The sequence below is a fragment of the Collimonas fungivorans genome (assembly GCF_001584145.1).
Classification (GTDB): Bacteria; Pseudomonadota; Gammaproteobacteria; order Burkholderiales; family Burkholderiaceae_D; genus Collimonas; species Collimonas fungivorans.
The window spans coordinates 3,899,217-4,818,041 of record NZ_CP013232.1; the positions used below are offsets into that span (position 1 = coordinate 3,899,217).

Sequence of the window (918,825 nt, forward strand, 5' to 3'; positions counted from 1 at the left end):
CCGATTTCCACCTTGTGGCCCGACAGGCGCTCGCACAACAGCGAGCCGGCGCCGACGCCGAGCGAGAACACCGTCAGCAGCAGCACAAAAACGCTGTGGTCGCCATGCAGGTAGTTTTTTGCATACAAGGGAAACTGCGCCAGCACAATGGCGCCGTAGAACCAGAACCAGGAATTGGCCAGCATGGCCAGGAATACCGGCCGGTTCTTGCGGGAAAACCCCAGGTTGCGCACGGTTTCGGTAACCGGATTCCAGTTGATCTTGAGCTCCGGCTCCGCAGCCGGCGTCAGCGGGATGCCGCGGCTGAACAGCCAGCCTACAATCGCAATCGCCACCGTGCCGCCGGCCACCAGTTCGATGCCCCATGGCTTGTGCACCACCAGTACCGCGCCCAGCACTTCGCCCAGCAGGATGCCGACGAAAGTTCCCATCTCGATGATGCCGTTGCCGCCGACCAGCTCGTCCTGGCGCAGCTGCTGCGGCAGGTAGGCGTACTTGACCGGCCCGAAGATGGTCGAATGGATGCCCATGCCGACCACCGCCAGGATCAGCAGCCACAAGGTATGCGTCATCCAGCCGGCGGCAGCGATCGCCATGATGACGATTTCCAGCACCTTGACGTAGCGCGCCAGGCGCGATTTCTCGAACTTGTCGGCGAGCTGGCCGGCGGTCGCGGAAAACACCACGAACGGCAGGATGAACAGGCCCGGAATCAGGTTGTTCAGCAGGCTGACGTCCATGCTGGTCCAGCTCAGCGCTTCATAAGTCAGGATCGTCAGCAAGGCGGTCTTGAAGACATTGTCGTTGAAGGCGCCGAAAAACTGGGTCCAGAAGAAAGGAGCGAAACGGCGCTGGCGCAGCAGGGAAAATTGGCTGGATTTGGACATGGGTAAGCTAAGGTGAGGGGTGCGTGCTATGGCAAGTGATTATTGTTTTAATATTTTTCGGGCAGCTTACACAAAAAAACCGTTTGCGGCATCATTCTGCCGCAAACGGTTCCTGACAATCCATAACAAATACTATTCGTCGGCGTTGGACGGCCAGTCGCGGATATAGGCCTTCAGCATCTTGTTTTCAAAACCCTGGGCGTCCAGCACCGCCTTGGCCACGTCGTAGAACGACATCACGCCCAGCAAGGTGCGGGCGTCCATGATCGGCACATAACGCGCGTGGCGTTCCAGCATGATGCGGCGCACTTCGTTGACTTCGGTATCGGGCGTGACGGTGATCGGGCTGTCATCCATGTGCTTGCGCACCGTGTTGCTGCCGACCGCGCCGCCGTTCTGGTGGATCGCATTCATCACTTCGCGGAAGGTCAGCATGCCTACCAGCGTCCCGAACTCCATCACCACCAGCGAACCGATATCCTTTTCCGCCATCGTGTTGACAGCCTCGATCAACGGCGTTTCCGGCGTCACGGTGTAAAGAATATTGCCTTTGACTTTGAGGATCTCAGAAACTTTCATGGGGCCATCCTGCCTTTGCTTGGGTTATGCTTGCTTGTATCGCTTGTATCCAGAATGTAGCTTAAGCGGAGCCAAAAATCTACCGCGCAGCGCAGCATGAATAGAACAAGCCCTCACATAAGCAAGAATTGAAGGAGACAGCCACACCATGAGCGCCCCCCACTATCCCGGCTTCGACACCTTGTCGCTGCACGCCGGCAGCGTACCCGATCCAGCCACCGGCGCCCGCGCCACGCCGATTTACCTGACCTCGGCGTTTGTCTTCAAGGATTCCGACCACGCCGCCTCGCTGTTCAACATGGAACGCGCCGGCCATGTATATTCGCGCATTTCGAATCCGACCAACGCCGTGCTGGAAGAACGCATCGCGGCGCTGGAAGGCGGCGTCGCCGGGATTGCCGTCGCCAGCGGCCAGGCCGCCATGCACCTGGGACTGGCCACCATCGCCGGCGCCGGTTCGCATATCGTGGCCTCGCGCGCCTTATATGGCGGTTCGCACAACCTGCTGTCGTACACCATGAAGCGTTTCGGCATCGAAACCACCTTCGTCGATCCGAACGACCTCGATGCCTGGCGCGCGGCGATCCGGCCCAACACCAAAGTCCTGTTCGGCGAAACCCTCGGCAATCCGGGGCTGGACGTGCTGGACATCCCGCGCATCTCGGCCCTGGCGCACGAACATTACCTGCCGCTGATGGTCGACGCCACGTTTACCACGCCGTACCTGCTGAAACCGTTCGAACACGGTGCCGACCTGGTGTTCCACTCCGCCACCAAGTTCCTGTGCGGCCACGGCACCGCGGTCGGCGGCCTGCTGGTGGACGGCGGCACTTTCGACTGGCAGCAGGCGTACGACAAAACCGGCCGCTTCGGCGAATTGTGCGAACCGTATGAAGGCTTCCACGGCATGGTGTTTTCCGAGGAATCGACGGTGGCGCCGTTTTCGCTGCGCGCGCGGCGCGAAGGCTTGCGCGATTTCGGCGCGGTGATGAGTCCGCACAACGCGTTCGCCATCCTGCAAGGGATAGAGACGCTGGCGCTGCGCATGGAAAAACATGTGAGCAACACCCGCAAGGTGGTCGAATTCCTGGCGGCGCACGCCGCGGTCGAATCGGTGGCTTATCCTGAACTGCCGTCGCATCCCGGCCATGCACTGAGCAAGACGCTGCTGCCCAAAGGCTGCGGCGCGGTATTCTCGTTCAACCTCAAGGGCGACCGCGCCGCCGGCCAGCGCATGGTGGAGTCGCTGAAGATTTTTTCCCACCTGGCCAATGTCGGCGACGCCAAGTCGCTGGTCATCCATCCGGCCTCGACCACCCATTTCCGGGTGCCGAGCGAACAGCTGGCCGCCTCCGGCATTACCGAAGGCACGCTGCGGCTGTCGGTCGGCCTGGAGAACGTCGAAGACCTGATCGAAGACCTGGCTTACGGCCTCAAGATGTCGCAGCGCACTGAACGCAAGGGGAAATGAGATGCTGCTAAAAATACATGGCGCAGATAACGACAGCTATTGTTATACCGGCGGCAAAAGCTTCAACCCGGCACTGCCGACCGCGGTATTCATCCACGGCGGCCAGAACGACCACTCGGTCTGGATCCTGCAAACCCGCTATTTCGCCCATCACGGTTTCGGCGTGCTGGCGCCGGACTTGCCGGGCCACGGCCGCAGCCAGGGTCCGGCCCTGGCCAGCATCGAGGAATTGTCAGGCTGGCTGGAATCCCTGCTGGATGCCGCCGGCGTCACCAAAGCCATCCTGATCGGCCACAGCATGGGTTCGCTGGTCGCCCTGGAGAGCGCCGGCCGCGCGGCCGGTTCCACGCGCATCGCCGGCATTGCGCTGGTCGGCACCGCCTATCCGATGAAAGTCGCCGATGCGCTGCTCGATGCCGCCAACAATGACCAGCAGAGCGCGATCGACATGGTGAACATCTGGTCGCACTCGACCATGTCGCCCAAGCCTTCGGCGCCCGGCCCGGGATTCCATGTGCAAGGCGCCAGCCAGCGCCTGATGCAGCGCATTGCCCGGCAGTCGGACAGCAAGCCGACCGTGTTCCATACCGACTTTGCCGCCTGCAACAATTATGCAAACGGCGAACAGGCGGCACAGGCGGTGGCCTGCCCCACCCTGTTCCTGCTCGGCCAGCACGACGTCATGACTCCGGCCAAGGCAGCCGCCGGCCTGATTGCTGCGATCAAGCATGCCAAGGTAGTGCAGGTCGACGCCAGCGGCCATGCCCTGATGGCGGAACAGCCGGATGCGGTGCTGGATCATCTGTACAGGTTTGCAACGACAGCGCTGCGTTCGCCGGCAGCGGTTGCGCCTGCCGCCATCGGGGGTTAAGCTTGAAGCATAGCAACCGCGAGGAGACGCCATGCCTACCGTGCTTGAAAAGAAATACGAAACGTTCGCCGAGTTTTATCCGAGCTACCTGAGCCAGCACAGCAACCGCACTTGCCGCCAGCTGCACTTCGTCGGCTCGACCCTGGCCTTGCTTTCGCTGGTGGCGCTGGTGCTGACCGGCGCCCTGTACTGGCTGGCCGTAGCACTGGTGTGCGGCTACGGTTTTGCCTGGATCGGCCATTTCGTGTTCGAGAAAAACCGCCCCGCCACCTTCAGGCAGCCGCTCTACTCTTTACTCGGCGACTGGGTCATGTACTGGCAGATGCTGACAGGCCAGGTTTCTTTTTAAACAACTATGTAAAATAACGGTTCACGGCAATGTGAACCGTTTGTCCCTTAGAATAGCGCCTACTTTACTTTTAGACATGATGACAAGCCAGAAGGCGGCTGCTCGTCAATGAGGAAACGGGGAATTCATGCAAACCAGGGAAACCGCGCTGACGCACCGGGGGCCAGGCCAGGTTGCCAGGCCGGAAGCGCCCGCCGTCGCCGCCAAGCGGCCATTGTTCCTGATGAACTACACAAGGCCGACCTACCAGGGCATGGTGCAGGTCAGCTATTTCTGGACGCCGGGCTTACTGCGCGGCGGCGACCTCAAGTTCCGGATGTACTAAACCGTCGGCAAAATATGCTGCCAGCGTCTGCTCCAGCCCGCGTTCGATAGCCTCTTCCACCTGCCACGCCAGCGCCTCGTCGGTCACCTTGCCCGCCACCAGGTTGCACACGAACAGACGATAGATATCGCTCAGTTTCAGCCGTTCCGGATTGGCCAGCAAGATCCAGCCGTCGACGCTGATGCGCGCTTTGCGGCCCCACTGGGTCCTGACCAGCTTGTCGGTCTGTACCGAACCGACCCAGCCGATCTCCTGCATCTGTTGCAGCAGGCTTTCCGATTCGTCAAAACCGAGCCTGGTCGCGCGCCGTATCTGGTCCGCATCCACCGCGGCCGAACTGCCTCCTGTCCTGGCCTGGTGCAACACGCCCAATACCGCCATCGCATCGACAAAAGCGCTGCCCGGCGCGGGCACGTGCCACCAGCGTTCGTACTTCACCACCGGCAAGGCCGCCACCAGCAAGGCGCCGACCAGGGTAATCATCCACAGCATGTAGATCCACAACAGGAAAATCGGCAAGGCGGCCAGCGCGCCGTAGACCATGGTGTAGGTCGGGAACTTGATGACGTAGGCGGCAAAAAAACGCTTGGCGATTTCAAACACGATGCCCGCCAGCAGGCCGCCCCAGACGGCGTCGCGCCAGTCCACCCGCTGGTTCGGCACCGCCACGTAGAGCAGGGTAAACGCACCGGTGGTCAGCGACACCGACAGCAGCGTATAGAACCATCTGCCGGCCCAGCTCACCACCAGGCCGTTGGCCGCGGCCGACAAATAGGAGGTGACGGTGATCGAGATGCCGATCAGCAAAGGTCCCAATGTAATGATGGCCCAGTACACCAGCACCCGGTGTATCCACGGCCGCTGCTTCTTGACGCGCCAGATGCGGTTGAACACATGGTCCACCGTCGACATGGTCAGCACCGAAGTGACGATCAGCGCCACGCCGCCGACCGCCGACAAGCGCGCCGACTTGGTGGCGAACTGGTTGAGATAGTCGAGGATGACGTTGGCGACGCCCTTGGGCATCAGGTTTTGCACAAAATACTGTTCCAGCGAAGCGCGGAAGGTGCTGAACAGTGGAAATACGGTAAAGATCGCCAAGGCGATAGTCAGCATCGGCACCAGCGCCAGGATGGTGGTGAAGGTCAGGCTGCCGGCAACCTGCGGCAGGCGCTCTTCATCCAGGCGGCGCGCCGCGAAACGAAACAGATCGCGCAATTGCGGCCAGGACAGGCCGCGCAGCCTGGAAAATTTCAATGACTTCATGCTTTCCCTGATTTTGCCTTCCGGAGCGGGTGATTAAAGGCGCGTTTTGCACCATGAACCAGCGCTAAAGCGCCCTATAATAGCAAAGTGCGTACCAAAATGAACTCATCCAATATGACTGCGAATATTAGTGTGAACACACCACTCCTGGTCCTGTACTACTCGCGCCATGGTTCGACGCGCAAGCTGGCCGAACTGATCGGCCAGGGCATCGACTCCGTCGCCGGCTGCGAAGCGCGCTTACGCACGGTGCCAGCGGTGTCGACCGTGACCGAAGCCAGCGCGCCGGATATCCCGGCCGAAGGCGCGCCTTACGTCGAACTGGCCGACCTGCAGGAATGCGCCGGCCTGGCGCTGGGATCGCCGACCCGCTTCGGCAACATGGCCGCCGCCATGAAATACTTCTGGGATGGCACCAGCACCGACTGGCTGGCCGGCACCCTGGCCGGCAAGCCGGCTTGCGTGTTTACCTCCACCGGCAGCCTGCACGGCGGCCAGGAATCGACCCTGATGTCGATGATGACACCCTTGTTGCACCATGGCATGCTGGTGATGGGCCTACCCTACACGCTGCCGGAACTGATGACAACCGCCAGCGGCGGCAGCCCGTACGGCGCCAGCCACTGGTCCGGCATGAACGGTACACATCCGATTTCGGCCGAGAGCCGCACCCTGGCGATCGCCCAGGGCCGGCGCCTGGCGGAAACCGCCTTGAAGTTGACGCTTTAAAAGTGACACCTTGAAGCCGAATATAAAAATCAACATCGCGGGGACATGATGACCACCAAACTGAAACCGGGCATATCGACCCACCCGCTGCCGCACGCAGCACGCCAGCCGCGCTTCTTCTATTTCGGCGCGGTCGGCAGCCTGCTGGCCCTGATCGCGCTCGGCCTGGCCTGGGAACTGGCCCTGGCGCCGCTGCGCCCGGGCGGCTCCTGGATGGTGCTGAAAGTGCTGCCGCTGCTGTTCCCGCTGCGCGGCGTGCTCAAGCGCGACGTGTACACCATGCAATGGGCGTCCATGCTGATCCTGATCTATTTCACCGAAGGCATAGTGCGCGCCACCAGCGACAGCAGTTTCCTGTCAAGCAGGCTGGGCTGGCTGGAAGCCGTGCTCAGCGTTGTCTTTTTCATTTGCACCATCCTTTATCTCAGGCCTTACAAGAAGGCGGCCAAGGAAGTTGCGAAGCAAGCTATCAAGAAGGCGTCGCAATAGGACGGTATGTACTCCGTGGTCCGTTAAATGGGGTCAGAGTAATTTTCGCAAAAGGCGCGAAAAAAAACTCTGACCCCATTTAACTATTTTGCCGAAATTTGAATATGAAAAACACCGAATTTCTCGATGCCTGTCGCAACGCTATCGGCGCGGCCCACGTGCTTACCGACGAAGCTGACAAAGCCGGCTACCTGACTGACCAGCGCCAACGCTTTACCGGCGCGGCGTTGGCTGTTGTCAAACCGGCGGACACTGCCGAAGTGGCAGCCATCGTGAAACTCTGCGCGCAGTTCCTGATCCCGATCGTGCCCCAAGGCGGCAACACCGGCCTGGTGCTGGGCAGCGTACCTGACCAGAGCGGCCAGGCCATGGTGCTGTCGCTCAAACGCCTGAACCGCATCCGCGCCGTCGACCCGCTCAACCACACCATCACGGCAGAAGCCGGGTGCATCCTGCAACACATCCAGGAAGCCGCCGCCGCAGAACAAACCTTGTTTCCGCTGTCGCTGGCCGCGGAAGGCAGCTGCACCATCGGCGGCAACCTCTCCACCAATGCTGGCGGCACCGCGGTGCTCCGCTACGGCAACACGCGCGAACTCTGCCTCGGCCTGGAAGTGGTGACCGCCCAAGGTGAAATCCTGCGCGGCCTGCGCGGCCTGCGCAAGGACAACACCGGCTACGACCTGCGCGACCTGTTCATCGGCGCAGAAGGCACGCTAGGCATCATCACCGCCGCCGTGCTCAAGATATTCCCGCAGCCAAAAGCCCAGCTCACCGCACTGGCGGCGGCACAGACTCCGGCAGATGCGCTACGCCTGCTGAGCCTGGCGCAAAGCCGCTGCGGCTCTACCCTGACCGGCTTTGAACTGATGTCGGACCTGTGCCTGCAACTGGTAGCCAAACATTTCCCGCAACTGCAATTCCCCTTTACCCAGCGCCATCCGTACTACGTGCTGCTGGAACTGTCCGACAACGAATCCGCAGATCACGCCGGCGGCCTGCTGGAAGCCGTCATCGGCGACGCCCTGGAACAGGACATCTGCCAGGATGCGGTGCTGGCCAGCTCGAGCGCCCAGTCGCGCGCCCTGTGGCAGCTGCGCGAAAGCATCTCCTCGGCGCAAGCGATGGAAGGCAAGAACATCAAGCACGACATCTCGCTGCCGATTTCCCGCATCGCCGAATTCATCACCGTTACCGACGCCCTGCTGCAGCAGCATTTCCCCGCTTGCCGCAACGTCACCTTCGGCCACCTGGGCGACGGCAACCTGCACTACAACGTCTCGCCGCCCGTCGCCTCCTCCGCCGAACAGTTCATAGAACGGCAAGCCGACGTCAACCGCATCGTGCATGACAGCGTCGACCGCATGGGCGGCTCGATCTCGGCCGAACACGGCCTGGGCGCCCTCAAGCGCGACGAAATCCTGCGCTATAAATCGCCGGTGGAAATGGCACTGATGAAGACCATCAAGCAAGCTCTGGATCCTTTGAACCTGATGAATCCAGGCAAAGTGATCTGATTCGCTGCGCAGCCGGCCAATGTTGCCGCCTTACAATCTGTTACACCGGTCTTGTAGGCGTATCGCGCCTGCAAGGCGTTAATCGGAGGCATAAGCAGAAAATAAGCAGAAAATTGCATAAGGCGAAACATGTCGACCCTTTCTCGTTTTCTATCGATCGCGCTGCTCAGCGGCATGGGCATGGTGGCGGTCCATGCGCAGAGTGTCCAGCCGCCGCTGAGCGACTCGGAAAAAGCCCTGCACGTACTCAACCGGCTGGCCTATGGACCGCGTCCCGGCGACGTCGATGCAGTCAAGCGCCTCGGCGTCAAACGCTACATCGAGCAGCAATTGAATCCCGACAGCCTGCCGCTGCCGCCAGACCTGGCAAACAGACTTTCCGCTTTGCCGACTTATCAACTGACGGCAACCCAGCTTTACCAGCAATACGGTCCGCCCTCTTTCCCTCCCAATAGCGCCACCCCTGAAGAAAAGAACATGGCGCGCCAGCGCGCCAACAAGGACATCACGCCGCAGACGCATTTTTCCCGGCTGTGGCTGGCTACCGAAAGCCCGCGCCAGCTGCAGGAAGTGATGACCGAATTCTGGTTCAACCACTTCAACGTCTTCGAGGGCAAGGAATGGGTGCGCTACTGGAACGGCGAATATGAAAAAGACGTATTGCGGCCCAATGCGCTCGGCAACTTCCGCCAGCTGCTGGGCGCGGTGGCCCATCATCCGGCGATGCTGTATTACCTCGACAACTGGCTCAGCAGCGGCGCCGGCACACCAGAAGCCAAAGGCCGTTTCAAAGGACTCAACGAAAACTACGGCCGTGAACTGCTGGAACTGCACACCATGGGCGTCGACAGCGGCTACACCCAGGCCGACGTGATTTCCCTGGCGCGCATCCTGAGCGGCTGGACCATCGATGAAAAAGGTATGAAGGACGGCCAGCCGGCGTTCATCTTCAACCCGCGCCGCCATGATGGCGGCGACAAGGTTTTCCTCGGCCAGACCATCAAGGGCAGCGGCTACCAGGAAGGCGAACAGGCGCTCGATATCCTGGCGCGCCATCCGGCCACGGCACACTTCGTCGCAGCCAAGCTGGTGCAGTATTTCGTTTCCGACAAACCCGAACCTGCATTGACCGAAAAACTGGCGCGTCGTTTCCTGAGCAGTAACGGCGACATCAAGGCGGTGCTGCATACGTTGTTCGACAGCCCCGAATTCTGGGCCCGCAGCAATTACCAGACCCAGTTCAAGACGCCGTACCAATATGTAGTGTCGTCGCTGCGCGCAACCGCGACGCCGGTGCTGAATGTACGGCCGATAGACGGCGTGCTCAATCAGCTGGGACAGCCGCTGTACGGTTGGCTGACGCCGGAGGGTTACAAGTTTTCCGAGGAGGCCTGGCTCAATCCGGACGCCCTGCTCCGCCGCATCAATTTCGTCAACGGCCTGAGCAACGGCAAATCGCCGATCGCCCGCAGCGATCCGCCGCCGCCCGTGCCGGGAGCACCGCCCGTCGCTGCAGCACCGAACACCGCTGCCCCCATCGATCCGCAACAATTGCAGCAGACCCTGGCGCCGGCGCTGACGCCGCACAGCCTGAGCACCATCAGCGCCGCACCCGCCAACCTGCAGGTCGGCCTGATACTCGGCAGTCCTGATTTCATGAAGAGATAGTCCATGGGAGCCATGTCATGAAACGTCGTGATTTCATCCGCCACCTGGGCCTGACCGCCAGCGGCGCCATCCTGATCCCGGTCGGCCTGTCCGGCTGCGTGGTAGCGCCTGCCAGCAAACCGCAGGCCAAGGCAAAACCCGTCCCGGCTGCGCCTATCGCCATGGTCGACAGCCCGCTGTCGTACGGCAGTCCCTTGCAACGCCCGCACGCAACCGGCGACGGTACGCCGCGCATGATCGTGGTGTTCCTGCGCGGCGCGGTGGACGGCTTGAATGTAGTGGTGCCGCACGGCGACCACAATTACTACAAGGCGCGGCCGGGCATTGCCGTATCGCGCCCCGGCACCCAGAACGGCGCCATCGACCTGACCGGCTACTTCGGCCTGCATCCGGCACTGCAGGCGCTGCAGCCGTACTGGGACGACGGCCGGCTGGCGTTCGTGCATGCCTCCGGCTCGCCGGACATGTCGCGCTCGCATTTCGAAGCGCAGGATTACATGGAGACCGGCACGCCGGGCCAGCACAATACCCGCGACGGCTGGATGAACCGCATGCTCGGCGTGATGCCCTCATCCTCGTCGCCGATGCAAGCCCTGACGCTGGGCGAATCGGTGCCGCGCATCCTGACCGGCCGGGCGGTGGTCGCCAACATGCCTACCGGCCGCGACGCCACCCGTCCTACCTTGATCGACCGCCCCGAAGTCAGCCAGGCCTATGCCGCGCTGTATGCGGAAGACGCGGCACTTGGCAAAAGCTATCGCGACGGCATTTCGGCACGCAAGGAACTGATGGCCGACGCCAGCAGCTCGGAACAGAAAATGGCGAATAACGGCGCGCCGCTGCCGAACGGCCTGTCGATAGACACCGCCCGCCTGGGCCGGCTGATGCGCAGCAACCCTGACATCCGGCTCGGTTTCGTCGCCGTCGGCGGCTGGGACACCCATACCAACCAGGGCAACGGCAACGGCCAGCTGGCCAACCGCCTGCGGCCTTTGGCCGACGGCCTGACCACGCTGGCGCGCGAACTGGGGCCGGCATTCAACGATACGGTGATCGTGGTGATGTCGGAATTCGGCCGTACCTTCCGCGAAAATGGCAACGGCGGCACCGACCACGGCCACGGCAACGCCATGTGGCTGCTGGGCGGCAATGTGCGCGGCCGCACCATCCATGGCTCCTGGCCGGGCATCGACGACAAATCGCTCAACGAAGGGCGCGACCTGGCCATCACCACCGACTTCCGTTCGGTGCTGGCGACGCTGGCGGAAAAACACATGCGGATCGGCGATCCGGCCATGCAGAAACTGTTTCCGCAATACGGCGCCGGCAACCCGCATGCCCTGAACCTGCTGGTGTAACCTAGGGCCTGTTCACACTTGATTTGGGAGTGCGAACAGGCCCTAGCTCAGGTATCGCAAATACTGCAGTTATGTCCTTTGCAATTATGCAGCACGCTGCTCCTGCCGGCACCGGCTTGCGTGCCCGGCCCGGTGGCGCCGCGGCCGGCCAGCTGTTCGGCGCCGTTGCGCGCCTGCCAGCGTTCCGCCACGCGCAGCTTGACGCGGCCGCCGGTGAATAAAGGCACGGCAAGAGTCTCCTCGGCGCAGTAAGGACAGGCCAGCGGTTTTTCCAGCGCTTGCAGCGGCAACAGTTTTTCGAAAATGCCATCGCAATGGCTGCAGCGGATGTCGTACAGCGGCATCGTATTATCCTTTGGTTGAATTGGACCGGGAGCGAGGCAGGATTGAACCCTGCCGCCGCCGCTAAGGTTTCCTTCCCCAGTACGCGTTATCGTTCAGCATCCCCTTGGGCGTGATGTCCTGGTCGAAAATCGAGGTCGGCAGGGACACCGTGCAGGCGCAATTCGGAATATCGACGATGCCGCCGATGCGCCCCTCCACCGGCGCCGCGGTCAGCAGCATGTAGGCCTGGCTGCCGGTATACCCGAAGTGGGTCAGGTAATCGATGGCTTTCAGGCAGGCCTGGCGGTAGGCCACGGTGGCGTCCAGGTAATAGTTGACGCCGTTCTCGACGCTGATGCCTTCGAAGGTCAGCCACTGCTCGTAGTGCGGCTTGACGATGCTGGGCATGAAGATCGGCGAGCTGATGTTGTATTTCGCCATGCCGCCCTTGATCAGGTCGAAACCGACGTGGCTGACGCCATCCATTTCAATCGCGCCGCAAAAGCCGATTTCGCCGTCGCCCTGGGAAAAATGCAGGTCCCCCATGGAAAAGCCCGCGCCCTTCACATACACCGGGAAAAAGATCCGGGTGCCGGCGGACAAGTCCTTGATATCGGTATTGCCGCCATGTTCGCGCGGCGGCACGGTGCGCGCCGCTTCCTTCGCCATGCTGTCGAACTTGGCGCCGCTGAGGCCGCGCAGCACGGCGGTGCTCGGATCAGGCGGCTTGGCCAAGCCCTTGGCCGCCAGCGGCGCCTCGCGCCGGTTCCATTCCGCCAGCAAATCGTGCGACGGCAGGCAGCCCATCAGGCCCGGATGGGTCAGGCCGGCGATGCGTACGCCGGGAATATGGCGCGAAGTGGCGTACAAACCTTTCAAGTCCCAGATCGCCTTGTCGGCGTCAGGAAAAGTATCGGCCAGGAAGCCGCCGCCGTTCTCTTTCGAAAATACGCCGGAAAAACCGACCGGCGTCACCGGCTTGATGTCGAGCAGGTCGATCACCAGCAGGTCGCCCGGTTCCGCGCCTTCGACATGGAACGGCCCGGTCAGCGGATGGGCGCGGGTCAGGTCGACGTTCCTGACGTCGGAAACGTCGTCGTTGTCCTGGATCTGCGCATCCAGGAAATCCAGCGATTCGATCAGGATCGCCTCGCCCGGCTTGACCGAGGACAGGAACGGCAGGTCGGGATGCCAGCGGTTATGTCCCAGCTCGGCTTGCTGCGCCAGCGGCACGCCCGGTTTGATCTTGAAATGTTGCATGCGACTCTCCTCTTGGTGGCTCAATCAGGGTGGTTCATTCGGAAGGAATGCCAGGCATCGGGCATTCCGGCGTGCCGGCCGTGCCGCGGGTCAGCGCCTCGACCTGGCGCCGCGCCTGCTGCGGATCGTTGACCCAGGTCTTGTAAAAATCGAAGGGGCAGTCGGCGACGCCGGCCGCACTTTCGCCGGAATTGATCTTGCCGGTGTAGCCGCGGTGCAGCAGCTTGTAGAGATGGTTCTGCGATTGCCAGTTGCGGCGCGCGTCGCGAATCAGGCCGAGCGACAGTTCGGCGTACTGGATGCCCATTTCCTCGGTGCCGCATTCGCCCAGGGTACGGCCGTCGAAGCCGACGATGGCCGAGTGGCCGAAATAGGAATACACGCCGTCGAAGCCGCTGGCGTTGGCCACCGCCACATAGACATTGTTCATCCACGCCATCGCCTTCGACACCAGCACCTGCTGCTCCTTGGCCGGATACATGTAACCCTGGCAACGCACGATCAGCTCGGCGCCTTTCATCGCGCAGTCGCGCCAGATTTCGGGATAGTTGCCGTCGTCGCAGATGATCAGGCTGATCTTCAGGCCTTTCGGGCCGTCGGAAACATAAGTGGTCTCGCCCGGATACCAGCCTTCGATCGGTGTCCACGGCATGATCTTGCGGTACTTCTGGACAATCTCGCCCTGGTTGTTCATCAGGATCAGGGTGTTGTACGGCACCTTGTGCGGATGTTCCTCATGCCGTTCGCCGGTCAGCGAAAACACGCCCCAGACATTGGCCTGGCGGCAGGCCTCGGCGAAAATCGCGGTTTCCTCGCCGGGGATGGCAGCGGCGGTATCGAACATTTCCTCGCGGTCGTACATGATGCCGTGGGTCGAGTATTCCGGGAAAATCACCAGGTCCAGTCCCGGCAGCCCCTGTTTCATGCCTACCACCATCGCCGCGATATTGCGGACGTTTGCCAATACCTCAGACTTGTTATGCAGGCGCGGCATCTTGTAGTTCACGACTGCGACCCCGACGCCATCCTTGCTGCTGGATATATCTCCGTGCCTCATGTATCTCTCCTGTGATCTGTCTGGATAAACTCTTCGGCCTGCTAGACCGACAAATAACGGCTGATGGTTGCGGCGTCGACCTTGTCGCTCGTGTCCTCGTAGACAAAACGGCCCTTGTCGATCACCAGGAAGCGGTCGGCGATTTCCAGCGTGAAGCTGAGCACCTGCTCCGAGACGATGATGGTCAACTGGCGCAGCTTGCGGATTTCTTTCAGGCTGCGCGCAATGTCCTTGATGATCGACGGCTGGATGCCTTCGGTCGGCTCGTCCAGCAGCAGTACCTTGGGATTGGTGGCCAGCGCGCGCGCAATCGCCAGCTGCTGTTGCTGGCCGCCGGACAGGTTGCCGCCTTTGCGGCCGCGCATTTCGTGCAGCACCGGGAACAAGGCGTACAGCTCATCCGGCACCTTGCCGAGCGCGCTCGCCGGCAAGCCGGTCTGGATGTTTTCCAGCACCGTCATGCCGGGGAAAATCATGCGCCCCTGCGGCACATAAGCGACGCCGCTGGCGACCCGCTGATAGCTCTCCAGGTGGCCCAGCTCCTGGCCGTCGATCTGGATGCTGCCTTCGCGCAGCGGCAGGATTCCCATCAGGGTCTTGAACAAGGTGGTTTTTCCCATGCCGTTGCGGCCCATGACGGCGACGATTTCCTGTTTGCCGACTGCCAGGCTGACATCGTGGATGACCTGGCTCTGGCCATAGCCGGAGGCAAGATGCGAGACATTGAACATAAGTGCTCCGAATGGTTTAGTGGCCGAGATAGACTTCAATCACCTTGGGATTGGCCTGCACCGATTCCATGCTGCCTTCGGCCAGTATTTTTCCCTGGTGTAGTACGGTGACCTTGTGGGCGATGCTCTTGACGAATTCCATGTCATGTTCAATCACCAGCACCGAACGGCCCTTGCTGATGCGTCCCAGCAGCTCGGCGGTTTTCTCGCGTTCCGAGACGCTCATGCCGGCCACCGGCTCGTCCAGCATCAGCAGTTCCGGCTCCTGCATCAGCAGCATGCCGATTTCCAGCCACTGCTTCTGTCCGTGCGACAGCAGGTCGGCCTGCTGGTACAGCTGGGCGTCAAGGAAGATTTCCCTGGCCACCGCTTCGACCCGTTCCACCACTTCCGCCGTGCGCTTGAACACCAGTGCGCCGAATACCTTGCGGCCACGCGGAAACGACATCTCCAGGTTCTCGAACACGCTCAGGTTTTCGTAGATGGACGGCGTCTGGAACTTGCGGCCGACCCCGGCCTGGACGATTTCGTGCTCGCGCATCTTGGTCAGTTCGCGGTTCTTGAACTGGATGCTGCCGGCGGTGGCTTGCGTCTTGCCGCAGATCAGGTCCAGCACGGTGGTCTTGCCGGCGCCGTTGGGACCGATCACCACCCGCACCTCATTGCGCTCGACGTAGAAATTCAAGCCGTCCACCGCCTTGAAACCGTCGAAAGACACCGTCAGGTCTTCAATCGCCAGCACCGGCCGGTCGCTTGATTCGAAACCGATAGGATTTCCGCTCATTTCGATCCCTCCAGGCTGCCGTGCGGCAGTTCGATAGTCACGTCGGCGAGCGCCGGTTGCGGCTTGGCGACGGCCGGCGGTGCGAGGCTGATGACCCGGCGGCGCTTCCACCCGCTCAGTTTCGACAACAAAAGCTTACCGTGGCTCTGGTACAGTCCGGCCAGGCCGTTCGGGAAATACATCACCACCGCAATGAACAGGCCGCCCATCAGGAACAGCCACAGTTCAGGAAACGATTCGGAAAAATAGGTCTTGCCGAAATTCACCAGCAAGGTGCCGTAGACCGCGCCGAGCAAGGACATGCGGCCGCCCACCGCGGCATAGATCACCATCTCGATGGAAGGCACGATGCCGACAAACGATGGCGACATGAAGCCAACCTGCAAGGTGAACATGGCGCCGCCGATAGCGGAAAACATGGCGGCAACGCAGAACACGAACACCTTGAAGCTGGCGACGTCGTAGCCGGAAAACCGCACCCGCTCCTCCTTGTCGCGCATCGCCACCAGCAGGCGTCCCAGCTTCGAGTTCAGGATAAAACGCCCGATCAGGATGCAGCCGATCAGCAGGCCGGCGTTGACGAAATACAGGACCAGCTTGGCCGAATCGGTGCGGATGTCCCAACCCATCAGGGTTTTCAGGTCGGTGATGCCGTTGACGCCGCCGGTCAGTCCTTGCTGGCCGATGATCAGGATCGCCAGGATGGCGGCAATCGCCTGGGTGACGATAGAGAAATACACATCGCCGACGCGGCGCTTGAACATCGCCGCGCCGATCACCAGCGCCATCAAGGTCGGTACCAGCAGCACCGCCAGCAAGGTAAAGCCGAAGGAGTGGAACGGCTGCCACAGCAGCGGCAACTCGGTGATCTGGTTCCAGTCCATGAAATCGGGAATGCCCGGGGTCGACTGGATCTTGGTGCTGATTGGATCGGATGCTTCCAGCTTGAGGAACATCGCCATGCAATAACCGCCCACGCCGAAGAACACGCCCTGCCCCAGGCTGAGGATGCCGCCGTAACCCCAGCACAGCACCAGGCCAACGGCGACAAAGGCATAGGCCAGGTATTTGCCGACCAGGTTCAGGCGGAAAATATCGAAGACCAGGGGAAACACCACCAGCAGCAGTCCGCACAGGATCAGCAAGCCGATCAGGCCCGACCTTCCGCCCAACAATTTTTCATATGCTGCATTCATGCGAGCCCTTTCGATGGCGCCGGTTATTTACGGATCTTGGCCGCGAACAGCCCTTGCGGCCGCAGCAGCAAAATCAGGATCACTGCTGATAGCGTCAGCACCTTGGCCATCGATCCGGTCAGGAAGAACTCGGCGGTGGACTGGGTCTGGGCGATGGAGAAAGCCGAAGCGATCGTGCCCAGCAGGCTTTGCGCGCCGCCGAACACCACCACCAGGAAGGTGTCGACGATATACAGCGAACCGCTGGTCGGCCCGGTCGAACCGATGGTGGTGAACGCTGCCCCGGCGATGCCGGCGACCCCGCATCCGAGAGCAAAGGTGCTGCGGTCGACCTTGCGGGTATTGATGCCGACCGCGCCGCTCATCAGGCGGTTCTGCATGGTGGCGCGCACCTGCAAACCCCAGCGCGAACGGAACAGCAGCAGGAAGATGACGCCGGTCAGCACCGCCGTCAGCGCCATCATGAATACGCCGTTGATGGGAATGTCTATGCTGTCGGTCGGCTTGAACGAACCCATCAGCCAGTCCGGCAGGGTGGCGCTGACTTCCTTGGCGCCGAAGATGGAGCGAAACGTTTGCTGCATGGCCAGGCTCAGGCCCCAGGTCGCCAGCAAGGTGTCCAGCGGCCGCTTGTACAGGCGGCTGATCATCAGCCACTCGGTGACATAGCCGACGATGTAGGCGGTCACGAAAGACAGCGCAATCGCGGCAAAGAAATAATAGGGCTGCAGGCTGGGCGCATACAGCGTAGTCAGCTTGGACAACAGATAAGTAATGTAGGCGCCGATGGTGAGGAACTCGCCATGCGCCATGTTGATCACGCCCATCTGGCCGAAGATGATGGCCAGGCCAAGCGCCATCAGCAGCAGGACGCAGAATACCGACAGGCCGTTGAAGCCCTGCATGGCGAAAATGGCGCCGAATTCGGAAAGTGAGACCACGGTGGCTCCTTGCAATGTTGCGGCTGGCGTCAGGCGGCCCGATGGCGACGCTGCGCCCCCGGGCCGCCGGACCGCCGGACCGTTAAGACAATGGAAAACTTACTGGTAGCCCTTGGGGAAAGGATTCGGCTCGATCAGGTCGGATTCATAGATGACCTTGAACTGGCCGTCTTTCTGCGCCTCGCCAATGCGGGTCTTGCTCCACAGGTGATGATTGGGGTGAACCTTGACGTAGCCTTCCGGCGCGCTCTTCAATTCGAATCCGGGCGATGCCGCCACCACCTTGTCGACATCGAAACTGCCGGCCTTCTCGACCGCGGCCTTCCACAGCCATGGCCCCAGGTAAGCTGCCTGGGTAACGTCGCCGATGACCGCATTGGGGCCGAACTTGGCCTTGAATTCGGCCACGAATTTCTTGTTGTTCGGATTGTCCAGGCTCTGGAAATATTTCATCGACGAATAGAAACCTTCGACGTTTTCCCCGCCTATGCCCAGCATTTCATCTTCCGTGACCGAGATCGTCAGCAGGTTCTGGGTCTTGGCGGTGACGCCGGCAGCCTTGAGCTGCTTGTAGAAGGCGACGTTGCTGCCGCCCACCACGTCGGCGAAAATCACGTCCGGCTTTTTCAGCTTGATCTTGTTGATCAGCGAGCCGAACTGGGTATTGCCCAGCGGGTAGTACTCTTCGCCGACCACCGAGCCTTTCAAGACATTCTCGATGTGCTTGCGGGCGATCTTGTTGGAAGTGCGCGGCCAGATGTAGTCGGAGCCGACCAGGAAAAAGGTCTTGGCTTTCTTTTCCTTGGCGACCCAGTTCAGGCCGGCCAGCACCTGCTGCGTGGCTTCCTGTCCGGTGTAGAAGACATTCTTGGATTGTTCCAGGCCCTCATAGAAGGTCGGGTAATACAGCAGGCCGTTGTCTTTCTCGAACACCGGCAGCACCGCCTTGCGCGAAGCCGAAGTCCAGCAGCCGAACACGGCGGCGACGTGATCGCTCTCCAGCAGCTTCTTGGCCTTTTCGGCGAAGGTCGGCCAGTCGCTGGCGCCGTCTTCCTGGATGATCTTGATCTTGCGCCCGAGGATGCCGCCCATGGCATTGATCTGGTCGATCGCCAGCCGTTCGGCCTGGATCGAGCCGGTTTCGCTGATCGCCATGGTGCCGGTGGCCGAGTGCAGCTGGCCGACGGTGACTTCGGTATCGGTAACCGCCAGCTTGGTGGTGTTGATCTTGGCCGTGGCCGGCGACTGGGCGAAGCCGATGGCCGGCAAAGCCAGCGCGGCGCTGGCGGCCAGGCCCAGCAATACCTTGCGGCGCTGGAACGAGGGCTTATCGGATGCAGAACGATGCGACATGCAGTACTCCTTTCGGGGCGGTTATGTGACGAAGGCAAACCAGGGATAAAGTCAACGTCCAGCGCCTCGCCGCTCGGTGAACCGGCGTCCGGATCTGTTCGTTCTGGGAAGGAGATTAGGATTTGCGATGCGGTGCAGCAATACGTTGTTTGACGTAAGCTGCGCCGCGCCTGGCATGGCGGCGCTACGCACGGCCATGCAGCGCCGCCGCATCACCTTGGTGCGCTTGTTTGAGGAGCGGCTTTTTGCGGCGGGAGTTCGATGTTGAATCGTCAATCCTGCACGCCCCGCTTTGGCACAAAGTTACCTTTGGGAATTTTTCATATACGTCAAATGACGTATCCAAGCCGGCCCGAATTGGTTCGAAAATTGCTTAAGCAGAATTGCCTGCTGTTTCGTTCCCCACGCCCAAGGTCACCCGTCAAACGTGAAGATTACCGCCACCCAACGCATCGTCAAGGTCCGCCGCGACTACAACACCTGGGTCGGCAACGAGACGCTGGAAGACTACGCCCTGCGCTTTACGCCGCGCTCGTTCCGCAAATGGTCGGAATTCCGCCTGGCCAACACCGCGCTCGGCGCCATCTCTTTCCTGGCGCTGGAAGCCATCAGCGGCACCATCACGCTCAACTACGGCTTCAGCAATGCATTCTGGGCAATTGTCTGCGTCAGCATCCTGTTCTTCCTGACCGGGCTGCCGATCAGCTACTACGCAGCCAAATACGGCGTCGACATGGACCTGCTGACGCGCGGCGCCGGCTTCGGCTACATCGGCTCGACCATCACCTCGCTGATCTACGCCACCTTCACCTTCATCTTTTTTGCAGTGGAAGCGTCGATCATGGCGCAGGCGATCGAACTCTACTTCGGCCTGCCGCTGGTGCTCGGCTACATCATCTGCGCCCTGGTGGTGATTCCGCTGGTGACCTACGGCATCACGCTGATCAACCGCCTGCAGATGTGGACCCAGCCGCTGTGGCTGGTGCTGCTGGTGCTGCCGTATGTCTGCGTGCTGCACAAGGAACCGGATGCGCTGGCCAACCTGATGACCTTCGCCGGCCGCGCCGAAAACGGCAACAGCTTCGACCTGGTGCTGTTCGGCTCCGCCGCCACCGTTGCCTTTTCATTAATCGCACAGATCGGCGAGCAAGTCGACTTCCTCCGTTTCCTGCCTGAAAAGACCGCTGCCAACCGCTACCGTTGGTGGAGCGCATTGCTGCTGGCGGGACCGGGCTGGATCTTGCTGGGCGCGGCAAAGATGCTCGGCGGGGCCCTGCTGGCGTTCCTGGCGATCCAACACGAGGTGCCGATCGGCAAGGCGGTCGAGCCGACCCAGATGTACCTGATCGCCTATCGTTACGTGTTCTCCGATCCGGCCTGGGTGCTGGCGGCGGTCACCTTGCTTGTGGTGGTGTCGCAGATCAAGATCAATGTCACCAACGCCTATGCCGGTTCGCTGGCCTGGTCGAATTTCTTCGCGCGCCTGACGCACAGCCACCCGGGCCGTGTGGTGTGGCTGGTGTTCAATGTGCTGATCGCCTTGCTGCTGATGGAAATCGGCGTCTTCAACGCGCTGGAGCATGTGCTGGCCTTGTACGCGCTGGTGGCGATTTCCTGGATCGGCGCGGTGGTCTCGGACCTGGTCATCAACAAGCCGCTGGGCCTGAGTCCGCCGCATATCGAGTTCAAGCGCGCCCACCTGTACGACATCAATCCGGTCGGCGTCGGCGCCATGCTGATTGCCTCGGCGCTGTCGGCGCTGGCCTTGTCCGGCATGTTCGGCGGCGTGGCGCGGGCGCTAGCGCCCTTCATCGCGCTCGGCAGCGCGCTGCTGATCGCACCGGTGATCGCTTACGCGACCAAGGGAAAATACTATATCGCCCGCCACGACCAGCTGGCCGACAGCCACCATGGCCAGCTGGAATGCGTCATCTGCGGCAACCATTTCGAGACGCCTGACATGGCGCACTGCCCGGCTTACCAGGGCGCGATCTGTTCGCTGTGCTGCTCGCTCGATGCACGCTGTAACGACCGCTGCAAGGAAGCGTCGCGCATGCCGGACCAGATATTCAATACCTTGCGCGGTTTCCTGCCCGAACGTTTCACGCTCAAGCTCAATACTCGCATCGGCCACTACCTGATCGTGTTCAGCCTGGTGTCGGGCGGACTGGCGGTGGTGCTGTGGCTGCTGTATTACCAGCAGCTGGCGGGCATGTCTGGCCTGGCCGGCGGCGGTCCGGATTCGATGGCGGGAATTTTCATCAAGCTGTTCGCCTCGCTGCTGGTGTTCATCGGCGTCGGCTCATGGTGGCTGGTGCTGACCAATGAAAGCCGCAGCGTCGCTCACGAGGAATCGGAACGGCAGACCAACCTGCTGCTGCAGGAAATCGACGCCCACAACCAGACCGACGCCGCCCTGCAACGCGCCAAGGAAGCGGCAGAAGCGGCCAACCTGGCGAAGAGCCGTTTTGTCACCGGCATGAGCCATGAACTGCGCACGCCGCTCAATAGCATCCTCGGCTACGCCCAGATCCTGCAGGTCGACCACGCCATCCCGGAAGGCCGCAGGGACGCCATCGGCGTCATCCGCCGCAGCGGCGAACATCTGCTGAGCCTGATCGACGGCTTGCTGGATATCGCCAAGATCGAAGCCGGCAAGATGCGGCTGGCGGCGGACGAACTGCCGCTGCACGAATTCCTCGACCAGATCGTGCAGATGTTTGCGCCGCAAGCCGAGCAAAAGGGCCTGGCGTTCCGCTTTGAAAAGGTAGGCCGTATCCCGGAGGTGGTCCAGGTCGACCAGAAACGGCTGCGCCAGATACTCATCAACCTGCTAGGCAATGCAGTCAAGTTTACCGACGCCGGCCATGTCACGCTGCGGGTCCGCCATGCCCGCGAGATCACTTATTTCGAAGTCGAGGACAGCGGCATCGGCATCGCCGAAGAAGACATCGCCCGGGTGTTCCTGCCGTTCGAACGCAGCAACGCCGCCAACCTGCGCGAAGACATCGGCACCGGGCTCGGCCTGGCCATCAGCAGCATGCTGACCCACATCATGGGCGGCGCGCTGTCGGTCGCCAGCAACATCGGCAAGGGCAGCACTTTCCAGCTCAAGATCTACCTGTCGGAGGTACGCGCGCCGCGCCGCCGCATCAAGCTGGAAGACCAGATGTCGGGTTATCTCGGTCCCAGGAAACGGATACTGGTGGTGGACGACCAGGCCTCGCAGCGCGCCGTGCTGAGCGCCATGCTGGCGCCGCTCGGATTCGACATCAGCGAGGTCGCGAGCGGCGCCGCCTGCCTGGCGGAAATCGCCCGCGCCATGCCGGACCTGGTGCTGCTCGACATCGCCATGCCAGCCATGGACGGCGGCGCCGTGTGCCGCGCGATACGCTCCCAGGGCCATGCCAGCCTGCCGATCATCATCGTCTCCGCCAACGCGTTCGAGAGCACGCCGCAGCAGATCGATCCGCTCAGCTATAACGATTTTGTGGTCAAGCCGGTGTCTTTCAACGACCTGCTGTCGAAGATCCGGCTGCACCTGAAAGTCGACTGGATTTCCGATCCGGCGCCGCCGGCCGCCGCCGGCGCCGCAGCAGGCAGCGCCATCCTGGTGATCCCGGCGCGGGAAAAACTGCAGGCGCTGCTGGAGCTGGGGGCGATCGGCTACATCAAGGGCATCGTCGGCAAGCTCGATGAAATAGAACAGCAGGACCCGGTCTACCAGCCGTTCACCCGCGAGCTGCGCGAACTGGTGAAACGTTTTCGCCTGAACGACTACAGCGCGCGCCTGCAGGCGTTGCTGTACCAGGCCGGCGAGCAGCCTGCGCAACGCGTCGACAGCGCATGACAAGGACTATCTTGGACGACCATCTCACTCTCTCCGCCGATCCGCCGCCAAGGCCGCTAGCCAGCCGCCCGGTGGTGCTGATCGTGGACGACATGCCGGACAACCTGGCGCTGCTGTCGGATGCGCTGGACGAGAGCGGCCATATCGTGCTGGTCGCGACCGACGGCGCCAGCGCCATCCAGCGGCTGGGCTACATCACGCCCGACCTGATCCTGCTGGATGCCGTCATGCCGGGGCTGGACGGCTTTGAAACCTGCCGCCGCATCAAGCTGCTGGCCAGCGCCGCCCACGTGCCGGTAGTGTTCATGACCGGCCTCACCGAGACCGAGCATGTGGTGCGCGGCTTCCAGGTCGGCGGCATAGACTATGTCACCAAGCCGATCCAGCCGCTGGAAATCGTCGCCCGCGTCGCCGCCCATATCAAGACGGCGCGCATGATGTCGCAGGCCAGGGATGTAATCGACGCCGCGGCCCATGCCGTGATCGTGCTCGGCATCGATGGCGCGCCTTTATGGCAAACCGGCAAGGCCTCGTTCTGGCTGGAAAAATACTTCCCGCGCAGCGACCAGCGCAAGCTGCCGCCGCAGCTGCAGTTCTGGCTGAATGAAAACCTGGTGTTGCTGCGGCAGACGCAGCAGCCGCTGCAGCCGCTGGTGATCAGCGGCGATGACGGCGAACTGACCATCAATCTTTCCAAAAACACCCAGAGCGCCGAGCTGACTCTGCTGCTGGAAGAAAAATCCCTGGTGTTGCCGAATGCGGTCCAGCTTGAAGATTATCGGCTGACGCCGCGCGAAACCGATGTCCTGGCCTGGGTCTCCAAAGGCAAGACCAACCGCGACATCGCCGAGATTCTTGGCATGAGCCCGCGCACGGTGAACAAGCACCTGGAACACATCTATATCAAGCTGGGTGTGGAGACGCGCGCCGCCGCCGCGGCGCTGGCGATCAGCCGCCAGTATGGCACGCCTGCCACCCTGCAGTAACGGTGGCGGTGTCGCTAGCGGACCAACGCCTTGATTTCGGCCAGCTGACGCCGGGAAATCGGCAGGCGGTGATCGCAATGATCGATATCGCGCAAGATGACTTGCCAGATTTCCTGCGGTTTTTCGCCATCGCCCTCGCTGTCCTTGTCCGCTGCCTGCATGACACGTTCGACGCCGCTGATGGCGTTGCGCGCCACCAGCGCATTGCGATGCACGCGCACAAAGTGGAGCGCCAGTTCTTCTTCAATCGAGACCAGCGAATCTTCGATCAGGTATTCCTTGGTCCTGGTGCGCAAGGTGACGTATTTCAGTTCCGCCTTCAGGTACAGCACTTCGGCCATCGGCACCAGCGACATGCGGCCGCGCTCCTGCACCGCGAAATGCTGGCGCGGCAGAGCGCTGACGGCGACCGCTCCGGGGCCGGTTGCCGAAGCTGCCTGCGCTTGCTGGCGCATGCGGCTGGCGCGGCCGATGGCTTGCGCCAGCCGGGTGGCGCGCACCGGCTTGACCAGGTAGTCGAAAGCCTGGACATCGAAAGCGCTCAGCGCATAGTCGTCGTAGGCAGTCACGAAAATGATCAGGGGCGGTTCGGCCAGGCCGCTATTGGCGTTGGCCAGCAGCTGCTCGGCCAGCTGCAAGCCGCTCATGCCAGGCATCTGCACATCCAGCAAGACCAGGTCTGGCGCGGTGGCGCGAATGCCTTCCAGCGCCGCCTGCGCATGGCCGGCTTCGCCCACCAGGTAGTGCGGGCATTCGGCCACGATGTCGGACAGCAGCGTACTCAGCCTGGCGCGCGCCGGCGCTTCATCGTCAACGATATAGATGCGAGGGATCATGAAATAAGATGTTTGTTGTCGGTTTTATCTGCTTCCCTGCGGCTTGGCCAGGGCCGCCTCGACTTTGCTTTTTACATAGGGAAAACTGGCGCGCACTTCGAACTGGCCGAGGCTGGTGGCGGTGGTCAGTTGTCCTTCGACATCGTACAGCAGCGCCAGCCGTTCGCGGATATTTTCCAGCGCCATCTGGTTACCTTCCGGCAGCGCCGCAACGCCCTTGCCGCTATACGGATTGTAAGGATTGGTGATGACGATTTCAATCCGTTCCAGCGTATGGCTTAACTGGATACGGATCAGGGCCGGTTCGGTGCTCGGTTCGACGCCATAATGGACGGCGTTTTCTATCAAAGGCTGCAGCAGCAAGGTGGGAATCTGCGCCCGGAAAATCACCTCGTCGCTGATGCCAGCCCGCTCCCATTGCACTTTCAGGCGTTCGCCCAGGCGGATTTTTTCTATCGACAGGTATTGCCGGCACAGGCGGATTTCCTTTTCCAGCGTAGTCATGGCGCGGCCGTCGCGCATCAGGACCCGGATCAGGTCGGCCAGGTCTTCCAGCGCCGCCTCGGCCCGGCGTGGTTCGTTCCGGATCAGCGACAGCACCGCGTTCAGGCTGTTGAACAGGAAATGCGGCCGGATCCGCGCCTGCAAGGCTTGCAGGCGGGCTTCCACCAGCACCGGCGAAAAAGCCCGGCGCGCAATTCGAAATAGTGCTGTAGTGCGCCGCCGAACAGCGCCGCCGCCAAGGCCGCCAGCGGCATGCCGCCGCGTGCGCCGAGGTGGGAAAATCCGCTGAGGAACCAGTCGAAACCGGACAGCAGCCGGATCACCGCCATCGTCACCAGGGCTGGCACCAGCAGACACGACAGCCGCTGGATAAATAGAGGCAAACGGTAAGCGACCCGATGCAGGCCGCACAAGGCAACCAGCGACAGGAAACAGGCGGGTTCGATCAGCATCGCCGATTCGACAAAGCTGTTGAGTGCAGCCAGCAGGCCGTCGCTATGCAGCAGGAGCGCCGCCATGATCGTCAGGTTGACCGCAATCAATGTCCGGAATACCACGCCCAGGTTGCAGCCGTCGGGAATCACCACCGTGTTCGGCTGTTGCGCTGGGACGTTGTCTGCGATCTGGTCGGATGCCATGAAGGTGAAATTAGTTAATTGAAGAGCAATTTAATGAGTATTGCCAGATGGCTCGGAGATACCGCCGGCGCGCCTCGCCACATGACTAACACGTATCGCGGTGCAAGCATAAAGCCGGTTTCCGGGGGCAGTGATTTATAATCGCATAATTCATTGCCATTCCCAACGCACGGTTCAATACTCAATTATGACAGCACAACTCTCCAAAAAAGGCGAAGCCTGGTCGGCTCGTTTCTCCGAACCGGTCTCCGATCTGGTCAAACGCTACACTGCCTCGGTATTTTTCGACAAGCGCCTGGCCGAAGTCGATATCCAGGGCTCGCTGGCGCATGCGGAGATGCTGGCATATCAAAAAATCATCAGCGCCGACGACTACGCGGCGATCCAGAAGGGCATGAACCAGATCCAGGGTGAAATCGCCGGCGGCAAGTTCGAATGGCTGCTGGACCTGGAAGATGTCCACCTGAATATTGAAAAACGCCTGACCGAACTGGTCGGCGACGCCGGCAAACGCCTGCATACCGGCCGTTCGCGCAATGACCAGGTCGCCACCGACATCCGCCTCTACCTGCGCGGCGCCATCGACGACATCAGCGGCTTGCTGCGCGACCTGCGCCTGGCCCTGCTGGACCTGGCGGAACAGCACGCCGACACCATCCTGCCCGGTTTCACCCACATGCAGGTAGCCCAGCCGATCACTTTCGGCCATCACGTGCTGGCGTACATCGAAATGTTCGGCCGCGACGCCGAGCGCATGCTGGATTGCCGCAAGCGCGTCAACCGCCTGCCGCTGGGCGCTGCCGCGCTGGCCGGCACCACCTTCCCGATCGACCGCGAACGCGTGGCGAAAACGCTAGGCTTCGACGACGTCTGCCGCAATTCGCTGGATGCCGTTTCGGACCGCGATTTCGCCATCGAATTTTGCGCCGCCGCGGCATTGGTGATGACCCACGTCTCGCGCATGTCGGAAGAACTGGTGATCTGGATGAGCCCGCGCATCGGCTTCATCGATATCGCCGACCGTTTCTGCACCGGCTCATCGATCATGCCGCAAAAGAAAAATCCCGATGTGCCGGAACTGGCGCGCGGCAAGACCGGCCGCGTCAATGGCCACCTGATCGCTCTGCTGACCTTGATGAAAGGCCAGCCGCTGGCCTACAACAAGGACAACCAGGAAGACAAGGAACCGTTGTTCGACACCGTCGATACAATTACCGACACGCTGCGCATCTTCGCCGACATGGCGCGCGGCATCACGGTCAAGCCGGAAGCAATGCGCGCCGCTGCGTTGCAAGGCTATGCTACCGCGACCGACCTGGCCGACTACCTGGTCAAGAAGGGCCTGCCTTTCCGCGACGCCCACGAAGCCGTGGCGCATGCGGTGCGCAGCTGCGTCGACCAGGCTTGCGACCTGAGCGATCTGTCGCTAGAGCAGTTGCGCGCCTTCTCGCCGCTGATCGACGACGATATCTTTGCAGTGCTGACGCTGGAAGGCTCAGTGGCGGCGCGCGACCATATCGGCGGCACCGCACCGCGCCAGGTGCGGCTGGCGATCCAGCATTTGCGCCAGCAGTTAGGTTGATGTGAAAGCCGGCCTGGCGGGAAGCGCAATGCTTTCCCGCCATGCCGATTTGGCATGAGTCTGGCCGGCACGAATTTCCAACGCCGGGTATAATTGCCAAAAATCACGCAATATCTCTCCAAAACCGACCAAAAGTCGCAGTATCCCCGCGTAAAACACCCGTTTTTGCCTGGCTCGTGAGTAGTAAGCGTGGTGTTTCGCAAACGCTGAAACCCCACGCTGTGCGCCCGGAATTTCTGACCGAAAATCCCTTATACTTTGTCCACCTTTGGTGCGCCTTCGTGCGCGCCAAAATAAAAACGCTGGCCGACTTCTTGCCATAGGGTGTCGTCGCCTAAAAAAACGGTCTCTAGGAGAATATCGAAATGCAATTCAAAACCATATTGAAAACACTTCCCTTGATGATGCTGGCCGCCGGCCTGGCCAGCGCAGCCCACGCAGCTGACGTCAAGCTCGGCCTGGCCGCAGCCCTGACCGGCCCGGCCGCCAAGTACGGCGTCGCCATCAAGAACGGCTTTTCGCTGGCCGCCGATGAAGTCAACGCTGCCGGCGGCGTCAACGGCAACAAGCTGCTGCTGGTGATCGAAGACGAACAAGGCAAAAAAGAAGAAGCCATCAACGTCTTCAAGAAACTGATCTTCAAGGACAAGGCCCTGCTGGTGTTCGGCCCGACCCTGTCCAACTCGGCCTTCGCCGCCGACCCTATCGCCAACGCAGCCAAAGTGGTCGCCTTCGGCACCAGCAACACCGCCGACGGCATCACCGCCATGGGCCCGTTCACCTTCCGCAACTCCGTGATGGAAGCCGACGTGCTGCCGGTCACCACGCGCGCCGCGGTCAAGCATTTCGGCATCAAGAAAGTCGCCATCATCTACGGTAACGACGACGCTTTCACCAAGAGCGGCTACGACGTCTTCAAGGGCACCCTGGCCGACCAGAAGATCCCGGTCACCACCACTGAAGCGTACGCCAAGGGCGACGTCGACTTCAAGGCGCAGCTGACCAAGATCAAGGCCTCCAATCCGGACGCCATCGTCTGCTCCTGCCTGACCGAAGAAGCCGCCAACATCATCCTGCAAACCCGCGCGCTGGGCATGAAGCAGCCATTCATCGGCGGCAACGGCCTGAATTCGCCGAAACTGTTCGACATCGCCAAGGGCGCCGGCGACGACACCATCATGGGCAGCCCATGGTCGTCGGAAAACCTGACGCCGGCTAACAAAGCCTTCATCGCCGCCTACAAGGCCAAGTTCGGCAGCGATCCTGACCAGTTCGCCGCGCAAGCCTATGACGCCCTGCACGTAGTCGCCGCCGCCCTGAAAAAGATCAAGCTGAGCGGAGCCCTCGACAAGGACCGCATCGCCCTGCAACAGGCCCTGCCGGCAGTCACCATCGACGGCGCCACCGGCAAGTTCGCCTTCCGCAAAGCGCCGCCGGTAACCGGCAAGGAAGTCGGCTACGACGCCCAGCAAGAAGCGATCGTCAACATCGCCAAAGGCGGCAAGTTCATCTTGCTGAAGTAACCGCCGGCGCCGCAACGCAGCCGCGATTTTCACGACATCGGCCGTATATTAATTAGGGTCAGAGTCGAATATTCCCGCATATAAATATTCGACTCTGACCCTAATTAAATTTAAGAAAAATCTTCCATGCTTGAACAACAACTCATCAACGCCCTTTCGCTGGGCAGCGTGTATGCGCTGTTTGCGCTGGGCTTCACGCTGGTTTTCGGCGTGCTGGGCGTGATCAATTTATCTCACGGCGCGATTTTCATGCTGGGCAGTTATGCTGCGCTGCTGCTGGTGGAGCACCTGGCGCTGCCGCTGTGGCTGGCGATGCTGGCGGCGATGCTGGTATCCGGCTTGATCGGACTGCTGGTGGACTACTTGGTGCTGAAGCCGCTGCGGGCGCGCAACGCGCCGCATCTGGCGCCCATGATCGCCACCATCGGCGTCGCCACTATCCTTACCAGCCTGGCGCAAGGCCTGTTCGGCGCGGAGAACAAGCGCTTCCCGGTCGGCACCATTCCGGAAGACAGCTACAACTGGGGGCACCTGCATGTCACCGCGGTGCAGATCGGCATCGTTGTGATTTCCTTTGTCCTGATGCTGGTGCTGCTGGCGGTCATGCGCCGCACCCAGCTCGGACGCGCCCTGCGCGCGATTGCCGAGTCGCCGAAAGCGGCTTACCTGCTGGGCGTCAATGTCGAAGGTTTGTTCTACCTGACTTCGTTCGCTGCCGCTGCCCTGGGCGGCGCGGCCGGCGTGCTGGTCGGCCTGTCGTTCAATGCAATTACACCTTTCATGGGCCAGCCGATGCTGCACAAGGGCATCGCCGTCATCATCCTGGGCGGCATGGGCGACATTCGCGGCGCCATGATTGCCGGATTGTTCCTCGGCTTCGCCGAGGTGCTGACGGTGGCTTATATTTCCAGCGATTTCCGCGACGCCGTCGGCTTCGGCCTGCTGTTCCTGATCCTGCTGGTCAAGCCTTCCGGCATGTTCGGCAAAGTACTGGAAAGGAAGGCCTGAGATGACCGAATTGTTTACAAGCTTGGGTTTCATCGACTGGTGGGATGGCTTCTGGTCGACCTACAACACCGTGATTTTCGGCCTCGGCGTCAATGCCATGCTGGCGCTGTCGATCTACGTCACCCTGTCCTGCGGCCTGCTGTCGCTGGCCAACGCCGCGTTCATGGGCATAGGCGCTTACGCCGCTTCGCTGATCAGCATGCAGACCGGCCTGCCGTTCCCGGTGGCGCTGGCGGTCGGCGGCGCGCTGCCGGCGCTGGTGGCGCTCATTATCGGCATCCCGACCTTGCGTTTGTCGGGCGTGTACCTGGCGATGGCAACCCTGGGCTTCGGCGAAGTGGTGCGGGTCATCGTGCTCAACATGGACATCACCGGCGGCCCGCTCGGCCTCAACGGCATCCCGCTGAAAACCGAATGGTGGCACATCGTCCTGCTGCTGGCGGCGACGCTGTATATCCTGGCGCGCATCCGCCGCTCGAAAATCGGCCGCGCTTTCGAAGCCATCAAGGAAGATGAAGTGGCGGCGCGCCTGATGGGCGTCAATGTGGCTGGCTACAAGCTGCTGGCGTTTGTCATCGGCGCTGCGATTGCCGGCGTCGCCGGCGGCCTCAACGCGCACTACACTTTCACCATCGGCCCCGGCAACTACGCTTTCGAAAACGCCGTGGAAATCCTGACCATGGCAGTGTTCGGCGGCACCAGCACCCTGATCGGCCCAACCATAGGCGGCATGGTGCTGACGCTGCTGCCGGAGGCGCTGCGCGATTTCAATAGTTACCGCGCCGTCGTCAACGGCCTGATCCTGGTACTGGTGATCCTGTACCTGCCGAAAGGCATCTGGGATCCGCGCCGGATCCGGGCCTGGGTTAACAATTTTTCTCGGCGCAAGGCCCAGGCTGGAGCAAATAACTAATGCTGCAACTCAAGAACATCAGCAAGAACTTCGGCGGCCTGCAGGTGCTGCAAGACGTCAATTTCAACGTTCCGCAAGGCGGCATCTTCGGCCTGATCGGCCCTAACGGCGCCGGCAAGACCACCGTCTTCAACCTGATCACCGGCCTGCTGCGCGCTTCCGGCGGCGCCATCGAATTCGACGGCGCCGACATCGGCAAGGTGGCGCCGCACAAGATCACCGAACGCGGCATCGCCCGTACTTTCCAGAATATCCGTGTATTCAAGGAAATGACCTTGCTGGAAAACGTCGTGGTCGGCATGCACGATCACATGCACTACGGTTTCGGCAGCCTGCTGCTCAATCTCGGCGGTTTCAGGAGGATCGAAGCCCAGGCCCGCGAACGCGCACTGGAACTGCTGTCCTGGGTGCGCCTGGACCACAAGGCCGGCATGCTGGCGGACAGCCTGTCCTACGGCGAACAGCGCAAGCTGGAGTTCGCCCGGGCGCTGGCGACCAGACCCAAGCTGCTGCTGCTGGACGAGCCGGTGGCAGGCATGAATCCCGTCGAAAAAACCGAGCTGATGACGGAAATCCTGAACATCAAGCAGCGCGGTTTCAGCATCTTCATGATCGAGCACGACATGCGTTTCGTGATGGGCCTGTGCGACCGCATTGCGGTGCTCAACTTCGGCCGCATCATCGCCGAAGGCAGTCCAGAGCAGATCAAGAACAACCAGGAAGTGATCGAAGCCTACCTGGGCAAGGAAGATGCAGAATGACAGCTGAAATGAACACAAGCGCCACGCCAATCCTGCAAGTGCGCGACCTGGCGGTTTCCTACGGCCATATCGAAGCGGTCAAAGGCATAGACCTGGCGCTCAACGAAGGTGAAATCACGGCACTGGTGGGCGCCAACGGCGCCGGCAAAAGCACCACCCTGCTCGCCATCTCCGGCCTGCTCAAGCCGGCGCGCGGGCAAGTCATGCTCAACCAGCAAGATCGCCAGCAAGACCTGACCCGGCTGTCGCCGCACAAGATTGTCCAGGGCGGCGTAGTGCAGGTAGCCGAAGGCCGCGCCACGCTCACCACCCTGAGCATCGCCGAAAACCTGGCGCTGGGCGCCTACACCCGCAAGGACAAGGCGCAGATCGCCCAGGACCTGGACTGGGTGTACTCCCTGTTCCCTGTGCTGCAGCGGCGCAAGGATGGCCTGGCCGGCAACCTGTCCGGCGGCGAACAGCAGATGCTGGCCATCGGCCGCGCGCTGATGGCCAAGCCGCGCGTGCTGCTGCTGGATGAACCGTCGATGGGACTGGCGCCGTTATTGGTGCAGGAGATTTTCCGCATCGTGCAGGAAATCAACCGCACCGGGCTGACCATCCTGCTGGTCGAGCAGAACGTCCGCCAGGCGCTGCGGATTGCCCAGCACGGGTATGTGCTGGAGAACGGCAAGATCGTGCTGGCCGACAGCGGCGCGAACCTGCTGCACAATCCGAAGGTGCTGGAAGCGTATCTGGGTGGTTGACCTGCTGTGCATTAAACCCATCTAGCAATCAAATTCAAGGCCAATATGCATATTGGCCTTATTCAATTCCGGCATGCCTGCGCATAGATGAAACGCGTATCTTTCCGCAAGTTCGGATCATCCGACAAGAATTATCGAAAGTCTTGCAGAAGGAAATACATCATGTTGGGGATTGCCCTGCTGTTCATCGGCGCCGTGCTGGTCGTCAATGGCGTCGGCCTGACCGGCCGCATCGAGGCGCGCGAGAACGCCGTCTTCAATTTCCTGGTCGGCTCCCTGGCGCTGTCCATCAGCTTCATAGGATTGGTGCGCAGCGTCGACAACGCCGGCTACCTCGGCGTGGCGGCGGGTCTGCTGTTTGCCTTCACTTACCTGTACCTGGCCGTGGTGCAATGGAAAGGCATGAACGGCAAGGGACTGGGATGGTATTGCCTGTTCGTCGCCATCAATACCTTGCCGATGGCGTGGCTGGCAGTGGATCAGGATATGCGCTCCACCATGATGTGGCTGACGTGGGGACTGCTCTGGTTCCTGTTCTTCCTGGCTTTGGCCCTGCAGAAAACCATCCGCTCGCTAGGCCCCATCACAGCGCTCATCGGCATCGTTTCCTGCTGGATTCCGGGCTTCCTGATGCTGGCCGGGCGCTGGTAAAGAATCACTGCAGGCTGCCCCAGCGCTCCACCGCAGGCTCCGCCACCGCCCAGCGCCAGATGTCATTGCTGCGGCAGGCGCTGCCGGTGTACCAGCCACGCTTGAGCTTATCGCCCTCGCCGCTGTCGACCGACATGATGACCTCCTTGCACAAGGCCAGCGGCGTGTCGATCACGCGCACCACGCGCACTTCGCCATGCTCGTTGGCGTAAGGAATCTGGTGCACGATCGCCCAGCGGCTGGCATGCCCCACCTCAAGGTTGCCGACCACGGCAGCGATCTCGTCCTGCTCACCCTTTTGCCAATTACGGAAAATGTATTTGGTAGTGGCGTCGGTGGCCGCCTGGACGCCGATGCCGACGGCGTAGCCGACCGCCGGATTGGAGGTGACGGCGCCGCTGGCGACGCCGGCGGCGGCACCAGCAAAGCCGCCGATGCTGTTACACCCGGTGATCGCCAGCGCAGTCAGCAGCACCGCCGCGCCGACCATCGCTGTACGCAGCCCACCTGGCAGCGGCATCACTGCAAAGCTCCCCAACGCTCGGTTGAGGGTTCTGTCGAAGCCCATTTCCAGCCCTGGCCGGCGCGACAGATGGTGGCCACATAAAATTCGCTGTCCGGCTTGTTGATCTGGTCCACCAGGCCATCGACGGAAAACACGATTTCCTTGCAACTCATGCCTTCGCTGCCGATGACGCGGCTGACCGTGACCCGACCGCGCAGATTGTCTTCGAGCGGCAGGGAATGCTTGATCTGCCATTTACCGACTGCGCCGAGCGCCAGTTCACCAGCGGCCCTGGCGATACTGTCCTGCTCTTCGCCATGCACCTTGCGCTGTTCGTATTGCACGCCGGCGCGCACCGCGGCTTGCACGCCAAGGCCGATGCCGGTGGCGACCGTGGCGTTATCGGTCACCTTGCCGGCCAGCGCGGTGCCGGCGACCCCGGCCGCGGCGGAACTGCCCTCGGTCACGACCGAACTGCAAGCACTCAATCCCAACACGCTACCCATCACCAGCAAACCGCTTATCTGCTTTAACCGCATTACCGAATCCAATATATAAGGCACCGACCAAGACCGTATCGATAGACATCAGCCAGAACTTCTCACGGCATTTTAGAGGACAAAACTTCGGTTCAGTTCGGATGGAAAGCTGGTAATGTGCAAACTTTTGTTAAATCGAGGCGAAACAGAAAACTCCTACGCCGGACTGCTACATGGCGCCGCCGCCATTCATGCCGCCCATGCCTTTGCCGCCGCGCCCGCCCTTGCCGGATGGCTTATCCTTGCCGGCCGCCGGACTGCGTTCACAAGATGCCTGGTCCACACGCTGCAGGCGGTCCGACAGGAACAGCCGCACTGCCTGCCGCTGCTGGTCGTCGAGCGCATCGTTCATGGTCAGCCACAACTCGCGCAGCTGGCGCCCGTCCTGGGCTGCCAATCCCGATTCGGCGTCGATCGCCGCCGACAGCTGGCGCAAATCGACAGCCGGATCCTTGAGGCCGTTGGCCATGCTGGCCTGCAAATCGCGCTGCCGTTTTTCCCGTTCGCCGATGATGGCATGGGTCTTGGTCGCCAGCTGACGCCACAAGGTTTGCTGGTTCGGATTCAGATGCAGTTCATCTTTCACCCCATCCGCCACCGACAGCACGTCCTCGGCGTGAAAATCCATCACCGGCGCCGCCAGCACCGACGTCGCCAGACTCAGGCCGAATACCGCCAAGCCCAGCTTGAAAGCAGACAGCAACTGGTTAACATACATGGCAATCTCCTGTAAATAAGTTGGCTAATAAGTTGACTATCCAAATCGGCTATTAAACCGGACTTGCCACTCATGCGAGGCAGGTGAATCATTTGGTAACAGCTGGCGGATTATTGATACACGCTGTTGCGGGGCGCAATTTGCCACGCATTACTCTATTCATTGCTTTATTATTAGCAACTTATCGCCTGCGCCACTTCACCGGAAGACCGACTCTCATGATAAAAATCTCTGGCCTTACCTTCGATTACCCCGGCCATCGCGCCTTGCACCAGGTCAGCCTGCAGGTCGAAGCCGGCAGCGTGACCGCGCTGGTCGGCTCCAACGGCGCCGGCAAGACCACGCTGATGCGCTGCATAGCCGGCCTGGAAACACCCCTCGCGGGCTCGATCAGCGTGGCCGGCATGGATGTGCTGGAACGGCCGCGCGAAGTGCACCGGATCATGGGCTACCTGTCCGATTTCTACGGCCTGTACCAGTCGCTGACGGTGGCGCAATGTTTTGAATATGCTGCCGCGGCCCAGGGCTTGCCGGCGCCGGCAATTCCGCAAGCGATACAGACCACGGCGCAGCAGCTGGGGCTGAGCGAACGCCTGCAGCAGACTTGCGACAAACTGTCGCGCGGCTTGCGGCAGCGGGTCGCGATCGGCCAGGCCATCATCCACGGGCCGAAGATCCTGCTGCTGGACGAACCGGCTTCCGGCCTCGATCCGGAAGCGCGCGCCAGCCTGGCCGGCCTGTTCCGGCTGTTGCAGGCGCAGGGCATGACCTTGCTGGTGTCGTCCCACATCCTGGCGGAACTGGACGAATACTCGACCCACATGCTGGCCCTGCGCGACGGCAAGGTGCTGGAGTACCGCGCGCTGGACCACGGCAGCACCGCGCTCGCGCCGCGCAAGTCGCTGCGGATCACGCTGGCGCAGGCCAATCCCGGCTTGCGCGCGCAACTGGCGGCGGAACCCGCGCTACAGGTCAGCGCCAGCGACGAACGCAGCGCCGACTTCATGTTCAGCGGCGACGAACACGCCCAGGCGGCATTGCTGGCACGCCTGATCGCCGCCGGCCTCCAGATCTCCAGCTTCTCCGACCAGAAGGAAAACCTGCAGCAATCCTACCTGCGCTCGGTGGCCAGCTATGAACAAAACGGACAAAACAGCGGGAGCGCAACATGATCAATCCTGAATTCAAACGCAACCTGTGGCTGCAGTTTTCCCTACACCGCCTGATCGCCATGCCTGCCATTCTGGGACTGATTTTTTTCACGCTCAGCCTCGCCAACGACAATTGGCCTGGCGGCGTGCCGCTGGACAGCGTGGCCCTGATCCTGTTCGCCGGCATCGTCTGCCTGTGGGGCACCCGCAACGCCAGCAGCGCCGTGATCGAGGAAGTCCGCGACAAGACCTGGGACCAGCAGCGCATGAGCGCGCTCGATCCCTGGACCATGACCTGGGGCAAGCTGTTCGGCGCCACCGCCTTCAACTGGTATGGCGGCATCCTGTGCCTGCTGGTTTTCGCGATTGCCGCTTTGGTGCGCGAACATAGCATGACCTTGAGCAGCGGCCTGACCTTGGTGGCGCTGGGCATCCTGATGCATGCGGCCACGATCGCCCTGAACCTGCACCTGATGCGCAGCGACATGCGCGCCGTGCAACGCGGCGGCATCGCCTGGGCCGTGGTGCTGATCGCCGTCATATTCGCACCGCCGTTCCGCGCCGCGCCCGATGCTTCCGTCCTTTGGTGGGGCCAGCCGTTTGCCTATAGCTCATTCCTGCTGGCCAGCACGGTGTTCTTTGCCGCCGTCGCCGTATTCGCCGCCTGGCGCAGCATGAACAGCGCCTTGCAGATCACCACCATTCCCTGGGCCTGGCCGCTGGCATGCTGCCTGCTGGCCGCCTATGTCGCCGGCTTTGGCGGCGGCGCCGGACTGCTGTGGATAGGATTGCTGTTCGCGCTAGCCATGACCTATGTGGCGCTGTTCACGGAAGAAAACGACATCGCGCTCTGGCAGCGGGTGGTCGCCAGGGCCAAAGCCGGCAACTGGCACGGCCTGTTCCAGAACCTGCCGATCTGGCCGACCACGCTGGTCCTGAGCTTCTGCCTGGCGCTGCTGCTGCAGTTCAACGACGCCCAGGAACTGCCGTTCAAACTACGGATAAGCGTGGCCGGCCTGTCTTTCCTGGCGCCGACGCTGGCCTTGATGCTATTGCGCGACTGCTGCGTCTACCTGTTCTTCGCTTTTTCCGGCAAGAGCAAGCGGGTCGGCGCCACCACCATCCTGTACCTGGCGATCATCAACGGCTTGCTGCCGTTCCTGAGCAAGGTCATGGGACTGGATTCGCTCGCCATATTTTTCATGCCGCTGCACATCGGCAACGGCTGGCTCATGCTTGGCATCGCAGCGCTGCATGCCGTGCTGGCCTTGGCGCTGCTAGGCTGGCGCTGGCGCCAGCAAGCCTTGAAAGATGAATTGCCGGCCGCCGCTTAACTGCGGGCCGATGCCAGCAGGCCTTCGATGATGTGGTCGAGCTTGAAGGCATCGGCGGCGAAACCGCGTATCCCTTCCGCCAGTTTTTCGGTAGCCATGGCGTCGTCGTTGAGCGCATATCGAAAGCTGGCTTCGTCATAGCTGACTTCTTGCAGATCGGTGGCGGCATCCTTGCCCAGTGCGCGCACCAAGGGAGCGTCGCTGGCCTGCAGCTGCGCCAGCAGGTCGGGACTGATGGTGAGCAGGTCGCAGCCTGCCAGCGCGGCGATCTGGCCGACGTTGCGGAAACTCGCTCCCATCACCTCGGTATCGATTCCGAAGCGCTTGTAATAGCTATAGATCTGCGCCACCGATTTCACGCCGGGATCGCTGGCGAGAGTATTGGCGGATTCGTCCCAGCCGCTGCCGGCCGATTTCTTGTACCAGTCGTAGATGCGGCCAACGAACGGCGAGATCAGGCGCACCTTGGCGGCGCCGCAGGCAACCGCCTGGCAGAACGCAAACAGCAGGGTCAGGTTGCAGCGTATGCCTTCACGCTCCAGGATGGCGGCGGCCTGGATGCCTTCCCAGGTCGATGCGATCTTGATCAGCACCCGCTCGCGGCCGATGCCGGCCGCTTCATACAAGGCCATGATGCGGCGCGCCCGGGCCACGGTGGCGGCGGTATCGAAACTGAGCCTGGCGTCGACTTCGGTAGAAACCCGGCCCGGCACCACTTGCAGGATCTCCAGGCCAAAACGCACCAGCACCTGGTCGACGATCTGGTCTAGCGGACTGTCGGCATGGGCGGCGACTGTCTCGGCCAGCAGCGGCGCGTAGTCTGCCTGCTGCACTGCTTTCAGGATCAGCGAAGGATTGGTGGTGGCGTCGCGCGGCTTGAATTGCGCCAGCTGCTTGAAATTGCCCGTGTCTGCTACTACCGTCGTGTATTGCTTGAGTTGGTCCAGCTGATTCATGTCTGTCCTTGTATGTAGAGATGCAATAAGAATTCAAAGATCGGTTAAAGTTCAGTCGTAGGTTCAGCCATGTAAAGCGTGCGCAGCCGCGAACAGGCCGCGGAATTTCCGGTAACGTTCTTGCAGCATCTCCTGTTGCCCGGCCGCCGGCACGAAGCGTGCCTTGACCGGCATGCCGAGCCCCGGCAGATCGCGGCCGCGCCCATATGCCAGGAAGCCCAGCTTGGCGGCGCCGATGCAGGCGCTGAGCTCGCTGCCGGACAAGGTGCAGATTTCGCGGTCAAGAATGTTGGATAACAGTTGCGCCCAATAATTGCTGCGGGCGCCGCCGCCAACCAGCGAGCAAGTGGTTACCTCCGCGCCCGCCGACTGCACCGCGGCCATGGCATCGAGCAGGCCGAAACCAACCCCTTCCAGCACGGCGTAACCGAGCATCGCCGGCGTCGTCTCATAGGAAAGATTCATGAAACCGCCGCGCAGCAGCGGATCGTTGTGCGGAGTGCGTTCGCCAGCCAGATAGGGCAGGAACAAGGGTGTCGCCGCAGGAACCGGCTGGTTCAGCGGCACCCGTTCCTGCGCCAATTGCAGCAGGGCCTGTTCATCGACCTGCCCCAGCAGCTGGGTGACCCAGCGCAGGCAGCTGGCGCCGGCCAGCATCGCGCCCATGGTGTACCAGCGCTGCGGCAGCGCGTGGCAAAAGCTGTGCACCGCGCTGGCCGGGTTGCCGGCCACATGGTCGGTAATCGCGACCACGGCGGCGCTGGTGCCCAGCGTGACAAACGCCTGGCCGGCCTCGATCGCGCCAATGCCGACCGCCGATACCGGATTGTCGCCGCCGCCGCCGGCCACCAGTACCCGTGGCTGCAGCGCCAGTTGCGAGGCCGCGCCGGCGCACAGGTCGGCAGCCGCCGCGGAGCCTTCTACCAGGCGCGGCATTTGATGCAGTTCCAGTCCGGTAGCTTGCAGCATGGGTTCGAACCAGTCGCGCTTATGCACGTCCAGCCACAGCGTGCCGGCGGCGTCGGAGACGTCGCTGATGCGCTCGCCGGTCAACTGCAGGCGCAGGTAGTCCTTGGGCGACAGCACACAGGAAATGCGGCTGAACACTTGCGGTTCATGTTCGCGCAGCCACAGCAGCTTGGGCGCGGTCAGGCCCGCCATCGGCAAGCTGCCGGTGATATCGGCGAAAGCGGGATGTTCGCGCTCCAGCCATTGCGCTTGCACCAGCGCACGTGAATCGTCCCACAGGATAGCCGGACGCAGCACATGGTCGCCCTGGTCCAGCAACACGGCTCCATGCATCTGTCCCGACAAGCCTATGCAGCGCACCCTGGCGTACACATCCGGCTGCTGCTGCCGCAACTGATGCAGGCCTGCCAGGCAGGCTTGCCACCAGTCCTCCGGATCCTGTTCAGACCAGCCGGCCTGCGGCCGCGAGATGGTCAGGCGAACCCCTGTATGCGCCAGCACCGTGCCGCTTTCATCCAGCAAGACCGCTTTCAGTTCCGACGTGCCGAGATCTATCCCGAGTGATATGGGACTGTCCATAAATTTCCGTTTCTACTAAAAATGGTTCAAAGACAGCCGCAGGAATTACGGACGCGCAGGGTGGGTGCCAGCCGCACCGTCTGCTTTTTGCCGTCCGGCGCCTCGATCCTTTTCATCAACAGCTTGACCGCCCGCGTCCCCAGTTCCTTGACCGGCTGCGCCATCACCGTCAAGCGCGGAATGAAGAAATCGGCCCAGTCGAAATCGTCGAAACCCACCAGGGCAATCTGCTCCGGCACGTCGATCTTGGCGTCGCGCAAGGCATGCATGGCGCCGATGGTCATCAGGTTGTTGGCCGCCATGATGGCGGTTGGCGGTGCTGCCAGCGTCAGCAGCTGGCGGGTCGCCAGCCGCGCCGGTTCGCTGCTCGATTCGCCGCTGACCAGCAGCGCCGGGTCGAACCGCAGGCCGGCGGCATCCAGCGCGGCGCGGTAACCTTCAATCCGCTCGTCGGTGGTAGTCAGGCCGGGGCTGCCGGAAATCAGCGCGATGCGCTTGTGTCCGTGTTCGACCAGGTGGCTGACCAGCTCTTGCGAGGATTTCTTGTTTTCCACCCCGACCTGGTCGAAACCCTGGGCCACCAGGCGATCGACCAGCACCGCCGGGATCTCGTTGGCGCGCAGGTATTCCAGCGCCAGGTGCTGCGGATCGGCGGACGGCGCCAGCAGGATGCCGTCGACCCGCCGGTGGTGCAGCGCCTTGACCGCGCGCAGCTCCTGCTCCGGGTCGTCGCGGGTGTCGACGTACAGCATCATGATGCCGTGCCTGGCGCATTCGGTTTCGATGGCGTGCACGGTCTCGCTGAAATAATGGTTGGAGAGCGCGGAAATCGCCACGCCTATGGTGTTCGATGTCGAGCGCGCCAGCGAGCGCGCCAGGGTGTTGGGGATGTAGCCGAGCGCCTGGATCGCCGCCTCCACCGCACGTACGGTAGCCGGGCTCACCTTGCGGGTGCCGTTCAAGACATGCGAGACCGTCGAAGTCGAGACCTTCGCGATTCTTGCGACATCATCCATCGTAGCCAATTGTGTCCCCTATTTTTTGTGCTCTAGAACGGCGGCTGCCGACAACATGGTTCCGGCCGCCGCTTGGCTCACGTCAGCGCTGGCTGGACCAGCCTTTATAAGTAGCCACATTATCATGAGTAATCAGCACCGGCGCCAGCAAAACAACTGGCTTGGCGGGACGCTTGCCGTTCAGGATGTCATAACCGATGGCCACCGCATCCTGGGCCTGGGCCCAAGGGTCCTGGCTGGACGAGGCCTGGATCGAAGTACCCGATTTCAACGCCGCTTCGATATCCGGCGCGCCGTCGACCGAGGTGATGATGATGCCGCTGCGCTTGAGCTGCTTGGCGGCGAGGTCGCTGCCGATCGCCTGCGGATCGTTGATGGTGAACAAGCCGTCGATTTTCGGGAAGCGCGTCAGGTAGCCTTGCATGGCATTCAGGCCGCCTTCGCGCGAGCCCTTGCCGTCCTGGTCGTCGGACAGCACCTTGATGCCGGGCGCGGCGGCGAACACGGCTTTGCAGCCTTTGACGCGGTCGGTGACAGCAGTCACCTGCGGTCCGTTCTGGATGATCACGTTGCCCTTGCCGCCCAGCTTGTCGACCAGGTATTTGCAAGCCAGCTTGCCGGCCAGTTCATTGTCGGTCTGCACCGTGGCATCGACGCCCTTGGCGCCGACATCCACCGCCACCACCACGATCCCGGCCTTTTGCGCTTTCTTGATGGCCGGCTCGATGGCGACCGGATCGGTGGCGTTCAGCAGGATCAGGTCGACCCCGGCTGAAATGAAATTGTCGATTTGCGTAAACTGCTTGCTCAGGTCGTAGTCGGCTGACACCGCGGTGACCTTGACGTTGGGATTGATCTGCTGGGCTTTGGCCTTGGCGCCGTTGGCCAGCGTCACAAAATAGGGATTGCCGAGCGAACCGACGGTGATGCCGACCGCCTTCAGTTCCCGCGCCTGCACCACGCCCGACATGGTCAAGGCCAGCGTCAGCGGAAGTATTGCTGCCATAGCGAATTTTTTCATCATGCTTGATCTCCTGTTGCCGGTCATATCGAAATCCAGGCGCGACGACCAGCTTGCCGCGTCCGGTGGTCCATAAATGTTGTGAAGCGCGGATTTAAGTACGTGCGCCCGATTGCCGGTAACGGTCGAGCGCCACCGCACCGATGATCACGATGCCCTTGATGATGTATTGCCAGATATCGGACACGCCCAGCAGCACCAGGCCGTTGGTCAGCACCGCGATGATCAGCGCGCCGACCAGGGTGCCGCCGATGGAGCCGACGCCGCCGGTAAAGCTGGTGCCGCCAAGGATCACCGCTGCGATCGCATCCAGCTCATAGGATTGCCCCAGCTGCAGGCCGTTGGCCGCGGACAGGCGCGACGCCGTCATCACCGCGCCCAGGCCAGCCAGCAAGCCTGACACCGCATACACGAACAGCAGCACCTTCCACACCTTGATGCCGGACAGGCGCGCCGCTTCGTGGTTGCCGCCGACCGCGTAGATCTGCACGCCGATCACGGTACGGCGCAGGATGAACCAGGAAACCGCCACCACCAGCAAGGCGATGATCACCAGCCAGGGCACGCCCAGCACCGAATCGTTGCCGATGAAAGCGAACGGCAGTTCGGCGTTGAACACTGTCTTGTCGTCCGCCAACAGGCGCGCCAGGCCGCGCATCGCAGTCAGCGCGCCGAGCGTGACGATAAATGGCGGCAAGCGCATGAAAGCGATCAGGACGCCGTTGGCCAGTCCCAGCAGCAGCCCGAAACCGACGCCGGCAGCAATTCCCAGCATGCCGAACTGCGGCGACAGCGAAGCCAGCATCGCCACCACCGCCGACGCCGCCAGGATCGCGCCGACCGAAAGGTCGATGCCGGCGGTCAGGATGACGAAGGTCATGCCGGCCGCCAGCACGATGTTCACCGAGGCTTGCTGGGTGATGATCGACAGGTTCTGCACCGTGAAGAAGTTTTCGCTCATCAGGGCGAAACCCAGCACCAGCAACAGCAGCACCGGCAGCATGCCGACCGTGCGCAACAAACCGCGCAGCTGCTCGCGCTTGCCGATAGTTTCGGCCGTGATCTTGCTACTAGCTTCCATGATAGTTGTCTCCTTGCTGTTCTGATTCATGATTACCGCCTAACGTGCTCAAACCGCCTGCCGATCAAGCAGCCTGCGGCTGGACCTGCTGCGCGCCTGTCGCCAGTTCGATAATGTTTTCCTGGGTGATTTCGCGTCCGGAATGCCCGCCCAGCTCCGCCACCAGCTCGCCTTCGCGCATCACCAGCACCCGGTCCGAGGTACCGACGATTTCCGGCAGCTCGCTGGAAATCACCACCACGCCGATGCCGGCCTGGGCCAGTTCGTTGATGATGCGGTAAATCTCCGACTTGGCGCCGATGTCGACCCCGCGCGTCGGCTCATCCAGGATCAGCACATGCGGCTTGATTTCCAGCAGGCGCGCCAGCAATACTTTCTGCTGGTTGCCGCCGGATAGCGCGCCGACATTGATGTTGGGAGAAGCCACCCGGATCGCCAGCGACTTGATGGCGGCGCTGGCGCGCTGCGCGCCGCGGTTGCGGTCCAGCACGCCGCCGTAGCTGGCGTCCGGCACGCAGGCGCAGACGTTGATGTTGTCGCGCACGCTCATGTCCAGGAACAGGCCTTGCGATTTGCGGTCCTCGGTCAGGTACACCACGCCGGCGCGGATCGCATCGACCGGGCCGCGCAACGCCGTGACCGCCTTGCCGGCGACTTCCAGCGTGCCGGAAATGCGCGGATCGGCGCCAAAAATCAGGCGCGCCAATTCCGTGCGGCCGGCGCCGACCAGGCCGGCGATGCCCAGCACCTCGCCCGCATGCAGGTCGAAGCTGCAGCCGCGCACCCGTTTGCCGTCAGCCATGTCGCGCACCCGCATGACCACATTGCCGGGATCGTAAGGCGCATGTTCCTTCTTGTAGAAACCGGAGAGGTCGCGCCCCACCATCATTTTCACCAGCGCCTCGGCCGACAGCTCCGCGCGCGCCAGCATGCCGACGTGCTTGCCGTCTCGCAATACCGAGACCTTGTCCGACAATTCGTAGATTTCCGCCATGCGATGGCTGATGTAGACGATCGCCAGGCCTTCCTGGCGCAGCTGCCGGATCAATGCGAACAAACGGTCAGTCTCGCGCGAAGACAGCGGCGTCGTCGGTTCGTCCATCACCAGGATCCGCGCGTGGGCATGGATCGCGCGTGCAATCTCCACCAGCTGGCGTTCGGCGATCGACAGGGTGCTGATCCTGGTCTGCGGCGTGAATTCCGCTCCCAGGCGTTTCAAGACATCGACACAGCCCGCCTCCATCGCCTTGCGGTCGACGCTCCAGCCGCGCTTCAGCTCGCGGCCCAGGTAGATGTTCTCGGCCACGCTCAGGTTAGGGCACAGGCTCAGCTCCTGGTAGATGACCGCCACGCCGTGTTCCTTGGCGGCGCCCGGACCGTAGCTGGCCACACGCCGGCCGTCGATGCGGATCTCGCCGCCAGGGTCGGCCTGATGGGCGCCCGACAGGACTTTCATCAGGGTCGACTTGCCGGCGCCGTTCTCGCCCATCAAGGCATGGACTTCGCCGGCATACACGGTCAGGTCGACCTCTTTCAGCACCCGCAAGCCGCTGAAGGTCTTGGAGATGCCGCGCATCTCGAGGATTGGCGTTGCGCCTGCTTCAGGTTTCATGAATAACCCCTTGTTTTGACTGATCGATCAGTTTTTTTCAAAACTCGTCGAATCGATGAAAAACTTGTGCGACCGGATAAGATTTTTCGGGAAAATCAAGGAGTCGACAATGTCAACAACATTCTTGGCGTGAGCGAACGCTCAATATAAGCTCTTGATGCTGGTGCGAAGCCAAGGCCTGGCGCCTTGCCGGGATGCGGGATTTTCATTTGTCTCCTTGCGTCTTTTATCTTTATCTGGGCCGCGCCGAAATACGGTTTGCGACCTGATTTGCGATCAATATTAGTGGAAAGCAAGCGCTTGCGCAAGCGCTTGCTTTTTTTGATGCTCAGGCAATGTAAACGATGCTGGCAAAAAAAAACACCTCCGCGAAGGAGGTGTCGAATAACGCTTAAAACCGCCTGTACGGCGGCAGGATACCTGTGGTCAGTTGCCTGCCACGGTCATGCTCTCGATCAGCACCGAGCCGGTCTGCTTGGTGCCGCGGATCAGCGTATCGGCGCCGATGGCGACGATCTGCGCCAGCATGTCTTTCATGTTGCCGGCAATCGTGATTTCCTCCACCGGATACTGGATCACGCCCTTCTCGACCCAGTAGCCGGAAGCGCCGCGCGAATAATCGCCGGTGACGTAGTTGACGCCCTGCCCCATCAGTTCGGTCACCAGCAGGCCGGTATCGAGCTTTTTCAGCATCGCCTTGAAGTTGTCCGAGGATTTGGTCAGCGTGGAAGTAATGCTCAGGTTATGCGATCCGCCGGAATTGCCCGTGGTTTTCATGCCCAGCTTGCGCGCCGAGTAGGTCGACAGGAAATAACCCTGCACCACGCCATCCTTGACCACGTCGCGGCGCTGGGTCTTGACACCCTCCTCGTCGAAGGGCGCCGAACCAACCGCGCCGATGACATGCGGGTCTTCCACGATCTGGATATGCGGCGCAAACACCGATTTGCCCAGGGTATCCAGCAAGAAGGTCGATTTGCGGTACAACGCGCCGCCCGACACCGCCTGTACGAAAGCGCCCAGCAGGCCTGCCGCCAGAGGCGCCTCGAACAGCACCGGACACTTGCGGGTATCCAGCTGGCGCGCGTTCAGCCGCGCCAGTGCACGCTCTGCGGCGTAACGACCGATCGCTTCCGGCTTGGCCAGCTGCTTTGCATCGCGCATCGACGAATACCAGTCGTCGCGCTGCATGTTGCCGCCCTTGCCGGCGATAGGCGCCACCGAAATGGTATGGCGCGAAAACGGGTAGCCGCCCATGAAACCGCGCGAATTGGCACTGACGAAGTGCGATTGCTGGGCGTAGACGCCAGCGCCCTCGCTGTTGGTTATGCGCTTGTCGACGGCAAATGCTGCCGCTTCGCAACGTTTTGCCAATTCGACAGCTTCTTCCGCCGAGATCAGCCACGGCGAACACAGCTTCAGGTCCAGCGGGTTCATTTCCAAAGTATCAACATCCGGCAAGCCGGCGCAATCGTCTTCGGCTGTGAAACGGGCGATGTTGTAAGCCGCTTCGACCGTATCCTGCAGGGCCTTGGCCGAAAAGTCGGAAGTACTGGCATTACCGCGCCGGGTATGGCCTTCCTCGCCCAGGTAGACGGTGACGCCCATACCCTTGTCCTTGTTTTGCTCGATCGTTTCGACGCTGCCCTTGCGCACGCCCACCGACAAGCCGCTGCCTTCGCTGATTTCAACCGCGGCGTTGGAAGCGCCTTTTTCCCGCGCATAACGCAAGACATCCTGCGCCAGCTGTTGTAATTGGGCTTGACTATGGGTAAATACGGAGTCGCTCATGGGTCGGTTTTCTTCGAATTAGGTATAAAACGGTTATCATAGCAGTCGTTTACAGTATGGAAGTACCCTTAACATCATGCCAAATCCCAATCGGGGCTCCTGCGGCTTTCAGTCCAGCGAGTTCGAACAAGAATACGACCGTCCCTCCAAGTCCCAGCTCAAGCGCGAAATGACTGCCTTGCAGAAGCTCGGCGAAGAGCTGATCGCCGAGTCGCGCGACCGCGTCAAGCGCGTGCCGATGCCGGAAGATGTGCGCGACGCCATCCTCGAATGCCAGCAGATCAAGGACCACGAAGGTCGCCGCCGCCAGACCCAGTACGTAGGCAAGAAGATGCGTACGCTGGAGCCGCACGAAATAGCCGAAATCCAGAAAACCCTGGACAGCTGGAGAGGCCTCTCGAAAGCCGACACCGCCGCCATGCACGCGCTGGAACGCCACCGCGACCGCTTGCTGAAGAATGACGGCGCGTTGACCGAACTGCTGGCGCAGCATCCGGAACTGGATGTGCAGCACGTGCGCACCATGATCCGCAATGCGCGTAAGGAGCAGGCCGAGAACAAACCGCCGAAAGCGTATCGCGAGATTTTCCAGCTGCTGAAAGAGCTGCAAAAATCGTCGGGCAACCAGGACCAGAACGATAGCGACGCCGAAGACGACGAGCAAGATGAGCACAATTGATCCGGCGCCGGCCGCGAACTTGAAAATCGGCCTGGTGTCGATTTCGGACCGCGCCAGCACCGGCGTCTATCAGGACCTGGGCATCCCTGCCCTGCAAGACTGGTTGGCGGCTGCGCTGAGCACTCCATGGCAAGTCGAAACCCGCCTGATCGCCGACGACCGTACACTGATTGAACAAACCCTGGCCGAGCTGGTGGACCAGCAGCATTGCGACCTGGTGCTGACCACCGGCGGCACCGGTCCGGCGCGGCGCGATGTGACGCCGGAAGCGACCTTGGCGGTGGCGACCAAGGAAATGCCAGGCTTCGGCGAACAGATGCGGCAAATCAGCCTGCAGTTCGTGCCGACCGCGATCCTGTCGCGGCAAGTCGCGGTGATCCGGGAAAGCGCCGACCACGCGGCCTTGATCCTGAACCTGCCGGGCCAGCCAAAAGCCATCAAGGAAACCCTGGAAGGCTTGAAAGACGCCGACGGCAAACAAAAGGTATCCGGCATCTTCGCTGCCGTGCCCTATTGCATCGATCTGATCGGCGGTCCGTACATTGAAACCAATGAAGCAGTATGCAAGGCGTTCCGGCCGAAGTCGGCGATCAAACCAGCCTAAGCGCATCTTCGTCATTTAACTTTTTCCGCGCCCCGCATCCATGTCGCCAACGGCCATTTCCAAGCCCTGCCTTGCACAAGCCCTCTGCCTGAAGGGAAAAACAGACAATGAATAAATCGCGCGCTGTGCGCCGCAACTTCATGCGGCTCGCGCTGGCTGCGGGCAGTGCCGCCGCGTTGCCCTGGCTGGCGCAGGCGCAGACGGCGACAGCCAGCAAGGGCACGCAACTGATCCTGCTGGGCACCAAGGGCGGACCGACGCCGTCAGCCTTGCGCGCGGCGCCGGCCAATGTGCTGCTGGTGGACGGCCAGCCGTATGTTGTCGACTGCGGCAATGGCGTTGCTTTACAGCTGACCAAAGCGGGCGTCAAGCTGCCGCAGATACGTGATATTTTCCTGACCCACCAGCACTCCGACCACAACGCCGACCTCGGCAACCTGGTGTTCCTGGCCTGGGCCACCGGGCTGGCGACTCCCGTGCATCTGTATGGCCCGCCGGGAATGCGCCAGATGATGGACGATTTTGTCCACATGAATGCCATCGACATCGCCACCCGCATGCAGGAAGAAGGCCGGCCGCCATTGCGCCCCTTGATCAACACCCACGAATTCGACGGCCCGCGCGTAGTCATGGAAAACGACCAGGTCAAGGTGACTGCGGCACTGGTCGACCACTACACGCTCAAGCCCGCCTTCGCCTATCGTTTCGACACCAGGGACCGCTCGGTGGTGTTCTCCGGCGATACCGCCTATAACGAGAACCTGATCAAGCTGGCCAAGGGCGCCGACGTGCTGGTGCATGAAGTGATGTACCTGCCGGCGCTGGAGAAGCTGATGAAGACCGTCGACAATGCGCCGACCCTGCTCGACCACCTGGTCAAGAGCCACACCAGCACCGCCCAGGTCGGCATGGTGGCGGCGCGCGCCGGCGTCAAGACACTGGTGCTGAGTCACTTCGTGCCGGGCGGCGACCCGGCGATCAGCGACGACATGTGGTCGGCCGAGGCGCGCCGGCAGTTCAGCGGCGAAATCATCGTCGGCAAAGACCTGATGGTAATCTGACGCCACCTCAAAAATTCCGATCCATCTTTCTATCCGGACCATCTCATGTCAAGCACCCTCGAAACCCTGGAAATCTCTACCTCCGAAACGCCAACCGCAGCCGTCATCTGGATGCACGGCCTCGGCGCCGACGGCTCCGACTTCGTCCCTATCGTGAAGGAGCTGGACCTGAGCGGCTGCCCTGGGATCCGCTTCGTGTTCCCGAGCGCGCCGGCGATCCCGGTGACCATCAACAACGGTTATGTGATGCCGGCCTGGTACGACATCCTCACTACCGACCTGATCCGGCGCGAGGACGAAGCCGGCCTGCGCAAGTCGCAAATCGAAATCGAAGCCCTGATCGCCCAGCAGATCGCACTCGGCATCGCAGCCGACAAAATCGTGATCGCCGGCTTCTCGCAAGGCTGCGCAATGGCGCTGCAAACCGGTTTGCGATATCCGCAGAAACTGGCTGGCCTGATGTGCCTGTCCGGCTACTTGCCGCTGAGCGACAAGACTGAGGCGGAACGCCATGCCGCCAACCAGCACACGCCGATTTTCCAGGCGCATGGCCGCGGCGATCCTGTGGTGCTGATCGACCGCGCGGAAAAATCACGCGACTTGCTCAAGCAACTGGGTTATCAGGTGGAATGGCATGAATACATGATGCCGCATTCGGTGTGCGCGGAAGAAGTAGCGGATATCGGCAGCTGGCTGCGCCGCGTGCTGGCCTGACATGCCTCTGTAGGGTGGGCACATTGTGCCCACGCGTGCATTGACTCTACCTACATACCTATTTCCGTGCTGCGCGAGTTTGCACTCCGGTTATCCCGGTCACGCGTGGGCACAAAAGCGTGCCCACCCTACGCTGTCTGCGGTGTATAACCGGCATCCCTGATCGCTTCGGCCAGTTCGCCCGCAGTCGCGGTGCTCTCAACCGATACCGTGCGCCCTTCTATCCTGATCTCCACCTTGGCGCCTGCATCCACGCCGTTGATGGCTTTGGTAATGCGGCCGGCGCAATGGCCGCAAGTCATGTCCTGCACATTGAATTCGATCATTTCCGTTTGCTCCCTTGGTTACCTGGTTCAACTATAAACCTTCCCATCGTAGCAAGGTCAAGCACCGGCAAACAATAAATAACCGAGGCCAACTGCCGATCGCTGCAGACCGCTTAATTCAAGCCGTTCTTGCCTTCGATTTCACTGGCTTTCAAACCGCCCAGGCGTGCATGCAGGCGGCCGCGCGTCGCCACGGCGAACGCCACCACGACTTCATCAGCGTTCGGCGCATCGAAGAACTGGGTGGTGACAGTGTCGTAATGCGAAGGCACGTACAAAGCATGTTTATGCGCCAGCGGAATATCGAGCTCGACGCCCGGTGCGCCGCGCTTGCCGGAAGACGGAATCCAGGCCTTGCCGCCGCCGATGGCTTCGCGGATCGGCATCACCAAGGCCGGCGTCAGGAAGGCGTTGCCGTGCTCGTATTCGCCGCCGATGCCGACGATGCAAGCCTTGCCGTAGCTTTCCACCTGGTCCTGCCCCAGCGCGGCGACAATGCGGCGGCCGAATTCATGGCCCAGCGCCGACGAATTGGCCAGGATCAGGTCCAGGCTCTCGCTGAAACGCCCTGCATAGGGATTGTGGATGGCCGCCGCGATCACGATCTTGCGCAGCAGGCTGCCGTCGGCCAGTACGCCGCTTTCGTTGGCCAGGGTGTCGTCGATCTGGGTGTACCACTTGCGGATATGGTAATTCTCGAAATTGGCTGGTTTGGTCATGATGCAATCCTGGCAAGTTGATGAGGAAAATTCCTTGGACAGGCATCCTAACTTGCCGCTGCCCCTTGCCGTATAGCGCATTGCGTATATGCGGTAGAGCTTTTGGCAGTGCAAAAGACAGGCTGTTAAAATTGTGCTTGACCTTCCCATCATGGGAAGGTGGATCATGCAGCCATTACCACTATTCAAGCTGAGTCCACCATGAGCAGTACCAGCGCAATCCAAGCGACCGAATTCCAGCTGCCGATAGACGGCATGAGCTGCGCATCGTGCGTATCCCATGTCGAAAAGGCCTTGCGCAAGGTAAGCGGCGTGCGTGAAGTCAGCGTCAACCTGGCGACCGAACTGGCGACCGTGCAAGCCGATGGCGCAACGACCGTCGCCCCCCTGGTCGCCGCCGTGGAAAAAGCCGGCTACCAGGTCAGGCAGCAGGAAGTCACGCTGGATATCGAAGGCATGAGCTGCGCTTCCTGCGTCAGCCGGGTGGAGAAAGCCTTGCACAAGGTGGCTGGCGTGCAGACCGTGGCGGTCAACCTGGCCAGCGAAAAAGCGACGTTGGGCACCGCCGGCGTGGTCCCGGTCGACAAGCTGATCGCGGCAGTCAAGGCGGCCGGCTACGAAGCCTCGCTGCCCAAGCCGACGCCAGCAGCGGCGGCCGCCAAGAGCGCATTGCCGAGCTGGTGGCCGGTCGCCGCTGCCGCGTTGTTTACCCTGCCGCTGGTGCTGCCGATGCTGGCCATGCCGTTCGGACTTGACTGGGCCTTGCCCGGCTGGTGGCAGCTGGCCCTGGCGACGCCGGTGCAGTTCTGGCTCGGCGCCCGCTTCTACCGGGCCGGCTGGCGCGCGCTGAAGGCTGGCAGCGGCAACATGGATTTGCTGGTGGCGCTTGGCACCAGCGCTGCTTACGGCTTGTCGCTGTACCTGTTGCTGGCGGCCGGGCATGGCGCCATGGCGCACCTGTATTTCGAAGCCTCGGCAGCGGTCATCACGCTGGTGCTGCTTGGAAAATGGCTGGAAACCCGCGCCAAGCGCCAGACCGCCGACGCCATCCGCACCTTGAATGCACTGCGCCCGGAACGTGCCACGGTAAGGCGTATTGAAGGCAGGGACAGCGTCGACCGCGATATCGCCATAACCGCCTTGCAACTCGGCGATGTAGTAGTAGTGCGCGCCGGCGAACGCATTGCCGCTGACGGCGTGGTGCTGGAAGGACACAGCCAGGTCGACGAATCGCTGCTGACCGGCGAGAGCCTGCCGGTAGAAAAACGGGCGCACGACCGGGTGACCGCCGGCGCCATCAACGGCTCGGGCCTGCTGCTGGTGAACACCACGGCTATCGGCGCCGAAACCACGCTGGCGCGCATCATCCGCATGGTGGAACATGCGCAGGCCGCCAAAGCGCCTATCCAGCGCCTGGTCGACCAGGTCAGTGCGATCTTCGTGCCGGTGGTGCTGCTGATCGCCGCCCTCACCCTGCTGGGCTGGGGCCTGGCCAGCGGCGACTGGCAACAGGCCTTGCTCAACGCGGTGGCGGTGCTGGTGATCGCCTGCCCTTGCGCGCTGGGGCTGGCGACGCCGACCGCGATCATGGCCGGCACCGGCATCGCCGCCCGTTTCGGCATCCTGATCAAGGATGCCGAGGCGCTGGAAATCGCCCACCGCATCAGCGTAGTGGCTTTTGATAAAACGGGCACCCTGACGGTCGGCCATCCGGCGCTGCTGGCCTTGGTGCCGAGCGCGCCGGATGCAAGCGATGATTTGCTGGCGCTGGCCGCGGCAGTACAGCGCGGCAGCGAACATCCGCTGGCGCGCGCCGTACTCGCCGCCGCCGAGCAAAAAGGATTGCCGGCTGCACATACCGCCAGCAAGGTGCAAGCCGTCGCCGGACGCGGGATACAGGCCAGCGTCGGCGATCGCCAGTGCTACCTGGGCAGTTCACGCTGGATGCAGGAACTGGGCGTCGACATCGCCCCCCTGGCGAGCGAAGCCGGGCAGCTGGAAGCCGAGGGCCGCACCGTATCCTGGCTCGCCGCAGGAACCGATGGACTGCCCGCGCTGGCCGGCCTGCTGGCCTTCGGCGACGAGATCAAGCCAACCGCCAGGGCCGCGATCCAGCAGCTGCAGCGGCTGTCGCTGCGGGTCGCCATGCTGAGCGGCGACAATCAAGGCAGCGCCGGCGCCGTCGGCCGTGAGCTGGGGATCAGCGAAATCCATGCGGAAATCCTGCCGGCCGAAAAAGCCAGGGTCATCACCGACCTGAAGGCCGGCGGCGCCGTGGTCGCCATGGTGGGCGACGGCATCAACGACGCGCCGGCGCTGGCCGCCGCCGATGTCGGCATCGCCATGTCGACCGGCACCGACGTCGCCATGCAGGCCGCCGGCATCACCCTGATGCGCGGCGATCCGGGCCTGGTCGCGGATGCCATCGATATCTCGCGCCGCACTTACAGCAAGATCCGCCAGAACCTGTTCTGGGCCTTTATCTACAACCTGATCGGAATTCCGCTGGCGGCGCTGGGCTACCTCAACCCGGTGCTGGCCGGCGCGGCGATGGCGTTCAGCAGTGTCAGCGTGGTCAGCAACGCTCTGCTGCTGCGCCGCTGGCGGCCTCAATCCAACAAGGGGAAGACACATGACTAACGCCATGAATATCGGCGACGCCGCTCTGGCTTCAGGGGTTTCGGCCAAGATGATCCGGCACTACGAAGAAACCGGCCTGATCCCGAAGGCCAGCCGCAGCGACGGCGGCTACCGCACTTACGCGGAACGCGATATCCACCTGCTGCGTTTCATCCGCCAGGGCCGCCTGCTGGGATTCTCGATGAAACAGATCGCAGAACTGATCGGCCTCTGGCTGGACCAGTCGCGCCCCAGCAGCAAGGTCAAGCAGCTGGCGCTGTCGCATATTACTGAACTGGACGACAAGATCAAGGAGCTGCAAGCCATGAAGGCCACGCTGGAACAGCTGGCCTGCCATTGCCATGGCGACGACCGCCCGGATTGCCCTATCCTTGAAGGCCTTGCCCGGCAATGACATTCCTTGCATTGTTAGTCCTTAATTTCTGACTTATACTGGCGCCCATGTCCCGCTTCCTCAAGATCGCAATCCTCTGGCTCCTGGCCTTTGCTCTGCCTATGCAAGGCTTTGCATCGTCCGCCATGCCTGATTGCGGCGCGGCCCATCAGCCGGCCAGCCAGCACGGCATGCATCGGGCACAGGGACAACAGGCTCATCATCATGAACAGCTTTCGGCAAGCCAGCACCATGTTGCCGATGCCTCCCAAGTATCAAGCAACGATTCATCAAGCAACGATTCGCCAGCAGATGATTCCCATCACCACAACGGCGCGGGCAAATGCAGCGCCTGCGCATCCTGCTGCCTGAGCAGCGCCATCAGCGCTCCTCCTACACTCGATCCGGTAGCGCCGCTGCCGGCCGGGCTGGAAACCGGCGTACAGCCAGACCAGCAATTCACCGCATACTTCCCGGAAGGCCTCGAACGGCCTCCGCATTCCCTCGCCATCTGATCCAGGATTGAGCCGCCGGTCCCGGGCCATCGCTGCCTGCAGCCGTAACGCGTAAATCCTGCCGCCGCTTGCGGCGCGCATTCGCCTGCGCGTCCGCATTCCGTTCGCATTGCATCATCGAGGACATCATGATTTTTACCCTCACTACGAGGCGCACTGTCCGTGCCGCCATTGTTCTGCTTCCGCTCGTCCTGGCCGGCTGCGCTTCGCTGTCGCAAGACGGCGGCTACTCACCGGTGCAGTCGCTGGTCAAGGAACGCAGCGGCCAGGATATCAAGTGGGTCAAGTCGGAAGACGACGCCGCCAGCGTCGCCAATACCATCGCGCCGCTGCTGGCAAAACCGCTGAGCGTCGACGATGCGGTCAAGATTGCGCTGCTCAACAACAAGGGCTTGCAAGCCAGCTACAGCGGACTGGGTATCGCCGAAGCGGACCTGGTGCAAGCCGGACGCATCCCCAATCCGTCGTTTTCGTTCGGCCACCTGCGCCGCGGCAGCGACATCGAAATCGACCGTTCCCTGATGCTGCCCGTGATGAGCCTGCTGACCATGCCGTTCGCCAGCAAGATCGAGCGCCGCCGTTTCGAACAGGCACAATTCCGCGCCGCCGGCGACGCACTGGCGGTCGCCGATGAAACACGCCACGCCTATTTCTCTGCCGTAGCGGCGCAGGAAACCGTCAAATACATGGAACAGGTCAAGGTTTCCGCCGAAGCCGGCGCCGAACTGGCGCGCAAGATGGCGGCGGCCGGCAACTGGAGCAAGCTGGAACAGGCGCGCGAGCAGTCGTTCTACGCCGACGCCACGGTGCAGCTGGCGCGCGCGGCGCAGGCACAGGTAGCGGAACGCGAAAAACTGACCCGCCTGCTCGGCCTGTGGGGCAAGCAGGCGGCATTCCAGTTGCCGGAGCGGCTGCCCGACCTGCCGAAAGCAGCCCAAGAGATCGGCGACATCGAAGTACAAGCCATGCAAAACCGGCTCGACATCATGATGGCCAGGCGCGAGCTGGCCGGCCTGGCCGGCTCCCTGGGGCTGACCAAGGCTACGCGTTTCATCAACATCCTCGATGTCGGCCTGATGCACAACAACTACAACCAGAGTCCGTCGCGCGAGAACGGCTATTCGATCCAGCTTGAAATCCCCCTGTTCGACTGGGGCGGCGCGCGCGTGGCGAAAGCCGAGGCGCTGTACATGGAAGCCGTGAACCGCTCGGCGGAACTGGCCGTCAACGCCCGCTCCGAGGTACGGCAAGCGTATGCCGCCTATCGCAGCTCTTATGAGATCGCGCGCCACTACCGCGAAGAAATCGTGCCGCTCAAGAAACGCATCTCGGACGAACAGATGCTGCGCTACAACGGCATGCTGATCGGCGTTTTCACATTGCTCGCGGACGCCAGGGAGCAAGCCCGGAGCGTCAACGGCGCAATCGAAGCGCTGCGCGATTTCTGGATCGCCGACTCGGCGCTGAAAATGGCGCAAACCGGCCGCTCACCGACAGCAGCCGACAGCAAACCCGGCGCCTCTGTCGTCGCAGCTGCCGACTAATCAGCGCTTAATGCAGATACAAGGATAGACATCATGGTGTCACGTAGAAATTTCATGAGCGGCGCGGGCGCTGTCGCCATTGGCGCCAGCCTGGTCAGCCGGGCCGGTGCGGCAACGTTGCCCGAAGCCGTAACGATGGCTGGCGCGGCCACGCAGCCGCCGCTTTCTCCACCCAACGGACGGCCCTACAATCCGGTGGTCACCCTGAACGGCTGGACCCTGCCCTGGCGCATGAAAAACGGCGTCAAGGAATTCCACCTGGTGGCCGAACCGGTGGTGCGCGAAATCGCGCCTGGCATGAAAGCCAATCTGTGGGGCTACAACGGCCAGTCGCCCGGCCCTACCATCGAGGTGGTCGAGGGCGATCGCGTGCGCATCTTCGTCACCAACAAATTGCCGGAACATACCAGCGTGCACTGGCATGGCCAGCGGCTGCCGAACGGCATGGACGGCGTCACCGGCCTGACGCAGCCGGGCATCCGGCCCGGCAAGACCTTTGTCTACGAGTTCATCGCAAAACGTCCCGGCACTTTCATGTATCACCCGCATGCCGATGAAATGACGCAGATGGCGATGGGCATGATGGGTTTCTGGATCACCCATCCGAAAGACCCCAGCCAGCACCGCGCCGACCGCGATTTCTGTTTCCTGCTGAATGCCTACGACATCGACCCCGGCAGCTACACCCCGAAAACCAGCACCATGCTCGACTTCAACCTGTGGACCTTCAACAGCCGCGCTTTCCCGGGCATTGATCCGATGGTGTGCAGGCAGGGCGACCGCGTGCGTATCCGTGTCGGCAACCTGACCATGACCAACCATCCTATCCACCTGCACGGCCATGAATTCGTGGTTACCGGCACCGACGGCGGCTGGACGCCGCCGGCTTCGCGCTGGCCGGAAGTCACCACCGATATCGCCGTGGGCCAGATGCGCGCCATCGAATTCGACGCCACCGATCTCGGCGACTGGGCCTTCCATTGCCACAAATCGCATCACACCATGAATGCCATGGGCCACGAGGTGCCGACCATGATCGGCGTCGACCAGCGCGACGTCCTTGAAAAAATCAACAAGCTGGTGCCGGACTACATGGCGATGGGAGAAACCGGCGGCGCCATGGGCGAGATGGAAATGCCGCTGCCGGACAACACCTTGCCGATGATGACCGGCAGCGGCCCGTTCGGCGGCATCGAGATGGGCGGCATGTTCACCACGGTGAAGGTGCGTAAAGGCCTGGCCGGCAACGATTACAAGGACCCCGGCTGGTACCGCCACTCCGCCGGCACCGTTGCCTACGAATGGCAAGGCGGCGACGCATCCATGCCGGCGGCGACCCGGGCGCCGGACGCCGAAGGCGTGGCCGCCAGGCCGGGCGAAAAGGTCCTGAAAGTGATCAAGCCCGGCTCACATGACAACCATTGACCAAAGCAATACAACATCTTGAACTGAAAGGAAATTTTATGAAATCCGTTTTGACCGCCTCAACCCTGGCTCTATCGCTGTTGTCGGCCAATGCCTTCGCCCACGACGAACATGCGCCGTCGGTTGGCAAACCGGGCGACGCCGGCAAGGTATCGAAAACAGTGGAAATCGACATGAACGACACGATGCGCTTCACGCCGGCAACCATTTTGGTCAAACGCGGTGAAACCGTCAGGTTCCTCGTCAAGAACTCCGGCAAGGTCAAGCATGAAATGGTGCTCGGCTCCATCAAGGAATTGCAAGAGCACGCAGCGCTGATGCAGAAATTTCCGGAAATGGAACATTCGGATCCTAACCAGGTATCGCTAGCCCCGGGCAAGAGCGGGGAATTGATATGGCAGTTCAGCAAGGCCGGCAGGTTTGATTTCGCCTGTTTGCAGCCAGGCCATTTTGAAGCAGGCATGCGCGGCGATATCGTCGTCAAATAATTTTTTTACCAGACCAAAGGAGTTTTCATGAAAACCCGATCCATTGTATTTACTGCTTTAGCACTGCCGCTGCTTATCTCGTTCAATATGCCGGTCGCGGCTGCGCAGGAACCCGCGGCCGAAATCAGGTCCGCGGAGGCCGCCGCCATGTCGAGCGGAGAAGTCCGGAAAATCGACAAGGAGGCCGGCAAGATCACCATCAAGCACGGTCCGCTGGCGAACCTGGGCATGCCGCCGATGACGATGGTGTTCCGGGTAAGCGATCCTGCGCTGCTGGATCAGGTAAAACCGGGCGACAAGATCGATTTTGTCGCCGAAAAGGCCAATGGCGCATTGGTCGTCACAAAAATCCAGGCTGCCGAATGAAAGTAGCGCGCGCAAAAAAATAGCCCATCCGGGATGGGCTATTTTTACCAGGTTCCAGGATCAGTAACCGTAATTCTTGGCAACCGTATTGCCCAGGTACCCACCGCCGACAACCCCGGCAACTGTCGCCAGCGTGCGGCCACGGCCGCTGCCAACCTGGTTCCCCAGCAATCCGCCGACCACCGCGCCGGTAGCGATTCCCAGCGGGCTGACCTGCGACACCGGACGGGCCGGCTCAGGCTGGGCCTGGTATTGCGGCGCCGCTGCGTTCTGTGCATACGATGGGCTGCTGGTGCGGTAGACATGGTGCACTACGGTTTTCTGCTTGGGCGCCGGCTCGACCTGGTACCCCGCCACGGCAGGCGCTGCCACCGGCTGCATGTATTGATAGCCGTTCGCGGTCTGCACCAGGACTGGAGCGCCGGTTGCCGGCGCAGCGCCGTTGGCGGCCAACGGCTGCTGCACTGTTTGCGCGCTGTCCGGGGATGGCGCCGCAGCCGTGTTGCCGCGGGAATTCGGGAGAAACCCGGTAATCGCCGCGATGCCGAGCAGGCTTACCAGGATGACCGAGCCGGCAGCGCCGGCGACCAGTGGGTGCAGACGTGCTGTGGTTGGGCTGGCTTCCATTTGATACTCCTTAGACCGTTGATGTTGATTCGATTCTATGGAGGAGTCGGCCATCAGGCCATGCAGATTGTGTATCAGATGTTTCGAATTGAAACACGGTGTAGCCCTTCTGCGGGAGCTATCCAGGTATCGCGATCCAGCCGTGGTAGCCGACATAGAGGCCGACCAGCAGGATCAGCATCCCGGAAAAATAAGGCGCCTTCCGCGCAAACTCGCCGAACCCGCTCCAGCGCCTGGATACGTGCTTCACGCTCAAGGCTGCCAGCGCGCCAGACACCACCATCGTCAGCGCCAGGCCGATGCTGAAGCACAGCACCAGCGTCGCCCCAAGTGCGATCTTCTTTAACTGCAAGCATAGCAGCAGCACCGTAATCGATGCCGGGCAAGGAATCAGGCCGCCGGTCAGGCCGAACAGGACGATCTGTCCGGTGGTTACGTCGCGGTTGGCGAAACGCCGGCGGATGTCGTCGGCATGGGCCAGCTCGTGCGGGTCCTGGTAACCCAGCGCCGGCACGTCCAGACTGCCGCCTGCGTGTTGATGATGGTCATGGCCGTGGTGGTCATGATGATCGTGACCATGCTGATGTTCCGCAAGATGCTGATGCCGCCAGGTGCGCCACATCATCCATGCGGCGACGCCGATCATCAGCAGCGCGGACGCTAGCTGGAAATATGGTTCGCTGGCTTCGGCATTCCATTGCCGGCCAAGGTACAAACCGAGCAAGGCCACGATCCACACCACGGCGGTGTGGGAAACCGTGGCCGACAAGCCGAGCAGGACGGCTTGCGCCATGGTGCCGCGGATCGCAACGATGAAGGCCGCCATCATGGTCTTGGAATGGCCGGGTTCGAGGCCATGCAGCGCGCCGAGCAGGATTGCGCTGGGGATGAACAGCCAGGCGTTGGATGCGCCCTGCTGCAACAGCGTGGAAAATTCGGTCATGGCGGACCTACTTGAAGTAGCTGTTGACGACGTCTATCAGCTGTTCCCTGGCGTCGCCATGCCCTTCATGGCTGTCCGGGTCCGCCTCCACCAGGTGCGTGCGTATATGGTCCTCCAACACGACTGCCAGCAAGCCATTCATGGCGCCGCGGCAGCTGGTGATTTGCTGCAGCACATCCATGCAGCCTTTTTCCTCTTCCAGCGCGCGCTCGATAGCCTCCACCTGGCCGCGGATGCGGCGCACCCGGTTCAAGAGTTTCTGCTTGTCTTTGATGGTGTGGCCCATGGCTGCCTCTTTATATAGTATAGGGGGGTATACTATACGGAAGAAGAAAAACTGTAAAATTTCAGCAGGTTACAGGCGGGACATTGCAAAACAATAGTATTTTGGCATTTCGTAACGAGCTGTAAAAAGCCGGTACTTTTGGCCCTGCATACCCGAGTATCGATATCTCAGGGCAACGCTTGATAAGCGCCCGGTCGCCCGCATATGCCCGTATATGCTATTAATCATCCCCGGAAAGCCCTATGCCATCCTAGCAATGCGATATCGCATCACGCAGCTTAAAGGACTCTGATCATGCAATACCTGCAGATAATCGTCATCCTCACCACATTGATCGTTGGCCTGCCCCTGACCAGCATGGCCGCCGCCAGCGACGCCACCGAAATGCAGACCACGCCGGCCGACCAGGCCGCCTTGCCGATGGTGAGCGGCGAAATCCTCAAGGTCGATCCCGGCACCGGCAAGATCACCCTCAAGCACGAACAAATCCCGAATTTCGGCATGCCGGCCATGACCATGCTGTACAAGGCTGGCGACCCGGCCATGCTGGAGCAATTCAAGCCCGGCGACAAGGTCAGGTTCGCCATCGACAAGGTCGAGGGCGCGCTCACCATAGTCAGCCTGGAACTGGCCAGCCAATAACCCTCCGAATCGCCGTCCTCAGGGACGGCGATTGACTATCCGGGCTTCCCCCGCTTCGCCGTTTTGCTGGATCACCTCCAATGAAACCAGCGGTCCCTTGCGCGGATCGTGCTGGAAGGTGATGCGGATTTTCTGCGCGGTCTCCATGCCGGCAAAATCCCGGAGCAAGATCCGGGTCACGGTCGGCAACTCTTCCGAGCCGAGCGCGAAGGCGTCGCTTTCGTTCTGCTGCTCGGAAGCGACGTGGCCGTTCTTGTAGACGCAGACGATGGCTTGCCTGGGGTCGATGCCATTGCTCATCAGGAAGGAATCGTTGACCAGGAACAGCGCCGGCGGGATCTTCGTGATATCGATCTGGCTGACGTCGGGCCAGTCGTTCTTGGTAATCACCTTGCCGCCGGCGTAATACCTGGCGACAAACTGGTCGCCCATGCAAGGCAGGTGTTCGGTCGCCGCTTCGGCGTGCTGCAGCAGCCGTTGCACGTCCACCGCTTCAAATTCCACGGTAATGGACGATGTTGTCATCATATTTGTCATGGCCGGATTATCGCATTGCAGATGGTTTTGCAGCGCAGGATTCCGCGGGATGCAATAAAACACCGAATCCCTGCAGGCTGCGCGATGTCCTGCATTTATCCTGTATATAATGTGCGAAATGGAAAATCCCAACGAATTCGTACAATGGCTGCGCTCGGTCGCGCCCTATATCCACGCCTTCCGCGGCAAGACCTTTGTCGTCGCGTTCCCGGGTGAACTGGTCACCGCCGGCGCCTTGCCGGTGCTGGCGCAAGACCTGTCGCTGCTGCATGCGCTAGGCATCAAGGTGGTGATTGTGCACGGCTCCCGGCCCCAGGTCGAAGAACAGCTGGCGCTGCGCAATGTAGAAGCGCGCTTCCACAACGGTTTGCGGATCACCGACATCGCCGCGCTGGAGTGCGCCAAGGAAGCCGCCGGCGAACTGCGCCTGGATATCGAAGCCGCTTTCAGCCAGGGCTTGCCGAACACACCGATGGCGCATGCCGCGATCCGTATCATTTCTGGCAACTTTGTCACCGCCCGTCCGCTCGGCGTGATCGACGGCGCCGACCTGCAGCTGACCGGCGTGGTGCGCAAGATCGATTACGACACCATCCACCCGATCCTCAACGCCGGCGGCCTGGTGCTGCTGTCGCCGCTGGGTTTCTCGCCGACCGGCGAAGCGTTCAATCTGACCATGGAAGACGTGGCGGTGGCGGCGGCGATTTCGCTGCGCGCCGAAAAACTGATTTTCATCAGCGAAACGCCGTTGATGAAAGACGCCGGCGAGACCGAAATCCGCGAACTGTCGTCGCACCAGGCGCAAGCAGTGCTGGACAGCGGCTGCCTGCCGGCCGACTCGGCCTTCTACCTGCAGCACGCGATCAAGGCCTGTAACGCCGGCGTGCCGCGCGCCCATGTGGTGCCGTTCGCCACCGACGGTTCGGTCCTGCTGGAACTGTTCACCCACGATGGCGTGGGCACCATGATTTCCTACGAAAACCTGGAAAGTCTGCGCGAAGCCACGATTGAAGACGTGGGCGGCATCCTGAAGCTGATCGAGCCGCTGGAAAACGACGGCACCCTGGTCAAGCGCGGCCGCGAACTGATCGAACGCGAAATCCATTACTTCTCGGTAATCGAGCATGACGGCGTGATCTTCGGCTGCGCTGCCTTGTATCCCTTCCCGACCGAAAAAATGGCGGAAATGGCTTGCCTCACGGTCAATCCGGAAGTGCAGGCGCAGGGCGACGGCGAGCGCATCCTCAAGCACATGGAAAGCCGGGCCCGCGCTGCCGGTTTCACCAAGCTGTTCGTGCTGACCACCCGCACTTCGCACTGGTTCCTGCGGCGCGGCTTCGTCCACGCCACGGTCGACGACCTGCCCAAGGACCGCCAGCACATGTATAACTGGCAACGGAAATCGCTGGTGCTGATCAAGACCCTATAAAACCGGCGCCAGTCGAACCATCCCCTATTCAACTGATCTTACAAGCGGGCCTGTGGCAGCATGGCTCGCAATATCTACAAGGAAAAACCATGGCACGCACCATCCATTGCATCAAGCTGGACAAAGAAGCGGAAGGACTGGACTTCCCGCCGTACCCGGGCGAACTGGGCAAGCGCATCTATGAAAGCGTCTCGAAAGAAGCCTGGGCCGGCTGGCTCAAGCACCAGACCATGCTGGTCAACGAAAACCGCCTGAACCTGGCCGATGTACGGGCCCGCAAATACCTGGCGGCGCAGATGGAAAAGCATTTCTTCGGCGACGGCGCCGACGCCGCCACCGGCTACGTGCCGCCGACCGAATAAGCAGCCGCTTCAGAATATCTCTCCCCCCATCTACCTCTGTGGCAAAATAGGCAAGATTCGTTTGTCCGGAGGTAGCATCCCGTCGCGGCCCATGCGCTGTAGCCCCAAATCTGATTCAATGCCGATCCCTAGTGTCCTGAGTCGGGACACCAGCTGGATATGTGCGCTTTTTCGTCCGCTTTTTCGTCCATTCTTTTCTCCATAGATCGGAAATTTCATGCATCTATTCCGTAAACGTTCCTGGTCCAGCTGCTTGCTGTCCTGCCTGCTGGCTACCGCCTGCAGCGCCGCTTTCGTCGGCGCCGCGCAAGCAGCAACCGCATTGCCGGCCGGCGTCACCCAGGGGCCGTCGGCCGAAGGCATCACCGAATACCAGTTTGCCAACGGCTTCAAGGTCTTGCTGTTCCCCGATGCGTCCAAGCCCACGGTAACAGTCAACATGACTTACCTGGTCGGTTCGCGTTTCGAAAATTATGGCGAAACCGGCATGGCGCATCTGCTGGAACACCTGATGTTCAAGGGCACCCCTACCCACCCTGCGATCCCCAAGGATTTCAGCCAGCGCGGCATGCAATTCAACGGCACCACCAACGTCGACCGCACCAATTATTATGAAATCTTCCAGGCCGGCGACGACAACCTGAAATGGGCGATCGACATGGAAGCCGACCGCATGCTGCATTCCTTCATCGCCAGGAAAGACCTGGACAGTGAAATGACGGTGGTGCGCAACGAATACGAACAAGGTGAAAATTCGCCGTACGGCGTCCTGTTCAAGCGCCTGCAAGGCGTCGCTTACGACTGGCACAACTATGGCAAGCCGACCATCGGCAACCGCAGCGATATCGAAAACGTCAAGATAGAAAACCTGCAGGCCTTTTATCGCACCTACTACCAGCCTGACAATGCGGTGCTGCTGATCGCCGGAAAATTCGACCAGGCCAAGACCCTGGCCTGGGTCAGCCAGGCGTTCGGCAAGCTGCCCAAGCCGACCCGCAAGATGCGTGATTTCTGGACCGTGGAGCCGACCCAGGACGGCGAACGCAGCGTCACCGTGCGGCGCCAGGGCGATGTGCAGATCGTCGCCGTCGCCTACAAGATCCCGAGCGAGCTGCATCCCGACAGCGATGCCTTGTCCTATGCCGGCACCATCCTGGCCGACACGCCCAACGGGCGCCTGCACAAATCGCTGGTGGAAACCGGCAAAGCCACCGCCATATTCAACTATGAAATGACCGGCTATGCGCCGGGCCTGGAAATCATCGCGGCCGTGGTCAAGAAAGGCGAGCCGATCGAACCGGTGCGCCAGGCCCTGATCGAAGGCGTCGAGCAATTTGCCAAGACGCCGCCGACTCCTGAAGAAATGGAACGGGTGCGCCTGGACAACGCCAACAGCTTCGAAAAGCTGCTGAACGACCCGCAGAAAGTCGGCGTCGCCATGTCCGGCACCATCGCGCTGGGCGACTGGCGTCTGCTGTTCCTGGGCCGCGACCGTTCCAACAAGGTCACTTCGGCGCAAGTGGCGGCAGCCGCAGCGCACTACTTCACCCGCGATAACCGCACGGTCGGCCTGTTCCAGCCGGAAGACCAGCTGCAGCGCGCCGATGTTCCCGCCGCGCCAAGCCTGCCGGCGCTGTTCAAGGATTACAAGCCGCAGCAGGCAGTCGCCGACGGCGAAACGTTCGATCCGTCGCAAGCCAATATCGACGCCCGCACCCAGCGCTCGCAAGTGGGCGGCCTGAAGCTCGCGCTGCTGCCGAAGAAAACACGCGGCGAAACCGTTACGGTCAAGCTGAACCTGCAATGGGGCGATGAAAAAACCTTGTTCGGTAAAAAGACTGCTTCCGAATTGATGGATGCCATGCTGATGCGCGGCACCACCACGCTGAGCCGTGAGCAGCTGGCCGACGAATTTTCCAAGCTGAAGATGAGCGGCAGCCCGACCCAATTCCAGACCACGCGCAGCAACCTGCCGGCGGCCTTGAAACTGGTGGCCAGCGTGCTCAAGCAGCCGCGCCTGGATCCGGCCGAATACGAGCGCCTGCGCAAGGAAGCCCTGGTCGGCCTGGAAGCATCGCGCAACGAACCGAACACGCTGGCGGCGGAAGCCATCTCCCAGCACTTCAACAAATATCCGCAAGGCCACTGGCTGGCGGCGCAAACCGTGGACCAGCAGATCGCCGCGATCCAGGCCACCCCGCTGGCTGACGTCAGCGCCTTCCACCACGACTTCTACGGCGCTTCGCAAGGCGAGCTGGCGATCGTCGGCGATTTCGACGTCGCTGCCGTCACCAAGGTGATCCAGGAAGAATTCGGCAGCTGGAAAAGCGCAGCGCCTTACCAGCGTGTGATCCGCCAGAATTTCGACGTAGCGCCGCTGCAGAAAACCATCAACTCGCCGGACAAGGAAAACGGCTTTTACGTGGCGCGCCAGAACCTCGACATGCGCGACGACGACGCCGACTATCCGGCCATGATGGTAGCCAACTACCTGTTCGGCGGCGGCGGCTTGAAATCGCGCCTGATCGACCGCGTACGCCAGAAGGAAGGACTGTCCTACGGCATCGGCTCGTCGCTGGACATCAGCTCCGTCAGCCGCGCCGCCAGGTTCTCGGTGCAAGCCATCGCCGCGCCGCAAAACCTGGGCAAGGTCGACCTTGCAGTCAAGGAAGAACTGGCGCGCGCATTGAAGGACGGTTTCAGCGCCGAAGAACTGGCCCGCGCCAAATCCGGCATCCTGCAGGAAAACCAGAACGCCCGCGCCCAGGACAGCGCCCTCAGCGCCGGCTGGGCCAGGCTGCTTGACATCAACCGCACCTTCGCCTGGAGCAAGCAGGTGGAAGACAAGATCAGCGCCTTGACGGTGGAACAAGTCAATGCAGCCTTCCGCAAATACATCGACCCGGCCCGCGTTAGCGTGGTGATTGTGCGGGATGAAGCAAAGGCTAAAGCAAACGCTGCGGTGGCTGCCAAGCAGTAATATCCAGCAAGCCAAACAAAACCGCTGCCGTACTCGCAAACTTGACAGCGAGCACGGCAGCGGTTTTCCTTTTGAGCCCTCCCCCGCAAGCGCCTATTGAGTAGTGAGCGTTTTAGGTAGCGACGAAAGAAGATCGTGGAATGCCACAGTACGCACTCCGTAGCCCGTTAAATTAGGGTCAGAGTAATTTTCGCAAAAAACGCGAAAAAAAACTCCGACCCTAATTTAACTACGGATGCGGATGCAGCAGCGAGCGCTTGCGGGCGTAGCCGAAATAGACGACAAAGCCTATCGCCAGCCAGCACAGGAACGCAATCCAGGTCACCGCCTGCAGATGGAACATCAGGAACACGCAGAACCCGATCGCCGCCAGCGGCACAAACGGCACCCCGGGGCAGCGGAAAGCCCGTGGCAAATCGGGCCGCGTCCTGCGCAACACCAGCACCGCCACCGCAATCAGCGAAAACGCCATCAAGGTCCCGATATTGATCAGCTCCGCCAGGATGTTGAGTGGAATCAGCGCCGCGATGAACGCAAACACGATCCCCACCAGCCAGGTAGTAAATAACGGCGTAGCAAAACGCGGATGGATGCTCGACAATTTTTTCGGCAGCAAGCCATCGCGCGACATCGCAAACAGGATCCGCGTCTGTCCATAAGTCATCACCAGGATCACCGTAGTCATGCCGATGATCGCCCCCAGGTCAACGAACCCGGCCACCCAGTTCTCTCCCGCATACTGCAAAGCCAGCGACACCGGATGATCCACCCCCGCAAATTTCGCAAACGGCACGATGCCAGTCATGATCGCCGCCACCACCACATACAGCAAGGCGCAGATCCCCAGCGAAGCAATGATCCCGATAGGTAAGGCCCGCGCCGGATTCTTGACCTCCTCCGCCGCCGAAGTCACCGCATCGAACCCGATGAAAGCAAAGAACACGATCGCCGCCGCATTGAACACGCCGTTGTAGCCGAACGGCAGGTACGGTTGCCAGTTGGCCGGCTGCACATGGCCGGCGCCGACGGCGATGAACAGCAGCACCACCGCCACCTTGATGAACACCATGATGTTATTGGCGCGCGCCGATTCGCGGATGCCGATCGACAGCAAGCCGGTAATCACCAGCAGGATGCAGAACGCCGGCAGGTTGAACCAGGTAGTGACGCCAGGAACGGCGCCTGGCGCCGCAGTCAAGACCGCCGGCAAGGCAATCCCGAAGCCGGACAGCAGCGACTGCATGTAGCCCGACCAGCCGACCGACACCGCCGAAGTCGCCAGCCCGTATTCCAGCATCAGGTCCCAGCCGATGATCCAGGCCACGATTTCGCCCATGGTGGCATAGCTATAGGTATAGATCGAACCGGAGACCGGCACCGTCGACGAAAACTCGGCATAACACAGCGCGGCGAAACCGCAGGCGATCGCAGCCAGGATGAACGACAGCGACAGGCCGGGACCGGCCAGCAAGGCACCGCTGCCGGTCAGGACAAAAATGCCGGTGCCGACAATCGCGCCGACGCCCAGCAAAGTCAGGTCCAGCGCCCCCAGGCTGCGCTGCAGACCGGTATCGGTGCGGCTGGAATGGATCATCTTATCCAGATCTTTGGTACGGAATAAACTCATGCAACAACTTCCTTCGAAAACGATGAGGCCGCCTCCAATCAAGCGATGGCAGGCATTTCTCCACGGCAAACCGGGAAATGGTGAAAAAGGCAGGGATTATACTTGCTGGCGTCCGCCGGCCTGGAAAACCGCCCGGCGCGACTGTCGGTGCGCACTCCCTCTACCTTCCGATTCCCTCCGCTTCAGTTACCTTTCCGGCGCCCTTCACCAACCGCATATCGATAGCCGATTTATCGCCAGGCCAATATTTCGAGCTCAGAATCGAAAAAAAGCGACCAGTCCACTTATCAAAAAAACAGTGTGCATAATTTTAATAAAAATCAATATAAACAATACTTTAGGTTCATATGAAGCGCACCAAAATGAGACCACAAATTTATTAATGCAATACCAGTTAGATACAGATTGACAGCCACTTTTTGCGCTCTTACAGTGCCCTTAATTCGATATTTCCATATGGAAATACAGAAGATGACGGATGAGATGTCGTCTGTTTCCGGCAATCTGGCTCAGCGGCATTTGCAGTGGCTATAGCGTGGTTATAGCAGTGATGATTTTTAACAGCTTCGGTCTTGGTTCACATCGCATAACAAGTCTGTGCCTTCCGGCAGCTGGTCTTTCCATGCTGCCCGACCAACCTTCTCAGGAGAGAAAATTGAAACTGAAACTCATACAGGGCCTCATGCTTACCCTGGCCTGCAGCGCCATCATGACCGGCGCCGAAGCCAGCCCCCTGATAGCAGCGAGCGCGCAAGCAGCGTCGACGGTAACCTGTTATCCAGCCTGGGTCGCCAGCACTGCGTATACCGGCGGCGCCACGGTCAGCTACAACGGCGTCAACTACAAAGCCAACTGGTGGACCCAAGGGAACAATCCTTCCACCAACAACGGCGGCTCGGGCACCGGCCAGCCATGGACCATCGTCGAAACCTGCGGCGTCGTGACGCCGCCGCCTCCACCACCGCCACCACCGCCTCCTCCTCCAGGCGGCGGCACCACACCGGCCGGCTTCGTTTTCAGTCCATACAAAGATGGCAACATCAACCTGAACTGGAATACCTACGCCATGAGCACCGCGGTCACCGGCACCACGCAGACCGTGCTGAGCGCCATGCCAGCCAAGCTCACCACCCTGACCTGGGCCTTTGCGACCGGCGCCTGCGGTAGCGAAAACTGGGGCGGCGTATCGGCATCGGCCTTCGCTGCAGCCAACGTGCAAGCGTTCGTCAACGCCGGCAAGAAATACATTGTTTCCACCGGCGGCGCAGCAGGTTCCTTCACTTGCGGCAACGATGCAGACTTCAAGAAATTCATCCAGACCTATTATTCGGCCAACCTGGTCGGCATAGATTTCGATATTGAAGCCGGTCAAAGCACTGCTGACATCAACAACCTGGTGCTGCGCGTGAAAAACGCACAAGCGACTTATCCGAACCTGCGTTTCAGCTTCACGCTGGCGACGCTGGGCGGCCATGTAACGCCTAGCCTCGGCTACTACGGCGTGCAAGTGATGCAAGCGATCCAGGCTTACGGCTTGACCAACTACACCATCAACCTGATGGCGATGGACTACGGCAGCTCGGCCGGCGGCAACTGCATGCTCAACAGCAGCGGCGGCTGCGACATGGGCGCCTCGGCGGCGCAATCGGCAATCGAACTGCATAACCAGTATGGCGTGCCGTACAAGCAGATCGAAGTGACGCCGATGATTGGCGGCAACGACACGACCGATGAGACTTTCTCTATCGCCGATGTCACGACGCTGGTCAATTTCGCACAGCAAAACGGCCTGGGCGGCATCCACTACTGGTCCTTCGATCGCGACCGCGATTGCGCGCCAGGCTCGGCCTCGCCTACCTGCAATACTTATGGCCAGGCAGGCACACTGGGCTTCACCAACGCCTTCATCTCGAAACTGGGACTGTAAGACAAAAGGCCGGCATCAGCCGGCGTCAAATAAAAAGCCCCGCTCAGATCTGAGCGGGGCTTTTTTCAACCTCAATCGATGGCGGCGCTTGCGCTCACCGCCTCCGTATATCAACCGCGCTTGACCCAGCTTACCTTGCCTTTGGCGATGCCCAGCGTGCGCCGGTCTTCCCAATAGTCCATGGTGCCCATGAACTGCTCGCCGTCGCGCTCGCCAATGCGCCAGCGGCAGCCGGCCAGCAGCGCCGTTGCCTCGCTCTCGGTTTTGCCGACGAGCGCACTGTCTTCCAGCTTGTCCGCCTTGCAGCCTTGCGCCGATCCCGGTGTTCCTTGCGGTCCCGGTGCAGCCGCCGGCGCCGAGCCTGAATCGGCGGCGCAGCCGGCCAGCGTCACGCTCAATACCGCCGCTGCTGTCATGTAGCTGATGTTTTGGTTGGTCATTGTCTTGGATTCCTTTCAAGGATAGGCCGCGTCGGGCTTGCGGTGATGCGATCACCCTGCCCTTGCGATTCTACTATGCAGCCAGGCAGCTGCCAACGGCAGCATCTGGTGAGCACTGGTGCCCACCCTACGGCTTGAGCAGGTCTGTCGCCACTTTATCCAGCAATACCGCATCGCGGTCCGCCGACAGCTGCCAGAACATGGCGCCGGCCAGGCCCTTCTGCTTCAGGTATCTGATCTTGTAGTCCAGCGATTCGACATCGTCGTAGCTGACGAATTCGCCGGTATCCGGATTGAACAGGTAGGGTACTTTGGCGGCATCGTTCCAATAACGGGTGAAGCCATTGCGATTGACCAGCGTGGCGCTGATGTCGGCGAAATCCAGCTCGCCAGGCTCGACGCCGCCGCGGCCCTTGCCGTTGCAATCCTGGTGCTGTCCGTGCAGCTGCGCGCCGCATTGTTTCCAGCTATAGCCATAGAACGGCATGCCCAGCACCAGCTTGGCGGCCGGAATGCCGGCCTGCAAAGCCATCTCGACCGTGCTGCTGACATTGAATTTGGGATTGGCGTCCGGCCGCGCCAAGGCCGGATCGTTGTACAAGGGCGCGACGTGGCCGGCGAACTTGCTCCATGAACCGCTGAAATCGTAGGTCATGATGTTGACCCAGTCGAGGATCGCAGCGACCTTGGCCATTTCGGTGTTCTGGAAAAATCCCTGGTTATTGCCGATTGCAGCAGTCAGCAGGTAGCTGCGGTGTTCCTGTTTGCCGGCGTTGTCGAGGCGCTCGCGCAGCGCTTGCAGCAGCAGCGTGTAATTCTGCTTGTCTTCGGGACGCATGATGTTCGCCGCATCGCCGCCGGCTACCGGGAATTCCCAGTCGATGTCGACGCCGTCGAAACCGTTTTTGCGCAGGAAGGCGACCGCGCTATCGGCGAATTTCCGGCGCGACTGCGGCGTCAGCGCCACATCCGAAAACTCCTTGGAGCCGGCCCAGCCGCCCACCGAGATCAGGGTCTTCAGCTTGGGAGAGCGGCTTTTGAGGCCGCGCAGCACGATGTAATCACGTGCGCTCTGGTCGGTGCCGGAGGACTGGTCGGCGACGATTTCGCCATCTTTGATCAGCGCGAATGCATAATTCAGGTGGGTCATCTTGCTGGCGTCTATGTCCGCCGCGGAGTATTGGCGCTGCTGTGAGGGCAGGTAGTAAGCAACTACTTTATAGGGCGCCGCCATGGCCACGGCAGGCAACAGCGCTGCAAGCAGCATCGGTAACCGCATCAGTTTCATCACGTATCTCTCTTATCTTAAAAATCGCAGTTGGACGGCAACGGCGGCTCCATGGCTGCCACCGTATCCACATGATGTACGCCGGTACGACGGTAAGCCCGACCGCCGCGTCGACCTGCGCCGGCGACAGCAGCTGGTCCTTGGCGTGCATTACCCAGGCCAGGTCCTGTTCGTAGCGCCGCTCCACCCTGGTGTCCGGCAGCACTCCGCTGGGTGAAAACCACAAATTGAAATTGATCGACATCGGCTGCGCCGGGTAATTGCGGCCGCCGTGTTCATCCAGCTGCACGCCGTCCAGGAAGTAGCGGATCTTGCCGCCGCCCACCTGCATCAGCACGGTATGCCAGCCGCCCAGCGCGCGCTGTTCCTCGTGCACCTGGTTGAATGCGTTCCAGGGTTCCATCTGCACCGTTTGCCAGGACACGCTGTACAGCCTGCTGTGCGGATTGCCCCAGCCGCCGTTGGGCAGGTATTCCCAGTCGAGTTCGCTGTATTGCGGATCGAAATCGTGCTTGAGCGGGCTGGAGGTGTAAAAGGATTCGACCACCAGATCGCCGCCGGGCCCCGTCACCGGCGCATCGCTGAAGCGTATGCGGGCGGCGTAAGTCCCTTCGAAATATTTACGCTGATGGCAAAGCTGGGCCTGGAAAGTGCCTTCAGGCCGGCCGTCGGTGCTGGCATTCAGGCGCAACAGCCGCTGGCCGCCGGCTTGCGGGTCGTCGACCAGGCTGATGGTGCCCGGCCCCCACTGCCCGCGCTCGATGCCGGGATGGCCTTGCTGGTCGCGGATCTTCCAGCCGCCAGCGGCCAGGGCGGCGGTATCTGCGTAGTGAAAGTCGTCGAAAAAAATGCCGGTAGCGGCAGCTGCTGCGTCGGCCGCCAGCAGCAGCGACGCCAGCACCAGCAGGCGTTGAGGAAAATATCTCATCGCGTTCAGACCGCGGCCGGCTGGGCTGCTGCCTCGGCGGCCTGCTCGTGGCGTCCGATCGGCACTATGCGCGACAGCAGCAAGACCGGGATCGCGGAAACCAGCACCCACAGGAAAAAATGCTGGTAGCCGAGCGCGCCCTGGACCGCGCCGCTGACCATCTTGAACAGCACGTAGCCCAGCTGCATGATGCCGGTGCCGAGCGCGTAATGCGCCATCTGGTATTTGCCCACCGCGACCTCCTGCATGATGAACAGGATCAGGCCGACAAAACCAAAACCGTAGCCGAACATTTCCAGGCTCAGGGCGGCGCCGATCACGCCCAGGCTGCTCGGCATGGCGGTGCTCAGGAAAAAATAAGCGAGGTTCGGCAGGTTCATCGCCAGAATCAAGAAAAACATGCTGCGCCGCAGGCCGCGCCAGGCCGTGAAATAACCGCCCAGCAGGCTGCCTGCAATGAACGCCACGGTAGCCAGGGTGCCGTACACGGCGCCGACTTCGGCCGTCGCCAGCCCCAGCCCGCCTTCAACCCGCGCGGCGCGCAGGAACAGCGGGCCGATGGTGGTGATCTGCCCTTCGCCCGCGCGGAACAGGATGATGAAAGCAATCGCCAGCCAGATGCCCGGTTTCTGGAAAAAATCGATGATGACGTCGCGCAGGGTTAGCCAGACCCCCCTCATCGCACCCTTGCCACCGGTCGGACGAGCTACATTGCGGCCGGCCGGCAAAGCCCAGAAATGATAGATCGCCAGCAGCACCATGCTCGCTCCCAGCATGCCGAAGATCAGGCTCCAGGCTTGCGCCACCGCCATGCGCTTCTCGAAATAGCCGGCCAGCACCACCAGCCCGCCCAGCGAGAAAAATCGCGCGACATTATAGAAGCCGCCCTGCCAGCCAGCGTAGGTTGCCTGCTGGGTCGCACTGAGGCTGGCGATATACAAGCCGTCGGCAGCGATGTCATGGGTGGCCGAAGCAATCGCCACCAGTCCCAGCAAGGCGATGCTGACCGCAAAATAATCCGGCAGGTGCAGCGCCAGCGCTACCAGCCCGAGACTGGCGCCGCCCAGGAACTGGAACAGCAGCACGATCGATTTCTTGCTGCGCGCCGCTTCCAGGAACGGACTCCAGAGCGGCTTGAAGACCCAGACGAAACCGAGCATGCCGGTCCACAGCGCAATCCGGTCGTTGGCCATGCCCATGCTCTTGTACATCAGGCCGGCGATGGTCGCCACCACAAAATAGGGCAGCCCCTCGGCGAAGTACAGCGTCGGCACCCAGAGTGCGGGATGGTGCTCGGTTTTTTCCTGGATGCTCATGTCAGTTGCCGCTGTGGGCGCAGTGGGTCAACGTTGCTGGTTACCGGCACCGGCATCTTGCCGCGCGCTTCGAGGGTTCCGCCCAGCCAGTCGGCGACAGCCTCCAGCGCCGCTGCGGCAAAACCGTAAGTGACCAGGGCCGGCGCCGCGATATCCAGTATCTGGAACGGATTCCACAGCACCAGGTGCAGATCGGGGCGCCAGGTCTTCCTGGCTTTTTCGCCGTAGCGCAAACGCGTGGTCGAAGCCAAGATCAGCGTCCTGCCGTCAGCCGGCAGCGAGGCCCAGTCAAATTTGTCTTCGTCGTCGAAAGTCACCAGTTCGACATCGTAGCGGCGCGCCAGCAAGGCGGACACCACCTCGGCCGGCAAACCGGCTTCAGCGACGCCATCGCCGGCAGCGTCGGCGCAAGCGACCAGGCGGATTCTTGCGCCGTTGGCTAAACGCTGCGGCTGTCCTGCTACTGTCAGGCCGCGGCGCCAGGCGTCAACCATCAGCAATTCATCGGCAGATTCTGTGAGATAAGCCCCCGCCGCACAGGGATAAGCGGTAGCCAGGCTGTCCAGCCGCGCCAGCCGGGCGGCGACCGCGGTGCTGCCAAGATCGCCATGCTCATCAGCGGTAGCCAATGCCATCGTCAGGGACACCAGGGTTTCTTCTTGCGTGCCGCGATTGCCCAGCGCCATGACCATGTCGGCGCCGGCAGCCAAGGCTCGCACCGCCGCATTGCCGACGCCGTAGCGGCCGGCGATCGCGTGCATGTCCATGCCGTCGGTAATGATGACGCCGCGGTAATCCCATTCGCCGCGCAGCAGGTCGGTCAGGATTTTGCGCGACAGGGTCGCCGGATATTCAGGGTCCAGCGCCGGGTAGACGATGTGGGCGCTCATCATGGCCGGCGCCCTTCGCGCCGCCTTGAACGGCGCCAGCTCCAGCGCATCCAGCGCGCTGCGCGGCTTGGTTACCGTTGGCAAGTCGCGGTGCGAATCGACATGGGTGTCGCCATGCCCGGGGAAATGCTTGACGCAGCACGCCACGCCCTGCTCCAGGCTGCCCTCCATCCAGGCCAGCGCCAGTTCGGTGGCGCGCTGCGGATCGGAACCGAAGGAGCGTTCGCCGATGACCGGATTGGCAGGATTATTGTTGAGATCCAGCACCGGCGCAAAATTCCAGTTGAAACCGAGCGACTTGATGCCGCGCGCGACCGCGGCGCCGACAGATCGCGCCAGCGCTACATCGTCGACCGCTCCCAGGGCCATCGCCGCCGGCGGCGCCGGCAGCCAGGTAGCGCGCACCACGGCGCCGCCTTCCTGGTCGATGCCGATCAAGGCATTCGGTCCCATCACCGCACGCAGGTCGGCGGTCAGCTTGGCCAGCTGTTCTGGGTTCACCATGTTCTGGCGGAACAGGCAGACCGCGCGGATATGGTTGTCGCGCAAGAACTGCGCTGTGTCCTCGTCCAGCACCGTGCCCGGCATGCGGATCATGATCAGCTGCCCGGCGACGCGGCGCGCCGCGCTCAGTTTGCCCTGGGAATCTGGTTTGCTATCGGTGCTACTCGCGGTGCTACTCACGCTGCTACTCATATTGCTGCTCCATCTGTTCGGGGCTATTTCAATCGATTAAATTCAATCGATTAATTGGTCTTGGTCACTTTGCTCAGATGGCGCGGACGGTCCGGATCCAGTCCGCGGGCGATGGACAGGTTGGCGGCCATGACATAGAAGGCCTGGATCGCCACGATCGGGTCCAGGTCCGGCGTCGGCGCCAGCGGCAAGGTGAGGTCGCGTTCGCTCACATCGGCCGGCGCTGCCAGCAATACACGCGCGCCGCGTCCGCGCATTTCTTCGGCCAGCTTGACCAGGCCGGCCTGGGTCGGCCCGCGCGTCGCAAAAATCAGCAAAGGGTAACCTTCGTTGATCAAGGCCATCGGACCGTGCTTGATCTCGGCGCCGCTGAATGCTTCGGCTTGCAGCACCGAGGTTTCCTTGAATTTGAGGGCCGCTTCGAGCGCCACCGGAAAACTGGTGCCGCGCCCGACCACCATGATGCGCGAGGCCGGCGCCAGGACTTCGATGGCGGCCGACCAGTCGGTTTCGGTTGCCAGCTGCAGCGCAGCCGGCAAGGCTTCGATCTGCGCCAGGAACTCGGCATCGCCTTGCCAGTGCGCCACCAGGCGCGCGGCCGCTGTCAGGCTGGTGATGAAACTCTTGGTGGCGGCAACACTCAGCTCCGGGCCGGCATGCAGCGGCAAGCTCCATTCCGCGCTGTGGGCCAATGGCGAAGCCGCATCGTTGACCAGGGCCACGGTGGTGGCGCCGCCTTCGCGGAAATAACGGATAGGCTCAATCACGTCCGGGCTCTGGCCCGACTGTGAAATTGCAATGGCCAGCGCATCGCGGGTCAGCAGCGGCGACTTGTACAGCGTCACCAGCGACATCGGCAGCGAGGCCACGATGCGGCCCAGGCGCGCCATGATCAGGTAGGCGCAATAGTTGGCGGCATGGTCGGAACTGCCGCGGGCGACAGTCAGCACATTGGCCGGCTGCGCGCTGCGCAGCCGGGCGCCGAGCGCCGCATAACTGTCGGTGTCGCGCTGCAACTGCAAGGCTACGTGTTCAGCCGCGGAACAGGCTTCCTGCAACATGAGCGAACTAAACTTCTGTGAGATCAATGCTTTCCCCTTCTACATATACAGCGGTTAAATTGAGTTGCCGGTCCAGCACCACCAGGTCGGCATGGCAGCCGCTCGCCAGCCGGCCGCGCTGCGCCAGGCCGAGATGGTCGGCGGCATAAGTCGATACCCGGTGCGATGCATCGTCCAGGCTCAGCCCGAGTCCGACCAGGTTGCGCAGGGCCTGGTCCATGGTCAACGTGCTGCCGGCCAGGGTGCCGTCGGCCAGCCGCACGCCGCCCATGCATTTGTGGACTTGCTGGCGGCCCAGCATGTAATCGCCGTCCGGCATGCCGGTGGCGGCGGTTGAATCGGTCACGCAATACAGCCGGGGGATAGCGCGCAAGGCAGTCTTGATCGCGCCCGGATGGACATGCAGCAGGTCGGGAATCAGCTCCGAATAGCGGGCGTGCGCCAGCGCCGCGCCGACCATGCCAGGCGCGCGCGCCTGGAAGCCGGTCATGGCGTTGAACAAGTGGGTGAAGCCGGACGCGCCGTGCTCCAATGCTTGCACGCCGTCTTCGTAACTGCCCAGGGTATGGCCGATCTGTACCCGCATGCCGGATTCGCTGAGCGTGCGCACTACTTCCAGATGGCCGGCGATTTCAGGTGCAACGGTGATCAGTTTCACCGGCGCCATGGCGCTCAGGCGCGCCACTTTCTGCAAGGTCGCTTCCTGGGCGAAATCCGGCTGGGCGCCGAGTTTTCCAGGATTGATATACGGTCCTTCGAGGTGCACGCCGAGCACTCGCGCGGTGCCGCTACGGCGCTGGCGGCAGGCATGGCCGCAGGCTTCCAGCGCCTGCTCCAGGTCGCTCGCCGGCGAAGTCATGGTGGTGGCCAGCATGCTGGTGGTGCCGTGCCGGGCGTGGATGGCGGAGATGACATACACCGCGTCGCCGCCGTCCATGATGTCTTTGCCGCCGCCGCCGTGCACATGTAAATCGATGAATCCAGGCAGGATGTAAGGATCGTCGTTGTGCTCGGGATCGACCTCGGCGCCGTCAATCGCGGTGATATGGCCGTCGAAGCGCAGGACGCCGCTGATCCAGCCTTGCGGCGTCAATATGTTTCCCTTGAGCTCGCCCTTGAAATTCTCGCCTGGACTGCCTGAGTTGCCTGAATAGCCGCCCGCCTGGCCTTGACTCGTCATCGACGCAACTCCGCCACAAAGTCGTAGTAGTCGCTGCGGCAATAGGAATGCGACAGCTCGATCGCCGTGCCGTTTTCCAGGTAACCGACGCGCGTGATGTGCAGCATCGCGGCGCCGGTCTTGATATCGGCCAGCTTGGCCTGGTCGGCGCTGGCGTTGATGGCGCGGATGTGCTGCAACGCCCGCACCGGCGCCACGCCGAGCGTCTCCAGGTGGACGTACAGCGAATCCGTCACCGCTTTCGGATCCGGCAGGTAGTGCGCCGGGATGGTGGTGGTTTCGATCGCCATCACCACATCGTCCGCGGTGCGCAGGCGCTTCAGGCGCGACACCACCGTGTTGGGCGACAGGCCCAGCGCCAGGATTTCCTCGGCCACCGCAATCCCGGTTTCGCGCAGCAGCCATTGCGAACCTGGCCGGAAACCTCGCTGGCGCAGCTCTTCGCTGAAGTTGGTCAGGCGCGACAGCGGCTGCTCCAGCTTGGGCGTGATGTAAGTGCCGGAACCGCGCTTGCGGATCAGCATGCCGCGCTCGCACAATACGTCGATCGCCTTGCGCGCGGTGACCCGGGATATTTCGAGCGAATCGGCCAGGATGCGCTCGGACGGCAAGGCCTCGTCCGGTTGCCAGACGCCGCTGTTGATCTGTTCTGAAAGCCGGTTCACCAGCTGCAGGTATAAAGGCGTGTCGCTAGCGGCATCTGGCTTGAGTTTCTCTATCTGGGCTAGCATGTTTTTTTCCCTTTTAATCTTTCATCGATCAAACGCAGGGCGCCCGCTGCCGCATCTGCATGCGGCTTGACGACCAGCGCCAGCAACGGTGCGGGCAGGTACTCTCTTAAATGCGCGGCGAGGCCGCCGCACAGTGCAACCGGCAGTTGCCCCGAAGGGTCAAGCGCAGCAGCAATCCTGGCGACTTCCTGGCCTGCCTCCAGCATGATCTGGCGCGCCGCCGGGTCGCGCTCGGCGTGGGTCACCACGATCGGCGCCAGCTGAGCGTAACTGGTCTGGCTGGCGCCGGCCAGCCAGGCGAACATGCTGTCGCGATGGCTATCGAAATGGGTAGCGCAGCTGCGTTCGCAAAAATGGATCAGGGCACGCGCAAAATCGCTGCCCGGCGCCCTGCCGTCCAGCACCTGCTGGACGTGTGTGACGGCGCGCATGCCGAGCCAGGCGCCGCCTGCTTCATCGCTGGCGGGGAAACCCCAGCCGCCGACCTCGCGCCGCTTGCCGTCCGCCGTCAGCACTTCGCCGACGCTGCCGGTACCGATGGCGATGATGACGCCGGGCCGCCCCTGATGGGCGCCGACCAGGGTGGTGAAGGCATCGGTTTCCAGCACGGCATCGCCGAAACCCGGGTTCCTTGCAGAGAAATCGGCCGCCCACTGCTTGTTGTTGACGCCCGCCAATCCCAGGCCGATGGCCATTTTTTCCAGCGCCGGGCGCACCAGCCCGGCGCTGGAAAATGCTGCGTTGAGCGTTTCCAGCACCGCCGACCAGGCTTGTTCGACGCCGTGCATCAATCCCGATGGGCCGCCGTGGCCAAGCGCCAGCAGCTGACTTCCAGACGAACCGTCAAACGGTCCCCCGCCATGTGACGCGTCATTGCGCGCGCCGCTTGCAGCGCGCACAACGCGCACGCGGGTGCCGGTTCCACCGCCATCGACGCCGATCAGGTATTCAATCATGTTGTTGCATCCATCGCTTTCATCTGCCACTGGCATTGTTCTTATTAGCGGAAACAAACTGGATTTACTGTATGGGGACAGAAAGCGGCTGTCAATCGGTCTTTAAGTGGTATCGGCAAAACCACAAGAAACACCTTTCAGCGAGGCCTTTTCTGATTAAAAAGATACGGTTTCCTACTCCATGAACTGCTCATTGCCGACGATGCCGATCTTGGTGACGCCCAGCCGCTGCGCCGACGCCATCACGGCAGCCACCGACTTGTACTCCACCAGCTTGTTCGGCCGCAGGTGCACTTCATCGATATTGCCGCCGGCAACCACCGTTTTCAGGCGGTCTTCCAGTTCCGCGCGGTTCGCCATCGGCGTACCGTTCCACATCACTGTGCCGGTCGGATCGATATCCACCGTGTCGACCACCGGCAAGGCCAGTGGCGGCGGCGGATTACCGGTCGGCATGTTCAGCTTGATCGCATGATTCTGGATCGGAATCGTGATGATCAGCATGATGATCAGCACCAGCATGACGTCGATCAGCGGCGTCATGTTCATTTCCATCATCGGTTCCGGATCGTTGGCGTTGCCGCCGGAAGAACCTACATTCATACCCATTCAAATACTCCTAATGTTTCGAACGTCCTGCCTAATCAGTTGGGGACAGAGTAATTCGTCGCCCTCCGGCGCCTCTTAAACTCTGTCCCGCAAATGGTATGGCTTAATTCCGCGCAGGCGGTTCGGTAATAAAACCGATCTTGGCGATACCCGCCCGTTGCGCCGTCAGGATCACCTTGCCAATATATTCGTACTTGGTTTGCTGATCGCCGCGGATATGCAGTTCCGGTTGCGGCACGATGACCGCCACTTCCTTCAGCTTGGCCAGCAAGGTCGTGGTGTTCGGCACCAGTTGCTCGTTCCAGAACATGTCGCCTTGCTTATTGACCGCCAGGTTGATGTTCTCCGGCTTGGTTTTATAAGGTTCGTCGAATTCGTTCGGCAGCTTCACTGGAATCGTATGCGTCACCACCGGAATCGTGATCAGGAAGATGATCAGCAAGACCAACATGACGTCGACCAGCGGCGTCGTGTTGATCGTGCCGATCACTTCGTCTTCATCCCCATCGGGAGAGCCGAGTGACATCGCCATGATCAGCCAACCTTTTTATTGATATGGGCGACCTGGACCGCCGAGCTCGAGGACATCACGCCGCTCAGCAGGACCGAGTGCAGGTCGGCGCTGAACGAACGGATTTCTTCCATGGCGCTCTTGTTGCGGCGAACCAGCCAGTTGTAACCCAGAACCGCAGGCACAGCCACTGCCAGACCGATCGCGGTCATGATCAGCGCTTCACCGACCGGACCGGCAACCTTGTCGATCGAGGCCTGGCCGGCGATACCGATCGCTGTCAGCGCATGGTAAATACCCCAGACGGTACCGAACAGACCGACGAACGGTGCGGTCGAACCGACTGTTGCCAAAAATGCCAGGCCGTCTTGCAGGCGGCTTTGGACTTTTTCCACCGAACGCTGGATCGACATGGTGACCCAGGTGTTCAGGTCGATCTGTTCCAGCAAGGCGCCGTCATGGTGCTGGGTCGAGTTCACGCCGTTTTGGGCGATGAAACGGTAAGCGCTGTTTGGCTTGAGGCCGGAGACGCCTGCCTCAACGCTAGCGGCTTTCCAGAATGTCTTTTGTGCATTTTTTGCCTGGCCCATCAGTTTCACCTGCTCGATCAGCTTGGTGATGATGATGTACCAGCTACCCATCGACATCAGCACCAGGATGATCAGGGTGCCGCGGGCGACGAAGTCGCCGCCTTTCCACAGGGCGTCCAGGCCGTATGGATTATCAACGGTTTCCTTGGCTGCCGGCTGTGGCGGCGGAGTTGGGGTATCTGCCAGCGATGCTGCTGCAGTGTCGGCCGCTTTCGGCGCATCTGCGGCTGCTGGAGCTGGAGCCGACGCTGCGGCAGCCGATGCTGCGGCAGCCGACGCTGCGGCTGGTGTTTGGGCTACTGCCAGCGGCGCCAAGATCGTCGCGGCGGAGATCATCAGGGCGGTGACAAGGGCGGACAGGCGGTTACGAGTGATAGACATGCTGATGCTCCAAATTTTAGAAAGTAGATTGCCGCAATCGCGGCGTATTGGTTGGGTTGCGCCGATCTGCGCCTACTCGAGCTTCCAGACATACTGCATCCTGGTCGACGACTGAACCGCTTTGCCGTCGGCCATGGCAGGAGTGAAATGGCACAAGCTCCACGCTTTTACCGTGGCCCGGTCCAGGTCCTTGAAACCGCTGCTTTTTTCAACGGCGGAATCCAGCACGTTGCCGTCGGCGCCGATGGTCAGCTTGACGGTCACCATGCCCTCTTCTTCGTTACGCAAGGACGATCTCGGGTATTCCGGCTTGTCGCAATTGCCTGCAATCTTGGCGCTGGTGTGCGCGGGTCCTGCTTCGCCGGTGGCCGATGGCTGCGCCACGGAAGTCGGCAGGTCGTTGCTCGGCGGCTTGACGTTGGTTACCGCGGCAATCACGTTATCCTGTGGCGGCGGCGTTACTTTTACCTCTGGTGGAGGAACGAATGGCGGTGGCGGCGCGACCGATTTTGGCGGCGGCGGCACCGGCTTGTCCGGCGGCGGCGGTGGCGGCGGCTTGAACTCGTCGATGATCTTGGTTTCTACCGGCTCCTGGATCACCTCCACTACCTTGCGCGCCAGTCCGGTAAGCAGCGCATAAACGATAAGGACATGCAGAACAACAACCACGCTGATGCCAACTACATTATTGGAGGGATTTTTCCCATCCTGCGTGAAATCCATACAACGACTCCTGTTTGTGCGCCTGATTTACGGCAATCTCGGTGTTGACCATGCCGTCCGCCTGGCGCCTGATCTGTTGCCGGCCTGATCCGGGCGATCTGCCTGCATATCGTCAGTTTCATCTGCATCGGTAAAAAAACCGGAGAGCGTCTTGCATCCAAGCGCGTCACAACAACATCCGGTCATCTGCGCTCTCACGGCGAAATCAACGTCAACTCTCACTTCGATCTGAAACCGCCGGCATGCCGCTGTGGACGGCGGCATGCCGGCTTCTCGCTGCTAGAACTTCAGATGCGCATTCAGGTAGAACTGCCGGCCGTTCTTGTAGAACGCACGCGGCTGGTCTTCATTGAGCGCGTAGTACTTCAAGGTCGGGTTGTTCAGGTTCTGTGCATCCAGCGTGAAGGACAGCTGTTCGCTGTACTTGTAGCCCAATGACATCGCCAGGGTGCCGACGGCGTCTTGATAGAACGCCGTGCTGCGATCCAGGCCGCTGTAGAACGCGCTGCGGTAGTTGTACGAAATACGCGCATTGAAACGTTCATCTTCGTAATAAGCCGTCAGGTTGGCGGTACGCTTCGAGGCGCCGACCAGGGGACCATTGGTAGAGTCATAGGCGTTGATGAAAGTGGCGTTGGTGGCGAAACCGAAGTTTTTACCCAGCGGCATTTCATAAGCCAGTTCGATACCGTTCACCGTGCCGCTGGTATTGATCGGCACTGTCAGCTGGTAATCCGCCATGTAGTTGGCAGGATGGTCAGGCGTGCTGGTGACATAGCTCCTGGTGACCGTGCCCAGGCCGACATAGCTGGTCAGGTTCATGTTGAAGATACTGGCGGACACCAGGGAACGCGGAGCGAAATACCATTCCAGCGAAACATCGAAGTTATTCGATGTGATTGGCTTCAGGTCAGGATTGCCGCCGGTGCCGGAACCGATTGAACCGAATTGCGCCGGTGGCGACAACGATACCTGGCCAGCCAGCGCCGAGTAATCCGGACGGGTCATGGTCTTGGACGCGGCGAAGCGGGCAATCACATCCTTGCTCAAGTCGAACTTCAGGTTCATGCTCGGCAACACGTCGACGTAGCTGTTGTCGTCGTGCTGCCTGACGAACGGACCGAAAGCAGAGGTCGTGATGGCACCCGGCGCGGTAGCCGGCGCGGCGACGTTGGAGATGACGCTCTCCTTGGTCTGGACCACGCGCAAGCCGACATTCCCGCTCCAGCGGTCACCCTCAAGATTGGCCTGCAGGTAACCGGCCGTATTCTTTTCCTTGACCGAAAACTCGGAATTCCAGTCTTCACGCGTGACCGGATCGCGGTTGGTGAAGGCGTTGTACGCTGCCAGCTGGCCCGGCGAGTAATACCAGACGTTGGTCGGGAAACCGCTGCCGAGGCCGCTGCCGAAATTGCCCGGGAAATTCTGATAACCCTGCGGGAAATTGGCGGGATCCTGGGCTGCAGCTGTCGGACCTTGGCCGATCACGCCTTCGGAACTGCGTTTGTGGTCGTTATAGCGCAAACCAAACTGCAGCGTCTTCAAGGTACCCCAGTCAGTGGAATACTCGCCGTCAACCTGTGCCCAGTTTTCCTTGTCCTTGACGTTGATGTTCTGGTCGCCGAAGATCCAGCCGAACGTTGTGCTTGGGCCGGCAGGGCTGGCATTATTGGTTGCGCCCAGGTTCCAGTTGGCAGCCGTGCCTGTTCCGTTCAATTGATAACCTGCGCCTGCACCGACGCCGACATTCCATTCCGCTACGTTCTGGGTCGGTGTTTTCCCTTCGCCGGACGAGGTGCCCAGCTTGGTGGTGAAGGTCAGCGAATCGCTTGCACGCCACTTGGTGCCGAGCTCGACGAAGTTGGCGCTGGCGCTTTCGTCCGGACGTGAAATCTGGTCGTAGACGCCGTAGTTGGTGCCCGCTACAGGGGCAAAAGTAGCCGATGTCAGCGTATTGTTTTTCACCGTGTAGCCAGGATTCGGCGATTGACCCGCGCCGGCGTTGATGACTTGCGCACCCCAGAATTCATAACTGCGGTTGTAGTTGGCCGCCTTCATTTCCGAAGTGAAGGCGTTGACGTCGAACGAGAAGTCGTTGCTCACCTTGAACTGGGCATCGATCAAACCGCCGGTGCGCTTGCGCTGCTGCTCAAACAAGGCGGAGTTGATCAGGTTGGGCGCATATACGCCGGCCAGGTCCGGATGCGCGAGAGCGATCTTGCTGCCCGGAGCGATCTGGGTGTAGCCCAGGATTTCCTGCCCTTGCCGTTGCAGATGGCGCTCTTCCGAAAACGCCTGCACCAGGATGCCGAAGGTGTTGGCTTCGTTTTTCCAGTTCACCAGCGCGCTGATTTGCGGATCGGTCTTGCCCGGCAAATCGGCATACACCGCGCCCAGGGTTGCTTCTGCCGTAAATTGTTTCTTGAACTCCAGCGGCTTGCGGGTAATGATGTCGACCGAACCGGCGACTCCGCCTTCCACCAGGTTGGCCTGGGAGCTCTTGTGCACCACTACCGACCCCACCAGTTCGGAAGGCAGCAGCGTATAGCTGACGCTGCGGCCGACTGTTCCCGATTGGTCCAGCACGAACCAGTCGCCGGATGCCACGTTGTGGCCGTTGATCAGCGTCTGCGTCAGGCTCGGGCTGGTGCCGCGCATGCTGACCCGGTCGGCTTCATCGAAACCGCCTTCGGTGGCGCCGGCGTTACCGATGGTGACGCCCGGCACGCGCGACAGCGAATCGGCAACGTTCTTGTCCGGCATCTTGCCGATGTCTTCGGCGGTGATGACTTCCACGTGCGAGTCGGCGTTACGTTTCTGAGTCAGGGATTTTTGCAATGAACCGCGGATGCCGCTGATGGTGACCTGTTCAATGCCACCCTTGTCGGCGCTCTTGCTGTCAGCTTTCGAAGCTGCGTCATCTGCCTGCTGCGCATATGCTGGCATGGCTGCCGCCATGACCAGTAGCGCAACTGCAGATGCTATTGGTGTTAAATTTTTATTCACTTACCGTTCTCCCCATCGATTGCGGCCCGCAAACCCCAAGCAGGCCATTTTTTTCATTGACTTCTCCACGCTGTGGCTTGAGGTCGCTTCAGGCCGACAAAGGGGAGAACCTTTTTTTCGATACAGTCGCCAATACAACAAGATCCAACCAACAAGACGCTGCATAGCGCCGCCTGTAAAACACCTGCCCCTGCCGGTCTTTCTCCAAAAAAACCGTCCGGGGAAAATGCCGTGCGTACCCTGCCCCCGCACCAAGCTTCCGCATCTGCCTTACGCCCAAGCTCACCAATTCCCTTTGGAAACGTTGCGCTGGAGACACTCTAGGGACCGTAAAAGTGGCTGTCAATAGGCATTCAACTGGTATTACATAAATAAATTATTGGTATCAAAATTACTATTTCATATATCTATATATACCGTTGTTTACATTCACTATTTCTCAAACTACATGACTGTTGTTTAGTGGAGTGGACTGGTCGCTTTTTTTCAAAACAGGGTCAAGAAAAATGAAAATTTTCTCGGAAATCAGAATTTGAGGATTTTGCGCGGAACTTCTTCAAACTGGACAAGTCGCCGCGCCTTCATCTCTTTTTTAGTCTCTATTTCCTGCGGTTTCTCCTATGAAAATACGGAATTTTCAAACGACAAAAGTATCGCTGGAATTTATATTGAAACGCCAAAAAAATCAGGAGAAACCGACTATTTCAAAGTTTTTTTATTTTTTTTCAGGAGAGTTGGAAAGCCATCAGACAAATGAAGCGGCATTACTTGGCGGCACTAAACACGCTGCGTTGCAGCATCATGCAAAACCGTAGAGAAGCGGCCAATGCCAGTTCGAATTGGTAGTTTTTTTGTAATACCACTTTGGTGCGAGGCTGGCACCAAAGTGGTGAGCAACAACTACCTCGAAACGACGGCAACGCCCGGTCGGATACCCGCGCTTACTTCAAAAAAACGGGATTTACAGCAGGCAAAACACCGGGCCGGCGATCGGCAGCACGGTTGATTTGAATGCAATGGAAAATGCACCAGGCGGATAAAACCGGTAGTAGACCGGGGGTGATATTGGTGCATCGCGGAACAGCGCATTTGATCCAGGTTCAGTGCTACGGCTGCGTAGCCAGCCTGTACAGGTCCGTACAAACTGGCTAAACAGAACAAACCCCAGGCGCGTCGCGCCCGAGGCTTTTTGTGCAAGAACAGTTTCTTTCCTGCGTAGTGGCGGGAACAGGATTTGCCCCGCCAATCCGGCTCAAGTTTGTGTCTGCCGGATGAACTGCACGATGAGCGCAGCGATTTCATCCGGCGCGTCCTCGAAGCAGTAATGACCGACCCCGGCCAGCCGATGGATCGGCGCCTTCGGGAATATCTCTGTAAATAACGGGAGCAGATGCTCCGCATGCAGCGTCCGGTCCGCCATGCCCCAGATGGCGAGCGCCGGCTTGGCCCGGATCGTGCGATCGGCTGCCGCGTCGGGTGTCTCGAAGCGATGCGCCCCGATGGCCGCGCCTTTTGCCCAGCCGATGGCGCCGCGACAGTCCGCGGCGCTGGCGAAACGCGAACCGTAAGCGGCGAGCCAGGTGTCGGTGATCAGGGCGTGGTTCTCGAAACCATTCAGCTTGAGTGTGCTCAGGATGTTGAAACCAAGCTGACCCAGCACCGTTTCCAGGTTGCCGTCCTTTTCGGCTTTCTCGATCCACTGGAACCACGGCGCCACGCCGACATTCGCAGTCCATCGCTCGACAAGATCGGCCTGGCCGAACGGAGTTGGTCCGTTGGCCGAGATCACCCGAAGAATACGGTCCGGATGGCGGGCGGCCAGGCCCATGCCGACGGGACCGCCGAAATCATGCAGCACGAGAGTGATGTTGCGCAGGCCGAGCGCAAGGACAAAACGTTCCAGGTTGTCGATGTGATCCTGCAGCCAGTAGCTGCGCTCCTGCGGCGTCGCGCTCTTGCCGAACCCCATGTGGTCGGGGACGACCACGCGCCGGACATCGCTGAGCGCCGGGATCAGGTGGCGGAACAGATAACCCCAGGTCGGTTCGCCATGTAGGCATAGCACCACTTCTCCATCGCGCGGCCCCTCGTCGACATAGTGCATCTGAAAACCGGGAGCATCGGTGAAGTGCGGCGCGAACGGGAAACTGCCTCCGAAAGTGTGGTCTGCTGGGGTCATGGAAAACCTCTTTCAAAATCGTTAGTAAGGGAATAGAACCGGTTGTCTCATATGGGGCATGCCTCACTATCGGACTCCCGGTCAATTTAGTTTCATATTGAAACCAATTGTTTTATAGCAGACGTGGTTTTATAATGCAACCACAAGATCCACAGAAACCTATATTCGCGGCAGGCCAGCTTGCCAAGACAGGAAAGAGATAAGCAATGGTCAAACGAACCAGCCATAAAGGGGCCAGCTGCCCGGTCGCGAGGCCGCTGGATGCGATTGGCGACTGGTGGTCGCTCCTCATCATCCGCGACGCTTTCGACGGTTTGCGGCGCTTCGGCGAATTCCAGAAGAGCCTGGGCCTGGCAAAGAACATCTTGTCCTCACGGCTGAAGAACCTGGTGGAGCACGACATCCTCGACACCGTGCCGGCGTCCGATGGCAGCGCCTACCAGGAATACGTGCTGACCGAAAAGGGGCGTGGACTGTTTCCACTGCTGGTGGCCTTGCGCCAGTGGGGCGAGGACTACTTCTTCGAGCCTGGCGAAACCCACGTGAGCCTGGTTGACGTCAAACGAGGACGACCCGTGCGCAGGCTGGAGCTCCGCTCCGACGACGGCCGGCTGCTGGGCCCGGCAGATGCTGTAGTGAAGCCCGCCTTGCTTACGTAATTAACCATAAGCAACTGATCCCGCCACGATTGCCGCAGCCAAAGGAAATATCGCATTGTTTTTACCCGGGTTTTATTGACCGGATATTTATATCCGGGTATTATTTGCAAAACTCGACTGACCCAGTCATCTTCGAGTGGATGCCTACCCGATAAAAACGATAGAGGAACAACAAACATGGCTGCGATCAATTTGAACGCCGGCGCCGGCGCGCCTGTCGCCGATGAAGTCGACCTGGTCGATCTTGCCGTTACTGGAACAGTTCCGCAGGATCTTAATGGGGCGCTGGTACGCAATGGCCCCAACCCGCTGCGCGGCCGTTTCGAAGGAAACGATGTGCTGTCCTGGTGGCCGGAAGCCGCCATGCTGCATGCAATCTCATTTCAGGACGGCCGCGCAACGGGCTATTGCAACCGCTGGGCCCGCACGCAGCGATGGGCGCAGGTGTACGATCCAGACGCCGTGACATCTCTGCTCGATACGAATCCTAACGTCAACGTGCTCCATCACGCCGGCGAGATACTGGCCCTGGCGGAAGGCGGCGCTCCGCTTGCCATGACAGCCAAACTCGAAACCCTGGGAGCGGCGCGCCGTCACCCGGGACTGGCAGGCGGCATGACAGCCCATCCAAAAGTCGATCCGCAGTCAGGCGAACTGATGCTGTTCCGGGCCGATTGGAACAAACCCTGGTTGCGCTACGGGGTGACAGACGCGCATGGCGCGCAAAGCGTCGACGTTGAAATCGAACTGCCGTCGCCGTCGATGATGCACGATATGGCGATCACCGCCACCTATAGCGTCCTGCTCGACCTTAACGTTGCGTATGACTTCTCGATGCTGTCTCGCGGCCATCGCATGCCATTGCGCTGGCATGACGAGCGCAAGGCACGGATCGGCGTAATCCCTCGCTATGGCAGCAAGATTCGCTGGTTTGAAGTCACGCCCTGCTTCATCCTGCATGTAGTGAATGCGTACGACGCAGATAAATCGACGGTTGTCCTGGATGTCGTTCGATATCCATGGTATTTGCGCCTCGCGGACGACATGGCGGCTTTTGAGGAAAATCCGCCGGGCGTCCTGTGGCGCTACGTCATCGACCTGAAGAGCGGAACCGTGACAGAAAAGCAGATCGATGATGCAGGTATCGAGCTGCCTCGCATCAACGAAACCCGGACGGGCCGTCCTTATCGCTTTCTCTACGCTGTAGAACAACCTGCAAATATAGAGATGCGAGGCATCGTTCGCTATGACCTCGCATCCGGTTCGACGCAGCGATATCAAGTTCCGGCAGGCGACCAGAACAGCGAACCGGTGTTCGTGCCGCGTCCCGCCGCCTCCGGTGAAGATGACGGCTGGGTACTGGTCTGTGTATATCGCCATGCAACGGACACCAGTGACCTGGTAATCCTTGACGGCCAGGATATCGAAAAGGATCCGATCGCGACGGTGCACCTGCCCAGGCGGATTCCCGCGGGATTTCATGGGGCGTGGCTGCCAAAAGATTGTTAAGTCCGGCGAAGATGCTCGCTCCCGGCATCAGCCTGCTTTAATTCCCAGCTATAGCCGCAGGTAACATTCATTGTCAATTTAATAAAAATGTTTCTTGACGATGTAGCGCAATGGACCTAAATTATTTCTGCATCCAGATAATGCGGCATATTTTTTCAGATTGATTTTTCGAAGCCAGTGAGCCAATGGCGACGAAGAATATTCCGGAAAAACCATCGACGCCAACCTAGGAAACCCTCATGGAAACCAACAAGCAGATAGCCCTTCGAGCATTGATCGGAGCATTCATTGACCGGGATCCAACTGTCGTCGACAAATATTTTGCGGCGGACTATATCCAGCATAACCCCACTATCCCGAACGGTCCGGCTGCGATCAAGGAACTGATCCCCAAATTGCCCAAGGATTTTTCTTACCAGCCAGGCATGGCGGTCGCCGAAGGCGATCTGGTGATGGTTCACGGCCGTTACCTTGGCTGGGGACCGAAGCCGATGGTCGCCGTCGACATGTTCCGCCTGAAAGACGGCAAGGTGGTTGAGCATTGGGATGTCATGCAGGAAGAAGTCCCGGCGTCCGCCACCGCAAGCGGCAACCCGATGTTTTCTGCGCCGGCAGCAGCCTGACCAGGCCGATGTGCCATTAACGGCGGTCAATAGTATGATCACTGGACATCAGGCACACAGCAAGGGATCACTATGTCATTTTCACTCTGGCTCTCGTTCGTCGCGGCTTCTGCGCTGGTTATTGCGATTCCCGGGCCGACCATTGTTCTGATCGCTACCCACGCGGTGAGTTATGGGCCACGTGTTGCCGCAGCCATGGTGCTGGGTTCCGCCTTGGGCGGTGCGACAGCCATGGCGGTGGCAATGGCCGGCCTGGGAGTGCTCCTGACCACGTCGACCGTGGTTTTCACTTGCCTCAAGCTGGTCGGCGCTGCCTACTTTTTCTGCCTGGGCGTACGCATGTGGCGCCAAGGCGCAACGAAGCTGGCGGCGCCGCAGCCGGCAGCGCGCGTCGGCCTGCTGAAGGTATTTTTCCACGCCTTCCTGGTCACTGGGCTGAACCCGAAAGGCATCGCCTTCTTTGTCCTGTTTCTACCGATGTTTATCGACAAGCACGCACCCTATGTGCCGCAGATGCTGATCCTGATTCCGACCATGGTGGTGTTAGGGCTGGCAAACGACAGCTTGTATGCGCTTTGCGCCATAAGGTTACGCAACGTAATCCAGCGCGCTAGCGTAATGAGGGCGATTAACCGGGTCGGGGGCACAATCCTGGCTGGCCTTGGGGTCGCAATAGCGATGCATCGTTCGTCGTGAATGTTTGACTCGCCCGCGCAGGCCATTTCAGACACAGTCCAATTGCTGCACTCCACGGACACCAAAATACCTGTGCGTGACAGGCGCCAGAATGAAAAACGGACCAGCTGCCAAGCCAGTAGCTGGTCCGTATTTTTCTGGTTGCGTGGCAGGATTCATACCTCTTCTATCTATCCGCCTGAAATGGCGCATCAACCAGCGGCAGCGGGGTCGATTGCCGCCTCCATCATTACAAGCCACACCAGGCCACCTCAGCCCCCGCAAATACTAGAAATTGCAAAAACCGCAAGGTCTGGCGATGGCTGGGAAAGCCTCCCTTTTCAACCTGGTCATCGCGCCCGTGCTGTGACAGCAAAGCCCCCAAGGTTACAAACACTTACAAGTTTTCCATAGGAAACATGCCCCCTTTTTTCTTTCCGACGGGCATGACTAGTAAGAGCGTATCAACAGCAGCCAGCTTCGTTGGCGTTCTCCGCACATGAATTTCAGAGATTGGGTGCAAGAGGCTTTGCATTCGTCGGGGAGAAGTCGCTTCCAGTGAAGACGGCTTCGTTTTACACAAAAAAATCAGGTGCTGGATTTGCTGTCACTGCCATGGCGATCGTCACGGTAGTGCTGCCAGAAAGGACAGGTAAGTACCGACGGGCCCATTTGAACTGGATTTCACTGACGCTGATCGCGATGGTTATTTGCTTCCAGCGCCGCCTGTGACACACATCAAGAACTGTTTGATCAACAATTCAATTTGATAGAGAAAAAAATGCACTCATTTACAAAAAAGAGCACATATTTTTTTGCGGCAGCTCTCGCTGCCGCTATTGCAACCAGCCCAGTCACCGCTGCGGCAGCTGAACCCGCCGTTTTGAACAACACCGCGTTTTCACCCGCGGCAGCCGTCAATGCTACTGTGGTTGTGGAAACACCGGCATTGCACACCTGGCACGAAAAAATGAAGAAAATCGGTCCGCCTGCAGAGGGTTGTTTTCATGCTTCCTATCCTAGCGCCAACTGGGAGAAGGTAGCTTGCGGGCCGCGGCCGACCTATCGCTCCAGCAGGCCTATCGCTCCCTCGATTCTGTCCTCATCTGCCGCCCGCTCCTTGAATAAGGACGAGGTAACACCACAGATCGTTGGCAACGGCACCGATTATGCCGCTCAGGCGGCGGGAGTGATTCGATCTGCGACGGGTAGTTTCCCGGCCGTCAGCGGAGTGAAATCTGAAAAGGGCATCAATGTCCTGTTCGGTGGCTCAATGTCCAATGGAACCATCGGGGCGAATCAATATACCTTGCAGCTCAATACGGATATAAACGCATCTTCGACTGCATGCGCCAAACTTGGCTACGGCTCTTGCCACGTTTGGGAACAGTTCATCTACTCGACGGATGCCTATACGGATGGAACCCATCCCATGGCCTTCATACAAAGTTGGGTGTTCCCGTCGCAGGCCGACTACGACAGCGCTGGCTGCCCAGCCTTTGCCGGCTGGGACGATGCCACGGACAGCAATGGCCCCGCGTGCGTTCATAACAGCAACGGCATCAGCACCGCCCAGTTCTCCATCGCTCAACTGGCAAATATGAAGCTGTCCGGCTCCGCGTCGTCGACCGGCAATGATGTAGTGACCCTGACTGTCGGCAAGGATGTCTATGCAGATAAAGTGTCTGACAGCACGGTTTTTGCCGCACTCTGGTGGAAGCAGGCGGAATTCACGCTTGTGGGTAACGGTGGCGGATCCCAGGCATCCTTCAACAAAGGTTCCTCCGTCGGTGTAAAACTCGCCATAGACGATGGCGGCACCCATGCACCGACATGTCTTGGCCCTGATGGACATGGGTCCACGGGAGAGACCAATAATTTAACATTGGGCAAATGTACCGTCGGCGCCGGAACGGCTGCCAACGGCACCATCGCAGCAACGAATCCCTACATTCAATTTACTGCTGCTAACTGAGGCAGGCTGAAAAAGGTGGTGGCCAACGCCCGTCATTGGGTGTTGGAAAGTCTTGGACTAGAACCAGGTAAGCAAGGCAGAAATTAAAACGGACCCGCTACTAAGCTAGTAGCGGGTCCGTCTTTTTTTGGTTGCGGGGGCAGGATTTGAACCTACGACCTTCGGGTTATGAGCCCGACGAGCTGCCAGACTGCTCCACCCCGCGTCTGAATATAAAAAGCCTTAAGCGCTTTCCACTTAAGGCTTGATGCGCAAGAATAGCCCATTACTGCTAGCCTTCTTGCTGTAACTGGTTGCGGGGGCAGGATTTGAACCTACGACCTTCGGGTTATGAGCCCGACGAGCTGCCAGACTGCTCCACCCCGCGTCTGAAGAATGAAAGTATATAGTGTATTGCAGTGCAATGCAACCAATACAGACAATCGGATTAAGAACAGCCCTATCTAATGGGCAATGCTAAACTCCCAAACTACCGATTCAAACTACCTATTGCCGCCTATGAAATTTTGTTCCGAATGTGCGCATCCCGTGAGCCTGCAGATTCCGCAGGACGACAACCGCATGCGTTATGTCTGCAGCAACTGCGGCAGCATTCATTATCAGAATCCGAAAATGGTGATCGGCTCCGTTCCCGTGTGGGAGCGCGATGGCGAACTGCGCGTGCTGCTGTGCAAACGCGCGATCGAGCCGCAATATGGTTACTGGACCCTGCCCGCGGGTTTCATGGAAAACGATGAGACCACCGGCGACGCCGCCCGCCGCGAAACCCTGGAAGAAGCCGGCGCGCGGATAGAACTGCACGAGCTTTTTTCGCTGCTCAACGTCCCGCATGTACATCAGGTGCATCTGTTCTACCGCGCCACCTTGCTCGATCTCGACTATGCCGCCGGCATAGAAAGCCTGGAAGTCGGCCTGTTCACCGAGGCCGAAATCCCCTGGGACGAAATCGCCTTTCCCACGGTCGACATTACCTTGCGCGCCTTCTTTGCCGATATCCGGAAAATCCGCCAGGAAGGCGGCCAGTTCAGCCTGCATACGCAAGACATCTTCAAATCCATGCGCGCCGGCCTGGCGCCTAAGTAAGAAGCAGGTGGAACGGCGATGATCCCCTGGCTTGAACTGGACAGCCCGTTTCCCGACGTCAGCACGGCGCTGACCGACGAAGACGGCGCGGACGGCTTGCTGGCGGCCGGAGCCGACCTGTCGCCGCGGCGCCTGCTGGATGCATACCGGCACGGCATCTTCCCCTGGTTTTCGGAGAACCAGCCGATCCTCTGGTGGAGCACCGATCCGCGCATGGTGTTGAAGACTGAGCAATTCGCCGTTTCCGCCAGCCTGCGCAAGACCTTGCGCAAGGTGCACCGCAGCGCCTCTACGGACCGGCGCTGGCAGGTCCGCTTCGATTTTGCCTTCGAACGCGTGATGCGCGAATGCGCCGCGCCGCGCCGCGACGGCGCCGGCACCTGGATCTCGGAAGACATCGTGGCCGGCTACCGCGCACTGCACCGGCTCGGTTATGCCCATTCATCGGAGGTCTGGCTGGACGGCAAACTGGTGGGAGGCGCTTACGGCGTCAGCATCGGCCATATGTTCTACGGCGAATCGATGTTCACCCGGGTCAGCGACGCTTCCAAGATCGCCCTGGCTTACCTGGTGCACTTCCTGCGCCAGCATGGCGTGGCGATGATCGACTGCCAGCAGCAGACCGAGCACCTGGCCTCGCTGGGCGCGCAGCCGATAGCGCGCAGCGAGTTCCTGCGGCACTTGAGACAGGCCATCGCCCAGCCGCAAATCCACGGCTGGCGCCCGCTGCCGCTGTTCAGCGATTAAGGCGCTACAAACTCTTATGCAAACCGGAATTACGGTGTAAATTATCAGTTATGAGTCATCAGCCGGAATGCACATGACGCACTTAAAAGATCTGCCTTTTTCGACCCTGCAGTTTTACGCCACCGCGCCTTACCCGTGCAGCTACCTGGACCACCGCCAAGCGCGCTCGCAGGTGGCGACGCCGTCGCACCTGATCAACGCCGATGTCTATTCGGAGCTGGTGAAGAACGGTTTCCGGCGCAGCGGCATCTTCACCTACCGGCCGTATTGCGACGGCTGCCAGGCCTGCACGCCGGTGCGCACGCTGGTGGCCTCGTTCCAGCCCAACCGCAGCCAGCGCCGCGCCTGGGACAAGCACAGCCAGCTGACCACGCTGGTCACCAACCTGGCTTACGTACATGAACATTACGACCTTTACCTGCGCTACCAGACCGCGCGCCACTGCGGCGGCGGCATGGACCAGGATAGCCGCGACCAGTACGCGCAGTTTCTGCTGCAGAGCAAGGTAAACACCCGCCTGGTCGAATTCCGGGAAGCCGACGGCACCCTGCGCATGGTGAGCATCATCGATGTGCTGAACGACGGCTTGTCGTCGGTGTATACCTTCTACGATCCCGATGTGCCGGGCGCTTCCTACGGCACCTACAACGTCCTGTGGCAGATCGGCCAGGCAAAACAGCTCGGCATGCCCTATGTCTACCTCGGCTACTGGATAGAGGAAAGTCCGAAAATGGCTTACAAAATCAACTTCCAGCCGCTGGAAGCGCTGCGGCAAGGCGAATGGAGTGCGCTAAAATAGCCACCGCGGTTTTTGCCGCGCCTATTTCCCTTTGATTGCACTACCTATATAGCCTCTACCGTGCCAGCCAAACTCCTGTACGCCTTCGCCCGCCCCGCCCTGTTCTCTCTCGATCCGGAATCCGCCCACAACCTGACGCTGCCGGCCTTGCGCCGCGCCGCCGCGCTGGGACTCACTTCGCTGCTGGGCAAGACGCCGGCCGATCCGCGCACCGTGATGGGCATCAGCTTTCCCAATCCGGTGGGCCTGGCCGCCGGGCTGGACAAGGACGGCGCTTACATCGACGGCCTGGCCGCGCTCGGTTTCGGCTCGATCGAAGTCGGCACGGTGACGCCGCGGGCCCAGGCCGGCAATCCCAAGCCGCGCATGTTCCGCCTGCCGGCGGCTAACGCCATCATCAACCGCATGGGTTTCAACAACGGCGGCGTCGACGCTTTTGTCGCCAATGTCCAGGCTTCCCGCTTTTACCAGGAGCGGCAAGGCGTGCTAGGGCTGAACATCGGCAAGAATGCCGATACGCCGATTGAACGCGCCGCCGAGGACTACCTGCACTGCCTGCAGAAAGTCTATCCCTACGCCAGCTACGTCACCGTCAACATTTCCTCGCCCAACACCAAGAACCTGCGCCAGCTGCAAGGCGCTTCGGAACTCGACGCCCTGCTGTCGCAACTCAAGCAGGCGCAGCAGAAACTGGCTGACCAATACAAGCGCTACGTTCCGATCGCCTTGAAGATCGCACCGGACATCGACGCCGAACAGATCAAGACCATCGCCGACGCCTTGCTGCGGCATCAGATAGACGGCGTGATCGCCACCAACACCACCATCAGCCGCGATGCCGTCAGGGGCTTGCAGCACGAGAATGAAGCCGGCGGCCTGTCCGGCGCGCCGGTGCTGGCCTTGTCCACCAGCGTGGTGCGCCAGCTGCACGGCGAACTGGGCGATGCCTTGCCTATCATCGGCGTCGGCGGGATTTTCAGCGGCGCCGATGCGCAAGCCAAGATCACCGCAGGCGCATCGCTGGTGCAGGTGTACAGCGGGCTGATCTACCGCGGCCCGGCGCTGGTGCGCGAATGCGCGGCGGCCTTGCGCGGGCGAGATTAAAAAAAACAGGCAGCGCCAGTTTCCTGGGGCCGCCCGGCGTTGCGCTGGCCTGCTTTTATTTCGCAGCCATTTTCGATTTGACCAGACCGACGATCACCATCAGTATCGCCCCGCCCACGCCGCCGCCGCCGACGTTGCTGATAATGGATGTCAGATCCATCCCGCCCGCCGCTGCGCCGGCGCCGGCTACAGCGCCTCCGGTCAGGGCCGCAAGCAATCTGCTGCCAATGGCGCCGCCGACAATGCCGGCGATCGAATTACCCACCGGGCCAAGGTTAAACTTACTTAATATGCTGCCTGCAATGTTGCCGCCGGCGGCACCGCTGACCAGTCCGATTATCAGTTGTGTCCAGTCCATAGAGAGCTCCATTTACGTGACGTCGATTAATCAATCAAGTGTTTACCCGACCCGTCTGATACGCCCGGACTAGCCGGGTAATATCAGCAAGGCAATTCAGTATAGGACGAAGCTGATTGTTAAGTGGCAACTTTTTTTGCTGCAATGCAACCATGGACCGTCCCGGCAAGACGCCTGGCGGCAAAGAAAAAGCCCGCTGGCCTTGCGGCAGCGGGCTAAATCCGAACCCGAGGAGGAACGGAGGAGACAAACGAAATCGTAGCGTCTGAATATGACAAGAACGTGACCCAGACCCTGCTCAAGCAGGTTTAGAAGCGGCGCTCGGCTCAGGCGATTTTCAGGATGCGTTGTTCAAAATCAGCCTTGTGTACGCTGTTGCTGCCGGCGCTGTGCGGCTCCGCCTGCAATGCTTCGACGATATCTTCACGCTTCAGCTGCGGCGCAAACTGCAAGATGAAATCGTAGGTGTAAGAGCGCAGGTAGGCGCCGCGCCGCACTGCCAGCCGGGTTACATTGGACGCCAGCAGATGCGACACCTCGATCGAGCGCAGGCCGTTCTGGCGCGTATGCTCGGTCGCCATCGAAGCCACCAGGCCGACGCCGAGGCCGAGCGACACGTACTGCTGGATGACGTCGGAATCCATCGCGGTCAGCACGATATCCGGCGTGATGCCGGCAGTCCTGAATGCATCGTCGATATGGCCGCGGCCGGTGAAACCGATATCGTAGGTAATCAAGGGGTAAGCCGCCAGGTCGGCCAGGCTGATCGGTCCGCTGATCTCCAGCAAAGGATGATGCTCCGGCACCACCAGCACATGGCTCCATTCATAGCATGGGAAGGAAATCAGTTCCTTGAACTGGGTCAGGCCCTCGGTGGCGATGCCGACGTCGGCCTTGCCCGATATCACCCAGTCGGCGATATGTTCCGGCGAGCTTTGCTGGAGGGCGATGCGGACATCCGGGAAACTGGCGCGGAAGCCCTGCACCACGCGCGGCAACGCATAACGCGCCTGCGTATGGGTAGCGGCAACCGTCAAGGTGCCGCTGGTTTCGCCCGAATACTCCTGGCTGGCCTGGCGCAGATTCTCGGCTTCCTGCAACAGCCTTTCGACGATCTTCAGGATGCCCTTGCCGGGATCGGTCAGGCCGATCAGGCGCTTGCCGTTGCGGATGAAAATATCGACGCCGAGCTCTTCTTCCAGCTCGCGGATCTGGCGGCTGACGCCAGGCTGCGAAGTAAACAAAACATTTGCTACTTCGGTCAGGTTGAAACCGCAACGCGCTGCTTCGCGGATAGAACGTAGTTGCTGGAAATTCATAATATTCTCCTTAGCGTGTTGCTTGCTGATCGACGAAAACTTGCAGGCGGCGCGGACGCACCACCAGGGTTTCGCCATCTTTTAAATCGAGCTGCTTGAAGCGCTCGCTGGAAATCACCGCTTCGATCAGGCCGTTATCCGCACCTTCGGCGCCGTCGCTGCGCTCCAGTTCCAGCTGTGCCAGCGGTCCGATCGCATGGGCGCGGCGCAGCTGCACCACGATGCCTTCAGCGCCGGCGCTGTAGCGGTCGATTTCGAGGTCGTGCGGCCGCACGTAGCCGATGCCTTGCGCGTCCTGCGCCGCAGCGTGTTCCGGCGCCTCGAAACTGGCGCCGCCGGTATCCAGCACGCCCTGGTGCACGCGGCCGTGGAACAGGTTGACGTTACCGAGGAAACCGTAGACGAAAGGCGAAGCCGGATTCTCATATACCTGCTGCGGCGCGCCTACCTGTTCCACATTGCCCTTGTTCATCAGCACGATCTGGTCCGCCACTTCCAGCGCTTCTTCCTGGTCGTGGGTGACGAAAATGCTGGTGACATGCAATTCGTCATGCAGGCGCCGCAGCCAGCGCCGCAATTCCTTGCGCACCTTGGCGTCGAGCGCGCCGAACGGCTCGTCCAGCAGCAGCACGCGCGGTTCCACCGCCAATGCCCGCGCCAGTGCTATGCGCTGGCGCTGGCCGCCTGACAATTGCGGCGGATAACGGTCTGCCAGCCAGTCCAGCTGCACCAGTTCCAGCAAACTGGTCACTTTTTCCCGGATCGCGCTGTCGCTTGGACGCTGAGCGCGCGGCTTGACGCGCAGGCCGAAGGCGATGTTTTCAAACACGGTCATGTGCTTGAACAGCGCATAGTGCTGGAACACGAAACCGACCTGGCGCTCGCGCACATGGCGCGAAGAAGCGTCTTCGCCTTCCAGCAAGACCTGGCCGCTGTCTTGCGCTTCGAGGCCGGCGATGATGCGCAGCAGAGTGGTCTTGCCGCAGCCCGAAGGCCCCAGCAGCGCAGTCAGTTCGCCCGTGGGGAATTCCAGCGATACATTGTTCAGTGCGACAAACTCACCGAAGCGCTTGTTGATGTTGCTTACCTGGATGCTCATGCCTGCTCCTGTCCTGATTGATGCGCGGCGCCGTGCGGCAATACCGTCTCGCGCAAACGCCATTCGATGAACGATTTCAACGCCAGCGTCAGCAGCGCCAGAAACGCCAACAGCGAAGCCACGGCAAACGCTGCCTGGAAGTTGTATTCGTTATAGAGAATCTCGACCTGCAAGGGGATGGTGTTGGTCTCGCCACGAATGTGGCCGGACACCACCGACACCGCACCGAACTCGCCCATGGCGCGCGCATTGCACAAGATCACGCCATACAGCAGCCCCCACTTAATATTCGGCAAGGTCACATAGCGGAATGTCTTCCAGCCGGAGGCGCCCAGCACCAGCGCCGCTTCCTCTTCCTCGCTGCCCTGCGCCTGCATCAGCGGAATCAGTTCGCGCGCAACGAAGGGAAAGGTGACGAACACTGTCGCCAGCACGATGCCCGGCACCGCAAACAGTATCTTGATGTCGTGTTCGCGCAGCCATGGGCCGAACCAGCCCTGGGCGCCGAACAGCAGCACATAAATCAGGCCGGAAATCACCGGCGAAACCGAAAACGGCAAATCGATCAGCGTCAGCAAGATATTCTTGCCGCGGAATTCGAACTTGGCGATGGTCCACGAGGCGGCGACGCCGAACACCAGGTTGAGCGGCACCGCAATCGCGGCGGTCAGCAAGGTCAGCTTGATGGCGCTGATCGCATCCGGCTCGATGATGGCCGCGAGATAAGCTTCCCAGCCCTTCTTGAACGCTTCGGCAAATACCGACAGCAACGGCACCACCAGGAACAGGGCCAGGAACAGCAGCGCCACTGTCATCAGCAATGTGCGCACCCACAGCGGCTCCAGGGTAGCGTTGGGAACATGGACCGGTTCGCCCCTGGCTTGTGGCCTGGCAGCGGGCACTGCAGCAGTGGCCGGATTGACGGGCGAGTCAAAATTGCTGGCGGTTGCACTCACGTCCGGCTCCTAGACTTTGACCGACTGGCCGCGCTTGCGGGTCCAGGCTTGCAAAACGTTGATCGCCAGCAGCAGCAGGAACGACGCTGTCAGCATCACCACTGCAATCGCGGTCGCGCCGGCATAGTCGTATTGCTCCAGCTTGGTAATGATGAACAAGGGAGTGATCTCCGACACCATCGGCATATTGCCGGCGATGAAGATGACCGAACCGTACTCGCCGGTAGCGCGGGCAAAGGACAGTGCAAAACCGGTCAGCAAGGCCGGGAATACCGTTGGGAAAATTACCCGGGTAAAAGTCTGCCAATGATTGGCGCCCAGGCTGGCGGCCGCTTCTTCCAGCTCCTTCTCGGCGTCTTCCAGCACCGGCTGCACGGTGCGCACCACAAACGGCAAGCCGATGAAAGTCAGCGCTACTAATATACCCAGCGGCGTAAAAGCGACCTTGATGCCCAACGGCTCCAGGTACTGGCCGATCCAGCCGTTAGTGGAATACAGCGCGGTCAGGGCGATGCCGGCCACCGCCGTCGGCAGCGCAAACGGCAAGTCGACCAGGGCGTCGATCAGTTTCTTGCCGGGAAATTGGTAGCGCACCAGCACCCAGGCCACGATGCCGCCGAAAATCGCATTCAGCAACGCCGCCAGCAAGGAAGTACCGAAAGTCAGGCGATAAGAAGCCATCACCCGCGGCGAGGTGACTGCGGCGACGAAACCATCCCAGCTCAACGTGAAGGTTTTAAGAAATACCGCCGACAAGGGGATCAGTACGATCAGGGCCAGGTAAAACAGGGTGAACCCCAGCGACAGGCGAAACCCGGGCATCACGCGAAACGGCGCGGCGGGCCTGGCAATATCTGGTTTGGCAAGTGCGGGTTGGGCAACTGCAGCGGCTGTCATACATCGTCCTCTTATTACAAATACGGCTAAAGAACAACGATAATCTCACCGGTTTGTTATAAAGAGAACGAACTTTTTTGCATGTACATAGAATCGATTTGCATAAGAGAAATGGCTGAGTTGCCGTGCGACACTCAAATTACATGCCTTTAAAACAATAAAACCATGCTCCAGGCAGCCCGCCAAAGCGCCATTCCCGGGCCGTATCCCTGCCGTTTTCCCAAAAGCCAGGTAAATCCGCTGCAGCTCAGGCGCGCTTTTTTGTATTCTGTTCCGCCATTTCTGCAGATTGTCGCAAGCAGCTGGCGACTTGCCCTGCCCCTCCCTAAAGTGACGACATGCAACAACGTTTGCCACCTACCAGCCACTTAGTCAGACACTTAAGGAGAACACAAATGAACACAGCACGCCAAGCACTGATCGCCATCCTGTCCATCGCTACCCTGGCTGGCAGCATCGCCCCGGCACAAGCAGCACCGCAGCAAACCGAAACCTCGACACTGCCAACCATCACCATCGTCGGCAAGCGTCCAAGCCATCCAGAACTCTGGCAAACCGTGACGATCGTCGCCAAGCGCCTGAGCCCACAAGAAAAGCTGGCCATGGCGCAAGAAGAAGGCTGCCTGCAGACCATCACCATCGTCGGCAAGCGTCCAAGCCGGGAACAAAAATCGGTCCTGGCGCAGCAAGAAGCCAGCCGCAAGAAAGCCGTCATCTAAATCGCCGTTACGCCGCAGTTCCATATCAGGAGATTGCAAATGAACACCACGTCTAAATTACTGGTCGCCGCCGCGCTGATAGCGACCCTGGGCATGAGCATCAGCCCGGCCATGGCGACAGCGCCGGCCAAGAAAGCCGCAGCGCAAGCGCAGTCGGAAGACATCCCTCTGCTGATGCCGCCCATCGTGATTATCGGCAAACGCATGACGCCGGAAGAAAAAATGGCTTTTACACAGCAGCAGCAACAACAACGTGCGCAAGCCATGAAAAAGGTGGTCCGCAAGAAAACCGAACCAAGCGGCTCGCCGGCACTCAGCGCAGCCCTGTAGAAAAACGGCCAGACTGCTGTCTCCGTTCCGTTTAAAATGGCGACAACTTAGCTGAGTTGCCGCAAAACTGGCCCCACTCCATGAATCCTGATTCGTACGCCACATTAAAAAAAAATGCATCGATTGCCTCGGTTTACCTGTCGCGAGGTTTCGACAAAATAGCAGGCTGGGTAACGCAGCTCTCGTGGTGGAAGTTCCTGTTGTTTGCAGCGCTGGTGCTGGCAGCTGCCGGTATTTTGCAAGAGACCTTGTTTTCCTCCAACGAACTGGTGATTGAAAAAGTCAGCCAGCATTCGAGCAAGCCGCCCAAGCGCAACAAAGGCAATACCGATATCCGCATCGACGACACCGGCGTCCATATAAAAACCGGTACCTATACCTACGATGGCGACGGCGACAGCGCGATGACATCGAAGTCTCCCGCTGCATCGGTACCGGCATCGGCCGCTGCTGCGGCATCGCCTGCCGCTGACGCCGACGATGTCCCTGATGAAGACAGCGTACCGAAAACCCCGCCCGTGCCACCGGCAGCACCGGCTGCTCCGGCCGCACCTACGCCGGCTGCACCCAATGCCGCCAGCCTGAGCCTGAGCCTGCCGCCGGAAGCGACTGCCGACGTCAACCAGGCGATCAACGACGCGGTTGCCGCGATCCATGAAGCGGCCGCCGAAAAAGCTGAGCAGCAGGTGGCCCGCTACCAGAAGAAATCGTCGGAATGGTTCGTGAATTTTGTGCTGCTGCTGCTGATCGGCCTGTTCGGCACCAAGGCCCTGATGGGCGGCAAGAAACGGGCCGAAGCGCGCGCCAAAGCCGCCAATGCCGCGGCCGAGCATGCCAACCTGCAGCGCGAAGTATCGGAAGCCAAGATGCAGATGATCCAGGCCCAGGTGGAACCGCATTTCCTGTTCAACACCCTGGCCTCGGTCGACTACCTGATTGAAACCGATCCGCCGCGCGCCTCGGCCATGCAGAAACGCCTGATCCAGTACTTGCGTGCGGTGTTGCCGCAAATGCGGGAAACCTCCACCGTCACCACGCTGGGACGCGAAGTCGACATCGTGCGCGCTTACCTGGATTTGCTGAAGATGCGCATGGAAGAACGCCTGCACATCGACCTGCAGGTGCCGGAAGGCTTGCGCAGCGCGGCTTTCCCGCCGATGATGCTGCAGTCGCTGGTGGAAAACGCCATCAAGCACGGGCTGGAACGCAAGGCAGACGGCGGCTACTTGCGCATCAAGGCTGAAGTCGCCGACAATAAGCTGCGCGTCAGCGTAACTGACGACGGCCTCGGTTTCGGCGCCTTCCCCAGCGACGGCACCGGGCTGGGATTGCAAAGCATCCGCGAGCGCCTCAAGCTGCTGCATGGCGCTGCAGCGCAACTTGAGATTGCGCCCAACAGCCCGAGCGGTGTATGTTCAACCATAGAGGTGCCGTACCAGGTAGTCGGCTCCAGCAAGGCCAAGCCTCAATAAATCTATCCGACAGGCTAGGAAGCAACAGGAAATATAATATGAAATCGATCCCGCGTTTTGCGTTTGTCCTTGCACTGGCCGCTGCAGCCATGGTTCCCCTGCTCAGCAGCAGCGACAGCATGGCCGCCGACATGATCAAGACCGAACGCCAGGTAAACAGTTTCCAGCAGCTGGAAGTAATGGATGCGGTCAACGTGTATCTGACCCAAGGGCCGGCCAAACCGGTGGTGATCGAGGCCGAGAGCGGCGTCGCCTCGAAGGTCGAGCTGGAGAATAACGGTTCGACGCTGAAGATCTATTTCGGCGGCCATTCGTTTTTCAGCAGCCGCCACAACGTCAATGTCTATATCACGGCGCCTGACGTCAGCAGCCTGGGCATCTTCGGCTCCGGCGATCTCAAGATCATCGGCAAACTGAGCTCAAAAGACAGCATCAGGATTTCCATCTCCGGCTCCGGCAATGTCAGCGGCGAATTGAACAGCCCCACTGTCACTGCTTCCATCGCCGGCGCCGGCGACATCAAAGTCAGGGGCAAGACCCGCGACCTGAAGGTATCGATTGCCGGCAGCGGCGACTACGACGGCTTTGACCTGATGGCGGAAAACACCAGCGTCTCGATCGTCGGCAGCGGCGACGCCCACGTCTACGCCAGCAAGAACCTGAGGGTCTCGACCGCCGGTTCCGGCGATGTCACGTATAGCGGCGACCCGGAAGTGCATACCAGTATCATGGGTTCCGGCGCGGTCAAGAAAAAACGTTGAACCTATATTAAAATCCGCCTATGCCTACTGCTATCATTGCCGATGACGAACGTCTGATGCGCGACCAGATCCGCCTGCGCCTGAGCCAGGCCTGGCCGGAACTGAAAATCCTCGGCGAAGCCAAGAACGGCGACGAAGCGATAGAACTGGTCGACCAGCTGGAACCTGACTTCACCTTCCTCGACATCCGCATGCCCGGCAAGACCGGTTTGCAGGCAGCGCAGGAAATCGGCGGCAAAAGCCACATCGTATTCATCACCGCCTACGACGAATACGCGATTGAAGCGTTCGAACACGGCGCCGTCGACTACATCCTGAAACCGGCCGAGGCAGAGCGCCTGGCCTTGACCGTCACCCGCCTGAAAGCACGCCTGAGTGCCAGTACCGCACCGACCGACATGAGCTCGATGCTGACCCAGCTGGCCAAGCAGATGGGGATCGCCACCAAACCGGTCTACCTGCAATGGATACAAGCCAGCATCGGCCAGCAGCTGCGCCTGATCCCGGTGCAGGAAATCCTGTTCTTCCGTTCGGATGAAAAATACACCAGCGTCCAGACCGCCACTTATGAAGCGCTGATCCGCAAGCCGGTGCGCGACCTGGCGGAAGAACTCGATCCCGACCTGTTCTGGCAGATCCACCGCGCCACCCTGGTCAATGTCAACGCCATCGACGGCATCACGCGCGACATGCGCGGCCGCCACCAGGTGCTGATCAAGGGACATACTGAAAAACTGGAAGTGAGCCGCAGCTTCATCCATCTGTTCAAGCAGATGTGAGGCCCTGGCAGCCTGCCGGGCTTAGGATGATCGGCTGCTAAGCCAGCAGCGCCTTGACAAAATCCTTCTTGCCGCCCGGCGGCGGTATCTCGAATTGCAGGGCCGATTCCACGTGGTGCAAGTGATGCTGCATCAGCTGTACCGCCTTTTCCGTATCGCCGGCCTTCGCCGCCTGCAGGAATTCCACATGCTCGTCGGATGAACAGGCGGCGTCCCGGGTCGACTGGTACAGCATGGTGATCAGCGAACTGCGGCCGGCCAGCTTGGTCAGGACGTCGGTCAAGACCTGGTTGCCCACCGTGCGCGCCAGCAGGATGTGGAAATCGCTCAGCAGCCTGGAGCGGACCTGGGGATTTTCCTTGGATAGCGCCTCGCGTTCCTGCTGCAGATGCTGCTCCAGCAATTCGTAGTCGGCAGCAGTGGCCTTGGCCACGAATTCACGCACCAGCGCCGTTTCGAGCACCCGCCGCACGAAAAATATCTGGCGGGCCTCCTCTTCGGTCGGCCGGCTCACAAATGCGCCCTTGTCGGGCACCAGGTCGATCAGCTTGTCTTTCGCCAGCATCACCAGCGCCGCCCGGATCTTGGTGCGGCTCACGGAATACAGGCGCGCCAGGGCTTCTTCCCGCAATTTGGTGCCGGGCGGCAGGCGCTGCTCGGCAATCGCGGTCGTGATGTCGGCCGCAATATCGTCAGAACTGTCGGCGCCGGATGGGCTGGAAGACAGGCTCATGTTATCGATTTCCTTGGAGCGTGGTTCTAAAGATCAAAATTGTACTTGCAAATGCGACGCCTTCAAAAAATAAGAATCTTGCGCGCCCGGCCGCCAGCGGCGCCGGGCACATCGCTTTCCTGCCTACAGCGGCCGGCTTTCGGCGGCGATTTGCAGGTTCGCCGCCTCAAGTCCGTCCTCTTTGGCGGCCGGACGGGCGCCGTTCAAGACCGCATGCGCGCGTACTTTGTCGATATCTTTTTCCCACACCGCCACCACCACCGTCGCTACGCAGTTGCCCAGCAGGTTGCCGAGCGCGCGCGCAATGCCCATGAACCAGTCGACCGACAGCACCAGCACCAGGCCCACCACCGGGATCGCCGGGATGGCGGACAAGGTGGCGGCCAGGATCACAATCGCCGAACCCGGCACGCCATGCGCGCCTTTGGAAGTGATCAGGGCCACCGCCAGGATCGCCAGCAGGTCGGTAAGCGCCAGCGGCGTGTTGGTCGCTTGGGCGATGAATACGGCAGCCAGGGTCAGGTAGATGGAGAAAGCGTCGAGGTTGAACGAGTAGCCGGTCGGGATCACCAGGCCTACAGTGGAATCCTTGATGCCCATGTATTCCAGCTTGCGCATGACTTGCGGCAGCACGCTGTCCGATGAGGCAGTAGCCAGCACCACCAGCAGTTCGGCGCGCAGGTACTTGATCAGCTTGAAGATGCTGAAACCCGCCAGGCGCAGGATGGTGCCTAGTATCGCAAACACGAACACCACCACCGCGAAGAAATACAGCAGCACCAGGAAACTCAGCTGTTGCAGGGAACCGACGCCGTATTTGCCGACGGTGAAGGCAATCGCGCCGAACACGCCCAGCGGCGCCAGCCTGATGATGAACGACATGCACTTGAAAAACGCTTCCGACATGCTGTGCACGACGGTAACGATAGGCGCCGCCTTGTCGCCGATCAGCGACAGGGCCGAACCGAAGATGATCGAGAACAGCAGCACCTGTAGTACGTCGCCGGAAGTAAAGGCGCTGACCACGGTATTCGGGATGATTTTCATGACGAAATCGGCGAAGCTGCTGCCCCTGACCTTGTTGGCGGTTTCCACGTAACTCGACAGCGCATTGGCGTCCAGCGTATCGGGATTGATGTTCATGCCGACGCCGGGATGGAAGACGAAAGCCAGCAGCAGGCCCAGCACCAGGGCGACCGTGGTCACCACTTCAAAATAGATCAGCGCCTTGAGCCCGACCCGGCCGACCTTCTTCAACTCGCCCGCGCCGTAGATGCCTTGCACCACGACACAGAACACAATCATCGGGATGATCATCTTGACCAGCTTGATGAAACCGTCGCCCAGGGGTTTCAGGCTTTCTCCGAATTTCGGGAACAACACTCCTACTGCGATTCCCATGACAAGTGCTATCAGCACCTGGCCAAACAGTGATTTATAAAAGCGCCGCACGTTCGTCTCCTGATTGTTTTGTTTGGTTTATACCAATTTATAGATCTGGATGCGCTTCGATCCGAGCCGGCAAAAGCAGCGCCCCGGATTCAATATAATGCATTCACTTATTGTATGCAATAATTGAATTCAAGAGTATTATCCAAAAAAACCAAGAAAAACCCGTAAATCGACAGTAAGGAGACATACATGCATTGCAATACGGAAACCCAGGCTGCCGGCGGCGAACAGATCATGCGCTGGGCAGACGAGCTGGCGCAATTCAGCGAAGCGCCCGGCATGCTGACCCGCACCTACCTGACCAGCGCCCACCACGGCGCGGCGGCACGGCTGGCTGAATGGATGTGCGCAGCCGGCATGAGCGTGCGGCGCGACATGGCCGGCAATGTCATCGGCCGCTACGAAGGCTTGACCCCGGATGCACCCGCGCTGCTGACCGGCTCGCATTTCGATACGGTGCGCAACGGCGGCAAATACGACGGCAACCTCGGCATCTTGCTGCCGATCGCCTGCGTGCAGCAATGGCATGCCGCCGGCAAGCGCTTCCCGTTCGCCATCGAAGTGATCGGCTTTGCCGAAGAAGAAGGCGTGCGCTTCAAAGCCACCCTGCTCGGCAGCCGCGCCGCCGCCGGCACCTTCGACCTGGCGGTGCTGGATAACCTGGACGACACCGGGCAAAGCATGCGCGACGTCATGGCCGCTTCCGGCTTTCACGCTGCCGGCCTGGGCAAGGCAGCTTATGTGCCGGAAACCGTGCTGGCGTTTGTCGAAGTGCATATCGAGCAAGGGCCGGTGCTGCTCAACCAGCAGTTGCCGCTGGGCGTGGTGACCGCCATCTCCGGCGCTTCGCGCTTCATGGTGGAGATCGAAGGCCTGGCCGGCCATGCCGGCACCGTGCCGATGGACATGCGGCGCGACGCCGCCATGGCGGCAGCGGAAATCGGCCTGTATATCGAACAGCGCTGCCACGGCACGCGCGGGCTGGTGGGTACGGTCGGCCAGTTCAACGTGCCGAACGGCGCCGCCAACGTGGTGCCCGGCAAGGCAGTGTTCTCGATCGACATTCGGGCCGAACAGGATGAGACACGGCAAGCTGCGGTGGCCGATGTGCTGGCCAGGATCGAACAGATCGGCCAGCGCCGCAATGTCGCGGTCCGCAACCGCAAGACCCACGAAGCATCCAGCGTGCCCTGCGCGCCGTGGCTGCAACAGCAGCTGGCGGCCGCGATTGAAAGCAGCGGATTGACAGCCAGGCGCCTGCCGTCCGGCGCCGGCCACGACGCCATGGCGATGGCCGCCATCACCGATGTGGCGATGCTGTTCGTGCGCTGCGGCAACGGCGGCATCAGCCATCACCCTGACGAAATCATGACGGCCGGCGACGCCGCCCTCGCCGCCCTGGCGTTCAGCCGTTTTGTCGAAAATTTTAAACGCTAATCTACAACGCTAATCTACTTTGGACTTGAACATGACTACTACCACCATCACCATCGACGGCTTCAACCTGACCGCGCAGCAAGTGGTCGACGTCGCCCGCGCACCGCACCTGCCGGTCACGCTGGCCGACTCTTCCCGCGCCGCCCTGAAAGAAAGCCGCGACTACATCGAAGCGACCTGGATGCACGACGAAGCGCCGATGATGTACAGCTTCAACACCGGCGTCGGCCTGCTGAAAGACACCCGCATCAAGGTCGAACACATCGAGCTGTTCCAGACGCAATTGATCAAGGCCCACTGCGCCGGCATCGGTGAACCGTTCTCGGAAGAAGTCAGCCGTGCCACCATGCTGTTGCGCGCCAATGCCTTCGCCAGCAACTATTCGGCGCCGCGGGTGGAAGTGGTGGATCGCCTGCTGGCTTTCCTGAACGCCGGCATCCATCCGATCATGCCGCAGAAGGGCTCGGTCGGCGCTTCCGGGGATTTGGCGCCACTGTCCTACCTGGCGGCGGCGATTGCCGGTTTCGACGAAGCCGAAGTGATGTATCAGGGCCAGCGCATGCGCGCGCCAGAGGCGATCACCAAGTCCGGCGTCGGCCCGGTCAAGTTCGACCTCAAAGCCAAGGATGCCTCGGCCCTGATCAACGGCTGCACCGCTTCGCTGGCAGTAGCGGTACTGGTGGCCCACGACGCCCGCAACCTGCTGAGCGATGCTTGTTTATCGCTGGGCCTGACGCTGGAAGCGATGCGCGCCGAAATGGCGGCGTTCGACCACCGCATCCAGCAAGCGCGTCCGCACGCCGGCCAGATCAAGACCGCCGCCATCATCCGCAAGCTCTTGTCCGGTTCGACCCGCACCACGCATGAAGCGCGCGCCGTGCAGTTTCCGGAAGAGCTGCGCCGCACCGATATCCCTTACACCGCCCGTATCCAGGACGTCTATTCGCTGCGCTGCTCGCCGCAAGTCTACGGTCCGGTATTCGATGCCCTTGACTATATCGATAACATTGTCGACAAGGAAATCAACTCCGCCACCGACAACCCGCTGATTTTCGATAAAGAAGGCGGTGGCTTCGAAATCATCTCCGGCGGCAATTTCCACGGCCAGTACCTGGCGCAGGCGATGGACTTGCTGGCCATGGCGATCACCGATCTCGGCAGCATCTGCGAACGCCGGGTCGCGCGCCTGATCGATCCGACCTTGTCGTGGGGTTTGCCGCGCAACCTGATGAGCGGCGTGCGCGGCGTCAATACCGGTTATCCGGTGGTGCAATGTTCGCTCAGTTCGCTGGTGATGGAAAACCGCACCCTGTGCATGCCGGGCAGCGTCGACAGCATCCCGGCCAAGGGCAACAGCGAAGACCATGTCTCGAACTCGACCTGGTGCGCGCGCAAGGCGGCGACGGTGGTGGCGAACACGCAATACATCATCGGCGTCGAGATGCTGCTGGCGGCGCAGGCCCTGACCATGACGGAAGATCTGCTGCCTGGTTTCGTGCTGGGCAAAGGCACGCAAGCGGCTTACCAGGAAATCCGCCGCCAGATCCCGGCCTGCCTGGAAGGCGACCGCTGGTTCCACAACGATATCGCGGTAGCGCAGTCGTTTGTGGTGAGCGGGTCGGTGCGTAATGCGGTGATCGAAAAGATCGGCAAGTTTGCCTGAGAAGATGGCTAGTGGCTAGCGCGTAGCCGTGGGACGTGCCGTATCGCGCACTGTATCGTTTTTCTGCTCTGCCGAAAGCGCCACCAGGCGCTGCAGCAGCGACTGGCCGTACAGCCAGTCGCCCAGGTTGGATTCGGCGTTGATATGTCCCAGCGCACCGGCATCGATATATTCCGCGCCCCAGACCTTGGCCCAATGGCGCGCGCGCCGGCTTTCCATCCACGGATCGTTCAGGCTGCCGACCACGATCGCCGGCACCGGCAGGCGGCCGCTGACGGCGGCGCTGACATCGAATTTGTCGGGATCGGCCGGCGCCACCAGCAACGCGCCGGCCAGGTTCGGGACCTGGTTCAAGGCGCCGTGCACCGTGGTCAGGCAGCCGAAGCTGTGCGCAATCGCCAGCGTCGGCTGTTCCGACTTCCGCAGCTGCTGGCGCAGTCGCTCCGACCAGACCTCCAGCACCGGCGCATCCCAGCGCGCCTGTTCCACCCGCTCAAAGCTGGGATAGAGCCGCTGCCAGCGCGATTGCCAATGCTGCGGGCTGCTGTTGTACAGCCCCGGCACCACCAGCACGCGGAACGATGACAGCGCAGCCATGACCATGATCAATTTCCTCCAGTATCGAGTTCCGCTGTAGAACGACCGTCTTGCAGCGGCGCAGGCGCGGCAAATGCATGCAACGCCGCCTGCGGCAAGTCCCACAGGAAACCCTGGCCATGCAAGGGCAGCGCGGCGATCCTTGCCAGCTGCTGCAGCACTTCCAGGTCGCGCGCCTTTTCCAGCCGCTTGAAAATCACCTGGATCCCGCGCCTGGCGCAGTCTTCCAGCAAACGCGTGGTCTGCTCGTCGTGCGTGACGCCGCGCGCATCGATCTTGATCACGTCCGGCCGCACCCGTTCCAGCAGGCTCGCGGCTTGCGCCACATCGTCCGCATTCACCGCCAGCCGGAAATGATTGCGCCGGTAATTGTCCAGCACATAGTTTAGCAGCCAGCCTTGGTTTTCGGTGATGGTCGGCAGCTGCAGCACGATCCGCTCGTGCGGCAGGCCGAGCAAGGTCAGGATGCGCCGGAACGCCATGCCGTGGTTGCTGTCGACCGCCGCCAGCAAGCGCGCATGCACGCTCAGGTAGAGATCGCCTGCCACCGCCTCGGCCTGGCGGTAGAAATTGATCGAATGCAGCATGCGGCACAGGCGGTCAAGTTCGATGGATTCATCGTCGCTGGCCGCATGGTCCAGCAGTTTCCACAGGTACAGGCCGTTGTCGTTGGCCGAATAGCTGTGGGCAAAACCTTCATGGCCGATGATGGCGCCCTTGCCCGTCCCCGTCTCGATCCGGCGCAGAGGCTGGAATACGCTGGTCAGCGTAGTGTTGAAATAACGCCCCTGGGCGCGCCCGTCGTCGTCCAGCCAGACCCGGCAATCGCTGCGGCTGGGATCCGGACTTGCGTCATCCCTGGCGCCGTTCAAACGGGCCAGGTATTGCTCCAGGGCGGGAAAGGACATGGGCTTACCTCGATGTGGTAGATACAAAGAAGGAAAGCGCTCAGATCTTGGCGATCGATACTTCGGTAGCCTTGACCAGCGCCACCACTTCGGTGCCGATCACCAGGCCCAGGTCCTTGACCGAACGGGTGGTGATCACTGAAGTGACGATGCCGGCCGGCGTTTCGACGTCGACTTCAGACACCACCGTGCCTTCGATGATGGCCTTGATCTTGCCCTTGAACTGGTTACGTACATTGATGGCTTGGATAGTCATGATATTTTCCTGGATGAATACGATTTAGATGCGATAGAACGAGATTCGCCGAGTGCAGAATTACAGTTTGGCGAGCGATACTTCGGTGGCTTTCACCAGCGCCACCACTTCAGATCCGACCACCAGGCCGAGATCACGCACGGAACGGGTAGTGATGACCGAGGAGACGATGCCGGAAGGGGTTTCGATATCGAGCGCCGACAGCACGTCATCCTCGGTAATGCTGTGGATCTTGCCGCGGAACTGGTTGCGGACGTTAATTGCCTGGATGCTCATGGTTTCTCCTTTGGTAATGCGGCTGCAAAAAATTCGTCAAAAAATTCGTCAAAAATCAGATAGCCCAGCCGACCTGGCTGACCGTACGCTGCAGCGAAACATCGCCTAGCGCCGAATCAGGCTGTGCCGCCGGGTGTTTCAGTACACGCGCCAGTATCCGTTCTTCCAGCTGCGCAAAAGCCAGGTTGCCGCGTGCACGCGGACGCGGCAAGCTGATCCGTTCGTCCAGCGTGATTTCGCCGTCTTCGATCAGCAGCACGCGGTCCGCCAGCGCAATCGCCTCTTGCACGTCATGCGTCACCAGCACGGCGGTAAACCCACGTTCTTTCCACAGCGCTTCGATCAGCTGCTGCATCTCGATCCGGGTCAAGGCATCCAGCGCGCCGAGCGGCTCATCCAGCAGCAACAGTTCCGGGTCATGCACCAGCGCCCGCGCCAGCGCCACCCGCTGCCGCTGGCCGCCGGACAGTACCGCCGGCCACTCGTGGGCGCGGTCTTCCAGGCCGACCTGCGCCAAGGCTTTGGCCGAAGCCAGCGAGGCTTTCGGCAAGCCGAGGCCGACATTGTTCAACACCCGCTTCCACGGCAGCAGCCGGGAATCCTGGAACATGATGCGGATTTCCGGCTTTTCACCCTGCGCACCGAAACCGATGCTGCCGCCGCTGGCCTGCTCCAGCCCTGCAATCAGCCGCAGCAAGGTGCTCTTGCCGCAGCCGCTGCGGCCGACAATGGCGACGAATTCACCGGCGGCGACTTCGACATTGAGCGTCTTCAGCACTTCGCGTCCGGCGTATGACTTGGACACCGAGCGCACCCGGATGCCGACGCCACGGCCAGCGCCAAGCTGGCCTGCGGCTTTTACTTCGGCATTTTCGACTGGATCATTCTGCATCGTGTTTCCACCTTGATTAACTTGTACTGCACACTCATTGATAACCGGGATGCCAGCGCAGCCAGTAACGTTCCAGCACGCGCGCCAGGATGTCGGCCAGCTTGCCCAGCAAGGCGTACAGCAGGATGCCTACCAGCACCACGTCGGTCTGCAGGAACTCGCGCGCATTCATGGTCATGTAGCCTATCCCGGCCTGCGCCGAAATAGTCTCGGCGACGATCAGCAAGACCCACACCAGGCCCAGCGCAAAACGCACGCCCACCAGTATCGAAGGCAAGGCTCCCGGCAAGATCACGTCGCGGTACAAGGGCCAGCCGGACAGGCCATAACTCTTGGCCATCTCGATCAAGCCTTTGTCGACCGAACGGATGCCATGGAAGGTATTCAGGTAGACCGGGAAAAACACCCCTATCGACACCAGGAACAGCTTCGACGATTCATCGATGCCGAACCACAGGATCACCAGCGGAATCAGGGCCAGGGCCGGGATGTTGCGGATCATCTGGATGCTGGTGTCGAGCAGGGTTTCAGCCTGCTTGAAAGTGCCGGTCAGCAAACCCAGCAACAGACCCAGGCCGCCGCCCACCGCAAAGCCGGAAATCGCGCGCCAGGCGCTGACCCGCACATGTGTCCACAGTTCACCGGACAGCGTCAGCGACCAGGCCGCACGCGCTACTGCCCAAGGCTCCGGCAATATCCGGCTCGACAGCCAGCCAACCTTGGCGGCGAATTCCCAGCCCAGGATCAAGGCCGCCGGCAGCAGCCAGGGCAACAGGCGTTCCTTCCAGATTTGCGCCGCCTTGGACTTGGCCTTCCCTGCCTTCGCTTGCGGCCGCTGTGCGGCTACGGTGCTACTGATTGCGCTCATGTCGGCTCCATCAACTCTGCGATGCCTTCGGCAACAAGCCGTTGGCGATCACTTCGCCGAACGGCCCCGTCAGCGCCTGCTCTCCGCTGGCGGCGCGCCCTTTGCCCAGCAAAGGGAAAACCAGCTCGGCAAAACGATAGGATTCTTCCAGGTGCGGGTAACCGGAAAGGATGAAGGTGTCTATGCCTAATGCCGCATATTCCTGCATCCGTTCCGCCACGGTTTCCGCATCGCCCACCAGCGCAGTGCCGGCGCCGCCGCGCACCAGGCCGACGCCGGCCCACAGGTTGGGCGACACTTCCAGCTTGTCGCGGCGGCCGCCATGCAGGGCCGCCATGCGCCGTTGTCCTTCCGAATCCATTTTGGAGAATGCAGCCTGGGCCCGGGCAATCACATCGTCGTCGACATGGCTGATCAGTTCCTCGGCTGCCGCCCACGCCGCCTGGCTGGTCTCGCGCACGATCACGTGCAAGCGGATTCCGAAACGTACGGTGCGGCCATGCTTGGCGGCGCGCGCGCGGATGTCGGCAATCTTTTCGGCGACTGCGGCCGGCGGTTCGCCCCAGGTCAGGTAAACATCGACCTGCTCCGCCGCCAGCTCGTGCGCCGGTTCCGAAGAGCCGCCGAAATATAAAGGCGGATACGGTTTCTGCACCGGCGGATACAAAGTCTTCGCGCCCTTGACCTTGATGTGCTTGCCGATGAAGTTATAACCGGCCTCGCCGCCTTCGCCCGACAAGGCACCGCGCCATACTTTCAGGAACTCGGAGGAAATTTCATAACGTTCGGCATGGTCGGCGGACAAGCCGTCCGCTTCCAGCTCGGCCTGGTCGCCGCCGGTCACCACATTGATCAGCAGGCGGCCATTCGACAGCCGGTCAAAGGTTGACGCCATGCGGATCGCCAGGCCAGGCGTGCTCAGGCCGGGACGGATCGCCACCAGGAATTTGAGGCGCTGGGTGAAGCCTAGCAAACTGGATGCAACCACCCAGGCATCTTCGCAAGAGCGCCCGGTAGGCAGCAGCACGCCGTCGTAACCGAGGGTGTCGGCGGCCACCGCGATCTGCTTCATGTAATCGAAGTTGACCGGGCGCGCGCCCTGCGAGGTGCCGAGGTAACGGCTGTCGCCGTGGGTGGGAATAAACCAGAAAACGTTCATGACTGCTTCCGTATATAAATGTGTTTTATTGCTGCGCCAATGGCGCGCTCTTGGGATGCCAGACAATATCGGCCACCTTGACCGCGCGCGGAATCAGGCCGAGTTCCTTGAAACTGTCGGCGACGCGCTGCTGGTCGGCCACCAGCGCCGGGCTGAGCACCGCAGTCGGCGACGGATTGGGACGGCGGCTCAGGAACAGGTGCACCGTCGCCAGGTTCAAGCCGCTCACATCGGCAATCAGCTGTGCTACTTCCTTGCGGTTTTGCTGCACGTAGCGGTCGGCCTTGGTCAGTTCATCCAGCAGGTTCAATACCGTGCCCGGATAATTTTCGGCAAACCCGCGCGCCGCCAGGTAGAACGAATTATTGTTCGACAGGCCGCTGCCGGTGCTCAGGACGCGCGGCTTGAAACTCAGTTCGGCGGCGCCGTAATACGGATCCCAGATCGCCCAGGCGTCGACGCTGCCGCGTTCAAATGCTGCGCGCGCATCGGCCGGCGCCAGGTAGACCGGCTGGATGTCGGTCCAGGCCAGGCCGGCTTTCTTGACCGCCCGCACTAGCAGGAATTGCGCACTGGAGCCCTTTTGCAAGGCGATCCGCTTACCCTTCAGGTCGGCCAGCGTCCTGATGTCCGAAGCGGGTTGCACCAGCAGCGCGGAGCTCTCAGGTTTCGGCGGCTCGGCGCCGACGTACAGCAGATCCTTGTTGGCCGCCTGCGCAAATACCGGCGGGCCATCCCCGGTCAGGCCGAAATCCAGGCTGCCGGCAGACAAGGCTTCCAGCAGTTGCGGCCCGGCCGGAAATTCCAGCCAGACGATCTTGCTGTTCTTGAAGCGCTGCTCCAGCGTGCTGCGCTGCTTCAGCACCACCAGGTTGACCGCGCTTTTCTGGAAGCCGATGCGTATCTGCTCGGGCTCCCTGGCTGCGGGCTGCGCCTGGCTAAGCGGCGATGCACTCAGCAGTGCAGCCAACAGCGGCAGCGCCATTGCGCGGCGGATTTTCTGCAGGGAGCGGCGGCGGAACAAAGAGATAGACATGGGTCCGGCCTCAGGATTTGTCTGCCAGCTTGGCTGGCAATACCGCGTCGCGCGTCGAAATCTTCTTGGGAATCAGTTTCAACTCATAGAAGGTGTCGGCGATCTTCTGCTGCTCGTCCAGCACCTTGCCGTCGACCGGCTTGTAGATGTGGGCGTAATGCTTGAGGCCGGTTTCGATCACATCCGGCTCCAGCCCCTGGATCGGCGCCAACTGCGCCGCCGCTTCCTTGTAGTTGGCGCGTATCCATTGCCCTTCCTTGCCGGCTTCTTCCAGGATGGCGTTGACTACCGCCTGGTTCTTTTCCGCGTACTTGCGCGCGCTCAGGAAGAACTGGTGATGACTGACGACGCCGCTGCCGCTCGCCAGGACACGGGCGTCGATCTGCTTGATCGCTGCCGTCTGGAACGGGTCCCAGATTGCCCAGGCATCGACTGCGCCACGCTCGAAAGCGGCACGGGCGTCGGCCGGCGCCAGGTAGATCGGCTGGAACTCGTTATAGGCGACGCCGCCCTTCTTCAGCAGGCTGATGACCAGCCAGTGCACGTCGGAACCCTTGTTGAAGGCGATTTTCTTCCCCTTCAGCTGCGCCAGCGAAGTGATCGGCGAATTCTTCGGCACCAGGATGCTCTCCGCTTCCGGCGTCGGGATCTCGTAAGCGCTGTACACAAAATCGGCGCCGGCAGCCTGGGCCACGATAGGCGGTGCTTCGCCGACATAACCGAAATCGACTGAGCCGACATTCAAGGCTTCCAGCAGTTGCGGGCCGGCAGTGAACTCGGCCCACTTGACCTCGATGCCTTGTGCTGCCAGGCGTTTTTCCAATGTGCCATGGGCTTTCAGCAGCACCAGGGTGCTGGCGGCTTTCTGATAGCCGATGCGCAGCACCTGCTTGTCCTGCGCCTGCGCCAGCAGCGGCAAGCCGGCGGAAAACGCTCCGGCGGCGACTGCGGAGAGCAGCGCCAGCACGTGGCGTCTTGTGTGTTTGTTGCTGGTCGAGACTGTCATTGCATGCTTCCTGTTTTTTTGGACAAAACGATCCCCGCCGCCGGTCAAGGCAGATTTTTCAAACGCTGGGCGGGTAAGTTGCTTAGTTATCTGATCCGGTTAGCTGATTCGCCTGGATTTCCTGCTACACGCTACATCGCACCTGCGAAAACGGAATCGGATCGAAATGGTTGCTGCCGGTCTTGTGCAGCGCCAGCAAGCTGTCCGACAACTGCTGCACGCCTTCGCTAATCCGCTGGAAGATCGCCTGGTCCAGGCTCAATCCCTCCTGCTCCGACCACTGCACCTGTGCTTCCGTCGCATAGATGCTAGGCAGTACATGCTTGGCCGCCAGCGACGACAATACCGGCCGCAAGGCATAATCCAGCGCCAGCATGTGCGACTGGCTGCCGCCGGTGGCCAGCGGCAGCACCAGCTTGTCGGTCAGGCCGAACTGCGGCAGCAGGTCGAGGAACGCTTTCAGCACGCCGCTGTACGAAGCCTTGTAGACCGGCGTCGCCACCACCACCGCTGTGGCTTGCGCTACCTGCGCCAGCGCGGCCTGGATCGCCGCGTGGTTGAAATCGGCCCGCAACAGCGCATCGCCTGGCAGGTCGCGCACGTCCAGTTTGCTGTAGCGATGTCCCAGCACGGCCAGCTTTTCACCTGTGTAATGCAATAAGCGGGTAGAACGCGAAGGCGCGGACGGGCTGCCGGCCAATAGCAAAATAGTCATCTGTAGCAATCTTGAAGCCGCCCTGACAGGCAGGGCGGCTGAATCATGGTCATTCCGGCCAACCGGCTTATTTCACGCCAGGCTGGTAAATCTTGTCGAACACGCCGCCGTCGCTGAAGTGGGTCTTCTGCGCATTTTTCCAGCCGCCGAAAGTGTCGTCGATGGTGAACAGGCTCAGCTTCGGAAACTTGCTGGCATACTTGGCCGCGACTTTAGGATCGATGGGACGGTAGTAATTGTGCGCAGCGATTTCCTGGCCTTCCGGCGAGTACAAGTACTCCAGGTAGGCTTGTGCAATCTTGCGTGTGCCACGCTTGTCGACCACCTTGTCGACCACAGCCACCGGCGGTTCCGCCAGGATGCTCAGCGACGGGAACACGGTATCGAACTTGCCTTTGCCGAATTCCGCTTCCACCAGGTAAGCCTCGTTTTCCCACGACAGCAGCACGTCGCCGACACCGCGCTCGGCAAACGTCACGGTCGAACCACGCGCGCCGGAATCCAGCACCGGCACGTTCTTGTACAGGCGCGAGATGAAATCGCGCGCCTTGGCGTCGTCGTTATTGTTCTTCTTCAGCGCATAACCGTAAGCGGCCAGGTAGGCCCAGCGTGCGCCGCCGGAAGTTTTCGGATTGGCTACCACTACCGATACGCCAGGCTTGACCAGGTCGTCCCAGTCCTTGATGCCCTTGGGATTACCCTTGCGCACCAGCAGCACGATAGTTGAAGTGTATGGGGTGCTGTTATGCGGCAAGCGTTTTTGCCAGTCGGCCGGCAGCAGCTTGGCTTTTTCGGAAATCTCGTCGATATCGTAAGCCAGCGCCAGGGTCACCACGTCGGCCTCCAGGCCGTCGATCACCGAGCGCCCCTGCTTGCCGGAGCCGCCATGCGACGCCTTCAGGGTGAGATTGTCGCCAGTCTTGTCTTTCCAGTACTTGGCAAAGGCCTTGTTGTACTCCTGGTACAGCTCACGTGTCGGATCGTAAGAAACGTTGAGCAGCGAAAAATCAGCCGCATGAACAATCTGCGCACTCTGGGCTACCAAGGCGATGGCGATGACCGACCTGACTATTTTCTTCAACATGTTCTGCTTCCCTTGTTTGTGAATGTTTTTTGTTTTGAGGAATACAGATTAATGAGGCGGCCTGGAAAACAAAACGAATTCTTTCTTCTCTCCTTATGCAAAAAACAGATATGTATGGACCGGGCGGATGAATAAGGAGGAGCTTCATTCCCGCTGAATTAGCATATAGCTGGACAAGCTGTAAGGAATCGCAACATCGGGCGACTAGACAACAACAGCGTTGTCCATTCCTCCTGAGACCATACATGAAAAGATTCCTTGCCTATTTCGCCTCCCACCTGCTGGCTGTCGCCATTGGTTTTGCCGGCGGCATCTATCTATTGCCGATTCTCACCGCCGGCGCCGGGCCGAGCGCGGCCGAGTTCAGGCAGGCCGGCAGCGCGGCCCGCCATAGCGGGGTGTTCAAGAAGGATTTGCCGGGAAGCGATTTCCTGCATTGGGCGCAAGGCACGGTGACCCTCAGCGACGACACGATTGCCTTCGAAGGTAGCATCGCCCCCGGTCCTGACTACAAGGTGTACCTGACATCCGCATATGTCGACAACAAGGCCGATTTCCTCAAGCTCAAGGAGCGCTCCCTGCGCGTTGGGGAAGTGAAAACTTTCGAGCGTTTTATCGTCAAGCCGGCGCAGCCGCTTGACCTGGCCAAATACAACACAGTCGTCATCTGGTGCGAAACTTACTCGCAGTTCATCAGCGCCGCGCAGTTCCGTTAGGACCCCTTAGTTCCTGGCCACCCCAAGATAGGCGCTGGAGGCCACCAGCAGCAATGCGCAGCCAAGGCCGCCGAAGGCGATGCTCAGGCTGCTGGCATGCGCCACGAAACCAATCAAGGCTGGGCCAGCCAGGATGCCGGCATAACCGATGGTGGTGATGGCCGCGATCGCCAGGCTGGCCGGCATGGCGCCGTGGTTGCCGGCGGCGCTGAACAGGATCGGCACGATATTGGAAGCACCCAGGCCGATCAGCACGAAACCGGCCAGCGCCACGCCGGCGTTCGGCACAGAGATGGCGACAAAGAAGCCGCCGGCGGCGCACAAACCGCCCAGCAGCAGCACGCGCTTAGCGCCGAAGCGGCGCACGATACGGTCGCCGGTCAGGCGGCCGCAAGTCATGGCGATGGCGAAAGCGGCATAGCCGAAGCCGCCCTGGCTGGCGTCCAGTCCGCGCGTGGCGGTCAGGAATAATGCGCTCCAGTCCAGGATCGCGCCCTCCACCAGGAACACGATAAAGCACAGCACGCCGATGAAGATCACGGCGCCATGCGGCAGCACGAACAGCGCGCCGCGTTCGCCCGCCTCCGGCGCGCGCAGCAAGTGCGGTCCCGCCAGCAGCAATAGCGCAGCAACCAGGAGCGCCGCCAGCCCGCTGGCCATCAACGGGCTCAAGCCCAGCCACAGCAACAACGCCATGCCGCCGGCGCCGACAAAGCCGCCGACGCTGAACATGCCGTGGAAACCCGACATGAGCGCGCCGCCGCCGGCCTTCTCCACCATCACCGCATGCACATTCATGGCGACATCCAGCGTGCCGATGGCGGCGCCGAAAAAAACAAGCCTGTGCCCAGCTGCAGCGGACTGGCTGCCAGCGTCAGGCAGGGAAGAATCAGGCAAGCCAGCGCACCGGCGCTCAGCACCACGCGGCGGCAACCGAGGCGCGCCGCCAGCATGCCGGTCACCGGCATCGATAGCAGCGAGCCGCCCCCCAGGCAAAGCAGCAGCAAGCCAAGCTCAGCCTCGCCCACGCCCAGCCGCGCTTTCACATACGGCACCAGCGGCGCCCAGGCAGACATCGCCAGTCCGGCGCAGAGAAACGCCAGCCGCGTGGCGTAGCGCCGTTTGGGACCGATAGCATTCATGGCATTGCTTCCCGCGTGGTTGATCATACGGCCTCGGCATACAGCAGTTGCACGCCTTGCCGGCCGAATTGCGCCGCCTGCCTGCGATCGGCGCCGGACTCCAGCACGAGGTATGTCAGATGCTCAGGCGGCAACACCGCAAACGGCGCTGCCGTGCCGATTTTTTCCCTGCTCGCTGCTACCAGCACCGCCTTGCTGGCAGCCGCCAGGCTGCGCTTGAATTCGGCCTCTTCATAGTTGAAGCAGCTCAGCCCTGCTTCAGCATCGACGCCACAAGCGCCGAGGAAGAAAATGTCAGGCCGCATCCGCTCGGCATCGCGCAGGGCGGCGGCGCCGAGGTTTGCGCCGCTGCGGGCATCGACCCGGCCGCCGACCATGATCAGCTCGATCTCCGGCCGCTCCAGCAGCGCCAGCGCCACTGCCGCGGCATTGGTCAGCACCGTCATCGGCAGCTGCGGCAGCGCCGCAGCGATGGCCAGGTTGGTTGAGCCGGCGTCGATGAACAGCACGTTGCCGCCGGAAACCAGCGTTACCGCCGCCTGCGCCAGCCGTGCCTTGCGCTGCGGCGCCAGCTTGCTGCGTTCGGCCAGCGGCGTAGCGGCAGGCGCCGGCGGCAAGGCGCCGCCATATACCCTGGTGCAGAGGCCGGCCGCCGCCAGGTCGCGTAAATCGCGCCGGATGGTGTCCTCGGAAACATTCAGCTGCTGCGCCAGATCCAACGCCAGCACCCGGCCGTCCGCCAGCAGCCGTTGCTGGATAAGCGCGTGGCGCTCCTTGAGCAGCAGATTCGCAGTATTCATATAGCCTCACATCATGCATAAACACGTATAAATATACACAAACGTGCAATCATGGGCAAGTTTTTGCTGCCGGCATATTTTCCCGGCGCCTGCAAGAAATTGAGATCAGGTCAAGAGAGGGTAAAGAATCACTGCCCAGGTAGCGACAGCCAGCACGCAAGTCAGCAGCACTGCGGCGCTGCCGAAATCCTTGGCGTTCTTGGAGAGCGGATTGCGTTCCAGCGAAACCCGGTCCACCACCGCTTCAATCGCCGAGTTGATCAGCTCGATGATGATGATCCAGACCAGCACCGCGATCAGCAGCAGTTTCTGCAGCGGCGTCACCGGCAGCAGCAAGGCGACAATGATGCCGGGGATGACGATCATCAGTTCCTGGCGGAATGCATGCTCGTTTTTCCAGGCTGACTTGAAACCTTCCGCCGAATAGAAGAAAGCTGAAAAAATCCTCTTGAATCCGCTGGTGCTCTTGAATTCGCTAATCGGCTGCTGCGGCGCGTCTTGCGGCCGCGATGATTGCTTGTTTTCGCTCATGCTGTGCTGGATCTAAGCTTGATGTGATGGAAACGCCGGTTTGCGTTAACGAATTTTAACAGCCTTGCTGCGCTGCACGCTAAATGCTTTTCATTTGAAAACAGGGATCTTACCGGCTCGTGAATGCACTCTAATCGATGACAATAGCGAAGCATAACTTTTCACATTATGATATAAACATTCCATTGCAATGCACCATTACTCCAATGAAGACAGCTACTACCGACGACACCGATAAGATTTCGATCCAGGTTATCGAGCGCATGATCTCGTTGCTCGATACGCTGGCGCTCTACCCTGATCCGGTCAGCCTGAAAGAATTATCGGCCGTCACCGGCTTGCATCCGTCGACCGCGCACCGGATCCTCAACGACCTGGTGGTAAAACGTTTTGTCGACCGCTCCGAGCCGGGCAGCTACCGGCTTGGCATGCGCCTGCTGGAACTGGGCAACGTCGTCAAAAGCCGGCTCAACGTGCGCGAAGCCGCGCTCGATTTCATGCGCGGCTTGCATCGCAAGACCAACCAGACGGTCAACCTGTCGGTGCGCCAAAGCGATGAGATCGTCTACATCGACCGTGCGTTTTCAGAACGCTCGGGCATGCAGGTGGTGCGCGCCATCGGCGGCCGGGCGCCGTTGCACCTGACCTCCACCGGCAAACTGTTCCTGTCCATCGACGATCCGAAAATGGTACGCGCCTACGCCACCCGCACCGGGCTGGCAGGACACAACAAGAATTCCATCACCGACCTCAGCAAGCTGGAGCGCGAACTGAGCCTGGTGCGCGCGCTCGGTTATGCGCGCGACAACGAGGAACTGGAACTGGGCGTGCGCTGCATGGCGGCCGGCATCCGCGACGATTCCGGCAAGATGGTGGCCGGCCTGTCGATCTCCGCGCCGGCCGATCGCCTGCAAGAAGAATGGGTGGAGGACCTGATCAGTACCGCGAACCAGATTTCGGCTGTACTGGGATATACCTCGCAACAGTAAGCACAGCATCGCAGCGAGACAAGCCGGGCATAAAAAAACAGAGTTTATTCGCAATGAATAAACTCTGTTTTTTTATGCCGGATGATAATCCGGTCTGCTTAGTCTACGTCCCGGGGTAAATCCTAGGTCTGGCCGTCGGCGATCTTGACCCGCGTCAAAGTGGCAGGATGCGCATCGGCCAGCCATTTGCGGACCCGGTCTGCATCTGCCTGACGCGAATACTTGCCGCGCGAATCGAGGAACACCATCACGATCTGGCGACCGTCAATCGTGGTCTGCATGACCATGCAGCGGCCCGCTTCGTTGATGTATCCGGTCTTTTGCAAACCGATCTGCCACTCGGGATTTTCGACCAGGTGATTCGATGTCGAGTATTGCAGCGGACGGCCGCCCGGCTCCACGACATATTTGGAATCGGTGGAATACTGGCGGATGACAGGATGCTGGTAGGCAGCCATCACCAGGCGCGAAAGATCGCGGGCGCTGGCGACATTGAGGTGCGACAGGCCGGTTGAATCGACATAGTGGGTTTCGGTCATGCCGAGCGCCCTGGCCTTGGCGTTCATGGCCACCACAAACGCCGGCAAGCCGCCAGGGTAGGAGCGGCCGAGCGCAGACGCTGCGCGGTTCTCGGAACTCATCAAGGCGATGTGCAGCATGTCGGCGCGCGTCAACTGCGAACCTATGCGCAAGCGCGAGCTGCTGTGTTTTTCGCGATCGATGTCGTCATCGGTCACGGTCAGCACTTCATTCATGTCCTGCTTCGATTCCACCACCACCATGCTGGTCATCAGCTTGGTCAGCGATGCGATCGGCAAGGCGATGTGGGAATTTTTATCCAGCAGCACTTCCGAACTGTTCTGGTCAAGCACCAGCGCCACGCTGGATTTCAATTCGAGCGGATCGCGCGTCAGGTTCAGTCCGGCTTGCTCGCCGGCAGACAGGACCGGCGGCAAAGCCGGCACTACCGGTGCGAATGCGATGCGCTGGTATGTCACTTTGCGACGGCCGTGGACCATCACTACTTTCTTCACCAGCTTTTCATTTTTATTGAAAGACGCGGTATTGCTGCGGCCGCGCGCCGAGATCACGACACGTTTCCTGGAACCGGATTTGGCTACAGCTTTTTTGCTGGCTGAAGCAGTGCCGGCCGCAGGTTTTTTGGCGGCTTTTTTAGCGGTGCTGTGTTTAGTTTGGGCGGAAGCAAGAGCAACGGGCGCGTTCGCGAGCACGAGGAAGAGTGACAAAAAAACAATTAACGCGGATTTGCCCATTTGCGGCTCCAATATGCGGCGATCTATAACTTTGTGGCAGTGTAGGCAAATATCCGAAAAATCGCAAGAGAATTAGAGGGTTAGCGCACTAAATTAAACGACTTTCGATGTCTGGGCCAGAATTTGCGAGATAGATTTTACCGCAACTCCCGACCCTGATATTCTGACTATTTGTAACATTCCAGTTGCACGACGTCTATCGAAAACGAGTAATCGGCCTGCAGCTCAAAGTAAGCCGACACTTCCGACGGCGCACTGTCCCACAATGACTTGATCGCCGCCACCCGTTCCGGCGGCGTACGCATCCGCGCCACCCAGGTATCGAACTGCAAAGGCAGCTTCCAGCTCTTATCCGCGGCGGGACGCAACCCGGCCTCGGTCAGCAACTGGCGCCAGCCCGGCACGCTGCGATTGCGCACATGCGAGGTGTCGCGCAGCAACTCGATGGACTGGAAATACGTGTCGCTCAACACATCCTCCGGCGCCGCGGTATCGATCACGATGCAGGTGCCGCCCGGTTTCAGCACCCGCGCCATTTCAGCGAGCGCCGCCGGCAGCCTGGTCCAATGATGCGCGCTAAATCGCGTACACACCAGCTCAAAAGAGGCGTCGGCAAACGGCAGGCGGTCGGCGCTGCCCTGCTGCACGTGGAGGTTTTTCAAACCGCGCTCGGCAGCGGCTTGCTGCACCACATCCAGCATTTCCGTGGCGAGGTCGTAGGCGATCACCTCGCCGGCATGCGGCGCAATGGCGAAAGCGGCGTGTCCTGCTCCGCAACCGACATCGAGCGCCTTGCCTTGCGGAAATTTGCCGGCGTAGGCGGCCAGCTGCTGCAAGTCCGCGCCCTGGGCGTGGACGGTGCTGGTCAGGTAGGCGGCGGCAGTGCTGCCGAACTGTTCGGAAACTACTTTGTCGTGATTGCGGGCGACGGTCATCGGTTTTCTCCTCAGAAATAAGTCATGTCGTTTAGGGCAGCTCCTAGTGTAATTATTTTTTATCCTGTTACAAGACCAGTGTTTATACTAGTACCATAAATAACAGGATAAACATGGACCAGACCGGCAAACGCAAAGCACTAGGCGAATTCATCAAGACCCAACGCACCCAGCTCCCGACTGCGGCACTGAGGCTGGGCGGCAACACGCGCCGCCGCACCCCCGGCCTGCGGCGCGAAGAAGTGGCCCAGCTGTGCGATATCAGCGTCACCTGGTATACCTGGATAGAACAAGGCCGCACCGTGTCGGTATCGGCGGCGGCGCTGGCAAGGATCGCCGAGGCTTTGCAGCTGTCGCGCGCCAAGCGCGCCTATCTGTTTGAACTGTCCGGCAAAAAAGACCCGCAGGCCCAGGAGGCGCAGGCCCAGGAAATCCCCGCTGAAATACTGGCGGTCACCGATGCCATCAAGACCCCGGCCTACCTGCTGGACCGCCACTGGAATGCGGTTGCCTGGAACCGCGCCGCCAAGACCTTGTTCGTCGGCTGGCTGGACAAAAAAGGCGCCGGCAGGAACCTGCTCGAATACACCTACTGCACAGCCGACGCCACGAACCTGATCAGCGACTGGGAACAGCGCGCCAGCCGGCTGGCGGCGGAATTCCGCGCCGATTGCGGCATGTACCTGGATGAACCAGAGATTGCCGAGCTGGTGGCGCGCCTGAGCGCCGCCAGCGACGCGTTCAAGCGCGCCTGGAACCTGCACGATGTGGTGGAAAAGGAAGGCGGCGAACGGCGCTTCAGCCATCCGGTGCTGGGCCAGCTGTCGTACCGCCAAGTCAACCTGCGGGTGGCCAACCGGCCCGAACTCAAGCTGGTGATGCTGCTGCCGGTTTAGGATTGCTCATTTTTTTGGTTCTTCAGACTTCTCTGTGGGTATAGGGGACGCTATCACGCATGGCCAGCCAAGAAGTAGGGTGGGCACGCTTTTGTGCCCACGCTGTAGCACTTCCGCGTGGGCACAAAAGCGTGCCCACCCTACATACGAGTGCATTTTTTGCATCCATAGAAAAATCAGACGAATCATTTTTTCATGACAAAAACCACGCCCAGTATCGCCACCGCCATGCCGGCGATGCCCAGCAGGTTGAAGACTTCGCCGAACATCAGCCAGGCCATCAGCGCCGTCGTCGGAGGCGTCAGGTAAAGCAGGCTGGTGACCCGGGTCGCCGCGCTTTTGCGTATCAGTGCAAACAGCAGGAAGATCGCGCCTATCGACAAGGCCAGTATCGACCACAGCAAGGCGCCGACGAAGCGCGGCGTCCATTGCACCGTATCCAGGCTTGGCCCCAGGTGTTCGTAGAAAATCGCAAACGGCAGCAGCACCACGATCGAGGCCGCAAACTGGATGATGGTGCCGGTGCGCAGGTCGAAATGCGGGCAGTTGCGTTTCTGGTACAGCGTACCGAGCGTAATCGAGAGCAGAGCCAGCAGGCACAATGAGATGCTTTGCCAGGACAAGCCGATCAGGCTGATCTTTGCCGCCACCACCAGCCCTACTCCGCAAATCCCCAACAGCAGCCCCAGCCATTGGCGCGGCCGCACCGATTCGCCGATCAAGGGCGCGGCGAACGCTGTCAGGATCGGCTGCATGCCGACAATCAGGGCCGATACGCCGGCCGGCATGCCAAGCTTGATGGCGCACCAGACGCCGGCCAGGTAACCGCCTTGCAGCAAGATCCCGGCTAGCGCGATATGCCGCACCTGGCCTGCCGGCCACGGCGCCCGCATTAATAACACCAGCGGCAGCAGGACCAGCAGCACGCCGGCGAAACGCAACAGCAGAAACGTCAGCGGCGGCGCGTACGGCAAGCCGAATTTCGCCACCACGAAGCCGGTGCTCCACAGCAGCACGAACACCATGGGCATGGCCGCCAGCAGGCGATGGGCTGGCGCTACGGCGGGAAGGCTGGCTGAATGCATTGATTATCCGGGTTGGGTAAGCGCGCCCTGCTGGCGCGCGAAGTGTGCTGCGAGCGAGATAGTTTGCAGGTGGATCGCCACCGTGTCTTGTATGTTCTTGCCATAACCGCCGGCCATCGCGATCGCCACCGGTATCGCGTGGCGGCCTGCGGTCTCCAGCAGCATGGCGTCGCGCTGCGCGAGGCCGTCGAAACTCAGCTTCAGGCGTCCCAGCCGATCGCCTTCATGCGGATCGGCGCCCGCCAGGAAAATGATCAGCTGCGGCGAGAAGCGTCCCAGCACGGCCGCCAGCGCATCCTGCAGCGCGCCCAGGTAAGCCTGGTCGCCCGTGCCGTCCGCCAGCGCCACGTCGAGGTCGCTGCGTTCCTTGTCAAATGGATAATTGCGCTCGCCGTGCAGCGACAAGGTGAAAATCGAATCGTCGTTGGCCAGGATGGACGCCGTGCCGTTGCCCTGGTGGACATCAAGGTCGACGATGGCGACCCGCTGCACCCGCCGTTCCGCCTGCATCAGCCGGGCCGCGATCGCCGCATCGTTGAAGACGCAGAAACCGGCGCCCTGGTCGGCGAACGCATGGTGGGTGCCTCCCGCCAGGTTGACCGCGATCCGTCCGGGATCCGTCAGCGCGGCCCGGCAAGCCGCGATGGTGGCGCCGGCAGAGCGCCGCGAACGCTCCACCATCTGCGGCGTCCATGGAAAACCGATGGCTTTTTGTACACTCTCCGGCAAAGTACCGGCGCTGACTGCGCTTATATAGTGCGGATGGTGGGCCAGCGCCAGCACGCCGTCGCTGGTGGTCGGCGCTTCATTGAAATCGATATCGCTGATAGCCGCCAGCGCGGCTTCGTGGATTAGCCGGTATTTCTGCATGGGGAAACGATGGCCGGCTGGCAGGGGCAGCACGAAATGGTCGCTGTAGAAGGCTTTCAAGATAGGCGCCGGTCCGGTAAAACGGTCAGTCTAACATCAGGGCACGCACACGGCAGAGTGCTCAAAACGGCAACAAAAAATGCACTAATAAATGGATGCTAATAAACGGATTTCATAAGCTTTGTCTTAATCAATATAAACAATATATTGCAGCGCACAAAAAATCTCTTGACACCGGTTCAGAATAATTTAAAATGAAATTGTTGCGTCGCACAATGAGCTTTCAAGACCTTGGCAGACGTAATCAACGGCTAGATTTTAGCCACCCCTGAGTCGCCCTATTTGTCGTTTTTACAGCATCGAATCCTAGGAGAAGCCATGTCTACCGTTGCAGAACAATTTTCAGCCGCCGCCAAAGCCAATTTCGAATCCAACCTGGCCCTGTTCACCGATTTCACTACCAAGGCGTTTGCCGGCGTGGAAAAGCTGATCGACCTCAACCTGAACGCCGCCAAGGCTTCGCTGGAAGACTCGAACGCCACTACCCAGAAGTTGTTTTCGGCTAAAGACCCACAAGAATTCTTCTCGCTGAGCGCCGCACTGGCCCAGCCGAACACTGAAAAAGCGATTGCTTACGGCCGTCATTTCGCCAGCATCGCCTCCAGCACACAAGCCGAACTGACCAAGTCGGCTGAAGCACAAGTTGCTGAAACCAAGCGTAAAGTCATCGAATTCGTCGACCAGGCTTCGAAGAACGTGCCTCCTGGCGCAGAAGGCGCAGTTGCTTTCGTCAAGTCGGCCATCGGCAGCGCCAACGCCGGTTACGAACAGTTCGCCAAGAGCACCAAGCAAGCTGTTGAAACTCTGGAAACCAATGTCAACAACGCTGTCGACCAGCTGTCGCAAGCTGCTACCAAGACTGCTACTGCTGCCCGTTCGAAGAAGTAATCTGCAAAGCTGGCGCGCTTGGCGCGCCAGCCTGAATCTCCTCGGTACCCTGAAATAGCGGTATCGTTATTTACCCCGGCTGACCGGGGTATTTTTTTGCCCGGCTGCTTTGTCCGCCGCAGGCCTGGCCTGGCCCACCAGTTGCAATAGCCGCTGCAGCGTCGCCTCATCCATCGCGGCCGGCAAGTCGCAGATATGCAACAGCTGCTGCTCGATATTCCTCGCCGCCCCGCCCGCCTTCAGCGATGCCTGCAACACCTCGACCTGCAATTGCAGGCGTTCGCGCGACAGCGCCGGCGGGCTGTCGATGCCGGCCAGGATTTCAGCGCGCAGCAACTCTTGCTGCAATAGCGGGCGCTGGCTTTCCAGCGTGGCGGCATAGCCGCTGCCGTTCTGCAAGGCACGCTCGAAACGCGCCGCAACGACTTTTTCAAATGCCGGCGCCAGGCGCGGCAGAAGCTGCCAGCGATTGCGCCAGTCGGCTTCGGTCGGGATCTCGGCTGCGGTTATGACGGCTTCAATCTGCTGGCACAAGACCAGCTTGTCGCGCAAGGCATCCGCTTGCGCCAGCGCTGCCTGACGCCGTCCCTGCTCCAGCCGCTCTTGCAGAGCGCCGAGCGCGGCCTGGAAACGTGCTTCAACCTGGGCCTGGACCGCACGCGGCACCTGCCCGCCGTGCGCCCATTCCTGCTGCGCCTGTTGCAAGATTTTCGGCAACTCGGCCTCAGGCTGAGTCAGCGCGGCTTCCAGCGCGGCACATTGTTCTTCGCGCAAACGCAGGTTGTCGCGCCGCTCGGCATCGGCGCTGGATGCGGCTTCCTTGCGCTGGGCAAAGATGGTGTCGCAAGCGCTGCGGAAACGCAGCCACAGTTCCTGCTCGTCCTGGCGCGGCAAAGGCAATGCCTTGGCCTGCTCTTGCCAGCGCTGTTGCAATTCCTTCACACGGTCGGCGATGCCGTGCTGGCGCTGGTTGGCCTGCAGTTGCGCCGCTTCGGCAATCAGTTGTTCACGCCTGGCGATTTCACCGGCCTGCTGCTGCGCCAGCGGCGCCAGCAAGGTCTGGATGGCGCTGGCGAAACTGCCGTCGAGTGTCTTTTTTTCGCTACGGTTGATCGGACCCAGGTTCTTCCAGGCCTGCTGCTTCTGCTGGCAAAACTGGGCGATGGTTTTCCAGTCCTGCGCGGTATTGGCTAACTGCTCAGTCGTCAACGCCGCCTGCGCGTACTGCTGCACTTCATCGATCAAAGCCCGCGCGTTGCCTTGGTTGATTTGCCGTTGCTCGGCCTGTTGCTGGAAATGCGCCGCCACTGGCGCATAGGCGCTGGTGCAAGCGCTGTCGAAACCTTCCCACAGGGCTTTCGGCGCCGGCCCCGAACTGACATCCAGGGATTTCCAGCGCGCCCGCAGGCTGCCGATCTTTTTTGCCAGTTCGGCCGGCGCCAGCGCTTGCTGCGGCAACTCTTGCGCCGCCTTGGTCAATTCTTCACGCGAGACATTGCCGCCCCAGCGCGCCCAGCCTTGCAGCCGGGTCAGTTCGGCGCGCGCCTGGACCAGGCGGCTGTTCTGCATTGCGCTCGGCTTATGCTGTTTGAAATCGATGGCCCGCAGCGTTTTATCGAAGTCCATCGCCACTTGCAGCGCGCCGTCTTCCAGCGCTTTTTCCAGGCCGTCCAGGGCTTCGTCGATGTGCGGCCGCTCGCCTGCTTCTGCCACGGCAACCGACACCCGGATCTTCTGCGGTTTGCTTGGCGCGACTACCGCATGCTGCTTCAGCAGCGCCTGATAGCGCTGTTCCAGGCTGTCATCGAGCAAGGCCGGCGGCAATTTTGGCAAGGCCGACCAGCCGGCTTTCAGCGTATCCGAAGTCAGTGTCTCGCCGGACGTTTCCCAGCTTGCCAGCAAATCGCTGCGGACCTGCAAAGCGGATTGGTGCTGCTGCAAATCCGACAGCAGCTTGCGCAGCGCTTGTGCTTCCTGCGCAAACTCGGCTTCCAGGTGGCGCGGCAAGGTCTGCGCCTCGGCGTGGCTGGTGCAAGCCGCCATTTGCGATTCCAGCGCATCCAGTTGCTGCTGGCTTTCTTGCTCGGCCACCGTCGCCGTCTTGATCTGCTGATGCAATGCGCGCACGCCGGCCAGCGCGCCGATGGCGCTGCGCTGCAGGTCGGCCTGCGTTGCCAGGCGATCGGCAAGCATGGCGCGCAGCTGCGAAAACTGCTGCTGCAATTCAGCCGGCACATCCTTGGCGTCCCAGCCCCGGTCCAGTTCCGCCACCTGGTTCGGCATCAGCTGCTGTTCTTGCTGCAAACGCCGGGCTTGCGCCACGGATGCGGCTGCCCTGCCGGCGATCAGCTGTTGCTGGCGTGCGCCGTCCAACCGCCCCTGCATAAGTTTGGCGACGCGCCGGTCGGTGTTGCGGCATGCTTGCAGCACCTGTTCCAAACCCGCTTGCGACTGCACCAGTTGCGCCGCACACAGGCGGGCATCGGCAAAACCCGACTGCAAAATGAATGCCACTGCGGCGGCTTCATCGGCCAGGCCTTGCGCTTGCTGCAGCTCCTGCTGCCGGGCCTGGTCGGATACCTGCCGGGCTTCGGCGCGTAGCGCGGCCTGGGGAGCAATAACGGGTTGCGGCGCATTGCGCTCTGCGCGCTTGAAAAGGAATCCGAACATGTGACGCCAATCAGATAGAAGCGGATGGTCGCCGACAGCCGGCGGCAAACGCTTTGGTTAAGGGGTAAGAAATAAACAGGAAGCGAACCGGGAACGACAGCTAGTGTAGTGTTTCACACATAACGGCGCTTAAGAAATGGTAGATTTTCGTGTCAGGCTAGGCGTCAACCGGAGCGATAGTGGGCTATCGCGAGGATTGGCAACGACGCATGGCGCGAAAAGATGCCGTTTATTAAGTGTCATTATGTGTGAAACACTACACTAGGCCGGCCGGTACTCTGCCTTTAACTGGTCGAGGCCGGACAACATCTTATTGAACGCTGCCGCGCTCTGCACCGGCTCGCCTTTTACGCCGAGGTCGATATGACGCCTGGTGTCGCCATCGCCGACATGCGGCAAGCTGAATACTTTCACCAGCGGAAACTCCGCCTCGATGGCTTCCATCAGCGGCGTCAGCGTCGACTCCATGGCTTCGAACACCAGCACCGACTGTTCCAGTTGCGGATTCTGGTGGAAACGGTCGGCGTAATAGGTGTCCAGCACCCATTCGAACATGGGCCAGGCCATCACCGGGAAACCCGGCGCAAAATAGTGGGCGCCGGCGCCCTTGTGCGGTACCGAAAAACCGGGAATCTTGTTGAACGGGTTGGGGATGATGGCGGCGCCCTGGGGAAACTCGCCCATCTTCAGCCGGTGCAAGTTGTCGGGCGTATCGTAATCCAGCTCCAGTCCGGCGTCGCGTGCGGTGTCGGCGATCCGTTCGCGGATCTTCTCGCGCGCTTCGGGATGCAGCACCAGCGGTACGCCCAGCGCTGCAGCAGCGCACTGGCGGGTATGGTCATCCGGCGTGGCGCCGATGCCGCCGGTGCAGAACACGATGTCTTCGCTGTCGAAAGTGCGTTTCAGGGTGGCCGTGATGCGGGCCGGATCGTCGCCTATGTATTCGGCCCAGTCCAGGGCGAGGCCCCGGGCAGTGAGCATTTCCAGAATTTTCGGAAAGTGTTTGTCGACTCGCCTGCCTGACAGGATTTCGTCGCCGATGATGATAAGTCCGATTGCCATGGGGATCGCCGTTTAACTGAGGATGGATGGAAATATTTGGCAGAAAGATAATGAACAACACTACACCGTGAGCGTTCCATGCAGATCTTAACTCCGAATCTTTACCGGCACATGAACCCTACAACTGCGGCGTATCGGACAACTGGTGGATCACCTGGCCGTCCTCGCGCCCAGCCATGATGATAGCAGCCTGGCCCGCCGCCCGATATTTGGCCAGCGCCGCCAGGCAATAGTATTCGAACCACAGGCCGGTGAACACGAACACCAGCACATACAGCCAGATCGAACCGGCCGCCAGCAAGGGGAACACTACCAGCCACAAGGCGCCGCCCAGCCACAAGACCGTCGGCGCCGCGCCCAGGGCGCCGGCAATCACGCCGATCAGCAGCAGCGGCCAGCGATGGATGCGCAGCAGCGCCCGCATTTCTTCCTTGTCGGCATGGGCTGCCAGGGCTTCATAGGCAAACACCCGGTACGTCAGCCAGCCCCACAATACCAGCGGCACCAGGAAGGCGAACGGCGGGATCAGCCACAGCGGCAACGTCACCAGCCACAGCACGCAGAACAGCAGGAAAGCGGTAAACGAAGTCCAGGCGCTGCCGAGCAGCGAACCGCCATGGCGCAGTTCGAGATCGGGGAAATGACGGCGGCCGACATGGCGCGCGGTAGCCGGCAAGGCAAACGCGCCGACGAACAGCAAGGCGGTCAGGATCATCAGCGGCAGCAAGGCCCACAACGCCAGCCACGGCACGATGACTGTCTTGAGCGCGCCCAGGCCCAGCCAGCCCGGGACATAATTGGCAATGCCCCAGCCACCGTTGCCGGAAAAATAATTCTTTTGCAGCCAGTCGATCATCGGCTGCAAGCCCCACCACAGGGCCAGGCCCAGATCACGATAGACAGCACAAAAGGCAGGAAAGTCAGCATCAGCATGCGGTAATGCAGCTGCGACAACAGAGCCCTGCCGAAGGCTACCAGTACCGGGCGCATCAGCGGGACTGCCTTCTGGAAAATTCGACCATGCGTTTCAGTCCCAGCCATTGCTGCGACCAGAAACCACGGCCATAGTCGCGCGCCGGCCGGCTTGCCGTCGGCAACTGGTCGCGTATGCCGGTATGTTCGAAGGTCTTGCCGAAATAGGCGCTGCGGAACAGCACATCCCAGAACGCAAACAGCACGCCGAAATTATGGCCGCCCAGCGTGCCCGTGCCCTTGCTTTCATGGCCGATGCCGATCGCATGGTGCCAGCGGTGAAAGCGCGGCGAGACGACGATGGCGTCGCCCAGGCGGCCGAAGTGGATCCGCACATTGGCGTGCTGCAGGCTTTGCAGCATGCGGGTGATCGACACCAGCAGCACGTATTGCGCCGGCTCGACGCCGATCGCCAGTGCTACCAGGGCCATGACGACATCATGGATCAAGCCGTCGAGCAGGTGGTTGCGGTCGTCGCTCCAGAGGTTCATGTTTTGCTGGCTGTGATGCAGGCTGTGCAAACCCCACAACCAGCCGAAGCTGTGCTGCGCACGGTGGTAGCAGTATTCGCACAGGTCCAGCACCAGCAGGTACAGCAGGAAGGTAAGCAACGGCCGGTCGCTCATGCCGGGCAACAGGTTTTCCAGGTTGAACGGGTTGATACCTTGCAGGTGCAGCAGCTCGGTCACTTTCGCCGTCAGCGGATCGACCAGGAAAAACACGAATACCGAAAAAGCGCCGAGGCGGTACAGCACGGTGTACAGGAAATCGATCCAGCGCGCGCGCCGGTCGCTGAAGCTGTGCACCGGGATCAAGGCTTCCAGCGGCCGCAGGACAAGGAACAGGACGACCAGTTCGCAGACGCCGATCAGGAACCATTCGGTGCCGTCGAAAGCATCTTCCAGGTATTCGCTGAAACCGGCATGGAACATGAGCGGCTGCACCACGGACTGGAACAGCCATGCCTGGGCCGCGGCAAACCAGTCAACCAAAGTATTCGTCATGATGCCCTCCCCTTCCCGGCCTTGACTTCCGCGGCTGGTCCCTTGAGGTCGCCCTTGTAGGCGGGATGGTCGCGCAGCGTGGCAAAACAGAAACCCTTTTTCTCCAGCCCGCTGATCAGCGGCTCCAGCACCGCCGGCGCCCAGGGATCCTTGCGCGACCAGATGCCCAGGTGCGCCATGACGATATCACCGTCCTTGAGATTTTTCAGCGTGCGGTCCAGCAGCAGCTGGTTCGGCCATTTGTCGCTGGGCAGCTCGTCGCCGGAAAAACCGGCCGCGGCCCAGGCTACGTGTTTATAACCGCAAGCCTCGCCCGCCGCCAGCGTATGCGGCGTCAGGTGGCCGCCGGGCGTGCGCCAGAAACGGTCGATATGCTTGCCGGTCAATGTCAGGAAGCGCTGGTCGACGCGGTTCAGTTCGTCGCAATATTGCTGCGGCGTCCAGGCTAGCAGCTTGCCGCCGTTGGCGCCGAACTGCGGTTTGACCTCGATCTTGCCGTCGGCCAGGTCGCGCTTGGCGTACACATGGTCGAAAGTATGGCTGCCGAAGGCGTGGCCGTCAGCCACCAGCGCTTTCCAGAACGGCGCCCAGCTCGGATCGAGGGTGTAGTCGCCATTTACGGTTTTTTCATTGGCCATGAAAAACGTGGCCTTGATGTGGTGGCGCCTCAGGGTCTGGGCGATGTACTCCGCTTGCGACTGGCTGCCGGTGTCGAAACTCAGGTAGACCGTGCCGCTGCACGCCCGGGCTGGCTGCGCCAGCGACAGCGTGGCCGGCGCCAGGGTGGCCAGCGCCAGCGCTGCCGTGAGCAGGTTGCGCCTGCTTGCTGAAAACATGGACATCACAGCTCAGAAGCGCGGTTGTTGAAATAGATACCGTGCGGCGAACGCCCCACCGCAATCGTCTTGATCACTTTACGCGTGCTCAGGTCGACTACCGACACCCGCTTCAGCCAGCGCTGGGTAACCCACATGGTCTTGCCGTCCGCCGTCACTTCCATGCAGTCCGGACCGCCTGGGACGGCGATGCTGCCGACGCTTTCCAGCGTATTCAGGTCGAGCACATTGATGCTGCCGGCAACCCGGTTGGAGACGAATACATGGCGCTTGTCGCCCTGCGGACGGAAATTGTGGGCGCCGTCGCCGGTCTTGATTTTCTTGACGATCTTCTGGGTGCGCCAGTCGACCACGGCGACATAATCGCTGCCCATCACGCCAACCAGCAGGTATTTGTTATCCGGCGTCATGTAGACGCCGGCCGGCTGCTTGCCGATCGGCATGGTCCATTTCACCTTTTGCGTCGCCAGGTCGACCGCGGCCAGTTCATCATTGCCCTGCAGGGTGATGAACGCCAGCGTGCTGTCGGCGCTGAACGCCATGTGGCTAGGCATGGACGGCAGCGGCAGGCGCTTGGCCAGTTTCAGGTCCTTGCCGTCGTAGCCGTAGATATCGATGCGGTCAAGCCGCAGGCCGTTGGCGATGAACCATTTCTGGTTGGGCGAAAAGCCGATTTGATAGGGATCGACAATATCCTTCACCTGGCTCTGCAGCTGGCCGCTTTTCGGGTCCAGGAACAGCAGGGAATTGCCGGTGGCGGCGGCCACGATCAGCGACTTGTTGTCCGGCGTCGGCATCAGGTGGTGCGGCTCCTTGCCGACCGGAAAGGTATTGATTTCCTTGTAAGTTGTCTGGTCCAGCAGGGTAATGGTGGCGTCGCGCGAATTCAGCACAACCACGGTATTGCCGATGGCGGCGGCAGGCGCTGCCGCGAAAGTGGAAAAAGCAGCCAGCAGGCCGCCAGCGGCGATAAGGGAACGACCAACGGACATAAAGAAACTCGGAGAAGCGAAAACAACTATTTTACCGCGCATGAATCACACCTATAGATTTAAATGACTTTGCCGGCGTGCCGAAGCAACACACTAGATTGCCCCTCAGCACGGGTTACCGGCCGGATTTTGGTTTACACTGCTCTACTTGGCCAGGCGGCTGGTTACGCCGCCCGGCAACTATTGACTATTTTGAAAAGGACTCCCATGTCGACCACCACTACCGTTTCCGGCCTGCAGTATGAAGATGTCGTCGTTGGCGAAGGCGCTGAAGCAAAAGCCGGCAACCACGTGACCGTGCATTACACCGGCTGGCTGCAGAACTCCGACGGCAGCGCCGGCAAGAAGTTCGATTCCAGCAAGGACCGCGGCGATCCGTTCGAATTCCCGCTGGGCGCCGGCCACGTCATCAAGGGCTGGGATGAAGGCGTGCAAGGCATGAAAATCGGCGGCACCCGCACACTGATCATTCCGTCCGGACTTGGTTATGGCCCGCGCGGCGCCGGCGGCGTGATTCCGCCGAACGCCACCCTGATTTTCGAAGTCGAACTGCTGGGCGTATAAGTCCAACGGCGCCTTGATGAAACATTTCAGCCTGTCAGGCCCGATCCCGCTTCGCCTGGCTGCGTCGCTGCTGTTTGCCGTGCCGCTGCTCGGCGCCTGCACGGTGGTCAGCGTGACCACCAGCGTGGTCGGCGCCGGCGTCAGCGTCGGCAGCGCGGCGGTCAGTGTTGCTTCCACTGTAGTGGAAGGCACTGTCAAGGCAGGCTCCGCGGTAGTCGGCGCGGTCACCCCCGACTGATTCGATTTTCTCCTCCTCGATTTTTCCTCCATATTGATACGAGACTCTCATGACCCTCCAAGCCGACTTCGAACAAGCACAAGCCGATTCCAAGAATTTGCCGGAACGCCCTGACAACCTGACCCTGCTGCAAATATACGCGCTGTTCAAGCAGGCAAGCAGCGGCGACGCCACCGGAGAGCGCCCCGGCATGACCGACTTTGTCGGCCGCGCCAAATGGGATGCATGGGATGGACTGAAAGGCAGCAGCCAGGACGAGGCCAAGCAGAAATACATCGACCTGATCGAAAGCCTGAAAGACTAAAACGGCATCCGGGCCGCTCAGTTCTGGGTAACCCGGCTCAGCGTAACCCGGCCCAGCACTTCAGGATTAAGCAGGTTCGGCGGCCACTTGCGCTCCGCAGTCGGCAGCAAAGCCGCCAGCAAATTTGCCGCGGCACAGTCGGCCATCGCCCGCCGCGTAGGCTCGGAGGCGCTGGCGATATGCGGCGTCAGCACCACATTCGACAGTTCCAGGAAACCGGGATGCAGCGCCGGTTCGTTCTCGAACACATCAAGTCCGGCAGCGGCGATTTTCTTGTCGCGCAATGCCGCGATCAGCGCCAGGTCGTCGACGATGCCGCCGCGCGCCAGGTTGACCAGGATCGCGCCCGGTTTCATCAAGGCCAGCTCGGCAGCGCCGATGGTGTGATGCGACTCTTTCGAATACGGCAGCACCAGGATCACATGGTCGGCCGCCGCCAGCAGTTCTTCCTTGCCGGCATAACGGGCGTTGTTGGCGCGCGCCTCAAGCTCAGGCGCGAGGCGTGAACGGTTGTGGTACAGCACCTGCATGTCGAAACCCAGCGAACGCCGCGCAATCGCCTGCCCTATCCGTCCCATGCCGATGATGCCGAGCGTGGCGCCATGCACATCCGCTCCCAGGAAGCTGTCGTAGCGCCACTGCTTCCAATGTCCCGCGCGCAACCAGTGTTCAGACTCCGTGACCCGGCGCGCAGTCGCCATCAGCAAGGCCCAGCCGAAATCGGCGGTGGTTTCATTCAGCACGTCCGGCGTATTGGTCACCATCACGCCGGCCTTGGTGGCCGCCGCGACATCGATATTGTTATAACCGACTGCCTGGTTGCAGACCGCTTTCAGGCGTGGGCAGGCTTGCAGCAATTCGGCAGAGATACGTTCGCTGGCGGTAGCGATCACGCCATCCTTGTCGCTCAGCTTTTGCGCCAGCTCGGCCGCGCTGAAGATGCGGTCGTCCTGGTTGCTTTCGACTTCGAAATGCTGCTGCAAACCGGCGATCACTTCCGGAAACACCGCGCGCGCCATCAATATCTTTGGTTTCATGGTTCTGCCACTAACGGAAAAAATCAACGGAAAAAAATAAAAGTCATCACGACAAACAATGGCAACAGTACCACGCATGCCCAGCCCATGTAGCCGAAGAAGGACGGCATGCGGATGCCGCGTTCTTCGGCGATGGCTTTCACCATCAGGTTGGGCGCATTGCCGATGTAGCTGTTGGCGCCCATGAACACGGCGCCGCAGGAAATCGCCGCCAGCGTCGCCGCCAGCCGCGTCATCAGTTCGCCGGCGTCGCCGGACGCCGTATTGAAGAACACCAGGTAGGTCGGCGCATTGTCAAGGAACGACGACAGGATGCCGGTGGCCCAGAAATACATGATGTTATTGGGCTGGCCGTCGGCGCCGGTGACAGCGCTGACCACCAGGCCGAAAGCGCCCTGCTCGCCGGCGCGCAGCATGGCGATCACCGGTGCGATGGTGACGAAGATCCCGGCAAACAGCTTGGCCACTTCGAGGATGGGTCCCCAGCTGAAGTCGTTGCCTTCGCGGGCGATCTTGGGCGTGAGCCAGAGCGAAACCAGGATCACCACCACCAGCAGGCCGTCGCGCAGCAGGTTCTGCAATTCCACCGTGGTGCCATAGATGTTGTAGCTGACGCCCGGTTTCCAGAAACCGCTCATCAGCACCAGCAGCACCACGACGGCCAGCAGGACGAAATTGAATTTCCCTTCGAAACGCAGCCTGGCGTCGTCCGGCGTCGGATCGAGCGACGGCGCAAATTCTTCCTCGCGCTTGTGGAAATAAAAGCGGTCCAGCAAATAAAAGATCGCCAGCAGGGAAACCCACATGAACAGGGTTTCGCCAAAAATGTTCTTGAGGGTCCAGGAGAAATCCACGCCCTTCAGGAAGCCCAGGAACAGGGGCGGATCGCCGAGCGGGGTCAAGGCGCCGCCGGCATTGGCCACCAGGAAAATGAAGAAGACCACGATATGCACGACATGCTTGCGATTGTCGTTGGCGCGGATCAGCGGCCGGATCAGCAGCATCGAGGCGCCGGTGGTGCCCATCAGGCTGGCCAGCAGGGTCCCGATCGCCAGCAAGCCGGTATTCAGGGCCGGCGTGCCGTGCAGGTTGCCGCGCAGGCAGATGCCGCCGGCCACCACGAACAAGGCGGTCAGCAGGATGATGAAAGGAAAATACTCGGCCAGGAAGGCGTGCACCACGCCGGCGGCGGCAGTCGCTGCGCCAAACCCGAGCGCACAGGGAATCAGGAAAGCCAGCGACCACGCTACCGCAATCTTGCCGAAATGATGGTGCCAGAAAGCCGGCGCCAGCAACGGGCCGAGCGCAATCGACAGCAGCAGGCCCATGAACGGCACGCCCACCAGACCGACAGCTGGGCTCCGTCCAGTTCTGCCGCTTGCGCAGCCAAGGGCAGGAAGGCAATCAGGACAGCGAGTATTTTCTTATGCAATGTAGTCTTCCATAAAGGTGATCGATCGAAACCGGACTATTTTAGCCCGAAATTGATATCAAACAAATAACGAAGGTACTAAGTTGCCGCGGCAACCGGCTCTGCAATCTCGAAAACCTGGCGCAGGTAATTCAGATAGGCCTGGTCGTCGCACATGTTCTTGGACGGCGTATCCGACAGCTTGGCCACCGGCTGGCCGTTACAGCGCACCATCTTCATGACGATCTGCAAGGGCGTGTAGCCGAGGTCGTTGGTCAGGTTGGTGCCGACGCCGAACGCCACCCGGGTCCGGTCCTTGAAACGCAGGTAGAGCTCGTTGACCTTGCCGAAATCGAGGCTGTCGGAAAACACCAGCGTCTTGGTCGAGGGATCGACGCGGTTGTCCTGGTAATGCTTGATCAGGCGCTCGCCCCATTCGAACGGATCGCCGGAATCGTGGCGGGCGCCGTCGAACAGCTTGCAGAAGTACAGGTCGAAGTCGCGCAGGAAAGCCGCCATGCCGTAGACGTCGGACAAGGCGATCCCGAGGTCGCCGCGATATTCCTTGGCCCACATTTCAAAGCCGTAAATCTGCGAATCGCGCAGCCGCGGACCGAGCGACTGGCAGGCTTGCAGGTATTCGTGCGCCATCGTGCCCAGCGGCGTCATGCCGTATTTCATGGCGAAATGAACGTTGGAAGTGCCGACCAGGTGCTGCGCAAAATCGCGCTGCAGGGTCTGCACCACTTCTTCGTGCCAGCTGCGGGAAAAGCGCCGACGCGTGCCGTAGTCGGCCACCTTGCAGCCGGCCATGGCGGGATTGTCGCGGATCAGGGCCATCTTGTCTTGCAGGCGCTTGCGCCCTTCGGCATGGTCCGGCGCGGCCTGGGTGGCGCGGAAATAGACTTCGTTGACGATCGCCAGCACCGGCACTTCAAACAGGATGGTATGCAGCCACGGTCCCTTGACCGTGATGTCGATCTCGCCGTTGTCCGCCGCCGACGGCTGCACGCTGATGTATTTCTGCTGCAGGTGGAACAGGCTGAGGAAATCGATGAAATCGCTCTTGAAGAAACGCATGCTGCCGAGGTAGGCCAGTTCCTGTTCCTGGAAACGCAGGCGGCACAGCCCGGCGATCTCGTCGCGGATTTCGTCGACGTAAGGCCGCAGGTCGATGCCCTTGTTGCGGCATTTGTAGCGATACTCCACTTCGGCTGCCGGGAAATGATGCAAGACCACCTGCATCATCGTGAATTTATACAAATCTGTATCGAGCAGCGAAGTAATGATCATGGTCTTTGATTACATGGCGGTGAGTGGCTGGCGAAACCTCGGATTTCCTGTACCGATCTTACATCTTACAACAGCGATCTCATTTGCCGCACATATCGGCATAACGCGTTTTCGGCTCGCGGCGCTGGCTGCGCGTCCCCTTGTCCGATGATGGAAAAAAGACGTCCAGCAATGATGCATTGCCCCGCTCCCTGCCGTTAGGTTCGGCATAGTTGGGCCTTGCCCCGTTGGGCTCGCGATTCGGCTGGCCGGGATAGGTCCGGGACAGGTCCGCGTACGGATAAAAATCGGGAGCGATTATCGGCTCACGCTGCGCCTGCTGTTCCAGCCTGTCGCAACGCTGCGCCCTGGTCATGGCCTGACCGCGGCTGCCGCCCTGCGGCGGCGATTCCGATTCCGGCACCGCCAGCAAGTCCCGCTGGTCTTCGCGCGACAAACCGTTAAAGCTGTTGCGGATACCGACGGCATTGAGGTGAACGGCCGGATCGACGGCGGCGGCATGCCGGTAGCCAGCGCTGGCTGCCCGGCGGCGGCCAAAAACATCAGGGCTGCTAGTGGAACAAGCGGAAAAGATAGGTTCATGGCAATACGCTATAGCGATGAAAACTTGGTGTAAAAGCTTGCGACATGCATTTTCCAGAGATGACAGCGTGACAATTTTATCCCACTCGTCACATTGCCATGGATTTTTTTATATGGCCTCAATGGCGGCCGACGCATGGTCCGGCTCGAAGAAACACCAGTGCACCTGCGGCCAGCGCTGCTGGATCCCGGCTTCGATGCGGTTGATGGCGTCGACCAGCGCCACATCCGAAGGCTGCGGCCGCATCACGGCTTGCACCGCGATCATGACCTGCTCACCCCATTGCATGGAAATCAGGTTCCTGACTGCCGCCACATCGGCGTCGGCTTCGATATGCGCCTTGATGGCGGCATGCACCTCGGGCGCCGCCGACTCGCCGGTGACCATGGCTTTCACTTCGCGGATCACCATCACCGCGACGATCATCAGCAGCAGGCCGACCGCGATCGTGCCGCAGGCGTCCCACAGCGGATTCCCGGTCACCACCGTCATCAGCACCGCAACAAACGCCAGCGCCAGTCCAGCCAGCGCAGCGATATCCTCGCCCGCCACCACCATCAGCTCCGACTGCCGGGTTTCGCGGAACCACTGCATGAATGGCTTGCCGTCTGAAATCTTGCGGATCTCGACCATCGCACCGCGCAGGGAAAACGCTTCCAGCACCACCGAAACGCCCAGCACACCAAGCGCTACCCAGGGAGTACTGATAGCCTGTGGATGCTTCAGGTGCTCGATGCCTTCCATGACCGAAAACGCGCCGCCGACAAAAAACAGCAGCAGCGCCACCATCATCGCCCAAAAATACACCACCCGCGCATAGCCCATGGGATGGGACGAGTTTGCCGGTTTCTTGGCTTCTTTCAGGCCGATCAGCAAAAACACCTGGTTGGTGCAATCGGCCAGCGAATGGATCGCTTCCGCCAGCATGGCCCCCGAACCCGTATAGATCGAAGCGGCAAACTTCGCCAGCGCGATGCCGCCATTGGCGCCCAAGGCGTAAAAAATGGCTTTGGTGGAGCTTTCGTTGGAAGATGACATAATTATTCCGTAGCAACAAAGGCGTCCACGATAGCCATTTTGCCAAGCTGACGCAAGCAATCCTGGCGCGGCCTCGAAAAGCTTGCGGCGGATGTGGTAAAACTGAGGAAATACCGGCAATTTCCGTTAATGTGAATTTCACATTTGCTTATATGGATTCTATATAACAGCTGTTTGTGGGAAAACCCGAATTACCTTAAAATACAAGGCTTTGCGACAGGGTATATATCAAGGGCAGCTTTGCTCCGAGCCGCCGGTCGCCGCCTCAAGATCCGCTTCAAGAACATTATTTACAGATAGGACTGTTGTTATGACCCACGTTGTGACCGAATCCTGCATTCGCTGCCGCTATACCGACTGCGTGGATGTATGCCCGGTTGATTGCTTCCGCCAAGGCCCGAATTTCCTGTCTATCGACCCCGACGAGTGCATCGATTGCGCGGTCTGCGTCGCCGAGTGCCCGGTCAACGCCATCTATGCCGAAGAAGACGTGCCGGCCGACCAGCTGCATTTCATCAAACTGAATGAAGACCTGTCGCGCCACTGGCCGTCGATCACCAAGACCATCGCTCCTTTGGCGGAAGCCGAGGAATGGAAAGACGTCAAGGAAAAATTGGATTTCTTGCAACGTTAAGCTGCTTTGGCGGGCGGCCGCTGCAGCCAGCCACCAATTCAAGCCAGGCCATTGCCCCCAGCCATACAGGAATTCGCGAAATTTAAATCCAATCGCCGTCGCCACCGCTGGCATGGCTTTTGGGGGACCCAACTGAAACAGGAATCAGATCGTCGTATGGATACCACCGTCAAACTTGCACCAGCACCCACTTCCGCCAACAGCGTGATCGAAACCGATGCCGTCATCGTCGGCGCCGGCCCGGTAGGCCTGTTCCAGGTCTTTGAACTCGGCCTGCTGGAAATCAAGGCCCATGTCATCGACTCGCTGCCGGTCGTCGGCGGCCAGTGCGTGGAGCTGTACCCGGACAAGCCGATCTACGACATCCCTGCCGTCCCGGTCTGCACCGGCCAGGAACTGACCGACAACCTGCTCAAGCAGATCGAACCGTTCGAACCGACCTTCCACCTGAACCAGGAAGTGACGCTGGTAGCGCGCCGCGAAGACAACCGCTTCGACCTGGAAACCTCGGCCGGCACCCGCTTCATCACCAAGACCATCTTCATCGCCGCCGGCGTCGGCTCGTTCCAGCCGCGCACCATCAAGGTCGACGGCATCGACCAGTTCGACAATACGCAGCTGTTCTACCGCGTCAAGGATCCTGTCCAGTTCCACGGCAAGAACCTGGTGATCTGCGGCGGCGGCGATTCGGCGCTGGACTGGGCGCTGGACCTGGTCGGCAAGGCCGAATCGGTAGTCTTGCTGCACCGTCGCGAAGAATTCCGCGCGGCGCCGGCTTCGGTCGCCAAGATGAAAGCCTTGTGCGAAGCCTACGAAATGCAGTTCCTGGTCGGCCAGGTCACCGGCCATGAAACCAAGGACGGCAAGCTGAGCGAGATCAAGGTCACCGGCCCGGACGGCGTCACCCGCCGCCTGCCGCTGGACACCCTGCTGGTGTTCTTCGGCCTGTCGCCGAAACTCGGCCCTATCGCCGAGTGGGGCCTGGACATCGAGCGCAAGCAGCTGAAAGTGGTCGATACCGAGAAGTTCGAAACCAACGTGCCGGGCATCTTTGCGGTGGGCGACATCAACACCTATCCGGGCAAGAAGAAACTGATCCTGTCAGGCTTCCATGAAGCCGCGCTGGCCGCATTCGGCGCTGCGCCTTACATCTTCCCGGACAAGAAGATCCACATGCAGTACACCACCACATCGCCGAAGCTGCACAAGATCCTGGGCGTGGAATCGCCAGTGTTCGACTAATCGCCTGGCGCCAGTACAAAAAAGCCGCTCGAGGAAAGTTTCCCGAACGGCTTTTTTATCGCCTGAAAATAAAAACGCCCGGGATGCTGATGCATCCCGGGCGTTTTTCACACAGCTAGCCGTGTAATTACTGCGCTGCCGCCGGAGCAGCTTCGCCGCCCTCCTGGGCTGCCTTCATCGACAGTTTCAGACGGCCGCGGTCGTCGGTTTCCAGAACCTTGACACGCACTTGCTGGCCTTCTTTCAGGTAGTCGGCGACGGCATTGACGCGCTCATTGGCGATCTGGCTGATGTGCAGCAGACCATCTTTGCCCGGCAATACCTGCACGATCGCGCCGAAGTCCAGCAGCTTCAAGACTGTGCCTTCGTAGACCTTGCCGACTTCAACCGAAGCCGTCAGTTCTTCGATGCGGCGCTTGGCTTCCTGGCCGGCAGCAGCATCCACCGAAGCGATAGTGACGACGCCTTCGTCGCTGATATCGATCTGGGTGCCGGTTTCTTCCGTCAGGGCGCGAATCACAGCGCCGCCCTTGCCGATCACGTCGCGGATTTTTTCCGGATTGATCTTGACGGTGATCAGGCGTGGTGCGAAATCGGACAGCTCGGTTTTACCGTGCGGAACCGCTTCCTGCATCTTGCCGAGGATATGGATGCGGCCTTCTTTGGCTTGCGCCAACGCGACCTGCATGATTTCCTTGGTGATGCCCTGGATCTTGATATCCATCTGCAACGCAGTGATGCCGTTGGCTGTACCGGCTACCTTGAAGTCCATGTCGCCGAGGTGATCTTCGTCACCCAGGATGTCGGTCAGGACGGCGAACTTGCTGCCATCCTTGATCAGGCCCATGGCGATACCGGCCACGTGCGCTTGCATCGGCACGCCGGCGTCCATCAGGGCCAGGCAGCCACCGCAGACCGAAGCCATCGACGACGAACCGTTCGATTCGGTGATTTCCGATACCAGGCGCACCGAGTAGCTGAAATCTTCCGGCGCCGGCAGTGCTGCTTGCAGAGCGCGCTTGGCCAGACGGCCGTGACCGATTTCGCGGCGCTTTGGCGTACCGACGCGGCCGGTTTCGCCGGTAGCGAACGGTGGCATGTTGTAATGCAGCATGAAGCGGTCCGAATACTCGCCCATCAGCGCGTCGATCTTCTGTTCGTCGCGTGCAGTGCCCAGCGTGGCGACTACCAGCGCTTGGGTTTCGCCGCGGGTGAACAGTGCCGAACCATGGGTACGCGGCAGGACGCCGGTACGGATCGAGATCGGACGCACGGTACGTGTATCGCGGCCGTCGATGCGTGGTTCGCCTTCGAGGATCTGCGAACGGACGATCTTGGCTTCCAGGTCAAACAGGATGCCGCTGACTTCCGAAGAATCAGGTGCGGTGCCGCCGATCGATGCAGCTTCGGCAGCCAGCGCCGCGTTGACTTCTGCGGTTGCGTCTTTCAGCTTGGCAGTACGGGCTTGCTTGTCTTTGGTCTGGTAGGCTTCGCGCAGCTTGGCTTCGCCGAAATGCGCAACGCGCGCGATCAGGGCGTCGTTCTTTGGCGCCGGGCTCCATTCGACTTCAGGCTTGCCGCCATCGCGCACCAGTTCATGGATAGCGTTGATGACTGCCTTCGATTGCTCGTGGCCGAAGACGACCGCGCCCAGCATGATTTCTTCCGACAATTGCTTGGCTTCCGATTCCACCATCAGCACGGCGCTTTCGGTACCGGCAACCACCAGGTCCATGGCCGACTTGGTCAGCTGGGATGTGGTCGGGTTCAACACGTACTGGCCGTCGATATAACCGACGCGCGCAGCGCCGACCGGACCGGCGAAAGGAATGCCGGCAACCGACAAGGCAGCCGAAGCGCCGATCATTGCGGCGATGTCTGGATCGATTTCAGGATTGACCGACAGCACGTGAATGATGACTTGCACTTCATTCAGGTAACCTTCCGGGAACAGCGGGCGGATCGGACGATCGATCAGGCGCGATGTCAGGGTTTCTTTTTCGGAAGGACGGCCTTCGCGCTTGAAGAAACCGCCTGGGATGCGGCCGGCTGCGTATGTCTTTTCAACGTAATCAACGGTCAATGGGAAAAAATCCTGACCTGGCTTAGCATCTTTGCGTGCCACCACGGTAGCCAGCACAACGGTATCTTCAATCGATACCATCACTGCGCCGGAGGCTTGGCGAGCGATCTCGCCGGTTTCCAGCGTGACCTGATGCTGACCATACTGGAATGTCTTAGTAACTTTATTAAACACAATATATCCTTCTCATTAGTTGGGGACAGAGTAATTCGCCTCAGGCTAACGCTTGCGACTCTTAAACTCTTTCCCGCAATTATTTATATGCCGACAGATTTTCAGGCGCTGTCGTTCACCTCACCACTGACGATTCATCGCTGGCTGCTGCCAATGAATTGCCGTCTCCATGCTTAGAACCAACTTCTTGAAACTTGTGCAGATAAGCCGCAAAAAAGCTGCTGCCAAAAGCAAAAATGCCCGCATCAGAAACTGATACAGGCATTTTTTTCAACTTATCGACGGACCAAGGACATCGTCGCGAAATATCGAAACAGGATGTCGCAGAAAATAACGTCGGCCGACGACGAGTCGCGCACTGACGATTACTTACGCAAGCCGAGTTTTTCGATCAGCGAGCGGTAACGGTTCAGATCCTTACCCTTGAGGTAGGACAGCAGGCTTTTACGACGGTTAACCATCATGATCAGGCCGCGGCGGGAATGGTGATCCTTGGCGTGGGCTTTGAAGTGACCGTTCAGGTCGTTGATACGGGCTGTCAGCAGCGCAACTTGCACTTCCGGGGAGCCGGTGTCGTTTTGACCGCGCGCATTATCAGTGATAATAGCGGCCTTGGCTGTTTTTTCGATAGTCATGCTTTACCTTTCACAAGCGGTGTACAGAGTACGTAACCCTATGCACCGTGAACAAACAATTAGAAAATCCGGTCAAACTTGACCAGACGCGCAGTATATAGCAAAAATCCTGCGGATTCAAATACTTAGGGGTTGTCGGGGTGTAAATTGGATATTTGGGCGGTTGTAGCTGGATGCGAAGCAAGGCAGACGACACGCCGCAGTGCGAGCACTGCAAGTGGCGGCTAACGTAGCAGCGCGCCAGCTACAGCCAGCACAAATGTTCAATTTACACCCTGACAGCCCCTCAGCGTCGCACCAATAACAATTTATCTTGGAGTATCGCCATGAAGCAACCCTTTCCCCTTCTCCTGGCCGGTTTGCTGCTGAGCCTCGGCGGTTGCGCCTCGCTGCTGGCGCCGCCGGTCAATCCCGGCGAACCCGAAGCGCAAGTGCTGGCGCGCCTGGGGAAACCTACCGGGACTTATCAAGACGGCAATGATGTATTATGGGAATACGCGCGCGGCCCCTACGGCCAGGCGACGTATATGGCGAAAATCGGCTCCGACCACAGATTAGTTTCTTATGAGCAAGTATTGACCCTGGAGAAATTCGCCACCATCAAGGTCGGCCAGTTCAACCAGGCCGATGTGCTGCGTACCATCGGCAAGCCGTTCGAAACCGTTTATTACGACCGGGTCAAGCTGAACGGCTGGAACTACGCCTACAAGGAAGCCGGCGTCTGGAATTCGGAGATGACCGTGTATTTCGACGACAGCGGTATTGTCCGCAAGCTGGAAAACGGCCCCGATCCGCGTTATGAACACTCCCGCTTCGGCCGGTAAATTTTAAAGAGAGCGACTGCATGATCAAATTCCCCGAGCGGCAACGGATCCAGGCCATGCTGGCCGGCACCCTGCAGGAATGGTTCAAGCAGCGCTGCGGCAGCAAGGGCGCGGCCCTGGCCTTCTACACCCTGTTCTCGATGGCGCCGATGCTGATCCTGGTGATCGCGATTGCCGGTGCGGTATTTGGCGAACAGGCTGCGCGCGGCGAGATTTTCGGCCAGCTGTCGGGCTTGATCGGCTCCACCGGGGCCGACGCCATCCAGCTGCTGCTGGCAGCGGCCCACAGCAACCGCTCGGGGCCGATCGCGGCGATGATCGCGGTGGCGGTGCTGCTGGTCGGCGCCACTACCGTATTCTCGGAGCTGAAGGATAGCCTGGACGAGATCTGGTACGTGCCGATCACCCGCCACTCCGGCTTCACGGCCCTGATCCGCACCCGGCTGCTGTCGTTCGGGCTGATACTGGTGCTGGCCTTCCTGCTGCTCACCTCGCTGGTGGTGAGCGCGGCGCTGGCGCTGCTGGCCAGATACCTGGGCGGCATGTGGCTCAGCGTGACGGTGATTGTCTCGCCACTGTCGCAGCTGTTTTCGTTCGCCGTGATCGCCAGCCTGTTCGCCTCGATCTACAAGATGCTGCCGCAGGTCAAATTGCCATGGCGCGATGTCTGGATAGGTTCGATCGGCACCGCCGCCCTGTTCGTGCTGGGCAAATACCTGATCGGCATCTACCTCGGCAACAGCGGCGTCGCCTCCAGCTATGGCGCGGCCGGCTCGGTGATCGCGCTGCTGCTGTGGATTTATTATTCGGCGCAGATCTTCTTTTTCGGCGCCCAGTTCACGCGCCAGTACGCGCTGTTTTTCGGCAGCCTGCAAAACAAGGAAGCCGGCAATCTGGCGACGCCGGCTTCCTGATTTCCTTTTAGCACCGCGTGGGCACAGATGCCCACCCTACCTCTTGCCTAGTCCTGATACGGCTCCAGCCCGCGCTCTGACAAGCGCAGGATGCGGCCGCAGCGGCGCGCCAGTTCGATGTCGTGGGTCACGATCACGAACGCCGTGCCCAGGGTCTGCGACAGTTCCAGCATCAGGTCGAAAGTCATTTGCGCAGTAGCGCGGTCGAGGTTGCCGGTAGGTTCGTCAGCCAGCACGCAAGCCGGCCGCGTCACCAGCGCCCGCGCCAGCGCCACCCGCTGGCGTTCACCGCCGGACAGTTCGCCCGGCACATGGATCACCCGCTCGGCCAGGCCGACCCGCGCCAGGATCTCGCGCGCCTGCTGCTGCGCATCGCTGCGCTTGAGGCGGCGGATCATCAACGGCATCGCGACGTTATCCAGCGCGGAGAACTCCGGCAGCAGGTGATGGAACTGGTAGACGAAACCGAGCGCGTTGTTGCGCAGGTCACCGCGCGTCTTTTCGCCCAGCGTCGTAAAGTCCTTGCCCAGCAGGCTGACATTGCCGGCAGTCGGCGTATCGAGGCCGCCCAGCAGGTGCAGCAGGGTCGACTTGCCGGAGCCGGAAGCGCCGACGATGGCGACCTGCTCGCCCTTGGTCACATCGATATCGATGCCGTTCAAGACCTTGACCGAATAACTGCCCTGGGTGAAGGTCTTGCCCAGGTTGCGGCAGGAAAGGACAACCGGATTATTTGTATTATTCATAACGCAATGCCTCAGCAGGTTTCACCCGGGCAGCCCACCAGCTCGGATACAGGGTGGCCAGGAAAGCCAGCACCACGGCGACCCCGCCTATGGTCCAGACATCTGGCCAGCGCAGGTCTGACGGCAATTCGGTAATCACGTACACGCTCTTGGGCAGGAACTGCACATGCAGCAGGTTTTCGATGAACGGCACGATGACGTCGATATTCAAGGCCACCAGCACCCCGGCGCCGACGCCGATGGCGGTGCCGATCAAACCCACCAGCGCGCCCTGGATCATGAAGATCTTCATGATCGAGCCCGGCGATGCGCCCAAGGTGCGCAGGATCGCAATGTCAGCCTGCTTGTCGGTCACCGTCATCACCAGGGTCGACACCAGGTTGAAGGCGGCCACCGCGATGATCAGGGTCAGGATGATGAACATCATGCGTTTCTCGGTCTTGACCGCGGCGAACCAGTTGCTGTTCTGCTGGGTCCAGTCGCGCAGGTACAGGTTGGGCGGCAACGTGGTCGCCAGCTGCTGCACGATCTGCGGCGCCTGCAGCATGTCGGTGACTTTCAGGCGCACGCCGGATGGCGAGTCCTGGCGGAACATCTTTTCCGCGTCTTCCAGGTGGATGAAAGCCAGGGTCGAATCGTATTCGAAATGGCCGGCCTCGAAAATCCCGGCCACGGTGAACTGGCGCAGGCGCGGAATCACGCCGGCCGGGGTCACCTGGCCTTGCGCCGCCATCAGCGTCACCTTGTCGCCGATGCCGACGCTCAAGGCATGCGCCAGCTCTATCCCCAGCACGATATTGAATTCGCCCGGCTTGAGGTCGTTGAAGCTGCCGCGTTTGACCTTGCTGGCCACGTCCGACACCTTCGGCTCTTCCGCCGGCAGCACGCCGCGCACCGCGACGCCGCGCAACACGCCGTCGCGCACCAGCATGGCCTGCGCGTCGACATAGGGCGCCGCACCTATCACTTCCTTGTTCTTGAACGCCTGGCGCGCGACCTCTTCCCAGTTCGGCATGGAGCCGGAAGCGTCGAACACCTCGATATGCGCCAGCACCGACAGCATGCGGTCGCGCACGTCTTTCTGGAAACCGTTCATAACGGACAGCACCACGATCAGCGCCGCCACGCCGAGGGCGATGCCGGCCATCGAAATCAGCGAGATGAAGGAAATAAAGCTGTTGCGGCCGCTGCGCTTGCCCGCACGGGTATAGCGAATGCCGACCAGCCACTCAAACGGTAAATTTTTTAAGATGCTCAAACAAGGCTCCCGAAATCAGCCCGCAGTTTGCCATAAATTGGCAAACTCACGTTGCTTTACAGTGCAGTACTACGTAAATGAGGGAATCCCAGAAGTGCTGATTTTTTGTGCCAGGCTAGGCGCAAACCGGAGCGATAGTGGTGCTATCGCGAGGATTTGCAACGACGCATGGTTCAAAAAAGCAGTGCTTATGGGGTTTCCTCATTTGCGTAGCACTGCACTATGCCTGTGTTCTGATCCTGACAACTCCCTATCGTTCAGTCAAAATCGAGGCAGCGCCACCAATTGCCAAAACGAAATATACTATTCGGCATACGGCCGTATCCGTAAAATATCCAACCTGAACAGGATTCCATGATGAAAAAATTCTTCGCCCTCTGCCTGGGACTGTTATTGGCGCAAGCGGTAGCCGCCGCCCCGCTGCCCTATGATGAAAAGGCCGACGCCAAGACCGACCTGACCCAGGCGCTGAGCCAGGCCCAGGCCAGCCACAAGCAGGTGATCCTGGTGTTCGGCGCCAACTGGTGCACCGATTGCCGCGAACTGGACAAGGCGATCCATGGCAAAAGCGCATCGCTGATCGATGGCAAATTCATCCTGGTGAAAGTCGATGTCGGCAATTTCGACAAGAATCTCGATGTCGCCCAGTCTTACGGCAACCCGATCAAGAAGGGCATCCCGGCCGCGGTGCTGCTCAGCCCCGACAACAAGATCCTGTATTCGACCAAGGCCGGCGAGCTGGCCGATGCCCGCCGCATGGGCGAGAACGGCATCTATGACTTCTTCAACAAAGAGATCGTAAAACGGCAAGGCAGCTAAGCTCACGCCCAACTGCCCCGGTTTCCTGCAGTCCCGGCTGCCTGTTAGATCGAGCTGTTACTTCGGCGCCAGCCGGATCCCGCCATCGAGGCGGATCACTTCGCCGTTCAGGTAGACCGTCTCGACGATGGTCTTCACCAATGCCGAGAATTCGGCAGGTTTGCCCAGCCGCGGCGGGAACGGCACCATTTTCCCGAGCGCGTCCTGCACTTCTGCCGGCATGCCGAGCAGCATCGGCGTTTCCATGATGCCTGGCGCAATCGTCATCACACGGATGCCGTGGCGCGACAGTTCGCGCGCCGCCGGCAAGGTCAAGGCCACTACTCCGCCCTTGGACGAGGCGTAGGCGGCCTGGCCGATCTGGCCGTCGAACGCCGCCACCGAGGCGGTATTGATGATCACGCCGCGTTCGCCGTCGGCATTCGGCTGACCCTTGCTCATCGCATCGGCAGCCAGGCGCATCATGTTGAAGGTGCCGATCAGGTTGATCTGGACCACCCGCGCGAAATCTTCCAGGCCATGCGGCCCCTCCTTGCCGACGATGCGCTTGGCCGGCGCCACGCCGGCGCAGCTGACCAGTCCGTGCAAGCCGCCGAACACCGTCAGCGCCGTATTGACGGCTTCCGTCGCGCTGGCCTCGCTGCACACGTCAGTCGCCACAAAACGGGCGTTGGCGCCCAGCTGCGTCGCCAGTGCGGCGCCGGCTTCCTGGTTGATGTCGGCGATCACCACCCTGGCGCCGCCCTGCACCAGCATGGCGGCAGTCGCAGCACCCAGGCCGGAACCGCCGCCGCTGATCAGGAATACATTATTTTCGATTTGCATGGTTTTTCTCTTCTTTAAATTTTAGCCTTGGCGATTTCCTGGTTGCGCAAGATGAAGCGCTGCAGTTTGCCGCTAGGGGTTTTTGGCAGTTCAGTTAAAAATTCGATTTCGCGCGGATAAGAATGCGCCGCCAGCCGATGCTTGACGTATTGCTGCAGCTCGGCGACCAGTTCCGCACTGGCTTGGCAGCCTGTACTTAAGACGACAAAAGCCTTGACCAGTTCAGTGCGCTCGGGATCCGGCTTGCCGACCACCGCGGCTTCCATCACCGCCGCATGCTCCAGCAACGCACTTTCGACATCAAACGGGCCTATGCGATAACCGGAGGAAGTAATGATATCGTCGCCGCGTCCGATAAAGCTGATGCTGCCGTCCTGGTTCTTTTCGACCGTATCGCCGGTGATGTAATAATCGCTGTCGCCAGCATCCTGCTGCCAATACCCTTGGAACCAGTACACCGGCGAATGGCGGCGGTCTATCGCCAGCACGCCTGGCTGCCCCGCCGCGAGCTCGTTTTGATCGTCGTCCAGCACCGCCAGCCGGTAGCCGGGCATGGCAAGGCCGGCCGAACCCATGTGCACCTCGTGCTGCAAGCCATGGTGGTTGCACAACACCATGCCCGTTTCAGTCTGGCCGTAATGATCGTTGATCAGGCAGGCAAGGTGTTCGCGGAACCAGCGGATCACCTCCGGATTCAGCGGTTCGCCGGCGCTGCTGACGGCGCGCAGCTGGCCCTTGACCGGCGCCGCTGCTTCGGCGCCGCCGGCAATCAGCAGCCGGTACGCGGTAGGCGAACCGGCGAGATTGGTGATCTTGTATTTCTCAATGATCCGGTAGGTGCTCTCGAGCGTGAACGAACCCTCGTAGAAGGTGATCGCGTGACCCATCAGCATCGGCCCGGTCACGCAATAGTACAAACCATAGGCCCAGCCGGGATCGGCGATATTCCAGAAAGCGTCTTCCGGCCGCACATCCATTGCGTAGCGCGTGTAGACATAAAACGACAGCATCGCCCGCAGCGGCACTGCGACGCCTTTGGCCGGCCCGGTCGTGCCCGAGGTAAACAACATGATGAAAGCGTCGTCAGCCTTGCGCATCACCGGCGCAAACTCGCTCGACTGATGTTCCAGCTCCGGCCAGAAACCGAAGTCGCCGGCCGGTGTTGCATCGGCGACGGTCATGACAGGCGGACAATCCAGCACTTCCTCCAGCTTGTGGCGGTTATCGGCGTCGGTAACGATCAGTTTCGCCTCGCTGGCGGCTACCCGGTATTCAATCGATTTCGAACCGAAGGCGGTGAACAAGGGCTGGTACACCGCGCCGGCGCGCCAGGTGCCGAGGATGGCAACCAGCAGTTCCGGGGTGCGCGGCAGCAAGCCGGCGACGCGGTCGCCGGGCTGGACGCCCTGCTGCTTCAGGAAATTGGCGAAGCGCCCCGACAATTCCTTGAGCTGGGCGAAGGTGTAGCTGGCGCTGCGGCCATCCTTGCCTTCCCAAAGCAATGCAATGCGGCCGGGCGTGGCATGGCGGTCGCAGCATTCGACACAGGCGTTGATGCCGGTTTGCAGGCTGCCGAACAGCTCGGCGGCGATGCTGTCGACATTGAAGTCCGCATAAAACCGGTCATATTCAGGAATGCTGGCGTGCGCAGTTGCAGCCTCGCCTGGAAAAGCAGATGGCATGGGTGTTCTCCTCTAACCTAAAATGGCAGGCTTAATCAGCTCTTGTTGTTGTCAGAAATAAAATTGCTGCAGTCAAGTCTAGAATACTTAGTGACTGGCAGCCATGTCAAAAGCGATCAGCAGGCTTGATCGAAATTGCAATACCGAGGCAAATGGACTTATGGAAGACTGGGAAAAGGGAACGATCGCCATCAGCTTCGTCGATGAAGCGCTGCACAGCATGCGCGAGCGCGGCATGGATACCGAATCGCTGCTGCTGCAGGCCGGCATCGCACCGCGCTGGCTGAAAGAACCGCATGCCCGGGTCGCCGCCGCCAACTACGGCCGGCTGTGGTATTTGATCGCGCATGCCATGGACGATGAATTCTTCGGCATGGACAGCCATCCCATGCGGGTCGGCAGCTTCAACATGCTGTGCCGCGGCGCCCTGCACAGCGCCAATCTCGGCAAAGCCCTGGAACGCATGCTGGATTTCCTGCGGCTGGTGCTGGACGACATGTCGGCGACGCTCTCCGAACAAGACGGCCTGGCGCGCATCGCCATCAGCGACAGCGGCGATCCGCGCCGCATGTTTGCCTACGGCGCCTTCCTGATGATCGTGCACGGCATCGGCAGCTGGCTGATCGGACGCCGCATCCAGTTGCTGTCGGCGGATTTCCGCTGCGCGGAACCGCTAGCCAGCCTGGACTACAAGATCCGCTTTTGCGACCAGGCCCGCTTCAGCCAGCCACAGACCAGCATCACTTTCGACGCGACTTGCCTGGCTTTGCCGATAGTGCAGAACCAGCGCACCCTGCAACCGTTCCTGCGCGAAGCGCCCGGCAACCTGCTGGTGAAATACAGCAGCCACGACAGCCTGGCGGCGACCATCCGCCGCCGCTTGCGCCAGTTGCCGCTGACCGAATGGTCAGATTTCGACAGCTTGTCGAAACAGCTCAACACACCGGCCTCGACCCTGCGCCGCAAGCTCAGCCAGGAGGGCCAGTCGTACCAGGCGATCAAGGACAATTTGCGGCGCGACCTGGCGATCAATTACCTGAGCGGCTCAGTCAAGAGCATAGAAGACATTGCCATCAGCCTTGGTTTCGCCGATTCCAGCGCCTTCCACCGGGCGTTCAAGAAATGGACGGGAAGCAGTCCGGGCGAACATCGGCGGATTTTGTCAGGGGCCTAGCTTATTTGCGCTTGACCGGAGTGAATACCCTTCCATGTATCGCCGACAGAATCGCCTCCACCGCCGGATGTTTGATTTTGCGCTCGTTCGACACTGCATAAAACTGCTCATGCACCTGGTCCAGCTCGCCGATCAGCACCGCACCGAACTGTTCCTCGACATCCGCGGCGAGCGCCGACGGCGCCGGGAACAGGCCCAGACCGTTGCGGCCGAAGGTGTTCAGCAACGCATTGTCATCGAACTCGCCGACCACATCCGGCCGCAGCTCATGCGCTTCGAACCAATGGTCGATGCGGCCGCGGATCACGTTGTTGCGGGTCGGCAGCAGCAGAGGCGCACCGCTCAGGCTGGCCGGGAATTTTGCGCGATAACGCTTGGCCAGCTCCTTGCTGCCGAACAGCGCGATGTCGCTCTCTCCCAGCAAATGGCTGAACACGCGTAACGCCGCACCGGAAGGCGCCGGGCGGTCGGTCAGGACCACATCCAACTTGTGCATGGTGAGGTCGCCCAGCAGCGACTCGAACTTGTCCTCGAAACACACCAGTTTCACCCGCTGCGGCAAGCGCAATGCCGCTTCCAGCAGGCGCGACGAAATCAGCTTCGGCAGCGAATCCGAAATGCCGACCGCCAGCCGCAAGGTGGGCTCATCGTCCGCAGCGGCAAGCGCCTCCTGCATCTGCTCGCCCAGCAGGAAAATCTGGTCGGCATAACCCAGCGCCAGGCGCCCCGCTTCGGTCAATACCAGCCGCCGCCCTTGCGGCGCCAGCAGCGACTTGCCTACCGCCTGCTCCAGCAGCGACAGCTGGGCGCTGACGGTTTGCACCGCCAGTCCGAGCCGTTCGGCAGCGCGCGTAACGCTGCCCTCCTTGGCCACCACCCAGAAATAATGCAGGTGGCGAAAATTCAGTCCCGATGATTTCATTGTTCCGTTTTTCCGAAGTAATTCTTCGATTATCTTCGCTTTTTAAGTTTATGTCGCGGTTATATGATGGTTTCTCCTGAAACGAACTGGAGTCTTTGATGAAACCGACTATCGCCATCGTCGCTACCAAAGGTGTAAAACTCAGCCGCAGGCTGCGCGAGTACGTTATCCATCGCTTGAGCCTGGCGCTCGATCGGAGGCAATACAGCATCCAGGCCATGAAAGTGCGCATCAGCGACCAGAACGGCCCCAAGGGCGGCATCGACAAGCATTGCCAGATCCAGCTGACCTTGCCGGGCTTGCCGACCGTGGTCGTCACCGAAAAAGGAAACGATGTCGCGGCCATGGTCGACCAGGCCGCGCATCGCGCCGCACAAGCCATCGACCGCCTGCTGTCGCGCGCCAAATCGATCCGGCATACCAAATACACGGTGCCGATCAGCGAAACAGCCCTTATCTAATTTTACGAAAGACCATCATGAATAACCGTTACAACACTCTCAGAAACAGCAGCGCCAGGTATGCCGCCACCACGGTAATGGACGGCGCTGCGCTCAAGGTCCTGCGCAATACCTACCTGCTGCTGTCGCTGTGCCTGGGCTTCAGCGCCATCGTCGCCGGCGCCTCGATAGCGTTCAGCCTGCCCGCGCCCGGCATCATCATTACCCTGATCGGCTATTTCGGCTTGCTGTTCCTGGTGACCAAGTATCGCGACCAGGGGCTCGGCGTGGGACTGGTATTCGCCCTGACCGGCTTCATGGGCTACACCCTGGGACCGATCGTCAGCCATTACTTGAGCCTGCCCAACGGCGGCTTGACGGTGATGATGGCGCTGGCCGGCACTGCCGTCATTTTCCTCGGCATGTCCGCTTATGCGCTGGTCACCAAGCGTGACCTGTCATTCATGGGCGGCATGCTGACGGTTGGCGTGCTGGTGGCTTTCGTGGCCGGACTGGCGGCGATCTTCTTCAGCATCTCGGCCTTGTCGCTGACCGTATCCGCGGTGTTCGTGCTGCTGATGTCGGGCATGATCCTGTTTGAAACCAACAATATCGTGCGCGGCGGCGAGACCAATTACGTGATGGCTACCGTCAGCCTGTTCGTCTCGATTTTCAACCTGTTCACCAGCCTGTTGCAGCTGCTGGGATTCGTCAACAAAGAGTAAACCTGCGGCAGGGCCTGCACGGCCTGCCCGCGTTACGTTTGACTATTATGGAGAATGTTTATGTATTGCCCTGTATGCAAGGACAAAGAGCTCGTCATGAGCGAACGGCAGAGTATCGAGATCGATTACTGCCCTGGTTGCCGCGGCGTCTGGCTGGACCGCGGCGAACTGGACAAGATCATCCAGCAATCAACCCATGAATTGACCAGCGCCAGGGCGCAACCGGCAGCTCCGGCACGGCACCAGCCTGAATATCGCCCCGAGCAGCACGGATCGCAGTACAGCGCGCAGTACAACGATCATCGCCGGCCGAAGAAAAAAGAGAGTTTCTGGCAAGAGCTGTTCGACTGAACCATGTGGACTAGCCGGGGGACAGGATCAAGCATCCTGTCCCCCGTCCTTGTTTACACTTCCTGCTTGGCAGAGATGGCGTTTGCCACTACCAGCGCCGTCATGTTGACCACCCGGCGCACCGTCGCCGACGGATTCAGGATATGCACCGGCGCTGCGGCGCCCAGCAATACCGGTCCCACCGTAACGCCCTGCCCGCCAGTCATCTTCAACACGTTGAACAGGATATTGGCGGCATCCAGGTTAGGCGTCACCAGCACGTTGGCGTCGCCGCTCAGCGTGGATTTCGGCAGGAACTGCGCCCTCACCTCTGCGCTCAAGGCTGCATCGCCGTGCATCTCGCCATCGGCTTCGACATCCGGCATGCGCTTGACGAACAAGTCGCGCGCGGCGCGCATCTTCTTGGCCGACGGCCGCGTGCTGGAACCGAACATCGAGTGCGACAGGAACGCCACCTTGGGCGGCACACCGAAGCGCCTTACCTCTTCCACCGCCATCGCCGCGATGTCGGCCAGCTGCTCGGCATCCGGATCGTCGTTGACGAAGGTATCGGCGATGAACAAGGTATGCTTGTCCAGCACCAGGCCGTTCATGGTGGCGAAACACTTGGCGCCTTCGCGCAGGCCGATGATGTCGCTCACATGTTCCAGGTGGTTGTCGAAACGTCCCACCAGGCCGCACAGCATGCCGTCGGCGTCGCCCAGCTTGACCAGCAGCGAAGCGATGGTGGTGTTGGAACGGCGCAAGGTCGACTTCGCCATCTCGGGCGTGACGCCGTCGCGCGCCTTGATCTCGTGATAGGTTTCCCAGTACTGGCGGAAACGCACATCGTCTTCCGGATTGATCAGTTCGAAATCGCGTCCAGCCTGCAAGCGCAAGCCGGCGCGCTTGATGCGCGCCTCGATCACTGCCGGACGGCCGATCAGGATTGGCCGCACCAGTTTTTCTTCCAGTGCGATCTGCACCGCGCGCAATACGCGCTCGTCCTCGCCCTCGGCGTAGACGATGCGTTGCGGCTCGCCGCGCGCGGCAACGAACACCGGACGCATGAACATGCCGGTATGGCTGACAAAACGCATCAGCGACTGGCGGTAAGCTTCCATGTCCTTGATCGGGCGTGTCGCCACGCCCGATTCTTCGGCGGCGCGGGCAACCGCAGGCGCAATACGCAGGATCAGGCGCGAATCGAATGGCTTCGGAATGATGTATTCCGGACCGAAATGCAGTTCCTGGCCGGCATAGGCGGACGCCACTTCTTCGCTGATCTCGGCCTTGGTCAGGTCGGCGATCTCGCGCACACAGGCGACCTTCATCGCTTCCGTGATGCTGGTAGCGCCGCAGTCCAGCGCGCCGCGGAAAATGTAGGGGAAGCACAGCACATTGTTGACCTGGTTCGGATAGTCCGAACGGCCGGTGGCGATGATGCAGTCCGGCCGCGCTTCCAGCGCCAGCTCAGGACGGATTTCCGGTTCCGGATTGGCCAGCGCCAGGATGATGGGCTGCGAACCCATGGCCTTGACCATGTCCTGGGTCAGCACGCCAGGCGCCGAGCAGCCGAGGAACACGTCGGCATCGACGATCGCATCGCCCAGGGTGCGGGCATTGGTGGTCTGCTGGTAGCGCTGCTTGGATACATCCAGCTTGTCTTCGCGCTTGTCATGGATCACGCCGCGCGAATCGCAGACAAAAATGTTTTCACGCTTGACGCCCAGCTCGACCATCAGGTCCAGGCAGGCGATCGCCGCAGCGCCGGCGCCGGAAGCCACCAGCTTGACTTCGCCGATTTTCTTGTTGACCAGCTCCAGGCCGTTCAGCAGGGCCGCCGAGGAAATGATGGCGGTGCCGTGCTGGTCGTCGTGGAAGACCGGGATCTTCATGCGCTCGCGCAGCTTCTTTTCGATATAGAAGCATTCCGGCGCCTTGATGTCTTCCAGGTTGATGCCGCCCAGGGTCGGCTCCAGCGCGGCGATGATCTCGACCAGCTTGTCCGGGTCGCGCTCGGCCAGTTCGATGTCGAACACGTCGATGCCGGCGAAATTGTGGAACAGGCAGCCCTTGCCTTCCATCACCGGCTTGCCGGCCAGCGGGCCGATGTCGCCCAGGCCCAGCACCGCGGTGCCGTTGGTGACCACGCCCACCAGGTTGGCGCGCGAAGTGTATTCCACCGCCATTTCCGGATCTTCGTGGATCGCCAGGCAGGCATACGCCACACCGGGCGAATACGCCAGCGACAAGTCGCGCTGGTTCGACAGGGGCTTGGTCGGCACCACGGCGATCTTGCCGCGCGTCGGGCTGCGGTGATATTCCAGCGCCGCATCGCGCAGGGCCTGTTCGGCCGCAGAAAGAGTGGTTGGGGTGCTCATTGATGGTCTCCTGGATACGCTAATGAAAATTCGGTGGCAGCGACATTATCACAATGTCTATCGATGCGGTTTCCCGGCGGCCGATATCTCTGCTGGGGAAGATGCTGTTCGGAAAGGGAAATTATCTCGTGGGATCGTGGTTTGAATTGTGCGGCTCATGGCAAATGGTAGACGAATCCCGGGCAACTTGCAGCGTTACCGCGAAAAATACCGGCCTGATTTATCCCGCAGTGCCGCATAAAAAAAGCCCGCGCATGCGGGCTTGCCATCAGAAGCTCACTGCCATCATGTCAATGTCAAGCTGCGACGCTGCTTTCCAGCGGCTGCAGCACCAGCAGGGTCTCATAACTCCAGCGCGTCCAGCTCGAAGCCACGCCCAGCCGCGCGGTATTCGGACGGATCTTCGGCTTGTGGATCGCAACCCGGATTTCATCCAGCATGGTGAATTCGCGGAACGACAGGCTGGCGACTTCCGACGCCAGCGTCTCCAGCAGGCGGGTGTGCGGCTTGGCCTGCAGGAAAGCCGTGACCACGCCGCAGTAATGATCGTAGTCGATCACCGAAGCGGCATCGTCATCGTGCTGGCCGCCGGTGCGGTAGGACAGCTCGATATCCAGCTCCACCGCCTGCGCCTTCTCATGCTCGTGCGGATGCAGGCCGACCCGCGTCGTCGTCGACAAGGCTTCGACGAAGATCTGCCAGCGGACGCCGCTGGCGATGTTTTCGTTTTTCATCGGAGGTACTCCTGGCAGGCGTCCAGCAAGATACGGCCGAAATAATCGGCGAAGCTGCGCCGGATCACCAGTTCATACGCATCATCGGCCAACGGCCGCAGCAAGACGCCAGCCTTGAAGAAATGACTTTGGGCGCATTGGCCAAGCTTGAACGCGGCCGGATGAAAGTCCAGCGGACAACCTTTCCGCAGTACCTCGCGCGCCTTTTTCCCGCTGAGCACCAGGCTGGTGTTGCCGCTGCTGATATCCACCACCGAGGCAAACTGTCCCGCCAGTGCGCCGGCCAGGTCGCTGCCTAACGCCGGCAGGCGCGGCTGTTTCGACTGGATCAGCCATTCATTGGGCGCCAGCCAGTAGATGGTGAACTGTTCACTCTCCGTGACCGTGTTCGGCTGCAGCGGCAAAACCGCGCCGGTGAGGCCCTTGACCGCCTTCTGCAGCACAGCGGAATCCGCTTCGCCCTTGAGGTTGATCAATTCGAGGAAGGGCTTCTCTTCCATGCTGACGGCCGCGTTGGCGCCGACCGCAAGCGACGCCAGCATCTGCGTCAGTTCGGTGAACGGCGACTCTTGCTGCACCTGGAAAAGCTGGGTTTCATTCAACATGTTGACGGACTCCTTCTGCATCGTAAAACACCAGGCTGCTGATCTTGGCCGCGAGATTGCGTCCGTTCGCCAGCGGAATGCTGACTTCCTGCCCCATCTTGCCGAGGCCGCCCTTGATCAGCGCAAACGCGATCGAACGCTGCAGGATCGGGCTGAAATAACTGGACGTCACATGGCCAATCATGTCGGCGATCGGTTCATTGCTCGGCTCTGCCAGGATCTGGCTGCCTTCCGGCAGCACAACATCCTTATCCTCGCTGAGCAGGCCGACCAGCTGCTTGCGGTCGCTGCGCGCAGTATCGGAACGTATCAGCGAACGCTTGCCGAGGAAATCCTTGGACTTGGCGACCAGGCCGCCCATGCCGAGGTCGAACGGCGTCACCGAACCGTCGGTATCCTGGCCGACGATGATGTAGCCTTTTTCTGCACGCAGCACGTGCATGGTCTCTGTGCCGTAAGGCGTGATGTCGAATTCCTTGCCGGCTTCGATGATCGCATCCCAGATGGCGCGTCCCATATTGGCCGGCACGTTCACCTCATACGACAGTTCACCCGAAAAACTGATGCGCATGATGCGGGTGAAGACGCTGTTGATGCTGCCTTCGCGGAACGACATGAACGGGAATTTCTCGTTCGAGAAATCGATGTCCTTGCACACCTTCTGCAGCACGCGGCGGGCATTTGGCCCGACTACTGCAAAGGTCGCGAAATGATCGGTCACCGACGTCAGGTTGACCTTCAGGTGCGGCCATTCGGTCTGCAGCCAGCGCTCCATCCAGTCCAGCACGCGCGCCGCGCCGCCGGTGGTGGTGCTCATCAGGAAATGCTGTTCGCCCAGGCGCACCGTGACGCCGTCGTCGAACACCATGCCGTTTTCATCGAGCATCAGGCCGTAGCGGCACTTGCCGACTTCCAGCTTGTTCCACGGATTGGTGTAGATCCAGTTCAGCAAGGTCACCGCATCCGGTCCCTGCACATCGATCTTGCCCAGGGTCGAGGCATCCAGGATGCCGACGCTGTTGCGCGCTGCCAGGCATTCGCGCGCCACCGCGGCATGCAGGTCTTCCTTGCCGCGCGGGTAATACCATGGCCGCTTCCAGTTGCCGACGTCTTCAAACAAGGCGCCCTGCTCCTGGTGCCACGGATGGATGCAGGTCTTGCGGATCGGCGTCAGGAACTCGCCCAGTTCGCGTCCGGCCACTGTGCCGAAGGTCACCGGCGTGTAGTTCGGGCGGAAGGTAGTGGTGCCGGTTTCCGGGATGGTCTTGCCCAGCACTTCAGCCAGGATCGCCATGCCGTTGATATTGCCGAGCTTGCCCTGGTCGGTGCCGAAGCCCAGTGCGGTATAACGCTTGACGTGTTCCACCGAATGATAGCCTTCGCGCGCTGCCAGGTAGATATCTGCCGCCGAAACGTCGTTCTGGTAATCGACGAACTGCTTGGGGCCGCGGCCCACCTGCTTGCGGTCACCCACCAGCCACAAAGGCATGATGGCGGCTTCGGACAACTCCACCACTTTCCAGCTGGGCAGCGCTACCGGCTTCAACCCTACTGCAACAATCGCTTGCTGTGCTGCCAAGGCACCGTCGCGCAAGGCGCCGCTCAGGCTGAAATCGCCATTGGCGGCGCCTGCGCTGGTTTCCTTTTGCATCGCCGAGCCCGGTACAAAACAGGCTTTTTCATTGCTCCAGTGCGCCTTGCCGCCGGATTGCGCAAACAGGTGGATCACCGGGTTCCAGCCGCCCGACACGCCTAGTAAGTCGCAGGAGATCGAGGTAATGAACTGCCCCGGCACGCCGTCCTGGTGGCGCGCTACCTCCACCATCTTGACATGGCGGCTGCCGCTGGCAGTCACCACCACAGCGTCGTTGATGATGTTGACGCCCTGCCTCCTGGCGGCGGCCGGCAAGCTGCTGCCGCTGCTGTTTCCAGCCGGACGCGGATCGACCACCGTCACTTCTGCGCCGTTAGCCTTCAGGTCCAGCGCGGTCTGGTAAGCATCGTCATTATTGGTGAAGATCACCGCCTTGCGCCCCGGCAGCACGCCGTAGCGGTGGATATAGGTCGATACTGCCGACGCCAGCATGATGCCCGGCAAGTCATTGTTGCCGAATACGATAGGCCGCTCATGCGCGCCGGTGGCCAGTATCACGTGTTTGGCGCGCACCTTCCACAAGCGCTCGCGCACCGGTCCGCGCGCCGCCAGCGGCAGGTGCTCGCTCAGACGCTGGGTCACGGTCAGCAGGTTATGGTCCTGGTAGCCGAACACCGTGCTGCGCGACAAAATCGTGACTTCCGGCAAACGCCGCAAATCGTCCGTTATCTTTGCCACCCACGCTGCAGCGGGCAAGCCATCGATCATGGCCGGCCCGGACAACAGGCTGCCGCCCAGTTCCGACTGGTCGTCGGCCAGCACCACTCGTGCACCCGAACTGGCAGCGACCCAGGCCGCAGCCAGGCCGGCCGGGCCTGCGCCCGCCACCAGCACATCGCAATGGGCATAGGTCTTTTCATAGCGGTCAGGATCGAGCGCGGTGGGCGCCTTGCCGAAACCGGCTGCTTCGCGTATTACTTCTTCGTACTTGCCCCACCAGCTGCGCGGCCACTTGAATGTCTTGTAATAGAAACCGGCCGGGATGAAGCGGGCGAACAGCTGGTTCACCGCCATCCGGTCATTCTCGATGCTGGGACTGGCGTTGACGCTGGTGGCGCTCAAGCCCTGGTACAGCTCGATTTCGGTGGCGCGCGCGTTCGGCACCGTATAAGCGCCGGTTTCCAGCTGCACCAGCGCATTCGGTTCTTCCACGCCGGCCGTGACGATGCCGCGCGGACGATGGTATTTCCAGCTGCGCGCCACAAAATGCACGCCGTTCGCCAGCAGCGCCGATGCCAGCGTATCGCCCTGGTAACCCTGGTAACTCTTGCCGTTGAAGGTAAAACCGAGCGCCGCGCCGCGGTCTATGCGGCCGCCGCTCTGCAGTCGATGCGTTTGACTGTTGCTCATGTTGCGCTCCCTGTTTCAGTCTTTTCGCCGAACTTGCTGTAACCGAGGAATTCGTAGGTGACGGTGTCGCGCTCGGCCATGAACCAGCGCCGGCAGCCATGGCTGTGCAGCCACTGCTCGCGGTGCACGCCGCGCGGATTCTTGCGCATGAAGAGGTAGTCGCCCCAGGCTTCGTCGCTGATGTTTTCGGTGTCCAGCGGGCGTGCAATGTCAGCTTCGCCGCCGCAATGGAACTCACTCTCGGCGCGCGGCCCGCACCAAGGGCAGGTAATCAATAACATGATGGATCTCCAGGCAGATAGCGGGAATTAGTGAATTTCAGTGGGCCACGGCGGCGGCGCCGTGTTCGTCGATCAGGTGGCCGTTGTAGAAACGGTCCAGCGCAAACGGCGCATTCAGGGGATGCGGATTGTCGTTGGCAATCGTGTGGGCGAACACCCAGCCCGAGCCCGGCGTAGCCTTGAAGCCGCCGGTGCCCCAGCCGCAGTTGAAGTACAGGCCCTTGACCGGGGTCTTGGAAATGATCGGGCAGGCATCCGGCGAAACGTCTACGATCCCGCCCCACTGCCGGTTCATGCGGACCCGGCTCAGCACCGGGAACATTTCGACAATCGCCTGCAAAGTTCCTTCTATCACGTGGTAACTGCCACGCTGGCCGTAGCCGGTGTACTGGTCGACGCCGGCGCCGATCACCAGGTCGCCCTTGTCGGACTGGCTGATATAGGCGTGCACAGCATTCGACATCACCACCGTATCGATGATCGGCTTGATCGGCTCCGACACCAGCGCCTGCAAAGGGTGGCTCTCCAGCGGCAGGCGGATGCCGGCCATGGCCGCCAATACGCTGGAATGGCCGGCTGCCACTACCGCTACTTTCTTGGCCTTGATAAAACCTTTGACCGTATCGACGCCGGTCACCGCGCCATTCTCGCGCCGGATCCCGGTGACGCCGCAGTTCTGCAGGATATCGACGCCGCGCTCGTCGGCGCCGCGGGCAAATCCCCACGCCACCGCATCGTGCCGCGCCACGCCGCCACGGCGCTGGAAGGAAGCGCCCAGCACCGGGTAATGGCTGTTCAGGTTAATGATCGGCACGATTTCCTTGACCTGCGCCGGCGTCAGCCATTCGGCATCGACGCCGTTGAGGCGGTTGGCGTTGATGCGGCGGTCGGTATCGCGCACGTCCTGCAAGGTATGCGCCAGGTTCATCACGCCGCGCTGGCTGAACATGACGTTGTAGTTCAGGTCCTGCGACAAGCCTTCCCACAGCTGCATGGCTTTTTCATACAGCATGGCCGACTCGTCCCACAGGTAGTTCGAGCGCACGATGGTAGTGTTGCGCGCGGTGTTGCCGCCGCCTATCCAGCCTTTTTCAATCACCGCGATATTGCGCAGGCCGTGCACCTTGGCCAGGTAATAGGCAGTAGCCAGGCCGTGGCCGCCGCCGCCGACGATGACGATGTCGTATTCCTTTTTCGGTTCCGGACTTTTCCAGGCCCGCTGCCAGTTCTCATGATAGGAGAGCCCATTGCGGATCAGGCTGAATATCGAATAATTGCTCATACACTCCTCAAAGTTCCGGAACCGCTGTTACAGTCCGCTATTAGTTAGCACTCAAAGTCAGCACTCAATCACATTTACCGCCAAACCACCACGTGATGTTTCTTTGTATTTGGTCTTCATGTCGGCGCCGGTCTGCATCATGGTCTTGATTACATTGTCCAGCGATACATAATGTTTGCCGTTGCCGCGCAAAGCCATGCGGGCAGCGTTGATCGCCTTCACCGCACCCATCGCGTTGCGTTCTATGCAGGGAATCTGCACCAGTCCGCCGACCGGATCGCAGGTCATGCCGAGGTTGTGTTCCATGCCGATTTCAGCGGCATTCTCGATCTGCTCCGGCGTACCGCCCAAGACCGCAGCCAAGGCTCCCGCAGCCATCGAACAGGCAACTCCGACCTCGCCCTGGCAGCCGACTTCGGCGCCGGAGATGGAAGCGTTTTCCTTGTAGATCAGGCCGATCGCCGCCGCCGTCAGCATGAAAGTCATGACTCCATCCTTGTTGGAACCCGGAATGAACTTGGTGTAGTAATGCAGCACCGCCGGTAACACGCCTGCCGCGCCATTGGTAGGCGCCGTGACGATGCGTCCGCCGGCGGCGTTTTCTTCATTCACCGCCATCGCATACAGGTTGACCCAGTCCAGCATCGACAAAGGATCGGTGAACGATTCCTCGGAGCGATCCTTCAGCTGCCGGTACAACTCGGAGGCGCGGCGCTTGACCCGCATCGGGCCGGGCAGTTCGCCGTCTATCGAGCAGCCGCGCTTTACCGCCGCCGCCATTACATCCCAGATGCCCAGCAGCTTGGTCCGCACTTCTTCCGCCGAACGCCAGTGCTTTTCGTTTTCCATCATCAGCGCGGCAATCGTCAAGCCGCTTTCGGTGCACATGCGCAGCAGGTCGTCGCCAGAATGGAACGGGTACGGCAGGCCGCCTTCGCTCTGCACGCTGCCCGCCTGCACCAGATTGACGCGCTGGCCTTCCTTGCTGACCACAAAACCGCCGCCGACCGAGTAGTATTCTTTTTCCGCAATCACGCTGGCGGCAGCATCCAGGGCAACAAAACGCATGCCGTTCGGATGTTGCGGCAAGGCTTCGCGGCGGAAAAACAGTACATGCTCTTTTTCCACGCAGCCAATGGCGTGGCTGCCATTCAGCAGCAGTTTCTTCGAGCTGCGGATTTCCGCCAGCCGCGGCTCGACATGGTCCGGATCGATGCTGTCCGGCAGGTTGCCTTCCAGTCCAAGCAGCACGGCCTTGTCGCTGCCGTGGCCCTTGCCGGTCGCGCCCAGCGAACCGTACAGCTCGACCCTGACCGCATGCACTGCATCGAGCAGGCCGGCATCATGCAAATGCGCAGCAAATCGATTGGCGGCAATCATCGGTCCCACCGTATGCGAACTGGAGGGGCCGATGCCGACCTTGAATAAATCGAATGTGCTGATGTTCATAGAAAATCCGATTGGCTGTACTGGCAAATGCGCTGGTAAAACATGATGCTTAGGTTCATGACAACTCCTGGTTGGGTTGAAGTATTTTTCCCGGCAAACGGCAGCAAGCGCACGAGACACGACAACGCCAGGGTACAGCGCAACACGGCTGATTTCGGTCTCAAACCATCTCGTGTTGCAGTGCTATTCCTTGGCATCATTTTGTCCTTGCACAGGCTGGCCTATTTCCCGTAGCTGACAAGTGTTTGTCCTTTTCCGACAAGCGCGACATTTTTTGATTTTACGACCAAGTGACAGCCGCGGCGCGATGACATTTTCTTGTAGGGCATAAGTCAAACGTTGAAATATTGTCAATTAGATATTTTCGGCCGAAGCGATCAATTCATCCCGGTGCCGGCTTTGCTTTCCCGGGATGTTTACCACGAAAGAAAACGGTACGAGCGACGGCAATAATAAATCGGGTAGGATAGCAAGCTCCCGTTTTCAAACCTCCCAAGAAGGCTTGCCGCAAGCTATGTCAAACACCAATCTACGCAGTCAGTGCCATACCTTTTTTTCCGGCACTGCACCGCGCCCAGCCGCCGAGGATTTTGCCGAGATGGCTGCCTGGTGCCAGGCGCATGACATCCAGCACGATGTCTACGGCGAAGGCAAGCTGGTCCAGGATTTCGAAAACAAGATCGCTACGCTGCTGGGCTTCGAAGCGGCCCGCTTCGTGATTACCGGCACGCTTGCCCAGACCGTCGCGCTGCGCATTGCCTGCCTGGACCGCAACAATCCGCTGGTAGCGCTCCACCCTACTGCGCATATCCTGCTGCACGAGAACAGCAATTACCAGCTGCTCGACCATTTCACCTCGCTCAATGTGGGCAGCCCGCAGCGGCCGTGGACGGCCGATGACCTCAAAGCCATTCCCGATCGCCTGGGCGCGGCGCTGTACGAGTTGCCCATGCGTGAGATCGGCGGCCAGCTGCCGGCATGGGAAGAACTGGATGCGGTCAAGCACCACTGCCGCAAGCAAAACATCCATCTGCACCTGGACGGCGCCCGCCTGTGGGAAGCCGCCGCCGGTTATGGCAAGCCGCTGGACAGCGTGACCGCCGGCTTCGACAGCGCCTATGTCTCGTTCTACAAGGGCATAGGCGGCCTCGGCGGCGCCATGCTGCTGGGCAGCCGCGACTTCATTGACCGCACTTCGATATGGATGAAACGCATGGGCGGCAATATCTACCAGCGTTCGCCCTACGTGGTAGCGGCCGCGATGCGGTTCGACCAGAAGCTGGCGTGTATGCCGGCTTACCTGCAGCGCACCCGGGATCTTTATCGGCTGCTGGCGCGCTACCCGCTGTGGCAGGTCAATCCGCGCCAACCGCATTGCAATATATTGCATCTCTATTTTCCGGTTGACCGCGATGCGGCGAATGCGGCGCGCGACCAGCTGGCCCGGGAGCACGGGATCTGGCTGTTTGGCGAAGCCAGGCATACGGCCTTGCCGCAGCAGAGTTATGTAGAGTGGTATGTGGGAGAGGCGCTGCTGTCTTTGTCCGACGCCAGGGTTGCCGCTATCCTGGACCAGTTCCAGGCGCTACTCGCGCCTGTGTGAGATTGCCCCTGACGGCCCAAAAAAGCCGTCAGCAGGCAATCAAGCCGGTATAACTCAGGCCGGGCTCAGGCGGCTTTCTTCAATAAATGATGCGGATCGATGACGAATTTCTTCGGCGCGCCGGCATCGAACTGCTGGTACCCGGCCGGCGCCTGGTCCAGGGTAATGACTTCAACGCCGACAATGTCGGCGATCTTGATGCGGTCCCACAGGATCGCCTGCATCAGCTGCCGGTTGTATTTCATCACCGGCGTCTGCCCGGTATGGAAACTGTGCGACTTGGCCCAGCCCAGCCCGAGGCGGATGCTCAGGCTGCCGCCCTTGGCGGCGCTGTCGACCGCGCCCGGATCGTCTGTGACATACAAACCCGGAATGCCGATCTTGCCGGCCACGCGGGTCACCTCCATCAGCGAATTGAGCACGGTTGCCGGCGCTTCCGACTGCGCGCCCGCATGGCCATGGCCGCGCGCTTCGAAACCGACGCAGTCAATCGCACAATCGACTTCCGGCACGCCCAGGACCTGCGTGATCTGGTCGCTCAGTGAAGCATCGAGGGACAGATCCACGGTTTCGAAACCGACGCTGCGCGCATGGACCAGGCGCAACGGATTGACGTCGCCGACAATCACCACCGCCGCTCCCAGCAAGCGCGCCGAAGCTGCCGCGGCCAGCCCGACCGGACCGGCGCCGGCGACATACACTGTGGCGCCGGGACCAACGCCGGCCGTGACCGCGCCGTGGTAACCGGTAGGCAGGATATCCGACAGGCAGGTCAGGTCGCGGATCTTGGCCATCGCCTGCTCTTTATCGGGGAAACGCAGCAGGTTGAAGTCGGCGTAAGGCACCATCACGTACTCGGCCTGGCCGCCGATCCAGCCGCCCATGTCGACATAACCGTAAGCACCGCCGGCGCGCGCCGGATTGACGGTTTCGCAGACGCCGGTATGCTGTTCCTTGCAAGTGCGGCAGCGGCCGCAGGCAACGTTGAACGGCACCGAAACCAGGTCGCCCTTCCTGATGGTTTCGACATCGGAACCGACTTCTATCACTTCGCCGGTAATTTCATGGCCCAGCACCAGCCCGGCCTGGGCGGTGGTGCGGCCGCGCACCATGTGCTGGTCGGAACCGCAGATATTGGTGGACACCACTTTCAGGATCACGCCATGCTCGATTTTCTTGCCCTGCGGATTATCCAGCTTGGGAAATGGAATCGACTGTATTTCAACCTTGCCCTGTTCGATATAAACCACGCCACGATTTTCTGACATTGTGTCTCCTTCTTTTGTTATGAAGATTGAAGCCGCTATTGAAACCATTAAGCGTTACCGCAATTCACTAAATGCCCAGCGAAGCCTTGACCGCCGGCAGGCCGTCCTTGCCATCGAAGGTCTTTACCCCGGCCAGCAGCTTCTCCAGGATGTCCGGATTCTTTTTCAGCCACTCCTTGGCCGCAGTCTTGGGATCGGATTTGTCCATGATGCGTCCCATCAGCTGGTTTTCGATGCCGGTGGAAAACTGCAGGTTGCCGGCCAGCTTGTCGGCGTTAGGGCAGCGCGTCGCATAGTCGGTGGCCGCCACGGTATAGACCTTGGCCTCGCCGTAATTGGGGCCGAACACATCGTCGCCGCCGCTCAGGTAGCTGATTTTCTGCTGCACATTCATCGGGTGCGGTTCCCAGCCCAGTATCACTATCCATTTCTTTTGCTTGACCGCCCGCCCCAGCTCGATCAGCATGCCGGCCTCGCTCGATTCCACCATCTTGAAATTCTTCAGGTTGAACTGGTTCTTGCTGATCATTCCCTGGATCAGGGCATTGCCGTCGTTGCCGGGTTCGATGCCGTAGATCTTGCCGTCCAGCTCTTTCGAATACTTGGCGATGTCGGCGAAGGTCTTGAGGCCGGCGTCGTAGGCGTAGGTCGGCACCGCCAGCGTGTATTTGGCGCCGGTCAGGTTCGGCGTGGCCAGCACCTTGAGCGATTTTTCCTTGACGAAGGGAGCAATGATGGGATCCATGGTCGGCGCCCAGTAACCGAGGAACAGGTCGATCTGCTTGTTCTTGACGCCGGCAAAGGTGATCGGCACCGAGGCGATGGTCTTGGTGGTGTGATAGCCCAGACCCTCGTACACGGCAGAAGCCAGGCCGGTGGTGGCGGCGATGTCGGTCCAGCCGACATCGGCGAAACGCACGGTCTGGCACGATTTCGGTTCCTGCGCCTGCACCGGCGCCAGCAGGCTGCACGCCACGCCGGCGCCGGCGACCATCAAGCTGAATGATTTCATTGCTTTTTTCTCCTGAAACAAAGACGAAAGTCCGATGTAGGCACCGGTACAAGATGAATGGAAAGGGCATGCACACCGACGCAAGAGAAATCAATCATGCGGTAGGTACAGGTAAGAAATTACATCGCATCCGCACCTGGCTTTAGACCGATTGCGACATGCTATTGCCTGCCAGCGTCAAGCAGCTCATCCACCGCCAGCGGCAAGACCGGCAAAGACGGCAGTTCATCCACCGCCGACAGGTAGGGATGGCGCAGGTGCCGTTCGCTGCTGGGGGAACGGCCGAACTGGTTGCGGTAGGCCTTGCTGAAGTGGCAGGACGACTGGAAACCGCAAGCCACCGTCACGCTCATGATCGACATGGTGGTCTGCAGCAGCAGCTCGCGCGCGCGCCGCAAGCGCAGCTGCAGGTAATAATGGGTAGGCGTGACGTCCAGGTAGTACTTGAACATGCGCTGCAGCTGGCGTTGCGACAGGCCGACCAGCCTGGCGATTTCCTCGAAGGACAGGGTTTCTTCGATATGGGTTTCCATCAGCCTGGCCACCTCGATCAATTCCTTGCGGCTGAAGCCGAGCCGGGCCGCAATCGGGATATGCTGCTGGTAGGCGCCGTCGCGTATGCGTTCCAGGATGAACTGCTCGGAAATCTCGGCCGCCAGCGTCTTGCCGTAGCGGTTAGCGGTCAGGTTCAGCATCAGGTCGATAGGCGCGGTGCCGCCGGAACAGGTGAGGCGGTCGCGGTCCACCGCAAACAGACCCTCGGTAAACAATACGCGTGGAAATTCCTCGCGCAGCGCGGAAATGTTTTCCCAGTGGATGGCGCACTGGTAACCGTTCATCAGGCCGGCTTTGACCAGCGCGTAGCTGCCGGTGCAGATGCCGCCCAGCTTGACGTTGCGCCTTGCCAGCTGGGTCAGCATGGCGTTCAGTTTTTCGTTGACCGCCTCATGGATCTTGACGCCGCCGCAGACAAACAGGATATCCGGCGTGCCGGCCTGTTCCAGGGTCAGCGTCGGCGTAATCGGCAGGCCGTTGCTGGCCAGCGCCGGGGCGCCGTCGACACTGATCACCGACCAGCGGTACAAGGTCTGGCGGCTGATGTAATTGGCCATGCGCAAGACTTCGATCGCGCTGGCGAATGCGATCATCGAAAAATTCGGCAAAGTCAGGAAACCGAAATGCACCACCGGCGCAGGCGCGGCGGTTTGCGGCAGCATGGGGGCTGGCTGCTGCCCTGGGTTCGAAGCGGCTTGGTACGAAGACATCCTGCCTCCATCTATGGCTACCGGCGCTGGACCTCCAGCGCGCGGATCACGTTGCTGCTATCTGTGTTGCTGCTATCTGTTGCCAGCTGCTTCCCTGCCCTTAGCCGGTGGCCAGCGCAGGGCTCTTGCGAAACCACTTGCGCAGCCGGAAAAAGCGCTGCACCTTGCCGGCTTCCGGCGTGCGGCCGAAACTTTCAGTGATGCGGTCGAGGATGATCGCCAGCAGCACCACGCTCAGGCCGCTCTCGAAACCCAGTCCGATGTCGAGCCGCTGGATGCTGGCCAGCACGTCGTTGCCGAGGCCGCCGGCGCCCACCATGGAGGCGATGATCACCATCGACAGCGCCATCATGATGGTCTGGTTGATGCCCGCCATGATCGACGGCAAGGCGTTCGGGAACTGCACCTTGTACAGCAGCTGCCAGCCGGTGCAGCCGAAGGCCTGGCCGGCTTCGACGATTTCATTGTTGACCTGGCGGATGCCGAGCGCGGTCAGACGCACCGCCGGCGGCATCGCAAAGATCACGGTGGACAGGATGCCCGGCACCCGGCCCAGGCCGAACATCATGGCGGCCGGGATCAGGTAGACGAAGGCCGGCATGGTCTGCATCAAGTCCAGGATAGGCCGCACCACCATCGCTACCCGCTTGCTCTTGGCGGCCCAGACACCGACCGGGATGCCCAGCGCCAGGCTGATCAGGGTGGAAGAAATGGTCAACCCGAGGGTGACGATGGTCTGGTCCCAGAAACCGGTGTTGTAGATCACGAAAAAAGACACGATGGTAAACAGCGCAAACTTGAAGCCGACGCGCCAGATGCCCAGCACGATGAAAAATCCCATCAGCAGCCACAAGGGCAGCACTTGCAAACCGTGTTCAATGGATTCGGCAAACCAGCTGATGGCGTTGCCGAAGCTGTCGAAACTGTTGCCGTGCTTATCGAGGATGTAATGGACGAACTGGTCGACCCAGCGCCCCAGGGGAAGGTGTTCAGACATGCGAACCTCGGGATTTTGACAAAGCTTGGAGCACCATGGACTGGCTGATCGCGCCGCAGTAGCAGCCGTCGCCATCGACGACAGGCAAAGGACTGCGGCTGCTGATCAGCCGGTCCATTACGTCTTCCAGGTTGCTGCGGTGGTGGATCACGTCGATCCGGTCCAGTCCGTTCAGCTGCAGGTTGCCGCTGGCGTCGGCATGGCGGCGAGTGGCGACGATGCCCTGCACCTTGCGCGCCGCATCCACCACGAAGGCATAATCGGAGCGGCTGCTGCGGTACAGGTCGCCGTTGGCGTGGACCTCGCCGGCGGAGGCCACCAGCGGTACGGCATCGGTCTGCATCAGGTCGCCGGCGGTCAGGTAACGGTTGGTGTCGACGCCGTCGAAAAAGGCGCGCACATATTCTTCGGCGGGATGGTCGATGATTTCCTGGGCAGTGCCGACCTGCACCAGGCGGCCGCCCTCCATGATGGCGATGCGGCTGCCGATGCGCAGCGCTTCCTCCAGGTCGTGCGAGACGAAAATGATGGTGCGCTGTTGTTCCTTTTGCAAATCCAGCAGCACGTCCTGCATTTCCTTGCGCTTGAGCGGATCGAGCGCGGAAAAAGCCTCGTCCATGATCATCAGCGACGGATTCACCGCCAGCGCCCGCGCCAGGCCGACCCGCTGCTGCATGCCGCCCGACAGTTCGCACGGCAGCTTGTTGGCGAACGGCGCCAGGCCGACCTGTTCCAACACCGTCATGGTGCGGCGTTCGCGCTCCTTTTTACCGATGCCGGCCACTTCCAGCCCGAACGAGGCATTCGACAGCACGGTGCGGTGCGGCATCAGCGCAAACGACTGGAACACCATGCTCATGTCGCGCCGGCGCAGCTTGATCAGTTGCGAATTCGTCATCTGCGCCACGTTCTGGCCGTCCACCAGGACATTGCCGGCGCTGGGATCGACCAGGCGGTTGATCAGGCGGATCAGGGTCGACTTGCCGGAACCGGACAAGCCCATCAGCACGAATATCTCCCCTTCCTGCACCTCGAACGAAACGTTTTGCACGCCGACCACCTGCCCGGTCTCGGCGAATATCTGGTCCTTCGACTGCCCTCTTTCCAGCATGTTCAAGGCCAACTGCGGGTTATTGCCGAAGACCTTGTACAAACGGTCAACTACTACTTTTGCAGACTTCATTACCGGTCTCCTGATTGTGCATTCGACGCTATTGCAGCTTGGATAATTCCTTGTTGCAACATATCGCTAGCGTACGGGTCTGGCCATCCTTGCCCGCTTGTCTCAAATCCACTGCTGCAGAGTGTATGTGCAGCACTGCGTGGAAGACAAGCGGCAAAGACGGGTCCGGCGCCCTCACGACGGCGGGAAATCCATGGAAAAAATTCGTCTTACGTTATTCACATAGTCGCGACAAAGGTTTTTTGCCGGATGACGATTTACGACAAGCACTTAATCAAAAACGACGAAGCACTTGTCGTGCCATGACTAGCCACGGTTTACAGATTTTTCTTATGTCGCAATTCCATCATTTTTAGTCGCAATTGCAGGGAGTTAGGTTTTCCCGCCGGGACAATAATTATCTGCAGGTATCGAAGCGAGCAACCAGGCCAGCCTTGTTCCCATTTGCAGCAATCGCTTGCTATCACGATATCGCTAAGGCGCAATCGACAAAACAAACGATTGATATCAAAATGGAAACATATCAAAGGGGAGTTGCCAGCATGCTTCAGAAATTCAGCAAAACCAGAAAAATCAGCAGTTATCCGTGGCTCGCCGCAGCCGTCGCATTCAGTTTCCAGTTACCGGCGCTGGCCCAGACCGCGGACAGCGCCGCCGCCAAGGATGCCGCGGCGACTGCGCCGGCCGCCGCCGCACCCGCATCTCCGTTCACCGCCAATGTCACCATCGCCTCGCAATACGTGTCGCGCGGCTTTCGCCAGACCTGGGGCAAACCGGCGATCCAGGGCGGCGTCGACTATGCGCATCCGAGCGGCCTGTTTGCCGGCACCTGGATGTCCAGCGTCAGCGATCATTTCATCGAAGGCGGTTCGGTCGAATGGGATCTGTATGGCGGTTACACCGGCACGGCAGGAGATTTCACCTACACCGGACAGATCTATTACTACCTCTACCCTGGCGCAGAGGCATCGTTTGCAAAAACCAAATACAACTACGGCGAAGCGGTCGCTTCGCTCACCTACAAATGGTTCAACGTCAAATACTGGCTGACTTACACGCCTGACTATTTCGGCTACAACAGCGCGACGCTGGGCATAGGCAGCGGCCAGCACAGCCGCGGCTCCGGCTACCTGGACCTGAACGGCACGTTCGACCTCGGCAGCGGCTACAGTCTGCTGCTGCACTACGGCAATGAGCGGGTGAGAAATTTCTCCGCCTACAGTTTCCAGGACGGCAAAGTCGCCTTGTCCAAGGCGTTTGACGGCGGCTGGACAGTCACCGGCGCGGTGACCAAAGGCTGGGGCAAGAACGGCGTCTACGACCGTTACACTACCGGCGTACTCAATTCAGCAGGCCAGGCCGAAGTGTCCAATCCGCTGGCCACCACCCTGGTGTTGTCCCTGACCAAGACCTTCTGAGACTTCTCCCCCTGACGCATCGTATCCGTGACCATCCACCACCCGATGCGTTTTTGCCGAAGTCTTCTGTCCGCAGATTGACTTCGGCTCTTTTCATATCCGCTTTCACAACCATTTCCGGCTTCTTAAGATTGGCTTAAACCAGCCCATGTTAGGATTCTGCCTATGCGCATCCTCCTTGTAGAAGACGACCCATCGCTCGGCGCCACCGTGCAATCCTGGCTCCAGCTTGACGGCTACGCGGTGGATTGGGTGCAACGCGGCGACTCGGCCGCCACCGCGCTGCAAACCCATGGCTACGACTGCGTGCTGTTGGACCGCGGCTTGCCCGGAACCACTGGCGACCAGTTGCTGTCCCGCTTGCGTAGCGGCAAAGACCTGGTGCCGGTGCTCATCATCACGGCCCGCGACACCCTGGCCGACCGTATCGAAGGCCTCGACCTGGGCGCCGACGATTACCTGGTCAAGCCGTTCGACCTCGAAGAAATGTCGGCGCGAATCCGCGCCGCGGTGCGGCGCCACGCCTCACAGGCAGATAACATCCTGCGGCATGGCGAGATCGCGCTCGACCTTGCCAGCAAGCGCGTGACCCTGTCCGGCGCACCGGTGCTGCTGACCGCGCGCGAACTGGCGGTGCTGCATGCCTTGATGCTGCGCCGCCAGCACATCGTCAAGCGCGCGCAAATCGAAGAAGCCCTGTATGGATGGGGCGACGAGGTGGAAAGCAACGCCATCGAAGTGCACATCCACCACTTGCGGAAAAAACTCGGCGCCAGATCCATCGTGACGGTGCGCGGCCTCGGTTATCGTTTAAAAGAAGAACATGGCTGAAACGCCCTTGCAACAGCCTGGCGCCAAGCCGCACTCTCATTCGCTGCGCCTGCGCCTGTTATGGACAATTGTCGGCACCAGCACCCTGCTGTGGCTGGCCAGCCTGACCATCATGGTGTTCATCGCTTGGAACGAAACCAACGAGGTGTTTGACGACGCGCTCAAGGAATCCAGCAACCTGATCATGGCCGCCACCACCGATTTCAACGAACGCGGCTTGCTGAGCCAGACCGAAACCGCCGCCGGAGAGCCGCGCAAGGTCGACATCCAGTATCAGATCGTGATTGGCGGCAAGGTCATCCAGCGCACCGCCAAAGCACCGGCCACGCCCTTCGTTGCCGGCTTCGAGCAACGTAAGGGTTTCAAGAACATCGATATCGACGGCAAACGCTGGCGCATCTTCGTGCTGCGCAGCAAGGATGCGCATTTTGAAGTCCAGGTCGGGCAGAAATTCAAGAAGCGCCTGGACATCCTGGAGGAACTGGCCGACAGCCTGGCGCTGCCGGTATTGCTGCTGCTGGCGGTGCTAGCCGCACTAAGCTGGTACTGCGTCAGCCAGGTCATGAAACCGATCAGCAACACCGCCTACGCGCTCACCACCAAATCTCCGGGCGACCTGACCCCGGTATCGCTGGATGGCCAGCCGCGCGAACTGCGCCCCATCGTCAGCGCGCTGAACGGCGTGCTGCTGCGCCTGGAAAGCGCGCTGCAGGCAGAACGCAGGTTTACCGCCGATGCGGCGCACGAACTGCGGACGCCACTGGCGGCTTTACGCATGCATGTGCAACTGCTGCAGCGGCAGCACAGCGAGCTGTCCGCGCCGTTCCAGAAGCTGCGCGACGACATCGACCGCAGCACCGCCCTGGTCGAGAACCTGCTGGCCCTGGCGCGCCTGGACCCGCTCAGCCCGGACAAGCTGGAGCGGCAAGCGGTAGCGCTGCAGCCCTTCCTGCAGGAATTGCTGCGGGCACATTCGACCATGGCCGAGCAGCGCAGCATCAGCTTGCACATCGATACCCAGCTTGATCATATGCAGATGAATCCCGAGATGATGCAGATTGCCTTGCGCAACCTGCTTGACAATGCCTTGCGCTACTGTCCGCCGCACAGCACGGTGACGATTGCCTGCAGCAGCACATCCGGCCGGCAGCGCATCGCGGTTTGCGATAATGGCCCCGGAGTAACTGCGCAACAACGCAACAGGTTGAGCGAACGCTTCTTCCGCGTATTGGGTAGCGGGGAGCAAGGCAGCGGACTGGGTTTATCGATTGTCCGCCGCATCGCCGAGCTGCATGGCGCCAGGCTATCCTTCGGCAGCGGCCTGGACGGGCGCGGCCTCGGCGTATTCCTGGATTTTCCTGCCGAATGAGCCGTGCAGCCCAGGCAAGCGGTTTTTTGTGGTCCTTAAGATAACGTTAAGCTTGGCGGCGTCTAATAACGATCAAGGTCGCGCATCAGCGAATCGAACGATCTTAAAACGCAGCTCATCGAAAAGGAAACACCATGAACCGTATCAGCAAATTTGTCGCCATCACCGTTCTCGCCAGCGCCGCAACCATGGCTGTCGCACAAGGCTATAGCGGCCCGTCCGCCACTTCGGCGGCGCCTGCCGCGGCCCGCTACGCCGGTCCGTCGACTGTGCCAAGCATGACCGCCAAGCAGCTGCTGGCGAACGGCGTCGACGACCAGTACGTGACCCTGACCGGGAAACTGGTGCGCCATACCGGCGGCGACCATTATGTGCTGGCCGACGCCAGCGGCGAAATACAAGCCGACATTTCGGCCAGGCATTTCCCGCAGGATCAGACTATCGATGCCAATACCGTAGTCGAACTTAGCGGAAAATTCGACAAGGAACGCTTCGGCAGCTCGAAACTGGAAGTCAAGCAAATCAAGGTAATCGCCGTCAAATAATCCTTAGGGCCCGTTAGGGAATAAGTTGGGCATTTGGACGGCCTTAGCGCAGCGGCTGCGCGAAACCCCGCCGCATCTTAATAGAATCTTCATAGCATGATGCTAAGATGCCGCATCATGCTATTTTTTCTATTTTTTTGCAGTGAAAAATGGCGCGCCGAGCAATCCCTCAACTTCCGCCATGCGTCCTTCCAACAAAAAAATCGTCGTCTATCTCGTCTCCGCAGCGCTGCTTTTGCTGCTCGCGTTTGCCCTGTACCGGTTTTTCTTCCATGGCGGCAAAGAACCGCAATACCTCACCGCTCCAGTCGTCACCACCGATATCCAGGATACGGTGCTGGCCAGCGGTTCACTCGAAGCGCTGCAGCAGGTGAGCGTCGGCGCCCAGGCATCGGGCCAGCTCAAATCGCTGAAGGTGGTGCTGGGACAGGAAGTGAAAAAGGGACAGCTGGTAGCCGAAATCGATTCGCTGACGCAGCAAAATGCGCTGCAAAACGCAGAATCCGCGCTCACGCAAGTACGCGCCCAGCTGCGCTCCAAGCAAGCCAGCCTGGTCCAGGCCCAGCAGAATTTCAAGCGCCAGCAGCGCCTGCTGGCCGGCGACGCCGGTTCGCGCGAAAGTTATGAAACCGCGGAAGCGACCCTGCAGGCCACGCTGGCCGACATCGATTCGCTGAATGCGCAAATCGAACAAGCCAAGATCACCGTCAGCACCGCCACGCTCAACCTCGGTTATACCAAGATCACCGCGCCCATAGATGGCAAGGTGGTGTCGATCGTGACCAAGGAAGGTCAAACCGTCAATTCGGCCCAGCTGGCGCCAACCATCATCGTCCTCGCCGAACTGAAAACCATGACGGTGAAAGCGCTGGTGTCGGAAGCCGACGTGATCCGCGTCAAGCCGCAGCAGCCGGTGTTCTTCACCATCCTGGGCGACCCCGATCACCGTTTCCACGGCAAGCTGCGCTCGGTCGAGCTGGCGCCGGATTCGATCGGCAGCGATGCTAGCGACAGCAATAAAAAAAGCGATGCCAACGCCGCGCCGATCTACTACAGCGCCCGGTTCGACATTCCCAACCCCGACAACAAGCTGCGCATTTCCATGACAGCGCAGGTCTCGATCGTGCTGAGCGAAGTCAAGGCGGCGCTGGTGATCCCGTCGACGGCGCTGGGCGAGCGCGGCAAGGATGGCCGCTACCAGGTCAAGGTGCTGGAAACCAAGGACGGCAAGCACAGCGTCGCCACGCGCCAGGTGCGGATCGGCATCAATAACGTCCGTGCGCAAGTGCTGGATGGCTTGAAGGCCGGAGAAAAAGTCATTGTGGGAGAGGATAGCGGCACACCGCCGACTGATGCCGCTGCCGTGATAATGGACTAAGCATGAAGCCAGCCTTGCTAGAGCTGACGGGACTGTACCGGCAATTTCCGTCCGGCGAAGAAACCGTTACCGTGCTCAACAACATCAACCTGAAAATCGGCGCCGGTGAAATGGTGGCGCTGGTCGGCCCATCCGGGTCAGGCAAATCGACCTTGATGAACATCCTCGGCTGCCTCGACCGTCCCAGCAGCGGCAGCTACCTGGTGGCCGGCCAGGCTACCGGCGACATGGAACCCGACGCCCTGGCGCATTTGCGGCGCGAGCATTTCGGCTTCATTTTCCAGCGCTACCATCTGTTGCCCGACCTGGATGCCGCCAGCAATGTCGAGATTCCCGCAATCTATGCCGGCAAACCGGCAGCGGTGCGCAAGCAGCGCGCGCAAGCGCTGCTGGGCCGGCTCGGCCTGGCCAACCGCACCCATCACCGGCCCAGCCAGCTGTCGGGCGGGCAGCAGCAACGCGTCAGCATTGCGCGCTCGTTGATGAACGGCGGCCAGGTGATACTGGCCGATGAACCGACCGGCGCGCTGGACAGCCACAGCGGCCAGGAAGTCATCAAGATCCTGCAAGAGCTGCATGCCGAAGGCCATACCGTCATCATCGTCACGCATGACATGCGCGTTGCCGAATATGCGCAGCGCATCATTGAAATCAGCGACGGTGAAATCGTCGCCGACCGCCTGCGCCAGGACAGCGCCGCCGATGCATCTTCAAACGCCGCTGCGCGCGACCGGCCGCAGATCGAACTCGGCCAGGAATCGTCGTGGCGCGCCACTGCAGCCAGCCTGGTCGAAGCCTGCAAGATGGCCTGGCTAGCCATGAAGTCGCACCGGCTGCGCAGTTTCCTGACCATGCTGGGCATCATCATCGGCATTGCTTCGGTGGTGTCGGTGGTGGCGCTGGGCGAAGGATCGCGCCGGCAGATCCTCAAGGACATCAGTTTCCTGGGCACCAATACCATCACCATCTATCCCGGCAAGGACTGGGGCGATGAAAAAGCAGCGGCGGTGCGTTCGCTGGTTTCCGCCGATGCCGATGTGCTGGCGCAGCAGGTATACGCGGACAGCGCCACTCCTGGCATCAGCACCGCGGCTATCGTACGCTACCGCAACATCTCGGTCAGCGCTTCGCTGCAAGGCGTGGGCGAGCAGCATTTTCGCGTGCACGACGTGCAGATGGCGGAAGGCCGGCCGTTCACCGCGACCAGCGTCAAGCAGCAGACGCAGGAGGTGGTGATCGACCACAACATGCGCCAGAAACTGTTCGGCAAGAACGACAATCCGATCGGACAGGTGCTGATGCTCGGGAACATTCCCTGCCGCATCGTTGGCGTCGCAAAAAAAGAAAAGAATGCCTATGGCGGCGGCAGCAGCCTCACCCTGTGGGTCCCTTACACCACGGCCCTGACGCGCATCATAGGACAGTCCCACCTGCAATCGATTTCAGTGCGCGTCAGCGATGCCGCCTCGCCTGCGGCTGCCGAAAAAAGCATCGTCAAGCTGCTCACCCAGCGCCATGGCGGCAAGGATTTTTTCATACAGAACAGCGACAGCATCCGCAAGGCCATCGAATCGACCACTGCCACCCTGACGCTGCTGGTGTCGATGATCGCCGTGATTTCGCTGGTGGTCGGCGGCATCGGCGTGATGAACATCATGCTGGTGTCGGTCACCGAGCGGATCCAGGAAATCGGCGTGCGCATGGCGGTAGGCGCGCGCCAGTCCGACATCATGCGGCAGTTCCTGATCGAAGCGATACTGGTCTGCCTGCTGGGCGGCATCCTCGGCATCTCACTGGCGCTCGGCATCGGCGCGCTGTTTTCCAGCTGGTCCGGCGTCAACGGCAGTTTCCAGATGCATTATTCGCTGACCTCGATCGTGGTGGCTTGCACCTGCTCGACCCTGATCGGCATCATCTTCGGCTTTTTGCCGGCCCGCAATGCAGCCCGACTGGATCCGGTGGAAGCCCTGGCTAGAGAATGAAAAACATGCGCTATCTCAAACCTTCCCTGTGCCTGCTGGCCTGCAGCTTGCTGGCCGCCTGTTCCACCCTGCACACGCCCTACCAACCGGTGGCGGTGACAACGCCGCCGGCTTGGCAAAACAAACTGGCGGAGAACGCCGGCGACGCCATCCGCCAAGACCGCTGGTGGCGCAATTTCAACGACCCGCAACTGGATCAGCTGGTAGAGCTTGCGCTGGCCCGCAACAACGACCTGGCGGCAGCGACGGTGCTGGTGCGGCGCGCGCAGTTGCAAGCCGGCCTGGCAGTCATCAACCCAACCGTCGCGCTGAACGTCAGCAGCAGCAACAGCCGCAATTTGCGCGGTTCACCCGTTGGCACGCGCAACCAGGCCCTCACCGGCAGCGTCTCCTACGAACTGGACCTGTGGGGCAAGCTGGCAAGCCGGCGCGACGCCGCCGAATGGGAAGCCCTGGCAACCGCCGAAGACCGCGACAGCACTGCTCTGGCCCTGGTCGGCACCACTGCTACCCTGTACTGGAAGATCGCCAACCTGCAACAACGTATCGCTGTCAGCGAACAAAGCATGGCTTATGTCGGCAAGATCCTGGAGCTGGTGCACCTGCAATACGATGCCGGCGCGGTGTCGTCGCTGGAGCTGCTGGAGGCGGAGCGTTCGCTGGCGTCGCAGCAGGCCAGCCATACCCAGCTGCTGCAAGAACTGGTGGAGACGCGCGCCGCGCTGGCGTTGCTGTTCGACGGACCGCCGGAACTGCGTTATGCGGAAAGCGGCAAGCTCGCGGCCGCTGTCCTGCCGGCGGTCGACGCCGGCCTGCCGTCGCAGCTGCTAGGCCGCCGGCCCGACCTGCACGCGGCAGAACTGCGGCTGCGCAGACTGCTGGCCAGCATCGACGACACCCGCGCCAGCTATTATCCGTCGCTGGTCCTGACCGGTACGCTGGGAAGCAGCAGCACGGCGCTGTCTAACCTGCTGCAGAATCCGATCGGGACGCTGGGAGCGACTCTGGCTTTCCCGTTCCTGCAATGGAATCAGATGCAGCTGAATATTGCGTTATCCAAAGCGGACTACGACAAAGCGGCGATCGATTTCCGCCAGGCCTTTTACAAGGCATTGAATGACGTCGAAACGGCCTTGTCCGCCCGCAGCCAATTCCAGGCCCAGGGGCAAAAACTGAGCCAGGCGCTGGCCGCGGCAAGCCGCATCGAAGGTTTATACGAGGAACGCTATCGCGCCGGCGCGGTGCCGCTGAAAACCTGGCTGGACGCGCAGGAAACCCGGCGCAACGCTGAAATCGCCGTGGCAGACAACAACCTGAACCTGCTGACCAGCCAGGTCAAGCTGTATCAGGCTTTGGGCGGCGATACTGTCACAGCGACAGCATCAACTGCCGCGCAGCCGCCAAGATGACAGCCGGTTCACTTGCGCAGCCATTGGCTGACACGTTGCGGATTGGCGTCGACCCACTGCTTGGCTGCCGCCTCCGGCTTGGCGCCGTTTTCTATGGCCAGCATGACGCTGTCGATCTCGCCTGGCTGCCATGAGAAATTCTTCAGAAAATCGTTGACCGGCCTGGCTTTCGCTTCCAGTCCGGGATTGGCGATGCTGTCGACATGCTCGGCTTCGCCATAGACTTTTTTCGGATCGTCGAGGAATTTGAGTTTCCACTTGGCGAACATCCAGTGCGGCACCCAGCCCGTCACCGCGATCGCCTTGTTGTTGCGGATCGAGCGCTCCAGCTCGGCCACCATGCCGCTGCCCGAGCTCGGCATCAGTTTGTAGTCGAGGCCATAGTCCTTGATCGCCAGCTCGGTCTTGGTCATGACGCCGGCGCCGGCATCGATGCCGACGATGCGGCCGTCGAACGCGGCTTTTTGCGCAGGCAGGTCGACGATACTGGCGGCGTTGACATAAGCAGGCACGATCAAGCCTATCCTGGCCCCCGGATAATTCACGCCCAAGTGCACCACCTTGTCTTTCAGCTTCTCGTAATACGCACCCTGCGTCACCGGCAGCCAGGCCGACATGGTGGCGTCCAGGTCGCCCCGCGCCACCCCCTGCCACATCAGTCCGGCAGAGACCGGCACCAGCTTGACCTCATATCCCAGGTTTTGCCGAATGATCTGCGCCGCCACATAAGTAGTCGCGACACTGTCAGACCACCCCTCCACATAACCGATCTTGATGCCCGGCTTGGCATCCGCCGCAGCCACCCCCGAACTCGCCACACACGCCAGCGCGGCCACCAGGCAACATAATTTTCGTATCGGATTCATGCTTAACCTCTTCAATGTGCTGCGATGGGAACTGCCGATTTAATTAGGGTCAGAGTCGAATTATTTCAGAGACTAATTCGACTCTGACCCTAATTTATTTCTCATTTATTTATCTACGACCAGGTTGCTCAGTGGCTTGCTGCAGCACAGGAGCACCATGCCTTGGTCGATTTCGCGCTGGCGGATGCCGCCTTTGTGCTGCATGTCTACCGTTCCTGAAATCAGCTTGACCTTGCAGGTGCCGCACATGCCTTGGGCGCAAGAGGAGGCCAGCCGGACGCCTGCGTTGCGGGCGGCTTCCAGCACGTGCTGCTGCGGACCGCATGTGATCTGGCGCATGCTTTTCTGGAAATTGATTTCGAAGCCGGCGGTGGCCGGGGCGCTGTCAAGAGTTGCCTGCGGCTGGCTCTCTTGCTGCAAAGTCTCGAAGGAAAAACTTTCCTCATGATAGCGGGCACGCTCAAAGCCGGCTTCGTCCAGCATGGCGCGCACCGCTTTCATGTAAGGCGCGGGACCGCAGACGAAAACTTCGCGCTCCATGAAATCGGGCGCCATCAGCTTCAGCGCCGGCAGCGACAGCATGCCGGTCGGGCCCGACCAGTCGCGCCGCTGGCCCAGCCGCTCGCAGATGAAACGGGTTCTGAAATTCTGCTGGTTGGCGGCGATCAGGCTCAGCTCGCGCTCGAAGATGATGTCGTCCGGCGTCCTTGCGCTATGGATGAAAACGATATCCCTGTCGTCGGACAGGTCGTGGTGGGCGCGCGACATCGACATCAGCGGCGTGATGCCGGACCCGGCCGACAGGAACAGGTACTTTTCCGCCGGATGGATAGCACAGGTAAACTCGCCTGCCGCGCGCAAAACCTTGACTTTGTCACCAGCCTTGAGGTTGTCGTGCAGCCAGTTCGACACCGGACCGCCCGGCACGCGCTTGACCGTGATCGAGATCGTGTGCGGCCGCGCCGGCGACGATGAAATCGTGTAGCAGCGGTTAATGGCTGCGCCGTTGATTTCCAGCTCCAGCGTGATGAACTGGCCAGGCTGGAACACAAAGCCGCCGCCGCCGGGAGCGGCAAAGAAAAAGCTTTTTACGTCATGCGTCTCGGCCCGCACCTGGCAGCAGACCAACGTTTCCTCGCTATCGCTGTCCCACAGCGGCGGGATGCTGTCCCAGAAATTCCGGCGATTCAGTTTATTGGATTCCATGACCGGTCCTGGCAAGATTTCGGCTTTCAATTAATTCTCCACAGCGATCGCTATGGTGGTCGCTGTGCCGCTTTTCAAATCGGCTGACAGCCCGGCTGACAAGCGGCCGATATACCAGGTGCAGAACTTTTCAACCAGGCCTTCGGTAAACGGTGAATACGGGCCGGGCTGGTACGCCGTGCTGCGCGCACCTTGCTGCGACAGTTCGACCAGCCGCTTGTCCTGGTCGTTGGTGGCGTTCCACACCGCGGTCAGGTTGTCGAGCTGGTAGTCGATGCCTTCGCGCGCATCTTTATGCACCAGCCATTTGGTGCGCACCAGGGTACGTTCCGCCGATAAAGGCAAGACTGAAAAACTGACGATGTGGTCGCTCATGAAGTGGTGCCATGAATTCGGCTGAGTCCAGAACGACAGCCCCCCCAGGTCAGCGCGCTCGAACTGCCCCAGCAGCTTGCCGGAAGCGACCTTGCCGTCCAGCGTCTGCGATTCGCCGGCGCGGTCCAGCGGCAGGCGCTGGGTGCGGAAGCCGGTCACCAGCTCGTCCAGGCGTTCTATCTCCGCCGACGGTAAGCCGCCCTGTTCCCATTCGGCGCAGCGCTGCGCAGCCAGTCGATCGAATTCGGCGATCTGTTCTGCATTGCCAGGCGCCGACTGGTAGCCGAAGCCGAACTCGAACAATGAGGCAGTCAATTCAGGATGATTGGTCGCACAGTGATAACACTCGCGATTATTTTCCATGGTCAGCTTCCAGTTGCCCTCTTCGATCAGGTCGACCTGCTTGGCGATCTTGCAGTCCTGCAGGCCGTGCGGCAGCAGATACGGCGCCATGGCATCGCGCATGACCGCAAAATCCTGCGGCGGCTGTTCTGCCAGGCAAATGAATATCAGCCCAGCCAGGTTCTCGACATGCACCGGCTTCAAGCCGTGCTTGCTGCGATCGAATTTCTCGCCCATGTGGTCGGCATGGATCAATTCTCCTGTCAGGTTATAAGTCCACTGGTGATACGGGCAGACCAGGTTGCCGACCGAACCTTTGTGCTCCGAACACAAACGCGCGCCGCGATGGCGGCACACATTGTGATAGGCGCGCACCGACATGTCGTCGTCGCGCACCACCACGATCGAATTGAGGCCGACCTCGACCGTGACGTAATCGCCCGGCTCGGGAATATCCGGCTCGACCGCGACATGGATCCAATGCTTGCTGAAAATCTCCCGGATATCCAGGTCGAAGATTTCCTGGCTCAGGTAAAACGGCGCATCCAGGCTATGGCCAGGCAGGCGCTCGGCGATCAGTGATTGAATCTCTTTGGATACTTTCAATTGTTTCTCCATGTATTGCATTTATGGAACCGCCGCAGTTGCAACCTCAGCTGCAACATCAATAGTTGACCAGATGATGTTCACGTAAATAGGCAAGGACTATTTGTGCCTTGTCCGCAGCGCTGCCGTCCTGGACCACCTTGCCGCCACGGCTTTCGGTGACAGTGGCGGCTTGCATGCGGGCATGCCCGGAACGTTTTTCCGGCGCCGTCAGTTTGCGCGGCACGGCTTTAGCCGCTTCGACAGTCCATTCTTCGGTTTGGCCGCCAGTCCCTTGATAGCCAGCAAAAACCTGTTTCCTGATTTCACCGCGGCGCAGCCTGGCGTAGGCATAACGCAGGCGGTTTGGCGCAAATGGATGGACCGTCATCACGGCCGGCAGCTTGAGCGCAACTTCGCGCCGCCGCCCCTTGGGCAGATATTGCTGGGCGACGATGTGCCCGGCGTCTGGTCTCACCGCGATCACGCCCGCCAGCAAAGGCAGGTTCAAGCGCGCCGCCAGCAGATACGGCAACATGCCGCTGCCTGCCCCGCCTTCGGCGCGGCTGCCGCACAACACCAGGTCATAATCTTGCAACTGCGCCTGCAATGCCGGCAGCACATCTTGCGATATGGCAGCTTCAATTAACGTGATGCTTGAGGCGCCTAGCGCCAGGTATTCAGATAGGGCCGGACTGTCGTCATGGCCTGCGCAAGCTGCGTGGATAACATCGATGCTGGCGCCGGCCCCGCGTTGCGCCAGTTCATTTGCAAGATTCAGGGCAGCGGCGTCGTTGCGGCTGTAGCGCGGCACGCCGCTAACCGGATGGCGGTCTATCGACACCAGTACGGCAATCCGCTTGCGAATCTGTCCCGTAATGGCCTGGTTCATGATGCCGCCTCCGCATTACGAGCTTGCCGTACCTGCTCCAGCAGCGCCGCCATCAATTCTTGCGCATCGCCGATGATGCTGAGATCGGCGCGCTTGATCATCGGCGCGCTGGCGTCCAGGTTGACCGCAATCACATGGCGGCAATCCTTGATTCCCTGCAGATGCTGGACCGCGCCGGAAATGCCGAAGGCCAGGTAAGCGCTGGCGCTGACCGTTTTTCCGGTGGCGCCGATCTGCTTGTCGCGTTTGAACTTGCCATCATCGACGGCAACCCGGCTCGCGCCGACCGCCGCATCCAGTGCATTTGCCAAAGAGTTGAACAGTGCGACATCGTCCACGCCATTGCCCGCCGACACGATGAAATCGGCCTCATCCAGTTCCATCTGCGAAGCCGCCATGGTCTTGCTGCCGAGATCCAGGAACGGACTGGACGATACAGCTGCGCCTGCCGCCAAGCCAATCGCCGTGCCTAGCTGGTCTGCAAGCTGGCCACGGCCGAGGAAAGGCAAGCGCGCGTCGACGACATCCATTTCCAGCAACATGATCTGCGCCAGGCTGCGCCGAGCCAGCACACTACCTTGCTCGCGCAAGGCTGCCAGGCCGGACTGGCTGATTTCAACCACATGGGTAGCGATACCGGTGCCGCCGTCGACCGCGCCCAGGCGCCGTCCCAGGTCGCTGCCGGCAACGCCGTCATCGGGGATAAAGATATGGACAGGCCGCAGTTCCTCCGTCAAGGCGCACAGCGCCGCCAGTTCTGCTTCCGGTGCAAATACATGGCCGCCGTATTGCGGCAGCACGATGCACCGGTCGGCACCAAGTGTCGCCGCATCGTCATTCAGTTCGCCGAACACCAGCAACACCACTTCGGTCGCTCCATCGGCCAGCAACGCTGCCGCAGCCACAGCCTGGCGCGCGTGTTCATCCAGCGCGCCGCGATCGCTGTGTGCAACCGCCAGCAGGCAAGCTGTGGTCGCGGCGCCGGCGGCCAGGCGTGTTGGCTTGGTTGCCTGGTGCGGCTGGCTATGGATCGGCGCCTGGCTGCTGTAGTTGCCATTATCGTCGCCGTCGCCAAGCTGGCCCAGCACGATGCGTCTGATGCCGTCGGCATTGACGGTAAATGGACGGCGCGGATTTACGCGCCTGACATTATTCTGTATCGCCATGTCCATCGTCAGTTCTCCAGCGCCGCGGCGAGCAGTTCGGCGATATCGCGTATTTCAGGGCGCGGCCCGACCACGCCTTCCAGCATCGCAGTGCAATTCGGGCAAGCCACCACCACAGTATCGGCGCGTACGGCGCGGGCATCGTGGATTCGGATGTCGGGAATGCGCTGCTTGCCGGGGATATCGGTCAAGGGCGCGCCGCCACCGCCGCCGCAGCAGCGTCCGCGCATGCCGTTGCGCTCCATTTCATGCAGAGGCAGGCCCAGCAGCTTGAGCAGGTCGCGCGGCGCTTCGATCTCGCCGTTGTAGCGCCCCAGGTAACAGGGATCGTGATAGGTGAAACGCTGGTCGCTGTCGGCGGTTGTCAGAGCAACCTTCGGCTTGATTTTTCCCGAGTTCACCAGCGCCGCCATGAAGGTAGTGTGATGAAAAACTTCATAACAACCGCCGAACGCCGGGTATTCATTGCGCAGGCAATGCATGACGTGCGGGTCCGCGGTGACAATCCGCTTGAAGCTAAAAGCCGACAGCTGGCTGATCATCTGCTGCGCCATGTCCTGGAACGTCGCCTCGTCGCCCAAGCGGCGGGCGACGTCGCCAGTGTCGGTTTCCAGTGCGCCAAGCACGGCGAAATCCACATCCGCCGCCTGCAACACCTTGACCAGGGCCCGCAGCGTACGCTGGTAACGCATGTCGAAACCGCCCTCGCCCACCATCAGCAGCACATCGACTGCCTGGCTGGCAACGATCTGCCGCACCCCAAGGTCGATCGCCCAGTTGTAGCGCGCGCCCAGGTCAAAACCGCCGGCACTGCCGGTTTCGCGCAGGTTCGCCAGCACTTCCGGACCTTTGCCGGGCACCTCGCCGAATTGCAGAGTCTGGTGACGGCGCATGTCGACGATGGCATCGACGTGTTCGATCAGCATCGGACATTCCTGCACGCAGGCGCGGCAGGTGGTGCAGGACCACAGGGTATCGCTGGAAATCAGGCCCGGCACGATCGCATCCTGCGGCCGACCCTGGTGCCTGCCGAGCGGAATCCCCGGATAAGGACTGCCGGCAAAATTGGCGTCGCTGCCGCCGGCCATGCCGGTCACCATATCCTGTATCAGCTTCTTGGGATTCAAGGGCTGGCCGGCGGCGAAGGCCGGGCAAGCCGCTTCGCATTTGCCGCACTGGACGCAGGCATCGAAACCCAGCAGCTGGTTCCAGCGGAACTCGACCGGTTTGCCGACGCCAAGTTCGCCCTGCTCCAGCTTCAATGGCTTGAGCGCAGTAGTTGGCGTACCTTTGCCGCCTTGCGTAAAACGTTCCTGGCGCGGATGGAAAGCCAGGTGCAGCAGGCCGGCCAGCGCATGTTTCATCGGCCCGCCGCGCGTCGCGCCCACGGTCAGGGTCCAGGCGCCCAGCCCCAGCAACAACACGGTCACCAGCGCGCTCAATCCCGACATCAGTTGCAAGGGGATCAGACCGAGCGCCAGCAAACCCAGCGCCAGCGCCGCCAACATCCACGGCAAGCGCATCCAGGCGCCGCGCGACAAGCGTGCCGGCGGCGTGCGGCGCCGGTGCCAGACGAACAGCACGCCGGTCAGCATGACCAGCGCGAACAGGCCGATTGCCGTATTCAAGGCGGAGGCATACAGCATCAAGCCGTAATTGACGGCCACCAGCGCCATCGCCGCAATCGCGCCGCCGGCGGTAGCCACGTGGGTACGGGCGATGTAGGGATCGCGCGCCACTACATGGTGCAGGTCGACAAAATAGCGTTTTGGAATTGCCAGCAGGCCCAGCCAGGATACCGAGGCTTCGCGGCCGGCGCGCCACAGGGCTGCCCGCCGCGCAAGGCCGACAGACAGACCCGCCGCCGACAGCCAGAACAAGACGGTAATGACGTAATTCAAGGAAGGGGCCGAAGCGTCCATGGTCAGAAATCTTTGCACAGGCGCAGCGAATCATAGATTGCCGCGTGGATGTTATGCATGGAGATGCAGTCGCCGACCCGGAACAGCAGGAAACGGCCATCGCCCAGGGTTTCCGCCAATGCCGGCTGCGGCTCGGCGGCGAACAGCTTGTTGACGTCGGTCTGGCCGCGGTTGAGCGATTGCGGTTTAAGCGACCAGTACAGATGATCGTTAGGCAGGATGCCGTTTTCAATCACCACCTGGTCGACTACCCGTTCTTCCTGCACTTCCGTGTATTCATTACGCAGCACCGCGACTTTCTTGTCGCCTTCGGCGTAGACCCGGTCCAGCCAGTAATTCGGCGTCGGGATCACGCCTTGCGCATACAGGCGGCGATAGAAAATCGGGAAAGTGGTGCCGCCGGTATCGTCGGCAATCTTGACATCGGGCGTGACGATTTCCACCAGGCTGCCGCGGCTGGCCAGGAAATCGGCGACGCCGAAACCGGCGTGGGTGCTGATGCCGTCGTACACCAGCACGTTCTTGCCGGGCACTACGCGTCCCTGCAAAATATCCCAGGAACTGACCGACAAACCCTCGGCGATGCCCCAGGCCGCGACCTGGCTGGTGTAGTTGCTGCCGCCAGTCGCCAGCACCACGATATCCGGCTGTTCGGCCATGATCATGGCTTCGTCGGCATTCACGCCCAGCCGACGGTCGACGCCGAGGCGCTTGGTTTCCATGTCGAACCAGCGCACGATGCCAGCCATCTGTTCGCGCTGCGGCGCCTTGGCCGCCAGGTTGATCTGGCCGCCGACCGCCTCGCTGCGTTCGAACAACACCACATCGTGGCCGCGCTCGCGCGCCACCCGCGCCGCTTCCAGCCCGGCCGGACCGGCGCCGACCACCACCACCTTGCGTTTCGGCCCGCGGCTCCTGGCGATCTGGTGCGGCATGCTTTGTTCGCGCGAGGTCGCGGCGTTCTGCACGCACAGCACATCGAGCCCGTTGTACTGGCGGTCGATGCAGTAGTTGGCGCCCACGCATTGCTTGATTTCGTCTTCGCGCCCGTCGCGGATCTTGATCACCATGTGCGGATCGGCGATCTGCGCGCGCGTCATGCCGACCAGGTCAACCATGCCGGACGACAGTATGCGTTCCGCCTGGCCGGCGTCACGTATGCTTTGCGCATGCATCACCGGCACCTTGGACACCGCCTTGATGCCGGCCGCCAGGTGCACGAACGGTTCCGGCGGCAAGGCCATCGGCGGCATGCAGTTGGCCAGCGTATTGTGGGTATCGGCGCCGGAGCCAACCACACTCAGGAAGTCGATCAAGCCGCTTGCCGACATCGCCTGCGCGATTTCCTTGGCGGTTTCGTGGTCGACGCCGTCTTCATGGAATTCGTCGCCGCACATGCGCAGGCCGACGCAAAAATCGCTGCCGACCGTTTCCCGCACCGCCGTCAGTACTTCGATGCCGAAGCGCATGCGGTTTTCCAGGCTGCCGCCGTATTCATCTGTACGCTGGTTGACGCGCGGGCTCCAGAACTGGTCTATCAGCTGCTGGTGGGCGGCGGAAATCTCGATGCCATCCATGCCGGCCTGCTTGACCCTTTTGGCGGCGGCGGCAAAGTCGGAGACGATGCGCCGTATTTCTTCAATCTCGATGATCTTGGCGTTGCCGCGGTGGACCGGCTCGCGTATTCCCGAAGGACTGACCAGGTGCGGCCAGTTCTCGCCATGCCATGCCGTGCGGCGCCCCATGTGGGTGGCCTGGATCATGATCTTGGCGCCGTGCCGGTGCATGGCTTCCGCCAGCCGCGACAAAGGCTCGATCACCTTGTCGGTAGTCAGGTTGACCGACTTCCACCAGCCTTGCGGGCTGTCGATGGACACCGTGCTGGAACCGCCGCAGATCGCCAGCCCCAGGCCGCCCTTGGCCTTTTCTTCGTAATACCGTATATAGCGTTCGCCCGGCAAGCCGCCCGCCTCCGCGTACACCTCGGCATGGGCGGTGCTGACCACCCGGTTGCGCAGGGTCACCTGGTTCAGGGTCAACGGCGAAAACAAAGTCGGATAACGCATGGTCTGTATCTATCCCTAAGCAGCAACTGCCGTGACTGTGAACACGCAATGGTCGTGACCTTCGCCGCCGCACTGGGTTTCGCTGCAGGTCGAACGCAACGGATTGCCGGTGGTGTCGGAGACCCAGTCCATGGCGCCGGCGAACCAGCCGGCGAACATGTAGCACAGCTTGCCGTGCGCTTCCGGCTGCTGCAGCACAAACGATGAATTGAGCAGCTTGATGCTGGCGCTGGCCTTGGCCGCGTCCACTTCAGAGAAAGAAAATAAACCCCAGCCGCGCTGCGACAGGCGCTTCAGGTAATGTTTGTAGACATCCAGGCCGGACATGCCGTGTTGCCTGGCTTCTTTTTCGCACCAGAAATAGGCGGACTTGTGGCCGGCCTGGTACAGGATCTGCGCATATTCGTCGCGTCCCAGCGCCGCTTCCACCGCAGTGTGGTTGTTGGTAAAAAAATGACGCGGTACATACAGCATCGGCAGTGTGTCGGTAGTCCAGACGCCGGTGCTGGCGTCGACTTCAATCGGCAATTGGGGTTGCATCATTACTCCTCGGTATTTGCGTAGGGCTATCAGGCAGTCCAGACTTCGCCAAAAACCCGCAGCCAGTTCTCGCCCAGCACCTTGCGAATGCGGCTTTCCTTCCAGCCGGCGCGCTCCATCGCTGTGGTCAGGTTGGGGAAATCGCCTATGGTGCGGAAACCTTCCGGATTGATCACGGTACCGAAATCGGTCAAGCGGCGGTGGCGTCCCTTGTCGTGCGTCAGCCATTCGAAGAAGGGCTTGCCGTAACCCTGCGTGAAATCGGTGCCGATGCCGACGCAGTCGTCGCCGACCAGGTTGATGATGTAATCGAAGGCTTCCACATAGTCGTCGACATTGGCGCTGCTGCCGCGCTTGAGAAAAGGCGGGAACATGGTGACGCCGATGAAACCGCCGTGATCGGCGATGAATTTCAGCTGTTCGTCGCTCTTGTTGCGCGGATGCTGCTTGAGGCCGGACGGCAGGCAATGCGAATAGCAGACCGGTTTCTTCGACGCCAGGATCGCTTCGGTCGAAGTGTTGCCGCCTACATGCGACAAGTCGACCATGATGCCGACCCGGTTCATTTCTTCAATCACTTCACGGCCGAAGCCGGACAAGCCGCCGTCACGCTCATAGCAGCCGGTGCCGATCAGGTTCTGGGTGTTGTAGCAAAGCTGCACCACCCGTACCCCCAGTTCGGCGAATACTTCGATGTAACCGAGGTTGTCTTCAAACGCGTGGGCGTTCTGGAAACCCAGGATGACGCCGGTGCGCCCTTCCTTTTTTGCCCGCTTGATGTCTTCGACACCGCGCACCAGCGTCAGCAGGTCGGCATTGTCGCGAATCAGGTTCTTCATGTCGACCACGTTGCCGACCGTGCCCTGGAAATTTTCCCAGACCGAAATGGTGCAGTTGACGGCGCTCAGGCCGCCCTTCTTCATGTCTTCGAATACCGGCCGCTCCCACTTCGAGATGTTGAGGCCGTCGATGACCAGGCTTTGCTGATGCAAGTTGCTCATGCCGTGCTCCATGTCGGTTTAATAGATAGGAAAACGCTTGCACAGCGCGCGCACTTCGGCCAGCACCCGTTGCTCGACTTCGGCATCGCCCTCGGGTTTGTTCGCCAGCGCATCGAAGATCTCGACGGTCAGGCGGCCGATGGTGCGGAATTCGTCGATGCCGAAACCGCGCGCAGTGCCGGCCGGCGTACCGAGCCGAATGCCGGAAGTGACGGTCGGCTTTTCGGTATCGAACGGGATGCCGTTCTTGTTGCAGGTAATGCCGGCGCGCTCCAGCGCATGCTCCACTTGCGTGCCCTTCAAACCCTTGGGCCGCAGGTCGACCAGCAGCAGATGGTTTTCAGTGCCGCCGGTGACCAGGTCGACGCCGCCGGCCAGCAGCACTTCGCCCAAGGCCTTGGCGTTGGCCACCACGTTGCCGATGTATTGCTTGAACTCCGGTTCCAGCGCTTCGCCGAATGCCACTGCCTTGCCGGCGATGACGTGCATCAGGGGACCACCCTGCAAGCCCGGGAAAACCGCGGAATTGATTTTCTTGGCGATGTCTTCGTCATTGGTCAGCACGAAGCCGCCGCGCGGACCGCGCAAGGTCTTGTGCGTGGTCGAAGTGACCACATGCGCATGCGGCACCGGGCTGGGATGATGGCCGGTAGCCACCAGCCCGGCGATATGCGCCATGTCGACCATCAGCAATGTATCGACGCTGTCGGCGATGGCGCGGAAACGGGCGAAATCGAGCTGGCGCGGATAAGCCGAGTAACCGGCGATGATCAGGCGCGGCTTGTGCAGCTTGGCCAGCGCTTCCACTTCGTCGTAGTCGATCAGGTAGGTGTCGCGGTTGACGCCGTATTGCACGGCGTTGAACCATTTTCCCGACATCGCCGGCCGGGCGCCGTGCGTCAGGTGGCCGCCGGCGTCGAGCGACATGCCCAATACCGTGTCGCCCGGCTTGACCAGCGCCAGCATGACGGCGCCGTTGGCCTGGGCGCCGGAATGCGGCTGCACATTGGCGTATTTGGCGCCGAACAATTGCTTGACCCGGTCCAGCGCCAGGGTTTCCACCTGGTCGACGAATTCGCAGCCGCCGTAATAACGCTTGCCCGGATAGCCTTCCGCGTATTTATTAGTCAACACAGAACCCTGCGCTTCCAGCACGGCGCGCGAAACGATGTTTTCCGAAGCGATCATCTCGATCTGGTTTTGCTGGCGCTCCAGTTCAAGGCCGATGGCTTGTTTGACTGCGGTGTCGCGTTCGGCCAGCGACTGGGAAAATGCAGGAAGTGTCATTTGTATATGTCCGGGAAAGAGATGGTGTCGTGAGTGGTCCGTTGCTTGACACCATTTTGTCCCAGCCCCTTCCCCGCTATTGACTTGATCTGACGGGAACCTTTCAATTTGCGACATCGCTGTCACTTTTAGCCAAGCGTCGTTTCCCGGCGGCCTGGCGGCCGCTTGCGCCGAAATGGATCACGTGCACAAAAAGCGGGATCGCCGGCATTATTTTTTTTGCGCTTGCACAGCCAGTGAAACCGGACTCCGGCAAGGGGCTGGAAACGGAATTTCGCTATTGCGGATAGCGCCCTTTTCCCTCTTTTCCACCCGTCGCAAGCGTTGAAAAAGCGTTGAAAATAAGTCATCTGGTCGGCTTGGCATGCTTATTGCGACGCACAACCGAAAGCATTTGTTCTTCACCCATTTCAACGTTACATTGTCCATCGCTGATGTTTGCCAACGGAGCAGGTCATGTCTAAAAGCAGTTCTTGTTTCACCCATTTTGCTTTCATGCCGCTCAACAACTTTACGATGCTGGCATTTTCAAATGCCATCGAAGTACTGAGGATGGCCAACTACCTGGAAGGAACCATCTTGTACCGCTGGTCCGTGGTCAGCCCCGAAGGCGGCGCCGTAACGGCCAGCAACGGCCTTTCCGTGACCACCATCCGGGCCGACGAATGCCCGGCCGCCGACGTCGTTTTCGTCTGCGGCGGTACCGACATCGACGCCGCGGTCAACCCTGCCACCTTGGACTTGCTGCAATACCTGGCGACCCAGGACGTGACCCTGGGCAGCTTGTGCACCGGCGCCTTCGCCCTGGCCAAGGCCGGTCTGCTGGATGGCTACACTTGCGCCACCCATTGGGAAAACCTGTCGAGCCTGAAACGCGCCTATCCCGCAATTTCTTTTGCACCCGACCTGTTTGTGATCGACCGCGACCGCATCACCTGCACTGGCGGCATCGCCCCGCTGGACCTGATGCTGAACCTGATCTCAAGCCAGGTGGGAAAGACCACGATTGCGGCGATCGCCGATCAATTCATCCTCGAGCACGTACGCGACCACAAGGACCAGCAGCGAGTGCCGCTGACGGTGCGCATGACCTCGGCGCGGCCGGCCATGGTGGAAGTGGTGTCGCTGATGGAAGCCAATATCGAAGAGCCGCTGTCGCTGGATGAACTGGCGCAGTTGTCGAACTCGTCGCCGCGCCAGCTGCAGCGCATGTTCAAGGAACACATGGGCATGTCGCCTACCCATTATTACCTGACGCTGCGCCTGCGCAAGGCCCGCGAACTGCTGCGCCAGACCGACATGTCGATACTCAGCATTACCGTGGCTTGCGGCTTCCAGTCAGCCTGCCATTTCAGCAAGACCTATCGTGAAGTATTCAGCGTTGCGCCCAGCACCGAGCGCCGGCAGCCAAGCCCGGTTCCGGCTGCCTTGCTGGCGGCGCCAATGCAGCAGGCGGCAGCTTTCATTTAGCGGCGAAGCATCAGGGGGAGAAGAAAAAACGGGCGCCTCAGGCGCCCGTTTTTATATCTGCAAAATGGCAGTTCTCAAACGCATGGCGTCAGGGCGCCAGCTCTTTTATGGAACGTTCCCACAGGTTGATGCCGCCTTCCTTGGCCTGCTCGTCGATGGCCGCCAGCTCTTCCTGCGTAAAATCCAGGCGCTGCAAGGCAGCCACATTTTCCCGGATCTGGGCCGGGCTGCTGGCGCCGATCAAGGTGGTGGTCACGCGCGGATCGCGCAATACCCAGGCCAGCGCCATCTGCGCCAGGCTCTGGCCGCGGGTCTTGGCAATCTCGTTGAGGGCCCGCACCCGCGCCAGGTTTTCCGGGCTCAGGTGGGCTTGCTGCAGCGAACCGCCGCCTTCGCGGTTGATACGCGAATCCTGCGGCACGCCGTTCAGGTATTTGTCGCTCAGCAGTCCCTGCGCCAATGCGGTGAAGGTAATGCAGCCCATGCCTTCCTGTTCCAGGGTATCCAGCAAGCCGTCTTCAATCCAGCGGTTGAACATGTTGTAGGACGGCTGGTGGATCAGGCAAGGCACTTTCCAGTCGCGCAGCAGCTTGGCTGCTTCCGCGGTCTTTGCCGGCGAATAGGACGAGACGCCGACATACAGCGCCTTGCCCTGCTGCACCGCAGTCGCCAGCGCGCTCATGGTTTCTTCCAGCGGGGTTTCCGGATCGAAGCGGTGCGAATAAAAGATGTCGACATAATCCAGGCCCAGGCGCTGCAAGCTCTGGTCGAGGCTGGCCAGTACATATTTGCGCGAACCGCCGCCTTGGCCGTAGGGCCCTGGCCACATGTCCCAGCCGGCCTTGGACGAGATGATCAGCTCGTCGCGGTAAGGCCGCAGGTCTTCCTTCAGGATGCGGCCGAAATTGGTCTCGGCGCTGCCGTACGGCGGCCCGTAGTTGTTGGCCAGGTCGAAATGGGTGATGCCGAGGTCGAATGCGGTGTGCACCATTTCCCGCTGGCGCGCCAGCGAGGTGGTGTCGCCGAAGTTGTGCCAAAGTCCCATCGACAACAATGGCAGCTTGAGGCCGCTGCGGCCGCAGAAACGGTACTGCATTTCGTCGTAGCGCTTGCTTGATGCGTGATAACTCATTACTGACATGTTCCTTTTAACGATGGTCTCTTGGAGAATTTTGTTTTTGCCGGCAGGACTTGCATGCACTAATTCTACAGAGCTATTTTGTGTCTCGCTGAGAGCGCCTGATTTGGTATTTCGACAAATTGCGTTGTATTTTGAAAAAACCCCGTCTTATTGAATTACGAATGATTCTCATTTATATATAATGACGCCTATTATTAAAAATAAATAGCCGGGCGAGGATAAAGTTTTGAAAAAGCAACTAGTAGGAATATGTTCGGTCATGCTGACGCATGGCGCCATCGCCGCCGATGTGCAAACGCAGGCAAATACCGATGCCGCGGCCAATGAAAATGTGCTGCCAACGGTATCCGTCAAGGCCAGCCGGGAAGATGCAGCGGAAAAGGGTTACCAGGCAAAACGCGCGTCCGTCGGCAGCCGCAGTGACGCCGCCCTGATCGACGTGCCGCAGGCGGTCAGCGTCGTCACTTCGCAATTTCTGCAAGACCGCCAGCCAGGCAGCCTGGCGGAATCGCTGGATACCGTATCCGGCGTCCACATGGGCAATACGCTGGGCGGCACGCTGGATGCGATCATCAAGCGCGGCTTCGGCGACAACCGCGACAACTCCATGCTGCGCGACGGCATGCTGTCGGTGCAGCCGCGCAATTTCACGCCGACCACGGAACGCATCGAAGTGCTGAAAGGACCCTCGTCCATGCTCTACGGCAGCATGGACCCCGGCGGCGTGGTCAATGTCGTCAGCAAGAAACCGCTGCTGGAGAACCAGCGCTCGGTCACGCTCGGCACCACCAGCTATGGCGGTCTCAGCGAACAGATCGACCTGACCGGGCCAATCGGCGATTCCGGCCTGGCTTACCGGCTGATCGCCGACCACGAACGCAGCAATTACTGGCGCAATTTCGGCGAAACCACGCAATCGGTAGTGGCGCCCTCGCTGGCCTGGTACGGCCGCGACACCACTCTGTCGTTCGCCTATGAACACATGAATTATTCGGTGCCTATCGACCGCGGCACCGTCATCGATACGCGCACCGGCAATCCGGTTGCCGTGCCTGCGAATCGCCGCTTCGACGAAGCCTATAACATCTCGGCCGGCCGTTCCGACGCCGTCAACCTGCGTTTCGACCACAAGCTCAACGCCGACTGGACGCTGCACGGCGGCTACGGCTTCAGCCGCAGCTACTACAACGACTGGCAGGCGCGCGTGCTGTCGGTCAACTACGCCACCGGCATCGCCACCCGCCGCGTCGACTCGACCCAGAACGGCGTGCAGTCGGCGCATACGCTGACCCTGAACCTGGAAGGAAAATTCAACTGGGGAGAGATCCGCCACGACATCGTCGGCGGCGTCGACTACATGCGCAACTACCGGGTGCTGGGCGACCTCTACCGCGGCCCGAGCAACACCCAGTTCAACATCTACGATCCAGTCTACGGCCAGCTGACTCAGGCCGGCAGCAAGATCAGCCCGGCCGACAGCGACCAGACCGACAAGCTGATTTCGCGCGGCGTGTTTGTGCAGGATTCGATCCATCTGGATGAACGCTGGATCTTGCTGGCTGGCGCGCGCTATGAGTATTTCAACGAGCTGACCGGCAAGGGCCGCCCCTTCGTGGTCGGCAGCAAGGTCGCTGCCGGACGCGCCACGCCGCGCGCCGGCGTGGTGTACAAACTGGCGCCCGACTGGTCCATGTACGCCAGCTACAGCGAATCGTTCAAGCCGAATACCTCGATTGCGACGCCGATAGGCGAATTGCCGCCGGAACTGGCCAAGGGCTATGAAATCGGCTCGAAGCTGGAAACCGAGAACCTGACTGCCACGGTAGCGGTATTCGATATCCAGAAGCGTAACATCCAGACCACCGAAACCATAGGCGGCATCAACTACACCCGCAACGCCGGCAAAGCCAGGTCGCGCGGACTGGAGTTCGACGCCAACGGCCGCATCAGCCAGAACCTGAGCCTGGTCGGCAGCTATGCCTACACCGAGGCGCGCTACGCCGACGATCCCAAGCTGGCGGGAAATCCCCTGCCGAACACCCCGAAACATTCGGCGTCGCTGTACCTGACGCGCGACTTTGGCGTCTCGCGCGTCGGTCCGGTTGAAGGCCGAGTGAGGGCGGGCGCAGGCGCCCGCGTGTTCAGCAGCCTGCCGGTGGGCGACGGCACCGGCAAGGTTTACCACCTCCCCTACGGCCGCGTGATGGATGCTTTCGTGTCATGGAACACCCTGGTCGGCGGTCAATCGGTTGATTGGCAGTTCAACATCAAGAACATCTTCGATTCGACTTATTACACCGCCAGCTGCTGCACCGGCACGCCGTTCGTCAACATCGGCGCCGGCCGCGAGTTTACGCTCAACGCCAAGCTGAATTTCTGAGATCGGAGGGAGCGGCCTGCGCCATCAACAGCGCAGCTGCCGGATTGCCTATATCGGATCAGCCCGGAGGTGTTCCGGCCGGTGCAGGAAGACCGTGAGCGTATCCCGTTGCGGCGGCACGCCGATCTGCGACAGGATGCGGCCGACGGCGCCGCGATGGTAGTTGCCGTGCGTGACCAGGTGGGTCAGCATCTCGCCGCGAGACATGCGGCCTGCCGAACCGTCTACGAAGGTGAATTCGATAATCTCCGCAAGCTCGGCTTCCGATACGGTATCGGCATATGACAGCAGCCAGCGGTCGGTTTCACGGACCGCTGCGCGCAGGTCGGCCAGCGCCGGCGTCGCCGTGGTGTTCAATGCCCTGTAGTCGTGCGGCTGGCGCTGCAGGTTGGCTTCGAAAATCCGGTCGACCACGTAGACGTGGTTCAAGATGCGCGTGGCGTCATGTTTTTCACGTTCGTGTGATTCCGGCGGCAAAGCGGCCAGCGTCGAAAACAAGGTGTCGTTGGCCCAGGCTTTGTATTCAAACAGGGTAGTCAGCAGTTTATTCATGGCGGATCCGTATGGCAGGCGGCGATTCACTACAATCCCTGCATTTTATGCCAGGCGCGCAATCCGCGTAGGCAAAGGCAAATCGACTCAAGACCCCGGGATGCCCTACAATCGCGCCATGAGTCATTTAGATATCCTATTGCCCTTCGGCCTGCCGCCGCCGGAACTGGCGCGCGATTTATTGCGCGAATTGAAACTGCCCGCCCTCGCTACCCTGATGGCGCGCGCAAAAAACCGGCCTCAGCGCCAGCTGTTTGACGATTTTGCAAGAGCCTTGCCGCATGAAATGTGGCTGGCGTCGCAATTTTCCTTGCCGGCCTTCGAACCCGTCACGCCCGGCCAAGACAAGCACAACAGCCCCGCCCTCGCCTGCGCCGCCATGCGCGCGATGGGGCTGAGCGTTGAAGCAGGCGCCTGGTTCATGCTGCATCCGGCCCATATCCATATTGCACGCGACCACCTGGTGCTGACCGACATCCGCCAGATCGGCTTGAGCGACGCGGAATCGCGCGAACTGTTCGACGCTGCCCTGCCGCTGTTCGCTGAAGCCGGCCGTGAGCTGGTTTACGGCGACGCCAACACCTGGTTCCTGCGCGCCGACGACTGGCAAGGCTTGCTGTCCTCCACGCCGGACGCCACTTGCGGCCACAACATCGATATCTGGATGCCGAAGGGTAGCGGCGACCAGGCCTGGCGCAAATTGCAGAATGAAGTGCAGATGCTGTGGTTTGCCCACCCGTTGAATGAGCGGCGCGAAATGCAGGGGCGGCAAACCGTGAATTCCCTGTGGTTGTGGGGTGGCGCAACCGCACAGCCGTCAGCGCCCGGCCAGCGCGAAGTATTCAACCTGCCGGACGGTTTCGCCGGCCTCGGCCAGTACGCCAAGGCTGCCCATGCCGGCGTTGGCATAAGCGAAGTGATCGCCGCCAGGCCCGGACATGGCCTGCTGACCTTGAGCCAGTTGATCCAGCCGGCCTTGACTGGCGAATGGTCGGACTGGCTGCAGCAATTGCAAACCCTCGAAAGTACATGGTTCGCTCCTTTGCTGCAGGCCATGCAACAGCGCCGGCTCGACAGCCTGTCCCTGATCGTTACCGACAGCAGCCACACGCTTGAAATGAGCACCACCCGGCTCTCGCTCAAGAAATTCTGGCTGAAGCCAGCCCTCACCGGCTTATTGCCATCGCATTCAACATCGCATTTATCATGACTCGCATCGTTACCCGCCCCTATTCCTTCCGCGACTCCGAACGGCTGCGCCAGAGCGGCATCCATCCGGTGCTGGCGCGCGTGTATACGGCACGCGGCCTGCTCGACGCCAAGGAGCTGGAGAGCGAACTGAACGCACTGATCCCGCCGTCCGGCTTGCTGCACATCGACGCCGCCGCCATTTTTCTCGCCGACGCCATCGCCGCAAAAAAGAAGATGGTGATCGTCGCCGATTACGATTGCGACGGCGCCACCGCTTGCGCCGTCGGCCTGCGCGGCTTGCGCCTGCTGGGTGCGAATATCGACTTCATCGTGCCGAATCGTTTCGAGTACGGCTACGGCCTGACGCCGGAAATCGTCGAACTGACCGCGCGCGAAAAATCGCCCGACATCATCGTCACGGTCGACAACGGCATCGCCAGCATCGACGGCGTGGCCGAAGCCAACCGGCGCGGCATCGAAGTAGTGGTGACCGACCATCACTTGCCGGCCGATACGCTGCCGGCGGCAAGAGTCATCGTCAATCCTAACCAGCCGGAATGCGGTTTTCCCAGCAAGAACCTGGCCGGGGTCGGCGTCATGTTCTACGTCTTGCTGGCCTTGCGCGCGGAACTGCGCCGGCGCGGCGTGTTCGATGCACAGAGCCAGCCGAAACTGGATGTGCTGCTCGACCTGGTGGCGCTCGGCACCGTGGCCGACGTCGTCAAACTGGATGCCAACAACCGCATCCTGGTGGCGCAAGGCCTGAAGCGCATGCGCGCCGGCCGCATGCATGCCGGCATCGCCGCCCTGTTCCGCGCCGCCGGCCGCGAAGCGCGGCGCGCCACGCCGTTCGATCTCGGTTTTGCGCTGGGCCCGCGCCTGAACGCCGCCGGCCGCCTGGCCGACATGGCGCTCGGCATCGAATGCCTGACCACCGACGACGAAGGCCGCGCCTGGGCCATCGCCCAGCAGCTCGACACCATCAACCGCGAACGGCGCGATATCGAAGCCGGCATGCAGGACACCGCGCTGGCGCTGCTGGATGACTTCAAGCCGCAGGACAGCACTACCATCAGCGTGTTCGACGCTTCATGGCACCAGGGCGTGATCGGCATTGTCGCCTCGCGCCTGAAGGATAAGTTTTATCGTCCAACCATCACTTTCGCGCCGGGCGGCGAAGGCTTGATCAAAGGATCGGGCCGTTCGATTCCCGGTTTCCATTTGCGCGATGCGCTGGACCTGGTTTCCAAGCACGCCCCCAGCCTGATCCAGAAATTCGGCGGCCATGCGATGGCAGCCGGATTAACCATTCGCGCCGACGCCTTCGATGCATTCGCCGCCGCCTTCGAAAAAGTCGGACGTGAATGGCTGGGGCAAAGCCAGCTGGAGCGAGTGATCGAAACCGACGGCCCCTGGAAGATGCCTACTACACCACACAATTCATTGAACTGATGGATGGCCAGGTGTGGGGCCAGGGTTTTGCGCCGCCGCTGTTTTGCGATGAATTCCGTGTAGTCAGCCAGCGCATCCTGAAGGAAAAGCATTTGAAGCTGCTGCTGGAACGCAACGGCACGCGCTACGATGCGATCTGGTTCGGGCATACCGATGAACTAGGGAGCAAAGCCAAAGTAGCGTTTCGCCTGGACGCCAATGAATATAACGGCGTTACCAAGGTACAGCTGATGGTTGAGCACGCGGAAGCGATGTAATTCCTGAGCGCGGAACGTAATGCTCCGTGGTTCGTTAATTAGGGTCAGAGTCGAATTGTTTTCTCAAACAATTCGACTCTGACCCTAATTAACTGCTGAGCTGGCGTTGCTGGCTCGGTGGGAAGTTTTCGAATTTGCTCCAGACCCGGCGCAGCTGGCGGGTTGAATTGAAACCGGCTTGCTGGGCTACCTGTTCCATGTCCAGCTTGGATTGCGTCAGCAACTCACGCACCAGGGCCACGCGGATGCGCTGGATGTAATCGACCAGGCTGCTGCCGGTGTGTTCCCTGAACAGGCGCGTCAGATGGCGTTCGCTGGTGCAGGCGATTTCCGCCAGTTGCTCCAGGTCCCAGTCGTTGGCGGGATTACCGATCACGGCGTCTTGTACCCGGTGTATCGCCGGATGCAAGTGGTTGCGGCAGGCTTGCCATGGCGACAGCTGCGGATCGCTGCCGGCGCGCCGCATGTAGATCACCAGCGAACGGGCGATCGAAGCGCTGCGGGCGTGGCCGGCGATTTGTGCTACCACGTGCAGGGCCAGGTCGATGCCGGTAGTAACGCCGGCGCTGGTGTAGATGTTGCGGTCTTCGACAAAAATGCGGTTTTCCAGTACGTGCGCCCGCGGCGCGATACGCCGCAAGTCGTCGCAATGACTGTGGTGCGTGGTGCACTGGCGGCCGTCGAGCAATCCTGCGTAACCGGCCAGCAAGGCGCCGGTGCAGCTGCACAGCAGGCGATGCGAATCCTGCCAGTGCGCGCGCAGCCAGGTCACGGCGCGCTGGTCGTTGGCGCTGCTGAAATCGTCGTCGCTGCCGACGCAGCCGTGCAGCATCAGCATGGCGTTGGCCGGCAAGCTGTCCGGCAGGTCGCTGAATCCGGTCAGGCCGAGTCCAAGCGAAATGTTGATGGCGCTGGCCGCGCTGACGTAGCGCAGGTCGAAGAAATCCGCGCGGCCTTCCCGCTCCGCAATCCGGTTGGCATAACGCAGCACCTCCGCCGGACCCATCAGGTCAAGCGTCATGGTTGCATCGCGCAGCAGGAAATAGACCGGGATGGTGGTCTCGCCAGCGCGTGTGTTGTCGGCTATTGCAGCCATCGATACTCCATTTGTTTGGCCGTGGCAGCGGCGAGTTCCGGGCTGGCCAATCGCTCAACCAGATGCAAGCTCATGTCGACGCCTGCCGAAATGCCGCCTGAAGTCACCACTTTACCGCAATCGACCCAGGCTACGCCGCGCTTGACCGTGAGCGCCGGGAAACTTGCCTGCAACTCGTCCTGGTCTTCCCAGTGCGTGGTGACATCCAGTCCGTCCAGCAAACCGGCCTTGGCCAGCAAAAAGGCGCCGGTGCAGACCGATGCGGTAATGACCGTGCCGGGATGCTGGGCGGCGATCCAGCGGATTACCGCGCCGTCATTGAGGATTGCCGAGACATCGCCGCCCGGCACTATCAGCAGGTCGAGGTCCGCGGATGGCGTCAGCACGCAATCCGGCAGTACTTTCATTCCGCCTCTTGTCCGCACCGGCCGCATCACGGGCGCGACCAGGAAACACTTGAACAGGTTCGACGCCGCGCCGTTGCCGTTCATCCTGCCATGGACCCGGGCAGCGGTTGAAAACACTTCATAGGGGCCGGAAAAATCCAGAATCTCGACATCGTCAAACACCAGTATTCCCACGCTCAACATCTTTTAACCTCATCCGGCACACGCGGCGTCCGGGGACCGGACTGCCATCGCTGAAGTCCATGTTAAGCCTGCTGCCAATATCAAAAAATGCCTTCCGTAGACATAATGCGGACAAAACCGGACATCGGGAACACACAAGGGAGATGGGAAATGCGCAAGTCCGACAGCTATGCCAGCATATTTGACCCGATTACCAATGCAGCTGAAAAAGCCGCCAACCTGCATACCCGTTCTGAACTGCTGCAAAAAATCAGCGAAATCGTACATGAGAGCGGATGGGAAGAAGCCGACGCTGCCCGCCATTGCGGCATCAGCCAGCCGCGCATGGACGATCTGCTGCGCGGCCGCGTATCGCACTTTTCCCTCGATGCCTTGGTCAACATCGCGACAGCGCTCGGCCTGCGCGTGCATGTGGAACTTGGACCAGCCTGAAGCCGCCAAGGCGCCGCAGCATCAGCGCACCGGCAGGAATTGCAGGAAACTCCCGCCCACCAGGTTCTGCAGATAGCTGATGCCGGCGCGTTTGTATTTCTCGGTCGTCATCTCGGCCAGCAGATCGATGCGGGCGATGATCTTGCCGAATTCCCTTTCGAAACTGATGTTGCGCTCGCTCTCGCTCATGTCGTTCGACAGCAGCAAGGGCTGGCCGGCAGAGTTCTTGCGGCTATTTAGTATCCATGCGGCAATTTCCATATTGCGGGCGGCGTTGTACAGGTATTGGGCGTCGAAGCCGTCGATCAGGTAAAACCTGGTCTTGCCGCCATGGGCAACGATAATCATGTCGGCCGCGCCATAGATGAAAGCAGCCGCGCGGTCGCCGCTGAAGTCCGGGGCCAGCGCCAGCGACAGCGCCTGGACGTCATGCTTTCCTTGCAGCTCAGGCCATGGCTGGCGCGCTTCGATGGCGTCGCGCACACGCTTGATCGCCAGCTCGCGGCTGGTCGCTGTCTTTTTCCATTCGGCGGGATTGCGCCGGTACAATTTGTCCAGCAGGAGATACAGGCTGTCGAGGTTGTCGCGCATGCCGAGGGTAGCGAAACGGTTGACGTCGGACTGCGCCAGCTCGCTGCCGCTGGTGGATGAGCCCTGCACCTCGCCATGCGGGGCCGGGGTCGGCGCCAGCATGCCGCACGCGCCGAGCGTCAGGCACAGCAAGCCCATCGGCAGGCTCATTGGCAAGAACGATGGCAAAACAACATCGCAACGATGGATTTGTGCCTTAATCGACATGGGCGGCGCGGCCAGGCTGTTGAATTATCAAGCGTGCAATCCATTCTAAACGTTGCAACTTCGGGTTGCAGCTTCGATATCCAGCTTGTTGCAATGGTTCACATTTGTGCATATTTCATGCAAAACCGCCCCCAATCGGGCCCGGAATGGAAACTGCAGCGCCATCTGCCATGGGGCTGGCGTATAATTTAGGGTTTGATTGCAAAAGAGCCGAAAATGGAAGCCGAACGCTTAAATTCCCTACAAAACCTGCTTGCGGACCTGACCAGCCGCGAAGCCGAACTACGGAGGTATCTTTGACTTCGATACGAAGTTAGAGAAACTCGACCAGGTCAATGGCGAACTGGAAGATCCGGAAGTCTGGAACGACCAGAAGCGCGCCCAGGACCTGGGCAAGGAAAAGAAATCACTGGAAGCCATCGTGCTGACGCTGACCAAGATCGAAGCCGATCTGCGCGACACCAGCGACCTGTTCCAGATGGCGCGCGAAGAGCAGGACGAAGAAACCGTAGAGGCAGTCGAAGCCGATACCGAAGGCCTGCGCAAGCTGGTCGAAGGCATGGAATTCCGCCGCATGTTCAGCAACCCGATGGACCCCAACAACTGCTTCATCGACATCCAGGCCGGCGCCGGCGGCACTGAAGCGCAGGACTGGGCATCTATGCTGCTGCGCCAGTATCTGCGCTATTGCGAACGTAAAGGTTTCAAGGTCGACATCCTGGAACAGTCCGACGGTGAAATCGCCGGTATCAAGACCGCCACGCTGAAAGTCGAAGGCGACTATGCCTATGGTTTCCTGCGCACCGAGACCGGCGTCCATCGCCTGGTGCGCAAATCGCCTTTCGATTCCGCCAACGGCCGCCACACTTCGTTTTCCAGCTTGTTCGTGTACCCGGAAGTGGATGACTCGATCGATATCGACGTCAATCCGGCCGACGTCCGCGTCGACACCTATCGCGCCTCCGGCGCGGGCGGCCAGCACATCAACAAGACCGATTCCGCGGTGCGCCTGACGCACATGCCGTCCGGCATTGTGGTGCAATGCCAGAACGACCGCAGCCAGCACCGCAACCGCGCCGAAGCGTGGGACATGCTGAAGGCAAAGCTGTATGAACTGGAATTGCGCAAGCGCATGAGCGAGCAGCAGAAACTGGAAGACTCCAAGACCGACGTCGGTTGGGGCCACCAGATCCGTTCTTACGTGCTGGACCAGTCGCGCATCAAGGATCTGCGCACCAACTTCGAGAGCGGCAACACCAAGGCCATCCTCGACGGCGACCTTGACGACTTCATTGCAGCGTCGCTCAAGCAAGGCGTATAAAGTTATTGCAAATTCGGTAGCAAACCGTGCCGCGGACAGTGTCCGCGGCGCTGCCTTCCCGCCGCACCACAGACGTTTCACCGCATCATTTGAAAAGACACTGACATGACGACAGACAATCAGCAGCAACCTGTCCCGCAAGACGAAAACAAGATCATTGCGGAACGCCGCAGCAAGCTCGGCGCCCTGCGCGCGCAAGGCGTGGCTTTCCCCAACGATTTCCGGCCGACGCACAAGGCAGCCGCGATCCAGGCCGAATACGCCGCCCAGGAAAACGAAACGCTGGATGTCGCCGCAGTCAAAGTCGTGGTGGCCGGCCGCATGATGCTGAAACGGGTGATGGGCAAGGCTTCCTTCGCCACCCTGCAGGATGCTTCGGGCAGCAAGGCCGATGGCCGCATCCAGCTGTTCATCACAAAGGAAAACATCGGCGAAGAGAACTACGACAGCTTCAAGCATTACGACCTGGGCGACATCCTCGGCGCCGAAGGCACGCTGTTCAAGACCAAGACCGGCGAGCTGTCGATCAAGGTGACTACCCTGCGCCTGCTGACCAAATCGTTGCGTCCGTTGCCGGACAAGTTCCACGGGCTGGCCGACCAGGAGACCAAGTATCGCCAGCGCTATGTCGACCTGATCATCAACGAAGATACGCGCCGCACCTTCAAGGTGCGCACGGCGGCGATGTCGTCGATCCGCCGCTTCATGGAAAAGAACGACTTCATGGAAGTCGAAACGCCGATGCTGCACGCCATCCCTGGCGGCGCCGCGGCCAAGCCTTTCATCACCCATCACAATGCGCTGGACATGCAGATGTTCCTGCGCATCGCGCCTGAGCTGTACTTGAAGCGGCTGGTGGTCGGCGGTTTCGAACGCGTGTTTGAAGTCAACCGCAACTTCCGCAATGAAGGCGTATCGCCGCGCCACAATCCGGAATTCACGATGATGGAATTCTATGCGGCTTACGTCGATTACCAATGGCTGATGAATTTCACCGAACAGGTAATCCGCCAGGCAGCGATCGATGCGCACGGCACCGCCACCCTGACCTACCAGGGCCGCGAACTGGACCTGAGCAAGCCGTTCCAGCGCCTCACCATTGTCGGCGCCATCAACAAATACGCCCCGCAATACCAGGACGCGCAATTGCAGGATGCCGAGTTCATCAAGGCCGAACTGAAGAAGTTCGGCGTCAAGCCGCACGCCCACGCCGGCCTCGGCGCGCTGCAGCTGGCCCTGTTTGAAGAAACCGCCGAAGCGCAGCTGTGGGATCCGACCTACATCGTCGACTATCCGGTCGAAGTGTCGCCGCTGGCGCGCGCTTCCGATACCGTGCCCGGCATCACCGAACGTTTCGAACTGTTCGTCACCGGCCGCGAAATCGCCAACGGCTTCTCCGAGCTGAACGATTCGGAAGACCAGGCCGCACGCTTCCAGGCCCAGGTTGCAGCTAAAGATGCAGGCGACGAAGAGGCCATGTATTACGACGCCGACTATATCCGAGCGCTGGAATACGGCATGCCTCCGACCGGCGGCTGCGGCATCGGCATCGACCGCCTGATGATGCTGATCACCGACTCGCCCAACATCCGCGACGTGCTCCTGTTCCCGCACCTGCGCCGCGAAGACTGATCACTCACCTGCATGCGCAGTTAAATGGGGTCAGAGTTTTTTTACGACAGTCTCATCGTCGTAAATTACTCTGACCCCATTTAACGTCCCACGGAGTAAAAACGTCAGCAACAACCAGAAATAATTCGACTCTGACCCTAATTATTGGCATGTTTTGCAGATTTCTTCGGTAGCGCTTAAACTCGTTACATAAGGATACATCTGACACATTATCAACATAGCGTTCCGTTTCTGAACCTTTGATAATTACATTAGCCAACAAACAAAAATTCCTGGAGGTAATAATGGACAGCCCGAAACCAAACAACCGCATTCATCCCTTGGTTGCTGCCGCAGCAGTAGCAGTGACCTTGGCCAGCCTGGTCGGCGTAGCCGCCATGACCGGTCTGTTTCCTAGTTCGAATTCGACACCGGCCCCGGTCGCGGCCATGTCGGCGGCGCCTGGGGACTATAACAGTCAGCAACCTGGAAACCAGCCGCAGGCAAACGGCGCGCCGGCAGGCCAGAACGGCTACTACCAGCAGCAGCCGGCCCAGGCCCAGCAGCAACCGCCACGCTCGGCTCCGCGCCCTGAATATGCGCAAGCGCCGCGCCAGCCGGAGCCAGCACCTCAGCCGGCGATCTGCCACAGCTGCGGTCGGGTGGAATCGATACAGGCTATCCAACATGCTGCCCCGCCTAGCGGCCTGGGGATTGCCGCAGGCGCGGTGCTGGGCGGCGTTCTCGGCCATCAGGTCGGCCATGGCAACGGTAATACCCTGGCGACTGTAGCAGGCGCTGTCGGCGGCGGTTTTGCCGGTAATGAAGTGGAAAAACGCACCCGCACCAACACTACCTACCAGGTCGTGGTGCGCATGGAGGACGGCAAGGCACGTACCTTCCCGCAATCCGGCCAGGGATGGCGCGTCGGCGATCCGGTGCAGGTCGTCAATGGCCACCTGGAAGGCCGCGGCTAATACCGACCGGCCAATAAAAAACCCGCTGTCGCTACGATTGTAGCCACAGCGGGTTTTTCTTTGTGCCGAGGTTTCTTAGCGGGCTTCTTCTATCCAGGCAGCCTGTATCGCTTCCAGGATTTTTTCGCCGGAGCGGTTTGGCTCATCGTCGAAACCATCCAGTTCCAGCACCCATTTGTGCAGATCGGTAAAGCGGATCTGCTCCGGATCGGTGTCCGGAAATTTGTCGTACAAGGCTTCGGCAACGCGCAATGTGTCGGTCCACTTCATGGTGTCGCTCATGGTGCTGTTCCTCTCGCTTAGTGGTTTTCGCTGGCGTGGTTGATGGTGTACTTCGGAATCTCGACCACCAGGTCTTCGTCGGCGACGATAGCCTGGCACGACAGGCGCGAAGTCGCTTCCAGTCCCCAGGCCATATCCAGCAAATCCTCTTCCTTATCGTCCAGCTCGCCCAGCGAAGCAAAACCTTCGCGCACTATTACATGGCAAGTAGTGCAGGCGCAGGATTTTTCGCAAGCGTGTTCGATCTCGATATCGTTGGCGAGCAAGGCGTCGCAGACGGATTGGCCGCGCGGGGCTTCGAACACGACGCCTTCGGGACAGAAGGTGGGATGGGGCAATACGACGATTTGGGGCACTTGGTTTACCTCGGGAATAGGTTGGCTTATTAATCTATTTATTTAATTAATTTATCTGATTTTTATGACACTTGATCCAGTGTCTTGCCGGTCAGCGCATCATGCACGCTGCGGTCCATGCGGCGGGCGGCGAATTCTTCGGTGCCATGCGCCAGCGCGTCGACTGCGGCCTTGATCGCCAGATGATCCGTGCCCTGCGCCTGCACGCGCACGACATCGATCAAAGCGGCAATGTCCGCACGCTCCTGCTCGGACAACAACGCAGCGTCGGCGGACAATGCCGATTCGGTGGCCAGAACGATACGCTCGGCTTCCACCTGTTCTTCTTTCAGCGCGCGCGCCTGCATGTCGACATCGGCCGAAGCAAACGATTCCTGCAGCATGCGGGCGATGTCGTCATCCGCCAGGCCGTACGAAGGCTTGACGCTGATCGACGCTTCCACGCCGGAGCGCAGCTCGCGTGCCGAGACCGACAGCAAACCGTCGGCGTCGACCTGGTAGGTCACGCGTATCCGCGCCGCGCCGGCCGCCATCGGCGGAATGCCGCGCAGTTCGAACTTCGCCAGCGAACGGCAATCGCTGACCAGCTCGCGTTCGCCCTGCAGCACCTGGATCGCCATCGCAGTCTGGCCGTCCTTGAAGGTAGTGAATTCCTGCGCGCGCGCGCAAGGGATGGTCGAATTGCGTGGAATCACCTTCTCCACCAGTCCGCCCATGGTTTCTATGCCCAGCGACAGCGGGATCACATCCAGCAGCAGCCAGTCGTCGCCCGGGGCGCGGTTGCCGGCCAGCAGGTTGGCCTGGATCGCGGCGCCCAGCGCCACTACCTTGTCCGGATCGATATTCGCCAGCGGCGTGGTTTCGAAGTAAGCGCCGACGGCCTTGCGGATGCTTGGCATGCGGGTTGCGCCGCCGACCAGCACCACGCCGTCGACATCGTCCACCGTCAGTTCGGCGTCGCGCAGCGCCTTGCGGGTCGGCGTCAGCGTCTTGGCCACCAGATGCTGGGTGATTTCGTCAAAAATCGCTGACGTCAGCTGTAAATGGACCCGCTCGCCGGAATTCAAGGCCGCATCGATGCTGACTTCTGCCTTGGTAGAGAGCAGTTCCTTGGCTTCGCGCGCCTTGACCATCAGGATTCGCGTGTCTTCGTCGGACAACGGCGCCAGTCCCGCTTGCTGGCTGATCCAGCAAAATATCCGATGATCGAAATCGTCGCCGCCCAGCGCCGAATCGCCGCCGGTAGCCAGCACTTCGAATACGCCCTTGGTCAGCTTCAGGATCGAGATATCGAAGGTGCCGCCGCCCAGGTCGTAGACCACGTACACGCCTTCCGACGCATTATCCAGGCCGTAGGCAATCGCGGCCGCAGTCGGTTCGTTGAGCAGGCGCAGCACATTCAGGCCGGCCAGCTTGGCGGCGTCCTTGGTGGCCTGGCGCTGCGCATCGTCGAAATAGGCAGGCACGGTAATCACGGCGCCGACCAGGTCGTCGCCCAGCGCATCTTCCGCCTGCTGGCGCAAGGTCGCCAGGATTTCGGCGGAGATTTCGACCGGGCTCTTGATGCCGGCCGCGGTCTTCAACTGCACCATGCCCGGCACATCGAGGAAATCGTAAGGCAGGTTTTCGGCGTAGGCGATGTCCTTCAGGCCGCGTCCCATGAAACGCTTGACCGACAGGATGGTGTTCTTTGGATCGGTGGTCTGCGCCGCCTGCGCCTTGTAGCCGATGTGCGCATTGCCGTTCGGCAGATAACGCACGATGGACGGCAGCAACGGCCGCCCTGCTTCGTCGTTCAGCACTTCGGGAATGCTGTTGCGCACCGTGGCGACCAGGGAATTGGTGGTGCCCAGGTCTATCCCCACCGCCAGCCGATGCTGGTGCGGCGCGGTGGACATGCCTGGTTCGGAAATTTGTAAAAGTGCCATAGGGTGTTTTCGTCTATTACTTTATTGTGGCAAAGCGATACGGATACCGAGCGCGATAAACGCAGAACCCGCCAGCCGGTTCATGGTAGCGGCGGCCGATTTCTTGCGCTGGAAGAAGGCGCCGACCATGCCGGAAAACAGGGCGACCACGCTAAAGATGGCCAGCGCCTGCAGGATGAATATGGCTGCCAGCAGCAGCATCTGCGCCGGGATGTGGCCCGCGCCTGCGTTCACGAACTGCGGCAGGAAGGCGATGAAGAACAGGGTCACCTTCGGATTCAGTATATTGGCGATCACGCTCTGCCAGTAGATGCGCGATAGTTTCATCGGCTCGGCATTGCCCTGCAGCTGGATCGCCGAATGCGAACGCAAGGTGCGCACGCCGATATAGATCAGGTAAGCCGCGCCGGCATAACGCAGCAGGGAATACGCCAGCGGCGAAGCCTTGATCAGCGCGGCGAAACCCAGCACCGCCAGCATGGTATGGAAAATCAGGCCGGAGCTGAAACCCGCGGCGGCGACCAGGCCGGCCTTGCGGCCCTGGGTGATGCCGCGCGTCAGCACGTAGATATTGTCCGGCCCCGGCGCCAGGGTCAGCGTCATTGCGGCAATCAGGAATAACCAGATTTCAGGCATGCTCGTACTCGGCTAATAAAGTGGTGTTTTACGATTCAAGAACGGCGAATGCATTGCCGATCTCTTCCCCAAATTTTTCCAGGAACATCAGTTGCCGCACATATTGCGCAGCCTGCTGGAAATCCTGTGCATCCAGCAAGTCGCCTATGCGCTGCAGGTCAGCCTTGCGGGCGGCGCGCAGTTCAAGGTCCAGCTGTTCCAGCGCCGCCAGGTCCTTGCCGGCACGCGCATCGTCCAGCGTTTCGCGCCATTCCATCTGCTGCATCAGGAACGCCGCCGGCATCGCCGTGTTCGACTCCGCCTGCAGCTCGACGCCGTTCAGCTCGCACAGGTAGGCGGCGCGCTTGAACGGGCTTTTCAGGGTCTGGTAGGCCTCGTTGGCACGCGTGGTCCATTGCATCGCGACCCGCTTCTCGGCGCCGCTGGCGCTGGCGAAACGGTCGGGATGCGTCTGGTTCTGCACCTCGTGATAGGCGCGGTCCAGCGCCGCGCTATCCAGCGTGAAGCGTTGCGGCAAATGGAACAGTTCGAAATGGTTTTGCATGGCTCTTAAAACGGTTCAGTAGGGTGGGCACGCTTTTGTGCCCACGCGGAAGCGCTACAGCGTGGGCACAAAAGCGTGCCCACCCTACACACGAGTGCATTTTTTGCACCCATAGAAAATCAGATGAATCCTTAAAACAAAAGCCTGTTGGAGTACAACAGGCTTGGTCCAATCCAACGTGATGCGGGTCAAGCAAGCAGGTCTGGCTCAGATCCGGAAACTTTCGCCGCAGCCGCACTCATCCTTGACGTTCGGGTTGTAGAACTTGAAGCCTTCGTTCAAACCCTCGCGCGCAAAATCGAGCTCGGTGCCGTCGATATACGGCAAGCTCTTGGGATCGACAAACACCTGGATCCCGTGCGATTCGAACACTGCATCTTCGTCAGTCTTCTCGTCCACGTATTCCAGTTTGTAAGCCAGCCCCGAGCAACCGGTAGTGCGCACGCCGAAGCGCAGGCCGATGCCCTTGCCGCGCCGTTCGATATAGCGGTTGATGTGCTTGGCCGCTTTTTCCGTCAGTGTGATTGCCATATATGCCGTCGATCTCTTTTCGCTAGATTAATAGCTTTTAAGCTGCCTGCTTTTGCTCGCCGTGCTTGGCCTTGTAATCTTCTACCGCAGCCTTGATCGCATCTTCAGCCAGGATCGAGCAGTGGATCTTGACCGGCGGCAGCGCCAGTTCTTCGGCGATCTGGGTGTTCTTGATCGACATCGCCTGGTCCAGCGTCTTACCCTTGACCCATTCGGTCACCAGCGACGACGAAGCAATCGCCGAGCCGCAACCGTAGGTCTTGAACTTGGCGTCCTGGATGATGCCGTCGGCGCCGACCTTGATCTGCAGTTTCATGACGTCGCCGCATGCAGGCGCGCCGACCATGCCGGTGCCTACGGTTTCGTCGCCCTTTTCAAAAGCGCCGACATTGCGTGGGTTTTCGTAGTGGTCCAAAACTTTTTCTGAATAAGACATTTTGCTACTCCTTGTTTGGGCCGCGCCGGTGACCTCTCACCGGCTGCGGCATAATGCTGTCAATGCGTCCTGTTAGTGCGCCGCCCATTGGATCGTACTGATATCGATCCCGTCTTTGTACATGTCCCACAGCGGCGACAGCTCGCGCAGTTTCGCAACCTTGGTCTTGATCAGTTCAATCGTGAAATCGATGTCTTCCTCGGTCGTGAAACGGCCGATGGTGAAGCGGATCGAGCTGTGCGCCAGTTCGTCGCTGCGGCCCAGCGCGCGCAATACATACGATGGCTCCAGGCTGGCCGAAGTACAGGCCGAACCGGACGATACTGCGATGTCCTTGATCGCCATGATCAGCGATTCGCCTTCAACGTAGTTGAAACTGACGTTGAGGTTATGCGGCACGCGGTGCGCCATGTCGCCGTTGACATACACTTCCTCGATCGTTTGCAGGCCGGTCGCCAGGCGGTCGCGCAGCGCCTTGATGCGGACGATCTCTTCATCCATTTCTTCACGGGCGATTTCAAAAGCCGCGCCCATGCCGACGATCTGGTGGGTAGGCAAGGTGCCCGAACGCAGGCCGCGCTCATGGCCGCCGCCGTGCATCTGCGCTTCCAGACGCACGCGCGGTTTGCGCCGCACGTACAGCGCGCCGATGCCTTTAGGACCGTATGTCTTGTGGGCAGTGAAAGTCATCAGGTCGACCTTCCATTTTTCCAGGTCGATCACTACCTTGCCGGTGGCTTGCGCCGCGTCGCAATGGAAAATGATGCCCTTCTGGCGGCACAGTTCGCCGATTTCCGCGACAGGCTGGATCACGCCGATTTCATTATTGACCAGCATCACCGAGACCAGGATGGTGTCGGGACGGATCGCAGCTTCCAGCTGTTCCAGCGTGATCAGGCCATTGTCCTGCGGCTGCAGGTAAGTCGCTTCGAAACCCTGGCGCTCCAGTTCGCGCACCACGTCCAGCACGGCTTTGTGCTCGGTCTTGACGGTGATGATGTGCTTGCCCTTGGTCTTGTAGAAATTGGCCGCGCCCTTGATCGCCAGGTTGTTGCCTTCGGTGGCGCCGGAAGTCCAGATGATCTCGCGCGAATCGGCGTTGACCAGCTTGGCGACCTGCTCACGTGCATCTTCCACCGCTTTTTCAGCGGACCAGCCGTACATGTGGCTGCGCGAAGCCGGATTGCCGAACTGCTCGCGCAAATAGGGAATCATCTTGTCGGCGACACGCGGATCGATAGGCGTGGTTGCCGAATAGTCCATGTAAATCGGGAAGTGAGGCGCCTTCAATGTGTCTATCAGGCTTTTTTCCAAGGGTGCGTTCATACTTTTTCTAGCTCCAATCAAGCGACCAGGTGGGACCTATGCATCACCACCACGTTTTGTTCCAGGGCCTTCCTCTGCTGCGCCTGCTGCTGCGCATGTTGCTGATCCACCAAATCCTTCAGCGACACCGAATCCAGGTATTCGACCATCTTGGCGTTCAAGGTCGACCACAGGTCATGTGTCATGCAACGGCTGCCGCCCTCATGGTCCGGGCTGTGGCAGTTTTCCTTGCCGCCGCACTGGGTCGCATCCAGCGGTTCGTCGACCGCGATGATGATGTCCGCCACCGTGACGTCCTCGGCCTTGCGCGCCAGGTTGTATCCGCCGCCTGGCCCGCGTACGGATTCAACAATCTGGTGACGACGCAATTTACCGAACAATTGTTCCAGATATGACAGGGAAATCTCTTGACGCTCGCTAATTGCAGACAAAGTTACCGGACCTTTGCCTTGGCGCAATGCCAAATCGATCATCGCAGTTACCGCAAACCGGCCTTTTGTAGTCAGACGCATGTAATCTCCGCTCTTAAACCTATCTACCTGTCTCTATATCCTGCTGGATTGCCAAGTGTTACGACAGTATACCAAACTTGAGTGAATCCGTCAGGTATTGCCCGATTCCTGGAATCCCGCGCCGGGCGTGGTTTTTGCGCCGATTGTCATTTATACAATTACAACAAATAAGGACATCCCGGACGAACGGGATTCGGCGCAAAAAATTGCCATATGCATACCAATCGTAGCGAGCGGAATAGTGTCAAATGTAAAAATATATTCAAGGAAGCGGCGCTTAAACCTATAATACCGACCCTCCCGCACAGTCCTCTTTTTGAGCAGCATGGCCATCCGCAAATCCAAGACACCGCAATCACCGACGCAGAGAGCTGACCAGAAACGCGTCGATATCCTGAAATCCGCAGGAAAGTGCTTCCGCAAGACCGGCTTCCACCAGACCTCGATGCAGGAGATCTGCACAGAAGTCGGCCTCGGCCCGGGCGCGGTGTACCGCTATTTCACCAGCAAGGATGCGATCATTGCGGCCATGGCAGAGGACGAAAGGCGCCAGGCGCGCTTTTTGTTGTCGGAATTTCACGATACCGACGACCTGCCGCAAGCGCTGTCCGCCATCACCCGCGCCTTCGCCCGCCGCTACGCCGCGATCAGCGACGCCGGCCTGATGACTGAAATCTATGCGGAAGGCTTGCGCAACAAGCGCGTAGGTGCGGTGATCAAGACGGCGGAGACGGAATGGGTAGACGGCCTGGCCGACATGCTGCGCACCGCCCAGGAACGCGGCCAGATCGACCATGCCCTGGATGCCCATGCGGCGGCGCTGCTGCTGACCGCGATGTGGGACGGCATCGTGATCCGCCAGGCCTACACGCCGGAACTGCCGGAAGCGATGCTGGCGCTGTTTGACGACATGCTCAAACGCTGGCTGGCCAGCGCCATCCCGGCCGTCGGCAAACGGAGCAAACCGGCGCCGGCCCCGAAAACCGCGGCGCCCGTCGCCGAACCGCAACTGGATCTCAGCCCGGCTCCTGCGCCTGCAACAGAAAAACCGCTGACCCAGGCCGAAATCGACCTGCGGCAAATGAGCCTGATCTAAGCGCGCCGTAACAGCTGCATCGGCCCGAACAAGGCCTGCATGCCGGCGTTGCCGATAAAACTCAAGTTGTAAGGATGCTCGGCGACTGCTTTCGGAAAGCGCGCAGTCACCGGATAGGCATTCAGCTGCTCGGCGATTTTTCCCCACAACACCAGCGTCGGCAAGTCCTCGCCACGCTTGTCCGCAGCATCCGCCAGCCCCTGCAACACTGCCTGCATGAACGGCTGCCAGGCCTTGGCGTCCTTGACCGGCGGTACTTCCGGACGGAACACCAGCGAAGCGTTCAGCAGCAAGAAACCGTGCTTCACCATATTGGCTTGCAGGTCGGCCAGTAGCTGGATCGCCTGCGAACTGTCCTTCTGCGCCTGCAACGCTACAGCCGACATCGCATCGCCGGTGGTGTTTTCCAGCGCCAGCTGGCCATCGGCCACCAGCAGCATCTTCATGAAATTGCGCAGGGAAGTGGCGCGGTTAACCTGCTTCGACAAGCCCTTCTCCGACCACAGGGAACCGACCGCGCCGTCCATGAAACAGACGCCGGTGGCGCTGGCCGCGCGCGGATAAGGTCCCTCGCCCACCAGCACATAACGCACCGCTTCCAGCGGCTGGGTGAAGGCGGCAAACATGCGGCCCTCGGTAGGCAGGTAATCGGCCGCGGCCAGGTCTTTCAGGTAGGCCGGATTGGCTTGCGCTACCGCACGCAAGCCGTGCTCCAGGATGGCGAGCCAGGAAGCATGCACGCCGGTCAACGCGGAACGGATTGAAGCAGGAAGAAAATCAGTCATAAATCATCAAAAACAGGATTGATCAAACACAGGCTGCAAAAAATCCTGCAACTACAAAACGATATTGTCCGCTCCCGGCGCGCCGAACAGCTGCTGCTTCAGCACATGCAGCTGGTCGCGCACCTGTGCGGCTTTTTCGAACTCCAGGTTCTTGGCGTGATCGACCATCTGCTTCTCCAGGCGCTTGATTTCCTTGCTCACCTGTTTCTCGCTCATCGCCTCGTACTTGGCCTGGTCCTGCGCCGCATGCAGTACTTCGCGCGCTTCCTGCGGGCTGTAGACGCCGTCGATCAATTCCTTGATCTGCTTGCTGATGCCGACCGGAGTAATGCCGTTGGCGGCATTGAAGGCGATCTGCTTGTTACGGCGGCGCTCGGTTTCGTCGATCGCGCGGCGCATGGAATCGGTCATGCGGTCCGCATACAGGATCGCGGTGCCGTTCAGGTTACGCGCGGCGCGGCCTATGGTCTGGATCAGGCTGCGCTCGGAACGCAGGAAGCCTTCCTTGTCGGCATCCAGGATCGCCACCAGCGACACTTCAGGAATATCCAGGCCCTCGCGCAGCAGGTTGATGCCGACCAGCACGTCGAAGGTGCCCAGGCGCAGGTCGCGGATGATTTCCACGCGCTCGACGGTTTCGATATCGCTGTGCAGGTAGCGCACCTTGATGCCGTTATCGCTCAGGAATTCGGTCAGCTGCTCCGCCATGCGTTTGGTCAGTGTGGTGACCAGCACCCGTTCGTTCTTCTTGATGCGGGCATTGGCCTCGTTCATCAGGTCGTCGACCTGGCTCAGGGCCGGCCGCACTTCGATCGCAGGATCGATCAGGCCGGTCGGCCGCACCACCTGCTCCACCACCTGGTCGGCATGCTGGTTTTCGTAGTCGGCCGGCGTGGCTGAAACAAAAATCGTCTGCCGCATCTTGCCTTCGAACTCGTCGAAGCGCAGCGGCCGGTTGTCCAGCGCCGACGGCAGCCGGAAACCGTAATCCACCAGGTTGGTCTTGCGCGAACGGTCGCCGTTATACATGGCGTTCAGCTGGCCGATCAGCACGTGCGATTCGTCCAGGAACATCAGCGCATCCTGCGGCAGGTAATCGACCAGGGTCGGCGGCGGCTCGCCCGGCAAGGCGCCGCTCAGGTGGCGCGAGTAGTTTTCGATGCCCTTGGTGAAACCGATTTCCTGCATCATTTCCAGGTCGAAACGGGTGCGCTGCTCAATGCGCTGCTCCTCGATCAGTTTATTTTCCTTACGGAAAAATTCGAGCCGGTCGCGCAGTTCATCCTTGATGGTTTCGATGGCGCGCAGCACGGTGGCGCGCGGCGTTACATAGTGAGAACCGGGATAGACGGTGAAGCGCGGGATCTTTTGCCGTACACGGCCGGTGAGCGGGTCGAACAGCTGCAAGCTGTCGATTTCATCGTCGAACATCTCGATGCGCAAGGCCAGCTCGGCATGCTCGGCCGGAAACACGTCGATGGTATCGCCGCGCACGCGGAAGGTGCCGCGGCCGAAATCGATTTCGTTACGCGTGTACTGCATCTGGATCAGGCGCGCGATGACGTCGCGCTGGCTGACCTTGTCCTTGGCGCGCAAGGTCAGGATCATCTGGTGGTATTCGTTGGGATTACCGATACCGTAGATCGCCGATACCGTTGCCACAATGACCACATCGCGCCGTTCCATCAGCGATTTGGTGCAGGACAGGCGCATCTGTTCTATATGCTCATTGATCGAGGAATCTTTCTCGATGAACAAGTCGCGCTGCGGCACATAGGCTTCCGGCTGATAATAATCGTAGTAGCTGACGAAATACTCGACGGCATTGTGCGGGAAAAACTCGCGGAACTCGCTGTAGAGCTGCGCCGCCAGCGTCTTATTGGGAGCGAAGACGATGGCTGGCCGCCCCATGCGGGCGATCACGTTGGCCATCGTATAGGTCTTGCCGGAGCCGGTCACCCCCAGCAAGGTCTGGTAAAACAGGCCGTCTTCCACGCCCTCCACCAGTTTTTCGATGGCCACCGGCTGGTCGCCGGCCGGCTGGAACGGCTGGAACAGCTTGTACGGCGAATTCGGAAATGTGACGATTTTGGACTCGTCGACGGTGCTCTGAACCTGTGATATGTCAGCCATGGGCCTCGACCTTTGGTAAAATAGACGGTAGTAAATCCGCGCCGATCAGCGATTTGTCTCGTGACCCGGCACAGCATTCAACCCGGCCGCAAAATCTCTTTTGCAGCCAACTTTTTATGTTATCACGATGAACGCACCTCTTTCAGCCTCCCTCTTTACCGCCATCGAAATGGCGCCACGCGATCCTATCCTCGGCATCACCGAAGGTTTCAATGCGGACCAGAATCCAGGCAAGACCAACCTCGGCGTCGGCGTCTATTACGATGACAACGGCAAGGTGCCGCTGCTGGAATGCGTGCAAAAAGCGGAAGCGCTGCTGATCGAAAAGCTGGCGCCGCGCACCTACTTGCCGATCGAAGGCCTGGCGGCTTACGACAAGGCTGTGCAAGAACTGGTATTTGGGGCCGACAGCGCGGTAGTACAAGAGAAACGTGCGATCACCGTGCAAGCCATCGGCGGCACCGGCGCGCTGAAACTGGGCGCCGATTTCCTCAAGCGCTTCAGCGCCGACAACACCCAAGTCTGGATCAGCGATCCAAGCTGGGAAAACCACCGCGCGCTGTTCGAATCGGCCGGCTTCACCGTCAACAACTATCCTTACTACGACCCGGCCACCCGCGGCGTCAACTTCAGCGGCATGCTGGATGCGCTGAAAACCATGCCTAGCGGCTCGGTAGTCCTGCTGCACGCCTGCTGCCACAATCCGACCGGCGCCGACCTCAGCGACGCTGAATGGACCCAGGTCATCGAAGTCGTCACCCAGCGCGGCCTGGTGCCGTTCCTCGACATGGCCTACCAGGGCTTTGGCGACGGCATCGAAGCCGACGGCCAGGTAGTACGCCGCTTCACCGAAGCCGGCGGCCCGGTGTTCGTATCGAACTCGTTCTCGAAATCGTTCTCGCTGTATGGCGAACGCGTAGGCGCCCTGAGCATCGTCGCCGCCAGCAAGGAAGAAGCCGGCCGCGTACTGTCGCAACTCAAGCGCGTGGTGCGCACCAACTACTCCAACCCGCCGATCCACGGCGGCCAGGTAGTCGCCACCGCCCTGGCCTCGCCAGAGCTGCGCAAGCTGTGGGAAGAAGAACTGGCCGGCATGCGCGTGCGCATCCGCGAAATGCGCCACCTGCTGGTGAAAAAACTGAAGGAACAGGCCCCAGGCCACGACTTTGATTTCGTCACCAAGCAACGCGGCATGTTCTCCTACTCCGGCCTGACCAAGGCCCAGGTCGAACGCCTGCGCGACGAATTCTCGATCTACGCCGTCGACACCGGCCGCATCTGCGTGGCCGCGCTCAATACCAAAAATATTGACAATGTTGTCGCCGCAATCGCAAAAGTCCTGTAATATTCGGCTCCCGGAGAAGTTGCAACGACTGCTCCGGGATGTAGAAAAGTTTAGAAAAAGCTTTGACAACCCAGCGAATTCGAGACTATAATTCTGCTTCTTTCAATTCCCTGATAGCTCAGTTGGTAGAGCGACGGACTGTTAATCCGCAGGTCCCTGGTTCGAGTCCAGGTCGGGGAGCCAAGATTCTGAAGGGGCTACGTGCAAACGTGGCCCCTTTTCTTTTGTCCGGAAATTCTGTGCTGACCGGCCAATAAAATCCTGTTGCAACAAGCTCAGACAAAAAATGTTTTTCGGCAAATTGGCTACTTGCCGATATGTGGAATCACAGCATTTTTTGCAATGCCTTTGCGCAGCGAATGACTTGCTCTGTCAGGTCTTCGGTTACTTCATCAATGCCCTCATACTCGAAACCATTTCGCACATCGTGCGCATCCGCCAGTACGCGCCAGATCTCTACTCCTACACCCAAGGTGTGAGGCAGACATTGAAATACGACGTAGCGGTTACCCGGAGTCATATTCGGCCTCTCCGTTCTATTTGGCATAGAAGTTGAAGACGGCACCCCCGACGGAGAAAATAATTTCACATGTACATCGGGCAAGTCCGCAAATGCATTTGCAACGAGGGGTTCAACATCAGCCCAATCAAGGCCGCCACCACCCCATGAATTCGAGCCAACGATGTTCCAGTCTACTTTTTGAAGTGCATCTTTGTCATTCGAGAAATTTGTATATTCTGCGCCCGCGTTTCCGTCGCTGATTGCCCAAGGTCTTCCTAAGCCCGTGGCTCGATGAACGTCGCTAACCAAGTGTACTATGCTCGATTGACAGCCGGCTGGCCGGCCCGTGTTACCTTTATTGATGGTAGAGAGCATAGGCGATCTTGGGCAAAAATAGAACGGAACGAATTCTCCCACGGCCCGTCCATCGCAACAAGGAATCGTATATTTATCGAGTCGACGTTGTTTAATGTGTCCATAACCTATTTCGGTCACGTTTCGATTTGAAGCTCGCATTTTAGCGTCAGAAAATAGCGCGCCGTCAGCCATAATACCGGCAAGATTGCTGACATCCGTGATGTGGTAAATCTTGGTTCTCGTTGGGTCGGCTGGCATAAATGCTATTTGACTCGCTTGAAAATTGCATCGGCACTCTCTAGACTCCAAGAATTGTGCCAGTCGCATGGCCTGTTTAATTTCAGTATAACGCCGGTCATAGTACCGTGACACTTGTCACAAGTATATGCGTCGGAGAGGCGTAATTATCTGGTTCCCTAAATTCGTGAACAAAACAACAAAACATGAAAACCCACCCGTTAATTCGTCGGCAATCCTAATTTGTCGAAGAACGCCCGGTTGCGCTCTCGCGCAGCGTTGAGGAGGCGGTCGAACGAGATAACCTCAATGTAAGCCTTGAAGTTCTCGTTATAGCCGAAGTAGCCTTGTCGATCGCTGGTTACTCGTAACCCCAGCATCTTGCAGCGACGTTCAACAGATGGGGTACCTATTCAGGCGATCCAGCCAAAGATTGGAACGTCGTTCGGAATCTGCTTCGCGGCGCTGGGGATCCTCAACTGCGACAAGTCGCCACGCACCTTGACTATCTGGTCGCGTTCAATCGAGGTAAGCGAATCCGTTTGGCGCTTGCCGAAATATGGGAGATTCATGGCCGTTACATAGGCGCGCGAGAAGCGTTCAACTCTGCCTTGGCGCAAGATCAGCTCTTGGGCGGAGCCGAAGACTCGCGCGGCGTCCAAATCATGACAATCCACAAGGCGAAGGGCAAACAGTTCGATGGAGTCATCATCGTTCGCGGCGGGCGCTTTGACGAGAAACTAGGACTGATGTCCTCGTTCGTATGGCCGGATGATACGCATCCGTTTAATCGAAGCAGAAGAATTCTGCGGGTGGGCATAACGCGAGCAAAAACCCATACGATGATTCTTTATCCAATGTTCCCAACGTGCATCATCACTTCGGGCTATTCACTATGAAGTTATTAGCGTCGGATAAGCCAAGAATTGCCTAAGTGACCAAGCGGCCCTTTTAAGTGGGGAATTTTTTGACCAACTTGGCGCATCCAATGTATTTCGTGCACTGGATGCGCGAACAGTAGTTGTTGTACTACGCGACTTTGCGACCCGCGCACATTCTGCGTCCTTGACTCTTAATCCGTGGGCCGCTTGTTGACGCAAGCCCCAACAAGGCAACTCTGAAAAATCTTCCATGTGCCATTGCAAGACCTGTTCCTAGTTTTTTCTAGTTGGGAATGAAAACGAAAGAGAATATCGCGATCGGCACCGGTATCAATTACGGCTAGTATGATGGTCAAGGCAGGCTTGTTAGCATGACTTTTTTGAGAGTAATTCTTGAACGCAGCTGGATCTAATGAATATCGAACACATACTCGTCTATCTGATCATTGCTCTGGCTGCTCTTGCTAACATTGGCGTCACCCTGGTAATCATCAGGAGTGAGCTCTTCGAGCGGCGCCAAAAGGCATATCAATACTGTGTGATTTGGCTGCTTCCTTTCGTTGGCGCCGCAATAGTTTACGCATTTTCGCGAGAACCGGAAACAAAAGGAAGCGGAATATATCCGGCCGAATCAATGCTTGGGGACGATCCAATCGTCGGAATAGGCAATGCGGCAAATGACTATTTTGAGCAAGGGCATCATGGACTTAATGATGTATAAAATTCTGTATGGTTTGTTCCAGACGCACAGTCTCGCAAATCCTGATCTCCGCTTGTATAGCATTTCATGCGTGAACTTTGAAAACCGGGCTTCCAGTCTTGACTAGACCGCCTACCCTTCAAGCAGGATAGAGCCATCCTCGTCAGCCTTAGCAAATATTTTTTCGTAATTCTTAATCGTTGAGTGCGTGCTATTTATCGGATGACCATGAGTTGCGGTAACAACCAGTACTGTCGCGCCAGCCGCTTCGCCAGCAGCAATACCGACGGGCGCATCTTCAAATATCAGACAGCTGCTAACGTCCACTTCCAGTTTCCGGGCCGCCAGCAGATAGCAATCAGGGTTCGGCTTTCCGGCAGCAACATCGTCAGCCGTCACAAGCACAGCCGGAACAGGAATGCCCGCCGCTTTCATGCGCCGCAATGCCAAATCCTTGGGAGCCGAAGTCACAACAGCCCATTTGGTCGGTGGCAGAGACTTTAAAAAAACCGCCGCGCCAGGTATCTCGACAATGCCCTCGACGTCATTAATTTCGGCATTAGTGATTTTCAATGCTTCGACTTCAGGATTTATCCCGGGGAGTCCCAGTCGGGTTATGGTGTCGACGGCGCGCGAGCCGTGCATGGTCGGCAGGAAGGATGCCAGCTCGAGGCCATGGCGAACCGCCCACGCGCCCCAGATGCGTTCTGCCGCGGCTATCGAGTTGAGAATGGTGCCATCCATATCGAAAAGGAAGGCGCTGTATCGACCTTCGGGTAACGATGAACCACGACCTGCCATTTTCTCTTTCCTTCACACACAAACTAGGGGCGTCCATTATCTCCGATATCAAACGGATGCGCGTCAGGCGCCACGGCCTCTCCCTTTTACATCTCGTGCGTGTTCAGGATTTCGTCAGGACGACATGGGCCGCATTCGGCGTGGGGACATATTCCGTGACCTTATAGCCGAGCTTCGGCATGTCGATGCCGGCCAGAAGATTTTCCCCGGCACCGAGCAGGACCGGTGAGATGGCAAGGTGCAGTTCGTCGACGAGTCCTGCGCGAAGATATTGCCGGACCGTGTCGACGCCGCCGCCGAGCCGGATATCGCGGCCACCGGCAGCCTCGGTGGCGCGCTGCAGCGCGGCATGGATATCATCGGTAACGAAGTGGAACACGGTGCCGCCCTCCATCGTGATCGATGGTCGGGCATGGTGAGTCAACACAAAGACCTGGGTATGGTACGGCGGATTGTCACCCCACCATCCCTTCCATGTATCGTCGGGCCACGCGCCTCTGACGGGTCCGAACATGTTGCGCCCCATGATCCAGGCGCCGATGTTGTCGAAACCGCGCGCTGCAAAATCGTCATCCACGCCGGTCGCGCCGCCCTCATTTCCAAACATCTTTTGAAACGTTCGGGTGGAAAAAGCCCATTGGTGCAAGGCCTTGCCGCCGACGCCGAGCGGATTGTCGAGATCCTGGCCGGGGCCTGCGCCGTAACCGTCAAGGGATAGAGAGAAACTGCGCACACAGAGTTTGGACATGGCTGCCGATCCTTTCAATTAGCGCCGGCAACCCGACGCGCCCGGGTAGCGGCATTGACAACTGTAGAGAGCTTTCAAAGCAATAATATAGCACCGCCGATTGCACATATGCGGATGCAGCTTGAGATACACTGGGCTCGGGTTGAAGCATCGAGACAGCACATCAATGACAGGATTAAAAATGAATGAATCCACCGAATTCGAATATGTTGGATTCTGGCTGAGAGTCTGTGCCCACCTGATCGACACAGTCCTTGTGCTGGTCGTGATCATCCCGATATTGTTCTCCATTTACGGGAGCGAGGAACTGGTTTCCGGCGTGACGCTAAGCGGACCGATGAACATTCTGGTTTCCTACATTCTGCCGGCGGCCGTGGTCATCACGTTCTGGCAAGCGCGGCAAGCGACGCCGGGAAAGATGGCAATTGGCGCCCGCATCGTTGACGCCAGGACCGGCGACAAACCGAGCATCAAGCAGGATGCGATCCGCTACCTGGGCTACTTCGTTTCGACATTCCCCCTTTGCCTCGGGCTGATCTGGGTCGGCATCGACAAGCGCAAGCAGGGATGGCATGACAAGCTTGCCGGCACGGTAGTGGTCCGGCGTAAAAATGGTGGCGCGGAGCCAGTCAAGTTTGGCGATTGATGCAGGCCGTGTAATCGCGCATTTACGCGGGCCTGCGTCAATATCTCGCCATGTATTGAATCCCTGTCAGGCGTGGATTTTTGCGATCAGTTCTAGGCCTAAAGCATTCATCACGGCAAGTGTATTTTTTAGGGTCGGGTTGCCGTTCTCGCTGAAAGAACGATAAAGCTGCTCCTGGGACAAGCCCGTTTCCCCCGCAATTTGCGGCATACCCTTCGCACGGGCAACGACGCCAAGCGCATGCGCGATGTAAGCGGCGTCATTCGTCTCAAATGCAGCTGACATGAAAATTGCCCTTGCTTCGTCAGAGGACAAATCCTCGGCAGGATCGTAGCTCGTCAATTTCTCAGTCATTTCATTCGCTCCATTCTGCCGCAAGGCGCTTTGCCGTGTCTCCTGCTTGCGTCCCCTTATCGCCACCGCAGAGCAAGACGATGATAGTGTTGCCTCGCTAATGATAAATCACGCGTGGCGATGGCAGTACAGGCAGAAAGCTGAAATTGGCGGCGCGGGAACGGACGTCCCTGAAAGGCCATGGAACCGGATGCTGCTCAGAACCAGAAGCGGTCAGGCTGAATTGAGGAAGGAAATGGCAAATCTCCGGCCGTCTCGATCGGCGTCAATAGGTTAACTACGACGAACAAAAACAGGATTTCAGAACCCGTGGTTCCACGCGCGATTAGCTCTTTTCACGGCGGGGAATATGCGGCAACCACTCTTCCGGTAGTAACGGTACAACTGTAAAAACGTTCTCATGTCGGCACTCTTGTAATAAGAAACTGCGATTTGATCGCATTGTTCATCACTTGTAATCCCTGCTATATCGTATTCTCCACAACCCGTATGACAAAAGGATGACATTGGCTGACGCCGGCCGTCTCCTGTTGCAAGAACACGTCAATCCGCTCCAGTCATCCGCAGCGGCTGCATCTGTAAAAGCAAACGAGACAGGACCAGCCTGTCTCGTTTGATGAGCATCGCGTCGATTACTTGGGCGCGGCTTCTTTCGCATCCGCCTTGGCTTCCGTAGCGCTTGCCTTGGCCTTGGTTTTCGCTTTTACAGCCTTGTGGTGTGCCTTTGCCTTGGTTTCCTTCGCATCGGCTTTGGCGTCTGCCACTTTGGCGTCCGCCTTGGCAGCGGTTTTTGCTTCCGTTGCATCGGCCTTGACGTCAGCTTTCTTTTCCTTGGCATCGGCCTTGGCTGCCTGGGCAGCGGCGACCGGGGCCGCAGGAGCAGCTGGAGCCGCGGTCTGGGCAAAAACAGAAGTAGCAAACAAACCGGCGATCAGAGTAGCGAGTAATTTATTCATGTGTGCACCTTTAGGTTACGTTGACTTCCTCATACTTCCTGAGGTCTTAAGCTACAAACGCAAGCCGCGAGGATGCTGTTGACCAGTGTTACATACCATTACAACTCAACACATGCTTCCTGTTCATGGAACCTTCTGTTCGGTGGCGGTATAGCCGGGTCGCAACAGCACATTCATGGGATCGCTGTCGTCGATGCTGAAGCGCAAGCGACCGCCGTCGATGCGCACCCGCAGATGGCGGTACCTGGCGAGGTAACGGATTCCTACGATTGCTGCGGCAAAACCCGCGGCGGCGCCGACACCGAGCGCCCAGCGCGGGCCGAAGGTGTCCGCTACCCAACCCACCGCAGGCGCACCGATGGCGGTACCGCCCAGCGCCAAGGCCAGCAGGATCGCCATCACACGTCCGCGCATGGCGGGTTCGGTCGACAGTTGCACCATGCTGTTGGCAGTGGTGTTGAAAGTCTGTGCGGATATGCCGATAAGAATCAGCGCCAGACCAAACAGCCAGTAGCTGGGCATGAACGCCGCCAGCGCGCAGCCGAAGCCGAAGACGGCGGCTCCGGCCAGCAGGATCGCGATGCGCGGCTGCGCCCGCCGGGCCGAGAGCAGCGCGCCGGCGACCGAGCCGAAGGCCATGATCGCCGTCAGCAGCCCGTAACGGTCCGCCCCCGCATGGAAGACAGTGACCGACATGGTGGAAATGAAGATCGGGAAATTGAGCCCGAAGGTGCCTATCAGGAACAGCATGAGAAGCACAGCTTTGATATCAGGGCGGCGCCAGACATAGCGAAAACCTTCGAGCAGCCCGCCGCGGGCTGGCGCAGCCCTGCTTCTCAGGTGCAGTTCATCGACACGCAGCAGCCGCAGAGCGCCGATGACCCCGGCAAATGAAACAGCGTTGATCAGGAATACCCAGCCCGAGCCGATGCCGGCAATCAGGACACCTGCGACAGCAGGTCCGATCATGCGCGCAGCATTGAAAGACGTAGAATTTAGCGCTACTGCATTCGACAGCTCGGCTTCAGTCACCAGCTCCGAGACAAACGTCTGGCGCGTCGGCGAATCGAATGCCGTGACGCAGCCCAGCAGGAATGCAAACAGGTAGACATACCACAGCTGGACCAAGCCGCTGACGGTGAGGATGCCCAGTCCAAGGGCCAGCATTCCCATCGCCGCCTGGGTCGCAATCAGGAGTTTGCGCCGGTCCAGATGATCTGCTGCAAAACCGGTCACAGGCAGCAACAGGAGATGGGGCCCGAACTGCAGCGCCATGACGATGCCGACCGCGGTCGCATTCTTGTGGGTCAGCTGGGTCAGCACCAGCCAGTCCTGGGCGGTGCGCTGCATCCAGGTTCCGACATTGGAGACCAGCGCGCCGCCGGCCCAGATCCGGTAGTTGAAGTTATTCAGCGAACGGAAGGTGCCTTGCGTCAGCCTGTTCATGCGTCCCCGGGAGAATTGCCGCCGTTGAAGCGGCCGAACCTGCGCGCCATGATCACGCCGGCCAGAAGCATACCCGATCCCGCCGTGACAATGTGCGCCGTGGCGCGCAGATCAAAATCGCCGGTACGGCAGATCAGCAGATAGGCAATCGCCAGGTTGAAAAATCCCCACAGCACATTCACCGTGGAAGAAGACAAACCCTCGCCTGGCGGTTTGGCGAACGGGCTTTGAAACGGCCGCCCCATCAAACCGCTCACCAGGTGAGGAACGGAGTTGATGAGGAAAATGCCGCCGAAGAAATAAGAGACGCCATGCAGCGATTCCATGGTCAGGCGCTCCGCTTATCAAGGAGAGCGATGATCTCCCGAGTGCCGCCGCTTTCGCCCAGCCTCGGAAAAATCCGCGTGGTGCTGTTGATGTGAGCATCGGGATTGGTGTCGGTCATGGCGTCGACCGCGAGGGTGACGTGGAAACCGTGCTCGTATGCCTGGCGCGCAGTTGATTCGACGCCGATGCTGGTGGAAATGCCGGCGATCACGACTTGCGTCACGCCCAGTTTTTTCAGATGCGCATCAAGGTCGCTGCCGGTGAATGCGCCCCAGGTGCGCTTGGTCACGATATGGTCTTGCGGCTGCTGGTTCAGCTCGGGGACGAAATCGGCCCAGCCGGCGGGAAGGTCGCCGAGGCTGCGTCCCTGATCGGTGCGGCCAGGCGCGCCGCCTGTGACGTTGACCAGCACCACCGGCAGGTCGTGGCGGCGGAATGCGGCGGTCAGCGCGCCAGCCCGCTGCACCACCTCGCTGGCCGGATGGACGGTGGGATAAGCGACGATGCCGTTCTGCAGGTCGATGACGATGAGTGCTGTCTTTGGATCAAGCGTGGTTACTGCCATGGTGTTTTCCTTCTGGTCACGATTCGATGAGGCGTTTGAGCAGTTCGACGCCGGTTGCGAGCTGTTTTTGCTCTGCTTGCGTAAGCTTGCTGCGGATGGCCCGGAACAGCCAGTCGTCCTTTGCCGCACGCGCGGCCTTGATCTTTTCCCGGCAGTCGGCCGTGAGCGACAAGATGGTTTGCCGGCCGTCGTCCGGGTCCGGCACGCCGCTCACCAGCCCGGCTGCCTTTAGCACGGCCAGCGTCTCGCCCATCGATTGAGGACGCATGCCCTGAGCGCGAGCGATGCTGGTCACCGTCGCCGGGCCTTCGTTCTCCAGCCAGACCAGGACCTGCAGCTGGGTCAGGCTGAAATCTCCCAGGTGTGATTGTTCGCGCAAACGCTGGCGCAGCTGGCCGATCAATACACGGATCTCTCCCGCCACCGCCAGTGCGCGGGCGGCTTCGGGATCGTCTGGTCGTTCACTCATGCTCATGCCTTATAGATAGGAAGGAAAACTACAAAGGTTACCTTCATATATGGATAATAGTCCTGCTCCGGGACGAAGTCAAGAATGGGGACGGCCGCGGCAAGGACGCCGGGATTAAGCGCCGGCAGCGGAAAGGTGTTCGAGCAGTTCCCGCGCATACTGCGGCAAGGCATCGGCATCGCGCGTACAAATCGCCAGCTGCCGGGTAGCCCAGGGATCGGACAGCCGCACCGATTGAATCGCCATCGAGCGCCGGCAGCGCCGCGCCGCCGTCTCCGGCACGATGGCCAGGCCGACGCCGGACGCCACCATGTGGCAGATTGCTTCCAGGGTACGCACACGCACCCTGAATGAAAGCGGATTGCCGGCCCGCATGGCGTGCTCGTCGAGATAGTTCTGCAAGGGATTGCCGACGCTCAGCCCGACAAACTGGCGGCCGGCCGTGTGCTGGAAGGCGATGCGCTTCTGCTTTACCAGCGGATCGCCGCGCGGCGCCACCAGCACCAGGCGGTCGGTGGCGAAAGCAAAGAGCTGCAGGCTGCCGTGGTCGGCGGTGGTCGAAATGATGCCGATGTCAGCGGTGCCGAGCGACACTGCCTTGACGATGTCGGTGCTGGGCCTTTCCTTCAGGTCGACATCGATATTCGGACGCGCCGCCAGGAACGGCGCCAGCGCCTTGGGCAAGAACTCGGTCATGGCAACCGTGTTGACCCACAGCCGGACATGGGCCTTGAACCCTTTTGAATATTCGCCCAGCTCGCCGCGCATCTGCTCCATCTGCGCCAGCACCAGCCGCGCATGGTGGGCCAGGGTATCGCCTGCCGGCGTCAGTTCAACGCCACGGGCGCGGCGCTCCAGCAGAGGCAGGCCGATCAGTTCCTCCATGCCGCGCAGGCGCGCGCTGGCCGAGGGCAGCGACATGTTGGCCAGCGCCGCGCCATGGGTAATGCTGCCGGTTTCCAGAACCAGGAGGAATAGCCGCAGATCGGTCAGGTCGAAGCGCATGTACACGATGCTACCAGCCTGCGAGCCTTAGGCATAGCCTAAGGCTGGATACGGTTCTTGCGCATTGTGCCGGGGCCTCGGATCGAGAAAAATGCCATTGTCGCTTTTTGAGATGCCAGCCATGTTCCACTATGACCTGCCACGCTTGTCCGCCATTCTGCTCACCTTCTTTATCGCCGGCACGGTGAAGGGCGTGACCGGGATGGGGTTGCCGACCATTGCAATGGGGCTGCTGGGAGCCACCATGCCGCCGGTTGCAGCGGCCTCGCTCCTGATCCTGCCCTCGTTCGTCACTAACCTCTGGCAACTGCTGGCCGGCCCCGGATTCGTGGCGCTGGCCAGGCGGCTCTGGACCATGATGGCGGGCATCACCGTCGGCACCATTGCCGGCGCCTGGCTGATGACCAATGACAGCGGCGGCTGGACTGCAATAGCGCTCGGAGTGGTGCTAGTAATTTATGCGCTGTTCGGATTGGCGGCGCGCCAGCTGTCTGTTCCTGCGCAGGCAGAGCGGCCTGCATCGCCGCTGGTCGGCCTTGTGACCGGACTGATCACCGGCGGCACCGGCGTGTTCGTGATTCCGGCCGTGCCCTATATCCAGGCGTTGGGGCTGGACAAGGAGGACCTGGTGCAGGCGCTGGGACTGTCGTTCACCGTGTCAACCATCGCCCTGGCCATCGGCCTGCAGCGGCAAGGCGCTTTCCAGCTGGGCGATATCGGCACATCCAGCCTTGCGGTGCTACCTGCATTGCTGGGCATGTGGCTAGGCCAGCATGTCCGGCGGCGCGTCAGCCCGGCTGTTTTCCGGCGCTGGTTTTTCATCTGCCTGATCGTGCTCGGCCTGCAGCTGGTATTGCGTCCGATTATCTAGATTGCGCAGAAAACCATGCTCGCCGCCCTGCTTCAAACCATAGCCACGCTCGGCATACTGGCAAGTATCGCCGCGCAGCTTGTCTTTCTCCGGCATGGCCCAGGCTAACCACCGATTGCGCCCTATCCCATGCCGCGCCCGCCGTCCTTGGCAGTCGCCATTTCGAACAGGTCGAATACATCGCCGTAGAGGAAGGATTTTTTTACCGGCTGGCCGTATTCGGCAGGATTTTCGAAAGTCAGGATTTTTTGTTCGCAGTCATGTTTGGTCCTGGCAATCACGGCGTCGGTCTTGTCGCCGTCCAGATGTGCGGCCACCCAGTAAGTCAGCTTCATCTTTTCTCCCTGCTTCGATTCGGATTGATTGCGTCTTACAGTGCCATATTTTCCGGGATTTGTCTCGGGGAGTCGGAACGAAAAAGAGGAATCTCCCCGATGGGAAGATTCCTCTCCTGGATCAATCCGCTGCTTTTAAGCAGGCTGCTGAGGGTCATCGCCCTCCTTGTTTTCGGCTTCTTTGTTTTCCAGATGTTCGGTCACCGCTTCCACGCCCTTGTAACCGGCAATGGCGGCAATGCCCTCAGTCAGGATGGAGGCATTCGGATCCAGCTTCTTCACGCCTTCGACTGCCACTACCGCACCAATGACTTCTTCCAGGATACCCATGATTTGTTCCTCAAAATATTTGCACAAAAACCGACGGCTGAAAACGCGAGAGACAGGATCATCCTGTCTCTCGCGATGGACGCTGCCTTGATTACTTAGGCGCGGCTTCCTTGACGTCTGCCTTGGCGGCAGTTGGTTCTGCCTTCACCTTGCTGGTGGCTTTGAACGGTGTGTGATGCGTTTTTGCTTTCGTGCCCTTGGCTGCGGTTTCGGTGCTTGCTGCGGCCTTGGTTTCAACCTTCGGCGCTTTCACATCTGCCTTCACGTCTGCTTTGGCAGCCGGGGTAGTTGCGCTTGCGGTTACCGAAGCAGCAGGCGCTGCAGGGGCAGCTGGAGCGGCAGCCTGGGCGAAAACGGAAGTAGCAAACAAGCCAGCGATCAGAGTTGCGAGTAATTTGTTCATGTGTGCACCTTTACGTTATCTCGATTACCTCAGGAAAATCCCGAGGGCTTGAGCAGATAACGAGGGCGATGCGGGAACTGTTGACCGTCCTTACAAACGATTACAATTCGACACATAGGCTCAGGATGTCTGGCGGCGCAGCGCCAGCAGCAGCGAGCCGAATGAAATGAAGGCTGTCCCTACCACGCGGTTCATCCACTTGGCGAACTGCGGCCGCACCAGCAGATGCCTGGCGCGGGAAGCTACTACTGCATAGCTCAGGTGGGTGCTGTAAGACAAGCTCATGAAGATAGCCATGAGGACCAGGAATTGCGGCAGCAAAGCTGCCTGGGGATCGATGAACTGCGGGAACAGCGCCGTGAAAAACAAGACCGCCTTGGGGTTGGTGGCCGCTGTCAGGAAGGCTTCGCCATACAGCTTGCGCGGACGCGGAGCAATTCCGGCCTGCCCTGCTTCCGATTCATAAGCAAGTCCGTTCGAGCCGGCGAACAAATGCCGGATGCCGATATAAAACAGGTAAAGCGCGCCGCAAATCTTGACTGCCATGAACAGCATGGCGGACGACTTGAGCAGCACGCCCAGGCCAAGGATGGCCGCGGTCGACAGGCAGAACACGCCGGAAATATTGCCCAGGCCTGACCACATCACCGAACGCGGGCCATAGGTAGCGCCATTGCGCAGCGACAGCAGGATCGACGGCCCGGGGCTGAGGATGGACAGCGCCGCGAAGGCGGTATAGGTGAGGATAGTTTGCGTATGCATCGGGCGTCGGACCTTTCAAGCGATTGTTGTACCCTGGCCCCTGAGCCGGGATCTGTCTAGACACCGGCCAAGTATACGCGAATGGCGGCTACCGTGTTTCCACGGGCCAACCGTGCACCAGTGCGGCTCCTTATCGTCCCGAACGCGTGCTGACATCGACCCACACCGCCAGCATCAGGATGCTGCCCTTGACGATCATTTGCCAGTAGGTATCGACATCCAGCATCGACATGCCGTTGTCCAGGCTGGCCATCACCAGCGCGCCGATCAGCGCGCCATATACCGTGCCCGAGCCGCCACGCATGGAAGTGCCGCCGATGAAACAGGCAGCGATCGCATCCAGCTCGCCCATGTTGCCGGCCGAAGGCGAACCCGCCGCCAGGCGCGCAGTATTGACCAGGCCGGCCAGCGCGCACATTACGCCCATGATGCCGAAGATCCACAGCTTCACCGCCTGCACGTTGACGCCGGACAAACGGGTCGCCTCCATGTTGCTGCCGACCGAATAGATGCGGCGCCCGAAAACGGTCTGGGTGGTGATGTAGCTGAACAGGCCCAGCAAGGCCAGCAACAGCAGCACCGGCACAGGGATCCCGTCATAGGTGTTGAGGGTGGATACAAACGCCAGCAGCACCAGTCCGATCAGCAGCACACGCACTCCGTCGCGCCACAGCGGCGGCACCGGCAGCGCGTGCTGCATGCGGTTGCGGCGCTGGCGCCAGGTCAGCGCCAAGGCCAGGATGAACAAGCCGGCGCCGAGCACGATGCCGAGCTGCGGCGGCAGGTAACCCTGCCCCAGGTACACCAGGTCGCTGGAGACCGGGGCGATGGTCAGTCCGCCGGTGACGCCCAACAGGATCCCGCGAAACGCCAGCATGCCGCCGAGGCCGACGATGAACGAGGGAATCCGCATGTACGCCGTCAGGTAGCCGTTGAACAAACCCAGCGCCAGGCCCAGCAGCAGCACCAGGCACAGGTTCAGCGGCAGAGGCAGATGGTGGGTGACGTTGAGCACGGCGGCGACGCCGCCCAGCAAGCCGAGCATGGAGCCGACCGAGAGGTCGATTTCACCGCCGATAATCACCAACACCATGCCGCAAGCGAGGATGCCGGTGATCGACATCTGGCGCAGCAGGTTGGACAGGTTGCGCGGCGTGACGAAACCGCCTTCGGTTTTCCAGCTGAAGAATGCCCAGATGATGGCGATAGCTATCAGCAAGGCCATGATCTTGTATTGCCGGAACAGCTGCTTGATATTGAAATTGAGGTTGAAATTGAGGTTGATCTTGCTCATATCAGTTTCCCGTTATTTCCTGCTTCAGATGCAGCGGCGACCAGCTGCTGCGACGCCATGTATTGAGACGACTGGTCGATCGCCGCTGCCAGCACGGTTTCCTGGCTCAGGCCGCGGTTGATGAAATTGCCGCGCAGCTTGCCTTCGCCGATCACCAGCACGCGGTCGGAAACGCCCAGCACCTCCGCCAGCTCGGACGACACCATGATGATCGCCACGCCCTGCCGCGCCAGCTGCGCCATCAGCCGGTAGATCTCGGCCTTGGCGCCGACATCGACGCCGCGCGTCGGTTCGTCCAGGATCAGGACTTTGGGCCGCGCCAGCAGCATTTTTGCCAGCACCGCCTTTTGCTGGTTGCCGCCGGACAGGCTGGTGATGGGCAAGAACGGGCTGGATGTCTTGAGCTGGAGCCGGCCTATTTCAGCCTGCACGGTTTTCAGTTCGGCCTCGGCATCGATGCGGGTGTTGCGCGAAAAATTCTTGAGCACCGCCAAGGTGATGTTCTGGCCGACGCTGAGATCGGGCACGATGCCGTGCTGCTTGCGGTCTTCAGGCACCATGCACAGCCCGAGCCGGATCGCTTTTTGCGGCGTGCCGGTGTCGACTTTGACGCCTTCCAGCCAGACCTCGGCCTGGCTGCGTCCAGGATAAGCGCCGAACAGGGCAGACACCAGTTCGGTGCGGCCGGCGCCCACCAGCCCGGCGATGCCAAGGATCTCGCCGCGCCGCAAAGAAAAAGAAATATCGTCGACGCGCTTGCGCAGCGGATTGTCGACGTCATGGCAGGTGACATGGCGCGCTTCGAACATCACCTCGCCGATCTCGTGTTCCTGGTCCGGATACATGGCGCTGATTTCGCGGCCCACCATCTGCGTGATGATCTGGTCGACATTCATGTCCTGCATCGGCGTGGTGGCAATGTGTTTGCCGTCGCGGATCACGGCCACGGTGTCGCACACCGCCGCCACTTCGTCCAGCTTGTGTGAGATATACACACAAGCCACGCCCTTGGCTTTCAGGTCGCGGATAATATCCAGCAAAACCTCGATCTCGGATGCCGTCAGCGACGACGACGGTTCGTCCAGGATCAGCAGCTTCGCCTGTTTGTTGAGCGCCTTGGCAATCTCCACCAGCTGCTGATGGCCGCCGCCGTAGTTCATCACCGGCAGCGCCACATTGATGTCGGGCATTTTCAGTTCGCGCATCAGTTCGGCGGCGCGGCGGTACATGGCGGGATAGTTCATGCGGCCGCCAGGCAGGGTCAGTTCGTGTCCCATGAAAATGTTTTCTGCTACCGACAGTTCCTGCACCAGCATCAGCTCCTGATGAATGATGATGATGCCGGCGGCTTCGGTATCGCGCATCGATTGCGACTGCAAGGGTGCTCCCTGCCACAGGATTTCACCCTGCCAGCTGCCATGCGGATAAACGCCGGACAGCACTTTCATCAGGGTCGATTTGCCGGCGCCGTTTTCGCCGCACAGGCCGAGGCATTCACCAGCCTTGACCTTGATGTCGATGCCATCCAGCGCCCGCACCGCGCCGAATTCCTTGACGATGCCGCGCATTTCCAGCAAATAGTCGGACATGCCTGCTCCCGCAATGACTAAAGGGAAAAGAAAACGGCCGCACGGCGGCATGAATGCCGCCGCGGCCGTTTCAGTTCATGCCGCAGCTTACTTGCTGCTGATCTGGGCCTGGGTATAGAAACCGTCGTCCACCAGCAGCTTGACGTTGGCGCTGGTCAGCGGCGTCGGTTTCAGCAGTATGGTGTCGACTTTCTTGACGCCGTTTTCATACTGGGAGTTGTAGGCAGGCTTTTCGTTGCGCGCCAGTTGCACCGACAGTTTGGCCGCTTCGGAGGCGATCAGCTTGAGCGGTTTGTACACCGTCATCGACTGGGTACCGGCGATCACGCGCTTGACCGCGGCCAGGTCGGCGTCCTGCCCCGAGACCGGCACCTTGCCTGCCATCTTTTGCGAAGCCAGCGCCTGGATCGCGCCGCCGGCGGTGCCGTCGTTGGAGGCGACGATGGCGTCGATCTTGTTATTGTTGGCAGTCAGGGCGTTTTCCACGATGGACAAGGCTTCAGTAGCGCTCCAGTCCTTGACCCACTGCTGGCCGACGATCTTGATGTCGCCCTTGTCGATCGACGGCTTCAGCACTTTCAGCTGGCCTTCGCGCAGCATCTTGGCGTTGTTGTCGGTGGGCGAACCTCCCAACAGGTAATAATTGCCCTTGGGCTGCGCCTTGAGCACGCCTTCGGCCTGCATCTCGCCGACCTTTTCATTGTCGAAGGAGATGTAGGCGTCGATATCGGCGTTCAGGATCAGGCGGTCATACGACACCACCTTGATGCCGGCTTTCTTGGCTTCCTTGACGGTATTGGTCAGCACGGTGGCGTTGAACGGCACGATGACGATGACGTCGACGCCGCGCGAGATCAGGTTTTCGATCTGGGAGATCTGCCGCTGCTCGCTGGCGTCGGCCGACTGTACAAACACCTTGGCGCCCAGCTTGTCAGCCGCGGCAACAAAAAAATCGCGGTCCCTGGCCCAGCGCTCGACCCGCAAATCGTCGATCGAAAAACCGATCTTGGGATTCTTGGAATCGGCCATCGCGGCTGTGCTGCCCAGTGCAAATACCGCTACCGCCATCACTGCGAATAGGCTCTTCCGTTTGAATTTGTTCATTGCTGTGTCTCCTGTCATTGGTTTTGATTTAACTGCTTATAATTTAACCGTACTATTTTGTAGGGTGGGCACCTGTGCCCACGCGTTGCTGCGGTACATTCGCGTGGGCACAAATGCGTGCCCACCCTACCTGCCTACTACACTTTCAACCGTAGATGGCCCGATTGACCAGGTTCTCCAGCATTTCCTGGCGGCCGCTGACCGCCTGCGGATTGATCTGCTTGGCAAACGCATGCTCGGCGATATCGCTCAGGCTCAGTTTGCCCGCCAGCACGTCCTGCCCGAAAGCGCCATCCCATCCGGCATAGCGCTCGGCCTTGAAATTCGCCAGCAGATCGTTCTCGACCATGCCGGCAGCGCGTTCCAGCGCCAGCGCCAGCACATCCATGGCGCCGACGTGGCCGTGGAACAGGTCGACTTCGTCCAGGCTCTGGCGCCTTACCTTGGAATCGAAGTTGAAGCCGCCGGTGGTGAAGCCGCCGGCTTTCAGGATTTCGTAGGTGGCCAGCGTCATTTCCTCGACGCTGTTGGGAAACTGGTCGGTATCCCAGCCGTTCTGGGGATCGCCGCGGTTGGCGTCGACGCTGCCGAGGATGCCGAGCGCAGCGGCGGTAGCGATTTCATGATGGAAGCTGTGTCCGGCCAGGGTGGCATGGTTGGCTTCGATATTCACCTTGATTTCTTGCTCCAGGCCGTATTGCTTGAGGAAGCCGTGCACGGTGGCGCTGTCGTAGTCATACTGGTGCTTGGTCGGTTCCTGCGGTTTCGGTTCGATCAGCAATGTGCCCTTGAAGCCGATCTTGTGTTTATGTTCCACCACCAGCCGCATGAAACGGCCCAGTTGTTCGCGTTCGCGTTTGAGGTCGGTATTGAGCAAGGTTTCATAACCTTCGCGGCCGCCCCACAAGACATAGTTGGCGCCGCCCAGGCGCTGGGTGGCGTTCATGGCAGTGCAGACCTGCGCGGCAGCATAGGCGAACAGTTCAGGATTCGGATTGCTGGCGGCGCCGGAGGCGAAGCGCGGATTACTGAAACAGTTGGCGGTACCCCACAGCAGGCGCACCCCGGTCTGTTCCTGCTTGCGCTCCAGCACGTCCAGCATCTGCGCGAAGTTGTTGCGGTATTCGGCCAGGCTGTTCCCTTCCGGCGCCACGTCTGTATCGTGGAAGGTGTAATAGTCGACGCCCAGCTTGCTGAAGAATTCGAAAGCGGCGTCAGCCTTGTTATGGGCCATCGCCATGGCGTCGCCGCCTTCCTGCCAGGGACGGCGGAAGGTGCCGGCGCCGAACACATCGGAACCGGGCCAGACGAAAGTGTGCCAGTAGCAGGCCGCCATGCGCAGGTGTTCCCGCATCGGCTTGCCCAGCACCAGCTTGGCGGCGTCGTAATGGCGGAAAGCCAGCGGCGTCTGCGCCTGCTTGCCTTCGAAGCGGATTGGTGTCACGGATGGGAAATAGCTCATGCTTGCTCCTGTAAGGTGGTGATGCGGTCTTGGTGTGGGCCATACTAGAGCCGCGCCTGGCGCTCTACAATTATGAAATCCACCAAGCGCACTAGCGATTCTTTCTATTGCAGGTGCACATAACGGCATTTGGCCTGACGCTGGCGGCGCTGTTCGTTACAATCGAGAGCAACGGACCGCAACGGGTCCGCGGCAGTAGCAAATTGACACTAGACTGCGCGACGCTCCCGGGAGACTGCAGGATGACAAGAACCGTGCACCGCATCGCACTACTATTCAACGGCAACAAGATTTTCGATCGCGACATCATCGCCGGCATCGGCGAATACCTGAGCAGCACACGCGCCTCCTGGGACTTGTTCCTGGAGGAGGATTTCCGCTGCCGCCTGCAAGGCATCGAGCGCTGGCAGGGCCACGGCATCATCGCCGACTTCGACGATCCGGAAGCCAGCGCAGCCTTGTCGCGGGTCAGCCTGCCGGTGGTGGCGGTGGGCGGATCGTATGCCGATGCAGCCGACTATCCGGGCGACACGCCGTATGTCGCCACCGACAATTTCAAGCTGGTCAAGCTGGCCTACGATCACCTGATCGAAGCCGGCCTGCAGCGTTTTGCCTGTTTCAGCCTGCCGCAAGCCGATGTGAACCGCTGGGCCCAGGAACGCGAGAAGGCATTTGAAAACCTGATGCAGCGCGACGGCATGCAGGGCGAAATCTACCGCGGCCTCGGCACCAGCGCACCGTCCTGGGATACCGCGGTGGAGCAGCAGATCGCCTGGCTGCAGACGCTGCCCAAGCCGATCGGCATCATCGCCGTCACCGACGCCCGCGCGCGCCAGCTGCTGCAAGCTTGCCTGTGCGCCGGCATCGCCGTGCCGGAACAAGTAGCTCTGATCGGCATCGACAACGATCCGCTGGCGCGCATCCTGACCCGGGTACCGCTCAGTTCGGTGATCCAGGGCACGCGCGAAATGGGCCGCACCGCAGCCCACTTGCTGCACCAGATGCTGCATGGCGGCCGCCTGGCCGGCACCCGCATCCTGGTGCCGCCAGCCGGCATCAACGTACTGGCGTCGAGCCGCCACGAAGCGCCCAGCCATCCGCATGTGATGCAAGCCATGCACTTCATCCGCCAGTACGCCTGCCAGGGCATCAAGACCGAGCAGGTGGCCGATTATGTCGGCGTCTCGCGTTCATCGCTGGAATGGTATTTCCGCCGTGAGCTGGGGCGCAGCGTGCATGACGAGATACTGCGCTTCAAACTGGACGTGGCGAAGGACATGCTGCGCCACAAAGACCAGCGCAGCATTGCCGACATTGCCGTCAGCTGCGGCTTCACTTCGGTGCAGTACATGCATGCAGTGTTCAAGCGCGAGCTCAGCTGCACTCCGCGCGAGTTTCAGGATCGTCAAGATCGCCTGCCCCAGGCCGAGGCCGGTCCGCTGTCGCTTAATTAACCGAATCAACAGGCCAGACCACGATGACACAAACTTCCATTTCCAGCACGCCGGGCGAATACGGCGTCACCTTGTACACGCTGCGCAATGCGCACGACATGCGGGTCCTGGTCAGCGACCGCGGCGCCACCCTGGTCTCCTGGTGGACCCCTGACCGCTACGGCCGGGTGGCCGATATCCTGCTCGGTTATCCGGATGAAGACGGCTACCAGGCCAACCCATCGTATTTCGGCAGCCTGGTCGGGCGCTGGGGCAACCGTATCGCCAAGGGCCGTTTCACGGTGGACGGCGCCGAATACCTGGTCGACCGCAACAACGGCGACAATCACCTGCACGGCGGCGACACCGGTTTCCACCTGGCGCAATGGCGCGCCGAGCCGGGTCCGGACGGCTTGCGGCTGACGCTGGAATCGCCGGACGGCGACGGCGGTTATCCCGGCCATGTGCTGGCGTCGGTCCTCTACAGCCTCGACGACAACGGCCGCCTGAGCATCGACTACAGCGCCACCAGCGATGCGCCGACACCGATCAACCTGACTTCACACGGCTACTTCAACCTGAACGGCGGCAGCAGCGACATCTACGATCACATCCTGGCGATCGCCGCCGACCAGTACCTGCAGATCGACGGCCAGCTGATCCCGACCGGCGCCGCCGATGTCGCCGGCAGCGCCCTCGACTTCCGCCAGCCGGCGCCGATCGGCCCGCGCCTGGCTTGGCCCGACACCCAGCTCAAGCTGGCCGGCGGCTTCGACCATTGCTACTGCCTGCGCCCGCAGGACGGCGCGGCTGTGCCGGGCCAAAGCCGCAGCGCACAACCATTAAGGGAAGTGGCGACCGTCTATGATCCCGGTTCCGGCCGCCAGCTGTCGGTGGCCACCACCGAGAATGGCTTGCAGTTCTACAGCGGGAATTTCCTGGAAGGTATACAAGGCCGCGGCGCCAAGCCTTATGCGATACACGACGGCTTCTGCCTGGAGGCGCAAGCCTATCCCGACCAGATCAACGGCGCCGACGCCGAAGCCGTGATCCTGCGGCCCGGGCAGGTATATCGCCAGACCACGACTTACCAAATATCGGTGCGCTGACAAGCAGCGGCGGAAAAGCGTAGAATAAAGCCCGCCCACAGCTGGCCTCCAGCTGTGGGTACTTGTATGGCGCAGATATATTGGGAAGAGAGATAGATGACAAAACAAAACGGAGCGGAACCGCTTATCAGCGAGATCGAGTATTACATGACGATTGTCGAGTTCGACATGTTATGGAACCGCAATACCACCGCGCAAGAACAGCTGCGCATGGAACACATGATCCGGCTGATCGATGCATTTGAAGCAGCACACACATTCCTGATGCCGCAAATGCAAGTCCAAACAGGACTGGGACTGGAAAGCAGGAATAAAGAAGGGCCTACAACAATGTAGGCCCTTTTCTTTTGTAGCTCGCTCTCCCATACACCTGCAGTCTTTCCCTCACTGCCGCTTCCATCGGGCAAGCTCTCAGTCTTCCCCCGCCGCATATTTCATGACAGCAGCAAGGGTGGTTTCCTGATCAGGTAGCCGCCATCGCCGGATCGCTCACGCCGTGCGCGCCGGTTTCCATGCGGCCGGCAAAACGCCGGCTGAAACCGCCGACAGGCACTGTCGCAGTCAGGTCATACCAGTTGCCCTGGCTGCCGATCGGCCAATGCTGGTCGAGCTGCATGCGGGCCGGCACATGGAACGTCCAGGGACCTGCCTTGCGGTAAGCATTAGCCGTGACAGTCACGATGCAAGATCTTTCCCCACGGTTCGCCATCGTCAGGCAGATCCGCTTCGTGAAAATATCGTAGCTGATTTTCACTTCGGGTTCGGCTGCGTCATCCACTATAAGCGCAGCCAGATTACCCTGGAACGCGCGGTGGAAACCGTTCGGTCCCAGCACCCACAAATCGTAGGCGCCGCGATCGGCTTCCAAGTCCCAGCTGTCTTGCCACTCGCGGCCGGCTTCCAGCGCGTAACGGCGCGGCACCCGGTCCAGGTGCAGGCGATCGTAGACATGGAATACCGCGGCGGCGCGGCCGGTATTGCGGAAAGTCAGGTTGATCTTGCTGTGCCTGGTGTCGACGCGGGCGCTGGCATGCAGCTCGTAAGGCAGTGCGCGCGAAGGCCGGACGCCGGCTGCCTGCATCGGAAACACCTGGGTGCCTTCAGCCGGCAAGGCAACCTGCTGCAATTTTTCCTGCTGGGCGCGCACCGCATCGGCCTCTGCCCGGCTGCGCTTCGGCAATGTCGGCAAGACTTCGTGGTTCGGATTGACGAAGTTGAAAGCCGACAGCAGATCGCCGCAGACTGCGCGCCGGAATGGCGTGATGTTTTCTTCCTTGACATGGAAGCGGGCTTCAAGGAAACGCAACACCGAGGTGTGGTCGAACACCTGCGAATTGACCCAGCCGCCGCGGCTCCATGGCGAGATCACATACATCGGAACGCGCGGGCCGGGGCCATAAGGACGATTTTCGTATGTGGCCGATGCCGCCTTGGAGAAATATTCGCCGTCGGTGGAAATCGAGGAGTGGCCGGCCAGCTCGCCGCCTTCGTAGCCCGGCGCGCATGGCGGCGGCACGTGGTCGAAGAACCCGTCGTTCTCGTCGAAATTGACCAGCAATACCGTCTTGCTCCACACCGCCGGGTTGGCGGTCAGAGCATTCAGCACTTCCTGGATGTACCAGGCGCCCTGCACTGGGCTGGATGGGCCCGGATGTTCGCTGTAGTCCGCAGGCGCGACGATCCAGGACACCTGCGGCAGCGTGCCGGCGCCGATATCTTCGCGCAAGGCCGCCAGGAAACCGCCGTCCGGCATGGTATTGGCTACTCCCTTGAGCAGCGGGTCTACACTCTCGTCGCTGGGCTGGTAAACGGGGTAAGGAGAACCGTCAACGGCATTGCCACGCTTTTCATTGGCCTTGCGATAGGCAACAAAACCGGCCAGCGGGTTGTCGGTGAAATTGTCCGGCATGTTCTCATAGACCTTCCACGACACACCTTCTTTTTGCAGGCGCTCCGGGTAGGTTTTCCAGCTGTAGCTGGCGGCGCTGTCGGACGCTTCCAGGTGATCCTGGCTGTTGTCGATAACCGGGCCGCCGTTCTTGCCCTTGGGATCGATGTTGCCGGTCCAGTGGAATACCCGGTTAGGATTGGTGCCGCCGTGGAACGAGCAGTGGTAGGCGTCGCACACCGTGAAGGCATTGGCCAGCGCGAACTGGAAATCCAGCTCGGCCGAGGTGTAATAACCCATCGACTGGGTCTGTTTATAGGTCGGCCAGTTAGCCATGCGCCCCAGGTCCCAGGCATCTTGCGCGTTATCGTAGAAATGGCTGGTGCCGTTGACGCGCTGGGCGTTGCCGATTTTGCTATCCAAGTGATACGGCAGGATCACGCGCGACTGCTTGGTGGTCTTGTCGGTGTAGGTCTGCTGCATCACGTTGCGCTTGCCGGCCAGCGGGATCGGGAAACGGTCGCCAAAACCGCGCACGCCGTTGAGCGTGCCGAAGTAATGGTCGAAAGAGCGGTTCTCCTGCATCAGGATCACCACGTGCTCGACGTCGCGGATGGTGCCGGTCTTGTTGTTGGCGGGGATCGCCAGCGCCTTGCGGATCGCTTCCGGGAAGGCGGCATTGGCGGTAGCCGAATAAGCTGTGGCGGCGAGCGCAGTGCCGGCGGTGCGCAAGAAATGGCGTCGGTCTTTCTTGGTCATGATGGTCCTGTTCTTTCCTTATCGGGGTATGCTTGGATTGGGAAGGGAATGTGCAGCGGAGAGACGGTGCAAGGCCGGATTGCCGGAAAACAGGGCTGGTGACGCCATCGACAGTTGTTTGATTCCGGCCATGTAGTTACCGCCACGCATCTTTGAATGTATCGAAGTATTGCGGCGAAATATTTCAGGCGTATGAAGGTTTGATGACCGTTCTGTAACGAACTGAGGTGGCAGGATTCCGGATTGTTTATGGCCCGCGTTGCTTAGTTCCCGCACTTTCGGTAAGCTGTTCTGCACTGCAACGCGGGGGGTCGGCTTTGAGCATCGCCCTCGCGGATAACGGAACGTCTAGCTACGCCATGAAAATCTCATTGATCTCAGACCTGCACCTGTCCGTGCACCCGATGCCGGCTCCGGAAACCGATGCCGACGTAGTGGTGCTGGCCGGCGACATCTGGCGGCCGGCGGAAGCCATGCAGTGGGCCAGGCAGTTTTCGGTGCCGACGATTTTTGTGGCCGGCAACCATGAGTTTTACGGAAACGACCTGGTCAGCACCATGCGCGATCTCAGGAACGCAGCGCTCGGCAGCCAGGTCCACATCCTGCAGAAACAGGCGCTGCTGCTGGGCGGCGTGCGTTTTCTTGGCTGCACCTTATGGACAGATTTCCGCTTCTTCAGCAGCCCCGAACAACGTGAAGCGGGACTGAAGCAGGCAACCGAACTGGTCAGGGATTTTTCGCGGATACGCGTGTCGCCAGATTTTCCCGATACGTTTACACCGGCCGTATCGCAGATGCTGTTCGACGACACGGTAAGCTGGCTGGAGCAGCAGTTCGCGCAGCCGCATGACGGCCCTACCGTGGTCATCAGCCATCACGCCCCTGACCAGCGCAGCGTCAATGAGCGCTTTGCCGGATCGGCGCTGAATGCCTGCTTCGCGTCCGATCTGGAACAGCGCATCCTGGCATGGCAGCCCGCATTCTGGCTGCATGGCCATATGCATGACAGTTCGGATTACCGGATCGGCGCGACCCGGGTGTTATGCAATCCTCGCGGTTATGCCCGGGGCGGCAATGCGGAAAATGCCAGCTTCGATCCCTGCCTGACATTTTCCGTTTGAACCCGGCTGGACCGCCGGGTTATCGACTTACTTAGCGACTTATTTAGCGACTTCAATCACCACCTTGCCAAAGTGGCCGGCCTGCTCCAGGTAGGTATAAGCTTCGCGCGCCTGCTGGAACGGAAACACCTTGTCCACCACCGGCTGTATCGCCGCCACTTCCACGAACCGGTTGAGATCCTCCAGCATCTCGCGGCTGCCGACAAAAATGCCTGACAAACGTTTGGCGCCGCCGATCAGGGCGAACGGATCCAGCTCGCCGCCGAAACCGCTGACGCCGCCGATGATAGCAATCGTGCCGCCCATCCTGGTGCTGCGGATGGAGCGCGCCAGCGTGCCTTGGCCGCCGACTTCCAGCACCAGGTCGACCCCCGTGCCGCCGTTGAGGCGCAGCACTTCATCTTGCCATTCAGGCGTATTGCGGTAATTGATGGTGGCGCTGGCGCCCAGGGCGCGTGCACGCTCCAGCTTGGCGTCGCTGGACGAGGTGATGATGGTGCGCAAGCCGGCCGCCTTGGCCAGTTGCAGCGCCCAGATCGACACGCCGCCGGTGCCCAGCAGCAGCACGCTGTCGCCGGCCCTGAGACCGCCTTCGACGAACAAGGCGTTCCAGGCGGTGACGCCGGCGCACGGCAAGGTCGCGGCCTGGATATAGTCCAGGTGCGGCGGAATCGCCACCCAGGATTCTTCGCCCAGCACCACTTCTTCGGCCAGCACGCCGTCGGTGACGGCGCCAAGCGCGCGGGCGCTGTTGCGCGGAGTCGGCGCGCCGCTGATCCAGTCCGGGAAGAACGATCCGGCGACCCGGTCGCCGACGCGGAAGCGGCTCACCGCGGCCCCTACTTCGATCACTTCGCCGGCGCCGTCCGAGCCTGGGATCACAGGCTTGTCGCCAGTGCTGAGATAAGAGCCGTCGGCGATCATCAAGTCGCGGTAATTGAGCGATACCGCACGCATGCGGACGCGTACCTGATGTGCTGCCAGCGGCGCGCTGTCACGCTGGGTCCGCTCCAGTCCTGCAATCTTTTGCCCTGCCTGAATTTGATAAGCCTGCATGGAAATCTCCTGTTCGTTTCACACACCATCTGTGCCTGGCCGCCGCAATGTCAGCGACGGGATTGGCTGTTATGATATAGGTTCTTATTTTTCTTCAGTGGCGGCATTTTTTACTTAGTATGTAGCCCAAATGGATACAATAAAATGAGTGATCGCTTGCATGGCATCAGTGCTTTTGTCGAGGCGGTGGAAGCCGGCAGCTTTGCACTGGCCGCGGAACGCATGCGGCTGACGCGCTCGGCGGTGGGCAAAAGCATCGCGCGGCTGGAGCAGCGCCTGGGCGTACGCCTGTTTCAACGGACCACGCGCAGCCAGAGCCTGACCGAAGACGGCCAGGCGTATTACGAACGTTGCGTGCGCGCGCTGGCGGAGCTGGATGCCGGCGCCTCGGCGCTGGACAGCGGCAAAAGCGAAGCTATCGGGCGTTTGCGCGTCAGCGTGCCGGTGCTGTTCGGCCGCCATTGTGTGGCGCCGGTGCTGCTGGCCCTGGCGCGGCGCCACCCGCGGCTGGCGATCGAAATCTCGTTCAGCGACCGGGTGGAAGATCTGGTGGAAGAAAAATACGATCTGGCGATACGCGTCGGCAGCCTGCCCGACAGCTCCACCCTGGTCGCGCGCCGCCTCGCCACGCAAGACATGTCGATCTGCGCCGCGCCCTCTTACCTGGCTGCGCACGGCAAGCCTGCCAACGTGGCTGAGATGAGCCGGCATGTGGGTATTGCCTACGGCCGCGCCGGCCGCCTGGAGCCTTGGCGCGTGCGCGACAGCACCGGCCAGGTGCACAAGCCGCAAGTGGATATCCGCCTGGTATTCGACGACCTGCAAGCCATCGCCGATGCCGCGGTGGCCGGCGCCGGGCTGGCCTGGCTGCCTTGCTGGCTGATGTCGAAACATGCTGCCGCCGGTGAACTGGTGCTGGTGATCGACAGCGAAAGCGTGCTGCCTACCGAGATCTATGTAGTGTGGCCGCAGTCGCGTTATCTGCCGACCAAGACACGGGTGGCGATTGACGCCCTGGTGGCGGAAATTCCGCCGATGATGGGGCACATGCAGCGCCCCAAAACAACGGCAAACGACAAAGCTGCTAGTGCCCCAGCACGCCAAACTGCCAGGCAAAAAACACCAGCAATCCAGCCATGATGGTGAGCAGCTGCCGCCGCGTCGTGGCGCACACCAGGACCGTGGCGATGGCGGCAACCAGCTGCGGATTGCGCCAGCTCAGCTCAAGGCCTTGATCGTGCGGCGCCAGCACCATCGGCACGATGATCGCCGTCAGCACGGTGACCGGCACAAAGGCCAGCGCTTCTTTCAGCCAGATCGGAAAGGCGGCGCGCTCGCCAAGCATGAAGATCGCAGCCTTGATGAATACCGTGATCAACGCCATGCCGATGATCATCCACGTGTAGTACATCATGTTTTGCTCCCTGCCGCGCGGCGCAGCGCCTGCCAGTGCGACAGCGCCAGGCCGACGCCGACGCCGGCCAGGATCGCCGCCAGCAGCCCCAGCTTATAAGGCAGGTCGCGCAAGAACCAGGCGAAGGCGCCGGCGGCCACTGCGGCAGCCAGCTGCGGCAGACGAAACAGTTGCGGCACCACGATCGCGATGAATGTCGCCACCATCGCAAAATCCAGTCCGAGGGTCTGCAATTGCGGAAAGGCTGTGCCGAACAGCAAACCGAGCAAGGTCCACAACTGCCAGTTGCCGTACATCGACAAGCCCGATCCGAGGAAATACCAATGCCCTTGCGGGGTATGCGCGTGCTTCAGGTAGTAGGCGTTCATCACGGCGAAGGTTTCGTCGGTCAGCAGGAAACCTAGCAGGAAGCGCCAGCGCGCCGGCAAATGGCTGACGTGCGGCAGCAGGGTCGCCGCATACAGCATGTGGCGCAGGTTGACGATGAAGGTAGCCATCCAGATCACCAGCAAACCGACCTGCCCCGCCGCCAGGCCGACCGCGATGAACTGGCTGGAGCCGGCGAACACGCCGAGCGACATCAGCTGGCCTTGCCAAGGAACGAGCGGGCCGGCGGCAACCAGCGCGCCGAAAATCACGCCGAACGGCGCCGCACCGACCATCATCGGGATGGTATCGCGGGCGCCGGCGGCAAAACTGGACAGGGAAGTGGGATGCGGCATAAGCTATTCCTTTGTGATGCCGGAATAGTAATGGCAAACGTCAATTTTCACCACCGGGAGTTTGTTTGAAAACGATAGGCCTTATCGGCGGCATGAGCTGGGAATCGACCGTGCCCTACTACCGCCAGATCAACCAGGCGGTCAAGCAGCAGCTGGGCGGGCTGCATTCCGCAAAAATCATTCTCTACAGCGTTGATTTCCACGAGATAGAACGTCTGCAGCATGCCGGCGACTGGGACGCCGCCGGCGCCAGGATGGCCGATGCGGCACAGGCGCTGGAACGGGCCGGCGCCGACTTCCTGGTGTTGTGCACCAACACCATGCACAAGGTCGCAGCCGCGATCGAAGCTGCTACCGCCATTCCCTTGTTCCACATCGCGGATCCCACCGCCGAAGAAATCAAGAAGGCAGGTTTGTCGAAGATAGGCCTGCTCGGCACCCGCTTCACCATGGAGCAGGCGTTCTACAAAGACCGCCTGCAGCAACGCCACGGGCTGCAGATATTGACGCCCGGGCCGGAGGAACGCGAGCTGGTCCATCGCATCATCTACGACGAGCTTTGCCTGGGCCAGGTGAATGAGGCATCACGCGCGGAATACCGCGGGGTGATTGCAAGCCTGGTGGCGCAAGGAGCGCAGGCGATCATCCTTGGCTGCACCGAGATCTCGCTGCTGATCGGCGCCGCGGATTCGGCGGTGCCGTTGTTCGACACCACCAGCATCCACGCGCGCAAGGCCGCGGACTGGGCGCTCGCCGCAACATGATGTCTGCGGCGCCAGCAACCGCTGCTGAAGGCGGACCGATTTTTATTTAGGTATGGGATCGGTCGCCATGGCCTTGTCGCGGGCCTCGGTCGCTTCCTGTTTCTGTTCTTTCATCTCCGATTTCGCTTCTGCTTTTTCTACTTTCATGTTTGCCTTCGCAGTTTTTTTCTTGGCCTTGTATTCTGCCTTGGCATCGCTGTCGGCTTGCCGTTTTTGCACCAGCGGATCGGTCGAAGTTGCGCGTGTATCGGCGCTGACGGCCGGCGCCGGAGCAGCGTCTTCGGCAGGCGCCGTGGTTTGGGCCTGGGCCAGGTTGATGCAGAGCAGCGCCGAAGCAGCCAGCATGATGGTATGAATGTTTTTCATGACAAGTCCTTTATAAAGATGATCCTGGAGTCCGGTGCGAACAATTGGCGCCGAGGCAAACACGCCGTGCCGACAGACCGCAAGATCGATTTATCGTACCGACACGCAATCAAGGTTAATGGCAAATCCGGATCAGTTTTGTGCGCTAGGCAACTTAGCGCATCAACCCTAAAAAACTGCGCTATCCCTTTCTGCATGCGGCTTTGCGGCCGATCTGCAACCCCGCGGCGGATATGGCCGGGCACTAAAACTACAGATTCAAACTTTACATTCGCGGAATTTTGCACAAAGATATAAGCGTCAGCAGTTCATTTTTCATTTTTTGATGGTGGCGGTTTTGACATGCTGGCCCCATCCGATGGAGAGAATATGTTACTTAAACACGCACTTATCGTTACAGCAATTGCCATGATCGCGGTCAGCGGGTGTAAAAAAACGGATGACCCTAATGCTCCTGCAACAGCCACCCCTCCGGCAACACAGCAAGCAATGCCCCCAGTGGCTCCGCCAGCCCCCGCCCCGTCGGCTCCTGACGCTACGCCGGCCACACCAGCTGCATCGGGCGCCAGTTCTGGCACCTAGCAGACCGCGGTTGGCGCCACAGGGCGTCAACCGCATTTTTTCAAGGCTGGATGACTATCCGACTTGCCTTTGCGGACTTGCCTTTGTGTCAGTGCATTCCTACAGCAGAAGAAGACAAGCGCTGATTTCGCAATTCCCGCCCCGGTGCAATGATCAATACACAGCAGTACAAACCACATCCTCAAAGGAGATGGCGATGGCTTACGTATTGAACAATTGCGACACCCTGAAAAAGGGCGCGAAAAATAACGCAGCGGTACTGTCGGTCCTGCGCGGGGAGAGCATGGGCGAACTGATCCAGCCCGGCACGCAAAACCTCACCTCGCTCCGCATTGCCGGCCTGTATGGCCACAATCCTCTGCAAAACCACATACTCGATGCCCTGCCGCCTGAAGATTTCAGGCGCTTGCTGCCGCACCTGGAATTTGTCGCGATGCCGTTCGGCATGACGGTATGCGAAGCGGACAGCCAGATACGTCACATCTATTTCCTCACCAGCAGCATCATTTCCCTGCTGCATGACATGAAAGACGGCAGCTCGGCCGAAACCGCCGTGATCGGCAACGAAGGCGCGCTGGGCGTGACCCTGTTCATGGGTGGCGGCAAGAGCCTGAACCGGGCGACCGTGAAAAGCGCGGGTTACGGATTCCGTCTGAAGGCCAGCATCCTGGCGGAAGAATTCGCCCGCGGCGGCGCCTTGCAGCAGTTGTTGCTGCGCTATACCCAGACCCTGCTTGCGCAAATGTCGCAAACCGCCGTGTGCAACCGCCATCACAGCGTGCCGCAGCAGCTGTGCCGCAGCCTGCTGCTGACGCTGGACCGCCTGCCTGGCAACGAAATCAGCGTCACGCAAAGCTCGATAGCCGCGATGCTGGGCGTGCGGCGCGAATCCATCGCTGAAGCGGCCGGCAAACTGCAAGAAGACGGCTTGATCCAGTATGCGCGCGGACACTTGACGGTGCTGGACCGGAGCGGCCTGGAAGCGCGGGCTTGCGAATGCTACCTGGGATTGAAGCACGACTATCACGACACGCTCAGCGAGAAAAAAGTCTCATAGGGCGTCTTCGGCATGCACCTGCGTCCTTTTCTCCAGGCATGACCGCCAAGGGCGCTGCCACGCTTGTACGTCCGCGCCGTTGAGGTACACTTGGCTGGCGTCACGACGAAAAGAGAGGCATCAACATACTCTTGTCCGATAGGAAATCGATATTCCACTGCCAATGAAAAGATTGTGAAAAGAACATTCCACCATTCTTTGCCGGCCTTCATCACGATCATCTTCGCCCTCTGCGCCGTCATCCTGATCGGCAACGCCATCAGTCTCTATAACAATCTGCTGTCCTTACGCAACACCAATAGCTGGATAGAACATTCCTGGGACGTAAAAGACCGCCTGAAAAACGTCAACGTGCTGATCATGGATGCTGAAAGCAGCCTGCGCGGCTATTATTTATCCGGCAATAAGATCTACCTGGGCCCCTGGCAGACAGCCCAGGAGAAAATCGAACCGGAATTCAAGGCGATGGCTGAACTGCTGAAGGACAACCCGGTTCAAAGCAAAAGCCTGGCCGAGCTGAAAACGCTGTTCGACAAAAAAATGCAGCTGATGAAGGAAGGCCTTGCCGCATTCAACGACGGCGGACTGGAACAGATAGTGATGCTGGCAAAAACCGCGGAAGGCCGCAGCACCATGGACGAGATCCGCTTGCAGGTGATCATCATGGAACGCGAAGAGAATGCCCTGCTGGCTGCCCGCAGCGGCAGTTTCTACCAGCGCTACCAGATTGCCATGGCGGTGGGCATGGCGATCAATATCATCGCCCTGCTGGTGCTAATCTTGTTTTACCAGCTGATCGCCCGCAGTTTTTTCAAAAGGCTGGCGGCAGAACGGGAACTGAAAGCCAGCAACGAACATCTTGAGGCGCGTGTCCTGGAGCGCACGGAGCAGCTATCGATATTGTCGCGGCATCTGATCAATGTGTCGGAACAGGAGAAGGCCAAGCTGGCGCGCGAGTTGCATGATGAACTGGGTTCCAACCTGACCGTGCTTGCCATGGATATTTCGATGGTGACCGAAAAGCTGCGGCAAATCCAGCCGGAACTGGCTGAGCGCCTGCAGCGCGCGAGCGCCACGATCAAGACCACCATCGGCCTGAAACGCCGCATCATAGAAAATTTGCGGCCCAGCATTCTGGACACCATGGGACTGGCGGCTTCCTTGATGGAACAAGCCAGCGAATTTGAAAAATTCAGCAACTTGCGGGTTAATACCGATATCACCGAGGATTTTGACAAAATCGATCCGTCCATGGCGATTGCCTTGTTCCGCATTGCCCAGGAAGCCCTGACCAATGTCGCAAAATATGCGCAGGCGACGCAGGTCTGGATTTCGCTGCAGGCGGCAGACCAGGGCCTGCGCCTGCGGATTGCCGATGACGGCATCGGCATTGCCGCGGAAGCGTTGAAAAAATCGAAAGCGCATGGCGTGATCGGCATGCGTGAACGGATGCTGCTGCTGGGTGGCAACCTGACGGTGGCCCCTGCCGCAAACGGCAGGGGCACCGTGGTCGATGCCCATCTCCCGCTCAACCGGCCGGCGACGCAAGCCGACGCCCCGGCCGCCGGATAAGAACGGGAAAAACCCTACATGGGCTTTTGCCCGTTGATAATCCGCAGAAGCACCATGATGATGGCGACCACCAGCAAAATATGGATGAAGCCGCCGATTGTATAAGACGTGACCAGGCCAATCAGCCACAAGATGACAAGTACTACAGCGATGGTATATAGCATGGCTGCCCCCGTTATTGTCCCACCAGGATTACCTTGTCCGCCACGGTCGGCAGACAAGGGCAACGGCCTGCTGCGAGGACAGTGCTGCCTGTACCTCGTTGCGCAGGAGTCCGTGAACAAATCGTAATACCGGAAGAGCAGGACAGATATCGGAGCAATGCTGATATCTGTGTAGGAAAAAATGAAGCAACTTGCCGGGTTGCCACAGCGGCCGGCTGTCTGTGCCACCGGCCGCTGTGATGTGGATGCCGTCAGTCGGCTGACGGTTCAGGTGGATTGCCAGCCACCGGAGCCGGCGCCAGGTGCATGTCCAGCACCTTGGTCAGAAAACCCCAGCGGTCAGCGACTTCCTCAATCTGCTTCGAGGTCGGCTTGCCGGCGCCATGGCCGGCCTTGGTGTCGATGCGTATCAGCACCGGCGCCGCGCCCGCCTGGTCGGCCTGCTCGGTGGCGGCAAACTTGAAGCTGTGCGCCGGCACCACCCGGTCATCGTGATCGGCGGTGGTCACCAGCGTGGCCGGATAACAGGTGCCCGGCTTCAGGTTGTGCAGCGGCGAGTAGGCATACAAGGCCTTGAACTCGTCAGCGTTATCGGAAGAACCGTAGTCCGAAGTCCAGCCCCAGCCGATGGTGAATTTATGGAAGCGCAGCATGTCCATCACGCCGACTGCCGGGATCGCCGCGGCAAACAGATCCGGCCGTTGCACCATGGTGGCGCCGACCAGCAGGCCGCCGTTGCTGCCGCCGCCGATCGCCAGCTTCTGCGGCGAGGTATATTTATTGGCGATCAGCCACTGCGCCGCGCCGATGAAATCGTCGAACACGTTTTGCTTCTGCAGCTTGGTGCCGGCTTCATGCCAGGCCTTGCCGTACTCGCCGCCGCCACGCAGGTTAGGCAAGGCGTACACGCCGCCCATTTCCATCCATGCCAGGTTGGGCACCGAGAACGCCGGCGTCAGCGAAATGTTGAAACCGCCGTAACCGTACAGGTAAGTCGGGTTGCTGCCATCCAGCTTCAAGCCTTTTTTGGAGACGATAAACATCGGCACACGGGTGCCATCCTTGCTGCTGTAGAAAACCTGGCGCGTTTCGAAAGCACCCGGATCAAAATCGACCTTCGGCTGCCGGTACAAGCTGCTCTTGCCGCTGGTCACGTCATACCGGTAAATGGCGGCAGGCGTGGTAAAGCTGGTAAACGAATAGAAGGTTTCCTTGTCGTGGCGCTTGCCGCCGAAACCGCTGGCAGAACCTATCCCAGGCAGGTCGACCTCGCGCACCGGCTTGCCGTCCAGCGTGAATACCTTGACCTGGCTGCGCGCATCTTTCAGGTAATCCAGCAGCAGGCGCTGGCCGACCACGTTCGCGCCTTGCAAGGTTTGCTCAGCCTCGGGCACGATCACCTGCCATTTTCCGGCTTCGGGATGGCGCGTGTCGATTGCGATAATCCGGCCCTTGGGTGCATCTTTGTTGGAATTGAACAGGAACACCGGGCCATCGTTGTCGATGAAATCGTAAGAAGCATCAAAATCGTCGAGCAGCGGCAGCATTTTTGCATCTTTCTTGCGCAGGTCCTTGTAGTACACGCGATTCTTTTGTTCGGTGCCTTGCGAAATGCTGACGATCAGGTACTTGCCGTCGTCGGTGACGTGGCCGGCGAAACCCCATTCCTTCTGGTCCGGCCTGTCGTAGACCAGGACATCGTTATCCTGGGAAGTGCCGAGCTTATGGAAATACAGTTTTTGGAAATAATTGACGTCGGCCAGCTTGGTGGCTTCTTTCGGTGCGTCGTAACGGCTATAGAAAAAACCGGAGCTGTCGTGGGCCCAGGATGCGCCCGAAAATTTTACCCACTGCAAATGGTCGGCAGTGTCCTTGCCGCTTTCGATATCGCGCACTTTCCACTCGTTCCAGTCGGAACCCGAAGCGGCCGTGCCATAGGCCAGGTATTTACCGTTCGGACTGACCGCAATCCCTGCCAGCGCCACCGTGCCGTCGGTCGCCAGCTTGTTCGGATCGAGCAGCAAACGCGGCTCATCATCGAGTTGCTTGACGGTGTATAGCACCGCCTGGTTTTGCAGGCCGTCGTTACGGTTGAAAAAATAGCGCCCGCCTTCCTTGAAGGGCACGCTGAAGCGCTCGAAATTCCACAGCTTGGTAAGCCGCTCGCGAATCGCTGTGCGCGCCGGGATTTTTTCGAGGAAGCCCTGCGTCAGTGCATTTTGCGCCTCTATCCACGCCTTGGTATCGTCGCTGTTGCCGTTTTCCAGCCAGCGGTAAGGGTCGGCTACCTTGATGCCGTGATAATCGTCTACCTGGTCGGTTTTTTTGCTGACCGGATAAGTCAGGGTCTGGCCGCCCGCAGGGCATTGCTGGGCGATGCCGTTGCCGCTGGCGAGGACGACAGATAGAGCTAGTGAGTATTTTAGGTGCATGTTTTGTCCGTTGTGATTTGGATGAAATCAGATGAGCAAAGCTGGTGAGATGCGCCGCTGGCTGGTGGCTGCGGCGCAAGCCGCATACATTAGCATCGATTGCAGGCGATGCCTATCGGTGATAGTTGCCTTTCCGAAAGCAAATATGCTATCGTGCATTTCTAAAATGTAACGCCATGTAGCACGCAGCCATCTGCGCGAGCGTGCCACGATTCGGGGTTACGAATTCCAATTTCCAGAGACAAAGAAACCAGCCATGAAAACACTATTTGCTTGCGCATTTATCCTGCCCGTTCTGTCTGCATGCGCAATCGACGCCGCCGACCAGAGCGTCGCCGACAACCAGGAAAACGTCTACACCACCGGCAGCAACCTGCCATCCAGACAAACCAAGAAGTCCAATATACAGACGCTTTCGCCCGAGCAAGCCAAGGACATGATTCCACCGGTAGCGCCTAGAGGTCCCAAGGGCTAAAAGCGCCAGCCTGAGTCCCCGATGGAGGAAGCCTGTCATGGCTTTCTCCATAAAAAAACAGAGTCGCTGCGATCACTCGCAAACGACTCTGTTTTTCATCGCCCGATCCTGTTCCGGATCAATTGAGCGGATGGTTCACTTGCACGATCCACAGCCGCGCCAGGTCGGCTGTGCCGTCAGTGCCTTGCACCGACTTGAACGCCTGGATCGCCTTGTCTTTCTGCCCGGCCAGCTGGTAAGCAATGCCCAGGTGCAGCTTGGCGTCCTCAGGACGCTTGAGGCCCCCCTTCTTCAGGCCGTTCTCCATCAGCCCCAGGCCTTTGTCAAACTGGCCGGCGGTGACCAGCGCATAACCAAGGTTGAGCTGGCCGGTGCCTTCCTTGCTGGCGTTGACAGAAGCTTCAGTTTGCGCCAGTGTCCTCTGATCGTCGGCCATTCCTTTGCTGGCCTGGTCGCGCAGGCGCTTTTGCTTGGCGGCGTCAGGGCCGCTGCCCAGCACGCCTGACTGAAAACCCTGGTCCAGCGTTTTCTTGGCTTCCGCCGGGAATCCCCCCAGCAACGCCAGTTGCGCTACATCGGTAAATTCGGCGCTGGTCTGCAACTGCGCTGTCGCGGCTTTCAAGCGATACAGGTCGAGCGTCAGATGGTCGGAGAAGCCCGGCTTGGACTGAATGCGGCTGAGTATATCGAGCCAGTATTCCTTCTTCGGATAATAGGTGTTGAGTTTTTCCAGCGAACTCAGGTATGCCTGTTTGTCGTTGCTCTTGAGTGCGCAACTGACCAGCAATTTCAAGTTTATCTCGCTCGGCGTGCGACCGGCGCTTTCATCCGCGGCGATATCTTTCTGCAGCTCGGTGGTAGCGCGCGGAATGTCATTGCTCAGATAGTAAGACTGGATCAGCAGGGTGCGGGTTTGCGGATCATTGCCGTTTTCCTTGAGCGAACGCGATAGCCACTCGATGGCTTTAGGATATTTTTCCGCATCGTAGTACAAGCTGCCCAGCGCCTGCACGATCTTGGCCTGCTCCGCCGGCGCCAGGCGTCCCGACGCGATCACGGCTTCAAACGATTTGCCTGCCAGGTCTGTATCCCCGGCGCGCGCCGCGGCGGCGCCGCGCAGGCGATCGATGGCATAGACTTCATATGGCGTCTTGTCGGCGACCGCATCGGTTTCGGCGATCTTGGCCAGTGCTTCCTTGAATTTTTCTTCCTTGAGCAGTGCCTGCGCTGCCTGCAGCGGTGTGCCGATTTCGGGACGCACGGTCTCTGCCTTGGCGCTGTCATCCGCGGCATAAGCCTGCGGAACCACGCCAGCCATGGGTAGCGCGGCGGTCAGGCCGACTGCCGCCAACAGCACGAAAATTGGTGCAAACCGTAGTTTTGGTAATTTGGACATAGCGATTCTTTCAATCGAAAAAACGAAAATAGGCAGGGATATGACCCTGCCTATTTTCTGGTGCAAAAAACAAATGCTATTGATTACTCCATGAACTGCTCATTGCCGACGATGCCGATCTTGGTGACGCCCAGCCGCTGCGCCGACGCCATCACGGCAGCCACCGACTTGTACTCCACCAGCTTGTTCGGCCGCAGGTGCACTTCATCGATATTGCCGCCGGCAACCACCGTTTTCAGGCGATCTTCCAGTTCCGCGCGGTTCGCCATCGGCGTACCGTTCCACATCACTGTGCCGGTCGGATCGATATCCACCGTGTCGACCACCGGCAAAGCCAGTGGCGGCGGCGGATTACCGGTCGGCATGTTCAGCTTGATCGCATGATTCTGGATCGGAATCGTGATGATCAGCATGATGATCAGCACCAGCATGACGTCGATCAGCGGCGTCATGTTCATTTCCATCATCGGTTCCGGATCGTTGGCGTTGCCGCCGGAAGAACCTACATTCATACCCATTCAAATACTCCTAATGTTTCGAACGTCCTGCCTAATCAGTTGGGGACAGAGTAATTCGTCGCCCTCCGGCGCCTCTTAAACTCTGTCCCGCAAATGGTATGGCTTAATTCCGCGCAGGCGGTTCGGTAATAAAACCGATCTTGGCGATACCCGCCCGTTGCGCCGTCAGGATCACCTTGCCAATATATTCGTACTTGGTTTGCTGATCGCCGCGGATATGCAGTTCCGGTTGCGGCACGATGACCGCCACTTCCTTCAGCTTGGCCAGCAAGGTCGTGGTGTTCGGCACCAGTTGCTCGTTCCAGAACATGTCGCCTTGCTTATTGACCGCCAGGTTGATGTTCTCCGGCTTGGTTTTATAAGGTTCGTCGAATTCGTTCGGCAGCTTCACTGGAATCGTATGCGTCACCACCGGAATCGTGATCAGGAAGATGATCAGCAAGACCAACATGACGTCGACCAGCGGCGTCGTGTTGATCGTGCCGATCACTTCGTCTTCATCCCCATCGGGAGAGCCGAGTGACATCGCCATGATCAGCCAACCTTTTTATTGATATGGGCGACCTGGACCGCCGAGCTCGAGGACATCACGCCGCTCAGCAGGACCGAGTGCAGGTCGGCGCTGAACGAACGGATTTCTTCCATGGCGCTCTTGTTGCGGCGAACCAGCCAGTTGTAACCCAGAACCGCAGGCACAGCCACTGCCAGACCGATCGCGGTCATGATCAGCGCTTCACCGACCGGACCGGCAACCTTGTCGATCGAGGCCTGGCCGGCGATACCGATCGCTGTCAGCGCATGGTAAATACCCCAGACGGTACCGAACAGACCGACGAACGGTGCGGTCGAACCGACTGTTGCCAAAAATGCCAGGCCGTCTTGCAGGCGGCTTTGGACTTTTTCCACCGAACGCTGGATCGACATGGTGACCCAGGTGTTCAGGTCGATCTGTTCCAGCAAGGCGCCGTCATGGTGCTGGGTCGAGTTCACGCCGTTTTGGGCGATGAAACGGTAAGCGCTGTTTGGCTTGAGGCCGGAGACGCCTGCCTCAACGCTAGCGGCTTTCCAGAATGTCTTTTGTGCATTTTTTGCCTGGCCCATCAGTTTCACCTGCTCGATCAGCTTGGTGATGATGATGTACCAGCTACCCATCGACATCAGCACCAGGATGATCAGGGTGCCGCGGGCGACGAAGTCGCCGCCTTTCCACAGGGCGTCCAGGCCGTATGGATTATCAACGGTTTCCTTGGCTGCCGGCTGTGGCGGCGGGGTTGGGGTATCTGCCAGCGATGCTGCTGCAGTGTCGGCCGCTTTCGGCGCATCCGCGGCTGCTGGAGCTGGAGCCGATGCTGCGGCTGGTGTTTGGGCGATTGCTGCCAGTGGCGCTGAGATCGTCGCGGCGGAGATCATCAGGGCGGTGACAAGGGCGGATAAGCGGTTACGAGTGATAGACATACTAATACTCCAAATTTTATAAATTAGATTGCTAGGATAACGGACAAGGTAGTGGTTCTACACTTTGATTATTCCAGCTTCCAGACATACTGCATTGTTGTCGTAGACTGCACAGGTTTGCCGTCAGCCATGGCAGGGGTGAAATGGCACAGGCTCCACGCTTTTACAGTGGCTCTGTCCAGATCCTTGAATCCGCTGCCTTTTTGAACTGTGGAATCGACCACGTTGCCGTCGGCTCCGATCGTCAGTTTGACAGTGACAGTACCCTCTTCTTCATTACGCAGCGAAGTCCGTGGATACTCCGGCTTTTCGCAGTTCCCAGCAATTTTTGCACTGGTATGCGAAGGCCCTGCCTCACCGGTGGTCGATGGCTGCGCTACCGAAGTAGGCAAGTCATTGGTCGGTGGTTTGACGTTTGTTACAGCTGCAATCACGTTATCTTGTGGCGGCGGCGTTACTTTTACCTCTGGTGGAGGTACGAAAGGCGGTGGTGGCGCAACCGATTTTGGCGGCGGCGGAACTACCTGTTTCGGTGGTGGTGGCGGCGGCGGCGGCTTGATCTCCTCGATGATCTTGGTTTCGACCGGTTGCTGGATGACCTCAACAACCTTACGGGCTAGCCCTGTCATCAATGCATAAACTAGAGCCACATGCAAAAGAACAACCACGCTGATGCCAACTATATTCTTGGAAGGGTTTCTCCCATCCTGCGTGAAATCCATGCCTCTTTCCTCCGATACTACATTATTCAATTGCTAAAACCACATGCAATCTGATGAGTGAACTACTAGTCAATCTACGGTTACGCAAAAATTGTACCAATCAGTCAGCGCCTGCTTTGCAAAATGATTCAGCACCGGGATAAACAATCATTCATTCTTTCATTGTTAATCCAACAAAAGAACATCTGGTCATTCTCCCCTAATTAGTGCGCATCTGTAAATACTACATCAATGCCTTATAAAACAGCAGAAAGATCGCTCTCAGCTTACCGATTCGGAAAAGCCAAAACCACCTGGAAAACTTCCCAGGTGGTTTGCTTGCGAAAAGAACTTAAGCCAATCGGTTCCTGCGATTAAAAGAACTGATAGTTGGCGCGGACGAAGAACGAACGGCCAATGGCGTCGCCATAACGGGAATCGTAACCATACTGGAAGTTGTCGGTCACGTTGGAACCCGGTGGGTCTGTATTGAGCAGGTTCTTGATGCCGGCAGTCAAGGTCAGGTTCTTGATGCCGCTATAGCTGCCCGACAGGTTATAACGTGTGTAAGAGCCGACATGATGGTCTTTGTAGGCATCTACGACGTTAGGACCGTTCTGATCCTGGTAACCGGTTGTATAGACCTGTTGCACTGCTGCACTCCATGGGCCTTGGCTCCAGTTGAGTGTAGCAGTATGGCGCCAGCGGAAAATCACGCCGCCGGCAGTACCTACACCGCCGCCGTAGACAGCCAGGTTGTTCAGGTATTGGCCGCCGATTTCGGATTGATAGTCGTACTGGGTGATGTAAGTGCCATCCAGCGACAGGCCGAAGTTACCCCATGCGGTCTTAGGCATGCGCCATGCAAAGCCAAGGTCGAAACCTTGTGTATGGACATTGCCCAAGTTGACGTTGGTGTTGAGGATATAGTTCAGCGAACCGTCCGGATTACGCACGTAGTCACCTGCGTACTTGACTGGGTCGTTGAAAATATCGGCTTCGGAAATCGTCGAGATCTGGTTCTTGATCTTGATGTTGAAGTAGTCGACCGAAGCAGTCACCGAAGGAATCGGCTCGATCACCATGCCCAGCGTGAAGGAATTCGATTTTTCCGGTTGCAGGTTCTTGTTGCCGCCTTGCAGCTTGAAGAATTGCTGGCCGCAATCGCGCGCTTCGACACCGCCCGCTGCAACAGTACCGCCTGGGCACAAGACTGGATCGTCGTATGCGCTGTTGGTGAATGTCTTCGAATTCGGATCATTCAGCTCATACAGGCTAGGAGCGCGGAAACCTGTGCTGTACGAAGTACGGAACATGATCTCTTTGGCAGGCTGGAAGCGGAAGCCAACCTTAGGGTTAAGCGTACCGCCGACGTCGCTGTACCTGTCGTAGCGTGCAGCTACCTGTGCTTCCAGGCTCTTCAGGATAGGGATGCTCAACTCGGTGAACAGCGCTTTCACGTTACGTGTGCCGGAAGACGACTGGGCATCTTGCGAACCAGTGCTGGAGTCCAGGTCGGCCAGTGCGTGGTCGACGTTGAAGTTTGCCTTTTCCTTGCGGAATTCGCCGCCGATCGCAAAACCTACCGCACCAGCTGGCAATTGGAACAGCTCGCGGCTAGCAGTGAAGTCGATCGATGTGGTTTGCGTACGCGCATCTTCATACGTACCGTACAGCTGGGCGCTGTTCATGAACGCGGTACCGGCTGCAGTTTGCGGGCCGAACGGATTCAAGGTGCCGTTCAGCAAGCCAACCTTGATCATGTCATTGTTCAAGTAGCCGCCAGCCAGGTTGTCTTCCGCCTTGCTAACCGAATAGGAAACGCCTGTCTTGTAGTCCCAGCCGAACTTCGTGCCTTCCAGGCTCAACAGCAAGCGGTCGGTGCTGTTCTTCGACTCGGTTACACGTTGACCGGCCGCTTCCGAGCGCCAGTTGAGCGACAACGGGCCGCCGCTGGCAGTCGCGTTGGCAGGCGTGATGCCATTGCCAGGGTAGAACGGGCTGCTGTTGGTGATGTAATAGTCGCTGCTGGTGCCGCTGACATCGCCGGCAAACACGTCGCCTGCGACATAGGTCTTGATCTTGCTTTGCGAGTGCAGGTATTCAATCGATGCGGTATTGTCCGCATCCAGCTTGAACGTACCCTTGCCCAGCAACGCGATTTCTTCGGTTTTCGGAATGATGCCGATATTTGCCTGGCTGTTGGTGCGGCAAATGCTACCCTTGTTGAACGCATATGGCGACACGGAACTGCAGTTGCCTGCATATGGATTGCCGCCGTTGCCGGAATTGATATCAGTGAAGTTGGCTGGGTAGGAATTGCCGCTGCTGGCGTTCAAGCCGACATTCGGATTCTGGCCGCCCAGTTTAGAGAAATCGCGATCGCTGGCTTTCACGCCGTTCTGGGTGTGGTAATCGATCACGCCAAAGAAGTTGTAGCGATCCTTGTCCAGGTCGCCGATACCGCCCGACAGGTTGAAACGCTTCTCGGCGCCGCCTGCTTGCTGCGGCAGGATGCCTTCAGCGCTCAGGTTCAGGCCGGTATAGGAACGTTTGGTGATGAAGTTGATCACGCCGCCGATGGCGTCGGTACCATAGATCGCGGAAGCACCGTCGCGCAGCACTTCAACGCGGTCCAGCGCGGCAATCGGGATCACGTTCAGGTCGACTGCAGAGCCGTCGAACGCGCTGTTGGCCAGACGGCGGCCGTTCAACAGCACCAGCGTCTTGTTGGAGCCCAGACCGCGCAAGTCAGCGGCTGCGCCAACGGTCTTGCCTGCGCCGACGTTGGATGAGGCATTGAATTGCGTCTGGTTGCCCGAAATATTGGACAGTACTTCAGCCGCTGTTGTCGATCCCATTTTGGTGAAATCGTCGGCCTTGATCACGGTGATCGGCGATACGCCTTCAGCCGCGAGCCGTTTAATCGATGAGCCAGTAATTTCGACCCGTTGCATTTGTTGTGGAGCATCGTCCGTCTTCGTCTCCTGCGCCTGCACTGAGTGGGCCAACAGACCTAGCCCCACAGCAACGCCGCCTGAAAACATCAGTCGCAGCGAACGTGGCAATCCCCGTTCCTTCATCATAACCAAACTCCCTATGGGTAAAAGTTAGAGTTGAAATTTAAGTTTTGTAGTAAATCTAAACACGATTTGTTAATCGCCTTCTGAGCGATGCGTCAAAAATCTTTTCACAACAACGACCAAAAAGCAGATTTTCTTTCGCGTGCAAAACCAGTACTGGCAGTTATTTTTCTGGACCCAATTTGTGATTGTTTGCCAGAAATATTTCCACCGACACCTACAAGCAAAAAACATGCCACATGATGTAATGCAGCTAAAATAGTGTATCCTAAAAAAAATAAAAGCTGCATTTAATTTGGTAACGCCGGCGATACTGTTGCTTATATACGCCAAATAACAAATACGCATATGGGTATAAGTAAAAATGCATAGGTCGATTTAACGGCGCAAACAAGCCATTTCTCATTAGAATACGGAACGATTAAATGCCCGTAGGGCAAGAAAAAAGAATTTGAACCATGTGGAACTTTAAGCAATTCGACCGATCGTGCATTGCACCAATATTGCTCGTTTTTGGTATCGCAGGTGCAGCATTTCCAGTGCAAGCAGGCAATAATCCGGCAGATCCGTCCAAAGTGGTGCGTGTCGCATTGCAAGCCGCGGACGATGGCTTTGATCTGGTACGCACCTACAACGCCTACTCCAACTGGGTATCCGAAGCCATTTTCGAGCGTTTGCTGACCTACGACTACCTGGCGCGGCCAGCCAAGCTGGTGCCTGGAACCGCAGAGGCCATGCCGGAGGTAAGCGACGGTGGCAAGACTTATGTTTTCCACGTCAAAAAAGGCATTTACTTCGCCCCCGACCCTGCCTTCAAAGGCGTGCGGCGCGAACTGACGGCAGAGGACTATGCCTATACCTTCAAGCGCTTCCTAGACCCCAAGAATCGCTCGCCATCCGCCAACGTCTTGCAGGGCAAGATCGTCGGCATGGACGAGCTGATCGCCAAGGCTGCCAAAACCGGCCGCTTTGACTACGATGCGCCGATAGCCGGCCTGCAGACGCCCGACCGCTATACCTTGCAGATCAAGCTCAACGCGCCTGACTACAACTTCCTGTACGTCATGGGGTTCAACGGCTTTGGCGCCCAGGCGCGCGAAGCCGTCGACGCCTACGGCGACCGGACGCCGGCGCACCCGGTTGGCACCGGCCCTTACATGCTGCAGGAATACGTCCCGCGCAGCAAAATCGTGCTGGTCGCCAATCCCGAATACCGCGGTTACACCTGGGATTTCAAATCGTCCGGCTCGGCCTGGGACGATCAGCTGGTGCATGACATGAAGGGCAAGAAAATGCCGCAGGTCGGCCGTGTCGAAATCAATATCATCGAAGAAGAGCAGTCGCGCTGGCTGGCTTTCCAGGACAAACAGATCGATTTCGACTACCTGCCCCAGGCTGCGGCGCCGACTGTCCTCGACGGGAAAAAGCTCAAGCAATCTTTCGTCGATCAAGGCATTACCTTGGACACCGTGACCGAACCAGGCGTCGTCTACATCTTCATGAACTTCAGAGACCCTCTGATCGGCGGCGACAGCCTCGAGAAAAATGCCCTGAGACGCGCAATTGCCATGGTGTACAACGTCAAGGATGAAATCAGCCAGGCCCGTCTCGGCTTGGCGGTCAAAGCGGAAATGGCTATTCCCGAAGGCGTGATCGGCCACGATCCGAACTACCGCAACAGCATTTCCTACGATCCGGCGCTGGCAAACAAATTGCTTGATCGCTTTGGTTACAAGCGCGGCGCCGACGGTTACCGCACCCTGCCCGACGGCAAGCCGCTGACTTTGAAAATCACGACTGAGTCGAGCGCAATCAATACTGTTTTTTCGGAGATATGGAAGCGCGGACTAGATAAAATCGGCATTCGCGTGGATTTTCCGGTGAGTAATTTTGCCGACAACCTGAAGGCCGCCACCGAATGCAAGCTGATGATGTGGAATGGCTCGTGGAATGCGGACTACCCGGAAGGCGACAATTTCATGCAGCTGCTGTACGGCCCGAATGTGGGACAAGGCAACAACGGCTGCTACAGCTCGCCGGCCTATGACGCCCTGTATGTCAAAGCCCGGGCGACACCTCCCGGACCGGAGCGCAACCAGCTGTATATCGACATGAGCCGCCAGATGGAAGCCGATACCGCCTGGGTGCTGACAACCTCACGTTTGCGCAACTGGATGATACGGCCGTGGATCAAGGGCTTCAAGCGCCACCCTATCCTGCAGGCAGACTGGGAATACCTGGATGTTGAAAAACACTAGAAAAGCTGCAATTTTTGCAATAGTATCGATTTGCTTATCTATCTTGATCATCTATCTTTTTACGCCGGATTCTGTACTATGCCGCCTTGACCTCGAACGCGCGCAGACCGTCAGGCATAAAAACCAATGAAAACGAAGGAGACCATGAAATGAATGAATTCCAGCCTAGCGCCATAGGCTACGCAGTCCGGCTTTAACGGATTTTTAGTGGGAAACAGAAACTATTGATCGCCTATCTGCTTACCGGCAGAGAACTGCGATGTCATCGGAGATGACGCTGTTTTGTGATCAGGATAAGCCATCTTGATCGCGGACAGAAAATAACCACTTGCTCAAAAGGCATAAAAAAATGATCCGTAAAATGTCGAAATTCGTCCAGCTCAAACATCTGTTCATAGCGCCCATGCTGGCGCTCGCTGCCGTCGCCGGCAGCGCCGAAGCCAACCCGGCCGATCCAACAAAAGTGATAAGAACCGCATTCGAAGCCGCAGACGATGGCTTCGACATGGCGCGCACCCAGAATTTCTATTCCGGCTGGGTCAGCGAAGTCATCTTTGAACCCTTGGTCACCTATGATTACCTTGCGCGCCCGGCCAAGCTGGTGCCCAAGACAGTGGAAGCGATGCCGGAAATCAGCGAGGATGGCAAGACCTACACCTTCCACATCAAGAAGGGCATTTATTTCGCTCCCGACCCGGCTTTCAAAGGAGTACGGCGGGAATTGACCGCCGAAGACTACATTTACACGTTCAAGCGCGTGCTTGACCCGAAAAACCGCTCACCGTCCGCCAATTTCCTGGCAGGCAAGATTGCCGGCCTTGACGAATTGGCCGCACAAGCGCAGAAAACCGGCCATTTCAACTATGAAGCGCCGCTAGCCGGCTTGCAGGCGCCGGACCGCTACACCCTCAAGGTCGTGCTCAACGCCAAGGACTACAACTTCCTGAACGTGGTCGCTTACAGCGCCTTTGGCGCCGTGGCGCATGAGGTGGTCGATGCCTATGGCCAGCAAACCGGCCAACACCCGGTGGGGACCGGCGCCTACATGCTGGAGCAGTATGTCCCGCGCAGCAAAATCGTCCTCGTCGCCAACCCTGAGTTCCGCGGATATACCTGGGACTTCAAGCCCTCTGCCGACGCCATCGACAAACAGGTCATCAAGGACATGCAAGGCAAGAAAATGCCGCAGATCGGCAGGGTCGAGGTCAGCATCATCGAAGAAAACCAGTCGCGCTGGCTGGCGTTCCAGGGCAAGCAGATCGATTTCGACAAGATGCCCGATACCGCAGCGCTCAGCGTGCTGGACGGCGACAAACTCAAGCCCGCCTATGCCGAACAAGGCATTCAGCTGCAACGCGTAGTCGATACCGGGATTACTTACACTGTCCTGAACATGAAAGACCCCGTCATAGGCGGCTACAGCAACGAAAAGATTGCATTGCGGCGCGCCATAGCGATGGCATACAACAACAAGGAAGAAGCCTCTTTGTTGCGCAACGGCCAGGCCATGAAACTGGAAATGATCATTGCGCCAGGCGTCGGCGGCTATGATCCGTCGTACCGCACCAGCATCGATTACGATCCCGCGCTGGCCAATAAACTGCTCGATCATTTCGGCTACAAGCGCGGCGCCGATGGCTACCGCACCATGCCCGACGGCTCCCCGCTGCTGCTCAAGTACACCTCCAACCAGGGTGGAATCGGCCAGGAAATGTCCGAGCTCTGGAAACGCGGTCTGGACCTGATCGGCATCAAGACCAAATTCATCGTCAGCAATTTTGCCGATAACCTGAAAGCAGCGACCTCATGCGAACTGATGATGTGGGGCGCGGCCTGGATGGCCGACTATCCGGAAGCAGAGAATTTCCTGCAATTGCTGTATGGGCCGAACTCCGGCCACGGCAACCACGGCTGCTACCAGTCCCCCACTTTCGACTCTCTCTACGCCAAGGCCATGGCCCTGCCGCTCGGCGCCGAACGCAACCAGATCTATCTGCAGATGAACCGGCAGTTCGAGGCCGACACGGCCTGGGTCCTGAACACCACCCGTATCCGCAGCTGGCTGGTGCGGCCGTGGGTCAAGGGTTTCAAGAAGCATCCTATCCTGCACACAGAGTGGCCGTACATCGATGTCGAAAAACACTAATCCATCACTTATTCGGTAACAGACAATCCAGCTGCGGCAAACATCGCCCGCCGCAGCTCCAGTTTATTTAGCTAGAGACATTTAGAAGGAGACACATGGTATGAACTCGCTTTGGTTACGCGGGATATTGGTTGCGTGTTTAGCGTGCGCCCTGCCGATGCATGCATCGGCAGCGGCGGCGCCAACCTCGCCAGCTGATCCCGACAAGGTATTGCGCTTCGTCTTCGTGGCGCCGGAAACCGGCTTCGATCCGGCCGTGACGCGCGACTTGTATTCGCAACTGGTGAACCAGTCGGTATTTGAAACACTGTTCGCCTACGAATACCTGGCCCGTCCGGCCAAGCTGATGCCTTCGGCAGCGGCAGCCCTGCCGGAAGTCAGCGCCGACGGCATGACTTATACGATCCACCTGAAAAAAGGCATCTACTTTGCCGATGATCCGGTGTTCAACGGCAAGAAGCGCGAACTGACCATGGCCGATTTCGTCTATTCGTGGAAACGCCTGTTCGATCCGCAGCTGGCTTCACCGCAAACCTGGCTGCTGGAAGGCAAAGTAGTCGGCCTCGACGAAGTTGCCGCAACCGCCAAGAAAACCGGCCATTTCGACTACGACACCAATGTTCCCGGTTTCGAGCTGCTGGATCGCTATACCCTGCGCATCCACCTGAAACAACCCGATTTCAACCTCGGCATGATCCTGGCGCACCAGCCGACCAGCGCCGTGGCGCGTGAAGTAATCGAAAAGTACCGCGATGCCCAAGGCACCGTGATGGGGCATCCGGTCGGCACCGGTCCTTACATCCTGAGCCAATGGATACGCGGCTCACGCATGGTATTGACCGCCAGCCCGGACTACCGTGGTTACACCTGGGATTTCCAGCCAAGCACTGACCCTGGCGATGCCGCCATCGTGGCCCAGATGAAAGGCAAGCGCATGCCGCAGATCGGCCGCGTTGAAATCAGCGTGATGGTGGAAGACCAGTCGCGCCTGCTGGCGTTCGAAGGCGACGAAGTCGACATCACCGAATTGCAAGGCCCGCTGGCGCCGCAAGTCATGGCCGGCGGCAAGCTGAAACCGGAATTCGTCAAACGCGGCGTACAGCTGTCACGTATCGTCGACCCTGAAATCAGCTACTTCTACTGGAACATGAAAGACCCGGTACTGGGCGGCCTGAGCAAGGAAAAGATCGCACTCCGACGCGCCATCGCCATGGCGCACAACGTGCGCGAAGAAATCAAGGTGGTCTGGAACGACGAAGCAATCCCGCTGGAATACCCGATCCCGCCAGGCGTGGTCGGTCACGACCCTAGTTACAAGAGCAGCATCCAATACGAACCGGCCGTCGCCAATGCCCTGCTCGACAAGTTCGGCTACAAGATCGGCAGCGATGGCTACCGCACCCTGCCGGACGGCAAACCGCTGACGGTACGCTATTCCGCCCGCGCCGACTCGAACGGCCAGCAGCAGTCCGAAATGTGGAAAAAGACCTATGACACCATCCACATCCGCATGGTCGGCGACCTGAAAACCTTCCCTGACTTGCTCAAGGCAGAAAAAGAGTGCCAGCTGCAAACCCGCACTGCGCCATGGATCGCCGACTATCCTGACGGCGACAATTTCATGCAGCTGTTCTATGGACCGAATATCGGCCAGAACAACAATGGCTGCACCAAGATTCCTGAATTCGACGTACTCTATGCTGCCTCGCAAAAGCTGCCGGACGGTCCCGAACGCGATCTGCTGTACCACAAGATGGCGCGCATCCTGGAAGTCTATTCACCATCGCGCATCGGTTATGCGCGCTACCGCAACATGATTGCGCAGCCACGGGTGATCGGCTACAAGAAGCATCCGGTGATGCCTACCGAATGGATGTACTACGACATCGACAAAACAAAATAAAACCAGCGGACGGCGGCACGCCGCCCGCCCTTTTCCCTATAACTTCACTCAATCCATATTTGAGGAAATGCATGAAACCATCATCATTTTTCTTGCCGGTCGTGACGACCTCAGTTGCAACGTTATTCACGTTGATGCTGAACCAGGCAGCCGCCCAAGACGCGCAACGCCCGTTGATCCCGTTGCTGAAAGCGGACGACATCCCCACCCTGTGCGACAGCACGCTGACTACCTTGCGCAAGCGCGTGTCGGCGCTGGAAAAACTGCCGCCGGCGCACGCCAAGGACAGCAAGAAAGTACTCACCGAATGGAACGACCTGCAGATCGCCTTCGAAGACTTGCAAGGCCCGGTCGACATCCTCAACAATGTCTCGCCAGACGCCAAGGTCCGCAGCACTACCGAAGCCTGCCTGATCGACCTCAACAAGCTGTCGACCGAACTGTTCCAGAACGAAAAGCTGTACGCGCGCTTCAAAGCCATCCAGCCGAGCGATGCAGTCGAGAAAAAGCTGCGCCAGGATATCCTCTACAGCTTCGACGATACCGGCGTCTCGCTGGCGCCGGAAAAGCGGGCGCGCATGAAGGCCATCCTCGACAAACTGAACGAGCTGAGCCAGGAATTCGCCCGCAACATCCGCGACAACAACCAGAAACTGACATTCACCCCGGCTGAAGTCCAAGGCATGTCGGAAGCCTACCTGGCGCGCGCCAAGCGCGACGACAAAGGCAACTACCTGCTAGGTTTCGACTACCCGGATTACAAACCCTTCATGGAATCGGCCGACAACGGCGATGCGCGCCGCCGCTACCAGATTGCCTTCGCCAATCACGGCACGCCGAAGAACCTGCCGATCCTGAAAGAGGCGATGGACCTGCGCCATGAAATGGCGACCCTGTTCGACCTGCCTAGCTACGCCGATTTAGTGACGCGCCGGCGCATGGTCAAGAATCCGCAGACCGTGGACAAATTCCTGACAGAAGTGCAGACCGCTGTCACCCAGCTGGAAATCAAGGAAATCGAAGAACTGCGCGTGTTCAAATCCGAAACGCTGAAGACGCCGCTGGCCGAGACCAGGCTGGAACGCTGGGATTCCGAATACTGGCAGCAGAAAATCAAGCAGTCGCGCTACAAGGTGGACCAGGAAGCCTTGCGCAAATATTTCCCGACCGATGCCGCCGTGCCCTGGATCCTGAGCGTTTCCAGCACCTTGTACGGTGTCGAATTCAAACGCGTGGAGGTGCCGGTATGGCATCCTGACGTGCAGTACTACGATGTCATCGACAGCAGCAGCAAAAAACGTATTGCAGGCATCTACCTCGACCTGTTCCCGCGCGAAGGCAAATACGGCCACGCGGCAGCCTGGGCTACGCGCGGCGTCAGCACCCTGGCCCACCGCACGCCGGTATCTACCCTGGTCACCAACTTCGACCGCAACGGCCTCAACAGCGACGAGCTGGAAACCCTGGTGCACGAATTCGGCCATGTCCTGCACGGCGTGCTGTCGAACACCAAGTACGTCACCCAGGCCGGCACCAACGTCGAGCTGGATTTTGTCGAAGCGCCATCGCAGATGTACGAAGAATGGGCGCGCCGCAAGGAATCGCTGACGCTGCTGGCGGGCTTCTGCAAGAGCCCTTGCCCGACCATCGACGACGCCCTGCTGCAACGCCTGACCGCAGCCCACAACTACGGCCGCGGCATACGCTACGCCCGCCAGCTGCTGTACGCGGGCTATGACATGGCCATCCATAACGACAAGGCTGACCAGGAACAGCCGCTCGCCGTCTGGCAAAAGATGGAAGGCGCAACACCGCTCGGTTATGTGCCGGGCACCGAATTCCCAGGCCAGTTCGGCCACCTGATGGGCGGCTATGCAGCCGGCTACTATGGCTACATGTGGTCGGAAGTGCTGGCGCTGGACATGCTGTCGCGTTATAACGACAAATTGATGAACCCGGAAGTCGGCCACCTGTACCGCCAGACCATCCTGTCGCGCGGCGCCGAAAAGCCGGCTGGCGAAATGGTCAGCAGCTTCCTCGGGCGCGAGCCTAACAGCAAGGCATTCTTTGCCGAAATTTCAGGCCAGCGCCTGCACTGAGGAGAATATCCATGACCGCTTATATCCTGCGCCGCCTCTGGCAAATGCTGCCGACCATGCTCGGCGTTATCGTCCTGGTGTTTTTCCTGTTCAACTGGGTCGGCGGCGACCCGGCCTATATCCTGGCCGGCAAGATGTCGAACCCGCAACAGATCGCCAACATCCGCACCCAGCTGGGCATCGACCAGCCTTACTACATCCAGCTGTGGATCTTCATCAAGCAGATCGTCACCTTCAATTTCGGCAACAGCTGGAGCACCGGTGAATCGGTGGCCAACGTCATCATGACCCGCCTCGGGCCGTCCATGACCGTGCTGATCCCGCTCACCATCCTGGAAACCCTGATCGCCGTCGCACTGGCGCTGGCCGTGGCCTTCGTGCGCGGCTCCAAGACCGACCGCATGGTGATGGTGGCTTGCACCGTCGGCATGTCGATCAGCATCCTGGTCTACATCATCCTGTTCCAATACTGGTTCGCCTACAAGCTGAGCCTGTTCCCGGTGCAAGGCTGGGCAACAGCTTCTGGGAAAACCTGTTCCACTACTCGGCGCTGCCGATCCTGATCATGCTGGCGGTCAGCATCGCTCCCAGCCTGCGCCTGTACCGTACTTTCGTGCTGGATGAAGTCAACCAGGATTATGTCCGCACCGCGCGCGCCAAGGGCGTCAAGGAACGCCGCATCCTGTGGGTGCACGTCTTGCGCAACGCCGCGATTCCGATCATCACCAACGTCATGTCGAACCTGCCGGCGCTGCTGATCGGCGCTTTCCTGATCGAGCGCTTCTTCTCGATCCCGGGCATAGGCCGCGAGGTGATCCTGGCGGTTGAACGCAGCGATTTCCCGGTGATCAAGGCGATCACGATCTATGTCGCCGCCGCCACCATGATATTCAACCTGCTGACCGACTTGCTGTACCAGGCTGTCGATCCACGCGTTCAACTGAAGTAAGGAGCCGCCATGACTCAAAGTATAAATTCGGCCCCTGCCCAAGCGGCGCCTGAAACAACAGCAGCAACCGTAGCCCTCGCCAGCGCCGCCGGCGCCACCCATTCGCCGGGCCTGTGGGCCCTGGCCTGGAAGCGCTTGCGCGCCGATCATGTCGCGATGGCGGCCATGGCCGTGGTCGGCCTGTACCTGGTGATGCTGGTGCTGTCCGCCAGCGGCCTGCTGGCCAAGGACTGGTCGCAGGAAATCGGCGTCAACTATGCGCCGCCTACCTTCATGGGCGCCCAGACCGATGCCGAACGCGGTTTCAGCGACAACGACGCCGTCGTCGAAGCGCCGCCGCCGGAAAACCCGGTCGACCCGCTGCGCGACATCCTGCGCGACCTGCGCAAGAGCGGCACGGTAGCCGTCGCGCCGCCGGTGGTCGCCAACGACTACGGCATCGCCGATCCGCTGGCAGCGGAAATGACTGAAATCCGTGCCGAACTGGCCAAGAAAGGCGGCAGCGTAGTGCTGGCCCGCAAACCTACCCTGCCGTTCGGCGCCGACAAATGGGGCCACGACATCATCAAGAAAACCATCAAGGGTGCGGAAACCTCGATCATCGTCGGCCTGGTAGCGGCGCTGCTGGCGGTTGCCCTCGGCACCCTCTTCGGTGCGGTGTCCGGCTACTTCGGCGGCTGGATCGACGACGCTTTCAACTGGTTCTACAGCATCTTCACCTCCATCCCCTACCTGCTGCTGATCCTGGCGGTAGCCGCGGTGCTGCAGCAAAAAGGCGTGATGGCGATCGTGCTAATCCTCGGCCTGACCGGCTGGACCGGCACTTACCGCCTGATCCGCGCCGAATACATGAAGCACAAGTCGCGTGAATACGTGATGGCGGCGGACGCCATTGGCGCCAGCCACTGGAGCAAGATGTTCGGCCATATCTTCCCTAACGTCAGCCACGTGTCGCTGGTGCAGCTGTCGATCTCGGTGGTCGGCTTCATCAAGTCGGAAGTGATCTTGAGCTTCCTCGGTTTCGGCGTGCCGGTCGGCGTCGTCTCCTGGGGCAGCATGCTGAACGAAGCGCAAAACGAATTAATCCTTGGTAAATGGTGGCAGCTGGCGGCTGCAAGTATCGCCATGGCGATCCTGGTGACGGCGTTCTCGCTGTTCACCGATGCGCTGCGCGACGCCCTTGATCCGAAGCTGAAATAGGAGACATCATGCAATCGACCAACCAGAACCACCAAGACAGCGCACCTTTGTTGCGCGTGCGCGACCTGCGTGTCAGTTTCCGTACCGATAAAAAAACCATGGTGGAAACCGTCAAAGGCATTTCCTTCGACATTCCGCACAACACCACCGTCGCCCTGGTGGGTGAATCGGGCAGCGGCAAATCGGTCAGTTCGCTGGCTGTGATGGGCCTGCTGCCGAAGGATAACTCCAGCATTGCCGCCACCAGCGTCATCGAGTTTGAAGGCCGCAACCTGCTGGCCATGTCGGCGGACGAACGGCGCGACATGTGCGGCAAGGAAATCTCCATGATTTTCCAGGAGCCGATGACTTCGCTCAACCCGGTGTTCACCGTCGGCTTCCAGATCGGCGAAGTGCTGCAGCTGCATATGGGCATGAACGCCAAGCAGGCGCGCGCCCGTGCCATCGCATTGCTGGAGGAAGTCGGGATTCCTTCGCCGGCGACCAAGATCGACGCTTATCCGAGCCAGATGTCGGGCGGCCAGCAGCAGCGCGTGATGATCGCCATGGCGATTGCCTGCGAACCGAAGCTGCTGATTGCCGATGAACCGACCACCGCGCTCGACGTCACGATCCAGAAGCAGATCATCGACCTGATCGAAGCCCTGCGCAAACGCCACAAGATGTCGGTGCTGTTCATCACCCATGACCTGGCGCTGGTCGGCGAAATCGCCGACCAAGTGATCGTCATGCGCCACGGCGAAGTGCGCGAAAAAGGCGATGTGCGGCAAATCTTCGAAGCGCCGCAGGACCCTTACACCAAGGCCTTGCTAATGTGCCGCCCGTCGCTCGACACCCGCCCATGGCGCTTGCCGGTCATCAGCGACTACATGAACGGCAACAACGGCGCCGACCTCGACCTGCGCGAACGCAGCCGCGGCTGCAGCGGCCAGGAAGATACCCTGCTGGAAGTACGCAACCTGGGCAAGAGCTTTTATTTCCGCGAAGGCCTGTTCGGCCGCAAGGAATTCAAGGCGGTGCAAGACGTCTCGTTCAAGCTGGCGCGCGGCAAGACGCTGGGCGTGGTGGGCGAATCCGGTTCCGGCAAGACCACCGTCGGCCTGACCCTGATGCGCCTGCACCAGGCCACGTCCGGACAAGCGCTGTTCGAAGGCAAGGACATCATCGGCATGTCCAACAGCGAGTTCATGTCTTACAAACGGCGTATCCAGATCATCTTCCAGAATCCCTACGCCTCGCTCAACCCGCGCTTCACCATCGGCCAGATCCTGCTGGAACCGATGCGCATCCACCAGATCGGCAGCGACGACAACGAACGCACCGAGATGGCGATGCAGCTGCTGCAAAAGGTGGGCCTGCCGCCGGTCGCCTATCATCGTTATCCGCATGAATTCTCCGGCGGCCAGCGGCAGCGGATTGCGATTGCGCGCTGCCTGACCATGCGTCCGGAAATCCTGGTGTGCGACGAATCGGTCTCGGCGCTGGACGTGTCGGTGCAGGCACAGGTCCTCAACCTGCTGCAGGATTTGCAGGAAGAGTTCGGCATGAGCTACATCTTCATCTCGCATGACCTGTCGGTAGTCAAATACCTGGCCGACCAGGTGATGGTGATGCATCAGGGTAAAGTGGTGGAACTGGCCAATTCGGATGAGCTGTACCACAACCCGACCCATCCTTACACCCGCCAGCTGCTGAGCGCGATTCCGCGCGGTTTGCAAAACTGACGAACGGCCAGCTGCGGCAAGCCGCAGCCCGCGCCTCAACAAACGGGGTACAGCGTGAGCTGTGCCCCGTTCTCGTTTACGCCGCGGATTGACGTCCCGGATATTTCGTTATAGCTTGCCTGCACCAGTCACAAAAACAGGCGCCACCGTCAGCCTGCTGACCTTGCTGTTCTGGGCGCTAAGCTTGCGTTACATGCCGGTACAGAAAGCAGTGGCGCATGGCGCAGCCTCGGACTAAGATTACCCATGACATCGCAAGAAAACCAGGTGGCCTATGCCAGGCGCATGCACAAAGTGGTCGAGCATATCGACCGCCACATCGACCAGACGCTTGAGCTGAGCACGCTGGCCGAAGTCGCCCATTTTTCCGCATTTCACTTTCACCGCCTGTTCTCAGCCTGGATGGGCGAAACGCTCGGCGATTACCTGCGCCGGCGCCGGCTGGAAATGGCGGCGTTGCGGCTGATCGGCCAGCCTGGGGTGCCAGTCCTGGAGATCGCGTTATCTGTAGGTTTCGGTTCAACCGAAGCATTTGCCCGCGCATTCAAGACCCGGTTCGGCTGCACCGCCAGCGAGTGGCGCCAGGGACAGGCGGACCGCTGGGCCGCCCAGCTTGCGGCTAGCCGCAACAGCAATCCTGATCAGCTGCATCGCAAGCAGGATCAGGAAAACAGCCGCATCCAGGACCATCATGGAAACTCCCAAACAGACACTACGGAGATCCCCATGAAAGTCAAAATCATCCAGCGTCAGGCTGCCAAGATCGCTTACCTGCGCTACATCGGCCCCTACGGCCAGCCGATTTCGGAATTCTGGGGCGAAACCGTCTGCCCGTGGATGGAAACCAACGACCTGTTTGGCCGTCCGCGCTACGGCATCAGCCACGACGACCCGGGCATTGCCAGCGCCGACAAGTGCCGCTACGACGCCGGCGTTGAAGTACCAGACGATTTCGTCGCCAGCGGAAAATCGTTCACCACCACCGTTCCCGGCGGCAGCTACGCGGTGACACGGTACGCCGGCACCGGCCGCGATATCGGCGAAACCTGGACTCGCCTGCTGCGCGACTGGCTGCCGGCCAGCGGCATGCAGCTCGACACCCGTCCGTTCTTCGAGTATTACCCGGTCGAGGCCGGCTACGATGAAAAAACCGGCGTCTTCCAGTGCGACCTTTGCATCCCGGTGGCGCCGCTTTAATCGGGCTGGAGCCCCCGCCGCCAGGCTAGTGCAGCCGCCAGCGTGACTCCAGCTGAAACCCACAGCACCGTGTGCAAGCCGGCCAGGAACGGATGGACTGCGGCAACCAGAGCGCCGAAGATCGCCACGCCCAGGGCGGCGCCGGTTTGCCGTGCCGAATTCAGCACGCCGGCCGCCACTCCGGCACGTTCCGGCTCGACGGTCGCCATCAATGCGGCGGTCGCTGCCGGCGTGATGAGGCCGGCGGCAAAACCGATCGCCGGCATGGGCAGGGCCAGCAGCCAGTAGGTCGCTGTCGACAGCGATAACAGCAAGCCAAGAAAGCCGATGGCGTAACAAGCTAGCGCGGCAATTACCAGTCGTCGCGCACCGTATGCGACGGCCAGGCGATTCGACAGCATGCTGCCGGCGGCCACCAACGCAGTCAGCGGCAAGAAGGCAAGCCCGGTGCGCAATGGCGAATACGCCAGCACTTGCTGGAAATACAGGCTCAGCACAAACACCAGGCCGTAGAAGGTCAGCGCCGACACCATGGAGACCAGGACCGCACCGGAGAAAGCGCCATTGCGGAACAAGGACAGCGGCAGCATGGCTTGCGCCCGGCCGCTCTGCAGCTGCAGGAAAACGGCGCCGGCGGCGATGCTCAGCGCCATCCTCAACAGGACAGGCAAGCTTGACCAGCCCCGCACCGGCCCTTCGATCAGCGCTGCGATCAATGCGGCCAGCGCCAGGATCGCCGCACACTGCCCGCCAGGATCCAGCCGTCTGGCTTGCAGCGGCTTGCGTTCGCCACGGATGCGACAGGTCAGCCATAAACCGAGCAAGCCGACCGGCAGGTTGGCCAGGAAGATGCTGCGCCAGTCAAACAGATGTATCAGGACACCGCCGGCCAGCGGACCGGCAGCCATCGCCGCACCGCCGCAGCCGGCCCACATGCCGATCGCAGCGGCGCGCTCGCCAGCTTCTGGAAATGCCTGCTTGATCAGGGACAGCGAAGCCGGCAACAACAGCGCCGCGCCGCCGCCCTGCAGCACGCGGGCCACGATGAGCGTCCCCAGGTCGCCAGCCAGACCACACCAGGCCGAGGCCAGCGTGAACACAGCCAGGCCTGCCAGATAGATATTCCGGGCGCCGAAACGATCGGCCAGGGTGCCGCCGGCCAGCAGCAGGCTGGCAAGACTCAGGATGTAGGTATTCACTACCCACTGCAGGCTGGCGATGTCCGTCGCCAAGGCGCCGGCGATGCGTTCCAGGGCGACATTGACAATCGAGGTGTCCAGGATCACCACCACATAACTCAGGCTGACAGCCGCCAGTACGCGGCGCTGCATGTCTTGCCTGCGCGGCCTTGTCCAGCGCATGCCTGCTCCCGCGCTTTCATCCATATCGATCTCCACTTGCGGTTGACTGGAGTCCGAGTGTAGCCTCGGCTCCCTTCCTGATGCTTCGTCACGCGTCGAAGCATGCGGCCGGGTTTCGGTCCTATACTGTGGGAGAATTGTTGGAGGTCTGATATGTGTCCGCAACCGAATATTTCTTCCGTCGCTTTCCTGATCGCCGATCCGGCGCGCGCCGCCATACTGATGGCGCTGTTCGACGGACGTGCGTTGCCGGCCGGCGAACTGGCCCATGCCGCGGGCGTCACCGCGCAAACCGCCAGCGCCCATCTGGCGAAGTTGCTCAATGGCGGTTTGCTGGCCTGTGAGCAGCAGGGCCGGCATCGCTACTACCGCCTGACCGATTCCCACGTCGCCGACGCCATCGAGCAGCTGGCTGCCATCAGCTCGGTGGCGGCGGTCAGGCGCAGGCCCTTGAATCGTGCAGCGCAGGAATTGCGCTTTGCCCGGTGCTGCTACGACCACCTGGCGGGCCAGCTAGGGGTGGCGGTGACGCAGGCGTTGCAGCAGCGCCAATTGATTGTGGCAGGCGCGGACAAGCAGTTTGAATTGTCCGCAGCCGGCAGCGACTGGTTCGCCGCTATCGGCGTCGATGTCGCCGCACTCAAGCCGACGCGCCACGGACTGGCGCGGCAATGCCTGGACTGGACCGAGCGCAGCCACCACCTGGCTGGCCCGCTCGGCGTACAGCTGATGCGCGCGTTATGCGCGGCAGGATGGCTGCGCCGGTCAGCGTCGTCGCGCGCCGTCCAGGTCACGCCTAAAGGATGGGCTGGCCTGAAAGCGCAGCTCGGCATCGATCAGAATTCGACTGCGCTGATTACCCCGCAAACATAAAAGCAGTCACGCCGCCGCGATCCTGCGGATGGTTTCGTGCACCGCCTGCAGCAGCAATTCTTCCAGCCGGTTCAGCGCCGGCTCCGCCATCGTTTGCGCCCGAGTTTGTGCACGATACAGGGACAAGCCGATCTGCGGCAGCGCCGGCAATCCGGCCGCTTGCGGTTCGATGATGCGCAGGCTGGCAGGCAAGCCGATCGGCGTGCGCACCGTCAGCCCCAGCCCCGCGGCCGAAGCCGCCCACAGCGCCGACAGGCTGGCGCTGGTGAAGGCGTGGCGCCAGGCGATGCCGGCGGCGTCCAGCGCATTCGAGGCGATATCGCGCAGCATGCAAGGCGCGTCCAGCAATACCAGCGACAAGGGAGCGCCGGGCTGCGCTCGCGCCACATCTTGCGCCGGTCCGATCCAGCACAATGGCAGGTCGGCCACCCGTTGCGCATTCAGCGTCGGCGCGCCGCATTCCCACATCAAAGCCAGGTCGATGCGGCCCAGGGTCACGCGCTCGCGCAGCTCCGTGCTGCGCGCGACACAGACTTCGACCCGCACTTTCGGATGGGCGCGCATGAAGCGTCCCAGCACGTCCGACAGCAGCGCTTCGCCGAAATCTTCCTGCAAACCCAGTTTTACCTCGCCTTCCAGTTCGACGCCGCGCACCGCGCTGGCGGTTTCGTCGTTGAGATCGAGCAAGCGGCGCGCGTAGCCCAGCAAGGTCTGGCCGGCCTCGGTCAAAGCCAGCCCGCGCCCGGCTTTGCGGAAAATCGGTGCACCGGCCTGCTCCTCCAGTTTCTTCAACTGGGCGCTCACCGCTGAAGTGGAACGGCCCAGGCGGTCGGCGGCCTTGGCGTAGCTGCCGAGGTCGATGCCGGTGGTGAAGGTACGCAGCACGTCGAGGTCAAAACTGATTTGTCGCATGACAACCATCCTGTTTTTCAAAACTATTTGTTCGAAACTATCTGATATTTAAAAGTATCGCGCAAAGCGATACTCGCTGCAAGCGCTTAAATCAGCACAGATACCAGCGCATATCGTTACAGGAGAATCAAGATGTCGTCATCCGCCGCCGTCACCGCTGCAAGCACCAATAACCGCCACCGCTGGAAGGTGCTGGGCGTAGGGGTTGCCGCCAATGCCAGCTTTTCCGCCGCTTTCAGCGGCATTCCGACAACCGCCGTCCTGATACGCTCGGGTTACCACCTCGACAACGCGGAACTGGGACTGGTGCTGGGCTTGATGGGTCTCGGCATCGCTCTGAGCGAACTGCCCTGGGGCTTGCTGACCGACCGCTGGGCGACCGCCCGGTGCTGTTGTCCGGCCTGGCTACCACCGCCGTGGCGCTGGCTTTGATGGCGTTGTTTGTTGCGCCCGGCCCAGGCTATGTGCCCGGCCTGCCGCTGCTGGCGGCAGGACTGCTGCTGGTCGGCCTGCTCGGCGGCAGCGTCAACGGCTCCAGCGGCCGTGCGGTGATGACCTGGTTCGGCGAAGGCGAGCGCGGCATGGCGATGAGCATACGCCAGACCGCGGTACCGCTGGGCGGCGCCGTCGGCGCCCTGTTCTTGCCGACGCTGGCCGCCCATTTCGGTTTTGCCTCGGTGTACGGCGTGCTTGCCTTGTTCTGTGCAGCGACGCTGTTTTTCACCTGGCTCTGGCTGTATGAACCGGCGGCAAGCGCTCCGGATAAAGCACACGCCATCCACACCAAGCCCGCGCCGGCGCCATTGAAGGATCGCCAGCTGTGGCGCATCGTCGCCGCGATCGGCATCCTGTGCGCGCCGCAGTGTGCGGTTTTGTTCTTTGGCACCGTATTCCTGCACGATTTCAGCCACGCCGGCATCGCCGCCATCACCGTCGCCATGGCGACGCTGCAATGCGGCGCCATGGTCATGCGCGTATGGAGCGGCCGCTGGACCGACCGCAAGCGCAACCGGCGCGAATTCCTGCGTTTCTGTACCATCACCAGCGCCATCGCCTTCGCCGCACTGGCCGCACTGGTGACGCTGGCCGGCCAGTCGCCGAGCATCGGCCCCGTGATGGCGATACTACTGATCGCGATGCTGGTGCTGGCCGGCATCAGCATCTCGGCCTGGCACGGCGTCGCCTATACCGAACTGGCCACCATCGCCGGCGCCCGCAACGCCGGCACCGCGCTCGGCATGGCAAACACCAGCGTGTTCGTGACCTGCTTCCTGACGCCGCTGGCGATCCCGCACATCCTCACGCTCGGCAACTGGCCGGCCGTATGGCTGCTAGGCAGCGCATGCGCACTGATCGCCCTGCCGTTTTTTCCAAAACCTGTACAAGCAATGCCGGCTAGCCTGCCCTGCCCGCAATAACCAGCCGACTGCGTGTATGGTTAATCAGCTAACTACATATTTCCGAGATAGCCTCAACTGTCACGCTTGCAAGGTGCAGGCTGAGGCCCCGAAGACGATTTACTTATCCGCCACCAGCTTGCCGGCCTTTGCCCAATCTTCACGCGAAACTTCGCTGATCACAACGTCCACACTCTCCGGCGGACAGGTCAGGGTTTCGACGGCAACTCGAGTCACTTCGCGGACGAAGGCACGCTTTTGTTCCAGTGTGCGGCCGGGATGCATTTCTAAACGCAAAATAGGCATGATATTTCCTTGGTAAGGGGCGCCCGGAATTGGGACCCGATGCTTCAGTATCAGGCAGTTCGGGATCCAGATAAATATGCAATAATTTGAATCATTTAAAACCCCCAGGTTCTTAATCATGGACAAGCTGGCTGGCATGGCGATGTTTGTACGAGTGGTGGAGAGCGGTAACTTCACTGCGGCAGCATCCGTTAGCGGCGTCTCATCTGCCATGGTTGCCAAGCACGTCCGGACTATCGAAGAACGGCTCGGCGCACGTTTACTGCACCGCACTACCCGCCGGCAACAACTTACCGAAGTGGGGCGGCTCTACTACGAGCGTTGCAAGAAAGTGCTGTCGGAAGTGGAACTGGCCGAAGCTAGCGCTGCGGAGCTGCAGGCCAGTCCACGCGGACTGGTCAGGCTGGTTGCTCCGGTCAGCTTTGGCAGCCACAGCCTTGCTCCTGTATTGGCTGACTATCTGGCCCGCCATCCTGAAGTCAACGTAGAGCTGACACTGGACAATCGCGCGCCCGACCTGATCAAGGAGGGTTACGAATTAGGCATCCAGATCGGCGAAATTGAAGCGACCGGGCTGGTCGCGCGGCCGCTGCGTCCCTATCGCAGGATACTGGCAGCAGCGCCAGGCTATCTGGCCCGGCATGGACAACCGGAACACCCGGAACTATTAAACGCACACAGCTGCCTGGGTCTGTCGTATTGGCGCCATCATGATCACTGGCATTTGCTCGGCCCTAACGACGAATTTTGCAAAGTAACGGTAACAGGCCGCTTCAGCTCAAACCAAGGTAGTGCCTTGCGCAATGCAGCCTTGCATGGAGCAGGCATCGTACTGCAGCCTGAAGTGTTGCTGGCCGACGATGTAGCAGCAGGTCGCCTGGTGCCGGTATTGCCGGCCTGGTCATATAAGCCCACGCCAATGTATCTGATTTACGCGCAGGACAACAGGCCCACGGCAAAGTTACGCAGTGTTATCGACCTGCTGCTAAAGTGCTTCGGGCCCGCGACCTAAGCAGTTTCTTCCCGATAGCGGCCAGTCCTATCTGGTCATCCTGGTTGGCGCCGGTCGTGGCTGAAGCGGGCGTCGGGAGATTGGCTCCGCGACCGTGTTCCCTTGGCGAACAACCCATGACACGCCTGAAAGCTTTACCGAAGGCGCTTTCGGATTCGTAGCCGAGCGACAAAGCGATTACGGAAGTGGATTCGCGCGAATTTTTTAACCGGTCGCCGGCGAGCAGCATGCGCCAGCGCGTCAAGTACTCCATCGGGGTAGCGCCGACCGTCTCTTTGAACCGCAAGGCAAAGATGGATCTCGACATGCCCACGCGCTCCGCGAGTTTCTGCAATGTCCACCTATGCCCTGGGTCGTCATGCATGCATCTGATTGCAGCACCCATCTGTTTATCCGCCAGCGCGAACAGCCAGCCGACACCTCCTTTTGCCCCGTCCGCCAGGTGCAGCCGCAGGGCCTGAACGAGCATCATGTAGGCGAGCTGCTGTGTGATCAAAGAACCGCCCGGCTGCGGGTCGTGCACCTCCTCCTTCATCCGTTGCAGCGACCAGCGCATCGCCGCCTTATCCGACTCTTTCCGGATGTGCACTATCGGCGCCAGGGAACTCAGCAAGAAATCGGCGTGGCTTCCCGTAAGAACAAAATGGCCGCCGACCAGGTAGCAGCTCCCCTCTTCCTTGCTGGAGACCTCGCGATCCGGTCTTGATTTTGAGCGGAGTATGTTGAAGTCGACAGGCGTCGCCGACAGATCGGTGGCGAGACGGAAAGGCGGCCCGGGCGGCAACAGATAGCAATCCCCTGCCATGAGCAATACTGCATCGGGAATGCCTTCCACGGATAACCAGCATTGGCCGGAAACCACGGCATAGCACTTGATGCCTTCATGCTGTGGCCATTCGATAGCCGTGTCGGCGGCTATCTCGAAACCGCCGGACGCATAGCTCCGTGGCTTGAGCAACGACAATACGCCTGATAGTGGATCCATAAATCTCCGGACGAATGAACCAATAATACGAACTTTATAGCATTGATGGTATCGATACAAGCGCCTATATTCAGCTTCGCCGGACTGCGATCGCAGTCCTCGACTAAAGCAAAGGCGAAATCATCATGCGTATTTTCATTACCGGCGCTACCGGCTTCATCGGTTCGGCCATTGTTGCAGAACTTATCAACGCCGGCCATCAGGTACTCGGACTGACGCGCTCGGAAGCAGGCGCACAGTCGCTGATCACGGCCGGGGCCGAAGTGTTTCGAGGCAATCTTGAAGACCTGGATAGCCTGCGTCGCGGAGCGGCGATGTCGGACGGCGTAATCCACACAGCCTTTAATCACGACTTCTCGAAGTTCGTCGCGAATTGCGAGGCGGATCGGCAAGTCATCGAAGCGATTGGTTCAGTACTCGTCGGCTCTGACCGCCCCCTCGTCATCACCTCCGGCACCGGCATGGGAGCTGCTGCGCCAGGGCACGCCGCAACTGAAGACAATTTCAACCCTGACCATCCCAATCCCCGCAAGGCTTCGGAATTAGCCGGTGTTTCAGTGGCCAAGCGCGGTGTAAACGTGTCGGTGGTGCGCCTTCCCCAGGTCCACGATACCGCCAAGCAGGGCCTTATCAGCCCACTGATCCAGCTCGCCCGCGAGAAGAAAGTCTCGGCGTATGTAGGCGACGGACTTAACCGCTGGCCGGCGGTGCATGTCAGCGATGCTGCCCGTCTCTACAGGCTGGCGCTGGAGAAACAGGAAGCAGGCAGCAGGTACCACGCTGTCGCTGAAGAGGGGATACCGCTTCGTACCATCGCTGAAGTCATTGGCCGAGGATTGAAGGTGCCGGTGGTCAGCCTCTCTCAGGAGGAGGCACAGGCTCATTTCGGATGGCTCGGCTATTTTATTGGCATCGACCTTCTGGCCTCAAGCGGAAAAACGCAGGAACGGCTTGGGTGGCGCCCGACCGGACCGGAACTGATCGCAGACCTCGAACAGATGAAATACTTCGACAACTGAAATGCGCCGGCAGCGTCTTTGCGCCGCCGGTCTCACATTGCCTTGATCTCTCCGCCGTCCATGCGAATCGCCGATCCGGTCATCCATTTGGCCGCCGGCGACAGCAGGAACGCCATCAGTTCGCCAATCTCTTCCGGCTGGCCATAACGGCTGATGCCGGCTGCTTCGAGAAACCTGGACTTTGCTTCCTCAACAGACATGCCGTTTGCCACCGACCATTTCGAGAGGAATGTTTCGCGCCTGCCAGTCATCACCGGCCCTGGCAATACACTGTTGACCTGCACGCCGTCGTGAATGCCACGTTCCGAGAAAGCTTTTGCCAGGGACACGATGGCCGCATTGATCGCGGCCACCGCGGCAAAGGCCGCCTTCGGCGCCGCAGCCGAGTTTCCGGACGTGATAACGACTGAACCCTGGGCTGCCTTTAACGCCTCCCACGCCCGAATCGTCAATCGGCGGGCGCCATGGAATTTGAGCGACATGCCGGCATCCCACTGTTCATCGGTCATCTGGAACAGATCGATCTGCGGCACATCGCCGGCGATGTTGAGCAGCGCATCAATGCGCCCGAACCTTTCCAAAGTCTTGCTGACCACGGTATCTGCCGCTTCCAGCTGACTCAAGTCGATGTCGATGATCAATGCTTGCGCACCGGCCTTTTCCACCTCCTTTGCCGTATCCGCGAGCTTTGCCGCATTCCTGGCGACTACTACCACACCCGCGAAATCCCTGGCCAGCCGAATGGCTGTTGCACGGCCAATGCCTTGGCTGGCGCCCGTTACGATTGCAATCTTCTTCATTTCCTTTTCCCTCACTATGTCAGCCGCTTTTGAATAACTTCGGCAACGTAAAAATCTACGTAGCCGCCGTTTTCGGCACGCCAAGGAACCGATGAATTTCCTCGGCGATTTCGACCGCATGCGTCTCCAGGGCAAAGTGGCCGGTGTCGTAAAACACAATCCGGGCATTTTTTACGTCTCGCTTAAACGCTTCTGCGCCTGCGGGCAGGAAGAACGGATCGTTACGACCCCAGACCGCCAGAACCGCCGGCTGATGCTTGCGGAAACAAGCCTGAAATTCGGGATAGAGAGCAACGTTGCTTGCGTAGTCCAAAAACAGATCCAGCTGAACTTCGTGCGCGCCCGGCCGGGCCATATAAAAATCATCAAGCGAATAGCCGTCAGGAGACACCGTTTCGACGTTGGCTACGCCATGCGTGTATTGCCACAGCGTGGCCTCAGGCTTGAGCAGTTCGCGCAAGGCGTCGCGATTCATCTGGTTCGGCTCCTGCCAATACTTGCGGATCGGATTCCATCCATCGCTCAACCCCTCGGCATAGGCATTGCCGTTTTGAGTAATGACGGAGGTGACACGTTCGGGATACTTGGCAGCAAGGCGCCAGCCAACCGGTGCGCCATAGTCGAAAACATAAATGCCAAAGCGGTCCAGTTCGAGTATTTCCGTAAAGCGTGCAATGACATTGGCCAGGTTCTCGAACGTATAGGCGAACTTGTCCCGGGACAGCAGCTCGGTTTGGCCAAATCCAGGCAGATCAGGTGCAACCAGATGAAACTGATCCATCAGCAGCGGGAACAAATCCCGGAACATGTGGCTGCTGCTGGGGAAACCGTGAAGCAACAACAACGTCGGCTTGCTGCGGCTGCCGGCCTCACGATAAAAAACCTCAATGCCATCGACGGCAATTTTCTTGTTACGCACTTGATTCATGACAGGTCCCTTTGATTGAATAACCTCTTAATTTCGAATTTAAAGGTTACCCATCAAGAAGTAACCTGTCAAATTATTTTTTAAAGGTTACTTAAGTTTGTATCAAAAAATCGGAGACGTGGCATCGTAATGCCACATTTCATCTATGAAATAAACTCCCGGCATTACAATTACCGTTCACTTAAAAGCATTTTCCTGAGCATGTCGACTGCGTGATGAAATTTATTGATAACTTCTAATAATTGATTAATTAAGTTACTATGGAATGGCATTAAGCATGAAAGGACTGCAAAAATGGATCAGAAACTGCCAATGCCGCTGTTTATCGCCGACGCCATCGGGATCGATTTCTTGAATTCGATCGCCACGCCTGTCGATATGCCTGTTGAATGGCTGGGCAGCGGCAAGGATTTCTTGAATTGGCTAGGCGCCGCCAAGCTGGTTCCGCAACATGTGCTGAAGGAGTTCGAACGGAGTGCGGGTCCAGGAGAGCTCGAAGCCGTGGCAGCTCAAGCCAGGGGGTTAAGAGAGTGGTTCCGCTCATTCATCCTGGAACACAAGGGGCAGCCGCTTCCTGAATCTGTCGTGTCGGAACTGGAACCGCTCAATCGCTTGCTCGCCCGCGACGAAGGATTCGGCCAGATCGTTGAAGGCGATGGAAATGGCGGTGTTGCCCGGAGCAGAGATCGCCGCTGGAGATCTCCGGAGACGCTGTTGATACCGCTTGCCGAAGCAATGGCGGATGTCGTCTGCGATGAAAATTTCACCTACGTGAGGGCTTGCGAAGGCCATGCCTGTACACTGATTTTTGTGGATAAGACACGCGGGCATGCGCGGCGCTGGTGCAGCATGGCGATTTGCGGGAACCGCGCGAAGCAGGCGGCGCACCGGTCGCGAAAAAATTAGACGCGGTAATGAAACCGGTTCGCCTGTAATTGGCCGTCAGCCACTAGCAGACGGCCACGAACCCGGGAAATAAAATATCTCCTTGTATGGCATCATGTGGCGATTGTTTTTCTCCACCGTTATAGCTGAAATCTGCCGACAAGGATTACCATGGTCACCTGCTACCTGCGTTACATCATCGATCCATACAAACTCAAGGAATTCGAGCACTACGGCAAAATATGGATTCCGCTGGTGGAGAAATTCGGCGGGATACACCATGGATACTTCCTTCCTTCGGAGGGAATCAGCAACGTGGCGCTGGCGATGTTCACGTTTCCTTCGCTCGCGCTGTATGAGGAATACAGGACAAAATCGATGCAAGATGCGGAATGCCAGGCCGCGTTCAAGTATGCAGAAGAAACCCGTTGCATCGTCAGCTACGAACGCAGCTTCTTCCGCCCCGTCTTCAAGTAGGATCCGGCGCTTTTCAAATCTTATTCTGGTTCACACGCTTGCCGAGTTCTTCAACGCTTTCCCTGCGTTCGCTGTAGCGGTCGACCAGGTATGACGAAACATCGCGGGTAAGCAAGGTGAACTTGAACAGTTCTTCCATCACGTCGACTACACGTTCATAATAAGACGATGGTTTCATGCGGCCTTCGTCGTCGAACTCCAGGAACGCCTTGGCTACTGACGACTGGTTGGGGATGGTGATCATCCGCGTCCAGCGGCCCAATATGCGCATCTGGTTGACGGCGTTGAACGATTGCGAGCCGCCGGATACTTCCATCACCGCCAGCGTCTTGCCCTGCGTCGGCCGCACCGCGCCTATCGACAATGGGATCCAGTCGATCTGCGCTTTCATGATGCCGGTCATGGCGCCGTGACGTTCGGGCGAGGTCCAGACCATGCCTTCGGCCCATTGCGCCAGCTCGCGCAGTTCCTGGACTTTGGGATGGCTGTCGGGCTCCCCGTCCGGCAATGGCAAGCCGTGCGGGTCGAAGACTTTGACTTCGCCGCCCATCGCTTCCAGCAAGCGGGCCGCTTCCATCGTGAGAAGCCGGCTATAGGATTTTTCGCGTAACGAACCGTATAGCAGCAGGAAACGCGGCGCGTGCGATGAACGCCCGACCTCCTCAAAGTCCGATGCAAGCGGCGTGCGGAAAAGTCCTGCGTCGACATTCAGCAACTTAATCAGATGTTGTGAAACGGCGTCCCTCCGAATTAATCACGACTTCGCCGTCTTCCTTGGTGAAAGGTCCCTTTTGCGGCAACGGCAGAATATCGAGCACCAGTTCGGACGGACGGCACAGGCGCGTGCCGCCTGGCGTGACGACAAAAGGCCGGTTGATCAGAATCGGATGCGCCAGCATGGCATCCAGCAATTGCGCGTCTGTCAGGCCTGGCGCGTCCAGTCCGAGTTCTGTATAAGGTGTGCCCTTTTGTCTGATAGCTTCACGTACCGCGAGACCGGCGTCCGAAATCAGTTTCGTAAGAGTCGCCAGCGACGGCGGCTGTTTCAGGTATTCGATGACTTCAGGTTCGACACCGGTATTGCGTATGAGCTCCAGCGTATTGCGTGATGTGCCGCACTCAGGGTTGTGATAAATCGTAATGTTCATGGTTCGACTTTCTTTAAAACCGGCAGATTATCTGCCAGCGGGGAATGGTTGGTGACGCAAATAAAAAGAATAGCGCCCAGCAGGGCAATACCGATCAGCACCAGCATCGTTCCAGCGTATCCGCCCGTCAGCGAATACACCAGCGATGCCGCAAACGGCCCTGCGGCAATCGCTATCAGCACGGGGGTAGCCATGGCGCCGCTGATTGCGCCATACGTTTCGCGGCCATACAGTTCTGCCGGCAGCGTGCCGCGTACGATCGTCATCACGCCGTTGCCGATCCCGTACATGGCCGCGAATACGCCGTAAACCAGCAGCCACTCAGACGGTGCGAGTAATAATGCCAGCGCCAGCGGCAACAGCCAGATAGCAATCAATCCTACCTGGCGCGACGTGGCTTTTTTGCCGATAGTGGTTTCCAGGACACGGCCTAGAACCTGCATCGGGCCAACCAGGGCGCCTATTGCCGCGGCATGGACGGGCGATACTCCCCGTGCCTGCAATATCGAGATCAGATGTAAGGACATGGCTGAAAACACCAAAGCGTTTAGCGTGATGGCGCCGGTCACCAAATAGAATCTCGGCTCCCGCAGCACCGTGGCCAGTGTGGCCTTGGTCGCGGTTTCTGCTGCCTTGGCGCCGCGATCCTGCCTGAAAACCGGCAGCAAGGCATGCACCGGGAGGCACAGCAGCAGATTGGCGATTGCGTAGATCGTCCAGGTATCGCGCCAGCCACATTTTCCGAGCAGGAACTGCGTGAGCGGCCAAGAGACCGTGCTGGCAAAACCGCCGAACAACGTCACTAAAGTGATGGCCCTGCGATATTCGGCGCCGAAGGTTTGCGTAAGCACTGCAAACGCTGGTTGATACAGGGTGGCACTCATGGCAACGCCAATCCCCGCCCATACCAGATACAGCTCGGTAACCGAATCTACACGGGATAATAATGCCAGGAGCACGGCGGCCAGTACAGAACCGGCGCCCATCAGGATGCGTCCGCCAAAGCGATCTATGATGGCGCCGGCCAATGTCGACAGAAAACCCGACACCAGCAGCGCTAACGAAAACGCGCCGACGATGACCGGCTTAGAGGTATGCAATGCAGCCTGCATTGGCCCCATCAGGACGCCGTATGCATAAAACATCGCGCCCCATCCAATGATCTGCGTCATCCCTAAGGCGGGAATCAGCCATCCGGCGCTGCTGGCATTGTTACGCATGGCTTAACGTCCTTCGTACCAGCCTTGAGTACGGTTTACGATGCCGACAATCAACAACATGACAGGAACCTCGATCAGCACCCCGACCACGGTTGCCAGCGCGGCGCCGGACTTGAAGCCAAACAGGCTGATCGCGGCGGCAACCGCCAGCTCGAAGAAGTTGGAAGCACCAATCAGCGCAGAGGGACAAGCGATAGAATGCTTTTCCCCGACAATCTTATTGAGCCAATAGGCCAGCGCAGAATTAAAGAAAACCTGTATCAGGATAGGAATCGCCAGCAGAGCAATGACCAGGGGCTGTTCGATGATCGCATTGCCCTGGAACGCAAATAGCAGCACCAGAGTCAACAGCAGAGCCGAGATCGACCACGGCTGGATGCGCTCCATCAGCTTGTCGAAACTGGCCTGGCCGCGCCGCAGCAAGGATTTTCGCCACACTTGGGCAATGATCACAGGCACTACGATATACAACATTACGGAAGTCAGTAGCGTGGCCCAAGGCACCGTAATGCTCGATACACCCAACAAGAGAGCTACCAGCGGCGCAAATGCGAACACCATGATCAGATCGTTCAGCGCGACCTGCGACAGTGTGAAATAAGGATCGCCGCCGGTGAGCCGGCTCCAGACAAACACCATGGCAGTGCAAGGCGCGGCAGCCAGCAGGATCAGTCCGGCCACATAAGAATCCAGCTGTTCGGCGGGCAGGTACGGCGCGAACCAATGCCGGATGAACACCCAGGCAAGCAACGCCATCGAGAACGGCTTGACCGCCCAATTGATGAACAAGGTCACGCCTATGCCGCGCACATGTCCCTTGACCTGATTCCAGGCGGAGAAGTCGATCTTCAGCAGCATCGGAATGATCATCACCCAGATCAAGACGCCAACCGGCAGGTTCACTCTGGCGATTTCCAGCGCCCCTATCGCTTGCACCCCGACCGGGAAAAGCTGTCCAAGAAAAATACCGGCAACGATACATAGCGCTACCCAGACGGTCAGATAGCGCTCAAAAAAATTCATGGATACGCCTGCGGCGCGTCTACCGGTAACTTCGCATTGGACAGACATAATAATTCTCGAAAAAAAATAGGATTGAGCTTGATCAGATCGATGTTTTTACATCAGACTTTGCTCTGGCCAATAGCATCCATTTCGCGTTTGATCGCATTCTTTTCCAGCATGTGCAGCGGCAAGCTGACAAAGACGTTGATACGCGCCATGATTTGGCGGAACACCTTATGGAATACTTCACGCTTATATTCGTCGGCGCCAGTGGCGAGCGCCGGATCCTCAAATCCCCAGTGCGCCGACAACGGATGGCCTGGCCAATAAGGGCAAGTTTCACCTGCCGCGTTATCGCACACCGTAATGATGAAATCCATCTGCGGCGCATCGGCAGCGGCAAATTCATCCCAGCTTTTACTACGCAGGTTTTCCAACGGGTAGTCGGTATGCGAGATCTGTTCGATGGCAAAAGGATTGACAGTGCCACCTGGGTGGCTGCCGGCAGAGAAGCCACGGAACCGGCCTTTTCCCATGGTGACCACCAATGCTTCAGCCATGATGCTGCGCGCCGAATTACCCGTGCAAAGAAAAAGCACGTTATATACCTTATCGCTCATGGGGCTACCTCTGATATGTCGAATTACCAGGTTCCGAAAAAATGCATCTGGCGCGGGCGATCCGTATCATCGCTTCAGCAACATTTTCCAGCTGCCGCCGCTGCTGCTCCCGCAGCAGGAACGCAGCATGATGCTGTAACCGCTAGCTTCGCATGCGCGTCGCCGAACACGGGAATGGTGTCGAGCGTGCGGAAGGTCTCCCATGCAATACCCTGTGGATCAGTCACCCAGTATTTGTCTGATTTGGCGTAGCAACAGGAAACTTTTTCTTCCTTCGCCACATCCGGCTGAAGCGACTCCAGGCGCGACTGCATCTCATCCAGTTCGCTATCGGATTCGACCTGGATGCCAAGATGGTTCAGGCCGGACTGCACGCCGCGCCGCGAGATCGCGAAATTCACGCGGGGATCGTCCAGCATCCATTTCGCGTAATCGGTCTTTTGCACTGTGGGTTCATTCGCAAACATCGATGAATAAAAGCGGATGCTGTCTGCCAGGTTATCGACAGCGACATGGACATGCAGGCGTTTCATGACGAGGCTCCTTCGGTGGTGGCACAGGCAGGACTGCAAGTGGGCATGCAGGGATCACCCCCGCAACAATTTTCGGTAAGAAATGCCAATAATTCATTCATGGTGGCGAAGTTGGCGGAGTAGATAACAAAGCGGCCTTCATTGCGCGACGCCACCATATCGGCATGAAAAAGTTCCTTCATGTGGAACGATACGGAGGAAGGCGAGATACCCGTAATCTCCCCGATTTTTCCGGCAGGCAGCCCCTCAGGCCCGGCCTGCACCAATGCACGGAAGATCGCCAGGCGGGAATCCTGGGCAAGCGCCGCAAGGGCGGTGACGACTGATTTCGCTTTCATATTTCAATGATAGTTGAAATGTTGAATAAATCAAGGGTTTTCTGCCATGCCACAAACAAACGGGCCCTGCCCGTCTGCTTGGCCCTATACCGGACTAGGATGCAGCAACATGTTTCTCGATATTCTTCATCTGCTCGTCCCAGCCGCCGCTGTTCATGCTGAACGCTTCCTGACGCCGCTCGGCCGGGATATTGTCAAAGCCGGATTCGACCACGCGCAGAAAAGTACCCTCTTCGACCGCCGTCAGTTCGAACACCACCAGCGTGGTCGGCTCCTGCGAATAGTCGACCGCGGCATCAACCGCATAGGGATGCCAGCGGAAAGACAGCAAGCTTTCCGGCTCCACGCGATCGATCACCACGTTCCAGGCCAGGTGTTCATAGCCGGGATAAGTAATCTGCCCCTGCACGGCCTGGCCGGCGGCGAAGGTTTTTCCCTTCAGCGCCACGCCAAACCAATCACCGAATTCCTCGGCATTCGATAAGGCACGCCATACCCGCGAACGTGCGGCCTTAAGCACGATCTCTTTTTCAATCCGATCCGTAGATTTGTTTTTATCCATGTGTCACCTCCTGGCTGCATATTAGTCCAAGCCGGGAAAATGCAGCCATAAAGTGACATGTATTTCTCAACCGGCACCGTCTTTTTTCGGAGGCAAAAAAAAACCCGCCAGACCTTGCGGTAGCGGGTTGAATCCAAACCTTAGGAGGTGTTGGAGGAGACAGGTGTAACTATATGGCAGCGCAGCATCGGTGTCTGCTTTATTATTTGTATAACAGTTATAGATAAAACACATATCTACTGCACTGCATTAAATCGGTCCGCGATCAATCCGCTTGCTGAGGATGATCGAAGTCGATGTGTGGCGCACCCCTTCCATGGCGCCGATCTGGTCCAGCAGGCGGTCCAGTTCATCGGTCGACTGGCAGCGCAGGGTCAGCATGTAGTCGATCACGCCGCTCACCGCGCATAGGGTTTCCACCTGCGACATCTGCTGCAGCTGCTGGACCAATGATGGTGCATTGCGGGAGTCAATCGAGATGCCGACGTAAGCACGCACTGCGGGCTGGTACAGCCCGAGGTCGAGGCGCACGCCGTAGCCGGCGATCACGCCCTTCTTTTCCATCGCCGCCAGCCGTGCAATCGCGGTCGTCCTGGCAATGCCGACGCGCTTGGCGACTGTAGCCATGGACAGGCGCGCATCGTCCATCAGCAGGGCCAGGATTTTGTGGTCAACTTCGTCGAGTTTCTCTCTCATCGCGACAATCCATCTTCAATATTCGTCAATATGCATCATTATTATACATTTTGACGACTACTTACACTCTATTATCTGACTTCGCTTGAATTTACAATGGTTGCAGCAGAAAAGACAACATTGATTAAAACACTAACGCGAGCGACGACATGACTACCAAACTGATCCTTCTGGGCGCCGGCAAAATCGGCGACGCCATCCTCAACCTGCTGTCCCATACCGGCGACTATATCCTGACCGTAGCCGACCGCGATCCGCAACGGCTGGAGTATGTGAAGCAGGCGGGGTTTCCCAACGTCACCACGATCCTGGCGGACATCTCGCACGCGCCGACCGTGACCAAGCTGATCAGCGGCCACGATGTCACGCTGTCGGCCTGTCCGTATTTCCTGACGCCGGTCATCGCCGCCGCCGCCAAGGCAGCTAAATCGCACTATTTCGACCTGACCGAAGATGTCGAAAGCACCCGTTTCGTCAAATCGCTGGCGCACGAGTCTGACACTGCATTCGTGCCGCAATGTGGCCTGGCGCCGGGTTTCATTTCGATCGTGGCGAACGATGTGGCGAGCCGCTTCGAGCAGCTGCATGACGTCAAGATGCGCGTCGGCGCGCTGCCGACCTTTCCTAGCAATGCGCTCAAGTACAACCTGACCTGGAGCACCGACGGCCTGATCAACGAGTACTGCAATCCTTGCGAAGCGATCGTCGACGGCGTGCTGCGCGAAACCTCGCCGCTGGAAGAGCTGGAACACTTCTCGCTCGACGGCGTCGACTACGAAGCCTTCAACACCTCCGGCGGCCTCGGCACTCTGTGCGAAAGCCTGCGCGACCGCGTGCAGAACCTGGATTACAAGACCGTGCGTTATCCCGGCCATCGCGACATCATCAAGATCCTGGTGCGCGACCTGCAACTGGGCAAGCTGGAACGCCGTCCGATCCTGAAAGAAGTGCTGGAAACCTCGATCCCGATCACCAAGCAGGACGTGGTGCTGACCTTCGTCAGCGTCAGCGGCATGCGCGACGGCCGTCTTGAGCAGGAAACCTATGCCCAGAAGACCTATAGCCAGCACGTCAACGGCCAGTTGCTGTCGGCGATCCAGCTGACCACCGCGGCCGGCATCTGCGCCATGGTTGACCTGGTCGTCACGGGTGTATTGCCGCAAAGCGGTTTTGTGCGGCAAGAACAAGTCACTCTGGGCGATTTCCTGGCCAACCGTTTCGGCCAGTTCTACGCCGGCCATGCGCCTGCGCACGGCGGTTTTGCATCGGCCAGCAATACCGATTTCAATAAACTGAAAGCGGTTGCTTAAGCACGCAATACGAAGTCCTCGGAAAAACGGCCTGTATAGCTCGCAAGAGTTATACAGGCCGTTTGTTTTGCCGCTGCCGGATCACGACAGCAGCGCTGTGGTTAAAACGCTTTGCGTACGCCCGCCGAAAATACATTGTTGACCAGCCCACCCTTGCCGAACTGCGCATCGTAATTGCCGTACCAGCTCCAGTTGCTGGCAAACACGCTGGAGATGCCGATCCCGGCCCAGCCGCTGTTGCGCGCCAGGCCTATGCCCTGCACCGAAAAACCGGCAGCCGGCGCGCCCACGAAAGCCGCATTGAAATCCAGCTTGCCGTCGTTGAAACCATGCTGCCAGGCCGCATAAGCTTGCACACTGGTATGGCCGCCCAGCCAGTCGAAACCGGTATCGCCGCGCAAGCCAAGTACGCTCGCAGTCTGATGGTAGGTGCTGCTGCCGGCGGTGAGGCCGAAGGGGCTGCCGGTTTCGGTAAACGCGCCGCGCTTGAGGCGGTCGTAGCTGATGCCGGCAAACGGCGTCAAGGTCGATGTCGCCGACAGTTTGCGCACGTAGCCGGTTTCGGCATAGGCTGAAATCATGCTGTCGGTATGGTTGGCGGACAGGCTGTCGACCTCGCTGCCGAGGATCACGCTGCGATTGATCTTGCTGGTTACGCGGGCGATGCCGGCGCGGCCGGAGACGTAGATGCCGTCATGGCTGAGCGCATAGCGGCCATACAGGGACAAGCCGGCATCCTGGCTGTTGGCGGCGCCGCCGAAACGGTCGAAGCTGGCTTTGCTTTCCGAATAGGACAGCGCGGCGCCGACGATCGCCTTGTCGTCCAGGTGCGTATCGAAACCGAACTGGCCGCCCCAGGTCGAGGTATCGGCCGAGGAATAGCCGGACTGGCCGAGCTTGCCGGTGGCGCCGATCACACTGGCCCACAAGCCCGCCTTGGCGCCGCCCGCAACCGGATTGGCCAGCAGCGACAGGCGGTTCGACAAATCACGGTTGATGGCTTGCGACTGCTGGAAAGTCAGCGCCTGCGAAGAGGCATAGATCTGTCCCGACAGGCTATCCAGCACCTGGGCCGCGGCAGCGATATCCGCTGTGCGCTGCAGCGCCGCGGCGCTGTTCAGGAAGGCGCTGTCGCTGCTGCTAATGCCGCCGCCGGTGTTGCCGCTGGCGGCCATGGCGTCGGCCGCCTTGAGTCCGGTCTCGACGTTGGCGGCGCTGTTGTTGCGCGTAGGATCCGCGGCAAACGCTTGCGCTGCAACCGCCTTGACGTCGTTGCGTGCAATGCTCAAGTCAACTTCGTTGGCGGTATAAGCCAGCGTCGCGTTCAAGAAGGTACCCGGGTTGAAAGCCGTGCCGTCGTGTTCGAACGACACATCCTGGAACACGCCGGATACGCCGTTGGCAGCGGTCAACACCTTACCTTTGACGCCGACCTGCTGCGCCACGTAGCCGGACGGATCGCTGCTGCCGGCAGGCGTGGTCGCCACCAGGTGTGAATTGCCGAGCGTGGCGCTGCCGCCTATGGTCAAGGTCGTATTGAACTGGTTGGCCAGCACCGCACTGGCCGTGGCCGTATAGTTGCCGGCAATCGTCATGCCGCTGCCGGTATTGCTGAGACGGCCGTTGTTGGAGACGCTGCCGCCGATGCGGCCGCCGTCGCCGGACAGCACGCCGGCGCTGTCGATGGTGACTGCGGAAGCAACCGATCCGGTGACGTTCAGCGTGCCTTTCAGAATTTCATTGGCGCCGGCATAGGTGTTGTTGCCGGACAGGGTCAGCGTGCCGCTGCCGTCTTTCAGCAGGCCGGCATTGCCGCCGATATTGTTGGCGAAGGTTGAGCTGGCGGAGTCGAACTTGGCGACGAAGTTGCCGCCCAAGGTCAGCCGGGTATCGAACAAGCCAGGACCGTTGGCGGCTTTGCTGGCGTTCAGCAGACCCCAGCCGTAGGTGGCGGTGTCGCCCATGCTGGTGGCGGTCGACAAGATGGTTTGCCGGATCTGGTCGGCATTCATCCAGGGATAGGCTTGCTGCACCAGGGCAGCGGCGCCGGTTACCGCCGGCGCGGCGAACGAAGTGCCGTAGACCCGGCGGCCGGCGGCAGCCGAGATAAAATCGCCGGGCGCCGCCAGGCACCAGTTGGCGGCCTCGCCGCAGCGGTTGGAATAGCTGGAAATCACGCCTGGCGTGGTATCGCTGCTGCTGTATCCCTGGGCGCCGCCGGCAGCATTCACCGCCACCACTGCCAGCCAGCCTTTTTGCAGGTCGGGATACAGGGCCGGCAAACCGGCTGTCAAGCTGGGATGGGCGCTGCCATCGTTGCCTGCGGCCCAGATGAACAAACTGCCCTTGCTCACGAAAGGCTGATAGATATTGTAGAAAGTCGGGCCATTACCGCCGGGGGTCGCGATCGAGCCAAAGGCGTTCGACTGGTTGAAGAGGCGCGCCCCCTTGTTGAACAAGTCCTGGTAAACCGAGGCATTCAAGGTGACGTTTTCACCACCGGTGCCGACTGCGGCGCCCAGCATGTTGACTGCCGGCGCCACGCCATAGCTGCTGCCGCCCAGCGCTTCCGCCGCTTCGCTGCCGTGGCTGTCGCCGGCGCCGCCGCTGGCGTAGACGGTCTTGCTGAGGCGTCCGCCAAATTCCGGATCGCTGACATTGAAATCCGTGTCGACCACTGCTACCGTCACGCCGGCCCCGGTAATGCCGCGCGCATGGGCGGCGCTGGCGCTGCTTGGATCGCTGGCGTTGAGCGTCGGTGCGACGCTGCTTGAGGGGGTGGATGTGGTCGGCACTGGCTGCTGAGCGCCGCCCGCTCCGCTAGAGCTGCCGCCACCGCCGCCGCCGCACGCAGAAAGCATCGTAATTACAGCCGCAGAAACAACAGACAAAGGAAAACGACTTACAGGATCTCGATTCATGGATTTACTCGGGTCTAAACTTGCAGCAAAAGCTTGACGAAAGTTGTCGTAGCTGTTCTTGCGTCAAATTACTTGGTCAAAAAGTGTCTGCACGATACCGCCAGCAGCGGGCCAATACAATACAAAGGTGGCATCAAATGCTAAAAAAATGAGCAGATATTTGATGAAATTAGTGATTAATAACAAGTAGTTATCAACAAATAACGACAGATGAGCAACTAAATATTCTTCCAGCAACGTTTTCCCGGCGCGATTTGCCGGGGAAGATTTGCAAAACAAAAAGCCTGCTCAAGAGCAGGCTTTCTGTTTTATTGTCGGCAGCCTTTTATCCAGAAACAGCGATTCGATTTCCTCCGAGGCAGACAAGCCGCAAGAGCTGCAGCACATCCGGGCCCGCTCACATGCTAAGCGCTTAGTGCAGCTTTCCAGGCTGGCGCCTGACCAAAGAAACGGCCGGCGTCCAGCATTTCGATTTGCGTCCCGCGCTGCAGTACGAAAGTGGGAAAGCCTTGGCCCCCACGCGCGCCAGAAAGGCGCGGCTGGCAGCGATGTGGACTTGCGTGGCAGCGCCGCCGAGCTCGGCAAACTTGCTGTCGAACAGCTCCGGATCAAGACCCATCTCAATTGCCAGCGCATGCAATACCGCGGCATCGGCAACCCGCAAGCCGCGTACATAGTGCGCCGCCTGGATCCGCGCCAGCATGGCCAATCCCTGTCCTGCAACTGTATCGGCCGCCAGGATCGCGGTGGTCGGCGGTGCTGAGTCCAAGATAGCGGTGGTATCCAGCAACAGGCCGTTGAAGTAGCTGTCGCCAAACGGCTGTCCGGTCATGGCTGAGATACGCTGGTCGTGCTGCATCACGTAGTTGCGTAATTGCGCGCTGACCTGCTGGCGATTGGCGCCGGTCATCATGCCGCCGCCGTGCAGCTCGATGTGAAGGCCTGCGACCTCGCGTGCGGCCTGCAGCAAAGGCGCCGCGCCGTAACACCAGCCGCATAGCGGATCGTAGATGTAATGCAGCACCGTGCCCTGCGCAGCCGGCGCCGCCGCGGTCTTGCTGTCGACAGCGCCGGGCAGCGCGCAGCTGTTGTCGTCGCAGTCGTGGCCGCTTACCATTTCATTTCGCCTTTACTTACCTTGGCGCCCAGTTCCAGCGACGATACGCCATCCAGGTTCGGATAATGCTTTTTCATCGCGTCGATCAAGGCGGCGGAGTCCTTGGCTTTGACGGTTTCCGCTTCATAGGTCTTCAGGTAGTTCTTGGTGAAGCGCACCGATTCGATGGTTTGCGGCGCACCGGCGCTGAAATGGCCCGGCACCACGATCTTCGGATGCAAGGACGAAATCTTGTCGAGCATCTTGATCCATTGCTGGCGCGATGCCAGGGTCTGGGTGTCGGCAGTCCATACATGTTCATTGCCGGCCACCAGCACGCCGCCAACCACGGCCTTCAACGATGGAATCCAGACAAACGTGCGCTCCGGGCTGGCGCCGTCGAGGCCGATCACTTCCAGCTTGCGGCCTTCCAGGGTCAGGGTGCTGCCTTCCAGCGGTTCCGGCACGATCAGTTGCCTAGGCGCGTTGGCGCCCAGCTTGGGGCCCCAGAACGCCAGCTTGTCCTGCATGGTGGCCTTGATGTGGGCGATCACCGGCGCCGGCGCCAGCACCTTGGCGTCCGGATATGCCTCCTTCAGCACTTCCAGGCCGAAGTAATAGTCTGGATCGCCGTGGCTGATGTAGATGGTGGTCAGCTTCTTGCCGCTGTCCTGGATTTTTTTCAGCAGCTGGCCGGCGCTGGAACGGTCGAACTGGGCATCGATGACGATGGCGTCGGTGCTGCCGGTAATCAGCTCGGAAGACACCGGGAACATGCCGCTGGCGCCGGGATTGTAGACCTCCAGTTTCAAAGGTTGCGGCGCCGCGGCCGCAGCGCCGGCGATCATCAGGCCTGCGGCGGTTGCCAGCAGCGAACGGAACAAGGTACGTGTAAACATCGACATCTCCAGGGTGATAGGAAAGAAACATCATCATAGTTGACTGAAACGATGCAAAAAACCTCATAATAGTGCCTAGTTAGTTGCACAAATCGATCTAATAGACTAAACGCCATGGACAGACTGGTTGCAATGCAGGTATTCGTCGAGGTCGCCGACCGCGGCAGCCTGACCGCAGCCGCCGACAAGCTCGACATGTCGCGCGCCATGGTGTCGCGTTACCTGGCCGAACTCGAGGAGTGGGTGGGCGCCCGCCTGCTCCATCGCACCACGCGCAAACTGAGCCTGACCTCGGCCGGCAGCGACACGCTGCCGCGCTGCCGCCAGATGCTCGACATGGCCGGCGACATCCAGGCTTCCGCCGCCACGCCCGAACATACACCGCGCGGCACGCTGCGCCTGACTTGCAGCATGTCGCTGGGACAGGCTTACCTGGCGCCGCTGCTGGCGCGTTTCCTGAAACGCTATCCCGGCACAGCGGTCGACATGCTGCTGGTTGACCGCGCAGTCAACCTGGTCGAAGAACGGGTGGACCTGGCGATCCGCATCACCAACGCGCTCGATCCCAACCTGATTGCCCGCAAGCTGGCGGTATGCCGCTCGGTGGTATGCGCCTCTCCGGCCTATCTGCAGGAACACGGCACGCCGAACAGCGCGGAAGACCTGGCCCTGCACAACTGCCTGACCTACTCCTATTTCGGCAAGAGCTTGTGGGAATTCGAGAAAGACGGCGCGCCGGTGGCGGTGCCGGTAGGCGGCAACATGAGCGCCAACGAATCGTCGGTATTGCTGGAAGCGGCTGTCGCCGGCGCCGGCATCAGCTTGCAGCCGGTGTATGCAGCCACAGGATTGCTGCGTAGTGGTAAACTACGCGCGCTGCTCGAAGAATACCAACCGCGCGAAATGAGTATTTACGGCGTCTACGCATCGCGCCGCCAAATGCCTGCCATCCTGCGCGCCATGCTCGATTTCCTGGTCGAGGAATTCAGCGCAGACCCAGACTGGGCAACACCAGTCATTTAAATCAAGCAAAGTATCAAGCAAATCCGTCCGTGACACCCATAAGGCAGCCATTGCCCACGCGTTAGCCAATGCTTCCAGTCGTCACAGCTTCACCTAGTAAAAACAAAATGCAAAAAATCTCCACGCTTACCCGTAATACCCTGATGTTCCCGCTGGCTTTGGTGCTGTTCGAGTTCTCGGTCTACATCGCCAACGACATGATCCAGCCGGGCATGCTGACGGTAACCCGCGAGTTCGGCGCCAGCGCAGCCTGGATGGCGTCCGCCATGACCGCCTTCCTGGTCGGCGGCGCCGTGTTCCAGTGGCTGTTCGGGCCGCTCTCTGACCGCATCGGGCGCCGTCCCGTGATGCTGGGCGGCACTGTTTTTTTCATCCTGTCCTGCCTGGCGACGCTGTTCTCGCAAAGCATTGAAAGCTTCATCATCTTGCGCGTGCTGCAAGGCGTCGGCTTGTGTTTCATTTCTTCGGTCGGCTATGCCGTGGTGCAGGAAGCATTTGAAGAAAAGGCAGCGATACGCGTTACCGCGCTGATGGCCAATGTCGCCTTGATTGCACCGCTGATCGGACCGGTAGCAGGCGCTTTCATGATTGAAATCCTGCCTTGGCGCATGGTGTTCGTATTCATCGCCGCCATCGCCACCGTTTCCCTGGTCGGCCTGTGGCGGCACATGCCGGAAACCGTCAAGCAGCGCAAAGAGAAACTGCCGCTGGTGCAGATCTGGCACGACTACCGCGCGGTGGTCGGCAACCGCCATTTCCTGAAGGCTGCGATGTGCATGCCCTTGCTGGCGATTCCGCTGATCGGCTGGATCGCCATGTCGCCGGAAATCCTGGTGGCCGACGGCCACCTGAGCGTGATCGAATACGGTTACTGGCAGATCCCGGTGTTCGGCTGCCTGATCGCCGGCAACCTGGTGCTGGCGCGCCAGGTCGACCGCTGGCGCCTGGGCAGTTCGATCCGGATCGCGCTGTATCCGATTGCCCTGGGCGTACTGATCATGCTGTTCGGCGCGGCTTTCCTCGACAAGCCTTACTTCCTGGTGGCGGCGATCAGCGTGATTGCGTTCGGCGAAGGTTTGTCGGCGGCCGTCATGATCCGCTTCACGCTGACTGAAAGCGCGGTCTCGAAAGCCACCGTGGCGGCCACCATGGGCATGATCAACATGACCTTGTACGGCGTCGGCATCGAGCTGTACAAGGTGTTTTACCAGTATGCGGGGATGATGGGTTTTGCGCTGTTTTCGCTGGCGGTGATTGCGCTGTACTGGTACCTGTCGCGCAGCGTGGTGGCGCGCGCCATGCTGGCCCGGGTGACCGGGCATGAAGAGAAAGATGGACCGCTGATCTGATGCATGCACTGCTCCGGCCGGCGTCGGAGCAGTGTCGCGGCGAAATTATTCGCCGCGCTTCTGGCTGATGATGCTCATGAACTCGCGCCGCGTCGACGGATCGTCGCGGAAGGCGCCCAGCATGCGGCTGGTCACCAGGCTGGTGCCTGGTTTATGGATGCCGCGCGTGGTCATGCATTCATGCGATGCTTCGATTACCACCGCAACGCCTTTCGGCAGCAGCACTTGCTGCAGGGTGTCGGCAATCTGCACCGTCATTTTTTCCTGGATCTGCAAGCGCTTGGCGAAGATGTCCACCAGGCGCGCCAGCTTCGAGATGCCGACCACACGCCGGTCCGGCAGGTAAGCCACGTGCGCCTTGCCGATGATAGGCGCCATGTGGTGCTCGCAATGGCTCTCGAAACGGATATTGGTCAGCACTACCATCTCGTCGTAGCCCTCGACTTCCGAAAACGTAGTCGAGAGGATTTCCACCGGGTCTTTGCTGTAGCCGGCAAAAAATTCTTCATAAGCCCGCGCCACGCGGGCCGGCGTATCCAGCAGGCCTTCGCGGTCAGGATCGTCGCCGGCCCAGCGCAGCAAGGTGCGGATCGCTGATTCCGCCTCGGCGCGGCTGGGACGTTCTGGCAAGGCGCTAGCCGCCGGCACTGGATCTTTTGAGGACATCTGTTTACCTTTTTCTAAAAATTTTACTTGCTCAATACATTTCGGCTAATGCCGACAGTGTAATTCAGCTATGGCATTACTGCATCGCATTCCTCAAAGGCCAGTCGATTGCGCAACGCAACATCGAAACTTGGGTCGGTAGTAGCCTGTTATTACCTGCCGCATCCTCGCTGTTCCATACTCGACCTTCCCTGCCCTACCCACTTCATTGAAGGACCTATCATGAGCACGAAAAAAATCCTGATCCTGGCCGGCGACTATGTCGAAGATTATGAATTGATGGTGCCGTTCCAGGCGCTGCAGATGGTCGGCCACCAGGTCGACGTGGTGTGCCCGGACAAAGCTGCCGGCGCCCAGATCCGCACCGCCATCCACGACTTCGAAGGCGACCAGACTTATAGCGAAAAACCCGGCCACAACTTTACCTTGAACGCTGCATTCAGCGATGTCGATGTCAGTCGTTACGATGCACTGCTGATCCCGGGCGGCCGCGCCCCAGAATACCTGCGCCTGAATCCGCGCGTGATCGAAATCGTCCAGCAATTCCATGCCGCCGACAAGCCGATCGCAGCAGTCTGCCATGGCCCGCAGCTGCTGGCGGCGGCCGGCGTGCTGGAAGGAAAAACCTGTTCCGCCTATCCGGCCTGCGCGCCGGAAGTCAAACTGGCCGGCGGCAAATATGCGGAAATCGACGTCACCGCCGCCCATCGCGACGGCAACCTGGTGACGGCGCCGGCATGGCCGGCCCATCCGGCCTGGCTGGCGCTGTTCCTGGCTGCATTGGGAACCCGCATCGAGTTATGATAAAGGCTGTGCGGCCGCCGCTGCGGCCCGCACGGCGTGACTGTTCAAGAAACGAGGTATCCGATGTGTCAGATTTATGCCCAGGCCGATCCCATCTTGTACGAATCGCGCGCCCGTTCGGTGCGCATCATGGGCGTCATCACCACCATCAAGCTGGAAAACCTGTTCTGGCAAACCCTGGCGGAACTGGCGGCGGACAACGACCTGACCACCAACCAGCTGATCGCCAAGCTGCATGACGAAGTCACTACGCACTTGGGCGAGGCCAGCAATTTCGCCTCTTTCCTGCGCGTCACCTGCCTGCGTTACCAGGCCCTGAGAGCCCATGCAGGATTCGAATCGAAGGCAGTCAGCGCCGCCACCAAGATCAACGCGGCTGCATAAAATTCAGCCCGCGGTCGACAACTTCAAGCCGATCAGGCCCAGCACGATCAGGCTGACGCTGGCGATGCGCGCCAGGCTGGCCGCCTCACCCAGCAGCACGATGCCGGCGATGAAGGAGCCTACCGCGCCGATGCCGGTCCATACTGCGTAGGCGGTGCCCAGCGGCAAAGTGCGCATCGCCAACGCCAGCAGCCAGATGCTGATGGCCATGCCGGCCACCGTGATCACGGATGGCCACAGGCGGCTGAACCCTTCGGAATATTTGAGGCCGACGGCCCAGACGATTTCGGCCAGGCCGGCAAGAAAGAGAATGATCCAGGCCATGCGACCTCCAGAAAAATGGGGTCGTCCCCGGATATGGATACGGCGCCGGGTCGTCCCGGCGCCGAGATGAAAACAGCAACATTATAGAGCGTCTTGCCGCCGCTCAGTGCACGCCTATCCAGCCCAGGCCGGCGGCAAACACCAGGTACAGCAAGCCGAACATCGCCAGCCGGCCGCCGCTCAGCATGCCCTTGCGCAGAAGCACGTAGAGGCCGAACATCGACATCATCGTCACCGCCGCCGCCCACACCAGCGCCGGGCTCAGCATCCATGGGGTAAAGATCAGCACCAGCGCGGTCGGGATAGTCGCCTGGATCATCATGGCGCCGCTGATATTGCTCAAGGCCAGGTTCTGCTTGCCTTGCCTGACCCAGATCACCGCATTCAGGATTTCCGGCAGCTCGGTAGCGATCGGACTCAGCAGCAGCGCCGCCAGTTGCGGCGAGATGCCCAGCCATGGCGCGATGTCGCCCAACTGGCGCACGAACAACTGCGAACTGAGGAAAATCACCACCAGCGCCACCAGCGTTTGCAGCAAGGCCCAGCCGATGCCCGGCTGGACATCGTGCGGCCTGAATTTCAAGGGTTCCAGCTCATGTATCTCGGCGTCGGCATCTTCTTCCTTGCGCATCTCGCCCCAGATATACACACCGTAGGCCAGCAGGAAAAAAACGCCCAGCCAAGGCTTGATCGCGAACGCTACCAGCCCCAGGCCGACCTTGACCACGAATATCCCGATGAACCAGGCCTGGTCTCGGCTCAGCCGCTGCGCGGCGCTGGCCGACAGCAGGATGCCGCCGATTTTCTTGCGGTTCAGGATGAACATCAGGCCCACCACCGCATACGCAATGGTCGCCAGCACCAGCGGTCCGCCCAGCGCCGCGCCGACGCCGATTTCCCGGTGCGCCGCATCGCGCCCGAACACCACGGCGACAAAGGTCACCACGCTTTCCGGCAAGGCCGTGCCGAACGCCGCCAGCACCGTGCCGACCGCGCTTTGCGCGATGCCGAGCCGACGCCCGACCCATTCGATGCTGTTGACGAAATATTCACAGGAAAGATAGATCACCACGGCCGAGCCGAGCAACAGAGCGAAGCTGAGTATCATGCGCGCGCTCCCGCCGCACAGGCCATGGCAGCAGACGAGAAAACCAACGAGGAAAGAAGCGGCTTAGTGGAACTGGCTGTGACAGCGCGTCGGCGCTGCCATTGGCGGTAAATAGGCATGTGGACATCCTGAGGGCCGGGCACTGACGAATGGCGCAACGCCTTCGCCCGGCCGGGTAAAGGGAAGCACCATAGGTCTTGCCAAACCGTGCGGTCGCGCATGCCATGGCGTAAATTGGATACAGCGCCAAGTATGTTGACATGCGCTCTTCGAAAGATTCGAAGGCGGCTACTCCCCTAAGGAGCCGCAATTTTATCACTGAAATATTGACAGCGGCAATGGCAGCTGCAGCATCCTCAAACATTCTCCTGCGCAACTAGCCACGGTAACAAACTGCCTGGACAACGGATAACAGGCGCAAAAGAGATAAAATGGCGGCTTATTTGTAACGGAGCACATTTTTATGAAATGGGCAGTAGTCAGTATTTTTATTCTGTCGGTGTTGTACGTCCACTTTCGCGGCAAGGCGCGCCTGCCGTTTTTCCGGCAGCTGTTCGACCATTCGTCGATCATGGCCCCGCTCAACATCTTCATGTACATGTTTTCCAAGGTGCCGACCAACACGCCCTACCTGCCGACCAGCACCTTCGCCGACCTGAAGATCCTGGAAGACAACTGGGAAACCATACGCGATGAAGCCAAGGGCCTGATCGGCCTGGAAAAGATCCGCGCCGCGGAAAAGAACGACGACGCCGGCTTCAACTCTTTTTTCAAGGCCGGCTGGAAACGCTTCTACCTGAAATGGTACGACGCCAGCCATCCCTCGGCTGAGCAGTTCTGTCCCAAGACCGTGGCCCTGCTGCGCCGCACGCCGAGCGTCAAGGCGGCGATGTTTGCCGAACTCGCGCCCGGCGGCACCCTCAACCCGCACCGCGATCCGTTCGCCGGTTCGCTGCGCTACCACCTCGGCCTGGTCACGCCCAACGACGACCGCTGCTTCATCGAAGTCAACCAGCAGCGCTACAGCTGGCGCGACGGCCAGGGCGTGGTGTTCGACGAAACCTTCATCCACTGGGCGCAGAACGGCTGCGACAGCAACCGCATCATCATCTTCTGCGACATCGAACGCCCCATGCGCTACCGCTGGGCGCAGGCGATCAACCGCTGGCTGGGCCGCCACATGATGAGCGCGGCGGCGTCGCCGAACGAAACCGGCGATGAAACCGGCGGCATCAACAAGCTGTTCCGTTTTGTCTGGGCCGCCGGCCAATACCGGCGCGCGCTGAAGAAGTTCAGCAAGCCGCTGTACATGTGCATCAAGTTCGGCCTGATTATCGGCGTGGTGCTGGCCATCATTTATCTCTGAACCGCCACAGCTCGCGAACATCCGACCAAGCCGCCTTTGTGCGGCTTTTTCATGCCTGGTACACAGCCCTTATATGTTGCATTGCGGTAACAATATTTGATTTTCACAGGTAGACTACGGGCTCTACTTTGCACAAGGAAAACCCATGATGACTCGTTCGCTGATTGCCACAGCCCTCCTATCGCTCGCCGCCTGCGCCACCGGTCCATCGATCGCCCAGGACCGGGGCAGCGACGGCCTCGCCGAATCGAATGCGCAAAACCGCCCGGTCAAGGTCATGATCATCACCATGTTCGGTCCCGAAGGCCAGGCCTGGCTGGACCGCCTCGGTCCCTGGAAAACCGTCGCCGTACCGGGCCTGTCGCCCGACTATCCGAACGTTAACTGCAACAGGCAGGATGTCTGCGTAATCACCACCGGCATGGGCTACGCCAATGCCTCGGCATCGATCATGGCGCTGACGTTCTCGTCGCGCTTCGACCTGCGCCACACCTACTTCCTGATCTCCGGCATTGCCGGCGTCGATCCGGCGCGCGGCACTGTCGGTTCGGCCGCCTGGGCCAAATACCTGGTCGATTTCGGCATCCAGTGGGAACTTGATGCGCGCGAAATCCCGGCCGGCTGGAAAACCGGTTATCTCGGCATCAATACCAAGAGCCCCACCGAAAAACCGCCGCTCGATTATCGCAATGAAGTATTCCAGCTGAATCCGAAACTGGCCGACGCCGCGTTTTCCCTGTCGCGCAATGTCGTGCTGGCCGACAGCGCGCAGGCGCAGGTAGCACGCTCCAAGTTCAGCTATGCGCCGGCCAACCAGCCGCCGTCGGTAGTCCAGTGCGACATCGCATCCGGCAACACCTGGTGGTCAGGCACGCTGCTGGGCGAACGCGCGCGCGAATGGACCAAGATCCTGACCGACAACAAGGGTGTGTATTGCATGACAGCGCAGGAAGACAATGCAACCTTCGAAGCATTGAAGCGTGCATCGAGCACCAAGCGGGTCGACCTGAACCGCGTGGCGGCATTGCGCACAGGCTCGGATTTCGACAGGCCTTACCAGGGGCAGACCAGTGCCGACAACCTGCTCAACTACGCGGACCAGGGCGGCTTCGTGCCGGCCACCGAGAACCTGTATCGCGCGGGCAATCCGCTGGTGCAGGATATCGTGACGCATTGGGGTGAATGGCGGGATGGCGTGCCGCATCGGTGAGTGTTGTCTATCTAAGGATCAAGCCGCCTTTGGCGGCTTTTTTATTTCCGGGCAGTTGATCCATGCCATCGGAGAAATCGAATCAAGCCACGCTCAATTCAATGTGCTTGCCAAGCGCACTCATTGCGTCGGAAATTCTGTCGATCTTGGTTGTGTGATGCAGATCAATCAGACGGTTTACTTCCTGTTTCGTTGTATCCATGCGAAGAGCCAGATCAGTCGGCCGGATATGTTGCGCCAGCATTTCATTGAGCAGCAGAACCTTGGCTGTAACACTCAGCGGAATATCTACCAAAATCTCCCCTCTTTTTGCCTTGGATGGCAATGGCACCTTGCGCTTGTCCTCGAAATAAAAATCCATGGCGCTCAGTAATACATCGGCAGCCATGTCGAGCGCTTCGAATTTATCATCGCCTTGACTAATGGCCTCAGGTATGTCGCGGAAAGTAACGACAAAACCACCATCAGGATCCGGCGTGAGTGTTGCTGGGTATTTCATAATGTCCTCGTGAAGCATATCAACCGTGGTTGCACGACCCCCAGCTTAAAACGCAGTTGCGTGGTGCAATTCGACAATCACGGGAATCTCTTCCAGATCCGCTTCATTTTAAATTGAGCTGCTTTTTCACGCCTTCAACAAGCCCTGTCTTGAGCTCCTTGTTCTGGTGTCTTGGCAGGTGGGATTGTTTGCCATGCAAATAGACTTTTATGTGTTTCGATCCGTCCTTGAAAGTCGCTCCCTGTTGCGTCAGCCACTTTACAAATTCACTTTGCTTCACCGCGCATCCTTTGCTCGCCTCGGCGATTTCAATATAACCAAAATTGCTTACCATGACAAGATAAACGTAAGCAATTTTGCATACTCACTCGTTATTGTGAGGTGACCGCTGCCAAGCATCCTTAGCGAGCATGAATAAAATATTGAGGTCATTTTATTTTTTGGTGCCAGGAACGTCTTTAGCCGAGAGGCCTAAAAAAACTGGATTAGAAACAGATTCCCCCTCTCAAACCCGCACACATTTCCGAAGCCGTTTTTCAGACATTTTCCTCTATTGCAAAAGCCAGCTTTTCATCACATTCAAATACTCGAAATCCTCTAAATCCCAGCCACTTGCCATGACGCACAGGAACATGCATAAAATTGTGTAGTTTTGTGTATAATAATATGAGCAGCGCAGACATTATCAAACAACTGAAAGCAGCCGGCTGGAAGCATGTTTCCACTCGTGGCAGCCATCACAAATACCGCCATCCCGTTACCGGCAAATCGGTAATTGTTCCGCATCCGAAGAAAGACCTGGCGCTGGGAACAACCGAGAGCATCCTGAAACACGCTGGACTGAAATGAGGACAAAATGTTATATCCGCTCTATGTATGGAAGGACAAAAGCAGCGCGTATGGCGCCCGCTTCCCGGATCTGCCCGGCGTATTTACTGCCGCCGACGAATTGAATGATCTTCCGGCCATGGCACAGGAAGCTGCGAAAACCATGTACGAGGGGGAAGTGCATATTCCCGAGGCGTCATCCATCGAGAAATGGAAAGATGCAGCGGACTACGCCGGCGGTTTCTGGATGCTGGTCGATATCGATCGTTCGAAAATCAATACCAAACCCGTCCGGCTAAACATCTCGTTGCCGGAAAACCTGTTGCGCGACATCGACGCTTTCGCCAAGTCGCATCAGCTGACCCGATCCGGATTCCTGGCCCAGGCTGCGCTGAAAGCGATGGCGCAATAGATTTTCATGTAAATATAGCAATATTATTTAGTATTGAAGACCTAAGATATCGCCAAAAATATGGTTTAGAATTGCCTTTCGGAATTATTTTCCATCGATTCCCGATGCGCCGCGGACGTCCGGCAGTCTCGCATTTGCGCCATTCCGCTTGATGGATTTCCAGTTTCACTCCGCTCTCCGGCGGGGCCAGCAGCGTCAACCAGGCTTCACTTTTTCAACTAAGGGGCAAAACCATGGCAATCGACGTATATCTGCAAATCGACGGCATCAAAGGGGAATCCACCGACGACATCCATAAGGACTGGATCGAGTGCAAATCGGTGCAATGGGAAGTGCTGCAGCCGAAATCGGCCACTGCATCCACCGCGGGCGGCCATACCGCCGAGCGCTGCGAGCACAAGGATATCGTGATCACCAAGCTGGCCGACCTGGCTTCGCCGCTGCTGCTGCAAAACTGCTCGTCGGGCAAGACCATTCCAAAAGCGAAATTCGAATTCCTGCGCGCCGACGGCAAGGGCGAACGCATCCGCTACTTCGAGATCGAGCTGGAGAACCTGCTGATTTCCGATGTCGCTCCGTCCGTCACGGAAGGCAATGTGCTGAGCGAAACCGTCAGCCTGAAGTACTCCAAGGTCAAATGGAAATATACCCAGCAAAAAATCGCCGGCGGCTCGGGCGGCAATACTTCGGGCGGCTGGGATTTGTCGACCAACAAGGTCGCGTAATTTCGCTGCACAAACAAAAAGAGCCGTGGCAATCACGGCTCTTTTTTTAAGATCTGCTTTCCCCTCAGCCGCGCGCCGGCAATATCTTGCCGCTGACCGCACCAAAGCCGACGCGGTAACCATCGCCTTGGCACCAGCCTGTCATTCCCACTTCATCGCCGTCCTGGATAAAACTGCGCTGGACGCCGTCCGCCAGGGTCAGTGGATTCTTGCCGTTCCATGTCAGCTCCAGCAGGCTGCCGAACGATTCCGGTGTGCTGCCGCTGATGGTGCCTGAACCCATCAGGTCGCCGATGCGGGTGTTGCAGCCGGAGACCGTGTGGTGCGCCAGCTGCTGCACCATGGTCCAGTACATGGCTTTGAAGTTGGTGCGGCAGATGGTTTGCGCTGCCGCGGTTTCACCTGGCTTGAGCGAGACTTCCAGCGTGATGTCGTAACCGTTCTTGCCGCTCTGCTGCAGGTAAGGCAGCGGCTGAGGCTGCTGCGCCGGGCTGGCGACGCGGAATGGCTCCAGTGCCTCCATCGTGACTACCCATGGCGAAATCGAAGTCGCGAACGACTTGCTGTTGAACGGCCCCAGCGGCACGTATTCCCATTGCTGCAGATCGCGCGCGCTCCAGTCGTTGAGCAGGACCATGCCGAAGATATGCTGTTCCGCATCGGCGATGTCGATCGGTTCGCCCAGTGCATTCGGCTGGCCGATGATGAAGCCGGTTTCCAGTTCGAAATCGAGCTTGCGGCAGGCGCCGAAGATGGGGGCGTCGGCGTCCGGCAGTTTCAGCTGGCCCATCGGCCGCTGCAGCGGCGTGCCGCTGACCACCACCGAACTGGCGCGACCGTTGTAGCCGATCGGGATATGCAGCCAGTTCGGCAGCAACGCATTGGCCGGGTCGCGGAACATGGAGCCGACATTGGTCGCGTGTTCCTTCGACGAATAGAAATCGGTATAGCCAGGAATGTCCAGCGGCAGGTGCATCGTTGCCTGGTCCTGGGCGATGAATGCCTTGGCGCGTAGGGCCTGGTTGTCGCGCAGCTGCAGGTTGTCGTCGCGCAGCAGCTCGCTGACGGCGGCGCGTGTGCTGCGCCAGGCTGGCCGGCCCAGTGCGATGAACGGGTTCAGGGTGGGCTGGCGGAATATCTCAGGACTTGCGCTCAGCAAACCCGCTTCGGCCAATGCGCTCAAATCGAGAATCTGGTCGCCGATTGCAACGCCGACGCGCGGCGCAGGATTGACGGCATCGCTGAACACGCCGAACGGCAGATTCTGGATAGGAAAATGCGACTCCGCCGGAGTCGGGATAAATGATTTCAGCGCAGGATCGTTAGTTTGCATGGTGTCTGTCTTGATTAAGGTTGACCGTTGAAATGCTTTTGCAGGCCGTGCCAGCATTGCAGGTAATCTTTCTGCAGCAGCGGCGTCGCCAATGCATAAGGTGTCGGGTGGATCACGTAGCGGCTTTCAAACATGAAAGCCATTGTATTGTCGATGCGGTGCGGCGCCAATGTCGCGCTTGAGGCCTTGTCGAAAGTCGCTGCATCAGGACCATGGCCGCTCATGCAGTTATGCAGGCTGCCGCCGCCGGGAGTGAAGCCGTCGGCCTTGGCGTCGTAGGCGCCGTGGATAAGGCCCATGTATTCGCTCATGACGTTGCGGTGGAACCATGGCGGCCGGAAGGTGTGCTCGGCCACCATCCAGCGCGGCGGGAAAATCACGAAATCCACATTCGCGGTACCGTGCGTATCCGAGGGCGAGGTCAGCACCGTGAAAATGGACGGATCGGGATGGTCGAAACTGACCGTGTTGATGGTGTTGAACAGGCTCAGGTCATATTTGTACGGCACGTAGTTGCCGTGCCAGGCCACCACATCCAGCGGCGAATGGCCGATGCGCGCAGCCCATAACTTCCCGCCGAACTTGGCCAGCAGCTGGAATTCGCCTTCCCGGTCTTCATATGCCGCCACCGGCGCCTGGAAATCGCGCGCGTTGGCCAGGCCGTTGGAACCGATCGGCCCCAGTTCCGGCAGCTGGAAAGCCGCGCCATAGTTCTCGCAGATATAACCGCGCGCGCTGCCATCCGGCAGTTCGATGCGGAAGCGCATGCCGCGCGGGATCACCACGATTTCGCCCGGCTTGACTTCCAGCACGCCGAGTTCGGTCCGGGCCAGCAAACGTCCCTGCTGCGGCACGATCAGCAGTTCGCCGTCGGCATCGTAGAAAAAACGGTCGTGCATGGAACGGTTTGCCGCGTACAAGTGGATTGCAACTCCAGCCTGAGCAGCCGCATCGCCGTTGCCGGCGAAGGTAACGATGCCGTGGATGAAATCGACAGCCTGGCCGTCGTCCGGCATCGGCAAGGGATTCCAGCGCAGCTGGTCGGGCGGCGTATCGACCTGAGTGAACGGGCCGCTGGCCAGCAAAGGCTGTGGCACCTTTTCAAAAGCGTGGTGCATCGCGCCCGGCCGGATACGGTACAACCAGGAGCGCCGGTTGTGCGCACGCGGCGCGGTGAATGCGGTACCGGACAGCTGCTCCGCATACAGGCCGTAAGGCGCTTTCTGCGGCGAATTCTGGGTGGCCGGCAAGGCGCCGGGCAAGGCTTCGCTGGCGAAATCGTTGCAGAATCCCGATTGGTAGAGGAACGTGTTTTCCATGGGTTTTATCCTTGGTTCAAGTATCTTAATGTGCAACGACGGCTTGCACTTTGCTGCGGTGAGAAGTTTCCTGCATCAACATCAGCATCACGGCCGACACCAGCGCCGGCACCGCCAGCACGATGAAAATGGTGCTGTTGGGCCAGTTCAGGCGGATCAGTTCGCCGCCCAGCACCGGGCCGACGATAGAGCCGATGCGGCCGACGCCCAGGCTCCAGCCGATGCCGGTGGAGCGCAAGGTGGTCGGATAATAAGTGCCTGCCAGTGCATTGACCGCCGGCTGGCCGCCGACGATGCAGAAACCGGCGACGAAGATGCTGGCAAACAGGAACAGCAGCGAAATCTCGGGACGGCCGATCAGGAACACCGCCAGCCCGGCCACCAGGAACACCGGGATCAGCACGCGGCGGAAACCGGAGCGGTCGATCAGTTGGCCCATGATCAGAGTGCCGAGCGTGCCGCCTATTTGCAATGTGGTACCTGCCATCACGGCAGTAGCGGTCGACAGGCCGGCGTCCTTGGCAATCGTCGGCAACCAGTTCGACAGGAAATACAGGTTGACCAGGTTCATGAAATTGATGATCCACAGCAGGATCGTGACCCTGGCCCTGCCCTCCTGGAATAGCTGCAGCATGGGGGCGCCCTTGCCGGCTTTTTCGTTGACGACGTAGCGGGTATCTTGGCCGATCACGACCGCGGGATCGATACGGCGCAGCCACTTGCCGACCTGCTCCAGCCGCTTGCCGCGCAAGACCAGGAACTGCATCGACTCCGGCAGCAGGAAAATCATCAGCACGCCGATCACAAGCGGCACCAGACCGCCGACATGGAATACCGACTGCCAGCCGAAACGCGGAATCAGCGCCGCCGACAGCAAGCCGCCCAGCACCGCGCCCAGCGTAAAACCGCAGGACACCAGCATCATCAGGGTGACGCGCTTGCGTACAGGGCTGTACTCGCCGGCCAGCGCCATCGCATTCGGCATGATCGCCCCCAGCCCGAGCCCGGTAATAAAACGCAAGGCGATCAGTTGCTCCACGCTCGCGGCCAGCGGCGTCAGCAGCATGCAGGCGGCGAAGAACAAGGTGGCAGCGATCAGCACCGGACGGCGGCCGATGCGGTCGGCCAGGATGCTGAAAGCCAGCGAACCGAGCAGCATGCCGAACAGGCCGGCGCCAAACACCGGCCCGAGGTTGGCCTTGGCGATGCCCCATTCCTGGATGATGGCAGGCGCCACATAGCCCATGGCCTGGACGTCGAAACCGTCGATGATCAGGCAGATGGCGCACAACGCCAGCATGACGATCTGAAAGTTGCCGATGCGGCTGCGGTCGATCAGGGCGGGAATATCTATCGGACTACTGTTTGTCGCAATCGCCATGCGTGTCTCCGGAGAAGTTGGCGCCGTATCAATACGATCTGCTTTTGCGCATTATCATCCTTTTTATTATTCAGAAAAATAGGCAATAATTAAAATCATTTTTTAATTAACTTAAATAATATAAAATCGTCATCATGGACAGGCTGGAATCGTTACGGGTGTTTTGCCAGGTGGTGGAACTGAACAGCTTCAGCCGCGCCGCTGAACAGCTGGAGATGTCGAACGCCACCATCTCCAATCATATCGCCGCCCTCGAACGGCATTTCGGCGTGCGCCTGCTGAACCGCACCACCCGCAAGATTTCGCTGACCGACGACGGCCATAGCTGCTACCAGCGCGCGCAACGCCTGCTGGGCGACATGAGCGAGCTGGAAGACGGGCTGCAGGGCCGGCGCGTGACGCCGCAAGGCATCTTGCGCGTCGACGTACCAACCGTGATTGCGCGCATTTACCTGGCGCCGGCCCTGTCGCGTTTTGCCGAACTGTATCCGGAGCTGTCGATCAGGCTGAACGTGGGCGACCGCATGGTCGACATGGTGGAGGGGCGCGGCGATGTCTGGATCCGCATCGGCGAACTGAAGGATTCGAACATGGTGGCGCGCCGCATCTACCAGACCCGCAACCTGTGCTGCGCCTCGCCCGCTTTCCTGGCGCAGCACGGCGTGCCGCAGACACCACAGGAACTCGGCGATTTCCGCTGCCTGGCGTTCATCCACCCCAACAGCGGCCAGAACGTACCGTGGACCTTCAGCAAGGGCAAACAAGAGCTGAGCTGGGCGCCGCCCGGCAATATCGCGATCAACCACGCGGAAACCCTGATCCACGCGGCCGCCAGCGGCGCCGGCATCGTCCAGCTGCTGACGCTGTCGCTCAATCCGCAGATCCGCGCCGGCCTGCTGGCGCCGGTATTGCCGGACTGGGCCACGCCGGGGCCGCCGGTATCGGTGGTGTATCACCAGAGCCATCAGTTGTCGGCCAAGGTGAGGGTTTTTGTCGATTTTGTTACAGAGCTGTTTGCCGCTATCGATTAGATTTTCGTACCATTTTGTTTTTCAGCCAGGAGAGAAGTCATGCATTGGGTCTATCTATTGATCGCCATCGTTGCCGAAGTGATTGCCACCAGTGCCCTGAAAGCCAGCGCCGAGTTCACGCGACTAGTGCCATCGATCGTGGTGGTGGCTGGTTACCTGACAGCCTTCTATTTCCTGTCGCTGACCTTGCGCACCTTGCCGGTGGCGATCGTGTATGCGATGTGGTCGGGTATCGGCATTGCGCTGATCGCGCTGGTCGGCTGGCTGTTCCTGAAGCAGAGCCTGGACGCCGCGGCTCTGATCGGCATCGGCCTGATTGTTTCCGGCGTGCTGGTGCTGAACGTATTTTCGAAGTCGGTCTCGCACTAAGCCGGCTTCATGTCTGCCACAGCGGCGGCTCATCCATCAGCGCGATCTGCTCGCGCAGCTCCAGCACCCGGTCCTGCCAGTAGCGCTGGGTATTGAACCAGGGGAAGGCCACGGCGAAAGCCGGGTCGTCCCAGCGCCGCGCTATCCACGCCGCGTAATGGATCAGGCGCAAGGTGCGCAGTGCCTCGATCAGGTACAGCTCGCGCGTATCGAAATCGCAGAAATCTTCATAACCGGCCAGCAACGAGCCCATCTGCTGCACCATGTCGCGCCGTTCGCCCGACAGCAGCATCCACAAGTCCTGAACCGCCGGCCCCATGCGGCTGTCGTCGAAATCGACGAAGTGCGGTCCGGCGTCGGTCCACAATACATTGCTGCCGTGGCAATCGCCATGCAGGCGCAAGGCGCCGACGCTGCCGGCGCGTTCGAAACAGCGACGTACGCCATCAAGGGCTTGCGTCACGGTGCTGCGATAAGCTTCCAGCAGATCCTCCGGCACAAAGCCGTTGGCCAGCAGGAAAGCGCTGGGTTCTTCGCCGAAACTGACGATGTCCAGGGTCGGCCGGTGCCGGTAGCTGCTGAGCGCGCCGACTGCATGGATGCGGCCGAGGAAGCGGCCCAGCCATTCCAGCGTGGCGCTGTCTTCCAGTTCCGGCGCGCGGCCGCCGTGGCGCGGAAACACCGCGAAGCGGAAACCGTCGAACTGATGCAGGGTGCGGCCGTCTTCCGCCGCCCATGCCGCCACAACCGGAATCTCCCGTTCAACCAGCTCCTGCACGAAACCATGCTCTTCCAGGATCGCTTCATCGCTCCAGCGCTGCGGCCGGTAGAACTTGGCCACCAGCGGCGGCCCTTGCTCCATGCCGATCTGGTACACGCGGTTTTCATAGCTGTTGAGCGCCAGCAGGCGGCCGTCGCCGTGCAGGCCGATGCTGTCAAGCGCGTCCAGCACGGTGTCGGGGGTCAGGGTAGAGAATGAGGCCGGGCTTGGGATAGTCATGCCGGTATTGTAAGCGCCAGCGGCCTGTTCATCGCATCGATTACACTAATACCCTTGCATTGTTCATTATTGCCGGGAGCCGCTTGTGCCAGCCATCGCCCTCAACCACTACAACCTGCGCGCGCCGCGTGCACTGTTATTGCAGCTGAAGGAATTTTATTGCGAAGTGATCGGCCTGCAAGCCGGCGCGCGGCCGCCTTTCGACAATTTCGGATTCTGGCTGTATGCCGGCGACCTGGCCGTGCTGCACCTGAGCGAAGCGCGCGCCGGCGATATCCGGCATACCGATACGGCCACTACCTTCGATCATGTCGCCTTCAGCTGTGTCGATCCGGAAGAAATGGAAGCTTGCCTGCAGGCACAGGCGCTGCCTTACCAGGTGGCGTTTGTGCCCTCCATGCAGCAAAAACAGATCTTCTTGCGCGATCCGGCCGGGAATGGGGTGGAACTCAATTTCGCCCATGTAAGCTAAATAGCAAATCGCGCTGTCAGCGCGCTTCGCCAGGCAACATCGTTTTACGATATCGCTTCCTTGCCTGACAGTCCGCGCCCCACACATGCGTATTCGCCAATTAGCGCCGGTATTAGCATTGCTCATCGCCAGATTCCTGAGCCCCCTGCTGCTTTGCCTCTTTCTCAGCCGGCCGTCCATCGCAGCGCCGGCGACGCCTCCCGCAGCACCGCCGCTGATGCTGGCCAATACCTACCATCCCGGCATCACCCTGGCCGACTACTGGGTCAGCGAAAAACTGGACGGCGTGCGCGGCTACTGGGACGGCGAGAAATTGCTGACGCGCGGCGGCCAGCGGATAAACGCCCCGCCCTGGTTCACCGCCGGCTGGCCAAAAACGGCGCTGGACGGTGAACTGTGGGCCGGCCGCCGGCAGTTCAGCCATGCGGTTTCCACCGTACGCCGCGAGACGCCCGACGATGCCGCCTGGCGCCGCATGCGTTTCATGGTATTCGACCTGCCGGCGCATCCCGGCAGTTTCGACCAGCGTCTGGCCGCCTTGCAAAACACGCTCGCCAAACTTGCCATTCCCTGGGTACAGCCGGTGGCGCAGAGCAAACTCAACGACCACGCAGCCTTGCGACGCTTGCTGCAACAAACCGTCAGTCAAGGCGGCGAAGGCCTGATGCTGCACCGGGGCGCGTCGCTATACCGGGCGCAACGCAGCGACGACCTGCTCAAGGTCAAAACCCATGAGGACGCCGAAGCCAGGGTCATCGCCCACCTTCCGGGCAAAGGAAAATACCAGGGCATGCTGGGCGCCCTCTTGGTGGAAACGCCGGGCGGCCTGCGTTTCAAGCTCGGCAGCGGCTTCAGCGATGAGCTGCGGCGCCGGCCGCCGGCGCTTGGCAGCACGGTGACCTATCGCTTCCGCGGCTTGAATGACAGCGGCATACCGCGCTTCGCCAGCTTCATGCGTGTCTATGAACAATAGCCTCGGCGCTATGCCGCATCGAGATGCAGCGCCATGCGTTCCTCGTCATGAAACTGCCCGTCTATGCACAGAGCCCGGCGGTCGATGCCGCAAGAGACAAATCCCAGCTTGGCATACAGCGCCCTGGCGCCGGGATTGATGGTATTGACTTTCAAGTCCAGCTGGACCAGTTCCGGGATATTCTTGGCATGGGCGATAACCGCCTCGAACATGCTTTGCGCCACTCCGTTGGCGCGCGCCTTTGGCGTCACATAGACGCCGACAACTGTGGCCCGGTGATAAATCTTGCAGCGGGAATCGCGCACCAGGCCGACGGTGCCGACCAGGACCTCGCCTTGAAACGCACCGTAAGTCACCTGAAAAGGGCTCGCTTTCAAACGCCCCGCCATCTGTTCTTCCGGTACCGCGCTTTCTTCCTCATGCGTGGGTACGAATGAAGATGGCGAGTCGAGGATGGATTCCAGCCTCAGCTGGCGGTAGGATGCAAGGTCTGCCGGGGTTAATGCTCTGATTTTCATATAAGATGAACTGATGTGGATAAACTTGTCACAGGATAAATGATTGTTCGCAGGCAAGCAGCTCGAATATTTCTCAGCCGGCGGCATTTCAATCGTAAAATCCGTATCCCCATTTCCATCGTAAATTTAAGCGGCCAATTCCATGAATCTCGACGAACCCCTCTCAGACAAAGAATTTGACGAACTGGACGACTTCCTGTTGTCCGATCGTTGTGCTGAAGACAGCATGACCATGGATACCCTGCACGGCTACCTGACGGCGCTGGTGATCGGTCCGGAGCAGGTGTTGCTGGGCGAATGGCTGCCGCACGTATGGGGACCGTCGCTGAAGGATGCGCCGAAATTCAAGTCCGACAAGGAATATGAAAAGATCGTCGGCCTGATCGCGCGCTACATGAATGAAATCGCGGTCACGCTGGAAGTGGCGCCGAAAGAATACGAACCGCTGTTCTGCGAACACGAGCACGAAGGCAAGTCGCTGCTCGACGGCGAAGCCTGGACCTGGGGTTTCTGGGAAGGCATCAACCTGCGCGCCAAGGCCTGGGAACCGATCTGGCATTCCAACCTGGCGACAGTAGTGCGGCCTATCTACCTGCTGGGTGCGGAAGAACTGGAAGAAGAAGAAATGGCGCTGCGCGAAGATCCGGTGCAGCGCCACAAGCTGGCGGTGGAAGTGGAAGCGGCGATTCCGGAAATCTACCGTTACTGGCTGCCGCACCGCAAATCCGCGGTTACCACTATCCAGCGCGAAACGCCGAAAGTCGGCCGCAATGACGAATGTCCTTGCGGCAGCGGCAAGAAATTCAAGAAATGCTGCGGCGTCGATTCAAAGGAAGATTAAGCAGGACGGCGAATGGCTAGCCATCCGCCTTGCTACAGCATTATTCCTTGATGAAATGCTCGCGGTAATAGCGCAGTTCTTCAATCGATTCGATGATGTCCGCCAGCGCGGTATGCTTCTGGTGCTTCTTGAAGCCGCTGGCCAGTTCCGGCTTCCAGCGGCGGCACAGTTCTTTCAGGGTCGACACGTCCAGGTTGCGGTAGTGGAAAAACGCTTCCAGCTTGGGCATGCCGCGCGCCATGAAGCGGCGGTCCTGGCAGATCGTGTTGCCGCACATGGGCGACTTGCCGTTCGGCACATATTTCTTCAGGAACTCGATCAGGGCCAGTTCGGCCTCGCTTTCGGTCACGGTCGAGTTTTTCACTTTTTCGATCAGGCCGGAGCGGCCGTGGGTGCCCTTGTTCCAGGCATCCATGCCGTCCATGATTTCGTCCGGCTGATGGATTGCAAACACCGGGCCTTCCGCCAGGATGTTCAGTTGCGGATCTGTCACCACCACCGCCACTTCAATGATGCGGTCGCTGTCCGGATTGAGGCCGGTCATTTCCATGTCGACCCAGATCAGGTTGAATTCGTTAGGCCGCACCGGCGCCGCTGGCGCTGCCGGCGTTGCAGTGGTAGTGGCGATGGCAGTAGGTGCGTCGGCGGCTTGTGACATAATTGTTCTCTTCGTTATATTTAGCTAAGACAGGCCCGGCATTTGTTTGCGCAAGCCATAGAACGGCTATTTTCTCACATAGGGACTAAGGGACTACATGTCTTCATTTGCATTTTCGGTTTTGTTTGTGGTTTTCCTGGCAATCACCCTGGTGGTGCGCTTTTGGCTGAGTTCGCGCCAGATCCGGCATGTTTTGGCCCATCGCAGCGCGGTGCCGGCGGAATTCGCCGAAAAGATCCCGCTGGCGGCCCACCAGCGCGCTGCCGACTATACTGTCGCCAAGACCAAATTCGGCCTGTTTTCGATGCTGGTGAGCGCCGCGGTGCTGATCGGCTTCACCCTGCTGGGCGGCTTGCAATGGCTGTCCAGCGCCATGTTCAACTGGGCCGGTCCCGGCATGGTCTACCAGATCGGCTTGCTGGTGGCGTTTGCCCTGATTTCCGGCCTGATCGACCTGCCGCTCGATTATTACAAGCAATTTGTACTTGAAGCCCGTTTCGGCTTCAACAAGATGACCGTCAAGCTGTTTTTCACCGACATGCTGAAAAGCAGCCTGATCGGCGCCGCCATCGGCTTGCCGCTGATCTGGGTGGTATTGCAGCTGATGGCGAAATCGGGCGGTCTCTGGTGGTTCTACGCCTGGCTGGTGTTCAGCGCTTTCCAGCTGCTGATGCTGGTGCTCTTCCCGACCGTGATCGCGCCGCTGTTCAACAAATTCACGCCGCTCAACGACGACAGCCTGCGCGACCGCATCGAAGGCTTGATGAAACGGGTCGGCTTCGCTTCCAAGGGCCTGTTCGTGATGGATGGTTCCAAGCGCAGCGCCCACGGCAACGCCTACTTCTCGGGCTTCGGCTCCGGCAAGCGCATCGTGTTTTTCGACACCCTGCTGGCGCGCCTGGCGCCGCATGAGATCGAAGCGGTGCTGGCGCACGAGCTGGGCCATTTCAAGCTGAAGCACATCGTCAAGCGCATTGTCGTGATGTTCGCGATTTCGCTGGCTTTCCTGGCCTTGCTCGGTTACCTGAAGCAGCAACTGTGGTTCTACACCGGCCTCGGCGTCAATCCGCTGCTGCTGGCCGACCTCAGCAACAACGACGCGATGGCGCTGATCCTGTTCATGCTGGCGCTGCCGATTTTCACTTTCCTGCTGTCGCCGCTGTCGTCGATCAGCTCGCGCAAACACGAATTCGAAGCCGATGCCTTTGCCGCCAAGCACACCGACGCCAACGACCTGGTGGCGGCGCTGGTCAAGCTGTATGAAGACAATGCCTCAACCCTGACGCCGGATCCGCTGCACTCGGCATTTTACGATTCGCACCCGCCGGCTTCGGTGCGCATCAACAAGCTATCGGCCGCCCATGGCTGAGCACAACAGGCAGGATGCAAAACAGCCTGGCAACCAGGCCGGCAGCGGCCTGGTGATTGCCGCCCACGGCCGGCACTACCTGGTGCAAGGAACAATTGAAGGCAAATCGCTGAAACTGCAATGCGTCACGCGCGGCAAGAAAAGCGATGTCGCCGTCGGCGACCGCGTGCAGCTGAAACTGACCTCGCCCAACCAGGGCGTGATCGAAGCCATCGACGAGCGCCGCAGCCTGCTGTACCGTTCCGACCAGTACAAATCCAAGCTGCTGGCCGCCAACGTCACCCAGCTGTTCATCGTGGTGGCGACCGAACCGGGTTTTGCCGACGACCTGATTTCACGCGCGCTGGTGGCGGCAGAAGCCGCCGGCGTCACCGCCCACATCGTGCTTAACAAGACCGATATCGTCGAAGCGCTGGAGAAAACCCGGCAACGGCTGCAAATGTATGCCGCCCTCGGTTATCCGGTGCATGAAGTGTCGGCGCGCGCCTTTCCGGAACAGACCTGCGCCACGCTGGCGCCCCTGCTGGCGGGCCAGTCGACTATCCTGATCGGCCAGTCAGGCATGGGCAAGTCGTCGCTGATCAACCTGATCGTGCCGGACGCCGACATCGCCGTGCGCGAAATTTCCGCCGCCCTCGACACCGGCAAACACACCACCACCTTCACCCGCCTGTATGAAATCGAAATAGATGCGGATTCGACTGACACCAGCCTGGACGGCCATCCGGCCAACATCATCGATTCGCCCGGTTTCCAGGAATTCGGGCTGTATCAACTAAGCGAAGGCATGCTGGAACGCGCCTTCGTCGAATTCTCTCCCTACCTCGGCAAATGCAAGTTTTACAATTGCCATCACCTGATCGAACCGAGCTGCGCCGTGCTGGAAGCCGTCAAGGAAAACAAGATAGCGCCCATGCGCCACCAGCTGTACGTGCAATTGCTGCATGAATCGTCGCAAAAGCTGTATTGATTGCCAAAAACACCATTTTTTGACAGGTATCTTTTCTACTGAAATCCCTTATAATTGAAGCACTTATTTCATTTCTAAGCCAATCTCAGGTAGCAGGGAAAACGGCAGCGCGGCAGCTGATGCAGCAATAATGCAACAAATGAGCAGTTGTTTTAAAAATGGAATTCCAACTATCGGCGGCAGTCGCCACAGCGGCCGCCGTTTTCATTTATGGCAATCAAACATTACCTGCAGTTTTCTGATTTTTCGCTGGACGAATACGAGTACGTGATTGAACGTAGCCGTCTCATCAAACGCAAATTCAAGAATTACGAACCGCACTACACGCTGCTCGACCGCACGCTGGTGATGGTGTTCGAGAAAAATTCGACCCGCACCCGCCTCTCGTTCGAAGCCGGCATGCACCAGCTGGGCGGCGCCGCCATCTACCTCAACACGCGCGACAGCCAGCTTGGCCGCGGCGAACCGGTGGAGGATGCGGCGCAGGTAATGTCGCGCATGTGCGACGTCATCATGATCCGTACTTTCGGCCAGGACATCATCGAGCGCTTCGCCACCCACTCGCGAGTGCCGGTGATCAACGGCCTGACCAACGAGCAGCATCCCTGCCAGGTGCTGGCCGATGTCTTCACCTACATCGAACACCGCGGCTCCATCGCCGGCAAGAAAGTGGCATGGATCGGCGACGCCAACAACATGCTGTATTCCTGGCTGCAAGCGGCCCAGGTATTCGGTTTCCACGTCAATGTCTCGACCCCCAAGGGTTACGACATCGATCCGGGCCAGGTGGCTGCGGACAACCAGCGCTACACCTTCTTCGCCAACCCGTCCGACGCCTGCGAAGGGGTCGACCTGGTCACCACCGACGTCTGGACCAGCATGGGTTATGAAGACGAAAACGCTGCGCGCCTGAAAGCCTTCGACGGCTGGATCGTCGACCAGGCCAAGATGCAGCGCGCCCAGCCCGACGCCTTGTTCATGCACTGCCTGCCGGCTCATCGCGGCGAGGAAGTCGCGGCCGAAGTGATCGACGGCCCGCAATCGGTGGTCTGGGATGAAGCCGAGAACCGCCTGCATGTGCAAAAGGCGTTGCTGGAATATCTGGTGCTCGGAAAAATCGATTAACAGTACGAAACGTACGAACCCGCGGTACAAACAGCACAAACCCAGTTACAACAACTCTCACGAAATATCATGTCCAATATCCTGCAATCCGTTCCAGTTAACGAAAAAGTCGGCATCGCCTTTTCAGGCGGCCTAGATACCAGCGCCGCGCTGCACTGGATGCGCCAGAAAGGCGCCATTCCTTACGCCTATACCGCCAACCTGGGCCAGCCCGACGAGCCGGACTACGACGCCATTCCGAAGAAAGCCAAGGCCTACGGCGCCGAACTGGCGCGCCTGGTCGATTGCCGCGAACAGCTGGTGGCCGAAGGCATCGCCGCGCTGCAGAGCGGCGCCTTCCACATCTCCACCGCGGGAGTCACCTACTTCAACACCACCCCGCTCGGACGCGCCGTCACCGGCACCATGCTGGTGGCCGCCATGCGCGAAGACAATGTCGATATCTGGGGCGACGGCAGCACCTTCAAGGGCAACGATATCGAGCGTTTCTACCGCTACGGCCTGCTGGTCAATCCCAAGCTGCGCATCTACAAACCCTGGCTCGACGACAAGTTCATCGACGAATTGGGCGGCCGCAAGGAAATGTCGGAATTCATGATCGCATCGGGTTTCGATTACAAGATGTCGGTGGAAAAAGCCTATTCGACCGATTCCAACATGCTCGGCGCCACGCATGAAGCGAAAGACCTCGAGTTCCTGAATTCCGGCATGAAGATCGTGGAGCCGATCATGGGTGTCGCTTTCTGGCGCGACGACGTCGAAGTCAAGCGCGAGGAAGTCACCGTGCGTTTCGAGGAAGGCCGTCCGGTAGCACTCAACGGCATCGTGTACGCCAGCCAGGTCGAACTGATGATGGAAGCCAACCGCATCGGCGGACGCCACGGCCTCGGCATGAGCGACCAGATCGAAAACCGCATCATCGAAGCCAAGAGCCGCGGCATCTATGAAGCGCCGGGCCTGGCCCTGCTGTTCATCGCCTACGAGCGCCTGGTCACCGGCATCCATAACGAAGACACCATCGAGCAATACCGCGAAAGCGGCCGCCGCCTGGGCCGCCTGCTGTATCAAGGCCGCTGGTTCGATTCGCAGGCGATCATGCTGCGCGAATCGGCGCAACGCTGGGTAGCCCGCGCCATCACCGGCGAAGTGACGATCGAGCTGCGCCGCGGCAACGATTATTCCATCCTCAACACCGAGTCGGCCAACCTGACCTACCATCCGGATCGCCTGACCATGGAAAAGGGTGCCGGCGCGTTCTCGCCGCAAGACCGTATCGGCCAGCTGACCATGCGCAACCTCGACATCAGCGATACCCGCCAGAAGCTGGCGATCTATCAAAGCACCGGCCTGCTGGCATCCAGCAACGCGGTATCGCTGCCGCTGCTCGACAAAGACGAATAACCCACGCCAACGAAAAGAACCCAACATGACTACTCAGTTCGATAATGTCACGGTCCTCAAGCAAGGCAATGTCTATTTCGACGGCAAGTGCGTTTCCCATACCGTGGTTTTCGCCGACGGCAGCAAGAAGACGCTGGGCGTGATCCTGCCCTCGTCGCTGACTTTCAGCACCGGCGTCGCCGAAATCATGGATGTCACCAGCGGCAGCTGCCGCGTGCGCCAGAAGGGCCAGGCTTGGACCACCTATAGCAGCGGCGAGAGTTTTGAGGTGCCGGCCAATTCGAGTTTTGATATCGAAACGCTGGAAACCTTGAACTACGTCTGCCATTACGCCTGAGGCGGGTAAAAAATAGGCAAAAAAAAACCCGCGATGCTGTTGCATGGCGGGTTAAATCCATTACCTTAGGGAGTGTTGGATATGAGGCATAACAGAGTTTAATTCCGTTATGTGACCTAATAATGACACATTAAGATACAAAGTGCTTGCACCTCAAACAAAAATAGGTTCCGGCTCCAGTCCCACCCCAAATCTCGCCATGACATCGGCTTGCACTGCCTGCGCCAGGTGCACCACATCCTGGCCGCTGGCGCCGCCGCGGTTGACCAGCACCAGCGCCTGTTTTTCATAGACGCCGGCCGCGCCCAGGCTCTTCCCCTTCCAGCCGCACTGATCGATCAGCCAGCCTGCAGCCAGCTTGAAACCGCCGTCTGCTTGTTGATAACTCACCAATTGCGGATGTTGCGCCAGCAAGGCAGCACGTTGCGCCGCCGTTACAATAGGATTCTTGAAAAAACTGCCGGCATTGCCGATCACCGCCGGGTCCGGCAATTTGCGGGTGCGGATGGCGATCACCGCGTCGCTGATATCGCGCGCGCTCGGCTGCGCCAGCTTGCGCGCGTCCAGCTCTTGCGCCACATCGGCATAGCGCAGGTCGGGCTGCCAGCGCTTGGGCAAGGCGAAGGTAACGTCCAGCACCACCGCCCGGTCGCGCAGGCTGTGCTTGAAGATGCTGTCGCGGTAGGCAAACGCGCAGGCATTGCGATCCAGGGACAGGATTTCACCGCTATCCATGTCGATGGCGGTCAAGCCATGGAAGCGCTCTTGCAGTTCGATGCCGTAAGCGCCGATATTCTGGATAGGCGCGGCGCCGACGCTGCCGGGAATCAGAGACAGGTTTTCCAGCCCGGCCAGCCCCTGCTTCAAGGTCCACAGCACCAGCTCATGCCAGTTTTCGCCGGCGGCGGCGCGCACATAAATGGCGTCGTCGTCTTCGCCGACGATTTCCCGTCCGCGATTACACATATGCAACACCAGCCCCGGGAAATCCTGGGTCAGCACCAGGTTGCTGCCGCCGCCCAGCACCAGGCGCGGCAGGCGCGACAAGTGTGATGCATCGGCGTCTGCCCTGAGTGCCTGCAGGGTAGCCAGCGAGGTGACCGGCAAATAGGCATGCGCGCTGGCGTCGATACCGAAGGTATTGTGCCGGCGCAGCGAAAAATCGAATTGGAACGGAAGCTGGGAGATAGTCATAGCACCGGGATTATAAAGTAAGTAACTGCGGCCGGCGGGCAGCAAGAGATAGGCCGGCAAGCAAGAAATAGCGCGGCAAGACCGTTTCTTGTCCGCTAAAATGCGCATAGCTCGACGGCGGCTCCAGTTTGAGCCAGCCGGCTTTGTTTGAACATACTGAAGGAATATCACCATGCCATCATTCGATACCGTATCGGAAGCCAACCTGGTCGAAGTAAAAAACGCCAATGACCAGGCCAACAAGGAAATCTCGACCCGCTTCGACTTCAAGGGCAGCGACGCCCGCATCGAGTTGAAAGAGCGCGACCTGACCGCCTATGCCGACTCGGAATTCCAGCTGAGCCAGGTGCGCGACGTGCTGACCGCAAAACTGGTCAAGCGCAACGTCGACACCCGCTTCCTCGACATCGGCAAGATCGAAAAGATCGGCGGCGACAAGGTCAAGCAGGTCATCAAGATCAAGAACGGCATCGAATCCGAAGCGGCCAAGAAGATCGTGCGCATCGTCAAGGACAGCAAGATGAAAGTCCAAGCCAGCATCCAGGGCGACGCCGTGCGCATCACCGGCGCCAAGCGCGACGATTTGCAGGCAGCGATGGCGATGTTGCGCAAGGAAGTGGCCGATTTGCCACTCGAATTCAATAATTTCCGTGACTAAATTGAAACTAGGCAACATATAAGGTTATCATCCACCTGCTGTTGCCTGCTGACTACGAAATCAGCGGCACTATCTTAACCTCTTGCCAAGAAAGTCGGACCCCATGCGCCCGCTTGCCCTGATCTCCAGCCTGTTTCTGTTTGCCTCCGTCACCGCCCAAGCTTCCGACATCGGCGTGGTCGGCCTGTTCCCGGGCAAGGCGGTGCTGGTGATCGACGGCTCCGGGCCGAAGACCTTCGCAGTCGGCAGCAAGGTCACCGATGACGTCAAGCTGGTGGAAGCCAACAGCTCCACTGCAACGCTGGAAATCAAAGGCAAGCGCCAGGTCATCGGTATCGGCGACTATGTCAGCCGCAGCGCCCCGGGCGCCACTTCCAGCGTCACCCTGAAAGTCAATCCGCAAGGCCACTTCGTGGCCCAAGCGCAGATCAACGGCGCCATGATGACCATGCTGGTCGATACCGGCGCCACCATGATCGCCCTGCCGGCATCGGATGCGATGCGGCTCGGCGTCGACTACAAGAAGGGCCGGATGACCACGGTCAGCACCGCCAACGGCTCGGCGCCGGCGTATATGGTGAAACTGAATACCGTCAAGATCGGCGATATCGAAATGAATCAGGTCGATGCCCTGGTGCAGGAAGCCGGGCTGCCGTTCGCGCTGCTCGGCATGTCGTTCCTGAACCGCACCGAAATGAAACGCGAAGGCGAGATGATGGTGCTGACCAAGCGCTTCTGACAGCGCCTGATCTGCATGTGGGCGGATCCATATCCGCCCTTTTGAACTGCCCGCTTAGGCCGGGCTGCTATTGAGCAGACGGCGTTGTTTTACCGCTGCCGCCAAACCTTCCAGCACCGCCACGCTTTCTTCCCAGTTGATGCAGCCGTCGGTCACCGACTGGCCGTAGACCAGTTCCTTGCCCGGCACCAAGTCCTGGCGGCCGGCGATCAGGTGCGATTCCACCATGACGCCGACGATACGGCCGTCGCCCGCGGCAACTTGGCTGCCGATGTCGGCGCATACAGGAATCTGGTTTTCCGGCTTCTTCGAGCTGTTGGCGTGCGAAGCATCGATCATCAGGCGCGATGCCAGGCCGCTGTTGGCGATATCCTTGCAAGCCGCATCGACGCTGGCCGCATCGTAGTTAGGCGCCTTGCCGCCGCGCAGGATGATATGGCAGTCTTCATTGCCGTTGGTCGACACGATCGCCGAGTGGCCGCCCTTGGTCACCGACAGAAAATGATGCGGCTGCGAAGCGGCCTTGATGGCGTCGACTGCAATCTTGATGTTGCCGTCGGTGCCGTTCTTGAAACCGACCGGGCACGACAGGCCGGAAGCCAGCTCTCGGTGCACCTGCGATTCGGTGGTGCGGGCACCGATCGCTCCCCAGCTGATCAGGTCGGCGATGTATTGCGGGCTGATCACATCCAGGAATTCGGTGCCGGCCGGCAAGCCCAGCTCGTTGATGTTCAGCAGCAGCTCGCGCGCCATGCGCAGGCCGTCGTTGATGCGGAAGCTGTTGTCCATGTACGGATCGTTGATCAGGCCCTTCCAGCCCACCGTGGTGCGCGGCTTTTCGAAGTACACGCGCATGACGATTTCCAGCTCGCCCTTGAAACGCTCGCGCTCGCCGACCAGGCGGCCGGCATATTCCATCGCCGCCTTGGTGTCGTGGATCGAACATGGGCCGATCACCACCATCAAGCGGTCATCCTGGCCGTGCAAGATACGATGCAAGGCAATGCGCGAATTGGCAGCCGTATCGGCCACTTTTTCGGAGCAGCCGAATTCGCGGATCAAATGGGACGGTGGAACTAATTCTTTCATTTCTCGTATGCGCAGATCGTCGGTGCGTAGCATGTTTTTCTCCTGGCTCAAAAGTGACTGGGTATAAAAAAACCGCCATCGCTGGCGGTTTTTTAGAAATTTCGGTTTGCTCTTTACTTACGAACGCTTACCGCTTTTCACCGCCGTGGGGCTGGAATAGCTAAAGTAAAAAAAGAAGTAAGCGCGTGCGAAAGACATGTTTTTCAGTAAAGGATTATTAAAATCAAGGCCAATAGTGCAGGATTTCCAGAAATTTGGCAAGGCCAGGATTACCACAGACCAGAACACCGTTCCAAGGAAGCCAAGCGGACCATGGAGTACACGCGTCTCAACCGATGGCTTTACTCAGCTATGCAATGACTTAAGCGCGACATCCGGTGCCGTTGATACAATTTTGAGCAAAGCGGCAGCCGGACCAGTCGGACTGCGTCGGTGCTGCTCCCAGTTTTGCAAGGTCTTGATACTGACACGCATCAGTTTTGCAAATTCGCTCTGAGATAAGCCAATTTGCTCGCGAACGGCTTTTACGTCAGTAGGCGGCATCTGAAATCGGCGCGATGCCTCAGCTTTCCCTTGGGAAATAGCCTTTGCTTCTTTCAGGCTCTGCAGCAGATCATCAAAAAGTGCATTTTCCATCCCTACAACTCCTTCACAAACTCTCTCAAAATAGCAATTTCCTTATCGGTTAGCGTATCTTTTTTTGATTTCGGATAGGCCACTAACATGTAAATTTGATGGTTATCCTTTATCCAATAATAGATCACTCTGATTCCTCCGCTTTTGCCACGACCTCGCGCTGCGTACCGCATTTTGCGAATGCCGCCGCCATCTTTGATGACATCGCCCCGTGACGGATCCTCCATCAGTACCGATTGCAGTTTCCGATATTCTTCCTCTGCAAGCAACGCCGTGATCATACGAGTAAAAGTAGGAGTCTCGATGAATTCCATTACCATTATATACGCCATTGGCGTATAGCGAAATATCGGTCATTTTGGTCGCTGATATGACCGGCTGGTAAAAAAGGAATATTGGAACAATATGGAAACTCTATTTCGCGAAGAGCTTCCAGTAAAGTCATACGACATAGCGTAATCACCTAAACAGCTGTCTCGCGCGCGACGGTGGCGTACCAACCACCATCATTCGCGGGCAATCCTGGCTCCGGTAAAGCAAGCCAGGATTTACGCGTAATCAATGCATCGCAACCGCATGTCCCGCCCCAACGATAGGCGCAATCCCGTCCCGCCGGTCCAGCCGGCCCGCCAGTGAAGTCAGGCCCAGCGCACCGAGCACCACAATGGCGCCGATCCAGGGTGTCGCCATCAAGCCAAGATGGCTGACGATCAGCCCGCCGCCCCAGGCGCCCAGCGCAATCCCGACATTGAACGCCGCGATGTTCAGGCCGGAAGCCACATCCACCGCACGCGGCGCATGACGTTCAGCCTGCTGCACCACATACACCTGCAAGCCCGGCACATTGCCGAAGGCGAAAGCCCCCAGGCCAGCACGGTCAGCACAGCCAGCCAAGGATTGGCCGCAGTGAAAGTCAGTACAAACAAGACTACTGCCAGCAAGGCAAACACGATCTGCAATGCATGGATCGGCCCCTTCTTGTCGGCCAGCTTGCCGCCCCAGATATTACCGAAGGCAACTGAAACGCCATACACCAGCATCACCAGGCTGACGGTGGAGGCCGAAAAACCGGAGATTTCCTGCAGGATCGGCGCCAGGTAGGTAAAGGCGATGAAAGAACCGCCATAACCCAGCGCAGTGATCGCATACACCAGCAACAGCCGCGGTTTCTTCAGGACCGCAGCCTGGGTCAGCAAAGAGGCGGGCTTGCTGCTGGCGATATTGTTCGGCACCAGGATCCAGCTGCCGACAAACGCGATCACTCCCAGCAGCGACACCGCCAGGAAAGTCGACTGCCAGCCGAAGGTCTGGCCGATGAAAGTACCAAGCGGCACGCCGGTGACCAAGGCAACGGTCAGCCCGGTGAACATGAGGGCGATTGCACTGGCGGCCTTTTCTTTGGGCACCAGACCGGTGGCAATGGTCGACCCGATCGAGAAGAACACGCCGTGCGCCAGCCCTGTCAGCACCCGCGCCGCCATCAGCGCTTCATAGCTCGGCGCCATCCATGCCACCAGGTTGCCGATCGTGAACAAGGCCATCAGGCCAAGCAAAAGCTGCTTGCGCGGCACGCGGCCGGTCAAGGCTGTCAGCACCGGCGCGCCTACCGCAACACCCAGCGCATAAAGGCTGACCAGCAGGCCGGCCGACGGAACGGAAACGCCAAGACTGAAGGCGATAGTGGGAATCAGGCCAACGATAACGAATTCTGTCGTACCGATGGCAAAAGCGCTGAGCGTGAGCGCCCAAAGTGCAAGTGGCATGATGATTTTCCTGTTTGAAGTTTGACGCCATGCAGTTTGACGGCAGGCGCAATAAAGAAAAACCACTGTGACCACAATACATATTTGACTATAAATCAAATATATACAGAATTTAATGCAAATTTCGCATAAAACTTGCCCGATGCCACGGCTTGTACTCCGTAGTCCATTAATTAGGGTCAGATACCGTCTTGAATAGCAAGGCCGTTCGCTAAATAATTGGGATCGAAGGGCTTGCCAGTACGGACCACTCCGTAAATCAGATGTGTCATTTTGTGCATCACGGCCCCGATTACAGCTTTTTTTGCCATACCGGTGGCCAATAGTCGCTCAGCAAAGCGACGTAGTAGCGGGTTGTGTCGACATGCTACTAAGCTAGGCATATAAAGCGCCGCCCGCATAGACATGCTTCCAACTCGGCTAATCATGGTTCGACCTTTGATGGAGGTGCCGGAGCTGCGTTGTTTCGGAGTTACGCCGAGAAATGCGGCAAATGCCTTGGCGCTGTCAAATCTCCGGATGTCACCCAACTGGCCTAAGATCCTCGCCACCGTAGTGCCGCCGATACCTGGGATGCTCGTGATGAGCTCGGCATCATGCTTGAGGCCGGGATGTCGATCGATGTGATCATCGATGTCACCCTCCAATTTTTTGATCTCAGCGCTTAGCCAGGCGATGTGTTGCTTCACATGGTCGGCGACGTCGCTCATACCGGTGAAGGTGTTCGCTTCAAGCCGGTTTTCTTCCTGTTGGCGAATATCCTTTAATGCTTGTACTCGCATCGACCAAGCCCGCAACTGGCGCTGTTCCAGCGGTGGCGGCACCCAAGGCGCGGGCTTCATGGCAGCGCAATAGCGCGCAATGAGTCCGGCATCGGCAGTATCGTTCTTGTTGCGGATATTCTCACTATGGCCGAAGCCTTTGATGCAGGCCGGATTGACCACGCTAACGCTCATTGCTGCGTCATGCAGCGCCAATGCCACCGGTTCATAGTAAATCCCAGTGGCCTCCATGCAGACATGCAGCGTTTCTTTAGCGACTTTCGCCTTGCTTAACCACTCCAGGAGTAATTTGTATCCCTCGGCCGAATTATCCACCACCTTAGCCTTGGTCTTGCCGTTGACCAGCAAGGCAATATCGAGCTTCTTCTTGCTCACATCGATACCAACAACTGCGCACACCGTTTCCATTTTGACCTTTCTCGTATGCGGGCTTACGCGCCAGGCGATGGCCCAAGATACCGTTCGGACTTATAAAATGAAACGGGCAGAGGCACCTATCTGACCCACGTGCTCAACCGCACTCAGTCTAATCGGCATCACTCTGCCCGACCGCTTCGACATCATGATTATCCAATGGCGATGCGGTAGGTTCAATATACGAGAGTCGAATATTGATGTAGGAGAATATTCGACTCTGACCCTAATTAATTGCTGGATTATTGAATTCGACCGCAAGACCCGGAGTGCGACACCCGGGTTGCCTGCCTAGACTGGGAAGCGTCAACCACTCTGGAGTAAGTCATGAACTCACTACACAACACTATCGGACCAGCCCCCTATCTCCGGCAACCTCAAACTGTGGTGGAGGAAGAAGTCCATTACGCCATCGGCAACGGCCTGCTCGGAAAATTCCTGGCAGCCCAGACCTCGCACGGTATTTGCGCCATCATGTTCGGCGACGATGAACAAGCCTTGGTCACCGAACTGGCGCACAGCTTCTCGAAAGCAAAACTCATCCTGAACAACTGTGCGCTGCAAGAACTGATTACGGAAATCAACACCGTGGTAGCGTGGCCGGAATACAGGCTGAGCCAGCCGCTGGACATCGGCGGCACCAGCTTCCAGCAGCAGGTATGGCAAGCGCTGCTGGAAATTCCATCAGGCGCCACCGCCAGTTACCAGGACATCGCCAAGCGCCTCGGCAAACCCGATGCCGTGCGCGCCGTGGCAGGCGCCTGCGCCGCCAACCTGCTGGCGCTGGCCATCCCCTGCCACCGGGTCATCAGACAAGACGGCGACATCTCAGGCTACCGCTGGGGCGTGCAACGCAAGCAGGCGCTGCTGCAACGCGAGGCGCGTGCATGAACGCCGTCATCCGCACCGATACAGCGGCAGCCGCCACCATAACCGAGCGGCTGCAAGCTATGGACTGGGAAACCGCCTATCAGGATTTGGGCAGCTACGGCAGCGCGCTGCTGCCGAACCTGGTAACGCCGGCAGAATGCGCGGCGCTGAGCGCGCTTTATCCGTGCGACGATATCTTCCGCAGCCGGGTGGTGATGGAACGCCATGGCTTCGGACGCGGCGAGTATAAGTATTTCAACTATCCCCTGCCCGGCCTGATAGCCGACTTGCGCAGCACGCTCTATCCGCTGCTGGCGCCTTTGGCCAACCGCTGGAACGAAACGATGGATATCGCCGCCCGCTTTCCGCAAGAACATGCCGATTTCATCGCCCGCTGCCACGCAGCGGGACAATTGCGTCCGACGCCGCTCATGCTGCAATACGGCGCGGGCGACTACAACTGCCTGCATCAAGACCTGTATGGCGAACATGTGTTTCCGCTGCAGGCGGCAATCCTGCTGTCGCAACCGGGCCGCGATTTCAGCGGCGGCGAATTCGTGATGACAGAGCAAAGACCGCGCATGCAGTCGCGCCCTGAGGTCATCCCGTTAACCCAGGGCGACGCCGTCGTGTTTGCGGTCCATAATCGCCCGGTGCAAGGCCAGCGCGGCGCATATAGGGTAAATTTACGGCATGGCGTCAGCCGCATCCGCTCCGGGTCGCGGCACACGCTGGGCGTGATTTTCCATGACGCTTTATGAAGAGCTGCGCATGACTTTAGATTTATTCGGTCTTGAAGAATTGTCCGTATTGTCCGGCAAACGCCAGCAACAGCTGGCGCAAGACGCATTCGTATTGCGTGCCTTCGCTACGCCCTACGTAGCGCAGTTGTTGCCGCTGCTGGAGACAATCCAGCAAGCATCGCCGTTCCGCCACCTGGTGACTCCGGGCGGCTTCCGCATGTCGGTGGCCATGACCTGCTGCGGCGCCCTGGGCTGGACCAGCGACCGCCGCGGCTACCGCTACAGCGCTATCGATCCAGACAACGGCCGCACCTGGCCTGCCATGCCCGATATTTTTTTGCAGCTGGCGCAAGCCGCGGCTGCACAGGCCGGGTTCGACAGCTTCCTGCCGGACGCTTGCCTGATCAACCGCTACCAGCCGGGAACCAGGCTGTCGCTGCATCAGGACAAGGATGAGCAAGACTACGCCGCGCCCATCGTTTCCGTCTCGCTGGGCATTCCCGCGATGTTCCTGTTCGGTGGCCACGAGCGCAGCGACAAGGCGGCGCGCGTGCCGCTGTTCCATGGCGACGTCGTAGTCTGGGGCGGCGTCGACCGGCTGCGTTATCACGGCGTGCTGCCGCTGAAGGAGGCCGAACATCCCTTGCTCGGCGGACAAAGGATCAATCTCACTTTTCGCAAGGCCGCTTAAATGCCTGGTTCAACCATTATCGCTACGGACATATCAGACAATATCCACCATGAAGCTGAACACTTCCTTTCGGCGCTGGATCCTGACTGGGCGCGCCATATAACCCGCATCGGCCCCTGCCGCCACCGCGCCAAGCCGGCGCGCGATCCCTATGAAGCCCTGGTGCGGGCAATTGCTTACCAGCAGCTGCATGCACGTGCCGGCGACGCCATCCTCGGCCGCATGCTGGCCCTGTTTGGCGATACATCTTTTCCGAGTGCGCGGCAATTGCTGGACACGCCTGTCGATATCTTGCGCGGCTGCGGCTTCTCGGCCAGCAAGATCGCCACTATCCACGGCATTGCGCAGGCGGCACTGGATGGCGTCGTGCCGCCGCACGCCGAAGCTGTAGCCATGAACGACGCCGATCTCATCGAACGCCTGACCAGCTTGCGCGGCGTCGGCCGCTGGACGGTCGAGATGTTCCTGATCTATACGCTGGAGCGCATGGATATCTTGCCAGCTGACGATTTCGGCGTGCGCGAAGGTTACCGCCGCCTGAAGAACCTGCCGCAGGCGCCGACCAAAAGACAGATCGGCGACATCGGCCTGGCCTGAAGTCCCTACCGCACCGTAGCTGCCTGGTATCTGTGGCGCCTGCCGAAAAATCAGGAGGATTATGAGGATAATGTCTGAATTTGACGGCAAGACTCGGAGTGCCCGGCCTCCGATGCATTGCTAAAGTACAGCTACGATACAACCATAGCCAACCGGAAGCCGATATGCGAGCGCTGACACAACACCAACATACTGCCAGGCAAGCTGCCGAGCGCGATCCGCGCTGGGCGGCGGTGCTGGCGCGCGATCCGGCCGCAGACACGCAATTTGTCTATGCGGTGAAGACCACTGGCGTGTATTGCCGCCCGAGCAGCCCGACGCGCCTGCCGCGCCCGGAAAACGTCGAGTTTTTCGATACGCCGGCGGCGGCCGAAGCAGCCGGCTACCGGCCCAGCAAACGCGGCGCCGACCAGACCTCGGTGGCGGCACACCATGCCGAACTGGTAGCGGCCGCCTGCCGCCGTATCGAAAGCGCGGAAGAATTGCCGAGCCTGGAAATGCTGGCTGCCGACGCCGGCCTCAGCCTGTTTCATTTCCATCGCGTATTCAAGGCCGTCACCGGACTCACGCCCAAGGCCTACGCCAATGCCCATCGCGCAAAAAAAGTACGCGATCATCTCAGCCATAGCCACTCGGTGACCGAGGCGATCTACGACGCCGGCTTCAATTCCAACAGCCGTTTTTATGAAGCTTCCGGCAAGGTATTGGGCATGACGCCGACCGACTATCGCGCCGGCGGCGCCAATACCGATATCCGTTTTGCCATCGGCGAATGCTCGCTGGGCGCGATCCTGGTGGCGCGAAGCGAACGCGGCGTCTGCGCCATCTTCCTGGGCGACGATCCGAACGCGCTGGCGCACGATTTGCAGGATAAATTCCCGCGCGCCCACCTGATCGGCGCCGACCATGATTTCGAACAGCTGGTGGCGCAGGTAGTGGGTTTCATCGAAGCGCCTGCCCTCGGCCTGGACCTGCCGCTGGATGTGCGCGGCACGGCTTTCCAGCAGCGTGTCTGGCAGGCGTTGCGCGATATCCCGGCCGGCAGCACCACCAGCTATGCTGAAATCGCGGCGCGCATCGGCTCGCCCAAGGCGGTGCGCGCCGTGGCCCAGGCATGCGCCGCCAATAGCCTGGCAGTGGCGATTCCCTGCCATCGCGTGATCCGCAGCGACGGCAGCGCTTCGGGTTATCGCTGGGGAGTGGAACGCAAGCACGCATTGCTGGAACGCGAACAAAGAAAATGAAACGGAAGTGGCGGCTCGTCGGCGCCGACGGCAGCGGCTACGACAGCGACCGTCCGGGCGCATTGGGCGGCCACCGCCGCAGCCGCATTTACGGCCGCCTCGATTGCCGTGCGGCGCTGCAAGCGATTGCGCGAGGCGGTTATGTGAAGAACCGGGTATTTTTTCTCAACCAGGCTGATGCACGAGCTGCCGGCTACCGGCCCTGCGCAGTCTGCCTGCCGCGAGACTACGCGCACTGGAAAGCGCGGCAGAACCAGACGGCTGCAGGCCGGTAATTTTTTACAGTGGGCGCAACTGATCGTCCAGCGAACGCGTTTTTTCACTGACGACATCGCCGGTATGCAGCGTGGTCTTGCGTTCGATCAGCATGATGTGGCACTCCTGTTCCGCCACCGGGTTATGCCGCACGCCTTTCGGAACGACGAACATTTCGCCCTCGCCCAGTTCTACCGTGCGGTCTTCCATTTCGATGCGCAAGCGGCCTTTCAGGATCAGGAACAGTTCGTCTTCGTTGTCATGGCTGTGCCAGGCCAACGAACCTTTTACCTTCGCAACCTTGACGTAAGAGTCGTCGACCTCGGCCACCACGCGCGGCGACCAGTGTTCTGTCAGTGAGGCGGCTATCTGTTGCGGTGAGCTGACATTGGACATGATTTTCCTTTCGGTTGCTGTTTTTCATCATTACTGAAAGCCCATCAAGAGCCTTTCAGTTTGTTCGCCAGGTAATTCCGCACTTGCTGTTCCTGTTCCGCCGACATGTCGCCCAGGACGCCATGCCGGTGCGGTGGAATATGCGCAGCCAGGTCTGTATTGTCGTCAAAAACATAATGGTTGAAGATGGCGGCCCAGGCCTGGCGATAAGCCGGTGCCCGCTTTTTCAGGTTGATCAGGGCCAGCATCAGGCTGTCGGAGCCGGAGTGGATGGAATCGGCCGTGCCGACCGCGCCGCCCCACCAGTAATTGACCAGGATATTGCATGCCTGCAGCGATTCGACATGATGCCACCACAGCGGCGGTATGTAGAGCGCATCGCCCGGCTCCAGTTCTGCCGACCGGGCTGCTTTCAGGGCATCCTTGAATTTGGGATATTTTTTAAAATCCGGCTGGTTCAGCGCCACCATGCTGATCGGCGCACCGGTGGGTGCGAAATCCAGGGGGCCGATATAAAGATTGCCGATCTGCTCCGGCGGGAAAAGGGTAAACCGGCGCTTGCCGCTGACCACGCAAGCGATGTTATGGGCGTCGTCAAAATGCGCCGGAGTGGTGACGGCGTTGCCTATCCAGATCCTGGGGATGACTTCGGGGCCAAGCACCGACAATCTGTTCTCATCCAGGAATCCCGGCAGGCAGCTGGAAATCAGCGCGCTCTGGGCCGCGACTGCCGGCGGATCGGCAAACTGCCGGTAACGCAGCAACTGTTCGAGGATGGCGGAGACCGGCAGCCGGTTGCGCAGGTAGTTGAAACCGTTCATGGTTTCATCGTAGAAGATGCGGCCCTTGGCTTGCGGCGGCGTCATGATCGCATCGACGTCGCTGCCGCTATCCAGTTTTCTCAGGTAATCGCAAATCGCTTCGGTAGAAGTCTTGGCCAGCCGCACCGCCGGCCAGTGCTTAACATAACCGCGCAGGACCACCGGCTGGTATTGGGTGGCGATCTCTTCCTTGAAGATGCGGTCGTCCACATCGTATCGTTCGGCAATCGCTTGCAAGCTCTGGCTCATTCGGCTTCCTGGTAAAAGACGGCTATCAATTTGCCTGAGGAGGATAACCCGATTTGAGCTGATGATCCAGAATGCGTTATGGTGCGGCCGGTGCGATCATATGAATGTGTGAAATACCATCCTCGTCGTACAGCTCGCCAACCGGTTCGAAGCCAAAGCGACTATAAAACCGCTGCAAGTGCGCTTGCGCGCCGATCTTGACGTCACGCCCTGGAAACAGCCTGGCGGTTTGCGCCATGGCCTGCTGCATCAGTTCGTAACCGGCGCTTTTGCCGCGTAGCTCGGGTGCTGTCACCACTCGCCCGATCGACGGCAAGTGGAACGCTTGCCCCGGCGGCACGATGCGCGCATACGCGCCCAGCTCGCCGTTCGGCAGATAACCCAGGCCGTGCCAGGAATGCAGATCGATACCGTCGGCATCCTGGAATACGCAGGTCTGTTCCAGCACGAATACACGCTGCCGCAACTGCATCGCCGCATACAATTGCACAGTACTCAACTCCTGGAACGGCAGCCAATGCCATCCCATCATCGTTGCTTCTGCCATAGCCTTAAGCGGTGCCGCCGACAGTCACGCCATCAATGCGCAAGGTAGGCTGGCCGACGCCGACCGGCACGCTCTGGCCTTCCTTGCCGCAGACGCCGACGCCGGGATCGAGTTTCATGTCGTTACCGATCATGGAAACCCGGTTCAGCACGTCCGGACCGTTGCCGATCAGGGTTGCGCCCTTGACCGGATAAGTGACTTTGCCGTTTTCGATCATGTAGGCTTCGCTCGCCGAAAACACGAACTTGCCGTTGGTGATATCGACCTGGCCGCCGCCGAAATTGACTGCGTACAAACCGTTCTTCACCGATGCCAGGATTTCCGCCGGATCCTTGTCGCCGGCCAGCATGTAGGTGTTGGTCATGCGCGGCATCGGCAGGTGGGCGAACGATTCGCGGCGGGCGTTGCCGGTCACCGGCATCTTCATCAGGCGCGCGTTCATGGTGTCCTGGATATAGCCTTTCAGGATGCCGTCTTCAATCAGGGTGGTGCACTGGCTAGGATTGCCTTCGTCGTCGATATTCAGCGAACCGCGGCGGTCGGCGATGGTGCCGTCATCCACCACGGTGACGCCCTTGGCCGCCACCCGTTCGCCGATGCGGCCGGAGAACGTGCTGGAACCCTTGCGGTTGAAATCGCCTTCCAGGCCATGGCCGATCGCTTCGTGCAGCAGGATGCCGGGCCAGCCAGGTCCGAGCACTACGGTCATCGGGCCGGCCGGGGCCGGCCGCGCGTCCAGGTTGACCAGCGCCGAAGCGACTGCGTCAGCCGCGTACTGCTCCAGCAAGTCATCGCTGAAATAGCTGTAGCTGTAGCGTCCGCCGCCGCCGCTGCTGCCGGTTTCGCGGCGGCCGTTCTGTTCGACGATGACCGTCACCGACAGGCGCACCAGCGGCCGGATATCGGCGGCGATCACGCCGTCGCTGCGCGCCACCAGCACTACATCGTATTCTGCGGCCAGGCCGGCCATCACTTGCACCACGCGCGGATCCTTGGCGCGCGCCAGGCGCTCTACCCGTTCCAGCAGCTTGACCTTTTCGGTGGCGTCCAGCGACACCAGCGGATCATTCGGCAGGTACAGGGAACGGCCGCCGCTTTGCTGCATGCCGGCGGCGATCTTGATCTTGCCGGCGCCCTGGCGGGCGATAGTGCGGGTGGCTACCGCGGCGTCGTGCAAGGCACGCTCGGAAATTTCATCGGAATACGAAAACGCAGTCTTGTCGCCGGAAATGGCGCGCACGCCTACTCCCTGGTCGATGGAAAAGCTGCCGGTCTTGACGATGCCTTCTTCCAGGCTCCAGCCTTCGCTCTTGGTGAACTGGAAATAGAGGTCGGCGTAGTCGACCTTGTGCGTGAACATGGTCCCCAGCGCTTTCAGCAAGCTCGACTCGTCCAGGCCGAAAGGCGTCAACAGGATATCGCGCGCGATGGCTAAAGTGCCCAGGTTTGGTTCAAATGGTTTCATTGGTATTCCGGTTTTACTGTGGTGTTAGTACGGATTGTAGAGCATCCCGGGCCGGGCTGGCCCGGGCGCTGAAAATAGTAATATCTAATAGATAATTCGTATTGCCAACGATTGCTATAACTTGCGATGCAGCAACGCCGGCAAACTGTCCCGCACTCCCTTAAGGAAATGGGGGTCGATGCTGCCGCTGACAAGGCCCTCGCCTTCCGCCAGCACCGATTTAATTTCACCCCAGGGGTCGATCAGCATGCTGTGGCCCCAGGTGCGGCGGCCGTTGGGGTGCTTGCCGCCTTGCGCTGCCGCCAGCACATAACACTGGTTTTCGACGGCGCGGGCGCGCAGCAGGATTTCCCAGTGGGCCTTGCCGGTGGTGTAGGTAAACGCCGCCGGCACCACAATCAGGGAGCAATCGCCAAGCGCCCGGTACAGCTCGGGGAAACGCAGGTCGTAGCAGACCGACAAGCCGACCTTGCCGAACGGCGCCTGGAAACTGCCGGTGTCCTTGCCGTAGACGATAGTGCGCGCTTCATCGTAGGATTCCTCGCCTTTGCTGAAACTGAACAAGTGGATCTTGTCGTAGCGGCTGACCTGGCGGCCGTCCGGGTCGAATACCAGGGTGGTGTTGAGCACCTTGCCGACCTCGTCGGCGATCATCGGCAGCGTGCCGCCGATCAGCCAGATGCCATGCTCTCGCGCCAGCTGCGCCATGAAAATCTGGATCGGTCCTTCACCCAGGATTTCGGCGCAGGTCAGCTTGTCGGTGTCCTGCATGCCCATGATGGGCCAGTACTCAGGCAGCAGCACCAGCTGCGCGCCCTGCGCGGCGGCTTCGGCTACCAGGCGCCGCGCGGTGTTGAAATTTTCTTCCAGCACCGGCGTCGACACCATCTGGATCGCGGCGATGTTGAAACTGGCTGGACTGGATGCTTGGCTCATGGTGCGAAACTCCTGCGCTGTGGCAAACGTTGTGGCAAGGATCAGCGGCCGGACGACAGATCGGGGTGCTTGCGGTCGGCGTCTCGGTCTTGTGATCGAGTTTGGTCACGACCGGATCGGTCCAGCCGCCGGTAATATTATATTCAAAGGTAAAAGCCCGCATCAGCGGATCGCGCAGGAACAGCTGCGCCAGGAAAGTGCCGATGCCAATCACCGGATTGATCGCCAGCGCCACCACCGAGGCGGTGCCGGCATTGATTTCCGGCAGCACCGCTACGTGCAGGTCCTGGGTCTCGCGCGCGATGTCCGCGACGCCGTCCATCAGCACCGTGGCGCTGACGCCGCGCATCTTGAAGTTGTCGGTATGTGCCTTGCCCTGCGTGATCGAAGCGGTGCCGACTACGCTATCGAAAGCAAAACCTTCAGAAAAGATGTCGCGGAAATCCAGGGTCAGGCGGCGCGGCAGCGATTGCAGGCTGAGCACCCCGAGCAGCTTGGCGGCGCCCGGATCGACTTTCAGGAACTGGCCTGCCGCCATGTCCAGGTTGATCTGGCCGGACAGTGATGGAATATCCATGGTGAACGGCAGACCCTTCCAGCTGACTTCGCCGTCCATGCGTCCCTTGGCGGCGCGCAGCACGTGCGCGAAACCGAAACGGTCCAGCAGCTTGCCGGCATCGGCGATATCCATGGCGTAAGTCAGGCTGGTGGTGTTGTCGCCGTTGACGGTGGTCCATTTGCCGTCGGCCTTCAATTCCGCGTCGGGATTCTTGATCGACAGTTTATGGATGCGCCATTCGTTGCCGACGTTGGCGCGCACATTGTTGGCGCTCAGTTCAAGCCGTCCGAGCTTCTTGCCGAGCAGCTGGAAATCCTCGGCGATGATGTCCAGCCCGGGAATCTGGGTGGAGCCGCCCTTGCCTTCCAGCACGTCGCCGACATCCGTCTCGCCGCCTTGCGGAATGATCAGCGAAGACAGGCGCGCGGTAACCTTGCCGAGGCCGCGGCCCGACGGTGAAGCGTTCCAGGTCACGAAGCCCGAAGCCTGCCTGGAGTCGATGTTGACCTGCCAGGAATTTTTCTGATGAGTGGCGCCCAGCACCACGTTGTCCAGCGTCTTGCCAAGCAGGATCAGCTGGTTGGCCTTGACCGACACCAGGTTAGGTTCGGCATACTGCGCCAGGCCGGTCAGAGGCGTTTCCTCGCCGGTCTTGACTGCGCCGTCCTCGTTCAAGGCGCCGGCCAGGTTGTTCCAGGCGTCGACGTTCAAGGTCTTGGCGTTCATGTTGATCGCCACTCCGCTATCCGGTTCCGGCGCCGGTGAATTGATGCCGATGCCGCCGCGCAGAATTTTCCAGTCGGCGGGTTTGCCGTTCTCGACGGCGTTCTTGCCGAGCGGCTTCTGCCGCTGGTAGCGCGCGACGATGGCAGATCCCAAGGCCAGCTTGAGTTCATCGCGCGCCATCGCCGCATCGTCGGAAGCGACACCCAGCCACTCGAATTTGAACGGCATGGCTTCGCCGGCGCTCTTGCGCAATGGTTCAGGGAAATCCAGGCCTATGCCTTGCAAGCTGGACTCGACCACCAGCTCCGGATGATGATCGCGGATCGCCACCGTGGCTGTATAACGGCTGCTGCCGCTGGCGTGGGACAGCAGCTTTTGCATCGCTGCAGCGGGATACATGGCGCGCAAGCCGTCGGCGCCGGCATTGCCTTCGATCTTGATCAGGGTCTGGCGGTCAGCCTGGGTGCCGCCGCTGGCTTGCACCGGCCCGCCCAACAGGTTGCCCTTGATACCGTTCAGGTTGAAGCCTTTTTCGTTGAATTCAAGCTGGCCGGTAGCATTGGAGATAGGCGGGATGATCTTTTGCAGGATCACGTCGTTGTTCTGGAATTGCAGCACACCGGTGACCTTGGCGTCGATCAGATGGGCCAGCGGCAACTGCAGGTTCAACTGCAGCTTGGCGTTGCCCTTGCCTTGCGATTCGCTGGTGAAGCCGTCGATCCAGTGCAGCACCGGACTGTCCTTGGTGAACTGCACGAAATTCTGCAAGGTGCCGGCAGCGCTGCCGTCGATCAGCAGCATCTCGTCATGCGACGACAGGTCCGGCACGGTGGCTGTCACGTCGCTCACCGCCACAGCCGAGGTTTGTGCAGTGGCAGCCTTGATCTGAAGGCGCGTGCGGTCTACCGCAAACGTACCCTCTATCTTTTCCAGCAGCGGCCACAGAGGCTGCTTGCCGTCCTGGCCGACATGCGCGGGATCGTATTCAAGAGTACCGTTTTCTATTTTTCCGGCAACGCTGAATTCACCTTTCGGTTTGGCATTCGCGGTTTCGGTGCGGAACGGGAAATCGGCCAGGTCACCCTTGAGCCTGATCGTCACGTCTTTTGCCTTGCCTTCCTTGAGCGCGCCGACCAGCCAGTTGCGCAAATGCTCGGGGGTATGCAGCGGCAGGTAAGTGCCGATTTTTTTCAGGTCGAATTCACTGATGCTGCCGGTCATGTCGATCACGCCCAGCGCGACGCCGTGGCGATCTTGCAGCGGCAACAGATGCGTTCCCGACAACGATCCGGCCAGGCCATCCTGGACGAAGTTCATGCTGTCGATCTGCAGCAACACGTTCTTCTGCTGGAAGTTCCAGCGCGCCTGCATGTCGAGCTTATCGAAAGGCAGCAGCGGCGCGTCGAAGAACCCGGGTAAGTCCAGCCGGGTTTTTTCCGATTTCAGGTTGACGCTGCCGCCGTCCTGGTTGGCGTTGACGCTTCCGCTCAGGTTATCGACCCCGGGAATCCCCGGCACCGCGGCCTGCGCCGGCTGGCTGGCCGTCTTGGGCTGCGCCGCACGGGCGCCTGGGCATTGATGGTCAAACCTTCGAACTGGCCTTTTGCGCTGTACGACGCGATCGCCGGATAAGCGCCCTGCCATTGCGCGGCAAAATCGCGCAGCTGGCCGCGCGGCGCAAAATCGTCAATCATCTTGATCTGTGCCGCGCTCAGGGGCAAGCGCTGGGCAAAACTCGCCAGCGTCTGCAAATCCAGCTGCTTGGCCTGCAAGCTGTATTTTTCCGCTTGCTTGCCTTGCGCCGGTACGTACGATTCGCTAATGGAGGTGCGCGGCAGGCTCAGGCCGTCGGCGGTTTTTAAAGAAAAATCGGTGAGCGTTACCGTGTGGCCGTTGGCGCCGAAGGCCGGCAGACCGTCTTGCGGCATCGGTCCCAGTTCCTCGTGGGCGGAAACCCGTCCGCTGATATTCTCCAGGGCCAAGGGCTGCAGGTCGGGCCGCAGGCGCATGGCCAGGCCGTTCAGTTCAAGATCGGCTGTAAAGTTGCTCATCTTGGCGTGATCCAGGTCGAGCCAGGCTTGTACTGCGCCCTTGCCCTGGCTGATCTCGACCGGATAATCGAAGTAAGGCTTCCACACGGTCAGGTCGGCATCGTGCAGGTTGGCGTAGAGGGTGCCGGTCCAGCGCTTGAAGTCGGCAATCTTGTGGGTAAATACCGGATGGACAAAATTCGCCCGCACATCCAGCGGCGCGGCGAATGACGCGGGCGGCGTCGCCCGTGCCGACAATTGATGGCGGCGCCAGCGGTTTTGCAGAACCAGGTCGATATTGGTCAGGACCAGTTCCGGCGCCTTGCGCAGGTCGTCGCGCCAGCGCACCTGGCCGTCGCGGATCACGATCTTGCGCTGGGCCAGCAGCCATTCGGCGCCGGCGCCGTCGTTTTCCTGCCCGGAATTGACCAGGATGCCGGCCACGAACAGATTGCCCTGGGCATCGCGCTCTATCTGCAAATCGGGCTTGCTGATCTCCAGCGAAGCCAGCCGGACGGCGCCCACCAGCGCGGAGCGCCAGGAGATGGTGGCCGCCACCTGCGGCAAGGTCAGCGCAGGCTGGCCGCCTTTATCGTGCACCACCACGTTGTCCAGCACCAGGTGCGGCTGCAAGCCATGCCAGGAGGCCTGGATCGCGCCGATCGAGACCGGATTGCCCACCGTTTTGCTGACGATATGCTCAACCTCAGCCTTGTAGTAGCCGACGTTCGGCAACACTACATAACGCAAACCCAGGAACAGTCCGCAAAACAGGAAATACGCCACGACCAGCAATGTCAGCAAAGCGCCCAGCAGATGGTGGGTAACCAGGTTAACGTGCTTATAAGTGGCAATCCCGGCGCGCCAGCAGATGGCAAGCTTGCTGGCCGGCGACGGGATTTTTGCTTGTTCTTCCAACATCAATCAGAATGGGTAAAATTAATCATTATGAAACAGTGGCAGGACACGAAGCCTGCTACTCTGTTCCCCAACTGAGCAGGGATAGGAAGTAAAATAAATCGACTGCACCGAGTGTTTCCAGAGTGGCAAGCTGTTGATGTTCGACAAGCCACCAAGCCATATGTTCGCATGGATATGGCCGTGCATAGCTAAAAAAACAAAAAGACCTTCGATAACCCTGCTATTTTCTTTGAATTTTGCCTCATTTATCCTTCAAATCCGTGACTCCATCACTATTAAGCAGTACCGCCGCCTCGCGCTATTTTTTGCGCTGGGTGAATGCCGAAGCTGGACGCGCCGCGCAGGTCACAGAATTAGCTGGGCCCGTAACAAGATTAACCGTCGACCGGACTCTGTTGACGCATTTATTACAAAAAGAAACAGATTCCGGCATGCCGTTACCGCGCGCCATGCGCCGCCTGCGCAACCTGCTGGTATGCACCCTGATCGAACGCGATCTGCGCGGCCTGGCCGACCTGGACGAAGTGGTCAGCGCCGTTACCACCTTCGCCGAATTTGCGGTGCAAACCCACCTGGCGGCCCTGACTGTCGACCTGGTGGCGCTGCACGGCACGCCGCTGGGCGAAGAATCGGGCCAGCCGCAAGAGTTGCTGGTGCTGGGCATGGGCAAACTGGGCGGCTGCGAACTCAACGTTTCTTCCGATATCGACCTGATCTTCACCTACGCGGAAGATGGCGACACCCAAGCAGGCGACGGCCAGCGCGCGCTGTCGAACCATGAGTTCTTTACCCGCCTCGGCAAGAAACTGATAGGCGCCTTGTCCGAGATCACCGAAGACGGCTTCACCTTCCGGGTTGACATGGCGCTGCGGCCGAACGGCGCCTCGGGGCCGCTGGTGGCCAGCTTCAACATGGTCGAGACCTACCTGGTGACCCAGGGCCGGGAATGGGAACGTTATGCCTGGTGCAAGGCGCGCGCGCTGACCGGGCGGGCGGAAGATATCGCCACCTTGGCCAACATCAGCCGTCCGTTCGTGTTCCGGCGTTACCTGGACTATGGCTCGATCGACGCCATGCGTTCCATGCACGCGCAAATCCGCACGGAAGTAAAGCGCCTGGAAGCGCTGCATCCGGAACGCAGCAACAACGTCAAGCTGGGGCGCGGCGGCATCCGTGAAATCGAATTCCTGGCACAGGTGTTCCAGCTGATCCGCGGCGGCCGCGACTGCGATTTGCGCGACCGCTCCACCCGGGCCACGCTGCGCACCCTGGCCGTCAAGAACCTGCTGGACGCCGAGGTAGTCGACAAGCTGCTGGCCGCCTACGATTTCCTGCGCAACCTGGAGCACCGGCTGCAATACCTGGACGATGCGCAAACCCATACCTTCCCGACCAATGACGCCGACTGCCTGATCATCGCCCAGGCCATGGGTTTCCCCGATGTGCCGTCGCTGATGCAGGAACTCGACCAGCACCGTACCCTGGTCGACGCCCAGTTCGACGACATCTTCAAGGACAAGCAGAACAGCCGCCCCGCCAGCAAGACTGGGACGACTGCGACAATCCGCTGCACACGCTGAGCGAAACCGACAGCCGTGAAACGATTGCCCTGGTGCTGACCCACTGCGGCTTCTCCGACGCCTCGGCGGCGGCGCAACGCTTGGTCACCACCTGGCAATCGACACGCGTGCAGAACCTGCCGGCGGCCAGCCGCGCGCGCCTGCTGGCGCTGGTCAACGCCGCGCTGCCGGTAGTGGCCGCCATCCCGGAACCCGAGCGCCACCTGCCTACCCTCAACCGCCTGCTGGACTTCCTCGAGGCGATCGTACGCCGCGCCGCCTACCTGGCGCTGCTGACCGAATATCCGGCCACCCTGCATCGCGTGATCCGCATGATCAGCGCCAGCGACTGGGCCGCCAAGTACCTGACCCAGCATCCTATCCTGCTGGACGAACTGCTCGATCCGCGCAGCCTGAACGCGGCGCCGGACTGGCCGGTGTTCGCCCAGGAATGCAAGCGCCAGCTCGATACCGCGCCGGGCGACACCGAACGGCAGATGGATATCCTGCGCGAAATGCACCATGCCCAGCAATTCCGCCTGCTGGCGCAGGACCTGGAGGGAGTCCTCAGCGTCGAGGCGCTGGCCGACCATCTCTCCATCCTGGCCGACATCCTGGTGGCCGCCACCGTGCAGGCGATCTGGAACATGATGCCGGGCCGCCACCGCGAAACGCCGCTGTTCACCGTGATCGCCTACGGCAAGCTGGGCGGCAAGGAACTCGGTTACGTCTCCGACCTCGATGTGGTGTTCCTGTATGACGATGAAGACCAGGACGGCCCCGCCCTCTACGCCAAGCTGGCGCAGCGCTTCATCACCTGGATGACCAGCCATACGCCGGCCGGCATCCTGTTCGACATCGACATCGCGCTGCGTCCTGACGGCGCCAGCGGCCTGCTGGTGTCGTCGTTCGGCAAGTTCGAGAAATACCAGCGTGAATCGGCCTGGCTATGGGAGCACCAGGCCCTGACCCGGGCCCGCTTCTGCGCCGGCGACGCCGCCATCGGCGAACGCTTCGAAACCCTGCGCGTGGAAGTGCTGCGCCAGCAGCGCGACGCCGCCAAGCTGCAAAGCGAAGTGCTGGAGATGCGCCAGAAAATGCGCGACGCCCATCCCAACCGCAGTGACCGCTTCGACCTCAAGCATGACGCCGGCGGCATGATAGACATCGAATTCCTGGTGCAATTCCTGATCCTGCGCCACGCTGCCGCCTATCCGCAACTGACCGCCGACATCGGCAATATCGCCTTGCTGAAACTGTGTGGGGAAATCGGACTGATTGACGGGGGCCTGGCTAACGCAGTAGCCGATGCCTACCGCACTTTCCGCAAACTGCAGCATCAGGGCCGCTTGCAGGGAGAAGAACGGGCGCGCGTGGCGGCAAGCCGCATAGCGTCCGAAATCTCGGTGGTAAAACAATTGTGGTCCGAAACGTTCACGGCCGCATCCAGCTGACCGCAGCGATCCCTTGCTGTAAAAAAAAGCCCCGCTCAATGCATGAGCGGGGCTTTTTTTTCGGGCAAGCCAGGTTTTACCTGGCCTTATTTACTTGGCCTTATTTACTTGGCGTTAACCAGTGCAACCGTAGTATCCAGCATACGGTTCGAGAAACCCCACTCATTGTCGTACCAGCTCGACACCTTCACCAGGCGACCGGAAACCTTGGTCAGCGTGGAGTCGAAGTTGGAAGAAGCCGGGTTGTGGTTGAAATCGACCGACACCAGCGGCTCGACGTTGTAAGTCAGCAAACCCTTCAAGGCGCCGTTTTCCGACGCATCTTTCATGATCGCGTTGACTTCATCGACAGTGGTGTCGCGCGCGGCGACGAACGACAAATCGACCAGCGAGACATTGATGGTCGGCACGCGGATCGCAAAACCGTCCAGCTTGCCGTTCAGCTCAGGCAGCACCAGGCCAACCGCAGCGGCAGCGCCGGTCTTGGCCGGGATCATGCTCATGGTGGCGGAACGGGCGCGGCGCAGGTCTTCGTGGTAGACGTCGGTCAGCACCTGGTCGTTGGTGTAGGAGTGGACGGTCGTCATCAGGCCGTTCAGCACGCCGATCTTGTCGTTCAGCGGCTTGACCAGCGGCGCCAGGCAGTTGGTGGTGCAGGAAGCGTTGGAGATCACGGTGTCGCTGGCTTTCAGCACGCCGTGGTTGACGCCGAACACGACAGTAGCGTCGACATCCTTGCCGCCCGGCGCCGAGATGATGACTTTCTTGGCGCCACCCTTGATATGGGCGCTGGCCTTTTCCTTGGTGGTGAAGAAGCCGGTGCATTCCAGCACGACGTCAACGCCCAGCTCGCCCCATGGCAGTTCAGCCGGGTTACGCTGCGCCAATACCTTGATGCGGTCGCCGTTGACCACGATGAAATCGCCGTCGACTGTCACGGTGCCAGGGAACTTGCCGTGGGCGGTATCGTACTGGGTCAGGTGGGCATTGGTTTTTGAGTCGCCGAGGTCGTTGATGGCAACGATCTCGATGTCATGCTTTTTGCCGCCTTCGTAATGGGCGCGAAGGATGTTGCGGCCGATGCGGCCATAGCCATTGATGGCGACGCGAATAGTCATGGTTTTCTCCTAAGGTATTAACAATAAATGCGTAACAACAAATTCGTCTCAATTGACCCTGATGGTACGCCAGCCATAGCCGGCTTCCTGCAAATCCAAACCATCCCAGCTGAACGGCTGTTCCACCAGCAGCTCCGCGCCCAGCATTTCGTAGAACTGCCGCGCCTGGCGGTTTTCCGCCAGCACCCATACCAGCATGTTGTTGGCGCCGGCGCTCGCCAGCGTCGCTGCCACATGGGCCACCAGGCGGCGGCCGATGCCGGCGCGCTGCACTGACGGTTCCAGGTAGATCGCGGTCAGCTCCGAATCGTAGCCGAGCTTGGCTTCAGCCAGCGTCATTCCCGCGGCAAAACCGAGCACCTCGCCATCGACTTCCGCCACAAACACATTGGCCGCATTCGACGTCGCCGACAGGATGCGGCTCCAGATGGCGGTGCTGTCCTCAACCTTCATGCCGTCCAGATAGTCGTCCGGGATAATGCCGCGGTAAGTGGCGCGCCAGCTGTCGATGCGCACTGCCGCGATCACCGACGCATCGTCGACCGTGGCGCGGCGGATCACGACATCGCCAACGATGTTGGTGATGTCGAGACCCTTGGCCTTCTTGACTTCTCTTACATTCATGCCAGTATCAACTTGGTCTTGGCGACGACATTTTCAACGGTGAAACCGAAATGCTTGAACAGCACAGGCGCCGGAGCCGATTCGCCGAAGGTGTCGATGCCGACCACCGCGCCTTCCAGGCCGACATACTTGTGCCAGAACGCAGTCACGCCGGCCTCGATCGCCACGCGCGGCAAGCCGCGCTGCAAGACGCTGGCCTTGTAGGCAGCTTCCTGGCGGTCGAAGACGTCGGCGCAAGGCATGGAGACCACGCGCACTGCAATGCCTTCCAGCGCCAGCGCGGCGGCGGACTGCATCGCCAGTTCCACTTCCGAACCGGTGGCGATCAGGATCGCCTTGGCGTCCGACGCATCCTTCAGGATATAAGCGCCGCGCTTGATGTCGGCGATCTGCTTCGCATCGCGCTCTTGGTACTGCAAGTTCTGGCGCGAGAAAATCAGCGTGCTTGGGCCGTTCTTGCGTTTCACCGCCTGTTCCCACGCCACGGCCGATTCAACCGTGTCGCATGGACGCCAGTTGTCCAGCTGCGGAATCAGGCGCAGGCTCGATACGTGTTCCACCGATTGGTGGGTCGGGCCGTCTTCGCCCAGGCCGATGGAGTCATGGGTGAACACGAAGATCGAACGGATCTTCATCAGCGCCGCCATGCGCAGGGCATTGCGGCTGTAGTCGGAGAAGGTCAGGAAAGTGGCGCCGAACGGGATGTAGCCGCCATGCAGGGCGATGCCGTTGATCATGGCGCTCATGCCGAATTCGCGCACACCGTAGTTGATGTGGTTGCCCGGCTGGTCGGCGCGCACTGCCACCGATTCTTTCCAGTTGGTCAGGTTGGAGCCGGTCAGGTCGGCCGAACCGCCGAGGAATTCCGGCAGCACCTGCGCCAGTGCCTGGATGGCGTTCTGGCTGGCTTTGCGGGTGGCGATGGTTTCTTTCTTGGCGACGCAGCTGGCGATGTAGTCGCTCGCAACCTGTTCGAAATTGCCAGGCAGTTCGCCCTTCATGCGGCGCGTGAATTCAACCGCTTGCTGCGGGTATTCGGCGGCGTAGGCGGCGAACAGCGCATTCCAGTCGCCTTCGAACTGCTTGCCTTGCGGCTTGGCGTCCCAGGCGGCGTAGACGTCTTCCGGGATTTCAAACGGCGCCGAGGTCCAGCCCAGCGCTTCGCGCACGGCGGCGATTTCCTTGTCGCCCAATGCCGCGCCGTGCACCTTGTCGGTGCCGGCCAGGTTCGGCGAACCCTTGCCGATCACGGTCTTGCAGCAGATCAGGGTCGGCTTGTCGGACAGCTTGGCCTGGTGAATCGCGGCGCTGACGGCTTCCACATTGTGGCCGTCGACGGCGCGAATCACGTTCCAGCCGTAAGCTTCGAAACGCTTCGGGGTGTCGTCCTTGAACCAGCCTTCGACATGGCCATCGATCGAGATGCCGTTGTCATCGTAGAGCGCGATCAGTTTCGACAGGCGCAGCGTGCCGGCCAGCGAACAGGCTTCATGCGAAATGCCTTCCATCAGGCAACCGTCGCCGACGAAAGTGTAGGTGTAATGGTCGACTACCGGGAAATTGGCGCGGTTGAATTCCGCCGCCAGCAGTTTTTCCGCCAGCGCCATGCCGACTGCATTGGTCAAACCCTGGCCCAGCGGACCGGTAGTGGTTTCTATGCCTGGCGTGACGTCGACTTCAGGATGGCCCGGCGTCTTCGAATGCATCTGGCGGAAATTGCGCAGCTCGTCCATCGGCAGGTCGTAGCCGGTCAGGTGCAGCAAGGCGTATTGCAGCATCGAACCATGACCGTTCGACAATACAAAGCGGTCACGGTTGAACCAGTGCGGATTAGCAGGATTGTGACGGTAGTGCTTGGCCCACAACGCGACTGCGATTTCCGCCATGCCCATCGGCATGCCGGGATGGCCGGAGTTGGCTTTCTGTACAGCGTCCATTGCCAGCGCGCGGATTGCATTGGCCATCTTTGTAGTCGGAAGTGTGGAGGTCATGGTGTGAGCAGGTAAGCAGCAGTTGAAGATCGATTAAAAAACGAATCGGTTGGAAAGCGGTTGGCAGGCGAAAAGCAGAGAAACAGCCCACAAAAGCCGATATTTTACCAAAATGCAGTCGATTCCGGTTCAAATCGGCGCATCTCTCCCATGTCGAGGCGGTAAAATGCTGCCGCACCACATGAAGCCTGTGATCGCATCGAAGCCGGATCGCATGGTTTTGTTGCAATTTTCATATCCAGCCACCTGCCCGCAGTACTTTTCCATTGATCCCGCCATGCAAGGTTTACATCTGACGGCCGACTGTTACGACTGCCGCTGCGCCCCAGGCCTGTTACTTGACCCCATCCGGCTGCGCAAGTTCGTGCTGGAGCAAACCCTGGGTTCGGGGCTGACCGTCGTCGGCGAAAAATTCCATCCGTTCCAGGCCAGCGACGGCAGCCCCGCCGGCATCACCTGCGCCTTGCTGCTGGCCGAATCGCACCTGGCGATCCATACCTGGCCCGAACGCGATGCTGTGACCCTGGATGTCTATGTCTGCAACTTCACGGAAGACAATAGCGCCAAGGCCAGCGGCTTGCTGGACGCCCTGGTCGCCGGTTTTGCGCCCGCCCGGTGGCAAAGCCACCGCCTGCAGCGCGGCAACGGCGCCGACGACCAGACCCTGGCGCTGGAGCAGCTCACGCCGCATACCGCCTACGGCACGCAGCTGGCGCCGCCGCTGGTGCAGGTGCAATCGCCGTTCCAGCGCGTGGAAATTGCCGACTCCGCCGAGTTCGGCAAAGTGATGCGGCTGGACGGCGCCTACATGACCTCCGAGCGCGACGAATTTTTCTATCACGAATGCCTGGTCCATCCGGCTGCGCTTAGCCACCCTCACCCGCGCCGCGCCCTGATCGTCGGCGGCGGCGATGGCGGCAGCAGCGAAGAACTGCTCAAGCATCCGTCGATAGAACAGATCGTCTTGTGCGAAATCGACCTCATGGTGATCCAGGCTGCGCGTTTGCATCTGCAATCGATCCATCGCGGAGCGCTGGACGATCCACGGTTGCATCACATCGCACAAGATGGTTTTGCCCACGTACGGGAAGCGGCGCGCGCTGCCGCGGCCGACCAGCGTTACGACTTGATCCTGCTCGACCTGACCGATCCGCAAGGCGCGGACGGCAGCGCGCTGGCAGCCGACTGCTACACCCTTGAATTCATGCAGGCCTGCCGCACCCTGCTCAACCCGGGCGGCGCGCTGGTGATGCACCTGGGCAGTCCGTTCCACCATCCGCAACGATTCGCCTTGCTGCGCCAGCGCCTCGGCAGCGTGTTCGGCCAGGCCCATCCTTATACCGTGCATGTGCCGCTGTATGGCGCGCTATGGGGCATGGCGATCGCCAGCGACGACCTTGATCCGCTGCAGCTGGATAGCCATGCGCTGGCAGGCCGCTTGCGGGAAAGAGCGCTGGGCGAGCTCCAGTACTACAACGAAAATGTCCATTCGGCACTATTCGCCTTGCCCAATTTCGTGCAGAATCTGGGCGCCTAGTTTGTTGTTGCAAATTCATCGTTGCCCGATATGGAGAGCGTCTTGCCAACCACCAGCCTTTTGAAGCAAATCCCGCAATCCGCCGCGCCGTCGGCCAGGAAGAGCCGCGCCGTGCCGCTGGTGCTGGCGGCCTCGGCCCTGATCGCGGGCTGCAGCCCGCGCCAGGCGCGCGACGAATACGCCAGCCAGGACGACTGCAAGAAAGACTGGGGCCGGCCCGAGCTGTGCCAGCCGGTTTCGGGCAGCAGCTCAGGCGGCCACGGCGGCGCTTACTACGGCCGCTACTACGGTCCCAGCTACGATGAAGGCGAACGCGCGAGCGCACAGCGCAGCGCGCGCAGCGGCGGCAACAGCTTTGGCTTGGCCGGCGCCGGCGAGAGCAACCACTCGGTCGGCCGCAGCGTGTCGCGCGGCGGCTTCGGCGGCGCCCACATTTCCTCCGCCGGCGGTTAAGCATGATCCGCGAAAGCCTGACGCCGCGCAGCAACTGGCAGGAACAATTCGAATCGCTCGGTTTCACCTATCACTCGATTGACGATCTGTACTGGGACGAGCGCTACGCCTACCGCTTCAGCGCGGCGCAGATCGATGCGGTGGAAGACGCCACCAGCGAATTGCACCAGATGGCCTTGCAGGCGGTCGAGCATGTTATCGCGCACGAACGGCTGGAACAGTTCGCCATTCCCCAGCCGTTCTGGGCATTGGTCGAGGAGAGCTGGCGCGAAAAGGAATTTTCCCTGTACGGACGTTTCGACCTGTCCTGGGACGGCAGCAATCCGCCCAAAATGCTGGAGTACAACGCCGATACCCCGACCGGCCTGGTGGAATCCAGCGTGGCGCAGTGGTATTGGCTGCAAGACGTGTTTCCCGACGCCGACCAGTTCAATTCCCTGCACGAGAAACTGATCGCCCAGTGGCAAATCCTGGCCCGCCAGCATCACAGCAAAGGCTTGCTGCACTTCGCCTGCATCGGCGGCCATGAGGAAGATGAAGGCAACCTGGCCTACCTGCGCGACACCGCGATCCAGGCAGGTTTCGCCACCAAGCAGCTGGCGATAGAAAATATCGGCTGGGACGACAAGCATGCGGAATTTGTCGATGATTTCGACCTGAAGATAGACAACTTGTTCAAGCTGTATCCATGGGAGTGGCTGTGCCGCGAGGAGTTTGCCGAGCACCTGCTGGCGCGGCCGCTGCGCGTGATCGAACCGGCCTGGAAGATGGTGTTGTCCAACAAGGCCATCTTGCCGGTGCTGTGGGAACTGTTTCCCGGCCATCCCAACCTGCTGCCGGCGTTTTTCGACGCCTGGCGCATCAGCGGCGATTTCGTCAAGAAACCGCTGTATTCGCGCGAAGGCGAAAACATCACGATCTACGCCGGCGGCGAAGTCCACCACCAGCCGGGACAATATGGCGCCGAGGGCTACATCTACCAGGCTTTTGCGGCGCAGCCGAAATTCGACGACGGCATCACGCCGGCCTACACTTCCGTCGGCTCGTGGGTGGTCGGCGACACTCCGGCCGGCATCGGCATCCGCGAAGACGTATCGCTGATCACCAAGGACACCAGCCGTTTTGTACCGCATTATTTTGTTGACTGACCGCAAACCGAACCACATATTCCAGGAGCACTGACCCATGAATTTCCTCCCTATCGGCCTGCCGGCCTTCCTGTCCCACTTCGGGCTCGCGTTGCTGCTGGTGGCGATCTTCTTCGTGGTCTATATTTTCATTACGCCCTACCATGAGCTGCGCCTGATCCGCGCCGGCAATCACGCGGCCGCCGCCAGCCTGGCCGGCGCTTTGCTGGGTTATGTCGCGGCCCTGGCTTCGGCCATTGCGAACAGCGTCAGCCTGCTCGACATGCTAGTCTGGGGAGTGGTGGCCCTGGTGGTGCAGTTGCTGGCTTTCCTGATCGTCAAGCTGCTGCTGCCAACGCTGCTGGCCGACATTCCGGAAAACAAGATCGCATCCGGCGTCTTTCTTGGTACAGTCAGTCTTGGCCTGGGTTTGCTGAATGCGGCCTGCATGACTTATTGATTAAGGATTTTTTCGTGCCTCGTTTTTACGTCACATCCCCGCTCGAAATCGGCCAGCTGTTGGCGCTGCCGGAAGCCGTCGCCCACCACCTGCTGGTGCTGCGGCTAGGGCCGGCCGCGCCGATTACCCTGTTCAACGGCGAAGGCGGGGAATATACCGCCACCATCAGCAGCATCGAAAAAAAGCGTGTAAACGTCGAGATCAAGACCTTTTCACCACGCGAAGCCGAACTGCCGTACGCAATCACGCTGGCCCAGGCGCTGCCGGAATCGTCGAAACTGGACTGGATCATCGAAAAAGCCGTCGAACTCGGCGTCGCTGCGATCCAGCCGCTGGCGGCCCAGCGTTGCGTAGTGCGCCTCAACAGCGAGCGCGCCGAGAAGAAGCAAAACCACTGGCAGGGGGTGATCGTCGCCGCCGCCGAACAGAGCGGCCGCAACCGCCTGCCTACCCTGTCCACCCTCAGCCCGTTCAACGACTGGGCGCAACAGCAGGATCTGCACAAGCGCATCCTGCTGTCGCCGCGCGGCGAGCAATCGCTGTCGGACTGGGCGCGCCACCAGCCGCCGCAGGCGCTGGCGCTGCTGATCGGCCCAGAGGGCGGCTTCACCGAAACGGAAGAAAACCTGGCCTGCAGCCAGGGCGCGCTGATGCTGTCGATGGGACCACGCATCCTGCGTACCGAAACCGCCGGCCTGGCGGCGCTGGCGGCCATCAATGCGATCTGGGGCGAGATGTAGTTTCGCCAACTTATCGCTTGCCTCTATCGATCCTACAATTTGTTCTAAGCAAAAATATCAGCACTGGCTAGAATGGTAAACGCAATCAAGACACAATCGTTTTCAGTTGCGCAACTACTCAAAGCCCTTACTGCGTTGTAAGATCAATCTTCTCAACTGCTTTGTATTTACAGAGCAGCAACCTGCCTTGATGGCTGACGTTGTATTTATGCGTTCATTAATTAGGCATTATTTACTCAGGAGAATATTATGGGACTGCTGGATTCGGTACTTGGCGCAATCGGTGGTGGCGGCCAACAGCAAGCAGGTGGAAATAATACGCAAGCCCTGCTGATCCAGGCTGCATTGCCGTTGCTGCTGAAGGCATTGCAAGGCGGCGGCGCAGGCGCGGGCCAAGCTGCCGGCGCGGACGCCGGTGCTGGTGCTGGCGGCGGCCTGCTCAGCGCGCTGGAAGGCGCCGGCCTGGGTTCGGTCGTGCAGTCATGGATAGGTACTGGCCAGAACCAGCCTATCTCGCCGGATCAGGTGCAACAGGCGCTGGGCGGTGGCCAGCTGCAGGAACTGGCGCAAAAAGTCGGCATTTCACCGGATGAAGCAGCCGGCCACCTGTCGCAGATCCTGCCTGGCCTGGTAGACAAGCTGACACCGCACGGCGAAGCTAGCCCGGCCCCTGGCGGCGTCGATCTCAGCAGTTTGCTGGGTGGACTTCTGGGCGGTAACAAACCGGCCTGAGCAAAACCAGGCTAAGCTGATTGATAAAAAATCGCCTTCCGGGGCGATTTTTTTTGGCCATGGCAATCCTGAATTCCTGATTCAGTATCCAAAATTCAATAAAATAGCTGTTTTATCAATTAAAAATCATGCAATCAGCTGCGGTTCGACTTCCGGGCAGGGGCAAGACGCCGAAAGCATTTATAATGCAGGGTTTTGGCAATAAATATTCCGGTCACTTATTTCGGTCACTTCCATGAAGGTATTTCGCGGACTTCCCAACGCCGAATCGCGCGCGCCTTGCGCGCTCACTATCGGCAACTTTGACGGCGTGCATCGCGGCCACCAGGTGCTGCTCGCGCACGTCCGCAAGGCCGCCACGGAACTGGGGCTGGATGCCGCGGTAATGACGTTCGAGCCGCACCCGCGCGAGTTTTTTGCGCAACGTTCCGGCCAGCCGGACAATATGCCGACCCGCGTCGCCAACCTGCGCGACAAGTTGCAGTCGCTGTCGCAGGCCGGTATAGACCGTGTGATCGTCGAACATTTCAACGCCAGCTTTGCGGCCATGTCGCCCCAGGATTTCATCGAGAAAGTGCTGGTGGAAGGCTTGCACGTGAAATGGCTGATGGTAGGCGAGGATTTCTGCTTCGGCGCCCGCCGCGCCGGCAATATCGCGACCTTGGTCGAGGCCGGCAAGAAGTACGGTTTCCAGGTCGAGACTTTGCCGACCGTGATGAACGACGGCGCGCGGGTATCGTCGTCGGCGGTGCGCGCTGCGCTGGCGGCCGGCGATTTCGGCCATGCACGGGCTTTGCTGGGCCATCCGTATTCCATTTCCGGTCACGTGGTGCATGGCAAGAAGCTCGGCCGCACCATCGGTTTCCCGACCCTGAACTTGCGCGTCAACCATAAACTGCCGGCGCTGTCCGGCATCTTCGTGGTCAACGTCCATGGCCTGGCCGAACATCCTTTGCCGGCTGTCGCCAGCATCGGCATCCGCCCCACCGTGGACGACAGCGGCCGCGTGCTGCTGGAGAGTTATATCCTCGACTTCGCCGGCGATTGCTACGGCAAGCTGATACAAGTCGAGTTTTTGCAGAAACTGCGCGACGAAGAGAAATATGTCGACCTGCCGACCCTGACTGCCGCGATTACCCGCGATGTCAGCAATGCGCGCGCGTATTTCCGCCAGCACGGCCAGCACGATATATCGGCAGTTTCGGCCACAGACCGAATTTGACGCTGTCCGCAATTCCTCGCGCCTTGCCGGCGTTTATGCCTAGCGCTTATGCCTGCATTTATGCCGGCCCCACAGAATTCCACTGAAGAAAATTATGCCTGATCAGACCAACAAACCAGAAAACAGCAAGCCAGCCAAGCAGGCTAAGCCGCAGAGCAAATACCCGGTCAACATGACCGAGACGCCCTTCCCCATGCGCGGCGACCTCGCCAAGCGCGAACCGCAATGGGTCAAGCAGTGGCAGGAAAAGAAAGTCTACGAACGGATCCGCAAAGCCTCCAAGGGCCGTCCGAAATTCATCCTGCACGACGGTCCGCCGTATGCCAACGGCGAGATCCACCTGGGCCACGCCGTCAACAAGATCCTCAAGGACATGATCGTCAAGGCCCGCAACATGGCCGGCTTCGATGCGCCTTACGTGCCGGGCTGGGATTGCCATGGCATGCCGATCGAAATCCAGATCGAAAAGAAATACGGCAAGAACCTGCCGGTGGCTGAAGTGCAGTCGAAAGCGCGCGCTTACGCCAATGAACAGATCGACCTGCAGCGCAAAGACTTCATCCGCCTCGGCGTGCTGGGCGAATGGGACAACCCGTACCTGACCATGGCCTTCGGCAATGAAGCCGACGAACTGCGCGCGCTCGGCGCCATCCTGGAAAAGGGTTATGTCTATCGCGGCTTGAAGCCGGTCAACTGGTGCTTCGATTGCGGTTCGGCCTTGGCCGAGGCTGAAGTCGAATACCAGGACAAGCGCGATCCGTCGATCGACGTCGGTTTCCCGTTTGCCGAACCGGACAAGATCGCCGCCGCATTCGGCCTGGCGGCGTTGCCGGCCGGCCAGGGTTATGTCGTGATCTGGACCACCACGCCGTGGACCATCCCGTCCAACCAGGCGCTCAACGTCCATCCGGAAGTAGACTACGCGCTGGTGCAGACCACGCGCAACGGCGCACCGCTGCTGCTGATCCTGGCGCAGGACCTGGTCGAAGACTCGCTGCAGCGTTTCGGCCTCGAAGGCAAGGCCATCGCCAGCTGCAAGGGCGAAGCGCTGGCGCTGATCAATTTCAAGCATCCGCTGGCCGACCTTGATCCTGGCTACAACCGTCTGTCGCCGGTCTACCTGGGCGACTACGTCACCACCGACAGCGGCACCGGCATCGTGCACTCGGCGCCGGCTTACGGCATCGAAGACTTCATCTCCTGCAAAGCGCATGGCATGAAGGACGACGACATCATCAGCCCGGTGATGGGCGACGGCAAGTTCGCGTCCTGGCTGCCGTTCTTTGCCGGCATGACCATCTGGGAAGCGTCCAAGCCGATCTGCGCCAAGCTGGAAGAAGCCGGCGCGCTGTTCAAGCTGGTCATGTTCGACCACAGCTACATGCATTGCTGGCGCCACAAGACGCCGATCATCTACCGTGCCACTTCACAGTGGTTCGCCAGCATGGACAACTTGCCGAAGGACGGTCACCCGAGCCTGCGCGCAACTGCCCTGAAAGCGATTGAAGAAACCGCATTTTTCCCTGGCTGGGGCAAGGCGCGCCTGCACGGCATGATCGCCAACCGCCCCGATTGGACCCTGTCGCGGCAGCGCCAGTGGGGCGTGCCGATGGCGTTCTTCGTGCACAAGGAAAGCGGCCAGCTGCATCCGCGCACGCCGGAACTGCTGGAGCAGATCGCGCAGCGCGTCGAGCAAAGCGGGATCGAAGCCTGGCAGGCGCTGGACCCGAAGGAATTGCTGGGCGACGATGCCGTCAACTACATCAAGAACAAGGACACGCTGGATGTCTGGTTCGACTCCGGCTCTACCCACCAGACGGTATTGCGCGGTTCGCACGCCAGCCAGCTGCAATTTCCTGCCGATCTCTACCTGGAAGGTTCGGACCAGCATCGCGGCTGGTTCCACTCGTCGCTGCTGACCTCGTCCATGCTGAATGGCCGCGCGCCGTATAACGCTCTGCTGACGCACGGTTTCGTGGTCGACGGCGAAGGCCGCAAGATGTCGAAGTCGCTGAAGAACGGCGTCGAACCGCAAAAAGTGGCGGACTCCCTGGGCGCGGAAATCCTGCGCCTGTGGGTGGCCGCCAGCGACTACTCGGGCGAGATCACGATCTCCGACGAAATCCTGAAGCGCGTCACCGAATCGTATCGCCGCATCCGCAATACCTTGCGCTTCCTGCTGGCCAACACTTCCGACTTCGATCCGTCGAAGGATGCGGTGCCGATCGCCGACCTGCTGGAAATCGACCGCTATGCGATCGCCAGCATGGCGCAGCTGCAAGCCGACATCCTGCAGCACTACGAGACCTACGAATTCCACCCGGTGATCTCGAAGCTGCAGATGTACTGCTCGGAAGACCTGGGCGGCTTCTACCTCGACATCCTGAAAGACCGCCTGTACACCAGCGGCGTCAGTTCGCCGGCGCGCCGTTCCGCGCAAACCGCGATCTGGCACATCACCCAGGCCCTGCTGCGGGTGATGGCGCCGACGCTGTCGTTCACGGCGGAAGAAGCCTGGTCGTTCTTCGCCAGCCCGGAAGCGTTTGCCGCCAGCGATGAAACCATTTTCACCCAGACCTATTACGCGCTGCCGGAAATCGACGGCGCCGCGGCTCTGATCGAGAAATTCAACGCAGTGCGCGCGGTGCGCGCCGACGTCACCAAGCAGCTGGAAGAAGTGCGGGTCGCAGGCGGCATCGGTTCCTCGCTGCAGGCGGAAGTCGAAATCAAGGCGGCCCCGGCCAAGCATGCGCTGCTCAGCAGCCTGGGCGACGACCTGAAATTTGTCTTGATCACTTCCAGTGCCACGGTGTCGGAAGTAGCGACCGATGCTGAGGAAACGATCCTGGTGACGCCGTCGGCGCAGCAGAAATGCGAACGCTGCTGGCATTACCGGGCCGACGTCGGCAGCCACCCGGAACATCCGGGCCTGTGCGGACGCTGTGTCGCCAACCTGTTCGGCGGCGGCGAAGACCGGCATTTTGCTTAAGCGATGATGTAGATAAAACAGGCGCAGCGTACAATCGGCCATGGCCTTGTGCACTGCGCATTTCTGCCACACAGTTAAGAATCGACATGGCCACAAAAAAACGCTCTTCTGCCCCATCCTCTTCCAACTACGGCCTGGCGCCATGGCTGGCGATCGCTGCACTGGTGCTGCTGATCGACCAGCTCACCAAGATCACCATCGTGCGCCTGTTCAGCTACGGCGAATCGCATGCCGTGACCTCCTTCTTCAACCTGGTGCTGGTGTATAACAAGGGCGCCGCGTTCAGCTTCCTGTCCACCGAATCCGGCTGGCAGCGCTATTTTTTCACGGTACTCGGCATCGCCGCTGCGCTGTTCATCACGTTCCTGCTGAAACGCCACGCCGGACAACGCATGTTCTGCACCGCGCTGGCCCTGATCCTGGGCGGCGCCATCGGCAACGTGGTCGACCGTATCGCCTACGGCCATGTGATCGATTTTCTCGATATCTACGTGCGCAACTGGCACTGGCCGGCTTTCAACATCGCCGATAGCGCGATCTGCGTCGGTGCGGTATTGTTTGTGATTGATGAGCTGCGTCGCGTAAACAAGTAACCGATACATAACGTTTCCAGGAGCAGGTATGGATCTCGCTGGTAAAAAAATCGTGCTGGGACTGACCGGCGGCATCGCCTGCTACAAGGCGGCCGAATTCGCGCGCGCGCTGATCAAGGCCGGCGCTTCGGTGCAAGTGGTGATGACCGCGGCCGCCACCCACTTCATCACCCCTGTCACCATGCAGGGCCTGTCCGGCAAGCCGGTGTTCACAGACCAGTGGGATGCGCGCATCGGCAACAACATGCCGCACATCGACCTCACCCGCGACGCCGACGCCATCGTGATCGTGCCCTGCTCCGCCGACTGCATCTTCAAGCTGGCGCACGGCGCCTGCGACGACCTGCTGTCCACATTATGCGTGGCGCGCCCGGCTACGCTGCCCTTGCTGGTGGCGCCGGCGATGAATGTCGAAATGTGGCAAAACGCGGCGACCCAGCGCAACCTGGCGCAGCTGCTGGCGGACGGCATCCAGCTATTGGGACCGGACGCCGGTGAACAGGCTTGCGGCGAAGTCGGCATGGGCCGCATGCTGGAGGCCCATGAACTGCTGGCAGAAGTGATCGCCTCGTTCCAGCCCAAGCTGCTCAAGGGCAAGCGCTTGCTGCTGACCGCCGGCCCGACGTTCGAACCGATCGATCCGGTGCGCGGCATCACCAATCTTTCGTCCGGAAAAATGGGGTATGCCGTGGCCCGCGCCGCATATGAAGCGGGAGCCGAGGTCACCCTGGTATCGGGCCCGACGGCGCTTGCCGCACCCTACGGCGTACGCCGCATCAACGTCCAGACCGCGCAGCAGATGCACGATATCGTGATGGCGCAGCTGGCCGGCGCCAATCAGTGTACCGACAGCCGCACCGATGTCTTCGTCGCCGTGGCGGCGGTAGCCGACTGGCGGGTAGCCAACGCCAGCCCGCAAAAACTGAAAAAGAACGCCGACGGCAGCGCGCCCGCACTGGTGTTCGAACAAAACCCCGATATCCTGGCGACAGTTGCAGCTTTGCCGAAAGCACCTTACTGTGTCGGTTTTGCGGCTGAATCGGAAAACCTGCTGCAATATGGCGAAGCCAAGCGCCTGCGGAAAAACGTGCCGCTGTTGGTCGGCAATATCGGCCACGACACGTTCGGCAAGGACGATAACCAGCTGGTGCTGTTCGACGCCGACGGCCACCGCAATTTGCCTCGCGCCGGCAAGCAGGAGCTGGGGCGCCAGCTGATTGCCGCCATCGCCGCGCGCCTGGTTTGACGGCTTTGCAGCCGGCCGTTGTATACCGAAAAGCAGCTTCATGAACCGCAGGCAGGACAGCCTGCACCTACTATCATTTCACCTGACAGATTGTTACAAAATTCAATGAATATCATCGACGTCAAGATTCTCGACCCACGCATGCAAGATCAGCTGCCGGCCTACGCTACCGAAGGCAGCGCCGGCCTCGACCTGCGCGCCTGCCTGGACGCCGCGCTGACAATCAAACCCGGTGAAACCCACCTGATCCCGACCGGCCTGGCGATCCATATCGGCGACCCGGCTTATGCGGCGATGATCCTGCCGCGCAGCGGTCTCGGCCACAAACACGGCATCGTGCTGGGGAACCTGGTGGGCCTGATCGACTCTGATTACCAGGGTCAGCTGATGGTTTCCACCTGGAACCGCGGAACGACCGAATTTACCCTTAACCCGATGGAGCGGCTGGCGCAATTGATCATTGTGCCTGTGGCCCGTGTCCGTTTTAATGTCGTAGCCGATTTCGAGAGCAGCGAACGCGGCGCAGGCGGCTTCGGCAGCACCGGAAAACATTGATGGAGAAACTGATGAGATTGACGCGTAACAATGGATGGCAGGGCGTCAGGCGCTATGCAGCGCTGGCGCTGCCAGTGCTGTTACTGGCAGCCTGTGCCACACAGGAGTCCGCCACCACCCTGCCGCAAGTCGTGCCAGTCCCTCCCAAGCCAGTGGTCCTGACGCCGCCGCCGCAACAGGCGGAATTGAAAGCCTTGATCGGCTTGCAAGACCGCTTGTACGATGTTGCCGCGCCTTTGCTGGTGAACAATGCCCTGCTGTGCCGGAACAATGCGCGCAACCTGCTGGGCTTCACCGCCAAGACCAAATACTCCTATACCTCCGAGTTCATTGAAGCGGCAAGCGCCCTCGGCCTGAGCGACCAGCTGCAAGTGACCGGCGTGCTGGCCGGCAGCGGCGCCGCCAAGGTCGGCCTGCAGCGCGGCGACCTGCTGGTGAGCATCCAGGACAAGCCGGTCCCGGTCGGCGCCGACGCCGAACGCCAGACGGCCTTGCTGCTCGGACCGCTGGTAAACGGCCGCAACAGCATCAAGGTCATCATTGCCCGCAACGGCGCCAACCAGACCCTGAACATCCCGCTGACCCGCGCCTGCGCCTTCGGCATCGAACTCGGCAACACCGAGAATGTGATCAGTTATGCCGACGGCCGCCGCGTGCTGATCAGCAGCGGCATGATGAAATACACCAAGAACGACGACGAGCTGGCTCTGGTGATCGCCAAGGAAATGGCGCATAACACGCTCACGCATCCGTCGCGCCAGCGCAATACCGCCACCATGACCGGCGTCATCGACAACCTGATCCGCCTGAAACCTGATACCGCGGCCCTGAACGGCATGGCCGGCGTCAAGCCTTATCCGCAGCAGCTGGATGCAGCGGCCGACAAGCTGTCGCTGTACATGGTTGCCCGCGCCGGCTACAAAGTCGACGACGCCGCGGTTTTCTGGCAACGGCTGGCGACCAGCTATCCGGCCAGCGTGCTCAACGGTTATACGGCGATACATCCGGGTACCGATTACCGCCTGTCGGCAATCCAGCAGGCGGTTTCGGATATCCAGGCCAAGCAGGCGACCGGCACCGCCATACAGCCTTAAACAAGCTCCATCGCGTTGCAGTTCAGCGATGGAGCGCCGCCCGATCCTCACAATGCGGCAGCCATAAAAAAAGCCTGAATCACTTGCGTGCATTCAGGCTTTTTAACGCGCCGGGCAAACACCCGGCTGCATTCGCTTCTTTATTCGACTTCCACCGTTTCTTCCGGAGCCGCAGGCGAGGACGAATCCTTTTCTGCAAAGTCCAGGCTGATCAGGTCCTTGTCGTCGAGGTCGACAGTCACGCGGCCGCCGGTCACCAGCTTGCCAAACAGCAGCTCGTCGGCCAGCGCCTTGCGGATCATGTCCTGGATCAGGCGTGACATCGGCCGTGCGCCCATCAATGGATCGAAACCCTTCTTTGCCAGGAACTTGCGCAAGTTCTCGGTGAAGATCGCTTCCACTTTTTTCTCGTGCAGCTGCTCTTCCAGCTGCATCAGGAACTTGTCGACCACACGCAGGATGACTTCTTCGTCCAGTGCATGGAAGCTGATGATGGAATCGATGCGGTTGCGGAATTCCGGCGTAAACATACGCTTGATATCCGCCATCTCGTCGCCGGCTTCTTTCTTGTCGGTGAAACCGATCGAGCGTTTTTGCAGGCTTTCCGCACCGGCATTGGTGGTCATGATAATGATCACATTGCGGAAGTCCGCCTTGCGCCCATTGTTGTCGGTCAACGCGCCATGATCCATCACTTGCAGCAGGATATTGAAAATGTCCGGATGGGCTTTTTCGATTTCATCCAGCAACAGCACCGCATGCGGCTTCTTGGTCACGGCTTCGGTCAGCAGGCCGCCCTGGTCGAAACCGACATAACCTGGAGGCGCACCAATCAGGCGGCTCACCGCATGACGCTCCATGTATTCCGACATGTCGAAACGGATCAGGTCGATGCCGAGGATGAACGCCAGCTGCTTCGCCACCTCGGTCTTGCCGACGCCGGTCGGACCGGAGAACAGGAAGGAGCCGATCGGGCGGTCGGTCTTGCCAAGGCCTGCGCGCGCCATCTTGATCGCCGATGCCAAAGCGTCGATGGCCGGATCCTGGCCGAACACCACATTGCGCAAATCGCGGTCTATGGTCTGCAGCTTGCTGCGGTCGTCCTGGTTGACCGACTGCGGCGGTATGCGCGCGATCTTGGCGATGATGTCCTCGATCTCGCCCTTGCCGATGGTCTTCTTCTGCTTCGACTTCGGCAGGATGCGTTGCGCCGCGCCGGCTTCATCGATCACATCGATGGCCTTGTCCGGCAGATGGCGGTCGTTGATGAAACGCGCCGCCAGTTCGGCCGCACTGGTGAGCGCGGACGCCGAATACTTGACGCCGTGATGTTCTTCAAAGCGCGACTTCAAGCCGCGCAGGATCTGCACGGTTTGCTCTACCGTCGGTTCGTTAACGTCGATCTTCTGGAACCGGCGCGACAAGGCATGGTCTTTTTCAAACACGCCACGGAACTCGGTGTAAGTGGTCGCGCCTATGCATTTCAGCTGGCCGCTGGACAATGCCGGCTTCAGCAGGTTGGACGCATCCAGCGTACCGCCGGAAGCCGAACCGGCGCCGATGATGGTGTGGATTTCGTCAATGAACAAGATACCGTTCGGGCTGTCTTTCAGCTGCTTGAGCACCGCTTTCAGGCGCTGCTCGAAATCGCCGCGGTACTTGGTGCCGGCCAGCAGCGAACCCATGTCGAGCGAATACACGATCGCATTCTGCAGGATTTCAGGGACGTCGCCCTGGGTGATGCGCCATGCCAGCCCCTCCGCAATCGCGGTCTTGCCGACGCCGGCTTCGCCGACCAGCAGGGGATTGTTCTTGCGGCGCCGGCACAAGGTCTGGATTACGCGTTCGACCTCATACTCGCGGCCGATCAGCGGATCGATCTTGCCTTCGGTCGCCAGCTTGTTCAGGTTTTGCGTGAACTGGTCGAGCGGGCTTTCCTTGGCCTGGCCTTCGGCCTGCACTTCTTCCGCGCCTTCCGAGGATTTCTGCGCATCGGCCTGCTGGTCCTTGCGCACCCCGTGCGAGATGAAATTCACCACGTCGAGCCGCGTCACGCCTTGCTGGTGCAGGTAATACACCGCGTGCGAATCCTTTTCGCCGAAGATCGCGACCAGCACATTGGCGCCGGTCACTTCCTTCTTGCCGTTGGAAGCCGATTGCACATGCATGATGGCGCGCTGGATGACGCGCTGGAAACCTAAGGTCGGCTGGGTATCCACTTCATTCGAACCCGGCACCGTCGGTGTGTTGTCGCCAATGAAGATGGTCAGCGTCTTGCGCATATCATCAATGTTGACGGCACACGCACGCAGCACCTCTGCCGCGGACGGGTTATCGAGCAAGGCCAGCAGCAGGTGTTCAACCGTGATGAACTCGTGCCGTGCTTGCCGTGCCTCGACAAACGCCATGTGCAAACTTACTTCCAGTTCCTGCGCAATCATGCTTCCTCCATCATGCATTGCAGGGGATGCCCTGCTTTGCGTGCGTGCGTTAATACCAGTTCAACCTTGGTGGAAGCGATATCTTTCGGATATACCCCACACATGCCTTTGCCATCGCGATGCACTTTCAACATTATCTGCGTTGCGGCTTCACGATCCTTGTTGAAATATTCCTGCAGGATGGCGACCACGAACTCCATTGGAGTGTAGTCGTCATTGAGCAAAAATACTTGATACATGGGGGGCGGCTTGAGCTTTTGCTCCTGTCGCGTCGTTACTGTCCCGTCTTCGTGCTTGGTTACCATGCGCCTATTCTAAAACCTTCCAACAAATGCGCAACGCGCGACACAGAATAAAAGATGACTTATAACGATATTACGCGTTTTCCGATTGCTATGCAGATGACGATAGAAGAGATTAAATCAAGAGCAAAAAAACGGCCAAAACCAGAAATTTAATTGCATAAAGGAAATTACTTGACTTTTTTATTTTTTGCGCAAAGAATGACATTCATTGGTGAGCGTGTTTCTGCTTATTAATAGAAGTGAGCAAGTTCTAGAAGGGGCAGCGTTACGCGAGGCTTCTTGCTTTTACGGCTCGTGTGATTGTTATTATTTGAAAGACGCTATTTTATGGCAACAGGTACAGTCAAGTGGTTCAACGATTCTAAGGGCTTCGGCTTTATCACTCCGGATGACGGCGGTGAAGATTTGTTTGCACACTTTTCCGCAATCCAGATGAACGGCTTCAAGACCCTTAAAGAAGGTCAAAAAGTCCAGTTCGAAGTCACGCAAGGCCCTAAAGGCAAGCAAGCTTCTAACATCCAAGCTCCTTAATTTCGCTCTGCGTGATTAAGCGGCTTTTGTGAAAAACCTCACCGCGGTGAGGTTTTTTTATGGGCACAGCCCGCAAGCGGCACGAAAAAAAAGCCAGGACATGTCCTGGCTTTTTTGTGAAAACAGCAAAATTACATGTTTTCGATCAGCACTTCGCCGAAACCCGAGCAGGAAACCTGGGTGGCGCCTTCCATCAGGCGCGCAAAGTCGTAGGTGACCTTTTTCGAGGTAATCGACTTTTGCATCGATTCGATGATCAGGTCCGCAGCTTCGACCCAGCCCATATGGCGCAGCATCATTTCCGCCGACAGGATCAGCGAACCCGGGTTGACGTAGTCCTTGCCTGCATATTTAGGCGCGGTGCCGTGGGTTGCTTCGAACATGGCGACCGAATCGGACAGATTGGCGCCCGGCGCGATGCCGATGCCGCCGACTTGCGCCGCCAGCGCGTCGGAAATGTAGTCGCCGTTCAAGTTCAGGGTGGCGATTACGCTGTATTCGTTCGGACGCAGCAGGATTTGTTGCAGGAATGCATCAGCAATCGAATCCTTGACGATGATTTCGCGGCCGGTCTTCGGATTCTTGAATTTCGCCCATGGACCGCCGTCGATCAGCTCGGCGCCGAATTCCTTTTGCGCCAGCGCATATGCCCAGTCACGGAAGCCACCTTCGGTGAACTTCATGATGTTGCCCTTGTGGACAATGGTGACGGACGGCTTGTCGTTGTCGATCGCGTACTGGATCGCCTTGCGCACCAGGCGCTCGGTGCCTTCGCGCGAAACCGGCTTGACGCCGATGCCGGAAGTGTCAGGGAAGCGGATCTTCTTGACGCCCATTTCCTTGATCAGGAATTCGATCAGTTTCTTGGCGCCGTCGCTGCCTTCTTGCCATTCGATGCCGGCGTAGATGTCTTCCGAGTTTTCGCGGAAAATCACCATGTCGGTTTTTTCTGGCTCACGCACCGGCGAAGGCACGCCCTTGAAATAACGCACCGGGCGCAGGCAGACATACAGGTCCAGCTCCTGGCGCAGGGCCACGTTGAGGGAACGGATGCCGCCGCCGACTGGCGTGGTCAATGGGCCCTTGATCGAAACGACGTAATCCTTGATCGCGGCCAGGGTCTCTTCCGGCAGCCAGACGTCAGGACCGTATACCTTGGTCGACTTTTCGCCGGCGAACACTTCCATCCAGCTGATCTTGCGCTTGCCTGCATAAGCCTTGGACACGGCGGCGTCCACAACCTTGATCATGACCGGGCTGATATCAACGCCGGTGCCATCGCCTTCGATGTAAGGAATGATTGGATTGTCAGGGACGTTGATCGAAAAATCGGCGTTGACGGTGATTTTTTTGCCTTCAGCAGGCACTTTGATATGTTGGGACATTTCTGTGTATCTCCGGAGTTGAGGAGGTAAAACTACCAGTGCGGTTGGATTTGAAACACGGTTGGTCTTATATAAGACATAAGACAAGCATTCCATATTATGCACTAGTATTTTACTAGACGCCATGTTTTTGCGACACCGGCGCTGTGCTTCACCCTTGGCGAAGCACTATACTAACGCCATGTCGCTGATTCTATTCAACAAACCATTTCAAGTGTTATGCCAGTTTTCAGCCGATCCTGGCGGGGCACATCCCGGCCGCCCTACGCTGGCCGACTATATCAAGATCCCCGATATCTACCCGGCCGGACGCCTCGATGCCGATAGTGAAGGATTATTGTTACTCACCGATGACGGCCAGCTGCAGCACAACATCAGCCATCCGGCAGTGAAGCAGCCCAAGACCTACATGGCGCAAGTCGAAGGCCTGCCGACCGAGGTTTTGCTGGAGCGCTTGCGGCATGGCGTCGATCTCGGCGATTTCCGCAGCAAGCCTTGCCAGGCGCGCCAGATCGAAGAGCCGGACTGGCTGTGGCCGCGCGATCCGCCGATACGCCAGCGCCAGGACAAACCCACCAGCTGGCTGGCGCTGACCCTGACCGAAGGCAAGAACCGCCAGGTGCGGCGCATGACGGCAGCGGTAGGATTGCCGACCTTGCGCCTGGTGCGGGTGGCGATCGGCCAGGTGTCGCTGCAAAGCCATCCGCTGTGGCCGGGCGAATCGCTGGCGATAGATCCGGCCGATCTGGTCACCCTGAAAAAGTAGCAGTTGATACAAATTGATACAGGTTTCTGGTCTTTTTAAGAATCGGTGTCAACCATACGTTTCCGGGCGTCGTTAATTGCAGTGATTCAAGTGAATCATCGATTGATTAACTCGCTAACTGAATGGATTTGAAAATGAAAAAACTGATCGCTGTTCTGATTGCCGGCCTGTTCGCTTCTTCCGTTTTTGCTGCCGATGCAGCTCCTGCTGCTCCAGCAGCACCTGCTGCCGCCGCTGCCGAAGCTTCGGCGCCTGCTGCAAAGAAGACCACACACAAAGTCAAGAAGGCTAAGAAAGCCGCTAAAGCCAAAGCTGCAAAAGCAGAAGCTCCAGCAGCCGACGCTGCTCCTGCTGCGAAGTAATTCCAGCATCAGCTTCAGTAAAAGGCAGGCGCGTCCTGCCTTTTTTTACGTCCTGAAACAATTAATATCCGCAGCCGGCGCCCCTCCAGCGATTTACCTCTCTGTATAATCTCCCGATCCTAAAGGAGCTTTATCGACATGAGAAAAATCCGCGCCACTTACCTCGCAGCAGCCACCGCATGCATCGCAATCCTGGCCGCCGCCACGTTGCCGGCAGCAGCGCAAGAAATCCAGCAACTTCCGGTCACTCCCCTGAATATCGGCATCCATGTGATCAAGGCCGAAGTGGCGCGCAGCGAAGAGCAGCGCGAACAAGGGCTGATGTTCCGCAAGAAAATGGGCGCCAACGAAGGCATGGTGTTTGTATTCGAGACCCCTGCCGGCATCTGCATGTGGATGAAGAACACCCTGATTCCACTGTCGGTGGCGTTCATCGACGCCAAGGGCGCGATCCTGAATGTCGAGGAAATGAAGGCGCAGACGCTGGATTCCCATTGCGCCCAGGGCGCGGCGTCTTATGCGCTGGAGATGAATAAAGGCTGGTTCAAGGACAAGAACATCAAGCCGGGCACTGTGATCCAAGGCTTGCCGCAACTGTGAACACCTCCGGCGGCGGCCTGAGCAGCTGCCGCCGGGCGATCAAGACAAGACAGAAAAACCCTGCATAACGCACGTTATGCAGGGTTTTTCTTAAACTATCAACAACTCAGCAAGAAACGCCAGCCGGGCTGACGCTGCTATTGCCAGTTCGCTGCAATTTTATTAAGCAGCCGACAGTGCTTTCAGAGCAGCGTTCAGACGGCTCTTATGGCGTGCAGCCTTGTTCTTGTGGATGATTTTCTTGTCCGCGATACGATCGATAGTCGATACGGAGTTTTGCAGGACCAGCGCTGCTGCAGCCTTGTCGCCGCCAGTGATTGCCTTGCGGGCAGCTTTGATTGCTGTGCGCAGGGTCGAACGCTGACTGGAGTTGTGCAGGTTTTGCTGAACTGCTTGACGAGCACGCTTACGTGCTTGTGCGGTATTTGCCATTTATATTTCCTAAAACGAGGTCGGGAATGCTAACGCGGCAAACCAGACCGCGGCGCAGAATTCTGTAAAGCCACGGATTATAACCAGTTTTTGAAGAACAGGCAAATCCCCTCTTGCTTTGGAAGCAATTCTGTCGCAAGAAAGCACAGTTGCAAAAATAGTAACTCTATATCATGCTCGCTACGGGAACGTTCCAGCTCGGACTTTATCACAGTCAGTGTTTGCCGGCAGTCAACGAAACCGGCGCGAACTCCCGCTTTTCCACCTCCTGAGAAAGCTGCGGCAGGCGATCTGCTCCAGCTATAATGCCGCTCCATGAACTTGCATAAAACGCTTGCCACCGTCTCTGGCATGACCATGGTGTCGCGTGTGACGGGCCTGATTCGCGAAATCCTGTACGCGCGCGCATTCGGCGCCGACGGCTACACCGATGCTTTCGCCATCGCTTTCCGTATTCCCAACCTGTTGCGCCGGCTGTTTGCTGAAGGCGCTTTTTCACAAGCTTTCGTACCCATCCTGGGCGAATACAAGAACCAGAAAGGCGAGGCAGCGACCAAACAGCTGGTCGACCACGTCGCCACCGTGCTGACCTGGGCCATGCTGGTTACCTGCATCGTCGGCATCCTCGCCACCCCGGTACTGGTGTATTTCATCGCCACCGGCCTGAAAGACAACAAGGAAGTATTCGACGCCTCGGTCTTCATGACCCGCATCATGTTCCCCTACATCGGCTTCATGTCGTTTGTGGCGCTGGCCGGCGGCATCCTGAATACCTGGCATGAATTCAAGATCCCGGCCTTCACGTCGGTGCTGCTCAACCTGGCTTTCATCGTTGCCTCGCTGTTCGTTGCGCCGTACATGCAACACCCCATCTATGCGATGGCGTTTGCGGTGCTGGTTGGCGGCGTTCTGCAGGTGGCGATCCAGGTGCCGGCGCTGCTCAAGGTCGGCATGCTACCGCGGATCGCCCTCAATCCCATGGTCGGCCTGCGGGACCTGGGCGTGCAGCGGGTGCTGAAAAAAATGGGGCCGGCGGTGTTTGCAGTATCGGCCGCCCAGCTCAGCTTGCTGATCAACACCAACATCGCTTCGCGCCTGGGCCATGGCAGCGTGTCCCTGCTGACTTATGGCGACCGCCTGATGGAGTTTCCTACGGCATTGCTGGGCGTGGCTCTCGGCACTATCCTGCTGCCCAGCCTGTCGAAAGCCAATGCCGACAAAGACCATGGCGAATATTCGTCGCTGCTGGACTGGGGCTTGCGCCTGACCTTCCTGCTGGCGCTGCCGTCCGCGGTCGGCCTGGCAACCTTGTCAGTGCCGTTGACCGCAACCTTGTTCCAGCATGGCAAATTCGATGCGGCCTCGGTCGCGGTCACCAGCCAGGTGCTGATCGCCTACGGCGTCGGCTTGATCGGCCTGATCGTGGTGAAAATCCTGGCGCCCGGCTTTTACGCCAAGCAAGATATCCGGACCCCGGTCAAGATCGCGGTCGGTGTGCTGATTGCCACACAATTGATGAACTACCTGTTCGTGCCGGTATTTGCGGTGGCTGGCCTGGCGCTGTCGATCAGCGTCGGCGCCTGCCTGAACGCCGGTTTCCTGCTGTGGAGCCTGATGCGGCGCGGCATCTACAAACCGGAAAGCGGCTGGATCCGTTATTTCATGCGCCTGCTCGGCGCCCTGTTCCTGATGGCGGCGGTAGCGCTGTGGTGCGGCCAGCAATTCGACTGGACCGGTCCGCACACCAGCTCCCTGGCGCGCATCGCCGCCCTGTGCGCGGTGCTGGCGGCCTGCGGCATTACTTACTTTGGAGCACTATTGGCGATGGGGTTCCGATTCAGCGATTTCAAGCGGATTGCGCGTTAAACTGGATCGCGCTCGGGAAAATAGTTTGCCAGTGCAGTGTTTCGCAATAAGGGAGCTTCAGAAATGGTGTATTTTCGTGTCAGGCTAGGCGCAAACCGGAGTGATAGTACAACTATCGCGAGGATTTGCAACGACGCATGGCGCGAAAAGACATCGTTTATGAAGTTTCATTATTGCGAAACACTGCACTAGAATAGAGTCATGACGATTACATCTCTTGACTACTTTACTTCGCTGGTGCAACAGGCCAACGATGTTCCTTTGTTCGAGGCAGCCCTGGCGATTGCGCAGGATGTCTATCCCAAGCTGGATTTCGATGCCCCGCAGAATGACCTGGACCGGCTGGCCAATACCTTGCGCCTGCGCCTGCCGGCGGATGCCTCGGCGATCCAGAAGCTGCGCCTGCTGAACCAGTTCTTCTACCAGGAGCTGGGATTCGCGATCAACGTTAATCATTATTACGACACCGACAACAGCTACCTGCACCGGGTGATCGCCAAACGGCGCGGCATCCCGATTTCGCTGGCGCTGGTCTACATGGAACTGGCGCAGCAGATCGGCTTGCCGGTCAAAGGCGTGTCCTTCCCCGGCCATTTCCTGATGAAGCTGACCGTGCCCTCGGGCGACATCATGATCGATCCGGCCAACGGCGCCAGCCTGTCGCGCGAAGAACTGGAAGAACGGCTGGAACCTTACCTGCCGACCGAAAACGACGAAGAAAGAGCGGCCAGCCGGCTATCGCTGATCAGCTACCTGCAAATCGCCCACCCGCACGACATCCTGGTGCGCATATTGCGCAACCTGAAAGCCATCTACCAGCAAAGCAACCATTGGCAACGGTTGCTGGAAGTACAGCAGCGGATCCTGATCCTGCTGCCGGGCGACGCCGTCGAACGGCGCGACCGCGGCCTGGCGTTCGCCCAGCTGGATTGCCCGCAAGCGGCTTTGGAAGACCTGGAACATTACCTGGCGCAACGGCCGCAGGCCGCCGATGCAGCGACCTTGCGCGAGCAGGTGGTCGAACTGCGTGAGGCTTGCAAGCGCTTGAATTAAGTTAAGCCGTCAGTTGCTGTTGGCCGCCGGCCATTCGCTGCGCAGCAGCGACAGCATCAGCATGTCGTGATAGCGGCCGCCCCAGTAGCCAACCTGGCGCATGCGCCCTTCATCGACAAAACCGAGCTGGCGCAGCAGCTTGAGCGAACCCAGGTTATCGGGATGGACCATGGCCTCGATGCGGTTGAGCGCCATCTCGGCGAAACCCCAGGTCATGACGGCGGTCAGCGTCTCGCGCATGAAACCCTGCTTCTGGACATGCGTCGAGAGTTCGTAGCCGATCATGCATTTGCGCCAGTTGCGGTCCCAGCGGAACAAGCCGCATGACCCCAGCAACTGATTGTTTTCCCTGGCCTGGATGCCCCAGCGGGTGCCTGGATTTTCATCCAGGCGGAAACTGGCGAAGCGTTTGATCAAACCTTGCGCCGCCGCCAGGTCCGGCAAGGGATCCACGCCAAACCAGCGCATCAGTTCAGGATCGCCGTGCATGGCGAGTATCTGTTCTGCATCGCGCTCGACGATCTCGCGCAGCAGCAGGCGTTCAGTCCGGATGACGGGGAAAACCGGGGTTTCGCTCATTGCTCAGCTATGTCCTTCAATGAAAGGTTACGTAGATCAGAAAGGCGAAGCCTTCTCTTTTTATCCCTTGCTGCGCGCCTCGATCACTTCCCATTTCTCCAGGCTCTCCAGCAACAGGCCGTCGATCTCGGCGAAGCGGTCGTTAAGCCGCTTCACTTCGTCCGGCTTCTGCTTGTACAGGTCGGGATCGGCCAGCTGGCTGGAAATGGCTTTCTGCTCCGCTTCCAGCTTGGCGATCAGCAGCGGCAGTTCTTTCAGCTCCTGCTGTTCCTTGTAGCTGAGTTTTTTCTGCTTAGGGGCCGGCTCTGCCTTGGTTTCCACCTTGGCTTCGCTCTTGGCCTTGGCGATCACTGCAGACTGGCTCGGGCGCACACGCTCCCAGTCGGTGTAGCCGCCGACATACTCGCGCCACATGCCGTCGCCCTCGGCGGCAATCACCTGGGTCACCACATTGTCGAGGAAAGTACGGTCATGACTGACCAGGAACACCGTACCGCTATAGTCTTCCAGCAGCTCTTCCAGCAGCTCCAGGGTATCGATATCGAGGTCGTTGGTCGGTTCATCCAGCACCAGCACGTTGGCCGGCTTGGCGAACAGGCGCGCCAGCAGCAAACGGTTGCGCTCGCCGCCGGACAGCGATTTGACCGGCGAACGGGCGCGCTCCGGCGCAAACAGGAAATCGTTCAGGTAAGTCATCACGTGCTTGCGCTGGCCGTTGATCTCGACCCAGTCGCTGCCCGGCGCGATGGTGTCGGCCAGGCTGGCGTCTTCATTGAGCTGCGCGCGCATCTGGTCGAAATACGCGATCTGCAATTTGGTGCCCTGCTTGACCGTGCCGCTGTCGGGCTGGTCTTGGCCCAGGATCAGTTTCAGCAAGGTGGTCTTGCCGGCGCCGTTCTGGCCGATCAGGCCGACCTTGTCGCCGCGCATGATGGTGGCGGTGAAATTATTCACGATGACCTTGTCGCCAAACGCTTTGCTGACGTCAGTGAGTTCGGCTACGATCTTGCCGGAACGCTCGCCCGAAGACACATCCAGCTTGACCTGGCCCTGCTGGTCGCGGCGCGCGCTGCGCGCCAGGCGCAAGGCTTCCAGGCGGCGCACGCGGCCTTCGTCGCGGGTGCGGCGTGCCTGCACGCCTTTGCGGATCCAGATTTCTTCCTGCGCCAGGAATTTGTCGAACTTGGCGTTCTCGACTTCTTCGTTTTCCAGCTGCTCGGCCTTGCGCACCTGGTAAGCCGTGAAATTGCCGGGGAAGGACAAGATGCGGCCGCGGTCCAGTTCGATGATGCGGGTGGCGACGTTATCCAGGAAACTGCGGTCATGGGTAATGAACAGCACACTGCCCTTGTAGTCGCGCAGCAAACCCTCGAGCCACATGATAGAGCTGAAATCCAGGTGGTTGGTCGGCTCGTCGAGCAGCAAGACATCGGGCGCGCTGACCAAGGCGCACGCCAGCGCCACGCGCTTTTGCATGCCGCCCGAGAGCTGGCCCATCAGCATGTTTTTATCCAGGTTGAGGCGATCCAGCGTGGTCTCGACCTTGTTGGTCAGGCTCCAGGCATCGGCAGCGTCGAGCTTGCTCTGGATCTCGTGCATCCGCTCCATGATGGCGTCGTCGTTGTCGCCGCCGAACTGGCCGGTCAGCGCATCGTATTCATTCAGCAATGCCTGCATCTCGCCCATGCCGGCGGCGACGGCATCGAATACCGACATCTCGGATTCGAAATGCGGTTCCTGGTCGACATAGGCGATCTTGATGCCTTGCTGCATCACCATCAGGCCATCGTCCAGCCTGGATACGCCGGCGATGGTTTTCAGCAGCGACGACTTGCCGGTGCCGTTGCGGCCGATCAGGCCGACCCGCTCTCCCGATTCCAGGGAAAATTCCGCGCGGTCCAGCAGCGCAACGTGACCGAATGCGAGTTGCGCATTGGTGATAGAGATGACAGCCATAATTTGGATAAAACCAGAAAAAGAAAGATCTGCAGCAGCGCTATAAGGGCTTTGTGCGGCTTTGCGCAGTCAATTGGATGAATGAACCGCACATTGTACCTATACTCGCGCCGCCTGGCCGTACATTTGTCGCGGCCTGCGCTGCGCCGGAGCTGCCGCATGCCCGCCAGCCAGCCTCCCGCCAACGGTTATTTTGCCCAGTCAGCCGCCGCTACAAAATATTTCCGGAAATGTATTGCTGCATAGATATTTTAGCCCTATATTATTTCCACATGGCAATATTCACTCACGAGGTGGGAAGATGCCATGGCGCAACTTATCTGAGCTGATTTTCATAATAACATTGTTGCAAAAACAAGGGCAAAAGCGCCTCGCTTTTGCCTCACACATTCATACGACAGGGAGAAAGCCATGGATCCATTGCTAGGCCAATTATTGGCGCCGAAATACGACGCAGCGCTGGTTTTGCTGTCATACATGATCTCGTTCTGGGGCGCGCTGCTGGCTCTGCAATGCGCCAAATCCATGTTTCGCAAGGACGGCTCGCTGGATCTAGGCATGACCGTCTGCGCCGCCGCTTCGCTGGGCGGCATCGGCATCTGGTCGATGCACTTCCTGGCCATGCAGGCGTACCGCCTGACCGTGCCGATTGCCTACGATGTCGTGCTGACCGCCGCCTCGCTGCTGGCCGCCATCGTGATTTCCGGCATCGCGCTTTACCTGGCAGGCAGCCACGGCAAATTCAAGGTATCCGGCTGGCTGGCCGGCAGCCTGCTGGCCGGCGTCGGCGTATGCGTGATGCATTACATGGGGATGTACGCGATGAACCTGCGCGCCACCATGCTGCTCAACCCGACCATCGTCGTGATCTCGGTCGCCATCGCCATCGCCGCCGCCTCTGCCGCGCTGTGGCTGGCGTTCAACCTGACCCGGCTGCTGCACCGCGTGATCGCGGCGCTGGTGATGGCGCTGGCGGTATGCAGCATGCATTACGTCGGCATGTATGCCGCCAACATGATCTGCACCAGCGACGCGCCGCTGATCCTGCTCAAGATCGGCGGCAACTATCTCGATGTCTCGGTCTACGCCGTCGCCGGCTTGCTGTCGCTGTGCATTTTCTGGGTAGTGCTGGGGCGCAGCATGGATGAAAACAAGCTGGTCGAGACGCTGCGCTGAACAAGCCCTAGAGGTCGAAGCCCTTCATGATGCCGATCGTCATCAGGTCGGCATCATTCTTGTTCCTGAAAGTCACCACCCGGCCGAAACTGGCGAAGCCGCGCAACTGGTGGCCCAGGTCGCGCCCGACCTGCAGGCTGATCAGGCCGTTGACTTTCCAGTCGTTCGAATCGCGTTTATTGACCGCCAGATAGGGCCCGGCGCCGGCGCTGATATCCCAGTGTTCGGCGACAGGCTGCACATACCAGCCCTGCGCGGCGATCCCGTGCCGGTTCACGCGCACGCCGTCGTCGCCTTCTTCAATCGCAGAAACCGAAGCCGCCCACGGGCCGTAATATTTCTTTGCTTCCAGCGCATAGCTCAGGCGCTTGCCCGGCCCCGACTGGTTGGTCTGGGCAAAACCGCCCAGCGCCGCCAGCCACAAGCCATGCTGGCCGTCCGCATCAGGCGGGCTCACATGGGCCGCGCCGAAATCCTTGCCGAGGCCGAGCAGGAAGGCATCCGAGGAAGGTGCGCCGGGTGTCAGCACATGGTTGTACGCCAGCCGCAGGCTGAGCCCCGGCGAATACTGGTCGAGGCGCGCCAGCAGCGCCACGGAAACCAGGCCGCCCAGGCGCGCATCGTCTTTTTCCGTGCCGTTGACGGTGGTCCGGTTCATGCTGAAATACGGACCGGCGCCTACTTCAAGGTCAAAGCTGGGGCGCAAATTCTGGCGGTAAACCATCTGCATGGCGTAACCGTCGCGGTGATTGTTGTCGGGATGGCCTTCGTTGTAATACACATAGTCAAGCCGAGTGCTGGCGCCTGCCGGCAGATGGCCGCCGGCCGCCAGCCCGAACAGGTCGAGAGCCGGCCCGAAGCGGATTTCCGCCGCGCGCCAGCGCATCGGCTTCTGGCCGTCCAGGCTGGTGCCGTACAGGATGCCGTTGCCGAGTGCGGCCGAGGCGTAGCTGCTGTCGTCCGCCGGCGCCAACGGCGGCATGGCGTCATCGGCCTGAATAAGGGGATGCCAGACAAGAAATATGGATGCCAGCGCAACATTCCGGATTACCCTGCTTTTCTTAAACATGGCAGCCTCCGTTATCAGCAAGATATTGTTTTACGGCTTGTTCAAGCTTGTCTGTATGTGACCAATAAATAACGCTATTGTTTCAGCCCTTGACTTAGGAAACAAACGTTTCCATAATCAGCAAATGTCAAATTCCTTGCCAGATTCGGTCATTACGGACCATATCAATGCTTCCCGCGGCCGCGGCAGGCCGCGCGAGTTCGATATGGAGCAGGCGCTCGACAAGGCGGTGCGCGTATTCAGCGAGCGCGGCTATCACGCCACCACGGTGTGCGACCTGACGCAAGCCATGCAGCTCGCCTCGGGCAGCGTCTACAAGGCGTTTAAGGACAAAAAAAGTGTCTTCCTGGCAGCGCTCGACCGTTACAAGACCGTGCGCGATACGCAGCTGCGGGCGGTGATCGGCGCGGGTGCGACGGGCAAGGAGCAGGTGCGCCTGGCGCTCGCTTTTTATGCCGAAGCATCGCATGGCGCCGGCGGTCTCGAGGGTTGCATGGTGGTCGGCAGCGCGGCGGAACTGGCTACCTTTGACTCGGATGTCGCACAGTGGGTTACTGCCGCGCTGACCCGCAACGAAGTGCTGCTCGGTACGCTGATCCGGCAAGGCCGGCAAGACGGCTCGATTCCGCAGCATGTAGATGACGCAGCGACCGCCCGCCTGCTGCTGTGCCTGATCCAGGGTATGCGCGTAGTGGGCAAGACCGGCCGCACCCGGGATGAGATGACTGTGCTGGTAGATATTGCAATGAAAGTGCTCGCCTGATTTTTTTGCCAATTTAGGAAACGTTTATTCCCTTTTTAAGGATCACCAATGACTACATTTACAGCTAGCGCCGAGGGCAGATCTGAACCGTCAGCCTCGGCCTGGACGATGCTCCTGCTGGCGTTCGCCTGCGGGCTGATTGCCGCTAACCTTTATTACGCCCAGCCCCTGGCCGGACCAATAGGCGCAGCGCTAGGCCTGTCGCCCGGCGCCACCGGACTGATCGTCACCCTGACCCAGATCGGCTACGGCATCGGATTGCTGTTCATCGTTCCGCTTGGCGACCTGCTCGAAACACGCCGCCTGGTGCTGACCCTGATCGGCCTTGCCACCTTGGCGCTGCTGGCCGCGGCATTGTCGACGCATCCTCTGCCCTTCTTCGCCGCCACGCTGTGCATCGGCCTCGCCTCGGTTGCAGTGCAGGTGCTGGTGCCGTATGCCGCGCACCTGGTGCCGGAAGCGGAACGCGGCCGCGCCGTCGGCAGTGTCGTCAGCGGCCTGATGCTCGGCATCATGCTGGCGCGTCCGGTCTCCAGTTTCATCGCCCAGTTTGCCTCATGGCACGCGGTGTTTTTCATCTCGGCCGCGGCGATGGCGCTGCTGGCTCTGGTGCTCAGGCTGGCGTTGCCGCGGCGCGAACCGGTATCGACAATTTCCTATGGCAAGCTGTTGGCCTCCATGGTTGATCTGATGCGCAACACGCCGGTGCTGCGCCGCCGCGCGTTCTATCAAGCCTGCATGTTTGCCGCCTTCAGCCTGTTCTGGACCACTACTCCACTACTGCTGGCGGGACCGGAGTTCCGGCTGTCGCAGGGAGGCATCGCTCTGTTCGCCCTGGCCGGCGTGGCTGGCGCCATCGCCTCGCCCATCGCCGGCCGCTTCGCCGACCGCGGCTGGAGCAAGGCGGCGACTGCATTCGCGATGCTCGCCGTCGCCGGCGCCTTCCTCATCACCCATATCGGCGCCTACGGTTCGCCGCTGGCGCTGGGCTTGCTGGTTGCCGCCGGCATACTGCTCGATTTTGGCGCTACCACCAACCTGGTGCTGGGACAGCGCGCCATCTTTGTATTGGGAGCCGAATATCGGAGCCGCCTCAATGGCCTCTACATGGCGACCTTCTTCGCCGGCGGCGCGCTCGGTTCCGCATTGGGCGGCCTGGCTTTCGCTCATGGCGGATGGGCCATGGCGTCGTGGCTGGGTTTTGCCTTGCCGGTGATTGCATTGCTTTATTTCTGCAGCGAGCCGAAATAGATTCTTCCAGAGGATTCCCCGCCGCCTGCTTCCAGACGGCGGGGACCGTCGCAACGACTCGCCATCTTCACAAGAACCGGTCAGGCAAGCGCAGCTTTGACCAGCGTAACGAGAGGCGTCGTCGGCCGGCCGATCAGCCGGCTCAGCTGATGGCCGTCATCAAACAGCCCGCCTTTGGATACGCCGATATCGGAATCCGACAGCAAACCGGCTACATGCTCAGGCAAGCCTGCGCCAAGCAGCGCTTCCTTGAAATCGGCTTCCGGCAGGTTCTGGTAGGCCACCGTCGTTCCCGACTGGCGCGTGATTTCAGCCGCGAGTTCCGTCAGCGTGTAGGCTTCGTCGCCAGCCAATTCGTACACCTTGCCGGCCTGGCCGGCGCTGGTCAATACGGCTGCAGCCGCTGCGGCGTAGTCGGCACGTGCCGCCGATGCGATCCGGCCTGCGCCGGCACTGCCGATGTAGGCGCCATGCTGCAAGGCGGCGGGTATGCTGGCCAGGTAGTTTTCCGTGTACCAGCCGTTGCGCAGCACTACATGCGGCAAGCCGGATGCCTTCAGCAGTGCTTCGGTTGCCTTGTGTTCGGCGGCCAGGCCCAACGGCGAAGTATCGGCCCGCAAGACGCTGGTGTAGGCCACCAGGCCGACGCCGGCGCGTTTGGCGGCGTCAATCGCATTGCGATGCTGCGGCAGGCGCTGCCCCACCTCGCTGGATGAAATCAGCAGCAGCTGGCCGGCGCCCTTGAATGCGGCGTCGAGCGTCGCTGGCTGCGCGTAGTCGGCCAGCCGCACTTGCACGCCCAGAGCCGCCAGGTCGGCAACTTTTTCGGGAGTGCGCACCGCGGCAACGATTTCGTTTGCCGGCAGCTTTTTAAGCAATTCTTGGATGACAAGGCGGCCCAGTTGGCCGGAGGCTCCAGTTACGACGATCATGGTCAAATTCCTTTATATGCGAGAGAAGAACTGGCACAATATCATCCAAACTTATGTTTAGTAAGTACAAACACAAAGGTAAGTACCCCATGAATGAAGACGCCAACAGTCCGCTAGCGGCAACCATGCCCCTCTCCGCCCAGATGAGGAGAGGCGACTTGTTTACCGGCAAGTGCCCGTCACGCGAGGTGCTGACGCACGTCACCAGCCGCTGGGGAGTGCTGATCCTGGTCGCCTTGCTGGGCGGGACCTACCGTTTCAGCGATTTGCGCAGGAAGGTGAATGGCGTCAGCGAAAGGATGCTGGCGCAGACGCTGCAATGGCTGGAAGCCGACGGCTTCGTGTTGCGCAAATCCTATCCTGTGGTGCCGCCGCATGTCGAATACAGCCTGACGCCGCTCGGGCTGGAGGTCGGAAATAAAGTGGAGGCGCTGGCCGATTGGATTGAAGAGAGCTTGCCGCAGATTATGGAAGCCCGGCGTCTTGTTGCAGATGCATAAAGTAATTGCTTGGACGCATCTGTATGCATTGTCATAGTACGATGCACTTGCCTGCACTGCAGGCAAACGACGGGAAATTGCAAAATACTGTTCAACCTTATCCAAGGCGCCGCATGCGTAACGTCAAACCTCCCCCAGTGATCGGCTCGGCACAGGTCATTGCCTATGCCATCGTTGACAGAACGGTGCGATGGACGGGCGCCAAGTGCTTTACGTGGACGGCAAACTCCTTGGGCCTGTGCCCCGGCTGGCCATTTGCAGAAACCTCTTTGGCGAGTTGCAGGACTTCCTGATCATGCATTGCGACAATCGCTGGAACGTACTTGGAGTTGGCGGCGCAGCAACCTTGCGAGAGTCGATGCAGCGATCCGAGCATTGGTACGAAGGGATATCGCAGCGCTGGGTAAGAACCCACACTACCAAGAGAATCGCGGAACGCTGGCTGCGAACGCAATGCGCCGGCGAAGCCTGTTCAATGTGCAGAAAAATTCCCGCGGAAGTCGACGGGATGTTTTCGAAAGGTATCGTGAACATTTGCTTTTTGTGCATCCGGCAAATGCATCAATCGATCGTCGATTCCGAGATCAATCGTTAACCCTGGCTCAGCCGCGCCGTTCGCCTCCGTGACAAGGTAAAATCACCGCGAAGACGCTGTGCGACTCATCCCGACCCTTGCGACGAAGCCCAAATTCGAGAGGAACGCCATGCCAGTACATCACGCCCTGATTCCTTGCCTGCGCTATAGCGATGCGCCGGCCGCCATCGCTTTCCTCTGCACGGCCTTCGGCTTCGAACGCAAGGCCGTGTATGCCGACGAGGCCGATCCCTCGATCGTGCACCACGCCGAGCTGCTGCTGAATGGCCAGATGATCATGCTTGGTTCGGATAGGCCTGGCGAGGTCAAGGACAAGTATCGCTGGAAGACAGTCGCCCAGGCAGGCGGCATAACAGCGTGCATATACGCTGTGACAGATGATCCGGACGCACACTGCGCACGGGCCCGCGCCGCCGGCGCCGAAATACTCACGGCGCCGAAAGACAACGACGGTTATCCCGGCCGCGGCTACGATGTGCGCGACACCGAAGGCAACGTCTGGAATTTCGGCAGCTACGATCCGTTCGCCGCAGAGCCGCATTGACAGGCGGCGCAGCGTCGTGCGTAGTTCAGCTTCGAGGCGGTGAAACAATTGCCTCCACCGAGCGCCCCACCGAGAGAATGTGGTGATCGGTATTTTGAATTCCTGCAATCATCAGTCCGACCGGTGCGTCACCCTGCTGGTGGCACGGCACTGAAAGCGCGCAGCCGTCGAACAAGTTGACCACCGACGGATTACGCAGCATGCGTCCGTTAATGCGATAGTAACTTTCGTCGTCCTTGATCACGTCGGCGATTGGCGGGGCAATGTCAGGCGTTGTCGGCATCAGCATCGCATCGTAGCCAGCCGCGGCCCGGTTGATCGAGAGGATGAATTCGCGCCGCAGCCTCAGAAGCTCAACATAGTCTGGCGCGCTGATGGCCTCGCCGGTCTTGATGCGAGCCAATACCCGCGGATCGTATTTGTCGGCGCCGTCCTTGATATATTTCCGATGCCAGGCATAGGCCTCGGAGGCGGTGATCATGCCCTTTGGATTGATGTTCGGCGCCTGCGCAAACTCGGCCATCGGCAATTCCACGATGATGGCTCCCGCCGCCGACAGCCGCGCCAGCGCGCTCGTGAACGCACGTGCGACAGGATCGGACAAATCATTTTGGAAGAATGTCTTTGGCACCGCGAATCGCAGCCCGCGCAGTGCGGGTGCGCGCGGCGCGCGTACCGCCTCGGCTGTAAGTACCGCATCGAGCAGCGCACAATCGGCAACACTCCAGGCGATCGGACCGACTGAATCCAGGGTAGTCGACAACGGCATCACGCCTTCACGCGGCACGCGGCGTTGAGTCGGCTTGAATCCGACCAGGCCGTTGAGCGCCGCGGGAATGCGCAGCGAACCGCCGGTATCGGTGCCGATGGCGCCGGCAGCCATGCCGTCAGCTACCGATATGCCGCCGCCCGATGTCGAGCCGCCGGGGATGCGGCCGGTGGCGCGGTCATAAACGTTCTTCGGCGTGCCATAGTGCGGATTGACGCCAAGCCCGGTGTAGGCAAATTCCACCGTATTGGTGCGCCCGATGATGACTGCACCGGCCTTGCGTAATCTGGCCACTACGGTCGAATCGACCAGCGCGGGAGGCTGGCCGACCAGGACCGTGGAACCTCCCAGGGTGGTTTGTCCGGCCTCGTCCAGCAGGTCCTTGATTGAAACGGGTATGCCAGCAATCGGCGAGGCAACAATTCCACGGCGACGCTGCGCATCGATCTCGGTCGCAACGGCACGCGCCTGTTCGGCGTAGACGGTGAGGAAGGCACGCGAGCCTTCTCCATTCGGATCGCTGATGGCGGCGAGCGCTTCTTCCACCAGCTGGCGGCTGCTCAGCGAACCGGCAGCGAGCCGCTGCGACATTTCTGTCATTGACAGATGTCCCATTGCCGTACTGGCAACGGGCCTGGAAAATGCGCCTGGCGCTATCGTGCCGAGCCCTGCAAGAGCTGCGTATTGGCCAGTTTTCTGTAAGAAATTGCGGCGTTGCTTATCCATCTGTCTCCCCCTCTTTTAATTTATTGAACGAGCTTTACGGCCGCTCGTCAATCTAGCAACAAGCACATAGTGTGCCATTCGGGCATGAGCGATAGCCACATCAAGAATATGGGGGGATTTATGGCCACGCAAGCCGATGCCACAAATAAAACGGATGGAAATCCGCACGAAAACGGACAAAAAGTCTGGATAACGTGACGAAACCAATAGCTGCCCTTGCGCGGAATCTTAAGCTTGGCCAGGCCGGCCAGATCTATACGGGTGGAACAGCCAAATTCTGCAGCAACCGATAGCCATCAGGCCAGTCATCAATGCCGCTAGCGGCATTGATGTGCCCACGTGCACCTATTTCGACAAACTCGCTGCCCACGCCTCTGCGCAAGAACGCGCATAGGCGATGCCGGCATAAGGATCGTTGCTGCTGGCAACGACCGTACTGGGAAACGGTAACCTGGCTAACGGCAATGGCGAAAACCCGACTGTGTCGGCGCTTGGAAACGCCGCCGTCGAAGGATCAGGAACAGCAACCAGCAAAGCCCCTCGGACCCGGGTTGAATGCCGGATAGCCCAGTGTGCAACTGCCAAGCATCCTAAACTGTGCGCCACCAGCAGCGTGTTCTCCCCAAGCCCGGCCACCTCCCTGTCGATTGCCGACACCCAGTCGTCGCAGATCGCATGATCCCAGTTGCCGACCTCGATGCGCGCCCATCCAGGCTGCCGTTGTTGCCACAAGCTCTGCCAGTGCAATGGCCCGGAGTTGCCATGACCGGGGATGACGAGGACAGGATAATCCATCTGAAAAGCCTCCTTGGTTGAATTGGCTTCATTGTAAAACTCTCAAGAGTCGGGCAACATGGGAGAACAAATGATTTTGCAGGCGCAGCCTGGCGGATTCAAGGAAATTCGGGAGATATGCTGATGAAACCTAAGTCGATGGAATTGGACAAACTCGACTGGCGCATTCTGGAAATCCTCCAGGACAATGCGCGCATCACCAATACAGAGCTTGGGAAACAAGTCGGCCTGTCGCAACCGGCAATCACCGCTCGCATCAGACAGCTTGAAGAGCAAGGCGTCATCGAGAGTTATACCGCACGCATCAACCACCGTCTGGTCGGACGGGATATCTCGGCATTTATCCGCATACGCTCCAGCCACGCCCAGATCGCCCAGTGCCTGAGCGCCTTTGAAGCGATACCGGAAGTGGTCGAGGCGCACCGGATTACGGGCGAGGATTGTTTTGTGGTGCGCATAGTGGTTGCGCATATGGCGCAACTGGAGGCGACTATCGATGCGCTCGCCAGATTCGGGCCGGTAACGACTTCCATTGTTCTGGCAAGTTATCCACCCAAAAAAATCCGCCATATCCCATAGGCGCAACCACGAGCAGGAAAAAAATCTGTCGTTTCGCCAATGGATCCGATCGACAGAGAATCAAAAGCCGTTCATGAAAAGACACTCAGGTTCTTGGCTATATCTTTGCCGGCATAGGGTGGGAATACATCCAGTTCGAGATCCGGATTGCCGAGCAATAAAGCCTTGGTATTGCTCAACGCGTCAAAGCCCGCCTTGCCATAGTACTTGCCCATGCCGCTGTAGCCGACGCCGCCGAACGGCAAGCTGTCGATCCAGCAGTGCAGATTTGTCTGATTCACGCAGCCGCCGCCAAATGACAAACTACCGAGCACGTAATCGATGTTCTGTTGATTGCGGCTGAAAATGTAGGCGGCGAGCGGTTTCGGTTTGCGCTTCATGATGTCCACGATTTGCTTCAGGTCCTGGTATGGCATGACCGGCAGCACGGGACCGAAAACCTCCTGCCGCAGCGCGGGATCGTCCCAGGTCGACGGATAGAGGATGGTCGGCTCGACGTACCGTGCCTGGATATCGGACCGCCCGCCGTGCACGACTTTTTCGGGAAGAATATACGATGCGACTCGTTGCGCATCGTGTTCGCTGATCATGCGTGCGAAATCGGGGCTCTGCATTGGGTCGGCGCCGTACATCTTCACGGTCGACGCCTTGAGCTTGGCGATAAATTCGCTGGCGACGCTCTCGTGCACATAGACATACCCTGGCGCGATGCACCACTGGCCGGAGATAGCGTTGTGCCCCCATACAATGCGGTCGACGGCGATATCGAGGTTGGCGGTCTCGTCTACGATTGTCGGATTCTGCCCCCCAAGCTCCAGGATAACCGGTGTTAAATTCTCGGCGGCGGCACGCATCACGATCTTGCCGACGGCCGAACTGCCGGTGAAGAAAATGAAATCGAAGGGCAGCGCCAGCAGTTCGGCAATCTCCTCGCGTCCGCCTGTCACGATGGTCACGTTCTCCGGTTCGAAATACTGAGGAACGTACTTCTGGAAGAGCGCCGCGGTCGCCGGTGTGGTGTTCGCGGGTTTCAGAATCACCGTATTGCCCGCCGCCAGCGCTGCAATGGCGGGGTCAAGCAACAGCAGTATCGGCGCATTGAAAGGGCCGATGACCAAGGTGACGCCATAGGGCTCCTTCAGGATGACTCCGCGGTTGCCGGTATCTTCCAATCCCTTTGGAATCGCCACAGACTGCGGCGCCATGAGCTCCTTCAAATTCTCGCGGTAGTACTTGATGACTCCAGCCGGCACCGTGATTTCGAACAGCTGCTCGAACGGCGGCTTCCTGAAATCCTGGTAGAGCGCCGCGCAAAACTCGTCCTGGTGTTCAAGCAGCATGCGTTCCATGCGGTCGAGCTGCTCGATGCGCCATGCATAAGGCTTGGTGGCATCGCTATAAAAATGGGATTTCTGGGTATCAAAAATCGACTGGAATTTATTGGTCATGCCGCAAGCTCCTGCAAAGTATAAGAGCTGTAGGAAGAAGCTGCAGCTCTGTCCGTCCCGCTGCTTACTTGGTGGTGTAACCGCCGTTGATCAGAATGGTCTGGCCGGTGATCCACCAGCCATCGCTGACAAGATGACGAATAAAAGGCACCACGTCCTCGATGTCCGTCAGGCCGGTCTTGCTGAACGGCGAAAGCGCCGCTGCCGTCTTGTGGTAAGCCACCGCATCGGCGCCTTCGGCCGGATAGAAGAACGGCGTATCCATCGGGCCTGGACCGACCGCGGTCACAGAGATGCCGCGTGCGCCGAACTCCTTGGATGCCGCGCGCGTGTAGTGCTCGACCGGGGCCTTGGTGCCTGCATAGGCGGCATAGAAAGGCGTGAATGCGCCCAGCAGCGAGGTGACCAGGGTACAGATCTTGCCATTGTCGTTGACGTGCTTGCCAGCCTCCTTGAGGAAAAAGAAGGCGGTCTTGGAATTGACTGCAGTCATTTCGTCATACTCGGCTTCGCTGATTTCCGTGAATGACTTCTTCAACACCTTGCCAACGGTGTTGATGGCGATGTCCGGTTTTCCCACTGCGGCAATAGCATCGGCAAACAGTTTTTCAACGGCGCCTGCCGTCGTCAGGTCGGCCTGGATCGCCACAGCCTGCGCTCCGGCAGCCTTGACTGCGGCAACGGTTGCATCGGCGTCGGCCTTGCTGCCGCGCTATTGTAGTGAACAGCGACTGCTTTGGCGCCGTGCCGCGCCAGGTCGCGGGCGATCAACCCGCCAAGGTTCTTGGCGCCGCCAGCGATAAGGATTACCTTGCCTGTAATTGAATGATCTGCCATGAAAATCTCCTAGGGTATGAACAACGGAAATTCGAGTGTAGATGAAAACACAATAGATATTGGCTATGCCGGACTGGATAAACTATCCATAAAATCCATCTAATGACTGATTTCTCGTCAGATAAATCAAACACCCGATCCGTACCCACGGCAGAAACTCAAAAGGTGCGCTGCGGCTTCATCGCCCTGGTTGCAGGTCAGTCGAATTTCACCAGGTTCAGCAGCGCCGGGGAACTGCACTGCCCGGCCTTCGTTTACACCGCCCAGAGCGATAGGCGCAAGTGAAAGAAAATGTTCCCCCATTGCCAGTCACCTGGAATTCACGTGGTTGTCATATTTCATGAATAAGATTATTCAAGATCGGGGCGCCATGCGCCTCGATAAATTGTTTGCCGCGCTATTTTTAGATGGTTTTACACAAGGGGACAAACCGTGGATTCTGTAGATATCGATCTGGTCGACTGGTGCCGGCAACAATAAGTGGAAGCTCGCCGTCAGGCCGAAATGTTTCAACCCGGTGGCGTGAAGGCCATCCTTCAAATGCCGGATGGCACAACCCAGGACATCACTGCCGGTGTTATAAAGCATCAAATCGAGAATGCGGCGGTTTTTGAGCGCCTGATTTCTGCTCTTGAGGTGAAAAACGCCGAGGGCTAGTTCACGGCGTCGAATGAGACTTTTTGTGTGCCTTTGGCAGCATGCGGCGATGAACCGTCACACACGATTCTGCACTTGTAGCACGTCAAATTTCTGTGCTATATTCAAATCGCTGCCTCGCAGCCGTAAGCGTTTACGTCAACCAACGCCCATAGGACCATTCCCATTCACTGATGGCGGATGCGTTCCGGGGCTTGCGTTCGTAGTTCGCTTGCAACGGTTTAGCCGCTAACGCGCTGCGGCACGCTTCTCTCCAACATCGTTCGGGTATGGCTCCTTATCTATCAGGAGTCAATCATGTCTACCGTAAATCAGACGATGAAATTCAATCACATCAGTTTTCCTTCCTCAGACGTCGACGCAACTGCCGCGTTCTTCAAACAGTATCTCGGTTGCACCATTTCTTCCTTCGGCGCCTCCAGGATCGTCAAGCGGCACGATTTCGACATCGTCATTGACGGCAGCGGCGACCGCGCCGTCGAATGGCCCCATAATTTCCACATCGGGTTCGAAGTGCCAACAGCACAGGATGTCGCTGATCTTTACCAGCAGTTCAATGCTGGCGGTGCGCAGCTCACAACCGGAATACTGCAGCACGCCAGGGGTTCACGATTCTTCTGCGCGATCCCCGGCGACGTGCAGGTTGAAATCAATACGAGAGAAGATGCCGCCGAACAGTTTCGTGCCTCGTTCGGGCGCTAGCCCCTGGTGATCCGACGGCCAGGCAAAAGCATCTGAAGGAAGGTGTGTGGATATCCCCCAGACCGCCGCAGAGCGCACAGCATCAGGATGCGCAAATGCGGCCAGGTCTGGCGGCAGCCGGACTGAAAGATTTATTGGCTGGATGATCGCTTCGCCGCTTTCTTCCTGGCCGGGACCGGCGTCCCGTTATCATCCGCACCCTGAACGGCAAGCTGGCCGCCGGTACCCAATCCGCCGGCCACGCTTTGCGCGCGATAATTCTTCACCGCACGCACGATGTTGTTATAAGAATCGGTAAAGGCCGCCACAATCACCTTGCCTTCTGCCGTGTTCGAATAACCGCCGGCGCTACCCGCTGCACTGTTGCCGAACAATTTTCCCAGGGCGCCAAAATCCACGCTCTTGGCGCTGCCTTCGGCAGCGGCTACCTGAACACCCGAACGATTGTCGATCAAATTCAGAAGAGTACTTGCTTCCTTGCTGTTGATATTCCCTGCGAGCCCTGCAACCACGCCGCCGAGGCCGCCAAACAAACCGGCCACGCTGGCGCCGGCGCCGCCGGCGTTATTGTTGCTGAAAGTGATCGAAGGATTGAGGCTGTAGTCGGCCGACACTATCTTGCCCTTGCCGAAATTGGAATTGCTGCGCAACTCGCCGGATTGCTGCAGGGCGCGCTCGCCCAGAACGGCCGTCAAGCCGCGGCCGCGCTCGACCACTACGAAACAGTTGGACTGCTGCACCAGCAGCTTCAGCACCGGCACGGTAGAGCCGAGTTTGTACTGGCCGGTCAGCACGCCATACCATGGCGCACTGGTATCTTCGATGATCGCGATGGTGCCGAGCGAACGGTCGCAATGTTCGAGCGTGGCATTGGCGTTGACGGAATTGGATCCTCCTGCAGATCCGGTGACCTCGGTTTTTGCACCTGCGTTGCCCACGTCCATGCTGGAACATGCGTTCAACAGGACAGCGCCGGCCAGGCATGCCGGCAAGATGCGCAGTAAACGGTGATTGGACATTTTTTGTTTCTCCCCTTAAAAATGCACTATTCAGGCCTCTCCCCATTTTCTTGGTCCACAGGGAGCAGATCGCGTCCTCGCATTCATGAAGGAATAGCTCCCCCTTGGCCTGAAAATTCATGAGGCCTTATATCTTTGCAAGTACCTGCTCCTGGCTACTTGATACGGCGCCAGACTGAAATCGGAATCAGGCCGTCCGGCCGCGCCGGCACCTGGTAGCTGAGTTCGTCGCCGTGCAGCTCATAGACGCGTTTCTGCTGCGTCCCCTCCCAGTTTTTATAGGCCGAACTCTCGATGTTGTAGATCAGCGTGTGCGTCATCGTGTCGATCATAAGGGTCCCGAAATGGGCGCTGGTTCCCATGACGGCGGCCTCGAACTCGGCCGCAGTACCGGTCTTCTTATCGCCGGATGCGAACAGCGGGCGCTCGGACTTGTAGATCTGCGCGCTGTAGCGGCCGTGGTTGTCGATCAGCAGCAATCCTTTCGGCGCCTCGCCATAATCGTGCGTCCGGCTACCGTCCGGATGCAGCAGATCGGCGGCCACCAGGGTCCAGCTGCCGGCCAGTGGAAACGGCATTTCGGCGGCCGCCTGGGCGGCAGGTACCCACAAGATTGCGCCCAGGCAGAACAGTTTAGACAGCAGTTTCATCATTCGAATCTCCAGTAGTCGCGTGGCTGATGAACACATTAACGCCAGACGAAACTGAAGGGAATTAGCGAAATACGCACGTGATCCTTGCATATTTGCACAGTGGCGGAAGCTAACTTGCAAGCCCAGCTTGCCAGGCAGCCAGGTTAAAGAAGATTCAAACGTCTGCCGGTAAAAACAGCGCAACGATTTCGTCGGCCACCGCACGCACTGGCGCAGAGCGCCGTACGTCTTCATGCATGATGAGCCATAACTTGCGTTTCACCGGGCACACTTCAGCATCGACAGCGACCAGGTCGTTGCGTTGGAAGTCGAAAAATGAATGCGGCAAAACGGCAAGGCCGCAGCCGGCAACAGCGGCCTGGAACAGCGCGCCGAGATCGTTCGAGCGCAAGCAATATCGGCGCTCACCTCTGATTTTGTCCAGCCATAACTGCTGCGGGGCATCGCGTAAAAGCTCGTCGTAGCCAAGAAACTCCCATTGCTGCGAGCTATGCTCGGCCAGATATTGGGCGCTTGCATACAAGCCATATTCCACGCTGGTCAGTTGGCGCACAGCCAAACCCGGCGCGGTGGGGCGATGAAAACGCAGGGCAATGTCAGATTCGCGCCGCATCAGGTCTGTGGTGCGCACTTCACCGCGCAAATCCACCTCGATCCCAGGAAGACGCCGCAGCATGTCTTTCAAGCGCGGCGCCAGTACATACGCCGCCAAGGCCGGCGGCGCCGAAATGCGCACCACGCCGCTGAGCGATGCGGAACCGCTGGCAACACGCATCAGTCCGTGCATGTCATCCGCCATCTTGCGAGCATGCGGCACTAAAGCGCTACCCATGGCGGTCAGTGACCAGCCCTTCGGGAAACGATCAAACAAGAGCATTCCCAGTGCGGCTTCAAGGGCATCGATGCGCCTTGCCACTGTCGTGTGTTCGACGCCGGTCGCGCGCGCCGCGCCAGACAGGGTTCCGGCGTCAATCAACGCCAGAAAATATCGCAGGTCGTCCCAGTCAGGTGTGAGCATTGTGCAATTATGCACCTGTTCTTCACAGTTTTTGCTAATTTCGTTCAGCGTTGCAAGCAGCTACCCTTAACTACGTGCACTTTAGTTGGGAGCGACAATGAGCAAGTCACTTGAAAACAGGACCGCTGCAAGAATAACGAATAACGACGGTAACAGTTGCCCGGTTGCTGAAGCCGTTCGTGTTGTAACTGCATCTGTACTTACGAATGGTTATGCGGGCGATATATCCGCAGAACTCGATGGACTGGCCAGCGACGGGCCGGCCATGATGGCGACATTAGTGCATACCGGAAGCATAAGCCGTCTGGCGCCTGGTATCGCCGGGGCAGATTCATCGTCGTTCCCAATGACGGGAGCCGGGCTGGCGAACATACGAAATGAATTATGAAAACCTCGGCTTGCACATGGGTTTGGTGCCGCGGTTTCTTTGCTTGCGGAACAAAAATGTAAAAAAATACGGGTTTTCGTGAGAATCGTGAATGGAGGAAGATCGCCGAAAAGCCTTCAAATACGTGGCTTACGGCAGATTTCAGGGAATTGAAGAAAAGGGACTTGGTCCGCCAACAGGAATCAAATAGTAAATAAAATCAACGACATACATATAAATTTCGTAAAAAATGGGGAGAGACATAAAAAATACTACAAATTAGTCTCCAGCTGGACATGGTGGTCCGCTGGTCCCACATTGCCCCTATTAGGGAGCTGACTTCTTGCGATATTCGGCCCAAACTAATTGCCATAGAAAAATCTCAGCGTTACGCTTCTCTATATCTCCTTACTGGTGAAGCACCATGAGCGTCTTGTCCACAATCCTCAAATTTTCTGTCGTCATAGTCCTGCTGTCTTCAATCGTCGAAGCAATCGTACTATCGATTACGCTAGGGAGAGATGCTTATGACTGGAAGGCGGCTTGCGTATCAGTGGTCGATTTCCTAATCCGCGAATATCCATTGCACTGGTTACTCCCATTGCTGTTTTGGATTGATATGATGGACTGGTTCTGGCGACACCGGCTATGGACGTTGCCAATGTCCCATTGGAGCGACTGGCTTGCATGCTTTGTCGGGCAAGAGTTCTTCTATTATTGGTATCACCGCATGGCGCATCGAGTGCGATGGTTCTGGTGTACCCATGCTGTTCACCATTCGCCCAATCAGCTCAATTTGTCGGCAGCATACCGTTTTGGATGGACCGGGCGTCTTACGGGCTCGTTACTATTCTTCATGCTTGCCCCGTTGCTCGGCATGCCACCGCGTATTGTCTTGATGTTGTTGTCGCTCAATCTCTTATATCAGTTCTGGATTCACGCAACCTGGATTCCACGCCTTGGACCGTTGGAGTGGCTGCTTAACACCCCGTCGGCTCATCGCGTACACCATGCGTCGAATCTAGAATATCTAGACGGAAATTACGGCGGCGTGCTGATTATTTTTGATCGCCTCTTTGGTACGTACATCAGCGAAAGAGCCGATGTGCCATGTCACTTCGGATTAGTAACGCCTGTAAAAACTTACAATCTGCTCGCCATCGAATTCGATGAGTGGAGAAAGCTAGCTCATGATCTGAAAATGGCGCGAACACCACGAGAATTTTTGACTTACTTACTGAAGCCACCGGGTTGGCGACATGATGGAAATGGGGAAACGACAGAAGACCTTAGGCGGAAGTCTGTATTGAGAAATACGCGATAGTCTTTAAAAGACGGCCACTTTGACGGTGTTAGAGCGGCTGAAATAGTGACAGGGTGAGATTTGGCTGTAACCCGGATGGACATTTACGCACGGATGCCGGGCTATCGCTCTACAGGTCACTTTGCCTGCCGTCCCTTAGTTCACGGCATGGAATGAGGCTGAAAACCTTCGCCAGTCCTGCCTCTGACAAATTGCTGTAGCAAATTCGTAGCATTCAATTTCTGATCTAGTTGTCGTAGTAAAAAGTCCACACAATTTAGATGCTTAAGATCATTGCATCCGCAAACATGCAGCACTACAATTAGTTTGCACCATAAATATTTGACTAAATGTAGTGGTTCAGGACGTTGTTCTGTATGCCTCTGAGCTTAAACCTTATCCAGAAAGGATTTAAAATGAAAGAGCCAGGACTCGACGGCCGGCATCGCGACAAGGCAGATCCAAAGAGTGGTCAGATTCAACAAAAACGTAGCGACACACTCAACAAGAATCTACCTCAACCTATTCCGCAATTCCCACTTAATACCAAACTCGGAACTATGCGAGAAGCAACAGGGAAAACGAGCGAGAAAGATGTGCGGCAAGCAGCTAAGAAATTACGCCCGTAATTGTATTTCCACGCTCGGTCGGCCTGCCGACTGGGCATTCTGTGGCGATTCACAAGGACTGAGATTTCTTGAAACTCAGACGCGGGTTCGATTCCCGCCGCCTCCACCAATATATCGTTTTAAATCAAAGAGTTAAAAAATATAGTGCTGTCATTAATTAGGGTCTTTTGGGGCTGTTTTGGCTCCAGAATGACAACATAATGACAGCATTTTTATACTTAATCTGAAATGCCATCTAAAGCTTCCCAAGCTCATCTAGTTTTCCATATATTTCGAGGCTTTACAGCCGATTTCCGCTCCGCAAAATATCCTATTTTTTAACCTCGCCCCCCCAACAAATATGCGAGTCCGGATATCACTCGTGCCGCACCACACGCACTGAGTATCAGGCAGGCAGAGATCGTTATAAAAAATTGTTTTTTAAAAAGAAATGTCATATTTTTCGTATGCGATAGTTGTCATATGGAACCGCCTTGACACTATCCGTGCCATATCGAACACGCAGTAGGAATTCAGGCGAAAAGGCCGGAGGTGATCCGCAGTTATGCCACCAGGATATGGACAGAAGATTGACCGAAAGACAAAAAAACTGACAAATTTTGTTAGCGCTAACACCGACTGGGCAGTCTCGTTTAACTTGAACAGGCCCAAATAACTGCACTCAAAATTCGATACAACGAAAAACCAGTTTGTTCTTTTGCCTGCTGCATTGCCCCGTCAGTTTGACCCGCTTGCCATACCCAAAATTTGTCGGCTTTTTCGTCCTTCAATCAAGGTTACTTCGCGGTTTCGGCATGCTCTTCTGATTCATCCGGCTTCATGTTGGAAATTTCATATGGCACGGATTGTGCTGACGGTGTTCCTCCAAGATGGCTGCGCACGTGTCCACCCCGCACCTTATTACCATTCGAAATTCCTTCTGGAAAAATAACTTTTCCCCTTTGACAGGATGGAAAAATTATTCTTACGAACATCTTTTTCTTTTGAATAAAATGACTTTTTTTGTGAAAAAACAAATTTTTATAACAATCTCTGCCTGTCTGATACTTGGCGCTTGCGGTGGCGAACCGATGGGAAATTCCTTTGCGGAAGGCGCCCCAGCGGGAGGTGCTCCAGTGGGAAATACTCAGGTGGACGGGGCTCCAGTGGGAAGTACTCCGGCGGGAAATACCCCAGTGGGAAGTACTCCGGCGGGAAATACCCCAGTGGGAAATACTCCGGTGGGAGGTGCCCCAGTGGGAGGTACTCCGGTGGGAAGTACTCCAGTGGGAAATACTCCAGCGGGAAGTACTCCAGTGGGAAGTACTCCAGCGGGAAGTACTCCTGTGGCCCGCGTTTTCAACCATCCAGGCGTCGGGCTCAGCCTCTCGGATCTCGCGACGCTCAAGGCAAACGTCGACCAGGGCAAGGAGCCGTGGAAGTCCGGCTACAACCAACTGGCGAACAGTCCCAACTCCAGGCTCAGCTACGCAGGGCGTGGTGGCCCTTTCGCGAAGGTGAGCCGCGCCCCCGACGAGAATCTCAATGCTTGGCGCTCCGACATGGTCGCGATCTCGAATCTCTCGCGGATGTGGTACTTCACCCGTGACGAGCGATATGCGAAGACTGCAAGGTGGCTGCTGCTTGGGTGGGCCACCACCCAGACGGAGTTCTCGGGTAACGAATCGATGCTGGATCTGGGTGACTACGCCGCGCAGTTCGTTGGCGGTGCGGAAATCCTGCGCAGCACCTACCCGGGCTGGACGGAGGCCGACACGGCGACCGTCAAGAAGTACTTCAAGAACGTCCTGATACCGGCAGCAAGTCCCTGGGGCGACAGCATGTACGGGGCCGCCAACAAGGGCGCACTGTCCCTCGTCGCTCAGGGACTGATGGCAATCTACAACGACGACGCCGAGTTGCTGGACAAGGTCGTCTACCAGGCCCGCACGCTCGCCCATATCGGGTTGCGAAACTCCAACGACATCGGCATGCTCGGCGACTACCTTCGCGATCAGGGGCACGCCTATGGGCAGCTCGCGGCACTGACCATGCTGGCCGAGGCGCTCTGGAGCCAAGGCATCGACATTTATTCCGACTTTGACAACCGCCTGCTGGCGGCGGGTGAGTATTGGGCGAGGGTGAACGAGCTCGTCCCCACGACAGCCCTTCCTTTCGGCACCACCGATCGCTTCTACACCGCCGACATCACCAATCGCGGCTGGGACGGCGCCAATGGCGGGAGCTTGGCGCTCACTCAGCTTTACAACGCCTACGTTGTCCGCAAGGGTCTCCAGGCACCCTTCATCGCGCAGAGGCGCCTGCGGATGCCGGTGGGCGGCTCCATGTTCCTCAAGGAGTCCGACACCTCGAAGGCGACACCGCCACCGGCGCTGCCCATTCCTTCGACCACCTCGATCACCTCGGGGTTCAGCAGTGCCGACATCGGGGGTGCCGCCCAGGCGGGCACGGCCACATACGCCAACGGCACATGGAACGTGGCTGGGGGAGGCTACGGCATCTGGGGCGCACTCGACAGTTCCCACTTCGCCTACAAGGCCCTCACCGGCAACGGCACCATCATCGCGAAAGTCGAGTCGCTCCAGAACACCCACCCGTCCGCAATGGCGGGCGTGATGATGCGCACAAGCCTGGATCCAGGCGCTCCGCGCGCCTGGATGGCGATAAATTACAAAGGTGAAGCCTTACAGAACATGATGAAACTGGCGGTGTATGGCGGCTCGAACTACGCGAACAAGGCATTAACCAATGGGCGCACCGTGCTCATTAAGTGGGTGAAGCTCGAGCGCGTCGGGAACATCATCACTGGCTATATTTCTGCCGATGGCACCAATTGGGCCGCGACCGATGTCGGCCGCATCGATGCTCCCGTTCCCGACACGATCTATGTCGGATTGGTGGTCTCGTCGGTCACAGGCAAGCCAAACAACAGCGTCTTCAGCAACGTCCAGATCACCGGTGGCGACGGTGGGGCGCCGAGCGTCATCCCCGCCGCGCCCGCCATGCTGTTGGCCTCGCCGGGCGATGGCGCGGTCCCGCTGCGCTGGCAGGCGTCCTTCGGCGCCACCAGCTACACGGTCAAGCGCGCCGCCTTCAGCGGCGGCCCAACCACAACCATCGCGTCGGGCGTCACCGGCAGCAGCTACACGGACAAGTCGGTGATCAACGGCACGACCTACTACTACACCGTCACAGCGACCAACCCTGCCGGCACGAGCGATAATTCTCCCGCGGACAGCGCTACGCCGATGCATCCGATGTGAACCTCGCCACCGGTGGCACCGCAAACGACAGTGCGGGCAACGCGGCCAATGCCAGAAGCGCCTTCGACCAAAACTCGGCGACGCAATGGCTCTACGGGGACGTGACAGGTTGGCTGCAGTACGACCTCGGCCACACGGAGCGCGTCCAGCGCTATACGGTCACCAGTTCCAACGACAGGGTCCCGCGCGATCCGAAGGACTGGCAGTTCCAGGGCTCCACCGACGGCTCTACCTGGACCACGCTCGACACCCAAAGCAACCAGGTGTTTGCCACACGCTTAAAGCTGAAGACCTACACGATCGCGAATCCGGCCTCCTATCGCTACTACTGGCTCAACATCACAGCCAATAATGGCGATAGCACCTTTACGGATCTCGCCGAATTTGGGCTGTTCGCGTCCAAGCCGTAGTGAGGCCGTGGCGCCGATTCAAGTGCACCTGCCGCCATGCGACCGGCGAAATCGACTTGATCGGCGCCAACATCTTTCGTTGCCGCTAGCAATCATGCGTTAAAAAAGCTCTATCGCACTATTACAGTGGCGATTTTGACTGGGACCGACAACTCGTCGAGCGAATCAATGAACCCTGTGGAATACATCGTAGATCATCGAAAATGCACAGGCAATTGCACTTGATTTACCAAAATCCACCGGGTCGTCATTCACTGGGTAATTGAAAACGCCAGAGTGCTTTATCAAATTGATATATGCCGGCTGTAGGTCTTTCGAACTGTTCAGTTCAGTCAAAACTTCACCTTCAATTGAATGAATTAGTCGCCACGTGAGAGGCCGCCCATCCGTGCGATGGCGCGCGACCACTGTCTGAATAATTGGCTTGGCTCGGGCAATGACTGCATAAAATTCTTCCTCAGGCCTGGTCCAGTCGCAGGGGTTCAGTCCATGTGCCGGAGTCGCGCTGTCCTTGGACGTAGAGTTGAACACGCCAAACGTTCCCATCTTTCTTGAATGAAGCCATTTCGTAATTTGTTCGTAATATTTTCGTAAATAGTAACAGTAAAACGCGGGAATTTACGGGTTTTTACGAACTGGACCGAAGGGGTGATATCACCGGAAAGCCTTTAAATACGTGGCTTACGGCCGATTACACGGAGTTGAAGAAATGGGACTTGGTCCCGCCAACAGGAATCGGACCTGTATCTAGCGCTTAGGAGGCACTCGTTCTATCCATTGAACTATGGCGAGACTTGCATTGCAGGCAGGAGTATAGCAAAAACCTGCATGGCCAAGATGAGGAAATAGCCACACATCGCAGCCAAGACACAGATTGGCCCGGGGAATGCTGCAATCAGGCCGATTTCTGTATGATTCCCTCATGCCAATCTTCCAAAGCATCAAGTTCCGCCTGATTGGCCTCGGTATCCTGATTATCGTGGCCGGCATTGGTCTGCGCCTGTTTTTTGCGCTGCCTTTCGCTCAGGGGCTGTTGCGTGACGAGGTGGCGGCCCAACAATTATCGATTGCGTCGTATATCGCGCGCGATATCGACCATAGCGTCCAGGCGCGCCAGGCGCTGATCGCCGAACTGAGTTCGGCGCTGCCGCCGGCACTGCTGCAACAGCCCGAGAAGCTGGCGGTCTGGCTGGGGGAACGGCAGCGCGTCAATCCCTTGTTTAACAGCGGCCTGCTGGTGGTACGGCCGGATGGCGGCGGCCTGCTGGGGGAATATCCGACGGTGGCCGGGCGCAGCAAGCTGGTTTTTTCCGGAGTCGCTTGGTTCCAGGCTGCGCTGCTGGCCGATGCTCCCGTGATGGGCCGGCCGCAGCGCGGCCGCGCCAACGGCGAGCCTATCCTGATCATGGCGGCGCCGGTGCGCGATGCGGCGCATCAGGTGGTGGCGGTGCTGGCGGGCGTGGTGGTGCTCAATACGCCCGGTTTTCTCGATCGCCTGCAGGAAACCCAGCTCGGCGTCAGCGGCGGATTCCTGCTGGTGTCGCCGGCCGACAAACTGTTTGTCGGCGCCAGCGACCCGTCCATGGTGCTGAAACCGACGCCGCCGGCCGGCGTCAACCTGCTGCACGACCGCGCCATGGCCGGTTACCGCGGCACCGGGATCACCATCAACGCCAAAGGCATCGAAGAACTGTCGGCGATGGCGGCGGTACCCAGCACCGGCTGGTTTGTGGTCGCCCGCATGCCGACCGCCGAGGTATTCCATCCGATTAACGCCATGCTTGGTTTCTATCTCAAGAACACGCTGCTGATCGTGGCCGGCATGATCGCCATCATGATGCTGCTGCTGCCGCGCACCTTGCGGCCGCTGACGGATGCCGCCCATGCGATGCGTGAAATGGCTGACGGCAAGCGCCAGCTGGCGCCGCTGCCGGTCAGGCGCCAGGACGAGGTCGGCAGCTTGGTGCTGGGCTTCAATTACCTGGTGGAACGGCTGCGCGACAAGGAAATGGCGCTCAAGGAAAGCGAGGCGCGCATGGCGTTCATGGCGCACCACGATGCGCTTACCGGCTTGTGCAACCGGGCCATGCTGGAAGACCGTTTGCAGCAGGCGATGGCGCGCGCGCAGCGCGACGGCAGTCATTTTGCGCTGCTGTTTTGCGACCTCGACGATTTCAAGCCGATCAACGACGAGTACGGACATGAGGCCGGCGACGCCATCCTGCGCCAGGTTGCGGCGCGCCTGCTGGACGGCCGCCGCAGCACCGATACCGTGGCGCGCCTGGGCGGCGACGAGTTCGTGATCCTGCTGACAGACCTGAACGATACCCGCAATGCGGCGATCGGCGTCGCCCAGCAATTGCTGGCGGCGATCGGCATACCGTTCAATATCGCCGGCACCATATTCGAGCTCAGCACCTCGATCGGCATCGCCCTGTACAGCGGGGCCGCCATCTCTACTTCGCAATTGATGTCGCAGGCCGATATCGCCATGTATCAAGCCAAGCGGGCCGGCAAGAACGAGTTTTTTGTGTTCGACGAAACGCTGGAGCCTTTCAGCATCTAGCGCGGAAAAGAAAACGCAGGACTCGGTGCGATGATTGCGCGAGTGCCTGCGGCTGTTTGCTCAAACAGAAAGTGGCTTACTTGCTTTTTTGAACCGGTGCCGAGGCCGGAGCCGGAGTTGCCGCAGCAGCCGGCTTGCCGTCGAGAGGGAATGCGCAAACGTAATTCATCATGATCTCGGCGATCGTGTCCTTGGCCGGTGCGGCATACGTCGAATTCTTCAAGGCGTCGCTGTGATCGACCCTGGCGCCGGCGCCGTCAGCATCGGCGAACAGGATTTCTCTCTTCAGGCTCAAGGTCTTGGATTTGCAGTCGTACAAGGTGAAATCCTGGTACGACTTAAAAGTCGGCAATACCTTGGCGTCGCCGTCATTCTTGCGCGCCTCCTTGAAGTTCCACATGGACCATGCTTCGCGGATGCCCTTGTTGTCCTTGATCGAATTCTGGTCCAGCTTGAGCTCGGCAACATCACTGGAACCGACTGGTTGCCAGTCGGGAGCAGCCTGGGCGGCGACGCAAGCCAGGCCGAGGGTCAGGGTGAGCGCTAGTTTTTTCATGTGTGGATCCTTAATAAGTGCAAGCTTGGTTTCGACTTTGCATAGTAAACATTAATTCCCATGATAAGGAAGCAATTTGGTAACAAAATGAAAAAGCCCCGTCTGCGACAGGGCTTTTTTGCTACGGCGGAATACCGGATGGAACGTCTTATGCCTTAGGCTTGGACAGGCATTGTTTCATGAACGCCTTGCGGTCGTCGCCCTTCTTGCCGGTAGCGTCGACATTGCACGACTTCATTTTTTCCTGCTGTGTCGCAGGAGCTGCGGCTTCCGGCTTTTTGCTCAGGCAATCTTTCATGAAAGCTTTGCGGTCGTCGCCAGCCTTGCCGGTCGCATCCTTGTTGCATGTTGCCATCTTGCTTTGCTGTGAATTTGCGGCAAAAGCCGGGTTAAAAATAAAGCAGCAAGCGAGCAGTGCCAGACCTGTCAGTTTTTTCATGATTTTCTCCGTTTCCACAGTGAGGGTTACCGCATTATTCTGCGTCGATGCGGCTTGCTGCATTACAGCACGAAATTTGTCGGCTGCCAATATGTTAGCTATATGCTTATGCGGCCTTGGCATATGCGGGCGTTGTTTCAAGTAAAACCGTCTGATATTCACAAACCGTATGATTCGTATGTGAAAGCGAAATTGGATTAGTCATTCCAGATTGCATATACTGCACTGCAACATAGACGATTAACTGAAAGGGAATATCATGGCCAGCATCTCTCCTCCACTGCCGCTGTCAACACGCGCGATGCAAGTTCAAGCTCGCCCTGATATGCATAAGACTCCTGCTAAACAACAGCCAAGCCTGCTCGACAAGGTGCTGACGGTCTGGAGCGCGCCTTACAAGAAACTCAGCGGTTCTTTCCTGCGCTTCTAAAACAAGGCGCTGTCGGACCTGCTGTAACCAGCCCCGCTGCCCGCGGGGCTTTTTTTGCCCGCAGCCCCTGTCGGCTCGGCGCGCACCCGAGTTACCCACAGAAAATGTGCGCAAGCCTGTTGATAACTCCGTCGCAGAAAATCCAAGTCTTTGATTCGAATCGTTTTTTCCGCAATGCTCGCAGCGGGGTCAAATTTCCCCTGCAAGTGGCTGCCTATGCCTTTACGATTTGTACAGGCAAAAAAAAGCCCGCTCACCTTGCGGTTGCGGGCTGAATCCAAACCTTAGGAGGTGTTGGAGGAGACAGGTGTAACTATATGGCGACGCAGCAATCGTGTCTGCTTTATTTGCCTGATAACAGATATTCTCTATCTATATATCTCCGTGACATTTGTCGCCAGCGACTTTCATTTCGGCTTGCGCTCATGGTTGCGGCAAGCATCGGCGCGCGCCTTGCGCATCGTCCCATCCTTGCAACGCATGACGCTGTGCGTCCCCATGCGGCGGCTGCCGTCGTAGAACGACTCGGGCCGCCTGTCGTTGCGGGCATCCGGATGCCCTTCCAGCCCCATGCCCGGTTCGGACCGCGGCATCGGTTCATTCTGCGCATGGACCCAAGGGCTAAAAGCCAGCAATAGCGTCAGCGCGCCTAAAAGCTTCTTCATATCGGACCTTTCTTTGCAAGTGGATTAAGCAGGGCGATCTCTGTTGCAACGGCCCTGATTCGAGTCAGGGCGGGCGCTTTGCGTTCCATCATTTACAGAAAACTTTGCCGGTGCAGCTGTGCTCAGGCGTGCAAAGCGCGATACAGCGCCGCGCCAGACAAGGGCTGCACACCGCCCTGTTCGGCGGCGTGGACCAGCGCCGCGATGCGCCGGTTGGCTGGCGCATCGCGCGCCAGCGATTCCGCCAGGCGCACTATCGCGCCATTCAGGTAATCCACTTCCGTCGGACGCCCTGCTTGCAAGTCTTGCCACATCGAGGAGCGCGCCTCGGGGTCGATTTTCAGCATGGCCGCGGCAACCCGCCTGAAGATGGCGTCGGGCAAGCGCAACAAGATGGGCAGCAGCCGCGGCCTGACGCGGGCGATCCTGGCCGGGCGGATTCCGGCAGCGCGCAGCACACTTAGCGCTTCGTCAATCAGCAACGCCAGGCAACGGCGATAGGCGCGCTGCGACAACTCGCTTTTGAGCGCCAGGCCGGACAGGGCATTCACTGCATTGTTCAAATTCAGCAACAGCTTGCCCCACTGGACCGCGGCAAAATCCTCGCACTGCTGCAACGGCAGGTGGGCCTGGCGGAACGGCGCCAGCCAAGGCTCCAGCCTGGCGTCCGCCTCAATCATCAGCTCGCCGCCAGTAGCCCGGTGAAAACGATTGCCGTCCATCTGCGCCACATTGAACGGCACCATGGCCGCCAGCACTTGCCAGCCGCTCATCACCCCGCGCAGTATATCGACGTTGCCGACGCCGTTTTGCAGGCTGACGATCAGCGCCGACGGCTTGGCGTAGCCGGCGATCGCATGCGCTGCCGCGGCGCTGTCGGCGCTCTTGACGGTAACCAGGATCAGGTCGGCGCCGGCCAGCGCCGATGCGCTTTCCTGATACGGCACCTGCTCGCCTTCAAGCCGTTGCAAGCGGCCTTCCAGGTCGCTCAGAAGCAAACCCTGGCTGGCGATCTGCGCACGCATGCGGGCCCGGCCTATCAGCACCACGTCGACGCCCGCGGCCAGCAGCGAAGCGCCGACATAGATGCCTATGGCTCCGGCGCCGAAGACGGCGACTTTCAGGGACGCAGCAGGCATCAATATGCGATATGCAGGCGGCGATACAGGAAACCGAGGACAAACAGGGGGCCGATCAGGAGGAAACGCAAATCTTCGAAAAACGATGGCTTCTTGCCCTCGATCTTGTGACCGACAAACTGCCCGATCCAGGCGATCACGAACACGCTGACCGAAAGCGGCAGCACCAGTGCCTGCGGCAATACATAGAGCAAGGCCAGCATGGCGCCCGACATCAGCAGCATGCCGATCGCGAACGGCACCGACAAGGAGAAATAGTAGAGCATGGAAGCCAGCGCCGCCGCCAGCGCCACCCCGGGGTGGATAGCCCACAGCAAACCCAGCAAAGTGAACACGATGACAGGCACGCAAATGAAATGGATGACTTCATTTACCGGATTCAGGTGGCTTTCGGAGTATTTGGCCAGCAAGGCGTCTATGGAACGGCCTGCTGCCTGTTGCGACTGCTGGTTCATGACGGTCTCCATCTTTTTTGTGTACAACCATCTTAGACCATCATTTTTCCTCGCGCTTGAACGCAATCGCCATCTTTTGCAGCTCTGACGGCACCACGCCGAAGGTATGGCGGAAGGTCCGGCTCATGTGCGCCAGGTCAGCGAAACCGGCGGCGTGCGCGGCGTGCGTCATGTTATCGCCGCGCCCCACTGCCTCAACCGCGGCCAGCAAGCGCGACCACAGCAGGTAGCGCGACAGCGACAAACCGGTCTGCTGCCGGAACAGATGGGTGAAACGGCTGGCCGACAAATGCACCGCGGCCGCCAGTGTCGCGCCATTCGGCGCCTGCCCCGGCTGTGCCGCGATCAGCGCCAGCGCCTGGCTGATCCGCTGGTCGAAACCCGGCTGCGCCGGCTCAACCAGAGTGGTGCAGTCCAGCCATTGCTGGCCCAGCTGTTCGACCTGCGGCAGTCCAAGCTGGCCCAGCCTGGCTTGCGCCAGCCCCGCTTGCACTTGCGCGAACCCGGGAGCGCTATCGTAGGCGGCAAGCAGCACACTTGACGCGCCTTGCGCGCGCTGCGGCAATTCGACAAACAGGTGCGCCAACTGGGTGGCGTCGCAGTGGATCTGGTGCGGCTGGCTGGAAGCAAAGATGGCGGCGCGGGTGGTGGTCCATGGCTGGTCCGGCGCCAGCCGCGCCTGGAACGGCGCATCCAGGCCCCAGGTCAGCTGGGTGCCGAAATGGGCGTGGAAGCGGGAGTCGATGCCGGGGCCGAGGACCAGGGCCCGGCCGCGCCAGAGAAACAGATGAGAGTGTTGCCGGTTCATTGCGCCCTGACCAAGCCAGGCTAGAATTTATGGCAAGTGCAATTGCCCCAGCGGTACAGGTGCATCTTGTGGAACACGTTTTTGATCTCGTTCGGCACGCCGCCAAACAGCACCTCGGGCGCGGTCAGGCCGAACACGCCGAGGCTGATCGACGGCTCCAGCGCCACCACCGCATGCCAGGTGCGCTTGGGAATGAACAGCGCATCGCCCGCCTCGACCCGGGCGTACAGGCCCTGCGTTTTTTCAAACTCCTTGAGTTTGTCCGGCTGCCGGTCCAGCTGCGAGATATTGATGTCGCTCAGGATCGCACCCCAGTCGTATTTCGCTGAAATGCACATGTGCTGCGTCTGCTCAGGCGGGAACAGGATGAACTCCTTGCTGCCGCGCACCTGGCAAAACCAGTTGTGCGGGAAGTCGTAGTGCAGGCCGGTGACGGTATTGGCCGGCCCCATGAATACATATTCCCAGGTCCAGCGCCAGCCCGGCCACAGGTCCTTGATCGAGAAATCATGGCGCAGCGCCGGGAACTCATCCAGGATATTCCACTGCGCCAGGTACATGCGGTCGGGCTGGAACGACTGCATGTGCGGCCAGTCGAGAAAAAACCGTTCGCCCGCCGCCAGCTGGCGCCGCCGCCGGTCCGGCAACAGGCCGACATCGTCCGGCAGCGCCTGCTTGGCCAGCGCCGCCAGTTCCTGTAGATAAGGGCCGACCGGCATCACCGGCCGGTGCCGGGTCTGACCCTGCTCCACCAGGCCGTTCTGGAATTTCACCTGCGGTTCGGAACCGTCCTTGTAGCGCAGCGCCGCCATCTGTTCGAACGACCAGCTTTGCTGCGCCTGCCAGTTGCGCAACGCGCCCTTGACCAGCAAAGGCCGGGTGCGCGCGCCGAAACCGCCGTCGCGCTGCAGCTGCTCGGCATCGATCTGGTCGACTAGCTGGAAGGAAGGACCGCGGATCGAAGTCATAGGCGCGAAGTGATAGACAATTAAGAAGCTGAAATAAAAATGGGGGCGAAACCCCGCGGCAAGGGTTCCACAGTTTAGCAGGATGAGCCGGGAATCTTCCGGCAAGACCATTCTTTAGAAGTTGCGTATGTCGTCCTGGATCATCCTGATCCGGTTGTCGCTGTTGAGGCGATTGATCAGCTGCGCCTGGGCCGCCCGCCACAGCTGGTCGCGGTCCATCAGGTAACCTTCGGTACGGTAGCCGTAGCGGCCGTTGCCCGGCACATCGCCGTAATAGCTGATCGTCGCCCGCCGGCTTTCGGCGACTTCGTTATAACGCAGGTCGAGCGGCGGCACCCTGGTCACGGACAGGTCGAGGATGATCTGCATGGCGTTGGCTTCTTCGACCACCCTGCGGTTGAAGCGATAGGTGCGCACTGCGGTGGTGCCGTCGGCTTTTTTATATTCGACGTTCTCGCTCATTGCCTCTACGTACTGCCGGTACTTGGGCGGCTGGTACACGTAAGAGGTATTCAGGTACATGCCGAGGTCGGCGGCACCGCCGCCCTGGTATTGAAAGCGGGTAAAGCCGAGATCGAACAATGCCAGCACGCTCCTGGTGATCTCGCTGTTCGGTTCATTGCTGCTGATTTGCAGCACCACGGCGCCCATGTTGCGGTATTTGTCGGAGAGCGGCTGCGCATCCTTGTAAGGACCGTGCTGGCGGTAGATGTCGTAGGCGTTGAAAAAAGCCAGACTGGCGTCGCGGTACAGCGCCTTGCGGCGCTGCGGATTATTCGCCGCCAGCTCGGTCCCCTGCTGGTAATAGCTGGCGGCGTCCTTGCTGTCCGCCGCATACTTGTACTTGTCGGCCAGTTTCCTGGCGTCCTTGAACTCGCCGTATTTCTGGTAGGCGTCATAAGACGCTGCATAGCTGACGGCTGCCATCCGGTCATCCTTGGCGGCGGCCGCCGCCCGTGCTTTCAGGTAGTACTGGCCGGCCAGGTTTTCCCGCAAGCCGACCTCAAGATAGCGATTCGGCAAATCCGTATATTTTGCGTAATAGGGCCTGCTGGCGAGCATGGTCCGGATTGCCAGCAGATCGGAATAAGCGGCTATCTTCCTGTCGTATTCCTGGTCGCTGACGGTCTGCACCGTGGTAGCGTAACTGTCTTCGATAATCCGCAGGCGCTCGCGGATGCCGTTTCTTTCATCGCTGTCGTCGTAATCCGCTTTCTTGTATTTGTCGTCGAGGTAGACCAGGGTCGATTGCACGCTGGCGACATAGTTGCCGTCCTTGAACTGTGAAATCGAGGTGGACAGGGAGGCGCAAGCCGCAAGCAGCAAGGCGCAGCCGAAGAATAAAAGCGCAGATATGGCTGGTTTGATTTTTTGCATCCTGTTTTCCCTATGGCGAAACTGATCCGGCGTCGAGCAATGGCAGATCTTAAGCGGAAGTACAGGGAGCAGGCAATCTCCGTCGCGGCCACGGAAAACCGCGCTCATGGCGCGGTTGCGGCCAAGCGATCCTGGAGCGCGATGCCGCGGCGCCTGGAGGAAATCAAAAAAAAAGCCCACCGCCTTGCGGCAGCGGGCTAAATATCAACATAGGAGAGGATAGGCTCCGATAGACGGTTTTATTCTAGTGAGAATTGGAAACTGCCACACCTGTCACTTTTAACAGGTTTACAAATCCGTGCGCCTGACAGTCATGTCAACTATGACAACGCCGTTACCCCAGCTTGCTAGTCGACCCTTGTCAGCACGACTAGCCGGCGCTGATGGCAGCCAGCGCTTCACGCAGCCATAGCAGCGCAGGATCAGCCTGGTTGCGAGGATGCCAGGCGGCGAACAGGGAAAAATTCTCGGCCTGGAAAGGCAGTTCAAAAGCATCCAGCCTGTCGCGATAGCGCGCAAACAAACGGCTTGGCAAGGTTGCAACATAGTCGCTATTGCACAACAGATCCGGCACCAGCGTGAAATTCTGCACCGATAAACAGACTTCGCGCCGACGGCCCAGCCGCTCCAGGTGTTCATCCATGAAACCGGAAAAGCTGCCGCCGCTGGTCGACACCAGCACGTGCTTCAGGCTGCAGTACTGGTCCATGTCCAGCGGGCCGGCGCCGCGCGGATGCCCTTTCCTTTGCACCATCACAAACCGTTCGTCGTACAGTTTCCTGGCTTTCATCGACGGCGGCACCATGCGCTCGGAACCGAGCAGCAGGTCGATCTCGGCACGCTCCAGCTGCAGCGCCACCTGGCGCTGGTCGGCATTCACAAAAGCGATCTTGATGCCGACGCCGGCCAGCTGCGGCAATTGCTCCATCAGGCGCAGGCCAAGCACCGCCGCCGCATTATCGTTGGCTGCAATCACAAAACGCCGGCTGTCCCGGTAAGGGTCGAACACCGGCCGTTGCCTGACCACCGCCTGCAAATCGTTGAGCGCGGCATGCAGCGGCACGATCAGTCCCAGCGCCCGCGCGCTCGGCGTCATGCCGCGGCCGCTGTCGGCCGGGATCAGCAAGGGATCGTCGAAAATCTTGCGCAGCCACGACAGCTGCGTGGACACCGCCGGCTGGGTCAGGTGCAGCCGCGCCGCGGCCTTGGTCACATTGCACTCTTCCAGCAAGGCGTCGAGCGACACCAGCAGGTTGAGGTCGACACCGCGCAAATCAATCACGTTGATAGGTCCTATGCCATTAATTGATTTCAAATATACGTCCTGACGCTCTAGAGTTCAATCATCGTTCAACCGGAAACCCACAGGAGCTCAATATGAAAGCATGGATGTTCAATCGCGCGGAACTGACGCTGGCGTTGCAAGAAATACCACAACCGGAGCTGCGCGCCGGCGCCGCGCTGCTGCGCATGGAAGCAGTGCCGCTGCTGAGTTATACCCGCGATTACCTGAAGGGCGATTTACCCTACGCCTATCCGCCCGGCACATTCACGCCCGGCACCAATGGCATCGGCCGCATCCTCGCCGTCGGCGCCGGCGTGCAGCAGTTCCGGCCGGGACAACGGGTCGCCATCAATCCCTACTGGATCGCCAACGAGGCAGTGGCCGAACCGCCGCAGGTCCTGATCGGCCTGACCGGCATCAGCCTGGACAGCGCGCAGATGCTCCAGGAATTCCCGCACGGCAGCTTGCGGGAAGTGGCCGACGTCCCCGCATCCACCTTGCTGCCGCTGGATGGGCTCGATCACTTGAGCAGCGAACGGCTGGCTGTATTGGCGAAATTCGTGGTGCCGTTCGGCGGCTTGCGCCGCGGCCGCCTGGCGGCCGGTGAAACGGTGGCCATCAACGGCGCCGGCGGCTATTTTGGGTCGGCGGCGGTGCTGGCCGCATTGGCGCTGGGCGCGGCTAAAGTCATCGCGCTGGGACGCCGCCCCGAAGCGCTCCGGAAACTGGTGGAATTAGGCCGAGGAAGAGTGGTGCCGGTGCTGCTCTCGGGCGACAGCAGCGCCGATACGGCAGGAATCCGGGCCGCAGCCGGCGGCGGCATCGAGATGGCTTTCGACATGGTCGGCAAGGCTGGCGACGCCAACAGTACGCTGGCGCTGTTGCGCAGCTTGCGGCGCGGCGGTCGGCTGGTGCTGATGGGCAGCATGCAAGGTCCCCTGCCGATACCTTATGGCGACATGCTGCTTAACAGCTGGGAACTGATCGGCCATTTCATGTATACGCCGAGCGATTACCTGGCGCTGCTGTCGCTGATCAGGTCCGGACTGTTGTCGTTGGACGACATCGAGGTGAAAAGCTTTACCTTCCCGGACCTGGAGGAAGCCATAGACCATGCTGCCAAAATGCAGGGGTTGCAGGCAACAGTCGCGCTTTTTGCGCAGTGAGATCAATGATCCGGCGCCGGCGATGGTTCAGTTCGCAAGGAATTCACGCCATGGCTCGAAATATTTTTCGCGCCAGCCGAGCTTGACCTCTTCGTAATCCTGGTCCGGCACGTCCAGGTGCACCAGTTCAATCCGTCCATGCTCGCCTTGCGGGTGGAACGACAGGATCAGGATCGAATCCGGATCGTCTTCGGCAAACGCCGGCGAGCGCCAGGTCTGGACAATCAGCCGCGGTTTGACCACCTGCAGCATGACGCCGGTCAGGGTGCCGTCGAAAGCCACGAACTCGGCGCCGGCTTCGGCGCCTATGGTGACCGGCAAGCCGGTGATCGCCTGGTGCAGCACCGGATCGACATACATGTCGAACAAAGCGTCGGGAGTCGCTTTCAAGACCACCGTTTTATAAATCACATTGCGCATGCTGGTTCTTCCTTCGATGCTGTGAATCAACAGGCGCCATGGCAAGCCGGGAAGTCCTGGCGCGGTAAAGAGTTTTCCGAGGCGGCTGCAAGCTGCCCGCAGTCACAAAACCCACCACAAAACTTTACCTCATTTTGCAAAACTCATTTCATTGCACGCCGCATGCCGACATACAGGGCTTCCACCTTTTCGCGCGCCCACGCCGTCTTGCGCAAGAATGTCAGGCTGGACTTGATGCTGGGATCGGCCTTGAAGCAGCGGATGTCTATCCTCTGCGCCAGGCCTTCCCAACCGTAGTGCGCGACCAGTTCGGTCAGCATGGCCTCCAGCGTGACGCCGTGCAGGTGGTTCTGTGTGTGTTGTGTCATGAGCTTCTCGGTCTAATTCAAGCTGCTATTTTACGGGCTCGCCAGGCGATCAGGAGAAACGGCTGTGTGCTGCGTCCGCCTCGTCATTCTGCTCCACAAATCCTAAAACGGTTTTTTGACGGGAAACCTGTCGAAAACTTTCAGTTCCTGTCAGGCATGGCGCAACTTTCCACCTGTTAAAAGTGACAGGTGTTTGTTGGAATATGTTTTCAGAAAAAAATAATTTTCCGGAATACCCGATGCGTGGCGAGGTGCGACCTAGCTATGAGATTTTTTTAAATCGTTTTTTTTCATACGAGCCATGCCAAATTATTGTTCAGAATATCCTGGTGTCGCGCAATCAAATCCAGCACGATGCGAAGTCAAAAAACTTGACTTACGGAAAGCAGAAGCTATGTTAAATACACGTAGATTCGACGGACCGAAAACGACAAACTAGAAATTCCCGGCCCGTGCACGATGCGTTGCAAACGCACGTATCCGTGCACCTGAATCTTGCGGACCACGCCGAATATGCGCGGGTAGACAATTCCAGTTGATCGAGGCAATGCGCGTAGCAATGCGGGAGACGCTTGTGGGCAAACTATTACCTCAGGATTTATCGTGAGCGCGCTTCCCGTGTTCATCGCGTACGTCTATCCCGGCTGGCACGCGTCGCCATTCCGCCCTGGTTTCGAGGAGTGGAAACTGCTCGATCGCTTCCGGCCTTACTACGAAGGACACGTGGCGCCGCCAAGGCCGAAGGCCGGATACTACGACGACTCCCGCCCCGAAACAGCTGAGGCAAGCATGCGCCAGGCCAGCGCTTATGGCATTGCCGGATTCTCTTATTTTGCTTACTACCGGCGCGGCGGCTTCGTCCTCGACGCGCCTGTCGATGCAGCATTCGCGCGCGCCGGAACGGTATCTGCGTTTCAATTATCGCTGACGCTTTGCCTGCGTTTGCCGCATCGCACACTGCCGCTGCCGCTCGATTACCGCCACTGGCGCGATTCCCCTCCGGCCGCGGCCGAACCCTGTCCGCAACCGGATAATTCCAGGCAGACAGAAGTTCGACGGCAGCACACTTTTAGCGAAGTCTCCGAACTCATCGGAGATTCCGAACTGGAAGGCTTCTCGGTTGCTTCATTCCTGCGAATGAAAAACTGCAGATAGCCGCTTATCCACCACATGCGCCGATGACCGGCGAAAAAAGGGAGAAACATCATGTCCGACGACGGCGACTATGGCTCTTGGTTCCACCACGACTGGGTTGAAGATTTGATTGATGTCATCAGGTCCTACGTAGTGGACCCAGTCGACATTACATTCGGCCAGCTGCGCGAACTGGTCGGCGCGGTCACCGAGCTCGACGTAGCCGGCGGCAACGCCGGCAAAGTGACGCTGCGCGCGCTGGAAGCCACCATTCGCAGCCACAACGCAACGTTCCTGCCGGTGTCATCGGTATTCGGCATCGTCGAGCTGTGCAGCAAGCATGCGAAAGCCACCCATGGCCGCAGTTCGGTACTGGACAGCCTGACGATGAACCAGCTGGGCGCCATCATGCGGCCCCAGTTTGCGCGGCTGAAACTGGAAGACCTGGTTGGCGTCGCCAGGCTGGCTTCGCGCCAGGCCCGCCATGTCGACGTCTTCGACCAGGTCACCGTGGAACTGCTGACGCATTCGCTCTCGCACTCGGCCTTGCGCGCATTTACGCTTGCCGAATTGCGAACCACCTTGGAAGGATTGGCGACATCGGGAGTATTCGCGAAGAGCGAGAAGTAATCCCGCCAAGGCGCCGCCATGGACCGGGACAATCCGCACGAGCGGCTCGAGCTGCTCGACTGGCAGAGCATGATTGCGCTATTCGAAGGATGGGCCGAGCGCTACTGCGCGCATCCTTCGTATTTCCGCATCGGCGGCCGGCCGGTGTGCTCGTTCCTGAACCTGGGCGATTTCGTGAATACCTATGGCCTGGACGGATTCCAGCTCATCATCCAGACAGCACGCCAGATCATGCAAAGGCGCCTTGGACAGGACCCTTTTGTCATCGGCGTGTTTGGCGAGGCTACCTTGAAGCACTGCGCGCTGGCGAACCAGACTTCGATCGACGGCGCTACAGGCTACGGACTGCTGCCGGAATGGACCGGCCCGCCGGTGCAGCACTATGGCGAACTGATTCCGCGCAGGGCCGCCGAATGGGCCATGGTGCAGCGTAATCTGCGGGTGCCGTTCTTTCCCGTCGTGTGCGCTGGATGGGATGCCACTGTGCGCGGCGAATGGGCGGCGGACTTGCGCAACTGCCGCGGGTTTCCCTGGCGCCCGGTGGTCGACGGCGTCAACGCCGAATTGTTCGGCCACTTCATCGATGCCGCGGTCGCTTTCAACCTTGCCCACCACCCTGACCTCAACGTGGTCTATGTGCACGCATGGAACGAATGGACGGAATCTTCCGCGATCGAACCGAGCGACCGTTTCGGCGACCAGTTCCTGCGGCAGCTGCAACAGCGGACACGCCTGACGCCGCTCGGACCGGCGTCGAACCTGGCCTTGAATGGCGCCAACCACAGGAACATATCGACATGAAACAACCTACACAATTCATCGCCTATGTCTATCCTGGCTGGCACGCTAATGAATTCCGCGGCGATTTTGACGAATGGAGCCTGTTTGACAGGTTCTCTCCTTATTTTGACGGGCACCAGATGCCGTCGCGCCCTGCTGCCGGATTCTATGACGATAGCCAGCAATCGTGTTCAAGGCGGCAGGTACAGGAAGCCGCCGACGCCGGCATCAATGGCTTCACCTATTTTTTTTATTACGGCAACGACGGCCCGATCATGGCCGGGCCGCTTGACGCTGCCCTCGATGCAGCGGCCGCAGCCGACACTGCAGCCGATACCGCATTCGAAGTCGGAACCACCTGGTGCCTGCGCCTGCCCCACACGAATTTCCCGATTCCGCTGGTTGCCGATGGCATGGGAATCAGCGTCGACCGGATTACAGGAAAGGCCGTGCCGGACAGCGAGTTCACCATCGGCGAACTGGGCCGGGTGCTGGGGCCGAATTGCCTCGACCAGCTTTCGCTCAGCGCCGCCATGCGGCTGACGCAAATCGGACCAAGGCAGAAAAAGAAATAACCGGCCAGGCCAGGCGTTGCGATATCGAAGAAAACGAGGTTTCCATGCTAAATCACCTGATCGTGAAGTACGACACAGAGCGCTATCCTTTTGCGCGCATCGTCGCCAGCCACTTGAGGTGCTCGAACCTCGCCGCCATCCATCATGTCCACCAATATCCGAGATTCGACTGCGCCATTGAACAATCCACCGAGCTGCACCATCGGCTGTATGCGATCGGCAAGGAATTCTTCGATGTCTACGGCCGTTTCATAAGGGACCAGATCGCACCGATGATCGGCGACGAAATCGTGTACCAGGCGCGACCGAACTTCCGCTTTCAGCTGCCCGGAAACGTCGCCGTATCCGGTTTCCATCGCGACCGCGACAACCATCATCACACTGCCGAAATCAATTTCTGGGTGCCGCTCACGCCGGTCTCGGAACACACAGCGGTATGGATCGAATCGAGCGAGGGGAAACAGGATTTCCATCCCTATGTCGCCCAGTACGGCGAGATCCTGGTGTTCGACGGCGCCAACCTCATGCATGGCAATGTCGTCAACGAAAGCCAGGTCACCCGCTTCAGTTTCGACTTCCGCGCAGTGCCGGCGCGCCTGTTCGAGAACACCGGCATGCGCAGCGTGAACACCGAAGTCCCGATGTCTGTCGGCGGCTATTTTGCGCCGCTCGATCTTGCGCCGGCCCATGTTATAGCCGCATCGGATGCGGCCTGCCATGTCGACTAACCCGGCGCCCGTGAACCCGCAGCCGCTGCGCCCCGTCATCCAGCGTTCGGGGCGGCTGAGCATCGGCGCAGTCGATGGTTTCCTCGACGACTGGATCGCGCAGTTTGCTTCGCGCCGGGCGTTTCTCCGGATTGACGGCCGTCCGGTCCTGTCGCTGCTCAACGTTACCGACTTCGACAAGCTCTACGGCACAGACGGATTCCTGTTCCTGCTGCAGTACATCCGCCGCAAGCTGGTTTCCCATTTCGGCGTGAATCCGTTCCTGATCGGCGTCTTTCCGCTCATCGACGAGTACCACACCAGGATTCTCCAGCGCCTGCCGGTAGACGCCGTCACCGGATACGGCATGCTGCCCGATTGGGAAGGGCCGCCGGTGCAATGGTACGGCGAACTCATACCGAAGCGGGTGGCCGAATGGCACCGCCTTCAGCAACGGCTTCGCATCCCGTTCCTGCCTGTGGTCTGCGCCGGCTGGGATGCCACGCTGCGCGGCGCGCCGGTCGCCGACATCCGCCAGGTGCGAGGTTTCCCCTGGCGGCCGATCGTGGCCGGCGTCACGCCGCAGCTGTTCGGCCGTTTCCTGGATGAGGCGATTGCCTTTAACGAGCGCTGGCACCCGGCTCACCGTGTGGTCTTCCTGCATGCCTACAACGAATGGACCGAGGCATCGGCGATCGAACCAAGCGAACGGTTTGGCTCAGGCTTCCTGGAGCAGATTCACGCCAGGTCCAGGCAGCTGGAAGGTGTGCTATGAAACTGCTAATCGCCGGCAAGAGCTTCATCGGCTGCAATAGCTTGCGCCATGCCCGCGACATGCAGGCGATCGGCGCAACCGGCTATACGCTGCTGGCGCTGCCCAATGCCGGCGACGCTGCCGCCTTGAGCTGGGAACCGTCGTTGCGCCGGACTGCGCGCCAGCTTGACGTCAATATCGTCGCCGACATCGCTGCGGCCAGTCTCACTGCCGGCGACATATTCCTGTCGGTCGAATACGATCGCAAGGTCCGCATCGAAGAATTGGGCGGCGCCCGCGCCTACAATCTCCACCTGGCGGCGCTGCCTGGCTATCGCGGCTGCCTCAACAGCAGCTGGCCCTTGCGCAACGGTGAATCGGCCGCAACCGCCACGCTTCACCAGCTGACCGAAAAAATGGATGCGGGACCGGTGATCGCCGCACGTCAGTTCCAGGTTTCACCGTTTCATACCGCCTTCGATTTGTATCTCCTTCTGCAACGCCACGGGTTCGAACTGCTGAAGGAACAATTCGCCGGCATGCTGACCGCCGATCACGTCCTGCAGCCGCAAGCTGCCGGCCAGGCGGTTTTTTATGCGCGCGACTCGATCGATTTCCAGGCCCTGGATGTCGGCGATTTCGAGCGGCCGGCGCGTGTTGTCGATGGCTGGGTCCGCTCCCTGATTTTTCCGCCGCGCCAGTTTCCCCGATTCGGCGGACGCGCCATCCGCGGCTGCGAATGCATTGCCCTGCCGCGCAGAGAGCGGCACCGGCCGGGACAGGTGGCGACCGGCAGCGGCAGCCACGCGGTGATCGCTTGCGCAGATGGTTATGTACGCTTCGAATTCGAGGGAGGCTGGCAATGAACATCGCTTCGGCAAAGATCGTCATGCCGGCAGAGGATATCGACGAAATCACCAGAAACATCCGCCTGATTCTCGAAAGCGGGCGGCTCATCCTCGGGCCTTACACCGAGGCTTTCGAACAGGCTCTGTCCAGCATGCATGGCGGCGCGCACGCAATCGCCGTCAGCAACGGCACCGGCGCACTGGAAATCGTCTTGCGCGCGCTGGACGTGCAGGGAAGACAGGTGGTGGTTCCTGCCAATACTTTTTTTGCAACAGCCGCCGCCGCGCTGCATGCCGGCGCCAGCCTGCGGTTTGCCGACGTCGGCGCACAGACCATGATGCTCACCCTGGCCAGCGTCGAACGCGCCGTGACGACCGATACCGCGGCGGTGGTCATGGTGCATATCGGCGGCGCCATTTCGCCGGAACTGGGTGCGATCAAAGCATTTTGCGAGGCGCGCAGCATACACTTGGTTGAGGATGCAGCGCACGCCCTGGGATCGACTTATCAGGGACGGGCGGCAGGAACGCTCGGCGCAGCAGGTTCATTCTCGTTCTATCCGACCAAGATCGTCACTTGCTGCGAAGGCGGCGCCATCGTCACACGCGATGCAGCGATCGCGCGCGAAGCCGTCATCCTTCGCGACCAGGGCAAACAGGCTTTTGCCGAGAACTGCCACATCCGGCTTGGCTATAACTGGCGCCTGAGCGAAATGCATGCGGCGGTCGGCCTGGTCCAGCTGCGGCGGCTGCAGCAATTCATCGCGGCAAAACGCGCTGTCGCCGCAAGATACGACCAGCGCATCGCTGTCCTCGACGGCGTCACGCCGGTCCTGGAAGCAGCCAGCGTACGTTCCAACTACCATAAATATGTCGTGCTGCTCGATGCCGGCTGCGACAGGACGATGCTGCGCTCCATGATGCAGGAGACGGCGGGCATCCAGCTTGGAACCGGCGTCTACGATGTACCGCTCCACCTGCAGCCGGTTTTTTCCGGCATGGACAACACCAGCCTGCAGGTGGCGGAAGATGTTTGCGCCCGCCACGTCTGCCTGCCGATTCATTCCGACATGACACTGGCAGACGCAGACTGTGTCATAACTGCGCTGGCCGCCTGCCTGGCCCGCTTGCGCAAAACCGCGGCGCCATTTGTCCGCGAAGGCGAGCTGCAATGAAAATGCGGACGCGCCATGGATAGGCACGCTGCGCTGCCTCGCATGCGCCCACCTTCGCCACCCGCATGGAGCGACTCCCTGCTGACGGTAGGTGTCACCGGGACTAACGGCAAGACGTCGACTACCGGCATGGTGGCGAACGCGCTTGGCTGCCTGCAACAGCCGGTGGCTCGCATCACCAGCATCGGCGCCTACCTCGGCAGCGAGCGCATGGATGTGCCGCGCAGCTACGCCGGCCTGATAGAGACGATGCGCGCGGTCTTGCAGCGCGGCGGCCGTTATGCCGCGCTTGAGCTGGCCAGCTGGTCATTGGCCCAGGGGTTCGTGCAAGCCTGGCCGTGCCAGGTTGGCGTCTTTACCAACCTGACTCCCGAACATATGGATATACACGGCTCGATGGAAAACTACCTGGCCGCCAAGACGCAGCTATTCATCAATCTGCCGGAGACGGGAATCGCCGTGCTCAACGGCTGCGATCCGGCATCGGAAGCCATCGCAGCTGTCACGCCGGCCGGAACGCGGATCATTTATTACGGCGCTGCATCGCGCGGCCAGCCATGGCACGCGCTGGACATTATCGCGGACGAGGTAGCCGTGAGCTGGACCGGCACCCGCCTGCGCTTGTCGGCAGCCGCCGGCCTCGGTCCGGTGCCGCTGGAACTGACGCTGCGGGCGATTGGTGAAATTTATGCGGAAAATGCGCTAGCCGCACTGGCCGCGGCGATCGGCGCTGGCGTTCCGGCGCAGCTGGCAGCCGATGCCATTGCGGCCACTGCGCCGCCTCCGGGCCGTTTCGAAATACTCGGGCAAGCGCCATGGATCGTGCTGGATTATGCTCACACGCCTGACGCCATCTGCCGCACGCTTGCCACGGCGCGCCGATTGAGCCACGGCTGCATATCGATCGTCTTCGGCGCCGGCGGCGACCGCGACCGGCCCAAGCGGAAACTGATGGGCCAGGCGGCCATGGCGGCCGACCGCGTGTTCCTTACCAGCGACAATCCGCGCAACGAAGATCCGCTGGCCATCATCGAAGATATCCGGCTTGGGCTGCAAGGGCATCGGGAGGTCAGCGTCAATCCCGATCGCCGGCAGGCCATCATCGCGGCACTTGAAGCGGCCTCGGGCGACGATGTCGTCGTGCTCGCCGGCCGCGGCCCGGAGACGCACCAATGCGTGCGGGACGCCTGGCATCCCATGTGCGACGCCGATATCGTCCGGGAAATCATCGGCGGCGCAGCGATGGTTCACGAAGGATGGACATGATGGCTCCAAAAAAAATATTGCTGGTCAACGGCTGCAGCCACACCGCGGGGTCGGAAATCGATACGCTTGGCGTGGCGCCGCACGGCTATTCGCCGGAAAAAGCATTCGGCGCCCGCCTTGCCGATGCAATGGGTTGCGACGATTACGTCAACATTGCGATGCCCGGGGGTTCCAACGAACGGATCACGCGCACCACGATCGACTGGATAGGTAAATATCATAAGCCGGCGGACCAGCTGTTCGTGGTGATCATGTGGACCGGCCGCGACCGCTTCGAACTCTACGACGACCGCAACCGGATCTGGCTCAGCCTGTGTCCGGGCGTGGAACGCTCCAGGTGGTTCGCCGACTTCACTTATGCGGTCCAGCAATACTTCAAGTTCCACATGCTGGTGCGCACCAGCGACGTTCAGACTTACTCGCGGCTCTGGGCCGAAGTCATCATGATGCAAAGCTACCTGAAGATCAACCACATCAATTACATGTTCTGCAACGCCTACCAGGGCCTTCCTGAAACCCAGGAATATGCCGGCTTCCGCAGCCAGGTCGATCTTGCAGCCTACTACCAGCCATTCGAAGACAGCACCGGTTTTGTGCAGATCCTGACGCAGCAAGGATTCAAGACGCGCGCCGGCGACAATGTGCATTTTGGCGAAGACGGGCACCGTTACTGGGCCGGCGTCTTGCACGCCTTTATTCAAGACAGGAGACTGGCATGATGAAATATCTCAAGCACCTGCTGCAACGCTGGAGCACCGCGCGGGCGTACAAGAAAAAAATGCGCGCCATCAGGAAGCGCGATCCCTACATTTACAAATAACTGCAGCCGCCATGATTTCCTGGGGCATCTCTGCCCGCAGCCATGACGCGGCATTGGCGGTATTTGCCGACGGCGCGCTGGTATTTGCAGCGCACGCGGAACGTTATTCCAAAATCAAGAATGACTGCGAGCTTGCTCCCGGCCTGATTGCGGATGCGCTTGCCTATGGCGAACCCGGGCAGATCGTCTGGTACGAACGGCCCTGGCTGAAGAAAACCAGGCAGGTGCTGGCGGGGCAATGGCAGGAAATCCGAGAGACGGAAAATATCGCTCGCTACCTGTCCAGGTACTTGCAGGTCTCCCGTCCTGTTTCATTCGTCAGTCATCACCTGAGCCACGCGGCAGCCGGATATTACACATCGCCGTTCCGCGATGCGACGATCATCGTGCTTGACGCCATCGGCGAATGGCAAACCTTTACCATCTGGGAAGCGGCTGGAACCCAGCTCAAGCTCCGCTTCAGCCAGCGCTACCCGCATTCGGTCGGCCTCTGGTATTCCGCCATGACTCAGCGCTGCGGCTTCAAGCCGAACGAAGAAGAGTACATCCTGATGGGCCTGTCGGCCTTCGGCGACCCGCTGAAATATTACGACAGGATCAAGGCCGATTTTTTTGTGTGGCGGCAGGACCATCCGTCGGTCCGGCTGCGCCACAACCTGCATCGCGGCTGCAGATGGTGGGCGCCGGATATCACGGACGTCGAAAACATCGCCGCTGCGACCCAAAGAATCTATGATGACATCCTGCTGCACGCATCGCGCTTTGCGGGCCAGGCCCTGCCGAGCAGGAACCTGGTGCTGATGGGCGGCTGCGCCCTCAACTGCGTAGCCAACCGGCGCCTGGCGGATAGCGGCGACTGGGACGACATATGGGTGATGCCCTGCCCTGGCGATGCCGGCAGTAGCATAGGCTGCGTGCTGGCTACCATGAAGGAATTCGTGCACTGGCCTGGACCGTTTCTCGGACACTGTATCGACGGTTCCTACCCCGTCGCACAGGCCCTGCGGCGCCTGACTGCCGGCGAAGTCGTCGGCATCGCCAACGGCCGGGCCGAATTCGGCCCGCGTGCGCTGGGTAATCGCAGCCTGCTGGCCGATCCACGGATAGCCGACAGCCAGTCGAAGGTCAACGCCATCAAGCAACGGGAAAAGTTCAGACCGTTCGCGCCGGCCATCATGGCTGAAATGGCGGCAGATTATTTCGACATGGGCCTGCCTTCCAGCCCCTACATGCAGTTTACCGCCAGGTGCAAACAGCCTGAACAGTTTCCAGGCATTGTCCACGTCGACGGCACCTCGCGCGTGCAGACCGTGACGGCAGCGGACAATCCTGGATTCTACGCATTGCTGCGTGAATTCCACGACGCCACAGGCTGCCCCATGCTGCTCAATACAAGCCTGAATGTAAAAGGTGAACCGCTCGTCAACGACAGGCAGGATGCCGCCCGCTTTGCCATCACCTATGGAGTGCCGGTGTTCTGCGATGGAACAGAAGAAAAGCCAGGCCCGCCGGTGACAGCGAGCCGGTCAGACCCGGCTCTTCTCTTTTCATTCAACCGCTAAAACCGCACCAGGACCGCCGGCGTTACTGGCCTGCCTTGTAAAAAGCCGTCACCGCATCGGCCAGCAGCTTGTGCGTATGCGTGGTCGGATGCAGGGTATCCCAGAACACAAAGCTGTCCGGATTGCTGCACTGGGAACGCGCGGTCTGCGTGCTCAGGTAGTTGGTGCTGGAATCGGTGTTGATGTTCAGGCAGGACTGGCTGGTATTGCTGACCTGGTATTTGGCCGGGTTGGCCAGCAGGTCGTTGAACAGCGCATAACTGTCGAACAGGCGGATATGCAGGCTGGCGCCGTATTGCGCCTGCAAGGAAGCGACCAGCGCCGCCAGCCGTGTGTTCAGGTCGATCACCTGCGCCGCTACCGCCGGACCGTTGGTCTTGATGGTAAACACAGGCGCCTTGGAGACATCGGGCAGCTTGAGCAGCAGGATATTCCTGGCGCCGGCCTGGATCAGGCTTTGCAAGGCCTGGCTCTGGCCGCTGATCACCTGGTCGACCGTGCTGTTGTAATTGACCAGGTCGTTGCCGCCGATGAGCATGGTAAACAAGGTGTTTTGCGGCTGGTAATTCTGCGCCTTCTGCATGTACTCGGTGTACGACTGCACTTGCTGGATCACGCCCGGAATCACCAGGTTCTGGGTACTCACGCCGGCGCCGCCGATAGCCCAGTTATACAAGGGAAGCTGCAGGTTGTCGGCCAGGTATTCGACCCAGTTCTTGCCATTGCTGAAACGGCCCAGGAACCAGCTGCCGGAATTCGGCAGTTTCCATTGCGAGGCGTTGTAGACGTTCTGGGTATCGGACAAGCTGTCGCCGAACGCGACGATCTTGTTGATGCCGCCCTGGACCACGCTGTCGTTGGTCCACACGGTGTAGTTGAACGACAGCGCATTGTCGGCGGCCGCCACCATCGCCACCGGCTGGCTGATGCCCTTGGCGCTCAGCGTGCTTTGGCATACCGATTGCAGCGTATCCTGCGCGACATCGCTGTAAAACATGTTTTCCCAGTTGAGCAGGCCGCCGGCCCACCAGTAGCCGTTGATACGGTAATAATCGCCGCTGGACGGATCCAGCCCCCAGACATAGGTAGTGGTTGGCTTGGCCGGATTGCTGCCGGTGCGGTACCAGCAGCGCAAATAAGTGTAAGTACTGGTGCTGGCCGCCGCGGTCGCAGCCATGCTGCGCGCGGCAGGCTTTTGCGCCTGCTGTTTCAGGAGCTGCTCTTTGGAGAGCGGCCCGGACGACGATAACCGGTGGGTATAAGCAGGATCGGGTTTTGCATCGGATTGGACTTCTGCCACGGCTAGATTCGAACACAAAGCACAAAGTAAAAACAGAGTTTTCATTATTGGTTTCCTTGTTGTCTCGTTAGTCTCTGGATCACGGGAACAGCGCTTGCCATCGATAGCAAAATGCCATCATTGATATGGCCGCGACAATATTGACACAAGGAAATAATATGCAGGTGACATTAAGATGACGGCCGGCGCTTTCCGATGTTTACCTCTAATTCCGGGTTACCCACAGAAAGTGTGGACAGTCCTGTTGATAACTCCCGTGTGTTTTAGCTATGTGACTGATATGTATAGGTTTTTCATCGCTGCACAGAGTTGTCGCGCAGTGCTTTAAGAATCGTTTAATTCAATCCGGCTAAACTGTCGTCATTTCCGCTATGTTGCGAAGGAGCCGGGCCCATGCGTTTGCTGTTGGTGGAAGACGATCTGATGGTGGGCGAAGCCGTGCGCAAGGGATTGCGCCAGGACGGTTTCGCCGTCGACTGGGTGCAGGACGGCGCCGCGGCGCTCAGCGCGCTGGCGCAGGAAGATTACCAGTTGCTGCTGCTCGATCTCGGCCTGCCGAAAAAGAACGGCCTGGAAGTGCTGAAATCGCTGCGCGCCGGCGGCAACCGCATCCCGGTACTGATCCTGACCGCCCGCGACTCCATCTCGGACCGGGTCGCCGGCCTCGACGGCGGCGCCGACGACTACCTGGTCAAGCCGTTCGACCTGGAAGAACTGGCGGCCCGCATCCGCGCCCTGCTGCGGCGCCAGTCGGGACGCGCCGAACCGCTGATCGAACTGGGCCAACTGACGCTCAACCCGGCCACCCATGAAGTTTTGCTGGAAGGCCGCCAGGTGAACCTGTCGGCGCGCGAATTCGCCTTGCTGCGCGCCTTCCTCGATCGCCCCGGCGTAGTGCTGTCGCGCGCGCAGCTGGAAGAAAAAATGTACGGCTGGGACGACAGCATCGAAAGCAATGCGGTCGAGGTCTACATCCACGCCTTGCGCAAAAAACTCGGCAGCAACTTCATCAAGAATGTGCGCGGCATCGGTTACATGGTGGCCAAATGAAATCGGCGCCGTCGATACGCAGGAGCTTGCTGCTGTGGCTGGCGCTCGGCCTGAGCGGCGCCATCCTGGTGGCCGGCATCGCCCTGTATTTCCAGGCGCGCGGCGAAGCCAACGAACTGTTCGATTACCAGATGCGGCAGATCGTCGCGTCCCTGCCGCGCCAGGCGTTTTCGCCGATGATAGAGAATGGCGACGGCGGCCCCGAGCTGGACGACCAGATCATGATCCAGATCTGGGACAACACCGGCGTCGTCATCTACCACTCGCATGGACAGGCCCGCCTGCCGCTGCAAGCCGAACTGGGATTCACCAACGTCCGCCAGACCAATGGCCTGTGGCGCGTCTACAGCGCGCAGATCGGCAATACCGTGGTGCAGATCGCGCAGCCGCAAAGCGCCCGCAACCAGATCGCCGCGCAGATGGCAGTCAAGACCGTCACCCCCCTGCTGCTGCTGTTTCCGCTGCTGGGCGTGCTGATCTGGGTCGCCGTCAGCCGCGGGCTGGCGCCGATCAGGCGCGTGGCGATGGAAGTCCAGGCACGCAGCATGCACGATATGCATGCCCTGTCGCCGATCCCCGACGCCACCCTGCCAGGAGAAATTCAACCCCTGACCCGGGCTCTCAACGATTTGCTGGCGCGCCTGGGACAATCGATCAAGGCGCAACGCGCCTTCGTCGCCGACGCCGCGCACGAACTGCGCACGCCGCTGACTGCCCTGCGCCTGCAAGTCCAGCTGGCGGAACGCGCCGCCGACGAGAACGAGCGGCAAGCGGCTTTCGGCGACCTGAAACAAGGTCTGGAACGCGCCACCCACTTGCTGCAGCAACTGCTGACGCTGGCGCGCCAGGAACCCGGCGCCTTCGATCAAGCCCATGCCGAACTCGACTTGCGCGCACTGCTGCACAGCGTGATCGGTGACTTCGCACTGGCGGCTCACGAACGCCAGGTCGACCTCGGCATCAGCACCGAGACGCCGGCCAGCGTAACCGGCAATGCCGACGCCTTGCGCATCCTGTTCAACAACCTGATCGACAACGCCTTGCAGTACAGCCCTGCCGGCAGCACCATCGACGTCTCGCTGGCCGCCGGCGCCGCCGGTGTCACCGTAGCCGTGCAAGACGGCGGCCCGGCATTCCCGAGGCCGACCTGGAACGCGTGTTCGATCGTTTCTACCGCGCCGCCGACAGCCAGTCGCAAACGCGCGGCAGCGGCCTCGGCCTGGCGATCGTCAAGCAGATCGCCGACGCCCACCAGGCCAGCGTCAGCCTGCAAAATACCGGGCATGGGCTGCGCGCCAGCGTGCGTTTCGGCGTCTGACGAGCTCTTTAAGCTATTGCTCAAACACCCTCATCAGCAGTATTTTTTTGACAATTTAAAACTACAATAATGTAACTACATATTTGGAGTTACAATTGTTTTCATGGGATGATGAAAAAAACGAGAGTAACCAGCGCAAACATGGCCTCAATTTTGAGGCCGCGACACATGTCTTTGACGACCCTTTGCATATCACCAGGCAAGATCGCGTCGAAAACAACGAACAGCGATGGCAGACCATCGGCATGGTCAGCGGCGTCATCTTGTTGTTGGTTGCCCATACCTGGCATGAAGCAGAAAGCGGCTCAGAACATATTCGCATCATCTCGGCGCGGCGCGCGACAAAACTGGAAAGGAAAATCTATGAGCAAGGTACCTGAATCTATCCGCAAGGAACTGGCAGCATTGGCCGCCAAACCAGAGAGCGATATCGATTTCTCCGACCTCCCCGCCACCACCAAACAGGATTGGCAAGGCGCAGTCCGCGGGAAATTCTATCGCCCTGTCAAACAGCAGTTGACGGTACGCATTGATGCCGATGTCGTGGGGTGGCTCAAGGAAGAAGGAAAAGGTTACCAAAGCCGCATGAACGATATCTTGCGGGCAGCCATGCTGGACAAGGTTCGCCACCGGTGATTGATCCGTGATCTGAAACAAGCGCCTGGTTTACTGTTTAAGTTTGCTTTAATTTTTCGTATTTATGCTGTGTGCTAGTTCTAGTCCATCTGCAAGGAGCACAGCATGAATCGTCAGACCTTTACCCGCAGCACCATTGCCATCGCCGTCCTGGTGGTGGCCGGCGGCGCCTACCTGCATTCGAAGAACGGCGATATCGGCATCGACAACGCCAATGCAGCGATCGTCGCTCCTGTCCCTGCAGCCCCGGCGGCGAGCAATACCGCGCCGGCAGTTGCGGTGGCCACCGATTTTTCCGGCATCGTCGAACGCGCCGGGCCGGCCGTGGTGAATATCAGCGTCACCGGCAAGGCAAAACAGAGTGCGGTGTCCGACCAGGACGATGAACTCGATCCGAACGATCCTTTCTCCCAATTCTTCAAGCGCTTCGGCCCGCAGCTGCAAATCCCGCGCCATCCGCAGATCATGCGCGGCGAAGGCTCCGGCTTCATCATCAGCGCCGACGGCCTGATCCTGACCAACGCCCACGTGGTCGAGGGCGCCTCGGAAGTGACGGTCAAGCTGACCGATCGCCGCGAATTCAGGGCCAAGGTATTGGGCTCCGACAAACAGAGCGACATCGCCGTGATACGGATAGACGCCAAGAACCTGCCGATCGTGCAGATCGGCAATCCGGCGCTGACCAGGGTCGGCGAACCGGTGCTGGCGATAGGCTCGCCTTACGGCTTCGAAAATACCGCCACCGCCGGCATCGTCAGCGCCAAGTCGCGCTCCTTGCCGGACGATACCTACGTGCCGTTCATCCAGACCGACGTCGCCGTCAATCCCGGCAACTCGGGCGGTCCGCTGTTCAATATCAAAGGCGAAGTAATCGGCATCAATTCGCAGATCTACAGCCAGACCGGCGGTTACCAGGGCCTGTCGTTTGCGATTCCTATCGATGTCGCGACCAAGGTCGAGCAGCAGCTGGTCAAGCACGGCAAGGTCACACGCAGCCATCTCGGCGTCAGCGTGCAAGAGGTGAACCAGGCGCTGGCCGAATCGTTCGGCTTGAAGAGCGCCGCCGGCGCGCTGGTCAGTTCGGTCGACAAGGGCAGTCCGGCTGACAAGGGCGGCCTGCAGACCGGCGACGTGATCCTGCGCTTCAACGGCCAGCCGATCAGCCATTCGTCCGACCTGCCGAGCCTGGTGGCCGACACCGCGCCGGGCACCGCCAGCACGATTGAAGTGGTGCGCAACGGCCAGCCCAAGACGCTGACCGTCAAGCCGACCGAGGCGGAAGCGGTGAAAACCGCCAGCAACGACGAAGGCGCCGGTTCGCAGGCGCGGCTGGGACTGGCGCTGCGCCAGCTCAGCCCGGACGAACAGCAGCAGGTCGGAATCCACGGCGGGCTGGTGGTGGAAGATGCTTCCGGACCGTCGGCGCTGGCTGGCATCCAGCGCGGCGACGTGATCCTGTCGCTCAACGGCAAGCCGGTCAACAGCGTCGAGCAGTTGCGCCAGCTGGTGAGCAAGGCCGGCAAGAACGTGGCGCTGCTGGTGCAGCGTGACAAGGACAAGATCTTCGTCCCGCTCAACCTGGGCTAAGGCCGCAACCTCAGGATGTAAAACGATGATCAAGCTGGCCAACAACAATCTGTCGCAACACATCCTGCCCTCTTCCGCCACGATGATCGGCGTCTGCATCACCGCGCTGTCGATCATCAAGCTGGCGCGCTTCAGCGGGCTGGCGCTTTGGCTAAGCCACCTGCTGGCGCTCAACAGCCTGGTGTTCCTGACCAGCGGCGTGCTGTCGTATGCCTCCATGCGTTCCAGCCGCAACACGCGCCTGGAGCAATACGCCGATATCGCCTTCATCTTTGGCCTGACCCTGCTCAGCCTGTCTACCGTCTTCATGGCGGTGGTGATTGACTGAATTTTCATTCCCGTCAAAGTTACCCACAGAAACTGTGGACAGTCCTGTTGATAACTCTTGTGCGTTTCAGCTATGTGCTTGATCTATATGCATTTTTCATCTGTGCTCATTGTCGTGCGAGCAGTGCCGCTGAAATAGCGCCTGATGCTGCCTGGCTGCGGCAACATCGTGGCGCCGCAAAATTCCATTTCTGAATGAATGCTCGGTTCGCAGCTTGCACTGAACCTGCATTGGCTGTTTGCGCTCAAACAAGCCCGGCCGCATGCCTGCCGAATAAAGGAATTGCGATTTCCACAAGTAAAACCGCCTCTTCAAATATAATTCAAAAAAAATCCGCAAACTGTCGATCTCGCCGTTTCCCGCTCGACTAGTTAGCAGATCCGGGAATTAATCGGCGGCAGCCGCCGGCCCGGCCCCAACCTTAAACCGAACGGAGATATCAAAATGCGATTCATGATCATACGCAAGGCGGACAAGAATACAGAAGCCGGCACCATGCCCAGCACCGAACTGCTGGCCGCCATGATGAAATACAACGAAGAAATGGTGAATGCCGGCGTAATGCAGGCCGGCGAAGGCTTGCAGCCTAGCGGCAAGGGCGCTCGCATCAGTTTTGCGGGAGGCAAACCGACCGTGTTCGACGGCCCCTTCGCCGAAACCAAGGAACTGATCGCCGGCTTTACCATGATTCAGGTGAAGTCGAAACAGGAAGCCATCGAATGGGTCAAGCGCTGGCCGGCCCTGGATGGCGACGGCGCCGTCGAGCTCGAACTGCGCCAGGTATTCGAGGCAGAGGATTTCGGCGCCGAATTCACGCCGGAACTCCGGGAAACCGAAGAACGCCTGCGCCGCCAAAGTGCCGGCGCCTGAGTTGCCGCGCCATCCCGACACCATCAGGAGATCTGCATGATCAAGAAAATTGCTATCGTTATCGTCGTCGCACTGGCCGCCGTCCTTGGTTATGCAGCGACCAAGCCCGATACATTCCGCGTCCAGCGCACGATCTCGATCAAGGCGCCGCCGGAAAAAATCCTGGCGCAGGTCAACAACTTCCACGACTGGAGCAACTGGTCGCCTTACGAAAAAATGGATCCGGCGATGAAGCGGACTTTCAGCGGCGCCGCTAGCGGCCCGGGTGCGGTGTATGCCTGGGACGGCAATGGCGACGCCGGCGCCGGACGCATGGAGATCAAGGAAGCGTCGCCGTCGAAAACCGTCATCAAGCTCGATTTCAGCAAACCGTTTGAAGCCAGCAATGTCGCCGAGTTCAGCGTCGACACCCAGGGCGACAGCAGCAACGTCACCTGGGCCATGTATGGACCCGCGCCTTATGTCAGCAAGGTGATGGGCTTGTTTTTCAATATGGACAGCATGATCGGCAAGGATTTCGAAGCCGGCCTTGCCAACCTGAAGGCCGTCGCCGAGAAATAAACGACGGTCACCCTGGCGCCATGCACGCAAGCAGGCGTGGCGCTGTTTTCATTATCCATCGCAGGAACAGAGGAGAACAACATGCTATTGAATCCCTATCTGAATTTCGACGGCCAGTGCGACGCCGCCTTCAAGTTCTACCAGCAGATCCTGGGCGGAAAAATCGCCTTGAGAGTGACCAATGCCGATACGCCGATGGCGGAAAAGACGCCGCCGGACCAGCAAGGCCGGATCGCGCACATACGCCTGGAAGTCGATGGCGGGGTCTTGATGGGCTCGGACTGTCCCACCGAGTATTTTGAGAAAGCGCAAGGCATAGTCCTGTCGCTGGTGTTCGACAAGATTGCGGATGGCGAACGGGTCTTCAATGCCCTGGCAAAAAACGGCACGATCAAGATGCCGTTCGAGAAAACCTTCTGGGCTGAGCGTTTCGGCATGCTGGAAGACCAGTTCGGCACGCCATGGATGGTCAATTGCGAGAAAGCTGCCTGACCGATAGTTGCAAGGTAGCGCTGGCGCGCCGCCAAAGCAGTGCGCCAGCCGATGTCTTTAGAGCAGCGCCAGCTTGACCACCGTCACGCGATCTATGAAAAACTCGCCGTCGACGCACTTGCGGTGCGGCACGCCGGCCACCTTGAATCCAGGCCCGCCTTCGGCAGCCCAGATTTTGGCGACCGTGTCGAAATCTTCCAGCTCCAATCCGAGCAGCGGCGCCGACAGCACGAATTGTGCCCCTTCCTTTTGCCTTGCCAACACTTCTTCAATCGTCTTTGCCATGGTTTCAACCTGATATATCGGGGTTATTCATTATCTGCGCAGTGCCAGGGATCCGGCGCCTCAGCCATCGCCCAGCAATTCGCGCGGCAGTTCGTAGGTTTCCTTGATCGCCTGCAGTACGATATTGGAGCGGATATCTTGCACGCCCGGTATTTTATATAACTTCTCCAGTACAAAAGCGGAATAGTGCTTCAGGTTGCGCGCCTTCACTCGCAGCAGGTAGTTGGCATCGCCGGTGATGATGTAGGAACCGACCACTTCCGGATAATCCTGCAACGCCTGCATGAAGTTCTCATGCCAGCTCTCGACATCGCGCCGCATCGTCACCTGCACGAACACATCCAGCTCCAGCCCCAGTTTTTCCGGACTCAGCACGGCGCTGTAGCGGCTGATGATGCCTGTCTCTTCCAGGATGCGGACGCGGCGCAGGCAGGATGAGGGTGACAGGAATACCTGCTCCGCCAGGTCCTGGTTGCTGATCCGGCCATTCTGCTGCAGGAGGGTCAGAATGTTTAAATCGATGGTATCGAGCTGCATTGAAATTATCTTTCAATAATAATTATATATCCTTCATTTTATTCTAATTAATACATAAATTTTCCACTAATTTCGTATAAAAATTCTGGCAAGCTCGCCTAAAATAGTTGCTCGGATTCAGCACCGGGGAACGCCATCGCCACTTCAAAACCTATCTGGGACATCAGCCCAGCCCTGTCCGCACGGATCCCCGTGTGGCCGGGCGACACCGCCTATAGCGCGCAAGCCACCTGGGAAATCGGCGACAACTGCCCGGTGCATGTCAGCCAGATCACGCTTTCCACCCATACCGGCGCCCACTGCGACGCGCCCAGTCATTACGATGCACAGGGCCTGTCTATCGACCAGGTCGCCCTGGATGCTTATATCGGCCCCTGCCGCGTCATTCATTGCATAGGCGCTGCGCTGGTCACGCCGCAGCACATTGCCCACGCCCTGGCCAACCTTCCGCCGCGCGTACTGTTGCGCACTTACGCCAGCGCGCCGCAAGAACAATGGGATCCGGCGTTTGCAGCGGTAGCGCCGGAGACCATCGCGCTGCTGGCGCAACACGGGGTGCGCCTGGTCGGCATCGATACGCCGTCGCTCGATCCGCAGAAATCCAAGACCATGCTGGCGCACCACGCCATCAGGCAACACGGCATGGCAATACTGGAGGGCATCGTGCTCGATGCAATTGACGACGGCGACTACGAGCTGATTGCCCTGCCCCTGCGCCTGGCCGGCATGGACGCCAGTCCGGTGCGGGCGGTTTTGCGCCCTCTTTCACCTTCAGGAACTCCCCCATGACAAACAGTAGCCGTGCAGCTTGCCAAGCCCTGGATGCAGACGATCCGCTGGCGCCGCTGCGAACCTTGTTCGACCTGCCGCCAGGCGTGATTTACCTGGACGGCAATTCGCTGGGCGCGCGCCCGCACGCAGCGCTGCAGCGTGCGCAGCAAGTGATCCAGCAGGAATGGGGACACGACCTGATCCGCAGCTGGAACAAGGCTGGCTGGTTCGACCTGCCGAGCCGGCTGGGCAACAAGCTGGCGCCGCTGATCGGCGCCGGCGAAAATGAAGTGGTGATCACGGATTCCACTTCCATCAACCTGTTCAAGCTGCTGGCCGGCGCCTTGCAGATCCAGGCCGGCAAAACCGATGGCGCCAGCCGCAAGGTGATCGTCACCGAACGCGACAATTTCCCGACCGACATCTACATGGCGCAAGGCCTGACCGAATGGCTGGACCGCGGCTACCGCATTCACCTGGTCGACACGCCGCAAGAGCTTGCCACGGCAGTAAACGCGGAAACCGCGGTCCTCATGCTGACCCACGTCAACTACCGCAGCGGCCACCTGCACGACATGCAAGCCATCTCCAAAAGCGCTCAGGAACAAGGCGCGCTGGTGCTGTGGGACCTGGCGCATTCGGCCGGCGCCGTGCCGATCGACCTGCACGCGGCAAATGCCGACTTTGCCGTCGGCTGCACCTACAAATACATCAACGGCGGCCCCGGCGCGCCGGCCTTCGCCTGGATCGCGCCGCGCCACCACGCGCAGTTCCGGCAGCCGCTGAGCGGCTGGTGGAGCCACCAGGCGCCGTTCACCATGCAGCCCGCATTTGCTCCCGGCGAAGGCATACGCCGCGCACTGTGCGGCACCCAGCCGGTGGTGTCGCTGGCGCTGGTGGAATGCGGCCTCGACATTTTCGCTCAAACCGACATGCACGCCCTGCGCCGCAAATCGCTGGCGCTGACCGACCTGTTCATCGCCCTGGTCGAAAGCCGCTGCGCCGGCCTCGGCCTGACGCTGGTGACCCCGCGCCCGCACGAGCAGCGCGGCAGCCACGTCAGCTTCACCCACGTGCACGGCTACGCCGTCATGCGCGAGCTGATCGCGCACGGCGTCATCGGCGATTACCGCGAACCGCAGGTGATGCGCTTCGGCTTCACGCCGCTGTATACCCAATTCACCGATGTCTGGGATGCCGTCAGCATCCTGCGCCGGATCCTGGCCGACCAGGATTATGAAATCGATGCGCAGCGGGAAGCTGTCACCTAACTACGCAGGAGCCACGCAATGGAATGCCCTTACAAGCCCAACGAATCATGGCATGGCGCAAAAATGGAATTCGGCGAGAACATGAGTTACGGCGATTACCTGGCGCTGGACCAGGTATTGTCGGCGCAACGGCCGCTCTCGCCCAACCACAATGAAATGCTGTTCATCATCCAGCACCAGACCAGCGAGCTATGGATGAAGCTGATGCTGCATGAACTGCACGCGGTGCGCGCGCAGATGCGCAGCAACGACTTGTCGCCCGCATTCAAGATGATGGCCAGGGTAGCGCGCATCATGGACCAGCTGGTGCACGCCTGGGATGTGCTGGCGACCATGACACCGCCGGAATACACCGCGATCCGCCCCTATCTCGGCCAGTCGTCCGGTTTCCAGTCGTTCCAGTACCGGGAGATCGAATTCCTGCTGGGGAACAAGAACGCCGCCTTATTGCAGGTTCACCAGCATTCGCCGGAATCGTATGCGCGGCTGCAGGATGCCTTGCAGCAGCCGTCGATCTATGACGAAGCAGTGATGCTGCTGGCACGCGCCGGCCTGGCGGTCGATCCGGCCCGCCTGCGCCGTGACTGGAGCCAGGCCACCGCCGCCGACCACTCGGTGGAAACGGCCTGGCTGGCGGTATACCAGGCGCCCGATACGCATTGGGAGTTATACGAGCTGGCCGAAAAACTGGTCGATCTCGAAACCGCGTTCCGCTACTGGCGCTTCCGCCACCTGACCACGGTGGAGCGCATCATCGGCTTCAAGAAAGGCACCGGCGGCACCGAAGGCGCCAGCTACCTGAAAATGATGCTGGACGTGGTGCTGTTCCCGGAATTGTTTTCGCTGCGGACTTCGCTCTGAACTAGCGCAGGCTACGTCCCCGCGTTGCGCTTTGCCACACGCGCCCGCACGTCTTGCACATCGGCCGGATCGCAGCGCAGTTCCAGCAGCTGGTTGACCGCAATCTCGTCGGCCAGCGAAGTCGCCGTCACTTTGGCGCCGAAAAAATCGGCGTCCAGTCCGAGCGCATTGCAGATGCGTTTGCGGCCTGCTTCATCCTGCGGCAACTGCAGGACCACTGTCAGGAAGTTTGCCGCTGCGCTGTCCTGCGCTTCGTCCGGCAAAAGCTGACGGACCGCAGCCGGCTCCGGCGCAGCTTGCGCTGGAAACCGTATTTGCTGTTCCTCGGCGATTTCATCCACCGTCACCAGCACGCTGCTATGCGGCCCGGCCATTTCTTGACGCCGCCGATTACAGCCGGCGCGCCGCCGTTGACTTCGTATTCGGTCTCGGAAATCTTCTCATAGTGAAACGGCTCCCAGGCCGGATCGCCATGCTTGCGCATCGCCACTGCCTCCAGCACCTGGCTGGCCGGCGCTCCGTTGCCCAGCATGCCGACCGCGCTCAGTCCGGTATCGGCTGTTGTATCTTCCATCTCGATTGCCTCGCTTGTTCAAAAAGGATTACTGACCTTCACCACCGGAGCGGTGGCCAAGGTCTCTGGCAAGCTCCGCGACTCCAGTTCCTCCACCACCCGGTTGAGCAGCGACTGCAACGTCTTGGCTTGCTCCAGTCCACGCTGGTCCAAGGTCAGGTCGAGATCGCCGAACAGGCTGACCCGGTCCAGGCGATTCTCGACATTCAGCTTGCCGATGGTAAGAGTCGAGCTCTCGTCCGAGAACGGGATAAATTTAGACATGCGACCATCCTTTATGGATCAGGTTTGTGATGAAATTCAGGAACATTTTCAAGCCGTCGTTGAATAGCCTGGACAGTAAATCCGCTTCGATCTTCTTGACCTGGGCCGCCGGCTCTTCTCTTTTTTCGGGAGCATTCCTGCCGCCGTGCTGGCCTGCAACCGGCAATGCCATCGCCACGTCCTTGATGCGCTTCGGCACGCCAGGCAACAGATCGATGCGCAAAGTGCTTTCCAGCTGCGTCACCGACAAGGCCTGGTAACGGGAAGTGTCTTCGTTCTTGATGAAGTAGGCGGCGGCCTGCTGTCTTCTCGGACTATAGACCACTTTATAGATATAAGTCGGCACCAGCACATTGCCGATCTTTTGCAGGTCCTGGCCGAGGAACGCCGGCCCGGTAATCACGTACAGCTCGCCGTCTTTCTCAGCCAGGCGCCGCACCGCGCTTTCGATATCGGCCCAGACATGGTGGTTGTTCTGCGGATTCTGCGGAATCATGTTGGCCAGGCTGAAACTTTCATATTGCGAAGTGCGGTTCGCCATGTCGCCGTTGGGGCTCATGTGGCCGCGGTCGAAACCGGAGCGTGCATAGTCTTTCAGCTCGGCGCGGCCGCTGATCAGCAGGCCGGGTTCGGGATGAAATGAATTTTCGCGCGACAATGTGCGGGCGGCATCGATATTGCTGCGCGTCAGATGCTCGGCCGACCATAAAGGCGTGCGCGTAACGCCTGAATGCATGACGGCAAAAGCCTGGTAACACAACTCCTGGGTCTGGCGCGCCAGCTTGTCGTTAAGGATTTCAGGGGCGCGGCCGGCAGCGTAATGCGAGGGACAATCTGTGGCAAAAACCGTAGAACTGAAAAAGAAAAGCAGGAAGAAGATACGTAGCTTGTGCGGCATTACTCACCAAAAACTGTATAAATACCCAGTATAAGGTTTAACTTAAATCGCTCCAAGCACTATCCCCGATTTCTCCCTGCAATTTTAGTGTGGCGTACGAAATTCGTTGGCTGCCCAGGCGCTGGCGCTGCTCTGGCTGAGCTTGAAAGTTGCGGCCACCCGCACTTGCGCCAGCTGTTCACCATCGGCGTTGTGGGCGGTCAGCAAGGCATAAGGGAAATCGTCGTCGGGAACGATGTCGAGCGTAATATTGAGCGTTGTTTCGGCATGGTCCACCACGATGCTCTTGTGCAGCATGGCATGCAATTGCTGCTCGTGCCGGCGCACGAATTCCGAGGCGGTCTTGACCAGCGTAATGAAGGCCGAGGGGTCCAGCGGCTTGGGATTCTTCTTGTCGCGGCCCATGGTCCAGGGGCCGATCAGGGCCGGTTCGGGTTCGCCATCCTTGATCATCGCTACCGCCCAGCCGTCGTCGTCATCGTTCTTGATGATGCGCGCGGTCCAGCCGTCGTCCTGCCACAGGCGCGGTTCCTGGATTTTCTGGTCGCCGGCGGCGGCGCTTTCATCGTGGGCATCGTGTGCTTCGGGGCTTGCTGTGGAATGGTCTGTCATTGCGGATTGCTTCACTGCTGATGGAGGATAAGGAGGCTGGAACTAGCCCGAATTGTATAGTACAAAGCGCGGCAGCTCACAGGCGCCGGAATTGTTTGCGGTAAGCAGCAGGCGAAACCGAGAAGGCGGAAGTGAAATGCTGGCGCAGCGACACGGTGGAACCGAAGCCGACCATTTCGGCCACGCGGTCGATCGCCTTGTCGCTGGTTTCCAGCAGCCGCTGTGCCGCAGCCAGCCTGTGGTTGAGCAGCCATTGCGATACCGTGGCGCCAGTCTTCATCTTGAAGCGGCGCGTGAAGTTGCGCCGGCTCATGGCCGCCCGCGCCGCCAGCACATCCAGGCACAGCGGCTGTTCAAGATGTTGCATGGCCCAGTCCAGGGTGGCCGTGAGCTGGTCGCTGCCGCCGGTTGCCGGCAAGGGCTGTTCGATATATTGGGCCTGGCCGCCATCGCGGTGCGGCGCCACCACCATGCGTCGGGCGATGCGGTTCGCCACCTCGGCGCCGTGGTCACGGCGCAGCAGATGCAGGCAGCAGTCGATCGCGGCGGCGGTGCCGGCTGAAGTCAGGATGTCGCCGTCGTCCACGTACAGTACTTTCTGGTCCAGCTTGACGCGCGGGTATTTCCGCGCAAAGTCGTCGGCCCACACCCAGTGGGTGGAGGCTGCGCGGCCATCCAGCAAGCCGGCTTCCGCCAGTACAAAAGCTCCCAGGCATAAACCGACAATCCTGGCGCCACGCGCGTGCGCCTTGCGCAAAGCCTGCAGCAGGGCTTCCGGCGGGCGCTCGTCGGGATCGCGCCAAGCCGGCACGATCACCGTATCGGCCTGAGCCAGCGCGGACAAATCATGCTGCACATCGATATTGAAGCCCGACATGGTCGGGATCAACCCGGCCTGTTCGCCGCATATCAGCAAACGGTAACGCGGTGCACCCAGCCGGGCAAGGTCATCGCCGAACACCATGCAGGGCACGGACAGGTGGAAAGGACTGATACCTTCGAACGCGATTACCGCTACGGTATGCACTGCCTCTGGCGCAATCTCGTGAATCTGGGCTGATTTCAACATGGCCCGATCCTATCATATTATGTCTATCGGGACACTTTCGTCGCCAACCCTGAAACCCGATACTTCGTCCTGTCCCGACGCTCAATGCAGCGAGCCGAGGGAAAAGCAGAGATGAGCGACTGGCGTTCGTCATGCCCAATCAGACAGGAGTCTCAAGATGAACCACCCGACCATCCGCGCCATCGCCGGCGCTGCCGCACCGGCCAGGATAGAGGCCGCCAGCACCGCCCTGCTGGTCATCGATTTTCAAAACGAATATTTCAGCGGCAAGATGCCGATTCCCGACGGCAAACGCGCACTTGGCAACGCCCGGCGCCTGGTCGAATTTGCCGACCAGGCCGGCATTCCCGTGTTCCACGTCCAGCATGTCACCCCGGCCGGTACGCCGATTTTTGCCGAGGGCGGCGCCACGGTGCAATTCCATGAAGAACTGCAGCCGGCGGCACACCACAGCGTGCTGCAGAAATCTTCCGTCAGCGTATTCCCAACCACTGACATCGACAGCCGCCTCAAGGCGGCAGGCATCAAGACCCTGATCGTCAGCGGCTTGATGACCCATGCCTGCGTGGCCGGCGCCGCACGCGACGCGGTGCCTCTCGGCTACGAAGTGCTGGTAGCCGAAGACGCCTGCGCCACGCGCGACCTCGACAGCGCCGACGGCGCCATCCTGCCGCACGCCGCACTCCACCGCGCATCGCTGGCGACCATCGCCGATACCTTCGGCGAAGTCATGACAACCGCGCAGATCCTGCAGCTGCCCCTAGCCTAAGCCATCGCACTGATTAATTAGGGTCAGATACCGTCTTGAATAGCAAGGCCGTTCGCTAAATAATTGGGATCGAAGGGCTTGCCAGTACGGACCACTCCGTAAATCAGATGTGTCATTTTGTGCATCACGGCCCCGATTACAGCTTTTTTTGCCATACCGGTGGCCAATAGTCGCTCAGCAAAGCGACGTAGTAGCGGGTTGTGTCGACATGCTACTAAGCTAGGCATATAAAGCGCCGCCCGCATAGACATGCTTCCAACTCGGCTAATCATGGTTCGACCTTTGATGGAGGTGCCGGAGCTGCGTTGTTTCGGAGTTACGCCGAGAAATGCGGCAAATGCCTTGGCGCTGTCAAATCTCCGGATGTCACCCAACTGGCCTAAGATCCTCGCCACCGTAGTGCCGCCGATACCTGGGATGCTCGTGATGAGCTCGGCATCATGCTTGAGGCCGGGATGTCGATCGATGTGATCATCGATGTCACCCTCCAATTTTTTGATCTCAGCGCTTAGCCAGGCGATGTGTTGCTTCACATGGTCGGCGACGTCGCTCATACCGGTGAAGGTGTTCGCTTCAAGCCGGTTTTCTTCCTGTTGGCGAATATCCTTTAATGCTTGTACTCGCATCGACCAAGCCCGCAACTGGCGCTGTTCCAGCGGTGGCGGCACCCAAGGCGCGGGCTTCATGGCAGCGCAATAGCGCGCAATGAGTCCGGCATCGGCAGTATCGTTCTTGTTGCGGATATTCTCACTATGGCCGAAGCCTTTGATGCAGGCCGGATTGACCACGCTAACGCTCATTGCTGCGTCATGCAGCGCCAATGCCACCGGTTCATAGTAAATCCCAGTGGCCTCCATGCAGACATGCAGCGTTTCTTTAGCGACTTTCGCCTTGCTTAACCACTCCAGGAGTAATTTGTATCCCTCGGCCGAATTATCCACCACCTTGGCCTTGGTCTTGCCGTTGACCAGCAAGGCAATATCGAGCTTCTTCTTGCTCACATCGATACCAACAACTGCGCACACCGTTTCCATTTTGACCTTTCTCGTATGCGGGCTTACGCGCCAGGCGATGGCCCAAGATACCGTTCGGACTTATAAAATGAAACGGGCAGAGGCACCTATCTGACCCACGTGCTCAACCGCACTCAGTCTAATCGGCATCACTCTGCCCGACCGCTTCGACATCATGATTATCCAATGGCGATGCGGTAGGTTCAATATACGAGAGTCGAATATTCTCCTGCATCAATATTCGACTCTGACCCTAATTAACTGGCTGGCATGGTTGTGGGCAGTTTGGGAGGCATTGGCGGCGGGCGGAAATGGTTCGAAAATAAGTGGCATACTATGCAGATCGCAAGGCTGAACACCACTGAAAGGCGGAATGAAATGAAAAACTGGATTCGTCTCAACAAGGGATTCCTGCTGTTCCTTTTTCTTTTCGGGATTTTCCGCACCGCGGTCGCCGACTGGAACCCTATCCCCTCCGGCTCCATGCGCCCCAACCTGCTGGAAGGCGATGTGGTGTTCGTCAACCGCCTTGCATTCAACCTCAAAGTCCCGCTCACTAATATCGTCATCGGCCACCTCTGCGAACCGAAGCGCGGCGACATCGTTACCTTCTTTTCACCGCTGGATGACACCAGGCTCATCAAACGCGTGATCGCCCTGCCCGGCGACACCGTCGAAATGCGCGATGAAAAGATGATCATCAACGGCCAGGAAGCCAGCTACGCCATGCTGGGCAGCGCGCCGGAACCGCTGGACCACGGCGGCGCCCTGGTCGCCTTGCGCCTAAATGAAAAAATGGGAGCGGAACAGCATCGCATCCAGCTGCTGCCGCAAGTCAACGCCGACCGTAACTTCGGTCCGATCACGGTGCCGCAAGACCACTACATGATGCTAGGCGATAACCGCGACAACAGCGGAGATTACCGTCATTTCGGCTTCGTCCCGCGCGAGCTGCTGATCGGGCGCGCCGAGCGGGTGCTGGTGTCGGCCGACATCAAGGGCAACTGGATGCCAAGGACCGAACGTTTCGGCATGCAACTACATTAGCGTTTCGCTGCACGGCTGCCGATGTCATGCAGCCGCTTTTCAATCAGCTCCGACATGCCCTGCGCCGCAATCGAAAGAGAACGCTCTTTCTTTTTCACGATCAGGATAGGCCGCACGATGTCATGCGCATCGATCGGGATGCTGACCAGGTCCATGTGACGGAACTGGAACAAGGTCAGCTCCGGCACGATGCTGACACCGAGGCCGGATTCGATCAAGCCCGCCACCGTAGCCAGATGCTCCACTTCAAGGCCGGAATTCATCACCGGGATGCCGCGCAACAGCAGCTCGACATGCTGGCGCACGCTGGTGGAGCGCGCCAGGTGGATCAGCTCGCAGCCACTCAGGTCGGACAACCGGATGCGGCGCTTGCCGGCCAGCGCGTGATCCTGGCGGCACACCAGGTAAAACGGATCGCTGCATAAGGTCTTGGTATCGAATTCGATCAGGCCCGAGCCCGGCGCGGTCAAAGCGATATCCACCTTGCCCTGGCGCAGCATGGCAAGGCACTGGTCCGACAAGGCATCGAACAGCTGCACCGTAATTCCGGGATAAGCCCGTTTGTATTCGGCAATCACCGCCGGCAAGCCGTTCGCCGCCAGCGACGGCAAGGCCGCAATCGCGACCCGGCCCTTGCGCCTGGCGACGTAGTCGCTCATGTCGGCAAACGCCGATTCGATATCGCTCACCAGCGAGCGCGCCACTTCCGCGAACAGTTCACCCTCCGCAGTCAGCGTGACATTGCGTGTATCGCGCTCGAACAGCTTGGCGCCCACCGCTACTTCCAGCTTCTGGATCATGACGCTGAACGCCGATTGCGACATGAAACAGCGTTCGGCGGCATGGGTGAAATGCTTGCATTCCTGCAGCGCCAGGAAGGCGTGCAGCGAACGGGTGGAGATATTGAGCTTCATCGATTAACCCGTTTTTACGATCAATCCATCGAAAAAAATCATTTTACAGCACAAACTCCAGCTACCAGAATGCTCTTAAAACAAGAGCAATAACAAGTATTCCCATAAAAATATCCACGGGATAGGAGACAGACAACATGCTGGCATTACTCGGCTTCATTACCATCGTCACCCTGCTGGCGGCGATCCTGACAAAAAAGATGTCGCCGCTGGTGGCGCTTATTGCGATTCCCATCATCGCCGCCCTGATAGGCGGCTTTGGCCTGGAGACGTCGAAATTCATCGTCTCGGGCATCACCAGCATCGCTCCGGTGGCCGGCATGTTCGTATTCGCCATCCTGTTCTTCGGCATAGTCACCGATGCCGGCATGCTGGATCCGATCATCTCCGCCATCCTGCGCATCGTCGGCAGCCGTCCCACCCGCATCGTGCCCGGCACCGCATTGCTGGCGCTGCTGATCCACCTGGACGGCTCGGGCGCGGTCACCTTCCTGGTGACGATTCCGGCCATGCTGCCGCTATATACGCGGCTCGGCATAGACAAGCGCATCCTGGCCTGCGTCGCCTCGCTGGCGGCCGGCGTCAATTTCCTGCCGTGGACCGGCCCCATGATCCGCGCTTCCGCCGCCTTGCACATCCCGGTCAGTGAAATCTTCACGCCCTTGATCCCGGTGCAGATCGTCGGCCTGGTGTTCGTTTTTTCCGTGGCTTACTACCTCGGCCTGAAAGAAGAACGGCGGCTCGGCCTGACCAAGGGCGCGCCGCTTGGCTTCGTCCATACCCACGAGTTGTCGGAAGCGGAAAAGAACATACGCCGTCCGCAGAATTTCTGGATCAACATCGTGCTGACCGTGTTTGTATTGGGCGTGATGATCAGCGGCAAAATCGATCCGGTAGTGATGTTCATGATCGGCGTGGTGCTGGCGCTGATGATCAATTACCGCAACGCCGACATGCAGCGCACCCGCATCGACGCCCACGCCAAGGCTGCCCTGCTGATGGCCAGCATCCTGTTCGCCGCCGGCGTGTTCACCGGCATCATGACCAAATCCGGGATGCTGAGCGCCATGGCCAAGATGGCGGTCGGTTTCGTCCCGCCCTCCATGGCGTCGCATATCCCTGTGGTGCTGGGCCTGCTGTCGATGCCATTGTCGATGCTGTTCGATCCCGACTCTTTCTACTTCGGCGTGCTGCCCGTGATCGCCGAAGTCGGCCACATGCTGGGCGTACAGCCGCTGCATGTGGCGCAAGCCGCGCTGCTGGGCCAGATGACCACCGGCTTCCCCGTCAGCCCGCTGACGCCGGCGACCTTCCTGGTGGCTGGCCTGGCCGGCATCGACCTGGCCGATCACCAGAAATACACGTTCAAATACCTGTTCGCCGCGTCCGTCATCATGACCATCACCTGCGTCGTGATCGGCGTCTTTCCCCTGTGAGGCGCGTTTTAGATTAAGGAAACCAGCATGAGACATATCCGCATCGGCGCCGGCGCCGGCTACTCCGGCGACCGCATCGAACCCGCCATCGAACTGGCAGAGAAAGGCGAGATCGACTACCTGGTGTTCGAATGCCTGGCCGAGCGCACCATCGCCATTGCCCAGCAGGCCCGGATGAACGATCCTGCGCTCGGCTTCGATCCGCTGCTGGCGGAACGGATGCAGGCTGTGCTCGCCATCTGCAGCGAAAAAAAAATCAAGATCATCACCAATATGGGCGCAGCCAATCCGCTGGCCGCCGCCGCCATGGTCAGGCAGATTGCACAGGCCATGCACCTCAAGCTGAAAGTGGCGGCGATAACCGGCGACGATGTGCTGGATACCCTGAAAGCTGGCGACTACATCAGCGACCAGGACATCGCTGTCAATAGTCTCGGCGACAAGCTGCTGTCGGCCAACGCCTATATCGGCGCCGCGCCCCTGGTGGAGGCGCTGGCACAGGGCGCCGACGTGATCATCACCGGCCGCGTGGCCGATCCGGCGCTGTTCCTGGCGCCCTTGATCCACGAATTCAACTGGGCCATGGACGACTGGCATCGCCTCGGCCAGGGTACGCTGGTCGGGCATTTGCTGGAATGCGCCGGCCAGGTCAGCGGCGGCTACTTCGCCGATCCCGGCTACAAGGATGTTCAGGGACTGGCGCGGCTGGGGTTCCCGATCGGCGAGGTGGCGGAAGACGGTTCGGTGGTCATCACCAAGGTGACGGGCTCCGGCGGCCAGGTAACGCCGGCTACCTGCAAGGAACAGCTGCTGTACGAAATACACGATCCCGCCAGTTACCTGACGCCGGATGTGGTGGCCGATTTTTCCGCGGCCACCGTGCGGGAAATCGGTCCCGACCGGGTGCTGGTGCAAGGCGCTACCGGCCGCGCCAGGCCGGATACCCTGAAAGTATCGATAGGCTACATCGACAGCTACATCGGCGAAGGGCAGATTTCCTATGCCGGCCCGGGCGCGCTGGCGCGCGGCAAACTGGCGCAGGCCATTGTTGCGGAACGGCTGCAACTCAGCGCGGCGGTATTCGATGAAATCCGCTACGACCTGCTGGGCACCGACGCTATCCACGGCGCTGCCTTGTCTGCACAAGCGAGCGAACCGTATGAGGTACGGGTCCGCGTGAGCGCCCGCAGCGGCAGCATGCGCGATGCCATCCGCATCGGCAACGAAGTCGAAACGCTGTACACCTGCGGTCCGGCCGGCGGCGGCGGCGCCACCAAGACGGCGAAGGAAGTGGTCGCGGTGCAGTCATGCCTGCTGCCGCGCCGGCAAGTAACAACCTCTGTGCATTTCGAGTGAGGATGAAGATGAAACTACGCGAACTTGCCCATTCCCGCGCCGGCGACAAAGGCGACATCTCGAACATCTCGGTGATCGCCTACCAGGAGAAAGATTACGCGCTGCTGGAAAAATACCTGACCCCGGAACGGGTCAAAGCGCATTTCGCAGGCATCGTGCACGGCGAGGTGCTGCGCTATGCGCTGCCAAGCATTGGCGCGCTGAACTTCGTCATGCAACGCGCCCTGGGCGGCGGCGTCACCCGCTCGCTCGCGCTGGATGCTCACGGAAAATGCCTGAGTTCGGCGATAATGACCATGGAAATTCCAGACGATACCGATCCTTCCTGATCCATCCACCCCGCCAAGAAAGGAAGTCCATGAGAATGCAGATTGGCCGCTTGCCGACACAAGCCACACTGGCCCTTGCCCTTGCCACGCTGGGAGTCATGGCGTCGGCGCAAACGCTGTCACCGGAAACCCAGCGCTACCACGATATCTACAAAGAGCTGGTGGAAATCAATACCAGCCACTCCGCAGGCGACACTACAAAAGCCGCGCACGCGATGGAAAAACACTTGCTGGACGCCGGTTTCACGGCCAGCGATATCCAGGTGATCGAACCGTTCCCGCGCAAAGGCAACCTGGTGCTGCGTTTCAAGGGCAACGGCAGCAAGCAGCCGCTGCTGTTGCTGGCGCATATCGACGTGGTCGAAGCCAAGCGCGAAGACTGGAAAACCGATCCTTTTCAGCTGCAGGAAACCGGCGGCTATTTCACCGCCCGCGGCTCTATCGACGACAAGGCGATGGCCTCGGCTTTCGTCTCGGTGCTGAGCCAGCTCAAGCAGGAAGGATTCAAGCCCAGCCGCGACATCATCCTGGCGCTGACCACCGATGAAGAGCGTGGCGATGTAGAGAGCAACGGCGCCAAATGGCTGATCGCCAACAAGCCGGAATTGCTCAAGGCAGAGTTCGGCATCAACGAAGGCGGCGGCGGCGAGCTGCGCGACGGCAAGCCCAACCTGCACCGGATCCAGGTCGCCGAGAAAATCTATGCCACCTATGAACTGGAAGCGCGTGATGCCGGTGGCCACAGTTCGACCCCCACTGCCAGCAATCCGATCTATGCCATCGCCGCTGCCCTGAACAGACTGAGCGCCTACCGTTTCCCGGTGCACCTGGCCGAAGTCACCACCGGCTATTTCGCCCGCAGTGCGCCGTTTGCCAGCGGCCAGCTGGCCGCCGACATGCGTGCGGTCGGCAGCGGTAAGCCGGACGCCGCCGCGATAGAACGCTTATCGGCGATCCCCGACTACAACGCACAGTTGCGCAGCACCTGCGTGGCCACCATGGTCAGCGCCGGCCATGCGGAAAACGCGCTGCCGCAATCGGCCAAGGCCACGGTCAACTGCCGCATCCTGCCGCAAGACGATCCGGACGACATAGACCGCCAGCTCAAGCAGGTGATCAATAACGACAAGATCGCGGTGCGCTACACCAACAAACCGCTGCGCAGCCCGGCTTCACCGCTCAACGGCGACCTGGTGAAGACAGTCGAAGCGCTGACCCAGGACATGTGGCCAGGCGTGCCGGTAGTGCCGGCCATGAGCACCGGCGCCACCGACAGCAGCTATATGCGTAATGCCGGCATCCCGATGTACGGCGTCTCGGGCTTGTTCGTCGAGCCTTCCGACCGCCGCACGCACGGCCTCGACGAACGGGTCGAAATCCAGCGCGTTTACGACGGCCGCGAATTCCTCTACCGCCTAGTCAAGCGCCTGGCGCAATAGGGTAGCAAAAGCGCAGGAAAAAGAATCGACTCCGGCGCCAGCCGGAGCCGGCTTACTTTACTGCAGAATTCAAACGCAAGAACCAGAGTGTCCAGGGCCTGGATATGCCCTATGTTGCAGTTGTGCGGCGCCCGCCGCTTGCCAACTGACGGACACTCGCCATGAACTTTATCGAACTGCTCCTGCTCGCCGCGATCTGGGGCGCCTCTTTTCTCTTCCTGCGGATTGCCGCGCCAGAATTCGGTCCCTTCGCGCTGATTGCGCTGCGGGTCGGTATCGCCGCGCTGGTACTGGCGCCAGTGCTGCGCTCAGCCGCTGCCCGCAGCCAATGCCGCCGCAAGGCCTGGCCGCTGTTTGTAGTCGGCCTCAGCAATTCCGCGATACCGTTCGGCCTGTTCGCCTATTCCACCCTGTACGTGAACGCCGGCATCGATTCCATCTTGAATGCAACCACGCCGATCTGGGCTGCCCTGATCGCAGCTCTCTGGTTCGGGCAGGCCATGAACCGCAGCCAGGTCTGCGGCCTGATGCTGGGCTTGGCAGGGGTTGCGGTGCTGGTGTGGGATACGGCGGGCGCTGGCGTTGCGGGCGTGCCGCTGGCGATCGCCGCCGCGCTGCTGGCTGCCGTTTGCTATGGTTTCGCTGTGAACTATTCAAAGCGGCATCTGGCTGGAGTCCAGCCCCTGGTAGTCGCCTTCGGCAGCCAGTTGGCCGCCTCCATAGTACTGCTGCCGCCGGCGCTGCTGTCCTGGCCGCAACATGCGATCGCGCCCTCCATCTGGATTTGCGTCGCGGCGCTCGGCGTGGTCTGCACCGGCTTCGCCTATATCTTGTATTTCCGCCTGATCGAACGGGTAGGCGCAGCTTATGCTGCCTCCGTCACTTTCCTGATTCCGGTCTTCGGGCTGGTCTGGGGCGCCGTTTTCCTTAACGAAAAAATCACACCGGCGATGCTGGCCGGCTGCGCAATCACGCTGCTAGGGACTGCACTCGCTAGCGGCAAGCTGAACGGTTTGTTGGCAGGGAAGCGCAAAAGATTGGCGTGAACTGCGCGCGGCCATGACAAACAGGTATTGCCGCGTGCTAGGATAATGCCGAAAATCGACAGTTTATATAAACGTGCATCATCATTACGCTGGACGCCATGGGAAACCGATTCCCTTCCCGATCAACACTAAAAATGATTAACGAGACCCGCTGGCCTGCAGGGGTAAATCGGCGCGCAATGAGCCTCGGCTTGTTGCTGTCCTTGGTGCTGCATGCCGGTTTGCTCCAATTGTTCCGGCCTCACAAAACAATCGATACCGGCCCTACTGCGCAGGCGGCGATGACGCTGTTGCTGCTGCCGGCGGCGCCACCCCAACCAGCCTCGGTACGCACGCTGCCGCCGGCCAAGCCCGTTATCGTGCAGCGCGACCAGCGCCCTGCAAAATCTTCTGTACGCGCAAATACAATCGCCCCACTACCCGCGGCGCCGCCCGCCACCATCATCAGCGACACGGCAGCCCTCTCCCAGCCGGCCGACAAACAACCGCGCGTGGACTTGGACGCCGCATTGAAAACGGCCAGGCAGATAGCAACAGATCCCGCCGGCAGACGCAACGGCACTGCCGTCTCGCAATTGCAAACGCATCCACTCGAAGCCCGGCCGGACAGCCGCCTGGCGCAGGACATTCAACGCAGCGCGCGCGCCGGCTGCCTCGACGTCGGCCGTCCCTTTGGCTTATTGGCGCCGCTGGTGCTGGCTGCAGATGCGGTATTGTCAAAAAAAGATGGCGGCTGCAAGTGGTAACGCTTGTCCTTGTAGCCGGCTGCTTACGGTGTTACATTTTTCTCTTTTGCAATTCAAGGTCAGGGTCAAATAAATTATTCGACTCTGACCCTAATTAACTGCGGCAACGAAGGAGAGAAAACGATATGCGCGCCATCCTCAATTTCCTGTGGTTTGTGCTGGGCGGGGTGTTCATGGGCCTGGGCTGGTGGCTGGCAGGCGCCGTCGCCTTCCTCACGATAGTCGGCATCCCATGGGGCAAAGCCTGTTTCGTGATCGGACAGTTCACTTTCTTCCCCTTCGGCAGGGAAGCCGTGAGCCGCAAGGAACTGAACAACAGAGACGATATCGGCACCGGCAGCCTGGGCCTGGTCGGCAATATCCTGTGGTTCGTGTTTGCCGGCATCTGGCTGGCTATCGGCCATGTGCTGTCGGCCATCGCCTGCTTCATCACCATCATCGGCATTCCATTCGGCGTCCAGCACCTGAAGCTGGCCGGCATTGCGCTGGCGCCGATAGGGAAAACCATTGTGACGAAAGAAGTGGCGGCTGCGGCGCGCCGCCAAGGCGCGGAAGATAGTGTAGCCAAGTTGCGCGGCAACGCGTAGGCAACGAGAATCGCCGGGTTACGCTTATTTTTTACCGGTGCGGCCTGCACTTTGCGGCAAAGTATTTGCAACCGCGCCGCGCACTTCAAAACGGACCTGGTCAACCACGGCCATTTTATGGTCCAGCAATTCCAGCACATGCCGGCCGGGCCACGGCATCCAGTCGAAAGCAAGCTGCGGATCGGAAGCGGCTGCCTGGCGCTTGGCTGTCTTGCCATTTGCCTTGCCGGCCTGCGCCACCGGCATTGCCAGCAGCTTGCCATCCAGCCGCCACATGCCGCTGGACAAGCCATCGGCGGCAAACCGTATGCGCTGCCGCTGCGGCGGAATATCCGGGTCCAGCGCGACCAGCATGCCCGGCGTCGGATAACGGATGGCGATGCTGATGTCATCTGACTTGGCGGTGGTGATCAGGCTTTGCTCTGTCCCAGCCAGGAAATACTCCGGACGCGACGCTTCAAGCTTGTCCTGGTAGCGGATGTCCTGCTCCACCACGCCGGCCGGTTTTTTCGGGATCTGCTGCCGCAGCTGGTCACGCGTGTGCAGGTATTGCATCACTTCCTGCCAGATCGGCGCGGCGCCGGTCACGCCGGATACGTCCCACATCGGCAGGCCGGACGCATTGCCGACCCAGACGCCTACCGTATACCGGTCCGAATAACCGACCGCCCAGTTGTCGCGCATGTCCTTGGAAGTACCGGTCTTGACCGCCGCCCAGACGCGCGTCGAAAGCGCGTTCTCCAGGCCGAAGGTGCGGCTGCGGGCGCTGCGGTCGGACAAGATGTCGCCGATGATGAAAGCGGCGCCGGGATCCATTACCTTGCGCATTTTTACCGCAGGATCGCTCAGCGCAGTACGCACGCCGCTGTAGCGCCCCTGGTTGGCCAGCGCGCGGTAGGCATTGCTCAGCGCCAGCAAGCTGACGTCGGCGCTGCCCAGCGCCAGGCTGTAGCCGTAATAGTCGCCGGATTCGCGCAACTGGAAACCCAGTCCTTGCAGCCGCTCGAAGAAAGTCGTGGGCGTCACCGTCACCAGGGTCCGCACCGCCGGAATGTTCAGCGACGACGCCAGGGCGGTCCGCACACTGACCAGGCCTTTAAACTGCTTGTCGTAATTTTGCGGGATGTACAAGCCGCTGGCGGTCGGCAGGTTGATCGCCGAATCGTTCAGGATCGAGGCTGCGGTCATCCACTTTTTTTCGATCGCCAGTTCGTACAGGAACGGTTTCAAGGTCGAGCCAGCCTGGCGCAAAGCAACCACGCCGTCGACATCGGCCGCGTTCGAAAAGGAACCGCTGGAACCGACCCAGGCCAGCACGTCGCCGCTGGCGTTGTCGAGCACGACAATGGCGCCGTCTTCGATATTGCGTTCCACCAGCGCCGCCAGCTGGCGCCGCAAGGCATCGTTGGCAAAACGCTGCACGCCGCCATCCAGGGTTGAACGCACAGACTGCCCGGGTGTACGCAGCAGCTTGCGCGCCAGGTGCGGCGCCAGTTGCGGTGCGGTGGTGGTGACGATGACTTCCGAGTTGGAGCCGGTGCGCACCAGCGCCAGCAAGGTGAAATCTTCCAGACCCTTGCATTCATCTCCCGAGCGCTGTTCCCGCAAGATGCGGCAGGCGCGTTCGGCGACCCTGGCCGGCGTCGCGTTCGGGCCGCGGATCAGCGCCACCGCAATCGCCGCTTCGCGCTGGCTCAGGCCGCTGGGGTGTTTGCCGAACAATACCCGCGACAAGGCGTGTATGCCGACCAGCTCGCCCCTGAAACTGACCAGGTTCAGGTAGGCTTCCAGGATCTGGTCCTTGCGCCAGTTGCGCTCCAACTGCTGCGCCACTACCACCTGCGACATTTTCTGCCCGATCGAACGTGGCGCATTGCGCCGCCGCAGGTCGTCATCCAGCAAACCCGCCAGTTGCATGGTGATGGTCGAAGCGCCGCGGGTCTTGGTGTTCCACAGGTTGCCCCACGCTGCCGCCGCCACGGCGTTCCAGTCGACCCCGCTGTGCTGGTAGAAACGCCGGTCTTCCGACGCCACCAGTGCATTGCGCAGCGCCGGCGACACATCTTCCAGCGCCACCCACGACAGGCGTCGTTCGTTCGGATTCATGCGGACCTGCTGCAGCAGCTGGCCCTTGCGGTCGTACAGGCTAGCTTCGGAAGAACGGAACTCCTGCTGCACATCGGCGAAACTTTGCAGGGCGTGCACCGGGCCGGCACTTAAGGCCAGCACCAAGGCCAACGTCGGTGCAGCGCCCGGCGCCCAGCGCCTGATTCCAGTCGACTTCACTTCACCGTCCATTTCTGGTTAGGACTCTCACCAAACATTTCCGGCGCATACATCGCTTCCACCCGGGTCGGCGGCAAGCTGAATTCGCCTGGGTTGTTGATGCGGAAGGTGTATGTCATGGTGAATTTCCCCTTCGGCACGTACTCGTAATAGCTGCGGAACGCTTCAAAACTGCGTTCTTCGTACGTCACCCAGGCGCTGCCGCTAGGCCGTTCGCTGCTGGTGGCGATGGCCGAATCGCGGCCCAGGCCCGAACCCAGCAGGGTGGCGCCTGCCGGGATCGGATCGGTCACCACCACCCAGGTCATGTCGGTCTGCGCATCGATTTCGAGGTCGATCCGCACGATGTCGCCGCGCGTGTATTTGCCTTTTTCCTTTTGCTCGACCGGAACAATGTTCTTACTGATCCGGTAGCCGCTGGAGAACGGTTTCTTCAACACTACTGCAGCCAGGCTTTGCACCGTCACCCATGGCGCGCCGCTGCCGGCATGGCTCAGCTTCAGGTCTGCAGCAGCAGCGGACACCGGCCATGGCAATTGCAGCTTGCCGGCCTCGGCCACATTAGCTGTGGCGGGCCAACTGTAGCTCTGGCTGCCGCTGACGGTAGCGCCCTGCTCCAGGCTGGCCTTGGTCACGCCCGTCACTTTTTCCGACTCGAACTTGCGCGCGAACTTCTGCAACGCCAGCGAGCCCCACAGGTTGGCCGTAGTGGTCGACCAGTGGCCGCGCGACTGACGCTGGATGGCGCCGTTGATCAGCTTCGGCATGTCTTCTTTCCAGGCCGGATTTTCCAGCATGGTCAGCACCAGCCGGTTGGCGTTAACGTCGGCGCTGGCCATCAGCCACCACCAGTAGTCGCTGCTCTCGGTGGAGAAGCCCATGCGCGTGCTTTGGTAATTCAGACGCGAACGGATGATCTGGTCGGCTTCGGCCTGGCGCTTGGCGCGCTCTGGAATGCTGGAAACCCGTTGCAGGATGTTGATCCAGTCCAGCAGCGCCGAGGTCGGCCACAGGTTGGGCGAGATCTGGATCGAATCCAACATCGCCGGCCGTACCCGATCGTAGCGCGACAAGGCTTCCAGCGCCGCCAGCTTGCGCACGTCCAGGTCTTTCTGCGGCGACCAGAAATCGCGGGTGATCTTGCCTTCCACGAACGCCGCGAGGCCATCGAGCATCTTGTCGCGGCTTTGCTGCGGAATCGCAAAACCCGATTCCTGGGTTACCGCCAGCAGGTAAGCCGTCAATGTATCGCTGCCGCGGCGGGCATTGCCTTCGTTCGGCGGATAATAATAAGCCAGGCCGTCGCTATCCAGGTAGGTCGGCAAATCGTTCAATACCTTTTGCCACATCGCCTCATCGCGCAATCCTATCGCGCGCGAAGTCTTTTGCTCCAGACAAGAGAACGGATAATTGACGAAGTAACGGCGCAGGCCCTCGTTGCCGGAGGCTAGCGACGGCGCCAGCGAGATCGCCAGGCCGCCACGCCCCGGCAAACCGTCCGCGGGTGGCGCTACCGCCATGCTGAACGGCTTGTCGAGCTGGAACAGGGTGGCTTGCTGCACCGTCACCGGCACTGCAGGCACCACGCGCTGGGTGAACTTGATGCTGTCCTTGACCTTCGGTCCGCCCTGTTCCTGGGCATTGATCTCCCATGCCAGCTGGCCGACGTCCGCCGGTACTGTCACGGCCCACACCAGCTCACGGGTTTCACCGGCGGGAATGTTCTCATCCTTGGCCGCCAACGGCGTTGCCGCCAGGCCGGCGGCCTGCGCCGTGGCATGGACTTGCATGGCGCGGGTGGTGGTGTTGCGCACCGTAACCAGCGCGCTGAAATTGTCGCCTTCGCGCACCAGCGGCGGCAAGCCGGAAATCAGCTGCAGGTCCTGGGTCGAGCGGATGCTGACGGCGCCGGTACCGAACAGGCTGTCGCCGCTTTGCGCCACCGCCACGATCTTGAAGCTGGTCAGCGCATCGTTCAGAGGCACGTCAACCTGAGCCCGGCCGTTAGCGTCCAGCACAATCACCGGTTTCCACAACAGCAAGGTGTCGAACAGTTCACGGGTCGGCGATTTGCCGCCGCCGCCGCCGGCAGGAATCGCCTTGCGGCCGTAATGGCGCTTGCCGACTACCTGCATTTGCGCGGTCGAGGTTTCCACGCCGTAGCTGCGCCGCTGCAACATCGCCTCCAGCAGATTCCAGCTGCGGTTGGGCTCTAGCTCCAGCAAGGCTTCGTCGACTGCCGCCAAGGCTATCTCAGCGCCGGCAGCTGGTTTGCCGTTCGGCAGGTTGACCTGGATGTTCACCTTGGCGGTGGTGCGGATCGCATAGCTGGGCTGGTCGGCCTTGACCGTCACCGCCAGCTGGTTGGCGGCAGTGCCGACCGTGATTTCGGCAATGCCGTATTTATAGGCCGGCTTGGCAAGGTCGACGGTAGCGCTCGGCGCCTGGTACTCCTTGAATTCGCTCCACCAGTTCAGCGGCTCTTTCCAGCCCCAGGTAAAGAAGGAATACCAGGGTACGTCGCGCATGCGGCCGCGCACCGCCAGCACCGAGACGAACACATTGGGACCGTAACCGGCCTTGACCGGCAGGCTGAAGGTCGGATCTTGCCCGCTCAGCTGCACTACCTGGGTTTCGATCACGCCTTCGCGCTCTACCGCGACCAGAGCGGTGGCGTAGCGGAACGGCATGCGCACCTGGAACCTGGCGTTTTCGCCTGGCTGGTAAATCTTTTTCTCAGGCAGGATATCGATGCGGTCCTGGTTTTCGCCATCGAACCACAATTCGCCTTGCTTGGTGACCCAGACCGAGCTGCTGGCGAGCGCAGGATAACCGCTGCCGTCCTGGCCCTTGGCGGTGAGTTCGATATTGCCCGGCTCCAGCAGTTCCACGCTGCAGATCATCAAGCCGCGGGCGTCGGTCTTGCCGGAACACAGCGGTCCCAGGTCGCTGCCTGTAGCGGTGTTTTCGTAGGCATAGAAACCACCCACCATACGCTTGCGATGCGAATTGGTCTGTTTGCTGGAACCGCTGATTTCAATCGGCACGCCGGCTTGCGGCTGGCCTGCCGGATTGAGGGCAACCGCGGTCAGGGTCAGTTTCTTCTTGACCGAAACCCACTCCCCTGCTTTCAAGCCGACCACCACCGCCGAAGGCCAGATCGGCGTGACGCTCGATACGGTCTGGATTTCGCCGTTCGGATCGGCGTACGTCATTTCCGTCAGCAATTCCTTCGGCGCGGTGATGGCGGGCATGTCCTTCACCACGGTTTTGCCGGCGCCGTTCTTGTCCAAGGTCACCGGCAATTTGTCGGCTACGATTTTCTGGCTCTCGGCACTGCTGTCCTCATCGTTGCGCCCCGCTGCGAAAGAATAACCGTCGTAGCCGGAAAAACTGACCGACTTGCCGCGCAACAGGCTGGTGACGTGCACTGCCTGGCCGGAAGCGCCGCCGCCGTTGAGGTAATTCAGCTGCACGTCGAGCGGCACTTCCTTGGGCGCCACCAGGATCTTGGGCGGCGTGATCCGTCCCTGCAGCAAAGGCAGGCGGAATTCTTCGACGCGGAAGCTGCCGCTGCTGTAGCTGCGGCGATTTTCATCGTAACCTCCGCTGTCAGAATCAGCGTCGCTGTCTGCATCGCCGTCTGCATTACCGCCGCTAACGCCGCTCTTGACCTTGCCGCCGTCCAGCACCACCTCGTAACTGCCGAGCTTGGCCTCCTTCGGAATCTGGAACACGGTCTCGGCATTCTTCTGCCCGCGCCAGCTCAGCGCAAACTGATATTCCTGGCCGCTGCCCTGGTGGGTGATGCGCACCCGCGTCGGCAGCTTGTCGTTCGGCAGCAAGCCGAATCCCTGCATGGTCTCGGTGCGGATCACGTGTTTCATCGATACAGTTTCACCGGCGCGGAACAGAGTACGGTCAAATATCGTGTGCGCCCGCACGGTGGCGGATTTGTCGTAATCCATCGGCAGGTTGAAGCGCCAGGATTCGATACCGTCATTCCAGGAAGTCCGCGCAAAAGCCATGTCGGCGCGGCCCTTGTCGTCGGTCTTGCGGGCGCTGACAAAAAAGCCGTCGATATGCCCCGGCTCGTTGCTGTCGCCATTGCGGCAACCGTCTACCGGGAACTCCGGCACCATGGCGATCCCGGTCTTGTCGGTCTTGCCGCGCCACAGTTCGGTGCCGCGGCAATCGGAAATACGGACATCGGCATCGCTCACCGGTTTGGCGCTGTCGAGCGTGGTGACCCACACCGCGCCATTCTGGCGGCCGATCTTGACGTGCACCGACAGGTTGGTCACCAGCGCGCTGGTGCGCACATACATGGGCGCGGCCTTGCCTAGCAGCGAGGCGCCCAGTTTTTGCGATTCCAGTTCGACCACATAGAAACCGGGGTCTTTGAGCGGGATGCCGATCACTTCAAACGGCCGCACGCCGTCCTTGCTGTCCGGCGACGGCGGCAACGCCAGGGTCTTGGCGCCGGCCTGCTTCGCCAGCAAACCGATGCTGCGGGTTTCCACCTGCTTCTTGCCGATGGTGATGGTGGTTTCGTGATACTTCCTGAGCTTGGTCAGCCAGGCGATGATGTTCTGGTCGTCGCTGACTTTCAGGTTGCTGACCGTACCTGGATTGACCTTGCCGTCGGCGCTGCGGGCCAGCATGCCGGTTTCGACGCTGCGCAAGGTGACCGGCAAGGTGGCGTCGGCGTTGAGTTCAATGATGCCGAACGGCGCCGAAGGAAATTTCGCCAGCGGCGGATAATCCGCCATCCGCACTTTCAGCGGAAACGCAGCGGCATTCGACAGTGGCCGGCCAGTCTCGTCCTGGAAACCTTGCGGCAGGTTGACGCTGAGTTCCGCTTTCTCGGCAAATGGCGGCTTGAAGGTCAGCTGCGAAACGGTGTCGTCGGTATCGTTCTTTTCAAAAAACGGCTTCAGCTTGCCGTTGGCGGCGCTCAGCGTCACGCCTTCCGCCAGAGCGCGCGGGACCGGCGCAGTAAACAGGATGCGCAACGGCAGGATGGGCGCGCAGGCAGCATTGGCGTTCTCGCGCTCGCAACTGACGCTGGCGGTGAACGTCGGCCGCACCTTGAATTTGAATACTTGCGGCTGGCTGCTGGCAATGCCGGAAGCCGTGCTCACGCCTTTGTCCCAGGTCAGGCTGACCGCGCTGTCGTTAGGCAAGCGCTGCTGGCATTGCACGGTGCTGACCCGTTCCGGATTGATCTTGTCGGCAAAATGATCGAGCAGCTGCTTGCGTTCGGCGCCGGCGATGAACTTGACCGGAATCCGTTCATGCACGCCCTCGGCCTGGCAGTACACATGTTTCAGTATGCTGTCGCTGGTGGCGGCGCCGTTCTGGATCAGTATGAAGACTTGCTCTTCATCGATATGGTCGCCGCGCGGCATGATGTCGACCACCGCCGGGCCGCCGGTATTGAACTGGAATACGGTCTTGCCGCTGACTGCGGCGCCGGACAGCAGCTTGAACCCGGTTTTCACGGTGAAGCCGCAGCGTGTTCCTGGCGGTAGGTCGCGCACGAAATCGTAGATCCAGTTGCGCTCATCGGCCCAGCGCCCGCTGCCGGCTTCGGAACAGTTGATATCGAACGGCGTTGGCGCTTTAGGATCGCCGAACTTGATGGCCGCTTCCGAGAAGTTCACCCGCACCTGGCGCACCTGGCTGATCTCGCCTTGCGGTGAAAAACTGCTGATGTTGGCGCCGTGGGCGGCTTGCGCCATCTGGCCGCCAAGCAAGGCCATGAACAGCGCCAAGGTGCTGCGGACGGCGGCTCCGGGACGTTTCTGGCCGAAAAAAAACAGCCCCGGAAAGCTCACGGCGCTGCTGCTGGTTTTTTTTCGTTCTATTGCTGCTTGCATAGCAATCCTCGGGCTAGGAAAAGATGGAATATCACTTTGCGAGGATACAGCATCTTTGTGTCTTTATGGCAATTTTACGATTTAGATAATGCTTGCTATCTTAAAGATATTGCCATAGCCATAAGCCATGGCTTGAAACGTCTCAGATAGGTTCAGAGATGCCTTTTTCTGTCAAAAACAACGTTACGATAACCATCCCTATACAAATCTAAAAATCTTCCCAGGCATACGTCAATGACGTATAATTCAAAATGTACACCGTCGTCGAAACCGAAATTTTCCAACAGTATGCATCCGCCATCTGGTCCGAGGTCGAACGCGAAGAACTGATCAACTGGATTGCCGCACATCCTTTGTCCGGCGACGTCATACCGGGCACCGGAGGCTTGCGCAAAGTGCGCTACGCGCGTGATGGCATGGGCAAACGTGGAGGGGCACGGGTGATTTATTACAACCTTCTCGGTAACGGCGAAATATGGCTGCTGATTGCATACACAAAAACCAAATTCGATAAGCTGCCGGCCAGTTTCTTAAACAAGCTTCGCGAGGAAATTCACCATGGATAAAGAGCTGGATCAATTTCAATCCGACTTGCTGAAATCGGTGCGTGACATGAAGACGGGTAAAGCTGCGCGCTCGACCACCGTGATGGTCTCTCCGATTGCCAAAGCGCGCACACAGTCCGGTTTGTCGCAATCGCAATTCGCGGCGCTCATGGGTGTATCGGTTCGGACATTGCAAGAATGGGAACAAGGCCGCCGCGGACCTTCCGGCGCCGCACGAACATTACTGAACATTGCAATACGCCATCCCGAAGTACTTATCGAAGAATCGCGGCAAACTGCAATACCTGCTTTCACAGCGGCGCCCACGGAAACCTGACTTCGACCAGCAAACCCTGGTCGTCATCGGCCGCATTCAGCCTGATGAACGCGCCATGCTGCTGCGCCACCGACTTGACGATCGTCAGGCCCAGACCGCTGCCGCTCTGGGTCTGGTCCGGGTTGCGGAAGAAACGGTCGAATACGCGTTCGCGCAAGGCAGGCGCAATACCCGGTCCCTGGTCCGCCACGCTCAGCACGACCTGGGTCAGGTTGCTGTGCAGGCTGACAAAAACCGTGGCGCCTGGCGGACTGTATTTGATCGCGTTCTCGACCAGGTTGTCGATCAGCGACACCAGGCTGTCGCGGTGGCCCTGGATATAGCACTGGCTTTCCGACATCAACTCCAGCTCGATCTGCTTCAACTGTGCCAGGCTCGACAGCACCGCCAGCCGGTCCTGCAGCAATATCCCTAAATCCAGCCGCTCCAGCACGATGCTGGCGGTGGGATCGCTGCGCATCAGCATCAGCAGCTGGCCGACCAGCCTGGTGGCGCGGCTGTTGCTGCTCAGGATCCCGGCCAGCAATTCCTGCTGGCGCTGATTGCCGGCCTGGCTTTGCAAGGCTTCCACATTCACCCGCATGGCCGCCAGCGGCGTGCGCAGTTCGTGCGCGGCGTCGGCGATAAAATTGCGTTCCCTTTCCACACTGTCGCTCATGCGCTGCAGCAAGGCATTGATGCGATCCACCATGGAGCTCAGTTCCAGGTGCTTGGGCTTGTATTCCAAAGGAGCCAGGTTCTGCGGACCACGCGTAGCCACCTCGCGCGCCACCCGGCTCCAGGGGCGCAGCGCCATGCGTATCGACAGCCAGGCTGGCAGCAGCAGGAACGGCAGGCTGATCAGCAAGGGCAAGGAATAATAACCGCGCGAATTCATGTCGATCAGCATTTCCATGCCATCCCCCGGCACAATCATGGTGACGCGCGTATCCGATTGCGGCGACTGCACGGTGCGGGCGCGCCAGCGCACGCCATCGACGTACACGGTTTCCGGCTGGCCGAGGCGCCTATTGCGGATACCGCTGGGCGTGTCCTCGGACTGGTAAAGCAATTTACCGCCTTGCCGCACCTGCATACTAGGCGACAGATTGGGCGTGTTGCCGCCGACGCCATAACCTTCGCGCACCGCCTGGTCTATCAGGCTCAGCACCTTGTGCTGGCGCTCCGGATTGTCGGCCAGGTTTTCGACAACGCCGAAAATCGCGTCGTATGTGCGGTCAAGGCTGATCGGACCGGGCGCCCGGCTGGTCTCGAACATGGCGTAGCCGATGAACAGGCTCCACAACGCCGTCAGCAGCACCATCTGCGCCAGCAACAGGCGCCGCACCAGGGTCGGCCGCAGCAAGCTGCTCCACCAGCGGCGCATCATTTGCGCACGCTGCGGGCCGGCGCCTGCAGATCTATCACGAAACCGACGCCGCGCACTGTGCGTATATAGCCGTCGCCGATCTTGCGCCGCAGGTTGGCCATGTGCACATCCAGGGTATTGCTGGCGTTGCCCTGGCCGCCGGGCAGCGCCAGGTCTTCCAGGATGCGGCGCGTCACCACCCGGTCGGCGCGTATCAGCAAGGTGCTGAGCAAGGCGTATTCGCTGGCCGTCAGCTCTACCGGACGCTCCTGCACGGTGACGCGGCGGGTCGGCGCATGCAGCGACAGGCCGCGCAATTCCAGGCTCTCACCGTCGAAACCGTAGCTGCGCCGCGCCAGCGCCCGCACCCGCGACAGCAGCTCTGCAAGCACGAACGGCTTGACCAGGTAATCGTCGGCGCCGCTGTCGAGGCCAAGCAGGCGGTCGCTGACCGCATCGCGGGCGCTCAGGATGATTACCGGCAGACCTTTCTTTTCGCGCCGCAAACGCGTCAGCAGGCTCAGACCGTCGCCGTCGGGCAAACCCAGGTCCAGCAGCACCAGATCGCAGGCGTCGGATTCCAGGTGACGCAGCGCATCCTCCAGCTGGCGCACCCACACCACGTCCATGCCATGGTCGGTCAACGCAATGCGCACGCCGTTGCCCAGGTCCAGGTCGTCTTCTATCAGCAGTATTTTCATAGCTCAGTATTTAAACACTCTAACGTGAAGAAAAGCTGAAGAAGATGCTCCCGGGCGTCTTCAGCAAACGTTAACGAATGGCTCATGTTTCCTTCATATCGCTCGCGGATACTGCTGGCTTGGACAATCCGCCATGGCAAGTCCCCCTACAACGCAATCCGACCAGAAAGCCGATAATGAAAAAGCGCTTTAACAGAATCAACCTCGCCTCCCTCGGCATGCAGCTGATGCTGCTGGGCGCCGGTAGCGCAGCGAGCGCCAATGCGCTGACCGATAACGCCAAAAAGAGCGATGAAAACACCCTCACCATAGGCGCCGGCGCTGCCTTCGGCCCGCGCTATTCCGGCTCCGACCAGAACATGACGGGGCCGGTGCTGGCGCTCGACTATTCCACCGCCGGCGGTTTCTTCGCCAGCACCATGCGCGGCATAGGTTACGGCAACACGGCCGGCAGCTTCAACTATAGCGCAGCGCTGGGTTATCGCGACGGCCGCCAGGAAAAAGACGAGAGCAGCTTCGGCTTCAGCAGCGGCAGCACCCGCTTGCGTGGCATGGGCGAAATCAAGGGTTCGGCCATCGCCATCCTCAGTGCTGGCTATACGCCGCTGGAGTGGCTGAACCTGAGCGTGACGGCAGATCTCGCGCTGTCGCAAAAAGACAACGGCAATGCCTTCCACTTCGGCGCGTCGAGCCCGTTATACAAAGGCGCCAGCGACAAGCTGACGCTGGCTGCCAGCGTCAGCGTCGGCGACAGCAAATACATGCAAACCTATTACGGCGTCACCGCGCTGCAATCCGCCAATTCCGGCTATGCAGCTTTCAAGCCGAAGAGCGGCTTGTACGAAGTCGGCGCCAACCTGGACTGGGAGCACCAGTTCGACAAGAACTGGGCGCTGCATACCCTGGTGGGCGCGACGCGCCTGCAGGGAGACGCTGCCAAGAGCCCGATCGCCAGGCGCAGGCTGTCGCCCAATGCCGCAGTTTACGTCACCTACAGTTATTAAGATCGCCAGCAGATGAACAATGAAGACTTGATCCTGATTACCGGCGCCACCGGCTTCCTGGGCGGCGCCACCGTCGTCGAAGCCATCCAGGCCGGGCTGGCCCATCGCTTGCTGCTGCTGGTGCGGGCGCCGAATCCCCGGCAAGCCCTGGAGCGCCTGTGGATCCAGCTCAAGCAGGTCGGCGCCAGCGACGCCGACCTGGCGCAACTGAGTTCACGGCAGGTGCTGTGCGCTGACCTGCCGGAGCTGCTCGGCATCATCGACGATCCGCGCCTGGAGCAAGTGTCGACCGTCATTCATTGCGCAGCGCTAGCGACTTTCACCAACCATCCGCTGCTGGAAAAAACCAACATCGACGGCACGCTGGCGCTGGCTTCGCTGATGGAAGGACGTCCCCGGCTACGGCGCTTTCTCTATATCGGCACCGCCATGGCCTGCGGCAGCCACTCCGCCGCCGACAACAGCATTCCGGAAATGGTGGATTTGCCGCTGGCGCAGGAAGATCACCTGGTGCCTTACACGCGCTCCAAGGCCATCGGCGAGCGCATGCTGAAGGAGCGTTTTCCGGACCTGCCGCTGGTGGTGCTGCGGCCATCGATCGTAGTCGGCCACACGCGGCTGGGCTGCGCGCCGTCGCAGAGCATATTCTGGGTGTTCATGGTATGGCAGAAGCTGGGCGTGCTCACCACCTCGCTGGACGACAAGATCGATGTGGTGCCGGTCGACTGGTGCGCGCGCGCCATCCTGCAGCTGGCGCTCAAGGAGACGCTGGCGCAGCAGGTGTACCACCTGTCGGCCGGAGCGCAGTCGAGCCGCTCGTTCCGCCAGATCGACAACGCGCTCGGCAGCCGCAGCAACGCTTACGGCCGCGATTACGAGCAGATTGCGGTCGCCCATATCGACCAGCTGGTGCCGCGCATCAAGGTCCGCATTCCCGACTGCAATCCACGGCTGTTAGCCAGGGCGCTGAAACTGTACGGAGAATTTGCCAGATTGAACTATGTCTTCAACAACGACAACCTGCTGGCCGAAGGGATAACAAGCGCGGCGCCGTTGACCGACTATATAAACTTGTGCGTGGCCAGCACCAGGAACATCCCTATCTCTGAGCAGATGAAGTGGGATTTCAAATAACCGCGCGCATTCGCAGCCCGCGGCTGCGTCGCAGGAAAGATCCACGTTTACGCTCAGAATGCATCGCCTGGCACACGCACCCATCCTTCCATCAGTACCCGCGCGCTGCGGCTCATGACGGCTTTGGTCACGCTCCATTCGCCGTTGGCCTGGCTGGCTTGCGCACCTACCCGCAAGGTGCCTGACGGGTGGCCGAAGCGTACGGCGTCGAGGGCGCCGCCGCCGGCCGCCAGATTCACCAGCGTGCCCGGTATCGCCGCGGCTGTGCCGATGGCGACAGCTGCGGTACCCATCATGGCGTGGTGCAGCTTACCCATCGACATCGCCCGTACCAGCAGATCGATATCAGCGGCGGCGACCTGTTTGCCGCTGGAGGAAACGTAGGCGGCCGGCTTGGCGACGAAGGCTACTTTTGGCGTGTGCTGGCGCTTGGCGGCTTCATCGAGCTGCTTGATGAGACCCATGCGCAGCGCTCCGTACGCGCGTATGGTTTCAAATTTTTCCAGCGCCGCGGCGTCGCTGTTGATGGCGTCCTGCAGCTCAGTGCCGTGATAGCCGAGCGCTTCGGCATTGACGAAAATGGTCGGGATGCCGGCATTGATCATGGTGACCTTGAGCGTGCCGATTCCAGGGACTTCCAGGTCATCGACCAGGTTCCCGGTGGGGAACATGGATCCGCCTGCGCCCTCCTCGTCGGCGGCCGGGTCCATGAATTCCAGCTGCACTTCGGCCGCGGGGAAGGTAACGCCATCAAGTTCGAAGTCACCGGTTTCCTGCACCGCGCCGTCGCTGACCGGCACATGGGCGATGATGGTCTTGCCGATATTGGCCTGCCAGATGCGCACCGTTACCATACCTACGCCGTTTTGCGGAATGCGGCCGGGGTCAACCAGGCCGCCGGCTATCGCGAATGATCCCACCGCGGCGGACAGGTTGCCGCAGTTGCCGCTCCAGTCGACAAACGCCTTGTCGATGGCGACCTGGCCGAACAAATAATCGACATCGTGGCCGGGCTTGCTGCTCTTCGACAAGATCACCGTCTTGCTGGTGCTGGAGGTGGCCCCGCCCATGCCGTCGATCTGCTTGCCGTAGGGGTCGGGGCTGCCGATGACGCGCAGCAGCAGCGCATCGCGCGCGGCGCCAGGCGCCTGCGCTGCCGCCGGCAGGTCCTGCAGGCGGAAGAACACACCTTTGCTGGTGCCGCCGCGCATGTAGGTGGCGGCGATCTTGATCTGGGGTAGGTGAGTCATATCATGCTTTCCTGTTGAGAGTTTCATCATTCATGACATAGTCGCAGAAAATGGGCAGAGTCATCTGGGGCAGAGTCATCTGGGGCAGAGTCATCTGGGGTCGGAGTCATCTGGGGTCGGAGTCGACTTTCGCGGCGCTTTATCGCGAAACTCGACTCTGACCCCACATGACGAATTCGGAGAAAGAAAGAGCGCATCCATGGTTTTTCTTTTCTAGCGACACGGTATGTACTCCGTGGTCCGCTAAATGGGGTCAGAGTGAACTTTCTGCGTGCTTTTTGCAGAAACTTCACTCTGACCCCATTTAGCTACGTGCCTTAAGCGCCTTGTCAGGCCGCGGTCGACGATTCGAGGAAGTCCTGGGCGAAGCGCTGCAGCACACCGCCGGCTTCGTAGATCGAGACTTCTTCCGCGGTGTCGAGGCGGCAGGTGACTGGGACTTCCAGACGCTCGCCGTTCTTGCGGTTGATGACCAGTGTCAGCGTGGTGCGCGGCGTACGCGCACCCAGCACGTCGAAGGTTTCGCTGCCGTCGATGGCCAGGGTATTGCGGTTGACGCCGGGCTTGAACTCCAGCGGCAGCACGCCCATGCCAACCAGGTTGGTGCGGTGGATGCGCTCGAAACCTTCCGCCGCGATGGCTTCTACACCTGCCAGGCGCACGCCTTTGGCCGCCCAGTCGCGTGAAGAACCTTGGCCATAGTCGGCGCCGGCGATCACGATCAGCGGCTGCTTGCGTTCCATGTAGACCTCGATGGCTTCCCACATGCGCGTGACCTTGCCTTCCGGTTCGACCCGGGTCAGCGAACCCGCTTTGACCTTGCCATTTTCCTGCACCATTTCGTTCTTCAGTGTGGGGTTGGCGAAAGTGGCGCGCTGTGCCGTGAGATGGTCGCCGCGATGGGTGGCGTAGGAATTGAAATCTTCCTCCGGCAAACCCATCTTGGCCAGGTATTCGCCGGCGGCGCTGTCGAGCATGATGGCGTTCGACGGCGACAGGTGGTCGGTGGTGATATTGTCGCCCAACACCGCCAGCGGCCGCATGCCTGTCATGGTACGAGCGCCGGCCAGCGCGCCTTCCCAATATGGCGGACGGCGGATGTAGGTGGTCTGCGGGCGCCAGTCGTACAGCGGGCTGACCTTCTCGCTGTTATCTGCCACCACGGCGAACATCGGCTCGTAGACCTTGCGGAACAGTTCCGGCTTGACGCTGGCGGCGACAATCGCGTCGATTTCTTCATCGGACGGCCAGATGTCTTTCAGGGTCACGGGATGACCGTCGGCGTCAATGCCGAGGGTGTCTTTCTCGATGTCGAAACGGATGGTGCCGGCGATGGCGTAAGCCACCACCAGAGGCGGCGAGGCCAGGAAGGCCTGCTTGGCGTAGGGATGGATGCGGCCGTCGAAGTTGCGGTTGCCGGACAGGACCGCGGTGGCGTACAGGTCACGCTCCACCACTTCCTTCTGGATGACCGGATCGAGCGCGCCGCTCATGCCGTTGCAGGTGGTGCAGGCAAAGGCGACCACGCCGAAGCCCAGCGTTTCCAGTTCCGGCAGCAGCCCGGCAGCTTCCAGATATAGGGCGACCGTCTTCGAGCCTGGCGCCAGCGAGCTCTTGACCCATGGCTTGCGGCTCAGGCCGCGGGCATTGGCGTTGCGCGCCAGCAGGCCGGCGGCGATCATGTTGCGCGGATTGTTGGTGTTGGTGCAGCTGGTGATGGCGGCGATGATCACGGCGCCGTCCGGCATCAGGCCTGGCTCGTTCTCTACCTTGCCGCTGATGCCGCGCGCCGCCAGTTCCGAGGTCGGCACACGGCTGTGCGGATTGGATGGTCCGGCGATATTGCGCACCACGGAAGACAGGTCGAAGCTGAGGACGCGTTCGTACTCGGCGTTGCGCAGGCTGTCGGCCCACAGTCCGGCTTGCTTGGCGTAGGTTTCCACCAACAGGACCTGTGCCTCCTCGCGGCCGGTGAGCCGGAGGTATTTGATGGTCTGCTCATCGATGTAGAACATCGCGGCGGTGGAGCCAAACTCCGGCGCCATGTTGGAAATGGTGGCGCGGTCGCCCAGCGTCAGGTGCGAGGCGCCCTCGCCGTAGAATTCGAGATAGGAAGACACGACCTTTTGCGCACGCAGGAATTCGGTCAGCGCCAGCACGATGTCGGTGGCGGTGATGCCCGGCTGCGGCTTGCCGCTCAGCTCGACGCCGATGATGTCCGGCAGCCGCATCCAGGAGGCGCGGCCCAGCATCACGCTTTCCGCTTCCAGGCCGCCGACGCCGATGGCGAGCACACCCAGCGCGTCGACCATCGGCGTGTGGCTGTCGGTGCCGACCAGGGTATCGGGGAAGGCGACGCCGTCTTTCACCTGGATCACCGGCGACATGCGCTCAAGGTTGATCTGGTGCAGGATGCCGTTGCCCGGCGGGATGACGTCGACGTTCTTGAACGCCTTCTTGGTCCAGTTGATGAAATCAAAACGGTCTTCATTGCGGCGGTCTTCGATGGCGCGGTTCTTGTCGAAGGCGTCGGCGTCGAAGCCGCCGCATTCGACCGCCAGCGAATGGTCCACCACCAGCTGGGTCGGCACCACCGGGTTGACCAGCGCCGGGTCGCCGCCTTGCAGGGCAATGGCGTCGCGCAGGCCGGCGAGGTCAACCAGTGCGGTCTGGCCGAGGATGTCATGGCATACCACGCGTGCCGGGAACCACGGAAAGTCGAGGTCGCGCTTGCGCTCGATGAATTGCTTGAGCGATGCGCTCAGGGTCGCCGGGTCGCAGCGGCGCACCAGGTTCTCGGCCAGCACGCGCGAGGTGTACGGCAGCTTGTCGTAGGCGCCGGGCGCGATGGCATCGACCGCGGCGCGCGTATCGAAAAAATCCAGCTTGGTGCCGGGCAGAGGTTTACGGTTTGCTGTATTCATGGCTCAATCAGGGAAAGAATAATGTAGGGTGGGCACCTGCGCCCACGCGGATGGCTCGGGGCACAGCGTGGGCAAAACTGCCTGCTCACCCTACCGTTTAGCGATCGGCACAAACGCCAGGTTGTCCGGGCCGACATAATTGGCCGACGGCCGGATGATCTTGTTGTCGATGCGCTGCTCTATGATATGAGCAGCCCAGCCGGAGGTGCGGGAAATCACGAACAGCGGCGTAAACATCGCGGTCGGCACACCCATCATGTGGTACGAGACGGCGGAAAACCAGTCCAGGTTGGGGAACATTTTCTTGACTTCCCACATCACGCTTTCCAGCCGTTCGGCGATATCGAACATCGCGGTCGAACCGGCTTCCACCGACAATGTGCGCGCCACTTCCTTGATCACCTTGTTGCGCGGATCGGAGACGGTATACACCGGATGGCCGAAACCGATCACAACTTCCTTGTTCGCGACCCGGTTGCGGATATCGGCTTCCGCTTCGTCCGGATTGTCGTAGCGTTTCTGGATTTCAAACGCAGCTTCATTGGCGCCGCCGTGTTTCGGACCGCGCAAGGCGCCGATGGCGCCGGTGATGGCGGAATGGAAATCCGAGCCGGTGCCGGCGATCACCCGGCTGGTAAAGGTGGAGGCATTGAATTCGTGCTCGGCGTACAGGATCAGCGAGACGTGCATTGCCTTTTCCCACGAGGCGGACGGCTTGGCGCCGTGCAGCAGGTGCAGGAAATGGCCGCCGATGGAATCGTCGTCGGTTTCGACTTCGATGCGCTTGCCGTTGTGGCTGAAGTGATACCAGTACAGCAGCATGGAGCCGAACGAAGCCATCAGGCGGTCGGCAATGTCGCGCGCGCCGGGCGCGTTGTGGTCGTCTTTCTCCGGCAAGGCGCAGCCGAGCACCGAGACGCCGGTGCGCATCACGTCCATCGGGTGCGAAGCGGCAGGCAAGGCTTCCAGCGCAGCCTTGACGCTGGCCGGCAAGCCGCGCAGGGCTTTCAGCTTGGTCTTGTAGCCCTTCAGTTCGGCGCTGTTCGGCAGCTTGCCGTGCACCAGCAGGTAAGCGATTTCCTCGAATTCGCAGGTATCGGCGATATCCAGGATGTCGTAGCCGCGGTAATGCAGGTCGTTGCCGGTTTTACCGACCGAACACAGGGCAGTGTTGCCTGCGGCGACGCCGGACAGGGCGACGGATTTTTTCGGTTTGAAAGCAGTGGTTTGTTCGTTTGTTGCTGCATTTGTTGATGCGTCGCTCATTGCCTGATCTCCTGACGGAAAAGAATCGATGTGTATGGATGGTCTTATTTCTTCTGGGCCGCAAACAAGGCGTCCAGGTGCCGTTCGAAATCGTGATAGTTGATGCGCTCGTACAGTTCCATGCGGGTCTGCATGGTGTCGACCACATTCTTTTGCGTGCCGTCGCGGCGGATCGCGGCATACACGTTTTCCGCCGCCTTGTTCATGGCGCGGAAGGCCGACAGCGGATACAGCACCAGGCCGACGTCGGCCGACTTCAATTCTTCCACCGTGAATAACGGCGTGGAGCCGAATTCGGTGATGTTGGCCAGCACCGGCACTTTGACCGCGGCGGCGAAGGTCTGGTACATGCCAAGCTCAGTGATGGCTTCCGGGAAAATCATGTCGGCGCCGGCCTCGACGCAGGCGATTGCGCGTTCCAGCGCCGATTCCAGTCCTTCGACCGCGAGCGCGTCGGTGCGCGCCATGATCACGAAATTGTCGTCGGTACGGGCATCGACCGCGGCCTTGATGCGGTCGACCATTTCCTGTTTGCTGACGATTTCCTTGTTGGGACGATGGCCGCAGCGCTTGGCGCCGACCTGGTCTTCGATGTGGATCGCGGCGGCGCCGAACTTGATCATGGACTTGACGGTGCGCGCGACGTTGAAGGCGCTGGCGCCGAAACCGGTGTCGACGTCGACCAGCAACGGCAGGTCGCAGACATCGGTGATGCGGCGCACGTCGGTCAGCACGTCGTCCAGGTTGGAGATGCCGAGGTCGGGCAAGCCGAGCGAACCGGCGGCGACGCCGCCGCCGGACAGGTAGATCGCCCTGAAGCCGGCACGCTTTGCCAGCAGCGCGTGGTTGGCGTTGATGGCGCCGATCACCTGCAGCGGCGATTCTTCCTGCACCGCCTTGCGGAAGGCCGCGCCTGCGGAATATGAACTCATGTCTTCTCCTGATAAAAATTGCACCTACGGGCACTAATGCCGATTTGCGAGAACTTGTAGGGTGGCCACCCGTGCCCACGCGGAACGTCGATTATTCAAGGAACGCCTTCAGCGTGGGCAGAAAATCTGCCCGCCCTACGTCTGTTTCATACAGATAGCTGCATGAGGATTTACCTACTATAGAGCAATCAGCGTGCCAAACCAGCCAAGAGCAATGGCAGACCATAGGGAAAATCGAAATAGCAAAATAAAATCAATCACTTAGAAAATAAAATAGCAAAAAATCAAATCCACTTCTAGCTTCACCAAACAATAGAAATGTTTCACCCTGTGTTACATTCATCGCTATTGAAACACATGCGTTAAACGCATTTGAAACATGCAACCCTCCTCCCCTGCCCGCCGCGATGCCAGCAATGCTGGCGACAGCAACCAGAAACCGGTGATCTGGACCGTCTCTGTGTCGCGCCTGTCCGACCTGTTCCGCGACATCACGCTGGAATACGACGACCGCGCGACCATCGAACCGATCGAGCTGGGCTTCGACGAAGCCGCGCGCCACATCCGCGAACGGATGGAAACCGAACGCTGCGACGCGGTGATCTCAGCCGGCTCCAACGGCGCCTACCTGAAAAGCCGGCTGTCGGTGCCGGTGGTGATCGCCAAGGCCAGCGGTTTCGACGTGCTGCAGGCCCTGGCGCGCGCGCGCAAGATCACGCCCGACATCGGCATCGTCACTTATCAGTCAAGCATGCCGGCGCTCAAGGAATTCCGGGACGCCTTCGGCTTCAATATCCTGCAGCGCGACTACGCCACCGAAGAAGATGCGCGGGCGCAGATCAATGAACTCAAGGCGCGCGGCGTCAAGGCGATCGTCGGCGCCGGCCTGATCACCGACCTGGCCGAGGAAGCTGGGCTGGCGGCGGTTTTCGTGTATTCCGCGGCGTCGATCCGCCAGGCTTTCGATGATGCGCTGGAAATCGCGCGGCTGACGCAGCTGGAAGCCAGCCGCGGCCGCGCCAGCGCGCCGCTGGCAGACACCCTGCGCGCCAAGCACGGCATCAACGATTTGCGCGGCGACTCGCCGGCGATGGAAACCCTGCGCCAGTCCATCGTGCTGTATGCCAAATCGCAGGCAACGGTGCTGATCCAGGGGGAAACCGGCACGGGCAAGGAACTGGTGGCGCAAGCGATCCACCGCGAAAATTCGCGCGCCCTCGCCGGCAACAAACCGTTCGTCGCGGTCAATTGCGGTGCGATTGCGGAATCGCTGCTGGAGTCGGAGCTGTTCGGTTACGAGGAAGGCGCGTTCACCGGTTCGCGCCGCGGCGGCCATGCCGGCCTGTTCGAAGCGGCGCACCGCGGCACGCTGTTCCTGGATGAAATCGGCGAAATGCCGCTGGCGCTGCAAACCCGTTTGCTGCGGGTGCTGGAAGAGCGCGAAGTGGTGCGGGTCGGCGGCACGCGGCCGATTGCAGTCGAAGTGCGCATCATCAGCGCCACCCATTGCGACCTCGAGCAGCGCATCCGCGAAGGCCGTTTCCGCGCCGACCTGTTCTATCGCCTGGCGGTGCTGCGCCTGACGCTGGCGCCGCTGCGCCAACGCCCGCAAGACCTGATCGCGCTGGCCGAATGGTGCTTGAAAAAAGCGCTGGCCGCGCTGGGCGCTCGCCCGCACCCGAACCTGCATGCCGAAATCGTCGCCTGCACGCCCCTGCTCAGCGCCTACGCCTGGCCCGGCAATGCGCGCGAAGTACGCAACCTGATGGAAAGGCTGGCGCTGTTCCTGGCGGCCGAACCACTGCAGGCGTTGTCGCCGGCCTTCATCGCCAGCATTGCGCCGGAGTTCGCCCAGGCGGCAGCAACGCCAGCCGTCGCAGCAACAGCCGCAGACGCCGCACCACAAACCGCCGAAAACATCGCGCAAGTGCTGGCCCGCTTTGACGGCAACCGCGCAGCTGCCGCCAGACATCTCGGAATCAGCCGCACTACGCTGTGGCGCAAAATCAAGGGGTCGTGAAAGCCCTCCCGAGTTAACCCGAGGACGAAAAAAAGCCGCCCATAAAGGCGGCTTTTCTTGAGAAGCCGTTTGATTACAACGGCTGATATTCTTGGCGAGACGGGGATTCGAACCCCGGATAGGCCATGAAACCACCATTCCAAGTATATATTTTTTATTTAAAATCAAAGACTTACCTTTTATTTATTGCGATATTAAATTACCTTTAGAGATTACATAACTTGTTGATTTAATTGATTTTATGTTTTCTCAATATCGCAATTTATAGGGTGACTATAGAGAGTAATAGTTTAATTATTTGCCTTACGGAAAATTTCAACTATTCTGTCAATTGATGTCCTCGAGGCATCTTTTCAAAGCCAATTGTTTCCAGCGAGAGCAGGGTTGAAATAACGTCCTGACTCGGTTTGCAGATGCCAAATAATTTCAAGATTGAATCAACCGTAAGGGAAACAATGATGCAGATTTTTATCAAATCAGCAGATAACTCTATAAATACCACGCTTGAGGTTGAGCTCTCAGACACTATCGAATACGTTTATGCGAAAACTCAAGACAAAACAGGAATCACCTTTGACAAATTTTTGCTGATGTATGCCTACAAAAATCTGGAAAAAGGCAAGCGGGTATCAGACTATGGTATCAAAGAGAACTCCATCGTGGCTATGGCGTTGAGGTAACTCGTATTTGGAGCGGGTCGGCTGCGTTTTATCAGGAAATTTATGAGACGACAGCGTAATCGCGTCCGTAATGTCATCGTGTCTAGGACTGTTAATCCGCAGGTCCCTGGTTCGAGTCCAGGCCGGGGAGCCAATACATATAAAGGGCTGCAAGCGATTGCAGCCCTTTTTCTTTTGTCTTTTTAGACGGGTTGTTAGACACTGTCTAACAAACTCGGAATCTTCCCCTGTAACGTCGCGTTTGCTTTCGGACTGATTTGCGTTTGATTCTGGACGTACTACCACTCTCCAAGTTGCATGCTATCGCTTCGATTAGCCTCTGGAAAAATGACCAGTGCAACCCGTATAAGTTGCGATAAGCATTGATGCGTGAAAGCCGCACAGAAATCACAAGTTTCTGGAGCGTTAATGAGTTTGCCTGAGGCGAAGGCTGGGCGGCCCCCTCGTTCGGTCGTGTTCCATATCGCCGCAGCTGGGTCAGGGTGGACAACCTTGTGGAGTCGATCAGAGAATTTCTGGCGCTCGACTTCCGTGAACGTGTACTTATTTGCCTTGTCCAGATGTTGCATAAGCACCTTGAATGAAGGCTGAGTCTTTCGTTCCCACCCGGCATGCCACGAATCGACTGCGCTAGGCGTATCGCACAAGTAGATAATCAATGCTAAGCGCTCAAGCATTGACCGAAGTAGGATCACTGCTGAAAATACATAGCCTTGACGAAGCAACTCTCTAATACTAAGTGCGATGCTGATTGCCTGGGGTATGAGTTCGCACGCTGCAGTTTGCAGCGGTGACTTGTTGATTTCAAAGGTATGTTTTGCAATGGCAAGATTTTTCTGAAGTGCTCGCGGAATCTCCAGATCAAGCTGAAGCAAAGCGACCCGCCCGAGATAGGGTTCATTGTGCGGTAAGTAGACGGCTTCGGGCTGTCGTGCACGGTCTTCCAACATTTTTCTCTCCCATAGGTACAAGTTGGCATTTCGCACAAATTGGGCTTTTAACCCGCATGTTGCCAGTTCGAGTGCCGCTAAGCTGCCGCTCCGCCATTATCCTGTTTTCATTGTAGTAGTTTTGCAACATTTCTAGCTCTCTCTGGAGTGTACGCTGCTCGGCGAATGCATATTTATTGCTTTATCAGCTTGCAACATTTTGTTATTTAACGCTACCCTATAAAATTGGCTCAATAGCAATTTTTCACGGAATACCCATGGTGATGCGCAAGATTGTTGTAGGCGATAAAACTACGACAAGCGGTACGATTCTGCCAAACGCGAACTCAACGTTTTCAGTAGGGCTGGCCACAAGGTTGCGCTAATCGGGGGACAGGCAACCTGCCTGGCCTGCAAAGGCGTAGGGACAATTGCTAAGGCAGGCGGGCCGCGCCGGATGAATTTCATGGGCGAAGTGGCGCTGGAGGACGATATTGTTATTTGTGCGTGCCCCATTCATCCGAAGCTCGTAGCTAACCTACACCACACAATGACTTACGATGACGGCGCGGCGCCCCATGTCGCCGCCTCGCCGGCAGCGGAAGCCATCAATCCAACTGTATCATCCAGCGCTGTTAGTGAATCAAAAATTGCCAGTTTTGACGAAATGCCGCATGCCAAGGTAGGCGGGCAAGGATTGGCTGAGCATCCGTATTACGTAGAAACCGAGGATGGGCGCACGTTCTCCGGCGTGACCGACTCCGAAGGCAAGATACCGCGTATCTCTACAGCCAGCGAGAGCCAATACAAAGTGTATTGGGGGGATGATGCATTGGCTAAACAAGCAGAAAAAGAGTAACGGGAACCAAAAATGCCAAATGCGCCGACCGTCATCAAGACCAACAGCACTAAAGATTCAGTAAAAGAAGTGAATCTCAAAACGGTTTCATTCCAGGAGCTGTGGGACAACTACGTGTCCGGCGCCCCCTATAAGGTCGACGGAAAAGTGCCAGACGGATTTGATAATCAATGTGCTATCCGCATGAGCGCGACCTTCCACAAGCTGGGCATTGATATGAAGTCCTTTTCTTCAAAGGTGGTCAAGCCTGAAAATGGGGAAAAGAGCATAGGCCGTATTTTGCTTGACGGCAAGCCAACAGCCACCCGCGCTAATGAACTTCGTCAGTGGTTAAACCTGCACCCAATACCCAACATCTACAAGGCTGAGAATATTACAGGCGCGGATTGGCAATCCAAAATCAAGGGGCGGACCGGGATTGTCGCATTCGAGGGTTACTGGCAGCGTGACTCCGATGGGGCGAGAGATACAAGCGGCGGCCATATTGATCTTTGGAACAAAACCACGCTGACGCCGTCTGTCGAGTCGTTCCTGAGATTCCGTGCAGGCATAAATCGCATTCCGAATCCAATAGCTTTCCTTCGTGGCCGAGAGGGGAACTGGTATTCGGACCTTGGTAAATCAAAGCAGATTCTGTTTTGGGAAATAAAATGAAGAGATTCGGGATTGCCTTCGCAGGCTTGGTATTTGGACTGTTTTTAACGTGGCTCTGCCTCTATAGTTTTAGCCATATTGATTGGTCAACGCCCCACGCCCTTTCTCACGGATGCTACGAAATCGACCACTGCCCGAAACATTGGTGGACTTACCCGTTATTTTTCGGAACGCTCTTTGGCCCAAGCATTGTTTTTTGCCTGCTAAATGTGATTGCGTGGAAGCGGTGGACAGCGCGGAAATGGGGATGGTTTTTTGGAACGTTTATAGTACTCACTATCCTATTCTATTTGTCTGGATACATAATCCCACTGTTGCGCTCCTACCTTTCTTAACGTCACCTCTTTGGTATTTTGCGGAAAGGCCTTGATGGAACAAATTTACAACGTCTTCCTCTACTACACGAACGACGTTTGCTCCACTGTCGGTTACGTGGCTCATGACTATTGCGGCAGTGATGAGCAAAGTCTCGACTTCCTAAAAGATAATTTACGTGAAGATTTCCAAAGAGTTTCAAAATTGGATTTGATACGGCAATTCACGCTCTCCGAATACAACGCAAAATGTCGATTGGGCGAAGGCCAGGCATCTCGGAATCAGCCGTACTACGCTGTGGCGCAAAATCAAGGGGCAGTGAAAGCCCTCTCTGGAGTTAACCCAAGGACGAAAAAAAGCCGCCCATAAAGGCGGCTTTTCTTGAGAAGCCGTTTGACTACCACGGCTAATATTCTTGGCGGAGAGACGGGGATTCGAACCCCGGATAGGCTATGAACCTATACACGCTTTCCAGGCGTGCGACTTCAACCACTCATCCATCTCTCCTGCAACTACAATAGCGCTTCGTGCAGTTTGATTTTCACGAAGCCGCGTATTATAGCAACAAATCCGGCAGAAACAGAAATTTCTCTTCAATACCCCGCTCCAGCCCTGTTCAGAGGCTTATTGGGCTTCCTTGAGCTGCTCCAGGATGGCTGGATTTTCCAAAGTGGAAACATCCTGCGTGATTTCTTCCCCTTTCGCCAGCACCCGCAGCAGGCGCCGCATGATCTTGCCGGAACGGGTTTTCGGCAGGTTGTCGCCGAAACGGATTTCGCGTGGCTTGGCGATCGGGCCGATTTCCTTGGCGACCCAGTCGCGCAATTCCTTGGCGATCTGCTTGGCTTCGTCACCGGTGGGGCGGCTGCGCTTGAGTACCACGAAAGCACAGATGGCTTCGCCGGTGGTTTCGTCCGGCTTGCCGACCACGGCGGCTTCGGCAACCATGGGATTGGCTACCAGCGCCGATTCGATTTCCATGGTGCCCATGCGGTGGCCGGAGACGTTCAGCACATCGTCGATGCGGCCGGTGATGGTGAAGTAACCAGTGTCCTTGTTGCGGATCGCGCCGTCGCCGGCGAGGTACAGTTTGCCGCCGAACTCAGGCGGGAAGTAGGCGCTCTTGAAACGTTCGGGATTGTTCCAGATGGCGCGGATCATCGACGGCCACGGGCGCTTGACGACCAGGATGCCGCCGCTGCCGTCCGGCAGTTCATGCCCGGCTTCGTCGACGATCACCGCCTGGATGCCCGGCAGCGGCAAGGTGCAGGAACCCGGCACCAGCGGCGTCGCGCCCGGCAACGGTGAAATCATGTGGCCGCCGGTTTCGGTTTGCCAGAAAGTGTCGACGATCGGGCAGCGCTCGCGGCCGATGTTCTTGTGGTACCACATCCAGGCTTCCGGGTTGATCGGCTCGCCGACCGTGCCCAGCAGGCGCAACGACGACAGGTCGTATTGCGAAGGATGGATGTTCTTGTCTGCATCGGCAGCCTTGATCAGGGAACGGATCGCGGTCGGCGCAGTGTAGAAAATCGTGGCCTTGTGCTTCTGCACCATGTCCCAGAATCGGCCGGCGTTAGGATAGGTCGGCACGCCTTCGAAGATGACCTGGGTGGCGCCGACCGCGGTCGGGCCATAGGCGATATAAGTATGGCCGGTGATCCAGCCGATGTCGGCGGTGCACCAGTAGACATCGTCGGGCTTGATGTCGAACACCCACTTCATGGTGAGTGCGGCCCACAGCAGGTAACCGCCGGACGAGTGCTGCACGCCCTTCGGCGTGCCGGTGGAGCCGGAGGTGTAGAGGATGAACAGCGGATGTTCTGCATCGACCCATTCCGGCTCGCAGGTCTCGGCTTGCGCTGCGACCAGCTCGTGCAGCCAGAGGTCGCGGCCCGCTGCAAAATTGATGTCGCCGCCGGTGCGCTTGTAAACCACGACGTTCTTGATGCTGTCGCAGCCGCCCAGCGCTAGTGCTTCGTCGACGATGGATTTGAGCGGCAGGCGCTTGCCGCCGCGCGCCTGTTCGTCGGCGGTCAGCACGGCGACCGCGCCGGCGTCGATGATGCGTTCCTGCAGCGACTTGGCGGAGAAGCCGCCGAACACCACCGAATGGGTGGCGCCGATGCGCGCACAGGCTTGCATCGCCACCACGCCTTCGACCGACATCGGCATGTAGATGACAACGCGGTCGCCCTTCTTGATGCCCAGCGATTTCAGGCCGTTGGCAAACTGGCAGACTTTCTTGTGCAGCTCGCGGTAAGTGATCTTGCTGACATCGCCGCTATCGGTTTCGAAAATCACCGCGACCTTGTCGGCATTGCCATTTTGCAAATGGACGTCGAGGCAGTTGTAGGAGACATTCAGCTTGCCGTCGTCGAACCATTTGTAGAACGGCGCATTGGACTCGTCCAGCACCTTGGTGAAGGGTTTGTGCCATTGCAGGTTTTCACGGGCCAGGCGGCCCCAGAAACCTTCGTAGTCTTGCTCGGCTTCGGCTACCAGTGCGCGATACGCATCCATGCCGGAAATTGCCGCAGTCTTGGAAAATTCTGCCGGGGCTGGAAAAATGCGGGTTTCCTGGCCAAAGGTTTCGATGTTCGCCATGCTGTCTCCTGCTTTTTAGTAATTGACGCTAAACATAAACTTTTACACTTACTCAAGCCTTACGTAGGGTGGGCAGATTTCTGCCCACCCTGGATGCGGACTACGAATGATCGACGTTCCGCGTGGGCACGGAGTGCCCACCCTACGGTCCTATATTGTCAGATGCTAACGCTACCAGAGCCTCACAGTCGGTTATCATCGCACATTCAGCTCATTCCTACAGCCCATGCGTCACACAAAATCTTATGCTTACCTGGCACTGGCCATGATGCTGGTAGGCGCCAATATCGGTTTCGGCAAGGCCATCATCGCGGTGATGCCGGTGCTGGTGTTCGGCCTGCTGCGCTTTGTGATTGCCGTGGCGGTGATGGCGCCGCAGTTCTTCAAGGCCGCGCCGCGCCTGCAGCGCCACGAATGGCTGACCTTGTTCGGCCAGGCTTTTTTCGGCACTTTCCTGTTTACGCTGTGCATGCTGTACGGCGTCCAGCACACCACCGCTACCGCCGCGGGCGTGATCACCAGCACCCTGCCGGCGGCGGTGGCGATCCTGTCGCGCCTGACCCTCAAGGAGCGGCTGCAGCCGCGTACGCTGGCTTCCATCCTGCTGGCGATTGCCGGCATTGCCGTGCTCAACCTGAGCAAGAGCGATAGCGGCGACGGCGGCGAGACGCCGCTGATAGGCAACCTGTTCGTAATGGCCGCGGTGCTGTGCGAAGCCACTTACGTGGTGCTGTCCAAGCGCCTGACGCAAACCCTGTCGCCGATGCGCATCACGGCCTACAGCCATCTGTTCGGCCTGCTGCTGATGCTGCCGTTCAGCCTGACTGCTGCCTTGTCCTACAACTTCAGCCAGGTCACGCCCGGCATGTGGCTGCTGGTGTTCTGGTATGCGCTGGCGGCCAGCGTGATTGCATTCTGGCTATGGCTGACAGGCACCAAGCACGTGCAGGCCAATGTGGCCGGCATCTTCACCGCCCTGATGCCGCTGGCGGCGGCTTTCATCGGCGTGGTGTTCCTGCATGAGAGCCTTAGCTGGGCGCACTTTGTGGCGCTGGCGCTGGTATTGACCGGGATTGCGGTGGCCAGCTGGCCGCAGCCCATGAAAACCGTGCAAGAAGTGTAAAATAGCGACGCTTTCCCCCTTCCCGATAATTCCAATGAGCAACATGCAACCATCTGCGCCCAAAAAAGCCATAGGCGTCCTGCCGAACCTGATTTTCATGAGCCGCTGGCTGCAACTGCCGCTGTACCTGGGCCTGATCCTGGCGCAATGCGTCTATGTTTTCCATTTCTGGGTCGAACTGACCGACCTGATCGGCGCCGTGTTCGGCAATGCCGCCTCGCTCAACCACATCCTCGATGTCGTCACGATCGATGGCGCGGTGCGTCCGACCAAACTGACCGAAGCCACCATCATGCTGGTGGTGCTGGGGCTGATCGACGTCGTGATGATCTCCAACCTGCTGATCATGGTGATCGTCGGCGGTTATGAAACCTTTGTCTCGCGCATGAACCTGGAAAGCCATCCGGACCAGCCGGAGTGGCTGTCGCATGTGAATGCTTCGGTGCTGAAGGTGAAACTGGCGATGGCGATCATCGGCATTTCGTCTATCCACCTGCTGAAGACCTTCATCAACGCCAATGCCTACGACGTCAAAACGCTGCTGGCGCAGACCGGCATCCACATCACTTTCCTGCTGTCGGCGCTGGCGATCGCCTGGTGCGACCGCATCATGACGGCGACCCAGAACCAGGCCAACGGAGAGCATTGAAGTACATCCGCGTGGGCACAGGTGCCCACCCTACATTGTTTAATTTTTACCGAAAATTTTACCGAGAAACGCCATGACCACCCTAGCCACCCTGACCACGATCAAGCAAGAAGATCTCATCGAGTCGGTAGCCGCTGCGCTCCAGTACATCAGCTATTACCATCCCGTCGACTATATCCAGCATCTGGCGCGCGCCTATGAGCAGGAACAGAGTCCCGCGGCGAAAGACGCGATTGCGCAGATCCTGACCAACTCGCGCATGTGCGCCGAAGGCAAGCGGCCGATCTGCCAGGACACCGGCATCGTCAACGTGTTCCTGAAGATCGGCATGGACGTGCGCTTCGAAGGCTTCAAGGGTTCGATCACCGATGCGGTCAACGAAGGCGTGCGCCGCGGTTACCTGAATCCGGACAACATGCTGCGCGCCTCGATCGTGGCCGATCCACAATTCGAGCGCAAGAATACCAAGGACAATACGCCGGCCGTGGTGCACATGGAACTGGTGCCGGGCAATACGGTTGACGTGCAGATCGCGGCCAAGGGCGGCGGTTCGGAAAACAAGACCAAGTTCGTGATGCTCAATCCTTCCGATTCGCTGGTCGACTGGGTCATGAAGACCGTGCCCACCATGGGCGCCGGCTGGTGCCCGCCGGGCATGCTCGGCATCGGCATCGGCGGCACCGCAGAACGGGCGATGCTGATGGCGAAACAAGTGTTGATGGAAGATATCGACATGTACGACCTGCTCAAGCGCGGCCCGCAAAACAAGACGGAAGAACTGCGCATCGAACTGTTCCAGAAAGTCAATGCGCTGGGTATTGGCGCACAAGGCCTGGGCGGCCTGACTACCGTGCTCGACGTCAAGATCATGATGCACCCGACCCACGCGGCATCGAAGCCGGTGGCAATGATCCCGAACTGCGCGGCGACCCGCCACGGCCACTTCGTGCTGGACGGTTCCGGCCCGGCCTACATGGAGCCGCCATCGCTGTCGGAATGGCCGGAAGTGCATTGGGTGCCCGATACCGAGAAGTCGAAACGGGTTGACCTCAATACCCTGACCAAGGAAGAAGTCGCGTCCTGGAAACCGGGCCAGACCCTGCTGCTGAACGGCAAGATGCTGACCGGCCGCGATGCTGCCCACAAGCGTATCCAGGAGATGCTGGCCAAGGGCGAGAAGCTGCCGGTCGATTTCACCAACCGCGTGATCTATTATGTCGGCCCGGTCGATCCGGTGCGCGACGAAGTGGTTGGCCCGGCTGGCCCGACCACTGCCACCCGCATGGACAAGTTCACCGACATGATGCTGGAACAGACCGGCCTGATTTCGATGATCGGCAAATCGGAGCGCGGCCCGGTCGCCATCGAATCGATCAAGCAGCACAAGTCGGCTTACCTGATGGCGGTGGGCGGCGCGGCTTACCTGGTGTCGAAGGCGATCAAGTCGGCACAGGTGCTGGGCTTTGCCGACCTCGGCATGGAAGCGATCTACGAGTTCGACGTCAAGGACATGCCGGTGACGGTGGCGGTCGATTCCAACGGCGTCTCGGTACATAACACCGGGCCTAAGGAATGGCAGGAAAAGATCGCGCATGCCGCGCTGTCTAAAATCCCTGTAACTGCCATCTGATCCGATCTGGTCGGTTTTGCAGATGACTGACAACACTCAGGAAATGCCGATGGCGCAAATCGCGCCCATCGGCATTTTTGATTCCGGCATCGGCGGCTTGTCGGTGCTGCGTCATATCCATCAGGACCTGCCGCTGGAAGATCTCTTGTATTTTGCCGATTCCGCTTATGCGCCTTACGGCGACAGATCGGAAGCCGAAATTTCCGCGCGCTCGCTGGCCGTGACCGGATTCCTGCTGCAGCAAGGCACCAAGGCGCTGGTGGTGGCTTGCAATACCGCCACCACTGCTGCCATCAAGGCGATACGCAGCGCCTATCCGGCGTTGCCGGTGATCGGCATCGAACCGGGGCTCAAGCCGGCTGCCGCGCAAAGCCGCAGCAAGATCGTCGGCGTGCTGGCGACCAAAGCCACTCTGCAAAGCGCGCGGCTGCTGGCGCTGCAGCAGCAGATCGGCGCGGCCAGCGGCGTGCATTTCGAACTGCAGGCTTGCGTCGGTCTGGTCGATCAGATTGAAAAGGGCGAATTGCGCTCCCCGCAGACTGCCTTGCTGCTACGGCGTTATATCGCTCCCCTGATCGCGCAAGGCGCGGACACGCTGGTGCTGGGCTGCACCCACTACCCTTTTGTGCGCCCGCTGATCGAGGAGATCGTGGCTGAGCTGGCCTCCGGGCCGGTAACCATCATCGACACCGGCGCGGCGGTCAGCAGACAGCTGGTCAAGGTCCTGGGAGAAAACAACTTGCTGCACACTGCCGCGCGTGCCGGCAAGGTCAGTGCCTTTACCACCGGCAGCCAGTCGGTCCTGTCGGCTACGTTCGCCAGCCTGCTGCAGCTGCATTCGCCGGTGTCGGCGGTAGCAGCAATCGCCCAGCCCGCGGGAATTTCATAATTAGCTGTTATTTGATTTGCCAGGCAGCAGGTTACTTTGTATAATAGCGAGCTGTCTTAGTGCTGAACAAGCATGGCAGTTTGCAGTAGCAATGCAATGGTGGCTGTAGCTCAGTTGGTAGAGTCCAGGATTGTGATTCCTGTTGTCGCGGGTTCGAGTCCCGTCAGCCACCCCAATAAAATCAAACACTTAGCCCGCTCATTGAAGCGGGCTTTTTGTTTTCCGCCCTTCCTTCCCACGCCTCGCCAGTATCAGCCGCCATAATTCAATCCTCAGGATATTAGCTACATACTTATTATTTTAGCAATTAAAATATATCCTCGCAGATTCCTGAGATGCAAATATTTTCAGATTTTCATGATTTCTTCGAGCCGACCATACGCTTGACGTTTAACGTTTAACGTTATATTCTTTCTGTCTATGATACTCAGCTTTCGCTGTGCCAGCACCCAAGCCCTGTTTGAAGGCCTCCGCGTTGCGAAATTTGCAAACGTCTCCAATGTTGCAGAACGAAAACTTCAACAGTTGGATAGTGCGGCGACACTCGGCTTTCTCCGTTCACCGCCCGGCAATCGTTTGGAAGCGTTGGCTGGCAATCGCGCCGGCCAATACAGTATTCGTGTAAATGATCAGTGGCGCATCTGCTTCATCTGGACTGAGCAGGGAGTGGCAAATGTTGAGATCGTTGATTACCACTAGGAAGAAGATATGAGCAAAATCAGAAATGGCATGCGCCCGATCCACCCGGGAGAAATTTTGCGTGAAGACTACCTGAAGCAGATTCCGATGAGCGCCAACGCTCTCGCCATAGCGCTTCATGTTCCTGCCACTCGCATCAGTGAAATCGTGCACGAACGACGCGGCATAACTACCGACACTGCCTTACGTCTCGCTCGCTTTTTTGGCAATGACGCGCAATCCTGGCTGAACCTGCAGCAAGCCTACGATCTGAAGATGGCGGAAACGGAAATCCTGGAGAAAATTGCAAGAGAGGTACAGCCTCTGGCGCAAGCTGCCTGACAGATTCAAGCGCCTGCAATGAGCGTCAAGTCTTCCAGATAAAGTCAGGTACTGCGTTTGACAAAAAACAAAGCCGTCCCCACTCCCATCAACACGCCGCCGAAGAAACGGTTCTGCCTCTTCATCGCGCGCGCATCGCGGAAATAACCCTGCATGGTCGACGCGGCAAAAGCATAGCTGTGCATCACCACCAGGTCCACCGTGCACATGGTAACGGCCAGCAGCAGCAATTGCGGCAGCAAGGCGCTGTCGCCGCTGATGAACTGCGGCAGCACCGCCACCATGAAAATGATTCCCTTGGGATTGGTGGCATTCGTCATGAAACCCAGCAGCATGCGCTTACGCATGGTCGGCGGCGTCGACTGCAAGGCCGGCTCAGGCTGTAGCGTGGCGGTATCCACTTTGGCGCGCCATTGGCTCAGGCCAAGGTAGATCAGGTATAGCGCGCCTATCGTCTTGACCACCGTGAACATGGTTTCGGAAGCCAGCAGAATGGAGCCGACGCCGGCGCCGGCCACAAACAGGATCAGCAGCAAACCCAGCTGCAGGCCGGCAATGGTGGCGGAGGTTTTTTTTACCCCGTACGACAAGCCATGCGACATCGACAACACGGCGCCGGAGCCGGGAGAAATGGCGATCAGCCAGCAGGCTGCGAAAAATGTAAACCAGGTATGGAAGTTCATGATAAAAGCGGATTTCGCGGTCTTGGATGGAATGCAGCAGGATATCACCGACCGCCGATCCTCGCGTCCAGACGGACATTTGCAAGGCGCAGCGACATCGTGAATTGGCAATCCCGATTTATCGCATTGACCGGTAAGGAGCACTGCGCCCGCGCTTGCTCAATACAAGCTGCCAGAGCTGGCCCTGGCCCGAGCGGAAAAATCCCGCCGAAGAAAGTATGAAGTATTTCCACATGCGATAAAAGCGCTGGTCGTATTTTTCCGACAGGCGCGGCCAGGCGCGCTCGAAATTATCCCACCAGGCCATCAGGGTCAGGTCGTAGTCGCGACCGAAATTATGCCAGTCTTCGATCAGGAAGCGTCCTTCCAGCACCTGCGTGATTTCCTTGGCGGAAGGCAGGTGGCCGTTCGGAAAAATATACTTGTCGAGCCAGACATCGCGCTTCTTTTCAGTGACGTAGTTGCCGATCGTATGCAGCAGGAACAGGCCCTCGGGCGCCAGCAGTTTTCCGGCGACATCGAAGTAGCTTGCATAATTCTTGGCGCCGACATGCTCGAACATGCCGACTGAAACAATCTTGTCGTATTGTCCGCTGAGCTGCCGGTAGTCGGTCAGTTCAATCGTTACCGGCAGTCCGGTACAGCGCTCCTGCGCGAGTTTTTGCTGTTCTTTAGACACCGTGACGCCAGTCACCGCCACCTGGTAGTGTTCCGCCGCATAACGAGCCAGGCCGCCCCAGCCGCAGCCTATGTCGAGCAGGCGCTCGCCTGGTTTCAGTTCCAGCTTGGCGGCAGATCAGTTCCAGCTTGTGCTGCTGCGCCTCTTCGAGATTGGCGGCGCGCGGCCAATAGGCGCAGGAATACATCATGTACGGATCGAGCATGCTTTCGAACAGGTCGTTGCCGATATCGTAGTGCTGCTCGCCGACCTGGAAAGCGCGGCCCCTGGTTTGCAGGTTGAAAAAATTCTGGCGCAGGATTTCCAGGAAAAAGCCGAACTTTGCCGGGCCGACCACCGTCTGTTCCAGGTCGTGGCTGGTGACCCTGAAGAAAAACTCGTCCAGCCTGTCGCAATCCCAGTCGCCATCCATGTACGACTCGCCGATGCCGAGTTCCCATTTGGTGAACATCTTCTGGAAGAAAACCGGATCGTGGATCTGCATGTCCCAGGGCTGGTCGCCGTTGAGCCGGATACCGGCATGTTCGAACAGCTGCTGGATGATTCTCGGCGCATTCGCCTTCATGTCAAACGTTGCCGGGACAGCCTTCACTTTATCCATGTAGTACTTCCTTCAGAGGCAGCGCTATGGAACAGAACGGACGTATTTATCAGCTTGCAGGACGCCGCAGCAACGCCAGCAGCAGGCCAAACCCTATCATCAGCGTACCGCTGACGCGGTTGAACCAGCGCAATCGGCCGGCGGCGTTGGTGAAAGTCCCGAGCCTGGCACCGATGGCGGCATAGATGGCGATCGCGATCAGTTCAAGCAGCAGGAAAGTCGCGCCGAGCACGATGAAACTGGTAGCGTAGGCCGAGCGATCGACAAACTGCGGGAAGAACGCGGTGAAGATGAGGATCGCTTTCGGATTGCCGGCGGCTACCAGGAACTCTTGCCTGGCGAGCCGGCGCAGCTTGTCTGCCGGCGCTTCGAGACTGGCCTGGATTTTGTCGGAGGCGGCTGCCAGCTCAATCGGCGCGGAACGGAACAGTTTGATGCCCAGCCAAACCAGGTAAGCCGCGCCGCCGAATTTCAACAGCGTGAACAGCGTTTCCGACGCCAGCAACAGCGCTCCCAGCCCCAGGCCCGAGATGGCGATCATGGCCGCAAACGCCAGCAGCCGTCCAAACGCCGCAAGAACCGAATAACGCATGCCGTCGCGCGCGCCGTTCGACAGCGACAGCACATTGTTCGGGCCGAACGCCATGTTCAGCGCGAAACAGGCGGGCAGGAAAAGCCAGTAATTCTGGAATGACATCGGGTTTGCCTCTCGGTGTTTTTTAGAAAAACGCTTATCTTCGCCTATCTCATATCCAGTGCACTGCCATGCCGCGGAGGCGGGAATGCCTGGTCAAGCTCCACCAGGTCCTGCGCAGTGAGCACGATATCGAGCGCCGCACGGTTCTCACGCACATGCGCTGGAGCGACTGCCTTGGGAATGACGATGACCTGCTCCTGCCGCAGCAGCCATGCCAGCGCGATCTGCGCCGGGCTGGCTGCATGCCTTGCCGCGACCGCCAGCAGTTGCGGGTTGCCGAGCAAGCGCCGCTGCTCGCTGGCGGAAGATTCCAGCGGCGAATATGCCATCACCGGTATCGCGCGTTCACGGCACCAAGGCAGCAGGTCCCACTCAACGCCGCGCCGTTTCAGGTTGTACAGCACCTGGTTAACCGCGAGCTGTCCCCCGCCGTGCAACTCGCTTGCTTCCTGCATGCCGTCGCGATCGAAATTGCTGACGCCGAAGTCGCGTATCTTCCCTGATTTCTTGAGGGATTCGAATGCCTCAAACGTTTCCAGCAATGGCACCGATCCGGGCCAGTGCAGCAGGTAGAGATCGATATGGTCGCAGCCGAGCCGCTTCAGGCTGCGTTCGCAGGCGGCCTGCATGCCGCGCCGGTCGGCGTTGTGCGGATAGACCTTGCTGACCACGAACACTTCGTCGCGGCGGCCCCGGATCGCCTCGCCCACGACCTTTTCGGCGCCGCCGTCGGCATACATCTCCGCCGTGTCAATCAGCGTCATTCCGAGGCCCATGCCCAGCTGCAGCGCGTCGATTTCGCGCTTTTTCCGGGCCGGGTCTTCTCCCATGTACCAGGTTCCCTGCCCTAATACCGGGATGACGGCGCCTGAAGGTAAAAGCAAGGTCTTCATTGTCGAGATTGCGATTCAAAAGGTTATTTTTGTACCAGAACAGCAGTTTTTTCCAAGTTTTGGCGCGGCATCGCTCCTAAACTCGATTTCATTCTACAACGTAATCAAATGGAGAAAACCATGCAATCCAGCACAGCCCGGAAGCAGTCAAACATTTTTCATCAGTTGCACCTCGGCCCTCAACCATTGACTTTATTGAACGCCTGGGATGCTGCCAGCGCGCGCATCCTCGAACGCGCCGGAGCGCCAGCCATTGGCACCACCAGCGCCGGCATGGCGTGGGCGGCCGGTTATGCCGACGGCGAGCGGATGCCGGCTGCCGAACTGATCGCTGCCTGCGCCCGCATCTGCCGTGTCGCCGGCGTTCCGGTGAGCGTCGACATCGAACGCGGATTCGGCCGCAGCGCCGAGGAGGTGTGCGATGTAGTACGGGCATTGGTGGATATGGGCGTGGCCGGCGTCAACATCGAGGATGGCGTGCTGCCAGGGACAGGCCAGCTGGCGCCGCCGGAGATCCTGTGCGAACGGATAAGCGCGCTGCGCAAGATGCTGGCGCAGATGGATGGGCAGCTGTTCATCAATGCCCGCAGCGACACCTATTTTGTCGCCAACGACGATCCGGTGGCTCGCTATGAAGACACCGTCCGGCGCGCGCAAATGTATGCCGCGGCCGGCGCCGACGGCATCTTCGTGCCCGGCATGGCGAACATCGACGACATAACGCGCTTCACGCAGACGGTTTCCTTGCCAGTGAACATCTACGCCGGTTACGCCGGCGCGCCAGATGTCGATGTGCTAGGGCAGGCTGGCGTGCGGCGCATCAGCGTGGGTTGCGGTCCCTTGCAATCCGCGCTCGGCCTGCTGCAGAGGATTGCCGGCGAAGCGCTCAGCCAGGGTAGCTTCCATGCCATGGGCAGCGGCATGCTTTCCGGCGGCGAAATCAATGCCCTTTTCCCCCAGTAACTTCATAGAAAGCACACGACCATGAACAAGAATGATTTTGAAGCACTGCGCAAGTTCATCGACACACCTTCGGGCCGCATCAGCTATGTCGAACAAGGTACAGGGCCGGTTGCCTTGTTCGTGCACGGCGTGCTGGTGAACGGCTATTTATGGCGCCATCAGCTGTCCGAGCTAAGCGCGATACGGCGTTGCATTGCCGTCGACCTGTTGGCCCACGGCGCGACCGAAATCAAGCCGGACCAGGATGTGTCGTCGGCGGCAAATGCCCTGATGCTGCGGCAGTTCCTAGATGCGCTGGAGATCGACAGCGTCGACCTGGTCGGCAACGACGGCGGTGGAGGCATGGCGCAGATTTTTGCCGCCGCCAATCCACAGTGCGTGCGCAGCCTCACCCTGACCGACTGCGATACCCACGACAACTGGCCGCCGGAGGCATTCAAGCCATTCCTGGCCCTGTCCGCCGGCGGCGGCCTGAGTGGGGCACTCCATACCATGCTATCCGACAAAGGATTCTACCGGTCCGTCAACGCACTTGGCCCGGCGTACGAAGATCCCGCCAGCGTGAGCGATGAGGCAATCGAAATCTATTTGCGTCCCCACCTGGCCAGCGCCGAGCGTACGCGCGATCTGGAACGGTTCCTGGCGGCGTTCGATTGCATGGATACGGTGTCGGTGGAAGCGCAGCTAAAAAAACTCCACGCGCCGACGCTGATCGCCTGGGGCAGCGACGACATATTTTTTGACGTGAAGTGGTCGCACTGGCTTGAGAAAACCATTCCTGGTACGCGCCGGCGGGTGCAGCTGGATGGCGCCCGCCTGTTCTTCCCGGAAGAACGCTGGCAGGCATTCAACGCGGAACTGCGCGCCCATTGGCGGCATGCGGCTGTCTGAAAAATGCACACAGCGGCGCCCTCGATTGCATCCGCGGACGCTGCCAGGCAGACAACTCAATGCCATTGCGTGCCATTGAGCAATATTTCAGCAGGCGCGCTAGAATCGTCCAATCATTTTGTTATTCATCACCCAACCATTGGAGCTTGATTCATGCTGCGTTCTGCTGTGTTGTCCGCCCTGCTTACCCTGTCCGTCACTCCCTTCGCCCAGGCCGCCGATCCGCTGAGTACGGTGGCCGAGCGTTCGGGCTTCCAGAAAACCGGGCGTTACGAGGAAGTCATCGCGCTCTGCGCGGCGTTTCAGAAAGCCTATCCGAAGCAGGTGCGCTGCACCGAGTTCGGCCGTACCCCTGAAGGCCGGCCGATGCTGGCCCTGATCGTGTCGCGCAGCGGCGCGCTGACTGCGGAAGCTGCGCACCAGCGAAATTTACCGGTGCTGCTGATACAAGGCGGCATCCACGCCGGCGAGATCGACGGCAAGGACGCCGGTTTCCTGGCCCTGCGCGAGGCCTTGCAAGACACTTCCGCCAACAGCGTGCTGAACAAGCAGGTGCTGCTCTTCGTACCGGTGTTCAATATCGACGGCCATGAGCGCTTCGGCCGCTGGAACCGCCCTAACCAGCGCGGTCCGGAAGAAATGGGCTGGCGCACCACCGGCCAGAACTTCAACCTCAACCGCGACTACGCCAAAGCCGACGCGCCGGAAATGCAAGCCATGCTGCAGCTGGTCAACCGCTGGGATCCGCTGGCGTATATCGACCTGCATGTTACTGACGGCGCCAAGTTCGAGCATGACGTTTCGATCCAGGTCGAGCCGGTGCACGCCAGCGACCTGGCTCAGCGCAAGGATGGCGAGGCCCTGCGCGACGCCGTGATCAGCGACCTGAGCAAGCAAGGTTCGCTGCCGCTGCCGTTCTACATGTCGTTCAAGGTCGACGACGACCCTAGCTCCGGATTTGTCGACGGCGTCTCGCCGCCGCGCTTTTCCACCGGTTATTTCCATCTGCGCAACCGCTTCGGCATGCTGGTCGAAACCCATTCCTGGAAAGATTACCCGACCCGCGTGCGTATCACGCACAACACCATCGTCTCGATCATGGCGCAGATCGCCGCGCACGGCGACGCCTGGCTGAAGACCGCGCAGCAGGCTGACTTGCGCGCCGCCAAGCTGGGCGGCCAGCCGGTTGCGCTGAGCTACGAGGCAAGCGAAAAGACCCGTCCGGTAGCGTTCCGCGGTTATGAATATACGCGTACCCAGTCGGATATTTCGGGCGCGCTGATGACGCGCTACGATGAGAGCAAGCCGCAAATCTGGAATGTCACGGTGCGCGACGACCTGCAGCCCGACGTCAGCGTCAACGCGCCGCAGGCCGGTTACCTGGTGCCGGCGGCGCACGCCGCCTGGGTCGGGCAAAAACTGCAACAGCACGGGATCGCTTTCCGGGTGCTGCCGGCGGCGCTGAAACGGGTGGCGCTGGAAACTTTCCGTGCCACCAAAACCAGTTTCGCGGCGCAATCGATGGAGAGCCACCAGCTTCTCAAGCTGCAAGGGACATGGCATGACGAAACCCGCGACCTCGGCGCCGGCGCCCTGTTCGTGCCGATCGCCCAGGCCAAGGCGCGGCTGGTGATGGCGTTGCTGGAACCGCAGGCGCCGGATTCGCTGGCGGCGTGGGGCGAATTCAACAATGCCTTCGAGAAGAAAGAATATATGGAAGCGTATGTGGCGGAAGATGTCGCGCGCGAACAGCTGGCGGCGGATCCGGCGCTGGCGGCCGAGTTCAAGAAGAAACTGGCGGATGATCCTGAATTTGCCAAAGACCCGGCAGCGCGGCTGGAGTTTTTTGCGCGCCGCCATTCTTCCTGGGACGAGCGTTTTAATCTGTATCCGGTGATGCGGACCGCGATCGTGCCGGGATAGGCAGGTCCGCTTGGGCAGCCTGGCGGCAACTCTGAACTATGGCAGCCGGGCTGGCGGCCGGGAATTACTTCTGGTTGTTGCCGATTTTTTTCGACAGGTAGAAACGCAGGGCAAAAGCAGCGACAACGGCGAGTAAAGGCAGGGTTTGAACGAAAGTCATGGCAGGGCTCCGGTTAGATAGACTGTGTTGATGCATCGCAGCATATAAAAACCTGGCACATATGGCCAATTCTTATTTCTGATTCCTTATATAAGGTTCATGAATATCAGGCCGGCCGCCGAACCCATCCTGGAATATAAAAAGCCCGCTATCTTTAACGATGCGGGCTTTCCCTGTCTCCTCACCTCTAGAGAGATGGACTCTTTTTTGCGTGAAGCGATACTGAGCCAAAAAACTTTAACCGTCATCATGCGCCGCAACATAGCGTTGTTTTGCGCCAACAGCCAAAGATACTGCTTGTATCCTTATGCGTTTTTCGCGTAAGCACCTGCTTACTGCCCTTGCCGGATGAGATCCACCGCTTTTTCAGCGATCATGATGGTGGGGGCATTGGTATTGCCGCCGATCAAGGTGGGCATGATCGAGGCATCGACTACCCGCAGGCCCTGGATGCCGCGCACCCGCAAAGTCGGATCCACCACGGCGGCCTGGTCGACGCCCATCTTGCAAGTGCCGACAGGATGGTAGACCGTATCGACATGCTGCCTGAGGATGGCGCGAATCTGCTCGTCTGATTGCGCATCCGCGGTACGTATGTCGCGAGTGCTGTAGGCAGCCAGCGCCGGCGCCTCAAGCAGTTTGCGCGTCATCTTGAAAGCGTCCACCATGTCTTCCAGGTCTTGCGGGTGGTCCAGGAACTTGGGATCGATCAGCGGCGCATCCTGCGGGTTGGTGTTGCGCAGACTGACCTCGCCCTTGCTCTGCGGCCGCAGCAGGCAGACATGGCAGGAAAAGCCGTGGCCGAGGTGCAGCTTGCGTGCATGGTCTTCAACGCCGGCCACGACGAAATGCAACTGCAGGTTGGGCGCAGGCAAATCCGGCCGGGTCTTCAAAAACCCGCCGCACTCTGCGAAATTACTGGTGAGCATACCGCGCCGCTCATGGCGGAAGCGCTTCAGTTCCTTCAGCATGCGCAGCGAACCGCTGGCCGAGATGCCGAAGGTATCCAGGCTGTCCGATTTATGGCAGAACACGAAGTCCGGATGGTCTTGCAGGTTCTTGCCGACGCCGGGCAAATGATGTCGGACCTGGATGCCGAGCTTGCGCAGTTCAGTGCCGTCGCCGATGCCGGACAACATCAGCAATTGCGGCGATTGGAAAGCGCCGGCGGCCAGGATTACTTCGCGCCGCGCACGTAATATGCGCAACATGCCGCCTTGCCTGACTTCGACGCCGACTGCCCGCCCCTGTTCGATGATCAAGCGCTCGGCATAGGCGCCGGTTTCCACCCGCAGGTTGCTGCGCGGCCCCAGATGCGGCATCAAGTAAGCGCGTGCGGCGCTCCAGCGTTCACCGTTTTTCTGCGTGACCTGGTAAACGCCCAGTCCTTCTTGCTGCTCGGCGTTGAAATCCGGGCTGAGCGGATAACCGGCCTGGCGCGCGGCTTCCAGGTAGTGCTGCTGGATCGGGTTGTCGCTGCGCAGGTCGCTGACCCATAAAGGGCCGTCCTGGCCGTGCCAGGCGTTGGAAAACTGTTCGTTATGCTCAGATTTCTTGAAATAAGGCAGCACATCGTCGAACGACCAGCCGCTATTGCCGAGCTGGGCCCAATGATCGTAATCGGAGCGATGGCCGCGGATATAGACCATGGCGTTGAGCGCCGACGATCCGCCCAGCGCCTTGCCGCGCGGCTGGTAACCGCGGCGGCCGTTGAGGCCAGGTTGCGGCACGGTCTCGAAAGCCCAGTTATTGATCCGGGTCGGCACCATGGCAACCGCGCCGACCGGCATCTTCACCATCCAGCTGTCGCCGCTGCCGCCGGCTTCCAGCAGGCATACCGATATTTCGGGATCTTCCGTCAGGCGGCCTGCCATGACGCTGCCGGCCGAACCGCCGCCTATCACCACAAAGTCGAACTCGTCATTCACTGTGCGTCTCCCGCTCTGGTTATATTTATGCGGCTGGACAAGCCAACGGCAACAAATTTAACAGCTGCGGGAAGATCGCGCCATGTGGTGAGTTAGAGCATTTGTTTCAATTACGCAAAATATCCAATCGAGAAAATATTCAATCGGGCAATGCTGCAATAGCTTCAGTGCGCTTTCGACATGACCACCAGCCACTTGCGAAACAGCAATATCTCAAGATGCCCAGCCTGGATGCCGGCATTGCATTCGACGACGGGGTTGCTTCGATAGAGGCGCTTGTAGAAATCGCGGCAGATGAACAGCTCACGCTTGCCGAAGCGCATCAGGATTGAGGAAGGGGTAGACTCCATACCAAAGCGGGAGCCGGAGGTAATATCCAAGTTCGTCATGGCAGCAATTCCAATCTCGTTGAAGGGAATTACACTGTACCATAACTACTGTATATGCATACAGTAAATTGCAGTGTGTCTGTTTTTAGTCACGCCGCAGGCCAGGGGGCCGGCAGCGTGGCCTGATGCTAATCAACGGCGCCAGCCGCGGTCATGCCAGTAATGGTCATGCCAACCGCGGCCTCCGCGCCAGTAACCCGGACGGCCGTAATAAGCCGGCGGATAGTAGCCAGGAGCGCCGTACACCACGACCGGAGGCGGCCGCACATATACTGGCGGCGGCGGTGCGTAGTAGACAGGCGGTGGTGCGTAATAGACTGGCGGCGGTGCGTAATAACCAGGTCCGGGCACACCGATATTCACCGACCAATGGGCTCCGGCAAACGCCGGGGCTGCCGAGAACAGGCTGACGGCAAGCAGTCCGAGCAGGGCAACGCGCATGGGATTTTTCATGGCAGGTCTCGATGGCTTTGAGTTAAACATAACTATATTTAACCTAATTTTCGAAGGCTGCGCTAGGTACAAGTCGTAAGGCCTGTAACAACATGTATCTCTCTATGTGAATTGTGGCTTTTTTCGCACAAGCAGACTTAATCGATCGCCAAGTCCTGGCGCTTGTACCGGGCGATGGCGACCAAGGCCAGAGCGATCAGGAAAAATCCCATCAGCAGCATGGCGGCATTGGCCATCACCCGCGGATAACCGAGCTGGATGACATTCAGGAACGGATAGGGATAAAACCCTGACATGCCGCCGCGCACCATTGCCATTACAAAATAAGCCAGCGGGTAGACCAGCCACAGCAGGCTGTCTTTTGCCTGCAAGCCGTCCTTTGCGGAAAACAGCAGCCAGTACAAAACGAACAGCAAGGGCACCACGGTATGCAAACCCTCGTCCGACAGCCGGTGCAGGCCGGTGAACGGCGCGTGGTTGCGCAGCAGCAGGTTGTAACCGAGGCCGACAATGATGATGTACAGGGTCATTGCCGTGAGCACGCCGGGCCGGGAAAAGAAGCGGCCGGGCGTGGAATCCGGCCTGAGCAGCAGCAGCGTGCAGCACACCGCCAGCAGGACATTGGTCAAGATGGTCAGGTAGCCGAACATGCGCCAGACGGCTTCGCCGTAGGTCATGCCCTTGGCCAGCAGGATCGGAATGGAAATGGAAAATTGCGCGGCGATGGAAAACCATGCGACCAGCGTAATCAGCAGCAGCAATAACTGCGGTGCGGTAGCTTTTTTCATGAGCGAATTCCGGGCATCTGGACTGGCCGTCTTAAGCAGCAATGCCCTGGTCGACGCTCAGCATGCGCTCCACATAGCGTGCGATCAGGTCCACTTCCAGGTTGACCTGCTTGCCGGCTTGCAGATGTTTCAGCGTCGTCACTTCAATCGTGTGCGGGATCAGGTTGATCGAAAACAGGCAGCCGTCGGCCACGTCGTCGACCCGGTTTACCGTCAGCGACACGCCGTTGACCACCACCGAACCCTTGTAGGCGAAATATTTGGCGAGATCGCGCGCAGCCTTGATCACCAGCTCCCAGGACTCCCCCACCGGCTCGAATTTCTGCACCAGCCCGAGGCCGTCGACATGACCCGACACCAGGTGGCCGCCCAGGCGGTCGGCCAGGGTCAGGGCCTTTTCCAGGTTGACCTCGCCGGCAGCGTCGAGGCCGACGGTACGGTTCAGGCTCTCGCGCGAGACGTCGACTTCAAAGCCGCCGGCGCTCTTCTCGACCACGGTCATGCAGGCGCCGTTCAGGGAAATCGAATCACCGAGCGCGACATCAGCCAGCGACAAGGCGCCGGCGTCGATCTGCAGCCTGACGCCGTCCTCGGCACTAGAGCCCAGCGGTTTAACGGAAGTGATTTTGCCGACGGCAGCGACGATACCAGTGAACATGATGACAATATAAAAAATTAACGGAATCGTGCAAGGATACGCAAATCCTCGCCAACCTGCTTGATTTCATGGAATTTCAGGCTCAGCTTGTGGTCCAGGTTCTCCAGCGCCGGCAAGCTGAACATGCCGCGGCCATCGCCCAGGATGGAGGGCGCCAGGTAGACCAGCAATTCGTCGACGCAATGCTCGCGGATCAGCGAGGCATTCAGCTTGGAGCCGGCTTCGACATGCAATTCGTTGATCTGGCGTTTACCGAGTTCGAGTATCACCTGCGGTAAATCGACCTTGCCGTCAGCGTTCGCCAGCACCACGACCTCCGCGCCTTGCTGCTCCAGCAAAGCCTGTTTTTCCGCATCGATGGTAGCGCTGAAAATCAGGTTGCCGCCACCGACCAGGATTTTTGCATCCGGACTGATGCTGAGCTTGCTGTCGACGATCACCCGCAGCGGCTGCCGCGGCAGCGGCGGCACGGTACGCACCGTCAGCTGCGGATTGTCTTCTTTCACGGTGCCGATGCCGGTCAGGATGGCGCCGGCGCGGGCGCGCCACATATGGCCGTCGTCGCGCGCCGCCTGCGAGGTGATCCACTGGCTCTGGCCGTTATGCAGCGCGGTCTTGCCGTCCAGGCTGGCGGCCACTTTCAGCCTGACCCAGGGTTTGCCGGTTTGCATGCGCGTGAAAAACCCGATGTTCAGCTCGCGCGCCTGCGTTGCCAGGACGCCTGATTCCACCGCGATCCCTGCCGCCTGCAGGCGCGCCATGCCCTGCCCTGCCACCAGCGGATTGGGATCGTCCATCGCCGCCACCACCTTGGCCACGCCGGCCCGTATCAAAGCGTCGGCGCAAGGCGGCGTGCGGCCGAAATGACTGCACGGCTCGAGCGTGACGTAGACGGTGGCGCCGCGCACATCGTAGCCCTTGGCAGCGGCATCCTGCAACGCCTGGATCTCGGCATGGTTGCCGCCCGGCGGCTGGGTGAATCCGCTGCCGATGACCTGGCCGTCCTTGACGATCACGCAGCCGACCGCGGGGTTCGGCGCGCTCGACAGCAGACCGTTTTCGGCAAGCCGCAGGGCTTGCGACATCAACTGTTCAACCGCGGTCATGGGAAAAACCTGGAAATCATGAAAAAGCCGTCAGAAAGGAGAGATGCAATGATTGTACAAAATATGCCGCCGCCATCGTTAATTAATATGCGATGCCGCCTATAAGCCTGTTCAAGGCATGATGGCAGCGCGGTTGCGCAGGGTGACCACCCGTTTGAATACCGCCCGCAGATGGCGGTCGCTGGCCAGCCTGGTGCCGCCGGCGCAATCGACATAGCGCTGCGGCTCGATGGCCTGCTGGTTCTCGCCGCGCAACTGCAGGCACAGGCCGATGCGCACCACACGTTCCCAGTTTTGCCGCTGGTCATCGGACAAGGCGGCTACTTGCGTTGCGTTCAGGAACTGGCGCGGCGTTGCCTCACCAGCGGCAGCCACGCCATAGGTCAGCTGCAAGTCTTCGACGTTGCTGAGCACCGGCTGCGCGTTGCGGTTGCCCTGGCAATAAAGGGAATTTGCGCTGACGCCGACACGCGCAGCCACAAAATAAAGATTGCGCGCGATAGTCACCTGCGGTCCCAGCATATAGGCCGGATGGTCGGGCGGCACGGCAATCGGGGCCAGCTTCGCGCCATTGCAGTCAACGCCGGCGCCGCTGGGCGGATCGGAATAGTCATCCGAGCGGTAACTGACTTCGAAAGCGGCCATCCCGGCCTCCGGGCTGCACGAGAAATCTTTCTCTCCCGGTCCCAGCGGCTTGACGAAACCGTGCTCGCAGCCGCGCAAGCCCAGCGCCGGCGTGCCGTCGCTGAGGATGAAATCGGTGACGGGCGCCGTGCCTGCGGGCGAGATTGCGCTCACCACATTGCCGAACCAGGCTTGCCGTAGATCTTTTTCCATCAGGGTCATGGCGTAGTTGCCGTCCTGGTACAGGCGCCGCTTGTCTTCGTTCAGGCGGAAGCTGGCTTTGCCGCTCAGGTAGAGCGTCGTGCTCAGCAACAGCAGACCGGAAGCAATCGCCAGCGCCACCAGCAACTCCACCATCGACAGTCCTCCATGGAGCCAAGCTTGCCTGCGGCGGCTGACGATGTTCAGCATTCGCTGGCATCCGGTTTGAGGTTGATGCGGCCGGTGTTGGCGATGCATATCCTGCGTGCAAATTCGCCGTTGTGGCTGATGACCAGGTTCGTGAAGCTGCTGCTGGCGTTGCCGCCGCTGTTGTAGGTGATCGTCGTCCTGCCGGCGTCGGCCTGGACATTCTCATCCAGTGCGCCCTGCCGCGATAGAATCTGCCGGCTATCGGCTACCAGCACCAGCCAGCCGGCGCCCCAGTCGCCGCCGGCGCGCGTGGCCGTGGCCGCCGCGCTGCACAGCGCATCGGCAGAGTCTGCATCCATGCTGCGGCAGACCAGCACCGCGCGGCCGCGCTGGATGGCTTCGCTGCGCGCCAGGGTAAGCGCGGCGACCAGCTGGCTGATATCGGCGGCCAGCCGGTTCTGGATCACGAACGCCCGCATCGACGGCAAAGCCAGGCCCAGCAGGATGCTGGCGATCGCCAGCGCGATCATGAGCTCGACCAGGGTCAAACCCGAATCCGGCGCAATGCCTGTTGCGCCATCGGGCACGGACGATCGCGGCAAAAACATGAGGGGCTCCTAGTCACCGAATTTTTATTTCATTTTTATTAACCATTCTGACAAAAAAATAGCGCCGGACTAAGCGGCGCTATTGTATTTAAGAATTTACTTCCGTCGGCTCGGCGGCCCGGAAAACTCTTCGATCATGTTCTGGAATTCCGCGACGTCTTCAAAGCTCTTGTAGACCGAGGCAAAACGGATATACGCGATCTTGTCCAGGCGCTTGAGTTCCCGCATCACCAGCTCGCCGACATGGCCGGACAGCACTTCGCGCTCGCCGCTCGACAGCAGTTTTTCCTTGATGCGCTGCAGGGCCTCGTCCAGCGCCTCGACCGATACCGGCCGCTTGCGCAGGGCCAGCATCAGGCTGGCGCGCAGCTTGAGCGGATCGAAATCGGTGCGGCTGCCGTTCTTCTTGACGATCACCGGCATCGCCAGCTCTATCCGTTCGAAGGTGGTGAAGCGTTTGTCGCATTGCATGCAACGGCGCCGGCGCCGGATCGAATCGCCCTCTTCCGACACGCGCGTGTCGAGCACCTGGGTTTCTTCATGCTGGCAGAATGGACATTTCATGATGGCGGTAATCCGAAAGTGATTGCAACAGGCTGTGTCGGCAGTTCCATCTCTACATTATTCCTTTTCGTGGCCGCGCGCCAAACTGGCCAGACTGGCGTCATATGGAGCATGGGCCCGGGCAGAAGCTGCACCGGGCCCATGACTTCTCTCGATTGCCGGCCTGCCCTGCGGCACACCGGCAATCGCTGCATCAGGCTGCGTATACCGGGAAAGCGTCGGTCAGTTTCCTGACTTCGGCCTTGACCCGTTCGATGGTCGCTGCGTCATGCGGGTTGTCCAGCACATCGGCGATCAGGTTGCCGACCTTGGTCGCTTCAGCTTCCTTGAAACCGCGGGTAGTGAAAGCCGGGCTGCCGACACGGATGCCGGAAGTGACGAACGGCTTTTCCGGATCGTTAGGGATGGCGTTCTTGTTGCATGTCATGTGCGCTGCGCCGAGGATCGCTTCGGCTTCCTTGCCGGTGATCTTCTTGGCGCGCAGGTCGACCAGCATCACGTGCGATTCGGTGCGGCCGGAAACGATGCGCAAGCCGCGTGCGATCAATGCTTTCGCCAGGGCGTCGGCATTCTTCACCACCTGCTGCTGGTAAGCCTTGAATTCCGGCGTCAGCGCTTCCTTGAACGCCACTGCCTTGCCGGCGATGACGTGCATCAGCGGGCCGCCCTGGATGCCTGGGAAGATCGCCGAGTTGATGGCTTTCTCGAACTCGGCCTTCATCAGGATGATGCCGCCGCGCGGGCCGCGCAGGGATTTGTGGGTAGTCGACGTCACGAAGTCGGCGTGCGGCACCGGATTCGGATATTCGCCGGCAGCGATCAGGCCTGCGTAATGCGCCATGTCGACCATGAAGTAAGCGCCGACCGCCTTGGCTACTTTAGACATGCGCTCGAAGTCGATGCGCAGGGCGTAGGCCGAGGCGCCGGCGATGATCAGCTTTGGCTTCTTTTCGTGCGCCAGGCGCTCGAAGGCTTCGTAATCGATTTCTTCTTTTTCATTGAGGCCGTAGGACACTACGTTGAACCACTTGCCGGACATGTTCAATGCCATGCCGTGCGTCAGGTGGCCGCCTTCGGCCAGCGACATGCCCATGATGGTGTCGCCTGGCTTCAGCATTGCAAAAAACACGCCCTGGTTGGCTTGCGAGCCGGAGTTAGGCTGGACGTTGGCGGCTTCGGCGCCGAACAGTTGCTTGACGCGGTCGATCGCCAGCTGCTCGGCGATGTCGACGAATTCGCAGCCGCCGTAATAACGCTTGCCTGGATAACCTTCAGCGTACTTGTTGGTCAGCTGCGTGCCTTGCGCTTCCATCACGGCAGGCGAAGTGTAGTTTTCCGACGCGATCAGCTCGATGTGTTCTTGCTGGCGGTGGTTTTCTTTCTGGATGGCGCTCCACAATTCCGGATCGACATTGGCGATGGTATGGTTTTTTTCGAACATGTGATACTCCAATCGATAAGGGTGTGCCTAAATCGAATGAGGGCCAGGGTATTTTGGAATGCGGCAGCCTCAGTCGTACTTTCCATTAGGGCTGCCCAGGCGCACGGCGGATGAAATCTCACGCTTCCCGGTGGATGCCCACCTTTTGCCGAAAGCCGCTGCGATCTTGTGAATCCGCGCGGTCCGGTTTTTTCGCCAGTCACGTGAGACGAAATGGTGCGGCTATTGTAAGCGAAGCACCTGGTTTGGGCAAGATTGGCCCGGACTTCGACACTGGATAAAAAAAGCCGCCCGAAGGCGGCTTTTGCATGAAATTTTCCAAAAAGGCAACAATTTCGGATAGTTATATCTTGCCCGCCAGGCTGATGCCTATCGTACGTGGCGCAATCCGGTAGCCTTCCGACACCGACTGCACGTTCGGACGCTGGATCACCTTGTCGCTATTGGTTAAATTCTTGACAAACAAGGTCAGTTCCCAGCGATCGACAGTGGCGCCGACGCTGGCGTCGACGGTGCTGTAGGCCGGGCGCTGGTAATCCGGATCGGTAGCCACCAGGGTGCCGTGGCTGCTGCCGGTCCAGTGCGCGGCGGCACGGGCGAAACCGTAATAGTCGCCGGGCAGGTTGAAAGAGTACTGGCCGGTCAGGCTGACGTTGTATTTGGGCACGCCCTGGATCGGATCGCCGGCGTGGGCTTTCAGCGACGGCACATCAGACGACAGGGTGGCCTTGGTGTAGCCGCCGGACAGGCCGAGCAGGATGTTGGAAGTCGGCTTGCCCTTGATCTCGAACTCGGCGCCATAGCTCTTGGCCTTGCCGACGTTGGTTTCGTAGTCGAAGCCGCAGCCGGGCAGCGTGATGTCCTGCTGCAGGCCGTCCCACTGGATATAAAAGACCGATGCGTTGACTGACAGGCGGTTGCCCAGCAGGCGCGACTTGTTGCCCAGTTCATAGCTCCACAGCTTGTCGGACTTGAACGAAGTCGGCGCTTCGGTAATGCCGAGATTGGCGAAGTCGGACGCGCACAGCGACGCCGGAATCGGACGGGTATTGCCGCCCAGCCGGAATCCTTCGGTGGCCGAGGTATACACGGTGTTGTTGGGATCGACTTCCCAAATCAGCGAAAACTTCGGCGTCAGCTTGGAGGAACTGCTGCTGACCGATGAACTGGTGGGGCCGCCGTTCCAGTAATCGTCGCCGTTGCGGCTCAGGCTGTCGGTGGCCTGCAGGTAGCGCAGGCCGACAGTGCCGTGCAGGGTCGGCACGAAATAATAATTCAGCTCGCCGAACACAGCTTTCTGCTCGGTGCGGTAGTGGCGCTCGCTGAAGTAGGAATTGTCGTTCGGGAAGGCGATGCCGAGTTGGCCCGGATCGGCCGGATTGGCGCCGAACGCGGCGTAAGTGGCATTGAGGCCGAAGATCGGCTCGTTGTCGGTCACATTGGTATGCAGGTTGGCGTAATAGACGCCGCCCAGCCAGGTGAAAGGCGAGGCTTTCTGGTCGTACGGCTTGGAAGTGACGCGGAATTCCTGCGAGAACTGCCGTATCTGGTTCTGCAGGTACACCGCGGACGGCAAGGCGCCGATTGCAGCGGCGAGGCCAGGCGGCGTATCCGGCACCGCCGAACCGAGGTTGTTGACGGTGGTGCCGTCCTGGGTGCGGTTGAAGGTGCGCTGGTAAAAACTGGAAACCGAGATCAGGTCGGCCTGGCCGAGGTCGTAATTGACGGTCAGGCTGGGCACCAGCAGGCGGTCGTTGCCCGGTTCGCGCACCAGCTTGCTGGTCTGGTTCTTGGGCAGGTCCAGGTAGGAGGCATCGATATCCTTGGAATTGACTTCCTGGTAGAACACCGAGGGCGTGATGCTCAGGTTGCGGGTCGGCTGCCATTTCATGGCCAGCTTCACCACGCTGGAATCCTGGGAATTGATGCCGGAAGCAATCACGTTGCCGGTGGTTGGCGATACCTGGTCGATATACCCGCTCTCATGGCCGGTCTGGATGCCGATGCGCAGCGCCAGTTCGCCCGGGATCAGAGGCTGGTTGACGACGCCGTTGACGGTGTAGTTGGTGCCGCCGCCCTTGGTGCCCGAGACTTCGGAATAGAAACTGGCTTCGCGTTCCTTCAGGCTGGGCTGGTTGCTGATGAACTTGATGGTGCCGCCCATCGAACTGGCGCCGTACAGTGTGCCCTGCGGGCCGCGCAGCACTTCGATGCGGTCGATGTCGAAGAATTTCGGTTCGGAACTGCCCATGCTGTACAGGTTGCGCGTGGTCATCGAGACGTCGTCCAGGTAGACGCCGACGGTGGCCGAACCGGCGGCCGAACTGATGCCGCGGATTTCAATGTTGCTGAGGCCGGCGCCGGAGCCGCTGGCGCCGGAGAACGAGATGTTCGGCATGGCCCGCGTCACGTCTGCAAAATTGTTGATGTGCGCTGCCTGCAATTCCTCGCCGCTGATCACCGAAATGCTCAGCGGCACCTTGCTCGCATCTTCCTTGCGCTTTTGCGCCGTGACGAGCACAGCTTCAATCTGGTCGCTTTGCTTCGCCGATTTTTTCGCCTCGGGTGCGGCGGCGGTATCGGCCGGAAGCTGTTGTGCTGAAGACGTAGCCAACAGTAATGTGGAAGTTGCTGCGGCCACAGCAATCGCACAGGTCAGATTCGAGGAACCAGGTCTCATTGTTTTATAACCCTATGGTAGGCAGCAGTGAAAAATGCTTATCAGCAATATTTATGCCACGTGCGGCTCTCCTGCAAAAGGGGCATTGCTGCCGGCGGCACTTCTGGGCACCAAGCTCAGGGACTGTTTTTTTGTCACGTTCTGGTGCGGCTTGCACCAAAGCAAATACGAAGCTGTACTTCGGCGTACTTCAGCGCACTTCCGCGATAGGCAATGGCGGCCCGGCAAATTGGGCTACAATTTCCGGCTGGACCAATACCGCAATCCAATACGCAACAACAGGAGCATTGACCATGATTGTCTTGATTACCGGTGCAACCGCCGGCTTCGGCGCCGAAATGGCTCGTAAATTCACCAAGAACGGCCATCAGGTCATCGCTACCGGCCGCCGCAAGGACCGGCTGGACCAGCTGGCCGCCGAACTGGGCGCGGCAGTGCTGCCTATCGTCATGGACGTCACCGACAAGGCTTCGATCAGCAGCGCGCTGGCGGCGCTGCCGGCGGCATGGCAGGACATCGACGTGCTGGTCAATAACGCCGGCCTGGCGCTGGGCGTGGAATCGGCGCAGCAAGCCTCGCTGGAAGAATGGGAAACCATGATCGAGACCAATTGCAAGGGCCTGGTGACCATGACCCGCCTGGTGTTGCCTGGCATGGTGGCGCGCGGACGCGGCACGGTGATCAACCTCGGCTCCATCGCCGGCGAATACCCTTACCCGGGCGGCAATGTGTACGGCGCCACCAAGGCTTTCGTCAAGCAGTTCACGCTCAACCTGCGCGCCGACCTGGTGGGTACCGGCGTGCGCGCTACCGATATCGCGCCCGGCTTGTGCGGCGGCACCGAATTCTCCAATGTGCGCTACCGCGGCAACGACGAAGCCGCCGCCAAGGTCTATGAAGGCACGCAGCCGCTGACGCCGGGCGATATCGCTGACACTGCCTACTGGGTGGCTACCCTGCCGGCCCACATCAATATCAACCGCATTGAAATGATGCCTACCTGCCAGGGTTTTGCCGGCATGAGCATCAAGCGCAACTGAGCCCGAGCGTAGGGTGGGCACCCCGTGCCACACGGATATGCCGCGACAACGCCTGGGCACAAGCGCCCACCCTACCCTCCCATACAAGCAAAGCATTCCATACCAATGAACAAGATGACTTCCGTCCCGCATGCAGACTTCAGCTGGCGTATCCGGGTCTACTATGAAGACACCGATACCGGCGGCGTGGTGTTCTACGCCAACTACCTGAAATTTTTCGAGCGCGCACGCACGGAATGGCTGCGCGCGGCCGGCATCGGCCAGCGCACCCTGGAACAGACTGACGGCGTCATGTTTATCGTCAAAAGCACCAGCGTTGACTATCATGCACCGGCCAAACTGGATGACCAGCTGGAACTGACGGTCGTGGTTGAGCGCCTTGGCCGCGCCAGCGTCGATTTCATCCAGCAAGCCTGGCGCCTGGGCGAAGATAAGCCGACCCTGCTGGCAACCGGCCGCATCAGCGTGGCCTGTGTCAACGCCGCTACCTTCCGGCCGCAAGGCATTCCGAAACAGGTGTTGCACAATATCAAGCCTGGCGCCCGGCAGGCGGCAACGACAGCCGCAGCGGCATAAAGCTTGCTTTAATATACTCGGCAAAATGGTTCCATACGGCAATCCTTGAACCTTCAGGCATCCGGTGTGGTCTGAGCAACATTGCAACAAATCCGGGGCAGGCGATAACGTCCGGTAACAATTCCTTCACCAATTGCTAATTTGGCGGTAAGCACTTTACGTTTACAATTCATTGTTTAAGTCTTTTACTTAAACCTAAGACCATTCCTCAAGACCGCTATCCATGAATGTCACCCAAGATCTTTCGTTTATCACCCTCATTACCAATGCTTCAGTATTAGTACAGCTAGTCATGGCGCTGCTGCTGGCAGTCTCCGTGATGAGCTGGACTTATATTTTCCGCAAGATGTTCGCGATCCGCAGCGCTCGTTCGCAGACGGAAGAGTTCGAGCGCGCATTCTGGTCCGGCGGCAACCTGGCTACCCTGTACCAGGACGCCACCTCGAACCGCCGCAAAGGCGCTGGGCAAACCGGTGCGCTGGAACGCATTTTCGAAGCCGGCATGGATGAGTTCAACAAGGTCAAGGCTTCGCTCGGCCACAAGAGCGCGGGCGACTCCGCCGCCTTGCTGGACGGCGCCCGGCGCGCCATGCGCGCGGCTTACCAGCGGGAAATGGATGCGCTGGAATCGCACCTGGCTTTCCTCGCTTCGGTCGGCTCGGTGTCGCCTTATGTCGGCCTGTTCGGCACCGTGTGGGGCATCATGAATGCTTTCCGCGGCCTGGCAAACGTGCAACAAGCTACGCTGGCAGCGGTTGCGCCCGGCATCGCCGAAGCCCTGATCGCCACCGCGATCGGCCTGTTCGCCGCGATTCCGGCGGTGGTTGCCTACAACCGTTTCTCGCACGATGTCGACCGCCTGGCCATCCGCTTCGAGAGCTTCATCGAAGAATTCTCCAACATCTTGCAACGTCAGGCGCGCTAATGTCCGGCTCCTCATCCATGCGCGGCGGCCGCACCCGCAAATTCAAGGCGGACATCAACGTCGTTCCGTACATCGACGTGATGATGGTATTGCTGGTGATTTTCATGGTGTCGGCGCCGCTGACCAATCCGAGCGTGATCAATTTGCCGAATGCGGCGAAATCGGCGACCCCGCCCACCGAATACATCGAAATCACCCTGAAGCCGGGCGACCTTACCAGCGTGCGCATCAACGGCCAGAAAAGCGGCACCAGCAAGGCCGAGAGCGTGCCGCGCAACGGCTTGAAGCAGAAGCTGCAGCTGCTGCATGCCGACAAACCCGAGATGCCGGTGATGATTTCCGCCGACAAGGACATCAAATACGACGATGTGATCAAGGTCATTTCGGAAGCCAAGATGCTTGGCATTAACCGCGTCGGACTGGCGACAAAGTGACGATCTGGTTATGACAGGCAACTCCCCGTATTCCGTACCAAAAGAACCCGGCAGCATACGCGCCATCATGCTTGCAGCGGCGGTGCATGCCGCCCTGTTTGCCTTCCTCTGGTTCGGCATCCACTGGCAAAGCACGCAGCCGATAGCAGTCGAAGCTGAAATCTGGGATCCGCAGATCAAGGATGCCGCGCCGACGCCGCCGGAACCAGTGCCGCAGCCGACTCCGGAACCGAAGCCGGAGCCGGTGATCCAGGACACCACGCCGCCGAAGGTGGTGGCGCCGCCGTTGCCGGATCCGGAAATCGCGCTGGAACAGGAAAAGAAACGCAAAGAGCAGGAACGCAAGGACCTGCAGCGCCAGGAAGAACTGGAAAAGCAGCGGAAATTGCAAAAACAGCAAGAGGAACAAGAGGAAAAGGACAGGCTGAAGGCCGAGGCTGAGCAAAAAGCCGCCAAGGACAAGGCCGCCGCCCAGGAAAAACAGAAACTGGATGCCGCCAAAAAGACTGAAGCCGATGCCAAGAAGAAACAGGCAGCTACAGAGGCTGCCGCCGAAACCAAGCGCCGCAGCGATGAAATGAAGCGCATGCTGGGCCAGGCTGTCGGCAATGGCCCCGCCAACAGCACCGGCACCGCAGCCCAGTCGCAAGGGCCGCGCGGCGATCCTGGCTATGCGCAAAAGGTTGCCAGCAAGATCAAGTCGAACATTATCTTTAATGTGCCCGAAGGCCTGGCCGGAAACCCGGCAGCGGAATTTGATGTCCAACTGCTACCGGACGGTTCGGTGGCGAGCGTGCGCCTCAGGAAATCCTCTGGAGTTTCCGGTTTTGACGAGGCAGTCAAACGAGCGATTGAGAAATCGGCGCCTTATCCAAAAGACAAAACGGGTTCTGTTCCGTCCAGCTTCATCGGAACCCATAAACCGAAAGATCAGTAAGCCATGAAAAACAAACTGCACCAACTATTCGCAGCCATCGGTCTCGTGCTTGCCGCGGTGGCGTTCAGCGCCCCGGCCAACGCCCAGCTGCGCATCGAAACCTCAGGCGTCGGCGCCAGCCAGATTCCGATCGCCATCGCCGGCTTCAGCAACGAAGACCTGGCGCCGCAGCAGGTTACCGCGATCATCAAGGCCGACCTGGCGCGCAGCGGGTATTTCAAGATTATCGATACCGGCGACGTCATCTCCGAAGCGACCCAGGTCAACCTGGGCGACTGGAAAGCACGCGGCGCCGACGCCCTGGTGGTCGGCAGCGTACAGCGCCTGGCCGACGGCCGTTTCGATGTGCGCTACCGCCTGATGGACACCGTCAAATCGGCCCAGCTGTCGGCCCTGGCGATGGCTGCCGCGCCACAATACACGCGGGTCACCGCCCACAAGATCGCCGACGACATCTATGAAAAACTGATCGGCGCGCGCGGCGCATTTGCCACCCGCATCGCTTACATCATCAAGGCCGGCAAGGAATACCGGCTGGAAGTAGCCGACTCCGACGGCGAAGGCACCCAGGTCGCGCTGCGTTCCAACGAACCGATCATTTCGCCGGCCTGGTCGCCGGACGGCACCAAGGTCGCCTATGTCTCGTTCGAAGCCAAGAAACCGGTGGTCTACGTGCAGAACCTGATCACCAAGCAGCGCATCGTGGTGGCCAACTACAAGGGCAGCAATTCGGCGCCGTCATGGTCGCCTGACGGCAGCAAGCTGGCGATTGCGCTGGCGCGCGACGGCCTGACCCAGGTCTACGTGGTGAACTCCGACGGCGGCGGCTTGCGGCGCCTGACCCAGACCAACGGTATCGACACCGAACCGCAGTTTTCGGCAGACGGCCAGAACATCTACTTCACCAGCGACCGCAGCGGCGGCCCGCAAATCTACAAGATGAGCGCCAACGGCGGCGACGCCCAGCGCGTGACCTTCGGCGGCACTTACAACATCAGCCCGCGGATTTCACCCGACGGCAAGACGCTGGCGTATATTTCGCAGCGCGGCGGCCGCTTCCAGCTGTATGCGCTGGACCTGAGCAACGGCCAGGAGCAGCGTTTGTCGGACACAGTCAAGGATGAATCCCCGAGTTTTTCGCCGAACGGCAAATACATCATGTACGCCACAGAATCGGGCCGCCGCGGTTCGCTGGCGGTGGTCTCAGTTGACGGCCGCGTAAAACAGCGCTTAACTATGCAGGCAGGCGATATACGGGAGCCTACTTGGGGTCCTTTCATGAAATAATCACGTAGTTACTTTGAATCGACGTTCGTTTCCCACTCTGGAGAATTAAAAATGCTAAATATCAGAAACTTTGCCCTCGTCGTTGCCAGCGCCATCTTGCTGGCCGCTTGCTCGTCCCCTGTCAAGCTGGACGACAAGGCAGTCCCGGTCGTCGACAGCGGCGCTACCGGCGCTGATACCCGTTCCGTCAATACGGTTGACGCCGGCTCCAGCGATCCGCTGAACCAGCCAGGCGGCATCCTCTCCAAGCGCAGCATTTACTTTGACTTCGACAGCTACACCGTCAAGGACGAGTTCAAGGCAGTAGTCGAAGCGCACGCCCAGTACCTGAACAGCCACAAGAACCGCAAGATCATCATCCAAGGCAATACCGATGACCGCGGCGGCCGCGAATACAACCTGGCGCTGGGACAAAAACGTGCCGAGGCAGTACGCAAGGCATTGGTGTTGTTAGGCGTATCGGACACCCAGGTCGAAGCGGTTTCGCTGGGCAAGGAAAAACCTAAGGCTCTCGGCAGCGACGAAGCGTCCTACGCTGAAAACCGCCGTTCCGACATCGTTTATCAATAATGATGCGGACGTTCTTCAAAGCCACGATAACTGCGGCCATGCTGGCCGCAGTTTTTTCCGCTCCGACCGCCCGCGCCGGGCTGTTTGACGACGATGAAGCACGTCGGGCGATATTGGATATACGCAGCAAGATCGATGCGGTGAATGCCAGGGTCGATACCAAGGCCGACAAGACCAGTTCCCTGAGCCTGTCCGACCAGAATGATCGCCTGAACCAGGAAATCGCCAAGCTGCGCGGACAGATCGAAGTGCTGACCAACGAGCTGGCCAATACCCAGCAGCGCCAGAAAGATTTCTACGTCGACCTCGATACCCGCATGCGCAAGCTGGAGCCGCAGAAGGTCAGCGTCGACGGCCAGGAAGTGAGCATCGGCGCCAACGACCAGAAGGCCTACGATGCAGCGCTGGCGACCTTCAAGTCGGGCGACTATAAAACCGCGGCCACGGCATTTTCGAATTTCGTGCGCTCCAGCCCGGATTCGGGCCTGGCGCCGTCCGCGCAATATTTCCTGGGCAATTCGTATTACGCCCTGCGCGATTACAAGAATGCGATAGCGGCGCAGCAGGTGGTGGTCAGCAAGTATGCCGACAATCCCAAGGCCGCCGATGCCCTGTTGACTATCTCCAGCAGCTACACCGAGCTGAAGAACAAGCCACAGTCCAAGCGCGCACTGGAACAGCTGCTGTCGCAGTATCCGAACACGCAGGCGGCCCAGACAGCAAAGGAACGCCTGGCCACGCTCAAGTGAGCGGCAAAATTTAATTTTGCAGATTATATAAATAAAAGTGCATATGGGTTTGACAGCTCATATACACTTTACATATAATAGCGGTCTTTCGGGTCGTTAGCTCAGCTGGTAGAGCAGCGGACTTTTAATCCGTTGGTCGCAGGTTCGAATCCCGCACGGCCTACCACGAATAAGCAGTAGCAAGAAAAACAGAAGCACAGAAACACAGAAGCAGCCGCTTGCAGAAATGTAAGCGGCTTTTTTGTTTTTGCCCGCCGGTTTTTGCGCCACCGCGAGCTCTCTCCCCTTCTTCGAATTCCAGCATCTGGCTGCGCATTTATTGCAAATAATTTCTACACGGCTATCTGTTTTCGAATTTTATGTTGATATGCAGGTTTTTTCCGTCTTTAATATCCCTGGAAAAATCCGCCCATGGCCCAAGAATGGCATAAACAAAGGCATTCGCTTAATAATCGATAAATTCGAACATATCCCCTTATTTTTTCCGTTTTTCTTTTGATTTGGCAACGCGCATACTTGTTCCAGTTGCTTCAACACTACATCCATCGCAACCATTTTTCATAGTGGAAAATGGCGCTGCCTGCAGTCACTGACGGAGAAAAACCATGCTTCAGATTCGTAAAAGCGAAGAACGCGGCGTCGCCGATCACGGCTGGCTGAATTCGCACCATACATTTTCGTTCGGCCACTATTTCGATGCGGGACATACCGGCTTCGGGCCGCTGCTGGTGATCAATGAAGACCGCGTAAAAGCCGGCCAGGGTTTCGGCACCCACGGCCACAGCGACATGGAAATCATTTCCTATGTGCTGGACGGCGCGCTGGAACACAAGGACAGCATGGGCACCGGTTCGGTCCTGCATTACGGCGACGTGCAAAGGATGAGCGCAGGCAGCGGCGTACGCCACAGCGAGTTCAATCACTCGGCCAGCGCGCCCGTGCATTTCCTGCAGATCTGGATCAAGCCGAATGTCGCCGGCATTCCGCCCAGCTACGAGGAAAAGCATTTCACCGTCGCGCAAAAGCAGCAACAGCTGCGCCTGATCGCATCGGCCGACGGCCGCGGCGACTCGGTGCTGATACATCAGGATGCGGCGATTTATGCAGCGATCCTGAACGGCGGCGAGCCGCTGCAGCACAAGCTGGCAGACGGGCGCAACGCCTACGTGCATGTGATACGCGGCCACGTCAGCGTCAACGGCGTCGAGCTGAACGGCGGCGATGCGGTGAAGGTGACGGCCGAGAATGTAGTCACACTGGCCAATGCCGATGCTGCGGAAGTATTGCTGTTCGACCTGCCCTATTGATCTGGCAGGCGTAGCAGAAACCAGGCAAGCCGGAACAGCGTCAAGCTGCCCGGCTTTTTTTAAAGCGCTCCCGGCACATGGCGGATCAGGCGCGCCATGGCGTCGCTGTCGCGCATGCGCTCCATCCACCAGCTCAAGGCGGCGCCATCGTCGCCGGTGCGCCACGCCAGCGAAAAGGTTTCGTCCGGCTTCGGCTCTTCCACTTCTTTCACGATCAGGGCGCCCGCAGCAATCGCCGCGCGTGCGCACGGCTCCGGCAAAAAACCGAAGCCGATGCCTGCCAGCTGCAAGTCGTATTTGCTGCGCATGTCAGGCACCGTCAGCGTGTCTTGCCCGAACAGCAGCCCCACCGTGCGCGACGCCATCTTGCGCGCCGAATCGGCCACGCTGATGGCGCGATGCGGCAGCAGTTCGGCCTTGCCCAGAACCCGCTTCACCTTGGCCAGCGGATGCGTCGGCGCCACCACGAATACAAAGGAGATCGTACCCATCTTCTCGGCGATGTAACCGCCGCCTGCCGGTCCCTGCCCCGGCGCCGCAATCAGCAAATCAACACGGCGTTCCAGCAGGGCTTCCCAGGTGCCGGCCAGCGATTCCCTGGCGATGCGCAAGCGGGTTTTATCGGCGACGCGGCAAAAAGCAGAGATGTCGGACTCCAAGGCTGTTATCGAAAACAGCGAGTCTATGCAGATCGTCAGTTCGGTTTCCCAGCCGGAGGCCACGCGGCGCACACGATGTTCCAGGTCTTCCGCCGCCTTCAGCAGGTAGCGCCCTTCCTTCAGCAATTCCACGCCGGCGCGCGTCAGCGCTACCTTCGGCCCTTGGCGTTCGTAGACCTGCACGCCCAGGTCCTGTTCGAGTTTCGATACGGTATAGGAGATGGTCGAAGGCACCCGGTGCAATTCGCTGCCGGCGGCGGAAAACGAGCCGCGGCGGTCGATGGCGTCAAGGATCAACAGCGCATCGAGACTGATTCTGAACATGGGGTTCCCGATAGAGAGGACGAATTAGGAATCGATCGCGTAGCCGGCCGCGATCCAGGCGTCTATGCCGCCCGACAGCGGCCGCACCTTCTTGTAACCCCTCAGCATCAGCTGCTTGGCGACCAGCGCCGCCGAAGCTTCGTTGGGACAGGCGCAGTAGACGATCACTTCCTGGTCCACCGGCGCATCGAACACGAAGCTGTTGATCTCCTGATGCGAGATGGTGCGCGCGCCAGGAATGCGTCCAGCCTGCTGCGAAGCAGGCGAGCGGACGTCGACGATGGCCGGCGTGATGCCCTGCTTGAACAGCTGGTCCAGTTCCGCCACCGAGATGCGCGCCATGCGCAGAGACATGCGGAAGCGCCGCCGCTGCCACCATTTGCTGGCGACGAAAATCGCAAAACCGGCGGCGACCAGCATCATGCCGTACTGGCCGAGTTCGGTCAGCACGCTCAGCAAGTCGTCGATGGTGGTGCTGAACAGCGAACCGAGGAAAATCGCCAGGCCGGCCCACAAGGCCGCGCCTATGCTGTCGTAGACGATAAAAGTAGTGCGGCTGGTGCCGATGGTGCCGGCCAGCGCGCTGGCGATGGAAGCAAAACCCGGAATGAACTTGGCGACCAGCAGCGAACGTGCGCCCCAGCGCGAATAGATGGATTCGGTTTGCCGCACGCAGGAATCGGGCGACAGCGAAATCCGGCACAAGGTAGAGAGCACTTTCCTGCCGTAACGCCGGCCTGCCATGTACCAGAGGAAATCGGCGACCAGCGCCGCCGCCACTGCCGTCAGCAACAGCACCGGCGCAGAATATTCGCCGCGGTGCATCAGTGCGCCGGTAATCACCAGGGTCGGATAAGCCGGCACCGGCGCTCCCAGCTGTTCGGCCAGCACATTGAAAAAGACGATGACCAGCCCATATTGCTCAATCAAATGAAACAGGTAGGTCATTTCTTTCGTCGCCTCGCTACATATCCAGTGTCGTGTCATATCGGCAATATCGAACTATCGCCGTAATTCCTCGATCATTATAAAGTTGATGGCGATCCCGCTTCACCCTTTTCTGAAAGATATTCCGTGACCGCCAGCCAGACCAGCAGCGCCGCCGGCAGCAGCAGGGACAGGAACAACAGGTATTTGTAGGCAAAGGCGCCGCCGATGGCGCCGACGCCGAACATCACCACCGGCCAGAAGAACTTGATGCAGCGCTGGCGCACCGTTTCGTCCGCCGCACCGCGCAGGATGTCGACCAGGTCGATCACCAGCTGGGTGACATTGCCGGTCATGACCGTGGTCGGCGTCAGGTGCTGCAGCACCAGGCGGCTGCTGGCGTTCTGCACGCCCATGCAGGCGGCGCCGCAGATGCCGGCCAGCAGGGCCAGCGGCGCTTCCGTATCGCCGAGCGGTTGCGCCAGGCAGCCGGCGATCATGAAGCCCAGCAAAAAAATCAGCTGCAGCACCAGCAGGTAAGGCATGGGCTGGCGAGCGCTGCGTTCCAGCCAGATGAGCGTGACGCGCGTCAGCGCCACCGCGAGTATGAAGGCCGGGAACGCCAGCAGCTTGATCAGCACGCCATGCGAATGATTGGCCAGCTCGCTGCCGATCAGCACGAAGTTGCCGGTGACGTGTGCGGTGAACAGGCCGAACAAGGCGACGAAACCTACGGTGTCGACATAACCGGCGAGGAAACTCAGTACGACCGATTGATGGGTCCTGCGATTGCCTGCCTGCATCCCGCGCCCTCCGTCAAGCCTGGCCGCAGCCAGGTAACCCAATGTCATCGCCACCGCCAGCAAAGCGCCGACCGGAGTCGGCGGCGAACGGCGACAACAAACCCGATGTGATTTTTGTATAACGCATGATAATCCTCAAATCGTCCCCGGGACGGAACTTAGCACAAGTTTAAAACGCGAAGCAGCTGCAACCCAAGGCGCCCCAGAATCCCGAATAGTCTGAAATCGGCACTGTCGATTTTCTTGCCGCATCGTGCGCATGGGCGTGCACGCCGCAGGCGCCTGCGCACTGATGCGGCAGGGCCTGGCGCTGCTGCGATACCGGACGATAATGGCCCGGCACATTCTTCACCGGCGACCAGTCCGGCAAGACCGGGATCGGCGGCGGCGCCAGCGGTCCGAACTCCGCGGCGCCATATACGATCTTGCCGCCCACTACCGTCAGCACCGACTCCAGCGCCTTGATGCTGTCTTCGTCGACGCTGAAGAAGTCTGCCGACAATACCGCCAGGTCCGCCAGCTGCCCTTGCTTGATGCGGCCCTTCTTGCCCTGCTCGCTGGAGAACCAGGCGCTGCCGTTGGTCCACAGTTCAAGCGCGGTTTCGCGCGGCAGCCGGGCGGCGCTGTCGTACAGCTTCATGCCGCCGACGGTGCGCCCCGACACCAGCCAGTACAGCGCGGTCCAAGGGTTGTAGCTGGCCACCCGGGTGGCATCGGTGCCGGCGCCGACCGGCACGCCCATCTCCAGCATGCGCGCGATCGGCGGTGTGTGGGCGGCAGCTTCGGCGCCGTAGCGGTCGACAAAATATTCGCCCTGGAACGCCATCCGGTGCTGGATGGCGATGCCGCCGCCCAGCACGCGCACCCGCTCGATATTCTGCGGCGTGATGGTTTCCGCATGGTCGAAAATCCAGTGCAGACCGTCGAAAGGAATTTCGCGGTTCACTTTTTCAAATACATCGAGCATGCGGCTGATCGACTCGTTGTAGGTGGCATGCAGGCGGAACGGCCAGCGCTGCGAGACCAGGTGCCGCACCACTTTCTCCAGTTCGTCTTCCATGCCGGCCGCCAGTTCCGGCCGCGGCTCAAGGAAATCTTCAAAGTCCGCCGCCGAAAATACCAGCATCTCGCCGGCGCCGTTATGGCGGTAGAAATCGTCGCCCTGGCCAGGCGAAACCATGCCGGTCCATTTCTGGAAATCTTCCAGCTCCTGCCCTTTGCGCTGGGTGAACAGGTTGTAGGCGATGCGTATCGTCAGCTGCTGGTCACGCGCCAGTTGGTCGATGATGGCGTAATCTTCCGGATAATTCTGGAAGCCGCCGCCGGCGTCGATGGCGCTGGTGAGGCCGAGCCGGTTCAGTTCGCGCATGAACTGGCGGGTGGAATTGACTTGCTGCTCGTGCGGCAAGGCCGGGCCCTTGGCCAGGGTCGCATACAGGATCATCGCGTTCGGCTTGGCGATCAGCATGCCGGTCGGATTGCCGGCGGCGTCGCGCTGGATTTCGCCGCCTGGCGGATTCGGCGTGTCCTTGGTGTAGCCGACGGCGCGCAAGGCGGCGCGGTTGAGCAAGGCGCGGTCGTACAGGTGGAGGATGAACACCGGCGTGTCGGGCGCGGCGGCATTGATTTCTTCCAGGGTCGGCATGCGCTTTTCGGCGAACTGGAATTCGGTCCAGCCGCCGACCACGCGCACCCACTGCGGGTGCGGCGTGCGCAGTGCCTGCTGTTTCAGCATGCGCAAGGCGTCCGCCAGCGAAGGCACGCCTTCCCAGCGCAATTCCAGGCTGTAGTTGAGGCCGCCGCGGATCAGGTGCAAGTGGGAGTCGTTCAGGCCGGGGATCACGGTGCGGCCGTTCAGGTCGATCACCTGGGTCGTCGCACCGCGGTGACGCATCGCCTCTTCGGCATCGCCGACGGCAATGAATTTTCCATCCTGTATCGCCACCGCTGCCGCCAGCGGCTGTGTCTTGTCGACCGTGTGAAAACGGCCGTTCAACAAAATCATGTCTGCGCTCATGGTCTTCTCCTGATGCTTTCGGATCTGATGATGCAATTAATTCGACATTAAAATAAGAATCGATTTCTTTTGACTGGCCCTGGATCAGCGCCAATGAATTGCAGTATGGCCGAGGAGAAATTAAAAGAAAAACGGAAAATTTATAGGCGAGTAATCGAATTTATCGATTATTGATTTAATGACATTTTCAACAAACAGACGCACAGCTTCAGGCCATCTCATCCAGCAGCGTATGGCCGTATACCGTGAAGCGGCTTTTGCCCTGGCGCTTGGCCTGGTACATCGCTTCGTCCGCCTGGCGCATGGCAGAATCCCACTCCATGTTTTCGGCCTGGCACAGGGCGATGCCGATGCTGCAGCCGATACCGTCGCCGATGGCGGCGACGCGGCTGACGATGCGGCCGGCGACCGCGGTGGCGGTAGCTTTGATGGCGGCGGCGGGCGCCACCAGGCACACCACGAATTCATCGCCGCCGACCCGGCCGGCGATATCGCTGTCGCGCAGCACCGACCTGAGGGCAGCGGCCACTTCGACCAGCACGGTATCGCCGCGGTCATGCCCGAGGTCGTCGTTGATGCGCTTGAATCCGTCCAGGTCGATGAACAGCAGCGCCACCGCATGGCGGCCCGGCAAGTCGCGGCTGCGCAAGGTTTCCGCCAGTTCCAGGAACAGGGAACGACTAGGCAGGCCGGTCAGGTCGTCCAGCCGCACCTGGTCCATCCTGACTTCCAGCATGGCGTTGTTCAGCGCCAGCAAGCGCGCGTCGTGCACTGTCTTCAGATAGACCTGGTTCATTTCGCGCAGATAGATCAGCAGCAGCAGCGTGGCAGAAACCAGCGCGTTGCAGCGGCCGACATACCAGCCCACCGAGAACTGGCTGCCGCCGGCCATGGTGATGGCGTTGTCGCATAGCAGCGCAACCAGCGCCACCCCCAGCCATACATGCAAGACCGCCCGGAAGCGGGTGGCTTGCCACAGTAGCAGCAAGGCTGCAGCGGTAAGCGCTTGCAGCAAGGGGCCGACGCCGCTGGTGAGCACGCGATGAAAATTGCCGTTGTTGTCCAGCACCGGCAATTGCTCATGGAATGCCGTGACCAGGGCCAGGCTGGCCACCAGCGCCACCGCCACCGCCGCCATCAGCCATTGCGCCATGCGTCCGGGATGGTAATGCGCCAGGGCCGGGCTCCACCAGCGGCTGGCGGCATAGGCCAGGATTCCCAGCGCCAGGCCGGCATGCCAGAAAAACCACAACCAGATCGTAGTCTGCGGCCCGCCCAGCAATGCTCCTTGCGGCAGGAACATGTCGGGCAAAGCCAGGAATTGCAGCAGGAAGATCCCGGCGCAATAAAAGCAGGCGGCGCCGATATACAGCAAATCGAGCGCCCTGGTGGCGCGATAGTGGGCAAAAATCAGATAGGTGATGATGACATAGGCGACCACGGTCGCGGTCTGGTAGGAAGGGAGGAAAGCCGGCACCCGCGGCCCCATGACCGCTGCCGCCGGCAGCAACAGCAGCGTTCCCAGCACGATCCCGACGCAGACCCACAGGGCGTGCCGCCGCTGGCGGCTGCTCGCCTGCCGCGTCGCCGGCGAAGCGCTGATAGGATGCCAGGCCGGCTTGGACATGGCTTTGTTGCCTGCACTACGTGCATTATGTGCGCGGTCGGTCATCGCCTGTTCTTTATAAAGCCCTTGAATGATTGAATTTCCACAAAGAAATCTTACCCATGGGCATCAAAATGATAACTTGAATGCCCGTGACGGGCTAATACAAAAAAGCTATTACTTGCGCTTTCAAAAGAGAAATTGGACTTGTCATACAATGGCTCTTTTATCTTGAGACCATGCCATGCGCGCTATCGAAATCACCCATCCCGGCGGCCCGGAAGTATTGCAGATCTGCGAACGCCCCCTGCCTTCGTTCAAGCCAGGTGAAGTCCTGATCAAGGTGCAAGCCGCCGGCATCAACCGGCCGGACGTGTTCCAGCGCACCGGCAACTATTCGCCGCCACCCGGGGCATCCGATTTGCCGGGGCTGGAGATCGCCGGTGAAATCGTCGACGGCGATTTCGGCGGCAGCCCCTTCAAAAAAGGCGACCTGGTATGCGCCCTGGTGCAAGGCGGCGGTTATGCCGAATACTGCTGCGCGCCGACCGCCCAGTGCCTGCCGCTGCCAGAGGGATGGAGCGCGGCGGAAGCGGCGTCTCTGCCGGAAACCTTCTATACCGTCTGGAGCAATGTCTTCGATCGCGCAAAGCTGGCGAGCGGCGAGACCCTGCTGGTGCAGGGCGGCAGTTCCGGCATCGGCGCGGCTGCGATCCAGATTGCCACGGCGCTTGGCCACCGGGTATTCGCCACCGCCGGCTCGGATGAAAAATGCCGCGCCTGCGAAGCGCTCGGCGCTGAACGCGCGATCAATTACCGCACTGAAGATTTCGCCGCCGTCATCAAGGCTGCGACCGACGGCAAGGGCGTCAATGTGATCCTAGACATGGTGGCCGGCGATTACGTGCCGCGCGAAATCAGCTGCCTGGCCGACGACGGCCGCCTGGTATTCATCGCCACCCTGGGCGGCAGCAGCGCCAATATCGATTTCCGCCACATCATGATGCGGCGCCTGACGATTACCGGCTCGACCCTGCGGCCGCGGCCGATTGCCTTCAAGGCTGCCATCGCTGCCCAGCTGCAGGAGCGCGTCTGGCCGCTGCTGGCGGCAAAAAAAATCAAGCCGGTGATCTTCAAGACCTTTCCGCTCGAACAGGCAGCGCAAGCGCATGCGCTGATGGAAAGCAGTTCGCATATCGGCAAGATCATGCTGACCGTGTAGGGTGGGCATACCGTGCCCACCCTACGGCAACCACAGACCTAATCCAGCGGCACCGCGCGATAACGGTTGACCTCGGCTGCGCTGACGATCGGCGCCTTGTTGCCCCAGCTGTTGCGGATATACGAGACCACTGCCGCCACTTCGCTATCGCTCAAGGCAGGCCCGTATGGCGGCATGCCGTAGGGACGCGGATTGGCAGCAGTGCTCGGCGCAAATCCGCCGTTGAGCACTACCCGGATCGCATTCACCGGCGCCGGCATGGTGATCGCGTGATTGCTTGCCAGCGGCGGATAAGCCGGCCACTGGCCTTTGCCGGAAGCCTGGTGACAATCGATGCAATGGTTTTTGTAGATCTTCTGCCCCAGCTCCATCACCCGCGCCACTTCGTCCGGACTGGCGCGCTCCTTGAGCTCCGAGGCTTCTTTCTGGCGCGGCAAGGACTTCAGGTAAACCGCCATGGCCCGCACATCCTGGTCGCTCAGGTGCTGCAGGCTGGCGCCCACCACTTCCGCCATCGGTCCCAGCACCGTGCCGCGCGGCGAGACGCCATTTTTCAGCAGGCCTGTAATGTGCTCGATATCCCAGTCGCCAAGGCCGATTTCCTGGTCCGAAGTCAGCGACGGCGCATACCAGTTGACCACCGGGATAAAACCGCCGCCCAGGTCCGCCTTCAAGTCAGTGCCGCCCAAGGCATTGCGGGTAGTGTGGCAAGCGCTGCAGTGGCCCAGCCCTTGCACCAGGTAGGCGCCGCGGTTCCACTCCACCGATTGCTGCGTCTCGTCCTGATACACGCCAGGCCGGAAATACAGGGCGCGCCAGCCGTAAAGCAGGAACCGGTTGTTATAGGGGAAACGCAAATCGTGCTGGCGGTTCTTTTGCTGCACCGCCGGCACGCTGCGCAGGTAGGCAAACATGGCGTCGGCATCGCTGCGCGTGACCTTGGTGTAGTTGGTGTACGGGAAAGCCGGATACAGCAGGCTGCCGTCTTTCGATTTGCCGTTGTGCAGCGCTTGCCAGAAATCGTCGGCCGACCAGGAGCCGATGCCGGTTTCCTGGTCAGGCGTGAGATTGGGCGCATAGATGGCGCCGAACGGCGTCTGTATTGCGCGCCCGCCGGCCAGTTCCTTGCCGCCGCGCGCCGTATGGCAGGCCATGCAGTCGCCGCCGCGCACCAGGTAAGCGCCGCGGCTTATCTGCTCGGCAGGATTCGTGGCGGCCTGCGCCGGCAGCGGAGGCGCGCTGTTGTCGTCTGCATTCAAGGCCACCACGACGCCGACAGCCGCAATGATCAGCAACAGCAAACCAGCCAGCATCCACTTGAGTAGTCGTTTCATTCTGCGCTCTGCTTCATCAAGGGTTGGCGGGAGGGAGGAGGATGCTGCCGCAAGCCAGCGGCAGCTTGGCAGTGCTGGGAGCGGCCGCGGTGGCGTCGGCAGGCACCGGCTGCGCCGCGAGCCAGGACGCCACCGCGCCGATGTCTTCCGCGCTCAGGCGCTGCGCTACCTGCGCCATGCAGTCGGGCGCCACGGCATGCCGCGCGCCATTTTTCCAGGCGCCGATCTGGCTCGCCAGGTAATCGCGCGGCAGGCCGAGCAAACCTGGCGTGGTCGGCAAAACGCCGGTCATGGCGCTGCCATGGCAGGCGATGCAGGCCGGGATCTTCTTGGCCGGGTCGCCCTGGTTGACCAGGATTTCGCCGCGCGCCCGCGTTGCACTCGACGGATCGGGCGGCTGCGGCGGCGGATAAGGCGGATGCTGGTCCGCAAAATACTGGGCGATTTCCTGCAGGTAGGCGTCCGACAGATGGTCGACCAGGTAGGTCATCATCGGATACTGCCGGCGTCCTTCGCGAAAATTGTGCAGCTGGTTGTAGAGGTAACCGGCCGGCTTGCCGGCGATGCGCGGGTAATAACCGTCGTTGGTGGCGCGTCCCTGCTCGCCATGGCAGGCGGTGCAGGCGGTGAGACGTTGTTTGATGGTGTCCGGAACCGGACCGGCATCTGCCTCGGCCGCAGTGGCGAAGACAGGCGGCAGCGCGGCCGCAAGGAAAAACAGGAACTGTGCGCCAAGACGGCGCCCGGCCGGTCTTACCGAAAGAATCGACATGATTTTCCTGCTTATTGTTGGATTTTTTGGGAAGGCGTTCTCAATGCGATTATAGCCTAGCAAATGAGTAGCAATTCGGCTCGGCAGCCGCCATGAAGGCTTTTCCGGCTGGACAAATTGTCCCAGGCCGGGGACGGTCATTTCGGCGGTTTCTGCGGCACCAGCGGCTGGTCGATGGTGGTACCAGGCTCGTTCACATACATCTGCTCTTCGACGATATCGAGCTGCTGGCTGCCGTCGAGCGCGTGCCCGGTCCAGCGTTCGGCGGGATTCACCGGCTGCATTTTTTTCTGGATTTCTTTCTGCATTTCTTTCTTACCGTGCTTGACGCCGGTCGCTACATGCCTGTTTTTTTCCACAGCAGTCTCCTCCATGTATTGGCCAGCTGTCGCTGGCCTTTTCAATATAGGACGTATGGCGCCTGGCGCATAGCAAAGAATCCGGCGCGCCAATAAAAAACGCCGGTCCAGATTCTCATCTGGACCGGCGTCCCTTGTTTAATTCAGCCTCGGATCAGCGCTCGTAGTAACCGCCCCGATATTGCTGGCGATAATAATCGCGGTTTTCCACATAGACCGGAGCTGGGCGGTAATACACAGGCTGCGGACGGTAATACACAGGCTGCGGACGGTAATACACCGGGGCTGGCCGATAATAGACCGGCGCAGGCTGGTAATAAGTGGGCTGAGGACGGTAGTACACCGGCGCAGGCTGCGCATAATAACCTTGGCCGCGATCGTAATAGCCGCGGTTGTCGTCGCGGTAGCCGCCGGAAGTTGCGCCCACGGCAGCACCGAGCACGCCGCCGACGATAGCGCCGTTACGGCCGCCCACGGCGCCGCCGATGACAGCACCTGCCACCGCGCCGATGGCGGTATTGGCGCCGTCGTTGTATGCCAGGGCAGAGGTTGAAACCGCAGCAGTCGTGCTGGCCAGCAGCGCAACACATATCCATTTTTTGTAAAGCATGATTGACTCCTTCAAGGGTCGTATAGTCACAGACCGCTAAGTCCACGGCTGTTGATTTGAACTATAGACCAACTCTCAGGGAAAGCACGCAAACGATACATACTTTTACATCTGAACAACATGCTTACAAAGTCAGTGCAGCTTGACCGAGGGCTTGGCATGCTTCATCAGGCTGCTGGCAGCGGCCGTGACGCCGGTGCGCACCGGCCCCAGCAAGGCGTTCAGGTGCATCAGGTGCAGGCTCGAATACATCATGCGGGCGAAGAAACCGTCGACAAACCAGCCGAGCTTGGTCAGCGAGCCCATCAAGGTGCCGACCGAGGTATTCCTGCCGAACGAAACCAGCGAGCCATGGTCCTTGTAGACATAGGGCGTATCCGGCGCCGCCTGTCCTTTATTCGAGCGCACGAACATCTCCAGCAGGTAGTCGGCCTGCTGATGCGCGGCCTGGGCCCGCGGCGGCACCATTTTGCCGTCGGGACCGACGCAAGCTGCGCAATCGCCCAGCGCGTAGATATTGTTGCTGCCGGCGACCTTGAGCATACCGTCGACTTCCAGCTGGCCCGATCTGGTCACCGGCAAACCCAGGGTCTTGAGGAAATCGGGCGCCTTGATGCCGGCCGACCATACGCACAGGTCGGACACATAATTGTTGCCGTTGGCGTCGGTCACGAAATTCTCCGCGATGGCGGCGACGCGGCAATCGGTGACCACCTTCACTTCGCGTTCCTGCAACAGCTTGGTGGCGGCCTTGGAAACCCGCTCGGTCAGCGGCGCCAGCAAACGCGGCGCGCCTTCCAGGATGGTGATGCGGACGTCCCGGTTCGGGTTCAGGTGCGGGAAATCATAATCGGTATAGACGCTGCTGGCATCGCGCAATTCCGCCGCCAGTTCGACCCCGGTGGCGCCGCCGCCGACGATCACGATATCGACGCCCGCCTGCGGATCCTTTTCTTTCTGCAGGTCCGCCAGCGCCAGCATTTTCAGCAGGCGCAGCCGGAAATGTTCGGCGTCTTCGGTCGTGTTCAGCGAAATCGTATTTTCCTCGGCGCCGCTGATGCCGAAATAGTTGGAAACGCTGCCGACCGCGATCACCAGCTTGCTGAAGCCGATCTGGCGTGGCGGGATCAGTTGCTGCGCCGATTCGTCCAGCACCGCATCCACCGTGATCGTGTTGTTGATGCCGTCGAGCGCAGTCATGGCGCCGTAGACGAAACGGAATTTATTGTCATGCGCCAACATCTGGTAAGACAGGCCTTCCTGGTGGATATCGCGCGTACCTGCGGCAACTTCATGCAGCGACGGTTTCCAGATGTGGTACAGCGCCCGGTCCACCAGCGTGACATGGCCGCTCCCCAGCTTGCGGCCGAGCTTGCAAGCCAGCTCCAGGCCGCCGGCGCCGCCGCCGACAATCACGATTTCATCCGACATCCATTTTTCCTTCAACTGTTTATTGATCAATCACGTTGCGAAACGCTGAAGCTTGCGCAGCCCAGAATCGGCACACCATGGGCCAAGTCTACTTTTATAGTGCTGCATAGCGCAATAGTGCCGTAGTTTTGCCGCTTTTTGATCAGGCATGGCCAATTTGCAGTATTCGGGAAAAACCGGCAACGCGCCAAAAACGGCATGGGCAGGATCCAAAAATCCGCTTTCAGCATGCAAAACCGGCGCTGGAAAACATCGCAGCAAATACCCAAATGGCCTCTGGTTGACAGCCCCAGACTGCGCTATGATGAAAGCAGAGACCATTGCAAATAAAATTTTCAGGAGGGTATATGTACCGGAAAATTCTCGTCGCCTACAATGGCACGCCCGAAAGCCGTTCTGCCCTGTATTCCTGCATCCAGCTGGCGCCAGGCCCTGACGTCGAGGTCCACCTGCTGGGGGTCATCAACCTTGCCACCTACCTGATGGCAGGCGAATTCGTCGCCGAATCCGCCATCCGGGCTGAAAAAACCCTGCTCGAACAAGAACTGATCAAGGGTCACAAGCTGCTCAGCGACGCCGGCATCAAGGCAGTCGACCATTTTGAAAGCGGCGAACCGGTGAACGTGATCAGCGACCTGGTCAGCAAACTGGCGATAGACCTGGTGATCGTCGGCCACTCGCGCAAGAAACCGATGGCGACACGCTGGTGGCGCGGCTCGGTCGATACCCTGCTGGTCGAAAAAGTGCCCTGCAGCGTACTGGTGGCAACCGATCCCTGCCCACCGACTTGAGCCTGCGCCAGGCTGGTGCTCCCAGCCGTCAGCCTATGTCTTAGGCGCTTCCGCCGGCTCCGGCATTGGCATCGGCAACTCGATCACCACTGTCGTCCCCTTGCCTTCGCCGCCGGCAAAACGGACTGCCCCGCCCAGGTAAGTCGCCCTTTCATGCAAACCGCGCAAACCGTGGGTGGCGGTGTTTTCAAAACGCTCCTGCGACATGCCGACGCCGTTATCGCGCACCGTCAAGGCCAGCCGGTCTTCGTCAATATCGAGAATCAGATCGACCTGGGTGGCCTGGGCGTGCTTGGAGACGTTGTTCAGGATTTCCTGCAGCATGCGATAGACCGCGATTTCGACTTTGCGATCGACTGCGATCTCCTCGTCCGGCAAGCTGGATTTGCAGACAATCTCGGTGCGCTGGCCGAAATCTTCCAGCTGTTCCAGAATGGCCGCTTTCAGGCCGAACAGTTCAAGCATGTTCGGCCGCAATTCAACCTGGATCCGGCGCGTGGTCGCCACCAGCGAGCTGAGCAGGGTTTGCATCTGCGCCTGGCGCTGCTGCCAATGCTCATTCTCCGGCAGGATTTTGTAGACACTCTCCAGGTGCATGCTGAGCGCCGTCAGGGACGCCCCCATATTGTCATGCAGCTCGCGCGCAATCGCCCGCTTCTCTTCTTCCCGTATGGTTTCCATGTGATTGGCCAGTTCGCGCAGCAAGGCGGTGCGCTGGGCGATGGTGCGCTCCAGCTCCAGTTCGCGCAGCCTGAGCGAATCCTCGGCACGCTTGCGCTCGCTGATGTCGGTGGCGATGCCGACCACGCCCATGACCCGCCTCTGCTGGTCGAACCATGGCGCCTTGGTGGTCTGGAATGTCACCATGCCGCCTGGCAGCTGCACCGTCTGTTCCAGCGTTTCCGAGACCCCGCCGCTCATGATGCGGGCATCATCCCTGTCGATGCGCAGAGCATCTTCTTCACGCGAGAACAGCTCGCTGCTGCGGCGATGCTTGGCCTCTTGCCACGTCAGCCCGAGCTGGCGCAAATAAGCCGGATTGGCGAAAATCAGGCATCCCTGACTGTCTTTGACGAAAATCGGGTCGTTGGTATTGTCGCTCACCGCAATCAGCAAGGCGGTGGCTTCCGCCAGCTCCGCCGCACTTTGCAAGCGCGCTCCGTATTCGCGGTCGACCTTGCCGGCGGCGCGCCAGAAAATGAACAGCACCAGCACGCCGTCGATCAAGGTCAGCAACGGCGGCACCGAGGTGCGGTCGTAGATACCCTGGCGCGCACCCCAGTCCGCCAGCCAGTGCAGGGCGACCAGCAGCACCAGCATCTGCGGCAGCGAGCGGCGCAGCATCTGTCCGCCCGGCGCATGGCGCGTGATGATCGCCATCAGACGCTGGTGCGGGCGCGACATCAGCAGCGCCATGCCGAACAGCAGGAAAGCGATGGCCGAGAGCCAGGGAATGCTCGTTGCGTAGACCATCTGGGTCATTGCCGCAACGTTGTACAGGTAACCCAGCAGCGGAATCGTGCTTAAAAATATGAGGGAGATCGCCAGGTATTCGGCCAGGTGGCTTTCCTTTTTGCCGCGGCAGTCCAGCAGCAGCAAAGCCAGTCCGCACAAAATGAAACCGATAGCCACCATGGGATGCAGGCCGCTCGGGTTGCGCAAACCAGGCTGCGGCGCCAACGCTGCAAGGACGATCTCAAGCCAGGCGGCGTTATGGAAGGCTTCTTGCCAAAGCGCGGCGCCGGCAAACAGCAGCAGCAACACCGCCAGCGCTTGCGCCACAAATCGGATCGCTTTTTGCGGCCTGGCCGCCAGGCACTGCAGCAGCAGGCTACCGGCGGCCAATAAAAATCCGGCAGCGGTGTTGGCCCGCATGAGAGGCAGCTGTGAAGTCGGAAACAGCAGATTTACCTGGTAAATACAGGCAATCAGCACCATGCCGGAAACGATCATCAGCGCCGCGTTCACGACGATGGCGGCAATGGTAGTGCGCGACACATAGTCGCGCGTCGCCGTGAGACTTTCCAGCGCGCGTGTCTTCAGCAAATCCTGGGAGTGCGGATTGCCCAGCTCCGCCTCGTGACTGTCTGTCGTCAAGTCGCCTCCAGCAAGTTCATGTCGGTTAATGCATGTTGGTCAAACCATGCAGGTCAAACGTAAAGCAGGTCATGCAAAAGGGTCGCATGAAAGCACAAAACCCGCTGGATGCCAGCGGGTGAGTATGACTGAAAGCGTTTCAAACAGCCAGCAGACGGCAATAGCCTGATTAATGATCAGGAAGCCCCGTCCCCAATGCTGCCAGCAGAGTACGCAGCTTGGAGAAGTCCGAACTCTTGTCGAAGAAAAAACGCACACCGTATTTCTCGCCGGCGCGGCGAAAGGCGCTGCTGACGTTATTGGTGAAAATGATTTTCGTGGAATTGAGCGGCGTGGGCGAGGCCGCCAGCGTACGCAACAGGCTCATGCCGTTACCCTCCTTGAGTTCAATGTCCAGGATCAGCACATCAAACGACCCGGCATCGATTTTTTTCAATGCATCGCCTTCCCCCTCGGCAAACCCGGCAAATACCACACCGGGAATTTCGCTCAAGGTATCAATCATCAAATTCCTGACAGCCATTGAATCTTCCACCAGAAAAATCCGCAACGGCGTGGCGCCGGATTTGGCTATATCGGAGGTTGTTGTATGGTCCATTTTGTTTGGCGGCTATCTTGCAACACCCCTCGCTTCAATTTATGCATTGCGCCAGGCCGGATGGGCGACTGGCATTTCTTGCATACGGCACGATCACATCCTCTAATCGATCAGGTTGTTCTTGATCGCATAATAAATAATATCCGCGTTGCTTGCCATGCTCATTTTCTGCAGCACGCGGGTGCGATAAGTGCTGATGGTCTTCACACTGAGACAAAGCTCCTCGGCAATCTTGGTCACCCCTTCGCCCTGGCTCAGTTTGTAAAAAATCTCATACTCGCGCGCTGACAGGGATTCATGCAGCGGCGTGTTTTCATTGCTGGCGGGATCCGCCGTCAACAACTCGGCCACCGCATAACTGATGTACTTGTGACCTTGCAGTATGGTCTCGATCGCCTTCACCAGTTCCGTCGCCAGCGCCTCTTTCTGCACATAACCATCGGCGCCGCTGCGCAGCACCTGCACCGCGTAGCGGCTTTCCGGATGCATGCTCAGGATCAGCACCGGCAGCAGCGGTTTCTCGCGCTTGATCTGTTTCAGCACTTCCACCCCGCTCTTGTCCGGCATCGCGATGTCGAGCAGCACGATGTCGTACTCCTGCGAACGGATCAGCCGGATCGCTTCCTGCGCATTGGCGGCTTCCCCGGTGATTTCCATCTCCGGGATGTCGGCAATAAAATACTGGACGCCGGCACGGACTACCGCATGGTCGTCAACCACCAAAATTTTTATCATCTATTCAATCGCCGCAATCAGACAGGTTATTCGGCCAGCATATGGCGTTTAGCGTGGGGGCCGACTGCTGCCAACGTAAACGCTGTAAATTCAGTGTATATCCGTTTCCTGCATCTGTTCAATACTTGATCTTGCGCTCACCCGGAATTTATCCGCCGGCCGTTTCCATTCTGGCGCCGGCCGGCGGACAGTCACAGCCTATTTCAGCAAGATGTTATTCTTCACCGACTTCACGCCCTTGACCCCGGCCGCCACCGCGGAAGCCCTGGCGGCGTCGTCCCGCTGCGCCACAAAGCCGCTCAGCTGCACCACGCCCTTGAAAGTCTCGACATTGATTTCAGCCGATTTCAAGCTTGGCTCGTTGAAGATTTCAGCCTTGACCTTGGTCGTGATGACGGCGTCATCGACATACCCGCCGGTGCCTTCCTGGGTGGCGGTCGCAGCGCATCCGGCCAGCGACAGCATGCAAAGCGCAAAGAAAAATGCCGCGAAGCGTTTATAAAAAATGGTCATGGGTAGTTCTCCTTAAAATGCTGCATTCAAAATAGATCGCTCATTTGCCAAGCTCTGCCTTGGCTGCGGCGACACAGTCATCCTTGGCAGCTCCTGCCAGCGCATCGCACTTGGCCATGGCCACCTTGTATCGCGCATCTGCCCGTTCTTCCCGAGCGTCGGCCTTGGCCTTGGACACATCTTTCTGGGTGTTGGCGTTCGCTACGGCATTGGTCTGGTCTGCCTTGGCCTGCTTGACGCAGACATCCTTGGCGTTACCCGCCAGGCCATCGCATTTTTCCTTGGCTACCGCATAGTCGGCGTCGGCTTCGGATTTACGCGCGCTGGCGACGGCTTTTGGCGTATTTTTATACTCGGCCTTTGCGTCTTGCTTGGCATGTTCGCGAGTGGCCTTGGCTTGCTTGAGGCAAACGTCCTTGCCGTTGCCGCTGAGCTCGTCGCATTTTGCCTTGTCGGCCTTGTAAGTGGTGTCGGCTGCATCTTCTGCCGCCTTGTAGCTGGCTTTGGCGCTGTCGGCCGCCAAGGCCAGCGATGTGCCGCTAAAACCGGCAACGCCGATCAGCATGGTCGCGAGGATTTTATTGATAGTCATGTCAATGTCCTTTCTTCGACTGATGAATGTGATTGCCCAATCATGGTGAAAAAGGGATTCAGAACTGATCCTTCTGGCGCTTTTCGAACTCGTGGATCTGCTTTTCAACTTCGTCCTTCTCGATCCCGTAGGCTTCCTGGATGCGGCCCGCCAGCTGGTCGCGCTTGCCGGCGATCCGATCCAGGTCGTCATCGGTCAGCTTGCCCCATTGTTCCTTGACGTTGCCCTTGAATTGTTTCCAGTTGCCTTGAATAGTGTCCCAGTTCATTGTGCACTCCTTGACGGTTGTTAATTCGATGTCGGCCGATTGAATCCGCACGGCCGGCCTGACATGCAAGGGAGGTCTGTAAAGCGATGACGCTTGGTCGCCGCATTGCTACCCTTGCATCGGTGAGTTCATACTAACCAGCCGTCCGATGCGATGCTATAGGACAGGGACCGATGTCCTTGTAGGACAAACGGAAGCGCGGTCCGCACGGAACACGCTGTCAATGTGTAAAATTGTCAGCCTGCCACTGCCCGATGCGGTTCCCCACAAGCGAAGCGCCATCTCAGCGGCAATCTTAAAAGGAAGGAAATCATGAGAGTCAGTCGTTATCTAAGTTTCTGGGCAGTGCTGTCGCTGACTTTGCTGCTTGCCGCCGGCGCCGCGGCGGGCAAGATGGGATGGTGGTGGGCAGTGCTGCCCGGCCTGTTGACCGCGCTCGGCATCTGGGACATGAACCAGCGCAGCCACGCGATCCTGCGCAACTATCCGCTGATGGGACATTTCCGCTTCCTGTTTGAGATGATCCGCCCCGAGATGCGCCAGTATTTTTTCGAGAGCGACAACGACGGCGCGCCGTTTACCCGCAAGGAACGCAGCCTGGTCTACCAGCGCGCCAAGGGCGAAGTCGACAGCCGGCCGTTCGGCACCGAGCTCGACGTCAAGCTGCGCGGTTATGAATGGGTCGGCCATTCGCTGTCGCCGACCATCATCGCCAGCCACGATTTCCGCGTCACGGTCGGCGCCGAACGGGCGCAGCCGTATTCGATGTCGGTCTTCAATGTCTCGGCGATGAGCTTCGGCGCGCTGTCGGCCAATGCGATCCGCGCACTCAACCGCGGCGCCAAGAAAGGCGGCTTCGCCCACGATACCGGCGAAGGTTCGATCTCGCCCTACCATCGGGAATTCGGCGGCGACCTGCTGTGGCAGATCGCTTCCGGCTATTTCGGTTGCCGCAACGGCGATGGCAGCTTCAACGAAGAAAAATTCGTGGCGCAAGCCACAACGCCGCAGGTCAAGATGATCACGGTCAAGCTGTCGCAAGGCGCCAAGCCCGGCCACGGCGGCGTGCTGCCGGCGGCCAAGATCACGCCGGAGATATCCGCCACGCGCGGCGTGCCGATGGGCGTCGACTGCATCTCGCCGGCCACCCACTCGTCGTTTTCCAATCCTATCGGCCTGCTGGAATTCATCCAGAAACTGCGCACGCTGTCGGGCGACAAGCCAGTCGGATTCAAGCTGTGCGTCGGCCATCCCTGGGAATTTTTCGGCATCGTCAAAGCCATGCTGCAGACCGGCATCCTGCCTGACTTCATCGTGGTCGACGGTTCCGAAGGCGGCACCGGCGCGGCGCCGCTGGAGTTTGTCGACCATGTCGGCATGCCCTTGCAGGAAGGCTTGCTGCTGGTGCATAACACCCTGCTCGGCGCCGGCCTGCGCGACCGCATCAAGATCGGCGCCAGCGGCAAGGTGATCACCGCCTTCGACCTGGCGCGCACGCTGGCGATTGGCGCCGACTGGTGCAACTCGGCGCGCGGGTTCATGTTTTCGCTGGGCTGCATCCAGTCGCAGAGCTGCCACACCGACCGCTGCCCTACCGGCGTCGCCACCCAGAATGTGGGCCGCCAGAAAGCGCTGGTAGTGCCGGACAAGGCTGAGCGCGTGTACCGCTTCCACGAAAGCACTTTGCATGCGCTGCAGGAACTGGTGCAAGCCGCCGGCCTGCCGCATGCCTCGGCGCTACGCGCACATCACATCGTGCGCCGCACCTCGGACCATGAAGTGAAGCTGATGTCTGACTTGCTGCATTATCTGCAGCCGGGGGATTTGCTGAACCAGAAATACCGCTATCCGGTATTCGAGAAATACTGGCCGATTGCGCGCGCCGAGAGTTTTCATCCTGCGGCGCCAATCCGGGCCAGCGTCGGATAAAAAAAAGCCAGGGTTGTTGTTAACCCTGGCTTTTTTGCTTTACGGCGCCGGTTCAGGCCTCGGCATCCGGCTGGTTCTGCGGCGCCGCCTTGATAAAGGCATCCAGTTCCTGGCAGTTCTGGTAGATGCCCATCACGGTCGGCATTGCCGACAGATCGCATTTCAGGCGCTGTGCATTGAAGATCTGCGGCACCAGGCAGCAGTCGGCCAGCGTCGGCGTATCGCCGAAACAGAACTTGCCGGGCCGGCTATCTCTGGCCAGCGTTACTTCCAGCGCCGCCAGGCCGCTCTCGCACCAATGCCGGTACCAGGCGTTCTTGGCGTTTTCATCCACCTTCAATTCGTGCACCAGGTAACGCAACACACGCAGGTTATTGAGCGGGTGGATGTCGCAGGCAATCGACAAGGCTATGCTGCGTACGAAAGCCCGGTCCAGCGCGGCCGGCGGCAGCAATGCCGGCGCCGGATGGATTTCTTCAAGGTACTCCAGGATCGCCAGCGACTGCGTCAGCACCGCCTGGCCGTCGACCGTATCGTCGTCGACCATGGTCGGCACCAGGCCGTCGCTGTTCAAGGTACGGTACATCTGGCTCAGCTGTTCACCGCCGTGCTTCAGCAGATGCACGGGCACGGTATCGTAGGGCATGCCTTTCAGGTTCAAGGCAATCCGTACCCGGTAAGAGGCAGAGCTGCGGAAATAGCTATACAGTTTCATCGATATGTACTCAGACCAGGCGTACGCGCAGATCGCCGACGCCGGCTACCGATCCTTCCAGCAGGTCGCCCTTGCCGACAGCCGCAACGCCGGCCGGAGTACCGGTAAAAATCAGGTCGCCGGCCTGCAGTTCAAAGTAGGCGGACAATTGTTCTATGGTCTCGGCGATGTTCCAGATCATCTGGTTGATATCGCCCTTCTGGCGCAGCGTGCCGTTGACATCCAGGTGGATATCGCCTTGCTCGATGACGCCGGTAGCGCCGACCGGATGGATCGGCGAAATCGGCGCCGAATGATCAAAACCCTTGCCGGTGCACCATGGCCGCCCCAGTTTCTTGGCCTCGCCCTGCAAATCGCGGCGGGTCATGTCGAGCCCGACGGCGTAGCCCCAGATGTGCTTGACGGCTTCCGCTGCCGGGATATTCTTGCCGCCGGTAGACAAAGCCACCACCAGCTCGATTTCGTGATGCAGGTCCTGGGTCATCGATGGATAAGGCATCTCGCCTATGCTGCCATGGGCGACCGGCAGCACTGCATCGGCAGGCTTCATGAAGAAGAACGGCGCTTCACGGCCGCTGCTGCCCATTTCCTTGGCGTGTTCGGCATAATTGCGGCCGACGCAATAAATCCGGTGCACCGGAAACAATTGATCGCTGCCTGCTACGGGGACGGCTGCTGCCGGTTTGGGTGGAAAAACGAAGTGCATGGAAGCTCCTTTTTCAATACCGCCGTCATGCCGGCAGCAAACAATGTCTGAACTCAATTCTCGCCGAGAAACTGCCCCAGGCGACGCACTGCTTCTTGCAGATTCTCCATCGATGTCGCATACGACAGACGGATGTAATGTTGCGCGGTATACGGGCCGAAGTCGAGGCCGGAAACCATGCTGACGCCGGCCTGATTCAAAACTTCCTTGACGAACTTGTCGGCGTCGTCACCTTCCTTAAGCAGGGCGCTGCAATCCGCATACACATAAAATGCGCCGTCCGGCAGCACCGGCACCTTGAAACCCAATTCGACCAACGCCGGCACCAGGTAATCGCGGCGGCACTTGAATTCGCTCCTGCGCTCTTCATACAGGGCCAGCGAAGCAGGCTCGAAGCAAGCCAGCGCTGCATGCTGGGCAATCGCCGAGGGGCAGATGAACAAGTTCTGCGCGAGTTTTTCGATAGGCGCCACCAGCGATTCCGGCAGCACCAGCCAGCCGAGACGCCAGCCGGTCATGTTGAAGTATTTGGAGAAACTGTTGATGACGATGATGTCGTCGCCCAGAGACAGCGCCGAAAACGGCTCGCCCTCGTAGCTCAGGCCCTGGTAGATTTCGTCGACGATGGAAAAACCGCCCTTGCCGCGCACGGTGGCGATGATCTTGGCCAACTCGCTGTGCAGGATCGAAGTGCCGGTGGGGTTCGACGGCGATGCCAGCAGCACGCCGCGCGTATGTTCACCCCAGTGCCCCTGCACCATGCGGTCCGACAGCTGGAAGCGCTGCTCTGGGCCGCTGGCGATCATTTTCGCCTGGCCATCGAAGGCGGCGACGAAGTGGCGGTTGCAAGGATAGGACGGGTCCGGCATCAGCACTTCGCTGCCCTTCTCCACCAGTGCGGCGCAAGCCAGCAGCAACGCGGCCGAAGCGCCGGCGGTGACGACGATGCGCTCGGGTGCGATATCGAGGCCGAATACCTGGCGGTAATGGGCCGAGATCGCTTCCCGCAGCGCCGGCAGGCCGGTGGCCGAGGTGTATTGCATCTTGCCGCCGGCCATGGCCTTGGCGGCAGCTTCGATCACCAGCGGCGCCGCGGTGAAATCAGGCTCGCCGATACCCATGTGGATGATATGGCGGCCTTGCCGTTCCAGCGCTGCAGCCATTTTTGCCAGCTCCATCACATGGAAGGGTGCGATGTTATCGAGGCGTGAAGCCAGGTGCGAGAATGTCATGAATGCTTTTCCGAATGGCGCCGCGCCGCCCGCTGGCGCCTCGCCTGAAACACGGAACCGATGCGCGCTGACGCGGCATCCGCGGCTCCGCCTACATTAGTTGCCGGGTCAGGATTTCTTGCCGGCGCCGATTTCCGTGGCGCGCGTCTTGGCGGCAAACTTGTCCAGCACGCCGTTCACATATTTGTGGCCATCGATGCCCCCGAACGATTTGGTCAGTTCGACCGCTTCGTTGATCACCACGCGATAAGGAATTTCAACGTGGTTCTGCAGTTCGAAAGCACCGATCAGCAAAGCCGCGTGCTCCACCGGCGACAGTTCGCTGATCTTGCGGTCGATCAGCGGCTCCAGGCCGGCGCGCAATGGGGCCGCGTCCTTGATCGCACCGTACAGCAGCGAGTTGAAATGCTCGGCGTCGGCTTTGTCGAAACCGTGCGCCTGGCGAATGTTTTCGCTGATCGCCGTCACGTCTTCATTGTTCAACAGCCATTGATACAGGCCCTGCAACGCAAATTCGCGCGCGCGGTGACGTGGCGTGCGGCTCTTGCTCGGATTGGCGTGCAAAGTTTTATTAGTCATAATTTTTCCAGCTGGTACGTCAAAATTCAAACACAAAAAGTAAGGCACCACCGGCGCCTTGCCTGTCACAACATCTTATTCTTCGCTGGTGGCTTCCGCCAGCTCTTCCAGCGCGATCGCCAGGTTGGCCATTTCCACCGCCACCCGCGCGGCGTCGGTGCCCTTCTCTTCCATCCGGGCCTCGGCCTGCTCGTCGTTCTCGGTGGTCAGCACGGCGTTCGCAATCGGAATGCCGGCATCGAGGCCGACGCGCGTGATGCCGGCGCCGGATTCATTCGAGACCAGCTCGAAATGGTAAGTCTCGCCGCGGATCACGGCGCCGATCGCGATCAGCGCGTCGAACTGCATGGTTTCGGCCATCTTCTGCAGCGCCAGCGGAATTTCCAGCGCGCCGGGCACGGTCACGTGCAGGATGTCTTCATCCGCCACGCCCAGGTGCTTCAGCTCCGCCAGGCAGGCTGAGATCAAACCGTGGCAGACGTCTTCATTGAAGCGGGCTTGCACAATACCGATGCGCAAATCTGCACCATCCAGATTGGTTTCGTAAATTCCGACTGTCATGGCTTTCCTCTTATGCGCACTTGGCGCTTATCTACTGATGATTTACAAAAAAACGTTACGCGAACACGCAACAACAACCACTGCTACCTTCAGGCATTCGGCTTGTTCTGGTAGCCGGTGACCTCCAGGTCGTAACCTGTCATCGACGGCATCTTGCGCGGGCTGGCCAGCAATTTCATCTTGCCGACGCCGAGGTCCTTCAGGATCTGTGCGCCGATGCCGTATGTCCGCAGGTCGACCCGCGGCGGCGGCGGCTTGACGCCGCTGCAGGCCGCTTCCAGCGCAGCGAACTTGGCGAAGATCTGGTCGGCCGATTCTTCGCAGTTGAGCAGCACCACCACGCCGCACGGCGAAGCGGAGATTGCCGCCAGCGCCGACGCCATGTTCCAGGAATGGTTGGTGGCTTCGGTTTCCAGCAAGTCCAGGATGGACACCGGCTGGTGCACGCGCACCAGGGTTTCCACATCCGGCGCCGGCGTGCCGTGCAGCAGGGCCAGGTGGGCGCCGCCGCTTGGCGTGTCGCGATAGGCAATGGTCTTGAACGTGCCTTGGGCAGTGTGAGTAGTACGTTCGGCCAGGCGCTCGACTATGCTTTCGTGCTGGCCGCGGTAATGGATCAGGTCGGCGATGGTGCCGACCTTGAGGCCGTGTTCCTTGGAGAATTCCAGCAGATCAGGCAGGCGCGCCATGGTGCCGTCTTCCTTGAGGATTTCGCAGATCACGGCGGCCGGCGTCAGGCCCGCCATTTCGGTCAGGTCGCAACCGGCTTCGGTATGGCCGGCGCGCATCAGCACACCGCCCTTGCGCGCCTTGATCGGGAAAATATGGCCCGGCTGCACGATATCGCCAGCCTTGGCGCCGGCCGCTACCGCTACCTGGATGGTGCGGGCGCGGTCGGCGGCGGAGATGCCGGTAGTGACGCCTTCGGCGGCTTCGATCGATACCGTGAAATTGGTGCCGTAGGCGGTGCCGTTGCGGCTGGTCATCATGCCCAGGTTGAGCTGGTCGCAGCGTTCCTCGGTCAAGGTCAGGCAGACCAGGCCGCGCGCATATTTCACCATGAAATTGATGGCTTCCGGCGTCACAAAATCGGCGGCGAGCACCAGGTCGCCCTCGTTTTCACGATCTTCCTCATCTACCAGAATCACCATGCGCCCGGCACGGAGTTCAGCAATGATTTCCTCTGTTGTTGCAATTGACATGTTTCGCCTTGGAGATAACCGGCCCGGAAGCCGCCTTATGGGTAGCCTGGTCCAGCTTTGCTATAAATCTTGCTATGAAGGTTGCGGTTTATAGACTCAGGGCTGCTGCTGAGCAACCCGGTTAAAACAAACATAAACCAGAGGTCGCTATTTTAAAGGATTTAGCAGACTGAAAATGTTTTACGGACGCCAGTTTGCCGCTGTTTTATATCAAGATCTGGCCAAAACCCGGTATCGCTGCTCTCAGGCCGCCAATGGTTGCATGTTTGCCAATGCATCCATCAACAACCGAGGATCGCCCAGGGCCAGTCTTTTGGAATCCGACAGCGCCTGCCGGAACGATTTGGCGCCCGGCACGCCGGCCATCAGGCCCAGCATGTGGCGGGTGATGCTGTTCAGGCGCAAGCCCTTGCCGTCGTGTCCGTGCAGCGCCAGCTGCTGGCGGATATAAGGCAGCATGGCCTCGATCACCTCGGCGCGCGTCTTCGGCACGGCATCGGCGGCGCCGTAGTAGCGGGAATCGAAATCGGCCATCAGGTAGGGATTGTGATAGGCCTCGCGGCCCAGCATCACGCCGTCGACATATTGCAGGTGGAAATCGATTTCCTCGGTAGTCTTGATGGCGCCGTTGATGATGATTTCCAGCTCCGGAAAATCGCGCGCCAGCTGGTAGGCGTATTCGTACTTGAGCGGCGGGATTTCACGGTTTTCCTTGGGGCTGAGCCCCTTCAGGATGGCATTGCGCGCGTGCACGATGAAGGTCTGGCAACCGGCTTGCGCCACGGTACCGACAAAATCGCGGACAAATTCATAGGATTCGGTCTTGTCGATGCCAATCCGGTGCTTGACGGTAACATCGATGTTCACCGCATCGCGCATTGCCTTGACGCAATCGGCCACCAGCTCGGCCTCCGCCATCAGGCAGGCGCCAAACGCGCCCTTCTGCACCCGTTCGGACGGGCAGCCGCAGTTCAGGTTGATCTCGTCGTAACCCCATTCCTGGCCCAGTTTGGCGCTCTTGGCCAGGTCGGCCGGCTCGCTGCCGCCCAGCTGCAGGGCGACCGGATGCTCTATGTCGTTGAAATCGAGGTGGCGCGGCACGTCACCGTGCAGCAAGGCGCCGGTGGTCACCATTTCGGTGTAGAGCCAGGTGTGGCGGGTGATCTGGCGGTGGAACACGCGGCAGTGGCGGTCGGTCCAGTCCATCATGGGCGCAACAGAAATTCTGCGCGCCCCTGATTTCACCAACTTATCAATGCCGGCGCGGCTTTCAGCGGTGTTTGAAACTATTTGAGAACTCACGAAAATTCACGTTTATTAATGGTTTATCATTCGTCACTGGACAAAAATTGGACAGAATTTAAGGCAATGGCAACTATTCAAAAAAATCGGCAAGCGCTGGCGTGCCAGGGTTCGTAAACAGGGTTTTCCAGCTGTAAGCGAAATGTTTGATACAAAAGCACGTGCCCAGGAATGGGCATCTAAGGTCGAATCCGACATGCGGGCGCTGAAATTTCAGGATGAACGTATCATATCAGACCTGACGTTAGGCACCCTGATCGACCGCTATACGGAGGAGATCGGCGCCAAAAAGTCATTTGGCAAGAATAAAACCGCCGTCTTGGCTTCGCTCAAAATCGCACTTGGCGACATCTTGCTGCCCAATCTGACATCCGACCGTCTTGTTGACTATATTGAAATGCGCAGTACTGGCTACAGAAAGTCGCTGCCAACACGCAGTACATCGAGCCAGGCAGCCCGTGGGAGAACGGCTACTGCGAGTCCTTCAACGGAAAACTCCGTGATGAATTTCTGAACGGAGAGATCTTCCACAGCCTCAGGTGTATTTCGGGATCGGAGAGGAAGTCGCGGCGGAACAGTTGCGGGCGTTTTTCAAAGAGCGCCGCACGGCGGGCTTACACCAGCTCAAAATCCAGCCCGATATCTGCCGCCGGGGCGCTTTGCATCAGCCGCCCGACCGAGACGTAATCCACACCGCTCGCCGCGATCGCGGCAATCGTATCGAGCCGTACTCCACCCGAAGCCTCCGTCGCCGCGCGCCCGGCCACCAACGTCACTGCCTCGGCCAGCATTGCCTGCGACATATTGTCGAGCAGGATTTGGGTGGCGCCGGCCACGATCGCCGGCTCGATCTGGTCGAGTCGATCGACTTCGCAGATGATCCGCTCCACGCCTGCCGCCTTCGCGCGCGCCACCGCCGGCCCGACGCCGCCCGCCACCGCGACATGGTTGTCCTTGATCAGCACCGCATCCCACAGCCCCATGCGGTAATTGGTCGCGCCGCCCATCCGCGTCGCGTATTTTTCAAGCACGCGCAGGCCGGGGATGGTCTTGCGGGTGTCGAGCAGGGTGGCGTGGCCGTTCATGGCATCGACATAGGCGCGCGTCATTGTCGCAATGCCCGAGAGGTGCTGCACGGTGTTGAGCGCGCTGCGCTCGACGGTGAGCAGAGCACGGGCGTTGCCGGCGATCCGCATCAACGCGGTGCCAGGCGTAACGCTCTGGCCGTCCTGCACGAGCATTTCGATCGTACACGCCGGATCGAGATGACGGAAGAACGCGGCGGCCAGCGGCAGACCGGCGACGGTGATCGCCTCGCGGCTGTCCATCACCCCGGCAAAGCGCGCATCGGCAGGGATGACGCTCTCGGCGGTGACGTCGTGGCCGCCGCCAGGGAGGCCTTCGCCGAGATCTTCAGCGAGCGTAGCTTGGACAAAGGCACCGAGGTTGAAGCCTGGGAGGGTGAATGCATTCATGCCGTGACCTTATAGAAAATGAAAAGATTATGCAGGGCCTTACAGGCCGGCAGCACCGCAAACCTACGGCCGAATGTCTATCCACCATGACCAACCAACTTTAATGCAGTAAGGCCGCTTCAGAGCCCGGATGTCAGCTTTTAGCCGAAGAATCACCGTAGCTCGATGGTCGCCAGGGGCTGAGTGGAGTCGGTCAACAGGGCCTGGGTAGATGTTATTTATTTGTACTACGTAGCGCCGCGGCCCAACTCTCGACCCAGTCTCCCAAGGGATCGAACAGTTCCAATAGTTTTGCGCCGCGTTTAGTAAGTTGGTAACCAGTGTCGCAAGTTTCAACAATCAGAGCTTCGCGCAATTCTGCCAGTCGGCCGTTGAGCACTGACGGCGACATATCGTCGCAGCGCGCCTGTAGCTCGCGGAACACCATTGGGCCCTCGCGCAGTTCCCAGATCACGCGTAGCACCCAGCGGCGGCCGAGCAGGTCGAGCAAAGCCATGATTGGCTTGCCGGTTTTGGAACCACGAACGGGTTTATCGATGAGTGCCATGTTGCGCTACTAAATTAGAAGCATTATGCTTCGTTTATCGTAGCAACTGGAGTCCTACATGTCAACACCCCGTATACAAGCCCTTAATCCGCCCTACGCTGATGGTGTGCAGCAGGATTTCGATCGCATCATGCCGCCCGGCATTCCGCCGCTGAAGTTGTTCCGCACCGTAGGACAAAATCCGCGTGTACTGTCGCGCATGATCGCAGGCAGCCTACTCGACAAGGGCAGCATTTCAGTACGCGCCAGAGAGATCATGATTCTACGAACCTGCGCGTTGTGTGGGGCCGAGTACGAATGGGGCGTACATGTTGCGGCCTTCAGCACCAAGGCGGGATTCACTCCGACACAGGTTGCTGCCACTGTGCATGAGGATACCCAAGCGTGGCCAGCTCAAGATTCCGTGCTGATCCGGCTTGCGGATGCACTGCATGCGACCAGCAGCGTCGACGACACTCTGTGGGCCGAACTGAAAACGTTTTACACCGACGAGCAGCTTATCGAGCTAGTGATGCTTGCCGGTTTGTATCACGCGGTGTCCTACATAGTGAACACGACAAAACTGGAACTTGAAACCGCCGCGCCTCATTTTGATAGTTATGCCAACAACTAATCGACGGACGCATGTTTATGGTGCTTCGAGCGGCCGCTATCCGGAGTAGATTTCAACCTCTCGACAGTCCGCATCGGGCTGGTTTTTGCCTGTGACACCAAACTTCTGAATGACTGCTTCCAGTTACTTGCTACGACGGCTGGTCTTGATACCGGATTGTCCGTAATACTCGTGCAGGTCAACAAAGGTAGCGATCTGATCTACTCGGATCCTGCCTTTTCGCGTTGGAGCGGCTAGGTATAGTCACGAGGACAGCACATAACATGCTATCAGCTGGTACTTTCCCCATTGCAACGCGAAAGGAAGGTAGAAATCGCGTGGCCGACGTTAGAGATGTGGGGCATATTTGAACAAAAGAAAGGATGAAGCAAAGACTGCGCACCACTCTGCCAAGTAACTTCCTTGCACACGATAGACGCCATTTCGCGTCTTTTTTTACTTCGTTAAATCGATCAAATAATTTGCGCCAACTCAATCTTCACCTGACATTCGCAGTACAACTCTCCGACCGCTATCGACCCAGTGCGGACCATCGAGTTTCCCTAAAGCGGACAATCGAAAAACACTGTGGACTCAAAATTAAGCTTACAAGTTGATGCTGAACTAGAATAGATTTTTAGATGATATTTCCATTATCCCCGATGACCGCCTTACTCAATGTTAATCAAGCCTTGGCTAATCTTTCTGGACTTGCAAATACAGATGTAACGGTAGAAGGTATATTGCATTTTGAATTTGAGGATGTAGGTATCTATCACTGGCCGAAGTCGGAGAGATTCCCAAATTATGGTTCCGGGATTTGGCTCAGTGTAGGAATGGGGAGTTTTAACTTTGATGTGGAAATATGCCGGCAGCTAAACGGCAAGCGAGTCGTCGTTGAAGGTTTAATACTTAAACCTGATGCTCACTTTGGGGGCTGCGGTCATATGAATATGTGGCCCGCAGAATTAATTGCCCGCACACTCTCGAAAGTGAACGAGTAGCCCCATGATCGTGACCCAACTATGTCGGTTACGGTATTACTGTTTCAAATTTCTGCCCGATATATCTTTCTGCACCGTTTTCTCTAATCTTTTGCTGAAATTTCTTCCAACATGCCAAAACGGCATGAAATTCCTGAATTGAAAATTGTTGTAATGGGCCATGGTCAATCGAATAGTCGGGAATGTTTTCATTTGAGATGAAAATGCATTCATCCTTCTGATTGCGAGTGGCGCACCACACGTTAACGTCATTCACGCCAAAGTCTGCCAACAATGGATTAGCTGATTGATATGTGCCAGCTCTCACATGTGTAAGCAAATCTTCAAACTCGGCATCAGCTGGTGGATACAGAAGACTCACAAATTCGCACAACGTACCGGTCACTGCCTGATCAACTTGGCCTTCATCACTTACCGCGTAAAGCAAGGAAATCAATGAGCCTGTCGGCATTCTGAAAATTTCAGTAACGATTTTCATCACAATGTGTACTCTAAAAAGTCGCGCCACATGCGTATCTTCAATATGTCCGCTATTGGCCGATAGTGGACATGCAAGCTATCGGCACCGCAGAATTTACCAAAGCCTGGTTACGTCAGAACCGGGCTCTGCTCAAGTCTTTTCAGCACGAACTCGCCGCGGCCAGCCACTGACGACGAGTCGTCTGCAGCGAAGCGGCGAGCTAAAACGAGGGCCGGAATTCCGGGCGTATTCATTTCCCTGACGAGAACCTCTGAGGCGACACGTCTCACGATGGAAGAACGGTCCGACGCGGCTGCGTTCAAGGAGTCCAAGAGTACAGGTGCAACCGTCAGCGGCCTTGAGCCGTGGATCTTTTCCATGCGACCTTCGCAGTACCTCACATCCGTCCACCTCCAACGAGATCCCTCTACCCATGCTGCCTCCCTGAGTAGCAGCACTCGATAGGCCTTTGCACGCACGGCAGGTTGAACTGCCCGCATAGCGATTTCCGTCAAATGTTCGTCCAGCACTGACGTTCTCAAAATTTGAGAAAGGACCTGGGGAATCGGCCCCGTTGGAGACGAAATCACCCGATCTATGAGCTCTTGGGCCACACCTCTGATGGCGATAAGATCAATGATTGTTTGACTGTCCGACTCGTCCATGCGCGCCCACGAGGACCACGCCGGAAGCAATGCGCACAACGCATCTACTACATGCCTGGGGTCACTAGCCCTAGCAAGTGTAGGAACAACCTCTCTGGCGGCACCTCTGACCTGCACAACCCAATCGTTCAGGCGTCGAGCTGCCAGAGCAAAGAAGAAACCATTGGATGCTGGACCGTCTAGCGTGCGCAACGTACGTTCGCGGGCGTAACCATCGGCATTACTCAAGTCAATCCAACTCAGAAGCCGAGTACGTTCTATGTTCTTTGCGGCGGAAAACAAGAAAAGCGACCGCCATCCGATCCTCTCGGTATCGGCAAGCGCATGTTTGGCGAAGGACAGCTCGTAGCGAATCACGTATTCCCACCGAGCCATATTTGATAGCGGCAGGAGGCTGGTCACGCGAGCGAGTTCGGCCATAGTGTCAACACGTTGGCTGGCTAGGCCTGACGAGGTAGCGATGGCTCTGATCCCGGCCCGTAGCTCGTCTTCCATACGTAGATGTGCTCTCTCGAGGATCAAATGTTTCTCTCCCTATCTTAAGAAATATTCCCTTGGACGCAGCTCAAAACGAATGTCCTCTCCTGGCCGATTTCCGCCATAGGTGAAAGGCATTTTTCGCCCCAAGCAGTCGGTTGAAATTTTCCAAAGCAGATATTTATAACAAGATCAAACGAAGTTAGGTAGCTCTCAAAATAATTTGAATAGTTTTTTGTCTTGGCAAGTCCAACCATAGGAGAACGGTACTCAACCCTGAACCTGCGAGTTCCACTGCCGCTGAATATCCCTTGGGGATGCACTCTACTTGACGTCGAAACACATCTACGCTCTTGAGAGTAAGATCAATATCAGCAATAGTGCCGCTTTCTCGGTTATGAAATTCTCCATCTACCATCTCTGCGCTGGTCCAGAACGCTGTAATAAATGTGGTCCCAAGCGGCACATCGGTCGCAGAATTGTTTGTGACAGCCACTCGCCCATCTTTAAGCATGCGACCAATAATGATTTCGTAACTTGGCATTTTTTCTCACAACAATCAATTTCGCATTTACCGGCTCAGCCATCTCTCATTGACCAATTTGCGCTGAGGGCTATATAACCACCTTCTGCTCAATATCGAATTGCGGTGTTGATTGGATAAAACTCCGCCAAGCCAATAGCAATTTTTCAAAATCATCAATTTTGACAAATTCAAAGCACGTCTCGTCAAGTTGCGAGTAAATTCTCACTTCTGTATCCGATAGCTCTGCTGCCCAATCTTCACGCCCCCAGTAATATGAATCAATGTGACGCTTTTTAATTAAATGAATCTGACTCAAACATTCGTCATACCAAGGCAGCATGTCCAAAAATGGGACACCTCCATCATCCACCAATAGGCAAGCAAGCGGGCTGTAGCCCTCGTTGTTTACCTCTTTTGTGCAACAACTAGGAACCAGGCGCTCAAACTGCTTTTCCCATGAGAAGTAAAATTCCATCACGTTGTCCTATTTTTCAAGGGAATTGATTTCCACGTAACGAGATTATTATCAAATGACCGCTTCTGGCCGAATTTACTCATCGTGCAGCACCGTTTAGCCCCTCGGCAGAACGGCTCATCTTTGAGTACATTTACTTCGCGATTAACATGGGTAACTGCTCAAATGGCATAATGGGGTTCAATTGTAACCAACACCGCTCGCTAATCCACAGGTCAACATCTAGCCTATGAAAGCAAGTGTGACATACGGTCACCACTCGCCAGTCTCCGGTACCTTGACAGTCTATAGACATCAAGGGTTCTATTGGCTTATCAATTAGACCGTCCTCTGGGAAGGGATAAATCTCTTTAATGGAGGTATCTTTTTCAACGCCACAGGCGAGGCATTTATGTTTCATATGATAGGGGCACCTAATATTGAATTCAACAACGCAGTTCTACAACTGGCACAAAAAATTTGACAAAGCAACATCAATTAAGAGGTGTGGTTGCATGACCGCTTGTGCCCGTTTTGAGTCAGTCGTGATGGGCTCAATTCGACCAAAAAACTGCCTTTGCGAAAGCTATCCAGACGTATGCAGCTAAACTTGAGAACGGAGCCACAAATCTATCGTCCCTATATCATTTTCTGTGAGTCCCGTAACACCATCGACAAGGTACAAGTTCTTGCAATTCGAATCAAAGTACTCTTCGATATCATCCAATATTAGGTATGACGCATTCTCCGGCACGTTACTAGCCAGCCACGATTCAATCTCACGTTGACGAATGCCTGGCACGTAGTCAGTCGTACTCTCTAAAATCGGAGTAACACCGAGAAAGCGCTCAGTGAAGCGTTTGCCGCCATGAGCAACAAGTAGCTCAATTAGTTCTGAAAAAGAATACCGCTCCCTCCACGTGGAAGTGATAACTACCGAAATCCCAGGAATATTTTCCAGTATTTTCCATAACGGCCCGGTCGCAGAAAACGGTTTGTCCAATGGCCCCATTGGAAAAGGGTGAAGTACTCCATCAAAGTCTAGAAAGAGAATCATGTGATTTTTAACTCAATAAATTCAATGCTCAAAGTCCGCTATTGGCTGTGGATTCAACCGGTGGAGGCCGCAGATTGATGAAATCGTTTAGCCGCTGTTTGGAAGTTTAACGCTTATTTTTGTCATAGACGTCTTTCAACCAGTGACCGATGCATCCGATTGCAAGAATCGATATTGCCCAAAACGACCACTCATGCAGCTCGTCGCCTTTTCCAAGCATTATTAATGAAACCGATAGTGCCGAAAGCAAAAAACCGTATCCACCAACACTGATGTATTTGCTCGGAAATATCATTAACCCCAGAAATCCGACAAGAAAAAGTACTGTGGCCATAGTTCATCTTTCAAGCTATAAATGGCTGTGGCATCGGTGCCAGGCAACGGGCCACCAAGCACGCTATTTCTCGCGCACATGTCTGACCGCTTTCTGGAAAATTTGTAACTGGCTGCTTCTGGCCGTTTTGAGCCGGTCGCGACAGGTTGATTTCGACCCATTGCGGACATATCGCCTACCCAATAACTGTCGTTCAGTGTCCGCTATTCATTTCGCGCGAAAAAACAGAGGTAACGACGACTTCGTTAGGACGACGCACACCTGGTTTAGCGGCGGGCATTAATTTATCCATCTCCGCTTTGGTATGAACAGCGATAATTTCGAGATCTTCCGCACTAACGCGTACCTGCTGGATCGTAACTACCCCTATCTGCATCGCGAGACCTGACTCAAGAACGGTTTGCTCGACGTGATCTGCATCGAGCCATCTGTACTTTCCCGCCGAGTGATTTTTGCTAGTTGCGAGGGTCCACGTGCCATTCGGGAAGAATTCAACAATTGACTTTCCATCAGTGGCTTGAGGTGCAACGGTCTTGCCGTCGAGCGTCCGAAGCAGCGAAATGTGCCGCCACCGTCCGACGATTAGTCGGTCCGCAGAGACTTGGTGAGAGTCGACCGTCGGAGATGAAGTGGCAATTTTCTTACCTCTCTTGCTAATTCTTTGGTCTAGATATGCCGAAAGCGAAGGGTCGTTTTTTCGCAGGTCAAATTTTCCATCAGCGATAGATTGAATGTAGTCACTGCAAAGGGATGCTTGGCCTTCCTGAGAGCTTATCCCTTTGATCGAAATCCTTATGGTTTCAAATTGACTGTCTATCATTTTTGGACCGTACACCTCAAGCATATTCTTGATGTTTTTCTTCGTTTCAGCGGTCATGGATGGGGAGTTCAACATCTCAATCAACTCCTGTCGTGACGCTGCATTTTCTTCAAGATATGAGCGATGACGCGAAACCCACTTTTTCAACTCTTGTTCGCCGAATGACTGAAGAGATGGACTGTATGTTAAACAAAGACCAATTAGTTTTTGGAGGACTTGGAATCCAGAGTCAGGGGACACTGCTGCCGCGCCAAAGAGTTCGGCCTCGTTATTGTATTTAAGCAGTTGAGCATGAGCTGTCGAAAAACATAGAACAGACAGCATGCTTAAAAAAAACGCCGCTAGTCGAATTTTACTTAGCGCGTTGGCGATAAGGACCGGCAATAGGCTTCTCATGTAATCCGATCGTGCGAAAAATAGTTGGAGCATCTTGCCACGGGGAAATTGCCAATGCAATACCAAGTTGCTTGTTCCCTCGAGTGGCTGGTTCTGGCCGGAACGAGTCATTTGCTAGTCTTGCGCCATTGTACGTCGACGCGTCCACTCGTCCACAACGTCGCCCATGCTCTTCTCAACACCGTTTCGTATCCATGCCATCAGATCGCGGTCAAATTTGAACTCCGGTCCACACTGATGTGAAAGAAAGCGCCGGACGTTCTGCGTATTTTTGTAGGCAGAATCGACCAACGTTGTTCGCGAAATTACTCCGCCGTGCCAATCAAATTTCATGAACAAATTCCTCCAACATCGTCATCAGTTTAGTGGGCGTCTTCGACCGTCCGATTTTGGCCGATCGCGGCGATCTTACAAACTCAGCTATTTTTTGCAAATTCAGCGAACAACAGAAAAAGTCATTTGGACAAAAATTGGACAAACTCGATGAGGAATAGAAAATTTCCCCTATGAGAGATCACTTAGTTCGATCCAGTCCATCATGAGCGCCACGAAAACACGCCTTTTACTGTAATTCACTGATTTCATTAGGTTTGATGCTGATTTCGCACACATGCAATTTATGCGCTATTTTTCTTGATTTCTGGATATTCTGCCGCTCACCGCACGTGCACTTGCTGCGGGTGTCGTGGAAACAATCAGGAAACGGGACTGCTTCGGTTCACGCGAACTCGGCGAAAGTCCGTAGCTTAGCAGCAAGTCCCCACCCACCAAAGGCTGCGGGTCCTGAAATGTGGTGTCAATAAGGTCCGGACTGCACACTAGGCAGCCTCAATGTCGCCTCCAACCCGCCTTCAGGCCGCTGCAGCAGCTCAAAAGCGCCGCCAAAACGCTCGGTAATAGCTACCACAATAGACAAACCCAAGCCGCTGCCCTGCCCCGAACCGCGCCGCCAGAAGCGCTCGGTCACCATCTCCAGCTCCTCGGCGCTCAGTCCCGGCCCGTGGTCCCGCACGCGGAACACACAAGCGTCCTTGGACGACTGCAGCTCCAGGCTGACGCCTTGCGCCGCCGGCGTATGGCGCAGCGCATTGTCGAGCAGGTTGCGCAGCGCGGTGACCGCCAGCGCTTGCGGCAAGGCCAGTTGCGCCGACTTGCCGCCGCTGTTGAAGACGATGCGGCCGGGAGCGTTGGTGCTGGCGTCGCGTATCGCCAGCTGCGCAACCTCTTCGGCGTCGGCGAGATTGCCGTCGTCCCAGGAAAATGGTCCTTCGATTTGCGACAGCGTCAGCAGCTGGCCGAGCGTGCGCTGCAGGCGCGCCACGCCTTCCTCTGCGTAATCCATGGCCACCGCGGCATCCTTGCCTTGGGTGATGCGCGCCACCTGCAAGTGCGTCTTGATGGCGGTCAGCGGGGTCCGCAGTTCATGCGCGGCATCGCTGGTGAAACGGCGTTCGCGGCTGATGGTCACGTTCATCCGCTGCAGCAATTTGTTCAGGGTGTTCACCAGCGGCAGCAGGTCGCGCGACATGGCTGCTTCCGGAATCGGCGTCAGCACTTCCGGCGCCCGGCTGGCCAGCGCCTGCCGCAGCCGCTCCAGCGGCGACAAGCCGTTTTTCACGCCGAACCACAGCACGATCAGGCTGCCTATCATGGCCACCACGAACGGCACCACGGCCGCCATCGTGACGTTGCGCAGCAGCGAGCTGCGTTCCGCCAGGCGATCGGCAGTGGTCACGCGCAAGCCGTCGGCTTCATAGGTATAGCTGCGCCAGCGTTCGCCCTTGATGAGGCGTTCGGAATAACCGGGAGCCACGGCAGCCACCGCTTCCAGGGTAGCGCCGGGGGTGCGGGCGATCACTTCGCCGCGCAAGGAAGTAATCTGGCAGTCGAAACTCTTCGCCATGGGCGGCATCTTCAAGGTTGACGCGCCCGGCTGCCCCTTGCGTCCGTCCCAGGCCGCGGGATTCTGCGACATCAGGCCGGCCACCATTTGCGCCGACATCGCCAGCCGCTGGTCGAGGGTGCGATGCACCTCTTCATCCAGGCTGCGCAGCATCCAGACCGATACCGCTCCCCACAGCAGGCTGAGCGAGATTCCGATCAGCAGCAGCAAGCGCAGGCGCAAGCTCATGGCTTCACCGCCGCGATCCGGTAACCGAGGCCGCGCACCGTTTCGATCAGGTCGGCGCCAAGCTTGCGCCGCAGATGATGGATGTGCACATTGAGGGCGTTGCTTTCGATCTCTTCATTAAAATGGTAGAGGCTGTCTTTTAGCTGGTCGGCGCTCAGGATGCGGCCGCAGGCTTGCAGCAATGCCGCCAGCAGCGCCAGTTCGCGCCGCGACAGGTCTACCGCCTGGCCGTGCAGCCAGACTTCGCCGCTGGCCGGGTCCAGGCGCAGGGGACCATGCTCGACGATATCGACGCTGCGGCCGGCGGCGCGGCGCAGCAAGGCGTGCAAGCGCGCCACCAGTTCGCTGAGATCGAAAGGCTTGAGCAGATAATCGTCGGCGCCGGCGCGCAAGCCCGCGACCCGATCCTCGACGGCGTCACGCGCGGTCAATACCAGTACCGGCAGCGCCATGCCCGCCGCCCGCAAACGCCGCAGCAGGCTCATGCCGTCTTCATCCGGCAAGCCAAGATCGAGGATGATCACGTCGCAATGCGAGGTAGCCAGCGCAGCTTCGGCCTGGGCGGCGCTGGCCACGCCATCGGCTGTCAGGCCGTGCGCCCGCAGGCCGGCCAGGATGCCGTGGGCGATCAGTTCGTCATCTTCTACCAGCAGTACACGCATAGGTTTTCCTCCATGCTGTCCAGTATTTCATGCCTGGATTATCGCATTGTTAACGCTGCCTTAATCCGCATGGGCCAGGATGTGCGCTTATCCTAATTCAGAGGTGCTTATTTATGTTACGGCTGCTGCGGTTCTTATTGGTGTTGCTGCTGCCCTTGCTGTCATGGCTGCCGGCGCACGCCGAGAACGATTTTTTGCCGCCGGAACAGGCGTTCCGGCTGAACGTGACCCAGGAGGGCCAGGGACAAGTGCGGCTGAACTGGCACATCAGCAAGGGTTATTACCTGTACCGCAAGCAGCTGAAGGTAGAGGCCGAGCCGGCCGGCGGCTTGCCGCAGATTGAATTTCCCGTGGGAACGATCAAGCACGACGAGTTCTTCGGCGAGAGCGAGGTTTATCACGATAGCCTCGAGCTGCTGGTGAACGCACGTGACGCCCGCGCTTTGCACATCGGCTGGCAGGGCTGCGCCGACGCCGGCCTGTGTTATCCGCCGCAAAACAAGCGTGTGGAACTGGCCGGCTCAGGACAGCCGCCGGCCACCGCCGCGCCAGCGGCCGCGCTGGGCGAGGACCAGAGCCTGGCCGCGCGCCTGGCGCAAGCCAACCTGGCTTGGATGCTGCTGGTGTTTTTTGGTCTCGGCCTGCTGATGACGTTCACGCCTTGCGTGCTGCCGATGATTCCAATCTTGTCCAGCATAATTGCAGGCAGCGGCGCCGGCCCAAAGCGCGGTTTTGTCCTGTCGCTGGCTTTCGTGCTGCCGATGGCGCTGACTTACGCCGTACTGGGCGCCGCCGCTGCATTGGCCGGCGCCAACTTGCAGGCGATGCTGCAGAATCCCTGGGTGCTCGGCGCATTCGGCCTGGTGTTTGTAGCGCTGGCGCTGGCGATGTTCGGTTTCTACGAGCTGCAATTGCCGGCCTTCCTGCGCAACCGCCTCGACCATGCCAGCCAGGGCCAGCGCGGCGGCACCGTGCTTGGCGCGGCAACGATGGGCGTGCTGTCGGCACTGCTGGTCGGCCCTTGCATGACGGCGCCGCTGGCCGGCGCCCTGCTGTACATCGGCGACAGCGGCGATGTCGTCAGCGGCGGTCTGGCCTTGCTGTCCATGGGGCTGGGCATGGGCGTGCCGCTGCTGCTGGTAGGAACGCTGGGCGCCAGGTTGCTGCCGCGTCCGGGCAACTGGATGAACCGGGTCAAGGCCCTGTTCGGCTTCATCTTGCTGGGCACCGCAATCCTGTTTCTGGCGCGCGTATTGCCGCCGGCCCTGGTGCTGGGCCTGTGGGGAGCATGGCTGCTGGCGCTTGCACTCAGCCTGCTGGCGCTGGCGCACAAGCTGGCAGCCGACGGCGGCCGCTTACTGGCGCGTTTCCTGGCTTTGCTGCTCGGGCTGTGGGGCGGACTGATGGTGATCGGCGCAGCAGCCGGCGCGCATGATCCTTTACAACCGCTGGCCTTTGCAGTGCGACCGACGGCAGGCGTCCAGGCTGGCGCCGCGCATGATTTCATGACACGCTTTGCCACAGTCAAGACAGCGCAGCAACTGGCCGAAGGCGTTGCTGCCGCCGGCCGCGGCGGCCAGTGGACGCTGGTCGATTATTACGCCGACTGGTGCGTCTCGTGCAAGGTGATAGAGCGCGACGTATTTTCCGATCCGCGCGTGCAGCAAGCACTGGCCGGCGTGCAGCTGCTGCGTCCCGACATCACCGCCAACAATGCGGACGACCGGGCGATGCTGGGCGCTTACCAGGCGTTCGGCGCGCCGACCATCCTGCTGATCGGACCGGACGGCAAGGAACATCGGGCCGAGCGCATCATCGGCGAACTCAGCGCCGACGAATTCCTGGCGCGCCTGCAACGGGCACAGGGGAAATCCTGACCATGTTGACAGTGAAACTCGGCCCGCTGGTGCTGCCGCTGTACCAGGCCATGCTGATCGTCTCCGTGCTGGCCGCCTACGGCGTGAGCTACCTGGTCGGAAGGCGGCAGAAAAACGCAAGCCTGGGCAATCTTTTGTCGGACATGCTGATCGCGGCATTGCTGGCGGCACGCCTGGTTTTTGTCGTGACCTGGTTCGAACTTTACCGGGCTGCGCCGTGGACCATGGTCGATATCCGCGACGGCGGCTTCACGCCCTGGGCCGGCATCCTGGCTGCGCTGCTGGTGGCAGCCTGGCGCGGCTGGCGCGAGGCTGCGATACGCAAGCCGCTGGTCCTTGCGCTGGCAGCCGGAACGCTGGCCTGGGGCACGATGTCCGGGATCCGGCACTGGCAGCAAAACGAGCCGGCGACCCTGCCGGCAACGCAGCTGACCACGCTGGCCGGCGAACAGACCGGGCTGGCCAGGCTGGCTGGCGGCAAACCGCTGGTGGTCAACCTGTGGGCCAGCTGGTGTCCGCCCTGCCGGCGCGAAATGCCGCTGCTCAGCGCCGCCCAGAAACAGCAGGACGGCATCGCCTTTGTTTTTGTCAACCAGGGCGAGGACCAGATCACCGTCCAACGTTACCTGAGCGAGAGCGGATTTGAGCTGTCGCATGTCCTGCTTGACCGCGACACCGGTCTCGGCAAGGCGGTTGGCTCGATGGCCTTGCCCACCACCTTGTTCTACGACAGCAACGGCCGCCTGCGAGACACCCATCTGGGCGAACTGTCGGCGGCTTCGCTGGCCGACAAATTGAAGCAATTGCACGAACCCACTAATCAACAGGAGTAAATCAGACATGCGTAAATATTCATTCATCATGGCCGCGCTGTTGCTAGCTGCAACCGGTGCGGCTCTCGCTGCACCCGCCGCCAGCTGGCCGGCGCCGATCAAGGCGCTGGAAGCGCAAGGGGTCGACATCGTCGGACGCTTCGACGCGCCGGGCGGACTGCAAGGCTACGCCGGCGTGCTGCAGCAGAAGTCGATGGCGATCTACCTGACCGCGGACGGCAAGCAGGCGATCGTCGGCACCATGCTCGACGCCAAGGGAGCCAACCTGTCTGAAGCGCCGCTGGAAAAACTGGTCAGCAAGCCGATGACGGAGAAAACCTGGAACCTGCTCGAAAAGAGCAGCTGGATTGCCGACGGCAGCAAGGATGCAAAACGCGTCATCTACACGTTTACCGATCCAAACTGCCCGTACTGCAATAAATTCTGGAACGATGCCCGGCCCTGGATCAAGTCCGGCAAGGTGCAGATACGCCACATCATGGTCGGCATCATCAAGGACAGCAGCAGCGGCAAGGCGGCGGCCCTGCTCAGCGCCAAAGACCCGCAAGCCGCCCTCAACCAGCATGAACTGCAGCATGCCAGCGGCGGCATCAAGCCCCTGGGGCTAATCCCGGCAAATATCCGCACACAGCTCGACAGCAACCAGCAATTGATGCAGCAACTCGGTTTCTTCGCCACGCCTACCGTTTTTTACAAGGACGCCGGCGGTATCCTGCAAACGACGCAAGGCGCGCCACGCGCGGAAATGCTCAGCACGGTTCTCGGACCGCGCTGAGCCGGGCTCAGGCCAAACCAGATGCAACATGCATCTGGTTTGGCCGGCCCCTCTGTTTACTGACGTGCAGGTGTATTTTCAGCGAAATATTCGTGGTTGTCGGCATTGTCGACGGCATTGGTCGGATTGCTGACAGCCAGGTTGTGCGCGCCGGTCTGGCCGTACACATGGTCGTCGGTGCCGGCCACCACGGTGAAGTGGCTGGTTTCATGGACCAGCGTGCCGGCCTTGGAGTCGGTGCCGTTGGCCGGTGCGGTCCAATAGGCGCCGCACAGGTAAACCGTGTATGGCTGGTCCGGATAGACATAAGCGTAAGTCCCGGACTCGGTGCAGCTGCAGTCGAATTTATACGCCTGGGTGCCGAGCGCGCTGCTGAGGTTGGTGTAGTGATTGGTAACCGTTGTATAACGGCCGCTGGTGACCGCGCCGAACCACCAGGTGTAGCGGCTGCCGGTGTTGTTTGCATTCAGATAGTTCTTGGAATTGGTAGCTATCGAAGTGGCGTCGGTGCGGGCTGTGGTCAGCGCGGTTTTCTGGCTGTTGCTGCAGCTGGCGAAGGTGGTGGATGCTGCTGCCGCGCCATTGATTGCGCCCAGCAGGTCGGAAGAAGCCAGCTTGGACGATGGTGCAGGACCGCCGTCGACCGACAGCGGTATCGCATTGGTTTCCAGCGTGACGGCAGGGGCAGCAGCAGCGGCGCCGCTGGCCTTGGCAGCGACGGCGTTGCCGACTTCACGCACCAGGGTGTCGGCGCTGCGCTTGTACTTGATCACGTATTGGCCGGCGCGATACATCTCGTAGTAGGCGCTGAGGTCGACTTCAACCGCACGGCTTTCGTTCGGCTTGAGCGTGATGTAGTCCTTGTCGGTTGCCGGTTTGCGTTTCACCAGGCGTCCCACATAACGCACCGGCTGGCCACCCAGGTCGACGCTGAACAAATCGCCGCTGACGCCGTTCAAGGGAGTTTCCCAGTTCAGCACATGCAAGGGCGAGGCGCTGGTGTTGGTGATGGTGTAGAGCACCTTGCCTGAGCCGGCCGCACCTTTCGCGCTGGCCTCCTGCAAGGTCACTTCGATATCGGCCCGCGCTGCATAAGCCGAGCCGCTGACAACGATTGCTGCCACACATGTAACGCCTGCCAACCATTTTCGAAAACTGTACATGGATCACTCCTCTTGTAGAGTTAAATGAGCCCCAGCCTTGTGGGCATGGGGAAATTTATGCTAGCACGCACATTTCCTTGGGGAATCCTGTCAAAGTTGACAGGGTGCCGCGACGTTACCGGGGAAATCGAGCTTTACATGCGAAGCGGCGGCAAACGTACTACCATCATCGGCAAGAGCCTGAAATCCGCCAACCGCCGCCAAGGAGACACCATGCCGACCACCCTGAATACCGATCATTTCTGGATGCCGTTCACCGCCAACCGCCAGTTCAAGAGCAAACCGCGTTTGCTGGTCTCCGCTTCCGGCATGCATTACACGACCGACGACGGCCGCCAGATCCTCGACGGCACCGCCGGCCTGTGGTGCACCAACGCCGGCCACTGCCATCCGAAGATCGTCGAGGCGATCCAGCAGCAGGCCGCCAAGATGGACTTTGCGCCGGTGTTCCAGATGGGCCATCCGCTAGCCTTCGAAGCCGCCAGCGCGCTGGCGGCGATCGCGCCGGAGGGATTGAACCGGGTGTTCTTTTGCAACGACGGTTCGGAGTCGGTCGATACCGCGCTGAAGATCGCGCTGGCGTATCACCGCGTGCGCGGCGACGGCTTGCGCACTCGCCTGGTCGGCCGCGAGCGCGGTTATCACGGGGTCGGCTTCGGCGGCATTGCGGTGGGCGGCATCGCCGGCAACCGCAAGCATTTCGGCCCGACACTGGCTGGCGTCGACCATTTGCGCCATCCGCTGGATATCGCGCGCAATGCGTTTTCACATGGCTTGCCGGAGCATGGCGCCGAGATCGCCGACGAGTTTGAACAACGCTTGCTGGCGTTGCACGATCCGGCCACGGTGGCGGCGCTGATCGTCGAACCGGTGCAGGGTTCGACCGGCGTGATCCTGCCGCCCAAGGGTTACCTGCAAAAACTGCGCGCGATCTGCGACAAGTACGGCATCCTGCTGATTTTCGATGAAGTGATCACCGGCTTCGGCCGCCTGGGCGCGCCGTTTGCGGCCGACTATTTCGGCGTGGTGCCGGACATGATCTGTTGCGCCAAAGGCTTGACCAATGCCAGCGTGCCGATGGGTGCGGTGATCGTGCGCCAGGATATCCATGATGCCTTCATGAGCGCGGCAGCCGAAAACGCTATCGAGTTTTTCCACGGCTATACCTACACCGGCCATCCGCTGGCGGCAGCCGCCGCGGTCGCCACCATGGCTGTCTACAAGAACGAAAACCTGTTCGACCGCGCGGCAGCGACAGCGCCGTATTTCGAGCAAGCCGCGCACAGCCTGCAAGGCCTGCCTTTCGTCAAGGATGTGCGCAACCTGGGACTGGTGTGCGGGATTGAACTGGAGCCTATCGCCGGCAAGCCGGGCGCGCGCGCCTTCGATGCCTTCCTCAAATGTTTCTGGGACAAAGGCGTGCTGATCCGCACCACCGGCGACATCATCGCCCTGTCGCCGCCGCTGATTATCGAACCGGGACAAATCGATCAGTTGTTTACCGCAATCGGCGATGTGCTGAAGGCACAGCACGCCGCTAGCCCAACCACCGCCTGACAGCGGCCAATAAAAAACCCGCCGATGCGTGCCCTGAACCAGGGCATGCATCGGCGGGTTTTTAGTGGCGCGGCCCGAAGGCCCGGTTCACTCGACAGCTTAGGCGTCGCGCGAAGCCTTTTTACGCTCATGTTCCTTCAGGTAGCGCTTGCGCAGGCGGATGCTCTTCGGCGTGACTTCAACCAGCTCGTCGTCGTCGATGAATTCAACCGCGTATTCCAGCGACATTTCGATCGGCGGCACCAGGCGCACCGCTTCGTCGGTACCCGAAGAACGGACGTTGGTCAGCTGCTTGCCCTTGATCGGGTTGACCACCAGGTCGTTGTCGCGCGAGTGGATGCCGATGATCATGCCTTCGTAGACCGGGTCATTGTGGCTCACGAACATGCGGCCGCGATCTTGCAGCTTCCAGATTGCGTAGGCAACGGCAGCGCCGTCGTCCTGCGAGATCAGCACGCCGTTGCGACGGCCGCCCAGTTCACCCTTGGAAGTGTCAACCGGTGCGTATTCGTCGAACACGTGGCTCATCAGGCCGGTGCCGCGGGTCAGGGTCATGAATTCGCCCTGGAAGCCGATCAGGCCGCGTGCAGGAATGCGGTACTCGAGACGAACACGTCCCTTGCCGTCCGGTTCCATGTTTTGCAGGTCGCCGCGGCGACGGCCCAGTTCTTCCATGACGCCGCCCTGGTTGGCTTCTTCGACGTCGACAGTTAGGTTTTCGTACGGCTCGTGGCGCACGCCATCGACCATCTTGAACACCACGCGCGGACGCGAAACAGCCAGCTCGTAGCCTTCGCGACGCATGTTTTCGATCAGGATGGTCAGGTGCAATTCGCCGCGGCCCGACACTTCATAGGTCGAATCATCGCCTTCAGCCTGCACCACGCGCAGCGCCATGTTGGCTTTCAGTTCGCGGTCCAGGCGGTCCTTGATCTGGCGGGTGGTGACGAACTTGCCTTCGCGGCCAGCCAGCGGCGAGTTGTTGACCATGAAGTTCATGGTCAGGGTCGGTTCATCGACCTTCAGCATCGGCAAGCCTTCTGGCGAGTCCGGTGCGCAAATGGTGGAGCCGATGCTGATTTCTTCGATACCGTTGATCAGCACGATGTCGCCAGCCAGCGCTTCGTCTGCCAGCACGCGATCCAGGCCGCGGAAAGTCAGCACCTGGTTGATGCGGGCCTTGGTTGGCTTGTCTTCCGGACCGTTCATCCAGACCACGTCTTGCAAGGCTTTGACTTTACCGCGCAGGATACGGCCAACGCCGATCTTGCCGACGTAGGAAGAGTATTCCAGCGAAGTGATCTGCAGTTGCAGCGGGCCGTTAGGATCGTCTTCACGCGCAGGAACGTGCTTCAGGATCGCGTCGAACAGCGGTTCCATGTTGCCGTCGCGGACAGTGTCTTCCAGGCCTGCATAGCCTTTGAAGCCGGATGCGTAGATGATCGGGAAATCGAGCTGCTCATCGGTAGCGCCGAGTTTGTCGAACAGTTCAAAAGTGGCGTTCACTGCCTTTTGCGGATCTGCATTTTCGCGGTCGATCTTGTTGACGACAACGATAGGCTTCAGGCCCAGGGCCAATGCTTTACGCGTCACGAAACGCGTTTGCGGCATCGGACCTTCTTGCGCATCGACCAGCAGCAAGACGCTGTCGACCATCGACAATACGCGCTCGACTTCACCGCCGAAGTCGGCGTGGCCCGGGGTATCGACGATGTTGATGTGCGTGCCCTTGTATTCGACTGCGCAGTTCTTCGACAGGATCGTGATGCCGCGTTCTTTTTCAATATCGTTCGAATCCATCACGCGTGCATCGACGTGCTGGTTGTCACGGAAAGTGCCGGATTGACGCAGCAATTGGTCAACCAGAGTGGTCTTGCCGTGGTCAACGTGGGCAATGATGGCAATGTTGCGGATGGCGCGAGGTGTGTTTGACATGGTCAGTTTGGAGATTGAAGAACTCAGTAAGGGCGCAGGTAAGGATTGCGCAGAAAATATATTGCTACAGATTATATGACTACAAATGCGGCGGCCAAAAATGCTCGCTAAGGCACTGCACAGAAGTACGGCAGATGTAGCGGAATTTGGGAAGCCGCGCATTATAGCATGACGCGCTGCACTACTTTATGAAAAGCCTTGTAATTTCAAAGAGTTGCTGCCTCAATCGCTGCGCAGATATTGCCAAAAACATATTTCATGCAGGCTGTGCGGTGGCGATCAGGCGCTCGGGAGCAAGCACCCCGTATTCATGCAGTTGTGCGGTACCCAGAAGTTGTCGTGCGGATACTACATCCGCAGGCTGCAGATAGACCCGCACACGTCCGGCATCTGCCGGCAGGGCCACGCCTTCTTTCGCCAGCGTCAGGCGCTGGCCTTGCAGGAAGCGCCTGGCCAGTGGTTCGGATAACAACACCTCGGGAAAAGTCAGCAGCAGGCTGTCGACCGGCGCCAGCAAGGCGCTGCGCTCGGCTTGCCCGGTGGCGTCCAGCTGCTCCAGGGTGACGCAGCCATCCAGCGTCAGGTGGCCCACCTGGATCCGCCGCAACTCCTGCAGATGCGCGCCGCAACCCAGTGCGGCGCCGATGTCTTCGCCCAGTACGCGGATGTACGTCCCCTTGCTGCAGGCAACCCGCAAGCGTAAAAACGGCGCCTGGTAATCGAGGAATTCCAGCGCATGAATAGTCACGTCGCGCGCTTCGCGCTCCAGCGTGATGCCGGCGCGGGCGTATTCATACAGCGGCTTGCCATCGCGCTTGAGCGCCGAATACATGGGCGGCACCTGCTTGATCGGGCCGCGGAACCGGGCCAGCACGGCATCGATCTGCGCGCGGCTGATGTCGACATCCTTGCGCTCCAGCACTTCGCCTTCGGTATCGCCGGTGGTAGTGCTCACTCCCAGGTGGATCAGGGTCTCGTAAGTCTTGTCGGCATCCAGCAGGTCCTGGGCAAACTTGGTAGCCTCGCCGAAGCACAGCGGCAGCACGCCGGTGGCAAACGGATCGAGGGTACCGGTGTGGCCGGCCTTTTGCGCGTTGAGCAAGCCTTTGGCCTTGATCAGCGCATCATTGCTGGAAAAACCGACAGGCTTGTCCAGCAGCAGGATGCCATTCAAGGGAACGCGGATTCTTTTGGGTGGGCGTAATGCCATGATAGCAATGCAAAAAAGGGGAAAACGGAAACGGCTTGCCATGGCAAGCCGCATCAAATGACTGGCAATGACTGCTGACCCGGAGGGCTCAAGCCAATCCGGTCAGCCAATCGTTCACTCCTGGCCGTCGTCCTTGGAACGTGTCGCATTGGCCAAGTCGATCAGGCGCGACATCTCGACGCCGCGGGCAGTCGAATTGTCATGCATGAAATGCAAGGCCGGCAAGGTATGGATAGACAGGCGGCGGCCCAGCTGGTTGCGCAGGAAACCGGCGGCCTGGGTCAGGCCTTTGACGGTATTCGCGATCGCTTCCGGGTCGTCGTTCAGCATCGTGAAAAACACCTTGGCATGGGCGTAATCCGGCGTCACCTGCACTTCGGTAATCGTGATCATGCCGACCCGCGGGTCTTTCAGCTCGAAGACGATGATCTCGGACAAGTCCTTCTGGATCTGGTCTGCAACACGCAGGCCGCGGCCAGGGATGGATTTACTATGTTTAGCCATGCTTTTATTCAGCGCTTCTACACGCTTTGTCTTTCACAAATGAACTGCCAACCAACGTTACACAGGTTACTACAAAATGAAAATCGGGCTGTTAGGCCCGATTTCCCCTGCCTACGCACATTCCTGCCGTGCGTGTGCTTGCGTTATTACAAAGTCCGTGCGACTTCTTCGACTTCAAAGATTTCGAGGTGATCGCCTTCTTTGATATCGTTGAAGTTCTTCAGGGTCAGACCGCACTCGAAGCCGGAACGGACTTCCTTGACGTCATCCTTGAAGCGTTTCAGCGAATCCAGCTCGCCTGTCCACAAGACCACGTTGTCGCGCAGCAGACGCACCGAAGCACCACGCTTGACCAGGCCTTCGAGCACGTAGCAACCGGCGATCGCGCCGACTTTGCTGACCAGCAGCACCTGGCGGATTTCCACCAGACCGAGGTTCTGTTCGCGCTTCTCCGGCGACAACATGCCGGACATCGCTGCCTTGATCTCGTCCACAGCATCGTAAATGATGTTGTAGTAACGGATGTCGACACCGTTGGCTTCCGCCAGCTTGCGTGCCGAAGCATCTGCGCGGGCGTTGAAGCCGATGATCACGGCCTTGGAGGCAACCGCCAGGTTGACGTCCGACTCGCTGATGCCGCCGACGCCGGCGTGCACCACTTGTACCCGGACTTCGCTGGTCGACAGCTTCTGCAGCGACTGGACCAAAGCTTCTTGCGAACCTTGCACGTCGGTCTTGATGATCATCGGCAGGTTCTTGACTTCACCTTCGGCCATCTGGTCGAACATGTTTTCCAGCTTCGCGGCTTGCTGCTTGGCCAGCTTGACGTCACGGTATTTACCTTGGCGGAACTGACCGATTTCGCGCGCCTTGCGCTCGTCTGCCATGACCATGACTTCTTCGCCGGCAACCGGCACTTCCGTCAGGCCCTGGATTTCGACCGGGATCGATGGGCCGGCTTCGGAAATCGCCTTGCCGTTTTCATCCAGCATCGCACGGACACGGCCGTAAGCCGAACCAGCCAGCACCACATCGCCGCGCTTCAAAGTACCGGACTGCACCAGGATCGTTGCAACCGGACCACGGCCCTTGTCGAGACGGGCTTCCACTACCAGGCCACGGGCCGGGGCAGCAACCGCCGCCTTCAATTCCAGCACCTCGGCTTGCAGCAAGACTTGTTCCAGCAAGTTGTCGATGCCTTCGCCGGTCTTGGCCGATACCGGCACGAACGGCGATTCGCCGCCGTATTCTTCCGGCACCACTTGTTCCGCGATCAGTTCCTGCTTGACGCGATCCAGGTTGCTGCCTGGCTTGTCGATCTTGTTGATCGCCACCACCAGCGGTACGCCGGCGGCTTTCGCATGGGCGATCGCTTCCTTGGTTTGCGGCATCACGCCGTCGTCGGCTGCCACCACCAGGATGACAATGTCGGTTGCCTTGGCGCCACGGGCACGCATCGCGGTAAACGCTTCATGGCCCGGGGTGTCGAGGAAGGTGATCATGCCGCGCGGTGTTTCCACGTGATATGCACCGATGTGCTGGGTAATGCCGCCGGCTTCGCCGGAGGCAACCTTGGCGCGGCGGATGTAATCCAGCAGCGAGGTCTTGCCGTGGTCGACGTGACCCATGACAGTGACCACCGGTGCGCGCGGCAGCAGCTCGGCGTCGGCATGCTCTTCGCCGTCGACCAGCAATGCTTCCGGATCGTCCAGTTTCGCAGCGTGTGCGGTGTGGCCCATTTCCTCGACCAGAATCATCGAAGTTTCCTGGTCCAGCACCTGGTTGATGGTGACCATCTGGCCCAGTTTCATCAAATGCTTGATGACTTCCGAAGCCTTGACCGACATCTTGTGCGCCAGTTCGGCGACAGTAATGGTTTCAGGAACATAAATGTCCTTGATGACCGCTTCTGTCGGCACCTGGAAGTTGCTTTCGTGATCGTCGCTGTGCGCATTGCGACGGCCCTTCGGACCGCCACGCCAGCCATCGCGACCGCCGCCGGTATTGCCGCGGGTCTTGATGCCGAGGCCGCGCTTCTTGGCCGCATCGTCTTGCCATGTAGAGGAGACGTTGGCGGACTTGATCGACTTCTTGTCGACCACCACTTTCTTGTCGTCTTTCTTCTCGCCAGGCTTCTTGTCGGCAGGCTTGTGCAAAGTACCTTCGGCAGTCTTGGCCGGGGCTGCGGCAGGCGCAACCGGCTCAGGCGCCTTGATCACGCGGCGCGGCGCATTCATCATTGCCTTGATCTGCGCCACTTCGTCTTGCACGGCCTTGCGGGCACGCTCAGTCGCAGCCGATTTCTCGGCGGCTTCCTTGGCGGCCAGTGCGACCTTTTGCTTGGCTTCTTCGTTCGCCAGGCGTTTCTTTTCTTCAGCCGCAGGATCTTCCTGCTTCTTGACGGCAGCATCGGCAGAATTGGCGGAATCAGGCGCAGGTGCTTCGGCAGCCGCTTTTTTAGCTTCGCTTTCCGCTTTCTTGGCGTCGTTTTCCGCTTTCAGCGCAGCCTTGGCTTGCGCTTCCTTTTCCGCTTCCAGCTTGGCCAGGCGTTCCTGTTTTTCCAGCAGTTCGGCTTCCTGGCGAGCGATCAATTCGGCCTGGCGGCGCGCTTCTTCAATCCGGCGCGCCTGTTCAGCTTCGTCGACGACCGGTGCGGCAGGCGCAACCGGCGCCGCCACAGCTTCGGCGATCGGCTCGTCACGCTTGACGAAAGTACGCTTCTTGCGCACTTCAACCTGGATCGTGCGCGACTTGCCGGTGGCGTCAGCCTGCTTGATCTCGGTGGTTTCCTTGCGGGTCAGCGTGATCTTCTTCTTTTCGCTGTCTGGCACCGCGCCGTGCGAACGGCGCAGGTGTTCCAGCAGGCGATCCTTATCTTCTTTCGACAAGGCGTCGTCAGTCGAATTTTTCTGGACGCCAGCCGATTGCAGTTGTGTCAGCAGGAGATCCGCTGGCATTTTCAGCTCGGTGGCAAATTGGGCTACATTGTTACTCGCCATTCAGTCCTCTTTTTCTATGTGGCGCGGCAGACGATATCGGAACCTCTCGGATCACTGGATCACTTGGCTTCCGCTATATTCCATGCCTTGGCCTGCAGGGCTTTGGCATGATCATCGTACTTGGCATCGATGAGTTTCATCTCATCGTCGGTCACATCTTTAAACTCGTCTTCAATCAAATGACGCGCACGGTCGGCTGGCAAAGCCAGGATCGCGCCAAATTCGTCATAAGCCAAACCGGCGAACGCAGCCAATGTCTTGACTCCCGCCAGTCCCAGCTTGCCGGCGGTAACCCGGTCCATGCCTTCGAAGTTGACCAGGGCATCTTCCATGCCTTCCAGTCCCTCTTCCGAGGCAATCGCTTCTGTCACCAGCGCATCGCGAGCCCGGTTACGCAATTCGTTGACGGTGTCTTCGTCAAACGAATCGATTTCCAGCATTTCGGTAATCGGCACGTAGGCGATTTCTTCCAGGCTGGCAAAACCTTCTTCCACCAGGATGTCGGCGACTTCCTGGTCGACGTCCAGTTTTTCCATGAACAGGGCGCGGATCGCGGCGGTTTCCACCGCCGATTTGTCGGCCGACTCTTCCGCTGTCATGATGTTGATCTGCCAGCCGGTCAGCTCTGCCGCCAGGCGCACGTTCTGGCCGCCGCGGCCGATGGCGATCGCCAGGTTTTCTTCGTCGACCACGACATCCATGGCGTGCTTCTCTTCGTCAACCATGATCGAAGAAACGTTGGCAGGGGCCAGTGCGCCGATGACAAATTGCGCCGGGTCTTCCGACCACAGCACGATGTCGACGCGTTCGCCGCCCAGCTCGCCGGTCACGGCCTGCACGCGCGAACCGCGCATGCCGACGCAGGTACCGATAGGATCGATGCGCTTGTCGGCGGTGAACACAGCAATCTTGGCGCGGACGCCAGGATCACGTGCCGCCGACTTGATTTCCAGCGAACCTTGTTCGATTTCCGGCACTTCCAACTCGAACAGCTTCATGATGAATTCCGGCGCGGTACGCGACAAAATCACTTGCGGGCCGCGTGCATTGCGGTCGACGCGCAGGATGAAGGCACGGACACGGTCGCCGATACGCAGGTTTTCCTTAGGAATCGTCTGGTCGCGCGGCAAGCGCGCTTCGATCTTGCCTGACTCGACGATAGCATCGCCGCGTTCCATGCGCTTGATGGTGCCGGTGACCAACGAATCGCCGCGTTCCAGGAAGTCAGCCAGGATCTGTTCGCGTTCAGCATCGCGGATCCGCTGCAGCACGACTTGTTTGGTGTCTTGCGCAAAACGGCGGCCGAAATCGACCGATTCGATCGGCTCTTCGATGTGGTCGTCGACTTCCACGTCTTCAATCTGTTCCTTGGCTTCGAACAGCAGGATTTCCTGGTCCGGCAATTGCAGACCCGCTTCATCCGGCACTACGTGCCAGCGGCGGAAGGATTCGAACTCTCCGGTTTCACGATCGATCGTGACACGGATATCGACGTCGCCCTCGTAGCGTTTTTTGGTTGCCTGTCCAAGCGCGTGTTCGAGCGCACCGAACACGACATCCCGATCGACGTTTTTTTCATGCGCGAGCGCATCGACCAACAATAAAATTTCGCGACTCATGCTTTGCGACTCCTAAAATCCACTTGCGGCACCAAGTGTGCCTTGTCTACGTCAGCGAGCGTGAAATCCAGCAGCGCCGACCCATCTTTTGTTTCAAATTCGATTTTCAAGTTCTCGCCATCCGGTTCACCCAGGACACCCTGGAATGATTTGCGATGTGCGGCGCCTGGCATCGGCACACGCAACTTCACGATGGCTTCCTTGCCGGCGAAACGCACATAGTCCGCCAGTTTCTTCAGCGGCCGGTCCAGGCCCGGCGAAGATACTTCCAGACGTTCGTACACGACGTTTTCCACCGTCAGCACATGCAGCAGTTGATGCGTCACTTTTTCGCAATCTTCTACCGTGATCTGGCCTTGCTCGGCATTTTCAGGTGTGAAGTCGATGTATACGCGCAACAAGCCACGCGCCGCCTTTTCGAACTCGACCAGCTCGTAGCCCATGCCAACCACGGTTGTTTCAATTAGCTCCAGCAACTGCAAAGCAACTCCCTATAAATATAACTGCAGGCCCGACAATTACGGGCCTGAGTCTGCACGCACCGGCAACTTAAAAGCAGATAAAAACGAAAAGCAAAAAAAAAATGGGCATCTGCCCATCCTTCTTATCGTTTGTCATTTCGAGCAGTTTCACGAGATCGGCTGCGAATCAACTTCTCGAGCTCCCGAGAGGTTTAATTCTCGTTAATGACTTCTGTTAACTTGTAAATTATAAACGATTAGGCTATGGACCGCAACGTAAGCGAGTGCAGGAAATTTGCATTTATTGACAATCTCCCGTCAACAGACGGTAAATTGATCATTATTGCAACACTTCCTGCCACTTCTTTCCAGCTATCCAAAAGCGGCAAATGCCGCCAGGATGAAAAATCCCCGATCAGCCGCGAGGACGGCGACGCGGGCCACCTTGCGCACCGTAATGACCGCCGCCGGTTTGTCCGCCAGCCGCCTTGTTGGGGCGTGCCGGACGCGCAAAACCATTACCGCCGCCATTGCGTCGCTGCTGCCCCGCATCAGGAAAGCCCAACGCGGTCTGCAAAGGATCCGGCTGCCGGCTGCGCGGCGGCTGACCGCCGTTGCCGCCACCTTGCGGACGGCCCTGGCCGCCGCCTGGGCCGCGACCTTGATTGCCTCGCGGCTGACCGCCAAAGTTACCGCGCGGCTGGCCGCCAAAACCCTGGTCGCCGCCACGGTAACCACCGCCGCCCGGGCCTTGCGGAGCGCTATCCGCACGATTGCCGTTAGGCTGGCGATCCTTGTTGAAATCGGGACGGCCCTTGCCGCCGCCGGCGCCCTGGCCAGCAGCCGGCTTGTCCAGCCCGTGCGCGGTCATCATGTCGCGCACTGCATTTTCATCCAGTTCTTCCCAACGGCCGCGCTTGAGGCCGCGCGGCAGCGTCATGGCGCCGTAACGGGTACGGATCAGGCGCGACACGGTCAGGCCGATGGCCTCGAACATGCGGCGCACTTCGCGGTTGCGGCCTTCGCCGATCACCACGCGATACCATTTGTTGATGCCTTCACCGCCGCCGTCGGCGATTTTCGTGAATTGCGCCACGCCGTCTTCCAGTTCGACGCCGGCCAGCAGTTTCTGGCGCATGCCCTGCTCCAGCTCGCCCAAGGTACGCACCGCGTATTCGCGGTCGATGCCGTAGCGCGGATGCATCAGGCGGTTAGCCAGGTCGCCGGAGGTAGTAAACAGCAGCAAGCCTTCCGTGTTGAAGTCCAGCCGTCCGACGGCCAGCCATTTGGCGGCCTTCATGTTCGGCAAGCGGTCGAACACCGACGGCCGTCCGTCCGGGTCGTTGTGGCTGACGATTTCGCCAGCCGGCTTGTGGTACACCAGCACCCGCGGCGGACGCTTGCTGACTTTGCGCTGCAGCAGCTTGCCGTTGATGCGGACTTGATCGGTTGGCAAGATGCGCTGACCGATATGGGCCGGTTCGCCATTGACCGAAACCCGGCCGGCGATGATCAGCTCTTCCATGTCGCGGCGTGAACCGAGGCCGACATCCGCCAGGACCTTGTGCAATTTTGGTGCATCGTCCTCGGCGGTGAGATCGCGCCGCACGCTTTTCGGCGCCTGGCGGCTGCCGGCGTCTTCCGCCGTGACCAGGGTGTCGAACGATTCGGAGGTAACAAACGAGAATACTTCGTCGGCGTCGCCGCCACGGCCTGGCTTGCCGCGCGGCCCCTGCCCTGGCTTGCCGTTCTGCGCCTGCGGCTTCTTGCCTTTTTGCTGGCGCTCGCGCGAATTGCGTTCGCCGTTGCGGCCAGCGCCGTTATTACGGTCGCCGCGCTGCTGGCGCGGTTCGCCGGCCGCCGGATCGCCGGCTGGCTGCTGTTCCGCCACGGCGGCATTGCCCGCCTCGACAGCGGAACTGGCCGCTGCCGCCGATTCTTGTGCACGCTGGGCGGCGCGATTGCTGCGCAGGGCGCGCGGACCGCGCACGCCACGCTTGGCAGGCCGTTCCCTGGCCGGTGCTTCCGATATTTCCTGATTCACAACAACCGGAGCAATGACCTGAGTAACAACAGCCGGCGCCGCATCCACCACAAACTCAACCGGAGCGCTCGGCTCAACCACGACCTGGACCTTCTTGCGCGGCGCAGCCTTGGGCTTGGCCGGCGCAGCTGTTTCGGCGGCGACAACTGCTTCAGCCACACCGGCGCTGGCGTCGGCTGCGGCAACCGCTTTCTTGCGCGGCGCACGGGCCGGTTTGACAGGTTCTGCAGCAGCGGCGGCTGGAACGGTGGCGTCCGCCGCAATCGGCGCATCAGCCGCAACCTTGCGTGCTCTAGGCTTTTTAGCTGGCTTCGGGTCAGTTGTGGCAGTCAGGTCGACGACCGGTGCATCATTGGAACTAGGTGGGTTCATTATTCAGGTGTTGGTTATGCCGACCTGGCGTGGCTTCATCATCCGATTCGGACGCGTGGTCGTTGGTGTGGGTTTCATTCGATGCAACTGGCTCTATTTGCGGATGAGCAACTTCCTCATCCTCTGCCGTCGCATTTTCCGTCATGACTGCATCTACGACACTATCTTCTGTAGCTGGTTCTGCTGTCGGCAACTCATCGGCTGCAATATGGTCTTGCTCATCCTGGCTCATTTGTTCTGTCATCTGCTCGGATTGAAGCTCGTCGGCTGCAGCGTCTTCTGCTTCCAGCGCCGCAGCGGCGTCAAGCACCGCACTGGCTTCAATACTCGCTTCCAGCGCCTGCAGTTCAAGCAGGTTGCCTTCCTGCATGTCATTCCTGGCAACTTGCTGTAGCGGCGGCAACTGGTCCAGCGAGGTCAGGCCGAGATCGTCCAGGAACTGCTTGGTGGTGGCAAACAATGCCGGGCGTCCAGGCACGTCGCGATGGCCGATAGCCTCGATCCAGCCACGCTCTTCAAGCATTTTTACAGTCTGCGAATTGACCGTGACGCCCCGGATTTCCTCGATGTCGCCACGAGTGACCGGCTGGCGGTAGGCAATGATCGCCAGGGTTTCCATGGTCGCCCGCGAATATTTCGGCGGTTTTTCCGGATTCAGCCGTTCCAGGTAAATCTTCATTTCGGGACGGCTCTGGAAGCGCCATCCGGTCGACAGGGCAACTACCTCGATGCCTTTGTCGACCCAGTCTTCACGCAATTCTTCCAGCATGGACTTGATCGTATCCGCATTGATTTCGCCGTCGTCTTCGCCGCCTGCCATGTACAACTTTTTCAAGTCGTTAAGCGACAGCGGCTCGTGAGCACAGAGCAATGCAGTTTCGAGGACTTTCTTGGCCTCAATAATATTCATGTACGACGTAGTTTATTTAAATTTTATTAAAAATTCGCAGAGCTCATGTTCAACGGCAGGCCAAGCCTGGTCAAAGAGAAAGCTGTTGATACTGCTGTCCAGCGCCCGTTAGAGGAGGATTAATGAGGGCGGGGACAATAAGACTTGAATAAGACGGGTAACTGCGCCGCTCGTTCTTTCAATTTTGATCTGACCGGCGCCGACGCTGTAACTACGCTAGCGGAACCGATCCTGCTGCCAACCAAAAATGTTGAGAGACAGTTTAGCACAAAGCAGATGGGAAGGCGTACTGATCTTGCGGATGTGGTTATTTGACGATAGCCGGCAGACGGGGAATTGCCCGATCCGCTATCGTCGGCGCCGGCAAGCCGCCGGGGCCTTAATATCGCCGGCTGGCAAGAAAGTTGCTTAATTAACTTCCACGATAGGTTGAGTAAGACCAGGGCGACACTACCAGGGGCACATGATAATTTTGATCGGCGTGGGCAATTCCAAAAGCGAGCGTGACGCGGTCGACAAAACGCGGGTTCGGCAGGTCGATCCCTTGCGCGGCGAAATAGTCGCCGGCCGAGAACACCAGTTCATATTGGCCGGCCTGCATTTCTTCGCCCTGCAGCAAAGGCGCGTCGACCCGGCCGTCCTGGTTGGTGACGGCGCTCTTGAGCAGGTTGCGGCCGGCAGGAGTGACTGCATATAGTGCAATTTTGACACCGGCGCCCGGCTTGCCCTGGGTGATATCCAAAACATGTGTACTTAACTTTCCAGAAGCGTTTCCCATGACAATTCCCTATATCGATTAGTTGAAAACGAGTATCGATCAAATGATATACCGCAGGGTCCAGGTCAATATACTATCCGGCATATATTAATCATGGCTGCAGCCCACATAATCCAGAACACCAGATCAATACTCCAGGCCAAGCAATGACTATCAACACCGACCCCAACTATCCGCGCGACATGACCGGCTACGGCCGCACGCCGCCGCACCCGCAATGGCCGAACCGGGCCCGGATCGCCCTGCAGTTCGTCCTCAACTACGAAGAAGGCAGCGAAAACTGCGTGCTGGACGGCGACGCCGGTTCCGAAACTTTCCTCTCCGAGATCATCGGCGCCCAGAGTTTCCCGGCGCGCCACATGAGCATGGAATCCCTGTACGAATACGGTTCGCGCGCCGGCGTCTGGCGTTTGCTGCGCATGTTTGAAGAGCGCCGCCTGCCGTTGACCGTGTTCGGTGTTGCGCGGGCGCTACAGCGCAACCCGGAAGCGACTGCCGCCTTCCAGGAACTCGGCCACGAAATCGCCTGCCACGGCTTGCGCTGGATCAGCTACCAGAACATCGACGAAGCAACCGAACGCGCCCATATCGCCGAAGCCGTCGCCGTCATCAGGCAACTGACCGGCAGCGCCCCGCTCGGCTGGTACACCGGCCGCGACTCGCCCAATACCCGCCGGCTGGTGCTGGAGCACGGCGGCTTCAGCTACGACGCCGACCACTATGGCGACGACTTGCCGTTTTGGGAACAAGTCAAGGTCAACAACGGCAGCGGCGAAACCCTGGTCAAACCGCAACTGATCGTGCCCTACACGCTGGACACCAACGACATGCGCTTCGCCGCCATGCAGGGTTTCAATTCCGGCACGCAGTTCTTCGATTACCTGAAAGACGCTTTCGACGTGCTGTACCGCGAAGGCGATCCGCACGGACTGAACCAGCCGAAAATGCTGTCAGTCGGCCTGCATTGCCGGCTGGTCGGCCGGCCCGGCCGCGCTGCCGCGCTGGCGCGCTTCCTCGATTATGTGCAAAGCCACGGCCAGGTATGGATCACTCGCCGCATCGACATCGCCGACCATTGGCGCGCGACGCATCCGTTTCCGGCATAACGTTTTTTAACCCGCCGTGGCGGTTCCACGGACCTTGCTTGAACACGGACGCGTGTTGTTTCAGATGAATAAAACCAGAGATTTATTTTCCACTTATTTGCGATCTTATAAAAACCAGGAGACAGGGATGTACCCAGCTAAAAACAGATTACGAACACTGCAAGTTGCTGCCGCTCTCGGCGCAGCGGTCGCGCTGCCGGCGATGGCGCAAACTTCGGTGCAGGTCACCGGCTTGGTCGACACCTATGTCGGCTCGATGAAATACAGCGGCGACTCAGGGCGCACCAACGTCGTCAACAGCGGCGGCCTGACCACTTCCTGGATCGGCTTCAAAGGCACCGAAGATCTCGGCGGCGGACTCAAGGCCAAGTTCAACCTGACCTCGTTCTTCCGCGCCGACACCGGCCAGGCCGGCCGCTTCGACGGCAATGAAACGCTGTTCTCGCGCGACGCCAACGTCGGCCTGATCGGCGGTTTCGGCGCCATCTCGCTGGGCCGCGACCTGGCGCCGAACTTCCTGCCGTCGATCCTGTTCAATCCGTTCGGCGATTCGTTCCAGCTGTCGCCGCTGATCCTGCACATGGACGTGCCTTGGTTCAATTCTTCCGGCTGGACCAACTCGGTCGCCGGCGATACCGGCTGGAGCAATGAAGTCATCTACACGACGCCAGACTTCGGCGGCCTGAAAGCCAACTTCCATTACCAGTTCGGTGAACAGGCAGGCAATACCGGCAAGAACAATATCGGCGCCAATGTCTTGTATTTCCACGGCCCGCTGGCGCTGACCGCCTACTACCAGCGCGTCAAGGTCAACAATCCGCTGGAACTGTCGCCAGGCAATGTGCAGCCGGCCACCAATATCCCGCTGCCAAGCGGCATGGTCGCCGCACGCCAGTCGGCCTGGTTCCTTGGCGCCACTTACGACTTCACCGTGGCCAAGCTGTTTGCGACCTACGACCAGACCTCGCATGACATCGACCTGAAAGACAAGACGCTGCAGCTCGGCACCAGCATCCCGCTGGGCCAGGGCGCGGTGCTGGCCTCCTGGGCCAACACCAAGCGTTCCGGCGCCGCGGTGGGCGAATCGCTCAAGCGCAATACCGCATCGCTGGGCTACGACTACAACATGTCGAAGCGCACCGACCTGTATGCGATCTACATGTACGACAAAATCACCGAGCAAACCGTCGGCAACAGCGTTGCCCTGGGTATCCGCCATCGTTTCTGATGCACGGACAATGCAATAAATAAGGTGATACAGTAGTTGCACCCACAGTAGTTGCCCCAATGTGCGCCGCTCGCCTTGCCGACCGGCGCACATTTTAACGTTTGGATTCCTATGCCGGCAGACTCCACCATCAGCAGCGCCGAGTGGCAGGTACGCAAGGACCTGGCGGCCTGCTACCGCCTGTGCGCCCTGAAGCGCTGGGACGACCTGATCTACACCCACATCTCGGCCTCGGTGCCGGATGAACCCGGACATTTCCTGCTCAATCCGTTCGGCCATCGTTTCGATGAAATATGTGCATCGAACCTGGTCAAGATCGATGCCCGCGGACAGGTCGTCGGCGCTTCGCCGTACCAGGTCAACGTCAGCGGCTTCGCGATTCACGGCGCGGTGCATGCGGCCAGGCCGGATGCCGTGTGCGTCATGCATCTGCACAATGTCAACGCGGTCGCGGTCAGCACCCTGGCCGACGGCTTGCTGCCGATTTCCCAGCACGCGCTGCGCTTTTATGAACAGATCGCCTACCACGACTACGAGGGCCTGGCGCTGACGCCGACAGAACAGGAACGTTTGGTCGAGCGGCTGGGCCGGCTGCCGGCCATGCTGCTGCGCAATCACGGCAGCCTGATATGCGGCCGCACCGTGGCCGAAGCCTATGTCCTCATGGATACGCTGGACAAGGCTTGTGAAATCCAGCTCAAAGCCAATGCCGGCGGCGGCCGCTTGAACATGCCGTCGCAGGAAATCTGCCGCAAGACGCGCAACCAGTTGCTTGGCGACGGCAGCCCCGAAGGCCTGCTGGAATGGCCTGCCCTGCTGCGTCAGCTGGATGCCATCGACCCCAGCTATCAACACTGATCATTTTTTACAGAAAGGATTATCATGCCGACTTTTAACGTACAACTGTTCGAGGGCCGCAGCGCCGAGCAAAAGCGCGCTTTTGTCAAAGCCATCACCGAAGTCACCTGCCAGACACTGGACTGCGGGCCGGAATCGGTGGACATCATCATCCAGGAAGTCAAACGCGAGAACTGGGCTACCGCCGGCAAGCTGTGGTCGGACTGAGCTTGTAAAACATCGCTGCATAAAAAAAGGAGCGAAGCTCCTTTTTTATTTACCACCGCACCAATCAGGCAAATTCGTCAGACAAATTCACCGATCTTCTCGACCACCGCATTACGCACCGAACCGCTCACCACAAACGATTGCGCTACCGCGATATCGTTGTGGAACCAGCGGTCGCCTTCCAGGCAGGCCGGGATCTGGCGGCGGATTTCCTGGTAAGCCGCTTGCGTGCCTTTGCCCAGCACGAAACCAGGCAGCAGATCTTCCGTCATGGTCAGGGCCTGCGCCGCCAGCAGCATCTCGACGCCGATGATGTATTGCGTGTTCGCCACCACGGTGGCCGCCTTGCGCGCGCACCAGGTCGAGTTCGAGACATGGTCTTCGCTGTTGCCCTTGGCCGGGATGCTGTCGACGCTGCCCGGCATGCACAGGGTGCGGTTTTCCATCACCAGCGAACTGAGCGAACATTGCACCACCGGATAACCGGTATTGACGCCGCGCACGCCGCTCATCAGGTTGCGCGGCAAACCCCACGACAAGGTCGGATCGATCAGGCGCGCGACCCGGCGTTCGCAGATGCTGCCGAGATCGGTGATCGCCATGGCCAGCAAGTCCATCGCCTGCGCCAGGTACTGGCCGTGGAAATTGCCGCCGGAGATGATTTCGAAGCCACCGCCTTCTTTATCGAAAATCAGCGGGTTGTCGGTGGCGGAGTTGATTTCCTTGTCGACAATGTTATCGATATAGTCAAGGGCATCGAATACCGGACCGTAGACTTGCGGCGAGCAGCGCAGCGAATAGACGTCCTGGATACGGGCGGTGTAAGGGATATCGGTGCGGCGCAGCTCTTCCGGGAACTGCACGGCGCGCGCTTCATGCGTGGTGCGGGTGGAACCGGACAAGAGCTTGCGGATGATGGCGGCAGTCTTGATCTGGCCGGCGTGCGGACGCGCTTGCTGGATGCGGTGGTCGAACGCCGCCATTTCGGCGCGCATCGCTTCCAGCGTCAGGCCCAGTGACAGGCAGGCGTCGCTCAGCAGGTTGCGGGCGTCGTGGGCCACCAGTACCGCCACCGCCAGCGAGGCGGTGCAGCCGTTGATCAGGGCCGAGGCATCCTTGGCTTTGAGGTCGAACTTGACCGGACCGACGCCGGACTTGGTGATCGCCTCTGGCGCGCGCATGCGCTGGCCCTGGTACATCACTTCGGCTTCGTCGAAACCGGCAATCGCCGCCGCCAGATAGGACAGTGGCGCCAAATCCCCGGAGGCGCCGACCGAGCCCTTCTGCGGCATGATCGGATGGATGCCGGCGTTCAGGAAAGCCAGCAAACGATCCACCACTTCCACCCGCGGCGCCGAATAGTTGCTGGCGAAGGCATTGGCGCGCAACAGCATGGTGGCGCGGCTGACTTCTTCCGAGAACGGTTCGCCGATGCCGGCGCAGTGGGCCTTGATCAATTGCGTCTGGAACAGCTCGATGTGTTCGACCTTGATGCGGGTGTCTTTCAGCAGGCCGACGCCGGTGTTGAAGCTGTACATCATCGGCGCTTCGTCGTGCATCCAGGTCGCTTCGATGTAGTCGCGGCTTTCTTTCAGGGCGGCGCGGGAAGAGTCGGCCAGCGTGACCGGCAGGTGCGGTGCGCGGGCGACGTCGACCACTTGCTGCGCGGTCAGGTTGAAGCCGTCGATGGTGATGGTTTGGGACATGAAAACTCCAGATTTAAATAAGGGAGAGCGAGCGCAGAAGCCGCTTGAGCATCACTGCTCAACCAGCTTCCGGCTTCCAGGAAAAGAATGAGATACCCGCCGGCTTACTTGGCGCCGGAGGTATACCAGGTGCCGATCAGGGCCCGCTCTTCGTCGGTAATGTGGGTCAGGTTAGCCAGCGGCATCGCCTTCAGTTGCACGGCTTGCTGATAGACCTTGTCGGCATGCTGCCGGATCTGGTCTGCGGTCTGCAGCATCACGCCGGCCGGCGCCGTAGCAAAACCCGGCTGGGTCGGCTGCGCCGAGTGGCAGGTGGCGCAGCGCTGGCCGATGATTTCCTGGATATGCGCCATGTCGGCTGTCGCTGCTGTCGCTGCTGCCGGAGCAGCTGGAGCTGCGGCAGCGCCGGCCACGGCAGCATCTGCCTTGGCCACAGGCGCCACTGGCTGTACCGGACGCGGTGCAATGGCGATCGCCACCGCCAGCAGCAAGGCTACGCCGGCAATCGGATAACCGAACGACACGCGGCCGGCATGGCGCAGGTTGAAGAAGTGGCGGATCAGGGCGCCGGCGGCAATGATCGCTGCCAGGATCAGCCAGTTATATGGATGGCTGTAGGTCATGCCGTAGTGGTTGCTGATCATGATGAACAGCACCGGCAGCGTAAAGTAGTTGTTGTGCACGCTGCGCTGCTTGGCTTTCTTGCCGTAGATGGGATCCGGCGATTTACCGACGCGCATCGCTTCCACCAGCTTGCGCTGGCCCGGGATGATCACCATCAGCACATTTCCCACCATCATGGTGCCGATCATGGCGCCGACATGGATATACGCGGCGCGGCCGCTCAGCAAGTGCGACAGCACATAGGCGGCGGCCACGATGAACAGGTACATGACCAAACCGAGCAGGCCATCGCGCTTACCCAGCGGCGAGCGGCACAGCAGGTCGTAGACGGTCCAGCCGATGACCAGCGTGCCGAGGCCGACGCCGATCGCCTGCCAGGTGCTGAGGTCGGCGACGTCCTTGTTGATCATCATCGCCGAGGCATTGAAGTAATAGACGATGAACAGCATGGCGAAACCCGACAGCCAGGTGGCGTAGGCTTCCCATTTGAACCAGTGCAGATCTTCCGGCAGCTCGGCCGGCGCCACCAGGTATTTTTGCGGATTGTAGAAGCCGCCGCCGTGGACCGCCCACAATTCTCCCGATACGCCTTTCTTGGCCAGGTCGGAGCCGGCTTTGGGCGGCCGGATCGAATTGTCCAGCCAGACGAAATAGAACGAGGCGCCGATCCAGGCGATGCCCGTGATCAGGTGCAGCCAGCGGACCAGCAGGTTGAGCCATTCGACCCCGTACGAAACTAACAATGCATCCATGTCTTCCCCAACGATTATTACTCGTCTGCCACCGCGGGCTCTGCAAACGATAGAGGTACGCCCTCCAGTACGGCCGCGAACTTTTTATAACGACTATCTCAGCTCCGCTACGACCAACATGATCGGATAAGCAAGATACCTGCCTGCCCAGCCTTCATTATTCCCCTGCCTGCGCTCTCAGATTAAAAGCGCGCCAGATTCACGCAAGATAAACGTATTGCGCTACTAAAACATGGACTTTCAGATATATTTGACATACTCATATCCATATAACAAAATGAACTCTGATAATACCTAAAAATAGTCGGAGACAACATGGCCAAGCTGCCGGACCACCTGGATATCCACCTGATACGCATCTTGTATCTGCTGCTGTGCGAAAAGAACGTCTCGCGCGTCGCCCTCAAGCTCAACCAGCCGCAACCGTCGATCTCGGCCTCGCTGCGCAAGCTGCGCGAACTGACCGGCGATCCCCTGCTGGTGCGCGGCGCGCGCGGCATGGTGCCGACCCAGCACGGCGAAAGCCTGCTGAAGCCGGCCAAGCGCATCCTGGAAGAAACCGAGCGGCTGTTTGTGCAAAAAACCGCCTTCGTGCCCCAGGCTGAAGCACGCACCTTTCACATCGCCGCGCCGGATTACATGAACACGCCGTTCTTCCTGGAAGTGGTGACACGCCTGCGCCGCGAATCGCCCAAGAGCCGCATCGTGATCCACGCCCTGGGGCCGGAAACCGACTACGTGCGCCTGCTGTCCGACGGCGACCTCGACCTGGTCATCGCCAACTGGGACGAACCGCCGCCGCACCTGCACCTGTCCAAACTGTTCGACGACCCCATCGTCTGCCTGATGCGCGCCGACAGCGCCTACGCCAAGCGCACCGCAGCCGACCAGATGACGGTAGAAGACTACCTGTCGCTGCCGCACGTGGCGCCATGGCAGGTGCTGCCCGGTTACCACGGCATCATCGATTCCTTCCTCGACAGCCAGAACCTGAACCGCAACGTGGTAGTCGAATCGGCCTACTTCGGCATGCTGCCCTATATGGTGGCGCAAACCGACCTGGTGCTGACCACCGGCCGCCAGTTCGCACTCTTTTATGAAAAGACGCTGGCGCTGAAAAGCTTCACCTTGCCGATCAAGTTCCCGCCCATGCGTTTTTACCAACTATGGCATGAGCGCGTGCACCAGGCGACCGAGCACAAATGGCTGCGCGAACAGATCGGCATTGCCGCCAAGGCAATGCTTGCCAAGTAATCCTGTCATATATCCAAATACATAAATCAACTATCAGCCAGTATATATATCGTGAGAGGCTGGGCAAAGTAGTATCGGACAGCACAAGCCCTGTCCATGCGGCAGGAGACTTGTGAGGCTGTTGCGCATCGGTCCCGCCAGGCAGGAAGTAAAAAGGCCGGATCGATGTCGCCGCAAGCACTAAAATAACTGCACCCAGGAGACACACGATGACCAGCAGCACAGATCCGGTAGATGAAAAACTCCCCGTAGGCAAACTCGCTGCGCTTGGCATGCAGCACGTGCTGGTGATGTATGCCGGCGCCATCGCCGTGCCGCTGATCATCGGCGGCGCCCTCAACCTGGCCAAAAGCGACATCGCATTCCTGATCAGCGCCGACCTGTTCTGCTGTGGCCTGGTAACCCTGATCCAGAGCCTGGGCTTCTGGAAATTCGGCATCAAGATGCCGGTGATGATGGGCGTCACCTTCGCCGCCGTCGGCCCGATGGTGGCGATGGCCGGCAACCCGCAGCTGACGATTGTCCATATCTACGGCGCGGTGATCGCCTCCGGCATATTCTGCGTCTTTGCCGCGCCCTACATGAGCCGCCTGATGCGCTTCTTCCCGCCGGTGGTGACCGGCACCGTGATCAGCGTCATCGGCATTTCGCTGATGGGCGTCGGCATCAATTGGGCGGCTGGCGGCCAGCCGGTGATCGGCACCCTGGTCGACGGCGTCTTCACCAAGATTCCCAATCCCGACTACGGTTCGCCGACCAGCCTCGGCATCGCCTTGATCGTGCTGATATCGATCCTGCTGATCACCAAGTACGTCAAGGGTTTTATCGCCAACATCTCGGTGCTGAGCGGCATGATCATCGGTTTCATCATCGCCATGGCGATGGGCAAGATCAGTTTCTACGGCCTCGGCAATGCCGAATGGTTCGCCTTTATCCGCCCCTTCCATTACGGCTGGCCGAAATTCGACCTCGGTTCCATCCTCAGCATGTGCCTGGTCATGATCGTTACCATGATCGAATCGACCGGCATGTTCATCGCCCTCGGCGAAATCGTCGGCAAGAAAATCGACGACCAGACCCTGGCGCGCGGCTTGCGCGTCGACGGCCTGGGCAGCGTGATCGGCGGCATCTTCAATACCTTCCCCTATACCTCGTTTTCGCAGAATGTCGGCCTGGTCGGCGTCACCGGCGTGCGCAGCCGCTATGTCTGCGCCGCAGCCGGCGTGATCCTGATGCTGTTCGGCCTGTTCCCCAAAATGGCGCATGTGGCTGCCTCGATTCCCCAGTTCGTGCTGGGCGGCGCCGGCATCGTCATGTTCGGCATGGTGGCGGCGACCGGCATCAAGATCCTGTCGAAGGTCGATTTCCAGCACAACCGCAACAACCTGTTCATCGTCGCCGTCAGCTTCGGCGCCGGCATGATCCCTATCGTGGCGCCGACCTTTTTCGACAAGATGCCGGTATTCCTGTCGACCATCCTGCACAGCGGCATCTTGCTGGCGTCCACTATGGCGGTTCTGTTGAATTTGTTTTTCAATGGCAAGGGCAGCAACGAAGACAGCCGTTCACATGCGTTGGCGGCGGCACAGAGCTCTGATCACTAAAATTGTTTTTGAAGTAAATTGAAGTAGATGTGGGTCCAGCCCATAAGAAAAATAGAAGCAAAATAGAAGCGATTTAACCAAGGATGAAGCGGGTCGGACCCGCCGATGATACAGATGACAACTCTAGAACAACTGAACAACAGCGATGTAACGGCATTCGTGGCAACGCTGCACGGCATCTACGAGCACTCGCCGTGGATTCCCGAACGCGCCGCCGCGCAGCGGCCGTTCGCCAATATCACCGCCTTGAAGCTGGCGATGCAGGCAGTCGTCAGCTCGGCCACCAGGGAAGAACAACTGGGCCTGATCCGCGCCCACCCGGAGCTGGCCGGCAAGGCAGCCATTTCCGGCGAACTGACCGCCGAATCGACCGGGGAACAGGCCAAGGCCGGGCTCAACAATTGCAGCCCGGAAGAATTCGCTACGCTGCAAAAGCTCAACGCCGATTACAACAAGAAATTCGGCTTTCCTTTCATTCTCGCGGTCAAGGGCGCCGACGGCCAGGGCCTGTCGCGCCAGGCCATCATCGCCACTTTCAGCCGGCGCCTGAAAAACCAGTTCGACGACGAATTGGGAGAAGCCCTGCGACAGATCGGCCGCATCGCCGAAATGCGCAGCAACGACCTGCTCGGTTATGCGCCGCAGCTGGGCCAGACCATCATGCAATGGGCCGAGCAGATCGGCGCCTGGAGCGATGACGAGAACGGCCTCACCTGCGCCTACATGACCGACGCCCACCGCCGCACCGCCGCGCAGATTGCCGGCTGGATGCGCGAAGCCGGCATGCAGGCCGAGACCGATGCAGTCGGCAACGTGGTCGGCCGCTACCTGTCGGACAACCCGGCCGCCAAGACCCTGATGACCGGCTCGCACTACGACACCGTGCGCAATGGCGGCAAATACGATGGCCGCGAAGGCATCCTGCTGCCGATCGCCATCGTCAAGCACCTGCACGAGCGCGGCGAAAAGCTGCCTTTCCATTTCGAAATCGTCGCTTTCTCGGAAGAGGAAGGCGTGCGTTTCAAGAGCACTTTCCTCGGCAGCAACGCCATCATCGGCCAGTTCAACCTGGAGCTGCTGAACACGCTCGACCGCGACGGCACCAGCATGCGCGACGCCCTGCTGCAAGCCGGGCACGATCCGGCGGCGATTCCCGCCATCGCCCGCAATCCTGCCGATTTGCTGGGTTACGTCGAAGTACACATCGAACAGGGGCCGGTGCTGCTGCAGCGCGACCTGCCGGTCGGCATCGTCACCTCGATCGCCGGCAGCTGCCGCTACATGGTGCAGCTGAAAGGCGTCGCCAGCCACTCCGGCACCACGCCGATGCCGATGCGCAAGGACGCCGCCGCCGCCGCCGCCGAAATCCTGCTGTATGTGGAACAGCGCTGCGCCCGGGACCAGCATGCTTCGCTGGTGGGCACTGTCGGCCAGCTGCAGGTGCCTAACGGTTCCACCAACGTGATTCCCGGCGCCTGTGTGTTCTCGCTGGATATCCGCGCCGCCGACGATGCCATCCGCGACGCTGCCGTGGAAGACGTGCTGCGCCATATCGAAACGGTGTGCGAACGCCGCTGCATCGAAGCCAATGTCGAGAAGATGGTGTCGGCGCCCGCCGCACCGTGCGCTTCATGGCTGATGGAGCAGCTGTCGGCCGCTACCGAACGCGCCGGTGTCAAACCGTTCAAGCTCGCTTCCGGCGCCGGCCATGACGCCATGACCATTGCCAAAATAACCGACGTCGCCATGCTGTTTACGCGTTGCGGCAACGGCGGCATCAGCCACAACCCATTGGAAACAATGACTGCGGACGATGCCGAAGTATCGGCGCAAATCTTGCTGGATTTCCTACGCCGCTTTACACCAAAGCCTTGAACCAGCGTCTTTGGATCTCATTGGATCAAACGCAATGTCTAAAACTTTATTAATAAAAAATGCGCGTGTCGTCGTTACCATGGATGACACGCGCCGTGAAATTGCGGGTGGCGCAGTCTTCATCCGCGACAATGTGATCGAACAGGTCGGCAACAGCGCCGACCTGCCGCAAACCGCCGACGAAGTCATCGACGCCGGCAATCACGTCGTCATCCCGGGCCTGGTGAATACCCATCACCATATGTACCAGAGCCTGACGCGCGTCATCCCGGCGGCGCAGAACGGCGAGCTGTTCAACTGGCTGACCAACCTGTATCCGATCTGGGCCAACCTGACGCCGGAAATGATCCAGGTCTCGACCCTGACCGCGATGGCGGAACTGATCATGTCCGGCTGCACCACCAGCAGCGATCACCTGTACATCTATCCCAACGGCTGCAAGCTCGATCACAGCATCGAAGCGGCGCAGCAGATCGGCATGCGCTTCCATGCGGCGCGCGGCTCGATGAGCGTCGGCCAGTCGAAAGGCGGCCTGCCGCCGGACCGCGTAGTGGAAGATGAAAAAGCCATCCTGCAAGATACGCAACGCCTGATCGAGACCTACCACGACAGCAGCCGCCATGCGATGCAACGCATCGTGGTGGCGCCCTGCTCGCCGTTCTCGGTGTCGCGCGACCTGATGCGCGAATCGGCCGTGATGGCGCGCCATCATGGCGTCTCGCTGCATACCCACCTGGCGGAAAACGTCAACGACATCGCCTACAGCCGCGAAAAATTCAACATGACGCCGGCCGAGTACGCGGAAGACTGCGGCTGGGTCGGCCACGATGTCTGGCATGCGCATTGCGTGCAGCTCGACGACGAAGGCATCTACATGTTCGCCCGCACAGGCACAGGCATCGCCCATTGCCCCTGCTCCAATATGCGGCTGGCTTCCGGCATCGCGCCGATCCGCCAGATGGTCGATGCCGGCGTGGCGGTCGGCATCGGCGTCGACGGCTCGGCCTCCAACGACGGCGCCCACATGCTGGGCGAAGTACGGCAAGCGATGCTGCTGCAGCGGGTCGGTTTCGGTCCGGACGCCATGACCGCGCGCCAGGCGCTGGAACTGGCGACGCTGGGCGGCGCCAAGGTGCTCAACCGCGACGATATCGGCGCCCTGAAGCCGGGCATGTCGGCCGACCTGGTGCTGTTCGACCTGAATAAAGTCGGATTCGCCGGCGGCTGGCACGATCCGGTGGCGGCGCTGGTGTTCTGTACGCCGGCGGATGTCGCCTACAGCATCATCAACGGCCGGGTGGTGGTGCGCAACGGCCAGTTCACTACTGTCGATTTGGGCAATGTGCTGGAGCGCCACAACAAGCTGGCGTTGTCGCTGGCTGAAGCTGCACGCTGATACGCGTTTTCGGAAACAATGGCCGCCAGCGAAATGCCGGCGACCATTCTTTTCATCTGGGACTGCTATTCAGGCGCCGATCAGGCCCTGGCCGCAAACGCGAATGGTTTCGCCGCTGATGCCCCAGGCGCCCGGGGTGCACAGGAAGGTGATCAGCTCCGCCACGTCGCGCGGCTGGCCGCCCTGCTTGACGGAGTTCAGGCGGCGGCCGATCTCGCGCGCCATGAACGGCATGTCCTGCGTCATCGCGGTTTCGATAAAACCGGGAGCCACGGCGTTGATGCAGATGCCGCGTCCGGCAAGCAGCGGCGCCTGCGCTGCGACATAGCCGATCAGCGCGGCTTTTGTCAGCGCATAGTTGGTCTGTCCGAAATTGCCGGCCACGCCGCTGATGGATGACAGGTAAACCAGCCGGGCCTGGTCGCGCAGGATATTTTCCGACAGCAGCATGCGGTCGATCGCCGCAACTGCCGAGAAATTGATGTCCACCACCTGGTCCCAGGACTGTTCTTTCATGTTGGCAAGGGTCTTGTCGCGCGTAATGCCTGCGTTGTGGACCAGGATATCCAGGCGGCCAAACCGTTCCTTGAAAAAATCCATCAGCTGGCGCGGCGCATCCGGACTGGCGATATCCAGCAGCAGCGGTATCGCGCCGATCGCCCTGCAGGTCTCATGCAAGGCTGCGCTTGCCGCCGGGATATCCAGGCAGATCACTTGTGCGCCTTCCTGCGCCAGCCGCATCGCGGTTGCCTGGCCGATGCCGCGTGCGCTTCCCGTCACCAGCGCCACCTTGGCTTTGAGCGCCCCGTGGTAAACCTGCGATGCCGGCGCAGCCACTTGAGAAGTGACATGCACCACTTGTCCGGTCACGTACGTTGTCTGCACGCCGCAAAAGAAATACACGACGCCCGCCAAGCGATCAATTGCATCGCTGGCGACATAGGCAAGATTGACCGTGGCGCCGCGCGGTCCCAGTTCCTTGGCCAGCGAGCGGCTGAACCCTTCGATGCCGCGCGCGGTTGCCGCCGCTATCGGGTCGCTGCTTGCCGCAGGCAGCGCAGCTACGATCAGCACCCTGGCGTTGCGCGCTATCGAACGCATCAGCGGATGGAAAAAATCGTAGAGTGCACGATAGTCGGACGGACTGGTGCAGCCGGTGGCGTCCATGATCAGGATGTCAGGACCGGCATCGGCGGTTTCCAACGCCACCGCGCCGGCATCGCGCGCGGCCTGCCACAGGCGATCTATGGCATAACCGTTCTGTGAACGGCCCAGCAGGATTTTTTTCCCCGCCAGTGGCTGTTCTGCATAGGGCCCCTCACTGCGCGCCAATTCAATCGGCGCCGGCAATCCCAACAGCTTGACGATGCCGGCGCCGAAGCGGCTGCCGGACAATTTGATTAACAAGTCGGACATGGATACTGCTTTCTCTACTTTTCTAATATTGCGGTGACGCCTTGTCCGCCTGCTGCGCAAATCGAGATCAGGCCACGGCCGCTGCCCGCCTGCTCAAGTATTTTCGCCAGCGTCGCCACCACGCGCGTGCCGGTGGCGGCAAACGGATGGCCGGTGGCGATGGAACTGCCTTTGATGTTGAGCCGGGTGCGGTCGATGGCGCCAAGCGGCTGTTCCAGCCCAAGCTTGTCGCGGCAGAAATCAGCCGACTCCCAGGCTGCCAGGGTGCACAGCACTACCGCGGCAAAGGCTTCGTGGATTTCGTAAAAATCGAAATCCTGCAAGGCCAGCTGGTGCTTGCGCAGCATGCGCGGGATGGCGTAGGCCGGCGCCATCAGCAAACCTTCATGCTCGTCGATGAAATCCACCGCGGCGACTTCGCCGGCAACCAGGTAGGCCATTACCGGCAAGCCTTTTTTCTGCGCCCACTCTTCCGATGCCAGCAGCACGGCGGAAGCGCCGTCGGTGAGCGGCGAAGAATTGGCTGCGGTGATGGTGCCGTTTTGCCGGTCGAAGGCTGGTTTCAGCTTGGCCAGCTGCTCCAGGGAAGAATTGGTGCGCAGGTTATTGTCGCGCGCCAGGCCGTGGTACGGCATCACCAGGTCATCGAAAAAACCTTCATCGTAAGCTTGCGCCAGATTGACATGGCTGGCCAGGGCCAACTCGTCTTGCGCCTCGCGGCCGATGCCGTAGCGCGCGGCCGTGATCTGCGCATGCTGGCCCATGGATTTTCCGGTGCACGGCTCGGCATTGGCCGGAATCTCGGGGATCAGGTAAGACGGCTTGAGCAAGCGCAGCATCGCCATCAGCTTATCGCCTTTGCCGCGCGCCGCATTCAACTTCATCAAGCCGCGCTGCAAGCCGGGATTGACACCGACCGGCACGTCCGAGGTAGTGTCCACGCCGCAGGCTATGCCAGCTTCGATCTGTCCCAGGGCGATCTTGTTTGCCACCAGGATGGCCGCTTCCAGCCCGGTGCCGCAGGCTTGCTGGATGTCAAAAGCCGGGGTGGCCGGATGCAGGCCGCTGTCCAGCGTGCATTCCCGCAGCATGTTCCAGTCGCGCGCATGTTTCATCACCGCGCCGCCGACCACTTCGCCCAGCAGTTCCCCCGCCAGTCCGTACTTGCCGACCATGCCGCGCAAGGTGTCGGTCAGCATGGTCTTGTTGCTGAGTTCCGCATAGGCGGTATTCGAACGCGCAAACGGAATCCGGTTGGCGCCGACGATGGCGACCCGGCGCGGCGGCAGCTTATTCATGACACTCATTTTTCATAGGCAGGCAGGCGTTTTTGTTCATTGGCGTCAAACATCCTGTTTCTTAATTCCGCGATAGCGTCGGCATTGCTGAGCTTACTACGTTCTGCCAGGTAAGCGCTAATCCGGCTTTTCCAGGCCGCTTCGCCCTGGTCGACTTCCGCCATGCGCGCGGCCGCTTCCGGCGACAGGGCTGCCGCCCGCATGCGATAGACGTCGTCTTCGCTGGCGCCCTGCTGCCGCATCTTGGCCGCGCTATCCTCCAGCTTGACGATTTTCAGGGGCGCTGCCCGCGCTTCCCGCAACGACGCCGGCAAGGCGGCATCCAGCGCGGCCAGCTTTGCCTGCTTCTGCGCCTCGCTCAGCGATTTGTCCTGGCCGATTTCCATCCTTGCCAGCGTGTCCATGTCTTCGGTATCGCTGGAACCGAACATGCCCTTGCTTTCCGCAGGGCTGAAAAAGCGGGCGCGCATTTCCTGCATTTTTTCCATGCGCTGCCGGATCGCGGCCAGGCCGTTGCCGCCCAGCTGCGGGTTTTTATCCAGCTCGACCAGCGCGGTCTTGTATTCGATGTAATTGCCCAGCAGGCGCTTGGCCTCGCCGGCGGCATTCGGCGTCAGGCGCCGTTCGAGTTCCTGCTCGATTTCCTTGCGGATGGCATCCAGCGGTTTCTCGCCCATGGCGCTCAGGTAATAGTCAAACAAGTCCACCAGCTGGGCGTCGACCACCAGCACGTCGCCGGCGGCAACCTTGATGTCGCCGTCGGGGCGGGTCCCTTGCAGCGATTTCACGAAAGGGAACAGGTCGGCTTGCGCAGCGGCTTTTGGCGCAGGTGGCTCCTCACGCGTCATCAGCAACGGGACGGCAATGGCGGCGGCCAAAGCCGCCGCCCCGATCCAGACAAATGGATATCGGATTTGCATGCTTACAGTCCCAGGCCCTTCAAGCGGTTGGCTTGCTGGCGATAGACCGTCTTCGGATTGGTTTCAAAAATATTCACCAGCCCCAGCACCTGGTTCACTTCATCCAGATGGTTCATGCCGTAGTTGTCGCGGATCACGCGGCCCAGATGGCTGCCGCAGCTGCTCACCAGGCCGTCGCTCTTGGCGCCGCCATATGCAAGCGAAAGCAGGGCCATGCTGCCGTCGCTAGGGTCGAGCATGTTAGTCAGAGGCTGGCCCCCGCTCCAGGAAAAATAATACACCCCGCCCACCTGGTAATCGCCTTCGCCGCAAGCGGTCGCAGGCACGGCTTCAGGATGCGCCAGGTTGAATTTGGCCATGCCTGCGGTAGTCAGCGAATCCAGCGCGGCGACCGAATCCTGCGGATTGCCGCCGCCCGACAATACATCGATCAGCTTGGTGAAACCATTGGCCACCGATCCCAGCACCGCTTGGGTGAAAGAACCCGGAGCCACCGCGCCGCGGATGATGTCAGCCACCGCCGCGCCTTTGTTCGGACCGGCTACGCTGGACACCGAAGCCACCAGCTGCGGCGCCACCGAAGCGACATAGCGGACGGTTGGTCCGCCATGGCTGTGTCCGATCAGGTTGACCTTGGCGGCGCCCGTCGCGGCCAGCACCTGTTTGACATAGGTCAGCAATTGTTCGCCACGCACTTCCGTGCTGTTGGCAGCCGATACTTCGGCGACGTAAACCTGCGCTCCGTCAGCGTTCAGTGCCTCGGGAATCCCATAAAAATACTCGACCGGCCCGATCTTGTCGAAACCGAACAAGCCGTGCACCAAGATGATCGGGTATTTGGTCTGGGTGTAGCCGGTAGCAGCCCAGGACGGCGCCGGCAGGACGGCCAAGGCGACCAGGGCGGCGCCAAGCCATTGCAAGAATTGCTTTTTCATTTTATGTATCTCCGAAAATTTTTATGAACTCGTTACGAGTGAAACCACGTTCTGGATTACCTGATGGATTTCTCCTTTCCATTGTCAGCATCCTCGGTTTCCTGCCACTTCAACGAAGCACCGCTCTGCGGCGGTGTCTCATTTTCCTGCTAAAAATATCAATCTGACATCGCAGGCGATCATCTGCCTGATGCACTCTAACATAGGCTAGCCTATTTAAACATAGGGTACCCTATTTTTATGATTTTGCGTCTTTTGGAGAAACCGGGACCAGCTCTGCTGCCGTCCGGCTGGCGATTCTTCGCGGGAAGCATGAACTATAATGAACGGCCGTCGATCGCCAGTGCGAGGGTCGATGCAGCCAGCAGGCGCGGGGCCTGGGATAATTGCGCAGGAACCCGGTTTGTACAATATGCCGTATCAGGGGGAGAAACTGGAGTGTCGTCCGAGGAAACAATGCCCGAATCACCACGCCGCGCGAGAACAAAAAAATCCTGTCGCCGGATGACTGGATCGATGCGGCAACCGAACTGCTGATCAGCAAAAGCATCGATGCCGTACGGGTCGAGTCGCTGGCGCGCGAGCTGGGTATTACGGTGGGAAGTTTCTACTACCACTTCAAGGACAGGAACGACCTGCTCTCCAAGCTGCTGAAACGGTGGCATGAGAGGACCACGACGCAAGTGCTGCGCACATTCGAGGGGCGCGTATTTTCGGCCGAGGAAGTGCTGGACGAAGTGCTGGCCCTGCCTTTCCATGGCCTCACGGCGCGCCGTGCGGCCATGATCGAGTTCGCTATCCGCGCCTGGTCGCGGCGCGACGACATGGCGCGGCAAGCGGTGCGCGAGGTCGACCAGCAACGGCTTACCTACTACAGCAAAGGATTCCAGGGCATGGGCTTTGGCAAAGCGGAGGCCAACAGCCGGGCGTTTACCCTGTACAGCTTCCAGCTGGCGCAGTCGCTGCTGTGGGACCTGAATGACGACAAGGCCCGCAAAAGACAGCTGATCTTCACCAAGGAATTGCTGCTGGCGCCGCGCCAGAAGTAGCCTGCCGCCAGCCGCCGCAATCGATCCCGCAAATAAAAAAAAAAATTTTTCAGCATGGCCTTTTTTATTTCATCGGCAAACAGCTTTACTGCGGCCAGATTTCCGCCAGGCGCAGCAGGTTGGTGCTGCCCGCTTCGCCGAACGGCATGCCGGCGGTGATGGCGATCTGGTCGCCGGCCTTGGCGAAACCTTCCTTGACCGCGGTCTGGCAGGCGGCAGTCACCATTTCGCTCTCGTTATGCACCTGGTCGCTGATAGTCGAATGCACACCCCATACCAGCGCCAGCCGGCGCGCCGTCGACAGCTTGGGCGTGATGCTCAGGATCGGCGCCATCGGCCGTTCGCGCGCTGCGCGCAGGCTGGTGTGGCCGGAACTGGTATAAGTGACCGTGGCTTTGGCGCCGATGATGCGAGTGACATCGCGCAAGGCCGAGCAGATGGCGTCGCCGCGGGTCGGCAGCGGCGACTCATGCTGCGCGTCCAGCATATTCTGGTACAGCGGGTCGCGCTCGACTTCAGTGATGATGCGGTCCATCATCGCCACCGCCGGCAGCGGATAAGCACCGCTGGCCGATTCGGCCGACAGCATCACGGCATCGGCGCCGTCGTAGATGGCGCTGGCGACGTCCGAGGTTTCGGCGCGGGTCGGCACCGGCGAGGTGATCATCGATTCCAGCATCTGGGTGGCGATCACGATCGGCTTGCCGTGCTGGCGGCAGACGCGCAGGATGCGTTTCTGCACCCCAGGCACGCGTTCCGGCGGCAGTTCGACGCCGAGGTCGCCGCGCGCCACCATGATGGCGTCGGACACCTGCACAATCGCATCCAGCTGGTCCAGCGCCGCCGGCTTTTCCAGTTTCGACAAGATGCTGGCGCGGTCGCCGATCAGGGCGCGCGCTTCCAGCACGTCTTCCGGCCGCTGCACGAAAGATAGTGCAATCCAGTCGACGCCCAGTTCCAGTGCAAACTTCAAGTCGCGCTTGTCTTTTTCGGTCAGCGCCGGAATCGGCAACACCGCATCCGGCACATTGACGCCCTTGCGGTCCGACAGCGAGCCGCTGTTGATTACCCGGGTGTGGATAGCCTGGCCGTCGCAGCTCAACACCTGCAGCCGCACCTTGCCGTCGTCCAGCAGCAAGGACTGGCCGCCGGCGATCACCTCGAACAACTCGGGATGCGGCAGGCACACGCGCTGGTTGCTGCCAGGCGCGGTGTCGCGGTCCAGCGTGAATTCCTGGCCGGCTTGCAGCGCTATCTTGCCGTCGGCGAAAGTACCGATGCGCAGCTTCGGTCCTTGCAGGTCGGCCAGGATGGCGATCGGGCGGCCGACGGTTTTCTCGACTGCGCGCACGATGTCGTAGCGTTCCTGGTGGTCGGCATGGCTGCCGTGGCTGAAATTGAAGCGGAAGACATCGGCGCCGGCTTCGAACAAAGCCTGGATGGTGTTCTGGTCCGCGCTGGCGGGGCCTAGCGTGGCGACGATTTTTGCTTTACGTTGACGGCGCATGATGAACTTTCTGTAGAAGATCGACCACTAGATCGACCAGTTGAGCGGCGAGAATACCTGCGTCCACCTGGAGTGACGGCGGACGCAGAATTTTTTTGATTGAAGAAGTCAGGTCCGGCGCATCAGAGAATCAGGATGGCGCGGAAATCATTGACGTTGGTGCGTGTCGGCCCGCTGACAACCAGGTCGCCCAGTGCGCTGAAAAAACCGTAGCCGTCGTTGTTGTCGAGCATGGCGCGCGGGCGCAGGCCCAGTTCCGCCGCCTTGCGCATGGAATCAGGCTGATAGATGGCGCCGGCGTTGTCTTCGGAACCGTCGATGCCGTCGGTGTCGCAGGCGATTGCATGGATATCGGGGAAGCCATCCAGCGCGGTCGCCAGGCTCAGCAAGAATTCGGCGTTGCGGCCGCCGCGGCCCTTGCCGCGTACGGTGACCGTGGTTTCACCGCCGGAAATCACCACGCATGGCTTGCTGAACGGTTGCCCGCGCCGTGCGATCTGGCGTGCCAATGCCGCGTGCGCCAGGCCGATGTCGCGTGCTTCGCCTTCCATTTCGTCGGACAGGATATACGGCGTCAGGCCGGCAGCGACAACAGTAGCCGCGGCGGCATCCAAGGCGTCTTGCGCAGTGGCGATCACATAGTGCTGGTTGCGCTCCAGGCGCGGATCGCCGGGCTTGGCGCTTTCGCCGGCGCCGGATTCGAGATGCTTGAGGATCGCTTCCGGCGTTTCGATATTGTATTTGCGCAGCACCGCCAGCGCATCGGCGCAAGTGGTCGGATCGGGCAGGGTCGGACCGCTGGCGATGATGCCGGGATCGTCGCCCGGGATATCGGAAATCATCAGCGTCACTACCCGCGCCGGCGCGCAGGCCAGCGCCAGTCGGCCGCCCTTGATGGCGGACAGGTGCTTGCGCACGCAGTTCATTTCAAAAATATTGGCGCCGCTTCTCAGCAAGGCTTTGTTGATCGCTTGTTTCTGTTCCAGCGAAATGCCAGGCGCCGGCAACGCCAGCAAAGCCGAGCCGCCGCCGGAAATCAGGCACAGCACCAGGTCGTCGGCAGTCAGTCCCTGCACCAGTTCCAGCATGCGCGCCGCTGCCTTGCGGCCGGCTTCGTCCGGTACCGGATGGGAAGCTTCCACCACTTCGATCCGCTTGCAGTCCGCTCCGTGAGCGTAACGCGTCACCACCAGGCCGGAGATATCGCCCTGCCAGTGATCTTCCACCGCCTTGGCCATCGCTGCCGCGCCTTTGCCGGCGCCGATCACCAGCGTGCGTCCCTTGCCGCTCGGCGCAGGAATCCTGGCCAGGTATTCGGGCAGGCATTTGGCGGCGCTGACGGCGTCGACCGCGGCCTGGTACATATCGAGGAGGAGTTGGCGAGGTTTGATGCTGTTCGCGGCGCTGTTGGCAATAGTCATGCTGTTATACCTTGATCCATGAAGCAGAGTGTCTCGAAAATTTTTGTATTTATGATGATGCGACCGCAGCTTTCATCAGCTGGCTTGTTTTTATAAAACGATAACATATATTGCGGACCGGAGCGCCGTGCGCTCCGGTCCGCCAATTCAGGCAGCTATCTTACGCCTTGGCGATTTCGTGGTTGGACATGATCTCGATCGCGCGGCACAGCGCCGAGTGGTCGAGCCCGCTCAAACCGTTGGCAGCGCAAGAATTCATCAGCTCCTGCGCCACCGCAGTGTTCGGCAGCGACACCCCAGCGCCTTGGCGCCCTGCAGGGCCAGGTTCAGGTCTTTCTGGTGCAGTTCAATGCGGAAGCCTGGATTGAAAGTCCGTTTTACCATGCGCTCGCCATGCACTTCCAGGATACGCGACGCCGCAAACCCGCCCATCAAGGCCTGCCGCACACGCGCCGGATCGGCGCCTGCCTTGGAAGCAAACAGCAAAGCTTCGGCCACCGCCTGGATGTTCAACGCGACGATGATCTGGTTGGCTACCTTGGTAGTCTGGCCGTCGCCGTTGCCGCCGACCAGGGTGATGTTCTTGCCCATCAGTTCGAACAAAGGCTTGGCGTCGTTGAACGCGCCTTCGGAGCCGCCCACCATGATGGTCAGCGATGCCGCCTTGGCGCCGACTTCGCCGCCGGACACCGGCGCATCCAGGTATTCGCAGCCCAGCGCGTTGATCTTCTTGGCGAAACCCTTGGTGGCGATAGGCGAAATCGAGCTCATGTCGATCACGACCTTGCCGGCAGTCAGGCCTTCGGCTACGCCCTTTTCGGCGAACAGCACCGCTTCCACGTGCGGCGTGTCTGGCACCATGATGATGATGACATCGGCGCGCTTGGCGACTTCGGCGCCGGAGGTGCAGACGGTGGCGCCGCCGTCGATCAGCGCTGCCGGCGGGTTCTTCTGGTCATGCAGGTACAGTTTGTGGCCGCCGCGCTGCAGGTTTTCCGCCATTGGCGCGCCCATGATGCCGAGTCCGATAAAGCCGATTTTTGCCATGATATTTCTCCGTAATTTTTAAAATGCCTATTGCTGTCAGAGGCGAGGCTTAGAGACCGTGCACAGCCCGCCAGCCCAAGCCTTCGACGGTGCCGGCCTTCGGCTTGTACTCGCAGCCGATCCAGCCGTCGTAACCGATCTCTTCCAGGAACTTGAACAGATAGCGGTAATTGATTTCGCCGGTGCCCGGCTCGAACCGGCCCGGATTGTCCGCCAGCTGCACATGCTTGATCTGCGCCAGGTTGGCCTTGATGGTATTGGCCAGCTCGCCTTCCATTCTTTGCATGTGATAAATGTCGTACTGCACGAACAGGTTGCTAGAGCCGGTCGCCTTGATCAGGTCCAGCGCCTGTTTGGTCCCGGTCAGGAAAAAGCCGGGAATATCAAAGCTGTTGATCGGCTCGATCAGCAAACGGATGCCGGCAGACTGCAGTTTGTCGGCTGCAAATTTCAGGTTGCTGACCACGGTCGCCTGCGCCAGTTCGCTGCTGACGCCGACCGGCACGATGCCGACCAGGCAGTTCAGCTGCTTGACATTCAATACCTTGGCGTAGCGGATGGCATCGTCGACGCCTTGCTGGAATTCGCTGACGCGGTCCGGGTGGCAGGCGATGCCGCGTTCGCCGGCTTCCCAGTTGCCCGCCGGCAGGTTGTGCAGCACCAGTTCAAGGCCGTTGGTGGCCAGCTTGTCGGCGATCTGCTCGGCCCGGAACGCATACGGGAACAGGAATTCCACTCCCTTGAATCCAGCCTTGGCGGCGGCATCGAAGCGCTCCAGGAACGGCAGCTCGGTGAACAGCATGGTCAGGTTGGCGGCTAGTTTTGTCATGTCGTTTCTCCTGAAAGGTCAGTCCAGCAAGGACACGGAAGTCGGCGCATGGCTGCGGCTGGTCGCCAGTTCTTCAAACTCGTTGATGTTGTCGATCTCGGTGCCCATGGAAACGTTGGTAACGCGTTCCAGGATGATTTCCACCACTACCGGCACACGGAACTCCTTCATCCAGCGCTTGGCCTGGGCGAATGCATCCTGGATCGCGTTCGGATCGGTGACACGGATCGCCTTGCAGCCCAGTCCTTCCACCACCGCGACATGGTCGACGCCGTAACCGTTGAGTTCCGGCGCGTTGATGTTTTCAAACGCCAGCTGTACGCAATAGTCCATCTCGAAACCGCGCTGCGCCTGGCGAATCAGGCCAAGGTAAGAGTTGTTCACCACCACGTGCAGGTAAGGCAGGTTGAACTGGGCGCCTACCGCCAGTTCCTCGATCATGAACTGGAAATCGTAGTCGCCGGAAATCGCCACCACGTCGCGTTTAGGATCGGCGACGCAGACGCCGAGCGCTGCCGAAATGGTCCAGCCCAGGGGGCCAGCCTGGCCGCAGTTGATCCAGTGGCGGGCGTGATACACATGCAGGAACTGCGCGGCGGCGATCTGCGACAAGCCGATGGTGCTGACGTAGCAGGTATCGCGACCGAAGGCGCGGTTCATTTCTTCGTAGACGCGCTGCGGCTTGACCGGCACGTTGTCGAAATGGGTGCGGCGCTGCAGGGTGCGCTTGCGCTCCTGGCACTCGCCCAGCCAGGCTGAACGGTCAGGCAACTTGCCCGCTGCTTTCAATTCTTTGGCGACTTCGACGAACAGGGTCAGCGCCGCTTTCGCATCCGACACGATGCCGTAGTCCGGGCCGAACACGCGGCCGATCTGGGTCGGTTCGATATCGACGTGGACGAACTTGCGGCCCTTGGTGAATACCTCGATCGACCCGGTATGGCGGTTGGCCCAGCGGTTGCCGATGCCGAGCACGAAATCAGATGCCAGCATGGTGGCGTTGCCGTAGCGGTGGCTGGTCTGCAAACCGACCATGCCCGCCATTTGCGGATGGTCGTCAGGGATCGCGCCCCAGGCCATCAGGGTCGGGATCACCGGCACGCCGGTCAGCTCGGCGAATTCAACCGCGAGGTCGGCGGCATCGGCATTGATCACGCCGCCGCCGATGGTCAGCAGCGGCCGCTCGGCTTCGTTCAGCATGGTCAGGGCTTTTTCGATCTGCGCCCGCGATGCCTTCGGCTTGTATACCGGTAAAGGTTCGTAGGTGTCGGGATCGAATTCGATTTCCGCCATCTGCACGTCGAACGGCATGTCGATCAGGACCGGACCTGGGCGGCCGGAACGCATGATGTGGAAAGCCTGCTGGAATACGCGCGGCAGCAAAGCCGGTTCGCGTACGGTGACCGCCCATTTGGTGACCGGCTTGGCGATCGATTCGATGTCGACTGCCTGGAAATCTTCCTTGTACAGGCGCGCGCGCGGCGCCTGGCCGGTGATGCACAGGATCGGGATCGAATCGGCCTGGGCCGAATACAAGCCGGTGATCATGTCGGTGCCGGCCGGGCCGGAAGTGCCGATACAAACGCCGATATTGCCTGGATTGGCGCGGGTGTAGCCCTCCGCCATATGGGAGGCGCCTTCAACGTGGCGCGCCAGCGTGTGCTGGATGCCGCCGTGCCGTTTCATCGCAGAGTAGAACGGATTGATTGCCGCGCCCGGCACGCCAAAGGCTTGCGAACAGCCCTCTTTCGCCAATACGTGCATTACTGCGTCCACTGCCTTCATCTTTGCCATGTTGCCTCCAAATTGTCTGAATTATTGCCAATGATTCATTGCCACTGCCTGCGGCGTGTCCTTGCCTCCCTTCGCTTTCCGCGCCAGGCATTGCGGATTGCGGGATGGACTGAAGACTGCCGAGTGGATGAAGTACATGCTATAACCAAACATATTGTTTGATAAGAACACAAACAATCGCTTTATTCGATACATCAAGTATGGAATACTAAGGAAAATACTAAATATGGAAGAGACATGGACAAACTCAAGCAGATTGAAGCCTTCGTCAGCGTGGTCGAGAAAGGCAGCCTGGCGAGCGCGGCGCTGGAGCAGAACATCACGCCGGTGATGCTGGGCCGGCGCATCGACGCCCTGGAAAAACGGCTGGGCACCAAGCTGATGCACCGCACTACCCGCCACCTGACATTGACCGAACAAGGCACGGTGTTCCTCGACCATTGCCGCAAGCTGCTGACCGAACTGGACATTGCCGAAAAGATCATCTCTGAAGGCCGCCACAAGGCCACCGGCCACCTGGTGGTGTCGGCGCCGGCGGCGTTCGGCCGCAAGCATGTGGCGCCGCATGCGCCGGCTTTCATCGCCACCAATCCGGAAGTGCAGATCTCTTTCAACCTGACCGACCGCGTGGTCGACCTGGTGCGCGAAGGCTACGACATCAGCATCCGCATCGGCGGCACCATCGATCCGAATTTCGTTGCGGTCAAGCTGGCCAGCAACCGCCGCGTGGTGTGCGGCACGCCGGAATACTTCCACCGCAACGGCATTCCCAAGACATTGGAAGACATCGCCGACCACAACTGCCTGTCCTTCAATCTGCAAGGCGGCCAGCAGCGCGGCTGGTATTTCCAGCAGGGCGGCAAGCCGGTGATCATCAAGACCGCCGGCAACCTCGACTGCAACGATGGCGAACTGCTGCACCGCTGGGTCAGCGAAGGCCTGGGACTGGGCTGGCGCTCGACCTGGGAAATCGAATCGCAGCTGGCGTCGGGCGAACTGCTGACGGTGCTGGACGAGTTTGCACTGCCGCATTACGACATCATGGCGGTCTATCCGCAGCAGCGCCACCTGCCGGCCAAGGTGCGTTTCTTCATCGATCGCCTGAAATCGATTTATGCGCAGCCCGACTACTGGAGCAAGGGTTGAAAGCGGGGCTTGAAAGTTCGCGCCGGACAACAAGACAGATTGCTGAACTGTAAGTTTCGTAACAATCCCGCCTTGCCCATGGCGAGCCAGTCAACCGAGCCGATCCCTGCACCGTTTTAGTGTGGTGAATCGCACATATGCAAGCCATGCGAAGTACTACACTGAATATATCAACCAACATAACGAGGCAGCTATGACAATCCGCAAAACAACTCAACAAGCCATGCTGGCTGCAGCCATCGGCGGCGCGCTGCTGCTCAGCGGCTGTGCAGCGCCGTATGGTGGACAAGGTTATGGCAACCAGGGTTATAACAACCAAAACTACGGCAACCAGGGCTATGGCAATCCGCAACCGCAAACCTATCCAGGTTACCAACAAGGAGGCGGCTACCAGCAAAACCGCGAGGACAACTACGGCGTGGTCGACGCCATCGACGTCGTCAACACGCCTAGCCAAGGCATAGGCGGCGCAGTCGTCGGCGGCGTGCTGGGCGGCGTGGTGGGCCATCAGGTCGGCCACGGCACCGGCAATACCCTGGCAACTATCGCCGGCGTGGTCGGCGGTGCGGTAGCCGGCAACCAGCTTGAGGCGCGCAACAGTCCCGGCTCCACTTCTTACAATGTGCGCGTGCGCATGAACAACAACGGCTACCAGACCATCAGCGTCGGCAATCCGGGCGATTTGCGGGTGGGCGACCGGGTGCGTGTCGAAAACGGCCAGATTTCCCGCTACTGATAACCCGGCGCGATATTCCTGAGGCAGCTGGCGGCTGCTGTTCTGCTTTTCCAAGCCATGCGCTTGGCAAGTTGGTTGGCATCCGGCATCCGCCGGCTGCATAAAAACAAGGAGGCATCATGAACATGCAACTTAAACCGCTGTGGCTGTCGCTCTTTATCGCCGCCAACGCCTTTGCGCTGCACGCCAACGCAGCGGAGGAAAACGTGCAGTACAGAGACCCGCCGCGCTGGCGGGTCGAGGACCGGACCCCGCAAGCGCGTTTCCAGACCATGAAAAAAGAAAACACCAATGCCTATGCGCAGGCCCTTAACGATTGCCGTGCAATGCGCGGCCGCGCGGCCGGCGACTGCCGCAAGGACGCCCGCATGAATTTCGACCGCGACATGCAACGCGCGCGAGAGATGACCAGCCGCAGATAGAATTCACCAAGCGCAATCGACGTGGTTGCGTGCACGCAGGAGGACAGGAAGGGCCGCATATGCGGCCCTTCCTGTTTTTAGCGTGTACCGGCAGCTTTGACCGAGAACTGGATTGCGCCCTCCTCCTCTTGCCACTGCGGGCGATGCCTGATATTTCAATTAAGTAATTGTCAACAATTGTTATTTTTATCATTTCTCGATTGCCACTTCAAGAGCAGGCCGTTAATAATGCCGCTGCAATAACTAATTGATTTTTTAGCATCTCGACACGGCCTAAGACTCAATGTTGTTGCACGTTTGTCTCGCTACGCGGCAAAGGTGCCGCCGCTGGCAGCATTTTCTTAATCTTAAGGAGTGAGTATGGCTATTCAGCAGTTGTCCATGAAGGAAATCGACGAAGTAAGCGGCGGTTGTTTCTGGTTCAGTTATTTCAGAAGCTGGCGTCCGGCCCCGCAAAGAAACTGCGTCCGTCCAACACCACCGACCCCGCCTAAGCCGCCAGTTCCGGTTGTCCCGTAAAAAGCAGTCCCTGAAAGAACACGGTCCCCCTGCCGTGTTTTTTCACTATAAGAAGAATATGAGTTTATTCCGCGATCAAGCACTTGCCGCACAACAAACCAGGTGGCTAGGCGACATTGTCCTGGTACGTCCGCTTTCCTACTCCATCCTGACCGCTTTTGCCGTGCTGCTGGCGGCGATGATCTGCGCCTTCCTGGCTTGGGGCAGCTACACCAGGCACAGCACCGTCAGCGGCCAGCTGATCCCGGCCGCCGGCCTGATCAAGGTCTATGCGCCGCAGGCCGGCATCGTCATCGAGCAGCATGTCAAGGAAGGCCAGCAAGTGAAGGCCGGCGCAGTGCTGTACGTGCTGTCCAGCGAACGCCAGAGCAGCACCTTGGGCGCAACCCAGGCGGCGATCAGCAGCCAGGTTGAACAGCGCCAGGCCAGCTTGCGCGATGAAATGCAAAAGACGCGGCAGCTGCAGCAGGAAGAACGCGCCGGCCTGAACAACAAAATTGCCGCGCTCGGCAATGAGCTGGCCAAACTGGACAACCAGATCGCCGGCCAGCAGGACCGTGTCAAGCTGGCGCAGGAAGCCATGCAGCGCTACCAGGGCTTGCTGCAGCAAGACTACATCTCGAAAGAACAATTCCAGCAAAAACAGGAAGAGCTGCTCGACCAGAAGAACCGCCAGCAAAGCCTGGAGCGCGACCGCATCACTGTCGGCCGCGAATTTTCAGCGCAGCAAACCGAATTGAGCGGCCTGTCCTTGAAGCAGCAGAACCTGCTGGCGCAGATCGATCGCACCCTCACCAGCACCGGCCAGGAACTGACCGAAAGCGAGGCCAAGCGGCGTATCGTCGTCACCGCGCCTGGAGCCGGCATCGCCACCGCGGTGATTGCCGATGCCGGCCAGTCGGTCGACGGCAACCGGCCGCTGGTGAGCATCGTGCCGGCCGGGACAGCATTGCACGCCGAGCTGTATGCGCCTAGCCGCGCCATCGGTTTCGTGCGGCCAGGCGACCAGGTGCTGATCCGCTACCATGCCTATCCCTACCAGAAATTCGGCCACCAGAAAGGCGTGGTGGCATCGGTGGCAAAGACCGCCTTGCCCAACAATGAATTGAATAACATCGGCACCTCCGCCAGCAGCAACAGCGAACCGATGTACCGCATCGACGTCAAGCTGGCGTCGCAGCAGGTCATCGCCTACGGCAAGCCGCAGGCGCTGCAGGCCGGCATGCTGCTGGAAGCCGACGTCCGGCAAGAAAAACTCCGTCTCTATGAATGGGTGCTGGAACCCCTGTACAGCCTGACCGGCAAACTTTGACCATGCTCAACCGACTTTCTTTCGGCCTGGCGCCGACCCTGCCGCTGATGCTGCAAACCGAAGCGACGGAATGCGGCCTCGCCTGCCTCGGCATGCTGGCCGGTTATTACGGTTACCGCACCGACCTGGCGTCATTGCGCCGCCGCTTCCCGGTCTCGCTCAAGGGCTCCACCCTGCGCGACCTGATCGCCATCGCCGGTCAGCTGGAACTGGCGACGCGTCCGCTGAAACTCGATCTCGACGACCTGGCGCAGCTCAAGCTGCCGTGTATCCTGCACTGGAATTTCAATCACTTCGTGGTGCTGCAAGAGGTTGGTCCGCGTTCGGTGACGATCTGCGATCCAGCCTTCGGCATCCGCAAGCTGTCGATGGATGAAGCAGCCAAGGCCTTTACCGGCGTGGCGCTTGAATTGTGGCCCAATCCCGGCTTCAAGCCGGCGGAAGAAAAGCAGATAGTGCGCTTGCGCAGTTTGCTGGGCCGCGTAACCGGCTTGTATCGTTCCTTCTCACAAATATTATTACTCTCGGCAGCGCTGGAAATCTTTGCGGTAGTCAGTCCGTTTTTCATGCAATGGGTAATTGACAATGTGCTGGTCTCCGCCGACCGCGACTTGCTGACGACGCTGGCCCTGGGTTTCGGCTTGCTGATGCTGATGCAGCAGGCGGTCACCATTACCCGCAGCTGGGTCCTGATGTACATGAGCACTACGCTCAATGTGCAATGGCGGGCCAATGTATTCACGCACCTGCTGCGGCTGCCAGTGGCCTATTTCGAAAAGCGCCATCTGGGCGACGTGGTATCGCGCTTCGGCGCCGTCGGCGTCATCCAGCACACGCTGACCACCTCGTTCCTGGAGGCGATCCTGGACGGCGTGATGACCATCGTCACGCTGGCGCTGATGTTCATCTACAGCCCGCTGCTGGCGTTGGTCGCGATTGCAGCGATGGCTTTGTACGGCCTGGGGCGCTGGGCCTGGTTTGCGCCCCTGCGGCACGCCACCGAAGAAGAAATCATCCACGCCGCCAAACAGCAGACCCATTTCCTGGAAACCATCCGCGGCGTCAAGACCATCAAGCTGTTCCAGCGCCAGGACGAGCGCCGCGCCACCTGGCTGAGCCTGCTGGTGGACCAGGTCAATGCCGACCTCCGGACCCAGAAACTGAGCTTGCTCTACAAGTCGCTCAACGGCGTGCTGTTCGGCATCGAAAACATCCTGATCATCTGGCTCGGCGCCAGGCTGGTCATGGACGGCAATTTCACGGTAGGCGCCTTGATGGCGTTCAGCGCCTACAAGGGGCAGTTCAACGAACGCGTCAGCTCCCTGATCGACAAGTTCGTCGAAGTCAAGATGCTGCAATTGCAAGGTGAACGGCTGGCCGATATCGTGCTTCATCCACCTGAAACGACGCATGGCCGAAATGTGGATGAGCGCGAGGCGGCTCTGATGCCGTCCCTGGAAGTGCGCGGCTTGCGCTTCCGCTATGCCGAGCAGGAGCCGTACGTGCTGGACGATGTTTCTTTCCGCATCGCCGCCGGCGAATCGGTCGCCATCGTCGGGCCATCCGGCGGCGGCAAGACAACCTTGATCAATATCCTGCTGGGGATACTGGCGCCGACCCGGGGCGAAGTGCTGATCGGCGGCCACAATGTCAGCCAGGTCGGGCTGGACACCTTGCGCCAGATGATCGGCACTGTGCTGCAGGACGATGTGCTGTTTGCCGGTTCGCTGGCCGACAACATCAGCTTTTTCGATCCCCAGGCCGACCGTGCCTGGATCGCCGACTGCGCCCGCATGGCTGCGATCCACCAGGATATCGCAGCCATGCCGATGGGCTACAACACGCTGGTCGGCGACATGGGGTCCATCCTCTCGGGCGGCCAGAAGCAACGGGTGCTGCTGGCGCGTGCACTTTACAAGCGGCCGCAGATCCTGTTTCTCGACGAGGCCACCAGCCACCTGGATATCGAACGCGAGCAGCTGGTCAATACGGCCATCAAATCCATCAATATCACGCGCGTGATCGTGGCGCATCGCCCCGAAACGATCAGCAGCGCCGACCGCGCCATCGTGCTGGTCGGCGGCAAGGTAGTCGACGATCTGCTGCAGCAGGCCGAAGCGGAACCGGCGCCGGCACAATGATTTCGCTGAAAAATGCCTTGCCACTGCTGGCGCTGACTGCTGCCATCTCCGCACCGGCCTGTGCCGAATCGATCTGGTCCGATCCGCTGCGGACAGCAAACGATCTCTCGGGCACGCCGGCTGCCGCACTTACCGGCAGTTGCGGATTCGATGCGCAACTGCCGGCGCCGCTGACCTTGCTGGACGCGGTCGAACGCGCACTCTGCCGCAATCCGCAGACGCGCCAGGCCTGGGCCAATGTCAAGGTGCAAGCGGCTGCGCTGGGTGTGAGCCGCGCCGCCTATCTGCCAACCTTGACCGCCGCCGGCAGCTGGAGCAAAGCTGATAATCGTTATAGTTATCCGGATTTTCCAGAGAATAATTCATCGCTAAAAACCCACAGCAGCAATGCCAACCTGAGCTTGAATTGGGTGCTGTACGATTCCGGACTGCGCGCCGCCAACCTGGAAAATGCGCGGCAGTTATTGAACGCGGCCAGCGCGACGCAGGACGATGTCCTGCAGACCGTGTTCCTCAATACCGTGCAAAGCTTTTACCAGGCGCAGGCAGCGCAAGCGATGCTGAACGCAACCGTCGATGCAGAACTGGCCGCGCAACAGAGCTTCAGGGCCAGCGAAGCCAGATACCAGGCCGGCGCCGGTACATTGGCCGACAAGCTGCAGGCCCAGACCTCTTATGCGCAGGCAAGCCTAAAACGGGCGCAGGAGGCAGGCGACCTGCAAAGTGGGCTCGGCGCCCTGGCCATCGTCATGGGCTTGCGGCCGAACACGCCGCTGGCGCTCGCCGACCTGGGCTTGCAAGCTGCCGACGCACCTTTGCTGCAGCAAGCCGCCGACGACCTGATCGCCGATGCAGTGCGCAGCCATCCGAAAATACTGGCGGCGCAGGCGCAATTGAAATCCGCCCAGGCGCAGGTCGACGCCGCCCGCGCCGAAGGCAGGCCGACGCTGTCGCTGTTCGCCACCGGCGACCGCAACGATACGCCGATCAACCAGGTATCCTCCAAACAAACCATCACCAGCCGCAGCATCGGCCTGCAGGTCAGCATTCCGTTGTTCGACGGTTTCGGCCGCAAATACAAGGTGCGCGGTGCGCAGGCACAGGCCGAAAGCAGGCAGGCCGACCTGGAGAATATCGAGCAGCAGGTGATGCTGGAAGTATGGAAAAGCGACCAGGCCCTGCGCACAGAAGCCGAAAACCTGAACACCACTGACATTCTTTTACGCAGCGCGAAACAGTCTTTCGATGTAGCGCAGGGGCGCTACAGGGCTGGAGTGGGAAACATTCTTGAATTGCTGAAAGCGCAGAGCGACCTGGCCAGCGCACAACAGCAGCGCATTCTGGCACTGACCAGCTGGCAAACAGCAAGACTACGGTTGGCGGCCAGCTTGGGACGACTACGGCTGGATGGGATTTAGCGGCGAAGAAAACAAAAAGGCCCGCTTGCGCGGGCCTTTTCATTCTGGCGTCCCCAGGGGGATTCGAACCCCCGTACTCACCGTGAAAGGGTGATGTCCTAGGCCTCTAGACGATGGGGACAAAAATCTGTCCGTGTTACTGACCTGACTCATACTACTTACAGAAACAATAAAGGCCGCATTTGGCGGCCTCATTGATTGTATCGAACGCACTTGTTATCGAAAATCTGCGACCTTTTTTGCTCGCTTACCTGTCGATACCAAGATAATTCTGGCGTCCCCAGGGGGATTCGAACCCCCGTACTCACCGTGAAAGGGTGATGTCCTAGGCCTCTAGACGATGGGGACATTTACTGTCCGTACTACGTTGCTGCCTTACTACAATGTGCTGGTGGAGGTAAGCGGGATCGAACCGCTGACCTCTTGCATGCCATGCAAGCGCTCTCCCAGCTGAGCTATACCCCCGTTTGCAGAAGCGAGATTATAGCAAGCTTATTTAGAGCTTGTAAATCCCGATTTGCAGATTTATTGCAGTTTTACACCAGATACGGCTGCAAACGTGCGGTCACGGCCTCGCGACCCAACAATTCGAGCACGGCATCAATCGCCGGGGTCTGCAACTGTCCGGTCAGCATCAAACGCAATGGCATCGCAATCTGCGGCATCTTCAGCGTATGCGCAGCCAATACTTCCTTGATCATCGGCGCCAGGCTTTCCTTGTTCCACTCGACGGTTGCGCAGCGTGCGGCGAAATCGGCCAATGCCGGCTTGACCGCATCGGTAAAGTGCTGCGTCAACAATGCAGCATCCGGCACCGGCTTGCGATAGAACAGCATGGCGGCAACCCCGATTTCATTGACAGTATGGGCGCGCTCTTTCAGCAGGCCGATCACTTTTGGCAATGCCGGCCCATTGCTGAAATCAGCGCCGTCTTGCTCCATCAATGGCTTGACCAGCGTCGCCAGGCGCTCATTGTCGGCCAGCTTGATGTAGTGATTGTTGATCGATGCCAATTTTTCCGGATTGAATTGCGCCGGCGATTTCGACAAATGATCGAGATCGAACCATGCGCAGAATTGTTCCACGCTGAAAATCTCTTCGTTGCCGTGGCTCCAGCCGAGGCGCGCCAGGTAGTTCAGCATCGCTTCCGGCAGGTAGCCTTGCGCCGGATAATCCATCACGCTGACCGCGCCGTGGCGCTTCGACAGTTTTTCGCCGTCGGCGCCAAGGATCATCGGCACGTGGCCGTATAGCGGCAGGTCCGCGCCCAGGGCCTTGAGGATATTGATCTGGCGCGGCGTGTTGTTGACATGGTCGTCGCCGCGGATCACGTGGGTAATTTCCATGTCCCAGTCGTCCACTACCACGCAGAAATTGTAGGTTGGCGTGCCGTCCGGACGGGCGATCACCAGGTCATCCATTTCGCGGTTCGAGATGGTGATATTGCCCTTGACCACATCGTCCCAGCTGACGTCGCCGTCGAGCGGATTCTTGAAACGCACCACCGGCTTGCGGTCGGCAGGAACAGGCGGCAAGGTCTTGCCCGGCTCTGGACGCCAGGTGCCGTCGTAGCGCGGCTTTTCGCCGGCGGCGCGCATGCGCTCGCGCATCGCTTCGACTTCTTCCGGCGACGAATAACAATGATAAGCCGTGCCCTGTTGCAGCATCTGCCCGATCACTTCGCGATAGCGGTCCATGCGCCGCATCTGGTAGAACGGACCTTCGTCATGTTCCAGGCCCAGCCATTGCATGCCGTCGATGATCGCTTGCACTGCCTCGGGCGTCGAACGCTCGAGGTCGGTATCTTCGATGCGCAGCACGAAAGTGCCGCCGAAGTGGCGCGCATAGGCCCAGGAAAACAGCGCGGTGCGGGCGCCGCCCAGGTGCAGGTAACCGGTCGGGCTTGGGGCAAAACGGGTGCGTACCGGTTTCGATGAAGAAGTAGGTGCTGGAGTGCTGGCGGTCATGATAAATAAAAACGGCCTTGGATTGCCAAAGCCGTTATCAAGGAAAAACCCATTTTACCGCGTTGCAGCAGCGGATGGAAACAGGGATGGCCTCAGGCTCGGGTCTATTTGACGGTGACGTTGATGGTTTTGCTCAGCTCCGGGCCGTAAGACTGGTGGGCGCCGTTGGCGAATTGCATGGTCAGCTTGTATTTCCCTGGCGGCAGCGTGACGCTGGTTTCGGCCTGACCCTTGCCAAAATGCAAATGCTTGTCGTCGATCGGGATCGACTCTCCTTTCGGAATGCTGTCTGCGTTGATCAGCAAGTGATGGTGGCCGGTATTGGCTGTCATGTCGCCGGCCGGCTTGACTTCCATGCCGCTGACGCCGAACTTGACGGTGAACGGGCTGCTCACCACCGCGCCGTCGGCCGGCTCGATGAAAGAGACCGACGCAGCGTGGGCCAGCTGCGGCAACAGGCTGGCGCTCAGCAGGGTTGCAGAAAACAACAGCGAAAAAATTCGTGATTTCATTGCCTTGTCCTTGAGGTGGAAAATGCGGTGGAAAATCAGGTGGAAAACCTACATAAAATCCGCGCAACGCATTGGGTGCAATAACTGAGTGCAATAATACAGCGCAGCCAAACTACCAGGAGACCATCATGCAAGCCGCCCATGGCAATCTATTGACCGAGCTGCCGGCCGACGGTTCCACCGAAGTATTCGAACTCCTGCACCAACGGGCCGGCCTGAAAATCGAACGCATCGTCTCCAACGGCCAGGCCAGCCCGCCCGGCTTCTGGTACGACAACCCACAGGAAGAATGGGTGCTGCTGCTCAGCGGCAGCGCCGGACTGACGCTGGAAGGCCAGGCCGGCGAGCATGTCATGCAGCCTGGCGCCTGGCTGCATATTCCGCCGCACTGCCGCCACCGCATAGAATGGACCGATGCAGCGCAACCTACAATCTGGTTGGCGATACATCATGCCTAGGCATTGCCGCCGAAATTCTTCCTTTAGTCGTTCTTGATCACGATGGTAGGGAACTTGCTGCTCATGTCCTTGGCTTTTTCCGCCACCTTGATCGCCACCTTGCGCGCAATCTCTTTATAGATATGCGCCACCGGACCTTCGGGTTCGGCCACCACGGTCGGTCTGCCGGAATCGGTCTGCTGGCGGATCGACATGGTCAGCGGCAAGGCGCCCAGGAATTCAACGCCGTATTCGCCGCACATCTTGGCGCCGCCGCCTTCGCCGAAAATGGCTTCGGCGTGGCCGCAGTTGGAGCAGATATGGGTACTCATGTTCTCCACGATGCCGAGGATCGGAATGCCGACCTTCTCGAACATTTTCAAACCCTTGCGCGCATCCAGCAAAGCGATGTCCTGCGGCGTAGTGACGATCACGGCGCCGGTCACCGGGACTTTTTGCGACAAGGTCAGCTGGATGTCGCCGGTGCCGGGCGGCATGTCGACGATCAGGTAATCGAGGTCGCGCCAGTTGGTCTGGTCCAGCAGCTGCTGCAAAGCCTGGGTGACGATCGGGCCGCGCCACACCATGGGCTCGTCCGGATCAACCATGAAACCGATGCTCGAGACTTGCAAGCCGTGATTTTCCAGCGGCTCCATGGTCTTGCCGTCCTTGGTTTCAGGACGGCCGCTGATGCCCATCATCATCGGCTGCGAAGGACCGTAGATATCGGCGTCGAGGATGCCGACCTGGGCCCCTTCTGCCGCCAGCGCCAGCGCCAGGTTGACCGCGGTGGTCGATTTGCCGACGCCGCCCTTGCCGGACGCCACGGCGATGATGTTCTTGATGTTGGACATCAGCTTGACGCCGCGCTGCACCGCATGCGACTGGATTTTCGAATAGACCTGCGGGCTGACCTTGCCGACCCCGTCCAAGGCGCCGACCGCGGCGGCGGCGGCATCGCCGATCAGGGAAAACTGGCTCTTGGCCGGGTAATCCAGCTCGATATCGAACAGCACATCGGCGCCGTCCAGCCGGATATTCCTGGCCGACTTGCTGCTGATCAGATCCTTGCCGGTATTCGGGTCGATCACGCTGGATAACGCTGCCTTGACTGCTTCAATCGTGACGCTCATTACTTTTCCTCTGCACGTTCTTTATAAGATGCGGCAAGTCTAAACCAAATCGCCGCAGTTCCGCTGGCGCGACGTACGGCGGGCACCTGTGCCCACACGGAAACTCCCCATGTATTGTCGCCGCGCGTGGACACAAAGTGCCCACCCTACGGTTGCGCTATCCCGCAATTGTCGCCGTTGACTGCTAAAATCACTCTTTTATTCCAACCAGCAGCGCTTGACGTTGCAGATTTATTGCCAAATGAGCATCACCTTGACTTCAACTCCCCGCCAATTATTCGTCACTACCGCCCTGCCTTACGCCAATGCAGCGTTTCATATCGGCCACATCATGGAATACATCCAGGCCGACATCTGGGTGCGGTTCCAGCGAATGCAGGGCCATGAAGTCAATTTCGTCGGCGCCGACGATGCGCACGGCGCACCGATCATGATCGCCGCCGAAAAGGCCGGCATCACGCCGCAGGAATTCGTGGCGCAGATCGCGGCGGGCCGCAAGCAATACCTGGACGGCTTCCATATCGCCTTCGACAACTGGCACTCGACCGACGGCCCGGAAAACCACGAGCTGTCGCGCGACATCTATCGCAAGCTGAAGGCGGCGGGTTTCATTGCGACCAAGACCATCGAGCAGTTCTTCGACCCGGTCAAGAACATGTTCCTGCCGGACCGCTACATCAAGGGCGAATGCCCGAAATGCGGCGCCAAGGACCAGTACGGCGATTCCTGCGAAGTGTGCAGCTCGGTGTATGCCCCTACCGACCTGAAGAATCCCTACTCGACGCTGACCGGCGCAACGCCGGTGATGAAATCGTCGGAACACTTCTTCTTCAAGCTGTCCGATCCGCAATGCGTGGAATTCCTGCGCGGCTGGGCCCTGGGCAACGCCGACGGCAAACCGCGGCTGCAATCGGAAGTCGCCAACAAGGCCAAGGAATGGCTGGAAAGCGACGGCGGCATGGGCGACTGGGACATCAGCCGCGACGCCCCCTACTTCGGCATCGAGATCCCGGACGAGCCGGGCAAATATTTTTATGTCTGGCTGGATGCGCCGGTCGGTTACCTGGCTTCGCTGAAAAACTATTTCGGCAAAACCGGACGCGACTACGACGCTTTCATGGCCGATCCGAAGACCGAGCAGTACCACTTCATCGGCAAGGACATCACCTATTTCCATACGCTGTTCTGGCCGGCGATGCTGCATTTCTCGGGTTTGAAAGTACCGAACAATGTGTTCGTGCACGGCTTCCTGACCGTCTCCGGCGAAAAGATGTCGAAGTCGCGCGGCACCGGCATCTCGCCGCTGCGCTACCTGGAACTGGGCATGAATCCGGAATGGATGCGCTACTACATCGCCGCCAAACTGAGCGCGAAAGTGGAAGACATCGATTTCAATCCGGAAGATTTTGTGGCGCGCGTGAATTCCGACCTGATCGGCAAGTACATCAACATCGCCAGCCGCGCTGCAGGTTTCATCGCCAAGAAATTCGATGGCAAGCTGAGCACTGCCTGGGCCACCGACAGCGATCCGTTCCTGGCGAAACTGCGCGGCGTCGCCGGCGATATCCAGGCCCTGTACGACGGCCGCGAATACGGCAAGGCGCTGCGTGCCGTGATGGAACAGGCCGACGTGATCAACGCCTATGTCGACGCCAACAAGCCATGGGAACTGGCCAAGGATCCAAGCAAGGAAGCGGCCCTGCACGAAGTCTGCAGCCGCCTGCTGGAAGCGTTCCGCATCCTTACCATCTACCTGAAACCGGTGCTGCCGGCGCTGGCGGCCGAGGTTGAAAGCTTCCTGCAGATCCAGCCGCTGGCCTGGTCCGATGTCGCCCGGCCCCTTGCCGACGGCCATCGGATCAACACGTATACCCATCTCATGACACGGGTTGAACCAAAGATGCTGGACGCCTTGTTTGACGCCCCCGCAGTTGCGGCTCCGGCAGAAGCTGCTGCCGCGGACGACACCGGCAGCGCCATCGAGCCGCTGGCCGCCGAAATCAAGATCGACGATTTCGTCAAGGTCGACCTGCGCATCGCCAAGATCGTCAATTGCGAACATGTGGACGGTTCCGACAAACTGCTGCGGCTGACCCTGGATGTCGGCGAAGGCCGTTTGCGCAATGTATTTTCCGGCATCAAGTCGTCCTACCAGCCGGAAGAACTGATCGGCAAGCTGACCGTGATGGTGGCCAACCTGGCGCCGCGCAAGATGAAGTTCGGCATCTCGGAAGGCATGGTGCTGGCAGCCTCGGCCGCCGACGGCAAGGCCAATCCCGGCATCTACGTACTCAACCCGTGGCCAGGTGCAGAACCGGGCATGCGGGTCAGTTAAGAGCGACGCTTGATGAACCTGCAAGTCCGTGAAGCCCATACCGACGACGCCGCACTGATCGCCGACCTGACTCGCGCCTGCTGGGCCGAACGGGTCGCGGCCAGTTCCAGCGGCCACCGCGAAAGTACCGAACGAGTGCTGCACGACCTGCAGCTCGGCGGCGGCTTTGTCCTGCAACTGGATGAAAAACCGGTCGGATCGGCACGCTGGCTGCCCACCGATACCGAAACCGATGTCTGGGAAATCCTGCGCATGGGCGTGCTGCACACCTATCGCGGCCTGGGTTTATCGCAGCACCTGATGGAAGCACTGATCCACCGCGCCCGCGGCGCCGACATCAACGAACTGCGGCTGGCGGTGCGTTCCGACCAGACCCGGGTCGTCGACCTGTATGCAGTATTCGAATTCGAACTGGCGCCGGAACTCGAATACACCCGCGCCAATCCGCTGGAAGAGCCGCCTATCGTGATGCGGCGCTGGCTGAAGCGCTAGCTCTCCGTATCAGTGTCCGTAGACCTGCGACACTGAAGTGCCGGTCACCAGCCCGCTGGTGATATCCATGTGGACGTTGAAGAAAGCCTGGCTGGCGTCGGCCTGGGTGTAACGCCAGTCCCACACTTCCTCGTTCTTTCGTGTAAATTGCACCACGGTGCGCGGCCGGCCCAGCATCCGGCGCACTTCTTCCTTGTTCATGCCGACCTTGATCCTGGCGAAGTTCTCTTCGGTCAGGACTTGCTTGTAATCGCTCAGCTTGCCATCCTTGCCGATATAGAAAATCCAGGTGCGCGCGCCGGACGGTCCTTTCGGATATTCCAGCGAACGTTCACCGCTTTCGGCCTCCCAGACGGTATCCGGCTGGCCCATGGCATTGCGCACGTCGGCTTCGGTGGATACTCCGCGGCTCAGTTTTTCCAATCCGGCCTCCTGTATGAAATTGCCATTCTGATCACAAGCCGCGATCATGAACGGCAGAATGACTGCCAAAACGCTGCGTACCCATAGTTTCATGCTGACTCCTTCATTCGTTACCGCTCAAGTATATCGCTCATCAATTGCCACATGGATATTACTGCCGACGACAAACCGCTGCGGCGGCCGGGAAATAGCATAAAATAGCGGCTACTCCCACCGAATTATCAAAGCAACCATGACATTCTCCAAACAGATTAACGGTTACCAGTCCGACATCACCAAGTTCGTCGAAGAACTCAAGCAAAAGAACCCCAAGCTGGAAGAACAGCAGCTGGCTGGCCGCGCCCTGCTGTGGGACAAAACTCCGATCGACCTGGACAGCCAGTTGCGCTCCAAGGAATCGCGCGTCGATCAACAACCCTACGTGTATCAGAACAATCACTAAGCAACCACTAAATTCCTCCCGGATCAGGTAAAGACCAGATGAGCCAGAATTTGTCGGATGCCGCTGAACTGACGCTGGAGGGCCAACCCGATTCGACACCGAACGTGATCGACGGCGTGGCTTTTGCGCGCCTCTACGGCGAGCCGCTGTTCCGCATGCCGACCGATCTCTACATTCCGCCGGATGCGCTGGAAGTCTTCCTGGAAGCATTCGAAGGTCCGCTCGACCTGCTGCTGTACCTGATCCGCAAACAGAATTTCAACATCCTCGACATCCCGATGGCGCAAGTCACCTTGCAATATCTGGAGTACGTCGACCAGATCCGCATCACCAACCTCGAACTGGCGGCCGAGTACCTGCTGATGGCGGCCATGCTGATCGAGATCAAATCGCGCATGCTGCTGCCGGTGCGCAAGACCGACAACGAAGAAGCCGAAGATCCTCGCGCCGAGCTGGTGCGGCGCCTGCTGGAATACGAGCAGATGAAGCTGGCCGCGCGCGAGATCGACGCCCTGCCGCAGCTCGGGCGCGACTATGTCCGCACCCAGATCTATATCGAGCAAAATACCGTCACGCGCTGGCCGGACGTCAACCTGGACGACCTGCAGGCCGCCTGGGCCGACGTCATCAAGCGCGCCAAGCTGACCGCCCACCACACCATCAGCCGCGAAGAACTGTCGGTGCGCGAGCACATGACCGGGATCCTGCGGCGGCTGCAATCGGCGCGTTTTGTCGAGTTCGCCGAACTGTTCGATCCGTCGCGCGGGGTGCCGGTGCTGGTGGTGAATTTCATCGCCATGCTGGAACTGGCCAAGGAAACCCTGATTGAAATCACCCAGGCGGAACCGTTCGCGCCTATTTACGTACGGCTGGCCTATTCGCCGACTTATGCGCCGGCTTGATTTTGTAGGGTGGGCACCTGTGCCCACGCGTAACTCGGACCTACCAGTGTTGCTTATCTCAGCGCAACGCGTGGGCAGAAAAACCTGCCCACCCTACGATTGAAAACCAAACAATTTTCCACGCTGCGGCGGCTCTTAAATTCTATTCCGCAAATATAATATTTTATGAAAATCATTTCCTCGATTGAAGAGCTACGCGACCAACTGCGCGGCCAACTGCGCACCGCCTTCGTGCCGACCATGGGCAACCTGCATGAAGGCCACCTGTCGCTGATGCGGCTGGCGAAAAAACACGGCGATCCTATCGTCGCCTCGATCTTCGTCAACCGCCTGCAGTTCGGCCCCAACGAGGATTTCGACAAATATCCGCGCACCTTCGCGGCCGACGTCGAGAAACTGGAAAAAGAAGGCGTCTACGTGCTGTTCGCGCCGACCGAGAAGGATTTGTATCCGGAGCCGCAGGAATTCCGCGTGCGGCCGCCTGACGACCTGGGCAATACGCTGGAAGGCGAATTCCGTCCCGGCTTCTTTACCGGCGTCACGACAGTCGTGCTGAAACTGTTTTCCTGCGTCCAGCCGCGCGTTGCGGTATTCGGCAAGAAGGATTACCAGCAGCTGATGATAGTGCGCAACATGGCCAAGCAATTCGCCTTGCCGACTGAAATCATCGCCGCCGAAACCTGGCGCGCAGACGACGGCCTGGCGCTATCGTCGCGCAATATGTACCTGTCCACGGATGAACGGGCAGAAGCGCCGGTGCTGTTCAAGACCCTCAACCAGGTCGCCGACGAAGTACGCGCCGGCCACCTCGACATCTTCGAACTGGAACGGCAGGCGATGGCGCAGCTGCGCGGCCGCGGCTGGCTGCCGGACTACATTTCGATCCGCAAGCGCTGCGACCTGCAGGCGCCGGCCGCCGGCGACCTGGCGCAAGGCGAAAAACTGGTGGTGCTGGCCGCCGCCAAGCTGGGCGGCACGCGCCTGATCGACAATCTCGAAATCTGAGTCTGGACCTGAGCGTGCAGCGGCCCGACCGCAACAATCCACTGCGCGACTGGCCTGCGGTAATGATGGCAGCGGCGGCAATCGCGCTGTCGCCAGCCTCGGCAGCGTCGGCCCAGGCCGTCACCGTGCACGACGATACGCAACATGCAGTCGTGCTGCGGCACCCTGCGCATCGCATCGTCAGCCTGGCCCCGCATGCCACCGAACTGCTGTTTGCAGCCGGCGCCGGCGCTTATGTGGTCGGCGTCAGCGACTATAGCGACTATCCTCCTGCAGCCAGGCAGATAGCCTCGATGGGCAGCAGCAGCGCGCTCGATATCGAACGGATCGTCGCCCTCAAGCCGGACCTGGTGGTGGCCTGGAGCAGCGGCAATTCCGCCAGCCAGATCGCCAGGCTGCGCGCCATCGGCATTCCTGTATTCGAAAGCGAACCACGCCAGCTGGAAGCCATTGCTTCGTCGCTGCTGAGGCTGTCGCAACTGGCCGGCACCGAAGACAGCGGCGCTGCGGCGGCTGCCGCCTTCAAGGCGCGCCTGGCGCAGCTCGACGCGACTTACCGCCAGCGGCCGCCGGTGCGAGTGTTTTACCAGATCTGGAAAAAACCATTGATGACGCTCAACGATAGCCACATGGTGTCGAGCGTGATCGCCTTGTGCGGCGGTGAAAACGTGTTCGGCAAACTGCCGCAGCTGGCGCCTACCGTCAGCACCGAAGCCGTGCTGCAAGCCGATCCGGAAGTGATCTTCGCCGCCGACGGTGGCAGTTCGCCCAGCGCAAGCTGGCGGCGCTTCCCCAAACTGACGGCAGTCGCCGCCAATAACCTGTTTACCCTGACGCCGAACTGGATGAGCCGCCCCGGGCCGCGCATACTGGATGGCGCCGCCGAACTGTGCCAGAAGCTGGACCTGGCGCGCAGCCGGCGCCGCTGACTTATTTTAAGTTACGCTGGCGACCGGCATGAACAAGCGCCGCGAACCGTTTTCCACCACTTCGAACGAACAGCCGAATGCCGCCTGCAGGATTTCCGGCTGCAGCACGCTGCCGGCAGTGCCCTGCCACACCTGGCCGTCGCCCAGCAGCAGCACATGGCTGGCGTAGCGCGCCACCAGGTTGATGTCGTGACAGGCTGCGATCACCGCTTTTTGCGGCGGCAGCGCATTTGCTATCTCATTTGCTACCTTGTGCAGCAGCGCCATCACCACGATCTGCGCGGCGGCGTCCTGGTGTGCGGTCGGCTCGTCCAGCATGAACAATAGCGGGTCTTGCGCCAGCAAGGTCGCCAGCCCTACCCGCTGCCGCTCGCCGCCTGACAGTCGCATCACATCGTGTGTGCTGAAAGCCGCCATCCTGACCTGTTCCAGCACTTGCATCGCCAGCGCGCGGTCGTCCTCGATGTCCCAGCCGAAACCGAACTGGTAGGGATGGCGCCCGGCCACAACCGCCGCCAGCACGCTGCTGGAAAACGCATCGGCCTGCTGCTGCGCCAGCAAGCCGCGCAGGCGTGCCAGTTGCTGCGCTGAAATAGTTTGTATGTCGCGGCCTTCGATCAGTATCCGGCCGGCGGCCGGCCGCCGCAAGCCGGCCAAGGTATGCAATAAAGTGGTCTTACCGATGCCGTTGCGGCCCAGCACGCACCAGAACTGGCCCGGCGCGACTTGCCAGTCCAATCCGCTGCACAAGGTTTTATGACCGACGCTTACACTTAGCTGTTCGGCGCTCAGCAATGGGGCCGCGTTCATGAACGGCTCCTGGCCAGCAGCCACAGGAACACCGGCACTCCGACCAGCGCCGTGATTACTCCCACCGGCAACTGGGTAGGCGCCACCGCGGTACGCGCCACCAGGTCGGCCAGCGCCAGCGCCGCGCCGCCCGTCAGCACGCTGGCAGGCAGCAATATGCGCTGGTCGTTGCCGACCAGCAGCCGTATCGCATGCGGCACCACCAGGCCGATAAAACCGATCGTGCCAGCCACGGTGACTGCAGCCGCGGTCGCCAGCGAAGCCGCGCACAAGGTCAGCAAGCGCAGGCGCAATACCGGTACTCCGAGCAACTGCGCAAAACCTTCGCCGCGTGCCAACAGGTTTAGCTGGCGCGCGTTAAAAATACTCCAGATCAGAATCGACAACAGCAGCACTGCCGCCGGCAGCAACAGGCGGCCATCTTCCAGGTCGCCCATCAGCCAGAACAGCATGCCGCGCAGCTCGCCGTCAGGCGCCAGCGTCAGCACCAGCGTCACGATGGCACCGAAGCCGGCGGCGATCATCACTCCGGTCAGTATCAAGCGGTGGCCGCTGTGCTGGCCGACATCGGGCAGACGACGCAAGGCCTGGCGCGCCAGGCCGAACAATAAAAGTACCGCCAGCCCGGCCCCGACCGCTGCGCCTAATGCAGCGGCAGCATCGCCCATGAACCCTAAATGGCTGGCCACCAGCAAGGCCGACAAGGCGCCGGCCGCCGAGCCGCCGGACAAACCCAGTACATAGGGATCGGCCAGAGGATTTCGCAACAACACCTGCATCAACGCCCCGGCCAGGGCCAGCAAACCACCCACCACAAACGCAGTCAGCGCACGCGGCAGGCGCAGGGACAAGTAAACTTGGTCACCCGCCAGCCCGCAGCCACTGCTGCCGCAAGAAACCGCGAGCGCCAGCGCCAATGCTGCGAAGAATGCCAGGCAGCAGAGGATGGCGAGGGCGCGGCGTAAGGTGGTAATGCTGGTCAATGGCGTGAACGATTCGCTGGTTGGTCGGCCGGTTATTTGCTTACTGCTGCCAATTTACACCAACAAACAGTCCACGTGAGGGCTGGTTATAGCCATAAGCGGTCTGGTAGTCGCGGTTGAACAGGTTGTCGATACGGCCGAACAGGGATACCTGCTTGTTCAGCTGGTAGCGCGCATTGGCGTTGCTCAGCCAATATGTTCCCAGCCGCGGATTGCCGGGAATATCGGTGCGGCTGTCGGTGTATTGCACGTCGGCGCCGAGACGCCAGGCGCCGAAGCTCTTCGCCGCGCCCAGGGAACCGAGGGTCTTGGCGCGGCGCGCCAGGATCTGGTTGCTGCTCTCGTCCTTAGGATTCTGCAAGGTCAGGCTGGCGCGCCAGTCGATTGCAGCCAGCACGGTGCTGGCGCTCAGTTCCAGCCCCTGGTTCTTGGCGCGGGCGATATTGATCGTTTGCGACGTCAGCGGATCGTAGCCGAACTGGTCGCGGGTGCGGGTATCGAACAGCGTCGCCCGCAGCAAGGTGTCGCCGGCGGCGTATTGCACGCCCAGTTCATACGACTTCGAACGTTCGGCCTTGAGGTCGGGGTTGCCGTAAATCGGCTGGTACAGCTGCACCGGGGTCGGCGCATTGAATGCAGTCGATGCATTGGCGATCAGCTTGATGCTGTCGGTCAGGGCGAAACCGTAACCCAGGTAGCCGGTGTTGTCGGAACCGGAACCGCCGACATCGTCATGGCGCAGGTTCAGCTGCAACTGGTGCGGGCCGATCTTGCCGAGCACGCCGGCATATACGCTGGAGGTCGAGCGCGAAAAACTGTTGCTGGAATTGCCGTAGCTGCTGTTCGAGCTGACGTCGGCCTTTTCGCGGCCGGCGTCGACGCCGGCAGTGGCGGTCCACAGCGGCGACAAGCGCAGTTCGTTGGCCCATTGCAGCAGGTTCTGGGTGCTCTTGTAGGCGTTGCTGCTGTCGCCGAATGCGCCCTGGCCGTCGAGATTGTCGCGGTTGATGTTTTGCGACAGGGTCAGGGTCGAAGTCCAGTCCTGGGTGAAGCGGTTCTTGCTGAACAGCGCCAGCGACTGGCTCTTCGAATGACCGTTGTTCTGGTCGGTCGGCGTGCCGTAGGCATCGTCGTAGGTGTATTTGGCATCGTTGGCGTAAATGCGGACGCCGACTTCATTGCCGGCGCGCCATTCTTGCGATACCGCACCCGAGACGCTGGTATTGCCGTCGCCGTTGCGGTCGGGATTGACGTTCGGACTCTGCAAAGGATTCTGCGCCGAGAAGCCGTTGGTCTTGAAGCGGGTCAGCGACAAGGCGTAACGCGTGTCGCCGCTCTTGCCGCTGACGCCGACATTACCCTCGTAGGTACCGCGCGAACCGGCTTCAACCGATGCATTGAACGCCGGCGCGCCGTTGCCGCGCTTGGTGAAGATCTGCACCACGCCGCCGATGGCGCCGGAACCGTAGATCGCCGACACGTTGCCGCGTACGATCTCGATGTGGTCGATCTGGTCCGGCAAGATGTTTTCAAGTGCAGGCAGGCCGAAAGAAGCCTGGCGTCGGATCGGCACGCCGTCGATCATGATCAGGGTTTCCGACGAATTGGCGCCGCGCATGAACAGCGAAGCCTGCTGGCCGGGGCCGCCGACACGGGTAATCTGCAGGCCGGCTTCGCGTTGCAGCAATGCCGGCAGGTCTGGCGCCTGCGAATTGCGGATGTCTTCGGCGCTGATGACCGTGGTGTGCGGCAAGGCGTCGGTTTGCGGCTGCTCGACCCGGGCCGCGGTCACTACCACTGGCACCAGCGGCTGTTCCTGGGCGGTCTGCGCCGTAGTTTGGGCTGATACCGCAGCAGTAGAAAGAATGGCTGAAGCAAGCGCAAGCGGCTTCAAGGTCGCGCCGCAACGGCGTGATAAAGATGAGGTCATGGTTGATTACGAGGTTACGATAGGAGTCCCCAGCCTGCCTCCCCGCAAGCCCGGTTTAACGGTAGTAGCAAATAAGCCTTTTATGAATGCCTATTCTTTACTCCACCTGCTTTGGCCGGTATCCGGGCTAACAAGTCCAAGCGCATAACCTTCCCATGCAAGCAGATGCACAGTGGTGTGAGACACGCTCTGTCGCTAGTGACTACACGGCGACGCTTGTTTTACCGTTGCGGGGGCAGCACACGTTGGCTGGCAATCCTGCTTATGCCGAGCTTCGTGTTTCCCGTTTAACTGCGGACATGGACATGTCCGCGTGCACCAAAACCCCGCCATTGTACGGCCCGCGCCGGTTTGCGGCAATTGCCGCATGCCGGAACGGCGTCAGGGTGTGGTTAAATTCGCATTCCCGCGGTACAGCGCCGCCACCATGTCGGACTGCGTCACCATGCCGACCAGGCGCCGCTGGTCGTCGACGATCGGGATATGGTGTATGCCGGAATCGGACAAGGGCTGCACCAGCTCGACGATATGGGCGCCGGTCTCGGCGCTCTGCACGGCGCTGGTCATGATCTGGCCGACCACTTCCGGTTTGTCGGAATGGGTATTGGTGGTGCGCCGGATGAACTGCTTCAGTTTCTGGTCGAAACCGGTGTACACCTGCAGGTTCGCCTGCCGCATGAAATCTGTCTGGGTGATGATGCCGATCAGGCGCCGCGCCGAATTGATCACCGGCAGCGCCTTGATGCGGTGCTTCAGCAACAAGGCCCAGGCGTCTTCCAGCGAAGTGCCGTACTCGACGCTGACGACATCGCGCGACATGATGTCGGCGCAAGTGATCGCGCCGAAACGGCGCCGGTAGGCATGCAGCTCGGTCTGCAGGATCAGGTTTTCCAGGTCGTCGCGGCTGACATCCAGCACCTGGTTGTACTGGTGCAAGACATAGTCCAGGTCCTCCTGAGTGAAACCGACGCGCCGCCCGCTGGGCTGATCCTTGGTCTGGTGCAGTTTGCCAGGATCGGCATGGGCCACGTGCGGATACCGGCGGCGCGTGGCGTTATTGAACAGCAGCGCCACCAGCAGCAGCAAAAAGGAATTCAGCAGCACCGGCGCCAGCACAAAATGAAATCCCAGGCCGGTCACTGCCGGGCCGCCCAGCACCGCGGTCAGCGCCACCGCGCCGCTGGGCGGATGCAGGCAGCGCAAGGCAAACATGGCGCCGATTGCCGCCGACACCGCAATCGAAGTGGCAAACAACGGATCAGGAATCCAGCGCGCGCAGGCGACGCCGATCACCGCCGCCACCAGGTTGCCGCCGATGATGGACCATGGCTGCGCCAGGGGGCTGGCCGGCACGCCGAACAGCAGTACCGCGGAAGCGCCCATCGGCGCGATCAGCAGCGGTAACGCCGCCGTCGGCCCCAGGGCCCAGTGGCTTACCAGGCCGGTCAGCAATATCCCCAGCAAGGCGCCGCAGCAGGCGCGCATGCGCTCGGTGCTGTTGACCATCACCTGCCCAGGGATAAAACCGCGCAGCCACGATCTTATTTGATCCATCTTTGATCCATCTTTTTACTTTCGTTTTTCCTGTTGTGGCCTAGCCGCCGTATGCATAGGTAAATTTATTGTTGACGATGCGGCCCATCACGCGCGAACGCTGGTCCAGCCCGACATGGTCCTTGGCATTCATGTTGACCACGCCTTGCGGGATGGTCAGGTCATGGGTGTTTTCCAGCGCACTGCGCAGCGCAGCGCGAAATTGCCTGGTCCCCGGCGGTCCCGATTTCAGCGCCTGCGGCACGGCGTTCGCAATCAGCATGTAAGCGCCCCAGGCATCGGCGGCGAACTGCGTCATGGTGTCGGCGCCGTAAGCCGCTTCATAACGGCGGGTAAAGTCCAGCGCGGTCTTCCTGACCGGATTCGAGGCCGGCAGCTGCTTGGCCACCACTGCCGGGCCGGTCGGGAAGAACGTGCCTTCGACGTCCTTGCCGCCGACTTTCAGGAAGTCGGCGGTGGCGATGCCGTGGGTCTGGTAAATGCGGCCCCTGTAGCCGCGCTCGACCAGGGTCTTTTGCGGCAGTACCGCCGGCGTCGCCGAGCCGGCGATCAGCACCGCGTCCGGCTGCGCCGACATGATCTTGAGGATCTGTCCGGTGACGCTGGTGTCGTTGCGGTTGTAGCGTTCGCTGGCCACCACCTTGATTTTGCGCAGCTCGGCCAGGCGCGAGAATTCACGCCACCAGCTGTCGCCGTAAGCGTCGGCAAAACCGATGAACCCTACCGTCTTGATGCCGTTGTCGGCCATGTGCTGGGTCAGGATGGTCGCCATGTGGGAATCGTTCTGCGGCAGCTTGAATACCCAGGCGCGCCTAGCGTCCTGCGGCTCGACGATGGAGGCCGAGGCCGCCAGCGCCACCATCGGCGTTTCCGCCGCAGCCGCCACATCCAGCATGGCCAGCGCCGCCGGCGTGGTGTTGGGGCCGACGATCAGGTCGACTTTTTCTTCGCTGACCAGCTTGCGCGCATTGCGCACAGCATTGGTCGGATCGGAAGCGTCATCCAGGATGATGTACTCGACTTTCTGTCCGGCGATTTCTTTCGGCCATAGCAGGATGGCGTTTTTAGTCGGCGCGCCGATCGCGGCTGCGGGGCCGGTGACGGCGATATCCACGCCTATCCGGATTTGCGCCGAGGCCGAAGCGCTCCACACGGACAAGGAAACGGCAGATAACATCAGATAAGCGCTTGCGGTTCTGTTCATCGAATATATCCATCCTGATGGCATGACACTGGGAGATTTCCACAAGGACAGGATTCTACTGGAATGTGACAACTGGCACTTTTGCATCACTGTGATGTTAGCCATCATGACCGGGCAATTCCTTGACCCAGGGCAAGAACCATATTTTTGGCAAAATTGATAATAACCACCACGAAAGGATACGATAGCCTCGAAACAAATCTTGATTTTTCCAATAATTCATATGATGATATGGTCACATTACGATAAAAACACGCCGTTGGAAGAGACAAATGTTCAACAAACTGAATGCCAACCGGACTTCCCTGAGCGATACCGTGGCCCAGGAACTGCTGAAAAAAATACAGACCGGCGAGTTCGGTCCGGGCGCCAAGCTGCCGACCGAACCGGTGCTGTCGGAACAGTTCGGCGTCAGCCGCACCGTGGTGCGCGAAGCGATTTCCCGTCTGAAGAATGAAGGCGCGGTCGAGCCGCGCCAGGGCAGCGGCGTGTACGTCAGCCAGCAAGGCCATCTGCGGCCGTTGCGCATCCAGTTCGACCAGGCCTCGTCGGCCGACGCCGTGCTGCAGATCGTCGAACTGCGGCGCGCCATCGATGCCGAAGTCGCGGCGCTGGCCGCCACCCGCCGCACGCCGCGCCAACTGAAGGCGATAGAAACCGCGCTGAAAGGCATCGCCGCCGATGTCGACGCCGGCGGCGACGGCGTGCTGGCCGATGTCATGTTCCACCGCAGCATCGCCGAAGCCACAGGCAATCCCTTCCTGCTGCAGACGCTGGCCTTCCTCAGCCAGTACCTGGAAGCCGCCACCGCCGTCACCCGCAGCAACGAAGCCAGGCGCGACGACTTCATGCGCCAGGTCTACGAAGAACATGCCGCCATTGCCGCCGCGATCGCGGCCGGCGATCCGCTGGCTGCGCGCAATGCGGCGCAAAACCATATGTTCAACGCGGCGCGCCGGCTGGCGCAGGGCGCTGCCGATACCAAGGCTGCACAGAAACCCAAGAACAATATAAAAACCCGCTAATCAGGATCGACAATGACTATCAACGTAGGTGTAATCGGCCTTGGGGCCATGGGTCTGGGCGTTGCCCGTTCTTTGCTGCGCGCAGGCTTGCGCACGCATGCTTGCGATGTGCGACCGGAAGTATTGCAGCAGTTCGCAGGCGAAGGCGGCATCGTCTGCAACACCCCGGCTGAACTGGGTGCGTTGTGCGAGGTGGTGATCACGGTGGTGGTCAACGCCGCGCAAACCGAGCAAGTGCTGTTCGGCGAACAAGGCGCCGTGGCCGCCATGCGGCCCGGCAGCCTGGTGATCGCCAGCGCCACCGTGGCGCCGGAATATGCGGTCAAGCTCGGCGCGCGGCTGGCTGCGCAGCAATTGCTGTTCCTCGATGCCCCGCTGTCAGGCGGCGCCGCGCGCGCGGCTTCCGGTGAAATGACGATGATGACTTCCGGCCCTGCCGCGGCTTACGCCAAGGGCGAAGCCGTGCTGTCGGCAATCGCCGGCAAGGTGTACCGGCTAGGCGAAGCGCACGGCATGGGTTCCAAGGTCAAGATCATCAACCAGCTGCTGGCCGGCGTGCATATCGCTGCCGCCGCGGAAGCGATGGCGCTGGGATTGCGCGAAGGGGTCGACGCCGACTCCTTGTACGAGGTGATCACCAACAGCGCCGGCAATTCATGGATGTTCGAAAACCGCGTGCCGCATATCCTGAAAGCCGATTACACGCCGCTGTCGGCAGTCGACATTTTCGTCAAGGACCTGGGGCTGGTGCTGGACACCGCACGGACCAGCAAATTCCCGCTGCCGCTGTCGGCCGCTGCCCACCAGATGTTCATGATGGCGTCCACCGCCGGCTACGGCGGAGAGGACGACGCCGCCGTGATCAAGATTTTCCCCGGCATCCAGCTGCCGGCTGCGCGGGAGTAAACCATGGCGGCACAGACAAGTCCCCTGCTCGGCTGCATCGCCGATGATTTCACCGGCGCCACCGACCTCGCCAACATGCTGGTGCGCGAAGGCATGCGCACCGTGCAGACCATAGGCGTGCCGGACAGCGCGCCGCAGGATGTAGACGCCATCGTGGTGGCGCTCAAGTCGCGCACGGTTCCCGCTGCCGAAGCAGTCGCCGATTCCCTGGCTGCGCTCAGCTGGCTGCGGCAGCAAGGTTGCCGCCAGTTCTTTTTCAAATACTGCTCGACCTTCGACTCTACCCCGCAAGGCAATATCGGCCCGGTAACCGACGCCCTGCTGCAAGCCCTGGGCAGCGATTTCACGATAGCCTGCCCGGTGTTCCCGGAAACCGGCCGCACCCTGTATCGCGGCCACCTGTTCATCCAGGACCAGCTGCTCAGCGAATCGGGAATGCAGAACCATCCCTTGACGCCGATGACCGATCCGAACCTGGTGCGCGTGCTGCAGCAGCAGACTGCTTCCAAGGTAGGCCTGGTCGCTTATCCGACAGTATCCCAGGGCGCCGGCCAGATCCGCGCCGGCTTCGACGTGCTGCGCCAGCAAGGAGTGCGCATGGCGATCGTCGACGCCCTGGAAAACCAGGACCTGTACGCCATCGGCGCTGCCTGCGCCGGTTTGCCGCTGGTCACCGGCGGCTCCGGCATCGCGCTCGGCCTGCCCGGCAACTTCGTGCGCGCCGGCCTGCTCGATCCGCAGCGAGGTGCGGCAGCCAGTGAACTGCCGGCGGTAGAAGGTTTGTCGGTAGTGCTGGCCGGCAGCGCATCGAAAGCCACCAATGCCCAGGTAAAAGCATGGATGGAGAAGCGCCCCGCGTTCCGCATCGATCCGCTGGCGCTGGCCAGCGGCGAACCGGTAGTCGCGCAGGCACTGGCCTTCGCCCGCCAGCATCTGGACCAGCAGCCGGCGCTGATCTACGCCACCACCATGCCAGAACAAGTGAAACAGGTGCAGGCTGAACTGGGCGTCGAACGCGCCGGTTTACTGATCGAGCAGGCACTGGCCGATATCGCTGCAGCCTTGCTGGAGAGCGGCGTACGGCGTTTCGTGATTGCCGGCGGCGAAACATCCGGCGCTGTAGTCAAGGCGCTCGGCGTGCGCGCCCTGCGCATAGGCGCGCAAATCGATCCTGGCGTGCCGGCGACAGCATCGATTGGGAGCACGCCTTTGGCGTTGGCGCTGAAATCCGGCAATTTCGGCAGTATCGATTTTTTTGAAAAGGCGCTGCGGCACTTGGGCGAAACGCGACTATGAGCACTCAAAAAAGCCAGGCCAGCGGTAGCACCACGCTCAAGGAACAGGCGCTGCGCGAAGAAATCTGCGAGACCGGCGCCAGCCTGTACCAGCGCGGTTATACGGTGGGCGCGGCGGGCAATATCAGCGCCCGCCTCGACGACGGCTGGCTGATCACGCCGACCGACGCCTGCCTCGGCAGGCTGGCGCCGGCACAGATCGCCAAGGTCGACCTCAACGGCCAGTGGGTCAGCGGCGACAAGCCGTCGAAGACGCTGGCCTTGCATCGCGCGGCCTACGACAACAACCCGCTGATGCAAGCTGTGGTGCATACCCATTCGACCAGCCTGGTGGCGCTGACCCTGGCCGGCGTCTGGCATGACAGCGCCGTGCTGCCGCCGATCACGCCGTACCAGGTGATGAAGGTCGGACGCATTCCGTTGATTCCTTATTGCCGTCCCGGCGATCCGCAAGTTGCGCAGCAAGTCAGCTTGCTGGTGACCAGCGTACGCGGGGTATTGCTGGAACGGCTAGGACCCGTGCTGTGGCACGAAAGCGTTTTGCAGGCGGCGTACGCGCTGGAAGAGCTGGAAGAAACGGCGCGCCTGTGGCTGATGGCAAAAGACAAACCGGAGCCCCTGAGTGCAGAGGCCCTGGATGAGTTGTATCGGGTATTTGGAGCGCGCTGGTAAGTTTCAAAAAAAAAAAAATAGAAACGTCCAGACTTTAAAAATCAAACTGGTGGAGACAAGATGTCAGCAACAATCACGAACAAAGGCGCGCAGGCAGCTGCAAGCCTGGCGGCCGAACAAGCCGAAAACCTGTACAAGAAAGTATTCTGGCGCTTTGTACCGTTCATCATGCTGTGCTACGTGGTAGCCTACCTGGACCGCGTCAACGTCGGCTTCGCCAAACTGCAGATGTCGCAGGACCTGGGTTTCAGCGAAACCATCTTCGGCCTCGGCGCCGGCATATTTTTCCTCGGCTACTTCCTGTTCGAACTGCCCAGCAACCTGATCATGAACCGGGTCGGCGCCAAGCTGTGGATCGCCCGCATCATGATTACCTGGGGCATATTGTCGGCCTGCTTCGCCTGGGTCCAGACCCCGACCCAATTCTATGTCTTGCGCTTCCTGCTGGGCGTGGCCGAAGCCGGCTTTTATCCCGGCATCATCCTCTACCTGACTTACTGGTTTCCTTCGCATCGCCGAGCCAAGGTGGTCGCCACCTTCATGGCGGCGATCCCGGTATCCGGCATTTTCGGCAATCCGCTGTCCGGCTGGATCATGCAATCGTTCCACGGCTCCAGCGGCTGGCACGGTTGGCAATGGATGTTCATGATCGAAGCGATACCGGCGATCCTGGTCGGTATCGCGGTATTTTTCGTGATGGACAACAGCATCCGCAAAGCCAAGTGGCTGACTGAAGCGGAGAAAGATTTCCTGGAAGCGGAAATCCGCGCCGACCAGAAAGACAAACAAAGCCCGAAGTCGACCGCTGCCGTGTTCAAGGACATCCGCATCTGGCACATGTGCCTGATCTATTTCTGCATCGTCATGGGCCAGTACGGCCTGACGTTCTGGCTGCCGACCCTGGTCAAGGCTTCCGGCGTCGTCGGCGATTTCAAGATCGGCATGATCAGCGCCATTCCGTTTGTGTGCGCGGTGTTCGCCATGATCCTCATCGGCCGCCGCTCCGACCGCCTGCGCGAACGGCGCTGGCACCTGATCGTGCCGGCCTTGCTGGGCGCCGTCGGTTTTGTGGTATCAGCGATTGCCGCCGACAATACCGTGATTGCGATCGCCTTCCTGTCGCTGGCCGCCATGGGCGTGCTGACCTGCTCGCCACTGTTCTGGTCGCTGCCGACGGCGTTCCTGCCCGGCACCGGCGCCGCTGCCGGCATCGCGGTGATCAATTCGGTCGGCAACCTGGCCGGGTTCGTCAGCCCGTTCCTGGTCGGCTGGCTGAAGGATACGACGCACAATAACCAGACCGGCATGTTCATGCTGGCCGCCATGCTGGTGATAGGCTCAGTCGCGATCTTGCGCACGCCGCCCAAGATGGTCAACCGCTGACAACGTATTTTCAGGATGCATTTTTCAGGACGAATTTTTCAGGACTCATTTTCCAGGAGTTAAGCAATGCCACGTTTCGCCGCCAACCTCACCATGATGTACAACGAGCACGCTTTCCTTGAGCGCTTCCCGGCTGCGGCCAGGGACGGCTTCAAGGGCGTCGAGTTCCTGTTCCCGTACGAGCATGCCGCTGCCGATCTGCAAGCCCGGTTGCGCGACAACGGCCTGACGCAGGCGCTGTTCAACGCGCCTCCGGGCGACTGGTCTGCCGGCGAGCGCGGCATTGCTTCCTTGCCCGGACGCGAAGATGAATTCAAGCGCGGCGTCGCCACCGCGCTGGAATATGCGCAGGCGCTCGGCAATAAAAAACTGCACGTCATGGCCGGCCTGATCCAGCCGCAGCAGGACCGCGCCCGCCATCGCGCCGTGTACCTGGAAAACCTGGCCTACGCCGCCGCCCAGGCCGCGGCGCATGGCGTCACGATCGTGATCGAGCCGATCAATACACGCGACATCCCCGGCTTCTTCCTGAACCGCCAGGACGATGCGCAGGCGATCTGCGCCGAGGTTGGCGCATCCAACCTGCAAGTGCAGTTCGACCTCTATCACTGCCAGATCGTCGAAGGCGACCTGGCGACCAAGCTCAAGCGCGACATGGTGCGGCCGCAGGCCGGCATCGGCCATATCCAGATCGCCGGCGTGCCGGAGCGGCATGAACCCGATATCGGCGAGATCAATTATCCCTACCTGTTCGAACTGATCGACACCCTCGGCTACCAGGGCTGGGTCGGTTGCGAATACCGGCCGCGCGCCGCCACTTCCGACGGCCTGGGCTGGCTCAAGCCGTGGTTATAAACAACGTAAAAAAGGAATTGTCATGCAAGTAGTCATCACCGGCGGCGCCGGTTTCCTCGGCCAGCGCCTGGCGCGCAGCCTGCTCAAGCAAGGCAGCCTGCCGGACCGCAACGGCCAGCTGCAAACCATCGGCAAGATTACCCTGGTCGATGTGGTAGCCGCCGGCGGCTTCGACGATGCGCGCATCGATCAGGTCACCGGCGACATCACCGACGCCGCTTTGCTGGAACGCGTGATCACGCCGCAGACGACAGCGGTGTTTCATCTGGCGGCGATCGTCAGCGGCCAGGCCGAAGCCGATTTCGACCTGGGCATGCGCATCAACCTCGATGCATCGCGCCTGCTGCTGGAACGCTGCCGTGCCTGCGCCAATGTGCCGCGCGTGATCTTCACCAGTTCTGTCGCCGTGTTCGGTGGCGCACTGCCGGCCGTGGTGCAAGACCATACCGCGCTCAATCCGCAGTCTTCCTACGGCGCGCAAAAGGCGATCGCCGAGCTGCTGCTCAACGATTACAGCCGCAAGGGATTCGTCGACGGCCGCGTATTGCGCCTGCCGACCATCAGCGTGCGTCCCGGCAAACCCAACCAGGCCGCTTCGTCTTTCGCCAGCGGCATCATCCGCGAACCGCTCAACGGCCAGCCTGCCATCTGTCCGGTGGCGCCGGACGTCCGTTTGTGGCTGCTGTCGCCGCGCAAGGTCATCGCAGCGCTGATCCACGGCTATTCGCTGTCCGCCGATGCGCTGGGGCAGAGCCGCACTGTCAATCTGCCGGGCATCTCGGTCACGATCGGGGAAATGGTCGCGGCACTGGAACGGGTAGCCGGCAAACAGGTCGCCGCGCGGGTCGAGTGGGTCCATGATCCTGCCGTAGACCGGATCATTTCCAGTTGGCCCGGAGCCTGGGACACCGCGCGCGCAAGCGGACTGGGTTTTGTCGCCGACGCCGATTTCGATGGCATCGTCCGCGCCTACATCGAAGACGATTTGCCGTCAGCATAAGCCTTGGATGCAGGCCTGCCATAGGCCAGATGTTTTTTTGACATGCGTCAATCCGGCTTTCTCTGGTGAAGCAGGCAGCGCCGGTGCGGTAAGATCATCACTTTATGACTTTTGCCAAGCCGACATGAAGACCAGCTCCTTTCAGCCCGTAGCACGCCTGTTGACAGGCCTGCTGCTTTGCTTGCTGCTGGCAAACAGCGCTCCTGCCCATTCCGCCGCAGCCGCGGCCAGCAGCAGCGCCAGCGCGCCGGCGACGCCTGCGCCCGCCTCGCCGCTGGACTCGCTGTCCAAGGTCCTGCAAAGCAATCCCGGCACCGGCAGCCTGGTAGCCACGCTGATCCAGGCGGAGCAGCAGAACAGCAAGGCGTCGCCGGAGCAAAAGGGCTTCATCGGCCTGATTTCCAATAGTCTCGATGCTTTCCAGGCGCACCTGCAGCAGGTGGTCACGCCGGAAAAATTCTGGAACCAGCAGTTTTCCCTGGCCTGGGGAGACCTGTCGACCATCCTGCAGCGGCAGAAGTCGGAAACCGGATGGCAGGTGCTGGCCAGTTTCCTCGCCATGCTGGCCCTGTTCGGCGCGGTCGCGATTGCCTTGTACTATCTCGGCAAGTGGGTGCAGCGGCGCTTCAAGGTCGAGACCAAGCTGTCGTCCGACCCCAGCATGAAGGAATTGCTGCTGTATATATGGCGCCACATCGCGCCGATACTGCTGGCGCTGGTGGTGGAAATCTCCGTGACCATCAGCCTGGATGCGGTGCACGGGCAGTCGCTAGGACGGACCTTGGCCACCGTGCTGCTGTACACCCTGGTCGGCGCGCGCCTGTTCCAGGCTATCTGCGCGATCATTTTTTCGCTGTCGCACGGCGGCCACCGCATGGTCGCGGTGCATATCCTGTACCAGCGCGGCTTCAAGCTGCTGTATGTGATCGGCTGCGCCGGCTGGCTCGGCGACGCCCTGGACAACCCGCAGGTGAACCAGATCATCGGTGTCCACCTGGCCGGCGTGGCGGCGACCCTGGCCAGCCTGGTGGCGGCGATACTAGGCGGCGTGTTCGCCCTGCTGTTCCGGCGGCCGGTGGCGCACATCATCCGCAACCGGCCGCTGGCGGTGCGACGCGGCCATCCGGCGCGCATGGAAACGCTGGAAGTGGTCGCCGCCTTCTGGTACATACCGATACTGCTGCTGAGCATCACCGTCAGCGTCGCCACCATCCTCGATTTGTCGAGCAACAATTCGGCGCTCAATCATGCGCTGGCCAGCGCAGCATTGCTGATCGCCATGTTTTTCATCGGTGCGCTGCTGCAGCGCATACGCGCCCGCAAGGCGACTACCGTGGCGACACGGCGCCCATCTCCTTACATCCTGCGCCTCAGCAACGTCGGCTTCAGCCTGCTGCAGCTGGCGTTGTGGATCGGTTTTTTCGAATTGCTGACCAGGATCTGGGAACACTCGCTGCTGGAATTCGCCAACGCTACCCTGATCGGCAAGATGATCGTCTCGGCGCTGGGCAAGATCGGCCTTACGCTGGTGGTGGCCTGGCTGGTCTGGATCCTGCTCGACACCTTCATCCAGGAATCCATCAACCCGACCCGCAACAGCCGTTATGCGCGCAAGAACCCGAGCACCCGCATGCGCACCATCCTGCCCCTGCTGCGCAATGCGCTGATGCTGCTGATCCTGACCATCACAGTCATTACCACGCTGGCCAACCTCGGCATCAACGTCACGCCGCTGCTGGCCTCGGCCGGGGTGGTCGGGCTGGCGTTCGGCTTCGGTTCGCAATCGCTGGTGAAAGACCTGATCACCGGCGTTTTCATCCTGATGGAAGATTCGATGTCGGTCGGCGACTGGGTCGACGTCGGCAACGGCCATGCCGGCACGGTGGAAAACCTGACCATCCGCACGGTGCGCCTGCGCGACGGCAACGGCTCGGTGCACAGCGTGCCGTTTTCGCAAATCACGGCGATCAAGAACGATTCGCGCGAATACACTTATGCGTCGCTCAAGCTGAGCATCACCCACGATTCGGACGTCGACCAGGCGCTGCGCCTGATGCGCGAAACCGGCGCCGAGATGCTGGAAGACCGGCGCCTGCGGCGGCTGCTGCTGCAGCCTATCGAGATCTACGGCGTCAATGGTTTCGACTTGAACGGCGTGGCGCTGCTGGCCGGCATCCGCACCAAGCCGCAAACCCAGAGCGAAGTCATGCGCGGCTTCAACCTGCGCATCAAGAAAAAGGTGGATGACGAGCCGAAGGTGCACTTCGCCACCGAGTGGGCGAATTTTCCGCTGGCGGCAGCGGACGCCGCCACTGTTGCAGCGCCGCCCGACTCTCCACCGCCAGCTGCCAGCGCCAAGAGCTAGCTTATTTGATGCGGCAGCTCAGCAGCCAGTAATATTCCAGCCGCAAGATGCGCAGTTCGCGCGTGATAGGCGCCAGCTTCTTGCGCAGGCCGCTGTCGGTAGGGAAGTTCTTCATGACTTCGTAGCGTTCGCCGTTAGGCAAGGTGCGGAACTGGTAGGTGTTGCCTTCGGCATCGGTGCGGGCGATCGGCGTGCTCTGTTCTTCGACGTAGCCGTTGTCTATCATCACCAGCAAAATGTCCTTGCCCAGCTTCTCGCGCAGCTGCGCGATGAAACGCACCTGGTCCTGGCGCCCTACATGCGACCACCAGAATCCCAGGAAGCAGGCGGTGAACGGCCGCTCCGGCTGGAAGGTGTTGATGTCGGCCAGCGCAAAAGTCGCCTTGCCGGCCGGCAGTTTCTTGGTTTTCGCCAGTGCGATCATTTCCGGATTGATGTCGGTGGCGTAGACCGATTTTGCCGAAGCGGCGATCTGTTCGGTCCAAAAACCGGTGCCGCAAGCCAGCTCCAGCACATCGTGGCCTTCCATCAGCTCCTGCACCCGCACTTGCAGGGTCAGCAGCTCATCCTGGCGCTCCGGGCGCTGGTAAATCTCTTCGTAAGTCGAAGCACGTTTGGCGTAATAAGCCACCATATCTGTATTAATCATTTTCCCGACTCGTTTTCTAATTGCTTGACTTCTGGTTTTTCCAAATTGACGAGCGCTGCATCGGCAGCAACCCGATAGCGCTCTGACAGCGCATCGTACAGCGGCGGCACAAACAGCCGCGACACCCGGCTGGCGATCAAGGCCGTCGCCATCAGGGAGATCACCAGCGCATGGCCGTTGATCATTTCCATCACGATCACGAACGCGGTGATCGGCGACTGCGTGACCGCCGCCAGGTAACCCACCATCGCCAGCGCAATCAGCATCGGCAGCGAAGTATGGCTGAACACCTGGTGCAGCAAGTTGCCGAAACCGGCGCCTATCGACAGCGACGGTGCAAAAATCCCACCGGGAATGCCCGGCAGGTAGGACGACACCATCGACGCCATTTTCAGGAAGGGATAAAACACCGACAAGTGCTGCTGCCCTTCCAGCACACCCTTGGCCTCGACATAACCGCTGCCGAAAGTAGCGCCGCCGGCAATCACGCCGATCACCGCCACCAGCAAGCCGCACAGCGCGCCGAACGCGATCGGGCGGGTGCTGCGCAATTCCTGGATCCGGACCGGGATCCAGCGCTTGGTATTCAGCAGCAGCCAGCCGAACATGCCGCCGGCGACGCCGGTCAAGATGCCGGTCACCAGCACCGCAAGCGCCACCATGTTGGTCAGCGCGCTGTCGATCTGTATCGTGCCGAAATAGGTGTAGTTGCCATTCAAACCCAGCGCCACCGCACCGGCAAAAATGATCACGGTGATCACCACCCCGCTGGCGCGGTGTTCGAAGCTGCGCGTCAGTTCTTCGATCGCAAACACGATCCCGGCCAGCGGCGTGTTAAAGGCCGCCGACAAACCGGCCGCCGCCCCCGCCAGTATCAAACGCCGCTCCAATGCCGCGCTGGCGCGCGGATAGAAGCGCCGCAGGTTGAACATCAGGGCGGCGCCGACCTGCACCGTAGGGCCTTCGCGGCCGATGGTGAAACCGCCCAGGATGCCGACAAAGGAAATACCGATCTTGCCTGCCAATATCTTCAGCGACAGCAGCGATTCGCCGCGCTTGCTGGTGTCCTCTTCCAGCGTCGCGATCACTTGCGGAATGCCGCTGCCTTCGGAACCGGGAAAATAACGGCGCGTGGCCCATACACACAAGGCGCCGATCGCCGGCGTGATAAACAACGGTAGCCAGAAGTGCGATTGCTGCATGGAGCGAAACATGCTGAATCCGACATCCATCAGCCAGGCGTAGAGCACCGCGATCAAGCCCACCAGCACCGCGCCCAGCCATAAAATGCCGTATTTGCGCCAAGCGCGCCGCACTTGGCGCAATGTCTGATCGGAAAAACTGGGGGGCAGCGGATTCATTGGAATTGGACGCAAAGACATGATTATAAATTATCCATGCGTAATTCCCGCCAAATTGGCCATCCGCATGCCGATCAATCCGGCGCGGGCGCGGCAGGCCGGCCCTGCTGATACGTAATAAAAATGCAACTCATCGTCCGCCGCCCCAGAGAGACAGGTGGTCTAGATGTAATAGCTTTTGAGCCAGGCCTTGATGTTTTTGATGTCTTCAAACGCCAGCAAGTCATTCTTGAGCACATGGATGTTTTGCTGGATGCCCTTGGTCGCGCTTTTCAGATGCCGCATCGCCAGCAGCGGCGACATGGCCTCTTGCAACCCCAGGTTGAAGCGCATCCGGAACTCCGCCTCCATCCCGGCAATCTCGTCGCGCAATTCCGCCGACTGTTCCGTCAGCACCTTGCTGTAGTGCTGCAGCTGCCGTTCCGACAGGGAATTGATGCGGCTCTGGTCGATCTGCTCGATTTCCAGCTGCAGTTCCAGCAAGCCGAGCAGATCTTTCTTGTCATAGGCGATATTCACCCTTTGCATCAGCGCGGTCTTGCGCGCGTGTTCCAGCGGGTCCAGCTCGCGGTCGGGATGCAGGGCGCTGGCCAGCTTGCGATAGACTTCACGCACTGACTGGCTGGCCTTGTGCAGCTCTTCCTGCTGCTTGGCTTCCCTGGCCGCAGCCTTGGCCGATTTTTTGCGTTTTGCAGCGCGCTCATGTTCACGCTGGTGTGCAGCCGAGGCATGGAGGTCGCTATCTACCTCCTGTCCGGATTCCGCAAAGTCCTCCTGCTGTTCTTCCGCCGCATCGACATCAGCGCCGCCATGCACCCGGTAGATCCGTTTCAGATCCGCGGCATCGCTGCCGCCGATGATGGCGGCGCCGACGGAACAGATGATGTGGCTGATTTTTTCCTGATCGTGCCGGCTCAAGCCTTTCGCCGAATAGGCATCGTCCAGCAGGCGTACCAGTTGCGCTACCAGCGCGTGGTAGCTGCGCATCAGCGGCTGGTACTGACTGACATAGTACTGCTGGTGCAAGGGAATCATTTCCTGCCATGCCGCCAGCAGCTGGCGTTCGGTCTCCAGTTTCCTGAGCAGAGCATTGAAGATTTTCTGGCCTGGCGACAGGCTGGCTTGCCCATGCTGTTCGACGACATTGAGCGCCTTGTTTTCTGTTTTTTTCATCGCTTGCTTTGCTGCGGATTGGTGTGAGATTCTTCAGATGAAAAATGGTGCGTGGCGGCGTGATTATAAGTTGCCTCTGGCGGCGCGCAGCAGAAACCGGCCAAGGGGCGTATGATATTGTCTTCATAATAAGTATCTGTCCGTATCTTGCTCTATCCCGCTGTGCCTTACAGCAATCACACAGATTTCCATGCCCTGTTCCACCAACCGGCGACTCCGCCGATAAACAATCATATGGCCATCCATTCTGCCTCCGCGCATTCAAGCGACCAGGTACTGCCCTTCCGTGAATCATTGCTTGCCATGCTAGGCATCGCCTTTGTGGTGATGCTGGTGGCGCTGGACTCGACCGTGGTCGGCACTGCCTTGCCGACCATCGTTGCCGAATTAAAAGGTTTTGAGCTGTACGCCTGGGTTGCGACTTCCTACCTGCTGACCTCGGTGATCACCGTGCCGATTTTCGGCCGGCTTGGCGACTTTTACGGCCGCAAGCCCTTCGTGCTGGTCTCCATCCTGCTGTTCACTACCGCCTCCATCTTGTGCGGCATGGCCAACAGCATGCTGTGGCTGGTGATTGCGCGCGGCTTGCAGGGCATAGGCGGCGGCATGCTGGTAGGCACCGCGTTTGCCTGCATCCCCGACCTGTTCCCCGGCGCCCATGTGCGCCTGCGCTGGCAAGTGATGATGAGCACGGCGTTCGGCATTGCTACTGCAGTGGGACCGTCGCTGGGCGGATTCCTGACGCAATACTGGGGCTGGCGCTGGGTGTTCTATGTCAACCTGCCGGTCGGCGTGCTGTCGCTGTTCTTCGTCTACAAATACCTGCCGCATCTGCGCCACACCCACCCTGACGCCAAGATCCGCCTCGACTGGCCGGGCGCCTTGCTGATCACCGCTTCGCTGGGATGCCTGCAATTGTTCGTCGAGATGCTGCCCAAGCACGGCCTGTCGTTAGGCATGCTGGGCCTGCTGCTTGCCAGCATCGTGGCTTTCGTTGCGCTTTGGAAATGGGAACATTACACGCCGCAGCCTATCCTGCCGTTTGATTTGCTGGTCGACCCCAGGCTGTCGATCCTGTTCCTGCTGTCGGTGCTGAGCGGGTTCTCCATGTTTTCGCTGATGTTTTACGCGCCGCTGCTGTACCAGGGCGGTTTCGGACTGTCGCCGCAGGAAGCAGGCCTGCTGATCACGCCGCTGGTGGCTTGCATCATGGTCGGCAGCATTTCCAACGGCCGCATCATCACCAAGATCAAGAATCCCAACGTGATGCTCTATATAGGCTTCACCTTGCTGGCGCTGTCCTGCCTCGGCGTGGTGATCTCGAACCGCTGGACCTCGCACAGCGTGATCGCTGCGTTCATGCTGGTCGGCGGCCTCGGGCTCGGTTTCATCTTGCCCAACCTGACCATCTTCATCCAGCAGGAAGCCGGCCGCGAACACCTCGGCATCGCTACCGCGCTGATGCAATCACTGCGCATGATAGGCAGCATGCTCGGCACCGCGCTCATCGGCACCCTGATCAACCACATGTATGCCGGCAGCGTGCGCCAGGCGCTGGCGCAGGACAAGGCGGACAGCTGGTTCAGCAGTTTCGCCGACCCGCAGATCCTGATCAGCCACGAGACCCAAGCCACGGTGCTGGCGCAGCTGGCGGCAGCCGGCCATCAAGGCCAGTTGCTGCTGGAAGCGGCGCGCGAGGCGCTGATCGGATCGATACACATGGGGGTCGGGCTGGCGGTCGTGGTCACCGTGATCGCGTTGTGGCTGGTGAGCAAAGTGCCGCTCATTACTTTGCATGTCAAACCTGAAGCAGGCGCAGTCACGGAGTAAGCAGGCAGGCAGACCGTGCTTGCGGCAATCCCGCCCGGTCTGCAGCTCTGGCTTGAACACCAGTACACAAAGCGTTACATCTCACACCGTCTCGAAGCACTTGTATCAGCCCGCCGGTGGCATCCTGAAGTCCTGATAACTCACTTCACTCAGGACGCACATCATGAAAAAGCTCATTGCCTCACTGGTGCTTGGCACCATCCTCAGCACCTTGCTCAGCGGCTGTATCGTGGCGCCGATCGGCCCCGGCTATTACCGCCCGCATTACTACCATCCTTACGACCGTTACTAAGACCTGAGTTCCCATCGGGTATATTTCCATACAAAAATAAATACGGAGCCTTTATGAAACTGATCCACAAACTCGTCCTCCCCCTGCTGCTGGCGCCAGCGCTGCTGCCGCTTGCCGCGCATGCCGACGAACCCGGCCATCACGGCGCCTATCTGCACGCACTGGCGGATTTGCACGTAGCTCACTGGCTGATTGAGCATCGTCCGGGCGACAACTGGGTCATGGGACGCAACGAGCAGATCGCCCTGTCCGAGATCGACGCCGCCACGCGCGAGATCACCCAGCTCGGCGCCGATGTCGGCAAAGATGTCTATCGTGAAGAACGCCCGGACGCCCACCCGGACCGCCGCGGCCGCCTGCATGATGCGGTAGAGGCGCTGGAACGCGCGCGCAGCGATGTTGCACAGCGTGAAGACGATCCCCGCGTATTCGGCCTGCAGCAGCACGCCATGCATCGCATCGAGATGGCCAAACATGCGACTGAAGATGCCATGCGCGACGCCGGCTATTAAGTCTAAACGTCTTGAAATAAAAAAAGTGTTAATTAGGGTCAGAGTCGAATATTCTTTCACGGGAATATTCGACTCTCGTATATTGAACCTACCGCATCGCCATTGGATAATCATGATGTCGAAGCGGTCGGGCAGAGTGATGCCGATTAGACTGAGTGCGGTTGAGCACGTGGGTCAGATAGGTGCCTCTGCCCGTTTCATTTTATAAGTCCGAACGGTATCTTGGGCCATCGCCTGGCGCGTAAGCCCGCATACGAGAAAGGTCAAAATGGAAACGGTGTGCGCAGTTGTTGGTATCGATGTGAGCAAGAAGAAGCTCGATATTGCCTTGCTGGTCAACGGCAAGACCAAGGCCAAGGTGGTGGATAATTCGGCCGAGGGATACAAATTACTCCTGGAGTGGTTAAGCAAGGCGAAAGTCGCTAAAGAAACGCTGCATGTCTGCATGGAGGCCACTGGGATTTACTATGAACCGGTGGCATTGGCGCTGCATGACGCAGCAATGAGCGTTAGCGTGGTCAATCCGGCCTGCATCAAAGGCTTCGGCCATAGTGAGAATATCCGCAACAAGAACGATACTGCCGATGCCGGACTCATTGCGCGCTATTGCGCTGCCATGAAGCCCGCGCCTTGGGTGCCGCCACCGCTGGAACAGCGCCAGTTGCGGGCTTGGTCGATGCGAGTACAAGCATTAAAGGATATTCGCCAACAGGAAGAAAACCGGCTTGAAGCGAACACCTTCACCGGTATGAGCGACGTCGCCGACCATGTGAAGCAACACATCGCCTGGCTAAGCGCTGAGATCAAAAAATTGGAGGGTGACATCGATGATCACATCGATCGACATCCCGGCCTCAAGCATGATGCCGAGCTCATCACGAGCATCCCAGGTATCGGCGGCACTACGGTGGCGAGGATCTTAGGCCAGTTGGGTGACATCCGGAGATTTGACAGCGCCAAGGCATTTGCCGCATTTCTCGGCGTAACTCCGAAACAACGCAGCTCCGGCACCTCCATCAAAGGTCGAACCATGATTAGCCGAGTTGGAAGCATGTCTATGCGGGCGGCGCTTTATATGCCTAGCTTAGTAGCATGTCGACACAACCCGCTACTACGTCGCTTTGCTGAGCGACTATTGGCCACCGGTATGGCAAAAAAAGCTGTAATCGGGGCCGTGATGCACAAAATGACACATCTGATTTACGGAGTGGTCCGTACTGGCAAGCCCTTCGATCCCAATTATTTAGCGAACGGCCTTGCTATTCAAGACGGTATCTGACCCTAATTAACTGCTGCGATGTTTACAGCTCGTACATATCCTTCTCGCCGTTCATCACTTGCTCGATCAGCTTGCGGTTCATGGTCGGCGCCAGCAGCTCGATGAAGGTATACACATAACTGCGCAGGTAGGCGCCTTGCTTGACCGCCGCCCGCGAGATATTGGTGCCGAACAGATGGCCGACCGGAATCGAACGCAGTCCGGTATCGCGTTCGGCATCGAACGCCATGCCGGCAATGATCCCCACTCCCATGCCCAGTTCGACATAGGTCTTGATGACATCGGCGTCAATCGCTTCCAGCAATACATCCGGTTTAAGGTTGCGCAGAGAGAACGCATGGTCGATCTTGGTCCGGCCGGTGAACGCGCTATCGTAGGTAATCAGCGGAAACGCAGCGATCTCTTCCAGCGTGATCGCCTTCGATTGCAACAAGGGATGGTCCGGCGGCACCACCACTACATGCTCCCATTGATAACAAGGCAAGGTCACCAGGCCGTCGGCATTGACGATAGCCTCGGTTGCCAGCGCCAGATCAGCCTGGTCGTTGCGCACCATGTCGGCCACCTGTTTCGGGTTGCCTTGCAATAAAGACAAGCGGACCTTGGGGAATTTCTGGGTGAACGCCTGCACCACCTTGGGCAGCGCATAACGCGCCTGGGTATGGGTGGTGGCGATGGTGAAGCTGCCGCTGTCATGTGCAGCATATTCGTTGCCGATGCGCTTGAGGCCGTCGATTTCCTGCATGATCAGCTCGACCGACCGCAATACCGCCCGGCCCGGCTCCGTCAGACCGCGGATACGCTTGCCATGGCGTGTAAAAATATCAACGCCCAGCTCTTCTTCCAGCTCGATGATCGCCTTGGACACGCCCGGCTGCGACGTATACAGCGCCTTTGCCGCCTCGGTCAGGTTGTAGTTCTGGCGCACCGCCTCACGGACAAAACGGAACTGGTGAAGATTCATGAATTTTCCTTGGTTTTTCTTTATATAAGAATCTGTTCGGCACAGGCGGGAGACCTGACAAAAACATGCCCCGGAACATTGCAAAAAAAACAACTGCGTCTTGCCGCCCCCTGCTTTCCGCATCCCAGATCAAGCGTATTTGCCGTATTTGCATATATCAAATACGCATATAAGCAAATAAATAGTCTGTAGTTGGAGATATATGTGAAGTTTATTACGATTCTAGGTGTTTCGTACGAGGTGATATGACTGTTTCTTATGTAGTGAGCGGTTTTGCCGTCGGATTACTGGTTGGATTGACTGGCGTCGGCGGCGGCTCGCTGATGACGCCTATACTCACCTTGCTGTTCGGCATCCATCCAAGCGTCGCGGTCGGCACCGACCTGGCGTTTGCGTCGGTGACCAAGGTCGCCGGCACCGTCGCTCACCGCTCGCGCGGCACGGTGCGCTGGGATATCGTCCGGCTGCTGTCGCTGGGCGCCTTGCCGGCCGCCATCGCCACCGCCCTGGCGCTCAAATACCTGGGCGGGATCAGCGCCGAAATCGGCCAGGTGATACGCTATTCGATCGCGGTCTCGGTATTGCTGACGGTAGTCGCCCTGCTGTTCAAAGGCAAGCTCCAGCACTGGCTGAACGCCCACCCGGAAAAACACCTGCACGGCAGGAAGCTGACCGCGGCCACGATTTTTGCAGGGCTGGTGCTAGGAGCCCTGGTCACCATGTCGTCGATCGGTGCCGGTGCGGTAGGCGCTACTATCCTGGTGCTGCTGTATCCTCGCCTGACGCCGGCGGAAGTCGCGGGTACCGACATCGCCTACGCCGTGCCGCTGACTGCAATCGCCGCTCTCGGCCACTGGTGGCTGGGCTCGATCGACTGGAACCTGCTGGGCGCCTTGCTGCTCGGTTCGGTACCCGGCATCACGCTCGGTTCGCTGGCGGCGCGCGCAGTGCCGGAGAAATTCCTGCGCGGCCTGCTGGCGCTGACGCTGACCAGCGTTGCGGTGAAACTGATTTACTAAGTTACTGAATTACGAAAGGATTGCGCCAGCGCAGTCCCTGCATCTATTTATAAAGGCGTGGCCGGTTCATCACGATATCGGCTACAACCCATAAGGAAGACGAAGATGTATCGCTACGATCAATACGATCACCTGATAGTCAAGGAACGGGTCGCCCAGTACCGCGACCAGGTGAGACGCCGCCTGGCGGATGAACTGACGGAAGAAGAATTCCTGCCGCTGCGCCTGCAAAACGGCTTGTACATGCAGCGCCACGCCTACATGCTGCGCATCGCCGTGCCTTACGGCATGCTGTCCTCGCCGCAGGTGCGCATGTTCGCCCACATCGCCCGCAAATATGATCGCGGCTACGGCCACCTGACCACGCGCCAGAATATCCAGTTCAACTGGATCAACCTGGAGCAGTCGCCGGACATCCTGGCGGAATTGGCCACGGTCGAAATGCATGCGATCCAGACGTCCGGCAACTGCATCCGCAATACCACCTCGGACGAACTTGCCGGCGTCGCCGCCGATGAAATCATCGATCCGCGTCCTTACGCCGAAATGATCCGCGAATGGAGCACCTTCCATCCCGAGTTCGCATTCCTGCCGCGCAAATTCAAGATCGCCATCAGCGGTGCCGAGCAGGATCGCGCCGCTACCGCCGTGCACGACATCGGCCTGCATGTGGTCAAAAATGCGGAAGGCGAAGTCGGCTTCCGCGTACTGGTTGGCGGCGGCATGGGCCGCACGCCTATCATCGGCAGCGTGATCCGCGAATTCCTGCCATGGCAGCATGCGCTGACCTACCTGGAAGCGATCCTGCGCGTCTATAACCAGCACGGCCGCCGCGACAACAAGTACAAAGCGCGCATCAAGATCCTGGTGAAAGCCCTCAGCGCCGAAGAATTCGCGCGCCAGGTGGAAGCCGAGTGGCTAGACATCAAGGATGGCCCGGCGACGCTGACGGTTGATGAGTTGCAGCGGATCGCGCAATATTTCACACCGCCGCCGTATGAAACATTGCCGGCCACCGATGCCGGATTCGAAGCGCAGAAAACCGACAACAAGGGTTTCGCCAACTGGCTCAAGCGCAACGTCAAGGCGCACAAGGTGAGCGGCTATGCAGCGGTCATCTTGTCGGTGAAAAAGACTGGCGTGCCGCCGGGCGACATCACCGCCGCCCAGCTCGATTTCGTAGCCGACCTGGCCGACCAGTACAGCTTCGGTGAAGTGCGCGTGACGCACGAGCAGAACCTGGTGCTGGCCGACGTCAAGATCAGCGAACTGTTCACGGTGTGGCAGGCAGTCAAGGCGCAGGGACTGGCAACGCCGAACATCGGCCTGCTGACCGACATCATCTGCTGCCCCGGCGGCGATTTCTGCTCGCTGGCCAATGCCAAGTCGATCCCGATCGCGCAGGCGATTGCCGAAAAATTCGACAACCTCGATTTCCAGCACGACATCGGCGACATCGAACTGAATATCTCGGGCTGCATCAACGCCTGCGGCCATCATCACGTCGGCAATATCGGCATCCTCGGCGTCGACAAGGACGGTTCCGAGTGGTACCAGGTTTCCATCGGCGGCGCGCAAGGCAACAATACCAGCATCGGCAAGATCATCGGACCATCGTTCTCGGCGCAACAGATGCCGGTAGTGATCGAGCGCCTGCTGAGCGTGTATGTGCAGCAGCGCACCGAGGAAGAACTGTTCATCGATACCGTGCAGCGCCTGGGCATTGCGCCCTTCAAGGAATTTGTCTACGCCAGCCCGATCCCGACCGGCTACACCCATGGAGAGGATGCCTGTGTCTACTAACATCATAAAGAACAGAGAAGTCGTCGCCGACGACTGGAGCGTACTGCGCCTGAACGAAGGCGACAGCGCCGACAGCGTCAGCGTCCCGGCCGGCCGGGTAATCGTGCCGTTCAGCGTCTGGAGCGCCCAGCGCGCGCAGCTGCTGGAGCGCGCGGAAATCGGCGTTTGGCTGGCCAGCGACGCACAAGCGGACGTAGCGAAAGACGATCTGGCGCGCTTTTCCCTGATCGCGGTCGATTTCCCCAAATTCACCGACGGCCGCGGCTATTCGATCGCCTACAACCTGCGTACCCGGCTTGGCTACAACGGCGAATTGCGCGCCATCGGCGATGTCCTGCGCGACCAGCTGTTCTACATGCAACGGGTAGGTTTCAACGCCTTTGCAGTGCGCGCCGACAAGGACATCAACGACGCCCTCAAAGGCCTTACCGATTTCTCGGAAAAATACCAGACTTCGTGGGACGAGAAGACGCCGCTGTTCCGCCGCGTGCAACGCCAAGCCGTCAGCCAGGATTGACCATGAGCAGCCCGACCCCGACTCTACCCCTGTCTCTGCCAGAACTGGTCGCCGCCACCCAGGCGACGCTGGCAAAGATCGCCGCCGAATATACGCCGGCGGTGTTCGCCTCCAGCCTGGCGGCAGAAGACATGGTGCTGACCGACCTGATCCTGCGCCACCAGTTGCAGGACAAGATTGCCATCTTCACCCTGGAAACCGGCCGCCTGCATGCCGAAACGCTGGGCATGCTGGACCGCATCAAGGAGACCTACGGCTACGACGTCACGCCGTACCGGCCTCAGCCTGAAGCTGTCGCCGCCTATGTCGAACAGAATGGCTTGAACGCGTTTTACGACAGCATAGAGATGCGCAAGGAATGCTGCCGCATCCGCAAGATCGAGCCGCTGAACCGCGCCCTGGCCGGCAACAAGGCATGGATCACCGGCCAGCGCCGGGCGCAGTCGCAGACGCGCGCCGAACTGCATGTGCAGGAACGGGACGAAGCGCACGGCATGGCAAAGTTCAATCCGCTGGCAGACTGGTCAGAAGACGATGTCTGGCAATACATCCGCAGCAACAATGTGCCGTACAACCCGTTGCACGACAAAGGTTATCCATCCATCGGCTGCGAACCGTGCACACGCGCCATCCAGCCAGGCGAAGACGTGCGCGCCGGCCGCTGGTGGTGGGAAAACCCGGATTCGAAGGAATGCGGCTTGCACGTGGTCGACGGCAAACTGATCCGCATCAAGTCCGCCTCCCAGCAAAACGCTTGAATCATCGCCTCTTCACATGACAAGAACCGACATGAACACAGTTGTTGAAAAATCCTTCCTGAATAACGTTGCTAATGCGGTTGCCAATACGGCCGCCAACCGCCATCTCGACTGGCTGGAGTCGGAAGCGATCCACATCATGCGCGAAGTGGCGGCCGAGTGCAGCAATCCTGCATTGCTGTTCTCGGGCGGCAAGGATTCCGTCGTGCTGCTGCGGATTGCGGAGAAAGCTTTCCGTCCAGGCAAATTCCCTTTCCCGCTGGTGCACATCGATACCGGCCACAACTTTGAAGAAGTCATCACCTTCCGCGACAAGCGCGTGGCCGAACTGGGCGAACGCCTGATCGTCGGCTCGGTCGAGGATTCGATCAAGCGCGGCACCGTGCGCTTGCGCAATCCGCAGACCGATTCGCGCAACGCCGCCCAAGCCGTGACCTTGCTGGAAACCATTGCAGAGCACAAGTTCGATGCCTGCATCGGCGGCGCCCGCCGCGACGAAGAAAAAGCGCGCGCCAAGGAACGCATCTTTTCCTTCCGCGACGAATTCGGCCAATGGAACCCGAAAGCGCAGCGCCCTGAGCTCTGGGACCTGTACAACACACGCGTCCATCCGGGCGAAAACATGCGGGTATTCCCGATTTCGAACTGGACCGAGCTGGATGTCTGGCAATACATCGCGCGCGAAAAACTGGAACTGCCGCCCATCTATTTTGCCCACCAGCGCCAGGTAATCCCGCGCAACGGCCTGCTGGTGCCGCTGACCGACCTGACGCCGGCCAGGGAAGGCGAAACCCCGGAACTGCGCGAAGTCCGCTTCCGCACCGTCGGCGATATTTCCTGCACCTGCCCGGTCGCCTCCGATGCGGCTACCGTGGAAGCCATCATCGCCGAAACCGCGGTGACGCAAATCACGGAACGCGGCGCTACCCGGATGGACGACCAGACGTCGGAAGCCTCGATGGAAAAACGCAAAAAAGAAGGATATTTCTGATGAACGCCGTTGTAAACACCGTTGCCAATACCGTCACTGCCGATAACGCGCCGCTGGAACGCGGCCTGCTGCGTTTCATCACCGCCGGTTCGGTAGATGACGGCAAGAGCACGCTGATCGGCCGCCTGCTGTTCGACAGCAAGGGCATTTTCGCCGACCAGCTGGACGCCATCTCGCGCGCCAAGCACAAACGCACTGTGGGCGACACCATCGACCTGTCGCTGCTGACCGACGGCCTGGAAGCCGAACGCGAACAAGGCATCACGATCGACGTCGCCTATCGCTATTTCGCCACGCCGAAACGCAAATTCATCATCGCCGATACCCCGGGCCACGAACAGTACACACGCAACATGGTGACTGGCGCATCCACCGCGGATGCAGTCATCATCCTGATCGACGTCTCCAAGGTGAAGCTGGGCGACGATGGCAGCGTCGAGTTGCTGACCCAGACCAAGCGCCATTCGACGATCGCCCACCTGCTGCAGATCGAGCACGTGATCGTTGCAGTCAACAAGATGGACCTGGTGAACTACGACCAGGCCGTGTACGACCGCATCGTCGCCGCCTACCAGGAATTCGCCACCCAGCTGGGCTTGCGCGACGTCCGTCCGATCCCGCTGTCGGCGCTGGCCGGCGACAATGTGGTGACGGCCGGCGACAACATGCCGTGGAACCAGGGCCCGACCCTGATCGAGTTGCTGGAATCACTCAGCGTCTACGATGAATCGCATGACGAACCGTTCCGCTTCCCGGTGCAGCTGGTGGCGCGCCACAACGGCCACGAAGCGAACGATTTCCGCGGCTACATGGGCCGCATCGAAGCCGGCAAGGTGCACAAGGGCGACAAGCTGGTGGTGCAGCCTAGCGGCCAGAGCGCCACGGTGAAAGACATCCTGGTGCTGGAAGGTTCGCTGCCGTCGGCGGTGGTCGGCCAGTCCGTGACCTTGCTGCTGGACGAATACCTGGATATCTCGCGCGGCGACATGCTGACTTCGGTAGAGCGCGCGCCGGCCTTGCTGAAAACCGTCAGCGCCGACCTTTGCTGGCTGTCGGAAGACACGCTCGACCTGCGCCGCAAATACTGGCTGAAGCACAGCACCAAACAAGTCGCGGCACGCATCGCCAAGGTCGATACGCTGCTCGACATCAATACCCAGGAACGGCGCCCGGCCGAGTCGCTCAAGCTGAACGACATCGCCCGCGTATCGCTCAACCTGCAGCAAGCCATCGCTGCCGATTCCTACGACGCGATCCGCGCTACCGGCGCCTTCATCCTGATTGACGAAGTTACGCACCAGACGGTCGCGGCCGGCATGATTAGACTATAACCCGGCTATAACCCGGGCTCGACTAACCGACAGCAACAAATTGGACAGGCAAGCCATGCAAGCTACTCACTCCTCCCGCAAACCTGCCTACGGCAAGGTTTACCTGATCGGCGCCGGCCCCGGCGCGGCCGACCTGATTACCGTACGCGGCGCCAGGTTGCTGGCGCAGGCCGACGTGGTCTTGCATGACGCGCTGGTCACCGAGGAAATGCTGGCGCTGTGCCCGCAGGCTGTGAAAATCCCGGTGGGAAAACGCTGCGGCAAGCTGTCTACCGCCCAGCAGTTCATCAACAAGCAGATGATCGACAGTGCGCGCAAGTACGCGCTGGTGGTGCGCCTGAAAGGCGGCGACCCGATGCTGTTCGGCCGCGCCGACGAAGAATTGCGGGCGCTGGAGCAGCATGGCATCGCAGCGGAAGTGGTGCCAGGCATCAGCGCCGCACTAGCGGCCGCCGCGACCACCCAGCAGCCCTTGACCAAGCGCGGCGTGGCGCGCAGCGTCGCCTTCTTCACCTCGAGCACGGCCCCCGGCGAATCGGACCAGGTCAATATTCCTTCTTGCGACACGCTGGTGCAGTACATGGGCGGACGCGAAGCGGCGGCAACCGCGCAGCGCCTGCTGGCGCAGGGCCGCGCTGCCTCGACGCCGGTGGTGGTGGTGGAAAACTGCAGCCGCGACAACCAGCGCATCCAGCGCTTGCGCCTGGACCGGCTTGAGTCAGGCTTGCAGCTGTGCGAAGGACCGGTGCTGGTGATGATAGGCGAGGCTTTGGCCAGCCGCCCGCAACAAACGCTGATAACAGCCGACGGGCAAGACGAGCAGAACGCAGCCTGAAATCCAGTTTCACCCCGCGCGCGCTCAGCGCGGCAGCGGCTTGGCGGGCGCCGTCGAGGCCAGTGCTTTTTGCAGGACCCGGCCGGATTGATCCGCACGGTCTTCGGGCGACAAAACATTGATCCAGCTGACCAGGCCGGCGGCGGCTACGGTCAGCACCAGAAATACTGCAGCTCTCTTATTCAAAAATTCCCATTTCATTTATTACTCCTTACCTGCGGCGCCGGCCCTGCGTTGCCGCAACGCCAGGAAACTGCCGCATTCAAATAACAAGCCGTCCTGCCGGGGCAGGACGGCTTTCAAACATCTCTCTGCAAACGGCGCTCAGCGCCCGTTGTGATTGCGCGTCGCCAGCACGCCGTAGACGCCGACCTGGCGTTCGACCTGGCCGGCTTCACGCTTGGTCCCGCTTTTTGTATTGCCGGAAAGCGTAGATGCCTGGCTTGGGGTCCAGCCGAAAGTCCAGCTGCTGCCGCCGTTATTGCGATTGTTGGGCGCCATGCCCAGCAGGGTTTTGATAGTCATGATTTCACCTTTTCATGTGCTGCTTCCGTTCCGGAAGCAAGGTCAGCATGTAAAGCGTGGCGCGGGTCAGGTCCTTGCCGCCAATGGCACGGACGACTGCGACGAAGACATTCCGTCGTCGATTGCAAGCTGTCCCGCCTGGCCAATCGACACCGGAAAGGTGCGGACGGCTAGACGGGGACAGGCAAACGCGCGCCTGCTTTACTATTTTCTGTTGCTAGTTTTTCAGTCCGATAGCGCGGACAACTGGAACAGTCCATTTCACTAACTCCTGGTTATGCCGGCTGCGCGGCAGCGTGCCCGGCACGGGACGCCGTCCGCTCCTGGACAGGACGTGCCGAACGTTGGGGAATGCTTTCCCAGCGTACGCTGCGCACGCTGATTTCCTGCGCCAGGCGGGTGACCAATTGCACCAGTCCGCCACGCTCGCGCACCGAACACATCACTTCTACCGTGATGCTGGTCAGATGCGCCTGTACCGCGGCTTCGCTGCCCTGGTAAGTCACGTCGTAAGTCGACAACAGCCGCCGCATCAACTCTTCGAGCTTGGCCACTTCCGAACTGCGGCAAGTGGTCACGATGCGGTAAGGCAAAGCTGTCTCGCGGCTGTCGTCGGACGCAGCAAAACGGCGCTTGTTGAAAAATGCATGCAATTTAGCGAATGGCATGGCGATCTCCTTCCTACTTCCGTCAGCCGGGATGCCGGATGGCGTATTGCCGCGGCCAGCGCCGAGCCTGTGCGCCTGAGGCAAACACATGGCCGGACACAGCCGTACGCAATCCGCCGGATGGCAGCACGAAAAACGGTCTTGCAAAAAAACGGATGGGAGTATCGCTGCGGCCTGTCTGCTACGACAGGCTTACTATGACACTACAGCTCGGAATAAGCACAAGCTGTAGCGGAGGGAGGTCTGCTAAAGATTATGCGCTATGTGCCGGGCTGAGGACCCATCCACGCTTACTACTAGAACAACTGTCCAAGATATGGACCTCCATGTGATGCAATGCCGAGGATTATATTTCCGGCTAGCCATTCTGTCAAGTAAAAACCCTTTACTTTCAGCACAAAATATGTATCGCCGGGTCGTCACGCCATACCGTCTCACCAATAACGGCCGGCGTTCGGCAGAATCAATAAGAACGGACTTTCATGACCCGCAAAGTATGCAGGAGCGATCCGTGCCGGCAATCCAGCACGCGCAAGCGCCGCTCCAGGTCCTGGTGATCCTGGGCAGCGGCGAGATAAGCCTGCTCGGCATCCGGCGCGCTGCTTGCCTGTGCCAGTTTTTTCATCCAGTCCTGCAATTTACTATTAGAAAATATATTGGAAAGCGACATATCAAACTCCAAGCGGTGGATATAAAAATCGATGGCATGGCATCTGGCTGCCATGGATGTAGAATAGGCCGATCCGGTTTTTCCTAAAAGCCGTATTATCTATCCTCAATATAAGTTTTTTTAACATGAAAACACGTTTGCCACCGCTCAAGCCGCTGCGCGTATTCGAAGCCGTGGTGCGTACCGGCAGCTTGACGCTGGCTGCCGCCGAACTGCACCTGACGCACAGCGCGGTAAGCCAGCAGATCAAGCTGCTGGAGCAGCATTTCGACCAGACCTTGTTTGTCAGGGGACAGCGCGGAGTCGAGCCGACGGCGGCGGCGCGGATATTTTTTGCCGACGTCAAAGCCGGCCTGGACCGTATTTCGCTGGCGGCCGAGCAACTGCTCAATACGGGAAAAGTGCGCATCATCCGCGTCAGCTGCACGCCGTCGATGGCGATGCGCTGGCTGATTCCGCGGCTGTCGTCGTTTCAGATAGAAAATCCGCGGGTCGAGATCCGCGTCACGACATCAACCGTTGCGGTCGACGCCCTCAAGGAACCGTTCGATGTACTGATACGGCGCAGCCCGATGCATCGCGCCGAGTATGAATGCATACGATTCCTGGACGATGTGCTGACGCCGGTGGCGTCGCCGCGTTACCTGCAGCAACACCCATGCAAGACCCCGGCCGATTTGCTGCAAGCTTCCTTGCTCCATTTATCGACCCGGTCGGAAAGCTGGACGCGCTGGTTCAGTGAAGTAGGCGTGCCGGTCAAAGGCCAGCTATCCGGCCAGATCTATGAGCATTTTTTCTTGAGCTTACAAGCCGCGCTCACCGATCTCGGGGTGGCATTGGGATCGCTGGCCATGATCGAGGAAGACTTGGCGCATGGCAGCTTGTTGCCGCTGTTTCCAGGCTTGCTGCTGCGAGACAAGGGATTTCATCTGTTGTACCGCCCGAGTCACCAGGATCCGCAACTGGCAAACTTTATCGCGTGGCTGCAATTGATGGGAAAGCAGACATCCACCAGCATCACCGCTGCGGCAAAGTAGAAATGCAGTATTGGGCGATGGCATTCTGCACGTCCGGCTGCTCGCCGGCCGCCTGCGCCACCGTGATAGTCAGTTGCGGATGCTGTTGCCGGGCCTGTGCGATCAATGCCGGCAGGTCGCGCCTGACATGGCCGCCCTGCCCCAGGAATACCGGCACCACGCTGGCTTCGCTGACGCCGGCGGCAACCAGCTGCTGCAGCAACTGCGGCAAATCGGGCTGCATCAGTTCAAGGAAAGCCAGCCTGACCAGCAGTTGCGGCCGCTGGCGCTGGATCAGCTGCTGCAAGGACTCGAAAGGCGCCGCCCAGGCCGGGTCGCGCGCGCCGTGGGCGAACAGGATGAGTGCTTGCTGCGGTATCGACTGAGATACAGATTGAGACGCGGATTGAGACGCGGACAGAGATTCAGACATGGATCACCCGATCTTCAAACACTACACTAGCTTCGCTCGATCTTCCACAAGGCGCCGATGGCGATCAGCAGGAAGATGGTGCTCGGCAAGGCCGCTGTGAAAAAGGGCGGCCAGGTATTGAGCAAGCCGAGGTGCGAGAACAGCGTATTCACCAGCTGGAAGCTTACACCGATCATGATCCCGGTAAAGATCTTCAGGCTCACGCCGCCGGTACGGAAATGCAGGTAGGCGAACGGCAAGGCCAGCGCCATCATCACGAATACCGACAGCGGGTACACCAGTTTTTTCCAGAACGCGATGTCGTAGCGCTCGGTATGCTGGTTGTTTTCCGCCAGATGCTGGGAATAAGACCACAAATTGTAGGCCGACATATGGTCCGGGTCGGCAAACAGGACCGACAGGATCTCAGGCGTGATCTCCGACACCAGGTCCTTGTTCGGGAATTTCTTGGTGGCGATCGCGGTGGTGATGTCTTCGGTCGACGTGCCGTTGACAAAATCGGTCTGCACCACATCTTCCAGGTTCCAGGTGTGCTTGCCCTTGTACTCGGCATGGCCGGCCAGGATCAGGGCCGTCATGTGCAGGTTGCGGTCGAATTCGTACAGCTTGACGCCGACCAGCTGGCCGTCCGGGCGGATTTCACCGATATTGATAAAGCGTGAACCGACGATTTCGCCGCTGGCGCCGTCGGCCCCGCTCCGTATGACATCCTTGCTCCACAGGCCAGTCTTGAATTTCTGCGAAATCGACGAGCCCTTGGCTTCCAGCTTCACTTTCTCGGCAAACTCGGCGCTCTTGGGAGAAACGAATTCCCCGATCAGCACCGTGGCGATCACAAACAGCAGGCCGATCTTGACCAGTATCTTGGCGGTCATCATGGTCGACATGCTGGAGACGCGCATGATGGTGAATTCGGAGCGCGCGGCGAATTGCGACAAGGTGTAGATGGTGCCGATCAGGGCCGCAATCGGCATCAGCTCATAGGCGTAGCTCGGCAGGCCCAGCAAGACGAAAAAGAAGGCGTGCTGCAGCTTGTAGCCGCCGCGGCCGACCGACGGCAGTTCGTTCATCAGGTCGAAGAAGGCGAACAGCGCCAGGAACGCCGCCAGCGTGAACAGGACGGAACGGACTATCTCGGAGGTAAAATAACGCTGCAGGACCTTCATGTTGCCGCCGTTTTTTTAATCGTTTTTTTGTTCGAATTTTTATTTTTAATCAGGCGCGCGTGCTTGACAGCCGACCACATGACCAGGGGGTGACAGCGGCTGTTGACGTTGAGCCGCCACATGAACAGCAAACCGATGATGATCAGCACCACCAGATGCATAGGCCACCAGGCGATGCCGAACGACAGCCGTCCCTGCACCACCGAGGCCTGGAAGATATTGGTCACGTTGCTGTAGGTAATGAACAGCAGCAGCGCGATCAGCAGGCTGGCCGAACGCCCGACGCGCGGATTGACGAAACTCAGCGGTATCGCCAACAGCATCAGGCACAGCGCCATCAGCGGCAGCGACAGGCGCCACAGCAGCTCGCCCATGTTGAAGCCGTTGCGGTCTTTCAGCAGGTCGCCGGTAGGCAGGGCGCGCGCCGATTTGTCGCCGTTCACCGCCTGCGAATTGCTGGCCACCAGCACGCCGTAGCGCTCGAATTCCATGATCCGGAACTCGTTCTGGCTGGAAAGGACGTCATAGCGCCGCCCTTTCGACAGGATCAGGAATTTGTCGCCGTTCTTGTCCAGCTCGATATTGCCTTCCTTCGCCACCACGATGCTGTTCCGGCCGTCCTGCTGGGTATTGACGAAGACGTTCTTGACCTTGCTGGCGTCGCCGGCCAGCCCTTCGACGAAATAGATGCGGTTGGCCGAGGCCGATTCCTGGAACTTGCCGGGCGATACCCGGGAGATGTCTTCGCGCTTTTCGAAGCGCTCGCGGTACTGCGCGCTCTGGCTGTTGGCCCAGGGCGTCGCCACGAAGCTGAGGAAAGTGGTCAGGATGATGAGCGGCAGGCCGAACCATAGCACCGGCTGGATCCAGCGCACCAGGCTCTGGCCGGAAGCGAACCAGACCACCATTTCCGAATCCTGGTAGCTGCGCGTGACCACCAGCAGCACCGAAATGTAGCCGGTCAGGATCAGCAGGATCGGCATGTAATTCAAGGATTGGAAACCGATCAGCGCGACCACGTCCTGGGACGCAATCTGTCCTCCGGCTGCTTGTCCCAGAATCTTGATCAGCATCACCGTGATGATAATTGTGAAGAGCGTAGTAAAAACTGCACCAGCGGTGCTAATTAATTCGCGTCGGAGTGCGCGCTGAAAGATCATTGGGGAATATAATTGCGGATCAAAAAAAGGAGTAAGTGATGGACTTTAGCATAAAAACCATTGACGCAAAAACCTCAATTGCCTCTCTGAAAGCCGGCTGTATCGCAGTCGGGATCTATGAAAACAAGAAACTCTCGCCACAAGCGCAGGCTCTTGACAAATCTGGTGAAATCACTGCTGCACTAAAGTCCGGAGATATTTCCGGTAAACCAGGCTCCACCCTGCTGTTGCGCAAAATCGCCGGCGTCGCCGCCGAACGCGTGCTGCTGATCGGCCTTGGCGCCGACGGCGAACTGAGCGACAAGGTCATGTCCATGGCCGCCCTGTGCGTGGCGCGCGTGATAGCGACCCTGGGCGGCAACGACGCCGTGCTGGCGCTGCCGTTCGACACCATCAAGGATCGCGACCTGGCATGGGCCATCCGCAACAGCATCCTGGTGCTGCGCGAGAACAGCTATCGCTCGGATACCCTGAAAAGTAAGAAAGAGACAACATTGTCTGGCATCAAGAAGGTCGCCTTCCTGGTCGCCGCCGCCAAGGCAGCTGTCGCCAAGGAAGCCGTGGCGCAAGGCCTGGCCCTGGCCAACGGCATCGACCTGACCAAGGAACTGGGCAACCTGCCTGGCAATGTCTGCACCCCGACCTATCTCGCCAACACCGCCAAGAAACTGGCCAAGGAATTCAAGCTGTCAGTCGAAGTCCTGGACCGCAAGCAGCTGGAAGCCCTGAAAATGGGCAGTTTCCTGTCGGTGGCGCGCGGCGGCGGCGAAGCGCCGAAGTTCATCATCATCAAGCACCTCGGCGGCAAAGCCAAGGATGCGCCGACAGTACTGGTCGGTAAGGGCATCACTTTCGACACCGGCGGCATCTCGCTCAAGGGCGGCGCCGGCATGGACGAGATGAAATACGATATGTGCGGCGCCGGTTCGGTGCTGGGCACGATCCGCGCCATCGCCGAACTGAAGCTGAAGCTGAACGTGATCGGCGTCATCCCTGCCACCGAGAACATGCCGTCCGGCACCGCCACCAAGCCGGGCGACATCGTCACTTCGATGTCGGGCCAGACCATCGAAGTCTTGAACACCGACGCCGAAGGCCGCCTGGTGCTGTGCGACGCCCTGACCTACGTGGAGCGTTTCAAGCCGGCTGCCGTGGTCGACATCGCGACATTGACCGGTGCTTGCGTCACTTCGCTCGGCCACCACAATTCCGGACTGTTCACCCGTCACGACAGCGCGCATGACGCCCTGGCCAACGAGTTGCTCAGCGCCGGCAAGGCTACCGGCGATACCGCATGGCGCATGCCGATCGAAGACAGCTACCAGGAACAGCTGAAGTCGAATTTCGCCGACATGGCGAATATCGGCGGCCCGGCCGGTGGCAGCATCACCGCAGCCTGTTTCCTGGAGCGCTACACCAAGAAATACACCTGGGCTCACCTGGACATCGCCGGCACGGCATGGAAAAGCGGCGCAGCCAAGGGTGCAACCGGACGGCCGGTAGCCCTGCTGACCACTTTCCTGATGAATCGCGCAGCAGCAGCCAAGTAATCGGTAATCAGATGGCAAACGGGGCGCCGGCAGCAATGCCGGCGCCCCGTTTTTATTTGCCCTTTGTTTAGCCCAGCGTCGCTATCACCGGCGCATGGTCCGACGGCTGCTCCCATTTGCGCGGCACCCTGTCGATCACGCAAGCCGTGCACTGCGCCGCCAAAGGCGGCGACAGCAGGATATGGTCGATCCGCATGCCGCGGTTGAGGCGGAATCCCATCTGCCGGTAATCCCACCAGCTATACAGCTTCTCCGGCTGCTCGAACATGCGGAAGGCGTCGCTCAGTTCCAGCCCTTGCAGGCGGACAAAAGCGGCGCGCTCGGCCGGCGACACCAGGTTCTGCCCCACCCAGGCGGCAGGATCGTGGACATCGCGGTCTTCCGGCGCGATATTGTAGTCGCCCATCAAGGCCAGCTTCGGATGCTGCTTGCACTCGTCCTGCAGCCAGTCGTGCAAGGCGTCCAGCCATTTCAGCTTGTACTGGTATTTCTCCGATTCGAGCGACTGGCCGTTGGGAATATAGGCGCAGACAATCCGCATGCCGTCTATGGTAGCGGCGATGATGCGCTGTTGCAGGTCTTCATAGCGCGGATTGTTCTTGACCACGTCGGTGATCGCATGGCGCGACAGGATGGCGACGCCGTTATAGGTCTTCTGGCCGCTGAACGCCACGTGGTAACCGGCCGCCTCGATTTCCGCCGCCGGGAATTTGTCGTCGGTCAGCTTGGTTTCCTGCAGGGCCAGCACGTCGACCGGGTTATCGGCCAGCCATTGCAGCACCTGCGGCAGGCGGACTTTCAGGGAATTGACGTTCCATGTCGCGATCTTTTGCATTTGTTCCAAATCCTTATTTGATATGTGGCGATGTTACCGCAAGCGCGCATTGAAGTAGAGCGCATCAAAGTAGAGTCATAAGATTTTCTTTAGTCTTACCGAAATTATTCTCGCTTGCGGACAATTCACCAAGGGAGGATATTTCCGTCTTTACAAGACTTTAAGCGATATCCGCAAAAAACCATGAGCATATTGAAAGTACTGTCCTTTTCAGCCTGTTTTCTCGCCGCCGGCAGCTGTGCCGGCGCCGGCACCGGCCTCGACCAGTCCAGCATCAAAACCGCCGTAGACAGCGCCATCGAGCCGCTGATGCAAAGCTACGCTATCCCCGGCATGGCGGTCGCCGTCACCATCGATGGCAAGAACCATTTCTTTAACTATGGCGTGGCGTCGAAGGAAACTCGGCAACCCGTTACAAACAGGACGCTCTTTGAAATCGGCTCGCTCAGCAAGACATTCACGGCGACGCTGGCTTCTTATGCCCAGCTCGACGGCAAGCTCTCATTGAGCGACAGCGCCAGCAAATACCTGCCGTCCCTGCGCGGCAGCAGCTTTGACAATGTCAGCCTGCTGAACCTGGGGACGCACACCGCCGGCGGCCTGCCGCTGCAAGTCCCCGACGATATCGGCAATACCGAACAGCTGATGGATTATTTCAAGCATTGGCAGCCGGCCCATGCCGCCGGCACATACAGAAAATACTCAAATCCAAGCATCGGCTTGCTCGGCATGATTGCCGCCAAGAGCATGGATATGTCTTTTGAGGACGCTGTCGAAAAGAAGCTTTTCCCCGAATTGGGAATGACGCACAGTTACATCAACGTACCAGCTGGCCAGATGAAAGATTACGCGCAAGGCTACACCACAAAAGATGTCCCGGTCAGGGTCAATCCCGGCGTGCTGGCGTCTGAAGCCTATGGAGTGAAATCCGGTTCGGCCGACTTGATCCGTTTCATCGGCGCGAACCTGCAGGTAATCAAGCTTGAAGCGAGATTGCAGCGCGCAATCACTGATACGCATACAGGATATTTCGGCTCGGGAGAGTTTACGCAGGACCTGATCTGGGAACAATACCCCTATCCGCTAGAACTGAAACAGCTGTTGGCAGGCAACGCTACCACATCCCTCTACGACGAATTGCCAGCCGCCAGGCTAAGCCCTGCGCTGCCTCCGCAAGCGGACGTGCTGATCAACAAAACCGGTTCTACCAACGGTTTTTCAAGCTACGCGGCTTTTGTGCCGGCCAAAAAAATCGGCATCGTGATCCTGGCGAACAAATCCTATCCCATCGACCAGCGAGTCACCGCGGCATACCGGATATTGACCCGCCTGGACAGCGAGGCTGCATCGAAAAACTGAGCTTCAACCGCAAAGGAGTCGAATCGGCTGGCGGCGCGGCGCCTCAATTTCGGCCGCGCCAACTTTGCTCCCAAGAAAGCCCTGGAATCCGGTAATATTCTCGTATCGATTTGTCATCAGGCATATCAGAGTTAACCTACCAGAGACCACATGCGAGTTGTAAAACTACCTGCCAGGCTTTCCCTCTGCTTGCTGGCCCTGATCCTGGCGGCCTGCTGCAGAAACGACCAAACCAGCGACCAGGCCAGCTGCAATGCAAGCACGCCGAATACAGAAGCCGGCAGTAGCGACGGCAGCGGCAGCAATGTCAGGTTCAGCCAGCCCGGCGCCATCGCGGTCGATGCCGGCGGCAACCTGTTCGTGGCCGATACCGCCAACAATACCATCCGCAAAATCACTGCCGCCGGTGAAACCAGCACCCTGGCCGGCAGCGCCGGCAATTCCGGCAGCAGCGACGGCAGCGGCAGCCGGGCGCGCTTCAACCAGCCGGGCGGCATCGCGGTCGACGCGGCCGGCAACCTGTATCTGGCCGATACCCAGAATCATACGATCCGCATGGTCACCAGCGCCGGTGTGGTGACGACCATCGCCGGCAGCGCCGGCCAGGCCGGGCAGAATGACGGCACGGCCGGCGATGCGCGCTTTAACCAGCCTTGGGGCGTGGCGCGCGACGGCGCCGGCAACCTGTATGTCACCGATACCGGCAACGCTACCGTGCGCAAGATCACCACAGCCGGGGTAGTGACGACGCTGGCGGGCACCGCCGGCAGCCAGGGCAGCTCGGACGGCACCGGCACCCGCGCGCAATTCAACCTGCCGCGCGGCATCACGCTCGACAACGCCGGCAATCTCACGGGCACCGCAGTGAATCTCGCTGTGAATATCTATATTGCCGACAGCAACAACAACACCATCCGCAAGCTTGACCAGAATGGCAATGTCAGCACGCTGGCGGGGACGGCAGGCAACTCCGGCAGCGATGACGGCAGCGGCCAGCGCGCCCGTTTCAACCAGCCGTACGGCATTGCGCTGGACAGCGCGGGCAATATCCGCGTCAGCGACAGCGGCAACCAGCTGATCCGCACCGTGTCCCTGACCGGGGTAGTCAGCACCCTGGCCGGCGCTGCCGGAACCGCGGGCAGCACCGACGGCAGCGGCAACAAGGCCCGCTTCAACCAGCCCCAAGGTATCGCTGCCGATGCCGCGAACAATATCTACGTCGCCGACACCAGCAACAACCTGATCCGCAAAGTGACCCCCGATGCACAAGTCAGCAGCTTGTTCGGCAGCAGCAATTCAAATTCATCATCGTGCTTGTGCCTTTTCAAGCTCTAGCGGGCTATTGCAGTTGGCCGGGCATGCCGCTCTTGCCTGAACGATAAGCCGCACGGGCGGCTGCGGCCGCCCCCTTTCCTCTCCGCGCACAAATAACAACAAGCCTGTTGACATCGTCCTGTCATCGCCATTAGTATGCATATACATGGATGTATATGCATGAAAAGGATTGTTTATGATGAAAAACGAATGTAGTTGCACCACCCTGCGCCAGCTGACGCGCAAGATGACGAATATCTACGACCACTACCTGGCCGCCGACGAACTCACCATCAGCCAGTACTCCTTGCTGGCAAGGATAGGCAAATACGGCCCGATCGGCGTGATCCCGCTGGCGAACAACATGGGCATGGACCGCAGCACCATGAGCCGCACGCTCAAGCCCCTGATCGGCGCGGGCTGGATCGAAACCGTCGACCTGCCGCTGGAAATGCTGACCGACAAGCGTTCCTTCGGTGTCCGCCTGAGTGCCGAAGGGGAGCGTAAATGGAAACAGTCCAAACCTAACTGGCGCAAGGCGCAAGACGTCATCAACACGATATTGGGCGACCAGACGCATCATGCCTTGATGAGCCTGGTCGATGATGCAAATGTGAAATTCGAACAAAACGAAAACGCCACTTTATGAACCAGACCATACACGCCATCATGTCGCGCACACGTTTCAGCTACGTGTGGATCATCGTCGGCATCACTTTCCTGGTACTGCTGGCCGCTGCCGGCATCCGCGCCACGCCCTCGGTGATGATCCTGCCGCTGGAGCATGAATTCGGCTGGAGCGTCACCACCATCTCCTTCGTCATTTCGGTCAACATCGCGCTGTACGGCCTGATCGGGCCGTTTTCGGCAGCCGCCATGCAGCGCTACGGCATCCGCCCCATCGTGCTGGGAGCGCTGGTGCTGCTGGCGGTCGGCACTTTCGTCAGTACCTTCATGACCATGCCATGGCACATGGTGCTGGCCTGGGGCATCCTGGTGGGATCGGGCAGCGGCGTCGCCGCCAACACGCTGGCGGCTACTATCGTCAGCCGCTGGTTCGAGACCCGGCGCGGACTGGCCATGGGCCTGCTGACGGCCAGCTCGGCCACCGGCCAGATGGTGTTCCTGCCGCTGATGGCCTACATGGTCGAACACTACGGCTGGCGCTCGGTGGCGATACTGGTGGCTAGTGTGGCGGCACTGGCGATCCCGCTGGTGGCGATTTTCCTGCCGGAGCGGCCGCAAGACATCGGCATGAAACGCTACGGCCAGTTCGAAGACCTGCCGCCGGAAGCGGTCAGCAAATCCAAAAATCCTTTGTCCATTGCTTTCGAGGCCTTGGGCAAGGCGGTCAAGATCCGCGATTTCTGGCTGCTGTTCTTCAGCTTCTTCATTTGCGGCATGAGCACCAACGGCTACATCGGCTCGCATTTCATTGCGATGTGCGGCGACTACGGCATTTCCGCCGTCGGCGGCGCCAGCATCCTTGCCACCATGGGCTTGCTCGACCTGTTCGGCACCACCATGTCAGGCTGGTTGTCGGACCGCTTCAATGCCCGGGTTCTGCTGTTCTGGTACTACGGCTTGCGCGGCATTGCGCTGATTTTCCTGCCGCATGCTTTCGGCCTCAGCTATTTCGGCTTGCCGGTGTTCGCCCTGTTCTATGGCCTCGACTGGATCGCCACCGTGCCGCCTACCGTGCGCCTGGCCAACGATGTGTTCGGCCGGCTGGCCGCGCCTATCGTATTCGGCTGGATCGTCGCCGGCCACCAGCTGGGCGCCGCCAGCGCCACCATGCTGGCCGGCTCGCTGCGCAACAGCCTGGGCAGCTACACCCTGTCGTCGGTATTGATGGGGGCAGCTTGCATCGTGGCTGCGGTGATGGTGTTGCGGATCAAGGGCCACCATGCCGGCGGCGACCTGATACCGGCGGTTCCGGTACCGAATCGCTAGTGGAGTGCTTCGTAAATGGGGGAGCCCCAGAAGTGCTGAATTTTTGTGCCAGGCTAGGCGCAAACCGGAGCGATAGTCGGACTATCGCGAGGATTTGCAACGACGCATGGCGCAAAAAAGCAGTGCTTATGGGGTTTCAACATTTGCGAAACACTCCACTACAGTTCATGAGCTGACGCTGGCCATGATATCGCTGGCCACCTGGCGTGAATTCATGATGACGGTGTGGATGGTAGGCAGCAGCTGCACCGGTATTTCTCCCAGCTGCACTTCCTTGACCGACAGGATGCCGTCGTTCGGTTCGTCGCCGAACGGCATCCAGCTGCCGCGCGGCCCTTTGATGCCGGCATACACGCGCAACGGGATATCCGGGACCGGCAAGCTATCCATGAATTCCTGGCGCGCCAGCAGCTGTCCCATCTCTCCGGTCAGCAAGCGGAACAAACGCCACTGCGCCAGCTTGATGGCATAACTTGAAGCCATGGTCGGCGGCGCCAGGAACACGCCGAGCTCGGGCGCCCGCGCCAGGCTTGGCAATACGGCACGCGTCAGCACGCAGCCCAGCGAATGGCCGACGACGATGAAACGCTGGTCGCCGGCGCGTGCGGCAACGAATTTGCGCAAGCGCTCGACGCAGGGCAGCCAGCGTTCAAACGCAGCCGAATAGGCAAACAGGTGGGTAATCATGCCTGCCGCACGCAAGCGCCTGGCAAGCAGCAACATCGACACCGGCGTACGGCCCATGCCATGCACCAGGATGACGTGTACGCCTGCACTACCGTCCGGATGGGCGCTCATTGGCAGGGTTATTCTTTTTTCTGCAGCTGCTTTTCAAAAGCCACATCCAGCTTGCTGATGCGCTTCGGCTTTTGCGGGCCGTAGGCGTTGACGAAGCGGACGAAGGCGTCCAGCTCCAGCGCTTCGCTCAAGCGGATCGGCGCCTCGAAACCGGCGTTCTGCGTCAGGTAAAACAATTCCTCTGCGGTCCTCACCATCGAATAGCGTACATCGGTGCTGCGGGCATTGAGACGTTCGACCGCCGCTGTGGCTCGGGTTGATCTCATTGCATTCTCCTGGTATCTACTGATACTTGCTTAAATCATGAAAACTCTTGTTTATCCATCGCTCTCGTAGGGTGGGCACCCGTGCCCACGCGGATGTCGACGGCACTACGTGGGCACAGGTGCCCACCCTACCTCGTCTGTTATCCAACGTTCATCTTTTACAGTTCGCGCTGGCTGGCAAAATGGCGTCGCCGCCCGTCCAGCGGATCGACGAAAGCGATTTCCCGCGCCAGCAGTTTCAAGGGCGCCGACAAGTCGTCGCCCTTGCAAGGATGTACATCTGGATAAAAAGCATCGTTGATGATCGGTATCCCCAATGCTGCCAAATGTACGCGCAACTGATGTTTCTTGCCGGTCAATGGCCGCAGCCGGTAGCGGCTGCAGGTTTCTCGCTGCTCGATCAGTTCGATGCGGGTCTCCGAGTTCGGCTCGCCGTCCACCTCTTGCATGCGGAAAAACGGCGTACCTTCCACCATGCGGCTGCGATATACCAGCGGCAGCACCAGGTCCGGCGCGCTCGGCGCCAGCGCCTCGTAGGTCTTGTCGACCAGCCGTTGCTGGAACAGCGACTGGTAGGCGCCACGGCTGGCCATGTCGTGGGAAAAAATCACCACGCCGGCGGTTTCCCGGTCCAGCCGGTGGATCGGCGTCAGGTCGGCCAGGCCGGTTTCCTTCTTAAGGCGGACCAGCAAGGTCTCGTGCAGGAAACGTCCGCTCGGGATCACCGGCAGGAAATGCGGCTTGTCGGCCACCAGTATCCGTTCATCCTGGTACAGGATGGAAGCTGCAAACGGAATCGGCGTCTCGGCCGGCAATTCACGGTAATAAAAAATGCGCATGCCGCACCGGTACGGACTGTCCGGTGCCAAGCGCACGCCGTCGCCGTCAACCACTTCGCCGCGCGCCATGCGCGCCTCCCAGGTAGCGCTGGTTATGGCCGGGAACCGCTGTTCCAGGAAACTCAGCAGGTCAGGCCATTCGCCCGCCGGCAGCCACAGGTAGCTTGGCGCAACGCCATCGATAACTGGCAACGGCGCCGGCAGCGAATGCGCCATCACAATATCCGTTGCCAATAACCGACGTCGATCCAGCGATCGAATTTCTTGCCGACCTGGGAGAAGTGGGCCACTTTTTCATAGCCCATTTTTTCATGCAAGGCGATGCTGGCGGCGTTCGGCAGGGCAATGCCGCCGATCGCCACATGTATCGGCAATTTCTGCAGTTCGGCGATCAGGGCGCGATATAGCGCACTGCCGAGTCCCTTGCCGGCGGCGGCAGGCGACAGGTACACCGAAGTCTCGACAGCATGCTGGTAGGCTGCGCGCGTGCGCCATTTGGTGGCATACGCGTAGCCGAGGATCTGTTCGTTCTCTGCACATACCAGCCACGGGAAGCTGGCAGTGATATCCAGGATGCGATGTCTTATCTGTTCCGGCGTTACGGGCTCCGTTTCGAAACTGATGACGGTGTCGCGGATGTAGGGATTATAGATGTCGCAGATGGCGGCGGCATCGTCGATGGTTGCCGGGCGGATGATATGGGTCATGGCAAAAAACTCAGCTTAACAGGCGAATGTACAATCATACCGTGCATTCGCCCATGCCAGAGGGCAACCGCCAAATAGACGGCATCAGAGGCGCAAGGCGTCCTTGACCTGCTGCAGGGAAGACGGGTCTTCGATGGTGGTCAGGTCGCCCGGATCGCGTCCCTCGCAGATCGCCTGGATCGAACGGCGCAGCAGCTTGCCGGAGCGGGTTTTAGGCAGCAGGCTGACCACATATACGCGCGCCGGGCGGCCGACGCTGCCGATCTGCTTGTCGACCACGCCCATGATCTCGGCCTCCAGCGCGGCGCGTGCCTGCGCCGTATCGACCGCCAGCCTGGGAATCACAAAAGCCACCGCTACCTGCCCTTTCAGCTTGTCTTCGATGCCGACCACGGCCACCTCGGATACGTTCGGATGACTGGAAATGCTCTCTTCTATTTCGCGCGTGCCCAGCCGGTGGCCGGCGACATTGATGACGTCGTCGGTGCGCCCGAGGATGAAGTAATAACCGTCGTCGTCGCGGATGCCCCAGTCGAAAGTTGAATAAGCCTGGTTGCGGGAACCGGGCACTTGCGTGGCCCAGTAAGTATCGATGCAGCGCTGGTCGTCGCCGTAAATGGTTTGCATGCAGCCTGGCGGCAACGGCCATTCGATCACCACCACGCCTTTTTCGTTGGCGCCGCACAGCTCGCCAGTGGTCTCGTTCAGCAACCGCACCTTATAGCCGTACATCGGCAGGCCGGGGCTGCCAAGCTTGCTCGGCTTGGCCTCGACATTCTTGGCGATGGTCATGATCGGCCAACCTGATTCGGTCTGCCAGTAATTGTCGATGACGGGCACGCCGAGCGCCGACGAAATCCAGCTGGAGGTGGTTTCGTCCAGCGGCTCGCCGGCCAGGTATAACGCCTGCAGCGAAGACAAATCATATTTCCGCATCAGTTCAGGCGGCTGTTTTTTCAGCACCCGGATTGCAGTCGGCGCCGAGAACATGCGTGTCACCTTGTATTTTTCGGCGATGCCCCACCAGACGCCAGCGTCCGGACGGATCGGCAACCCCTCGTACAGCACCGTCGCCATGCCGGCAATCAGCGGACCGTAAACGATGTATGAATGTCCGACCACCCAGCCAATGTCGGAGGTACAGAAAAACGTTCCCCCCGGCTTGCTGCAAAAGATGGTGTCCATGGAAGTCGCCAGCGCCACCGCATAACCGCCGACATCGCGCTGCACGCCCTTGGGCTTGCCGGTGGTGCCGGAGGTATACAGGATATAAGAAGCTTCGTTCGACTCCAGCCAGACCACCGGCACTTTGGCGTCCATATGCAGCTGGCGCTGTTCGGCATAATCCACATCGCGGCCGGCGGTCGTTGCCATGGCGGCCAGGCCGCGATTGACCATCAAGACATGCGCCGGTTTGTGCCGCGCCAGCTTGATCGCCTCGTCCAGCAAACCCTTGTAGGGCAAGATCTTGCCGGCGCGCGAACCGGCGTCGGCGGAAACGATCAGCTTGGGCGTTGCATCGTCGATGCGGCTGGCCAGGCTGTTCGAGGCGAAACCGCCGAACACCACCGAATGGATGGCGCCGATGCGAGCGCAAGCCAGCATGGCGAACACCGCCTCGGCGATCATCGGCATGTAGATCAGGACCCGGTCGCCGCGTCCCACGCCCAGTCCCTGCATGACGGCGGCGGCGCGATTGACCTCTGCCTGCAGCTCGCGGAAGGAATAGGTTTTTTCGGTATTGGTTTCGGTCGACACCGCGATCAGGGCGGCCTGGTCGCCGCGTGTCGCCACCCAGCGGTCCACCGCGTTGTGGCACAGGTTGGTGGCGCCGTCGACAAACCACCTGGCGAACGGCGGCCGGCTGCCGTCGAGGACTTGCGAAAACGGGTGGTGCCAGTCGATACGCCTGGCTTGTTCGGCCCAGAAAGTGGACGGATCGTCGACCGAGCGCTGGTAAAAGGTGGCAAAACTCATGCTGTCTCCTCGTTTCTTTTAAAGAACCGCAGGGCGTAAACACTCCCGGTCCGGCTGCGCATGCTTCTATGGCATGTTTTCCGGCAGCTGTCGCAAATGCACCCCGTCATGGCGGGCGCCGTTTCTTTAGATCACATACAGGTCAACATACTCGTTGACCGCCATGCCTTCCAGCTTTTTCTGGTCCAGCGAAACTTCCAGGATCCTCTGCTGCTGTTTGACCGACAGCTGACGCGCCAGGTTGATCTTGAACTTGGCTTCCAGCAGCGGGATGCCATCCTCGCGGCGACGTGCATGGCCGATCGGATATTCGACCACGATTTCCTTGAGTTTCGTGCCATCCTTGAATTCGACCGTCAGCGCATTGGCGATCGAACGCTTCTTGGGATCGTGGTAATCCTTTGTGAAAGCCTTGTCTTCGACGCAGACGATCTTGCCGCGCAAGGCGTCGATGCGCTTGTCGGCGGCAATCTTGTCTTCATAATCGCCGGCCGTCAGGCGACCGAAAATCAGCGGCACGGCTACCATGTACTGGATGCAGTGGTCGCGGTCGGCCGGGTTGTTGAGCGGGCCCTTCTTGTCGATGATGCGGATGCAGGCTTCGTGGGTGCGGATGGTTATCTGCTTGATGTCTGCCACCGGCTTGCCGGACTTGGCCAGTTCCGCATGCAAGCTCATCGCCGCTTCCACTGCGGTCTGCGCATGGAACTCGGCCGGGAAGGAAATCTTGAACAGCACGTTTTCCATCACATACGATGCGTACTTGCGCTGAAACTTGAATGGCTGGCCTTTGAACAGCACGTCGTAGAAACCCCAGGTCTTGGCGGTCAGCACCGATGGATAGCCCATTTCGCCGCTTTTGGCGATCAGGGCCAGGCGCACCGCGCGCGAGGTGGCGTCGCCGGCGGCCCAGGATTTGCGCGAACCGGTGTTCGGCGCATGGCGATAGGTACGCAGCGGCTGGCCGTCGACCCATGCCAGCGACACTGCATTGAGTATTTCCTCGCGGTTCAGATCCATCATTTCCGCAACCACCGCAGTCGAAGCGACCTTGACCAGCACCACATGGTCCAGGCCGACCTCGTTGAAGGAATTCTCCAGTGCGATGCAGCCGTGGATTTCGTGCGCCTTGATCATCGCGGCCAGCACGTCTTTCATCTTCAGCGGCTTCTTGCCGGCGGCGACGGCATTGCGCGAGAGCCAGTCAGCTGTGGCCAGGATGCCGCCCAGGTTGTCGGATGGATGGCCCCATTCCGCAGCCAGCCAGGTATCGTTGAAATCCAGCCAGCGGATCATGGCGCCGATGTTGAAGGCAGCCTGGACCGGATCGAGCTGGAACTGCGTGCCCGGCACCCTGGCGCCGTTAGGCACCACGGTTCCCGCCACGACAGGCCCCATCAGCTTCTTGCAGGCCGGGTATTCCAGCGCTTCCAGGCCGCAGCCCAGGGTATCGATCAGGCAGTTGCGGGCGGTATCGTAGGCAACCTTGGAAGTGATCTTGTACCTGGTCACGTAGTCGACGATATCGACCAGTACTTTGTCGTATTTCGGGCGGACGTTGGAGATATGAGCGGACATTGTTTTCCTTGACGATGAAAAATCAAACCAACAATTGAAGCCGAGAGACCAAAACCAACTGCCTGCCCTGCTCAAGTCATCCGCGCAGCTTGCATTCGTTGGCCAGCTGCTGCCCCAGCTTGGAATTGAGCAGCATCGACTTGGCCGGGATCTGGATCCACACCAGGCCGCTGGCCTTGTCTTCCAGGCGCACCGCGCCGGTGGTGGTGCTGACCGTGGTCATGGTGTAGCTGCGGCCCTTCCAGGACAGCTTGACGTCGCTGCCGGCGCCGCCGGCCAGGTCGACCCGGTTCCCCAGTTCGCAATAGAAATTACCGGTCAGCAGGCTGGCTGCCGGCGTCGGCTCCAGCTTCAGAAGATTCGGCAAGGTCGGCTGCGGCTTGGTGTCGGCCAGCGGCACGCTGGAACCGCAGGCGGCCAGCAAAGCGGCGAGTGTCACGGCAGAAGCGATGCGGCAAGTGTTCAATGCATTAAAAGCGATCATATGGTCCCGGCCCAAAGGCGTTAAATAAGCGGATAGTTTCCCTCGCTTGTGCAATGGAAACATCTATTGGCTCGCTCCTGCGTCGGTATTGCCATTTTGCATACAGACGCTATTTACGTTTGCCAATCGGGACAAATTTTAAATCTTCTGGGCCCGCATGATTCGCCGATGCGCGAATAATCTTGTAATCTTTTTTTTCGGCAATGTGCACCGCCCACCAAAAGCGCGGGCAATCGCGGACAGGGATGCAAATGGAGAGGATAACAGGACCGGAGAACCCGGTCCTGCCGGGAGGCGTCAGTCGTCCTTGGCGCCGGCTATGCCTAGTTCCTGGATCTTGCGGGTGATGGTATTGCGGCCGATGCCGAGGCGTACCGCGGCATCGTTCTTGCGTCCATGCGTATGGCGCAATGCAATCTTGATCAAGGCCGATTCGAATTGCCGTCCAAGCACATCCATGACGTCAGCGTCGCCATTACTGAGCATGTGTGCCGCTTCAACCTCCAGCAAGGCAATCCAGCTCTGCTTTTCGCCGGCGCCAGCGGCTTGCGCGGCAGGCGCCAGGATTTCGGGATAGTGCGCGACGGCCGGCGCCGCCAGGTGCGGATCAAACGCCACCGGCCTGCTGGCCGGGCTTTCCAGCTGCATGCTCTGGTCGCGGCCGCCGACCAGGTCTTGCGGCAGATCCTTGATCTCGACGGTCTGGCCGGGCGCCATCACGGTGATCCAGTTGCACAGGTTTTCCAGCTGGCGCACGTTGCCTGGCAGGTCGAGGCTGCTCATGAAACGCATGGCGTTGTCGGAGACACGCTTGCTTTCCACGCCCAGCTGCTTGGCGCTCTGGCTCAGGAAATAACGGGTCAGGATCGGGATGTCTTCGCGCCGTTCGCGCAAGCTCGGCAGGCGCAGCCGGATCACGTTCAGGCGGTGGTACAAGTCTTCCCGGAACAAGCCTTCGCGGACCCGGGTTTCCAGGTTCTGATGGGTCGCGGCGATGACACGGACGTTGGCTTTCAAGGACTGGTGGCCGCCGACGCGATAGAAATGGCCGTCCGACAAAACCCGCAGCAAACGGGTCTGCAAATCGAACGGCATGTCGCCGATTTCATCGAGGAACAGGGTGCCGCCTTCGGCTTGTTCAAAACGGCCGCGGCGCGAGGCCTGGGCGCCGGTGAACGCGCCGCGTTCATGGCCGAACAGTTCCGACTCCAGCAGATCCTTCGGAATCGCCGCGGTATTGAGCGCAATGAACGGCTGCGAAGCGCGCGGGCTGTGCTTGTGCAGGGCACGTGCAACCAGTTCCTTGCCGGTGCCAGATTCGCCGGTGATCAGCACCGTCACGTTCGATTGCGACAGGCGGCCGATGGCGCGGAACACGTCTTGCATGGCCGGCGCCTGTCCCAGGATTTCCGGGGTCTCGGCGGATGCCTGCTCGACATTCGCTTCGCGCAAGCTTTCTTCCAGCGCGCGCCGTATCAGTTCGACCGCCTTGTCGACGTCGAACGGCTTGGCCAGGTATTCGAAAGCCCCGCCCTGGAACGCGGCAACCGCTGAGTCCAGATCGGAAAAAGCAGTGATGATGATCACCGGCACGCCGGGAAACTTGGCCTTGACGGTTTGCAGCAGCTCCAGGCCGGAAGCGCCCGGCATGCGGATATCGGAGACCAGCACTTGCGGCGTGCTCGATTGCAGCGCTTCGATCGCGTCGCGCGCATTGGAGAAACTCTTGGTGCTCAGGTTTTCGCGGGCCAGCGCTTTTTCAAGCACCCATCGAATCGATTCGTCGTCGTCAACAATCCAGATTGGTTTCATGTGTTTTGTGCTGCGCCAGAAGCGCAGTCCGTTAAACTCGTAGTCGATTACATTTCTCATCGCCATGACGGCCTACCTACTGCCTGCAAGCATCAGGGCAGAGGTATAAGAATCCTGAAATCTGTATATCCCGGCCGGCTTTCACATTCGATGACGCCCATGTGCTGCTGCACAAAGGTTTGCGCCAGCGTCAAACCCAAACCGCTGCCGCCGTCGCGTCCCGATACCAGCGGATAGAAAATGCGTTCTTGAATCTCGGCCGGGATGCCAGGTCCATTGTCGATGATATGCAAGTCTAGTGCCAGCCGGTAACGCACCTTGGCCAGCGTCACCTGGCGCACTACCCGGCTCTGGAAAACCAGTTCGGCGTCGCCCGCCTTGATGCGCTCCTGCAACGCCTGCGCGGCGTTGTGGGCGATGTTCAGGATCGCCTGTATCAGCTGCTCCTTGTCGCCGCGGAATTGCGGGATCGACAGGTCGTAATCGCGCTTGATGCTCAGGCCGCTCGGGAATTCGGCCACGATCAGGCTGCGCACCCGCTCGCATACCTCGTGGATATTGACGTCGCCCACGATCTGCGCCAGCCGGTGCGGCGCCAGCAGGCGATCCACCAGGGTCTGCAGGCGATCGGCTTCCTTGATGATGACCTGTGTGTATTCGCGCAATTCCTTGACGTGGCGCTCCGGCAGTTCGAGCTCCAGCAGCTGGGCGGCGCCACGGATGCCGCCCAGCGGATTCTTGATTTCATGCGCCAGGTTGCGGATCAGCTCCTTGTTGACCTGGCTCTGGTCGATCAAGCGTTCCTCGCGCTCCAGCTTGAGCTGCTGCACATTCTCGCGCAGCTCGATCAGCACCGGCATGTCGGGATTGTCGAGCGCGGTGACGATGGTGTCGACCCACAAGGGCTCGCGTCCCACGCGTTCCAGGATCAGGTCCTGGCGCGAATCGTCGAACTGATGCTGCAGGGCCTGTTCAAAGATCGCCAGCAACTGGTCCGGATTCAGGAACAGGTCGGACAGCGTCTGCTGCTGCAGCAGGCGGCTGGAACTTTCCAGCAGGTTTTCCGCAGCGGCGTTGGCGAACACCAGGCGTCCGTGCTGGTCCAGCACCAGCACCGCTGAGGCCAGCAGATCGAGGCTGGCGAGCGCGTTCCGTTCGGCGGTTTTTATTGGCATCCTGGCATCCTTGTTAACCAGCCTGGTCCAGGCAAAGCGCGGCGCAAAGCTCGGCACAAAATGCGGGTGCCGGCGAGACTGTCGGTGTGATTGAAATAGTGCATTTTCCGAGCATAACAAGCTTTGTAAGCAATGTCGGTGGGTAATATGCCGGATCGCCACATTATGGTGCGTCCGGCTCTGCTCTATCTTAAACCGGGTAGGCAAAAATAAAGGCCGCGTGTGCGGCCTTATGCATTAAGCAAGGTTGATACCATGCTGGCGACTACTTGAGATTCGACAGTTCCCGGTTGAGCGCATCGATATTCTTCTCGCTGCGGGAAATGTCTTCTTTCATCGACGCCACCCGTTCCTGGTACTTGGCGTAGTTTTTCTCATTGCCTTGGCGCTCCGGCGTGCCGTCGTTGTAGTCTTTCTTGAGATCGGCCAGGCGTTGCTGTTCGTTCTTCAATTCATCCTGCAGGATCTGGCGGCGATCGTTATCGCGCGTCTTTTGCGTGCCGTTGTCCACTTTCGGGAAGTCGGTCGGCGTGGAAGCTGCCGGCTTGCTGGCGGCGGCACCTTCGCGCGCCGGCTTGCTGCCGGACGAAGTCACGGTCAGCGGCGGCAAACTGACACGCTTGCAGCCCTTGGTGTCGCCCGTGTTCTTGTATTCCTTGACGCCGTTCTGGTCCACGCACAGATAAACCTCGCTTTGGGCGTGAGCAGTGCCTGCGGCGATGCTGACAGCCGCCAATAGCAGAAATCCTGGTAAAAGACGCTTCATAGACTTTCTTCGCAAGTGCAATTCAATCGAGTCGCTAGTTTATGTCAAGAAACATCCAATGACAAACCATCCCGCACAATATAGTTAGCGATGTGCGGAAGGTTGAAACAAGTATGCCAAAAAAACAAAAGGACAGGGAAATCCCTGTCCTTTATCTTTTCAGACTTGCGAACTAGCTTAGAGCGAATAGTACATGTCGAATTCGATCGGGTGAGTCGTCATGCGATAGCGCTGCACTTCCTGCTTCTTCAAGTCCAGGTAAGCATCGATCATGGTGTCGCTGAATACGCCGCCGCGGGTCAGGAACTCGCGATCCTTGTCCAGCGCTTCCAGTGCTTCTTCCAGCGATGCGCAAACGGTAGGGATCAGTGCGTCTTCTTCCGGCGGCAGATGGTACAGGTCTTTCGACGCTGCTTCGCCCGGATGGATCTTGTTCTGCACGCCGTCCAGGCCGGCCATCAGCAAAGCTGCGAAGCACAGGTACGGATTAGCCAGCGGATCCGGGAAACGGGTTTCGATGCGGCGGCCCTTTGGATTGGCCACGTGCGGAATGCGGATCGAAGCCGAACGGTTACGCGCCGAATAAGCCAGCTTGACCGGTGCTTCGAAACCTGGAACCAGTCGCTTGTACGAGTTGGTGCCTGGGTTGGTGATCGCGTTCAGGGCCTTGGCGTGCTTGATGATGCCGCCGATGTAGAACAGCGCGAATTCGGACAGGCCGGCATAGCCGTCGCCGGCGAACAGGTTCTTGCCGTCTTTCCAGACCGACTGGTGCACGTGCATGCCGGAGCCGTTGTCGCCAACGATTGGCTTAGGCATGAAAGTGGCAGTCTTGCCGTAGGTATGGGCCACATTCCAGACCACATATTTCAGGTTCTGGGTCCAGTCGGCGCGCTCGACCAAGGTCGAGAACTTGGTGCCGATTTCATTCTGGCCGGCGCCGGCCACTTCGTGGTGGTGCACTTCAACCGGGATGCCCAGCGATTCCAGGATCAGGCACATTTCCGAACGCATGTCCTGGAAACTGTCGACCGGAGGCACCGGGAAATAGCCGCCCTTGACGGTTGGACGGTGGCCTGTGTTGCCGCCTTCGAGCTTGGCGCCGGTGCTCCACGATGCTTCTTCCGAACCGATCTTGACGAAGCAGCCCGACATGTCGGCGCCCCAGCGGACGTCGTCGAAAATGAAGAATTCCGGTTCTGGACCGAAATAGGCGGTATCGCCCAGGCCGGAGGATTTCAGGTAAGCTTCAGCGCGCTTGGCGATCGAACGCGGGTCGCGGTCGTAACCCTTGCCGTCGGATGGCTCGATCACATCGCATTGCATGAACAAGGTGGTTTCTTCCATGAACGGATCGATGTTCGCGGTGTTCGGATCCGGCATCAGCAACATGTCGGAAGCTTCAATACCCTTCCAGCCAGCAATAGAAGAACCGTCAAATGCATGACCCGACTCAAATTTATCGATATCGAAATGAGAGACAGGGACAGTTACGTGCTGTTCCTTGCCTTTGGTGTCAGCGAAGCGAAAATCAACGAATTTGACTTCGTTGTCTTTTGCCATTTTCAAGACTTCTGCGGCCGTCATTGCCATGTGAATCTCCTAAATATGAAAGGTACTGCAATTTTTAAATTGTGCGCCCTGCTCAGGATCTGTTGCGCGCAGTTTTCAGCGTCGCAGTAACATCATGATGTACAGGTATTGAGCAAACTATGACCGGACAGCAATTCAGTACGACCAGAACTCAGTGCAGGATGATAGCAGAATCCATGCCACCATCCTTTCATTGCGGCACGCTTATTCGATCCGGTAATTAGCTAGTTTAGAAGGCTGTATTGCGGTTTTTCGGAGTTGATCCGGTTATCGCAAATCACCATTATGGTGCATTAATAAATACAAGCACCGTTTTAGTGCCATCACCTTGGCAAACCAAGGATCGGCACCATAACGGTGCGACCAGTATCGGATCATCATTTGTTTAAAAAATACCATTTTTTGGAGATACACCATGCCCACCACCGACGAACTCCTGACCACCGCCCGCCAACGTGGTCAGAATGACCACCTGCCCTATGCCGGCGCCGTCACCCCAAGCGAGGCGTTTGCCTTGCTGCAGGCGGAAGTCGCCGCGGTCCTGGTGGATGTCCGCACCAATGCCGAACGCGACTGGGTTGGCCGGGTCTCCATCCGCGATCCGCAGCACGCGGCAGTGCAATGGTCGCAATACCCCGGCGGCGTGCAAAATCCCGATTTCCTGGCGCAACTTGCTCAGATCGCTGAAAAAGGAACGCCGCTGCTGTTCCTGTGCCGTTCCGGCGTGCGCTCGCAGCACGCGGCCAAGCTGGCGACCGAAAACGGTTACAGCAACTGTTTCAATATTCTGGAAGGTTTCGAGGGCGACAAGGACAACAATGGGCACCGCAAGAACATCAACGGCTGGTGCAAGGCCGGTTTACCTTGGCTGGGGGCTTGAGCGAAGCGCCCTGCAGGCAGGCGCGCCAAGGCGCCTGATTCATTTTGCCTGGTAGGCCAATATCCGGTTCTCGTATTTCTGGTCTTCGAATTCGTGCCAGGCAGTGCCGATATCCGTGAAACCGTAGGTGCGATAGAAACCCAGCGCCTGCGCATTGCCGGCCCAGGCCGTGAGCCAGAGCCGGTCGCCGGCGCTGCCGCGTGCATGGTCCAGCAGCGCGCGGCCGATGCCGCGGCCATGGAAATGTTCCTGCACGTATAGCGTGTCGACTTCGACTCCGCCATAGTCTTTTTCTGCGCAGGGCGACTCCAGATCGAGCAGGATGTAGCCCAGCAGGGAGTCACCATCCACTTCGACGAACAGCCGGTAAGCGGGATCCTCGATGATCTCGCGAAAATACCCTGGCGTGAAAGTCGACAGCACCTCGCGCGCCAGGTCATCGCTGACGCCTTCGGTAGCGTAGGCATGCAGCCAGACCTGGATCGACAGCGCGGTCAGGCTCATGCTGTCGGCTTGCACTGCGTTGCGGATCATGGCGCCTCTTCCGTGCGCGCCAGCGAGGCGATAGCAACGCGCGCAGCCGCCAGGTCCCAGGCGGCCTGGCCGACGGTTTTATATACCGGCAGGACGGCCTGCCGAACAAAACCGTGGGCCAGCACATCGGGCAGTTCGCGCACTTTGCTCCAGTCGATCTGCGCCTGCAGCAGGTCGCCGGCTTCATGCTTGGCGCCTGCCAGGCAATCGACTACCACGGTGCGGCTGTGCAAAAGCTCGGCCGGAAATTCCACCATATCCGGCTTGAAGGCGCCGACGCCAATCGCCAGCGTAGTCGCGGCGATGCCGACCGGTATCACGGCGGTGCGCGAAGTGGTCAGGGCGATCACGACATCGGTGTGCGGCAAATCGGTGGCTAACGCCGCGGCGGCCATGGCCTTGACGGCAATTTTCGGATGCCGCTGCTGCAAGGCTTCGCAAAATGCCTGCGTTTTTTCCAGGTCGCGCGCGGCGACCCAGAATTCGGTGACGCCGAAATACTCGACCAGGCCATCGGCATGAGCAATGGCCTGCACGCCGGTGCCAATCAACAATGCCGATTTTGGCTTTGACGGCAGCAAAACTTCAATACCGAGCAGGCTTACCGCAGCTGTTCGCCTGGCGGTAACGGTGGGGCCATGCAGCAGCGCCAGCCGGCGGCCGCTGGCGGCGTCGAACACCACCACTTCACCCTGGATCGCCGGTAACTGATACTGGGCGTTGTTGGCGTGCACGGTGATCAGCTTGGTCATGCCGATGTCGGCGGCGACAGCCGGCATGCATAACAGCACGCTGGCCTTGTCGATTTCCACCACCATGCGTTCAGGCGCATTGATCTCGCCTTCGCGCAGCTGCTGCGCGACCTTGACCAGCGCCGGCACCAGTTCGGCATAAGGCAAGGCGGCGGCGGTGCTTTCAGCGTCGAGGATTTGCATATATCGAGCCATCCAAAATTAATCAGCGCAATCAGCGCAAGAAGAAACCTTGCGGGAACGGATCGCTGTCTTCCAGCACCCACTGGTTGAAACCCATGATGTGCGCATCGCCGGTGACTTCAGTAAGCGCTGCATCGAACTCGCCGACCTTGGTAGTGCCGGTCACGCGCACCCGGAAACAGCTGCCAACGATGCTTTCATTCACCAGCACCTGGTTCAGCGCCAGTTTCTGGCGCAGGAACAGCTGCGCGGCGCGGCCCGACGTGCCGGTGCCGGTCGGCGATCGGTCCACTTCGCGGTCGGCGAAGATGCAGACATTGGCCTGGTCGGCGCCGGGATCGTTCGGCGCGCCGTCGACGATGGTGCCGTACAGGGTATCCAGGCCCGGCTCCAGCGGGTGCTGGATTTTTACCTTGTCCTTGACTGCCTGCTTGGTTTCCGCGCCCAGTTGTATCAGGCTGCGCACCTGCTCCGGCTTGATCTTGACGCCGGCCTGGTCGGCGTTCATGTAGTAATAAAAAGCGCCGCCGAACACGATGTCGCCAGTCACCTTGCCGAAGCTCGGCGTCTCGACTTCGACATCGCGCTGGTAGATGAACGCCGGCACGTTGCGGAAGGTGACGGCGCCGGCGCGCTGGCCATCCCACTCGACCTGGGCTTCGATAAAACCGGCCGGCGTGTCAAAGCCGATGCGGGTCAGCGGCATGGTGCGTTCTACATGGTTGAGCTCCACCAGCACCTTGCCGAGCGCGATGATGCCATGGCCGCACATGTCGCTGTAACCTTCGTTATGGATGAAGATCACGCCGAAATCGGCGCCAGGCGTAACCGGCGGCAACAGGTAGGCGCCGTACATGTCGGCATGGCCGCGCGGCTCGTTCATCAGGAACTGGCGCAGGTCGTCGCGCTGCGCCTTGAGCCAGCTGCGGCGCTCGAGGATGGTGTTGCCGGGCACCGGCGGCAAACCGGAAATAACGATGCGCAGCGGCTCGCCGCCGGTGTGTGCATCTACCGTATGGATAGTTCGTGTGTAACTTAGCATGGGAGATTTTGTACGAAGAGAACTGCAGGCGATACGTGGGCAAAAAAACTTGCCCACCCTACTTCGCTTGCCTGGAGGTAGGGTGGGCACCTGTGCCCACGCGTCTGTTGCTTAGTAGCTGGTCAGCGCTTCCGGCACGCCGCCCTTGAAGCGGAACACGGTTACAGGCGATTGCTTCAGGTCGTGGTTGGCGTCGAACTCATAAGAGCCGGCTACGCCCTTGTAGTGAATCTTTTCCAGCGCCGATACGTATTGCTTTGGCTCTACCGAGTTGGCGTCCTTCATCGCCTGCGCAATCACCATCATGCCGTCGTAGAACGAAGCAGCATAGGTTTCCGCAGGACGGTTGTAACGCTTCTGGTAGTCGGCCGCAAAGGTCTTGCCCGAAGCCAGCTTGTCCAGCATGGCGCCGCCCTGGGTGCAATACACCTGGTCGGTAATCGCATCGCCGCCCAGACGACCCATCTCCGGCGCGCAGATGCCGTCGCCGCCGAGGAACTTCGCGCTCACGCCCAATTGCTTCATCTGGCGCATCATCGGCCCGCCCTGCGGCGAGTAGCCGCCGTAGAAAATCGCGTCCGGTTTCTTCGACTTGATGGAGGTCAGGATGGCGGTGAAATCGGTTGCCTTGTCGTTGGTGAAGTCATTGCCGAGCACCTTGATGCCGTTGGCCTTGGCGACTTTCGAAAACTCTTCCGCCAGGCCCTGGCCGTAGGCGGTGCGGTCGTCGATGATCGCTACCGTCTTGATCTTCAGTTCCTTGGCTGCATACAGCGCCATCTTGCCGCCCAGCTGGCTGTCGCTGGCCGCTACCCGGAATACCGAGTGGAAGCCTTGCAAGGTCACTTTCGGATTGGAAGCCACGGTGCCCATCACGATGCCGGCGTCGTTATAGACGCGCGAAGCAGGAATGGTCACGCCGGAATTGTAAGGACCGACCACTGCCTTGACACCCATGTCGACCAGCTTTTGCGCTACGCCGACACCGGCGCGCGGATCGGCCTGGTCGTCTTCCATCTGCGCTTCGAACTTGATTTTCTTGCCGCCGATTACCATGCCCTGGCTATTGAGCTTGTCGATCGCCATGGCCAGGCCGCCCTGGTTGTCGCGGCCGGCAGATGCCTGAGGGCCGGTCAGCGGGCCGCTGAAACCGATCTTTACTACTTGTGTCTCCTGCGCCATAACGAGCGCTGGGAATGCAGCCAACATAACCATCATCAGTTTGGTCCGTGCGTACATGGCGTATCCTTTCGTCTGTCTATAATAATAGTGTTTTTTTAATATCGGAACCCATCGTCAGGCGTGGGAAACCGGGGACGTCTCTTGCAGATCGAATCCTAGCAGGGACGCCGCCACATTAAATTCTTTTATGCGGCGGCTTCTCCGTAGATTCGATGGCAAAATGACTTGATCCAGCAGGGATTTTAGTTGCTATCCTGCAGAGAGGGAAATAAATTGGCTGTTACAGTCCACTAATGGCAATCGGGCACGTTCTGGTCCAGGTAGACCTCGAACGCGACATTGCTGATCCATTTTTTCCGATTGCCGGCCCAGTAGCTGCTATCCCATACGCCGGTCGTCTGCTGCAGGTAATCGCCTAGCCCGGTATCGGCCGGCCTTACCGCAAAAGTCAGCGTGGCCGGCCTGGCCGGCAGCGGCAAGCTGGCTGAAAACTTTTTCCATTCGGGCAAATCCAGCATGCCGTTCAGGACCGCGTCGTCATGGACGGCGGCGTCGCAGGCCCCGGTCCGGAGCGCCAGCAGGGCGTCGGCCGGCGCTTTATAAATTTTTTCAACGGCGCCATAACCGGCCGCCATGCTGCCGATGTAAGCGCCGCCCTGCGCCAGGCAGACGCTGCGCCCGCGCAGTTGCGCCAAACGTTTGATATCGGTATCGCTGCGCATGATCAGCTTGGGGTTCGCCTGGTAGGCTGTCGGCAGCAGTCTTGCGCTGACACGGAGCGTGTCAGCGTCGGCCTGCTTCAGGTTCAACAACAACAGGTCGACCTTGCCCTGTGCCAGCAGCAGCTGCCGGTCCCGCGCCGTCACTTTCACCGTGCGCAGCCTGACGCCCAAGCGTTGCGCCAGGTCGGCGGCGACGGTTGTGTCGAAACTTTCTGCAGTCCGGTATTTTACGCCGGCTACATGCGCCGGCGCGACATAGCTGACGCCGACCACCAGCTGGCCGCGCTGCCTGATTTGCTGCAAGCTGGCCGCCGCCGCGCTGAGCGGCAGCGTGCAGGCCAGCAGCAACAGTAAAAATCGGCGGAAGAAAAACGGCGGGTTCATGATCCTCGATCAGACGTACTGCTCATATGTACTGATAGCGCAGCACCCTGTGCTTCAGGTTTTCCAGGATGAACTGGTCGATCAGCGCCGCCAGGATCGCGATGGCGAGGATGTTGGTCATCACGCCGACCATGTCGGCGGTTTCGCCGGCATAGGCCAGGGTCCGCCCCAGTCCCTTGCCGAAGCCGATCAGCATCTCCGCCGAAATCAGCGCGCGCCAGGCATTGCCGAACGCCAGCTGGGCGCCGGTGATCAGCTCCGGCATCACTGCCGGCAGGTACACCCGTTTCAGCATGTCCCAGCGCGTGGCGCCCATCACCCGCGCCGCCGAGACGTGCACTTGCTGCACGCTTTCGGTGGCGTTCATGACGCTCAGCGCAGCCGGAAAAAAAGCCGCCATCGCCACCACCACCATGATCGGCAGGTTGCCGAAGCCCATCAGGATCAGGAACAAGGGCACCCAGGCGATCGACGGGATCGATTGCAGGATGATGATGGCCGACTTCAGCACTTCGCGGAAGAAAAACAGCACCGCGCCGACCAGGCCGAAACCGATGCCGAACAGCATCGCCGCCGCATAACCGCCGCCGAGCCGGGTCAGGCTGCCCCACAAGGCGGTGCGGAATTCCGGCGTCAGCGCTTCCTGCCACAAGCGTCCCAGCACCGGCAGCACGCCCGGCATCAGGAAATCAGGCAGCGACCAGGCGGCGATCTGCCACAGCAGGAAAATCAGCAGGATAGCCAGCAGCATGGCGAGTTTTTTGCGATAACCGACCAGCCGGCTTTGAGTGCTCATAGATAAGGTAAAAAATAAGTCTAAACAATTCGTGCGTTGAAAAAACCGACTGCGGGACGATCAGAGCTTGCGGCTTTTTTGCCAGTCGAGGTCGATGATCGCATTCACGTCGAACGGCTTGCCGTCGCGCGTCTTGAGCGAACCCTGATCTTGCAGGATATTCGCCAGCTCCTGCATGCGCGCCAGCTCCTTGGCGGTCAGCACAGCGCTGAAGGTCTGGCTCTTGATGGCGTCGCGGATCACGGTTTCGCGCGGCAGCTCGCCCTGCTTCAGGGTTTTCAGGGTGGGATCGGCGATGAAATAGCTGGCGATCAGCTTCGACGCCGCGGCCGGATCTTTCCGCAGGAGTTCGATCGCCTCACGCTGCGCATCCAGCGATTTCCACACCGCGTCGCGGCGCTTCGCCAGCGTTTCGCCGGAAGTGATCACCACCATGCAGGGGAAAGGCCAGACTTCGCCGACTTCATAAATCTGCTTCACCGGCGCCACCAGTTTGGCTATGCTGGCTTGCGGCTCGAACAGGAAAGCAGCGTCGACCCGTTTGCCAACCAGCGATTGCACCGCCACCTGCGGACTGACGCCGAGGATGTTGACGTCGTCGGCTTTCAGGCCGACGTTCTTGAGCGTCACGCCTTTGAGTACGGTGTCGGCGGTGCTGCCTTCGGCCTGCGAAGCCAGGGTGTGTCCCTTCAGCCCGGCCACATCCTTGATGCCGCTGTCCTCACGCACCACAATCGCGTGATAGCCATGCTGGGCGCCGGCCACTACCTTGAGATCGGCGCCTTTGGAAGCCCAGGCCGCGGCATTGGTGAAACCCAGCACGCCGCTATCGAGCTGGCCGCCGACGATGGCCTTGATCAGGTCGGTGCCCGACTTGAACTCGACCAGTTCCACTTCCAGGCCGTGCTTCTTGTAGAAGCCGCCTTCAAAGGCGGCAATCGCCTGCGCATCGTCCATGACGCGCAGATAGCCGATCTTGAATTTTTCGGCGGCGCCGGCGTGTCCAGCCAGCGTCAGCAAAAGCGCCGGCAGGATGAACAGCCGTTTTAGTTTGACGTTAAATATCATGCTGCGATTCCCTCAAGTTTTTTTGCGAATGCGTCTTGCTCTGCATGAATCCCGAGCAGGCAAAGAATTTCCCGCCGGATGGCGGCAAATTCGGATAGGTCGTGGGTTTTCTCGTGGTGGTTGAGGTTGAATTCGCGCAGCACCGTGGCCGGGCGCGGACTGAACACCAGGATGCGGTCGGCCAGGAACAAAGCTTCGTCGACATCGTGCGTCACCAGCAGCACGGTCGGCCGTTCTTCGCGGATCAGCTGGCGCAGGGAATCCTGCAGGGTCATGCGGGTCAGCGCATCCAACGCGCCAAACGGTTCGTCCAGCAGCAATACTTTGGGCTTGGTGATAAAAGCGCGCGCCAGCGCCGCGCGCTGCCGCATGCCGCCCGAGACCTGGTGCGGATAATAAGCTTCGAAACCTTGCAGGCTGACTTTGGAGAGCCAGTCGCGCGCCTGCTGGCGAGCGCTAGCCTTGCCGACTTTCTGCAGCTCCAGCGCCAGCGCCACATTCGCCTCCAGCGTCAGCCATGGATACAGCGCGTTTTCCTGGAACATCAGCATGCGTTCGGGATGCGGCCCCTTGATCGCCTGGCCGTCGGCCAATACCGCGCCGCTGCTGGCAGCGCCGAGACCTGCCGCCAGATGCAGCAAGGTCGACTTGCCGCAGCCGGACGGACCGACCAAGGCGACCAGTTCGCCCTCCTCGATTTCACGGCTGAAATCGGCGATCACCGGCAAGCCGGAGAACTGCTTGTTGACATGTTTGAACGATAACTTCATGGGGAAATTGGCGCCTTTGCGTCGTACGGCAACGCTAAGCCTAAGTCGGCGAGCGCATATAAAGTGGATTTTTTATTCATTTTCCACTTTATCGATCAACTTTCCGGCTTACAACAACTTATAACTTCTATGCTTATGCTAAAAACAGATATAGAAGCTTGTCATAGAATTATTGCTGAGCAGTTGGCCCTGCGGCCGCAGCCATGGCAGGCAAAGCCGCCGGCACGTCCGCATAACGCAAGCGCACGCCCAGCTCCAGCTTGATGCGCCGGTTCTGCAAACGGCGCGACTCCGACATGAACGACAGCAGCATCGGCGACACCACCTGTTCCAGCTCGGCGCGCGGCAGCCGCGGCGACGGCGGCAAGCCGAACGCCTGGGCCACCAGGTCGAAGTATTCCGCCATCTTCAGCTGCGAATCGTCGCTCGCGTGATAAATCCGCAAAGGCGCGGCCTTGAAAACCGCCGCCACGATGATGCGCGCCAGGTCATCGGCATGGATGTGATTGGTATATACGTCGTCGTCCGCGATCAAGGCCGGCGTCGCCTTCTGCAAACGCGCCAGCGGCAACCGGTCGGCGGCATAAATCCCCGGCACCCGCAGGATCGCCAGGCGTCCGCTGCGGCGCCGGGCCCAGCCGCGCAACACCTGCTCGGCATCGACGCGGCGCCTGGCGCGGCCGTTGTGCGGGGCCAGCGCCCGGGTTTCGTCTATCAGGGCGCCGCCGCAATCGCCATAGACGCCGGTGGTACTGATGTAAACAAGAGTGCTACGCTCGGGTAAAATGGCGGCCAGGTTACGGGTGCGCCGGTCTTTTTCTCCGGCCGATTGCGGCGGCGCCAGGTGGACGATAACCTGCGCCAGGCGTGCCAGCCGCGCCAATGTTGCCGGCTGGTCAAGATCTGCAATCAACGGAATTGCGCCGGCGGCGCGCAATTCGGCGCAGCGGGCCGGCTGGCTGGTGACCGCAAACACGCGAAAGCGCCGTTTCAGCAGCGCCAGCAAGCGTAATCCCACGTCGCCGCAGCCGAGGATGAGCAGGCGCGGCTTGCCCAACTTGTCGCCAGGGGTTTGTTTTATATTTTTCATTACAGGATTGTATGAGTTTTCAGATAACTGTTCAGCCTAGCGGTCGCCAATTCAGCTGCGACGAAGGTGAAACCATTCTTAATGCCGCAGTGCGCGCCGGCATCGGCCTGCCTTACGGCTGTAAAAACGGAGCTTGCAGTTCGTGCAAGGGCAAGCTGCTGGATGGCGAAATCAGCCATGGCGCCCATCAGGAAAAAGCACTGCCAGTCAAGGAAGAACAACAGGGCTTCGCTTTATTCTGCTGCGCCACTCCGCATTCCGACGTCACCATCGAGGTCCGCGAAGTGGCTGGCATAGGCGATTTCCCGGTTCGCAAGATGCCGACCCGTATCGCCAAGATCGACAAGGTGGCCGACGACGTGGTTGTGCTGTCATTGCAATTACCAGCCAATGAACGGCTACAGTTCCTGGCGGGCCAGTATATCGAGTTCATGTTGCGCGACGGTAAACGGCGCAGTTATAGTATGGCCAACGCGCCGCACAAGGACGAGTACCTGACGCTGCACATCCGCCACATGCCGGGCGGCCTGTTCACCGACCAGGTGTTTACCACCATGAAAGAGCGCGACATCCTGCGCCTGGAAGGCCCGCTCGGCACCTTCTTCCTGCGCGAGGATTCGGATAAGCCGATGGTGCTGCTGGCATCCGGCACCGGCTTCGCGCCGATCAAGGCCCTGGTCGAACAATGCGCCCATACCGGTTCGCAGCGGCCGATCACCTTGTACTGGGGCGGCCGCCGCCCGCAAGACCTGTACATGATGGCGCTGTGCGAAGAATGGGCCGCCACGCTGCCGAACTTTACTTTCATACCGGTGATTTCGAATGCCCAGCCGGAAGACCAATGGCAGGGCCGCAACGGGTTTGTGCACCAGGCGGTGATCGATGACTTGCCTGACCTGTCCGCTTACCAGGTGTATGCCTGCGGCGCGCCGGTCGTGGTGGAATCGGCGCAGCGCGATTTTGTCGCCCTGTGCAAATTGCCGGCCGAAGAGTTTTATGCGGATTCGTTTACTTCGGAAGCGGACCTGGCCTCCTGAGCAGGCACCGCGGCTCTCTCAACACCACATCCTAGTTGAGAGAGCCGGCCGTCAGGCGCACATGGCGCGTGAGCGTCACTTCATGCATGACAACCTGCTGCGGTCCCGGATCGCGCCGTTCCGCACTCTCTCCCTCTGATCTGACAGCACCGACGGGCTCTTTCAGATTTGCGGCCGCAACTCGCGACGGCAGACGCGGCGCTGGCCGGTGCTGCTTTGGCGGCGTTTTTAAAACAACCTTGACCTTGTTATCTTGTGCCGGCAAAATGCGAGCGACGACAGGCTTGTCCTCAATTACCCGATCGGCCACGACAGGCTGGGCACGCTTGCTTTCCTGAGTATCGGCATCTTTCGCGGCCAGTATCTTCGCAGGCTTTTCCAGCGTGGCCACAGCGACGTCTGTTTGCTGCGAGTAGCGGTGCCCCAAGAATCCAAGCACCCCTGCCATCAGGATCCCCAACAACATCAACGGCACGCCGCAATGCGTTTGCGGACGCACAAAATCCAGCTCCGGACTGGCGTCAGCCGACCTCATCTTGATCCCCAGGCGCGAATCCCTCATTGCGGCCTCTCCTGCCATGGCCCGAATGGCAAACCTGGCCTGGCATAAGCCGCGCCTTGGGCGGAACAGTCCACGGGCTGGCGCCATGCCAGCTTGCCCCATGCGCCGTAGCGCCCCGATTGTTCCGCCACCAGATTATCCGCGGCCCAGTATCCCCACTTATAGCGGGCAGGCGGCATGCCAGGCTTGTCGACGGGCGCAGCAAACGCCGGGCCGCGAGCATGGGTGCGGGCAAAGCCATCCGGATGGTTGTGGCTGTCCTGCAGCCAGGGATGCGCCGCCGCCAGCCAGCGTACCAAGGAGGAATTGTCTTGCGCCCGGCGCGGGCTGCTGAAAAATGGCGTCACCGCCAGCACCGGGAGGGAATTTTCGCCGTCGCTGTCGGCCCGCGCCAACTGCGCGGCAGCGGCGATGCTGTCAGCCAGCGCAGCACCCGGCGCCACCGGTATGCCGCAAACACCCTGCCATATTCCCTGTTTCCTGAACAGGCATTCAAGCGCGCCGTGCTGCGGCAGACTCAGCACGCAATCGTCTTCCAGCACTTCCCAGTGACGCTGTACCGCGGCCGTCAGCAACGACATGCACGAGACCAGCCGCAGCTTGTGCATCTTGGCCAGCGCCTGCAAGCCCTGTATCAGCGCGGCATCGGTTGCCGCCGCCAGCCGCGGCTGGCCGGACGGTGCCGGATCGACCACCACCTGGCGGCCGGGATAAGCGCTGCCATCCTGTTCGTCGAATACGGCATTGGCATAATCGCGCCAGTCTGCCGCCTGCGTCAGCCCCGCTTGCCACGGCAACACCGTGTGCCGCACATACGGATAACCGAGCAGCACGGTCAGCTTGTCGGCAATTTTTATGCGGCCGCGCGGCGTACGTCCGAATAAATCGGCAGCTGCCGATAAAGGATCAGACAATGCGGCCGGGCTTCCTTTCAGCTCGCCGCTCCAGACATTGCGCTCGCGGGCGAAGGCGGAACGGCCTATCCAGGTAAGCTGGCCCCCTTGCAGCAGCATGAGGTGATGCATTACCAGCGGTTGCGACGGCTTAAATGATTTGCTAGGGGGAAATGACACAATGCACCTCCTCGGGCGTGGTCAGAACGGTAGCGATTTCGCCTGCCGTCTCGGCATCAAGCATTACGGCATCGAATTGCTTAAAAGCATGATTATGAAAGATATCAGATTTAATTGCCTTTTGAGAACTATTTTAATCATTTCGCCAGCCGCAGCCAGATGACGAACCCTCCCTCTGCAAGGCCGGCCACAGCCGCGCAAATTTTTTTTGACGCACCACACAAAAAGTCCTAATATTTGCGTCATGAACATGATCCGGACATTGTTGCGACGCCGTAACCCATTACCTCAGCCAGGTAAGCCGTGCGCGTGACCGTCGATTGATCACGAAGCCACAGGCGCTGCCTGTGGTTTTTTTTTGCCCTTATTTAGGATAGGAGTACTCATATGGCACATGGCGTGGAATTCAGCGAATACCCGGTTAACGACCTGATGTTCATCACCAACCGCCCGCCCCTGGTGTTTACCGAAGGCGACGGCATGTGGATGACGGATCACACCGGCAAGCGCTACCTGGATTATTTGCAGGGCTGGGCCGTCAACGCCCTGGGCCATTCGCCGCAATGCATCCAGGATGCGCTGCTGGCCCAGTCCAAGAAGATCCTCAATCCTTCGCCGGCTTTCTACAACGCACCCTCGATCGAACTGGCCGGCCTGCTGACCGCCAACTCCTGTTTCGACCGCGTGTTCTTCACCAACAGCGGCGCCGAAGCCAACGAAGGCGCGATCAAGCTGGCGCGCAAGTGGGGCAAGAAGAATCCGAACCAGGCGGGGCAGCACCGCTTCGAGATCATCACTTTCAACCACAGCTTCCACGGCCGCACGCTGGCGACCATGTCGGCCAGCGGCAAACCTGGCTGGGACACCATTTTTGCGCCGCAAGTGCCGGGCTTCCCGAAAGCCGAGCTGAACGACCTGGCCAGCGTCGAGAGCCTGATCAACGACAAGACCGTGGCGGTCATGCTGGAGCCGGTGCAAGGTGAAAGCGGCGTGATTCCGGCCAGCCGAGAATTCATGCAAGGCTTGCGCGAACTGACCAAGAAGCGCGGCATCCTGCTGATCGTCGATGAAGTGCAATCCGGCATGGGCCGCACCGGCGAACTGTTCGCTTACCAGCTGTCGGGCATCACGCCGGATATCATGACCCTCGGCAAAGGCATAGGCGGCGGGGTGCCGCTGGCGGCCCTGCTGGCGCGCGAAGAGATCGCCTGCTTCGAGGCCGGCGACCAGGGCGGCACTTACAACGGCAATCCTTTGATGACGGCGGTCGGCGTTGCAGTGATCAAGACCTTGCTGGAACCGGGGTTCCTGCAGTCAGTGAAAGACAAGGGCGCCTACCTGAGCAGCGAATTGTTGAAACTTACCGCGAAACACGGGCTCGAAGGCGAACGTGGCGAAGGCTTGCTGCGGGCGCTGAAACTGGGCAGCGACATCGGCCCGCAGATTGTCGATATCGCGCGCGACCTGAATCCAGTCGGGCTGTTGCTGAATTCGCCGCGGCCGAACCTGCTGCGTTTCATGCCTTCGCTGAATGTGACGATTGCGGAAATCGACCAGATGATTGCGATGCTGTCGGACGTGATCAGCCAGATCAAGAAACAAGATTGAATAAAGGTGAGTGCTTGATGACGATCAGAAATCTCTTTATCTGTTGCCTGGCTTTGTTGCTGGCAGCCTGCGGCGGCACCGGTTCGGTCCGCCCCGGCTCTGAGGACAACACGCCGATCAGCGACAAGGGCAACAATATCGTCATCTACTCGCTGGGCCTGATCGACACCAACTACCGCTTCGGCGGCAAGAATCCGGAAGCCGGGCTCGATTGCAGCGGCATGGTCAGTTATGTCTACCGCCAGGCGGCCGGCCTCAAGGTCACCGGCAGCGCGGCCGACATAGCGCGCCAGGGCCGCTCCATCACCAAGGCCGAACTGCGGCCGGGCGACCTGGTGTTCTTCAACACCATGCATCGCGCATTTTCGCATGTTGGCATCTATATCGGCGATGGCCGCTTCATCAATGCACCGTCGACCAACGGCAAGGTGCGCATCGACCGTCTCGACAACAGTTATTATGCGGCGCGCTTTGAAGCGGTCCGCAGATACTTCGACTAACTACCGCGGCTGTTTGCCGCCGTCTGACACGCAATAATAAAAACGCCGCTCCGATGCAAATCGGCGCGGCGTTTTTTTGTAGGGTGGGCAGGTTTTCCTGCCCACTCTGAATGGAGATAGGCGACACCGGCAAAATTTGCGATCCGCGTGGGCACGGAGTGCCCACCCTACCACCTGCTTATTTTTTCTTTGGAATGAACAGGTCGGTAATCGTACCCAGCCCCATCTCGGCCGCAAACATCGGCGTCTCCGACAAGGTCGGATGGGCATGGATGGTCAGCGCCAGGTCTTCCAGGTCGGCCCCCATTTCCATCGCCAGCACAGTTTCCGCCAGCAGCTCGCCGGCATTCACGCCGACAATGCCGGCACCGATGATGCGTTTGGTGCTCGGATCCCACAACAGCTTGGTCATGCCGTCGTCGCGGCCCATCGCCAGTGCGCGGCCGCTTGCCGCCCACGGGAAATTGGCTTTTTCAAAAGGAATGCCCTTGGCCTTGGCTTCGGTTTCGGTCAGACCCATCCATGCGATTTCCGGATCGGTGTAAGCCACCGAAGGAATCGTCATGGCATCGAACTCGACCTTGTGGCCGGCGATCACTTCGGCGGCAACCTTGGCTTCATTGGTGGCTTTATGGGCCAGCATAGGATCGCCGCAGATATCGCCGATGGCGAAGATGTGCGAAACGTTGGTGCGCTGCTGCTTGTTGGCCGGGATGAAACCGCGTTCGTTGACGACCACGCCAGCCTTTTCGGCGGCGATTTCCTTGCCGTTAGGACGACGGCCCACGGCCACCAGCACCATATCGTACAGTTGCGGTTCCGGCGCCGCGGGAGAGCTGCTGTCGGCGCCTTCAAACGTTGCGCGCAGGCCTTCTTTCAGGGCTTCCAGCTTGGTTACCTTGGTTTTCAGGTAAATCGCTTCGTAGCGTTTCTCGATGCGCTTCTGCAGCGGCTTGACGACGTCGCGGTCGGCCGCCGGAATCAGGCCGTCGGCAAATTCGACCACGGTTACCTTCGAACCCAGCGCGTCGTAGACGCAAGCCATTTCGAGGCCGATGATGCCGCCGCCGATGACCAGCAGCTTCTTCGGGATCTGGCGCAGTTCCAGCGCGCCGGTGGAATCGATCAGGCGCGGATCGTCGTAAGGGAAGCCAGGAATGCGGGCCACCGATGAACCGGCGGCGATGATCGCGTTCTTGAAGCCGACCACTTTCGGGCCGTCGGCAGTGGCGACGGTGATCGTGTTGGCCGAGCTGAATTCGCCCTTGCCGGTCAGTACCTGCACTTTGCGCGCCTTCGACAGGCCAGACAAACCGCCGGTCAGTTTCTTGATGACGCTTTCCTTCCAGTCGCGCAAGGCGTCGATATCGATTTCCGGCGCCGACATCTTGACGCCGAAATGCGCCATTTCCTCCGCTTCGGTAATCACCTTGGCGGCATGCAGCAATGCCTTGGACGGGATACAGCCGACGTTCAGGCAAACCCCGCCGAGGCTGGGATAACGTTCGATCATCACCACGCTTTGGCCGAGGTCGGCGGCGCGGAAGGCCGCGGTATAACCGCCGGGACCGGCGCCCAGCACCATGGTGTCGCATTCGATATCGACCTTGCCGGCGAAACTGACGGCGGCGGGAGCGGCCACGGCAGGCGCCGCAGGAGCAGCTGCCGGAGCAGAAGGCACCGCTGCGGGCGCGGCAGCGCCGGTAGTTTCCAGCACCAGTATCAGCGAACCTTCGCTGACCTTGTCACCCACCTTGACCTTGACTTCCTTGATCACGCCGGCGTGGCTGGAAGGAATTTCCATGCTTGCCTTGTCCGATTCGACCGTGATCAGCGACTGGTCGACCTTGACGCTGTCGCCGGCCTTGACCATCAGCTCGATGACATCGACATCCTTGACATCGCCGATATCTGGCACCTTGATCTCGACGATGCTGGCGGCGCCCGACGCAGCAGGTGCCGCGGCTGCAGGCGCTGCTGCGGCAGCAACCGGAGCCGGCGCCGCCGGTGCTGCAGCTGGCGCGGCGGCTGCGGCGCCGGCGGCTTCCAGCACCAGCACCAGCGAACCTTCGCTGACCTTGTCGCCTACCTTGACCTTGATTTCCTTGATGACGCCGGCCTGGCTCGATGGAATTTCCATGCTGGCCTTGTCCGACTCGACCGTGATCAGCGACTGGTCGACCCTGACGGTATCGCCGACCTTGACCATCAGTTCGATGACTTCTACATCCTTGACGTCGCCGATATCCGGGACCTTGACTTCAACCATACTCATAGCGTTTGCTCCATGCTCGCTCCTCCGTCGGGAGGAAAAATTGTTATGTGCTGTGTGCCGCTGCTCTGTTCCGCTTACGCGCCAGGCGGGGCGCTAGGCGGGGATTTCATTTCAAAACTGTGGATGCGCAAGGGCATGGCAGAACTTTTATCGAATTCAACGCCGGCATGAATCCCTACCTCGGCGATGTGCTGCGCGCTGACGTCCTTGTCATACACTGCATACATCGCGCCCAGGGCAAAATTGCGGCCGCTGCCTATGCCCCAGAAACGATCGAAGCTGAACACCTCGCGATAGGAATACACGCCGAAGATGCCGTAAGGATTGGCGACCAGGGCGGTGATCTGCGACGATTCGTAAGGGTCGTCCTCATCCTCTTTGGTGTTCAGGAAATACTGGTCCTTGAGGATGGTGTGCACCTTGGAAAAGGTGTCAAACACCTCGTCGCGGCTATTCAGCTTGCACTCTTCGCCCATCGCCGTCAGCAGCTTGCGCATCACGGGGAAATGGGCGGCGGTGCCGGCCAGCGTGATGTACGATTCACCGATCTGGAAAATCTTGTTGTTGACTTCGTAAGCATGCGACAAACGGGTATCGCCGAAAGTCACCAGCGAGTCCGATGCAATCGCGATCTGCCCATTTTTTTTGACGACAACGCAGGTAGTCATAATTGCTCTCCATCTGTATGCCAATTGACCCGTAGGGTGGGCACTCCGTGCCCACGCGGATGCGCGTGTTACGGTTACAGCGCGTGGGCACGGAGTGCCCACCCTACATTACAACAGTGTCTTGCGCATGTCGGCCAGCACTTCGGCCAGGTAGACGCTGAAGCGCGCACCCATGGCGCCGTCGACCACGCGGTGGTCGTAGGACAGGGAGGTCGGCATCATCAGGCGCGGCACGAACTGCTTGCCGTCCCAGACCGGTTTCATCGAAGCTTTCGACAAACCCAGGATGGCGACTTCAGGGGCATTGATGATAGGCGTAAACGCCGTACCGCCGATGCCGCCCAGCGATGAAATCGTGAAAGTCGCACCTTGCATGTCGGCCGGCTTCAGCTTGCCGTCGCGCGCCTGGGCAGACAATTCACCCATTTCCTGGGCGATCTGGCTGATGCCTTTTTTATCTGCATCCTTGATCACCGGCACTACCAGGCCGTTCGGCGTATCGGCGGCAAAACCGATGTTGTAGTACTGCTTGAGGATCAGGTTCTCACCCTTGCCATCCAGCGAGGCGTTGAACGCAGGGAATTTCTTCAGCGCGGCGACGCTGGCCTTGATCACGAACGCCAGCATGGTCAGCTTGACCGGCGACTTGGCCTTGGCGAAGCTGTCGTTGGCTTGCTTGCGGAATTCTTCCAGTTCGGTGATATCGGCTTCGTCAAATTGCGTGACGTGCGGGATCATGACCCAGTTGCGGTGCAGGTTCGGACCGCTGAGCTTCTTGATGCGCGACAGCGGCAGCAATTCGGTCGGGCCCTGCTTGCTGAAGTCCAGCGACGGCCATGCCAGCAGGTCCAGTCCGACGCCGCTGCCGCCCTTGCTGCCCGAAGCAGCAGCGCTGCCGCTGGCTGCGCCCGAGATCACGCCCTTGACGTAATTCTGCACATCTTCGTGGGTGATACGGGCCTTGATGCCGGTGCCGGCCACTTTGCCCAGGTCAACGCCCAGTTCGCGCGCAAACTTGCGCACCGATGGCGATGCATGCGGGATGCTGCCGCCGGCTGGCGCCGGGGCTGCTATCGGCGCTGGTGCCGGCGCGGGAGCGGCTGGCGCCGGCTTGCTTTCCGCGACTGGCGCAGGAGCCGGAGCGGCTGGTGCGGCGGCCGCAGCGCCGGCCGGCGCCGCTGCACCAGCATCGGCTTCCAGCACCAGCACTAAAGTGCCTTCCTTGACCTTGTCGCCCAGCTTGACTTTCAATTCCTTGATCACGCCCGCATGGCTGGACGGGATTTCCATGCTGGCCTTGTCGGATTCGACCGTGATCAGCGACTGGTCAACCTTTACCGTGTCGCCGACCTTGACCATCAATTCAATGACTTCAACTTCACTGACGTCGCCGATATCCGGGACTTTGACTTCCACCATACTCATCGCTTAGCTCCATTCATTCTGCCCGCTGTATAACGCGGGCCTGAGTTTCCTTTCAGAAAATTCAGGCCCGTGCTGCACAGCCGTGGAAATTTTAATACTGTCTTAGTACCTGCTTATTGCCCAGTTATCAAGACCAGTACCTTATTGCGTGACCGGATTCGGTTTCTCCGGATTGATACCATACTTGGTAATCGCATCGGCGACAACCGAGGCTTTGATCTTGCCTTCGTCAGCCAGCGCCTTCAATGCCGCCACCGCCACATAATAACGGTTGACCTCAAAGAATTCACGCAGCTTGGCGCGGGTATCGGAACGGCCGAAGCCATCCGTGCCCAGCACCTTGTAAGTGCGGCCGGCTGGAACGAAAGCACGCGCCTGCTCAGCGAAAGTACGCATGTAGTCGGTGGAAACGATGATCGGACCGGCAGTGTCTTTCAGGCACTGGGTGATATGCGCCAGGCGTGGCGTTTCGGTCGGATGCAGCATGTTCCAGCGTTCGACATCCTGGCCGTCGCGGGCCAGCAAGGTGAACGACGGCGCCGACCAGACATCGGCATCGACGCCCCAGTCGCTGGCCAGCAAGGCCGCGCCTTCGATGACTTCACGCAGGATGGTGCCGGAACCCATCAGCTGCACGCGCAGCTTGCTCTTCTTGCCGCCTTCCTGCAGCAGGTAGAGGCCCTTGATGATGCCCTCTTCCTGGCCTTCCTTCAGGCCTGGATGGCTGTAATTCTCGTTCATCAGGGTCAGGTAGTAGAACACGTCTTCCTGGTTGGTGACCATGCGGCGCAGGCCGTCATGCATGATGACTGCCACTTCGTGCGAGAAGGTCGGATCGTAAGGCACGCAGTTCGGGATGGTCGACGCCAGCACATGGCTGTGGCCGTCTTCATGCTGCAGGCCTTCGCCGTTCAATGTCGTGCGGCCGGCAGTGCCGCCCAGCAGGAAGCCGCGGGCGCGCATGTCGCCGGCTGCCCACGCCAGGTCGCCGATACGCTGCAGGCCGAACATCGAGTAGTAGGTGTAGAACGGGATCATGACCCGGTTGTTGGTCGAATACGAGGTTGCGGCGGCAATCCACGAACTCATGCCGCCGGCTTCGTTGATGCCTTCCTGCAGGATCTGGCCAGCCTTGTCTTCACGGTAGTACATCACCTGGTCTTTATCGACCGGCTCGTACAGCTGGCCGACCTGGCTGAAAATGCCGATCTGGCGGAACAGGCCTTCCATGCCGAAAGTGCGCGACTCGTCGACCATGATAGGCACTACGCGCTGGCCCAGGCTCGGGTCGCGCAGCAACGTGTTCAGGATACGCACGTAAGCCTGGGTGGTGGAAATCTCGCGCCCTTCGGCAGTCGGTTCCAGCGCGCCCTTGAATGCCGACAGTTCCGGCACTATCAGCTCTTCGTCGGCCTTCTGGCGGCGTTGCGGCAAGTAGCCGCCCAACGCTTTGCGGCGGGCGTGCAGGTATTGCATTTCCGGGGTGTCGTCGGACGGCTTGAAGAACGGCACGTTCGGCAGCTGCTCGTCGGAGATCGGCAGCTGGAAGCGGTCGCGCATGGCCTTGATGGCTTCGTCGTCCAGCTTCTTGGTGTTGTGCGCGGTGTTGCGCGCTTCGCCCGATTTGCCGAAGCCGTAGCCCTTGATGCTCTTGACCAGCAACACAGTCGGCTGGCCCTTGTGTTCTTGCGCTACCTTGAAAGCAGCGTAAATCTTGTGTGGGTCGTGGCCGCCGCGGGTCAGGTGCCAGATGTCGTCGTCGGACATCTTGCTGACCAGTTCCAGCAATTTCGGATGCTTGCCGAAGAAGTGCTTGCGTACGAACGCGCCATCCTTGGCCTTGTAGTTCTGGTATTCGCCGTCGACGGTTTCCATCATCACGCGCTGCAGGATGCCTTCCTTGTCGCGCGCCAGCAGGTCGTCCCAGCCTGCGCCCAGATCACCTTGACCACGTTCCAGCCGGCGCCGCGGAAATCGCTTTCCAATTCCTGGATGATCTTGCCGTTGCCGCGCACCGGACCGTCCAGGCGCTGCAAGTTACAGTTGACCACGATCACCAGGTTGTCCAGGCGTTCGCGGCCGGCCATGCCGATCGCGCCCATCGATTCCGGTTCGTCCATCTCGCCGTCGCCGCAGAAGGCCCAGACCTTGCGGTTGGCGGTGTCGGCGATGCTGCGTGCATGCAGGTACTTGAGGAAGCGCGCCTGGTAGATCGCCATCAGCGGGCCCAGGCCCATCGATACGGTAGGGAATTGCCAGAAATCCGGCATCAGCTTCGGATGCGGGTAGGAAGACAGGCCGTTGCCGTCGACTTCGCGGCGGAAATGCAGCAGCTGCTCTTCGGTCAGGCGGCCTTCGAGGAAAGCGCGGGCGTAAATGCCGGGCGAGGAGTGACCCTGGATGTACAGCAGGTCGCCGCCGTGGTTTTCGGAAGGAGCATGCCAGAAATGGTTGAAGCCGATGCCCAGCATGTTGGCCAGCGAGGCAAAGCTGGACAGATGGCCGCCGAGGTCGCCGTCGAGACGGTTGGCCTTGACCACCATCGCCATCGCATTCCAGCGCATCCATGAGCGCAGGCGCTCTTCGATCTCGAGGTCGCCCGGACAATGCTCGCCCATGTGGGCAGGGATGGTGTTGACGTAGGCAGTATTGCTGGAAAACGGGATCTGGGCGCCGCGGCGGCGGGCCAGGTCGACCATTCTTTCCATCAGGTAATGGGCGCGTTCAGGGCCCTCGGTTTCAATGACAGCTTCGAGCGCATCCAGCCACTCTTGGGTTTCAATGACATCTGGATCGTTGGCGGCCTGGGCCAAAACCTGGTCGAGCTGGGCTGACATGCTGAGTCTCCTGAATATGTGCGCTTGTCCGATCTGGCACCGGACTGGCGGGTTGGGTCGCAAGCATCTACGTCACTATGTAGACGGGTGCCAAATTCTAACAGGAGTTTTTTTGATTTCCAAATAGCGATATTCGATTTCACAATATGAAAATATGCTGCATAGCAAGACGAACTTACATAAAACGACGCCTATCCCTTTCCAACTTCATGGGATTGAAAAGCCAAATCTCGGACACATTTCTCATGGCGCATTGCAACAATAATTGCATATGGACATCATAAAAATCCCACTTATAGCTAATTCGATATAACAACTACAGGAAATCTAAGTAAAAAAGCGCTAAACCCGAGGTGGCTAGCGCTTTTTTATTTGTCCGGGAAACGACTTCGGCGGGATGCAATGTCGCTTGTTAGCCTGATTAAGGGCTGTCTTTAGCCGGCTTTATTCGGCGATTTTGACAAATTCGCCCTTCAAGGCCACGCCAGCCATGATCGCACCGGCATGGCATTCGAATTCGGTGGCGCTTGCATGCTCTATATTGTTGTAGTTGCTGACAATATTGACCACCGCATTCGCCCCCACATCCTGCGCGTGTTTCTGCAAACGCAGCATCGCCGACAGAAATACCCAATTGCAGGCTTTCTCATCGGTTTTGCCAAATGCACTGGTCTTCTGGCTGGTCTTTTCGCTATCAAGCGTCGTCAGTACCTTTGGCGTCGGCTGATTGCCAAAGTAAAACCTGACGCTGTCGCCCAGGCGGCCCTTGGCGTCGTTATCCGCCAGCGCTCCTGCCACCGGCAACATCAATGTGCGGTCAGCCGCCAGCGCAGGTACTGCGCTCAACAACATGCCGGCGATCGCGGCCGCCATCAAAATCGTTTTTTTCATTTTTTCCCTTTGGATTAATAATTTAGATTAACAGCCGCCGGACATTCGGATTCCGGCTGTTGTCATGCCGCCTTGCCGCCCTTTTTCTTGGCGCCGATGCGGCTTTCCTTGCCGGCCAGCAGATTGCCGATGTTCTTGGCGTGGCGATAGATCAGCAAGGCGCTCATCACCACTATCGCCAGCAAGATCATGTCCGGCCCTTCCATCAGGGCATAGAAGAAAGGCGCAAAGACGCTGGCGACCAGGGCAGCCAGCGAGGAATAGCGGAATGCATAAGCCACGATCAACCAGGTCGCGATAGTCGCCAGGCCCAGCCAGAGGCTGATGCCGATCAGGATGCCGAACAAGGTCGCCACGCCCTTGCCGCCGGCGAAACGGAAGAATACAGGCCACAGGTGTCCCAGGAAAACAGCCACTGCAACCAGCGCCACCGCACCATCGCCAAGGCCGAATTGCGGCCCGTATCGTTGCGTCAGCCAGACTGCCAGCCAGCCCTTGAAACCGTCGCCTATCAGGGTCAGGGCTGCCGCGGTCTTGTTGCCGCTGCGCAGGACGTTGGTGGCGCCGGGGTTATTCGAACCGTAGGTGCGCGGATCTCCCAGCCCGAACAGTTTGCTGGTGATGATGCCGAACGACACCGAGCCGATCAGGTAGGCGGCAATCGCGAATAACAATATGTACATGCGTGTCTCTTTCTTTTGTATTTGGTTGGTTCAGGGCCTACTCGTCCAGCGCGCACTGGACCGCCTTTGCCTGCAGCAGCTCAGCCACATTGTGCGGCGCCATGCCGATCAGGTAGCCGCGCCGGCCACCGTTAATATATATCTTCTGCAAGGCCAGGATGCTCTCTTCGATGTATACCGGCAGCGCCTTGCGGGTAGCGAACGGCGAGGTGCCGCCGATCAGGTAGCCGGAATGGCGGTTCGCCACTTCCGGCTTGCAGGGTTCCACCGACTTGCAGCCGATCTGCCGCGCCAGGTTCTTGGTCGACACCTTGCGGTCGCCGTGCATCAGGATGATCAGGGGCTTGGCCGCCTCGTCCTGCATCACCAGCGTCTTCACCACATGGTGTTCGTCCACGCCCAGCGCGCGCGCCGACACCGTGGTGCCGCCGTGTTCTTCATATGCGTAGGGATGTTCTGAAAAGACCGCGCCGTGCTTGCGCAAGAATTGCGTCGCCGGGGTCTCTGAAATATGTTTTGTCATACCGGGTTACTTGAGGGCAGCAGACTGCAGCGTCTGCCGGCAAATCATGCTGTCGCCAGACCCGATGCAGCGACAATCCCTGCCGCTGATCTGCGCTGGCCGGACTGGCAGCGCTTAGGGCTGCTTCGGCTCATCGGAAGCAGGTTCGCCGCTCGCAGGCAGTTCGGATTCGGCCCCGTCCTCTGTTTCAACTTCGGTGGAAGAACCCTTCTCCAGCTTGCGCTTCAGCTTTTCTTCCTTCTTTTTTTTCTTTTCTAATTCTTTTTGCCGTTTTTCATACTGAAAATTCGTTTTTGCCAATTGCGCCCCCTAAATAGACTCTTGAATGATGTACTACAGGATACAGGAGAATAATTGGGAGGATGCAGAATTCAACTCCAAAAAAAGTTGCATATTACCAATAAAATCATCCTCCCCCAGCAGTTTCAACCGCGTTTCAGCCACGCGGATGATGTGCTGCATGCAGCGCCTTCAGGCGTTCGCGCGCCACATGGGTATAAATCTGGGTAGTCGAGATATCCGCATGTCCCAGCAGCAGCTGGACTACACGCAGGTCGGCGCCGTGATTGAGCAGATGGGTGGCGAATGCATGGCGAAGGGTATGCGGCGACAAGGGTGCGTTGATGGCGGCCTTGGCGGCGTATTTCTTGATCAGGGTCCAGAACATCTGGCGCGTCATGGCGCCGCCGCGTGCGGTCACGAACAGGGCATCGTCCATCTGTCCGTTCATGATCTGGCCGCGCGCATCTTTCAGGTAGCGCACGATCCAGTTGCGCGCCTCCTCGCCGAACGGCAGCAGGCGGGTCTTGCTGCCTTTGCCGGTAATCCGCAGCACGCCTTCGTTCATGCCGACCTCCAGCGATTTCAGCAGCACCAGCTCGGACACCCGCAAACCGCTGGCATACATCAGCTCCAGCATGGTGCGGTCGCGCAAGCCTAGCGGCGTGGCGACGTCGGGCGCAGCCAGCAGTGCTTCCACCTGGACTTCGGACAGTATCTTGGGAAAGCGCGGCGCCTGTTTGGCCGAACGCAGGTGCAGGCAAGGATCGGCGCCGATGCGGTTTTGCCGCAAGGCCAGCAGGTAGAAGCGCTTCAGCACCGCCAGCCGGCGGTTCGAGGAAGTAGCCTTGCTGCTGTCGTGCCTGGCCAGGAAATAGGCATTCAGGTCGCCGGCATGGACTGCAAACAGGGATTTGCCGTCCGGCTGTTCCTGCAGCCATAACGCAAACAGGGTCATGTCGCGCCGGTATGCCTCCAGCGAATTCTTGGCGAGGCCGTCTTCCAGCCACAAGTTATCGCAAAATTCGTCAATCGCGGTTTGATGTTCCGCGCTCAGCGCCGGTTTGGCTTCGTTCTGTGCCTTGGACCTTCTCACAGACCGGCCACGCCTTCGTGCTCCAGCAGCCAGCGCTTGACCCGCAAATGGAAGCCATCCGCCTCGTCGTGATGGGAAAAACCGCCGATGCCGCCGGCAGCAGTCACGCGATGGCAGGGAATCACCAGCGGAAACCAGTTGGCGCCGCAAGCCTGGCCCACCGCGCGCGGGGCAGATCCTATCAGCTTGGCGACCTGGCCGTAAGTGAGCACTTCCCCGCGCGGTATCGCTGCAATCGTTTTCCAGACCTTGTGCTGGAAAACGGTGCCCAACGGCGCCAGGGGCAGGTCAAAACGAAAATCCGGCTGCTCCAGGTAACGGCCGATCTGTTTTACGGCGCGCTCGGCCAGGGCGTCGGTGGCGTCTTTTTCGTGGAAGGAGGGGGGCAGATAGACCAGTTCGTAGACCAGGCCCGCTTCAGTGCGTATCCCCATCGCGCCGAACGGCGCGGCGATTACCGCAGTGAAGTGCTGCGCAGGAAGCTGGCCGTCGCGCTTGAGCGGACTATCTGAAATTATATTCATGATCCTAGATTCGGTAGTTGAACAGGTGCGAGCGTGCATTTTTCCGGTTCTCTGGCTAGGCGCGACGACGACGCGGAAGTCATTCCGCTAGGAGGAGCAACGCCTGTAGCCCTATAGGGCGAGAGCATTCCCTTGCAAGGGAATGCTGTTGCGCAGGCAGGCGACATGTCACCTGAATTCCCTGCTCCACCGCCAGAGGGCCGGAAAAGTGTGCGATCGCGCCTGTAGCGCTCTCACTCGCTGGAGATACCTCATTAAACCAAAGAAAGATAGTGTGCATCAAGCTTTCCAGATATAACAGAGCGGTCAACTGCCGAATCTAGGATCTTGTAAGCATAAAATAAAAAAGGCGCATCTGTCGATGCGCCTCAAATTACTTCGTTATGCACTCCCGGCTGTTTAGACAGCTTCATTTGGAATGCACGGTCTCCTCAGTATCCCCGGTATCAATTACCGTTCTTATGCACCACCACCTACAATCCTGTTTATTCAACCGCGCTGGCAAATCCCTTTGCCGGACGCTTAAAAAATCTGAATTCCGTGCCACATAAAACCACCTGCCGGAAACCGCAATCCGGTTCAACTAGCTGCTTGCCGAATTGCCGCTTTTACAAGCTGCAATCTCTAGTGTGGTCGCACTGTAACAGGTGTTACCCGGATTTAACAAATAATTTATATGAATCATTTTGACTAAACAACATAGGTTTACACTAAACCCTTATCAAACTAATACTCATCAATTTTCACCAAATTTCCATACGGAAACAAACTTTAGCGCCTAGCCCCGGGAATTACTCAGGAAGGCCTGGCGTGTCGACAATCGGGCCCGCTTTCTAACAATATCCGCCACTCCATGTATATCGTCAACCTGTTGTTTCCTGATTTTTCGCTGATCCTGCTGGGAGCGGTCTTGCACCGCATCAGCAACTGGGGCGCCGAGTTCTGGACCGGGGCGGAAAAGCTGGTGTATTTCCTGCTCTTCCCCGCCCTGCTGTTTTATTCCACCGCCCGCACCCCGCTCAGCTTCGACACCAGCGGCAAGATGCTGATGGTCGGCATGGCCGCGCTGCTCGGCGCCATCGTCCTTACCTGGCTGGGCAAGCCGTGGATCAAGGCCGCGCCCATGGACTATGAATCCGGCATGCAAACCGGCTACCGTTTCAATTCCTACATGGCGCTGGCCCTGGCGGCCAGGCTGGGTGGCGAGCAGGCCACCGGCATGATGGCGATGCTGATCGGCTTTGGCGTGCCCTTGTGCAACCTGGCCGCAGTCCATGCCCTGGCGCACAAAAGCGGCGGCCTGCTCAAGGAACTGGCGCGCAATCCGCTGCTGATCGCTACCGCTTGCGGGCTCTTGTACAACTTGTCTGGATTGCCGCTGCCGGAAGTCGCGGGCGCGGTCTTGTCGCGGCTCGGCAACGCCGCACTGGCGCTGGGCTTGCTGCTGGTGGGAGCGGGCTTGCGCCTGAGCGGCGTACAACGGGCCAAGGCGCTGGCAGGGTATTTCCTGGCGGTCAAGCTGCTGGCGCTGCCGGCCATGGCCTGGCTGCTGGGGCAATGGCTGGGACTGGCGCCGTCGCAATTGCAGCTGGTGGTGCTGTTCTGCGCCCTGCCTACCGCCTCCAGCGCTTACATCCTGGCGGCCCGGATGGGCGGCAATGGCCCGCTGGTGGCGTTCATGATTTCCGCCGGCACCATGCTGTCGGCGCTGACCTTGCCGTTCTGGCTGTGGGTGCTGCAGCACTAATCGATACCATGCTGCTGCAACGCCCACGCTACATGCTCGCGCACCAGCTCGGACGGATAGTCGCTGCGCTGCTGCAAGGCGGCAATGATCTCTGGCGAGCCGGCGCCCGCCGCTGCGGTATTGCCAAGGCCGACCGCTATGTTGCGCAGCCAACGCAGGTAACCGATGCGGCGGATCGGACTGCCTTCCATGCGACTGTTGAACTGCTCCTCGCTCCAGCCGAACAGCTCCACCAGCGTAGCCTGGTCGAGGCCGTTGCGGACATCGAAATCGCCCAGCGCCGATGGCTGCGCAAACTTGTTCCATGGACAGAACAGCTGGCAATCGTCGCAGCCGTAGACGCGGTTGCCGATCAGCGGCCGCAATTCCACCGGGATGCTGCCTTTCAGCTCGATCGTCAGGTACGAGATGCAACGGCGGGCGTCGAGCCGGTATGGGCCGACGATCGCCTGGGTCGGGCAGACATCGATGCAGGCGCTGCATTGCCCGCAATGCGAACTGATGGCTTGGTCGACAGGCAACGGCAGGTCGGTCAGGATTTCGCCAAGGAAGAAAAACGAACCGGCCTCGCGATTCAGCAGCAAGGTGTGCTTGCCGCGCCAGCCCAGGCCAGCCTTCTGTGCCAAGGCTACCTCCATCACCGGCGCCGAATCGGTAAACACCCGATAGCCGAATTCGCCGATTTCGCCCTTGATGCGGTCCGCCAGCTGCTGCAAACGCGAACGCAGCACCTTGTGATAATCGCGGCCGCGCGCATACAGCGAGACGGTGGCGCTGGCGGCGGCGGCCGGCGCCAGCCGCGCCTGCTCGCGCGGCCGCCAGTTGCCCTGATCGTCCTGATAGGCGCGCGGCAGGTAATCCATGCGCACGGCTATCGCCCGGATCGCGCCGGGCACCAGTTCGGCAGGCCGGGCGCGCTTCATTCCGTGCGCTGCCATATAATCCATCTCACCGTGATAACCCAGCTCCAGCCATGCCTCGAAGCCAGCCTCCTGCTGCGCCAGGTCGACATCGCTGATGCGGACATCGGCAAAACCAAGCTCCCGCCCCCAGGCTTTGATGGTAGTAGCTAGCGCGCTTAGATTTTGGTCGATTACTGCCATGGCTGGTGTGTTTCAGAAAGACTAGATACAAAGGACTATGTTACGAGATGCCGCATTTTACAACCCACCTGCATGACGAGGCCGGAACCAACGCGCTGGGCGCCGCCTTGGCCAGGGCTTTGCTGCCCGGACTGGCGATCCACCTGCACGGCGACCTGGGCGCCGGCAAGACCGCGCTGACCCGCGCCCTGCTGCATGCCGCCGGCCACCAGGGCCACGTCAAGAGCCCAACTTACACCTTGGTGGAACCTTATACGATCCAGATAGCCCAACAGGCGGTCGAGGTGATGCACTTCGATTTGTACCGGATGGCCAGCCCGGATGAATTCCTGGAAGCCGGTTTCCGTGAATACTTCAACCCCGACACCATCTGTATCGTCGAATGGCCGGAAAAAGCGGACACCGCGTTGCCGCCGCCCGACATCAGCGTATTACTCAGTGTTTCCGGTGTTTCCGGCAAGGGACGTGATGTAGAATTGCAGGCGTTATCTGATAAGGGTAGTCAATGTCTCGCTCGACTGAAATTTGCACCAAACCTCTAAAATCAAAAATCCGCCGCACCATCCTCAAGGCCGGCAGTACTTTGCTCATTTCAGTACTGGCGCCGCTGTCGGCGCGCGCCGCGCAGATTGTCGCGGTACGGGTCTGGCCGGCAGATGACTACACCCGCGTCACGCTGGAAAACGACGCTGAACTGAAAACCACCCATTTCCTGGTGCAAAATCCGGATCGCATGGTGGTCGACATCGAAGGCATCGAACTCAATCCGACCCTGAAAGAACTAGTCGCCAAGATCCAGCCTAACGACCCCTATATCAAGCAAGTCCGGGTCGGCCAGAACCGCCCGAATGTGGTGCGGCTGGTGTTCGACCTCAAGGAAGAAGTCAAACCGCAGGTGTTTACCCTGGCGCCGGTAGGCGGTTACCAGCACCGGCTGGTGTTCGACCTGTATCCGGTCAATCCGCCCGATCCGATCCAGGCGATGATAGAAAAAGGCGAATGGCCGTCCGCCAACCCGGGTGAAATCGCGCCGCCGGTGGCGCAGACCAAGCCAGAGCAAAAACCGACGCCACCGTTGCAGCCGCAGCCCGAGCAGCCGCCGGTCGCCCGCATTGACCCGAAACCAGATCGCACCACGACCCTGACGCGCATGATCACGATCGCGCTTGATCCCGGCCATGGCGGTGAAGATCCGGGCGCCACCGGGCGCGGCGGCAACCGTGAAAAAGACGTGGTGCTGTCCATCGCCAAACGGCTCAAGGCCAAGATCGAGCAGCAGCCGAACATGCGGGTGATGCTGACGCGCGATGCCGATTTTTTCGTGCCGCTCGGGGTCCGGGTGCAGAAGGCCCGCAAGGTGCAGGCCGACCTGTTCGTCTCCATCCATGCCGACGCCTTTGTCACGCCGACCGCGCGCGGCTCCTCGGTATTCGCCTTGTCGGAAAAAGGCGCCAGCTCCACCGCTGCGCGCTGGCTGGCCAACAAGGAAAACTCGGCCGACCTGATCGGCGGCATCAACATCAAGAGCCATGACCGCCAGCTGGCCAGCGTGCTGCTGGATCTGTCGACCACGGCGCAGATCAACGACAGCATGAAGCTCGGCAGCGCTGTGCTGAGCGAAATCGGCGGCATCAACAAGCTGCATAAGGGCGCGGTGGAACAAGCCGGTTTTGCGGTGCTGAAAGCGCCTGACATCCCGAGCATCCTGATTGAAACCGCCTTCATTTCGAATCCGGAAGAAGAAGCCAGGCTGACCGACAATGCTTACCAGGACCAGATGGCCGATGCGGTCCTGAAAGGCATCAAGAAGTATTTTGCCCACAATCCGCCGCTGGCGCGGAATCGTCTGACCTAAGCTGGCAGGCGGGGACAAAAAAAGGGCGCGCTGCAAGTTTGCAACGCGCCCTTTCTTCATCCGGCGTCGGCAGCGTTTATACGCCGCGCATTTTTTTGTAAAACTTCCACAGGCCGCCCAGCGCCACCGGCACCACCGCCGCGCCGACGCCGATCAGCACGATGGTGTTCAGGTGATCGCGGATGACCGGGATGTTGCCGAAGAAGTATCCGGCGGAAACCAGGCCGACCACCCAGATCAGGGCGCCGGTGATATTGAAGAACTGGAATTTGGAGAAAGTCATTTCCGACACGCCGGCCACAAACGGCGCAAAAGTCCGCACGATAGGCACAAAACGCGACAGAATGATGGTCTTGCCGCCGTGGTGTTCATAGAACGCGTGGGTTTTTTGCAGGGCCTTCTTGTCCAGCCATCGATAATCGTGGGTGTAGACCTTATGCCCGATCAGGCTGCCTATCCAGTAGTTGAGCGTGTTGCCGGTGGTGGCGGCGACGATCAGCAGCCCCATCAGCACCCAGATGTTCATCTCGCCGCTGGCGCAAAACGCCCCGCCGATGAATAACAGGGTGTCGCCAGGCAAGAACGGCAGCACCACCAGGCCGGTTTCGCAGAAAACTATCAGGAACAGGACCATGTAGATCAGGCTGCCATATTCCTTGATCAAGAAGCCAAGGGATTTGTCGACATGCAGGATGATGTCGACGAATTGCATAAAGTCCATAGTCCGTGTTCCTCAGTTAAGCGCTTTTATGATTGGAAAGTCTTATGCACACTGACTTTCTTTTGTTGAATAAAGTTCACCTCTTTGGCAGCAGCGCTGCCAGGAAACCCGGACCACTTTTCCTCAGGGTGCGCCGGAATAATACACTACCGAAGACAGCGCAAACTGAGATTTGGCAATTGCCAGCGCCGGCACAGGCGCAGGCAACCGCCGGCCCCGGCTTCGGCTGCAGCTTCGGTATAATCGCTGCATGAATCCACCGCTCTCCCCTATCCGCGCCATCCAGCAGCTGCCCGACAACCTGATTTCGCAAATTGCGGCAGGCGAGGTGGTCGAACGGCCGTCCGCCGTGGTCAAGGAATTGCTGGAAAACGCGCTCGACGCCGGCGCCAGCCAAATCACGGTGCGGCTGGAACAAGGCGGCGTCAAACGCATCGCCATCACCGACAATGGCCGCGGCATAGCACCGGAACAGCTGCCGCTGGCGCTGGCGCGCCATGCCACTTCAAAAATCAGCTCGCTGCACGACCTGGAAAATGTCGCCACGCTGGGATTCCGCGGCGAAGCGCTGGCGTCTATCGCCTCGGTATCGCAGCTGACCCTGACCTCGCGCACCGCCGACGCCGCCCACGCCTCGGAAATCGACGGCAGCACGCTGGCCGTGACGCCGTCCTCCGGCGCCCAAGGCACCACGGTCGACGTCCAGGACCTGTATTTCAATACCCCGGCCAGGCGCAAATTCCTCAAATCTGAGCAGACCGAATTCGGCCACTGCGCCGAAGTAGTGCGACGCATCGCACTGGCGCGCCCTGATGTATCGTTTTCGCTGACCCATAACGGCAAGACTGTCGACCACTGGAACATCACTGAAATCGCCAAGCGCAGCGCCAGCATCCTCGGCAACGAATTCGCCAACGCCCGCCTGGCGCTGGACGAAGGCGCCGGCCCGCTGCGCCTGCACGGTTTTGTCGGCTTGCCGACCGCCTCCAAGGCGCGCGCCGACGCCCAGTACTTCTACGTCAACGGCCGCTTCGTGCGCGACAAGCTGCTGGTGCATGCCGTGCGCGCCGCTTACCAGGACGTGCTGCACGGCGACCGCTACCCGTCGTATGTGCTGGGGCTGGACCTCGACCCGGCGCTGGTCGACGTCAATGTCCATCCCTCGAAAATCGAAGTGCGCTTCCGCGACAGCCGCTCGGTGCACCAGTTTGTATTCCACGCGGTCAGCCGTGCGCTGGCGCAAACCTCCGCCACCTCGTTCGGCGCGACGCCGGCGCCGCTGCCATCGCCCAGCGGCGCGATGCCTTGGATACGCGGCTCGCAGGAACACCTGCAAGCGATCCTGCAACCCAATGCTCAGGTACCTCAACAGCAGACCTCGTTCGGTCCGCAATTTGTCCCAGCCGCCAATGGCGTGGCGCAAACCACGGCCAATTACGGCGCGCTGTTTTCCGGCAATGAACGTAGCGCGGACGGCGCCCCGGTTTATCCGGCAACGCCGCAACTTGCCAGCCAGACCCTGCCGAGCGACGATTTCCCGCTGGGTTTCGCGCTGGCCCAGCTGCACGGCATTTACATCCTTGCGCAAAACACCAAAGGCCTGGTGCTGGTCGACATGCACGCCGCCCATGAACGCATCCTGTACGAGCAGCTGAAAGGCGCATTGGACGAGGATGCGATGCAGGTCCAGCCGCTGCTGATCCCGGTCACCTTCTTTGCCGATGCGGTGGAAGTCGGCACCGCAGAAGAAAACCGCGAAACCCTGCACGCGCTGGGCTTCGACATCGCCGCGATCTCACCCACTACATTGGCCGTGCGCTCGGTCCCGGCCCTGCTGAAAAATGCCGACGCCCAGACCCTGGCGCGCGACGTGTTGCGCGACGTGCGCGAATTCGGCGGCTCGCGGGTCCTGGTCGAACGCCGCAACGAACTGCTCGGCACCCTCGCCTGCCATACTGCGGTACGCGCTAACCGCAGCTTGACGGCGCCGGAAATGAACGCCCTGCTGCGGCAGATGGAAGCCACCGAACGCGCCGACCAGTGCAACCACGGCCGCCCCACCTGGAGCCAGCTGGCGCTGTCGGACCTGGACAAATTATTCTTGCGCGGCCAATAAGCGGTATGCCTTCTCAACCCGCAACATCAACCTCGGCCACAGCGAAGCCGCTGGTAATCGCCATCATGGGCCCCACGGCTTCCGGCAAGACCGCCGCCGCACTGAAAATCGCCAGACATATCCCGTCCGAAATCATCTCGGTCGATTCAGCCCTGGTGTACCGCGGCATGGACATCGGCACCGCCAAACCCAGCCGCGACGAACTTGCGGCGGCGCCGCACCACCTGATCGACATCATGGAGCCGACGCAATCCTATTCAGCCATGCAGTTCCGCGACGACGCGCTGCGCCTGTCTGCCGAGATCCATGGACGCGGCAAGCTGGTGCTGATGGTCGGCGGCACCATGCTGTATTTCAAGGCCTTGCGCGACGGCCTTGACGACTTGCCGCAAGCCGATCCCGCACTGCGCGCCAGGCTGGATGCAGAAGCCGCCTTGATCGGGGTGCCCGGCATGCACGCCAAGCTGGCGCAGCTGGACCCCGTGACCGCCGCCCGCCTGAAACCCAACGACAGCCAGCGCATCCAGCGCGCCCTGGAAATCATCGAACTGAGCGGCCAGACCATGTCCTCGCTGCTGACCGACCGGCCGGCGCCGGATCTGCCCTTCGACATTTTTCCGATCGCCTTGGAACCGTCAGACCGCAGCGTGCTGCACGAGCGTATCGCACGCCGCTTCGACCTGATGCTGGATCCGCAAAGCGGCGGCCTGGTCGGCGAAGTCAAAACCCTGCGCGCCCGCGGCGACCTGCACCTCGGCCTGCCGTCCATGCGCTGCGTCGGCTACCGCCAGACCTGGGAATACCTGGACGGACTGTATGGCTACCAGGAACTGCGCGAAAAAGGCATCGCCGCCACCCGCCAGCTGGCCAAGCGCCAGCTGACCTGGCTGCGCTCCATGCCGGAACGGATCGTGATCGACTGCATTGGCGACCATGTTGCCGATACGGCGCTGGAGACTGTAACAACAGCCCTCAAGCAGCGATAACGCTACGAAATTGCCCTTGGGAAGCGTCCTGAACCTGTTTTTCTTGACAGCATTTGGAGAAATGCTTCATAATTTAGGGCTTCATTGGTGATATAGCTCAGTTGGTTAGAGCACAGCACTCATAATGCTGGGGTCGGTGGTTCAAGTCCACCTATCACCACCAAGAACACGTTTCAAGAAGTCCGGCAACGTACAAAAACCCGCCTTTAGCCTTGTGCTGATGCGGGTTTTTTGTTGCATGACGTCCGGCATCGTCGATTTGCATTTGATCTTTTTGACGGTATCTACATACACCGCGGAACAGGTGCCGTCAAAATGACAAAATTAGCCACTCCGTCCACATGCAAGCCATTCGAACAATACATATCTGTCGCCTGTTCTGAATAAAAGACGTGATTTGAGGGACGCAAGCCAGGTTTGGCACACTCATTGATACCGAATAGCGGGATGACATCTCGATTTAGGGCAGACCTTTTTATCAATCATAACGTTGTAGTCTTCCAATCTCTTACGTCCATCGCCTGAATCAGTCGTATAGATAAAACGCATACTTGATTGATATGGCAGATATGGGCGGGCTGACTCATTCAGCAGCGGCTTTATCAGTGCAGCGATACTCAGTGCGAAAACAACCGCGATTTGAATGGTTTTATGTAATGGCCCTATGGTTTCCCATGTCTTGTATAACAAGATTCCTTGAGCTACTACCACAAAATATTGGGTTCGATTCCAAAGCAGGGGAAATTGCCAGAAAACCGCTTCTACAATGATCATCAAAAGCAACGAAAGCATCAGTGATTTTTCTAGGCGAGAATTGACATCGACAATTTTTGAAAAATAAAAAAAAGTAAAAATATTAACCAGAAAATATACTGTTGCACCCAAGCTTTTGGGAGCAGGTCCGATGCTCTGATAGTCCTGAAGTTTTTTTGCGATAAAGCTGAAATGAATATGCTCAGTTATTTTTCCCAAAGCATCGAACAAACCAAATCCGGAAAAGAAAAAGGCTGCCAGACCCAGCAAAATTGGAATTTTGAATTCAATGATTTTTTTATAGCCAAAAGTGAGAAATATCGGGGCTAGCATTACGCTGGAATACTGAAAACACACCCCAATCAGGAACAGTACTAGTGTAGAAAAATACGTTGATTTGTCGAACCTGATGAGCGCCAGCATGATGAATGACAGTGCGATCGACTGCCTGGCAATCCCCATCTGAACCAACAGATATACCCAGCAAAAATAAATGGCAAATGAAAAAATAACGTTCGCCCGGCAGTACCTGACAAAAACATAGAATGTGATGCCATTAAAAAGAGCGACGATAAAGTAAAGCGTCTGGATCGTGCCGCCAAAAGTCTTTATTGTTGAAAGCAAGATGACGAATAAAGGCTCCATTGGTTTAAGCGCATCTGGCAGATGAAAAAAGGATAATCGCAAAAGCGTAGGCGCCGCTGCCACCGCTTGCTCATAAGCGATCCAATCATATCCAGTCTCCCAGCGCAAACCCGCAAGCCCCACAAAAGCGAGGATGACAATACCGGCCAGCAATGGATACAGATCTTTACGATATTCGGTAACAAGGACAAAAAGCCAAAAAACAAACGCTAGGGATAAGTAAAAGATCAAATTTCCACCATTCTTTATCAGTCAAAATAATATTGCTTTTAAGTAAAAATTATAACTGACTAACTCTTGCCTCCGTAGTCGACGATAGCTATACCCTGCCCGTTACAAAAATGGCCTGTCTAAGACAGGCCATTTTTGTTTTATCACACACTAAATCCGTCAGGCATCATCGTCCAGCCCAGCAATCGGCAGTGCTTGCTGCGGGTGTCGCCCCGTTCTTTGTAGTTCTCGTGCCAGTGTTATCCAAAAGAAAAGTCCCGCATTTGTCGTTTTTCACCGGCGCCGCCGACAGTGTAAAAGTGCTGGCGCTCGACGCACTGATAGTAAAAGCATATTTGGGGTTGGCGCTCGCTGGCATTGCTGGCAAGGTAAGGGCCGCGCCTCCGGGCTGATAACTATTGTTAACGGTGTACTGCTGCTGCATCCAGTTGGCATACTGCAGCAATGCCGCCATTGCACCAGCTCGATCGCCACGCTGCACGTAGGACCGATAACTAGGGACGGCAACGGCGGCAAGAATAGAAATCACCACTACCACGATCATCAGCTCGATTAACGTAAAACCACGCTGCTTGTTTGCATTTCTGAATTTCATCGATATCCCCTTGATTCAAACCGGTATCTATATTTCTTAATTTGGCTTGATCGATAATTGTCGCCAGCGGCGCACTGCTACACCAGACAGCTTCACGTCAAGGCAACTGACCACCCCATCAACACCGACCGTTCGTATGCACTGTGGCGACGGAGGTGGATTCGGCGGCCATACCCCACTACCTGTCGTACCCGGAATGGCAGCCGCACTCCAGTTGGTACCGGTTGTCGTCCCAGGCTGGGTTATCTGGTACTGCGGTGCATAAGCTCCTGTCAAGAAATTCACGCCCATGCTAAATGACACCCCGCCGCCAGCACAAGGATCTGTAGTATTCGGAGTAAACGAAGTCGTCAGCAAGAGAATATTTTTCTGAAGCTGCAGATCGCCGACGGTGCGCTCGCCCGGGTCAAGATAATCGATGTACCAGCCACGTTGCGATGCCCATGCAATGGGATTCTTACTCAGGGTTCGGCCTACTGCGGTTCCCCCGATCGAAACGCTCGTCAAAACTTGCGCCTGCAGTTGGCTACGGCCAGTTACAGCTGCTGCTCCAGGTTTATCCCAGATGCCATACACGCTCTGAATTGCGGTGGAGGCTAGATCTGTCGTCTCATAGAATTTCCCTGTACCGATCATCACCATATAGCCGCCCATCGGATGGACTGCCAATAACGGTTTTTGTACAATCGGCTGGATGACAGAATTCGCATTCTTCGCAACAAACAATGAACTGGCGGTCCATTTCGTGGTATCGGTAGCATTGCTTAAATCAAATTTCCAGAGATTTCCTTGCAAATCCCCTGCATACGCACCAACCAGCTGACGGCTGGCATTGAACAACAAGGCTGGAGCCGATAAGCCGTTCGGCGACGTGGAACTGCCTACCCCGGTGTCAATTTTTTGAATCAGAGCGCCTGTCTGGACATTCACCATATATAACACCGCATGACCATTGGCACTGTTGTAGCCATTGCCAAAAATCGCTGCCCATTGCCCATTGGCCAGCAGCACCACAGCCGGAGCACCTAGCACATTGCCCATATCGGCATCGGTACCGGAGTTATTGTATTCCCACATAACACTACTCTTGTTCAAAGAGCCCGGCGCCGTGACATCTATCGCAAAAACGCTGTTCGCACCGGCTCCAGTAGTCCCCAGCAAAATATTCTTCCAGGTGCTGCCGATATAAGCGTCCCCTTCCGCCAGCGGTCCATCAACAAAATAGTGATGGCCGTAATTGGGATCGCTCAAGGTTTTCAGATTCGGGTAAACACTGTTCGGTACAAAAGCGAATTTTTCAGTGCCGTCGCTTGGGGAAAACGCGTGCAACATGCCATCGTTGGCGCCCACATACAACATCGCGCTACGCGTAGCCTTGGTGTTGTTAACAAAAGTTGTATAAGCGCTGCCACCGCCATTTGCCGTCGGCAACACCGAATATCCCGAATCGCTGGTTTGGACATACAAGGGCGCCGAGTTGACGATATCTCCAAGTTTATACTGGCGGTAACGGAAGGTCCCGGTGCCAGTGCCGTCAGACGCCTGCTCCAGGGCCGAATTACCTCTCAGGTAATCCACGACATCGCTTGATCCCAATGCGGTTTGCTGGCTGTTGGTGCCAGATGTCAAATTGCCCCAGGAAAAATCGACGCCGGCTTTCGAAGTAGGATTCCAGGTAACGATGTTCCGTTTCGTATGATCCGCAGGCAGCAATGTCGCGGCGTCCCACTGAAATGCTCCTGTAGATCCATCAGTTGTAATAGCATTGGCCGTCAAGTGCCCGATCCAGACGCCCGCATCAAAACTCGCGGTGTAAGCATACGTGTTACTTTGAGCAACACCACCCTGGTTATTCGCCTGGCCGCCGCCGGAACCTGTGCTGCGGCCGATTTCTGCCAAAATACTGTTAAGGCCGGCCCGCAGGGCCTGAGGGCTCTTTGCGCTGAAATAGCTGCCATGGCCGTTGACCGCAGCATGCCATAAATCATCAATTGCCGACTTGCTGTCCGCCGCAGGTTTCGGCCAGTTGGCGGCTCCGTTCTTGATGTCAAAATAAGCGCCGCTGGTTGCAGTCTTATAATCCGATCGATACGTTAGCTGGCCGTTGGCGCCAAGACCAATGGTATGAGTCGTCATGTGCTGCCAGGTTGCGGGGTCGGTCGCCGTCGCTTTGATTTTTCCTGCCGTACTGCTGATCCCCGACCTGATGCCCACGTCGGTAACCCAATATTTCATCGCTGTATCTGCCAGCGTATTCGAAGAGGCTGTCGGGCCTTGATAAAAAGGGTTTGGGAACTGACTGCCTGTCGTCAGCGCACCGCCAGAAACCGGATCCTTGGCGACCGGCGCCGGCAACGCAGGCACCTTGCCATCCTGGTCGCCTATTGAGGTCGGAACAGTCCCGTTCCAATAACCGTCTGTCGAAAGTATCGTGAAATTGGCCTGGCATTTCAATTGAATCGGATCCGGCGTCCCACTTGGCGCGCCGTTTATGCCGTTACCTGTGTAATATTGTCCTACCTGATTCAGGGCATCAATGAGCGGTGTCCCACCGGACGGTACGATGGCGTACAGTTTGCTATACCACTTGTTTTTTTGAGTGGTATCGAAACTGTTCAGCGCCAGAAAATTGCTGGAGTTGGCGTTAATCGTCGCAAAGCCGACGCGGAAACGATTATTAATGCCGGCGAACGCCAATCCCAGCGAAGTTTTTGTCATCAGAATCCGCGTCCGATAGTAAGAAAACCAGTTGGCAAAGTTTTGAAGTTCTTCGGCATAGCTGCAACTGGTTGTGCTTGCAACGCAATCCTTGCGATCTGCACCGCGTGGATATGTAGCGCCAGAAACAATATCTACACGTTTATAGTTCGTGAGGGAATTTTGAGAATCCGAGCCATCCGGTATCCCGCTTCCTGCTACTGTCGATACTTTGGCTCCGGTTTGGGTCCCTTTTTCCGTTCCTATCCAGTTGTAATAAAAGGCATAGCGCGCGCCAAGGGTTGGATAATTTGAGCTCTTGCTAGCCTGACAGTTCGAATTTGTGGCAAAGGACTTTGCAGCATAGAGCGGGAGAGTGATGGGCGATCCGTAGTAACACGTTGCACTCAAATCGCTTAACGTAGTAGTGGTATTCAGATAGGGATCAATAATGGTAGTCTTGGTGTTGGCAGGAGACATGGAACTGACTCCGTCAACCTTCGACACCCCCGGCGTGTACAGAATCGCTGGATTGTAGTAAATCTGATTCCAGCTGCTGGAGTAATAGGCGAGCTTGTCTTTAAGGCCATCAGCATTATTTGGACCAGTCGCTGTATATTCGTAGGTAGCATCTTCACCGGTAACGCTTCCCCACGCCATACTGCCGGAATTGTCCAGCATGTACATGATGTTTGGCGGCGGCGGCACCGGCAGGAACAGCGGCGCTTGGGCGATTTCAGCGAGCGCTACTCCCGAGATCGCGGCCATTCCCAGGCATGCGCAATGCGCGGCCAGCTTCAGCAACCGGCCAAGCGGCATATGCCGCGATACACTCATTCGTAACATGAAGTACTCCCTACACTCAGAATTTTAGATAACTTTGCAGTAACACCACTGCATTATTTGTGACATCCGTGCCGCGCCCGGTTATCCGGTATACCTTGTCGGTCAAGTCGCGCTTGGGCTGCGTCGGTCCCAGGCCTATCGTGGCTGTGACATCTTCGATGATGCATTGCGGCTGCGGAGGAGTCCCGCCAGTCCAGGAAACGCCGTTAGGCAGGGCAACTGCGGGCAGTTTGGCGGTTGTCGCCGGCGCCGAGGTTCCCCAGGTTGCACTGTTGTCCCATACGCTTGGACTGGTGGTCGAAGTCGTCAGCATGCTGCTCAAGGGTTTGCCGCCGATAGAATTGTTTTGCGCTCCGGCTTCGCAATACCGCAATGCTCTCTCGGCCGCCTGGAAAGCCGCCTGCTGGTTGCGTGTATTTGCCGCCATCTTTTCATCCAGTGTCACATTGCGGATAGCGACTGTGCCAATCAGCATCATGACGACCAGGAAAATCAGCACCATCGGCAGTGCAATGCCTGATTGCTGGAGTTTTGTCTTTGCCATAAACATGTCTGGTAAGTTGGTCCGGTGCGAATTAGTTGATCAGGCTGGGAGTAGCGTTGTTACGCAAGGTAAATACCTGCGTCATGGTGGTATGCAGCAGATGATCCGATGCAGTAACCGACTGGCCGCTGCAATTGGTGTACGTCTGGCCCGCGCTCGTCGATATCACATTGTTGGAACTGTGGATATCCAGGCATACGGTGGCCGTTATCACCGTGCCCCATCCAGCCCGGTTATTGTCATTAAAGGCCACCGCGCCAGCAGTACTCGCATTGACCCCCGTTTGCGTCGGCACATACTTGCTGGCGGTATCAACTCCATAAGTGACTTTCAACTGATCTACATTACTCAATATCTTCTGGGCGGTGCCGCCAGGATTTCCCATGCAATACAAGATCGACGTGGCGGCATCGCGGTAAAAACTATTGGTAATGAGGCCACCCTGTGTGGCCGTTGCGCCGATGGCCTTCACGCCGCTGCAATCGACTCCTGCGCCGCTGATCGGACTATTGGTCGCATCGTACGGCTCGCTGGTGTAGCTGACAGCAAACGCCGAGTCGGCGCCGGCCGCGCTGGCGCAGGCTGGTACCGTAGCAATCGGCATTGCAAAACCGTTATCGCAACCGATCAAGCCGGTCAATGTGGGGGCGCTCACCGGCGGAAAATCCGTCGTATTACCCGTGAGCATATTGCCGTAGCCGGCCTGCATCAGATTGCGGCCGATCAGATTCAAGGCGAAGCGCCCGTCTTCCTGAATGCGCGCATTGTCATCGTTCAGGCGCGAACTGGATTTGCTATTGAAATACAGACTGCTGAGGAACAACATAAGGATCAGCCCTATCGTCACCGACACCAGCAATTCGACCAACGTAAAACCCCGCATGCTGCGACGCAGATTACCTGTATTCATTTGAGAAATCATCATGGCGTCACCACAGTCAAAAAGCAGCGCACTGCAGCTTTATCGTTAGCGCTGAACCCGCCGGGGAACACTGAGTTGTCGCACCCCGAGTCCGTAGCTGTTTTATCTGGTTCGCTGAAATAAACCGTCACGACAAAACCGTTGGTGCTGTCGCCGGATACCGTACCCCAACCGCCCGCCATCGCATTGCTCATGGAAAGGCGCCAGTTGTATATATCCTGGGTAGCGATCTCCGCCGGTGTGCAGGCTCCGCTCACCGCACAAGCCGCCGCAGTCGAATTGGCCGGATACGTTTTGTCGGTGATATACCCGCCAGCATTGGCGCCAGCCGCATTGGCGCGTATCCGGTCGCCGATGTCGGCACTGTACTGGCTGGCCAAAGAACGAAAATTCGCCACCTTTTGATAGCGCAATGCTGCCACTTGCAAGCCAGCGAGACCGAGCAGCGCAAATGCCGAAATGGTGATCGCAATCAATACTTCGATCATGCCGACCCCGCGTTGCCGACCGGATCTATGCAATATTTTTTTGTTGAGAAAAGCCATATTTCCTATCTCTCTTCCGTCTTAACACGCATCGCCAGGCTTGATAGCCCTGGTTCGCCCGCTTGGATCAAAACAGACCAGTCGTGAAAATTTGGTGTTGAATGCAAACGTAAAATAGCCAGGAGGCGCCGCTATGGGCGCACCCATGGCGTTATAAGTGATAGAGGTGGCGGTAGACGCAGGTACAAGACTAGTGCCGCTGGTAAAAGCTCCTTGACGCGCCAAAATCAGATGGGCGGACCCTGCTGCGGTGGTAGGGGTATCGGACGCCGTGCCGACATATACCAGCCAGCCGTCTTTCCAATCGCTGCCGCTGGTGTCGCAGACATTTGATCCGGTTTCTGCTCCAACGCTGCGGCAAATAGTTACTGCGCCAGCGCGTTGAATCGCTTCGGAGCGAGTCAGCATGGTGGCGGCAATGAATTCATTTACATTGCCGGATAAACGATTCTGGCTGATGAAATTGCCCATGGCCGGCATGCCGACTGCGGCCAGGATCGCCACCACAGCGATAGTGGTGATCAATTCGAGTAAGGTAAAACCTTTGCTGATATCAGGCATGGTGTACTTGTTGTTCTTTTCAAAAGATAAGGCAGTCTCAGCATTTCTTTGCACGCTACACTCCCCCCGGAAAACGTCGATTGCAACCGATGCCAAATTATAGGTTTTACATTTCCACAAAGAAACCATTTCAGCCCCCGTCCGTCGCCGCCAAAATACCACTCATCAACAATCATTACCAAAAACACAATTACATACATATTCCCTTGAATTCCCGGCCAAACGCCGAACACCGAACGCCCCCTCCCTACCTCATCAATCCACCCGCCAAATGCTATAATCCGCGCTTCCCGCAAACGGGCCGATAGTCCCCCGGAACGCGGCCCGGCACCGACGCAACAAACGGATCGCGCATGCGCGTCCGGCAATGCTGGTCACTTTGAGCTGTCCCTAAAAGATTGTTTTCAACACCATGCACAGATGCGGCATGGTTTTCATTGAATGGAGTTTGCTATGTCGGCAACAATGCGGCCCGTCCGCCTGCTCATGATCTTCCTGCTGGCGACGCTGGCCTTTTCCGCGATGGCGGTGAACCGCGATTTCCCGGCTTCGGCCTTGCGCGGCAAATTGACTATCACCGATTACCCGAACGTCACGGTCAATGGCAATGCGCTGCGGCTGTCGCCCGGATCGCGCATCTGGAATACCCAGCAATTGACCCAGATCCCCAGCTCTCTGGGCGCGGATACTTACCAGGTGAATTACACCCTGAACATACAAGGCGATATCGACCGCGTCTGGATCCTGACCGCGGATGAAGCCGGCCAGAAGATCGAAGCGCAGCGCAATGGCATGAAGCGCTAGTTAAAAGGTAGTTATTAGGCAGTCATGGAAAAAACGATGCAAAAGAAAGTATTCATCAAGACCTTCGGGTGCCAGATGAACGAGTACGACTCGGACAAGATGGCCGACGTCCTGAACGCCTCCGATGGCTTGATCAAGACTGATCGCCCGGAAGATGCCGACGTGATCCTGCTGAATACCTGTTCTGTGCGCGAGAAGGCGCAGGAGAAAGTGTTTTCCGACCTCGGCCGCCTGCGCGAACTGAAACGCAACAATCCCGACCTGCTGATTGGCGTAGGCGGCTGCGTGGCTTCGCAAGAAGGCGCGGCGATCGTCAAACGCGCGCCGTATGTCGACATGGTGTTCGGTCCGCAGACCCTGCACCGCCTGCCGGAGATGATCAGCCAGCGGCGCGCCACCGGCCATTCGCAAGTCGACATCAGCTTTCCCGAAATCGAGAAATTCGACCACATGCCGCCGGCCAAGGTCGAGGGTGCGACCGCATTCGTCTCGATCATGGAAGGCTGCAGCAAATATTGCAGCTACTGCGTGGTGCCCTACACCCGCGGCGAGGAAGTCTCGCGCCGGTTTGAAGATGTCTTGACAGAGGTGGCCGGACTGGCCGAGCAGGGCGTCAAGGAAATCACGCTGCTGGGGCAAAACGTCAACGCCTTCCGCGGCGCCATGGCGGATGGCGAGATTGCCGATTTCGCGCTGCTGATCGAGTACATTGCCGAGATTCCCGGCATCGAGCGGATCCGCTTCGTCACCAGCCATCCCAAGGAATTCACGCAGCGCCTGATCGACACTTACGCCAAGGTGCCGAAGCTGGTCGACCACTTGTACCTGCCGGCGCAGCACGGTTCGGACCGCATCTTGTCAGCAATGAAGCGCGGCTACACCGTGCTGGAATACAAATCGGTAATCCGCCGCCTGCGCCAGGTCCGTCCCAACATCACGATTTCCAGCGACTTCATCGTTGGCTTCCCGGGCGAGACCGATGCCGATTTCGAGGCGCTGATGAAGCTGATCACCGACATAGGCTACGACAACAGCTTCAGTTTCATTTTCAGCCCGCGTCCCGGCACGCCGGCCGCCAACCTGCAGGACGACACGCCGCACGAAGTCAAGCTGAAGCGGCTGCAGCACCTGCAGGCGACGGTTGAAGCAAACATGGCCAAGATCAGTGAAGCGATGGTCGGTTCGGTGCAGCGTATCCTGGTGGAAGGTCCGTCCAAGAAGAATCCGGCCGAACTGCAGGGGCGCACCGAGAACAACCGGGTAGTCAATTTCGAGGCCGGCCCGAACGCCGCGCGCCTGGTCGGTGAACTGATCGACGTCAGGATTACGGAAACCCTCACCTATACCTTGCGCGGCGAAATCGTCGTCGCCGAATAGCTGGCAGCGCCCACCGACCAATCAAACAAGATAAACACAGCCCAGTTTGAAAACTAAAACCCCTACCCAGCCGCATTACTTCATCCCGCAACCGCTGGACAATACGCGGCTGGCGCACTTGTGCGGACCACTGGATGAAAACCTGCGGCAGATTTCCGCGGCGCTGGACGTGTCGATTTTCCGGCGCGGCGACAAATTCATCGCCGCCGGCGGCAATGCCGAACGCGCGGTGGAAATCCTCGACCAGTTTTACGCTGTCGCCAACAAAGTGATCTCGGTCGATGAGATCCAGCTGGCGCTGGTCGAGCAGCGCGCCAAACTGGGTATGAAACCAAAAGCCGCGAAAACCGCCAAGGGCAACGGCAAGGCCACCGGCGAAGCTGGCGCCGACACCAATGCCGATCCCGCGGATGCAGAGCTGACCGAAACGGATATCGAAAGTCCCGTGCTGAAAACCCGGCGCAGCGACCTGCGCGGCCGCACGCCGCACCAAAGCCAGTACATCCGTTCGATCCTGGAACATGACGTCACGCTGGGCATAGGCCCGGCCGGCACCGGCAAGACCTACCTGGCGGTTGCCTGCGCGGTAGACGCGCTGGAACGCGATGCGGTCAAGCGCATCGTGCTGACGCGGCCGGCGGTCGAGGCCGGCGAGCGGCTGGGTTTCCTGCCTGGCGACCTGGCGCAGAAAGTCGACCCCTACCTGCGCCCCCTGTACGACGCGCTATACGACTTGCTGGGTTTCGACCGCACCCAAAAGATGTTCGAGAAGCAGGCGATCGAGATCGCGCCGCTGGCTTACATGCGCGGCCGCACGCTGAACCATGCTTTCATCATCCTGGACGAGGCGCAAAACACCACGCCGGAACAGATGAAGATGTTCCTGACCCGGATCGGTTTCGGCAGCAAGGCCGTGGTCACCGGCGACGTCACCCAGATCGACTTGCAGCGCGGCCAGAAGAGCGGCCTGATCGATGCCATGAACATCCTGAAAGACGTGCGCGGCATCGCCTTTACCCGCTTCAACAGCAGCGACGTAGTGCGTCACCCCTTGGTGGCGCGCATTGTCGACGCTTATGAATCCGCGGCGCAGGCAGCGCCGGTGGCGTCCACCCATGGCGTCATCGAAGCCGCCACGCCGCAAGCCGTGAAACCTGCCAAACCGGTGCAGACCGGGATTACCAAAACAGCCCGGAATCGTAAGTAAGCGCAATGCCAAAAAAAAATAAACTCTCCCTGTCGGTGCAATACCCTGATCCGCGCCTGCAAGAAAGCGTGCCGCGTCCGCAGCTGCGGCGCTGGGTGCAAGCCGCCCTGTTGGCGCCGGCCGAACTGACGATCCGTTTTGTCGACGCCGACGAAGGCCGCGCCCTGAACCGCGACTATCGCGGCAAGGATTACGCCACCAACGTGCTGACCTTCGCTTATTCGGAAGACCAGGAAGAAAAAGAGCAAGACAGCGGCATTACCCAGGCCGACATCATCCTGTGCACCGACGTCTTGCAGCGCGAAGCGGAAGAACAAGGCAAGACGCTGGTGGAACATGCCGCCCACCTGGTGGTGCATGGCGTCCTGCATGCGCAAGGTTATGACCATGAAGACGACGAAGAAGCGATTGAAATGGAAAGCCTGGAAATCGAAATATTGGACAACCTTGGCTGGCCTAACCCCTACGCCGACCGATAATTTCCCCGCTCCCCGATAAAACGCCGCTTCTGCGGCGTTTTTCATTTCTGAGTCGATTTTTTATTTTTTCTTAAAAATCAATAACTTGCAGATACAAACGTTGCCGCCGAGACATTACATATCTTCGCTTATCTTTTTTATTAATAAGATTATGATGAATTCATGTAATGAACCGAGCTGGCCCGCGACTAAGCCACATGAAAACCAACATTGCTCAGTTGCCGGAGACTATCGTGAACCAAATCAAGCCTCCCGTCGTTCACCCGATCTGGCTGCGCGTCACCCACTGGCTCAACGCGCTGGCCGTGATCATCATGATCCTGAGCGGCTGGCGCATCTATAACGCATCGCCGATTTTCCCGTTTCGTATTCCCAGCGAATGGACGCTGGGCGGCTGGCTGGGCGGCGCCTTGCAATGGCATTTTGCGGCGATGTGGCTGCTGTTCTTCAACGGTCTGGTTTACCTGCTGCTGAATACCGGCAGCGGTCGCCTGTGGAAGAAATTCCTGCCGCTGCGCCCCACCGAAGTGGTGCAAGACTTCGTCAAAGCCCTGCGCGGCAAGCTGCAGCACGACGCGCTCGACCACTACAACGCAGTCCAGAAACTGGCGTATGTCTCGGTCATCCTGGACTTGATCCTGCTGGTGGTGTCGGGCCTGGCGATCTGGAAATCGGTGCAGTTCCCGCTGCTGCGCGAACTGATGGGCGGCTTCGACAACGCCCGGGTCGTGCATTTCTGCGCGATGAGCTTCCTGGTCGCATTTATCGTGGTGCACATCATCATGGTGGCGCTGGTTCCACGCACGCTGCTGGCCATGCTGCGCGGCCGTTAAGGTGAATTGAGACAATCATGTTCAAGAAAAATATCAACCTGGCGCTCGATACCGAATCGATACTGAAAGACGCCCAACGCGAACTGGCGTTGCCGTCGCGCCGCCTGTTTGCGAAACGTGCGCTCACCCTGGGCGGCCTGTCGCTGCTGACCGGCTGCAACATTACCGACGAGCCGTCCGTCAACAGCATGCTGGAACGCATCTCGCGCATGAACGACGGCGTGCAGGGATGGCTGTTCGATCCGAAGCGCCTGGCGCCGACGTATACCCAGGCTGAAATGACCCGCCCGTTTCCCTTCAATGCGTTTTACGCCATCGAGGAAGTGCCGGAAATCGACGGCGACGATTATCGGCTCGAAATCAGTGGCCTGGTAAGCGACAAACGCTCCTGGACATTGCAGCAGCTGCACAAGCTGCCGCAGAACGAGCAGATCACACGCCACATCTGCGTCGAAGGCTGGAGCGCCATCGGCCGCTGGGGCGGCGTTCCGTTCTCTTATTTCCTGAAGCAGATCGGCGCCGACCTGAGCGCCAAATATATCGATTTCAAATGCGGCGACGATTACCACACCAGCATCGACATGCCGACCGCATTGCATCCGCAGACCCAGCTGACCTTGACTTACGACGGCCAGATCCTGCCGCCGAAATACGGTTTCCCGATGAAACTGCGGATGCCGACCAAACTTGGCTACAAGAATCCGAAACACATTACTTCAATCGAAGTAACAAACTCGTACCCCGGCGGTTACTGGGAAGACCAGGGGTACAACTGGTTCGGCGGTGCTTAGGCTGGCGAGCAGCCGGCAACATTCGCTGATTTTTACGGCACTTTTGCCACTTTTACCTGGAGATTCAAATGAAAAAAAGCCTCACAACCCTGTTGGTTACCTGCCTGATGATGACAGCCGGCGGCGTCTATGCACAAGATGCCATGTCGAAGGACGCCATGTCCAAAGATGCTATGTCCAAGGATGCGATGTCCAAGGACGCCATGTCGAAAGATGCAATGGGCAAGGATGCCATGGACAAGCCGGGCATGGCCAAAGATGCAATGAAAAAGAAAGCCCATACCAAAAAAGACGCGATGTCCAAGGATGCAATGGGCAAAGATGCAATGGGTAAGGACGCCATGGGCAAGGACGGCATGGCTAAAGATGGAATGAGCAAATAATCATCTTTATTACCGCCCGGCGGACCATGTTTTCGGGCATGGTCCGCTTTTTTATGCAAAAAATTGCCTCCCGGAACTGCGATCTGAGCCTGCGGTCACACGCGTTTCGTCGTCCTGTCACATATTTGTTGTATGCTATTGCTTCCAAAACAATGTGAAACCAAGGCTAACGCCATATGCCAGAGCACCCTAGTAGCGTCAAATCATTTGACGCTAAACCCCACCGGTCGTTATTCGAACGCCTGACCGCACTGATTTCTCCTGAACCTGAAAACCGCGCCGAACTGCTCGACGTGCTGCAAGACGCACACGAACGCAACCTGATCGACGCCGATGCGCTGTCGATGATCGAAGGCGTGTTCCAGGTCTCCGACCTCTCCGCCCGCGACATCATGATCCCGCGTTCGCAAATGGACATGATCGACGTCACCAAACCGATAGAAGACTGGATGCCGGAAGTCTTGTCGACCGCCCACTCGCGCTTCCCTGCCGTCGATGGCGAGCGCGACAAGGTGATCGGCATCCTGCTGGCGAAAGACTTGCTGCGCTATTACGCCGAAGAGTCTTTCGACGTGCGCGACATGCTGCGGCCGGCGGTCTTCATCCCGGAATCGAAACGCCTCAACGTCCTGCTGCGCGATTTCCGCGCCAACCGCAACCACATGGCGATCGTGGTCGACGAATACGGCGGCGTCGCCGGCCTGATCACGATTGAAGACGTGCTGGAACAGATCGTCGGCGATATCGAGGACGAGTACGACTTCGACGAAGAAGAAGACAATATCCTGGCCATCCGCGACGGCGACCACGGCGGCCGCTGGCGCGTCAAGGCGCTGACCGAAATCGAACAGTTCAACGAAACGCTGGAGACGGCGCTGGTCGACGAAGACGTCGACACCATCGGCGGCCTGGTCGCCAACCACCTGGGACGCGTGCCGCGCAAGGGCGACGAGTTCACGATAGACAATGTGCGCTTTGAAGTGCTGCGCGCCGACGCGCGCCAGGTGCATGTCTTGCTGGTCGAAAAACTGTCGGAATCGGCTCAGGAAGAATCCTGAAAAGAGCGTGGGCCGGCCCGCCTGCCGTGCCGGCCCACTCCATCCAAGAGCAAGATAAGAGCAAAACAAGAGCAAGACCGCCGCTGCCCATGAGTTTTCGCCTGACTTCAATTCCTAAACTTCCCCTGCTGCTGCCGCTGGCCGCCCTCACCGGCGCCATCAACGTGTTCGCCTTCGCGCCGTACGGATTGTGGCCGCTGCAACTGCTGACGCTGGCGCTGTTCGTGTTCTGCCTGATCCGCGTCCCCACCATCAAGCATGGCGCCCTGCTGGGCTGGGCCTACAGCTTCGGCTGGGTGGCGCACGGCGTCTACTGGATTTATATTTCGCTGCACGACTTTGGCGGTTTGCCGGGCTGGCTGACGGCGTTGGCGATAGCATTGCTGGCGGCGATCATGGGGCTGTACACAGCTATGGGCACCGCTGCCGCGCTGTGGCTGCGGCGCCGCTGGTCGGCTTCGCCGCTGCTGTTTGCGCTGGCGATTTTTCCGGCCCTGTGGGCGCTGACGGAATGGCTGCGCGGCTGGCTGTTTACCGGCTTTCCCTGGCTGATTTCGGGTTATGCCCACACGACCGGCCCGCTGGCCGGTTATGCGCCGCTGGTCGGCGTATACGGCATTGGCGGCATTGCGGCATTGGTCGCCGGCTGCCTGGCTTTGCTGCCGCAATATAAAAAACCGGCGATCGCCGCTGTGCTGGTGCTGGCTGCTGGCCTTGGTCTACACCAGGTCAACTGGACTGCGCCGCATGGCAAGCCGATTTCGGTGCGCCTGCTGCAAGGCAACGTGCCGCAGGAAGAAAAATTCGACAACGCACAGATCGTCAATTCCTTGCGCCTGTATATCGACATGATCCGCTCCGCCCCAGCAGACCTGATCGCCACGCCCGAGACGGCGATACCTATCCTGCAAACCCAGCTGCCGCCGGATTACGTGCCTGCGCTGGCCGACTTCGCCCGGCAGAGCGGCAGCCACATCGCATTAGGCATTCCCTATACCGATGGCCCCGAGCGCTACTCCAACAGCGTGATCGGCATCTCGCCCCTGGCCACGGATCCGGCTTATCGCTACGACAAACAGCATCTGGTGCCGTTCGGCGAATTCGTGCCGCTCGGGTTCCGCTGGTTTGTCGACATGATGAACATCCCGCTCGGCGATTTCACCCGTGGCGCAGTGGTGCAAGCGCCATTCGCGGTGAAAGACCAATGGGTGCTGCCCAACATCTGCTACGAAGACTTGTTCGGCGAAGAAATCGCCGGCCAGCTGGCTGCCACCCAAGCCGCCGGCAAGCCAACCGCCACACTGCTGCTGAACATGTCGAATATCGCCTGGTTCGGGAATACGATTGCACTGCCGCAACATTTACAGATCTCGCAAATGCGCAGCCTGGAAACCGGCCGCCCGATGCTGCGCGCGACCAATACCGGCGCCACCGCGCTGATCGATCCGCACGGCGTCGTCAGCATCCAGCTGGTCCCGTACAGCCGCGCCACGCTGGCGGTGCCGGTGCAAGGCTATAGCGGCACAACCCCGTATATCCGGCTGGGTAATCGCCTGATGCTGGTCCTGGCGCTGGCGATGCTAGCCGCCAGCTGGTGGTGGAGCCGCCGCAAAGCGCGCCGGCAGCCTTAGGGCCTGTTTCCCCTTGATTTGGGAGATGCGTTCAAGCCAAAACGTGTGATGGCAAGGCGCGTGGCACAGCAGGGGCTGATGCCCCTGCAAGCCATGCAACGCGGCCAGCGCACGTTTTGGCTTGAACCCTTCGGGAACGGCGGCAGGCGTCGCATGCCGTTGTTGCAGGGGGCGGCCATCCGCATCCTTGCCGTAGCACCGCTACGTCGCGTCGCTGCGCCTAGGCACGCAACGCCTGCCGCGCGTTCGCACTCCCAAATCAAGGGGGAACAGGCCCTAAAGCCCTCAAAACCCGCTAAAATCGCTGGTTTTAGCGCTCATCCTTTTGCGCTCTTTGTTATCCCTGGATTTCGCCCGATTCGTCGGCACTTTACCGTATGGAAAAGCAACAAAACGATGCTTACATTTCAACAAATCATTCTTAAACTACAAGATTATTGGGACGCTCAGGGCTGCGCCCTGCTGCAGCCCTACGACATGGAAGTCGGCGCCGGCACTTCGCATACCGCGACCTTCCTGCGCGCCATCGGCCCCGAACCCTGGCGCGCCGCCTATGTGCAGCCGTCGCGCCGTCCCAAGGACGGCCGTTATGGCGAAAACCCGAACCGCCTGCAGCATTATTATCAATACCAGGTAGTACTCAAGCCAGCGCCGGAAAACATCCTCGATCTGTACCTCGGCTCGCTGGCAGCACTCGGCCTGGATCTCAAGCGCAACGATGTGCGCTTCGTCGAAGACGACTGGGAAAACCCGACCCTGGGCGCCTGGGGCCTGGGCTGGGAAGTCTGGCTGAACGGCATGGAAGTGACTCAGTTCACCTACTTCCAGCAAGTCGGCGGCCTCGATTGCAAACCGGTGCTGGGTGAGATCACCTATGGCATCGAGCGCCTGGCGATGTACTTGCAGGGCGTGGAAAATGTCTACGACCTGGTGTGGACCGAATGGGTCGAGAATGGCGTGACCAAGAAGCTCAGCTACGGCGACGTCTTCCACCAGAACGAAGTCGAACAGTCGACTTATAACTTCGAACACGCCAACACGGAATTCCTGTTCCCGCTGTTCGGCAACTACGAAGCCGAAGCCAAACGCCTGCTGGCGGTGCCGCTGGCGTTGCCGGCTTACGAGATGGTACTGAAAGCCGCGCATACTTTCAACCTGCTGGATGCGCGCGGCGCGATCTCGGTCACCGAACGCGCCGCCTACATGGGCCGGATCCGCAACCTGTCGCGCGCGGTGGCGCAGGCATATTACGATTCACGGGCAAAACTGGGTTTCCCGATGTGGGAGATCACCAAGGAAAACGGCGATCTGTTGTTGCAAGAATTTGGAGATGAATACATGGCGGCAGTAGCGCAGCGTGCGGGAGAAGCAGTATGAAGGACACGCTTTTGAACCAGACCCTGCTGATTGAAATTTTCACGGAAGAACTGCCGCCGAAAGCATTGGCGAAACTCGGCGATGCTTTTGCCAGCGGTATTTTCAACGGCTTGAAGTCACGCGATTTCCTGGACGACGGCGCCGTCGCCACTGCCTTCGCCACGCCGCGCCGGCTGGCGGTCGCCATCAGCAATGTGCGCGCCACCTCACTCGATAAAACCATGCGCGAAAAAGTGCTGCCGGTATCGGTGGCGCTGGATGCCGAAGGCCGCGCCACGGCGCCGCTGGTCAAGAAACTGGCGGCACTGGCCGCACAATGCCGCCAGGCGGTGATTACCCCGGCCGAACTGGAACGCGCACCTGACGGCAAGGCCGAAAGTTTTTTCTACAGCTATACCGCCAAAGGCGTGGCGCTGCCTGCCGGTTTGCAAGTGGTGCTGGAAGATACCGTGGCAAAATTGCCGATCCCGAAAGTGATGAGCTACCAGCGCCAGCACGGCCACGCGGCCGGCCATACCGTTCGTTTTGTGCGGCCGGCGCACAGCCTGGTGGCGCTGCACGGCGAACAGGTACTGCCTTTGACCCTGCTCGGCCTGGATGCGGACCGCCTGACCGAAGGCCATCGTTTCCTGTCGCCAGGCCGCATCACCCTGGCCGACGCCGACAGCTACGCAGTAACGCTGGCCGAACAAGGCAAAGTCATCGCCAGCTTCAGCGAACGCAAGGAAAAAATCCGCAAGGACCTGTTGGAAGGGGCAAAAAAGTCTGCGGCCGACGACCAGGTGCTGATGCCGGAAGCGCTGCTGGACGAAGTTACGGCGCTGGTTGAATGGCCGGTGGTGTATGCCTGCAAATTCGAAGACGAATTCCTCAGCGTCCCGCAGGAATGCCTGATCCTGACGATGCAGACCAACCAGAAGTATTTTGCCCTGACAGATAGCGCCGGCAAGCTGCGCTCGCGTTTCCTGATTGTCTCCAACCTGCAGACCAGTGAACCGCACTACATTATCGAAGGCAATGAGCGCGTGGTGCGCCCGCGCCTGTCCGACGCCAAGTTCTTCTTCGAGCAGGACCAGAAAAAGAAACTGGCCGAACGCGTACCTCTGCTGGCCAATGTGGTCTATCACAACAAGCTCGGCAACCAGCTGCAGCGCACAGAACGGGTCAAGACCCTGGCCGCGGCGATTGCGTCGCTGCTCGGCAGCGATGCCGCACTGGCCGAACGCGCGGCGCTGCTGGCCAAGGCCGACCTGCTGACTGACATGGTCGGCGAGTTCCCTGAACTGCAAGGCATCATGGGCAATTATTACGCACGCCACGACGGCGAAGCGGACGACGTCGCCCTGGCCATTTCGGAACACTACCAGCCGCGCTTTGCCGGCGACGCCCTGCCCACTACCGACACCAGCGTTGCAGTGGCGCTGGCGGACAAGCTGGAAACCCTGGTCGGGATCTGGGGCATCGGCTTGCAGCCGACCGGCGACAAGGATCCGTTCGCCCTGCGCCGTCATGCGCTGGGCATCCTGCGCATGCTGCTGGAAAAACGCCTGCCGATATCGCTCACGCAGTTGCTAAGCAATGCCGCCCAGCAGTTCGCCGGCAACAGCAACTTCAAGGATCCAGGCAGCGACGTACTGCCGTTCCTGTACGACCGCCTGCGCGGCCTGCTGCGCGAACGCGGTTATGCGCCGAACGAAATTGAAGCGGTAGTGGCGCAGCAGCCAGAGCGGCTCGACAACATCATCGAACGCCTGGATGCGGTGCAAGCGTTTGCCGCCTTGCCAGAGGCGGAAGCGCTGGCCGCGGCCAACAAGCGCATCACCAACATCCTGAAAAAGACCGAAGGCGTCGGCAGCACTGTGCAGCAAGACCTGCTGCGCGACAGCGCCGAACAATCGCTGTTCGCGGCGATGAATGCGCTCAAGCCGGAGGTCGATGCCGCCTTTGCCAAGGGCGATTTCAGCACCGCCTTGAAAGCACTGGCGCGGCTGCGGGAAAACGTCGACGGTTTCTTCAACGATGTGATGGTGATGGCCGACGACGAGCAATTGCGCAACAACCGCCTGGCGTTGCTGGCGAACCTGCATGTAATGCTGAACCAGGTCGCCGACATTTCCAAGCTGGCTGCCTAAGTTATTTAAGGTCACCATGAAATTAATCATCCTCGACCGCGACGGCGTCATCAACCACGACTCGGATGCCTTCATCAAATCACCGGATGAATGGATCCCGATCAAAGGTTCGCTGGAAGCCATAGCCCGCCTGAACCAGGCAGGCTATCGAGTGGTGGTGGCGACCAACCAGTCGGGCATCGCGCGCGGCTTGTTCGACATGCCGACCCTGATGGCGATCCATCAGAAAATGCATGAAGCAGCGCAGCTGGTCGGCGCCGAAATCGATGCCATCTTTTTTTGCCCGCATGCCGCCGACGACAACTGCGATTGCCGCAAGCCCAAGGCTGGCATGTTCCACGACATCGGCAAGCGCTTCGAGGTCAGCCTGCGCGGCGGCGTAGCGACGGTAGGCGACTCGCTGCGCGACCTGCAGGCAGGTTTTGTGGCCGGCTGCGCGCCTTATCTGGTGCTTACCGGTAAAGGCGAAAAGACGCGCGACAAAGGCGGCCTGCCGCCCGGCACCCTGATTTTTCCTGACCTGGCGGCAGTAGTTGAATTCCTGCTGAAGAAACCGGTGGAGCTGGCAGTTTGATGAACGGCCGGCTCCGTCCTGCAAAAAGATAGCTTGTTTAAAAAATACCTGGAGTCTGCATGTCGCGTTTTTTCCTGTTTTTACGTTCCCTGCTGTTTTTCTTTCTGATGACAGTCCTGACGGTAGTCTGGTCGATGGCTTGCCTCTTGTTCGCCCCCTTTCCTTACGCTCGGCGCTATTACCTGACGGCGCGCTGGAACGTCATCGTGGTCTGGATGGCCAAGGTGATCTGCGGGATCCGTTACGAGGTCAAGGGTTTTGAGAACTTCCCCGACGCCCCTGCGGTGGTGCTGAGCAAACACCAGTCGGCATGGGAAACGATTTTCCTGCTGCAGATGACACCCCGCCCGCTGGTGTTCGTGTTCAAGAAATCGCTGACCTATATTCCGTTTTTCGGCTGGGGCATCGCCTTGCTGCGGATGATTCCAATCGACCGCAGCAAAGGCCGCGACGCTTTCGCCCAAGTGGTGGTGCAAGGACGCAAGCGGCTGGCCGACGGCCAATGGATCATCATGTTCCCGGAAGGTACACGGATTCCGGTTGGCCAGACCGGCAAATACAAGAACGGCGGCACGCGCCTGGCGGTGGAAACCAATACCGTGGTGGTGCCGATCGCGCACAACGCCGGCGAGTGCTGGCCGAAGAATTCTTTCATCAAGAAACCCGGACTGATCACCGTCTCGATCGGCCAGCCGATTTCGCCGGAAGGCCTGGATAGCAGCGAGCTGATGGCGAAAGTCGAAAATTGGATAGAATCTGAAATGCGTGTGATTTCACCGCATGTTTATTCCAAGCAGCAATAACCCCTCCAGTTTGGACACCATTGAAATTATTGCATCAAAAGCCAGCAAAGCCGCGCCTGGGACCGCATGGTCGGCCCCAGGGCAAGGCACAGCAGCAGCAAGCGCTGCAACTGGACTTGTTTGCCGACGGGTTTGCCAGCGACGTGATCGCCAGCATGCCGCCGGTCGAGGCGCCGCCCGCCAATTCACAGCCAAGGCCGCAAGCCCTTGCTCCCGACGAACCGACAGCCCTGGCGCCCGGCAAACGCCGCCTGCGCTTCGGCGAACATGTACTCGACTACACCCTGCTGCGCTCCAAACGGCGCTCCATCGGCTTCCTGATCAGCGATGACGGCCTGCGCGTCACTGCTCCCAAGTGGGTGACCCTGGGCGATATCGAAATCGCCATACGCGAAAAGAAACGTTGGATTTTTACCAAGCTGAGCGAATACCGCGACCGCTCGACGCGCCGCATGCAGCCGCAGATGCAATGGCGCGACGGCGAGACCCTGCCGTATATGGGACGCAGCATCACCCTGCGCATCCACGCCACCCAGAAGGCCGGCATCCACTTCGACGACGCCAGCGACCAGTTGATTGTCTGCCTGCCGGCCGACGCCGGCGAGCAGCAGCTCAAGGACCGCGTGCTGGGCTGGCTGCAGCTGGAAGCCAAGCGCGTATTTGGCGAACGGCTGCCGATCTATGCAGAAAAACTCGGCGTCACCTACCAGTCGTTCGCGCTGTCGTCGGCCACTACCCAATGGGGATCGTGCACCTCGGAAGGCAAGATCCGGCTGAACTGGCGGCTGATGCATTTTGCATTGCCGCTAATCGATTACGTGATTGCGCACGAGTTGTCGCATCTGCGCGAGATGAACCACAGCCCGCGTTTCTGGGCTACCGTGCAATCGATTTTCCCCGAATTCGAAACGGCCAGGAAAACCCTGCGCGACAGCGCCCAGGAAACCCTGCCGGTTTTTTGACGCCGAGCCTCATCACGCGCTTCACCACGTACTCCATCATTTTCCCGGCCGATTTAGAATATCGGCTGAGCGTCCTGAGCAATGCACCTCTCCTTCCCAACCAGTGAGAAAATATCATGAGAATCCTCCATACCATGCTGCGCGTCGGCAACCTGCAACGTTCCATCGATTTCTACACCAAGGTGCTGGGCATGAAACTGCTGCGCACCAACGATAATCCCGAATACAAATACACCTTGGCTTTTGTCGGTTACGGCAGCAATCCCGATCATGCCGAACTCGAACTGACCTATAACTATGGCGTTGAAAGCTATGACCAGGGTACGGCTTTCGGGCACATGGCGGTGGCGGTCGAAGATGCCTATAAAGCCTGCGCCGACGTCAAGGCACAAGGCGGCAACGTGACGCGCGAAGCCGGGCCGGTGAAGGGCGGCAGCACTGTGATCGCTTTTGTCCAGGATCCCGACGGCTATAAAATCGAACTGATCGAGCGCAAGGAAGGGATTTCCGCCAGCGCTGCTTTATAAGCCCCAACAGCAAAAAATAGGCAGTACGCCAGCAATCATCATCCGCCGCCTGGCGGATGTATTTTATGCACCATGCACACACGTGCTGTAGCGTCAGGTTTGCAGCAAAGCATTCATCGACGGCGCCCATCTCCTGGACTGATCGCATCCTGCCGCTAGCCTGATCCAAGAACCATGCGCGGCTTTGCTGTGCCGCCGCCCCACCTCATCGATGCCGCCACCGCGGCTCCCTCTCCAGCGGTAGCGCTCGTCAGATCGCGTCTCTGCGATTTCTCATCTGCCGCATTGCATTTTAAAAACGCAAAGCTCAAGCCGATCCGGCCAGCTCCGGCATCGCTCCTTCATTGCCTGATCAGACCCTGGAAAAAACCTACGGAAATCTCGGAATTTTCCTATTCCCGAGACAAAAAATGCATTCCATGCTTCCACTGCAGTTATCAGAAAAACATACAAAAGGAGTCATCATGAATCAGTCATATCGCGTAGTTTGGCAAGCGTCCGCGAATACTTGCCGTGTCGTCTCGGAACTGGCAAAAGCAAAAGGGAAATCCACATCCCGCAAGACAGGACGCGCCAAAATGCTGGTCCGTATCGCCGCAGTCAGCCTCGGCATGCTGGGAGCGGACGCCGCGCTTGCCAATGCCGAAACCACAGAAGAAGCAGGCGCCGGCAACCAGTTTCAGGTCAGCTGCCTTGGTGCGGACGAGCGTACACAACGCCATCGGAACGCCAGCGATAAAAATGACTGCAAGGACAGCACCGCCAAAATCAATCCTGACAGCTCTACGGCTGCGCGGCAAGGACAGATCACCACCTCGCCGACTCCTTACAATAGCGAGCAAGCCACTACACGGTTTGCCGCACCTTCCCCTGCTTCCGGCATCGAACTCGTCGCCGAAGCCACTGACGCACGCACTACAACCGGAAGCAACGCGAAGCCCGACGCCGTCGACAGCATCTCCGCGGGCAAAGCCGGCAGCGAACGGCAGATCACCAATCTTGCCGCAGGAACCAGGGACACTGATGCGGTCAATCTCGGGCAAGTAAAGCTATTGGCAGGTGACGGCAGCAGCCAGCGCTACCTCCAGGTCAACGGCAAGAACGACAGTAGCGACAATGCCCTGGCCAGCGGCTACAACGCCGCCGCAATCGGCGTCCAGGCAGCGGCGACCGGGGCCGGCGCAACGGCGCTCGGTTCTCAAAGTCATGCCCTGGGCGATTACAGCATCTCCAGCGGCTATGGTTCAGTCGCCAGAGGCGACAACAGCATTGCTTCCGGTTATTCCGCTGTGGCCAACGACGAAGCAGCCATTGCCATAGGAAAATTCAGCACAGCCAAAGGTGCCCGCAGCGTCGCTATAGGCGCCAATAGCATGGCAAGCAATGTCGATGCCTCAGCGGCAGGCGCATTTAGCAGCGCAACAGGGATTGGCGCATCGGCATTCGGCGCCCACGCCTTGGCCGGAGGCGACTATAGCATCGTGGCAGGCAGCAACGCTCAGGCGCTGGGAGAGGCGAGCAGCGCTTTTGGCGGCGACGCAAATGCGACTGCCTACGGCAGTAGCGCCATCGGCGCCAGCGCCCGGGCCGCCGGCATCGGTTCGGTCGCGGTCGGCATTAACGCCAACGCCACGGCCCTGGAAAGCAGTGCGTTGGGTGCCGATAGCGTCGCAAAAGCTTACCGCTCTACCGCCGTCGGTTCACAATCCTATGCCGCTGAAGATCACAGTGCCGCTTTCGGCGCAAGTGCTGCAGCGCTGGCCATCAATAGCAGCGCAATAGGCGCCGCCAGCCGGGCCGAAGCCAACAATAGTGTCGCGCTGGGGGTCGATTCCGTGGCTGACCGCGCCAACTCGGTGTCGGTCGGCAGTGCCGGCAACCAGCGTCAGATTGCCAATGTCGCAGCGGGCACGGAAGCTGGCGATGCCATCAACAAAGGGCAACTGGATACCCTGGCTGACAGCGTCGGCAGCGCCAGTCATTATTTCGCGGTCAACGGCAGCAACGATGGCAGCAACAATGCCACGGCATCGGGTGACAACAGCATGGCGGCCGGCTCGTCGGCGTCGGCCGTGGGCGATGGCGCCAGCGCATTCGGCACCAGCACCTTGGCTGCTGGAACAGGTTCGCTGGCCTTGGGTGCTGGCGCTACTGCTATATCGGATCCGGACAGCGATGCCAATATAGCCATCGGCGCCAATGCGCGGGCGATGAACCCTGCCGGCGGCGGCATCGCCATCGGTACCGACGCCGCAGTGCAAGCCAGCGGCATTGCCATGGGTACTTCCGCATTAGCTTATGGCAGCGGCAGCCTTGCCTTGGGCGCGACGACTGTTGCCGAAGGCAATAACTCCATAGCGATTGGCGGTAGCTATGAATTTATAGACGGCGACGATCCCGGGGTGGTCGAAGGCACCACTGCCCTTGGCAGGAACAGTGTTGCCTTGGGAGCCAGCGCGCGGGCCAACGGCGACAACAGTGTCGCCATCGGCCCGCGTGCGACAGCCAGCGGCAGCGGCTCGGTAGCCCTGGGCCTGCTCTCGTACGCAGACCGCGACAATACCGTATCGGTGGGCAACAGCCTGACCGGAAGCACGCGCCAGATCACCAACGTGCAAGCCGGAACGGAAGATCATGACGCCGTCAACCTACAGCAAATGAACAGCGCCATTGGCGGCGTCAGCGGCAGTCTCGACAGCGTTGCAAACATGCTGGGCGGTGGCGCGATGATGGGATCAAACGGCTTTACCGGTCCGGTTTTCGCTATCCAAGGCAGCAACTACCACACTGTCGGCGATGCGTTCGGTGCGTTGGACGGCGCCCTGGACTCTCTCGGCAATCGCGTCAGCGATCTGGAAAACGGCAAGACGCAGGCCTTGGCGCAAGACGTCAAACCAGTGGCGAAAATGTCGCGTGAGGCCGCGCCATCGACCAACGGCGTCAACGCTGAGGCCGACAGCGGCAAGGATATCGCGACCCAGGATCAAGTCGAAGAAGTCCGGGACTATGCCGATGCCGGCGACAAACAGACTTTAAGCAGCGCTAATCAATATACCGATAGCAAGATGGCGGACAAGGTCAGCCAGAGCGACTTCAACGAGTTCAAGGGCAATGTCGACCAGCGCTTTGACAAGGTCAACAAGCGGATCAGCCGCGTCGGCGCCATGGCCAGCGCGATGGCCGGCATGGCGGGCGCCATCGCTGCAGCCCCCGCCAACGAAAACCGCGTCAGTGCAGCGCTCGGTGGGTACGGCGGGCAAACGGCGCTATCGTTGGGCTATGCTAAACGCATCTCCAACAGAGGCGCGGTACTGATCGGCGGCTCGATTGCCAGCGGCGGCGAATCCAGCGGTACGGTCGGCGTCAGTTTCGGCTGGTAAGGCAGTAAAGTAAGCGGGTATCCCTTCTCTCGCTAGCGAGAGAAGGAATCTTCATGGCAAGCGGTTCGCCAATGCCACGAACAATTCCATCGATACGGTTTCCGGCCGCGCTTGCGGATCGACGCCGGCATCCACCAGGTCATTTTCGGTAAACATGCCGGCCAGGCAGTTCCTGATCACCTTGCGTCTTTGCGTGAAAGCTTTCAGCACCACGTCCTCCAGTTTTTTCTGGTCGCAAGCCAGCGGCTGCGCAATCGGAATCATCCGTACGATGGCGGATTCGACTTTCGGCGGCGGATCGAACGCAGTCGGCGGCACGATGAACATCAGCTGCATGCTGTAGCGCCATTGCAGCATCACCGACAAGCGGCCGAACGCCTTGGTGCCGGGCGCAGCAACCATGCGCTCGACCACTTCCTTCTGCAGCATGAAATGCTGGTCTTGCACCTGCGGCGCGATCTGCGCCAGGTGGAACAGCAAGGGACTGGAAATGTTATAGGGAAGGTTTCCGACCACGCGCAATTTACGCTCGCCGGCCAGGGGGATGCTGGCGAAATCGAATTTCAGCGCATCGGCGGAATGCACATGCAAGCGCGCCGGATCGAAATTCTTTTGCAGGCGCGCTACCAGGTCGCGATCGAGTTCGACCACATGCAGTTGCTGTAACGACTCCAGCAGCAAACGCGTCATGGCCGCCAGGCCCGGTCCGATTTCGACCATGTTGTCGTCGGCTTGCGGATCTATGGCGCTGATGATGTTGTACAGCACGGTGTCGTCGGTCAGGAAATTCTGGCCGAAACGCTTGCGGGGAATGTGGTTCTTCATATTTTTCTTTAATGGCTAGAGGATGAAGCCGAAACAATCGCTGGGCGTCCAGAACGCCGGCGCGATGTGAAAGCTTACTCTTTCCCGGATTGGCTCGTGCGCACCATCTGCGCCGCAACGCTCAACGCCGCCAGCATGCTGCCGTGATCGGCCCGGCCCAGGCCGGCTGCAGCCAGGTCCAGCGCAGTGCCGTGGTCGACCGAGGTGCGGATGAACGGCAAGCCCAGCGTAATGTTGATGCCGTGTCCGAAGCTGGCGTATTTCAATACAGGCAAACCCTGGTCGTGGTACATCGCCAGTACGCAATCGGCATCCGCCAGGTATTTTTGCTGGAACAGGGTGTCGGCCGGATAAGGGCCGCTGACGGCGATGCCGCGCACCTTGGCCGCTTGCAAGGCCGGACTGATGATGTCGATTTCTTCGCGCCCCAGGTAACCGCCCTCGCCTGCATGCGGATTCAAACCGGTCACCAGGATGCGCGGCTGCGCCAGGCCGAATTTTTTCTGCAGGTCGGCGTGCAGGATATCGATGGTGCGGCTGAGGCTTTCAAAAGTGAGCGCCGCCGCTACCTCTTTCAAGGCCAGGTGGGTAGTCGCCAGCGCCACCCGCAGCGGCGGCGTGGTGCGGTCGGTAGCCAGCATCATGACTACTTGCGTGGTAGCGCTTTTTTCGGCGAGGTATTCGGTATGGCCGGTGAACGGCACGCCGGCGTCATTGATTGTGCTTTTCTGCAGGGGCGCGGTAACCATGCCGTCAAATATGCCCTGCTGCGCGCCTGCGATGGCGATATCCAGCGTCCGCAACACGGCGCGGCCGTTGCGCGCATCCAGCTGGCCCGGTCGTACATGCGCATCGAGGGGACAGTCGATCACAGCAATCTGGCCAAGGGGAAAATTCGGCAAGCCGTTGTTGCGCAAGGCCTGCTGCGACAATGCCACGAGCCGGATCTGCGGGTCGATCTCGGCCGCGATCATCGCCAGGAAAGCGGCATCGCCGATCAGCACGCTGTTGATTTCGGCGCGCAACTGCCAGGCAGCCCTGATCGATACTTCAGGGCCGATGCCCGCCGGCTCGCCGCAAGTGACGGCCAGTATCGGCCGACTTTGCGGTTTCAGCGGAACGGCGGACGGTTCAGACATGCACTACTCTCAAGGCAGGAGGACGCCAGCAATCAGCGGTCGTCGCCGCGGTATTCCACATACGTCCGGTCACGCAGTTGGCGCAGCCAGTCGTTAGTAGCTTCCTCGGTCTTGCGTTCACGAATCGCCATCCGCGCAGTCAGGCGCTGGCGTTCCTTGGAGACGTCGTTGGCCTTGCGTTCCACCACCTGGATCAGGTGGTAGCCGAATGGCGACTCGATCGGATCGCTGATCTGGCCCGGTTTCAGCGCATCCATCGCGCGTTCGAATTCGGGTACGGTGTCGCCCGGGTAAACCCAGCCCAGGTCGCCGCCCTTGGAGGCCGACAAATCGTTCGAGTACAACTTGGCCAGATCTTCAAACGTCGCCGCCTTGTTGTCGATACGTTCCTTGAGATCGGCCAGGCGGCGCCGCGCTTCGGTTGCCGTCACGGTTGGCGTCACCTTGATCAGGATATGGCGCACGTGGGTCTGCTGCACCGGCGCCGCTGCCGTGTCAGTCGCTGCTGCTGCGGCGGCTGCGCGCTTGTTAACCAGCTTGATGATATGAAAACCGTTGGCGCTTTTCAGGATGCTCGACACCTGGCCCGGATTCAAGTTCGCGACCGCCTCCACAAACAGCGCCGGCAAGCGGTCCTGTGCGCGCCAGCCCATGTCGCCGCCGGTCAGGGCGTCGCTGGCATCGGAATAGGCAGCGGCGACGGCGGCGAAGTTGCCGCCCGACTTGATCTGCTGCATGGCTTCTTCAGCACGTTTGGCGCGCTGTGCAATCTGCTCGGCCGAGGCATTTTCCGGCACCCGGACCAGGATCTGCGCCAGATCCAGTTCCTGGGCGGTTTGTTTGTTGGCGCTTTCAGCGGAAATGTAGTTGTCGACTTCAGATTCCGAAATCTGGATCTTGTTGTCGACTTCGCGTTCACGCAAGCGCTGCAACAGCATTTCCTGGCGGATTTCTTCGCGGAAAGATGCGTAAGGAATCTTGTCCTGCGCCAGCTGCTTCTGGAAATCCCCCATCGACAGCTTGTTCTGTTCGGCGATCCGGCTGATCGCCCGGTCCAGCATGACGTCGTCCACCGACAAGCCGTTTTCTTTCGCCAGCTGCACTTCGGCGCGTTCCAGGATCATCCGTTCCAGCAATTGTTTTTGCAGTTCCGCAACCGGCGGCAATTCGATGTTCTGGGCGCGCATGCGTTGCACCACGTCGCTCATGCGTTTGGCCAATTCCTGCTGGGTAATCACGTCCGTGTTGACCACCGCGACAATCGCGTCGACAGTCTGCGGATTGGCCTTGGCCAGAGCTGGCTTGGCGGCCGGTGCAGCAGTTGGCGCAACCGCTGGCGGCGCAGTTTGCGCCGTCGATGCGGCTTGGGCCCAGGCGCCGCCGGCAGTAACCGACAACAGCGAGAATGCCATTGCAGCGAGTTGGATTTGATTGGTTTTACGCATAATTGGAAAAACGTTCATAAGTGAAAATGACGGATTCAACGGCTAATGAAAGAGTCGGGTTGATTAACATTCTGATAACCTGGGACACTGCTGCGCAGGGCTTGGATCGGATTGGACCCGATGCTTGACAAACCATTCAACTCAAGTTGCACGAATATACCCGTAGTCGTGCGGGTTGACGAGGTCGGCGTACGTTGGCCGACCACGCGGAACACCCAGCAGTCGGCCTTGTATTCCAGCCCCAGCAGGCTTTGCCCGACCGTTTTTTCCTGCAAGGAATAACTGACGCGGCCAACGCCATACCAGCGGCGGCTCAGCGGCCATTGGGCGGATACGTCGAATTGCTTCAAGTATTTATTGTCCAGCAGCAGCGGATCGACGTTGTTGTGATCCAGCTGGTAGGAGAAATTGATGACTTTTTTCGGGCCCGGCTGCCATTTGATGTTGGAGCTGGCGCGCACCCACTGGTTATTACTCTGGCTGTACTGGATCGTATTGTCGATACCGAGCGCCTGCGTCACCTGCCCGCCTGCCGACAGCAGCAGATCCGAACGGCTGGTGGTGATCGTGTCGGTGGTGCCTCCCAATGTCACGCGCGGCGGGGTAAAGTAAAAGCGCTGGCCGATACCCAGGCGCAGGCGTTCTATGCCTGATTCCTCGATAAAACGCGAAATCACCGCGGCGGTCAGCTGGTTGGCGTCGCCGATGCGGTCATGGCCGCTATAACGGTTTTCAGTGAAGATTTGGGCAAAATTGAAATCCGCCACGCCGCTGTCGAACAACGGAAACTGGCTTTGATCGCGGTACGGCGTGCGCACATAGAACAGGCGCGGCTCCAGCGTCTGCGTCATTGGATTGCCAAAAAACTTTGCATCGCGCTCGAAAATCAAGCCGCTATCCAGCGAAAAAGTCGGCAACACTCGGCTATAGCTGTTTCCTAGCTGCGTCGCCCCCACCGGAATTGGGTTCGGGATGCCAAATTTATTCGGTGTGATGTTATAGGAGGTTGCATCCAGCTGGATTTTTGGCGTAATGAAATAGCCAGGGCGAATAATCGGATAAGAAAGCTGCGGGTTGATGTAGATGCGGTCGCCACCCAATGGCAGCAGGGTACTGCTATTTTGCGGGAAGTCGTATTGGCTATTCCTGAAGCGGGTGTACTGCGCATTCACGGTCCAGTCAAAACCATAGATGTCCTGCTTGCCCGCGGTCAGGGTGACTTGCGGCAAGCGGTCATAGGGACGGCTGAGCGTTGGATTGCCGTTGGAATCAAAATCCTGCAATATCTGATAGCGCGAAGCCAGCGCCGCCACGCTCCAGAATGAACCGCTATAGTTCAGATCGAATTCGCGATTCAACGTCCGTGCCGAACTCTGGGTGATCGAACGTGTGAAATCATCGGGATAATTATTATCCGAAGCAAAATTGACATTCCAGCCCATGGTTAAACCAGGCGCCAGCGTCTGCGTGTGGATCGATTGCACTGCATAACGATTGGTCTTGGTCAGCTTATCGTCCGGCAGGTACTCAATCTTGGTTTGTCCGCTGTAGCCATCCCCTATGTAGCGTGCATCTCCGCCCATTTGCAAACCGCGCTGGGTAATGATGTTGGGGTACAGCGTGAAATCGCGGTTAGGGGCGATATTGAAATAATAAGGCAGGTTGAACTCAAAACCGCCGTTGTTGGTGGTCCCTATAACCGGCGGCAAGACACCCGACTGGCGTTCATTCGACAAAGGAAAAGACAGCACCGGCGAACCAAGGATAGGCACGCTCTTGAAATACAGGACGCCGTTGTGGGCGACCCCTTCGCCCAGGCCGCTGTCGACATCCAGCGTACTCGACTTGATATACCAGTCCGGCTTGGTGCTTGGGCAGGTGGTGTAAGTGCCGGTGATGATTTTTGACTTGTCCTCATCGATAAAATCGATGCGTTCCGCGCTGCCGTGGCCGTCGTTGGCCTTGAACCAGTAGGTCGGATTGGTCAGGAAACCTTGCCCGGAATCCATGTTCAGCTTGAGATCGTCGCCGGTGTACTTGTCGCCGTAGCGGTTCATGCGCACGCAGCCATGGGCTTCCGCTTCGTTTTCGACAATCCGGTAAGTCGCCTTGTTGGACTTGACGTTGGTCTCGCCACGCGTCATGTCGACATCGTTATCCAGGTTGATCAGCCGGTCCGGACGGCCGGTCATCTGCTCGGCCTCTACCGTGGTCGGCGCATCGCTATCGTTGACGCGCGGCGGCTTGGCGCTGTTTTGGGTGGTGGGAACAGTCGGCGTGACCGTTTCAGTGGTTTGCGCCCATGCCCAGATAGGCATGGATGCCGCCGCGACGACCGAAGCCACCAGGACAGTCATGCGCCGCAAGGCAGGCAATTGGGACGCGGCCCCGCCGAACGCGGCCCGACCTGGACGTGACTGGGATTGCTTAGGGAGCGCTGAGGAGGACCGGGTCATGAAATGAATTTGGCAAACACCATAGCAGGCGATTTTTTGAAATTAATCCCTTATTATATGGGAACTCACCACCGATAACTGTAATACTGGATTGCTCAATGCCTTTGTCACCGTCTGCCCCTGTTTTGCCTGATCTGCGTCAGACCCAAATTGTCGAATGGTTAACTGCGCTCAGCGCCGTCCCGACCCTCCCTGCAACTCTCCGCCCTGCCTCTGCCGACGCCAGTTTCCGGCGTTATTTCAGACTTGATGCGGCCGATGGCAGGACCCTGATCGTGATGGATGCGCCGCCGCCGCAAGAAGACGTGCGGCCATTCATCGAGATTGCCGGGCTGTTCGCCGGCATCGGCCTGTCGGTACCGGCAATCCTGGCGCAAGACGTCGAACGCGGTTTCCTGCTGCTATCCGACCTCGGCTCCACCACCTACCTGCAGCAACTGAATGACGACAGCGCGCCGAAACTGTATATGGACGCCATCGACGCCCTGGTGTTGCTGCAAACCAAGAGTAACCCGGACCTCTTGCCCGAATACGACCGCGCCTTCCTGTTGCGAGAATTGCAAATATTTCCCGAATGGTATTTGGGCAAACACCTGAAGGCGACCCTGACCGACCAGCAAACAGCGGATCTGAACAAGGTGTTCGACGCCATACTGGCCAACAACCTGGCGCAGCCGCAGGTATTCATCCATCGCGATTATCATTCACGCAACCTGATGGTGCTGCCAAGCGGCAATCCCGGCGTGCTGGATTTCCAGGGCGCGCTGTACGGCCCGATCACCTACGACATCGTCTCGCTGCTGCGCGATGTCTACATCCAGTGGGACGAAGCGCAAGTCCTCGACTGGATGATCCGCTACTGGGAACGCGCCAAGCGCGCCGGCCTGCCGGTCGCCCCGGATATCGACAGCTTCTACCGCGATTTCGAATACATGGGGCTGCAGCGGCATCTGAAGATACTCGGCCTGTTCGCGCGCCTGTATCACCGCGACGGCAAGGAAGCCTACCTGAAGGACATCCCGCTGGTCATGGATTACGTCCGCAAGACCGCGCTGCGCTACCGCGAACTGATTCCGCTGGTGCGGTTGCTGGACAAGCTGGAAGACAAGACCGTGCAAGTCGGTTATACCTTCTGATGGCAGCCAGGACAAAACATCCATGAAAGCCATGATTTTTGCCGCCGGCCGCGGAGAGCGCATGCGCCCGCTGACCGACACCACTCCCAAACCCTTGCTCAAGGTGCGCGGCCGGCCGCTGATCGTCTGGCACATCGTCAACCTGGTGCGCGCCGGCATTACCGAGATCGTGATCAATCACGCCCATCTCGGGCAGATGATCGAAGACACGCTGGGCGACGGCAGCAAATTCGGCGCAACCATCGCCTACTCGCCGGAAACCGTGGCGCTGGAAACCGCAGGCGGCATCGCCAATGCCCGCCACCTGCTGGGCGAAGCGCCGTTCGTGGCGATCGCAGGCGATGTCTACTGCCCGCATTTCGATTTCTCCCAGGTCAGGAATACACTGGAAGACAATGACATCTGGGGCCAGCCTTATGCCCTGGACAAACGCGACAACGCCTGGCTCTACCTGGTGAAAAATCCGCCCCACCATCCGCAAGGCGATTTCGGCCTGCACAGTTTTTCGGTCAGCAACGATGACGAAGCGGGCCATACCTACACTTTCTCCGGCATCGGCGTGTATCGTCCCGGCATGTTCGACGCCGTCGGCGCCGGCCAGTCGGAAAAGCTGGTGACCCTGTTGCGCGAATACGCCGCACGCGGCCAGATCGGCGGCGAAGTGTATCGCGGCGACTGGACCGATGTCGGCACCATCGAACGTTTGAACCAACTCAACGCGCCGTTGTAATCGTCAATACATAAGCCGCAGCAAACCAACCTATTCCAGAAAGACGCCAGCATGACTCCTTACAGCACACGCCGCAGCAAACTGATTGCGCAAATGCAGGCCATGGGCGGCGGCGTCGCCATTATCTCGACCGCGCCCGAAGCGGCCCGCAACGCCGATTCGGATTTCCCTTACCGCCACGACAGCAGTTTCTATTACCTGTCCGGCTTCACCGAACCGGACGCCGTGATCGTGCTGGTCGCCGGCAAGGATCCCAAGGCTGTCTTGTTTTGCCGCGAAAAAAACCTCGAGCGGGAAATCTGGGACGGCTTTCGTTTTGGCCCCGAGGCTGCACGTGAACAGCTCGGTTTCGATGCGGCTTATGCGATCGACGCCATCGACGAAGAAATGCCGAAACTGCTGGCCGATGCACCGGCAATCTTTTATTCGCTGGGCAAACAAGCCAATCGCGACGCCCAGTTGCAAAGCTGGCTCAACAAGCTCAGTGGCCAGGCCCGCGTCGGCATCAGCGCACCGGCCACCATCCATGGCCTGGATCCCCTGCTGGCCGAGATGCGCCTGTTCAAGGATGCGGGAGAACACGCAATCATGCAGCGCTCGGGGAAAATCGCCGCAGGCGCCCATTGCCGCGCGATGCGCATGGCGCGCCCCGGCCTGCGCGAATACCACCTGGAAGCAGAAATCCTGCATGAATTCCGCAGCAACGGCGCCGAATCGCCGGCCTATACCTCGATCGTCGCTACCGGCGCCAACGCCTGCGTGCTGCACTACCGCGCCGGCAACACCGAACTGAAGGACGGTGACCTGGTGCTGATCGACGCTGGCTGCGAATTCGACAGCTATGCGTCCGACATCACCCGCACCTTCCCGGCCAACGGCGTATTCTCCGGCCCGCAAAAAACCTTGTATGAAATCGTGCTGGCGGCGCAGCACGCGGCGATCGCCGCAACCCGGCCGGGACAGCGTTTCATCGATGGCCACAACGCGGCGCTGCGGGTGCTGGCGCAGGGCATGCTGGATACCGGCCTGCTCGACAAGAACAAGGCCGGCACGCTTGACGATGTGATCGCCAACGGCGACTACCGCCAATTCTACATGCATAGCACCGGCCACTGGATCGGCCTGGACGTGCACGACGTCGGCGCCTATCGGGAACCTGGCGAAGCAGCCCCCGAAGGCCAACAGAAACCGTGGCGCAAGCTGCAGCCCGGCATGGTGACCACGGTTGAACCCGGCATCTACGTGCGTCCGGCCGCAGGTGTGCCGGAACAATACTGGAATATCGGCATCCGTATCGAGGACGACATCCTGGTTACCGCGGACGGCAATGTCAACCTGACCAGCGACGTCCCGACAGCAGTGGCCGAGATCGAAGCGTTGATGCGCAAGTGACGTCCATCACAATGGTAAATACAGCGACAACTACAACAGCTACTCCCACCATCGTGGTGTTCGACCTCGGCGGCGTCCTGTTCGACTGGAATCCGGACTACCTGTACCGCAAGCTGATCGCCGACGAGGCCGAACGCAAGTGGTTCCTCGCCAATATCTGCAATGGCGAATGGAACGTCCAGCAAGATGGCGGCCGCTCGCTGAGCGAAGCGACGGCCGTGCTGAGCGCGCGCCATCCGGATCATGCGCACCTGATCGGCGCTTTCTATGCGCGCTGGACCGAAATGCTGGGCGGCACGCTGGCAGGAGGCATGGCGATTTTCGAGGCGCTGGAAAGTGCCGGCGTGCCACTGTATGCGCTGACCAACTGGTCGGCCGAAACTTTCCCCTATGCCCGCAATAACCATCCGTTCCAGCCCGTCTTGCAGCGCTTCAAGGATGTGCTGGTTTCCGGCGAGGAGAAACTGATCAAGCCGGATGCGCGCATTTACCAGCGCATGCTGGAGCGCATCCGCAAGCACTATCCGACTGCCCAGGCAGAGCACCTGGTATTCATCGACGACGTCCAGCACAATGTCGATGCCGCGCGCACGCTCGGCTGGCGCGCCATCCACCATACCGATCCTGCCGCCACCGCGGCCCAGCTGCGCAACTGGGGCTTGCCGGCATGAGTCAATACACTGAACACACCGATCCGCAGCAGGTCGACATCGCCATCTGCGGCGCCGGCCCGGTCGGCCTCAGCCTGGCTGCCTTGCTGGTCAAGCGCGGCGTAGACGCCGGCCGCATTGCCCTGATCGACGCCAAGACCGTCGAACAGGCAAGGCAGGATCCGCGCTCGATTGCACTGTCCTACGGCAGCCGGCAGATCCTGCAAGAGATCGGCGCCTGGCCGATCGCGGCCACCGCCATCCACCAGATCCACGTATCGCGCCGCGCGCATTTCGGCCGCACCCTGATCCAGCGCGAAGAATTCCAGCTGCCGGCGCTCGGCTACGTCACGCGTTACGGCACCCTGGTCACCGCCTTGGCTTCATTGCCGGCGCTGGCCGGCGTCCGTTTGCTGCGACCGGTGCAAGTCAGCGCCAGCACCGAGCAAGACGACGGCGTGCAATTGCAATTGTCGGACGGCCGTATGCTGCGCAGCAGATTGCTGGTGCAGGCCGAAGGCGGCCTGTTCGGCGCTCAGGACAACAAGTACAACCGGTCCCTGCAGCGCGACTACCAGCAGATCGGCATCGTCGCCCACGTCCAGAGCAGCGCGCCGGTTGCGCATCGCGCATTCGAACGCTTTACCGACCAGGGACCGCTGGCGCTGCTGCCGCAGGACGACAGCAACGGCAACAACTACGCCCTGGTATGGTGTGTGCGCCCCGCCATGGCAAGCGAACTGCTGGCGCTGGACGATGCGGCGTTCCTGGCGGCGCTGGCGCAGGCTTTCGGCGGCCGGCTCGGGCGATTTACCAGGACCTCGGCCCGCAACAGTTTTCCGCTCGGCCTGAATGCGCGACCGGCAGCCACGGCCAGGACTGTCGCTATCGGCAATGCCGCGCAAACCCTGCATCCGGTGGCCGGCCAGGGATTGAACCTGGGCCTGCGCGACGCCACCGTGCTGGCGCGTTTGCTGGCCAGCGATACAGAACCCGATATGCTGCACCAGTTTGCCATCGCCCGGAAAACAGACCGTAGCTTGACGATACACCTCACCGATGTCATGGCGCGTATCTTTGCCAGCGCTCCCGACGGCGCCCTGTCGCAGACACTGCTCGGTTTATCGCTGGGGCTGGTCGATGTGGTGAAACCCGCCAGGCGCCTGCTGGCGCAGCAAATGATGTTTGGCCGGCGCTGAATCCACGTTCGCTCGCATAATAAAAAAGCCGCAGCAGTTTTACCTGATGCGGCTTTTTTGATGAAAACAGTCAGCGTTTATTCAACTGCCTTCACCATGTCTTCAATCACTTTCTTGGCGTCGCCGAACACCATCATGGTCTTGTCCATGTAGAACAATTCATTGTCCAGCCCGGCATAACCTGCAGCCATCGAACGCTTGTTGACGATCACGGTCTTGGCTTTATAGACTTCCAGGATAGGCATGCCGGCGATCGACGATTTCGGATCTTTCGCGGCAGGATTGACGACGTCGTTGGCGCCCAGCACCAGCACCACGTCGGCCTGGGCGAATTCGCCGTTGATGTCTTCCATCTCGAACACCTGGTCGTAAGGCACTTCCGCTTCCGCCAGCAGCACGTTCATGTGGCCAGGCATGCGCCCTGCCACCGGATGGATCGCGTATTTGACGATCACGCCCTTGTGCGTCAGTTTCTCGGTCAGCTCCTTCAAGGCATGCTGGGCGCGCGCCACCGCCAGGCCGTAGCCCGGGACGATGATGACGGTTTCCGCATTGCCCATCAGGAAAGCGGCATCGTCGGCCGAACCGGATTTCACCGGCCGCTGCTGTTGCGCCGCACCGCCGGTGGCCGCCGCCGCATCGCCGCCGAAGCCACCCAGGATGACGTTGAAGAACGAGCGGTTCATCGCTTTGCACATGATGTAGGAGAGGATCGCACCGCTGGAGCCGACCAGCGAACCGGCGATGATCAGCATCGAGTTGTTCAGCGAGAAGCCAATGCCGGCAGCCGCCCAGCCGGAATAGCTGTTGAGCATCGAGACCACCACCGGCATGTCGGCGCCGCCGATCGGGATGATGATCAGCACGCCGAGGATGAAGGCAATCAGCGCCATCAGGATGAACGGCAGCCAGGCCTGGGTCAGCACAAAAATGATGCCGAGGCCGATCATCGCCACCGCCAGCAGCAGGTTGATGAAATGCTGGCCGCGGAAACTCACCGGCGCGCCCTGGAACAGGCGGAATTTGTATTTGCCCGACAGTTTGCCGAAAGCGATCACCGAACCGGAGAAGGTAATCGCGCCGACGAAGGTGCCGATGAACAGTTCGATGCGGTTGCCGGTCGGCAGCGCTTCGCCGTGCGCAGCGATACCGAAAGCCCAAGGCTCCGACACTGCGGCCACCGCGATGCACACTGCAGCGAGGCCGATCAGCGAGTGCATCGCCGCCACCAGTTCCGGCATTTTGGTCATCTCTACCCGTTTGGCCAGCATGGCGCCGATGCCGCCGCCCACCACCACGCCGCCCGCCACCAGCCAGAAGCCGAGGCCGGCTCCCTGCGACTCGGCCTTCAGCTTGAAGATCAGGGCAATCGTGGTCACCACGGCGATCGCCATGCCGGCCATGCCGAATGCATTGCCGCGCCGCGCCGAAGACGGATGCGACAAACCCTTGAGCGCCTGGATGAAGCAGACCGAGGCGATCAGGTACAACAAGGTCACCAGGTTCATGCTCATTGCTGCGCCCCCTCTTTGACGGCAGGTTTTGCCTTAGGCTCTTTTTTCTTGAACATTTCCAGCATGCGCTGGGTTACCAGGAAGCCGCCGAATACATTGACGGCGGCCAGCGCCACCGCCAGCGTGCCGGCGATCTGGCCGACGATGCCCTCGGTCAGGCCCGCCGCCAGCATGGCGCCGATGATGATGATGGCGGAAATGGCGTTGGTGACTGCCATCAGCGGTGTATGCAGTGCCGGTGTAACGGTCCAGACCACGTGGTAACCGACGTAGATCGCCAGTACGAAAATGATCAGGTTGGTGATGGTGTGCGTGACTTCCATGGTTTCCCCTTGATGAAGGACAGCGCTGCCGATGTGCGCAGCTAGACTAGAGCTTCGCCTTAGATTTTCTTCAGGCCGGTAATCCGGTTGTTGTCGTCGACAAACACCACTTTCGGCACGTAACTACTGGCCTCTTCATTCGAAAGCGGAGCATAGGTGCAGATGATCAGCAGGTCGCCCAGGTGGGCGCAACGGGCCGCCGCGCCGTTCAGGGAAATCTCGCCGCTGCCGCGTTTGCCGCGGATCGCGTAGGTAGAGAAACGCTGGCCGTTGTTGACGTTGTACAGTTCGATCTTTTCAAACTCGCGGATGTCGGCCGCTTCCAGCAGGTCTTCATCGATCCCGCAAGAGCCCTCGTAGTGCAGGTCGGCCTGGGTGACGGTTGCGCGGTGGATCTTGGCGCGCAGCATGATGCGTTGCATATCTTGTTTCTCCAGTTTTGTCGCTTACGAAGAGCCTCCGGCCAAAGCCGGCTGCCCCTTTACAGCCATTAGTTAAATTTATTTGCGCAGCACTTCGCCGCCGCTGCACAGCAAGGTGGCGGCCACGATATCGTCCTCGCGGTTGATCACCAGGCCGCCTTCGGCGTTGATGATCAGCTTGAGGAAATCGAGCAGGTTGCGTGCATACAGGGCCGAAGCATCGGCCGCCACCAAGGCTGCCAGGTTACCTTCGCCAATGATGTGGACGCCGTGCTTGATGACGGTCTTGCCGCTTTCCGACAAGGGACAGTTGCCGCCCTGGTCGACCGCCATGTCGAGGATCACCGAACCCGGCTTCATCGCCTTGACGGTGTCTTCGCTGATCAGCACCGGCGCCTTGCGGCCGGGAATCAGGGCGGTGGTGATGATGATGTCGGCCTGCTTGGCGCGTTCATGCACCAGCTCGGCCTGGCGCCGCATCCAGTCGGCCGGCATCGGCCGCGCATAACCGCCGATGCCCTGGGCGATTTCCTTTTCTTCATCGGTGATGAACGGCACATCCAGGAATTTCGCGCCGAGCGACTCGATCTGTTCTTTCACCGCCGGCCGCACATCGGAAGCTTCGATCACCGCGCCGAGCCGCTTGGCGGTAGCAATTGCTTGCAAACCAGCAACACCAGCGCCCATGATCAGCATGCGCGCCGCCTTCACAGTGCCGGCAGCGGTCATCAGCATCGGCATGAAGCGCTGGTACGTATTGGCTGCCATCAGCACCGCCTTATAGCCGGCGATATTGGCTTGCGACGACAGCACGTCCATCGATTGCGCACGCGAAGTGCGCGGCGCCGCTTCCAGCGCGAAGGCGGTCAGGCCATGGCTTGCCATAACAGCAATATTGTCGGCATCAAAAGGATTCAACATGCCGACCACGACCGTGCCACTTTTCAGCAGGGCCAGTTCGTCGCTGCCGGGAGCGCGCACCTTGAGCACGGTTTCCACGCCGAACGCCGCGGCAGCGGTGACTATTTCGGCGCCTGCGGCGGCATAGGCTTCATCGGTAATGCTGGATGAAATGCCTGCGCCGGACTGCACCAGCACTTGGTGTTTGGCCGCCACCAGCTTCTTTACCGTCTCCGGAGTCGCAGCAACCCGGGTTTCGCCAGGCCGCGTCTCGGCGGGAATGCCGATTTTCATGTACTTCTCCCACTATGTTAAGAATTCTTCGGATTTGCCGAGGGCAGGATAACTCGCCACCCGCCGAGGCCAGGCGGCGCTTGAAGTCTGCCTTGTAAATTAGCTGTATGGAATCTTACACGGAAAAATTGCGGCTCAACAACCAGAGGTCTTGATGTAGGTTATTTATCCTAAAATTAATCCGCCGTTGTGAATATGGCTACAATCACACCCGCTTTCTGTGATAGGCCACTGCGGCTGCGTGGCGTGGGTACAAAAGCGTGCCCACCCTACATCGAAAACCGGCAGGCAAGTTAAAATATCGGATTAACCGAGGAATTTATGACTGACGTTTGGAAACCCGCCGTCACAGTTGCCGCGATCATAGAGCGCGACGGCCGCTTCTTGCTGATTGAAGAAGCGACCAGTGACGGTATCCGCATCAACCAGCCAGCTGGCCATCTCGATCCCAACGAGTCGCTGGCGCAGGCGGTCGTGCGCGAAACGCTGGAAGAAACGGCGCACGACTTCACCCCTACCGCGCTGGTCGGCATGTACATGGCGCGTTATGTATCGGCGCGCACCGGCAAAGCGGTCACTTACTTGCGTTTCGCGTTCTGCGGCGACCTCGGCGCCCGGCACGACCAGGTGCTCGACCACGGCATCTTGCGCACCCTGTGGATGTCGCGCGACGAACTGGCGGCCTGTCCGGAACGCCACCGCAGTCCGCAAGTGCTGCTGTGCATCGACGATTACCTGCGCGGCCAGCGCGCGCCGCTGTCCATGCTGAACACCCATCCAAGCGCCTGCGGGGTGGCCCATGTCGAATAAAAAACGCGTAGTCATCGGCATGTCGGGCGGGGTCGACTCCTCGGTTTCGGCCTGGATGCTGAAACAGCAAGGTTATGAAGTGATCGGCCTGTTCATGAAGAACTGGGAAGATGACGACGATTCCGAATACTGTTCGACGCGGCAGGACTGGATCGATGCGGTCAGCGTCGCCGATGTGATCGGCGTCGATATCGAGGCGGTCAATTTCGCCGCCGAATACAAGGACCGGGTATTCGCCGAATTCCTGCGCGAGTACCAGGCTGGACGCACGCCGAACCCGGACGTGCTGTGCAATGCCGAAATCAAGTTCAAGGCCTTCCTCGACCACGCCATGAAGCTGGGCGCCGACCTCATCGCCACCGGCCACTACGCGCGCGTGCGGCAGGCCGATTCCGGCCGTTTCGAGCTGCTGAAGGCGGTCGACGCCAGCAAGGACCAGAGTTATTTCCTGCACCGCCTGAACCAGTCGCAGCTGTCGCGCACCTTGTTCCCGCTGGGCGAAATCCAGAAAACCGAAGTGCGCAAGATCGCCGAACAGATCCGGCTGCCGAACGCCAAGAAGAAGGATTCGACCGGCATCTGCTTTATCGGCGAGCGGCCGTTCCGCGAATTCCTGAACCGCTACCTGTCTTATAAGCCAGGGCCGATGAAGACTCCCGACGGCGATGTGGTCGGTGAGCATGTGGGTTTGAGTTTTTACACGCTGGGCCAGCGCAAGGGCATCGGCCTGGGCGGCATGAAGACGCACAAGAATGCCGGCGGCGACAGCGATCCCTGGTATGTCGCCAGGAAAGATGTGGAAAACAACACTTTGTACATCGTCCAGGGACATGATCACCCGTGGCTGCTGTCGTCGACGCTGCAGGCTGGCCAGCTCAGCTGGGTTGCGGGCGAAGCGCCAGGCAGCGGGCCGCTGTCGGCCAAGACGCGCTACCGGCAAGCCGACATGGCTTGCGCGTTTGACAGCCTGTTGTTGCCGCAAACCGAAAATTTCACACTCAGGTTTACCGATCCGCAATGGGCGGTGACGCCGGGTCAATCCGCCGTGCTGTATGACGGCGATGTCTGCCTCGGCGGCGGCATTATCGAAACATCAGGCAACTGATCCTGGTTTTGCATCTTCCTGATGCAAAACCAGCCTCTCTCCAGCTGGCTGTCCTGGCCAGCGCCAATCCGGTGATTACCTAACGTCTTTTGGTTGCGCATTGCACCAAAAAGTTCCTTTTTATTATTGCCATTTTAGGAATAGTTAATTTCCAATATGGCCATTTATTGTTGATCATGAAGCCTCTACACTTGCTTCATCGATGGACGCAACACACGAGCAACAGCAGCAAATGCAAGTGCGCCGCTCACCGAGGCAGGACCCGACGGGCTGCACCAAGCCTGTTCCGCCGAGCCCGCTGCCATCAACCTTATTGGAGAAAAACATGAACATGAAACAAGTTATCGCAGGTCTTGCAATTTTGGCTGCCGCTGGCAGCGCATTGGCCGATGCACCATATCCTCCTGAAACACCGTTTGTTTCGACCAAGTCGCGCGCCGATGTCCAGGCCGAACTGGTGCAAGCCCAGAAAGACGGTTCGCTGGCCGTGGCCCGCAACCAGTACCCTGTGGTCGCAGCCGTAGGTCAGCCGGAAACCCGTGCTGAGGTAGTAAGCCAGCTCAACAAGGCAGAGCCATCGGTCTATAGCGGCAACTAAGCTGCTGCCAAGCTGTACAAGCATCTGATGCAACACTGATCCAGCGAGTTTCAGAGTTACACAAAACGCCAGCCTAGCTGGCGTTTTGCTATTATTATTCAGTCATATCCTCGTTCACCGCGTAACCCGGGGTTTTAGTGTAGTGCAAGCGCTGCCGGCAAATAAGCGTTCAGACCTCCCTAATCATTACAATTTGGGTTTTCATGCGGTCATATCCTATCCTCCAGCGTCCTCCCTCGGCCAAGCTGCTGCTTGCCGCTTCCCTGGCGCTGCAGGTGCTGCTGTTAAGCGCCTGCGCCGATTTTTCCGGCATCGACAAGCAATCCAGATTGACCGATGGCAACTCGCTTTCCGGCGGCGCCGCACTGGCCAACCTCAGCCAGACCGCATGGCCGACCGGCGCCTGGTGGCAAAATTATCGCGATCCGCAGCTCGATACCCTGGTGCAGCAAGCCGTGGCCGGCAGCCCCAGCCTGAAGATCGCCCAGGCGCGCATCCGCCAGGCGTCGTCGCTGGCCGGCGTGGCGCGCGCCGCTACCTTGCCCAAGGTCGGCGCCGAAGCGGCCAGCACGCGCGGCTTGTATTCCTCCGAATACATATTCCCGCCGCCGCTGGGCGGCAGCTGGAACTGGGACAATGAAATCACCGTCAAGGCCAGCTACGATCTCGACCTGTGGGACAAGGACCGCAGCGCGCTGGAATCGGCGCTCGATACCGTCCACGTCAGCGCCGCAGAAGCCCGCAGCGCCCAGCTGAACCTGGAAGTGGCGGTAGTGCGCGGCTACCTGCAGCTGGCGACGCAATACGCGCTACGCGATATCGCCGTCACCACGCTGGCGCAGCAAACCTTGATCGCCAGCTTCGCCCAGCGCCGGCTGGCGGCGGGCCTCGGCACCCGGCTGGAAGTCAGCCAGGCCGAAACCGCCCTGCCGGATGCGCGCGCCAACATCGAGAAAATCGATGAAAACATCGCCCTGCTGCGCAACCAGATTGCAGCCTTGAGCGGCCAAGGCCCCGGCAGCGGCGAGGCGATCCGGCGGCCGCAGCTGGCGGCCCGCCTGGTCGGCGCCGACAACGGCGCGCCGCTGGCCATAGGCTTGCCCGACAATGTGCCGGCGCACCTGATCGGCCGTCGTCCGGATGTGATCGCGCAACGCTGGCGGGTGGAGGCGATGGACAAGAATATCGATGTCGCCAAGGCCGCGTTTTATCCAGACATCAATATCTCCGCCTTCGTCGGCCTGCAGGCCCTCGGTTTCACCAATTTCCTCAGCGCGTCGTCCGCGGTGCGCGGCGCCGGACCGGCAATTTCGCTGCCGATTTTTGAAGGCGGCCGCCTGCGCGCCAACCTCGGCGCCCAGACCGCCGCCCTCGACGGCGCCATTGAAAGCTACAACAACACGCTGGTGCAGGCACTGCAGAGCGTGGCCGACCAGATCATCAAGCTGAAATCGCAGCAACAGCAGCGCGCGCAGTCGGAGCAGGCGCTGGCGCTGTCGAAACAATCCTACGACCTGGCCATGCGCGGCTACCAGGCCGGCCTGACCGCCAATATCAATGTGATCCAGACCCAGCTGGTCCTGCTGCAGCAGCAGATACGGGTAGCGCAAATCCGCGCCAGCTACCTGGACAGCTGGGCGCAGCTGATGCAGGCGCTGGGCGGCGGCCTCGGCGGCGATTTGCCGCAGCCGGCCGATGCGGTCGCGGCAGAAAAATAAGCGGCGCCAATCATGACCATCGTGAGCGAAATAACAGGCACCCCCGCAAGCAGCCGAGAAAGCTGGCCGGACCATCTGAAACAAGCTGCCGTCAGCTGGCTGGAAGGCCATGGCCAGGACCTGCTGTATGTCAGCAAGATCCTGCTGGCGACCCTGCTGGCGCTGGGCCTGTCGCTGCTGTTCGACCTGTCCAAGCCGGGTACCGCGATGGTCACCGTGATCATCGTGCTGCAGCCGCGCAGCGGCCTGGTGCTGGCCAAGGGATTTTACCGTTTCATCGGCACAGCGGTCGGCGTCATCATGTCGATCATCCTGGCCGCCTCGTTTTCGCAGCAGCCAGTGCTGTTCCTGGCGGCCGGCGCCTGCTGGCTGGCTTTCTGCACCGCCGGCTCGACCATCTTCCGCAACTTCCAGTCGTATGCCTTCGTGCTGGCCGGCTACACCCTGGTGATCGTCGGCCTGCCGGCAGCGCTGCAGCCGGACCAGGCTTTCGACATCGCCATGACGCGCCTGAGCGAAGTGATGCTGGGCCTGCTGTGCGCCGGGGTGGTCAGCGATGTGTTGTTTCCCAAGCGCCTGTCCGACGTCCTGCTGCTGACGGTGCGCAAGCGCTTCGCCGATTTCAAGACCTTCATTGCCCTGAATGACGTAGCCCCCAGTTCCCGGCCGGCACGGGAGCGCATGGTGCTGCGCTTTATCGGCGAAGTCATTACGCTGGAAGCGCTGCGCACCTCATCGGTGTTCGAAAGCGCAACCGGCCACCTGCAAAGCTTGCAGCTGCGCCAGCTGAACAACGCCTTCATGACCGCATCCACCACATTCCATTCGCTCGACCAGCTGTTCGGCCGCCTGCAAGCCAGCGGCAAACTGAGCACGCTCAACGCCTTGCTGATGGAATATAAGGCCATCGTCCGCGCCCTCTCCAGCCAGGACCGCACGTTGCTGATGCAAGTGCGCCGCGCACTGCCGCAGCGCCTGCTTGCCCTGCGCCGCGGCCTGGCGGCGGCCAACGGCAGCGCCAGCGATAGCAGCCATATACTCGATTTCGACTCTGCCACCGAACTGCTGGCCAGGTTCGCCGATGAGCTGCAAGTCTATGCAAGAATCCATGCCGTGGTGATCCAGACTGAAATGCACATGCCCGACGATGTCCAGCTGCCTGCGCACTACGTTGCACGCACCGACCCGACGCTGGTAGTGACCTCGGCGTTGCGGGCGGCGATCGGCTTCGGCATATCGTCGCTGTTCTGGATCGAATCAGGCTGGGTGTCCGGCACCGATGCGGTGGTCATGGCGACTGTCGTCAGCGCCCTGTTTGCCGCCGCGCCCTCTCCCATCAAGATCGTGCGGCAATTCATGATCGGCGGCGCGCTGGGCGGATTTTTCGGTTTCCTGTCGGCCTATTACCTGCAATCGCAAGCCGAAAACTTCACCATGCTGTGCATCGCGCTGGCGCCGTTCATCCTGATCGGCGCCTGGCTCACCACCACCAAGAAGTACTCTGGCGTCGGCACCGGCATCCTGCTTTTCTTCTTTTCCTACGCCAGCATCGGCAGCAACTACCAGTTCGACATGCCGGCCCTGCTCAACGGCATGGCCGGCGGCCTGATCGGAGTCGGCGTCGCCTCGGTGCTGTACCAGATCATCGATCCTTCCGACAGCCGCTGGATCAAGCGCCGTCTGGCCCGTGCCCTGCGGCGCCAGGTGGAGGAAGCCTGCAGCCGGCCGCTGCCAGGTCTGCTGGGACGTTTTGAAAGCGGCACCCGCGACTTGCTGTCGCGCTTTGCGATCACCCACTCGCTGGATAATCCGGATGACCGCGACATCATGACCTGGCTGCTGTCGGTGCTGGAAATCGGCCGCGCCGTGATCCAGCTGCGCCTGGAGATGCTGGCGGTCGCGGATCGGCAGGCACATGACAAGATCGAGCAATGCGTACGCAGCATCGCCTATCTGTTTGCCCGTCCCAGCCAGGTCCGCTTGCGCGCCGCGCTGGATGCCGTACTGGCGGCGATCGCCGTGTGCACGGCATCCAACACGCTGCCGGCGGTGCTGGCCAACCTGCACCTGATGCGCGGCGCCATGCTGGAGCGTGTCACCGTGCTGACGCCGGCCGAAACCTCAACCAATACTTCGGAGACTTGACCATGCCGCGCGAAATCGCACTACTCGATGCGCTCATCCCGACCTTGCTGCTGGTGTTCATCGGCTGCCTGTTCCTGCAGATGGCGATTGACTGGATCTTCACCCGCCTCGGCCTGTTCCGTTATGTCTGGCATCCCAGCCTGTTCCGGATCGCCCTGTTCTTTTGTATTTTCGGCGGCGCCGGGCTGTTGTTGCACGCCGCCTGATTTGTCATAAAAACTCGCCGTAAAAATTTACCCTTAGGTCGACATGAAATCCTCAAGCATTATAAAAACCCTGCTGCAAGTGGCGATTACGCTGATTGTGGTCCTGATTGCCTTCCTGCTGGTGCGCGCGCTGTGGGACCGCTACATGAATACGCCCTGGACCCGCGACGGCCGGGTGCGCGCCGACGTCATCAGCGTCGCCGCCGATGTCTCGGGCATCGTGGTGGCGGTGCCGGTGGCCGACAACAGTTATGTGCACAAAGGCGACCTGCTGATGAAGATCGACCCGGCGCGCTATGCACTGGCGCTGGCGCAAGCCGAAGCGACCGTGGCCGAACGGCGCATCGGGCTGAGCACCAAGCAGCGCGATGCGGCGCGCCGCGCGAAACTGGACGGCGACGTGATTTCCAATGAAAACCGGGAAAATTCCAGCGCCGACGCCTCCGCCGCCCAGGCCCAGTACCAGGCCGCCCTGGCAGCGCGCGACAGCGCCCGGCTGAACCTGGACCGCACCGAAATCCGGGCGACCGTAGATGGCTGGATCACCAACCTCAACGTCCATGCCGGCGATTTCGCCCAGGCCGGCACGCCCAAGCTGGCGGTGATCGACGCCAATTCGTTCTGGGTGTACGGGTATTTCGAAGAGAACAAACTACCCTTGATGAAGGTCGGCGATGCCGTCGACATGCGCCTGCTCGGCAGCGAACAGCTCATCAGCGGCCATATCGACAGCATTTCGCGCGGCATCACCGATCGCGACAATGCGCTGGGCAGCTACGGCCTGGCGAACGTGAATCCCAGCTTCAACTGGGTCCGGCTGGCGCAGCGCGTGCCGGTGCGCATCCATATCGACAAGGTGCCGGACGGCATCACGCTGGCGGCCGGCATGACTTGCACAGTGATCGTCAAACCCGGCGAGCGGCCGGCGGCAAAGCCGCAAAAATGACTGGCGGCCATTTCCTGTTTTAATCCACCTGCATCTCGTTCCTGATCCAGTCCAGCACCGAACGGTGCCGGGGCTGCCATCCCAGTTCCTTGCGCGCCCGCGCCGAGCTGACCCGGCTATTCGAACCGAAAGAATAGACTGCATGGCCAAATCCCCATTCATCGATCGCATCCTGCACCGGCCATGACTGCGCCGGGCCCAGTCCCAGCCGCTCGGCAATCGCCGTCACGATCTCGGCATACGAAGCCTGGCCGTTCTCGACGAAATACAAGGAACCGGCAGCGGCATCCCTGAGCGCCAGCAGATACAGTTCCGCGACGTCGTCGATATGCGCGTTGGACCAGATGTTGCGGCCTTTGCCTACATAACGGGCGATGCCGCTGCGGCGCGCCTGCGCTACCAGCGGCGGAATCTGCACGCTGTCGGCGTGCAGGCCGCGCCCGCTGCCGTAGATCATGCTGTTGCACAGGATGACCGAACGCACATCGCGCCCGGCGGCATCGCGTATCAGCTTGTCCAGTTCAGCGCGGGCGGCTTTTTCCGGCGCCGGCGTATACGGCGTATCTTCGCTGAACACCTGCTGCGACGCCCATTCGCCGCGCGCGTCGTCGCCAATCACGCTGGAGCCGCTGGTATGGATGAACGCCTTGCCGGAACCGGCCAGCGCATCCAGCAGGGTTTGCACCGCAAACAGATGATCCGAACTGGCGGCGTTGATCACTGCATCCGCCAGCCCGGCCTCGCGCCGCAATGTCTCGCCGTCGTCCAGGGTGCCAAGCACCGGCGCCATGCCGCTCGCGGCCAGCCGTTCGGCCTGTTCCTGGGTGCGCACCAGGCCACGCACGCTAAATCCGTCCTGCATCAGGCGGGCGGCGACGGAGCCGCCGATAAAACCTCCGGCTCCTGTAATGAATACCTGCATCTTGAATCCTTTTCTGTCAGAGGAAAAACAGTGGTCCAAAGCAGGACTATGCGCGTTTTGTTTCCTGGGAAAAATGCTCACATCAACAAAGGATATTTGACTTAAAATCAATAACAGTCGTTTGCAATGAAAACTGCTGCGGCAGGTCCGGTCCGAAGCCGCTTGCCGAACCGCCGAAACAACATAAAACCAGGATACCCATATCCACCTTCGGGAGGCGCATGAGCGCTGCAACATCACAACATGCCGACCTGAATCCGCCGCCAGCCGCCAAACGCGCGTACCTGGCGGACCTGGTGGCGGGGCTGTCGATCGCCGGCCTGCTGCTGCCGGAGGCGGTAGCCTATTCCAGCATCGCCAACCTGCCGCCGCAAACCGGGGTGATCGCCTTGTTCGCCGGCCTGCTCTGCTACGGCCTGTTTGGCAGCAGCCGCTTTGCGATCGTCTCCGCCACCTCTTCTTCAGCCGCGGTGCTGGCGGCGGCCACGGCATCCATGGCCAACGGCGACACCGGCTTGCGCATGACGCTGGCGATCGGGCTGGTGATGGTGACCGGGCTGTTTTTCCTGCTGGCCGGCCTGGCGCGCCTGGGCGGCATCACCGATTTCATCGCCAAGCCGGTATTGCGCGGTTTTGCCTTCGGCCTGGCGCTGGTCATCATTCTCAAGCAGTTCGCCGGTGTGGTCGGGGTCCATCCAGTACATACCGACATGACCCGCTTCATCCCCGAGCTGGCGGCGCAGATCGCCCATTGGAACTGGATCAGCGTCGCGGTGATGGCGGTCGCGCTGGTTTTGCTGTATCTGTTTGCCCGCTTGCGCCGGTTGCCGGGCGCGCTGCTGGTGATCGTCATCGGCGTTGCCGCCGGCCAGTGGCTGCACCTGACTCAATATGGCGTCGGCCTGGTCGGCAGCATCCACCTGCAGCTGGCGACGCCGACGCTGCCCATGCTGTCGCGCGCCGACTGGCTGCGCCTGGGCGAACTGGGTTTCGCCATGGGCATGATCCTGTATGCCGAATCGTATGGCGCCATCCGCAGCTTCGCCATCAAGCACGGCGACCCGGTGGCGCCCAACCGCGACCTGCTGGCGCTGGGCGCCTCCAACCTGCTGTCCGGCCTGTTCCACGGCATGCCGGTCGGCGCCGGTTATTCAGCCACCTCCGCCAACGAAGCCGCCGGCGCTACCTCGCGCCTGTCGGGCTGGGTAGCGGCGCTGGTGATGCTGGCGATCGTCCTGACCTTGCTGCCGGCGATTGCCCTGACGCCTGAACCGGTGCTGGCGGCCATCGTGATCCACGCCGTCGGCCATACCCTCAACCCGGCCATCTTCCGCCCTTACTTCCAGTGGCGGCGCGATCGCCTGGTGGTGGTCGCTTCCGTGATCGCCGTGCTGTTGCTGGGCGTGCTGGACGGCTTGCTGGCCTCGATCGCGATCAGCTTGCTGATGATGCTGCGCCAATTTTCAGAATCGACCATCTCGGTGCTGGGCCAGCTCGGACAAGGCCATGACTATGTCAACCTGCGCACCCACCCGGAAGCGCAGGCGCTGCCCGGCATCATGATCCTGCGCCCGAACGAGCCGCTGTTTTTTGCCAACGCCGAACGAATCCTGGGCCAGGCGCGCCAGAACATCTTGGCGGCGGCAACGCCGGTGCATACCGTGATCCTCAGCCTGGAAGAGTCGCCGGACCTGGACAGCTCCAGCCTGGAAGGCCTGCACGATTTTTTTAATTTTATCGACAGCCGCGGCTTGCGCCTGTTACTGGCGCGGCTCAAGGATCCTGTGTATGACTGCATGAAAAGCGCCGCCGCCCCCGGCTTTCCACTGGAATCCCTGAGCGCGCTGAGCGTAGCGGAAGCAGTGCACCTGGCGCGGGCCGGCCAGCAACCCATCAACCAAATTATCGAAACCCGACCCGGAGAATGACCATGCGTGCATGCTGGAAAACATTGGCGGCCTCGCTGTGCGCCGCATTGACGATCGCTGCCGTGGCAGCAGCGGATGCGGCAGAGATTGCCTTTTCCTCTCAGCGCGATTTCACCGAAATCAGCTTGACCATCAAGGATACCTACAACGCCAACCCGGATTCGGTTGCGCTGGAAATCACGCTTAGCCAGGACGCCCAGCAGCGCATGGCGGCGGCCAGCGGCGCCGCGCTGGAACAGGACCTGACTGTGGTCATCGACGGCAAGGCGGTCAGCACTTCGCATGTGCAAAGCGTGGTCGATACGCCGCAGTTGCGGGTGGCCATGTCGAGGCAGGCCGCCATGGATCTGTTGCCGGCCCTGCTCGGCATGAATGCCGCGGCAAATCCGCAAGGCGGACCGGCAGCGCCGGTTGTGCTGGCGGCCCCCACGCCGGTCGACGCGCATCCGCCCCTGCTCGCTGCTGCGCCATATGTGGTCCAGGCCCAGGAGGTGACGCCGCCGTCGGTTTCAGAATCGCCGGCGGAAGCCGCGCCGATGCCGGCGCCCGCAGCGCAAGAAGCTGCCCTGGCGGCGGGCGTGCCGCCGGATCTTGCAACGCCTCCCGCGGCAGATCCGGCGCCGGTGGAAGCCGTACCAGCGTTGCCATTGCCACCTCCTCCGCTGCCGCCGCCGGCGATCCCTTCGTGGGCGCTGGGAGCGTGGCTGCCGACCAGCGCCACCGCTTCGCCCTATGCCGATATCAACCAGGGCGACCCGGTGGCGGTCTACGCCAACGCCGTCGACGCCATCAACTGCAACCGCGCCAGGCTGTCGATACTGGACAGCAGCAATGCGCGGGTGCGGCTGCAGGTTGCCCCGGACAGCCAGTGCGTGATCTCCGGCGTGCCGGTCGACCGGCTGCAGCTTTCGCCCGCGCTGGAACCCGGCAAGATTGCAATTTCACTTTATACCCGGCAAGACGACATGAACGGGCCGCCATCCAAAGAGAGCATTTATCGCCGCAGATAACCGGGCCACCGAGTGAACTGCCCAGTGGGCCGTCGGGCGGCCCAGCAAGCACCGTTGCGCGCAGGTACCCGGCAACGGCGTTCAAGAATTTCCGATACTATAGCGAATCGATTGGCAAATTAGCAGAATGACATCGCATGCTTGAAACTCATTGCAGCTTTACGAGTCTCAGCCAGGCAGGTGACAGTCATGTGAAATACCACGGTGCTGTAGCGTCTCCGGACTTCTGATCAATTTATTCACGGCCAACATTTATGCAACGCTACACAACCCCCGCCATTGTGCTGCACTGGCTGGTCGCCATCCTTATCGTCGCCACCTTTGCCCTCGGCCTTACCATGGTCGATATCCCCGGCCTGACCCCAACCAAACTGAAATATTTTTCCTGGCACAAATGGCTGGGCGTAACCGTGCTGGGGCTGGCCTGCGTGCGCCTGCTGTGGCGCAAGACGCAAGGCGCGCCGCCTTATCCGGACAGCATGCAGCCGTGGCAGCAGCGCGCCGCGCACGGCCTGCACATCCTCTTGTATATCCTGATCTTTGCAGTGCCTATCTCGGGCTATTTCTACAGCCTGGCCGCCGGCGTGCCGGTGACCTATCTCGGCCTGTTCCCGATGCCGGTGCTGATAGCGCCGAATCCGGACCTGAAACCGGTCCTGAAGCTGGTCCATTACACACTCAACATGATCATGCTGGGCGCGGTTTCCCTGCATGTACTGGCGGCGCTCAAACACCATTTCATCGATCGCGACGGCGTGCTGAAACGCATGCTGCCTTGAACATACCTATCCATCACAAGGAATACTCCATGACACATTTTCTGTTGCGCACCACTGCCATCGGCCTGCTCGCCCTCGGCGCCACCCTGCCGGCCATCGCCGCGCCCCTGAAACCCGACCTGGCCAAGAGCAATGTCACTATCGTGTTCAAGCAGATGAACGTACCGGTGGAAGCCAAGTTCAAGCAGTTCACGGCGCAGATCGATTTCGACGCCGCCCAGCCCGCGGCAGCCAAAGCCAGCGTCGACATCGCTATCCCGAGTTTCGACCTGGGCGATCCTGAATACAATAAAGAAGTGCTGAAGAAAGAATGGTTCAACGCCGCCCAGTTCGCCAAGGCCAGTTTTGTCGCCAGCTCGATCAAGGCCAGCGCAGGCGCGCCGGCCGGCAGCAAATACGATGTCGCCGGCAAACTGACCATCAAGGGCAAGACTACCGATGTCAGCTTCCCGCTGAGCGTCAAGAAAGAAGGCAGCGCGCAAGTCTTCGACGGCAGCCTGCCGATCAAGCGCCTCACCTACAATATCGGTGAAGGCGAGTGGAAAGACACCAGCATGGTGGCAGACGAAATCGTCATCAAGTTTCACCTCGTAGCAAACTAACACCGTATTTTTCTCTCATCCAAAGGGTAATCAATAATGAAACTGAAACTCATCATCGCCTCTTTGCTGGCGGCCAGCGCAGCCAGTGCATTCGCCGCGGCCGACACTTACACCATCGACCCCAACCATACTTACCCGAGCTTCACCGCCGACCACATGGGCATCTCCTTCTGGCGCGGGAAATTCGAAAAGACCAGCGGCAGCGTGACGCTGGACCGGGCCGCCAAGACTGGTTCCGTCGATATCCGCATCGATGCAAGCTCGCTCGATTTCGGCCACGCCAAGATGAACGAACATGCATCCGGCCCTGACATATTCGACGTCAAGAAATACCCTGACGTGACCTATAAAGGCACTTCGGTCAAATTTGACGGCGACAAGCCGGTCGCGGTCGACGGCGAGCTGACCCTGCACGGTGTCACCAAGCCGGTCACGCTGACCATCAATTCGTTCAAGTGCATCCAGCATCCGATGCTGAAACGCGAAGTCTGCGGCGCCGATGCAAGCGCCTCTTTCAATCGCAGCGACTTCGGCATCACCTACGGCTTGCCGATGTTCTCGCCGGAAGTAAAACTGGCGATCCAGGTCGAAGGCATCAAGACCAACTGATCCGGTCACAGCCTACAACTGGCTGGCATCAAGCCGAGCGGTATGTCACGCTCGGCTTTTTTCATTTCATCGTCTTGTAATACAAGCCCGATAAAATCCCGGCTTTGTTTTCCATTTCATGGAGCAAGCCATGCCCAGCAGCAATCCTCCTGCTTCCAAACGCCGCAATTTCCTGCGCAACGCCGCTGCCGGCGCCGGCGTGCTGCTGACCGGCATGCCACTGCACAAGGCCATCGCACAGAGTGCCGCGCCGGCCCTGGTTACTTCGGACAGGCTGCGGCCGCAGCTGCCCAGCGGCGTGATGAGCGGCGACATTACGCGCGACAAGGCGATTATCTGGAGCCGCGCCGACCGCCCCTCGCGCATGGTGGTGGAGTACGCCAGCAATGAAAATTTCCGGGATGCACATACGCTGCAAGGGCCGCTGGCCCTGTCCGGCAGTGACTATTCAGCCAGGGTCGACCTCACCGGCCTGCCCAGCGGACAGACCGTCTTTTACCGCGTGCGCTTCCAGGATATCCAGAATCCGTCGGTCTACAGCGAGCCGCTGAGCGGCAGCTTGCTGATCCCGGGCGGCGCCGAACGCGACATCACTTTTGCCTTCTCCGGCGACGAGGCCGGCCAGGGCTGGGGCATCAACCAGGCCTGGGGCGGCTACCGTATCTATGAAACGATGCGCCGCTTCAAACCGGATTTTTTCATCCACTCCGGCGACCAGATCTACGCCGACGGCGTCATCGAAAAAGAAGTCAGGCTGGACGACGGCACACTCTGGCAAAACCTGGTGACGCCGGCCAAGTCCAAGGTGGCGGAAACGCTGGACGACTATCGCGGCAATTTCGCCTATAACCTGCTGGACGCCAACAAGCTGCGCTTCGCGGCGGAAGTGCCATTCCTGGTGCAATGGGACGACCACGAGGTGCGCAACAACTGGTATCCGGGCCAGAAAATCGGCGCGGCGGAAAATCGCTACCAGGAACGCGACCTGTCGACCCTGGCCGTCAACGCCAAGCGTGCGATGTTCGAATACAACCCGTTCCGGATCGAACCCAGCGATCCCGAACGGGTCTACCGCATGTTCAACTACGGCCCGCTACTGGAAGTGTTCATGCTCGACGAACGCAGCTACCGCGGCGCCAACTCCAGCAACCGCCAGGGCGCCCTGACCCAGGACGCCGCTTTTCTCGGCGCCGCCCAGTTGCGCTGGATCAAACAGGCTTTGCTGCGCTCGCGCTCGACCTGGAAAGTGATCGCCAGCGACATGCCGATCTCGATCGTGGTGCCGGACCTCAACCCGGATGTGCCGCAAGGCACGTTCGAGGCCTGGGCCAACAACGACAACGGCAAGCCGCTCGGACGCGAGCTGGAAGTGGCCGACCTGCTCAAGTTCATCAAGCAGCACGACATCAAGAACGTGGTGTGGGTCACCGCCGATGTGCACTACGCTTCAGCCACCTACTACATGCCCGAGAAAGCCAGCTTCACCGACTTCAAGCCGTTCTGGGAATTCGTCGGCGGCCCGCTGCATGCCGGTACTTTCGGTCCGGGCGAAATCGACCGCACTTTCGGCCCCGACGTGCGCTACGTCAGCATCCCCAGCGACATGAAACAGAACCGCCCGCCCAGCGAGCTGCTGCAATTCTTCGGCGTCGGCAAGATCGACGCCAAAAGCAAGGTCATGACGGTCTCCCTGCACGACATCGACGGCAAGGACCTGTTCAAGGTCGATCTCCATCCCGAGGTGTAACAATCGCCCTGTTGGCCCGGCGCCAACAGGGTGCGCCGGCTTGCCCGCGCCCGGGTGAAGCGCTACCATACGGCTGACTTTGCCCAACCGTGATGCGCCGCCTATGATTCGCCTGCCCCGTTCCTTGCGTCAGCTAGCCGTCTGCCTGGCCATGTTTGCAGCATTGCTGCCAAGCGTGGTGCAGCTGCTGCCGGCTGCCCATGGGCAGCCGCTGGGACTAGGCGAACTGTGCAGCACCGCCGGCCACGTCAAAACCCCTGGCTCGGACAACCCGGCGCCGGACCAGGACCATCAAGGCCATTGCCTGCTGTGTTTCATCCACGCCGCCGACCTCGGCCTGCCGCCCAGCCTCAACCTGTGGCAAGCCACTGCCAGCACCGGTGTCGACCTGGCGCCAACCTCATCCATTCCGCACGCCAGTGTCGTCTGGCTCAAACCGCAATCGCGCGGCCCGCCTGCCTTTTCTTGATTTTGTCAGCTGGCGCAAGCTCTCATGCCCGGGAGTTTGCCTTTGCACCTTTCAACTTGAACAAGGAATGCCATGGCTACGCCATCACGCCGCCGCATCCGGCCAGCAGTACTGCCGCTTGCCGCGTTTTCCGTTATTGCACTGTTTCCCCATGCTGCGCTGGCTTGCGCCAGCTGCGGCTGCACCCTCAGCTCCGACTGGGACAACCTCGGCATCGGCAGTTCGTCGGGACTGAAAATGGATATCCGCTACGATTACCTGAACCAGAATCAGCTGCGCAGCGGCAGCAGCACGATTTCGCCCGGCGCCGCCAGCCGGATTTCGAATAACGGCGATCCGCAGGAAGTCGAAAAATATACCCGCAACAATTACCTGACGCTGGGGCTCGACTACAGCATCAATCCGGACTGGGGCGTCAGCCTGCAACTGCCCTACATCTTGCGCAGCCACAGCACGCTCGGCACCGCCTCGGACGGCGTGACGCCAGGCGATGGCGGCGGCCAGTACGATTCGAGGACTTCCAGCATCGGCGACCTCAAGATCATCGGCCGCTACCAGGGTTTTACACCGGAGCATAATTTCGGCCTCATGTTCGGCCTGAAACTGCCGACCGGCAGCCATACCGACACCGCCATGTCCAGCGACCCCAGCGCGCCAGGTCCGGCGCCCATCGACCGCGGCCTGCAGCCAGGCAGCGGCACCACCGATGCCATCCTCGGCGCCTATTACATGGATACGCTCAACAAGGATTGGGATTATTTCGTGCAAGGCATAGTACAAAAAGCGCTGAATTCCAGCGATCAGTACCGCCCCGGCGACGGCGCCAACCTGAACCTGGGCCTGCGTTACATGGGCAACGCTGATTTCACGCCGCAAATCCAGCTGAATGTGCGGCGCGTGCTGCACGATACCGGCGCCGATGCCGATACCGTCAGCACCGGCGGCACCCTGGTCTATCTCAGCCCGGGAGTGACGGTGTCGCTCAGCCAGCAAATCTCTGTGTACGGTTTTGTGCAATTGCCGGTCTACCAGAAGGTCAACGGCGTACAGCTTGCTCCGCGCTATACCGCCACCCTGGGCATGCGTTACTCGTTCTAGCCTGCACGCGCGGGCCGCCAAGGGGCGGTTCGCGCTATTTCCCCGTCATGAATTAATGCTTTATCAACAATAAAACCGGATATTTATCCAGCTAATCCGATGTTGCCTTAAATGCATGGATCAGTCGCGGGCGGTAGAAATATCACAATTGTTTTCAATTGTATCGATAGTCATGTCAGCCATATCCAATCCGACGGCGTTTAACACCTACCTCGGTCATATTGCCAGGTGCGGCGCACAACATTGTTTAGTCGTGCTGCGGTAGACGGATTGATACATACATTGAAACATAAGGTGCGCCAGCTGCAAGGCCACATGAGCTTCACCAACTCCATGGAGAATAAAATGAAAGCATTGTTTATTTCAGCAGCAGTTGCAGCAGCCTTACTGACTTCGGCCGCCAGCTTTGCCCAGGCCCCCGCCGCAGCGCCAGCCGGCACCACCGGCCTGTGCAAGGACGGCAGCTATTCTTCCAACGCTACCAAGAAAGGCGCTTGCTCCGGCCACAAGGGCGTAAAAGAATGGTATTCCGCTGCGCCTGCAGCAGCTGCACCCGCAGCAACCCCAGCAGCAGCCCCGGCAGCGGCAGCTCCCGCTCCAGCCAAGACGGCAACTCCTGCTGCTGCGCCAGCCGCAGCGCCAGCCCCTGCGGCCGCTAAAGCAGCAGCTCCGGCTGCAGCCCCGACTGCGATGGCGCCAGCCAAACCTGCTGCTGCAGCCACCGCTCCTGCAGCCGGCGGCGGCGCCGGCAAGGTCTGGGTCAACAGCGCCAGCAAGGTATACCACTGCGAAGGCAGCAAATACTATGGCAAGACCAAGGCCGGTTCTTACATGACGGAAGCGGAAGCCAAGGCGGCAGGCAACCATGCCAACCACGGCAAAGCTTGCAGCTGATAGCTGACCGCAACGGGACCTCAGGGTCCCGTTGTCGTTACTGGCTAGTGTTCTTGAAAACCGGCAGCGCGGCAGCCGATAAAATCGGCTTCGGTTTTATCTATCTTTAACAATTGGGCCGCTGTTTTTGATGCTTTTTACGCTACTCTTGCCGGGTAGTCTAAAGATGGTCAACTCTGAAAGGAAATCTCATGGGCTTTATCGCTTGGTTGATAGTGGGCGCGATTGCAGGATGGCTGGCTGGCGTTCTGGTCAAGGGCGGCGGCTTCGGTGTGCTGATCGACATCGTCGTTGGTATCGTCGGCGCTTTCATCGGCGGCTGGCTGGCAGGTATCCTGGGCATCCAGGTTGGCGGCGGCTGGATTGCATCGATCGTGACGGCCACTGTAGGCGCCGTGATCCTGCTGTTCATTCTGCGGCTTATCAAGCGCGCCTGAGTTATAGCTCTGATTGCAGCACTGATGTATCAAAAAAACCCGCGTAAATGCGGGTTTTTCTTTTTCCGGGCGCCGGCACGCAGGCCGCCAAACCTCTATTTGAAATCGCAAGCCATTTGCTCCCTCAACGGCAATTCTTGCGCACTGTGGTGGCAACGGCCGAGATAGTCGAGAAAAGACGGCGCCGGCGGCAATCCTTCGCTCAATATCCGGCGCTGGTCGAAGATGTAGTTCAAGCGCGAAAAACGGCCATACAGCATCAATGCCTTATGCAGCATGCGGGTATTTACCGTTTCCCTTGCCGTGGCGCCGAAAGACAGCGCCATCTGCTTCAGCGCCGCTTCCGCCACACGCTCGTAAGGCTTGCCTTGGGCGCCGCCTTCCATGCCTTGGAACGCCTGCAGCAATTCGCCCACCATGCTGCTGCCCTGTCCCGCGGAGATGTGATACACCGGGAAAGCCAGCGTCGGCTTCAGGGCCAGCGCCACTATCGTGCTGGCGCAATAATCGACCGGCACGATATCCAGGTAGGCGCTGGGCGGGCAGACAAAACGGTTCAGCTGGGAGACCACTTTCAGCAGCCAGAAGATGCTGGCCGACGGCTTGCAGCCCAGCGACGAATGGCCAACGATGATCGAAGGCCGCACCGACACCAGGGGCAGTTCCGGGAAACGCTCCCGCAGCTGATTCTCCGCACGCGCCTTGGATGCGGTATACGGCACCAGGTGCGCATGCTCAAGCGGCAAACGCAGGGTTTCGGTGACAATGGCGCCGCGCGCGACGCCGCACGCCATTGCGGTTCCCACGTACACGAAACGGCGCAGCCCGGGCTCCTGGGAGAAGCGTTCAGCCAAGCGCATGGTGGCGTCGACATTGACCCTCCAGATATCGGGCCGGTCGGCAAACGAAGTGACTGCAGCGCTGTGGATGACATGGCTTACGGCATCGAGCCGGGGATCCGAGAATGCATCCGCGTCGTTCAAGTCAGCGACGATGACCTGGCGCTCCAGCACCAGCGGCGGCGGCACTCCCGGCGGGGTGAAACGTGCCAGCGATTGACGCACCCGCTGCGCGCCTTCGGCGGCCGATTTTGCACGTACCAGAAAAAGCATTTCCTTGAAATTTTCGGTGTCGGCGAGAGCCGCCGCAATCGCCCCGCCGACAAACCCTGTAGCGCCGGTGAGAAATATGCGTGCAGGCCCCGGCTGCCGCGTCTGCGCGGCAAGCTCCTGGGCCTCGCGCAGCCATTTCGATCGGGGAAACAAGTTAAATACCATGTCGTGTCAGCAGCCCGGGAACGCTCAAAACGAATAATTCACGCTGGTGAATCCGCTGTAGTTGGTTTTGTCCAGGACCAGCGGGCTGTCTGCTGCCTTTTGCACATAATGCGTGGCGCCGACCATTGTGGAAACTGACCAGGTCTGGTTGAAGCTGTGGGTCCACACCAGCGAGGCATTCAGCGCGTTCAAGCCCGACTCCGCCTTGTATTGCGCGTAGCCTGAATCGCGGCTCTGGAGTGCGGTGACGCCGAAAAAAGCCTGGTTGTATTTGGCACTGCCGAAATAGGCAGTGCCGCTGACGCTGACCTTGTCTTTCGCCAACGCCAGCACGGTGCTGCTCAATTGCGCGCGATAGCTGATGCCGCGCTCGCGGTTGCTGAGCGGTTGCGACAAGCCGACCGAGAAGCTGGCGCTGCGGCCCAGCTTGATGCCGGCCTCGAGGTTGGCCAGCACCGAGCCCTTGATTTCGCCCATGCCCTTCAGCTTGTCGGAGCCGGGCTGCAAGCCGTCGTTGGAATCCTTGCGGCCGGCGCCGTAGCCGATGGCGGCGCTGGCAAACAACGTGTCGCTGATATCGTAACGGTAACCGGCGCCTTGCAGGCTGTCGACGAAGAAGCCGCTGGGGGAAACGATGTTCAATACCGGCACCGGCACCGCGCGGTACTCGTCGCTGCCGGCATAACGCGCCGTGGCGCCGACGCCAAGTCCGATCGTAATCTTGGTGTCCTGCAGCCAGGACCCCGGCTGGCTCGGCGTGACCTGCTGCGCCGCCGCCATGCGCGACGCAAGAAGGCTGCAGACAGTGACTGCGATAATTGACTTGATCTGGTGTTTCAAATTTTTCTCCGGTTGGTAAAGGAAACCAGCGCACATTCTCGGCAGTCCCGTCTCGCGTGTCTGTGAGACAACGGTGGGAAAAATGTGCGAGTCCGTATCATTTATGTGTTTGTTTGTAATGGCTCCATCTGGCGCCTGGCCGTGGCGCTATCATGGAAAAAAGAGGGAAGAACGAAATGAAGAAGGTTTTACTGATTGAAGACGACGCTCGCCTTGCCGAATTGATATCGGAATACTTGTGCCGCTACGATTTCCAGGTGACCCTGGTGCTGCGCGGCGACCTGGCGCTGGATGCGATTGCCCAGGAACAGCCGGATGTGGTGGTGCTGGACCTGATGCTGCCGGGCATGGACGGCATGGATATCTGCCGAGCCATCCGCAAGACTTCATCGCTGCCGGTGCTGATGCTGACCGCGCGCGCCGACATTTTCGACCAGGTGGCCGGCCTCGAAATCGGTGCCGACGACTACATGCTCAAGCCGGTCGAACCGCGCCTGCTGCTGGCGCGCCTGCGTGTCATCCTGCGCTGGGTGGAACTGCGCGGCCAGCCGGCGCATAGCGCCCAGCTGCAGTTCGGCGAGCTGGCCATCGACCTGTCGGCGCGCCAGGTTTGCTGGAAGGGCCAGGAAGTCGATCTGAAGACAGCCGACTACAACCTGTTCGTGATCCTGGTACAGGCCGCCGGCATAGTCCTGAACCGCGACGAGCTGCTCAAGCGCTGGCGCGGCATCGGCTTCGACGGCCTCGACCGCACCGTCGACGTCAGCATTTCACGCTTGCGCAAGTGTTTCGACGACGACGCCAACGAACCGCGCAAGATCAAGACTGTATGGGGACGCGGATATCTGTTCAGCCCCATCGCCTGGGACGAATAATGCTGAGAATCCTGATACGCCTGTATTTGATCGTCGCCGTGCTGTCGATCCTGTCGATCATCTTCGTGCAAAGAGGCTTCCCCCATCTGTTCTCGACGCAATTCACGACCCAGATGCATCGCGAATACGCCAGCGAAGCGATGCTACTGCGCAGATACCTGGGCCCGGTCCGCGACAGCGCCCAGCAAGCCAGGCTGGACGGCATGAACCGCCTCAATCAGCAACGCTACAGCCGCGTATCCGAAGATCAGATGCGTTCGCTGTCGGCGGCGACCCGGCAGGAGCTGGCGCAATACGGCATGGCATGGAGCGGCAGAGGCGACGCCAACCGCTCCAACATCTATATCACGCTGGATGACGGCAGCCTGCTGGAAGTCCATCCGCAGACTGGCGGCTGGATAGAATGGGTTGCCTATGTGGTTATTTTCAGCGTCATGCTGGCGGCGATAGTGGTATGGCTGACGCCGCACTGGCGCGACCTGGAAAAACTGCGCATCGCCGCCGCCCGCTTCGGCGACGGCGCGCTGGATGCGCGCGCCAAGCTGTCCGAGAATTCATCGATCAAGCAGCTGTGCGCCTACTTCAACAACATGGCGGACCGCATCGGCGCCCTGATCACGGCGCAGAGGGACATGGTCAACGCCGCCTCGCACGAACTGCGCACGCCGCTGGCGCGGCTGGAGTTCGGCCTGGTCAACCTGATGGATACCACCGACGACGACAACGCTCACAAACGCATACAGGCGATGCGCCAAGACGTGGAAGAGCTGGATATCCTGGTCGGCGAATTGCTGACGCTGAGCATGCTGGAACAGTCGTCGCTGGCCGAGCCCAGGGAAAAAATCATGCTGGAAGATTTCCTGCGCTCCGCCACCGGCATCACCAGCGAAGAACTGGCCCTGCGCCGCAACGCCCTCAGCTGGCATATCGACGCCGCGCTGAAAGAGATCGTCACCGAACCGCGCAGCCTGGGCCGCGCCTTCTCCAACCTGGTGCGCAATGCATCGCGCTATGCCCGCAGCACCATCAGGGTGCGCGCGGAGCCCGGCGTCGACAGCTGGATGCTGATTGTCGAAGACGACGGCGTCGGCATCCCCGAGCAGGAACGCGAGCGGATTTTCGAACCGTTTTACCGGCTCGACCGCAGCCGCGACCGCGCCACCGGCGGCTACGGCCTGGGCCTGGCGATCGTCAAGAAGATCGCCGACCGGCTGGGCGGCACGGTCCGTGTCGGCAGCTCGGAACTGGGCGGCGCCATGTTTGTATTGCGTTTTCCACTGCTGAACCTGGGGCAGCAAGCGCAGGCCCGGTTGCAAGTCTAGTTGCTAGCGTGGTTGCCATGTTGGCAGCTCACGCCTATCACCTTTACTTATTCCAAATAAGACAAGCTGACAGCCACGCATGCAAGGACAGCACTAAACACGCCGGGTGCATCGGGAAATCATTTTTGCTTTTTTTATTCATACTATTTCCCTAGCGAATCAGCGTGGTGCGCGCTAGAATCCCAAGACCAAATTTGGGAGGATTTCATCTGTGATGTGTACTACCCGTCGTTTCACACTAACCGCTCTCGCCCTCGGCATTGCATCGTTCAACGCCGCAGCGGCGACCCCGAATGATTCTGCACCGCTGGGAAAACTGCCGCGCTGGGCCCAGCCGCTGGCCTATCAGCTCGACTTGCGCGTCGATCCGCAGCAGTCCGACTACAGCGGCAACGCCACCATCGACATCGACCTGAAACAAGCCGCCGACCACTTGTGGCTGCATGGCCAGGACCTCAACGTCAGCAAGGTCACGCTGACCGACAAGCGAAAAAAAACCTATGCTGCACAATACAAGGTAGCCGCGCAAAAAGAAGGCGTGGCGGCGATCGAGTTCGGCCAGACGCTGCCGGCCGGACGCTATAGCGTCGCGCTCGAATATAGCGCGCCGTTCAATCAACAGCTGGAAGGCGTGTACAAGGTCAGCAGCCAGGGCGCGCCTTATGTCATCACGCAAATGGAAGCGATCAGCGCGCGCTACGCTTTCCCCGGTTTCGATGAACCTGCTTTCAAGACGCCGTTCACGCTCAGCTTGACCGTGCCTGAAAACCAGGTTGCCGTCGCCAACACCCGCCAGGTCGGAGAACAGAAACTAGAGAAGAGCCAGGACCGAGGCTGGCACAAGCTCAGCTTTGCCCCGACCAGGCCATTGCCGACTTACCTCGTAGCGTTCGCCGTCGGCCCATGGGATGTGGTCAACGGACCGGAAATCCCGGCAACCAAATGGCGCCCCCAGGCGACGCCGCTGCGCGGCATAGCGCCGCAAGGCGAAGGCGAGCGCATCAAGCCCGCACTGGCGCAAACGCCTGCCATCATCACTGCGCTGGAAGATTATTTCGGCTTCGGCTACCCGTTCGACAAGGTCGACCTGCTGGCAGCGCCTGACTTTGCCGCCGGCGCCATGGAAAACCCGGGGCTGGTGACTTTCCGCGATTACCTGATGCTGCTCGACGCCAACTCGCCGGCGCACAATGTGCGCGGCTCATTCAATGTCACAGCCCACGAATTGGCGCACCAATGGTTCGGCGACACCGTCACCATGCCATGGTGGGACGACCTGTGGCTGAACGAAGCGTTCGCTACCTGGATGCAAAGCAAGATCACGCGCCAGCTGCATCCTGAATATCGCGCCGACCTGGAACTGATCAGCGGCGCCAGCTATGCGATGCAAAGCGACAGCCTGGTCAGCGTGCGCCGCATCCGCCAGCCGATCACCGGCAATGGCGATATCGAGACGGCGTTTGACGGCATCACGTACCAGAAGGGCGCGGCCGTGCTGAACATGTTCGAACGCTACCTCGGCACCGACACATTCCGCCAGGGTGTGCGCGCATATATCAAGCAGCACCAGTTCTCCAGCGCTACAGCGGATGACCTGGTGGCGGCGCTGGCCAAGGCTTCCGGCAAGGACCAGCGTTTTGCAAAAGCGATGCAAAGCTTCCTCGACCAGTCCGGCGTGCCGCTGGTCGATACCAGCCTCAGCTGGGAAGACGGCAAGGCCGTGCTGCACCTGAAACAGCAGCGCTACCTGCCGCTCGGTTCGACCGGCGAAGCCAAGCGCCTGTGGGGCATTCCGGTATGCGTACGCTATGGCGTCGCCGACAGCAGTGGCAACGGCAGCGCCAAGACCCAATGCGAACTGCTGGACCAGGAACAAGGCAAGATGGTGTTGCAAGGCGCATCCGCCAGCAGCTGGTACATGCCGAATGCAGATGCCGCCGGCTACTACCGCTTCAACATGGCGCATGAAGACCTGGCGCGCCTGACCGCCAGCCTCGGCCAACTGCCGGACACCGAACAGCTGGCTTATGCCGACGCCATCAACGCCGGTTTCGACGGCGGCGCCCTGGATGCAGCCGCCGTGCTGGCCGCGGCTCCGCGCCTGGCGCAGTCAAACACGCGCGAAGTGGCGACAGCGCTGATTCCGACGCTCAAGTGGCTGTCCAGGCACGAAGCCCGCAACCCCGCACAGCAGGCACGCCTGGTTGAACTGGCGCGCCAGATGTACCTGCCGCGCCTGCAGCAGCTCGGTTACCAGCGCCGCGCCAATGAAAGCCAGGACGATGCGCTGCTGCGCGCCTCGCTGGCGAGCTTCCTGGCGCTCGACATGAAACTGCCGGAAGTACGCCAGGCCCTGCTGGCGCAAGGCAAGCAAGCGCTGCAGCCGAATGCCGACGGCCAGATCAAGCTGGCGGCAGCCAATCCTGACCTGCTGCGTTCGGTACTGGCGGTCACTGCCCAAGAAAACCCGCAAGACAGCAGCGACAGCGCCATCGACGTCTTGATCAAGGCACTCGGCAACACCAGCGAACCGGCGCAGCGCATGGCGATCCTGAGCGGCCTGGGTTCCGCCAAGGCCGCCGGCAATGCCGAACGCGCCCGCAACCTGGCGCTCGATCCGCGCGTCAAGGTCGGCGAAATCAGCACCCTGCTGTACGCCAGCCGCGAAGACGGCGAAGGCCGCGACGCCATGTGGAAATGGTTTACCGCCAACCATGCGCAGCTGATCAAGCGCAGCGGCGATTCGTCCGGCGGCAAGCTGCCGGGACTGGTGGCCGGCGACAGCTGCTCGCAGCGCGAAGCGGACCGCCTGACGACATTCTTCCAGCCTTTGCTGAAACAATTGCCTGGCGCCGAGCGCGGCCTGGCGCAGACCCGTGAAAGAGCGCTGCTGTGCACCGCATTGCGCGACAAACAGGACCCGGAGGCAATCCTGCGCTGAAGTGTGTCAGCTGAGCCTGAGCAAACGATTTCATTTGGGCGTATAAGCTGAACTTGGATTGAGCTTTAACCCTATTTTTAGAATGCCTTACAAGGCTGTTTTTTCCGATGACTTCTCATAAGGATTATTTACTCGTGAAACGATCTCTGATTTGTGCAGCAGTGCTGACACTGGTTGCAGGCTATACCAGCTCCACCGCCAGTTTCGCCCAGACCCCGCGCACCGTGGCCGCCGCCACCGCTGCCACCACAGCCCCTGCGTCGCCGCTGGCCAGCGGCATCGACATGGCGAACGCCGACCTGGCGGTGCGCCCCCAGGACGACTTCTATAGCTACGTCAACGGCAACTGGCTCAAGAAAACCGAAATCCCTGCAGACAAATCGTCGTGGGGCGCATTCTACGAGTTGCGTGAAAACTCCCTGAACCAGCTGCACACCATCGTCGATGCGGTCAGCGCGGAGAAGAACATCACACCCGGCTCCAACCAGCAGAAAATCGCCGACCTGTACGCCAGCTACATGGATGAGCCGGCGCTGGAAACACTAGGCGCCAAGCCGCTGGACGCCGAGTTCGCCAAAGTCGACGCCCTCAAGGACAAGAAACAGATCCCTGGCCTGATCGCCCACCTGAACAGCATCGGCGTCAACGCGCCGTATGACATCGGCATCCACCAGGACGCCAAGGATTCCAGCAAGGTGATCGCCGACCTCGGCCAAAGCGGCCTCGGCCTGCCGGACCGCGACTATTACCTGAAAGCCGACGACGCCAAGCTGAAAGACACGCTGACCAAGTATCGCGCGCATATCGAAACCATGCTGGCGCTGTCCGGCGACAAGGCTGCCAAGAAAAATGCCGCCAGCATCGTCGCCCTGGAAACCGAACTGGCCAAGGTGCAATGGACCAAGGTCGAGAACCGCGATCCGGTCAAGACCTACAACCGGGTCGAGCTGGCGCAGCTGCATGCACTTGCTCCGCACTACGAATGGGACGGCTACCTGTCCGGCGCCGGCCTGAAAGACAAGGTGACCTACCTGGTGGTCAGCCAGCCTAGCTATATCAAGGGCTTCGACAAGATCCTGGAAAAAACCCCGCTGCCGGTCTGGAAAGCGTATTTCAAATGGCATGTGCTGAGCAGCTTCGCGTCAAGCCTGTCGAAGCAGTATGTCGACCAGAACTTCGCCTTCAAGGGCACCGTGCTGCGCGGCGTGCCGGAAAACGAGCCACGCTGGAAGCGCGGCATCAATGTAGTCGAAGCCAGCGTCGGCGAAGGCCTGGGCCAGCTCTATGTACAACAGTTCTTCCCGCCTGAAAACAAGGCGCGCATGGAAAAACTGGTGGCCAACCTGATCGCCGCCTACAACCACAGCATCGACGGCCTCGACTGGATGGGCGCCGACACCAAGAAGCAGGCGCAAAAGAAACTGTCGACGCTGATGCTGAAGATCGGCTATCCCGACAAATGGCGCGATTATTCAGCCCTGAGCATCAAGCGCGACGACCTGGTCGGCAACGTGATCCGCGCCCGCGAGTTTGAATTCAAGCGCAACATCGACAAGCTCGGCAAACCGGTCGACCGCACCGAATGGGGCATGACGCCACAAACCGTGAACGCCTACTACAACCCGGAGTTCAACGAAATCGTGTTCCCGGCGGCGATCCTGCAACCGCCGTTCTTCAACGCCAACGCTGACGACGCGGTCAACTACGGCGGCATCGGCGCGGTGATCGGCCATGAAATCAGCCACGGTTTCGACGACCAGGGCAGCCAGTACGACGAAATCGGCAACCTGCGCGACTGGTGGACCAAGGAAGACCATGAGAAATTCGCGGTCAAGACCAAGGCCCTGGTGGCGCAATACGGCGCCTACAGCCCGGTTCCCGGCTACAAGGTCAACGGCGAGCTGACCCTGGGTGAAAACATCGCGGACAACTCCGGCCTGACCATCGCCTACAAGGCTTACCACCTGTCCCTGGATGGCAAGACGCCGCCGGTGATCGACGGCCTCACCGGCGACCAGCGCTTGTATCTGGGCTGGGCTCAGGTATGGCGCGGCAAGGTGCGCGACGCCCAGGCTATCGTCTATGTAAAAACCGACCCGCACTCGCCGCCGCGTTTCCGCGGCAACGGCACGCTGGGCAACCAGCCTGGTTTCTACAGCGCGTTCGACGTCAAGCCGGGCGACAAGATGTACCTGCCGCCGGAGCAACGCGTCCTTATGTGGTAAATACCGCAGTCATTGTGCCGTGATCCGGAAGCCACCGACTCTGTCGGTGGCTTTTTTTATTCCCGTAGGGTGGCCACGCTACACAAGATAGTTGTTGCGAACCCGTTCGACATCGATCTCGAGCACCTGGCGCAGGTAACGCTCCATGCCGCCATATTCTTCATCGATCACCGCCAGCGCCGCATCCAGGTAAGCCGATTCCACCGTCATCAGCGGTGCGATCAGCTGCGGCGGCAATTCAACCTTGAATACCTGCGCCAGCACCTGCGGGTTGGCCATGGCGTTATGGCGGTTCGATTCCAGGTAATTGGCGATGATGGCGGCGTGGCCGACGCCCAGCGCGGACAGCAGCAAGGCGCTGGCAAACCCGGTGCGGTCCTTGCCGGCCGTGCAGTGGTAGAGCATGGTCTGGTTCTGCTCAGCGCGCTGCAGGAAACGCCTGAACTGCGACTGGTAGCGTACCGGGAAGGCGCTGTAAAAATCGATCATGAACTGCCGGCTGCTTTCCGGATCGCCGCTCTTCAGCATCGGCAGCAGCATTTCCTGCGACAGGTTGCCGACCATGACCGGATCGGCGATCCAGTTGAAAGAGGAAGCAAACGCCGTCTCGGCGGCATGTTTTTCAGTCTCGGTGCGGAAGTCCAGCACCACGTCCAGCCGGTAGTCCTTGAGCTTGCGTATGTCGGCCGCCGACGCCATGCCGGGATTGGCGCCGCGCAGCAACCGTCCGGCTGCGATGCGGCGTCCGTCCGCAGCCAGGTAACCGCCCAGGTCACGGATATTCCGGATCGCCTCGAAACCGAGCTCGCCATGGCCAGGCCCGGGGTTCAGCATGTGCCCAACTGCGCATCGGCATATTTTGAAAACATCCTTGCTCCTTATCATCTGACATTTGGCAATGCATGCCGGCAGGTACGCCGGACATGAAGGCTATCATCAAGCCGAAGAGATGGTCCAGCACAACCGCCTGTTGGTTTTAGTAAACTGGCAAAACCGCTAATTACCGTCAAAACCACGTCTTCTTTTGTTTTCATCAAGCAATATCTCTATAATACGCGACGGTGCAGTGTGGAAGGTATGATTCATGCTTACCCCGCTGCATCGCTTGATCAACATCAGAAAGTGGCAATCATGTATCTTCACCGTCGTCTTTTTTCCGGTTTTCTCTCTTTCATGCTGCCGCTCGTCATCGGCGCCGCCCTCCCGCTGTCGGCCAGTTTTGCCGAATCCGGCGTCACCGACCAGAAAATCATCCTGGGACAATCCGCGGCATTTTCCGGCCCTGCGGCGCAGCTGGGCATCCAGATGAATGCCGGCGCCAAAGCCTACTTCGATTCCGTGAATGAACAGGGCGGCGTATTTGGACGACAGATCGAAATCATCAAGGCCGACGACAAATACGAAGCCGACCTGGCCGCAGCCAATACCAAGCGCCTGATTGAAAAAGACGATGTGTTTGCCTTGTTCGGTTATGTCGGTACGCCTACCAGCAACGCCGCCCTGCCGATTTTCACGCAAGCCGGCGTGCCGTTCTTTGCCCCGGTCACCGGCGCCCAGTCGCTGCGCGAGCCGCTGAACCGCCAGATCTTCAACATCCGCGCCAGCTACTTCGACGAAACCGAGCACCTGGTGGAAAAACTGGCCAACGTCGGCATCAAGAACATCGCCGTGTTCTACCAGAACGACGCCTATGGCCGCGCCGGGCTGGAAGGCGTGCAGCGCGCGCTGAAGAAGCTGAACCTGGAACTGGTCGAAGCGGCCACGGTGGAACGCAACAGCACCGACGTCAAACAGGCCGTCGGCAAGATCCTGCCGAAGCGCCCTTCCGCCGTCATCCAGATCAGCGCCTACGCTTCGTGCGCCGCCTACATCAAGGAAATGCGCAAAGCCGGTTATACCGGCCAGTTCTACAATGTATCGTTCGTCGGCAGCCAGGCTTTGGCCGACGCCTTGGGCAAGGATGGCGAAGGCGTGGTGATTTCGCAGGTGGTGCCGTTCCCGTGGAGCTCGTCGACCCCGGTGGTCGCCGAATATACCAGGCTGATGCAGAAAGCCGGCGTCAAGGAGCCTAATTTTTCCAGCCTGGAAGGTTTCATCGCCGCCAAGGTATTCGTCGAAGGCCTGAAGCGGGCCGGCAAGGACCTGACCCGCGCCAAGCTGGTCAAGGCGCTGGAAACCATCAACATGAAGAACTATAACGGCGGCGGTTTCGACGTGAATTTCACCGGCAGCAACCACAGCGGTTCGAAATTTGTCGAAATGACCATGATCACCAAAGACAAGAAATTCCTGAACTGACAAATTGCGTCAGGCATCGCAGAATAAAAAATCCGGCCTGATGCCGGATTTTTTATGGCTCAAATATTCATTGCCTCAAATCGGCGTCAATACCGCCTGCCCGGAAAAATGCCGCCTGGCGTTTTCCAGGAACAGGCGCACCGTCTCGGCCACCGACTCCGGCGACCAGCCGGCCACATGCGGCGTCAGCACCGCGTTCGGCAGATCCAGCAGTTCCGCCGGCGGTAACGGTTCGCTCTCGTAGACATCGAGGCCGGCGCCGGCCAACCGCCCTTCGCGCAAGGCCAGGGCCAGCGCCGCGGTATCGATCACACTGCCGCGCGAGATATTCACGATGAATCCTTGCGGACCCAAGGCATCCAGCACCGGGCCGTTGATCAAATGGCGGGTAGCGGCGCCGCCGGGCGTGGCGACCACCAGGAAATCGGCCCACTGCGCCAGTTCCAGCACCGAAGCGAAATAGGCGAACGGCGCCTCGCTGCGGACCGAACGGTTGTGATAACCGATCGTCATGTCGAAGCCGGCGGCACGGCGCGCAATCTGCTTGCCGATAGTACCGAGCCCGATGATGCCGAGCCGCTTGCCCGACACGCTGGGCGGCAAAGGCAAGGCGTCGCGCCAGATGCCCTGGTGCAGGGCCACTCCCAGCTGCGGGATGCCGCGCACTGTCGCCAGCAGCAAACCCATGGCATGGTCGGCTACGCAGGCGTCGTTGGTGCCGGCGCCATTGGAAACCGTGATGCCGCGCTCGCGCGCAGCGGCGACGTCGATGTTCTCGAAACCTGCGCCCAGCGCGCAAATCAGTTCCACCTTGGGCAAGGCGGCGATTTCATTGGCGTGCAAGCCGATCGAACCGATGGTCAGCACGGCCCGTATGGCATCGGCGTGGCTGGCGATGGCGACGGCGCGCTGCTCGGCGGTGGGCGCATAGACTATCTGGAAGTCTTGGGCGATGCGTTGCAGGCCTTGGTCGGACAAGGGATTGAGGATCAGGAGAGTAGGAAGCATTGGCGGCCGCTGCAAGAAATGTTGTGGACAAGCTGCGCCGGTAGCGCAGTGCCCACAATGATAATCTCGAAACCGTATTTCCTGCTTGGCTGGCCGGAAATCAGATCAGCGCCAGCCGCTTCTTGATCTGGTCGATGGGCCAGACGCCGATCACCTTGTCCGACAGGCGCCCTTCGCTTTCGTCGGTACCTTCGATAATGTAGCGGCTCGGCGCAGGGAAATGGAAAGGCCCCAGCTCCAGGTTCAGGCGGCGCCATTCGCCCAGGGCGATTTCGCCGTTCGCTTCAAAACCGCGGAACGAATAACTGGAGGTGAGCAGGTAAAGGGCGCCGCTGTCGCAGATGTTCTTCAGCGCGGAAAAAATCCCTTGCAGCGGCAAATGCACCAGGCAGTCCCGGCAAAACACTGCATCGGCGCGGGGCAGCGGCGTATTGATCAGGTCGAGCTGCACGAACTGCCGCCCGGCCTGGCCGAACTTCTCGCGGTTGCGCTCAACCAGCTGCGGCACGATATCGGCGCCGATATAGTCGACCCTGGAGAGGTCGACATGCTGCATCCAGTTGAAATCGCCGCAGGGCAAATCCAGCATCGAGCGGATATTGAACTCATCCAGCAGGTACGGCAGCTCGCGCTGCAGGTGCCGTGTCCGGTACAGCTCGGAACCTGGCCCCGAAACCGATTCGCTGCTCCCCCAATTGTTACCTTGATAGATCTCGGTAAAAACCTTCTCCGCTTGGCTCATGATTCACGCTTTCATTCGTCATTGTTTTATTATCCGTAGGCGCTGCTAGAGCAATTTACTGAACAATGGCGATAAAAGCAATTTGGATGTCAAAATACGTGTTGCATGCGCGTCCTGTCCGGAGCTGCGCTATAGGGGAGAAGTAGAAATGGCTTTGTGCATCAGCGTGTTTGAACGGCTGGACCTGCAGGTTCTGCGTAATCATCAGCATTACTGCACCCTGTTCGGCTATCCCCACCGCTGGGTCGAAACCGCCCACATCGCCCATCCCATGCTGCGCCAGGCGTACCGCTACCACCTGCTGCTGCAGGAATTGCGGCAAGCCGCCGACAACGACTGGGTCCTGCTGCTGGATTGCAACGCAGTCATCGTCCATCCGCTGGCGATGGAAACCCTGCTGGCCGGGCGCGATGCGCTGCTGGTCAAGGCCCCACCCGCAGCCGTCGGGCGAACCGCGGGTCGTCATGAACAATATGCTGGCGTTGCGCAATACCGCGGAAAACCGCAAGATCCTGCACGACATCGTTTTTATCTTGCACAAAGCCCTGATCCGGGATGAAATAGGCAGAAGCGAGCTGAGCTTGCTGGAGAAATTCCCGGCGCTGGAGGTCAACGCCATGATCGGCGACAGCTATGTTAACGTCAGCTGGTATATCTCGAAATGGTTCGACGCCCGCATCTTCATGCTCAACCTCGGCCCCTGGCCCTCGGCCGAAGGCGAACCTGACCATGACATCCTGTTCGACCTGCGCATGAAAAACCTGCTGGTGCGGCAAGTCAACGGCGCCTTGATCGACGGCCTGCCGCTGCTGAAGACACCGGCTTACCCGGCGCTTTCCGACGAGCCGCTATCCAGTTTCAATCCGCAAGGAAAAGTCGCGCTGGTGACGCTCTACACCCATCACATCGCCGACTATGCACGCATCTCCGAGCACAATGTAAAGCGCTACTGCGACCGCCACGGCTACGCCTACCATGTGTATCGCGCCATTCCGGAACAGCTCGACAGCAATATCTCCGGATCCTGGGTCAAGAGCTGGCTGCTGGCTCGCCACCTGGCGGACCACGACTGGGTGATCTGGATTGATGCGGACATCCTGTTCACCAATCCATCCAAAAAGCTGGAGCCGCTGCTGGCCAACCGCGACCTGCTGTTTGCCAAGGACATCGGCGGCTGGGAACTGAATTCCGGCGTGATGGCTTTCCGCAACACGGCCGAGAACGCCGCCCTGCTGCAACAGATATGGCAATGCGTCAGCCAGGTCGACGACAAATCCTCGGTCTACAGCAGCCAGGGCGACCAGTTCCACACCATCGAAGCATTGCGCGCGGCCGGCAAGCTCAACGAGCAGTCGATTGTCGACTGCCTCGCCATCAACACGCCGCCGCAGTTCAGCACCGGCGATACCCTGCTGACGCACTACTTCGGCTGGGGCGAGCCGTACCGGTCGGTGTATATGGCGGACGACGACGCCATGTCGCAAAGGAATCGCGGCAACTAGGCACCCTGGCGTCTCCTCATATCGGCAGGCCGTGCGCGATGCATGCGCCTGCTTTCGAATCGTTTTCAGGACCCGGCATGCAAATTTTCCTTGTACAACTCAGCGTCATCATCCTTGCCGCCTTTATCTGCGGGACCGCAGCGGAAAAACTGGGGCAGTCGCGGGTAGTCGGTGAAATTGCCGCCGGCCTGCTGCTTGGCCCCTCCATCCTCGGCGCAATCGATATCAATGCCTACAATTTCCTGTTCAGCAGCGCCAGCATGCCGGCTTTGTCGCAGCTGGGAGAACTCGGCCTGGTGCTGCTGATGTTCCAGCTTGGCCTGCACCTTGACCTGAAAAGCCTGCAGGGACGGCGCCAGGCCAACGCGCCGCTGCTGGTCGCCCTGCTGGGAATGCTGATCCCGTTTGCCCTCGGCTGCGCCATTGGCTTCGTTTCCAGGCCATGGATTGCACCGCACGCCGAAGCTGTCGGCTACGTGCTGTTTTGCGGCCTGGCGCTGTCGATATCGGCAGTGCCCGTGATGGCCAGGATCGTCATGGATTTGCGCATGGCCGACTCTTATCCGGCGACCGTCGCGCTAGCCTCGGCGACGCTCACCGACCTGCTCGGCTGGTTATTGCTGGCAGTGATCGCAGCCTTTGCGGCCGGCACCTATTCATTCGGCCGCACGCTGTACGACCTGGCCCTGCTGGCGGCGTTTGTGGCGTTTTCCCTGTTGCTGGCCAAGCCGTTTTGGCGCAGCGTGCTGAGCTGCGGCGAGACGACGGAGGCGTCAGCGCCGTCGGCCGGCATACTGGCATGCGTAGCCTGTTATGTGCTCCTGTCTTCATGGATAACCGCGGCAATCGGTTTCCATAGCGCCTTCGGCGCCCTGATGGCAGCTCTGGTGCTGCGCGGCCACGACGGCCTGGCGCTGGCCTGGCGGCGCCAGGTGACGGGTTTTGTGGAACTGGTCCTGATGCCGGTTTTTTTCGCCTATGCCGGCATCCATGTTTCGCTGGGCAGCGTGCAGTCGGCCGATTTCTGGCAATGGTTCTTGCTGTTCCTGGTCGCGGCCATCCTGGGGAAATTCGGCGGCAGCTACCTGGGTGCGCGCTGGTCGGGCATCCCCCACCGCGATGCCAGGATCATCGGCGCGCTGATGAACACCCGTGGCCTGATGGAATTGATCGTGCTGACGATAGGACTGCAACTGGGCATCCTGCCGGTTTCCGTGTATTCGATGCTGGTGCTGATGGCGCTGGTGACGACGGCGATGACCGTGCCGCTGCTGCGGTTCTGGCAGCGCCAGGACAAGGCTCTTGCCGGCAGCCGCAAGGCAAGCGGCGCCGACCAGATGTCAACTTAAGCGACGTCATCCCAAACCTCAGAATATTTAACATTCCTTAACAATAAAAAAATTAGCAGCAGCCCTTTTTATTATAATATTTACATTAATAGCAATATAACTCTACAATGAGCATATATTTCCACAAGGAAATATATTTATAAAACAGGCAAGCATGGATTCCATGCCTGCTACAGCCACCCCGGCCTCCCGCAGCTGGCCACGGGCGGCTCACTTCCCTTCCTTCTCAGGGCTCCCGCCGGATAGGCATTGGCAACAAACTGTACTCGCGAGCAGCATCTCGGCGAGGCCGCTTTTAACTCGACTAGACGAGTGTTTAAAGTGAAAGTTCTCTCTATCTTTGGTACGCGACCGGAGGCGGTGAAAATGGCCCCTGTGGTCAAAGCGCTGTCCAGAGAAACAGGAATGCAATCGCTGGTCTGCGTCACCGGCCAGCATCGTCAAATGCTGCAGCAGGTGCTTGACCTGTTCGCCATCAAGGTCGATTACAGCCTCGATGTGATGCTGCCGGACCAGACCCTGAACGGATTGAGCGCGCGCCTGATCGGCCTGCTCGACCCGGTGCTGGAGGCATGCAAGCCCGACCGCATCCTGGTGCATGGCGACACCACCACCGCCATGATGGCGGCGCTGACAGCATTCCATCGCCGCATACCGGTGGCGCATGTCGAAGCAGGCCTGCGCACCGGCGACCTGAGCCAGCCCTGGCCGGAAGAAATGAACCGGCGCTACGTCGATATCGTATGCGACCTGCTGCTTGCCCCCACCGCACAAGCCAAGAACAACCTCACAGCCGAACATCTTGCCGGCCGCGTCGTCATTACCGGCAATACGGTGATCGATGCGCTGCGCCTGACGACCGAACGGATCGCCTTCGATGAACAACTGCGCAATCAGCTCGATGCCCATTTCCCCTACCTGGTTGCGGGCCGCAAGCTGCTGCTGGTGACCGGCCACCGGCGCGAGAATTTTGGTTCGGGCTTCGCCGAAATCTGCGATGCGCTGGCAGAATTGTCACGCCGTTCCGACCTGCAGATAGTCTATCCGGTTCACCTGAATCCGAACGTGCAAGGGCCGGTGCTGGCGGCCTTGTCGCATCTGCCGAACATCCATCTGATCGAACCGCTCGACTACCTGCTGTTTGTGCGCCTGATGCAGCGCTCGCATGTGATCCTGACCGACTCCGGCGGCGTGCAGGAAGAAGCGCCGTCGCTGGGCAAACCGGTGCTGGTGATGCGCAACGTCACGGAACGGCCGGAAGCAGTGAGCGCGGGCACGGTGCAACTGGTTGGCACCGATCCGGCGCGGATTGTGGCTGCGGTAACACGGCTTTGCGACGACGATATCTTCTGGCAGCAGGCAACCCAGCGTGTCAATCCCTATGGCGACGGCCGCGCGGCGGAGCGGATTGCCAGCGTGCTGTGCGGCAGGCCCATCGCCGAATTCGGCATGGAACAACGTCGCCCGGCCAGGAAAGCGCAGCTCGCGGCAACAGCGCTGCAGCCAGTCTAGCCGCGTGCATCATTTTCGAGGAACCGGATCATGCCTTGCCCGCCGCCCACTCCTCGCAATACAGTTGCGCACCGCAGGCTGATCTGCGCGCCGGCGGGCGGCGCATTTTTTCCGCTCATGATGCTGATGGAACAAGCGCGCTCATCGCCCCTGGAACTTGACGCCCGCACCATGGAACTGGACCTGATGACCGCCATATTGGGCGCCATCATCGTCCTGCTGGTGGTCTACACGATCCGCCACTACCTGTTCACCCTTAACCGCCTGTTCGGACGGCAACGCCAGCCCTACCTCGATATCGAACAGGCAGCATGGCCGCCGGTGGTGGTATGCGTGGCCGCCCACAATGAGGAAAGAGTGATTGCGGACGCCCTGCATGCCCTGCTCGAAGTCGACTACCCACGCGACAAGCTGGTCATCATGCCCGTCAACGACCGCTCAACCGACGCCACGCGTGCCATCATCGACCGCATCGCCGAGACCAACCCGGGCCGCTTCACGCCGTTCCACCGCAGCGGCGGACGCCCCGGCAAGGCCGCTGCCTTGCGCGACGCCACCGAGAAAATCCAGGCTGAAATCATCATCGTCTTCGATGCCGATTATCTCCCCGCGCGCGGCCTGATCAAGCAGCTGGTCGCGCCTTTTTTCGATCCTGAAGTCGGCGCCATCATGGGCCGCGTAGTGCCCATCAACGCCGGCGCCAACCTGCTGACGCGGCTGCTCGACCTGGAACGGGCCGGCGGCTACCAGGTCGACCAGGCGGCGCGCATGAACCTGGGCCTGGTGCCACAGTATGGCGGCACTGTCGGCGGCGTGCGGCGCTGCGCGCTGGAGGAAATCGGCGGCTGGAACAGCGACATGCTGGCCGAGGACACCGATGTCACCTTCCGCCTGCTGCAGCAAGGCTGGAAGACGGTATACCAGAACCGTTCGGAATGCTACGAGGAAGTTCCCGAGGTCTGGCCGGTCAGGATCAGGCAAATCAGCAGATGGTCGCGCGGACATAACCAGGTCATGAGCCACAACCTGATGCGCCTGCTGAAGAATCCGCGCATCAGCCTGCGCGAAAGGGCGGACGGCGCGCTCCTGTTGTGCGTCTTCATCATGCCGCCGCTGCTGGCCATCGGCTGGACCCTGACCATCATCCAGTTCTTCATGACTTCGCACCAATGGCTGTTCGGCTGGCTGGCCTTGAGCGGCATGGTGGCTTACGGCGCATTCGGCACCAATGCAGCATTTTTTGAAATGGCGGCGGCTACCTACCTGGACGGCAACCGCAACCGCATCCGCCTGCTGCCCTGAACATATTCGGCTTCCTGGTCAGCCTGGTGTCGATCTGGCGCGCGGCCATCGCGCAAATCCTCGACGCGTTGCAAAAGCGCGAACTGGTATGGCATAAAACCGAAAGGTTCAGGGTGCTGTCCGCAACCCCTGTGCAAGACCTTATGGCGCCCCTCGAAAGCGCGCAGATAGGCGGCGCTGTCGGATTGCGCGGGGAGGTTCCCTGATCATGGCTGCCCCAGCGCTGCTATTGGTCAGCGTGCTGCTGATCTTGTTCCTGCCGTTCATTCCGGCCATCGCCGAGTGGCTGCGCCCGACCGACGTGGCCCCCCTGCCGGTCAGGAGAAACGAGATAAACAACCTGCGTTATTTCGCCGACAGCTTCCGCCAAACCGTCGCCCGCATGCCAGCGATGAATTTACTGCAATTGCAGAAGCTGCAAACCGACCGCACCGTCCGCGTCAGCGACAACCTGCATGTCGTGCACCAGCAGCTGGACGCCGATGTCGCTGCCGGCTACCCTGCGGCTACCTTGGCAATACTGCAAAAGAAGAATGGCATAGTCATCTTCCTGCACGACGCCTGCCTGCCGCCAGGCAGCCACAGCCAGGCCGACCTGTTTGCTGCCGCCGACCTGCGAATCGGCGCCGGCGCCAGCCTGCGCGCCTGCGCCGCCCAGGGCCTGATCACACTTGGCCCGGATACAGTGGTGCATCGCTGGATCGACGCGCCAGCCATCCGTGTCGGCAGCAATGCCGCTATCGACGGCCGCATTACCGCCGCCACGGAAATCGATTTTTGCGGCGGCAGCCGTTTTGTACGCGCCGGAGCGCCAAGCATACGCTTCGGCGATTGCGCCAACGCCGCTATTCCCGCCCCCCAGGCGCCGTCGCCGCGGCCGCGCCATATCCTCGACGACAGCACCGAACAATCCGCCGAAATCCGCCAGGACGGCGACTTCGTGGTGCGCGGCGCACACAGCATACGTGCCGGGACCACGGTCTTCGGCAGCATCAAGACCTATGGCGACCTGCACCTGGGAGAACGCTCTTGCATTGCCGGCAGCCTGGTGTCCAACCGCGACATCGTGCTGGACAGAGGCTGTTCGGTGCTTGGCCCGGTCATCAGCCAGAACGATATCGTGGTCGGCCCCGACTGCCGCATCGGCACACCCGGCTGCGCCACCACCATGGTTTGCCGGAAATTGACGATTGCCGCAGGCTGCATCGTGCATGGCGTGATTACCACGCAAGACGGGGCAATCGTGAGCGCGCGGGAGGCGTCTCATGTCCCCTGATTTACACCTGGCCAGGCAAGCCGCAGCGCCTGCGGCACTATCGGCAGCGCTGGCCGTGGTTTTCTGTTTCAGCTGCCTGGCGCCGGCAGGCGCGGCAGAGTATGCGCCGCCCGCCGCCGGCGTCGCCGCGTTTGCCGATTTTACGTTGCCGGACGGCGCCATCACTGTCTTTCCCAAGGGCGATTATGTCGAGCCGTACTTCGCGCTGACCGCCCTGCTGGCCGCGCATGGGCTGGGTCTCGATGTCGCTCCGGCAGCCTCGGCTTTCGCCCACTGGTTGCTGCCGTTCCAGCAGGCCGATGGCCCCTTCCCGCGCATCTGCCGCAGCGGCGCGGCGGACTGGCTGGCCTGCGGTCCGGCAGATGCCGACGACTCCCTCGACGCCCTCTGGTGCCTGCTGGCAGCGCAAGTCTTGCCGGCAGACCGGGTGCTGGCCGCCAGCTGCGCCAGGTCGCTGGCGCACCTGGCCAGCCTGTGGAACCCGGCGCAACAGACCTTCCGCGCCTTGCCAGGCGGCAGCGCCGCCTATTTTGCCGACAATGTCGAAGTGATGGGCGCCCTGCACCAGCTGCGCCGGCAACCGGCAACGGCTACCCGCTTCGCAGTGCAGCTGGCGGCATTGCCGAGCGCCGCCGGCATGCTCAAAGGACTGCGGCGCAACTATGGCTACGATCCGGACGGCGCCCTTGAACCGGAACGCGCCAGCATGCCGCCCGTGCCCTATGGCTTCTATCCCAATGCAGTGGCGCCGGTTTACCTGTGGCTGTACGGCCTGCGCAGCGGAGCCAGCGGCGAACGTTACTGGCATGCCTGGATGGAACGCAACGGAAAACAATGGCTGGCCGGCGAAAGCGATCACTATCCGTGGGGCCTGGCCGCCTGGGCCGGCTACCGGGCCGGCGATGCGCCGGCCGCACGCAGCTGGCTGAAAAACTGCGATGCCTGGCGCGCCGCGGGGCGCTGGAACGTTGTCGAAGAAGGCGTGCGCATCGGCCTGAGCCACGCGCTGGACCGATCATGAACGGCGCATATCATCCCAGGCTGGCCAGGATACTGCTGGCCTTGCTGGCTGGCGCCGTGATCGCGGCCGCCGCGGCCTGGATTTATCGCATCAGCCAGGTCAGCCCGGCGCAATGGCAAAGCGACGCCATCGCCCTGCTGCTGCCGGACGACATGTCGGACGCCAACCGGCTGTTTGCAGCGGCCTGGCTGGACGCCGCCGCAGAAGAAGGAATCCGCCTGCAAGCGATTACCGCATCGGCTTTCTCGCGGCACGGCTTGCAAGGCGAACGACCGTTTGCCGGGGTGATTTTGCCGGACACCATCCATCGCCGCATCAGCACCGCGTTCGTCAACCAGGTCAGCCGCTTTGTGGAAAACGGCGGCGCCCTGATGCTGGTCGGCGATGCCGGCGTGCTGGACGAGAACGGCTACTACGCCGAGCCGGCCTCGCGCCTTTCCGCGCTGGCCGGGACAGACTACGCGATGTACCGCAAGCTGCAGGAACGCATGTCGTTCAACCCGACCATCGCCGGCAGCCCGCAAATCATGCAAGCCCTGCATATCCCGCCGGGGCGCTGGATCAAGGACGGCGCGCAGGCGGTGCTTTCGGGTTACGGCGAAGACACGTTGCGCTATCCGGTGCTGCACACCGCCGACAGCTATGCCGGAACAGTGCGCATGCAAGCCGAAGGAAAAACCGTGATCGCCGGCGAACATGCCTACGGCAAAGGGCGCGTACTGTTCGTCAACCTGCCCTTGGGCTACCTGAAGCTGCGCACCGACGGCATACTGATGCATGGTTTCCTGCACTACTTCGCCAACCGCATCATGGGCCAGCCGCAGTTGTCCGCCGCTCCGGAAGCGATCGGCGGCCTGGTGCTGAACTGGCACTGCGACGCCAAGATCTGCATTCCGGCCATGGAGCAGCTGATCAAGGCCGGCGTATTCAAGCGCGGACCGTTCAGCATCCATGTCACCGCCGGACCCGACCAGCGCGCATTCGGCGACGGCCTCGGCGTCGACCTCAGCCGCAACCTGCCGTTCCAGGCGTTGCTGCTGTCCTTGCGCGACCAGGGAAATGAAATCGGCAGCCACGGCGGCTGGATACACGACTGGTTCGGCAAGAACCTGGCCGACGGCAACCAGGAACAAATGACGCCTTACCTGCAGCAAAACGCCGACGCCGTGGCGCGCCTGACCGGACACAGGCAAACCGAATATTCGGCGCCCACCGGCAACCAGCCGGTCTGGGTCACCGACTGGCTCGACGAGCAGCAGGTGCTGGCCTACTACTTCACCGGCAATATAGGCCAGGGACCGACCCATACCTACCGCGACGGCCGCCGCGATCCGCATATCTGGTCGTTCCCGGTGCAGACCTACGGCCACATCAGCACCATCGAAGAAGCCTACACCGAACATGTGCCGGAAAGCGAAATCAGCAGCTGGTTGACGTCGCTGGTGCAGTTTACCGAGAATAGCGGGCAGATCAGGCTGATTTATTTCCATCCGCCAGGCGCCGTACTGTATCCCGATGCCATCAACCAGCTGATGCTGGCCGCCGACGCAGCCGCAAAAAGCGGACGCTTCCGCTGGCGCACCATGACGGACCTGGCGCGCTTCATGAATCGCCGGGAACAGACAGTATGGAATATTTCTAATGACAATCGTGCCGTAGTGGTCGATGCTGCCAATGCGGCCTCATTGAACCAGCAAACCTGGCTGTTCCCGGTTGCGCTGTATGCCGAACCGCGCGTCACCAGCGGCAAGGCCAGAGTGGAACAGCGCGGCGACACCTGGGCCGTGATCGCCGCAGACGTGAGGCAACTTCGCATTTCAACACCGTTGATAGAGAAAGTACCGCATTGAATACAGCCGCCAAGAACCGTCGTTTGCCGGCCGCCAGGACCGCCATGGCGGCATTGGGACTATCCCTCTGCTATGCCTCGGCTCCCACTGGCGCGGCAACCGGCGAAAATCCCGGCATCGAAGTGCCGCGTTTGCAGCATGAGCGCTTGCTGTCGATCTACAGCGCGCCGGCGCAAGCGGTCGCTGCTGTGCCCGCTGCCGTTCCTGCTGCAGCGCCGGCGGTTCCGCGCCCACCGGCCGAGATCCAGCCTGCCGTGCTGGCGCTGGCGGCCCCGGTCGACGCCGCTGCCATCCCGCTGACGCCGGCCGAGGCGCCACCCGCTGCCGGGCCGGAACTGCAACCCGAGCGCGGCGCCCTGGAACTGATCGGCGGCGACGGCAGGATGAGTAACGGTTATGGACATGCCCGCCTGATGTCGCTGCGCGGCATGGCGGTGACGTCGCTCGGCGTGGTGCAGGGAGAATTGACGCAGCAGTCCCGCTTCGGGTTCAGCGGCAACTACGGCAATGTCTCGCTCACCCACGATTTGTCCGAAGACTATTACACCACCGTCGGCGTCGGCGCCGGCAACAGTCCGCTGTTTTCAAGCTGGCGCACCGATGCCGCCATTTACCGGAAATTCGGCAGCGAACGCCAGTATGTCGCCGGCATCGGCGGCTACTATGCCAAAGGCAATGAAAGCGCGCGCTCCGACAAGGGCTTGCTGTTCACCGGCATAGTCTACTTCAGCGGGCTAGTGGTAGAAGGCGGCGTGCGCCTGAACTGGGCCGATCCCGGCGCGATACTGGGGCCTAGCCAATACATCGCCGCCACCTTCGGCAATGACGACCGGCGCGCGATCATCGTTCGTTACGAGCATGCCAAAGAAACCTACAAGGTATTGCCAGGCGGTCCCGAGCTGGTCAATTTCAAGAGCGATACCGCCAGCGTCCAGTGGCGCCAGCGCATCAGCCGCGACAGCATGCTGCTGGCAGCGCTGGAGTATTACCAGAGCCCGGTCTACGACCGGCTCTCGTTCAGCCTCGGCTGGCGCTGGAGCTTCAGATGAAACCGGCGCGGGACGCGACTGCCGGCGGCAAAACCGTCAAGGCAAAAATCCATGCCAAAGCGCGCAGGGACGCTGCAATCAATCCACGTTTCGCCGGCTTTGGCGGCCAGCTGATCCAGACCCACCGCGCCCTGCGCCGCCTTTCTTTTCCGCGCTCCCGCTGGATAGATGTGCTGCTGGTGCCCGCGCTGATTTTCTTTTGCACCCTGCTTGCCTGGCCCTGGATTGCGGACCTGTGGTCAGGAATCATCCGCTTCTGGGCCAGCGGCCTCGGCGACGGCTTGATGCTGAAAGCCGACAAAACCTCTTTTCCGGGCATTCAATCCGTTCCCTACGCCTACGTCCAGGCCGCGCTGCCGACCCCGCTGCAATGGTGGACCGGCATGCTGGCCAGCATCGCTCTGCTGCTGGCCACCGCTTTGCTGCCGGCGCGCATGCTGCCGATCTCTTACACGCTGCGCGTGGTTGCCATGATCCAGCTGGCGAGCCAGTTCTATTTTTATTTCTGGGCGGCGGAATTCCCCTACCAGTCTGCGTCCTCGATTTCCGCGCTGACGCAGGCATCGATGGTGCTGCTGCTGCTGACGCCCTGGATTTACGGCCTGCTTTACAACATCTTCGATTTCGGCATCCCACGCAAGATCCTGCTGTCGCTGATGGCGGTGGTTTACCTGATCGTGCTGACGCCGTTCCAGTACACGTTTGCGGCCTGGGTGATGCTGCAATATTCGCTGCTCTGGCATCCCCTGATCTATCTGCTGGGATCCAGCCTGCTCCAGTTCGGCGCGCTGGTCGGCTTTTATTCCTGGGCCATGAGCTGGGAACGGCGCGAATAGAAGCAATGGCACGGCGCCAGCCCGGCGTGGCTTATACTGCGCGCAACGCATATTGTTAATCTACAAGGATATCCATAATGAAAAAAACAGGAATGGCCAAGAGCGACGCCAAGAAGCTCATGGGAAAAATGACGGCTCCGGGCGCTTCCGCTTTTGGCGGCGGCGATGCTGCAACCATCGACCGCCGCGAGCAACGCAAGCGCGACCAGGCAGCGGGACTGGTGCCGTTTGCCGTCAAGCTCAATGGCGCCCTGGTGCTGCAATTGCAAACCCTGGCGAAAGAACGCGAACTGGACCTCAACCAGCTGGTGGCCGAATTGCTGGTCAAGGGCCTGGCTGCCTGAACAATCCGGCCGATGGCGGGACCGATATCGGGACCAATCCCGGCTGTCGATTAAAATGTCGGTCCAGCAGCTGCCGTTTCGTCATCAAAGCTTGATTTTATGACACGGCATTGCTCTGTTCCCGATACGGTAAATTGATGATTCTCCCAACTGCGAACCAAGAACCGGCGTGCATGATAGGCAAGGAAGCGATTGACGCTGCGGAAAAGCACCTGCGCGACATTCTTTCCCTGGCGATCCGGCACGCGCCGCCGCACGCCGCCGTGGTGGTGTCTGATAACCGTTGCGAACTCGCCGTGGCGCTCACCGAAGCTTACCGGCGCTGCCTGCCCGCCGCCACCTTCATCGATTTCGACGCGGTCGCGCCGGAGGCCGTGCTGGCTGCGTTTGCGGCGCTGGAAGCGAACGACCTGGTGATCCTGGTGCAGTCCACCAACTTCCGCCTCGAGGCGTTCCGCATCCGCGTCGAACTGTTCAAGCGCGGGCTCAAGGTGATCGAGCACCCGCACCTGTCGCGCATGCCGGGCGCGCAAGCGCTGCATTACATTGAATCGCTGGCGTACGACCCCGCCTACTACCGCGGCGTCGGCTACGCCTTGAAAGCCCGCATCGACAAGGCCAGCATGGGCGTGGTCGACAGCGGCGGCGAACGCCTGGTATTTGCCTCGCGGTTCGAAGCGGCCAAGCTGAACATCGGCGACTACAGCGAGATGAACAACATCGGCGGCCAGTTCCCCATCGGCGAAGTGTTCACCGAAGCGCAAGACCTGGAAGCCGTCAACGGCCGCGTGCGCATTTTTGTTTTCGGCGATACCTCGTTCCGGGTCAACCGGCCGGAGCAGCCGATCACGCTGGTGATCGACAAAGGCCGGGTCATCGAGGCAATCGATTCCACGCCCGATTTCGACCAGGTGCTGGCCAATATCCGCGCCGACGAAGGTGAAGTGTGGCTGCGGGAGCTGGGTTTCGGCATGAACCGCGCGTTTTCGCGGGAACGGCTGGTGAACGACATCGGCACTTATGAACGCATGTGCGGCATCCACCTGTCGCTAGGCGCCAAGCATGGCGTCTACAGCAAGCCCAACATCAAGCGCAGCAGCGCCCGTTACCACATCGACGTGTTTGCGGTGACGGAGGCGGTCTACCTGGATGACGAGCTGGTCTATCGCGATGGCGCCTGGCAGCTATCAGGGCATATATAAAGGATAGAGGATATTTTCTTCGCGCGTGATGCGGTCCACCAGCACCTTGCCCAGGTTGTCGAATTCGGCCTTGAAATTCGCGCGCGCATCCGGCAGCGCCAGCCAGTCCTTGCCCTGGTACTTGTCGAAAAAATCAAACGCGACGCGGCCGATGCCATCCATTTCCCGTTTATAGGAACGGTAGACATCGAGCAGGTTGGGCTCCTCCGCCAGGCTGCGCCGCATGTAGGAATACAGCTTGACGCCTTCGGTCAGCAAATGGCCGTACATCGCCATGCGCATTTCACGCAAGGTAGCCGGCACCGCATCCCAGGCGCCCGCGCTCATCTTGTTGGCCACTGTCGAATACATCAGCAGCAGGGCCGCATGGTCGCCCTTGAGCTGGGGGATCAGCTTGTCGTCGTACTGGATCTGGTTGTTGGCGCTTTTCGCCGGCTGCAGCAGTTCTGCACGCTCGGCGATCGGCATGGTTCTTCTTGCTGGCGGCTGGGTGGCGGCCGGTCTTCTGGCAACTTCATGCGCCCCCTCGTCTTGCGTACTGGTTGCGGGTTTGTTGAAAATGGATTTCAGCCACATGGTTCGCCTCCCCAGTTCACAAAAAGATAACACTTGCTCGTTCTTATAATTGCCTATCCGCAACAATAATACATTAGATTCCACGTGGAAATAGATTTCCTATTTGCAATTTACAGATATTTTTTTGCAACATGGCGCCCGGGCCGGACAACCATGTCCGGCCGCGGACGACTAACCCGCGGCGGCTCAGGAAGGTGAGCGCCGCAAGGCGGCCAGCAAGCTGTCCCACAGCCGCTGGCGTTCATCGATGGCGCGGATGCCGGCCTCCAGCACCTCGCGCAGCCGGACCGGGTCGTTGCCGGTAATCTCCTCTATCATGCGCTGCGCGGCAGGGCCGTGATCGCCGGAATCAACCTCGATATGCCGCTCCAGGTAGAAGGTCAGCTCAGGCACGCTAGCCGGGTCGATGCGCCAGGTCTGCAGCAAGGCCTGGAACATGTCCGGGATCACGTTTTCCCGTCCGTAAAAAAAACTTCCGACTACCTGGTGCGTCTGGCCATCCATGCAGGTGCCGATGGTGGAAGTCACGAAGCGCTGGATCGGCGGCACGGCTTCCGCCCGCGTGAGCGCGGCGGCAAGCGCATCGCCCTTCCTGATCATCGCCAGGAACTGTTCGATCTGCCGCGTCGAAGCGCCGATCTCCCGCATCGCCGACAGATAAAGGTCAAAATGCGTCATCGCGCCCTTGGGCGTCAGGTCCGATTCTTCGCCCAGCACGATCTCGTTGATCAGGCGCGCTGCATGCGGGTTGGCCGGCGGATACCACGGCACCGCGGTGGTGGTCAGGTCTGCCTGCAGCCGCTTGACCAGCGACATGAAATCCCAGACGGCAAACACATGCCATTCCATGAACAGGCGCAGGTCCTTCTTGGTTCGTATGGCGGAAAAAACAGCATGATTTGTCAATGCCTTGTGCTTGTCCTTGAGGATAAGTTGCAGTGATTCAACGGTCGTTATCATGTCATCTCCACATTGGGTTACACACGGATGTGTGCAAAACGACAATGACAGATATATTGCTGTACGGCAATAAATATATGTTAATCCGTTGACACCAGGCCGCAAGCCAGACTCAAACCTCCGGGGAATCAGCGCAGGCAGGGATTCAAAACGATGCGCACAGGCGGGACACCAGCAAACCCACCGCATCCTGGTGGAATTGCCCGGTATAAGCGCTGCGTATCTGCGCCAGGCGCTCCAGCGTTTCCGGGGTCTCGGGAGCGACGATGCGGATCACGAAACTGTCCTCGCGGATAGTCTTGCCGGTGGCCGCGTCACGCCACTGGCCATGCGTGTCCCAGGTGGTCAGGCCATCCGGAAAACGCGGCGTCACGATCTCCGCCATGAAAGCATTCCTTTCCGCATCGCTGACCTGCCCGCGTCCCTGGATGTCGCGCCCGAACAGCAGCTCGGCCTGCAGCTGCGCACTGCCGTGCACCTGCTGGCAGGTGCCGCCGCTGCCGCCGTCAGGGAAAGTGGCGCAGGCGGAAAGCGTTACGGTGCAGATCAGGCTGCAGATCACGCTGTGGATCTGATTCAGGCGCATGGCGGTCTCCTCGATGGCTGGGAATGCCACATGCTATCTCAAATATTGCCGCCGAGAATTAAAGGCGGCAAGCGGGCATTCAATAACTGCCACCAGCGCCGTATAATTTCCAAACACCGCCTCAACCAACCATGTCAGACCAGAACCCATGAGCCTTATCGACAAACTGCTAGCAGGAACGGTGAAATCCGCGCCGGTCTCGACAGACAAGGTGCTGGTCCGTGTTTACCTCGATACCGGCGGCCACGTTACCGACGTCACGATCAGGAAAAGCTGCGGCGACCCGGAACGCGATGCTCATGCGCAGCGGGAAATCATGGGCATGCGTTTCGCGAGCAAGAGCAAAGGCGCAAAAACGTCGCACAACTGGCATGACCTGACCTATACATTTCACGAATAAACCGTGCGCCAGCGCGCCCTGTCCTCCTTGTTCCAGTACGTTTCCCTCAAGCAGTGCCGCGGCTGCGCCCCCCATTCCCCGCATATGGAAATGCAAATGGCGGCTATTAAGCTCCCATGATGGGTTGGCTGCCGTCCATACCCTAAGCTGTCTTCGCCGAGCTCATCTTCCGTTCAAATGACGAGCAGCCTGGTAATCAGAGTTCGGCATTTGGTTGCGGGCTATTCAAAAACATAACACGAGACACCTTGATGACGGTCGAGTGACGGCCGCTTCAAGGACATATAAGGAGCAGCTCGATCATGATGGAACAACAACTCCAACCCTCCGCGGGTCTGGGAGAACCTATTGCCGTCGCCGAAGGAAAAATCGACCAGTACTTCCAGATCACCGCGCGCGGCAGCACCCAGCGCCGTGAGGTGGTCGCCGGCATCACCACTTTCCTGGCGATGGTCTACTCGGTATTTGTCGTGCCCGGCATGCTCGGCAAGGCCGGCTTCGACGTCAGCGCGGTGTTTGTCGCGGTCTGCCTGACCACCGCTTTCGGTTCCCTGCTGATGGGTTTGTGGGCGCGTTTGCCGATCGCCGTCGGCTGCGCGATTTCGCTGACTGCTTTCACCGCCTTCGGCCTGGTGCTCGGCAAAGGTCTGTCGCCTGCGGTTGCGCTCGGCGCGGTATTCCTGATGGGCCTGGTGTTCACCGCCATTTCCGTCACCGGCGTGCGTTCCTGGATCCTGCAAAACCTGCCCTCTGGCGTGGCCCATGGTACCGGCGTCGGCATCGGTTTGTTCCTGCTGCTGATCGCCTCCAACGACGTCGGCCTGGTGGTGAAAAACGCCGGCCCCGGCCTGCCGGTAGCGCTCGGCCACATTACCGCGTTTCCAGTCGTGATGAGCATCGTCGGCCTGGCAGCGATTTTCGGGCTTGAGCGGCGCCGCGTCCCCGGCGGCATCCTGCTGGTAGTCGTGGTCTTGTCAATCATCGGCCTGATCTTCGATCCGGCCGTCAAGTTCACCGGCATATTTGCGGTGCCGGCGCTGAGCGCTCCCGGCCATGCCTCGCTGATCGGCGCGATGGACATCAAGGGCGCACTCAGCATGGCAGTGCTGCCGAGCGTGCTGGCGCTGGTGATGACCGCGGTGTTCGACGCCACCGGCACCATCCGCGCGGTCGCCGGCCAGGCCGGGCAAGTCAATGAAAAGGGTTATATCCACAATGGCGGCAAGGCGCTGACAGCCGATTCGCTCAGCTCGATTTTTGCCGGCCTGGTGGGCGGCGCACCTGCTGCCGCCTATATTGAATCGACGGTAGGCACAGCCGCCGGCGCCCGCACGGGCTTGACTGCGGTAGTGGTCGGCCTGCTGTTCCTCGCGGTGATCTTCTTCTCGCCGCTGGCCGGCCTGGTGCCTTCTTATGCAACCGCACCGGCGCTGATGTACGTCGGCTTGCTGATGCTGGGCAGCGTCAGCCGCATGCACATGGACGATACGGTCGATGCACTGGCTGGCTTGCTGTGCGCGGTGTTCATCGTCCTGACATGCAATATCGTGACCGGCATCATGCTTGGTTTCTGCACGCTGGTGATCGGCCGCGTGGTGTCGGGCGAGTTCCGCAAACTGAATTTCGGCACGGTCGCCATTGCGGTTGCACTGGCTGTTTTCTATGGAGGCGGCTGGGCGATTTAAGACGATACATCTATCCGGGTAACGTCGACGGTTTGGATCTCCTAGAACCGTCGGTTCATGGCAGCGCCTGCGGGTGCTGCCTTTTTGTTTTTTGGCTATGCGGAAGCCATCCGGTTTTTCATTTCGCTGGGGATTGAGCCGCCTCGCTGGCTTCGCTAGACGATAGCTTGCGCAGTTCGATCTGGGCAGTGCCGTTGCGCACAAAACCTAATTGTTTCGCCGCTGCGTAAGAGACATCAATAATCCGCTTGCTGCGGTACGGTCCGCGGTCGGTCACCTTGACCAGCGCCGTCCTGTTGTTGCGGACATTCCGCACCAGCACCCAGCTTTGCAGCGGCAGGCTTGGATGCGCGGCCGTCATCGAATACATATTGAAACGCTCGCCACTGGCCGATTTGCGGCCATGAAAACCGGGGCCATACCAAGAGGCCTTGCCACGCTGGACGACCGTCCCTGGATCGGAGCGCAAACCGGTACTTTCATCAAGAGAAAAATCGCTATCGATCGCTTGTTCCGGCGACAGGTCATGCTCGCCAGATTCAACAGCGGCCGGCGGCAGTGCCGATTCACCTCGGGTACGAGAGGGAGAAATGGTATCGGAAACAACGGTTGTTCCAGCGACTGCGGTCGCGTCTTTCGACGCCTCATGCCCGGCGAGCAAGTCAGGCGCGGTATCAGCGGCTGCGGGCATTGCAACCCAGGCTGCCAGCAGCCATACGACATGCGCCCCGCGCGTTTGAAAAAATCCGCTCACGATATGGACTTGACGGCATCAGGCAGAAAAAGTTCATGTTTGCTGGCTGCATGGCGGTAATAAAGCGCCATGCCATAACCGAAAACAGCGCCGATCAGAATTGCCATAATCACAGCAAACGCGACAGGCGCGCCAGACGGCGACAACAGAAAATACCAGGTGAAAGCGCCCCAGGCAATAGCGAAGCATCCCGAAAAAAACAGGAAATTGAATGCCATGCTGGCAAGGTGGGGAGGCGGGACCGGGATACCAGACCGCCATAACAAACGATGCAGCGGCGGAGCGTAGCGGTAGCGTGCAATGCCGGTGGATTCCAATAGGACCAATGCCGTTTTGATTTTTTGTGGATAAGACATAGGGATGTTTGCCGAGTTATGGTCGCTCGCCTCGCAGCAAGCCAGGTTGAAATTACCGCCTGCCTGCGGCAATCCGATAAATGGTCCGATCAGGTTCGGAGACTGCGGGCCTGCTGAACGACAACCAGCGAGGCGGCATATTCCAACGTCTTTATATAACCCGGCATGCTGGGATGCGTGCGCTTGGCCAGTTCAGTCAGCCGGCCTTTGAACGCCAGCAAATGCATCGTGGGATCGCCAGCCTGGTTCGCAGCAAAGGAACAGGCATCTTTGACGATATGGTGAATAGCGATTTTCACATTCTGGCCATACAGCGACAGCGCTGCCAGCGCTTCGATTTTCTTCAAATATTCGTTGTTCAAACAATTTTCGAGCTGGACGCTCATTGCTTACTCCAGGAAACAGATTACGGTAAATACTCCAAGATCAATCTTAGGGACACACCCATTACCTGTCCATTTCCCGCAAGCGGATGTCACAAGAGTTTTCAAATTCAATGTTACGTAGAAATATTATGTATCTCTTAATGCACAACCAATGCCGTTTCTTGATTTCCATAGATGTTGTCGAAGCACGGCGCCTGCCGCCAACGTTGTTTTTTGGCACTATTTCACCCTCTTATCCGCAATAACGCCGATTCCAGGGCGTCTCGGCACAATCACCCCAGGCTGACGGATCAGGTATGTTACCTTGGCTAACGCGGCCCTTCTTTCAAGTCCCGCTTCTACTATCAGCTGGTCAAAGACCGGGAGCAGGAAGAAGGATATGTTCAGCGCACCCGACCCAAACCAGAACCACCTGCTGGCAGCCTTGCTCGACGCTGAATTCGACCGCCTGGCGCCGCACCTGGAGCTGATCCCGATGCGGCTGGGCGACCTGCTCTACGATTCCGGCGGCAAGCTGCAGCATGTCTACTTTCCCACCACATCGATTGTCTCGCTGCTCTACGTCCTGGAAAACGGCGGATCTTCCGAGATCGCCGGGGTCGGCAACGAGGGCATATTGGGAATTTCTCTTTTCATGGGCGGCAATACCACGCCCAGCCGCGCGGTGGTGCAGACCGGCGGCTTCGGCTATCGGCTCAAGTCGCACATATTGATGGAAGAATTCAACCGCGCCGGACCGGTGATGCGCCTCTTGCTGCGCTATACCCAGGCGCTGCTCACGCAAATGAGCCAGACAGCCGTGTGCAACCGCCACCATACGCTGGACCAGCAACTGTGCCGCTGGCTGCTGCTGACGCTGGACCGCCTGCCCACCAATGAATTGACGATGACCCAGGAATTGATTGCCGGCATGCTGGGCGTGCGGCGCGAAGGCGTCACCGAAGCGGCAGGAAAATTGCAGAACCTCGGTTTTATCCGCTACCGGCGCGGCCATATCACCGTGCTGGACCGGGCTGGCCTGAACAGCAACGTTTGCGAATGTTATGGCGTGGTCAAGAAAGAATTTGCGCGCCTGTTGTCGGATGTACACCAGCGGCAAGGCAAGCCGGCGCCGCCGGCCAAGTAAGCCAAGTATTTGCAGCATTACATTCGTCACCACCTTGTTTGAGCCGAGGCTAGCGCTCAGTTGTAAGCCAATCGGACCTGGATTCATACCCACCATGGAAAATACATCTGGAACTGCATCGCAAGCCGTGCAGCAACCGCTGCTGAAAGCCGGCGCCTTGCAAAACGCCATTTTCAACAGCGCCAACTTTTCCTGCATCGCCACCGACGCCCAAGGCGTGATCCAGATTTTCAACGTCGGCGCCGAACGCATGCTCGGCTACAAGGCAGAGGACGTGGTAGACAAAATCACGCCGGCCGGGATTTCGGATGCGCAAGAACTGATTGCGCGGGCCGCATCGCTCAGCCTTGAGCTCGACACCCAGATCACCCCGGGCTTCGAAGCGCTGGTGTTCAAGGCCTCGCGCGGCATTGAAGACATCTACGAACTGACCTATATCCGCAAGGATGGCAGCCGCTTTCCGGCGATGGTGTCGGTCACCGCCCTGCGCGATGCCCAAGACAAGGTAATCGGCTACCTGCTGATCGGCACCGACAATACGGCGCGCAAACAGGTCGAAGCGGAACAGGCGCTGCTTGACCAGCGCCTGCGCGACCAGCAGTTCTACACGCGCTCGCTGATCGAATCGAATATCGATGCCTTGATGACCACCGATCCGCGCGGCATCATCAGCGATGTCAACCAGCAGATGGAAGCGCTGACCGGCTGCACCCGCGACGAGCTGATCGGGGCGCCGTTCAAGAATTACTTTACCGATCCGGAGCGTGCCGAGGCCGCCATCACACGCGTGCTGCGCGAAGGCAAGGTGACCAACTACGAGCTGACCGCCCACGCCGTGGATGGCACCGAGACGGTGGTCTCGTACAACGCGACCACCTTCCACAACCGCGACAACCAGCTGCAAGGCGTGTTCGCGGCGGCACGCGACGTCACCGACCGCAAGCAGTTCGAATATACGCTGCAAGAAAACAATATCGAACTGGAAAATGCCAGGGCGGCAGCGGAAAAAGCCAACCTGGCAAAATCGGATTTCCTCTCCAGCATGAGCCATGAATTACGCACCCCGCTCAACGCCGTGCTCGGATTCGCGCAGCTGATGGCGTCCGATACGCCGCCGCCGTCATCGGCGCAAAAATTGTCGATCGACCAGATCTTGCAGGCCGGCTGGTATCTGCTGCGCCTGATCAACGAGATCCTCGACCTGGCGATGATCGAATCGGGTAAAGTGACACTGTCGCAGGAATCGATGTCGCTCACCGAAGTGATACAGGATTGCCAGGCAATGATCGAGCCGCAGGCGCAAAAGCGCGGGGTGCAGCTGACCTTCCCTCTTCTCGACAACCTGTTTTATGTGCATGCCGACCGCACCAGGGTCAAGCAAGTGATGGTCAACCTGCTGTCGAATGCGATCAAATACAATCGGGCCGAGGGCAGTGTGGTTGTCAAATGCGCGACGAGCGGCAGCGACCGGGTGCGCGTCAGCGTTACCGATACCGGAGCAGGCTTGACGCCGGAACAGTTGGCGCAGCTGTTTCAGCCTTTCAACCGGCTCGGGCAAGAGAGCAGTGTCGAAGAAGGCACCGGCATCGGCCTGGTGGTCACCAAGCAGCTGGTCGAGTTGATGGGTGGCGTCATCGGCGTCGAAAGCAGGGTCGGCGCCGGCAGCGTATTCTGGGTGGAATTGCCGGCGGTGAGCGCGCCGGAACTGGCGCTTGACGACATCCACAAGATCGCCGTCGATAAATCGAATCGCGCCGCGGCAGATCAGCTGCAGTCCCAGCGCACGCTGCTCTATGTCGAGGACAATCCGGCAAACCTGGTCCTGGTCGAGCAACTGATTGCGCGGCGCGGCGACCTGACGCTGCTGACGGCGATCAACGGCCACCTGGGAATCCAGATGGCACGCGCGCACCAGCCGGACGTGATCCTGATGGATATCAACCTGCCCGGCATCAGCGGTTACGGCGTCCTCAAAATTTTGCTCGAAGATGTGGCAACGGCCCACATCCCGATCATGGCGCTGTCGGCCAACGCCGTGCCGCGCGATATCCAGAAAGGCATGGATGCGGGTTTCTTCCGCTACCTGACAAAACCGATCGAGGTGGTCGAATTCATGGACGCCCTCGACGTCGCGCTGCGCCATGCGGAAAAGAACGGCTTGCCGAGCGGAGCATAGGCAGCAACGAAATGCGGCTTGCGAATTGCAGCATGATTTATCAGCAGGTGAACGATTTTTCTGGGAACAACGCAATGCTTATATCCGAAATCCTGAAGGCCAGCATCCTGATCGTCGATGACCAGGAAGCCAATGTCATGCTGCTGGAACAAATGCTGCGCAAAGCCGGTTATGCACACATCACGTCGACGATGGATCCGCACACGGTCGTCCCGCTGCACCTGGCGCATCGCTACGACTTGATCCTGCTCGATCTGCAAATGCCGGAAATGGATGGCTTCCAGGTCATGGAAGGCCTGAAGGAAATCGAAACCGCGGGGTATCTGCCGGTGCTGGTCATCACGGCGCAGCCGGCGCACAAGCTGCGTGCGCTGCAAGCGGGCGCCAAGGATTTTGTCAGCAAGCCATTCGACCTGGTTGAGGTGCAGACGCGCATCCACAACATGCTGGAGGTGCGGCTGCTGTATCGGAAACTGGACAACTACAACAAGGCGCTGGAACAGACCGTGCTGGAACGCACGGCAGAACTGCGCGAGAGCGAAGCCCGCTTCAAGAGTCTGACGGAACTGTCTTCGGACTGGTACTGGGAACAGGATCCGCAAGGAAAATTCACCAAGGTATCCGGCCCGGTTTTCGACATGCTCGGGATCGATGCCGACAATACGGACGGTGTGCTCAGCATTGCGGCGGCAGGACGCTGGAACGAGGCCGAGCGAGTACAGCTGGAAGACAACATTGCAAACCGCCGTCCCTTCCTCGATTTCATCTACAGCCGCCGCAATGCCGACGGCACCCTGCAATACCTTCAGGTAAGCGGAGAGCCGATGTTCGATTCAGCCAGCCTTTTCATCGGCTACCGCGGCATCGGCATGGATGTCACCGAGCGCATGAACCGCGACCTGGAAAAATAGCCGCTTCATAGCGACACTGGCGCCACCGACAAGGCCAGCGTCCGCGCCGGCCAGTTCGCATCGCTGCTGTATGAATTTATACACAGCGAAAAATATTCATTGCCAAATCTTTCAGCACGGAAATCTTATCTGCTACGATACCCTCGGCTGATGCGGGGGAGAATGATGCTCGCCTGTCGCAAACAAAGCAGTCTATAAATATAAGAAACAAAAAAACAGGGGAGTAGATGAATACGCATTTCTTGGTCCGGGCAGCCGCAGCTGCCGCAATCGTCGCGTCCTCACTTCTTACCGGCTGCGCCTCGATTGTCGACGGCACCAGCCAGGTGGTGACGGTCGAAGCCCGCAACCAGGGACAACTGGTCAAGGGCGCTTCCTGCAAACTGCAAAACGCCAAAGGCACCTTTTATGTGACCGCGCCGGGCACGGTGACCATCCACCGGTCGCGCGACGACCTGGTAGTGCAATGCGACAAAGAAAATATCAAACCTGGCCTGGCAAAAATCAAGTCCAGCGTCAAAGGAATGACCTACGGCAATATTTTACTGGGCGGGATCGTCGGCGCCATTGTCGATCAAAGCTCCGGCGCGGCTTTCGACTATCCGGCCATGGTCACGGTCCTGATGGGCGAGAACGGCGCGCCGATTGCGCCCTTCAGTCCTCCGGGCGTCCCGGCCGCTCCAGTTGCCCCAACGGTTCAGGGCAGCCCTGGCCGCAACGGCGAGCGCCAGCTGACCGGCAAGGAAATGCAGCAGCATTTCAGCAGCCTAGGCACTGTGACCGGGCACAGTCCAAGCGGCGCAAAAATGCTGTATGACGTCGGCCAGGGCGGTCGCCTGGAAGTCAAGAACCTTGACAAGGGCGGTGGCACGATGGGCGCTTACGAGTTCAAGGAAGCCGAGAACCAGATTTGCCTAACGATATACGGCGGCAGCGGCTGGCGCATCATGCAGGACTGTTACCGCCTGTACCAGGTTAACGCCGGCACGTTCGCCATGAGATCGGCCACCGACAAATATTTCTTTACCTACGATATCAACGGCGGCGGTGGCAGTTATGCCGAGCAGCCGGTTGCGGCGCCATCGGCGACGTATGCGAATGCAACGCCTGCCACATCGGCGCCGCCGAATGACACCCCGGCGCCTCCTGTGCCGCCGGCAAGCGCGGCGCCCTTGCCGGTAATTGCCGTAGCTGCACCGGCCGGACTGCCTGCAGAACAGATCGGCCAATATTCATATCAAAGCGAACACCTGGCCAGGGCGCAATCATGTTCCGCGGCGCCACACGCCATCCTTAACGCCAGGGGGCCGGGATTCGAATCGTACACAGTCTCTTGCGACAACGGCGATTCTCTTGCGATGCGCTGCGATTTCGGGCAATGTCGAATCTTGAGATGAGATCAGCCTGATCGTTCGAATGAACTAAAAAACCGGGAGCATCATGCTGGAACTGAGACCAAGCTGCGAACACTGCAACAAAACACTGCCGCCGGAATCCCTGGAAGCGCGGATTTGCAGCTATGAGTGTACGTTTTGCGCGGCTTGCGTCGATGGCATCCTGGAGAACGTTTGCCCGAATTGCGGCGGCGGCTTCGTCCCAAGGCCGGTCAGGCCGGCAAGGAATTTAAGGGGTGAGAATTTCCTTGGGAAAGATCCAGCTAGCACCAAGCTCAAGCATCGACCGGTTGACCTTGATGCCCATACCGCTTTTGCTGCGGCGATCAAGTCCATTCCGCCCGAGCAACGCTGACTCTGATGGAGGCGGAGAGTTTTTAAAAATGGGCATCAGACGAAATCATCCAGCGCTGCGGACAATAAAACCCACCACTCGCAATCAGCAGGAATGGCAATGTATAAAAACATATTGATCGTCATTGGCTTTGTTTTTCCTGTCATGAATGCCGCGGCCGGACCAGCTTCTCTCTGCAGGAAAAATGAAACCATCTATTTTTCCTGCGCTACGAATAGTGGAAAAATAATCTCCCTGTGCGGAGACGCTTTCTACCAGGATGAATTTGGCAGCCTCACTGAAATAGACAATCCGTGGCTGCAATATCGATTCGGATCGCCAGGAAAAATAGAGTTGTCCTATCCTCCTCAAAAAAATGATTCACTTAAACGCTTCGCATCAGACAAAATCCGAGCCCTGAGAGGAGAGATTCGTCTTGATGCGGTTTTTTTCGCCAACGCCGGAATTGCCTATAGCGTAGAACATGTCGTGCCAGATACGGGAGAGATATTTGAAGGGGTGCATGTCGGAGCTGCGCAAGACTTCGGTATCGAGACGGCCGGCAAGCGCAGAAAACAATACCCCCGTGCCGCGATAGAATGCAAGGAGAGTGCGAACGTAGAGAATTTCTTCAGCCTTGTCGATTTTCTCGCCAAATGAATACCTGCGTAGTACAGCTTTTTGGGCGAACTCCGGCGACACCATAAAATTACCTGAACACAGGAAAGATTAATTGACGACTACATACAATATCCGCGCTCTTGAATCCGCGGACTATCAATTCGTCGCCTCGGTAGTCGATGACTGGTGGGGCGGCCGCCCTGTCCGTGCGCTGGTCCATCGCATATTTTTCGACCATCTGAACGCAAGCAGTTTCGCCGTTGGCCCATCGGATGCTGTCCAGGCATTCCTGATCGGCTTTGTGTCGCAGTCCGATCCCAAAGTCGCCTATATCCACTTCGTCGGCGTAAGCCCTGCCGCAAGAGCCGGCGGCCTCGCCCGTTTGCTCTACGAACATTTTTTCAATGTGGTCAGCGCCCAGGGCTGCACAGAGGTGCGCAGCATCACGTCTGCGGTCAATACCGGCTCGATCGCATTTCATCGCAAACTGGGGTTTACACTTCTCCCCGGTTCCGGTGAAATCGACGGCATCCCGGTCAGCCTCGATTATGCCGGCGCAGGACAACATCGCGTCCTGTTCCATAAAGCGCTGTAATTCAGCGCGAATGGCCGCCGGCAGGCGCCTTGATAAAATCGATGAACGCGCGCAAAGGCGCCGGCACCAGGCGGCGTCCGGGGTAATAAAGGAAAGGCCCGGAAAAGTGCATCCACCACGGCGCAAGCAGGGGTTCAAGCGCGCCGCTGTCGAGATGGGGGCGCAGCCAGTCCTCGAAGAGATAAATGATGCCGCTGCCGGCAACCGCCGCCTCGATGGCGAGATCGATTCCTCCGCCCGCTTGTACGATCAGCGGCCCCGTCGGATCCACCCGCACCATCTCGCCGTTCCGTTCAAACTCCCAAGGCGGCATTGACCCGCTGGAAAAACGGCCGCGCAGGCAAGCATGGCCGAGCAGCTCGCGCGGGTGTTGCGGCCGGCCATGCCGGTCAAGATAGGCGGGAGACGCCGCGGTGGCAAAGCGCTGGACACGCGGCCCGATCGGCACCGCGATCATGTCCTGTTCCAGCCGCTCGTCGTAGCGGATGCCGGCGTCGCATCCGGCCGCGATTACATCGACAAAACTTTCTTCGGTGAAGATCTCCATCTGAATGTCGGGATAAGCGGCGAGAAAGGGCGGCACGATGCGGCCCAGCACCAGCCGCGCCGCACTGACCGGCACGTTGAGGCGCAATGTGCCGGCTGGCTTGTCGCGAAACCCGTTGACCACGTCGAGTGCGGCTTCCATCTCGTTCAAGGCTGGACTGAGCCTCGCCAGCAAACCCTGGCCCGCTTCGGTCGGCACCACGCTACGCGTGGTACGGTTGAACAGCCTCACGCCGAGCTGAGCCTCCAAACGGCGTACCGCTTCACTGAGCGCGGACGCGCTGCCGGCGCTGGCACGCGCGCCTTCGCGAAAGCCTTTGGCGCGCGCCACCACCACGAAGGCGTTCAGATCTTCCAGGTTGACCTTCATTGCCCTATCTCCACTGTTCGCAAATCCGCACAACCCGTATCGATTGTACCCAATTATCACGAAGGTGGAAGACGCCTACCATGGCTCATCTTTCATCTAAAGGAACACAATCATGTCTAGCATCGAACAATCCGGCACATTCACGCTTGGCCACCGTACTGTAAAGCGACTCGGCTACGGCGCCATGCAGCTCGCAGGACCAGGCGTGTTCGGCCCACCCAAGGATCGCGGCGCGGCGCTGGCCGTGCTGCGCGAAGCCGTCGCACGCGGCGTCAATCACATCGACACCAGCGATTTCTACGGTCCGCACATCACTAACCAGCTGATCCGCGAAGCGCTGCATCCTTATCGTGACGATCTCGCCATCGTCACCAAGATCAGCGCCCGGCGCGGCGACGACGGATCGTGGATTCCAGCCATGTCGCCCGAAGAACTGATCCAGGCGGTCCACGACAACCTGCGCAACCTGGGCCTGGACGTGCTCGAGGTGGTTAACCTGCGCAGCATGCTCGGCATCCACGGTCCTGTCGAAGGATCGATAGAAGAACCGCTCACGGTGGTGGCCGAACTGCAGCGGCAGGGCCTGGTGCGCCATATCGGGCTGAGCAACGTCACCCCGGCGCAGGTCGCGGAAGGACGCAAGATCTGCGAGATCGTCTGTGTGCAAAACCACTACAACGTCGCCCATCGGGACGACGACGACCTGATCGACCAGCTTGCGCGGGACGGCATCGCCTACGTGCCCTTCTTTCCGCTCGGCGGCTTCACTCCCCTTCAATCCTCGACCTTGTCCGGCGTTGCTGAGCGCCTCGGCGCCACACCCATGCAGGTGGCGCTCGCCTGGCTGCTGCGCCGCTCGCCCAACATCCTGCTGATCCCAGGTACCTCGTCTATCGCTCACTTGCACGAGAACCTGGCCGCGGCCGAGCTGGCGCTGCCGGACGATGCAGTCAAGGAATTGGATGGTGTGGTCAACATCAGCTCGACTTAAGACATGCCAAATGCGTGCCTGGAAAATTCAAACGGCGCGCATTTGGAGGTCCCCCATGTGCGACGACGGAATCCGGGATATGCTGCAAGCGGATCAAGACTCCTGCCATGCAGATAATCCCGCCCCTGACCATTGCAACCATGACCAAATTCAGCAGCTACGTATTAGCCACCGCCCTTTTTGCGCTTTCACCGCTTGGCCATCCGGCAATGGCCGGAGAGCTTCCGTCGTCGAACGGGAAAACCGATCATATGCCGAGCGAAGATAGCCGAAAACAGATTCAGCAAGTGCTGGATAACTACGTCAAGAGCGTAACGGCTGGAGATCGCACGCTTTTCGAATCCCAGCTGCTGGACGAGAACATACCGTTCTTCGGGCTTGGAGAAAAATTGAGCCCGTCATTCAAGCCCGTTTCAGAGAGCCTGCAAGGTTACGCCGGATTTCGGAAAGCGGTCTTCGAGAGCGGCAAAAAATACAGTCAAAGATTTTCCAATATCAGCATTGAACAAGACGGCGACCTGGCCCAGGTGTCAGAAGTTGCGCTAGCGACACGCTGATAGACGCACTGGATCTGGCCTACCTTACGGGCCAACGCCCAGCCGACACTCTCAAAATGAAGGCCAGCGATATTGCTAATGGGTTCCTGCTTGTGGATCAAGGCAAAACGCAAAAAAAATTACGTATTTCTGTTACCGGGGAACTGGCGACCGTGCTTGGTCGAATAGTCGTGCGCAAGGCGCAGCATAAAATTGAAAACGATCAATTGTTGATGAACGGCGACGGCAAGGTATTCACCCTGCCGGCATTACGCAGTCACTTCGACCGCGCGAAAATTGCAGCGGCCAAAAAGTTGCCCGAGTTAGCCGAAGATATAAAAGCTTTCCGGTTTTACGACCTGCGCGCAAAGGCAGCGGACGACACATCAGATGACCGTGGTGACCAGGCCGCAAGCGATCTGCTGGGTCACGATAATGTGAAAACAACACAACGGCATTACCTCCGGAGAGGCAAGATTGTAGAGCCGACAAAGTAGGGAATATTCAGTTTTTGCGGAGCGCTCCGCAATTCCGATAATTTTAGACTTTCAGAAACAACTAAATTTAGTTTAAAATCAAGGTCTTGCGGGTGTAGTTCAATGGTAGAACGAAAGCTTCCCAAGCTTTAGACGAGGGTTCGATCCCCTCTACCCGCTCCAGATCAGCGCTGGCGCCCGTGTCACAGGGCGCCATTTGTATTTTTGAGGCGGCCTGTCGCCTGGCGTTACAATGACGCCATGGCCCATGGCAGCTCAATGGCAACTCTATGGCAATTGAGCGCCCGCCTCATCTTAACCCTAGCCCTAGCTCGTCTATCAAGCATGTCAGAAAACAAATCCGGCAAACCCCTTTTTTACGATCCGACCGAACACCGGATCCGCAGCTTTGTCACGCGCGCCGGGCGTTTGTCGACGGCGCAGGCGCGCGCCATCGAGGAACTGGGGCCGCGTTTTTGCGTGCCCTACGACAAGGCCGTGGTCGACCTCGGCCAGGTTTTCGGGCGCAGTGCGCCGACTATCCTGGAAATCGGCTTCGGCATGGGGGAAACCTCGGCCAAGATTGCCGCCGGCATGCCGGAAAAGAATTTCCTCGGGGTCGAAGTCCATACGCCTGGCGTCGGCAGCCTGCTGAAGCTGATCGGCGAGCAGCAGTTGGGCAACCTGCGCCTGGTCCAGCATGACGCGGTGGAAGTGCTGACCAACATGATCGCTCCCGGCTCGCTGGCCGGCGCCCATGTGTTCTTTCCCGATCCCTGGCACAAGGCGCGGCACAACAAGCGCCGTCTGATCCAGGGGCCGCTGGTCAGCCTGCTGGCCTCGCGCATCGCGCCGGGCGGCTACCTGCATTGCGCCACCGACTGGCAGGAGTATGCTGAGCAGATGCTGGAAGTATTGAGCGCCGAACCGCTGCTGAAGAATAGCGCCGAGACTTACGCAGAACGGCCGGATTACCGGCCGGTGACCAAGTTCGAGAACCGCGGCTTACGGCTCGGGCATGGCGTCTGGGACCTGGTGTTCACGCGCGTTTGAACTGAATTGCTATAGCTGCTATAGGAAGCCTGCGACATGTTGATAACCCGAGTTTTTTCCCGCATCGACAAGCGGCTCGCCACGATGGGCGCCTCGGCGTTGCTGCTTGCCCTGTCCCACCTTTCGCCGGTGCAGGCGGGTGAACAGGCGCCGCCGCTGCCGCCTGGAACGATCACGGTTGAAGACACCCATTACCAGCCTGCCGCTCCCGGGGCGCCGCAGTTGCCGGCGTCCTCCGGCCGGCCGTCGGCCGAGGGCATGGTCGAGGCAGCCAAACGCGATGCCGGCAAGATCGACCGCGACCTGCGCAAGGACGCGCCGCCCAAGGACGCAAAGGTGGCAGAACCTACCATGCAGCAGAAACTGGAAATGGGCCTTGCCCCTCCGGCCCCGCCGCCACCAAGTTCGCCGAAAGACACCACCATGGAAGACATCACGCTGCCGAACGGCCAGCGCGTCACCAAGGTGACCGGGCCGAACGGCACCTATTGCGTGACCCAGATCTCGGTCGGCAATACCAAGGGCGAGGACATCATGCAGAAAGGCGCCATTTCGCGCACCACTTCTTGCGGCGCAGGTTTCTGAAGCAATCCCCCTGCACCCAATTTCAGCAAAATGACCGTCTAGCACCCGTCATTCGGTACAATCTGCCTATGTTGTCCGAATTCGACCTGATCTCCCGCTACTTCACTCGCGCGCCACGCAGCAATCTTGCCCAGATTGCGCTCGGCGTCGGCGACGATTGCGCGCTGCTGGTGCCTGGCGCCGGCAAGCAGCTGGCGATTTCGACCGACATGCTGGTGGAAGGACGCCATTTCTTCCCGGATGCAGATCCCTTCACGCTCGGCCACAAATGCCTGGCCGTGAACCTGTCCGACCTGGCGGCGATGGGCGCGCGGCCGCTGGCTTTTACGCTGGCACTCGCCCTGCCCGCCGTGCATGAAGAATGGCTGGCGGCGTTTTCCGGCGGCCTGCTGGCGCTGGCTGACGAGCACCAGTGCGAACTGATCGGCGGCGACACCACCAAAGGCCCGTTGAATATCTGCATCACGGTATTCGGCGAAACCGCGCCGGGACAAGCCCTGCGCCGCGACGCTGCCCAAGCCGGCGACGATATCTGGGTCTCCGGCACGCTGGGCGACGCCCGGCTGGCGCTGGCGGTGTACCGGCAAGAACTCGACGCCGAGCTAAGTGCGGACCTGAAACTCGGCAGCGACAGTTTCAAACTGGCTGCCACCCGCATGCATCAACCGACGCCGAGGGTCGCGCTGGGCCAGGCCCTGGGCGGCATCGCCCATGCCGCCATCGACATTTCCGATGGCCTGGCCGGCGATCTCGGCCATATCCTGGCGCGCTCGTCCGTCGGCGCCACGCTGACGGTCGACAGCCTGCCGGCCGGTGCGGTGCTGGGCCGGCAAAACCAGGCGATCCGCCGCCACTTCACCTTGGCCGGCGGCGACGACTACGAATTATGTTTCACCGTCGCTGCCGATCAGCGCGACGCCGTGCTGGCGGCAGCCCAAAGCGCCGCCACGGCGGTCACCCGCATCGGCAGCATCGACGCCCAACACGGTTTGCGCCTGCGCGACGCTGGCAACAGCACGCTGGACCTGCAACTTGCCTCTTTCGACCACTTTCACTCAACATGACTCAAGCAACGACCCAAGCAACTGCGCCGTCTCAACCGATCAAGGCCAGCGCCCGCTTCATGCTGTCGCATCCGGCGCATTTCATCGCCCAGGGCTTCGGCAGCGGGCTCTCGCCCATCATGCCGGGCACCTTCGGCACCTTGTTCGGCTGGCTGTCGTATGTGGTGCTGACTACCCGCTGGCCGGAGATTTTCACGCCGCTGAACTGGCTGGTGATCATCGCCGCCGGCTTCATCGTCGGCATCTGGACCTGCCAGAGCACCGGCCGCCACCTGGGCGCGCCGGATCACGGCAGCATGGTGTGGGATGAAATCATCGCGTTCTGGCTGGTGCTGGTGCTGGTCACCCCGGCCAGCCTGTCGGCGCAGTTCGGCGCCTTCATCGTGTTCCGTTTTTTCGACATGGTGAAACCACCGCCGATCGCCTATTTCGACCGTCATTTCAAGGGTGGTTTCGGCGTCATGTGGGATGACATTGTGGCAGCGTTTTACACCTTGCTGGCGTTGGCCCTGTGGCGTGTGATCTAGGACGCGGCGATTGCATCTGTCCGTAACAAGTGGCAGTATGTACCCAGTGTAGTGCTGCGCACCTAATGGCGCTTAAGAAATGGTGTATTTTCGCGCCAGGCTAGGCGCAAACCGGAGCGATAGTGGGACTATCGCGAGGATTTGCAACGACGCATGGCGCGAAAAGACGCCGCTTATTAAGTGTCATTAGGTGCGCAGCACTGCACTTGCCGGCAGAACAGCAAACAGGAGTTGAGACATGAACACCAGCACTGTAGTTGAAGGCAACACCGAACAAATCCTCGATCTGGCGGCGCAAGTCGGCCGTACCCTGCAAGCCAGGAACTGGTTCCTGTCGACCGCCGAATCCTGCACCGGCGGCGGCGTGTCGCAAGCGATTACGGAAATCGCCGGTTCTTCGGAATGGTTCGATTGCGGCTTCGTCACCTACTCCAACGCATCCAAGACCGAACTGCTGGATATCCCTGAAGCCGAGATTGCGCAGCATGGCACGGTGAGCGAAGAAATTGCCGCCGCCATGGCTGAAGGCGCGCTGGCCAACAGCAACGCCGACGTCAGCGTCTCCACCACTGGCATCGCCGGGCCGGGCGGCGCGGTGCCGGGCAAGCCGGTCGGCACGGTATGTTTCGGCTGGTCAGTCGGCCATCGCACCCATACCGAACGGCTGGTATTTGCGGGCGACCGCCATGCGGTGCGCGAACAGACCGTGATCCATGCGCTGCAAGGGCTGCTGCGCTTCCTGAAATAAACTCAAGTACGATCAGCTACGAAAGCGATTGATCGCGTCGCGGGTTTCCTCGGCCACGCGGCGCGCGGCTTGGGCATAGTCTTCGCCGGCAGCCTGGTCAGGCTTGGCGTACAGGATGGCGCGCGACGAGTTGATCATCATGCCCGTGCCGTTCGCCGTTTTACCGGCGTTCACGGTGGCCTGGATATCGCCGCCCTGGGCGCCGATGCCCGGCACCAGCAGCGGCATGTCGCCGATGATGCTGCGCACTTGCGCCAGTTCCTGCGGGAACGTCGCGCCCACCACCAGGGCGCACTGGCCGTTGGTATTCCACTTGTCAGCCACCAGGCGCGCCACGTGCTGGTACAGCGGCACGCCATCCACCGTCAGGAACTGCAGGTCGGAACCGCCGGCGTTGGAGGTACGGCACAGGACGATGGCGCCGCGGTCCTTCCATTCCAGGTACGGTGCGACTGAATCGAAGCCCATGTAGGGGCTGACGGTAACGGCGTCGGCGCCGTAGCGTTCGAATGCTTCGCGCGCATACTGTTCCGCGGTGGCGCCGATGTCGCCGCGCTTGGCGTCCATCACGATCGGGATCTGCGGATAGTTTTTGCGCAAGTAATCACAGATCGCTTCCAGCTGGTCTTCCGCACGTATCGCCGAAAAATAGGCGATTTGCGGCTTGAAGGCACAGGCGGTGGCGGCGGTGGCGTCTATGATTTCTTTGCAGAAAGTGAAGATCGCGTCCGGCTGGCCCTGCAAATGCGATGGAAATTTGGCAACATCCGGATCCAGCCCGACGCACAGCAGGGAATTGTTGGCGCTCCAGGTGCCGGATAGTTTTTCGATAAAAGTCACGGTGCAGCCTCAATAATGCAAACCCCCGCATTGTAATTCCAATTTAGCCGGGAATAAGCGGAGTAGTCGCTATTTAACACTTGAGCGGCTATCGATAGTTTGCTAACGTGCATAACATTGTTTCTTTTATCAGGGATATCCATGAAAACTTTCTCCAAATGGCTGGCAATTGTTACCTTCGCCTCGCTGCTCAGCGCCTGCGGCTACAACGATTTCCAGACCAAGGATGAGGCTGTGAAAGCCGCCTGGGGCGAAGTCGTCAACCAATACCAGGGACGCGCCGACCTGGTGCCGAAGATCGCTCAGATCGTCAAGGCCTACGCCACCCATGAAGAAGCCACCTTCGAAGCCGTGACCAAGGCGCGCTCCGCAGCGACCAGTTTCCAGATCACGCCGGAAGTGCTGAACGATCCTGCCGCCTTCGAGAAATTCCAGCAGGTCCAGGGTCAGTTGTCTTCGGCCTTGTCGCGCCTGATGGCGGTATCCGAGAATTATCCGCAACTGAAGGCCGACGGTTTGTACCGCGATGCTCAGTCGCAGCTGGAAGGCATCGAGAACCGCATCAAGGTAGCCCGCAACCGCTACATCGTCGCGGTGCAGGACTATAACGTGCTGGCGCGCAGCTTCCCCACCAACCTGACAGCGATGGCGATGAGCTACAAGGTCAAGCCGTCGTTCACCGTGGATAATGAAAAGGCGATCTCGACATCGCCTGACGTCGATTTCGGCGGCAAAAAATAATGTCGCAGAAGGTGATCCCAGCGCTTCGCCTGTGGCTGCTGGCCCTGTGGCTGGCGCTGTTTGCGGTATCCGCCGCGGCGCAGGCCCAGGTGGCGGTGCCGCCGCTGCAGGCGCACGTCACCGACCTGGCCGGCATGCTGCAGCCGGCGCAGCGCGACGCGCTCGACAATACCTTGAGCGAGTATGAGGCGCGCACCGGCAGCCAGATCGCCATCCTGCTGCTCAGCAAGACCGAGCCGGAAGGCATCGAGGATTATGCCGTGCGCGTGGCCGATGCCTGGAAGCTGGGACGCAAAGGCATCGACGACGGCGTCATCCTGCTGGTGGCGAAAGACAATCCGAAAGCCTTGCGGCGCATGATGATACTGACCGGACGCGGCGTGCAAGGCACGCTGACCGACGCCCAGTCCAAGCGCGTGCTGCAGGAAATCATCGCGCCTTATTTTTCCAAGAGCGACTACTACGGCGGCCTGACTGCCGGCATCTCGGCCATCATGCCGCTGCTGGACCAGGAAAACTTTGCCCCGCCCAGCCGTAAATCCGGACCAGCGCAAGAGCCCTCCTCCGACTGGCTCGGCGCCCTGGCGCCGCTGCTGTTCTTCGGCTTCATCATCCTGATCACCATCATTTCACGCGCACGCGGCGGCGGCGCCGGTTCCGGCCGCTCGCTCAACAGCAATGTCTGGGGCAACGCCGCCGGCGTCATCATCGGCAGCATCCTGAGCCAGGGTGGACGCGGCGGCGGCGGTTTTGGTGGCGGCGGCGGAGGTGGAGGATTCGGTGGCGGCGGCGGTTTTTCCGGCGGCGGTGGCGGCTTTGACGGCGGCGGCGCCTCGGGAGACTGGTGATGGCACAAACCCTGCAACGCATCTGGCGTCATTTGCTGACCACCCGGCGCAGCGCACGGCGCGCATTTCCGGCGACCACGCTCAAAGCCATCCAGCAGAAAATTGCCGACGGCGAAGTCACGCACCGCGCCGAAGTCAAAATGATTGTCGAAGGCTCGCTAAGCCTGCCCGCCGTGCTCAACGGCGTCACCTCGCGCAACCGCGCCCACGAACTGTTCTCACACTACCGGATCTGGGACACGGAAGAAAACGTCGGCGTCCTGCTCTATGTGAACCTGGCCGACCACAAGGTCGAAATCATCGTCGACCGCGCCATCGGCCATGCTACTAAATCCGCCGACTGGCAAGCCGTGTGCAAGACCATGACCAAGGAATTCGCCAACGGCGCATTCCACGACAGCACACTGGCCGCGCTGGAACAAATGAACGGCCTGCTGACCCAGCACTTCCCCGACGAAGGCCGCAAGAAAAACGAACTGTCGGACAAGCCGCTGCTGCTGTAACGCCCAATTAATTCGACTCTGACCCTAATTAATTTATTAGGGTCAGAGTCGAATTATTAGCTGCGAATTTTAGCCATTCTCGTAGACCCATTGCAGCAGGCCGTCTTGGGCGGCTTGGCCGCGGGGGGCGTTGGGGTGGTTGATCAGGCAGACTACCGCGTAGTATTTGCCGGAGGCGGCCAGTACGTAGCCGGCGATCGCCCGGACATCGTTCAGGGTGCCGGTCTTGACGTGGGCCTGGCCGGCGACGCTCTGGTTTTTCAGGCGCTTGCGCATGGTGCCGTCGTAACCTACCAGCGGCATCGAGGAGACGAACTCAGGCATGACTGGCGACTGGAATGCGGCGGCCATCATGCGGCCCATCGTCCTGGCTGAAATCCTTTCGTTGCGCGACAGGCCCGAACCGTTTTCGATCACCAGGCCGCCGGTCTCTATGCCCTTGTTGCTGAGCCAGCTTTGGATGGCGCGCGCGCCGCGGTCCGGGGTGGCCGGGACTTTCAGGATGTCGGAGGCAATCGTCAGCAGCACTTGGCGCGCCATCACGTTGTTGCTGTATTTGTTGATGTCGCGGATCACTTCCGGCAGCGTCACCGAGTTCCATTCGCTGACCAGGGTGCTGCCGGCCGGCGCCACGCCGTTTTTCACCACGCCGCTGAAACTGCCGCCAAGGTCGGACCACATCTGGCGGAACACCGCGCCGAAGTATTGCGTGCTGCTCATCTTGTAGGGATTGACGTACCAGGTCTTTTCACCGCAGGAAGCCGGCAGCGCGCCGTTGAAACTGGCGCCGTCGGCGTCCACCGAGGCCTGCAGCTTGCCTTGCCAGTCGTCGCAGTTGCCGCTACCCAGGCGCGGCGGCGTGATCGGGTAGCCGCTCATCGGCGGATCGATCAGCACGTTGACCTGGCGCGTTTCCGGATTCGGCACGAACTGGAAGGTCAGCGCCTTGTAGTTGAGCAGCAAGGCATCCGGGCCGACGTTATACGGCTTCATCGGATCGCCGTCGAACTCGCCCGGATCGTAGGTGCTCTCATCGAACGTGCTGCGGTCCAGCACGATATTGCCGCGGATGTCGCGGATGCCCTTGGCGCGGATCTGGCGCAGGAACAGCCAGAAATTTTCAAGCACCAGCTTGGGATCGCCGTTGCCCTTGAAGATCAGGTCGCCCTGCAGCACATTGCCGACCTGGCTGCCGTTGGTGTAGGCCTGGGTTTTCCAGCGGTAAGTCGGCCCCAGCAGTTCCAGCGCGGCGTCGGTGGTGACCAGCTTCATGGTCGAGGCCGGGTTGAACGGCGTGCCGGCATTGGCGGACGCCATCACCTTGCCGGCGCCGTCGACTTCCTGCACATAGACGCCGACGTTTTGGGCTGGAATCCCGGCAAGTTGCAAAGCTTTGCTGAACGATGCTGGCGGCGCAGCGGAAGATACAGCAGACGATTCCTGCGCCTGTACGCCGGGCAGCAAGACGGAAGACAAGAGAAGGACACTGATCGCGTGGAGTTTATTCAAGTGGGCACCGGTGAAAAAGAAGGTTTGCACGGGATTATCCCATGCGTTCACGCGATGCTAGAAAAGGAACTGCGACCGGCTGCGGAACAAGCTGTAAAGCAGCGCCGGCGGATGTGCGGAAAATCAGAAAACAACGCCACTGCGGGATGCTTTCAGCGATCCCGACATGCACTGCAAGACTGCGGCGTCAGAGCAAAGCTGGTATGGCTTCCAGGATAATCAACGCCAGCAGCGCGCCGCACACAGCGCCGACAGCGCGCAGGCTGCCGCGGGCAAACTTGGAGGCAACCGGCACTTCGCCGCACAACACCACGCCGGCGATGGCTGCCGGCACAAAAAACAGCAGGTTGTTCATCACCAGGTTGACCATGGTCATCTCCTTTATATATTTGTAATTTCAGTATAGTTTTCTCATGCTCAAAGGCAAGGTCGAATAATTGATTGACAACAGGCCGGGCATAGCAAAAGCCAACTTGTGCTGTCCTGCACAATTTTCTTGACCGCCCTGCCCGGCGCGGCTACTATCCACCAGTCTAAATTTTATGGAGTCCCTTTAATGGGCACTTGTTCGAGTGACAGTTGTAGCCAGACCCGTTCTGGCGCCGCCTCGGCAAGATAACGCAGGACTTCCCCTGCCGTCATCTCGCCGCCGGCGAATGATGGTATCCCAGCATCCGGAGCGTGTTTCCGGGCGCACAGTATTCCACCACCTGATCTTGTTTCACGCATAGTCGCGCCGCCGCACCGGCAGCGCGCCAGGCTGATTCTGGCTCCGACCATGGCTAACGCTGCTGTCGAGGCTATCGAATACGTGTATCCAGCGCTTGAGACACACGAGATTGTCATCAAGATGTCACCGATCGAATTTACAGTCTGGTGCCGCTCTAAAACTTTGTCTTTTTGCCGACAGGCTGTCATCCGGATGGGTTGCCAGTCGTTAACAGAAAGTTAAAAGCGATAAGAGCACAGGCAAGCAGGCAGCAACACTCCGATCGACGGCAGCCGACCGCAATGCATGAAAAAAGAAGAAGACCATGAATCTGAATATTCTGAGAGAAACATTCGTTAGCTTTGTCCGCAGCCACGGCATGGATCGCCACTTCCGCCGCCTTGGCGCCGACATGTTCCGCAGCACGCCGGTCAGCAAGGAAGTGCCGCCGTCGCTGGCGGAAACCCTGTCCAGCGCTGCCCGCGTCGACATCAGCGAACTGTTCCAGACCCTGCACAGCCGCGCCGACGGCCTGACCGAAGCGGAAGCGGACACCATCCGCGCCAGCGCCGGCCCGAATGAAGTCGAGCACGAAAAGCCGATCTCGAAATGGACGCACTTGTGGCAATGCTACAAAAACCCGTTCAACCTGCTGCTGACCGTGCTGGCCGCCGTGTCCTACCTCACGGAAGACATGAAAGCCACCATCGTCATCGGCTCCATGGTGGTGCTGTCGACCATGATGCGCTTCATCCAGGAATCGCGCTCCAATACCGCCGCCGATAAGCTCAAGGCGATGGTCAGCAACACCGCCACCGTGCTGCGCCATGACCTGGCCGAAGACATCGCCGAGGAAGCCCTGCGCTACTTCGACGTCACCCTGCATCCGAAGGGTGCGCGCCGCATCGAGCTGCCGATCAAGAAACTGGTGCCGGGCGACATCGTCCAGCTGTCCGCCGGCGACATGATCCCGGCCGACCTGCGCCTGCTGACCGCCAAGGACCTGTTCATCAGCCAGGCCGCCATGACCGGCGAATCGCTGCCGGTAGAAAAATTCGTCACCCACCGCGGCGCCGCCACCAGCAACCCGCTGGAACTGGACAACCTGTGCTTCATGGGCACCAACGTGGTCAGCGGTTCGGCCACCGCGATCGTGGTCACCACTGGCAACCGCACCTACTTCGGCGCCCTGGCCGAGCGCGTCACCGCCACCGACCGCACGCCGACGGCATTCCAGTCCGGCGTCAACAAGGTCAGCTGGCTGCTGATCCGCTTCATGATGGTGATGACGCCGGTGGTGTTCCTGCTGAACGGCTACACCAAGGGCGACTGGGTCGAAGCCTTCCTGTTCGCGATGTCGATCGCAGTCGGCCTGACGCCGGAAATGCTGCCGATGATCGTCACGTCGACCCTGGCCAAGGGCGCCGTTGCGCTGTCGCGCAAGAAGGTCATCGTCAAACGGCTGGACGCGATCCAGAACTTCGGCGCCATGGACGTACTGTGCACCGACAAGACCGGCACCCTGACCCAGGACAAGATTTTCCTGGAACGCCATACCGACATCCTCGGCGAGCAGGACGACCTGGTGCTGGAATATGCCTACCTCAACAGCCACTACCAGACCGGTCTCAAAAACCTGCTGGATGTCGCCGTGCTGGAGCACGCCGAACTGCAGCGCGAAATGGCGCTGGCCTCGGCTTACCGCAAGGTCGATGAAATCCCCTTCGATTTCCAGCGCCGCCGCATGTCGGTGGTGGTCAGCGAACGCGAGGATCACCATGAACTGATCTGCAAGGGCGCCGTCGAAGAAATCGTCTCGGTCTGCACCCACGCGCGCCACAACGGCCAGGTAGTGCCGTTCACCAAGGAACTGCTGCAGGAAATCTACGAAACCACTTCCAGCCTGAACGCCGAAGGCTTGCGCGTGGTGGCCGTCGCCGCCAAGGACCTGCCGCCGACCAAGGAAGTGTATGGCGTCGCCGACGAAAGCGACCTGGTCCTGATCGGCTACATCGCCTTCCTCGATCCGCCCAAGGAATCGACCAAGCCGGCGCTGGACGCGCTGAAGGCGCACGGCATCACGGTCAAGATCCTGACCGGCGACAACGAACTGGTGACCGCCAAGATCTGCCGCCAGGTCGGCCTGGCCGTGGACGGCATGTTGCTCGGCAACGACGTCGAGAAAATGAGCGACGCCGACCTCGCCATCGCGGTCGACACCACCACCGTCTTCGCCAAGCTGAGCCCGACCCACAAGGAACGCATCGTGCGCGTGCTGCATGACAAGGGCCACGTGGTCGGCTTCATGGGCGACGGCATCAACGATGCGCCGGCATTGCGCGCAGCCGACATCGGCATCTCGGTCGACACCGCGGTCGATATCGCCAAGGAAGCGGCCGATATCATCTTGCTGGAAAAGAGCCTGATGGTGCTGGAAGAAGGCGTGCTGGAAGGCCGCAAGACCTTCGCCAACATGCTGAAGTACATCAAGATGACGGCCAGCTCCAACTTCGGCAACGTGTTCTCGGTATTAGTTGCAAGCGCGTTCCTGCCGTTCCTGCCGATGCTGCCTTTGCACCTGCTGGTGCAGAACCTGCTGTACGACATCTCGCAGATCACGATTCCCTTCGATAACGTCGACAAGGAATTCCTGGAAAAACCGCAGCGCTGGAACGCCGGCGAAATCGGCCGCTTCATGGTGTTCTTCGGCCCGATCAGCTCGATTTTCGACATCACGACATTTGCCCTGATGTGGTATATCTTCGGCGCCAATACGCCGGAACACCAGACCCTGTTCCAGTCCGGCTGGTTCATCGAAGGCCTGCTGTCGCAAACCCTGATCGTGCACATGATCCGCACCCGCAAGATCCCGTTCTTCCAGAGCCGCGCTTCGTGGGCCCTGATGAGCATGACACTGATCATCATGGCGGTAGGCATCCTGCTGCCGATGTCGCCGCTGGCGCACTACTTCAAGCTGCAGGCTTTGCCGCTCACCTACTTCCCGTGGCTGCTGCTTATCCTGGTGGCTTATGCGGTGCTGACGCAGGCGATGAAAGGCTGGTACGCCCGCCGCTACGGCTGGCAATAGCGTTCGCGCGTGGGCACGATGTGCCCACCCTACCTACTTCCCGTGACTGCTGCTTGGCTGGCGATAACACGTAGGGTGGGCACCTGTGCCCACGCGTGACCGTGATAACCGGAGTACAAGCAACAGCGTGGGCACGGGGTGCCCACCCTACCCGACCAGGCCCGCCGCGATGTTGATCGACAAACCCAGGATGGCGGAGTTGAACAGGAATGTCAGCACCGACTGCATCAGCACGATCTTGCGCATGGAGCGCGTCATGATGCTGACATCGGAAGTCTGGACCGCGACAGCCATGGTGAACGAAAAATAGAGAAAATCCCAGTAGTCGGGATTTTTTTCGTCGTCGGGAAAACGCAGCGGCAGCTTGTCGCCGGCGCAGGCGTAAAACAGGCGCGCATAGTGCAGCGCAAAGATGGTGCCCACCAGGAACCAGGAACCGAGCACCGTCATGCCGGTAAACATGTACCTGAGCTCTTTCGGCCCCGGCAGGAAATCCTGGGTATGCGCCAGCCCCAGCACCACTGCGCCGATGCTGCTGACCGCGGCAACGCAAATCAGGACCAGTATCACGGTATCGTTTTCGTCCTCGACCGCGGCGCGCCTTTTCACCTGTCCTGAGTTGGCTCGGACCATCATCCACCAGAGCGTCGCCAGGTATGTCCAGACGCCGGCGTTCCAGCCGATCAGCAGGCGCGTCAGGTGCGAACTGGTGGGCTGGACCGCCCACACCGCGAGGCCGACGATCAACGCAATCATCAGGCGCGGGTGGGTGTGAAAAACCAGGCGGCGTATATCCATGCTTGTCCTTTTTGAATCTGGCACCGATACAAAACGAGGCTACATTGGAGCAGCCTCGCCGTTTCGTCATCGATAGCATATTGCAACTGCGGACTTCCGTGTGTTTTCGCTTATTTTCTTTGGTTCTTCAGGCTTCTCTGTGGGTAAAGGGGCGCTATCGCGCATGGTTTGCCAAGAAGTAGGGTGGGCACGCTTTTGTGCCCACGCGGAAGCGCTACAGCGTGGGCACAAAAGCGTGCCCACCCTACACACTTCCGTGTGTTTTCGCTCATTTTCTTTTAAGCGAGCGCACACGGCGCACGGATCTGCCTAGTACGGCTTATTCGGCAGGAACTTGCCGTCCAATGTAATCACAGCACGCGAACCGCCATCCGGATCTTCCACCCGCTTCAGGTCCAGCTTGAAGTTGATGGCGCTGATGATGCCGTCGCCCAGCTCTTCGTGCACCAGCATTTTCAGGGTAGTGCCGTAGATCTGCAGCATTTCGTAAAAACGGTAGATGGTCGGATCCGTGGGAATGCCGCCAGGGATGCTGCCGCGCAGGGGGATCGCCTGCAATTCCGCCGCCGCTTCCGGTTCCAGGTCCAGGCGCTGGCAAACCACTTCAGCGGCCGCCTTGGGCAAAGCGTGCTGACCCAGCAAGGCTGCGGTGACATACGCCACGCTCAAGCCTGTGCCCGTCGCCAGCTGTTTCCAGGACAGGTCTTTCAACGCCTTGGCGGCGATGACGCGTGAGGTCAGTGCAATACGGTTATCTTGGTAGACGTTAGCTTGTTGCATGGTATTTCCTTTCAATGAGAGAAGCAAAAACTACAGAGGGGATACAAAAGGTCAGGCCACCAGGGCGCCGCGCTTGGCTTGCGTAGCAACGGTCTGCGGGAATTCGGCGAGCGAAACAAAACGGTTGCTGCCGCCGTCCAGCGCCACGATGGAACCGGTTTCGATGTCGTACACCCAGCCGTGCAGGTTAAGCCGGCCCTGTTCCAGCGCCAGCGCAACCGAGGGGTGGGTTTTCAGATTCACCAGTTGTGCAATCACGTTTTCACGCACCATCGAACTGAGGCGTGCGGCCGGTGAAATATGGGTGCGCGCTGCATTGACTACCTTGGCTGAATCGGCGTGGCGCAGCCAGCTGGCTACCGCCGGCAAGTGATCCAGGCACTTGCAGCTGGAGATGGCGGTCATGGCGCCGCAATCGGAATGGCCGCAGACCACGATGTCGGTCACGCCCAGCACCGCGACCGCGTATTCGACCGTGGCGGTGACCCCGCCCGGCTCGGAACTATAGGAAGGAACTATATTGCCGGCGTTGCGGATCACGAAGATGTCGCCCGGATCCTGCTGGGTCAGCAGTTCCGGCACGACGCGGCTGTCGGAACAGGTGATGAACAACGCACTGGGGCTCTGGGTCGTTGCCAGCTGCTTGAACAGGGCGGACAGCCCGGGGAAAGCATCTTTCTGGAATTTCAAGACTCCTTCGACGATGGACTTCATGGCGTTTCTCCTTGGGTGATGAACAGTGAGACCATGATGGAGCGATCAAACTATTGCGTCCAAGACCGATATACAATCAACTCAATTACTAATACCTATAGTTATCAAACATGCTATTACGTCACATACGCTATCTGCTGGCCGTGGTTGAACACCGCAATTTCACGCGTGCGGCAGAAGCGCTGTACGTGTCGCAACCGACTTTGTCGCAGCAGATAAAACAGCTGGAAGAGACCCTGGGCGTGCAGCTGCTCGACCGCAGCGGCAGGATCGTGCGCGCGACCGATGCCGGCGAGGCTTACCTGGACCATGCGCGCAGGGCATTAAGGGAACTGGAGGCGGGGCAACGCGCTATCCATGACGTGCTGGACCTGACGCGCGGCGCCCTGCGCCTGGCGATGACGCCCAGCTTGACGTCTTACCTGGCAGGGCCGCTGGTCGCCGCTTTCAATGCCAGCTACCCGGGCATCGCCATGCACGTGATTGAAATGCCGCTGGACCGGATCGAAGCGGCGCTGGCTACCGATGAAGTCGATCTCGGCATTGCCTTCAGCCAGGTCCGCTCGGGCGAAATAACTTGCCAGCCGCTATTTGCGGAAAAACTCAGCGTAGTGGTTGGCCTTGGCCATCCGCTGCTGCAGCGCCCTGCTCCGATTACCGTACAAGACCTGGAACAGCAGCCTCTGGCATTGCTGAGCGCAGACTTTGCAACGCGGACCTATGTCGACGCTTATCTGCATCAGCAAGGCATTTCTCCCAGGATCGCGGTCGAAGCCAACACTATCACCGCCATCGTTGAAATTGTGCGCCGGGGAGGCATGGCGACCATCCTGCCTGACGCCGTCACCCGCGAAAACCCGAACCTGCGGGCAGTCCAGCTGAAGCCGGCGTTGCCGCATCGCGCGGTGGCGCTATTGCGGCGCAAGGACAGCTACCAGAGCGCCGCATCACGCGCCTTCACGAAGCTGGCGGCAGACATGATGCGTGATCCGGCGCCGTAGGGTGGGCACCCGTGCCCACGCTGTGCGCATGACCGGCCGTCCGCGTGGGCACAGGTGCCCACCCTACAAAAAAAAAGCGCCCTCGCGGGCGCTTTAACAATTCAGGCAAACAATCTACTTCTCCGCCGCATGCAGCTTGCCGCCTGCAGTGCTGGCTCCTGCTTCATCACGATGCTCGCCATGGTGCTTGCGCCGCAGCTTGCCGCTTGCCCATACCAGGAAATCGTCGACGTAGGTGAACACCACGGGAATCACCAGCAGGCTGAGGAAGGTCGAAGTCACCAGGCCGCCGATCACGGCAATCGCCATCGGTCCGCGGAAGCTGGAATCGGCGCCCAGTCCCAGCGCGATAGGCAGCATGCCGGCGCCCATCGCGATAGTCGTCATGACGATCGGCTGGGCCCGCTTGTGGCAAGCATCCATCAAGGCGTCAAAGCGGTTCAGGCCATGATCGCGCCGCGCCACGATGGCGTACTCGACCAGCAGGATCGAATTCTTGACCGCAATCCCCATCAGCATCAGCAGGCCGATCAGCGACGGCATGGAAAACGAGTTATGCGTGATCAGCAAAGCTGCAAATGCGCCGCCGATGGACAAAGGCAACGCCGCCAGGATGGTCACCGGCTGCAGGAAACCCTTGAACAGCAGCACCAGCACCATGTAGACGCACAGCACGCCGGTCAGCATCGCCAGGGCAAAGCCGGAGAACAGCTCCTTCATGACTTCGGCATCGCCCAACGCACCACGCTTGACGTTAGGCGGCAGGTTGTTCAGGCTCGGCAAGGCATTGACCTTGTCCATGACTTCGCCCAGCTCATGGCCGTTCAGTTCAACGTGGATGATCACGCGGCGGTTGCGGTCGATGCGGTCGATGCGCGCCGGTCCGCTGTCGAAGCGGATGTCGGCCACCGAGCTGAGCGGCACGTTGCCGCTCTTGCCTTGTACCGACAAGCGTTCCAGCACGCTCATGTCATGCCGCGCATCTTCCGGCAGGCGCACCCGGATCGGCACCTGGCGTTCCGGCAGGTTCAGCTTGGCGACCGACTGGTCGTAGTCGCCCGAGGTTGCTATGCGCAAGGTTTCGCCGATGGCGGATGCGGTGACGCCAAGGTCGGCCGCTTTCGCGAAGTTAGGCGTGACGATAATTTCCGGGCGCACCAGGCTGATGCTGGACGTCACGTTGCCGAGATCGGGAATGGTGCGGATCTCGCGCTCCACCGCCTGCGTCACCGCGCTCAGCGCCTGCGGATCGTCGCCCGACAGCAGCAGCTGCAATTCCTCGCCGTTGCCGCCGGCGCCGACGGTGTAGCGCAATCCAGGCAACTTGGTCAGCAGCTTGCGCAGCTCGATATCGACTTCGCTCTGTTTCTTCTTGCGCTCCGGCGGATCCTTGAGCAGCACGGTCAGGGTGGCGCGCCGCGCATCGTCGCCGCCGATCGCACTGTATACCTGCGATACATCCTTGTTAGTCAGCAGCAAGCTGCGCGCATACTCGGCGCTGGCGCGGGTGTTCTCCAGGATGCTGCCGGGCGGCAGTTCCAGGGTCACTTGCGTCTGGCCGCGGTCGCTGGCCGGGATGAAGCCGGTCGGCAGGAACGGGATCATCGCCAGCGATGCGATAAAAAACAGCGCCGCCATGCCCATGGTCTTGACCCGGTGCCGCATGCACCAGGACGCGATCACCAGGTACTTGGCCATCAGGCGGCTTTCCTTCTTTTCATGCAGGATAGGCTTGAGCAGGTACGCCGCCATCATCGGCGTCAGCAGCCGCGCCACCACCAGCGAGGTGGTCACCGCAATCGCCGCGGTCCAGCCGAACTGCTTGAAATATTTGCCGACAATGCCGCTCATGAACGCCGTCGGCAGGAACACCGCCACCAGCGTAAAGGTAGTCGCCACCACCGCCAGGCCGATTTCGTCGGCAGCTTCCATCGCCGCCTGGTACGGCGTCTTGCCCATGCGCAGGTGGCGCACGATGTTTTCGATTTCAACGATCGCATCGTCGACCAGGATACCGATCACCAGCGCCAGCGACAGCAAGGTCACGCCGTTGAGGGTGAAGCCGAGATAGTTCATCACCATGAAGGTCGGGATGATCGACAGCGGCAGCGCCGCCGCGGCCACCAGCGTCGCGCGCCAGTCGCGCAGGAAGAACCAGACCACCAGCACCGCCAGCAGCGCGCCTTCATACAACAGCGACATGGAGCCGTCATAGTTTTCCTGGACCGCGTCGACGTTGTTGAAGGCTTCCTCGATCTTCACATGGGAAGCTTTCTCGCCCAGCGCCGCGACCGCTTTCTTTACTGCCTTGGATACCGTGATTTCGCTGGAACCCTTGCTGCGCGTGATTTCAAAACCGACCACCGGCTTGCCGTCGAGCAGCGTGATGGCGGTGCGTTCGCCGACGCCGTCGGTCACCTTGGCGACCTGGTCCAGGCGGATCACATGGCCGTCCGGCAAAGCCATCTGCAAGGCAGCGATTTCCGCCACATTGCCGACCGTGCCGATGGTGCGCACCGATTGCCGGGCGCCGCTGATATCGGCCTTGCCGCCCGGCGCTTCCTGTTGCACCCGCTGCAGCTGGCGCGAGATCTGCGCTGCCGACACGTTCAGGGCCGCCATCCGCTCCGGATCGAGTTCCACCAGCACTTCACGGTTGACGCCGCCGACGCGGGCGATCTTGCCGACGCCAGGCACCGACAGCAAGGCCTTGGAAACCTCGTTGTCGACAAACCAGGACAGGGCTTCTTCATCCAGCTGTTCGGACTTGACGGTGTAGGTGATGATAGGCTGGCCCGAGGTGCTGGCCTTGCCGTAGACCGGATCGCGGACGTCGATCGGCAAATCGCTGCGCACGCGGTTGACCGCATCATGTATATCGTCCATGGCTTCCTGGATGTCTTTTTCCAGGCGGAATTCGATATTGATGTTGACCACGCCATCGTTGATGGTGGTGTAGATATGGCGGATGTCGGTGACGGTAGCGACCGAATTTTCAATCTTGCGCGCCACCTCGGTTTCCAGCTGCGAGGGCGAAGCGCCCGGCAAGGCGGTGGAAACCGAAATGAAGGGAAAATCGATATCGGGCGAATCCTGGACCAGCATGCTTTTGAAACTCATTAGCCCCATGACGGTGAGCATGATGAACAGCAGGATGGCGGGAACCGGGTGCTTGATCGACAGAGCGGAAAAATTCATGGCGGCTCCCGGGTTACTTCAAGGCCAGCGGCGCGGCGTTGGCAGCGGCCGGCTTAGTGTCGGCTGGATTCGCCGCCGAACCTGCAACCGGATTAGCCACGCGCACGGTGTCGCCGTCGGCCAGGAAGCCCGCGCCCTTTTCAATCAGCACCATGGCCGGCGTGATGCTGCTGGCGCCGTCGACCACTTCAATCCGTTCGCCGACCCGCCGTCCCAGGTTGACCTTGGTCTGGATGACTTTATCGTCCTTGCCCAGCTGGTAGACATAACTGAAGCCGTCGCGCATCACCACCGCGCTTTGCGGCAGAGTCAGCGCCTCGGCGCGGCCGAGCAGGAACTGGCCGGTGCCGAACATGCCGGCGTGCGCGCTGCCTGGCACCGGCAGGTCGACATACACCAGCGCGTTGCGGGTAGCCGGATCCACCGTCGGCGCAATCATGCGCACCTTGCCGTCGACCAGCACGCCGTTGGTGACACGCAGCTTCACCGCCTGCCCGACCTTGATCTGCAGCAGGTCGGTAGCGTTGACTTCGGCGCGCCATTCGAGGCGGCTCTGGCGGATCAGCTTGAATAGTTCCTGGCCTTGCGACGCCACCGCGCCGACGGTTGCGCTGCGCGAAGAAATGACGCCGTCGTCAGGCGCGATAACCTCGGTCTGGCGCAGCCGGATCTGCTGCATTTCCAGGGCGGCCTGGGCCGACAGCAAACGCGCTTTGGCGCTGCGTTCGGCCACTTCGTATTGGGTGGTCTGCTGGCCGCTCAAGGCGCCGCTGTTGACCAGGGTGCGCGCCCGTTCGGCATTGGCGTCGGCTTCCGACAAGGCGGCGCGCGCTTCTTCCACCGCGGCTTTTTGCTGGGCCACCTGGGCCGCCACGCTTTCATTGGTGAAGCGCGCCAGCACCTGGCCGCGTTTGACCACATCACCGACGTTGACTCGCACTTCCGCCAGCAGCAAACCGCCCAGCTCGCTGCCGACCACGGCTTCCTGCCAGGCCGCGATGCTGCCGTTGGCGGTGAGGGACAGCGGCCAGTCGATGGTTTGCGCCTTGGTGGTGGTGACGGTGAGCGACGCCTTCGGCTTGGCGGGTTCCTTGTCGCCGGATTTTGCGTGGTTGCTGGTAGTGGCCCAGAATGCGCCGCTGGCGATCACGACCACGGCGGCGACGATTGCTGCTTGCTTGAAAGATGGCTTTTTCATGACAGGATTCTTTACGGATAGTATTAAGAACGATCGGTGCCTGGCGTGCCCGCAGGCGTCGCTGGCGGAACTGCTGCCTGCTCCTTGCCATTGCGCCAGCCGCCGCCCAGGGCCTTGTAGAGCGCAATCCAGGCGGTAACGTGTTCACGTTGTACGCTGATTTGAGTCTGCTGCGCCGACAGGAAAGTCCGGCGCGCATCTTCCAGTTCAAACAGGCTGCCGCTGCCGGCCTTGAATTTGTCGTCGTTGGCGCGGAAGTAGCTCTCGTATTCCTTCGCCGCCAGCGCCGCATCGTCTTCGCGCCGCGCAGCCGCATCCAGCCGCACCAGCGCTTCTTCGATTTCACGCGCTGCGCTGCGCACCTGCAGCTGGTAGCCGGCATAGGCCTCGTCGTAACGGCCGCGCGCCAGGTCGACTTGCGCCCTGAGCAATCCGGCATCGAACAGCGGCAGCTTGAGCGAAGGACCGAACGACCAGGTGTCGGAACGGGAGCTGCTGCCGTCGAAGCGGAAGCCGCCTATGCCGATGCTGCCCAGCAGCGAAAGGCTCGGATAGCGGTTGGCCTGGGCGACATTGATCTCGGCGCTGGCGGCCGCCAGTTCGCGCTCGGCGACAGCGATGTCAGGCCGTTGCGACAAGGCCTGTGCCGGTACGCTCTCGACCACGAAGCCGCGCGGCGTTGGCAGACGCTCGTTGACCGCAAGCTTGGTGCGCAAGGCCGGTTCGGGAATGTCGGTCAGCGCCACCAGGGCCTTGATATCAAGATCGCACTCGGTACGCTGCACCACCAGTTTTTGCCGGGCGTCCGCGGTGGAGCCGTTGATCAGCGCACCGTCCGCCGGCGCCGTAAAGCCAGCCTTGACTTTCAGCGCCGTCAGCTGGGCGGTCTGTTCGCGCGACTTCAGGTCCTGCGCCAGCATCGCCGCAGTGGCCACGCAGGCGCGGTAGTTCACCAGGGTGCTGCCGACTTCCGCCGCCAGCGACACTTTGGCGCCGTACCAGTCGGCGTTGCGGGCGAACACGCGCGCATTGGCAGCTTCGGCCGTCTTGCGCTTGCCGCCAAACAGGTCAAGTTCCCAGCTGGCGTCGAAGGCGGCAGTGCTGTTGGTGGTGATGATGCTGGCGCTGCCCAGGCCGGTGGTGCCGGAGAGGGATTTGCTGCGTGTGCTGCTGGCGTCGGCGGCCACCGAAGGAAAGAGCGCACTGCCGGCGGAACCCGCCGCGGCGCGTGCCTGCGCGATACGCGCCAGGGCCTGCGCCAGACTTGGGTTGCTGGCCTGGGCCGTAGCCACCAGCTCGCTCACCAACGGGTCGTCGAACTGCGACCACCAGTCCGTCAGGTTGGCCGCAGCATTGCCATTGGCGGCGGTTGGCGGCAGGCTGGCCTGGAATTGCGGCAGCACCGCTTGTGATGAGGTAGCTGGCGTGGGCTCCTGGTAGGTAGGCCCGACAACACAGCCGGCGATCACGGACAGCAGGGGTACGCTGCCGAGCATCTTGAATAAACGCATCCTTTTCCCTTACATGATTTTTTGAGGGGCTCCCAAATGCGGGATTTTTAATTGTTTTGTGCTGCTTTACTGGGTGTAACGCTGTCTCTGGCTATTTGCTGCAACTCTCCAATGTACAGCGTGTGCCGACACTGTAAAGAGGAAAATTGCTGTCCGGTATGCGATTGCGACAAGCTGCCGAATCGTGGGGATAAACCGGCTAAAACACGGGATGAAATGCAATCGGGCCAAATCGCGGGAAATATCCGTCAAATGTTATCGAAAAACCACCATCAAGGATATTCCGTAAAATTTCTGCGCTGCAATAATAGCGTGCTTCTACCCTGTTTAGTAAGCCCCATACCACTTTAACGGCATGGCTGGCATGCCTCGGAGGGTCATGCATGATGCCCGGTTTTATTTACACGATCATGAATCGATCATGAAGACACCAGGACAAGGGCCAGAATGCATAACGTAGGGTGGGCACTTGTGCCCACGCTGAATTAACTCCTCGGATGATCGACGTTCCGCGTGGGCACGGGGTGCCCACCCTACGAGTCTGAGAATCATGCATGATGCCCGATTTTTCCACGATCATGAATCGATCATGAAGACAGCAGGACAAGGGCCGAAACGGCATGGCGTAGGGTGGGCACCTGTGTCCACTCTGAATTGGCTCCTCAAATGATCGACGTTCCGCGCAGGCACAGAGTGCCCACCCAACGAATCCACATCTTCGCTCTACATGTCCTTTACATGCTTGAAAACGATGTCAACGTTGAGTTGCTAAACAAAATAAACCATCTGCTTGCCGCAAACATCCGTTCCGACGACAAAAAATGTCAGTCGTTGACCAATCAGTGGCAATAAATTTTTTATTGCCACCAAATGTCCAAAAAAACACCGTCAATATTGCTGGTACAACACTTGCTCATATGCAAGTTCCCGTACCGCCAGCGTGGCCCGTTTATTCAGCCAGCTAAACAAATCGTTTTTTGACGAGAACGTCATAACAAAAACAAAGGAATGCATCATGAACAAAGTGCCATCTCAGCGCCGGCTGAAATTGGAGCCGAATTTCGGACCGTTATGCAAGCTGTCGACACAAATGCTGCCCCTCGCCCTGGCATTGCTGCTCGCAGCCTGCGGCGGAGGAGGCAGCGACGACCCTGCAGCCCAGGATGCCGCGGGCAAGTCGTCCAAGGCCCTGGCCGCGGCGAGCTCGGCGGCGGAAACCGTGCTGACGCCTGTGAGCGCCAGCGCCAGTTCGGCGGAACGCGGCGACCTGTCCGCCGCTGCGGCCATTGACCACAACGAGAGCACACGCTGGGGCAGCGGCTTCTCCGACGACGAATACCTGACGCTGGATTTCGGCACATCGCAGGTCATCAACCGCGTCCATATCGACTGGGAAAACGCGCACGCTCTGCAATACCTGCTGCAGGTTTCCGACGACAACGCCAACTGGACCACGATCAAGACCGTGGACAACAGCGGCGGCGGCTCCGAAGACTGGACCGGGCTCTCGGGCCAGGGCCGCTTCCTGCGCATGAAGGGCATCAAACGTTCGACCCAGTACGGCTATTCGATCCTGGAGATCCAGGCTTTCTCCGGCGCCCCGGTTGCGCCGCCGGTCACCGATCCTGTACCGGTGCCGGCCGACACCAGCAAACCGGGCCTGATCATCACGCCCGTCGCGGCGACTTCGTCGGCCCTGGAAAACCAAGGCTTGTCGGCGGCCATGGCGATCGACGGCAAAATGACTACGCGCTGGTCCAGCGCCTCCGAGGACGGCGCCTGGATCCAGTTCGACTTCGGCGCCAAGACGCAGGTCGGCTACATGAAGCTGCTTTGGGAAAACTCCTACGGCAAGCAGTACGCGCTGCGCGTGTCGGATGACGGCGTGACCTGGTCGCAGTTGCGCTACGTGAGCAACGGCCAGGGCGGCACCGAGGAATTCTTCAACCTCGGCGTCAATGCCCGCTATATCCGCTTGCAGGGTGTGGCCCGCGCCACGCAGTATGGCTATTCGCTGTTCGAGGTGCAGTTCAAGACGCCGGGCAGCGACAACACGCTGCCCAACAACGCCACATCGGCCCTGAAATTCCCTGCCAGCGGCAGCGGCTGGGCGCCATTGCCGGGATCGGCCGAGCCGCTGGAAACTCTGCAGTTCACGCTGCCCGACGGCACCCTGGTCACCCGCTTCGGTGCGCGCGGCCTGGCCCGCCACGGCCGCGAGCGCGGCGAGGACTGGAACGAGATCGGCTACGGCCCTAATGATACCGTCGACCCCGCCACCGGCGCAGCGGTGGACAAAGGTCCGGGCAATTACCTGACTTTTGTGCCTCAGTATTTCAAGAACCGCACCTGGGGTTTCGAGGTGGTCGACAATAGCCGCGTGGCGGGTGTGACCAAGCCGACGCTGAAAGTCAACCAGTACTTCCAGCAAGACCAGCTGCCTGGCGGCGTGGCATGGTTCCGCGCCTTCGACCGGCCTGGCGTTACCGGTTACGGCTGGATGAATCCAGGCGAGCTGGTCGACCGCAATCTCACCATCTGCCCATCCGTGCCCTACCCGCCGAACGGCAAACTGGCTAACGCCGGCATATATAACAACGGTTGCAGCCTGATTGTCAGCGGCTACCCGGGGCATGGCGCGCTTGGCGCCGACGGCTTCCCGAATGGCGGCAACGTCCCCGGACGGCCGCTGGTGGTGGGCGACATCATCGAAGTCTCGCCATCGTTCTTCTCGACCAAGGACGCCATGCTGGCCAAAGGCGACGACGGCGGCATCCGCTACTATTCGGCCGAATGGATCTACGTGGTGGGAACCGGCCTGCGGCCCTGGTACGGCGTACAGCCGCGCCTGAATTCGGTGCCGCTGCCGGCCGAGACCTTGTCGGGCGGGGTGGGTTCGATATCCTACAACTACTCGGACAATGGCTTGTTCATGTTCCAGCAGCCGCAGAACAATGTCGGCATGCAGAACATGCAGCGCTTCGTCGAAGGCCGGCGCCTGGTGCATACCAACTTCACCACCGGCGACCACAACGAGCCGGGCAATGACCGCTACGCGCCGGCTGTCGGGCTGCAGGGCGGACGCTTCAACCAGTCCGCCTGTATCGCCTGCCACGTCAACAACGGCCGCAGCATCGCGCCGGGCGGATTGAACCAGCGGCTCGACAGCATGTCGGTCCGTGTCGCGATGATCGATGGCTCGGGGCAGCAGCTGCCGCATCCGCAGTACGGCACCGCGGTCCAGATGAATGGCGTGTCGGCCAGCGGAACCTCGCAGAACTGGGGCAACAGCGTCAGCGTCGGCGGCTTCGAATCGCGTTCGGTGCAGCTGGCCGACGGCACGGCAGTCGAACTGCGCAAACCGACGCTGGTCTTCGAGGGGCCGCTGCCGGATGCAGTCTCGCTGCGCGCCGCGCAACCGATGATTGGCACCGGCTTGCTGGAAGCCGTGCCGGAAGCGGACATCCTGGCGCGCGCCCGGACCGTGCCGGATGCGGATGGCGTCAAGGGCCAGCCTAACTTCGTTTTCGATCCGGAGTCAGGCGCCGTGCGTGTGGGCCGTTTCGGCTGGAAGGCATCCAAGGCGACGCTGCGCCAGCAGGCCGCTTCCGCGCTGCTGCTGGACATGGCTGTCACATCGCCGGTCTACCCCAACCGTGCCTGCAACACCGACCCTGCCGGCTGCGCTGCCGCCGGGGCGCAAAAGGGCATCTCGGAATCCGACCTGCAATCGATTTCCAACTATCTGTCACTGGTTGGCGTGCCGGCCCAGCGCAGTATCGCCAGCGGTTTCCCCAAGGGCGTGGCGCCGCTGGATGAACACCGCGTCGATCCGGCGCAAGTAAGCACCGGCTCCAAGGTCTTCCAGGGCATACGCTGCACCGCCTGCCATGCGACAGAGATGAAGACCGGACCGGGCCATCTGTTTGCCGAGTTGCGCAACCAGACGATCCATCCCTATACCGACTTGCTGCTGCATGACATGGGCACAGACCTGGCCGACAAGTTTACCGAAGGCCAGGCCAAAGGCGGCATGTGGCGTACGGCGCCTTTGTGGGGTATCGGTTACACCGACAAGGTGATGGGCAACAGCGCCAAGGTCGGCTATCTGCATGATGGCCGTGCCCGCAGCCTGACCGAGGCCATCCTCTGGCACGGCGGCGAAGCGGATCGTTCCCGCCAGCGCTTCCAGGCCCTGTCGGCGACGGATCGCGATGCGCTGCTGGCTTTCCTCAAGTCGTTGTAGTTGTAGCGTGGGCAGGTTTTCTGCCCACGCTGTATGCACTTCTCGCATGATCGACGGTCCGCGTGGGCACGGGGTGCCCACCCTACCGGCAGCCGGCTGCTTCAAGTAATGACGCCTTGGCAAAGGGATGAATTCATTGTTTATTAGAAGCGTGGGAACAGGAATGCAAAAAAAACGCTCAGGCAATCCACTTCAACAACGCACTGAAAACACCTAGTGCTACTACCACTATGGCGCCAAGCTTGACAGTCAGGCTTAGCTCCAGCTCGCGTAAATCGGCCTTGGTGGCCAGCTCCGCCGATTCGTGCGCTTTTTTTACTGCATTGGAGATGGCCTCGGCCTGCAATGCCGGCACGCCGGCCGCCTCAAGGGTTTTAACAAATTCATGTGTATCAAATGTCACCGCTGACATAGGCAAATCTCCTGTTGCAACAACTCTATCACTGAGCGTAACACTCATTGCATATCAGGTAATCCAGTTCAGCCTAGCCTTAAAAACTATGGGTAGTCATGTCCGGCTCAGTTGTAGGTCATGGTGAATGTGGCAGCGCTGTTAGCCACGCCAGGGTTGACAGTGGCTGCCGTCTGGTAATACCGCGCAACCAGCGGGATGTTGTAGGTTCCTGCCGCTGCGGCAGTGCCGGTAGCGATGGGAACGCCCAAGGCAACCGGAGTACCGCCATGCACCAGCTGCACCCCCGCGCCTTGCGCGGTCGTGCCGGCCGAAGGAGACAATGCCAACACGCCCGCGATGCCGGAACTGTCGTGAGTGCCGTCCAGCGTGATATTGACCCTGGTTCCGGCATCACAATCAAGAGCAACGTTAAAATTGGAGCCGGGCGTCTCCACAGTGGCGCCGGGACCGGTAAACCTGTTCAGATTGACGTCCCCCAGCGGCACCGAGATCGCGGCGTTGGAGACGGAACAAGAGACAGGAACGATTTGTCCCCCGCTTCCTGCATTGATATAAGTAATCCAATAGTTGCTCTTAACAGCAAAACCCGCATACCGGCCCAGAGTTATCTGTCCAGCAGAAACAGGGCCGGTTTTGATCAGTTCGACGGTCCAATTTGCATTAATCAATGAAAAGGTTCCAGCGATGGTAGCTAGCTCAAATGGAACAACTCGTGGAGTGGTCTGGTTGACAAACGTAATACGGATTCCGACACCCGCCACATTTGTCGGGGCAATGCCACTCACTGGAACCCAGCCGTTTGTATAGGCCGAATTTAATAAAGTGCTAGCGCCTGTACAACTCAGATACTCCTGGGTGCCGGCCACCAAAGGTGTAATTATTGAAGATATAGTGCTGCCAACCGGCAAATCTCTTTGAACAGGGATGGTCGCAGGGAAGTTGAAGGTTATTGTTTTCCCGCTCCATCCGTTGAGAGCAGAACACGCAGCCATCGAGGGCAATGAGTAGGTCGCCAATAAACAAGCTACCCCGGTTAATAATATTTTCTTCATGCAATGGCTCTCTATATAAAATTTCTTCGTTCGATATCTAAAAGCAGTAGGGTGGGCACCCGTGCCCACGCAGTGCCCCAGGCGTTCGTGCCGCGAGCGTTCGAGCTACGTACCGTCCGCGTGGGCACAGGTGCCCACCCTACCTGCTCGCATGCAAGACAATCGCTCATGGACGGGGGCTGCAAACTCCCTCGGCCAGGGTTGCATTCATTTGCCGCTTGCCTTCCGGCGGCAGCACATAGCTGATGCGGCACTGGCTGCCTGGCGCATCACCCCACTTGACGGTCAGGCTGCCGCTATCGGCAACGCCGCGCACGAAAGCCTTGCTGCCCTGCCCGACCACCCCGACCGCTTGCCCGGCTTCATCCAGCACCTCAGCCGCAAACGGCATCGGCTTGCCATCCTGCTGCATGGCCTTGAGCACCACGGCGCGGCCGCTGACCGTTTCGAACTTGAGCAGGCTGACCGCGCCCAGCGTCGGCGCCACGGTCTGCGTGGTTTCCTTCAGCTCGACGCTGTCGGCCGTGCCCTTGGGATCGACGCCGACGACATTGTTCTGGAACGGCGTCAGGTACGGCACCACGCCGTAGCCGCGGCGGTCCAGGCTGACGTTGGAAACGTTGGTGAGGCCGGCGCCTTCGGCATCCGGCGCATGCACCAGGCCGATGGTGTCGCCCAGGCTCTGCGCCAGCGCCACGCCGCCGCCATGCACCACCACGCCGCCGTCGGCGCCGAACGAGAGTTGGCCGCGGTCGCCGTACTGGCTGTAGCCGGCTCGTAACAGGGCGCTGCTGCCGCGATAGCCGCCGCTGAGGTTAAAGGCATTGCTGCTGCCACCGTCGCCGCTGCGGTGGTCGGCGGAAACGGCATAGTTGATGTTGCCCTGCTCGCCCAGGCTGCCGTTGACGCCGACATTGAGCCGGTTGCTACTCTGGTCGCCGCTGTTGCGGGTCAGCGTGCTGGTCAGGTTGGGCGCACGGACAGCACGGCCTAGCGGCATGCTCAGGGTCAGCATGATGCTGTTGTCGATGCGGCCTTTGTCGTAACCCGGGCCGAAGAAAACGCTGTCGCTTTGCTGCTGCCCTTCCCCATCCAGCGGCGCGGCCTGGATGCGCGAACGCTGCACCGACAGGTTCCAGCTGACGCTGCTCCAGGTTGAACCATAGCCGGCGGAAAACGAGGTCTGGCGTCCCTGGCGGCTGCCCCAATAGTCGACCGAACTGCCGTACAGGCTGAGCGTGCCCGGGCCGACTTTCTGGCTCAGGCTGAGGTCGAGGCGGCTCTTCTGGCGCGCATACTGGTTGATATCCTGGCCGCGGCTGGCGAGGTCGCGCAGGTTCACTGCATCCGGCAAGCTCAGGTAGCCGCTGGTCGAAAAACGATAGGCGCCGAGCGCGAAATTGGTGCCCGTTTCCGGGATGTTCTTGTTGTAAGCAACGCCATAGCTTTGCCCCTGCAACGCGCCGTGGCCCGGCACGCTGGTGCGCGAGGCCGTGGCATCCATCGAGATCGCGCCGACTGGCGTAGCGAACGCGGTGCCGAGCTTGGCTTGCGTATAGCCGTTGGAGACGGTGGCGCCGCCGTACAGGGTGACGGCGTTGCTGACGCCATGCTGCAGCGTGGCCTGCATCACGAACGGCGTATCGCCTTCGACGCCATATTGTTTCAGCTGGCCGGCGGCCACGCTGTACTTGGTGGTATCGGCGCGCAGTAATTGCGGCAGCGCTGCGTAAGGCACGACAAAGGTATTCTTGCGGCCGCTGGCCTCGGTCACCGTGACCGTCAGGTCGCCGCCGTAACCGGTAGGATAAAGATCGTCGATGACAAACGGCCCGGGCGCCACCGTGGTTTCATAAATCTTGTAGCCGTTCTGGTGGATGCTGACCGTGGCGTTGCTCTCGGCAATCCCGCGCACCACCGGCGCATAGCCTTGCTGCGATTGCGGCAGCATGCGGTCGTCCGAGGCCAGGCGGACGCCGCGCAGGCGCACGCTGTCCATGATCTGGCCGCTGCTGAAGCTGTCGCCGATGACCAGCTGCGATTGGATGCCGGCGATGCTGCGCTGCAGATAGGTCGCCGTGTTCTGGTAGGCAGTGCGGCCGCGCTGTGAATTCCATCCCTGCGAACCCTGGTGGCGCAAACGCCATTCGCCCATGTTCACGCCGGCCGTCAAGCCCAGGTAGGATTGCGTGCCACCGTCGCCGCTGGTGGCGGCGGCGCTGCTGAAATTGTATGACAACATGGCGGCGTTGATGCCGTTGTCCCAATGCGCCGGATCGACATAACCGCGCGCCGACAGGTTCATGAAGATTTGCGGAATGCTGACCGACAATACCTGCTGGCCGGCATCGAAGGCGGTGGTGGCGCCCGGTATCCAGTTATCCAGGTCGCCGCACAGCGGGCCTTCCGGGATCTGCCGCTCAACCACGTCAGCCGTGTCGGCCGCACCGGGACGGCCGCCGCCGCGCGCCACCTTGTCCGGATCGACGCCCAGCTGCACCAGCATGGCGCGGTCGAAACAGGCTGCCGCGCTATCCTTGCCATCGACGGCGCCGAAGCGGACATCGCGCCGCCCTTGCAGGTTTTCATTGACGATCACATCGACGCGATAGGTCCCGGGCAACACCACGTTGCCTTTTTCAAAGCGCGAAAAATCGGCCCCTGCCATGCCGCCGTTGGCAAACATGCCGGCGTCGAACGACATCGCCGCAGCTTTAGGTTCTGCGGCCATAGCGGGCGCCGCCAGCACGCCGGAAAACATGCCGCCGATCAGCAAGCTCAGCAAGCGCGGCTGCAGCAGCGGTTCGGCAGCTGCGGTACGGCGGGTGTTCGGCTTGCTTGGTGACGGCATAATTTTTCCTAAAATCGGTGGGGTGGGCGCTGGTACTTGCTGTGCCCACGCGGAAATTCAAATCACATACATATCTATCCGGGCGTGTGCCCGGTCATTGCGGTTCAGCCAGCGTGGGCACAGGTGCCCACCCTACGGCTGCAACGCCGCTTGCATCGGCACGAAAGCGCCGTAATCATTGATCATCGAAAACTGCACATGGGCGCCGGCCGGCAAGGTGGCTACCTTGTCCTTGAGCAGGTAACGCTGGCTGCCGCCGGGGGCCACCATTTCATACTGGTCGCTGTGGTTCAAGCGGGCGTCGGGCTGGGCGCCAAGCGCCAAGGCGACATCCTGGAACGACACGTAATAAGGGGTGGGATTGCGCACTTCCAGCACACTGCCCTGCTCGGTCTTGAGCAAGGACCAGCGCAGCTGGGCTGCCGCATCTTGCGGCGTGCCGGGCAAACCCTGGGGACGGAAAAACACCTTGGTGCGGATGCGGAAGCCGAAACGCAGCTGGTTCTCGCCGTTCTCCAGCTTGGGCGGCACCTCCAGCACATTCAGCCAGAATGCCGATTCCTTGTCGGCCGGCAGCGGCTCCTTGGTATAGACCATGCGCAAAGACTGGCTTTTGCCAGGTTCCATGCGGAACACCGGCGGCGTGATAGTAAACGGCACATCGCTCTGTTCCGGCGTCAGTTTTTCATTGCCGCTGTCGAGCCATACTTGCACCAGGCGCGGCAGCTTCTTATCGTCGTTGGTCAGCTGGATGGTGATTTCCCGGCTCTGCGCCGGATAGACCTGGCGCGTGCCGCCGATCACCACGCCGGCCTGTGCCGGCAACATCGTCAGCCAGCCCGCAACACACAATAAGGCCAGGCTCAGGGTGCGTCGCAACGCATGACTTGGATAGCGCATTTTATTTTCTCGGTAAAACGGTAAATTCGGACGGCAAGTTCGTCCAGCCAGCGTGGCCGGACGAAGACGGCCCGCTTAGCAGGGGCCGAAGCGGTTTGATCTAAGGAAAAATCACGGTGTAGCGAACGTTGGTGTCCACCAGGCCGACAGTAGATGCACCGCCGACGGCGATGTATTGCGCCTGGAATGGCAGCACTGCAGTGTTGCCAGCCACTGTCACTTCAGCTGAAGGAGTGCCGGTAGCCAGGTTGAGTGGTGCATTGGCAGCGTTGCTGTCGAGGATTTGCACTTCAACGTTGGTCGCAGGGGTTCCCGTAGCCAGGTTTGCCAGGTTGCCGGTTACCGGATTGATCGCTGCGCTGGTGGTATCGAACAGGATCGCGGCACGGGTGCCGTCCGGGCAAGTAGCGCCAGCGTCAGCGCCCAGCATGATGGAGAAAGGCTTGGCGGCAGCTACGGCGCCGGCAGCCGCCAGTGCGGTTGTTTGCACGGGCAGCAATTGAACGGAGAAGTCGCTGCCGGTGCCTACCGTGCCAGGGCCGCCGCTGACGGTGCAGGTCTGGCCTTTGATTTCACCGGTGATGGTGATGGTGCCGTCCACGGCGAAAGCCGGGGTGGCGATGAAGCCGGCTGCTGCTAGCAGGGCGACGATTAATGCATTTTTTTTCACAATATATTCCTGGTGGGTTAAAGAAATCTCCTGTTTAGGAGCCAGGGAATTTTATTTTTTGTGAAGGAAAAAAGATGGAGGGGAAAGATGAGAGATATGTAGGAAAAGTCCTCAAATAATAATTTTGTAAGCTTTTACTTGAATGGTATTTCGTGTCGCCTCTACACAATGGAGGATTGCTGCCGTAGGAACAAAGTACCCCGGAAGCAACCACAGCTTGCTGTCCTGTGTCAGCGATCGGGTCACCATGAGAGCCGGCGGCCATGCCGTCCAGTGGCGCTGATCTCGACTATTCCCAGCTGCGCCATCCTGGCTTGCGTCCGGCCGTAGGGTGGGCAAGATTTTTTTGCCCACGCGGTACCGCACCATGGCAGCGTCCGCGTGGGCACAGAGTGCCCACCCTACGACTCCGGTCGTGCGAGAACGATTCTCGGGCGTCGCTCAAACGCAGGTCTGTACCACAAAGAAACATCCAGAATTGCGAAATTATTACGCCTTTCACAATTCCTTACACTCCTCCCGGCAAACACCCCGTTAACAGATTTTTCCTACAGATAGGCAGGACTGCGCCGACAGATATCCACGTCGTTGAAACCTAAAATCCGTCCGTCAAAAGTTTTTTCGTTCAGTTCATTGTTATTAATCGGAGGTTTTATGAATCAATCGTTTCGTGTCATTTTTCAAGCTGCCAGCGGTGCTTATGTCGCGGTTTCTGAATTAACCAAGTCCAAAGGTAAAACCAAGTCCAGCCGTGCGGTGCGCCACGCCGTCGCTGCAGCTGTATTGGCGCTGGGTGCAGGCGCTAGCATGGCAAGTGCATCTGATGTCTGTAATTTGCCTGATGGTAGCCAAGGTATGCGCAATACCGAAGGCACGTGTGAGATCAGTACAGCCCAAAACAGTGGGATTCCAGCTGTATCTGGTACATCAAGCCATTCCTCTTCGACCATTACTCCTTTTGATGCAAGTTTTCCTGCCAGTCCAGGTATTGCGATTAATGTTGGTGGTGGAGGCACCATTATTACGGGGCAAGAGAACGACATTGCGATTGGTTCTGGCGCCCATGCTAACGGGGGAACCGCTAATGTTGGTCTTAGCGGTTCAACCGCAATTGGTTGGGGCGCTCACTCAGGCGTAGGATCCATTGCCATAGGGGGCACTGCCTCGGCTACTGTCAGCAACGCTGTGGCTTTGGGTAGTGCGGCAAACGCGTCCGTGTCAGAATCCGTTGCTATCGGTGCATCCGCCACTGCCAGTTCGGCTAACTCGGTAGCATTGGGTGCTCACTCGGCCACTGGCACACGTACCAATGTTGTATCGATCGGTACTGTCGGCGGCGAACGCCAAATCATCAACCTCGCTGCCGGCACAGCCGACACCGACGCCGCCAACTTCGGCCAATTGAAAGCCACCGGCGCCAGTATCGCCGATGCACTGGGCGGCGGTTCGGTTGTCAATCCTGACGGCACCATCACCATGCCGACTTATACCTTGCTGGACGGCAGCACCGTCACCGGCGTCGGCGGTGTCGTCAACAACTTCGATCAACGCGTATCTGACCTGGCTACCTCGATTGGCGACGGTACCGTCGGCCTGGTGCAGCAAAATGCAGCGACCAGCAACATCAGCGTCGCCGCCGCGACTGGCGGTACTTCAGTCGACTTCACCGGCACGGACGGCGCCCGCAGCTTGAACGGCGTGGCCAACGGTTTGATTGCTGCAGGCAGCTTGCAAGCCATCAACGGCAGCCAGCTGTTCCAGATGCAGGCGGATTGGGATCAGAAATTGCAGGACCTGACCACCGGTACGATCGGCGATTTCCAAACGCAACTGGACCGCTTGAACGGCCAGGTGTCGAATCAAGGCGATCGTCTGGACGCGATTGAACAGGGCATCGCGGACGGCACCATCGGCGGCGGCGATAGCACCACAAACCCGGCAAATGGCAACAGCCAGATCGGCACCGGCGCGATTGCTTCCGGCAAGGACGCGACAGCGATCGGCAACGGCGCGATTGCTTCGGGCGACAACAGCACGGCCACCGGCACCAACTCGTCAGCCACCGGCAGCAACAGCACGGCAACCGGCGCCAACTCGGTTGCCAGCGGCAGCAACAGCACCGCCAACGGCGCCAACGCCAAGGCTACCGGTGAAAACAGCACTGCACTGGGCGCCAACTCGTCGGCCACCGGCAGCAATTCGGTCGCCATTGGTGAAGGATCTGTCGCAGACCGCGACAACAGCGTCTCCTTCGGTTCGGCCGGCAACGAGCGTCAGCTGACCAACGTCGCCGACGGCACCGCGCCTACCGATGCCGTCAACAAGCGTCAGCTGGACGGCGCGATTGCCGGCGTCAACGACCGTATCGACCGCCTCGACACCCGTGTCGACGAAATGGGCGCGATGAGCTCGGCCCAGGCGCAGATGGCGATGAGCACCGCCGGCCTGCTGGGCAATAACCGCCTCGGCGTCGGCATCGGCGCCCAAAACGGCCAGTCGGCCCTGGCGCTGGGTTACCAGCGTGTGTATGGCCAGGGTACCCGTACCCTGAGCTTCGGCGGCGCGGCTTCGACGCGCGGCACGGTGTCGTTTGGCGCCGGCGCAGGGTTCGCCTGGTAACAGCCGCCGCGGTCCTTTTCCCATCATGGGAAAGGGACCGATGGTTTCAGATTTACTCTCTCCGTTTGGCCTTCCTCAGTTTCTGGGGAAGGCTTTTTTTATTTGGATCACCGATCTTCATCCATTTCTTAAAATCAGAAATGACGGATCGATTCTGAAGGTAATTGCAGTATAGTCAGGAACTGCGTGGGCACAGGTGCCCACCCTACAACAGCCGGCCCGCGTATATTGGACGTAGGGTGGGCAGGTTTTTCTGCCCACGCTGAATTGGATACCTGACGCGTGGTTCCGCGTGGGCACGGGGTGCCCACCCTACCTTGAATACGGGACGCGCGGTTCCGCTTGGGCATGAGTACCCACCCAACATCAATCGGCCTTCACGCCTTCGACCTGGATCTGCAGCTTGGTCAGCATGCTGAAACCTTCCGACTTGCCGTAATCGACGCCGAAATCGGCGCGGTTGAATTCGGCGGTGGCGTTGGCGCCGCAGACTTCGCGCTTGAGCATGGGATCCATGGCGCATTTGAAGGCGTCGATCTTCAGGTTGAGCGGCTTGGTGACGCCATGCAGGGTGAAAGTGCCGATGACTTCAGCCGGCTGCTCGCCGTTGAAGCGGATCGATTTGCCTTTATATACGGCGCCGGGGAATTTTGCGGTGTCGAGGATTTCAGCCGAGCTCACATGCTTGTCGAGCGCGGCGTTGCCGGTGCTGATCGAGGCGGCGTCGATCTGCACTTCCATGGTGCCGGTCTTGGCGGCGCGGTCGAGCACGATCACGCCCTTCGATTTGGTGAACTTGCCGCGCCAGACCGACATGCCGCCATGGTCGACCTCGAAGCTGGGATAGGTATGGGTGGGATCGAGGTTATAAGTGGCGGCAGCGGCAAAGGCAGAGCCTGAAAAAGCGGCGGCGGCGACGGCAGTGGCTAGATAGAGGTTTTTCATTGTATGGTCCTTATGGATAAGATGATTATTTGCTAGGTACGACGAGGTGGAACTTGATCTGGACTTCATCGGCAACCAGGCTGGTGTCTTTCCACTCGCCGCTGCCGACGTCGAACTGCAGGCGCTTGATCGGCAACACGCCGTCAAATACCTGAGCGCTGCCTTGCTTGCTGTATTGCACCGGGATCACGACATCGCTGGTTTTTCCCTTGATTTTCAGGCTGCCGGCGACGCTGTAGCCAGCGCCGCTGGCCTTGATCTGCGTTGATGTGAAAGACGCTGTCGGGTAAGCAGCGGCGTTGAACCAGTCCTTGCCGGCGACTTCCTTGTTGTACTCGGCGGCGCCGATATCGAAGCTGGCGACGTCGATGTCGATTCTGGCGCGGGCGGCTGCCAGGTTGGCGGGATCGAACTGGACATCCGCGCGCACTTGCTTGAACTTGCCTTCGACCGGTACGTTGAGCTGCTTGAACACGACCGCTACGCTGGATTTGGCATCGGCGGTGGCGGCTGCGGCCAATACGCTCGCGCTCAACAACACGGCGGCGATGGCGCAGTAAAACGGATTGAAGCGTTGGTGTTTCATATGGTTTCTTTCAAAATAATTGCTGCTTGCATTTTCCATTCGTAGGGTGGGCACCTGTGCCCACGCGGAGGTAGCGTGACGCGACTGTCGGCGATACCGCGTGGGCAAAAAAACCTTGCCCACCCTACATGTCTACGATGGCGATTTTCAGGATGACGATTTGCGGCCGGGAAGCATGCGCGCCAGCAGCGGCTGCCGGTCCAGCAGTTCGTGCTTGACGACGCCCAGCAGATGCGCTCCCACGATCAGCAGCAAGCCGTAGTTCATCCAGATATGCACGGTCTTCAGGACTGCGGCGACAGCCTGGTCCGGAGCGATCAGCGTCGGCAACGGCAGGATGCCCAGGTAGACCACCGGGATGCCGGCCGCCGCGGTGTAGAAATAGCCGCTGACGGGGATGGCCAGCATCAGGCAGTACAGCAGGAAGTGGGCGGCGTGGGCGGCCAGCTTCTCCGAGGCGTGCATGGCCTGGCTCATGGCCGGCGCCGCATGGGTGAAGCGCCAGGCCAGGCGCACCATGGCCAGGACAAACACGGTGACGCCTATCCATTTATGCCAGGAAAAGTATTTCAGCTTGGACGGCGTGATGCCAGGGATGTCGGTCATGATCCAGCCCAGGGCAAAACCCCAGACGATCAGGATGGCGACCAGCCAATGCAGCGCAATGGCGGTATTGGTATAACGCAAACTGTTTGGACGGGTAGGCATGTTCATACGATGCTTATGGCGATGTTTATGGAATAATGAAGTGCAAATATAACAACGTATTCTTATCCAAACAATCATATAAAATGAATCATTAATATCGATTTATTGGATATCCATGAGCAACGCCCCTACCCTGGAACAGCTGCGCACCTTCATTGCGGTCTGCGAAAGCGGCAGCTTCTCGGCCGCCGCCATCCGCCTCGGCCGCGCCCAATCGGTGGTGAGCTACACCATCGCCAACCTCGAAAGCGAACTGGGCATTGCCGTGTTCGAACGCAGCAAGCGGCGACCGGTGCTGACCCCTGCGGGCCGCGCCATCCTGGCCGATGCGCGCCGGCTCGACCTGCTGATGAGCCAGCTGTCGGCCAATGCGGCGGGCATGGCGCAAGGCCTGGAAGCCGAGATCGCGCTGGTGGTCGACGTCATGTTCCCGTTCCAGAAACTGACCGCGGCGCTGCAGGCCTTTACCCATGCGTTCCCCACCGTGGCCCTGAACCTGACCATGGAGGCGCTGGGCGGCGTCCTCAAACTGGTGATGGAGGGCGAATGTTGCCTCGGCATCAGCGGCCCCAACGGCAACTGGCCGGATGTGATCGAAACCGAGGCCCTGGGCGGCATCCAGCTGGTGCCCGTGGCCGCCGCCAGCCATGCGCTGGCGCAACGCGGGCAGATACGCATCGCCGAAGCGCGCGAACATACCCAGCTGGTCCTGAGCGACCGCAGCCGCCTGACCGAGGGACAAAGCTTCGGCGTCTACGGCGCCCGCATCTGGAAATTGGCCGACCTCGGCGCCAAGCACCGGCTGCTGCTGGCCGGCCTGGGCTGGGGCTCGATGCCGCTGCACCTGGTGGCAAACGACCTGGAGGCGGGAACGCTGGTGCGCCTGGACCTGGTCGACCGCTTCCGCTCGGACTACAAGATGTCGCTGATCAACCGCATCGATACGCCGGTCGGTCCGGCGTTGCAGTGGATGAAACAGCACCTGAAGCAGGAGATGGCTTAAAAGATCACAAGGCAATTTCCGCGTGGGCACAAGGTGCCCACCCTACCCCCACCTCATTCGCCGTAGGGTGGGCACCCCGTGCCCACGCGGTTACCTGTCGGTGCAGAAGGCTTAAAATACTGTAGGAAAAATCCCTATCATCGTTTCTTTGTCAGTTTCACCCGATTCTTTCTTCATAATTACGGCTTGACTGAATGCGCCGGCAATGTGCTTCTCCAACCGGACGCAAACCCTCTCCTCGCACGCAGCAGACAGGTGAACTCGCAGCGACCGCATGCTGGTTTTCACGGAGGAGCAATCCGCAGAAAGAAGACACATGGCAAAGAACAGAATACCGGCCCGGCGCGCCAATCCGCCGCCGGCACAGATGCAAGCACGCCTGCAAAAGCTGGCGATCGATTTCCGCATGGCGCTGGCCAATGGCGACCACGCCGCCGGCCGCAGCCTGGCGGAGCAGGCGCTGGCCATCGTGCCAGGCAACATGACGGTGCTCGGCGATTACGCGCTGTGCCTGATGCGCACCGGCGCCTACCAGCAGGCTTACCAGGTCTACATGCAGATCCACGACGCCCCTCCCGCCCAGCGGCAGCAGGCGTCGGCTACCTGGCTCGACGGCCTGGCGGAAGTCTGCGGCTGGCTGGGGAAAAACGACGAACTGCGCAGCTACGGCAAGCGCTCATTGACCGAGGCCGACGCCCGATTCAGCCAAGGCCATCACTGGCCGCTGCCGCCAGGCAAGCCGCCTGCGTTCGATCCTTCCCAGCCGCAGCAAAACATCATTGCCTACAGCCTGTACGGCGCCAATCCGCGTTATTGCGAGAGCGCGGTAGTCAACATCCAGGCCGCTAGCGAGCTGTTCCCCGGCTGGAGCTGCCGCATTTATCTCGACGACAGCGTGCCGCAGCACGTGCAGCAGCGGCTGCAGCAGGCCGGCGCGCAGGTAATGCAAATGAGCTTCGGCCCCGGCATGCCGCCGGTAATGTGGCGCTTCCTGGTGATGGACGATCCCTCGGTGCGGCACTTCCTGGTGCGCGACGCCGATTCCCTGCTGTCCGAGCGCGAACCGGCTGCGGTGCAAGAGTGGCTGGACAGCGGACGCTGGTTCCACCACATGCGCGATTACTTCACCCATACCGAACTGCTGCTGGCCGGCATGTGGGGCGGCAGCAACGGCGTGTTTCCAGAGATCGCGCCGCTGATACAGCAATACATCGCCAGCTACCAAGGGCCGGCGCGCTTTGTCGACCAGTACTTCCTGCGCGAAGTCTTGTGGCCCACCGTGCGCCAGTCAGTGCTGTGCCACGATGAACTGTTCGATTTCCACAACCCCCGGCCGTTTCCACCGCACCCGCCGATCCGCTGGAACACCGATAAATTCCATGTCGGCAGCAACACCAGCTACCAGCAGATTACCGGCGCCAGCACGCTGGCCGACGGCGCGCAGCAGACGCTGCTGCTGTGGCGGCAAGGACAGTCGCAGGAACTGGCTTACACGGCCCTCGTGCGCAATGGACAATGGAGTCTCAACCTGCCGTTTTTCCTGGTCGATGAATTCGCTGCCGGCAGCCTGCGAGTGGAGATTGCCTGATGAAACATCGACACGCTCAAGTAAAAAAGCTTTCTCCCCACCAGCAGGCGGACGAAAACCTTTATAACCGTGCGCTGCAAAGCTACCAGCAGGGCAACTACGACAGCGCCCTCAAGGATTGCCAGCGCCTGCTGGCGCGGCCGCTGATGGCGGGCCGGGTGATCTTGCTGGTCGGCGTGATCCAGTACCTGCAGGACGATCTGGCGGCAGCGGAGATATCGCTGCGCGAAGCGGTCAAGAAAAATGGCAACTCGGAAGCTTACTTCAATCTGGCGCTCACCCTCGGCGCACAGCACAAGTCGCAGGAAGCCGAAGCGGCCTACCGCAAAACGCTGGCGATGAATCCCGCGCAGGCGCAAGCCTGGAACAATCTCGGCAATATCTTAAGGCACGGCCATGATCCGCTGCGCTTCCAGGAGGCGGTGGACTGCTATCAGCGCGCCTTGCAGATCCGTCCGGACTATACGCGCGCGCATACCAATCTTGGCTTGACCTATGTGCAGCTGAAAGACCGGGAAAACGCCGAACGCCATTACCGCAAGGCGCTGGAACTGGAGCCGCATTTTGTCCCGGCGCTGACCAATATGGCGGCGTTCCAGGAGGCTGGATCGCAGCCTGAGCTGGCGCTACCGTATTATCAAGAAGCCCTGCGGCAGCACCCAGAGAGCATCAGGTTGATGGCGAACGTCATTTCGCGGCGCCGGCAACTGGCCGACTGGTCCGACCAGAACGGTCCGCAACCGACCGACCTGGTGCAACGCATGTCAGCCGGCGATGACGAGGCGTTCGGCCCTCTTCATATGCTGGCCTGGCCGGAATTTTCCGCAACCTCGCAGCGTGAAGCGGGGCGCCTCTTCGCGCGCTCGCATCTGGCGCGCGAACTGGCCGAGCCCCCCCTGGTATCCGCAGTCTCGCCCTACGCAGGACGGCGCATCAGGCTGGGCTACCTGTCCGCCGATTTTCGCAACCATCCGGTGACGCATCTGATCACTGACGTCATAGCCCACCATGACCGTGAAAACTTCGAAGTTTTCCTGTATGCCTATGGCCCCGTGGTGGAAGATGCACAGCGCAAGGCCCTCCGGCAGGCGGCCGAGCATTTCATCGATGTCAGCAGCATCTCGGACAGCGACGCCGCCCATCGCATCAGGGACGACGGCATCGACGTCCTGGTCGATCTGACCGGATACACTACCTTCGCCCGCCTCGGTATCACCGCAAGGCGGCCGGCGGCGGTGATCGCATCCTGGCTGGGTTATATCGGTTCATTGGGCGAGCCGCGCCTGGCCGACTATGTGATCGGCGACGCCGTCGCCACGCCGCCGGAACATGCGGATGATTTCAGCGAATCGCTGGCCCTCATGCCGCACTGCTACCAGCCCAACCAGGCGCTGGCGCCCATCGCAGCGCCGCCCGACAGGCAGTCGGAAGGATTGCCCAACGATGCTTTTGTCTTCTGCAGTTTCAACCAGTGCTTCAAGCTCACACCAAGCCTGTGGGACGACTGGTGCCAGATCTTGAACGCCGTGCCGCACAGCGTGTTATGGCTGGCGCCGATGAACGCTGCAGCATGCAGCAACCTGCGCCGCGAAGCGCAGCAGCGCGGCGTGGCGCCCGAGCGCCTGGTGTTTGCGGCGCGGCGCCCGCTGGCGCAGCATCAGTCGCGCCTGGCGCTGGCCGACCTGGCGCTGGACACCATGCCCTACAACTCCGGCACCACCGCCAGCGACGCCTTGCGCGCCGGCGTGCCGCTGGTGACGGCGGCGGGCAGCACCTTTGTCAGCCGCATGGCCGCGAGCCTGTTGCATAACCTGGGGATGGACGGATTGATTGCAGCCGACCGGCGCAGCTATGTTGACCTGGCCATCGCGCTGGCCAGCGATCCCCTGCGCTTGCAGGAATGCCGCAGCACTCTGGAAAATGCCTTGCAGGCTTCCAAACTGTTTAATCCAGAAATTTTTTCCACCGACCTGGAAAACCTGTTCCGAGCAATGCTGGCCCAACGTGCGCGCGGCGAACGCGGCGTCGTGACAACAGACGATGCGCCAAACAAACGCAGCTAACTGGGGTCGGAGTGAACTTTCTGCGCGCTTTTTGCAGAAACTTCACTCCGACCCCACTTAGCGGACCACGGAGTACATGCTTCAACGTTAAAAGAATAAAACTGCGTCATGCATCCTTTCTTCTCCGAATCCGTCATGTGGGGTCGGAGTCAAGTTTCGCGATAAAACAGCGCGAAAGTTGACTCCGACCCCAGATGACTCTGTCGATGCAATGCTGCGTAATGCAATGGTTCAGGTTTATTCCCGAAACGTTCTGGCAATCGCGCCTTGCAGTTCCTTGTCGCGCACCAGCGCGTACAGGCCGGCCAGCATGAAACCAAGAATCAATCCGATTGCCGCTGCGATGCTTTTCCTAGGATAGACGGCATGCTGCGGCACGTATGCCGGGGCGACTGACTTGGTATTGAAGGTGCGGTAGGGGCTGAGCTGTTCGTCCAGGCCGTTGATCTGGTCCCGAAACACGCGCCTCTCCGATTCGTTGGATTTCAGCATGGACGCCAGCAAGATGCTTTCCGAGAACTTCCGTTCTATGGTGCCGGCACTATTGACCTTTTTTATCGGCTCCAGCACAGCGACATGCTCATCCTCGATCCTCTGCAGCGACGTCCTGGCGTCAGCCAGGTTCTTTTCCAGCCTGGTTACGGACGGCAGCAGCAGTTCCGCATGCTCAGCCTGCAGCATATGGAACGCCGCCAGGAGATTCGCCTTTGCCTCCTCAGGCGAGTACCCTTTGACGCTCATCTCCAGCAAGTTTCCGCCCTTTGCGATAGAGGCCGCCAGCGTTTTCTTGATCAGCGCGCTGCGCCGGTCCAGCGATTCGTCGGTCGGCAGTTGCTCGGCCTGCAGCACTTGGTTGACAAAACCGGGAAACTTGACGCGCTGGACAACATTGTTCGGATCCACCAGCAGGTTTGCGCCGGAGCCAATCTGGCCGACCTGGAACAGCAGGGTTGCAGGCCATTGCTTGGGGATCATGTAAGAGGTGCCATATGCTGCCAGCGCTCCGGCAACGCTGCATGCTGCGAGCAATGCCAGGTGACGTTTGAGAGCAGTGGACAGCGTAAGCTGCGATGCTGACGGATGAATGGATTCGGTCATTGTGGAATAAAGTGCATGCAATTTCCGCGACAGAATGTCGCAAGCAGATCCGGCGCAAAGGCCGCGACGGTGAATTGTTTACAACCGGGCCACGTACGCGTCAGGAGCCGAGCAAGGCGACCCAGTGCAAGGTCGATTCGTCCGATGCCGGCGTACGCGCCGGTATGGCGGCTGCTGCCGTCGCCCGGTACGATGCTTTTTTTGCCTTGCGGCTGAGGCGCTGTTCGAGGCGGCTGGTGTACAGGTCGCCATAGATGACGATGGTGTCCAGCATACCTTGCAATCCGGCATCGCCGACCTTGCTTCCGGCCAGCTGGCGCCAGAAATCGCATTCGTTCCAGCGCCGGAAACGCATGTAAGCCGTGCTCGAGCGGCCGAACTGGGGCGGCAGCTTGGACCACGGAGCGTGATTCAACACTACCCACAGCAAGGCTTCGATAAACCTGCGATTGTCCTTGGCGCTGACGCCGGGGTCGCCGGCACGGCCGATCAGCAACGGCTCCAGCATCTGCCATTGGGCGTCGCTGAGCTTCATCTCGTATTCAGGTGTGTCGTTCATCATGAGGTCATGTTTTTCTTTGTAGACCAGTGTGATGATGAGGGACTTTGCAATGGGTAGATAGCGGATTTGGCGTCAAATGATGTAGGAAAAACCCTATAAAAACTCTGGTACCTGTGCTCACCGTTGCTGTGGCACATCCGCGTGGGCACGGGTGCCCACCCTACCGCTTTATAAAACTCCTCGTAGGGTGGGCAGGTTTTTCTGCCCACGCGGATCGCTCAGGTTTCGCCCGCTTCTTCCAGCAACCAACTTTCCAGCGACTGCTCCAGATGCGTGATTTCGGCCAGCACCACCGATGCCGCCTGGCGCAGGTCGCCGTCGGCGGCGCCGTCGCGGCACAGGCTCTCCAGCTCCGCCGCGGCTTCCGACAGCACCTGGGCGCCGACAATGGTCGAAGCACCCTTGATGGAATGGGCGACATCGCCCGCCGCCAGCCAGTCGGCGGCGGTCACGCGCTGTATCAGCAGCAGGCTGTCGTTGCGGTTGGAATTGATGAGCTCCTTCGCCAGCCTCGAGACCAGGGCGAAATTGCCGCCCGTCATGGCTTCCAGCGAACTGGCGTCGAACAGCGAATCGGCCGGCTTCGGCTTGGCGTCAACGATATTGTGCGGCAGGCCGACCGTCAGCCGCCTCTGCAAATCATCGAGCCCGATCGGCTTGAACAGGCAATCGTCCATGCCGGCCGCCTTGCAGCGCTGTATTTCCTCCGGCTGGGCGTTGGCGGTATAGCCCCAGATCACGCAGTGCCGGGTGTCTGCTTCATTGCGGATTTCGCGCGCCAGCTGGTAGCCGCTCATCACCGGCATGTTGCAATCCGTCATGACCAGGTCGAAGCTGCCGGCGCGCCAGATCTGCAGCGCTTCCCGGCCATCTTCGGCCGACTCGACATCGTGTCCGAGATACTGCAGCTGCTGGCACAGCACCAGGCGGTTGGCGACATTGTCGTCGGCCACCAGCACGCGCAGGCGGCCCAGCTTTGGCGCAACAACTGTTGCCGGCTGCTGCTGCGTGCCGAGCGGTTCGACGGTGGCCACGGTAAATCTGACCAGGATCTGGGTGCCGACTCCCAGTTCGCTCTGCAGCGCGATATCGCCGCCCATCATCTGCGCCAGCCGGCGGCTGATGGCCAGCCCTAGGCCGGTGCCGCTCTCGGCCGAACGCGGACGCGTCGCGCTAGCCTGGACAAACGGTGCGAACAACTTGGCCTGCTCTTCCTGCGGGATGCCGGAGCCGGTATCGCTGACCTGCAACTGCAGCGCCAGGCGGCCGTCCTTTTCCTCCTGCACATCGAGGCGGATGGTGACCTCGCCTTCCTGCGTGAACTTGATGGCGTTGCTGACTAGGTTGGACAAGATCTGCTTGAAGCGCATCGGGTCGACCAGCACCTCGACGCCGGCATTGGCGTCGATGAAAGTGCGCAGGGTCAAGCCCTTTTGCCGCGCCAGGCCGTCGAACACGCGTGCCACGGCTTCCACCAGCTCGCGCAGGTTGGCGCGTTCCGGCACCAGCTCCAGCTTGCCGGATTCGATCTTGGCGATGTCCAGGATGTCGCCGATCAGGCCCAGCAGGGTCTTGGCGGAATCGTAGGCGACCTTGATCGAAGGCCGGTCCCACAAGCCGTTCTCGCCGCGCTTGAGGACCAGCTCCAGCATGCCGATGATGGCGTTCATCGGGGTCCGTATTTCGTGGCTCATGGTGGCCAGGAAAGTCGATTTGGCGCGGCTGGCTTCGTCCGCTTCTTCCTTGGCCAGCTGCAGCGCGTCGATCAGCTGTTCGCGTTCGGAGATGTCGATCCAGCCGCCGATCAGGCCGGCCGGCTTGCCACGGGTATCCTTGAACGGCAAGGTCCAGTGATAGATCCTGAGATGGCGCTCGCCGAACGCCATGTCGCGGTCGGCGAACACCGGTATGCCATCCTGCATGGTCTGCAGGTACATGGCATGGAATTCCTGCGCCGTTTCCGGCGGAAACACGGTCGATTCCGGCAACAGCTTGCCGATCACCTGGTCGCGCTCGCCGCCCATGGCTTCCAGGTAGCTGCGGTTGCATTCGATCAGCCGGGCATTGAGGTCGCGCACATAGATCGGGTGCGGCGTGTCGTCGATCATGGCGCGCATGAAGGCGAGCTGGTCGCCCAGCGCGCGCTCGGCCAGCTTGCGTTTGGCGATCTGGCGGCGCAGATAGGCGATCCAGAACAGGCTGGCCAGGATCAGCAGCAAGGCGCCGGCGGCGATCTGGTAGATCTCCCAGCGATAGGTATTCCAGGAACTCGGTTCGGCGTCGTTCTTCTCGCGCCAGCGGTTGGTCAGCATGATGGCGTCGTTGGGCGGTATGCTGCGCAGCACCTTGTTGAGGATGTCGCGCAGCTCCGGCTCGCTGCGCCGCACGCCCATCGCCAGCCGCGCCATGTCCTCGCCGACCGGCGCCGCGATGCGCAGCTTGCCGCGGAACGGCCCCTCGATAAAATAGCTGGTGGCGATCTGGGTCTGGATGGTGCCGTCCACCTGCCCTTGCGCCAGTTTTTCAAATGCCGATATCGCCTGGTCTACCAGCACCAGCTCGATGCCGGGATACTGCTTGCGCAGCTGCGGAACCATGGGATTGCCGCCCTGGATCGCCAGTTTTTTGCCGTTCATCTGAGCCAGATCGGTGATCGCCGTGTCGTCGCTGCGCGCCACCAGCACCAGGTTGTTGAGCAGAAAGGGCTGGGCGAACGCCAGGTCGGCCTGGCGCTCGGGACTCATCAGTAGGGCGCCCACCATGTGCGCCTTGCCTTCACGTACCGCATTGATCATGTCCGGGATCGAATCGATGCGCACCACCTCGAAGTCAAGGCCGGTACGCAATTCGATCAGGCGCAGGTAATCCGACACCAGGCCGTCGAACTGGCCGCTTTGGGTGTAGAAGGTCAGCGGCGCGAACAAGCCGTTGACCGCCACCCGGACTTTCGGATGCTGGGCGATCCACTTGCGCTCGGCGTCGGTCAAGACCAGCGGCGTCGCGGTGATCCGGAAATCCAGGCCCACTCCCCAGCGCTGCAGCATGCTGCGGTGCACCGATTCCGGAATCGCCTTGAGCAAGGTGTCAAGCACCCGCAGCAAGACTGTGTTCTGTTTCTGTACGGCGAAGCCGACGTCGCGGTTGCTCACCGGCGCAAAGCCATCCGTCCGCAGCACGCTGAAATAACCCTTGTGGATCAGGAAGCTGGCGCCGATGGCGTCGCCCAGGAAAATGTCGGCCTCGTTATGAAGCACGCCCAGAATCGCCCTGCGGACGTCGGGATAGGGCTTGAAGGTGGCCAGCGGATAAAGATTGTGCAGCTCCTGCTCGGACAGGTAGCCGGGCACGACTGCCATGCGCAGTGCGGCGCCAGGCTTGCTGGCGATGTTATGTTTGCCGATCGGCAGCACGATCGCGGTGCGGTTGACGGCATACGGGCGCGACAGGACGAAATCCTGGCCGGCCAGCTCGCTCTGGATGGTGTTGCCCAAGATGTCGATATTGCCCTTGGCCAGCGCCATGTTGGCAGCCTCGCGCGTCGGGTAGCGCACGACTTCGACGATCAGTCCCATCTGCTTCGCCAGCAGCGCCACATAGTCTGCCGTCAGGCCATCGAAATCCTGATGGCTGTCGCTGAAATCGAAGGGCGGATGGTCCGGGGCGACCGTGCCGAGCCGCAGCATGCGTTTTTTGCCGAGCCAGCGCCAGTCGTCTCCGGATAAATTGAAAACCAGGTTCTGTTCAAGCGGCCGCTCGATGATTTGCAAGCGCTCGGCTGCCGGATCGGTATCCAGCGCCAGCACCGCTGTCGCGCTGCAATACAGCACGGATAGGAGCAGAATCCGGAGCAGAAACCGGAGCAACTGCCGGCACAACATGGTTTCAGACCAGGCCATTGCGTCGCGCAATGTCGATCAGCTCCACCAGCGACTGGGCATGCAGTTTTTCCTGCAGGCGTGTCTTGTAAGTACTCACGGTTTTCGGACTGATCAGCATGCTGACCGCGATATCCTTGCTCGGCACGCCGTTGGCCAGTTGCTGCAGCACGTCCAGCTCGCGGTCCGAGAGACGCTCGATCAGTTCGTCTTCGCTAGTCTGCAGGCCGCGCTTGCGCTTGCCCTGGAACGCCAGGTCCGGGAAATAGCGGTAGCCGCCGAGGATGGCGTAAGTGGCATTCTGCAATTCGGCCAGCTGCTGCTGCTTGCTGATGAAACCGGCGGCGCCGGCTTCCATGCAGCGGTAAGCGAAGTGCTGGGCGCTTTGCGAAGTCAGGATCAAGATGCGGCTGGGGAAATCCAGCGCTTCCAGCCGTGCAATCACTTCCAGGCCGTTCAGGCGCGGGATGTTGATATCGAGCACGATCATGTCCGGCTTGTGTTCACGCGCCAGCTGCACCGCATCCACTCCATTATTGGCTTCCGCCACGATCTCATGGCCCGCCGCTTCCAGCAGGCCCCTCACGGCCATGCAAATCACTGGATGGTCGTCAACAATCATAATTCTACTCACACATTACTCCATCAAGAAAACAAGAACACAAAACATACCCCTCTCGCCGCTATCTTGCTCTCGGATTAAGACAAATCCTACATGCAATTCGGCAACTTGTGGGGACCATGACATAGCGACAATATTTCAGGAAAAATCCGACGCACTGAATCGCGCCTCCCTACATCGTTTCTGCCGCAACAGCCGGACAATCGATTTATCGAAATCCACCTGTCAATACCCATAACCATCGTGATGAACCAACAACAATCTATCCTCGTCCTGGACGACAATCCGGCCCAGCGCATGGCGATGCTGCTGCAGCTCGGCATGCTGGGCTACCACAACACCTGCGAAGCCGCCAACGGCGCCGCCGCACTGGCCCAGATCGACCGCCTCGAACAGCTCGACGTCGTCATCTGCGACATCCGCATGTCGCAGATGGACGGCATCGAATTCCTGCGGCGCCTGGCGGCGCACCGCCTGCGGCCGGCGATCCTGATCTGCAGCGCAGTCGAAGAAAGCCTGCGCCGCTCGGTGCTGTTCCTGGCCGCGCAATCGGGCTTGCCGGTGCTGGGCGATATCGGCAAGCCGATACCTACGCCCCTGCTGGGCAAACTGCTGCAGCGCCAGCCGGCCGCAGCCGCTCCCGCCGCCCTGGAACCGCCGGAGTTGCACGACGCCCTCGGCGGCCATGTATTCCTGGGCGACTTCAGCGCCTATTACCAGCCGCAGTACGCCCTGCACACGCTGGACATGACCGGCTTCGAGATCCAGTGCCGCTGGCAGCATCCGCTGCACGGCCTGCTGTCGCCCGCGCTGTTCATGCCGCAGCTCAGCGCCGACCAGCGCTACACCGTCAACCGGCATATCACCGAACAGGGCTTGCGCTTCATCTCCACCCTGCAGCGGCGCGACCTGACGCTGAACGTCTCGGTGCCGCTGGCAGATGTGCAGCTGCAGTCGGCCGGCCTGCCCGACATGGTGCAGGACTACCTGGAACGCTACCGCCTGTCGCCGGCTTCCTTGTCGCTGGAAGTCAACGCCGCCGATTTCGCCGAGGCGCCGCTGGTGACCATGGAAAACCTGGTGCGCCTGCGCCTTACCGGCTGCCACTTGACGCTGCAGGCCGATCCAGCCAATCTGCCGTCCCTGCAACGCCTGCATGAGCTGCCTTTCGATCAACTCAAGCTGGATGCGCGGCATACCCGGCCAAGCCGCGATCACGAAGACTGCCGCGCTGCCATGACCGCGGCGATTGCCAGCGCAGCGTCGCTGGGGATCCAGGTGATCATCGACGGCGTCCATAACTGGCAGGAAAACCAGGTGCTGCTGCACCTGGGATGCCAGCTGGGCAGCGGCGACTGGTATGCCGAAGCCATGGACGAGCAGGCGTTTTCGCAATGGATACAGCCTGCCCTGCGCCAGCGCCTGGGCTGAACTGCCGCAGCTGCTTCAGTTACTGCTTCAGTTTGCCGGGCCATGCACGCCCGACAGCTGAGATTCCAGCTGGCGGATATTGCGCTGCAGCTGGTCCAGCTGGATCTGGTACGCCCGGCGTTCGATTTCCGAAGCCCTGGCCTGGCTCTGCGCCGCTTGCCGCCCTTGCTGGATGCGCGCCTGCTCGCTCTGCATGATTTGCATGTCCGTATTCAAGGCCGCCAGGCGCGCTTCGCTTTCCTGCTTCGAGCGCTCCAGCGCCTGGCTTTGCGCGTTCAGGACCTGCAGCCGGATTTCTTCGCCGGCCCAGTCGGCGCTGCGCTGCGACAATTGCACGTAGCTGCGTTCGGCCAGCGCCAGGTTGTCGAAGCGCAGCACCCGCCACAAACTTTTCTGGTTCAGCAGCGCCACGTAAAACACCGGGGCGTTGTCGGCCATCAGCAGCGTCGTGCCGTATTCGCCGCTGTAGCTGGTGCGCAGCTCGCGCACCGACTTGTTATTCAATCTCTGCTTGAGTTCAGCCAGCGAACCGGGGCTGGCGGCAGGCACGCCGTTGGCGGCCGCCATGGCCGGCATCGCGCCTGCCGCCAGGGCGGCGCCGCTTAACGGCGCCAGCCCGAGCAGGGCAAGGCAGATGATCTTGTTCATGGAAAACTTCATCGATGGCCTGGATCGCATTCTTATCTCCGGAAATCAGTTGATACAACTATTCGTTTTTGCATAAATCATGCGCCGCGCACCGCGTGGGCAAGAAAACCTTGCCCACCCTACGATTTCGTTCATTGCCCGTAGGGTGGGCACCTGTGCCCACGCGGACGTTACGCCGCGCGCTGGACCGTCGCCCATCATTTAGGCTGCGGTCCACGCAGCCAGCTGGCCAGCTGGCCGGCGCCGGTATATTCCTGCAAGATCGACTGGTAGCCGTCGAAACGGCTGGCGATCTCGCTGACCCGGTTGTTGTAGTGGTCGCTCTCGGCCGACAGCACGTCGAGCAAAGTGCGTTTGCCAAGGTGGTACCACTGCTCGAAGAAGGCCTTGCGCACGCCGTCGGTTTCGCCGGTCAGGTTGTGATACAGGTCGGCGCGTTGCAGCGACGTCCTGGCATTCTGGTCGGCGTTGCGCACCTTGTATTCCAGGTCCAGCAGCTGCTGGCCTTTCTTTTCGCGGCTGGCGGCGGCGCGCTGCGAAGCTGCTGCCTGCTGCGCGCGTCCCGAACCGCCGCGGAAGGCGGCCCAGTTGATCGACAGCATGGTCTGCACCGGCTGCTCGCGTCCCAGCGTATCGCGCGCTGTGCTCTTGTTGACCACCCAGTTCAGGGCCGGCTTGGACGAAGCCTTGATAGCGTCAACATTGAGGTCGGCGGCATCGGCTTCGGCTTCGGCCTGCTTGATCGACGGATGGTCGTTGATGGTCGCCAGCATGGCAGGCAAATTAGCCGGCTGCAGCGGCCACACGCGGCCCGGCAGCGCCGGGATAGGCGCATCGCCGATCAGCTTGCGGATGTTCAGTTCGAATTCCTGCACCTTGGCCGCCACGCTGTCGCGGTTCGATTCCGCCTGCAGCAGGCGCGCCTTGGCCTGGGTCAGTTCGCTGCCGCGGCCGCGGTCGACCTCGACGATTTCCTTGAGCATGCTGACCAGCATGCCCATGCGCTCCACGTATTGCTGGCTGATGTCGACGGTCAGGCGGTTTTTCGCCAGTTCGGTCAGGTTGCTGGCCACCGTGAACGCCGAATTCTCAAGCTCCGCCTCGTAGCGCTGGCGCGTAGCCACGGCCAGCTGTTCGCGGCTGGCGATGGTTTTCTTGTTCTGGCCCCAGTCGAATACCGTGGTAGTCAGGCTCAGGTTGACGCCAGCGCTGCTGTTGTCGTTGTTGGCGCTGCCGCCGCCAAGCGCGACTGCCTTGGAATTGGTGCCGACATTCAATTGCGGCCAGCGCTGTCCCTTGGTCTCGTCGACGTCGGCCAGCGCGGCTTCGTATTCTGCATAAGCCTGGCGCACCAGCGGGCTGTTCTGCGCCGCCTGTTCGACTGCGCGGTACATCACCTGGCGCAAGCCGGCTTCGTTCATGGTCGGCACCAGTTTTTCATTGTCGGTATCGCCAGCAGCCGTCAGCCATTGCGAAAAGCGCGAGCTGGCTGCATCGGCGACCTTGGTCTGCGTCGCATTCAAGGGTTTGACCGGCATAGGTTTGCCTGTCACGGCAGCCGGGCTTGCGCTTGCAGTATGCATCGTGAGATCTTCGTCGTTGCCTGACGCCAGGCGCGACGGCATCGTCAGGTTGAGCGGCGCACGGCCAGCCGGCTTCGACGGCGCAGGCGCCATTTGGGCTGCTTTCGTTGCCAGAGCCAGCGTCGCGGCTTCAGCCTGCTCGTCCAATGCAGCTTGCTTCGCCATTTCAGCTTGCTTTACTGTTTCAGCGTGCTTTGCCTGCTTCGCCAATTCGGCTTGCTTTGCCATTTCGGCTTGCTTTGCCATTTCGGCTTGCTTTGCCAATTCGGCTTGCTTCGCCAATTCGGCTTGCTTCGCCAATTCGGCTTGCTTCGCCATTTCAGCTTGCTTTGCCATTTCAGCTTGCTTTGCCATTTCAGCTTGCTTTGCCATTTCAGCTTGCTTTGCCAATTCAGCTTGCTTTGCCAATTCAGCTTGCTTTGCCAATTCAGCTTGCTTTGCCAATTCAGCTTGCTTTGCCAATTCAGCTTGCTTTGCCAATTCAGCTTGCTTTGCCAATTCAGCTTGCTTTGCCAATTCAGCTTGCTTTGCCAATTCAGCTTGCTTTGCCAATTCAGCTTGCTTTGCCAATTCAGCTTGCTTCGCCAATTCGGCTTGCTTCGCCAATTCGGCTTGCTTCGCCAATTCGGCTTGCTTCGCCAATTCGGCTTGCTTCGCCAATTCGGCTTGCTTCGCCAATTCGGCTTGCTTCGCCATTTCGGCTTGCTTTGCCATTTCGGCTTGCTTCGCTGCTTGAGCATCCCTCGCCGCCTGGGCTTTCTGGGCTGCTTGGGCTGCCTTGATAGATGCTGCCGACGGCGGGGCGGCCGGGATCAGCGTCACGAAAGACGGCGCTGGCGGCGTTTCGGGCACCGGTGGAGAAATCGACGGTGTTGCTACTACCGGTGTAGCGACCTGCCGTGCCGGCGCCGGAGCGGCCGCCACGGTCGGGGCTGGCGGTGTAACCGGTGCGGGCAGCGGCACTGGCTTGTTTTTACCCAATGCGGCACGAGCGGAACTCTTTTCCGGCGGCGCGCTGGCGGGAATCAGGGTCACCAGCGTCGGCGCCATGACTGCCGGCGCGGCGGCTGGCCGTACCGGCAACGGCAGGGCAGAAACATTTTCAGCCATGCGCATCGGTTCCAGCGGCGCAGGTTTTTTCTGCGCCGTCACCGCGACGGTGCGGGCTGGCGCTGGAGCGGCAACATGGACCTGCGGCGCAGGCGCAGCAACAACCGGCTGGCTGGCGCGCAGGACGGGCGCCGGAGCGGCCGCTGCAACGGGCTGGGGCGCGGCGACGACAGGCGTCGCCACCTGCACTTCGCTGGCCCACTCCAGCAGCGGACGCTGTATCGTCAGCTGCTGTGCATGCAAAGGCTCCAGGCCGGCGACCGCACTCAGGCAGCCGCCAATCGCCAGGCAAATTGGACGGAGTTTCATGATCTCACCTCTCCCGGAAGGCTTCACGCGCCTTGAACACCGGTTTCAGCAGGTAATCCAGGATGGTTTTCTCACCAGTGCGGATTTCCATCGTGGCCGTCATGCCGGGAATGATCGGCAAGCGCTTGCCGCCTGCCTCCAGGTAGCTGCTGTCGGTCAGCACCTGCACCCGGTAATAAGTGGCATCGCGGCCGGCCGCGGCCTTGGCGTCGTCCGTCAGCGTATCGGGGCTGATCAGTTCCACGGTGCCCTTGAGGCCGCCGTACACGCCGTATTCATAGGCCGAGACTTTCACGGTGGCGGGCAGGCCCGGCCGCAGGAAGGCGACGTCGGCCGGCTTGATCTTGCCTTCGACCAGCAACTGGTCTTCCAGCGGCACGATTTCCATGATGTGTTCGCCCGGCTGGATCACGCCGCCTATGGTGTTGACCTTGATGTTCTTGATGGTGCCGCGCACCGGCGCCAGCACCGTGGTGCGCTCGACGATATCGGCGCGCCCGACCAGGTTCTCTGTGGTCTGCGACAGTTCCTGTTCCAGCTTGCTCAGCTCGGAATTGGCGTCGGCCTGGTACTTGTTGCGCCGTTCCACCATCTGCGATTTCAGTTCGTTGGCCTGGCGCCGCATGCGCAGGATTTCCACTTCAGACACCAGGCCCTTGGCTGCCAACGGCTCGGCCAGGCCGATTTCCCTGGCGCTCAGGTTGTAGCTGTTCTGCAGCGACGACAAACTGTCGTCCAAGGCGTGGCGACGGGCGTTATAGGCTAGCGTTTCCTGCTGCACCACGGCCGGATCTTTCTTGACGATGTCGGGGAACACCAGCGGTTGCTGGTAAGCTTCGGCGCGCAGGCGGGCGATCGAGCCTTCCAGGCCGATCTGCTTGGAGAGCGCTTCGCGATAGCTGGCCTGGGCCCGGGTCGGATCGATCTTGAGCAGGATCTGCCCCTTCTCGACGATGCCGCCTTCGCGCACATCCATTGCTGCCAGGATCCCGCCTTCCAGGCTCTGGATCACCTGCTCGCGACTCTTGGAAATGATCTTGGCTTCGCCTTGGGTGATCTCCTCGACCTTGGCGAATTTCGCCCAGGTCAGGCCGACCACCATGACTACCGCGATCAGGTACAGGATAGCTTTCGAACCCGGCGTAGTCTGGGTCAGCAGCGATTCCCGCAGATCGTTCATGAACGCCGCGTCGCCCGGCTGCAGCTGGGCAGCATCGGGCTTGCTTCGTCGAATCCATTGCATCCATTTCATAACTACACCTTTTGTCCAAATATTCCGTTAATTGATTGCGCGGCAGCTGCCGCTTTTTCTTGTTCGTCCAATGCCCTCGTAGAGTGGGCACAAGGTGCCCACGCGGGAATTTTCTACATGTACATACCTGTTCCGGTCATGCGTGGGCACGGGTGCCCACCCTACGCGGCCAGCGGTGTCTTTTCTTCGGCGCCCTTGGCTGCGGCGCTGTTGCCGCTGAGAGCCGCCATGATTTTCTGTTTCGGGCCGTCGGCGACTACCTTGCCGTCATCGACCACCACGATGCGTTCGATCATCGACAGCAGCGATGGACGGTGGGTCACGATCACCACGGTATGGCCCTCGGTAGCGCGCGCCAGATGCTGCATGAAGATCGCTTCGGTCTGGGTGTCCATGGCGCTGGTCGGTTCGTCCAGCAGGATCAGCTGCGGATTGACCAGCAGGCAGCGCGCCAGCGCCACCAGCTGCCGCTGGCCGCCCGACAGGCCTTCGCCCATTTCGCCGATCGGCAGGTTGATGCCCATCGGGTGCTTGCTGGCGACGGCATCGAGGCCGGTCAGGCGCAGCACGTTCAGGAATTCTTCGGCCGGCGCGTCAGGACGGCCGATCATGATGTTTTCACGCAAGGTGCCGTAGAACAGGCGCGCTTCCTGGCCGACGTAACCGACCGCCTTGCGCCAGTCGGCCGGATCGATCTGCGCCACGTCCAGGCCGTCGGTGAACATCTGGCCGCCGACCGGCATGTAGAGCCGCGCCATCATGCGCAGCAGGGTCGATTTGCCGCCGCCGATACGGCCCAGGATGGCGACCCGCTCGCCGGCCTTGATCGACAGGTTGATTTTCTTGAGCACCTGCGGATTCGGCTTCATCGGCGGCGCCGGGTAAGCGAAGCTGACATCTTTCAGCGTCAGCTGGCCGTTCAGCGGCGGCTTGGCCAGGTATTCCATTTTCGGATCGCGGTCGATCGGCATCGCCATCAGGCGGTTCAGCGACTGCAGGGCAGCCTTGGCCTGCTGGAAACGCACGGCCAGGCCGGCCACCTGGTTCAGCGGCGCCACGGCGCGGCCGGCCAGCATCACGGTGCCGATCAGCGCGCCCTGGGTCAGGGTGCCGTCGCCGATCAGGTAGACGCCGAAGACGATCAGCACCACGGTCTGGACCTGCTGCAGGGAAGTCATCACGTTCATCGCCAGGCTGGAAATCATGCGCGACTTCATGCTGGTGGCGGACTGGGCGGCGCTGAAAGTTTCCCAGCGGCGCTGCATGTAACCCTCGCCGCCGACCGATTTCAGCGTTTCCAGGCCCTCGACCGATTCGATCAGGACGCCCTGCTTGAGCGAGGATTCGCGCAGGTTCTCACGCATGGTGCGGGCCAGCGGCCATTGCACGAAAATGCTGATGCCGATGATCAGCGGGATCAGCGCCAGCGGCACGAAGCCCAGCATGCCGCCGACCGAAAAGATGACAGCGACAAACAGCAATACAAACGGCAGGTCGGAAATCGCCGACAAGGTGGCCGAAGTGGCGAAATCGCGCACCGATTCGAATTCGCGCAACTGGTTGGCGAACGAACCGGACGAAGCCGGCTTGTGCTCCATCTGCACCGACAGCGCCTGGCGGAACAGCATGGTGCCCATCACCAGGTCGGCTTTCTTGCCGGCCATGTCGAGCAAGTGGGCCCGCACATAACGCGATACCGCTTCGAAAATCATGGCGATGACGACGCCGATGGCGAGCGACCACAAGGTGGCGTAAGCCTGGTTCGGCACCACACGGTCATACACATTCATGGTAAAGAAGATGCTGGCCAGTCCCAGCACATTGATCAGCAGCGCGCCGAGGGCGGCGCTGTAGTAGTAACGGCGGTAGCGCCACAGCGTGGTGAACAGCCAGTGGCCTTCGCTGCGCGCGGTTTCTTCGCCGGCGCGGGCATCGATCTTGGCTTGCGGCTTGACCAGGATGGCGTGGCCGGCATACCACTCATTGAGCTCTTCCTGGTTGACTTCGACGATCTCGTTGCTGACTTCAGGCATCACTATCTGATAGATGGGCTTGCGCTCTTCGTTCAGGCGGCGGCCAGTCAGGATCACCGCGCCGCGGTCCTGGCGCAGCAGGATCAGCGGCATCAGGTGCGGCGACAGCTCTTGCACGCGGCGCTTCACCAAGCCGCCGCTGAGGCCGGCATTGGTCAGCGCGGTCAAGGCCAGCGCCGGCTCCAGCAGGCGGCCCTTGGGCAGGCCGGCGCACATGGCTTCGGCGCTGCGGCCGACGCCGTAGTAATCGCAGATCAGCATGGTGCATGCCAGCATGGTGTCGACCACGCTGGTCGTCACCGGAATGTCAGCTTGCTCGACAGGCGCTGCAGGAGTTGTTTCTGTTGACATGATGGGTTGTACTTTTCAAGGTAACTTTTATTTATCCGGACCGGCCTGATGCACACAAAGCTGTCCAGCCGAAAGAATCCATTTGCGAGCGCCGATCCGGCATATCCGCTGCCGAGCAAACTGCCTCAGCGCTTTCAAGCCCGGTCGCCGGAAAAACCTTACGTGATTGCGGCGTCTCGACACAGAGCGGATTTTAGAGGGGGGATGACGTTAGGTCTGTAGGGGGCGGCGGGCGCCGCTGGGGAAAATATCCGTCATGTGTGTAGGAAAAATCCGATGCCGGGGAACATGGCTGACGGGCATGGTCTGGTGCATGCCACATGCGTTGCCATCGCACATCCAATCGCCCCGTAGGGTGGGCACCCCGTGCCCACGCGGTACCGCCGGCATTCGTATCGCGGACGTCGTGTCCCGGAACTCCGCGTGGGCACAGGTGCCCACCCTACGAAAGGCATGCCGAGGACATTTGCATCCCGGCACACCCACGTGGACACCGGCGCCCATGGTAGGGTGGGCACCTGTGCCCACGCAGTGCTGACGGCCATTTAAGCCGGCTGGTTCTCGGCGCCGTATTGCTGCAACCATTCGAGGCCTTGCGCTGCTGGCTGGTAGTTGCCGGATATCTGGCCATCGAGCATATCTGGGACGTGCGCCCAGCCGCTGCCATCGCTGCCCAGTATGTCTGCCAGGGCCAGCGTAGCGCCGGCATTGCCGTGATCCGTCGCGCCATCGGCGGCGAACAAGTCCTTGCCGCCCTGCTCCAGCACATCGCCGAGCGCCAGCTTGAACGGGCTGTTGCCGGCCTCTGCCGCAGCGGGCGCCTGCAGGCCCTGGAACAACGCGCTCAGATCGAACACCTGGCTGGCGCTATCCAGTTTCAGGACGCTGCTGTCGTCGGCGCCTTCGACCTGCATCTGGCCATCGTCCGGTAGCGAGAATGCGGCATATTCCGACACTGCGCTCGGGTGCGCGAGATCATCCGCAGACGCACCGGCTGCCGACAGCATCGCCGAGAGAGCGTCGAAGTCAGCTGCAAAACCATGGCCTTGCAGCGCCTCCGGCACCAGGCCGGCATTGAAACCATCGGCTGTCGCCAGGGAGGCATTGTCGGCCTGCGGTTCCGCCTGTTCGGCCACCACTATCGTCAGATTCGACGCCACCGTCTGGTTGCCTGCGGCGTCGGCCGTCATGGCGGTGAGCTGGTGCGCGCCCTCGCCCAGCTGCGGCGACGCGCCCCAGTTGCCGTCGGCGTCGGCCTGCACGGTATCGACCAGCGCGCCGTTGTCGTACAGGGACACCCTGGCGCCCGGCTCGACCTTGCCGCCCAGGGTTGAGCCGGCGTCTGCGGGGTCGCTGGCCGACGGCTCGGCTGGCACAGGTTCCGGCATCGACTGGACCGGCGCCGCGGCAGCGCCGAGGCTGTCGCGGCCGGCAAACAGCTGCCCGGCAGTCTCGCTGACCGTAATCTCATGTGCGCTGTCGACGATGGGGGCAATCTTGTGCACGCCTTCCGGGTGCGGGATTTCATGGATGAAGTCCCATGTGTGTTGCTCGTCAGCTATCGCCGGCGTGGCGTGGTGGTGGCCGCTGTCGGCCGCCGGTTCCGTCCTGACCGCCACTTCGACTTCGTGGTGCAGCGCCGACCAGCTCTCTTCCTTGCCGTGGCTATTGGCTGCCACACTCGGTTTCTTTTCCGTATTGTCGGCAGCGCCGCCGAGCGTCAGGTGGCCGACGCCGCTGTCGCCAGCTTCATGCTGCCCAGCGTCGCCCAGCATGGCCCCGGCCGTGCTCAGCACGCCATGGTTGAACTGGCCCAGGCCGTGGCGGCCGGCTGCGTGGCCCTGCCCTTGCGCCTGCCTCTGGCCTTGCGCCTGCGCCGCACCCAGGGCATCGCCCATCATGCCGCTGTCGTAATCGCTTCTGGCGTCGACGGCCGTGTATTCATGGTGGGCGCCGGCGTCAGCCTCGCCCGCCGGCCGCGCATGCACGCTGTCCGGGCTCAGGGCGGCAAACACCGCATCTTCCAGAGAGACGTGCGGATCGTTGCCGGCGAGTGATGTGTCTGCGTTCATTGCCCTGTCCATTCCTTAGGTAAGCCGATAAGGCTGCTGCCTGGCCGGGATATCCGGGCGCACGGCAGCCGCTTGTGGCGCGATCCCTTGCTGGCGAAACACGTCCTTCGCTCACCATAGATCGATATACAGGAGATTTTAGAGAGGGGATGAGGTGCGGTCTGTAGGGAGTGGCGTCCGTCGGCCGAGGATAAATCCGACATGATTGTAGGAAAAATTCTCTTGAACGAATGGACATCCAGGTATGCCTCTAGCATCAGGGCAAGTCCGCCGGGCCACAAGTCGGATCGGCACACTGTGACGCGAAAGTACTCCTGAAATCCGTGGGCAAGATTCCTTGCCAGCGCTAGCGGTCAGCTTTATGGGAAGCAGAAGCTATGCTGGCAAACAGCGTTACACCAGATGCACTTCGAGGCGTTTTCCAAGCGCTGCCGCATATTTGCGTAATGTATTGATGCTAGGAGAGTGCTTACCCGAAGCTAATGAACTTTCCAGGCGCGCCACGGCTGGCGCCTTGGTTCCCATACGTTCGGCAATCTGTGCCTGGGTGAGTCCAGCCGCTTTGCGTGCCGCTAAAATTTCGTCAAGAATGGCAAACTCCTCGCGATTCAAGCGTTCGTATTCAGCCTGGACAACGGGATTCTGCAGCATCCGAGCCTGCATTTCTTCATGCGTCATGGTCGGGGGAATACGTTTAGCGCTCATTTTTAACTTCCCTCATGCGAATTTCTGCAATCCGTTTTTCCTTAAAAGGAATTTTTTGTGTCTTCTTGACGAAACTGTGCAGCATGACAATCTGCTTCCCGACCATCGTGCAATAAAAAACACGGGCAATGCCTTCCGCGCCCTTCAAGCGTAACTCAAGCAAGCCATTGCCAAGCACCTTGGTATGAGGCTCCCCCAAATGAGGGCCGTAAATCTTCATTCTGGCGGTCAAGCTGAGATAGCGTGCCTGCAGCGTTGCCGGCAAGGACATAATGTCTGCCTGGATCTGTTGGCTATAGTAACTAACCTGATATTCGATCATAACATATTTGTTACAATTTGACGTGTATTTCTATAACCTCATGACTACACAAATACTTATCTCGTGGCACCACTCCGACCTCGCATGACGGATTCGGAGAACGACACAGCGTGTTACGCGGTTTTGTTCTTTTTAGGATGAAGCATGTACTCCGTAGGCCGCTAAGTGGGGTCGGAGTGAAGTTTCTGCAAAAAGCGCGCAGAAAGTTCACTCCGACCCCAGTTAGCTGCGTTTGTTGAGCGCAACGAAAAACCGGGGTTGGGCGTTGCCGTTCTATGAATTTCTCGATAGTGGTCACGTTGCCCTTTCGTGTATACCTTGACTCGCCCGTTCTGTATGCCGTTGATTGAGAACGTCGATACGTCTTCCGGCCTGTTCCGCCAGCATGCCGGCGGCGGCCATCGCCAGGCGCGTCAGGCATTCGGTATCGGTGGCGTTGAGCGTCGGCGGGCAGGCGGGATCGCCTTCCTCGCGCGCCCGGTTGCTGGCATGGACCAGGCCCAGACAGGTTTGCATGCCTTGCGCCATGTCCAGCGTATGCGACAGGAACTGCATCGCGGCGTCGACGCGCAGTTCTTCGGTCAGCCATGAGAATGGCTGGTGATCGGCTTTGATTGATGGGTGGGGAAATTGTGCAGACGTGTCGAGGCTGGCCATGAAAACTCCGTATATGCTGTTAGGCCGGCCCCAGCTGCTAAACGGGAGACGGCAGATGGCAGGGTTAGCAGACCGGTGCATATACAAAACCGGCAGCCCGAAGGCTCCCCACCACTGCCGTCATAGAGACATACAAAGGTGACGCACAAACCGCTTGGCGCGGCTTGTGCAGTATATGCAAATCAGGCTGCTAAACCTGATCCCTGTTTTTTTCAGGGACAACCAACAATAAACACGATTTTTTTCTTCGACAATACGCATTTGACCTAAACAATTCGCGTAGGGTGGGCACCTGTGCCCACGCGGACGTGACAAGATACAAAGCTCCGTTACACGAATATCCACGGCACCGCGTGGGCAAAAAAACCTTGCCCACCCTACCAAGCTGTCAGCGGAAGAAGAAGCTTGCCGCGCGATCAGGCCACGGCGCATTTTTCGTCATTTTTCCTGGCAATCATCGAACTTGCTATGGCCAGCCCGATCAACGCAGCGCCGGTCAGGCCAGTGACGACAGCAGGAACGTGGTAGCTGACATTGACAAACATGATGGCGCCCAGCACGCCGATGGCCCAGAAGGCGCCGTGCTCAAGGTATTTGTATTCGACCAGGGTGTTCTTGCGCAGCAGCACCAGGGTCATGCTGCGGATGTAAGCCGCGCCCACGCCCAGGCCGAGGGCGATCACGACAATATTGTTGGACAAGGCAAAAGCGCCGATCACGCCATCGAAGCTGAACGAGGCATCGAGCACTTCCAGGTACAGGAAACCGGCGGCGCCTTCGCGCACCACGCGGTCGCCGCTGCCGTCACCCAGCAGGCTGCCGATGCCGTGGGCTACGACGAAACCGATCACGCCGGCGATGCCGGCCAGCAGGAAAGCCATCTGCTCGGCGGCCGCCACCTGGTAAGACGCCAGCACCACCACACCCAGGGTCAGCGCGACATCGATGGCGGCGACGCGGCCCAGCCACGCCAGCGGCGCTTCCAGCCAGCCCAGCCAATGCGCCTCCTTGTCCCGGTCCAGCATGAACTGGAAGAACACCATCAGCAGGAAGGCGCCGCCGAACGCGGCGACCTGGTGGTGCGCCGATTGCAGGATAGCCGCGTATTGGGCAGGCGATTCCAGCGCCAGGGTGAGCGCCGACCAGAAATCCATATTGGCCAGGATCGCCACGATCAGCAGGGGAAAGATGAAGCGCATGCCGAACACGGCCACCGGCAGGCCGTAGGTCATGAAACGGTCCTGCCATTTTTTCGACCAGTTTTTCAATACCGAGGCGTTGACCACGGCATTGTCCAGCGACAGCGATATTTCCAGCACCAGCAGGATGGCGACGATCAGCATGTCTTCCACGCCGCCCATCAGGTAAGCGATCAGCAAGGCCAGCAAGGTCAGGGACAGCGGGATTTTGAAATTTTGCAGCAGCATAGGATTTCTTTCACAGGGAGACAGGACGCATGCGTCATCGTCGCGGCAGTCGCTGCCTCGAATCTCCAACGCTGCCGTGCCGGCAGATATCGTTGCCCGGCCACACTGCCATCCGCAGATCCAGTGTGTTGAAGAGGCGATTGTAGGGAGGGCGCGATGTGCGGTCTGTCGGGAAAGATTGGCATCGCCAGGAAATAAATCCGAAGGATGTGCAGGAAAAATCCTATGTTGCACGTTGCTTGTCCTTGGCCGCCTGCGAGCCCACCCACATTACTGATGCTTGCCTGACCAAAAAATGAGGGCCGCTTAGCATATGGTGCTAAGCGGCCCTGACTACATACATCCAGAGGGTAGGCAGGCAGATTTCTGCCCACCCTACGGCCAATCAGTTCTTGCGCTGGCCTTCGACCCGCACCACCACGCGCCGGTTCGGCTCGTTGCAGGCGATGTTGGCTGGCGTGGCTGTCTTGCGGCAGCTGTCGTCGACCGGTTCGGTATTGCCGCGGCTTTCAGTCTGGATCAGCTGGGCCGGGATGCCGTTCTCAGCCAGGGACTGCTTGACCGTCGCTGCGCGGGCTGCACCCAGGCGTTGTGCTGCATCAGCCTTGCCGATCAAGTCGGCATGGCCGATCACGGTGATGTGCTTGATGCCTTCAGGCTGCGCCTGCAGGGTCTGCGCCAGCTTGGCCAGTTCGGTGCGGCCGGCAGCGCTGATGTCGCGGAAGCCGGATTTGTTGAAGGCGAACAGGACGTCGCTGCTCAGGGTGTAGTCCTTGTAGGCAGGCGCCGGAGCATAGACGGCGCCGTTGTTGCAAGCCTGCACCGCAGAGGCGCGCGACAGGGCGTGGATCTGGTCGCGGGAGTTTGCCAGCTCACGCTCGGCAACATCACGCGCCACCGGCACCGGGGCGCCGCTGCTGCCGTCTTCCGTGGCTTTCAGGAAGTAGGTAGCGCCGTCGGCCAGGTTGGCCTTGAACAGGTCCACGGTCTTGCCTTTATACAGCGGCTGGTCGTTCAGGTAAGCACCCAGGGTATGGGAGCCGGGAGCGACGCAGAATACCGAATAGCCGCCTGGCAGCAGCGAGGTCTGGAATTCGCCGTCCACATACACGTGGGCGCCGCCGGCTGTGCGCTGGCCGGCCGGGATGGCGCGGTAGTACACCACCTGGGCCTGGCCTGGCTTGACGGTCGGCACCGGGCTGTACGTGGCGCCGAAGACCTGGCGTTCCGCCTTGCCGGCTTGCGCTTCTTGCGCCACGGCCGGCATGGCGGCGGCGAACAGCAGCGCACCGCTCAACGCCGCGCTAAAGATAAATTTCGAATGTTTCAACATGGTTTAGCTCCAGTCCGGCAGCATGGCCGGACGAATAAATTTAAAAAGACTTCAAGGAAGGCGGCAAGGAACCGCGTAGGGTGGGCAGGGTTTTCTGCCCACCCTACGCGTTACCGCAAAGCGTCAGCTCAGGTTGGTGGTGACTCCCTGCTGCACCAGCAGCTCGGCCTCGAGGCCGGCATGCTGGAACACGTTGTACTCCACGCCTGCCACGGTCACCGCGCCGGCCGCCTGGGTCCAGTCGCCTTCGGCGTTGACGCCTTCCAGCACAGCATCCAGGTTGACCACATCGCCGGCATCGCCCTTGACCAGCAGCTGGGTCTTGCCGTCATCGATGAACAGGCCCTTCTGGCCCAGACTCAGCACGTCGTTCAGCGACAGATTCAAGGTGTTGTCGCCATCACCTGTGATGTCCACTGCTTTCAGATACGCGGCAGGGTCAACCAGGCTCACTTGCGACAGATCCAGCAGACCATCGCTGCCTTCCAGCTTGAGCACGCCATCGTCCAGCGTGACATCGGCGCCCAAGCCCATCCACAAGTCAGTCATGTTGCCGGTGCTGCCATCCGCACGGGTAAACTGTGCCTCACCCTGCATTTGGTTGCCATTGCCCAAATCAACCCATTCGCCGGTCGGATTCAGGTTGATCGAGACAATGCCAGCGTCATCCAGTGTCATCATCTCGTCAGCCTCGCTGATACCGTCTTGGTTCAGATCCCGCCAGACACGCACATCCCCCCAGGCCGCATCGTTGGCATCGAACTTGCCGTCGCCGTTGCTGTCCTGATCGCGCAATGCATCGTAGCCGTCGACCGCCAGCGTACCGTCGCTCTTGAGCGTATTGTCACCAAACAGCTCGCGACCCGAATCGATCTTTCCATTGCCGTCCCTATCCAGCGCCAGCCAGGCATCGCTGCCGTTCAACCAACCGGTCGAGGTTTTAACACCATCGCCGTTATGGTCGAACTGGACGCCGGATGCGACAAACGATGTGGTCTCGAAGCCGTTGTCGCCCAAATCTAGCGCCAGCGGAGATCCCCGGGTAGGAACTGCAGATGCAGTACCGACATTACCTGCACGATCTATCTGGGTCACGGTATAAAGGTTAGACCCGCCGTTCCGGTTATAGTCGATGATCTGCCATGACCCATCAGCCTTTACCGTGGTAGAGAGAGTCGATGCACCGTAGTTCAGAACCACCGTACAACCCGGCTCACCTCTGCCCACGGCAGTTACGGTATACAACCCGTCAGCAATCCCTATATCTCCTTTGCTGTTGGAGGCATATGCCGAACTTATAGTGACCGAGCTCACCGTATCCACGTTAATGGAGTAAACCGCCGAGGCCGGGCTGGTCATGCCGCCAAGGTCCTGCACCGCATTCAGGGCATGAGACCCATCGCGCAGGGCCACATTGGCCGCCACCGGCAAGCTCCACTTGCCGTCCGTGCCGACTGTGGCCGATCCCAGCCAAATCCCGGTTGTGGAATCGCCCACCCTCACGATCGCTCCAGGCTCGCCGACGCCGCTGATCAACGGTTGCTTATCGTTGGTGGTGCCGCCACTACCGATATTGCCGGTGATCGTGCCAACATCGTCCAGCGCGCCTGTAATCGCAGGCGCGAGCGGCGCGGTGGGATCGACAAAGGTCAGGTCGTAATTGTTCGACACCGGACTGACATTGCCTGCCGCATCGTGCGACACAGCGGTAAACACATGTGCCGTATCGCCGCTGCGCGCCGGGACGTCGAAGATCCAGTCGCCCGTGCCATTGGCCGTGGCCGAACCGATAACCACGCCGCCGTCACGGATGAAGACGATGCTGTTCGCTTCGGCAGTACCGCTGAGCTGCGGCGTACGGTCGTCGGTAGACTGGCCGCTGTCGACGTTGCCGGTGATCGGACCAAAGTTATCCAAGGCGCCGTCAATCGTCGGCGCGTTTGGCGCGGTGGTGTCGAAGGTCAGGCTATAGTCGTTGGACGGCAGGCTGATATTGCCGGCAGCGTCGTGCGACACGGCTGTGAACACATGCGGCGCATCGCCGGTGCGAGCCGGGACGTCGAAGGTCCAGTCGCCTGTGCCATTGGCCGTGACCGAACCGATGACCACGCCGCCGTCACGGATGACAACGATGCTGTTCGCTTCGGCCGTACCGCTGAGCTGCGGCGTGCGGTCGTCGGTACTGTGACCGCTTTCTACGTTGCCGGTGATCGCACCAACATTATCCAGGGCGCCATCAATCGTCGGTGCGATTGGCGCAGTGGTATCCAGGTTCAGGGTGAAGTCCACCGAAGGAGCACTCTGCGGGTCGGTGGCGCTGGCGGCCTGAGTCGCCGTAAATACGTAAGCCCGATCGCCATTGCTCAAGGCCGGCACGTCAAACGACCAGAGTCCTGTCGGACCGGCTTGCGCCGAGCCGATCGGCGTCACGTCGCCATCCTGGTAGATGTAGACGATCGCGTTAGGGGCTGCGCCATTGCCGTTCAAGCGCGGGGTCGTGTCGTCGGTAGCCTGCCCGCTGCCAAACGTGCCCGTTACCGCGCCGACATCGTCGCTGTAGCTGACAATATTCGGCGGATCACCCGGAGTGCCCGGAATCGGGACGTCGACGACGATGGTGTAGGCCACCGAGGGGTTCGACACATTGCCGGCCATATTGGTCGCGGTGGTCAGGAAGGTATGGGAACCGTCTGCCAGATCCGTTGGTATCGTGAACTGCCAGTCACCGGTAGCGCCGGTGCCGGTCACCGTCACGCTGCCATAGACGTTGCCGTCGCTATCCGTGATCGTAATGATGGAACCGATCTCGCCGCGTCCGACCAGGGTCGGTGTACGGTCATCGGTGAAATTGCCTCTCCCCACTATATCGCCCAGCGGATTGGTGATATCAATCGGATTCACGTCATCGTAGATGAAATCCACGATCGGGCGGCTCGGCCGCATCGTATCGACGATAAACCCGATGCTGGTCGCGGTGCCAGTCGCATCACTGACATCCAGCACAACACTTCCGTTCGGCAGATCCCGCATCAGCGGTGCGCTCCAGCTGCCGTCAGCCTCGACGGTCGCCGAGCCGTAAATGAGGCCGTTGTATTCAACGGTGACTACTGTGCCTGCCACCCCGCCGTTGCCCGACACCGTAGGGCGTGGATCGTTGGTGAAATCGCCGTCGTTGAGTTCGCCGACGATGCCGCCAGCTACCTTGTCAGTGACTGTGATAGAACTCGGGACACGTGGCGTTGCTGCCTCCACCTCGACCTGGGGCGCTGGCGCCGATTCTACCGCGCCGGCTTCAGCTGCTGTCACCACTGGCGGCGGTGGAGAGGTATCCAGCGTAAACGTGTATGCCGGACTCAAGGCGCTGTGATTGCCAGCCGCATCGATGACCTCGGTCTGATAGCTGTAGCTACCGTCATCCAGATCGCTATCCGGGAGATAGGTCCAATGTCCCGCGTCGTTGACTGGTACGTCGACGACTGAAGTCACCGGCGCGCCACCCGCTGGGGTAAAGGTGATCGAGATACGCACGACGGTGCCAGCCTCGGCCGTGCCGGAGAATTCCGGCAAGCTATCGTCCGTGGTGCCGCCATTCGCCACTTCCTCTACCACAGTCTGGCCGCCGCCCAGCACATTGTCGATCAGATGGCCGACAGTAGGATCTGGCGCAACGGTATCGATGTGGATCAGGTACTGGTTGCTGCTCGGGCTAAGACCGCTCGGGGTAGTGGTGGTGGCCGTAAAGATGTGCGGGCCATCCGGCAGCACGCCTGAGGTAACGCTCCAGTTGCCGTCGCCGTCAGCCGTGGCGGTGCCTACCAGGTTGCCGTTCTCGTCATGGACCGAGACCCGCGAGCCAGCCACGGCCGTACCCACGATGGTTGGCGTGTTGTCGTTGGTGAAACCATTCTCCGCCACGCTCTCAGGCGTGGCGCCGTTGTCGTCGATTACGGTGGTGATTTCTGGCGCCGGCGGCGCGTCGACGTCAATGACGATAGGCCATGGATCCGACGGTTCGCTGGTGTTGCCGGCCGGGTCGGTGACGACCACGGTGAAGTCATGGTCGCCCGGGTTCAACGGCGTGGTCGGGGTGAATTCCCAACTGCCGTCGTCGCCGACAATCGCGGTGCCGATAGGAGCGCCGTTGTCGATGATGGTGACCTTGTCGCCCGGCTCCTGGCCGCCGCCGCCGATGGTTGGTGTGGTGTCGTCGGTGACATCGCCTTTCGGGATCGTACCGGTATCCACGCCGACGTCATCGGAGACGTCGCCGATTTCCGGCTTGGCTGGTGCAGTGACATCGACCGTCAGGTCGAACTCATTGCTGTCGCTGACCACGCCGGCGGCGTTGGTCGAGGTTGCCGTGATGGTGTGCGGACCTTCCGTCAAGGTCGGAGTGAACTCCCAGTTGCCGAGGCCATCGGCCATCACTGAACCGACTGCAACCGGGTTGCCGTCGACGTAGATGTGCACCAGGCTGTTGGCGGTGGCCGTGCCGTGCACGGTCGGTGTGGTGTCGTCGGTGACGCCATGGTTGCTGATCGGACCGGTGATGCTGCCCTCGTTGTCATCGACCTGGGTGATGGCAATCGTTACAGCGCTGGTGTCGACGATGAAGTGGGTCGGGGCCGAGACCGGGCTGGTGTTGCCAGCCTGGTCCACTACCTGGTTGCTGATGGTGTGCGGACCGTCGGCCAGCGGGGTCTCTGGCGTGTAAGTCCAGTTGCCACCGGCATCGACCGGTACGGTCTTGACCGGCACGCCATCGACGATGACGACCACGCTGGTGCCTGGCTCGGCCTTGCCGCTGTAAGTCGGGTTGGCGTCGTCGGTGGTGTCGTTGTCGTTGATCGGACCGGTGACGCCAACGTCGTCGATCAGGCTCAAGTCGGTCGAGGCGCTAGGCGCGGTGGTGTCGATGTTGATCGGATATTCGCCGGTCGACACGCCGCCTGCGGTGGCGGTAAAGTTGTGCAAGCCGTCTGTCAGCGGGTTAGTCGCTGGCACCGGGAAGCTCCAGTTGCCGTCCGCATCGGAGATGGCCGAACCCAGTGCGACCGGGTTGCCGTCGACATAGATCATGACCACGGAACCGGCCGGTGCAGTACCGATAACTACCGGGGTATTGTCGTTGGTGAGGCCGTTCTGGGGAACGTTGACCGGGCTGGCGCCGTCGTCGTCGATCACGCCGATGATGGCGGGCGCCGTCGGCACGCCGCCGGTGGCCACATCCAAGTCGAACTGGTTGCTCGGATCGCTGACGTTGCCGGCTGAGTCGCTGGCCTTGGCGGTCAAGTTATGTGCGCCCAGGTCGAGCGGGAAGTCTGGCGTGATGGTCCAGTCGCCGCTGGCGTTTGCCTGGGTGGAACCGACGGCTTTGTCGCCATCGTACAAGGTGACGATGCTGCCAGGTTCAGCCTTGCCGCTGACGGTCGGTTGCGCATCGTCGGTGGCTGGGCCGCCCGAAGTCAGCGGGCCGGTCGAAGCGCCCTGGTCGTCGATGACCAGGTCGATGGTCGGTGCATCCGGCACACCGGTATCGATGACGATATCCCATGGATCGGACGGATCGCTGGTGTTGCCGGCCGGATCTTCCACCACAATGGTGAACTCATGGTCGCCCGGGTTCAACGGCGTGGTGGGGGTGAATTCCCACTTGCCGTCGTCGCCCACGATCGCGGTCCCGATAGGATTGCCGCCATCGCTGATGATGACCTTGTCGCCCGGGGTCAGGCCGCCGCCGACCAGGGTCGGGGTAGTGTCGTCGGTGACGCCGCCGTCGCTCGGGATGCTGCCGGTCTGGGTGCCAACGTCGTCGATGACGTCGCCGATTTCCGGCTTGGCTGGCGCAGTGGTGTCGACCGTCAGGTCGAACTCATTGCTGTCGCTGACCACGCCGGCGGCGTTGGTCGAGGTTGCCGTGATGGTGTGCGGACCTTCGGTCAGGGTTGGGGTAAATACCCAATCGCCGTTGCCATCGGCCATCACTGAACCGACTGCAACCGGGTTGCCGTCGACGTAGATGTGCACCAGGCTGTTGGCGGTAGCCGTGCCGTGTACGGTCGGTGTGGTGTCGTCAGTGACGCCATGGTTGCTGATCGGACCGGTGATGCTGCCTTCATTGTCATCGACCTGGGTGATGGCAATCGTTACGGCGCCGGTGTCGACGATGAAATGGGTCGGGGCAGAGACCGGGCTGGTATTGCCGGCCTGGTCCACTACCTGGTTGCTGATGGTGTGCGCACCGTCGGCCAGTGGGGTCTCTGGCGTGTAGGTCCAGTTGCCACCGGCGTCGACCGGCACGGTCTTGACCGGCACGCCATCAACGATGACGACCACGCTGGTGCCTGGCTCGGCCTTGCCGCTGTAAGTCGGGTTGGCGTCGTCGGTGGTGTCGTTGTCGGCAATCTCGCCGGTGCGCGCACCGACGTCGTCGATCAGCGACAGATCGGTCGAGGCGCCTGGCGCCGTGGTATCGATGTTGATCGGGTATTGGCCGGTCGACACGCCGCCAGCGCTGGCGGTAAAGTTGTGCAAGCCGTCTGTCAGCGGGTTAGCCGCCGGCACCGGGAAGCTCCAGTTGCCGTCAGCATCGGACGTGGCCGAACCCAGTGCGACCGGGTTGCCGTCGACATAGATCATGACCACGGAACCGGCAGGTGCAGTACCGATTACCACCGGGGTATTGTCGTTGGTGAAGCCGTTCTCGGCAACAGGGACAGGCGTTGCGCCGTTGTCGTCGTTCACGCCGATGATGGCGGGCGCCGTCGGCACGCCGCCGGTAGCCACATCCAGGTCGAACTGGTTGCTTGGATCGCTGATATTGCCGGCAGCATCGCTGGCCTTGGCGGTCAGGTTATGCTCACCCAGGGACAGCGGGAAGTCTGGCGTGATGGTCCAGTTACCGCTGGCGTCCGCCTTGGTGGAGCCGACAGCTTTGTCGCCGTCGTACAAGGTGACGATGCTGTTCGGTTCGGCCTTGCCGCTGACGGTAGGTTGCGCATCGTCGGTGGCTGGGCCGCCCGAGGTCAGCGGGCCGGTCGAAGCGCCCTGGTCGTCGATGACCAGGTCGATGGTCGGCGCATCTGGCGCCAAGGTATCGATGTTCACGGTCCATGGATCGGACGGATCGCTGGTGTTGCCAGCCGGATCGGTAACAACGACGGTGAAGTCATGCTTGCCGTCATCCAGCGGCGGCGGGGTGAATTCCCACTTGCCGTCGTCGCCCACGATCGCGGTGCCGATAGGATTGCCGCCATCGCTGATGACCACGGTGCTGCCTGGCGTCAGGCCGCCACCGCCGCCGCCGCTCAGGGTCGGGGTATTATCGTCGGTATCACCGCCGTTGGGGATGGTGCCGGTCTTGCTGCCGACGTCGTCAGTGACGTCGCCGATGGCTGGCTTGCCTTCCATGGTGTCGACCACGACCACCCAGTCCGCCGATGGCAGGCCGACATTGCCGGCGGCGTCAGTCGCCGTGGCGGTGAATTTGTGCGGGCCGTCAGGCAGTTCGCTGGAGGTGATGGTCCAGTTGCCGTCAGCGTCGGCGACAATGCTGCCAACCTCGTTGCCGTCGGCGTACAGCTTGACCAGCGAACCGGCTTCAGCCTTGCCGCTCAGGGTCGGGGTCTTGTCGTCGGTCATGGCGCCGTTGTCGAGGAAGCCAGTGCTGCTGCCGGCGTCGTCCAAGGCCGATTCGATCAGGACCTGGGCTGGCGCGACCGTGTCGATGATGATGTCGCGGCCGTCCGATGGCGGTTTGCCGTCTTCGATCACGACGATCTCATGCGGGCCGTCGTCCAGCGGGTTGTCAGGGGTAAATGTCCACTTGCCGTCGTCGTCGACGATGGTCGAGCCGATCGGCTTGCCGTTGTCGATGATGGTGATGACTTTACCCGGGGTGCCGCCGTCGCCGATGATGGTTGGGGTGTTGTCGTCAGTGCTGCCGCCCGGAGGAATCGAGCCGGTGGTGGTGCCGACGTTGTCGGTGATATCGCCGATGGTCAGCTTGCCGTCGCCAGGATTGCCTGGGTTGCCGCCGTCGCCGGGATTGCCTGGGTTGCCGCCGTTATCGCCAGCAAGCGCCGCGCCGATCAGGCCCAGCGCGCCCAGGCCGAACAGGCCAAGGCCAAGCCAGCTCATGCCGGCGGCAGGCACCAGGCCGCTGCCGAAGCCGACCAGCGGGTTGCGGCCGAGCACCAGCGGGGAACTCACGCCTTCGCCCAGCATGCCGGCTTCATGGTTAGCTTCCGCATCGGAAGCGATGTATTCGTAATATGCGCCGTCTTCGGCCACGCCGACCAGCTCTTCGCCCTGCCCGTCTGCGCTGTAGAAACCTTCGATGATCAGCTCAGGATCTTCGTAACCGGTGCCTTCCAGGGACACGTGCAGGTCGTTGCCGACGCGGTGTACGGTGATGTTTTCCGGGGCTGCGCCGGTGTCGGCATCGGCCAGGATGAATTTGCCGCCCTTGATGGCTTTCACCTTGGTGGCGGAACCTTGCTTGGTCGTGCGGAGGTCCACGCTCTGCGTGATTTCCTTGCCATCGACCACGATTACTTTAACTGCGCTTGCTGCCATGATAATAATTCCTTAAAAGACTGAATTGCTTAATGTGAACGGTGGTAGCGACGGTACGCCACAACGCGGTTGTGCCGCTTGAGACTGCGGTCTTGCGCGTGCCGGCGTGTCCGATAAAAATCAGCTACACCCCATGCGCAGTAAAACCCGGCCGTGAAAGACATCTTTCGTGGTTGCCGAGCTTCGACGTAGAGCGGATTTTAGAGATGAGACAACTTGCGGTCTGTAGGCTCGGATTGACTTCGAATGGGGATAAATCCGTGAAAAATGTAGGACAAATCCGAGCGCTGTCGGACCGTCGTTTTAGCGCGATTGCGCTGGCAGCCAGTATCTGCCTATGAGACGGCTATCGCGGCGATAGCCACGGCCGGGAAAATCGACGGTTCTATTGCTGAAGAGCGGCTGTGTCATTGCTGATTCAGGTATTTACAACGAGAAGAAACTGTGCAAAACATTGTTAAATCCATGTCACAAAAATTCCCCGGCAGCCACGATATGACATTTCGATTGATGCCTGATTCGCAAACCCCTGATCCACCACATTGATGCCGGGGAGCATAGAATAGAAGCAAGCTGACGTCTGAAAACAACAAAAATCATGCGCCATTTCGGTTTTTATCGATTATTCGAATACGTTCGAAGCAAACCTGTCCGCGTAATGGCCGCCCTGCTTCTGGCAGCGGCCGCTCCTGCGCCGTGCGCATTCGCATCGAACCTGTCCGCGCGCGACCCTTCACAACTTACTCCGGCCCAGATCATGCAGTACATCGAGGAGCAAAAGGCAAGGGCCGCTGCCGGCAAAGGAAGCGACACGTCATCGACACCCTCGACGTCTGCGCCGCCGATGCTGCTCGAACCCAGCGGCAGGCCGTGGTGCTTGCGCTTCATGCCGAGCCTCCGCGTCGAAGACCTGGCCGAGCCGTTCCGGAGCAACGTGAAACGGTTCATTGCGGCGCTGGAGCAGGCCGGCATGCGCGTCGTCATTACCACCACCTACCGTCCGCAAGAGCGTTCCTACCTGATGCATTACTCGCTGCAAATTGCGCGCGACAAGGAGCGCCCTGCTTCCGTGCCGGCCTGGCGCGGGGTCAATATCGACTGGTCGCACCGGGACCGGGACAAGCTCAAGGCGAACCTGGCGCAAGCGAAGTCAGCGGCGCGCGACATGGTGAGCGGCTACGGCATCAGTTCGGTGCCGGTCAGCAGGCCGGGCCGCTCGGCGCATAATTTTTCGCAGGCGATCGACATGGTGATTACCGGCTATGCCGGCAAAACCATTGTCGACGCCCAGAAAAAAACCAGGACCGTACAAAACTTCATCGACCTGAAATCGGTCGGCGCTTCCTACGGCGTCATCTGGTACGGGCCCGAGGATAGCGTGCACTGGTCGGTCGATGGAAATTAGTCGTAGGGTGGATACCCGTGCCCACCCCACCAATAAGGCCATTTCATGAAAATAGTGTTTGCGTTGTTTTTCCTGGCAGTGCCGATGACGCCGCTGTTTGCGGCAGCCCCGGCGGCTGGATTATGGGAGGACGTGCTGGTGGTCGATGACCACACCTTGCAATTGATCTCGCACCGGCATTTCATCTTCACCGACCGGAAGCTGGCCGCGCCCACGGTGTTCACAGCGCTCAAGGATTTCGGCGGCGAGATCGACGCGTTTTGCTGCCTTGAAGTGCAAGATACAAATCCGCTTTCGGTCACCGAGATCGAGAAGAAATTCAGCAGCGATCACGATTTCGTGCAGCGTTTTTCACAGATCCGCGGCCTGCCGTACATGTATGAAGCGAAGCTCGCCAAGCGTGAAATCTGGAACGACAAGATGCTGCTGCTGAAGGGACGCAGGAAAGACGCTGACGACATCCCGTTTTCCGCGCCGGTCATCGCCGGGCGGCTTGGCTTCTCTGAAATTGCGGGCAACCGCTTCACCACTGCCGACGGCCACCAGGTCGAACTGAAGACCCGTTTCCCGGATAAAAACCGGCAGCGGCCGTTGCTGCATCGCTTTACGGTCGACGGTAAGAGAACGACATTCAGTGTGCCGGTTTTAGGAAATTGAACAACATGGATTGCACAAACTCGCATCTACGAGCTCCACTCGATTTGCAAGGCCGTAGGGTGGGCAGGTTTTTCTGCCCACGCTGAATTGGCGCGCTCCCGCGTGGGCACAGGGTGCCCACCCTATATCAGTTGGCGTTCACGCCTTCCATCTCGGGGATAGAATAATTAGGGTCAGAGTCGAATTATTTGCATTGTCAAAAAGAAACATTCGATCGGCGACGATTGCAAAAAGACGTTTAATCCCCCCTACGCCTGAAGATTATCCGGCGAACTCGAATGCGGGCTTGAAAAATCGACAGAGCGTCCCTATACTTAGCACTCGTTAGGAGAGAGTGCTAACAATCTCCTCGACCTAGTCACTGTGCGGCGCATTCATATAGCAAAGCAGAGCGGTCAGTCCACTTTGCTGCGATGTTGCTGCAAATACAAATAACCTGTTGAATCTCAAGGAGTCACATATGAATCTTCGTCCTTTGCACGATCGCGTCATCGTCAAGCGTCTCGACCAGGAAACTAAAACTGCATCCGGCATCGTGCTGCCAGACGCAGCTGCCGAAAAGCCGGATCAAGGTGAAGTCCTGGCCGTCGGTAACGGCAAGATTCTGGAAAACGGCAATGTCCGTGCGCTGGCAGTCAAGGTTGGCGACCGCGTTCTGTTCGGCAAATACTCCGGCCAGGCTGTCAAGATCGACGGCAATGAACTGCTGGTAATGCGCGAAGAAGACCTGTTTGCCGTAGTCGAAGCCAAGTAATTCCGGCCAGGCCGGAATTCTCTGGTTGGCCGGCGCCTGGCGCTTCCGACCGGATCCGGTCACTACCCAATCGAATTGAACCTATTCAGGAGAATAAAACATGGCAGCAAAACAAGTAATTTTCGGCGATGAAGCACGCGCCAAGATCGTCAACGGCGTCAACATCCTGGCTAATGCAGTCAAGGTGACCCTGGGTCCTAAGGGCCGCAACGTGGTCCTGGAACGCAGCTTCGGCGCTCCTACCGTCACTAAAGACGGCGTTTCGGTCGCTAAAGAAATCGAACTGAAAGACAAGCTGGAAAACATGGGCGCGCAGCTGGTGAAAGAAGTCGCTTCCAAGACTTCCGACAACGCTGGCGACGGTACTACTACTGCAACCGTGCTGGCGCAAGCCATCGTGCGCGAAGGCTTCAAGTATGTTGCCGCCGGTTTCAACCCGACTGACCTGAAGCGCGGTATCGACAAAGCTGTTGTCGCCATCGTTGCCGAAATCAAGACCCTGTCGAAGCCAACCACCACCAGCAAGGAAATCGCCCAAGTCGGTTCGATCTCGGCTAACTCCGACACCGACATCGGTGAAATCATTGCCAAGGCAATGGACAAGGTCGGCAAAGAAGGCGTGATCACCGTTGAAGACGGCAAGTCGCTGGAAAACGAACTGGACATCGTCGAAGGCATGCAATTCGACCGCGGCTACCTGTCGCCATACTTCATCAACAACCAGGAAAAGCAAGTTGTTGCCCTGGAAAACCCGTTCGTCCTGCTGTTCGACAAAAAAGTTTCGAACATCCGTGACCTGCTGCCGATCCTGGAACAAGTCGCCAAGTCCGGCCGTCCTCTGCTGATCATCGCAGAAGATGTCGAAGGCGAAGCGCTGGCTACCCTGGTTGTGAACAACATCCGCGGCATCCTGAAGACTGCAGCTGTCAAGGCGCCAGGCTTTGGCGACCGTCGTAAAGCCATGCTGGAAGACATCGCTATCCTGATCGGCGGCCAAGTGATCGCTGAAGAAGTCGGCCTGACACTGGAAAAAGCTACCCTGGCTGAACTGGGCCAAGCCAAGCGTATCGAAATCAGCAAGGAAAACACCACCATCATCGACGGCGCCGGCGAAGCCATCACCATCGAAGCACGCGTCAAGCAAATCCGCGCGCAGATCGAAGAAGCCTCTTCGGACTACGACCGTGAAAAACTGCAAGAACGCGTCGCCAAGCTGGCCGGCGGCGTTGCGCTGATCAAAGTCGGTGCTGCTACCGAAGTTGAAATGAAAGAAAAGAAAGCCCGCGTTGAAGATGCTCTGCACGCTACCCGTGCAGCAGTTGAAGAAGGCGTTGTGCCAGGCGGCGGCGTGGCATTCCTGCGCGCACGTGCCAACATCAAGGACCTGAAGGGCGACAATCCTGACCAGGAAGCCGGCATCAAGATCGTGCTGCGCGCGATCGAAGAGCCACTGCGCCAGATCGTATTCAACGCTGGCGACGAGCCATCGGTTGTGGTCAATGCAGTCCTGGCTGGCAAGGGCAACTACGGTTACAACGCTGCCGACGGCACTTATGGCGACATGATTGCACTGGGCATCCTGGACCCAACCAAGGTTACCCGTTCGGCATTGCAAAACGCCGCTTCGGTTGCTTCCCTGATCCTGACTACTGAAGCGATGATCGCTGAACAGCCAGAAGACAAGTCGGCTGGCGGCATGCCAGGCGGCATGGGTGGCATGGGCGGTATGGGTGGTATGGACGGCATGATGTAATTCCAAAGGCCGGCATTCTTCCGGCCTTTGTGAAACATCTGTTGTTGCTTTATGAAAAAGCCTGCGATGGTTATCCGTCGCGGGCTTTTTTACATCGCGCTCCGTAGCCCGTTAAATGGGGTCAGAGTAATTTTCGCAAAAAACGCGAAAAAAACTCTGACCCCATTTAACTACGTCTGCGGTGTTTGTATTTGCATAGACACGACGGTAATAACGCCATGCCTAAATGTTCCTTCCCATGCTTGACAAACGCTTATAAAATAAGCACCTACTAAAATACATAACGGCGGCGAGATTGTTGATGTTTATGCAATCAGCTGCCTTTTTTCATTCTGAAATGATAGAAATCAAAGCAGTCACCCAGCGCTTCAACGGCGCGCGCGGGCCGGTCGATGCGGTGCGCAACGTCAGCCTGTCGATCCGCAAGGGCGAAATCTTCGGCATCATCGGCCGCAGCGGCGCCGGCAAGAGCACGCTGGTGCGTTGCCTCAACCTGCTGAACCGCCCTACTTCCGGCAACATCGTCGTCGACGGCAAGGACCTGACCACGCTCGACGCCGAGCAGCTGCGCGGCGCGCGGCGGGAAATCGGCATGATTTTCCAGCACTTCAACCTGCTGTCGTCGCGCACCGTGTACGACAACATCGCGCTGCCGCTGGAGCTGGCCGGCTTGTCCAAAAGCGAGATCGCTAAAAAGGTCACGCCGCTGCTGGAACTGGTCGGACTGACCGCGCTCAAGGACAGTTATCCGGCGCAGATCAGCGGCGGCCAGAAGCAGCGTGTCGGCATCGCGCGGGCGCTGGCGAATGAGCCGAAAGTCTTGCTGTCCGACGAAGCCACCTCGGCGCTCGATCCGGAAACCACTCGTTCCATCCTGGAACTGCTGCGCAAGATCAATCGCGAGCTGGGCTTGACCATCGTCTTGATCACGCACCAGATGGAAGTCATCAAGATGATTTGCGACCGCATGGCGGTGATGGAAAGCGGCGAAGTGATCGAGCACGGCGAGGTGCTGGAGCTGTTCCGCTCGCCCAAGCACGAAGTCACGCGCGCCTTGATCGGCGACGTGATTGCCCAGGAACTGCCGCAAGGCGTATTGCAGCGGCTGCGCGCGCGGCTGGCGCAGAGCGATGCCGGCAGTGGCACCGATCATCTGTTCCGCTTTGCATTCACAGGCTCGGGCGTCGATCAGCCGCTGTTGTCGGAAGCAGTACGCAAGTTCGATCTCGATTTCAACATCCTGCACGGCCAGATCGACGAAATACAAGGACAGGCGTTCGGCTCGCTGGCGATTCTGGCCAACGGCACCAGCGAAAACATCCAGGCCGCCATGGCTTACCTGACAGCCCAGGGCGTCACAGTAGAGGAGCTCAACCATGTCATCTGAAATGCTCGATCTTTTTTTGTCGTCGTTCGGGAAACCCTGATGATGGTCGGCATCTCCGGCATTCTCGGCGCCCTGCTTGGCGTGCCGCTGGGTATCGCGCTGCACCTGACCGGCCGCGACGGCGTGTTGCCGCATCCGCTGTTCAACCGGGTCGCCGGGCTGATCGTCAATGCGGTGCGCTCGACACCGTTCATCATCCTGCTGGTGGCGGTGATTCCATTCACGCGCTTTTTTGTCGGCACCTCGATCGGCACCGCGGCGGCGATCGTGCCGCTGACGATTGCTTCCGCGCCGTTCATCGCGCGCCTGGTGGAAACCGCGCTGCGCGAAGTCGAACGCGGCCTGATCGAAGCGGCGCAGGCGATGGGCGCCACTACCTGGCAGATCGTCTACAAGGTGCTGGTGCCGGAAGCCTTTGCCGGCATCGTCGCCGGCCTGACGATCACCTTCGTCAGCCTGGTCGGTTATTCGGCGATGGCGGGCGCCATCGGCGGCGGCGGCCTCGGCGACCTGGGGATACGCTACGGTTACCAGCGCTTCCTGCCTGAGGTGATGCTGCTGGTAGTGGTGATCCTGATCGTATTTGTGCAACTGGTGCAGACGCTGGGCGACATCCTGGTGCGCCGCCTCAGCCATCGCTGATTTTTTCGGGACCCTGCGCACGCAGTTGCTGGCGCCGGACCTGCCATGATTTTTGAAAGGAAGAAAATGAATCGTCGTCAATTAGTGCAGTTCTTTACCGGCCTGGGCCTGATCGCGGGCTTGAGCGCCGCTCCCGCCAGCGCCGTCTTCGCGCAAGACAAACCGATCAAGATCGGCGCCACCGGCGGTCCGCATGCGCAGATCCTGGAAATCGTCAAAAAAGTGGCGGCCAAGGATGGCTTGGTCATCCAGGTGGTCGAATTCAGCGACTACATCCAGCCCAATGCCGCGCTGGCTGCCGGCGACCTCGACGCCAACAGCTACCAGCACTTGCCTTACCTGGAAGCGCAGATCAAGGACCGCGGCTATAAGCTGGTGAATGTCGGCTACACCATCACTTTCCCGATGGGCGTGTATTCCAAGAAAATCAAGTCGCTCAAGGACCTGAAAACCGGCGCCCGCGTCGGCGTGCCTAACGACCCGACCAATGGCGGCCGCGCCCTGCTGCTGCTGCAGGCGCAAGGCGTGCTGAAACTGAAGGCGGACGCCGGCTTGAAAGCGACGCCGCTGGATATCGTGGACAACCCGAAGAAACTGAAGATCGTCGAAATCGATGCGGCCCAGCTGCCGCGTTCGCTGGATGACCTGGATGCGGCCGCGATCAACGGCAACTATGCCGAATCCGCCGGATTGGATCCGACCAAGGACGGCATCGCCATCGAAGCGGCGAAAGGCCCGTATGCCAATGTCATCGCGGTGCGTGCCGCCGACAAGGACAAGCCTTGGGTAGCCAAGCTGGTCAAGGCTTACCACAGCCCTGAAGTCAAACAGTATGTCGTGAACCAGTTCAAGAGTTCGGTGATTCCGGCCTGGTAATACAAGGCAAGAACACAAAAGCCCGCGCTGCATAAACAGCGCGGGCTTTTTTTTGCGCATGAGAGACGCTCTGCGTGGGCAGAAAACCTGCCCACCCTACGGCCTGACTTATTGCCAGCGCAAGCCGTAGCCGACGCTCAGGCCGGTATTGGTGCCGGTTGAGCTGACGCCGATGCCCCAGGCGCTATTGCCCTTCTTGCTGACCGCCCTGAATTGCAAGGACAGCGCACCGTAACCTTGGTAGGAACCGATGCCGACGCCGAGGCCTTTTTCGCCTCCGTACAGGGTCGGCATCACCGCGCCCGTCGCCGCCATGCTCATGGCGATACCGGCGTAGGCAATACGCTTGATGTCGCCAATCTGGTTTTGTATATCGCGCAGCTGGGACACATTCACGGCGTCAGTCAGGTTGATCCCTGGCGCAACGTTGGTGATGCGGCGCTCGCTGCCGACGGCGCCGACCGACACCGTATTGACCTGGTTCGCCACCGAATAGGCGCCCAACGCCACCGAACGGTTCGCCGTAGCCTGGGCACCGGCGCCCAGCGCTACCGCATCGTTGCCTGAAGCCAGTGCATCATTGCCGACTGCCACGGTCGGATCGCCGGTAGCGCGAGCGTTGTAGCCGATCGCCACCGAACCTGCTTGCGAAGCCAATGCACGGAAGCCGACTGCGGTGGTGTTGGTATCGGTCGCCTGCGCGTTCGAGCCGATCGCCGTTGCGCCATCCTTGGTCGCTTGCGCGCACAAACCTAAACCGGTGGCGTCGACGCCGTTGACGCTGCCACAGGTGGCGGCGTTCACATTGTTGACGGCCGTGCCGCTGGTGCCGCGGGTGCGCACGCTGCCGTTGCTGTTGGCGCCGCCTATGGTGGTGGCGCCGATGGTGGCGCCATTGGCGTTAGCTGCCGCAGATGCATCCACCAGCGGTTTCAAGGAAGTCGACAATGAAGCCGCGCCATTGGCCATATTGCTGAGGCCGGTCGACAGCGAACCCACCTGGCTCAAGCCTGTCGACAAGGACGAAATGCCGGTCGACAAGGATGCAATTCCCGTCGAGGCCGAGGTCGACAATGAACTCACGTTGCTGGTGGTGGTAGACAATCCCGTCGACAAGGAATTGATATTTGAAGTATTGCTGGAAAGGCCGGTCGACAGCGAATTGATGCTGCTGGTGTTGGTCGACAAGGCGGTCGAAGTCGAGGTCGACAGCGAACCGACGTTGCTGTTGGCGGTGCTCAGGCCGGTCGACAGCGAGCCGAGGCCGGCCGAGGTCGAGGTCGACAGCGAGTTCAACTGGCTGACGTTGACCGCATCGAAGTTTTCCGTACCGGCGGCGACGTTGATGATCTGCCGTTCCTTGCCGACCGAACCGACCGACACCACATTGTCGCGGTTTGTGCCAAGGACTGACTGATTGATCGAATTGGCGCCGATCGCCACCGAATTCGAACCGGTGCTTACCTTTGCATCGTCCGAACCATCCAGCTTGCCGTCCGCCTTGAAATAATTGGCGACGCCCGATTTCTGCAGGTTGGAGACACCGGTCGACAGCGAGCTCACATTGCTGTTGACGGTGCTCAGGCCGGTCGAAGTCGAAGTCGACAGTGAGTTGGCGTTGCTGTTGGTGGTGCTCAGGCCGGTCGAGGTCGAAGTCGACAGCGAGGCGATGCCGGTCGAAGTCGAGGTCGACAGCGAGGAAACGTTGCTGTTGGTTGTGCTCAAGCCGGTCGAGGTTGACGTCGACAGGGAATCCACATTGCTGTTGGTTGTGCTCAGGCCGGTCGAGGTTGATGTCGACAGCGAATCCACATTACTGTTGGCCGTGCTCAGGCCGGTCGAAGTCGAAGTCGACAGTGAGGCGATGCCGGTCGAAGTCGAGGTCGACAGCGAGGAAACGTTGCTGTTGGTTGTGCTCAGGCCGGTCGAGGTTGAAGTCGACAGCGAATCTACATTGCTGTTGGCCGTGCTGAGACCAGTCGAGGTTGAAGTCGAGAGCGAAGTCACGCTGCTGTTGGCGCTGCTCAGGCCGGTCGACGTCGAGGTCGACAGTGAGGTAATGCCTGTGGAAGCCGAAGTCGACAGCGATGTGACATTGCTGTTCGTCGTGCTCAGGCCAGTCGAGGTTGAAGTCGACAGCGAATCTACATTGCTGTTGGCTGTGCTCAGGCCGGTCGAGGTTGAAGTCGAGAGCGAATCCACATTGCTGTTGGCTGTGCTCAGGCCGGTCGAAGTCGAGGTCGACAGCGAGCTGATGCCAGTGGAAGTCGAGGTCGACAGCGACGAGACATTGCTGTTGGTGGTGCTCAGGCCGGTCGAGGTGGAAGTCGACAGGGAATCTACATTGCTGTTGGCTGTGCTGAGGCCGGTCGAGGTCGACGTTGACAGCGACGTCACACTGCTGTTGGCGCTGCTCAGGCCGGTCGAAGTCGAGGTCGACAGCGAGCTGATGCCAGTGGAAGTCGAGGTCGACAGCGACGAGACATTGCTGTTGGTGGTGCTCAGGCCGGTCGAGGTGGAAGTCGACAGGGAATCTACATTGCTGTTGGCTGTGCTGAGGCCGGTCGAGGTTGACGTCGACAGCGAAGTCACGCTGCTGTTGGCTGTGCTCAGGCCGGTCGAAGTCGAAGTCGAGAGCGAGCTGATGCCGGTAGAAGCCGAAGTCGACAACGATGTGACATTGCTGTTCGTCGTGCTCAAGCCGGTCGAGGTGGAAGTCGACAGCGAATCTACATTGCTGTTAGCTGTGCTGAAGCCGGTCGAGGTCGACGTCGACAGCGACGTCACACTGCTGTTGGCGCTGCTCAGGCCGGTCGAAGTCGAGGTCGACAAGGAGCTGATGCCGGTCGAAGTCGAAGTCGACAGCGAGGCGACGTTGCTGTTGGTGGTGCTCAGGCCGGTCGAAGTCGAGGTCGACAGCGACGACACATTGCTGTTGGTGGTGCTCAGGCCGGTCGAAGTCGAGGTCGACAGCGACGACACATTGCTGTTGGTGGTGCTCAGGCCGGTCGATGTCGAGGTTGACAGCGATGCGATCCCGGTTGAGGTCGATGTCGACAGCGAAGTGACATTACTGTTGGTCGTGCTCAGTCCGGTCGAAGTCGAGGTCGACAGCGATGCGATATTGCTGTTGGTGGTGCTCAGGCCGGTTGAAGTCGAGGTCGACAACGATGTGACGTTGCTGTTGGTGGTGCTCAAACCGGTCGAGGTTGATGTCGACAGCGAGGCGATGCCGGTGGATGTCGAAGTCGACAGCGACGCGACGTTGCTGTTGGTGGTGCTCAGGCCGGTCGAGGTGGAAGTCGACAGCGAGTCCACATTGCTGTTGGCTGTGCTGAGGCCGGTCGAGGTCGATGTCGACAGCGAAGTCACGCTGCTGTTGGCGCTGCTTAGGCCGGTCGAAGTCGAGGTCGACAACGAACTGATACCAGTGGAAGTCGAGGTCGACAGCGATGAAACGTTGCTGTTGGTGGTGCTGAGGCCGGTCGAGGTTGAAGTCGACAGGGAATCCACGTTGCTGTTGGTCGTGCTGAGGCCGGTCGAGGTGGATGTCGACAGCGAAGTCACACTGCTGTTGGCTGTGCTCAGGCCGGTCGACGTCGAGGTCGACAACGAACTGATGCCGGTGGACGCCGAAGTCGACAGCGATGCCACATTGCTGTTGGTAGTGCTCAGGCCGGTCGAGGCCGAAGTCGATAGCGATGTCACATTGCTGTTGGTAGTGCTCAGGCCGGTCGAGGTCGAAGTCGACAGCGACGAAACACTGCTGTTGGTCGTGCTCAGGCCGGTCGAGGTGGAAGTCGACAAGGAGCTGATGCCGGTCGAAGTCGAAGTCGACAGCGACGCCACATTGCTGTTGGTGGTGCTCAGGCCGCTTGAGGTCGTGGTCGACAGGGAATTGAGCTGGCTGACATTCACGGCATCGGTATCTGCCGTGCCCGCTGCCAGGTTGGTAATCTTCTGGCCGCTGTTGTCGATGCCATGGGTGGTCGTGGCGCCGGTGACGGTCAGCCCGGCCGTGGTGATGCCGGTCGACAGCGAGGCAACCGTTGTGCTCAGGCCTGTAGACAGCGATGTCACGCCGCTTTGTGCTGTGCTGATGCCGGTCGAGGTTGAGGTCGACAGCGAAGTTACATTGCTGTTTGTGGTGCTCAAGCCGGTCGAAACTGAAGTCGACAGCGAGCTCACATTGCTGTTGCTAGTGCTCAAGCCGGTCGAAGCCGAAGTCGACAGCGAGACAATGCCGGTCGAAGCCGAAGTAGACAGCGAGGTCACGTTGCTGTTGGCTGTGCTCAGGCCAGTCGAGGTGGAAGTAGACAGCGAGACAACACCGGTCGAAGCCGAAGTCGACAGCGATGACACATTGCTGTTGGTAGTACTCAAGCCGGTCGAGGTCGAAGTCGACAGCGAAGCAATGCCGGTCGACGTCGAGGTCGACAACGAAGTCACGTTGCTGTTGGTCGTGCTCAGGCCGGCCGATGTCGAGGTTGACAGCGATGCGATCCCGGTTGAGGTCGACGTCGACAGCGAAGTTACATTGCTGTTGGTCGTGCTCAGTCCGGTCGATGTAGAGGTCGACAGCGATGCGATCCCGGTTGAGGTCGACGTCGACAGCGAAGTTACATTGCTGTTGGTGGTGCTCAGGCCAGTCGAAGTGGAAGTCGACAGCGAAGCAATGCCAGTCGAAGCCGAAGTCGACAGCGATGTCACGTTGCTGTTGGTAGTGCTCAAGCCAGTCGAGGTTGAAGTCGACAGTGAGGCAATGCCGGTCGACGCCGAAGTCGACAGCGATGTGACATTGCTGTTGGTGGTGCTCAGTCCCGTTGAAGCCGAAGTCGACAGCGAGACAATGCCGGTCGAAGTCGATGTCGACAACGAGGTAACGTTACTGTTGGTGGTGCTCAGGCCGGTCGAAGCCGAGGTCGACAGCGAAACGATGCCGGTCGAAGCCGAGGTCGACAGCGACGTCACGCTGCTTTTGCTTGTGCTCAAGCCTGTGGAAGCCGAAGTCGACAGCGAGACGATGCCGGTCGAAGCCGAGGTCGACAACGACGTCACGTTGCTGTTGGTGGTGCTCAGGCCGGTCGAAGCCGAAGTCGAAAGCGAGACAATGCCGGTCGAAGCCGAGGTCGACAGCGAGGCCACGCTGCTGTTGGTGGTGCTCAGGCCGGTCGAGGTTGAGGTCGAGAGTGATTTGACATTGCTGCCGGTGGTGCTCAAACCTGTGGAAACAGAGGTCGACAAGGAAACGATGCCGGTCGACAGGCTGCTCACGCCGGTGCTCAATTGCGCTACGGTCACTATATCCTGCGCTGCCGAACCATCCGCAACGTTGGTAATGCGGCGCAATGCGGCGGCGGATCCTACCGAGACCTCGGAAAGTGGAGCGGCCGTGCCTGTCAGGAAACCGGTGCCGGTAGGCGCCGCTGCTCCTGTGACCGAGCCGGCGCCAAGTGCCACGCTGTCGGCATATGACGCTGTAGCACCACGTCCCAGCGCCATGCCCGAGGTAGCCCCGGCCACCACTGATGACTGCCCGCCGAGAGCAATCCCGTCTGCGGCCAGCGCTTGCGCACCCTTGGTTGCGTTGCCACCGATCGCTACCGCACCGGCTGCCGCAGCCTGGGTGGAATTGGCGATGGTCGGCGTAGTGGTGCTGCCGCCTGAACCGATGGCCACCGCATTGGTCTGTGTCGCCTGGCTCAGCAAACCGAGCGCCACGCTGCTGTTTCCTGTAGCTGTTGCTTGTACGCCGACCGCCGTAGCCTGCGTACCGGCCTGGGTCATGAAACCCATGGCCGTACCGTAATTGCCCTTAACCTGGGTGCCTGTCCCGAACAGCGTCACCGAAACGAAACCGCCGCCGCTAGCGCCGCAACCGGCAACTGTTGAAGCATAGTTGCTGCCATCGGTTTGATACATGGTCGCTGCGCCAGGAGCGTTAAACACCGTTCCGTCCAGGCCAGTATAGCTGGCACCGCAACCCGAACCGCCGCCGTTGGCGATAGTCGCGGCATATCCGGACAAGGGCAGCGCCAGCGTCAGCGCCAGCACCGAGGTCTTGAACGGAAATCCGCCTGCCAGCAGCGATCCCCATACCGAGTCCGTCACCGGCGCGCTCGCCGAACGGCTGGAACCGGATCGTTTGCCCTTGGCGGCAGCAAGTTCGGAGACCGCAATCCAGGCCCCCAGGACTTGGCTGTACACAGTGCGGTAAATTTTATTCATGGTTGGCTCTATACAAAATGACTACGGTTGGCGACAAGAGATCAGGCAAGGATCAGGAAAAGGTTTATTTCCACTTGAAGCCGTAACCGGCGCTGAAACCTGTCGCACTACCGGTGGTGCTGGTGCCGGCGCCCCAGGCGCTTTGGCCATTCTTGCTGATCGCCTTGAACTGCAAGGCCAGCGCACCGTAACCCTGGTAAGAACCAAGACCGACGCCCACTCCTTTATCCCCCGCATCCAGGGTTGGCATCACCGCGCCCGACATGGCCATGCTCATGGCGATACCGGAGTACGCAATACGCTTGACGTCACCGAGCTGGTTCTGCACATCGCGCAGCTGGGATACGTTGACCGCATCGGTAGGATTGATCCCCGGCGCGACGTTAGTGATGCGGCGCTCGTTGCCGGCGGACCCGACCGACACCGTATTGTCCTGATCGGCCACCGAGTACGCGCCCAGGGCCACCGAACGGTTTGCCGTAGCCTGCGCGCCGGCGCCCATCGCCACCGCGTCATTGCCCGAGGCCAGCGAGTTCTGGCCAATCGCCACGGTCGGATCGCCGGTCGCCCGGGCGTTGTTGCCGATCGCCACCGAGCCGGCTTGTGAAGCCAGTGCGCGGAAGCCCACTGCGGTGGTGTTGGTGTCGGTTGCCTGCGCGTTGGAGCCGATCGCCGTTGCGCCATCCTTGGTCGCTTGCGCGCACAGGCCGGTGCCGGTGGCATCGACGCCATTGACGCTGCCGCAGGTGGCGGCGTTCACATTATTGATTGCCGTACCGCTGGTGCCACGGGTCCGCACCGTGCCGTCGCTATTGGCGCCGCCTATGGTGGTGGCGCCTATCGTTGCGCCATTGGCAGTGGCGGCATTGCTGCCATCGACCAGGGGTTTCAGCGCCGTCGACAGGGAATTCGTGCCATTGGTGATGTTGTTCAAGCCCGTGGAGAGCGATGTCACCGTGCTCAAGCCGGTCGACAAGGACGAAATGCCAGTCGACAAGGAAGCAATCCCGCTCGAGGTCGAAGTCGACAGCGAACTGACATTACTGTTGGTGGTGGACAAGCCGGTCGACAGCGAACCCAGGTTCGAGGTCGTGCTGGAGAGGCCGGTCGACAGCGAATTGATGCTGCTGGTGTTGGTCGACAGGCCGCTCGAGGTCGAGGTCGACAGCGAACTGACGTTGCTGTTGGTAGTGCTCAGGCCGGTCGACAGCGAGCCGAGGCCGGCCGAGGTCGAGGTCGACAGCGAGTTCAACTGGCTGACGTTGACCGCATCGAAGTTTTCCGTACCGGCAGCGACGTTGATGATCTGCCGTTCCTTGCCCACCGAACCGACCGACACGACGTTAGAGCGATCTGTACCAAGGACTGACTGATTGATCGAATTGGCGCCGATCGCCACCGAATTCGAACCGGTGCTGACCTGCGCGTCGTCCGAGCCATCCAGCTTGCCGTCCGCCTTGAAATAATTGGCGACGCCCGATTTCTGCAGGTTGGAGACACCGGTCGACAGCGAGCTCACATTGCTGTTGACGGTGCTCAGGCCAGTCGAAGTCGAAGTCGACAACGAATTGACGTTGCTGTTGGTGGTGCTCAGGCCGGTCGAGGTCGAGGTCGACAGCGAACTGATGCCGGTCGACGTCGAAGTCGATAAAGAGTCGACGTTGCTGTTGACTGTGCTCAGGCCGGTCGAAGTCGAAGTCGACAGCGACGTCACGTTGCTATTGGTGGTGCTCAGGCCGGTCGAAGTCGAAGTCGACAGCGACGTCACGTTGCTATTGGTGGTGCTCAGGCCGGTCGAGGCTGATGTCGACAACGAGGCGATGCCGGTCGACGTCGAGGTCGACAGGGAATCCACATTGCTATTCACCGTGCTCAGGCCGGTCGAAGTCGAAGTCGACAACGATGTGACGTTGCTGTTGGTGGTGCTGAGGCCGGTCGAGGTTGATGTCGACAGCGAGGTCACGCTGCTGTTGGTAGTGCTCAGGCCGGACGAAGTCGAAGTCGACAGCGAGCTGATGCCGGTCGACGTCGAGGTCGACAGGGAGTCCACATTGCTGTTGGTGGTGCTCAGGCCAGTCGAGGTGGAAGTCGACAGCGAAGAAACATTGCTGTTGGTGGTGCTCAGGCCGGTCGAAGTAGAGGTAGACAGTGAAGTTACGCTGCTATTGGTCGTGCTCAGGCCGGTCGAAGTTGAAGTCGACAGCGAGGCGATGCCGGTGGATGTCGAGGTCGACAGCGATGCGACGTTGCTGTTGGTGGTGCTCAAGCCGGTCGAAGTGGAAGTCGACAGCGACGTGACATTGCTGTTGGTGGTGCTCAGGCCAGTCGAGGTCGAGGTCGACAGCGACGAGACATTGCTGTTGGTCGTGCTCAAGCCGGTCGAAGTCGAGGTCGACAGCGAGGCGATGCCGGTCGAGGTCGAGGTCGACAGCGAGGAGACATTGCTGTTGGTCGTGCTCAAGCCAGTCGAAGTGGAAGTCGACAGCGACGAGACATTGCTGTTAGTCGTGCTCAAACCTGTGGAGGTCGAAGTCGACAGCGAAGCCACACTGCTGTTGGTGGTGCTCAAGCCGGTCGAAGTCGAAGTCGACAACGAGCTGATGCCGGTCGAAGTCGAGGTCGACAGGGAATCCACGTTGCTGTTGACTGTGCTCAGGCCGGTCGAAGTCGAGGTCGACAGCGATGAAACATTGCTGTTGGTGGTGCTGAGGCCGGTCGAGGTCGACGTCGACAACGAAGTTACGCTGCTGTTGGTGGTACTCAGGCCAGTCGAGGTCGAGGTCGACAACGAGCTGATGCCGGTCGAAGTCGAGGTCGACAGGGAATCCACATTGCTGTTCACCGTGCTCAGGCCGGTTGAAGTCGAAGTCGACAACGATGCGACATTGCTGTTGGTGGTGCTCAGGCCAGTCGAGGTCGATGTCGACAGCGAAGTCACGCTGCTGTTGGTGGTGCTCAGGCCGGTCGAGGTGGAGGTCGACAAGGAGCTGATGCCGGTCGACGTCGAGGTCGACAGGGAGTCCACATTGCTGTTGACCGTGCTCAGGCCGGTTGAAGTCGAGGTCGACAGCGATGTGACGTTGCTGTTGGTAGTGCTCAGGCCGGTTGAAGTCGAGGTCGACAACGATGTGACGTTGCTGTTGGTGGTGCTCAGGCCGGTTGAAGTCGAGGTCGACAACGAGGCGATGCCGGTGGATGTCGAAGTCGACAGCGAGGCGACATTGCTGTTGGTGGTGCTCAAGCCGGTCGAAGTCGAGGTCGACAGCGATGTGACGTTGCTGTTGGTGGTGCTCAGGCCAGTCGAGGTCGAGGTCGACAGCGACGAGACATTGCTGTTGGTCGTGCTCAGGCCGGTCGAAGTCGAGGTCGACAGCGAAGCGATGCCGGTCGAGGTGGATGTCGACAGCGACGAAACGTTGCTGTTGGTCGTGCTCAAGCCAGTCGAAGTGGAAGTCGACAGCGACGAGACATTGCTGTTGGTCGTGCTCAAACCTGTGGAGGTAGAAGTCGACAGCGAAGCCACACTGCTGTTGGTGGTGCTCAAGCCGGTCGAAGTCGAGGTCGACAGCGAGCTGATGCCGGTAGATGTCGATGTCGACAGCGATGTCACGTTACTGTTGGTGGTGCTCAGGCCGGTCGAGGTCGACGTCGACAGCGATGTCACATTGCTGTTGGTGGTGCTCAGGCCGGTCGAGGTCGACGTCGACAGCGACGAAACACTGCTGTTGGTGGTGCTCAGGCCGGTCGAGGTGGAAGTCGACAGGGAGCTGATGCCGGTCGAAGTCGAAGTCGACAGCGAGGCCACATTGCTGTTGGCGGTGCTCAGGCCGCTTGATGTCGTGGTCGACAGGGAATTGAGCTGGCTGACATTGACCGCATCGGTATCTGCCGTACCCGCTGCCAGGTTGGTAATCTTCTGGCCGCTGTTGTCGATGCCATGGGTGGTCGTGGCGCCGGTGACGGTCAGTCCGCCCGTCGTGATGCCGGTCGACAGCGATGCCACCGTTGCGCTCAAGCCTGTAGACAGCGATGTCACACCGCTTTGTGCTGTGCTGATGCCGGTCGAGGTTGAGGTCGACAGCGAAGTTACATTGCTGTTTGTGGTGCTCAAGCCGGTCGAAACTGAAGTCGACAGCGAGCTCACATTGCTGTTGCTAGTGCTCAAGCCGGTCGAAGTCGACGTCGACAGCGAAGCGATTCCCGTCGAGGTCGATGTCGACAGCGAGCTTACGTTGCTGTTGGTGGTGCTCAGTCCGGTCGAAGCCGAGGTCGACAGCGAAGCGATTCCGGTTGAGGTCGATGTCGACAGCGAGCTTACATTGCTGTTGGTCGTGCTCAGGCCAGTCGAAGCCGAGGTCGACAGCGAAACAATGCCGGTCGAAGCCGAAGTCGACAGCGATGTCACGTTGCTGTTGGTGGTGCTCAGGCCAGTCGAGGTCGAAGTCGACAGCGAAACAATGCCGGTCGAAGCCGAAGTCGACAGCGATGTCACGTTGCTGTTGGTGGTGCTCAGGCCGGTCGAGGCCGAAGTCGACAGCGAGACAATGCCAGTCGAAGCCGAAGTCGACAGCGAAGTTACATTGCTGTTGGTGGTGCTCAGGCCAGTCGAAGTGGAAGTCGACAGCGAAGCAATGCCGGTCGAAGCCGAAGTCGACAGCGAAGTCACGTTGCTGTTGGTGGTGCTCAAGCCAGTCGAGGTAGATGTCGACAGCGAAGCGATGCCGGTCGAAGCCGAAGTCGACAGCGAAGTCACGTTGCTATTGGTGGTGCTCAAGCCAGTCGAAGCCGAAGTCGACAGCGAAACAATGCCGGTCGAAGCCGAGGTCGACAACGAAGTCACGTTGCTATTGGTGGTGCTCAGGCCAGTCGAGGTCGAGGTCGACAGCGAAGCAATGCCGGTCGAAGCCGAGGTCGACAAGGAGGCAACGCTGCTGTTGGTGGTGCTCAGGCCGGTCGAGGTCGAAGTCGACAGCGAAGCAATGCCGGTCGAAGTCGAGGTCGACAGCGAGGTCACGTTGCTGTTGGTGGTGCTCAGGCCGGTCGAAGTTGAAGTCGACAGCGAAGCAATGCCGGTCGAAGTCGAAGTCGACAGCGATGTCACGTTGCTGTTGGCGGTGCTCAGGCCGGTCGAACTGGAGGTCGACAGCGACGATACGCTGCTGTTAGCGGTGCTCAAGCCGGTGGAGGTGGAGGTCGACAGGGAACTGATGCCAGTCGACAGGCTGCTCGCGCCGGTACTCAATTGCGCCACGGTCACTGCATCCTGTTGTGCCGAACCGTCCGCGACATTGGTGATGCGTCGGCGTGCAGTTGCGGAACCAACCGAGACTTCAGACAGCGGAGCGGCCGTGCCTGTCAGGAAACCGGTGCCGGTAGGCGCCGCTGCGCCGGTGACCGAACCGGCGCCAATCGCCACGCTATTGGCGTATGACGCATTGGCGCCAAGCCCCAGCGCCACGCCCCCAGTCGCTGTACTTGCCACAAACGATTGGCCGCCAATGGCGATTCCGTCCGCCGCCAGTGCTTGCGCGCCCTTGGTTGCGTTGCCGCCGATCGCTACGGAGCCGGCCCCTTTAGACAGGGTGGAACTAGCTATAGTCGGCGCGGTGGTGCTGCCACCCGAACCGATGGCGACGGAATTGGTTTGCGTTGCCTGGCTCAGCATGCCGACCGCCACGCTGCTGTTTCCCGAAGCATTCGCTTGCACGCCGACCGCCGTCGCTTGCGTGCCAGCGATGCTCATGAAGCCGTTTGCGGTGCCGTAATTTCCCGTCACCTGCGTGCCCGAACCAAACAGCGTCACGCCAGTCAAGAGATTACCGTTGGCGCCGCAACCTGCAACCGTCGAATAGAAACCGCTGCCATCGGTAAAAGTACCGGTGGTACTTGTGCCGTCCACGCCGGTAAAGGCAAGCCCTATATTGGTATTACAGCCAACCGGGGTAATGGTGGAGGCATAACCTGACAAGGGCAACGCCAGTGCCAGTGCCAGGACCGACGTCTTTAAGGGGAAGTCTCCGCTCAGCAGATATCTCCAGCCGGCGTCCCCTGCCGAAACAGGCGCGCTCGCGGAACGGCTCGAACCTGTTTGTTTACCCTTTGCGGCGACCAGTTCCGAAACGGCAACCCAGGTACCCAGGATTTGGCTGTAGACGGTGCGGTAAATTTTATTCATGGTTGGCTCGATGCAAAAGTAGGTGCGAAAAATAGATGCGAAAGTAGGCGCGGCTTACGGCAAGAGATCAGCTTGATCACGCAGGAAAAAGGGAAAAACTAGGCGGCGAACAGATAGCGGACGGCGGACAACAAGCGTTCCGCAGTGCCGGCGGAAAACATCATGCTCAGGGGGAACAGCAAAGCCAGGCCAAGGGCTGGCGCAGCGTTAAAAGTCGCACTTGCGGACGGTAATGGTGTGGTGCTGGGCACCCGACGTAATTTGTTCATTTTTCCCTCCCAGGAAATTCAGCGTTGTTATTACCGCAAGGAACTCTTTAATCACATCAAGGTGGCGGAGGCGAAGTGATCGGCGTCACGTTCGTCTCAACTGCCGGTATCAAGAGCCCAGACAATTCAGAAGACAGCCGAAATTTATCACCGCATCTCGTTCCATTTTTCGCAACTTAACAATCTTTGACACCGTGTAACATTGGTTCACACTTTCTTTTCCCTATGGCAACTTTGTGTCTCACGGATGCCACTAAATCACTCATTTTCAACATGGTATTTTGACAATACCATCAAAAACAAATGTCAAATCTTCGCCCGAGCACCTGGCCGACAAAATCGCAAGGCGACAAAAAACCCGCAATAACTTGGCGTCATTGCGGGTTTTTCGGTGCTGCTTTCTTGTTACATACTGGGCCGGGCGATCCGGCCGCCATCGAGGCAGGTCACCAGAGCTTGAAGTCGACTCCGGCCGATACACCCCAGACACTGCCGGTGGTGCTCACGCCGACGCCCCAGGTATTGTTGCCGCTGCTGGTTTTTGCCCTGAATTGCAAAGCAAGCGCGCCATAACCCTGGTAAGAGCCGATACCTACCCCCATCCGCCCTTCGCCGCGCTCCAGCGCCGTGGTCACGGCACCCGCCATCGCCATGCTCATGGCGACGCCTGAATAAGCGATCCGCTGCACGGTGCCAATCTGGTTTTGCACGCTATGGAGCTGCGACACATTCACCGCATCGGTCGGATTGACCCCTGGAGCCACATTGGTGATGCGGCGCTCGTTGCCGGCGGAACCGACCGATACCGTATTGGCCTGGTCCGCCACCGAGTACGCGCCTAGCGCTACGGAGTTGTTCGCCGTAGCCTGCGATTCGGCGCCCATCGCTACCGAATTGTTACCGGAAGCCAATGCGTTGTTGCCGATTGCCACCGTCGGATCGCCGGTCGCCCGGGCGTTGTAGCCGATCGCCACCGAGCCGGCCTGCGAAGCCAGGGCACGGAAGCCGACCGCCGTGGTATTGGTGTCGGTTGCCTGCGCATTTGAACCGATCGCTGTCGCGCCATCCTTGGTAGCTTGCGCGCACAGGCCGGTGCCGGTGGCATCCACGCCACTGACGCTGCCGCAGGTGGCGGCGTTGACATTGTTGACTGCCGTACCGCTGGTGCCGCGGGTCTGCACCGAACCGTTGCTGTTGGCGCCGCCGATAGTCGTCGCCCCAATCGTCGAGCCGTTGGCGCTGGCAGCGTTGGCGCCGTCCACCAACGGCTTGAGCGACGTCGACAGGGAAGTTGCGCCATTGGCGATGTTGTTCAGGCCGGTGGAGAGCGACGTCACCGTGCTCAAGCCGGTCGACAAGGAGGATATGCCAGTAGACAGGGAAGAAATCCCGCTCGAAGTCGAGGTCGACAGCGAACTTACATTGCTGTTCGTGTTGGACAGGCCGGTCGACAGCGAATTGACGTTCGAGGTGCTGCTCGACAGCCCTGTGGACAATGAATTGATGCTGCTGGTGTTGGTCGACAGGCCGGCAGAAGTCGAGGTCGACAGCGAGTTGACGTTGCTATTCGTTGTGCTCAGGCCGGTGGACAGCGAGCCGAGGCCGGCCGAAGTCGACGTCGACAGCGAGTTCAGCTGGCTGAGATTGACGGCATCGGTATTTTGCGTACCGGCTGCCACGTTGATGATCTGCCGTTCCTTGCCCGCCGAACCGACTGACACCACATTGATGCGATCCGTGCCAAGGACTGATTGATTGATCGAATTGGCGCCGATCGCCACCGAATTCGAACCGGCGCTCACCTGGGCGTTATCCGAACCATCCAGCTTGCCGTCCGCCTTGAAGTAGTTGGCGACACCCGAGTTTTGCAGGCTGGTCGACAACGACGTGACGTTGCTATTGGTGCTGCTCAAGCCCGTGGACAAAGAGCCCACATTGCTGATGGTAGTGCTCAATCCGGTCGACAGAGATCCGATGTTGCTTGTGGTGGCGCTCAGGCCGGTGGACAGTGAAGCGACGCCGGTCGAAGTCGAGGTCGATAGCGACGAGACATTGCTGTTGGTTGTACTCAGGCCAGTAGACAACGAAGCGACGCCAGTCGATGTCGAAGTCGACAACGAGGAGACATTGCTGTTCGTGGTGCTCAAGCCGGTCGAAGTTGACGTCGACAGCGAGGCGATACCGGTGGATGTCGAGGTCGACAGTGACGAGACATTACTGTTGGTTGTGCTCAGACCTGTCGACAATGAAGCAACGCCCGTCGACGTCGAGGTCGACAGCGACGACACATTACTGTTGGTCGTACTCAGACCTGTGGACAGCGACGCGACGCCCGTTGATGTTGAAGTCGATAACGATGCAATGCCAGTCGATGTCGATGTCGACAGCGATGTTACGTTGCTATTAGTTGTGCTCAGGCCGGTGGACAGCGAAGCAACGCCCGTCGACGTCGAGGTCGACAGCGACGAGACATTGCTGTTGGTTGTGCTTAGGCCGGTAGACAGCGAAGCAACACCGGTCGAAGTCGACGTCGACAACGATGAGACATTGCTGTTGGTTGTACTCAGGCCGCTGGACAGTGAAGCCACACCAGTTGATGTTGAGGTCGACAGTGACGAGACATTGCTGTTGGTTGTGCTCAGGCCGGTGGACAGCGAAGCGACGCCCGTTGATGTAGAGGTCGACAACGACGAGACATTGCTGTTGGTTGTACTCAAACCGGTGGACAGCGAAGCGACACCAGTCGACGTCGACGTCGACAACGACGACACGTTGCTGTTGGTTGTGCTCAGGCCGGTGGACAACGAAGCGACGCCGGTTGATGTCGAAGTCGACAACGAAGAGACATTGCTGTTCGTGGTACTCAAGCCGGTCGAGGTAGATGTCGACAGCGAGGCGATACCGGTTGATGTCGAGGTCGACAGCGACGACACATTGCTGTTGGTTGTACTCAAGCCAGTGGACAACGAAGCGACGCCAGTCGATGTCGAAGTCGACAACGAAGAGACGTTACTGTTAGTCGTGCTCAAGCCAGTCGAGGTAGATGTCGACAGCGAGGCGATACCGGTGGATGTCGAGGTCGACAGAGACGTTACGTTGCTGTTGGTTGTACTCAAGCCAGTAGACAACGAAGCGACGCCGGTCGAAGTCGAGGTCGATAGCGACGAGACATTGCTGTTGGTTGTACTCAGGCCAGTGGACAACGAAGCAACGCCAGTCGATGTCGAAGTCGACAACGATGAGACATTGCTGTTCGTGGTGCTCAAGCCGGTCGAAGTGGAAGTCGACAGCGAGGCGATGCCTGTGGACGTCGAGGTCGACAGCGACGACACGTTGCTGTTGGTTGTGCTCAAACCGGTAGACAATGAAGCAACGCCGGTTGATGTCGAAGTCGACAACGACGAGACATTGCTGTTCGTGGTACTCAAGCCGGTCGAGGTAGATGTCGACAGCGAGGCGATACCGGTAGATGTCGAGGTCGACAGAGACGTTACGTTGCTGTTGGTTGTACTCAGGCCAGTGGACAACGAAGCGACGCCAGTCGATGTCGAAGTCGACAACGAAGAGACGTTACTGTTAGTCGTGCTCAGGCCGGTCGAGGTAGATGTCGACAGCGAGGCGATACCGGTTGATGCCGAGGTCGACAGCGACGAGACATTGCTGTTGGTTGTACTCAGGCCAGTGGACAACGAAGCAACACCCGTTGATGTCGAAGTCGACAGCGACGAGACATTACTGTTCGTGGTGCTCAAGCCAGTCGAGGTAGATGTCGACAGCGAGGCGATACCGGTGGATGTCGAGGTCGACAGAGACGTTACGTTGCTGTTGGTTGTACTCAGGCCGGTGGACAGTGAAGCCACACCAGTTGATGTTGAGGTCGACAGTGACGAGACATTACTGTTGGTTGTACTCAAACCGGTCGACAACGAAGCGACGCCCGTTGATGTCGAGGTCGACAATGACGAGACATTACTGTTGGTTGTGCTCAGGCCGGTGGACAGCGAAGCGACTCCCGTCGATGTCGACGTCGACAGCGATGTCACGTTGCTATTAGTTGTGCTCAAGCCGGTGGACAGTGAAGACACACCCGTCGACGTCGAAGTCGACAGTGACGACACATTACTGTTGGTTGTACTCAGACCGGTGGACAGCGAAGCAACGCCCGTCGACGTCGAGGTCGACAGCGACGAGACATTGCTGTTGGTCGTGCTTAGGCCGGTAGACAGCGAAGCAACACCGGTCGAAGTCGACGTCGACAGCGAGGACACGTTGCTATTAGTTGTGCTCAAGCCGGTGGACAGTGAAGACACACCCGTCGACGTCGAGGTCGACAACGACGACACATTACTGTTGGTTGTACTCAAACCGGTCGACAACGAAGCGACGCCGGTTGATGTAGAGGTCGACAGCGAGGACACATTGCTATTCGTTGTACTCAAACCAGTGGACAGTGAAGCAACACCCGTCGACGTCGAGGTCGACAGCGACGAGACATTACTGTTGGTTGTACTCAGGCCGGTGGACAGCGAAGCAACGCCCGTCGACGTCGAGGTCGACAACGACGAAACATTGCTGTTGGTTGTACTCAGGCCGGTAGACAGCGAAGCAACACCGGTCGAAGTCGACGTCGACAACGACGACACATTACTGTTGGTCGTACTCAGACCTGTGGACAGCGACGCGACGCCCGTTGATGTTGAAGTCGATAACGATGCAATGCCAGTCGATGTCGATGTCGACAGCGATGTTACGTTGCTATTAGTTGTGCTCAGGCCGGTGGACAGCGAAGCAACACCCGTCGACGTCGAGGTCGACAGCGACGAGACATTGCTGTTGGTTGTGCTTAGGCCGGTAGACAGCGAAGCAACACCGGTCGAAGTCGACGTCGACAGCGAGGACACGTTGCTATTAGTTGTGCTCAAGCCGGTGGACAATGAAGACACACCCGTCGACGTCGAGGTCGACAACGACGACACATTACTGTTGGTTGTACTCAAACCGGTGGACAGCGAAGCGACACCAGTCGACGTCGACGTCGACAACGACGACACGTTGCTGTTGGTTGTGCTCAGGCCGGTGGACAACGAAGCGACGCCGGTTGATGTCGAAGTCGACAACGATGACACGTTGCTGTTGGTTGTGCTCAAACCGGTAGACAATGAAGCAACGCCGGTTGATGTCGAGGTCGACAGCGACGAGACATTACTGTTCGTGGTGCTCAGGCCAGTAGACAACGAAGCGGCGCCAGTCGATGTCGAAGTCGACAACGAAGAGACGTTACTGTTAGTCGTGCTCAGACCGGTCGAGGTAGATGTCGACAGCGAGGCGATACCGGTAGATGTCGAGGTCGACAGAGACGTTACGTTGCTGTTGGTTGTACTCAGGCCAGTAGACAACGAAGCGACGCCAGTCGATGTCGAAGTCGATAACGATGAGACATTACTGTTCGTGGTACTCAGGCCGGTCGAGGTTGATGTCGACAGCGAAGCTATACCGGTAGATGTCGAGGTCGACAACGACGAGACATTGCTGTTGGTTGTACTCAAGCCAGTGGACAACGAAGCGACGCCAGTCGATGTCGAAGTCGACAACGAAGAGACGTTACTGTTAGTCGTGCTCAAGCCAGTCGAGGTAGATGTCGACAGCGAGGCGATACCGGTGGATGTCGAGGTCGACAGAGACGTTACGTTGCTGTTGGTTGTACTCAGGCCAGTGGACAGCGAAGCGACGCCAGTTGATGTCGAAGTCGACAGCGAAGAGACGTTACTGTTGGTGGTGCTCAAGCCGGTCGAAGTTGATGTCGACAGCGATGCGATGCCCGTGGACGTCGAGGTCGATAGCGACGAGACATTGCTGTTGGTTGTACTCAGGCCAGTGGACAACGAAGCAACGCCCGTTGATGCCGAAGTCGACAACGAGGAGACATTGCTGTTCGTGGTGCTCAGGCCAGTCGAGGTAGATGTCGACAGCGATGCGATGCCCGTGGACGTCGAGGTCGACAGCGACGACACATTGCTGTTGGTTGTACTCAGGCCAGTAGACAACGAAGCAACGCCAGTTGATGTCGAAGTCGACAGCGAAGAGACGTTACTGTTCGTGGTACTCAAGCCGGTCGAAGTTGACGTCGACAGCGAGGCGATGCCCGTGGACGTCGAAGTCGATAATGACGAGACATTACTATTCGTGGTGCTTAGGCCGGTCGAGGTTGAGGTCGACAGCGAAGTTACGTTGCTGTTAGTGGTACTCAGACCAGTAGACAACGAAGCAACGCCAGTCGATGTCGAAGTCGATAACGATGAGACATTACTGTTCGTGGCGCTCAGGCCGGTCGAGGTTGATGTCGACAGCGAAGCTATACCGGTAGATGTCGAGGTCGACAACGACGAGACATTGCTGTTGGTTGTACTCAGGCCAGTGGACAACGAAGCAACGCCAGTCGATGTCGAAGTCGACAACGAAGAGACGTTACTATTAGTCGTGCTCAGACCGGTCGAGGTAGATGTCGACAGCGACGACACATTACTGTTCGTGGTACTCAGGCCAGTCGAGGTTGAAGTCGACAGCGACGATACATTGCTGTTGGTTGTGCTCAGTCCAGTAGACAACGAAGCGACGCCCGTTGATGTCGAAGTCGACAGCGAAGAGACATTACTGTTAGTCGTGCTCAGACCAGTCGAGGTAGATGTCGACAGCGAGATGATACCGGTCGATGTCGAGGTCGACAGCGACGACACATTGCTGTTGGTTGTACTCAGGCCAGTGGACAACGAAGCAACGCCCGTCGATGTCGAAGTCGACAGCGACGAGACATTGCTGTTATTCGTGCTCAGGCCAGTCGAGGTAGATGTCGACAGCGAGGCGATACCGGTGGATGTCGAGGTCGACAGAGACGTTACGTTGCTGTTGGTTGTACTCAGACCGGTCGACAGCGATACGATGCCAGTGGACGTCGAGGTCGATAGCGACGAGACATTGCTGTTCGTGGTGCTCAGGCCGGTCGAGGTTGATGTCGACAGCGAAGCGATACCGGTAGATGTCGAGGTCGACAACGATGAGACATTACTGTTCGTGGTGCTCAGGCCAGTGGACAACGAAGCAACGCCAGTCGATGTCGATGTCGACAGCGAAGAGACGTTACTGTTAGTCGTGCTCAGGCCGGTCGAAGTTGACGTCGACAGCGAAGCGATACCGGTAGATGTCGAGGTCGACAGAGACCTTACGTTGCTGTTGGTTGTACTCAGCCCAGTGGACAACGAGGCGACGCCAGTTGATGTCGAAGTCGACAACGAGGAGACATTGCTGTTCGTGGTGCTCAGGCCGGTCGAGGTTGAAGTCGACAGCGAAGCGATACCGGTTGATGTCGAGGTCGACAACGACGAGACATTGCTGTTCGTGGTGCTCAGGCCGGTCGAGGTTGATGTCGACAGCGAAGCTATACCGGTAGATGTCGAGGTCGACAACGATGAGACATTACTGTTCGTGGTGCTCAGGCCAGTGGACAACGAAGCGACGCCAGTCGATGTCGAAGTCGACAGCGAAGAGACGTTACTGTTAGTCGTGCTCAGGCCGGTCGAGGTTGATGTCGACAGCGAAGCGATACCGGTTGATGTCGAGGTCGACAACGACGAGACATTGCTGTTGGTTGTACTCAAGCCAGTAGACAACGAAGCGACGCCGGTCGAAGTCGAGGTCGACAACGATGAGACATTACTGTTCGTGGTGCTCAAGCCAGTGGACAACGAAGCAACGCCCGTTGATGTCGAAGTCGACAACGACGAGACATTACTGTTTGTGGTGCTCAAGCCGGTGGACAACGAAGCAACGCCAGTTGATGTCGAAGTCGACAGCGAAGAGACGTTACTGTTAGTCGTGCTCAGGCCGGTCGAGGTAGATGTTGACAGCGAAGCGATACCGGTTGATGTCGAGGTCGACAGCGACGACACATTGCTGTTGGTTGTACTCAGGCCAGTGGACAGCGAAGCGACGCCTGTCGATGTCGAAGTCGACAGCGAAGAGACGTTACTGTTCGTAGTGCTCAGGCCAGTCGAGGTTGATGTCGACAACGATGAGACATTGCTGTTCGTGGTGCTCAGGCCAGTGGACAGCGAAGTGACTCCGGTTGATGTCGAGGTCGACAGCGACGACACGTTGCTGTTGGTTGTACTCAGGCCAGTGGACAACGAAGCGACGCCTGTTGATGTCGAGGTCGACAACGATGAGACATTACTGTTCGTGGTACTCAGGCCAGCGGACAACGAAGCGACGCCCGTTGATGTCGAAGTCGACAGCGACGAGACATTGCTGTTGGTTGTACTCAGGCCAGCAGACAACGAAGCGACGCCAGTCGATGTCGAAGTCGACAACGATGAGACATTGCTGTTCGTGGTGCTCAAGCCGGTCGAAGTTGACGTCGACAGCGATGCGATGCCCGTGGACGTCGAGGTCGACAACGATGAGACATTGCTGTTCGTGGTGCTCAGGCCGGTCGAGGTTGAAGTCGACAGCGAAATTACGTTGTTGTTCGTGGTGCTCAAGCCAGTGGACAACGAAGCGACGCCAGTTGATGCAGAAGTCGACAGCGAAGCGATGCCGGTAGATGTCGAGGTCGACAGCGACGCCACATTGCTGTTGGTTGTACTCAGACCAGTGGAAGTCGATGTGGAGAGCGACGAGACATTACTGTTTGTGGTGCTCAGGCCGGTCGAGGTGGACGTCGACAGCGAATTCAGCTGGCTGACATTCACGGCGTCAGTGATGGCCGTACCTGCCGCCAGGTTAGTAATCTTCTGGCCACTATTGTCTATGCCATGGGTGGTCGTTGCGCCGGTAACAGTAAGCCCGGCGGTCGTGATGCCGGTCGACAGCGAAGCGACCGTTGTGCTCAAGCCTGTGGACAAGGATGTCACGCCACTCTGCGCCGTGCTGATGCCGGTCGACGTCGAGGTAGACAGCGAAGAGATGCCGGTAGACGTTGATGTCGACAACGACGCCACATTGCTGTTGGTCGTGCTCAGACCAGTCGATGTGGAAGTCGACAACGATGTCACACTGCTTTTGGTTGTACTCAGACCTGTGGAGGTTGAAGTCGACAACGACGAGACATTGCTGTTGGTGGTGCTCAGGCCGGTTGAGGCCGAGGTTGACAACGAATTAATGCCAGTAGACGCCGAAGTCGATAGCGATGAGACATTACTGTTAGTGGTGCTCAAGCCGGTCGAGGTAGAGGTCGATAGCGAAGTCATGCCGCTGTTAGTCGTACTCAACCCTGTTGATGTCGAGGTGGACAGTGAAGCAATCCCGGTCGAAGCCGATGTCGACAGCGAAGTCACGCTGCTGCTGGCCGTGCTCAGACCTGTGGAGGTCGACGTCGATAGCGATGAAACATTGCTGTTGGCGGTGCTCAGGCCTGTCGATGTCGATGTCGACAACGATGAGACATTACTGTTTGTGGTGCTCAAGCCGGTCGAGGTGGAGGTCGATAGCGAAGTCACGCCGCTGTTAGTCGTACTCAATCCTGTTGACGTCGAGGTGGACAGTGAAGCAATCCCGGTCGAAGCCGATGTCGACAGCGATGCCACGCTGCTGCTGGCGGTGCTCAGACCTGTGGAGGTCGACGTCGATAGCGATGAAACATTGTTGTTGACAGTGCTCAGGCCTGTCGAGGCCGAGGTCGATAGCGAAGTCACGTTGCTGTTAGTTGTGCTCAAACCAGTCGAGGTAGAAGTCGACAACGAGGCGATGCCGGTAGATGTCGACGTCGACAACGATGCCACATTGCTGCTTACGGTGCTCAAGCCGGTCGATGCCGATGTGGACAACGAAGTCACACTGCTTTTGGTCGTGCTCAAGCCGGTCGACAGGGAAACGGTAACCGTCGACAGCTGAGAAACGTTCACCGCGTCGTTTTGCCCGACACCAGCGGCAACACCTGTGATAGTGCGATTGCCGACATTGACTTCCCCCGCAGAAGTCTGCGCCGCGCTCAGGCCGTAGGCTGTGTAACCTGTTTGCGCACCTACCGTGGTAGCCGAATTATTACCCAGCGCCACGCTGTTGGCGTTATTTGCAGTCGCGCCCGTGCCAATGGCGATGCCATTGACGACCGTTGTAGTCGCACCATTGCCGAAGACCATGGAGTTGGTAGCTGCAGCGGAGGTGCTGGATGCCTGTCCGATTGCAATCGACTGGTCGCCATTGGCGGTTGCGCCCGCCACGGTACCGCCGTTGCCGCCGCCGATCGCGACCGATGACGCTCCGGTGGTTACAGCGTCATTTCCCAGAGAGAAAGAACCTTTTCCGCTGGCCTTGGCGCCAGAGCCGATCGCGGTCGAACTGCCGTCTACTGCAGTAGCGGAGGCGTTGTTGCCTATCGCAATATTGTAGCCGCCGCCGCCACTCGTGGTCGCGCCGCTGCCCAAGGCCACGTCGGAGGTATTGGAGGCATTGGCGTTGAAACCTATCGCGGTTGCGTTGGTGCCGTTGGCAGTCGCCCGCCCCGTCCCGGCTGAGGTGCCGGCGCCAATCGCAATGCCGGTAGTGCTGGCCGTACCGACAGTCGAGCTGCTGCCGACATAGCTTGCCTGCGCCGTTGGCGCATAACCCGCCGCGGCCGCGGCCATGACGATAGCCGCTGCTGCCGCCACCGTTGACTTGCTGCGCTTGCCGCGCGCCGCAGTATTTTCGGAGACGGCAACCCAGGCGCCGAGCGCTTCGCTGTAGACGGTACGGTAAACTTTATTCATGAAAGACTCGATTCAAGATGTGGTGAGGCTTGCGACATGGGATCGGACCGATCGCGCAAGCGAGATCACATGGGAAAAATTGGGAAATAATTGAGAAGAGCTGTGGAAATGCCGGCGCGGCGTCATTTCGCTGCGGTCTCTGCCGGGCCGTACTGGTAGCCGACCGGCACCCAGCGCTGGTTCTGCCAGACCAGAGCAACCTTTTCCCAGGCACGCGCCTTGGCATAACCGGATACAAAGGTGACGCTGGAAAATTCGCCGCGAGGCAGGCTGGGGTGATCGATCTGGTGCTCCATCGCCTGCCAGACGCGCTTGTCGGGTGCCGCGCCATACTGGTTGTGCATGGTGCCGATGTAAGCGACCCAGGCGGTGCGGTCGGACTGTTCTTTCATCAAGGCGGCGCTTTGTTCCCACATCTGCCCGGCCTGGCCGGCATCGGCCAAAGCCAGCCATTGCTTGGCTGCATCAATCGCGGCGTCGGCGGATTGCGCCATTGCGGCCCCCGACAACAGCATGCCTGCAGCAAATAACGCGAGCAGCTTCGCCTGCCTCAGTGACCAGCGGAACATGCTGCCCAGGATCCCGGCGTTATCGGACATGGTTGTAATCGATATCATTTGATGCAATTTACTCATCTTTTCACCTTGAAAATCTGACGTTCTATGACCAAAAAGAACTCGGCTTCATCGCATCAAAGACAGGAGGTTCAAGTGACTTGGGCACTTGCCTCGACCTCGATTGAAAAATCTGGAGCTCAGGCATTTTGCCGGGCAGGCGGAATCCAGCCCCGCAACTTCCCTTATTTAAAATTAACAATATTGGACTTTATGTAACATTCTTTGATGTTCTAAGTTCTTCTTGCCCGCCGTTTGATCGCATCAAAAACAGTCAACCCAAACTTGCATCCGGCCAGCCCTGCCGAGACTCCTGGCAGAAAAATGGAGGCATTGGAATTTGCGTAGTACCGATTTATGTCAAGACGATCAACACTTCATCCATTGCTGCAAAATGAACATCAATAAATGTCCAAATTCATAATTTATTGCAGGTGCCAAATGTTAATTTCAATTAACATTTATGTCATCAAAATAAGTTCCCTAAAGTCGCCAATAAACAACGAATAAATTTGTATATGACGATGGATTTTTCCGGAAAAATCTCGATTTTCTTTGGTTTTTCCCACTATTTTTTCCTAAAACATTCTCTAAGTGCTTATAAATACTGGATTTTATTAGATATACGAATCTGAAATGTTCATAGTCATAAATTTCCAAAAACACAAAAGGAATAAATGAAAATAATTTGTTGCCGCGGAATAAAAACATGCTATATAGAAACAAAGTAACGCAATGTTTCCATTTGGAAATGATAAATAATGTTTCCTGATACCAAGAAATTGCAGTATGGGGAATTATCCGGTTGGAGATTGAAAGCGCGCTCCAGCGCAGCAGTTTTCCATCTGCAGGAAATGCTATTTTATCTAGCCGTAATTGCAATTTTATGCCCGGAGACAAGGAGAAGCGTTGAAGCTTGATCCACCATATGGCGCAGATGAAATGGCGAGACTGCGTTAGGCGCAGGACTAATTAAAGATTTTTTATTGCGTCACTGCAAGATGCCGCTTCGTCAATGGAAATGTAAAGTCGGCTATTAGCTGGCGCATGATTACGCCTTGACCACGCAGCCGGCCAAGGCAATAAAAAACCCGCAACGACATGGTCATTGCGGGTTCATTGCAGAGTTGAAGCAGACTATCTGCTGTCGTCCTGTCGATCGTTTTCCGCGTCGGCCTCGGCTTCAGCCTGGCGCCGTGCGATTTCTTCCTGGTGGCGCGCCAGCAAGGCGGCGCGCGTTTGCGGCGTTTCCAGGCTGATGCGGCCTAGCGCGCCGGTACGATAATCCTGCAGCAAGGTATGCGCCGCCTTCTCCAGGTCAAGATCGCCGCCCTTCAGGCGGAAACCGCGCCGCACCGCCACGCCTTCGATCACGCTGACGCCGTCGATGCCTTCCGTTTTGATGCCGTAACGCGCAGCCAGCAAGGGCGCGTAGCGAATCAGCAGTTCATCGGCCAGGAATGTGGCGACCTCTTCTTCAATCAGGGCGTTGGTGCCTATGGCGTGGCTGGCGGCAAGCATCAGGCCGTCGCTCGGATGGGCGATCTTCGGCCACAGCATGCCGGGCGTATCGATCAGCACCATATTGTTGCCCAGGTACAGCCGCTGCTGCACCTTGGTCACGGCCGGCTCATCGCCTACCGCCGCCACACGGCGCTTGAGCAAGGCGTTCATCAATGTCGATTTGCCGACGTTGGGAATGCCCATGATCATCATGCGCAAGGGCTTCAGCGGCGTGCCGCGGTGCGGCGCCAGGGTCAGGCACAAACCCGGGATCTTGGCTACATCGGAAGGCTTCTTGCAGCTCAGCGCTACCGCGTGCACGTTTTTCTGGCTGTTGTAATAGGCAATCCAGGCCTGCGTCACGGCCGGATCGGCCAGGTCGCTCTTGTTCAGGATTTTCAGGCAGGGACGCTGGCGAAACACGCGCAGCTGCTCGATCATGGGATTGCAGCTGGCTTGCGGCAAACGGCCGTCGAGTACTTCGATCACGAGATCGACCTTCTCCATGGCTTCCGCCGCCTTCTTGCGGGCGGCGTTCATGTGGCCGGGGAACCATTGTATGGACATGCGTTGTCTTGTCTGGCTAAAATAAACCGCTATTGTACGGACTTATTCCGGTTCCACCTCAATCCCGAGGCCGCACATTACCTGGCGCAGGGCGCTAAACCGCGCGTGGCCCGGTGCTTTCGGCGCTTTTCCATGGCTTTGCGGCAACACGATTACTCGAGTTCGGCCAGCACTTTCAAATGCGCCACGGCGCTGCGGCCCAGCGCCGACAGGTTGTAGCCGCCCTCCAGGCAGCTGACGATGCGGCCCTCGGCATGCTCGGCGGCGACTTCCATGATTTGCCGGGTCAGCCAGGTATAGTCGGCCTCGACCAGGCCCATCTGCGCCATATCGTCCTCCCGGTGGGCGTCGAAGCCGGCTGAAACAAAGATCATCTGCGGCCGGTGCGCATTCAGCGCCGGCAGCCATTGCTCGGTCGCCAACTTGCGCACTACGCTGCCGTCGCTATAGGCCGGCACCGGGATGTTGACTGCATTGTCGCCTTCCGGCTCGGTGCCGCAATGGGGATAAAACGGGTGCTGGAAAAAACTGGCCATCAGCACGCGCGGATCGCGCGCAAAGATCTCTTCGGTGCCGTTGCCGTGATGGACGTCGAAATCGATAATCGCCACCCGCTCCAGTCCATGCGCTTCCAGCGCGTGGAGAGCGGCAAGCGCAATGTTATTGAACAGGCAAAAACCCATGGAATTGTGCGAGGTAGCGTGGTGCCCTGGCGGCCGCACCGCACAGAACGCGTTGCTGACCTCGCCCGCCATGACGGCGTCGGTTGCAGCCAGGGCCGCGCCGGCAGCACGCAGCGCTGCTTGCCAGCTATGTCCATTGACTGAGGTATCGGGATCCAGCGGATAGAGGCCTGCCTTGCCGGCCAAGGCCAGGCTGTGCTCGCGCACCATGGCAATCATTCCGGCACTGTGCGCGAGTGCAAGATCGCCTTCCCGCGCCAAGGGAGGACTGCGGTAATCCAGCAACTGGTCGATGCGGCTGGCAATCAGCTGGTCTTCGATCGCCTGCAACCTGGCCGGCGATTCCGGATGTCCGGGGCCCATGTCGTGCAGCTTGCAATCGGGGTGCGTATAGAAAGCAGTAGTCACTTGATCTCGCAGTCTTGCTGAAAAAGGGGACGAACCTCATCAGTGTACCCAAGAACCGCGTAGGGTGGGCACAACGTGCCCACGCGTTACCGTGATATCCGAAGTACAGGCTGCCCCGACACCAAAGTGGCGATCCGCGCAAAGTGGATTCACGCGTAGGCACACTGTGCCCCACCCTACCAAACTCCCAAATTGAAGGTCAACAGACCCCAAGCCCCGGATCGCATTAAAAAAAACCATCACATTTCCACAAAGGAACTAGGTGAATCGCAGGGAAGTTTGTATGATTCTCTCTCCGATTCCCTCCTCCATTACGCTGCCCCCACCAGACAAACCCATGTTCGCAAAAATCCACGCAGTCGCTCAGCAAGTCGGTCAGATCGTCGTCGGCAAGGATCACCAGGTCCGCCAGGCATTGGTATGTTTGCTGGCCGGCGGCCATCTCTTGATAGAGGACGTGCCCGGGGTCGGCAAGACCACCCTGGCGCATGCGCTGGCGATTTCCCTGGGGCTGCGCTTCAACCGGCTGCAGTTCACCAGCGACCTGCTGCCGGCGGACGTGGTGGGGATTTCGGTGTTCGACCGCGAGAAGAGCAGCTTTGTATTCCATCCGGGGCCGGTATTCACACAGGTGCTGCTGGCCGATGAGATCAACCGCGCCACGCCCAAGACCCAGTCGGCGCTGCTGGAAGCGATGGAGGAACGCCAGGTCACCGCGGAAGGCGTGACGCGCGACCTGCCGGAGCCGTTTTTTGTCATCGCCACCCAGAATCCGGCGCACCAGGTCGGCACTTTCGCCTTGCCGGAATCGCAGCTGGACCGTTTCCTGATGTGCCTGTCGCTGGGTTATCCCGATGCTGCCGCCGAGCGCGCGCTGCTGATGGGAGAGGACCGCCGCGTCTTGCTGAAATCGATTGCGCCGGTGATGCACGCGGCGGAACTGATCGAAGCCCGGCAGGCATTGAAGCAGATCCATACCTCGTCTTCCCTGGTCGACTACATACAGGCGCTGGCCCACGCTTCGCGCCAGAATGGCTTGTTCGCCGAGGGCCTGAGCCCGCGTGCCGCCATCGCATTGCTGCAGGCGGCGCGCGCCTGGGCCGCCATGGAAGGCCGCAATCACGTCATCCCGGAAGACGTGCAGGCAGTGCTGGTGCCGGTGACGGCGCATCGCCTGCGCCCGCTCAAGGCCCATGCCGGCAGCACCCTGGGCGCGCGCGACCTGGTATTGCAGCTGATGAAGTCGGTCGCGGTTTAAGGCGACGGCGGCCAAGGCCTTTATGCTGACCTCTATCCGCAAGCGATTCCGGGACTGGCTCGACCGCTCCTTGTTCCAGCTGCAGGACGGCAAGGCCGAAGCCGGAGAAGTGCTGCTGACCCAGCGCCGCGTATTCATCGTGCCGAGCCGTCCCGGTCTGGCGTTTGCCGTCATGCTGGTGCTGCTGTTTTTATGCTCGGTCAATTACAACCTGAGCCTCGGTTTTGGCCTGACTTTCCTGCTGGCGGCCTGCGCCGTCATCGACATGCACCTGACTTTCCGCAACCTGGCCTATCTGTACCTGACGCCAGGCAAGGCGGCTGCGGTATTTGCCGGCGAGGACGCGCTGTTCGAGCTGCACCTGACCAACCGCCGCAAGCACACCCGTTACGCGATCCTGCTCGGTTTCATCGGGCGCGGCCTGCCCGCCATAGAGCGCGCGATGGATGTCCCCGCCCACAGCACCAGCCACCTGACGCTGGCGCTGACCACCACCCGCCGCGGCTGGCAGGCCGCTCCCAGGATACGCTTGCGCACCCGCTTTCCGCTGGGCTTGCTGCGCGCATGGAGCTACTGGCAGCCGGATAGCCGGGCGCTGGTCTACCCGCAGCCGGAAGCCTCGGCATCGACGCCGCCGCTGCCGTTGGCGCCGATCGAGAGAAGCGACGGCAACGGCGCCGCCGGCCACCAGGATTTTGCCGGCGTGCGCACCTACCAGAGTGGCGATTCGCTCAAGCACCTGGCCTGGCGCCAGATCGCCCGGCTCGACACCGATCTCGACGCCAGGCTGATCACCAAGCAGTTCGAAGGCGGCGCGGTCAGCGACCTGGCGATCGATTTTGCAGCCCTGCCCTATGACATGGCGCTGGAGGACAAACTGTCGCGCATGACGCGCTGGATACTGGAAGCGGAAGCGCGCCAGCTGCCTTATGCCTTCCGCCTCGGCGACAGCGTCTATGCGGCAGCGCTGGGGCCGGCCCACCAGCGCGCCTGCCTGCGGGCGCTGGCGCTTTACCAGGTTGCGCCATGAACACCAGATCGATGCAGCAACTCAAAGCCGAGCTTGAGGGCAAATCCTTGTTCCGCATTTCGAACACAGGCATACGCACATACGTGCAATCCCTGCCGCGCGACAAGAGCGACACCTTGTTGCTGCTTGCTGCCTGCGCCACCGTGCTGCTGCCGCATTTCCTGCACCTGTCCTGGTGGAACTCGCTGATCTGCGGCGGGCTGCTGCTGTGGCGCGCCTGGATCACCTTGCGCGGCCAGCGCCTGCCGCCGCTATGGCTGCTGCTGCCGCTGGCCGCATTGACCATGGCGGGAATCTATATGGATTACCGCACCTTGTTCGGACGCGATGCCGGGGTCGCCATGCTGGCGCTGCTGCTGACTTTCAAGCTGCTGGAAATGCGCGCGCGGCGCGATTTGTTCGTGGTGCTGCTGCTGAGCTTCTTTTTGCTGCTCACCACTTTCTTCTATTCCCAAAGCATGCTGTCGCTGTTGTGGATGATGGCGACCCTGGTGCTGCTGCTGACGGCGCAGCAGTCTTTCCAATATACCGGCATGGTGCCGCCGCTCAAACAGCGGCTGCGCCTGGGCGCCACGGTGCTGGCCATGGCGCTGCCGCTGACGCTGATCCTGTTCCTGCTGTTTCCGCGCATCCAGGGCCGCTGTGGGGCTTGCCCGGCGATGCCCACGGCGGGCGTTCGGGCTTATCGGACAACATGTCGCCCGGGAATATCGGGCAGCTGGCGTTATCCGACGACATTGCATTCCGCGTCAAATTCTCCGACGCGCCACCCGCTCCGGCCAAGCGATACTGGCGCGCCGTGGTGCTGAACGATTTCGACGGCCGTACCTGGACTCAGGGACAGGCCGGTCGCGGTGCAATCGACACGGGGTCTCGTATCCAGCCGGTGGCCGGGCCGGACCCGGCGACTGCCGTACGCCAGCAAATCACGATGGAAGCCAATGGCCAACGCTGGCTGTTTGCGCTGGAGACGCCGCAACTGGCGCCTACGCTGGAAGGGATTCCGGTGCGGCTGACGGCGGACCACCAGCTCCGCGCTGTACGGCCGATTACTGAACGCGTCCGCTACGACGTCGTATCGAACCTGAAACCCGCGCCGCCAGAGCAGATCACCAGCAGCGGCATGCAGCAGGCGCTGGCATTGCCGGCCAACTTCAATCCGCGCACGCTGGAATTTGCCGCCAGTTTGCGGGAAAAATGGCCGGACAACGCGGCTTTGGTAAATGCAGTGCTGAGCTTCTTCCGCCATGAAAAATTCAGCTACACGCTGGAACCGCCGCTGCTGGGCAGGGATAGCGTCGACGATTTCCTGTTTTCCAGCCGCGCCGGTTTTTGCGAACACTATGCCAGTTCGTTCGTGGTGCTGATGCGTGCGGCAGGCATTCCGGCGCGCGTGGTGACCGGTTACCAGGGCGGGGAAATCAATCCGGTCGACGACATGATGACGGTGCGCCAGTCCGATGCCCATGCCTGGGCTGAGGTCTGGCTGCCGCCGCGCGGCTGGGTCCGGGTCGATCCTACGGCGGCGGTAGCGCCGGACAGGATCGAAACCCAGCTCAGCAATCTGCTGCCGCGCTCCTTCTTCGGCAGCCTGCTGGGAGGACCGGCCGGTAAAGCCAACTGGTGGTCGGGCTTGAACGATTCGATGGCGCTGCTGCGCGCCAATTGGGAAGCGCTCAGCAACGGCTGGAACCAATGGGTCTTGAATTACACGCCGGCGCGGCAAATCGGCCTGATGCGCTGGCTCGGGCTGGATGAACTGGACTGGCGCAGCCTCGGCATCGTGCTGCTGGCGATAGGCGCGGTGGCAGCCGGCAGCGTCACCCTGCCCTTGCTGCTGGCGCGAAACAAGAGCAAGCCGCTCGATACGGTATACTCTTCGCTGTGCGCGCAGATGGCGCGGCGCGGCATGGCGCGCAACAAGCATGAAGGGCCGGCCACTTACGGCCGCCGCTTATGCGACGACGGCTCACCGCTGCCGCCTTCCGTCAAAATGGCGGTCGAGCGCTTCATGGCTTTGTACCAGGCCCTGCAATATGGCGCCGACTATGGCCCGCACAACAAACCGCCGGCGCCCTTGATGGCGCAATTAAAATTACTGCTTGCCCAATGTCGATGAAATCAACTCCAGGTCTCCTTACCACCGCCCAGCTTTGCGCTCTTGCCCTGGCGATCGCCGCCAGCCCCAATCTGCTGGCCCAGCAAAACAGTCCCGGCAAAACCGCTGCGGCAAAAATCCGCAAGGCCAGCAGCACTGCCGACGACGGCGAGCTCGCCAACTTCGCCGACTGGAAAGAGGTCTCGGCCTTCATCGACCAGATGGCTGAAAAAAATGGCTTCGACCGCGACCAACTGGCCGCCACGCTGAACCAGGTGCGTTATATCGACAGCGCGATCCAGCTGATGAAACCTGCCCCGGCCGGCAAACCCAAGAACTGGGCAGCCTACCGCGCCCGTTTTGTGGAACCGGTGCGGATACAGGCCGGCGTCGATTTCTGGAACACGTATGCCGATGCCTTGAATCGGGCTGAAGCGCAATACGGCGTGCCGGCGGAAATCATCGTCGGCATCATCGGCGTCGAAACCGTGTATGGGCGGAATGTCGGCAACTTCCGCGTGATGGACGCCATCACCACGCTGGCATTCGATTATCCGAATACGCCGACGCGCGAAGCGCGCATGGCGTTCTTCCGCGGCGAGCTGGAAAATACTTTGTTGTTTGCCAGAGAGTCCGGCATAGATCCGTTTACCCTGCTGGGATCCTATGCCGGCGCCATCGGCTGGGCGCAATTCATGCCGAGCAGCATACGTCAGTACGGTGTGGATTTTGACGGCAACGGCAAGATCGACCTGCGCAATTCACCGGTCGATGCGATCGGCAGCGTGGCCCATTACCTGGCCGAACACGGCTGGAAAACCGGCATGCCGATCGTGTTCCCGGCCACCTTGTCGACCGACACCAGCGCCGAAAACCGCTGGCAGGCATTTATCGGACAAGGCCTGGAAGCAAAATATCCGCTGGATGAATTGATTGCGGCCGGCGTGGTGCCTGGCGTGGTGCCGCCGAACGACATACGGTACGGCCTGATTGACTTGCAGAACGGCCAGAATCCGGCCGAATACTGGCTCGGCACCGATAATTTCTTCGCCATCACGCAATACAACCGCAGCTTCTTCTATGCGATGTCGGTGGTCGACCTGGGACGTGCGGTACGGGTGGCGCGCGCGCAATAATCGACGCAACAGCCGACACAACAGCCGACGCAACAACCGATCAGGAATTACTGACGCTGAACTCGACTTCGACAGTCTGGCCATTTGCGCTCAGCCAGATCTGCGCATCCTGGATAGTGCATTGCAATTGCATGTTGCGCTGGGCGAAGCTGGTCAGGGCTTCGCTGCTGGCGGCGGCAATATTGATGACGGTCAGGTTGCGCGCACGCGCCACTTTGCTGCTGATCTGGTTCCACCAGATGTGGCTGGTGCTGCTGTAGCTGTACACCACCACTTGCGCGGCGCGGCCACAGGCTTTGAGAATGCGTTTTTCGTCAGGCTGGCCGACTTCGATCCAGAGATCGATGGCGCCGGTCAGGTCCTTGGCCCACAGATCGGGTTCCTCGGCATCCGACAAGCCTTTGCCAAATACCAGCGCAGCCGATGCATGGCGGGCGAACGCCAGCAGGCGCACCATCATGCGCTCGTCGGTTTCCGAGGGGTGGCGGGCCAGCGTCAGCGCGTGCTCCTGGTAATAATGACGATCCATATCCGCAATTTGCAGATCGGCTTTGAAAATAGTTGCTTTAAGGGCCATAACGCCTATTGTTATATATAGTTGAATCAAACCCGGTGTGTCGCAATCACGGGATCGGAAGAATAACCCGATTTGCGCTGCCCCGAGTACATATATGCGCACCGGGAGTTGCGGCAGCCATGCTTGATGCAAGCGGATTCGCCCCTATATGCCTTTTAATTGTTTGCAGATAAATGCCATCCATCTCATGAAAACTGTTTCATCAACTGCTCCTTCGACCCATACAACGCCATTCTCCGGCGAAGTAATCGCTCACACAAAATTATGGCTGGAGCGCGCCGTGATCGGACTTAACCTCTGTCCGTTTGCCAAGGCGGTGTTTATCAAGGACCAGATCCGTTATGTCGTCAGCACGGCGCAGTCACCCGAAGAATTGCTGGCAGACCTGATGGCCGAGCTGGAATTCCTGCAGCGTGCGGATCCGGAGGCGGTCGACACCACTTTGCTGATACATCCCGATGCATTGCGTGACTTCCTGGACTACAACGATTTCCTTGATGTCGCCGATGCTGCGGTCGACGATCTCGGGCTGGAGGGCGAGATCCAGGTTGCCAGTTTTCATCCGGAATATCAGTTCGCCGGCAGCGACATAGACGACATCAGCAACTATACCAATCGTGCACCATACCCGACTTTGCACCTGTTACGCGAAATCAGCGTCGAGCGCGCGGTGGATGCATTCCCGGATGCTGCCGACATATTCGATAAAAACATGCGGACCCTGGAACAACTGGGATTAGATGGCTGGCGGAAACTACTTAGGGAGGGAGGGGAGCAAAAACAGTCTTAATTATTATTTAGGCAATAATAACATGTTGTAAAAATGGTGTTCCTTGCAATTTTTACGGAAAGTTACTAAATAGTAATAGACATCGTAATAAGAAAATTTTAAATTGAGCTTGTGCAACTTATTTGTATATTTGGTCACTAAACAAAGGTAGGTTGTTTGTTACCAATGTAATGTACAACATGCTGTGCAATGTTCTTAGCGGTATCAGCTGTTCCATGAAGAAAAGATCGGGAGTTTCTTTATGATAAATATGTGCTCAAAATCAGTATAAAATACGGCGAGTTGTAGTTTCGCCAATAAAACTGGGAGGTGCACTTGGTAATAGTTCGCTACATATTGCACAAACACTTCCCATATATCAACTAGGATAACGGAATCAATTGATTATGACTAACACTACGCCAGATGCACCAACCAGCAACAAGCTCGATGAACAGGTGACTTATGATCCAAACCACCTGCTCGATTCTTTAATCGACAAGTTGCACTTGAAGAATGATGCCGCACTGTCGCGTTCACTCGAAGTGGCGCCGCCGGTCATCAGCAAGATCCGCCATCGCCGCTTGCCGGTCGGCGCATCGCTGCTGATCCGCATGCACGAAGTCAGCGACCTGACGATCCGTGAACTGCGCGCCTTGATGGGCGATCGCCGCGAGAAATTCCGCATCAGCGACAAGCAGTTCAAGCCAAAGAGCAAGATCGAGGCTGAAAAGCTGAAGTAATCAGCATGTTGACCTCGTCCCTGCCTGAAGCACGTCGCTTCAGGCAGGGAGCATCAGGCAGGGAACACGCCAGTAGACAGATAGCGGTCGCCGCGATCGCAGACGACGAATACGATCGTCGCATTTTCTACTTGCTGTGAAATTCGCAACGCCACCTCGCAAGCCCCAGCCGCGGATATCCCGCAGAAAATCCCCTCTTCACTCGCCAGCCTGCGCGCCATGTGCTCGGACGCTGCCTGACTGACCGACTCCGTCTGGTCTACCCTGGAATGATCGAATATCTTGGGCAGATAGGCTTCCGGCCACTTCCTGATGCCAGGAATCTGCGAACCCTCTTCAGGCTGGGCGCCGATGATGCGGATCGCCGGATTCTGTTCTTTCAGGTAGGTGGAAACCCCCATGATAGTGCCGGTGGTGCCCATCGCGCTGACGAAATGGGTGATGCGTCCTTCGGTGTCGCGCCAGATTTCCGGGCCGGTGGTTTCGTAGTGCGCGAGCGGATTGTCCGGATTGGCGAACTGGTCGAGGATCAGCCCCTCGCCGTCTTTCTGCATTTTTTCCGCCAGGTCGCGCGCATATTCCATGCCGCCGGTCTTTGGCGTCAGGATGATCTTGGCGCCGTATGCCGCCATGCTCTGGCGCCGTTCCTCGCTCAGGTTTTCCGGCATCAGCAGCACCATCTTGTAGCCGCGCATGGCTGCCACCATCGCCAGCGCAATGCCGGTGTTGCCGCTGGTTGCCTCGATCAGGGTATCGCCCGGCTTGATCTGGCCGCGCGCTTCGGCGTGCTTGATCATCGACAATGCCGGCCGGTCTTTCACCGAACCGGCAGGATTGTTGCCTTCCATCTTCCCCAGGATGATGTTATTACGTTGCTCGGCGTCGCTGCCGGGGATACGCTTGAGTTGTACCAGGGGGGTATTGCCGATGGTGTCTTCGATAGTCAGATAAGGCATAGTGTGATCAGGCGTCTTGTGCAAAGAGTCCATTTTAATATGAGACTTTGTTATGCGTATGAAAGCCTGACAAACCAGCGCAGGGTGGGCGCCAGAGGCGCCCACCCTGCAACCCTTACTGCCCTTACTTGCCCTTACTTGCCCTTGGAGGCCGGTTTAGCGGCGGTTTTAGGGGCCGCTGCAGCCTCTCCTGCCTTCGGCTTGCCGTTCACCAGCAAACCGGCTTGCGACAGCTTGAGCGACTTTTTCTCGCCAATACCCGATACGCGGCTCTCGAAATCCGCCCAGTCCTTGAAGTTGCCGCCTTTGCTGCGCTCATCGAGTATGCGTTGCGCGGTGGAGGAACCGATACCCTTGATGCCATCCAGGGCAGCCAGGTCGCCCTTGTTGACGTCAACCTGGGCAAAACTGGCGGTGGCCGCCAGCATGCACAATACCAGCAGTATTTTTTTCAGCATTTCGTCTTTCTCCCATGAGTGTGTGGATGACTGAAAAGATCAATCAGACGCGAAAACGTCCAATTAATTATAATCAGCGGCTCATGAAAAATTGACGTTTACACCACAAACAAGACTTCGCTTAACCGAGTAACTCTTCACGGCTGACAGTGGCCGTGCCGAGCTTGCCGACCACGATGCCGCCAGCCCGGTTCGCCAGGGCGACAGCGTCGGCAATCGGCAATCCTGCGCCCAGCATCACCGCCAGCGTAGCGATCACGGTGTCGCCGGCGCCGGAGACATCGAACACCTCGCGCGCCATGGCCGGGAAATGACGGATTTCCTGGGCCGTGTACAAGCTCATGCCTTCTTCCGAGCGGGTCAGCAGCAAGGCTTCGAGCTGCAGCGATTCGCGCAGCTTTTGCGCCTTGAGCGTCAACTCTTCCTCGGTCTTCCAGCTGCCGACGATGTGCTTCATTTCCGATTTGTTAGGCGTCAGCACGGTGGCCCCGGCATAGCGCGAAAAATCGTCGCCCTTGGGATCGACCAGGATGCATTGCCCGGCCTGCCTGGCGGCAGCGATCATTTCCGCGACGTTGACCAGGCTGCCCTTGGCGTAATCGGACAGCACCACCACCTGGTATTGCGGCAGCAAGGTATTGAAGCGGGTCAGCTTGTCGCGCAGCACGGCGTCGGTCGGCGCTTCTTCAAAATCGATGCGCAGCAGTTGCTGCTGGCGGCCGATCACGCGCAGCTTGATGATGGTCGAGATGGTTGGATCCCGGGTCAGGAAACTGCTGACGCCCATTTCCTGCAGCATGCCGTCGACGGTGTCGCCGGCCTCGTCCTGCCCTACCACGCCCAGCAAGCCGGAACTGCCGCCCAGCGTGGCGATATTGCGCGCCACGTTGGCGGCGCCACCGAGGCGCTCTTCGCGCTTTTCAACACGCACGATAGGCACCGGCGCCTCGGGTGAAATGCGGCTGACTTCGCCGAACCAGTAACGGTCCAGCATGACATCGCCGACCACCAGGATCTGCACGTTTTTAAAGGAAGCAGGCAATTTGTAGGCTGATGTACTCATGTTCTTATCCGCGCGCCAGCACCGAACGGCCAATGCCGTAATATTCAAAACCCAACTCGCCCATTACCTCGGGTTCATACAGGTTACGGCCGTCGAAGACGATAGGCGTCTTGAGCAGCGTCTTCACCTGGTCGAAGTCAGGACTGCGGAAGGTTTTCCACTCCGTCACGATCACCAGGGCGTCGGCATCTTGCAGGGCATCGGTCTGGTTGTCGCAAAACCGGATGCGCTCAAAGGCGCCGGGAGTGGCGGCAAGATCCAGCGCCAGGACCCGCTTGGCTTCCGCCATCGCCACCGGATCATGCACCGCCACCGTGGCGCCGCGCGCGATCAGCTCGCCCAGCAGCACCCGCGATGAAGCTTCGCGCATGTCGTCGGTATTCGGCTTGAACGCCAGGCCCCACAGCGCGAAATGCTTGCCGCTCAAATCGGCGCCGAAACGCTCGCCGATCTTTTGTCCCAGCACATGTTTCTGGTTGTTATTGACCTGTTCCACCGCGCGCAGGATATGCAGTTCCTGCCCGTAGGCACGCGCGGTGCGCTCCAGCGCCTGCACATCCTTGGGAAAACAGGAGC

The 918,825-nt window shown here is 59.9% G+C and carries 844 protein-coding genes, 12 tRNA genes, 23 pseudogenes and 3 riboswitches (2 of these 882 running past the window's edge); of the genes and pseudogenes, 412 read left to right on the forward strand and 467 right to left on the reverse strand.

All coding sequences use genetic code 11. The features are described from left to right. Positions 1 to 887, reverse strand: partial view of an MFS transporter gene (locus CFter6_RS16790; protein ID WP_061540900.1) — the 5' portion only. 1,000 nt of this gene lie to the left of the window's left edge; 887 of the gene's 1,887 nt are visible here — the first part of the coding sequence; it begins with the start codon at positions 885 to 887; its stop codon lies off the left edge, out of view. Positions 888 to 1,019: 132 nt separating this feature from the next. Beyond that, a complete protein-coding gene (locus CFter6_RS16795; protein ID WP_014006888.1) occupies positions 1,020 to 1,466 on the reverse strand; it encodes a CBS domain-containing protein in 447 nt (148 codons plus the stop codon). Positions 1,467 to 1,614: 148 nt separating this feature from the next. On the opposite strand from CFter6_RS16795, the gene CFter6_RS16800 reads away from it, so the two are divergent. From CFter6_RS16800 to CFter6_RS16815, 4 genes are all read left to right on the forward strand, one after another. Further along, positions 1,615 to 2,937 carry an O-acetylhomoserine aminocarboxypropyltransferase gene (locus CFter6_RS16800; protein ID WP_061540901.1) on the forward strand — a complete coding sequence of 441 codons (1,323 nt, stop codon included), beginning with the start codon at positions 1,615 to 1,617 and terminating at the stop codon, positions 2,935 to 2,937. 1 nt (position 2,938) lies between these two features. Further along, on the forward strand, positions 2,939 to 3,808 hold the full coding sequence (locus CFter6_RS16805) for an alpha/beta fold hydrolase (RefSeq protein WP_061540902.1): 870 nt from the start codon (positions 2,939 to 2,941) through the stop codon (positions 3,806 to 3,808). Between the two features lie 31 nt (positions 3,809 to 3,839). After that, positions 3,840 to 4,157: an Mpo1-like protein gene (locus tag CFter6_RS16810; RefSeq protein WP_061540903.1), complete on the forward strand. Its 318-nt coding sequence runs from the start codon at positions 3,840 to 3,842 to the stop codon at positions 4,155 to 4,157. Between the two features lie 127 nt (positions 4,158 to 4,284). After that, a complete protein-coding gene (locus tag CFter6_RS16815; protein ID WP_061540904.1) occupies positions 4,285 to 4,482 on the forward strand; it encodes a hypothetical protein in 198 nt (65 codons plus the stop codon). Here the strand turns inward: CFter6_RS16815 and CFter6_RS16820 are convergent. Next, positions 4,444 to 5,748, reverse strand: coding sequence for a YihY family inner membrane protein (locus tag CFter6_RS16820; protein ID WP_061540905.1), 1,305 nt, complete (start codon positions 5,746 to 5,748; stop codon positions 4,444 to 4,446). The genes CFter6_RS16815 and CFter6_RS16820 overlap by 39 nt on opposite strands. Before the next feature lie 114 nt (positions 5,749 to 5,862). On the opposite strand from CFter6_RS16820, the gene wrbA reads away from it, so the two are divergent. From wrbA to CFter6_RS16845, 5 genes are all read left to right on the forward strand, one after another. Beyond that, positions 5,863 to 6,477: an NAD(P)H:quinone oxidoreductase gene (wrbA, locus tag CFter6_RS16825; RefSeq protein ID WP_417924773.1), complete on the forward strand. Its 615-nt coding sequence runs from the start codon at positions 5,863 to 5,865 to the stop codon at positions 6,475 to 6,477. A gap of 45 nt (positions 6,478 to 6,522) precedes the next feature. After that, on the forward strand, positions 6,523 to 6,966 hold the full coding sequence (locus tag CFter6_RS16830; protein ID WP_236904314.1) for a DUF2069 domain-containing protein: 444 nt from the start codon (positions 6,523 to 6,525) through the stop codon (positions 6,964 to 6,966). A 104-nt stretch (positions 6,967 to 7,070) separates the two neighbouring features. Continuing rightward, on the forward strand, positions 7,071 to 8,483 hold the full coding sequence (locus CFter6_RS16835) for an FAD-binding oxidoreductase (RefSeq protein WP_061540907.1): 1,413 nt from the start codon (positions 7,071 to 7,073) through the stop codon (positions 8,481 to 8,483). Between the two features lie 180 nt (positions 8,484 to 8,663). Beyond that, complete coding sequence (locus tag CFter6_RS16840) at positions 8,664 to 10,151, forward strand: DUF1800 domain-containing protein (RefSeq protein WP_061542427.1); 1,488 nt, start codon at positions 8,664 to 8,666, stop codon at positions 10,149 to 10,151. 17 nt (positions 10,152 to 10,168) lie between these two features. Next, entirely contained in the window at positions 10,169 to 11,509 is a 1,341-nt protein-coding gene (locus tag CFter6_RS16845) for a DUF1501 domain-containing protein (protein ID WP_061540908.1), read from the forward strand. A 47-nt stretch (positions 11,510 to 11,556) separates the two neighbouring features. Here the strand turns inward: CFter6_RS16845 and CFter6_RS16850 are convergent, their stop codons facing one another. The 8 genes from CFter6_RS16850 to urtA form a co-directional block, all read right to left on the reverse strand. Further along, positions 11,557 to 11,853, reverse strand: a complete 297-nt coding sequence (locus CFter6_RS16850) for an FmdB family zinc ribbon protein (RefSeq protein WP_061540909.1) — start codon at positions 11,851 to 11,853, stop codon at positions 11,557 to 11,559. Positions 11,854 to 11,914: 61 nt separating this feature from the next. Continuing rightward, entirely contained in the window at positions 11,915 to 13,093 is a 1,179-nt protein-coding gene (fmdA, locus tag CFter6_RS16855) for a formamidase (RefSeq protein ID WP_041742133.1), read from the reverse strand. 34 nt (positions 13,094 to 13,127) lie between these two features. Next, on the reverse strand, positions 13,128 to 14,150 hold the full coding sequence (locus CFter6_RS16860; protein ID WP_061540910.1) for an aliphatic amidase: 1,023 nt from the start codon (positions 14,148 to 14,150) through the stop codon (positions 13,128 to 13,130). 41 nt (positions 14,151 to 14,191) lie between these two features. Further along, positions 14,192 to 14,881 (reverse strand): urea ABC transporter ATP-binding subunit UrtE, encoded by a 690-nt coding sequence (urtE, locus tag CFter6_RS16865; RefSeq protein ID WP_061540911.1) that lies wholly within the window; start codon positions 14,879 to 14,881, stop codon positions 14,192 to 14,194. A 16-nt stretch (positions 14,882 to 14,897) separates the two neighbouring features. Continuing rightward, complete coding sequence (gene urtD / locus CFter6_RS16870) at positions 14,898 to 15,665, reverse strand: urea ABC transporter ATP-binding protein UrtD (RefSeq protein ID WP_061540912.1); 768 nt, start codon at positions 15,663 to 15,665, stop codon at positions 14,898 to 14,900. Beyond that, on the reverse strand, positions 15,662 to 16,861 hold the full coding sequence (gene urtC, locus CFter6_RS16875) for an urea ABC transporter permease subunit UrtC (RefSeq protein ID WP_061540913.1): 1,200 nt from the start codon (positions 16,859 to 16,861) through the stop codon (positions 15,662 to 15,664). Before urtC ends, urtD begins: the two co-directional genes overlap by 4 nt. A 23-nt stretch (positions 16,862 to 16,884) precedes the next feature. Further along, on the reverse strand, positions 16,885 to 17,802 hold the full coding sequence (gene urtB / locus CFter6_RS16880) for an urea ABC transporter permease subunit UrtB (RefSeq protein ID WP_061540914.1): 918 nt from the start codon (positions 17,800 to 17,802) through the stop codon (positions 16,885 to 16,887). Positions 17,803 to 17,901: 99 nt separating this feature from the next. Next, positions 17,902 to 19,155, reverse strand: coding sequence for an urea ABC transporter substrate-binding protein (urtA, locus tag CFter6_RS16885; RefSeq protein ID WP_014006909.1), 1,254 nt, complete (start codon positions 19,153 to 19,155; stop codon positions 17,902 to 17,904). Between the two features lie 427 nt (positions 19,156 to 19,582). Between urtA and CFter6_RS16890 the strand changes: the two genes are divergently transcribed. Together CFter6_RS16890 and CFter6_RS16895 are read left to right on the forward strand one after the other, a co-directional pair. Then, on the forward strand, positions 19,583 to 23,005 hold the full coding sequence (locus CFter6_RS16890) for an ATP-binding protein (protein ID WP_061540915.1): 3,423 nt from the start codon (positions 19,583 to 19,585) through the stop codon (positions 23,003 to 23,005). Then, a complete protein-coding gene (locus CFter6_RS16895; RefSeq protein WP_082814839.1) occupies positions 23,002 to 23,991 on the forward strand; it encodes a response regulator transcription factor in 990 nt (329 codons plus the stop codon). The genes CFter6_RS16890 and CFter6_RS16895 overlap by 4 nt, the downstream gene beginning before the upstream one ends. Before the next feature lie 14 nt (positions 23,992 to 24,005). Here the strand turns inward: CFter6_RS16895 and CFter6_RS16900 are convergent, their stop codons facing one another. From CFter6_RS16900 to CFter6_RS26495, 3 genes are read right to left on the reverse strand one after another with little or no spacing between them, the layout of a single operon-like run. Then, on the reverse strand, positions 24,006 to 24,827 hold the full coding sequence (locus CFter6_RS16900; protein ID WP_061540916.1) for a LytR/AlgR family response regulator transcription factor: 822 nt from the start codon (positions 24,825 to 24,827) through the stop codon (positions 24,006 to 24,008). Between the two features lie 24 nt (positions 24,828 to 24,851). Further along, on the reverse strand, positions 24,852 to 25,496 hold the full coding sequence (locus tag CFter6_RS26490; protein ID WP_236904322.1) for a sensor histidine kinase: 645 nt from the start codon (positions 25,494 to 25,496) through the stop codon (positions 24,852 to 24,854). Beyond that, entirely contained in the window at positions 25,433 to 25,969 is a 537-nt protein-coding gene (locus tag CFter6_RS26495) for a hypothetical protein (RefSeq protein ID WP_236904328.1), read from the reverse strand. Before CFter6_RS26495 ends, CFter6_RS26490 begins: the two co-directional genes overlap by 64 nt. A gap of 187 nt (positions 25,970 to 26,156) precedes the next feature. Here CFter6_RS26495 and argH point away from each other — a divergent pair, with 187 nt between their 5' ends. From argH to CFter6_RS16940, 7 genes are all read left to right on the forward strand, one after another. Next, positions 26,157 to 27,551, forward strand: coding sequence for an argininosuccinate lyase (gene argH / locus CFter6_RS16910; protein WP_061540917.1), 1,395 nt, complete (start codon positions 26,157 to 26,159; stop codon positions 27,549 to 27,551). 365 nt (positions 27,552 to 27,916) lie between these two features. After that, a complete protein-coding gene (locus tag CFter6_RS16915) occupies positions 27,917 to 29,074 on the forward strand; it encodes an ABC transporter substrate-binding protein (RefSeq protein WP_061540918.1) in 1,158 nt (385 codons plus the stop codon). Positions 29,075 to 29,200: 126 nt separating this feature from the next. Next, positions 29,201 to 30,082, forward strand: a complete 882-nt coding sequence (locus tag CFter6_RS16920; protein WP_061540919.1) for a branched-chain amino acid ABC transporter permease — start codon at positions 29,201 to 29,203, stop codon at positions 30,080 to 30,082. A gap of 1 nt (position 30,083) precedes the next feature. After that, complete coding sequence (locus tag CFter6_RS16925) at positions 30,084 to 30,995, forward strand: branched-chain amino acid ABC transporter permease (RefSeq protein WP_236904344.1); 912 nt, start codon at positions 30,084 to 30,086, stop codon at positions 30,993 to 30,995. Further along, on the forward strand, positions 30,995 to 31,756 hold the full coding sequence (locus CFter6_RS16930; protein WP_061540920.1) for an ABC transporter ATP-binding protein: 762 nt from the start codon (positions 30,995 to 30,997) through the stop codon (positions 31,754 to 31,756). Before CFter6_RS16925 ends, CFter6_RS16930 begins: the two co-directional genes overlap by 1 nt. An 8-nt stretch (positions 31,757 to 31,764) precedes the next feature. Then, positions 31,765 to 32,502, forward strand: coding sequence for an ABC transporter ATP-binding protein (locus CFter6_RS16935; protein ID WP_150118797.1), 738 nt, complete (start codon positions 31,765 to 31,767; stop codon positions 32,500 to 32,502). A 162-nt stretch (positions 32,503 to 32,664) separates the two neighbouring features. Beyond that, the gene (locus CFter6_RS16940; protein ID WP_061540922.1) at positions 32,665 to 33,153 is read left to right on the forward strand and encodes an AmiS/UreI family transporter; all 489 of its coding nucleotides are present in this window, start codon (positions 32,665 to 32,667) and stop codon (positions 33,151 to 33,153) included. A 4-nt stretch (positions 33,154 to 33,157) separates the two neighbouring features. Here the strand turns inward: CFter6_RS16940 and CFter6_RS16945 are convergent, their stop codons facing one another. The 3 genes from CFter6_RS16945 to CFter6_RS16955 form a co-directional block, all read right to left on the reverse strand. Continuing rightward, positions 33,158 to 33,673 (reverse strand): hypothetical protein, encoded by a 516-nt coding sequence (locus tag CFter6_RS16945; RefSeq protein WP_061540923.1) that lies wholly within the window; start codon positions 33,671 to 33,673, stop codon positions 33,158 to 33,160. Beyond that, positions 33,673 to 34,197 (reverse strand): hypothetical protein, encoded by a 525-nt coding sequence (locus CFter6_RS16950; RefSeq protein WP_061540924.1) that lies wholly within the window; start codon positions 34,195 to 34,197, stop codon positions 33,673 to 33,675. The genes CFter6_RS16945 and CFter6_RS16950 overlap by 1 nt, the downstream gene beginning before the upstream one ends. 169 nt (positions 34,198 to 34,366) lie before the next feature. Beyond that, complete coding sequence (locus CFter6_RS16955) at positions 34,367 to 34,915, reverse strand: hypothetical protein (protein WP_061540925.1); 549 nt, start codon at positions 34,913 to 34,915, stop codon at positions 34,367 to 34,369. A gap of 218 nt (positions 34,916 to 35,133) precedes the next feature. On the opposite strand from CFter6_RS16955, the gene CFter6_RS16960 reads away from it, so the two are divergent. Together CFter6_RS16960 and CFter6_RS16965 are read left to right on the forward strand one after the other, a co-directional pair. After that, entirely contained in the window at positions 35,134 to 36,087 is a 954-nt protein-coding gene (locus tag CFter6_RS16960; RefSeq protein WP_061540926.1) for an ABC transporter ATP-binding protein, read from the forward strand. Then, positions 36,084 to 37,400, forward strand: a complete 1,317-nt coding sequence (locus CFter6_RS16965) for a hypothetical protein (RefSeq protein WP_061540927.1) — start codon at positions 36,084 to 36,086, stop codon at positions 37,398 to 37,400. The genes CFter6_RS16960 and CFter6_RS16965 overlap by 4 nt, the downstream gene beginning before the upstream one ends. On the opposite strand, the gene tal is transcribed toward CFter6_RS16965, so the two are convergent. The 7 genes from tal to pmbA form a co-directional block, all read right to left on the reverse strand. After that, positions 37,397 to 38,356, reverse strand: a complete 960-nt coding sequence (gene tal, locus CFter6_RS16970; protein ID WP_061540928.1) for a transaldolase — start codon at positions 38,354 to 38,356, stop codon at positions 37,397 to 37,399. The two genes, CFter6_RS16965 and tal, sit on opposite strands and share 4 nt — an antisense overlap. 63 nt (positions 38,357 to 38,419) lie before the next feature. Then, positions 38,420 to 39,892, reverse strand: a complete 1,473-nt coding sequence (gene xylB, locus CFter6_RS16975; RefSeq protein ID WP_417924809.1) for a xylulokinase — start codon at positions 39,890 to 39,892, stop codon at positions 38,420 to 38,422. Between the two features lie 38 nt (positions 39,893 to 39,930). After that, the gene (locus tag CFter6_RS16980; protein ID WP_236904685.1) at positions 39,931 to 40,920 is read right to left on the reverse strand and encodes a LacI family DNA-binding transcriptional regulator; all 990 of its coding nucleotides are present in this window, start codon (positions 40,918 to 40,920) and stop codon (positions 39,931 to 39,933) included. An 82-nt stretch (positions 40,921 to 41,002) separates the two neighbouring features. Beyond that, positions 41,003 to 41,890 carry an ABC transporter substrate-binding protein gene (locus tag CFter6_RS16985; RefSeq protein WP_236904686.1) on the reverse strand — a complete coding sequence of 296 codons (888 nt, stop codon included), beginning with the start codon at positions 41,888 to 41,890 and terminating at the stop codon, positions 41,003 to 41,005. Positions 41,891 to 42,035: 145 nt separating this feature from the next. After that, positions 42,036 to 43,022, reverse strand: a complete 987-nt coding sequence (locus CFter6_RS16990) for an ABC transporter permease subunit (protein WP_061542430.1) — start codon at positions 43,020 to 43,022, stop codon at positions 42,036 to 42,038. Between the two features lie 64 nt (positions 43,023 to 43,086). Next, positions 43,087 to 44,634, reverse strand: coding sequence for a sugar ABC transporter ATP-binding protein (locus tag CFter6_RS16995; RefSeq protein WP_061540932.1), 1,548 nt, complete (start codon positions 44,632 to 44,634; stop codon positions 43,087 to 43,089). 426 nt (positions 44,635 to 45,060) lie between these two features. Further along, positions 45,061 to 46,425, reverse strand: coding sequence for a metalloprotease PmbA (gene pmbA / locus CFter6_RS17000; protein ID WP_061540933.1), 1,365 nt, complete (start codon positions 46,423 to 46,425; stop codon positions 45,061 to 45,063). Between the two features lie 76 nt (positions 46,426 to 46,501). Here pmbA and yjgA point away from each other — a divergent pair, with 76 nt between their 5' ends. The 4 genes from yjgA (at position 46,502) to CFter6_RS17020 (ending at position 49,483) form a co-directional block, all read left to right on the forward strand. Continuing rightward, on the forward strand, positions 46,502 to 47,104 hold the full coding sequence (yjgA, locus tag CFter6_RS17005; protein ID WP_061540934.1) for a ribosome biogenesis factor YjgA: 603 nt from the start codon (positions 46,502 to 46,504) through the stop codon (positions 47,102 to 47,104). Further along, the gene (gene mog / locus CFter6_RS17010) at positions 47,091 to 47,708 is read left to right on the forward strand and encodes a molybdopterin adenylyltransferase (protein WP_061540935.1); all 618 of its coding nucleotides are present in this window, start codon (positions 47,091 to 47,093) and stop codon (positions 47,706 to 47,708) included. Before yjgA ends, mog begins: the two co-directional genes overlap by 14 nt. Before the next feature lie 107 nt (positions 47,709 to 47,815). Continuing rightward, positions 47,816 to 48,769, forward strand: coding sequence for an MBL fold metallo-hydrolase (locus tag CFter6_RS17015; RefSeq protein WP_061540936.1), 954 nt, complete (start codon positions 47,816 to 47,818; stop codon positions 48,767 to 48,769). Between the two features lie 45 nt (positions 48,770 to 48,814). Then, on the forward strand, positions 48,815 to 49,483 hold the full coding sequence (locus CFter6_RS17020; RefSeq protein WP_061540937.1) for an alpha/beta hydrolase: 669 nt from the start codon (positions 48,815 to 48,817) through the stop codon (positions 49,481 to 49,483). Between the two features lie 128 nt (positions 49,484 to 49,611). On the opposite strand, the gene CFter6_RS17025 is transcribed toward CFter6_RS17020, so the two are convergent. Next, positions 49,612 to 49,809, reverse strand: coding sequence for a heavy-metal-associated domain-containing protein (locus CFter6_RS17025; RefSeq protein ID WP_014006938.1), 198 nt, complete (start codon positions 49,807 to 49,809; stop codon positions 49,612 to 49,614). 113 nt (positions 49,810 to 49,922) lie between these two features. After that, positions 49,923 to 50,528, reverse strand: a complete 606-nt coding sequence (locus CFter6_RS17030) for an amino acid synthesis family protein (protein ID WP_061540938.1) — start codon at positions 50,526 to 50,528, stop codon at positions 49,923 to 49,925. A gap of 201 nt (positions 50,529 to 50,729) precedes the next feature. Here CFter6_RS17030 and CFter6_RS17035 point away from each other — a divergent pair, with 201 nt between their 5' ends. The 7 genes from CFter6_RS17035 (at position 50,730) to CFter6_RS17065 (ending at position 57,879) form a co-directional block, all read left to right on the forward strand. Continuing rightward, the gene (locus CFter6_RS17035) at positions 50,730 to 53,168 is read left to right on the forward strand and encodes a heavy metal translocating P-type ATPase (RefSeq protein ID WP_061540939.1); all 2,439 of its coding nucleotides are present in this window, start codon (positions 50,730 to 50,732) and stop codon (positions 53,166 to 53,168) included. A gap of 4 nt (positions 53,169 to 53,172) precedes the next feature. Further along, entirely contained in the window at positions 53,173 to 53,562 is a 390-nt protein-coding gene (gene cueR, locus CFter6_RS17040; RefSeq protein ID WP_061542431.1) for a Cu(I)-responsive transcriptional regulator, read from the forward strand. 47 nt (positions 53,563 to 53,609) lie between these two features. After that, positions 53,610 to 54,056, forward strand: coding sequence for a hypothetical protein (locus CFter6_RS17045; protein WP_061540940.1), 447 nt, complete (start codon positions 53,610 to 53,612; stop codon positions 54,054 to 54,056). A 128-nt stretch (positions 54,057 to 54,184) separates the two neighbouring features. Next, entirely contained in the window at positions 54,185 to 55,600 is a 1,416-nt protein-coding gene (locus CFter6_RS17050) for a TolC family protein (protein ID WP_061542432.1), read from the forward strand. Between the two features lie 33 nt (positions 55,601 to 55,633). Then, the gene (locus CFter6_RS17055; RefSeq protein WP_061540941.1) at positions 55,634 to 57,025 is read left to right on the forward strand and encodes a multicopper oxidase family protein; all 1,392 of its coding nucleotides are present in this window, start codon (positions 55,634 to 55,636) and stop codon (positions 57,023 to 57,025) included. Between the two features lie 38 nt (positions 57,026 to 57,063). After that, positions 57,064 to 57,513 (forward strand): cupredoxin domain-containing protein, encoded by a 450-nt coding sequence (locus tag CFter6_RS17060; protein WP_150118798.1) that lies wholly within the window; start codon positions 57,064 to 57,066, stop codon positions 57,511 to 57,513. A 27-nt stretch (positions 57,514 to 57,540) separates the two neighbouring features. Next, positions 57,541 to 57,879 (forward strand): copper-binding protein, encoded by a 339-nt coding sequence (locus CFter6_RS17065; RefSeq protein ID WP_061540942.1) that lies wholly within the window; start codon positions 57,541 to 57,543, stop codon positions 57,877 to 57,879. Between the two features lie 60 nt (positions 57,880 to 57,939). Here CFter6_RS17065 and CFter6_RS17070 read toward each other — a convergent pair whose 3' ends face one another. The 3 genes from CFter6_RS17070 to CFter6_RS17080 all read right to left on the reverse strand — a co-directional run bounded on the left by CFter6_RS17070 (position 57,940) and on the right by CFter6_RS17080 (position 59,735). Continuing rightward, positions 57,940 to 58,506, reverse strand: a complete 567-nt coding sequence (locus CFter6_RS17070) for a glycine zipper 2TM domain-containing protein (protein WP_061540943.1) — start codon at positions 58,504 to 58,506, stop codon at positions 57,940 to 57,942. Positions 58,507 to 58,624: 118 nt separating this feature from the next. Beyond that, positions 58,625 to 59,449: a nickel/cobalt efflux protein RcnA gene (locus tag CFter6_RS17075; RefSeq protein WP_061540944.1), complete on the reverse strand. Its 825-nt coding sequence runs from the start codon at positions 59,447 to 59,449 to the stop codon at positions 58,625 to 58,627. Positions 59,450 to 59,456: 7 nt separating this feature from the next. Further along, on the reverse strand, positions 59,457 to 59,735 hold the full coding sequence (locus CFter6_RS17080) for a metal/formaldehyde-sensitive transcriptional repressor (protein WP_061540945.1): 279 nt from the start codon (positions 59,733 to 59,735) through the stop codon (positions 59,457 to 59,459). A gap of 294 nt (positions 59,736 to 60,029) precedes the next feature. Here CFter6_RS17080 and CFter6_RS17085 point away from each other — a divergent pair, with 294 nt between their 5' ends. Continuing rightward, positions 60,030 to 60,377 carry a copper-binding protein gene (locus CFter6_RS17085; protein ID WP_236904346.1) on the forward strand — a complete coding sequence of 116 codons (348 nt, stop codon included), beginning with the start codon at positions 60,030 to 60,032 and terminating at the stop codon, positions 60,375 to 60,377. 18 nt (positions 60,378 to 60,395) lie between these two features. Here the strand turns inward: CFter6_RS17085 and CFter6_RS17090 are convergent, their stop codons facing one another. After that, positions 60,396 to 60,905, reverse strand: a complete 510-nt coding sequence (locus CFter6_RS17090) for a hypothetical protein (RefSeq protein WP_150118799.1) — start codon at positions 60,903 to 60,905, stop codon at positions 60,396 to 60,398. A 127-nt stretch (positions 60,906 to 61,032) separates the two neighbouring features. On the opposite strand from CFter6_RS17090, the gene argA reads away from it, so the two are divergent. From argA to CFter6_RS17105, 3 genes are all read left to right on the forward strand, one after another. Next, entirely contained in the window at positions 61,033 to 62,343 is a 1,311-nt protein-coding gene (gene argA / locus CFter6_RS17095) for an amino-acid N-acetyltransferase (RefSeq protein WP_041743556.1), read from the forward strand. 89 nt (positions 62,344 to 62,432) lie between these two features. Continuing rightward, positions 62,433 to 62,705, forward strand: coding sequence for an oxidative damage protection protein (locus tag CFter6_RS17100; protein ID WP_038487255.1), 273 nt, complete (start codon positions 62,433 to 62,435; stop codon positions 62,703 to 62,705). Between the two features lie 217 nt (positions 62,706 to 62,922). Further along, positions 62,923 to 65,685, forward strand: a complete 2,763-nt coding sequence (locus tag CFter6_RS17105) for a M16 family metallopeptidase (RefSeq protein ID WP_061540947.1) — start codon at positions 62,923 to 62,925, stop codon at positions 65,683 to 65,685. A gap of 229 nt (positions 65,686 to 65,914) precedes the next feature. Here the strand turns inward: CFter6_RS17105 and CFter6_RS17110 are convergent, their stop codons facing one another. Then, positions 65,915 to 67,312, reverse strand: coding sequence for an amino acid permease (locus tag CFter6_RS17110; protein ID WP_061540948.1), 1,398 nt, complete (start codon positions 67,310 to 67,312; stop codon positions 65,915 to 65,917). Positions 67,313 to 67,967: 655 nt separating this feature from the next. Here CFter6_RS17110 and CFter6_RS26505 point away from each other — a divergent pair. Continuing rightward, entirely contained in the window at positions 67,968 to 69,239 is a 1,272-nt protein-coding gene (locus CFter6_RS26505) for a carbohydrate-binding protein (RefSeq protein ID WP_269465633.1), read from the forward strand. A 110-nt stretch (positions 69,240 to 69,349) separates the two neighbouring features. On the opposite strand, the gene CFter6_RS17120 is transcribed toward CFter6_RS26505, so the two are convergent. From CFter6_RS17120 to CFter6_RS17185, 14 genes are all read right to left on the reverse strand, one after another. Continuing rightward, entirely contained in the window at positions 69,350 to 69,679 is a 330-nt protein-coding gene (locus tag CFter6_RS17120) for a hypothetical protein (protein ID WP_061540950.1), read from the reverse strand. 127 nt (positions 69,680 to 69,806) lie between these two features. Continuing rightward, a complete protein-coding gene (locus tag CFter6_RS17125; RefSeq protein WP_061540951.1) occupies positions 69,807 to 70,967 on the reverse strand; it encodes a glycoside hydrolase family 18 protein in 1,161 nt (386 codons plus the stop codon). Beyond that, positions 70,897 to 71,895 (reverse strand): glycoside hydrolase family 16 protein, encoded by a 999-nt coding sequence (locus CFter6_RS17130; RefSeq protein WP_061540952.1) that lies wholly within the window; start codon positions 71,893 to 71,895, stop codon positions 70,897 to 70,899. The genes CFter6_RS17125 and CFter6_RS17130 overlap by 71 nt, the downstream gene beginning before the upstream one ends. A 5-nt stretch (positions 71,896 to 71,900) precedes the next feature. Further along, the gene (locus CFter6_RS17135) at positions 71,901 to 73,211 is read right to left on the reverse strand and encodes an MFS transporter (RefSeq protein WP_061540953.1); all 1,311 of its coding nucleotides are present in this window, start codon (positions 73,209 to 73,211) and stop codon (positions 71,901 to 71,903) included. Further along, the gene (nagZ, locus tag CFter6_RS17140) at positions 73,208 to 74,797 is read right to left on the reverse strand and encodes a beta-N-acetylhexosaminidase (protein ID WP_082814842.1); all 1,590 of its coding nucleotides are present in this window, start codon (positions 74,795 to 74,797) and stop codon (positions 73,208 to 73,210) included. Before nagZ ends, CFter6_RS17135 begins: the two co-directional genes overlap by 4 nt. Positions 74,798 to 74,847: 50 nt before the next feature. Beyond that, on the reverse strand, positions 74,848 to 75,858 hold the full coding sequence (locus CFter6_RS17145) for an SIS domain-containing protein (protein ID WP_061540954.1): 1,011 nt from the start codon (positions 75,856 to 75,858) through the stop codon (positions 74,848 to 74,850). 7 nt (positions 75,859 to 75,865) lie between these two features. Continuing rightward, on the reverse strand, positions 75,866 to 77,038 hold the full coding sequence (gene nagA, locus CFter6_RS17150; protein WP_082814843.1) for an N-acetylglucosamine-6-phosphate deacetylase: 1,173 nt from the start codon (positions 77,036 to 77,038) through the stop codon (positions 75,866 to 75,868). Next, the gene (locus tag CFter6_RS17155; RefSeq protein WP_014006962.1) at positions 77,035 to 77,769 is read right to left on the reverse strand and encodes a GntR family transcriptional regulator; all 735 of its coding nucleotides are present in this window, start codon (positions 77,767 to 77,769) and stop codon (positions 77,035 to 77,037) included. Before CFter6_RS17155 ends, nagA begins: the two co-directional genes overlap by 4 nt. Further along, positions 77,763 to 78,725 (reverse strand): glucosamine kinase nucleotide-binding domain-containing protein, encoded by a 963-nt coding sequence (locus CFter6_RS17160; protein ID WP_061540955.1) that lies wholly within the window; start codon positions 78,723 to 78,725, stop codon positions 77,763 to 77,765. Before CFter6_RS17160 ends, CFter6_RS17155 begins: the two co-directional genes overlap by 7 nt. Before the next feature lie 174 nt (positions 78,726 to 78,899). Continuing rightward, positions 78,900 to 79,334 (reverse strand): ExbD/TolR family protein, encoded by a 435-nt coding sequence (locus CFter6_RS17165; protein ID WP_085959144.1) that lies wholly within the window; start codon positions 79,332 to 79,334, stop codon positions 78,900 to 78,902. Between the two features lie 103 nt (positions 79,335 to 79,437). Further along, a complete protein-coding gene (locus CFter6_RS17170) occupies positions 79,438 to 79,866 on the reverse strand; it encodes an ExbD/TolR family protein (protein ID WP_061532667.1) in 429 nt (142 codons plus the stop codon). Positions 79,867 to 79,868: 2 nt separating this feature from the next. Next, the gene (locus tag CFter6_RS17175; RefSeq protein WP_082814844.1) at positions 79,869 to 80,816 is read right to left on the reverse strand and encodes a MotA/TolQ/ExbB proton channel family protein; all 948 of its coding nucleotides are present in this window, start codon (positions 80,814 to 80,816) and stop codon (positions 79,869 to 79,871) included. A 72-nt stretch (positions 80,817 to 80,888) separates the two neighbouring features. Then, positions 80,889 to 81,539 (reverse strand): energy transducer TonB, encoded by a 651-nt coding sequence (locus CFter6_RS17180; RefSeq protein WP_061540956.1) that lies wholly within the window; start codon positions 81,537 to 81,539, stop codon positions 80,889 to 80,891. Positions 81,540 to 81,818: 279 nt separating this feature from the next. Further along, on the reverse strand, positions 81,819 to 84,485 hold the full coding sequence (locus CFter6_RS17185; RefSeq protein WP_236904348.1) for a TonB-dependent receptor: 2,667 nt from the start codon (positions 84,483 to 84,485) through the stop codon (positions 81,819 to 81,821). Positions 84,486 to 85,213: 728 nt separating this feature from the next. Between CFter6_RS17185 and CFter6_RS26055 the strand changes: the two genes are divergently transcribed. Next, the gene (locus CFter6_RS26055) at positions 85,214 to 85,360 is read left to right on the forward strand and encodes a hypothetical protein (RefSeq protein WP_167351407.1); all 147 of its coding nucleotides are present in this window, start codon (positions 85,214 to 85,216) and stop codon (positions 85,358 to 85,360) included. 146 nt (positions 85,361 to 85,506) lie between these two features. On the opposite strand, the gene CFter6_RS25720 is transcribed toward CFter6_RS26055, so the two are convergent. Then, on the reverse strand, positions 85,507 to 85,791 hold the full coding sequence (locus tag CFter6_RS25720) for a hypothetical protein (RefSeq protein ID WP_150118800.1): 285 nt from the start codon (positions 85,789 to 85,791) through the stop codon (positions 85,507 to 85,509). 6 nt (positions 85,792 to 85,797) lie between these two features. After that, positions 85,798 to 86,724 carry an alpha/beta fold hydrolase gene (locus CFter6_RS17190; RefSeq protein WP_061540958.1) on the reverse strand — a complete coding sequence of 309 codons (927 nt, stop codon included), beginning with the start codon at positions 86,722 to 86,724 and terminating at the stop codon, positions 85,798 to 85,800. A gap of 206 nt (positions 86,725 to 86,930) precedes the next feature. Here CFter6_RS17190 and CFter6_RS17195 point away from each other — a divergent pair, with 206 nt between their 5' ends. The 6 genes from CFter6_RS17195 (at position 86,931) to CFter6_RS17220 (ending at position 92,165) form a co-directional block, all read left to right on the forward strand. Beyond that, positions 86,931 to 87,383, forward strand: coding sequence for a winged helix-turn-helix transcriptional regulator (locus CFter6_RS17195; protein ID WP_061540959.1), 453 nt, complete (start codon positions 86,931 to 86,933; stop codon positions 87,381 to 87,383). Positions 87,384 to 87,560: 177 nt separating this feature from the next. Beyond that, the gene (locus CFter6_RS17200) at positions 87,561 to 88,892 is read left to right on the forward strand and encodes a carotenoid oxygenase family protein (RefSeq protein WP_061540960.1); all 1,332 of its coding nucleotides are present in this window, start codon (positions 87,561 to 87,563) and stop codon (positions 88,890 to 88,892) included. Positions 88,893 to 89,131: 239 nt separating this feature from the next. Next, positions 89,132 to 89,515 (forward strand): nuclear transport factor 2 family protein, encoded by a 384-nt coding sequence (locus CFter6_RS17205; protein ID WP_061540961.1) that lies wholly within the window; start codon positions 89,132 to 89,134, stop codon positions 89,513 to 89,515. 72 nt (positions 89,516 to 89,587) lie between these two features. Next, positions 89,588 to 90,211 (forward strand): LysE family translocator, encoded by a 624-nt coding sequence (locus CFter6_RS17210; RefSeq protein WP_061540962.1) that lies wholly within the window; start codon positions 89,588 to 89,590, stop codon positions 90,209 to 90,211. A gap of 462 nt (positions 90,212 to 90,673) precedes the next feature. Beyond that, positions 90,674 to 90,922: a hypothetical protein gene (locus CFter6_RS17215; protein ID WP_061540963.1), complete on the forward strand. Its 249-nt coding sequence runs from the start codon at positions 90,674 to 90,676 to the stop codon at positions 90,920 to 90,922. A gap of 49 nt (positions 90,923 to 90,971) precedes the next feature. Next, positions 90,972 to 92,165 (forward strand): hypothetical protein, encoded by a 1,194-nt coding sequence (locus tag CFter6_RS17220; RefSeq protein ID WP_150118801.1) that lies wholly within the window; start codon positions 90,972 to 90,974, stop codon positions 92,163 to 92,165. Positions 92,166 to 92,293: 128 nt separating this feature from the next. Here the strand turns inward: CFter6_RS17220 and CFter6_RS17225 are convergent. After that, positions 92,294 to 92,370, reverse strand: a tRNA-Met gene (locus CFter6_RS17225). 85 nt (positions 92,371 to 92,455) lie between these two features. Continuing rightward, positions 92,456 to 92,532: transfer RNA gene (locus tag CFter6_RS17230), tRNA-Met, on the reverse strand. Positions 92,533 to 92,663: 131 nt separating this feature from the next. On the opposite strand from CFter6_RS17230, the gene CFter6_RS17235 reads away from it, so the two are divergent. From CFter6_RS17235 to CFter6_RS17250, 4 genes are all read left to right on the forward strand, one after another. After that, entirely contained in the window at positions 92,664 to 93,248 is a 585-nt protein-coding gene (locus tag CFter6_RS17235; protein WP_061540965.1) for an NUDIX hydrolase, read from the forward strand. Positions 93,249 to 93,266: 18 nt separating this feature from the next. Further along, positions 93,267 to 93,995, forward strand: a complete 729-nt coding sequence (gene aat, locus CFter6_RS17240) for a leucyl/phenylalanyl-tRNA--protein transferase (protein ID WP_061540966.1) — start codon at positions 93,267 to 93,269, stop codon at positions 93,993 to 93,995. Between the two features lie 73 nt (positions 93,996 to 94,068). Next, positions 94,069 to 94,794, forward strand: a complete 726-nt coding sequence (locus tag CFter6_RS17245) for an arginyltransferase (RefSeq protein ID WP_061540967.1) — start codon at positions 94,069 to 94,071, stop codon at positions 94,792 to 94,794. Positions 94,795 to 94,854: 60 nt separating this feature from the next. Beyond that, on the forward strand, positions 94,855 to 95,898 hold the full coding sequence (locus CFter6_RS17250) for a quinone-dependent dihydroorotate dehydrogenase (RefSeq protein ID WP_061540968.1): 1,044 nt from the start codon (positions 94,855 to 94,857) through the stop codon (positions 95,896 to 95,898). 55 nt (positions 95,899 to 95,953) lie between these two features. Here the strand turns inward: CFter6_RS17250 and CFter6_RS17255 are convergent, their stop codons facing one another. The 5 genes from CFter6_RS17255 to cysT form a co-directional block, all read right to left on the reverse strand. After that, complete coding sequence (locus CFter6_RS17255; RefSeq protein WP_041742162.1) at positions 95,954 to 96,256, reverse strand: hypothetical protein; 303 nt, start codon at positions 96,254 to 96,256, stop codon at positions 95,954 to 95,956. 326 nt (positions 96,257 to 96,582) lie between these two features. Beyond that, a complete protein-coding gene (locus CFter6_RS17260; protein WP_061540969.1) occupies positions 96,583 to 97,575 on the reverse strand; it encodes a CysB family HTH-type transcriptional regulator in 993 nt (330 codons plus the stop codon). Between the two features lie 10 nt (positions 97,576 to 97,585). Continuing rightward, positions 97,586 to 98,674, reverse strand: a complete 1,089-nt coding sequence (locus tag CFter6_RS17265) for a sulfate/molybdate ABC transporter ATP-binding protein (RefSeq protein WP_061540970.1) — start codon at positions 98,672 to 98,674, stop codon at positions 97,586 to 97,588. Further along, on the reverse strand, positions 98,671 to 99,576 hold the full coding sequence (cysW, locus tag CFter6_RS17270) for a sulfate ABC transporter permease subunit CysW (protein ID WP_061542438.1): 906 nt from the start codon (positions 99,574 to 99,576) through the stop codon (positions 98,671 to 98,673). The genes CFter6_RS17265 and cysW overlap by 4 nt, the downstream gene beginning before the upstream one ends. 63 nt (positions 99,577 to 99,639) lie before the next feature. Next, positions 99,640 to 100,527, reverse strand: coding sequence for a sulfate ABC transporter permease subunit CysT (gene cysT / locus CFter6_RS17275; RefSeq protein ID WP_061540971.1), 888 nt, complete (start codon positions 100,525 to 100,527; stop codon positions 99,640 to 99,642). A gap of 395 nt (positions 100,528 to 100,922) precedes the next feature. On the opposite strand from cysT, the gene CFter6_RS17280 reads away from it, so the two are divergent. The 5 genes from CFter6_RS17280 to CFter6_RS17300 all read left to right on the forward strand — a co-directional run bounded on the left by CFter6_RS17280 (position 100,923) and on the right by CFter6_RS17300 (position 104,588). After that, positions 100,923 to 101,246, forward strand: a complete 324-nt coding sequence (locus CFter6_RS17280; RefSeq protein WP_061540972.1) for a hypothetical protein — start codon at positions 100,923 to 100,925, stop codon at positions 101,244 to 101,246. A 39-nt stretch (positions 101,247 to 101,285) separates the two neighbouring features. Beyond that, the gene (locus CFter6_RS17285) at positions 101,286 to 101,576 is read left to right on the forward strand and encodes a hypothetical protein (protein ID WP_061540973.1); all 291 of its coding nucleotides are present in this window, start codon (positions 101,286 to 101,288) and stop codon (positions 101,574 to 101,576) included. 80 nt (positions 101,577 to 101,656) lie between these two features. Next, positions 101,657 to 103,048, forward strand: coding sequence for a sensor histidine kinase (locus CFter6_RS17290; RefSeq protein WP_061540974.1), 1,392 nt, complete (start codon positions 101,657 to 101,659; stop codon positions 103,046 to 103,048). A 38-nt stretch (positions 103,049 to 103,086) separates the two neighbouring features. Further along, a complete protein-coding gene (locus tag CFter6_RS17295) occupies positions 103,087 to 103,809 on the forward strand; it encodes a head GIN domain-containing protein (RefSeq protein ID WP_061540975.1) in 723 nt (240 codons plus the stop codon). Positions 103,810 to 103,829: 20 nt separating this feature from the next. Further along, positions 103,830 to 104,588 carry a LytR/AlgR family response regulator transcription factor gene (locus CFter6_RS17300; RefSeq protein WP_061540976.1) on the forward strand — a complete coding sequence of 253 codons (759 nt, stop codon included), beginning with the start codon at positions 103,830 to 103,832 and terminating at the stop codon, positions 104,586 to 104,588. 37 nt (positions 104,589 to 104,625) lie between these two features. On the opposite strand, the gene CFter6_RS17305 is transcribed toward CFter6_RS17300, so the two are convergent. Both CFter6_RS17305 and dctA read right to left on the reverse strand, forming a co-directional pair. Further along, positions 104,626 to 105,321, reverse strand: a complete 696-nt coding sequence (locus CFter6_RS17305) for a GntR family transcriptional regulator (protein ID WP_014006997.1) — start codon at positions 105,319 to 105,321, stop codon at positions 104,626 to 104,628. 123 nt (positions 105,322 to 105,444) lie between these two features. Then, positions 105,445 to 106,722, reverse strand: a complete 1,278-nt coding sequence (gene dctA / locus CFter6_RS17310; protein WP_417924774.1) for a C4-dicarboxylate transporter DctA — start codon at positions 106,720 to 106,722, stop codon at positions 105,445 to 105,447. Between the two features lie 240 nt (positions 106,723 to 106,962). Here dctA and CFter6_RS17315 point away from each other — a divergent pair, with 240 nt between their 5' ends. Further along, positions 106,963 to 108,210, forward strand: coding sequence for an allantoate amidohydrolase (locus CFter6_RS17315; RefSeq protein ID WP_061540978.1), 1,248 nt, complete (start codon positions 106,963 to 106,965; stop codon positions 108,208 to 108,210). Positions 108,211 to 108,241: 31 nt separating this feature from the next. Further along, the gene (locus CFter6_RS17320) at positions 108,242 to 109,873 is read left to right on the forward strand and encodes an HAL/PAL/TAL family ammonia-lyase (RefSeq protein ID WP_061540979.1); all 1,632 of its coding nucleotides are present in this window, start codon (positions 108,242 to 108,244) and stop codon (positions 109,871 to 109,873) included. 15 nt (positions 109,874 to 109,888) lie between these two features. On the opposite strand, the gene CFter6_RS17325 is transcribed toward CFter6_RS17320, so the two are convergent. The 11 genes from CFter6_RS17325 to CFter6_RS17375 all read right to left on the reverse strand — a co-directional run bounded on the left by CFter6_RS17325 (position 109,889) and on the right by CFter6_RS17375 (position 118,670). Then, entirely contained in the window at positions 109,889 to 110,476 is a 588-nt protein-coding gene (locus CFter6_RS17325; RefSeq protein WP_061540980.1) for an RBBP9/YdeN family alpha/beta hydrolase, read from the reverse strand. 2 nt (positions 110,477 to 110,478) lie between these two features. Then, the gene (locus CFter6_RS17330) at positions 110,479 to 111,378 is read right to left on the reverse strand and encodes an EAL domain-containing protein (protein ID WP_061540981.1); all 900 of its coding nucleotides are present in this window, start codon (positions 111,376 to 111,378) and stop codon (positions 110,479 to 110,481) included. Positions 111,379 to 111,418: 40 nt separating this feature from the next. Continuing rightward, positions 111,419 to 111,634 (reverse strand): TOBE domain-containing protein, encoded by a 216-nt coding sequence (locus tag CFter6_RS17335; RefSeq protein ID WP_014007003.1) that lies wholly within the window; start codon positions 111,632 to 111,634, stop codon positions 111,419 to 111,421. A gap of 60 nt (positions 111,635 to 111,694) precedes the next feature. Next, positions 111,695 to 111,910: a TOBE domain-containing protein gene (locus CFter6_RS17340; protein ID WP_014007004.1), complete on the reverse strand. Its 216-nt coding sequence runs from the start codon at positions 111,908 to 111,910 to the stop codon at positions 111,695 to 111,697. A gap of 55 nt (positions 111,911 to 111,965) precedes the next feature. Next, positions 111,966 to 112,802 (reverse strand): ATP-binding cassette domain-containing protein, encoded by an 837-nt coding sequence (locus CFter6_RS17345; protein ID WP_061540982.1) that lies wholly within the window; start codon positions 112,800 to 112,802, stop codon positions 111,966 to 111,968. A 34-nt stretch (positions 112,803 to 112,836) separates the two neighbouring features. After that, positions 112,837 to 113,670 (reverse strand): aliphatic sulfonate ABC transporter permease SsuC, encoded by an 834-nt coding sequence (ssuC, locus tag CFter6_RS17350; RefSeq protein WP_061540983.1) that lies wholly within the window; start codon positions 113,668 to 113,670, stop codon positions 112,837 to 112,839. Between the two features lie 10 nt (positions 113,671 to 113,680). Continuing rightward, positions 113,681 to 114,829: an FMNH2-dependent alkanesulfonate monooxygenase gene (gene ssuD / locus CFter6_RS17355; protein WP_061540984.1), complete on the reverse strand. Its 1,149-nt coding sequence runs from the start codon at positions 114,827 to 114,829 to the stop codon at positions 113,681 to 113,683. 25 nt (positions 114,830 to 114,854) lie between these two features. Then, positions 114,855 to 115,865: a sulfonate ABC transporter substrate-binding protein gene (locus CFter6_RS17360; RefSeq protein ID WP_061540985.1), complete on the reverse strand. Its 1,011-nt coding sequence runs from the start codon at positions 115,863 to 115,865 to the stop codon at positions 114,855 to 114,857. Positions 115,866 to 115,875: 10 nt separating this feature from the next. After that, a complete protein-coding gene (locus tag CFter6_RS17365; RefSeq protein ID WP_061542439.1) occupies positions 115,876 to 116,871 on the reverse strand; it encodes a sulfonate ABC transporter substrate-binding protein in 996 nt (331 codons plus the stop codon). A gap of 124 nt (positions 116,872 to 116,995) precedes the next feature. Then, complete coding sequence (gene ssuE, locus CFter6_RS17370; RefSeq protein WP_061540986.1) at positions 116,996 to 117,586, reverse strand: NADPH-dependent FMN reductase; 591 nt, start codon at positions 117,584 to 117,586, stop codon at positions 116,996 to 116,998. Positions 117,587 to 117,653: 67 nt separating this feature from the next. Further along, the gene (locus CFter6_RS17375; protein WP_061540987.1) at positions 117,654 to 118,670 is read right to left on the reverse strand and encodes a sulfate ABC transporter substrate-binding protein; all 1,017 of its coding nucleotides are present in this window, start codon (positions 118,668 to 118,670) and stop codon (positions 117,654 to 117,656) included. Between the two features lie 245 nt (positions 118,671 to 118,915). Here CFter6_RS17375 and CFter6_RS17380 point away from each other — a divergent pair, with 245 nt between their 5' ends. Next, complete coding sequence (locus CFter6_RS17380) at positions 118,916 to 119,386, forward strand: DM13 domain-containing protein (protein ID WP_061540988.1); 471 nt, start codon at positions 118,916 to 118,918, stop codon at positions 119,384 to 119,386. A 6-nt stretch (positions 119,387 to 119,392) separates the two neighbouring features. On the opposite strand, the gene CFter6_RS17385 is transcribed toward CFter6_RS17380, so the two are convergent. From CFter6_RS17385 to CFter6_RS17395, 4 genes are all read right to left on the reverse strand, one after another. Continuing rightward, the gene (locus CFter6_RS17385) at positions 119,393 to 120,184 is read right to left on the reverse strand and encodes an MFS transporter (protein WP_236904350.1); all 792 of its coding nucleotides are present in this window, start codon (positions 120,182 to 120,184) and stop codon (positions 119,393 to 119,395) included. Continuing rightward, complete coding sequence (locus tag CFter6_RS26510) at positions 120,181 to 120,528, reverse strand: MFS transporter (RefSeq protein ID WP_236904351.1); 348 nt, start codon at positions 120,526 to 120,528, stop codon at positions 120,181 to 120,183. The genes CFter6_RS17385 and CFter6_RS26510 overlap by 4 nt, the downstream gene beginning before the upstream one ends. A gap of 23 nt (positions 120,529 to 120,551) precedes the next feature. After that, positions 120,552 to 121,328, reverse strand: coding sequence for a DeoR/GlpR family DNA-binding transcription regulator (locus tag CFter6_RS17390; protein ID WP_061540989.1), 777 nt, complete (start codon positions 121,326 to 121,328; stop codon positions 120,552 to 120,554). A 105-nt stretch (positions 121,329 to 121,433) separates the two neighbouring features. Continuing rightward, positions 121,434 to 121,859, reverse strand: coding sequence for a diacylglycerol kinase (locus CFter6_RS17395; RefSeq protein ID WP_061540990.1), 426 nt, complete (start codon positions 121,857 to 121,859; stop codon positions 121,434 to 121,436). Between the two features lie 206 nt (positions 121,860 to 122,065). Here CFter6_RS17395 and CFter6_RS17400 point away from each other — a divergent pair, with 206 nt between their 5' ends. Continuing rightward, positions 122,066 to 122,848: an IclR family transcriptional regulator gene (locus CFter6_RS17400; RefSeq protein WP_061540991.1), complete on the forward strand. Its 783-nt coding sequence runs from the start codon at positions 122,066 to 122,068 to the stop codon at positions 122,846 to 122,848. A 122-nt stretch (positions 122,849 to 122,970) separates the two neighbouring features. Here the strand turns inward: CFter6_RS17400 and pbpG are convergent, their stop codons facing one another. Continuing rightward, positions 122,971 to 124,122, reverse strand: a complete 1,152-nt coding sequence (gene pbpG / locus CFter6_RS17405) for a D-alanyl-D-alanine endopeptidase (RefSeq protein WP_061540992.1) — start codon at positions 124,120 to 124,122, stop codon at positions 122,971 to 122,973. A 167-nt stretch (positions 124,123 to 124,289) separates the two neighbouring features. Continuing rightward, positions 124,290 to 125,057 carry a class I SAM-dependent methyltransferase gene (locus tag CFter6_RS17410; RefSeq protein ID WP_061540993.1) on the reverse strand — a complete coding sequence of 256 codons (768 nt, stop codon included), beginning with the start codon at positions 125,055 to 125,057 and terminating at the stop codon, positions 124,290 to 124,292. A gap of 113 nt (positions 125,058 to 125,170) precedes the next feature. Between CFter6_RS17410 and CFter6_RS17415 the strand changes: the two genes are divergently transcribed. After that, on the forward strand, positions 125,171 to 125,953 hold the full coding sequence (locus CFter6_RS17415) for a helix-turn-helix transcriptional regulator (RefSeq protein ID WP_061540994.1): 783 nt from the start codon (positions 125,171 to 125,173) through the stop codon (positions 125,951 to 125,953). A gap of 185 nt (positions 125,954 to 126,138) precedes the next feature. Here CFter6_RS17415 and CFter6_RS17420 read toward each other — a convergent pair whose 3' ends face one another. Together CFter6_RS17420 and CFter6_RS17425 are read right to left on the reverse strand one after the other, a co-directional pair. After that, a complete protein-coding gene (locus CFter6_RS17420) occupies positions 126,139 to 127,038 on the reverse strand; it encodes a DMT family transporter (RefSeq protein ID WP_061540995.1) in 900 nt (299 codons plus the stop codon). Positions 127,039 to 127,041: 3 nt separating this feature from the next. Then, complete coding sequence (locus tag CFter6_RS17425) at positions 127,042 to 127,968, reverse strand: histone deacetylase family protein (protein ID WP_061540996.1); 927 nt, start codon at positions 127,966 to 127,968, stop codon at positions 127,042 to 127,044. Positions 127,969 to 128,286: 318 nt separating this feature from the next. Between CFter6_RS17425 and CFter6_RS17430 the strand changes: the two genes are divergently transcribed. Then, positions 128,287 to 128,856, forward strand: a complete 570-nt coding sequence (locus tag CFter6_RS17430; protein WP_061540997.1) for a phasin family protein — start codon at positions 128,287 to 128,289, stop codon at positions 128,854 to 128,856. Positions 128,857 to 128,922: 66 nt separating this feature from the next. On the opposite strand, the gene CFter6_RS17435 is transcribed toward CFter6_RS17430, so the two are convergent. From CFter6_RS17435 to CFter6_RS17460, 6 genes and pseudogenes are all read right to left on the reverse strand, one after another. After that, on the reverse strand, positions 128,923 to 131,526 hold the full coding sequence (locus CFter6_RS17435) for a DUF349 domain-containing protein (RefSeq protein ID WP_061540998.1): 2,604 nt from the start codon (positions 131,524 to 131,526) through the stop codon (positions 128,923 to 128,925). Positions 131,527 to 131,787: 261 nt separating this feature from the next. Further along, the gene (locus CFter6_RS17440; protein ID WP_061540999.1) at positions 131,788 to 132,588 is read right to left on the reverse strand and encodes a competence/damage-inducible protein A; all 801 of its coding nucleotides are present in this window, start codon (positions 132,586 to 132,588) and stop codon (positions 131,788 to 131,790) included. Between the two features lie 118 nt (positions 132,589 to 132,706). After that, positions 132,707 to 133,578 (reverse strand): annotated as a pseudogene (locus tag CFter6_RS17445) (EI24 domain-containing protein). Continuing rightward, a complete protein-coding gene (locus tag CFter6_RS17450) occupies positions 133,578 to 134,564 on the reverse strand; it encodes a sterol desaturase family protein (RefSeq protein WP_061541000.1) in 987 nt (328 codons plus the stop codon). Before CFter6_RS17450 ends, CFter6_RS17445 begins: the two are co-directional and overlap by 1 nt. Then, positions 134,561 to 135,406 carry a polysaccharide deacetylase family protein gene (locus CFter6_RS17455; protein ID WP_236904352.1) on the reverse strand — a complete coding sequence of 282 codons (846 nt, stop codon included), beginning with the start codon at positions 135,404 to 135,406 and terminating at the stop codon, positions 134,561 to 134,563. The genes CFter6_RS17450 and CFter6_RS17455 overlap by 4 nt, the downstream gene beginning before the upstream one ends. Beyond that, positions 135,406 to 136,392 (reverse strand): YVTN family beta-propeller repeat protein, encoded by a 987-nt coding sequence (locus CFter6_RS17460; protein ID WP_236904353.1) that lies wholly within the window; start codon positions 136,390 to 136,392, stop codon positions 135,406 to 135,408. The genes CFter6_RS17455 and CFter6_RS17460 overlap by 1 nt, the downstream gene beginning before the upstream one ends. A gap of 207 nt (positions 136,393 to 136,599) precedes the next feature. Here CFter6_RS17460 and CFter6_RS17465 point away from each other — a divergent pair, with 207 nt between their 5' ends. From CFter6_RS17465 to CFter6_RS17475, 3 genes are read left to right on the forward strand one after another with little or no spacing between them, the layout of a single operon-like run. Continuing rightward, positions 136,600 to 136,956, forward strand: coding sequence for an FKBP-type peptidyl-prolyl cis-trans isomerase (locus CFter6_RS17465; protein WP_061541001.1), 357 nt, complete (start codon positions 136,600 to 136,602; stop codon positions 136,954 to 136,956). Between the two features lie 16 nt (positions 136,957 to 136,972). Continuing rightward, positions 136,973 to 137,194: a hypothetical protein gene (locus CFter6_RS17470; RefSeq protein WP_061541002.1), complete on the forward strand. Its 222-nt coding sequence runs from the start codon at positions 136,973 to 136,975 to the stop codon at positions 137,192 to 137,194. 49 nt (positions 137,195 to 137,243) lie between these two features. Next, a complete protein-coding gene (locus tag CFter6_RS17475) occupies positions 137,244 to 137,498 on the forward strand; it encodes an acyl-CoA-binding protein (protein WP_061541003.1) in 255 nt (84 codons plus the stop codon). A gap of 17 nt (positions 137,499 to 137,515) precedes the next feature. Here the strand turns inward: CFter6_RS17475 and CFter6_RS17480 are convergent, their stop codons facing one another. The 5 genes and pseudogenes from CFter6_RS17480 to CFter6_RS17500 all read right to left on the reverse strand — a co-directional run bounded on the left by CFter6_RS17480 (position 137,516) and on the right by CFter6_RS17500 (position 142,860). Then, positions 137,516 to 138,535, reverse strand: coding sequence for a 2-hydroxyacid dehydrogenase (locus CFter6_RS17480; protein ID WP_061541004.1), 1,020 nt, complete (start codon positions 138,533 to 138,535; stop codon positions 137,516 to 137,518). A gap of 23 nt (positions 138,536 to 138,558) precedes the next feature. After that, a pseudogene (locus tag CFter6_RS17485) lies at positions 138,559 to 139,967 on the reverse strand (sodium:proton antiporter). Positions 139,968 to 140,045: 78 nt separating this feature from the next. Next, positions 140,046 to 141,239: a nicotinate phosphoribosyltransferase gene (gene pncB, locus CFter6_RS17490; RefSeq protein WP_061541005.1), complete on the reverse strand. Its 1,194-nt coding sequence runs from the start codon at positions 141,237 to 141,239 to the stop codon at positions 140,046 to 140,048. Positions 141,240 to 141,318: 79 nt separating this feature from the next. Further along, a complete protein-coding gene (locus CFter6_RS17495) occupies positions 141,319 to 141,675 on the reverse strand; it encodes a hypothetical protein (protein WP_061541006.1) in 357 nt (118 codons plus the stop codon). 255 nt (positions 141,676 to 141,930) lie between these two features. Then, the gene (locus CFter6_RS17500; protein WP_061541007.1) at positions 141,931 to 142,860 is read right to left on the reverse strand and encodes a cation diffusion facilitator family transporter; all 930 of its coding nucleotides are present in this window, start codon (positions 142,858 to 142,860) and stop codon (positions 141,931 to 141,933) included. 310 nt (positions 142,861 to 143,170) lie between these two features. Here CFter6_RS17500 and fdxA point away from each other — a divergent pair, with 310 nt between their 5' ends. Continuing rightward, positions 143,171 to 143,494 carry a ferredoxin FdxA gene (gene fdxA, locus CFter6_RS17505; RefSeq protein WP_041742182.1) on the forward strand — a complete coding sequence of 108 codons (324 nt, stop codon included), beginning with the start codon at positions 143,171 to 143,173 and terminating at the stop codon, positions 143,492 to 143,494. 156 nt (positions 143,495 to 143,650) lie between these two features. Further along, positions 143,651 to 144,736 carry an NAD(P)/FAD-dependent oxidoreductase gene (locus CFter6_RS17510; protein WP_061541008.1) on the forward strand — a complete coding sequence of 362 codons (1,086 nt, stop codon included), beginning with the start codon at positions 143,651 to 143,653 and terminating at the stop codon, positions 144,734 to 144,736. Between the two features lie 127 nt (positions 144,737 to 144,863). On the opposite strand, the gene pnp is transcribed toward CFter6_RS17510, so the two are convergent. From pnp to rpsO, 3 genes are all read right to left on the reverse strand, one after another. Further along, positions 144,864 to 146,993, reverse strand: coding sequence for a polyribonucleotide nucleotidyltransferase (pnp, locus tag CFter6_RS17515; protein WP_061541009.1), 2,130 nt, complete (start codon positions 146,991 to 146,993; stop codon positions 144,864 to 144,866). A 115-nt stretch (positions 146,994 to 147,108) separates the two neighbouring features. Then, the gene (locus CFter6_RS26060) at positions 147,109 to 147,267 is read right to left on the reverse strand and encodes a hypothetical protein (RefSeq protein WP_167351408.1); all 159 of its coding nucleotides are present in this window, start codon (positions 147,265 to 147,267) and stop codon (positions 147,109 to 147,111) included. Between the two features lie 91 nt (positions 147,268 to 147,358). Further along, entirely contained in the window at positions 147,359 to 147,628 is a 270-nt protein-coding gene (rpsO, locus tag CFter6_RS17520) for a 30S ribosomal protein S15 (protein WP_014007042.1), read from the reverse strand. Between the two features lie 326 nt (positions 147,629 to 147,954). Here rpsO and bamE (CFter6_RS17525) point away from each other — a divergent pair, with 326 nt between their 5' ends. Continuing rightward, complete coding sequence (bamE, locus tag CFter6_RS17525; RefSeq protein ID WP_061541010.1) at positions 147,955 to 148,452, forward strand: outer membrane protein assembly factor BamE domain-containing protein; 498 nt, start codon at positions 147,955 to 147,957, stop codon at positions 148,450 to 148,452. Between the two features lie 20 nt (positions 148,453 to 148,472). After that, positions 148,473 to 149,366: a YihY/virulence factor BrkB family protein gene (locus CFter6_RS17530; protein WP_061541011.1), complete on the forward strand. Its 894-nt coding sequence runs from the start codon at positions 148,473 to 148,475 to the stop codon at positions 149,364 to 149,366. A gap of 47 nt (positions 149,367 to 149,413) precedes the next feature. On the opposite strand, the gene lolD is transcribed toward CFter6_RS17530, so the two are convergent. Together lolD and CFter6_RS17540 are read right to left on the reverse strand one after the other, a co-directional pair. Further along, positions 149,414 to 150,112, reverse strand: a complete 699-nt coding sequence (lolD, locus tag CFter6_RS17535) for a lipoprotein-releasing ABC transporter ATP-binding protein LolD (RefSeq protein WP_061541012.1) — start codon at positions 150,110 to 150,112, stop codon at positions 149,414 to 149,416. Next, positions 150,105 to 151,370, reverse strand: coding sequence for a lipoprotein-releasing ABC transporter permease subunit (locus tag CFter6_RS17540; RefSeq protein WP_061541013.1), 1,266 nt, complete (start codon positions 151,368 to 151,370; stop codon positions 150,105 to 150,107). The genes lolD and CFter6_RS17540 overlap by 8 nt, the downstream gene beginning before the upstream one ends. Before the next feature lie 354 nt (positions 151,371 to 151,724). Between CFter6_RS17540 and CFter6_RS17545 the strand changes: the two genes are divergently transcribed. Further along, positions 151,725 to 152,189 (forward strand): thioredoxin family protein, encoded by a 465-nt coding sequence (locus tag CFter6_RS17545; protein WP_014007047.1) that lies wholly within the window; start codon positions 151,725 to 151,727, stop codon positions 152,187 to 152,189. A gap of 57 nt (positions 152,190 to 152,246) precedes the next feature. Here the strand turns inward: CFter6_RS17545 and CFter6_RS17550 are convergent, their stop codons facing one another. Further along, positions 152,247 to 153,014: an SDR family NAD(P)-dependent oxidoreductase gene (locus CFter6_RS17550; protein ID WP_061541014.1), complete on the reverse strand. Its 768-nt coding sequence runs from the start codon at positions 153,012 to 153,014 to the stop codon at positions 152,247 to 152,249. 14 nt (positions 153,015 to 153,028) lie between these two features. Continuing rightward, complete coding sequence (locus CFter6_RS17555) at positions 153,029 to 154,696, reverse strand: AMP-binding protein (RefSeq protein ID WP_236904356.1); 1,668 nt, start codon at positions 154,694 to 154,696, stop codon at positions 153,029 to 153,031. A 160-nt stretch (positions 154,697 to 154,856) separates the two neighbouring features. Between CFter6_RS17555 and CFter6_RS17560 the strand changes: the two genes are divergently transcribed. Beyond that, positions 154,857 to 155,870 carry an AraC family transcriptional regulator gene (locus CFter6_RS17560; protein WP_061541015.1) on the forward strand — a complete coding sequence of 338 codons (1,014 nt, stop codon included), beginning with the start codon at positions 154,857 to 154,859 and terminating at the stop codon, positions 155,868 to 155,870. A 1-nt stretch (position 155,871) separates the two neighbouring features. On the opposite strand, the gene nhaR is transcribed toward CFter6_RS17560, so the two are convergent. Next, positions 155,872 to 156,792 (reverse strand): transcriptional activator NhaR, encoded by a 921-nt coding sequence (nhaR, locus tag CFter6_RS17565; protein ID WP_014007051.1) that lies wholly within the window; start codon positions 156,790 to 156,792, stop codon positions 155,872 to 155,874. Between the two features lie 98 nt (positions 156,793 to 156,890). Between nhaR and CFter6_RS17570 the strand changes: the two genes are divergently transcribed. The 3 genes from CFter6_RS17570 to CFter6_RS17580 are packed head-to-tail and all read left to right on the forward strand — an operon-like array spanning position 156,891 to position 158,308. Next, positions 156,891 to 157,253: an HPF/RaiA family ribosome-associated protein gene (locus CFter6_RS17570; RefSeq protein ID WP_061541016.1), complete on the forward strand. Its 363-nt coding sequence runs from the start codon at positions 156,891 to 156,893 to the stop codon at positions 157,251 to 157,253. 17 nt (positions 157,254 to 157,270) lie between these two features. Next, positions 157,271 to 157,957 carry a Bax inhibitor-1/YccA family protein gene (locus CFter6_RS17575; RefSeq protein WP_061541017.1) on the forward strand — a complete coding sequence of 229 codons (687 nt, stop codon included), beginning with the start codon at positions 157,271 to 157,273 and terminating at the stop codon, positions 157,955 to 157,957. Between the two features lie 60 nt (positions 157,958 to 158,017). After that, complete coding sequence (locus CFter6_RS17580) at positions 158,018 to 158,308, forward strand: TFIIB-type zinc ribbon-containing protein (RefSeq protein WP_061541018.1); 291 nt, start codon at positions 158,018 to 158,020, stop codon at positions 158,306 to 158,308. Positions 158,309 to 158,361: 53 nt separating this feature from the next. Here the strand turns inward: CFter6_RS17580 and CFter6_RS17585 are convergent, their stop codons facing one another. The 7 genes from CFter6_RS17585 to CFter6_RS17615 form a co-directional block, all read right to left on the reverse strand. Beyond that, positions 158,362 to 160,671: an NADP-dependent malic enzyme gene (locus tag CFter6_RS17585; protein WP_061541019.1), complete on the reverse strand. Its 2,310-nt coding sequence runs from the start codon at positions 160,669 to 160,671 to the stop codon at positions 158,362 to 158,364. Between the two features lie 296 nt (positions 160,672 to 160,967). Further along, positions 160,968 to 161,405 carry a dihydroneopterin aldolase gene (locus CFter6_RS17590; protein WP_236904358.1) on the reverse strand — a complete coding sequence of 146 codons (438 nt, stop codon included), beginning with the start codon at positions 161,403 to 161,405 and terminating at the stop codon, positions 160,968 to 160,970. Further along, complete coding sequence (locus CFter6_RS17595) at positions 161,402 to 162,010, reverse strand: sarcosine oxidase subunit gamma (protein WP_236904360.1); 609 nt, start codon at positions 162,008 to 162,010, stop codon at positions 161,402 to 161,404. Before CFter6_RS17595 ends, CFter6_RS17590 begins: the two co-directional genes overlap by 4 nt. Next, on the reverse strand, positions 162,000 to 165,014 hold the full coding sequence (locus tag CFter6_RS17600; RefSeq protein ID WP_061541022.1) for a sarcosine oxidase subunit alpha family protein: 3,015 nt from the start codon (positions 165,012 to 165,014) through the stop codon (positions 162,000 to 162,002). The genes CFter6_RS17595 and CFter6_RS17600 overlap by 11 nt, the downstream gene beginning before the upstream one ends. Continuing rightward, positions 165,011 to 165,295: a sarcosine oxidase subunit delta gene (locus CFter6_RS17605; RefSeq protein ID WP_061541023.1), complete on the reverse strand. Its 285-nt coding sequence runs from the start codon at positions 165,293 to 165,295 to the stop codon at positions 165,011 to 165,013. Before CFter6_RS17605 ends, CFter6_RS17600 begins: the two co-directional genes overlap by 4 nt. A 37-nt stretch (positions 165,296 to 165,332) precedes the next feature. Further along, positions 165,333 to 166,577, reverse strand: a complete 1,245-nt coding sequence (locus CFter6_RS17610; protein ID WP_014007060.1) for a sarcosine oxidase subunit beta family protein — start codon at positions 166,575 to 166,577, stop codon at positions 165,333 to 165,335. A gap of 57 nt (positions 166,578 to 166,634) precedes the next feature. Beyond that, positions 166,635 to 168,053, reverse strand: a complete 1,419-nt coding sequence (locus tag CFter6_RS17615) for an L-serine ammonia-lyase (RefSeq protein ID WP_417924775.1) — start codon at positions 168,051 to 168,053, stop codon at positions 166,635 to 166,637. Between the two features lie 487 nt (positions 168,054 to 168,540). Between CFter6_RS17615 and CFter6_RS17620 the strand changes: the two genes are divergently transcribed. After that, on the forward strand, positions 168,541 to 169,629 hold the full coding sequence (locus tag CFter6_RS17620; RefSeq protein WP_061541025.1) for a threonine aldolase family protein: 1,089 nt from the start codon (positions 168,541 to 168,543) through the stop codon (positions 169,627 to 169,629). Between the two features lie 65 nt (positions 169,630 to 169,694). Here CFter6_RS17620 and fdhA read toward each other — a convergent pair whose 3' ends face one another. From fdhA to CFter6_RS17645, 5 genes are all read right to left on the reverse strand, one after another. Continuing rightward, a complete protein-coding gene (gene fdhA / locus CFter6_RS17625) occupies positions 169,695 to 170,897 on the reverse strand; it encodes a formaldehyde dehydrogenase, glutathione-independent (protein ID WP_061541026.1) in 1,203 nt (400 codons plus the stop codon). A gap of 67 nt (positions 170,898 to 170,964) precedes the next feature. Continuing rightward, on the reverse strand, positions 170,965 to 171,909 hold the full coding sequence (locus CFter6_RS17630; RefSeq protein ID WP_061541027.1) for a choline ABC transporter substrate-binding protein: 945 nt from the start codon (positions 171,907 to 171,909) through the stop codon (positions 170,965 to 170,967). 161 nt (positions 171,910 to 172,070) lie between these two features. After that, positions 172,071 to 173,126: a GlxA family transcriptional regulator gene (locus tag CFter6_RS17635; RefSeq protein ID WP_236904689.1), complete on the reverse strand. Its 1,056-nt coding sequence runs from the start codon at positions 173,124 to 173,126 to the stop codon at positions 172,071 to 172,073. Between the two features lie 148 nt (positions 173,127 to 173,274). Further along, complete coding sequence (gene choW, locus CFter6_RS17640) at positions 173,275 to 174,171, reverse strand: choline ABC transporter permease subunit (RefSeq protein ID WP_061541029.1); 897 nt, start codon at positions 174,169 to 174,171, stop codon at positions 173,275 to 173,277. Further along, on the reverse strand, positions 174,164 to 175,354 hold the full coding sequence (locus tag CFter6_RS17645) for a quaternary amine ABC transporter ATP-binding protein (protein ID WP_061541030.1): 1,191 nt from the start codon (positions 175,352 to 175,354) through the stop codon (positions 174,164 to 174,166). The genes choW and CFter6_RS17645 overlap by 8 nt, the downstream gene beginning before the upstream one ends. Positions 175,355 to 175,896: 542 nt before the next feature. Between CFter6_RS17645 and CFter6_RS17650 the strand changes: the two genes are divergently transcribed. From CFter6_RS17650 to CFter6_RS17680, 7 genes are all read left to right on the forward strand, one after another. After that, positions 175,897 to 176,772 (forward strand): TorF family putative porin, encoded by an 876-nt coding sequence (locus CFter6_RS17650; RefSeq protein WP_061541031.1) that lies wholly within the window; start codon positions 175,897 to 175,899, stop codon positions 176,770 to 176,772. A 165-nt stretch (positions 176,773 to 176,937) separates the two neighbouring features. After that, positions 176,938 to 177,603: a response regulator gene (locus CFter6_RS17655; protein WP_061541032.1), complete on the forward strand. Its 666-nt coding sequence runs from the start codon at positions 176,938 to 176,940 to the stop codon at positions 177,601 to 177,603. Further along, entirely contained in the window at positions 177,596 to 178,972 is a 1,377-nt protein-coding gene (locus CFter6_RS17660; protein ID WP_061541033.1) for an ATP-binding protein, read from the forward strand. The genes CFter6_RS17655 and CFter6_RS17660 overlap by 8 nt, the downstream gene beginning before the upstream one ends. A 134-nt stretch (positions 178,973 to 179,106) precedes the next feature. Then, entirely contained in the window at positions 179,107 to 179,517 is a 411-nt protein-coding gene (locus CFter6_RS17665) for a YgiW/YdeI family stress tolerance OB fold protein (RefSeq protein WP_061541034.1), read from the forward strand. A gap of 181 nt (positions 179,518 to 179,698) precedes the next feature. Beyond that, positions 179,699 to 180,895 (forward strand): efflux RND transporter periplasmic adaptor subunit, encoded by a 1,197-nt coding sequence (locus tag CFter6_RS17670; protein WP_061541035.1) that lies wholly within the window; start codon positions 179,699 to 179,701, stop codon positions 180,893 to 180,895. Positions 180,896 to 180,897: 2 nt separating this feature from the next. Further along, positions 180,898 to 182,877, forward strand: coding sequence for a MacB family efflux pump subunit (locus CFter6_RS17675; protein ID WP_061541036.1), 1,980 nt, complete (start codon positions 180,898 to 180,900; stop codon positions 182,875 to 182,877). Between the two features lie 5 nt (positions 182,878 to 182,882). Beyond that, positions 182,883 to 184,286, forward strand: a complete 1,404-nt coding sequence (locus CFter6_RS17680) for an efflux transporter outer membrane subunit (protein ID WP_236904362.1) — start codon at positions 182,883 to 182,885, stop codon at positions 184,284 to 184,286. 8 nt (positions 184,287 to 184,294) lie between these two features. Here CFter6_RS17680 and CFter6_RS17685 read toward each other — a convergent pair whose 3' ends face one another. From CFter6_RS17685 to CFter6_RS17730, 10 genes are all read right to left on the reverse strand, one after another. Next, a complete protein-coding gene (locus CFter6_RS17685; RefSeq protein ID WP_061541038.1) occupies positions 184,295 to 185,152 on the reverse strand; it encodes a glycine betaine ABC transporter substrate-binding protein in 858 nt (285 codons plus the stop codon). A gap of 105 nt (positions 185,153 to 185,257) precedes the next feature. Continuing rightward, positions 185,258 to 186,358 carry an FAD-binding oxidoreductase gene (locus tag CFter6_RS17690; RefSeq protein ID WP_061542443.1) on the reverse strand — a complete coding sequence of 367 codons (1,101 nt, stop codon included), beginning with the start codon at positions 186,356 to 186,358 and terminating at the stop codon, positions 185,258 to 185,260. 30 nt (positions 186,359 to 186,388) lie between these two features. Further along, complete coding sequence (locus tag CFter6_RS17695) at positions 186,389 to 187,702, reverse strand: aromatic ring-hydroxylating oxygenase subunit alpha (protein WP_150118803.1); 1,314 nt, start codon at positions 187,700 to 187,702, stop codon at positions 186,389 to 186,391. A 37-nt stretch (positions 187,703 to 187,739) separates the two neighbouring features. After that, positions 187,740 to 188,552 (reverse strand): drug:proton antiporter, encoded by an 813-nt coding sequence (locus tag CFter6_RS17700; RefSeq protein ID WP_061541039.1) that lies wholly within the window; start codon positions 188,550 to 188,552, stop codon positions 187,740 to 187,742. Next, entirely contained in the window at positions 188,549 to 189,724 is a 1,176-nt protein-coding gene (locus tag CFter6_RS17705) for an electron transfer flavoprotein subunit alpha/FixB family protein (RefSeq protein WP_150118804.1), read from the reverse strand. Before CFter6_RS17705 ends, CFter6_RS17700 begins: the two co-directional genes overlap by 4 nt. Positions 189,725 to 189,726: 2 nt before the next feature. Further along, on the reverse strand, positions 189,727 to 191,640 hold the full coding sequence (locus CFter6_RS17710; protein ID WP_061541040.1) for a (Fe-S)-binding protein: 1,914 nt from the start codon (positions 191,638 to 191,640) through the stop codon (positions 189,727 to 189,729). 2 nt (positions 191,641 to 191,642) lie between these two features. After that, the gene (locus CFter6_RS17715; protein ID WP_061541041.1) at positions 191,643 to 193,706 is read right to left on the reverse strand and encodes an NADH:flavin oxidoreductase; all 2,064 of its coding nucleotides are present in this window, start codon (positions 193,704 to 193,706) and stop codon (positions 191,643 to 191,645) included. Positions 193,707 to 193,721: 15 nt separating this feature from the next. Continuing rightward, positions 193,722 to 194,246, reverse strand: coding sequence for a DUF5943 domain-containing protein (locus CFter6_RS17720; RefSeq protein WP_061542446.1), 525 nt, complete (start codon positions 194,244 to 194,246; stop codon positions 193,722 to 193,724). A gap of 29 nt (positions 194,247 to 194,275) precedes the next feature. Continuing rightward, positions 194,276 to 195,247, reverse strand: a complete 972-nt coding sequence (locus tag CFter6_RS17725) for a dipeptidase (protein WP_061541042.1) — start codon at positions 195,245 to 195,247, stop codon at positions 194,276 to 194,278. 18 nt (positions 195,248 to 195,265) lie between these two features. After that, positions 195,266 to 196,534 carry a serine hydroxymethyltransferase gene (locus tag CFter6_RS17730; RefSeq protein WP_061541043.1) on the reverse strand — a complete coding sequence of 423 codons (1,269 nt, stop codon included), beginning with the start codon at positions 196,532 to 196,534 and terminating at the stop codon, positions 195,266 to 195,268. Positions 196,535 to 196,990: 456 nt separating this feature from the next. Here CFter6_RS17730 and CFter6_RS17735 point away from each other — a divergent pair, with 456 nt between their 5' ends. Beyond that, the gene (locus CFter6_RS17735) at positions 196,991 to 198,004 is read left to right on the forward strand and encodes a GlxA family transcriptional regulator (protein ID WP_061541044.1); all 1,014 of its coding nucleotides are present in this window, start codon (positions 196,991 to 196,993) and stop codon (positions 198,002 to 198,004) included. 88 nt (positions 198,005 to 198,092) lie between these two features. On the opposite strand, the gene mgrA is transcribed toward CFter6_RS17735, so the two are convergent. Beyond that, positions 198,093 to 199,136 (reverse strand): L-glyceraldehyde 3-phosphate reductase, encoded by a 1,044-nt coding sequence (gene mgrA / locus CFter6_RS17740; RefSeq protein ID WP_061541045.1) that lies wholly within the window; start codon positions 199,134 to 199,136, stop codon positions 198,093 to 198,095. A gap of 235 nt (positions 199,137 to 199,371) precedes the next feature. Here mgrA and CFter6_RS17745 point away from each other — a divergent pair, with 235 nt between their 5' ends. After that, the gene (locus tag CFter6_RS17745) at positions 199,372 to 201,525 is read left to right on the forward strand and encodes a TonB-dependent siderophore receptor (RefSeq protein ID WP_082814849.1); all 2,154 of its coding nucleotides are present in this window, start codon (positions 199,372 to 199,374) and stop codon (positions 201,523 to 201,525) included. Positions 201,526 to 201,573: 48 nt separating this feature from the next. On the opposite strand, the gene CFter6_RS17750 is transcribed toward CFter6_RS17745, so the two are convergent. Further along, complete coding sequence (locus CFter6_RS17750; protein WP_061541047.1) at positions 201,574 to 202,077, reverse strand: DinB family protein; 504 nt, start codon at positions 202,075 to 202,077, stop codon at positions 201,574 to 201,576. A gap of 118 nt (positions 202,078 to 202,195) precedes the next feature. Here CFter6_RS17750 and CFter6_RS17755 point away from each other — a divergent pair, with 118 nt between their 5' ends. Both CFter6_RS17755 and recJ read left to right on the forward strand, forming a co-directional pair. Continuing rightward, on the forward strand, positions 202,196 to 203,287 hold the full coding sequence (locus tag CFter6_RS17755) for a hypothetical protein (RefSeq protein WP_061542447.1): 1,092 nt from the start codon (positions 202,196 to 202,198) through the stop codon (positions 203,285 to 203,287). Further along, positions 203,284 to 204,977, forward strand: a pseudogene (recJ, locus tag CFter6_RS17760) (single-stranded-DNA-specific exonuclease RecJ). The gene CFter6_RS17755 and the pseudogene recJ overlap by 4 nt, the downstream one beginning before the upstream one ends. Before the next feature lie 88 nt (positions 204,978 to 205,065). Here recJ and CFter6_RS17765 read toward each other — a convergent pair. Then, positions 205,066 to 206,073, reverse strand: coding sequence for a GlxA family transcriptional regulator (locus tag CFter6_RS17765; protein ID WP_061541048.1), 1,008 nt, complete (start codon positions 206,071 to 206,073; stop codon positions 205,066 to 205,068). Next, positions 206,061 to 206,663 carry a DJ-1/PfpI family protein gene (locus tag CFter6_RS17770; protein WP_061541049.1) on the reverse strand — a complete coding sequence of 201 codons (603 nt, stop codon included), beginning with the start codon at positions 206,661 to 206,663 and terminating at the stop codon, positions 206,061 to 206,063. The genes CFter6_RS17765 and CFter6_RS17770 overlap by 13 nt, the downstream gene beginning before the upstream one ends. Positions 206,664 to 206,813: 150 nt before the next feature. Between CFter6_RS17770 and CFter6_RS17775 the strand changes: the two genes are divergently transcribed. After that, on the forward strand, positions 206,814 to 207,095 hold the full coding sequence (locus tag CFter6_RS17775; RefSeq protein ID WP_061541050.1) for a helix-turn-helix domain-containing protein: 282 nt from the start codon (positions 206,814 to 206,816) through the stop codon (positions 207,093 to 207,095). Between the two features lie 21 nt (positions 207,096 to 207,116). Here CFter6_RS17775 and CFter6_RS17780 read toward each other — a convergent pair whose 3' ends face one another. Further along, positions 207,117 to 207,836, reverse strand: a complete 720-nt coding sequence (locus tag CFter6_RS17780; RefSeq protein WP_061541051.1) for a hypothetical protein — start codon at positions 207,834 to 207,836, stop codon at positions 207,117 to 207,119. Between the two features lie 273 nt (positions 207,837 to 208,109). On the opposite strand from CFter6_RS17780, the gene prfB reads away from it, so the two are divergent. From prfB to CFter6_RS17795, 3 genes are all read left to right on the forward strand, one after another. Beyond that, positions 208,110 to 209,214, forward strand: a protein-coding gene (gene prfB / locus CFter6_RS17785) for a peptide chain release factor 2 (RefSeq protein WP_150118807.1) whose coding sequence is annotated in 2 segments (ribosomal slippage) — positions 208,110 to 208,190 and positions 208,192 to 209,214 — 1,104 coding nt in all. Because the reading frame shifts where the segments join, the coding sequence is not laid out codon by codon here. A gap of 105 nt (positions 209,215 to 209,319) precedes the next feature. Then, positions 209,320 to 210,846 (forward strand): lysine--tRNA ligase, encoded by a 1,527-nt coding sequence (gene lysS / locus CFter6_RS17790; protein WP_061541052.1) that lies wholly within the window; start codon positions 209,320 to 209,322, stop codon positions 210,844 to 210,846. A gap of 284 nt (positions 210,847 to 211,130) precedes the next feature. Beyond that, on the forward strand, positions 211,131 to 211,802 hold the full coding sequence (locus CFter6_RS17795) for an outer membrane lipoprotein (protein WP_061541053.1): 672 nt from the start codon (positions 211,131 to 211,133) through the stop codon (positions 211,800 to 211,802). A 75-nt stretch (positions 211,803 to 211,877) separates the two neighbouring features. Here the strand turns inward: CFter6_RS17795 and iscX are convergent, their stop codons facing one another. From iscX to iscR, 9 genes are all read right to left on the reverse strand, one after another. Beyond that, complete coding sequence (iscX, locus tag CFter6_RS17800; protein WP_061542449.1) at positions 211,878 to 212,072, reverse strand: Fe-S cluster assembly protein IscX; 195 nt, start codon at positions 212,070 to 212,072, stop codon at positions 211,878 to 211,880. A gap of 29 nt (positions 212,073 to 212,101) precedes the next feature. Continuing rightward, positions 212,102 to 212,440 (reverse strand): ISC system 2Fe-2S type ferredoxin, encoded by a 339-nt coding sequence (gene fdx, locus CFter6_RS17805; RefSeq protein WP_061541054.1) that lies wholly within the window; start codon positions 212,438 to 212,440, stop codon positions 212,102 to 212,104. A 62-nt stretch (positions 212,441 to 212,502) separates the two neighbouring features. After that, positions 212,503 to 214,368, reverse strand: coding sequence for a Fe-S protein assembly chaperone HscA (gene hscA / locus CFter6_RS17810; RefSeq protein WP_061541055.1), 1,866 nt, complete (start codon positions 214,366 to 214,368; stop codon positions 212,503 to 212,505). Between the two features lie 21 nt (positions 214,369 to 214,389). Then, positions 214,390 to 215,004 (reverse strand): LysE family translocator, encoded by a 615-nt coding sequence (locus CFter6_RS17815; RefSeq protein WP_061541056.1) that lies wholly within the window; start codon positions 215,002 to 215,004, stop codon positions 214,390 to 214,392. A 28-nt stretch (positions 215,005 to 215,032) separates the two neighbouring features. Next, complete coding sequence (hscB, locus tag CFter6_RS17820) at positions 215,033 to 215,548, reverse strand: Fe-S protein assembly co-chaperone HscB (protein ID WP_041742200.1); 516 nt, start codon at positions 215,546 to 215,548, stop codon at positions 215,033 to 215,035. Positions 215,549 to 215,755: 207 nt separating this feature from the next. Further along, positions 215,756 to 216,079, reverse strand: a complete 324-nt coding sequence (iscA, locus tag CFter6_RS17825; RefSeq protein WP_014007106.1) for an iron-sulfur cluster assembly protein IscA — start codon at positions 216,077 to 216,079, stop codon at positions 215,756 to 215,758. A 37-nt stretch (positions 216,080 to 216,116) separates the two neighbouring features. Beyond that, complete coding sequence (iscU, locus tag CFter6_RS17830; protein WP_014007107.1) at positions 216,117 to 216,515, reverse strand: Fe-S cluster assembly scaffold IscU; 399 nt, start codon at positions 216,513 to 216,515, stop codon at positions 216,117 to 216,119. A gap of 72 nt (positions 216,516 to 216,587) precedes the next feature. Beyond that, positions 216,588 to 217,841 (reverse strand): IscS subfamily cysteine desulfurase, encoded by a 1,254-nt coding sequence (locus CFter6_RS17835; protein WP_061541057.1) that lies wholly within the window; start codon positions 217,839 to 217,841, stop codon positions 216,588 to 216,590. A 17-nt stretch (positions 217,842 to 217,858) separates the two neighbouring features. Continuing rightward, positions 217,859 to 218,353, reverse strand: a complete 495-nt coding sequence (gene iscR, locus CFter6_RS17840) for a Fe-S cluster assembly transcriptional regulator IscR (RefSeq protein ID WP_014007109.1) — start codon at positions 218,351 to 218,353, stop codon at positions 217,859 to 217,861. A 325-nt stretch (positions 218,354 to 218,678) separates the two neighbouring features. Here iscR and CFter6_RS17845 point away from each other — a divergent pair, with 325 nt between their 5' ends. Further along, the gene (locus CFter6_RS17845) at positions 218,679 to 219,449 is read left to right on the forward strand and encodes a TetR/AcrR family transcriptional regulator (RefSeq protein ID WP_236904365.1); all 771 of its coding nucleotides are present in this window, start codon (positions 218,679 to 218,681) and stop codon (positions 219,447 to 219,449) included. Here the strand turns inward: CFter6_RS17845 and CFter6_RS17850 are convergent. Both CFter6_RS17850 and uvrB read right to left on the reverse strand, forming a co-directional pair. Beyond that, positions 219,446 to 220,234 (reverse strand): uracil-DNA glycosylase family protein, encoded by a 789-nt coding sequence (locus CFter6_RS17850; RefSeq protein ID WP_061541059.1) that lies wholly within the window; start codon positions 220,232 to 220,234, stop codon positions 219,446 to 219,448. The two genes, CFter6_RS17845 and CFter6_RS17850, sit on opposite strands and share 4 nt — an antisense overlap. Before the next feature lie 51 nt (positions 220,235 to 220,285). Next, the gene (uvrB, locus tag CFter6_RS17855) at positions 220,286 to 222,367 is read right to left on the reverse strand and encodes an excinuclease ABC subunit UvrB (protein ID WP_061541060.1); all 2,082 of its coding nucleotides are present in this window, start codon (positions 222,365 to 222,367) and stop codon (positions 220,286 to 220,288) included. 127 nt (positions 222,368 to 222,494) lie between these two features. Between uvrB and CFter6_RS17860 the strand changes: the two genes are divergently transcribed. Together CFter6_RS17860 and CFter6_RS17865 are read left to right on the forward strand one after the other, a co-directional pair. Then, a complete protein-coding gene (locus tag CFter6_RS17860) occupies positions 222,495 to 223,712 on the forward strand; it encodes an amino acid aminotransferase (RefSeq protein WP_061541061.1) in 1,218 nt (405 codons plus the stop codon). A 107-nt stretch (positions 223,713 to 223,819) separates the two neighbouring features. After that, a tRNA-Asn gene (locus tag CFter6_RS17865) sits at positions 223,820 to 223,895 on the forward strand. Between the two features lie 142 nt (positions 223,896 to 224,037). Here the strand turns inward: CFter6_RS17865 and darT are convergent. Next, positions 224,038 to 224,829, reverse strand: coding sequence for a type II toxin-antitoxin system toxin DNA ADP-ribosyl transferase DarT (gene darT, locus CFter6_RS25175; RefSeq protein ID WP_167351409.1), 792 nt, complete (start codon positions 224,827 to 224,829; stop codon positions 224,038 to 224,040). Between the two features lie 392 nt (positions 224,830 to 225,221). Next, entirely contained in the window at positions 225,222 to 225,380 is a 159-nt protein-coding gene (locus CFter6_RS26065; RefSeq protein ID WP_167351323.1) for a hypothetical protein, read from the reverse strand. 57 nt (positions 225,381 to 225,437) lie between these two features. On the opposite strand from CFter6_RS26065, the gene CFter6_RS25180 reads away from it, so the two are divergent. Together CFter6_RS25180 and CFter6_RS17880 are read left to right on the forward strand one after the other, a co-directional pair. Next, on the forward strand, positions 225,438 to 225,707 hold the full coding sequence (locus CFter6_RS25180) for a 3'-5' exonuclease (RefSeq protein WP_470294994.1): 270 nt from the start codon (positions 225,438 to 225,440) through the stop codon (positions 225,705 to 225,707). A gap of 394 nt (positions 225,708 to 226,101) precedes the next feature. Then, entirely contained in the window at positions 226,102 to 226,410 is a 309-nt protein-coding gene (locus tag CFter6_RS17880; RefSeq protein ID WP_061541064.1) for a hypothetical protein, read from the forward strand. A 111-nt stretch (positions 226,411 to 226,521) separates the two neighbouring features. Here the strand turns inward: CFter6_RS17880 and CFter6_RS17885 are convergent, their stop codons facing one another. Together CFter6_RS17885 and CFter6_RS17890 are read right to left on the reverse strand one after the other, a co-directional pair. Then, positions 226,522 to 227,190 carry an HAD-IA family hydrolase gene (locus CFter6_RS17885; protein WP_061541065.1) on the reverse strand — a complete coding sequence of 223 codons (669 nt, stop codon included), beginning with the start codon at positions 227,188 to 227,190 and terminating at the stop codon, positions 226,522 to 226,524. A 103-nt stretch (positions 227,191 to 227,293) separates the two neighbouring features. Then, entirely contained in the window at positions 227,294 to 227,938 is a 645-nt protein-coding gene (locus CFter6_RS17890; RefSeq protein ID WP_061541066.1) for a dihydrofolate reductase family protein, read from the reverse strand. A gap of 181 nt (positions 227,939 to 228,119) precedes the next feature. On the opposite strand from CFter6_RS17890, the gene CFter6_RS17895 reads away from it, so the two are divergent. Then, positions 228,120 to 228,584: an RDD family protein gene (locus tag CFter6_RS17895; protein ID WP_150118808.1), complete on the forward strand. Its 465-nt coding sequence runs from the start codon at positions 228,120 to 228,122 to the stop codon at positions 228,582 to 228,584. Positions 228,585 to 228,650: 66 nt separating this feature from the next. On the opposite strand, the gene CFter6_RS17900 is transcribed toward CFter6_RS17895, so the two are convergent. The 7 genes from CFter6_RS17900 to CFter6_RS17930 form a co-directional block, all read right to left on the reverse strand. Beyond that, entirely contained in the window at positions 228,651 to 228,938 is a 288-nt protein-coding gene (locus tag CFter6_RS17900; RefSeq protein WP_061541068.1) for an addiction module antidote protein, read from the reverse strand. A gap of 632 nt (positions 228,939 to 229,570) precedes the next feature. Then, the gene (locus tag CFter6_RS17905; RefSeq protein ID WP_061541069.1) at positions 229,571 to 229,894 is read right to left on the reverse strand and encodes a hypothetical protein; all 324 of its coding nucleotides are present in this window, start codon (positions 229,892 to 229,894) and stop codon (positions 229,571 to 229,573) included. Positions 229,895 to 230,017: 123 nt separating this feature from the next. Next, positions 230,018 to 231,340, reverse strand: coding sequence for an MFS transporter (locus CFter6_RS17910; RefSeq protein WP_061541070.1), 1,323 nt, complete (start codon positions 231,338 to 231,340; stop codon positions 230,018 to 230,020). Beyond that, positions 231,337 to 231,666 (reverse strand): hypothetical protein, encoded by a 330-nt coding sequence (locus CFter6_RS17915; RefSeq protein ID WP_061541071.1) that lies wholly within the window; start codon positions 231,664 to 231,666, stop codon positions 231,337 to 231,339. The genes CFter6_RS17910 and CFter6_RS17915 overlap by 4 nt, the downstream gene beginning before the upstream one ends. A gap of 2 nt (positions 231,667 to 231,668) precedes the next feature. Then, positions 231,669 to 232,232: an isochorismatase family protein gene (locus tag CFter6_RS17920; protein WP_061541072.1), complete on the reverse strand. Its 564-nt coding sequence runs from the start codon at positions 232,230 to 232,232 to the stop codon at positions 231,669 to 231,671. A 16-nt stretch (positions 232,233 to 232,248) separates the two neighbouring features. Beyond that, complete coding sequence (locus CFter6_RS17925) at positions 232,249 to 232,707, reverse strand: MarR family winged helix-turn-helix transcriptional regulator (RefSeq protein ID WP_061541073.1); 459 nt, start codon at positions 232,705 to 232,707, stop codon at positions 232,249 to 232,251. 108 nt (positions 232,708 to 232,815) lie between these two features. Continuing rightward, a complete protein-coding gene (locus CFter6_RS17930) occupies positions 232,816 to 233,706 on the reverse strand; it encodes a LysR family transcriptional regulator (protein ID WP_061541074.1) in 891 nt (296 codons plus the stop codon). A gap of 91 nt (positions 233,707 to 233,797) precedes the next feature. Between CFter6_RS17930 and CFter6_RS17935 the strand changes: the two genes are divergently transcribed. Then, a complete protein-coding gene (locus CFter6_RS17935; protein WP_236904367.1) occupies positions 233,798 to 234,577 on the forward strand; it encodes a sulfite exporter TauE/SafE family protein in 780 nt (259 codons plus the stop codon). 122 nt (positions 234,578 to 234,699) lie between these two features. On the opposite strand, the gene CFter6_RS17940 is transcribed toward CFter6_RS17935, so the two are convergent. The 8 genes from CFter6_RS17940 to xylA all read right to left on the reverse strand — a co-directional run bounded on the left by CFter6_RS17940 (position 234,700) and on the right by xylA (position 241,856). Next, entirely contained in the window at positions 234,700 to 234,912 is a 213-nt protein-coding gene (locus CFter6_RS17940) for a hypothetical protein (protein WP_061541076.1), read from the reverse strand. Positions 234,913 to 235,047: 135 nt separating this feature from the next. Continuing rightward, on the reverse strand, positions 235,048 to 235,242 hold the full coding sequence (locus CFter6_RS17945; RefSeq protein WP_061542450.1) for a hypothetical protein: 195 nt from the start codon (positions 235,240 to 235,242) through the stop codon (positions 235,048 to 235,050). A 91-nt stretch (positions 235,243 to 235,333) separates the two neighbouring features. Further along, positions 235,334 to 235,645 carry a hypothetical protein gene (locus tag CFter6_RS17950; protein ID WP_061541077.1) on the reverse strand — a complete coding sequence of 104 codons (312 nt, stop codon included), beginning with the start codon at positions 235,643 to 235,645 and terminating at the stop codon, positions 235,334 to 235,336. Positions 235,646 to 235,765: 120 nt separating this feature from the next. Then, positions 235,766 to 236,407 carry a LysE family translocator gene (locus CFter6_RS17955; protein WP_061541078.1) on the reverse strand — a complete coding sequence of 214 codons (642 nt, stop codon included), beginning with the start codon at positions 236,405 to 236,407 and terminating at the stop codon, positions 235,766 to 235,768. A 130-nt stretch (positions 236,408 to 236,537) separates the two neighbouring features. Next, positions 236,538 to 237,701, reverse strand: coding sequence for a sugar ABC transporter permease (locus CFter6_RS17960; RefSeq protein ID WP_061541079.1), 1,164 nt, complete (start codon positions 237,699 to 237,701; stop codon positions 236,538 to 236,540). After that, on the reverse strand, positions 237,698 to 239,290 hold the full coding sequence (gene xylG / locus CFter6_RS17965; protein WP_061541080.1) for a D-xylose ABC transporter ATP-binding protein: 1,593 nt from the start codon (positions 239,288 to 239,290) through the stop codon (positions 237,698 to 237,700). The genes CFter6_RS17960 and xylG overlap by 4 nt, the downstream gene beginning before the upstream one ends. Positions 239,291 to 239,377: 87 nt before the next feature. Continuing rightward, on the reverse strand, positions 239,378 to 240,358 hold the full coding sequence (gene xylF, locus CFter6_RS17970) for a D-xylose ABC transporter substrate-binding protein (RefSeq protein ID WP_417924810.1): 981 nt from the start codon (positions 240,356 to 240,358) through the stop codon (positions 239,378 to 239,380). A 181-nt stretch (positions 240,359 to 240,539) separates the two neighbouring features. Then, complete coding sequence (xylA, locus tag CFter6_RS17975; protein WP_061541082.1) at positions 240,540 to 241,856, reverse strand: xylose isomerase; 1,317 nt, start codon at positions 241,854 to 241,856, stop codon at positions 240,540 to 240,542. Positions 241,857 to 242,098: 242 nt separating this feature from the next. Between xylA and CFter6_RS17980 the strand changes: the two genes are divergently transcribed. The 3 genes from CFter6_RS17980 to CFter6_RS17990 all read left to right on the forward strand — a co-directional run bounded on the left by CFter6_RS17980 (position 242,099) and on the right by CFter6_RS17990 (position 244,734). Next, the gene (locus tag CFter6_RS17980) at positions 242,099 to 243,310 is read left to right on the forward strand and encodes a XylR family transcriptional regulator (RefSeq protein WP_061541083.1); all 1,212 of its coding nucleotides are present in this window, start codon (positions 242,099 to 242,101) and stop codon (positions 243,308 to 243,310) included. Positions 243,311 to 243,333: 23 nt separating this feature from the next. Next, positions 243,334 to 244,398 carry an aldose epimerase family protein gene (locus tag CFter6_RS17985; RefSeq protein WP_061541084.1) on the forward strand — a complete coding sequence of 355 codons (1,065 nt, stop codon included), beginning with the start codon at positions 243,334 to 243,336 and terminating at the stop codon, positions 244,396 to 244,398. A 96-nt stretch (positions 244,399 to 244,494) separates the two neighbouring features. Continuing rightward, a complete protein-coding gene (locus CFter6_RS17990) occupies positions 244,495 to 244,734 on the forward strand; it encodes a hypothetical protein (protein WP_061541085.1) in 240 nt (79 codons plus the stop codon). A gap of 127 nt (positions 244,735 to 244,861) precedes the next feature. Here CFter6_RS17990 and CFter6_RS17995 read toward each other — a convergent pair whose 3' ends face one another. Next, positions 244,862 to 247,045 carry a phosphocholine-specific phospholipase C gene (locus tag CFter6_RS17995; protein ID WP_061541086.1) on the reverse strand — a complete coding sequence of 728 codons (2,184 nt, stop codon included), beginning with the start codon at positions 247,043 to 247,045 and terminating at the stop codon, positions 244,862 to 244,864. Positions 247,046 to 247,404: 359 nt separating this feature from the next. On the opposite strand from CFter6_RS17995, the gene CFter6_RS18000 reads away from it, so the two are divergent. Continuing rightward, positions 247,405 to 248,166: a metallophosphoesterase gene (locus CFter6_RS18000; protein ID WP_061541087.1), complete on the forward strand. Its 762-nt coding sequence runs from the start codon at positions 247,405 to 247,407 to the stop codon at positions 248,164 to 248,166. 39 nt (positions 248,167 to 248,205) lie between these two features. Here the strand turns inward: CFter6_RS18000 and CFter6_RS18005 are convergent, their stop codons facing one another. Next, the gene (locus tag CFter6_RS18005) at positions 248,206 to 249,222 is read right to left on the reverse strand and encodes a zinc-dependent alcohol dehydrogenase family protein (RefSeq protein ID WP_061541088.1); all 1,017 of its coding nucleotides are present in this window, start codon (positions 249,220 to 249,222) and stop codon (positions 248,206 to 248,208) included. A 144-nt stretch (positions 249,223 to 249,366) separates the two neighbouring features. Here CFter6_RS18005 and CFter6_RS18010 point away from each other — a divergent pair, with 144 nt between their 5' ends. Continuing rightward, complete coding sequence (locus CFter6_RS18010) at positions 249,367 to 250,362, forward strand: LysR family transcriptional regulator (RefSeq protein ID WP_061541089.1); 996 nt, start codon at positions 249,367 to 249,369, stop codon at positions 250,360 to 250,362. Here the strand turns inward: CFter6_RS18010 and CFter6_RS18015 are convergent. Beyond that, on the reverse strand, positions 250,307 to 250,633 hold the full coding sequence (locus tag CFter6_RS18015; RefSeq protein WP_061541090.1) for an AzlD domain-containing protein: 327 nt from the start codon (positions 250,631 to 250,633) through the stop codon (positions 250,307 to 250,309). The genes CFter6_RS18010 and CFter6_RS18015 overlap by 56 nt on opposite strands. Next, positions 250,633 to 251,358 carry an AzlC family ABC transporter permease gene (locus tag CFter6_RS18020; protein ID WP_061541091.1) on the reverse strand — a complete coding sequence of 242 codons (726 nt, stop codon included), beginning with the start codon at positions 251,356 to 251,358 and terminating at the stop codon, positions 250,633 to 250,635. The genes CFter6_RS18015 and CFter6_RS18020 overlap by 1 nt, the downstream gene beginning before the upstream one ends. Before the next feature lie 65 nt (positions 251,359 to 251,423). Here CFter6_RS18020 and CFter6_RS18025 point away from each other — a divergent pair, with 65 nt between their 5' ends. Next, positions 251,424 to 252,122, forward strand: a complete 699-nt coding sequence (locus CFter6_RS18025; protein WP_061541092.1) for an aspartate/glutamate racemase family protein — start codon at positions 251,424 to 251,426, stop codon at positions 252,120 to 252,122. A 42-nt stretch (positions 252,123 to 252,164) separates the two neighbouring features. On the opposite strand, the gene CFter6_RS18030 is transcribed toward CFter6_RS18025, so the two are convergent. Continuing rightward, positions 252,165 to 252,488, reverse strand: coding sequence for a hypothetical protein (locus CFter6_RS18030; RefSeq protein WP_061541093.1), 324 nt, complete (start codon positions 252,486 to 252,488; stop codon positions 252,165 to 252,167). Positions 252,489 to 253,260: 772 nt separating this feature from the next. Here CFter6_RS18030 and CFter6_RS18035 point away from each other — a divergent pair. Together CFter6_RS18035 and CFter6_RS18040 are read left to right on the forward strand one after the other, a co-directional pair. Then, the gene (locus CFter6_RS18035) at positions 253,261 to 254,127 is read left to right on the forward strand and encodes a Crp/Fnr family transcriptional regulator (RefSeq protein ID WP_236904369.1); all 867 of its coding nucleotides are present in this window, start codon (positions 253,261 to 253,263) and stop codon (positions 254,125 to 254,127) included. A gap of 174 nt (positions 254,128 to 254,301) precedes the next feature. Then, positions 254,302 to 255,699 (forward strand): CHASE3 domain-containing protein, encoded by a 1,398-nt coding sequence (locus CFter6_RS18040; protein WP_061541094.1) that lies wholly within the window; start codon positions 254,302 to 254,304, stop codon positions 255,697 to 255,699. Positions 255,700 to 255,713: 14 nt separating this feature from the next. Here the strand turns inward: CFter6_RS18040 and CFter6_RS25730 are convergent, their stop codons facing one another. Beyond that, positions 255,714 to 255,863, reverse strand: a complete 150-nt coding sequence (locus tag CFter6_RS25730) for a lmo0937 family membrane protein (RefSeq protein ID WP_150118914.1) — start codon at positions 255,861 to 255,863, stop codon at positions 255,714 to 255,716. 251 nt (positions 255,864 to 256,114) lie between these two features. Then, positions 256,115 to 258,295, reverse strand: coding sequence for a prolyl oligopeptidase family serine peptidase (locus CFter6_RS18045; protein WP_205631408.1), 2,181 nt, complete (start codon positions 258,293 to 258,295; stop codon positions 256,115 to 256,117). Between the two features lie 256 nt (positions 258,296 to 258,551). Between CFter6_RS18045 and CFter6_RS18050 the strand changes: the two genes are divergently transcribed. Further along, positions 258,552 to 258,770, forward strand: a complete 219-nt coding sequence (locus CFter6_RS18050) for a hypothetical protein (RefSeq protein ID WP_061541095.1) — start codon at positions 258,552 to 258,554, stop codon at positions 258,768 to 258,770. 118 nt (positions 258,771 to 258,888) lie between these two features. On the opposite strand, the gene CFter6_RS18055 is transcribed toward CFter6_RS18050, so the two are convergent. From CFter6_RS18055 to CFter6_RS25735, 7 genes are all read right to left on the reverse strand, one after another. Further along, positions 258,889 to 260,166, reverse strand: a complete 1,278-nt coding sequence (locus CFter6_RS18055) for a tetratricopeptide repeat protein (RefSeq protein ID WP_236904371.1) — start codon at positions 260,164 to 260,166, stop codon at positions 258,889 to 258,891. A gap of 83 nt (positions 260,167 to 260,249) precedes the next feature. Continuing rightward, positions 260,250 to 260,684, reverse strand: a complete 435-nt coding sequence (locus CFter6_RS18060) for an ExbD/TolR family protein (protein ID WP_085959144.1) — start codon at positions 260,682 to 260,684, stop codon at positions 260,250 to 260,252. 103 nt (positions 260,685 to 260,787) lie between these two features. After that, positions 260,788 to 261,216, reverse strand: a complete 429-nt coding sequence (locus CFter6_RS18065) for an ExbD/TolR family protein (RefSeq protein WP_061532667.1) — start codon at positions 261,214 to 261,216, stop codon at positions 260,788 to 260,790. 2 nt (positions 261,217 to 261,218) lie between these two features. Then, the gene (locus CFter6_RS18070; protein WP_050808611.1) at positions 261,219 to 262,139 is read right to left on the reverse strand and encodes a MotA/TolQ/ExbB proton channel family protein; all 921 of its coding nucleotides are present in this window, start codon (positions 262,137 to 262,139) and stop codon (positions 261,219 to 261,221) included. Between the two features lie 68 nt (positions 262,140 to 262,207). After that, positions 262,208 to 262,861: an energy transducer TonB gene (locus tag CFter6_RS18075; RefSeq protein WP_061541097.1), complete on the reverse strand. Its 654-nt coding sequence runs from the start codon at positions 262,859 to 262,861 to the stop codon at positions 262,208 to 262,210. A 353-nt stretch (positions 262,862 to 263,214) separates the two neighbouring features. Continuing rightward, complete coding sequence (locus CFter6_RS18080) at positions 263,215 to 265,797, reverse strand: TonB-dependent receptor (protein WP_335340290.1); 2,583 nt, start codon at positions 265,795 to 265,797, stop codon at positions 263,215 to 263,217. Between the two features lie 233 nt (positions 265,798 to 266,030). After that, the gene (locus CFter6_RS25735) at positions 266,031 to 266,213 is read right to left on the reverse strand and encodes a hypothetical protein (protein ID WP_147356119.1); all 183 of its coding nucleotides are present in this window, start codon (positions 266,211 to 266,213) and stop codon (positions 266,031 to 266,033) included. 249 nt (positions 266,214 to 266,462) lie between these two features. Here CFter6_RS25735 and CFter6_RS18085 point away from each other — a divergent pair, with 249 nt between their 5' ends. The 9 genes and pseudogenes from CFter6_RS18085 (at position 266,463) to CFter6_RS18120 (ending at position 279,399) form a co-directional block, all read left to right on the forward strand. Further along, positions 266,463 to 268,181, forward strand: a complete 1,719-nt coding sequence (locus CFter6_RS18085) for an ABC transporter substrate-binding protein (protein ID WP_236904373.1) — start codon at positions 266,463 to 266,465, stop codon at positions 268,179 to 268,181. Between the two features lie 361 nt (positions 268,182 to 268,542). Beyond that, the gene (locus tag CFter6_RS18090; protein WP_061542454.1) at positions 268,543 to 270,327 is read left to right on the forward strand and encodes an ABC transporter substrate-binding protein; all 1,785 of its coding nucleotides are present in this window, start codon (positions 268,543 to 268,545) and stop codon (positions 270,325 to 270,327) included. Between the two features lie 100 nt (positions 270,328 to 270,427). Beyond that, a complete protein-coding gene (locus CFter6_RS18095; protein ID WP_061541099.1) occupies positions 270,428 to 272,230 on the forward strand; it encodes an ABC transporter substrate-binding protein in 1,803 nt (600 codons plus the stop codon). Positions 272,231 to 272,301: 71 nt separating this feature from the next. After that, the gene (locus CFter6_RS18100; RefSeq protein WP_061541100.1) at positions 272,302 to 274,329 is read left to right on the forward strand and encodes a M3 family metallopeptidase; all 2,028 of its coding nucleotides are present in this window, start codon (positions 272,302 to 272,304) and stop codon (positions 274,327 to 274,329) included. Positions 274,330 to 274,340: 11 nt separating this feature from the next. Further along, a pseudogene (locus CFter6_RS18105) lies at positions 274,341 to 275,278 on the forward strand (ABC transporter permease). A 9-nt stretch (positions 275,279 to 275,287) separates the two neighbouring features. Next, positions 275,288 to 276,478: an ABC transporter permease gene (locus tag CFter6_RS18110; protein WP_248845764.1), complete on the forward strand. Its 1,191-nt coding sequence runs from the start codon at positions 275,288 to 275,290 to the stop codon at positions 276,476 to 276,478. Between the two features lie 8 nt (positions 276,479 to 276,486). Next, on the forward strand, positions 276,487 to 278,202 hold the full coding sequence (locus tag CFter6_RS18115) for an ABC transporter ATP-binding protein (RefSeq protein ID WP_061541101.1): 1,716 nt from the start codon (positions 276,487 to 276,489) through the stop codon (positions 278,200 to 278,202). 115 nt (positions 278,203 to 278,317) lie between these two features. Next, positions 278,318 to 278,440, forward strand: coding sequence for a hypothetical protein (locus CFter6_RS26700; RefSeq protein WP_257722408.1), 123 nt, complete (start codon positions 278,318 to 278,320; stop codon positions 278,438 to 278,440). Between the two features lie 8 nt (positions 278,441 to 278,448). Next, positions 278,449 to 279,399, forward strand: coding sequence for an AraC family transcriptional regulator (locus CFter6_RS18120; protein ID WP_061541102.1), 951 nt, complete (start codon positions 278,449 to 278,451; stop codon positions 279,397 to 279,399). Here the strand turns inward: CFter6_RS18120 and CFter6_RS18125 are convergent. Next, positions 279,396 to 280,784 (reverse strand): MFS transporter, encoded by a 1,389-nt coding sequence (locus CFter6_RS18125; protein WP_236904375.1) that lies wholly within the window; start codon positions 280,782 to 280,784, stop codon positions 279,396 to 279,398. The two genes, CFter6_RS18120 and CFter6_RS18125, sit on opposite strands and share 4 nt — an antisense overlap. Positions 280,785 to 280,913: 129 nt before the next feature. Between CFter6_RS18125 and CFter6_RS18130 the strand changes: the two genes are divergently transcribed. Further along, positions 280,914 to 281,633, forward strand: a complete 720-nt coding sequence (locus CFter6_RS18130) for an ArsR/SmtB family transcription factor (RefSeq protein ID WP_061541104.1) — start codon at positions 280,914 to 280,916, stop codon at positions 281,631 to 281,633. Positions 281,634 to 281,639: 6 nt separating this feature from the next. Here the strand turns inward: CFter6_RS18130 and CFter6_RS18135 are convergent, their stop codons facing one another. Further along, the gene (locus CFter6_RS18135; protein ID WP_061542456.1) at positions 281,640 to 282,545 is read right to left on the reverse strand and encodes a LysR substrate-binding domain-containing protein; all 906 of its coding nucleotides are present in this window, start codon (positions 282,543 to 282,545) and stop codon (positions 281,640 to 281,642) included. A gap of 132 nt (positions 282,546 to 282,677) precedes the next feature. Here CFter6_RS18135 and CFter6_RS18140 point away from each other — a divergent pair. Beyond that, positions 282,678 to 283,963: pseudogene (locus tag CFter6_RS18140) on the forward strand (MFS transporter). Between the two features lie 99 nt (positions 283,964 to 284,062). On the opposite strand, the gene CFter6_RS18145 reads toward CFter6_RS18140, so the two are convergent. After that, on the reverse strand, positions 284,063 to 284,248 hold the full coding sequence (locus CFter6_RS18145; RefSeq protein WP_061541105.1) for a 4-oxalocrotonate tautomerase: 186 nt from the start codon (positions 284,246 to 284,248) through the stop codon (positions 284,063 to 284,065). A gap of 118 nt (positions 284,249 to 284,366) precedes the next feature. Between CFter6_RS18145 and CFter6_RS18150 the strand changes: the two genes are divergently transcribed. Then, positions 284,367 to 285,260, forward strand: coding sequence for a LysR family transcriptional regulator (locus CFter6_RS18150; RefSeq protein ID WP_061541106.1), 894 nt, complete (start codon positions 284,367 to 284,369; stop codon positions 285,258 to 285,260). On the opposite strand, the gene CFter6_RS18155 is transcribed toward CFter6_RS18150, so the two are convergent. Then, positions 285,220 to 286,245, reverse strand: coding sequence for an AraC family transcriptional regulator (locus CFter6_RS18155; protein WP_061541107.1), 1,026 nt, complete (start codon positions 286,243 to 286,245; stop codon positions 285,220 to 285,222). The genes CFter6_RS18150 and CFter6_RS18155 overlap by 41 nt on opposite strands. Positions 286,246 to 286,370: 125 nt before the next feature. Between CFter6_RS18155 and CFter6_RS18160 the strand changes: the two genes are divergently transcribed. Beyond that, entirely contained in the window at positions 286,371 to 287,264 is an 894-nt protein-coding gene (locus CFter6_RS18160; RefSeq protein WP_061541108.1) for an SDR family oxidoreductase, read from the forward strand. A 32-nt stretch (positions 287,265 to 287,296) separates the two neighbouring features. Here CFter6_RS18160 and CFter6_RS18165 read toward each other — a convergent pair whose 3' ends face one another. Together CFter6_RS18165 and CFter6_RS18170 are read right to left on the reverse strand one after the other, a co-directional pair. Continuing rightward, positions 287,297 to 288,064: an SDR family oxidoreductase gene (locus CFter6_RS18165; protein ID WP_061541109.1), complete on the reverse strand. Its 768-nt coding sequence runs from the start codon at positions 288,062 to 288,064 to the stop codon at positions 287,297 to 287,299. Positions 288,065 to 288,119: 55 nt separating this feature from the next. Continuing rightward, entirely contained in the window at positions 288,120 to 288,992 is an 873-nt protein-coding gene (locus tag CFter6_RS18170; RefSeq protein WP_061541110.1) for an alpha/beta fold hydrolase, read from the reverse strand. 294 nt (positions 288,993 to 289,286) lie between these two features. Here CFter6_RS18170 and CFter6_RS18175 point away from each other — a divergent pair, with 294 nt between their 5' ends. Continuing rightward, positions 289,287 to 289,898: a CGNR zinc finger domain-containing protein gene (locus CFter6_RS18175; RefSeq protein ID WP_061541111.1), complete on the forward strand. Its 612-nt coding sequence runs from the start codon at positions 289,287 to 289,289 to the stop codon at positions 289,896 to 289,898. A gap of 150 nt (positions 289,899 to 290,048) precedes the next feature. Next, positions 290,049 to 290,354: an NIPSNAP family protein gene (locus CFter6_RS18180; RefSeq protein WP_061541112.1), complete on the forward strand. Its 306-nt coding sequence runs from the start codon at positions 290,049 to 290,051 to the stop codon at positions 290,352 to 290,354. 13 nt (positions 290,355 to 290,367) lie between these two features. Here CFter6_RS18180 and arsH read toward each other — a convergent pair whose 3' ends face one another. The 9 genes from arsH to CFter6_RS18225 all read right to left on the reverse strand — a co-directional run bounded on the left by arsH (position 290,368) and on the right by CFter6_RS18225 (position 296,476). After that, positions 290,368 to 291,069, reverse strand: a complete 702-nt coding sequence (gene arsH / locus CFter6_RS18185) for an arsenical resistance protein ArsH (protein ID WP_236904392.1) — start codon at positions 291,067 to 291,069, stop codon at positions 290,368 to 290,370. 1 nt (position 291,070) lies between these two features. Next, positions 291,071 to 291,502, reverse strand: a complete 432-nt coding sequence (arsC, locus tag CFter6_RS18190; protein WP_061541114.1) for an arsenate reductase (glutaredoxin) — start codon at positions 291,500 to 291,502, stop codon at positions 291,071 to 291,073. Further along, on the reverse strand, positions 291,499 to 292,722 hold the full coding sequence (locus CFter6_RS18195) for an MFS transporter (RefSeq protein WP_061541115.1): 1,224 nt from the start codon (positions 292,720 to 292,722) through the stop codon (positions 291,499 to 291,501). The genes arsC and CFter6_RS18195 overlap by 4 nt, the downstream gene beginning before the upstream one ends. A gap of 3 nt (positions 292,723 to 292,725) precedes the next feature. After that, complete coding sequence (gene arsB, locus CFter6_RS18200; protein WP_061541116.1) at positions 292,726 to 293,793, reverse strand: ACR3 family arsenite efflux transporter; 1,068 nt, start codon at positions 293,791 to 293,793, stop codon at positions 292,726 to 292,728. 53 nt (positions 293,794 to 293,846) lie between these two features. Further along, the gene (locus CFter6_RS18205; protein WP_061541117.1) at positions 293,847 to 294,347 is read right to left on the reverse strand and encodes an arsenate reductase ArsC; all 501 of its coding nucleotides are present in this window, start codon (positions 294,345 to 294,347) and stop codon (positions 293,847 to 293,849) included. 74 nt (positions 294,348 to 294,421) lie between these two features. Continuing rightward, the gene (locus CFter6_RS18210) at positions 294,422 to 294,880 is read right to left on the reverse strand and encodes an ArsI/CadI family heavy metal resistance metalloenzyme (RefSeq protein ID WP_061541118.1); all 459 of its coding nucleotides are present in this window, start codon (positions 294,878 to 294,880) and stop codon (positions 294,422 to 294,424) included. Further along, the gene (locus tag CFter6_RS18215) at positions 294,877 to 295,218 is read right to left on the reverse strand and encodes an ArsR/SmtB family transcription factor (RefSeq protein ID WP_061541119.1); all 342 of its coding nucleotides are present in this window, start codon (positions 295,216 to 295,218) and stop codon (positions 294,877 to 294,879) included. Before CFter6_RS18215 ends, CFter6_RS18210 begins: the two co-directional genes overlap by 4 nt. A 94-nt stretch (positions 295,219 to 295,312) precedes the next feature. Beyond that, on the reverse strand, positions 295,313 to 295,780 hold the full coding sequence (locus CFter6_RS18220) for an SRPBCC family protein (RefSeq protein ID WP_061541120.1): 468 nt from the start codon (positions 295,778 to 295,780) through the stop codon (positions 295,313 to 295,315). 249 nt (positions 295,781 to 296,029) lie between these two features. Then, positions 296,030 to 296,476, reverse strand: coding sequence for an Lrp/AsnC family transcriptional regulator (locus CFter6_RS18225; protein WP_014007178.1), 447 nt, complete (start codon positions 296,474 to 296,476; stop codon positions 296,030 to 296,032). 149 nt (positions 296,477 to 296,625) lie between these two features. Here CFter6_RS18225 and CFter6_RS18230 point away from each other — a divergent pair, with 149 nt between their 5' ends. Next, positions 296,626 to 297,786, forward strand: a complete 1,161-nt coding sequence (locus CFter6_RS18230; RefSeq protein ID WP_061541121.1) for a saccharopine dehydrogenase family protein — start codon at positions 296,626 to 296,628, stop codon at positions 297,784 to 297,786. Positions 297,787 to 297,887: 101 nt separating this feature from the next. On the opposite strand, the gene CFter6_RS18235 is transcribed toward CFter6_RS18230, so the two are convergent. The 3 genes and pseudogenes from CFter6_RS18235 to CFter6_RS18245 form a co-directional block, all read right to left on the reverse strand. Continuing rightward, positions 297,888 to 300,647, reverse strand: coding sequence for an autotransporter serine protease (locus CFter6_RS18235; protein WP_236904406.1), 2,760 nt, complete (start codon positions 300,645 to 300,647; stop codon positions 297,888 to 297,890). A 464-nt stretch (positions 300,648 to 301,111) separates the two neighbouring features. Then, positions 301,112 to 301,824: pseudogene (locus CFter6_RS18240) on the reverse strand (DsbA family protein). Next, on the reverse strand, positions 301,818 to 302,702 hold the full coding sequence (locus CFter6_RS18245; RefSeq protein ID WP_061541123.1) for an MBL fold metallo-hydrolase: 885 nt from the start codon (positions 302,700 to 302,702) through the stop codon (positions 301,818 to 301,820). Before CFter6_RS18245 ends, CFter6_RS18240 begins: the two are co-directional and overlap by 7 nt. Before the next feature lie 114 nt (positions 302,703 to 302,816). Between CFter6_RS18245 and CFter6_RS18250 the strand changes: the two genes are divergently transcribed. Then, positions 302,817 to 303,725, forward strand: coding sequence for a LysR family transcriptional regulator (locus tag CFter6_RS18250; protein WP_061541124.1), 909 nt, complete (start codon positions 302,817 to 302,819; stop codon positions 303,723 to 303,725). 107 nt (positions 303,726 to 303,832) lie between these two features. Continuing rightward, positions 303,833 to 305,074, forward strand: a complete 1,242-nt coding sequence (locus CFter6_RS18255) for an MFS transporter (protein ID WP_061541125.1) — start codon at positions 303,833 to 303,835, stop codon at positions 305,072 to 305,074. Positions 305,075 to 305,119: 45 nt separating this feature from the next. Here CFter6_RS18255 and folE read toward each other — a convergent pair whose 3' ends face one another. Next, entirely contained in the window at positions 305,120 to 305,740 is a 621-nt protein-coding gene (gene folE, locus CFter6_RS18260; RefSeq protein WP_061541126.1) for a GTP cyclohydrolase I FolE, read from the reverse strand. A 222-nt stretch (positions 305,741 to 305,962) separates the two neighbouring features. On the opposite strand from folE, the gene CFter6_RS18265 reads away from it, so the two are divergent. Continuing rightward, positions 305,963 to 306,544: a DJ-1/PfpI family protein gene (locus CFter6_RS18265; protein ID WP_061541127.1), complete on the forward strand. Its 582-nt coding sequence runs from the start codon at positions 305,963 to 305,965 to the stop codon at positions 306,542 to 306,544. Positions 306,545 to 306,607: 63 nt separating this feature from the next. Next, positions 306,608 to 306,928, forward strand: a complete 321-nt coding sequence (locus CFter6_RS18270; protein ID WP_061541128.1) for a ribbon-helix-helix domain-containing protein — start codon at positions 306,608 to 306,610, stop codon at positions 306,926 to 306,928. A 3-nt stretch (positions 306,929 to 306,931) separates the two neighbouring features. Here CFter6_RS18270 and sugE read toward each other — a convergent pair whose 3' ends face one another. Beyond that, positions 306,932 to 307,252 carry a quaternary ammonium compound efflux SMR transporter SugE gene (gene sugE, locus CFter6_RS18275; protein WP_061541129.1) on the reverse strand — a complete coding sequence of 107 codons (321 nt, stop codon included), beginning with the start codon at positions 307,250 to 307,252 and terminating at the stop codon, positions 306,932 to 306,934. Positions 307,253 to 307,355: 103 nt separating this feature from the next. Next, positions 307,356 to 308,360 (reverse strand): sodium:calcium antiporter, encoded by a 1,005-nt coding sequence (locus CFter6_RS18280; RefSeq protein WP_061541130.1) that lies wholly within the window; start codon positions 308,358 to 308,360, stop codon positions 307,356 to 307,358. A gap of 130 nt (positions 308,361 to 308,490) precedes the next feature. Next, positions 308,491 to 308,662: riboswitch (yybP-ykoY riboswitch) on the reverse strand. Between the two features lie 161 nt (positions 308,663 to 308,823). Here CFter6_RS18280 and lpxO point away from each other — a divergent pair. Next, positions 308,824 to 309,726, forward strand: a complete 903-nt coding sequence (gene lpxO, locus CFter6_RS18285) for a lipid A hydroxylase LpxO (RefSeq protein WP_014007191.1) — start codon at positions 308,824 to 308,826, stop codon at positions 309,724 to 309,726. 145 nt (positions 309,727 to 309,871) lie between these two features. Next, entirely contained in the window at positions 309,872 to 310,936 is a 1,065-nt protein-coding gene (locus CFter6_RS18290; RefSeq protein WP_061541131.1) for a purine-nucleoside phosphorylase, read from the forward strand. Between the two features lie 82 nt (positions 310,937 to 311,018). On the opposite strand, the gene CFter6_RS18295 is transcribed toward CFter6_RS18290, so the two are convergent. Both CFter6_RS18295 and CFter6_RS18300 read right to left on the reverse strand, forming a co-directional pair. Next, positions 311,019 to 311,438: a type II toxin-antitoxin system HicB family antitoxin gene (locus tag CFter6_RS18295; protein ID WP_269465639.1), complete on the reverse strand. Its 420-nt coding sequence runs from the start codon at positions 311,436 to 311,438 to the stop codon at positions 311,019 to 311,021. 100 nt (positions 311,439 to 311,538) lie between these two features. Continuing rightward, on the reverse strand, positions 311,539 to 311,769 hold the full coding sequence (locus tag CFter6_RS18300) for a type II toxin-antitoxin system HicA family toxin (RefSeq protein ID WP_335340292.1): 231 nt from the start codon (positions 311,767 to 311,769) through the stop codon (positions 311,539 to 311,541). Between the two features lie 332 nt (positions 311,770 to 312,101). Between CFter6_RS18300 and CFter6_RS18305 the strand changes: the two genes are divergently transcribed. The 3 genes from CFter6_RS18305 to CFter6_RS18315 all read left to right on the forward strand — a co-directional run bounded on the left by CFter6_RS18305 (position 312,102) and on the right by CFter6_RS18315 (position 313,400). Then, positions 312,102 to 312,284, forward strand: coding sequence for a type II toxin-antitoxin system HicA family toxin (locus CFter6_RS18305; RefSeq protein WP_061541132.1), 183 nt, complete (start codon positions 312,102 to 312,104; stop codon positions 312,282 to 312,284). Positions 312,285 to 312,291: 7 nt separating this feature from the next. Continuing rightward, positions 312,292 to 312,675: a type II toxin-antitoxin system HicB family antitoxin gene (locus tag CFter6_RS18310; RefSeq protein WP_061541133.1), complete on the forward strand. Its 384-nt coding sequence runs from the start codon at positions 312,292 to 312,294 to the stop codon at positions 312,673 to 312,675. A gap of 233 nt (positions 312,676 to 312,908) precedes the next feature. Continuing rightward, on the forward strand, positions 312,909 to 313,400 hold the full coding sequence (locus tag CFter6_RS18315) for an Hcp family type VI secretion system effector (RefSeq protein WP_061541134.1): 492 nt from the start codon (positions 312,909 to 312,911) through the stop codon (positions 313,398 to 313,400). Between the two features lie 64 nt (positions 313,401 to 313,464). Here CFter6_RS18315 and fahA read toward each other — a convergent pair whose 3' ends face one another. From fahA to CFter6_RS18330, 3 genes are read right to left on the reverse strand one after another with little or no spacing between them, the layout of a single operon-like run. Then, positions 313,465 to 314,790, reverse strand: coding sequence for a fumarylacetoacetase (fahA, locus tag CFter6_RS18320; protein WP_417924776.1), 1,326 nt, complete (start codon positions 314,788 to 314,790; stop codon positions 313,465 to 313,467). Continuing rightward, positions 314,748 to 316,052 (reverse strand): homogentisate 1,2-dioxygenase, encoded by a 1,305-nt coding sequence (gene hmgA / locus CFter6_RS18325; protein WP_061541136.1) that lies wholly within the window; start codon positions 316,050 to 316,052, stop codon positions 314,748 to 314,750. Before hmgA ends, fahA begins: the two co-directional genes overlap by 43 nt. 25 nt (positions 316,053 to 316,077) lie before the next feature. Beyond that, complete coding sequence (locus tag CFter6_RS18330) at positions 316,078 to 317,433, reverse strand: MFS transporter (RefSeq protein ID WP_061541137.1); 1,356 nt, start codon at positions 317,431 to 317,433, stop codon at positions 316,078 to 316,080. A 134-nt stretch (positions 317,434 to 317,567) separates the two neighbouring features. Here CFter6_RS18330 and CFter6_RS18335 point away from each other — a divergent pair, with 134 nt between their 5' ends. Beyond that, positions 317,568 to 318,464, forward strand: a complete 897-nt coding sequence (locus CFter6_RS18335; RefSeq protein WP_061541138.1) for a LysR family transcriptional regulator — start codon at positions 317,568 to 317,570, stop codon at positions 318,462 to 318,464. A 39-nt stretch (positions 318,465 to 318,503) separates the two neighbouring features. Then, the gene (locus CFter6_RS18340) at positions 318,504 to 318,833 is read left to right on the forward strand and encodes a DMT family transporter (RefSeq protein WP_061541139.1); all 330 of its coding nucleotides are present in this window, start codon (positions 318,504 to 318,506) and stop codon (positions 318,831 to 318,833) included. 7 nt (positions 318,834 to 318,840) lie between these two features. On the opposite strand, the gene CFter6_RS18345 is transcribed toward CFter6_RS18340, so the two are convergent. Next, entirely contained in the window at positions 318,841 to 319,833 is a 993-nt protein-coding gene (locus CFter6_RS18345) for a serine/threonine protein kinase (protein ID WP_061541140.1), read from the reverse strand. An 85-nt stretch (positions 319,834 to 319,918) separates the two neighbouring features. Between CFter6_RS18345 and CFter6_RS18350 the strand changes: the two genes are divergently transcribed. Next, positions 319,919 to 320,305, forward strand: a complete 387-nt coding sequence (locus tag CFter6_RS18350; RefSeq protein ID WP_061541141.1) for a VOC family protein — start codon at positions 319,919 to 319,921, stop codon at positions 320,303 to 320,305. Positions 320,306 to 320,423: 118 nt separating this feature from the next. Further along, on the forward strand, positions 320,424 to 321,278 hold the full coding sequence (locus CFter6_RS18355; protein WP_417924777.1) for a DNA ligase: 855 nt from the start codon (positions 320,424 to 320,426) through the stop codon (positions 321,276 to 321,278). 8 nt (positions 321,279 to 321,286) lie between these two features. Here CFter6_RS18355 and CFter6_RS18360 read toward each other — a convergent pair whose 3' ends face one another. Next, positions 321,287 to 321,796, reverse strand: coding sequence for a GNAT family N-acetyltransferase (locus CFter6_RS18360; protein WP_167351411.1), 510 nt, complete (start codon positions 321,794 to 321,796; stop codon positions 321,287 to 321,289). Between the two features lie 142 nt (positions 321,797 to 321,938). On the opposite strand from CFter6_RS18360, the gene CFter6_RS18365 reads away from it, so the two are divergent. Then, positions 321,939 to 322,637 (forward strand): UPF0149 family protein, encoded by a 699-nt coding sequence (locus CFter6_RS18365; RefSeq protein ID WP_061541144.1) that lies wholly within the window; start codon positions 321,939 to 321,941, stop codon positions 322,635 to 322,637. Positions 322,638 to 322,677: 40 nt separating this feature from the next. Here the strand turns inward: CFter6_RS18365 and orn are convergent, their stop codons facing one another. Continuing rightward, entirely contained in the window at positions 322,678 to 323,295 is a 618-nt protein-coding gene (orn, locus tag CFter6_RS18370) for an oligoribonuclease (RefSeq protein WP_061541145.1), read from the reverse strand. 97 nt (positions 323,296 to 323,392) lie between these two features. Between orn and CFter6_RS18375 the strand changes: the two genes are divergently transcribed. From CFter6_RS18375 to ppnP, 5 genes are all read left to right on the forward strand, one after another. Beyond that, on the forward strand, positions 323,393 to 324,664 hold the full coding sequence (locus CFter6_RS18375) for a M48 family metallopeptidase (protein WP_061541146.1): 1,272 nt from the start codon (positions 323,393 to 323,395) through the stop codon (positions 324,662 to 324,664). Next, entirely contained in the window at positions 324,657 to 325,634 is a 978-nt protein-coding gene (gene rsgA, locus CFter6_RS18380) for a ribosome small subunit-dependent GTPase A (protein ID WP_061541147.1), read from the forward strand. Before CFter6_RS18375 ends, rsgA begins: the two co-directional genes overlap by 8 nt. 210 nt (positions 325,635 to 325,844) lie before the next feature. Then, on the forward strand, positions 325,845 to 326,759 hold the full coding sequence (gene argF, locus CFter6_RS18385) for an ornithine carbamoyltransferase (protein WP_061541148.1): 915 nt from the start codon (positions 325,845 to 325,847) through the stop codon (positions 326,757 to 326,759). A 69-nt stretch (positions 326,760 to 326,828) separates the two neighbouring features. Next, a complete protein-coding gene (argG, locus tag CFter6_RS18390; RefSeq protein WP_061541149.1) occupies positions 326,829 to 328,160 on the forward strand; it encodes an argininosuccinate synthase in 1,332 nt (443 codons plus the stop codon). Between the two features lie 25 nt (positions 328,161 to 328,185). After that, positions 328,186 to 328,497, forward strand: coding sequence for a pyrimidine/purine nucleoside phosphorylase (ppnP, locus tag CFter6_RS18395; protein ID WP_061541150.1), 312 nt, complete (start codon positions 328,186 to 328,188; stop codon positions 328,495 to 328,497). Positions 328,498 to 328,650: 153 nt separating this feature from the next. On the opposite strand, the gene murB is transcribed toward ppnP, so the two are convergent. Then, complete coding sequence (murB, locus tag CFter6_RS18400) at positions 328,651 to 329,691, reverse strand: UDP-N-acetylmuramate dehydrogenase (protein ID WP_061541151.1); 1,041 nt, start codon at positions 329,689 to 329,691, stop codon at positions 328,651 to 328,653. 172 nt (positions 329,692 to 329,863) lie between these two features. Between murB and CFter6_RS18405 the strand changes: the two genes are divergently transcribed. Both CFter6_RS18405 and CFter6_RS18410 read left to right on the forward strand, forming a co-directional pair. Then, entirely contained in the window at positions 329,864 to 330,349 is a 486-nt protein-coding gene (locus CFter6_RS18405) for a YajQ family cyclic di-GMP-binding protein (RefSeq protein ID WP_014007212.1), read from the forward strand. Between the two features lie 103 nt (positions 330,350 to 330,452). Then, on the forward strand, positions 330,453 to 331,088 hold the full coding sequence (locus tag CFter6_RS18410; RefSeq protein WP_061541152.1) for a retropepsin-like aspartic protease family protein: 636 nt from the start codon (positions 330,453 to 330,455) through the stop codon (positions 331,086 to 331,088). Between the two features lie 54 nt (positions 331,089 to 331,142). Here the strand turns inward: CFter6_RS18410 and aroG are convergent, their stop codons facing one another. The 5 genes and pseudogenes from aroG to CFter6_RS18435 form a co-directional block, all read right to left on the reverse strand. Continuing rightward, complete coding sequence (aroG, locus tag CFter6_RS18415) at positions 331,143 to 332,210, reverse strand: 3-deoxy-7-phosphoheptulonate synthase AroG (RefSeq protein WP_061541153.1); 1,068 nt, start codon at positions 332,208 to 332,210, stop codon at positions 331,143 to 331,145. A gap of 312 nt (positions 332,211 to 332,522) precedes the next feature. Continuing rightward, the gene (gene nadS, locus CFter6_RS18420; RefSeq protein ID WP_061541154.1) at positions 332,523 to 332,813 is read right to left on the reverse strand and encodes a NadS family protein; all 291 of its coding nucleotides are present in this window, start codon (positions 332,811 to 332,813) and stop codon (positions 332,523 to 332,525) included. A 2-nt stretch (positions 332,814 to 332,815) separates the two neighbouring features. Then, a complete protein-coding gene (locus CFter6_RS18425; RefSeq protein WP_061542459.1) occupies positions 332,816 to 333,127 on the reverse strand; it encodes a type II toxin-antitoxin system RelE/ParE family toxin in 312 nt (103 codons plus the stop codon). A gap of 244 nt (positions 333,128 to 333,371) precedes the next feature. Next, positions 333,372 to 334,576: pseudogene (locus tag CFter6_RS18430) on the reverse strand (MFS transporter). 179 nt (positions 334,577 to 334,755) lie between these two features. Then, a complete protein-coding gene (locus tag CFter6_RS18435; RefSeq protein ID WP_061539234.1) occupies positions 334,756 to 335,766 on the reverse strand; it encodes an IS110 family RNA-guided transposase in 1,011 nt (336 codons plus the stop codon). Positions 335,767 to 336,099: 333 nt separating this feature from the next. Here CFter6_RS18435 and CFter6_RS18440 point away from each other — a divergent pair, with 333 nt between their 5' ends. From CFter6_RS18440 to CFter6_RS18465, 6 genes are all read left to right on the forward strand, one after another. After that, the gene (locus CFter6_RS18440) at positions 336,100 to 336,663 is read left to right on the forward strand and encodes a methylated-DNA--[protein]-cysteine S-methyltransferase (RefSeq protein ID WP_061541155.1); all 564 of its coding nucleotides are present in this window, start codon (positions 336,100 to 336,102) and stop codon (positions 336,661 to 336,663) included. Beyond that, positions 336,660 to 337,403 (forward strand): 2OG-Fe(II) oxygenase, encoded by a 744-nt coding sequence (locus CFter6_RS18445; protein ID WP_061541156.1) that lies wholly within the window; start codon positions 336,660 to 336,662, stop codon positions 337,401 to 337,403. The genes CFter6_RS18440 and CFter6_RS18445 overlap by 4 nt, the downstream gene beginning before the upstream one ends. Positions 337,404 to 337,413: 10 nt before the next feature. Continuing rightward, entirely contained in the window at positions 337,414 to 338,076 is a 663-nt protein-coding gene (alkB, locus tag CFter6_RS18450) for a DNA oxidative demethylase AlkB (protein ID WP_061541157.1), read from the forward strand. Beyond that, positions 338,077 to 338,673, forward strand: a complete 597-nt coding sequence (locus CFter6_RS18455; protein ID WP_061541158.1) for a DNA-3-methyladenine glycosylase family protein — start codon at positions 338,077 to 338,079, stop codon at positions 338,671 to 338,673. A 164-nt stretch (positions 338,674 to 338,837) separates the two neighbouring features. Then, a complete protein-coding gene (ada, locus tag CFter6_RS18460; RefSeq protein WP_061541159.1) occupies positions 338,838 to 339,917 on the forward strand; it encodes a bifunctional DNA-binding transcriptional regulator/O6-methylguanine-DNA methyltransferase Ada in 1,080 nt (359 codons plus the stop codon). Then, entirely contained in the window at positions 339,914 to 340,192 is a 279-nt protein-coding gene (locus tag CFter6_RS18465; protein WP_061541160.1) for an Ada metal-binding domain-containing protein, read from the forward strand. Before ada ends, CFter6_RS18465 begins: the two co-directional genes overlap by 4 nt. Positions 340,193 to 340,196: 4 nt before the next feature. Here the strand turns inward: CFter6_RS18465 and CFter6_RS18470 are convergent, their stop codons facing one another. From CFter6_RS18470 to CFter6_RS26520, 7 genes are all read right to left on the reverse strand, one after another. Then, on the reverse strand, positions 340,197 to 340,568 hold the full coding sequence (locus CFter6_RS18470; RefSeq protein ID WP_061541161.1) for a cupin domain-containing protein: 372 nt from the start codon (positions 340,566 to 340,568) through the stop codon (positions 340,197 to 340,199). A gap of 44 nt (positions 340,569 to 340,612) precedes the next feature. Then, the gene (locus tag CFter6_RS18475; RefSeq protein WP_061541162.1) at positions 340,613 to 341,638 is read right to left on the reverse strand and encodes a cupin-like domain-containing protein; all 1,026 of its coding nucleotides are present in this window, start codon (positions 341,636 to 341,638) and stop codon (positions 340,613 to 340,615) included. 76 nt (positions 341,639 to 341,714) lie between these two features. Further along, positions 341,715 to 342,170: a GNAT family N-acetyltransferase gene (locus CFter6_RS18480; protein ID WP_061542460.1), complete on the reverse strand. Its 456-nt coding sequence runs from the start codon at positions 342,168 to 342,170 to the stop codon at positions 341,715 to 341,717. A gap of 19 nt (positions 342,171 to 342,189) precedes the next feature. Continuing rightward, positions 342,190 to 343,650 (reverse strand): metalloprotease TldD, encoded by a 1,461-nt coding sequence (gene tldD / locus CFter6_RS18485; protein WP_061541163.1) that lies wholly within the window; start codon positions 343,648 to 343,650, stop codon positions 342,190 to 342,192. Positions 343,651 to 343,764: 114 nt separating this feature from the next. Next, complete coding sequence (locus tag CFter6_RS18490) at positions 343,765 to 344,538, reverse strand: carbon-nitrogen hydrolase family protein (RefSeq protein ID WP_082814858.1); 774 nt, start codon at positions 344,536 to 344,538, stop codon at positions 343,765 to 343,767. Further along, positions 344,441 to 347,389, reverse strand: coding sequence for a YhdP family protein (locus tag CFter6_RS26515; RefSeq protein WP_236904692.1), 2,949 nt, complete (start codon positions 347,387 to 347,389; stop codon positions 344,441 to 344,443). Before CFter6_RS26515 ends, CFter6_RS18490 begins: the two co-directional genes overlap by 98 nt. Beyond that, complete coding sequence (locus CFter6_RS26520) at positions 347,359 to 348,822, reverse strand: YhdP family phospholipid transporter (RefSeq protein ID WP_236904407.1); 1,464 nt, start codon at positions 348,820 to 348,822, stop codon at positions 347,359 to 347,361. Before CFter6_RS26520 ends, CFter6_RS26515 begins: the two co-directional genes overlap by 31 nt. 260 nt (positions 348,823 to 349,082) lie before the next feature. Here CFter6_RS26520 and glnE point away from each other — a divergent pair. After that, a pseudogene (gene glnE / locus CFter6_RS18500) lies at positions 349,083 to 351,835 on the forward strand (bifunctional [glutamate--ammonia ligase]-adenylyl-L-tyrosine phosphorylase/[glutamate--ammonia-ligase] adenylyltransferase). A 104-nt stretch (positions 351,836 to 351,939) separates the two neighbouring features. Here glnE and gap read toward each other — a convergent pair. Genes gap through tkt form a run of 3 tightly spaced genes read right to left on the reverse strand, consistent with a single transcriptional unit; the run spans position 351,940 to position 355,568 of the window. Further along, positions 351,940 to 352,953: a type I glyceraldehyde-3-phosphate dehydrogenase gene (gene gap / locus CFter6_RS18505; protein WP_014007231.1), complete on the reverse strand. Its 1,014-nt coding sequence runs from the start codon at positions 352,951 to 352,953 to the stop codon at positions 351,940 to 351,942. Positions 352,954 to 353,001: 48 nt separating this feature from the next. Then, a complete protein-coding gene (locus CFter6_RS18510; RefSeq protein WP_061541165.1) occupies positions 353,002 to 353,577 on the reverse strand; it encodes a GNAT family N-acetyltransferase in 576 nt (191 codons plus the stop codon). Further along, on the reverse strand, positions 353,574 to 355,568 hold the full coding sequence (gene tkt, locus CFter6_RS18515) for a transketolase (RefSeq protein ID WP_061541166.1): 1,995 nt from the start codon (positions 355,566 to 355,568) through the stop codon (positions 353,574 to 353,576). Before tkt ends, CFter6_RS18510 begins: the two co-directional genes overlap by 4 nt. 277 nt (positions 355,569 to 355,845) lie before the next feature. Between tkt and speE the strand changes: the two genes are divergently transcribed. The 13 genes from speE (at position 355,846) to CFter6_RS18575 (ending at position 368,316) form a co-directional block, all read left to right on the forward strand. Then, positions 355,846 to 357,105, forward strand: coding sequence for a polyamine aminopropyltransferase (gene speE / locus CFter6_RS18520; protein WP_061542461.1), 1,260 nt, complete (start codon positions 355,846 to 355,848; stop codon positions 357,103 to 357,105). Between the two features lie 42 nt (positions 357,106 to 357,147). After that, a complete protein-coding gene (locus CFter6_RS18525; RefSeq protein ID WP_061541167.1) occupies positions 357,148 to 357,558 on the forward strand; it encodes a hypothetical protein in 411 nt (136 codons plus the stop codon). Positions 357,559 to 357,560: 2 nt separating this feature from the next. Beyond that, positions 357,561 to 358,706: a glutathionylspermidine synthase family protein gene (locus tag CFter6_RS18530; RefSeq protein WP_061541168.1), complete on the forward strand. Its 1,146-nt coding sequence runs from the start codon at positions 357,561 to 357,563 to the stop codon at positions 358,704 to 358,706. Between the two features lie 37 nt (positions 358,707 to 358,743). Beyond that, the gene (locus CFter6_RS18535) at positions 358,744 to 359,145 is read left to right on the forward strand and encodes a DUF350 domain-containing protein (RefSeq protein WP_061541169.1); all 402 of its coding nucleotides are present in this window, start codon (positions 358,744 to 358,746) and stop codon (positions 359,143 to 359,145) included. Positions 359,146 to 359,159: 14 nt separating this feature from the next. Beyond that, positions 359,160 to 359,885: a 16S rRNA (uracil(1498)-N(3))-methyltransferase gene (locus CFter6_RS18540; protein WP_061542462.1), complete on the forward strand. Its 726-nt coding sequence runs from the start codon at positions 359,160 to 359,162 to the stop codon at positions 359,883 to 359,885. A 249-nt stretch (positions 359,886 to 360,134) separates the two neighbouring features. Next, on the forward strand, positions 360,135 to 360,617 hold the full coding sequence (locus CFter6_RS18545) for a YidB family protein (protein ID WP_061541170.1): 483 nt from the start codon (positions 360,135 to 360,137) through the stop codon (positions 360,615 to 360,617). Beyond that, positions 360,586 to 360,822 (forward strand): hypothetical protein, encoded by a 237-nt coding sequence (locus tag CFter6_RS25740; RefSeq protein ID WP_150118809.1) that lies wholly within the window; start codon positions 360,586 to 360,588, stop codon positions 360,820 to 360,822. The genes CFter6_RS18545 and CFter6_RS25740 overlap by 32 nt, the downstream gene beginning before the upstream one ends. A 30-nt stretch (positions 360,823 to 360,852) precedes the next feature. Further along, positions 360,853 to 361,839, forward strand: coding sequence for a bifunctional riboflavin kinase/FAD synthetase (locus CFter6_RS18550; RefSeq protein WP_061541171.1), 987 nt, complete (start codon positions 360,853 to 360,855; stop codon positions 361,837 to 361,839). Positions 361,840 to 361,933: 94 nt separating this feature from the next. Beyond that, positions 361,934 to 364,828: an isoleucine--tRNA ligase gene (ileS, locus tag CFter6_RS18555; RefSeq protein WP_061541172.1), complete on the forward strand. Its 2,895-nt coding sequence runs from the start codon at positions 361,934 to 361,936 to the stop codon at positions 364,826 to 364,828. An 86-nt stretch (positions 364,829 to 364,914) separates the two neighbouring features. Continuing rightward, entirely contained in the window at positions 364,915 to 365,421 is a 507-nt protein-coding gene (gene lspA / locus CFter6_RS18560; RefSeq protein WP_061541173.1) for a signal peptidase II, read from the forward strand. A 28-nt stretch (positions 365,422 to 365,449) separates the two neighbouring features. Further along, complete coding sequence (gene coaBC, locus CFter6_RS18565) at positions 365,450 to 366,667, forward strand: bifunctional phosphopantothenoylcysteine decarboxylase/phosphopantothenate--cysteine ligase CoaBC (RefSeq protein ID WP_061541174.1); 1,218 nt, start codon at positions 365,450 to 365,452, stop codon at positions 366,665 to 366,667. A 105-nt stretch (positions 366,668 to 366,772) separates the two neighbouring features. After that, complete coding sequence (dut, locus tag CFter6_RS18570; protein ID WP_061541175.1) at positions 366,773 to 367,222, forward strand: dUTP diphosphatase; 450 nt, start codon at positions 366,773 to 366,775, stop codon at positions 367,220 to 367,222. A gap of 11 nt (positions 367,223 to 367,233) precedes the next feature. Next, positions 367,234 to 368,316 (forward strand): M48 family metallopeptidase, encoded by a 1,083-nt coding sequence (locus tag CFter6_RS18575; protein ID WP_236904408.1) that lies wholly within the window; start codon positions 367,234 to 367,236, stop codon positions 368,314 to 368,316. A gap of 140 nt (positions 368,317 to 368,456) precedes the next feature. Here CFter6_RS18575 and clpA read toward each other — a convergent pair whose 3' ends face one another. Next, entirely contained in the window at positions 368,457 to 370,757 is a 2,301-nt protein-coding gene (clpA, locus tag CFter6_RS18580; RefSeq protein ID WP_061541177.1) for an ATP-dependent Clp protease ATP-binding subunit ClpA, read from the reverse strand. Further along, on the reverse strand, positions 370,754 to 371,062 hold the full coding sequence (gene clpS / locus CFter6_RS18585; RefSeq protein WP_061541178.1) for an ATP-dependent Clp protease adapter ClpS: 309 nt from the start codon (positions 371,060 to 371,062) through the stop codon (positions 370,754 to 370,756). The genes clpA and clpS overlap by 4 nt, the downstream gene beginning before the upstream one ends. Before the next feature lie 327 nt (positions 371,063 to 371,389). Between clpS and cspE the strand changes: the two genes are divergently transcribed. Then, positions 371,390 to 371,593: a transcription antiterminator/RNA stability regulator CspE gene (gene cspE, locus CFter6_RS18590; RefSeq protein WP_009665919.1), complete on the forward strand. Its 204-nt coding sequence runs from the start codon at positions 371,390 to 371,392 to the stop codon at positions 371,591 to 371,593. Between the two features lie 131 nt (positions 371,594 to 371,724). Here cspE and icd read toward each other — a convergent pair whose 3' ends face one another. Next, positions 371,725 to 372,978, reverse strand: coding sequence for an NADP-dependent isocitrate dehydrogenase (gene icd, locus CFter6_RS18595; RefSeq protein ID WP_014007244.1), 1,254 nt, complete (start codon positions 372,976 to 372,978; stop codon positions 371,725 to 371,727). A 181-nt stretch (positions 372,979 to 373,159) separates the two neighbouring features. On the opposite strand from icd, the gene CFter6_RS18600 reads away from it, so the two are divergent. The 3 genes from CFter6_RS18600 to CFter6_RS18610 all read left to right on the forward strand — a co-directional run bounded on the left by CFter6_RS18600 (position 373,160) and on the right by CFter6_RS18610 (position 374,706). Then, entirely contained in the window at positions 373,160 to 373,744 is a 585-nt protein-coding gene (locus CFter6_RS18600) for a pseudouridine synthase (protein ID WP_061541179.1), read from the forward strand. 134 nt (positions 373,745 to 373,878) lie between these two features. Continuing rightward, positions 373,879 to 374,106: a hypothetical protein gene (locus CFter6_RS18605; RefSeq protein ID WP_061542463.1), complete on the forward strand. Its 228-nt coding sequence runs from the start codon at positions 373,879 to 373,881 to the stop codon at positions 374,104 to 374,106. Positions 374,107 to 374,244: 138 nt separating this feature from the next. Next, positions 374,245 to 374,706 carry a DUF192 domain-containing protein gene (locus CFter6_RS18610; protein ID WP_061541180.1) on the forward strand — a complete coding sequence of 154 codons (462 nt, stop codon included), beginning with the start codon at positions 374,245 to 374,247 and terminating at the stop codon, positions 374,704 to 374,706. 162 nt (positions 374,707 to 374,868) lie between these two features. Here CFter6_RS18610 and rpsT read toward each other — a convergent pair whose 3' ends face one another. Beyond that, entirely contained in the window at positions 374,869 to 375,138 is a 270-nt protein-coding gene (gene rpsT, locus CFter6_RS18615; RefSeq protein ID WP_061541181.1) for a 30S ribosomal protein S20, read from the reverse strand. 315 nt (positions 375,139 to 375,453) lie between these two features. Here rpsT and murJ point away from each other — a divergent pair, with 315 nt between their 5' ends. Together murJ and CFter6_RS18630 are read left to right on the forward strand one after the other, a co-directional pair. After that, positions 375,454 to 377,004 carry a murein biosynthesis integral membrane protein MurJ gene (gene murJ / locus CFter6_RS18625; RefSeq protein ID WP_061541183.1) on the forward strand — a complete coding sequence of 517 codons (1,551 nt, stop codon included), beginning with the start codon at positions 375,454 to 375,456 and terminating at the stop codon, positions 377,002 to 377,004. 201 nt (positions 377,005 to 377,205) lie between these two features. Beyond that, positions 377,206 to 378,057, forward strand: coding sequence for a SirB1 family protein (locus CFter6_RS18630; RefSeq protein ID WP_061541184.1), 852 nt, complete (start codon positions 377,206 to 377,208; stop codon positions 378,055 to 378,057). A gap of 9 nt (positions 378,058 to 378,066) precedes the next feature. On the opposite strand, the gene CFter6_RS18635 is transcribed toward CFter6_RS18630, so the two are convergent. Together CFter6_RS18635 and CFter6_RS18640 are read right to left on the reverse strand one after the other, a co-directional pair. Continuing rightward, complete coding sequence (locus CFter6_RS18635; protein ID WP_061541185.1) at positions 378,067 to 378,636, reverse strand: GNAT family N-acetyltransferase; 570 nt, start codon at positions 378,634 to 378,636, stop codon at positions 378,067 to 378,069. Positions 378,637 to 378,696: 60 nt separating this feature from the next. Beyond that, a complete protein-coding gene (locus CFter6_RS18640; RefSeq protein WP_061541186.1) occupies positions 378,697 to 380,592 on the reverse strand; it encodes an ATP-binding cassette domain-containing protein in 1,896 nt (631 codons plus the stop codon). A 411-nt stretch (positions 380,593 to 381,003) separates the two neighbouring features. Here CFter6_RS18640 and CFter6_RS18645 point away from each other — a divergent pair, with 411 nt between their 5' ends. Then, positions 381,004 to 381,768: an MHYT domain-containing protein gene (locus CFter6_RS18645; RefSeq protein ID WP_061541187.1), complete on the forward strand. Its 765-nt coding sequence runs from the start codon at positions 381,004 to 381,006 to the stop codon at positions 381,766 to 381,768. Between the two features lie 7 nt (positions 381,769 to 381,775). Here CFter6_RS18645 and CFter6_RS18650 read toward each other — a convergent pair whose 3' ends face one another. Continuing rightward, complete coding sequence (locus CFter6_RS18650) at positions 381,776 to 382,837, reverse strand: hypothetical protein (protein ID WP_150118810.1); 1,062 nt, start codon at positions 382,835 to 382,837, stop codon at positions 381,776 to 381,778. 124 nt (positions 382,838 to 382,961) lie between these two features. Between CFter6_RS18650 and CFter6_RS18655 the strand changes: the two genes are divergently transcribed. Together CFter6_RS18655 and CFter6_RS18660 are read left to right on the forward strand one after the other, a co-directional pair. Then, on the forward strand, positions 382,962 to 383,600 hold the full coding sequence (locus CFter6_RS18655) for a TetR/AcrR family transcriptional regulator (protein ID WP_082814859.1): 639 nt from the start codon (positions 382,962 to 382,964) through the stop codon (positions 383,598 to 383,600). A 48-nt stretch (positions 383,601 to 383,648) separates the two neighbouring features. Then, the gene (locus CFter6_RS18660) at positions 383,649 to 384,851 is read left to right on the forward strand and encodes an MFS transporter (RefSeq protein WP_061541189.1); all 1,203 of its coding nucleotides are present in this window, start codon (positions 383,649 to 383,651) and stop codon (positions 384,849 to 384,851) included. Positions 384,852 to 384,931: 80 nt separating this feature from the next. Here CFter6_RS18660 and CFter6_RS18665 read toward each other — a convergent pair whose 3' ends face one another. Beyond that, complete coding sequence (locus tag CFter6_RS18665) at positions 384,932 to 385,783, reverse strand: SDR family oxidoreductase (protein WP_061541190.1); 852 nt, start codon at positions 385,781 to 385,783, stop codon at positions 384,932 to 384,934. A gap of 89 nt (positions 385,784 to 385,872) precedes the next feature. Between CFter6_RS18665 and CFter6_RS18670 the strand changes: the two genes are divergently transcribed. From CFter6_RS18670 to CFter6_RS18680, 3 genes are all read left to right on the forward strand, one after another. Then, on the forward strand, positions 385,873 to 386,283 hold the full coding sequence (locus tag CFter6_RS18670) for a winged helix-turn-helix transcriptional regulator (RefSeq protein ID WP_061541191.1): 411 nt from the start codon (positions 385,873 to 385,875) through the stop codon (positions 386,281 to 386,283). Between the two features lie 190 nt (positions 386,284 to 386,473). Next, positions 386,474 to 386,878: a ClpX C4-type zinc finger protein gene (locus tag CFter6_RS18675; protein WP_061541192.1), complete on the forward strand. Its 405-nt coding sequence runs from the start codon at positions 386,474 to 386,476 to the stop codon at positions 386,876 to 386,878. A 109-nt stretch (positions 386,879 to 386,987) separates the two neighbouring features. Further along, positions 386,988 to 387,422, forward strand: coding sequence for a VOC family protein (locus CFter6_RS18680; protein ID WP_061541193.1), 435 nt, complete (start codon positions 386,988 to 386,990; stop codon positions 387,420 to 387,422). A 25-nt stretch (positions 387,423 to 387,447) separates the two neighbouring features. Here CFter6_RS18680 and CFter6_RS18685 read toward each other — a convergent pair whose 3' ends face one another. Both CFter6_RS18685 and CFter6_RS18690 read right to left on the reverse strand, forming a co-directional pair. Beyond that, the gene (locus CFter6_RS18685) at positions 387,448 to 388,791 is read right to left on the reverse strand and encodes an amidase (RefSeq protein ID WP_236904409.1); all 1,344 of its coding nucleotides are present in this window, start codon (positions 388,789 to 388,791) and stop codon (positions 387,448 to 387,450) included. 379 nt (positions 388,792 to 389,170) lie between these two features. Beyond that, a pseudogene (locus CFter6_RS18690) lies at positions 389,171 to 389,712 on the reverse strand (RBBP9/YdeN family alpha/beta hydrolase). A gap of 123 nt (positions 389,713 to 389,835) precedes the next feature. On the opposite strand from CFter6_RS18690, the gene CFter6_RS18695 reads away from it, so the two are divergent. Beyond that, entirely contained in the window at positions 389,836 to 390,291 is a 456-nt protein-coding gene (locus tag CFter6_RS18695; RefSeq protein ID WP_061542465.1) for an Lrp/AsnC family transcriptional regulator, read from the forward strand. 71 nt (positions 390,292 to 390,362) lie between these two features. Here the strand turns inward: CFter6_RS18695 and CFter6_RS18700 are convergent, their stop codons facing one another. Next, positions 390,363 to 391,739 carry an aldehyde dehydrogenase family protein gene (locus tag CFter6_RS18700; protein WP_061541195.1) on the reverse strand — a complete coding sequence of 459 codons (1,377 nt, stop codon included), beginning with the start codon at positions 391,737 to 391,739 and terminating at the stop codon, positions 390,363 to 390,365. Positions 391,740 to 391,803: 64 nt separating this feature from the next. Continuing rightward, a pseudogene (locus CFter6_RS18705) lies at positions 391,804 to 392,576 on the reverse strand (SDR family oxidoreductase). Between the two features lie 480 nt (positions 392,577 to 393,056). On the opposite strand from CFter6_RS18705, the gene CFter6_RS26070 reads away from it, so the two are divergent. Together CFter6_RS26070 and CFter6_RS18710 are read left to right on the forward strand one after the other, a co-directional pair. Further along, positions 393,057 to 393,233: a hypothetical protein gene (locus CFter6_RS26070; protein WP_167351413.1), complete on the forward strand. Its 177-nt coding sequence runs from the start codon at positions 393,057 to 393,059 to the stop codon at positions 393,231 to 393,233. A gap of 297 nt (positions 393,234 to 393,530) precedes the next feature. Further along, entirely contained in the window at positions 393,531 to 393,935 is a 405-nt protein-coding gene (locus CFter6_RS18710; protein ID WP_061541196.1) for a VOC family protein, read from the forward strand. A gap of 131 nt (positions 393,936 to 394,066) precedes the next feature. Here the strand turns inward: CFter6_RS18710 and CFter6_RS18715 are convergent, their stop codons facing one another. The 3 genes from CFter6_RS18715 to CFter6_RS18725 all read right to left on the reverse strand — a co-directional run bounded on the left by CFter6_RS18715 (position 394,067) and on the right by CFter6_RS18725 (position 396,625). Further along, positions 394,067 to 394,954 carry a CsgG/HfaB family protein gene (locus CFter6_RS18715; protein ID WP_061541197.1) on the reverse strand — a complete coding sequence of 296 codons (888 nt, stop codon included), beginning with the start codon at positions 394,952 to 394,954 and terminating at the stop codon, positions 394,067 to 394,069. Positions 394,955 to 395,109: 155 nt separating this feature from the next. After that, the gene (locus tag CFter6_RS18720) at positions 395,110 to 395,607 is read right to left on the reverse strand and encodes a lipocalin-like domain-containing protein (protein WP_082814861.1); all 498 of its coding nucleotides are present in this window, start codon (positions 395,605 to 395,607) and stop codon (positions 395,110 to 395,112) included. Positions 395,608 to 395,761: 154 nt separating this feature from the next. Then, entirely contained in the window at positions 395,762 to 396,625 is an 864-nt protein-coding gene (locus CFter6_RS18725) for a LysR family transcriptional regulator (protein WP_061541198.1), read from the reverse strand. Positions 396,626 to 396,722: 97 nt separating this feature from the next. Between CFter6_RS18725 and CFter6_RS25750 the strand changes: the two genes are divergently transcribed. The 5 genes from CFter6_RS25750 (at position 396,723) to CFter6_RS26525 (ending at position 402,597) form a co-directional block, all read left to right on the forward strand. Then, complete coding sequence (locus tag CFter6_RS25750) at positions 396,723 to 397,013, forward strand: hypothetical protein (protein WP_150118811.1); 291 nt, start codon at positions 396,723 to 396,725, stop codon at positions 397,011 to 397,013. A gap of 403 nt (positions 397,014 to 397,416) precedes the next feature. Further along, positions 397,417 to 398,316 (forward strand): sterol desaturase family protein, encoded by a 900-nt coding sequence (locus CFter6_RS18730; RefSeq protein ID WP_061541199.1) that lies wholly within the window; start codon positions 397,417 to 397,419, stop codon positions 398,314 to 398,316. 395 nt (positions 398,317 to 398,711) lie between these two features. After that, positions 398,712 to 398,924 (forward strand): hypothetical protein, encoded by a 213-nt coding sequence (locus CFter6_RS25755; RefSeq protein ID WP_150118812.1) that lies wholly within the window; start codon positions 398,712 to 398,714, stop codon positions 398,922 to 398,924. Positions 398,925 to 400,249: 1,325 nt separating this feature from the next. Continuing rightward, positions 400,250 to 402,187, forward strand: a complete 1,938-nt coding sequence (locus tag CFter6_RS18735; RefSeq protein WP_236904410.1) for an alginate lyase family protein — start codon at positions 400,250 to 400,252, stop codon at positions 402,185 to 402,187. Continuing rightward, positions 402,184 to 402,597, forward strand: coding sequence for a discoidin domain-containing protein (locus CFter6_RS26525; protein WP_236904411.1), 414 nt, complete (start codon positions 402,184 to 402,186; stop codon positions 402,595 to 402,597). The genes CFter6_RS18735 and CFter6_RS26525 overlap by 4 nt, the downstream gene beginning before the upstream one ends. 165 nt (positions 402,598 to 402,762) lie before the next feature. Here CFter6_RS26525 and CFter6_RS26975 read toward each other — a convergent pair whose 3' ends face one another. Both CFter6_RS26975 and CFter6_RS18745 read right to left on the reverse strand, forming a co-directional pair. Next, positions 402,763 to 403,143, reverse strand: a complete 381-nt coding sequence (locus CFter6_RS26975) for a DUF2471 family protein (protein WP_061541200.1) — start codon at positions 403,141 to 403,143, stop codon at positions 402,763 to 402,765. Between the two features lie 171 nt (positions 403,144 to 403,314). Beyond that, positions 403,315 to 403,389 (reverse strand) — tRNA-Arg (locus CFter6_RS18745). A 130-nt stretch (positions 403,390 to 403,519) separates the two neighbouring features. On the opposite strand from CFter6_RS18745, the gene CFter6_RS18750 reads away from it, so the two are divergent. Beyond that, positions 403,520 to 405,163: a diguanylate cyclase domain-containing protein gene (locus CFter6_RS18750; protein ID WP_061541201.1), complete on the forward strand. Its 1,644-nt coding sequence runs from the start codon at positions 403,520 to 403,522 to the stop codon at positions 405,161 to 405,163. Between the two features lie 76 nt (positions 405,164 to 405,239). Here CFter6_RS18750 and CFter6_RS18755 read toward each other — a convergent pair whose 3' ends face one another. Next, a complete protein-coding gene (locus CFter6_RS18755; protein ID WP_061541202.1) occupies positions 405,240 to 405,719 on the reverse strand; it encodes a surface-adhesin E family protein in 480 nt (159 codons plus the stop codon). Between the two features lie 148 nt (positions 405,720 to 405,867). Further along, the gene (locus CFter6_RS18760; RefSeq protein WP_061542467.1) at positions 405,868 to 406,158 is read right to left on the reverse strand and encodes a PsiF family protein; all 291 of its coding nucleotides are present in this window, start codon (positions 406,156 to 406,158) and stop codon (positions 405,868 to 405,870) included. 259 nt (positions 406,159 to 406,417) lie between these two features. Between CFter6_RS18760 and CFter6_RS26075 the strand changes: the two genes are divergently transcribed. Continuing rightward, positions 406,418 to 406,588: a hypothetical protein gene (locus CFter6_RS26075; RefSeq protein ID WP_167351415.1), complete on the forward strand. Its 171-nt coding sequence runs from the start codon at positions 406,418 to 406,420 to the stop codon at positions 406,586 to 406,588. A 407-nt stretch (positions 406,589 to 406,995) separates the two neighbouring features. On the opposite strand, the gene CFter6_RS18765 is transcribed toward CFter6_RS26075, so the two are convergent. The 6 genes from CFter6_RS18765 to CFter6_RS18790 all read right to left on the reverse strand — a co-directional run bounded on the left by CFter6_RS18765 (position 406,996) and on the right by CFter6_RS18790 (position 412,000). Then, positions 406,996 to 407,253 carry a hypothetical protein gene (locus CFter6_RS18765; RefSeq protein WP_061541203.1) on the reverse strand — a complete coding sequence of 86 codons (258 nt, stop codon included), beginning with the start codon at positions 407,251 to 407,253 and terminating at the stop codon, positions 406,996 to 406,998. 122 nt (positions 407,254 to 407,375) lie between these two features. Continuing rightward, a complete protein-coding gene (locus CFter6_RS18770; RefSeq protein WP_061541204.1) occupies positions 407,376 to 408,392 on the reverse strand; it encodes a 2-dehydropantoate 2-reductase in 1,017 nt (338 codons plus the stop codon). Next, complete coding sequence (locus CFter6_RS18775) at positions 408,392 to 408,847, reverse strand: Mpo1 family 2-hydroxy fatty acid dioxygenase (RefSeq protein ID WP_061541205.1); 456 nt, start codon at positions 408,845 to 408,847, stop codon at positions 408,392 to 408,394. Before CFter6_RS18775 ends, CFter6_RS18770 begins: the two co-directional genes overlap by 1 nt. Positions 408,848 to 408,887: 40 nt before the next feature. After that, on the reverse strand, positions 408,888 to 409,655 hold the full coding sequence (locus CFter6_RS18780) for a helix-turn-helix domain-containing protein (protein WP_061541206.1): 768 nt from the start codon (positions 409,653 to 409,655) through the stop codon (positions 408,888 to 408,890). Positions 409,656 to 409,675: 20 nt separating this feature from the next. Continuing rightward, positions 409,676 to 410,623, reverse strand: a complete 948-nt coding sequence (locus CFter6_RS18785; protein ID WP_236904412.1) for a cupin-like domain-containing protein — start codon at positions 410,621 to 410,623, stop codon at positions 409,676 to 409,678. Positions 410,624 to 410,737: 114 nt separating this feature from the next. After that, positions 410,738 to 412,000, reverse strand: coding sequence for a hypothetical protein (locus CFter6_RS18790; RefSeq protein WP_061541208.1), 1,263 nt, complete (start codon positions 411,998 to 412,000; stop codon positions 410,738 to 410,740). 39 nt (positions 412,001 to 412,039) lie between these two features. On the opposite strand from CFter6_RS18790, the gene CFter6_RS26080 reads away from it, so the two are divergent. Beyond that, positions 412,040 to 412,201 carry a hypothetical protein gene (locus CFter6_RS26080; protein WP_167351416.1) on the forward strand — a complete coding sequence of 54 codons (162 nt, stop codon included), beginning with the start codon at positions 412,040 to 412,042 and terminating at the stop codon, positions 412,199 to 412,201. 169 nt (positions 412,202 to 412,370) lie between these two features. On the opposite strand, the gene CFter6_RS18795 is transcribed toward CFter6_RS26080, so the two are convergent. Continuing rightward, positions 412,371 to 413,315, reverse strand: coding sequence for a LysR family transcriptional regulator (locus CFter6_RS18795; protein WP_082814865.1), 945 nt, complete (start codon positions 413,313 to 413,315; stop codon positions 412,371 to 412,373). Positions 413,316 to 413,377: 62 nt separating this feature from the next. Here CFter6_RS18795 and CFter6_RS18800 point away from each other — a divergent pair, with 62 nt between their 5' ends. After that, positions 413,378 to 414,451 carry a zinc-binding dehydrogenase gene (locus CFter6_RS18800; RefSeq protein WP_061541210.1) on the forward strand — a complete coding sequence of 358 codons (1,074 nt, stop codon included), beginning with the start codon at positions 413,378 to 413,380 and terminating at the stop codon, positions 414,449 to 414,451. A gap of 27 nt (positions 414,452 to 414,478) precedes the next feature. Here CFter6_RS18800 and CFter6_RS18805 read toward each other — a convergent pair whose 3' ends face one another. Both CFter6_RS18805 and CFter6_RS18810 read right to left on the reverse strand, forming a co-directional pair. Beyond that, a complete protein-coding gene (locus tag CFter6_RS18805; protein ID WP_061541211.1) occupies positions 414,479 to 414,871 on the reverse strand; it encodes an SRPBCC domain-containing protein in 393 nt (130 codons plus the stop codon). A gap of 143 nt (positions 414,872 to 415,014) precedes the next feature. Continuing rightward, positions 415,015 to 415,239, reverse strand: coding sequence for a VF530 family protein (locus tag CFter6_RS18810; RefSeq protein WP_061541212.1), 225 nt, complete (start codon positions 415,237 to 415,239; stop codon positions 415,015 to 415,017). Between the two features lie 603 nt (positions 415,240 to 415,842). Here CFter6_RS18810 and CFter6_RS18815 point away from each other — a divergent pair. The 11 genes from CFter6_RS18815 (at position 415,843) to CFter6_RS18865 (ending at position 425,490) form a co-directional block, all read left to right on the forward strand. Next, positions 415,843 to 416,394 (forward strand): glycoside hydrolase family 99-like domain-containing protein, encoded by a 552-nt coding sequence (locus CFter6_RS18815; RefSeq protein WP_061541213.1) that lies wholly within the window; start codon positions 415,843 to 415,845, stop codon positions 416,392 to 416,394. A 51-nt stretch (positions 416,395 to 416,445) separates the two neighbouring features. Next, the gene (locus tag CFter6_RS18820; RefSeq protein WP_061541214.1) at positions 416,446 to 417,003 is read left to right on the forward strand and encodes a hypothetical protein; all 558 of its coding nucleotides are present in this window, start codon (positions 416,446 to 416,448) and stop codon (positions 417,001 to 417,003) included. 18 nt (positions 417,004 to 417,021) lie between these two features. Then, positions 417,022 to 417,804, forward strand: a complete 783-nt coding sequence (locus CFter6_RS18825) for a glycoside hydrolase family 99-like domain-containing protein (RefSeq protein WP_061541215.1) — start codon at positions 417,022 to 417,024, stop codon at positions 417,802 to 417,804. Further along, entirely contained in the window at positions 417,801 to 418,358 is a 558-nt protein-coding gene (locus CFter6_RS18830; protein ID WP_061541216.1) for a glycoside hydrolase family 99-like domain-containing protein, read from the forward strand. Before CFter6_RS18825 ends, CFter6_RS18830 begins: the two co-directional genes overlap by 4 nt. A gap of 44 nt (positions 418,359 to 418,402) precedes the next feature. Next, positions 418,403 to 419,086, forward strand: coding sequence for a phytanoyl-CoA dioxygenase family protein (locus CFter6_RS18835; RefSeq protein ID WP_061541217.1), 684 nt, complete (start codon positions 418,403 to 418,405; stop codon positions 419,084 to 419,086). Next, a complete protein-coding gene (locus CFter6_RS18840; RefSeq protein WP_167351417.1) occupies positions 419,076 to 419,840 on the forward strand; it encodes a glycoside hydrolase family 99-like domain-containing protein in 765 nt (254 codons plus the stop codon). Before CFter6_RS18835 ends, CFter6_RS18840 begins: the two co-directional genes overlap by 11 nt. After that, a complete protein-coding gene (locus CFter6_RS18845) occupies positions 419,837 to 420,685 on the forward strand; it encodes a formyltransferase family protein (protein WP_061541219.1) in 849 nt (282 codons plus the stop codon). The genes CFter6_RS18840 and CFter6_RS18845 overlap by 4 nt, the downstream gene beginning before the upstream one ends. Next, positions 420,682 to 421,842 carry a DegT/DnrJ/EryC1/StrS family aminotransferase gene (locus tag CFter6_RS18850; RefSeq protein WP_061541220.1) on the forward strand — a complete coding sequence of 387 codons (1,161 nt, stop codon included), beginning with the start codon at positions 420,682 to 420,684 and terminating at the stop codon, positions 421,840 to 421,842. The genes CFter6_RS18845 and CFter6_RS18850 overlap by 4 nt, the downstream gene beginning before the upstream one ends. Before the next feature lie 15 nt (positions 421,843 to 421,857). Next, positions 421,858 to 423,108 (forward strand): Mur ligase family protein, encoded by a 1,251-nt coding sequence (locus CFter6_RS18855; protein ID WP_082814868.1) that lies wholly within the window; start codon positions 421,858 to 421,860, stop codon positions 423,106 to 423,108. Beyond that, the gene (locus CFter6_RS18860; RefSeq protein ID WP_150118813.1) at positions 423,105 to 423,827 is read left to right on the forward strand and encodes a DUF6071 family protein; all 723 of its coding nucleotides are present in this window, start codon (positions 423,105 to 423,107) and stop codon (positions 423,825 to 423,827) included. The genes CFter6_RS18855 and CFter6_RS18860 overlap by 4 nt, the downstream gene beginning before the upstream one ends. 112 nt (positions 423,828 to 423,939) lie before the next feature. Then, complete coding sequence (locus CFter6_RS18865) at positions 423,940 to 425,490, forward strand: carbamoyltransferase family protein (protein WP_061541223.1); 1,551 nt, start codon at positions 423,940 to 423,942, stop codon at positions 425,488 to 425,490. 22 nt (positions 425,491 to 425,512) lie between these two features. Here CFter6_RS18865 and CFter6_RS18870 read toward each other — a convergent pair whose 3' ends face one another. Continuing rightward, positions 425,513 to 426,790 carry an SGNH/GDSL hydrolase family protein gene (locus CFter6_RS18870; protein ID WP_061542468.1) on the reverse strand — a complete coding sequence of 426 codons (1,278 nt, stop codon included), beginning with the start codon at positions 426,788 to 426,790 and terminating at the stop codon, positions 425,513 to 425,515. A gap of 393 nt (positions 426,791 to 427,183) precedes the next feature. On the opposite strand from CFter6_RS18870, the gene CFter6_RS18875 reads away from it, so the two are divergent. The 9 genes and pseudogenes from CFter6_RS18875 (at position 427,184) to CFter6_RS18915 (ending at position 433,632) form a co-directional block, all read left to right on the forward strand. Beyond that, complete coding sequence (locus CFter6_RS18875; protein ID WP_061541224.1) at positions 427,184 to 427,840, forward strand: response regulator; 657 nt, start codon at positions 427,184 to 427,186, stop codon at positions 427,838 to 427,840. Further along, positions 427,837 to 429,158 (forward strand): annotated as a pseudogene (locus tag CFter6_RS18880) (sensor histidine kinase). The gene CFter6_RS18875 and the pseudogene CFter6_RS18880 overlap by 4 nt, the downstream one beginning before the upstream one ends. A gap of 95 nt (positions 429,159 to 429,253) precedes the next feature. Next, entirely contained in the window at positions 429,254 to 429,538 is a 285-nt protein-coding gene (locus tag CFter6_RS18885; protein WP_417924778.1) for a BrnT family toxin, read from the forward strand. Continuing rightward, the gene (locus CFter6_RS18890; RefSeq protein WP_061541226.1) at positions 429,522 to 429,794 is read left to right on the forward strand and encodes a BrnA antitoxin family protein; all 273 of its coding nucleotides are present in this window, start codon (positions 429,522 to 429,524) and stop codon (positions 429,792 to 429,794) included. Before CFter6_RS18885 ends, CFter6_RS18890 begins: the two co-directional genes overlap by 17 nt. A gap of 105 nt (positions 429,795 to 429,899) precedes the next feature. After that, positions 429,900 to 431,381: a DegQ family serine endoprotease gene (locus CFter6_RS18895; RefSeq protein WP_061541227.1), complete on the forward strand. Its 1,482-nt coding sequence runs from the start codon at positions 429,900 to 429,902 to the stop codon at positions 431,379 to 431,381. A gap of 25 nt (positions 431,382 to 431,406) precedes the next feature. Next, on the forward strand, positions 431,407 to 431,709 hold the full coding sequence (locus tag CFter6_RS18900; RefSeq protein WP_061541228.1) for a hypothetical protein: 303 nt from the start codon (positions 431,407 to 431,409) through the stop codon (positions 431,707 to 431,709). 444 nt (positions 431,710 to 432,153) lie between these two features. Further along, positions 432,154 to 432,579: a YciI family protein gene (locus CFter6_RS18905; RefSeq protein ID WP_061541229.1), complete on the forward strand. Its 426-nt coding sequence runs from the start codon at positions 432,154 to 432,156 to the stop codon at positions 432,577 to 432,579. Positions 432,580 to 432,615: 36 nt separating this feature from the next. Further along, positions 432,616 to 433,140, forward strand: a complete 525-nt coding sequence (locus CFter6_RS18910) for an SRPBCC family protein (RefSeq protein WP_061541230.1) — start codon at positions 432,616 to 432,618, stop codon at positions 433,138 to 433,140. 81 nt (positions 433,141 to 433,221) lie between these two features. After that, positions 433,222 to 433,632: a VOC family protein gene (locus CFter6_RS18915; RefSeq protein WP_061541231.1), complete on the forward strand. Its 411-nt coding sequence runs from the start codon at positions 433,222 to 433,224 to the stop codon at positions 433,630 to 433,632. Positions 433,633 to 433,689: 57 nt separating this feature from the next. Here the strand turns inward: CFter6_RS18915 and CFter6_RS18920 are convergent, their stop codons facing one another. Together CFter6_RS18920 and CFter6_RS18925 are read right to left on the reverse strand one after the other, a co-directional pair. After that, positions 433,690 to 433,917, reverse strand: coding sequence for a hypothetical protein (locus CFter6_RS18920; RefSeq protein ID WP_061541232.1), 228 nt, complete (start codon positions 433,915 to 433,917; stop codon positions 433,690 to 433,692). Positions 433,918 to 433,977: 60 nt separating this feature from the next. Continuing rightward, positions 433,978 to 434,454, reverse strand: a complete 477-nt coding sequence (locus tag CFter6_RS18925) for an Lrp/AsnC family transcriptional regulator (protein WP_061541233.1) — start codon at positions 434,452 to 434,454, stop codon at positions 433,978 to 433,980. A gap of 135 nt (positions 434,455 to 434,589) precedes the next feature. Between CFter6_RS18925 and kynB the strand changes: the two genes are divergently transcribed. From kynB to kynA, 3 genes are read left to right on the forward strand one after another with little or no spacing between them, the layout of a single operon-like run. Beyond that, on the forward strand, positions 434,590 to 435,243 hold the full coding sequence (gene kynB / locus CFter6_RS18930; protein ID WP_061541234.1) for an arylformamidase: 654 nt from the start codon (positions 434,590 to 434,592) through the stop codon (positions 435,241 to 435,243). Then, complete coding sequence (gene kynU / locus CFter6_RS18935; protein WP_061541235.1) at positions 435,240 to 436,496, forward strand: kynureninase; 1,257 nt, start codon at positions 435,240 to 435,242, stop codon at positions 436,494 to 436,496. The genes kynB and kynU overlap by 4 nt, the downstream gene beginning before the upstream one ends. Positions 436,497 to 436,514: 18 nt before the next feature. After that, entirely contained in the window at positions 436,515 to 437,357 is an 843-nt protein-coding gene (gene kynA, locus CFter6_RS18940) for a tryptophan 2,3-dioxygenase (protein WP_061541236.1), read from the forward strand. A gap of 11 nt (positions 437,358 to 437,368) precedes the next feature. Here kynA and CFter6_RS18945 read toward each other — a convergent pair whose 3' ends face one another. The 6 genes from CFter6_RS18945 to CFter6_RS18970 form a co-directional block, all read right to left on the reverse strand. Then, on the reverse strand, positions 437,369 to 437,731 hold the full coding sequence (locus CFter6_RS18945; protein ID WP_061541237.1) for a hypothetical protein: 363 nt from the start codon (positions 437,729 to 437,731) through the stop codon (positions 437,369 to 437,371). Beyond that, positions 437,701 to 437,931, reverse strand: a complete 231-nt coding sequence (locus CFter6_RS18950) for a hypothetical protein (protein WP_061541238.1) — start codon at positions 437,929 to 437,931, stop codon at positions 437,701 to 437,703. The genes CFter6_RS18945 and CFter6_RS18950 overlap by 31 nt, the downstream gene beginning before the upstream one ends. An 18-nt stretch (positions 437,932 to 437,949) precedes the next feature. Beyond that, on the reverse strand, positions 437,950 to 438,195 hold the full coding sequence (locus CFter6_RS18955) for a hypothetical protein (protein WP_061541239.1): 246 nt from the start codon (positions 438,193 to 438,195) through the stop codon (positions 437,950 to 437,952). Further along, entirely contained in the window at positions 438,188 to 439,093 is a 906-nt protein-coding gene (locus CFter6_RS18960; RefSeq protein ID WP_061541240.1) for a DNA/RNA non-specific endonuclease, read from the reverse strand. The genes CFter6_RS18955 and CFter6_RS18960 overlap by 8 nt, the downstream gene beginning before the upstream one ends. Positions 439,094 to 439,177: 84 nt before the next feature. Continuing rightward, positions 439,178 to 439,705 carry a hypothetical protein gene (locus tag CFter6_RS18965; RefSeq protein ID WP_061541241.1) on the reverse strand — a complete coding sequence of 176 codons (528 nt, stop codon included), beginning with the start codon at positions 439,703 to 439,705 and terminating at the stop codon, positions 439,178 to 439,180. Positions 439,706 to 439,781: 76 nt separating this feature from the next. Further along, entirely contained in the window at positions 439,782 to 440,732 is a 951-nt protein-coding gene (locus CFter6_RS18970) for a GlxA family transcriptional regulator (protein WP_061542469.1), read from the reverse strand. A gap of 199 nt (positions 440,733 to 440,931) precedes the next feature. Between CFter6_RS18970 and CFter6_RS18975 the strand changes: the two genes are divergently transcribed. Then, positions 440,932 to 441,543, forward strand: coding sequence for a cysteine hydrolase family protein (locus CFter6_RS18975; RefSeq protein WP_061541242.1), 612 nt, complete (start codon positions 440,932 to 440,934; stop codon positions 441,541 to 441,543). Positions 441,544 to 441,566: 23 nt separating this feature from the next. On the opposite strand, the gene CFter6_RS18980 is transcribed toward CFter6_RS18975, so the two are convergent. After that, positions 441,567 to 442,577 (reverse strand): IS110 family RNA-guided transposase, encoded by a 1,011-nt coding sequence (locus CFter6_RS18980; protein WP_061539234.1) that lies wholly within the window; start codon positions 442,575 to 442,577, stop codon positions 441,567 to 441,569. A gap of 357 nt (positions 442,578 to 442,934) precedes the next feature. On the opposite strand from CFter6_RS18980, the gene lepB reads away from it, so the two are divergent. Further along, complete coding sequence (gene lepB, locus CFter6_RS18985) at positions 442,935 to 443,603, forward strand: signal peptidase I (RefSeq protein WP_061542470.1); 669 nt, start codon at positions 442,935 to 442,937, stop codon at positions 443,601 to 443,603. Here lepB and CFter6_RS18990 read toward each other — a convergent pair. Further along, positions 443,600 to 444,517: a LysR family transcriptional regulator gene (locus CFter6_RS18990; RefSeq protein WP_061541243.1), complete on the reverse strand. Its 918-nt coding sequence runs from the start codon at positions 444,515 to 444,517 to the stop codon at positions 443,600 to 443,602. The genes lepB and CFter6_RS18990 overlap by 4 nt on opposite strands. A gap of 137 nt (positions 444,518 to 444,654) precedes the next feature. Between CFter6_RS18990 and CFter6_RS18995 the strand changes: the two genes are divergently transcribed. The 7 genes from CFter6_RS18995 to CFter6_RS19025 all read left to right on the forward strand — a co-directional run bounded on the left by CFter6_RS18995 (position 444,655) and on the right by CFter6_RS19025 (position 451,456). After that, complete coding sequence (locus CFter6_RS18995) at positions 444,655 to 445,953, forward strand: CitMHS family transporter (protein WP_061541244.1); 1,299 nt, start codon at positions 444,655 to 444,657, stop codon at positions 445,951 to 445,953. A gap of 27 nt (positions 445,954 to 445,980) precedes the next feature. Then, positions 445,981 to 447,309, forward strand: a complete 1,329-nt coding sequence (locus CFter6_RS19000) for an acyclic terpene utilization AtuA family protein (protein ID WP_061541245.1) — start codon at positions 445,981 to 445,983, stop codon at positions 447,307 to 447,309. A gap of 8 nt (positions 447,310 to 447,317) precedes the next feature. After that, positions 447,318 to 447,638, forward strand: coding sequence for an AtuA-related protein (locus tag CFter6_RS19005; protein ID WP_061542471.1), 321 nt, complete (start codon positions 447,318 to 447,320; stop codon positions 447,636 to 447,638). A gap of 29 nt (positions 447,639 to 447,667) precedes the next feature. Next, complete coding sequence (locus CFter6_RS19010) at positions 447,668 to 449,077, forward strand: M20/M25/M40 family metallo-hydrolase (RefSeq protein ID WP_061541246.1); 1,410 nt, start codon at positions 447,668 to 447,670, stop codon at positions 449,075 to 449,077. Between the two features lie 161 nt (positions 449,078 to 449,238). After that, positions 449,239 to 450,123, forward strand: coding sequence for a DMT family transporter (locus CFter6_RS19015; RefSeq protein WP_061541247.1), 885 nt, complete (start codon positions 449,239 to 449,241; stop codon positions 450,121 to 450,123). Between the two features lie 179 nt (positions 450,124 to 450,302). Beyond that, complete coding sequence (locus CFter6_RS19020; protein WP_061541248.1) at positions 450,303 to 450,869, forward strand: hypothetical protein; 567 nt, start codon at positions 450,303 to 450,305, stop codon at positions 450,867 to 450,869. Positions 450,870 to 450,994: 125 nt separating this feature from the next. Further along, positions 450,995 to 451,456 carry a YccF domain-containing protein gene (locus CFter6_RS19025; protein ID WP_061541249.1) on the forward strand — a complete coding sequence of 154 codons (462 nt, stop codon included), beginning with the start codon at positions 450,995 to 450,997 and terminating at the stop codon, positions 451,454 to 451,456. Positions 451,457 to 451,480: 24 nt separating this feature from the next. Here the strand turns inward: CFter6_RS19025 and pbpC are convergent, their stop codons facing one another. Together pbpC and CFter6_RS19035 are read right to left on the reverse strand one after the other, a co-directional pair. Further along, positions 451,481 to 453,742: a penicillin-binding protein 1C gene (gene pbpC / locus CFter6_RS19030; protein WP_236904413.1), complete on the reverse strand. Its 2,262-nt coding sequence runs from the start codon at positions 453,740 to 453,742 to the stop codon at positions 451,481 to 451,483. Beyond that, complete coding sequence (locus CFter6_RS19035; protein ID WP_082814872.1) at positions 453,739 to 459,624, reverse strand: alpha-2-macroglobulin family protein; 5,886 nt, start codon at positions 459,622 to 459,624, stop codon at positions 453,739 to 453,741. Before CFter6_RS19035 ends, pbpC begins: the two co-directional genes overlap by 4 nt. 251 nt (positions 459,625 to 459,875) lie before the next feature. On the opposite strand from CFter6_RS19035, the gene CFter6_RS19040 reads away from it, so the two are divergent. Both CFter6_RS19040 and CFter6_RS19045 read left to right on the forward strand, forming a co-directional pair. Beyond that, a complete protein-coding gene (locus tag CFter6_RS19040) occupies positions 459,876 to 460,190 on the forward strand; it encodes a hypothetical protein (RefSeq protein WP_061541251.1) in 315 nt (104 codons plus the stop codon). Next, positions 460,183 to 460,506, forward strand: a complete 324-nt coding sequence (locus CFter6_RS19045; protein WP_061541252.1) for a helix-turn-helix domain-containing protein — start codon at positions 460,183 to 460,185, stop codon at positions 460,504 to 460,506. Before CFter6_RS19040 ends, CFter6_RS19045 begins: the two co-directional genes overlap by 8 nt. On the opposite strand, the gene CFter6_RS19050 is transcribed toward CFter6_RS19045, so the two are convergent. Next, entirely contained in the window at positions 460,481 to 461,875 is a 1,395-nt protein-coding gene (locus CFter6_RS19050; protein ID WP_082814873.1) for a sensor histidine kinase, read from the reverse strand. The genes CFter6_RS19045 and CFter6_RS19050 overlap by 26 nt on opposite strands. Further along, positions 461,872 to 462,555 (reverse strand): response regulator, encoded by a 684-nt coding sequence (locus CFter6_RS19055; protein ID WP_061541253.1) that lies wholly within the window; start codon positions 462,553 to 462,555, stop codon positions 461,872 to 461,874. Before CFter6_RS19055 ends, CFter6_RS19050 begins: the two co-directional genes overlap by 4 nt. Positions 462,556 to 462,731: 176 nt before the next feature. Here CFter6_RS19055 and CFter6_RS19060 point away from each other — a divergent pair, with 176 nt between their 5' ends. Beyond that, positions 462,732 to 463,559, forward strand: a complete 828-nt coding sequence (locus CFter6_RS19060; protein ID WP_061541254.1) for a MipA/OmpV family protein — start codon at positions 462,732 to 462,734, stop codon at positions 463,557 to 463,559. A 12-nt stretch (positions 463,560 to 463,571) separates the two neighbouring features. Beyond that, the gene (locus CFter6_RS19065; protein ID WP_061541255.1) at positions 463,572 to 464,693 is read left to right on the forward strand and encodes an SDR family oxidoreductase; all 1,122 of its coding nucleotides are present in this window, start codon (positions 463,572 to 463,574) and stop codon (positions 464,691 to 464,693) included. Between the two features lie 53 nt (positions 464,694 to 464,746). Here CFter6_RS19065 and prpF read toward each other — a convergent pair whose 3' ends face one another. The 4 genes from prpF to prpB all read right to left on the reverse strand — a co-directional run bounded on the left by prpF (position 464,747) and on the right by prpB (position 471,065). Then, positions 464,747 to 465,943 (reverse strand): 2-methylaconitate cis-trans isomerase PrpF, encoded by a 1,197-nt coding sequence (gene prpF, locus CFter6_RS19070; RefSeq protein WP_061541256.1) that lies wholly within the window; start codon positions 465,941 to 465,943, stop codon positions 464,747 to 464,749. 329 nt (positions 465,944 to 466,272) lie between these two features. After that, on the reverse strand, positions 466,273 to 468,867 hold the full coding sequence (gene acnD / locus CFter6_RS19075) for a Fe/S-dependent 2-methylisocitrate dehydratase AcnD (protein WP_061541257.1): 2,595 nt from the start codon (positions 468,865 to 468,867) through the stop codon (positions 466,273 to 466,275). A 90-nt stretch (positions 468,868 to 468,957) separates the two neighbouring features. Further along, entirely contained in the window at positions 468,958 to 470,133 is a 1,176-nt protein-coding gene (prpC, locus tag CFter6_RS19080) for a bifunctional 2-methylcitrate synthase/citrate synthase (protein ID WP_061541258.1), read from the reverse strand. Between the two features lie 44 nt (positions 470,134 to 470,177). Continuing rightward, entirely contained in the window at positions 470,178 to 471,065 is an 888-nt protein-coding gene (gene prpB / locus CFter6_RS19085; RefSeq protein WP_061541259.1) for a methylisocitrate lyase, read from the reverse strand. A 379-nt stretch (positions 471,066 to 471,444) separates the two neighbouring features. Between prpB and prpR the strand changes: the two genes are divergently transcribed. Beyond that, a complete protein-coding gene (prpR, locus tag CFter6_RS19090; RefSeq protein WP_061541260.1) occupies positions 471,445 to 473,085 on the forward strand; it encodes a propionate catabolism operon regulatory protein PrpR in 1,641 nt (546 codons plus the stop codon). A 455-nt stretch (positions 473,086 to 473,540) separates the two neighbouring features. Next, positions 473,541 to 473,765 carry a ubiquitin-like protein gene (locus tag CFter6_RS19095; RefSeq protein ID WP_061541261.1) on the forward strand — a complete coding sequence of 75 codons (225 nt, stop codon included), beginning with the start codon at positions 473,541 to 473,543 and terminating at the stop codon, positions 473,763 to 473,765. Positions 473,766 to 474,043: 278 nt separating this feature from the next. Here CFter6_RS19095 and CFter6_RS19100 read toward each other — a convergent pair whose 3' ends face one another. Further along, a complete protein-coding gene (locus CFter6_RS19100; protein ID WP_061541262.1) occupies positions 474,044 to 474,715 on the reverse strand; it encodes a DUF5677 domain-containing protein in 672 nt (223 codons plus the stop codon). Between the two features lie 445 nt (positions 474,716 to 475,160). On the opposite strand from CFter6_RS19100, the gene CFter6_RS19105 reads away from it, so the two are divergent. The 3 genes from CFter6_RS19105 to CFter6_RS27050 all read left to right on the forward strand — a co-directional run bounded on the left by CFter6_RS19105 (position 475,161) and on the right by CFter6_RS27050 (position 476,891). Then, positions 475,161 to 475,553 (forward strand): hypothetical protein, encoded by a 393-nt coding sequence (locus tag CFter6_RS19105; protein ID WP_236904414.1) that lies wholly within the window; start codon positions 475,161 to 475,163, stop codon positions 475,551 to 475,553. A gap of 12 nt (positions 475,554 to 475,565) precedes the next feature. Next, positions 475,566 to 476,207, forward strand: coding sequence for a T6SS effector amidase Tae4 family protein (locus CFter6_RS19110; protein WP_061541264.1), 642 nt, complete (start codon positions 475,566 to 475,568; stop codon positions 476,205 to 476,207). A 369-nt stretch (positions 476,208 to 476,576) separates the two neighbouring features. Further along, positions 476,577 to 476,891 (forward strand): hypothetical protein, encoded by a 315-nt coding sequence (locus tag CFter6_RS27050; protein WP_236904415.1) that lies wholly within the window; start codon positions 476,577 to 476,579, stop codon positions 476,889 to 476,891. Positions 476,892 to 476,938: 47 nt separating this feature from the next. On the opposite strand, the gene CFter6_RS19115 is transcribed toward CFter6_RS27050, so the two are convergent. Next, a tRNA-Ser gene (locus CFter6_RS19115) sits at positions 476,939 to 477,029 on the reverse strand. 117 nt (positions 477,030 to 477,146) lie between these two features. Then, positions 477,147 to 479,129 (reverse strand): acetate--CoA ligase, encoded by a 1,983-nt coding sequence (gene acs, locus CFter6_RS19120; RefSeq protein WP_061541265.1) that lies wholly within the window; start codon positions 479,127 to 479,129, stop codon positions 477,147 to 477,149. Positions 479,130 to 479,355: 226 nt separating this feature from the next. On the opposite strand from acs, the gene CFter6_RS19125 reads away from it, so the two are divergent. From CFter6_RS19125 to CFter6_RS19150, 7 genes are all read left to right on the forward strand, one after another. Then, the gene (locus tag CFter6_RS19125) at positions 479,356 to 480,252 is read left to right on the forward strand and encodes a DMT family transporter (protein WP_061541266.1); all 897 of its coding nucleotides are present in this window, start codon (positions 479,356 to 479,358) and stop codon (positions 480,250 to 480,252) included. 34 nt (positions 480,253 to 480,286) lie between these two features. Further along, positions 480,287 to 480,901: a TIGR00645 family protein gene (locus CFter6_RS19130; RefSeq protein WP_014007328.1), complete on the forward strand. Its 615-nt coding sequence runs from the start codon at positions 480,287 to 480,289 to the stop codon at positions 480,899 to 480,901. 91 nt (positions 480,902 to 480,992) lie between these two features. Beyond that, a complete protein-coding gene (locus CFter6_RS19135; protein WP_061542474.1) occupies positions 480,993 to 482,531 on the forward strand; it encodes a fumarate hydratase in 1,539 nt (512 codons plus the stop codon). Between the two features lie 22 nt (positions 482,532 to 482,553). After that, entirely contained in the window at positions 482,554 to 483,420 is an 867-nt protein-coding gene (murI, locus tag CFter6_RS19140; RefSeq protein WP_061541267.1) for a glutamate racemase, read from the forward strand. A 99-nt stretch (positions 483,421 to 483,519) separates the two neighbouring features. Next, positions 483,520 to 483,595: transfer RNA gene (locus CFter6_RS19145), tRNA-His, on the forward strand. A gap of 245 nt (positions 483,596 to 483,840) precedes the next feature. After that, entirely contained in the window at positions 483,841 to 484,119 is a 279-nt protein-coding gene (locus CFter6_RS25190) for a type II toxin-antitoxin system RelE/ParE family toxin (protein WP_082814876.1), read from the forward strand. A 9-nt stretch (positions 484,120 to 484,128) separates the two neighbouring features. Next, complete coding sequence (locus tag CFter6_RS19150) at positions 484,129 to 484,440, forward strand: HigA family addiction module antitoxin (RefSeq protein ID WP_061541268.1); 312 nt, start codon at positions 484,129 to 484,131, stop codon at positions 484,438 to 484,440. 44 nt (positions 484,441 to 484,484) lie between these two features. On the opposite strand, the gene CFter6_RS19155 is transcribed toward CFter6_RS19150, so the two are convergent. From CFter6_RS19155 to CFter6_RS19170, 5 genes are all read right to left on the reverse strand, one after another. Then, on the reverse strand, positions 484,485 to 485,123 hold the full coding sequence (locus CFter6_RS19155) for a LysE family translocator (RefSeq protein WP_061541269.1): 639 nt from the start codon (positions 485,121 to 485,123) through the stop codon (positions 484,485 to 484,487). 118 nt (positions 485,124 to 485,241) lie between these two features. Next, positions 485,242 to 485,907 carry a class I SAM-dependent methyltransferase gene (locus CFter6_RS26540; RefSeq protein ID WP_335340333.1) on the reverse strand — a complete coding sequence of 222 codons (666 nt, stop codon included), beginning with the start codon at positions 485,905 to 485,907 and terminating at the stop codon, positions 485,242 to 485,244. After that, positions 485,795 to 486,403: a class I SAM-dependent methyltransferase gene (locus CFter6_RS26545; protein ID WP_236904416.1), complete on the reverse strand. Its 609-nt coding sequence runs from the start codon at positions 486,401 to 486,403 to the stop codon at positions 485,795 to 485,797. Before CFter6_RS26545 ends, CFter6_RS26540 begins: the two co-directional genes overlap by 113 nt. Positions 486,404 to 486,452: 49 nt before the next feature. Further along, positions 486,453 to 487,100, reverse strand: a complete 648-nt coding sequence (locus CFter6_RS19165) for a LysE family translocator (RefSeq protein WP_061541270.1) — start codon at positions 487,098 to 487,100, stop codon at positions 486,453 to 486,455. A 44-nt stretch (positions 487,101 to 487,144) separates the two neighbouring features. After that, on the reverse strand, positions 487,145 to 487,993 hold the full coding sequence (locus tag CFter6_RS19170) for an aldo/keto reductase (RefSeq protein WP_061541271.1): 849 nt from the start codon (positions 487,991 to 487,993) through the stop codon (positions 487,145 to 487,147). Positions 487,994 to 488,113: 120 nt separating this feature from the next. Between CFter6_RS19170 and CFter6_RS19175 the strand changes: the two genes are divergently transcribed. The 3 genes from CFter6_RS19175 (at position 488,114) to CFter6_RS19185 (ending at position 491,770) form a co-directional block, all read left to right on the forward strand. Next, positions 488,114 to 488,956, forward strand: a complete 843-nt coding sequence (locus tag CFter6_RS19175) for an isocitrate lyase/PEP mutase family protein (RefSeq protein ID WP_236904417.1) — start codon at positions 488,114 to 488,116, stop codon at positions 488,954 to 488,956. 21 nt (positions 488,957 to 488,977) lie between these two features. Further along, on the forward strand, positions 488,978 to 489,847 hold the full coding sequence (locus CFter6_RS19180; RefSeq protein WP_061541273.1) for an alpha/beta fold hydrolase: 870 nt from the start codon (positions 488,978 to 488,980) through the stop codon (positions 489,845 to 489,847). Positions 489,848 to 490,000: 153 nt separating this feature from the next. Next, positions 490,001 to 491,770 (forward strand): M14 family metallopeptidase, encoded by a 1,770-nt coding sequence (locus tag CFter6_RS19185; RefSeq protein ID WP_061541274.1) that lies wholly within the window; start codon positions 490,001 to 490,003, stop codon positions 491,768 to 491,770. Between the two features lie 492 nt (positions 491,771 to 492,262). Here the strand turns inward: CFter6_RS19185 and CFter6_RS19190 are convergent, their stop codons facing one another. The 11 genes from CFter6_RS19190 to CFter6_RS19240 all read right to left on the reverse strand — a co-directional run bounded on the left by CFter6_RS19190 (position 492,263) and on the right by CFter6_RS19240 (position 503,454). Further along, the gene (locus CFter6_RS19190) at positions 492,263 to 493,858 is read right to left on the reverse strand and encodes a GMC family oxidoreductase (protein WP_061541275.1); all 1,596 of its coding nucleotides are present in this window, start codon (positions 493,856 to 493,858) and stop codon (positions 492,263 to 492,265) included. Positions 493,859 to 494,022: 164 nt separating this feature from the next. Further along, positions 494,023 to 494,247, reverse strand: a complete 225-nt coding sequence (locus tag CFter6_RS19195) for a hypothetical protein (protein ID WP_038492120.1) — start codon at positions 494,245 to 494,247, stop codon at positions 494,023 to 494,025. Positions 494,248 to 494,379: 132 nt separating this feature from the next. Then, a complete protein-coding gene (locus tag CFter6_RS19200; protein ID WP_061541276.1) occupies positions 494,380 to 494,700 on the reverse strand; it encodes a hypothetical protein in 321 nt (106 codons plus the stop codon). Positions 494,701 to 494,837: 137 nt separating this feature from the next. After that, on the reverse strand, positions 494,838 to 495,488 hold the full coding sequence (locus tag CFter6_RS19205; protein WP_061541277.1) for a Pr6Pr family membrane protein: 651 nt from the start codon (positions 495,486 to 495,488) through the stop codon (positions 494,838 to 494,840). Between the two features lie 31 nt (positions 495,489 to 495,519). Next, the gene (locus CFter6_RS19210) at positions 495,520 to 496,146 is read right to left on the reverse strand and encodes a riboflavin synthase (RefSeq protein WP_061541278.1); all 627 of its coding nucleotides are present in this window, start codon (positions 496,144 to 496,146) and stop codon (positions 495,520 to 495,522) included. A 17-nt stretch (positions 496,147 to 496,163) separates the two neighbouring features. Further along, positions 496,164 to 497,252, reverse strand: a complete 1,089-nt coding sequence (ribD, locus tag CFter6_RS19215) for a bifunctional diaminohydroxyphosphoribosylaminopyrimidine deaminase/5-amino-6-(5-phosphoribosylamino)uracil reductase RibD (RefSeq protein WP_061541279.1) — start codon at positions 497,250 to 497,252, stop codon at positions 496,164 to 496,166. A 111-nt stretch (positions 497,253 to 497,363) separates the two neighbouring features. Continuing rightward, positions 497,364 to 498,287 carry a PilW family protein gene (locus tag CFter6_RS19220; protein WP_061541280.1) on the reverse strand — a complete coding sequence of 308 codons (924 nt, stop codon included), beginning with the start codon at positions 498,285 to 498,287 and terminating at the stop codon, positions 497,364 to 497,366. After that, the gene (locus tag CFter6_RS19225; protein WP_061541281.1) at positions 498,281 to 498,835 is read right to left on the reverse strand and encodes a GspH/FimT family pseudopilin; all 555 of its coding nucleotides are present in this window, start codon (positions 498,833 to 498,835) and stop codon (positions 498,281 to 498,283) included. The genes CFter6_RS19220 and CFter6_RS19225 overlap by 7 nt, the downstream gene beginning before the upstream one ends. Positions 498,836 to 498,931: 96 nt before the next feature. Continuing rightward, complete coding sequence (gene nrdR, locus CFter6_RS19230; RefSeq protein WP_014007375.1) at positions 498,932 to 499,399, reverse strand: transcriptional regulator NrdR; 468 nt, start codon at positions 499,397 to 499,399, stop codon at positions 498,932 to 498,934. A gap of 193 nt (positions 499,400 to 499,592) precedes the next feature. Then, on the reverse strand, positions 499,593 to 500,840 hold the full coding sequence (glyA, locus tag CFter6_RS19235) for a serine hydroxymethyltransferase (protein ID WP_061541282.1): 1,248 nt from the start codon (positions 500,838 to 500,840) through the stop codon (positions 499,593 to 499,595). 86 nt (positions 500,841 to 500,926) lie between these two features. Continuing rightward, a riboswitch (ZMP/ZTP riboswitch) is annotated at positions 500,927 to 501,053 on the reverse strand. Between the two features lie 130 nt (positions 501,054 to 501,183). Next, complete coding sequence (locus CFter6_RS19240; RefSeq protein WP_236904418.1) at positions 501,184 to 503,454, reverse strand: TonB-dependent receptor; 2,271 nt, start codon at positions 503,452 to 503,454, stop codon at positions 501,184 to 501,186. 359 nt (positions 503,455 to 503,813) lie between these two features. Between CFter6_RS19240 and CFter6_RS19245 the strand changes: the two genes are divergently transcribed. From CFter6_RS19245 to CFter6_RS19295, 10 genes are all read left to right on the forward strand, one after another. After that, entirely contained in the window at positions 503,814 to 504,560 is a 747-nt protein-coding gene (locus CFter6_RS19245; RefSeq protein WP_061541284.1) for an SDR family NAD(P)-dependent oxidoreductase, read from the forward strand. 105 nt (positions 504,561 to 504,665) lie between these two features. After that, positions 504,666 to 505,136, forward strand: coding sequence for a tol-pal system-associated acyl-CoA thioesterase (gene ybgC, locus CFter6_RS19250; RefSeq protein WP_061541285.1), 471 nt, complete (start codon positions 504,666 to 504,668; stop codon positions 505,134 to 505,136). Positions 505,137 to 505,359: 223 nt separating this feature from the next. After that, positions 505,360 to 506,061: a protein TolQ gene (gene tolQ, locus CFter6_RS19255; protein WP_014007380.1), complete on the forward strand. Its 702-nt coding sequence runs from the start codon at positions 505,360 to 505,362 to the stop codon at positions 506,059 to 506,061. Continuing rightward, entirely contained in the window at positions 506,061 to 506,495 is a 435-nt protein-coding gene (locus CFter6_RS19260) for a biopolymer transporter ExbD (RefSeq protein ID WP_061541286.1), read from the forward strand. Before tolQ ends, CFter6_RS19260 begins: the two co-directional genes overlap by 1 nt. A gap of 10 nt (positions 506,496 to 506,505) precedes the next feature. Then, positions 506,506 to 507,432 carry a cell envelope integrity protein TolA gene (gene tolA, locus CFter6_RS19265; RefSeq protein WP_061541287.1) on the forward strand — a complete coding sequence of 309 codons (927 nt, stop codon included), beginning with the start codon at positions 506,506 to 506,508 and terminating at the stop codon, positions 507,430 to 507,432. Between the two features lie 3 nt (positions 507,433 to 507,435). Next, positions 507,436 to 508,719, forward strand: a complete 1,284-nt coding sequence (gene tolB, locus CFter6_RS19270; RefSeq protein WP_061541288.1) for a Tol-Pal system beta propeller repeat protein TolB — start codon at positions 507,436 to 507,438, stop codon at positions 508,717 to 508,719. A gap of 51 nt (positions 508,720 to 508,770) precedes the next feature. Then, a complete protein-coding gene (pal, locus tag CFter6_RS19275) occupies positions 508,771 to 509,289 on the forward strand; it encodes a peptidoglycan-associated lipoprotein Pal (RefSeq protein ID WP_061541289.1) in 519 nt (172 codons plus the stop codon). 2 nt (positions 509,290 to 509,291) lie between these two features. After that, positions 509,292 to 510,038, forward strand: a complete 747-nt coding sequence (ybgF, locus tag CFter6_RS19280) for a tol-pal system protein YbgF (protein ID WP_061541290.1) — start codon at positions 509,292 to 509,294, stop codon at positions 510,036 to 510,038. A 90-nt stretch (positions 510,039 to 510,128) separates the two neighbouring features. Next, positions 510,129 to 510,204, forward strand: a tRNA-Lys gene (locus CFter6_RS19285). Between the two features lie 439 nt (positions 510,205 to 510,643). Beyond that, positions 510,644 to 511,345, forward strand: coding sequence for a pirin family protein (locus tag CFter6_RS19295; RefSeq protein ID WP_061541292.1), 702 nt, complete (start codon positions 510,644 to 510,646; stop codon positions 511,343 to 511,345). A gap of 59 nt (positions 511,346 to 511,404) precedes the next feature. Here CFter6_RS19295 and CFter6_RS19300 read toward each other — a convergent pair whose 3' ends face one another. The 5 genes from CFter6_RS19300 to CFter6_RS19320 all read right to left on the reverse strand — a co-directional run bounded on the left by CFter6_RS19300 (position 511,405) and on the right by CFter6_RS19320 (position 517,702). Further along, positions 511,405 to 512,328 (reverse strand): LysR substrate-binding domain-containing protein, encoded by a 924-nt coding sequence (locus tag CFter6_RS19300; RefSeq protein ID WP_061541293.1) that lies wholly within the window; start codon positions 512,326 to 512,328, stop codon positions 511,405 to 511,407. Between the two features lie 24 nt (positions 512,329 to 512,352). Beyond that, positions 512,353 to 513,276, reverse strand: a complete 924-nt coding sequence (locus CFter6_RS19305; protein ID WP_061541294.1) for a DedA family protein/thiosulfate sulfurtransferase GlpE — start codon at positions 513,274 to 513,276, stop codon at positions 512,353 to 512,355. 77 nt (positions 513,277 to 513,353) lie between these two features. Beyond that, entirely contained in the window at positions 513,354 to 514,058 is a 705-nt protein-coding gene (locus CFter6_RS19310; protein ID WP_061541295.1) for a YoaK family protein, read from the reverse strand. A 169-nt stretch (positions 514,059 to 514,227) separates the two neighbouring features. Next, a complete protein-coding gene (locus CFter6_RS19315; RefSeq protein ID WP_061541296.1) occupies positions 514,228 to 516,075 on the reverse strand; it encodes an amidohydrolase in 1,848 nt (615 codons plus the stop codon). Positions 516,076 to 516,283: 208 nt separating this feature from the next. Then, complete coding sequence (locus CFter6_RS19320) at positions 516,284 to 517,702, reverse strand: GGDEF domain-containing protein (protein ID WP_167351419.1); 1,419 nt, start codon at positions 517,700 to 517,702, stop codon at positions 516,284 to 516,286. A gap of 223 nt (positions 517,703 to 517,925) precedes the next feature. Between CFter6_RS19320 and CFter6_RS19325 the strand changes: the two genes are divergently transcribed. Next, positions 517,926 to 518,903, forward strand: coding sequence for an NAD(P)H-quinone oxidoreductase (locus CFter6_RS19325; protein ID WP_061541298.1), 978 nt, complete (start codon positions 517,926 to 517,928; stop codon positions 518,901 to 518,903). Between the two features lie 38 nt (positions 518,904 to 518,941). On the opposite strand, the gene CFter6_RS19330 is transcribed toward CFter6_RS19325, so the two are convergent. The 5 genes from CFter6_RS19330 to CFter6_RS19350 form a co-directional block, all read right to left on the reverse strand. Further along, complete coding sequence (locus CFter6_RS19330; RefSeq protein WP_061541299.1) at positions 518,942 to 520,237, reverse strand: c-type cytochrome; 1,296 nt, start codon at positions 520,235 to 520,237, stop codon at positions 518,942 to 518,944. Between the two features lie 16 nt (positions 520,238 to 520,253). Then, positions 520,254 to 521,009 (reverse strand): c-type cytochrome, encoded by a 756-nt coding sequence (locus tag CFter6_RS19335; protein ID WP_236904420.1) that lies wholly within the window; start codon positions 521,007 to 521,009, stop codon positions 520,254 to 520,256. Positions 521,010 to 521,146: 137 nt separating this feature from the next. Beyond that, positions 521,147 to 521,368, reverse strand: a complete 222-nt coding sequence (locus tag CFter6_RS19340; RefSeq protein WP_150118816.1) for a hypothetical protein — start codon at positions 521,366 to 521,368, stop codon at positions 521,147 to 521,149. A gap of 154 nt (positions 521,369 to 521,522) precedes the next feature. After that, a complete protein-coding gene (locus CFter6_RS19345; RefSeq protein ID WP_061541301.1) occupies positions 521,523 to 521,978 on the reverse strand; it encodes a glycine zipper domain-containing protein in 456 nt (151 codons plus the stop codon). Positions 521,979 to 522,110: 132 nt separating this feature from the next. Further along, positions 522,111 to 523,409 (reverse strand): NAD(P)/FAD-dependent oxidoreductase, encoded by a 1,299-nt coding sequence (locus CFter6_RS19350; RefSeq protein ID WP_061542476.1) that lies wholly within the window; start codon positions 523,407 to 523,409, stop codon positions 522,111 to 522,113. A 347-nt stretch (positions 523,410 to 523,756) separates the two neighbouring features. Here CFter6_RS19350 and CFter6_RS19360 point away from each other — a divergent pair, with 347 nt between their 5' ends. Continuing rightward, a complete protein-coding gene (locus CFter6_RS19360) occupies positions 523,757 to 524,200 on the forward strand; it encodes a universal stress protein (RefSeq protein WP_061541303.1) in 444 nt (147 codons plus the stop codon). Positions 524,201 to 524,233: 33 nt separating this feature from the next. On the opposite strand, the gene CFter6_RS19365 is transcribed toward CFter6_RS19360, so the two are convergent. The 6 genes from CFter6_RS19365 to CFter6_RS19390 all read right to left on the reverse strand — a co-directional run bounded on the left by CFter6_RS19365 (position 524,234) and on the right by CFter6_RS19390 (position 529,003). Beyond that, a complete protein-coding gene (locus CFter6_RS19365; protein WP_061541304.1) occupies positions 524,234 to 526,297 on the reverse strand; it encodes a sensor histidine kinase in 2,064 nt (687 codons plus the stop codon). Between the two features lie 169 nt (positions 526,298 to 526,466). Beyond that, on the reverse strand, positions 526,467 to 526,895 hold the full coding sequence (locus CFter6_RS19370) for a response regulator (RefSeq protein ID WP_061541305.1): 429 nt from the start codon (positions 526,893 to 526,895) through the stop codon (positions 526,467 to 526,469). Positions 526,896 to 526,997: 102 nt separating this feature from the next. Next, positions 526,998 to 527,630, reverse strand: coding sequence for a response regulator (locus CFter6_RS19375; RefSeq protein ID WP_061541306.1), 633 nt, complete (start codon positions 527,628 to 527,630; stop codon positions 526,998 to 527,000). A 198-nt stretch (positions 527,631 to 527,828) separates the two neighbouring features. Next, on the reverse strand, positions 527,829 to 528,143 hold the full coding sequence (locus CFter6_RS19380) for a BON domain-containing protein (RefSeq protein WP_061541307.1): 315 nt from the start codon (positions 528,141 to 528,143) through the stop codon (positions 527,829 to 527,831). A gap of 40 nt (positions 528,144 to 528,183) precedes the next feature. Further along, positions 528,184 to 528,735, reverse strand: coding sequence for a hypothetical protein (locus CFter6_RS19385; protein ID WP_236904421.1), 552 nt, complete (start codon positions 528,733 to 528,735; stop codon positions 528,184 to 528,186). Between the two features lie 58 nt (positions 528,736 to 528,793). Further along, the gene (locus CFter6_RS19390; protein WP_061541308.1) at positions 528,794 to 529,003 is read right to left on the reverse strand and encodes a CsbD family protein; all 210 of its coding nucleotides are present in this window, start codon (positions 529,001 to 529,003) and stop codon (positions 528,794 to 528,796) included. A 312-nt stretch (positions 529,004 to 529,315) separates the two neighbouring features. On the opposite strand from CFter6_RS19390, the gene CFter6_RS19395 reads away from it, so the two are divergent. Beyond that, the gene (locus CFter6_RS19395) at positions 529,316 to 530,932 is read left to right on the forward strand and encodes an FMN-binding glutamate synthase family protein (protein WP_061541309.1); all 1,617 of its coding nucleotides are present in this window, start codon (positions 529,316 to 529,318) and stop codon (positions 530,930 to 530,932) included. 52 nt (positions 530,933 to 530,984) lie between these two features. Here the strand turns inward: CFter6_RS19395 and maiA are convergent, their stop codons facing one another. The 7 genes from maiA to dusA all read right to left on the reverse strand — a co-directional run bounded on the left by maiA (position 530,985) and on the right by dusA (position 537,175). Next, positions 530,985 to 531,647, reverse strand: coding sequence for a maleylacetoacetate isomerase (maiA, locus tag CFter6_RS19400; protein WP_061541310.1), 663 nt, complete (start codon positions 531,645 to 531,647; stop codon positions 530,985 to 530,987). A 10-nt stretch (positions 531,648 to 531,657) separates the two neighbouring features. Then, positions 531,658 to 532,353, reverse strand: coding sequence for a fumarylacetoacetate hydrolase family protein (locus CFter6_RS19405; RefSeq protein WP_061541311.1), 696 nt, complete (start codon positions 532,351 to 532,353; stop codon positions 531,658 to 531,660). A gap of 53 nt (positions 532,354 to 532,406) precedes the next feature. Next, on the reverse strand, positions 532,407 to 533,585 hold the full coding sequence (locus CFter6_RS19410; RefSeq protein WP_061541312.1) for a pyridoxal phosphate-dependent aminotransferase: 1,179 nt from the start codon (positions 533,583 to 533,585) through the stop codon (positions 532,407 to 532,409). 108 nt (positions 533,586 to 533,693) lie between these two features. Beyond that, complete coding sequence (gene nusB / locus CFter6_RS19415) at positions 533,694 to 534,164, reverse strand: transcription antitermination factor NusB (RefSeq protein ID WP_061541313.1); 471 nt, start codon at positions 534,162 to 534,164, stop codon at positions 533,694 to 533,696. 75 nt (positions 534,165 to 534,239) lie between these two features. Then, complete coding sequence (gene ribH, locus CFter6_RS19420; RefSeq protein ID WP_014007410.1) at positions 534,240 to 534,725, reverse strand: 6,7-dimethyl-8-ribityllumazine synthase; 486 nt, start codon at positions 534,723 to 534,725, stop codon at positions 534,240 to 534,242. A gap of 89 nt (positions 534,726 to 534,814) precedes the next feature. Continuing rightward, the gene (ribBA, locus tag CFter6_RS19425) at positions 534,815 to 535,927 is read right to left on the reverse strand and encodes a bifunctional 3,4-dihydroxy-2-butanone-4-phosphate synthase/GTP cyclohydrolase II (protein ID WP_061541314.1); all 1,113 of its coding nucleotides are present in this window, start codon (positions 535,925 to 535,927) and stop codon (positions 534,815 to 534,817) included. 243 nt (positions 535,928 to 536,170) lie between these two features. After that, a complete protein-coding gene (dusA, locus tag CFter6_RS19430) occupies positions 536,171 to 537,175 on the reverse strand; it encodes a tRNA dihydrouridine(20/20a) synthase DusA (RefSeq protein WP_257722420.1) in 1,005 nt (334 codons plus the stop codon). A gap of 474 nt (positions 537,176 to 537,649) precedes the next feature. On the opposite strand from dusA, the pseudogene CFter6_RS25760 reads away from it, so the two are divergent. After that, positions 537,650 to 537,766: pseudogene (locus CFter6_RS25760) on the forward strand (integrase core domain-containing protein); the annotation flags it as partial. Between the two features lie 77 nt (positions 537,767 to 537,843). Here CFter6_RS25760 and nadC read toward each other — a convergent pair. Beyond that, positions 537,844 to 538,704, reverse strand: coding sequence for a carboxylating nicotinate-nucleotide diphosphorylase (gene nadC / locus CFter6_RS19440; protein ID WP_061541316.1), 861 nt, complete (start codon positions 538,702 to 538,704; stop codon positions 537,844 to 537,846). 214 nt (positions 538,705 to 538,918) lie between these two features. Further along, positions 538,919 to 539,251, reverse strand: coding sequence for a winged helix-turn-helix transcriptional regulator (locus CFter6_RS19445; protein WP_061541317.1), 333 nt, complete (start codon positions 539,249 to 539,251; stop codon positions 538,919 to 538,921). Between the two features lie 58 nt (positions 539,252 to 539,309). Here CFter6_RS19445 and CFter6_RS19450 point away from each other — a divergent pair, with 58 nt between their 5' ends. Further along, entirely contained in the window at positions 539,310 to 539,864 is a 555-nt protein-coding gene (locus CFter6_RS19450; RefSeq protein ID WP_061541318.1) for a carboxymuconolactone decarboxylase family protein, read from the forward strand. Between the two features lie 641 nt (positions 539,865 to 540,505). Continuing rightward, positions 540,506 to 540,847 carry a hypothetical protein gene (locus CFter6_RS25765; RefSeq protein WP_150118817.1) on the forward strand — a complete coding sequence of 114 codons (342 nt, stop codon included), beginning with the start codon at positions 540,506 to 540,508 and terminating at the stop codon, positions 540,845 to 540,847. 28 nt (positions 540,848 to 540,875) lie between these two features. Here the strand turns inward: CFter6_RS25765 and CFter6_RS19455 are convergent, their stop codons facing one another. The 10 genes from CFter6_RS19455 to CFter6_RS19490 form a co-directional block, all read right to left on the reverse strand. Next, a complete protein-coding gene (locus CFter6_RS19455) occupies positions 540,876 to 541,325 on the reverse strand; it encodes a hypothetical protein (protein ID WP_061541319.1) in 450 nt (149 codons plus the stop codon). 110 nt (positions 541,326 to 541,435) lie between these two features. Continuing rightward, positions 541,436 to 542,392 carry a hypothetical protein gene (locus tag CFter6_RS19460; protein WP_150118818.1) on the reverse strand — a complete coding sequence of 319 codons (957 nt, stop codon included), beginning with the start codon at positions 542,390 to 542,392 and terminating at the stop codon, positions 541,436 to 541,438. A gap of 259 nt (positions 542,393 to 542,651) precedes the next feature. Then, positions 542,652 to 542,993, reverse strand: coding sequence for a hypothetical protein (locus tag CFter6_RS25770; protein WP_150118819.1), 342 nt, complete (start codon positions 542,991 to 542,993; stop codon positions 542,652 to 542,654). Between the two features lie 70 nt (positions 542,994 to 543,063). Beyond that, positions 543,064 to 543,450 (reverse strand): YacL family protein, encoded by a 387-nt coding sequence (locus CFter6_RS19465; protein WP_061541321.1) that lies wholly within the window; start codon positions 543,448 to 543,450, stop codon positions 543,064 to 543,066. 583 nt (positions 543,451 to 544,033) lie between these two features. Further along, positions 544,034 to 544,486 carry an HAD domain-containing protein gene (locus tag CFter6_RS19470; RefSeq protein WP_061541322.1) on the reverse strand — a complete coding sequence of 151 codons (453 nt, stop codon included), beginning with the start codon at positions 544,484 to 544,486 and terminating at the stop codon, positions 544,034 to 544,036. A gap of 106 nt (positions 544,487 to 544,592) precedes the next feature. Further along, the gene (locus CFter6_RS19475) at positions 544,593 to 544,820 is read right to left on the reverse strand and encodes a hypothetical protein (RefSeq protein WP_061541323.1); all 228 of its coding nucleotides are present in this window, start codon (positions 544,818 to 544,820) and stop codon (positions 544,593 to 544,595) included. Positions 544,821 to 545,013: 193 nt separating this feature from the next. Continuing rightward, entirely contained in the window at positions 545,014 to 546,147 is a 1,134-nt protein-coding gene (locus CFter6_RS19480) for a hypothetical protein (protein ID WP_150118820.1), read from the reverse strand. Between the two features lie 3 nt (positions 546,148 to 546,150). After that, entirely contained in the window at positions 546,151 to 546,369 is a 219-nt protein-coding gene (locus CFter6_RS25200) for a DUF6434 domain-containing protein (protein ID WP_081466394.1), read from the reverse strand. 463 nt (positions 546,370 to 546,832) lie between these two features. Next, positions 546,833 to 548,167: an ATP-binding protein gene (locus tag CFter6_RS19485; RefSeq protein WP_061541325.1), complete on the reverse strand. Its 1,335-nt coding sequence runs from the start codon at positions 548,165 to 548,167 to the stop codon at positions 546,833 to 546,835. Then, a complete protein-coding gene (locus CFter6_RS19490) occupies positions 548,164 to 548,829 on the reverse strand; it encodes a response regulator (RefSeq protein WP_061541326.1) in 666 nt (221 codons plus the stop codon). The genes CFter6_RS19485 and CFter6_RS19490 overlap by 4 nt, the downstream gene beginning before the upstream one ends. Positions 548,830 to 548,942: 113 nt before the next feature. Between CFter6_RS19490 and dsbD the strand changes: the two genes are divergently transcribed. From dsbD to dsbG, 3 genes are read left to right on the forward strand one after another with little or no spacing between them, the layout of a single operon-like run. Next, entirely contained in the window at positions 548,943 to 550,706 is a 1,764-nt protein-coding gene (gene dsbD, locus CFter6_RS19495) for a protein-disulfide reductase DsbD (protein WP_061541327.1), read from the forward strand. Positions 550,707 to 550,708: 2 nt separating this feature from the next. Beyond that, on the forward strand, positions 550,709 to 551,539 hold the full coding sequence (locus CFter6_RS19500; RefSeq protein WP_061541328.1) for a TlpA family protein disulfide reductase: 831 nt from the start codon (positions 550,709 to 550,711) through the stop codon (positions 551,537 to 551,539). Positions 551,540 to 551,546: 7 nt separating this feature from the next. Continuing rightward, entirely contained in the window at positions 551,547 to 552,314 is a 768-nt protein-coding gene (gene dsbG / locus CFter6_RS19505) for a thiol:disulfide interchange protein DsbG (protein ID WP_061541329.1), read from the forward strand. Positions 552,315 to 552,370: 56 nt separating this feature from the next. On the opposite strand, the gene CFter6_RS19510 is transcribed toward dsbG, so the two are convergent. Continuing rightward, the gene (locus CFter6_RS19510) at positions 552,371 to 553,438 is read right to left on the reverse strand and encodes a M35 family metalloendopeptidase (protein ID WP_236904423.1); all 1,068 of its coding nucleotides are present in this window, start codon (positions 553,436 to 553,438) and stop codon (positions 552,371 to 552,373) included. Between the two features lie 252 nt (positions 553,439 to 553,690). On the opposite strand from CFter6_RS19510, the gene aptA reads away from it, so the two are divergent. Continuing rightward, positions 553,691 to 555,034: an omega-aminotransferase AptA gene (gene aptA, locus CFter6_RS19515; protein ID WP_061542479.1), complete on the forward strand. Its 1,344-nt coding sequence runs from the start codon at positions 553,691 to 553,693 to the stop codon at positions 555,032 to 555,034. Positions 555,035 to 555,133: 99 nt separating this feature from the next. Here aptA and typA read toward each other — a convergent pair whose 3' ends face one another. The 9 genes from typA to uraH all read right to left on the reverse strand — a co-directional run bounded on the left by typA (position 555,134) and on the right by uraH (position 567,866). After that, complete coding sequence (gene typA / locus CFter6_RS19520; protein WP_061541331.1) at positions 555,134 to 556,969, reverse strand: translational GTPase TypA; 1,836 nt, start codon at positions 556,967 to 556,969, stop codon at positions 555,134 to 555,136. A 256-nt stretch (positions 556,970 to 557,225) separates the two neighbouring features. Next, positions 557,226 to 558,179, reverse strand: a complete 954-nt coding sequence (gene truB / locus CFter6_RS19525; protein ID WP_150118821.1) for a tRNA pseudouridine(55) synthase TruB — start codon at positions 558,177 to 558,179, stop codon at positions 557,226 to 557,228. A gap of 114 nt (positions 558,180 to 558,293) precedes the next feature. Next, positions 558,294 to 558,683, reverse strand: coding sequence for a 30S ribosome-binding factor RbfA (rbfA, locus tag CFter6_RS19530; RefSeq protein WP_061541332.1), 390 nt, complete (start codon positions 558,681 to 558,683; stop codon positions 558,294 to 558,296). A gap of 146 nt (positions 558,684 to 558,829) precedes the next feature. Further along, positions 558,830 to 561,682 (reverse strand): translation initiation factor IF-2, encoded by a 2,853-nt coding sequence (gene infB / locus CFter6_RS19535; protein ID WP_061541333.1) that lies wholly within the window; start codon positions 561,680 to 561,682, stop codon positions 558,830 to 558,832. Between the two features lie 59 nt (positions 561,683 to 561,741). Further along, entirely contained in the window at positions 561,742 to 563,301 is a 1,560-nt protein-coding gene (gene nusA, locus CFter6_RS19540) for a transcription termination factor NusA (protein WP_061541334.1), read from the reverse strand. Further along, the gene (gene rimP / locus CFter6_RS19545; RefSeq protein WP_061541335.1) at positions 563,298 to 563,783 is read right to left on the reverse strand and encodes a ribosome maturation factor RimP; all 486 of its coding nucleotides are present in this window, start codon (positions 563,781 to 563,783) and stop codon (positions 563,298 to 563,300) included. The genes nusA and rimP overlap by 4 nt, the downstream gene beginning before the upstream one ends. Before the next feature lie 394 nt (positions 563,784 to 564,177). Beyond that, entirely contained in the window at positions 564,178 to 566,178 is a 2,001-nt protein-coding gene (gene rluB / locus CFter6_RS19550) for a 23S rRNA pseudouridine(2605) synthase RluB (protein ID WP_061541336.1), read from the reverse strand. Next, complete coding sequence (gene scpB, locus CFter6_RS19555) at positions 566,165 to 567,088, reverse strand: SMC-Scp complex subunit ScpB (RefSeq protein WP_061541337.1); 924 nt, start codon at positions 567,086 to 567,088, stop codon at positions 566,165 to 566,167. Before scpB ends, rluB begins: the two co-directional genes overlap by 14 nt. A gap of 412 nt (positions 567,089 to 567,500) precedes the next feature. Continuing rightward, on the reverse strand, positions 567,501 to 567,866 hold the full coding sequence (gene uraH / locus CFter6_RS19560) for a hydroxyisourate hydrolase (protein WP_061541338.1): 366 nt from the start codon (positions 567,864 to 567,866) through the stop codon (positions 567,501 to 567,503). Positions 567,867 to 568,012: 146 nt separating this feature from the next. Between uraH and puuE the strand changes: the two genes are divergently transcribed. The 4 genes from puuE to CFter6_RS19580 all read left to right on the forward strand — a co-directional run bounded on the left by puuE (position 568,013) and on the right by CFter6_RS19580 (position 571,265). Further along, complete coding sequence (gene puuE / locus CFter6_RS19565; RefSeq protein ID WP_061541339.1) at positions 568,013 to 568,972, forward strand: allantoinase PuuE; 960 nt, start codon at positions 568,013 to 568,015, stop codon at positions 568,970 to 568,972. A 127-nt stretch (positions 568,973 to 569,099) separates the two neighbouring features. Next, positions 569,100 to 570,200: a porin gene (locus tag CFter6_RS19570; protein ID WP_061541340.1), complete on the forward strand. Its 1,101-nt coding sequence runs from the start codon at positions 569,100 to 569,102 to the stop codon at positions 570,198 to 570,200. Between the two features lie 111 nt (positions 570,201 to 570,311). Continuing rightward, positions 570,312 to 571,058, forward strand: a complete 747-nt coding sequence (locus CFter6_RS19575; RefSeq protein ID WP_061541341.1) for a class II aldolase/adducin family protein — start codon at positions 570,312 to 570,314, stop codon at positions 571,056 to 571,058. Between the two features lie 24 nt (positions 571,059 to 571,082). After that, entirely contained in the window at positions 571,083 to 571,265 is a 183-nt protein-coding gene (locus tag CFter6_RS19580) for a 4-oxalocrotonate tautomerase (protein WP_061541342.1), read from the forward strand. Between the two features lie 77 nt (positions 571,266 to 571,342). On the opposite strand, the gene CFter6_RS19585 is transcribed toward CFter6_RS19580, so the two are convergent. Continuing rightward, a complete protein-coding gene (locus CFter6_RS19585; protein WP_061541343.1) occupies positions 571,343 to 572,971 on the reverse strand; it encodes an HAL/PAL/TAL family ammonia-lyase in 1,629 nt (542 codons plus the stop codon). Between the two features lie 104 nt (positions 572,972 to 573,075). Further along, positions 573,076 to 574,347, reverse strand: a complete 1,272-nt coding sequence (locus tag CFter6_RS19590) for a urate hydroxylase PuuD (protein ID WP_061541344.1) — start codon at positions 574,345 to 574,347, stop codon at positions 573,076 to 573,078. A 315-nt stretch (positions 574,348 to 574,662) separates the two neighbouring features. Between CFter6_RS19590 and CFter6_RS19595 the strand changes: the two genes are divergently transcribed. The 4 genes from CFter6_RS19595 to CFter6_RS19610 all read left to right on the forward strand — a co-directional run bounded on the left by CFter6_RS19595 (position 574,663) and on the right by CFter6_RS19610 (position 580,476). Beyond that, the gene (locus CFter6_RS19595) at positions 574,663 to 575,601 is read left to right on the forward strand and encodes a LysR substrate-binding domain-containing protein (protein WP_061541345.1); all 939 of its coding nucleotides are present in this window, start codon (positions 574,663 to 574,665) and stop codon (positions 575,599 to 575,601) included. 209 nt (positions 575,602 to 575,810) lie between these two features. After that, positions 575,811 to 577,205, forward strand: a complete 1,395-nt coding sequence (locus CFter6_RS19600; protein ID WP_061541346.1) for a nucleobase:cation symporter-2 family protein — start codon at positions 575,811 to 575,813, stop codon at positions 577,203 to 577,205. Positions 577,206 to 577,319: 114 nt separating this feature from the next. Continuing rightward, the gene (locus CFter6_RS19605) at positions 577,320 to 579,080 is read left to right on the forward strand and encodes an allantoate amidohydrolase (protein WP_061542481.1); all 1,761 of its coding nucleotides are present in this window, start codon (positions 577,320 to 577,322) and stop codon (positions 579,078 to 579,080) included. A gap of 34 nt (positions 579,081 to 579,114) precedes the next feature. Further along, complete coding sequence (locus CFter6_RS19610; RefSeq protein WP_061541347.1) at positions 579,115 to 580,476, forward strand: 8-oxoguanine deaminase; 1,362 nt, start codon at positions 579,115 to 579,117, stop codon at positions 580,474 to 580,476. 69 nt (positions 580,477 to 580,545) lie between these two features. Here the strand turns inward: CFter6_RS19610 and CFter6_RS19615 are convergent, their stop codons facing one another. From CFter6_RS19615 to CFter6_RS19630, 4 genes are read right to left on the reverse strand one after another with little or no spacing between them, the layout of a single operon-like run. Next, positions 580,546 to 581,892, reverse strand: coding sequence for a 3-oxoacyl-ACP reductase (locus CFter6_RS19615; RefSeq protein ID WP_061541348.1), 1,347 nt, complete (start codon positions 581,890 to 581,892; stop codon positions 580,546 to 580,548). A gap of 14 nt (positions 581,893 to 581,906) precedes the next feature. Beyond that, positions 581,907 to 583,199: an acetyl-CoA C-acetyltransferase gene (locus tag CFter6_RS19620; protein ID WP_417924779.1), complete on the reverse strand. Its 1,293-nt coding sequence runs from the start codon at positions 583,197 to 583,199 to the stop codon at positions 581,907 to 581,909. After that, positions 583,196 to 584,110 (reverse strand): lipase secretion chaperone, encoded by a 915-nt coding sequence (locus tag CFter6_RS19625; protein WP_061541350.1) that lies wholly within the window; start codon positions 584,108 to 584,110, stop codon positions 583,196 to 583,198. The genes CFter6_RS19620 and CFter6_RS19625 overlap by 4 nt, the downstream gene beginning before the upstream one ends. 2 nt (positions 584,111 to 584,112) lie before the next feature. Further along, a complete protein-coding gene (locus CFter6_RS19630) occupies positions 584,113 to 585,045 on the reverse strand; it encodes an esterase/lipase family protein (protein WP_061541351.1) in 933 nt (310 codons plus the stop codon). Between the two features lie 386 nt (positions 585,046 to 585,431). Between CFter6_RS19630 and CFter6_RS19635 the strand changes: the two genes are divergently transcribed. After that, positions 585,432 to 586,094: a TetR/AcrR family transcriptional regulator gene (locus tag CFter6_RS19635; RefSeq protein WP_236904424.1), complete on the forward strand. Its 663-nt coding sequence runs from the start codon at positions 585,432 to 585,434 to the stop codon at positions 586,092 to 586,094. An 85-nt stretch (positions 586,095 to 586,179) separates the two neighbouring features. On the opposite strand, the gene pyk is transcribed toward CFter6_RS19635, so the two are convergent. The 5 genes and pseudogenes from pyk to gcl form a co-directional block, all read right to left on the reverse strand. Beyond that, positions 586,180 to 587,601 (reverse strand): pyruvate kinase, encoded by a 1,422-nt coding sequence (gene pyk / locus CFter6_RS19640; RefSeq protein WP_061541352.1) that lies wholly within the window; start codon positions 587,599 to 587,601, stop codon positions 586,180 to 586,182. 122 nt (positions 587,602 to 587,723) lie between these two features. After that, complete coding sequence (locus CFter6_RS19645; protein ID WP_061541353.1) at positions 587,724 to 589,022, reverse strand: glycerate kinase type-2 family protein; 1,299 nt, start codon at positions 589,020 to 589,022, stop codon at positions 587,724 to 587,726. A gap of 160 nt (positions 589,023 to 589,182) precedes the next feature. After that, positions 589,183 to 590,069 (reverse strand): annotated as a pseudogene (locus CFter6_RS19650) (2-hydroxy-3-oxopropionate reductase). Positions 590,070 to 590,118: 49 nt separating this feature from the next. Next, positions 590,119 to 590,898 (reverse strand): hydroxypyruvate isomerase, encoded by a 780-nt coding sequence (hyi, locus tag CFter6_RS19655; RefSeq protein WP_061541354.1) that lies wholly within the window; start codon positions 590,896 to 590,898, stop codon positions 590,119 to 590,121. 18 nt (positions 590,899 to 590,916) lie between these two features. Further along, the gene (gene gcl, locus CFter6_RS19660; RefSeq protein ID WP_061541355.1) at positions 590,917 to 592,692 is read right to left on the reverse strand and encodes a glyoxylate carboligase; all 1,776 of its coding nucleotides are present in this window, start codon (positions 592,690 to 592,692) and stop codon (positions 590,917 to 590,919) included. 237 nt (positions 592,693 to 592,929) lie between these two features. On the opposite strand from gcl, the gene CFter6_RS19665 reads away from it, so the two are divergent. The 6 genes from CFter6_RS19665 to CFter6_RS19690 all read left to right on the forward strand — a co-directional run bounded on the left by CFter6_RS19665 (position 592,930) and on the right by CFter6_RS19690 (position 600,386). Beyond that, a complete protein-coding gene (locus CFter6_RS19665) occupies positions 592,930 to 593,838 on the forward strand; it encodes a LysR family transcriptional regulator (RefSeq protein WP_061541356.1) in 909 nt (302 codons plus the stop codon). Positions 593,839 to 594,031: 193 nt separating this feature from the next. Next, positions 594,032 to 594,574 carry a glycine zipper 2TM domain-containing protein gene (locus tag CFter6_RS19670; protein ID WP_236904425.1) on the forward strand — a complete coding sequence of 181 codons (543 nt, stop codon included), beginning with the start codon at positions 594,032 to 594,034 and terminating at the stop codon, positions 594,572 to 594,574. Positions 594,575 to 594,693: 119 nt separating this feature from the next. Further along, positions 594,694 to 594,996, forward strand: coding sequence for a hypothetical protein (locus tag CFter6_RS19675; protein ID WP_061541358.1), 303 nt, complete (start codon positions 594,694 to 594,696; stop codon positions 594,994 to 594,996). 577 nt (positions 594,997 to 595,573) lie between these two features. After that, positions 595,574 to 596,827: an HlyD family secretion protein gene (locus CFter6_RS19680; protein ID WP_061541359.1), complete on the forward strand. Its 1,254-nt coding sequence runs from the start codon at positions 595,574 to 595,576 to the stop codon at positions 596,825 to 596,827. Continuing rightward, the gene (locus CFter6_RS19685; RefSeq protein ID WP_236904426.1) at positions 596,824 to 598,968 is read left to right on the forward strand and encodes a peptidase domain-containing ABC transporter; all 2,145 of its coding nucleotides are present in this window, start codon (positions 596,824 to 596,826) and stop codon (positions 598,966 to 598,968) included. The genes CFter6_RS19680 and CFter6_RS19685 overlap by 4 nt, the downstream gene beginning before the upstream one ends. Next, the gene (locus tag CFter6_RS19690) at positions 598,965 to 600,386 is read left to right on the forward strand and encodes a TolC family protein (RefSeq protein WP_082814883.1); all 1,422 of its coding nucleotides are present in this window, start codon (positions 598,965 to 598,967) and stop codon (positions 600,384 to 600,386) included. The genes CFter6_RS19685 and CFter6_RS19690 overlap by 4 nt, the downstream gene beginning before the upstream one ends. A 45-nt stretch (positions 600,387 to 600,431) precedes the next feature. On the opposite strand, the gene CFter6_RS19695 is transcribed toward CFter6_RS19690, so the two are convergent. From CFter6_RS19695 to CFter6_RS19715, 5 genes are all read right to left on the reverse strand, one after another. Then, positions 600,432 to 600,507, reverse strand: a tRNA-Glu gene (locus tag CFter6_RS19695). A gap of 151 nt (positions 600,508 to 600,658) precedes the next feature. Beyond that, positions 600,659 to 600,734, reverse strand: a tRNA-Glu gene (locus CFter6_RS19700). 41 nt (positions 600,735 to 600,775) lie between these two features. After that, a tRNA-Ala gene (locus tag CFter6_RS19705) sits at positions 600,776 to 600,851 on the reverse strand. Between the two features lie 71 nt (positions 600,852 to 600,922). Continuing rightward, a complete protein-coding gene (gltX, locus tag CFter6_RS19710) occupies positions 600,923 to 602,353 on the reverse strand; it encodes a glutamate--tRNA ligase (protein ID WP_061541361.1) in 1,431 nt (476 codons plus the stop codon). A gap of 104 nt (positions 602,354 to 602,457) precedes the next feature. Then, positions 602,458 to 602,865: a DUF4399 domain-containing protein gene (locus CFter6_RS19715; protein WP_061541362.1), complete on the reverse strand. Its 408-nt coding sequence runs from the start codon at positions 602,863 to 602,865 to the stop codon at positions 602,458 to 602,460. Positions 602,866 to 602,993: 128 nt separating this feature from the next. On the opposite strand from CFter6_RS19715, the gene CFter6_RS19720 reads away from it, so the two are divergent. Next, complete coding sequence (locus CFter6_RS19720; RefSeq protein WP_061541363.1) at positions 602,994 to 603,323, forward strand: cupin domain-containing protein; 330 nt, start codon at positions 602,994 to 602,996, stop codon at positions 603,321 to 603,323. A gap of 23 nt (positions 603,324 to 603,346) precedes the next feature. Here CFter6_RS19720 and apbC read toward each other — a convergent pair whose 3' ends face one another. Then, complete coding sequence (gene apbC / locus CFter6_RS19725) at positions 603,347 to 604,435, reverse strand: iron-sulfur cluster carrier protein ApbC (protein ID WP_061541364.1); 1,089 nt, start codon at positions 604,433 to 604,435, stop codon at positions 603,347 to 603,349. A 241-nt stretch (positions 604,436 to 604,676) separates the two neighbouring features. Here apbC and metG point away from each other — a divergent pair, with 241 nt between their 5' ends. Continuing rightward, the gene (gene metG, locus CFter6_RS19730) at positions 604,677 to 606,770 is read left to right on the forward strand and encodes a methionine--tRNA ligase (RefSeq protein ID WP_082814884.1); all 2,094 of its coding nucleotides are present in this window, start codon (positions 604,677 to 604,679) and stop codon (positions 606,768 to 606,770) included. Positions 606,771 to 606,782: 12 nt separating this feature from the next. Further along, complete coding sequence (locus CFter6_RS19735) at positions 606,783 to 607,262, forward strand: GNAT family N-acetyltransferase (protein ID WP_061541365.1); 480 nt, start codon at positions 606,783 to 606,785, stop codon at positions 607,260 to 607,262. Positions 607,263 to 607,271: 9 nt separating this feature from the next. Here the strand turns inward: CFter6_RS19735 and bamE (CFter6_RS19740) are convergent, their stop codons facing one another. Next, positions 607,272 to 607,778 (reverse strand): outer membrane protein assembly factor BamE domain-containing protein, encoded by a 507-nt coding sequence (gene bamE / locus CFter6_RS19740; protein ID WP_061541366.1) that lies wholly within the window; start codon positions 607,776 to 607,778, stop codon positions 607,272 to 607,274. Positions 607,779 to 607,917: 139 nt separating this feature from the next. Between bamE (CFter6_RS19740) and CFter6_RS19745 the strand changes: the two genes are divergently transcribed. The 4 genes from CFter6_RS19745 (at position 607,918) to CFter6_RS19760 (ending at position 610,963) form a co-directional block, all read left to right on the forward strand. Further along, positions 607,918 to 608,127 carry a DUF3460 family protein gene (locus CFter6_RS19745; protein ID WP_014007458.1) on the forward strand — a complete coding sequence of 70 codons (210 nt, stop codon included), beginning with the start codon at positions 607,918 to 607,920 and terminating at the stop codon, positions 608,125 to 608,127. Positions 608,128 to 608,165: 38 nt separating this feature from the next. Next, positions 608,166 to 609,029: a segregation and condensation protein A gene (locus CFter6_RS19750; RefSeq protein WP_061541367.1), complete on the forward strand. Its 864-nt coding sequence runs from the start codon at positions 608,166 to 608,168 to the stop codon at positions 609,027 to 609,029. Positions 609,030 to 609,194: 165 nt separating this feature from the next. Next, the gene (gene panC, locus CFter6_RS19755) at positions 609,195 to 610,034 is read left to right on the forward strand and encodes a pantoate--beta-alanine ligase (RefSeq protein WP_061541368.1); all 840 of its coding nucleotides are present in this window, start codon (positions 609,195 to 609,197) and stop codon (positions 610,032 to 610,034) included. A gap of 14 nt (positions 610,035 to 610,048) precedes the next feature. Beyond that, on the forward strand, positions 610,049 to 610,963 hold the full coding sequence (locus CFter6_RS19760) for a cobalamin-binding protein (RefSeq protein ID WP_082814885.1): 915 nt from the start codon (positions 610,049 to 610,051) through the stop codon (positions 610,961 to 610,963). Between the two features lie 6 nt (positions 610,964 to 610,969). Here CFter6_RS19760 and CFter6_RS19765 read toward each other — a convergent pair whose 3' ends face one another. The 5 genes from CFter6_RS19765 to CFter6_RS19785 all read right to left on the reverse strand — a co-directional run bounded on the left by CFter6_RS19765 (position 610,970) and on the right by CFter6_RS19785 (position 617,444). Next, the gene (locus tag CFter6_RS19765) at positions 610,970 to 611,773 is read right to left on the reverse strand and encodes an ABC transporter ATP-binding protein (RefSeq protein WP_061541370.1); all 804 of its coding nucleotides are present in this window, start codon (positions 611,771 to 611,773) and stop codon (positions 610,970 to 610,972) included. Next, positions 611,770 to 612,756: a FecCD family ABC transporter permease gene (locus CFter6_RS19770; RefSeq protein WP_205631410.1), complete on the reverse strand. Its 987-nt coding sequence runs from the start codon at positions 612,754 to 612,756 to the stop codon at positions 611,770 to 611,772. Before CFter6_RS19770 ends, CFter6_RS19765 begins: the two co-directional genes overlap by 4 nt. Positions 612,757 to 612,796: 40 nt before the next feature. After that, the gene (locus tag CFter6_RS19775) at positions 612,797 to 614,686 is read right to left on the reverse strand and encodes a TonB-dependent receptor plug domain-containing protein (protein ID WP_061541371.1); all 1,890 of its coding nucleotides are present in this window, start codon (positions 614,684 to 614,686) and stop codon (positions 612,797 to 612,799) included. 96 nt (positions 614,687 to 614,782) lie between these two features. Further along, positions 614,783 to 615,024, reverse strand: a riboswitch (cobalamin riboswitch). 43 nt (positions 615,025 to 615,067) lie between these two features. Further along, entirely contained in the window at positions 615,068 to 616,240 is a 1,173-nt protein-coding gene (locus CFter6_RS19780; RefSeq protein ID WP_061541372.1) for an HPP family protein, read from the reverse strand. A gap of 40 nt (positions 616,241 to 616,280) precedes the next feature. Then, on the reverse strand, positions 616,281 to 617,444 hold the full coding sequence (locus CFter6_RS19785) for an ABC transporter substrate-binding protein (RefSeq protein ID WP_061541373.1): 1,164 nt from the start codon (positions 617,442 to 617,444) through the stop codon (positions 616,281 to 616,283). Between the two features lie 272 nt (positions 617,445 to 617,716). On the opposite strand from CFter6_RS19785, the gene CFter6_RS19790 reads away from it, so the two are divergent. The 8 genes from CFter6_RS19790 (at position 617,717) to CFter6_RS19825 (ending at position 626,945) form a co-directional block, all read left to right on the forward strand. Further along, on the forward strand, positions 617,717 to 618,469 hold the full coding sequence (locus CFter6_RS19790) for a FadR/GntR family transcriptional regulator (protein ID WP_061541374.1): 753 nt from the start codon (positions 617,717 to 617,719) through the stop codon (positions 618,467 to 618,469). 12 nt (positions 618,470 to 618,481) lie between these two features. Continuing rightward, positions 618,482 to 619,375, forward strand: a complete 894-nt coding sequence (gene ltnD, locus CFter6_RS19795) for an L-threonate dehydrogenase (RefSeq protein WP_061541375.1) — start codon at positions 618,482 to 618,484, stop codon at positions 619,373 to 619,375. A 3-nt stretch (positions 619,376 to 619,378) separates the two neighbouring features. After that, positions 619,379 to 620,671, forward strand: coding sequence for a 3-oxo-tetronate kinase (otnK, locus tag CFter6_RS19800; protein ID WP_061541376.1), 1,293 nt, complete (start codon positions 619,379 to 619,381; stop codon positions 620,669 to 620,671). After that, a complete protein-coding gene (gene otnC, locus CFter6_RS19805) occupies positions 620,668 to 621,342 on the forward strand; it encodes a 3-oxo-tetronate 4-phosphate decarboxylase (RefSeq protein WP_061541377.1) in 675 nt (224 codons plus the stop codon). Before otnK ends, otnC begins: the two co-directional genes overlap by 4 nt. 60 nt (positions 621,343 to 621,402) lie before the next feature. After that, complete coding sequence (locus tag CFter6_RS19810; RefSeq protein WP_061541378.1) at positions 621,403 to 622,725, forward strand: MFS transporter; 1,323 nt, start codon at positions 621,403 to 621,405, stop codon at positions 622,723 to 622,725. 66 nt (positions 622,726 to 622,791) lie between these two features. Then, positions 622,792 to 623,580 carry a 2-oxo-tetronate isomerase gene (gene otnI / locus CFter6_RS19815; protein ID WP_061541379.1) on the forward strand — a complete coding sequence of 263 codons (789 nt, stop codon included), beginning with the start codon at positions 622,792 to 622,794 and terminating at the stop codon, positions 623,578 to 623,580. Between the two features lie 22 nt (positions 623,581 to 623,602). After that, the gene (denD, locus tag CFter6_RS19820; protein WP_061541380.1) at positions 623,603 to 624,580 is read left to right on the forward strand and encodes a D-erythronate dehydrogenase; all 978 of its coding nucleotides are present in this window, start codon (positions 623,603 to 623,605) and stop codon (positions 624,578 to 624,580) included. A 124-nt stretch (positions 624,581 to 624,704) separates the two neighbouring features. Continuing rightward, positions 624,705 to 626,945, forward strand: coding sequence for a mechanosensitive ion channel family protein (locus CFter6_RS19825; RefSeq protein WP_061541381.1), 2,241 nt, complete (start codon positions 624,705 to 624,707; stop codon positions 626,943 to 626,945). 1 nt (position 626,946) lies between these two features. Here CFter6_RS19825 and CFter6_RS19830 read toward each other — a convergent pair whose 3' ends face one another. The 3 genes from CFter6_RS19830 to CFter6_RS19840 form a co-directional block, all read right to left on the reverse strand. After that, positions 626,947 to 627,594 (reverse strand): class I SAM-dependent methyltransferase, encoded by a 648-nt coding sequence (locus CFter6_RS19830; protein WP_061541382.1) that lies wholly within the window; start codon positions 627,592 to 627,594, stop codon positions 626,947 to 626,949. After that, positions 627,591 to 628,955 (reverse strand): chloride channel protein, encoded by a 1,365-nt coding sequence (locus CFter6_RS19835; RefSeq protein WP_061541383.1) that lies wholly within the window; start codon positions 628,953 to 628,955, stop codon positions 627,591 to 627,593. Before CFter6_RS19835 ends, CFter6_RS19830 begins: the two co-directional genes overlap by 4 nt. Before the next feature lie 162 nt (positions 628,956 to 629,117). Beyond that, positions 629,118 to 630,128 (reverse strand): hypothetical protein, encoded by a 1,011-nt coding sequence (locus CFter6_RS19840; RefSeq protein WP_061541384.1) that lies wholly within the window; start codon positions 630,126 to 630,128, stop codon positions 629,118 to 629,120. 234 nt (positions 630,129 to 630,362) lie between these two features. Between CFter6_RS19840 and CFter6_RS19845 the strand changes: the two genes are divergently transcribed. The 4 genes from CFter6_RS19845 (at position 630,363) to CFter6_RS19855 (ending at position 634,041) form a co-directional block, all read left to right on the forward strand. Beyond that, entirely contained in the window at positions 630,363 to 631,958 is a 1,596-nt protein-coding gene (locus tag CFter6_RS19845) for an MFS transporter (RefSeq protein ID WP_061541385.1), read from the forward strand. A gap of 163 nt (positions 631,959 to 632,121) precedes the next feature. After that, positions 632,122 to 632,250, forward strand: coding sequence for a hypothetical protein (locus tag CFter6_RS26705; protein ID WP_041742347.1), 129 nt, complete (start codon positions 632,122 to 632,124; stop codon positions 632,248 to 632,250). A gap of 53 nt (positions 632,251 to 632,303) precedes the next feature. Beyond that, entirely contained in the window at positions 632,304 to 632,762 is a 459-nt protein-coding gene (locus CFter6_RS19850) for a hypothetical protein (RefSeq protein WP_061541386.1), read from the forward strand. Positions 632,763 to 633,030: 268 nt separating this feature from the next. After that, complete coding sequence (locus CFter6_RS19855; RefSeq protein WP_061539234.1) at positions 633,031 to 634,041, forward strand: IS110 family RNA-guided transposase; 1,011 nt, start codon at positions 633,031 to 633,033, stop codon at positions 634,039 to 634,041. Between the two features lie 22 nt (positions 634,042 to 634,063). On the opposite strand, the gene CFter6_RS19860 is transcribed toward CFter6_RS19855, so the two are convergent. After that, positions 634,064 to 635,005 (reverse strand): CysB family HTH-type transcriptional regulator, encoded by a 942-nt coding sequence (locus CFter6_RS19860; protein ID WP_014007481.1) that lies wholly within the window; start codon positions 635,003 to 635,005, stop codon positions 634,064 to 634,066. A gap of 245 nt (positions 635,006 to 635,250) precedes the next feature. On the opposite strand from CFter6_RS19860, the gene CFter6_RS19865 reads away from it, so the two are divergent. The 7 genes from CFter6_RS19865 to cobA all read left to right on the forward strand — a co-directional run bounded on the left by CFter6_RS19865 (position 635,251) and on the right by cobA (position 642,259). Continuing rightward, positions 635,251 to 636,024: a sulfite exporter TauE/SafE family protein gene (locus CFter6_RS19865; protein ID WP_061541387.1), complete on the forward strand. Its 774-nt coding sequence runs from the start codon at positions 635,251 to 635,253 to the stop codon at positions 636,022 to 636,024. A 105-nt stretch (positions 636,025 to 636,129) separates the two neighbouring features. Beyond that, entirely contained in the window at positions 636,130 to 637,827 is a 1,698-nt protein-coding gene (locus CFter6_RS19870) for a nitrite/sulfite reductase (protein ID WP_061541388.1), read from the forward strand. Beyond that, on the forward strand, positions 637,811 to 638,344 hold the full coding sequence (locus tag CFter6_RS19875; RefSeq protein ID WP_061541389.1) for a DUF934 domain-containing protein: 534 nt from the start codon (positions 637,811 to 637,813) through the stop codon (positions 638,342 to 638,344). The genes CFter6_RS19870 and CFter6_RS19875 overlap by 17 nt, the downstream gene beginning before the upstream one ends. 2 nt (positions 638,345 to 638,346) lie before the next feature. After that, positions 638,347 to 639,102 carry a phosphoadenylyl-sulfate reductase gene (locus CFter6_RS19880; RefSeq protein WP_061541390.1) on the forward strand — a complete coding sequence of 252 codons (756 nt, stop codon included), beginning with the start codon at positions 638,347 to 638,349 and terminating at the stop codon, positions 639,100 to 639,102. Positions 639,103 to 639,133: 31 nt separating this feature from the next. Beyond that, on the forward strand, positions 639,134 to 640,093 hold the full coding sequence (gene cysD / locus CFter6_RS19885; protein WP_061541391.1) for a sulfate adenylyltransferase subunit CysD: 960 nt from the start codon (positions 639,134 to 639,136) through the stop codon (positions 640,091 to 640,093). Further along, entirely contained in the window at positions 640,093 to 641,424 is a 1,332-nt protein-coding gene (locus CFter6_RS19890) for a sulfate adenylyltransferase subunit 1 (protein WP_061541392.1), read from the forward strand. The genes cysD and CFter6_RS19890 overlap by 1 nt, the downstream gene beginning before the upstream one ends. A gap of 55 nt (positions 641,425 to 641,479) precedes the next feature. After that, positions 641,480 to 642,259 carry a uroporphyrinogen-III C-methyltransferase gene (cobA, locus tag CFter6_RS19895; protein ID WP_041742355.1) on the forward strand — a complete coding sequence of 260 codons (780 nt, stop codon included), beginning with the start codon at positions 641,480 to 641,482 and terminating at the stop codon, positions 642,257 to 642,259. A gap of 24 nt (positions 642,260 to 642,283) precedes the next feature. Here the strand turns inward: cobA and CFter6_RS26085 are convergent, their stop codons facing one another. The 4 genes from CFter6_RS26085 to CFter6_RS26090 form a co-directional block, all read right to left on the reverse strand. Continuing rightward, entirely contained in the window at positions 642,284 to 642,460 is a 177-nt protein-coding gene (locus tag CFter6_RS26085) for a hypothetical protein (protein WP_014007489.1), read from the reverse strand. Between the two features lie 123 nt (positions 642,461 to 642,583). Next, positions 642,584 to 642,784 carry a hypothetical protein gene (locus CFter6_RS19900; RefSeq protein WP_061541393.1) on the reverse strand — a complete coding sequence of 67 codons (201 nt, stop codon included), beginning with the start codon at positions 642,782 to 642,784 and terminating at the stop codon, positions 642,584 to 642,586. A 275-nt stretch (positions 642,785 to 643,059) separates the two neighbouring features. After that, positions 643,060 to 643,452, reverse strand: a complete 393-nt coding sequence (locus CFter6_RS19910) for a hypothetical protein (protein WP_061541395.1) — start codon at positions 643,450 to 643,452, stop codon at positions 643,060 to 643,062. A gap of 463 nt (positions 643,453 to 643,915) precedes the next feature. Further along, positions 643,916 to 644,176: a DUF3563 family protein gene (locus CFter6_RS26090; protein WP_061541396.1), complete on the reverse strand. Its 261-nt coding sequence runs from the start codon at positions 644,174 to 644,176 to the stop codon at positions 643,916 to 643,918. Positions 644,177 to 644,247: 71 nt separating this feature from the next. Between CFter6_RS26090 and CFter6_RS19920 the strand changes: the two genes are divergently transcribed. Next, entirely contained in the window at positions 644,248 to 645,159 is a 912-nt protein-coding gene (locus tag CFter6_RS19920; protein WP_061541397.1) for a LysR substrate-binding domain-containing protein, read from the forward strand. Here CFter6_RS19920 and CFter6_RS19925 read toward each other — a convergent pair. The 3 genes from CFter6_RS19925 to lptF are packed head-to-tail and all read right to left on the reverse strand — an operon-like array spanning position 645,140 to position 647,897. After that, complete coding sequence (locus CFter6_RS19925) at positions 645,140 to 645,571, reverse strand: sirohydrochlorin chelatase (protein ID WP_061541398.1); 432 nt, start codon at positions 645,569 to 645,571, stop codon at positions 645,140 to 645,142. The genes CFter6_RS19920 and CFter6_RS19925 overlap by 20 nt on opposite strands. 26 nt (positions 645,572 to 645,597) lie before the next feature. Beyond that, positions 645,598 to 646,737, reverse strand: a complete 1,140-nt coding sequence (lptG, locus tag CFter6_RS19930; RefSeq protein WP_061541399.1) for an LPS export ABC transporter permease LptG — start codon at positions 646,735 to 646,737, stop codon at positions 645,598 to 645,600. After that, a complete protein-coding gene (gene lptF, locus CFter6_RS19935) occupies positions 646,734 to 647,897 on the reverse strand; it encodes an LPS export ABC transporter permease LptF (RefSeq protein WP_061541400.1) in 1,164 nt (387 codons plus the stop codon). Before lptF ends, lptG begins: the two co-directional genes overlap by 4 nt. Before the next feature lie 38 nt (positions 647,898 to 647,935). Between lptF and CFter6_RS19940 the strand changes: the two genes are divergently transcribed. Continuing rightward, the gene (locus CFter6_RS19940; protein ID WP_061541401.1) at positions 647,936 to 649,447 is read left to right on the forward strand and encodes a leucyl aminopeptidase; all 1,512 of its coding nucleotides are present in this window, start codon (positions 647,936 to 647,938) and stop codon (positions 649,445 to 649,447) included. A 67-nt stretch (positions 649,448 to 649,514) separates the two neighbouring features. Here the strand turns inward: CFter6_RS19940 and xth are convergent, their stop codons facing one another. Next, the gene (xth, locus tag CFter6_RS19945; RefSeq protein ID WP_061541402.1) at positions 649,515 to 650,282 is read right to left on the reverse strand and encodes an exodeoxyribonuclease III; all 768 of its coding nucleotides are present in this window, start codon (positions 650,280 to 650,282) and stop codon (positions 649,515 to 649,517) included. Positions 650,283 to 650,465: 183 nt separating this feature from the next. Between xth and ampC the strand changes: the two genes are divergently transcribed. The 4 genes from ampC (at position 650,466) to CFter6_RS19965 (ending at position 654,908) form a co-directional block, all read left to right on the forward strand. Next, positions 650,466 to 651,641 carry a class C beta-lactamase gene (ampC, locus tag CFter6_RS19950; protein WP_061541403.1) on the forward strand — a complete coding sequence of 392 codons (1,176 nt, stop codon included), beginning with the start codon at positions 650,466 to 650,468 and terminating at the stop codon, positions 651,639 to 651,641. A gap of 150 nt (positions 651,642 to 651,791) precedes the next feature. Then, positions 651,792 to 652,976 carry an NHL repeat-containing protein gene (locus CFter6_RS19955; protein WP_082814889.1) on the forward strand — a complete coding sequence of 395 codons (1,185 nt, stop codon included), beginning with the start codon at positions 651,792 to 651,794 and terminating at the stop codon, positions 652,974 to 652,976. A gap of 175 nt (positions 652,977 to 653,151) precedes the next feature. After that, positions 653,152 to 653,604: a MarR family winged helix-turn-helix transcriptional regulator gene (locus CFter6_RS19960; protein WP_236904427.1), complete on the forward strand. Its 453-nt coding sequence runs from the start codon at positions 653,152 to 653,154 to the stop codon at positions 653,602 to 653,604. Next, positions 653,601 to 654,908 (forward strand): MFS transporter, encoded by a 1,308-nt coding sequence (locus CFter6_RS19965; protein ID WP_061541405.1) that lies wholly within the window; start codon positions 653,601 to 653,603, stop codon positions 654,906 to 654,908. Before CFter6_RS19960 ends, CFter6_RS19965 begins: the two co-directional genes overlap by 4 nt. Positions 654,909 to 655,073: 165 nt before the next feature. Here the strand turns inward: CFter6_RS19965 and CFter6_RS19970 are convergent, their stop codons facing one another. The 11 genes from CFter6_RS19970 to glnA all read right to left on the reverse strand — a co-directional run bounded on the left by CFter6_RS19970 (position 655,074) and on the right by glnA (position 666,903). After that, on the reverse strand, positions 655,074 to 655,706 hold the full coding sequence (locus CFter6_RS19970) for an esterase/lipase family protein (RefSeq protein ID WP_061541406.1): 633 nt from the start codon (positions 655,704 to 655,706) through the stop codon (positions 655,074 to 655,076). 8 nt (positions 655,707 to 655,714) lie between these two features. Further along, positions 655,715 to 655,972 (reverse strand): hypothetical protein, encoded by a 258-nt coding sequence (locus tag CFter6_RS19975; RefSeq protein WP_061541407.1) that lies wholly within the window; start codon positions 655,970 to 655,972, stop codon positions 655,715 to 655,717. Between the two features lie 158 nt (positions 655,973 to 656,130). After that, positions 656,131 to 657,027, reverse strand: coding sequence for an RluA family pseudouridine synthase (locus CFter6_RS19980; protein WP_061541408.1), 897 nt, complete (start codon positions 657,025 to 657,027; stop codon positions 656,131 to 656,133). Further along, positions 657,027 to 657,518 carry an arsinothricin resistance N-acetyltransferase ArsN1 family B gene (locus CFter6_RS19985; RefSeq protein WP_205631411.1) on the reverse strand — a complete coding sequence of 164 codons (492 nt, stop codon included), beginning with the start codon at positions 657,516 to 657,518 and terminating at the stop codon, positions 657,027 to 657,029. The genes CFter6_RS19980 and CFter6_RS19985 overlap by 1 nt, the downstream gene beginning before the upstream one ends. A gap of 84 nt (positions 657,519 to 657,602) precedes the next feature. Next, a complete protein-coding gene (locus tag CFter6_RS19990) occupies positions 657,603 to 659,495 on the reverse strand; it encodes a propionate--CoA ligase (protein WP_061541409.1) in 1,893 nt (630 codons plus the stop codon). A gap of 126 nt (positions 659,496 to 659,621) precedes the next feature. Continuing rightward, entirely contained in the window at positions 659,622 to 661,073 is a 1,452-nt protein-coding gene (locus CFter6_RS19995; protein WP_061541410.1) for a bifunctional 2-methylcitrate dehydratase/aconitate hydratase, read from the reverse strand. A 76-nt stretch (positions 661,074 to 661,149) separates the two neighbouring features. Continuing rightward, a complete protein-coding gene (locus tag CFter6_RS20000) occupies positions 661,150 to 661,557 on the reverse strand; it encodes a hypothetical protein (protein ID WP_061541411.1) in 408 nt (135 codons plus the stop codon). A 297-nt stretch (positions 661,558 to 661,854) separates the two neighbouring features. Beyond that, positions 661,855 to 663,369: a nitrogen regulation protein NR(I) gene (gene ntrC / locus CFter6_RS20005; RefSeq protein ID WP_061542487.1), complete on the reverse strand. Its 1,515-nt coding sequence runs from the start codon at positions 663,367 to 663,369 to the stop codon at positions 661,855 to 661,857. A 92-nt stretch (positions 663,370 to 663,461) separates the two neighbouring features. Continuing rightward, positions 663,462 to 664,544 carry a nitrogen regulation protein NR(II) gene (gene glnL, locus CFter6_RS20010; protein WP_150118822.1) on the reverse strand — a complete coding sequence of 361 codons (1,083 nt, stop codon included), beginning with the start codon at positions 664,542 to 664,544 and terminating at the stop codon, positions 663,462 to 663,464. 265 nt (positions 664,545 to 664,809) lie between these two features. After that, a complete protein-coding gene (locus CFter6_RS20015) occupies positions 664,810 to 665,310 on the reverse strand; it encodes a DUF4124 domain-containing protein (protein ID WP_061541412.1) in 501 nt (166 codons plus the stop codon). Positions 665,311 to 665,487: 177 nt separating this feature from the next. Next, the gene (gene glnA, locus CFter6_RS20020; RefSeq protein ID WP_061541413.1) at positions 665,488 to 666,903 is read right to left on the reverse strand and encodes a type I glutamate--ammonia ligase; all 1,416 of its coding nucleotides are present in this window, start codon (positions 666,901 to 666,903) and stop codon (positions 665,488 to 665,490) included. Between the two features lie 415 nt (positions 666,904 to 667,318). Here glnA and CFter6_RS20025 point away from each other — a divergent pair, with 415 nt between their 5' ends. Further along, entirely contained in the window at positions 667,319 to 667,783 is a 465-nt protein-coding gene (locus CFter6_RS20025; protein ID WP_061541414.1) for a rhodanese-like domain-containing protein, read from the forward strand. Between the two features lie 39 nt (positions 667,784 to 667,822). Here the strand turns inward: CFter6_RS20025 and CFter6_RS20030 are convergent, their stop codons facing one another. From CFter6_RS20030 to CFter6_RS20070, 9 genes are all read right to left on the reverse strand, one after another. After that, on the reverse strand, positions 667,823 to 668,317 hold the full coding sequence (locus tag CFter6_RS20030) for a GNAT family N-acetyltransferase (protein ID WP_061541415.1): 495 nt from the start codon (positions 668,315 to 668,317) through the stop codon (positions 667,823 to 667,825). Then, positions 668,314 to 669,252, reverse strand: a complete 939-nt coding sequence (locus CFter6_RS20035; RefSeq protein WP_061541416.1) for a delta(1)-pyrroline-2-carboxylate reductase family protein — start codon at positions 669,250 to 669,252, stop codon at positions 668,314 to 668,316. Before CFter6_RS20035 ends, CFter6_RS20030 begins: the two co-directional genes overlap by 4 nt. A gap of 31 nt (positions 669,253 to 669,283) precedes the next feature. Further along, complete coding sequence (gene lhpH, locus CFter6_RS20040; RefSeq protein ID WP_061541417.1) at positions 669,284 to 670,294, reverse strand: trans-3-hydroxy-L-proline dehydratase; 1,011 nt, start codon at positions 670,292 to 670,294, stop codon at positions 669,284 to 669,286. 111 nt (positions 670,295 to 670,405) lie between these two features. Further along, a complete protein-coding gene (locus CFter6_RS20045; RefSeq protein ID WP_061541418.1) occupies positions 670,406 to 671,533 on the reverse strand; it encodes a branched-chain amino acid ABC transporter substrate-binding protein in 1,128 nt (375 codons plus the stop codon). Positions 671,534 to 671,766: 233 nt separating this feature from the next. Further along, on the reverse strand, positions 671,767 to 672,582 hold the full coding sequence (locus CFter6_RS20050; protein WP_061541419.1) for a type 2 periplasmic-binding domain-containing protein: 816 nt from the start codon (positions 672,580 to 672,582) through the stop codon (positions 671,767 to 671,769). Between the two features lie 22 nt (positions 672,583 to 672,604). Beyond that, positions 672,605 to 673,378 (reverse strand): ABC transporter permease, encoded by a 774-nt coding sequence (locus CFter6_RS20055; protein WP_061541420.1) that lies wholly within the window; start codon positions 673,376 to 673,378, stop codon positions 672,605 to 672,607. 60 nt (positions 673,379 to 673,438) lie between these two features. Then, positions 673,439 to 674,446, reverse strand: a complete 1,008-nt coding sequence (locus tag CFter6_RS20060; RefSeq protein ID WP_061541421.1) for an ABC transporter substrate-binding protein — start codon at positions 674,444 to 674,446, stop codon at positions 673,439 to 673,441. After that, positions 674,443 to 675,216, reverse strand: a complete 774-nt coding sequence (locus CFter6_RS20065; protein WP_014007526.1) for an ABC transporter ATP-binding protein — start codon at positions 675,214 to 675,216, stop codon at positions 674,443 to 674,445. The genes CFter6_RS20060 and CFter6_RS20065 overlap by 4 nt, the downstream gene beginning before the upstream one ends. A 169-nt stretch (positions 675,217 to 675,385) precedes the next feature. Then, positions 675,386 to 676,306, reverse strand: a complete 921-nt coding sequence (locus tag CFter6_RS20070) for a sugar nucleotide-binding protein (RefSeq protein WP_061541422.1) — start codon at positions 676,304 to 676,306, stop codon at positions 675,386 to 675,388. A gap of 11 nt (positions 676,307 to 676,317) precedes the next feature. Between CFter6_RS20070 and CFter6_RS20075 the strand changes: the two genes are divergently transcribed. Further along, positions 676,318 to 677,343 carry a CDP-6-deoxy-delta-3,4-glucoseen reductase gene (locus tag CFter6_RS20075; RefSeq protein WP_061541423.1) on the forward strand — a complete coding sequence of 342 codons (1,026 nt, stop codon included), beginning with the start codon at positions 676,318 to 676,320 and terminating at the stop codon, positions 677,341 to 677,343. 31 nt (positions 677,344 to 677,374) lie between these two features. Here CFter6_RS20075 and CFter6_RS20080 read toward each other — a convergent pair whose 3' ends face one another. Both CFter6_RS20080 and CFter6_RS20085 read right to left on the reverse strand, forming a co-directional pair. Beyond that, on the reverse strand, positions 677,375 to 677,905 hold the full coding sequence (locus CFter6_RS20080; RefSeq protein ID WP_061541424.1) for a hypothetical protein: 531 nt from the start codon (positions 677,903 to 677,905) through the stop codon (positions 677,375 to 677,377). Continuing rightward, entirely contained in the window at positions 677,902 to 678,930 is a 1,029-nt protein-coding gene (locus CFter6_RS20085; protein ID WP_150118823.1) for a hypothetical protein, read from the reverse strand. Before CFter6_RS20085 ends, CFter6_RS20080 begins: the two co-directional genes overlap by 4 nt. Positions 678,931 to 679,377: 447 nt before the next feature. On the opposite strand from CFter6_RS20085, the gene CFter6_RS20090 reads away from it, so the two are divergent. Further along, positions 679,378 to 680,586 carry an acetylornithine transaminase gene (locus tag CFter6_RS20090; protein ID WP_061542489.1) on the forward strand — a complete coding sequence of 403 codons (1,209 nt, stop codon included), beginning with the start codon at positions 679,378 to 679,380 and terminating at the stop codon, positions 680,584 to 680,586. Between the two features lie 17 nt (positions 680,587 to 680,603). Then, positions 680,604 to 681,086, forward strand: coding sequence for a C40 family peptidase (locus tag CFter6_RS20095; RefSeq protein WP_061541426.1), 483 nt, complete (start codon positions 680,604 to 680,606; stop codon positions 681,084 to 681,086). 178 nt (positions 681,087 to 681,264) lie between these two features. Here the strand turns inward: CFter6_RS20095 and lpdA are convergent, their stop codons facing one another. From lpdA to CFter6_RS20145, 10 genes and pseudogenes are all read right to left on the reverse strand, one after another. Continuing rightward, a complete protein-coding gene (gene lpdA, locus CFter6_RS20100; RefSeq protein WP_082814891.1) occupies positions 681,265 to 683,361 on the reverse strand; it encodes a dihydrolipoyl dehydrogenase in 2,097 nt (698 codons plus the stop codon). 74 nt (positions 683,362 to 683,435) lie between these two features. Then, positions 683,436 to 684,029 carry an Ntn hydrolase family protein gene (locus tag CFter6_RS20105; protein ID WP_061541427.1) on the reverse strand — a complete coding sequence of 198 codons (594 nt, stop codon included), beginning with the start codon at positions 684,027 to 684,029 and terminating at the stop codon, positions 683,436 to 683,438. 108 nt (positions 684,030 to 684,137) lie between these two features. Further along, positions 684,138 to 685,454 (reverse strand): dihydrolipoyllysine-residue acetyltransferase, encoded by a 1,317-nt coding sequence (gene aceF / locus CFter6_RS20110; RefSeq protein ID WP_082814892.1) that lies wholly within the window; start codon positions 685,452 to 685,454, stop codon positions 684,138 to 684,140. A gap of 141 nt (positions 685,455 to 685,595) precedes the next feature. Further along, positions 685,596 to 688,291, reverse strand: a pseudogene (gene aceE, locus CFter6_RS20115) (pyruvate dehydrogenase (acetyl-transferring), homodimeric type). Between the two features lie 444 nt (positions 688,292 to 688,735). Then, positions 688,736 to 689,182: an excinuclease ATPase subunit gene (locus CFter6_RS20120; RefSeq protein ID WP_061541428.1), complete on the reverse strand. Its 447-nt coding sequence runs from the start codon at positions 689,180 to 689,182 to the stop codon at positions 688,736 to 688,738. A 62-nt stretch (positions 689,183 to 689,244) separates the two neighbouring features. After that, positions 689,245 to 689,865: a glycerol-3-phosphate 1-O-acyltransferase PlsY gene (gene plsY, locus CFter6_RS20125; protein WP_061541429.1), complete on the reverse strand. Its 621-nt coding sequence runs from the start codon at positions 689,863 to 689,865 to the stop codon at positions 689,245 to 689,247. Positions 689,866 to 689,902: 37 nt separating this feature from the next. Beyond that, a complete protein-coding gene (gene ybaK / locus CFter6_RS20130; RefSeq protein ID WP_061541430.1) occupies positions 689,903 to 690,388 on the reverse strand; it encodes a Cys-tRNA(Pro) deacylase in 486 nt (161 codons plus the stop codon). Between the two features lie 114 nt (positions 690,389 to 690,502). Beyond that, positions 690,503 to 690,688, reverse strand: coding sequence for a hypothetical protein (locus CFter6_RS20135; RefSeq protein WP_014007539.1), 186 nt, complete (start codon positions 690,686 to 690,688; stop codon positions 690,503 to 690,505). Positions 690,689 to 690,824: 136 nt separating this feature from the next. Then, entirely contained in the window at positions 690,825 to 691,763 is a 939-nt protein-coding gene (gene xerD / locus CFter6_RS20140; protein ID WP_082814894.1) for a site-specific tyrosine recombinase XerD, read from the reverse strand. Next, a complete protein-coding gene (locus CFter6_RS20145; protein ID WP_061541431.1) occupies positions 691,760 to 692,287 on the reverse strand; it encodes a methylated-DNA--[protein]-cysteine S-methyltransferase in 528 nt (175 codons plus the stop codon). The genes xerD and CFter6_RS20145 overlap by 4 nt, the downstream gene beginning before the upstream one ends. An 853-nt stretch (positions 692,288 to 693,140) precedes the next feature. Here CFter6_RS20145 and CFter6_RS20150 point away from each other — a divergent pair. Further along, positions 693,141 to 694,034: an AEC family transporter gene (locus CFter6_RS20150; protein WP_061541432.1), complete on the forward strand. Its 894-nt coding sequence runs from the start codon at positions 693,141 to 693,143 to the stop codon at positions 694,032 to 694,034. Here the strand turns inward: CFter6_RS20150 and queG are convergent. Next, positions 694,031 to 695,137 (reverse strand): tRNA epoxyqueuosine(34) reductase QueG, encoded by a 1,107-nt coding sequence (gene queG / locus CFter6_RS20155; protein ID WP_061541433.1) that lies wholly within the window; start codon positions 695,135 to 695,137, stop codon positions 694,031 to 694,033. The genes CFter6_RS20150 and queG overlap by 4 nt on opposite strands. Positions 695,138 to 695,184: 47 nt before the next feature. Here queG and tsaE point away from each other — a divergent pair, with 47 nt between their 5' ends. Together tsaE and CFter6_RS20165 are read left to right on the forward strand one after the other, a co-directional pair. Continuing rightward, positions 695,185 to 695,679, forward strand: a complete 495-nt coding sequence (gene tsaE, locus CFter6_RS20160; protein WP_061541434.1) for a tRNA (adenosine(37)-N6)-threonylcarbamoyltransferase complex ATPase subunit type 1 TsaE — start codon at positions 695,185 to 695,187, stop codon at positions 695,677 to 695,679. After that, on the forward strand, positions 695,643 to 696,992 hold the full coding sequence (locus CFter6_RS20165) for an N-acetylmuramoyl-L-alanine amidase (protein WP_061541435.1): 1,350 nt from the start codon (positions 695,643 to 695,645) through the stop codon (positions 696,990 to 696,992). Before tsaE ends, CFter6_RS20165 begins: the two co-directional genes overlap by 37 nt. Positions 696,993 to 697,068: 76 nt before the next feature. On the opposite strand, the gene CFter6_RS20170 is transcribed toward CFter6_RS20165, so the two are convergent. Further along, positions 697,069 to 697,713, reverse strand: coding sequence for a VTT domain-containing protein (locus CFter6_RS20170; protein ID WP_061541436.1), 645 nt, complete (start codon positions 697,711 to 697,713; stop codon positions 697,069 to 697,071). A 250-nt stretch (positions 697,714 to 697,963) separates the two neighbouring features. On the opposite strand from CFter6_RS20170, the gene mutL reads away from it, so the two are divergent. The 3 genes from mutL to CFter6_RS20190 all read left to right on the forward strand — a co-directional run bounded on the left by mutL (position 697,964) and on the right by CFter6_RS20190 (position 700,978). Continuing rightward, the gene (gene mutL / locus CFter6_RS20180) at positions 697,964 to 699,829 is read left to right on the forward strand and encodes a DNA mismatch repair endonuclease MutL (protein WP_061541438.1); all 1,866 of its coding nucleotides are present in this window, start codon (positions 697,964 to 697,966) and stop codon (positions 699,827 to 699,829) included. Positions 699,830 to 699,834: 5 nt separating this feature from the next. After that, on the forward strand, positions 699,835 to 700,815 hold the full coding sequence (gene miaA / locus CFter6_RS20185) for a tRNA (adenosine(37)-N6)-dimethylallyltransferase MiaA (protein WP_061541439.1): 981 nt from the start codon (positions 699,835 to 699,837) through the stop codon (positions 700,813 to 700,815). Between the two features lie 86 nt (positions 700,816 to 700,901). Beyond that, positions 700,902 to 700,978 (forward strand) — tRNA-Met (locus CFter6_RS20190). A gap of 263 nt (positions 700,979 to 701,241) precedes the next feature. Here CFter6_RS20190 and CFter6_RS20195 read toward each other — a convergent pair. From CFter6_RS20195 to CFter6_RS20225, 7 genes are all read right to left on the reverse strand, one after another. After that, positions 701,242 to 702,444 carry an EpsG family protein gene (locus CFter6_RS20195; protein WP_061541440.1) on the reverse strand — a complete coding sequence of 401 codons (1,203 nt, stop codon included), beginning with the start codon at positions 702,442 to 702,444 and terminating at the stop codon, positions 701,242 to 701,244. A 166-nt stretch (positions 702,445 to 702,610) separates the two neighbouring features. Beyond that, positions 702,611 to 703,039, reverse strand: a complete 429-nt coding sequence (locus CFter6_RS20200) for a type IV pilin protein (RefSeq protein ID WP_061541441.1) — start codon at positions 703,037 to 703,039, stop codon at positions 702,611 to 702,613. A 36-nt stretch (positions 703,040 to 703,075) separates the two neighbouring features. Then, positions 703,076 to 706,582 (reverse strand): pilus assembly protein, encoded by a 3,507-nt coding sequence (locus CFter6_RS20205; RefSeq protein ID WP_082814896.1) that lies wholly within the window; start codon positions 706,580 to 706,582, stop codon positions 703,076 to 703,078. 16 nt (positions 706,583 to 706,598) lie between these two features. Beyond that, positions 706,599 to 707,126: a pilus assembly PilX family protein gene (locus CFter6_RS20210; protein ID WP_167351422.1), complete on the reverse strand. Its 528-nt coding sequence runs from the start codon at positions 707,124 to 707,126 to the stop codon at positions 706,599 to 706,601. Between the two features lie 31 nt (positions 707,127 to 707,157). Next, positions 707,158 to 708,036, reverse strand: coding sequence for a PilW family protein (locus tag CFter6_RS20215; RefSeq protein WP_167351423.1), 879 nt, complete (start codon positions 708,034 to 708,036; stop codon positions 707,158 to 707,160). Between the two features lie 11 nt (positions 708,037 to 708,047). Next, a complete protein-coding gene (gene pilV, locus CFter6_RS20220; RefSeq protein WP_082814899.1) occupies positions 708,048 to 708,593 on the reverse strand; it encodes a type IV pilus modification protein PilV in 546 nt (181 codons plus the stop codon). 21 nt (positions 708,594 to 708,614) lie between these two features. Next, on the reverse strand, positions 708,615 to 709,283 hold the full coding sequence (locus tag CFter6_RS20225; RefSeq protein ID WP_082814900.1) for a GspH/FimT family pseudopilin: 669 nt from the start codon (positions 709,281 to 709,283) through the stop codon (positions 708,615 to 708,617). A 324-nt stretch (positions 709,284 to 709,607) separates the two neighbouring features. On the opposite strand from CFter6_RS20225, the gene CFter6_RS20230 reads away from it, so the two are divergent. The 16 genes from CFter6_RS20230 (at position 709,608) to CFter6_RS20305 (ending at position 727,472) form a co-directional block, all read left to right on the forward strand. Then, the gene (locus CFter6_RS20230) at positions 709,608 to 709,958 is read left to right on the forward strand and encodes a hypothetical protein (protein ID WP_061541447.1); all 351 of its coding nucleotides are present in this window, start codon (positions 709,608 to 709,610) and stop codon (positions 709,956 to 709,958) included. 36 nt (positions 709,959 to 709,994) lie between these two features. Next, positions 709,995 to 711,335 carry a tRNA (N6-isopentenyl adenosine(37)-C2)-methylthiotransferase MiaB gene (gene miaB / locus CFter6_RS20235; RefSeq protein ID WP_061542492.1) on the forward strand — a complete coding sequence of 447 codons (1,341 nt, stop codon included), beginning with the start codon at positions 709,995 to 709,997 and terminating at the stop codon, positions 711,333 to 711,335. Positions 711,336 to 711,381: 46 nt separating this feature from the next. Then, entirely contained in the window at positions 711,382 to 712,542 is a 1,161-nt protein-coding gene (locus tag CFter6_RS20240) for a PhoH family protein (RefSeq protein WP_061541448.1), read from the forward strand. A gap of 5 nt (positions 712,543 to 712,547) precedes the next feature. Continuing rightward, positions 712,548 to 713,021 (forward strand): rRNA maturation RNase YbeY, encoded by a 474-nt coding sequence (ybeY, locus tag CFter6_RS20245; RefSeq protein WP_061541449.1) that lies wholly within the window; start codon positions 712,548 to 712,550, stop codon positions 713,019 to 713,021. Between the two features lie 197 nt (positions 713,022 to 713,218). Beyond that, positions 713,219 to 713,854 carry a cytochrome b/b6 domain-containing protein gene (locus CFter6_RS20250; RefSeq protein WP_061541450.1) on the forward strand — a complete coding sequence of 212 codons (636 nt, stop codon included), beginning with the start codon at positions 713,219 to 713,221 and terminating at the stop codon, positions 713,852 to 713,854. A 17-nt stretch (positions 713,855 to 713,871) separates the two neighbouring features. Next, entirely contained in the window at positions 713,872 to 714,645 is a 774-nt protein-coding gene (locus CFter6_RS20255) for a molybdopterin-dependent oxidoreductase (protein WP_061541451.1), read from the forward strand. A gap of 68 nt (positions 714,646 to 714,713) precedes the next feature. Then, complete coding sequence (locus CFter6_RS20260) at positions 714,714 to 715,028, forward strand: pentapeptide MXKDX repeat protein (protein ID WP_061541452.1); 315 nt, start codon at positions 714,714 to 714,716, stop codon at positions 715,026 to 715,028. A 176-nt stretch (positions 715,029 to 715,204) separates the two neighbouring features. Next, entirely contained in the window at positions 715,205 to 716,086 is an 882-nt protein-coding gene (locus tag CFter6_RS20265) for an HlyC/CorC family transporter (protein ID WP_014007590.1), read from the forward strand. Positions 716,087 to 716,175: 89 nt separating this feature from the next. Next, the gene (gene lnt / locus CFter6_RS20270; RefSeq protein ID WP_061541453.1) at positions 716,176 to 717,717 is read left to right on the forward strand and encodes an apolipoprotein N-acyltransferase; all 1,542 of its coding nucleotides are present in this window, start codon (positions 716,176 to 716,178) and stop codon (positions 717,715 to 717,717) included. A gap of 396 nt (positions 717,718 to 718,113) precedes the next feature. Continuing rightward, complete coding sequence (glyQ, locus tag CFter6_RS20275) at positions 718,114 to 719,094, forward strand: glycine--tRNA ligase subunit alpha (RefSeq protein WP_014007592.1); 981 nt, start codon at positions 718,114 to 718,116, stop codon at positions 719,092 to 719,094. An 11-nt stretch (positions 719,095 to 719,105) separates the two neighbouring features. Then, the gene (glyS, locus tag CFter6_RS20280; protein WP_041743687.1) at positions 719,106 to 721,226 is read left to right on the forward strand and encodes a glycine--tRNA ligase subunit beta; all 2,121 of its coding nucleotides are present in this window, start codon (positions 719,106 to 719,108) and stop codon (positions 721,224 to 721,226) included. A gap of 16 nt (positions 721,227 to 721,242) precedes the next feature. Then, positions 721,243 to 721,800 (forward strand): D-glycero-beta-D-manno-heptose 1,7-bisphosphate 7-phosphatase, encoded by a 558-nt coding sequence (gene gmhB / locus CFter6_RS20285; RefSeq protein ID WP_061541454.1) that lies wholly within the window; start codon positions 721,243 to 721,245, stop codon positions 721,798 to 721,800. A 59-nt stretch (positions 721,801 to 721,859) separates the two neighbouring features. Further along, a complete protein-coding gene (locus CFter6_RS20290; RefSeq protein WP_061541455.1) occupies positions 721,860 to 722,603 on the forward strand; it encodes a lysophospholipid acyltransferase family protein in 744 nt (247 codons plus the stop codon). A 20-nt stretch (positions 722,604 to 722,623) separates the two neighbouring features. After that, positions 722,624 to 723,565 carry a M48 family metallopeptidase gene (locus CFter6_RS20295; RefSeq protein ID WP_082814901.1) on the forward strand — a complete coding sequence of 314 codons (942 nt, stop codon included), beginning with the start codon at positions 722,624 to 722,626 and terminating at the stop codon, positions 723,563 to 723,565. A 116-nt stretch (positions 723,566 to 723,681) separates the two neighbouring features. Further along, positions 723,682 to 724,092, forward strand: coding sequence for a lactoylglutathione lyase (gene gloA / locus CFter6_RS20300; protein WP_061541456.1), 411 nt, complete (start codon positions 723,682 to 723,684; stop codon positions 724,090 to 724,092). A gap of 464 nt (positions 724,093 to 724,556) precedes the next feature. Continuing rightward, positions 724,557 to 727,472 (forward strand): ESPR-type extended signal peptide-containing protein, encoded by a 2,916-nt coding sequence (locus CFter6_RS20305; RefSeq protein ID WP_167351424.1) that lies wholly within the window; start codon positions 724,557 to 724,559, stop codon positions 727,470 to 727,472. Positions 727,473 to 727,523: 51 nt separating this feature from the next. Here CFter6_RS20305 and rsmA read toward each other — a convergent pair whose 3' ends face one another. The 4 genes from rsmA to CFter6_RS20325 form a co-directional block, all read right to left on the reverse strand. After that, the gene (gene rsmA / locus CFter6_RS20310; protein ID WP_061541458.1) at positions 727,524 to 728,297 is read right to left on the reverse strand and encodes a 16S rRNA (adenine(1518)-N(6)/adenine(1519)-N(6))-dimethyltransferase RsmA; all 774 of its coding nucleotides are present in this window, start codon (positions 728,295 to 728,297) and stop codon (positions 727,524 to 727,526) included. A 74-nt stretch (positions 728,298 to 728,371) separates the two neighbouring features. Further along, positions 728,372 to 729,436 (reverse strand): 4-hydroxythreonine-4-phosphate dehydrogenase PdxA, encoded by a 1,065-nt coding sequence (pdxA, locus tag CFter6_RS20315; protein ID WP_061541459.1) that lies wholly within the window; start codon positions 729,434 to 729,436, stop codon positions 728,372 to 728,374. 32 nt (positions 729,437 to 729,468) lie between these two features. After that, positions 729,469 to 730,848 (reverse strand): peptidylprolyl isomerase, encoded by a 1,380-nt coding sequence (locus tag CFter6_RS20320; protein WP_236904428.1) that lies wholly within the window; start codon positions 730,846 to 730,848, stop codon positions 729,469 to 729,471. 68 nt (positions 730,849 to 730,916) lie between these two features. Then, on the reverse strand, positions 730,917 to 733,238 hold the full coding sequence (locus tag CFter6_RS20325) for an LPS-assembly protein LptD (RefSeq protein ID WP_061541461.1): 2,322 nt from the start codon (positions 733,236 to 733,238) through the stop codon (positions 730,917 to 730,919). A gap of 197 nt (positions 733,239 to 733,435) precedes the next feature. Between CFter6_RS20325 and CFter6_RS20330 the strand changes: the two genes are divergently transcribed. From CFter6_RS20330 to CFter6_RS20350, 5 genes are read left to right on the forward strand one after another with little or no spacing between them, the layout of a single operon-like run. After that, positions 733,436 to 734,473, forward strand: coding sequence for an aminoglycoside phosphotransferase family protein (locus CFter6_RS20330; protein ID WP_061541462.1), 1,038 nt, complete (start codon positions 733,436 to 733,438; stop codon positions 734,471 to 734,473). Positions 734,474 to 734,495: 22 nt separating this feature from the next. Next, the gene (gene murU, locus CFter6_RS20335) at positions 734,496 to 735,203 is read left to right on the forward strand and encodes an N-acetylmuramate alpha-1-phosphate uridylyltransferase MurU (protein WP_061541463.1); all 708 of its coding nucleotides are present in this window, start codon (positions 734,496 to 734,498) and stop codon (positions 735,201 to 735,203) included. A gap of 51 nt (positions 735,204 to 735,254) precedes the next feature. Further along, positions 735,255 to 736,595 carry a Xaa-Pro aminopeptidase gene (gene pepP / locus CFter6_RS20340; RefSeq protein ID WP_061541464.1) on the forward strand — a complete coding sequence of 447 codons (1,341 nt, stop codon included), beginning with the start codon at positions 735,255 to 735,257 and terminating at the stop codon, positions 736,593 to 736,595. An 11-nt stretch (positions 736,596 to 736,606) separates the two neighbouring features. Next, entirely contained in the window at positions 736,607 to 737,266 is a 660-nt protein-coding gene (locus CFter6_RS20345; RefSeq protein WP_061542494.1) for an HAD family hydrolase, read from the forward strand. Further along, the gene (locus CFter6_RS20350) at positions 737,263 to 738,444 is read left to right on the forward strand and encodes a UbiH/UbiF/VisC/COQ6 family ubiquinone biosynthesis hydroxylase (protein WP_061541465.1); all 1,182 of its coding nucleotides are present in this window, start codon (positions 737,263 to 737,265) and stop codon (positions 738,442 to 738,444) included. Before CFter6_RS20345 ends, CFter6_RS20350 begins: the two co-directional genes overlap by 4 nt. A 77-nt stretch (positions 738,445 to 738,521) precedes the next feature. Here CFter6_RS20350 and CFter6_RS20355 read toward each other — a convergent pair whose 3' ends face one another. From CFter6_RS20355 to CFter6_RS20370, 4 genes are all read right to left on the reverse strand, one after another. Beyond that, on the reverse strand, positions 738,522 to 739,958 hold the full coding sequence (locus CFter6_RS20355; protein WP_061541466.1) for an NAD(P)(+) transhydrogenase (Re/Si-specific) subunit beta: 1,437 nt from the start codon (positions 739,956 to 739,958) through the stop codon (positions 738,522 to 738,524). Then, positions 739,955 to 740,281 (reverse strand): NAD(P) transhydrogenase subunit alpha part 2, encoded by a 327-nt coding sequence (locus CFter6_RS20360; RefSeq protein WP_061541467.1) that lies wholly within the window; start codon positions 740,279 to 740,281, stop codon positions 739,955 to 739,957. Before CFter6_RS20360 ends, CFter6_RS20355 begins: the two co-directional genes overlap by 4 nt. Positions 740,282 to 740,340: 59 nt before the next feature. Next, positions 740,341 to 740,703 (reverse strand): aspartate 1-decarboxylase, encoded by a 363-nt coding sequence (gene panD, locus CFter6_RS20365; RefSeq protein WP_061541468.1) that lies wholly within the window; start codon positions 740,701 to 740,703, stop codon positions 740,341 to 740,343. Positions 740,704 to 740,781: 78 nt separating this feature from the next. Then, on the reverse strand, positions 740,782 to 741,897 hold the full coding sequence (locus CFter6_RS20370) for a Re/Si-specific NAD(P)(+) transhydrogenase subunit alpha (RefSeq protein ID WP_061541469.1): 1,116 nt from the start codon (positions 741,895 to 741,897) through the stop codon (positions 740,782 to 740,784). A gap of 321 nt (positions 741,898 to 742,218) precedes the next feature. On the opposite strand from CFter6_RS20370, the gene CFter6_RS20375 reads away from it, so the two are divergent. The 7 genes from CFter6_RS20375 (at position 742,219) to CFter6_RS20405 (ending at position 749,425) form a co-directional block, all read left to right on the forward strand. After that, a complete protein-coding gene (locus tag CFter6_RS20375) occupies positions 742,219 to 742,707 on the forward strand; it encodes an NUDIX hydrolase (RefSeq protein ID WP_061541470.1) in 489 nt (162 codons plus the stop codon). Further along, a complete protein-coding gene (mnmA, locus tag CFter6_RS20380; protein WP_061541471.1) occupies positions 742,697 to 743,812 on the forward strand; it encodes a tRNA 2-thiouridine(34) synthase MnmA in 1,116 nt (371 codons plus the stop codon). Before CFter6_RS20375 ends, mnmA begins: the two co-directional genes overlap by 11 nt. Positions 743,813 to 744,137: 325 nt before the next feature. Then, the gene (locus tag CFter6_RS20385; protein WP_061541472.1) at positions 744,138 to 744,410 is read left to right on the forward strand and encodes a DUF4148 domain-containing protein; all 273 of its coding nucleotides are present in this window, start codon (positions 744,138 to 744,140) and stop codon (positions 744,408 to 744,410) included. 203 nt (positions 744,411 to 744,613) lie between these two features. After that, positions 744,614 to 746,128 (forward strand): efflux transporter outer membrane subunit, encoded by a 1,515-nt coding sequence (locus CFter6_RS20390; RefSeq protein WP_061541473.1) that lies wholly within the window; start codon positions 744,614 to 744,616, stop codon positions 746,126 to 746,128. Between the two features lie 12 nt (positions 746,129 to 746,140). Next, entirely contained in the window at positions 746,141 to 748,273 is a 2,133-nt protein-coding gene (locus CFter6_RS20395) for an FUSC family protein (protein WP_061541474.1), read from the forward strand. A 2-nt stretch (positions 748,274 to 748,275) separates the two neighbouring features. Further along, a complete protein-coding gene (locus tag CFter6_RS20400; protein ID WP_041742414.1) occupies positions 748,276 to 748,479 on the forward strand; it encodes a DUF1656 domain-containing protein in 204 nt (67 codons plus the stop codon). Between the two features lie 43 nt (positions 748,480 to 748,522). Continuing rightward, on the forward strand, positions 748,523 to 749,425 hold the full coding sequence (locus CFter6_RS20405) for an efflux RND transporter periplasmic adaptor subunit (protein WP_061541475.1): 903 nt from the start codon (positions 748,523 to 748,525) through the stop codon (positions 749,423 to 749,425). A 19-nt stretch (positions 749,426 to 749,444) separates the two neighbouring features. Here CFter6_RS20405 and CFter6_RS20410 read toward each other — a convergent pair whose 3' ends face one another. After that, entirely contained in the window at positions 749,445 to 750,347 is a 903-nt protein-coding gene (locus CFter6_RS20410; protein ID WP_061541476.1) for an NAD-dependent epimerase/dehydratase family protein, read from the reverse strand. Between the two features lie 221 nt (positions 750,348 to 750,568). On the opposite strand from CFter6_RS20410, the gene CFter6_RS20415 reads away from it, so the two are divergent. The 10 genes from CFter6_RS20415 to CFter6_RS20460 all read left to right on the forward strand — a co-directional run bounded on the left by CFter6_RS20415 (position 750,569) and on the right by CFter6_RS20460 (position 759,920). Then, positions 750,569 to 752,275, forward strand: a complete 1,707-nt coding sequence (locus tag CFter6_RS20415) for a SulP family inorganic anion transporter (protein WP_236904429.1) — start codon at positions 750,569 to 750,571, stop codon at positions 752,273 to 752,275. Between the two features lie 2 nt (positions 752,276 to 752,277). Next, positions 752,278 to 753,285, forward strand: coding sequence for a hypothetical protein (locus CFter6_RS20420; protein ID WP_150118824.1), 1,008 nt, complete (start codon positions 752,278 to 752,280; stop codon positions 753,283 to 753,285). Positions 753,286 to 753,539: 254 nt separating this feature from the next. Continuing rightward, entirely contained in the window at positions 753,540 to 754,064 is a 525-nt protein-coding gene (locus tag CFter6_RS20425) for a cytochrome b (RefSeq protein WP_014007621.1), read from the forward strand. A 29-nt stretch (positions 754,065 to 754,093) separates the two neighbouring features. Continuing rightward, the gene (locus tag CFter6_RS20430) at positions 754,094 to 754,666 is read left to right on the forward strand and encodes a YceI family protein (protein ID WP_061541478.1); all 573 of its coding nucleotides are present in this window, start codon (positions 754,094 to 754,096) and stop codon (positions 754,664 to 754,666) included. A gap of 36 nt (positions 754,667 to 754,702) precedes the next feature. Next, positions 754,703 to 755,275 (forward strand): YceI family protein, encoded by a 573-nt coding sequence (locus CFter6_RS20435; protein ID WP_014007623.1) that lies wholly within the window; start codon positions 754,703 to 754,705, stop codon positions 755,273 to 755,275. Between the two features lie 130 nt (positions 755,276 to 755,405). Then, complete coding sequence (locus tag CFter6_RS20440) at positions 755,406 to 757,022, forward strand: alkaline phosphatase D family protein (RefSeq protein ID WP_061541479.1); 1,617 nt, start codon at positions 755,406 to 755,408, stop codon at positions 757,020 to 757,022. A 103-nt stretch (positions 757,023 to 757,125) separates the two neighbouring features. Then, positions 757,126 to 757,491, forward strand: coding sequence for a DUF2946 family protein (locus tag CFter6_RS20445; RefSeq protein WP_082814906.1), 366 nt, complete (start codon positions 757,126 to 757,128; stop codon positions 757,489 to 757,491). A 72-nt stretch (positions 757,492 to 757,563) separates the two neighbouring features. Further along, positions 757,564 to 758,589: a TonB-dependent receptor gene (locus tag CFter6_RS20450; protein ID WP_061541481.1), complete on the forward strand. Its 1,026-nt coding sequence runs from the start codon at positions 757,564 to 757,566 to the stop codon at positions 758,587 to 758,589. Positions 758,590 to 758,934: 345 nt separating this feature from the next. Next, positions 758,935 to 759,483, forward strand: coding sequence for a DUF3761 domain-containing protein (locus CFter6_RS20455; protein ID WP_061542496.1), 549 nt, complete (start codon positions 758,935 to 758,937; stop codon positions 759,481 to 759,483). Between the two features lie 191 nt (positions 759,484 to 759,674). Next, a complete protein-coding gene (locus CFter6_RS20460; protein WP_061541482.1) occupies positions 759,675 to 759,920 on the forward strand; it encodes a GlsB/YeaQ/YmgE family stress response membrane protein in 246 nt (81 codons plus the stop codon). Positions 759,921 to 760,015: 95 nt separating this feature from the next. Here the strand turns inward: CFter6_RS20460 and CFter6_RS20465 are convergent, their stop codons facing one another. Next, the gene (locus CFter6_RS20465; RefSeq protein WP_061541483.1) at positions 760,016 to 761,197 is read right to left on the reverse strand and encodes an SDR family oxidoreductase; all 1,182 of its coding nucleotides are present in this window, start codon (positions 761,195 to 761,197) and stop codon (positions 760,016 to 760,018) included. A 24-nt stretch (positions 761,198 to 761,221) separates the two neighbouring features. Further along, a complete protein-coding gene (locus CFter6_RS20470) occupies positions 761,222 to 762,037 on the reverse strand; it encodes a MipA/OmpV family protein (RefSeq protein WP_167351425.1) in 816 nt (271 codons plus the stop codon). Positions 762,038 to 762,213: 176 nt separating this feature from the next. On the opposite strand from CFter6_RS20470, the gene CFter6_RS20475 reads away from it, so the two are divergent. From CFter6_RS20475 to CFter6_RS20490, 4 genes are all read left to right on the forward strand, one after another. Beyond that, complete coding sequence (locus tag CFter6_RS20475) at positions 762,214 to 762,912, forward strand: response regulator (RefSeq protein WP_167351426.1); 699 nt, start codon at positions 762,214 to 762,216, stop codon at positions 762,910 to 762,912. Next, a complete protein-coding gene (locus tag CFter6_RS20480; protein WP_061541486.1) occupies positions 762,912 to 764,234 on the forward strand; it encodes an ATP-binding protein in 1,323 nt (440 codons plus the stop codon). Before CFter6_RS20475 ends, CFter6_RS20480 begins: the two co-directional genes overlap by 1 nt. A 214-nt stretch (positions 764,235 to 764,448) precedes the next feature. Further along, a complete protein-coding gene (locus CFter6_RS20485) occupies positions 764,449 to 767,175 on the forward strand; it encodes a M1 family metallopeptidase (RefSeq protein ID WP_061541487.1) in 2,727 nt (908 codons plus the stop codon). 134 nt (positions 767,176 to 767,309) lie between these two features. Beyond that, positions 767,310 to 769,400 carry a M13 family metallopeptidase gene (locus tag CFter6_RS20490; RefSeq protein ID WP_061541488.1) on the forward strand — a complete coding sequence of 697 codons (2,091 nt, stop codon included), beginning with the start codon at positions 767,310 to 767,312 and terminating at the stop codon, positions 769,398 to 769,400. 78 nt (positions 769,401 to 769,478) lie between these two features. Here the strand turns inward: CFter6_RS20490 and CFter6_RS20495 are convergent, their stop codons facing one another. Next, a complete protein-coding gene (locus CFter6_RS20495; RefSeq protein WP_061541489.1) occupies positions 769,479 to 770,234 on the reverse strand; it encodes a tyrosine-protein phosphatase in 756 nt (251 codons plus the stop codon). Between the two features lie 297 nt (positions 770,235 to 770,531). Here CFter6_RS20495 and CFter6_RS20500 point away from each other — a divergent pair, with 297 nt between their 5' ends. After that, positions 770,532 to 771,698 (forward strand): ABC transporter substrate-binding protein, encoded by a 1,167-nt coding sequence (locus tag CFter6_RS20500; protein ID WP_082814910.1) that lies wholly within the window; start codon positions 770,532 to 770,534, stop codon positions 771,696 to 771,698. Between the two features lie 75 nt (positions 771,699 to 771,773). On the opposite strand, the gene CFter6_RS20505 is transcribed toward CFter6_RS20500, so the two are convergent. Together CFter6_RS20505 and CFter6_RS20510 are read right to left on the reverse strand one after the other, a co-directional pair. Beyond that, positions 771,774 to 772,706 carry a 2-hydroxyacid dehydrogenase gene (locus CFter6_RS20505; RefSeq protein WP_061541491.1) on the reverse strand — a complete coding sequence of 311 codons (933 nt, stop codon included), beginning with the start codon at positions 772,704 to 772,706 and terminating at the stop codon, positions 771,774 to 771,776. 100 nt (positions 772,707 to 772,806) lie between these two features. After that, a complete protein-coding gene (locus CFter6_RS20510) occupies positions 772,807 to 773,448 on the reverse strand; it encodes a class I SAM-dependent methyltransferase (protein WP_061541492.1) in 642 nt (213 codons plus the stop codon). A gap of 148 nt (positions 773,449 to 773,596) precedes the next feature. On the opposite strand from CFter6_RS20510, the gene CFter6_RS26555 reads away from it, so the two are divergent. The 12 genes and pseudogenes from CFter6_RS26555 (at position 773,597) to CFter6_RS20565 (ending at position 786,691) form a co-directional block, all read left to right on the forward strand. Beyond that, the gene (locus tag CFter6_RS26555; protein ID WP_236904430.1) at positions 773,597 to 774,007 is read left to right on the forward strand and encodes a hypothetical protein; all 411 of its coding nucleotides are present in this window, start codon (positions 773,597 to 773,599) and stop codon (positions 774,005 to 774,007) included. After that, positions 773,913 to 774,950 (forward strand): glycosyltransferase family protein, encoded by a 1,038-nt coding sequence (locus CFter6_RS20515; RefSeq protein WP_236904431.1) that lies wholly within the window; start codon positions 773,913 to 773,915, stop codon positions 774,948 to 774,950. Before CFter6_RS26555 ends, CFter6_RS20515 begins: the two co-directional genes overlap by 95 nt. 77 nt (positions 774,951 to 775,027) lie before the next feature. Continuing rightward, positions 775,028 to 776,299, forward strand: coding sequence for a cation:proton antiporter (locus tag CFter6_RS20520; protein WP_061542497.1), 1,272 nt, complete (start codon positions 775,028 to 775,030; stop codon positions 776,297 to 776,299). Between the two features lie 321 nt (positions 776,300 to 776,620). Next, positions 776,621 to 777,811 (forward strand): non-hydrolyzing UDP-N-acetylglucosamine 2-epimerase, encoded by a 1,191-nt coding sequence (gene wecB / locus CFter6_RS20525; protein ID WP_167351427.1) that lies wholly within the window; start codon positions 776,621 to 776,623, stop codon positions 777,809 to 777,811. Between the two features lie 120 nt (positions 777,812 to 777,931). Beyond that, positions 777,932 to 779,319: pseudogene (locus tag CFter6_RS20530) on the forward strand (glycosyltransferase family 2 protein). A 2-nt stretch (positions 779,320 to 779,321) separates the two neighbouring features. After that, on the forward strand, positions 779,322 to 780,389 hold the full coding sequence (locus CFter6_RS20535; RefSeq protein WP_061541494.1) for a hypothetical protein: 1,068 nt from the start codon (positions 779,322 to 779,324) through the stop codon (positions 780,387 to 780,389). Beyond that, a complete protein-coding gene (locus CFter6_RS20540) occupies positions 780,379 to 781,410 on the forward strand; it encodes a hypothetical protein (RefSeq protein WP_061541495.1) in 1,032 nt (343 codons plus the stop codon). The genes CFter6_RS20535 and CFter6_RS20540 overlap by 11 nt, the downstream gene beginning before the upstream one ends. Further along, positions 781,407 to 783,260 (forward strand): polysaccharide deacetylase family protein, encoded by a 1,854-nt coding sequence (locus CFter6_RS20545; RefSeq protein ID WP_061541496.1) that lies wholly within the window; start codon positions 781,407 to 781,409, stop codon positions 783,258 to 783,260. Before CFter6_RS20540 ends, CFter6_RS20545 begins: the two co-directional genes overlap by 4 nt. Continuing rightward, positions 783,257 to 784,309, forward strand: a complete 1,053-nt coding sequence (locus CFter6_RS20550) for a YaiO family outer membrane beta-barrel protein (protein ID WP_061541497.1) — start codon at positions 783,257 to 783,259, stop codon at positions 784,307 to 784,309. Before CFter6_RS20545 ends, CFter6_RS20550 begins: the two co-directional genes overlap by 4 nt. Further along, the gene (locus CFter6_RS20555; protein ID WP_061541498.1) at positions 784,306 to 785,145 is read left to right on the forward strand and encodes a hypothetical protein; all 840 of its coding nucleotides are present in this window, start codon (positions 784,306 to 784,308) and stop codon (positions 785,143 to 785,145) included. Before CFter6_RS20550 ends, CFter6_RS20555 begins: the two co-directional genes overlap by 4 nt. 77 nt (positions 785,146 to 785,222) lie before the next feature. Next, positions 785,223 to 785,489, forward strand: a complete 267-nt coding sequence (locus tag CFter6_RS20560; protein ID WP_061541499.1) for a hypothetical protein — start codon at positions 785,223 to 785,225, stop codon at positions 785,487 to 785,489. Positions 785,490 to 785,626: 137 nt separating this feature from the next. Next, positions 785,627 to 786,691 (forward strand): M29 family metallopeptidase, encoded by a 1,065-nt coding sequence (locus CFter6_RS20565; protein ID WP_061541500.1) that lies wholly within the window; start codon positions 785,627 to 785,629, stop codon positions 786,689 to 786,691. Here CFter6_RS20565 and CFter6_RS20570 read toward each other — a convergent pair. The 3 genes from CFter6_RS20570 to CFter6_RS20580 all read right to left on the reverse strand — a co-directional run bounded on the left by CFter6_RS20570 (position 786,677) and on the right by CFter6_RS20580 (position 788,813). Beyond that, positions 786,677 to 787,267, reverse strand: coding sequence for a hemerythrin domain-containing protein (locus CFter6_RS20570; protein ID WP_082814912.1), 591 nt, complete (start codon positions 787,265 to 787,267; stop codon positions 786,677 to 786,679). The two genes, CFter6_RS20565 and CFter6_RS20570, sit on opposite strands and share 15 nt — an antisense overlap. A 186-nt stretch (positions 787,268 to 787,453) precedes the next feature. Continuing rightward, positions 787,454 to 788,227 carry a DUF3050 domain-containing protein gene (locus CFter6_RS20575; protein WP_061541502.1) on the reverse strand — a complete coding sequence of 258 codons (774 nt, stop codon included), beginning with the start codon at positions 788,225 to 788,227 and terminating at the stop codon, positions 787,454 to 787,456. Between the two features lie 145 nt (positions 788,228 to 788,372). Further along, positions 788,373 to 788,813, reverse strand: coding sequence for a DUF3574 domain-containing protein (locus CFter6_RS20580; RefSeq protein WP_061542498.1), 441 nt, complete (start codon positions 788,811 to 788,813; stop codon positions 788,373 to 788,375). Between the two features lie 148 nt (positions 788,814 to 788,961). Between CFter6_RS20580 and CFter6_RS20585 the strand changes: the two genes are divergently transcribed. Continuing rightward, entirely contained in the window at positions 788,962 to 789,213 is a 252-nt protein-coding gene (locus tag CFter6_RS20585; RefSeq protein WP_061541503.1) for an energy transducer TonB, read from the forward strand. A gap of 302 nt (positions 789,214 to 789,515) precedes the next feature. Then, positions 789,516 to 790,898, forward strand: a complete 1,383-nt coding sequence (locus tag CFter6_RS20590) for an NCS2 family permease (RefSeq protein ID WP_061541504.1) — start codon at positions 789,516 to 789,518, stop codon at positions 790,896 to 790,898. Between the two features lie 118 nt (positions 790,899 to 791,016). Here CFter6_RS20590 and CFter6_RS20595 read toward each other — a convergent pair whose 3' ends face one another. From CFter6_RS20595 to CFter6_RS20605, 3 genes are all read right to left on the reverse strand, one after another. Next, positions 791,017 to 791,652 carry a septal ring lytic transglycosylase RlpA family protein gene (locus CFter6_RS20595; protein ID WP_061541505.1) on the reverse strand — a complete coding sequence of 212 codons (636 nt, stop codon included), beginning with the start codon at positions 791,650 to 791,652 and terminating at the stop codon, positions 791,017 to 791,019. Continuing rightward, on the reverse strand, positions 791,649 to 792,008 hold the full coding sequence (locus CFter6_RS20600; RefSeq protein ID WP_150118826.1) for a DUF6404 family protein: 360 nt from the start codon (positions 792,006 to 792,008) through the stop codon (positions 791,649 to 791,651). The genes CFter6_RS20595 and CFter6_RS20600 overlap by 4 nt, the downstream gene beginning before the upstream one ends. Before the next feature lie 89 nt (positions 792,009 to 792,097). Continuing rightward, positions 792,098 to 792,394 (reverse strand): hypothetical protein, encoded by a 297-nt coding sequence (locus tag CFter6_RS20605; protein WP_061541507.1) that lies wholly within the window; start codon positions 792,392 to 792,394, stop codon positions 792,098 to 792,100. A 379-nt stretch (positions 792,395 to 792,773) separates the two neighbouring features. Between CFter6_RS20605 and CFter6_RS20610 the strand changes: the two genes are divergently transcribed. From CFter6_RS20610 to CFter6_RS20635, 7 genes are all read left to right on the forward strand, one after another. Next, a complete protein-coding gene (locus CFter6_RS20610; RefSeq protein ID WP_061541508.1) occupies positions 792,774 to 793,520 on the forward strand; it encodes a Crp/Fnr family transcriptional regulator in 747 nt (248 codons plus the stop codon). 94 nt (positions 793,521 to 793,614) lie between these two features. Continuing rightward, positions 793,615 to 795,696 carry a PAS domain-containing hybrid sensor histidine kinase/response regulator gene (locus tag CFter6_RS20615; protein WP_082814913.1) on the forward strand — a complete coding sequence of 694 codons (2,082 nt, stop codon included), beginning with the start codon at positions 793,615 to 793,617 and terminating at the stop codon, positions 795,694 to 795,696. Between the two features lie 74 nt (positions 795,697 to 795,770). Beyond that, the gene (locus CFter6_RS20620; RefSeq protein ID WP_236904433.1) at positions 795,771 to 796,607 is read left to right on the forward strand and encodes a response regulator; all 837 of its coding nucleotides are present in this window, start codon (positions 795,771 to 795,773) and stop codon (positions 796,605 to 796,607) included. 227 nt (positions 796,608 to 796,834) lie between these two features. Beyond that, complete coding sequence (locus CFter6_RS26190) at positions 796,835 to 798,004, forward strand: hypothetical protein (protein WP_061541509.1); 1,170 nt, start codon at positions 796,835 to 796,837, stop codon at positions 798,002 to 798,004. 43 nt (positions 798,005 to 798,047) lie between these two features. After that, positions 798,048 to 798,356: a DUF1272 domain-containing protein gene (locus CFter6_RS25205; RefSeq protein WP_082814914.1), complete on the forward strand. Its 309-nt coding sequence runs from the start codon at positions 798,048 to 798,050 to the stop codon at positions 798,354 to 798,356. A gap of 99 nt (positions 798,357 to 798,455) precedes the next feature. After that, positions 798,456 to 798,995, forward strand: a complete 540-nt coding sequence (locus tag CFter6_RS20630; protein WP_061541510.1) for a hypothetical protein — start codon at positions 798,456 to 798,458, stop codon at positions 798,993 to 798,995. A gap of 73 nt (positions 798,996 to 799,068) precedes the next feature. Next, positions 799,069 to 799,551: a GNAT family N-acetyltransferase gene (locus tag CFter6_RS20635; protein ID WP_082814915.1), complete on the forward strand. Its 483-nt coding sequence runs from the start codon at positions 799,069 to 799,071 to the stop codon at positions 799,549 to 799,551. A 1-nt stretch (position 799,552) separates the two neighbouring features. Here the strand turns inward: CFter6_RS20635 and CFter6_RS20640 are convergent, their stop codons facing one another. Further along, positions 799,553 to 800,467, reverse strand: coding sequence for a LysR family transcriptional regulator (locus CFter6_RS20640; protein WP_061541511.1), 915 nt, complete (start codon positions 800,465 to 800,467; stop codon positions 799,553 to 799,555). Between the two features lie 112 nt (positions 800,468 to 800,579). Between CFter6_RS20640 and CFter6_RS20645 the strand changes: the two genes are divergently transcribed. The 9 genes from CFter6_RS20645 (at position 800,580) to CFter6_RS20685 (ending at position 806,447) form a co-directional block, all read left to right on the forward strand. After that, positions 800,580 to 801,458 carry an aldo/keto reductase family oxidoreductase gene (locus CFter6_RS20645; RefSeq protein WP_061541512.1) on the forward strand — a complete coding sequence of 293 codons (879 nt, stop codon included), beginning with the start codon at positions 800,580 to 800,582 and terminating at the stop codon, positions 801,456 to 801,458. Between the two features lie 107 nt (positions 801,459 to 801,565). After that, positions 801,566 to 802,015 (forward strand): hypothetical protein, encoded by a 450-nt coding sequence (locus CFter6_RS20650; protein WP_061541513.1) that lies wholly within the window; start codon positions 801,566 to 801,568, stop codon positions 802,013 to 802,015. Positions 802,016 to 802,029: 14 nt separating this feature from the next. Further along, positions 802,030 to 802,491: a tyrosine-type recombinase/integrase gene (locus CFter6_RS20655; RefSeq protein WP_257722421.1), complete on the forward strand. Its 462-nt coding sequence runs from the start codon at positions 802,030 to 802,032 to the stop codon at positions 802,489 to 802,491. A gap of 88 nt (positions 802,492 to 802,579) precedes the next feature. Then, a tRNA-Gly gene (locus CFter6_RS20660) sits at positions 802,580 to 802,653 on the forward strand. Positions 802,654 to 802,815: 162 nt separating this feature from the next. Beyond that, a complete protein-coding gene (gene trmB, locus CFter6_RS20665; protein ID WP_061541515.1) occupies positions 802,816 to 803,523 on the forward strand; it encodes a tRNA (guanosine(46)-N7)-methyltransferase TrmB in 708 nt (235 codons plus the stop codon). 36 nt (positions 803,524 to 803,559) lie between these two features. Beyond that, the gene (locus CFter6_RS20670) at positions 803,560 to 804,108 is read left to right on the forward strand and encodes a hypothetical protein (RefSeq protein ID WP_061541516.1); all 549 of its coding nucleotides are present in this window, start codon (positions 803,560 to 803,562) and stop codon (positions 804,106 to 804,108) included. A gap of 68 nt (positions 804,109 to 804,176) precedes the next feature. Beyond that, positions 804,177 to 805,172 carry a thiamine-phosphate kinase gene (gene thiL / locus CFter6_RS20675; RefSeq protein ID WP_061541517.1) on the forward strand — a complete coding sequence of 332 codons (996 nt, stop codon included), beginning with the start codon at positions 804,177 to 804,179 and terminating at the stop codon, positions 805,170 to 805,172. Next, complete coding sequence (locus tag CFter6_RS20680) at positions 805,169 to 805,699, forward strand: phosphatidylglycerophosphatase A family protein (RefSeq protein ID WP_061541518.1); 531 nt, start codon at positions 805,169 to 805,171, stop codon at positions 805,697 to 805,699. Before thiL ends, CFter6_RS20680 begins: the two co-directional genes overlap by 4 nt. Positions 805,700 to 805,937: 238 nt before the next feature. Further along, the gene (locus tag CFter6_RS20685) at positions 805,938 to 806,447 is read left to right on the forward strand and encodes a CinA family protein (protein WP_014007674.1); all 510 of its coding nucleotides are present in this window, start codon (positions 805,938 to 805,940) and stop codon (positions 806,445 to 806,447) included. 12 nt (positions 806,448 to 806,459) lie between these two features. On the opposite strand, the gene pyrF is transcribed toward CFter6_RS20685, so the two are convergent. Then, positions 806,460 to 807,287, reverse strand: coding sequence for an orotidine-5'-phosphate decarboxylase (gene pyrF / locus CFter6_RS20690; protein ID WP_061541519.1), 828 nt, complete (start codon positions 807,285 to 807,287; stop codon positions 806,460 to 806,462). 141 nt (positions 807,288 to 807,428) lie between these two features. Between pyrF and CFter6_RS20695 the strand changes: the two genes are divergently transcribed. The 3 genes from CFter6_RS20695 to CFter6_RS20705 are packed head-to-tail and all read left to right on the forward strand — an operon-like array spanning position 807,429 to position 809,379. Continuing rightward, on the forward strand, positions 807,429 to 808,028 hold the full coding sequence (locus CFter6_RS20695; RefSeq protein WP_061541520.1) for a LemA family protein: 600 nt from the start codon (positions 807,429 to 807,431) through the stop codon (positions 808,026 to 808,028). Continuing rightward, positions 808,028 to 808,876: a TPM domain-containing protein gene (locus CFter6_RS20700; RefSeq protein WP_061541521.1), complete on the forward strand. Its 849-nt coding sequence runs from the start codon at positions 808,028 to 808,030 to the stop codon at positions 808,874 to 808,876. The genes CFter6_RS20695 and CFter6_RS20700 overlap by 1 nt, the downstream gene beginning before the upstream one ends. Further along, on the forward strand, positions 808,876 to 809,379 hold the full coding sequence (locus tag CFter6_RS20705; RefSeq protein WP_061541522.1) for a TPM domain-containing protein: 504 nt from the start codon (positions 808,876 to 808,878) through the stop codon (positions 809,377 to 809,379). The genes CFter6_RS20700 and CFter6_RS20705 overlap by 1 nt, the downstream gene beginning before the upstream one ends. A gap of 69 nt (positions 809,380 to 809,448) precedes the next feature. Here the strand turns inward: CFter6_RS20705 and dacB are convergent, their stop codons facing one another. Together dacB and CFter6_RS20715 are read right to left on the reverse strand one after the other, a co-directional pair. Next, complete coding sequence (dacB, locus tag CFter6_RS20710; RefSeq protein ID WP_417924811.1) at positions 809,449 to 810,843, reverse strand: D-alanyl-D-alanine carboxypeptidase/D-alanyl-D-alanine endopeptidase; 1,395 nt, start codon at positions 810,841 to 810,843, stop codon at positions 809,449 to 809,451. Positions 810,844 to 811,075: 232 nt separating this feature from the next. Continuing rightward, positions 811,076 to 811,258 carry a hypothetical protein gene (locus tag CFter6_RS20715; protein WP_061541523.1) on the reverse strand — a complete coding sequence of 61 codons (183 nt, stop codon included), beginning with the start codon at positions 811,256 to 811,258 and terminating at the stop codon, positions 811,076 to 811,078. Positions 811,259 to 811,922: 664 nt separating this feature from the next. On the opposite strand from CFter6_RS20715, the gene mgtA reads away from it, so the two are divergent. Continuing rightward, a complete protein-coding gene (gene mgtA, locus CFter6_RS20720; RefSeq protein WP_061541524.1) occupies positions 811,923 to 814,685 on the forward strand; it encodes a magnesium-translocating P-type ATPase in 2,763 nt (920 codons plus the stop codon). Positions 814,686 to 814,832: 147 nt separating this feature from the next. Here mgtA and CFter6_RS20725 read toward each other — a convergent pair whose 3' ends face one another. From CFter6_RS20725 to CFter6_RS20735, 3 genes are all read right to left on the reverse strand, one after another. After that, a complete protein-coding gene (locus tag CFter6_RS20725; RefSeq protein ID WP_061541525.1) occupies positions 814,833 to 815,483 on the reverse strand; it encodes a DUF1345 domain-containing protein in 651 nt (216 codons plus the stop codon). 309 nt (positions 815,484 to 815,792) lie between these two features. After that, the gene (gene cynS / locus CFter6_RS20730; protein WP_061541526.1) at positions 815,793 to 816,263 is read right to left on the reverse strand and encodes a cyanase; all 471 of its coding nucleotides are present in this window, start codon (positions 816,261 to 816,263) and stop codon (positions 815,793 to 815,795) included. 51 nt (positions 816,264 to 816,314) lie between these two features. After that, complete coding sequence (locus tag CFter6_RS20735; RefSeq protein WP_061541527.1) at positions 816,315 to 816,977, reverse strand: carbonic anhydrase; 663 nt, start codon at positions 816,975 to 816,977, stop codon at positions 816,315 to 816,317. Positions 816,978 to 817,087: 110 nt separating this feature from the next. On the opposite strand from CFter6_RS20735, the gene cynR reads away from it, so the two are divergent. After that, positions 817,088 to 817,978: a transcriptional regulator CynR gene (gene cynR, locus CFter6_RS20740; RefSeq protein ID WP_061541528.1), complete on the forward strand. Its 891-nt coding sequence runs from the start codon at positions 817,088 to 817,090 to the stop codon at positions 817,976 to 817,978. A gap of 114 nt (positions 817,979 to 818,092) precedes the next feature. On the opposite strand, the gene CFter6_RS20745 is transcribed toward cynR, so the two are convergent. From CFter6_RS20745 to CFter6_RS20755, 3 genes are read right to left on the reverse strand one after another with little or no spacing between them, the layout of a single operon-like run. After that, complete coding sequence (locus tag CFter6_RS20745) at positions 818,093 to 821,176, reverse strand: efflux RND transporter permease subunit (RefSeq protein ID WP_061541529.1); 3,084 nt, start codon at positions 821,174 to 821,176, stop codon at positions 818,093 to 818,095. 13 nt (positions 821,177 to 821,189) lie between these two features. Then, the gene (locus CFter6_RS20750; protein WP_061541530.1) at positions 821,190 to 822,374 is read right to left on the reverse strand and encodes an efflux RND transporter periplasmic adaptor subunit; all 1,185 of its coding nucleotides are present in this window, start codon (positions 822,372 to 822,374) and stop codon (positions 821,190 to 821,192) included. 23 nt (positions 822,375 to 822,397) lie between these two features. Then, positions 822,398 to 823,885: an efflux transporter outer membrane subunit gene (locus CFter6_RS20755; RefSeq protein WP_061541531.1), complete on the reverse strand. Its 1,488-nt coding sequence runs from the start codon at positions 823,883 to 823,885 to the stop codon at positions 822,398 to 822,400. Between the two features lie 1,015 nt (positions 823,886 to 824,900). On the opposite strand from CFter6_RS20755, the gene CFter6_RS20765 reads away from it, so the two are divergent. After that, positions 824,901 to 828,131 (forward strand): di-heme oxidoredictase family protein, encoded by a 3,231-nt coding sequence (locus tag CFter6_RS20765; RefSeq protein WP_082814918.1) that lies wholly within the window; start codon positions 824,901 to 824,903, stop codon positions 828,129 to 828,131. A gap of 178 nt (positions 828,132 to 828,309) precedes the next feature. Here the strand turns inward: CFter6_RS20765 and CFter6_RS20770 are convergent, their stop codons facing one another. The 5 genes from CFter6_RS20770 to CFter6_RS20790 form a co-directional block, all read right to left on the reverse strand. Then, positions 828,310 to 828,543 carry a CCDC90 family protein gene (locus tag CFter6_RS20770; RefSeq protein WP_061541533.1) on the reverse strand — a complete coding sequence of 78 codons (234 nt, stop codon included), beginning with the start codon at positions 828,541 to 828,543 and terminating at the stop codon, positions 828,310 to 828,312. A gap of 107 nt (positions 828,544 to 828,650) precedes the next feature. After that, positions 828,651 to 829,598 carry a fimbrial protein gene (locus CFter6_RS25210; protein WP_082814919.1) on the reverse strand — a complete coding sequence of 316 codons (948 nt, stop codon included), beginning with the start codon at positions 829,596 to 829,598 and terminating at the stop codon, positions 828,651 to 828,653. Positions 829,599 to 829,764: 166 nt separating this feature from the next. Then, complete coding sequence (locus CFter6_RS20780) at positions 829,765 to 832,449, reverse strand: fimbria/pilus outer membrane usher protein (protein ID WP_082814920.1); 2,685 nt, start codon at positions 832,447 to 832,449, stop codon at positions 829,765 to 829,767. A gap of 132 nt (positions 832,450 to 832,581) precedes the next feature. After that, positions 832,582 to 833,349 carry a fimbrial biogenesis chaperone gene (locus tag CFter6_RS20785; protein WP_061541535.1) on the reverse strand — a complete coding sequence of 256 codons (768 nt, stop codon included), beginning with the start codon at positions 833,347 to 833,349 and terminating at the stop codon, positions 832,582 to 832,584. A 100-nt stretch (positions 833,350 to 833,449) separates the two neighbouring features. After that, positions 833,450 to 834,019 (reverse strand): fimbrial protein, encoded by a 570-nt coding sequence (locus CFter6_RS20790; RefSeq protein WP_061541536.1) that lies wholly within the window; start codon positions 834,017 to 834,019, stop codon positions 833,450 to 833,452. Positions 834,020 to 834,673: 654 nt separating this feature from the next. Between CFter6_RS20790 and CFter6_RS26980 the strand changes: the two are divergent. Together CFter6_RS26980 and CFter6_RS20795 are read left to right on the forward strand one after the other, a co-directional pair. Beyond that, positions 834,674 to 835,213 (forward strand): annotated as a pseudogene (locus tag CFter6_RS26980) (ESPR domain-containing protein); the annotation flags it as partial. A 21-nt stretch (positions 835,214 to 835,234) separates the two neighbouring features. Further along, positions 835,235 to 836,638: a YadA family autotransporter adhesin gene (locus CFter6_RS20795; protein ID WP_236904435.1), complete on the forward strand. Its 1,404-nt coding sequence runs from the start codon at positions 835,235 to 835,237 to the stop codon at positions 836,636 to 836,638. A 366-nt stretch (positions 836,639 to 837,004) separates the two neighbouring features. Here CFter6_RS20795 and CFter6_RS20800 read toward each other — a convergent pair whose 3' ends face one another. The 3 genes from CFter6_RS20800 to CFter6_RS20810 form a co-directional block, all read right to left on the reverse strand. Then, on the reverse strand, positions 837,005 to 837,583 hold the full coding sequence (locus tag CFter6_RS20800) for a YceI family protein (RefSeq protein WP_061541538.1): 579 nt from the start codon (positions 837,581 to 837,583) through the stop codon (positions 837,005 to 837,007). Between the two features lie 25 nt (positions 837,584 to 837,608). Beyond that, positions 837,609 to 838,169, reverse strand: coding sequence for a YceI family protein (locus CFter6_RS20805; RefSeq protein WP_061541539.1), 561 nt, complete (start codon positions 838,167 to 838,169; stop codon positions 837,609 to 837,611). A 147-nt stretch (positions 838,170 to 838,316) separates the two neighbouring features. Next, complete coding sequence (locus tag CFter6_RS20810; RefSeq protein WP_061542505.1) at positions 838,317 to 838,877, reverse strand: cytochrome b; 561 nt, start codon at positions 838,875 to 838,877, stop codon at positions 838,317 to 838,319. A 115-nt stretch (positions 838,878 to 838,992) separates the two neighbouring features. On the opposite strand from CFter6_RS20810, the gene CFter6_RS20815 reads away from it, so the two are divergent. The 3 genes from CFter6_RS20815 to CFter6_RS20830 all read left to right on the forward strand — a co-directional run bounded on the left by CFter6_RS20815 (position 838,993) and on the right by CFter6_RS20830 (position 843,531). Next, a complete protein-coding gene (locus tag CFter6_RS20815) occupies positions 838,993 to 839,880 on the forward strand; it encodes a LysR family transcriptional regulator (RefSeq protein WP_061541540.1) in 888 nt (295 codons plus the stop codon). A gap of 316 nt (positions 839,881 to 840,196) precedes the next feature. Then, complete coding sequence (locus CFter6_RS20825; RefSeq protein WP_061541542.1) at positions 840,197 to 841,468, forward strand: tetratricopeptide repeat protein; 1,272 nt, start codon at positions 840,197 to 840,199, stop codon at positions 841,466 to 841,468. Further along, positions 841,468 to 843,531, forward strand: coding sequence for an O-linked N-acetylglucosamine transferase, SPINDLY family protein (locus CFter6_RS20830; protein ID WP_061541543.1), 2,064 nt, complete (start codon positions 841,468 to 841,470; stop codon positions 843,529 to 843,531). The genes CFter6_RS20825 and CFter6_RS20830 overlap by 1 nt, the downstream gene beginning before the upstream one ends. A gap of 237 nt (positions 843,532 to 843,768) precedes the next feature. Here CFter6_RS20830 and CFter6_RS20835 read toward each other — a convergent pair whose 3' ends face one another. The 4 genes from CFter6_RS20835 to CFter6_RS20850 all read right to left on the reverse strand — a co-directional run bounded on the left by CFter6_RS20835 (position 843,769) and on the right by CFter6_RS20850 (position 849,700). Continuing rightward, entirely contained in the window at positions 843,769 to 844,629 is an 861-nt protein-coding gene (locus CFter6_RS20835) for a YveK family protein (protein WP_061541544.1), read from the reverse strand. 100 nt (positions 844,630 to 844,729) lie between these two features. Beyond that, complete coding sequence (locus CFter6_RS20840; protein ID WP_082814922.1) at positions 844,730 to 845,191, reverse strand: transposase; 462 nt, start codon at positions 845,189 to 845,191, stop codon at positions 844,730 to 844,732. A 218-nt stretch (positions 845,192 to 845,409) separates the two neighbouring features. Then, positions 845,410 to 849,018: a transporter substrate-binding domain-containing protein gene (locus tag CFter6_RS20845; protein WP_167351428.1), complete on the reverse strand. Its 3,609-nt coding sequence runs from the start codon at positions 849,016 to 849,018 to the stop codon at positions 845,410 to 845,412. Between the two features lie 55 nt (positions 849,019 to 849,073). Continuing rightward, entirely contained in the window at positions 849,074 to 849,700 is a 627-nt protein-coding gene (locus CFter6_RS20850; protein WP_014007564.1) for a response regulator transcription factor, read from the reverse strand. A 234-nt stretch (positions 849,701 to 849,934) separates the two neighbouring features. On the opposite strand from CFter6_RS20850, the gene CFter6_RS20855 reads away from it, so the two are divergent. Further along, positions 849,935 to 851,119: an EAL domain-containing response regulator gene (locus CFter6_RS20855; protein ID WP_061541547.1), complete on the forward strand. Its 1,185-nt coding sequence runs from the start codon at positions 849,935 to 849,937 to the stop codon at positions 851,117 to 851,119. A 27-nt stretch (positions 851,120 to 851,146) separates the two neighbouring features. On the opposite strand, the gene CFter6_RS20860 is transcribed toward CFter6_RS20855, so the two are convergent. The 11 genes from CFter6_RS20860 to CFter6_RS20910 form a co-directional block, all read right to left on the reverse strand. Beyond that, positions 851,147 to 851,767 (reverse strand): DUF2968 domain-containing protein, encoded by a 621-nt coding sequence (locus CFter6_RS20860; RefSeq protein WP_167351429.1) that lies wholly within the window; start codon positions 851,765 to 851,767, stop codon positions 851,147 to 851,149. A gap of 197 nt (positions 851,768 to 851,964) precedes the next feature. Next, on the reverse strand, positions 851,965 to 854,769 hold the full coding sequence (locus tag CFter6_RS26715; RefSeq protein WP_261340451.1) for a TolC family protein: 2,805 nt from the start codon (positions 854,767 to 854,769) through the stop codon (positions 851,965 to 851,967). Positions 854,770 to 854,773: 4 nt separating this feature from the next. After that, positions 854,774 to 856,021, reverse strand: a complete 1,248-nt coding sequence (locus tag CFter6_RS20870; RefSeq protein WP_061541549.1) for an HlyD family type I secretion periplasmic adaptor subunit — start codon at positions 856,019 to 856,021, stop codon at positions 854,774 to 854,776. A gap of 161 nt (positions 856,022 to 856,182) precedes the next feature. Next, entirely contained in the window at positions 856,183 to 858,405 is a 2,223-nt protein-coding gene (locus CFter6_RS20875; protein WP_061541550.1) for a type I secretion system permease/ATPase, read from the reverse strand. 545 nt (positions 858,406 to 858,950) lie between these two features. Next, positions 858,951 to 860,477, reverse strand: coding sequence for an Ig-like domain-containing protein (locus CFter6_RS20880; protein WP_061541551.1), 1,527 nt, complete (start codon positions 860,475 to 860,477; stop codon positions 858,951 to 858,953). A 393-nt stretch (positions 860,478 to 860,870) separates the two neighbouring features. Next, the gene (locus CFter6_RS20885; RefSeq protein WP_081466507.1) at positions 860,871 to 861,182 is read right to left on the reverse strand and encodes a helix-turn-helix domain-containing protein; all 312 of its coding nucleotides are present in this window, start codon (positions 861,180 to 861,182) and stop codon (positions 860,871 to 860,873) included. Further along, on the reverse strand, positions 861,172 to 861,504 hold the full coding sequence (locus tag CFter6_RS20890) for a type II toxin-antitoxin system RelE/ParE family toxin (protein ID WP_205631413.1): 333 nt from the start codon (positions 861,502 to 861,504) through the stop codon (positions 861,172 to 861,174). Before CFter6_RS20890 ends, CFter6_RS20885 begins: the two co-directional genes overlap by 11 nt. A 294-nt stretch (positions 861,505 to 861,798) precedes the next feature. After that, positions 861,799 to 862,161, reverse strand: coding sequence for a hypothetical protein (locus CFter6_RS20895; protein WP_061541552.1), 363 nt, complete (start codon positions 862,159 to 862,161; stop codon positions 861,799 to 861,801). A gap of 416 nt (positions 862,162 to 862,577) precedes the next feature. Next, a complete protein-coding gene (locus tag CFter6_RS20900) occupies positions 862,578 to 863,585 on the reverse strand; it encodes a DUF475 domain-containing protein (protein WP_061542507.1) in 1,008 nt (335 codons plus the stop codon). A 388-nt stretch (positions 863,586 to 863,973) separates the two neighbouring features. Beyond that, entirely contained in the window at positions 863,974 to 864,921 is a 948-nt protein-coding gene (locus tag CFter6_RS20905) for an OmpA family protein (protein WP_061541553.1), read from the reverse strand. Positions 864,922 to 865,044: 123 nt separating this feature from the next. After that, positions 865,045 to 873,498, reverse strand: a complete 8,454-nt coding sequence (locus CFter6_RS20910) for an Ig-like domain-containing protein (protein ID WP_061541554.1) — start codon at positions 873,496 to 873,498, stop codon at positions 865,045 to 865,047. Between the two features lie 658 nt (positions 873,499 to 874,156). Between CFter6_RS20910 and CFter6_RS20915 the strand changes: the two genes are divergently transcribed. The 7 genes and pseudogenes from CFter6_RS20915 (at position 874,157) to CFter6_RS20945 (ending at position 880,972) form a co-directional block, all read left to right on the forward strand. Continuing rightward, positions 874,157 to 874,903 (forward strand): hypothetical protein, encoded by a 747-nt coding sequence (locus tag CFter6_RS20915; protein WP_061541555.1) that lies wholly within the window; start codon positions 874,157 to 874,159, stop codon positions 874,901 to 874,903. 45 nt (positions 874,904 to 874,948) lie between these two features. Further along, on the forward strand, positions 874,949 to 875,560 hold the full coding sequence (locus CFter6_RS20920; protein WP_061541556.1) for a hypothetical protein: 612 nt from the start codon (positions 874,949 to 874,951) through the stop codon (positions 875,558 to 875,560). Positions 875,561 to 876,020: 460 nt separating this feature from the next. Further along, complete coding sequence (gene groES / locus CFter6_RS20925; RefSeq protein WP_061541557.1) at positions 876,021 to 876,314, forward strand: co-chaperone GroES; 294 nt, start codon at positions 876,021 to 876,023, stop codon at positions 876,312 to 876,314. A gap of 100 nt (positions 876,315 to 876,414) precedes the next feature. Continuing rightward, positions 876,415 to 878,067, forward strand: coding sequence for a chaperonin GroEL (groL, locus tag CFter6_RS20930; RefSeq protein WP_061541558.1), 1,653 nt, complete (start codon positions 876,415 to 876,417; stop codon positions 878,065 to 878,067). A gap of 337 nt (positions 878,068 to 878,404) precedes the next feature. After that, on the forward strand, positions 878,405 to 879,454 hold the full coding sequence (locus CFter6_RS20935) for a methionine ABC transporter ATP-binding protein (RefSeq protein WP_061541559.1): 1,050 nt from the start codon (positions 878,405 to 878,407) through the stop codon (positions 879,452 to 879,454). After that, positions 879,444 to 880,096: pseudogene (locus CFter6_RS20940) on the forward strand (methionine ABC transporter permease). Before CFter6_RS20935 ends, CFter6_RS20940 begins: the two are co-directional and overlap by 11 nt. A 66-nt stretch (positions 880,097 to 880,162) precedes the next feature. Next, positions 880,163 to 880,972: a MetQ/NlpA family ABC transporter substrate-binding protein gene (locus CFter6_RS20945; protein WP_061541560.1), complete on the forward strand. Its 810-nt coding sequence runs from the start codon at positions 880,163 to 880,165 to the stop codon at positions 880,970 to 880,972. A 108-nt stretch (positions 880,973 to 881,080) separates the two neighbouring features. Here the strand turns inward: CFter6_RS20945 and CFter6_RS27055 are convergent, their stop codons facing one another. The 8 genes and pseudogenes from CFter6_RS27055 to CFter6_RS25795 form a co-directional block, all read right to left on the reverse strand. Next, a complete protein-coding gene (locus CFter6_RS27055; RefSeq protein ID WP_082815049.1) occupies positions 881,081 to 881,941 on the reverse strand; it encodes a YadA-like family protein in 861 nt (286 codons plus the stop codon). Positions 881,942 to 882,022: 81 nt separating this feature from the next. Further along, positions 882,023 to 886,474, reverse strand: a pseudogene (locus CFter6_RS27060) (beta strand repeat-containing protein); the annotation flags it as partial. A gap of 660 nt (positions 886,475 to 887,134) precedes the next feature. Beyond that, positions 887,135 to 887,200 (reverse strand): annotated as a pseudogene (locus CFter6_RS27065) (ESPR domain-containing protein); the annotation flags it as partial. 64 nt (positions 887,201 to 887,264) lie between these two features. Beyond that, positions 887,265 to 892,943, reverse strand: a complete 5,679-nt coding sequence (locus CFter6_RS25790; RefSeq protein WP_470294995.1) for a YadA-like family protein — start codon at positions 892,941 to 892,943, stop codon at positions 887,265 to 887,267. A 318-nt stretch (positions 892,944 to 893,261) separates the two neighbouring features. Next, positions 893,262 to 893,375: pseudogene (locus tag CFter6_RS27070) on the reverse strand (ESPR domain-containing protein); the annotation flags it as partial. Positions 893,376 to 893,473: 98 nt separating this feature from the next. Then, positions 893,474 to 893,644 carry a hypothetical protein gene (locus CFter6_RS26095; protein WP_167351430.1) on the reverse strand — a complete coding sequence of 57 codons (171 nt, stop codon included), beginning with the start codon at positions 893,642 to 893,644 and terminating at the stop codon, positions 893,474 to 893,476. A gap of 446 nt (positions 893,645 to 894,090) precedes the next feature. Next, positions 894,091 to 894,528 carry a hypothetical protein gene (locus CFter6_RS27075; RefSeq protein ID WP_082815052.1) on the reverse strand — a complete coding sequence of 146 codons (438 nt, stop codon included), beginning with the start codon at positions 894,526 to 894,528 and terminating at the stop codon, positions 894,091 to 894,093. Between the two features lie 672 nt (positions 894,529 to 895,200). Further along, positions 895,201 to 903,564: pseudogene (locus CFter6_RS25795) on the reverse strand (beta strand repeat-containing protein); the annotation flags it as partial. A 175-nt stretch (positions 903,565 to 903,739) separates the two neighbouring features. Here CFter6_RS25795 and CFter6_RS26995 point away from each other — a divergent pair. Together CFter6_RS26995 and CFter6_RS27000 are read left to right on the forward strand one after the other, a co-directional pair. Continuing rightward, the gene (locus tag CFter6_RS26995) at positions 903,740 to 904,027 is read left to right on the forward strand and encodes a hypothetical protein (RefSeq protein WP_236904436.1); all 288 of its coding nucleotides are present in this window, start codon (positions 903,740 to 903,742) and stop codon (positions 904,025 to 904,027) included. A 15-nt stretch (positions 904,028 to 904,042) separates the two neighbouring features. Further along, positions 904,043 to 904,219 carry a hypothetical protein gene (locus CFter6_RS27000; RefSeq protein ID WP_236904437.1) on the forward strand — a complete coding sequence of 59 codons (177 nt, stop codon included), beginning with the start codon at positions 904,043 to 904,045 and terminating at the stop codon, positions 904,217 to 904,219. Between the two features lie 83 nt (positions 904,220 to 904,302). Here CFter6_RS27000 and CFter6_RS27005 read toward each other — a convergent pair. The 4 genes and pseudogenes from CFter6_RS27005 to CFter6_RS21000 form a co-directional block, all read right to left on the reverse strand. After that, a pseudogene (locus CFter6_RS27005) lies at positions 904,303 to 904,386 on the reverse strand (ESPR domain-containing protein); the annotation flags it as partial. 122 nt (positions 904,387 to 904,508) lie between these two features. Further along, entirely contained in the window at positions 904,509 to 905,021 is a 513-nt protein-coding gene (locus CFter6_RS20990) for a DUF4019 domain-containing protein (RefSeq protein ID WP_082814926.1), read from the reverse strand. Positions 905,022 to 906,137: 1,116 nt separating this feature from the next. After that, positions 906,138 to 907,070 (reverse strand): ribosome biogenesis GTPase YlqF, encoded by a 933-nt coding sequence (gene ylqF, locus CFter6_RS20995; RefSeq protein WP_082814927.1) that lies wholly within the window; start codon positions 907,068 to 907,070, stop codon positions 906,138 to 906,140. A gap of 152 nt (positions 907,071 to 907,222) precedes the next feature. Next, the gene (locus CFter6_RS21000; RefSeq protein WP_061541569.1) at positions 907,223 to 908,161 is read right to left on the reverse strand and encodes a histone deacetylase family protein; all 939 of its coding nucleotides are present in this window, start codon (positions 908,159 to 908,161) and stop codon (positions 907,223 to 907,225) included. A 337-nt stretch (positions 908,162 to 908,498) separates the two neighbouring features. On the opposite strand from CFter6_RS21000, the gene CFter6_RS21005 reads away from it, so the two are divergent. From CFter6_RS21005 to mltB, 5 genes and pseudogenes are all read left to right on the forward strand, one after another. Continuing rightward, the gene (locus tag CFter6_RS21005) at positions 908,499 to 909,419 is read left to right on the forward strand and encodes an AAA family ATPase (protein WP_061541570.1); all 921 of its coding nucleotides are present in this window, start codon (positions 908,499 to 908,501) and stop codon (positions 909,417 to 909,419) included. A 22-nt stretch (positions 909,420 to 909,441) separates the two neighbouring features. Then, positions 909,442 to 910,449 (forward strand): DUF58 domain-containing protein, encoded by a 1,008-nt coding sequence (locus CFter6_RS21010; RefSeq protein ID WP_061541571.1) that lies wholly within the window; start codon positions 909,442 to 909,444, stop codon positions 910,447 to 910,449. Between the two features lie 11 nt (positions 910,450 to 910,460). Continuing rightward, positions 910,461 to 911,482, forward strand: a pseudogene (locus CFter6_RS26570) (TgpA N-terminal domain-containing protein); the annotation flags it as partial. Between the two features lie 90 nt (positions 911,483 to 911,572). Beyond that, on the forward strand, positions 911,573 to 912,568 hold the full coding sequence (locus CFter6_RS26575) for a transglutaminase-like domain-containing protein (RefSeq protein WP_236904697.1): 996 nt from the start codon (positions 911,573 to 911,575) through the stop codon (positions 912,566 to 912,568). Further along, positions 912,559 to 913,683: a lytic murein transglycosylase B gene (gene mltB / locus CFter6_RS21020; RefSeq protein WP_061541572.1), complete on the forward strand. Its 1,125-nt coding sequence runs from the start codon at positions 912,559 to 912,561 to the stop codon at positions 913,681 to 913,683. Before CFter6_RS26575 ends, mltB begins: the two co-directional genes overlap by 10 nt. A 40-nt stretch (positions 913,684 to 913,723) precedes the next feature. On the opposite strand, the gene CFter6_RS21025 is transcribed toward mltB, so the two are convergent. Then, positions 913,724 to 914,260, reverse strand: coding sequence for a YaeQ family protein (locus CFter6_RS21025; protein ID WP_061541573.1), 537 nt, complete (start codon positions 914,258 to 914,260; stop codon positions 913,724 to 913,726). 187 nt (positions 914,261 to 914,447) lie between these two features. On the opposite strand from CFter6_RS21025, the gene CFter6_RS21030 reads away from it, so the two are divergent. Both CFter6_RS21030 and CFter6_RS21035 read left to right on the forward strand, forming a co-directional pair. Beyond that, positions 914,448 to 915,050, forward strand: coding sequence for a DUF1415 domain-containing protein (locus CFter6_RS21030; RefSeq protein ID WP_061541574.1), 603 nt, complete (start codon positions 914,448 to 914,450; stop codon positions 915,048 to 915,050). A 386-nt stretch (positions 915,051 to 915,436) separates the two neighbouring features. Next, positions 915,437 to 915,772 carry a hypothetical protein gene (locus CFter6_RS21035; protein WP_038492934.1) on the forward strand — a complete coding sequence of 112 codons (336 nt, stop codon included), beginning with the start codon at positions 915,437 to 915,439 and terminating at the stop codon, positions 915,770 to 915,772. A gap of 53 nt (positions 915,773 to 915,825) precedes the next feature. On the opposite strand, the gene cysM is transcribed toward CFter6_RS21035, so the two are convergent. The 4 genes from cysM to CFter6_RS21055 all read right to left on the reverse strand — a co-directional run. Next, positions 915,826 to 916,728, reverse strand: a complete 903-nt coding sequence (gene cysM / locus CFter6_RS21040) for a cysteine synthase CysM (RefSeq protein WP_041742480.1) — start codon at positions 916,726 to 916,728, stop codon at positions 915,826 to 915,828. Between the two features lie 134 nt (positions 916,729 to 916,862). Continuing rightward, entirely contained in the window at positions 916,863 to 917,186 is a 324-nt protein-coding gene (locus CFter6_RS21045; RefSeq protein WP_061541575.1) for a ComEA family DNA-binding protein, read from the reverse strand. 121 nt (positions 917,187 to 917,307) lie between these two features. Further along, a complete protein-coding gene (gene rfaE1, locus CFter6_RS21050; protein ID WP_061541576.1) occupies positions 917,308 to 918,249 on the reverse strand; it encodes a D-glycero-beta-D-manno-heptose-7-phosphate kinase in 942 nt (313 codons plus the stop codon). A gap of 4 nt (positions 918,250 to 918,253) precedes the next feature. Next, positions 918,254 to 918,825, reverse strand: partial view of a UDP-glucose dehydrogenase family protein gene (locus CFter6_RS21055; protein WP_061541577.1) — the end only. The gene runs 811 nt beyond the window's last position; the window shows 572 of its 1,383 coding nt (coding positions 812-1,383); its start codon lies beyond the right edge, outside the window; it ends in the stop codon at positions 918,254 to 918,256.

Coding starts and splice junctions, on each gene's coding strand:
- CFter6_RS16795 (WP_014006888.1), bottom strand. CDS start 1,466: ATGAAAGTTTCTGAGATCCTCAAAGTCAAAGGCAATATTCTTTACACC.
- CFter6_RS16800 (WP_061540901.1), top strand. CDS start 1,615: ATGAGCGCCCCCCACTATCCCGGCTTCGACACCTTGTCGCTGCACGCC.
- CFter6_RS16805 (WP_061540902.1), top strand. CDS start 2,939: ATGCTGCTAAAAATACATGGCGCAGATAACGACAGCTATTGTTATACC.
- CFter6_RS16810 (WP_061540903.1), top strand. CDS start 3,840: ATGCCTACCGTGCTTGAAAAGAAATACGAAACGTTCGCCGAGTTTTAT.
- CFter6_RS16815 (WP_061540904.1), top strand. CDS start 4,285: ATGCAAACCAGGGAAACCGCGCTGACGCACCGGGGGCCAGGCCAGGTT.
- CFter6_RS16820 (WP_061540905.1), bottom strand. CDS start 5,748: ATGAAGTCATTGAAATTTTCCAGGCTGCGCGGCCTGTCCTGGCCGCAA.
- wrbA (WP_417924773.1), top strand. CDS start 5,863: ATGACTGCGAATATTAGTGTGAACACACCACTCCTGGTCCTGTACTAC.
- CFter6_RS16830 (WP_236904314.1), top strand. CDS start 6,523: ATGATGACCACCAAACTGAAACCGGGCATATCGACCCACCCGCTGCCG.
- CFter6_RS16835 (WP_061540907.1), top strand. CDS start 7,071: ATGAAAAACACCGAATTTCTCGATGCCTGTCGCAACGCTATCGGCGCG.
- CFter6_RS16840 (WP_061542427.1), top strand. CDS start 8,664: ATGGTGGCGGTCCATGCGCAGAGTGTCCAGCCGCCGCTGAGCGACTCG.
- CFter6_RS16845 (WP_061540908.1), top strand. CDS start 10,169: ATGAAACGTCGTGATTTCATCCGCCACCTGGGCCTGACCGCCAGCGGC.
- CFter6_RS16850 (WP_061540909.1), bottom strand. CDS start 11,853: ATGCCGCTGTACGACATCCGCTGCAGCCATTGCGATGGCATTTTCGAA.
- fmdA (WP_041742133.1), bottom strand. CDS start 13,093: ATGCAACATTTCAAGATCAAACCGGGCGTGCCGCTGGCGCAGCAAGCC.
- CFter6_RS16860 (WP_061540910.1), bottom strand. CDS start 14,150: ATGAGGCACGGAGATATATCCAGCAGCAAGGATGGCGTCGGGGTCGCA.
- urtE (WP_061540911.1), bottom strand. CDS start 14,881: ATGTTCAATGTCTCGCATCTTGCCTCCGGCTATGGCCAGAGCCAGGTC.
- urtD (WP_061540912.1), bottom strand. CDS start 15,665: ATGAGCGGAAATCCTATCGGTTTCGAATCAAGCGACCGGCCGGTGCTG.
- urtC (WP_061540913.1), bottom strand. CDS start 16,861: ATGAATGCAGCATATGAAAAATTGTTGGGCGGAAGGTCGGGCCTGATC.
- urtA (WP_014006909.1), bottom strand. CDS start 19,155: ATGTCGCATCGTTCTGCATCCGATAAGCCCTCGTTCCAGCGCCGCAAG.
- CFter6_RS16895 (WP_082814839.1), top strand. CDS start 23,002: ATGACAAGGACTATCTTGGACGACCATCTCACTCTCTCCGCCGATCCG.
- CFter6_RS16900 (WP_061540916.1), bottom strand. CDS start 24,827: ATGATCCCTCGCATCTATATCGTTGACGATGAAGCGCCGGCGCGCGCC.
- CFter6_RS26495 (WP_236904328.1), bottom strand. CDS start 25,969: ATGGCATCCGACCAGATCGCAGACAACGTCCCAGCGCAACAGCCGAAC.
- argH (WP_061540917.1), top strand. CDS start 26,157: ATGACAGCACAACTCTCCAAAAAAGGCGAAGCCTGGTCGGCTCGTTTC.
- CFter6_RS16915 (WP_061540918.1), top strand. CDS start 27,917: ATGCAATTCAAAACCATATTGAAAACACTTCCCTTGATGATGCTGGCC.
- CFter6_RS16920 (WP_061540919.1), top strand. CDS start 29,201: ATGCTTGAACAACAACTCATCAACGCCCTTTCGCTGGGCAGCGTGTAT.
- CFter6_RS16925 (WP_236904344.1), top strand. CDS start 30,084: ATGACCGAATTGTTTACAAGCTTGGGTTTCATCGACTGGTGGGATGGC.
- CFter6_RS16930 (WP_061540920.1), top strand. CDS start 30,995: ATGCTGCAACTCAAGAACATCAGCAAGAACTTCGGCGGCCTGCAGGTG.
- CFter6_RS16935 (WP_150118797.1), top strand. CDS start 31,765: ATGAACACAAGCGCCACGCCAATCCTGCAAGTGCGCGACCTGGCGGTT.
- CFter6_RS16940 (WP_061540922.1), top strand. CDS start 32,665: ATGTTGGGGATTGCCCTGCTGTTCATCGGCGCCGTGCTGGTCGTCAAT.
- CFter6_RS16945 (WP_061540923.1), bottom strand. CDS start 33,673: ATGCCGCTGCCAGGTGGGCTGCGTACAGCGATGGTCGGCGCGGCGGTG.
- CFter6_RS16950 (WP_061540924.1), bottom strand. CDS start 34,197: ATGCGGTTAAAGCAGATAAGCGGTTTGCTGGTGATGGGTAGCGTGTTG.
- CFter6_RS16955 (WP_061540925.1), bottom strand. CDS start 34,915: ATGTATGTTAACCAGTTGCTGTCTGCTTTCAAGCTGGGCTTGGCGGTA.
- CFter6_RS16960 (WP_061540926.1), top strand. CDS start 35,134: ATGATAAAAATCTCTGGCCTTACCTTCGATTACCCCGGCCATCGCGCC.
- CFter6_RS16965 (WP_061540927.1), top strand. CDS start 36,084: ATGATCAATCCTGAATTCAAACGCAACCTGTGGCTGCAGTTTTCCCTA.
- tal (WP_061540928.1), bottom strand. CDS start 38,356: ATGAATCAGCTGGACCAACTCAAGCAATACACGACGGTAGTAGCAGAC.
- CFter6_RS16980 (WP_236904685.1), bottom strand. CDS start 40,920: ATGGATGATGTCGCAAGAATCGCGAAGGTCTCGACTTCGACGGTCTCG.
- CFter6_RS16985 (WP_236904686.1), bottom strand. CDS start 41,890: ATGTCGGGCGTGGTGCAGGCGCGGGAACTGAAGGCGGTCGGCATCACC.
- CFter6_RS16990 (WP_061542430.1), bottom strand. CDS start 43,022: ATGGAAGCTAGTAGCAAGATCACGGCCGAAACTATCGGCAAGCGCGAG.
- CFter6_RS16995 (WP_061540932.1), bottom strand. CDS start 44,634: ATGAAACCTGAAGCAGGCGCAACGCCAATCCTCGAGATGCGCGGCATC.
- pmbA (WP_061540933.1), bottom strand. CDS start 46,425: ATGAGCGACTCCGTATTTACCCATAGTCAAGCCCAATTACAACAGCTG.
- yjgA (WP_061540934.1), top strand. CDS start 46,502: ATGCCAAATCCCAATCGGGGCTCCTGCGGCTTTCAGTCCAGCGAGTTC.
- mog (WP_061540935.1), top strand. CDS start 47,091: ATGAGCACAATTGATCCGGCGCCGGCCGCGAACTTGAAAATCGGCCTG.
- CFter6_RS17015 (WP_061540936.1), top strand. CDS start 47,816: ATGAATAAATCGCGCGCTGTGCGCCGCAACTTCATGCGGCTCGCGCTG.
- CFter6_RS17020 (WP_061540937.1), top strand. CDS start 48,815: ATGTCAAGCACCCTCGAAACCCTGGAAATCTCTACCTCCGAAACGCCA.
- CFter6_RS17025 (WP_014006938.1), bottom strand. CDS start 49,809: ATGATCGAATTCAATGTGCAGGACATGACTTGCGGCCATTGCGCCGGC.
- CFter6_RS17030 (WP_061540938.1), bottom strand. CDS start 50,528: ATGACCAAACCAGCCAATTTCGAGAATTACCATATCCGCAAGTGGTAC.
- CFter6_RS17035 (WP_061540939.1), top strand. CDS start 50,730: ATGAGCAGTACCAGCGCAATCCAAGCGACCGAATTCCAGCTGCCGATA.
- cueR (WP_061542431.1), top strand. CDS start 53,173: ATGAATATCGGCGACGCCGCTCTGGCTTCAGGGGTTTCGGCCAAGATG.
- CFter6_RS17045 (WP_061540940.1), top strand. CDS start 53,610: ATGTCCCGCTTCCTCAAGATCGCAATCCTCTGGCTCCTGGCCTTTGCT.
- CFter6_RS17050 (WP_061542432.1), top strand. CDS start 54,185: ATGATTTTTACCCTCACTACGAGGCGCACTGTCCGTGCCGCCATTGTT.
- CFter6_RS17055 (WP_061540941.1), top strand. CDS start 55,634: ATGGTGTCACGTAGAAATTTCATGAGCGGCGCGGGCGCTGTCGCCATT.
- CFter6_RS17060 (WP_150118798.1), top strand. CDS start 57,064: ATGAAATCCGTTTTGACCGCCTCAACCCTGGCTCTATCGCTGTTGTCG.
- CFter6_RS17065 (WP_061540942.1), top strand. CDS start 57,541: ATGAAAACCCGATCCATTGTATTTACTGCTTTAGCACTGCCGCTGCTT.
- CFter6_RS17070 (WP_061540943.1), bottom strand. CDS start 58,506: ATGGAAGCCAGCCCAACCACAGCACGTCTGCACCCACTGGTCGCCGGC.
- CFter6_RS17075 (WP_061540944.1), bottom strand. CDS start 59,449: ATGACCGAATTTTCCACGCTGTTGCAGCAGGGCGCATCCAACGCCTGG.
- CFter6_RS17080 (WP_061540945.1), bottom strand. CDS start 59,735: ATGGGCCACACCATCAAAGACAAGCAGAAACTCTTGAACCGGGTGCGC.
- CFter6_RS17085 (WP_236904346.1), top strand. CDS start 60,030: ATGCAATACCTGCAGATAATCGTCATCCTCACCACATTGATCGTTGGC.
- CFter6_RS17090 (WP_150118799.1), bottom strand. CDS start 60,905: ATGATGACAACATCGTCCATTACCGTGGAATTTGAAGCGGTGGACGTG.
- argA (WP_041743556.1), top strand. CDS start 61,033: ATGGAAAATCCCAACGAATTCGTACAATGGCTGCGCTCGGTCGCGCCC.
- CFter6_RS17100 (WP_038487255.1), top strand. CDS start 62,433: ATGGCACGCACCATCCATTGCATCAAGCTGGACAAAGAAGCGGAAGGA.
- CFter6_RS17105 (WP_061540947.1), top strand. CDS start 62,923: ATGCATCTATTCCGTAAACGTTCCTGGTCCAGCTGCTTGCTGTCCTGC.
- CFter6_RS17110 (WP_061540948.1), bottom strand. CDS start 67,312: ATGAGTTTATTCCGTACCAAAGATCTGGATAAGATGATCCATTCCAGC.
- CFter6_RS17120 (WP_061540950.1), bottom strand. CDS start 69,679: ATGACCAACCAAAACATCAGCTACATGACAGCAGCGGCGGTATTGAGC.
- CFter6_RS17125 (WP_061540951.1), bottom strand. CDS start 70,967: ATGAAACTGATGCGGTTACCGATGCTGCTTGCAGCGCTGTTGCCTGCC.
- CFter6_RS17130 (WP_061540952.1), bottom strand. CDS start 71,895: ATGAGATATTTTCCTCAACGCCTGCTGGTGCTGGCGTCGCTGCTGCTG.
- CFter6_RS17135 (WP_061540953.1), bottom strand. CDS start 73,211: ATGAGCATCCAGGAAAAAACCGAGCACCATCCCGCACTCTGGGTGCCG.
- nagZ (WP_082814842.1), bottom strand. CDS start 74,797: ATGAGTAGCAGCGTGAGTAGCACCGCGAGTAGCACCGATAGCAAACCA.
- CFter6_RS17145 (WP_061540954.1), bottom strand. CDS start 75,858: ATGTTGCAGGAAGCCTGTTCCGCGGCTGAACACGTAGCCTTGCAGTTG.
- nagA (WP_082814843.1), bottom strand. CDS start 77,038: ATGACGAGTCAAGGCCAGGCGGGCGGCTATTCAGGCAACTCAGGCAGT.
- CFter6_RS17155 (WP_014006962.1), bottom strand. CDS start 77,769: ATGCTAGCCCAGATAGAGAAACTCAAGCCAGATGCCGCTAGCGACACG.
- CFter6_RS17160 (WP_061540955.1), bottom strand. CDS start 78,725: ATGATTGAATACCTGATCGGCGTCGATGGCGGTGGAACCGGCACCCGC.
- CFter6_RS17165 (WP_085959144.1), bottom strand. CDS start 79,334: ATGGGTATGAATGTAGGTTCTTCCGGCGGCAACGCCAACGATCCGGAA.
- CFter6_RS17170 (WP_061532667.1), bottom strand. CDS start 79,866: ATGGCGATGTCACTCGGCTCTCCCGATGGGGATGAAGACGAAGTGATC.
- CFter6_RS17175 (WP_082814844.1), bottom strand. CDS start 80,816: ATGTCTATCACTCGTAACCGCCTGTCCGCCCTTGTCACCGCCCTGATG.
- CFter6_RS17180 (WP_061540956.1), bottom strand. CDS start 81,539: ATGGATTTCACGCAGGATGGGAAAAATCCCTCCAATAATGTAGTTGGC.
- CFter6_RS17185 (WP_236904348.1), bottom strand. CDS start 84,485: ATGCCAGCATATGCGCAGCAGGCAGATGACGCAGCTTCGAAAGCTGAC.
- CFter6_RS17190 (WP_061540958.1), bottom strand. CDS start 86,724: ATGACCCCAGCAGACCACACTTTCGGAGGCAGTTTCCCGTTCGCGCCG.
- CFter6_RS17195 (WP_061540959.1), top strand. CDS start 86,931: ATGGTCAAACGAACCAGCCATAAAGGGGCCAGCTGCCCGGTCGCGAGG.
- CFter6_RS17200 (WP_061540960.1), top strand. CDS start 87,561: ATGGCTGCGATCAATTTGAACGCCGGCGCCGGCGCGCCTGTCGCCGAT.
- CFter6_RS17205 (WP_061540961.1), top strand. CDS start 89,132: ATGGAAACCAACAAGCAGATAGCCCTTCGAGCATTGATCGGAGCATTC.
- CFter6_RS17210 (WP_061540962.1), top strand. CDS start 89,588: ATGTCATTTTCACTCTGGCTCTCGTTCGTCGCGGCTTCTGCGCTGGTT.
- CFter6_RS17220 (WP_150118801.1), top strand. CDS start 90,972: ATGCACTCATTTACAAAAAAGAGCACATATTTTTTTGCGGCAGCTCTC.
- CFter6_RS17235 (WP_061540965.1), top strand. CDS start 92,664: ATGAAATTTTGTTCCGAATGTGCGCATCCCGTGAGCCTGCAGATTCCG.
- aat (WP_061540966.1), top strand. CDS start 93,267: ATGATCCCCTGGCTTGAACTGGACAGCCCGTTTCCCGACGTCAGCACG.
- CFter6_RS17245 (WP_061540967.1), top strand. CDS start 94,069: ATGACGCACTTAAAAGATCTGCCTTTTTCGACCCTGCAGTTTTACGCC.
- CFter6_RS17255 (WP_041742162.1), bottom strand. CDS start 96,256: ATGGACTGGACACAACTGATAATCGGACTGGTCAGCGGTGCCGCCGGC.
- CFter6_RS17260 (WP_061540969.1), bottom strand. CDS start 97,575: ATGAATTTCCAGCAACTACGTTCTATCCGCGAAGCAGCGCGTTGCGGT.
- CFter6_RS17265 (WP_061540970.1), bottom strand. CDS start 98,674: ATGAGCATCCAGGTAAGCAACATCAACAAGCGCTTCGGTGAGTTTGTC.
- cysT (WP_061540971.1), bottom strand. CDS start 100,527: ATGACAGCCGCTGCAGTTGCCCAACCCGCACTTGCCAAACCAGATATT.
- CFter6_RS17280 (WP_061540972.1), top strand. CDS start 100,923: ATGAACACAGCACGCCAAGCACTGATCGCCATCCTGTCCATCGCTACC.
- CFter6_RS17285 (WP_061540973.1), top strand. CDS start 101,286: ATGAACACCACGTCTAAATTACTGGTCGCCGCCGCGCTGATAGCGACC.
- CFter6_RS17290 (WP_061540974.1), top strand. CDS start 101,657: ATGAATCCTGATTCGTACGCCACATTAAAAAAAAATGCATCGATTGCC.
- CFter6_RS17295 (WP_061540975.1), top strand. CDS start 103,087: ATGAAATCGATCCCGCGTTTTGCGTTTGTCCTTGCACTGGCCGCTGCA.
- CFter6_RS17300 (WP_061540976.1), top strand. CDS start 103,830: ATGCCTACTGCTATCATTGCCGATGACGAACGTCTGATGCGCGACCAG.
- CFter6_RS17305 (WP_014006997.1), bottom strand. CDS start 105,321: ATGAGCCTGTCTTCCAGCCCATCCGGCGCCGACAGTTCTGACGATATT.
- dctA (WP_417924774.1), bottom strand. CDS start 106,722: ATGGGAATCGCAGTAGGAGTGTTGTTCCCGAAATTCGGAGAAAGCCTG.
- CFter6_RS17315 (WP_061540978.1), top strand. CDS start 106,963: ATGCATTGCAATACGGAAACCCAGGCTGCCGGCGGCGAACAGATCATG.
- CFter6_RS17320 (WP_061540979.1), top strand. CDS start 108,242: ATGACTACTACCACCATCACCATCGACGGCTTCAACCTGACCGCGCAG.
- CFter6_RS17325 (WP_061540980.1), bottom strand. CDS start 110,476: ATGGTCATGGCTGCGCTGTCATCGTTCCGCGTGCTGGTGGTGCCGGGG.
- CFter6_RS17330 (WP_061540981.1), bottom strand. CDS start 111,378: ATGTCCTTTCCCGCCCTGGAGCAATACCTGGCCCGTTTGAACGGCGCC.
- CFter6_RS17335 (WP_014007003.1), bottom strand. CDS start 111,634: ATGACTATCCAAGCCATCAATGTACGTAACCAGTTCAAGGGCAAGATC.
- CFter6_RS17340 (WP_014007004.1), bottom strand. CDS start 111,910: ATGAGCATCCAGGCAATTAACGTCCGCAACCAGTTCCGCGGCAAGATC.
- CFter6_RS17345 (WP_061540982.1), bottom strand. CDS start 112,802: ATGCAGAATGATCCAGTCGAAAATGCCGAAGTAAAAGCCGCAGGCCAG.
- ssuC (WP_061540983.1), bottom strand. CDS start 113,670: ATGAGCGCAATCAGTAGCACCGTAGCCGCACAGCGGCCGCAAGCGAAG.
- ssuD (WP_061540984.1), bottom strand. CDS start 114,829: ATGAACGTTTTCTGGTTTATTCCCACCCACGGCGACAGCCGTTACCTC.
- CFter6_RS17360 (WP_061540985.1), bottom strand. CDS start 115,865: ATGTCTATCTCTTTGTTCCGCCGCCGCTCCCTGCAGAAAATCCGCCGC.
- CFter6_RS17365 (WP_061542439.1), bottom strand. CDS start 116,871: ATGACAGTCTCGACCAGCAACAAACACACAAGACGCCACGTGCTGGCG.
- ssuE (WP_061540986.1), bottom strand. CDS start 117,586: ATGACTATTTTGCTATTGGCCGGCAGCCCGTCCGCGCCTTCGCGTTCT.
- CFter6_RS17375 (WP_061540987.1), bottom strand. CDS start 118,670: ATGTTGAAGAAAATAGTCAGGTCGGTCATCGCCATCGCCTTGGTAGCC.
- CFter6_RS17380 (WP_061540988.1), top strand. CDS start 118,916: ATGAAAAGATTCCTTGCCTATTTCGCCTCCCACCTGCTGGCTGTCGCC.
- CFter6_RS17385 (WP_236904350.1), bottom strand. CDS start 120,184: ATGAATGTGCATGCGGTGATGGTGGAGAAGGCCGGCGGCGGCGCGCTC.
- CFter6_RS26510 (WP_236904351.1), bottom strand. CDS start 120,528: ATGAATGCTATCGGTCCCAAACGGCGCTACGCCACGCGGCTGGCGTTT.
- CFter6_RS17390 (WP_061540989.1), bottom strand. CDS start 121,328: ATGAATACTGCGAATCTGCTGCTCAAGGAGCGCCACGCGCTTATCCAG.
- CFter6_RS17395 (WP_061540990.1), bottom strand. CDS start 121,859: ATGAGCGAAAACAAGCAATCATCGCGGCCGCAAGACGCGCCGCAGCAG.
- CFter6_RS17400 (WP_061540991.1), top strand. CDS start 122,066: ATGAAGACAGCTACTACCGACGACACCGATAAGATTTCGATCCAGGTT.
- pbpG (WP_061540992.1), bottom strand. CDS start 124,122: ATGGGCAAATCCGCGTTAATTGTTTTTTTGTCACTCTTCCTCGTGCTC.
- CFter6_RS17410 (WP_061540993.1), bottom strand. CDS start 125,057: ATGACCGTCGCCCGCAATCACGACAAAGTAGTTTCCGAACAGTTCGGC.
- CFter6_RS17415 (WP_061540994.1), top strand. CDS start 125,171: ATGGACCAGACCGGCAAACGCAAAGCACTAGGCGAATTCATCAAGACC.
- CFter6_RS17420 (WP_061540995.1), bottom strand. CDS start 127,038: ATGCATTCAGCCAGCCTTCCCGCCGTAGCGCCAGCCCATCGCCTGCTG.
- CFter6_RS17430 (WP_061540997.1), top strand. CDS start 128,287: ATGTCTACCGTTGCAGAACAATTTTCAGCCGCCGCCAAAGCCAATTTC.
- CFter6_RS17435 (WP_061540998.1), bottom strand. CDS start 131,526: ATGTTCGGATTCCTTTTCAAGCGCGCAGAGCGCAATGCGCCGCAACCC.
- CFter6_RS17440 (WP_061540999.1), bottom strand. CDS start 132,588: ATGGCAATCGGACTTATCATCATCGGCGACGAAATCCTGTCAGGCAGG.
- CFter6_RS17450 (WP_061541000.1), bottom strand. CDS start 134,564: ATGACGAATACTTTGGTTGACTGGTTTGCCGCGGCCCAGGCATGGCTG.
- CFter6_RS17455 (WP_236904352.1), bottom strand. CDS start 135,406: ATGTCCATGTTTTCAGCAAGCAGGCGCAACCTGCTCACGGCAGCGCTG.
- CFter6_RS17460 (WP_236904353.1), bottom strand. CDS start 136,392: ATGTCCGTTGGTCGTTCCCTTATCGCCGCTGGCGGCCTGCTGGCTGCT.
- CFter6_RS17465 (WP_061541001.1), top strand. CDS start 136,600: ATGTCGACCACCACTACCGTTTCCGGCCTGCAGTATGAAGATGTCGTC.
- CFter6_RS17470 (WP_061541002.1), top strand. CDS start 136,973: ATGAAACATTTCAGCCTGTCAGGCCCGATCCCGCTTCGCCTGGCTGCG.
- CFter6_RS17475 (WP_061541003.1), top strand. CDS start 137,244: ATGACCCTCCAAGCCGACTTCGAACAAGCACAAGCCGATTCCAAGAAT.
- CFter6_RS17480 (WP_061541004.1), bottom strand. CDS start 138,535: ATGAAACCAAAGATATTGATGGCGCGCGCGGTGTTTCCGGAAGTGATC.
- pncB (WP_061541005.1), bottom strand. CDS start 141,239: ATGATCATTACTTCGCTGCTCGATACAGATTTGTATAAATTCACGATG.
- CFter6_RS17500 (WP_061541007.1), bottom strand. CDS start 142,860: ATGTCATCTTCCAACGAAAGCTCCACCAAAGCCATTTTTTACGCCTTG.
- fdxA (WP_041742182.1), top strand. CDS start 143,171: ATGACCCACGTTGTGACCGAATCCTGCATTCGCTGCCGCTATACCGAC.
- CFter6_RS17510 (WP_061541008.1), top strand. CDS start 143,651: ATGGATACCACCGTCAAACTTGCACCAGCACCCACTTCCGCCAACAGC.
- rpsO (WP_014007042.1), bottom strand. CDS start 147,628: ATGACTATCGAAAAAACAGCCAAGGCCGCTATTATCACTGATAATGCG.
- bamE (WP_061541010.1), top strand. CDS start 147,955: ATGAAGCAACCCTTTCCCCTTCTCCTGGCCGGTTTGCTGCTGAGCCTC.
- CFter6_RS17530 (WP_061541011.1), top strand. CDS start 148,473: ATGATCAAATTCCCCGAGCGGCAACGGATCCAGGCCATGCTGGCCGGC.
- lolD (WP_061541012.1), bottom strand. CDS start 150,112: ATGAATAATACAAATAATCCGGTTGTCCTTTCCTGCCGCAACCTGGGC.
- CFter6_RS17545 (WP_014007047.1), top strand. CDS start 151,725: ATGATGAAAAAATTCTTCGCCCTCTGCCTGGGACTGTTATTGGCGCAA.
- CFter6_RS17550 (WP_061541014.1), bottom strand. CDS start 153,014: ATGCAAATCGAAAATAATGTATTCCTGATCAGCGGCGGCGGTTCCGGC.
- CFter6_RS17555 (WP_236904356.1), bottom strand. CDS start 154,696: ATGCCATCTGCTTTTCCAGGCGAGGCTGCAACTGCGCACGCCAGCATT.
- CFter6_RS17560 (WP_061541015.1), top strand. CDS start 154,857: ATGGAAGACTGGGAAAAGGGAACGATCGCCATCAGCTTCGTCGATGAA.
- nhaR (WP_014007051.1), bottom strand. CDS start 156,792: ATGAAATCATCGGGACTGAATTTTCGCCACCTGCATTATTTCTGGGTG.
- CFter6_RS17570 (WP_061541016.1), top strand. CDS start 156,891: ATGAAACCGACTATCGCCATCGTCGCTACCAAAGGTGTAAAACTCAGC.
- CFter6_RS17575 (WP_061541017.1), top strand. CDS start 157,271: ATGAATAACCGTTACAACACTCTCAGAAACAGCAGCGCCAGGTATGCC.
- CFter6_RS17580 (WP_061541018.1), top strand. CDS start 158,018: ATGTATTGCCCTGTATGCAAGGACAAAGAGCTCGTCATGAGCGAACGG.
- CFter6_RS17585 (WP_061541019.1), bottom strand. CDS start 160,671: ATGAGCACCCCAACCACTCTTTCTGCGGCCGAACAGGCCCTGCGCGAT.
- CFter6_RS17590 (WP_236904358.1), bottom strand. CDS start 161,405: ATGAAAAACGAAAACATCGCCAGCGGCGTCCGCTGGCAGATCTTCGTC.
- CFter6_RS17595 (WP_236904360.1), bottom strand. CDS start 162,010: ATGTTGAATGAAACCCAGCTTTTCCAGGTGCAGCAAGAGTCGCCGTTC.
- CFter6_RS17600 (WP_061541022.1), bottom strand. CDS start 165,014: ATGAGCAACAGTCAAACGCATCGACTGCAGAGCGGCGGCCGCATAGAC.
- CFter6_RS17605 (WP_061541023.1), bottom strand. CDS start 165,295: ATGTTATTGATTACCTGCCCTTGGTGCGGGCCGCGCGCCGAGAGTGAG.
- CFter6_RS17610 (WP_014007060.1), bottom strand. CDS start 166,577: ATGAGCAATTATTCGATATTCAGCCTGATCCGCAATGGGCTCTCCTAT.
- CFter6_RS17620 (WP_061541025.1), top strand. CDS start 168,541: ATGTCAAACACCAATCTACGCAGTCAGTGCCATACCTTTTTTTCCGGC.
- fdhA (WP_061541026.1), bottom strand. CDS start 170,897: ATGTCAGAAAATCGTGGCGTGGTTTATATCGAACAGGGCAAGGTTGAA.
- CFter6_RS17630 (WP_061541027.1), bottom strand. CDS start 171,909: ATGAAATCATTCAGCTTGATGGTCGCCGGCGCCGGCGTGGCGTGCAGC.
- CFter6_RS17635 (WP_236904689.1), bottom strand. CDS start 173,126: ATGCTGCCGCAAACCGCCGCGCCTGCGCCGGTGGTGCATTTCGGTTTC.
- choW (WP_061541029.1), bottom strand. CDS start 174,171: ATGTCTGAACACCTTCCCCTGGGGCGCTGGGTCGACCAGTTCGTCCAT.
- CFter6_RS17645 (WP_061541030.1), bottom strand. CDS start 175,354: ATGAAGTCTGCAAAAGTAGTAGTTGACCGTTTGTACAAGGTCTTCGGC.
- CFter6_RS17650 (WP_061541031.1), top strand. CDS start 175,897: ATGCTTCAGAAATTCAGCAAAACCAGAAAAATCAGCAGTTATCCGTGG.
- CFter6_RS17655 (WP_061541032.1), top strand. CDS start 176,938: ATGCGCATCCTCCTTGTAGAAGACGACCCATCGCTCGGCGCCACCGTG.
- CFter6_RS17660 (WP_061541033.1), top strand. CDS start 177,596: ATGGCTGAAACGCCCTTGCAACAGCCTGGCGCCAAGCCGCACTCTCAT.
- CFter6_RS17665 (WP_061541034.1), top strand. CDS start 179,107: ATGAACCGTATCAGCAAATTTGTCGCCATCACCGTTCTCGCCAGCGCC.
- CFter6_RS17670 (WP_061541035.1), top strand. CDS start 179,699: ATGCGTCCTTCCAACAAAAAAATCGTCGTCTATCTCGTCTCCGCAGCG.
- CFter6_RS17675 (WP_061541036.1), top strand. CDS start 180,898: ATGAAGCCAGCCTTGCTAGAGCTGACGGGACTGTACCGGCAATTTCCG.
- CFter6_RS17680 (WP_236904362.1), top strand. CDS start 182,883: ATGCGCTATCTCAAACCTTCCCTGTGCCTGCTGGCCTGCAGCTTGCTG.
- CFter6_RS17685 (WP_061541038.1), bottom strand. CDS start 185,152: ATGAATCCGATACGAAAATTATGTTGCCTGGTGGCCGCGCTGGCGTGT.
- CFter6_RS17690 (WP_061542443.1), bottom strand. CDS start 186,358: ATGGAATCCAATAAACTGAATCGCCGGAATTTCTGGGACAGCATCCCG.
- CFter6_RS17695 (WP_150118803.1), bottom strand. CDS start 187,702: ATGCAATACATGGAGAAACAATTGAAAGTATCCAAAGAGATTCAATCA.
- CFter6_RS17700 (WP_061541039.1), bottom strand. CDS start 188,552: ATGAACCAGGCCATTACGGGACAGATTCGCAAGCGGATTGCCGTACTG.
- CFter6_RS17705 (WP_150118804.1), bottom strand. CDS start 189,724: ATGGACATGGCGATACAGAATAATGTCAGGCGCGTAAATCCGCGCCGT.
- CFter6_RS17710 (WP_061541040.1), bottom strand. CDS start 191,640: ATGGACGCTTCGGCCCCTTCCTTGAATTACGTCATTACCGTCTTGTTC.
- CFter6_RS17715 (WP_061541041.1), bottom strand. CDS start 193,706: ATGCGTTATCCGACTTTGTTTTCGCCGTTGACCCTGAACCAGGTGACC.
- CFter6_RS17720 (WP_061542446.1), bottom strand. CDS start 194,246: ATGCAACCCCAATTGCCGATTGAAGTCGACGCCAGCACCGGCGTCTGG.
- CFter6_RS17725 (WP_061541042.1), bottom strand. CDS start 195,247: ATGAGCAACTTGCATCAGCAAAGCCTGGTCATCGACGGCCTCAACATC.
- CFter6_RS17730 (WP_061541043.1), bottom strand. CDS start 196,534: ATGACACTTCCTGCATTTTCCCAGTCGCTGGCCGAACGCGACACCGCA.
- CFter6_RS17735 (WP_061541044.1), top strand. CDS start 196,991: ATGTCTAAAAGCAGTTCTTGTTTCACCCATTTTGCTTTCATGCCGCTC.
- mgrA (WP_061541045.1), bottom strand. CDS start 199,136: ATGAGTTATCACGCATCAAGCAAGCGCTACGACGAAATGCAGTACCGT.
- CFter6_RS17750 (WP_061541047.1), bottom strand. CDS start 202,077: ATGAATAAACTGCTGACTACCCTGTTTGAATACAAAGCCTGGGCCAAC.
- CFter6_RS17755 (WP_061542447.1), top strand. CDS start 202,196: ATGAGTCATTTAGATATCCTATTGCCCTTCGGCCTGCCGCCGCCGGAA.
- CFter6_RS17765 (WP_061541048.1), bottom strand. CDS start 206,073: ATGGCTGCAATAGCCGACAACACACGCGCTGGCGAGACCACCATCCCG.
- CFter6_RS17770 (WP_061541049.1), bottom strand. CDS start 206,663: ATGTTGAGCGTGGGAATACTGGTGTTTGACGATGTCGAGATTCTGGAT.
- CFter6_RS17775 (WP_061541050.1), top strand. CDS start 206,814: ATGCGCAAGTCCGACAGCTATGCCAGCATATTTGACCCGATTACCAAT.
- CFter6_RS17780 (WP_061541051.1), bottom strand. CDS start 207,836: ATGAGCCTGCCGATGGGCTTGCTGTGCCTGACGCTCGGCGCGTGCGGC.
- lysS (WP_061541052.1), top strand. CDS start 209,320: ATGACGACAGACAATCAGCAGCAACCTGTCCCGCAAGACGAAAACAAG.
- CFter6_RS17795 (WP_061541053.1), top strand. CDS start 211,131: ATGGACAGCCCGAAACCAAACAACCGCATTCATCCCTTGGTTGCTGCC.
- iscX (WP_061542449.1), bottom strand. CDS start 212,072: ATGAAGTGGACCGACACATTGCGCGTTGCCGAAGCCTTGTACGACAAA.
- hscA (WP_061541055.1), bottom strand. CDS start 214,368: ATGGCACTTTTACAAATTTCCGAACCAGGCATGTCCACCGCGCCGCAC.
- CFter6_RS17815 (WP_061541056.1), bottom strand. CDS start 215,004: ATGCCTGAAATCTGGTTATTCCTGATTGCCGCAATGACGCTGACCCTG.
- hscB (WP_041742200.1), bottom strand. CDS start 215,548: ATGCAAAACCATTTCGAACTGTTCCATTTGCCGCAACGCTTCACGCTG.
- iscA (WP_014007106.1), bottom strand. CDS start 216,079: ATGGCAATCACACTGACGGAAAAAGCGGCCAAGCACATCAACCGCTAT.
- iscU (WP_014007107.1), bottom strand. CDS start 216,515: ATGTCTTATTCAGAAAAAGTTTTGGACCACTACGAAAACCCACGCAAT.
- CFter6_RS17835 (WP_061541057.1), bottom strand. CDS start 217,841: ATGAACGCACCCTTGGAAAAAAGCCTGATAGACACATTGAAGGCGCCT.
- iscR (WP_014007109.1), bottom strand. CDS start 218,353: ATGCGTCTGACTACAAAAGGCCGGTTTGCGGTAACTGCGATGATCGAT.
- CFter6_RS17845 (WP_236904365.1), top strand. CDS start 218,679: ATGGCCATCCGCAAATCCAAGACACCGCAATCACCGACGCAGAGAGCT.
- CFter6_RS17850 (WP_061541059.1), bottom strand. CDS start 220,234: ATGACTGATTTTCTTCCTGCTTCAATCCGTTCCGCGTTGACCGGCGTG.
- uvrB (WP_061541060.1), bottom strand. CDS start 222,367: ATGGCTGACATATCACAGGTTCAGAGCACCGTCGACGAGTCCAAAATC.
- CFter6_RS17860 (WP_061541061.1), top strand. CDS start 222,495: ATGAACGCACCTCTTTCAGCCTCCCTCTTTACCGCCATCGAAATGGCG.
- darT (WP_167351409.1), bottom strand. CDS start 224,829: ATGCCAGCCGACCCAACGAGAACCAAGATTTACCACATCACGGATGTC.
- CFter6_RS26065 (WP_167351323.1), bottom strand. CDS start 225,380: ATGAATCTCCCATATTTCGGCAAGCGCCAAACGGATTCGCTTACCTCG.
- CFter6_RS17880 (WP_061541064.1), top strand. CDS start 226,102: ATGAATATCGAACACATACTCGTCTATCTGATCATTGCTCTGGCTGCT.
- CFter6_RS17885 (WP_061541065.1), bottom strand. CDS start 227,190: ATGGCAGGTCGTGGTTCATCGTTACCCGAAGGTCGATACAGCGCCTTC.
- CFter6_RS17890 (WP_061541066.1), bottom strand. CDS start 227,938: ATGTCCAAACTCTGTGTGCGCAGTTTCTCTCTATCCCTTGACGGTTAC.
- CFter6_RS17895 (WP_150118808.1), top strand. CDS start 228,120: ATGAATGAATCCACCGAATTCGAATATGTTGGATTCTGGCTGAGAGTC.
- CFter6_RS17900 (WP_061541068.1), bottom strand. CDS start 228,938: ATGACTGAGAAATTGACGAGCTACGATCCTGCCGAGGATTTGTCCTCT.
- CFter6_RS17905 (WP_061541069.1), bottom strand. CDS start 229,894: ATGAATAAATTACTCGCTACTCTGATCGCCGGTTTGTTTGCTACTTCT.
- CFter6_RS17910 (WP_061541070.1), bottom strand. CDS start 231,340: ATGAACAGGCTGACGCAAGGCACCTTCCGTTCGCTGAATAACTTCAAC.
- CFter6_RS17915 (WP_061541071.1), bottom strand. CDS start 231,666: ATGGAATCGCTGCATGGCGTCTCTTATTTCTTCGGCGGCATTTTCCTC.
- CFter6_RS17920 (WP_061541072.1), bottom strand. CDS start 232,232: ATGGCAGTAACCACGCTTGATCCAAAGACAGCACTCATCGTCATCGAC.
- CFter6_RS17925 (WP_061541073.1), bottom strand. CDS start 232,707: ATGAGCATGAGTGAACGACCAGACGATCCCGAAGCCGCCCGCGCACTG.
- CFter6_RS17930 (WP_061541074.1), bottom strand. CDS start 233,706: ATGCGCTTCGACCTGACCGATCTGCGGCTATTCCTCCTGGTTCTGGAA.
- CFter6_RS17935 (WP_236904367.1), top strand. CDS start 233,798: ATGCCATTGTCGCTTTTTGAGATGCCAGCCATGTTCCACTATGACCTG.
- CFter6_RS17940 (WP_061541076.1), bottom strand. CDS start 234,912: ATGAAGCTGACTTACTGGGTGGCCGCACATCTGGACGGCGACAAGACC.
- CFter6_RS17945 (WP_061542450.1), bottom strand. CDS start 235,242: ATGGGTATCCTGGAAGAAGTCATTGGTGCGGTAGTGGCAGTCGAAGGC.
- CFter6_RS17950 (WP_061541077.1), bottom strand. CDS start 235,645: ATGAACAAATTACTCGCAACTCTGATCGCTGGCTTGTTTGCTACTTCC.
- CFter6_RS17955 (WP_061541078.1), bottom strand. CDS start 236,407: ATGCATACGCAAACTATCCTCACCTATACCGCCTTCGCGGCGCTGTCC.
- CFter6_RS17960 (WP_061541079.1), bottom strand. CDS start 237,701: ATGAGCAAGATCAACCTCAATTTCAACCTCAATTTCAATATCAAGCAG.
- xylG (WP_061541080.1), bottom strand. CDS start 239,290: ATGTCCGACTATTTGCTGGAAATGCGCGGCATCGTCAAGGAATTCGGC.
- xylF (WP_417924810.1), bottom strand. CDS start 240,358: ATGGCGGTAGCGGTATTTGCACTGGGCAGCACAGCCGCGATGGCCGAT.
- xylA (WP_061541082.1), bottom strand. CDS start 241,856: ATGAGCTATTTCCCATCCGTGACACCAATCCGCTTCGAAGGCAAGCAG.
- CFter6_RS17980 (WP_061541083.1), top strand. CDS start 242,099: ATGACAAGAACCGTGCACCGCATCGCACTACTATTCAACGGCAACAAG.
- CFter6_RS17985 (WP_061541084.1), top strand. CDS start 243,334: ATGACACAAACTTCCATTTCCAGCACGCCGGGCGAATACGGCGTCACC.
- CFter6_RS17990 (WP_061541085.1), top strand. CDS start 244,495: ATGACAAAACAAAACGGAGCGGAACCGCTTATCAGCGAGATCGAGTAT.
- CFter6_RS17995 (WP_061541086.1), bottom strand. CDS start 247,045: ATGACCAAGAAAGACCGACGCCATTTCTTGCGCACCGCCGGCACTGCG.
- CFter6_RS18000 (WP_061541087.1), top strand. CDS start 247,405: ATGAAAATCTCATTGATCTCAGACCTGCACCTGTCCGTGCACCCGATG.
- CFter6_RS18005 (WP_061541088.1), bottom strand. CDS start 249,222: ATGCAGGCTTATCAAATTCAGGCAGGGCAAAAGATTGCAGGACTGGAG.
- CFter6_RS18010 (WP_061541089.1), top strand. CDS start 249,367: ATGAGTGATCGCTTGCATGGCATCAGTGCTTTTGTCGAGGCGGTGGAA.
- CFter6_RS18015 (WP_061541090.1), bottom strand. CDS start 250,633: ATGTACTACACGTGGATGATCATCGGCATGGCGTTGATCACGGTATTC.
- CFter6_RS18020 (WP_061541091.1), bottom strand. CDS start 251,358: ATGCCGCATCCCACTTCCCTGTCCAGTTTTGCCGCCGGCGCCCGCGAT.
- CFter6_RS18030 (WP_061541093.1), bottom strand. CDS start 252,488: ATGAAAAACATTCATACCATCATGCTGGCTGCTTCGGCGCTGCTCTGC.
- CFter6_RS18035 (WP_236904369.1), top strand. CDS start 253,261: ATGGCGATGGCTTACGTATTGAACAATTGCGACACCCTGAAAAAGGGC.
- CFter6_RS25730 (WP_150118914.1), bottom strand. CDS start 255,863: ATGCTATATACCATCGCTGTAGTACTTGTCATCTTGTGGCTGATTGGC.
- CFter6_RS18045 (WP_205631408.1), bottom strand. CDS start 258,295: ATGCACCTAAAATACTCACTAGCTCTATCTGTCGTCCTCGCCAGCGGC.
- CFter6_RS18050 (WP_061541095.1), top strand. CDS start 258,552: ATGAAAACACTATTTGCTTGCGCATTTATCCTGCCCGTTCTGTCTGCA.
- CFter6_RS18055 (WP_236904371.1), bottom strand. CDS start 260,166: ATGTCCAAATTACCAAAACTACGGTTTGCACCAATTTTCGTGCTGTTG.
- CFter6_RS18060 (WP_085959144.1), bottom strand. CDS start 260,684: ATGGGTATGAATGTAGGTTCTTCCGGCGGCAACGCCAACGATCCGGAA.
- CFter6_RS18065 (WP_061532667.1), bottom strand. CDS start 261,216: ATGGCGATGTCACTCGGCTCTCCCGATGGGGATGAAGACGAAGTGATC.
- CFter6_RS18070 (WP_050808611.1), bottom strand. CDS start 262,139: ATGTCTATCACTCGTAACCGCTTATCCGCCCTTGTCACCGCCCTGATG.
- CFter6_RS18075 (WP_061541097.1), bottom strand. CDS start 262,861: ATGGATTTCACGCAGGATGGGAGAAACCCTTCCAAGAATATAGTTGGC.
- CFter6_RS18080 (WP_335340290.1), bottom strand. CDS start 265,797: ATGCAACGGGTCGAAATTACTGGCTCATCGATTAAACGGCTCGCGGCT.
- CFter6_RS25735 (WP_147356119.1), bottom strand. CDS start 266,213: ATGCAGCTTTTATTTTTTTTAGGATACACTATTTTAGCTGCATTACAT.
- CFter6_RS18090 (WP_061542454.1), top strand. CDS start 268,543: ATGTCGAAATTCGTCCAGCTCAAACATCTGTTCATAGCGCCCATGCTG.
- CFter6_RS18095 (WP_061541099.1), top strand. CDS start 270,428: ATGAACTCGCTTTGGTTACGCGGGATATTGGTTGCGTGTTTAGCGTGC.
- CFter6_RS18100 (WP_061541100.1), top strand. CDS start 272,302: ATGAAACCATCATCATTTTTCTTGCCGGTCGTGACGACCTCAGTTGCA.
- CFter6_RS18110 (WP_248845764.1), top strand. CDS start 275,288: ATGACTCAAAGTATAAATTCGGCCCCTGCCCAAGCGGCGCCTGAAACA.
- CFter6_RS18115 (WP_061541101.1), top strand. CDS start 276,487: ATGCAATCGACCAACCAGAACCACCAAGACAGCGCACCTTTGTTGCGC.
- CFter6_RS18120 (WP_061541102.1), top strand. CDS start 278,449: ATGACATCGCAAGAAAACCAGGTGGCCTATGCCAGGCGCATGCACAAA.
- CFter6_RS18125 (WP_236904375.1), bottom strand. CDS start 280,784: ATGGATGAAAGCGCGGGAGCAGGCATGCGCTGGACAAGGCCGCGCAGG.
- CFter6_RS18130 (WP_061541104.1), top strand. CDS start 280,914: ATGTGTCCGCAACCGAATATTTCTTCCGTCGCTTTCCTGATCGCCGAT.
- CFter6_RS18135 (WP_061542456.1), bottom strand. CDS start 282,545: ATGCGACAAATCAGTTTTGACCTCGACGTGCTGCGTACCTTCACCACC.
- CFter6_RS18145 (WP_061541105.1), bottom strand. CDS start 284,248: ATGCCTATTTTGCGTTTAGAAATGCATCCCGGCCGCACACTGGAACAA.
- CFter6_RS18150 (WP_061541106.1), top strand. CDS start 284,367: ATGGACAAGCTGGCTGGCATGGCGATGTTTGTACGAGTGGTGGAGAGC.
- CFter6_RS18155 (WP_061541107.1), bottom strand. CDS start 286,245: ATGGATCCACTATCAGGCGTATTGTCGTTGCTCAAGCCACGGAGCTAT.
- CFter6_RS18160 (WP_061541108.1), top strand. CDS start 286,371: ATGCGTATTTTCATTACCGGCGCTACCGGCTTCATCGGTTCGGCCATT.
- CFter6_RS18165 (WP_061541109.1), bottom strand. CDS start 288,064: ATGAAGAAGATTGCAATCGTAACGGGCGCCAGCCAAGGCATTGGCCGT.
- CFter6_RS18170 (WP_061541110.1), bottom strand. CDS start 288,992: ATGAATCAAGTGCGTAACAAGAAAATTGCCGTCGATGGCATTGAGGTT.
- CFter6_RS18175 (WP_061541111.1), top strand. CDS start 289,287: ATGGATCAGAAACTGCCAATGCCGCTGTTTATCGCCGACGCCATCGGG.
- CFter6_RS18180 (WP_061541112.1), top strand. CDS start 290,049: ATGGTCACCTGCTACCTGCGTTACATCATCGATCCATACAAACTCAAG.
- arsC (WP_061541114.1), bottom strand. CDS start 291,502: ATGAACATTACGATTTATCACAACCCTGAGTGCGGCACATCACGCAAT.
- CFter6_RS18195 (WP_061541115.1), bottom strand. CDS start 292,722: ATGCGTAACAATGCCAGCAGCGCCGGATGGCTGATTCCCGCCTTAGGG.
- arsB (WP_061541116.1), bottom strand. CDS start 293,793: ATGTCTGTCCAATGCGAAGTTACCGGTAGACGCGCCGCAGGCGTATCC.
- CFter6_RS18205 (WP_061541117.1), bottom strand. CDS start 294,347: ATGAGCGATAAGGTATATAACGTGCTTTTTCTTTGCACGGGTAATTCG.
- CFter6_RS18210 (WP_061541118.1), bottom strand. CDS start 294,880: ATGAAACGCCTGCATGTCCATGTCGCTGTCGATAACCTGGCAGACAGC.
- CFter6_RS18215 (WP_061541119.1), bottom strand. CDS start 295,218: ATGAAAGCGAAATCAGTCGTCACCGCCCTTGCGGCGCTTGCCCAGGAT.
- CFter6_RS18220 (WP_061541120.1), bottom strand. CDS start 295,780: ATGGATAAAAACAAATCTACGGATCGGATTGAAAAAGAGATCGTGCTT.
- CFter6_RS18225 (WP_014007178.1), bottom strand. CDS start 296,476: ATGAGAGAGAAACTCGACGAAGTTGACCACAAAATCCTGGCCCTGCTG.
- CFter6_RS18230 (WP_061541121.1), top strand. CDS start 296,626: ATGACTACCAAACTGATCCTTCTGGGCGCCGGCAAAATCGGCGACGCC.
- CFter6_RS18235 (WP_236904406.1), bottom strand. CDS start 300,647: ATGCTTTCTGCGTGCGGCGGCGGCGGTGGCGGCAGCTCTAGCGGAGCG.
- CFter6_RS18245 (WP_061541123.1), bottom strand. CDS start 302,702: ATGTTTACACGTACCTTGTTCCGTTCGCTGCTGGCAACCGCCGCAGGC.
- CFter6_RS18250 (WP_061541124.1), top strand. CDS start 302,817: ATGGACAGACTGGTTGCAATGCAGGTATTCGTCGAGGTCGCCGACCGC.
- CFter6_RS18255 (WP_061541125.1), top strand. CDS start 303,833: ATGCAAAAAATCTCCACGCTTACCCGTAATACCCTGATGTTCCCGCTG.
- folE (WP_061541126.1), bottom strand. CDS start 305,740: ATGTCCTCAAAAGATCCAGTGCCGGCGGCTAGCGCCTTGCCAGAACGT.
- CFter6_RS18265 (WP_061541127.1), top strand. CDS start 305,963: ATGAGCACGAAAAAAATCCTGATCCTGGCCGGCGACTATGTCGAAGAT.
- CFter6_RS18270 (WP_061541128.1), top strand. CDS start 306,608: ATGTGTCAGATTTATGCCCAGGCCGATCCCATCTTGTACGAATCGCGC.
- sugE (WP_061541129.1), bottom strand. CDS start 307,252: ATGGCCTGGATCATTCTCTTTCTTGCCGGCCTGGCCGAAATCGTCTGG.
- CFter6_RS18280 (WP_061541130.1), bottom strand. CDS start 308,360: ATGATACTCAGCTTCGCTCTGTTGCTCGGCTCGGCCGTGGTGATCTAT.
- lpxO (WP_014007191.1), top strand. CDS start 308,824: ATGAAATGGGCAGTAGTCAGTATTTTTATTCTGTCGGTGTTGTACGTC.
- CFter6_RS18290 (WP_061541131.1), top strand. CDS start 309,872: ATGATGACTCGTTCGCTGATTGCCACAGCCCTCCTATCGCTCGCCGCC.
- CFter6_RS18300 (WP_335340292.1), bottom strand. CDS start 311,769: ATGGTAAGCAATTTTGGTTATATTGAAATCGCCGAGGCGAGCAAAGGA.
- CFter6_RS18305 (WP_061541132.1), top strand. CDS start 312,102: ATGAGCAGCGCAGACATTATCAAACAACTGAAAGCAGCCGGCTGGAAG.
- CFter6_RS18310 (WP_061541133.1), top strand. CDS start 312,292: ATGTTATATCCGCTCTATGTATGGAAGGACAAAAGCAGCGCGTATGGC.
- CFter6_RS18315 (WP_061541134.1), top strand. CDS start 312,909: ATGGCAATCGACGTATATCTGCAAATCGACGGCATCAAAGGGGAATCC.
- fahA (WP_417924776.1), bottom strand. CDS start 314,790: ATGCTGGCACGGCCTGCAAAAGCATTTCAACGGTCAACCTTAATCAAG.
- hmgA (WP_061541136.1), bottom strand. CDS start 316,052: ATGGAAAACACGTTCCTCTACCAATCGGGATTCTGCAACGATTTCGCC.
- CFter6_RS18330 (WP_061541137.1), bottom strand. CDS start 317,433: ATGGCGATTGCGACAAACAGTAGTCCGATAGATATTCCCGCCCTGATC.
- CFter6_RS18335 (WP_061541138.1), top strand. CDS start 317,568: ATGGACAGGCTGGAATCGTTACGGGTGTTTTGCCAGGTGGTGGAACTG.
- CFter6_RS18340 (WP_061541139.1), top strand. CDS start 318,504: ATGCATTGGGTCTATCTATTGATCGCCATCGTTGCCGAAGTGATTGCC.
- CFter6_RS18345 (WP_061541140.1), bottom strand. CDS start 319,833: ATGACTATCCCAAGCCCGGCCTCATTCTCTACCCTGACCCCCGACACC.
- CFter6_RS18360 (WP_167351411.1), bottom strand. CDS start 321,796: ATGAAAATCAGAGCATTAACCCCGGCAGACCTTGCATCCTACCGCCAG.
- CFter6_RS18365 (WP_061541144.1), top strand. CDS start 321,939: ATGAATCTCGACGAACCCCTCTCAGACAAAGAATTTGACGAACTGGAC.
- orn (WP_061541145.1), bottom strand. CDS start 323,295: ATGTCACAAGCCGCCGACGCACCTACTGCCATCGCCACTACCACTGCA.
- CFter6_RS18375 (WP_061541146.1), top strand. CDS start 323,393: ATGTCTTCATTTGCATTTTCGGTTTTGTTTGTGGTTTTCCTGGCAATC.
- rsgA (WP_061541147.1), top strand. CDS start 324,657: ATGGCTGAGCACAACAGGCAGGATGCAAAACAGCCTGGCAACCAGGCC.
- argF (WP_061541148.1), top strand. CDS start 325,845: ATGGCAATCAAACATTACCTGCAGTTTTCTGATTTTTCGCTGGACGAA.
- argG (WP_061541149.1), top strand. CDS start 326,829: ATGTCCAATATCCTGCAATCCGTTCCAGTTAACGAAAAAGTCGGCATC.
- ppnP (WP_061541150.1), top strand. CDS start 328,186: ATGACTACTCAGTTCGATAATGTCACGGTCCTCAAGCAAGGCAATGTC.
- murB (WP_061541151.1), bottom strand. CDS start 329,691: ATGACTATCTCCCAGCTTCCGTTCCAATTCGATTTTTCGCTGCGCCGG.
- CFter6_RS18405 (WP_014007212.1), top strand. CDS start 329,864: ATGCCATCATTCGATACCGTATCGGAAGCCAACCTGGTCGAAGTAAAA.
- CFter6_RS18410 (WP_061541152.1), top strand. CDS start 330,453: ATGCGCCCGCTTGCCCTGATCTCCAGCCTGTTTCTGTTTGCCTCCGTC.
- aroG (WP_061541153.1), bottom strand. CDS start 332,210: ATGCTACGCACCGACGATCTGCGCATACGAGAAATGAAAGAATTAGTT.
- nadS (WP_061541154.1), bottom strand. CDS start 332,813: ATGGAAAATGCACTTTTTGATGATCTGCTGCAGAGCCTGAAAGAAGCA.
- CFter6_RS18425 (WP_061542459.1), bottom strand. CDS start 333,127: ATGGAATTCATCGAGACTCCTACTTTTACTCGTATGATCACGGCGTTG.
- CFter6_RS18435 (WP_061539234.1), bottom strand. CDS start 335,766: ATGGAAACGGTGTGCGCAGTTGTTGGTATCGATGTGAGCAAGAAGAAG.
- CFter6_RS18440 (WP_061541155.1), top strand. CDS start 336,100: ATGAACTCACTACACAACACTATCGGACCAGCCCCCTATCTCCGGCAA.
- CFter6_RS18445 (WP_061541156.1), top strand. CDS start 336,660: ATGAACGCCGTCATCCGCACCGATACAGCGGCAGCCGCCACCATAACC.
- alkB (WP_061541157.1), top strand. CDS start 337,414: ATGACTTTAGATTTATTCGGTCTTGAAGAATTGTCCGTATTGTCCGGC.
- CFter6_RS18455 (WP_061541158.1), top strand. CDS start 338,077: ATGCCTGGTTCAACCATTATCGCTACGGACATATCAGACAATATCCAC.
- ada (WP_061541159.1), top strand. CDS start 338,838: ATGCGAGCGCTGACACAACACCAACATACTGCCAGGCAAGCTGCCGAG.
- CFter6_RS18465 (WP_061541160.1), top strand. CDS start 339,914: ATGAAACGGAAGTGGCGGCTCGTCGGCGCCGACGGCAGCGGCTACGAC.
- CFter6_RS18470 (WP_061541161.1), bottom strand. CDS start 340,568: ATGTCCAATGTCAGCTCACCGCAACAGATAGCCGCCTCACTGACAGAA.
- CFter6_RS18475 (WP_061541162.1), bottom strand. CDS start 341,638: ATGAGCCAGAGCTTGCAAGCGATTGCCGAACGATACGATGTGGACGAC.
- CFter6_RS18480 (WP_061542460.1), bottom strand. CDS start 342,170: ATGATGGGATGGCATTGGCTGCCGTTCCAGGAGTTGAGTACTGTGCAA.
- tldD (WP_061541163.1), bottom strand. CDS start 343,650: ATGAAACCATTTGAACCAAACCTGGGCACTTTAGCCATCGCGCGCGAT.
- CFter6_RS18490 (WP_082814858.1), bottom strand. CDS start 344,538: ATGGTGTCGACGCCGGTGCTGGAAGAAAATTTCAACACCGCGCGGCGC.
- CFter6_RS26520 (WP_236904407.1), bottom strand. CDS start 348,822: ATGTTGGAAGAACAAGCAAAAATCCCGTCGCCGGCCAGCAAGCTTGCC.
- gap (WP_014007231.1), bottom strand. CDS start 352,953: ATGACTATTCGCGTCGCCATCAATGGCTATGGCCGCATCGGCCGCAAC.
- CFter6_RS18510 (WP_061541165.1), bottom strand. CDS start 353,577: ATGAATGTAAGAGAAGTCAAGAAGGCCAAGGGTCTCGACATCACCAAC.
- tkt (WP_061541166.1), bottom strand. CDS start 355,568: ATGACCTCCACACTTCCGACTACAAAGATGGCCAATGCAATCCGCGCG.
- speE (WP_061542461.1), top strand. CDS start 355,846: ATGCAAGGTTTACATCTGACGGCCGACTGTTACGACTGCCGCTGCGCC.
- CFter6_RS18530 (WP_061541168.1), top strand. CDS start 357,561: ATGATCCGCGAAAGCCTGACGCCGCGCAGCAACTGGCAGGAACAATTC.
- CFter6_RS18535 (WP_061541169.1), top strand. CDS start 358,744: ATGAATTTCCTCCCTATCGGCCTGCCGGCCTTCCTGTCCCACTTCGGG.
- CFter6_RS18545 (WP_061541170.1), top strand. CDS start 360,135: ATGGGACTGCTGGATTCGGTACTTGGCGCAATCGGTGGTGGCGGCCAA.
- CFter6_RS18550 (WP_061541171.1), top strand. CDS start 360,853: ATGAAGGTATTTCGCGGACTTCCCAACGCCGAATCGCGCGCGCCTTGC.
- ileS (WP_061541172.1), top strand. CDS start 361,934: ATGCCTGATCAGACCAACAAACCAGAAAACAGCAAGCCAGCCAAGCAG.
- lspA (WP_061541173.1), top strand. CDS start 364,915: ATGGCCACAAAAAAACGCTCTTCTGCCCCATCCTCTTCCAACTACGGC.
- coaBC (WP_061541174.1), top strand. CDS start 365,450: ATGGATCTCGCTGGTAAAAAAATCGTGCTGGGACTGACCGGCGGCATC.
- dut (WP_061541175.1), top strand. CDS start 366,773: ATGAATATCATCGACGTCAAGATTCTCGACCCACGCATGCAAGATCAG.
- CFter6_RS18575 (WP_236904408.1), top strand. CDS start 367,234: ATGAGATTGACGCGTAACAATGGATGGCAGGGCGTCAGGCGCTATGCA.
- clpA (WP_061541177.1), bottom strand. CDS start 370,757: ATGATTGCGCAGGAACTGGAAGTAAGTTTGCACATGGCGTTTGTCGAG.
- clpS (WP_061541178.1), bottom strand. CDS start 371,062: ATGGTAACCAAGCACGAAGACGGGACAGTAACGACGCGACAGGAGCAA.
- cspE (WP_009665919.1), top strand. CDS start 371,390: ATGGCAACAGGTACAGTCAAGTGGTTCAACGATTCTAAGGGCTTCGGC.
- icd (WP_014007244.1), bottom strand. CDS start 372,978: ATGTCCCAACATATCAAAGTGCCTGCTGAAGGCAAAAAAATCACCGTC.
- CFter6_RS18600 (WP_061541179.1), top strand. CDS start 373,160: ATGTCGCTGATTCTATTCAACAAACCATTTCAAGTGTTATGCCAGTTT.
- CFter6_RS18605 (WP_061542463.1), top strand. CDS start 373,879: ATGAAAAAACTGATCGCTGTTCTGATTGCCGGCCTGTTCGCTTCTTCC.
- CFter6_RS18610 (WP_061541180.1), top strand. CDS start 374,245: ATGAGAAAAATCCGCGCCACTTACCTCGCAGCAGCCACCGCATGCATC.
- rpsT (WP_061541181.1), bottom strand. CDS start 375,138: ATGGCAAATACCGCACAAGCACGTAAGCGTGCTCGTCAAGCAGTTCAG.
- murJ (WP_061541183.1), top strand. CDS start 375,454: ATGAACTTGCATAAAACGCTTGCCACCGTCTCTGGCATGACCATGGTG.
- CFter6_RS18630 (WP_061541184.1), top strand. CDS start 377,206: ATGACGATTACATCTCTTGACTACTTTACTTCGCTGGTGCAACAGGCC.
- CFter6_RS18635 (WP_061541185.1), bottom strand. CDS start 378,636: ATGAGCGAAACCCCGGTTTTCCCCGTCATCCGGACTGAACGCCTGCTG.
- CFter6_RS18640 (WP_061541186.1), bottom strand. CDS start 380,592: ATGGCTGTCATCTCTATCACCAATGCGCAACTCGCATTCGGTCACGTT.
- CFter6_RS18645 (WP_061541187.1), top strand. CDS start 381,004: ATGGATCCATTGCTAGGCCAATTATTGGCGCCGAAATACGACGCAGCG.
- CFter6_RS18650 (WP_150118810.1), bottom strand. CDS start 382,837: ATGTTTAAGAAAAGCAGGGTAATCCGGAATGTTGCGCTGGCATCCATA.
- CFter6_RS18655 (WP_082814859.1), top strand. CDS start 382,962: ATGTCAAATTCCTTGCCAGATTCGGTCATTACGGACCATATCAATGCT.
- CFter6_RS18660 (WP_061541189.1), top strand. CDS start 383,649: ATGACTACATTTACAGCTAGCGCCGAGGGCAGATCTGAACCGTCAGCC.
- CFter6_RS18665 (WP_061541190.1), bottom strand. CDS start 385,783: ATGATCGTCGTAACTGGAGCCTCCGGCCAACTGGGCCGCCTTGTCATC.
- CFter6_RS18670 (WP_061541191.1), top strand. CDS start 385,873: ATGAATGAAGACGCCAACAGTCCGCTAGCGGCAACCATGCCCCTCTCC.
- CFter6_RS18675 (WP_061541192.1), top strand. CDS start 386,474: ATGGACGGGCGCCAAGTGCTTTACGTGGACGGCAAACTCCTTGGGCCT.
- CFter6_RS18680 (WP_061541193.1), top strand. CDS start 386,988: ATGCCAGTACATCACGCCCTGATTCCTTGCCTGCGCTATAGCGATGCG.
- CFter6_RS18685 (WP_236904409.1), bottom strand. CDS start 388,791: ATGACAGAAATGTCGCAGCGGCTCGCTGCCGGTTCGCTGAGCAGCCGC.
- CFter6_RS18695 (WP_061542465.1), top strand. CDS start 389,836: ATGAAACCTAAGTCGATGGAATTGGACAAACTCGACTGGCGCATTCTG.
- CFter6_RS18700 (WP_061541195.1), bottom strand. CDS start 391,739: ATGACCAATAAATTCCAGTCGATTTTTGATACCCAGAAATCCCATTTT.
- CFter6_RS18710 (WP_061541196.1), top strand. CDS start 393,531: ATGTCTACCGTAAATCAGACGATGAAATTCAATCACATCAGTTTTCCT.
- CFter6_RS18715 (WP_061541197.1), bottom strand. CDS start 394,954: ATGTCCAATCACCGTTTACTGCGCATCTTGCCGGCATGCCTGGCCGGC.
- CFter6_RS18720 (WP_082814861.1), bottom strand. CDS start 395,607: ATGATGAAACTGCTGTCTAAACTGTTCTGCCTGGGCGCAATCTTGTGG.
- CFter6_RS18725 (WP_061541198.1), bottom strand. CDS start 396,625: ATGCTCACACCTGACTGGGACGACCTGCGATATTTTCTGGCGTTGATT.
- CFter6_RS25750 (WP_150118811.1), top strand. CDS start 396,723: ATGAGCAAGTCACTTGAAAACAGGACCGCTGCAAGAATAACGAATAAC.
- CFter6_RS18730 (WP_061541199.1), top strand. CDS start 397,417: ATGAGCGTCTTGTCCACAATCCTCAAATTTTCTGTCGTCATAGTCCTG.
- CFter6_RS25755 (WP_150118812.1), top strand. CDS start 398,712: ATGAAAGAGCCAGGACTCGACGGCCGGCATCGCGACAAGGCAGATCCA.
- CFter6_RS26975 (WP_061541200.1), bottom strand. CDS start 403,143: ATGGGAACGTTTGGCGTGTTCAACTCTACGTCCAAGGACAGCGCGACT.
- CFter6_RS18750 (WP_061541201.1), top strand. CDS start 403,520: ATGCCAATCTTCCAAAGCATCAAGTTCCGCCTGATTGGCCTCGGTATC.
- CFter6_RS18755 (WP_061541202.1), bottom strand. CDS start 405,719: ATGAAAAAACTAGCGCTCACCCTGACCCTCGGCCTGGCTTGCGTCGCC.
- CFter6_RS18760 (WP_061542467.1), bottom strand. CDS start 406,158: ATGAAAAAACTGACAGGTCTGGCACTGCTCGCTTGCTGCTTTATTTTT.
- CFter6_RS26075 (WP_167351415.1), top strand. CDS start 406,418: ATGGCCAGCATCTCTCCTCCACTGCCGCTGTCAACACGCGCGATGCAA.
- CFter6_RS18765 (WP_061541203.1), bottom strand. CDS start 407,253: ATGAAGAAGCTTTTAGGCGCGCTGACGCTATTGCTGGCTTTTAGCCCT.
- CFter6_RS18770 (WP_061541204.1), bottom strand. CDS start 408,392: ATGCCTGCTGCGTCCCTGAAAGTCGCCGTCTTCGGCGCCGGAGCCATA.
- CFter6_RS18775 (WP_061541205.1), bottom strand. CDS start 408,847: ATGAACCAGCAGTCGCAACAGGCAGCAGGCCGTTCCATAGACGCCTTG.
- CFter6_RS18780 (WP_061541206.1), bottom strand. CDS start 409,655: ATGAACCGGCAACACTCTCATCTGTTTCTCTGGCGCGGCCGGGCCCTG.
- CFter6_RS18785 (WP_236904412.1), bottom strand. CDS start 410,623: ATGACTTCGATCCGCGGTCCTTCCTTCCAGCTAGTCGACCAGATCGAT.
- CFter6_RS18790 (WP_061541208.1), bottom strand. CDS start 412,000: ATGCAAAAAATCAAACCAGCCATATCTGCGCTTTTATTCTTCGGCTGC.
- CFter6_RS26080 (WP_167351416.1), top strand. CDS start 412,040: ATGGCAGATCTTAAGCGGAAGTACAGGGAGCAGGCAATCTCCGTCGCG.
- CFter6_RS18800 (WP_061541210.1), top strand. CDS start 413,378: ATGAAAGCATGGATGTTCAATCGCGCGGAACTGACGCTGGCGTTGCAA.
- CFter6_RS18805 (WP_061541211.1), bottom strand. CDS start 414,871: ATGCGCAATGTGATTTATAAAACGGTGGTCTTGAAAGCGACTCCCGAC.
- CFter6_RS18810 (WP_061541212.1), bottom strand. CDS start 415,239: ATGACACAACACACACAGAACCACCTGCACGGCGTCACGCTGGAGGCC.
- CFter6_RS18820 (WP_061541214.1), top strand. CDS start 416,446: ATGTCCGACGACGGCGACTATGGCTCTTGGTTCCACCACGACTGGGTT.
- CFter6_RS18825 (WP_061541215.1), top strand. CDS start 417,022: ATGGACCGGGACAATCCGCACGAGCGGCTCGAGCTGCTCGACTGGCAG.
- CFter6_RS18830 (WP_061541216.1), top strand. CDS start 417,801: ATGAAACAACCTACACAATTCATCGCCTATGTCTATCCTGGCTGGCAC.
- CFter6_RS18835 (WP_061541217.1), top strand. CDS start 418,403: ATGCTAAATCACCTGATCGTGAAGTACGACACAGAGCGCTATCCTTTT.
- CFter6_RS18840 (WP_167351417.1), top strand. CDS start 419,076: ATGTCGACTAACCCGGCGCCCGTGAACCCGCAGCCGCTGCGCCCCGTC.
- CFter6_RS18845 (WP_061541219.1), top strand. CDS start 419,837: ATGAAACTGCTAATCGCCGGCAAGAGCTTCATCGGCTGCAATAGCTTG.
- CFter6_RS18850 (WP_061541220.1), top strand. CDS start 420,682: ATGAACATCGCTTCGGCAAAGATCGTCATGCCGGCAGAGGATATCGAC.
- CFter6_RS18855 (WP_082814868.1), top strand. CDS start 421,858: ATGGATAGGCACGCTGCGCTGCCTCGCATGCGCCCACCTTCGCCACCC.
- CFter6_RS18860 (WP_150118813.1), top strand. CDS start 423,105: ATGATGGCTCCAAAAAAAATATTGCTGGTCAACGGCTGCAGCCACACC.
- CFter6_RS18865 (WP_061541223.1), top strand. CDS start 423,940: ATGATTTCCTGGGGCATCTCTGCCCGCAGCCATGACGCGGCATTGGCG.
- CFter6_RS18875 (WP_061541224.1), top strand. CDS start 427,184: ATGCGTTTGCTGTTGGTGGAAGACGATCTGATGGTGGGCGAAGCCGTG.
- CFter6_RS18890 (WP_061541226.1), top strand. CDS start 429,522: ATGAGCAAGGTACCTGAATCTATCCGCAAGGAACTGGCAGCATTGGCC.
- CFter6_RS18895 (WP_061541227.1), top strand. CDS start 429,900: ATGAATCGTCAGACCTTTACCCGCAGCACCATTGCCATCGCCGTCCTG.
- CFter6_RS18900 (WP_061541228.1), top strand. CDS start 431,407: ATGATCAAGCTGGCCAACAACAATCTGTCGCAACACATCCTGCCCTCT.
- CFter6_RS18905 (WP_061541229.1), top strand. CDS start 432,154: ATGCGATTCATGATCATACGCAAGGCGGACAAGAATACAGAAGCCGGC.
- CFter6_RS18910 (WP_061541230.1), top strand. CDS start 432,616: ATGATCAAGAAAATTGCTATCGTTATCGTCGTCGCACTGGCCGCCGTC.
- CFter6_RS18915 (WP_061541231.1), top strand. CDS start 433,222: ATGCTATTGAATCCCTATCTGAATTTCGACGGCCAGTGCGACGCCGCC.
- CFter6_RS18920 (WP_061541232.1), bottom strand. CDS start 433,917: ATGGCAAAGACGATTGAAGAAGTGTTGGCAAGGCAAAAGGAAGGGGCA.
- CFter6_RS18925 (WP_061541233.1), bottom strand. CDS start 434,454: ATGCAGCTCGATACCATCGATTTAAACATTCTGACCCTCCTGCAGCAG.
- kynU (WP_061541235.1), top strand. CDS start 435,240: ATGACAAACAGTAGCCGTGCAGCTTGCCAAGCCCTGGATGCAGACGAT.
- kynA (WP_061541236.1), top strand. CDS start 436,515: ATGGAATGCCCTTACAAGCCCAACGAATCATGGCATGGCGCAAAAATG.
- CFter6_RS18945 (WP_061541237.1), bottom strand. CDS start 437,731: ATGGCCGGGCCGCATAGCAGCGTGCTGGTGACGGTGGATGAAATCGCC.
- CFter6_RS18950 (WP_061541238.1), bottom strand. CDS start 437,931: ATGGAAGATACAACAGCCGATACCGGACTGAGCGCGGTCGGCATGCTG.
- CFter6_RS18955 (WP_061541239.1), bottom strand. CDS start 438,195: ATGTCTAAATTTATCCCGTTCTCGGACGAGAGCTCGACTCTTACCATC.
- CFter6_RS18960 (WP_061541240.1), bottom strand. CDS start 439,093: ATGCCGCACAAGCTACGTATCTTCTTCCTGCTTTTCTTTTTCAGTTCT.
- CFter6_RS18965 (WP_061541241.1), bottom strand. CDS start 439,705: ATGACAGACCATTCCACAGCAAGCCCCGAAGCACACGATGCCCACGAT.
- CFter6_RS18975 (WP_061541242.1), top strand. CDS start 440,932: ATGAACCACCCGACCATCCGCGCCATCGCCGGCGCTGCCGCACCGGCC.
- CFter6_RS18980 (WP_061539234.1), bottom strand. CDS start 442,577: ATGGAAACGGTGTGCGCAGTTGTTGGTATCGATGTGAGCAAGAAGAAG.
- lepB (WP_061542470.1), top strand. CDS start 442,935: ATGAAAAACTGGATTCGTCTCAACAAGGGATTCCTGCTGTTCCTTTTT.
- CFter6_RS18990 (WP_061541243.1), bottom strand. CDS start 444,517: ATGAAGCTCAATATCTCCACCCGTTCGCTGCACGCCTTCCTGGCGCTG.
- CFter6_RS18995 (WP_061541244.1), top strand. CDS start 444,655: ATGCTGGCATTACTCGGCTTCATTACCATCGTCACCCTGCTGGCGGCG.
- CFter6_RS19000 (WP_061541245.1), top strand. CDS start 445,981: ATGAGACATATCCGCATCGGCGCCGGCGCCGGCTACTCCGGCGACCGC.
- CFter6_RS19005 (WP_061542471.1), top strand. CDS start 447,318: ATGAAACTACGCGAACTTGCCCATTCCCGCGCCGGCGACAAAGGCGAC.
- CFter6_RS19010 (WP_061541246.1), top strand. CDS start 447,668: ATGAGAATGCAGATTGGCCGCTTGCCGACACAAGCCACACTGGCCCTT.
- CFter6_RS19015 (WP_061541247.1), top strand. CDS start 449,239: ATGAACTTTATCGAACTGCTCCTGCTCGCCGCGATCTGGGGCGCCTCT.
- CFter6_RS19020 (WP_061541248.1), top strand. CDS start 450,303: ATGAGCCTCGGCTTGTTGCTGTCCTTGGTGCTGCATGCCGGTTTGCTC.
- CFter6_RS19025 (WP_061541249.1), top strand. CDS start 450,995: ATGCGCGCCATCCTCAATTTCCTGTGGTTTGTGCTGGGCGGGGTGTTC.
- CFter6_RS19035 (WP_082814872.1), bottom strand. CDS start 459,624: ATGCAAGCAGCAATAGAACGAAAAAAAACCAGCAGCAGCGCCGTGAGC.
- CFter6_RS19040 (WP_061541251.1), top strand. CDS start 459,876: ATGTACACCGTCGTCGAAACCGAAATTTTCCAACAGTATGCATCCGCC.
- CFter6_RS19045 (WP_061541252.1), top strand. CDS start 460,183: ATGGATAAAGAGCTGGATCAATTTCAATCCGACTTGCTGAAATCGGTG.
- CFter6_RS19050 (WP_082814873.1), bottom strand. CDS start 461,875: ATGATGCGCCGCTGGTGGAGCAGCTTGCTGCGGCCGACCCTGGTGCGG.
- CFter6_RS19055 (WP_061541253.1), bottom strand. CDS start 462,555: ATGAAAATACTGCTGATAGAAGACGACCTGGACCTGGGCAACGGCGTG.
- CFter6_RS19060 (WP_061541254.1), top strand. CDS start 462,732: ATGAAAAAGCGCTTTAACAGAATCAACCTCGCCTCCCTCGGCATGCAG.
- CFter6_RS19065 (WP_061541255.1), top strand. CDS start 463,572: ATGAACAATGAAGACTTGATCCTGATTACCGGCGCCACCGGCTTCCTG.
- prpF (WP_061541256.1), bottom strand. CDS start 465,943: ATGACTCACCTACCCCAGATCAAGATCGCCGCCACCTACATGCGCGGC.
- acnD (WP_061541257.1), bottom strand. CDS start 468,867: ATGAATACAGCAAACCGTAAACCTCTGCCCGGCACCAAGCTGGATTTT.
- prpC (WP_061541258.1), bottom strand. CDS start 470,133: ATGAGCGACGCATCAACAAATGCAGCAACAAACGAACAAACCACTGCT.
- prpB (WP_061541259.1), bottom strand. CDS start 471,065: ATGAGTTCATATTCCGCAGGCGCGGCCTTCCGCAAGGCGGTGCAGGAA.
- prpR (WP_061541260.1), top strand. CDS start 471,445: ATGCAACCCTCCTCCCCTGCCCGCCGCGATGCCAGCAATGCTGGCGAC.
- CFter6_RS19095 (WP_061541261.1), top strand. CDS start 473,541: ATGATGCAGATTTTTATCAAATCAGCAGATAACTCTATAAATACCACG.
- CFter6_RS19100 (WP_061541262.1), bottom strand. CDS start 474,715: ATGTTGGAAGACCGTGCACGACAGCCCGAAGCCGTCTACTTACCGCAC.
- CFter6_RS19105 (WP_236904414.1), top strand. CDS start 475,161: ATGGGCGAAGTGGCGCTGGAGGACGATATTGTTATTTGTGCGTGCCCC.
- CFter6_RS19110 (WP_061541264.1), top strand. CDS start 475,566: ATGCCAAATGCGCCGACCGTCATCAAGACCAACAGCACTAAAGATTCA.
- CFter6_RS27050 (WP_236904415.1), top strand. CDS start 476,577: ATGGAACAAATTTACAACGTCTTCCTCTACTACACGAACGACGTTTGC.
- acs (WP_061541265.1), bottom strand. CDS start 479,129: ATGGCGAACATCGAAACCTTTGGCCAGGAAACCCGCATTTTTCCAGCC.
- CFter6_RS19125 (WP_061541266.1), top strand. CDS start 479,356: ATGCGTCACACAAAATCTTATGCTTACCTGGCACTGGCCATGATGCTG.
- CFter6_RS19130 (WP_014007328.1), top strand. CDS start 480,287: ATGAGCAACATGCAACCATCTGCGCCCAAAAAAGCCATAGGCGTCCTG.
- murI (WP_061541267.1), top strand. CDS start 482,554: ATGACTGACAACACTCAGGAAATGCCGATGGCGCAAATCGCGCCCATC.
- CFter6_RS25190 (WP_082814876.1), top strand. CDS start 483,841: ATGATACTCAGCTTTCGCTGTGCCAGCACCCAAGCCCTGTTTGAAGGC.
- CFter6_RS19150 (WP_061541268.1), top strand. CDS start 484,129: ATGAGCAAAATCAGAAATGGCATGCGCCCGATCCACCCGGGAGAAATT.
- CFter6_RS19155 (WP_061541269.1), bottom strand. CDS start 485,123: ATGAACTTCCATACCTGGTTTACATTTTTCGCAGCCTGCTGGCTGATC.
- CFter6_RS26545 (WP_236904416.1), bottom strand. CDS start 486,403: ATGGATAAAGTGAAGGCTGTCCCGGCAACGTTTGACATGAAGGCGAAT.
- CFter6_RS19165 (WP_061541270.1), bottom strand. CDS start 487,100: ATGTCATTCCAGAATTACTGGCTTTTCCTGCCCGCCTGTTTCGCGCTG.
- CFter6_RS19170 (WP_061541271.1), bottom strand. CDS start 487,993: ATGAAGACCTTGCTTTTACCTTCAGGCGCCGTCATCCCGGTATTAGGG.
- CFter6_RS19175 (WP_236904417.1), top strand. CDS start 488,114: ATGCAATCCAGCACAGCCCGGAAGCAGTCAAACATTTTTCATCAGTTG.
- CFter6_RS19180 (WP_061541273.1), top strand. CDS start 488,978: ATGAACAAGAATGATTTTGAAGCACTGCGCAAGTTCATCGACACACCT.
- CFter6_RS19185 (WP_061541274.1), top strand. CDS start 490,001: ATGCTGCGTTCTGCTGTGTTGTCCGCCCTGCTTACCCTGTCCGTCACT.
- CFter6_RS19195 (WP_038492120.1), bottom strand. CDS start 494,247: ATGACGAACTTGGATATTACCTCCGGCTCCCGCTTTGGTATGGAGTCT.
- CFter6_RS19200 (WP_061541276.1), bottom strand. CDS start 494,700: ATGAAAAATCCCATGCGCGTTGCCCTGCTCGGACTGCTTGCCGTCAGC.
- CFter6_RS19205 (WP_061541277.1), bottom strand. CDS start 495,488: ATGAAAAAAGCTACCGCACCGCAGTTATTGCTGCTGCTGATTACGCTG.
- CFter6_RS19210 (WP_061541278.1), bottom strand. CDS start 496,146: ATGTTCACTGGTATCGTCGCTGCCGTCGGCAAAATCACTTCCGTTAAA.
- ribD (WP_061541279.1), bottom strand. CDS start 497,252: ATGACCGCGGTTGAACAGTTGATGTCGCAAGCCCTGCGGCTTGCCGAA.
- CFter6_RS19220 (WP_061541280.1), bottom strand. CDS start 498,287: ATGCTGAACATCGTCAGCCGCCGCAGGCAAGCTTGGCTCCATGGAGGA.
- CFter6_RS19225 (WP_061541281.1), bottom strand. CDS start 498,835: ATGTTTTTGCCGCGATCGTCCGTGCCCGATGGCGCAACAGGCATTGCG.
- nrdR (WP_014007375.1), bottom strand. CDS start 499,399: ATGAAATGTCCATTCTGCCAGCATGAAGAAACCCAGGTGCTCGACACG.
- glyA (WP_061541282.1), bottom strand. CDS start 500,840: ATGTTCGAAAAAAACCATACCATCGCCAATGTCGATCCGGAATTGTGG.
- CFter6_RS19245 (WP_061541284.1), top strand. CDS start 503,814: ATGATTGTCTTGATTACCGGTGCAACCGCCGGCTTCGGCGCCGAAATG.
- ybgC (WP_061541285.1), top strand. CDS start 504,666: ATGAACAAGATGACTTCCGTCCCGCATGCAGACTTCAGCTGGCGTATC.
- tolQ (WP_014007380.1), top strand. CDS start 505,360: ATGAATGTCACCCAAGATCTTTCGTTTATCACCCTCATTACCAATGCT.
- CFter6_RS19260 (WP_061541286.1), top strand. CDS start 506,061: ATGTCCGGCTCCTCATCCATGCGCGGCGGCCGCACCCGCAAATTCAAG.
- tolA (WP_061541287.1), top strand. CDS start 506,506: ATGACAGGCAACTCCCCGTATTCCGTACCAAAAGAACCCGGCAGCATA.
- tolB (WP_061541288.1), top strand. CDS start 507,436: ATGAAAAACAAACTGCACCAACTATTCGCAGCCATCGGTCTCGTGCTT.
- pal (WP_061541289.1), top strand. CDS start 508,771: ATGCTAAATATCAGAAACTTTGCCCTCGTCGTTGCCAGCGCCATCTTG.
- ybgF (WP_061541290.1), top strand. CDS start 509,292: ATGCGGACGTTCTTCAAAGCCACGATAACTGCGGCCATGCTGGCCGCA.
- CFter6_RS19295 (WP_061541292.1), top strand. CDS start 510,644: ATGCTTCAGATTCGTAAAAGCGAAGAACGCGGCGTCGCCGATCACGGC.
- CFter6_RS19300 (WP_061541293.1), bottom strand. CDS start 512,328: ATGTTCAGAATCAGTCTCGATGCGCTGTTGATCCTTGACGCCATCGAC.
- CFter6_RS19305 (WP_061541294.1), bottom strand. CDS start 513,276: ATGACCTACCTGTTTCATTTGATTGAGCAATATGGGCTGGTCATCGTC.
- CFter6_RS19310 (WP_061541295.1), bottom strand. CDS start 514,058: ATGCAGGCAGGCAATCGCAGGACCCATCAATCGGTCGTACTGAGTTTC.
- CFter6_RS19315 (WP_061541296.1), bottom strand. CDS start 516,075: ATGAGCGCAGACATGATTTTGTTGAACGGCCGTTTTCACACGGTCGAC.
- CFter6_RS19320 (WP_167351419.1), bottom strand. CDS start 517,702: ATGTCCAAGCCGGCCTGGCATCCTATCAGCGCTTCGCCGGCGACGCGG.
- CFter6_RS19325 (WP_061541298.1), top strand. CDS start 517,926: ATGCGCGCTATCGAAATCACCCATCCCGGCGGCCCGGAAGTATTGCAG.
- CFter6_RS19330 (WP_061541299.1), bottom strand. CDS start 520,237: ATGAAACGACTACTCAAGTGGATGCTGGCTGGTTTGCTGTTGCTGATC.
- CFter6_RS19335 (WP_236904420.1), bottom strand. CDS start 521,009: ATGTCGATTCTTTCGGTAAGACCGGCCGGGCGCCGTCTTGGCGCACAG.
- CFter6_RS19345 (WP_061541301.1), bottom strand. CDS start 521,978: ATGCTTTACAAAAAATGGATATGTGTTGCGCTGCTGGCCAGCACGACT.
- CFter6_RS19350 (WP_061542476.1), bottom strand. CDS start 523,409: ATGTCGGATGAAATCGTGATTGTCGGCGGCGGCGCCGGCGGCCTGGAG.
- CFter6_RS19360 (WP_061541303.1), top strand. CDS start 523,757: ATGTACCGGAAAATTCTCGTCGCCTACAATGGCACGCCCGAAAGCCGT.
- CFter6_RS19370 (WP_061541305.1), bottom strand. CDS start 526,895: ATGGACCATACAACAACCTCCGATATAGCCAAATCCGGCGCCACGCCG.
- CFter6_RS19375 (WP_061541306.1), bottom strand. CDS start 527,630: ATGATAAAAATTTTGGTGGTTGACGACCATGCGGTAGTCCGTGCCGGC.
- CFter6_RS19380 (WP_061541307.1), bottom strand. CDS start 528,143: ATGACCATTTTTTATAAACGCTTCGCGGCATTTTTCTTTGCGCTTTGC.
- CFter6_RS19385 (WP_236904421.1), bottom strand. CDS start 528,735: ATGACTATCAATAAAATCCTCGCGACCATGCTGATCGGCGTTGCCGGT.
- CFter6_RS19390 (WP_061541308.1), bottom strand. CDS start 529,003: ATGAACTGGGACACTATTCAAGGCAACTGGAAACAATTCAAGGGCAAC.
- CFter6_RS19395 (WP_061541309.1), top strand. CDS start 529,316: ATGAGAGTCAGTCGTTATCTAAGTTTCTGGGCAGTGCTGTCGCTGACT.
- maiA (WP_061541310.1), bottom strand. CDS start 531,647: ATGAAACTGTATAGCTATTTCCGCAGCTCTGCCTCTTACCGGGTACGG.
- CFter6_RS19405 (WP_061541311.1), bottom strand. CDS start 532,353: ATGCACTTCGTTTTTCCACCCAAACCGGCAGCAGCCGTCCCCGTAGCA.
- CFter6_RS19410 (WP_061541312.1), bottom strand. CDS start 533,585: ATGACATTCTCGCACCTGGCTTCACGCCTCGATAACATCGCACCCTTC.
- nusB (WP_061541313.1), bottom strand. CDS start 534,164: ATGACTAATAAAACTTTGCACGCCAATCCGAGCAAGAGCCGCACGCCA.
- ribH (WP_014007410.1), bottom strand. CDS start 534,725: ATGACAGTCGGAATTTACGAAACCAATCTGGATGGTGCAGATTTGCGC.
- ribBA (WP_061541314.1), bottom strand. CDS start 535,927: ATGTCAATTGCAACAACAGAGGAAATCATTGCTGAACTCCGTGCCGGG.
- nadC (WP_061541316.1), bottom strand. CDS start 538,704: ATGAATGCATTCACCCTCCCAGGCTTCAACCTCGGTGCCTTTGTCCAA.
- CFter6_RS19445 (WP_061541317.1), bottom strand. CDS start 539,251: ATGGCACTCATCGATAAACCCGTTCGTGGTTCCAAAACCGGCAAGCCA.
- CFter6_RS19450 (WP_061541318.1), top strand. CDS start 539,310: ATGTCAACACCCCGTATACAAGCCCTTAATCCGCCCTACGCTGATGGT.
- CFter6_RS25765 (WP_150118817.1), top strand. CDS start 540,506: ATGACCGCCTTACTCAATGTTAATCAAGCCTTGGCTAATCTTTCTGGA.
- CFter6_RS19455 (WP_061541319.1), bottom strand. CDS start 541,325: ATGAAAATCGTTACTGAAATTTTCAGAATGCCGACAGGCTCATTGATT.
- CFter6_RS19460 (WP_150118818.1), bottom strand. CDS start 542,392: ATGGCCGAACTCGCTCGCGTGACCAGCCTCCTGCCGCTATCAAATATG.
- CFter6_RS25770 (WP_150118819.1), bottom strand. CDS start 542,993: ATGCCAAGTTACGAAATCATTATTGGTCGCATGCTTAAAGATGGGCGA.
- CFter6_RS19465 (WP_061541321.1), bottom strand. CDS start 543,450: ATGGAATTTTACTTCTCATGGGAAAAGCAGTTTGAGCGCCTGGTTCCT.
- CFter6_RS19470 (WP_061541322.1), bottom strand. CDS start 544,486: ATGATTCTCTTTCTAGACTTTGATGGAGTACTTCACCCTTTTCCAATG.
- CFter6_RS19475 (WP_061541323.1), bottom strand. CDS start 544,820: ATGGCCACAGTACTTTTTCTTGTCGGATTTCTGGGGTTAATGATATTT.
- CFter6_RS19480 (WP_150118820.1), bottom strand. CDS start 546,147: ATGACTCGTTCCGGCCAGAACCAGCCACTCGAGGGAACAAGCAACTTG.
- CFter6_RS25200 (WP_081466394.1), bottom strand. CDS start 546,369: ATGAAATTTGATTGGCACGGCGGAGTAATTTCGCGAACAACGTTGGTC.
- CFter6_RS19485 (WP_061541325.1), bottom strand. CDS start 548,167: ATGAGCTTGCGCCTGCGCTTGCTGCTGCTGATCGGAATCTCGCTCAGC.
- CFter6_RS19490 (WP_061541326.1), bottom strand. CDS start 548,829: ATGCGTGTACTGCTGGTAGAAGATGACGAACTGATCGCCCACGGCATC.
- dsbD (WP_061541327.1), top strand. CDS start 548,943: ATGTTACGGCTGCTGCGGTTCTTATTGGTGTTGCTGCTGCCCTTGCTG.
- CFter6_RS19500 (WP_061541328.1), top strand. CDS start 550,709: ATGTTGACAGTGAAACTCGGCCCGCTGGTGCTGCCGCTGTACCAGGCC.
- dsbG (WP_061541329.1), top strand. CDS start 551,547: ATGCGTAAATATTCATTCATCATGGCCGCGCTGTTGCTAGCTGCAACC.
- aptA (WP_061542479.1), top strand. CDS start 553,691: ATGCCGACCACCCTGAATACCGATCATTTCTGGATGCCGTTCACCGCC.
- typA (WP_061541331.1), bottom strand. CDS start 556,969: ATGTCAAACACACCTCGCGCCATCCGCAACATTGCCATCATTGCCCAC.
- truB (WP_150118821.1), bottom strand. CDS start 558,179: ATGGCATTACGCCCACCCAAAAGAATCCGCGTTCCCTTGAATGGCATC.
- rbfA (WP_061541332.1), bottom strand. CDS start 558,683: ATGGCTAAACATAGTAAATCCATCCCTGGCCGCGGCCTGCGTGTTGCA.
- infB (WP_061541333.1), bottom strand. CDS start 561,682: ATGGCGAGTAACAATGTAGCCCAATTTGCCACCGAGCTGAAAATGCCA.
- nusA (WP_061541334.1), bottom strand. CDS start 563,301: ATGAGTCGCGAAATTTTATTGTTGGTCGATGCGCTCGCGCATGAAAAA.
- rluB (WP_061541336.1), bottom strand. CDS start 566,178: ATGAACCCACCTAGTTCCAATGATGCACCGGTCGTCGACCTGACTGCC.
- scpB (WP_061541337.1), bottom strand. CDS start 567,088: ATGAATATTATTGAGGCCAAGAAAGTCCTCGAAACTGCATTGCTCTGT.
- uraH (WP_061541338.1), bottom strand. CDS start 567,866: ATGGGAAACGCTTCTGGAAAGTTAAGTACACATGTTTTGGATATCACC.
- puuE (WP_061541339.1), top strand. CDS start 568,013: ATGACTATCAACACCGACCCCAACTATCCGCGCGACATGACCGGCTAC.
- CFter6_RS19570 (WP_061541340.1), top strand. CDS start 569,100: ATGTACCCAGCTAAAAACAGATTACGAACACTGCAAGTTGCTGCCGCT.
- CFter6_RS19575 (WP_061541341.1), top strand. CDS start 570,312: ATGCCGGCAGACTCCACCATCAGCAGCGCCGAGTGGCAGGTACGCAAG.
- CFter6_RS19580 (WP_061541342.1), top strand. CDS start 571,083: ATGCCGACTTTTAACGTACAACTGTTCGAGGGCCGCAGCGCCGAGCAA.
- CFter6_RS19585 (WP_061541343.1), bottom strand. CDS start 572,971: ATGTCCCAAACCATCACCATCGACGGCTTCAACCTGACCGCGCAGCAA.
- CFter6_RS19590 (WP_061541344.1), bottom strand. CDS start 574,347: ATGGATGCATTGTTAGTTTCGTACGGGGTCGAATGGCTCAACCTGCTG.
- CFter6_RS19595 (WP_061541345.1), top strand. CDS start 574,663: ATGGCCAAGCTGCCGGACCACCTGGATATCCACCTGATACGCATCTTG.
- CFter6_RS19600 (WP_061541346.1), top strand. CDS start 575,811: ATGACCAGCAGCACAGATCCGGTAGATGAAAAACTCCCCGTAGGCAAA.
- CFter6_RS19605 (WP_061542481.1), top strand. CDS start 577,320: ATGACAACTCTAGAACAACTGAACAACAGCGATGTAACGGCATTCGTG.
- CFter6_RS19610 (WP_061541347.1), top strand. CDS start 579,115: ATGTCTAAAACTTTATTAATAAAAAATGCGCGTGTCGTCGTTACCATG.
- CFter6_RS19615 (WP_061541348.1), bottom strand. CDS start 581,892: ATGTCCGACTTGTTAATCAAATTGTCCGGCAGCCGCTTCGGCGCCGGC.
- CFter6_RS19620 (WP_417924779.1), bottom strand. CDS start 583,199: ATGAGTGTCATGAATAAGCTGCCGCCGCGCCGGGTCGCCATCGTCGGC.
- CFter6_RS19625 (WP_061541350.1), bottom strand. CDS start 584,110: ATGCAAATCCGATATCCATTTGTCTGGATCGGGGCGGCGGCTTTGGCC.
- CFter6_RS19630 (WP_061541351.1), bottom strand. CDS start 585,045: ATGAAAAAGCAATTCTTGCAATGGCTTGGCGCCGCCCTGGTCGCCTTG.
- pyk (WP_061541352.1), bottom strand. CDS start 587,601: ATGCGCCGTCAACGTAAAGCAAAAATCGTCGCCACGCTAGGCCCCGCC.
- CFter6_RS19645 (WP_061541353.1), bottom strand. CDS start 589,022: ATGACTATTGCCAACAGCGCCGCGAACAGCATCAAACCTCGCCAACTC.
- hyi (WP_061541354.1), bottom strand. CDS start 590,898: ATGACAAAACTAGCCGCCAACCTGACCATGCTGTTCACCGAGCTGCCG.
- gcl (WP_061541355.1), bottom strand. CDS start 592,692: ATGGCAAAGATGAAGGCAGTGGACGCAGTAATGCACGTATTGGCGAAA.
- CFter6_RS19665 (WP_061541356.1), top strand. CDS start 592,930: ATGGACAAACTCAAGCAGATTGAAGCCTTCGTCAGCGTGGTCGAGAAA.
- CFter6_RS19670 (WP_236904425.1), top strand. CDS start 594,032: ATGACAATCCGCAAAACAACTCAACAAGCCATGCTGGCTGCAGCCATC.
- CFter6_RS19675 (WP_061541358.1), top strand. CDS start 594,694: ATGAACATGCAACTTAAACCGCTGTGGCTGTCGCTCTTTATCGCCGCC.
- CFter6_RS19680 (WP_061541359.1), top strand. CDS start 595,574: ATGAGTTTATTCCGCGATCAAGCACTTGCCGCACAACAAACCAGGTGG.
- CFter6_RS19690 (WP_082814883.1), top strand. CDS start 598,965: ATGATTTCGCTGAAAAATGCCTTGCCACTGCTGGCGCTGACTGCTGCC.
- gltX (WP_061541361.1), bottom strand. CDS start 602,353: ATGACCGCCAGCACTCCAGCACCTACTTCTTCATCGAAACCGGTACGC.
- CFter6_RS19715 (WP_061541362.1), bottom strand. CDS start 602,865: ATGAAATCACGAATTTTTTCGCTGTTGTTTTCTGCAACCCTGCTGAGC.
- CFter6_RS19720 (WP_061541363.1), top strand. CDS start 602,994: ATGCAAGCCGCCCATGGCAATCTATTGACCGAGCTGCCGGCCGACGGT.
- apbC (WP_061541364.1), bottom strand. CDS start 604,435: ATGAGCGTCACGATTGAAGCAGTCAAGGCAGCGTTATCCAGCGTGATC.
- metG (WP_082814884.1), top strand. CDS start 604,677: ATGAGCATCACCTTGACTTCAACTCCCCGCCAATTATTCGTCACTACC.
- CFter6_RS19735 (WP_061541365.1), top strand. CDS start 606,783: ATGAACCTGCAAGTCCGTGAAGCCCATACCGACGACGCCGCACTGATC.
- bamE (WP_061541366.1), bottom strand. CDS start 607,778: ATGAAACTATGGGTACGCAGCGTTTTGGCAGTCATTCTGCCGTTCATG.
- CFter6_RS19745 (WP_014007458.1), top strand. CDS start 607,918: ATGACATTCTCCAAACAGATTAACGGTTACCAGTCCGACATCACCAAG.
- CFter6_RS19750 (WP_061541367.1), top strand. CDS start 608,166: ATGAGCCAGAATTTGTCGGATGCCGCTGAACTGACGCTGGAGGGCCAA.
- panC (WP_061541368.1), top strand. CDS start 609,195: ATGAAAATCATTTCCTCGATTGAAGAGCTACGCGACCAACTGCGCGGC.
- CFter6_RS19765 (WP_061541370.1), bottom strand. CDS start 611,773: ATGAACGCGGCCCCATTGCTGAGCGCCGAACAGCTAAGTGTAAGCGTC.
- CFter6_RS19775 (WP_061541371.1), bottom strand. CDS start 614,686: ATGACCTCATCTTTATCACGCCGTTGCGGCGCGACCTTGAAGCCGCTT.
- CFter6_RS19780 (WP_061541372.1), bottom strand. CDS start 616,240: ATGGATCAAATAAGATCGTGGCTGCGCGGTTTTATCCCTGGGCAGGTG.
- CFter6_RS19785 (WP_061541373.1), bottom strand. CDS start 617,444: ATGAACAGAACCGCAAGCGCTTATCTGATGTTATCTGCCGTTTCCTTG.
- CFter6_RS19790 (WP_061541374.1), top strand. CDS start 617,717: ATGTTCAACAAACTGAATGCCAACCGGACTTCCCTGAGCGATACCGTG.
- ltnD (WP_061541375.1), top strand. CDS start 618,482: ATGACTATCAACGTAGGTGTAATCGGCCTTGGGGCCATGGGTCTGGGC.
- otnK (WP_061541376.1), top strand. CDS start 619,379: ATGGCGGCACAGACAAGTCCCCTGCTCGGCTGCATCGCCGATGATTTC.
- otnC (WP_061541377.1), top strand. CDS start 620,668: ATGAGCACTCAAAAAAGCCAGGCCAGCGGTAGCACCACGCTCAAGGAA.
- CFter6_RS19810 (WP_061541378.1), top strand. CDS start 621,403: ATGTCAGCAACAATCACGAACAAAGGCGCGCAGGCAGCTGCAAGCCTG.
- otnI (WP_061541379.1), top strand. CDS start 622,792: ATGCCACGTTTCGCCGCCAACCTCACCATGATGTACAACGAGCACGCT.
- denD (WP_061541380.1), top strand. CDS start 623,603: ATGCAAGTAGTCATCACCGGCGGCGCCGGTTTCCTCGGCCAGCGCCTG.
- CFter6_RS19825 (WP_061541381.1), top strand. CDS start 624,705: ATGAAGACCAGCTCCTTTCAGCCCGTAGCACGCCTGTTGACAGGCCTG.
- CFter6_RS19830 (WP_061541382.1), bottom strand. CDS start 627,594: ATGATTAATACAGATATGGTGGCTTATTACGCCAAACGTGCTTCGACT.
- CFter6_RS19835 (WP_061541383.1), bottom strand. CDS start 628,955: ATGAATCCGCTGCCCCCCAGTTTTTCCGATCAGACATTGCGCCAAGTG.
- CFter6_RS19840 (WP_061541384.1), bottom strand. CDS start 630,128: ATGAAAAAAACAGAAAACAAGGCGCTCAATGTCGTCGAACAGCATGGG.
- CFter6_RS19845 (WP_061541385.1), top strand. CDS start 630,363: ATGGCCATCCATTCTGCCTCCGCGCATTCAAGCGACCAGGTACTGCCC.
- CFter6_RS26705 (WP_041742347.1), top strand. CDS start 632,122: ATGAAAAAGCTCATTGCCTCACTGGTGCTTGGCACCATCCTCAGCACC.
- CFter6_RS19850 (WP_061541386.1), top strand. CDS start 632,304: ATGAAACTGATCCACAAACTCGTCCTCCCCCTGCTGCTGGCGCCAGCG.
- CFter6_RS19855 (WP_061539234.1), top strand. CDS start 633,031: ATGGAAACGGTGTGCGCAGTTGTTGGTATCGATGTGAGCAAGAAGAAG.
- CFter6_RS19860 (WP_014007481.1), bottom strand. CDS start 635,005: ATGAATCTTCACCAGTTCCGTTTTGTCCGTGAGGCGGTGCGCCAGAAC.
- CFter6_RS19865 (WP_061541387.1), top strand. CDS start 635,251: ATGACTGTTTCTTATGTAGTGAGCGGTTTTGCCGTCGGATTACTGGTT.
- CFter6_RS19870 (WP_061541388.1), top strand. CDS start 636,130: ATGTATCGCTACGATCAATACGATCACCTGATAGTCAAGGAACGGGTC.
- CFter6_RS19875 (WP_061541389.1), top strand. CDS start 637,811: ATGCCTGTGTCTACTAACATCATAAAGAACAGAGAAGTCGTCGCCGAC.
- CFter6_RS19880 (WP_061541390.1), top strand. CDS start 638,347: ATGAGCAGCCCGACCCCGACTCTACCCCTGTCTCTGCCAGAACTGGTC.
- cysD (WP_061541391.1), top strand. CDS start 639,134: ATGAACACAGTTGTTGAAAAATCCTTCCTGAATAACGTTGCTAATGCG.
- CFter6_RS19890 (WP_061541392.1), top strand. CDS start 640,093: ATGAACGCCGTTGTAAACACCGTTGCCAATACCGTCACTGCCGATAAC.
- cobA (WP_041742355.1), top strand. CDS start 641,480: ATGCAAGCTACTCACTCCTCCCGCAAACCTGCCTACGGCAAGGTTTAC.
- CFter6_RS26085 (WP_014007489.1), bottom strand. CDS start 642,460: ATGAAATGGGAATTTTTGAATAAGAGAGCTGCAGTATTTCTGGTGCTG.
- CFter6_RS19900 (WP_061541393.1), bottom strand. CDS start 642,784: ATGACTATCAAAACCCTGCTGGGCATGGCGCCCAACAATCGCAATAAC.
- CFter6_RS19910 (WP_061541395.1), bottom strand. CDS start 643,452: ATGCCATTCGCTAAATTGCATGCATTTTTCAACAAGCGCCGTTTTGCT.
- CFter6_RS26090 (WP_061541396.1), bottom strand. CDS start 644,176: ATGGCAGCCAGATGCCATGCCATCGATTTTTATATCCACCGCTTGGAG.
- CFter6_RS19920 (WP_061541397.1), top strand. CDS start 644,248: ATGAAAACACGTTTGCCACCGCTCAAGCCGCTGCGCGTATTCGAAGCC.
- CFter6_RS19925 (WP_061541398.1), bottom strand. CDS start 645,571: ATGTCTGAATCTCTGTCCGCGTCTCAATCCGCGTCTCAATCTGTATCT.
- lptG (WP_061541399.1), bottom strand. CDS start 646,737: ATGAAGGTCCTGCAGCGTTATTTTACCTCCGAGATAGTCCGTTCCGTC.
- lptF (WP_061541400.1), bottom strand. CDS start 647,897: ATGATCTTTCAGCGCGCACTCCGACGCGAATTAATTAGCACCGCTGGT.
- CFter6_RS19940 (WP_061541401.1), top strand. CDS start 647,936: ATGGACTTTAGCATAAAAACCATTGACGCAAAAACCTCAATTGCCTCT.
- xth (WP_061541402.1), bottom strand. CDS start 650,282: ATGCAAAAGATCGCGACATGGAACGTCAATTCCCTGAAAGTCCGCCTG.
- ampC (WP_061541403.1), top strand. CDS start 650,466: ATGAGCATATTGAAAGTACTGTCCTTTTCAGCCTGTTTTCTCGCCGCC.
- CFter6_RS19955 (WP_082814889.1), top strand. CDS start 651,792: ATGCGAGTTGTAAAACTACCTGCCAGGCTTTCCCTCTGCTTGCTGGCC.
- CFter6_RS19960 (WP_236904427.1), top strand. CDS start 653,152: ATGATGAAAAACGAATGTAGTTGCACCACCCTGCGCCAGCTGACGCGC.
- CFter6_RS19965 (WP_061541405.1), top strand. CDS start 653,601: ATGAACCAGACCATACACGCCATCATGTCGCGCACACGTTTCAGCTAC.
- CFter6_RS19970 (WP_061541406.1), bottom strand. CDS start 655,706: ATGAGCGCCCATCCGGACGGTAGTGCAGGCGTACACGTCATCCTGGTG.
- CFter6_RS19975 (WP_061541407.1), bottom strand. CDS start 655,972: ATGAGATCAACCCGAGCCACAGCGGCGGTCGAACGTCTCAATGCCCGC.
- CFter6_RS19980 (WP_061541408.1), bottom strand. CDS start 657,027: ATGGCGCATTCGCTGCCGGCGCCGTTGCCAGTTATCGATGGCGTTGCG.
- CFter6_RS19985 (WP_205631411.1), bottom strand. CDS start 657,518: ATGACCCATATCATCCGCCCGGCAACCATCGACGATGCCGCCGCCATC.
- CFter6_RS19990 (WP_061541409.1), bottom strand. CDS start 659,495: ATGAGTTTTGCCACCTTTTACCAGCGCTCGGTCGACGATCCGTCCACT.
- CFter6_RS19995 (WP_061541410.1), bottom strand. CDS start 661,073: ATGTCCGCTCATATCTCCAACGTCCGCCCGAAATACGACAAAGTACTG.
- CFter6_RS20000 (WP_061541411.1), bottom strand. CDS start 661,557: ATGATCGCTTTTAATGCATTGAACACTTGCCGCATCGCTTCTGCCGTG.
- ntrC (WP_061542487.1), bottom strand. CDS start 663,369: ATGAAACCAATCTGGATTGTTGACGACGACGAATCGATTCGATGGGTG.
- glnL (WP_150118822.1), bottom strand. CDS start 664,544: ATGCCAATAAAAACCGCCGAACGGAACGCGCTCGCCAGCCTCGATCTG.
- CFter6_RS20015 (WP_061541412.1), bottom strand. CDS start 665,310: ATGAAGCGTCTTTTACCAGGATTTCTGCTATTGGCGGCTGTCAGCATC.
- glnA (WP_061541413.1), bottom strand. CDS start 666,903: ATGGCAATGACGGCCGCAGAAGTCTTGAAAATGGCAAAAGACAACGAA.
- CFter6_RS20025 (WP_061541414.1), top strand. CDS start 667,319: ATGCCCACCACCGACGAACTCCTGACCACCGCCCGCCAACGTGGTCAG.
- CFter6_RS20030 (WP_061541415.1), bottom strand. CDS start 668,317: ATGATCCGCAACGCAGTGCAAGCCGACAGCATGAGCCTGACCGCGCTG.
- CFter6_RS20035 (WP_061541416.1), bottom strand. CDS start 669,252: ATGCAAATCCTCGACGCTGAAAGCACCGCCGCCGCCTTGCCTTATGCC.
- lhpH (WP_061541417.1), bottom strand. CDS start 670,294: ATGCTAAGTTACACACGAACTATCCATACGGTAGATGCACACACCGGC.
- CFter6_RS20045 (WP_061541418.1), bottom strand. CDS start 671,533: ATGTACGCACGGACCAAACTGATGATGGTTATGTTGGCTGCATTCCCA.
- CFter6_RS20050 (WP_061541419.1), bottom strand. CDS start 672,582: ATGAACCCGCCGTTTTTCTTCCGCCGATTTTTACTGTTGCTGCTGGCC.
- CFter6_RS20055 (WP_061541420.1), bottom strand. CDS start 673,378: ATGAGCACTCAAAGCCGGCTGGTCGGTTATCGCAAAAAACTCGCCATG.
- CFter6_RS20060 (WP_061541421.1), bottom strand. CDS start 674,446: ATGATATTTAACGTCAAACTAAAACGGCTGTTCATCCTGCCGGCGCTT.
- CFter6_RS20065 (WP_014007526.1), bottom strand. CDS start 675,216: ATGAAGTTATCGTTCAAACATGTCAACAAGCAGTTCTCCGGCTTGCCG.
- CFter6_RS20070 (WP_061541422.1), bottom strand. CDS start 676,306: ATGAAAAATATAAAACAAACCCCTGGCGACAAGTTGGGCAAGCCGCGC.
- CFter6_RS20075 (WP_061541423.1), top strand. CDS start 676,318: ATGAGTTTTCAGATAACTGTTCAGCCTAGCGGTCGCCAATTCAGCTGC.
- CFter6_RS20080 (WP_061541424.1), bottom strand. CDS start 677,905: ATGAGGGATTCGCGCCTGGGGATCAAGATGAGGTCGGCTGACGCCAGT.
- CFter6_RS20085 (WP_150118823.1), bottom strand. CDS start 678,930: ATGCATCACCTCATGCTGCTGCAAGGGGGCCAGCTTACCTGGATAGGC.
- CFter6_RS20095 (WP_061541426.1), top strand. CDS start 680,604: ATGACGATCAGAAATCTCTTTATCTGTTGCCTGGCTTTGTTGCTGGCA.
- lpdA (WP_082814891.1), bottom strand. CDS start 683,361: ATGAGTATGGTTGAAGTCAAGGTCCCGGATATCGGCGACGTCAAGGAT.
- CFter6_RS20105 (WP_061541427.1), bottom strand. CDS start 684,029: ATGACTACCTGCGTTGTCGTCAAAAAAAATGGGCAGATCGCGATTGCA.
- aceF (WP_082814892.1), bottom strand. CDS start 685,454: ATGAGTATGGTGGAAGTCAAAGTCCCGGATATCGGCGACGTCAGTGAA.
- CFter6_RS20120 (WP_061541428.1), bottom strand. CDS start 689,182: ATGAAAAAAACGATTTTGATGGCGGCCGCGATCGCCGGCATGTTGTTG.
- plsY (WP_061541429.1), bottom strand. CDS start 689,865: ATGTACATATTGTTATTCGCGATTGCCGCCTACCTGATCGGCTCGGTG.
- ybaK (WP_061541430.1), bottom strand. CDS start 690,388: ATGACAAAACATATTTCAGAGACCCCGGCGACGCAATTCTTGCGCAAG.
- CFter6_RS20145 (WP_061541431.1), bottom strand. CDS start 692,287: ATGAATATAATTTCAGATAGTCCGCTCAAGCGCGACGGCCAGCTTCCT.
- CFter6_RS20150 (WP_061541432.1), top strand. CDS start 693,141: ATGTATATCGTCAACCTGTTGTTTCCTGATTTTTCGCTGATCCTGCTG.
- queG (WP_061541433.1), bottom strand. CDS start 695,137: ATGGCAGTAATCGACCAAAATCTAAGCGCGCTAGCTACTACCATCAAA.
- tsaE (WP_061541434.1), top strand. CDS start 695,185: ATGCCGCATTTTACAACCCACCTGCATGACGAGGCCGGAACCAACGCG.
- CFter6_RS20165 (WP_061541435.1), top strand. CDS start 695,643: ATGTCTCGCTCGACTGAAATTTGCACCAAACCTCTAAAATCAAAAATC.
- CFter6_RS20170 (WP_061541436.1), bottom strand. CDS start 697,713: ATGGACTTTATGCAATTCGTCGACATCATCCTGCATGTCGACAAATCC.
- mutL (WP_061541438.1), top strand. CDS start 697,964: ATGAATCCACCGCTCTCCCCTATCCGCGCCATCCAGCAGCTGCCCGAC.
- miaA (WP_061541439.1), top strand. CDS start 699,835: ATGCCTTCTCAACCCGCAACATCAACCTCGGCCACAGCGAAGCCGCTG.
- CFter6_RS20200 (WP_061541441.1), bottom strand. CDS start 703,039: ATGAAATTCAGAAATGCAAACAAGCAGCGTGGTTTTACGTTAATCGAG.
- CFter6_RS20205 (WP_082814896.1), bottom strand. CDS start 706,582: ATGTTACGAATGAGTGTATCGCGGCATATGCCGCTTGGCCGGTTGCTG.
- CFter6_RS20210 (WP_167351422.1), bottom strand. CDS start 707,126: ATGGCAAAGACAAAACTCCAGCAATCAGGCATTGCACTGCCGATGGTG.
- CFter6_RS20215 (WP_167351423.1), bottom strand. CDS start 708,036: ATGAATACAGGTAATCTGCGTCGCAGCATGCGGGGTTTTACGTTGGTC.
- pilV (WP_082814899.1), bottom strand. CDS start 708,593: ATGGCTTTTCTCAACAAAAAAATATTGCATAGATCCGGTCGGCAACGC.
- CFter6_RS20225 (WP_082814900.1), bottom strand. CDS start 709,283: ATGGTTTCTTTGTGGAAATGTAAAACCTATAATTTGGCATCGGTTGCA.
- CFter6_RS20230 (WP_061541447.1), top strand. CDS start 709,608: ATGTCGGCAACAATGCGGCCCGTCCGCCTGCTCATGATCTTCCTGCTG.
- miaB (WP_061542492.1), top strand. CDS start 709,995: ATGCAAAAGAAAGTATTCATCAAGACCTTCGGGTGCCAGATGAACGAG.
- ybeY (WP_061541449.1), top strand. CDS start 712,548: ATGCCAAAAAAAAATAAACTCTCCCTGTCGGTGCAATACCCTGATCCG.
- CFter6_RS20250 (WP_061541450.1), top strand. CDS start 713,219: ATGAAAACCAACATTGCTCAGTTGCCGGAGACTATCGTGAACCAAATC.
- CFter6_RS20255 (WP_061541451.1), top strand. CDS start 713,872: ATGTTCAAGAAAAATATCAACCTGGCGCTCGATACCGAATCGATACTG.
- CFter6_RS20260 (WP_061541452.1), top strand. CDS start 714,714: ATGAAAAAAAGCCTCACAACCCTGTTGGTTACCTGCCTGATGATGACA.
- CFter6_RS20265 (WP_014007590.1), top strand. CDS start 715,205: ATGCCAGAGCACCCTAGTAGCGTCAAATCATTTGACGCTAAACCCCAC.
- lnt (WP_061541453.1), top strand. CDS start 716,176: ATGAGTTTTCGCCTGACTTCAATTCCTAAACTTCCCCTGCTGCTGCCG.
- glyQ (WP_014007592.1), top strand. CDS start 718,114: ATGCTTACATTTCAACAAATCATTCTTAAACTACAAGATTATTGGGAC.
- gmhB (WP_061541454.1), top strand. CDS start 721,243: ATGAAATTAATCATCCTCGACCGCGACGGCGTCATCAACCACGACTCG.
- CFter6_RS20290 (WP_061541455.1), top strand. CDS start 721,860: ATGTCGCGTTTTTTCCTGTTTTTACGTTCCCTGCTGTTTTTCTTTCTG.
- gloA (WP_061541456.1), top strand. CDS start 723,682: ATGAGAATCCTCCATACCATGCTGCGCGTCGGCAACCTGCAACGTTCC.
- CFter6_RS20305 (WP_167351424.1), top strand. CDS start 724,557: ATGAATCAGTCATATCGCGTAGTTTGGCAAGCGTCCGCGAATACTTGC.
- rsmA (WP_061541458.1), bottom strand. CDS start 728,297: ATGAAGAACCACATTCCCCGCAAGCGTTTCGGCCAGAATTTCCTGACC.
- pdxA (WP_061541459.1), bottom strand. CDS start 729,436: ATGTCTGAACCGTCCGCCGTTCCGCTGAAACCGCAAAGTCGGCCGATA.
- CFter6_RS20320 (WP_236904428.1), bottom strand. CDS start 730,848: ATGGCATTCTCGCTGTTGTCGGTTACTGCCGGCGGCGCCTGGGCCCAA.
- CFter6_RS20325 (WP_061541461.1), bottom strand. CDS start 733,238: ATGACTGTCCTGGTGGCTTCGGTCGTCGCGGCGGCATCCATGCCTATC.
- CFter6_RS20330 (WP_061541462.1), top strand. CDS start 733,436: ATGCCTTTGTCACCGTCTGCCCCTGTTTTGCCTGATCTGCGTCAGACC.
- murU (WP_061541463.1), top strand. CDS start 734,496: ATGAAAGCCATGATTTTTGCCGCCGGCCGCGGAGAGCGCATGCGCCCG.
- pepP (WP_061541464.1), top strand. CDS start 735,255: ATGACTCCTTACAGCACACGCCGCAGCAAACTGATTGCGCAAATGCAG.
- CFter6_RS20345 (WP_061542494.1), top strand. CDS start 736,607: ATGGTAAATACAGCGACAACTACAACAGCTACTCCCACCATCGTGGTG.
- CFter6_RS20350 (WP_061541465.1), top strand. CDS start 737,263: ATGAGTCAATACACTGAACACACCGATCCGCAGCAGGTCGACATCGCC.
- CFter6_RS20355 (WP_061541466.1), bottom strand. CDS start 739,958: ATGAGCATGAACCTGGTGACCTTGTTGTACCTGATCGCCTCGGTCTGC.
- CFter6_RS20360 (WP_061541467.1), bottom strand. CDS start 740,281: ATGGAAGTCACGCACACCATCACCAACCTGATCATTTTCGTACTGGCG.
- panD (WP_061541468.1), bottom strand. CDS start 740,703: ATGCAACGCATCATGCTGCGCGCCAAGATCCACCGCGCAACCGTCACC.
- CFter6_RS20370 (WP_061541469.1), bottom strand. CDS start 741,897: ATGAAAATCGGCATTCCCGCCGAGACGCGGCCTGGCGAAACCCGGGTT.
- CFter6_RS20375 (WP_061541470.1), top strand. CDS start 742,219: ATGACTGACGTTTGGAAACCCGCCGTCACAGTTGCCGCGATCATAGAG.
- mnmA (WP_061541471.1), top strand. CDS start 742,697: ATGTCGAATAAAAAACGCGTAGTCATCGGCATGTCGGGCGGGGTCGAC.
- CFter6_RS20385 (WP_061541472.1), top strand. CDS start 744,138: ATGAACATGAAACAAGTTATCGCAGGTCTTGCAATTTTGGCTGCCGCT.
- CFter6_RS20390 (WP_061541473.1), top strand. CDS start 744,614: ATGCGGTCATATCCTATCCTCCAGCGTCCTCCCTCGGCCAAGCTGCTG.
- CFter6_RS20395 (WP_061541474.1), top strand. CDS start 746,141: ATGACCATCGTGAGCGAAATAACAGGCACCCCCGCAAGCAGCCGAGAA.
- CFter6_RS20400 (WP_041742414.1), top strand. CDS start 748,276: ATGCCGCGCGAAATCGCACTACTCGATGCGCTCATCCCGACCTTGCTG.
- CFter6_RS20405 (WP_061541475.1), top strand. CDS start 748,523: ATGAAATCCTCAAGCATTATAAAAACCCTGCTGCAAGTGGCGATTACG.
- CFter6_RS20410 (WP_061541476.1), bottom strand. CDS start 750,347: ATGCAGGTATTCATTACAGGAGCCGGAGGTTTTATCGGCGGCTCCGTC.
- CFter6_RS20415 (WP_236904429.1), top strand. CDS start 750,569: ATGAGCGCTGCAACATCACAACATGCCGACCTGAATCCGCCGCCAGCC.
- CFter6_RS20420 (WP_150118824.1), top strand. CDS start 752,278: ATGCGTGCATGCTGGAAAACATTGGCGGCCTCGCTGTGCGCCGCATTG.
- CFter6_RS20425 (WP_014007621.1), top strand. CDS start 753,540: ATGCAACGCTACACAACCCCCGCCATTGTGCTGCACTGGCTGGTCGCC.
- CFter6_RS20430 (WP_061541478.1), top strand. CDS start 754,094: ATGACACATTTTCTGTTGCGCACCACTGCCATCGGCCTGCTCGCCCTC.
- CFter6_RS20435 (WP_014007623.1), top strand. CDS start 754,703: ATGAAACTGAAACTCATCATCGCCTCTTTGCTGGCGGCCAGCGCAGCC.
- CFter6_RS20440 (WP_061541479.1), top strand. CDS start 755,406: ATGCCCAGCAGCAATCCTCCTGCTTCCAAACGCCGCAATTTCCTGCGC.
- CFter6_RS20445 (WP_082814906.1), top strand. CDS start 757,126: ATGATTCGCCTGCCCCGTTCCTTGCGTCAGCTAGCCGTCTGCCTGGCC.
- CFter6_RS20450 (WP_061541481.1), top strand. CDS start 757,564: ATGGCTACGCCATCACGCCGCCGCATCCGGCCAGCAGTACTGCCGCTT.
- CFter6_RS20455 (WP_061542496.1), top strand. CDS start 758,935: ATGAAAGCATTGTTTATTTCAGCAGCAGTTGCAGCAGCCTTACTGACT.
- CFter6_RS20460 (WP_061541482.1), top strand. CDS start 759,675: ATGGGCTTTATCGCTTGGTTGATAGTGGGCGCGATTGCAGGATGGCTG.
- CFter6_RS20465 (WP_061541483.1), bottom strand. CDS start 761,197: ATGGTATTTAACTTGTTTCCCCGATCGAAATGGCTGCGCGAGGCCCAG.
- CFter6_RS20475 (WP_167351426.1), top strand. CDS start 762,214: ATGAAGAAGGTTTTACTGATTGAAGACGACGCTCGCCTTGCCGAATTG.
- CFter6_RS20480 (WP_061541486.1), top strand. CDS start 762,912: ATGCTGAGAATCCTGATACGCCTGTATTTGATCGTCGCCGTGCTGTCG.
- CFter6_RS20485 (WP_061541487.1), top strand. CDS start 764,449: ATGTGTACTACCCGTCGTTTCACACTAACCGCTCTCGCCCTCGGCATT.
- CFter6_RS20495 (WP_061541489.1), bottom strand. CDS start 770,234: ATGCTGAACCCCGGGCCTGGCCATGGCGAGCTCGGTTTCGAGGCGATC.
- CFter6_RS20500 (WP_082814910.1), top strand. CDS start 770,532: ATGTATCTTCACCGTCGTCTTTTTTCCGGTTTTCTCTCTTTCATGCTG.
- CFter6_RS20505 (WP_061541491.1), bottom strand. CDS start 772,706: ATGCTTCCTACTCTCCTGATCCTCAATCCCTTGTCCGACCAAGGCCTG.
- CFter6_RS20510 (WP_061541492.1), bottom strand. CDS start 773,448: ATGAGCCAAGCGGAGAAGGTTTTTACCGAGATCTATCAAGGTAACAAT.
- CFter6_RS26555 (WP_236904430.1), top strand. CDS start 773,597: ATGGCTTTGTGCATCAGCGTGTTTGAACGGCTGGACCTGCAGGTTCTG.
- CFter6_RS20515 (WP_236904431.1), top strand. CDS start 773,913: ATGAACAATATGCTGGCGTTGCGCAATACCGCGGAAAACCGCAAGATC.
- CFter6_RS20520 (WP_061542497.1), top strand. CDS start 775,028: ATGCAAATTTTCCTTGTACAACTCAGCGTCATCATCCTTGCCGCCTTT.
- CFter6_RS20535 (WP_061541494.1), top strand. CDS start 779,322: ATGGCTGCCCCAGCGCTGCTATTGGTCAGCGTGCTGCTGATCTTGTTC.
- CFter6_RS20540 (WP_061541495.1), top strand. CDS start 780,379: ATGTCCCCTGATTTACACCTGGCCAGGCAAGCCGCAGCGCCTGCGGCA.
- CFter6_RS20545 (WP_061541496.1), top strand. CDS start 781,407: ATGAACGGCGCATATCATCCCAGGCTGGCCAGGATACTGCTGGCCTTG.
- CFter6_RS20555 (WP_061541498.1), top strand. CDS start 784,306: ATGAAACCGGCGCGGGACGCGACTGCCGGCGGCAAAACCGTCAAGGCA.
- CFter6_RS20560 (WP_061541499.1), top strand. CDS start 785,223: ATGAAAAAAACAGGAATGGCCAAGAGCGACGCCAAGAAGCTCATGGGA.
- CFter6_RS20565 (WP_061541500.1), top strand. CDS start 785,627: ATGATTCTCCCAACTGCGAACCAAGAACCGGCGTGCATGATAGGCAAG.
- CFter6_RS20570 (WP_082814912.1), bottom strand. CDS start 787,267: ATGTGGCTGAAATCCATTTTCAACAAACCCGCAACCAGTACGCAAGAC.
- CFter6_RS20575 (WP_061541502.1), bottom strand. CDS start 788,227: ATGATAACGACCGTTGAATCACTGCAACTTATCCTCAAGGACAAGCAC.
- CFter6_RS20580 (WP_061542498.1), bottom strand. CDS start 788,813: ATGCGCCTGAATCAGATCCACAGCGTGATCTGCAGCCTGATCTGCACC.
- CFter6_RS20585 (WP_061541503.1), top strand. CDS start 788,962: ATGAGCCTTATCGACAAACTGCTAGCAGGAACGGTGAAATCCGCGCCG.
- CFter6_RS20590 (WP_061541504.1), top strand. CDS start 789,516: ATGATGGAACAACAACTCCAACCCTCCGCGGGTCTGGGAGAACCTATT.
- CFter6_RS20600 (WP_150118826.1), bottom strand. CDS start 792,008: ATGTCTTATCCACAAAAAATCAAAACGGCATTGGTCCTATTGGAATCC.
- CFter6_RS20605 (WP_061541507.1), bottom strand. CDS start 792,394: ATGAGCGTCCAGCTCGAAAATTGTTTGAACAACGAATATTTGAAGAAA.
- CFter6_RS20610 (WP_061541508.1), top strand. CDS start 792,774: ATGTTCAGCGCACCCGACCCAAACCAGAACCACCTGCTGGCAGCCTTG.
- CFter6_RS20615 (WP_082814913.1), top strand. CDS start 793,615: ATGGAAAATACATCTGGAACTGCATCGCAAGCCGTGCAGCAACCGCTG.
- CFter6_RS20620 (WP_236904433.1), top strand. CDS start 795,771: ATGCTTATATCCGAAATCCTGAAGGCCAGCATCCTGATCGTCGATGAC.
- CFter6_RS26190 (WP_061541509.1), top strand. CDS start 796,835: ATGAATACGCATTTCTTGGTCCGGGCAGCCGCAGCTGCCGCAATCGTC.
- CFter6_RS25205 (WP_082814914.1), top strand. CDS start 798,048: ATGCTGGAACTGAGACCAAGCTGCGAACACTGCAACAAAACACTGCCG.
- CFter6_RS20630 (WP_061541510.1), top strand. CDS start 798,456: ATGTATAAAAACATATTGATCGTCATTGGCTTTGTTTTTCCTGTCATG.
- CFter6_RS20640 (WP_061541511.1), bottom strand. CDS start 800,467: ATGAAGGTCAACCTGGAAGATCTGAACGCCTTCGTGGTGGTGGCGCGC.
- CFter6_RS20645 (WP_061541512.1), top strand. CDS start 800,580: ATGTCTAGCATCGAACAATCCGGCACATTCACGCTTGGCCACCGTACT.
- CFter6_RS20650 (WP_061541513.1), top strand. CDS start 801,566: ATGCAGATAATCCCGCCCCTGACCATTGCAACCATGACCAAATTCAGC.
- trmB (WP_061541515.1), top strand. CDS start 802,816: ATGTCAGAAAACAAATCCGGCAAACCCCTTTTTTACGATCCGACCGAA.
- CFter6_RS20670 (WP_061541516.1), top strand. CDS start 803,560: ATGTTGATAACCCGAGTTTTTTCCCGCATCGACAAGCGGCTCGCCACG.
- thiL (WP_061541517.1), top strand. CDS start 804,177: ATGTTGTCCGAATTCGACCTGATCTCCCGCTACTTCACTCGCGCGCCA.
- CFter6_RS20680 (WP_061541518.1), top strand. CDS start 805,169: ATGACTCAAGCAACGACCCAAGCAACTGCGCCGTCTCAACCGATCAAG.
- CFter6_RS20685 (WP_014007674.1), top strand. CDS start 805,938: ATGAACACCAGCACTGTAGTTGAAGGCAACACCGAACAAATCCTCGAT.
- CFter6_RS20695 (WP_061541520.1), top strand. CDS start 807,429: ATGAAAACTTTCTCCAAATGGCTGGCAATTGTTACCTTCGCCTCGCTG.
- CFter6_RS20700 (WP_061541521.1), top strand. CDS start 808,028: ATGTCGCAGAAGGTGATCCCAGCGCTTCGCCTGTGGCTGCTGGCCCTG.
- CFter6_RS20705 (WP_061541522.1), top strand. CDS start 808,876: ATGGCACAAACCCTGCAACGCATCTGGCGTCATTTGCTGACCACCCGG.
- CFter6_RS20715 (WP_061541523.1), bottom strand. CDS start 811,258: ATGGTCAACCTGGTGATGAACAACCTGCTGTTTTTTGTGCCGGCAGCC.
- mgtA (WP_061541524.1), top strand. CDS start 811,923: ATGAATCTGAATATTCTGAGAGAAACATTCGTTAGCTTTGTCCGCAGC.
- CFter6_RS20725 (WP_061541525.1), bottom strand. CDS start 815,483: ATGGATATACGCCGCCTGGTTTTTCACACCCACCCGCGCCTGATGATT.
- cynS (WP_061541526.1), bottom strand. CDS start 816,263: ATGCAACAAGCTAACGTCTACCAAGATAACCGTATTGCACTGACCTCA.
- CFter6_RS20735 (WP_061541527.1), bottom strand. CDS start 816,977: ATGAAGTCCATCGTCGAAGGAGTCTTGAAATTCCAGAAAGATGCTTTC.
- cynR (WP_061541528.1), top strand. CDS start 817,088: ATGCTATTACGTCACATACGCTATCTGCTGGCCGTGGTTGAACACCGC.
- CFter6_RS20745 (WP_061541529.1), bottom strand. CDS start 821,176: ATGAATTTTTCCGCTCTGTCGATCAAGCACCCGGTTCCCGCCATCCTG.
- CFter6_RS20750 (WP_061541530.1), bottom strand. CDS start 822,374: ATGAAAAAGCCATCTTTCAAGCAAGCAGCAATCGTCGCCGCCGTGGTC.
- CFter6_RS20755 (WP_061541531.1), bottom strand. CDS start 823,885: ATGCGTTTATTCAAGATGCTCGGCAGCGTACCCCTGCTGTCCGTGATC.
- CFter6_RS20765 (WP_082814918.1), top strand. CDS start 824,901: ATGAACAAAGTGCCATCTCAGCGCCGGCTGAAATTGGAGCCGAATTTC.
- CFter6_RS20770 (WP_061541533.1), bottom strand. CDS start 828,543: ATGTCAGCGGTGACATTTGATACACATGAATTTGTTAAAACCCTTGAG.
- CFter6_RS25210 (WP_082814919.1), bottom strand. CDS start 829,598: ATGAAGAAAATATTATTAACCGGGGTAGCTTGTTTATTGGCGACCTAC.
- CFter6_RS20780 (WP_082814920.1), bottom strand. CDS start 832,449: ATGCCGTCACCAAGCAAGCCGAACACCCGCCGTACCGCAGCTGCCGAA.
- CFter6_RS20785 (WP_061541535.1), bottom strand. CDS start 833,349: ATGCGCTATCCAAGTCATGCGTTGCGACGCACCCTGAGCCTGGCCTTA.
- CFter6_RS20800 (WP_061541538.1), bottom strand. CDS start 837,583: ATGAAAAACCTCTATCTAGCCACTGCCGTCGCCGCCGCCGCTTTTTCA.
- CFter6_RS20805 (WP_061541539.1), bottom strand. CDS start 838,169: ATGAAACACCAACGCTTCAATCCGTTTTACTGCGCCATCGCCGCCGTG.
- CFter6_RS20810 (WP_061542505.1), bottom strand. CDS start 838,877: ATGCCTACCCGTCCAAACAGTTTGCGTTATACCAATACCGCCATTGCG.
- CFter6_RS20815 (WP_061541540.1), top strand. CDS start 838,993: ATGAGCAACGCCCCTACCCTGGAACAGCTGCGCACCTTCATTGCGGTC.
- CFter6_RS20825 (WP_061541542.1), top strand. CDS start 840,197: ATGGCAAAGAACAGAATACCGGCCCGGCGCGCCAATCCGCCGCCGGCA.
- CFter6_RS20830 (WP_061541543.1), top strand. CDS start 841,468: ATGAAACATCGACACGCTCAAGTAAAAAAGCTTTCTCCCCACCAGCAG.
- CFter6_RS20835 (WP_061541544.1), bottom strand. CDS start 844,629: ATGACCGAATCCATTCATCCGTCAGCATCGCAGCTTACGCTGTCCACT.
- CFter6_RS20840 (WP_082814922.1), bottom strand. CDS start 845,191: ATGATGAACGACACACCTGAATACGAGATGAAGCTCAGCGACGCCCAA.
- CFter6_RS20855 (WP_061541547.1), top strand. CDS start 849,935: ATGAACCAACAACAATCTATCCTCGTCCTGGACGACAATCCGGCCCAG.
- CFter6_RS20860 (WP_167351429.1), bottom strand. CDS start 851,767: ATGAACAAGATCATCTGCCTTGCCCTGCTCGGGCTGGCGCCGTTAAGC.
- CFter6_RS26715 (WP_261340451.1), bottom strand. CDS start 854,769: ATGAAACTCCGTCCAATTTGCCTGGCGATTGGCGGCTGCCTGAGTGCG.
- CFter6_RS20870 (WP_061541549.1), bottom strand. CDS start 856,021: ATGAAATGGATGCAATGGATTCGACGAAGCAAGCCCGATGCTGCCCAG.
- CFter6_RS20875 (WP_061541550.1), bottom strand. CDS start 858,405: ATGTCAACAGAAACAACTCCTGCAGCGCCTGTCGAGCAAGCTGACATT.
- CFter6_RS20880 (WP_061541551.1), bottom strand. CDS start 860,477: ATGAACGCAGACACATCACTCGCCGGCAACGATCCGCACGTCTCTCTG.
- CFter6_RS20885 (WP_081466507.1), bottom strand. CDS start 861,182: ATGAGCGCTAAACGTATTCCCCCGACCATGACGCATGAAGAAATGCAG.
- CFter6_RS20890 (WP_205631413.1), bottom strand. CDS start 861,504: ATGATCGAATATCAGGTTAGTTACTATAGCCAACAGATCCAGGCAGAC.
- CFter6_RS20895 (WP_061541552.1), bottom strand. CDS start 862,161: ATGGCCAGCCTCGACACGTCTGCACAATTTCCCCACCCATCAATCAAA.
- CFter6_RS20905 (WP_061541553.1), bottom strand. CDS start 864,921: ATGTTGAAACATTCGAAATTTATCTTTAGCGCGGCGTTGAGCGGTGCG.
- CFter6_RS20910 (WP_061541554.1), bottom strand. CDS start 873,498: ATGGCAGCAAGCGCAGTTAAAGTAATCGTGGTCGATGGCAAGGAAATC.
- CFter6_RS20915 (WP_061541555.1), top strand. CDS start 874,157: ATGGCCGCCCTGCTTCTGGCAGCGGCCGCTCCTGCGCCGTGCGCATTC.
- CFter6_RS20920 (WP_061541556.1), top strand. CDS start 874,949: ATGAAAATAGTGTTTGCGTTGTTTTTCCTGGCAGTGCCGATGACGCCG.
- groES (WP_061541557.1), top strand. CDS start 876,021: ATGAATCTTCGTCCTTTGCACGATCGCGTCATCGTCAAGCGTCTCGAC.
- groL (WP_061541558.1), top strand. CDS start 876,415: ATGGCAGCAAAACAAGTAATTTTCGGCGATGAAGCACGCGCCAAGATC.
- CFter6_RS20935 (WP_061541559.1), top strand. CDS start 878,405: ATGATAGAAATCAAAGCAGTCACCCAGCGCTTCAACGGCGCGCGCGGG.
- CFter6_RS20945 (WP_061541560.1), top strand. CDS start 880,163: ATGAATCGTCGTCAATTAGTGCAGTTCTTTACCGGCCTGGGCCTGATC.
- CFter6_RS27055 (WP_082815049.1), bottom strand. CDS start 881,941: ATGGCCAATGGCGCGGCTTCATTGTCGACTTCCTTGAAACCGCTGGTG.
- CFter6_RS25790 (WP_470294995.1), bottom strand. CDS start 892,943: ATGAGCATCGCTGGCACGCAAGCGACGGCGGTCGGCGTGCAAGCGAAT.
- CFter6_RS26095 (WP_167351430.1), bottom strand. CDS start 893,644: ATGAACAAATTACGTCGGGTGCCCAGCACCACACCATTACCGTCCGCA.
- CFter6_RS27075 (WP_082815052.1), bottom strand. CDS start 894,528: ATGGGCGCCGAATCGCAGGCTACGGCGAACAACTCCGTAGCGCTAGGC.
- CFter6_RS20990 (WP_082814926.1), bottom strand. CDS start 905,021: ATGAGTAAATTGCATCAAATGATATCGATTACAACCATGTCCGATAAC.
- ylqF (WP_082814927.1), bottom strand. CDS start 907,070: ATGTCCATACAATGGTTCCCCGGCCACATGAACGCCGCCCGCAAGAAG.
- CFter6_RS21005 (WP_061541570.1), top strand. CDS start 908,499: ATGTTCGCAAAAATCCACGCAGTCGCTCAGCAAGTCGGTCAGATCGTC.
- CFter6_RS21010 (WP_061541571.1), top strand. CDS start 909,442: ATGCTGACCTCTATCCGCAAGCGATTCCGGGACTGGCTCGACCGCTCC.
- CFter6_RS26575 (WP_236904697.1), top strand. CDS start 911,573: ATGCAGCAGGCGCTGGCATTGCCGGCCAACTTCAATCCGCGCACGCTG.
- mltB (WP_061541572.1), top strand. CDS start 912,559: ATGTCGATGAAATCAACTCCAGGTCTCCTTACCACCGCCCAGCTTTGC.
- CFter6_RS21025 (WP_061541573.1), bottom strand. CDS start 914,260: ATGGCCCTTAAAGCAACTATTTTCAAAGCCGATCTGCAAATTGCGGAT.
- CFter6_RS21030 (WP_061541574.1), top strand. CDS start 914,448: ATGAAAACTGTTTCATCAACTGCTCCTTCGACCCATACAACGCCATTC.
- CFter6_RS21035 (WP_038492934.1), top strand. CDS start 915,437: ATGACTAACACTACGCCAGATGCACCAACCAGCAACAAGCTCGATGAA.
- cysM (WP_041742480.1), bottom strand. CDS start 916,728: ATGCCTTATCTGACTATCGAAGACACCATCGGCAATACCCCCCTGGTA.
- CFter6_RS21045 (WP_061541575.1), bottom strand. CDS start 917,186: ATGCTGAAAAAAATACTGCTGGTATTGTGCATGCTGGCGGCCACCGCC.
- rfaE1 (WP_061541576.1), bottom strand. CDS start 918,249: ATGAGTACATCAGCCTACAAATTGCCTGCTTCCTTTAAAAACGTGCAG.